Origin of the sequence: Pseudomonas cichorii (genome assembly GCF_018343775.1) — a bacterium.
Lineage (GTDB): Bacteria > Pseudomonadota > Gammaproteobacteria > Pseudomonadales > Pseudomonadaceae > Aquipseudomonas > Aquipseudomonas cichorii.
Window position 1 is genome coordinate 227385 of the sequence record NZ_CP074349.1, and the last position, 687616, is coordinate 915000.

Genomic DNA, 687616 nt, shown 5'->3' on the forward strand with positions numbered 1-687616 from the left:
GGTGGTGATTTCGCGAGTGTCGATGTACTCGCTGGTCTTGTTCTTCACATCGTAGACCTGAACCACCGGGCGGCCTTGCAGGATGCCGGACTGTGCCAGTGAGCGGGTCATGCTCTCGGCGATCATCTGCAGGTCGGTGGAGCCGAATTCGTTGGTAATCGTTTCGACTGCCTTGGTATCGCCATAACTGATGTTCTTGCTGCCAAGAACCGGAGAGTTATTGGCGCAGCCGCTGGTCAGCAGGGCGAGGGCGGCGATGGAGCAAAGACGTGTAAACAGCATGTGTGGACTCTTCTGTGAGCGTAACTGGGCGTGGATCAAGGCGTGTTGATTTCAAGGCGGAAATCGGTTGCCCGCGGATTGGGTGCGATAGCCGGCAGCGTGGTGCTTTGCGAGCCATAGATCATCAGGCTTTTCCAGGTTTCTTCGTCTGCCACAGGAAAACCATCGTTACCCAGCCACGCGAAGCGGTAGTACATCGTCTTGTTGCGGCTGCTGGTGTTGGTCAACTGAGCTTTGACGGTCAGGAAGCCATTTTCCCGAGCCACGCGCATGGCGCCGACTTCGATGTTTTTGACGTCGCCAAGCGCCACCACTTTACTGGCCGCGCTGCCCGGAGCCGGAGGTGGCGGGGTTGCGCAGCCTGCGAGCAGGGCCAGCGCCAGTGCGCCGAAAATCTTGATACGCATGGGGTATCTCCGTTCAGGGTTGTTTGACGGCAAGGGCTTGCGGGACATTCACGGGCGTGACCTGTGCCGCGAGGCCATTGGTGAATACCTGATTGCCCAGGGCGCGCAGGGTGACGACCTGATAGCGCTGATCGACCTTGACCTGCACATGCGTGCCGCCCAGCGTGCCCGGCAATACCACCTGATGCATGCCCGGCGTCAGACGCAGTCGTGCCACCAGTGTATTGTCCGGCAGGGTTCGCCAGGTGCGGGTGTCGGCACCTTCGGTAATGGCCGAAGCGATACCGACTGCCAGACCGGCCAGCGGGTTGACGTCGTTGAGCTGCTTCTGCGCAACGCCACGGGTAATGGCGCGCAGCGTGGTGCGCACGATGATGCCCGGCATGTCGTCGCGCAGGGCGCGGCGCGACATGTCAGTGGTGCTGTTGAGCAGCGTCAGGTTGAGCGGCTGGCCGTCCAGGGTGATCTGGCTGACGATCGGGGTGCTGGTATCCGGCTTGATCACCGGGAATGACAGCGGTGTGATGACCAGATTTCCGCTGATCGGCAATGGCAGCGGGATATTTACCGAATCACGGGCCGGAGCAAAACCGCTCTGGACCACGATCAGTACTTCGCTGCTGCCATCCTTGCTGGCAGCAGCGTCGAGATCGGCCAGGGATTTTTCCAGCAACGGAGTGTTGGGGCGCAGTTCTGCGGCCTTGCGATAGCCCGGCGCGGCGAGGTCTTTCTCTCCCAGGGCTTCGTAGACGAAACCTGCCAGATAATGGCTGAACGCACTTTGGTAGCTGTTCTTCAGGCCAACGACCTCGGGCGCGTCCAGTGATTCGACCGGGTAGCCCTTGAGGTCCTTGAACTGGTTTTTCACGCCTTTGCTTTCGGCTTCCTGCTCGCTCTTGAAGTATTCCTTGTCGCGCAGGTTGGCGATCACGGCTTCACGTTCGTGGGTCTTCTTGATTTCGGTACGGGCACCGTCGAAATCGTTCTGGCCCAGCAGATTGAGTGCCATCTGGGTGGTCAGCATGACTTTTTCATAGTCATAGCCTTCGTAGCGACGCACCTTGTCGTTGATCAGGAAGCTGCCGAACTGGGCGAGGTATTTTTCGGTATCGAACTTGACTGCCTCTTCCCACTTGAATACCACCTGATCGGCCGTGCGCCAGGCCGCCTGACTGCCGGCGAAATCACCCTTGGAGCGCAGCAGTTCGCCTTTCTCGAAGTAATAGAGCAGGTCTTTGTTTTCGCCAGTGTTGTTCTTTTCCAGTGTACCGAGGGCGGCATCGACATTGCCGCTGGCCAGTTGCTGGTTGGTTTCCTTCAATTCGGAGTCATAGCTACGGAAGACGGAGCACCCTGTCAGCAGAATAGAGGCGACCAGCGCAGATGCGGTCAGAAAACGGGAGGGCATGGTGATTTCCATTCTGTAGCCGAAGGCGGCTACGTAAGTCCATTTGGACAAGCAGCAAAGTGCTGCATGAGTATGTGTCTCTTCCATCTGCTGGAAAAAGCCGTGGGATTATAGGTCGGGTTTTCAGGCTGGCAATGGCATTTTGATGCTATTTGGCGCGATTGCTTTTGGCTGTCTGCAATCGACACTATTCGTGCAGGGGAACGGCCTTCGGAGCCGTAATCGCGCTGTATCGGGTTTTTAGTAATGTTTTGTCACAAATATCGGGGTCGAGTATTGAGTCGAGGCAGATGGAAAGGAACAATGCAGCGCATTGAATTTCTGTCGAGATCGATCCATGCCTCTGCATTCCCGTTTCATGGCCTGGCTGCTGGTGCCGCTGCTTGCGCTATGCAGCTTCGGCCTGCTGGCCGACCCCGTCGATGGCGCTGCCCAGGCGTTGCATCTGCTGGACTATATAGGTGCTGACTACCCGAGCACCGTAGCTGACGGCAAGGTCGTCGATGAAGCCGAATACCGGGAGCAGGTCGAGTTTCTCGACGCATTGCAGGGCCTGATTGTTGCCTTGCCGCAGCGTGCCGAGCGCGATGCGTTGGAGCAGGGTGTTGCAGCCCTGAAAGACGCGGTGAGCAAACGTGAGGATGGCGCGCTTGTCGCTCGTCAGGCCCGGCAATTGGGGGCACGCCTGGCCGTCGCCTATGAAGTCAGCCAGGCACCGATCATTACACCTGACCCTGCTCGCGGTGCGCCGCTGTATGCGCAGAACTGCTCGGTCTGCCATGGCGACACCGGTGCCGGCGATGGCCCGGCCGGCATTGGCCTGACACCTGCGCCTGCCAATTTGCGCGATGCAGCCCGGCTGGATCGCCTGAGTCTTTACGATATCTACAACACCTTGGGACTGGGGATTACCGGCACCGATATGCCCGCGTTTGCCGATCAACTGGATGATCGCCAGCGCTGGGATATCGCGACCTACATTGCCGGTTTCAGTGCTCAGCCGGTGAGCGCGCCCGCCAAGACCTTCAATCTGGCGGATCTGGCGCGTCAGACGCCAGCGGAGGTCAATGCCGCCGAAGGCTTTGAAGCCGCCGCGACATTCCGTGCCCAGCGTGCGCAACCGCCGCAGGTCCAGCGCGGCCCGGCGCAACTGCTCGATTACACCAGTACCACTCTGGACAAGAGCCTGGCGGCGTATAGCGCGGGGGATCATGAACAGGCTTACGACCTGTCGGTTGCAGCTTATCTGGAAGGTTTTGAACTGGTCGAAAGCTCGCTGGATAACGTCGACGCTAACGTGCGCAAGGACACCGAAAAAGCCCTGATGGCTTACCGGCAGTCATTGCAGGACGGTCTGCCGCTGGCTCAGGCGGCGCAGAAGCTGGAGGCCGCCAAGGCCAGACTCAAGGAGTCCGCAGCCCTGCTGGGCAACGATGGCCTGAGCGTTTCCCTGAGCTACATCTCCGGCCTTCTGATTCTGCTGCGTGAAGGTCTGGAAGCGATTCTGGTACTGGCAGCGATCCTGGCGTTCCTGCGCAACACCGGCCAGCAGTCTGCCGTTCGCAGCGTCAACGCGGGTTGGGGCCTGGCGCTGCTGGCTGGCTTGGCGACATGGGCGTTGGCGGCTTACGTCATCGATGTCAGCGGCGCGCAACGTGAACTGCTGGAAGGCGCGACGGCGCTGTTCGCCAGCGTCATGGTGCTGTGGCTCGGGGTCTGGATGCATGATCGTCGTCATGCCGATGCCTGGCAGGATTATGTGAAGAGCAGCCTGGTCGGTGGCGGCGGACGTTTTGGTTTTGCTGTGCTGGCGTTCTTCTCGGTCTATCGAGAGCTGTTCGAGGTCATTCTGTTCTACGAAACCCTGTGGCTACAGGCAGGACCTGCGGGGCACAACGCGGTATTGGCCGGTGGTGCCACTGCGCTGGTGCTGTTGGTCGGCCTGGCGTGGGTGATCTTGCGCGGTTCGGCAAAACTGCCGTTGTCGTTGTTCTTCGGGATCAACGCAGCGCTGCTGTGTGCATTGTCGGTGGTGTTCGCCGGGCATGGCGTCAAGGCATTGCAGGAAGCGGGCATCTTCGGCACACGCCCGGTGCCGTTCTTCGAGTTCGACTGGCTGGGCATTCACGCCGATGCGTATTCGTTGGGGGCGCAGGCGGTTGCGCTGCTGGCGATTGCGGTGTTGTACGGACGTAGCCGGTTCAGGGCTTGATGGCGGTTCGCGAATGAGTTCGCTCCTACCGTAGGAGCGAACTCATTCGCGAAGGGGATTATTGGCTGTCTGTCTTTTTCTGAAGATCGACCGGGGCTTCGACGTCTATATCAGATGCCGCTGCCGAGGCGCAGCAGAGTTTTTCCTGGCGTGCGATGCGGGCGTTCTTGATGCGGCGGCGCAGCCACAGGGCCAGGCCGAGCAGGAGCAGGCCACCCAGGACCCAAAGCTCGTATTTCTTGATGTTGCCCAGCAGGCCTTCCATCACGGCACCGAAATGGTAAGCCGCCGAACCCAGGGCCGCAGCCCAGATCGCAGCACCTATACCGTTGAGCACCAGATAACGCAAAGGCGGATAACCGGACATGCCGATGGCCACGGGCATGACCGTGCGCAGGCCGTAGACGAAGCGGAAGCTCAGCACCCAGATGTCCGGGTGTTTGCGTACCAGCCTCAGTGCCTTGTCGCCCATGAGCTGCCATCGTGGCTTGCGTGCAAGCAGTTTGCGGCCGTGCTTGCGCCCCATGTAGTACCACAGTTGATCGCCCGCGTAGCTTCCGCAGAAAGCCACGAGGATGACCATGTTGAGGTCCATGTATCCACGGAAAGCCAGAAATCCGGCAAGAACCAGAATGGTCTCGCCTTCAAAGAAGGTTCCCAGGAACAGGGCAAAGTAGCCGAAATCGTTCAAGAAATTCTGGAGCATTGTCTGGATGCTGGCGAAATGAACGCGCAGCCTAACTCGCCTAGGACAATCATGAAAGTGTCGATATGTGTCTCGACGTTAAAGATTCCTACAACCACAATGTCCCGTCCTTGTTGTAGGCCTTTTCTGCGGCCCACCGTCGCAGGTCACACTATGACTGTCACACATTGGTCATAATGGCGGCTTATAACTGTCGCGCTTGCCCGCGTATGCGGGCTACAGGAGTCTCGCCGTGAGCTTTACCCCCGCAAACCGCCTGTTTCCTCTCACTCGCCTGCGCCGTAATCGTCGCGACGACTTTTCTCGTCGACTGGTTCGCGAAAATGTACTGACCGTCGATGATCTGATTCTTCCCGTATTCGTACTCGATGGTGAAAACCGCCGGGAAACCATTGCCTCGATGCCGGGCGTCGAGCGCCTGACTATCGATCTGTTGCTGCAAGAGGCCGAAGGCTGGGTTGCGTTGGGAATTCCGGCGCTGGCGCTGTTCCCGGTGACGCCGCTGGAGAAAAAATCTCTGGATGGCGCTGAAGCCTGGAACCCGGACGGTATTGCCCAGCGTGCGACTCGTGCGTTGCGTGAGCGTTTCCCGGAGTTGGGCGTGATCACCGATGTGGCACTGGATCCGTTCACGACCCACGGTCAGGACGGCATCATTGATGAAGAAGGCTATGTACAGAACGACATCACTGTCGATGCACTGGTGAAACAGGCGCTGTCTCACGCTGACGCCGGTGCCCAGGTGGTCGCGCCTTCGGACATGATGGACGGTCGCATCCAGGCCATTCGTGAAGCCCTGGAACTTGCCGGGCACGTCAATGTCCGGATCATGGCGTATTCGGCGAAATATGCCAGCGCCTATTACGGTCCGTTCCGTGATGCGGTAGGTTCTTCACTGAACCTGGGCAAGGCCAACAAGGCGTCCTATCAGATGGACCCGGCCAACAGTAACGAAGCATTGCATGAAGTGGCCGCTGACCTGGCTGAAGGCGCGGACATGGTGATGGTCAAGCCGGGCATGCCTTATCTGGACATCCTTTACCGGGTCAAGGATGAGTTCAAGGTCCCGACCTTTGTCTATCAGGTGAGCGGCGAGTATGCGATGCATATGGCTGCAATCCAGAACGGCTGGCTGAGTGAGGGGGTGATTCTCGAATCCCTTACCGCCTTCAAACGCGCAGGTGCTGATGGCATTCTTACTTACTTCGCCGTCCGTGCTGCTCAACTGTTAAAAGGGCAATAGCCTCACAGGAACATTCATGAATACCGAAGGACTCACCGAAGCCACTGTTGAAGTCGATGTTCAGGAGGCTACACCAGTGGTTGAGCCTGAAATTGAAACCGTTACGGCCGTCATCGAAGCGCCTGCTTCTGCGGCGCCCGCAATCGTTGTCCCGAACCTGGACGACAGCAGCCTGTATATCCACCGCGAACTGTCGCAGTTGCAGTTCAACATCCGGGTATTGGAACAGGCTCTGGATGAGTCCTATCCGTTGCTGGAACGGCTGAAGTTTCTGCTGATCTTCTCCAGCAACCTTGATGAGTTCTTCGAGATTCGTGTCGCAGGCCTCAAGAAGCAGATCACCTTCGCTCGCGAACAGGCGGGTGCCGATGGTCTGCAACCGCATCAGGCCCTGGCCAGGATCAGCGAGCTGGTTCATGGTCATGTGGATCGCCAGTACGCGATCCTCAACGATATTCTGCTGCCGGAGCTGGAAAAGCATCAGGTCCGGTTCATTCGTCGTCGCTACTGGACGACCAAGCTCAAGACGTGGGTCCGTCGCTATTTCCGCGATGAAATCGCACCGATCATCACCCCGATCGGTCTGGACCCGACGCACCCGTTCCCGTTGCTGGTCAACAAGAGCCTGAACTTCATCGTCGAGCTGGAAGGTATCGATGCCTTCGGTCGTGACTCGGGTCTGGCGATCATTCCAGCTCCGCGTCTGCTGCCGCGCATCATCAAGGTGCCGGAAGATGTGGGCGGCGTTGGCGACAACTATGTGTTCCTGTCGTCCATGATCCATGCCCACGCCGATGACCTGTTCCAGGGCATGAAGGTCAAGGGCTGCTACCAGTTCCGTCTGACCCGTAACGCTGACCTGGCGCTGGACTCCGAAGATGTGGAAGACCTGGCACGCGCCCTGCGCGGCGAGTTGTTCTCGCGTCGTTATGGCGATGCGGTGCGCCTGGAAGTGGCGGACACCTGTCCCAAGCATCTGTCGGACTACCTGCTCAAGCAGTTCAACCTGACCGAGTCCGAGCTGTATCAGGTGAACGGCCCGGTGAACCTCACGCGCCTGTTCAGCATCACCAGCCTGGACAGCCACCCGGAGCTGCAATACACGCCGTTCACGCCCGCGATTCCCAAGCTGCTGCAGAACAGCGAGAACATTTTCAGCGTGGTCAGCAAGCAGGACATCCTGTTGCTGCACCCGTTCGAGTCATTTACTCCGGTCGTCGACATGCTGCGTCAGGCCGCGAAAGACCCGCATGTACTGGCCGTGCGTCAAACGCTGTACCGCAGCGGCGCGAACTCGGAAATCGTCGATGCGCTGGTCGATGCGGCGCGTAACGGCAAGGAGGTCACGGCAGTGATTGAATTGCGCGCCCGCTTCGATGAAGAGTCCAACCTGCAACTGGCCAGCCGTCTGCAGGCGGCCGGTGCGGTGGTGATCTACGGTGTGGTCGGCTTCAAGACTCACTCTAAGATGATGCTGATCCTGCGCCGCGAAGGCGGTGAAATCGTGCGTTATGCGCATCTGGGGACCGGCAACTATCACGCGGGCAATGCTCGTCTGTACACCGACTACAGCCTGCTGACCTCCGACGATGCCTTGTGCGAAGACGTCGGCAAACTGTTCAGCCAGTTGATCGGCATGGGCAAGATCCTGCGCATGAAGAAGCTGCTGCATGCGCCGTTCACCCTCAAGAAAGGCATGCTCGACATGATTGCCCGCGAGACGCAATTCGCGCTCGACGGCAAGCCTGCCCACATCATCGCCAAGTTCAACTCACTGACCGATCCGAAGATTATCCGGGCGCTCTACAAGGCCAGCCAATCAGGTGTGCGCATCGATCTGGTAGTGCGTGGCATGTGCTGCCTGCGTCCCGGCATTGCCGGTGTCTCGCACAACATCCAGGTGCGCTCGATCATCGGTCGCTTCCTGGAGCACACGCGGGTCTACTACTTCCTCAATGGCGGCGACGAGCAGATGTTCCTGTCCAGTGCCGACTGGATGGAGCGCAACCTCGACAAGCGTGTCGAGACCTGCTTCCCGGTGGATGGCAAGAAGTTGATCCTGCGGGTGAAGAAGGAGCTGGAGAGTTATCTGACCGACAACACCCACAGCTGGCTGTTGCAGCCTGACGGGCGTTACGTGCGCAGCACGCCGACCGGCAATCAGAACGCTCGAAGCGCCCAGGCGACTTTGCTTGAGCGCCTGAGCATTCCGGTACTCAGCGTGCAGTAAAGACGATACCGACCCGGGTCAGCCACTCCGCTTCCAGCGCGAAGTCGGCCTGGGTCAACTGGTTGTTTTCCAGCCAGCCTGCCGGGAATTCCGCGTCCAGATTCGGGCCGTCTGCACGCAGGATCACACGTGGCATCTCCTGGGTGCCGCGAATGTGGTGGAACAGAATCGCAAAGCGCAGCAGCACGCACAGACGAATCAGCTTGATGCCTTCATCGCCGAACTCGGCGAACTTGTCCTTGGGAATATTGCGACGATGACCGCGCACCAGCAGCGCGAGCATTTGCTGGTCTTCGCGTGAGAATCCGGCCAGATCCGAGTGCTCGATCAGGTAGGCGCCGTGCTTGTGGTAGTGGTAGTGGGCGATGTCGAGCCCCACTTCATGCACCTTGGCTGCCCAGCTCAGCAGCTCGGCGTAGATTTCGTCTTCCAGATCCCAGGCTTCCGCGACTTGCTCCAGGGCATGCAGCGCCTTGCGCTCAACGCGAGCGGCCTGCTCCAGATCGACGTGGTAGCGGTCCATCAGCGAGCTGAGGGTGCGCTCGCGCACGTCTTCATGGTGATGACGGCCCAGCAGGTCATACAGCACGCCTTCGCGCAGGGCACCTTCGCAGTGGTCCATGCGTTTGAGTTCCAGGGCGTCGAAGATCGCTTCCAGAATCGCCAGGCCGGCGGGGAAGATCGCGCGGCGGTCGGGTTTGATGCCATCAAAGTCGATTTTCTCGACATCGCCCAGCTTGAACAGCTTGCGCTTGAGCCACGCCAGACCTTCAGCGTTGACTTCGCCCGAGCCGTAGCCGTTGGCCTTGAGTGCCACGCCAATAGCCCGAATGGTGCCGGACGAGCCGATGGCTTCATCCCATTTCAGGCGGTGCAGGGCGTGTTCGATGCTCATGATTTCAAGACGTGCCGCGGTGTATGCCTGGGCGTAGCGGGCCGGTGTGACCTTGCCGTCCTTGAAGTAACGCTGGGTGAAACTCACGCAGCCCATCTGCAGGCTTTCGCGCAGCAGTGGCTCGAAGCGCTGGCCAATGATGAACTCGGTGCTGCCGCCGCCGATATCGGCCACCAGACGCTTGCCCGGAGTGTCGGCCAGGGTGTGTGAGACGCCGAGATAGATCAGGCGCGCTTCCTCGCGGCCGGAAATGACTTCCACGGGGTGTCCCAGGATCTTTTCGGCGCGATGGATGAATTCGTTGCGGTTGCGTGCTTCACGCAAGGCATTGGTGCCCACGATACGTACGGCGCCCAGCGGCAGGCCGTTGATCAGTTGGGCGAAGCGCTTGAGGCAATCGAGCCCGCGCTGCATGGACTCTTCGTTGAGCTGGCGCTCGTCATTGATGCCCGCCGCCAGCTGAACCTTTTCACCCAGGCGCTCAAGTATGCGGATCTCGCCCTGATTCGCCTTGGCAACGACCATATGAAAGCTGTTGGAGCCCAGGTCGATCGCTGCGATCAGGGAAAGATTCTTGGCTTTGGTGTGCGGCATGATCAAAATCTCGTTCGATAACCGCGCCATCCTGCCACGATCCATGCCTGCCGCCAACGTATCAGGTGCGTGAACCGCTCTGTGGGGCTTGTTCGCGAATGAATTCGCTCCTAATTCCCTTCTACCGAGCCGATGAAATTTGCCAGTTCCGGGGTCTTCGGGTTGGCGAACAGCTCTTTCGGGTCGCCCACCTCATGCACCTTGCCCTGGTGCATGAAGACCAGCTTGTCACCCACTTCACGGGCGAAGCGCATTTCGTGGGTCACCATGATCAGGGTCATGCCGTCGGCAGCCAGTTGGCGCACGACGCTGAGTACTTCGTTGACCAGTTCCGGGTCCAGCGCCGAGGTGATTTCATCGCACAGCAGCACCTTGGGTGACATCGCCAGGGCCCGGGCGATGGCCACGCGCTGTTGCTGACCGCCGGAAAGACGATCCGGGAAAGCGTCGAACTTCTCGCCCAGCCCGACACGCTCCAGCATCTGCCTGGCCAGTTTTGCAGCCTCGGCCTTGGGCACTTTCTGTACGACCTGAGGGGCGAGCATGACGTTTTCGCCCACACTCAGGTGCGGGAACAGGTTGAACTGCTGGAACACCATGCCGACCTTCTGCCGCAAGGTGCGCAGGTCGGCGCGGGCGGCGTCCAGGTATTCGCCGTCGACTTCGATTACGCCATCGTTGATCGACTCCAGTCCGTTGAGCGTGCGCAGCAGCGTGCTCTTGCCCGAGCCACTGCGACCGATGATCGCCACGACCTGGCCTTCCTCGACAGAAAGGTCGATGCCTTTGAGTACGTGATGGTCGCCGTAGTATTTATGCAGGGCGGAAATTCTAAGCAGAGGCATGCAGTCTCCTTTCCAGATGGCGCGCACAGAGCGACAAGGGGTAGCAAAGGATGAAGTAGCCCAGGGCAACGAAGCCGTAGACCATGAAGGGTTCAAAGGTAGCGTTGGCCAGCATGCTGCCGGTCTTGGTGAGTTCGGTGAAACCGATGATCGAGGTCACGGCCGTGCCCTTGACCACCTGGACCGAGAAGCCGACCGTCGGCGCCACGGCGATGCGCAGTGCCTGTGGCAGGATCACGTAGCGCATCTGCTCGATGGGCGTCATCGCCAGGCTGGCGGACGCTTCCCACTGGCCTTTCGATATCGACTCGACACAACCGCGCCAGATTTCGGCCAGGTAGGCACTGGTGAACAGCGTCAGGGCCAGCGCAGCGGCGGCCCATGGGGAAATATCCACGCCCATGAGGGCCACGCCGAAGAACACCAGGAACAACTGCATCAGCAGCGGAGTGCCCTGGAACAGTTCTATATAAAGAGTGGCTGCGACCCGTGGTCCGGTTTTGTCCGAGATGCGCATGCCCATTACCAGAAGGCCGATCAGGCCGCCGCCGATAAAGGCTACCAGCGAGAGGGCCACTGTCCATTGCAGGCCGGTCAGCAGGTTGCGCAGGATGTCCCAAAGAGTGAAATCCATCAGCGGCTCCTCGATATGTAGCGACGCCCGACCCAGGCCAGTAATTGGCGGATCAGCAACGCCATGCACAGGTAGACCAGCGTGGTGACGATGTACGTCTCGAAGGCGCGGAAGTTACGCGACTGGAGGAAGTTGGCGAAAAAGCTCAGCTCTTCGGTGGCGATCTGCGAGCAGACCGACGAGCCGAGCATGACGATGATGATCTGGCTGCTCAGTGCCGGCCAGACCTTGCTTAGCGCCGGCGCCAGCACTACGTAGCGAAAGGCTTCGTAGCGGTTCATGGCCAGTGCAGCGGCGGCTTCCAGTTGTCCCTTGGGGATCGCCTGAATGCCGGCGCGGATGATTTCCGTCGAATAGGCACCCAGGTTGATGACCATTGCCAGGATGGCTGCCTGCCATTCGGAAATCTGCATGCCCAGGGACGGCAGGCCGAAGAAGATGAAAAACAGCTGTACCAGAAACGGGGTGTTGCGGATCAGTTCGACGTAGATGCCGAAGATCGTGGCGAAAGGCTGGATTTTCCAGGCCCTCACGACCGCGCCAACGATGCCCAGGCTGACCCCGAGCAAAGTGCCAATGGCCGTCAGTTCCAGCGTGAACAAGGCCCCGCGCAGCAAGAGATCAGCGCTTTGCAGGACCGGTGTAAAGTCGAATTGATAAGCCATTGGCGGATCCTGTGATCAGAAAGCAGTGATCAGAGATCGGCTGGCAAAGGTTGCTTGAGCCAGGTCACAGAGGCTTTTTCCAGCGCGCCGTCAGCCTTGGCGGCATTGAGGATTTCGTTGACCTTGCCCAGCAGCTCGGGCTGACCCTTGTTCACGCCGACGTAGACTGGCGAATCCTTGAGTTTCACTTTCAGGGCCGGAATGCGTTTCGGGTTGCGCTCGCTGATAGCGACCATGACCACGTTACCGCTGGCGATCAGGTCGGTCTGGCCAGCCAGGTAAGCGGCGATGGTCGAGTTGTTGTCTTCAAAGCGCTTGATGGTTGCGCCTTCGGGAGCGACGGCGGTCAGTTCGATGTCCTCGATGGCGCCACGGGTCACGCTGATGGTCTTGCCCTTGAGGTCACTGATTTCCTTGACCGGCGAGTCAGGTGGACCGAACACCGCGAGGTAGAACGGCGCGTAGGCGCGGGAGAAGTCGATGACCTTCTCGCGATCCGGGTTCTTGCCGAGGCTGGAGATCACCAGATCGACCTTGCCGGTGGTCAGGAACGGGATGCGGTTGGTGCTGTTGACCGGCGTCAGTTCGAGTTTGACCTTCAGTCTGTCGGCCAGCAACTGTGCCGTGTCGATATCCAGACCGCGCGGTTTCATGTCCGGACCCACAGAGCCAAACGGCGGGAAGTCCTGAGGTACAGCGACTTTCAGGGTGCCGCGCGCTACGACGTCATCCAGGCCGTTGGCGTGGGCAGGGGCCTGGCTCAGCATCAGGCTGGCAAACAAGGCAGTAAGCAGTGCGCTGTAACGCTTGGTCATGGGAAATCTCCGGACGGAACGAAAGATGTTGGCTTGTCCCCTAGTGCACAGCCCATGCCATTCAGGCTGTTTGCGCCATAAGTCGGGCTCTGCGGACGGTATTTGGTCTTACTGGTCTGAACAGTTGGCGGATCGAATGCCCTGCTTTGGCGCGCCTGAAAGCCACGTCGCCCCAGCGCTGGGCGTCGCTTGCCGGATGATGTAGATGGCGATAAAAGGAGTTTTTACTGGACTGACTGGCCTGAACAGTGATGCCGCAGAATGCCCTCGCAGTACCTGAATCGGCCCTCCGGGCAATTCGCAAACTGATTGCCGAGCAAGGTTACAAACCTGGCGACAGCCTGCCTTCGCAGCGGGATCTGGCGGTATTGCTGGGCGTCAGTCGAGCCTCGCTGCGCGAAGCCTTGTCGTCGCTCAGTGCCTTGGGAATTGTCAGTGTGCAGCCAGGCAAAGGCGTGTTCATTCAGTCGATTTCTGAACCAGAACAGCGCACGGCCGGTTTTTCCTGGCCTTTCGACGCACGGGTTTCTCCGGCCGATACCTTTCAGTTGCGCTATGCGCTGGAAGGCTTTGCCGCAGGTCTTGCCGCTGTCACCCTGACTGCCGACGAGCGGGATGTGCTGGAGGACAATGTCGAAGCCATGCGCCTGGAGTTGCGTGCAGGGGATTTCGAGGCGGCAGCCAGGCTGGATTTCGAGTTTCATCGGCATATTCTGGTCGCCAGTGGTAATCAGGCCATGCTGGGCATTGTGACGGCGGGTGCTGATATCTTCCTCGAAAGTCAGAAAATGCCCTTCATTCGTGCAGGAAGAGTCATGGAAACCTGGCAGGAACATCGCAAAATTTTGCGCGCTCTTTCCCGACATGCCTCCGGTCCTGCGCAGAAGGCCATGCAGGAACATATCCGTGGAGCGGCATTGCGCACGGGGATTGTCTTTGTCTCGCCCGCCAGCTAAATACGGGGTTATAACCATATTCATGGCTTCCCATAGCCAGACTCAATGAGCCCCGGCTTCCTGAATGCCATAAGGCCCGCTATGATGGGCGTCGTTTTTAGCCTACGACCTCGGAGATCTCCATGAGTAGCGACCTGATCAAACACGTCACCGACGCAAGCTTCGAAGCCGATGTCCTCAAGGCTACCGGCCCTGTGCTTGTTGACTACTGGGCTGAGTGGTGCGGCCCATGCAAGATGATTGCACCGGTTCTTGACGACATCGCTACCACTTACGCAGGCAAGCTGACCGTTGCCAAGCTGAACATCGACAACAATCAGGAAACCCCGGCCAAGCATGGTGTGCGTGGTATCCCGACGCTGATGCTGTTCAAGGACGGTAATGTCGAAGCCACCAAAGTGGGCGCCTTGTCCAAGTCGCAATTGGCTGCTTTCATCGACGCCAATCTTTGATGTTTCTAAAGCCCCGCGAACAGCGGGGTTTTTTCTGGCTCCGTACTAGACGCCTGGAAAATCAAGTGGTACATTCGGCCCCGCAATGGAATCTCCATTGCCCCCTGCTAGCCGTCGCCGACGCTCTCCTTTTCGATTTAGTACGCGATCCTGTCGCCTTCTCTGCGGCGCGGCCTCATTAAGCCAAAAGCTTAATTTCCCTCCATACATGATTACGTCATTCCCATATGAACCTGACTGAACTCAAGCAAAAGCCGATTACCGATCTGCTCGAAATGGCCGAACAGATGGGCATAGAAAATATGGCCCGTTCGCGCAAGCAGGATGTGATTTTCTCCCTGCTGAAAAAGCACGCCAAAAGCGGCGAGGAAATTTCTGGTGATGGCGTGCTGGAGATCCTCCAGGACGGCTTCGGCTTCCTGCGCTCCGCAGACGCGTCCTATCTCGCTGGCCCGGACGATATCTACGTCTCGCCAAGCCAGATCCGTCGTTTCAACCTGCGTACCGGTGACACCATTGTTGGCAAGATTCGCCCGCCTAAAGAAGGCGAGCGTTACTTCGCGCTGCTCAAGGTCGACACGATCAACTTTGATCGTCCGGAAAATGCCAAGAACAAGATTCTGTTCGAAAACCTGACGCCGCTGTTCCCGAACGTGCGCATGAAGATGGAAGCCGGTAACGGTTCCACCGAAGACCTGACCGGTCGCGTGATCGATCTGTGTGCACCTATCGGTAAAGGCCAGCGTGGTCTGATCGTTGCTCCGCCAAAGGCGGGCAAGACCATCATGCTGCAGAACATCGCGTCGAACATCACTCGTAACAACCCGGAAGTTCACCTGATCGTTCTGCTGATCGACGAGCGTCCGGAAGAAGTGACCGAAATGCAGCGTACCGTACGCGGCGAAGTGGTTGCTTCTACGTTCGACGAGCCGCCAACCCGCCACGTGCAGGTTGCTGAAATGGTGATCGAGAAGGCCAAGCGCCTGGTCGAGCACAAGAAGGACGTCGTGATCCTGCTCGACTCCATTACCCGTCTGGCTCGCGCCTACAACACCGTGATTCCAAGCTCCGGCAAGGTACTGACCGGTGGTGTCGATGCTCACGCTCTCGAGAAGCCAAAGCGCTTCTTCGGTGCTGCGCGTAACATCGAAGAAGGCGGCTCGCTGACCATCATCGCCACCGCGCTGGTTGAAACCGGCTCGAAGATGGACGAAGTGATCTACGAGGAGTTCAAGGGTACGGGCAACATGGAGCTGCCGCTGGATCGCAAGATCGCAGAGAAGCGCGTGTTCCCGGCCATCAACATCAACCGCTCCGGCACCCGTCGTGAAGAGCTGCTGACTGCTGATGACGAACTGCAACGCATGTGGATCCTGCGCAAGCTGCTGCATCCTATGGATGAAGTCGCTGCCATCGAGTTCCTGGTCGACAAGCTCAAGCAGACCAAGACCAACGATGAGTTCTTCCTGTCGATGAAACGCAAGTAACTGACAGGTTGAACAGAAAATGGCGTCCTTCGGGGCGCCATTTTTTTTGCGCAAAAACTCCCATGGAAGGGGCCTTGGCTGCGACGGCGATGTTTCAGGCGACGGTGTTTTTTCTGTGTGTCAGCAACCTTTCGCCAGCAAGCTGCCTCCCGCAAATGACACTCACGTCGTTGTCCCGCTCCACTTTCCAGAATAAATTCACTCCTGTGCCTGCTCATGGCTGCCACGAATCTGCAGAGCAGGTACGATGTGCACCTATTTGAATAAGTGGCCAGGTTAATGAAATTCAAGGACCTAAGGGATTTCGTGCAGCAGCTTGAGCAGCGCGGAGAGTTGAAACGCATTCAGATGCCCATTTCCCCTGTGCTGGAAATGACTGAAATCTGCGACCGTACGCTGCGCGCCAAAGGCCCGGCCCTGTTGTTTGAAAAGCCGGTCGGTTTTGACATCCCGGTGCTGGGCAACCTCTTCGGAACGCCGGAGCGGGTCGCCATGGGCATGGGCGCCGAATCTGTCGACGAGCTGCGGGAAATCGGCAAGTTGCTGGCTTTCCTCAAGGAGCCGGAGCCGCCCAAAGGCCTCAAAGACGCCTGGTCAAAGCTGCCTATCTTCAAGAAAGTCATCTCCATGGCCCCCAAAGTGGTCAAGGATGCGCCGTGCCAGGAGATCGTCATCGAAGGCGATGACGTCGACCTGAACATGCTGCCTGTCCAGACCTGCTGGCCTGGCGACGTTGCGCCGCTGATCACCTGGGGCCTGACAGTTACGCGCGGTCCTAACAAGGAGCGCCAGAACCTGGGCATCTATCGCCAGCAGGTGATCGGTCGCAACAAGGTCATCATGCGCTGGCTCAGCCATCGCGGCGGCGCGCTGGACTTCAAGGAATGGTGCATCAAGCATCCCGGCGAGCCGTTCCCTGTAGCCGTTGCCCTGGGCGCGGACCCGGCGACCATTCTGGGTGCCGTGACGCCGGTGCCTGACAGCTTGTCCGAATATGCGTTTGCAGGCCTGCTGCGCGGCACTCGCACCGAACTGATCAAGTGCCGTGGCAACAACCTGCAAGTGCCTTCCAGTGCCGAAATCGTCCTTGAGGGCGTGATCCATCCCGGTGAAATGGCTGATGAGGGGCCTTATGGCGACCACACCGGTTATTACAACGAAGTGGACAGCTTCCCGGTGTTCACCGTCGAGCGTATTACGCACCGGATCAAGCCGATCTATCACAGCACTTACACCGGTCGTCCGCCGGATGAGCCGGCGATTCTGGGCGTGGCGCTGAACGAAGTGTTCGTACCGATCCTGCAAAAGCAGTTTCCGGAAATCATCGACTTCTACCTGCCGCCCGAAGGCTGTTCCTATCGCATGGCCGTCGTGACCATCAAAAAGCAGTACCCGGGCCATGCCAAGCGCGTGATGCTGGGTGTCTGGTCGTTCCTGCGACAGTTCATGTACACCAAGTTCGTTATTGTCACCGACGACGACATCAACGCTCGCGACTGGAACGACGTGATCTGGGCCATTACCACGCGCATGGACCCCAAGCGCGACACGGTAATGATCGAAAATACGCCGATCGATTACCTGGACTTCGCTTCACCGGTTTCCGGTCTGGGTTCCAAGATGGGGCTTGATGCGACGCATAAGTGGCCGGGCGAAACCACACGTGAGTGGGGCCGGGCTATCGTCAAGGACGAGGCGACTACACGTCGGGTCGATGAAATCTGGAATCAACTGGGAATAGATTGATGCGTGTAACGTTGCAGCCGTCGGGTGCAGTGCTGGAAACCCTGCCGGGCGAGCGGATTCTCGATGCTGCACAGCGCCTGGGCTATGAATGTCCACAGAGCTGCCGCAACGGTAATTGTCATGTCTGCTCGGCGCTGCTGGTGCAGGGGCGCGTGAAACAGGCCAGCGATGAGCTGACCCACGGTGAAATCTACACCTGCCTGGCAGAGCCGCTGGAAACCTGCGAAGTGCTGTGGGATGCGGTCCTGCCCCTTGGTCAGTTGCCGGTGCGCAAGTTTGCCTGCCAGCTCAGCGAGTGCGTTGAAGTGGGCGGCGATGTCTGGCGGGTCGGTCTGAGGGCGCCGGCTGGCAAGCTGCCCCGCTATCACGCCGGGCAATACCTGATGATCGAGCGCGAGAACGGTGAAAAGTCAGCCTTCTCGCTGGCTTCGGCGCCTCACAAGGGGCGCGACCTGGAATTGCACGTGCTGGTTCGTGAGGCCAGTGCTCGCACGCTGATCGAACAGCTTCAACGCAATGCCATGGCGCGGGTCGAGCTACCTCTTGGCGATACCCACCTTGCCGATCTGCCCGACGGCCCACTGGTACTGATCGCGGCTGGCACGGGTATGGCGCAGATGAGCAGCCTGATCGAGCATTGCCGCGCCAAGGGCTTCAGCCATCCAGTGCATCTGTACTGGGGCGTGCGCCGTCCCGAGGACTTTTACGAAATTCGTCAGTGGGACGAATGGGCCACGCTGCCGAATCTGTTCCTGCACAAGGTCGTCAGTGATCTGTGCGGCTGGGAAGGGCGCTGCGGGATGTTGCATGAAGCCGTACGCGACGACATCAGCGACCTGTCCTCGATCCATGTCTACGGCAGCGGCTCTCCGGCCATGATCTACGCGACGCTGGATGCCTTGGTCGGTGCCGGAATGGACGCTCATCAGATGCGTGCTGATGTCTTTGCCTACGCGCCTCGTCCATAGCTTCTGACTGGCGGCCTTGTAACTGGATTGCAATTTTTTTCAATCGCTTATAGCTTATAGCGATGAAAACACAGGCTCAGGCCTGTAGCAGCACCCGTACCGCGATACCTTGACGCCGCTTATCCATGAGCGGGTCCTCAAGGCTCGGTTATGACTGACAGTCAGGCTGTCAGGGAGGCAAATGGACAATCCAATCAATGAATTGGCGGCGGCCGTGCATGACGGCCTTGGTCTGAAATATCCGCCAGTAATCGATCTTGGCCCGCAACTCACCCGCGAGCAACTGCTCGCCTCGATGAACGCCACCCTGCGTCGCCACAAGGGCGGCCCTGTCTGGCTGTTCGCTTATGGCTCGCTGATCTGGCGCCCTGAATGCAAGGCTGTCGAGCGTCAGCGCGCACGGGTATATGGCTACCATCGCGGCTTGTACCTGTGGTCCCACGAACATCGGGGCACACCCGAAGTGCCTGGCCTGGTATTCGGCCTGGACCGTGGCGGCTCCTGCACGGGGTTCGCCTACCGCTTGCCGGATGAATGCCTTGAAGACTCCCTGTTCGCGCTCTGGCAGCGCGAAATGCCTTATCCCTCTTATCGCCCGCACTGGCTGAGCTGCCGTCTTGAAGATGGCACACAGGTTCAGGCGTTGGGATTTGTGCTGGAGAGGCATTTGCCCAGCTATGCGGGCAACCTGCCGGACAGTGTGCTGAGCCAGGTACTGGCCAGCGCAAGCGGGCGGTATGGCACGACTCGTGATTACGTCGAGCAGACCGCCAACGCCTTGCGCAGCCACGCCATGCCAGATCTGAATCTGGAGGCGCGGCTGAAGCGTTGCCGGTCCAACCCGGTTACGCTTTGACTCAGGCTTACCGAGACGTGCTGGCAACCTGTTTGTGACGTAGCGTTGGCGCAAGGAACGCCATAGCCAGGATGCACGCACTGATCAGCAGCACAAAACCGCCATCCCAGCCGAAGTGGTCAACGGTGTAGCCCATCGCCGCGCTTGCTGCGACCGAGCCGCCCAGGTAACCGAACAACCCTGTGAAACCTGCCGCAGTACCGGCTGCTTTCTTGGGCGCCAGTTCCAGTGCCTGCAGACCGATCAGCATCACCGGGCCGTAGATCAGGAAGCCGATGGAAACCAGAGCGATCATGTCGACGGTCGGGTTGCCTTCCGGGTTCAGCCAGTACACCAGCGTGGCGATGGTCACCAGGAACATGAACACCATACCGGTCAGGCCGCGGTTGCCCTTGAAGATCTTGTCCGACATCCAGCCGCACAGCAGCGTGCCAGGAATACCGGCCCACTCGTACAGGAAATAGGCCCATGAGGTCTTGTCGACCGTGAAGTGCTTGGCTTCTTTCAGGTAGGTCGGTGCCCAGTCCAGCACGCCATAGCGCAGCAGATAGACGAACACGTTAGCCAGGGCGATGTACCACAGCAGTTTGTTGCGCAGCACGTATTTGACGAAGATTTCCCTGGCGCTGAATTCTTCTTCATGGCTGGCGTCGTAGCCTTCCGGATAATCGTTCTTGTAGTGCTCGATGGGCGGCAGGCCAACCGATTGCGGGGTGTCGCGCATGGTTGCGAAGGCGAAGACCGCCACCAGCAGAGCCACGGCTGCCGGCACATAGAATGCGGCGTGCCAGTCGTTGGTCCAGCCCATGCCCAGCAGGAACAGCGGGCCGATCAGACCGCCACCCACGTTATGGGCCACGTTCCAGACCGAAACCACACCGCCGCGCTCTTTCTGCGACCACCAGTGCACCATCGTCCGCCCGCTCGGCGGCCAGCCCATGCCTTGTGCCCAGCCGTTTATGAACAGCAGCACAAACATGATCGTGACACTGGACGTCGCCCAGGGCGCGAAACCGAAAATGAACATCACCCCGGCCGACACCAGCAACCCGAACGGCAGGAAATAGCGCGGGTTGGAGCGGTCCGAAACCAGCCCCATCAGGAATTTCGACAAGCCGTAGGCAATCGCGATGGCCGACATGGCAACACCCAACTGCCCGCGTGTGTAGCCTTCTTCGATCAGGTAAGGCATCGCCAGGGAGAAGTTCTTGCGCAGCAGGTAGTAACCGGCATAGCCGATGAAAATACCGGCGAAGATCTGCCAGCGCAGACGACGGTAAGTGCTATCGACCTTTTCTTCGGGGATGGGTGCCATGTGCTTGGCAGGGCGGAAAAACGCAAACATGCAGACGCTCCGGGTTTTTATTTTTTGCGAAAGCGAATATTACATTTTCGTTACAGAAAAAAGCAGCGCTTTTTCCGAAAGTTGCATAGGAAATGTGAGGTTGTTCGTGTTCTTTTGTGAACATCTTGTTTGGGTAGATGCCGTCATTTTTTTTTGGGATTGCTCCTACGTTTGAATGGGATTGCATGTCCTTATGAGCACTGAGGGAGCCTTCTACTATCGCGGTCACTACGCCATGCAGGCGTTCATATCGCGGTTTTCAGGGGGTGTGTATGAGGTTTATTGCGTTTGTTTTTGTTCTTTTGCTGCCTCTTTCGGTGCAGTCTGCCGATGCCTTGATTGTCCCCCTGTTTACCCCCAAGCCTGTATATCCGCCAGCATTGATCAGAAGCCGATACACCGGAAAGGTACGGGTTCAGTTGGTGGTGAGTTCTGGCGGGAATGTGCAGGACGTTCGGGCGATAGAGAGCGGGCATCCACAATTGACTGAGGCTGCTGTGGGGGCTTTGGCTCAATGGCGCTATCGCCCATGGGCTGGAACCGTGGGCGCCCCACCGCAAATCAGCATCATGATCCCTGTCATTTTTGGCTCTCACGGAAACAGCCACTTCAATCAGGAGGTCGATGTCGGCCTGAGCAATATCCGCTGTGCCTATTTGAATAACGAAGTTGATACGCAAAACAGAGACTTTCCGGAAGAGCCGTTAAATAAAGTCGACGTGTTCTGGTACACCGGTCAGTTTTTATTCAGTAGCTACGCGGCTCTTCTGCGTAGCGAGGATGAGCGTAAGCTCTTGCTTGAGCAGTTGGGGCGGTTGGTTCCAGAGATTGTGAAAAGCTGCCGGCTTAATCCAGAGCACAGGTATGGCGACTACCTTCCTGTTTCTATCAAGAGCCTGTTGAGTGGGCTGGCACAGTCAGACGATGTGCCTGGCGCATTGCAAGGAGCCTTGTGAATGCCGAGCAGGTTCCATGGGTTTGGTGTGCTGTTTACAGGTCTTTTGTTTGTGGGGTGTGTCACCGCGGCAGGCTCCTACCCGGTGCCACTGTCTATGCCGGACATCGAGTATCCAGAAGAGCTGATCGGTTCCTCTGCAAAAGGAGAGGTCGTTGTACGGATCTTCATTCAGGCCGATGGAGGGGTTCGGTTCCTTGAGGTGCTTGATGCGACCGAGCCCCGATTCGTGGCAGCGACCAAAAAGGCTGTTGAGCAATGGCGCTTCGAGCCCTGGACGCCATCCGCCTCCAATCCAGAGGGGGAGGCAGTAAAAGTCACTTACCGCTTTTTAGGAAGACCGCATAAAGAACCGTCGCTGACAGCCAATGTCGAGTTAAAGAAGGTGTCATGCCGTCAGCTCAACGAGGAAGTGGAGAGCAACTGGCGCAAAAGCGGTCGCTCTCATGAGGCTGAAACCCTGGCCCGGACGGAGTTCTATCTTTCCAGTGGCAATGTCATCTATCCGTTTCTTCCAGGCGATGCACGCGAGGCGCTGGTGATGGAGTTTATTAACGCGATTCCGGGCATCCTGAAAAACTGCCAGCAAAATCCTCAAAGAAAATATGTGGATTACCTTCCAGAGAGTGTCAGGCGGAATTTGTAGGCGGGATTTCGCGAATGAATTCGCTCCAACGTGTGTGAGAGCGAATTCATTCGCGATCAAACATCTGAAGTGCTTCCGGTTTGAAGAGTCATGCCACCGCTACAACCACCTTCCCCACCGCACTCCTTTTCCCCAACACTTCAATCGCCTCTGCCCCTCTTTCCAGCGGATAAACCTGCGATACCAGTGGTTTCAACTTTCCTTCTGCATACCAGCCAAACAGTTGCTTGAAGTTCGCGGCATTGTCTTGAGGTTGTCTTTGTGCGAAAGAGCCCCAGAATACGCCTACTACGGATGCGCCTTTCAACAAGGCGAGGTTTACAGGCAGTTCGGGGATGCGGCCACTGGCGAAGCCGACCACCAGCAGGCGGCCGTTCCAGGCGAGGGTGCGTACGGCCTGGTCGAAGAGGTCGCCGCCGACCGGGTCGTAGATGACGTCGACGCCGTTGCCTGCTGTCAGGCGTTTCACTTCGTCCTTGAGGCTGGTTTCGCTGTAGTTGATGAGTTCGTCTGCGCCGGCATTTCTGGCGACTTCAAGTTTTTCGGCGCTGCTGGCGGCAGCAATGACGCGAGCCCCTAGGGCTTTGCCGATTTCCACGGCGGCGAGGCCCACGCCGCCGGAGGCTCCGAGCACCAGCAGGGTTTCGCCGGGTTGCAGGTTGGCGCGTTGTTTGAGGGCGTGCATGGAGGTGCCGTAGGTCATGCTGAAAGCGGCGGCGGTGGTGAAGTCCATGGCTTCCGGGATCGGCAGTACGTTGTAGCCCGCTACGGCAACCTGCTCGGCGAAACTGCCCCAGCCGGTGAGGGCCATGACCCGGTCGCCGGGTTTGAGGTGGGTTATCTTTTCACCGACCTGCGAGATGATGCCTGCTGCTTCGCCGCCCGGTGAAAACGGGAAAGGCGGCTTGAACTGGTATTTGCCTTCGATGATCAGCGTGTCCGGGAAGTTGACGCCAGCAGCCTGTACATCGAGCAGGATTTCGTTCTTCTTGATGACGGGGCTGTCGACGTTTTCCAGGACCAGGGTGTCGGCAGGACCGAAGGCTTTGCACAGCAGGGCTTTCATCGGGCTATTCCTTTTCCAGTAATGGCCGATAAGGTCGGATATGCAGGTTTTCGGGTCAATGAGCATGGCCCGGCCTTATAAGCGTGTATAAGCTGTAACCTACGCGGGCAACCCGTATTAAGGAGTGGACTGTGAAAGCGTGGATCTTGATGTTGTTGGCCTTGTCGTTGCCTGCCCTGGCGCAGGAAGAAGCCAAAGAAGGTGAAGGCGAGCCCAAGGCGGCTTATGTGTCTCTGACGCCTCCGTTTGTGGGTAACTATGCCCTTGATGGCGGACCGAAGTTGCGCGTCTACAAGGCTGATATCGCCCTGCGCGTTACCGGCGCCGATGCCCAGGCGGCGGTCAAGCGTAATGACCCGCTGATCCGTAATCTGCTGGTTGCCCTGTTTACCCAACAGACCGTCGATTCCATGAGCAGCGCCGATGCGAAGGAAAAGATTCGTCAGGAAGCACTCAAGCAGGTCCAGCAAGTCATGACCAGTGAAGAGGGCAAGCCGATTGTTGAAGACTTGCTGTTCAACAACTTTATCGTTCAGTAACGCCCTCAGCGCAGTGCCAGGATCGCCGACCATTGTTCGGCGGTCACGGGCATCACAGACAGTCGGCTGCCTTTCTGCACGAGAGGCAGTTGTTCAAGCGTCGCTTGTTGTTTCAGGTAACCCAGCCCCAAAATTTTCGGGAAGATTTCCACGAAGGCGACATCGATTGCGCTCCATGGATTCTTTTCGGCGCTGGCCTTGGCGTCGAAGTAGTGACTTTCCGGCTCAAGGGCCGTGGGGTCCGGGTAGGCCGCCTCGATAATCCTGCCGATACCGGCAATTCCTGGCTCCGGGCAACTGGAGTGATAGAAAAAGAACTCGTCACCCACCGCCATGCTGCGCAGGAAGTTGCGGGCCTGATAGTTGCGCACGCCATCCCAGCGGGTTTTGTCGAGGCGTTGCAGGTCACTGATCGAGAGTTCGTCGGGTTCTGACTTCATCAGCCAATAGGCCATCGGGTGTTCTCCATGGAAATACACACCATCGGGATGTTTTTATGACAAACCGACAGTCGGTTGGCGCCACTATTTGCGTACTGGTTCACGTTATCGCAAAATGCCGCCTTTTTAAGCACCCTGCTGTTACATGGCCTTTACGAGAGCGGCTGTTGGCAGCGTATTGATTTGTCGAAGGAGGGCAGTCAATGAAACGCAAGCCGGATTTACTGTGGGTTTTAGTGGCATTGTTCGGCTTGGGTATCGTGACTACCGGTTATGCGCAGAGCCTGTGGGCCAACAAGGTGGATGCACCTGTCGAGATCACTCAGCAGCAACAAAAGGTGCCCGGGCGGCATTGATGCTTTAAGCTTCTTTCTTTTCCGGGGGCTATGCCTGTAGCTCCCGTCGCGTCACTTCTCTTCTTCCTGTTGTGCCAGATACCAGCGGCTGTCCGATACCGTGCCTTGCAGCGGAACATCCCAGCTTGCCTGCGCGAGCCGTTCGACTTTCTGACACTCATGGGCCAAGCCCAGCAGCAGCGGTTTTTTCCAGGTTTTTCGGCGTGCCAGATACGCCAGGCTGCGGTCATAGAAACCGCCGCCCATTCCCAGGCGTCCGCCTTCGTCATCGAATCCGACCAGAGGCATCAGGATCAGATCCAGTGCCCAGATCCTGCGTTGCCGTGCGCGATTGATACGCGGCTCCGGGATGCGAAAACGGTTGGGGATGAATTTCTCGCCAGGGCGCACGCGCTGGAAAACCATCTTGGTACGTGGCCAGGCATCGAGCACCGGCAGATAAGTCGCCTTGCCCCGACGTTGGGCGGCCCGCAGCAAAAGCCGGGGATCGATCTCGCCGTCCATGGGCAGATACAGCGAGACATGCCGGGCGCGGCGAAACAGGGGATGTTGTGCCAGTTGGCGATACAGGCCGCGAGCGGCTGCGCGTTGCTGGCCAGGACTCAAGGCACGACGCGCCTTGCGTAGCTGGCGGCGCAGTTGCGGGCGTGTGATTGTCGGGTTGCTGGTCATGAGCGCAAGGTCATGCAGGCTGATCCGTGAGGTTGAAACCAGATACGGAATCGACATTGCCAGACAGCTGGACTGGCAATGGATTGAATGAGGACTCCCCGACGAACCGCTGTCGGTGTAGCCCTTGAACCCGAAAGTTCAAGGTGGTGATTGCAGGAGGTCTTAAGGCTTTCCGTCAAGCGGACATGCACACCGACCCCAACGTGCAACCCCCGTGGTTGTGCGTATCGGCTCAGGGACATGACCGACTGGCAAGCACTCCAGGGAGCGGCGCAAGTATACAGAAACGTCTGCAAATAATCAGCTACGAGGTGAATCGGGTGTTGTCGGGGTGTCTGTGGCCAGCACCAGATCGACTCTTTCCAGCAAGTCGCGCACCTGTTCGCGGGTCGAACCGCTGGTTTGCACGTCAGGCAGATTCTGTTTGTGCAGCAGGTCGTGAGTGATGTTCAGGGCAGCCATGACCGCAATGCGGTCTGCGCCAATCACTTTGCCGCTGCTGCGGATTTCACGCATCTTGCCATCCAGGTAGCGGGCGGCGCTGACCAGGTTGGTGCGCTCTTCCTGAGGGCAAATGATCGAATATTCCTTGTCGAGGATTTGAACGGTAACGCTGTTGCCATTACTCATGAGTCTTGCTCCAGGGCCTTGAGGCGCGAAATCATGGACTCGACCTTCTGCCGGGCGATTTCGTTCTTTTCGATGAGGTGGGCGCGTTCCTCGCGCCAGGATTTTTCCTGAGCTAATAGGAGTGCATTTTGGCTTTTAAGTTGCTCAATGTGTTTGAGCAGCAATTCCAACCGGTTCATCAGGGCTTGCAGATCGGTGTCTTCCATTGTTTTCCACTGAATACTTTCTGATGAATGGCACGGAGTGAGGTAACGCCACTGCCTCTAACCGCCGTGTTGATGATCTTGTTGCGCGGATAGTCTAGGATACAAGGCCTTCATTCTAGACATTGCGCCGTTTGGCGACTAGCTGCCCATGCCCATTCAGAATTCCCCGTACAAAGCATTTGCCACTCTGCTCAATACCAGTGGTCATCCTGTTTCCCCTGCCGAACTGCACGGCCTGTTGCTGGGGCGCAGTTGTGCCGGTGCCGGCTTCGATAGCGAAGGCTGGTTTGCCGATGCTTCCGTACTGCTTGAAACCGAGCCTGAGGACAATGTTCGCCAGGCGCTGATTGGCTTGCAGGAGATGGTCAAGGGCGAACTCACCGGCGATGACATGACGGTCGTGCTGTTGCTGCCCGGCGATGACGAGCCGCTGACCGAGCGCGCTGCTGCACTGGGTCAATGGTGCCAGGGTTTCCTGTCGGGCTTTGGCCTGGCGGTCGGAGATGCGGTGCTGAGCATCGAAGCCACTGAAGTGTTACAGGACTTGGCTGCAATCGCTCAGGTTCAGGATGCACTGGAAGAATCCGAAGACGGCGAAAGCGATTACATGGAAGTCATGGAATACCTGCGCGTCGCACCACTGCTGCTGTTCACCGAGTGCAGCAAGGCCGTTGCGCCACAGCCCAAGCCTTCCCTGCACTGATTGCTCATCACGGCGCGCCGGCAGGGTTTCTACAGACCTGACCGGCTCGCTCCACCAAGGGACCCCGTCTGCCCATGATCTCTATCCCGAAGTCCGAATACGCCCGCCGACGCAAGGCCCTGATGGCCCAGATGGTGCCCAACAGCATCGCCATTCTTCCGGCCGCGGCTGTTGCGATTCGCAATCGTGATGTCGAGCATGTCTACCGGCAGGACAGCGATTTCCAGTACCTGAGCGGCTTTCCCGAGCCCGAAGCTGTGGTGGTGTTGATTCCGGGGCGTGAATATGGCGAGTACGTGCTGTTTTGTCGTGAACGCAACCCGGAGCGCGAGTTGTGGGATGGCCTGCGTGCAGGCCAGGAAGGCGCCATTCGTGATTTCGGTGCAGATGATGCGTTTCCGATCAACGATATCGACGACATCCTGCCGGGCCTGATCGAAGGGCGCGAGCGGGTTTACTCGGCCATGGGCAGCAACCCTGAATTCGACCGGCATCTGATGGAGTGGATCAACACCATTCGCTCCAAGGCGCACCTGGGTGCGCAGCCGCCGAACGAGTTCGTTGCGCTGGATCATCTGCTTCACGACATGCGCCTGTATAAATCGGCAGCGGAAGTGAAGGTCATGCGTGAGGCAGCACAGATTTCTGCACGCGCCCATATCCGGGCGATGCAGGCCAGCCGTGCGGGGCTATATGAATTCAGCCTGGAAGCCGAGCTGGATTACGAGTTTCGCAAGGGCGGGGCAAGGATGCCGGCCTACGGGTCCATCGTCGCGTCGGGCCGTAATGCCTGCATCCTGCACTATCAGCAGAACGACGCGCCGCTCAAGGAGGGCGATCTGGTGTTGATCGACGCCGGTTGCGAGATCGACTGCTATGCCAGCGACATCACTCGCACCTTTCCGGTCAGCGGGACATTCTCGGCAGAGCAGAAGGCAATCTACGAACTGGTGCTCAAGTCTCAGGAAGCGGCGTTCGCGGCCATCGGACCGGGCAAGCACTGGAACCAGGCACACGAGGCGACGGTCAGGGTTATTACTGCCGGGCTGGTTGAGTTGGGCCTGTTGCAGGGCGATGTGGACGAGTTGATCGAGACCGAAGCGTACAAGCCGTTCTATATGCACCGTGCCGGGCACTGGCTGGGCATGGATGTGCATGATGTCGGCGAATACAAGGTCGGCGGCGAATGGCGGGTACTGGAGGTCGGCATGGCGCTGACCGTGGAGCCTGGGATTTATGTCTCTCCCGACAATCAGAACGTCGCGAAAAAATGGCGAGGTATCGGTGTGCGAATCGAGGATGACGTAGTGGTGACCAAGAAGGGGTGTGAAATTCTTTCTGGCGGCGTGCCCAAGACTGTCGCTGAAATCGAGGCCCTGATGGCCGCTGCACAGGCTCAGGTCGCATGAGCCGCTTCAATCTTGCCATCATCGGTGGCGGTCTGGTGGGTGCCAGCCTCGCTCTGGCCTTGCAGGCGGGCGCCAAGGCGCGCGGTTGGAAAATCGTCCTGATCGAACCTTTCGCCCCCGGCGACAGCTATCAGCCCAGCTACGATGCACGCTCTTCGGCGCTGTCGTTCGGGGCGCGGCGCATTTATGAACGCCTTGGCCTGTGGCATCAGATTACCCGGCGCGCCGAACCCATCATGCAGATTCAGGTGTCCGATCGCGGGCGCTTCGGTGCGACCCGTCTTGCTGCCATGGAAGAAGGCGTGCCGGCGCTGGGTTATGTGGTGGAAAACGCCTGGCTGGGCCAATGCTTGTGGGCGGGGCTGGATCGGGAGGTCGTGACATGGCGCGTGCCCGCCGAGGTTACGCACATGCAGGCCCTGGCCGGCGGCTATCGATTGACCCTCAATGACGAAACCGAACTGGAATGTGATCTGGCGGTGCTGGCCGATGGTGGCCGCTCCAGCCTGCGCGAACAGTTGGGTATTGGCGTGCGCGAACGCTCTTATGATCAGAGCGCCTTGATCGCCAACATCACCCCGAGCGAAGCCCATTGCGGACAGGCGTTCGAGCGCTTCACCGATGACGGTCCCATGGCTCTGTTGCCATTGCCGGAAAATCGCTGCGCGCTGGTCTGGACCCGCAAGGGCAACGACACCCAGCGGCTTGCGGCGCTGGATGACCGCAGCTTCCTCAGTGAACTGCAGAATGTATTCGGTTACCGCCTGGGCACCTTGCGTCAGGTCGGTTCGCGGCATGTGTATCCGCTTTCCCTGGTGGAAGCCGAAGAGCAGGTTCGTTCGCATCTGGTCGTGCTGGGCAATGCCGCCCACAGCCTGCACCCGATTGCCGGTCAGGGGTTCAACCTGTCGCTTCGTGATGCCGACGCCCTGGCTGAAGCATTGCTGGAAAGCGACAAGTCGCCGGGTGATCTGGCGACTTTGTTGGCCTATCGTGAAAGGCAACGCCTCGATCAACAGATGACCGTGGGCTTTTCCGACAAGGTCACCCGCCTGTTCGGCAGCACACAGCCTGTGGTCACCGCAGGCCGCAACCTGGGGTTGCTGGGGCTGGACCTGCTGCCGCCCGCCAAACGCTGGTTCGCCCGTCAGGCCATGGGCCTGGGGACTCGATCCGATGTGTGACCCACAAACTTTCAGAACACGGCCACGGCCGCAAGCGAGAACGATCTAAGCATGGAAACCCGCGCAGATGTGCTGATTGTCGGAGCCGGAATGGTCGGCAGCGCCCTTGCATTGGCCTTGCAGGGCAGCGGCCTGGATGTGGTGGTGGTCGATGGCGGCCCGCTGAGCGTCAAACCCTTCGACTCGCAATCGTCCTTCGAGCCCCGCGTCAGTGCTCTGTCGGCAGCCAGCCAGCGGATTCTGCAGCGTCTTGATGTCTGGGAAGGCATCACCGCCCGTCGCGTCAGCCCTTATGGGCAGATGCATGTGTGGGACGGCAGCGGCACTGGCGAAATCCATTTCTCAGCGTCCAGCGTGCATGCTGAAGTGCTGGGTCATATCGTCGAGAACCGTGTGGTGCAGGACGCTCTGCTGGAACGACTGCACGACAGCGATATCGGTTTACTGGCCAATGCCCGTCTGGAGCACATGCGTCATTCCGGTGACGACTGGCTGCTGACCCTGGCCGACGGTCGCCAGTTGCGTGCGCCGCTGGTCATTGCTGCCGATGGTGCCAATTCGGCTGTACGCCGCCTGACAGGCACACCGACCCGCGAGTGGGATTATCTGCATCACGCCATCGTCACCAGCGTGCGAACGGCCGACTCCCATCGCAAGACCGCCTGGCAGCGTTTTACCGACGATGGTCCGCTGGCGTTCCTGCCGCTGGAGCATGAAGAAGAGCACTGGTGTTCCATCGTCTGGTCGGTGACGCCGCTTGAAGCCGAGCGCCTGATGGCGCTGGATGACGAAACCTTCTGCCGCGAACTGGAGCGGGCTTTCGAGGGCCGTCTGGGGCAGGTGCTGACTGCCGACCCGCGAGTGTGTGTGCCGTTGCGTCAGCGTCACGCCAAGCGCTATGTCGCGCCGGGGCTGGCGCTGATTGGCGATGCCGCCCACACCATTCACCCGCTGGCCGGTCAGGGCGTGAACCTGGGCTTTCTCGATGCTGCCGTACTGGCTGAAGTGTTGCTGCATGCCGCTGAGCGTGGTGAGCGGCTGGCCGATGTCCGTGTGCTCGGCCGTTACGAGCGCCGCCGCATGCCTCACAACCTGTCATTGATGGCGGCCATGGAAGGTTTCGAGCGCCTGTTCCAGGCCAATCCGCTGCCGTTGCGCTGGTTGCGCAACACGGGTTTGAAGCTGGTCAACCAGATGCCGGAAGCCAAGGCCATGTTCGTGCGCGAAGCGTTGGGATTGTCCGGAGAGCTCCCGGAACTTGCCCGCCTGTAGGGGCGAATGAATTCGTTCCTACAGGGGTTTGAAACATCTGGTAACGCCTCGGGTGGTAGTTCGATTGTGATCGAAAATGGGATTAACTACCATTTCGCCTCATTTTTTGAACGCGAGAGACTCCCATGCAGGCTAGCAAGCGTCTTCTGGCTGCTTTGACACTGACCGTGCTCGGCAGCACTGCCCAGGCTGCCGATGAGGTCGTGGTGTACTCATCGCGTATCGATGAGCTGATCAAGCCTGTCTTCGATGCCTACACGGCCAAGACCGGTGTGAAGATCAAGTTCATTACCGACAAGGAAGCCCCGCTGATGCAGCGCATCAAGGCCGAAGGCGAAAACGCCACGGCTGACCTGCTGCTGACCGTCGATGCCGGTAACCTCTGGCAGGCCGAGCAGATGGGGATTCTCCAGCCGTTCACCTCGCCGGTGATCGACGCCAATATCCCGCCCCAATATCGTTCCTCCAGCCATGCCTGGACCGGCCTGAGCCTGCGGGCGCGGACCATCGCCTACTCGACGGATCGCGTCAAGCCTGCCGAACTGAGCACTTACGAAGCCCTGGCAGACAAGAACTGGGAAGGGCGCCTGTGCCTGCGCACGGCCAAGAAAGTCTATAACCAGTCCCTGACGGCGACCCTGATCGAAACCCATGGCGCCGAAGCATCCGAGAAGATTCTCAAGGGTTGGGTCAATAACCTGTCCACCGATGTGTTCTCCGATGACATCGCGGTGCTTGAGGCAATCAATGCCGGGCAATGCGACGTCGGTATCGTCAACACCTACTACTACGGTCGCCTGCACAAGGAAAACCCGGACCTGGCGGTGAAGCTGTTCTGGCCGAACCAGTCGGACCGCGGCGTACACGTCAACCTGTCGGGTATCGGCCTGACCAGGCATGCACCACACCCCGAAGCTGCCAAGGCGCTGGTGGAGTGGATGACGGGGCCAGAGGCACAAACCATCTTTTCCGGTACTAACCAGGAGTTTCCGGCCAACCCGAAAGTCGCGCCATCGGCAGAGGTTGCGAGCTGGGGCGCGTTCAAGGCTGACACCATTCCGGTCGAAGTGGCGGGCAAGCGTCAGGCCGAAGCGATTCGCATGATGGATCGTGCTGGCTGGAATTGATTTAATACCCGCCACACCCTCGTAGTGGCGAATTCATTCGCTCCTACGAGGTTCTCCATGATTTTTGAGAATCCCCCTTGGCCCATCCCGTCCAACGCCGCTGGTATCCCCTGGTTTTTGCCATCGCCGCTTTGGTGCTGCTGCCGCTGAGCGTGCTGTTGCTGTCCTGGGAGACCATCGACCGGGAGATCTGGTCCCATCTGCTGGAAACCCAGATGGTTCGCCTGCTGAGCAATACGCTGATCCTGGTACTGGGGGTTGGCGTCGGTGTCACGGTGTTGGGCGTCAGTCTGGCGTGGCTGACCAGCCTCTGCGAGTTTCCCGGCAGGCGCTGGCTGGACTGGGCCTTGATGCTGCCGTTCGCGATTCCGGCGTATGTGCTTGCCTTTGTCTTTGTCGGCCTGCTGGATTTCTCCGGTCCGGTGCAAACCCTGATGCGGGAATGGTTCGGCAGCGGCCTGCGACTGCCTCGTGTGCGCTCCACGGGCGGGGTGATCATCGTTCTGGTGCTGGTGTTCTATCCCTACGTCTATCTGCTGGCGCGCACGGCATTCCTGGCCCAGGGCAAAGGCCTGATGGAAGCTGCGCGGGTGCTGGGGCAATCGCCGTTGCAGGCTTTCTGGCGGGTGGCGCTGCCCATGGCGCGTCCTGCAATCGGCGCCGGTGTGGCGCTGGCGCTGATGGAAACCCTGGCGGATTTCGGCGCGGTGTCGGTATTCAACTTCGATACGTTCACCACCGCGATCTACAAGACCTGGTACGGGTTCTTCAGCCTGTCCAGCGCGGCGCAGCTGGCGAGCCTGTTGCTGCTGGCGGTGATGGTGGTGCTCTATGGCGAACGCCGCGCCCGTGGGGCCAGCCGCACGACCAACGAACGACCGCGAGGCAAGGCGCTCTACCACCTGCGGGGTATTAAAGCGCTGGCGGCCAGTGGCTGGTGCGGTCTGGTTTTCATCTGCGCCTTTGCCGTGCCCATGCTGCAGTTGATCGTCTGGGTCTGGCAGCGGGGCCGTTTCGACCTGGATGAGCGTTATACCGGCCTGATCCTGCATACGCTGTATCTGGGCGGCATCGCTGCGCTTATAACCGTCGGCGTGGCGCTGATTCTGGTTTTTGCCCGACGCATGGCGCCCACTCCGGTGATTCGCTCCGGCGTAAGCCTGGCCAATCTCGGCTATGCACTGCCCGGTTCGGTACTGGCTGTTTCGATCATGCTGGCCTTCAGTTACCTGGACCGGCAACTGGTTATCCCGCTTTCCGGTTGGCTGGGCGGGGCTGGCAAACCTTTGCTGCTGGGCAGTCTGTCGGCTCTGGTGCTGGCCTATCTGGTGCGCTTCATTGCAGTGGCCTATGGGCCGCTGGAAAACAGCTTGTCGCGGATTCGTCCTTCGCTGCCGGAGGCTGCTCGCAGTCTGGGTGTCAGTGGACCAAAGTTGTTTTTCAAAGTGTATCTGCCGCTGCTGGTGCCGGGTGCATTGAGCGCGGCGCTTCTGGTCTTCGTCGACGTGCTCAAGGAGATGCCTGCCACCTTGCTCATGCGTCCTTTTGGCTGGGATACCCTTGCTGTGCGTATCTTCGAGATGACCAGCGAAGGGGAATGGGCGCGTGCGGCCCTGCCGGCCTTGACGCTGGTGCTGGTCGGGCTGTTGCCCGTGATCGGGTTGATCCGGCGCTCGGCGCGTCAGATTGGTTAGTCACTCCCCATACGGCTACAATGCGCCGCAATCGGTGCGGTCTGTCAGACCGTTCGGCGCGCTGTCATTTGCTGCATACCTCTATTCACGAGGGGCTTGCCTTTGATCTGCCTGTCCGCACCTTCGCCACGCCCGGAAGGAGAAACCCATGGGACAGCGTACCCCACTCTTTGACCTGCACCTCGCGCTTGGCGCGAAGATGGTCGATTTTGGTGGCTGGGACATGCCGTTGCATTACGGATCGCAAGTCGAAGAGCATCATCAGGTACGCCGCGATTGCGGAGTGTTCGATGTCTCTCACATGCATGTGATCGATGTCATGGGCAGTCAGGCAAAGGCCTGGTTGCGTTACCTGCTGGCCAACGACGTAGAACGGCTGAAAAGTCCGGGACGTGCGTTGTACAGCGCCATGCTCGATACCCGTGGCGGTATCGTCGACGACATGATCGTCTACCTCACCGCCAGCGGTTATCGCCTGGTGGTCAATGCGGCAACCGGTGCCAAGGACATGGCCTGGATGCAATCGCACCTCACCGGTTTCGATGTGCAACTGATCGAGCGCACGGGGCTGTCCATGCTGGCAATTCAAGGGCCACGGGCCAGAAGCCGGATTGCCGAACTGGTGTCCAGCGCTCGCGCCGAAACCATTCATCAGCTCAAGTATTTTGAAGCCCGTGACGATGGCGACTGGTTCATTGCCCGCACCGGCTACACCGGTGAAGACGGTCTGGAAATCATGCTGCCAGCCGAGCAGGCTCCCGGTTTTTTCAACGATCTGGTCGGCGCAGGCATTTCCCCTGTCGGTCTGGGCGCACGAGACACATTGCGTCTTGAGGCAGGCATGAACCTGTATGGGCAGGACATCGACGAAAACGCTTCGCCGCTCGTCTCGAACATGGCCTGGACCATTGCGTGGGAGCCGGCAGAGCGTGATTTCATCGGTCGCGATGCACTGGAAAGCGAGCGTGCCGCAGGCGTGGCCTCGAAACTGGTGGGGCTGGTGCTCGAAGAGCGCGGCGTGTTGCGGGCGCGTCAGGTCGTGCGTATCGCAGAAATTGGCGAAGGAGAGATCACCAGTGGTAGTTTCTCTCCTACGCTAAGCAAATCGATTGCCCTGGCACGTGTTCCGATGGCGACTGGCGACCGGGCCGAAGTCGAAATCCGCGGCAAATGGTATCCGGTGCGTGTCGTGCAGCCAGCGTTTGTACGTCATGGCAAAACCCTGATCTAACCTATCTGGCGGGTTTTCCGCTGACTCGATGTAGAGGATGACTAAATGAGCAATATTCCCGCCGAACTGCGTTTTGCCGAAAGCCACGAATGGGCGCGTCTGGAATCCGACGGCACGGTAACCGTGGGTATCTCCGATCATGCTCAGGAAGCGCTGGGCGATGTGGTGTTCGTCGAGCTGCCGGAAGTGGGCAAGGTTTTCGCCGCCACTGACGCTGCTGGTGTGGTCGAGTCGGTCAAGGCTGCTTCCGATATCTACTCGCCTGTTGCGGGCGAAGTCATTGCGGTCAATGAAGAATTGGCCGACGCTCCGGAATTGCTGAACAGCACTCCGTACGAAGCCTGGATCTTCAAGCTCAAGCCAAGCGATGCCACCGCCGATCTGGCAAAACTGCTGGATGCTGCCGGTTACAAAAACGCCATCGGCGAGTAACCCCCGGGGCAAAAAAATGCCGCTCGAATGAGCGGCATTTTTCATGGGGCCGATTACTGGTTTTCAGCGACCAGGTTCTTGGCCAGAATCGCGTTGGCCAGTTCCATGTCCGTGGCTTTCAGGCCAGGATTGTCAGTGCGCACCTGCTGGATAGCCGCTTCCAGGAATGGGCCGCGGATGCCGCCATTGCTGGCGACGAAGCTGCCTGCGTCATCCTGTGCGGCGACGATCAGCTTGTGATCCTTGAAGGTCAGGTAAGTCGAACCGGTGGTGGCACCGGAAGAAATCACGTTACGCCAGAAACCGTCGGCCATCGCTGAACCGACCGGAAGTGACAGTAAGGCACATGTGATGACAGCAAGTTTGAGACGCATGGTGTACTCCGACTGTGGTTGTTCTGAGGGGTTGGATAGCCGGAGCAGCACATGAGTTCAATTTAAGTCGAGGGCCTCGACCTTCAAGATCACACCGTCCTGACCAATGACCTTGACCAGGCTGCCCTCAGGCGCGTCCGGTCCTGTCACGATCCAGACGCTGTCAGCCGCCTTGATCTTGCCCCTTCCATCGACAATGGCGGTCTGGACGGTGAAGGTGCGCCCTATCAGTTCCTGCCCGCGCATGTTCAGCCCTGGCTGATCCGATGGACGGGCCACGCTGCGTTGCCGATGCCACCAATAGGCGGCAGTCAGCACGGAAAACAGGGCGAAAAGCAGAAACTGCAAGGCCCATGGCATGCCGGGCATGACGAAAGTCAGGACGCCGACCGATGCTGCCGCAATGCCGATCCACAGCAGATACCCGCCTGCACCGAACACCTCAAAGATCAACAGCACCGTGCCCAGCCCGAGCCAGTCCCAGGCCGACAGGTTTTGCAGGAAATTCATCGTCCTTGCCTCAGGCTTTCGGGTTGTTGAAGGTGGCTTTGACGATTTCTCCGATCCCGCCCACCGCACCGATCACCTGGCTGGCCTCCAGCGGCATCAGGATGACTTTGCTGTTATTGGCAGAGGCCAGTTTGCCCAGTGTCTCGACGTACTTCTGGGCGACGAAGTAGTTGATGGCCTGTACGTTTCCGCCAGCAATCGCTTCGGATACCACTTGGGTGGCCCGCGCTTCAGCTTCGGCCTGACGTTCCCGGGCTTCAGCCTCCAGAAATGCGGCCTGACGACCACCCTCGGCTTCCAGGATCTGCGCCTGCTTCTTGCCCTCAGCGGTAAGAATCGCAGAGGCGCGCAAGCCTTCGGCTTCCAGGATTTGCGCACGCTTGATCCGCTCGGCCTTCATCTGGCCGGACATCGCCGCCATCAGGTCTGCGGGTGGGCTGATGTCCTTGATTTCGATACGGGTGATCTTGATGCCCCAGGGCGCGGTGGCTTCATCGACCGTGCGCAGCAGGCGCTCGTTGATGTTGTCACGCTGACTGAGCATCGCATCCAGCTCCATGGAGCCGAGCACGGTACGGATGTTGGTTTGCAGCAGGTTGCGGATGGCGTGTTCGAGGTTGTTCACCTCATAAGCGGCCTGTGCCGTGTTGACCACCTGAAAGAAACATACGGCATCGATCTGCACGGTGGCGTTGTCGGCGGTGATGACTTCCTGGGGTGGAATATCCAGCACACTTTCCATGACGTTGATCTTGTGCCCGATGCGGTCCATCACGGGCACAATGATATTAAGGCCCGGTTTCAGGGTGGTCGTGTAGCGCCCAAAGCGCTCAACCGTCCACTGGAAGCCTTGCGGCACAACCTTGAAGCCCATGAAGACAATCGCAACTGCCAAACCTACGAATAACAGCACTACACTGCCGATTTGCATAACCTTTCCCTGTCGATTTCTGATGTTGAGTTCGTTTCTTTAGCGCTGCTCGCTCTGTGGCGTGACACGCAGCACTTCCTCCAGGGTCGTCAGCCCTGCCGAGACTTTTTGCGCGCCGGACAATCGCAGGCTGCGCATGCCCTCCTTGAAGGCCTGCCGACGCATGGCGGTCAGGTCCAGGTCGGCGCTGATCAAGGCTTTGACGCTGTCGGACATAAGCATGATCTCGTAGACGCCGGCGCGTCCACGGTAACCTGTTTCACGACATTCCACACAGCCGACGGCCTGATGTGCGCCGCTTGGCACGGGAGCCTGCCAGGGGCGTGTCAGGGTCTGCCAGTCGGTTTCATTCAGGTTGATCGGAGCCTTGCAGTGCGGGCACAAGGTACGCACCAGACGTTGCGCCATGACACCCAGAATGGTGGCCTTGAGCAGGTAATGCGGTACGCCGAGCTCCAGCATACGGCTGATGGCGCTGGGGGCATCGTTGGTGTGCAGGGTCGAGAGCACCAGGTGGCCGGTCAGCGCGGCCTGAATCGCCATCTCTGCGGTTTCCAGGTCACGAATCTCGCCGATCATGATGATGTCCGGATCCTGCCGCATCAGGGCTCGCACACCACTGGCGAAGGACAGGTCGATATTGTGCTGGACCTGCATCTGATTGAAGGCGGGTTCCACCATCTCGATGGGGTCTTCGATGGTGCACAGATTGACCTCGGAGGTCGCCAGCTTCTTGAGTGTGGTGTAGAGCGTGGTGGTCTTGCCCGAACCGGTCGGGCCGGTGACCAGAATGATGCCGTTGGGCTGATTGGTCATGCCCTGCCAGCGTCGCAAGTCATCGCTGGAGAAGCCCAACTGATCGAAATCCTTGAGCAGCACTTCGGGGTCGAAGATCCGCATCACCATTTTTTCGCCGAACGCGGTGGGCAGGGTCGAGAGCCGTAATTCCACTTCGCCGCCATCGGGCGTGGTGGTCTTGACCCTGCCGTCCTGCGGCTTGCGCTTTTCCGCGACGTTCATCCGGCCCAGGCTTTTCAGGCGGCTGACCACCGCCATGGTGACCTGTGACGGGAACTGGTAGACGTTATGCAGCACGCCATCGATACGAAAACGCACGGTGCCTTGCTCGCGGCGTGGCTCGATATGGATATCGCTGGCGCGTTGCTGGAAAGCGTACTGGAACAGCCAGTCCACGATATTGACGATATGCGCGTCGTTGGCGTCGGGTTCCTGATCGCTGGCACCCAGCTTGAGCAGTTGTTCGAAGTTGCCCATGTTGCTGGTTTTCAGATCTGTCGCATTGGCACCGCTGACAGATTTCGCCAGCCTGAAGAACTCCACCGTCACGCGCTGGATATCGACCGGGTTGGCCACCACGCGCTTGATAGTCAGCTTCAGCACATGGGCCAGGTCCTCTTCCCAGGCGCGCACATAAGGTTGCGCGCTGGCGATGGTCACGGATTCGCGATCCACGGCCACGGCGAGGATTTTGTGTCGCTGGGCAAAGGCATACGACATCAAGGGCATAACGGCCGCGACATTGATTTTCAGCGGATCGATACGCATATACGGCTGGTCACATTGCTGTGCGAGCCAGTTGGTCAGGGTTTCCAGGTCGAGCTTCTTGCCTGCGCGCTTGAGGTCATCGAACTGCAGGGTCGCAATGAACTCCAGCGGATGAAGCTGGATATTGGCCGCGCTACGGCGCTGGGTGAGGGCTGTTTCTGCGTCGTTCTGACTCAGGACGCCTTGGGCGACCAGATCACGTAGCAGGTCGTTCAGATCGAGCCAGCGATCCTGTGACGATGGGGCGAGGACTGCCATGCGCGCTCCTTGAGGCAATTCATCATCGGACGATGAGCAAGAATAGTCTTCAAGCGTGCCAGTGTTGAGCTCTCTATGCGACCAGGAATTACGAATGTTTGCGAGACACTTCAGCCAGCGACCAGTGCAACATGTTGATGAGCGGCTTGCTGGGCGTGGATTTGCTCCAGTTCCACCGAGCATACATCGATCAGATTGCGCATTTTTTCGCCAATCACCTGAGCTCGATGCCAGCTTAGCCCGTCGACTGCTACATCGATGGCCAGCAACCCGTCCTGCCGTGAAACAATGACGTTCTGCGGTGTCAGGTATTGCAGGGCAAACAGGTTCAGGACCTGACACAGCAGCGCCGGTTCGGCTTCGGCCAGCACCTGATAGCGTGCGCTACAGGACATGTTGGCAGGTGACCAGGTGTCCGGGCGAAGTTCTGATGCTGCAATGGCTTCAAGGTTGGGCATACTGGGCTCTCCTGTATTGAGTGGAGGAATTCTTGCACGCCGAAACGGAAATTTCTGGTCTATGATCAATAGGTTTAGGGTTTTTTGGAATTATTAATGCGCAATATGGATTTTAAAGGGATTGTTTATGCAAGTTGAGCTGGATGCTTACGACCGCAAGATACTGGCATTGCTACAAGAGGATGCCTCGCTCTCCAGTGCCCAGGTTGCAGAGAAAGTGGGTTTGTCGCAGTCGCCCTGCTGGCGGCGTATACAGCGGCTGAAGGATGAGGGCGTGATACGGCGCAATGTGACACTGCTGGACCGCAAGAAAATCGGCCTCAACACGCAGATCTTTGCCGAGGTCAAACTCAACGCCCACGGGCGCTCGAATTTCACCGAATTCACCGATTCGATCCGCGGCTTCCCTGAAGTGCTGGAGTGTTACGTGCTGATGGGCTCGGTGGATTTCCTGCTGCGCATCGTGACGTCGGATATCGAGGCGTATGAGCGGTTTTTCTTTGAAAAACTGTCGCTGGTGCCGGGGATTCAGGAAGTGAACTCGACCGTGGCGTTATCCGAGATCAAGTCCACAACCAGTTTGCCGATTGTGAAGTAGGGTTTCTTCGCGACTGAAGTCGCTCCTTCACAGACCGTGTGAAAACTACTGCGCTCGGTCATGCTGCGTTGAAAACAGGCTCGGAATGCTCATTTACAGCCAGTAAAGTCGAGCGCGACTCCGACCGTTCCTCGCCTGTTTTCGCTTTGCCTGACCTTCGCTCGCTACGTTTTCACACGGTCTGTACGGTTGTAGGGGCCAATTCATTCGCGAAAATGATGCATCACATACGCAACAGAAGCTTCCAGACGCGGCTCTGGAATACGGTCAGCGCCTGTTGTACGCGAGCATCGAGGACCTCATCACTGATGTCCTGGTGGGCCAGTTGCTCCAGCTTGTTCAATTCGCCATACAGACGATCCAGTTCCGGCAGGTCCAGTGCGCCACGTGCCCAGTGCAGCCAGACCTGGATGCGTTCGATGCGTGGCAATTGCTCGGCCAGGTCTTCGGGTTGCTGCTGGTAGCGGCCCAGTTGCAGAGCGGTCGCTTCGTCGGCGAGCAGGCGTGGCAGCCAGCTTGCCAACAGCGCTGCGCCCTGGCGGTTGCCGCGGTTGCTGCGCTCGGCGGTCCAGCTGCGGTTCAGCAGCCAGCGCGAAGTGTTCAGCGAGAACTCGCCCCAACGGGTGTCCAGCAACTCATCGAGAAATTGCTCGTGAGCTGCGCCGCGTACGTCTTCATCTTCCTGACCGGCCTGTACCAGCGGGCGCCAGTCTTCCAGCAGGGCATCCAGCGCGGCTCGCAGTTGTGCGGTAGAGGCGCGAGGCGCAGCCTGGCCCAGGCTGCTGGTCAGTGAACGCAGTTCCCCCAGCAACTCGACCCATTCCTGCAGCAGACGCCAGTGGCCGTTGAAGCGATATTGCTCGGCCAGGCGCTGGCTGCTGCCCAACAGATGCCAGGCCAGCGCCGCATAGGCATCGTCCAGTGGTGTTTCGGCTTCCAGTTTCGGTGCTGGCAGGCTCAGGGAGTAGCTGTTGGCATCGAACAGGCGATAGCCGCGTTCGGCCTTGCTGATATCGCAGGGCATCAACGGCAGGGTGGCGGCCAGTTCAGCGGCCAGATCCAGGAGCGCGGCAGATTCGCCTTCGCGCAGCTCAAGTTCCAGTTCGCAGATTTCTTCTTTCTGCTTGCCGGCCACGACCTGGCCCAGGTCCAGAGCAGCCTCGATCACGACCTTGGTCTTGCCACGGCCCCAGGAGATTTCTGCCTTTTCACGAATGAAGTCGGTGGTGAACAGTGGCTTGATGGTTTTCTTGTCCAGATCCGCCAGTTGCTCGGGCCAGCAGTCGCCTTCGAGTTTTTTCAGGTCCAGCTTGGCCTTGGCCAGATCCCAGTTGAATTCGTTGCGCTCGGACAGGCCGGCCACGCTTTGGCCACGGGTCTTCATGGTCTGGATGATCTGATCGCCGTCGCGACGGATGCGCAGAGCGACCCTGGCCTTGGCCAGATCACGCTCAGGGGTGTCGAAATACTGGTTCGACAGCTCGATACGCTCCCAGCCACTTTTGTTGCGTTTCTTCAACAAGGGGTGCTCGCGCAGTGCAACGAGGGTCTCGCGGCTGACGCGGAGTTTGATTTCTGTTTCTTTTTGCATGGCCGGGAAGTCCAAACGCTGATGCTGATGACGGGAGCGCAGCCAATGATTGACGGCTGCTGAGGGCGGCAGTGTACAGGACATGGCTCGCAACGGTTTATTCCGCAGGTGCTATGGCCCTATGATGGTCCGTGTTCCGTCCCGATTACAGGAAGCATACATGCCCTTGCCGTCCATGAAAGATCAGTTCGCCGCGTTGATTGCCGTGCCTTCGGTGAGCTGCACCCAACCTTCGCTGGATCAATCCAACCGTGCGGTGATCGATCTGTTGGCGGGGTGGCTGGGCGATCTGGGCTTTGCCTGCGATATCCAGCAGGTTTCGCCGGGCAAGTTCAACCTGCTGGCGACTTATGGCTCGGGCCCCGGCGGGCTGGTGCTGGCCGGACACAGCGATACCGTGCCTTTCGATGAAGCGCTGTGGAAAACCGATCCGCTGAAACTGACCGAGGTCGATGGCCGCTGGGTCGGGCTGGGCAGTTGCGATATGAAGGGTTTTTTCGCGCTGGTGATCGAGGCCGTGCGCGGCCTGCTCGATCAGCCGTTCAAGCAGCCTCTGCTGATTCTTGCCACCTGCGACGAAGAAAGCTCCATGGCTGGCGCACGAGCTTTGGCCGAGGCCGGTCGGCCGCTGGGGCGTGCAGCGGTAATTGGCGAGCCCACCGGGCTCAAGCCGATTCGCTTGCACAAGGGCGTGATGATGGAGCGTATCGAGATTCTCGGGCGCAGCGGCCATTCCTCTGACCCAAGCCTGGGGCATAGCGCGCTGGAAGCCATGCATGACGCCATCAGTGAACTCAAGGGCCTGCGCCAGCAATGGCAGCGCGAATACCGCAACCCGCAGTTCAGCGTGCCGCAACCGACCATGAACTTCGGCTGCATTCATGGTGGCGATAACCCGAACCGGATTTGCGGCCAGTGCTCGCTGGAGTTCGACTTGCGCCCATTGCCGGGCATGGACCCCGATGCGCTGCGCGCCGCCATCCGTCAAAAGCTGCAACCGCTGGCCGAGCTGCATCAGGTGCAGATCGATTACGCACCCCTGTTCCCGGAGTGCGCGCCGTTCGAGCAGGCAGCGGATGCGGAACTGGTTCGCATTGCAGAACGTCTGACAGGTCATACGGCTGCAGCAGTAGCATTTGGCACCGAAGCGCCTTATCTTCAGCGCCTTGGCTGCGAGACACTGGTTCTGGGCCCTGGCGACATCGCCTGCGCGCATCAGCCGGGTGAGTACCTTGAAATGTCACGCCTGGAGCCTACAGTGGTTCTGTTGCGTCAGTTGATTCAGCATTACTGCCTGAGCCCCCAGTAAACCGGGCCAGACACAACCCCACAGAGAAGGAGATTGCGCGTGTTGCCAAGCCTGTTCCGACGATAACCACCACAGCGTTGTGCGTGTTTCTGTCTTTCGTCCATTCTTTTACAGGCTCTTTCGGTTATGCCCGATTACGTTAACTGGCTTCGTCACGCGTCTCCTTATATCAATGCCCACCGCGATTGCACCTTTGTCGTCATGCTCCCCGGCGATGGTGTCGCGCACCCCAATTTCGGCAATATCGTCCACGACCTGGTGTTGCTGCACAGCCTGGGCGTGCGACTGGTGCTGGTCCATGGTTCGCGTCCGCAGATCGAAAGCCGTCTGGCCCAGCGCGGCCTGACACCGCGTTTCCATCGCGACATGCGCGTGACGGATGCCGAAACCCTGGAATGCGTGATCGATGCGGTAGGGCAACTGCGTATTTCCATCGAAGCGCGTCTGTCCATGGACATGGCGGCTTCGCCGATGCAGGGCTCACGCCTGCGGGTGACCAGCGGCAACGTGGTCACGGCTCGACCTATCGGTGTGCTTGAGGGGGTCGATTATCAGCACACCGGCGAAGTGCGCCGTGTCGACCGCAAAGGTATCAACCGCCTGCTGGACGAGCGTCACATCGTGCTGCTGTCGCCATTGGGCTATTCGCCGACAGGCGAGATCTTCAACCTCGCCTGCGAAGACGTCGCGACCCGCGCAGCCATCGACCTTGCGGCGGACAAACTGCTGCTGTTCGGTGCCGAAACCGGCCTGCTGGATGAACAGGGCCGTCTGGTGCGTGAACTGCGCCCTCAGCAAGTGCCTGCTCATCTCTTGCGTCTGGGCAACAACTATCAGGCCGAACTGCTGGATGCTGCCGCCGAAGCCTGTCGCGGCGGTGTGGGCCGCAGCCATATCGTCAGCTATGCCGAAGACGGCGCGTTGCTGAATGAGCTGTTTACCCGTGATGGTGGCGGTACGCTGGTTGCGCAAGAGCAGTTCGAGCTGGTGCGTGAGGCGGCCATCGAAGACGTGGGCGGCCTGATGGACCTGATCACGCCGCTGGAAGAGCAGGGGATTCTGGTACGTCGCTCCCGTGAAGTGCTGGAGCGCGAGATCCAGCAGTTCAGCGTGGTCGAGCGTGAAGGCCTGATCATTGCCTGCGCGGCACTCTATCCGATTGCCGATTCCGAGGCCGGTGAGCTGGCGTGTCTGGCGGTCAACCCGGAGTATCGCCACGGCGGACGCGGGGATGAGTTGCTGGAGCGTATCGAAAACCGTGCCAGGGCTTTGGGCTTGAAGACGCTGTTCGTCCTCACCACTCGCACCGCACACTGGTTCCGCGAGCGGGGCTTTGAACCCAGCACCGTCGACCGTCTGCCCAGCGCACGAGCGTCGCTTTACAACTATCAGCGTAATTCGAAGATCTTCGAGAAAGCGATCTGATTGCTTGCGAATGAACCCGCTTCGGCGCGATGCCGGAGCGGGTTCATTCGCGAATGCCTAATAGCCTTGCCCACGATCCACTTGCCCTTCCATTGACTCGCCCCGCTCGAACCGACGAATGTTTTCCAGCAAGCCTGCAAATGCGCTTTCCGGTTGGGTCATGGCGGCGACATGGGGTGTCAGCAGAATGTTCGGGTGTTTCCAGAACGGGTGATCGCTGGCAGCCGGTTCCTTATGCAGCACATCCAGTACGGCGGCGCTGAGCTGGCCGCTGTCCAGCGCGGCCAACAGGTCGTCTTCCACCAGATGTTTGCCGCGCCCCATATTGATCAGCGCCGCGCCTTTGGGCAGGTGCTTGAAGAGTTCACGGTCGAGGATGCCTTCGGTCTGTTCGGTCAGTGGCAGCACACACAGCAGGATGTCGCACTGCGCCAGGAACGTGGGGAGTTGTTCAGGTCCCGCATGGCAGTCGACGCCCTCAATACGATGCTCACTGCGTGCCCAGCCTGACAAGGCAAAGCCGAAGCCTTTCAGGCTCCCGAGAATATGCTGCGCCTGCAAACCGAGCCCCATGACGCCGATGCGCCGTTTATGCGCCGGAATCAGCGGGTGAGCCTGCCAGCGGCCTTCGATCTGCTGTTGGCGATAGCGCAGCATTTCGCGGTGCAGGGTCAGCACGGCGAAGCAGGCGTATTCGCACATGCCCTGGCTGATGCCGGGGTCTAGCAGGCGCACCACCGGCAGTGATTTCGGGATACGGCTCAGGTCCAGTTGATCGACACCCGCCGACAGAGCGAACAGCACCTTGAGGTTGGGCAGCGCGTGTTCCAGATCATCGGGAGCCAGCCAGGCCGCCAGATAGTGGATGTCCTGCGGGTCGCCAATGTCCGGCCATGCGCGCCACTCGATATCGGGAGCGTGCTCGGCGAACAAGGCTCTCCAGCGCTCGCTGCGGGCAGGATCGGCTTTATAGAGCAGAGCGGGCATGGGCATTTCCTGAGCGTGAAAGGGGGCTTCCATCATGCCTCAAGGCTGGAGCAGGATCTGTTGAAAGAGGCCCGGCAAAAAGGTGGCTCAGCCTGTAAACAGGGCGTTGCGCGGCAGATTGCATGGCCAGAAGGAATCTGCCGTTTGCAAGGGTGAAAACAGTGGATATGGGCATCTGGAGGGGCAAGTTCGGCGTAGATCGTTTCGCTGAACGCTTAACCTGAACAGCATCGCAATCACGTGCCGATTGCCCGGCCCACTACAGGTAAAGCCATGAACAGCAAAGTCGACGAAACACCTCATCTGCTCCGTCAACGCGATCAGTTCGTACCCCGTGGCGTGGTCACTGCTCACCCGCTGGTCATCGATCGTGCGCAGGGTTCCGAATTGTGGGATGTCGATGGCAAGCGCTATCTGGACTTCGTTGGCGGCATCGGTGTGTTGAATATCGGCCACAATCATCCGAATGTCGTCAAGGCCGTGCAGGGCCAACTGGAAAAGGTCACCCATGCCTGCTTCCAGGTGGTTGCCTACCAGCCTTATGTGGAACTGGCCAAACGTCTGAGCAACCTGGTGGCTGGTGACAGCGGCATCGACCACAAGGCTGTTTTTTTCACGTCCGGCGCCGAAGCGGTCGAGAACGCGGTGAAAATTGCCCGCGCCCACACCAATCGCCCGGCGATCATTTCGTTTCGTGGCGGTTTCCATGGTCGCACCTTGCTGGGCACGACCCTGACTGGCATGAGCCAGCCCTACAAGCAGAACTTCGGGCCGCTGGCACCTGAAGTGTTCCACACCCCGTATCCCAACGAATACCGTGGCGTCACGGGTGAAATGGCCCTGGCTGCGCTGCATGAATTGCTGGCTACACAAGTTGCGCCGGATCGCGTAGCCGCCATCATCATCGAGCCTGTGCAGGGCGATGGCGGTTTTCTGGCCGCGCCAGTGGAGTTCCTGAAAGCGCTTCGGGCCTTGACCGAGCAGCACGGCATTGTCCTGATTCTCGATGAAATCCAGACCGGTTTTGGTCGTACGGGCACATGGTTCGGTTTCCAGCACGCTGGCATTCAGCCGGATCTGGTGACCGTTGCCAAAAGCCTGGCGGGCGGTCTGCCGCTGTCGGGTGTTGTCGGACGTGCCGGGATCATGGACGCACCGCTTCCGGGCGGCCTGGGTGGCACCTATGGCGGCAATGCTCTGGCCTGCGCCGCAGCCCTGGCGGTCATCGATACCTACGAACAGGACAACCTGCCTGAGCGCGGCGAGCAACTGGGGCACTACCTGCGCGCCGGCTTGCTCAAGCTTCAGTCCCGCTACTCCTGCATTGGCGACGTACGTGGTCCCGGCTTCATGCTGGCGATGGAAATCGTCAAGGACGATGCTGCGCGCAGCCCGGATGCCGACCTCAATCAGCAACTGATCGACCAAGCCCGCATTGGCGGCCTGCTGGTGATCAAGTGCGGCGTGTATCGCAATGTGCTGCGCTTCCTTGCGCCCCTGGTGACGACTGAAGAACAGATCGACGAAGCCCTGACCATCCTCGACGGGGCCTTGGCACGAGTATTGAAGTCTTAGTCGTCGCTCAAGCCCGGTCGCGCAGGTGTTCACACTGCGTGGCCGTGGGTACTGAATGTTTAATGGAGGCTTGACCTGTCATGGCGCTGACTGATTACCGGGCACTGTTGATCGACTGCGATGAAGTTCTGGTGGACCGCGATTCCGGTGTCTGGTCGGCGTTGCAGCCATTGCTGGAACACAGCACTAACAAGCCCGACAGGGAGCAGGTGCTGACGGCGTTCGCAGAGGCCGTGAGTGCGCTTTATCCGCGTTTCGGAGAACTGGGTTTCAGTGGTCTGCTGTGTTTTGCCCACCGACAACTGGCCGAGCGCTTCGGCGCAAGGGTCACTTGGGAAGAAGGCATGGCTTTCGCGCGTTCGGTGGACACCTGGACGCTGTTCGAGGATGCGCCGGGTGCCATGCTGTACCTGCGCAAGTTTTACCGGCTGCTGGTTTATGCCGACCGCGATGCTCAGGATCGCAATGCCTTGTGCGAACGTCTGGGACTGGAACCCGACAGCTTGTTGTCGCTGACCACTCACCCGCTGGATGACACGACCTGGCTGGCCGAGATGGATCTGCACCCGAGTGAAACCCTGCTGGTGTCACGGCCTCCCGCGTCAGCGCTGGGCAGCGGCGGTCTGTGCCTGATCCGTCGCGACCGTGTCGAACATCGTCAGCCTTGCCCCGCCGATCTGTGTATCAACAGCATGGCCGACCTTGTGGCGCAGCATCAGTTGTCTTTAAGGCGCTGATTTTGCTAGAAGAGAGCTTTGGTGAACGGCAATCAAGAGGTAGCTGATGGAAGGCCTGGTCAAACTGGATCGTATTGATATCAATATCCTGGTCGAGCTTCAGAAAGACGGTCGCATGACCAACGTCAGCCTCGCAGATGCTGTAGGCCTGTCAGCCAGCCCTTGCCTGCAACGGGTCAAGCGCCTGGAATCGGCCGGTTATATCTCTAGCTACAAGGCTCACCTGAACCTCGCGAAGATCACCGAATCGGTCACGGTGTTCACCGAAATCTCCCTCAGCGACCACAAACGCGAAGACTTTGCCAAGTTCGAGGCCAATATCCGACACGTGGACGAAGTGCTCGAATGCCATCTCATCAGTGGCGGTTACGACTATCTGGTGCGCTTCATGACCCGCAGCATCCAGCACTATCAGGAAGTGATCGAGGAGTTGCTGGACAAGAATATCGGCATCTCCAAGTACTTCAGCTACATCGTCATCAAATCCCCTGTCATGAAAGACGGTGTGCCTTTACGCAAGCTTTTGCGTCATTGATAGCTAAAGGCCAATAGCCGAGTTGCGCAAAGTCACCGATTTGACACATTCTGTTGCGTGTCACTTGGTTGTCCTATGACTTGGCCGTGATTTTGCTGCGCCATGGTGCTTGCCATCTGTTGTCTGGTTTCTCCCATAAGGAAGTGTTTGATGCCTTCAGCTCCTCGTTTTCTTGAGCATTACCGCAAGGCCGATCGCATCATGCTTGGCCTGATCTGGCTGCTGTTTGTGTATTCGATCGGATTGGCGTTCTGGCACGACACCTTTACCCAGGCAATGCTGGTGGGCGGTGGCACTGCATTGGTGCTGACTGCACTGTATCGGGCCATAGGCGGCAGCCGTTTGATGCGCTGCTGCTTTGGCGTCGGCCTGATGCTCATGGCGGCCCTGCATATCAATCAGGCCCGGGGAGTGGTGGAAATCCACTTCGGCATCTTTGTATTCCTGGCGGTACTGACCTTCTACCGCGACTGGTTGCCGATCCTGGTGGCAGCCGTTGTCATCGCTGTTCATCACGTTGTGTTTCACGTCCTGCAACATTCGGGCTTCCCGGTGTATGTCATGCACCATGCCGGTGGCTGGGGCATGGTGATGGTGCATGCCGTCTATGTGGTGGTAGAGACTGCGATCCTCATGTACCTCGCCGTTCAGAACCAGGCCGAGGCTGTCGAGAATCAGGACATGCTCGACAAAATGCTCGCCACCGCTTTGCAGCTCACTACCGATGCGCGGGTTGATGAAAGAGCAGGCAGGGTTTCCCTTACTCAGCGTTTCGAGAGCTTTCTGGCGCAGATCACCGGACTGGTGGATGGCGTGGTACGTGACACCCGCGGCCTTGGCGAGCTGGGCCATGATCTGGCCAGGGCCAGCGGCACACTGGAAGCCGGAGCGCAGTATCAACTGACTGAAATCGCCCGCATGAGCGATGCGATGCAGCGCATGGGCGGCGCCATGAACGATATTTCCGGGCATGTCGCCCAGGCCGTCCAGCGTGCTGGTGATGCCCACGAACAGGTGGCGCACGGGCGTGAAAGCGTCGGTCGGGCGCAAACTGAAATCACCCGGCTTGCCGAGCGTATCAACACCACCGATGAAACGGTGCAGGCCCTTGCCGAGCAGTCGGAGCAGGTTGGCAAGGTGCTGGATGTGATCGGCAGCATCGCCGAGCAGACCAACCTGCTGGCACTCAATGCCGCCATCGAAGCCGCCCGGGCTGGCGAGCAGGGCCGTGGTTTTGCCGTCGTGGCCGATGAGGTCCGTAACCTGGCTCAGCGCACGGCTTCGTCCACCAAGGAAATCCAGGTCATCATCCATGACCTGCAACAAGGTAGCCGCCAGGCTGCCACGGCCATGCAGGACAGCCGCGAAGATGTCGGGCGCTGCGTCGAGAACAGCCAGCGCGCATCCGAATCGCTGCGCGCCGTGGGCGACGGGATCGGCTATATCACGCAACTCAACGGCCTGATTGCCACCACCACTGACGAGCAGTCCACGGCAAGTCGGGAAATCGCCGATCAACTGCGTTCGGTACAGAGCATCGCCGAAGACACCGCAGCCAATATCGACGTGCTGGCGCAGAGCAGCCAGCGCCTGCCACCGCTGGCCATGCGGCTTGAGGCGCTGGGCAAGACCTTCAATCGATAGGTTTCACGCGAAGACCAGTCCCGATGACTGCAGCAGTTCTTGTGTATAGGGCTGCTGCGGTCTGGCGAAGATCTCCCGTGAAGGGCCTTGCTCGACCACCTTGCCGTCCTTGATGACGATCAGGTCATGCGCCAGCGCATGAACCACTGCCAGATCATGGCTGATGAACAGATAAGTCAGGCCGTGGCGAATCTGCAGGTCGCGCAGCAAGGCGACGATCTGTTTCTGCACCGTGCGGTCCAGTGCCGAGGTGGGTTCGTCCAGCAGAATCAGCTCCGGCTCAAGCACCAGCGCCCGGGCAATCGAGATGCGCTGGCGCTGACCGCCGGAGAATTCATGAGGATAACGATGGCGGGTGGCCGGGTCGAGCCCGACTTCCTGCAGGACCCGGATGACCGCCTGCTCGCGTTCCTCGGCAGTGCCGATCCTGTGGGTGACCAGTCCTTCGGCAATGATCTGTTGCACGGTCATGCGTGGGCTGAGGCTGCCGAACGGATCTTGAAAGACCACTTGCAACTGGCGCCGCAAGGGGCGCATCAGGTGCTGACTATGCAGGCTCAGTTCCTTGGTGCCGAATCGGATGCTGCCTTCGGAGTCGACCAGGCGCAGGATCGCCTGGCCCAGGGTCGATTTGCCCGAACCGGACTCGCCGACGATGCCCAGCGTCTTGCCCTTGAGCAGTTCAAAACTCACCCCGTCCACAGCCTTGATGTAGCGAGGGTTGCGTTTGAGCCAGCCTTTGCTCAACGGGAACCAGACTTTCAGGTCCTGTACCGACAGCAGGGTGTTCCGATGGCTAGAAGGCACCGGCTCGCCGTCAGGCTCGGCGTTTATCAACAGTCGACTGTAAGGGTGCTGCGGGTGGTCGAACAGGGCCTGGCAGTCAGCCTGCTCGACGATCTGTCCTTCACGCATCACACAGACCCGCTGGGCTATGCGGCGGACCAGATTGAGGTCGTGGCTGATGAGCAGCAATGACATGCCCAGGCGCTGTTGCAGGGATTTGAGCAGTTCGAGGATCTTCACCTGCACCGTCACATCCAGCGCCGTGGTGGGTTCATCGGCAATCAGGAGGTCAGGCTCGTTGGCCAACGCCATGGCGATCATGATGCGCTGCCGCTGACCGCCGGAAAGCTGATGAGGGTAAGTCTTGAGCCGCGCGAGCGGGTCACGGATGCCCACCAGGTCCAGCAGTTCAAGCGTCCGGTCCCGGGCGGCCTTGCCCTTGAGGCCCTTGTGGGTGATCAGGATTTCGCCAATCTGTTTCTCGACCGTATGCAGCGGGTTCAACGAGCTCATGGGCTCTTGAAAGATCATCGCCACCCGGTTGCCGCGCAGGTTGCGCAGTTGCCTGTCACTGGCACTCACCAGGTCCACGCCGTCGTAGCGGATCGTACCCTGGGTGCTGACGGTCTTTGCCGGCAGCAGGCGCAGGATCGAGTGGGCCGTGACGGATTTGCCCGAGCCGGATTCACCCACCAGCGCCAGGCATTCGCCGCGTCGGATATCGAGGCTGACACCATGCACCACTTCGTGGCCGTTGAAGGCGACGCGCAGGTCGCGTATTTCAATCAGGGTCTCTTGCATGTCAGCTCCGGGGATCGAAAGCGTCGCGGCAGGCTTCGCCGATGAACACCAACAGGGAAAGAATCAGCGCCAGTACCACAAAGGCGGTCAGCCCCAGCCAGGGGGCTTGCAGATTGCGCTTGGCTTCACCGATCAGTTCACCCAGCGAGGCGCTGCCTGCGGGCATGCCGAAGCCGAGAAAATCCAGCGCGGTCAGGGTGGCGATGGCACCCGTGACGATGAAGGGCAGATAGGTCAGGGTGCTGGTCATGGCGTTGGGCAGGATATGCCGCCACATCAGCGCAGTATCGGTCAGGCCCAGGGCGCGGGCTGCCTTGACGTATTCCAGGCTGCGGCCGCGCAGGAATTCGGCCCGTACTACATCCACCAGTGCCAGCCAGGAAAACAGCGCCATGATGCCCAGCAACCACCAGAAATTCGGTGAAACGAAGCCGGACAGAATGATCAGCAGATACAGTACCGGCAAACCGGACCAGATTTCCTGAATCCGCTGGCCGATCAGGTCGGTCATGCCGCCGTAGTAACCCTGTATCGCACCGGCACAGACCCCGATCACGGTACTGATCGCGGTCAGCAGCAGGGCGAAGAGGATGGAAATCCGCGCACCGAACAGCACCCGCGCCAGCACATCCCGGGCCTGCTCGTCGGTGCCCAGCCAGTTGTGGCTGCTTGGCGGGCTGGGCGATGGGGCTTGCAGGTCGTAGTTGATGGTGTCATAGCTGAAAGGGATCGGCGCAAACAGCATCCAGCCGTTTTTGGCGGCGATCAGTTGGCGTACATAGTCGCTTGAGTAGTCCGGCTCGAAGGGCAGTTCGCCACCGAAATCGGTTTCCATGTAGGTGTGCAGGGCAGGGTAATACAGCGTGCCTTCGTAGCTCAGCACCAGTGGTTTGTCGTTGGCGATCAACTCGCCACACAGACAGACCAGCATCAGCGCGAGGAAGATCCACAGCGACCACCAGCCCCGCCGGTTGGTCTTGAACAGCGCCATGCGGCGTTTGCTCTGGGGAGAAAACTCGAACATCAGGCGCTCCTCGCGGAAAAGTCGATGCGCGGGTCGACCAGCGTGTAGCACAGGTCGCCCACCAGCTTGATCAGCAGGCCGAACAGCGTGAACAGAAACAGTGTGCCGAACACCACCGGATAGTCCCGCGAAACCGCCGCCTCGTAGCTCATGCGCCCCAGCCCGTCGAGGCCGAAGATGGTTTCGATCAGCAGGGAGCCGGCGAAAAACACCTCGATCAAGGCCTGCGGAATCCCGGCGACCACCAGCAGCATGGCGTTGCGGAACACATGGCCATACAGAACCCGGTGCTCCGTAAGGCCCTTGGCTCGTGCCGTGACCACATACTGACGGCTGATCTCGTTGAGAAAGCTGTTCTTGGTGAGGATGGTCAGCGTGGCAAAACCGCCGATCACCAGGGCACTGACCGGCAGCACCAGATGCCAGAGGTAGTCCTTGACCTTGCCCCAGGCACTGAGGTTGTCGAAGTTGTCCGAGAGCAGGCCTTGCGCCGGAAACCAGCTGAGGTAACTGCCCCCGGCAAAGACCACGATCAATAAAATGGCGAACAGAAACGCGGGCGTGGCATAGCCGATGATGACCAGCGTGCTGCTCCAGACATCGAATGCACTGCCATGCCGCACGGCCTTGCGGATGCCCAGCGGTATGGAGATCAGGTAGGTAATCAGCGTTGCCCACAGTCCCAGAGACAGTGATACCGGCAGTTTCTGGGCAATTAGTTCCGTCACTTCGGCACCACGAAAGAAGCTGGTGCCGAAATCCAGCTGTGCATAATTCTTGAGCATCAGCCACAGACGTTCGTGCATGGGCTTGTCGAAGCCGTAATGCTCCTTGATCGCTTCGATCAGTGCCGGGTCCAGCCCACGAGTGCTGCGGCTTGCGGTGCCGGAGGCCGCCACTTCGCCGCCACCACCGCCGATCCCGTTGGGACTGAAGCCCTGAATGCGGGCGATGGCCTGCTCGACCGGGCCGCCGGGTGCCGCCTGTACGATCAGGAAGTTCACAATCAGGATGGCCAGCAGCGTGGGGATGATCAGCAGCAGGCGTCGAATCATATAAGCCAACATGTTACGGCTCCTTCGCGGCGGTGGTCTTGCCTGTCAGGGCCGAAGCCTGGGCATTGGTCAGTGCTGTCGGGCTGATCTGCCACCAGGTTTCCAGGCCAATGTCGTAGACGGGCTCTATCTCGGGGCGGCCAAAACGATTGGCGAACACCAGCGGCGTTCCCTTGGAGTAGTAGTTGGGAATCATGTAGTAGCCCCATTGCAGGACCCGATCCAGGGCGCGGGCATAAAGCACCATGTCCTGACGACTGTTGGCGGCGACCAGGCCGTCGATCAACCTGTCCACAGCGGGATTGCGCAAGACCATGGCGTTGGAGCTGCCCACTTGCGTGGCGCTTTGCGAGCCAAACAGGTTGTACAGTTCACGGCCCGGGGAAATCAGCGGATTGCCGTTTTTCGGCAGACTGACCACGATCATGTCGTAGTCCCGGGCGTTGAGCCGGTTGATGTACTGCGCCGAATCGATGCGCATGAAATTCAGGGTGATGCCGATCTGCGCCAGCGTTCGTTTGAACGGCAATATCAACCGGTCGAAGCCGCCCTGGCCGTCGAGAAAGCTGAAGGTCAGCGGTTCGCCCGCTGCGTTGACCAGCTTGTTATTGCGCGGATGCCAGCCCGCCTCGGCCAGCAGCTTCAGGGCCTGTAACTGTTTGTCGCGGATATAGCCGCTGCCGTCGGTGCTGGGTGGCTGGTAGACCTGTGTGAATACCTCATCCGGGACCTGGCCGCGCAGTGGCTCGAGAATCTTCAGTTCGGCTGCGTCCGGCAATTGCGTGGCGGCCATCTCGCTCTTGGGGAAGTAGCTTTGTTCCCGCACGTAGAAACTGCGCATGACCCGACGATTCAGCCACTCGAAGTCCCACAGCAACGATAACGCCTCGCGCACCCGCCGATCCTGAAAGACGAGGTTGTCCAGATTGAAGACAAAGCCCTGTGCCGAAACGGGGCGTTGCCGGGCCAGAATGTGTTTTTGCAGACGTCCGTCGTCGATGGCCGGGCCGCTGTAGCCGACGGTGTAGCCCGCCGATGAGAACTCCCGGTTGTAGTCGAAGGCTCCGGCCTGCAGCAGTTGCCGGGCGATCTCCGTGTCGCCGTAGAAATTCACGGTCAGGGTGTCGAAGTTATACAGCCCGCGGCTGACCGGCAGGTCTTTGGCCCACCAGTCCTTGACCCGTTCAAAGACCACACTGCGTCCGGCGTCGACTTTCGCGACCCGGTAAGGCCCGTTGCCCAGCGGTGCCTCGAAACCTCCACCGTTGGCAAAGTCTCTGTTCTTCCACCAGTGTTCGGGGAGGATGCGCATGCTGGCGATATCCAGGGCCAGCAGGCGGTTGAGGTTGTTCTTGAAGTCGAAGCGAATCTGTAGCGGTCCTTCCATGACCACATCCTTGACGTCCGCATACATGGGCCGGTAGCTGAAGCTGGCCTTGGTGGTCATCAGTTCAAAGGTATAGCGCACATCATTGGCGGTGACGGGTGTGCCGTCCTCGAAGCGCGCCTTGGGGTTGATGAAGAAACGAATCCAGAGGCCGTTGGGGTCCATTTCCATTTTTTCCGCGATCAGGCCGTACACCGTGTAGGGCTCATCCAGTGAGCGATAGGCCAGCGGGGAATAGACCCAGGTGTCGAGTTGAACCACGTTGATGCCTTGATCGACATACGGGTTCAGGTAATTGAACTGGCCGATTTCTTCGGCCGAGCGTGTCAGCGAGCCGCCCTTGGGGGCGTCCGGGTTGACGTAAGCGAAGTGCTGAAAGCCCGCAGGGTATTTCGGGGCTTCGCCATAGACCGTCAAGGCGTGGGTCGGCGCGGCCAGCAGTGCCTGCCCATAACCGTACAGAGCAACGCCCAGCAGCAGGCGCCTTAGAAAACGGGAGGTACGCAACATGATGGGGCTGTCCTTGTACGCACTGAATACTCATGTACTGCGAAAAAACCTCCGGCCGGGGAAGGTGGATGAAACCTGTAGGGCCGGAGGGGCGAAGCGCAACTCAAGGCGTGGCTCACGGAGCGGGTATGAGCCACGCCACCACCTCAGAAGTGATAGGTCATGCGGGCGAACAGCGTGCGGCCCAGCGGATCGGCATAGCGCGGGTCGTAGCCGGACTGGAAGTTGTAGGCCTGATTGGAGAACGGCGGATCGCGGTCGAACAGGTTGCGGACCCCGGCATCCACATCCAGCACCTTGTCGAAGGTATGCCCGACCGAAAGGTCCCAGAGCGTATACGACGCCACCCGGGCGTTGGTGGTGCGGTCATAGTCGTTGTAACCGCTGGTGAAGCGGTTGGTGAGGGACGCGCGGCTGTTGCCCAGCGACCATGTACCGGTCAGGACATGTTTCCAGCGCGAGATCACGCCATCGCCCTGAAAGTCCCCGACCTTGTCGGTGTAGGGGCCGTCGATGATGTTCTGGTAGTCGTAGCGGGTCACATAGGTGCCGGTCATGCCCAGGCCGAACTGGCCGTACGGCGTGTTCGGGAAGCGATAGTCCAGGGTGACGTCCACACCATTGGTCTTGACGATGCCCAGGTTCGCGTTGCCGGTCACGATATTGGCAATCGAACCATCCGGGTTGCGGATGAAGCGGTCGGCGTAGGTGGTGGGGTCGTCGAAGACGGTCGATTCAGGGAACGACTGAATCTGGTTGGAGATGTGAATCCACCAGAAATCCAGACCCATGGAAAGGTTGCTGACCGGCTGGTAGACGAAGCCCAGTGTCACGTTGCGGGCCTTTTCGGGAGCCAGCTCGGTATTGCCGCCACTGTTGTTGAGAAACTGCTGATTGCAATCGCGTCCGGCATTACCGCCAGGCTGCACGGTACCGCCTGCGCACAGGGTCGGGTCGTTGTAGTAACCCTGGGTGAAGCTCAGGCTGCGCGGCGCATAAAGCTCATACAGAGAAGGCGCGCGGAAGCCCTCGCTGTAGGCTCCTCTGACCACCAGTTGCTTGAACGGCTGGAAGCGGAATGAGTATTTGGGGTTGGTCGTGCTGCCGAAGTCGCTGTATTTGTCGTGACGAATGGCAGCACTCAGTTCCAGGCTGTCGAGGACCGGAACGTTCAATTCGGCGTATTGGGCCTTTACGCTGCGTTCGCCCGAAACACTGCCCGCCGCGTCTGCCCCCAGGCTGCTGACGTCATTGACGAAGGCTTCGTACTCCTGATGCATTTTCTCCTTGCGGTATTCACCGCCCAGCGCCAGGCCGGCCGGTCCGGCACCAAACCAGTCACCGATTTCCCGGCTGATACGGGCGTCGATACCGGCCACCCGGCCCACGGCGCTTGAGTACTGGCCATGGTATTCGTTGGCATCGATCAATGCCTGGCCTGCCGCGGTCTGCGGACCGAACGGGTTGATGATGCCGTTGGCCAGACCGGCGATCATGGCCGCATCGCTGACATAGCCGTTGGTGAGTGAGGAAATGACCTTGTTCTGGTTGTATGACGCGCCGACGTTGTAGTCCCAGCCGCTGACCATGCCATCGAAGCTCAGCAGAAAGCGCTGGCTGGTGTTCTGGTCGCTGGCACCCCGTGGCCCGGCTGCGGTTTCCCGCCATGCGGTATCGATGGGCTGTGTCGGGTCGAGCACGAAACTGGTCGGCAAGGGCGTGATGCCGTTGCCGGGGTAGTAGGGCGACGAAGCGTCCAGCGACAGGCCGGTCAGGGGGGCCGGGCCGATGTCGGTGTGGTTATTGTTGCGGGCCCAGAAGTATTCGAGGTTGACGTTGTGGTCGTCCGCCAGCTTGCCGGTGGCCTTGCCGAAAAAGGAAGTCTTCTCGGTCTGCGGAATCAGGTCGATGTATTCGCGGGTGCTGAAACGGCAGATGCCGTTGCTGGCGATCAGGCTGGGCCCGTTGCAGTTGCCGCCGGCCAGCGGATTCGTGCCATTGTTGCCCTGGTAATAGTTGCCGGGGAAGGCGGTCCCTGAGGTCTGGTTAAGACCGCGTCCCGGCACATAATCCCTGGCGAATGAGCGGTCGTTGGCATCCAGGTTCTGCTGCTTGTTGTAGTTGAAGACCCCCATGACATTGAAGCGGTCTTCTTCAAGGTCACCGAAGCCCCAACTGGCGCTCATGTCCTTGGTGGCTCCGCCGCCACTGTTGGTGGGGGTTTCACCGCCCAGGCTCAAGGTGCCGTCGGTCATGGACTTCTTGGTGATGAAGTTGATGACCCCACCGATGGCGTCAGTGCCGTACAGCGCAGAGGCGCCGTCACGCAGCACTTCCACCCGGTCGATGGCGGCAAACGGGATCATGTTCAGGTCGATGGCGCTGCCGTTGGGTGTGCCGACACCCGACAGGGCGTTGTTCGCCAGACGGCGTCCGTTGAGCAGAACCAGCGTCTTGTTTGCGCCAATCCCGCGCATGTCGGCGTAGGACGCGCCTCCCGTTCCGGCACCGACCGAACCGGCACTGTTGTTGATCGACTGGCTGCCGGTGATGCGCTGGACCATTTCCTGAGTGGTAGTCACGCCCTGTTTTTTCAGGTCATCGGCGCGCAGGATGGTGATGGGCACGGCCGTCTCGGCATCGACCCTGCGGATCGCCGAACCTGTGACTTCGACACGCTGCAACTGGGTCGTGGCGGGTACGACGGCGGCGCTGGAGGAGACGCTTGTACTGCTTGTGTCCGCATCGACGGCATCGGCCGCCTGAGCACCGCTTATGCCCATGGCCAGTGCGCAGAGCAGCACACGGGGATGGCGCCGTACCGCAATGGCCAGGGGGTTGAGGGTGCAACCGGGAAGATTCATCAGCATGGTAATTTCCGACTTATTCCAGACGTTATTGAAATGGCCTTGTGAGCCCTCTTTTCCCGATGCGGTTGTGCCCATCAGGAGTTTCACTTCTTCCTTTCCGGCAAGCCGCTCCCCTCCAGGGGCTTTGCGGCCCACGGACGAGCGTGCTCACGGGAGTGCGGTCAACAGGCTTCGCGCGGCGAAGCCCTCATGTCATTTCGAGGTCATGACGGATATCTTCGTAATGCCCGATCGCTCGATCGAGGCCATGGCCTTGGCCACCTGGCCATAGTTCACGGCCGTATCGGCCTGCAACTGGACGCGGATTTCCGGGTCTTTGGCCTTCTCGTCCTGCAGGCTTCTTTCCAGCAGTTCGGGGGCAATTTCAGATTTGGCCAGATAGAACTTGCCGTCCTGATCGACGCTGACCACCACCGGGTCCTTTTTCTCGGCTGGTGCCACCGAGTCGGTCTTGGGCAGGTTGACCTTGATCGCATTGGTCATCAGCGGTGTGGTGACGATGAACACCACCAGCAGCACGAGCATCACATCCACCAATGGCGTGACGTTCATTTCGCTGAGCACTTCATCGCTGTCCTGGTTGGAAAAGGCCATTAGCTTGCCTCCCGAACGGAGTGGTTGTGGCGGGTGGCGATGGGTTGACGCGTGACGGCGAAGGCGCTGCGCTGAGCGAGCGAATCGAAGTCATGGGCGAAGTCGTCCATGTCGGCCACGGCCAGCTTCAGGCGGCGCAGGAAGAAGTTGTAGATCAGCACCGCTGGCACCGCGACGGCGATCCCGACCCCGGTGGCAACCAGAGCGTGGCCGATGGGGCCTGCCACCGCTTCAAGGCTGGCCGAACCCGTGAGGCCGATGCTTTGCAGTGCCTCCATGATGCCCCAGACCGTACCGAACAGGCCGATGAAAGGTGCGGTGCTGCCGATACTGGCCAGAATGGCCTGACCGTTTTCCAGTGCCCGGCGTTCTTTCTGGATCTGTTGGCGCAGATTGCGTTCCAGGCGGTCGGAACGGTTGATGGTGTGGGCCAGTTGCTGGGTGGTACGAGGTGCGTCTTCGACCGCCATCGCTTCAAAGCCGCTGTTGGCGATACGGGCCAGTGCGCCCGGATACTGGGAAGCGTGTTCGGCCGCCGTCAGCAGATCCGGGGCACTCCAGAAGGCCTGGGTGAACTGTTTGTTCTGGGATTTCTGCCTCATGTACTGCGCCGACTTGATCAGCAACAGGGCCCAGCTCAATACGGAAAACAGAATGAGTGCCCAGAGCACGGCCGGGACAATCATGGAAGAAAGCGATGCGTTCATGGTTTACACCTCACCAGCTTGAATAAAGTTGTCGGTTGTTATCCGCCGGATCATTCCGGAAGCTTGAAGTCGATGGTCTGTGTCGCGAAGCCTTCGATAGGCGTGTCACCACGTTTGGCCGGGATGAACTTCCAGTTGCGCACGGCTTCCACGGCTGCTTCGTCCAGGACCGGTTTGCCGCTGGATCTGGTCACCTCAACACTGCCGGCCCGGCCATTGGCCAGAACCTTGATGCGCAGAATCACGCGACCTTCCCAACTGCGTCGTAACGCCAGACCCGGGTACTCGGGCGGCGGATTACCAAGGCTGGCGAGCCCTGAAACGGCTGCGCTTTCCTTGACCGGCGCCGCAGGTGCTGGAGGGGCGGGCGAAGGTGTCGGCGGTGCCGGGGTACTCGGGGCACTGGGCGCAGGCGGTGCCGGCGGCGCGGGTGGCCTTGGCTTTTGTACGGGCTCCGGTTTCTTGACCGGTTTGGGTTTTTCGACTTTCGGCTTTTCCACCGGTTTGGGCGGTGGCTTGACCGCGTCCGGGTCCTCAACCGGTTTTTCGGGCTCGGGCTCGGGGGGCGGAGGTGGCGGCGCAGGTGGCGGCGCAGGTGGAGGTGGCTCCGGAGGCGGCGCTTGCGGTGTCGGTGGTGTCGGGCTGGTCAGCTCAATCGTCATTTCCGGAACCTGGGGCGCAACTTCCGGAAGCTCGGCTTTGGCGGTCTGCATGTACCACCAGACCACACCGTGAATAAGTACCGAAGCGGCAATCAACAGGAAAACCTGCGGTTTATTCAGACTGCCAGGTCGTGAGGTATTGGCTGTAAACGGAATACTCTGCCATGCCGTGGGAACTTCACCGGGTAATGGATCAGAGACCGATTTCAGGGTTGCCGCATCATTCATTAAAGCTCCCTCGGAATAGTTGAAGGGCAATAAAAGTCCGTTCAAACATTTCGTGAATGTTCAAATACTGGAGGGCTGCACATTTAACAGGCGCACGGTTCCGTGGAGCTGCAAGTCAGGCTCAATCGGATAAAAACGGTTTACGGATTATGAAGATGGCATTGAGCGTCCTTTTTCTTATCGCGTACCCGAAGGTAGCGAGGGTTCCTGAAGGCTAGTTAGCAACCGCTATGCCAGAAACTTTCAGGAAGTGGTCTGTAATGGATGAAATAGAGCGGATGTCGCATTCATGTAATTTTTTATCGAATCCTTGGAAAATCTGAGCTGGGCCCACTGTTTATCAAGGGGTGAGGTCATTAAGTCGAGGGCGAAAGAATACCCTCTGTTTTTTCAGACGATATCAAAAAGACACCAGTTAAAATCCGGCTGACGGCATGCACCAATGTTGTATGAGTCGAGTCAAGTTGGTGCAGTTGATAATCAAGGGCTCACAGAAAATTCTCCTTAGTGAAAGATGATGTGTTTTTAAAATCTTTATAAAAAGCAGGAAAAGTCCGAGCGCCCACTCTGAAAGAGTGGTGGCTATTTGGAACTAAATGATGGATTGTCGGACGAAATCCACTTTAATCTAGTTGAATAATTGTTCTCGTCTGAACCTGCCGATAGACCGCTGATAAAAGAAAGTGCATGAGTCAAAAAATACAAAACGGGAACGTGAATACTCTCGTTCTCGGTGCACTAATGATTCAGGAAAAAGACAGGTCGCTCAGGGCGACAGAAGGTCCATGCAAGGACGAACTCGGTGGCGGAACGAGCGGCGGGGTAGAAAAGACAGCGAGCGCTATAGGGCACGAATGGATCTCCTTATCTGAAGAGACACGACTTTTGATCGGGTCTTTGCACTGTTTATGGACGCTGTGGCATCCGGTGACTGCACAGTGGTGCGCGATGGGCGCTTTCCATGCAGCAAAACCAGTGATTTTCTGGTACGAGTGTTCCACTAGGAAGAAATGTGCCAACTTGTGTCTTTTTGTAACGGCGGACATACAGATCGTCGCACAGGGGATACCAAGGGATCATCCATGAGGCAGACGACGGAACCCGAAAGACCCTGAGGACACTCACCAGCACCTAAACGTGCACGGAGCGCTCTGAGATGGTCAACTGGTTCGCAGGTATGCTGGGCAATATCAGTGTCAGATCGAAATTGATCCTGGGGTTTGTCAGCGTTCTGCTGCTGACGACCCTGATCGCTGCTTTCAGTTGGGTGGAAATCGGTATCCTGCGTGATCGGGGCCAGAAGCTGACGTCCATTTCCCAGCTCAACGAAATGGTGCGGGACATGCGTATTGCGCGGTTGACCTACGCCGTCCAGCCCAGTGCGGATCGAGCGACAGCCGTGCTCAAGGCTAACGACAATCTTGAAACCCATTACGAAGAAGTCAGGGCTCTGCTCAGCCATCCGCAGGATCTGGCCCTGATTTACCGGGCCATGGAGACGACCCAGCGCTACCGCAGTCATTTTCAGGATTTTGTCCGGGCTACCGAGATCCATGACGAGTCAAAGCTCAGGCAAGCCCAGAGCGGTCTGGATACCGAAGTGGCCAGTCTCTTCGACGCAGGCGGGCAGCTGATGATCAGCCAGACCTCCAAACGCGATGAAGATATTGCCGAGGCCAGGCTCCTGCTGATCGCTGCGACGGCTTTCGCGCTCATTCTCGGTGCATTGGCGGCCTGGCTCATCACCCGATCAATCGTGGGCCCGCTGATGGAAACCCTGCAGGCTGCCGAAAGGGTGGCCGCCGGTGACCTGAGCGCCGACATTCCGGTCAATCGCAAGGACGAACTGGGCCTTCTGCAAACCAGCATGCAGCGCATGACCGTCAATCTGCGCGACCTGATTGGCGGGATTCGTGACGGTGTCGTGCAATTGGCCAGTGCTTCCGAACAGCTCTCGGCAGTCACCGAGCAAACCACCGCAGGGGTTACCAGCCAGAAGAGCGAGACGGATCAGGTTGCGGTCGCCATGAACCAGATGGCTGCTACTGTTCAGGAAGTGGCTCGCAACGCCGAAGACGCTTCCCACGCCGCTATCGCCGCTCACGACGAAGCCCGCAAGAGCGATGAGGTCGTGCTTCAGGCCATCGACCAGATCGGGCGTCTGGCTGAAGAGGTCAATCACTCGACTGACGCCATGAACGACCTGAGCCGCGAAAGCGACAAGATCGGCACAGTGCTGGATGTGATCAAGTCGGTCGCCCAGCAGACCAATCTCCTGGCCCTCAACGCCGCCATCGAAGCGGCGCGGGCAGGTGCTGCCGGTCGTGGCTTTGCCGTGGTCGCCGACGAAGTCCGAAGCCTCGCCCAGCGCACCCAGGCATCCACTGAGGAGATCGAAGGGCTGGTCAGCAGCCTGCAGAATGGTACTCAGAAAGTCGCCGCGTTCCTCGGCAATAGCCTGTCATTGAGCAAAAGCAGTGTGGAGCTGACTCGCCGGGCCGGAACCTCATTGATGAGCATCAGCCGTTCGGTTTCCACCGTCGAACAGATGAACACCCAGATCGCCGCAGCCGCCGAGCAACAGAGCATCGTCGCCGATGAAATCAACCGCCGGGTTGTGAACGTGCGAGTGATCTCGGAACAGACCTTCGTCGCCAGCGGCGAAACCGCCATGTCCAGCACCGAGTTGGCCAGGCTGGGCGGCAGCTTGCAGGCGAGTGTCGGGCGATTTAGGTTTTGAGATGAAAGGCGTCTTATTCGGGCTGGTTCGGTTTATCGGCAACCAGCCCGATCCGTTTGCGCCAGAACCAGGTCAGCATCAGCACACCGATTACTGCAATCGGTGTCATCAGATAGAGCGGCATCATGCTTTTCGTGTACAGCGATACCCCGGCCATCAGCACCATCATCGAAACAGCCCCCATGACCTTGGCCCAATAGCGGGTGCGATAGAAATCCAGCCAATAGCGTTGCAGGTTCAGCCGCTGCTGCTCGCGTATGCGCTGGGATCGGGCTGATCGTTTTTTTACCTTCATTGCATGTCCATCCGTGGTTTGGGCGGGGCATTGTCTTGCGCTGTGCTCCCTCGTGCCTACACTGAGATCGTTTTTTCATAGCCATGATACGAAACGCGTCTGCGGCATGGCGTGGGATACACAGATGTTTTCATCGATCAGGGCTCATAAAGGTATAACTGGTGGCCTGCCCTGCGTATTATCGGGGGGTTGAGTCGATGAGCGGACCTGCAGAGCCTCGGTGTACAATCTCTCGAAGATCTGGCGCATGCAGAGATAGCAAAAAGGCATTGCAGCTCCCCGGTGCAAAACGCAGGGTAAGTGCTGAGCCATTCGTTTTTCGTAGCGATTGCCGATCTCGATGAATTCTTATACAGCGCCAATCAGAAAATATAGCGGAGCATGTGAAGTGAGCATGATGAAATGGATTGACTTTCCCAGTCTGGGCGATGAACGAGGAGGGTTGGTCGCTTTGGAAATTGGTATGGAAAAAGCAATACCTTTTGATATTAAGCGCGTTTATTACATCTATCGGACCGGCGAAGGTGTCAGTCGCGGGTATCATGCTCACCGTAACCTGAAACAAGTTGCTATCTGCGTTGCCGGACAGTGCCGGATGGTGCTGGATAACGGAAAAGTTCGTGAAGAAACCGTGATGGACAGTGCTACCCGAGGATTGCTGATCGAAAGTATGGTCTGGCGTGAAATGCATGACTTCAGTGACGACTGCATATTGTTAGTACTGGCCAGCGAGCATTATGACGAGTCGGATTACATCAGAAATTATGATCGTTTTCTCACGGAGATAAATAATGTCTGAGATTCACGCTCTGGCCGATGTCAAAAGTTCAAGCATTGGTAGTTCGACACGTATCTGGCAATACTCCGTGGTTCTGGAGGGCGCGGTTATCGGTCGTAACTGTAATATCTGTGCCCATACGCTGATCGAAGGCGATGTCATCGTGGGCGACAATGTTACTGTCAAATCGGGTGTTTTCCTGTGGAGCGGCACTCGCGTGGAAGACAACGTTTTTATTGGTCCTAACGCAACGTTTACCAACGATCCAATGCCCAGGTCGAAAGTATATCCCGATGCGTTTCAAGGCATAACGGTCAAGGCCGGGGCAAGTATTGGGGCCAATGCAACATTGCTGCCGGGTATCACCATCGGTAGTAATGCAATGGTAGGTGCAGGTTCTGTGGTCACTAAAGATGTGCCCGACAGCGCTGTTGTAGTCGGCAACCCGGCAAGAATTATCAGGTACCTGGACAAATGATCAGCTTTCTGGATTTGAAAAAAATCAATTCGACGATGCGTGACGAATTGATCGAGTCGTGCACCCGTGTCATTGATTCGGGCTGGTACATCGGCGGTAATGAACTGTCGGCTTTTGAAGAAAGTTTTGCAGCCTACAGCGGTAGCCGGCATTGCATTGGCGTTGCCAACGGCCTCGATGCGCTGAACCTGACGTTGCGTGCCTGGAAAGAGCTGGGGAAACTCAAGGATGGCGACGAAGTCATCGTGCCGGCTAACACCTACATCGCCAGTGTTCTGGCTATTACCGAAAATCGCCTGGTGCCGGTTCTGGTCGAGCCCGATGCGAACACTTACAACCTGTGCCCTGTCAATGCCCGGGCTGCGGTGACTTCCAGAACCCGTGTGCTCATGCCAGTCCACCTGTACGGGCAATTGTCCGACATGACGGCATTGATGGCGCTGGCTGAGGAAAAGGGGCTTCTTGTTCTGGAAGACTCAGCCCAGGCCCATGGCGCGAGCTTCAATGGCCGAAGGGCAGGGAGCTGGGGCGATGCTTCGGGCTTCAGCTTTTATCCAGGAAAAAACCTGGGGGCTCTGGGCGATGCGGGCGCTGTTACCACCGACGACGACGAGCTGGCGAAAGTCCTGCGCGCACTGCGTAACTATGGCTCCCATGAAAAGTACAAGAATCTCTACCAGGGTGTGAACAGCCGTCTGGATGAAATTCAGGCAGCCATGCTCAGCGTCAAGCTCAAGTATCTGGATGACCAGACAGCACGCCGCAGGGAAATTGCCAGGATGTACATGGAGGGTATCAACAACCCTGCCGTAGAACTGCCACTTGCCACCGGCACTTGCCCGTTGTCGCTGCACAGCCATGTGTGGCATCTGTTTGTCGTTCAATGCCGGCAGCGTGATGTGTTGCAGCAGCATCTGGCCGCGCAAGGTATTCAAACCATCATTCACTACCCGATTCCTGTCCATCAGCAGCAGGCTTACAAAGAGCTCAATGGCCACAGCTATCCGGTGACCGAGAAGATCCATCAGCAAGTCCTGAGTTTGCCAATGAGTCCTGAAATGACATCGGCTGAAGTCGAACTGGTCATCGCAGCCGTTAATAATTTTTCTTGCGAAGAGTGACTCAATGATTCAGTTGCTAGGCCGCCTTTGGAAGTGTTTTACACTCAAGAGAAAGCTGCAGTTCTTTGTGATCCTCGGGCTCATGGTGGTTGCATCGCTTGCGGAAATAGTCAGCATCGGAGCCATCGTTCCCTTTCTGGCTGTCCTGATCAATCCCGAGAAGCTACTGAGCCAGCCGCTGGTGGGTGATCTCTTTGCAGCCATGGGAATCGACTCTGCCAACGGGCTTTTATTGCCGTTGACCGCCATTTTTGCTGTCGCGGCCATATTCTCCGGTGTCAGTCGTTTTGTGCTGATGTGGGCGCAGAACAGACTGAGTTCGGCCGTCGGTGGCGATCTGGCAGGCGATATATACAAGACGGTTATTCATCAGCCTTACAGCAAGCACATCTCCAGGAACAGCAGTGAAGTGATCACTGCCATTTTCAACAAGGTCGATACCGTGGTGCGGGAGTTTCTTTTCCCCTCCCTGACCATTGTCAGCTCGGCTTTCATGATGTTGGCAATCCTTGTGATTGTCCTGGCCATTCAGCCGGTCGTCGCCTTTCTCGCCTTTGCAAGTTTTGGCGGGGTCTACCTGGCGGTTGTACTGGTGACCAGGAAGCAGTTGAGAAAAGACAGTCTGGTGGTGAGCGTCACTTCCGATCGGCTGCTGAAGTTGATGAGTGAAAGTCTTGAAGGTATTCGGGACGTGATCATCGACTCGTCTCAGCGCACCTATCGAAAGGACTTCGATAGCGCCGATTACAAGCTGCGTCGGGCCAAGGCTAATATCCAGATCATCGCGAACTCACCACGATTCGCTATCGAATCGTTCGGCATGCTGATGATTGCGATTTTTGCCTATTGGCTTGCGCAGTTGCCCGGTGGGCTGCTTGCATCCATTCCCATGCTGGGCGCGCTGGCGCTGGCGGCGCAACGCCTGCTTCCGGTGCTGCAGCAATCCTATGCTGCCTGGGCATGTATCAGTGGTGCGCAGGACTCCTTGCGAGATGTATTGGACCTTCTGCCAGAAGAGCGTAATGACGTCGAAATCGAAACGACGCGCATTCCGCTGGACTTCAACGATCGTCTGTCGCTGGATAATGTCTCGTATCGCTATGGGAACGATGCGCCGTGGGTGTTGAAAAACATCAGCCTGAATATTCCCAAAGGTTCGCGTGTAGGCTTGATGGGGGCCACGGGCAGTGGAAAAAGTACCCTGATCGATATTCTGATGGGGTTGCTGACTCCAACTGACGGTGTCTTTACGGTCGACGGTGTCGAGGTGAACACGGACAACAGTCGAAACTGGCAAGGGAACATTGCCCACGTGCCACAGCAGATCTTTCTGTCCGATGCTTCAGTGGCTGAAAACATAGCCTTTGGGGTGCCTTACGAAAATATCGATTTCGATCGTGTGAAGCGAGCCGCCGCCAAGGCGCAAATATCCGATGTCATTGAATCGTGGTCTGCTGGTTATGAGACTCCGGTGGGAGAGCGAGGTGTCTTTCTTTCCGGCGGACAGCGCCAGCGCATTGCGATAGCGCGTGCTTTCTATAAAGAAGCCAGCGTTATCATTCTGGATGAAGCGACCAGTGCGCTGGACAGTAAAACCGAGCAGGAAGTCATGCGCGCCGTCGATGATCTGGGGGATGGCACGACATTGATCGTCATTGCGCACCGCCTTAATACGCTGGAGACCTGTGATACTGTTATCGAGGTCGAAGGTGGAACGGTGGTAAGGTATGGCTCTTATGAATCCGTGTGCGGTGCCGTTCGTTAGTTTTAAATGAGCGGGTCTTCGGGGGCATGGTTTCGTCCGGCAAGACCTCGCTACGCATATCGTCGATGTTAGAAACATTCATGCGCCCTGCTTTGAAGCAGGGCGCAGGTGCATCTGCAAGGTAGGAAGTGGCCGCTGCAAGATGCGCCTGATAGCGGAAAAACAGAATTGAGTGGAAGTCTATCCAAATGGATGGGTTTACTGCTTTGAGAATCAGGGGACAGCGGTCAGAAATGCATGGCTATTTCAGGCTCTCCCCCGGCGGTTTACGTTGGAGTGGGTCATGAGTGATAACGTTGGCAGGGTGAGTGGGAAGGATTGCACAATCATTGTTAACTCCTGCGACAGTTATGAAGATGTGTGGCTCCCTTTTTTCTACTCACTCAAGGAGATGTGGCCTGACTGTGACTGTCGGGTCATATTGAACACGGAGCGTAAAAGTTTCGAGTTTGACGGGTTTCAGATACGTACATTGAAACTGTCGGCTGATGAAGCCAAGCGACCTTGGGGCTGGCGGTTACGCAAAGCTCTGGCCCTGGTGGAAACTGAATTTGTTATCACTCTGTTTGATGATTTCATCCTGGAGTCTCCCGTCAATCAGTCGAAAATAGCTGACGGCATCCGGGCCATGAAAGAACGCTCCGAAATCGCTGTTTTTTATTTCAGCAATATTCCTGGCGTGAACAGGGTTGAAGGCGAGTTTGACGGTTTTGAAGTGGTAGGCGCGCGAGATGACTACCGCTTGAATTCTGCGCCTGCTCTCTGGAGAACCCGTAAGCTTGCCGAGTTTACCGGTGAAGTTGACTCGCCTTGGGCGTGGGAGTTTTTCGGTAGCGCGCGGACTTATAGCGGCGGCGACACCTTTTACTGCGCCCAGATCGGCAAGGAAGATACGTTTGTCTACAACTACACGCTTGGCGGCGCGATCCGTCGAGGGAAGTGGGTGCCTAGCGTTATTACACCGGTACTGAAGAAGTATGATTTGCCGATAGACATCAATAAAAGGGGTGTGGCAAGTGAGTCTTTGTCTGATGGAAAGTACAGCTTGAAATGGAAAGTCGATTTTTTTGTACTCGGCTTCAAGATGGTTGGTTTTAAGGCGTTCATCTTCTTGTACAGAGTGTTGGCAAAAAAATTGAGTGAAGGTGTTTCTCGTGGCTAAGAAGAAATTTACATTTGGTGTTTTGACGTTTAATCACGAGCTTTATATTGTCGAGCACCTCGAAAGCATAAGATTTCTGATAGAAAGCTTCGGTGCCGACTACGATTTTTGTCTGGTTATCGCGGATGACTGTTCCCGGGACAAGACCATTGAGCTGGTCAATCGCTGGCTGTCTGTTCATGGTCATCTGTTTCATGATGTCAAGGTTCTGGACCATTCAAAAAACAATGGTACCTGCTTTAACTACACCCGTATCTGGCCTCATGTTGAGAGTGAGCTGTTCAAGATTACCGCTGGCGATGATGTCTACTCGTGTGTGAATCTTTTCGAAGAGGCCGAACAGTTAAGCACTCATGACTATTATTCAGGTCTGCCGCTGCTGTTGATCGATGGTGAGATTATCAATTCACCTTCGACCCTGTTCCATATCCTGGCTTCTGATACCATCTATAAAGACAAGCCGTTCATGGCGCGTCTGAAAAACATCAGCAGCATCAATACGCCCAATCTCTTTTGCAATAAAAAACTTCTGCTGAATGATGAGCTTTGCCAGTTCATCAATAGCTACAGCGTGACTGAAGACTTCCCTATGTTGGTAAAGACTGCCGAGCTTTATGGAAATGTCAGTTTTCACCAGTCCAGCAAAGTGTATGTGTACTACCGGCGCACATCAGGATCGACGTATCTTGTCAGGGGGTCGGACTTCGACAAGGACAAGCTGAATATCTTCAACCACATGCTCTCTCTGGAGAAAGGCTGGTTCGGACGTATTCTCTTGAAGAATCGCCTGTATTGCTACAACCTGGATAACGGGTTTTTGAAAAAGCTGCTCAATCTGAACTACTATGTTTATCTGCTTCGATTGGTTACACGACTCGTGCCAACCGTGAAGCGTTATTCCGAGTCGACTCCCGATGCAGTGCGCCACAAGTCCCACTATGAACTGGTCAGCAAAAGGGCGTCTGATTTTCATGCAGGGCACCGCCAGGCATGAGTAGGCAGCGGATGAGCTTGAAGTTTCTGGGTATTGGAACAGGTTTAATCTTCTTCGGTGGGCTGGATGAAAACTGCTAAATTTTACATACCGCTTTTACTTGTTGAAAGCTATCTGCTCTTCACGCTGTGGCTGTTTTTTTTCGGTCCGGTGATCTGGCCTGTCGAAAACAAAAAAGAATTCCTTTTTGTCGTATCCCTGTATCACGCGTTTTTTATCGCCGGGTATCTTCTTTCCTGCCGTTTCTCGCTAAAACAGCCGGACAGGGCTGTTGAACCGAACGGTGATAATCTGTTTTTGAGATATTACTGGATTATTATCGTCTTCGCTTTCATTGCGATGGTTATCCTTCATCGCAATACGACGCTTTCCAGATCATATTTCCCCACCGGTTTTTTCTCGGAGTTGCTTAAGGGGTTATTGGCGCCTGCTGAGGTGAGAAGTTTTTATGCTTCTGCTGCCTCAAGAGAAGGGTTTTCGGGGAATGCCTATGTAACAGGAATGCTCCTGTTTTTCGGAGTGTTCAAGTACGTCCTGTTGCCAGGCCTGGTGTTCTTCTGGGACCGGCTGAGTACCACGCGCAAGCTTGTGGGTTTTCTGGTGGTCATGCTTCCGTTGTGCACGGGTATCATCTCCAGTCTGAGCGCAATCAATTTTTATTACCTGTTTGTTGTGTCGGTTTGCTTGTTTGGTGTGGTTATTTCGAATAAGTCTGCCGGGTTTTTTGTCGAACTCGGACGGCGCAAGACCTTTCTGTTCTTCCTGGTCTTTATATTCCTGTTCTCGTTCTGGCAGTTTTATAGCGTCAAATCCGGAGTATCGCCTTACAAGGTTTTCTTTGAAGACGAAAAGCCGGTTTCGTTCAGCTACTTGAATGAAACGGGAAGTGTGTTCAAAAGCGATCTGGATCCGGCTGAGAAAGCCAAGGGTGCAGACTCGCCTGTGAAAGACACTGCTCCAGCCGTACCGGAAAGCGTCGATATTACTGTGCGGCCTGCCAAGACCAATGTTGTAGCCTTGCCAGCGACGGTTGATAACAAGGAAGCTACAGCGAAGAGCAATACAGCACCTTTACCGGCAAAGGCGATGACTCCGGAGTTGCCTGCGAAGATCGAAACTGCGGCCTTGCCACAGATTGCCAAAGTGGCAGATGTGCCTGCCCAGGTTGCAGTCGCAGTCGTACCTGAGAAGTCCAACCTTACCGACTTCTATGAAAAGCTGACCGTCTATCTGGTTCAGGGCTACCAAGGCGTATCCATTGCGCTTGGAGAGAAATTCGATAGCTCATATGGCATCGGGCATTCGGTATTCCTGCAGCGAGTTTTCGCCGAGCACCTTGGCATTGATGTAAGGGATAGAACGTTCCAGCGCAAAATTACCGCACGGTGGGACGAGAATGTTTACTGGCATTCGTTCTACAGCTACATGGCAAATGATGTCGGCTTCTTTGGCGTGTCGATTGTCATGTTGATCCTGGGCTGGTATTTCGCAAACGTTTACCTTGCCGTGGTCAATGATGATGACTTCTTTGCGAAAATGCTGCTGCCGTTATTTGCCATCATGTTCTTGTATATCCCGGCGAATAACCAGGTTTTCAGCTTTCTGGAAACCATGATTTCGTTCTGGATACTCACGGCGCTCTATATTTTTCACAGGCGCCGTACCGCTGTCCGGCATGCTCAAGACTTCACTGAAGTGAGCGCGGCCCAGCACGTCTAGAGTTCGCATCAAGTGACTTCATACCCCACCTGCTTCAAGGTGGGGTTTGCGCTCAGCGATTACGCACAGGATATAACTAGCCCGTCAGCATTGGCGGTTCTGGTTGAGCAGCAAGAGAGTTTTCGGCTGAAGCGGCAACCCTTGGAACCAAGGGAAAGGAAGATGGCGCACTCGGCGGGATTCGAACCCACGACCCCTGCCTTCGGAGGGCAGTACTCTATCCAGCTGAGCTACGAGTGCAACGCGGGCGCCATGATACTCATCTGACGGGCGGGCGTCCATGCTGGCTTTAGCTTCTGGTGGGAAAACGCGACTTTTGCTTCTGTGGTTTCACATCTATGCTCTTTTGGCGACTCGCCCACTTTACAGCCTCGACACCACCTGCGCTGCCAAGGCGACTGAGGCGGTTGGCCAGTCTAGGGCGCCTGACAACCTTGCAAGCCTGCTGACGGTGCTCAAGAGCTTCCAATAGCCAGGGACGTTCATCTTTCCATTGTCGGCCTGTTCTTTTTTTTGAACAGCCTATTGTCCTTTACCCCAGCAGTCCCTAGGATTCGTTTGAGATTTCAAACGCTCTTGTTCGGTCTTCCCGTTTTTCCGCGACATGCGTCGCTGAGGCCGATGGAATGTTTTCCTGGCGATGGCTTCCAAACGGGGTGCATCGATATTCAATAGTTCGCTCCGCCCTTGTGCGGTGCTGTTTAGGAGGCCGACATGCAGCTCAAAGATTCCAAACTGTTCCGCCAGCAAGCCTATATCAACGGCCAGTGGCTGGATGCGGACGGTGGTCAGACGATCAAGGTCAATAACCCGGCGACCCATGAAATTCTCGGTACCGTGCCAAAGATGGGCGCTGCCGAAACCCGCCGTGCCATCGAAGCAGCCGACAAGGCGCTGCCAGCCTGGCGTGCCCTGACCGCCAAGGAGCGTGGCAACAAGCTGCGCCGCTGGTTCGAGCTGATGATCGAGAATCAGGATGACTTGGGCCGTCTGATGACGCTGGAGCAAGGCAAGCCGCTGGCCGAGGCCAAGGGCGAGATTGCTTATGCAGCTTCCTTTATCGAGTGGTTTGCCGAAGAAGCCAAGCGTGTCTATGGCGACGTGATTCCGGGCCATCAGCCGGACAAGCGCCTGATCGTGCTCAAGCAGCCGATTGGTGTGACAGCTGCCATTACGCCGTGGAACTTCCCGGCCGCGATGATCACCCGCAAGGCCGGTCCAGCTCTGGCCGCCGGCTGCACCATGGTGCTCAAGCCCGCTTCGCAGACCCCTTATTCTGCACTGGCCCTGGCTGAGCTGGCTGAGCGTGCTGGCATCCCTGCTGGCGTGTTCAGCGTGGTGACGGGCAGCGCTGGCGATATCGGCAGCGAGCTTACTGGCAACCCGATCGTGCGCAAGCTGTCCTTTACCGGCTCGACCGAAATCGGTCGCCAGTTGATGGCTGAATGTGCGCAGGACATCAAGAAAGTGTCGCTGGAGCTGGGCGGTAACGCGCCCTTCATCGTGTTCGACGATGCTGACCTGGACAAGGCCGTCGATGGCGCGATCATCTCCAAGTACCGCAACAACGGTCAGACCTGCGTCTGCGCCAACCGTATCTATGTGCAGGACGCCGTTTACGATGCATTCGCCGAGAAGCTTCAGGCCGCAGTTGCCAAGCTCAAGATCGGTAACGGTCTGGAAGAAGGCATTACCACCGGCCCGCTGATCGACGAGAAGGCCGTTGCCAAGGTTAAAGAGCATATTGCCGATGCTGTCGGCAAAGGCGCGAAAGTGCTGTTCGGCGGCAATAGCCTGGAAGGTACCTTCTTTGAGCCGACCATTCTGGTCAATGTGCCCAAGGATGCCGCTGTGGCGAAGGAAGAAACCTTCGGTCCGCTGGCGCCGCTGTTCCGCTTCAAGGACGAGGCTGAAGTGATCGCGCTGGCCAACGATACCGAGTTCGGTCTGGCTTCCTACTTCTATGCTCAGAACATGAGCCGCGTGTTCCGTGTGGCCGAAGCGCTGGAGTACGGCATGGTGGGTATTAACACCGGCCTGATCTCCAACGAACTGGCTCCGTTCGGTGGCATCAAGTCCTCGGGGCTGGGCCGCGAAGGCTCCAAGTACGGCATCGAAGACTATCTGGAAATCAAATACCTGTGCCTGAGCGTTTGACGCTGCGGGCTTGACCGGTAGCCGGGCGTTGCAGCAGTCGATCATCGTATGCTGCTGCAGCCCACCCCGGCTGCTTAATCCTTGAACTACGCCGACCGATGAGCGGCGAATGAGGAATACATGAGCAATACAAACGAATCCTTGATGCAACGCCGCCAGAACGCTGTCCCACGTGGCGTTGGTCAGATCCACCCGATCTTTGCCGCATCGGCAAAGAACGCCACCGTTACCGACGTCGAAGGTCGTGAGTTCATCGACTTCGCGGGCGGTATCGCAGTACTGAACACCGGTCACCTGCACCCGAAAATCATCGCCGCCGTACAAGAGCAACTGACCAAGCTGTCTCACACCTGCTTCCAGGTACTGGCTTACGAGCCGTATGTAGAGCTGTGCGAAAAAATCAACGCTCGGGTTCCAGGTGATTTCGCCAAGAAAACCCTGCTGGTGACCACCGGTTCCGAAGCTGTGGAAAACGCCGTCAAGATCGCTCGCGCAGCGACTGGCCGCGCAGGCGTGATTGCCTTCACCGGTGCCTATCACGGTCGTACCATGATGACCCTGGGGCTGACTGGTAAAGTCGTGCCTTACTCGGCCGGCATGGGCCTGATGCCGGGCGGTGTGTTCCGCGCCCTTTACCCGTGCGAGCTGCATGGTGTGAGCGTTGATGACTCCATTGCCAGCATCGAGCGCATCTTCAAGAACGACGCAGAGCCCAAGGATATTGCCGCTATCATCATCGAGCCTGTGCAGGGCGAAGGTGGTTTCTATGTGGCACCGAAGGCGTTCATGCTGCGTCTGCGTGAGCTGTGCGACAAGCACGGCATTCTGCTCATCGCTGATGAAGTGCAGACTGGCGCTGGCCGTACCGGCACTTTCTTCGCCATGGAGCAGATGGGCGTTGCTGCCGATCTGACCACCTTTGCCAAGTCCATCGCAGGCGGTTTCCCGCTGGCGGGCGTTTGCGGCAAGGCCGAGTACATGGATGCCATCGCTCCAGGCGGTCTGGGCGGTACTTATGCCGGCAGCCCGGTAGCCTGTGCCGCGGCCCTGGCTGTTCTGGAAGTGTTTGAAGAGGAAAACCTGCTGGCGCGCTGCAACACAGTGGGTGAGCACCTGGTTTCCGGTCTGAAAGCCATCCAGGCCAAATACCCGGTCATCGGCGAAGTTCGTGCCTTGGGCGCAATGATCGCTGTCGAGCTTTTTGAAGATGGTGACAGCCACAAGCCAAACGCTGCTGCTGTCGCTCAGGTTGTGGCCAAGGCCCGTGACAAGGGTCTGATCCTGTTGTCGTGCGGTACTTATGGCAACGTCCTGCGCGTTCTGGTGCCTCTGACGGCCGAGGATGAGCTGCTGAACAAAGGTCTGGCTATTCTGGAAGAGTGTTTCGCAGAGCTGGCCTGAAAAAGTGCGGTTACAGATTGAGTGATTTGTGACCAGACAGACAGAAAAAACCCTGCCTCGGCAGGGTTTTTTCGTCTTGAGAACAGGATTTATCGCTTACAGCTATATATCCGGACGAAGGCTTTGGCTAAGGTGAGCGAATCGATGTCGGAGAGTTCTGATGACTGCTGTAGATTTGACTGCGATGCCTCGCGTATTGATTGCTGAATCGGATCCATGGGTTCGCGAAACCCTCAGTGATCTGGTGTTGAGCGTGCGGGCTGACGTCGAATTGGAGATGTGCAGCGACGGCAAGCAGGCCGTTGAATGGATCAAGAAACATCTGCCGGACCTGGTGGTAGCGGCCAGGGAGTTGCCGGTTATCGACGGTTTGAGTCTGCTGCGGGGCATCCGCGCCTTGCGTCGTCAGCCTCCCATTCCTTTTATTCTGCTCAGCAACCGTAGCGACAGCGCCAGCGTGCGCGAAGTCCTGCCGCTTGCGCCTACGGCTTACCTGACCAAACCTCTGAATACCGAAGGGCTGCGTCAGCGCCTTGAAGGCCTGTTGCTGGAACGTCGTGCACCCGTGCCGGGTGAGATGCCTGCACTGACACCCGGGTTGACCCTGACCAAGTTTCTCGAAAAAAGACGTGATGTGGCTGATGGCGCGCCACTGTTTGTGGATGTCGCCACCGCGCTCAAGCTCAGCCAGAGTGGCGGTAGCATTGATGCTGCCTTGCTCGAGCAGGAGTTGCGCAACGACCCTCACATTACGGCGGTACTGATCGCGGCCGCCAATAGCGCGGCGCAGCACCTGGGCAAGCCTGTCCAGACCCTGGGGTTGGCCATTGGTGTGCTGGGGGCGGTACAGAGTGCGAGTATCGTGACCGCCCTTGCCAAGAAGCGCATGGCGGTGCTGACAAACGATGCACTGCTGGTCGAGGCCAGCAAGTTCTGGACAATGTCGCAACGCACAGCTGATTACGCACGCATTCTGGGTGGCATGCTGGAACTCGATGTCGAGCGATGCTTCTGCGCGGGTTTGCTGCAGTCGCTGGGAGATCTGGCGGTGCTGGGCTGTCTGCAGGAGTGGTTGCTGGCAGGCGGTCATCTGGACGAAGAGGTGATCAGGCAATCTCTGGAACAATACTCTGCTGCCTACGGCTCAGCCTTGCGCACTCGCTGGCGTCTGCCGCTTGAGCTGCGTGAGCTGATTGCGGCGGTGTATCAGTACAACACCGGCATCTACACCCGTGAAGTGCTGGCCATGAACCTCGCCGGGCAAATGGCCCGTCTGGGGGAGCATGAAAGCGTGACGACGCTGGTCAAGACCAAGTCTGCCAAGCTGCTGAAATTGAGCGTTGGGGACTTGCAGCGTCTGCGCAAGAAGCTCACGGGCGTAACCGACCCAAGCCTGCTGGCGCCGGTGGTGGCTGAAGTGGCAGAGCCTGAGCCTGAACAAGAGGCTGATAGGGACCTGCTGGATATTACGTCAGAGCCTGTGGATCCGGGAGTTGCCAGTGTGGAAGACCCGGGCGTCGGGGTTCAGGAGTTGCCGAAGGGGTGAGGCCTTCTCGAATGAGTTCATTCGAGAAGGCCTCACACCAGAACAATCTGGTTCTTGCCCTGACGCTTTGCCTGATACATCGCCGCATCCGCTCGTGCATAGAGCGCTTCCAGGCTGGTGTCTTCCGGGCCCAGGTTGGTCAGGCCCTGGCTGGCGGTGATACCGAACGTGGTGTTATTGCACTGGAAGCTCTGGCGCTGGATTTCACGTTGCAGGCGCTCGGCGATCTGCATGGCCATCTCAGGGGCGCAACCAGGAAATACCGCTGCAAACTCTTCACCGCCAATACGCCCGAACAGATCACCGCGACGTAGCGCCGAGCGGCCGCTTTCGGCGATACGCTGCAGCACCACATCACCTTCCTGGTGGCCGTAGGTATCGTTGACCAGTTTGAAGTCATCGACGTCCAGCAGCAGAAAGGCCAATGGTGTGTCATTGAGCCGTGCCAGCTCGAACTCGCGCTGGGCGCACTCGAAGAAGTGACGACGGTTGCTGCTCTGGGTCAACACGTCGGTGGTTGCCAGGCGCTGCAGTTCGTCTTCGAGGTGTTTTTTCTCGGTGATGTCTTCGGCGATGCCGACCACTATCAGGCGCTGGCTGGGATCGGTGCGGTGGCTGACGAAGCATTTGTCGCTCAGCCAGCGGATCTCGCCATCGGCCCGGATGATCCGGTATTCGCGATCTTCGATGGAGCCTTTTTCGATGACGTCGCTCAGGCTGCGTTCGGCGTAGTTCAGGTCATCGGGATAGATACTGTCGCGCCATTCCGCGAAGTCAGCCAGCAGCAGGCCTGCCGAGCGACCGAATATCTTCTCGTAGGCAGGGCTGACATAGACCATGCGCTGGGTTTCCCAGTCGAATGCCCACAGTACGGCATTGACGCTCACCAGCAGTGAACTGAAGAGTTGTTCGCGCTCGCTCAGGCGAGCTACTTCTGCCTGGGCATGCATCAGGGCCAGCAGGGTTTCTGCTGCCGCAGGCATCTCGGCTATTTGCGTAGCCGTGGGTAGGGCGATTGCTGTCTGCTTTTCCATCGTGCGGCATCTCAAATGACGTGCGGCCAAGGCCGCAGCATCCACCCAAACGGATTATGGGGAAGCCTTTGAGATTGATTTTCAGGAGGGAAGTTCCGGTATCGGCGCGCCCAGGTGGGCACGCCGATCAACGGTGTCAGGCTTGAGCGGGGCGCAGGGAGTAGGTTTTCAGCTGATCTGCAAAGTCGCGCAGTGACTGAATACCGCTGGCCTCGGCTTCCTGTACCCAGTCCTTGATGGCGCTGAGCATGTCATGGCCGTTGCTGCTGGTCTTGAGCCAGATCTGTTGCAGGGCAAGGCGTTTCTCGTAGATCACTTTCAGGGCATGACTGTGTTCGAGCATGGCCTGGATGCGTACGTGATGCTTGTCCTCCAGCAGGCTGGTTTCCCGGGAAAGCAGACGTTTGGCGCGGTGGAACTGGTGACGCACCGAGGCGTCGGCCTTGGCCAGCTCCTGTGCAACCAGCGGGCCGATGACCAGCTTGCGGTACTGAGCCATGATCTGGAAGCGGTTGTTGAGGATCGCCATGGCGGTGTCCATGTCCATATGGCCCTTGCCTTCGACCCGGTGGGCAATCGGCGCGACTCGCTGGACCTTGGCCAGACGCAGCGCGCTGAACAGCTTGATCCAGGCCCAGCCCATGTCGAACTCCCATGGCTTGACCGACAGCTTGGCCGAGTTGGGATAGGTGTGATGGTTGTTGTGCAGTTCTTCGCCACCGATCACGATACCCCATGGCACCAGATTGGTCGCCGCATCGCGGCACTCGAAGTTGCGATAGCCCACGGCATGACCCAGACCGTTGACCACGCCAGCGGCCCAGAACGGAATCCACATCATCTGCACGGCCCAGACGGTGATACCGAGCACGCCGAACAGCGCCAGGTCGATGACGGCCATCAGGGCGATGCCCAGCATCTTGTAGCGCGAATAGAGGTTGCGCTCGATCCAGTCTTCGGGGCAGTTCTTGCCGTAGATGCGCAAGGTGTCCTGATTCTGCGCCTCGGCACGATACAGCTCTGCACCCTTGCGCAGAACGGTGGAGAGGCCCTTGACGACCGGGCTGTGCGGGTCATCGGCGGTTTCGCATTTTGCGTGGTGCTTGCGGTGGATGGCTGTCCACTCGCGGGTGTTCTGCGCCGTGGTCAGCCACAGCCAGAAACGGAAGAAGTGCTTGAGCCCGGCGTTGAGTTCCAGGGAGCGGTGAGCGGAGTAGCGATGCAGGTAAACCGTAACGCCGACGATGGTCACGTGGGTCATTACCAGCGTGACTGCTATTAACTGCCAGACGGAAAGGTCGAGCAAACCGTTGTACCACATAGGCTGTTTGGCCCTCGGTAGAGACGCGTGTGAAAAACAAAGTAACAAGCGCATTATCACTTAGCTTTCACAGAAAACCAGTCGCTCTTTTAGATAAGAGTCGCAGGATGTTTCTTGCTTTATAATCCGGTCATTTTGTAAGGCTTTATGCATTCTTATGAACAATTCTTCTTATGAGGCCCTGCGGACCGCGCTTTTGTACGGGTTGTCCTCTGTTTTGTGGTTTGTGGCGTGCGACGAGCTGCTGCCACATTGGATCGAAGAACCGGCTCGATTGGCTTTCTGGCAGCAGGTTGGGGTTTATCTCTGGGTAGTGCTCAGCGCGGTCATGGTTTTTATCGCCCGTGGCCGATTGCTCAGGTTCATGGGCATCGACGCGCAATTGCGTCGCCAGCAGGAGGAAGATCAGGAGCGCCTGCGGCTGGCTTCGGCGGTCTTCGACAGTACCCGCGAAGGGGTATTGGTAACCGATGAAAAGGGCCTGATCGTTCATGTGAACCGCGCCTTCATGGAAATCACCGGCTATCAGGCCGATGAAGTGCTGGGCTTCAACCCGAGCAAGTTCAAGTCCGGGCGCCACGGCCCCGAGTTCTATCGGCAGATGTACCGTTCCATTCTCAGTGCCGGGCAATGGAGTGGCGAAATCTGGAACCGGCGCAAGAGCGGCGACATTTATCCACAGTGGCAGAGCATTCGTGGCATCAAGGATCAGGATGGCCAGATCAGGCACTTCGTGGCGGTGTTCTCGGACATCACGGCCATCAAGCGGTCCGAGCAGGAACTGGCCCAACTGGCTCATTACGACGCCCTGACAGACCTGCCCAATCGGCTGCTGTTCACGGATCGTGCCACTCAGGCGCTGGCCCATGCCCGTTCCAGCAAGCGCGGTTGCGCCTTGCTGCTCATCGACCTCGACCACTTCAAGAACATCAATGACAGCCTGGGTCACAGCGTTGGCGATCAGGTGCTCAAGGCAGTGGCCGAGCGCCTGAAGAGCCTGTTCGACAGCGAATTGACACTGGCGCGACTGGGCGGCGACGAGTTTGCGCTGCTGGTGAAGAACTGCCAGCAGACCGTGCAGGCCGCCGCCCTGGCCCAGCAGATCATCGACAGTTTCAAGAAGCCGTTTCTGCTCGACGATCACGAGCTGTTCATGACCGCCAGTATTGGCATCAGCCTGTTCCCCGGCGACGCGCTGACGGTGGTGCAATTGTTGCGCAACGCAGATTCCGCCCTGTTCAAGGCCAAGAGCGACGGGCGCGAAGGTTATGCGCTGTATACCGAAGAACTCACCGCGCATGCCCAGCAGCGGGTTGAACTGGCCAGTGAGTTGCACCGGGCCATCGAGCAGCAGGAGTTGCGGGTGTTCTACCAGCCGATTCATGACCTGCAGAACAGCCGTATCAAGGGGGTTGAGGCTCTGGTGCGTTGGGAGCATCCAAGGCGTGGCATGGTTTCGCCGGGAGAATTCATTCCGATCGCCGAGCAGAGCGGCCTGATTGCCGATATCGATGCCTGGGTCTTGAACACGGCCTGCCGACAGATGCGCACCTGGCTGGAAGAGGGCGTCAACCTGTCATTTGTTGCGGTGAATATCTCCAGCCGGCTGTTCAGTCATGGTGATCTGGACCGGCAAGTGGCTCAGGTGCTGCGCGATACCGGGCTCGACCCTGGCTTTCTGGAGCTGGAAGTTACCGAAAGTGCGGTAATGGACGACCCCGAGCAGGCCATCGAACAACTGCATCGATTGCGCAATCTGGGCCTGAGCCTGGCCATCGATGATTTCGGCACCGGCTACTCATCGTTGCTGCGGCTCAAGCGCATGCCCGTACAGAAACTCAAAATCGATCAGGGGTTCGTTGCCGGTTTGCCTGTCGATGAGGACGATATCGCGATTGTGCGCATCATCATTGCCCTGGCCAGGAGCATGGGGATGCGGGTGCTGGCTGAAGGTATCGAGCAGGCCGAGCAGGCAGGTTTTCTGCTGGAAAATGGTTGCCAGCTTGGCCAGGGCTATTGGTTCGCTCGGCCGATGCCTGCTGAAAAGATCGATTGGTTGCGAGCGCCGGACTTTCGTCAGCGCGTTATCTGAAGGATTTTCGCCTGTGGAATCCAGGCCTGCCGGGGCGTGCAAGGCGCTCCGGCTGCATGCTGCAACGCCAAATGACTTTTGGTTATATCTGCATTCTTAAATAGTCTTTTTAAGAATAACTCTGCGTATCTAATATTGCCTCACCGCCACAAGCCATCGCCCCCAGTCGCGACAGGCAGGCCTCTCAAATTTCAAGGAATACGATTATGAGCGCATCTCTACGTAGTGTTGACGGTCAGGACGAAGCAGCAATTCTGCGTGAAATTCAGAGTGCGCTGCGTGACCTGCGTTTTGGCGCCGTCGAAATCACTGTGCATAACGCCCAAGTGGTTCAGATCGAGCGTAAGGAAAAGTTTCGTTTGCAGAACTCTGGCGCCAAGCCGAGCTGATTGCATACCCGACTGGTTAACCGGAGGGCTTCACTTTGACTCCTGATACACCCGTGAACAGCAGCGCTCCCTTCCGAATGCGGTTTTGAAGCGCCAAGAAGAATCCAAAAAAGCCAACACTTAGAATTTCCAGGAGCTCCACCTTATGTCAATTCGCCGTTTCGCTTTGGCTGCTCTGGCCAGCGCTGTTTTTGCAGGTTCCGCTGTTGCAAAGGATTATGAATTGCTCAACGTGTCCTATGATCCGACACGCGAGCTGTATCAGGAGTACAACGCAGAGTTCGCCAGCTACTGGAAAAAGGCTCATCCGGACGACACCGTCACCGTCAAGCAGTCCCACGGTGGTTCGGGCAAGCAAGGCCGTGCGGTCATCGACGGTCTGCGCGCTGACGTCGTGACCCTGGCTTTGGCTGGTGATATCGATGAAATCGCCAAGCTGGGCAAGACTCTGCCAGAGAACTGGCAGACTCGCCTGCCAGATGCCAGCACGCCTTACACCTCGACCATCGTGTTCCTGGTGCGCAAGGGCAACCCTAAAGGCATCAAGGACTGGGGTGACCTGATCAAGAAGGATGTTTCGGTTATCACTCCGAATCCTAAAACCAGCGGCGGTGCGCGCTGGAACTTCCTGGCAGCCTGGGCCTATGGCCTGAAGTCCGGTGGCAGCGAAGCCAAGGCCAAGGAGTACGTGCAGACTTTGTTCAAGCACGTGCCGATCCTGGACACTGGTGCTCGCGGTTCGACCATTACCTTCGTCAACAACGGTCAGGGTGACGTGTTGCTGGCCTGGGAAAACGAAGCGTTCCTGGCTCTGAAGGAAGACGGTGGCAACGACAAGTTCGATATCGTCGTACCTTCCCTGTCGATCCTGGCCGAGCCGCCTGTTGCGGTCGTCGACAAGAACGCCGAGAAGAAAGGCAACACCGAAATCGCTACCGAATACCTGAAGCACCTGTACAGCAAGGCAGGTCAGGAAATCGCAGCCAAGAACTTCTACCGCCCGCGTGATCCGGAAGTTGCCGCCAAGTACGAGAAGCAATTCCCGAAACTGGAGCTGGTCACTATCGACAAAGACTTTGGCGGCTGGAAAACTGCGCAGCCGAAATTTTTCAATGACGGCGGTGTGTTCGACCAGATCTACCAAGCGCAGTAATCTGTGCAACCAGGCGGTACTGCCCCGAAAGCAGTGCCGTCCAGGACACGTTCATTAGCCCGGATTCGTTTCCGGGCTTTGTGCAAGCGGAACCAAGGACTTTTATGTCGCGTCGTATCTCCCCCGTCATACCCGGCTTCGGGCTGACGCTGGGCTACACCTTGGTGTACCTCAGTCTGATTGTGCTTATACCGCTGGCGGCCATGTTCGTTCATGCCGCGCAGCTCACCTGGGATCAGTTCTGGACCATCATCACCGCTCCGCGCGTGATTGCTGCCTTGAAGCTGAGTTTCGGTACCGCGTTCTACGCAGCCCTGATCAATGGCGTCATCGGTACGCTGCTGGCCTGGGTGCTGGTGCGTTATACCTTCCCCGGCCGCAAGATCATCGATGCGATGATCGATCTGCCGTTCGCTCTGCCAACCGCCGTTGCCGGTATCGCGCTGACCGCGCTTTATGCGCCCAATGGTCTGGTCGGGCAGTTCGCCACGGATCTGGGCTTCAAGATTGCCTACACCCCGCTGGGTATCACCCTGGCGCTGACGTTCGTGACCATGCCGTTTGTGGTGCGTACCGTGCAGCCCGTGCTGGCCGATATTCCCCGTGAGGTCGAAGAAGCGGCGGCCTGTCTGGGCGCTCGCCCTTTGCAGGTGTTTCGCTACATTCTGGTGCCTGCCTTGTTGCCCGCGTGGCTGACCGGGTTTGCCCTGGCCTTCGCCCGTGGTGTCGGGGAATACGGCTCGGTGATCTTCATCGCCGGTAACATGCCGATGAAAACCGAAATCCTGCCGCTGTTGATCATGGTCAAACTGGACCAGTACGACTACACCGGTGCGACGGCTATCGGCGTGATGATGCTGGTGGTTTCCTTCATTCTGTTGCTGCTGATCAACTTGTTGCAGCGGCGCATCGAAACCCCATCCTGAGGAGGCGCGCATGTCTTATTCATCTGTTTCTGCCGCCGCCGATGCCAACGCTGCACGCCGTGGCAATTCAACAGCGCGCCGGATCCTGATCGGTCTTGGCTGGCTGATCTTTGCCCTGTTTCTGGGCCTGCCGCTGTTCATCGTGGTTTCCCAGGGGCTGAAAAACGGTCTGGGTGCGTTCTTCTCCGCGATTCTTGAGCCCGATGCGCTGTCGGCCCTCAAGCTGACGGTGATTGCGGTGCTGATCTCGGTCCCGCTCAACCTGGTCTTCGGCGTCAGCGCCGCCTGGTGCGTGAGTAAGTACTCGTTCCGGGGCAAGAGCATTCTGGTGACCCTGATCGACCTGCCGTTCTCGGTATCGCCGGTCATCGCCGGTCTGGTCTATGTGCTGATGTTCGGCGCCCAGGGCCTGTTCGGGCCATGGTTGCAGGACCATGACATCCAGATCGTCTTTGCTCTGCCGGGAATTGTGCTGGCGACCATTTTCGTGACCGTGCCTTTCGTGGCCCGTGAACTGATCCCGCTGATGCAGGAGCAGGGCACCCAGGAAGAAGAGGCCGCACGCCTTCTGGGCGCCAATGGCTGGCAGATGTTCTGGCACGTCACGGTACCCAATATCAAATGGGGTCTGATCTACGGCGTGGTGCTCTGTACCGCACGGGCCATGGGTGAGTTCGGTGCGGTGTCGGTGGTGTCCGGCCACATCCGCGGCGTTACCAATACCCTGCCGCTGCACGTCGAAATCCTCTACAACGAGTACAACCACGTGGCAGCCTTTGCCGTGGCGAGCTTGTTGCTGATCCTGGCGCTGTTCATCCTGCTGCTCAAGCAGTGGAGCGAATCCCGCATTAACCGTCTGCGCCAAAGCGCGGCGGAGGAATAAATCATGTCGATCGAAGTCCGTAACGTCAGCAAGAACTTCAACGCCTTCAAGGCCCTGAACGCTATCAATCTGGATATCCAGAGTGGCGAGCTGGTTGCCTTGCTCGGCCCGTCAGGCTGCGGCAAGACCACCTTGCTGCGCATCATTGCCGGTCTGGAAACCCCGGATGCAGGCAGCATCGTGTTCCACGGTGAAGATGTATCCGGTCATGATGTCCGCGACCGTAATGTCGGGTTCGTATTCCAGCACTATGCGCTGTTCCGGCACATGACCGTGTTCGACAACGTTGCCTTTGGCTTGCGCATGAAGCCCAAGAATCAGCGTCCGAACGAAACCCAGATCGCCGCCAAGGTTCATGAGCTGTTGAACATGGTGCAACTGGACTGGCTGGCCGACCGTTACCCCGAGCAGCTTTCCGGTGGTCAGCGCCAGCGTATCGCCCTGGCGCGGGCCCTGGCGGTCGAGCCCAAGGTGCTGTTGCTGGACGAACCCTTCGGTGCGCTGGATGCCAAGGTTCGTAAAGAACTGCGCCGTTGGCTGGCGCGCCTGCACGAAGACATCAACCTGACGTCGGTCTTCGTGACCCACGACCAGGAAGAAGCTATGGAAGTGGCAGACCGCATCGTGGTGATGAACAAGGGCGTGATCGAACAGATCGGCTCGCCGGGTGAGGTTTACGAGGCGCCGTCCAACGACTTCGTCTATCACTTCCTGGGCGACTCGAACCGCCTGAGCCTGGGCGACGGTCATGTGCTGTTCCGTCCGCACGAAGTCTCGCTGTCACGTCAGGAGCTGGAAGACCACCACGCTGCTGAAGTCCGCGACATTCGTCCGTTGGGCGCCACCACGAGGATAACCCTCAAGGCCGAAGGCCAGAGCGATCTGATCGAGGTTGAAGTGGTGAAGGATCACGACAGCCTGGTAGGTCTGGCGCGGGGCGAGACGTTGTTCTTCAAACCGAAGGTCTGGCAGAAGGTTTCGGGCGTCTAGTACATGCTTGTAGGAGCGCATTCATTCGCGAACTTTTTCGCGAATGAATGCGCTCCTACACAGCGTTACACCGCTTCTTTTGCTGTGTTGCGCCGAACCGGCCCTGCACGCTCTTCGATCGCATGCTGCAATGGCTTGCGCATCCCCGCCAGAAACGCCAGTTCTGCCACGACGAATAATGGACCGATGATCAGGCCCGTCACATCGTCGATGAATGCCGGCTTGCGGCCTTCGTAGTAATGGCCTATGAACTGGATGATCCAGCCGATTACAAACAACCCGACTCCCGCACTCAGCCAGACCATGGTGGCCTGTTGCGCCAGATTCGCACCTGCCCAGATGCAAAGCCCGAGCATCACAGCCATCACCAGCCCCAGCGCCCGATCCAGCTTGAGATAGAACACAGTCGAGGCCAGCGCCACGAACGCCGCAGGCGATAACCAGAGCCCGCCCACGTCCCAGCCCGGACGCGACAGCAATACCGCCACAGCCAGCACGATCAGGGGTATTCCCACGAAGTGGGTCACGATATTGCGTGAATCGCGGTGATACGCCGCGTATTGGCTGAGATGATCGACAAGGTTTTTCATTATTATTCCTGCCTGAGACGATTATCGGGTTGGGCTACCGTATCGCTTTTGCAATACGAGCGTTTGGAAAAAAAGGGAGCAAACATGACAAATGGAGCGGGATGGCGGTCACGATTACTGTCCGATTACTGGTTTACCTATTTACCTGCCGACTTGCAGGATAGCTTGCTTGACGCTGCTCGGCAGCGGCGCAAGACACCCGGCAAACTGCTGTTTGAAAAAGGTGACCCTCCGTGCGGGCTTTATGTCCTGCTCGAAGGTTCTGTGCGCATGGGGGGCATTGACGAACAGCGCCTGGCGCCACGGCTCAAGGAGGTCCGGCCGCCTTACTGGTTTGGCGAAGTCTCGCTGTTTGACGGCATGCCCCGCATGCTGGATGCGTACTCGGTGGATCAGACGATCTTCCTGCAGATCCCCCATGAAACACTCGTCCAGTGGCTCGAAAAGAACCCGCAGCACTGGCGTTACTTCGAGGCATTGCTCAGCCACAAGCTGGGCCTGGCCTTGCCCGGCACCGAGAAAATGAAGCAACTGCCCGCCCGTGCCCGCGTGGCCTGGCGCCTGTTGCTGCTGTGCGAAGGTTATGGGCACTTGAGCCACGCACGACGCCTTGTCACGCTGGACGACATCCTGGCCTCGAACACCTTGTCGCTGTCCCGACCTGACGTACTCGAAGCCCTCGACGATCTGCATCAGCGCAAGATCGTGCGCCTTGGCGAGGAACAGGTGGAAGTCTTCGATGTGGTCGGGTTGCGCAAGGTTGCCAATTTCTCGCGGGCCAGGGTTATGGGCTGAGCCCGACAATCACCTCGCCAACTCATTTCGATACTGCTCCGGCGTTTGTCCTGTCCAGCGTTTGAAGGCGCGGTTCAGGCTGTCGATATCGGCAAAGCCCAGCAGGTAGGCGGCTTCGCTCAGGGAAACCTGTGGGTCGCTCATGTGCAGCAGTGCCAGGTTCTGGCGACATTGCTTGAGCAGCAGGTCATAGCGACAGCCTTCGTCGGCCAGGTGCCGTTGCAGGCTGCGCGGGCTCAGGTTCAAGGCTTGGGCAATGCTTTCGGCCGAGGGCTCACCTTCCGGTAGCAGGTTCTCGATGGCCGAGCGTACGCGCTGTTCCCAGATCAGCGGCTGGAGCTGTTCGCTATTGTGGGGTGGCTCGCTCAGTTGCGAGGGGTTGTCGTCCAGATGGCTGTCGAAGTCGGCGCACGCGAATGTCAGCAGGTTTTCTGTTGCCGAGAAGTACAGTCGCGCTCGGAAGAAGTCCTGCCAGGGTTGGGGATTGGCGGGTGCGGGTCGCTGCAAGTGGACGCTCAGCGGGGCATAGTTGCGGCCCAGCCGGTTACGGCAGGTGCGCACATAAATGGCGGCAAACGCATCCAGCACTTCATGGGCGGGTGCCGCAGAACCTGCCGGTGTATTGAAGCGAAGCTCGTAGTGCTCATCGACTCGCTTGAAACTCAAGGCCAGTGCGTCATCGGCCATCGAGTGATAGCGCACGATGCGCTCGAATACTTCCCGCAAGGACTCGCTGGCCACCAGGGTGTAGCCCAGTGCATGAAAGGTGGTCGGGCTGACGAAGCGCGAGACCCGCAAGCCCAGCGCCGGATCATGGCTGGCGTCAACCGCCAGTTGCCAGAGTCGATGGGTTGCGTCTGGTGAGTATTCGGCGTTGGGAGCGTCAATGAGGTGGGGATCAAGTCCGGCGTCCTTGCACAGCGCAAAGCTGTCCAGGCCCAGAACATCGAGTTGTTTGCGCAAGGCGCGGGTCCAGGTGGAAAAGCTGTTTGACTCGGGCATATGAATGACCCTTCCTGTCATCGATTGTTACTCACGTCGGGCGGTTCCGACAGGTATCGATGGCAACTCCTTTGCACGATACCGAAATCAGAGCATGGAAGCATTTATGACAATTGTGCAAGTGCCGGCTGACTGAATGCATAACGAGTCATATGAAGATGCGGGTGATCGAGCCACGTTGTCCACTGTAGCTTTCCTGTAACCCGTCGGGTTTATCTTCCTTCCTGAAAGCAATTTTTAGAGGGATCGTCCTTGAGACAGGGGGCGGTTCCTTTTTTTTGTGTCTCATATTTGTTTTGGTTATTAATAAATAGCTACTTATTCCTTATCGGATATAAGTTTCCTCCCTATACTCGTTTCATGAGTGCCCACATGCAGGAGGCGAACCCATGCATAACGAGTCGATCCGTTACCTGATCGTGCCAGGCTGGCAAGGGTCGCCTGAGGATCATTGGCAAAGTCACTGGCAGGCCAGTCTCCCCAACAGCGCGCGCGTCGAGCAGTACGACTGGCTCAAGCCGCGCCGTGAGGACTGGGTTGGCGAGTTGCAGCGCATGATTTCTGCGCAAGACACGCCGGTGATCCTGATCGCTCATAGCCTGGGTTGCATCACCGTTGCGCATTGGGCGCAATTGGCTCCGCTGGAGTCCTTGCGTCAGGTGCATGGTGCGCTGTTGGTGGCCCCCGCTGATGTGGAGCGCCCCAACTGCCCTCCTGCATTACGTAATTTTGCACCGATTCCCCAGGACCTCCTGCCGTTCCCGACGCAGATCGTCAGCTCGGACAACGACCCTGCCGTCAGCTCCCAGCGTGCCCTGGAAATGGCTCGCAACTGGGGCGCGGAAGTCGGGTTCCTGAGTCAGGCGGGGCATATCAACGTCAAGTCGGGTCATCAACGCTGGGAGCAGGGTTTCGCTTACCTGTACCGCCTGCAGAACCGTTTGGAACAGCACGCACGTCGTCGGGCATGAGTTCATACCTGGCGGCCATATCACGTTTTCGTCGGGCCATTTCGGGTCTGCCTGTTTTTAACGCTTGAGTCTGGCAAGGCTCAGGCGGGAGTTTGTCATGAGCCTTGAAAATTTTGGTCAGCCGCTGCTGACGTTCCCTGAGGCGGACAAGAGTCCCCTCAGTATCCGCGCCAAAGCACTGGTTTTCATCGATCCACGTTCTCGTCAGTTGCGCGAAGAAATGGAACAGCTGGCTCCGCGCTCGCTGCCGGTTCTGATTCGCGGCGAATCCGGCACCGGCAAGGAATTGCTGGCGCGGCACATTCACCGTGGCAGTGACCGCTCCGGGCTGTTCGTGTCGGTCAACTGCGGTGCCATCAGCCCGTCCTACGCCGATGCGGAGTTGTTCGGCTATGCCGCAGGCGCCCACAGCGTTTCGGGGAGCAGCCGTGCTGGCTGGTTCGGATCGGCCAATGGCGGCACGCTGTATCTGGATGAAATCGGCGACTTGCCGCTGCCGATTCAGATCAAGCTGCTGTCGGCGCTGGAAAACCATGAAGTCACCCGCGTCGGCGCACATCAACCCAGCCCCGTTGATGTGCGGCTGGTGGCTGCAACCAGTATCGACCTGGCCCAGGCTGTGGAAGCCGGGAAGTTTCACGAGCGGCTTTATCACTACCTGAGCGAAGGGCGGCTCGATCTGCCGGCCCTGCGCGAACAGCCCGGCAACATCCTGCCGTTGGCGGAATACTTCGTGGGCATCTACAGCCAGCGCCTGAACCTGCCGGTGCAGTTGCTCAGCGATGAGGCGCAGCATGCCCTGCAATCCCACAGCTGGCCCGGCAATACACGGGAACTGGAAAACGTCATTCACTTTGCGCTGCTGGTCAGCAGTGGCGAAGAGATTCTGCCGGAGCACCTGAACCTGCCACAAAGCACCAATCCGGTTGCAGAGGTCGAGCGGCTGGTGGGCCAGATACTGGTGGATGCCAAGGAAGAACAGCTTCTGGCCGTCAAACGGTTGCTGGAGCGCATTCAGTCCAAGGATTGAAACGTCAGCCCTGTTTTTGTCCTGCGCCCCTTACGGGGCGTTTTTTTGCGTGCAATACGGTGGTTAAAATCAAACAGATATAAGGACGTATCAAAAAAATCTTTTCTAGGAATAAGAAAGCCCGGTAATGTCCGCTCCATGCCCCCGATAGCCTGTGCATCGGGGGCAACACATTGGTGAGCTGTCGTTTCCACGACTTTGATTTCCTAAGGACATTGCATGAAAAAGACCTTGTTGTTGACCGCTCTGGCGGCTGCGCTTTCCATTGGCCTGGCTCAGGCTGGCGAAAAACTGGTGGTTGGCGCGACACCTGTCCCACACGCTGAAATTCTGGAGCTGATCAAGCCAACTCTGGCCAAGGAAGGCGTGGATCTGGAAGTCAAGGTCTTCACCGATTACGTGCAGCCTAACGTGCAGCTCAACGAGAAGCGTCTGGACGCCAACTACTTCCAGACCAAGCCTTACCTGGATGGCTTCAACAAGGGCAAGGGCGCCAGACTGGTGACCGGCGTCGGCGTTCACGTAGAACCTTTCGGTGCTTACTCCTCCAAGCACAAGAGCCTGGCCGATCTGCCAGAAGGCGCAACCGTTGCCATTCCAAACGAAGCCAGTAACGGCGGTCGTGCACTGCTTTTGCTGCAGAAGGGCGGTCTGATTACCCTCAAGGACCCGACCAACGCCCTGTCGACGGTAAAAGACATCGCCACCAACCCGAAAAAACTGAAGTTCCGCGAGCTGGAATCGGCTTTGCTACCGCGCTCTCTGGGCCAGGTTGACCTTGCGCTGATCAACACCAACTACGCGCTGGAAGCCAAGCTCAGCCCGCGTAAGGATGCACTGATCATTGAAGGCTCCGATTCGCCTTACGTGAACTACCTGGTCACTCGCGAAGACAACGCCAATAGCGACGCTATCCAGAAGCTGTCCAAGGCGTTGACCAGCCCTGAAGTGAAGGAATTCATCAACAAGAAGTACGACGGCGCGGTATTGCCAGCGTTCTGATTGTTGATCGGGTTCGGTTAATACCTTTCCCGTTGTGGGAGGCAGCTTGCTGGCGACTTCAGCATACGACGCAGAATATCGGCCAGTTTCAAGGCCTTTTTCGCCAGCAAGCTGCCTCCCACAGGTATTGTTTGTGCTTGTGCCTTAACTGATCGGCATTACTCTGTGGGAGCGGCTTCAGCCGCGAAGCCTCCTAGCTCTTTCCGCGCTATGAATATTCCATAACGGTATTTAAATTTAGTTTCTTATACCTATAAAGTTCTGACTCTATATTCATCTACATGTTTTGGAGTCGGAGCCTATATGTCCGCAGCCGCCCTCGCTTCATCGTCTACCCAAGCCGCAGAGCAACAGTTCGAGGTGCGTCCATTCACCGGCAAGGTGGGTGCGGAAATCGTCGGGCTGGATCTGTCCAAAACCCTCAATGACGCCGACTTTGCCCGTGTGCACAAGGCGCATCTCGATTACCACCTGATCGTCTTTCGCGACCAGCACATCACCCCGCAGCAACAGATCGATTTCAGCCGCCGTTTCGGCGTGTTGCAGATCCATGTGCTCAAGCAGTTCCTGCTGGCCAACCACCCGGAAATCCTGATCGTCTCCAACATTGTCGAGAACGGCCAGCCTGTGGGTCTGGGAGATGCGGGCAAGTACTGGCATTCGGATCTGTCCTACAAGGAACTGCCGAGTCTGGGCTCGATGCTGTACGCCCAGGAACTGCCAAGCGAAGGCGGCGACACCCTGTTCGCGGACATGCACCTGGCCTGGGAAACCCTGCCGCAGCATCTGCGCGAGGCGGTCGAAGGTCGTTCAGCCGTTCACAGCTATACCGCCCGCTATGCCGAAGGGCATAACGCAGCCAGCTGGCGCCCGACTCTGACCCCGGAGCAACTGGCCCAAGTCGTGGAAGTGACCCATCCGATCGTCCGTACTCACCCGGAAAACGGCCGCAAGGCGCTGTTTGTCAGTGAGGGGTTCACCACCCGCATCGTGGGGCTGCCGGAGGACGAAAGCCGTCAGATTCTGAGCGAGATTTATGCCCATAGCGTGCGTCCCGAGCATATTTATCGCCATCAATGGCAGCCCAACGACATGGTCTTCTGGGACAACCGCTCCCTGATCCATCTGGCAGCCGGTTGCCCGGCCCATCTGCGACGCAAGTTGTATCGCACCACCATTCAAGGCGATGCGCCGTTTTGATTCAGGGGAATTGGTCATGAATGCTGCAGTGCAAAGCCATACGGCTAGCGAAGGTACAAACACGCAACAGGCCACTCAGCATGCTACTGAGGCCTTGTTGAAGGTTCAGGACGTGAGCCTTGAATACCGCACGCCCGAGCGGGTAGTGCGGGCCACCCACCAAGTCAGTTTTGAAGTCGATCCGGCGGATCGCTTCGTACTGCTCGGCCCTTCCGGTTGCGGCAAGTCCACCTTGCTCAAGGCCGTGGCCGGGTTCATTCAGCCCAGTGAAGGGCAGATTCGTCTGGCAGGTGTGCAGGTCAAGGAGCCAGGCCCGGACCGGATCGTGGTGTTCCAGGAGTTCGACCAGTTGCCGCCCTGGAAGACCGTGATCGAGAACGTGATATTCCCGTTACTGGCTTCGCGCACGCTCAAGCGTCCCGAAGCTCTGGAGCGTGCGCGTTACTACCTGGAAAAGGTTGGCCTCAGTGCCTTTGCCGACGCTTACCCGCACACCCTGTCCGGCGGCATGAAAGCCCGGGTGGCGATTGCACGTGCCCTGGCGATGCAACCGAAAATCCTGCTGATGGATGAGCCCTTTGCGGCTCTCGATGCCCTGACCCGACGCAAGATGCAGGAAGAACTGCTGGAGCTGTGGGAAGAAGTGCGTTTCACGCTGCTGTTCGTGACGCATTCCATCGAAGAAGCGCTGGTGGTCGGCAACCGCATTCTCTTGCTGTCACCTCATCCGGGTCGTGTGCGTGCGGAAATCAACAGCCATCAGTACGACCTGAAAAGCCTCGGCGGCATCGGTTTCCAGCAGACCGCGCAGCGCATCCATCGCTTACTGTTCGATGAAGGCGAAACCGGCCAGGCCGAGTCCGAGCTGAATTTCCAGGATATCCGCATCGCTTATTGAGGCCCGTCCAAGCGCCTCGACCTGAACACAGAGATCCCGACATGAGCCTTTCACCCCCCGTTCGTGAAGAATACGAAGTCACGCTGGAGCCCTTCACCCAGAAGGATCTGGTGCGCGATATCCCCTTGGCCCAACGCATCTGGCAACGGGGCTGGGTACGCAAGAGCGTGATCATGGTCCTGCTGGCCGTGCTCTGGGAAGTCGCCGCACGTATCCAGAACAATGACCTTCTGCTGCCCAGCTTTCTGCAAACCGCCACGGCGTTCTATGACGGCATCATCACCGGTGAATTGCCCGGCAAGGTCTGGATCTCCCTGAAGGTACTGATCCAGGGGTATGTGATCGGCATTGTCCTCGCGTTCGGCCTGACGACCCTGGCGGTTTCGACCCAACTGGGCCGTGACCTGCTCAGCACCCTGACCGCGATGTTCAACCCGCTGCCTGCCATTGCCCTGCTGCCGCTGGCGCTGCTGTGGTTCGGGCTTGGGCAGAACAGCCTTATCTTCGTGCTGGTGCATTCGGTGCTCTGGGCGCTGGCGCTCAATACTTACGCCGGTTTCCTCGGTGTCTCGGAAACCCAGCGCATGGCTGGTCGCAACTATGGCCTCAAGGGTTTGCGCTTTGTCTGGCACATCCTGATTCCGGCTGCGCTGCCTTCGATTCTCGCTGGCCTGAAAATCGGCTGGGCCTTCGCCTGGCGCACCCTGATCGCGGCCGAACTGGTCTTCGGCGCGTCCTCGGGAAAGGGCGGTCTGGGCTGGTACATCTTCCAGAACCGTAACGAGCTGTATACCGACAAAGTGTTTGCGGGGCTGGCGGCGGTGATTCTTATCGGCCTGCTGGTGGAAAACCTGCTGTTTGCCAACATCGAGCGCCTGACCGTCAAGCGCTGGGGCATGCAGCGTTAAGTGCATGGAACGCTTGGTTTCTTATCGTCTTTCGAATTTTTGTGAGGGTTTCATGGTTACTTCTTTCAAACGTCCGGTACTTACTGCACTGGCAGCAGCTCTGGGGCTGGCAGGCGCACTGCTCAGCGGTGGCGCGCAAGCCGAAGGCAAGATCAGCATCGCCCAGCAGTTCGGCATTGGCTATCTGATTCTGGATGTAGTGCGTGATCAGAAACTGATCGAAAAGCACGGTAAAGAGCAAGGCCTGGACATCAAGGTCGACTGGAACAGCATTTCCGGCGCTACCGCCATGAACGAAGCATTGCTGGCCGGGGCGCTGGACGTGGTATCGGCAGGCGTGCCACCGATGCTGACCATCTGGGACCGCACCAAGGGCAAGCAGAACGTCAAGGCCATTGCCTCGCTGGGCTCGATGCCCAACTACCTGCTGACCAACAACCCGAACGTCAAAACCCTGAAAGACTTCACCGACAAAGACCGCATCGCCGTACCGGCGGCAGGGGTGGGCTTCCAGTCGCGTACCTTGCAGATCGAGACGGCCAAGGAGTTCGGAAACGAGAACTTCAAGAAGTTCGACAACATCTCCGTCAGCCTCGCGCACCCTGACGCCACCTCGGCGCTGATTGCCGGTGGTTCGGAAATCAACTCGCACTTCTCCAGCCCGCCCTTCCAATACCAGGCGCTGGAAAACCCCAACGTCCATAAAGTGCTGAGCAGCTACGACGTGCTGGGCGGCCAGGCCACCTTCAACGTGCTCTACACCACCGAAAAATTCCACGACGAAAACCCCAAGACCTACAAGGCGTTCTACGACGCGCTGGCCGAGGCCGAGAAAATCATCAAGGCCGACAAACCGGAAGCAGCCAAAACCTACATCCGCGTCGAACAATCCAAACTGCCGCTGCCGCTTGTAGAGAAAATCGTCTCCGACCCGGAAATCGATTTCACCATCACCCCGCAACGCACCTTCATCTATGCCGAAAAACTGCATGAACTGGGCGTGTTGAAAAACAAGGCTGCGAGCTGGAAGGATTACTTCTTTGAAGAAGCTCATGGCGGATCGGGTAGCTGATGGTGGGAGGCAGCTTGCTGGCGACTAATATCTGTAATCGTCCGGCGAACTCACCTACCCGATCCCAGCCATAAGGGCGATGGTGTCCACCTAAAAAATACGTGGACACCATCACCCTTCTTGTCAGGATTTCCATGCGCCAAAGAACCTCTTACCCCAAGCCCTTTAAAGCCCAAGTCGTCCAGGAATGCCTACAACCGGGCGTATCAATGGCCAGCGTTGCCCTGCGTCACGGCATCAACGCTAACCTGGTTCGAAAATGGATTCCTGCGTATCGCAATTGCCAGCCACCGACGCCGCCCGCTTTTGTTCCAGTGAAACTCGCGCCCACAGCCCAGCCAGATCAGCCAATACCTATCAGCCTCGAGATTCCTTTCGGCCAGCAAATACTCACCGTGAAATGGCCATCTTCAGACCCAGATGGTTGCGCCCGCTTTATCCGTGGGCTTGCCCAGTGATCCGCATCGACGCCATCTGGCTCGCCACTGAGCCTATGGACATGCGCGCCGGTACGGAAACAGCATTAGCCAGAGTGATTGCGGTATTTGGTGCGGCGAAGCCGCACTGCGCTTATCTCTTTGCCAATCGACGGGCCAACCGAATGAAAGTCCTGGTGCACGACGGTGTCGGCATCTGGCTTGCTGCGCGGCGATTGAACCAAGGCAAGTTTCACTGGCCTGGCATCCATCGTGGCCTGGAAGTACAACTCGACAGCGAGCAACTCCAGGCGCTGGTGCTGGGCTTGCCTTGGCAGCGAGTCGGCGCGGGAGGCACCATCACAGTGCTATAACACCTTCTATTAGCCCATCGGTTTATCGCCGCTGATCGCCTGCTCTGGCACAATCAGCGGCATGACTTCCTCGCCCAGCCTCGACCAGATGACACCAGAACAGCTACGCGCCTTGGCCGAGCAGGCCTTGCAGTTGCTGTCCCAGGTCGACTCGATGGGCCAGAAGATCCAACGCCTCGAAACGGTCAATGAGCAGCTTGCCCATGAGATCGCGATCCTCAAACGCCACAAGTTCGCCAAGCGCAGTGAGCAACTGAGCCCTGACCAAGGCAGCCTCCTCGACGACCTGCTCGACACCGACCTTGCAGCAATCGAAGCCGAGCTGAAGGCGGCCAATCCGCCAACTGCACCGGCCGAGCCTCGTGAGAAACCCAGACGTGCGCAGCTGCCTGCGCAGTTTCCACGCACAGTGATCCGCCACGAGCCGGAAAACACTCAGTGCGCTTGCGGTTGCCAACTTCAGCGCATCGGCGAGGACATCAGCGAAAAGCTGGATTACACACCGGGCGTGTTCACGGTAGAGCAGCATGTGCGTGGAAAGTGGGCCTGCCGCCAGTGCGAAACGCTGATCCAGGCACCGGTGCCGGCCCAGGTAATCGACAAGGGCATACCTACTGCAGGCCTGCTCGCTCACGTGATGGTGGCGAAGTTCGCCGACCACTTACCGCTATACCGTCAGGAGAAAATCTTCGGCCGCGCCGGTTTGGCAATTGCGCGCTCAACGCTAGCCCAATGGGTCGGGCAAACTGGCGTGCAGCTTCAGCCTTTGGTTGATGCGCTGCGAGAAGCAGTACTGGCGCAGCGAGTTGTCCATGCCGACGAGACGCCGGTGCAGATGCTCGCACCCGGCGAAAAGAAAACTCACCGCGCTTATGTATGGGCTTACTGCACCACGCCATTTTCGGCGCTTAAAGCGGTGGTCTACGACTTCAGCCCAAGTCGCGCGGGTGAACATGCCCGCAACTTCCTCGGCTCCTGGAACGGCAAACTGGTGTGCGACGACTTCGCAGGCTACAAGGCCAGCTTCGAGCTGGGCATCACCGAAATCGGCTGTATGGCTCACGCCCGCCGCAAGTTCTTCGATCTGCACGTGGCGAATAAAAGTCAGTTGGCCGAACAGGCACTGCACTCGATTGGCGGTTTGTACGAGGTTGAGCGGCAAGCCAAGGAAATGGGCGATGAAGATCGCAAGCGATTACGTCAGGAAAAAGCGACGCCCATCGCTGAGAAGTTGCACGAATGGATGCTGGCTCAGCGCGAGCTTGTGCCCGAAGGATCGGCTACGGCCAAAGCTTTGGACTACAGCTTGAAACGCTGGGTAGCGCTGACGCGCTACCTGGACGATGGGGCTGTGCCCATCGACAACAATCCTGTCGAGAACACGATAAGACCATGGGCCTTGGGGCGATCTAACTGGTTGTTCGCAGGATCGCTGCGCAGTGGTAAGCGGGCTGCGGCGATCATGAGCTTGATCCAGTCGGCGCGCATGAACGGGCATGATCCGTATGCGTATCTCAAGGATGTGCTGAGCCGGTTGCCGACGCACAAGGCCAGTGAGATTGACCAACTTTTGCCGCATCAGTGGATGCCGGGCTGACTTGCGCAAGGCGTGTTCCCCGTACGCTTACTAATATCTGTCGGTTTTCTGCACCTTAACTAATCGCTATTACTGAGTAGGAGCGAATTCATCGCGATAGGCCCTTACATCCGAAGGACATGTATCGCCTTCAATGACGCCTCGCGAATGAATTCGCTCCTACGCAGTGCTCTGCAAACCAGCCAGTGCATGCCTTTGCCTGCCGGTTTTGCTCTTTCTTCTGTATGAACTTTCTTGGAAAAGCCTGAGCCCTTGCGCCAGAAAGCTGCCTCCTACAAGTTTTGTTTGCGCCTTAACTGATCGGTATTGCTGAGTAGGAGCGAATTCATTCGCGAAAGGCTCAGGAGGCGCTTGGAAATAAATATACTAGCCATACGAGTACAAAAGATCTTCGATTATATCTAGCTCTTGCTTGGTAAATGGCAGGTGGTCGTAATTTTTTCATGCGTTCCAGTACGCCTCTGATTGGGATTTGGCGTGAACGATCTTCCACGATTTCTGTAAGTCGGTCAGCCTCTGGATCTTTGTCTTTCAGATATTTTATTATTAGATTCTTTAATGAGTCACGCGCTTGCTCATCGTTAAGCATTTCATGGTTCCGCCCGTGTCGCCTGGCTCAAAAGGACTGATAATCTGCAGTGTCAGCCGAATGCATTGCCCTCTAAAGATTCTCTATGTCTTTAGGGCCACCATCTCTGATTAATCTTTCCATGTCATGAATGAAGAGTTTCATTTTCTGAGTGTCATCAGATCTGGTTAGCTCTTGCCTTAAAAGCTTTATAGATTCGGATATCTTTTTACGTTCTGCGTTTGGTAGGTTAAGAACAAGGTCAAATTCATTTATGGATAGGGCGGGAACTTTTTTGCGCATGTGGTAATAACAACCTATATTGTCAAATAGATCTTCTGCGTCTTTTAAGTTGAGAGTCACTGTATCTAGATATTTTCTGAAAGCATTATTTAATATAAGGTCGGGCGTTTTGTGTGTTTTTAGAAAACTGCAGAGTCCCGCCCAGTTTATAACGTGCAGCTGAGTACCCCAATCAGGGTCAGGGGTGAAATAATTTTTTAGCCCCCTGAAATAGTCTGGGAATTCATTTCGGTTTAAGGCGGTTTCAAAATTGCTTCTCATTGAGGTTTTTCCAGTCGTCAGCGTTTTCAGGCCGTATGAATTTCTGTGGGCCAAGACAGGGTTGCATATGATTTCACCAATAACAGCATGCACTGCATAGTGTTCACAATTTCTCAAGATCTATAGTGCATCCTTTTTTTATTAAACTTTCAATCTCTTGGGGGAATGTGTTATTGGGTAAATCTTTATTTTTTATGTCGTACTCTTCCCTCAAAAAACGGAAAAGTCGGCCGACAATAATTTTGCTTACGCTGTCGAGGCTTTCGATTAGGTCGTAGTTTTCGTCAGATAAAAATGGAATTTTATTTTTTAATGTATAGTAAGACGATATGTTGCGCAGTAGGCTTTCAGCATCGTTATAGGAATCGTCGAGGTATCTTAAGTATTCTTCAAATATATGGGTCAGTAGGCTTTGTGCGGGCTTTTGCTTTTTGAGAGTACTGCACATAATTTGCCAATTACTTACGTATAAATGGTCGCCCCAATCTGAGCCTCTTGCAAAATAAGTGCCTTCTCCCTTGAAGAATTTTGAGATCTCATCATTATCTATTGCTGCTTCAAATTTATTTTTCACTGATGTTTCCCAGTAATTAAAGCGGCGTACTCGACTCCTGAGATCGCCATTATATTTTTTCAGAAGTTTATCGTGTCGATATTGCCGAGTATTGCCGTTATTTTATCAAGAAAATCTTTTTCGGTTGTGAGGTTTTTGTTATCGATTAGATCGAAAAAAACAGAGCGCATCGAGAGCTGCAAAGTATCAAACTCTGCCCTGATGCGCGCATCGCTCCATGAGCCAGGGCCATTTTCGTCCGGTTTCGGTGACGAGGCGTTCGCCTTGCCAGAGGAGTTCGGTGGGGTGGCCGTCAACGGTCTTGGGGATGCGGCTACCGTCGGACCTATTTACGTTCGCTAACGAAAATCCTGCCTCCGATCACCTAATCCGACAACCTTTTCCCTTTCTTCTGCGTGAAGTTTCCGAGAGAATCCTGAGCCCTTGCGCATGTGAATTCTGGCCTCTAGGCTGCGTCGGTCACTGAATATCAGTGATCGGGTTTAGCAGCCTGTTTCAGAACACATACAGCGCAAGCTCCGTTTATGGCGGCTTTGCGTGGGGCATCTTCGGGTGCGCCGGGTCTTGTGTTCTCTACCGGTCTGCTAACCCGCGTCAAAGCTGCCACCTTTCATTCGTTTAGCAGCGAATGCTGGTGGCCCCAATTCAGAGAGAACATCATGATCAATTCAACACCAGCTCTACCCCTTCAATCTCTTGAAGAATCGCTGTTGCATGTGAGCGAGCTATTGCGCTGCGCTGCCGCTACGGCCTATGAAACTGGAGACACCCTCAACGGCCCAAAACGTGATCTGGCGTTTTCGGTGGTGCATTTGATTGGCATGGCCAAGACGGAACTGGAGCGGTCTTTGGCGCGGGTAGAGGTGCGTTGATGTACGAGTGACCAATACCAGTGTGAAGGTGCGAGTGAGGTCAGACTTGCTCGCACATATTGTTCAGAATGTTCCCGAATTCGGTTTTCTTCAGCAATTGGCCGTTGAGGTCTCTTGTGCGGGCTTTTGGTTTTTTAGAACACTGCTCATTTCTTGCCAGTTGCTTATGTGGTCGCCTCAGTCTGAACCTCTTGCAAAGTAAATAACCTTTCCTTTTGAAGAACTCCGAAATTTCATGTTTTTCTAAAGCCATTTCAAAGGTGGTTGTCATGAAGGCTCTACAGCGTAAGAAATCTTCTATTGTTTACAGCTTTTCGACGTCTACTGTGCAACCATTATCCTTTATTTCGGAGAGGAATTGATCGAAGCTGATTACGGGGCTGCCGGCATTGTGTGCAGCATATTCTCTGCGAAGCAGTCTGAACAGTTCGCCTATTATTTTTTTGCTGCCAGAGTCGAGAGCAAGTATTAAGTCGAAATCATCAGTCGACATAAAACTAGTATCTGCTCGTATTGAATAGTAGCAGCTTATATTGAGTAATACGGAATCTGCATCTTTGTAGGTGATTTGCAATGATTGCAAGTATTCGCTGAATGCTTTTAGTAGTATATTGGCTGGCTGTTCTTTCTGCTTTAGGAAACCACATAAACCTTGCCAATTATTTATATGCAGGTGGTCACCCCAGTCCGGATCCCTTGAAAAGTATTCTCCTTGGCCTTTGAAGAATTCAGGGAGTTCGTTTTTTTCTAGGGCAGTCTGAAACTTTGTTTTCATTGGGGCTTTTCCCAGTCTTCAAATTGGCTTGGTGATTTATTTGAAGTTACAGGTTGTCAGGCGATACTCCAAGTGTCTTCTGTTGGGAGGCTCGCGTGTTACAGCATTATATAAATTCCGGATGATCTACAGATTCTCGATGTCTTTAGGACCACCATCCCTGATGAGTATTGCCATGCGTCGATTGTAAAGCTCTAGGTCCTGATTTTTGTCAGCTTTGGACAGCTCTTGGCGTAGAAAACGCATGATGTTTGATACCTTTTGTCTTTGTATGCTAGGTAAATCAAGAATCAGGTCGAGCCCATTTGCAGATAAAGCAGGAACTTTTTTGCGCATGTAGTAATAACAAACTATATTTTCAAATAAATCTTCGGCTTCTTTTAAAGTGGTATCTACTGTGTCCAAATACTTTGTAAAAGCATTCTTTAGTACTGTATCTGGGGTCTTGTGTGTTTTGATGAAGCCGCAGAGTCCTTGCCAGTTCATGATGTGAAGCTGATTACCCCAGTCAGGGTCTGCTGTGAAGTATATGCCAATCCCTCTGAAGTAGTCTGGGAATTCATCTCTGTTTAAGGCTGTTTCAAAATTACTTCTCATTGAAGTTGCTCCCAATCATCAAACTGGCTCAAAAGCTTGTTCATATCCATGCCGTGGTCGATTTTCTCTGATCCAACCAGTGCAGCTTCTTTCGTTCCACTCTTGGTTTCTCCCCCTGGAACCCATTCTTTAGGATAAGCGCCTGCTTCATTGCCATTTGGGATTTCATATTTAAATCTAGGGTCGTTAGGTTTAATGTTTACAAGATAAATTCTGGAGTTAGAGAGGTCTTTTGTGCCAAGGTTTAGCTCTCTGTTAAGTACCTCCCAGTTACCGCCGCTCGCTTTATATTTGGCGACTACCTTATTCATTTCGGATGGTAGGCCTACAAACTTTCTAGGCGGGAAAGTAGGGTAGCTCGAGAGTTCGATCCATTCGTCGATAACAACAAACGAGCCTCCTTGCTGCCGGAAGGCTTCTTCGTGCATTGTTACGTATTGCTCTGGCAGATATTCGCGCGTGTCAGTGGGTCTGTTTCCTCTCTCCAGATTGATCACTTCATCGTACTTAGCCTGAGACATGGGTATCCGGTCAGGTTTCGTTGCGTTCGCCGAATTGTTGGGAGGCGTGCTGCCGGATCCTGGACAGCTATCACTCAACCCCAACGGATCCACCCACCCCGTAGGGTTAGGCACATACCGATAGTTATTCAACCCACCCGCCAGCTTGATCGGGTCGGGCGTCAAGAACCGTCCAGTCCCCGGATTGTAGTAGCGATGGCGGTTGTAGTGTAACCCTGTCTCTGCATCGAAATACTGGCCCTGGAAGCGCAGTGGGTTGTCGATTTCTGCGACGTCCAGGGCGGCGAGGTTGCCGTAGGCGCGGTATTTGGCGGACCACAGGATCTCGCCGCTGTAGTCGGTGAGTTCCTGCGGGGTGCCGAGGTGGTCGAGTTGGTAGTAGAACGGTGTCGCTTTGCGCGGGCCTTCGCCGTCGAGCATGGCCAGCGGGCGGAAGGTGCCGGGTTCGTAGATGTAGCTGCGGTAGCGGTTCTCGGCGCTTTCGGCGACCAGGCGTTCGCCTTGCCAGAGGAATTCGGTGGTGTGGCCGTCGACGGTCTTGGCAATGCGGCGGCCGAAGGCGTCGTATTTGTAAGTGGCGGTGCTGCCGCCCGGCAGGCTGACGCCGATCAGGCGATGCTGGGCGTCGTAGCGGTATTCGGTAACGAGTTTCTGCCCGGCGCCGCGACGTTCGCGGATCTGGTTGCCGTAGGCGTCGTAGTCGTAATGACGGTCGCCCTGCATCAGCAGGCGGTTGCCCTTGACGTTGGCCAGGTTGGCGGTGGGCAGGTCGCCCTGGCCCAGCAGGTTACCGGCCGGGTCGTGGGCGAAGGTTTCCGGGGTGTTGCCGCGGACGTTGATCAGGCGGTCCAGCGGGTCGTAATGGAAACTGCGGTTGCCCTTGCGGCTGTCGTCGATACCCGCCAGGTTGCCGTTGGCATCGTAGGCGTAGCGACGCTGGAACAGGCTGCGGTCCTGCTGGCTGACACTGTGCGCCTGCAAGCGACCTTGTTCGTCGTACTGATACTGGCTGAGCAACAGGCCTTGCTGGCGCTGGCGCTCACGACCGCCACTGAACTGGTGAGCGGTCAGGCGCGAGCCGTTGAGGTCGATGCTGCTCAGTTGACCGCCGCGCTGATGGTGGTAATCCAGCGTGCTGCCGTCGGGCAGGCGGCAGTGTTTGAGCTGGCCGACGCTGTCGTACTCGTAGCGCAGGGTGCCCCAGCCCTGGTGCTCGGTGATGAGGCGGTCTTGCAGGTCGTATTCGTAAGCCAGCGGCCAGTTGCCGTCGTCGACGTTGACCAGACGGCCAAGGGCGTCGTAGCTGTAGTGAATCTCTTCGCCGTCGGGCAGGGTCTTGACCAGCAGGCGGCCTGCGGCATCGCGCTGGTACTCGGTCACTAACTCGCTTTCGTCATCGCCGAATTCGGTTTTCTTCAGCAACTGGCCGTTGAGGTCGTACTCGTACGCGGTGCGGCGACCGTCGAAACCGGTTTCCTGCTGGATCAGGCCATTCGAGTAGTAATCGAGGTGGTAACGCTCGCCACGTTCGTTCTCGATTTCGGTGAGCAGCAGGCGCGAGTTGTCGTAGCGGTAGCGCAACTGGCTGCCATCCGGGTTGATGCGGCGGCTGACCAGATGCAGGTTGTCGGCGTATTCGTAACGGGTGATGCGACCCAGCTCATCGCGCTCGGCGGTGACGCGGCCATACGGGTTGTAAGTGAAGGCGCGGGTGGCACCGCCTGGCAAGGTGACCTGGCTCAGGCGATTGACCGCATCCCACTGGTAATGGGTGATGGCACCGGTTTCGTCCTGACGGGTGATCTGCCGACCGAGTGCGTCGTAACGGTATTTGCGCTGGCCACCGTCAGGCAGACGCTCTTCCAGCAGTTGGCCCAGACCGTTCCAGCCCAGTTGATGACGGCTGCCATCGGGATGACGGATTTCCAGCAGACGGCCCTGACGGTCGTAACTGTAATGGGTTTCGTTGCCGTGGGGGTCGATCTGCTGAGTGATATCGCCTTGTTCATTGCGGTCATATTGCCAGCGAGCCTTGCCACGCTTGACCTCGACCAGTTGCCCGTCGAAGTAGTTGTAACGGCTCGGTTCGTCTTCCGGCGGGATCACGGCCACCAGTCGTCCGGCTTCGCTGTACTGATACTCGGTAATGGCCCCCAGCGGGTCTTTTACGGCAATCAGGCGGCCTTTATCGTCATAGGCTTTCTGGGTTTGTGCACCATCGGGAGTGGTTTCGCTGATCAGGCGTGCATTTTCGTCATGCACGTAAACCTGTTCGCTGCCATCGGCGTTGTGGACTTTGACCGTCCCTTCGTCATCCCACTCATAACGCGCTTCGAGTTGCGAGTAGTTGGCCCAGTGGTGCACGCAGCGCGAGAGCTTGCCTTCACGTTCCCATTCCCAGAAGAAGCTGGCACCGCCGGCCAGTTGTCGCTCCAGAATGACGTGCTGGTCGTTGTAGCGGTAATACTCGGTTTCACCCACCGCATTGGTGGCAGACACCAGTTGGTGCTGGGCGTTATAGCCGTAGGTGACAAGGGTCTGGAGTGTCAGCCACGGGTCCTGGCGCTCGCCACGCTCGTTATATTCCGGGCGTTGTTGCTGATGATCCACGGCGACGATATGGCGGTCGTCGTAGCGCAAGAGCAGGGCGCGGCCAGCACCGTTGTCGATGCGCTGAATCCGGTCTACCAGGTCGTAGCTGATGTGGACCTGGTTGTCGTACGCGTCGCTGATGGTGGTCAGGCGACCTGCACGGAAGTGATAGAAGCGTGCTTTTGGCCCGGCCTGGGTCAGGATCAGTTCGCCAGGGGCATCCCCCAGGTAAATGGCGGCCTGGGCAAGGCTGTTGGTGATGGCCGGACGTTGCTCGGTCGGCATCGGGAAGCGGGTCTGACGGTTTTCATGGTCAGTCCAGAGCACGCCTTCATCGTCTAGTTGCAGACGATGTGACAGGGAATGGCTCCAGCCATAGCCGAGACGGCTATCGATTTCGACCGCACTGCTGCGGTACAGGCGCGTCCACTCCAGCGGCAACAAACCACCGAGTTCGCCGTCGGTCAGGGTCAGCAGTTCTTCGCCGGTCACCATCGACACCGGTTCGCCGTTGGTGCAGGTCTTGTCTGCGCACTGGGCTGATTGCTCGGCCGGGGTTTTCGATTGCTTGGAGGCGTCGTCGGTCTTTTCCGCCTGTTCCATGCGCGTTGCGTTTTCTTTCTTGCCGCGTGCATGAATCTGCGCATCGGTTTCGACTTCACCGCCTGAAACGGGTGCTTTGCGCTTGGGGGCCGTCGCCGTCTCTGCAGGTTTCGGCGTGGCTATTTCAACACTGGTCTTGCGCGCCGGGTTCATTGGCGAGTTGCCATTGAGCAGCAGGGGCTTGGCGGTTTCTGCGTGGCCGGTGGCGTTCTTCTTGCTGATGTTCATCAGCATGGACGTGAAGTCTTCGATCAGCTTCATGACCTTGCCGCTGTTTTTGGCAGCATTGAGCCCTTTGGCAGTGACCCGCACGGCCAGGCCGATACCGCCAGTCAGGACGACACCGATCAGGATGTTCAGCAGCACTTCGGTGGTCAGTTCCGCGAGCACTTCCGTGCAGGTCTGCGGCGGCAGCATCTTGACCCAGGCAACGATTGCCGCGACGTAGATCCACATCAGTGGTTCGTCGCTGGCGATCAGCAGGGCTGTCTGAATCGCTTCCTTGGAGGCGTCATAGATCTTCTTGATCTCTTCCTCGGTGAAGAAATTCTTGAGCTTTTCGTAGTTCTCGCGGGGATGAGCAACCAGATCGTACAGACCCTTGATATCGCCCCACAGCCCCATGATCGCCTTGAGGAAACCTTTCCAGGCAGATTCCAGTTCCTGCAAAGCTCTGCCGCCCATGGAGGCGTTGGTATGCGCTTGCCACAGCGGCAGGAAGTCGGTGCTCCATTCGGTTTGCAGCCAGCCGCTCAGGTCACCGATAACGCCCTGATAGGAGTTGAACAGGCTGTCGATCTGCGCACGTGTAGGGTTCGGGAAAAAGGTGATCTTGTATTGCTGATTGGGTTTGAGGTTGGGAACTTCCAGAATCCCGCTCGGGCCGATTTTCAGGTCGATTGCCTGGCCCACTTCGTTCTTGCCGTAGAGTGCTCCATCTTCCACGGGCACCAGACGCACCGGTGTGTTGCCAATCGGCACAAAGCGCGCGGACTCGAAGCTGTGTACGAGCTTCAGCTTGCCGTTGGCCGGGCAGTTGGCATACAGGGTATTTTCCTGTTTGCTGTCCTTGTCCGCAGTACCGACTTCGTCGCCCACCTTGAACTGCTGTTCGGCATCCAGCACGCCGCCATACCAGGCTTCGGCATGCTCGCGATAATCGGCCAGGCATTTCTTGAAGTCGTTGATGATGGCCTGAGCATCAGGCTGTTTTGCCGTGAGGGCTCCGGTGATTCCGCCCATCAAAATGCTCATGCCGCCACCTCATTTTCCAGATAGGCCTTCAACAGCCCGGTAAAGTTTTCTTCCGTGAGCGGTGTACGCTTTACGAAACGCGCCACTTTTTTTTGCAGGTTGGATTCAGGGAACGAGAAGTACAGGTCGGCATGTTCATCCCGCAGCCACTGCATCATGTTGCCGATCACCGTGGATGGATTTTCAGCCATCAAACTCTCCAGCAAGTCTTTGGGCACCTCCCACCACGGCCAATCCTTCGCTTTCGGCACTGTTCTTTGTCCGACTTCCAGAGTGCGGCCATTGATCAGATAGCGCTCGAACATCGGCATCAGTTCACCCGCCGATTCACCCAGCCCCTCAAGAATCGGATAGATATGCCGCCCGTCCCAGAACCGGAAAAACACTTCGGCCCCATCGGGCATTTTCACTTGCGTCAGGCTGCGCAGATGCTCGAACACGGTATTGGGTTCCGAGCGCGATACCGCGAGCCAGCCCCAGTCGAGTGCATCGGTTTCGGCGATCCATTGCAGAAAACCCGCAGTGGGTTTCAGCACGGCAAGATAGGGCATCACAGGCTGCCAGTCGGCGTAAGGCGTGCCGCCCCAGATCGGGATCAACTGCGGCGCATGGCTTTGCTGGTAGAAGTCCTTGAGAGGTTCGGCGTCGCTGGCCGCGCTGATGATCAGGTACAGGCGCTCGCCTTGTTGCAGCGGCTGCTCTGCCAACCATGCCGTTGGGCTCAAAAGATCAGATTGCACAGGCACCGTCCTTGCACTTCTCGCATTCTTCACAGAACGGCGCGTTGCGTTTAAGCGTATTGATTTGCGCTGGTGTCAGCACCGCACCGGCCCTGGCGGCATCGGCCTGTTTCAACAATCCGGGCAGCAAAGCCGCTATGCCAGACCCCACGCCCGGGCTGCCGCCGGTATTGACGTTGACCACCGGGCCGCTGATGGTCACGCCACTGGCGTCGATCTTGACGAAGCTGCCACCGGCCTTGAATGTCAGTTCGCTACCGGCTTCCAGGACGATCTTGATGCCGCTGTCGAGGTGAATTTCCTGCCCGGCCTCAATGAACTGTCCCGTTCCGATCTTGACGTGCTGGTTGGTCGCAACGGTCAGGTGGTCGTCGGCCCGCGCTTCAACCTTGCGGTCGGCGTAGACCGTGTGGTGTTCCTCGGCCTTGAACTCGCTGTAGCTGTTCTGCTCGACGGTGTCGTGGCGTTCGTTGCCGACGCGGATCTTCTGGTCGTGCTCGATGTTCTCGTCCCAGTCGCGCTGGGCGTGGAGGTAGATCTGCTCCTGACCTTTCTTGTCCTCGATGCGCAGTTCGTTGTAACCGCCACCGCCCGGTGAACTCAGGGTCTTGAAGGTGCTGCGGGTCTTGTTGGCCGGCAGTTCATAGGGGACGACGTTTTCCTTGTGGTACAGGCAGCCGCTGATCAGCGGCTGGTCGGGGTCGCCTTCCAGGAAGGTGACCAGCACTTCCATACCGATGCGCGGAATGGCGATGCCGCCGTACTGGGCGCCGGCCCAGGCGGAGGACACGCGCAGCCAGCAACTGGTCTTGTCGTCGGCCTGGCCTTCACGGTCCCAGTGGAACTGGACCTTGACGCGGCCGTACTGGTCGCAATGGATCTCTTCGCCTTTCGGCCCGGTGACCACGGCGCTCTGGCTGCCGAGGATGCGGGGTTTGGGGTGCAGCAGCGGCGGGCGGTTCGGCACGTCCCAGGGCGTGGCCTTGAAGCGGTTGCGATAGCCCTGATGGAAATCGTCCTTGAGCGCTGTCGTGTCGCTGGTCACCGACTCTTCCAGCACTTGAGGCTGTTTGCCCTCGTGGACGATTTCGGTCAGCAGCCACAGGTCGTTCCACTTGGCCTTGGGGTGTTGGGTCAGGGCCAGGAAATGGCCGCTGACCAGCAACGGTTGATCACTTTTGCCTTCGGCCAGCTGGTAGTCGCTGCGATGACGCTCAAGGGCGCGCTTGGCCAGGTGCTTGCCGCGCTCGCGGTCCACGAAACGACCCGGGTAGTCGTAATCCTCGAGGTCGGGCAGAGCGTCGCCCCGGTTTTCGCTTTCCAGCGTCAGGCGGGGTTTCTCGAAGTCGTAATCGCGACGGGTGGTGCGGCTGGTGCGGGTTTCCAGGCGCAGGTCGAAGCGCTTGATGACCGGGTCGTTGGCGACCAGGCCGGAGTCTTGCTGATAGGCCACGGGGGCGAGTTTCGGGAACACCGTCTGGTCATCGCCGAACACCAGCTTGTGGGCCGTGCTGCTGTGCTGGAAGTGGTAGTGAATCCCTTCTTCCTCGCACAGGCGCTGGATGAAATGCAGGTCCGATTCATCGTACTGAACGCAGTAGACGCGCTCGGGATAAACCGACCCGACCTTGAATTCGTAGGCGTTGCTCTGGATGCCATGCTCTTCGAGGACCTGGCCGATGATTTTCGGCACGCTGAGGTTCTGGAAGATGCGTTGGTTGATGCGGTGCGCCAGGTAGGATAACTGCGGGCGCAGGGTCACCGAGTAGCGGGTCAGGCGTTTGCCGGAGTCACCTTGGGCGGCGCGATAGATCTGGCCGTGAATGCCACTGCCGTCAGGCGAAAGTTGCAGGAAGGCGGGCTTGTGCAACAGGGTTTCAAGGTCCAGGGACGGCTGCTCGCTGACCAGTTCCACGTCGAACACGAACGGTTGGCTGATGGCTTCCCGTCCGTTGAGGGCCAGGACTTGCAGGTCGCTGTTGGAGCCTTCGATGGTCAGGCTGAAGTGGGTCTGATTGGCCGGCGCGAACATCCCTTGTTCCTCGATTCTGAAAGGGCGTAAACAACATCGACCAGCAGAAGCTGGCCGATGCTTGAAACCTCAGCCGTATCAGGCCACAGGCGAACGCCAGTCATCGGAGCCCGAAGTACCGGAAACTTCGTGGGTCCAGGTGATTTTGCGGTAGGTCATTTCGATGTCTTCCAGGTGCGTGAAATGCGCGTTCGCAGGGTCCTGGCAGTTGTGCATGTAGTCCTTGGAGCTGACGAGGATCGCGTCTTCCAGAACGGTGGTGTAGTAGTGCTCTTGAGTGCCTTGAGCCGAGGTGCGGAACCATTTGATTTCGACTTTGCTCAGGCGCTCGCCGGAGGTCAGGGCCGCTTGCAGCAGAGGCGAGGACTTGTCGAACACCTTGGTGATTTTCACCGGCTTGTGAACGCGCTGGCCGGTTGGCTGGCCGGACTGTGGGTCACGCGGGATGATCACGTCGTGATGGAAGGCTTGCACCATCACTTCGTCTTCGTGGCCTTCCTGGAAGGTGTTGCCCACGGAGTCGGCGGTGAAAGCGCCGGCAGTGATCAGGCCTTGTTTTTCGCCGGTGATGGACATGTACGCGGGTGTAGCCATGGATGCTCTCCTTGCTGAAACTTGAGGGTCCCGGGAGGCGAATTTGCCTGGTGGGTGGCAAATACTCATCAAGCTTTGTGCCAGTCCGAAAAATAGCTATATAAATCAATGGTATGTGTGATTTATTCGCGGCGTATTGAGCTTTTCGGGAGGAAAACCCGTTGAAAGTGCGCAAGAAGTTGCGCACCACTGCGCAACTTCTTGCGCACTTGGCTGTGAGGCTTGTATTACATGATCGAGGGCGAAGTACTCACAGGTTATCCACAGAAAAGTGCGCAACTTCTTGCGCATAATGGCGATGTGTTATCGCTGTCGTGGAGAGACATGATTTTGCCCTTGTTTCTGTATGAGTTCCTGACCGCTACTGTCAATTCTACGAGTGGCCAATGCTCGCGTGGGGGATCATTCTAAAGGTGTGGGTGAGGACAGCCTTGCTCCGATATTTGCTCAGAATGGTCCTCGCCATGCCCCAAAAACTCGTCATGTGCCGCTATGAATATGATCCGCTGGATCGGCTTGCGACCCGCACGCCGCTTGCCGAGGCGATTACGCGGTCTTTCTATCGAGCCGACAGGCTGGCCAACGAAATCCAGGGTGCAGGGCAACGCACTTTTCTCCACCGTGAGAATCAGTTGCTGGCACTGCAAACGACGAACGGCAAAGCTCTCGCTACGACGCTGACCACTACCGACCAGCCAGGCAGTGTGCTTCATGCGGACGCTTCGGGGCAGCGCACCGACATCGCTTATACACCGTACGGTCATCATGCTCCGCTCGGGAATCTGCCCGGTTTCAACGGTGAGCGCCCCGATCCCGTCACGGGCCATTATCTGCTGGGCAAGGGTTATCGCGCTTACAACCCGGTCTTGATGCGCTTCAACAGTCCGGACAGCCTGAGCCCGTTTGGCGAGGGTGGGCTGAATGCTTATGCCTATTGCCTGGGCGATCCGGCTAACCGGATTGATCCTGAGGGGCATGTGTCCTGGCAGTTCATCGTCGGCATAACGCTTAGCGTGGCTGCATTGGTGAGCGCCACGGTCACGCTGTTTCCTTCCCTGCCTTTCATTTTGTCTGTGAAAGCTGCACAGGCCGGTTTTTTCAGTGCCGGCAGCATTTCCACCATCGTCACGGGCGGGAGTGCAGTAGCAGGTGCGACGCTTGGGATAGCACGGCAGGTCGTGGCTGAGGTCGCTCCCGATTCTCCAGCGCTGGAGCCCATGGGATGGGCTGGGCTGGCGCTTGGTGTTACGGCTTCCAGTACTCGGGTCGGCACTGTGATTGCTGCTCGAAACCCGAAGAATCTTGAGCGTTTGCAGAAAGCGGTTGCTGTGAAGCCGAGACACTTTCAGGAAGCGGTGCCTGTGGACCTGAGGGACATTAGTACGCGTATCAGAAACTCCCGATCTACAGATTCAATGCCGATCAGTTAAGGCACATACAACACTTGTGGGAGGCAGCTTGCTGGCGAAAAAACCTGAAGCCGCAGATATTCTGTGTCTGTACGTGAAGTCGCCAGCAAGCGGCTTCCCACAAAAAAGTCATTCAATGCCCTGACCGATGAGCATCAGTTCTACAGATCTATACGAATCCACCCTCTGAAGACTTGAGCAACTCAAGGAACCCTCCCGCCTGCGCACAGTCGCATGTTCACGTTCCTCTCTCGTGATATCACTCTCGCATCTGGCAGCCGCAAAAGGAGTCTGCATGCCTGCTCGTTCTTCTGGACTGGTTATGCTCGGCCTTGCCGCGGCCATGGCGCTCCTGACTGGCTGTGGTCAGGAAAAAACGGCGGCTCCCGATCTGCCGAGGGTGTATGTGCAAACGGTGAAGACTGCCGATTTTGCCGCCAGCGTTGCCTTGACCGGTGATATTCAGGCGCGGGTTCAGACCCGGCTTTCATTCCGGGTCAATGGCAAGATCATCCAGCGTAATGTGGATGTCGGTGATCGTGTCACCGCCAACCAGGTTCTCGCCCTGCTCGACCCCAAAGACCTGCAGATCAATGTCGACTCGGCCCTCGCCTCGGTGGCCGCCGAGCAGGCGCGGGTCACTCAGGCTCGCGCCGCTTTCGGGCGTCAGGAAAAGCTGTTGCCCAAGGGCTACACCAGTCGCAGCGAATACGATTCGGCCCAGGCGGCATTGCGCGGCAGCGAGAGCGCGCTTAAGGCCGCTCAGGCGCAACTGGCCAATGCCCGCGAGCAGTTGAGTTACACCGCCCTGGTCGCCGATACGCCGGGTGTGATCACGGCGCGTCAGGCCGAAGTCGGGCAAGTGGTGCAGGCGACTGTGCCGATCTTCGACCTGGCCCGGGATGGCGAGCGCGATGCGGTGTTCAATGTTTACGAGTCGCTGTTCGTTCAGCCGCCTACCGACCAGCCAGTGCAAGTGACTCTGCTCGACAACCCGGCCATCAAGGTCAGCGGCAAGGTGCGCGAAGTGACCCCGGCGGTTTCGGCTGAAACCGGTACCTTGCAGGTCAAGGTCGCGCTTGATCCGCTGCCTGAAGGCATGGATCTGGGCTCTGTGGTCAGCGTGGCCCTGAGCGCGCCAGCCAATTCCAGTGTCGAGCTGCCGTGGTCGGCCCTGACCAAGGACCTTGGCGAGCATCTGGGCAAGCCCGCCGTGTGGGTGGTAGACGAGCAGGGCAAGGTCAACCTGCGCAAGGTTCAGGTCGCTCGTTACCTCACATCCAGAGTCATCATCGGTGACGGCCTCAAGAGTGGAGAGAAAGTCGTGGTGGCTGGCGGACAGTTGTTACACCCGGACATGCAGGTCGAGATCGCCGAGCAACCCCGGCAGCAAAATGCTCAGGTGCAGCCATGAAGCCTCTGGCCTGCCTGTTGTTGAGCGGTTTGCTGCTGAGTGGCTGTGGCAAGGATGAAACGCCACCCGAGCCGGTTCGGCCGGTGGTCTTTGTCGAGGCCCGGCCTGATTCTCAACTGGAGTTCGGACGTTTCGCCGGCAATATTCAGGCGCGCTATCAGAGCGTGCTGGGCTTTCGGGTGCCAGGTCGTATCGCACGCCGCCATGTGGACGTGGGCAGCGAAGTGAAGAAGGGCGACCTGCTCGCAACCCTGGACCCTACCGATCAGCAGAATAATGTGCGTGCTCGCCAGGGCGATCTGGCCCGTATCGAGGCGCAGTGGATCAATGCCCAGGCCAATGCCCGTCGTCAGCAGGAATTGTTCGACCGTGGCGTCGGCGCGCAGGCGCAACTGGACAATGCCCTGACCGAACTGAAAACCACGCGCTCGTCGCTGGATCAGGCCAGGGCAGCAGCGCAGCAGGCCCGCGATCAATTGAGTTACAGCGAATTGCGCACGGACCACGATGCGGTGGTTACCGAGTGGAAGGCCGAGGCCGGGCAAGTCGTCACGGCGGGGCAGGAGGTCGTGACGCTGGCACGGCCCGATATCAAGGAAGCAGTGATCGATCTGCCGGTTTCGCTGGTGGATCAATTGCCCGTCGATGTGGTGTTCAACGTGGCCAGCCAGCTTGATCCGCAGGTGAAAACCACCGCCACGCCTCGGGAAATCGAACCACAGCCCGACCGCTCGACCCGTACCCGTCGGGCGCGCCTGACTCTGACTGATACGCCACCGGGATTGCGGCTCGGTACCGCGATCAGCGTGACCCTGAGTTCCGCCATTGCCCCGCGCATGAGCCTGCCGATCACGGCATTGCAGGACATCGACGGCAAAGCCCGGGTCTGGATCATCGACCCGCAAAGCCAGACGGTAAATCCCAGAGAGGTGAATGTCGTCAGTCGTGACAACGACAGCTTCCTGCTGACGGGCGGAGTCAATGCCGGTGAGAAGGTGGTCAGTGCGGGCGTCAACAGCCTCAAGCCGGGGCAGAAAGTCAAAGTCGATGAGGAAAGCCCACGATGAAAGGAAGCTTCAATCTGTCCGAGTGGGCCATCAAGCATCAGTCGTTTGTCTGGTACCTGATGTTCGTTGCGCTGTTGATGGGCGTGTTTTCCTACATGAAGCTGGGGCGTGAAGAAGACCCGTCCTTCACCATCAAGACCATGGTTATCCAGACCCGCTGGCCCGGCGCAACCGTGGACGAAACCCTGAAGCAGGTAACCGACCGCATCGAGAAGAAGCTCGAAGAGCTGGACTCACTGGACTACGTGAAAAGTTATACCCGGCCCGGCGAGTCCACGGTTTTCGTTTACCTGCGCGACACCACCAGTGCCAAGGACATACCGCAGATCTGGTATCAGGTGCGCAAAAAGATCGACGACATTCGCGGGCAGTTCCCCCAAGGCTTGCAAGGACCGGCGTTCAACGACGAATTCGGTGATGTGTTCGGCTCGATCTACGCCTTTACCGCCGATGGTTTCTCGATGCGCCAGTTGCGCGATTACGTCGAGAAGGTCCGCGCCGATATCCGTGAAGTTCCTGGCCTTGGCAAGGTGGAAATGATCGGCCAGCAAGATGAGGTGATCTACCTTAACTTCTCCACCCGCAAGCTGGCGGCTCTGGGGCTGGATCAGCGTCAGGTGGTGCAAAGCCTGCAATCCCAGAACGCGGTGACGCCTGCCGGGGTGATCGAGGCCGGGCCGGAGCGTATTTCCGTGCGTACCTCAGGGCAGTTCGCTTCGGAAAAGGACCTGGCAGCGGTCAACCTGCGGCTCAATGACCGTTTCTATCGGTTGAGCGATATCGCCGAGATCACCCGAGGCTACACCGACCCGCCCAAACCGCTGTTCCGCTACAACGGCAAACCGGCCATCGGCCTGTCCATCGCCATGCAGAAGGGCGGCAACATCCAGGAGTTCGGCAAGGCTTTGCATGAACGCATGGACATTTCCACCGCCGAGCTGCCGGTGGGTGTTGGTGTGCACAAGGTTTCGGATCAGGCCGAAGTGGTCGACAAAGCTGTGGGTGGTTTCACCAGCGCGCTGTTCGAGGCAGTGATCATTGTGATGGTGGTCAGCTTTGTCAGCCTCGGGGTGCGTGCAGGTCTGGTGGTGGCCTGTTCCATCCCGCTGGTGCTGGCCATGGTCTTCGTGTTCATGGAGTACAGCGGCATCACCATGCAGCGGATTTCCCTCGGGGCGTTGATCATCGCCCTCGGGCTGCTGGTGGACGACGCCATGATTACCGTGGAAATGATGGTCACACGGCTGGAAATGGGGGAAACCAAGGAGCAGGCCGCGACCTATGCCTACACCTCGACTGCGTTCCCGATGCTGACCGGCACGCTGGTAACGGTGGCCGGTTTCGTGCCCATTGGCTTGAACAACAGCTCGGCGGGGGAATATACCTTCACGCTGTTTGCCGTGATTGCCGTGGCGATGCTGGTGTCGTGGATCGTGGCCGTGCTGTTTGCGCCGGTGATCGGTGTTCATATTCTGAGCAGCAATATCAAGCCCAAGTCCGAAGAGCCGGGCCGTGTAGGTCGTGCATTCAACAGCAGCATGCTGTGGGCCATGCGTCATCGCTGGCTGGCCATCGGCATGACCCTGTTGCTGTTTGCCGCCTCGCTGTTCTCGATGCAGTTCGTGCAGAACCAGTTCTTTCCGTCGTCGGACCGGCCTGAAATTCTGGTCGACCTGAACCTGCCGCAGAACGCCTCGATCAACGAGACGCGCCAGGTGGTGGACCGTTTTGAAGCCAGCCTCAAGGACGATCCCGATATCGAGCGCTGGAGCACCTATATCGGCCAGGGTGCGGTGCGTTTCTACCTGCCGCTGGATCAGCAACTGGAAAACCCGTTCTACGCCCAGTTGGTCATCGTCAGCAAAGGGCTGGAGGAGCGTGGTGCCCTGACTGCACGTCTGCAAAAGCGCCTGCGCGATGAATATGTCGGCATCGGCTCCTACGTGCAGCCGCTGGAAATGGGGCCTCCGGTCGGGCGTCCGCTGCAATATCGCGTCAGTGGCGAGAACATCGACAAGGTTCGCCAGCACGCCATCGAACTGGCCACGCTGCTGGGCAAGAACTCACACGTCGGTGAAGTGATCTACGACTGGAACGAGCCGGGCAAGGTGCTGCGCATCGACATCAATCAGGACAAGGCGCGGCAGTTGGGGTTGTCTTCCGAAGACGTTGCCCAACTGATGAACAGCGTTGTGAGCGGTTCGGCGGTGACGCAGGTGCGCGACGATATCTACCTGATCAACGTGGTAGGACGTGCCGAGGATGCCGAGCGCGGTACGCCGGAAACCCTGCAAAACCTGCAAATTGTCACGCCTGCCGGAACCTCGATTCCGCTGCTGGCCTTTGCCACGGTGGGGTATGAGCAGGAGCAGCCGCTGGTCTGGCGGCGTGACCGCAAACCGACCATCACCGTGAAAGGTGCGGTGCGCGACGAGATTCAGCCGACCGACCTGGTCAATCAACTGAAGCCGGAAATCGACAAGTTCGCTTCCGGATTACCCGTGGGCTACAAGGTGGCGACCGGCGGGACGGTGGAAGAAAGCAGCAAGGCTCAAGGGCCGATTGCCAGTGTCGTGCCATTGATGCTGTTCCTGATGGCGACCTTTTTGATGATCCAGCTGCACAGCGTTCAGAAGATGTTTCTGGTGGCCAGTGTCGCGCCGCTGGGGTTGATCGGCGTGGTGCTGGCGCTTATCCCGACCGGTACGCCACTGGGTTTCGTTGCGATTCTCGGGGTGCTGGCGCTGATCGGCATCATCATCCGCAACTCGGTGATTCTGGTGACCCAGATCCATGCCTACGAACAAAGCGGCTACTCGCCATGGAATGCGGTGGTCGAGGCCACCGAGCATCGCCGCCGCCCGATCCTGCTCACGGCGGCAGCGGCCAGTCTGGGCATGATCCCCATCGCACGCGAAGTGTTCTGGGGACCAATGGCCTACGCGATGATCGGCGGCATCATCATCGCCACCTTGCTGACCCTGTTGTTCCTGCCAGCCCTGTATGTGGCCTGGTACAAAATCAAGGAGCCAGAACCCACGTAGATCATCAGCGCGTGAGAGGGGCCTTGTGCCGCGTCAGCCTATATCGCTTTCAACCAGGCTGAAGTCGCCAAAGCGCACAGGGCTCATGGCGAGGATGATGTCTGGAGAGCTTGCGGATACGGCGGGACGAGGAGTCGATACGTTCAGGAAGCAGGAGGTCAGATCATCCTCGAAATACATGTTGACCGAGAAGCGTTGCCAGTCCGGTGTCGCCAGTCCGGTAACAGGCGAAACCATGATGACGCCGTCAGCCCTGAAGCCTCCGACACTGACAACAAATGTGGCTTCCTCCACGGCAGCATCTGCGCTGAGTGCATCGAATTCGATAAGCAGGGTCGTGCCCGGCAAGTCCGGCAGCGACTGACTGATATTGGTCGCAACCGGTAACAGGATGCTTTGTCCGAGGCCATAGCGCTCAAGGCCGGGGTCAAAACCCACAGGCCCTTTCCAGTAGTTGAAATCGTCTTTGAAGTTGCCGTTCTGAATATATTGCGTTGCCATGATCATCTCCTTGATCGATTAACATTCGGGTCCGATTAACGGGGTGCGAACACCTTTTTATGGAGCCCATCCTAAGCGCCATGCTGCTGCGCTGATACTGACAAAAATGCCAGTCACGCAAGGCACGCAATAGGAGTTGAATGCTTTCGTCAAGTCGATGGCGTGCTCAATTTCTGCGCCAGACACTCGCCAGCCAGGGCTGCTGCTCCCTTGGCAAACCAGCCGGTCGATAGTAGTGCTCAAGCTCTGCAAAACCCGCTTCGTTCAGCAGTTCGCGCCATGATTCCAGGTCGTGATACGAGCCATAGCGTTCGCCTTTCCAGCCTTCCTGGTTCTGGCCTCTTGGATTGGAGCTGAACAGCACGCCGCCCGGCTTGAGCGTGGCGTGCAGTTGGCGCAGGACGTTGGGAAGTTCCTGCTTCGGGATGTGAAACAGCACTGCATTGGCAAATATGCCGTCGAAGCGAGCGGCGGGTAGGTCCAGTTCCAGAAAGTTCTGGTGCAGCACTTCACAGCCGCTGTCCTCGCGTGCCATTTGTGCGAAGCGTTCGCTGCCGTCCAGACCGACGGCGATATGCCCCATGGCGCTGAAGGTTTTCAGGTCACGGCCCGGCCCGCAGCCAAAATCCAGAATCTGCCAGGGTGTGGGGCCCTGAATATGTCGCAAGAGCGCGGCAATGTTCTGGCTGACGTCGTGATCGCGGGTGCCTTCACGGAAGTCTTCGGCCACCTGGTTGTAATGGCCGACGGTAATGGCAGTGATATGGGCGAGGTCTTGGGCGTCGAGCTTCATGGCGAGCGGTTGTCCGGGCAGTGGAGGTCGTCAATATACCTCCAGCCCGGACTGAAGCAATGACTCAGCGCTTGTTCAGAACCCGCGCAAGTCGGTCGCCACCCAGTTGAATGGCGGCCACCAGCACCACCAGCAATACGATCACGGTGAGCATGATCTGTGTGTCGAAGCGTTGATAACCGTAGCGGTAGGCGATATCCCCTAGCCCGCCGGCACCGATGGCTCCGGCCATGGCCGACGAGTTGATCATCGTGACGAGGGTGATGGTGAAACCACCGACGATGCCCGGCAAGGCTTCTGGCAGCAGCACATGCCAGACGATATGCCAGCGACGGCAGCCCATGGCTTGTGCGGCCTCGATCAAGCCATGATCGACCTCGCGCAGGCTGACTTCGGCAATGCGGGCGAAGAAGGGCGTTGCCGCAATGGTCAATGGCACCACGGCCGCCCATACACCGTAGCTGGTGCCCACGATCAGCCGCGTGAACGGAATCAGCGCGACCATCAGGATCAGGAACGGAATCGAGCGAAACAGGTTAACGAAAGCGCCGAGCACCTGATTCAGTACCGGTGCTTCGTAGATGCCGCCCCTGGAGCTGGTCACCAGAATCACCGCCATCGGAATGCCCAGCAGCAAGGCCACGAATGAGGACACGCCGACCATCAGAAAGGTATCGAGCACGCCTTGCAGTAAACGATCAACCCACATAACCCAATACCTCCGCGTGTGGCGCATGCTGGCGTGCGCGGGCCAGCAATTCGTCTCGACTGTGGGGTGAGCGGTTGATCGACAGGATCAGATGCCCGACGGCACGCTCCTGAATACGCTCCACGCCACCTTGCAATAACTTCACCTGGCCACCGAGGGCTGCGAACAATGCAGCCAGGTCCGGCTCTTCGGCACTGACACCGGTAAAGCTCAGGTCCAGCAGCAACGCGGCGTCCGGGTGAGTCGGTTGCGGTGCCAGGCGCTCCAGCAAGGCTTTCGGCAAGCCGAGTTGCAGCGGCGCGAGCAAGGTCTTGCTCACCTCATGCTGCGGGTTGCCAAACACTTGCCACACCGGGCCTTGCTCGACCACCTGGCCTCTTTCAAGCACCACTACACGGTTGCAGATATCACGGATCACCGACATCTCGTGAGTGATCAGCACGATGGTCAGGCCCAGGCGCTGGTTGATCTCGCGCAGCAGGCCCAGGATCGATTGAGTGGTTTCCGGGTCCAACGCCGAGGTCGCTTCGTCGCACAGCAGGATGGCCGGGTCATGCACCAGCGCACGGGCAATGCCCACGCGTTGTTTCTGCCCGCCGGAAAGCTGCGCCGGGTAGGACGTGTGCTTGTCCTGCAGGCCGACCAGCTCCAGCAGTTCAGTGACCTTGCGCTGGCGCTGCTCCTTGGGCACGCCCGCGACCTTGAGTGGCAGCTCAACGTTCTGCCACACGGTTTTGGCCGACATCAGGTTGAAGTGCTGGAAGATCATGCCGATGCGTCGGCGCAGTTCTACCAGCTTGTCTTCGTTGAATTCGCCAATGTCCACCTGATCGATCAACACCCTGCCGCTGCTGGGTTGTTCCAGACGGTTGATGGTGCGGATCAGCGATGACTTGCCCGCACCGCTGCGCCCGATGATGCCGAAGATCTCACCTTTCTGGATGGCCAGTTCGATGTTGCTCAGGGCTTGCACGGGACCTTGCTGGCCGTGGTAGGTCTTGCCCAGGTTGATGAAACGAATATGGGCGTGATTCAAGTCCGGGTGCAATTCGGCCTGGCTGGCCGAATGTCCGGGAGCGGTCGGCTGTTGCCGTTGCGCAAGTGCGTTCATGTCATTCCTTCCAGCCCGGCTGGTAGAGCTTGCCGTTGACCTTGTCCAGAGAGGCGCGCACCACCGGGGAGTGCTGATAGATATCGACGAACTTTGCCAGGCGCGGATCGTCCTTGCGTTCAGGCTTGATCACGAACTGAATCACGTATTCCGGGTGGTCCAGGCCGTCGAACAGAATGGCCGAGTCAGCCGGGAAGGTCTTGGCCAGGCGGATATAGGCCGGATAGCCCTGAACCAGATCGGCATCATCGTAGGCGCGCACCAGTTGCACGGCTTCGACCTGAATGATCTTGATCTTCTTCGGGTTGGCGGTGATGTCTTCTTCGGTGGCTTTGTAGCCCACGCCTTGCTTGAGCGTGATCAGGCCAGCCTTGGCCAGCAGTTGCAGGCCGCGACCGCTGTTGATCGGGTCGTTGGCGATGGCCACGGTGGTGCCAGTAGGCAGCTCATCGAAGCTTTTGTATTTCTTCGAGTACAGCCCGACGTTATTGATGATGCCCGGCGCATAGGACACCAGATTGTAACCGGCGGCCTCGTTGGCGTTGGTCAGGAACGGGATGTGCTGGAAGTAGTTCACATCGATATCACCCGCCGCGAGGGTGACGTTGGGGGCGATCCAGTCGGTGAACTCCACCAGTTCGACCTTCAGGCCTTGCTTGGCGGCTTCTTCTACAGCAGCTTCCAGCGGGATGGCAAAGGCGGCGGTGGTGCCGACTTTCAAGGGCGCATCGGCGGCGTGAGCGGTGAGGGTCAACAGGCTGAGGGCCAGGGCGATAAAGGGTTTTTTCATGATGCTGTCCGTTGTTTTGAAATGTAGGAGCGCGAGACGCTTTTTCGCGAATGAATTCGTTCCTACGGGGAGTGTGTAAGAGCGACTTCAGTCGCGAAGCCGTGATGTCGATGTCTTGATCCTGCATGGTTGTCGGGCAGGTGCGCGTTGCCTTCGGGAAACAGCTTCTTGCGCAGGCTGCCGTCTTCATAAGCGGTCTTGTACGAGCCACGGCGTTGCAGTTCTGGGATCACCAGGTCGATGAAGTCCACATAGCTTTCCGGGGTGACGATGCGGGTCAGGTTGAAGCCGTCCAGACCGGTTTCCTCGATCCAGGATTCCAGCTCGTCCGCGACTTGCTCGGGCGAGCCCACCAGCGTGATATAGCGGCCGCCCAGCGCGTGTTGGTCGAGCAGGCGCTGGCGGGTCCAGTCGTTGTTCTTGAGGTTTTTCGTCGCGGACTGGATGGCGTTGCTTTTAACGTACTGGATAGGCTCGTCCAGCTCGTATTCGGCGAAGTCGATACCGGTGGAGGCCGCGAAATGCGCCACGCCGGCTTCGGCACTGGCGTAGCTGCGGTATTCGGCGTATTTCTCACGGGCAATGGCTTCGGTGGCACCGACAATCACGTTCAGGCCCATGAACACCTTGATGCCGTCGGGGTTGCGCCCGGCGGCTACGGCGCTGGCGCGGACCTTGTCCACTTGCTCACGGGTCGCGGCCTTGTTCTGGCCGCTGATGAATACGCACTCGGCATTCTGCCCGGCGAACTGCAAGCCTCGTTCCGAGCTGCCAGCCTGAAACAGTACCGGCGTTCGTTGCGGTGACGGTTCGCACAGGTGATAACCCTCGACCTGATAGAACTCGCCCTTGTGCCGGACCTTGTGGACTTTGTCCGGTCTGGCGTAGACGCGCTGTTCACGATCATTGATGACCGCGCCATCTTCCCAACTGCCTTCCCAGAGTTTGTACAGCACTTCCAGATATTCGTCGGCCTGATCGTAGCGGCGGTCATGTTCGACCTGCTCGGTCAGGCCCATGGCCCTGGCCGCGCTGTCGAGATAGCCAGTGACGATATTCCAGCCCACCCGGCCACGGCTCAGGTGATCCAGCGTCGACATGCGCCGGGCGAACAGATAGGGCGTTTCATAGGTCAGGTTGGCGGTCAGGCCGAAGCCGAGGTTGCGGGTGACCGCCGCCATGGCCGACACCAGCAGCAACGGGTCGTTGACCGGTAACTGGATCGACTCCTTGAGCGTGACGTCCACCGAGTTCTGATACACGTCGTACACGCCGACGATATCGGCGATGAACAGCCCGTCGAACAGGCCGCGCTCCAGCAGTTGTGCCAGCTCGGTCCAGTATTCCAGGGTCTTGTACTGGGTGGAGTTGTCCCGTGGATGTGTCCACAGACCATGGTTGATATGGCCGATGCAGTTCATGTTGAACGCATTGAGCAGGATTTTCTTCTTGGCCATCAGAGGGTCCCCCGGCGTGGAGGATTGGTGTCGTTGAGGTAGTAATTGCCGATGGCGTGATACTTCCAGCGCACCGGGTCATGCAGCGTATGCACGCGGGCATTGCGCCAGTGACGGTCCAGCCCGTGTTCGGCCAGCGTCGACTGGCTGCCGGCCAGTTCAAACAGTCTGCTTCCTGCTTCCAGCGAAATTTCCGTGCTGATGGCGCGGGCCTCTGCCACGGCGATGGACGCAGCGGCCAGGGTCTGGTCGTTGCTGTCGGCCTGGGCGATGTCGAGATATTCGCCAGCCCGTTCGAGCAAGGCTTCGGCTGCATGCAGGCGGATACCCAGCTTGCCGAAGCTGTGCAGGGTCAGCGGGTCGTCCACGGCTTTTTCTATACCTGAATCGATCCATGGCCGCGTGCGGGTGCGCACGAATACCAAGGCGTCTTCAAAGGCTGCACGGGCAATGCCGGTGTCGATGGCCGCATGGAGAATCTGCGCCAGCGGGCCGACCGTGGTCGGGCGCTCGAAAGCGCTCTGGAACGGGATGACATCCTCGGCGCTGACATACACATGCTCGAACACCACCGAGCCGCTGCCGGTGGTGCGCTGGCCGAAGCCGCTCCAGTCATCGATAACGCTCAGGCCCGTGCTGTCGTGGGGTACGAAAGCCAGTTGCTGAATGCCTTGGTCGTCAATGACCGAGGTCGGAATCCGCTGGGCGTACAGCGCGCCAGTGGCGTAGAACTTGCGGCCGTTGATGCGATAACCGTCGCCATCACGCTCCAGACGTGTGGTGCGTTCGCTGGCGGTTTTGGTGCCCAGCTCTGCGAGGGCATTGCCGAAGCGTTTCCCGGCCAGCACTTCGGCATACAGGCGTGCCTGTTGCTGTTCGCTGCCATTCACGCGCAGCACTTCAAGGGCGTAGAAATGGTTCTGCGGGATCTGCCCCAGCGAGCCGTCAGCCTGGGCGATTATCTGTACGACCTTGGCCAGGGTGACAGTGGACACGCCCGCGCCACCGAAGGCTTTGGGCACACTGATGCCCCACAGGCCGGACTGGCTGAACAGGTCGAGTTCGGGGGTCGGCAGACGGCGTTCGCGGTCACGCAGGGCGCTGTCGGTGGTGAATGTCTGCGCCAGTTCGCTGGCCACTTGCAGGGCCTGCGCGTCACTGGTGATCACGACAGGGGGTGGAGTGAAGCTCATAACGATGTTCTCCAGTTGTCTGGTTCAAATCCAGGAGTGGCGTGCGGGCAGGGTGCCGTTCAGATGCCAGGCGCCGACGGCGTAGTATTTCCAGCGCACCGGGTCATGGAGGGTGTGGACGCGGGCATTGCGCCAGTGACGGTCGAGATTGAACTGCGCCAGGGTGGCGCGGCTGCCGGCCAGCTCGAACAGCTTTTCACTGGCGAGCAACGAGATTTCCGTGGTCAGTACCTTAGCGCGGGCCACTGCAATGGAGGCGCGGGCTGCGGAGTCCTCGTCGATTGGCGCAGCATTCACTTCGTCGAGGGTCTGGGCGGCCTTGCGCAAGAGGGCTTCGGCGGCATGCAGGTCGAGTTTCAGCTTGCCGATATCAGCGATGACATAAGGGTCGTCACTGGCTCGCTCGACGTTGGCATCGACCCATGGACGAGCACGCTCGCGTACAAAGGTGATGGCCTCGTCGATGGCCTCGCGAGCGATACCTGCATCAATGGCGGCTTGAATCAGTTGTGAGACAGCGCCCTGAATATTTGGAGTCAGCGCCAGGCGCCAGTTGTCGACCACGTGCTCGGCTTCCACCGGTACGTTATTGAGCAATACCGTGCCACTGGCCGTAGTGCGCTGGCCGAAGCCTGACCAGTCATCGACGATGCTCAGGCCCGGCGCGCCGCGTTTCACGAAGGCCATGACCTGCCGACCTTCGTCATCCAGGGCCTTGACCGCGACCCAATGGGCGAACAAGGCGCCGGTGGAATAGAACTTCTGGCCGTTGATGACAAAGCGGTCGCCGTCGGCGGTGATACGGGCCTTGAGTTCCAGCGTGTTTTTCGTACCTCGCTCGGGCCCGGCATTGCCGATGCGCCAGCCATCGAGGACGCTTTGAAACAGGGACTTCTTTTGCTGTTCGTTGGCACCGTCCTGCAGCAGATGAAGGATGCCGAACTGGTTCTGCGGAATCTGCCCGAGTGCAGGGTCAGCGGCCGAGATGATCCGGAATACTTCGGCAATGGTCACGAAGGAAACCTGCGGGCCACCATAAGCCTTGGGAACGGAAATGCTGCCCAGCCCGTTACGGGTGAACTGCTCGATTTCCGGCCAGGGCAGCCTGCGTTCCTGATCCCTTCTGGCTGCATTCAGGCGTGCGATGCCTGCCAGCTCATGGGCGGCAGCAATGGCCTGGGCGTCGTTGTGCAACACCCTGGCCGGGAGTAACAAGGGCGCAACATCCGGCTCTTGTGAAGTCGAGATGTGCTGGGCAGTGTTTTTAGGCAATGCCCTGGTGTTATCCACGGGGGTAATTGTGAAAGAGACCATCGGAACCTCATAGCGGGTGCCGCCCGTGGGGGCAGCAAGAGAACATCGCGAAGTCCGGTGGTCCGGTTCATATACCCTAATCTTGTATCAATTATTTTAAAACGTGAATTTTGGAATAAGCATAGATGGCAAATGCTGGCTACCCGGTGGGTCCTTGACGGGAGGCCCTGGCAGCCAGGTAAGGTGGCCTTTTGCTTGATGTTAGTTGTATGTGCGCTGAGGGTTTTATGGCAGTTATATGGATGTAATCTTGTTAATTACTGAGTGAGCCCTCATGAGGTTTGTCGGGGTTTTTATAAATGATGATGTGAAAAACGCCAGCGGTTCATGAGCGCAAAACATACTCATGCAAGGCTGGCGTATAGGCGATGAGGGTTATTAAGGCTCACCGGGGTAGTTCACTTGATTTCCGGATTCTTATTTCCCGTGGCGGTGCCCAATGAGAGTTGTTTCCTACCCGGTCAATGACACAGTAAGTGGCCTCCAGTTGTTCGCCGCCGGCCTCGCGTATCAGGGTTGCCGGTACGACTACATCAATGGGTTCCCCGACATCTTCGAGAGTCAGAGGTGGCAGGTCCATGCGCAGGTCTCCCCATCGCAGGGTAATTTCGTCATGGGGTGCCATGTTCAGATAAGGCTCGATCGTCATCGGCAGACCGCTGTTCATATGCCGCGTGCTCAAGCCGCGGCGAACTACCGAAGGCGGCAGTGACAGTGGCGCCAGCCCCTGATTTTCCTCATCTACAGGGTCCAGCAACTGGCCGCCGGGTGCGTCCAGCTTGACCCAGATCTTGCAGATGGGCGAGGTTACAGGCGCTCCGCCTACTTTCATCATCCTGTAGTAGGTACGGGCCTTGCCGTTCTGCAGAAAGCTTTCCGGCACGCGCAGAGCGAGGGTCTGGTCGATGTCGGCTGCCGTCAGAATCTTTGATGCGGCGTAGCAGCCATCCCAGAACAGCTCGATCAGATCACCTTCATCCATGTCGTCGTAGGGATGGATATGGACCATCAGATGGGACGCTATCCTGACCCCGATGCCATGACGACTGGCCTGGGGAATGAAGGGGGGTAAAAGCTTTGATGAGTCGGGGTTGCAATAGGTTTGGCTCATGGTCGAATACTCGTGGTTAACAGAAGTGCCAGTAACTGTTTGTTATAGAATTTGTAATTCTTTCGGTAGTGGCCTGGTCTGAAAAGTAAAAGGCGATAAGTGTCTGAAAGTGCGGGGGTGTGGCAAACATTACAGGGCGTTGTAAATTAATACTTGTAACTTTGTAGTGTGCGCCAAGACCACTGTTCTGAGTGAGCTAATGGGTTTTGTGTAAGCCTGTCAATATACGGATGAGGTGTTATGAAGCAGTTTCGAAAAATTAGATTATTCCTACATGGATATACAAAGACTGTTTACTTTTAAGCAAACTGGCTTCCTACTCCATCCAGGCCTCCGATATGTTCGTTGCCCAAGCAGCGGCGACGCCATGATTGATGGCGTGAAGGAGAGGCGAGTGTGGTGGGATCCGCATCAAGGGCAGCCGAAAAATGCCCTGGATTGCTGCAGTAATTCGATGATTTTAGGTAGATGAGTGCTTTGGGCTGGCAAGTATTTTGATAGGTCAGCTTGTGTCGCATTGTAAGACGGAGGAGGAACAGCGTCCTTGCGGACGCTGTTTATGCGGACAGAGCTTGTAGGATCAGGCTCTGGTACGTTCCAGAAATTGCCTGGTACGTTCTTCTCTGGGGTTGGCAAACAAGGCTTTTGCTTCTCCCTGCTCAACGATCACGCCCTTGTCGATGAAAATCACCCGATTGGCCACATCCCGCGCAAAGCTCATCTCGTGCGTGACGATGACCATGGTGCGGTTTTCCTCGGCCAGTGCCCGAATGGCGGTCAGCACTTCGCCGACCAGTTCCGGGTCCAGCGCAGAGGTGGGTTCGTCGAAGAGAATGACCTCAGGCTCCATGGCCAATGCCCGGGCAATCGCGACCCGTTGCTGCTGACCGCCTGACAGACGGCGCGGGTAGGAATCTTCCTTGCCGGACAGTCCGACCTTGGCCAGCAACTGCCGAGCCAGGGCCTCGGCCTTTTCCTTGGCAATCTTCTTGACCACCACCGGGCCTTCGATGACGTTCTCCAGCGCTGTGCGATGGGGAAAGAGATTGAAGTTCTGGAACACGAACCCGACCTGCTGACGCAACTGGCGGATAAGGCCCTGTTGCTGGCTCAAGGCACGACTGCCATCAATCTGGATGTCACCCACCCTGATCGTGCCGCTGGTGGGGGTTTCCAGCAGGTTCAGGCAACGCAGCAGCGTGGTTTTCCCCGAACCGCTGGGGCCGATGATTGCCACGACTTCCCCGGACTCGATGCGCAGGTCGATGCCCTTGAGCACTTGCTGGCCTTTGAATTCCTTGGTGAGGTTTTCAACCACGATCATGCTTCAGGTCTCCAGATCATGCCGATTGACCCTCGCTTCAAGACGGTTTTGCAGGTGCGCGAGCAGCGATGCTAGGACCCAGTAGATCAGCGCGGCGGCAAGGTACATGGTGAAAATTTCAAAGGTCCGTGCGGTGATCAGTTGCGCCTGACGGAACAACTCCGGCACCTGAATCGTAGCGGCCAGGGCCGTGTCCTTGACCAGAGAAATGAAACTGTTGCCCAGCGGTGGCAGGGCCGTACGTGCTGCTTGCGGAAGGATCGCCCGGCGCATGGTCTGCCAGCGGGTCATGCCGATACTGGCAGCCGCTTCCCATTGCCCGCGATCCACTGCGCCGATGGCGGCGCGCAGGATTTCACAGGCGTAGGCCGCCATGTTCAACGAAAAGCCGATCAGCGCTGCAGGCAGCGGATCCAGTTCGACCCCCAGTTGTGGCAGGCCGTAATAGATCACGAACAGTTGCACGAGCAGCGGTGTACCGCGGAAAAACGACACGTAGACACGTGCCGGCCAGCTCACCAGCCTGAAGCGCGACAGACGCATCAGTGCCAGGCCGAAGCCCAGCAGCAATCCGAAAAACATCCCGCCCAGGCTGAGAACGACCGTGTAGTACGCGCCCTTGAGCAGAAAGGGCGCAGAGTCCGCTATGAGCTTTAGGCTCTCTTCGATCATTTGGTCACATCAGCGTTGAAGTACTTTTGCGACAGTTTGCCCAGAGTGCCGTCAGCACGCAGCTTGTCGATTGCCTTGTTGATGGCGTCCAGCAATTCAGGCTCGCCCTTGCGCAGGGCAATACCGGATTCCTGACGGGAAAACGGAGCGCCCGCGACACCAAAGGCATCCTTGGTCTTGGCAGCGATTTCCAGAGCAGCCAGACGGTCGACCAGAATGGCGTCGATACGGCCTACACGCAGGTCCTGAAACTTGGTCGGATCATCGTCGTAGGTCTTGACGATGGCCGTCGGGACATTGGTCTTGATCCACTGCTCATAGTTGGTGCCCAGGCCTACGCCGACTTTCTTGCCCGCCAGATCCTGAGGCGTCTTGATGGTGTCTGCGTTCTTCTTCTGGGTCAGCGCCTGCAGGCCGGAGATGGTGTAGGGCTGGGAGAAGTCGTACTTTTTCTTGCGCTCTTCGGAAATGGTCACCTGGTTGATCACCACATCCAGACGCTTGGATTCCAGAGCCGCGAGGATACCGTCCCATTTGGTCGGTTGTACCTTGGCCTTGACGCCCAGTTCCTTGGCCAGAGCTTCGGAAAGCTCGACTTCAAAGCCGGTGAGCTTGCCGTTTTCGTCCACGAAGCTGAACGGTGGATAAGTGCCTTCCAGGCCCACATTGAGCGTGCCGCTGTCCTTGATCTTTTGCAGTTGTTCGCCGGCCATGGCTTGCCCGGCAATACCGGTGCCGAGCACCAGGCTCAGAGCCGAGAAGAGAAACGTGCGACGAATAGCGGAAATGTTCATGCGAGCCCCTTGTTTGTATGGAGTGTCAGGCAAGTCAGACCTGGCGACAGCGTTTAGCGGTCGCGAATATAAAGCGAGTTTCTTATAAACAAAAAGAACTAAAAAGCATCTTCAGGTTTTCTTTTGGTATATGTGTCAGGCGTCGTGCTATCAGCCGCTGAACACATCCGGATATGCGAACAACGCTGGCGCTCCGCCGGTGTGCAGGAAGACCAGCGGCCCATCATTGAAACGCTGACGCCCGATGCCGTCGAGCAGGCCCGCCATGGCTTTGCCGGTATAGACCGGATCCAGTAACAGACCTTCGTGGCTGGCTACCAGTTTGATTGCCGAGAGCGTGCCAGCGTTCGGTTCACCATAGCGTGGACCGAAGTATTCGTCCCATAGTTGCACCTTGAAGGCTGGCGGCAGGGCGATATCCAGCAATTCTGCCGTACGCTCGGCCAGGCCCTGAACCTTGGGAAACTGGGCTTCTTCGCTACGGGAAACGGTTACGCCAATCACCGGCAGTTCCGGCAACTGCTCAGCCAGAGCCAGGGCCAGGCCGCTGTGTGTGCCCGCGCTGCCGGAGGCCAGCACCACGGCGGAAAAGTCCAGGCCGGTCTGTTTGATCTGCTCTGCCAGTTCCAGTCCGGCACGCACATAACCCAGCGCGCCTACGGCACTGGAGCCGCCAATCGGTACCAGATAAGGCTTCTTGCCACTGGTGCGCAGGCGAGCAGCCAGGGCTTGCAGTTGCTCGTCGGCGTTATCGAGGTTTTCCACCAGCTCGACCTTGGCGTCGAACAGATCCAGCAGCAGGCGATTGCCGTTGTGCAGGTAATTGGTGTCTTCGGTGCCGATGGGGTTTTCCAGCAGCGCGACACAACCCAGCCCCAGACGAGCGGCCAGTGCTGCGGTCTGGCGCACATGGTTGGACTGGATGGCGCCAGCGGTAATCAGCGTGTCGGCACCCTGTGCCAGCGCATCGGCGGCCAGGTATTCCAGTTTGCGCACCTTGTTGCCGCCCAGCGCGAGGGTCGTGGTGTCATCGCGCTTGATGTAGATATCGCGGCCCGCCCAGGTCGACAGGCGCTCAAGCTTTTCCAGTGGAGTGGGAGCGTCGATCAGGTCGAGGCGATTGAAACGAGCCAGCTGTTTTTTGATCATCGTGATGGGTAAGCCGAGTAGGGAGTAACGGGACTATATGCAGAGGTTTCCTGCACGGCAACCCGGGATGTCTTATGACAGGGAGGCTAAAGCCCTACGTAAATTGTTATTTTTTCCGTGCAAATGTTTGCCGTAGAGTGGAGGCCGCAGGGGCCGCCATCATCGGGTTGCCTTCTTTGACTCAAGGAGAGTTCAGCGTGAGCGATATTCCAGAAGCACCTGCCTCGGGCCGCTCCAGCCATTGGCAGTTGCAGCGCATCGTCAGCCAGTTGCGCACCGCGCGTGAAGACTGGCGTACTCGCAACAGGCGGGTGAGCGGTGAGCATGGTGGTCGGGAGCTGCCTTCCCGGGCGGCCATGGGCGAGATTCTCGAAGCCTTGAGCGGCGCTTTGTTCCCGATGCGTCTGGGGCCGGTAGATCTACGCGAAGAAAGCGAGGATTTCTACGTCGGCCATACCCTGGACGTGGCACTCAATGCGCTCCTTGCTCAGGCACGGCTGGAGTTGCGTTACGTGGCCCATCAGCAGGGCAGCGGGACTCAGGGGATCGACGAGCGGGCACTGGAGCTGATTCAGGATTTCGCCACGGCCTTGCCAGGCATTCGTCTGCTGCTCGATACCGATGTGCTGGCGGCCTATCACGGCGACCCGGCGGCGCGCAGTGTGGATGAAGTTCTGTTGTGCTATCCGGGGATTCTTGCGGTGATCCATCATCGGCTGGCGCATCACCTGTATCGGGCCGGCCTGCCTCTGTTGGCGCGCATCAGCTCGGAAATCGCCCATTCCTCCACCGGTATCGATATCCATCCCGGCGCGCAGATCGGCCCTAGCTTCTTCATCGACCATGGCACTGGCGTCGTGATTGGCGAAACGGCCATTATCGGCGAGCGGGTCAGAATCTATCAGGCTGTAACGCTGGGCGCCAAGCGCTTCCCGGCGGACGAAGATGGCCAGTTGCAGAAAGGCCATGCTCGCCACCCGATTGTCGAAGACGATGTGGTGATCTATGCCGGTGCAACCATTCTGGGGCGCATCACCATCGGCAAGGGTTCGACCATCGGCGGCAACGTCTGGCTGACCCGTAGCGTCCCGGCGGGCTGCAACCTGACCCAGGCCAACCTGCTGCAACAGGACGACGGAACTCAGAAGTAAGAGAGTTGGTAGCTTCAAGCTTGTGGCTTGCCGCTTGCCGTAGGGAACGATCCTGCGTCATCGTGCGTCATACCCCTGGTCTGAGCCCGCATCCCCTGTATGCGATTTGTTTTTTGCAGGTAGTTTTCTGCCCGCTCATACCAGGAGTCCTTCTCGTGTTTTCCTCTTTTTCTGGAGCTTTTTGTCTTGAAGCAGAGGCGTACCGTTCATGAGTACGTCTGTTTCCCCATCCAGCGGCCAGGTCCGCATGAATGCTCCGGTGTTCTACTTTGCCGCGAGCGTCATCCTGATCTTCGGCGTCACCGTGATCGCCCTCCCCGAGGCCAGCGGCGAATGGTTATTGGCAGCGCAGAACTGGGCGGCCAATACGGTCGGCTGGTATTACATGTTGGCCATGACGCTGTATCTGGTCTTCGTGGTGGTCACCGCCTTGTCTGGCTACGGCAAGATCAAGCTCGGTGCCGACCACGACGAGCCCGAGTTCAGCTATCTGTCATGGGCGGGCATGTTGTTTGCCGCCGGGATCAGCATCACGCTGTTCTTCTTCTGTGTTTCCGAACCCCTGACCCACATGCTGCAACCGCCGCAGGGCGAGGGCAGCACCACTGAGTCCGCACGTCAGGCCATGCAGTTGCTGTTCCTGCACTGGGGCCTGCATGGCTGGGGCGTATTTGCCTTCGTCGGTATGGCGCTGGCGTATTTCGCTTACCGTCACAACCTGCCGCTGGCCTTGCGCTCGGCGTTGTATCCGCTGATCGGCAAGCGCATCAACGGCCCTATCGGCTATGCCGTCGATGGCTTTGGCATCATCGCGACCATCTTTGGTCTTGGTGCCGATATGGGATTCGGCGTGCTGCACCTCAACTCGGGTCTGGATTACCTGTTCGGTGTTTCCCATACCCAATGGATTCAGGTCGGGTTGATCACGCTGATGATGGGCGCAGCCATCCTGGTGGCTGTCTCGGGCGTCGACAAGGGCGTGCGGGTCATGTCCGACATCAACATGCTGCTCGCCTGCGCACTGCTGCTGTTCGTCCTGTTCGCCGGCCCGACTCAACACCTGCTCAACACGCTGGTGCAGAACATCGGTGACTACCTGGGCGCGCTGCCGACCAAGAGTTTCGATGTCTATGCCTACAGCAGCGACGCCAAGGGCTGGCTGGGCGGCTGGACAGTGTTCTACTGGGCCTGGTGGATTGCGTGGGCGCCTTTTGTCGGCCTGTTCATTGCGCGTATTTCCCGTGGCCGGACCATTCGCGAGTTTGTCTTTGGTGTGCTGCTGATTCCGTTGGGTTTCACGCTTGCCTGGATGTCGATATTCGGTAACAGCGCCATCGAGCAAGTGCTCAACCACGGCATGACTGCGCTGGGACAATCAGCCATCGATGATCCGTCGATGACCCTGTACCTGCTGCTGGAAACCTATCCATGGAGCAAGACTGTCATTGCGGTGACGGTGTTCATCAGCTTTGTCTTCTTCGTCACCTCGGCGGACTCGGGCACCGTAGTGCTGTCCACCCTGTCGGCCAAGGGCGGCGGCCCGGACGAAGATGGTCCGAAATGGCTGCGCGTGTTCTGGGGCGTGGCGACGGCGGTGATTACCAGCGGGTTGCTGTTCTCCGGCAGCATCGATGCGCTGAAGTCCGCCGTTGTGCTGACCTCGCTGCCGTTCTCGCTGATTCTGCTGCTGATGATGTGGGGGCTGCACAAAGCCTTCTTCTTGGAAACCCAGCGCCAGATCGCCCAGACCTATTCCCTGGCCCCGGCTTCCGGTGCGCGACGTGGCGGCTGGAGACAGCGCTTGAGCCAGGCCGTGCATTATCCGTCGCGTGATGAGGTCTATCGCTTCCTCGACCAGACCGTACGCCCTGCGATTGAAGAAGTGACGGCGGTGTTCGTTGAGAAAGGCCTGAGTGTCGACACTCAACCCGATCCATCCAACGACTCCGTCAGCCTGGAAATCGGCCACGGCGAAGAACGCCCGTTCATTTACCATGTGCAGATGAAAGGCTTCTTCACCCCGTCATTCGCCCGCGGCGGCATGGGCTCGAAACAACTGAACAACCGTCGTTACTACCGAGCCGAAGTCCACTTGAGCGAAGGCAGCCAGGACTACGACCTGGTGGGCTACACCAAGGAACAGGTCATCAACGACATACTGGACCAGTACGAACGGCATATGCAGTTTTTGCATTTGGTGAGGTAGGGGCAAGCTACAAGCTACAAGTCAAAAGCTTGTAGCTTGTAGCTGCCGCGTCACGTACTTTCCCGCTCAACCAGGCTGCAATCGAGCAGGTTCAGTCGCTGTATTTCCCCTTCCAGCGGCAGTACGCCGAGGCTTTCCAGTACGCGCTGTGCAGCCAGGACGCCGATTTCCAGAGCGGGTGGTTTGATGGTGCTGAGGCTCGGCATCATCATTTGCGCGAAGGCGTAGTCGCCAAATCCCATGACGGCGCAGTCCTTTGGTATTTGCAGGCCTGCACGCTGGCTGGCGAGCAATCCACCGGCGGCCAGGTTGTCGTTGGCGAAGAAGATGGCGTCGGGTTTGTCCGGGCCGTTCATGAGTGTATCCATCGCCTGTTTGCCAGCCTCGAAAGGGGCCATTCCTTCCGCCGGGACGAACACCCTTGGCTTGAGGCCGAAGGTTTCCAATGTGGCGATGTAGCCGTCACGGCGTTCAAGGGCGCTGAAGTCACCTGCCATGCTGTTCTGCACGAAGGCGATGCGTCGGTAGCCTTTGCCATGCAGATAGCGGGTAGCGCTGACGCCCACGTCGTAATGCGAGAACCCGATCTGGATCGGGCTGCGGCCTGGCTGGTGGTCCCAGGTTTCGATCACCGGGATATCCGCCTGCTCGATCATTTTCTCCGTGGCAGCACTGTGAAAGCGACTGGTCAGCACCAGCGCTGCCGGTGACCAACCCAGAAATGCCCTTACCGCGCTTTCTTCCTGTTCGGTGGAGAAGTAGCTGGAGGCCAGCAGCAACTGGAAGCCGTGCTTGCTCAAGGTGTCACTGAAACCCTGGATTGTATTGGCGAAGATCGGACCCGAGATGTTGGGAATCACCATGGCTACGACCCGGCTGCGTGCCGATGCCAGACCTCCTGCCACCAGATTGGGTACATAGCCCAGTTGATTGACCGCTGCGGCGATGCGTTCGCGCAGTTCGGGGGAAACCTGATCCGGCTGGTTGAAATAACGCGACACGGTAATGGCCGAAACACCTGCCTGCTTTGCCACGCCTGTGATGGTCACGCGGCCTGCGCCTCGGCGTTTGCGTGTCGCAGGGATGTCGTCAGCCATGGGCGGTCACTTCGTATAAAAGAAAAAGGAATATAAAGGTAATTTTTCAGTATTTGACGATCTATGTATCGGTTACTGATACTGGCGATGTTAGCGCTAACAAACGGGTTTGTCTGCTACTCGCCACCGCGAATGCCCGCACCCGGTTAGCCAGCAATTTCAGACGTCAGTGCTTGAACACTGACCGACCAGGGCACATATCAGGCAGGCACGCAGATGCACACAACACTTGGGGATAGCGTCAAACACAACCTTCTGGCGCAAGCCATCGGCCAGGCCAACACGGCGCGCGGACGTCGTTGCGGCATGCTGCTGATGAGCCTGGCGGCTTTGCCGCTGGCTCCGGCGATGGCTGAAACCGAAGCCACGCAGAACGCCGAGGCGCCCACGCTCAAGGCCGTCACCGTTACGGCCACGCGCCGCGAAGAGTCGTTGCAGAAAGTGCCTGTTGCGGTTTCCGTAGTCGAGGGCGAGCAACTGGAGCGCGACAACCGCAATGGTGTGTCCAGCATCGTGCAGCAGATCCCGACCCTGAACTTCCGCACCGGCGCTTCCAACAAGGACACCTCGCTGTTCATCCGTGGTGTGGGCACTATCTCCACATCGCCGGGCGTCGAGCCGACCGTTGCGACGGTCATCGACGGTGTCGTGCTCGGTCGTCCCGGCCAGGCAACCCTGGACCTGCTGGACCTGGAGCGCATCGAAGTCCTGCGCGGCCCTCAGGGCACGCTGTTCGGCAAGAACGCTTCGGCCGGTGTGCTCAACGTGGTCACCAAGGCGCCTACCGAAGAGACACATGGCTATATCGATCAGTCCTATTTCAGCGGCAATGAAAGCCGCACGCGCTTCGGTATTGGCGGCAGCCTGATCCCGCAGACCCTCAAGGGCTCGATCACGACCCTGTTCGGCAGCTACGACGGCAACGTCGACAACAAGCTCAACGGGCATGAAGTCAACGGCTATAACCGCAAGGGCGCACGGGGCAAGCTGGAATTCACCCCAAATGACGACATCACATTCACCCTGATCGCCGACTACATGCAGGCTCATGACGACGCGCCAAACGGCGTGGTCAGCAAGTCGCTGACGTCAGCGTTCAGCAGTGCCTTGTCACCGGTGCGGGCCGACAGCGACAACCGCGATGTGAACAGCGATTACCGCAGCCATGTGGACGACGTCAACAAAGGCTTGTCCGGCCAACTGGACTGGAAACTGGGCGACTACACCCTGACGTCCATCACGGCCTGGCGTGGCTGGGACAACACCCAGTATCAGGATGGTGACCGTCTGGGCACCATCACCGCCGCGTTCCCCGGCACTGAAGACAAGGGCCAACTGGAGTACAACCAGTATTCTCAGGAGTTGCGTCTGGCTTCGCCTAAAGGTGAGTTTCTGGAGTACGTCGGCGGCCTGTTCTACATGCATGGCAAGAGCGACGAAACCTATCAACGCACCCTGATCACTCCCACCACCCAGGACCGCGGCGTCGCCGACTACAGCACCACCAGCGAAAGCTACTCGGTATTTGGTGAAACCACGTTCAACTTCACGCCTGATTTTCGTGCCATTGCCGGTCTGCGCTGGACCCACGACAAGCTGGAATACGACCACCGTCGTGTCTCCACCTCGGCCACTACGGTCAGTGGCATTCAGCCGGCCACCAGCAGCTCGGGTACAGTGGATGAAGATGGCAAGTCCGGTCGCCTGGGTCTGCAATACGACCTCAGCGATGCGGTCACCACTTATGTCACCTACTCGCGTGGTTACAAGGGCCCGGCCTATAACGTGTTCTTCAACATGCAGCCACGTGATACCGATGCGCTCAAGCCGGAAACCTCCAACACCTGGGAAGTCGGCATCAAGGCCACCAGTTGGAACAATCGCCTGACCACCAACCTGGCCGTGTTCCGCAGCGAGTACGACAACTACCAGGCGAACTTCTTCGACAGTGTGGCCGGGCAAGTGGTAACGCGCCTGATCAACGCCGGCAGTGTCAGCACTGAAGGTGTCGAACTCGACTACGCCTTGCAGGCCACCACCAACCTGAAAATCTCCGGTGCCCTGGCTTACACCCAGGCGCGCATCGACAGTTTCGCGTGCCCTGCCGGTGCGGCGGCGTCCTGCAACGTCGATGGCAAGACTCTGCCCTACAGCCCTGACTGGAAAAGCTACGTTCGTGCCGACTACACCATCCCGCTGGATAACGGCCTGGATATCGAACTGGGTACCGATTACAGCTGGCAGAGTGAAGTGCAGTACGACATCAGCCAGAACGCCGACACCAAACAAGGCGCCTACGGTATCTGGAACGCCAGCGTTGCCCTGGCCGATTACAACGCAGGCTGGCGTGTCGCGTTGCTGGGCAAGAACCTGGCTGACAAGTCTTACTCGCCAATGCTGGCCACTGGCGGTAACTACATCTACCGTGCAGTACCACGTGATGACGAGCGTTATTTCGGTGTGCAGTTGCGTAAGGATTTTTGAGCCGTTGCGTGCAACAACCCTCAATGAATCGGTAAGGAGTTGGTTATGAGCGAGTCCGCTCGTCAGTTGAAGTTAGGCGCGTTTCTGATGGCCACCGGGCACCACGTGGCGGCCTGGCGTCACCCGGATGTTCCGGCCAATGCGGGGCTTGATATCAAGCACTACAAGCATCTGGCCAAGGTGGCGGAGGCTGCACGGTTCGACGCGCTGTTCGTGGCCGACAGTGTGGCGGCCGCGACTGGAGATATCGCCAGTCACATGGCGCGCTCCGATCATTTCGAGCCGCTGACGCTGCTGTCGGCCCTGAGCGCGGTGACCGAGCACATCGGCCTGATTGCAACGGCGACCACGACCTATAACGAGCCTTACCACGTCGCCCGCAAGTTCGCCTCGCTGGATCATCTGTCTGGTGGGCGAGCCGGCTGGAATCTGGTGACGTCCGATGCTGCCGCCGAAGCTCAGAACTTTGGCCGTGAAGAACATGTGGGACACGCCGAGCGCTATAGCCGCGCCCGGGAGTTTCATCAGGTCGTGACCGGGCTCTGGGACAGTTGGGCGGACGATGCCTTTGTCCGCGACAAGGCCAGCGGGGAGTATTACGACCCTGCCAAGCTGCATGTGCTCGACCATCAGGGCGAACACTTCAAGGTCAAAGGCCCGCTGAATGTGGCGCGCTCTCCGCAAGGCCAGCCTGTCGTGGTGCAAGCGGGGTCTTCGGAGGTCGGGCGTGATCTGGCGGCGCAAACGGCGGAAGTGGTCTTCACGGCCCAGACGTCACTGGCCGATGCCCAGGCGTTCTACGCCGACATCAAGGGTCGGCTGAAGGCATACGGTCGCAGTGCCGAGTCGCTGAAGATCATGCCTGGTGTGTTTATCGTGGTGGCTGAAACCGAGGCCGAGGCTCAGGCAACATTCGAGTCGTTCCAGGATCTGGTCGACCCTCATGTGGGCGTGGCGTTGCTGGGCCGCATGCTGGGTAATTTCGACCTGTCGGGCTATCCGCTGGACGGACCGTTGCCGGAGCTGCCGTTGACCGACAGCGGCCAGCGCAGTCGGCAAAAGCTGCTGACCGATCTGGCCGAAAAGGAAAACCTGAACCTTGCGCAGTTGGGACGTCGCATCGCCGGTGGCCGAGGGCATTACAGCCTGATCGGCACGCCAGTGCAGATCGCCGATGAGCTACAGACCTGGTTCGAGCAAGGTGCTGCGGACGGCTTCAACGTGCTGGTGCCGCATTTACCGGGAGGCCTGGAAGATGTGGCTCGCCTGTTGGTGCCTGAGTTGCAACGCCGTGGCTTGTTCCGCACCGAATACGAAGGCTCGACCCTGCGTGAAAACCTCGGGCTGCAAAGACCGTCCAACCGGTTTGAGTAACTGACGACGGTAGGAGCGGATTCATCCGCGAGACGTCATTGAAGGCGGTAGATCTTCTTCGGATGTACGGGCCTCTCGCGAATTAAGCGGAGCGCCGCCCGATTCGCTCCTGCGAGGGCTCTGCAGTGCAATCATATTCACAAGGAAAAACCTCATGAAACCACTGGCCTTCATCGCTGCCGCCCTGACCTTGTGCGGGGTGTTCAACACCGCGATCGCCAAGGAGCCGGACGCCTTGCGCATCGGCTATCAGAAAGGCTCCATCACACTGGTACTGGCCAAGGAGCACGGCTTGCTGGAAAAGCGTTTTGCCAATACCCAGATCAAGTGGATCGAGTTTCCAGCCGGGCCGCAGATGCTTGAGGCCTTGAATATCGGCAGCCTGGATATCGCTTCGACCGGTGACATTCCGCCGATCTTCGCTCAGGTGGCGGGTGCCGACCTGGTGTACATCGGTGCCGAGCCGGCCAAGCCGCAAGCCGAAACCATTCTGGTGCGCAACGACAGCCCGCTCAAAGGCGTGACAGACCTGAAAGGCCGCAAGGTCGCGCTGCAGAAAGGCTCCAGCGCACACAATCTGGTGCTACGGGCCTTGAACAAGGCCGGTTTGAGCTTCAAGGATATTCAGCCGATCTACCTGACCCCGGCCGATGCCCGTGCCGCGTTTGAAAACGGCAGTGTCGATGCCTGGGCCATCTGGGACCCCTATTACTCCATCGCCATCAACGAAGGTCATAGCCGTGTGCTGGCCAATGGCGAAGGGCTTGGATTGTCGGGCCCTATCTACACGGCTCGCCGGGCCTATGCCGAAAAGAACGGCGCGTTCGTTCAGCAAGTCCTGGATGAGCTGAGCGCCGCCGATGCGCTGACCCGCAGCGACCGGGCCGGGAGCATCCAGATCCTGGTGCGCAGCATGGGCCTGCCTGAAGCGGTGATCGCCCAGTACATCGACCATCGTCCAGAATCACCCAGCCTGCCGATCACGCCCGAAATCATCCGCGCCCAACAGGCCACCGCCGATCTGTTCTACGAGAACCGACTGGTGCCCAAGCGGGTCGATGTACAGCAGGCTGTATTGAAAGAAGGCGTTCGCGAATGAATTCATTTGCGAAAAGGCCATCCGAAACCACCTAACAAGAGAGGACTCAATGACCTACATCGCTGCCGAAAACCGCTATAACGACATGCCTTATCGCCGTACCGGCCGCAGTGGGCTGGTGTTGCCGGCCCTCTCGCTTGGTCTTTGGCACAACTTTGGTGACAGCACGCCCATTGAAACCCAGCGCGCCATGCTGCGCACGGCATTCGACCTGGGCATCAACCATTTCGACCTGGCCAACAACTATGGCCCGCCTTATGGCAGTGCCGAGGTCAATTTTGGTCGCCTGCTGCGTGAAGATTTCAAGCAGTACCGTGACGAGTTGATCATCTCCACCAAGGCGGGCTGGGACATGTGGCCGGGGCCTTACGGGCAGGGCGGCGGGTCACGCAAGTACGTGCTGGCCAGTCTCGACCAGAGCCTGCAACGTCTGAGCCTCGACTATGTGGACATCTTCTATTCCCATCGCTTCGACCCTGATACTCCGCTGGAGGAAACCGCTGGCGCACTGGCCACTGCCGTACAGCAGGGCAAGGCGCTGTACATCGGTATTTCTTCCTACTCGGGCTCGAAAACCCGCGAAATCGCCGCGCTGCTGAAAGAGTGGAAGGTGCCGTTGTTGATTCATCAACCGGCTTATAACCTGCTCAACCGCTGGGTCGAGAAGGACCTGCTTGATGCCACCGAAGAGCTGGGCACGGGCGTGATTGCCTTTACTGCGCTGGCTCAGGGACTGCTGTCGGACAAGTATCTCAATGGCGTGCCGCAGGACGCCCGGGTCAATCGTCCGGGTGGCGGTTCGTTGCAGGCTTCGCATTTGTCGGAAGAGAACATTGCCCATGTGCGGGCGCTCAATGAGATCGCCAAGCGTCGCGGCCAGAGCCTGGCACAGATGGCTCTGGCCTGGACCCTGCGCGATCCACGTGTGACGTCAGCCCTGATCGGTGCGAGCCGTCCAGAGCAGATCATCGAGAACGTCGGCGCGTTGAAGAACCTTGAGTTCAGCAGTGAGGAACTGGCCGAGATCGATCGTTTCGCCGTGGAAGGCGGGATCAACCTCTGGGCCAAGCCATCGCTTGCCCAATAAGTAAGAGCGAATTCATTCGCGAATGAATTCGCCCTTACAGATCACATCATGAATGGGGGAGTGGGGGTTTAACCCTCATCCCCTTCATCGTCATCCCCACCATCGACCTTCATGCCCAGTTCCTTGATCTTGCGGGTCAAGGTGTTGCGGCCCCAGCCCAGCAGCACGGCGGCGTCGCGACGGCGACCTGCTGTGTGCTTGAGGGCGGTTTCGATCATGATGCGCTCGAAGGTCGGCACGGCGCTGTCCAGAAGGCTGGACTGCCCACGGGACAAGGCCTGGTCGGCCCACTGACGCAATGCCTGTTCCCAGTTGGTGACTGGCGCGGCATCTTGCGGCAGGCTGAGCAGTTCGGGTGGCAGGTCGCTGATATGCACTTCACGGCCTGAAGCCATGACCGTGATCCAGCGGCAGGTGTTCTCCAGTTGGCGAACGTTACCCGGCCATGGCAAGTGCTTGAGGTATTCCTCGGTCTCGGCCTTGAGCAGTTTTGGCTCGACCGCCAGTTCCTGCGCGGCGCGGCTCAGGAAGTGTTTGGCCAGGGTCGGAATGTCTTCGCGCCGGTCCGACATGCGTGGAATATGGATGCGGATCACGTTCAGGCGGTGGAACAAGTCTTCACGGAACTTGCCGGCTTGTACCAGGGTTTCGAGGTTCTGGTGAGTCGCGGCAATGATGCGCACATCGACCTTGACCGGCGTATGGCCGCCAACCCGATAGAACTCGCCGTCAGCCAGTACCCGCAATAGGCGCGTTTGGGTGTCAGCTGGCATGTCACCGATTTCATCGAGGAACAGCGTGCCGCCATCGGCCTGCTCGAAGCGACCGCGACGCAGGTTGGCCGCGCCGGTGAAGGCGCCTTTTTCGTGGCCAAACAGCTCCGACTCCATCAGATCCTTGGGAATCGCTGCCATGTTCAGCGCAATGAACGGCGAAGCCGAGCGCGGGCTGTGGCGGTGCAGAGCGTGGGCGACCAGCTCTTTACCAGTGCCCGACTCGCCATTGATCAGCACGGTGATGTTGGAGTGGCTCAAACGCCCGATGGCACGAAACACTTCCTGCATCGCAGGGGCTTCACCAATGATTTCCGGGGTGCGGGTCAGGGTCGGCGCTGCGTCCAGGCCTTGCTGCTCCTGGGCGTGCTGGTTGGCACGCTTGACCAGCGAGACGGCTTCGTCGACGTCGAACGGTTTGGGCAGGTACTCGAAGGCACCGCCCTGATACGACGCAACGGCGCTGTCCAGGTCCGAGTGGGCGGTCATGATGATCACCGGCAGGCGCGGATGCTGCTCGCGAATCCGGGCCAGCAGATCCAGGCCGCTGGCACCGGGCATGCGGATGTCGGAAATGATCACGTCCGGTTGCTGACGGGCCAGGCGACTCATCACCCCATCCGCGCTATCGAAGCTTTGTGTGGTCATGCCTTCCTGTTGCAGGGCCTTTTCCAGTACCCAGCGGATGGAACGATCGTCATCTACGATCCAGACAGTTTCACTACGGCTCATGGCGAAGCGGCTCCTTGTTCCAGCGGCAGGAAGATCGAGAAAGTGGTGTGGCCGGTATGGCTCTCACATTCGATCAGGCCCTGGTGCTGGCTAATGATGTTCTGGGTAATGGCAAGACCGAGTCCCGTACCATCCGGGCGGCCACTGACCATGGGGTAGAAAATGGTTTCCTGAAGTTCGGCCGGAATACCGGGGCCGTTGTCGATGATTTCGATCTTGCTCACCAGTCGATGGCGAATGTGCCCGATGGTGAACTGACGCATGGCGCGGGTGCGCAGGGTGATTCGTCCCAGGCGCAGCTCGTTCTGACTGCCGATGGCCTGCATCGCGTTGCGTACGATATTGAGTACGGCCTGAATCATTTGTTCACGGTCGATCAGAACGTCCGGGATGCTTGGATCATAGTCGCGCACCAGCGTGATGCATCCTTGGGTTTCTGCCTCGACCAGACTGCTGACCCGCTCAAGTACCTCGTGCACATTGGTCATGGCCAGCGAAGGCAGCTTGTTGGAGCCCAGCATCCGGTCGACCAGATTACGCAGGCGATCGGCCTCTTCGATGATGACGTTGGTGTAGTCCTTGAGGCTTTCTTCGGGCAGCTCGCGGGACAGCAACTGAGCCGCGCCGCGAATTCCGCCGAGGGGGTTCTTGATTTCGTGAGCCAGGCCACGCACCAGCATCTTGGTGGTTTCCTGCTTGGACAGCTGGGCTTCTTCCTTGGTGATGCGCAGAAGGCGATCACGAGGATGAACCTCAAGCAGTAACAGGGTTTCACCCTTGTTGAGGATAGGTGTCACCGCATAGTCGACGGTCAGGGTCTGACCGGTCAGTGCGGTAAGCATGGCTTCGCGCTTGGTGAAAGGGTGGGCCTGCTCCACGGCCTGACGAAGCGAACTGAGTGCTTCGGCGGACTCGGTGAACAGTTCGCTGATGAATTGTCCATGGCTGCGCTGACCACTGATGGCCAGCAGCATTTCCGCTGCCGGGTTCATGTACTCAAGGCGCAGATCGGCATTGAGCAGAATGGTGGCAGTGGTCAGGTTGTCCAGTAACAGACGGTGCAGCGCGTCGCTGATAGTCATGAATCTTGTTGACCTCTTTTGGCACATTGCAATCGCGGAGGTGCAGGGCTGAGCCGTCCTGGCCAGCATCAGCAAAGCCACTGATACGGTGCTTAACGGGGTGCTGTGCAAGCGAAGTTGCAAGAACCAAACCAAGGCTCCGAAAAGAAGCGTTTAATTCGCAAAATCGGGCTTTTTTTGGATCAGTGCTCACATAAGGCGCCATGCGACAGTCATTTCTGAACCATATTGGGCTGTCTTGAGGCGTGCCGAGGTACATGATGCACCATTAAGGTGCTTTGGTGGCGGGATGACCTTTTATGCCTAGAAAAAAGGCAGGATGCTGCTTTCTTCCTCGGGTTTGTCCTTGATCGGGCACTCGGGACGTACACCGTACTCGGGGAGCTGGCAGGGGTTGGCTTTGCGTTTTTGCGCCAGTGAGGTGCGCAGCATGTGGAAGGGCTGGTTGGGCGTTTTTTCCAGCACGCGGTCGTACTCATCGACTATCTCGACCGATAGCTGGTGCGTACCCCGATCAATATTGCTCAGCGGGATGACCGGGCTGCGTCCGGGCTGGCCTGCGGGTTGGCCATCCAGAAACAGGCGATAGTTGTGCCCGGGCTGCAGAGCCGGTTCGCTGGTGACGGTCACGATGACGTCGCCGCTGGTGCTGCGTACTGTTCCGTCCGGCTCGGGGACCAGAACCCGCAGCAGTTGATAGCGAAATATCGACTTGGCCTTGGGTTTTGCGGGTGCTGCCTGATAGGGGCGGGCGGGTGGTGTGCCCGTCATGTTGTTGCTGGGCGGTATCTCCACGCGCTTGGCATTCTTGCGCGGCTGATCGGTGAATACCCGGTTGCCGTTGGCATCGATGTAGGTATAGACGTCAGCGGCTGACGGCAAGGCTGTCAGCAGCAACAGGCACATCAGCAGGCCATGGAGCAGGTGTCGTTCAGGGCCGGTTGACATGGACGCGCTGCACGGTAAGGGTGATTGTCTGGCTTTGCTGGACGACACGTTGGGAATCCAGCACCACGACCGCAAAACTGTGTTCGCCCCGATCGATATTCACCACCTGCAGGCGGGGGATATTGGTGGGTGTTCCGTAAGGGTTGCCGTCCACCAGCAACTGGAGCTGGTGGCCGGGGTGCAGGCGCGGCTGAATCTTCACGCCCACCGTGAAGGTGCCGTTATTGGCGCGCAATGCTTCGTCTGTCGGCAGGTCGGTCAGTTCCAGTGTGCTGTATGCGTCCCGAGGCTGTGTCTGTGTGCTCGTCGGGTGTGGTGCGATGTTCGTGGCTGGTGCGGAGGGAACCCGGGTTTCCACGCTGTTGAGTGGCGGTAACTCGACGACCTCGGTCTTGATGCCGTTGGGCGGCTGATTGCTGAACGCGGTATTGCCATTCGCATCAGTGTACTTATAGATCTGTGCCACGGCAGGCAGGCTGATCAATAGGAACAGGCAGATGAGGCTTTGGCGCATGAGGCTCTCGGCAGCAAAGGGAAGGTCGTCAGCATAGAACACTTCGGTCGGGCGGTCAGGCTTACAGTTTCGCAGCGCACAGATCCGTGGTGGCAAGTACCAGTGCCTGATCGTGAATCGGGTCGGTACGGTGATGCTTGAGTGCGGCATCCAGCAGTGTCCGACAGTTGTCCGAGGCGCGGACCGGCTGGAAATCGGCATAGGTGCGCAGCAATTCGGTCTGCAGTCGATCCAGTCTGGGGCGGATGTCGTCGACCAGGCTCTGGCGTGCGGTATCGGGTGCCTTGCCTGCCGTGTGCCACTGTTCGAGCAGGGCGTTCTGCACACGTTTGTTGGCTTCGATCTGGGTGCGGAACAGTCGTTGAACATCGTCGGGATTGAGTTTGAATTCGGCGGCACGGGCCTGAGCGGCACTGATGACCTGCTGCTCGCGAGGTGGATCCTCGACAGCCTTGCCGCTGTCCCATTTGCTCAGGGCAACCTGATCGGCAATGGTCAGGCGCTCGCTGATGGCTTGCAGCAAAGGTTCAAGGGGGGATGGCTTCTGTTCGGCGGCGAGAGCAATGCCGGGAGAAATGCATGTCAGAGTCAGCAGCGAAGTGGCCAGAAGCAGGCGCATGGCAGTTCCATCTCGAATCTGTGGGTGGAGCGCAGATTTAACTCCAGGTCATCGACCAGAGCCAGTGGCAATACGAGGCATGGCCGTTTAGCGCGATAACGGTGTTCCAGCGGCTCCAGCATAGAACACAACGAGTTCGACCGGTGTATTGCCGGTCTTGCCGCGGTGAATGATATCCACCATTTCGGCCAGGGTTTCACCTGCTTTGATACGAATGGACTTGCCCCCTTCCTTTGCTTCGACCGTGAGTTCGCCGGAAAGGACGTAGGCGGCGTTTGGAACGGGGTGCTGGTGCCATTTCAGCGTGCTGTTCGCCGGGATGCTGATCTTGAGAATGCTCAGTTCCGGCTGGCCTTCGGGATAAGCCTTGTAGGGCGTTCCATCCCATGACTGGGTGGCTTCGAGCAATATCTGGGATGTGGGCTGGTTTGTGCCCTGCATGTTTTTGTCAGCGAAAGCCATGTTGCCCAATAACAGGCTGGCGACGACCAGCAGGATGTTGATGTTCATGGAAACCCCCGGTTTTGCGATTGATTGATCTCAAGGCGAAACGCAAGAATTCCAAAAAGCCAGGGCTGCAAGGTGCTAATTATTTACTACATGCCAGTAAAAACGCGGGCATGAAAAAGGCCTCCCGAAGGAGGCCTCATTTACGCCATTACCGCTGGCGCGACTGGATCAGCAGCTGTAGTACAGCTCGTATTCCAGTGGGTGTACGAAAGTACGTACCTTGATTTCTTCTTCGCTTTTCAGCTCGATGTAAGCGTCGATGAAGTCGTCGCTGAAAACGCCGCCTTTGGTCAGGAACGCACGACCTTTGTCCAGCTCTTCCAGGGCTTCTTTCAGGCTGCCGCAAACTTGTGGAATGCCTTTGGCCTCTTCTGGCGGCAGGTCATACAGGTTTTTGTCAGCTGCATCGCCAGGGTGGATCTTGTTCTGGATGCCGTCCAGGCCAGCCATCAACAGTGCGGCGAACGCCAGGTACGGGTTGGCTGCCGGATCCGGGAAGCGGGCTTCGATACGACGGCCGCGTGGGCTGGAGACGTAAGGAATACGGATCGAGGCGGAACGGTTACGAGCCGAGTAGGCCAGCATGACCGGAGCTTCGAAACCTGGGACCAGACGCTTGTAGGAGTTGGTCGACGGGTTGGTGAAGCCGTTCAGGGCCTTACCATGCTTGATGATACCGCCGATGAAGTACAGGGCGGTGTCGGACAGGCCGGCATAGCCTTCGCCCGCGAAGGTGTTCTTGCCATCTTTGGCGATGGACATGTGAACGTGCATACCCGAACCGTTATCGCCGTACAGAGGCTTGGGCATGAAGGTAGCGGTGCGACCGTAAGCGTCGGCAACGTTGTGCACGACATACTTGAGGGTCTGAACTTCGTCAGCCTTGGCAACCAGGGTGTTGAACTTCACGCCGATTTCGTTCTGGCCGGCAGTTGCCACTTCGTGGTGGTGAACTTCGACGACCTGACCCATTTCTTCCAGTGCGTTGCACATGGCAGTACGGATTTCGTGGTCGTGGTCGACCGGTGGAACCGGGAAGTAGCCGCCTTTGATACCTGGACGGTGGCCTTTGTTGCCGCCTTCCACGTCCTGGTCAGACATCCACGAGCCTTGTTCGGAGAAGATCTTGAACATGGAGCCGGAGATGTCGGACTTGTACTTGACCGAATCGAAGATGAAGAATTCTGGCTCCGGACCAACGAATACGGTGTCACCGATACCGGTGGACTTCAGGTATTCCTCGGCGCGGTGGGCGATGGCGCGTGGGTCGCGGTCATAGCCTTGCATGGTCGAAGGTTCGATGATGTCGCAGACCAGGATCAGGGTCGGCTCTTCGGTGAACGGGTCCAGAACTGCGGAGCTGTCGTCCGGCAGCAGGATCATGTCGGAGGCTTCGATACCTTTCCAGCCTTCAATGGAGGAACCGTCGAACATCTTGCCGACTTCAAAGAAGTCGTCGTCCAGCGCATCGCGAGCTGGCATGGTGACGTGTTGCTGCTTGCCTTTGGTGTCAGTGAAGCGCAGATCAATCCATTTAACGTCATGATCTTTGATGAGTTGAACCGACTTCGACATGGTGTCCTCCGGGTGGCTAGGGCCTGGTTATGGTTGTGGCCCCTTAAATTTGGGTGATGCCGGCGCAGATACTCTGCCAAGGCAACCTGCCTCACAAGGGAGCAAATTGCATGCCAGTGCCCCGTGTTGGGTTTTTTGCCCCAAACAAGGCCTTTTCGGGGGCGAAAATGGATTTATCGGCAAAATGACGCACTGTTGTGGTGCTTAAAAATGCCGCGACGTGCCTTTTTAGTGCGCTGATGATTGGTAGTACGATAACTGGTTAAACCTTGAGCAATTTCCGCTATAATCCGCGCCCCCCTTTTTCGGCCGGCACCTCACGTACCGTTTCCATGAAACTAATCGTCAAAGTTTTTCCCGAAATCACCATCAAAAGCCCGCCGGTGCGCAAGAAGTTCATCCGCCAGCTGGCCAAGAACATTCGTACCGTGCTCCGTGAACTGGACGCGGACATTGTCGTGGGTGGCGTATGGGACAACCTTGAGGTCGAAACACGGCTGACCGATCCAAAGGTCCTGCAGGGCATCACCGAGCGCCTGAGCTGTATGCCGGGCATTGCCAATTTCCTGCAGGTTGCCGAATACCCGCTGGGTGATCTGGATGACATCGTTGCCAAGTGCAAGATGCATTACGGCGACCTGCTGCCGGGCAAGATGTTTTCCGTGCGCTGCAAGCGTGCGGGGCGGCACGATTTCAGCTCCATGGACGTCGAGAAGTACGTCGGCAGCCAGTTGCGCCAGCAATGCGGTGCCGCGGGTATCGAGCTGCGCAAGCCCGAACTCGTGGTGCGCATGGAAATTCGCGACCAGCGTCTGTTTGTCATTCATGACCAGCACACTGGCATGGGTGGTTATCCGCTGGGCGCGCTTGAACAGACACTGGTGCTGATGTCCGGTGGTTTCGACTCGACCGTGGCGGCCTACCAGATCATGCGTCGTGGCCTGATGGCGCACTTCTGCTTCTTCAATCTGGGTGGTCGTGCCCATGAGCTGGGTGTGATGGAAGTCGCCCACTTCATCTGGAAGAAGTACGGCAGCTCCCAGAGAGTGCTGTTTGTAAGCGTACCTTTCGAAGAAGTTCTGGGAGAAATTCTGCAGAAAGTCGATAACAGTCATATGGGTGTAGTTTTGAAGCGTATGATGTTGCGCGCTGCCTCATCTGTTGCCGACCGTCTCGAAATTGATGTGCTGGTGACGGGGGAAGCGATTTCGCAGGTGTCCAGCCAGACGCTGCCCAATCTGTCGGTCATCGACTCGGCCACCGACAAACTTGTGCTGCGACCTCTGATTGCCAGCCACAAGCAGGATATCGTCGATCTGGCGACTGAAATCGGCACGGCCGACTTCGCCCGGCACATGCCTGAATATTGCGGGGTGATTTCGGTCAACCCCAAGACCAACGCCAAGCGTAATCGCGTTGAGTATGAAGAGAAGCAGTTCGACATGGCTGTTCTCGAGCGAGCGCTCGAACGTGCCAGGCTGGTGACCGTCGATCGGGTGATCGACGATCTGAGCCAGAATGTCGAAATAGAAGAAGTCAGCCAGGCGCTGGCCGGTCAGGTCGTCATCGACATCCGTCATCCGGATGCCCAGGAAGATCAGCCGTTGCAAGTGCCGGGCGTAGAGATACAGACGCTGCCGTTCTATGCATTGAACAGCCGCTTCAAGGAACTGGATAACACGCGCCAGTACCTGTTGTATTGCGACAAAGGCGTCATGAGTCGCCTGCATGCTCACCATCTGCTCAGTGAGGGGCATGCCAATGTGCGCGTTTATCGACCGAGCTAAGTGCCCGGGGCTGTTTGCCTGTGGCTTGCGTCACCGGCCCCCCGACACCAGTCGTCAAGCCGTAACGGCTTTTGCCGACTCAATGTTAATTGCTGCCTGACCACAGTCAGCTCACCGAATCCTCTGATCGAGATACACAAGTGATCGAAAATCTACGTAACATCGCCATCATTGCTCACGTTGACCATGGCAAAACCACCCTGGTAGACAAACTGCTGCGTCAGTCCGGCACTCTGGAGCGTAACGAGCTCAACGACGAGCGCGTCATGGACTCCAACGACCAGGAGAAAGAGCGCGGTATTACCATTCTCGCGAAGAACACCGCGATCAACTGGAACGGCTACCACATCAACATCGTGGACACCCCGGGCCACGCCGACTTCGGCGGTGAAGTAGAGCGCGTGATGTCGATGGTTGACTCCGTTCTGCTGCTGGTTGACGCTCAAGACGGCCCTATGCCGCAAACCCGTTTCGTGACCAAGAAGGCTTTCGAAGCCGGCCTGCGTCCAATCGTGGTCATCAACAAGGTTGACCGTCCAGGCGCGCGTCCTGACTGGGTTCTGGACCAGATCTTCGACCTGTTCGACAACCTGGGCGCCACCGAAGAACAGCTGGACTTCAAAGTCGTCTACGCCTCGGCCCTGAACGGTATTGCCGGTCTGGACCACACCGACATGGCTGAAGACATGACCCCGCTGTACCAGTCGATCGTCGACAACGTACCTGCGCCGTCTGTTGACCGTGACGGTCCGTTCCAGATGCAGATCTCCGCTCTGGACTACAACAGCTTCCTGGGTGTTATCGGTGTTGGCCGTATCGCTCGTGGTCGCGTCAAGCCGAACACTCCGGTTGTAGCGGTCAGCGCCGACGGCAAACGCCGTAACGGTCGTATCCTGAAGCTGATGGGTCACCACGGTCTGCATCGCATCGACGTTGAAGAAGCTGCAGCTGGCGACATCGTTTGCATCAGCGGTATGGATTCGCTGTTCATCTCCGACACCCTGTGCGACCCGCTGAACGTGGAAGCAATGGTGCCGTTGACCGTTGACGAACCTACCGTTTCGATGACCTTCCAGGTCAACGACTCGCCTTTCTGCGGTAAAGAAGGCAAGTTCGTCACCAGCCGTAACATCAAGGAGCGTCTGGACAAAGAGCTGCTGTACAACGTTGCTCTGCGCGTTGAAGAAGGCGACTCGGCTGACAAGTTCAAGGTTTCCGGCCGTGGTGAGCTGCACCTCTCGGTTCTGATCGAAACCATGCGTCGCGAAGGCTTCGAAATGGCCGTAGGTCGTCCGGAAGTGATCATCCGTCTGGTTGACGGCGTGAAACATGAACCGTACGAAAACGTCACCATCGACCTGCCGGAAGATGCACAAGGCTCGATCATGGAGCAAATGGGTCTGCGTAAAGGCGACCTGACCAACATGGTCCCGGATGGCAAGGGCCGTGTTCGCCTTGAGTACAACATCCCGGCTCGTGGCCTGATCGGTTTCCGTAACGAGTTCCTGACCCTGACCTCCGGTGCAGGCATCCTGACCTCGATCTTCGACCGTTACGACGTGATGAAGTCTGGCGACATGTCCGGCCGTCAGAACGGCGTTCTGGTTTCGGTTGAAACCGGCAAGGCACTGACCTACTCCCTGGAAACCCTGCAAGCGCGCGGCAAGCTGTTTGTTGAGCACGGTCAGGAAATCTACAACGGTCAGATCGTTGGTCTGAACAGCCGTGACAACGACCTGGGCGTCAACCCTACCAAGGGCAAGAAGCTCGACAACATGCGTGCTTCGGGTAAAGACGAAACCATCGCTCTGGTTCCACCTGTTCGTTTCACTCTGGAACAGGCTCTGGAATTCATCCAGGACGACGAGCTGTGCGAAGTCACTCCAAAGTCGATCCGTCTTCGCAAGAAGATCCTCGACGAAAGCGAGCGTACCCGCGCTGCCAAGAAAGCCAAGGCTTGATATCTAGCCCCGGCTGAATGAAAACGCCCCCGGTCGAAAGGCCGGGGGCGTTTTTTTATGCCGGGTGTCTGGCGCTGGTGGTGGGAGCGAAAGCTGTTGATCAGAACTTCAGGGGGACGCGGCCTGAATTCGAGTTCAGCGCGCCGCTGTTCTGGCGCTCGACGGCCTTGGGCTTGTACGCGCAATACCCTGGGCGCGGGCCGATCTTCGGGTGGTTGCGGCAGGTGTCCGGGCGCTTTTCATAGATGGTGCACAGGCGGCTCTTGCGATCCAGATACAGGCAGTCGTTGTTGCTCATGCGCTGCAAGGTGAAGATCCCGGACTTCTGGTTGAAGCGCTCGACGATCCCTTCTTTCTGCAGGCGTTTGGCGATGTTCTTGGCGGGCTCGTCTTTCTCGAACTCGTCAACGATGCCGATGCGGATCAGATCCTTGATCTTCACTTCTACCGGCAAGGTGCAACAGCTGGAAATGCAGCCACCGCACATATGGCTGGAGTACTTGGCCCAGGTATCGAGACGGTCGATCTCTGCGGCTGCGATCAAGGTGGATTTCATTTCGGTTCAGGCTTCCGGGTGTATCGGGCGCGCGATCATACCGGGGCTTGCGGGTTTAGCGTAGGCAAAAATGAGTGAAGCGACTGCCGGTGCCCCTCTTGAACGGTGGTGGGAGGAGCCTTGGCCGCGACGGCATCACGCGATCCGGGAGTTGGCCAGATTCTCGATCTGCTCCTGCCGTTCGGCCTGGCTCAATTTTGCGCCGGGGTTGAGCGATGACCATTGCGGATGTGCCCGCGCCTTGTGCACGGCATCGGGAAGTTTGCCTTCGCGCCAGGCCTTGTCCTGAGGCTCGCTCACGTCGATGCTGTCCATCGCCGCATGGCCCCTCACGTCCAGTGCCTGTAACAGGTGTTGTTGTCGGAGCGCGAGCAGTCGCAGCACTGCATCGTCTACGGTCAGTTCCCGTTGCCCCTTGAGTTTGCCCAGCAACCGTCCGCCATAACTGCGGGCGGTTTGCAGTGCGCCCCCCGCAATGGCACCGACCAGTGCCGCTGCCCCCAGAGTGATGCCGCCGACCAGCAGGTCGACGCCGGCTCCGGCCGCAGCACCTGCCGCCACGCCGCCGCCGACACGTACGCCCAGTTGCTTGAGGGTTTCTGGGTTGAACAGGTCGTCGCCCCAGCGACCATCCAGTAACGGCAAGTCGGCCGCCGAGGCGTCCTGGGTGCGGAAGGCATACAGCTTGAGCAGCGCTTCGACGCAACGTTGTTCACGCTGGCGAATGGCTTTGCGCAGTTCTTCGATAGCTTTCTGTTCCTGCTGCGCATCGGTGTCCACGCTGCGCCGACAGGCTGCGCAATCAATCAGCATCTCTGCAATCAGCCGCGCCGCGCTGTGCCGTCGGGCCTTGCGCTGGGCCTGTTGGTCCTCGATCAGGCGCTCCAGTTGCGGGCGGGCGCTTTCCATCATCAGCGCCAGGCTTTCATAAAGCCGACGCTCACCATCTTCCGGCGGCGCCACGCTGTCGAAGCGCACCAGCGCATGGAGGCCAAGACGCGAAAGCGCCTCGCGCCAGTCCGGCTCGCGCTGTTGCGGGCTGCTGACGAAATTCAATACCGGCAGCAACGGTTTTCCACAGCTTGCCAGTACCGCCAGCTCATCACGGTATTTGGACAGAATCGGTTCTCGGGCATCGATCACGTACAGGCCAGCGTCCGAGTCGAGCAACTGACGCAATACCTTGGCCTCCTGCTCGAAGCGCTGGCGTGCCTCGCTGCTCTCCAGAAAACGCGCCAGTCGCGCCGGGCCGTCCAGTCGTTCGCCGGGACGATCCAGGCGCTCAAGGTAGTCAAGCAGGGCAATGGCATCTTCCAGGCCCGGCGTATCGTAAAGCTCAAGCAGAGCCTGACCTTCGACCGACAGACGCGCACCTTCTACATGACGTGTAGTGCTGGGGCGATGGGAAACTTCACCGAATCCGATGTCACGGGTCAGGGTGCGCAGCAATGAGGTCTTGCCGACATTGGTATGGCCTACGACCGCCAGCTTGAGTGCGCGAGGTTTGTTCAGCTCAGTCATTGCCTGTCTCCAGCCAGTTCACCAGCGAACCCTCGCTCCACGTCAGCTCCAGTTGCTGCAGGGCGGCGTGCCAGTCATTGAGACGTTGCGGGTCAAGCGTCTGACCGACTGGCGCGGGTAATAGCCAGATACGGGTCAGGCCGGCGTACCTGGCCAGTTCGGCAATCAATGCCAGGCTGCCGCGATCCGGCGAGCGGCGCGGGTCGCATGCAATGAGCAGTCGTGCCGGTGGGTAGTGAGTCAGTTGCTCCAGCAGCTTCTGCCGGGATTCGCGGCTATCGAGCACACCTGCATCCGCTACGCCCGTCGGCAGTTGTGGAGGCCATGGGTACTGATCGTCCAGCTCGATGGCGACCAGCAAGGCGCCTTCACTGTTGGCAGTACCCGCGTTGGGTTGTATCCGATGCAGCTGCGGCGGCGCGGCATCGTTGACGCCCAGGCGCTCGCTGCTGGGCATCAGGCGTTCGCGCAACTGCTGGTAGCCGGGCAATTCCAGATCCAGCTTCAGGGTTGCGCGTCCACGCCTCCAGCGCCACAGGCAGAACAGCGCCAGGATCAGGCGTGGCACGATGCCGAAGACCAGCAGGATGCCCACCAGCCAGGAAGCCCAGGCCTGTCGGGCATTTTCCAGGCTCAGTACGCCATTGCCGCTGGCGCGGATCATCAACTCATCGGGCGTGCTGAAACCCAGCATGGCCGGGATGATGCCCAGTGTCTGCGTCAGGCTGACGAAGGTTTCGCTGCCCAGAATGGTGGTTTCCCAGACAAAGCCGTAGCGCCGCGTCGCCATCAGCATCAACAGCATGACCATGGCGCTGAGCAAGGCAACCAGCCACATGCTGTTGACCAGCAAGCCAAGTGCCCAGCGATTGAGGCGTTGGCGTTGCAGCAGCACAATCAGTGCAGGAGCCAGTTGGGCGGCCTGTGCGTCGCGAGCGAGTTTTTCGCTGGCCCACAGCCAGAGCCGGCCCAGGCCCGAACTGCTGCGCCCGGTGAATATCAGTCCCAGCGCCCAACTGATCAGCAGCACCAGATTCAGCCCGAGCAGACTGCCCAATGCCCAGAACACATTGACCGGTGCCTGTCCGTTGCCCATGGCTGCAAAGGCCAGGCCCGCGCCGCTGAAAACCGCGATGACGATCAGTGCGATCAGTGCCAGGCGTGCGCCTTGCTTCCAGTGATGCAGGGCGCTGACCATGCCGTCACGTTCGGCCAGCCACAGGGCGCGCAGCTTGATCCGGCTGTTCAGGTCGCCTTCTGCGGCGCGGGCGCGGCGGTTGGCTTCCTGGTCGTCAAGGAGGCCTGCCTGTTCTTCTCGCAGGCGTACAGCTTCGGTCAGCCAGAGGGTATCGAGTGGGGTCAGAGCAGTCACACAGCGTCTCTTCGATGAATTAAGCACAAAGCATAACCGTTGCGGTGAAGCTTAGGGCCTATGTGGTGTCTATCAGTTCCGTTGCTCTGTTATTCTCGCGGCCATGAAAAAACATCTCCCTCTCAGCCTGATTGCCGCCCTCGGTGAAAACCGGGTGATCGGCGTCGACAATTCCATGCCCTGGCATTTGCCGGGGGATTTCAAGTATTTCAAGGCCACGACCCTTGGCAAGCCGATCATCATGGGTCGCAAGACCTGGGATTCCCTGGGCCGGCCACTGCCCGGTCGCCTGAATCTGGTGGTCAGTCGTCAGGCTGATCTGCAGCTTGAAGGCGCTGAAGTCTTTGCTTCCCTGGAAGCCGCCGTGGTGCGCGCCGAGCAATGGGCGCAGGAGCAGGGCGTTGATGAAGTGATGCTCATCGGTGGTGCCCAGCTCTATGCACAGGGCTTGCCTGATGCCGACCGGCTTTACCTCACCCGCGTGGCGCTGAGCCCTGAAGGCGATGCTTGGTTTCCGGAGTTCGATGCCGCTGAATGGGCGCTGGTATCCGAGAATCCGATCCCGGCGCAGGATGACAAGCCGGCCTACAGTTTTGAGGTCTGGGAGCGGCGCTAAGCTGTGTTCGCGGGTGATTCGTTCCTGTGCGACGGGAATGAACCGCTCGTGACGAGCGCGTAACTGTCACAAAAATGTCGCAATCAAATATCCCTGTCGCGAACCAATGCGCACATGACGCCGTCAGAACACGCGGGGTCGTTCACGCACGAAAATCGTAACACCACTTTGCTACGGTCGGCCCTATACATTTATCAGGGGAAACCATAGATGAAGTTCGCACCAAAAATACTCGCCGCTGCTCTGTGCCTGGGTCTGGCCAGCCAGGCTTTCGCCACTGATCTGAAACACTGGCCGGAGCCTGCCGCCAAGGCGCTGGACACCATGATCGCTGCCAACGCCAACAAGGGTAATTACGCAGTTTTTGATATGGACAACACCAGCTATCGCTTCGACCTCGAAGAGTCGCTGCTGCCGTACATGGAAAACAAGGGGCTGATCACCCGCGAGAAGCTGGACCCGTCCCTGAAGCTGATTCCGTTCAAGGACACCGCCGACCACAAGGAAAGCCTGTTCAGTTACTACTACCGCCTTTGCGAACTGGATGACATGGTCTGCTACCCCTGGGTGGCGCAAGTGTTTTCCGGCTTCACCCTCGCTGAGCTGAAAGGTTACGTCGACGAGCTGATGGCATCAGGCAAGCCGATCCCGGCGACCTACTACGAGGGCGATGCGGTCAAGAAGCTCGATGTCGAGCCGCCACGAATCTTTACCGGGCAGAAAGAGCTTTTCAACAAGCTGATGGAAAACGGCATTGAGGTTTATGTCATGACCGCCGCTTCCGAAGAGCTGGTGCGGATGGTCGCCTCCGATCCCAAGTATGGCTACAACGTCAAACCGCAGAATGTCATTGGCGTGACCATGTTGCTCAAGGACAGAAAAACCGGCGAGCTGACCACTGCCCGCAAGCAGATCACCGCGGGTAAATACGACGAGAAGAGCAACCTTGGTCTTGAGCTGACGCCTTATCTATGGACCCCGGCCACCTGGATGGCGGGCAAGCAGGCGGCAATCCTGACGTACATCGACCAATGGAAGAAACCGGTCCTGGTGGCTGGCGATACGCCAACCAGCGACGGCTACATGTTGTTCCATGGTGTGGACGTCAACAAAGGCGGCGTACACCTGTGGATCAATCGCAAGGACAAGTACATGAAGCAGATGGAAGGCATGATCAAGAGCAACGCCGAAGCTCAGGCCAAGGAAGGTTTGCCGGTGACTGCCGACAAGAACTGGGTGATCGTCAAGCCTGACGAGATTCAGTAAGGGGAAGTGTAGCTATAAGCTGCAAGCCATAAGCCGCAAGCTTTTGACTTGCAGCTTTTGACTTGTAGCTTGCAGCTTTTATGGCACCAATTTGTCCAGCAGTGCCTTGTCACGTACAGCGCCTTTGTCGGCGCTGGTGGCCAGCAGGGCGTAGGCCTTGAGGGCGGTGGTCACTTTGCGTGGGCGCACTTCCACAGGCTTCCAGCCTTTCTTGTCCTGTTCCGCACGACGCGCAGCCAGCTCTTCATCGCTGACCAGCAGGTTGATCGAGCGGTTCGGGATGTCGATCAGCACTTTGTCGCCATCGCGTACCAGGCCGATTGCGCCGCCTGCAGCCGCTTCCGGTGAAGCGTGGCCGATGGAGAGGCCCGAGGTGCCACCCGAGAAACGACCATCGGTCAGCAGGGCACAGTCTTTGCCCAGGCCTTTGGATTTCAGGTACGACGTCGGGTACAGCATTTCCTGCATGCCCGGGCCGCCTTTCGGGCCTTCGTAACGGATGATCACGATGTCGCCAGCTTTCACTTCGTCGGCGAGGATGCCGCGCACAGCGCTGTCCTGGCTCTCGAAGATCTTGGCGTTGCCTTCGAAGACATGGATCGACTCGTCCACGCCAGCGGTCTTCACCACGCAGCCATCCAGCGCGATGTTGCCGTACAGCACGGCCAGACCGCCTTCCTGGGAGTAGGCATGCTCGACACTGCGGATGCAGCCGTTTTCACGGTCGTCGTCCAGGCTCGGCCAGCGGGTCGACTGGCTGAAGGCCGTTTGCGTCGGGATGCCTGCCGGGCCTGCCTTGAAGAAGGTGTGCACGGCTTCGTCGTCAGTCTGGGTGATGTCCCATTTGGCGATGCCTTCGGCCAGGGTCTTGCTGTGTACGGTCGGCAGGTCGGTATGCAGCAGGCCGCCACGGGCCAGCGAGCCCAGAATGCTGAAGATGCCGCCTGCTCGGTGTACATCTTCCATGTGGTACTTCTGGATGTTCGGCGCAACCTTGCACAGCTGCGGAACGTTGCGCGACAGACGGTCGATATCGCGCAGATCGAAATCGATTTCGGCTTCCTGGGCTGCGGCCAGCAAATGCAGGATGGTGTTGGTGGAACCGCCCATGGCGATGTCCAGCGTCATGGCGTTTTCAAACGCCTTGAAGTTGGCGATATTGCGCGGCAGAACCGACTCATCGTTGTTGCCGTAATACTGCTTGCACAGCTCGACGATGGTGCGGCCGGCTGTCAGGAACAGTTGCTCGCGGTCGCTGTGGGTTGCCAGTGTCGAGCCGTTACCCGGCAATGCCAGGCCCAGCGCTTCGGTCAGGCAGTTCATCGAGTTGGCAGTGAACATACCTGAGCATGAACCGCAGGTCGGACAGGCGCTGCGCTCGTACTCGGCGACTTTTTCGTCACTGGCGGTGGAGTCGGCCGCGATGACCATGGCGTCGACCAGATCCAGGCCGTGGCTGGCCAGTTTGGTCTTGCCGGCTTCCATCGGGCCGCCGGACACGAAGATCACCGGGATATTGAGGCGCAACGACGCCATCAGCATGCCAGGGGTGATCTTGTCGCAGTTGGAGATACAGACGATGGCGTCGGCGCAGTGGGCGTTGACCATGTATTCCACGGAGTCGGCGATGATCTCGCGGCTCGGCAGCGAATACAGCATGCCATCGTGACCCATGGCGATACCGTCATCCACGGCGATGGTATTGAATTCCTTGGCCACGCCGCCAGCGCGTTCGACTTCACGAGCGACCAGTTGGCCCATGTCCTTGAGGTGGACATGCCCTGGTACGAACTGGGTGAACGAGTTGGCGATGGCGATGATCGGTTTCTTGAAATCTTCGTCCTTCATGCCGGTGGCGCGCCACAAGGCACGTGCGCCGGCCATGTTGCGGCCGTGGGTGGACGTTTTCGAGCGGTAATCAGGCATTGGAGCACTCCGGCAAAACAGGCTAATCAGTAAGGGGAGTGAGCTTCTATTGACGCTACACGCAAACGGCAGTGACCGGACGCAGCGAAGAAACCGAACACCACGGGATCACCGTGCACTCGGCCTGAGCTCATAAACCCGCCGGGGGATGACTGGCGATGAATAGCGTCGATTCTACACGGGTCGGAGCGTAGTTGGCATGAATGAAGGTGTTACTGCTCAGAATGTCGTTGATGCGCCTGGAGGGGTAAGAGCTGGCACATGGCCGTAAGGTTATTCAGCTGTGTCTGTAAGGCAGTTCTGAAGGCGGATGGTGTGGATTTTTTGATCCAAATGCCTCGGCAGTGGGGAGCGTCATCGCCTTTGGATTTCGGGTAGCGATCATTGGCCAGTTTATGATCAGTAGCGGATTTAAAGCTGCAACCCGCGATCGAGTTGTTCAACTGATGGAAAGTGGCTCTCTTTAGCGCCAAGAGAGCCACTATGGTTTAGCTATTAGGCAGCAACCGGCAGGTAATGCTCTTGATGTAGCGGGTTTCGGCGATTGCCGGGTGGACCGGATGATCCGGGCCTTGTGCGCCGCGCTCCAGCAACTGGATGTTGCGGTCCAGGTGGCGGGCGCTGGTCAGGAGGATGTTCTGCAGGTCGTCCTCTGGCAGGTGCATGGAGCACGAGGCGCTGACCAGGATGCCGTCCTTGCTGAGCAGGCGCATGGCCTGTTCGTTCAGGCGGCGATAGGCACCTTCACCGTTTTTCAGGTCTTTCTTGCGTTTGATGAACGCGGGCGGGTCGGCCACGATCACGTCGAAACGTTCTTCGCCGGCTTTCAGTTCTTTCAGGGCTTCAAACACGTCGCCTTCAATGCAGGTGATCTTTTCGGCGAAGCCGTTCAGGGCAGCGTTGCGCTCCACGCCGTCCAGGGCAAAGCCCGAGGCGTCGACGCAGGTGACTTCGCTGGCGCCAAAAGCACCAGCCTGGATACCCCAGCCGCCGATGTAGCTGTACAGGTCGAGTACGCGCTTGCCTTTGACGTAAGGGGCCAGACGGGCGCGGTTCATGCGGTGGTCGTAGAACCAGCCGGTTTTCTGACCCTGCATGACAGGGGCCTCGAACTTCACGCCGTTCTCTTCCAGTGCAACCCACTCCGGCACTGCGCCATATACGGTTTCGACATAGCGGTTCAGGCCTTCGGCGTCACGGGCAGCCGAGTCGTTCTTGAACAGAATGCCGCTAGGCTTGAGCACCTGCACCAGGGCGGCGATCACGTCTTCCTTGTGGTGCTCCATGGTGGCCGAGGCCAACTGCACTACGAGGATGTCGTCGAAACGATCGACCACCAGGCCCGGCAGCAAGTCCGAGTCGCCGTAGACCAGGCGATAGAACGGTTTGTCGAACAGGCGATCACGCAGGGACAGTGCCACGTTCAGGCGATGAACCAGCAGCGACTTGTCCAGCGGCAGCTTGATGTCCCGTGACAGCAGGCGGGCGCAGATCAGGTTGTTGGGGCTCATGGCGACGATACCCAGTGGCTTGCCGCCAGCGGCTTCGAGCAACGCCTGATCACCTGCTGCAAAACCGTGCAGTGGGGTGGCGGCTACATCGATTTCATTGCTGTAGACCCACAAGTGGCCGGCGCGCAGGCGACGGTCGGCGTTGGCTTTGAGGCGCAGGCTAGGCAGGGACATGACGTCGCTCCGGAAAAAAGAGCGGGATTATAGCCTGTGATTGGGTTATTGGAGGGGCATCCCGTCAATTAACCTCATCAATCGAGGTAAATGATGAAACTTGGCTAAAGTCATAGCCTTCTGCCCACGAGCGGGTGGACCGATTCTCATTAAGCGGGCAGAATCCTTGTATGGCCTTGAGTAAATTTCTATGTCCGAAGAGTTGACCCCCGAGCAGATCCAGCAAGCCCTTCAGGGTATCAGCGTACCTCCGCAGCCTCAGATCATGGTGGATCTGCAGATGGAGCAGTACATGCCTGATCCTGATCTGGCGGTGATTGCGCGGTTGATTTCCCAGGACCCGGGGCTTTCCGGCGCATTGCTCAAGATCGTCAACTCTCCGCATTACGGTCTGTCCAACAAGATTGCATCGATACAGAAAGCCGTGAATCTGCTGGGTAGCCGCACCGTCATCAACCTGATCAACGCACAGTCGATCAAGGGCGAGATGAGCGACGAAACCATCGTGACGCTCAATCGTTTCTGGGACAGTGCCCAGGACGTGGCAATCACCAGTCTGACCCTGGCCAAGCGAATCGGCTCACAAACCGTGGACGAATCCTACGCGCTGGGTCTGTTTCATGACTGCGGGATTCCGCTGATGCTCAAGCGTTTTCCGGATTACATGCCGGTGCTGGAAGAGTCTTACGCCAAGGCCGGTCCCGATTGGCGGATCGTGGATACCGAAAACAGCAAGTTCGACACCAACCATGCCGTTGTCGGCTATTTCACTGCCAAGTCCTGGCGTTTGCCAGAACATGTCTGCAATGCCATCGCCAACCACCACAATGCCCTGGCGATCTTCGAGGATGATACGAGCCGCAATGCCGCGCTCAAGAATCTCCTGGCTCCCCTGAAAATGGCCGAGCATATCTGTGAGTCCTCCCGGGTACTGGGCAATCAGGACGAAGACCACGAGTGGAACAGCATCGGTCATCTGGTGCTGGACTATGTCGGTCTGTCCGAGTACGACTTTGAATACCTCAGGGAAAGCATTCGCGAGCTGGGCGCCAACTGATTCTGCCCGCTGCCGGTTTTCCTCTTTTGCCTCTCCGAGTTATCCATGCCTGAATTACCTGAAGTCGAAACCACGCGCCGTGGCATTGCGCCCCATCTGGAAGGGCAGCGTGTCAGCCGCGTGATCGTGCGGGACCGGCGTTTGCGCTGGCCCATCCCCGAAGACCTCGATGTACGCCTTTCCGGGCAGCGTATCGTGGAAGTCGGCCGACGGGCCAAATACCTGCTGATCCAGGCCGAAGTCGGAACGCTCATCAGCCATCTGGGGATGTCAGGTAACCTGCGACTGGTCGAAGCTGGCCTGCCTGCGCTCAAGCATGAGCATGTGGATATCGAACTGGAGTCCGGTCTGGCGTTGCGCTATACCGATCCGCGCCGTTTCGGTGCCATGCTCTGGAGCCTTGAGCCCCACAGCCACGAGCTTCTGGTTCGACTGGGGCCGGAGCCACTGACGGATCTGTTCGACGGTGAGCGCCTGTACGAGCGCTCCCGAGGCAAGTCCATCGCGGTGAAGCCTTTCATCATGGATAACGCGGTGGTGGTCGGCGTGGGCAATATTTATGCGACCGAAGCGCTGTTTGCTGCCGGTATCGACCCGCGACGCGAGGCCAAGGGCATTTCCCGGGCGCGCTATCTGAAGCTGGCTGTCGAGATCAAGCGCATCCTGGCCTACGCCATCGAACGCGGCGGCACGACCTTGCGCGACTTCATCGGTGGTGACGGCAAACCTGGCTATTTCCAGCAGGAGCTTTTTGTCTACGGCCGTGGTGAGCAGCCATGCAAGGTGTGCGGCACGACCTTGCGTGAGGTCAAGCTGGGGCAGCGGGCAAGCGTTTACTGCCCCAAATGCCAGACCTGATCCTCAATACTTGAAATACTGCGCCGCTTGCTTAAGCCCCAGTGCTGTTTATAGTTATCAGCATTCCAACCTGCGACACCTGAAGGACCAAGCCATGCGCCCGTTTCGTATTATTGCCGCCACCTTGACCCTGCTTGTCGGGTTACAGGCTTTACCTGCCGTGGCTGCCGAGCTGCCTCCAGGCAGTGGTGACCCGGTCTACAGCATCCAGACCCCGCCAGCTTTCGCCATGATCGGCGACCTGATCATCGCCCGGCCATTGCTGATTGCCGCGACCATCATCGGCACGGGTCTGTTCGTGATTGCTGCACCTTTCGCCGCCGCGGGCGGCAACCTGGGCGCAACGGGCAAGGCGCTGGTGGTCGATCCTGGCAAGGCCGCATTCGTCAGGTGCCTGGGCTGCACCGGCGATGGATATGGCAAGCAGGAATGATGCAGAGCGCTTTTGTCACCAGCCTTTGAACGCTATGCCTTGCCGGTGATGAGGCGATATTTGGTCATCAGCTCGTCTTTGCTTTCGACACGATTCTCGTCCAGCGGAATGCAATCCACAGGACAGACCTGCTGGCATTGAGGCTCGTCGTAATGACCGACGCATTCGGTGCACAGGTTCGGGTTGATCACGTAGATCTCCTCACCCTGTGAAATGGCCTCGTTCGGGCACTCGGGTTCGCAGACGTCGCAGTTGATGCAATCGTCAGTGATGATAAGGGACATGAAACACTCCAGCCGCGGGGTGTCCCGGGGCGTATGAAAACCAATGCGGCGAATTGTGCCGCATTAGCGCCTTCGATGCACCTCGACGTTACGAGCGTTTGAAGCGATCGGTCAGTGCCTGGGCCACGGCCGGGTGCACGAACTTGTTGATATCACCGCCCAGCGCAGCGATTTCACGGACCAGCGTCGAAGAAATGAATGAATAACGTTCCGACGGAGTGAGAAACAGACTCTCGACGTCCGGTGCCAGTTGTCGGTTCATGTTGGCCAACTGGAATTCATACTCGAAATCCGAAACCGCGCGCAGGCCGCGCAGAAATACGTTGGCGTTCTGCTCCTTGGCAAACTGGGCAAGCAAGGTCGAAAAGCCTACGACTTCGACGTTGGGCAGGTGTTTGGTGACTTCTCGTGCCAGCTCTACACGCTGTTCCAGAGGGAACAGCGGGTTTTTCTTCGGGCTGGCAGCAACGGCAATGACCACTTGGTCGAACAGGCGCGAGGCGCGTTCGACCAGATCGCCGTGGCCCTTGGTGATAGGGTCGAAGGTTCCTGGGTACAACACTCGGTTCATCGCGTCGTCCTGGTCGGAGTCCGGTTGGGGACTCGGATGTTATCGCAGCCGCCCCGGTGGGCCAAGTCGAGGTGTAGCCAGTGAGGCTTTATTGTGCCGATTATCGGCGATTTTTTATCAGGCTGATGGCATCTCAATGGCCATCAGCATGGCTCTATTCAGCGCAGGAACACCTTGTAGACCAGTCTCTGAATGGCCTTACCGTACGGCGGGTAAATTAAGCGCGCCGCGTTGAAGCGTTGCTTGATAAACACGCTTTTGGCCTGGCTGAAGGTCAGAAAACCTTCCCGACCATGGTAATGGCCCATACCTGAAGGGCCGACGCCCCCGAAGGGCAAGTCGTCCTGAGCCGCATGCATCAGCGTATCGTTCAGGCAGACGCCGCCGGAATGAGTCTGTTCCAGCACTTTTTGCTGCTCGGCTTTGTTGTAGCCGAAGTAGTAAAGCGCCAGCGGACGAGGGCGCTGATTGATATAGGCAAAGGCTTCATCGAGATCCCTGTAGGGCACGATAGGCAGCAACGGCCCGAAAATCTCATCCTGCATGACCAGCATGTCATCGCTGACGTTGAGCAAGAGACTGAACGGCATGCGCTGCGCCTGCCCCTGATCGTACAGGGCGATTACCTCAGCGCCTTTGCTGGCGGCGTCTTCCAGATAGTGATTCAGTCGCGCCAATTGTCGCTGATTGATGATCGCCGTGTAATCCGGGTTGTCAGCAAGTGTAGGGTAAAAGCCCTGGACCGCCTGCCTGTAGGCTTCGACGAAACCCTGCACCCGATCCTGCGGCACCAGTACGTAGTCCGGTGCGATGCAGGTCTGCCCGGCATTCAAGGTCTTGCCGAACGCAATGCGCTCGGCGGCGTCCTTGAGTGGGACATCCCGGGACACAATCACGGGAGATTTGCCGCCCAGTTCCAGAGTGACCGGCGTCAGGTTTTCGGCTGCAGCACGCATGACATGCTTGCCGATGCTGGTCGCGCCGGTAAACAGAAGGTGATCGAACGGCAGTCTGGAGAAGGCCATGCCCACATCGGCTTCGCCCAGCACCACAGCGATCAGGTCTTCGGGAAAGATCCGGGCGAACAGGCGCTTGAGCAGGTTGCCCGTGGCAGGTGTGGATTCGCTGAGCTTGAGCATCACCCGATTGCCGGCAGCCAGGGCGCCAATCAGCGGGCCGATGGCCAGGAACAGTGGGTAGTTCCAGGGCACGATAACCCCGACCACGCCCAAAGGCTGATACACCACTTTGGCCGAGGCAGGCTGAAAGGCCAGGCCCACATGGCGGCGCGAGGGTTTCATCCAGCGCTTGAGCCGTTTGCGCGCATCCCGGATGCCTAGCAAGCTTGGCAGCAACTCGGCCAGCAGGGTTTCGTCGGCGCTGCGGTGGCTGAAGTCGCTGCTGATGGCGTCGATCAATGCCTGACGGTGGTCGCTGAGCAGTTCACCCAGGCTTTTGAGCCACTGCGAGCGTTGTGCTGCCGAGGGCATCGGGTTGGCTGCGAACGCCTGGCGCTGTAGAGCGAACGTGTGTTCCAGTTCGCTGGAAAAAGAGGGGGCGTCAGGCATTTGGGGCGTTCCTTGCTGGATTTTTCGAGTGTTTTAGAGCTGTTGCTCTATAAAGTCAAATGGCCTGTGTCCCCCTTGTCCCTTAGGTTTCACGCACATCACTGCATCTATGCCGACCGCTTGCGCTACCATTCCCTACCAACATACCTGAGGGATCGAGCTGAGTATGGCTCCACGTATCAAAACCCGTGAACGTATCGTGCAGGTCAGTCTGGAGCTGTTCAATCAGCAGGGTGAGCGTAGCGTAAGCACCAATCACATTGCCGCGCACATGGAAATTTCTCCGGGTAATCTCTACTACCACTTTCCCAACAAGCAGGCGATCATCGCCTCGCTGTTCAACGAGTATGAAGCGTTGGTGGATGGTTTTCTGTTTCCTCCCAAGGGGCGGCAGTTGACGGTTGAAGACAAGCGTAGCTATTTGCTGGCGATACTCGACGGCATGTGGCGTTACCGGTTCCTGCACCGCGACCTTGAGCACCTGCTGGCTTGCGATCCGGAAATGGCGACCCGCTATCGGCGTTTTTCTCAGCGTTCCCTGACCCAGGCCATGGCGATTTACAGTGCTTTCGTCGAGGCGGGTGTCCTGAACATGGACAAGGCGCAGGTTGAATCGCTGACCCTCAATACCTGGATCATCCTCACCTCCTGGGTGCGTTTCCTGTGCACCACACGTGAACATTCCACGCACTTGAACGAAGATGCCATTCGACGCGGTGTCTATCAGGTGCTTATGCTTGAGTATGGCTACATCAGCGCCGAGGCCCGTGAAGAATTCAGTGCCTTGTGCGCTGCTTTTTATACGGCCCTGCCCAAGGTGCTGGGGGAAGTCGGCTGAGAGCAATCGTCAGCACCCACTATTCGCTTTTCTGCTTACAGGAGTGAGTCATGTCCATCGCGCAACTGATCAGCCCTCAGCAATTGGCGGCCCGCCAGCGAGAGCGCGGGCTGGTGATTCTCGATTGCCGCTTTGCCCTGGAAGATCCCGATTACGGGCAGCGCAGTTACGCTCAGGGTCATATCGATCGTGCGTCTTTCGCGGATCTGGAGCGTGACCTCAGTGGTCCTGTCACCAAGGGCAAGACCGGACGCCATCCCTTGCCGGACCCTGAAGCGCTGTTGCGGCGCTTTCAAGCCTGGGGCATCAACCCGGACAGCGAAATCGTGCTCTATGACGACGGTCCCGGAGCCTTTGCGGCACGTGCCTGGTGGTTGCTGGCTTGGCTGGGCAAGCGCGAGGGTGTCTACCTGCTCGATGGCGGTCTGAAAGCATGGCATGGCGCTGGCCTGCCGCTGAGCCTGGATGCGCCGGGCAATAAACCCGGTACGTTCACCGGCGAGCCCGATATGTCCCTGGTGCTCAATGCCAGCCGTTTGCAGGGCCGTCTCGGGCGGCCGGAACTGACGCTGATCGATGCGCGCGCCGAAGCCCGTTTTCGGGGTGAAGTGGAGCCCATTGACCCGGTTGCCGGACATATTCCGGGTGCGCAGTGCGTCGCCTTCAATGAAAACCTGGGGCCTGACGGACGCTTTCTGCCTGCCGATCAGCTCAGGCAGCGCTTTGCCGAGACGCTACAGGATCGCTCGCCGAAGGATCTGGTCGCCTACTGCGGTTCAGGTGTGACGGCCTGTCATAACCTGTTTGCCCTGTGCCTTGCAGGTTACCCACTGGGTACGCTGTATGCCGGGTCATGGAGCGAGTGGATTACCGATCCGGCCCGTGAGGTTGCGACGGGGGCATGACCCTGTCGCCAGCAAGCTGCTTCCCACAAGGGCTGGTTTCTATCGTGGGATTCATCCGCGAGCAGCCTTGTCGCGCTCATACGCCATGCCCAGCCACAGCGGGATGCGACGCTCCAGATAATAACCGGGGTTTTTCAGCGAGCCATCGACAAACCCCACATGCCCGCCCTTGGCCTGCAACTCGAACTCCGTGCAGTCTGAAAGCTCGTGGGGTTCGGGCAGGCTGTGGATAAAGACAAAAGGGTCGTCCGCGGCCTGGATGATCAGTGTCGGTGTGCGAATCTGGCCCAGAAAATACCGGCTCGACGCCCGGCGATAATAGTCTTCGGCATTGGCAAAACCATGCAGGGGCGCCGTTACCCGGCCATCGAAATCCCAGAAAGTGCGCATATTCTCCAGCGAGCCCAGGGCGGCCAGCTCTGCCAGCCCTTCGCTCATCCCTTCATGCTGGAAGCGTCGTTGCTTGTCCCGGATGTAGGCCAGCATTTCACGCATGAAGTGCCGTTGATAGACCTTGGAAAAGCCCTGGCCGATACGGTTGGCGCACTCGTCCAGCCGGAATGGCACCGAGACGGCCACCGCGCCCAGCAGCCCGCTCTCTGTGCCGGATTCGCCCAGATGCTTGAGCAGAACGTTGCCGCCCAGTGAATAACCCACGGCGTAAAGTGGCGCCAGAGGGCGCAAGGCTCGCAGGTGGGCAATGACTTCAGCCAGGTCTTCGCTGGCACCGGAGTGGTAACTGCGCGACAACAGATTCGGCTCACCGGAACAGCCGCGCCAGTTCAGCGCCACGCTGGCCCAGCCTTGGGAAGCCATTGCCTTTTGCAGGCCTGCCACATAAGGCGAATTCGACGAGCCGGTCAGCCCGTGCAGGACCAGCACCAGTGGCGCATCGGCCTCATGGGGGCCATGCCAGTCCATATCGAGAAAGTCCCCGTCCTCCAGCCACATGCGCTCCCGCGTACGGGCAAGCAGGGTTCGTTTGCGCCACAGCGGTCCCCACAAGGTTTGCAGGTGCGGATTACCCAGGCCTGAAGCCGGGACGAAACGGTTTGCCGAGGATGGGTGCAGAGGGCTGGCTGACACGGTCTTGCTCATCAATGAATGCAGAGACGTACGTTGCCATTAAGTGGTGCGAGATGTAAGAGGTTTTTGGCTGAGTGGCTTGAGAATGCGCTCCTGCAGCAGGAGCGCATTCATCTGCGAGAGGGCCGTCAGAACAGGTCGATCGGCGCCGACTCGTCTGCTGGCAGCGGGCTGCCCGGTACGCTGCCGCCCAGTTCGTTCACGCTTGGAGGCGTGTCTTCGCTCTTGAACAGCTCGAAGAACGCATTGGGCGTGCTCGGGGTCGCGGCTCGGCCACTGACAGGGTCGACCCGCAGGCTGAGAATGCCATCCGGTTCGGCCTGTTGATGCGGCGGCTTGTCCTTGAGGGCTGCGCTCATGTAGTCCATCCAGATCGGCAGGGCTACAGTACCGCCAAACTCGTGGCGTCCGAGGCTTTCCGGCTGGTCGAAGCCCGTCCAGACCGTTGTCACGTAATCCGCGTTATAGCCGGAGAACCATGCATCCTTGGATTCGTTGGTCGTACCGGTCTTGCCCGCGATATCCGGCCGGTTCATGGACAGTGCGCGACGCCCTGTGCCGCGCTTGATCACATCCTGCAGCATGCTGTTGAGGATGTAGGTCGTGCGGCTGTCGACAATGCGCTCTGCAACCACGGGTGCCTGTGGCTCGGTGGCGGAGGCCGGTGACGTGGTGGTCAGGCCCGGACTGTCATGGATCGCAAAGGTCGAGGTGTTGGCGGCTGCCTTGGCCTCTGTCGCCGGAACGCTGGCCGGATTGGCCAGGAACAGCGTCTGACCGTCACGGTTTTCGATCTTCTGGATCAGGTACGAGCTGACCTTGTAGCCGCCATTGGCAAATGCACTCCAGCCGGTGGCGATTTCCATTGGCGTCAGGGTTGCGGTGCCCAGCGCCAGCGACAGGTTGCGCGGCAGGTCCTGCTTGGCGAATCCGAAGCGAGTGATGTAGTCCATGGTGGAGTCGATACCCAGGGCCTGCAGCAGACGGATCGAAACCAGGTTGCGGGACTTGTAAAGAGCCTCGCGCAGCCTGATCGGGCCGAGGAAGGTGTTGGTGTCGTTCTTCGGACGCCATACCTTGTCCAGGTATTCGTCGACGAACACGATAGGCGCATCGTTCACCAAGCTCGAAGCGGTATAACCGTTGTCCAGGGCGGCACTGTAGATGAAAGGCTTGAAGCTCGAACCCGGTTGACGCTTGGCCTGCATGGCGCGGTTGTAATTGCTCTGCTCGAAGGAAAAGCCACCGACCAGCGCACGAATGGCACCATTCTGCGGATCCAGAGAAACCAGAGCGCTTTGAGCGGCGGGAATTTGACTGAATTTCAGCGAGCCGTCTTCCTGACGCAGCAGGCGGACCAGATCGCCGACATGCGCCACGTCAGCCGGTTGACGTGGATTGGCGCCAAGACTGTTGGTGTTCAGGTAAGGGCGAGCCCATTTCATGCTGCTCCACTCGACGTTTTCTTCTTTTTCGCCGTTGCGGGTCAGGACGCGGATGCCGTTTTTATCGACCTGCGTGACGATGGCGGGCTCTACGCCGTTGATCGTGCGCTGTTTGGTCAGTTCCTGAGCCCAGCCGGCAGGCGTCATGCCCGGGAAGCGGCTTTCCGGGCCGCGATAGCCATGGCGCTGGTCGTATTCGATCAGGCCTTGCTGAACAGCCTTGTTGGCGTGCTCCTGAAGATCGCTCGGAACAGTAGTGGTGACGCGGAAACCTTCGGTATAGGCTTCGCTGCCGTAGCGACCGACCATTTCGGCGCGGGCCATTTCGGCGATGTAGGGCGCGTAGACTTCCGGCGTCGGGACGTGGTAGCTGGCGTTGAGGGGCTCGTTGAGAGCGGCCTGATAAGCGTTCTGGTCAATTTTGCCCAAGCGGTACATGCGCCCCAGGATCCAGTCGCGGCGTTCCTTGGCGCGGGTCGGGTTGGCCAGCGGGTTGAAGCGTGAAGGTGCTTTGGGCAGACCGGCAATCATGGCCATTTGCGCAAGGCTTACATCTCTAATCGATTTGCCATAGTAGACTTGCGCCGCAGCCTCGATGCCATAGGCACGGTTGCCCAGGTAGATCTTGTTGACGTACAGCTCAAGGATTTCATCCTTGGTCAGTTGGCGCTCGATTTGCAAGGCAAGGAGAATTTCGGTGGTTTTACGTGAAAAGCTTCTTTCGCTGGTCAGGAAAAAGTTTTTCGCGACCTGCATTGTGATGGTACTGCCGCCTGATTGAATATGGCCGCTTTTCACCAGTTGGGTGGCGGCACGCATCAGGCTGCTTGGATCGACGCCGTAGTGATTGGCGAAGTTGTCGTCTTCGGCCGACAGCAGTGCGTTGATGAAATTGGGCGGGATTTCGGCAAAGCGAATGGGGGTGCGGCGCATCTCGCCAAACTCGGCGATCAGCTTGCCGTCGCTGCTGTAGACGCGCAGGGGAATCTGCAACTGAATGCTCTTCAGCGCTTCGACAGAGGGCAGGTTCGGGCTCAGATAGAGAAATGCACCGCTCAGCGCGAGCAGCAGGCCACAGAATACTGCTACGAGAGACCACCAGATAAACTTCAGCAGGCGTATCAAGGCTTTTGGATTTCCACAAAAAAGAATGGGTTGAGCGCAGGCATTTACAAACGAACACGCCTTGAAGCTTTGTTAAACGAAAAAACCGCCGGGCATTATAAGCATTTTTCGTCTCCAGGCGTGATTTGCGCTACTGTCAAGGCTGTTGACAATGGCACAGGCCAAAAATTACGCCGTAAGTGGCGGAAAACTCATAGGAATACTGGTTGTGTTCGAACTCTTCGGTAAGAAGGCCAACACCCTTCTAGGGATCGATATTAGCTCTACCTCGGTAAAACTCCTTGAGTTGAGTCGTTCCGGCACTCGTTACAAGGTCGAGTCTTATGCGGTCGAACCGCTGCCGGCCAATGCCGTCGTCGAAAAGAATATTGCCGAACTCGAAGGGGTTGGACAGGCGTTGTCGCGCGTGCTGGTCAAGGCCAAGACGAACGCCAAAATAGTGGCGGTTGCTGTGGCGGGCTCGGCGGTCATCACCAAGACCATCGAGATGGACGCCGGTCTGTCCGACGACGACATGGAAAACCAGCTCAAGCTTGAAGCTGACCAGTACATTCCCTATCCCCTCGAAGAAGTCGCCATCGATTTTGAAGTCCAGGGCTATTCGGCTCGCAATCCCGAGCGCGTCGAAGTGCTGCTGGCCGCCTGCCGCAAGGAAAACGTGGAAGTACGTGAGGCCGCTTTGGCGCTGGCCGGGCTGACGGCCCGTGTCGTCGACGTGGAGGCCTATGCACTGGAGCGTTCTTTCGGTCTGCTGTCTGCCCAACTGGGCAATGACCACGATCAACTGACCGTTGCCGTGGTGGACATCGGCGCAACCATGACCACCCTGAGCGTGCTGCATCACGGGCGCATCATCTATACCCGCGAGCAATTGTTCGGTGGGCGCCAGCTGACCGAGGAAATTCAGCGTCGCTATGGCCTGTCCATGGAAGAAGCGGGGCTTGCGAAGAAGCAGGGCGGGCTGTCCGACGATTACGTCAGTGAAGTGTTGAACCCCTTCAAGGATGCTCTGGTGCAGCAAGTGTCTCGCTCGCTGCAGTTTTTCTTTGCTGCCGGGCAGTACAACACCGTCGACTACATCATGCTGGCGGGCGGTACGGCTTCCATTCCGGGACTTGAGCACTTGATCCAGAAACGTCTTGGCACGCCAACCCTGGTCGCGAACCCTTTTGCCGACATGGCCCTGAGCTCCAAGGTCAACGCCGGTGCATTGGCCAGTGATGCTCCCGCGTTGATGATCGCCTGCGGTCTTGCCCTGAGGAGCTTCGACTGATGGCTCGGATCAACCTTTTACCGTGGCGTGAAGAGCTTCGCGAAGAGCGCAAGAAACGCTTTCTGACGGCGCTGGTGTGTGTGCTGGTTTTCTCGGTGGGCGCTCTGTTTCTGCTCGATCGCTACATCAACAACGCGATCACTTATCAGGAAGCACGCAACGCATTCATCCAGAAGGAAATCGCCCAGCTCGATATCCGAATCAAGGAAATCAGCGACCTGAAAGCCCGGCGCAAACAGTTGCTGGAGCGGATGAAGATCATCCAGGACTTGCAGGGCAATCGTCCGATCATTGGCCGGGTGTTCGATCAACTGGCGCGGACCTTGCCCGATGGCGTTTATTTTTCAGATGTCAAAATGACCGACAAATTGATTTCCATCAGCGGGGCTGCCGAGTCCAACAACCGGGTTTCGGACCTGATGCGCAACATGGAGGCCTCCGACTGGCTCGCCTCCCCGAGCCTGACCGAGGTCAAGGCGACCACGGCAGGTGCAGTGGATCAGGCGAACGTCTTTCAACTGACGGTCCGCCAGACCCAGCCTGTTGTTGTGGTTGAAGGGGCCAAGCCATGAATTTTTCTGAATGGCTGGAAGGGCTTCGCCGGGTCGACCTCAATGACCTGGATCTCAACAACCTGGGTTCCTGGCCTGCAGCGGTCAAGGCCATCTCCGGCGTGCTGGTGATGGTGCTGGTGTTTGCGCTGGGTTATTTCCTTTTCATCCAGGAGCTGGAAACCCGGCTCGAAGGTGCCCAGGCCAACGAACTGATGCTGCGCGAGCAGGTGTCGACCAAGGCCTTCCAGGCCGCGAACCTGGAGCCTTACAAGAAGCAGATGGAAGAAATGGAAAACACCTTCGGCGCACTGTTGCGGCAATTGCCCAGTGACACCGAGGTGCCTGGCCTGCTCGAAGACATCACTCGTACAGGCCTGGGAAGTGGTCTGGAGTTCGAGGAAATCAAGCTGTTGCCCGAAGGGGTCCAGCAGTTCTATATCGAGCTGCCGATCCAGATCACGGTCGTGGGTGGCTATCACGATCTTGCGACGTTCGTCAGTGGCGTTGCCAGCTTGCCGCGCATCGTGACGCTGCATGACTTCGAGATCAAACCGGTCGACCCCAAATCTCAGACCAAGCTACGCATGAACATTCTGGCCAAGACCTACCGCTACAACGATGAAGGGCTGAAGAAATGAGGGCGGCGCGACTGCTGTGCGTCAGTGTGGTCCTGATGGGGCTGGCCGGGTGTGATAACGATCAGGAGTTCGCCGATCTCAGCGCTTTTGTCGATGAGGTCAAGACGCGTCCTTCGGGCAATATCGATCCATTGCCCAAGTTCCGTCCCTATGAAACCTTTACCTATAACGCGGCCAACCTGCGCAGTCCGTTCCAGCCTCCGGTGAAGATCGATCTGCTCAATCGCCAGAAAGGCTCACGGCTGGTCAAGCCGGACGAGACGCGGGTCAGGCAGTTTCTCGAAGGGTTCAATATCGAATCCTTCGAGATGGTCGGAACCATTGGCAACGAATCGGGTACATTCGCCTTGTTGCGCGGTGCCGGAGGGGTTCATCGCGTAAAAGTGGGTGATTATCTGGGCCGCAATAACGGCCGGATTGTGTCGGTCAGCGATGCGCAGGTCGATGTCATTGAAATAGTTCCTGATGGAGAGGGGGCCTGGCTTGAAAGGCCGCGCAGTATTTCCCTCAAAGAACGCTCATGAAGTGGGCAAGGCCAAGCATGCTTAACACCGCACAACGGAAATTCATCATGATCAGGATTCTCTCGATTATCGGCGTTTCGCTAGGGATAGCGATGCTTTCGCCGGTTCTCCAGGCAGCCAATCTTAAAACGCTGGATGTTGCAGCCTTGCCAGGCGACCGGATCGAGCTGAAGCTTTCCTTCGATTCTCCGGTTCCTGCGCCGCGCGGTTATACCACCGAACAGCCGGCGCGCATCGCGCTGGACCTGCCGGGTGTGACCAGCCAGCTGGCAACCAAGAGTCGTGATCTGGGTGCGGGCAATGCGCGCAGTGTCGTGGTGGTTCAGGCCCAGGACCGCACGCGGGTCATCATCAACATGACGACGCTGTCTCCTTACAGCTCCCGAGTCGAAGGCAACAACCTGTTCGTGGTGGTCGGCCAGGGCGCTGCCGCTGCGCAATCCTCCCAGCCGAGCACGGCCATGGGAACACCGCGAGTCGCCGTCCCGACGCCCGCTCCGTCAGCGGCACGGCCTTACGTGCCGGCAGGTGTGAAAGCCATCAGGAATATCGACTTCCAGCGCGGCGAGCTGGGTGAAGGCAATGTAGTCATCGACCTGAGCAGTCCTGGCATTTCTCCGGACATTCAGGAGCAGGGCGGCAAGATTCGTATCGACTTTGCCAAGACCCAGTTGCCTGAGCCGCTGCGAGTCAGGCTGGACGTCAAGGATTTCGCCACGCCTGTGCAGTTCGTGAGTGCCACGACCTCCGGCGACAAGGCGAGCATCAGCATCGAGCCTTCGGGCTCCTTCGATTACTCGGCCTACCAGACTGAAAACAAGCTGACCATCAGCGTGCGCCCCCTGACCAATGAAGACCTGGATCGCCGTGCTGCCGACAAGCCGGTCTACACCGGTGAAAAACTGTCGCTGAATTTCCAGGACATCGATGTGCGCTCGGTGCTGCAACTGATTGCCGACTTCACTAACCTGAATCTGGTGGCCAGTGACACGGTTCAGGGCGGTATCACCCTGCGCCTGCAGAACGTGCCGTGGGATCAGGCGCTGGATCTGGTGCTCAAGACCAAGGGCCTCGACAAGCGCAAGGTCGGCAGTGTCCTGCTGGTCGCGCCAGCCGATGAAATCGCCGCCCGTGAGCGTCAGGAGCTGGAATCCCTCAAACAGATTTCCGAACTGGCGCCGTTACGGCGCGAGCTTCTGCAGGTCAATTACGCCAAGGCGGCCGACATCGCCAAGCTGTTCCAGTCGGTGACCAGCGTCGAATCGAAAGCCGACGAACGCGGTTCGATCACTGTGGATGAGCGTACCAACAATATCATTGCCTACCAGACCCAGGATCGCCTCGACGAGCTGCGTCGCATCGTGTCCCAGCTGGATATTCCTGTGCGTCAGGTGATGATCGAGGCGCGCATCGTTGAAGCCAACGTCGATTACGACAAGGCTCTGGGAGTGCGCTGGGGTGGTACCAAGGTTGGCAGTGGCAACTGGAATACCTACGGTCTGGACGATAACGGCGACGAGGCGGGCAATACTGGCAGCGACCTGAGCGCCAACACGCCATTCGTCGACCTGGGTGCCGGTGGCGCGACCTCCGGGATCGGCATCGCCTTCGTCACCAACAATACCCTGCTCGATCTCGAGTTGAGCGCAATGGAAAAGACCGGCAACGGTGAAATCGTTTCCCAGCCCAAGGTGGTCACTTCCGACAAGGAAACCGCCAAGATCCTCAAAGGTACGGAAATCCCTTATCAGGAATCCAGCTCCAGCGGCGCCACAACCGTGAGTTTCAAGGAAGCGTCCCTGTCGCTGGAAGTGACGCCGCAGATCACGCCGGACAACCGCATCATCATGGAGGTCAAGGTCACCAAGGATGAGCCGGACTACCTCAATGCCGTGCTGGGTGTACCTCCGATCAAGAAAAACGAGGTCAATGCCAAGGTGCTGGTTTCCGATGGCGAGACGATCGTGATCGGTGGCGTGTTCTCCAACACACAAAGTAAAGTTGTAGAGAAAGTGCCATTTCTTGGCGATGTACCGTATCTTGGCCGCCTTTTCCGTCGAGATACGGTTTCAGAAGCGAAATCCGAGCTGTTGGTATTTCTGACTCCGCGTATCATGAACAACCAGGCGATTGCTGTGAGTCGTTGATTCTGTGCGAAATTTAATACTTGTAGGGCCGATGGGGGCTGGTAAAAGCACCATCGGCCGTTTGCTTGCCAAAGAGCTGCGCCTACCGTTCAAGGATTCCGACAAGGAAATCGAGTTGCGCTCGGGCGCAAATATTCCGTGGATTTTCGACAAGGAAGGCGAGCCCGGCTTTCGCGACCGCGAGCAGGCGATGATTGCAGAGCTGTGTGAATCCGATGGCGTCGTTCTGGCGACGGGCGGCGGAGCCGTCATGCGCAGCGAAAACCGTCAGGCACTGCATGCCGGTGGGCGTGTGGTGTATCTGCATGCCTCGGTCGAGCAGCAGGTCGGGCGCACGGCTCGTGACCGCAATCGTCCGTTGTTGCGCACGGCCGACCCGGCCCGGGTATTGGGCGAGTTGCTGGCCATTCGTGACCCGCTGTATCGGGAAATCGCCGATCTGGTGGTTGAAACCGATGAACGGCCACCCCGTATGGTCGTTCTTGACATACTTGCCCGCTTGGCAGAGCTTCCTCCCCGTTAAAGCGCAGACGAAAATGCGCTATCCTCGGCGACCATCAAAACAGCGACAGCCATTGGCTGTCCTGGCGCATGGGAAAACATGCGCAACGCCCAATCGTTAATCAATGTGGGGACACATGCAGACACTTAAGGTCGAGCTTGGTGAGCGTAGCTACCCGATTCATATTGGCGAAGGCCTTCTGGACAAGCCTGAGCTCCTGATCCCGCATATCGTCGGGCGGCAGGTGGCTATCGTTTCCAATACCACGGTGGCTCCTCTTTATCTCGAACGATTGACGCGAACGCTGGTGGGGTACAACGTCCTGTCAGTGGTGTTGCCTGACGGCGAAGCGTTCAAGAACTGGGAAACCCTGCAAACCATCTTCGATGGCCTGCTCACGGCACGGCACGACCGCCGCACGACGGTGATCGCCCTCGGTGGCGGTGTGATCGGCGACATGGCCGGATTTGCTGCCGCCTGTTACCAGCGTGGCGTGAATTTCATCCAGATCCCGACCACGCTGTTGTCCCAGGTGGATTCGTCGGTAGGCGGCAAGACCGGCATCAACCATCCGCTGGGCAAGAACATGGTGGGGGCTTTCTATCAGCCCGGCGTCGTGCTGATCGATACCACCACACTCAACACCCTGCCTGAGCGTGAACTGTCCGCCGGGCTGGCTGAAGTCATCAAGTACGGCCTGATCTGCGACGAGCCGTTCCTGACCTGGCTCGAAGAGCACGTCGACCAGTTGCGCGGCCTGGACCAGAAGGCCCTGACCATCGCCATCGAGCGCTCATGCGCCGCCAAGGCGCTGGTGGTGGGCGCCGATGAGCGAGAGTCCGGTGTCAGGGCAACCTTGAACCTGGGTCACACTTTTGGCCACGCCATCGAAACTCATATGGGCTATGGTGTCTGGCTGCATGGCGAGGCGGTTGCCGCCGGTACGGTCATGGCTCTGGAAATGTCTTCGCGTCTTGGCTGGATCACCACCCAGGAGCGTGATCGCGGTATCCGCCTGTTGCAACGTGCAGGCTTGCCGGTTGTGCCGCCACAGGACATGACGGAAAACGATTTTCTTGAACACATGGCGATCGACAAGAAAGTGATCGATGGTCGCCTGCGTCTGGTGCTTCTGCGTCAGATGGGTGAAGCGGTTATCACGGACGATTATCCAAAAGAAGTACTACAGGCCACTCTGAGGGCGGATTACCGCGCTCTGGTGGATCAGCTTAGAGGTTAACGGAAAACCCATGACTAGTTTGCATGCCGACGAGGCTTTCCTCGGCCATTATCAGTTGAGTCATGACCCCTTTGCAGCGCGGGTACCTGGCTTCAAGTTTTTCCCTGCCCAGCGCAAGTCGGTGCTGGGTCAGCTTCATCACCTGGCTCGTTACAGCCAGTTGCTGCTTGCCGTCACCGGCCCTCAGGGCAGCGGCAAGACCTTGTTGCGCCAGGCGCTGGTAGCCAGCACCAACAAGCAGTCGGTGCAGAGCGTGGTCATTTCGGCGCGTGGCGCCAGCGATGCGGCAGGCGTACTGCAGCAGGTCGCCCAGGCGCTGATTGTCGCCCAGGCTGAAATGCAGGCGATTCTGGCACAGGTCGTACAGCTTGCGCTGACCGGTCAGGAAGTCTATCTGCTGGTGGACGATGCGGAACAACTAGGCGATTCGGCGCTCGAAGCGTTGCTGGGTCTGGCCGCAGGTACGCCTGAGGGGCGTCCGCATGTGTTCCTGTTTGGCGAGCCGTCGCTGATCGACCGTCTCGATCAGTTGTGTGCCGACCTGCAGGGTGATGTCGAAGGCGAGCGCTTTCATGTCATCGAGTTGCAACCTTATACCGAAGAAGAAACCCGGGAGTATCTGGCTCAACGTCTGGAAGGTGCAGGGCAAGGAATCGCGTTGTTCACTGCCGAGCAGATTACCGATATTCATGAACAGTCCGATGGCTGGCCTGGGAATATCAACCAGGTTGCCCGCGATTCAATGATCGAGGCGATGATCGCGAGTCGCTCCGCGGTCAAGCGCCCAAGTGTGGGGTTCAACATGCCGAAAAAACACGTACTGGCCCTTGGTGCAGTTGTCGTGGTCGCAGTGGCAGCCGCGGTGCTGATCCCTGGCCGTGGCGACAAGAGCGCTGCGCCAGCCAATGCTCCGGCCCAGGCCCAGTTGCCACTGGGTCAGGGCACGCCCGCGAATCAGCAATCCAATAATGGCGGTCCGGCTATCGAGTTTGCGGGTAACTCGCAGCCGATGCCTCTGCCGCTGGTGGGTAACTCGCAACCTGTGATGCGCGGCCCTCTGGCTGAAGCGGCAGGTGCCGGTGAAACCGATGAAGATGCAGTGCCAATGGGCTCTCCAGCCCAGCCGGCCACGGTAACGACCACTGCACCACCTGCCGGTGCGCAGGCCGGTGCCGTGCCTCGCTCTTCCATTCCGGCTCCTGCGGCGGCAACGCCGGTGGCTCCGGCCGCCAAGCCTGCACCGGCGCCAGCTCCGGCTCCGGCTCCGGCTCAGGTCGCCACAGCCAAGCCGGCACCCGCAGCGGCTCCAGCCGCCAAACCTGCCGCAGCCGCTGCCAAGCCGGCTGCTGGTGGCAACTGGTACAGCGGCCAGGCGCCAGGGCATTATGTGGTGCAAATCCTGGGCACCAGCTCGGAAGCAACGGCTCAGGCCTATGTTGCCGAGCAGGGCGGCGAGTACCGTTATTTCAAGAAAACATTGCAGGGCAAGCCCCTGTATGTCGTGACATACGGTAATTTTTCGGACCGCGCTGCAGCCCTTGCAGCCATCAAAGTCTTGCCAGCAAAGGTTCAGGCTGGTAAACCTTGGCCCCGTACTGTCGCCAGCATCCAACAAGAGCTCGGCGCCAGTCGCTGAAGTCGCAGCGGCCTTATCCAGGCCGCTCACCCGGCAAACCTGATTTTACCTGCTCCGACGTGCCGCTTCTGGCGGCGCGCCTTGCAGTGTCTGCGTTACAAACGCCCTGACGTTTCGGTCGCTTCGGTCAGAATATTGAAAAATACTTTGACTAGCACAATGCTCAGCTATAAAACCTTCATAAATGCGACATTGATTTTCGGCTTTTCGCCGTTAAATTTGTGGGCCTTTGTGTCGCTGTGTACAATGACCTCCGTTTTGCCTCTCCGAAGCCGGCGTACGTTCGGCGTGACTGGTAATTGATTGAATTGAAAAGAAATTTGCCTCGCATAGAGGCAGCCTGGTGAGAAAGTGTCTATGAAAGCCGGTCTATACCAACCAGATGAATTCAAGGATAACTGCGGCTTCGGCCTGATCGCTCATATGCAGGGCGAGCCCAGTCATCACCTGTTGCAGACGGCTATTCAAGCCCTGACCTGCATGACCCACCGTGGTGGTATCAACGCCGACGGCAAGACCGGTGACGGTTGTGGCCTGTTGATTCAGAAGCCCGATGCATTCCTGCGTGCGGTCGCCAAGGAACACTTTGGTGCTGATCTGCCTCGCCAGTATGCCGTGGGCATGGTGTTCCTCAATCAGGACGACGCCAAAGCTGACATCGCTCGCGAGAACATGAATCGCGAAATCCTCGCCGAAGGCCTGACTCTGGTCGGCTGGCGTCAGGTGCCTATCGATACCAGCGTACTGGGCCGTCTGGCTCTTGAGCGTCTGCCGAAGATCGAGCAGGTATTTATCGGTGCAGAAGGCCTGAGCGATCAGGAGTTCGCCATCAAGCTGTTCAGTGCCCGTCGCCGTTCGTCGGTGTCCAACGCTGCCGATACCGACCACTATGTCTGCAGCTTTTCGCACAAGACCATCATCTATAAAGGTCTGATGATGCCGCGCGACCTGACGGCATTCTTCCCGGACCTGAGCGACGAGCGCCTGCAAACCGCGATCTGCGTGTTCCACCAGCGCTTCTCGACCAACACCCTGCCGAAATGGCCGCTTGCCCAGCCATTCCGCTTCCTCGCCCACAACGGCGAGATCAACACCATTACCGGTAACCGTAACTGGGCGCAGGCGCGTCGTACCAAGTTCACCAACGATCTGATGGATCTGGAAGAACTCGGCCCGCTGGTCAACCGTGTGGGTTCCGACTCATCGAGCATGGACAACATGCTTGAGCTGATGGTCACCGGCGGCATCGACCTGTTCCGTGGCGTGCGCATGATCATTCCGCCAGCGTGGCAGAACGTTGAAACCATGGACCCCGATCTGCGGGCGTTCTATGAGTACAACTCCATGCACATGGAGCCGTGGGACGGTCCGGCTGGCGTCGTGATGACCGAAGGCCGCCATGCGGTCTGCCTGCTCGACCGTAACGGTCTGCGCCCGGCGCGCTGGGTCACGACCAAGAACGGCTACATCACCCTGGCGTCGGAAATCGGCGTGTGGGACTACAAGCCTGAAGACGTCATTGCCAAGGGCCGTGTCGGTCCGGGCCAGATCTTCGCGGTAGATACCGAAACCGGTCAGATCCTCAATACTGATGCCATCGACAACCGCCTGAAGTCGCGTCATCCGTACAAGCAATGGCTGCGCAAGAACGCCTTGCGCATTCAGGCGACCATGGAAGACAACGACCACGGTTCGGCCTTCTACAACCCTGAACAGCTCAAGCAGTACATGAAGATGTACCAGGTCACGTTCGAGGAACGCGATCAGGTACTGCGTCCGCTGGGTGAGCAGGGCCAGGAAGCGGTCGGCTCCATGGGCGACGACACGCCGATGGCGGTACTGTCGCGTCGTGTGCGCTCGCCGTTCGACTACTTCCGTCAGCAGTTCGCACAGGTGACCAACCCGCCGATCGACCCGCTGCGTGAAGCCATCGTCATGTCGCTGGAAATCTGCCTCGGTGCCGAGCGCAACATTTTCCAGGAATCGCCTGAGCATGCCTCGCGTGTGATCCTCAGCTCGCCGGTCATTTCCCCGGCCAAGTGGCGTTCTCTGATGAACCTGGAGCGCCCTGGCTTCGAGCGCCATATCATCGACCTGAACTACGACGAAAGCGTCGGTCTGGAAGCGGCGATTCGCAACATCGCCGATCAGGCCGAAGAAGCCGTCCGCGCTGGCCGTACCCTGCTGGTGCTGAGCGACCGGCACATTGCTCCGGGCAAACTGCCTGCTCACGCTTCCCTGGCGGTTGGCGCGGTTCACCACCGTCTGACCGAAAAAGGTCTGCGATGCGACAGTAACATCCTGGTCGAAACCGCGACGGCCCGTGACCCGCACCACTTTGCCGTGCTGATCGGCTTCGGTGCTTCGGCGGTCTATCCGTTCCTGGCCTACGAAGTGCTGGGCGACCTGATCCGTACCGGTGAAGTACTGGGCGACCTTTACGAAGTCTTCAAGAACTACCGCAAAGGCATCACCAAGGGCCTGCTCAAGATTCTGTCGAAGATGGGTATCTCCACCGTTGCGTCCTACCGTGGCGCGCAACTGTTCGAGGCCATCGGCCTGTCCGAGGAAGTCTGCGACGTCAGCTTCCGTGGCGTACCGAGCCGCCTGAAAGGCGCCCGTTTCGTCGATATCGAAGCCGAACAGAAGGCGCTGGCAGCCGAAGCCTGGAGCCCGCGCAAGCCGATCCAGCAAGGTGGCCTGCTCAAGTTCGTGTTTGGTGGCGAGTACCACGCCTACAACCCGGACGTGGTCAGCACCCTGCAAGCTGCCGTGCAGCAGGGCGACTACAGCAAGTTCAAGGAATACACCTCGCTGGTTGACAAGCGTCCGGTGTCGATGATTCGCGACCTGTTCCAGGTCAAGACTCTCGACCAGCCGCTGAGCCTCGATGAAGTCGAGCCGCTGAGCGAGATCCTCAAGCGTTTCGACTCTGCCGGGATTTCCCTCGGCGCGCTGTCGCCGGAAGCTCACGAAGCGCTGGCCGAAGCCATGAACCGTCTGGGCGCTCGCTCCAACTCCGGTGAGGGCGGCGAAGACCCATCGCGCTACGGCACCATCCGCAGCTCCAAGATCAAACAGATCGCCACTGGCCGTTTCGGCGTGACGCCTGAGTATCTGGTCAATGCTGATGTGTTGCAGATCAAGGTCGCTCAAGGCGCCAAGCCGGGTGAAGGCGGGCAACTGCCGGGCGGCAAGGTCAACGGCCTGATCGCCAAGTTGCGCTATGCCGTACCGGGCGTGACCCTGATTTCGCCTCCGCCGCACCACGACATCTACTCCATCGAAGACTTGTCGCAGCTGATTTTCGACCTGAAACAGGTCAACCCGTTGGCACTGGTATCGGTCAAGCTGGTAGCAGAAGCCGGCGTTGGTACTATCGCCGCTGGCGTGGCCAAGGCCTATGCCGACCTGATCACCATTTCCGGCTACGACGGCGGCACAGGCGCTTCGCCTCTGACTTCGATCAAGTACGCCGGTGCGCCGTGGGAGCTTGGCCTGGCCGAGACTCACCAGACCCTGCGCGGCAACGACCTGCGCGGCAAGGTCCGGGTACAGACCGACGGTGGTCTGAAAACCGGTCTGGACGTGATCAAGGCCGCTATCCTCGGTGCTGAAAGCTTCGGCTTCGGTACGGCGCCGATGATTGCCCTGGGCTGCAAATACCTGCGCATCTGCCACCTGAACAACTGCGCCACCGGCGTAGCGACCCAGAACGAAAAACTGCGCAAGGATCACTACATCGGCACCGTCGATATGGTGATCAACTTCTTCACCTACGTGGCTGAAGAAACCCGCGAGTGGCTGGCCAAACTGGGCGTTCGCTCCCTGGAAGAGCTGATCGGTCGTACCGACCTGCTGGATATCCTGCCGGGCGAAACCGAGAAGCAGCAGCATCTGGACCTCACGCCTCTGTTGGGCAGCGACCACGTGCCTGCCGACAAGCCGCAGTTCAGCCTTGTTGACCGCAACCCGCCGTTCGACAAAGGCCTGCTGGCAGAGAAAATGGTGGAGCTGGCCAAACCGGCCATCGAATCCCTGAGTGGCGGTGAGTTCGAGCTGGATATCTGCAACTGCGACCGTTCCATCGGCGCGCGGATTTCCGGTGAGATCGCCAAACTGCATGGCAATCAGGGCATGAACAAGGCTCCGGTCACCTTCCGCTTCAAAGGCACGGCCGGGCAGAGTTTCGGCGTGTGGAACGCCGGTGGCCTTAACATGTATCTGGAAGGCGATGCCAACGACTACGTCGGCAAAGGCATGACCGCTGGTAAGCTGGTGATCGTTCCGCCTAAAGGCAGTCCGTTCAAGACCAACGAAAGCGCCATCGTGGGCAACACCTGCCTGTACGGCGCGACTGGCGGCAAGCTGTTCGCGGCCGGTACGGCGGGCGAGCGCTTCGCGGTGCGTAACTCGGGTGCTCACGCCGTCGTGGAAGGCACTGGCGACCACTGCTGCGAATACATGACCGGCGGTTTCGTCTGTGTGCTGGGCAAGACTGGCTACAACTTCGGTTCCGGCATGACCGGCGGTTTCGCCTACGTGCTCGACCAGGACAACACCTTCGTTGACCAGGTCAACCATGAGCTGGTCGAGATTCAGCGCATCAGCGGCGAGTCGATGGAAGCCTATCGTACTCACCTGCAAAGCGTGCTGAACGAGTATGTCGAGGAAACCGGCAGTGAGTGGGGTCGTAACCTGGCCGAAAACCTGGACGACTACCTGCGCCGTTTCTGGCTGGTCAAGCCCAAGGCTGCCAACCTGAAATCGCTGCTCTCCAGCACCCGGGCGAATCCGCAATAAGACAGCCACAAGCTGCAAGCTTGAAGCTACAAGCTTGCAGCCCTGTGAATTGAACAGAATATGATTCTTGCAGCTTGAAGCTTATGGCTTGAGGCTGCCGTGTAGAGGTTCCAGAGTATGGCTGAACGTCTCAGTAACGACTTCCAGTTCATTGATGTCGGGCGTAAAGACCCGAAGAAGAAGCTGCTGCGCCAGCGCAAGAAAGAGTTCGTGGAAATCTACGAACCTTTCAAGCCCCAGCAGTCCGCCGATCAGGCTCACCGTTGTCTGGGCTGCGGCAACCCGTATTGCGAGTGGAAATGCCCGGTACACAACTTCATCCCCAACTGGCTGAAGCTGGTATCCGAAGGCAATATCCTGGCCGCCGCGGAGCTGTCGCATCAGACCAATACCCTGCCGGAAGTCTGCGGCCGCGTGTGTCCCCAGGATCGTCTGTGTGAAGGTGCTTGCACCCTCAATGACGGTTTTGGTGCCGTGACCATCGGTTCGGTCGAGAAGTACATCACCGACACCGCATTCGCCATGGGCTGGCGTCCGGACATGTCTCGCGTTGTGCCGACCGGCAAGCGTGTGGCGATCATTGGCGCAGGTCCTGCGGGCCTGGGTTGTGCCGACGTGCTGGTGCGCGGTGGCGTGACGCCGGTGGTCTTCGACAAGAACCCGGAAATCGGCGGTCTGCTGACCTTCGGCATTCCCGAGTTCAAGCTTGAGAAAAGCGTCCTGAGCAATCGCCGTGAAGTGTTCACCGGCATGGGTATCGAGTTCCGCCTCAATACCGAAGTCGGCAAGGACGTCACCGTCGATCAACTGCTTGAAGAGTTCGATGCCGTATTCATGGGCATGGGCACCTACACCTACATGAAAGGTGGCTTTGCCGGTGAAGAACTGCCGGGCGTGCACGATGCCCTCGACTTCCTGATCGCCAACGTCAACCGCAATCTGGGCTTCGAGAAGTCGCCGGAAGATTTCGTCGACATGAAAGGCAAGAAAGTTGTGGTGCTGGGCGGTGGTGACACCGCGATGGACTGCAACCGTACGTCGATCCGCCAGGGTGCCAAATCGGTGACCTGCGCCTATCGTCGCGACGAAGAAAACATGCCGGGTTCGCGCAAGGAAGTGAAGAACGCCAAGGAAGAGGGCGTGAAGTTCCTCTACAACCGTCAGCCAATCGCTATCGTTGGCGAAGGCAAGGTTGAAGGTGTGAAAGTGGTCGAGACTCGCCTTGGCGAGCCTGACGCCCGCGGTCGCCGCAGCCCTGAGCCGATTCCGGGTTCCGAAGAAATCATCCCGGCTGACGCCGTGGTCATCGCCTTCGGCTTCCGCCCAAGCCCGGCGCCATGGTTCGAGCAGTTCGGCATCAACACCGACAGCCAGGGCCGTGTTATTGCCCCGGAACAGGCGAAATTCAAGCACCAGACCAGCAACCCGAAAATCTTCGCGGGTGGTGACATGGTGCGCGGCTCCGACCTCGTGGTCACTGCAATCTTTGAAGGCCGCAACGCGGCTGAAGGGATTCTGGATTACCTGGGCGTCTGATGGTGCCCCGCAGGAGCGAATTCATTCGCGAATTCGCTCCTGCGCGCTGCGACAAATCGCCCCGATAGAGAAAAGAAAAGGCTCTTGCCGTGCCTTTTATGTCCGCGTCTGAGAAAATGCCCGCACTTTTTTTGCGGATGCCGACATGACTGCCCTGAAGAACGACCGTTTCCTTCGTGCCCTGCTCAAGCAACCCGTAGACGTCACGCCTGTCTGGATGATGCGTCAGGCCGGTCGCTACTTGCCTGAATACCGCGCCAGCCGTGCCAAGGCGGGCGATTTCATGAGTCTGTGCAAGAACGCCGAGTTCGCTTGCGAGGTCACGTTGCAGCCGCTGGATCGCTATCCGCTGGATGCCGCGATCCTGTTCTCCGATATTCTGACCATCCCCGATGCCATGGGCCTGGGCCTGTACTTCGAGACCGGTGAAGGTCCGCGCTTCAAGAAAACCGTCAGCACCCTGGCCGACATCGAAGCCCTGCCGATTCCCGATGCGCAGCAGGACCTGGGCTATGTAATGAATGCGGTCAGCACCATCCGTCGCGAGCTCAATGGCCGTGTTCCGCTGATCGGTTTCTCCGGCAGCCCATGGACGCTGGCCACGTATATGGTCGAAGGCGGCTCTTCGAAAGATTTCCGCAAGTCCAAGGCCATGCTCTACGAAAACCCGCAAGCCATGCACCTGCTGCTCGACAAGCTGGCGCAGTCGGTGACCTCGTACCTCAATGGTCAGATCCTGGCGGGCGCCCAGGCTGTGCAGATCTTCGATAGCTGGGGTGGCAGCCTGTCCGCTGCGGCGTATCAGGAATTCTCGCTGGCCTACATGCGCAAGATCGTCAGCGGCCTGATCCGCGAGCACGATGGCCGCAAGGTGCCGGTCATCCTGTTCACCAAGGGTGGCGGCCTGTGGCTGGAAAGCATTGCCGGTGCCGGTGCCGATGCACTGGGCCTGGACTGGACCTGCGACCTCGGCGAAGCCCGTCAGCGCGTCGGCCACAAGGTTGCGCTGCAAGGCAACATGGACCCGACGGTCCTCTATGCACGCCCTGAAGCCATCCGTCAGGAAGTGGCACGCATCCTGGCCAGCTACGGCAGCGGCACTGGTCACGTCTTCAACCTCGGCCACGGCATCACCCCTGAAGTCGACCCGGCCAATGCCGGTGCCTTTATTGAAGCCGTGCATGAGCTTTCGGCGCAATATCACCAGTAATTTGTACTGCGGTCATGAAAACGCCCGGTTTTTGCCGGGCGTTTTCATGTGCGTCAGGGGGTGAGGAGTTGTTCGGCGTATCGGGCAATAACGTGGCAAAAGCGTGTTTGTTGTCCGCGGGCGCGTTGGGCGATTATTTGTAGTTCTTCCTTGCTTGCCGTCAGCAAGAAATCGTCATTGAAGATGCCGAGCATTGTTTCTTCCCGGCGATTATTCAATCGAAGGGTATCAAGCGCGAGAATTTCGATCATTTTTGAGGCGGCATCATCATCTGCGTCTGTCGGTTTTATCTCGCCATTCAGCGTATATTGAAAGCGGCTTTCGCAGTTTTCATCCTGTGGAGAGATATGCCGAGTTTCATCAAAGAGATTGCCTTTCTTATGACCGCAGTGCAGCAGGTAATCAGGTTCTCTTTGTTGTAGCTCACCCACGTCGCGCAAGCAGGAGGCATGCAAGTTGTTATAGTCAAGCTCCAAAGGCGTGTAGTCTGATTTCGGGCGAAAGTGCTCTATGTGGCTGGTTTGTTCGGATATCTCATCCCCGCAATAACAGCACAGATAGGCTTGCTCTCTTAGCAGGCTTTCATGAACCTCTTTTTTCTTTTGGGGCGCAGAGCGCGTCAGTGATTTATAGGTAGGCTTGCGGTTTTCTCTTTCTGCTTTGGCTTTCCAGTTTGTAAAAGACAGCGGCTCAATTCCCTGAGTACTTTCCTCATCTGCCAATTATCTCTTTGCGAGTTATCAGCGCTTGGGCTCTTGCATACTCAGGAAGGTCTGGAGTCAGCGCTTTGAGCTTTTCCAGTTGCTGCTTGGCCTGTTCGAGATTGTTATCTTCCAGTGTCGAAAATAGCTGGTTCAGTAATTTTTCGATCTCTGGATCGCGCTGCGTAACGCCCATGACCTCTTCAAGCACGCTGCTGGAGTCCATTCCGTAGGTCGTTCTCGGGTTAGAGGCTTTACCGTTATGTAACAGAATGACTTCTTCGGGTTTCAGGCTGCCGATGATCTGTGGTGAATGGCTTGTGGCAATGAATTGCACTTTCGGGAATGCTTTTTTGAGCGTAGGGGCAATATTGCGTTGCCAGGCTGGGTGAAGATGTATGTCCAATTCATCGATAATCACGATGCCATTGGTACTCTCCAGAACATCTTTCCCCATCTGTGGATTGAGGATGCACATCCGACGCGCAATATCGGCTATCAGAGCAATCAAACTGCGCTGCCCATCACTGAGGTCGTGGAACGGGACAGTCTTGCCTGGCCCCATATCTACCACCAGACTTTGAAGTCTCAAGTCATATCTGAGGTCAAGCGCATCAGGGATTGCGAGCTGTATCGCTTGATTCACCCACTTGAGTTCATCCTCGGGTTCGCTGTCGGACTTCGAGTCCAGCTTGTCCTGAAGACGCTCAAGAGTCCTGGCGATTAACCAGCTTTCAAAGTCGCGCAAGTCGGCTACGGCATCAAACCAGTTCAGGTAGCCATCGAAACGAGATAATTTCTGTTGTGCCGAAAATTCTGCCGATACGTTAGCGCTTTTCCACCGGCGATTGGCGCGATAAAAAGCCAGCACCGGTAGATCGATACGCTCACCTGCATTCCACTTGGCATGTACTTCTTCCATATGCGTCAGGAATGATGGGTCGACGGCTGCTTCCCAGATATCAGCCAGCTGTATCGTTCCCCAGTCCGGAAGGCCAAAAATGTCACCCTCGGCTTTTATGAAAACAGGAAGTTTGCGTTCAAACCGGCTTCGCCCTTCGTACTTATCAACAACGAAGCGCACATCTTCGACGGGTAAATTCTTTTCGTCGCATTTCATAGCATTGCCAAACGGCACAAGAGACACTGCCACCCCCTGCAACAACGACGTCTTCCCACTCCCATTGACCCCAACCACCAGGTTAAACCCCGGCTGGAAATCAAAACGGGCATCTTCGTAACAACGAAAATTCTGTAGGTGGAGATGGTCGAGGCGCATGCTGGTTTCCTTTACCAAGTCTGGCAGATGCGCCAGTGTACCTTGGCTTGCCGTGTCTGCCAGCGTTCAGTCTATGTCTAGACCTTTGCCGCCAGCGGCTGCAACCTCGCCAGCCGCAACGCCACGCCCAGTGCGATCAGCAGTAGCGCGCCAATAAACAGGCCGATGCCGTTCCAGCCTGCGTAATGCCAGAACACGCCGCCGCCCGTTCCGGCCACGCTTGAGCCGGCGTAATAGCAGAACAGGTACAGCGAAGTGGCCTGGCCTCTGGCTTTTACGGCTCTGCGGCCCACCCAACTGCTGGCGAGCGAATGAGCACCGAAGAAGCCGAAGGTGAAGATCAAGACGCCGACAATGATGACCGCCAGCGGGCTGAACAGGGTCAGGGCCAGGCCGATCAGCATCATGACGATGACTGCCCACAACACTTTGCGCCGTCCCAGCCTGTCGCCCAGTGCGCCGATCTGCGCGGAGCTGTAGATGCCCGACAGGTAAACGATCGAAAACACACCCACCACCGCCTGGCTCAGGTTGTAGGGCTCGGTCAGCAGGCGATAGCCGATGTAGTTGAAGAGGGTGACGAACGCACCCATCAGCAGAAAGGCGAGCAGAAACAGCAGCGGCAGCCCGGCATCGCGAAATTGCAGGACGAAGCCGTCCAGCAGGCTGCGCGGATGCAGCGAACGGGGCTGGAAGTTGCGGGACTCGGGCAGGATTCTCCAGAACACAGCGGCTGCAATCAGTGCCATGCCGCCGACCACCAACATCGCGGTATGCCAGCTTACGTAATCGATCATCACCCCGGTAATCAGCCGTCCGCTCATGCCGCCGACCGCGCTGCCGCCGATATAAAGCCCCATGGCCAGGCCAAGGTGCATCGGGTGGATTTCCTCGCTCAGGTAGGTCATGGCCACCGCCGCCAGCCCGCTGAGCGACAGGCCGACCAGTGCACGGGTAATGAGCACGCCTTCCCAACTGGGCATCAACGCGCTGGCAATGGTGGAGATGGCTGCACAGAACAGCGCGAGCACCATCACCGGCTTGCGCCCCAACCGGTCGGAAATCGGCCCGGTGATCAACAGGCCAATGGCGAGCATCGCCGTCGCAACCGACAGGATCAGGCTGCTTTGTGCTGCATTGATCGAGAACTCCTGAGACAGCAGCGGCATCATCGGTTGCACGCAATACAACAGGGCGAAGGTTGCGAATCCACCCGCGAACAGTGCCAGTACCGTTCTGGTGAACGCCGGTGTGTTCTTTTCGATATAGCTGTCGCCTGCGGCAGCTGTGGGCTGTTGTTCAGTGGAGAGCGGGGCAACGGCAGGGTTCACGATGGACCTCGGGGTGCGGCAGGCTTGTAATGAAAAAAGCATATAGCGCTGAAATCATTCAATCCAATATATTGTTCGACCTGTTTGATATGTAAAACGACTTGATTGGAGGCCGCATGGAATTGCGCCATTTGCGTTACTTCATCGCGGTTGCCGAAGAGCTGCATTTCGGACGTGCTGCTCAAGTGCTGGGTATTTCCCAGCCACCGCTGAGCCAGCAGATTCAGGCGCTGGAGCAGGAGCTTGGCGCGCGTCTGTTCGACCGCACCAACCGACGGGTGCAACTGAGTGAGGCCGGGCGGCTGTTTCTCGAAGAGGCTCGCGGCGTACTGGCCCAGGTCGACAAGGCCGCCGATGTGGCGCGTCGGGCACAACTGGGTGAGCTTGGGGAGTTGAAAGTCGGATTCACGGCTTCGGCACCTTTTACGTCCAGCATCCCGCAGGCGATCTTTGCTTTTCGCCAGACCTACCCGGCTGTGCACCTGGCCTTGAAGGAAATGACCAGCAAGGATGTGTCCGAGCAACTGGAGGACAAGTCGATACAGGTCGGCATCATGCGGCCGCTTGCCTTGCCGGATTCATTGGTGTCTTTCGAGCTGCTGCGTGAACCGCTGGTAGCGATCATGCGTTCTGATCACCCTTTGGCCGCGGGCAGTGAGCAGGGGCTTTATATGTCGGAGCTGGCGGCCGAGCCGTTCGTGTTTTTCCCTCGTACTTACGGTAGCGGTTTGTACGCGCAGATACTGGAGCTGGCGCGAGAAGCCGGTTTCAGCCCCTTGATTACCCAGGAGGCCGGAGAGGTCATGACCATCATCGGGCTGGTGGCGGCAGGCCTTGGTGTGACGGTTCTGCCCGCGCCCTATCAGCGGATGCGCATCGAAGGCGTGGTCTATCGAACCTTGCTCGACCCCAAGGCAACCACCGCCGTGTGGCTGGTGCAGAGAAAGGACGAACAGTCACCGATGGCCAAGGCGTTCTTTGAGTTGGCGACGGGAGGGAAGGGGATTCGCGAATGAATTCGCTCCATGCTCTGTGGGAGCGAATTCATTTGCGAAAAAGGCTTACTTGACCTGCGCCAGATCCCCGCGCAGATCGACACTGGCTACCAGCGTGCCAGCGCGGCACTGGAATTTTTCGGTGTCCTTGTACAGGTCGCGCCCGACAACACTGGCAATGTTGATCACCGCGTTGGCATTGGCTTTCCTGGCTGCGTTCTGCAGGGTCGCCAAGGCGGATTGCAAGGCCCAGAAGCAGGCTTCCTCATCGGACTTGTTGCTGCCGTTGGTCTTGCGACTGCTGCCCACGGTGTCCAGCTTGCGAACCTGGGCTGGCAAGGTTTCACCGGCCAGGTAGAACTTGACGCTGCCGTCCAGCAAGCCCGCTTCGGTGGCACGCCTCACGCCTTCACGGAAGCTCAGGTAAGTCGGCGCATCGACGCCTTCCTTGATGATGCCCAGACCATTGACGGCCTCGATGTTCGGATCAATCGACAGCTCCTTGAGGATGTTGGCGCGCAGGCGATTGACCCAACGGTTGTAGTTGCCATGGATCTGACCGTCCTTGTAGTCCAGACCGGTGCTGCTGCGGTAGTCGATTTCAAACGAGGTCGGGGTGTATGGAATATCGACCTCGGCGTGATGACGACCACGTACGGTGATGGCGGCCTTGATCATGCCCGGTTTTACCGATTGCACGACCCATTGGCGATCATTGAGCGCCGTGACGATGGCACGGCTCATCTGCTCGTTGCTGAAACCCATCTCGCTGGAGAAGTTTTCCTTCGCGTTGTACACCGGCTTGCTGGTACAGCCTGTAATCAACAAGGCCAAAGCCATCAAGGCGAAGATGCGGTGGATCAGATTCATTCCCTTTACTCCGTAGGTCGATCTATTCAGTGCCAGCGGCGGAAAATCAGCGACGTGTTGACCCCGCCAAATGCAAAGTTGTTGTTCATCACATACTCGTTGCTTATCTGCCGGGGTTCACCCATCAGGTAATCCAGTTCGCCACATTGCGGGTCGACACTGTCGAGATTGAGGGTGTGGATGTAGCGGTCGCGATTGAGCATTTCGATGCTGAACCATGACTCCAGCGCCCCGCACGCGCCGAGCGTGTGACCGAAAAAGCTCTTCTGCGAACTGATCGGGATGCGTGGCCCGAAGAGGCTGCTGGTCGCCAGGGTTTCGGCGATATCGCCCTGTTCGGTGGCGGTGCCATGGCCGTTGACGTAACCGACAGCCTCTGGCGGCAGGTTCGCATCTTCCAGAGCCAGCTCCATGGCGCGACGCATGGTGATCTGCTCCGGGCGTGTGCTGTGGGCGCCATCGGCATTGCTGCCGAACCCGACGATTTCCGCATAGATATGCGCACCCCGTGCCAGCGCATGCTCAAGCTCTTCGAGCACCAGCATGCCGGCACCTTCACCAATCACCAGGCCATCGCGCCCACTGTCGTAAGGCCTTGGGCTGGTGTGTGGCGCGTCGTTTTTCAGGCTGGTGGCGTACAGCGCATCGAAAACCATGGCTTCGGTAGGGCACAGCTCTTCCGCGCCGCCTGCCAGCATCAGCGGCAAGCGTCCGAACTTGATCGCTTCATAGGCGTAGCCGATGCCCTGGCTGCCGCTGGTGCAGGCGCTGGAGGTCGGGATCAGGCGTCCGGTCAGGCCGAAGAAGATGCTGATGTTGGCTGCCGTAGTGTGCGGCATCATCCGTACATAAGAGTTGGCGTTCAGGCCTTCGGCCACGGAGTTGAGCAGCATGTTACCGAACGCTTTTATGTCGTCGGTGCTACCGGTTGAGGAGCCGCATGCAGTGCCCATGCGTCCGTCGCGAATGATCGGGTCATTTAGCAAGCCAGCGTCGATCAGGGCTTTTTCCGATGCGCCCACCGCCATGCGCGATACCCGACCCATGCTGCGCAACTGTTTGCGGGTCCAGTGTTCGGGGACCGCGAAGTCATCGACAGGCCCGGCCAGTCGTGTGTTGAGTTCGGGGAAGCGATCCCACTCGCTCATGCGCCGGATGCCGCTGCGGTTGGCGGTGAAGTTGGCTTCGATGCTGGCCCAGTCGCTGCCCAGTGACGTAATGCCGGACATGCCGGTAACGACAACGCGCTTCATCAGCACAAGCCTCCGTTGACGGCCAGGACCTGGCGAGTGATGTAAGCGGCCTCGGCGGACATCAGGAAGTTCACCGCGCCGGCTACCTCTTCAGGCGTGCCCATGCGCTGGGCCGGGATCATTTTCATCAGTTCGTCCACCGGAACGTTTTCGTCCAGCATCGCCGTATCGATCAGGCCCGGTGCCACGCAGTTGACGGTGATCTTGCGTTTGCCCAGTTCGATGGCCAGGGCTTTGGCTGCACCGATGAGTCCCGCCTTGGACGCGCTGTAATTGACCTGCCCGCGATTGCCGATCAGGCCGGACACCGACGTGATGCACACAATCCGGCCCGCTGCACGACGGCGAATCATCGGCATCATGACCGGGTGCAGCACGTTGTAGAAACCATCGAGGTTGGTGCGCAGTACCTGATCCCAGTCTTCTTCGCTGAGTGCCGGAAAGGCACCATCGCGAGTCAGGCCGGCGTTGAGCACGACGCCGTAATAGGCGCCATGGGTTTCAACATCCTCTTCGAGAATCGCCTTGCAGGAGGCACGGTCGCTCACGTCGAATTGCAGCACGCGGGCCTGGCGTCCCAGCGCGATGATTTCGGCCTGAACGGCTTCTGCTTCACTGCGACCGCTACGGCAATGCAGGACCAGGTCATATCCGGCCTGGGCCAGACGCAGCGCAATGGCGCGGCCAATGCCACGGCTGGAGCCGGTGACCAGTATCGATTCAGTCATGCCATGGCTCCTTCGGTCAGGTATTGGGCGGCGTTGGGTGGGCAATAGACACTGAGGCGGGCAAAGGCCTGGATGTCCGGGCCGGTCAGGTTGCATTCAAAGACACCCATGCCGCTGTCGTCCTGCAATGAGCGTGTGGCCTGGATCGTCAGCTCGCTGCCAGCCGGGAAATGCCCGACGTTGCATTCGAACTTCCGGCTGCCGAGCAGGAAACCCAGCTGGATCGGCTCGCCCTTGAGACGGGCCTGGCAACCGGCATAGGCCGCTACGCTCTGGGCCATCAGTTCTACGCCGATCCAGGCGGGCAGGCTGCCGTCCGGCTGGCTGAACAAACCATCGGGGCGCACGGTGACCTTGGTCTGGATCTGTTCTTCGTCAAAGCTCAGGACCTGATCGATAAGGATCATGTCGGCAGCATGGGGTATCAACTCGGCGAGCGGCCAATCGATCATGGTGCATCTCCGATAATCAGGCTGATGTTGTTGCCGCCGAAAGCAAAGGAATTGCTCATCAGGTAGCGGGAGTCAGTAGGCGCCAGTTGCGCGCCGGGCAGTGTCCATTGCAGGACTGGCAGCAATGGATCGGCCTGGCCGTCCCATAGATGAGGGGGCAAGGCCCGTTCGCTGTTCTGCGGTGCAAGGCTCAGCCAGCAGAAAGCGACTTCCAGGGCACCGGCGGCACCGAGGGTATGACCGCTGAGAGGCTTGGTCGAAGAGCACGAAACACCGTCGGGAAATACCGCCTGCACGGCGAGGCTTTCCATGGCGTCATTGTGCTGGGTCGCGGTGCCGTGCAGGTTCAGGTAACCGATTTGCCCGGCAGCGAGCCGGGCATTGTCCAGTGCCTGTTGCATGGCTTGCCGGGCACCACGACCGCCGGGTTCGGGCGCGGAAATATGATGTGCGTCGCAACTGGCGCCAGCGCCCAGCAGGGCGATCGAGTGTGTGCCGCTGGCTTCACGGGTCATGAGGAACAGGACTGCCGCCTCGCCGATATTGATGCCGTCGCGGTTGACTGAGAATGGATTGCAGCGCTGTTGCGACATGGCTTCCAGCGCCGAAAAACCGTTCAGTGTCAGTTTGCAGAGGCTGTCCACGCCGCCACACAGAACGGCATCGCACAGACCCATGTCCAGCGCCCGTCGTGCGCTGAGCAAGGCGCGTGCACTGGAGGTGCAGGCGGTGGAAATCACATAGGCCGGGCCGCGCAGTTCCAGCCAGGACGCCAGGAAGGTCGCCGGTGCGCCCAGCTCCTGCTGCTGATAGTCATAATGCTCGGGGAAGCTCTGGTCTCGCAGCCAGGTCGCCATGCTGTTGCTGGCTTCGTCGATACCCGAGGTGCTGGTGCCCAGAATGACTCCGATACGCTCGACGCCATAACGCGCGATGGCCTGACGGATATCACTTTCGATCTGCAGGGCGGCGGTCAGCAGCAACTGGTTATTGCGGCTGCCCTGTGCGCTCAATGACGCCGGGATGGGAGCCAGGGCATCTTTGATTGCGCCGACCGGCAACACCCGGTCGGGCACCCAGCCGTTCTCTGCAACCATCCCCGAACTGTCGGCAGCAAACAGCTTGCGCGACACCTCTTCAGGACCATTGCCCAGGGCACAGATCAGCCCCATGGCATTGAGGTAGGCAGTCATTGTGAAGTCTCGAGATTCAAGGGGGTGATTTCATAACTCAGCCCTTCCTTGAGCTTCAGCGTAAAGACATTGGCAGAACGGTAGTCGACCCGCCAGCGGTCATCGAGGCGGCGCTGCGTATCCTGATTCTGAGCAGCAGGATAACTGATGGGCAGCTTTTCATTCGGTGTCAGGGCAAAAAGCAGGGCTGCAAACAGTTCGCGAGCCTCCGGGTTCGGCGGCAGCAGACCATCGGCCTGCCACTTGCCCTGAATCAGCAACTGGCGCGCTTGGGGAATGCCCAGCGGGTCCATCAAGGACCAGCGCAACCCGGCATTCTCACCCTGGATGATCAACAGCCAGTCCTGACGCTGATCGGCCTGCTCACGCTGGATATGCAGCTGCATCGGCAACTGCAACGACGGCATGGCCGCAGGCAGCGGTGCCTGGCTGGCACAGCCGCCCAGCAACAGAAGCACTAGAAACCATGCGCGGATCATGAGGACTCGCCGGTCAGAGGCTTGCGGGCCACGACATTGACCAGGGTTTCTTCGCGTTGCCCGAACGGCTTGGGCTTGAGCAGTTTCAGGCGCTCCAGCAAGCCGAAGTCTTTTGCACGGCTCCACCACAGATACGGGTACGAGACATTATCGGCTTCAAACTCGAAGCCCTGGCCGCGAATCATCTCCAGATACTGCGCTGCGCTTTTCTGCACATGCATGGGGTGGCGAAACAACCAGCGAATCACCCAGGTATCGATATAGGCCTCGGTGGATTCGGCGAACAGCAGATAGCCGCCCGGTTTGAGCACGCGATAGAACTCGGCAATGGCTTTTTCCTGCTCGACCAGATGGTGAAAGGTCTGGTGACAGAACAGCATGTCGACGCTGGCATCCGGCAATTGCAGGGCGGCGCAATCACTGCCGATCAGCTCGATATCGATACCCTGGCGGCGAGCTTCTTCACGGCTCATCTTCAGACTGTGCGGGTCGGCGTCCACACCCAGCAGGCGTGAAGGTGCGAAGACCTGGCGCAGGTACTGGAATGACTTGCCTTGCCCACACCCGGCATCCAGCAGCACCGGTGCTTCAGGTGGCTGGCCGTTGAACAGCGTGCGCAGATCATTGATCGCAACCCGCAGCACGTGATGCTGCCAGGTGTGGCTGCGCAGGAACCAGAAACCGAAACGGGTTTCTTCGACATAGCTGTCGCTCAGGAATGGCTGGTTCATGAGGCGTTACTCGCACAGAACTCGGCCAGCATGCGCAACCGGCGTTTGGGCTCGCTGACAAAGGGATTGCGTTCATCCCATGCATAACCGGCCAGGATGGCGCTGATCATACGGCGGATGTCCGGGGTACTGTCGGGATAGAAAATGACGTCCTGAAAGCTGTTGTCATACCAGCCCTCGACATAGGCGCGGAAGGTATCGACACCACGCTTGAGCGGGATGGCAAATTCGGTTTCCCAGTCCACGCTTTCGCCCTGCAACTGTCGGCTCAGCAGGTTGGCGGCCATGCTGGCCGAGCGCATGGCAATGGTCACGCCGGACGAAAACACCGGGTCGAGAAATTCCGCCGCGTTGCCCAGCAGTGCGAAGCCGGGGCCATGCAGGGTTTTGACGTTGGCTGAATAACCACCAATGGTCCGTGCCGGTGTATCCCAGACGGCATTTTTCAGCACCTTCTTGAGCTGTGGCGTTTCATCGACGAATGCTTGCAGGCAGTCGTCCAGGTCCTGCGGCTTATCTTTGAAGCGCTCAGCCGACGCAACCACGCCCAAGGAGCAGCGACCATTGCTGAACGGAATCGACCAGAACCAGACGTCCCGATGTTCGGGATGAATGCTGATCAGGATCTTTTCACGGTCGAAGGGCGGGCTTTCGATATGGTCTTCGATGTGAGTGAACACGGCCTGGCGCACCGGGAAGCCGGACGGCGCTTCAAGGTCCAGCAAGCGCGGCAGGACGCGGCCATAACCGCTGGCATCGAGCACGAACAGGGTTTGCACGCTGTACTCGCTGCCGTCTTCACGACGAACGCTCAGGATGGGTTGCGGGGCGCTGAAGTCGGCGTTGATGATTTCCTGCTGATAGCGGATTTCAACACCTTGCAGCGCTGCCTGATCGGCCAGCAGCTTGTCGAACTCACTGCGCTGGACCTGAAAGGTCGTGGGTTTGCCGTTGCTGAACGTGTCACCGAAATCGAAATCGCTGTACTGATCACCGACAGCAAAGGCTGCACCGTTTTTCTTCTGGAATCCGGCCGCCTCAACTGCTTCGAGCATGCCGGCTTCTTCGACGAAGTCCAGGCAATGGGAGAGCAGGCTTTCGCCAATCGAGAAGCGTGGAAACAGCTGGCGTTCGATGATCAGAACATCGTGGCCCTTGCGTTTGAGCAGCGCGGCAGCAATCGCCCCGGCAGGGCCTGCACCAATGACGACAACCTGCCGATTTTCCATGTCAGTGAGGGGCACAAGAGTTCCTTATCGGTTGGTCGGTGGTCAGGGAGGACGGCAACGGTTTGCGACCCATGCCGGTCAGGGCAGGCATGAGCGTCGCCAGCAGGCTCATCAGCATCAGCGCGAAATACAGCGCCGGACTGATGAGTTGCTGTTGCAGCAGAAGATTGAGAAAGACGATTTCGCTCAGCCCGCGGATATTCAGCAGCACGCTTTCGCGCCAGCGGCTTGCGCCTGCAAAAGAGGGTGGAGCCCAGCGCAGACCGATCCAGTTTCCCAGCATCTTGCTGACGATGGGAATGATGATCAGCGCGGCCAGTTGCAGCCCGCTCAGGGTGCTCATGGCACTGTGGATGTCGATTTGCACAATGCCGAAGGTCAGCAGCAACGGTATCGCCAGCTGGTTCTGCAAGCGTTTGAACAGGGCAGCAGGCAGCGGCAGCCTCCAGGTTTGCCCAAGGCGCGACATGTACAGCAGATAGCCAATGCCGAAGATCAGCGCGTTAAGTTTGTAGTGCTCGGCTACCACCAGCATTGCAAAGAACGTCAGGCTGTAGAGCAACGGCTGGCGCAGGCCCAGCAGGCGAAACAGCAAGGGAATGCAGGCTCCCAGCAACGGCAGTAACAGGCTGGCGGGTTTCAGGCTGCCCTGGCCCAGGGCGAACAGGCTCCAGCAGGCCAGATCGATAAGGATCGCGGTTTGTACCAGACGGCGTGTCGCCTGGGGCGGGTAGCCGATGTGTTGCAGGTAGAGATAAAGCACCGGGATCGCGGTGATGGCGAACACCAGTCCAATGGCCAGCGAGCCGAGCCAGGATTGATCCGCAAGCAGCCATAGCGCACAGGCCAGCCCTGCCACAAAGGGCACCAGAAAGCTGGGGATCGCGACTTTCAGGCTCTGGCGGTCCAGTCTGGCGTCGATGACATCGCTGAGGATATGCCCCAGGACTATCGCGAAGGCCAGGCTGTACAAGGTCTTGAGCCAGGCCGGCGACACCAGTTGTGCGCCGCTCAGTTGCCAGTGCGGCTCGATCCAGAACAGCATCAGCAGTGGCAAGCCAAAGGTCGCCAGCAGCAACTGGCTGACGATGGGAATCAGGCCCAGTCGCTGACCCGCCCAGGTTGCCAGGGCAAAGGCCAATAGCGCCATCAGCCAGAATAGAAGGATCATCACGAACGATGCTCCTTCTTCGGACTTGCCCAGGGAGCAAGGATGAAACTGAAAGCCAGCCCAAGGCTGACGGACAGCCCGAAATTGCTGATGGCCGGGGTACTGGAGATCGCCAGCAGACCAAATGAAAGCCATGTGGTGATGGCGGCCAGCAAGGTGCCCAGCAGGCTGACGGCAGCGCCGCCGATCTGCTCGCGCATGAGAATGGCGTAATCGACACTGATCGCCGTCACCAGCAGCAGGCCGAACAGGCTGAACAGGGTCAGCGGCTGGCCGAGCCAGCCCAGGCTTGCCAGACTGCACAGGGCTGCCAGCAAGGGCAGGGCAACAATTCGCAAGGCTCCGCCCAGGCCGAACGGCAGGAACAACAACAGGACGATCAGTACGCAGGAAAGCAGTTTCAGTTCGGCGGCGCTGATCTGGGTGGCGGCGAATACGCTGTTGAGTTCGCCCAGGCGATCCACCAGTTGTACACCTTCCAGCCCTTGCGCCTGAGTCTTCAGCAGAGCGGGATCGTTCAGGCCTCGCAAACTTACGATGCCGGCCACGCCGTTATCGTCATGGCCGAGCCAGAGCGTGCGCCAGGGTTCGCTGAGAGGTCCGGTGAGGGCGAGGTCGATACTTTGTGAGGGCAGCGCTTGCAGTCGGGCCAGCTCGGCCTGCAATGCGCTGGCCGATACGCCCAGTTGGACCAGAGGCTGCCAAAGCGGCTCCAGGCGGGAGAGTGCAGTGCGTGTGGCTTGCTGGTCGGCGGGTGATGCGACCAGTTGATTGAGCGCCATGTAGCCTTGCAGCTTGCCGACATTGACCAGTTGTTCCAGTCGTTGGGTGAGTGCCGACTGGCGCTCCAGCAATTGCTGCTCATCCTTGCCACGAACCAGAAAGAACTGGCTGGTGGGCTGGTAGCCGGTGATGCGGGCGATGGCTTGGGCTTCGTCTGTCAGTGCCTGAGGCGCCGAAACCCATTGGCGGATATCGTTCCGAGTGGTCAGTTGCCACAAGCCTGTTGCACAGAACGCCAACAGCACTGCCAACAGTACGGGAGTACTGATGCGTTGCAGCAAGGCTTCGCGGCAATCGAGCAGGTGTTGTGCCAGAGCCAGAGGCCATTGCGCGGGATGGATTTCGACCTTGGCGAGCAACGCAGGCAGCAGGCAAACCGCAGTCAGATAGGCTCCGATCAGACCGGCAGCCGAGAACACGGCGATTTGCGTCAAGGCTGGAAATGGCGTCCAGGCCAGGGCCAGATAGCCAATACAGCTGGTGATCAGGCTCAGGCTCAGGCCGGGTAATGTGAGTCGCAAGGCAGGCCAGCTCCGCCAGGGTTTCAGGCTCCAGCTTTTGGACAGATAGTGCAGCGGGTAGTCCACAGCCACGCCGATCAGGCTGGAGCCGAGCACCAGCGTCATGACATGCATGCTGCCAAAAAACGCCACGCAGGCTACGGCGCCGAACAGCATGCCCACCAGTACCGGCACGAAGGCCAAAAGCACTTTCCAGCGCCGGAAAGCCAGCAACAGCAGCAACAGAATGCCCACCGTCGCACCGCCACCCACCCAGGTGATTTCCCGGCTGGCCTGTTTCTGACCATTGGCGGCATACAGCAGGCCGCTGGCTGCCAGTAACTGGCCGTCGACCTGTCTGGCCTGTTCGCGAGCAGCGTCCAGCAGGTTCGCGACCTGGGTGGGCAGGTGCATATCGAATGCATCGCTGCGAGTGCGTGAGCGCAGCAATACCCAGCTTTTGTCATCGGCCACGGCAATCAATGCGCCGCTGGCCAGATCTGGCTGGACCGAGCCCTGTTTCGGCAGCCCGTTCTGAATCCGCCCGGTCAGGCCCAGCCAGTCGTCCTGACTCGCCACCAGACTGAACCCGGCAAATGGATCGAACAGGCTTTGTACGCGCTGATCGATGAAGGCCTGTGGATCGTTGATCAGCACGTTGCGGTCTGCGTCTGGCAACATTGCCAGTCGACCTTGCAACAGTTGGTTACGCAAGGCCGGCAGGTCCGCTTGCAGCGACCATTGCACCTTCTCGAACAACCCGCTGGCTTGCCATTGATCGCTCAACTGGCGCGCCAGCTCGATGGCCTGTTGTCGGTCGGCATGTCCGACCAGTACTAGCATTTCCCGGTTGAGCGGTTCCTGCATCCGTTGTTCGGCGCGCAGTACCAAGGCATCGGTGTTGGTGCCGGGGACCAACTCCATGAGGTTGGCCGACAGCGGAGAGCGGTCATGCCACTGCCACCCGGCCAGGGCCAGAACGCCTGCCAGGATCAGCAGGAACAGGCGCGGCAGCAGGCGTTCAGTTGCTGAAGTCATTGCGCTGCACGTCGGTCAAGGCCTGGGAGCTGCTGCTGTCGAGCATTTTCAGAACAGTGCTGTCGCCCTGGGTTTCCAGCAATTCGATACGGTTGACCAGTTCGCCGCCGTCGATATTGATCTGCTTGAAGACCTGTTGCAGCAGCAGCGAGCGCGGGATGAGTGTGAGGTGCCATGCCTGTGCATCGCCTTTCAATTGCAGCTCGAAGTCCCGTTGCAGGCCGCTGCTGTCGCCTTGCAATACGGCGAGAAAAAGACGGTTCTGTTCGGCCCCCGCGCTTTTGCCCGGCAGGAGTTTCCAGAGGCCGCTGCCCGGTGTTTCGCGGCGTGCGATACCGGCAGGCGTGATGCGGTAATCCTGTTTCAGTGGCGTATCCAGCAGCCAGAGCAAGCCGAACTCTCTGGACAGGACGAAGCGGCCTTTGCTGAGCAAAGGTTGCGGCAGGGCGCGCAGGTGTTTTTCCTGAACGAAGTTGCCCTGTACCACGACAGGTTTGGCCAACTGATCGCTCAGTTGCTGTAGATCGAACGCCAGAGCCAGTGACGGCAGGCACATCAGACCGAGCAGGCACAAAGCCCGCAGAGCACGATTCATGGCAGGGCCTTTTGAATGGCGTCGATAAAGACCTGAGGTGAAGCCAGTTGCATCTCGCGGCTTTCCACATGCACGGCGACTTGCACGGTACTGGCGCGGGTCATGCGCTCCCCGGTACTGGCGTCGGTAATCAGGTAGTTGATCTTCAGGCGGTTCTCCCACTCCACCAGACTGGCGCGCACGATCAGTTTCTGGCCGAACACGGCACCACGCATGTAGCGCAGTTGCAGGTCGATCACGGGCCAGCCATAGCCGGACTCCAGCATGTGGGTGTAGTTGTGGCCGATATGGTCCAGCAACGCACAGCGAGCGACTTCCAGGTATTTGACGTAATGGCCGTGCCAGACGATGTTCATCATGTCGACATCGAAAAACGGCACCAACACTTCAGTGTCGACGTGAATGAATCCCTTACTGCGCATGCAACCTCCAGTGGCGGTTGGCGATGCGATTCAGGCACAGGCGCAGTTCGGCTTCCAGTGCGCGATCCTCTATGACTGGCGGGAAGTCCTGAGCCAGTTGCTCGTGCATGGCGGCCAGTGCCGGTGGCAATGGACGTGCGTCATCTGCCTGGCTGCGCAGCCAGACGCCCTGATTGGCGGCGATCAGTGTGGCGGCGGCGACCTGCTCGGTCAGTTCCAGTACCCGAATGGCATCCCTGGCAGCAATCGTGCCCATGCTGACCTTGTCCTGGTTATGGCATTCGGTCGAGCGCGAGAACACGCTGGCGGGCATGGTGTTTTTCAGGGCTTCGGCGGTCCAGGCGCTGGCACCGATCTGTACGGCCTTGAAGCCATGATTGAGCATGGCCCGTTCACTGCTGGCGCCGGACAGGTTGCTCGGCAGGCCGTGGTTGTAGCGAGTGTCCACCAACAAGGCCAGTTGCCGGTCCAGCAGGTCGGCGACGTTGGCAACCAGGGTTTTCAGGCTGTCCATGGCAAAGGCGATATGCCCGCCGTAGAAGTGCCCGCCATGCAGAACACGCTCGGCTTCTGCATCGATGATCGGATTGTCGTTGGCACTGTTGAGCTCGGTTTCGATGAACGAGCGCAACCAGTTCAGGCTGTCGGCCAGCACGCCCAGCACATGGGGCGCGCAACGCAGCGAGTAGCGATCCTGCAGGCGATGCAGCGGCGCGGTGGGCGCATCGATGGCCAGATCCTGACGCAGCCAGGCGGCGACTTGTGTCTGGCCCGGATGAGGTTTGGCGGCGAACAGGCGCTCGTCGAAATGCTCCGGGTTGCCTTGCAGCGCCACGACATTCAGGGCCGTGATACGGGTTGCCAGTTGCAGCAGGTAGTCGGCGCGGGCGAAAGCCAGGCAAGCCAGACCGGTCATGACGGCTGTACCGTTCATGAGTGCCAGTGCTTCCTTGGGTCTGAGTCTGAGGGGTTGCCAACCCAGTTCGCGATGCACATCGCTGGCCTGACGTCGCTCGCCACGGAACATCACTTCACGTTCGCCGGACAAGGTGGCTGCCACATAGGACAGGGGCGTCAGGTCACCGCTGGCCCCCACCGAACCTTCTTCCGGGATCAGCGGCAATACGTCGTGTTCGATGAAGGCTTGCAGGCGCTCCAGCAACTCGACACGCACGCCGGAAACCCCATGGCACAGCGACTGCAAGCGTGCTGCCAGTACGGCGCGGGTGGCTTGTGCATCCAGAAGCCTGCCCAGGCCACAGCCATGGAAGGTGTACAAATGACGGGGCAGGGCTTCGACATGTTGCAACGGCACGGCGACCACGCAGGAGTCACCGTAGCCGGTGGTGACGCCGTAAATCACACCTTCCTTGTCCAGCAGGGAATCAAGGAACTGCGCGCCTTTGGCGATGCGCTCCCGAAAGGCGCTGTCGTTTTGCAGGGCCGTAGGAACCTGGCGATTGGCCAAGGCCAGAACGTCCTCGATACGCAGTGCGCGTTCGCCAAACATGACCGTGTCAGGAGCTTGATTCGTCATCGGACTTCCAGAAAGGGTAGAAATTGAACCACTGTTGCGGAGCCTCCAGGCAATAGTGCCCAAGACGTTCGGCATAGCGGCTGGCCCAATGGGCAATCACTTCGGCGCGGTCGCTGCGGCGCCAGTGAATGGCATCGGTAAAGGGGTCGAGAATCACTCGGTAACCCTTCGGGCCCTTGAGGCAGAAAAACAGATTGACCGGGCATTTGAGCAGCCCGGCCAGTAACCATGGTCCCTGGGGGAAGCTTGCCGGTTGGCCGAGGAAGTCAGCCTGCACGTTGCGCCCGCCGTGCAGGGTGACGCGATCTCCGGCAATGGCCAGCCACTCGCCTTCATCCAGGCGCTGGCTCAGTTGCAGCATGATTGCCGGGTCCAGCTCACTGACCTGGATCAGACGCAGGTTGGTGGCGCCGGCCTGCCCCAGCAGACGGTTGAAACGTTCGGCGTGCTTGGTATGCACCAGCACATTCATGGTGACTTTTTCACCCAGCTCGGCCAGCGCCCGGCAGACTTCAAGGTTGCCCAGATGCGCCCCGACCAGCAGTTGCCCACGTTCGCCCCGCAGTTGATCGCGAAGATGTGCAGGGTCGACGATTTCAATCTGTTCGATCCCGAGCTTGCCGTTCCAGACGTCGAGCTTGTCCAGTAAGGCATCGGCAAAGGCCATGAACTGGCCGAAAACCCGCCAATGAGTGGGGCGCAGCTCAGGTTTGCCGCTCCAGTCCGCCAGTCGTTGCTGATATTCCCGGATGCTTCGGCGAGCCTGGCGACCAAACAGGAAGAAGTACAGAACGATGCCGTACAGCACCGGGCTGAGCACACGCCGGCCCAGCACACGCACGCCCCAGGCGGTGAGTTTCATCAACAGAAAGCTGCCGCGCTCTTCGTGGTGAGCCCAGTGCTGTTTTTGCGGGTTGTCACTCATGGCTTCAACCGCCGCCACAGGATCAGTGGCAGACGCAGCAGCATGCCGAAGAACAGCCGGGTATGCATTTGCGAAATCAGTGCGTTGTCATGGAATAGCCGGAAGTGCGACAGCCCGTCCTGGGGGTAGTGAACCCGAGTCGGCAACCAGCGCATCGGCTGCTTGCGCCATGACAGACGCACCAGAATTTCAGGGTCGAAGTCCATGCGTTTGCCGACGTGTACCGAGTCGATCAATTTCAGGACCGGCGGCAATGGATACACCCGGAAACCGCACATCGAGTCGCGAATCTGCAATGACAGGCTATTGATCCAGACCCATACATGGGTCAGGTAGCGGGCATACAGCCGACCTTTCGGAACGCTGGCGTCATACTCGGGATAGCCGCAGATGATCGCCTCCGGGTAGAGGCGCGAGTTGTCCAGAAAGACCGCGACATCGCTCAGGTCATGCTGACCATCTGCATCGACTTGCAGTGCATGGCTGAAACCCAGTCGCGAAGCTTCCCGCAACCCGGCCATGACCGCGCCGCCTTTGCCCTGGTTGACCGGAAGGGTGACCAGAAAGACCTGATCGTTTTCCGCCAGCGATTGCAGCACAGCCGCACAGCTCGGGCTGCTGGCATCATCGACCAGAACGCACGGCAACCCGGCTGCTCGCAGTGCCTTGACGACATCGGGCACGGCCAGTTCATGATCGAACACCGGGATAACGGCGCAGGGGTTATGCATCTTGGCTGGCCTTCAAGAGAATTCTGCCGCTGGAGCAGGGAGCGTTGTCGGTGTTGGTGAAGGCGAAGTACAGCTTGGAGCGTTCACTGTCGAAGCGCAGAGTCAGCTTGATCCGGTCGCCCGGACGCACCAGTTGCTGGAACTTGAGCACTTCCATGCCCGCGAACACCGGCGGCACCTCCAGCAGTTGCCGGGCCAGATGCATTGCCCACTCGACCTGCACCACGCCTGGCAACACCGGGATTTTAGGGAAGTGCCCGCTGAAATACGCCAGGTCCGGCGGAACCAGCAGGTCCAGGTGCAGTTCAGCGTCGACGGTTTGCTGTTCCAGCAGTTCCGGTTTCTTGGGGCGCGGTGCCAGAAGCAGCGCCTGGACTTGCGCCTGCGGCAGCTTGCCTTGGGCGTTGAATGGCAGGTGCCGCAGCATGCGCCAGCGACGCGGCAGGGCAATGGCCTCGCAATGGGGGCTCAGGTGCTGGCGAAGGCTCTGGGTCAAGGCACGTCGACCCTGGTTGCGTAGCGCATGCATTCCGCTCGGGCTCAACACAATCAAGGCACCCAGCGATGCCCGGCTTTCCTGAACGACTCCCAGGCGCGCTTCGTTGATCCACTCATGACTCATGAGGGCTTCTTCCAGAAGCGGCAGGGAAATGCGTTTTTCTTCAAGTTTGACGATGCGGTCCAGGCGCCCCAGCAGCTCGAAACGGCCATCTTCATCGATGCGGGCAGCATCGGCAGTCTGTTCGACATGATCGGCGGGCATGTAGGGCGAACGAATGCACAGCGCGCCATCGCTGTTCTGACTCAGTTGTACGCCATCGAACGCCTGCCAGAGGCTTTCGCCCTGACGCCAGGCGATCCCGCCTGTTTCGGAGCTGCCGAGAATCTCGGTGGGCCATTGCCCCAGGCGTTGCTGCAGGCTCTGAGCGGCATCGGCTGGTAATGCACCGCCGGATGAAAACACCCGGCGTACGGAGCTCAGGCAGGACCAGTCCAGGTTGTCGCCCATGCGCTTGAGCAGTGCCGGGCTGGCGACCCAGGCAAAAGCCGGGTATTCGCGGCTGGCGCGTTGCAGGTCTTCCGGGAAAGGCAGTTGTTTGCGTACGAACGGACGAGCAGCGCACAAAGGCCACAGCACGCGAAACAACAAGCCATAGATATGTTGCGATGCCACGCTACCGATGATGCAGGCCGAACCCAGTTCTTCACCCCAGAGTTGCTCCAGCGCCTGGACTTCATTGGCCAGTTGCCGAAGGCGCTTTTCGATCAGTTTGGGTTCGCCACTTGAGCCCGAAGTACACAGGCTCAGGCGACATTCGTCCAGATCCAGTGTCATGGGTGCAAGGGATGCCGCGTCCTGCAACTGCTGCGGCTTTGTATCGCCAGCCTGATCGGTCAGCCACATGTCCACATGCTTTGCCCAGCGTTGGCGGGTCTGGCCCTGCAGGTCGGCGGGCAGCAATACCTCTACACCTGCGCGCCAGGCACCGAACAGCGCAACGGCCAGTTCGCCTGCGTCCTCAAGGTGTACTGCCAGGCGTTTGATGTTCCGGGCCTGAAGCCCGGCAGCCAGACGCAATGCCTGTTCACAGAATTGTGCGTGGTTCAGGGCGGGCTCTTGCGTCAGCAGCCGATCCTTTGAGGGCTCAAGCAGCAGATTTTCGAGGTTTAACCAGTTCATGCGATCCATTTCATGCTCCGCCTCGAACACGTCGGCGGACTATCAATTCGCCTGCGAAGAGCAGGCCCATCAGTCCATAGGAAATAAGGCCGGTATACAGCGCCCACCATGACAGCGGTGCCCAAAGCGTCAAGGCTGCTGCGATCAGGCCGTTGCCCAGAAAGAACACACACCAGACCTGAGTGACCTGGCGCGTATAGCGGACAGCAACTTCGGGTAGCTCCGGCTCTTTCAAGCGCGCCAGTCGCTCCACCAGGGGCATGCCATACATCAGGCTTGAGCCGAACAGGCACAGCATGAACAGGCTGATGAGCACCGGATACCAGCGCAGCAGAAGCGGGCTGTCCAGTACGCCCAGCAACAGGCAGAACACGAGTGCAGCAATTGCCATTGCCAGAGTGCCTGCATGTCTTTCGCTCGTCAGGGCGCGTGTCAGCCACAGGCCACCCAGTAACAGGGCGAACTGCCAGGGCGCGAAATGCTCCGTGCCCCAATACACGGCAAACGGGTAGAGCACACCGATCAGTAGCAGACCGGGGCCAATCAGCCGTTTCATTCGGCTGGATTGGTCATGCGATAGACGGCTTCGACTACATCGTTGACCGTTCTTACCGACTTGAACTCTTCTGCGGCGATTTTCTTGCCGGTCTTGCGTTTGATGTGGTCGATCAGGTCTACGGCATCGATGCTGTCGATTTCCAGCTCCTGATACAGGTTGGCTTGCAGGGTGACGCGCTCCGGCTCAAGCTCGAACAACTCGACCATGGACGCACGCAGGGTCTCGAAAATGTCTTCGCGGGTTTGCATGTTCAGTCCTCAGGCCGATTGTCTGGCGCTGACGAAGGCCGCAAGGCTGTCCACGCAGGTGAAGTGATTGCGAGTGTCTTTTGCATCGGCATCGATCTTGATGCCGTAGCGCTTCTGAATCGCCAGCCCCAGTTCCAGCGCATCGACCGAGTCCAGTCCCAGGCCTTCGCCAAAGAGAATCTGGTCGTTGCCTATGTCGTGTGGGGTGATGTCTTCGAGGCCCAGGGCATCGATGATCAGTTGCTTAATGTCCCGGTGTAGATCGCTCATCTATGGCGAGCTCCTTGATGAAATACGCATGCAGGTAATCGTTGAGTTTGCGCGACGCCAGTGGCGGCGGGCCAAGTGCAGCAAAACTGTCGGGATCGATGTCTTCGCCGACGCGCAGGGTGAAATGCACACGGCGTTGGGGGATCCGGTACCAGGGCTCGGCCTTGGTCAGGGTGGTCGGGCTGACCTGGATGATGACCGGCGTAATCATGCTGGCACCGCGCAGGGCGATAGCGGCTGCACCTCGGTGAAAGGCGGGCGCCATGCCCGGCTGGGTCCGGGTGCCTTCCGGGAAAATGATCAGGGTCTGGCCTGTCTGCAGGCGGTCGACGGCCGCGTCGAGCATGTCCATGCTGCCGTCGTTGCTTATGTAGCCTGTGGAGCGAACGGGGCCGCGAGTGCAGGGGTTGTCCCACAGGCTGCGCTTGACCACGCAATTGGCATCGCGCACCAGCCCGATCAGGAACACCACATCGATCAACGAAGGGTGGTTGGCGATGATCATCTGCCCTGGGCGGCCCAGGCGGTCGGCACCTTGTACGTCATAGGTCAGGACACCCATGCGCGCCATGATGCGAATAAACAGCCAGAACAGACGGCTGATGGTGCGTCGGGCGCGGCGCTGATGGCTGGCTTTATCCCCAGGCAGGCAACCCAGCACCGGAAAAACGAACAGGCGCAGGCACAGCCCGCTCAACCCGAACAGGGCAAAACTGATTCCGGTGGCCAGCAGACGCCAGTAGTAAGCGTCCCGGCCTTTTTTCAGAGGTTGCGTTGCCAGTTCCATAACCGGTTATTCCAGAGATGTTGGCAAACGGATTGGTTGGTGTTCAGAGCGCGTAACAGATTCAGGGCATGAGGCCATTGGCTTCGCTCGGTGGCCTGGACATCGCCACCCAGAGACAGCTGCCATTCATCGCCCGGGGTCAGCAGCAGGCCAACGGCATAGGGGAAGGGCACGTCATCGATCCATTGCGCGTAGGCTTGCGGTGGTTGTTCTTCGGTCACCACCACCAGCACGGCGCTGCTGCCTTCGGCCAACAGCGTGACTGCTTCGAATATCCCGTGCTCCAGACCGTCGCCTGCCGCGGCCAGGGCGGTCATTTCGCAGGTTTCTCCACGCATGATCGACCACAGTCCAATCACGGCGTTGTGTACGGAAAGGCTGAATTGTGTCGGAGATAGCGGCTCGTTTGCCGCAAGGTCGCGCAATATATCAAAAGTGCGGGGCGTTTCCCCATGGCGCGACACGAATACCAGAGGCAGCCGCTCGTGGCCTTCAGCCAATGGCCAGCCCACCGTGAATGCCATGCGCGCCATTCTGCTCAGGCGTCTGCGCTGCATGGCGGGAAGGAAAGAGACGTCGGGGGCCGCATCGCTGCTTTGTAAAAGCGTCGGATTGCGGCTCCACTGCTGCCAGTCGTCGACGCTTGCCAGGCCAGGGGCCCAGGCACGCCATTGTGCGATGTTGAATGTGATCACAACTTCTCTTCCCGCCCCTGCGGGCTACTTCTTGTTGCTGCTTCAGGCGAGCGACAGCAGTCTTGATATGTAATTCCGACTGATTGCGCGCATTATCCTGATGGCCCGTATGAGTAGCAAATTTGTTACACATTATTTGTTTGCAAATGCTTTTTTTACGTCAATAAGCGCTTTTTTGATGCTTTATCAGAGCCATATTGCAGGTATGCGAGACCTCAGTGGGCTTCAGTCCTGTGGAAAACTCGCCCTTGTCATATGGATTGCCTAGACTCGGACTTCCTGTGGGCCTTATCGGCATTGCAGGGTGTTTCTTCACTGAACGAGGAGTTATTGCATGCGTCGCGTGGTGTTCAATCAGAAAGGGGGTGTCGGCAAGTCCAGCATCGCCTGCAATCTGGCAGCGGTCAGTGCCAGCGAAGGTTACCGAACACTGTTGATCGATCTGGACGCCCAGGCCAATTCGACCCAATACCTCACCGGCCTGACGGGCAACGATATTCCCATGGGGATTGCCGAGTTCTTCAAGCAGACGCTTTCTTCCGCGCCGTTTGGCAGGAAGAACCATGTCGATATCTATGAAACGCCTTACGACAACCTGCATGTGGTGACCGCGACCGCAGAGCTGGCCGACCTTCAGCCCAAGCTTGAGGCCAAGCACAAGATCAACAAGCTGCGAAAGTTGCTGGATGAACTGAGCGACGATTACGAGCGTATTTATCTGGATACCCCGCCGGCCTTGAACTTCTACGCCGTTTCGGCACTGATCGCGGCTGATCGTGTACTTATTCCCTTCGACTGCGACAGCTTTTCGCGTCAGGCCCTGTATGGCTTGCTGCATGAAGTCGAGGAACTCAAGGAAGATCATAACGACGGCCTTGAAGTAGAAGGGATCATCGTCAACCAGTTCCAGCCTCGTGCCAGCCTGCCCCAGCAAATGATCGACGAACTGATTGCCGAGGGACTGCCGGTCTTGCCGATTCACCTCAGTGCCTCGGTGAAAATGCGCGAGTCGCATCATGCCAGCATACCTTTGATTCATTTCGACCCTCGCCACAAGCTGACGCAGCAATTCGTTGACCTGCACCATTGGCTGGAAACCAGAGCTCAGGCTTGAAGATGGACCGGAATGGGGTGCAAAACCCCATTCCGGCAGGCATTAGCCCGGCGCATCGGATTTGAAGAGCGGGGAAGAAAAGGTACCGGCCTTGATCGAGCTGATGATCTGCTCGGCATTCACCAGCGCCTTTTCGGCCATTTCCGGTGGAATGCTGATGGTTGCCTCCATGTCGGCCCTGGAGTGTTCCTGAGAGGCTGTCAGTCGATTGTCGCCAGGTCGGCATCCGCATTTCACCTCATGCCCGTGCGTGGCAACGGCAACACAGCCATTGATATAGGTCGGATTCCCCTGGGCGATGTAGCCCACGCTCTTGCATGCCGGGCACCACACCGGATCGCCCATGCGCGCGACCCTGCGCTCATCTATCAATTCTGTTGCTGAGGCTGACAGTACGAAACCACCCGTGGTGGTTGGATCGCCTTCCCTGACTAAAAATGACATGACCTGCATTCCTCTGTCTTTTGGAAAGTGCAGAGGTTAGGCGCAAAACGATGTTTCAGGGGGCAACAATTAATATTAAGGAAAAGTCCTACAAACAAATAAGTGAATTCTGTTTTGTTCGCAAATGAATTCGCTCCTACAGAGTATTTTTATGCGAAAAACCTATCCTTTCGGGTTATCCGATCGGGTAGTTGAACGAAGCGCTCCGTGTCTTTAACCTTTTTTGCAGGAACTAACAAAAAAGGTATCAAGGAATGAGAGGTCTAAAAGTTATTAAAAGGGTAGTGGCTGTTGCCGCATTTATTGCAGCAGGTATGGCGCAGGCAGGACCGTCGGTGACAGTTGTTTTCAAGAACAGTGGTTCGTCGCCTGCGGTATATAGTCCCATTGATAGTAATGAGGGGTTGACCAGGAGTTTTGCAAGGTCAGCGCCGCTAAATAGTGTTTCAGCAGGCGCTACGGATAAGTATGTTGTTCAGGGGCGTCTTTCTCCAGATGCCAGTCATGCGTTTGTTCGCTACAGGGCGGGTGTTAAAGAATGTAAATTTAAATCGACTTATATCATGGCTCATACCCGTGGCGTGAGAGCGCCCAAGTGGATCAAGGAGGCTGTGGCAAGTGGTGGTGCGCGTTGTGATGCAAGAATAGTTTCTGTCAACAGCTCTACGCATGAATGGACGGTTGAGTTTGTAATGAGATAGGGCTTTCGGTTTTCGTACCGGGAACAGGGAGCTGTTTTCGGTACGAGTTTCCTTCCTCAAAGAGAGGGCTGTATATGATAAGTAGTATAGAAACTCACGGGACACCTTTACCCGTCACGCCGATATCATCGATAAAAACAGTTGCTACTCCAGATATCGATGCGGTTGCCGAAGTTCCAGCACCTTCGCCCGCGACCAATATATCGATACTGTCTCGCCAGCTAAGCGAAAGTGCTGCCCGAGCGGAGGCGCGTGATCAATCGCTGACCCGCAGTCAGCTGGGAAATCTGGCGAGCACATTGCGCGCTCAGTTCGATGCCGTACCCTATTTTCGCGCTGATGCAATGCAGGTTTTACCGGACTCCACAATAAATGACCCCTTCCTGAGAGAGCGAGATCGGCAGGCGGTGGAATATGTGATTCGCGATATGCAGCGTGATCCCAGCGCCAGAAATCCTTTTGCCGGTTTGTCATATGAGCAATTGACGGTGATTGCTTACGATGAGGGCGACACCTTCACCTTGCATGAAAGGCATGCGGCCTATCGTGGTGCATGGGAGATTGAGTTGGGTTGGAGAACAAATATGGGCAATCGAACCCAGCAAGGTGAGTTTACTCAAGAGCTTCATGTTTTTTATGCCGAACATTTAGCCCATTACCGATCTCTTCCTCTGATCGAGCAATCCCGATACCCCGAAGATTATGAGGCTCAAACAGAGGCTTGGATGCTTGAGGCAGCCGCTGGCCCAAAACAAGACGAACGACTACTCACGCTATTTGAAATCCTGGCAGGCGCGATTCCCGGCAAGGATGACACGGCTGAGGAAAAGCCTCCCAAGGAGGCCGAAACCCCTGCTGCTACCGGGCCAGCAATCAAGACGAACAACTGATCTCCAGATGCTTCCCCCAATCCGGCGGGCGTTGCGCGTAGTTAGTCATGCCGGGTTGTTCGGTGAAGGGGTTGCAGAGCACTTCATGCAGGCGGCGGACTTCCGTGTAGTCGCCTTTTTCTGCCGCTTCGATTGCGTTTTGCGCCAGGTAGTTGCGCAGGATGTAGAGCGGATTGACGGCGTGCATGCGTGTCTGGCGGTCCTGCTCGGTGCCGTTTTCTTCTCTGGTCTGACGCGCCTGATAGCTTTCGGCCCAACTGTCGAAACCCTTGATGTCGACAAAGTCGTCGCGCAGTGTGCGCAGTGCATCGGCGGCGGGTTCGTCGCCCAGACGGCGGAAGAACAGGGTGTAATCGACGCCGCTGTTCTGCATCAGTTGCAGGAGGCGGCTGATCAGTTTGTCATCCTCGTCTTCGGCGCTGGTCAGGCCCAGGCGACGGCGCATGAGGTCCAGGTAGTGGGCCTGATAGAGCGGCAGGAACAGGCCGATGGTTTCGCGTAGCGCTTCGACGCTGATGAAGGGCGTCAGGGCTTGAGCCAGGGCGCTGAGGTTCCACTGCGCAATAGGCACCTGATTGCTGAAGGAGTAGCGGCCTTCATGGTCGGAATGGTTGCAGATGAAATGCTCATCGAAATCGTCCAGAAAGGCGAACGGGCCGAAGTCGAAGGTGATGCCCATGATCGACATGTTGTCGGTGTTCATCACGCCATGACAGAAACCATAGGCCTGCCATTTTGCGATCAGCTCGGCGTTGCGCTCGACGATTTCCCTGAACATCGCCAGATAAGGCTCGGGCTGTTCCAGGCAGTGTGGATAGTGCATCGCCAGTACATGCTCGCCCAGTTCTTTAAGGCGATCCGGCTGCTGGGTGTAGTAGAAGTATTCGAGGCTGCCGAAGCGGATATGGCTTGGAGCCAGCCGCAGAACCATCGCCGCCCGTTCCTGGGTTTCGCGCCATACCGGCGTGCTTGAGCCGATCACACAAGCTGCCCGGCTGGTGGGAATGCCCAGTGCGTGAAGGGCTTCAGAGGCCAGGAATTCACGGATCGAGGAGCGCAATACGGCGCGCCCGTCGCCCATGCGTGAATAAGGCGTGCGGCCAGCCCCCTTGAGGTGCAGGTCCCAATGCTCGCCTGCGTCGTTGTAGACCTCGCCCAGCAACAGGCCCCGCCCGTCTCCCAGCCTTGGGTTGTAGGAGCCGAACTGGTGACCTGAATAGACCATTGCTCGTGGATCGGCATCGCTCCAGAGCTTGTGACCGCTGAAGATTTCGGCGAACAGAGGGAGTTCGGCCTGGCTTGGGTCCAGGTCCAGAAGTGCCAGGGCCGACTCGCTGGCAACTACCAGTCGAGGCTCTTCAATGGGTTCGGGCAGGACCGCTGTGGAAAACACATCGCCCAGTCGGGCGAAGCGGTTGTCGAAGATGAGTTCGTCGAGGGCTTTCACGGGCCATCTCCAGCAGAATGTCCGAGCATTCTGCTGGGATTAGCCGCCTCAGTCGAGCCTGAGTTCAGGCGGCTCCGGTGCATCCTTGGGCGCGGGCTTCACTTTGGTCGTGACCGGCGGCGTCGCAGGCTCGGTAGGCAGGATGGTTTTGTCAGTGTTTTCGATCGGCACCATCTTGTATTCCTGGCCGTGAAGGTTCTTGAGATAGACCTCTACCTGGCGGAACGAGATGTTGATTTTCTGCTTCTTGAACTCACGGTTGATGAAGCGGTTGATCTCGTCCAGCACGGGGTTACGGTCGCCCAGGTCGCGTACATGCATGCGCAGTTCGTGGTCCAGGGTGCTTTCGCCGAAGTTCAGGAAGTAGACGATCGGTTCCGGCTCCTTCAGTACACGAGGGTTGTCACGGGCGGCCTGGAGCAGCAGGGTGCGGACCAGGTCCAGGTCCGAGCCGTAATCCACGCCCAGTTTCAGGGTGACGCGGGTGATGGTGTCGGTCAGCGACCAGTTGATGAGCTGGCCGGTGATGAAGGTCTTGTTCGGGACGATGATGTCCTTGCGGTCGAAGTCGGTGATGGTCGTGGCGCGGATGCGGATCTTGCTGACCGTACCCGACAGGTTGCCGATGGTGATGGTGTCGCCGATCCGCACCGGGCGCTCGAACAGGATCATGATGCCGGAGATGAAGTTCGCGAAGATTTCCTGCATGCCGAAACCCAGGCCTACCGACAGCGCAGCGACCAGCCATTGCAGCTTGTCCCAGCTCACGCCCAGGGTCGAGAGGGTAGAGACGAAGCCGATACCGGCAATGGCATAGGACAGCAGCGTGGTGGTGGCATAGGCACTGCCTTGCGCCAGATTCAGGCGTGACAGCACCAGCACTTCCAGCAGGCCTGGCAGGTTGCCGGCCAGCACGAAGGTGATACCGATAATCACCAGTGCGCCGATCATGTCGCCCAGGCTGATGGGCACCATGCTGACATTGGCACCCGTGCCACTGGTGTATTCGTAGAGCGTGATGTTGTCCAGGTACGCGAATACGGTGATCAGGTCGGCCCAGACCAGATAGAGCCCGCCGATGAAGCCGCCCAGCAAGGCCAGGCGAATCAGGCGCAGCGACTGCTGGTTGACCTGCTCGATGTCCAGCTTCGGTTCTTCTATCGCGATTTCGCCGTCACCGCTTTCCCGCGCGGCCTGACGCTTGGCCAGTGCGCGCTGGTAAGCCAGGCGACGTGCGGCAACGCTCAGGCCGCGCACGAAGGTGGCCTCTGTCACCAGCCAGAGCATGATCAGGTACAAGGTATCGATCAGGCGGTCGCTGAGTTTCAGCGCGGTGTAGTAGTAACCGAAGCAGACCGCCAGAAACAGCGCGATGGGGAGGGCCGTGAACGCAAGACCGACGGCTTTGCGGAACAGCGAAGCGTTGTGATGAGTCGGGCTGGAGAGCAGCAGGCGGCTGAGCAGCCAGGCCATCAAGGCGTAGCAGGTCAGTACCACGCCAATGCCCAGCACATCGTCGGCCAGTGCCGCCGGTTGGTGTTCGGCAACGGCGACCACTGCCACCAGCGCCAGTACCACCAGCCCCAGCCGACGAACCCAGCCACGCAGGAACTCTACCTGAGCGGTTTCCCAGCGGAAATGCAGTTGCGCAACGCCAGCCGGTGCCAGGACGCGATAGGCCGTGTAGAACACCAGCCAGGCCAAGGCAATCTGCAGCAATGCTTCGCCCAGATTGGCGTTCTGCCCGCGGGCATCGATCTGCAGGGCGTAGCCGCACAAGGCCAGGCCCAGCGCCACAGGCAAGGCCAGCAGCACGTTGATCAGCAGGGCCAGAGGCGTTTTCCACTGGCTGTCACGTTTGAAGTGGCCGATATCGGAGTGCAACCGTCCCAGCTTTTGATAAAGCGCCTTGCGTCGCCATGTCAGAACACCGATCAGCACCAGCAGCGGCAGGAACAGCAGTGGACGTTGGGTCAGTCCGTCGGACAGTTCGCTGAGGCTGGATGTCCAGGGAAGTGTGGCGAGCTGCTTGGTCAGGCGTGGCCAGATGTTCTGGAACCATTCCAGATCGAGCGGCTTGTTGCTGGGGATCCAGAACATCTGCTCGTCCAGCGTGGCGCGCAGGCTCAAGGCCGTGCTGGTCAGCTGTTTCTGGTTCAGTTGCAGGGTGATGGATTCGTTGAGCAGGGCACTGAGTTCGCGGTTCAGGCGTTCCAGCAGATCGCTGCGGGTAATGGCCAGATCCAGCAGGGTCTTGCGCAGTTGCGGGGTGATGTCTTCGGGCGGTTGGGTCGCCAGCAGTTTTTCGACATAGGCCGAAGGGCTGCTCATCTGTTCACGCTGCTGATTGACCTCGAACTGGTACAGGCGAATGTTGGCGATTTCGTCGGCCAGGCCTTTGTCCAGTTGCAGATGGGGCAGGGCTTGCTTCTGTTTGTAGAGAATCTTGGACAGTAACAGGCTGCCGCTCAGAACGTTGATCTGTTCGCTCAGGGCCTGATCGGTCTGGGTCAGGTTGTCCAGTTGCTGCTTGGTCTTGAGGTTCTGCTGGGTCAGCTCATTGAGGCGATCAGTGCCGCGCAGCAAATAGTCGGACAGCTTGAGGTTGGCCGCGCTTTCAGTGGCCAGCAGGCTGCTGCTGCCTGCTTTTTGCGCCTCCAGGGACAGCTCTGCCACGGTTTTCTGGGACTGGGCGCGGCGCTTATCGTTGATCAGGGTCTGCAGATCCTGGATTTCCTGTTCCTGGCGGGTCACCTTCTCGGTCAGCAGGTCATGCTGGCTGTTGCCCAGGTCTTGAAGCTGGCTGTTGCCGGCCAGTTCCTGGCGGCGCAGCAGGTTCAACGCATTGATCGAAGCCAGTTCGGCATTGAGCATGTTGCGCTGGTCGGCGTTGAGGGTCTTGCCGTTATCCTTGCCCAGCTTGAGCGTGGCGTTGATTTGCTGGATGCGGGTCTGGTTGGCGCTGATTTCTGCCTGAGCTCTTTCCGGCCGCGTCTGGGCGGTGATGGTCAGGCTGTTGGCTTCGTTGAGGGCCTTTTGCAGGTCGCTTTGCTGAGTGCTGCGCTGGCTGAGCATCTGCTCGAGTTGCGGCACGTCAAGGTTGCCATAGCGCTGGGCAACAGGGATGACTCTGCTTTCTTTCAGACGGCTCAGTTCGCGCTGGTTCTCGGTGGTCTGTTTGGGAGCCTGATTCAACTGCTGCTTGAGCGCGGCGAGTTTCTCCTGGCTGTCCTGCTGGCTGGCCAGAAACGCGAGGGTTTGCTCAAGCACCTGCTGCAGGGCCTTCTGATCGGCCTCCGGCAGTTTACGGTCGGCGATCTTGTCCAGGCTTTGCTGTACGGCTGCACTGGTTGGCGGGTCAGCCGCCAACGCCGGGAAAGTGGAAAGGCAAAGCCCGAGCAGAGTGACAGCAAAGAATGCACGCAGCGAAAACATAGACACCGGTCGCTTGATAAAACGGAGTGGATTGGCAGTTTAAAGGAACAATCCGGGACCCGGGCGGCTTCCTTCGGGGAATCTGACGCCGACTTTGAGGATCTTGTTCCCTTCCATCACCGCAACAGTCCAAATAGTTCCATTCCATTCGATCTGGTCGCCCACGACGGGCTCACCGCGATTCTTCTGAATGATGAACTGGCTGAGCGGCATATTGGTATCCAGACCGTCGAGCTTGAGGCCATACAACGCCGCGACGGCACCCAGTTGCGCATCGCCTTCAAGGACGAAGTCGCCGAAGAAACGCAGGTCCAGGCCGCGCTGCGGTGCCTGGCTGAACAGCTTGCCCAGCGCCGGAAGATCATGTTCGTGACCGATCACGCACAGCATGTCGCCCACTTCCAGCGTGGTACTGCCGGAAGGGTGGAGCAGTTGCTGATTGCGGAACAACGCCGCAATACGGGTGTTTTCGGGCATTTTCAATTCGCGCAGGGCCGCGCCGATGCACCATTTTTCAGCCCCCAGGCGATAGACGAACAGCTCCCATTCACTGGTGATATGCACTTCCAGCGCCGAACGGGTAATCGGTGCAGGATCAGGCGGAACCGTGACCTTGAGCAGTTTTGCCATCCACGGCAGGCTGGTGCCTTGCAGCAACAGCGAAACCAGAACGATGAAGAATGCGAGGTTGAAATACAGTTGCGCGTTGGGCAGGCCGGCCATCAGCGGGAACACCGCCAGAATGATCGGAACCGCGCCGCGCAGGCCGACCCAGGCAATGAACGCCTTTTCACGGCCATGGAACGCCTTGAACGGCAACAGGCCGACCATGACCGAAAGCGGGCGAGCCACCAGAATCATCCACAACGCCAGGCCCAGGGCCGGTATGGCGATAGGCAGCAGGTCATGCGGCGTGACCAGCAGGCCCAGCACCAGGAACATGCCGATCTGCGCGAGCCAGGCCATGCCGTCGAGCATGTGCAGAATGCCGTGGCGGCTGCGGATTGGCCGGTTGCCCAGCACCAGACCGCACAGGTAAACGGCCAGGAAGCCGCTGCCGTGAATGGCGTTGGTCAGGGCAAAGACCGCCAGACCACCTGCGATGACCAGGATCGGATACAGCCCGGCTGCCAGATTGATGCGGTTGACCAGTTGCAGCATCAGCCAGCCGCCACCCAGGCCGATGAAGCTGCCGATACCGAATTCTTGAATCAGATGCCCCACTAATCCCCAGTGCAGGCCGGTCTGGCCGCTGGCGAGCATGCCGATCAGGGTGACGGTCAGAAACACCGCCATGGGGTCGTTACTGCCGGATTCGATTTCCAGGCTGGCGGTCACCCGCTCGTTCAGGCCCTTGCCGCCCAACAGCGAGAACACCGCCGCGGCATCTGTGGAACCGACGATTGCGCCGATCAGCAGGCCCTGGATCATGTTCAGGTCGAAGAGCCATGCCGCGACCATGCCGGTCAGCCCGGTGGTAATCAGAACCCCGACCGTTGCCAGCGACAATGCAGGCCACAACGCGACCCGGAAGCTGGCGACCCTGGTACGCAGGCCGCCATCCAGCAGGATCACTGCCAGGGCCAGGTTGCCCACCAGATACGCAGTGGCGTAGTTGTCGAAGATGATCCCGCCGCCATCGACCCCGGCGACCATGCCCACGGCAAGAATAATGACCAGAATCGGAATGCCGAGGCGTGAAGACAGGGAGCTGACCAGAATACTTGCGCCCACCAGCAACGCGCCGATCAGGAACAGGCTGTTGATGGTCGTGGCATCCAAGGGCGGTACTCCAGATAGAAACGGTTGTGAACAGGCAGGATACAAACTGACCATGCAGTCCGCATGCCAAGGGATTCTAACCTGTTGAATTGGCTGGCTGTCAAAAAAGGTTACAGACTAATCCTATAAATAATTAACGCCTTACAATTTCCCTGTCTGCTCACGTGCATGGCTTGTCTCCTACAGGAAAAGAAAGTCATGCCCACACCTACCGCTGAAGTCACCCGTATGGCGATTGCAGATGACGAAACCCGACTCAAAGCCATCGCTCGCGCATTTATCGACGATTATCCGGATATCCACGGCCTTGCCTATTCCGAAGCTCGCAAGCTGTTGTTCAAGTACACCGGCAAGCGGCTGGACCCGGACACGGTCTATTGGCATCGATTTTCCACTGCGGTGAGCAGTCCGAGGACGTTCACCGGCTGGAAGCATTCCGGGCCGCCCGTGGAGTCGATGACCTTTGTCGAGTTGATGATTCGTCGCTTCAGCGTCAAGGACCAGATGGCAGGCGATGAGTTGTCATCCTATGGCGGTTTCTACCACGGCGGACCGCAACAGCATTGGTTCGACGAGCGCAACGAAGTTGCCCTTCTTCCCCAGCACGTTCTTGATGATTTCTGGGTGCTGGATTTCAATCGGCTTTTCACTGCCAGGATGGAGCGCTTCTGGAAGCTGCACAGTCAGAATTTCTGCACCCTGGCCCGTTCCGCATTTCTGGCGTCTGCCGGTCTGCAAATGCTCAAGGGGCGCTTGAACATCGAGCAGTTCAAGCTCGTCACTGAAGCGGTTATCGGCAAGTTGCAGCCCGTCATGACCTACGAATCGCTGCGTGCAGGCGTGATCCCGAGGGCCGGGCTGACCCTTCGCACCTTCGATGTCGGCGGTTATGTCTGCACCGAGAGCATTCGTATTGTTGATGGCACGGGGCAGCAATTTCTCTACCTGCCCAGCGACAGGAATACCTTTTATGTATTTGCCTCGGATAAAGTGCTGTATGAATGGGTGCAGGAGCGATTGCTCGATACTTCACCAACAGCCACCTTTAAACAGTTGTTCATTCGCTCGGCGGCGCGGCTGCAATTGTACAGTGCGGACTTCGATGAGCATGCACTGCAGATTCTGAACACTCCCTGGGTGGCAGGGCAAAACCTGATCAACAGCAGCGATTTCGCTATCAGTGGCGATGCGTTTGTCTACCTGCGCGGGCTCGCCAAAGAGCAGATGCGAGCAGATTCGCAGATATTGCTGACCTCCAACACCAGGCTGCGCAAGCAGATATGGCTCGGCTACCTGAATGCGTTCACCAATACTATCGGTAATCTGGCGCTGATGTCCTGGCCGATGGCTTTGCTTCTGGTTGGCGCGAGTGCTGCCAGCCTTGTGCTCGATATTGATCAGACCATCCGTGAACGTGACCCGCGACAACGCAAGGCCGGGCTCGTCAGTGTGATCTTTGGCTCGCTGTCTCTGGTGCTGAACCTCTCCATGTTGGTGGGCATGCTCAAGATGAGCGCGGGTAGCCGAAGCCTGGGTAGCGCGGTTTTGCCCGGTCCCCGGGAACTCACTCCCTTGGTAGAACTGAGTCCGACAGCGCCGACCCCGGCTGGTGCCAGCGCCAATATGCGCGGCATCCAGATGCTCTCCAATGGCGAAACCTGGATCAGCCTGGACGATGTGCCTTACAGGGTGGTGTTCAATGATGACCTCCATGCCTGGACCCTGACCGACCCGACAAACCCCCATGTCAGTGACGCCAGTCGTGCCGTGCGTCTTAATGCCCGTAGCGAGTGGGAGTGGCGCGAGCCTTCGGCGGCGTCATCGCGAGGTGTCATCGCGGGTGAAGTGGGCAATGAGGTGGTGCCCTTATCATTGGTAAGCGTTCGCTCGTCTTTCTGGGACGTCTACATGCAGTTCAATCTTGCTGAGGAAGAGCGCCTCTCACAGATCGCCCTGGCCCGTCAAAAAGCGCTCATGAGTGTGCCGGAGCTGAAGCCTGGCGATCTGATCTCTCAGGATCTGCAGGGCAATCCGGTGTTTATCGACGAGTGGGGAGATATGCACCACCTCTACAAAAAATCGGATGGCCAATACGTGGGTGGACGTATTCCGTTGTATTCGAGCGCGGATATGTCTTTCAACCAGTACCTGCGCACCGGTATTTCGACCGGCCCGGCGCAAGTGGATTTAATCGACGAACTGGTCGATGACCTGCGCACTGTTGGTTTCGACAACAGCGTCACGCTTTATCGCGGCGGCAGTGAACTACGCGGCACCTCGGGGGCCTATTTTCGGAACGGACAGATCAAGAGCGGCGATGTGCTGGTCAGTACCGACATCTTGTCGTTCAGCGAAAACCCTTATGTGGCGAGGATTTTTTGCAGTAGCCAAGCGGGTGAATATTCAGCCAGTTTTGCCCGGAAAAGTGTGCCCATCAGCTTTAACGACACTTCCGTTGTGTTTGAATTGCCCGCCAAGAACTATCTGGGGGCGACCCCTGTTGCGCCGTTTTCCACGGAGCCTGAGGAAGTCGAGTCGATTTTCCTGCCGGGCCGTTACTTCCTGATTGATGACATTCATCAGGTGTCCGGCCTCAATTACAAGTTCATTAAAGTGCGTTTGATCGAAATCTCCTCGCCCAAGATCTGGCAAAAGCTCTATGACTTGCGCACCGGCGAGCCCTTCACTCGCGAGCACTACGCCACAAGGCTCGGAGAGCAAGGCCGGCGGCTGGTGGATCGGTTCTTTCCACCTGATACGATGGGGTTGAGTTTCTAGAACCAGTCGGCCTGCATGCTCAGGCAGGCATCATCGCGGTTTTCCAGCAACGTCAGTTCATGATTGCAGCCCGGTACTTCCCAGGTCAGGAAGTACCGGGCTGCTTGCAACTTGCCTTGATAGAAATCGGCATCGGTCGAGTTATTTCGAGACAGTCCCTCTGTGGCGCGAATGGCCTGTTCCAGCCAGCGCCAGCCGATGACGGTATGTCCGAAAACCTTCAGATAGAGCGCCGAATTGGCGAGCGTGGTACTGACCTTGCCCTGTGCCAGATCGGTCAGCAGGCCAACGGTCACGGTTTGCAGACGCGTCACCAGTTGCTCCAGTGGTTGGCGCAAGGCATCAAGGCTTTCGTGGGCGCTGGCCCGCTTTGTGGTGTCGGCAATCAGGCGGATCAACTGCTTGAGCCCTGCGCCATTATTTTGTGCCAGCTTGCGCCCCAGCAAGTCCAGCGACTGAATGCCGTGGGTGCCTTCGTGGATCGGGTTCAGGCGGTTGTCGCGGTAATACTGCTCCACCGGATATTCGCGGATATAGCCATGGCCGCCCAGAATCTGGATCGCCAGTTCGTTGGCTTTCAGACAGAACTCCGAAGGCCAGGACTTGACGATGGGTGTCAACAGATCGAGCAGTTCGTGGGCCTGGCGCTTCAGTTCTTCGGTTTCGCCGGTTTGGGTATCGTCAAACAGGCGAGCGCTGTACAGGCCGAGGTCGAAGGCGCCCTCCACGTAGGCTTTTTGCGTCAACAACATGCGCCTGACATCGGCGTGCTGAATGATAGGGACGGGCGGGCTTTCCGGGTTTCGGTTATCCGGCAGTCGTCCTTGCGGACGTTCACGGGCGTAGTCCAGAGAATACAGATAACCTGCATAACCCAGCATGATTGCACCCATGCCCACGCCAATCCGCGCTTCGTTCATCATCTGGAACATGTAGCTCAGGCCCTGATGGGGTTTGCCCACCAGATAGCCCACACATTGCCCGTTATCGCCGAAGTTCAGCGCTGTCGAGGTGGTGCCGCGCCAGCCCATCTTGTGAAACAGCCCGGCCAGAATCACGTCATTGCGTGGGCCGTTTGTGCCGTCTTCATTGACCAGAAACTTGGGCACGATAAACAGCGAAATACCTTTCACACCGGCAGGTGCGTCCGGCAACTTGGCCAGCACCATATGCACGATGTTCTCCGACAGTGAGTGATCACCACCGGAAATGAAAATCTTGTTGCCGCGCAAGCGATAGCTGCCATCCGCAGCGGGCTCGGCGCGGGTGCGGATATCCGACAGCGACGAGCCGGCATGAGGTTCGGTCAACGCCATGGTGCCGAAAAAACGGCCTTCGATGATCGGTTGCAGGAAACGCTGCTTTTGCTCGTTGCTGCCAAAGCTTTCGATGAGGTTCGCCACGCCCATGCTCAGGAACGGGTAAGCCGTGGTGCCCGCATTCGCAGCCTGGAAGTGAGCAAAGCAGGCTTGGGACAGCAGGGTCGGCAACTGCATGCCGCCTTCCTCGAAGTCCCGCGCCGCATTGAGGAAACCAGCTTCCAGAAACGCATCTACTGCAGGTTTGACCTCGGGGATCAGCACCGCCTCGCCATGCTCGTAGCGTGGCTCGTTTTCATCGGCCTTGCGGTTGTGCGGGGCGAAGTACTTCTCGGCAATCGTACGAGCCGTGCCGATGGCGGCATCGAACGTCTCGCGACTGTGCTCGGCAAAGCGCTCACGCCGGGTCAGCGCTTCGGCATCCAGCACTTCATACAGCTCGAAAGCCAGATTGCGGGAACTGAGCAGCGTCTCGGACATGACCTTCACCCTTTGTCTTGTAGTGGGCAGAGTCTAGGCCGGGGATGGGGTGCTGCCCAGCATGATTGATGGGAGTGATGGTGGTGAAGCGATTGGGCGCAAGCTGCAAGCTCCAAGTTAAAAGCTTGAAGCTTGCCGCTTCCCCTCGTCAACCTATCGTCATCAGGCTCGCATTCCCTCCCGCCGCTGCGGTGTTCACGCTCAAGGCGCGCTCGATCACCAGGCGTTCCAGAGCGACGTTGGTTTCGCCGTGTGACAGGCCGTTGACGCCGATGATCGCGCCGCAGCGCTGGGCTACCTGCTCGCAAATGGCGCGCAACTGGTCCGAATCGCCATGGTGCAGAACGGCGTCGATCAGCACTTCGTCCTTGCTCCAGTCTGCGACCAGCTTGATGCGGGCTTGAACCTCTTTGGGCAGGCGATTGCGCAGTGGCTTGCTGGTCGTGGTTTCCGGCCAGATGGCGGTACTGCCAACGGCCAGGACGGCGGCCAGTTGGGTCAGCAGGTCGGTTTCGTCATCGGCCAGACACAGCACATGCTCACGCGGCAGGATGCTGTAGCTGTTGCGCTCGCCGGTCGGGCCGGTCAGCAGGCGCGTGATGCCGCTTTGCGATTGCTCGGCAAACTGGCTGCACAATTCGTCCAGTGCGGTTTGCTGATTGCTTGCAGCCCAGGTTTTCAAGGCTTGCAGCGGTTTGCCCAAGGCTTCCTGCAGGCGGGTGTCGGGTGCGATCAGTTTGTCGCCACGGCCAAAGGACTGTTCGATGGCGTCCTGCGGGCGAGTCGACAGCAGGCGATACAGGTACAGCGGCCCGCCCGCTTTCGGGCCGGTGCCCGACAGGCCTTCGCCGCCGAACGGCTGCACACCGACCACGGCACCGACAATGTTGCGGTTGACGTAGACGTTACCGGCATTGACGTTATCGATGACCTTGGCAATCGTCTCGTCGATGCGCGTGTGTACGCCCAGTGTCAAGCCGTAACCGGTGGCATTGATCTGGCCGATAAGCTGGTCCAGTTCCTTGCGCTTGTAGCGAACCACGTGCAGCACCGGTCCGAAGATTTCCCGTTGCAGTTCGTCGAAGCTTTCCAGCTCGATCAGGGTCGGCATCACGTAGGTACCGCGCTTGAGGTCTGCACTGTTGGCGATTGCCACCTGATAGACCGTGCGGCCTTTGTCGCGCATGCCCTGAATGTGTTTCTCGATTCCGGCCTTGGCTTCGGCGTCGATCACCGGCCCGATATCCACGGACAAATGCTCCGGGTTGCCCAGGCGGTTTTCGGCCATGGCACCCTTGAGCATTTCGATCACGCGATCAGCCGAGTCTTCCTGCAGGCACAGCACGCGCAGTGCCGAGCAGCGTTGACCCGCGCTGTCGAAGGCCGAGGACAGAATGTCGATCACCACCTGTTCGGTGAGTGCCGAGGAGTCGACGATCATGGCGTTCTGGCCACCGGTTTCGGCGATCAGCGGGATCGGTCGGCCCTGGGCATCAAGACGCCCGGCAATGTTGCGTTGCAGCAGGCGCGCCACTTCGGTGGAGCCGGTGAACATCACACCTTTGACGCGCTCGTCGCCCACCAGTCGGGCTCCGACGGTTTCACCGCGTCCGGGCAGCAGTTGCAGCACACCTTCCGGGATACCGGCTTCCAGCAGCAGGCGCACGGCCTGGGCTGCGATCAGCGGGGTTTGCTCGGCAGGCTTGGCCAGCACCGGGTTGCCTGCGGCCAATGCTGCTGCAACCTGACCACTGAAAATCGCCAGCGGGAAGTTCCATGGGCTGATACAGACCACCGGCCCCAGCGGGCGGTGCGTATCGTTGCTGAAATCGCTGCGGGCCTGCACGGCGTAGTAGCGCAGGAAGTCCACGGCTTCGCGAACTTCGGCAATGGCGTTGACGAAGGTCTTGCCTGCTTCGCGGACCAGCAGGCCCATCAACGGCTGTATCTCGTTTTCCATCAGGTCTGCGGCGCGCTCAAGAATGGCGGCGCGCTCGGCTGGCGGCGTGGCCTGCCAGATCGGGCCGGAAATCAGTGCGCTCTGGATGGCGTTATCGACATCTTCCAGGCTGGCTTCCTGCACATGACCCACGACGTCTCTGTGGTCGGACGGGTTCAGAGTCGCCAGTGGCGTGCCTTCGCTCGCGGGGCAACCGAGCAGTGGCGCGGCTTTCCAGTCGGTGTGGGCGCTCGCCAGCAAGGCCGACGATAGCGAGGCCAGACGATGTTCGTTGGCCATGTCGATGCCGCTTGAGTTGGGGCGCTCCGAACCATACAGGTCGCGGGGCAGTGGAATGCGCGGGTGCGGCAGGCCGAAGCTGCCTTCCTGGGTCGCCATGCGCTCGATGCTGCTGACCGGGTCGGCTACCAGTTCCTGGATCGAAACCGACTGATCGGCGATGCGGTTGACGAACGAGGTGTTGGCACCGTTCTCCAGCAGGCGTCGCACCAGATACGCCAGCAGCGTTTCATGGGTACCGACCGGCGCATAGACACGGCACGGACGGTTCAGCTTGCCATCGGCAACCTTGCCCACCACCTGCTCGTAAAGCGGTTCGCCCATGCCGTGGAGGCACTGGAATTCGTACTGGCCGGGGTAATAGTTCTGACCGGCAATGTGATAAATGGCCGCCAGTGTATGGGCGTTGTGGGTCGCGAACTGCGGATAGATGACTTCCGGCGCGGCCAACAGTTTGCGGGCACAGGCGATATAGGAAACGTCGGTATAAACCTTGCGGGTATAGACCGGATAGCCTTCCAGGCCTTCGACCTGAGCGCGTTTGATTTCGCTGTCCCAGTACGCGCCTTTTACCAGACGGATCATCAGGCGATGGCGGCTGCGACGTGCCAGGTCGATCACGTAATCGATTACATAAGGGCAGCGCTTCTGGTACGCCTGAATGACGAAGCCGATGCCGTTCCAGCCGGTCAGTTGCGGCTCGAAGCACAGGCGCTCCAGCAGGTCCAGCGATAGCTCCAGGCGGTCGGCCTCTTCGGCATCGATATTCAGGCCGATATCGTATTGCTTGGCCAGCAGGGTCAGCGACAGCAGGCGCGGATACAGTTCTTCCATCACCCGCTCGTATTGGGCGCGGCTGTAGCGCGGGTGCAGCGCCGACAGCTTGATGGAAATGCCCGGTCCTTCATAAATGCCGCGACCGTGGGAGGCCTTGCCGATGGAGTGAATGGCCTGTTCGTAGGACGCCAGGTACTTCTGTGCGTCGTGCTCGGTCAGGGCCGCTTCACCCAGCATGTCGTAGGAGTAACGAAAGCCCTTGGCTTCAAAACGACTGGCGTTGGCCAGGGCTTCGCCAATGGTTTCGCCGGTCACGAACTGCTCGCCCATCAGGCGCATGGCCATGTCCACTCCCTTGCGGATCATGGGCTCGCCGCTTTTGCCGATGATACGGCTCAGAGACGAGGAAAGACCGGTTTCGTTGTGGGTGGACACCAGCTTGCCGGTCAACAGCAATCCCCAGGTGGCTGCGTTGACGAACAGCGAAGGGCTATTGCCCAAGTGAGGCTGCCAGTTGCCGTTGCTGATCTTGTCGCGGATCAGTGCATCGCGAGTACCTTTGTCGGGAATGCGCAGCAATGCTTCGGCCAGACACATCAATGCCACGCCTTCCTGGGAAGAGAGCGAGAACTCTTGCAGCAGCCCTTGAACGATTCCAGCGCGACCGCTCGCGCTCTTCTGGTTACGCAGTTTTTCGGCGATGGAGGCCGCCAGCTTGTGGGTGGCGTCGGCCATGGGGGCGGGCAGGCGAGCTTGCTCCAGCAGCATGGGGACCACTTCCGGCTCGGGGCGGCGGTAGGCGGCGGTGATGGCGGAGCGCAGAACCGATTGCGGCAGGATGCTTTCGGCAAACTCCAGAAAACTCTGGTAGCTCGTGTCGGCTGGCAACTCGCCGCTTTCATCGCCGTCCTTGCTGCCCAGGCCATTGAGTTCTTGCAGGGTTGCACCACTCTCCAGCTTTTCCAGGTAATTGAAGATGGCCTGCTTGATCAACCAGTGCGGCGTACGGTCGATGGAGTGTGCGGCTGCTTTCAATCGCTCGCGGGTCAGGTCGTCAAGCTTGACGCCCAGAGTGGTGGTGGCCATGTCTTGTCCTCATTGTCGCCACTCTGTATGTGGCCTCGGCTTTGGCGCAGGTTAGCTTTGCGTTGGTAAAGGTGCAACCGGGTGCAACCTGTTTTTTGCAGAATATTTCAAGGCTATTTCTCTTGAGGCCCTGTGATACGGGACAAATGAGTGATTCTGGTGCGTTTTCTTTTGCGTAAGCGTCATTTGCCGCTTCAAAATGGGGCGGAAATCACAGTGCAGTGATCATTTTGCAGAGGGTGCAACTGATTCGTTTAATTTGGTTGCGCCTTTTTCAGTTTTCTAATAGGATTCGCCACCACGGTGCAACCGTTAGCGAGTCGTTCAGTGGCTGCTTCCTTGCGGAAATTTCAGTCAGCGCTGCGTCGGGTATCAAGGCATGGATAGCGGGTTCGGTAACCGACTTTCTTCCGGGTATCTGGCGTTTCATAAAAACAATGCCAAGGCAGAACTCATGAGCTTCAACAACCCTATCCTGATCACCTTCGTGATCTACATCGCTGCGATGGTGCTGATCGGCCTCATGGCCTATCGCTCCACCAATAACCTTTCCGATTACATTCTTGGCGGGCGTAGCCTCGGCAGCGTGGTAACCGCCCTCTCGGCGGGTGCTTCGGACATGAGCGGCTGGCTGCTGATGGGCTTGCCCGGTGCCATCTACATGTCTGGCCTGTCGGAAGCCTGGATCGCTATCGGTCTGATCGCGGGTGCCTACCTGAACTGGCTGTTCGTGGCCGGTCGTCTGCGTGTGCAGACCGAGCACAACGGTGATGCGCTGACCCTTCCGGATTACTTCAGCAGCCGTTTTGAAGACAACAGCGGCGTGCTGCGTATCATCTCGGCCATCGTGATTCTGGTGTTCTTCACCATCTATTGCGCTTCGGGCATCGTGGCGGGCGCGCGTCTGTTCGAGAGCACCTTCGGCATGTCCTATGCAACGTCCTTGTGGGCGGGCGCTGCGGCAACCATCGTCTACACCTTCGTGGGTGGCTTCCTGGCGGTGAGCTGGACAGATACCGTCCAGGCCACGCTGATGATCTTCGCGCTGATTCTCACGCCGATCATCGCGCTGCTGGCGACCGGTGGCATCGACACCACCTTCCTGGCCATCGAAGCCCAGAACCCGGCCAGTTTCGACATGTTCAAGAACACTACCTTTATCGGCATTGTCTCGCTGCTGGCCTGGGGGCTGGGCTATTTCGGGCAGCCACATATCCTGGCCCGCTTCATGGCGGCGGATTCGGTCAAGTCGATTGCCAGTGCCCGTCGTATCTCCATGACCTGGATGATCTTGTGTCTGGCCGGTGCGGTTGCGGTGGGTTTCTTCGGTATCGCTTACTTCGCGGCAAACCCTGATGTGGCCGGTCCCGTGACCGAGAACCCGGAGCGGGTGTTCATCGAGCTGGCGAAGCTGCTGTTCAACCCCTGGATTGCCGGTGTGTTGCTGTCTGCTATTCTCGCGGCGGTGATGAGCACCTTGAGCTGCCAGTTGCTGGTGTGTTCCAGCGCCCTGACCGAAGACTTCTACAAGGCGTATCTGCGCAAGAACGCCTCGCAAATTGAGCTGGTCTGGGTTGGCCGGGCCATGGTGCTGCTGGTGGCGGTGATTGCCATCCTGCTGGCCGCCAACCCTGAAAACCGCGTATTGGGGCTGGTGAGTTACGCCTGGGCCGGTTTCGGTGCGGCGTTCGGCCCGGTGGTGCTGATTTCGGTGATGTGGAAAGGCATGACCCGCAATGGCGCGCTGGCTGGCGTGGTCGTCGGTGCAGTAACCGTGGTGCTCTGGAAACAGTTCAGCGCTATCGGCCTGTACGAAATCGTGCCGGGCTTTATCTTCGCCAGCCTCGCGATTGTGCTCTTCAGCCTGATTGGCAAAGGCCCGTCGACTTCGATGCAAGAGCGTTTCATCGCTGCCGAGAAAGAGTTCAAGGCTGCCCGTTGATCGGTCTGTCCTGAAATGAAAGAGGCCCGCCCATCGAGTGCGGGCCTTTCTTTTGGCGGGCGGTATATCAGATTTTGTTGTGATCGATATCCAGGTTATAGAACGTGGCTTTACCGCCTTCATTGCTGTAGCCGGAGTTGTCCTGGGTATATACGCCAGCCTTGAAATAGAGCGGTTTTGTTTTCCAGGAAGAACTGATGGATGTGCTCCAGTTCACGTCTTTGGCGCTGACGCTCAATTCTCCACCGGGACTCAGGTGGATGATGTATTTGAACTTCTCGTTGAGTGGCACGCCTTCGACAATCTTGATGACTTTGCTTTCGTCATCATCGAAGCGTTTGCGAACTTTCACCACGATATTTCCGGTCTGGGTCTTCTTCTTGTACTGATACTCGACCTTGAGCATCGGCTCGGTGCTGTCGTAGGCGTGGATCTGGCCGATGACGATCTTGCCCGATGAGGGCACCTGATTGACTTCAAGAGTCGCATTCAGAAAGTTGTCTGCATCGGGGTACAACCAGTTATGCAGCGTGCCGTCGGACCACGTCTCTCGTAGTTCGCTGCGTGGGTATTTGGCGTTTTCGGTGCGTGAGCCGGTGACGGGCGACCAGAAAAAAATGTACCCCGAATGGGACTCGAAGTACTTACCGTCATAGCCTTGACGCAACTGTGAGGTTTCTACGGTTTTGGGGGGTGAGCCTACCGGGATACTGAGATTCCACGATCCTAGATCTATCATTTTCGTTTCCAGAAAAATTCGTTCGACTGCTCTGAAGTCTCTGCTCAGAGGGTTTCGGCAGCTTTTATACGATTTGAACATGCATTTGTTAATGCTTGGCGAGCGAACTAATGACGTCAAAGTGCTGTCATTTTTCCTGTAGGACAGAATCTATATGGCCTGCAGGAATATACCGTTAGTCGGTTATGTGGAACTTTGGTGATGGCAGTAGGCTGCCTTGCTGCTGCTTTTTTCAGGAGCGACTAAAGTTGATGCAAATTGGACAGGGTTTTCTGTGACAGGCGCCGCCCACAAAAGTAGAGAAGCAGCATGGAATGCGTGCAATCCAAGCCCAATGATGGCTCTTCGGTTCTTCTGGTTGTTGATGACTACCCTGAGAATCTGGTGACGATGTGCGCGGTCCTTCAGCGAACGGACTGGCACATCGTCACAGCCAGCTCCGGTGTAGAAGCGTTGACGGTGCTTCTGGAGCAGGAAGTGGATCTGGTCCTGCTCGATGTCCAGATGCCCGACATGGATGGATTTGAAGTCGCACGCCTGATGCGCGGCAGTCAGCGCACAAGCCTGACACCGATCATTTTTCTGACCGCCAACGAGCAGAGCCCGGCTTCAGTACACAAGGGCTATGCAAGCGGGGCCATCGATTATCTGTTCAAGCCCTTCGACCCGAATGTGCTCAAGCCCAAGGTTCAGGCCTTGCTGGAGCAGCAGCGCAATCGTCGTGCCTTGCAGAGGCTCACCCAGGAACTGGAAAGCGCCAGGGCCTTCAATGCTTCTGTATTGGCCAATATGGCGGAAGGTATTGTGGTGGTGGATGAAACCGGCATTATCAGTTTCGCCAACCCGGCTATCTGCCACTTGCTCGATACGCCGGACGAACAGTTGCGCGGTACAAGCGTGCTCGATTATGTGCTGGAGCCCAAGGTCCAGAGCTGGCTTGAGTCGGATTTCTACAAGCACTATCGCAATGCCGACACTTACCGCGTGCATGATGCCGTTTTGCGTACGGCTGGGGGCGGGCAATTGCCGGTGGCCTTGTCCTGCGCGTCACTGCCTTGCGAGCAGAAGGCGATGGTGCTGACCGTTCTCGATATGTCGCTGGAGCGCAATCTGTATCAGCAGCTTGAACAGCAGGCGGTGACCGATGCCTTGACGGGGCTGCTCAATCGACGCGGCTTCTATCAGGCTGTCGAGGGCATGCTGCTGCGCAACGAGCATGCGGAGCAGTATCTGGTCGTGCTGTATCTGGACCTGGACGGCTTCAAGCAGATCAATGACTCGCTGGGCCATGATGCCGGCGATCAGGTTTTGTTGTGGGTGGCCACGCAGCTCAAGGATTGCCTGCGCCCCTACGATGTTCTGGCGCGCATGGGCGGTGACGAATTTACTGTAGTGATCGACGGCTTCGACTATCCCGAGCAGGCCGCCAAGGTGGCTGAAAAGCTTATCGAGCGGGTATCGATGAAACGTCAGGTCGACGGCGTGGACATTTCTCTGGGCGTCAGCATCGGGATTGCGACTTACCCCGAGTGCGGCTCCAACCTCGATGGCCTGCTGCGGGCGGCGGACATTGCCATGTACGAAGCCAAGCGGGCAGGGCGCCAGCAATATCGTTTCTATGACCAGAACATGAACGGTCGTGCACGTTCGCGTCTGATGCTCGAAGACAGCGTGCGCAATGCTATCGAAGGCAAGAATTTCTCGGTGGTCTATCAGCCTCAGGTGCATGTTGCGGATGGTCGCCTGCGGGGGTTTGAAGCCTTGTTGCGCTGGCAGCACGCCAGTGTCGGGGAAGTGCCGCCAGCCTTGTTCATTCCCTTGCTCGAGGAAACGCGGCTTATCAACCGGCTTGGCAGCTGGATCTTCGATCAGGGAGCCGAACAACGTCAGGCATTGGGTCGGGTCTTTGCTTCCGATCTGGTGGTGAGTGTCAGTGTCAGCCCGACGCAATTCTGCATGCCCAACCTGGCCGCAGAGCTTCGTCGGGCGATGGATCGTTTCGAGTTGCAGCTTGGCCAGCTGGAAGTCGAGATTACCGAAGCCTCACTGGTGAATAACCTGAGCCACAGTCACAAGCAGTTGCAGCAACTGCGCGAGATCGGTGTGCGCGTGGCGCTGGATGATTTCGGTGTGGGTGAGTGCTCCCTGTCGCACCTGCGCAACCTTCAACTCGATACCCTGAAGCTCGATAGACACTTCATTGCCGGTCTGCTCGACTCGCCTCGCGATGCGGTCTTTGCGCGCAGCATCATTGATCTGTGCCGCAACCTCGACATTCTGGTCATCGCCGAAGGCGTCGAGACTTTGCAGCAATATGAGTGGCTGGCCAACAATGGCTGTCAGGTCATCCAGGGGTTTCTGGTGGCTTATCCGCTGGATGCCGAAGATGCCCGCTCCTTCCCTGCACGTTTTGACTGGTCGAGGCTGCGTGGCTGATTGCGGTAGACTGGCACCTTTAAATCATCTGTCACGGCCCCATGACTGCTTCAGCTCCTATACCGCTCAAATACCTGCAAGCCTATCCTGCTTCCCTTCAGGATCAGGTGCGGCAACTGATTGCTCAGGACAAGCTGGGCGACTATCTGCAACAGCGTTATCCGGAGCGTCATCAGATCCAGAGTGACAAGGCGCTGTACGCCTATGCCCTGGCCTTGAAGCAGGAGCACCTGCGCAATGCGCCGCCTGTGGACAAAGTGCTGTTCGACAATCGTCTCGACCTGACTCATCGCGCACTGGGCCTGCACACCACGGTTTCGCGAGTGCAGGGTGGCAAGCTCAAGGCCAAGAAAGAAATCCGCGTTGCTGCGCTGTTCAAGGAAGCAGCACCGCAGTTTCTGCGCATGATCGTGGTGCATGAACTGGCGCATTTCAAAGAGTCGGATCACAACAAGGCGTTCTACCAGTTGTGTGAACACATGCAGCCAGGCTATCACCAGCTTGAGTTCGATCTGCGGGTCTACCTGACGTATCGCGACCTGCAGGCTGGCGCCCGGTCGACCACCTGAATACCGCTCCGACAAGGATTTTGAAGATGGATGTCAGCAAGACCAAAAGCAGCTTTTATCGTCGTCTGTACGTGGCGTACCTGATCGACAGCCAGCTTGCCAGCACGGTGCCCGAATTGACGGAAGTCACCGGCATGCCGCGTCGCACGGCACAGGACACTATCGCGGCGCTGGCCGACCTGGATATCCAGTGCGAATTCGAACAACAGGAAGGGGCCCGCAATCATGCCGGGCATTACCGGATTCGGGACTGGGGCGCGATCGAGAAAGCGTGGATAACCCGCAATCTGGCCAGCATCAAGGCCGTACTGGGTTATCCCTGACGGACGCTGGCCTTATTCGAGGTCGCGGCGCATGCCGATGTGCGGGATGTCGTCCTCCAGATACTCCTCGCCTACGGCGTTGAAGCCGTAACGGCTGTAGTAACCCTGAAGATGAGCCTGGGCCGACAGATAGATGGGCTGGTCGGGCCATTTCTTTTCGGCGTGTTCCAGCGCCTGGACCATCAGCTCGTGGCCCATGCCCTTGTTGCGAATCGATGGCGCGGTCACCACGCGGCCAATGGTGACATCGCCGCCTTGCTGGATCGGGTCCAGCAAGCGCAGGTAAGCCACCAGCTTGCCGTCTTGCCAGGCCATCAAATGGCAGGTGTCACCTGTCAGGTCCAGCCCGTCCACATCCTGATACACGCACTGCTGCTCGACCACGAAAACCTCGGCACGCAGTTTCAGAGCAGCGTAAAGCTGTTCGATACTCAGGTCGGTATGGTGTTTGCAGATCCATTTGATAGGCATGTTGTTGACTCGCAGAGAAACCAGAAGGGAATTCTAAACGCATACCGCCGCATTCCCAATAAAAGGCCGTGATGTCTGTCGATCGTTTTGGCTTTGGTCTGGAAAATATTTTTGCATCAATCACATGGCTGCCACATGGGCGTGGGTTGTTTCCTGACGGGTTTGGGTCTTCAATACAGGTCAGGATTCAAGTAACGCTGTTGATCAACGACTCTCAGTCTGGATCGGGCATGCTGCCCACCTGGGGAATTCAAGCATGTCGCGACTGCTTCAAGCTGTTGGGTTGCTGGGGTTACTGCTGATCGCACAGGCTGGAGCAGGCGAGAAGTTGCGTCTGGTTGCCGATGCCTGGCCTCCCTTTACCGATAACACGTTGCTCCACGACGGTCTGGCGACGGATATCGTCAGAACCGCACTGCAGCGTGCCGGGTATCAGACGGTTTACGAGCAGGTGCCCTGGGCGCGGGCCATGCATGGCATCGCCGAGGGGCGCAATGATGTGCTGATCAATGCATGGTTCAATGAAGAACGCACCCGGATTGGTCAGTTTTCCGCCGAGTATCTGGTCAATCGGGTGCGCTTTCTCAAGCGCAAGGACTCGAATATCGATACCTCGAACCTCGATCAACTGCACAAGTACATCATTGCGGTGGTGCGTGGTTACGCCTATTACCCGTCGTTCGACAATGATCAGGCGTTACGCAAGGTCCCGGTCCACAGTTTTTCCATGGCGGCGAACATGCTGGCTGCAGGACGTGTCGATCTGGCACTGGAGGATGAGTTCGTGGCCCGTTACAGTCTGGCCAACGAGCCCGACGAAGTTCGCAATCACGTCGAGTTCCTGCCGGACTCACTCACCGAGAACAGCCTGCATATTCTGGTCAGCCTGAAGAACCCGAGGCATGCGCAAATCGTCGCCGGCTTTGATCGGGAAATCGCCGCCATGAAGGCTGATGGTACTTACGACGAGCTGCTCAGGCTGCACGGTCTGATGCCTGTGGCCCCTTGATCAGATGCGCTGCCAACGTACGTAACGGTGCCAACTGACGATAGATCAAGGCCAGTTGCGTCTGCACCAGTCGCTGGCTTTCGTCCAGTTCGTCGGGCATCTGTTCCAGTTGAGTGGCCAGTTCCTCTTCTGCGTCGTTCTGTACGGCAACCGGTTTCTTTTCCGCCAGGCTCTGGGCGATTTCATCGATGCTGGCCGCCAGTGCCGCGCCCGCGCCATCGATAAGCTGCTCGTGGACATCGCCGGGAAGTTGCGTGTCGCGATGCGCGCCCAGCCCGGACAGATAACTCAGCAGCGTGTGCGACAGCACCAGAAAGCGAAAGCCCACATCTGCCTCTTTGCGGAAATGCCCGGGCTCCATCAGCATGTTCGCCAGCGTCGTCGAAAGCGCCGCATCGGCATTGTGCGCATTGCGCCGTGCCAGACGATAAGCCAGGTCGTCGCTCTTGCCCTTGGCGTATTGCTGCATGATCTGGCGCAGGTAAATGCTGTTGCAGCTCAGGGTATTGGCCAGGACTTTGTTCAGCTTGCGTCCTTGCCAGTCCGGCAGGAACAGGAAGACCGCCAGCCCGGCAATCAGGCTGCCCAGCAGGGTATCGAACAGGCGTGGCAGGAACAGGCCGTAGCCATCGCCCACCTGATTGAAACAGAACAGCACCATCACCGTGATCGCAGCGGTCGACAGGGTGTAGCGCGTCGTACGGTTGACGAAGAACACCACGCCAGCCAGCACCGCACACATCGATTGCAGGACCGGAGTGGTGACCAGCTCGAACAGCGCCCAGCCTGCGGTCAGGCCAAGGGCTGTGCCGATGATCCGCTGTACCAGCTTGCGTCGGGTTGCGCCGTAGCTTGGCTGGCAAACGAAAACCGTGGTCAGGATGATCCAGTAGCCTTGGGACGGATGGATCAGATGCACCATGGCATAACCCACCGACAAGGCCAGTGGCAGGCGCAAGGCGTGGCGGAACAGCAGCGAAGTCGGCGTCATCTGCAGGCGCAGGCGCGTCCAGACGTCCTTGAGATTGCGCGGCGAACGGTCCAGCAGGCTGCTGTCGGTCGCGTCGGCCAAGGCATCCGGGTTGCTGGCGTCGCTGATCAGACGATCCAGGGTTTCAAGATTGGCCGCCAGTGCCCGCAAGGAGCGCAACAGGCTGCGCCAGGCCGGATTGCTCTGGATGCGCAGATGTTCGAGCGAGGCGCGCAGATCTTCCATCGCCTCGGCAAAGCTCGGGTCGTAGACAAACGGCTGACGCAGTTGAATGGATTCGGACAACGCCTGACAGGCCACGCCCTGCTGGCGCAGCAGGCGCTGGCAGCGGAACAGCACGTCGCTATGGAAAAACGCTTCGGCCAGCGAGTTGTACGGGTAATGCGATGAGCTGGCGCGTTCGTGAATGTCCTGGGCAATGAAGTACAGCTTCAGATAACGGCTGACTTTCGAGCCGGGCCGACCATTGCCGACGCGGTGCAAAATGATTTCCTTGGTGCTGTTCAGCGCCGCAACCACCCGGCCGTTCTGCTTGGCCAGCTCTAGGCGCCGCTCTTCTACATCCAGGGTACGAATCGGCTCGAACAGGGTCGACTTGAGCTTGAGGTACAGCCCCAGCTCGCGAAACAGCCGCGCCAGCGCCTGCTGCACCGGCTGGTTGGAAAACAGCATCTGCCACAGTACCGACAACAGGCCGTACCAGGCTGCACCTGCCACCAGCAGCATCGGTTCATGCCAGAAGTCCAGGACTTCGCCGCCGCGCTGGTCCACGCCAATCATGGTGTAGACCGAGAGAATCAGGGTGCCGTAGGCAATCGCACCGTAGCGCTCGCCCAGCGCCCCGAGCATGGTCAGGCAGAAACTGGCCAGTGCCATCGCGCAAACGAACAGCCAGGGATAGGGAAACAGGAGTTCCACGGCCAGCGCGGCGATGCTGAAGCACACCAGCGTCACGGCCAGGGCATTGAGGCGGCCTTGCCAGCTGTCATCGGTCTCGGCCAGGGCGCAGGCGATAATCCCCAGGAACAGCGGGATCAGCAAGCCCATCTCATTTTGATACCAGCACAGCGCCATGCTGCCGGTCAGTGCGATAAAGACCCGTACGCTATAGCTGAACTTGTCCAGTGCCCATAACCGACGGAGTGTATGACGCAGAGATTTTGATGCCATGAATGAGATGACGGCCTTGTTCGCAATTGATCGATCCCGCAGAAAGATATGTACAGGCCCGAGGCTGGCCTGTACATCCGCTTGGGAAAAAAATTATTGCCCGGGGTGTGTGGCTTTCCCGCTGTCAGACGTATTGTGCCGCCGCATAGGCCGATGCCCAGGCCCACTGGAAATTGAAACCGCCCAGATGGCCGCTCACATCCAGCACCTCACCCACGAAATACAGCCCTGGTGATTTCAGTGATTCCATGGTCTTGGAAGACACTTCACGGGTATCGATGCCGCCCAACGTAACCTCGGCCGTGCGATAGCCTTCGGTGCCCGCCGGCACGACCCGCCAGCTCGCCAGTTTTTCGGCGATGTCGGCCAGTTCGGCGTGGGTGTACTGCTTCATGGGTTTTGAAGCGAACCAGTGTTCGGCCAGCAGGTTGGCCATCTTCTTGGTGAAGATTTCCCCCAGCAGGGTTTTCAGTTCGCTGTTCGGGCGTTCTGCCTGCTGCTTGGCCAGCCAGCCCGGGACGTCGTGATCGGGCAGCAGGTTGATTTCCACACTGTCACCCGGTTGCCAGAACGACGAGATCTGCAGGATTGCCGGACCACTGAGGCCGCGGTGGGTAAACAGGATGTTTTCGCGAAAGCTTGTGTCATTGCAACTGACCAGACAGTCCACTGACGTCCCCGACAGCTCGCTGCACAACTCCTTGAGCTGGTCGGTGATGGTGAACGGCACCAGCCCGGCGCGAGTCGGCAGCAGCCTGTGGCCAAATTGCTTGCCGATCTGATAACCGAAACCTGTGGCACCCAGCGTCGGAATCGACAGGCCGCCCGTGGCGATCACCAACGACTCGCAGCTCAAGGTGCCAAGGGTGGTTTCCAGGCGGTAGCCGGTTTCAGTCTTTTCGATCTGCTGCACGGAAGTGTCCATGTGCAGACTGGCACCGGCCTGTCGGCACTCTTCGAGCAGCATTTCCAGGATGTCGCTGGACTTGTTATCGCAGAATAGCTGGCCCAGCTTCTTCTCGTGATAAGGCACGCCATGTTTGGCGACCATCTCGATGAAGTCCCACTGGGTATAGCGGGCCAGGGCCGATTTGCAGAAGTGTGGGTTCTGCGACAGGAAATTGCCCGGCTCCGTGTAGATGTTGGTGAAGTTGCAGCGCCCGCCACCGGACATGAGGATCTTCTTGCCCGGCTTGTTGGCGTGATCGATCAGCATCACCTTGCGGCCACGACCTGCGGCGGTGAGCGCACACATCAAACCTGCGGCGCCAGCGCCAATGATTACAACGTCAGTAACGGGCACAGCATGGTCCTCGTGTGGAGCCGGGAATAATGTTCAACCTGTGGGAGGGGGCTTGCCCGCGACGCTTTTTACAAGATACGAACCCGCAACGACTTGCCCTTGATCTTGCCATTGTTCAAACGCTCCAGCGCCTGCTTGGCGATGCTGCGCTCGACAGCCACATAAGCCTGGAAGTCGAAAATGGCGATCTTGCCGACCTGCGCGCCCGGAACACCGGCCTCGCCCGTCAATGCACCCAGAATATCGCCCGGACGCAGCTTGTCCTTGCGGCCGGAACCGATGCACAGAGTCGTCATGGCTGGCAGCAGCTTGCCGCCTTCCTTGACGCTCAGGTTGTCGTATTGCTGCCAGTTCAGGGGCGCTTTCTGCAACTCTTCGATAGCCCGGGCACGCTGGCTTTCCGAAGGGGCTACAAGGCTGACCGCGATACCTGTTTCACCCGCACGACCGGTACGACCGACGCGGTGGATGTGGATTTCCGAATCCCGGGCCAGCTCGACGTTGATGACCATGTCCAGCGCATCGATATCCAGACCTCGGGCCGCTACGTCAGTGGCCACCAGCACCGAAGTGCTGCGGTTGGCGAACATCGCCAGCACCTGGTCACGGTCACGCTGCTCCAGGTCGCCATGCAGGCCCACGGCGGACATGCCCTTGGCGGTCAGGTGATCGACCACTTCCTGAACCTGCTGCTTGGTGAAGCAGAACGCGACGCAGGACGTCGGACGGAAATGGCCAAGCACCTTGACCACGGCTTCCAGACGTTGCTCCGGAGAGATTTCGTAGAAAATCTGCTCGATCTGGCTGTCGGCATGCAGTGCCTCGACCTTGACGGTCTGCGGATCGCGCATGAATTTTGAAGCCAGTTGCTTGATGCCGACCGGGTAGGTGGCCGAGAACAGCAGGGTCTGGCGACGTTGCGGAGTCTGCTCGATGATGTCGGCGATGGCGTCGTAGAAACCCATGTCCAGCATGCGGTCCGCTTCATCGAGAATCAGCGTGTTCAGCCCATCCAGTACCAGCGAGCCCTTGCGCAGGTGCTGCTGGATACGGCCCGGCGTGCCGACGATGATGTGCGCGCCATGCTCCAGCGAGCCGATCTGCGGCCCAAAAGGCACGCCGCCGCACAGGGTCAGCACCTTGATGTTGTCTTCGGAGCGGGCCAGACGACGAATTTCCTTGGCCACCTGATCGGCCAGTTCGCGGGTCGGGCACATCACCAGAGCCTGGCAACCGAAGAAGCGCGGGTTGATCGGGTTCAGCAGACCGATACCAAAGGCGGCGGTCTTGCCGCTGCCGGTCTTGGCCTGAGCGATCAGGTCCATGCCCTTGAGAATCACCGGCAGGCTTTGCGCCTGAATCGGCGTCATCTGGGCGTAACCAAGCGACTCCAGGTTAGCCAGCATGGCGGCGGACAGGGGCAAAGTGTTGAAAGCGGTGTTAGTCACGACGGTGGACCTGCAAAACAAAAATGTCGCGCAGTGTATCAGGTCGTAAGGGTTGCTCAGATGGCAATGTCGATAAATGATGCAGCAAACTGCAGGAGCGAATTTATTCGCGAGGCGTCAATTGAAGGCGATACATTTTCTTCGGATGTACGGGCCTCTCGCGAATGAATTCGCTCCTACTCTCTTTACCTTAATCTCTTACCCTCCTGCGCAGGCAATTGCAGAAATATCCCCGCTGCAAACATCGCCAGTACTCCCACGCTCAGGAAGGTCAGTTGGAATGCCCCCAGTACACTGCTGACTTCGCCCGTGGCCACGTCATCGGTAAAGCCGCCCAGCAGGGCGGCAGCGGATGCCACGCCCAGGCTCAGTGACAATTGCGCGACGACCGACAGCAGGCTGTTGCCACTGGCGGTGCTGGCATCGTCCAGGTCGATCAGGGTCACGGTGTTCATGGCGGTGAACTGCAAGGCGTTCACTGCGCCCAGCAGGGCCAGATGGACAAGCAGCACCCAGTACGGGGTTTGAGTGTCCACCAGCGCCAGGGTCGCCAGCAGTATTCCCAACAGCAACGTGTTGCCGGTCAGGATGGTGCGATACCCCAGCAGTTCGATCAGCCTGCGGGCCACGGTTTTGGCGAACATTCCGGCGGCGGCCAGCGGCAGCATGCTCATGCCGGCCTGCGCCGGTGAATAACCCAGCGGGATCTGCAGCAGCAAGGGCACCAGAAACGGCAGGGCGCCACTGCCCAGTCGCGCAAACAGATTGCCCAGAATGCCCACCGCAAAGGTCCGGGTGCGAAACAACGACGGTGCAAAGAGTGGAAACTCCACATGCCCGGCCCGCAGCCAGTAGGCCGCCAGACAGCCCAGGCCGGCGAACAGCAGCAAGACCACGCGCATGTGCGGCAGGTGCAGCTCGCCCAGGCCTTCCAGCGCAATGGTGATCAGCACCATCGAGGCCCCGAACAGAATGAATCCTGTGCCGTCGAAGCGTGTGCGTCCGCCGCCTGGGATATCCGGGATGAAATGCTTGACCGCATAGCAGCCCAGCAACCCCACGGGAATATTGATCAGGAAGATCCAGTGCCAGCTCATGTACTCGACCATCCAGCCGCCCATGCTCGGCCCGAGTAGCGGCCCCAACAGGCCGGGCACGGTAATGAACCCCATGATCCGCACCAGCTCCGAGCGTGGGTAGGCGCGTAATACGATCAAGCGCCCGATAGGCAGCATCAACGCACCGCCAAGCCCCTGAATGACCCGTGCTGCCACCAGCATGTTCAGCGAGTTGGACAGTGCGCACAGCAACGAGCCGAAGCTGAACAAGAGGATGGCGCTGAAAAAGATGCGTTTGATGCCGAAGCGATCGGCAATCCAGCCCGAAGCGGGAATCAGCAGGGCGATGGTCAACATGTAGGCAATGACCACCGACTGCATGCGCAGCGGATCTTCTTCCAGCGAACGTGCCATGGACGGCAGAGCAGTATTGAGAATCGTGCCGTCCAGACTTTGCATGAAGAAGGCGATGGCGATGACCCAAGGCATCCAGCGCAGGGTTTTTTCGTCCAGATGTGGCATGTCGTTCTCTATGATTCGTTTCGCGAATGAGCGGAGCGCCGCCCGATTCGCTTCTACAGACAACCCCGTAGGAGCGAATTCATTCGCGAAGGGAGGGCTACAACGTCAATGTCAGCTTGCTTATCAAAGCCCCAGGCAACTGAATGGAGGCTGTCTGGCGCTGGCTATAAGTGCTGGCCGATAGAATCAGCTCCCGCTCGCGGGTCAGGTTTTCCAGGGCGTTACCCAGCAGGCTGCAAGCGCTGTCATCAAAACGCATGGTATTGACCGGTGCCACGATCTTGCCGTCTTCGACCCAGAAGGTCGCAAAACGGGTCATGCCCGTCAGGCGTGCCGCAGACTGATCGGAAAAATTCAGATACCAGAGGTTGCTGATATACAGGCCAGTGCCGAGCTGCTTGAGAATCTGTTCCTGCTCCAGAGTACCGCCCGCCATGCTCAGTGCGCTTGGCCACTCGCCGTTGTCCGCGCCGTTGGCTTGCAGGCCGTATTCGGCGGCGCTGCTGGAGTCGACCAGTTGCTCGCGGGCTTCGCCGCCGGCAATCAGGGACAGGTCCTTGCGTGGATAACCTTCGCGGGAGAACGCCGGTGACAGCGAACCGCTGACCTGTTCATCCAGGCTGAACAGCGGGCTGAAACGGGTATCGCCGCTGTACAGCCGCTGCAACGGGCTGTGCTTGCTGGCCAGCGCCTGTGCGGAAAACCCGCCCCAGCACAGCATGCCGATGATTTCATCCAGTGCTGCAGGTGCCAGATAAGCGCGGTATTGACCGGGCTCCAGAGTGCGCAGCGGACGACCGAGAAACTCCAACTGCTCGCGAGCCTGATTGAAGCGTCTGGCAAAGGCCTCGCTGTCCCAATCATGACCTGCATAGTTGGCTTTAACGGCCTGGCCGTTTTCGTGGAACAGGCTCCAGTCGAAATTGAAGCTATTTGCCTGATGCCAGCCCAGCGCGCCCCAGGAACTGGCGAAGCCGCGATATACCGGCCCGGCAGCGTAAAAGCCCACCAGATCCAGACCTTGTGACAATTCGGTGATCTGCTCCACGACTTGCCCGCTGTCCGGCAACGGCGGCTCTTGCAAGTTGTTGCTGTGCCAGGCCTCGGTATTGGGCAGCAGATACGGGTCCTTGGCGAGTGATACCAAGGTTTCGCGCAGTTGAACCAAAGCCTCGCTCAAACGCTGACCGTCGACCTGTGCATCGCCCGAAAGCGTCAGTTCCAGATCGGCATGCCGACCGTCATCGATCAGTTTGAAGGTCACGCCGGCTTGCTGCACATGCCCGGCCTGACGGACCTGGCCATGATTGAAGCGAATGAAGTCCGAGGCTTCGGCGTTGTAGGTCAGGGTGAAGTGTTCGTTCGGGCTGATACCTGCCTTGAGGACGGCGACCAATGCCTCGAATTGCTGTTGATGAGACATCAGGCATCACCTCCAAATACATCCACATTGGCGAACACACAGGCTGGGGAAGCGTGACCGACACGCACCACCTGATTGGGTTCGCCTTTCCCGCAATTGGGCGTGCCCAGGACCTTGAAGGTGCTGGCGTCGCCGACCGCGCTGAGGTTGCGCCAGAACTGCGCGGAAATCGCTCGATAGTTGGGGTTCTTGACCACGCCCTTGAGCTCGCCGTTTTCGATCAACTGGCCCCACTCGCAACCGAACTGGAATTTGTTGCGCGCATCGTCGATGGACCACGAGCGGTTGGTGGACATCAGGATGCCGTGCTCGATATTGCCGATCAGTTGATCCAGCGACTGGTCACCCGGTTCGATATTCAGGTTGGCCATGCGGTCGATGGGCGGACGGTTCCAGTTGCAGGCGCGGCTGTTGGCGACGCCCGGCAGACCGGAGCGGTATTGCGACAGCGCACCGCCCAATGGCCGCTGCAACAGGCCATCGCGAATCAGGAATTGCTTGCTTGCGGCTGTGCCATCGTCGTCATGCCCGTAGCTGGCCAGTTGCTCGGGAATCTCGGGATCGAAAGTCACGTTGAGCAGACTGGAGCCGTATTGCAGCGTGCCGAAGTCCGATGCCTTGACGAAGCTGGTGCCGGCGTAATTGCGCTCGTCACCCAGAATCCGGTCCAGTTCCAGCGGATGGCCTATGGATTCGTGGATCTGCAGAATCATCTGGTCCGGCATCAACAGCAGATCGCGGGGACCTGTGGGCGTGTTGGGGGCCAGGATCAATTGCAGTGCCTGATCGGCAACCTGTGCGGCTGCGCCGATCAGTCCGCAATTGCTGATGATCTCTGCGCCGCCCTGCTGGCCGAAGTTATCGCGGCCCAGGCTGCGGGTCTGGCTGTCACGCCCGTCATAGGCGGTCACGGTCAGGCCCGGGAAGACAAAACGCTGTGCCTGACGAATCTCGGCACCTGCGCTGTTGAGATAGATCTGTTCGACGTTTTCCAGGCCCAGGCCGACCTGCCAGTTCACCAGACGCTCGTCTCTGGGGACTGACTTCGACTCGGCCATCAGCAGATCAATGCAATCGCTCAGGCTCGGGAAGGCATTGCTCAGGTTGGGCGACAGGTAATCGGCGCGTGCCGTCGAGACAGCCTGTTCGGTCAGGTCCAGCAGCGAGTGCGGGGCCAGACGCCGCGCCAGTGCTTCGGCCTGTTGCAAGGCGGACTGCAGGCCACGTTGGGAAATATCGTTGGTGGCGGCGTAGGTTTCAACGCCGTTGAGGCGCACCGTCAGCATCGCCCCTTCATCGCTGCCCAGCGATGGCGGCTCGGCCACGTTCTTGCGTACGCTCAGGTGCTGGCTGGTTCTGCGGACATAACGTACGGAAAAGAATTGCGCATCGCTCTGCAGTGCGGCGAACCGCTGCTTGAGCTGAGCGGAGAAATCGAACATGCAGAGAGCTCCTTGTTGAGGCGGGCAAGGTGTTCGCGAATGGAACAGGCTTGCCCGCAGATCATAGAGCCTGAATCACACCTGTGCTACTGCGCCTCGCACCGGCGTACCGCGTGCCGGTCTGTCGCCTGCCACGAAGTAGTCGGCGGTGCTGCGCGGCAACGGCTGACGGCCACGGATCCTGTCGGCGATCTTCTCGGCAATCATGATGGTCGGTGCATTCAGGTTACCGGTGGTGATGATCGGCATGATCGAGGCATCCACCACGCGCAGGCTTTCCAGGCCATGGACACGACCCTGACCATCGACGACGGCCATCTCATCGGTGCCCATCTTGCAGGTGCACGAAGGGTGATACGCCGTTTCGGCGTGTTCACGGACGAACTTATCCAGCTCTTCGTCGGACTGTACTTCGATGCCAGGGCTGATTTCGCGGCCACGGTACGGGTCCAGTGCCGGTTGCTGCATGATCTCCCGAGTCAGGCGGATGCCGTCGCGGAACTCCTGCCAGTCCTGCTCGCTAGACATGTAGTTGAACAGGATGCTCGGGTACTCGCGTGGGTCCTTGGACTTGACCTGCACCCGGCCACGGCTCGGTGAGCGCATGGAGCCGACGTGAGCCTGGAAACCATGCTCTTTCACACCTTTGGTGCCGTTGTAGTTAATGGCAACCGGCAGGAAGTGGTACTGGATGTTCGGCCACTCGAACTCTTCGCTCGAACGAATGAACCCGCCCGCCTCGAACTGGTTGCTGGCACCGATGCCTGTGCCGAGGAACATCCATTCTGCGCCAATGGCCGGCTGGTTCCACCATAACAGGGAAGGGTAGAGCGAAACCGGCTGGGTGCAGCTGTATTGCAGGTACATCTCCAGGTGATCCTGAAGGTTCTGGCCGACACCCGGCAGGTCGTGAACCACGGGAATATCGAGCTTGTTCAGCAGTTCGGCCGGGCCGACACCGGAGCGTTGCAGGATCTGCGGCGAAGCGATGGCGCCGCTGCACAGCAGGACTTCCTTGCGGGCACGGGCTTCGATGCGGGTGTCGCTGGCACCGCGCAGATAAGCCACGCCGACGGCACGCTTGCCCTCGAACAGAATGCGGTCGGTCAGGGCGTGGGTGACGATGGTCAGTGTCGGGCGCTTCTTGGCTTCATCCAGATAACCACGAGCGGTGCTGGCGCGACGGCCATTGGGCGTCACGGTTCTGTCCATCGGGCCGAAGCCTTCCTGTTGATAACCGTTGAGGTCGTCGGTGCGTGGATAACCTGCCTGCACACCGGCTTCGACCATGGCGTGGAACAATGGGTTATTGCCCGCCTTGGGCGTGGTCACGCTGACCGGACCGTCACCGCCGTGATAATCGTTGGGGCCGATGTCGCGGGTTTCGGCCTTGCGGAAATACGGCAGGCAGTCGAGGTAGCTCCAGTCTTCCAGACCCGGCTCCTTGGCCCAGCCGTCATAGTCCATGGCGTTGCCGCGGATGTAGCACATACCGTTGATGAGCGACGAGCCACCCAGGCCCTTGCCGCGCCCGCATTCCATGCGGCGGTTATTCATGTGAGGTTCCGGCTCGGTCTCATAGGCCCAGTTGTAGCGACGGCCTTGCAGTGGAAACGCCAGCGCCGCAGGCATCTGGGTACGGAAATCCAGGCGATAATCCGGGCCGCCGGCTTCCAGCAACAGAACGGTGACGCCCGGATCTTCGGTGAGACGGGCTGCCAGGGTGTTACCGGCAGAGCCGGCACCGATGATGATGTAGTCGAATTCGGATTGCGTGGTCATAGAAAGTCCTTCGTAGAGCTGCAAGCTTCAAGTTTCAAGCCGCAAGCAAAGGCATTCAGGTGCTGCCTGTAAGAATGAGGGCGGCAAGCTGCTTCACTTGAAGCTTGTAACTTGCCGCTTACTGCTGGCTGCCTTAAAACACCGATGCGTAATCGCCCAGTTCCACCTGTACGGATTTGATGCGTGTGTATTGCGCCAGTGAGCTGATGCCGTTTTCGCGGCCCACGCCCGATTGCTTGTAGCCACCGACCGGCATTTCTGCCGCAGACTCGCCCCAGGTATTGATCCAGCAGATGCCGGCTTCAAGCTGGTGAATCACGCGGTGCGCACGGTTCAGGTCGCGGGTGACGATACCGGCTGCCAGGCCGAAGTCGGTGTCGTTGGCGCGGCGGATCACTTCGTCTTCGCTGTCGTAACCGAGGATGCTCATCACCGGGCCGAAGATTTCTTCGCGCACGATGGTCATCTCGTCGGTGCAGTCGGTGAACACGGTCGGCGCCACGAAGGCACCTTTGGCGAGGTCGCCTTCGGTCAGGCGTTCGCCGCCGCACAGCAGGCGCGCACCTTCTTCCTTGCCCTTGGTGATGTAGCCCAGCACGCTTTCCATATGCTCGAAGCTGACCAGCGGGCCGAAGTTGGTGTTGTCATCTTCCGGGTTGCCGATGCGGATGCGTTTTACGCGCTCCAGGATTTTGGCTTCCAGTTGTGCCTTCAGGGCGTTGGGGACGAAAACCCGCGTGCCGTTGGTGCAGACCTGACCGGAGCTGTAGAAGTTGGCCATCATTGCAATGTCGGCGGCGCGATCCAGGTCCGCGTCGTCGAAGATGATCAGCGGCGACTTGCCGCCCAGTTCCATGGTCACTTCCTTGAGCGAAGAACTCGACGCGCTGGCCATGACTTTCTTGCCGGTGTCGGTGCCGCCGGTGAAGGAAACCTTTTCGATGCGCGGGTGCTCGGTGATCCAGGTACCGACTTCACGGCCGCTGCCGGTCAGCACGTTGAACACGCCATCGGGTACGCCGGCTTCGGTGTAGATTTCCGCCAGTTTCAAGGTGGTCAGGGAAGTGACTTCACTCGGCTTGAAGATCATCGCGTTGCCCGCTGCCAGTGCCGGAGCGGATTTCCACAGGGCAATCTGGATCGGGTAGTTCCAGGCGCCGATACCGGCCACCACACCCAGCGGCTCGCGGCGGGTGTAGACGAAGGAAGAATTACGCAGCGGGATCTGTTCGCCCTCGATGGCGGGGACCAGACCTGCGTAGTACTCCAGCACATCGGCGCCGGTCACGACGTCGACATAACGGGTTTCGGAATAAGCCTTGCCGGTATCCAGGGTTTCCAGTGCTGCCAGTTCATCGTTGCGCTCGCGCAGGATGTCCACGGCACGGCGCAGGATGCGCGAGCGCTCCATCGCGGTCATGGCGGCCCAGATCTTCTGGCCTTTTTCTGCACTGGCGACAGCGCGTTCGACATCGTCTTTGCCTGCACGTTGTACTTGCGCGAGCACTTCGCCATTCGCCGGGTTGATGGCATCGAAAGTGGCGGGGTTGCTGGCGTCTACGTAGCCGCCATGGATATAGAGTTTCTGCAATTCAAAACGGGCCATAAAGTCCTCGCAAATTCATGTTGGGGGCGATGACTGATCTCAGCTTGCCGGTATGTTTGGTCAACATTCGGTGCCAGTCGTTCGATGAAAAGGGCTCTTGAGCGCTTCAGTCCACCGCTTTCGCCAGTTGAAAATCCATGTATTCGTAAGCGATCTGCTGCGCCTGCTCCGTGTCGAAAGCATCGCCCGACAAGGCGCCGCGCAACCACAAACCGTCGATGAGCGCTGCCAGGCCACGGGCTGCGCTGCGAGCCTGTTCCAGCGGTAAGACGCGGCGGAACTGGCAGCACAGGTTCGAGTACAGGCGGTGATCGTTGATCCGCTGCAACCTGTGCAGTGACGGGTGATGCATGCTGGTGGCCCAGAAGGCCAGCCAGGTTTTCATCGCCGGGCCATTGACCTGGCTGGCATCGAAGTTGCCCTCGATGATGACTTGCAGATGCGCCCTGGGGCTGTCATCGGTCAGCGCCTGACGGCGTTCGCTCACGCTCTGGATCAGGGCATTCATCAGGTGGCGCATGGTCGCCGCGATCAGGCCGTTCTTGTCCTGAAAGTAGTGGCTGATGATGCCGTTGGAGACGCCGGCCAAGCGCGCAATCAGAGCAATGCTGGCGTCGCTCATGCCGACCTGGTCCACCGCGCTGAGCGTGGCCTGGATCAGTTGCTGACGGCGGATGGGTTGCATACCAACCTTGGGCATTGGTTCGGGTCTCCGTGGCTTGCTGACCCTTTTTAGCCTAGTTGTTTTTAATTGAACGATCAATCAATAAAAAACTGTGGACGTGACAAAAGGCCTCTAGGAGCGAATTCATTCGCGAGAAAACCGGGCCGATTTTGTGGGAGGGAGCTTGCTCGCGACGAGGCCGTCTGAAGCGACCAAGCCCTCTCTCACAGAGAAATATTTACCCCAGATTCTTGCCCAGCAGTGCGTGATACAACTCGCTGTCGCCCAGAATACCGACCACCTTGTCGCCATCCTGCAGCACCAGCTTATTGCCGGTCTGGTAGCGGATCTGCAAAGCATCGCGCATGCCGATATTGGAGTGAACCAGTGTCGGACGGCGATCCAGGCTGGCGACGTCCTGGCCCGGTGTCCAGTTCTGCAAATCGAGCTGCGCAGCCCCCTGGCGAGCGCTTTTGATCACGTTGCCTTCGGCCAGATCCAGCCAGGAATCCACGCCTGGGTCCAGGCACACGGAACCGTTGATCCGGGTGCAATTGTCGACCGTGCGCATCAGGCTGCGGCCGCACAGCACATTGAGCGGATTGGTGTGGGCAACGAAGGTTCGTACATAGTCATCGGCGGGGTTAAGGACGATTTCTTCGGGCACGCTGTACTGAATGATCCGGCCGTCTTTCATGATGGCGATGCGGCTGCCCAGCTTGAGGGCTTCATCCAGGTCGTGGCTGACGAAAACGATGGTCTTGCTCAGTTTGCTTTGCAGGGCCAGCAGTTCGTCCTGCAGGCCCTGGCGGATCAGCGGGTCGAGCGCAGAGAAAGGCTCGTCCATCAGCAGAATGTCGGCGTCCATCGCCAGTGCCCGTGCCAGGCCGACACGCTGCTGCATGCCGCCGGACAGTTCATCGGGCTTCTTGTTGCGCCATTGAGTCAGGCCGACCAGTTCCAGTTTTTCGTCGACCAGCTTGCGTCGTTCCTTTTCCGGTCGCCCCTGCATTTCCAGGCCGAAGCTGATGTTCTCGCGTACGGTCAGCCAGGGCATCAGGGCGAACTTCTGGAACACCATCGCGATGCGCTGGGTGCGCATCATTTTCAGTTCTGCCGCCGTGCAGTTGGCGATGTTGATCTGCGAGCCTTCATGCTCGACATACAACGAACCACGGCTGACGGTATTGAGACCGTTGATGCAGCGCAACAGACTGGACTTGCCCGAGCCTGACAGGCCCATCAGGACACAGATTTCGCCTTTCTCGATTTCCAGGGTGGCTTTTTCCACGCCGACGATCTGGCCGATTTTTTTCAGGATCTGGTCACGCGTGAGGCCTTGGTCCAGCAGCTTGAGAGCCTCACGCGGATCCTTGGCGAAGATGACGTCTACCTGGTCGAATTTGATGATACTCATGCGTCGGACCCTACCTTGGCTTCGGGTTGTTTGCAGATACGGTCGAGCATGATTGCCAGCAATACGATCGCCAGACCGGCTTCGAAGCCCAGGGCGATATCAGCGGTGTTCAGTGCATTGACCACGGGTTTGCCCAGACCGTCGGCACCCACCAGTGCTGCGATCACCACCATCGACAGCGACAGCATGATGCACTGGGTAATGCCTGCCGCGATGCTGGGCATGGCGTATGGCAGTTCAATACGGGTCAGCAACTGGCGACGTGACGAGCCAAAGGCCTTGCCCGCATCGAGCAGTTCATGGGGCACATCGCGAATGCCCAGATACGTCAGGCGGATCGGCGCGGCGATGGCGAAGACCACTGTGGAAATCAGACCAGGCACCACGCCCAGGCCGAACAGGGTCAGGGTTGGAATCAGGTACACGAAGGTCGGTACGGTCTGCATCAGGTCCAGCAGCGGACGGATGACGGTGTAGAACATGGGTTTGTGGGCAGCGATGATGCCCAGCGGCACACCGATGACCACGCAGACCAGTGTGGCGAACAGCACCTGGGCCAGTGTTTCCATGGTTTCCTGCCAGTAATGCAGGTTCAGGATCAGCAGGAAGGCCAGGATGACGAATACCGTCAGGCCCCATTTGCGCTGGATGTAATGCGCCAGTGCCGCAATCAGGCCAATCAATACCAACGGGTTGAACCAGGTCAGGCCGAAGGTCAGGCCGTGGATCATCATTTCCAGGGTCGAGGCAATGGCATCGAAGTAGTTGGCGCCGTTTTGCGTCAACCAGTCGACAAAGGCCGCGATGTACTCGCCCAGAGGGATTTTATGGTCAGTCAGCATGGTATCGATTGTCCGCTTGCGGGAAGAATGGGACAGCAGGCGGGCAGGCCGCCTGCCATCGTCTTACTGTGTCAGTTTGGCCTTTGCAGCCTCCAGGCCTGGCTTGCCGTCTACGGTGGTGACTCCGGCGAGCCAGGTGTCGAGCACTTGAGGGTTGTTCTTGATCCACGCCTTGGCGGCGGCATCGGGTTTCATCTTGTCGTCCAGTACATTGCCCATCAGGGTACTTTCCATGTTCAGGGTGAACGAGAGATTCTTCAGCAACTGGCCGACGTTGCTGCACTCTTGCACGTAACCCTTGCGTGTATTGGTGAAGATAGTGGCCTGGCCGAAGTTGGGCCCGAAATACTCGTCGCCACCGGTCAGGTACTGCATCTTGAAGCGGGTATTCATCGGATGGGGTTCCCATCCCAGGAAGACCACGTCCGTAGAACGACGCGTGGCACGGTCAACCTGCGACAGCATGCCGGCCTCACTGGATTCGACGACCTTGAAGCCTGCGTCCTTCAGGCCGAAGGCGTTCTTGTCGATCATGCTCTGGATCAGGCGATTGCCGTCGTTGCCCGGTTCGATCCCGTAGATCTTGCCGTCGAGCTCTTTCTTGAATTTGGCTATATCGGAGAAGTCCTTCAGGCCCTTGTCGTAAAGCGCCTGTGGAACGGCCAGCGTGTACTTGGCGTTTTCGAGGTTGGCGCGAACGGTTTCCACGGTGCCCGCTTCGCGGTAGGCCTTGATGTCGTTTTCCATGGTGGGCATCCAGTTGCCCAGGAAGACGTCCATGTTCTTGCCATCAGCCAGGGACTTGTAGGTCACGGGAACTGAAATCATGGTGGTCTTGGTCTGGTAGCCCAGAGACTCGAGTACGACGCTGGTCACCGCAGTGGTGACGGTAATGTCAGTCCAGCCGACGTCCGAGAATTTGACTGTGTGACAGGCTTCTGGCTCGGCGGCCTGGGCCAGCAGCGGCAAACCGAGCGTGGCGGCCAACAGCAAGGATTTAGAACCTTTCATGGGGTGGACTCCTGTGAATTCTGTCTATTCATCTCATCAGCAACGGGGCGCTGACGCGGCTTGTTGTGTTGGCAAAGTGTCTTGCGAAGCTCTTTCACTGCGCCCGGCGATCGAGTCGAAGCCGATCATGTAACAGTGAAAATCAAACGCCTACAGGGGGCGTCGTATCCAGTACAGGCGGGGTCGCATCCAGTGTGAGCAACGTCGCTTACAGCTTTTTTCCCACCTGCAAGCGCACTTTTACCGGGTTGGGCCAGCTAAAAACGGCCAGATAATGGAGACGACAACGTGTATTGAAGTTCACTTGTACGGCGCCTTCTTGCCTTTGGACAGCGAATGGCTTGCTCGCTTTTCGATCATACCTGTCAGGAACCGCCACCTTTTAGCGCGAAAAGAATGGGTTATGGCGCCGTGCTATTGCCCTGTGCGATGAGTGACACCGTTGGGCAACATCGTTCGTTCCCGTTTCCCGAAAGTGCTACCGAACTGCTCACGCTTCCTTGTCGTGCGTGGCTCGCACGTCGCAATTGGATACGCCGGTCGCACCTGAATAGACACATCACGACGTCGCTTTCAGGGGTTATTGAATGGCTATTCAGTTTTCGGCATGGGATTTGCGATGGGGTTGGAAGGCCATGCATGAAGCAAGGCTACTAAGAAGAGCCTCGCCTGAGGCCAACTACCGCCAAGAGTGAGGAGATACGTGATGACTTCGTTCAATGCAGGGGCACAACCCCAGAACCGCGCGCCACAGTCCATCGGCTTTCTGTTGCTGGACAACTTCACCCTGATCTCACTCGCATCGGCGGTCGAACCCCTGCGCATGGCCAATCAGCTTTCCGGTCGTGAACTCTATCGCTGGACCACCCTGAGCGTGGACGGCAACCAGGTCTGGGCCAGTGATGGTCTGCAGATCACTCCGGATGCCGCGATGCAAAAGGCACCGGCACTGGACACTATCATTGTCTGTGGCGGCGTCGGGATTCAGCGCACCGTTACCCGTGAGCACGTTAGCTGGCTGCAGAGCCAGGCCCGCCAGTCCCGTCGCCTGGGCGCCGTGTGTACTGGCAGTTGGGCATTGGCCTGTGCGGGCCTGCTCGATGGTTTCGATTGCAGTGTTCACTGGGAATGTCTGGCGGCGATGCAGGAAGCTTTCCCGCGTGTCTCGATGAGCACTCGCTTGTTCACTCTGGACCGCAACCGTTTCACCAGTTCTGGTGGCACCGCGCCGCTGGACATGATGCTGCACCTGATCAGCCGCGATCATGGCCGTGAATTGTCGGCTGCTATTTCCGAGATGTTCGTTTACGAGCGTATTCGTAACGAACAGGATCACCAGCGCGTACCGCTCAAGCACATGCTGGGCACCAACCAGCCCAAGCTGCAGGAAATCGTGGCCTTGATGGAGGCCAATCTTGAAGAGCCGATCGATCTGGATGAACTGGCGGTTTACGTGGCGGTTTCACGCAGGCAACTGGAGCGGTTGTTCCAGAAGTACCTGCACTGCTCGCCGTCGCGTTATTACCTCAAGCTGCGCCTGATCCGCGCCCGGCAACTGCTCAAGCAGACGCCCATGTCGATCATTGAAGTGGCATCGGTCTGTGGCTTCGTGTCGACGCCACATTTCTCCAAGTGCTACCGCGAATACTTCGGCATCCCGCCACGCGATGAGCGTGTGGGTTCAAACACGACCCAGCAAGTCGCCATGATGCCAATCCCCCAAGCCCTGGTACTGGCCCCGCTGTCCGGCCCCATGTCGGCATTGAGTCAGGCGCGTAACGAGTCGACGTTTGCGAGCGTGCGCTTGTAAGGCTTTTTCGCGAATGAATTCGCTCCCACCGCGTAGGAGCGAATTCATTCGCGGGTATTACAAGCTAAACCGCGAAACCATGCTGTTCAGATCGACTGCCAGACGCGACAGCTCATTGCTGGCGGCTGTGGTCTGGTTGGCACCTGTGGTGGATTGGGCTGACAGGTCGCGGATGTTCACCAGATTGCGGTCAACTTCCCGGGCGACTTGAGCCTGTTCTTCGGCGGCGCTGGCGATGACCAGGTTACGTTCGTTGATTTCTTCCACCGCCGCGTGAATGGTTTCCAGCGCCAGACCGGCACCTTTGGCGATGCTCAGGGTGGATTCTGCACGTTCGGTGCTGTTGCGCATCGAGTTCACGGCCTGTTCCGTGCCACCCTGAATGCTGCCGATCATGCGTTCGATTTCGCTGGTCGATTGCTGGGTGCGATGGGCCAGGGCGCGGACTTCATCGGCGACCACCGCGAAACCACGTCCGGCTTCACCGGCGCGGGCGGCTTCAATGGCGGCGTTGAGGGCCAGCAGGTTGGTCTGGTCGGCAAGGCCGCGAATCACATCCAGTACCTTGCCGATATCGCGGGATTCCTCAGCCAGATTGCTGATGAGTTCGGCTGTGCCTTGCACGTCGCCGCTCATGCGCTCGATGGCATTGACGGTTTCCACCACCAGATCGCGACCGTCGCCAGCCGACGTGGTTGCGCTCTTCGAGGCTTCGGAGGTGCTGGTTGCGTTGCGGGCAACCTCTTCGACGGCGCTGGTCATTTCGTTGACCGCAGTGGCTGCCTGTTCGATTTCGTTGTTCTGTTGCGACAGTCCGCGAGCACTTTCGTCGGTGACCGCATTCAGTTCTTCTGCTGCCGAAGCCAGTTGGGTAGCTGAGCCGGAAATGCGTTGCAGGGTGTCACGCAGCTTGCCTTGCATGGTTTGCATGGCCAGCAGCAAACGGCCTGCTTCGTCGGTGCCGTCGACTTCTATCGGGCGAGTCAGGTTGCCTTCGGCGATGGTTTCGGCTGCATGCAATGCCACTGAAATCGGGCTGGTAATGCTCTTGGTCAACAGCCAGGCGAACAGGATGGTCAGCAGGGTGGCGATGATCAGCAGGCCGATGACCAGATTGAAGGCTGAAGCATATTCCTGGGCGGCCTGCTTTTTGGTGTTGTTCAACTGTTCCGTGTTGATGTCCACCAGTTTGCTGAGCACGACGTTCATCTGGTCGGAGTTGCTGAGCATTTCGTTATTGAGCAGGTCTTGCAACTCATCGACCTTGTTGGCCCGGGTCAGGACTTTCATACGGTCTTCGAGCTGGCGATATTGACCGAGCAATTGCACGTACTGGTTGTAGAGTGCTTGCTCTTTCGGGTCACCGATCAGTCTTTCGTAAATGGCCTGGGCTTCGCTGATCTGCTTGTTGCGCATGGCCAGCAAGTCGATGGTCTTCTGCTGGATATCCGGTTCCCGATTGACCAGCAGTCGATAGGAGAGCACCCGCAGGCGGATACTCACTTCTGCAAACCGATCCAGACTTTTGATGCTGGGAACACTGTTCTCGGCCAGGGTCTCGGTCGCTACGCGGATCTTGCTCATCTGCGAGAGCGCGAAAAAACCGAGAATCAGCATGAGTGCGCCGATCACGGCAAACCCGAGAAACGCGCGTGGCGCGATATTCATATTACGTAATGACATGGAAGCTTCCAGAAGTCAGGCGCGTTCCATGCGTCGTATAGAAAGAAAAGGCAATTTCGTGATGTTGGCTGCCTATCGGTTCTACGACGAAAGTCTTGAGGGCAGGGCACATACTTTGACGTGGATGAGTTTCTGGCGTTTTTTCCAGAAAATGAAAAATTGTCTGCAAGTACTTGAAACCACTGGGTTGGGCCGTTTATGAGTGATGGCACCGAGATTTTTGCTGTGCGCTTTTGTCGCAGCGGCGGTGTTCTGACGAACCGCAGGAACCCGGTGGTTAAAATGCAGTCACATGGCCCCTGAAGCCTTGCTTTGTTCTGGCATGCGTGGAGACTTTTCTTTATCGTGTGCGCCCGTTGAAATTTGCTTGAGAAATCAGAATGTTGGAAACCTCCCTTAGCCAGTTGGAACAGCTTGTCGGTGATCTGGTGCAACAGAACCAGCAACTGCAGGACACAAACGCGCAACTGAGCGCCGAACTTGCCAAAGCCAGGGATGAGAACGACAGCCTGCAATTGAGCCTGATGGAACAGGAAGAGAAACAAGGCAGTACCGCTGCGCGCATTCAGGCACTGGTCGAACGCGCAACCAGCGCCAGTGCTGTCAGCGCATGAACTACGACAGAAACGGGGTAACCGTTCTCTCCATTCTGGGTAGCGAGTATTCGGTCAAGGCGCCGGCAGGCGAAGACAAGACCCTCCTGCAGGCCGCGGCGATGCTCCAGGCATCCCTGACCGATACCAAGCGCAAATACCCGACCCTGATCGGCGACCGCCTGCTGGTGCTGGCGGCGCTGAACCTGTGTTCGCAGCAGATTGAGCTTGAGCAGCAACACAAGGTCGAGCTGGCGCGTTACCAGGAGCAGGTGAGCGCGACAGTGGATGTGATTTCCAAGACCATTTCGCAGGGTTGAGTGCTAACGGTTGTGGGAGCGATTCGCTCCCACACAGTTGAACAAGGCGATAATCCTAACCCTGCATCACCAGGCGAATATCTGCCGCCAGTTCCCGCACCCGTGCTTCTTCGGTATCCCAGGAGCACATGAAGCGTGCGCCGCCCTTGCCGATGAAGGTGTAGAAACGCCAGCCCCTGGCGGTCAACGCGGCAATTGCCGGTTCCGAGAGTTGCAGGAACACGCCGTTGGCCTGCACCGGGAACATCAGCTCCACACCTGGAATATCCTTGACCAGTTCGGCCAGCAATTGCGCGCAATGGTTGGCATGGCGCGCATGTTTGAGCCAGGCGTCGTTTTCCAGCAGCCCGACCCATGGCGCGGACAGGAAGCGCATTTTTGAAGCCAGTTGCCCGGCCTGTTTGCAGCGATAGTCGAAGTCTTCGGCCAGATCATGGTTGAAGAACAGGATGGCTTCACCCACCGCCATGCCGTTCTTGGTGCCGCCAAAGCACAGCACATCGACCCCCGATTTCCAGGTCAGCTCGGCGGGTGAGCAGTCCAGATAGGCGCAGGCATTGGAGAAACGGGCGCCATCCATATGCAGATGCAGGCCCAGCTCCTTGCAGGTTGCGCTGATCGCCCGCAGTTCTTCCGGCAGGTAGACACCGCCGACTTCCGTCGCCTGGGTCAGGGTTACGACCCGTGGTTTGGGATAGTGGATGTCCTGACGCTTGAGCGCCACTTCGCGGATCGATTCAGGCGTCAGCTTGCCGCCAGCGCTTGGGGCTGTGAGCAGTTTCGAGCCGTTGGAGAAGAACTCCGGTGCGCCGCATTCGTCTGTTTCGACGTGGGCAGTTTCCGAACAGATGACACTGTGATAACTCTGGCACAGCGACGACAGTGCCAACGAGTTGGCCGCTGTGCCGTTGAAGGCAAAGAACACTTCGCAATCGGTCTCGAACAGTCGACGGAAATCGTCGGAGGCGCGGGCAGTCCACTGGTCATCGCCATAGGCACGTTGATGCCCTTTGTTCGCCTGTTCCATGGCCGCCCAGGCTTCGGGGCAGATGCCGGAATAGTTGTCGCTGGCGAACTGTTGGCTTTGGTCTGTCATGGCCGATTCCTTGTGGTCGTTTATGGTGCGCACTTTAGCGAACAATGCCGTGTTGAGTAACGCCATTGTTAACGGTTGAAATGCTTTTATTTTCGGGAGCGACATGGATCTTTCAAACCCGCCCTTTCTGCCGGGACGCGACAAGGCGCTGGATCTGCTCAAATGGCTGGCGATGCTGAGCATGGTGCTCGATCACCTGCGCTATGTGGGCTGGGCGGTCAATGTTCTCTACGTACCGGGGCGCCTGGCGTTTCCCTGGTTTTGCCTGGCGATTGCCGTCAACCTGGCACGTCGCAGCGCCGCGTTGGTGACGCCCCGGGTGCAGTGGCGTTATCTGGGCTGGGTGTTGGCGTTTGCGGTCTTGTCTGAGATTCCCTATCGATTGTTCATGGCCGATGCCACGACCCTGAATGTCATGCCGACCCTGTTGCTCGGGCTTCTGGTTGCCCAGGGCTGGCGACACCGCAATGTCACGACACGACTCATGGCCATTGTTGCCTTGTTGTTTGCCGCGCTCTTTCAGCAACACCTTATGTTCGGTTTTGCGGGTGTGCTGCTGCCGCTGGTATTGCTGCTGGTCTTGCAGAAACCGCTCTGGTACGGGGTTTTTCCGGCGGTGCTCTGTGTCGCGGCCAATGCCTGGCCCGACATGTTCGCCGGTGCAGCGTGGGGTGATCCGATCTCCATTGGTTCGATCATCGCTTGCCTGATCGCGCCGGTCATGGGCATTGCACTGCTGCGCAGGAAACCCGGGTTTGCGGTAGCTCCCATGCGGCGCTGGGCTTATGCGATCTATCCCGGGCATTTCCTGGTCTTGCTGGGGCTGCGGGAGTTATTGGCCCTCTGAAAAACCAGTGGGACCGAATTCATTCGGGAAGGCGTCAGTGAGCTAGATACGAGCGTTGCGCCTGAACCGGCCTCTTCCCGAATGAATTCGGTCCCACAGATATCTGTAGACAAAGCGTCATTACTGCACTTATCTTCGCCGCAGGCCGCCTCATGTGGCCAACGTCGCTCGGACGGTTCCGGGCGCTTACGTCTGCGAGATACTCATGGCTGACCAAGGTTTGCCGCGCCGCTTTGCGCGCATAGATCGACTCCCCCCTTACGTGTTCAACATCACTGCCGAGCTGAAAATGGCGGCTCGTCGTCGTGGTGAAGACATTATCGACTTGAGCATGGGCAACCCCGATGGGGCGACGCCACCGCATATCGTCGAAAAGCTGGTCACCGTTGCCCAGCGCGAAGACACCCACGGCTATTCGACTTCACGGGGTATTCCTCGTCTGCGTCGTGCCATTTCCAACTGGTACAAGAAGCGCTACGAGGTCGATATCGACCCTGAAAGTGAAGCCATTGTCACCATTGGTTCCAAGGAAGGCCTGGCGCACCTGATGCTCGCCACCCTTGATCAGGGCGACACGGTGCTGGTGCCCAACCCCAGTTATCCGATTCACATCTACGGTGCCGTGATTGCCGGCGCCCAGGTGCGTTCGGTACCGCTGGTGCCAGGTGTCGACTTCTTTGCCGAACTGGAAAAGGCTATTCGTGGCTCGATCCCCAAGCCGAAGATGATGATCCTGGGCTTTCCGTCCAACCCCACTGCCCAGTGCGTGGAGCTGGATTTCTTCGAGCGCGTGGTTGCACTGGCCAAGCAATACGATGTGCTGGTGATTCACGATCTGGCCTATGCCGACATCGTCTATGACGGCTGGAAGGCTCCGTCGATCATGCAGGTTCCCGGTGCCAAAGACATTGCGGTGGAGTTCTTCACCCTGTCCAAGAGCTACAACATGGCGGGCTGGCGCATCGGTTTCATGGTGGGTAACCCGGAACTGGTCAGTGCTCTGGCGCGGATCAAGAGCTATCACGACTACGGCACCTTCACGCCTTTGCAGGTGGCCGCGATTGCTGCGCTCGAAGGCGACCAGCAATGCGTGCTGGATATCGCCGAGCAGTATCGTCAGCGCCGTAATGTGTTGGTCAAAGGCCTGCATGAACTGGGCTGGATGGTGGAAAATCCCAAGGCGTCGATGTATGTCTGGGCCAAGATCCCGCCTGCTTACGCGCACCTCGGCTCGCTGGAGTTCGCCAAGAAGCTGCTGGCCGAAGCCAAGGTCTGTGTGTCGCCGGGTATCGGTTTCGGTGAGTACGGCGACGACCATGTCCGTTTCGCCCTGATTGAAAACCAGGACCGCATCCGTCAGGCCGTGCGTGGCATTCGCACTATGTTCCGCGCTGACAAGCCTGCCTGAATGTAAGTTTTCCCGGATGAACCCGCTCCTTCGGATCTTGCAGGAGCGGATTCATCCGCCAATCGATTTGTCTCTCCCCGCCAAGCCATGTCGTAAACGCACCTTTGTGTGGCGTCCATAGGCATTTGGCTGGTTTGCGTCGGCCCTACCATCGCATCCAAAGGGCAGCTCAACGCCCTGCCGACAAGCCAGGCGCAACGCCGCCGCTGGGAGAACCGCGATGTTCAGCAAGCAAGACCAGATCCAGGGATATGACGATGCACTGTTGGCTGCGATCAATGCCGAGGAGCAGCGCCAGGAAGACCATATCGAGCTGATCGCCTCCGAAAACTACACCAGCAAGCGTGTGATGCAGGCTCAGGGCAGCGGACTGACCAACAAATATGCCGAAGGCTATCCGGGCAAGCGTTATTACGGTGGCTGCGAGCATGTCGATAAAGTCGAGCAACTGGCAATCGAGCGGGCCAAGCTGCTGTTTGGTGCCGATTACGCCAACGTCCAGCCCCACTCCGGCAGCCAGGCCAACGCCGCTGTCTATCTGGCTCTGCTGCAAGCGGGCGATACCGTGCTGGGCATGAGCCTGGCCCATGGCGGTCACCTGACCCACGGTGCCAAGGTGAGTTTCTCCGGTCGCCTTTATAACGCTGTGCAATACGGCATCGACACCAATACCGGGCTGATCGACTACGACGAAGTCGAGCGTATCGCCCTGGAAACCAAGCCGAAGATGATCATTGCCGGTTTCTCGGCCTACTCGAAAACCCTGGATTTTCCGCGCTTCCGTGAAATTGCCGACAAGGTGGGCGCTTACCTGTTCGTCGACATGGCCCACGTGGCCGGGCTGGTGGCTGCCGGTTTGTATCCGAACCCGCTGCCTTATGCCGATGTGGTGACCACCACCACCCACAAGACCCTGCGTGGTCCGCGTGGTGGCCTGATCCTGGCCAAGGCCAACGAAGACCTTGAGAAAAAACTCAACTCCGCCGTATTCCCCGGTGGGCAGGGCGGCCCGTTGATGCACGTCATCGCCGCCAAGGCCGTGTGCTTCAAGGAAGCGCTGGAGCCAGGTTTCAAGGCTTATCAACAACAAGTGATCGACAACGCCCAGGCCATGGCGCAGGTCTTCGTGGATCGCGGTTACGACGTGGTGTCCGGCGGTACCGACAACCACCTGTTCCTGGTCAGCCTGATTCGTCAGGGCCTGACCGGCAAGGATGCGGACGCCGCTCTGGGCCGTGCGCACATCACCGTCAACAAGAACTCGGTACCGAACGACCCGCAATCGCCGTTCGTGACTTCGGGCCTGCGGATCGGCACCCCGGCCGTCACCAGTCGCGGTTTCAAGGTGACCCAATGTACCGATCTGGCCGGCTGGATCTGCGACATTCTCGACAACCTCGGTGATGCCGATGTCGAGGCCAACGTTGCCAGTCAGGTCGCAGCACTGTGCGCCGATTTCCCGGTTTATCGCTGAGTCAGGAGTAGCCCTTCATGCAGCATTACTCAGGCTTCGGCCTTTTCAAACACTCCCTCAGCCATCATGAAAACTGGCAGCGCATGTGGCGCACGCCGACGCCCAAGAAAGTCTACGACGTCGTGATCGTCGGCGGTGGCGGTCACGGTCTGGCAACGGCCTATTATCTGGCCAAGGAGCACGGCGTGAAAAACGTGGCCGTGGTCGAGAAGGGCTGGCTGGGCGGCGGTAACACGGCACGCAACACCACCATCGTGCGTTCCAACTACCTGTGGGACGAGTCGGCTCATCTCTATGAGCATGCAATGAAACTGTGGGAAGGCCTGTCCCAGGACCTGAACTACAACGTCATGTTTTCCCAGCGTGGCGTGTACAACCTGTGCCACACGCTGCAAGACATGCGCGACTCGGAGCGTCGGGTCAGCGCCAACCGCCTGAACGGTGTGGATGGCGAACTGCTTAATGGCAAACAGGTTGCCGAAGAGATTCCGTACCTGGACTGCTCGAAAAACACGCGTTACCCGATCATCGGTGCAACGGTCCAGCGCCGTGGCGGCGTTGCCCGTCACGATGCCGTGGCCTGGGGTTTTGCCCGCGCCGCCGATGCCCTGGGTGTGGACCTGATCCAGCAGACCGAAGTGATCGGTTTCCGCAAGGAAAACGGTGTTTGCATCGGCGTCGAAACCAACAAGGGTTTCATCGGCGCCAAGCGTGTCGGCGTGGTGACGGCCGGTAACTCCGGGCACATGGCGAAACTGGCAGGCTTCCGTCTGCCGATCGAATCCCATCCGTTGCAGGCGCTGGTGTCCGAGCCGATCAAACCCATCATCGACAGCGTGATCATGTCCAACGCCGTTCACGGTTATATCAGCCAGTCCGACAAGGGCGATCTGGTGATCGGTGCCGGTATCGACGGCTGGGTCGGCTACGGCCAGCGCGGTTCGTACCCGGTGATCGAGCACACCATCCAGGCCATCGTCGAGATGTTCCCTGTGCTGTCGCGGGTGCGCATGAACCGTCAGTGGGGCGGCATCGTCGATACCACGCCGGACGCCTGCCCGATCATCTCCAAGACCCCCGTACCGAACATGTTCTTCAACTGCGGTTGGGGCACCGGTGGATTCAAGGCAACGCCTGGCTCGGGCAACGTATTTGCCGCGAGCCTGGCCAAGGGTGAGATGCACCCGTTGGCCAAGCCTTTCTCCATCGATCGTTTCCACAACGGCGCCCTCATTGATGAGCATGGCGCTGCCGCGGTCGCCCACTAACAAAAACCACGTGAGAACTACTGCGCTCGGTAATACGGCGTTAAAAACAGGCGAGAAATGCTCATTTAGAATTCTAAACTCCGCTTTCTCGCCTGTTTTTGCCTTGTCTTACCTTTGCTCGCTACGTTCTCACGAGGTTTTAAGAAGGAGAGTTTTTTATGTTGCATATCTTCTGTCCTCACTGTGGCGAACTGCGCTCCGAAGAGGAATTTCACAGCTCTGGTCAAGCGCACATCCCGCGTCCACTGGATCCGAACGCCTGCACTGATGAAGAGTGGGGCGACTACATGTTCTTCCGTGACAACCCCCGTGGTCTGCATCACGAACTGTGGATTCACGCTGCCGGTTGCCGCCAGTACTTCAATGCCACCCGCGACACCGTGACCTACGAGATTCTGGAAACCTATCCGATTGGCGCCAAGCCACAGTTCACGGCCAAGGGAGACAAGGCATGAGCCAGACCAACCGACTGCCCCATGGTGGCCGTATCGACCGTAGCAAGGTGCTGAATTTCACCTTCAACGGTCAGTCTTATCAGGGTTTCGAGGGCGATACCCTGGCCGCTGCGCTGCTGGCCAATGGTGTGGATATCATCGGCCGCAGCTTCAAGTATTCCCGTCCTCGCGGCATTTTCGCGGCGGGCTCCGAAGAGCCGAATGCGGTCTTGCAGATCGGCTCTACCGAAGCGACCCAGATCCCCAACGTGCGTGCTACCCAGCAGGCGCTGTATCCGGGTCTGGTGGCGACCAGCACCAACGGCTGGCCGAGTGTTAACAATGACGTGATGGGGATTCTCGGCAAGGTCGGCGGCAAGCTGATGCCACCGGGTTTCTACTACAAAACCTTCATGTACCCGCAATCGTTCTGGATGACTTACGAGAAGTACATCCGCAAGGCCGCCGGTCTTGGCCGTTCGCCGACCGAGAACGATCCGGACAGTTATGATGCGATGAACCAGCACTGCGACGTGCTGATCGTCGGCGCCGGGCCTGCCGGTCTGGCCGCTGCCCTGGCCGCTGCGCGCAGTGGCGCACGGGTGATTCTGGCCGATGAGCAGGAAGAGTTCGGCGGCAGCCTGCTCGACAGCCGTGAGAGCCTTGACGGTAAACCGGCCGCTGAATGGGTCGCTACTGTTATCGACGAGCTCAAGGGCCTGAAGAACGTGACCCTGCTGCCTCGTGCCACGGTCAACGGCTATCACGATCACAACTTCCTGACCATTCATGAGCGCCTGACCGATCATCTTGGCGATCGCGCCCCGATTGGCATGGTGCGTCAGCGCATGCATCGCGTACGCGCCAAGCGTGTCGTATTGGCCACCGGTACTCACGAACGCCCTCTGGTCTACGGCAACAACGACGTTCCGGGCAACATGCTGGCTGGCGCCGTCTCCACTTATGTTCGCCGTTATGGCGTGGCTCCGGGCCGCAAGCTGGTGCTGTCCACCAACAACGATCACGCCTATCGCGTTGCTCTGGACTGGATCGATGCCAGCCTGCAAGTGGTGGCGATTGCCGATGCACGCCATAACCCGCGTGGTCCGCTGGTTGAAGAAGCGCGGGCCAAGGGTATTCGTATCCTTACCTCCAGCGCTGTGATCGAAACCCGTGGCAGCAAGCGCGTGACGGCTGCCCGTGTGGCGGCCATCGACGTCAAGACACTGAGCGTTACCAGCCCTGGTGAATGGCTTGAGTGTGATCTGGTTGCCAGCTCCGGCGGTTACAGCCCGATCGTGCACTTGGCTTCGCACCTGGGCGGCAAGCCGGTCTGGCGTGAAGACATTCTCGGTTTCGTACCGGGCGAAGCACCACAGAAACGTGTCTGTGTCGGCGGCGTGAATGGCGTCTACAGCCTGGCCGATACCCTGGCCGACGGCTTTGAAGGTGGTGCTCGTGCTGCCAGCGAGGCCGGTTTCAAGGCGGTGGAGGGCGTCATGCCCAAAGCCCTGAGCCGCGCAGAAGAACCGGCGCTGGCGCTGTTCCATGTGCCCCATGAAAAAGGCACGGCCCGCGCACCCAAGCAGTTCGTCGACCTGCAGAACGACGTCACCGCCGCCGCCATCGAACTGGCGACCCGGGAAGGCTTCGAGTCGGTCGAGCACGTCAAGCGCTACACCGCGCTGGGTTTCGGCACTGATCAGGGCAAGTTGGGCAACGTCAACGGTCTGGCCATTGCTGCCCGTTCGCTGAAGGTTTCCATCCCGGAGATGGGCACCACCATGTTCCGCCCGAACTACACGCCTGTGACCTTCGGCGCCATTGCAGGCCGTCACTGCGGACACATCTTCGAGCCGGTACGCTTTACCGCACTGCATGCCTGGCACATCAAGAACGGTGCCGAGTTTGAAGATGTCGGCCAGTGGAAGCGCCCATGGTACTTCCCGAAAAACGGTGAAGACATGCATGCCGCTGTCGCCCGTGAATGCAAAGCCGTGCGCGCAAGCGTCGGTCTGCTGGACGCCTCGACACTGGGCAAGATCGACATTCAAGGCCCGGACGCCCGTGAATTCCTGAACCGCGTCTACACCAACGCCTGGACCAAGCTGGATGTGGGCAAAGCGCGTTATGGCCTGATGTGCAAGGAAGACGGCATGGTCTTCGACGACGGCGTGACCGCTTGCGTCGCTGACAATCATTTCATCATGACTACCACCACGGGCGGCGCGGCCCGTGTGTTGCAATGGCTGGAAATCTACCAGCAGACCGAATGGCCGGACCTGAAGGTGTATTTCACCTCTGTGACCGATCATTACGCGACCCTGACGTTGTCCGGCCCCAACAGCCGCAAGCTGCTCAGTGAAGTGACCGATATCGATCTGGGCCGTGAAGCGTTTCCGTTCATGACCTGGAAGGAAGGCCTGGTGGCTGGCGTGCCAGCACGTGTGTTCCGTATTTCCTTTACGGGCGAGCTGTCCTACGAGGTCAACATCCAGGCCGACTACGCCATGGGTGTTCTGGAAAAGATCGCCGAGGCAGGCAAGAAGTACAACCTGACGCCTTATGGCACAGAGACCATGCACGTGCTGCGGGCCGAGAAGGGGTTCATCATCGTCGGTCAGGACACCGATGGCTCGATGACCCCGGACGATCTGAACATGGGCTGGTGCGTGGGTCGCACCAAGCCGTTCTCCTGGATCGGCTGGCGCGGCATGAACCGCGAAGATTGCGTGCGTGAACAACGCAAGCAACTGGTGGGCCTCAAGCCGGTCGACCCGACCCAATGGCTGCCGGAAGGCGCGCAACTGGTCTTCGACACTCAGCAGACGATCCCGATGACCATGGTCGGCCACGTCACCTCCAGCTATGCCCATAACTCGCTGGGTTATTCGTTTGCGATGGGCGTGGTCAAGGGCGGTTTGCAGCGCATGGGCGAGCGGGTCTTTGCACCGCTGGCCGATGGCAGCGTGATCGAAGCCGAAATCGTTTCTTCGGTGTTCTTCGACCCGAAAGGCGATCAGCAGAACGTGGAGTGATAACACTGTAGGCGCGAATAAGCGGAGCGCCGCCCGATTCGCGCCTACGGCAAAAAACCGAATTCATGACAGGTGTCCCATGACCACAGTCAACGTATACCAACAGCGCCCCGAAGCGGGCGTAAAGGCTGAATCGCCGCTGTTCCACGCCGATCTCGGCAGCCTGGTCGGCAAAGGCCGCGCCAACCCCGGTGTCACGCTGCGCGAGAAGAAACTGCTCGGCCATCTGACCCTCCGTGGCGACGCTCGTGATCCGGCGTTCGCTGCCGGAGTTCACAAGGCTCTGGGCATGGAATTGCCTGCCGCGCTCACATTGGTCAGCAGTGGCGAAAGCTCGCTGCAATGGCTCGGCCCGGATGAGTGGCTGCTGATCGTGCCCACCGGCGAAGAGTTTGCGACCGAACAACGGCTGCGCGAAGCGCTGTCGGGGCTGCATATCTCTGTGGTGAATGTCAGCGGCGGCCAATCGATTCTGGAGCTGACCGGCCCCAATGTTCGTGAAGTGCTGATGAAGTCCACCAGCTATGACGTACACCCCGACAACTTCCCGGTGGGCAAGGCCGTTGGCACCGTGTTCGCCAAGTCGCAACTGGTGATTCGCCGCACGGGCGAAGAAACCTGGGAGCTGCTGATCCGTCGCAGCTTCTCGGATTACTGGTGGCTTTGGCTGCAGGATGCCAGTGCCGAATACGGATTGACCATCAAGGCGTAGGAGACTCCGCCGTGTCCCTGACACTGTAGGAGCGAATTCATTCGCGAACAGCGGCAGTAAACAGGAGTCACCTTTATATGAGTCGCGCCCCTGATACATGGATTTTGACTGCCGACTGCCCCAGTGTGCTGGGGACGGTGGATGCGGTAACCCGCTATCTGTTCGAGCAGGGCTGCTATGTCACTGAACACCATTCGTTCGATGACCGGCTCTCGGGACGTTTTTTCATTCGTGTTGAATTCCGTCAGCCCGACGGCTTCGACGAAGCGGCCTTTCGCTCTGGCTTGACCGAGCGCGGTGAAGCCTTTGGCATGATCTTCGAGCTGACGGCACCGAACTACCGGCCAAAAGTCGTGATCATGGTTTCCAAGGCCGACCACTGCCTGAACGATCTGCTCTATCGTCAGCGCATCAACCAGTTGTCCATGGATGTGGTGGCGGTGGTTTCCAATCACCCCGATCTTGAGCCTCTGGCTGGCTGGCACGGAATTCCGTACTACCATTTCCCACTTGACCCGAACGATAAGCCTTCTCAAGAAGCCAAGGTCTGGCAGGTCATCGAAGATTCAGGTGCGGAACTGGTGATTCTCGCCCGTTACATGCAGGTGCTGTCACCGGACCTGTGCCGCAAGCTCGACGGCAAGGCGATCAACATTCATCACTCGCTGCTGCCGGGCTTCAAGGGAGCCAAGCCTTACCATCAGGCCTACAACAAGGGCGTGAAACTGGTGGGCGCGACGGCGCATTACATCAACAACGACCTGGACGAAGGACCGATCATTGCCCAGGGCGTCGAAGTGGTAGACCACAGCCACTATCCCGAAGACCTGATTGCCAAAGGCCGGGATATCGAAGGGCTGACACTGGCACGCGCTGTCGGGTATCACATTGAACGGCGGGTTTTTCTGAATGCCAACAGAACGGTGGTTCTGTAGAGCTGCAAGTGACAAGTTTCAAGCTGCACGTTGAACGCTGGCGAGATCCTCTTGGCGCTTGAAGCTTGCCACTTGTAGCTACCGCCCCTCTTTTTTCCAACAACAAAATACAGAGGTGAAAGCATGTCTGGTAATCGCGGTGTGGTGTATCTCGGCGCTGGCAAGGTCGAGGTGCAAACAATTCCTTTCCCGAAAATGCAGGATCCAAGGGGCAAGCGCATCGAACACGGAGTCATTCTGCGCGTTGTTTCCACCAACATCTGCGGCTCGGACCAGCACATGGTTCGCGGTCGTACCACTGCCCAGACCGGGCTGGTGCTCGGTCATGAAATTACTGGCGAAGTGCTCGAAGCCGGGCGCGATGTCGAAAACCTCAAGGTCGGCGACCTGGTTTCGGTGCCGTTCAACGTGGCGTGCGGTCGTTGCCGCAGTTGCAAGGAGCAGCACACCGGCGTCTGCCTGACCGTCAACCCGGCACGTGCCGGTGGAGCGTATGGTTATGTTGATATGGGCGACTGGGTCGGCGGGCAAGCGGAATACGTGCTGGTGCCTTACGCCGATTTCAACCTGCTGAAACTGCCTGACCGCGATGCGGCCATGGAGAAGATCCGCGACCTGACCTGCCTCTCCGACATTCTGCCGACCGGTTATCACGGCGCAGTGACTGCGGGTGTCGGTCCGGGCAGCACCGTGTATGTCGCCGGTGCCGGGCCTGTCGGTCTGGCGGCTGCTGCTTCGGCACGCTTGCTGGGTGCTGCGGTGGTGATCGTCGGCGATGTGAACCCGACGCGTCTGGTTCACGCCAAGGCTCAGGGTTTCGAGATCGCCGACCTGTCGCTGGATACGCCACTTCACGAACAGATCGCCGCGCTACTGGGTGAGCCTGAAGTGGATTGCGCCATCGATGCCGTGGGCTTTGAAGCGCGTGGCCATGGTCATACAGGTGCGCAGTCCGAGGCGCCGGCCACGGTGCTCAACTCGTTGATGGGCGTGGTACGTGTTGCCGGCAAGATCGGTATCCCCGGCCTGTACGTCACCGAAGATCCGGGTGCCGTGGATGCCGCAGCGAAAATGGGCAGCCTGAGTATCCGCTTTGGCCTGGGCTGGGCCAAATCCCACAGCTTCCATACCGGCCAGACCCCGGTCATGAAGTACAACCGTCAATTGATGCAGGCCATCATGTGGGACCGCATCAAGATCGCCGATGTGGTGGGTGTCGAAGTCATCAGCCTGGATGACGCGCCCCGTGGCTACGGCGAGTTTGATGCGGGCGTGCCGAAGAAATTCGTGATCGACCCGCACAAGCTGTTCAGCGCTGCCTGATAGCTATAGGAGCGAATTCATTCGCGAATGAATTCGCTCTCCTACAGGGTAGGAAATAACCTGTATTCAACTGTTTCTGGCGGGAACAAGCCCTCCATCCTCCAGTCAAACCGTCTGTTTTATCATCCACCACTGGATGGTTTCGGTTAGAGGTTGACTGTAATGAATACTGCTCGCGGTATGGTACTTGCTACATTGATGGCCCTGGCGGCAAGCCCGGCTTTTGCGTTCAATCTGAATGACGCAGCCAATGCGGTTTCCAACGCCACAGGCGGTAATCAGAAAGCCACGGCGGCACCTGAGGCTGCCGGCCTGCTCAATACCCTCGGTACACAACTGAATGTCACCCCCGAACAGGCTGTTGGCGGTACGGGCGCTTTACTTGGGTTGGCGAAGAACAAACTCACCGGCCCCGATTATTCCCAACTCACTAAATCCGTTCCGGGACTTGATCAGTTGTCGGGGCTTTCCGCGTTGAATACGCTGGGTGACGGCGGGCTTGGTGCCTTGCTGGGCGGCAGCGGCAAATCGGGAAGCGGTTCGGCGCTCGGCAGTGCGTTGGGCAATGTGCAGAACATGGATGACGTGAACAACGCATTCAAGGCGCTGGGCATGGACAGCAGCATGGTCAGCCAGTTTGTGCCGGTGATCCTGCAATACCTCGGCCAGCAAGGCGCCAGCGGCTCCGCATTGCAGAGCCTGAGCGGTCTATGGGGTGCCGGTAGCTGATTCGTTACGCAAGGCGCTGATATGGGCGTCCTTTTCGATCCAGAGCTGGTTGACCCAGTTCTGGATCCGTTCGCGAAACAGCGGATCGTTCTCGTAGTCGCCTTGCCACAGCGCAGGGTCCAGTTCCCGGGTCTTGATGTCGACGATCACCTTCGGCACTCGCCCGCACAGCATGTCCCAGAACCCCGGAATCCGTGAGCCGGGATACACCACCGTCACATCCAGAATCGCATCCAGTTGTTCGCCCATGGCAGCCAGCACGAACGCTACGCCTCCGGCCTTGGGCTTGAGCAGGTTCTTGTAGGGCGATGCTTGTGCCGCATGTTTGGCTTTTGTGAAGCGTGTGCCTTCCAGATAGTTGACGATGGTCACCGGCTGGCGCTTGAACAGCTCGCAGGCGGCCTTGGTGATTTCCAGATCCTTGCCCTTGAGTTCCGGGTGCTTTGCCAGGAACGCCTTGCTGTAGCGCTTCATGAACGGGTAATCCAGTCCCCACCAGGCCAGCCCCAGAAACGGTACCCAGATCAGTTCCTTTTTCAGGAAGAACTTGAAGAAGGGTGTGCGACGGTTGAGCGCCTGTACAAGGGCCGGGATATCAACCCACGACTGATGGTTGCAGATCAGCAGGTAGGAGGTATCGCCGCGCAGGTCTTCGTGGCCGCGAATCTCCCAGCGGGTCGGGGTGAATGCGCCGAAGATGTATTTGTTGATATGCGCCCAGGTTTCCGCAAACCACATCACCGCCGCTGAGCAGTGATCACGCATATGCCCCTGGAACAGCAGTTTGAGCAGGGCGCAAACCAATAGCGGGCCGATCAGCACGAGGGTGTTGATCAGCAGCAGAAGGGTGACGAAACAGCCACAAAGCACTCGACGCATAAGGTTCTCTTGAGTCTCTTCAAGGTTGGCAATGATAGAGACACTGATTTGCCGCGCCAATTACACAGGTGCTTACAAATGTTTCACGCGCTGACGATTATGCTGGTCATATCCGAACAAACTTCAAGTTCGCTGTCTAAAACCGGGCGTCAATAAGGCGCTGCCCCCTGCGAGGAACTTGCCACGTGAAACCGATTCTGGCGCTGTTGTCCCTGCTGGCGTTGCCTGTCATGGCCGCCGAACCGACGCTGTATGGTCGCTATGAAAACATCAAGGTCGCCGAGATCGGCCAGACCTTCAAGGCCAAGATGGACACCGGTGCACTGACAGCATCCCTGTCGGCCAAGGACATCGAGTTGTTCCAGCGTGATGGCGAGGACTGGGTACGTTTCCGTCTGGCGACCAAGGATGCCGACAGGAAAGTCTACGAACACAAGGTTTCCCGCATCAGCACGATCAAGGGCCGCGCTGAGGGCGATGACGACGATGAAGCCATCGATTCCGCCAAGCGCCCGGTCGTTGATCTTGAACTGTGCCTGGGCAACAAGAAGCGCACGGTCGAAGTGAACCTTGTGGATCGCAGCCACTTCAACTATCCATTGCTGATTGGTGCCAAGGCCCTGCGCGAGTTCGATGCCGCAGTAAATCCGGCGCGTCGCTATACCGCTGACCAGCCCGATTGCTGATTGACGTCACGGGCTGAAATCGCGATCAAACGAACGGCTGGGTCGCCAGCATCGATGGCCGCTGGCTGACGTCGGCGTACCAGTTGGCCAGCCGCGGATAGCTGCTGCGCCAGCGCAGGTCCGGCTGACGGAAGTCCAGATAGCCAAGGGCGGCTGCCACGCTGATGGAGGCTATATCGAAGGATGAGCTGAGTTCGGTGATTGCGTCCTGCTCGAAATAGCTCAGGGCGCGCTCGATCTTTTCCTGCTGGTTATCGAGCCACTGATCCCAGTGCTTTTCCTGAGGACGCAGCGCCGTTTCGTAACGGATCAGCAGAGCAGCGTCCATCAGGGCATCGGCCAGCGAAGCCAGGGTCAGACGCCTCCAGCGGGCCGAGCCTTCACGAGGGATCAGCGGGTTGCCTACGTGCTGGTGATCCAGATAGTCGAGGATCACCCGGCTGTCATGAATGATATTGCCGTCAGCCAGGCGCAAGGCCGGGATCTTGCCAGCAGGATTGTCATCGTTGAGTTCGGCAGAAGGGTTGACCGGTGTGAGCAGTGTCGTCTGCAACTTCACTCTGTCGAGCTGTCCGGTTTCATGCAGCAGGACAACCACCTTGCGGGCGAAGGGAGAAGCTGGGTTGGAATACAACGTCATGGTAGGTGCTGACATGAATGTTCCTCGGCGGGTACAGATTCATAGACTAGTCAGCGGGCTGTGGGTCTGCAATCCGGTTTTCGCGAATGAATTCGCTCCTGCGAGGTGGCGTAGGAGCCAATTCATTCGCTAAAAAAGGTCATCCCCGACGTTTCATCAATCCCCGAATACTCAACCCCGCCGCAATCCCCATCCCGACCCAGGCCAGGGTATCCCACCAGCCATCGCCCAGCAGGGCCATGAACAAGCCCGCGCCTGTCAGCGCGCCAACCAGACCGGGCACGGCAAAGGTCGAGCCCTTTTTCATGGTTTCACCTGCGTTCGACGTCTTACCCACCACAGATAAAGCCCGCTTCCCAGCACGATGATGGTCAGTACATCCAGCGCCGCCCACAGAATCTTCATCGGCATGCCGCCGTAATCACCGAAGTGTAACGGCTGCGACATGCCCAGAGCATCCATGTACCAGGGCCGTTCGACGATGGCGGTGACCTGCAGGGTCTGGGCGTCGATCAAGACCGGCGTCGCCAGGTGAGCGGTCAGGTGCGTGTCGCCCTTGAGGAACACGGCGTAATGGTGTTCGCTGGAAAAGCGCGTGCCGGGGAAGGCGATGAAATCCGGTTTCATGCCCGGCACGGCGGTTTCGGCGATGTCCAGCAGGCGTGTGGCAGGGGCTCGCTGGAGCAGCGGCGGGGCGTCGCGGTACGGTTCGATCATGGTCGCCAGAGCATCGTTGCGCCACGAGGCAATCAACAGATCGGCGCAGGCACTGATCACTCCGGTCACACCCACCACCAGCGCCCAGGTCAGGGTCACAACGCCGATCAGGTTATGCAGGTCCAGCCAGCGGGTGCGCGTGGACTTGCCTGCGCGCACGGTGCCGAATTCAAGCTTGCGCATGAAAGGCGCATACAGCACGGTCCCGGAAACAATCGCGACCACAAACAGTAACCCCATGAATGCCAGCAACAGTTTGCCCGGCAGCTCGGCATACATATCCACATGCAGGCGCAGCATGACCATCATGAAGCCGCCGTTGGCCGACGGCATTTCCTGGGCTTCACCGGTACGGGCATCCAGAGCGAAGGTATGGGACGAATTGGGTTCGGTGCCTGCCGTCGCTGCGGTAATTGCCATGACGCCATTGGGATCGTCTTCGTCCCAGCCGAAATACTGCAGCACTTCACCGGGCCGGTGGGCCTCGGCGGCCTGAACCAGTTGTTCAAGGTTCAGGCGCGGTGTGTCGGCGGGCATTTCCCGGTAGTGCGGTGCATCGCCCAGCAGATGGTCAATCTCGTGATGAAAGATCAGCGGCAGGCCGGTGATCGCCAGCATCAGCAGGAACAGTGTGCAGATCAGGCTGCTCCAGGTATGGATGATGGACCAGCGGCGCACGGTTTGGCTTTTCATTGCATGTTCCAAAAGCAAAAGGCCCGCTGACAATCAGAGGGCCTTTGGAATGTGTGTCAAATCACCACTTGTAATTGACGCTGGCGACGACGTTGCGCTGATCGCCGTAGTAGCACCAGAAGCCATCGCAGGTTGCCAGGTAGTCCTTGTTGAAAATGTTCTTGGCATCCACTGCCACCGAAGCCCCTTTCAGGCTGCTGGCCAGGCGGCCCAGGTCGTAATGTACCGAAGCGTCGTAGACGGTGTAGGAGCCTACATGGCCCAGAGCGGTATTGCTCTGGTTGCCATAAGTGTCACCCACATAACGTACGCCTGCGCCGACGCCGAATCCATCGAGTGCGCCGTTGTGCCAGGTGTAGTCAGCCCAGGCCGTGGCCTGATTGCGCGGTACTTGCGGGACACGGTTGCCCTTGTCGTCACCCTTGAGGATTTCGCTGTCGGTGTAGGTATAGGAACTGATCAGCTTCAGGTTGTCAGTCACGTCCGAAGTGGCTTCAAGCTCCAGGCCACGGACCTTGATCTCGCCGATCTGACTGGTGATGTTGTTCTCGGTGATCGATACGTTCTTCTGGCGCAGGTCGAATACGGCCGCCGTCAGCAGGGTTCTGGAGCCGGGTGGTTGATACTTCAGGCCTGCTTCGTACTGACGGCCTTCGGTGGGTTTGAACGACTCGGTGGCGCTGACGCCTGCGCCGGTCGCAGGCTGAAACGACTCGGTGTAGGAAATATACGGCGTGAAGCCGTTATCGAAGACATAACTCAAGCCCGCGTTGGCGCTGAAGTTTTTGTCGCGCTGGGTGCTGGTCACATCGTTGTTGTTATAGAACTTTGTGCCGGTATGCACCCAGTCTTCACGACCGCCCAGGGTCAGGCGCCACTTGTCCAGAGAGATCTGGTCTTGTGCATAAAGGCCGGTCTGCCGGGTTTTCTGGTTGTAGTCGTACAGTGACGAATAGAGCACGTTGGAGAAGTCAGCGCCGTACACCGGGCGGTTGACGTTGGTGCCTGGAACGTTGCCAAAGCCATACAGCCACTGGTAGTTGGTATTGGAGCGCTGATGGTCCAGACCCAGCAATACGGTATGGCTCAAGGCACCGGTCTGGAAGTCGGCCTGGAAGTTGTTGTCCACGGCAAACTGGCTGATGTCTTCGTTGACCACGCCTGTGGTGCGCCCGATGTTGCCGTTCGCATCGACGGCGGTCGGACCATTGTTGACGCTCAAGGCCTGGAACGACAGATCGCTCTTGGTGTAACGCAGGTTCTGGCGGAACTGCCAGACATCGTTCAGACGATGATCGAATGCGTAGCCCAGCGCGTAGTAGGTGCGGTCATAGAATTCCCAGTCCGGATCCCCCAGGTTCTTGTGATGGGAAATCCTGCCGCTGGCCGACTCCAGCTTTGTACCCTGCAAGGGCAGGAACTGGCCGGTGATCCCGGTATCGTCACGGGTGTATTGGGAGATGAACGTCAGGTGCGTGTCGTCATCGATATTCCAGGTCACGCTGGGCGCAATGTTGTAGCGCTTGTCCGGGATGTGGTCGATGGCCGAGCCGCTGTCACGCACGACACCGCTGACGCGATACAGGAACTGGCCTTCATCGTCGATCTTGCCGGTGCTGTCGAAATTGATCTGCTTGTGTTCATTGTTGCCGACCTGCAGGCCGACTTCGTTGCTGCTTTCGGCTTGCGGGCGGCGGCTGACCATGTCGAGCATGCCGCCTGGAGGTGTCTGGCCGTAGACCGAGGACGACGGGCCGCGCAGGACCGCGATGCGCTCAAGGTTCCATGGCTCGGGCTTGGGGTTGGCATAGGAGCCGACCGGCATGGGCAGGCCGTCGAGGAACTGGGTCGGGACAAAGCCGCGAATCCGCAGCCAGTCGTTGCGCGAGTCGGAGCCATAACCGCTGCTGACGACGCCAGCGGTATAGCGCAGGGCATCATTGAGGTTGAGTACGGAGCGATCATCCATTTGCTGGCGGGTCACCACAGAGATCGAACGCGGCGCCTCGACGATAGGTGTGTCTGTCTTGCTGCCGGCCGCCGTGCGGGTCGCGGTATAACCCGTGACAGGGCCCCATGCGGTTTCATTGTCACCCTGCGAGCCCTGAATGGTGGTTTCCGGCAAGGCCAGTGTCCCTTCCGGTGCGGCTTCCAGGCTGTAAGTGCCTGCGCTGCTCTGCACCAGTTGCAGCCCTGTGCCACGCAAGGCCTGACGCATGGCCGCAGTGGCCTCGAACTGACCTTGCACCGGTGCTGACGTGCGACCGCTGACCAGCGATGGGTTGATCGCCAGGGCCAGGCCTGCCTGACTGGCAATCTGATTCAGCGTGGTGGACAGCGCGGCGGCGGGCAGGTTGTAGGCGCGAACGCTTGAAGCCTGTTCGGCGGCAATCGGCGCGGTGCTCACCAGCGGTGCGCCGAAGGCGATTGCCAATGCCAGCAGGCTGGGACGCATAAGGGTTTCAAGCGGGCGAGACATACAAGGCTCCAGGGCAAACGGTATCTATTGCCTCTCTGCCGCACGAGTCTGAAAAAGTGACAGGGCTGCTGGTGAAAATATTTCGGGATCAGGGTTTTTCGGGCGATGCGCCGTCGTTTTGCCCGGTCCGGGCCTGGACTTTCACCCACCATGGCGTGTGCTGCACGATCTGCACCGGCAAGGTCGGCGTCAAGGCCTTGAGGGCCAGATCGGTATTGCCCAGCGGGAAGCTGCCGGTAATCCGCAGGTCCGCGACCTGAGGCGACACACCCAGATAACCGACCCGGTAGCGGCTCAGTTCGTCGAGCATGTCGCCCAGGCGGGCGTTGTCCATGACCAGCATGCCGCGGGTCCAGGCATCGACGCCTGAAGGCAGGCTCAGCAGCGGGCCGAGCCCGTTTGCCGTCAGCAGGACCTGCTGGCCCTCGCGCAAGACCTGCTCGTTGCCGTTGTCACGAGGGTTGGCCGCGACTGCCGATTGCAGCACGCTCAGACGCGTGCCATCGGTTTCGCGCCTGACGAGGAAGCGAGTGCCCAGGGCGCGCATCCTGCCGTCGCTGGTTTCGACGATGAAGGGGCGTGGATCGTCATGGTTGCCGGTTTCGACCAGTATTTCCCCATCCTGCAGCACGACCCGACGCTGTTGCGCGTCGTAGTGAACATCGATTGCGCTGTGGGTATTGAGACGAATCAGGGTGTTGTCCGCCAGACGAATGTCCCGCTGTTCGCCGGTTGCGGTACGCTGGTCGGCCAGCCAGTAATCCAGCGGCAGGTAGCGCTCGCTCATGAACAGCGCCAGCCCGCAGCTCAGCAATATTCCGGCGAGCCCACCGCCCAATTTGCGTACGCGACGGCGAAGGGTGCCGGGTGATTGTTGCAAGGCCTTGCGTGCGGGACCTGCGGGAATGGCGAAGCGCTGGTTGAGCATGCCCAACTGGCTCCAGGCCCGGGCGTGCTCTTCGTTGGCGGCCAGCCATTTGCTGAATTCGTCTTGCTCGATCCCGTCGCCGGAATCCAGGCACAGTTGCCACGCAATGGCGGCATCCAGCACGTGGGCGGAAACGGGTCTTGAACCCGCGAATTTCATGTCGGCTCGCCATAAAGGGCGATGTAGCACTGGCGCATGGCCTGGGCCAGGTATTGCCGCACCCGTGAAACCGAAACCCCCAGACGCTCGGCGATTTCGCCATGGCTCAGGCCGTCCAGACGGTTGTACAGAAACGCCGCCCGGGCTTTGCTCGACAGCTTGTCCAGCATCCGGTCGATGGCCTTGAGGTCTTCAAGGATCAGTAATTGATCCTGCGGGGAAGGGTGTTCGGCTTCCGGGATCAGCATCAGCTCATTGAGATAAGCCTGTTCCAGCGCTGCGCGGCGGAAATAGTCGAACAACAGACCTTTGGCGATCGCTGCCAGAAAGGCGCGTGGTTCATTCGGGGTCTTGAGTTCGTCACGTCCCAGCAGGCGTACGAAAGTGTCCTGGCTCAGGTCTTCGGCCCGCTGCGGGCAGGCCACATTGCGTCGAAGCCAGGCCAGCAGCCAGCTGCGATGGTCGCGATACAACACGCCAACGATCTCGTTATGAGTGCTTGGGGCTGACGACACGAATGGCCTCGAATGGAAATGTGTTAAATAACGAGAACGATTCGCGATTCTGTCAGAGCGCGTGGATACTGGCAATTGACGCTTATCGGAATACCGACTTCGCGAATGAATTCGCTCCTGCACCTGTGGGCGAATTCATTCGCGAAACAATAAGATCAGCGCTTATTCCCGACCGGCGCCAGCAACAGCTCGATACGGTGCTTGCGAATACCATCGGCTGCGGCTTCTGCCAGCGCGGCATCGGTGATGATGGTGTCGAACTGTTCAAGGGCCGAAACCTTGTACATGCCGAAGGTGCCGTATTTTGAGCTGGTGGCGATCAGCACGGTCTGTGATGCTGACTGCATGGCCGCCTGTTTGACTTCGACTTTCAGCGCCGAAGGTGTGGTGGTGCCCCGTTGCAGGTCCCATGAGCTGGTGGACAGGAACGCCACATCCGTGGCCAGTTGACGCAATGTCGCAGCAGCCAGCCCGCCGACGCTGGAGCGATTGGGATGATCGAGCAGGCCACCGGTGTGAATGACATCCACATGAGAGGCATCGGCCAGGGCGTTGACGATGCCGAAGTCATTGGTGACCACGGTCATGCCGGACAGCGCCACGATATGCGGCACGATCTCCAGGGTGCTGGTGCCGGCGTCCAGATAAATGGTCATGTCCGGGTGCAGCAGCCCGGCCGCGAGCCTGGCCATGCCTTGCTTGTGGGGCAACTCCACGACAGCCTTGGATTGATGGCTGGGTTCGCTGTGGACCTGGCTGGCGATACGCACGCCACCGGTCACCGAATAGGCGCGTCCTTCCTGTTCCAGCACGGCGATATCGCGGCGGATGGTCATGTGCGAGCAATCGAACATCTCCATCAACTGGTGCACGCTGAGTACCTGGTGCTTGCGCAATTGACGAAGCATCAGCTCGCGGCGCTGATCTGGGATCATCGGTGTACCGCCAACGATGGCGATATCCTCTTCGGTGGACATTCCTACTCCTGGGCATCCATGACCCGCCAGCGGCAGGCGGCGGTCGTGGCATCTTAGCCAATCGCTTCGACAATCGCAGCAGCTCTCTCCACGGCAAGTCTGTGGGCAGCCGCCGAATCCACTATGCTCGCGCAGGTGCATAGAGTTGTTTGAAGGAGAGTATGAGTGCTGGCAACTGTTCTGGTGTTGATGGCAGCGGTGCTGCATGCAATATGGAACACCCTCGTCAAATTCAGTGTCGAACGGCTGCTCGTGATTGCCAGCATGGATGCCGTGGCTCTGCTCTGTGCGCTTCTGGCGCTGGGGTTTGTCACCGCTCCGCAAACTCATATCTGGCCATGGCTGGTGGCTTCGGCGCTTTTCGAGCTGCTTTATCGCTATCTGTTGATCAAGGCTTATCGGGTCGGAGACCTCGGGCTGGTCTATCCGCTGATGCGGGGGCTTTCGCCGTTGGTGGTGCTGGGGCTGACTCTGGTGTTTGCGGGCGAGCAATTGAGTGGGCAGCAGATTTTCGGGATCTTGCTGATTCCTCTGGGGATGGTCTGTCTGCTTTGGCAGGGTGGAGGTGGCGCTCGTCTGCCATGGTCGATGTTACCCGTGGTGGGCATGATTGGCGTATGCATCGGCAGCTACACTTGGATCGACGGGCAAGCCATTCGTTTGGGAGCACATCCGCTGGACTATCTGGTCTGGCTGACGCTGATCAGCGCCTGGCCTTTTCCGTTCCTTGCGGTCTGTCACAAGCGCTCGGCCTTCATGGGGTTCTGGCGAGAGCAGTGGCAATTGGGGCTGTGCGTCGGGCTGTGTGTCCTGTTCAGCTATGCGCTGGTGCTTTGGGCCATGCAATTGGGGTCGGTTGCCGAAGCTGCGGCATTGCGGGAGGTCAGCGTAGTGCTGGTGGTGCTGTTCGGTATGCGTTATCTGAAAGAGCCTTTTGGTCGCCCTCGGCTGTTGGCTTGCGGGCTGGTATTGCTCGGCATGTTTCTAATGAAGTTCAAGTTATAGGAAGTTGAGGTATGACAGTTGCATTCTGGTGCGTATTGATTGCGATCCTTTTGCCGATCGTTTGTGCTGCCATAGCCAAGATCGGAAGTGGCAGGTACACCAACAGGCATAATCGCGATCCACGAAGCTTTCTCGACTCACTGGAGGGTTTTCCCAAGCGCGCCCATGCGGCGCAATTGAACAGTTATGAAATCACTCCTGCTTTCGCTGCTGCGGTCATCATTGCTCATATAGCGGGCAATGCGCAGTTGGTCACTATCGATGTACTGGCCGTTCTATTCATTACCAGTCGGTTGCTCTACATCATCTTCTACGTTGCCGATCTGGCTACCATGCGTTCTGTGGTGTGGCTGATCGGTCTTGCTGCCATTGTAGGAATGTTTGTAGCTTCGGCTTTTCCGGCTGCCTGAGTGCGGCATTGCTGCACGTCTCTTCAAAGGTGGCCGAGGACACTGGCCACCGTTGCCCATCCGATGCATCGAGCCCTGATTTGAAAAGACTGTGTGCTGTCCTGTTTTGCTGTCTGGTACTGAGCGCCTGCGGCGGTGTCGACCCCGACTCGCCCTTGGGGCAGCGCAAGGCGATCTTCAAGGAAATGCTCAAGACCAGTGAGGATCTGGGGGGCATGTTGCGCGGGCGCATCGCATTCGATGGTCAGCGTTTCAGCGATGGGGCGATCCGTCTCGACAGCCTGGCCCATGAACCCTGGAAGCATTTTCCACAGGTCAGGGAATCCGGCCATACAAACGCAACGGATGCGGTCTGGCAGAAACAAACACGCTTTCAGGACATGGCCCGTGCCCTTGAAACCGCAACCGGCGAGCTGGTGACGGCATTCGGCGTCAGGCCGTTTTCAGCCAGTAACCTGGCGCCCGCAGTCGACAAGGTCGAGGCTGCGTGCCAGGCCTGTCACCGGGAATTCAGGAATCACTGAAACCAAATACCCCGTAGGAGCGAATTCATTCGCGAATAAGCGGAGCGCCGCCCGATTCTCCTACTGGACTTTTTCCAGCTCGGTCTGGGCTTCCTGCAATTGCTTGCGCGACTCGGCGAGCTTGTCTTTGCGCTTGTCGATCTTCTCCGGGTCGCCCTTGGCCATGGCCTTGTTCAGGTCGTTCTGGCGGCGGCTCACTTCGCGCTTGGCATCCAGCACGTTCTGTTCCCGCTGCTTGAGCAATGATGTTTCGGTGCAGTTGGCGTTGACCTCGCTCAGGGCTTTTTCCAGGCCTGCCTGCTCACGTTTATTGCCATCGGCCTTGGCTTCTTGAATCTTGCTGCTGATCTCCTGGCTCTTGACCAGGCACTCCGATGGAGGCGGGGCCTGTTCGGCGGCGAGTAACGAGGGGGCTGACAGCGTGAAGCTGCCGAGCAGAATAAGGGTGGAAAGAAACTTCATGTGAACTCCTTGAAAAACCATAACGTCCGGTCACGCGGGCGATGAAAAAAATATTAAAAACCTGCGATACCTTGCTCCCGTAGCTGCTCGCGCAATGCCTGCACCTGCGGGTCCTGAAAAAACTGCCAGAGTCGTGCGGCCCTTCCTGGGCCTATACCCGGTTCGCTTTGCCATTGTTCGACACTTCTTGCAGCCAGCTCGTGCCATTCCATCTCCGGATTCAGCCTGCCTGCCGGGGGTAGACCGATAGCGACAAGCCAGGTCTGAAACGGCCTTTCGCGAGCGATCTGCAGGCTGTCGAACAGTCTTGTGCTGCTGCGTTCTGCGAACCCTGGAATCTTAGCAAGCTGCGCACGATCCAGGGTCATCCAGTCGAGCAGACCGTTGATTTGGCCGGCTTCGATCAGTTTGTCCCAGGTTCCCGGTCCAACTCCCGGTAATGCCAGCCCCTTCTTGCTGCTGAGCCATACGAGTCTTGCCCGGAACTGACTTTCACATCCAGGTGTCGGCTGCCAGCAACTCAGACCATGAAAATCGCTTTGTTGTGGAACCGTCAGCACAATTCTTTCGCCATTGCGTGAAACCACCTTGTCCAGGCGTGGAATGGTAAGGCCTGCAAGGCTCAGGGAAACCTGATCGCCGGGTCGGATATCCAGCGTCTGCCAGCGTTGCAGTGAACCGACGCTGAGCCTGCTGATGGTCCGGTCATCCAGTCGCACAGGGCTTAGCTCCAGCACCGGGGTGATCCTGCCACTGCGTCCGATATTGAAGTTGACCTTGCGCACTTCTGCCAGCACCTGGGCGTAGGGGTATTTCCAGGCTGCTATCCAGTACGGTGCCTTGGCTTGCCAGCGCCGGGCGGGCGGACGTTCACCTTGACGCATGATGATGCCGTCAGTGGCAAATGGCAGTGCATTGCGGTACCAGTAATCCCGCCAGTCCCTGGCCTGGTCAAAGCTTTCCAGCGGCTGGGTGTAGGCGGTGCTGTCGTCGAACCCCATGGCTTTCAGGCCGGCGATTCGTTCTTGCAGGGTCGTCGGCCCGGTGGGCCAGTCCCAGACGAATAAACCGATCTGTTGCGCTTCTGCAGCGCTCATGTCGTTCCGAGCCATCCATCCGGCGACCTTGCTCCGGGCGTTGATGCTGCCTGCCGTGGCCTGTACATGCGCGGTCTGGCGCCAGTACAGTTCACCTTGCAGAACCATGGGGTCAGGCTGCGGCAATTGTTTGGGAATGGCGGATATGAGTTGTGCCTGATGTGTCCAGTCCTGGCCGTTGACGCCGTCGCCACGACTGATGGCCTTGCTCAGCCTGCCGTTCTCATACACCAGTGAGACCGCCACGCCATCGACTTTGGGCTGTATCCACACGTCCTTGCGACCTTTCAGCCAGGCCTGCACCGCTCGATCGTCTGCCAGCTTGGTGACGCCGGTATGGGGAACGGGGTGAGGAAGTGGCCCTCTGGCGGTTTTCAGTGGGTTGCCTTCGGAAATGCCTGAGGCGAAGCAGGAACGCAGGGCATTCAGTCGCTGGCGGGACTGATCATAAATTTCATCTTCTATCAGCGAGACGCCTTCCCGGTGATAGCTGTCGTCCCATTGGCCGATTTGTTGCTGCAAAGACAGAATCTCGTTGTGGGCTCTGGCAGGTGACCAGTCGGGACATGGGCTGGCGGAAACCGCCGAGGCTATGAGAATCAGGGCTGCGCAGCCCGCTAGACGTACAGCGTTCAACATCGAAGCATCCTTGCTTGAGGGAGTGGCTTTGAGGCTAGACGTTGTTCGCTGCCGCGATGAGTCAGGTGATTACCGGGTTTTTCAGCGGGTACAGATGAGGGCGAATTCTGTGAGTAGCTGTGTCTTTAGTCTTTATTGCAAGCATGCAGAATAAGCATTCGGTTCAACTATCGATCGGGTGTCTCATGGATCTATCGACCCTCGCCGTTTTCATTCCTGCCTGTTTCGCCCTCAACATGGCGCCGGGCCCGAACAATCTGCTATCTATCAGCAACGCGACGCGCTATGGCTTTGTCCGGTCATGTGTCGGTGGTGTTGGACGATTATTGGCCTTTGTGATCATGATCTCGCTGGCTGCTGTGGGACTTGCGGCAGTGCTGCATACGTCCGAGTGGCTGTTTCATGTGATCAAGGTTGTCGGCGCTGCCTATCTGCTTTATCTGGCGGTGCAGTTGTGGCGAGCCAGTCCCCAGGATCAGGGCGATATGAGTGCTGTTTCGGCAAATAGGTGGAGCCTGGCGCGTCAGGAGTTTTTGGTGGCCATCGGCAATCCCAAAGCGATTCTATTGTTTACGGCTTTCTTGCCGCAGTTCATCGACCATACGGGCAATGTAACCAGTCAGTTCGCGATACTGGGCGGGCTGTTTATAGCTTTGGAGTGTGTGGCTATCAGTCTGTACGGCTACATGGGCGTGCATGCTCGTCGACTGTTTGCCCGGCCCAGCGGCAAGCGCTTGTTCAATCGCGCCTGCGCCGGGTTGCTTGCGGGAGCCGCTTCGGTGTTATTGGTGTCGCGGCGGGCTTGAGGGCCGGTTATTTCTGATGGTTTGTATCCTGCCCGCCAAAGATGTTCGAGCGGCTGTTTGAGCGGCTGCCATCATTGTTTTGTGTGTCTTGCCCGCCGAAGATATTTGAGCGGCTGGTTGAACGACTGCCGTCGCTATATTGCGTGTCTTGTCCACCGAAGATGTTTGCGCGGCTGTTTGAACTGCTGCCATCGTTGTTTTTTGTGTCTTGTCCGCCAAAGATGTTGGACCGGCTATTTGAACTTCTGCCATCACTGTATTGCGTGTCTTGCCCACCGAAGATGTTTGCCCTGCTTGTTGAAGTTGTTCCATTGTCATAGCGGCAGTCATAACCGCCAAAGATGTTGGCGCTGCACGTATCGGCAAAAGCTTGATGCAGCGGTGAGGCGAGCAGAATGGAGCCCAACAGAATAGCCTTGAGGTTCATGATGTTCCTTACAATAAGTGCAGGAATAACGGGGCAAAGTAATCAGCCTCACTCGACACGGCGAGAATGATTGAGTGGTTGGTGGCGGGAAAGCATTAATGGCTTGGTTTTCGGGACACCTCGTCAAGGGTTGAGTTAATAGAGTGGCCTTTTTCACCCTTTTAAACTTATGGGGTTATGGCATTGCGCTATTATCTATACAGACTGAATGTTCCAGACTAAGTTTCGAGTGCAAGAAAAAATAGCGTCACGTCACGCGCTCAGAGGCGAACTTGAAGCTTCTGTCATCGCCACAAACAACAAAGCCCCGGATGATCGGATCAACCGGGGCTTTGTGTTGAAGCGTTAAAGCGTATTACAGACCGGCAGCCTTGCGCAGTGCGTCGGCGCGGTCGGTTTTTTCCCAGGTGAACGTGGTGAAGGTGTCGTCACCCACGGTCTTGGTTTGCGGCGTGCGACCGAAGTGGCCGTAAGCTGCCGTTTCCTGATACATCGGGTGCAGCAGGTCGAGCATCGTGGTGATTGCGTATGGACGCAGGTCGAAGATGTCGCGAACCAGCTTGATGATCTTGTCATCGCTGATCTTGCCGGTGCCGAAGGTGTTCAGGGAGATCGAAGTCGGTTGAGCGACGCCGATGGCGTAGGAAACCTGAATCTCGCAGCGCTCGGCCAGGCCGGCAGCAACGATATTCTTGGCAACGTAGCGGCCAGCGTAGGCAGCGGAACGGTCAACCTTCGATGGATCCTTGCCGGAGAACGCGCCGCCGCCGTGGCGAGCCATGCCGCCGTAGCTGTCGACGATGATCTTGCGACCGGTCAGACCGCAGTCACCTACCGGGCCGCCAATGATGAACTGGCCAGTCGGGTTGATGTGGAACTGGGTGTCCTTGTGCAGCAGCTCGGCTGGCAGCACGTGCTTGACGATCAGCTCCATCACGCCTTCGCGCAGATCGTTGTAGGAAACTTCAGGGTTGTGCTGGGTCGACAGAACGATGGCGTCGATGCCAACCACCTTGCCGTCTTCATAGCGGCAAGTGACCTGGGATTTTGCATCCGGGCGCAGCCAAGGCAGCAGGCCGGACTTGCGGGCTTCGGCCTGGCGCTTCACCAGTTGGTGCGAGAACGCGATTGGCGCAGGCATCAGCTCGGCCGTTTCGTTGCTGGCGTAGCCGAACATCAGGCCCTGGTCACCGGCGCCCTGATCTTCAGGCTTGGCACGGTCAACACCCTGGTTGATGTCAGGAGACTGCTTGCCGATGATGTTCATCACGCCGCAGGTAGCGCCGTCGAAGCCGACGTCGGAGCTGGTGTAGCCAATGTCGCTGATCACGTCACGAACGATCTGCTCGAGGTCAACCCATGCACTGGTGGTGACTTCGCCAGCAACAATTGCAACACCAGTCTTGACCAGGGTTTCCACCGCTACGCGAGCGTGTTTGTCCTGGGCGATGATGGCGTCAAGAACCGCGTCGGAAATCTGGTCGGCGATCTTGTCTGGGTGTCCTTCGGACACGGACTCGGAGGTGAAAAGTGAGTATTCGCTCATCTCTACGGGTTTCCTGAATTTTACCGATGGTGAGTGTTGCCAGCCGGTCGCTGAAAATGGCGAACCTGGATCTGGAAACCATTACGTAAGCCTACATACAGGCTTTCCCCGGGAACTAGCCCCGCAGCGATGGCCCAACGGGCCAGATCATCCTGTTCAAAACCTAACCAGAGATCGCCACAGGCCTCCCTGGCCCAGCTCTGGTCATGACTACACAACTCTGTTACCAGCAGGCTACCGCCGGGTTGCAATCGCTCGGCCAGTTGCCTCAAGGCTTCGGCCGGTGCGGCGAAATGATGAAGCACCATGTTCAGAACGACACAGTCGGCGCTTACTTTAGTGCCCGTAAGGGCGTCGGCCAGTACCAGCTCGACATTGCCCAGCTTCTCGCGCTCGCAGACATCGCGGGCCAGTTCCAGCATCGCCGGGCTGTTGTCCATGGCGGTGACATGGGCAAAGCGCCTGGCCAGTTCCGGTAGAAAGCCGCCGTCGCCGGGGCCGACTTCCAGTGCTGTTGCCTGAGCGTTGAAGCTCAGTTTGTCCAGCAGACTCAACAGGCTGTCGCGGTATTGGGCAAGGCCTGCGATCAGATCCTGCTGGGCGCGAAACTTTTCTGCGGTACGGGCAAAGAAATCCTGACTGGCCTGGGCGCGTTGTCGGTGCACAAGGTCGATGCGCAGGCTGACATCCTCGGGGAGGGTCAGGACATCCACTTCATCGAGCAGGGCCGCGTGCAGCCTGCCACCGGTCAGTTGAGTGTGGGGCAGGGCGCGACGATAAAAGATCGCATTGCCTTCCCGGCGTGTCGCTACCAGAGAGGCTTGTGCCAGCACTTTCAGGTGATGACTCATGCCTGACTGGCCGATGGCAAAGATCTGCGCCAGCTCCAGTACGCCAAACGAATCGTTGGCCAGGGCGCGCAATACATTCAGCCGCAAAGGGTCGCCGCCGGCCTTGCACAAGGCAGAGAGGTCGTCGCAGTCGTCATGGCTGATTGCAGGCACACACAGGTTCATGGGGTCGCAGTCTAGTTAGCGACCGTTCCGGCTGCAAGAGCAATATCAAAAAGTTTTGATATTGGTTTGTCAGGGACTTTGTCCGTGATGGCCATCACGTTATTCCGCGGCACAACCTTCATTACTGAAGGGAAATAAGGCGACAAGGCAGGAAAAACACCTGCCAACGACTATCTTTCATTGCTCCCAGGCAGTGCCTGAGAGAAAATGGTCGCCTTTTTTCCGATCCCATTCCTTCATTCTCCAGGAGATCAGCGATGCCAAGCCGTCGTGAGCGTGCCAACGCCATTCGTGCCCTCAGCATGGATGCCGTGCAAAAAGCCAACAGCGGCCATCCCGGTGCCCCCATGGGCATGGCGGATATCGCCGAAGTTCTGTGGCGCGACTATCTGAAGCACAACCCGGCAAACCCTGCGTTCGCCGACCGTGACCGCTTCATTCTGTCCAACGGCCACGGCTCGATGTTGATTTACTCGTTGCTGCACCTGACCGGCTACGACCTGTCCATCGACGACCTGAAGAACTTCCGTCAACTGCACAGCCGCACGCCGGGTCACCCGGAATACGGCTACACCCCGGGTGTCGAAACCACCACCGGCCCGCTGGGTCAGGGTTTTGCCAACGCCGTCGGTTTTGCCGTGGCCGAAAAGACCCTGGCAGCACAGTTCAACCGCCCAGGCCACAACATCGTCGACCACAACACCTACGTGTTCATGGGCGATGGCTGCATGATGGAAGGTATTTCCCACGAAGTCGCTTCCCTGGCCGGTACTCTGGGCCTGGGCAAGCTGATCGCCTTCTACGATGACAACGGCATCTCCATCGACGGCGAAGTCGAAGGCTGGTTCACCGACGATACGCCGAAGCGTTTCGAGTCCTACGGCTGGCAGGTCATCCGCAATGTCGACGGTCACGATGCCGACGAAATCAAGACCGCCATCGACACCGCCCGCAAGAGCGAGCAGCCGACCCTGATCTGCTGCAAGACCACCATCGGTTTCGGTTCGCCCAACAAACAGGGCAAGGAAGAGTCCCACGGCGCTCCACTGGGTGCCGATGAAATCGCCCTGACCCGCGCTGCGCTGAAATGGAACCACGGTCCTTTCGAAATCCCGGCCGATATCTACGCCCAGTGGGATGCGAAAGAAAAAGGCCTGGCTGCCGAAGCTGACTGGGATCAGCGTTTTGCTGCCTACTCCGCTGCTTTCCCTGAGCTGGCCAACGATTTCATCCGTCGCATGAGCGGTGAGCTGCCTGCCGACTTCGCTGAAAAATCGGCTGCTTATGTGGCTGAAGTCAACGCCAAGGGCGAAACCATTGCCAGCCGTAAAGCCAGCCAGAACGCTCTGGGTGCTTTCGGCCCGTTGCTGCCTGAGTTCCTGGGTGGTTCGGCTGACCTGGCCGGCTCCAACCTGACCATCTGGAAAGGCTGCAAAAGCATCACCGGCGAAGACGCCAACGGTAACTACCTGCATTACGGCGTGCGTGAATTCGGTCAGGCCGCAATGATGAACGGTATCGCCCTGCACGGCGGTTTCGTTCCTTACGGCGCGACCTTCCTGATCTTCATGGAATACGCCCGTAACGCAGTGCGCATGGCCGCTCTGATGAAGAAGCGTGTGATCCATGTGTTCACCCACGACTCCATCGGTCTGGGCGAAGACGGCCCGACTCACCAGCCGGTCGAGCAACTGACCAGCCTGCGTACCACGCCGAACCTGGACACCTGGCGCCCGGCGGATGCCGTGGAATCGGCCGTGGCCTGGAAATACGCCATCGAGCGTAACGATGGCCCGTCGGCGCTGATCTTCTCCCGTCAGAACCTGCCTCATCAGACCCGTGACGCAGCTCAACTGGCGGATATCGCCCGTGGTGGCTACGTGCTGCGCGACTGCGCCGGCGAGCCTGAGCTGATCCTGATCGCTACCGGTTCGGAAATTGGTCTGGCCGTGCAGGCTTACGACGCCCTGACCGCTCAAGGCCGCAAGGTGCGCGTGGTTTCCATGCCTTGCACCAGCGTCTTCGAGGCCCAGGACCCAGGTTACAAGCAAGCCGTTCTGCCGTTGCAGGTCAGCGCCCGTATCGCCATCGAAGCTGCCCACGCTGACTACTGGTACAAGTACGTCGGCCTGGAAGGTCGCGTGATCGGCATGACCACCTTCGGCGAGTCGGCACCTGCGCCTGCGCTATTCGAGGAGTTCGGCTTCACTCTGGAGAACATCCTGAGCACGGCTGAAGAGTTGTTGGAAGACTGAGAAAGGTCGCAATAATCCTGTAGGAGTGGATTCATCCGCGAAGGCCCCTTCGCGAATGAATTCGCTCCTACGGGTTTTATGTGCCGTCTGATTTATCTGCTTGCGAGCACTCCATGCCCCAAAACCGCACTTACAAAGTTGCTCTGAACGGCTACGGCCGGATCGGTCGTTGTGTCTTGCGTGCGCTCTGTGAGCGAGGTGCACGGGCAGGTTTTGAAGTGGTCGCGATCAATGATCTGGCCGATATGGCCAGTCTCGAATATCTCACCCGTTTCGATTCCACTCATGGCCGTTTCCCCGGCGATGTGCGGGTCGATGGGGAATACCTGCACATCAACGATCACCGGATCAAAGTGCTACGCAGCGCAACGCCCGAGGGTATCGACTGGGCGGCGCTGGGTGCGGATCTGGTGCTTGAGTGTTCAGGCGTCTACAACACCCGCGAAGATGGCCAGCGCTTTCTCGATGCGGGTGCCTCGCGGGTGCTGTTCTCGCAACCGATGGCCAGCGAATCCGATGTGGATGCGACCATCGTGTTCGGCATCAATCAGCAGAAGCTGACCGGCACCGAGCGACTGGTTTCCAACGCATCCTGCACCACCAACTGCAGCGTGCCGTTGCTGCGCCTGCTGGATAATGCGCTGGGCCTTGAATACATTTCGATCACCACCATCCACTCGGCAATGAACGATCAGCCGGTGATCGATGCTTATCACCACGAGGATTTGCGCCGTACGCGCTCGGCTTTCCAGTCCATCATTCCGGTATCCACTGGTCTGGCACGCGGAATCGAGCGGCTCCTGCCGGAACTTGCGGGCCGAATTCAGGCCAAAGCAGTTCGCGTACCGACGGTCAACGTCTCGTGCCTGGATATCACGCTGCAAACGGCGCGTGATACCGATGCTGTGGAAATCAATCGAATCTTGCGTGAGGCCGCCACCAGCGGCCCGCTCAAAGGCCTGCTGGCATACACCGAGCTGCCGCATGCCAGTTGTGATTTCAACCATGACCCTCATTCGGCCATTGTCGATGCGAGTCAGACCCGAGTTTCCGGCCCCCGGCTGGTAAACCTGCTGGCCTGGTTCGATAACGAATGGGGTTTTGCCAATCGAATGCTCGACGTTGCGGACCATTTCTTGCGCGTCGCGGATCAACAACAGTAAAAAACAGGAACGCCTCATGACCGTGTTGAAGATGACCGACCTCGATCTGCAAGGTAAGCGTGTGCTGATTCGCGAAGACCTCAACGTCCCGATCAAGGACGGCGTTGTCAGTAGCGATGCCCGAATCCTTGCTTCGCTGCCGACCATCAAACTGGCGCTGGAGAAGGGTGCTGCCGTACTGGTCTGCTCCCACCTGGGCCGTCCGACCGAAGGCGAGTTCTCGGCCGAGAACAGCCTCAAGCCGGTTGCCGACTACCTGAGCAAGGCACTGGGCCGTGAAGTCCCGCTGGTTGCCGATTACCTCGATGGCGTCGACGTCAAGGCTGGCGATGTCGTGCTGTTCGAGAACGTGCGCTTCAACAAGGGTGAGAAAAAGAACGCTGACGAGCTGGCGCAGAAATATGCCGCGCTGTGCGACATCTTCGTAATGGACGCTTTCGGCACTGCTCACCGCGCCGAAGGCTCGACCCACGGCGTTGCCAAATTCGCCAAGGTCGCTGCAGCAGGTCCTTTGCTGGCGGCCGAACTGGAAGCTCTGGGCAAGGCCCTGGGCGCTCCGGCCAAGCCGATGGCGGCCATCGTTGCCGGCTCCAAGGTTTCCACCAAGCTGGATGTACTCAACAGCCTGAGCGCAATTTGCGACCAGTTGATCGTCGGCGGCGGCATTGCCAACACTTTCCTGGCCGCAGCCGGTCACAAGGTCGGCAAATCGCTGTACGAGCCAGACCTGCTGGACACCGCCCGCGCCATTGCCGCCAAGGTCAGCGTGCCATTGCCGGTGGACGTGGTGGTTGCCAAGGAATTCGCTGAAAGCGCTGCCGCGACCGTCAAACTCATCGCCGATGTGGCCGATGACGACATGATTCTCGACATTGGCCCACAGACTGCTGCCCAGTTTGCCCAATTGCTGAAATCTTCCGGGACTATCCTGTGGAACGGTCCGGTCGGCGTGTTCGAGTTCGATCAGTTCGGCGAAGGGACCAAGACACTGGCCAAGGCCATTGCCGAAAGCGCAGCGTTCTCCATCGCTGGCGGCGGCGATACGTTGGCGGCCATCGACAAGTACGGCGTTGCACAGCAGATTTCCTACATTTCCACCGGTGGCGGCGCGTTCCTCGAGTTCGTCGAAGGCAAGGTCCTGCCAGCCGTTGAAGTGCTTGAACAGCGTGCAAAGGCCTGATTTTCCGGTTCAGGAAAGGGAGTAGTTCATGTTCAGGACGTTACCGTTATTGCTTGTCGCTGGGGTGCTGGCCGGTTGTGCGAGCAAGCCTGAGGTTGACGATGCGGAACCTGAGCCTCAGGCGCAGTTGCTTCAATTGAGCTGCTATCAGGCCGGTTGGCAGGCTGAAACCGTGCCAGTGATCTACAAGCGTGGCGGTCAGGAGGTCTGGGATCGTTACGAGTTCATGCCTCGCGCAGGAGATGTGGGCTGTCTCTGAGTCAGGTAAAGGCTCGCAGGTAACATCTGCGAGCTTTGGCGGTCATTAAAGGGTGGGATCTTTTCCGAGAAGGAGTTTCGCCATGAAAATCGCCACCCTGGCTCTTGTGAGTTGCATTGTTTTGGCAGGTTGCAGCAGTCCGGGCTCCAAAGCCCGAACCTGTGAAGTATTCAGCCCGGCCTCCGTGAATGTGCCGACGACCGACAACACCCAGCGGGTTGAGGCGCACGTCACGGGTGAACCGGCCGGTGATCGTAATCAGGAACAGAACTGCCCCTGATGTAGCGAAGCGAGCGGCACAGGCCGCGCTTCCCGGGGCAGGCCAGGAGACGTGATGAAAGGCTTGATTGCCCTTGCGGCATGTGCGGTGCTCGGTGGTTGCGCGACGTCAAAGGCGCCGCAGTCCAGTGATTCCTGGAACCACTGGGTATGTGACAGCAAGGCCGAGGTCCATTGGCGTTTTGCCGATTCGGCCAAAAAGGAAGTGGATGTACGCCTGAACCAGAGCGATCAGGTTTTCAGGCTCAAGGCCCAGCCTGGTGCTGCCAGCGGGACGCTCTACAGTAACAACGTGTTGGCGTTTGCCAACAAGGGTGACGAAGGCCTGATTTACTGGGACGCCACCAACGATTTGATCGGACGCGGCTGCAAGGCCAGGTAAGTCGTAGCCGATGTACCACCCGCACGGCCCTTGTGGCCGTGCGTATAACTTGAATAGCAGTCGCCACTACGGCAGGCTTGCACGATTAACGACCCGACCGGGAGACACACAGACAATGGCACTTATCAGCATGCGCCAGATGTTGGACCACGCAGCCGAATTCGGTTACGGCGTTCCAGCTTTCAACGTAAACAACCTGGAACAGATGCGCGCCATTATGGAAGCGGCCGACAAGACCGATTCCCCGGTGATCGTCCAGGCTTCGGCCGGTGCCCGCAAATACGCCGGTGCCCCGTTTCTGCGCCACCTGATCCTCGCGGCAGTCGAAGAATTCCCGCACATCCCGGTGGTCATGCACCAGGACCACGGCACCAGCCCTGATATCTGCCAGCGTTCGATCCAGCTGGGCTTCAGCTCGGTGATGATGGACGGTTCGCTCGCCGAAGACGGCAAGACGCCTGCCAGCTACGAATACAACGTTGACGTGACCCGTCGCGTCGTGGCTTTCGCCCACGCCTGTGGCGTGTCGGTAGAAGGCGAGCTGGGCGTTCTGGGCTCTCTGGAAACCGGCATGGCCGGTGAAGAAGACGGCGTTGGCGCAGAAGGCATTCTGGATCACAGCCAGATGCTGACCGACCCTGAAGAAGCCGCTGACTTCGTCAAGAAGACCCAGGTCGATGCCCTGGCAATCGCCATCGGCACCAGCCACGGCGCCTACAAGTTCACCAAGCCGCCTACCGGCGACATCCTGGCGATCGAGCGCATCAAAGAAATCCACAAACGCATCCCTAACACCCACCTGGTGATGCACGGTTCTTCGTCCGTTCCTCAGGAATGGCTGAAGATCATCAACGAATACGGCGGCGACATCAAAGAAACCTACGGCGTGCCGGTCGAAGAAATCGTTGAAGGCATCAAGTACGGCGTGCGCAAGGTCAACATCGACACCGACCTGCGTCTGGCCTCTACTGGTGCCATCCGTGAGTTCATGGCCAAGAACCGCAGCGAGTTCGACCCGCGCAAATACCTGGCCAAGACTGTCGTGGCCATGCGTGACGTCTGTATCGCTCGTTACGAAGCCTTCGGCACCGCTGGCAACGCCTCGAAGATCAAGCCGATCTCCCTGGATCGCATGTTCGAGCGTTACGCCAAGGGCGAGCTGGATGCCAAGATCAACTGAGTGTTGATCCGCTAATGAAAAACCCGCAGAGATGCGGGTTTTTTTATTCCAGAAATTTCTGTAGGAGAGCGGATTCAGCCGCGAAGAGGCCAAACAACTTCACCCAGCCCACTGCATGTGTACTGGCTAGCACATTTCGTTCAGGGAGGGGGCGCTCAGGCGGATGGCTTCAGGTTTCGGGGGCTGTTCGCGAATGAATTCGCTCCTACCGATGCGCGCCGGTGTCTGAATATGCCGTCGCGGCAATTCGACGACGGGGCAAGGGCAGCGCACCTCTTATTTCATGAGCATTGCACACGCCGTCTTGTAAGCCTCATGCTGATACTTGTTCAACGTATCGGGCAGGGCGAAGTCGTGCTTTCTGTTCTGGGCGTTGATGGTTTGCGGGGATACGAGGATCACGTCGCAGTCGGCCAGGAGCTGGAAGACGGTTTCGATCTTGAAGGTGGTGGGGCCACCGGCGAATTCGCCTTTCTTGCTGCGTTTCTTGATCGCGACATGGCTGATGCCGTTTTCCCGCACAAAGCTTGCGATCTTTGTGGCGAAGGCTTTGACGTTGCCAGCTTCGTCGTCATCCTCTAATGAGATCTTTCGGGTTGCCAGCGGCACATGCGCGGTGCCGCTGTTCTGACGGGTGGCCAGGGCGAAGATGGCTTCACTGCCTTTGATTTCTACACCACAAATAATCATGGAAATGCCTGATGCCTTGGGTTCATATAAAGGAACAGGTTATCTCATCGCTGGCGTTATTCCTGCGCAATTGATTCCAGATATTCCGAACGCTCGTCGCTCATGCGGGCAATGCAGTCGTTTTCGTTGATATTGTAGGCCTTGCTACCCGCGGCAGACGGGAAGACTTCGACCGCGCAATCGGCGTCGCGCAGCTTTTCCCAGGCCTGTTGAGCGGTCTTGAGCTTGCTGGTGAAGTCGTTGTATTGCGATTTGTTGGCGACGAATTGCGACTGGACGCGATTGAGCAGGTTCTGAAAGTTTTCCTTGAGCAGCTCTTCTGCGGTGTGTCGGCTATAGACCGAGCATTCCAGGGTCTGGTTGTCGCTGTCGACGCCGTCGCACGGCGTGCTGTCCGAATCTTGAGCCGCTTGTGCGCCAGTCACGGCGGTCGCCATGAGGGCCAGTGTCAGGAAAATCGTTTTCATCGAGTGGCTCCGATCCATTGATGCCTTGAATTCTGGCCTAAGCGCGAGGCAAAGAACAGGTTTACGACACACGCTGAGAGCGTCTCATGGCCCTTTGTCGCATCTTGACGCTTTCGGCAAACCCCCTGTCGTTTTTGCACCCGGCTCGCCGGACCCTCCGGCATATGCTGACCCCAATAGCGCCGACAGCCGATTCGGCGCGCAAGTACCTAAAAAGGGGACAGCCTGATGAGCCCAGCCGAACTGCACGCCGACAGCATCGTCATTGACGGGCTGATTATCGCCAAATGGAATCGCGAGCTGTTTGAAGACATGCGCAAGGGTGGCCTGACCATGGCCAACTGCACGGTATCGGTGTGGGAAGGTTTCCAGGCCACCATCAACAGCATCTGCACCAGCCAGAAACTGATGCGCGAGAACAGCGACCTGGTGATGCCGGTCCACACCACCGCGGATATCCGCAAGGCCAAGGAACTGGGCAAGACCGGCATTCTGTTCGGCTTCCAGAATGCTCATGCCTATGAGGACCAGATCGGCTATGTCGAGATCTTCAAGCAACTGGGCGTTGGCATCGTGCAGATGTGCTACAACACCCAGAATCTGGTGGGCACCGGCTGCTACGAGCGCGACGGCGGCCTTTCAGGCTTCGGGCGCGAGATCGTGGCTGAGATGAACCGCGTGGGCGTCATGTGCGACCTGTCCCATGTGGGCTCCAAGACTTCCGAAGAAGTCATCCTCGAATCGAAGAAACCGGTCTGCTACTCCCACTGCCTGCCGTCCGGCCTCAAGGAACACCCGCGCAACAAGTCTGATGCCGAACTGAAGTTCATCGCCGATCACGGCGGTTTTGTCGGGGTGACCATGTTTGCGCCGTTTCTGGCCAAGGGCATCGAGTCGACCATCGACGATTACGCCGAAGCCATCGAATACACCATGAACATCGTCGGTGAAGACGCCATCGGCATCGGCACCGACTTCACCCAGGGCCATGGCCAGGACTTCTTCGAGTACCTGACCCATGACAAGGGCTATGCCCGTCGGCTGACCAGCTTCGGCAAGATCATCAATCCGCTGGGCATCCGCACCGTGGGCGAATTCCCGAACCTGACCGAAACCCTGCTCAAGCGCGGCCATTCCGAGCGCGTCGTGCGCAAGATCATGGGCGAGAACTGGGTCAACGTGCTCCGAGACGTCTGGGGCGAATAACTTTCTACGCGACGCCCCCTTTGAATTGATAACCCCGCTGCCCTGCGCGCAGTGGGCGTAACCCGAATTTCTGGAGTTTGACCCCATGGCTAAAATCGCCCCGCAACTGCCTATCGAAGTCGACAGCGAAACAGGCGTCTGGACCTCCGATGCATTGCCGATGCTCTATGTGCCGCGCCACTTCTTCGTCAATAACCACATGGGTATTGAAGAAGTGCTGGGTGCCGAGGCCTACGCCGAAATTCTCTACAAGGCCGGCTACAAGTCCGCCTGGCACTGGTGCGAAAAGGAAGCCGAATGCCATGGCATCGAAGGCGTTGCGGTGTTCGAGCACTACATGAATCGCTTGTCCCAGCGTGGCTGGGGGCTGTTCAAGATTCAGGATATCGATCTGGAAAAAGGCACTGCCAGCGTCAAGCTCGAGCACTCGGCGTTCGTGTATGTGTACGGCAAGGTCGGGCGCAAGGTGGATTACATGTTCACCGGCTGGTTCGCCGGTGCAATGGATCAGATCCTGGCTGCCAGCGGCAGCTCGATCCGCACCGTTGCCGAACAGGTCTACGGTGGCTCCGAAGAAGGTCATGACGACGGTCTGTTTGTCGTCAAGCCGTTGTAAGTCGAGGATCGTGTTATGGCTTTCGAAGCGATGTTCCAGCCGATCCAGATTGGCAAACTGACGATCCGCAACCGTGTCCTGAGTACCGCTCACGCCGAGGTCTATGCCACCGATGGCGGGATGACCACCGACCGTTATGTGAAGTACTACGAAGAGAAGGCCAAGGGCGGCATCGGCCTGGCGATCTGTGGCGGTTCTTCCAGTGTGGCCATCGACAGCCCGCAGGGCTGGTGGAAGTCGGTCAACCTGGCCACTGACAAGATCATTCCGCACTTCCAGAACCTTGCCGACGCCATGCACAAGCATGGCGCCAAGATCATGATCCAGATTACCCACATGGGCCGTCGTTCCCGTTGGGATGGCGAGCACTGGCCGACTCTGATGTCGCCTTCCGGCATTCGTGAGCCGGTCCACCGTGCGACCTGCAAGACCATCGAGCCGGAAGAAATCTGGCGGGTGATCGGCAACTACGCCAGCGCTGCAGCCCGTGCCAAGGCCGGAGGCCTGGATGGTGTCGAGCTGTCTGCGGTGCACCAGCACATGATCGACCAGTTCTGGAGCCCGCGGGTCAACAAACGCACCGACGAGTGGGGCGGCAGTTTCGAGAATCGCATGCGTTTTGGCCTGGAAGTGATCAAGGCCGTGCGCAAGGAAGTGGGGCCTGATTTCTGTGTGGGCCTGCGTATCTGTGGTGATGAATTCCACCCCGATGGCTTGAGCCATGAGGACATGAAGGAAATCGCCAAGTATTACGACGCCACCGGCATGATCGATTTCCTCGGTGTCGTGGGCTCGGGTTGCGACACCCATAACACCCTGGCCAACGTTATTCCCAACATGAGTTATCCACCGGAGCCGTTCCTGCACCTGGCGGCTGGTATCAAGGAAGTAGTCAAGGTTCCGGTACTGCACGCGCAGAACATCAAAGACCCGAATCAGGCCACGCGGATCCTGGAAGGTGGCTATGTGGATATGGTCGGCATGACCCGCGCCCACATCGCCGACCCACACCTGATTGCCAAGATCAAGATGGGGCAGGTTGACCAGATCAAACAGTGCGTCGGCGCCAACTACTGCATCGACCGTCAGTATCAAGGGCTGGATGTGCTGTGCATCCAGAACGCCGCGACGTCCCGTGAGTACATGGGTGTGCCGCACATCATCGAGAAATCCGCCGGGCCGAAGCGCAAGGTGGTGATTGTCGGTGCCGGTCCTGCTGGCATGGAAGCCGCTCGCGTGTCAGCCGAGCGTGGTCATGACGTCACGCTGTTCGAGAAGAAGGACTTCATCGGCGGGCAGATCACTACGGCTTCCAAGGCACCGCAACGTGACCAGATTGCCGGTATCACTCGCTGGTACCAACTGGAACTGGCGCGTCTGAAGGTCGATCTGCGCCTGGGGACGGCTGCCGATCCGGCGACCATTCTCGACCTGCGCCCGGACATCGTGGTGCTGGCGGTGGGCGGTCATCCGTTCCTTGAGCAGAACGAACACTGGGGCGCGGCCGAAGGGCTGGTGGTCAGCAGTTGGGACGTGCTGGATGGCAAGGTCGCGCCGGGCAAGAACGTGCTGGTCTACGACACCATCTGCGAATTCACCGGCATGTCCGTGGCCGACTTCCTGGCCGACAAGGGCTCGCAGGTCGAGATCGTCACCGACGACATCAAACCCGGCGTCGCCATTGGCGGCACCTCGTTCCCGACCTACTACCGCAGCATGTACCCCAAGGAAGTGATCATGACCGGGGACATGATGCTGGAAAAGGTCTACCGCGAAGGCGACAAGCTGGTTGCCGTCCTGGAGAACGAATACACCGGTGCCAAGGAAGAGCGGGTGGTCGACCAGATTGTTGTCGAAAACGGTGTGCGTCCGGACGAAGAGCTCTATTACGGGCTCAAGGAAGGTTCGCGTAACAAAGGCCAGATCGACATCGACACCCTGTTCGCCATCCAGCCGCAACCTTCGCTGAGCCAACCGGGTGACGGCTACCTGCTGTTCCGCATCGGCGACTGCGTGGCCCAGCGTAATACCCATGCGGCGATCTATGACGGATTGCGGCTGTGTAAGGATTTTTGAGGAAAGCTGCAAGCCATAAGCTGTAAGCAGCAAGAGAAGGCAGCGGATCGGCTGTGCTTTTACTTGTCGCTTACCGCTTGTAGCTTGCACCTCGCCAGAGGTGATTCTGATGTTGAGCACCATTCTCCCCCTCCTGCTCTTCGCTGCCCTGGCCCTTGCGGTGCTGGGTGCTTTGCGGCGGGTAAAAATGTGGCGCAATGGCCGGGCTTCCAGGGTTGATCTGCTGGGCGGGCTGCTGGCCATGCCCAAGCGTTATATGGTCGATCTGCACCATGTCGTTGCCCGGGACAAATACATCGCCAACACCCACGTCGCCACGGCGGGCGGTGCGGTGGCGTCTATCGTGCTGGCGATTCTGGTGCATGGCTTCGGTCTGCATAACCGCTTCTTGGGCTATGCGCTGCTGCTGATGTCGGCGGTGATGTTCGTGGGGGCGGTGTTTGTCTTTCGTCGTCGTCTCAACCCGCCATCGCGCCTGTCCAAAGGCCCTTGGATGCGCTTGCCGAAAAGTCTGATGGCGTTTTCCGTCAGCTTCTTTCTGGTGACCTTGCCGGTCGCGGGGATTCTTCCCGAGAACTTCGGTGGTTGGCTGCTGGCCGTGATTCTGGGCGTTGGCGTGCTGTGGGGCGTCAGCGAACTGTTTTTCGGCATGACCTGGGGCGGGCCGATGAAGCACGCCTTCGCTGGCGCCCTGCACCTGGCCTGGCACCGACGTGCCGAGCGCTTCGGTGGTGGTCGTTCCACCGGTTTGAAGCCGCTGGACCTTACTGACCCAAGCGCGCCGCTGGGTGTGGAAAAGCCCGAGGATTTCACCTGGAACCAGTTGCTGGGTTTTGACGCCTGTGTGCAGTGCGGCAAATGCGAAGCCGCTTGTCCGGCGTTCGCTGCCGGCCAGCCCTTGAACCCCAAGAAGCTGATTCAGGACATGGTGGTCGGCCTCGCTGGCGGCACCGATGCCAAATTCGCAGGTAGCCCTTATCCATCCCTCGACGGCAAGGGCAAGCCCATCGGCGAACATGGTGGCAATCCGCATCAGCCCATCGTCAACGGACTGGTGGATGCCGAAACCCTGTGGTCCTGCACCACTTGCCGGGCATGCGTGGAAGAGTGCCCGATGATGATCGAGCACGTGGACGCCATCGTCGACATGCGCCGCCACCTGACCCTGGAAAAAGGCGCGACCCCCAACAAGGGCGCCGAAGTGCTGGATAACCTGATTGCCACCGACAACCCTGGCGGTTTTGCGCCGGGCGGTCGGATGAACTGGGCGGCGGATTTGAACCTCAATCTGCTCAGCGAAAAGAAAACCACCGATGTGCTGTTCTGGGTGGGTGATGGCGCTTTCGATATGCGTAACCAGCGCACGTTGCGTGCGTTCGTCAAAGTCCTGAAAGCCGCGAAAGTCGACTTTGCCGTGCTGGGTCTTGAAGAGCGCGACAGCGGCGATGTGGCCCGCCGCCTGGGTGATGAAGCGACTTTCCAGATGCTGGCCAGGCGCAACATCCAGACGCTGTCCAGATACAGCTTCAAGCGCATCGTCACCTGCGACCCCCATAGCTTTCATGTGCTGAAAAACGAGTACGGCGCCCTGGGTGGCGAGTACCTCGTGCAGCATCACAGCACTTACATGGCTGAACTGCTTCAGGACGGCGGGCTCAAGCTCGGGCAACACAAGGGCTCCAGCGTGACGTATCACGATCCGTGCTATCTGGGTCGTTACAACGGCGAGTACGAAGCGCCGCGTGAGGTATTGCGCGCCCTGGGGATCGAGATCAAGGAAATGCAGCGCTCGGGCTTCCGCTCCCGTTGCTGTGGTGGCGGTGGTGGCGCGCCCATTACCGATATTCCCGGCAAGCAGCGGATTCCCGACATGCGTATGGAAGACATCCGCGAAACCGGTGCCGAACTGGTGGCAGTCGGTTGTCCACAATGCACGGCAATGCTTGAAGGCGTGGTCGAACCGCGTCCACTGATCAAGGACATTGCCGAGCTGGTGGCCGACGCCTTGATTGAAGAGCCGGTAGTCAGCAAGTCAGAGCCTGTAAGACGTGAACCAGCGGAGGTGCATTGATGAGCGACATTATCCGCCGCGACCCCCGTGCCGAATGGATCGCACGTAACCGTCTGCACCCTTTGCATGCCGCGATGCAGCACGCACAGACCCGCTGGATGGGCCCCAACGGCCTCATGCGCAAGAACGTGCACGGTCTGGGCTTCATCGGCCCCAATGGCATCAAGCGTATCGACCGCAGTGGCGCGCAGCAGGGCGGGACGGTCAAACGTTCTGCGGCTGCCGAAATCAGCCTGCCGTTGCATCAAGTACCGGAGCCGGCGTTTTACATCACCGTGGTGCCGGACATGGTCGGCGGCCGTCTGAGCAGCCACGACCGGGATCTGCTGGGGCTTGCCCATCAACTGGCGGGCAGCGCTGGGGCTGTATTGGCTGTGGTATTTGGCGAACACAAGGAAAGCACTTTCGAGACGGCGGGTGTCGACCGCCTGCTGGTTCTTGAAGGTGATGAGTTCAGCGGTTATTCACCGGAGCAGCGCGTGCAAGGGCTGCGGGCTGTGGATAACCAGTTCAATCCACGGCACTGGCTGCTGCCGGACAGCCGCAGCGGCGGTGGCGAACTGGGTCGGCGTTTCGCGGCCAGCCTGGGCGAACGTCCGGCGACTCGTGTCTGGCAGGTCAAGGATGAGCAGTGCATCGGGCGTGCGGGAGCGGGCCGTGAAGACCTGGCTCGTCCGCTGGCGCGTCTGATTCTGGCGGCTGCCGAATGCGCCGAGCCAGTGAGTGAAACTCGCCATGAAGCGTTGCCGGTGGAGTTATCCACACGTGTGGCGCGCAGTCTTGCACGCATCGAAGACCTTGGCGCGGTGGCCGTGGACCCTGCAGTTATCCCCATGGCCGAGGCAGAGTTCATCTTCTCCGGCGGCAATGGCGTCAGGGACTGGGACTTGTTCCATCGCACGGCAGCGGCTCTGGGCGCGACCGAAGGTGCGTCGCGGGTGGCGGTGGACGATGGTTTCATGAGCCGGGATCGTCAGGTAGGCGCCAGCGGCACCTGGGTCACCGCACGTGTGTATGTGGCTGTGGGTATCTCCGGCGCGATCCAGCACCTGCAAGGCATCGGCGCCTGCGACAAGGTGGTGGCGGTCAACCTGGATGCCAGCTGCGACATGATCAAACGCGCTGACCTGTCGGTGATCGGTGAAAGCGCAGCCATCCTCCAGGCCTTGATCGACGCGGTCGAGGCTTATCGCAACGAGGCAAAACGTGATGCGGCCTGAGCGAGGGAGTTCATCTGTGGATAATGCGTCATTGAACAAGGCCTCGTTGCAGGTCATGAGTCTGGTATCCATCGGCGCTCACCCGACCTCGGGACGCGCCCGCCGCGCCGAGCAGGATGCACGGGCCGTGGAACTGGGTTTGCAACTGGTTGGGGATAACTTGCAGGTGCTGCACGCCGGCAATGCCCAGGAGCCTGCATTGCGGGCTTATATGGGCATGGGGCTGAACGAACTGCAGGTGCTGGAGCAGCCCGAAGGCGCGGACGCACTGCCTGCGCTGACCGATTACATCCGTGATTCAGCGGTGCAGATCGTGCTCACCGGCAGCCAGGCTGAAACCGGCGAAGGCTCGGGCATGCTGCCGTTTCTGCTGGCGGAAAGGCTGGGCTGGCCGCTGGTAGTGGGGCTGGCCCAGGTGGAGTCTCTGGATAACGGCGTGGCCCTTGTCCTGCAAGCCTTGCCGCGAGGCCAGCGACGTCGCCTCAAGGTTCGCCTGCCGTTTCTGGCCACTGTGGATAACGCAGCGCCAAAACCACGCCAGAGCGCTTACGGTCCTGCACAGCGTGGTGCCTTGGGTGTGGAGCAGGTGGAGGTGGTGGAGGATGACTTACTCACAGCCCATGGCCTGCAACCTGCCAAACCCCGCCCCAAACGCCTGAAAGTGATCAAGGCCAAGAGCGGCGCCGACCGCATGAAAGCCGCAACCGCCAAGGCCAGCGGCGGCACCGGGCAAGTCCTCAAGGGCGTCAGCCCGCAAGAGGGTGCAGCGGCGATCCTCAAGTTGCTGGTGGAAGAGGGCGTCATTCGATAAAAACAGTCGCGAGCAAGCTCCCTCCCACAAATCCGTGGGAGGGAGCTTGCTCGCGACTGCTCCACAGGGAGTTGTGCACATTCCCTGTGCGCCCACCTGTGGATAACGTGTTCGCGGGTTTCTGAACCCCATGTAAACCGTGCCTTACAGGCCTCTGGTTGAAAAATGATCAACCTAACTTGCGGTTTTTACTGGCTTTTCCATGTGGATAAACAATCCACTGCTTCTCATCTCCTTGCTCAATTGCCCACAAACTCTGTTGGCCTCTCTGTGGACAAGTTGTTCGTGATCTCCTGTAGCCCATATAAACCGTGGCTTACAAGGTTTCGTATAAAAAATGATCAATTGATCGTCAATGGCTATAAATACCGGTGTAAAGCCTTGCTGTATCACGCCTGGAGCAGTTTTCCACAGTGCGTGACTCACAAACCCGAAGTTGCCCCCAAAGTCTGTTGGCGCTTCTGTGGATAAGGTGTTCGTGATCCCTTGAAGGCCAATGAAAACAAGGCTTTCAAAGGTTTGATCAAAAAATGAACAGTATGTCCCGCAATGGAGGCAATCAGTAAGTCACGGTTTTTTCAGGTTTTTTGAGAGCGAAAAAATCGACTTTCCCACAATTGCTGTGGGCTGCTCTGTGGATAAGTTGTTTGTTGTGTGCGGGAGAGGGCGGCAGGCTTGGGGTATGAGGGGGTTGGATGTTTTTTGATCAACATCCAGCCCCCACTGGGTCATTCGTGGTTGACCGCTACACCTTTGAGGTAGGGCGCAGGTTCTGCCCCGAGGTTTTCCAGTACCCGCGAGCTGTACCAGTCGATGAAGTTGACCACACCGAACTCATAGGTCTTGGAGTACGGGCCTGGCTGGTAGGCGCTGGAGTTGATACCACGCTGGTTTTCCTCGGCCAGACGACGGTCCTGATCGTTGGTGGCGTCCCACACCTGACGCATGCGCTCAACGTCGTAATCGACGCCTTCCACGGCATCCTTGTGCACGATCCACTTGGTCGTGACCATGGTTTCCTGCGCGCTGATCGGCCATACCGTGAAGACGATGATGTGATCGCCCATGCAGTGGTTCCAGGAGTGAGGCAGGTGCAGGATGCGCATCGAGCCCAGGTCCGGGTTCTGGATACGGCCCATGAGTTTCTTGCAGCCGACCTTGCCATCCATGGTCATCGACACAGTGCCCTTGAGCAGCGGCATGCGCACGATGCGGTTGCGCAGGCCGAAGCTGGCGTGTGCGTAGGGAATCTTCTCGGCGTCCCAGGCAGCGGCGGAGGCGGCCACATGGTCCTTGAAGGTCTGATCGGCACGCGGGTCGGTGACGTCGTCCCATTCCAGCAGGGTTTTCAACAGCTCCGGGTGTGAGCCGTTGCAGTGGTAGCACTCGCGGTTGTTCTCGATCACCAGCTTCCAGTTGGCTTTTTCCATCAAGGTGGTCTGCACCGCCACCTTGGTGTTTTCCATGTCGTAGGGTTCCATGTAGTGCTTGAGCGTGGCCAGGAACTCATCGATGGCAGGTGGATTCTCCGCCAGGCTGATGAAGATATAGCCGCCTGCGGTTTTGACGTTCACGGGCTTGAGGCTGAAGTTCTTCATGTCGAAGTCGTCGCCCATCTCGGTGCCCGCGTACAGCAGGCGTCCGTCCAGCTCGTAGGTCCACTGGTGATAAGGGCAGACCAGCTTGGCGACCTTGCCTTTCTCGCCGGTGCACAGGCGCGAGCCACGATGGCGGCAGACGTTGTGGAAAGCATTCACGCTGCCATCCGGGGCGCGGACGACGAGGATCGGGTTCTTGCCGATCTGCAGCGTCAGGTAGTTGCCCTTGGCCGGGATTTCGCAGGTCATGCCTGCAATCAGCCATTCCTTGTGAAAGATTTCCTGCATGTCGATTTCAAACAGCCGGTCATCACTGTAGAAAGGCTGCGGCAGCGAATAGGTGCGCTCGCGGTTCTGCAGCATCTGGGCAGTGGCCTTGCGTGCAGGTTCCAGCGGGTCGCCAAGGCTCAGGGTTGCGGTGATGTCCATTGTTCAGATTCCCTCATGACCGCATCGTTGGCGGCCTGCGAATGTGGCTAATACGGTTCTTTGCAGCGCTGCACGCAAGGCGATTGTGGGTCGCTCATGCCGGTGAGTTTATTCATGGCTGTTAAGGGGCGAGTGTGGAGGCGGGCGCGGACTGAACCTTATCCATGGGCGACATGGCCGAATCCGTTCCCGACTAGGGAACCCACGGTCTGTGGGGGCTGGTCGCCGTAAGTACGTGAATGTCGTTGATAGGTAAATGCGCCTCCTGCGCGTTACGCAGAATCCCCATCATAAAGGCCGACAGTCGGTCGTGGAGATCAAGTATGTCCCAGAATTTTCTCAACCCGGTAACCACCCAGACATGGGCCAATGGCCGCCATCTTGTGCGGGTCGTCAAGGTGATCCAGGAAACCTGGGATGTAAGGACCTTCTGCTTCATGGCAGACCAGCCGATCCTGTTCTTCTTCAAGCCCGGTCAGTTCGTCACCCTGGAGCTGGAAATCGATGGCGTGCCCATCATGCGCTCCTACACCATTTCCAGTTCGCCGTCGGTGCCCTACAGCTTCTCGATTACCGTCAAGCGCGTGCCGGGAGGCAAGGTTTCCAATTACCTGCACGATACGCTGCATGAAGGCCAGGAGCTGGCAGTGCACGGGCCTGTCGGGCTGTTCAACGCCATCGACTTCCCCAATCCGAAGATCCTCTATCTCAGCGGCGGTGTCGGTATCACGCCGGTCATGTCCATGGCCCGCTGGTTCTACGACACCAATGCCAACGTCGACATGGTGTTCGTACACAGCGCCCGCTCGCCCAAGGACATCATCTACCACCGCGAGCTGGAACACATGGCGTCGCGGATCGATAACTTCAGTCTGCATCTGATCTGTGAGAAGCACGGCCTTGGCGAGCCCTGGGCGGGTTATCGCGGTTACCTGAACCAGCGGATGCTGGAGTTGATGTCGCCGGACTACAAGGACCGCGAGGTGTTCTGTTGCGGGCCGACGCCATACATGGCTGCGGTCAAGCGCATGCTGCAGGAAAGCGGCTTCAACATGGCGCAGTACCATGAAGAATCCTTTGGCGCGACGCCGCCTGAGGTGCGCGCCGAAGCCGTGGAGCATGCCGAAATTGCTGCGGATGCGCCGGAAGTCGATGTGGCGGACCTGCATCAGGTGGAATTCACCGACACCGGCAAGAGCATTCGTGTTGCGCCGGGGGAAACCGTCCATGCGGCGGCTTCCAAGCTGGGCCTGATGATTCCCAAGGCCTGCGGCATGGGCATCTGTGGCACCTGCAAGGTCATGAAGCTCAGTGGCGAAGTGGAGATGGAGCACAACGGCGGTATCACCGACGAGGACGTGGAAGAGGGTTACATCCTGTCGTGCTGCAGCGTGCCCAAAGGGGATGTGCGGATCGAATACTGATCCACAGGGGCGCATGTCAGGGTCAATGAATCACTTTGTGGGAGGCAGCTTGCCGGCGACTTCAGCGTATAAACGCAGAATATCTGCCAGTCTCAGGCCTTTTTCGCCAGCAAGCTGCCTCCCACAAGTGATAGACATACCTTGACTGATCGGCATTACATCGAAGGTGCGCCCGGTTCTTGAAGGTCTTGCTTGTGACTCTGTTTGTAAGTCGCCAGTGCCGGCAGCAATTGCTGATCGATGGCCTGGCGCACCGCTGGCAGTATGGTCGCACTGCCCGTCAGCAATTGTTCAACCAGGCGCCGCAAGGCTGTGGCGCGTTCTTCGGTCAATCCACATACCGCTTGTGCACAGGCCTGCTCGGCCGTTGAGCCACTTGGCATCTCGAACCCCAGCGCTCTGAGCTGGCTCAGCAAGTCCTCTTGATCAACCAAATCCGCATGCATCATGACGAGTGTTCCTTTGATCGGGTAAGGCCCTGATTCTGGTAGCGCGTTACTGTCGCGGCAAGCCCGCCTGCCGGGGATGGCTTGATTACCTACGGGCAGGTCGCTTTTTGAACGGCTTGGTCCGGTAAAAAGCCGATCAGTGGTCAGGTTTATGCGCTTTACCTGTTATTTCTGACAGTACCCAACCCGTTGTTGCGGGTATTCAATAATGCCCTGTTATTCCTGATCCGATATGGAGGACGCGCTTTGGTAATGACTCATTCAATGGAGCACATCATTGATCTGTTAACGATTGACGTTTTAAAGGCAGCACCTGTTTTCTCGAATGATGGTCTGAACAGGCCAAGGGATTGGTGGGTTAAATGCAAAGAAAAATATTCACAGGTACGGCTTTCCTGAGCCAAAAGAAAGAATTTCCCTCCCATGTATCGTCTCCCCATGAAGCAAGACTTCTTGCCAGTATTCCTTTGAATTTTTCACCCAAGGAAATTGATGTAAGCCCGGATGACACTCTGCTTTTTGTTTCTCACGACGATGGGACCGGGGTCAGTTTTATCGATATCGAGAGCCGTGAAGTCGTATCCAGTATCAAGAGGGGGTGCGTAGGCGATGTGGCTGTCAGCCCGGATGGACGCAGGCTTTATGTCACAGGACAGAATGAATGCTCAGTGATTGATGTCCAGCGCAATGCACTGGTCGCGATTCTCGATTCGGAGGGTGTCGATAAAATTGCGGCCAGCCCGGACGGGAGTTTCATCTGCCTGTCTTTCCGCTACGCGCCCGGTGGGCTTATACGTATGGTTGACGCCATTGATTACAATGCCGAAAGTGATTTCGACCTGGGCAAAATGTCGAATGCAGTTCTGGTCATGGCAATCAGTCCGGACGGCCATTACATCTATGCATCGGAACTTGCCGATGATCCCGACAGTGTTGTCGCGATGATCGATACGCGGGATTACTCGCAAGTGGATATTCCGGGCTTCAGAAACCCATGCTCCATGGCAGTCAGTGCGGATGGCAGTCAGCTTTATGTCGGCGGTTTTGATGAAATGTTCGTGACCGATACGGCCACGCAGAAGATTCTGTATACGCTGGAGTTCGGTTCAAGGGGTTACCCCGTCAATATCATCGGCGGAACACCGGATGATCGCTATGTGTACGCCATTCATTCCTGCAATTTCGATTTGTACAGAATCGATACGGTTGAAAGAACCGCCACGCGCATCGACTTCTTTCATTCGGTAGGTGGCGCAGTATTGAACCGTAAAGGTGATCGTCTCTATACCACTCACCCAGACAGGAAGTGGATTTCCATTTATGCCTTGTAATGCGGGTAATGCCTGATCCTGTCACGTACAGCTTGCCGGAAGGGTGATCAAAGACGTTCACCCTTCGCCATTGAAAGCACTGTCTTGTTCCCGCCCGAGTTTTGCTAAACTGCGCAGCCTTCCAGGAGCTGCCATGAATTACCGTCACGCCTTCCACGCTGGCAACCATGCCGATGTGTTCAAACACCTGACCCTGACTCGCTTGATCGCCCTGATGGCGCGCAAGGAGCAACCTTTCGCCTATCTCGACACCCACGCCGGACTTGGGCTTTACGACCTCAAGGGCGATCAGGCCACCCGCACCGGTGAATGGCTGGAAGGTATCGGGCGCTTGTGGAATGCGCCGGACCTGCCTGCGCTGGCAGCCGATTACCTGCAAGTGCTGCACGACATGAACCCCGATGGCGAACTGCGGTATTACCCGGGCTCGCCGGAGCTGGCCCGTCGCCTGACCCGTGAGCGCGAACGCGTGCTGCTCAACGAGAAACACCCCGAAGACGGGCGGTTGCTCAAGGAGAACATGAAGGGTGATCGTCGGGTGGCCGTGCACCTGGGGGAAGGCTGGCATGTGCCACGGGCCTTGCTGCCGGTTGCCGAGAAGCGCGCCGTGATGCTGATCGATCCGCCTTTCGAGCAGCTCGATGAAATGAAGCGCTGTGCCGTCGCCCTCAAGGAAGCCATCGGCCGCATGCGCCAGACCGTCGCCGCGATCTGGTATCCGGTCAAGGACCAGCGCCAGCTCAAGCGCTTCTACCAGGACCTGGCCGAAACCGGCGCGCCGAAGCTGCTGCGCATAGAGCTTCATGTTCACCCGCTGGACACCCCGGCAAGCCTCAACGGCTCCGGCCTCGCCATCGCCAATCCGCCTTGGGGGCTGGAAGAGGAACTGCGCGAATTGATGCCTTATCTGGCCGAGAAGCTGGGACAGACCCGGGGTGGCTGGACGATGGATTGGTTGATAGCGGAATAGTTGGGGGGAGCTGCAAGCTATAAGCCGCAAGCTTCAAGTCAAAAGCTTGTAGCTTGTAGCTTGTAGCTTGTAGCTTGTAGCTTGTAGCTTGTAGCTTGTAGCTTGTAGCTTGTAGCTGCCGGCTACGCTGGCAAACAGACCCCTGTCCCACCCAGCCCGCAATAACCCTGCGGGTTTTTTGCCAGGTACTGCTGGTGGTACGCCTCGGCGTAGTAGAAGGTCGGGGCCTGGTCGATTTCGGTGGTGATTTTGCCCAGCCCGGCTTTGCTCAGCTCGGCCTGGAAGGCTTTTTCGCTGGCCTGGGCGGCTTCGAGCTGTTCTGGTTTGGTGCAGTAGATCACCGAGCGGTACTGGGTGCCGATGTCGTTGCCCTGGCGCATGCCCTGGGTCGGGTTGTGCGCTTCCCAGAATACTTTGAGCAGCGCTTCGTAGCTGATCTCTTCTGGCTCATACACCACCAGAACCACTTCGCTATGGCCGGTCAGGCCCGAGCAGACTTCTTCATAGGTCGGGTTTGGCGTAATGCCGCCTGCATAGCCCACGGCAGTGCTGACCACGCCTGGTTGTTGCCAGAGGCGTCGTTCTGCGCCCCAGAAGCAGCCCAGGCCAAAGATTGCGAATTCAACCGTGCCGGAGAATGGCCCCAGCAAAGGGTTGCCATTGACGAAGTGCTGTTCAGGAACGGCGATAGGGGTTTCACGGCCTGGCAGTGCTTGCTGTGCGGTAGGGAGTACATTTTTGTTCACTAGAATTTCCGAGCGAAGAGTCATGAACCATATCCTCTCGATAAGTGAAAACAGATTAGAGGGATAAACAGTCCGACAGTGTGCCCGAGAGTCCGGTGTACAGGGAAGAGGGGTCAGGCCGACGGTCGGCGCGTGTAGCGTTTCAGTTTTTCGATCAGTTCTTCGCCGGGGATCGGCTTGTCGAACAGGTAGCCCTGGCCCACATCGCAGCGATGGCGGCGCAGGAATTTCAGTTGGGCCGCGGTTTCTATGCCTTCGGCCACGACCTTGAGCTTGAGGTTGTGGGCCATGGCGATCACCGCCGAGGTGATTTCCATGTCGTCCTCGTCGTCCGGAATGTCCCGGATGAAGCTGCGGTCGATCTTGATCACATCGATGGGGAATTTCTTCAGGTAACTGAAGGATGAGTAGCCGGTTCCGAAGTCATCCATGGCCAGCGACAGGCCGAGTTTTTTCAGCGAGTCGAGTTGTTGGCGAGTGTCTTCGGTGGCCTCCAGCAGCAGGCCTTCGGTCAGCTCCAGTTCCAGCAGGGAAGCATCCAGCGCTTCCTCTTCGAGAATCGAGGCGATGGAAGACACCAGGTCCGGGTCCGAGAACTGCTTGGGCGAGACGTTGATCGCTACCTGCAGATTGCCGAAACCGGCTTCGGTCAGCGCCTTGCTCATGCGGCAGGACTGGCGCGCGACCCATTTGCCGATGGGGATGATCAGGCCGGTTTCTTCGGCAACGCTGATGAACTGGTCCGGTCGGATCATGCCCTTTTCCGGATGGTTCCAGCGCAGCAGGGCTTCCATGCCCAGCAGACGGCCGCTGCGCAGGCACAGCTTGGGCTGGTAGAAGACTTCGAGTTCATTCTGGGTCAGGGCTCGACGCAGGTTGTTCTCGACGAACAGTTTGTAACTGGCTTCGGCGTTGAGCGCTTCGGTGAAGACCTGAACCTGATGCTTGCCGTTGGCTTTGGCCTTGTGCAACGCCAGACCGGCGTTTTTCATCAGGGTCTGCGGGTCACGGCCATGCAGCGGGGCGCAGGCCAGGCCGACTGAGCCGGTGACGCTGATGAGCTGGTTATCGACGAACATCGGTTTGTCCAGCGTCGCCAGCACCTGACTGGCAACGTTCTGCCCGGCTTCAAGCCCGCTCTGGTCGAGCAGCACGGCAAACTCGTTACTGGCAAACCGCGCCAGTATGTCGGACGGGCTGAGGGTATTACGCAGGCGCCGGGCCAGGCTGATCAGCAGCTTGTCGCCCGTCTGATGGCCCAGGCTGTCGTTGATTCGCTTGAAGTTGTCGATGTCCACCAGCAACAGGCTCATGGGCGTGTCGCTGTCCCGGGCGAAGCGTTCGTCCAGGTTGCGGATGAAGGCTGGCCGGTTGCCCAGGTTGGTCAGGTTGTCGGTGTAAGCCAGGCGTTCGATGCGCTGCTGCGCGAGTTTGCTCTGGGTGATGTCTTCGTAAATGCCGATGTAGTGGGTCAGTTCGCGGTTGTCGCCATACACCTTGGAAATCGACAACTGGCCCCAGTAGGGCTCCAGGTTCTTGCGTCGGCTCTTGAACTCGCCTTGCCAGCTGTTGCTCTTGTTCAGGCTGGAATTGGCATCGAGCAGTAGGGCATTGAGGTTTTCCAGTGCCGGCAGTTCCGACAGCTTGTGGCCGTGGACTTCTTCGGAGCTGTACTGGGTGATGGCGGTGAAGCTCGGATTGACGTACTCGATCATGCCCTCGCAGTTGACCAGCAGGAAGGCGTTGGCGCTTTGCTCGACAGCACGCTGGAACAGGTACAGCGCGTTGGTTGCGGCCCGCCGGCTGTGGTTGTTGATGACTTGCGCGAACTGGTCGGCCAGCTCACCGGCAAAGGTTATTTCGTCGGGCTGCCACTCACGGGCCGAGCCGGTCTGCTCCAGGCAGAGCACGCCGACCACCTGGCCATCGATGCGGATACTGGCGTCCAGAATGGCATTCACGCCCCTTGGCAGCAGGGTGTCTGCTATCTCGCGGGTGCGCGGATCGTTCTGCACATTACTGACATCGATTGCCCGGCTGTTGTGCAAGGCGTCCAGATAATTGGGGTACTGGCTGATATCCAGTGGCTTGCGCACCTGATAGTCGCAGCTTTGCCGGTGATAGTCGGCAATCGACTCCAGACGCTGCTCGTGCAGGCTCCAGATGCCCACGCGGTCGACATCGTAGATATCGCAGGCGCTCTTGGTGATCAGTTCGGCGGCTTCCAGCACCGAGTTGGCGGTGTTGTAGCGATGGCGTGTCAGGCGCAGGATCAGCTCTTGCTGGGCGCGAACTCGCTCCAGATGGGCGAGTTGGTCACGTTGCGCACGCTGGTTGAGTTCCAGAGCGATCTGCAGACGCGAGTTCTGGGTTTCCAGATCCGGACCATATGTCTGCTCGCCTTCGGCAATCATCCCCTCGACCACGAGGAAGTAGCCACGCAACAGATGACGATTGTGTTGTTTGTAGGCCTCACCGATTTCCAGAAGACCCAGCGGGCCTTTGGGGGTGTGCAAGGTATAGCGGGTCAGATAAAACGGAGCGGATGCCAGTTGCAACTGGATCTCGTCATGTAGCCTGTAGCGTGCCTCCGGCTCCATCAGGCTGGCGTAAGGCGAACCAATCAGGGCGCAGAGTTCCACGGCAGGCAGGCCGAACTGTTTTTCGCAGTTAGGATCGAGAAACAGCAGCGCCCAATTGGCTTCATTAAGCCGCTCGAAACGCAGCATGCCCAGGCGCGAAGGCACCGGCAATTGCGTTACTACCTCGGCTGCCGTTCTGCCGGCAGCATCGGTTTGGCTTTTCATGAACAAACTCGCTTCCGGAATACTGATCGCGGTAGGGCATTGGCCCGGATTACTTTCGCGTATGGCAAGGTTGCATCATGCAGCCCAGGCTTACAAGAGAGGGCGGTGGCTTAGTGCTATAAAAGTGTCGGCCGGTTGACCTGGTTCGCCAATACAGCAGATAAGCGCAGAAGTCAGAGGATTTTCCGAGCTATATAACCGGGACAGGCAGACAAAAAAAGCCCCGCTTGAAGGCGGGGTTGAGGTTCGAGCGTGGCAGCTCGCAAATACACGGCAAGGCCCGCCATGTGGCGGGCCTGCCTGGGCTTACAGCAGGATTGTGCGGATATCCGCCAGCAATTCGCTCAAGCGCTTGGTGAAGCGGGCAGCAGCCGCGCCGTTGATCACGCGGTGATCGTAGGACAGCGACAGAGGCAGCATCAGTTTCGGCTGGAAGGCTTTACCGTCCCAGACTGGCTGGATGGTGGCCTTGGAAACGCCCAGGATCGCGACTTCCGGTGCATTGACGATCGGCGTGAAGCCGGTGCCGCCGATGTGGCCGAGGCTGGAGATCGTGAAGCATGCGCCTTGCATGTCGTTCGCGGTCAGCTTCTTGTTGCGTGCCTTTTCAGCCAGTGCGGCTGCTTCGGCTGCCAGTTGCAGCAGGTTCTTCTGGTCGACGTCGCGGATCACAGGGACCAGCAGGCCTTCCGGAGTGTCCACGGCGAAGCCGATGTGCACGTATTTCTTGCGGATGACCGCTTTGCCGCTTGGTGCAAGCGAAGCGTTGAAGTCCGGCAGTTCCTTGAGCAGGTGCGCGATGGACTTGAGCAGCAGTGGCAGGATGGTCAGCTTGACGCCAGCCTTCTCGGCAGCGGCTTTCTGCGCAACACGGAAAGCTTCCAGGTCGGTGATGTCGGCCTGGTCGAATTGCGTGACGTGCGGAATGTTCAGCCAGCTACGGTGCAGACCGCTCGCGCCCAGTTGCATCAGGCGGGTCATCGGCACTTCTTCGATTTCGCCGAAACGGCTGAAATCGACTTCCGGAATCGGCTGGATGCCTGTGCCGCCGCTTACGCCGCCGGCTGGTGCTTCCTTGGCCTTCAGCAGTTGGGCCTTGACGTAAACCTGTACGTCTTCTTTCAGCACGCGGCCGTGTGGACCGGTTGCGCTGACAGCGCTCAGCTCGACGCCGAACTCGCGAGCCAGTTGGCGAACCGCCGGGCCTGCATGAACCTTGGCACCGCTTTGAGCGGCGGCTGGCGCTGGAGCTGGAGCGGCTTCTGCCTTGGCGGCAGGTGCGGCAGCCGGAGCGGCTTCAGCCTTGGCCGGGGCCGCTGCCGGAGCGCTGGCAGCTGGAGCCGGTGCAGCGGCAGGTGCTGCGCCTGCGATTTTCAGTTTCAGGATCAGGTCGCCGGTACCGACTTCCTGTTCCAGCTTGACTTCAACGCTCTCGACCACGCCTGCGGCAGGAGATGGAATCTCCATGCTGGCCTTGTCGGATTCCAGGGTGATCAGCGATTGGTCGGCCTGGATGCTGTCGCCTGGCTTGACCAGGACTTCGATGATCTTGGCCTTGCCCGACGAGCCGATATCCGGAACGTGGATGTCCTGAACGGTGGCGCTGGCGGCAGGAGCCGGTGCAGCAGCAGGTGCTTCGGCCGGTTTCTCTGCAGCGGCTGGAGCTGGAGCAGGTTCGGCAGCAGCGGCCGGAGCAGCCGCTTCGCCTTCGACTTCCAGCTCGAACAGCTCGTCGCCTTCTTTCAGGCGGTCGCCCAGCTTGACCTTCATGGCCTTGATGACGCCAGCCTTGGGAGCAGGGATTTCCATGCTCGCCTTGTCGGACTCAAGGGTCAGGATGCTCTGGTCGGCTTCGATGCGATCACCGACCTTGACCAGCAACTCAATGACTTCACCTTCACCGTTGCCGATGTCGGGTACGCGAATTAACTCACTCACAATGTTTCTCCTTCGCAGAACCTGTTCATTCGATTGCGCCGTATCCAGTTGCAACGAAACAGCCTTGGATGCTCATTTACGGGTGTAAATTCCGCATCCTCGGCTGTTTCACGCCTTTGAACAGCGCAGGTTACCGATTTTGAAGCAGGTTCTTAACAGTCCAGTGGGTTGCGTTTTTCAGGATCGATACCGAACTTGGCAATGGCTTCAGCCACGACTTTAGGTTCGATGTCGCCACGGTCAGCCAAGGCTTCCAGGGCTGCCAGCACCACGAAGTTACGGTCGACTTCAAAGAAGTGACGCAGCTTGCGGCGGCTGTCGCTACGGCCGAAACCGTCGGTGCCCAGCACTTTGTATTCCTTGGACGGAACCCACTGACGGATCTGGTCAGCGAACAGCTTCATGTAGTCGGTGGAGGCGATGACCGGACCTTTACGGCCGCCCAGGCACTGCTCGACGTAAGTCTGCTGAGGCTTCTGGCCAGGGTGCAGACGGTTGGAGCGTTCTACCGCCAGGCCGTCACGACGCAGTTCGTTGAAGCTGGTAACGCTCCAGACGTCGGCACCGATGTTGAACTCGTCGCGCAGGATCTTCGCCGCTTCGCGGACTTCACGCAGGATGGTGCCCGAGCCCAGCAACTGGACGTGGTGAGCAGCCGCCTTGGTGTCTTCTTCGAGCAGGTACATGCCCTTGATGATGCCTTCCTCGGCGCCGGCCGGAATGGCTGGCTGGGTGTAGGCTTCGTTCATCACGGTGATGTAGTAGAAGATGTCCTGTTGTTCTTCGGTCATCTTCTTCATGCCGTCCTGGATGATCACCGCCAGCTCGTAGCCATAGGTCGGATCATAGGTGCGGCAGTTAGGCACAGTGGAGGCCAGGATGTGGCTGTGACCGTCTTCGTGCTGCAGGCCTTCGCCGTTCAGCGTGGTACGGCCGGCGGTGCCACCGATCAGGAAGCCACGGGTGCGGCTGTCGCCAGCGGCCCATGCCAGATCGCCAATACGCTGGAAGCCGAACATCGAGTAGAAGATGTAGAACGGCAGCATCGGCTGGTTGTGGTTGCTGTACGAAGTACCGGCAGCGATGAACGACGACATGGCGCCCGCTTCGTTGATGCCTTCTTCGAGGATCTGGCCCTTCTTGTCTTCGCGGTAGAACATCACCTGGTCTTTATCGACTGGCTCGTAGAGCTGGCCGACGGACGAGTAGATGCCCAACTGACGGAACATGCCTTCCATACCGAAGGTACGGGCTTCGTCCGGGATGATCGGAACGATGCGCTGACCGATTTCCTTGTCCTTGACCAGTTGCGCCAGGATGCGCACGAAAGCCATGGTGGTGGAAATTTCGCGGTCGCCCGAGCCGTCCAGGATCGCTTTCAGCGTTTCCAGTGGTGGCGTCGGGATGCTGATGCTCTTGGCGCGGCGCTGAGGTACGAAACCACCCAGGGCGCTGCGGCGCTCGGCCAGGTACTTGGCTTCGGCGCTGCCTTCTTCCGGACGGAAGAACGGCAGGTTTTCCAGCTCGGAGTCCTTGATCGGCACGTCGAAGCGGTCACGGAAGTGACGCAGGCTGTCGACATCGACTTTCTTGGTGTTGTGCGCGGTGTTCTTGGCTTCGCCTGCACCGGTACCGTAACCCTTGATGGTCTTGGCCAGGATGACAGTCGGCTGGTCCTTGTGGTTGACCGCCTGATGGTAGGCCGCGTAGACCTTGTACGGGTCGTGACCACCACGGTTGAGTTTCCAGATTTCGTCGTCGGACAGGTCTTCGACCATGGCCTTGAGTTCAGGCGTGTTGAAGAAGTGCTCGCGAACGAACGCTCCGTCCTTGGCCTTGTAGTTCTGGTACTCGCCGTCGATGACTTCGTCCATGCGGCGTTGCAGGGCACCGTTGGTGTCCTTGGCCAGCAGTGGGTCCCAGAAACGGCCCCAGATGACTTTGTTGACGTTCCATGCTGCACCGCGGAACACGCCTTCGAGTTCCTGGATGATCTTGGCGTTGCCGCGAACCGGGCCGTCGAGGCGCTGCAGGTTGCAGTTGATGACGAAGATCAGGTTGTCCAGCTTCTCGCGACCGGCCAGGGCGATTGCGCCCAGGGATTCCGGCTCGTCGGTCTCGCCGTCGCCCAGGAAACACCAGACTTTCTGCTTGCCTGCCGGGATGTAGCCGCGGTTTTCCAGGTACTTCATGAAGCGCGCCTGGTAGATCGCCTGGATCGGGCCCAGACCCATGGATACGGTCGGGAACTGCCAGAAATCAGGCATCAGCCATGGGTGCGGGTACGAGGACAGGCCGTTGCCGTCGACTTCCTGACGGAAGTTGTTCATCTGGTCTTCGCTGATGCGGCCTTCGAGGAACGCACGGGCATAGACGCCCGGGGAGGCGTGGCCCTGGAAGTAGATCAGGTCGCCGCCGTGCTCGTCGGTCGGGGCCTGGAAGAAGTAGTTGAAACCGATGTCATACAGCGTCGCGCTGGAAGCGAAGCTGGAGATGTGACCGCCCAGGTCCGGGTCGTTCAGGTTGGTCTTGACGACCATTGCCAATGCGTTCCAGCGTACCAGCGAGCGAATGCGGCGTTCCATGAACAGGTCGCCAGGCATGCGTGCTTCGTGAGTAACCGGAATGGTGTTGCGGTATGGCGTGGTGATGGCGTACGGCAGCTGCGAACCACTTCTAGTGGCCAGCTCGCCCATACGGGTCATCAGGTAATGAGCACGGTCTTCGCCTTCTTTGTCGAGAACCGATTCCAGGGCGTCCAGCCATTCCTGGGTTTCGACGGGATCGAGGTCTTGCATGGCTTGCTCCAGGGCGGAAAGGCTTCCAGAATCGGTTGCCTGAGTTTGCGACTGGCCTTTTGGGCAGACGACATAAAATTCTTGGATTACCGGAGGGTTGTTCCGGCGGCGTGTAGTTTTACTACAAATCGACGACCATTTCAGCCCTTCGAGTTACATGCTCAGTAGTAAAACTACAGAGAAGCGACCAAATCGCTCCTGTCGTGTTGTGAGATAAAACGTTACCGTTGATGTGAATTTTATAATTTAGAGTGAAAAATTGGTGCTTGCTGCTAGCGATTCAGATTTTTCAGCAATTTATAACTTTTGTTCTACATTCGGCGGTTGCGCATGAAACTTGCGGACATGGCAGGTAGCCCATTGCACGCCGATCAAGGATAGACCATGAGCCTACCTTCGCTGGCCGATTTTCCGGCCATCCTGCTGCCTTTAGTTACTCGTGCACAACAGACATTTCGTACAGCGCTGGCTGCGTTGCCGGACGATTCGCTGGCATCTTTCGAGGCCTGGCCGGAGTCGCGCCGCAAGGCGTTCGACCGGGTCTGTGCATCCAGCGACTTCGTCACCGAACAGGTTTGCCGCGACCCTCGCATGTTGCTGGAGTTGGCGGAGTCAGGCGAACTGGAGCGCAGTTTCAGCGTGGGCGAACTGCGCGGGCAAATCGCTGCCGCCGTACAGGCTGCCAGCAGCGATGATGAACTGGGGCGTAATCTACGTCGCCAGCGCATGCGTCAGCAAGTGCGGATTATCTGGCGCGATCTTACCCGTCAGGCAGAACTGATCGAAACCTGCCGTGATCTGTCCGAGATGGCAGATGGCTCTATCGATCTGGCGTATCAATGGCTGTACGAGCGTCACTGCCAGTTGCTCGGCACCCCGACCGGGCGCCGCACCGGTCAGCCACAGCATATGGTCATCCTCGGCATGGGCAAGCTGGGGGCGGTGGAACTGAACCTGTCTTCGGATATCGACCTGATCTTCGCTTACCCCGAAGGCGGCGAAACGGTGGGCGCCAAGCGTGCGCTCGATAACCAGGAATTCTTCATTCGTCTGGGCCAGCGGCTGATCAAGGCACTGGACCCGGTGACCGTCGACGGCTTCGTGTTCCGCGTCGACATGCGCTTGCGGCCTTATGGTTCATCGGGGGCGTTGGTGCTGAGCTTCAATGCGCTGGAGCAGTATTATCAGGATCAGGGTCGTGACTGGGAACGCTACGCCATGATCAAGGCTCGCGTCGTGGGCGGCGATCAGGTGGCTGGCGAGCAACTGCTGCAAATGCTGCGTCCGTTCGTGTACCGCCGTTACCTGGATTTCTCTGCCATCGAAGCGCTGCGCACCATGAAGCAGTTGATCCAGCAGGAAGTGCGGCGCAAGGGCATGGCCGAAAACATCAAGCTGGGCGCTGGCGGTATCCGCGAAGTGGAATTCATTGCCCAGGCCTTCCAGCTGATTCACGGCGGTCGCGATCTGAGCCTGCAGCAGCGCCCGCTGTTCAAGGTGCTTAAAACCCTTGAAGGCCAGGGCTACCTGCCTTCTGCCGTGACCGACGAGTTGCGCGAAGGTTACGAGTTCCTGCGCTACACCGAGCATGCCATCCAGGCTATTGCCGACCGCCAGACCCAGATGTTGCCGGACAACGAGCAGGATCAGGCGCGCATTGCTTTCATGCTGGGCTTTGCCGACTGGTCGGCCTTCCATGAGCAACTGATGCATTGGCGCAATCGGGTTTCATGGCATTTCCGTCAGGTGATTGCCGACCCGGATTCCGATGCCGATGACGAGCAACAGGATGACGATGAAGTCATCGTGGGCGGTGAGTGGTTGCCGCTGTGGCAGGAGTCTCAGGATGAAGAGGCGGCGTGCCGTCAGTTGTCCCAGGCCGGTTTTGTCGATGCCGACAAGGCTATCCGGCAACTGGCCAACCTGCGCGGCAGCCCGCAGTTGCGCTCGATGCAGCGCCTGGGGCGCGAGCGTCTGGATGCTTTCATTCCCCGTCTGCTGGCCCAGGCGGTCGAGCATGAAAGCCCGGATCTGGTCATTGAGCGGGTATTGCCGCTGGTCGAAGCGGTAGCCCGGCGTTCGGCTTATCTGGTGCTGCTCACGGAAAACCCCGATGCCCTGCGGCGCTTGCTGACGTTATGTGCGGCCAGCCCCTGGATTGCCGAGCAGATTGCCCGCTTCCCGTTGCTGCTGGACGAACTGCTCAATGAAGGTCGTCTGTTCAATCCGCCACTGGCACCGGAACTGGCGGCCGAGCTTCAGGAGCGGCTGATCCGTATCCCCGAGGACGATCTGGAGCAGCAGATGGAGGCCTTGCGACACTTCAAGCTGGCCCATCGTCTGCGGGTGGCCGCGTCCGAGATTTCGGGCAGTTTGCCGTTGATGAAAGTCAGCGATTACCTGACCTGGCTGGCCGAGGCGATTCTGGAACAGGTTCTGGCCCTGGCCTGGCGACATACTGTTGCCCGGCATGGCACGCCTTCGCGTCCCGACGGCAGTCTGTGCGATCCGAGTTTTGTCATCGTTGGTTACGGAAAAGTGGGCGGGATCGAACTGGGGCATGGCTCGGATCTGGATCTGGTCTTCATTCATGACGGCGATCCGCAGGCTGAAACCGATGGCGCCAAACCCATCGACGGGGCGCAATTCTTCACCCGTCTGGGCCAGCGCATCATTCACTTGCTGACAACCCAGACCAACTCCGGCCAGCTTTATGAGGTCGATATGCGGCTACGGCCCTCCGGGGCGTCGGGCCTGTTGGTCAGTTCGCTGGGGGCTTTTGGCCGCTATCAGGAAAATGAAGCATGGACCTGGGAGCATCAGGCACTGGTGCGTGCCCGGGTGCTGGTCGGAAGCCCTGATGTGGGCAATGAGTTCGGCAAGGTCCGGGCCACGGTATTGGCGCGCGAGCGCGATCTGGACAAGCTTCGTGCAGAAGTCAGCGAGATGCGCGCCAAGATGCGCGACAGCCTTGGGACTAAACTGACGGTGGCGGGAACGGCGGCCAATGCTTTCGATCCAGCCATGGTGTTCGACCTCAAGCAGGATGCCGGTGGTATCGTCGATATCGAATTTATGGTGCAATACGCGGCCTTGGCGTGGTCCAGAGAGCATCCCGCCCTGCTGCGCTACACCGATAACATTCGTATTCTCGAAGGCCTGGAAGAGGCCGGGTTGTTGCCTGATGCCGATGCCAGCCTGTTGCGCGAAGCCTATAAGGCATACCGCGCAGCGGCGCACCGTCAGGCCTTGCAGAACCAGGCCGGGACAGTGGCCGGTGATCAGTTTGAAGTCGAGCGGCGCGAAGTGATGCGGATCTGGAGTGAGTCAGGACTGACCTGACCCCCACGTTGTAGGAGCGGATTCATCCGCGAAGAGACCGGTACGATCAATACAGAATGTGTCGTCAGGTAATATCTTCGCGAATGAATTCGCTCCTACGGTTTATTGAGCGCTATATATAGATAGCTATGACAGGGAGGCGTCAGGTTGTGTGGGAAGGTCACGCAATCTGAAAGCCTCCCTGGCTGTTTTTGGATCGAGCATGAAAATTTTGATCGTTGGGCCTAGCTGGGTCGGTGACATGGTGATGGCGCAAACGCTGTTCCAGTGTCTGAAGCAGCGTCATCCTGAGTGCGAAATCGATGTGCTGGCTCCCGAGTGGAGCCGTCCGCTCCTGGAGCGCATGCCTGAAGTGCGTGCTGCCTTGAGCTTTCCGCTGGGGCACGGCGCGCTGGAGCTGTCGACCCGACGCCGGATCGGCAAGTCCCTGGCCGGTCAGTACGATCAGGCCATTCTGCTGCCCAACTCCCTGAAGTCGGCGCTGGTGCCTTTTTTTGCAGGCATTCCCAAGCGCACCGGCTGGCGAGGCGAGTTCCGCTACGGCCTGCTCAACGACGTGCGGATCCTGGACAAGCAGCGCTATCCCTTGATGATCGAACGTTTCATGGCCATGGCATTCGACAAGGGCGCTGAATTGCCACGCCCTTATCCCAAGCCGAGCCTGCAGATCGACACCCAGGTGCGCGATGCCGCGCTGGCCAAGTTCGGCCTGACCCTGGATCGTCCGGTACTGGCGCTGTGCCCGGGTGCCGAGTTCGGTGAATCCAAGCGCTGGCCGTCCGAGCATTATGCCCAGGTGGCCGAGTCCCGGATTCGTGAAGGCTGGCAGGTCTGGCTGTTCGGCTCGAAGAAGGATCATCCGGTCGGTGAGAGCATTCGCGACTATCTGATCCCCGGCCTGCGTGAAGAGGCGGTCAACCTCAGCGGCGAAACTTCATTGGCCGAGGCCATCGACCTGCTGTCCTGCGCCGATGCGGTCGTCTCCAACGACTCCGGGCTGATGCACGTGGCGGCTGCGCTGAACCGTCCGCTGGTGGCCGTCTACGGTTCGACATCGCCGGGCTTTACGCCGCCTCTGGCCGATGAGGTCGAGATCGTGCAACTGGGGATCGAATGCAGTCCCTGCTTCGAGCGCACCTGCCGTTTCGGTCACTACAACTGCATGCGCCTGCTTGAATCGGACTCTGTGGTTCAGGCATTGGGTCGTCTGGGCGGCACTCCGGTGGAGGTCGCCTGACTTTGCGGGTATTGCTGATAAAGACTTCTTCGCTGGGCGACGTGATTCATGCCTTGCCAGCGTTGACCGATGCGGCGCAAGCGCTGCCGGGTATTCAATTCGACTGGGTGGTGGAAGAGGGCTTTGCCGAGATTCCCACCTGGCACCCGGCGGTGGACAAAGTGATTCCAGTGGCGATCCGTCGCTGGCGCAAGAACCTGTGGCAGACCTTCAAGACCGGCGAGTGGCAGGGTTTCAAGCAGCGTCTGCGCGAGACACATTACGACGTGGTCATTGATGCCCAGGGCCTGTTCAAGAGCGCCTGGCTGACCCGTTACGTCAATGCTCCGGTTGCGGGCCTGGACAAGCACTCGGCACGCGAGCCCATTGCCAGCCGTTTCTACGACCGGCCTTACCCGGTGGCACGTGGGCAGCACGCGGTTGAGCGGTTGCGGCAGTTGTTCGCTCAGGCTCTGGGCTATGAACTGCCTGCGGGCCTTGGCAATTACGGCCTCAAGCGTCTGTCGGCACTGGATGAAACGCTTGAAGCGCCATTCGTACTGTTTTTGCATGGCACCACCTGGGCAACCAAGCACTGGCCCGAGCACTATTGGCGACAACTGGCGGAACTGATGGCTGCGCGAGGCCTGAACGTGCGCCTGCCGTGGGGCAACCCGGCTGAAAAGGCCCGCGCCGAGCGTATCGCCGAAGGCCTGGGCAATGCGCAGGTCTTGCCGAAGCTGAATCTGGCGGGCGTTGCCCGTGTACTGGCCAGTGCCCAGGCCTGCGTGGCGGTGGATACCGGCATCGGTCATCTGGCTGCGGCGCTGGATGTTCCGACCATTTCCCTGTTCGGGCCGACCAATCCGGGCCTGACCGGTGCCTATGGCAAGTCCCAGGTGCATCTGGCCGGTGATTACCCGGCATGTGCCCCTTGCCTGCAAAAGAAATGTACTTATCAACCGACGGCTGACGATCAGTTGCGGTTCGACCTGAAACGCGAGTGGCCCATGTGCTTCACTCGCTTGAATCCCGAGCGGGTAGCGAGCCAGTTGGGCGCGCTGTTGCTGGCAAAGGAGCACAACTGATGCAACTGGCTTTCGTACTCTACAAATATTTCCCGTTCGGCGGCCTGCAACGCGACTTCATGCGTATTGCGCTGGAGTGCCAGGAGCGCGGGCATCAGATTCGCGTCTACACCCTGATCTGGGAAGGCGATGTGCCGCCTGGCTTCGAGGTGCTGGTCGCGCCGGTCAAGGCGTTCTTCAACCATCGGCGCAATGAAAAGCTCAGCGCCTGGATGGAAGCGGACCTGGCCAAGCGCCCGGTGGATCGCTTGATCGGCTTCAACAAGATGCCCGGTCTGGACGTGTATTACGCCGCCGACGCCTGTTTCGAGGACAAGGCGCAGAACCTGCGTAACTCCCTGTACCGCAAATGGGGCCGTTATCGCCATTTTGCCGGGTACGAGCGGGCGGTATTCGCCAGAGAGGCGAAAACCCAGGTGCTGATGATTTCCGAAGTGCAGCAGCCGCTGTTCATCAAGTATTACGACACGCCATTGTCGCGCTTCCACCTGCTGCCGCCGGGTATTTCCCAGGACCGCCGTGCGCCACCCGATGCGCCCGAGATTCGAGCCGGGTTTCGCAAGGAATTCGGGCTGGCTGACGACGAACTGCTGCTGGTCCAGATCGGTTCGGGCTTCAAGACCAAGGGCGTGGACCGCAGCCTCAAGGCGCTGGCCGCCTTGCCTGCCGAACTTAAAAAACGCACTCGCCTGTTTGTAATCGGCCAGGACGACCCCAAAGTATTCCAGTTGCAAAGCGCAGCACTGGGGCTGGGCGAACAGGTGACCTTCATGAAAGGGCGTAGCGATATTCCGCGTTTCCTGCTCGGCGCCGACCTGCTGATTCATCCGGCGTATAACGAGAACACTGGCACTGTGCTGCTTGAAGCGCTGGTGGCTGGCCTGCCAGTGCTGGTCAGTGCGGTCTGTGGGTATGCTCATTACATTGCCGAGGCCGACAGCGGTCTGGTGCTGGATGACCCGTTCGATCAGGCGCAGCTCAACCGTTATCTGGTCAAGATGCTCGAAGACGATGCAGCGCGTCGCACCTGGGGCTCGAATGGTCTGGCGTTCGCCGATACGGCGGACCTTTACAGCATGCCGCAGCACGCTGCCGATGTGATTCTGGCGGAGCCCCCTCAATGAAGCTGTTCCTCGCTGAACCGTTCAAGAGCCGATGGGCCGGGCGAGATGCATTCGTCGAGGTCGAGGCTCTGGAAGGGCAGGTCTATCGCGAGCTGGAAGGCCGTCGCACATTGCGCACCGAAGTCGATGGGCGAGGCTATTTCGTCAAGATTCACCGTGGTATCGGCTGGGGTGAAATCGCCAAGAATCTGGTGACCGCCAAGCTGCCGGTACTGGGCGCAGGCAAGGAGTGGGACGCGATAGCGCGTCTCAAGGAAGTCGGCGTGCCGACCATGACCGCCGTGGCCTATGGCGAGCGTGGCAGCAATCCGGCTGCTCAGCACTCGTTCATCGTTACCGAAGAACTGGCACCCACCGAAAGCCTGGAAGATGTCAGCATCAACTGGCGCAACGAGCCGCCCGAGCCGCGCCTGAAGCGGGCCTTCATCGCCGAAGTCGCACGTATGGTCGGGATGATGCATCGGGCTGGTGTAAACCATCGGGACTGCTACATCTGCCACTTCCTGCTGCACACCGACAAGCCGGTGACGGCCGACGACTTCAAACTGTCGGTCATCGACCTGCATCGTGCCCAGACCCGTCGCGCAATCACGCCGCGCTGGCGTAACAAGGACCTGGCCGCGCTGTATTTCTCGGCGCTGGACATCGGCCTGACCAAGCGCGACAAATTGCGTTTTCTCAAGGGGTACTTCCAGAAGCCTTTGCGCGAAGTGCTGGCTCGGGAAGCCTCATTGCTGCGTTGGCTGGATAAAAAGGCGGACAAGTTGTATCAGCGTAAATTGCGTTACGGAGATGCGCTCTGATGGCGGGTTGGAATCTTGAGCCGGAATACGCCTTTCTGGCTGAGGACTTCGGCAGTCTGGACGCGGTTTTTGCCTTGCAGGGCGAACAGCTGACCAGCGATCTGCTCTCCGAAGTGATTCGCGTGGCGCGTGGCGGAGTGACCTATTACGTCAAGCGCTACACCGGCGCAGGTAAAGGCCTGCGCCGCTATCTGGGCCGCCCGAGGGTCAAGTCCGAATGGCAGAACCTCAAACGCTTCGCCAAATGGGGAATCCCGACTGCGGATGTAGTGGCCTGGGGCCTGGAGCGCAAGGGCGCGGCCTATGATCGTGGCGCGCTCATCACCCGCGAGTTGCCTCGTACCGAAGACCTGTCCGAACTGGCGCGGCATAAAGACGCGCGGCTGGCGGATCGTGCCTGGGTCGATGTCATCAGCCGGCAGCTGGCGCGTTGCACCCGGGTCATGCACGACCAGCATTTCACTCATAACGATTTGAAGTGGCGCAACCTGCTGGTCGACGACGAGTCCAGGCTGTTTTTCATCGATTGCCCCAACGGTGCGTTCTGGTGGAGCTTCATGCTCCGCTATCGGATTACCAAGGATCTGGCCTGCCTGGACAAGGTCGCCAAATACCATTTATCCGCGACCCAGCGACTGCGCTTCTATTTGCAGTACCGTCAGCGGGATCGTTTGAATGCTTCCGACAAGAAGCGCATTCGCCACATCGTCAGTTTTTTCGAGGGGCGTGAATGAGCGTTTTCATTGCCGATGCCGACCGTGCCCTGCTTGAGCGCCATGGTCTGGCTGATTTTCAGTCGCTGTGGAATATAAAGCTCGATGCTGTCGATGAGCCCAATACCGGGCGTGGTGGCTGGAGCAGCGTGTTTCGTCTGGAACTGGAAGGTCAGGGCTTTTACCTGAAGCGTCAGAGCAATTACCTGACCCATACGCTGCATCATCCATTGGGTGAACCATCGTTCTCTCGCGAATTCCGCAATATCAGCCGCTATAAAAAGCTGGGTATCCCGGCATTGCAGGCGGTGTTCTATGGCGAGAGCAAGGTCGATGGCGAGCGCCGGGCGATTCTGATGACCCGCGCACTGGACGGCTGGACTGATCTGTACGTTTTGCTTGAGCAATGGTCCAGTCTGGACGCCAGTCAGCACACCGCCATCATCAAGGCCTGTGGGCAACTGGCTCGCACCCTGCACCGGGCCGGGCAGGTTCACGGCTGTTTCTATCCCAAGCATATTTTCCTCCAGGCTCGTGGCGATGCTTATGTGGCGCAACTGATCGATCTGGAGAAAACCCGCCCGGTCTTCTTTGGCAAGCGTGATCTGATCAAGGATCTGGAGCCCTTGCTGCGTCGTGCCACGGCATGGGGGGCCGACGAGTTGCGCGTGCTGCTGGCCGCTTATCTGCAGGCGGCCCCCGACAGCGCACAGGTCAATGCCTGGTGCCTGCGCCTGGGTCAGCGTGGTCAACACAAGCGGGACGTACATCACCGCGACAACAAAGAGGCGCGCTGATGCGTTTGTCTGAACTCAAGAATGCCGGACGCACACCTGAGCTGCCCCTGAACGTGACCCTGGCCGATGCCATTGGCCCGGCCGATCTGCAACTCTTGACGCTATTGCGGGTGCTGCCGGGTCAACGCTATGTCGGCGCGGGTGTCTGGCGCGGTCGTACGGTGTTGGCGAAGCTGCTGGTGGGCAATAAGGCTGCCCGGCATTTCCAGCGTGAACTGGATGGCGTCCGCTTGCTGGCCGAACAAGGTTTGACCACGCCTCTGCTACTGGCCGATGGCTTGCATGAAGGCGAGGGCGGCTGGTTATTGTTCGAGTTTCTGGATAACGCCCAGAGCCTGGGTGATGCCTGGAGTCAGGTTGAGAACCTGCCGCCGCTGGCCGATGAGCAACAGCTTGTGCTGGGGGAAGCCCTATCAGCCATTGCCCAACTGCATGCCAAAGGCCTGTGGCAGGAAGACCTGCATCTGGACAACCTGCTGCGCCATAGCGGCCAGTTGTACCTGATTGACGGCGCTGGCATTCGTGTCGAAGAGGCAGGCAAGCCGTTATCCCGTCAGGCCGTGCTGGAAAACCTTGGCGTGTTTTTCGCCCAGTTGCCCAAGGCACTGGAGCCGTTTACCGAAGAACTGCTGGTTCATTATCTGTTGAGCAACGCCGAACATGCCTTGCCCATGGAAGCCCTGCAAAAGCAGATCGACAAGGTGCGTAGCTGGCGCTTGAAGGATTACCTGAACAAGACCGGGCGTGATTGCAGCCTGTTCAGCGTCGAAGACACGGCTTCGCAATTCCGGGCGATCCGCCGCGAAGACGAGTCTGCCCTGTTGCCCGTTCTGGAGCAGGCCGACGCCTTGCTCGACAAAGGCCATCTGTACAAGACCGGCGGCGCGGCTACTGTAGGTCGGGTTGAGGTCAATGGCCGCACACTGCTCATCAAACGCTACAACATCAAGAACTTCGCCCACTGGCTCAAACGTTTCTGGCGTCCGAGCCGTGCCTGGCATTCCTGGCGTGAAGCCAATCGCCTGGAGTTCCTGGGGATCGCCACGCCCAGACCGCTGGCGGTGCTGGAACAGCGTGTACTGGGCTTGCGCCGCAAGGCGTATCTGGTCACCGAATTCCTGTCGGGGCCGGATATCATCAAACGGTTCGCGCCTTACGTTGAGTCAGGTGATGTGCCGGAAAATGAACTGCTGGCACTGGACCTGCTCTTCGAGCAACTGATCCGCGAACGCATCAGCCATGGCGACTTCAAGGGCCATAACCTGTTCTGGCATCAAGACCGCTGGGCCTTGATCGATCTGGACGCCATGCAGCAACACAGCTCCCAGTCGTCGTTTGCAGCCGCATATGCCCGCGACCGGGCGCGCTTCATACGTAACTGGCCCGCAGGAAGTGCACTGCACCAGTTGCTGGAGCAGCGCTTGCCTGGATAGGGAGTGTCTGTCATGTATGGCCTATTCGCTCCGGTGAAGATCGATGTGGTTTTTCATCCTTGAGTATCGACCTTCTCAGGGCGAACAGGCCTTGGCTTGTTCGCCCTGCCATCGATCAGGTCACGTGCATCAGGTTCAGTTCCTCAAGTGCCGCCACCAGCGCAAACATGTTGTTGTAAGGCGTCAGGTGGGCGTTGGTCCAGGTAGGGCGGTCGATGTAGAGCTTGCCTTCGGCATTGACCTGTATCGGCGTGCGGTGAATGAAGGTGTCCCGTGATCGGTGGACGATGGTTTGCAGGCCGTCCTCCGATTCTTCGATCAGGAACATTCCGGGCCGGGTCAGTCGCTGTTCGACGGGCAGCGTTTGCACAGGGCGTATGACGATGCCCTGGGTTGCTCCCGGGATTTCCATTTCCACCAGATAATCGCTTTTGATCGGCACGGTTTCAGGGATCAGGCCGCGTCTGATCCTGTCGCCCGGATCGGCTATCACGCCTCTGGATTGTCCGGGCGGGGTATCGATAACGCGCAGGCCGATCCCGGCTTCCAGTTCGGCGATGCCCGGTATGATCTGCTGGTAGGTGTTGGCGTGGGTGTTGCCCACCAGAGCGATCCATTTGTGCGAGCCCATGACTTCCTGGTGTTTGCGAATGGTGAGGTGCGCAAAGTAATTCATCATTTGCTGACGAGTGGTGGGTGCTTCTCCCAGGATGCCCTTGAGGTGGTAGCTCGCCGAGCAGTCGATCGCACGGATCTCCACGCCATTCTGCTGGGCCTTGAGTACTAATTGCTCGAAGGTATAGATCCTGTTCGGGTCGGTATAGTGTCCTCTGTCGAGCCTTTTCAGGTCATGCAGCAGGGTCTTGCTCATTTGCCCGGTCTCGAAAAACCGGTCCAGATCCGCCTGGTGCAGATCAGCCAGCAAATGCTCCAGGTACAGCGTCTTGACCTTCTGCTGCGACAGCAATGGCAGGTTGTCGATAATCAGCTTTTTGCTGGCCACTGAAGAGTGAGACTCGCCAATCACCACGCCATCGGTGTGCTGGTACAGCGTCTGTAGAAAGTCCGGCAATGGAGCCTTTGGCTCTACGTTAGGCATTTTCGGGCGCACAGGCAGTTCGATGGCTGCAATATTTCGGGCATCGGCTTGCAGCTTGGCGCGCACCTGGAAAAACTTTCCCCGTACCGCGCTCAGCTCCGGGTCCATGAAAAAGTAATGCTGATCCAGCCCTTTATGCTCGAAGTTCGCCAACTGATACAGGGTGCTTCTGTTCTCCAGCGGGACTTCGTACGTGGCATCTGCCAGCGACTTCTGAATGGCGCTCGATGGACTGTTGGGCGTCCAGTGATCGGGCTCTATACGCAACCAGCCCTTGGTGTCACCCCAGTGAAAACCGTATTCGCCCGACCAGAGTTTTGGGTTCTCGATGCTTTTCCTGTTGCCCAGTTCCTTGAACAGAGCCATGTCCAGCAGGGTGCTCTCGGGTAATGTTTTTGCGGGGGGGATGGTCAACGGGTTGGCGAACTCTATCGTGAAGTCGCAACGGGCTGCCGAGTCTGCTGACGCTGAGCCTGCAGTGGTTTTGATCCGTGTCGGGCTGCCGCTCGCAACGTCCTGGATATGAACGCTGGGCACGCCTTGAAGCTCGGCAATACCAGGAATCTGGCCATGGGTGGTTGCCAGCTTTTCATCCAGAAGGGCGATCCAGCGTCTTGATGGCTCACTCGCCACGTCGCTGCTGATGAGTTTATGACCAAAGAAATTGCTCATTTTCTGGCTGGCCGCTGTATCGCCTGCGGCAGCCGTTACGGGGTGTCGGATGAGCGGATAGCTGATCGAAGAGCTGAACGGGCGCACTTCGATGCCATGCCTGTGGGCGATCTTGATCAGGTGGTAATAGTCGTACTCTGTTGTCTGGTTATTCAGGGCCTTGTCGTTGAGGTATTCCAGATGCTCCTTGATTTCATGGGAGCCGGAGCGGGTCTTCTTGCCCAGTTGGCGATAGCGGGCAAGTTTTGGCAGATGTTTGTCAGTGAACAGATGCTCGATGTACAGAATCTCGACCCGTTCCTTGGCCAGAAGAGGCATGTTCTGGATAAGCAGGCGCTTGCTGGCGACCGACTTGGGCGCTTCGCTCAGGACCAGGCCGCTGTTGTGTGCCAGCAGGCTCTCGAACAGCGTGTCGAGGCTTGCCCCGGACTCAAGCGTCGGTAATGAGGGACGCGCAGGCAATGATGGCGCGCTGAAAAAGGCATGGGCATCGTGGTAGAGCTTTTCCCTGAGCACGGTGAATCTCAGACGCATCTCCATGAAGTAGGTTTCAAAGTATTGCATCATGCCCAGCCCGCTCGGGTCATAGCCCTCCCCGCTGATAATGAGCTCCATATGGGGTTGCATCTGTGCCGGCAACTCGTAATCGCCAGGCGTCGTGCCTGTGCCGGTGGCTTCTGCTTCAGGCAACGGTCTGTAGTTCTGCGGGCTGTCCCGTCCGCCGCCTCGTAACTGCTGACGGTCAGCGAGCTGCCATTTGCCCTGTTCATCCAGTCGTACCGGTTGTTTGCCGAAAAAGGCGAACGGGTTTTGCGGATCGATGATCTGCCAGCAGTGAATCTGTGTGTCGTATTGCACCTCGAAGGTCTTGCCGGACAGTTCGATGTACTGCTTGCCATTGACTGTGCAGACGCCTTTGGCATGACCGTCGCCGATACGCGGCACGTTGTTCAATGAAAGACGGACTTCAAACCCGTCGTGCACGCCTGCTGGAGAGGGTGTTGCAGCATCGAGCGGCTGCCATGTGCCGCTGCCGGGTCTGATGAATTGTCCGGTGCTGCCTGCCTCGGTCGGAGAGCCGCTGACATTGCGCAGGACCGGGAAGTAACCGTTGGTGTCCGGTTTGCCGACCAGAAGGGCTTCGTCGTTCAGTTTTATGGGAAACAGGTCTTCGTAGCGGGGTAACGAGGGCACACGTTTCACCGGGCGTAGAGCCGAATCGGGTGAAGGTGGCGGACCGACCTGGCGTACCACGCTGCCGAAACCCTTGAGGCCTGAATGCAGATCACCTGCCGCGCCGAAGCTGTTGAGCATGGCGGTCAGTATGTAGGCGCTGGCGGTTTCGCTATCGCCGTCACGCAAGGACTGGAGCGCTCGAACTGTGTCATGCAGGGACAGCAAGGCACCTACGGCAAAGCTGGCAGGTGGAAAGGGCAGGGTGACAATGGTGGCTATCACTTCGATGCTGACCCAGATCAGCCTGGCCAGCATGTCATTGCGCCCGGTGGTGGTTTCTTTCACATCCCGCAGTTTGCGCAGGATCGGGCGATTGAAGCAGGTGTCGGCGAAGTCGGAAATGGGTTCTCTGGGTAGAAAAGGTGCTTTGTTGGCGTTGCCCTTTTGCATGTCTCTCAGGAAGAACGACAGGGCCTTGCGTGATTTGAGGCGGCAGCGGTCCTTGTAGTAGTCGATCATGCCCGGTGTGCCGAGTGACTCGGTGAAGCTGCTGAACAGACGGAACTCTATGCCGTCCGGTGCCCGTGGCGTATAGAGAAGCGCCGCCTGCCTGATGGACATGGGGAGAATGGCCACACAACCTTGCACGGTTTCGACATGGATCAGGTTGGTGTCGGAGATGACCAGTTGATTGATGCCTCCCAGTCCGGAGGCAATAAAGGGTTTATCCACATGGATCTGCAATGGATACAGCGGGTATTGCTCGCGGATCCGCGGTTCGCTCACATGGGCGTGATCGATAGAGTCCATTAGCCATTGATGCTGCGTCGGGCTGATATGCCCCTTGAGCAGGCTGCGCAAGGCCGCCGCTTTCATCTGTAGCTGGGTCATCAGCAGGCTGGTCTTGCGCCGGTATTCATAACCCTGCGAGTTCGGGTTGAGCAGGGTGCTGTTCACCAGAGCGATATAGTCGTCGGCCAGCCATTGATTGCGTACCGACTCGGCGACTTTCTCCGGCGACAGCGCGTTGAGGTTCACGCCTTGCGGGCCGCTGAAGGTCGCCTGAGTGTCGGCGGTGCTGCGAATGATGCCGATGCTGTCGTCATAGCCATTGAGCAGCATGTCGGTGTAGGAGAGGGTTTCGCGTTCGCTGCGGATCACGACCATGTCGGGGTCTATGCTGCCGGCCGGTACACCGAGCAGTTTGCCGATCTGCTTGCTGGCCCGTTCATGCACATAGGCTTTGAATGGCTGCATGTGGGTGTGGGGTTGGGCGTCGTAATTCTTGCGTGCGCCGTTGGCAGCGTCTTCCAGGGCTACCAGTTCCTGGCGCTGTGCGAGGCTGGCTTTTCGATACCAGTCAGGGGTGTGGCGCTCCTGCTCGGACAGCGCCACGCGAATATGCTGCTCGGCAAGGATGCGCAGGCCCGCGTCAAAGTTCGACAGGTTGACCAGCCCAAGGAAGTCCGCCGAGGGGTAAGGTTTGAGCTTCAATGCAGCCAGTTGTTCTGCCAGTGCAGCGCGAGCCGTAACCTCGATCTGTTTGAGCAGGTAGTCGCACAACGGGGCCGAACCGGCCCAGCCGACCAGCTCATTGCGCAGTTGGGTTTCATTGTCAAAGGCCCAGAAGCACTGAGGTTGCGCAGTATCGACCGCGACCAGAATCAGGCGCTCCAACTGGCCGGTTGCCGTTTCCTGGCGAATGACCAGCAGCTTGCTCAGTATCTGGCGGTTCAGCTTGACCTGCTGGACGATCAGCCGAGAGTCCGTTGGGGACTGTTCCGGGTTCGTCACGGCTTCGACCGTTGTGAAGTCCTCGGGCCGGATATGGCCCTGCATTTTCGCTGCGTACGCCAGGGAGCTTATCTGGCGGCGGGTCAGAAGCATCATGACTTGCTGGTTGTATTCCTTGTGGTACTCGGTTTGCTGAAAGGCAGCAAAACTCAGTCGCAGGTCAAGTTCGTCGATGAGCTTTGCCAGATAGGCCGGAGTCAGGGAGGCGTAATCTGTTGCCAACGGTACGTCTTCAAGGCTGAAGGTCGTATGTTCGAGAAATTCAGAACCCTGCTTGCGGTCACCAGGGTGCAGGCCGTACAGGGCCAGTTCTGTCAGTGAACGGGTCAGCGTGTAGGGGGCGCCTGTCACGGGAAGGGTGCGCTGAGTGGTTGCCTTGACGGCGCTCGGGTCCAGGTCGTAACCCAGGTCGTTGGCCAGTCGGGTGCGCAGTTGTGTCTTGGCAAACTGCTCCGGTGAAGCTGCCGCATTCAGTGCACTGATCGTGACTGCGCGAGCCTGATCATACTGTTGCAGACGCTCGGCATAGGCGTTGCGATCCTCCTGGCTGGCCATCTTGATCCAGTCCGGCAGGCTGCGGCGGTAGCGTCTCTCCAGTGAAGCCAGCTCGCGCAGTTCCAGCATGGCGGCGGGACCGAACAGGCCGCGCATGCCGATGGCCGCCTGGATAAGCGTCCGGCGTTTTGTTCTGTCATCGATTGCTGTCAGTGCGCAGGCGTAGCGGACATCTGCATACTGTTTATCCAGCAGCCTGTTCATGGCATAGGCGTAGGGCGCGCCAACGATGGGCTTGAGCAGCAGGTCGTTGGCCGTGAAGGGTTCGAGATGCAGATCGGGATCGTTGTCGATGGCTGTCAGCACGTCCTGATAGCGCTGCTCGAAGCAATTGAACAGCGCATCTTTCAACGTCGGATCATTGAGCCAGTTGGCGAGGGTTTCGCGCATCTCTGTCTGGCTGCTGAAGCCTGTGGCTCCAATGCCGGGCAAGACCAGCAGGGTATGCCCCTGTTCCCGGGACATCACCAGTGCACCCGCCACTTCGGCCTGTTCGTTTTCCTGAAGCTGCACCTGCAAGGCAAAGTTTCTGGCGGGAACTGTCTGGGGGGTATCCGACCGACGGCGTGAGGCGGGCAGGCACGCAATATAGTGCGCGGCGAGATCGCGCTCGTGGATCTTGATGCTCAGTTCGTCTCGCAGAGCTTGTTGCATGCCGGTCAGAAATTTCTCGTAGCGGGTTCCGTCGGATGCACTGGGTGCGTCCCAGTAGTCATTGATACGCTGCAACAGGCGGACGGTTTCCTGCTCTTGCCGTGAGGCGTCCGCATCCAGCAGGTCGTCATCGACTGCTGGAAGTGCGTTGAGATCAGTGAGCAGACTGGCGCTCAGCTCAGCGAGCCTTTTGAGGGCAGCCGAAGCCGCAGGCAAGGTATCGTCGGGGAACCCGGTTGAAGGGGGCAATGTTTCCATGTGTCTACTTTCCGTTGAGCACTTCAAGCGCTGAGGTTTGATTGAGGGCCGTCGGGCCGACTGTGATGGGGCCCAATCAATCAGAAACAGTGCGCAGCGGGGGTGTAGATAATTATTGGATGCCGGATATGGGGTAGCCATTCAGCGCTTTTTCGTGATGGCACCTGGCTGTATATTCCGATCGGCTTTCAGTCCCCGAGCCAAATCCCCGGTCATTACGCTATAATCGCGCGCTTTAGCTGTCCCTGGCCCGCAGTGCGGGGGGCACACCTTTTCTCGGGCGCGACGCGCCTGCATGCAGACTAAAGAGGCTAGACCCTAGTGGCATTGACGATCCTTGGCCTGTCCGGCGCCCTTAGCCATGATCCTTCCGCAGCGCTTTATATCGACGGCAAGCTGATTGCGGCGGCTGAAGAAGAGCGTTTCGTTCGCGACAAACATGCAAAGAACCGCATGCCCTACGAGTCGGCGAAGTTCTGTCTGGAACAGGCAGGCATCAAGCCTTCGGACGTCGATGTGGTCGCGATTCCGTTCGCGCCGATCAGCCTGTTCGGCAAGGCTCGCTGGCACTACGCCAAGCGTTACTGGTATGCACCTGACCGCGCACTTGATGCACTGTTGATGGGCAACCGCCGCTACAAGCGCTACCGCAACAAGATTGTCTGGTGCCTTGAGCAATTGGGCTTCGATCCGAAAAAGATCAAGATCGAGCCGGTCGAGCACCACCTGGCCCACGCTTCCAGCGCTTACCACTGCTCCGGTTTCAAGGAAAAGACCGCGATCATGGGTATCGACGGCAAGGGTGAGTACGCCACGACCTTCTTCGGCTATGGCGAAAACGGCAAGATTCACAAGATCAAGGAATTCTTCGATCCGGACTCCCTCGGCGGCCTGTATGGCGCTATCACCGAGTTCCTCGGCTTCGAGATGCTCGACGGCGAGTTCAAGGTCATGGGCATGGCTCCGTATGGCGATGCCAGCAAGTATGACTTCTCGCGTCTGGCGACCTTTGAAAACGGCGAGTTGGTGATCAACACCGAACTGGCCAACGTCATCGGCCTGCGTCGCTATAAAGAGAACGGCAAGGGCTTCTACTTCTCGCCGAAACTGATCGAGTGGCTGGGTCCGAAGCGTGTGGGCGATGTGGCCGATGAGCCTTACATCCACTACGCCGCCAGCATGCAGGCGCTGTTCGAGAAACTGGCGCTGCAAATGATGGATCACTACCTGGGTGACATCCTCAAGGAAACCGGCAAGATCGCCTTCGCGGGCGGCTGTGCGCTGAACGTGAAGCTGAACCAGCGCATCATTGCCCGTCCGGAAGTGAAAGAACTGTTTGTCCAGCCTGCCTCCGGCGACGCCGGTACGGCAGTCGGCGCAGCCGCGTACGTGTCTCACGCCCGTGGCGTGCCGGTCGAGAAGATGGAGCACGTCTACCTCGGCCCGGCCTACAGCAACGAAGACGTGATCGCAGCCTGCGCCCGTCATCCGGACAAGCCAGTCTGGCGTCAGATCGAAAACACGCCTGAGCGCATCGCGAAAATCATGGTCGAAGGCAATCCGGTGGCGTGGTTCCAGGGTCGCATGGAGTTTGGTCCGCGTGCCCTGGGTGGTCGTTCGATCATCGGTTGCCCAAGCATTCCGGGTGTTGCCAACCGCATCAACGAACAGATCAAGTTCCGCGAGCGCTGGAGGCCTTTCTGCCCGTCGATGCTCGACACCGTGGCACCGCAGATGATCACCATCGATCATCCTGCGCCGTTCATGACCTTCACCTTTGAAGTGGCTGAAGAGTGGAAGACCCGTGTGCCGGAAGTCGTTCACGAAGACGGCACGTCCCGTGCCCAGGTGCTCAAGCGCGAATACAACCCGCGCTACTACGACATGATGAAGGCACTGGAAAACCTGACGGGCAACGGTGTGTCGCTCAACACCTCGCTTAACCGTCGTGGCGAGCCGATGATCTGCTCGCCCACCGATGCGCTGAACATGTTCTTCGGGTCGGATCTGCAGTACCTGATCATGGAAGACATTCTGGTGGTCAAAGACGGCGTGGATACGTACGAGAATGCCTGAGCCACTGATCAGCGTCGTCATCCCGGCTTACAACTATGCCTCGTTGTTGCCGCGAGCGATTGATTCGGTGCTGTCTCAGTTGGCAGATGATGTTGAGCTGGTGGTCGTCAATGATGGTTCCACCGACGACACCCGGCAGGTGCTCGATGACTATCAGACTCGTCACGCAAGTGGCTTGACCGTGGTTCATCAGGCCAATGCCGGTGCGGCTGCTGCGCGTAACCATGGCGTTCGTCTGGCTCGGGGCCGCTATGCCCTGATGCTGGATGCCGATGACGAATTGTTGCCGGATGCCCTGGCCGCGTTGCGCAAGGCCGTGACGGATAATCCTGACGTCGGGCTGGTGCTGGGTGGGCAGGTTTCTGTCTACCCGGACGGGCGTGAGCGGGTCCGCCAGCCGACGCCGGCCCAAGGCAGCCCGGAGCAGTTGATTCGCCGGTATCTGTTGCAGAAGAAAATCGCGATTTCCCATTGCTGCACCCTGTTGCGGCGGGATCTTCTGCTCCAGCGTCCTTATCCGCAAAGCCTGCGCTCGGGCGAGGATATTCCGGTGTTTGCCTACGTTCTGGTCAGCGCACCTGTTGCGCTGGTGCAGCAGCCGATCGCGCGTATCTACAAGCACGCCGACAGCCTGCGCCATAGCCGTGCCGACGAAGAAAGTGTGGCCACAGGGCTGATCAAGGAAGTATTCGCACACCTGCCGGACGAGTGCCGTGTTCTTCTGCCTCGCTATTCTGCTCAGGTCTATCTCTCGTTGTTTCGCGCCGCTCAACTGGCTGGCGATTACTCCGTGGCGCGTCGCTATTACCTGCGTGCTCTTCGTTTCAGTCCCTTGCAGGCACTGAAGTGGAGTTACGTGCGCAAGGCGCTCAAGTTCGGGAAGCGCTGATGCGCATTCTGGTCCTGACCTGCACGCCGAGAGAGCCCGATAACCGCCAGCTATGGCAGGGCCTCAAGCGCTTTGGCGATGTGGAAGTGCGCTACGTCGATCGCGAGCAGCACAAGCAGTTGGGCCGTGTCTTGAGCGGGATCGATTTCTCGCTCTATGACCGCGTTGTGGTCGATCTGCTCTTTCGCTACCTGTGCAGGCAGGCTCGCCAGCTCAAGCGTATTTCAGGGCTGCTGATCTACGAGGAAGATGCCTGTCAGGAGTTCATTTCCGGCTCGCGGTGGCAGGGGAAGTTTTCCGCTTTCTATCGCAGGATACCCAACGCCAGGGTGATCATGACCGGCTTTCGAGTCGCCGAGCGCTTTCGTGAAATGGGCGTCGATGCCCACTTTCTGGCCAAGGGCTATAACTCTTCCTCGTTATACGTCAGTGGCATCGAGCGTGATATCGAGCTGGGATTCATCGGTCGTCTGGGCAGCGATACGTACCGTGAGCGGAGGGATTTCCTGCAACGTGCCGTTGAGCGCTATCAGCTTGAGCTCATGCGAACAGCGCCCGGCGACGAGTACCGTGAAGCGCTCAATCGCATCCGGGTATTTGTCAGTGCGGATATCGGGCTTGGCGAATACATGGCGAAGAACTTCGAGGCCATGGCTTGCGGCTGTGTATTGCTGGCTTACCGCCAGGGGCAGGGCGAAGAGCAGGCGATCGGCCTGGAGGATGGCGTCAATGCCATGCTCTACGACAATGAGCAGGAGTTTTCGGAAAAGCTGGCACTGTTACGCAGTGACCCCGCGCTGCTTGCCCGTGTCGGGGAGCAGGGGCTGCTTTTTGCGCAGCAGTATCTTGATTACTTCAAGCAGTCCGAAGTCGTTTTTCGGCACCTTTCGCAGGACTTCCCGGCGCCTGACGTCATGAGCCTCTTTGACCGGCTGATGTTCAAGCTCGGAAGATAATCGCTCCGGCTTTTCTCAGGCTCTTGCCTGATTCGCTGCCACTTCATAAGCACGCATGAGCTCATCCCACGGGAAGTCGGAAATCTTGCTGCGTCGCAGGTAATTCTGCAGATGCTGGAAGTTGCGTCTTACCATCGACTTGCTGAGCGGCTTTCTCTTGAAACGGGTGTCGAGGAAGTCGATCAGGCCAAAACCCTGGTCGGGCGTACGCAGCACATTGCCCAGATGCAACGAACGGAAATAGATGCCTCGTTGATGCAGGAAGTGGATGTAGCGGGCAAGTTCAGGCAGCAGGTTCATGAAAGTCTCGAACGACTGCTTGTAGAGCGAGTCCAGAGGCGTGCCGGGCAAAGGTTGATACAGGCATGCGCTGATCCCTTTGGAAGGCTCGACCCAGAACACATCGTTGACCTGCGGCGTATTGATGCCGCGCTCGCGCAGGCGGCAGCTTTGCTGATAGAAACGTTGAGCATCGGGGTTCAAACGAACCAGAAACGGATGGCGCCTGCTGCGAAAAATCTTCAATAGCTCACCGCTGGCAAGGCTGATGACCTTGGGGCCATGGCTGTCTTTTTCCAGAACGGTCCCTTCGGTTAGCCAATCTTGCATTTGGTTCGCTGTTACAATGCGCATCTGTCTCTCTTATGAATGGTACGGGGCGCTTTAATGGCCAGTTCTACCCAGCAGTCAAGCATGAAAATCTATCTGAGATTGTTGAAATACGTGGTCCCCTACTGGAGGTCGTTTGCCGTAAGTATCATCGGCTTTCTTTTGTTTGCCTCCAGTCAGCCCATGCTGGCCGACATGCTCAAACACTTTCTCAATGCCCTGCAGGAGCCGGATGGCAGCAAATTTCTTGGCGTGTCGCTGATTCTCGGGGTACCGCTGCTGATTGTACTCATTGCGGTCTACCAAGGCATAGGCTCATTTTTGGGTAACTATTACCTGGCAAAAGTGGCTCGCGGCGTCGTTCATGACCTGCGTTGCTCCTTGTTCGACAACCTGCTGACTCTGCCAAACCGTTATTTCGATAACCATAATTCGGGCCATTTGATTTCACGTATCACCTACAACGTGACCATGGTCACAGGTGCGGCCACCGATGCAATCAAAGTGGTGATTCGTGAAGGGTTCACGGTTGTATTCCTGATCGGTTACCTGCTGTACAGCAACTGGAAAATGACCCTCGTCATGCTGGCCATCCTGCCGATCATCGCGGTCATGGTCAGCAGCGCCAGCAAGAAATTTCGCAAGCAAAGCAAGAAAATCCAGGAAGCGATGGGCGACGTTACCCATGTCGCTTCAGAGGCGATTCAGGGGTATCGGGTTGTACGCAGTTTCGGTGGAGAAACCTACGAGAAGCAGCGTTTTCAGGATGCCAGCGCCAGCAACATGAACCGCAGCCTCGGCATGACCCGCACGCAGTCCATCTACACGCCCATGTTGCAGTTGGTCATTTATGTGGCGATGGCGATTCTGATGTATCTGGTGCTGTACATGCGTGGCGATGCTTCTGCTGGTGAACTGATCGCTTACATCACTGCGGCAGGCTTGCTGCCAAAGCCGATTCGTCAGCTTTCGGAAGTGAGTGCGACCATCCAGAAAGGCTTGGCGGCTGCCGAAAACATTTTCGAGCAACTGGACGAAGAGCCTGAAGTGGACAGCGGCACATGCGAACAGGAACATGTTTCCGGTCGTCTGGAAGTGCGTAACCTGACGTTCGCCTACCCGAATGTCGAAACGCCTGTACTCAAGGATATTTCCTTCACTGCCGAGCCGGGGCAGATGGTCGCGCTGGTGGGGCGCTCGGGTAGCGGGAAATCCACACTGGCCAACCTGATTCCGCGTTTCTATCACCACAGCGAAGGGCAGATCCTTCTTGATGGTGTCGATGTCGAAGATTACAAACTGAACAATCTGCGCCAGCACATCGCGCTGGTGAACCAGCAGGTCACCTTGTTCAACGATACCGTCACCAACAACATCGCCTACGGTGATCTTGCCGGTGCGCCCATCGAAGATGTGCAAAAGGCCGCCGAAGCCGCCTATGCCGCCGAGTTCATCGTACAGATGCCTCAGGGCTACGAGACGCTGGTGGGCGAGAACGGTGTCCTGCTTTCCGGCGGGCAGCGTCAGCGTCTGGCGATTGCTCGTGCGTTGCTCAAGAATGCGCCACTGCTGATCCTCGACGAAGCGACCTCGGCTCTCGATACCGAATCCGAGCGCCATATCCAGGCTGCACTGGATGAAGTGGTCAAGGGGCGCACGACACTGGTCATTGCTCACCGCCTGACGACCATTGAAAAGGCCGATCTGATCCTGGTCATGGACCGTGGGCAGATTGTCGAGCGCGGTACCCATGAGCAATTGCTTGCTCTCAATGGTTACTACGCACGTCTTCACGAGAAGGATTTCAAGGAAGAAAGCGAGGGCGTTACAGGAGGCGCCCTTTGATTCTCGGGCATCTTCGCAGTTGGCGTGAGCGTGGCTGGACCCCTGTTGATGCAAGCGAGTATGCCCGGATCTGGGAGCGTTATGGTGGCAGTGTTGCCACCCATCCTCAGGTCATAGAACGGTTGTCATCGCTGGTCGGCATCCCCGTGCGCTACCTGGCCGTAGTGCGTGACGGCCAGGCGATTGCAGGGCTGCCAGCCTGGGGGCGTCATATTGCTCTTTCGCGTGATGTCACCAAGCGCAAGGGATTGCGTGGCATGTTCGATCTGGGCAACTCCGAGATCATCCTGCCCGTGGCGGCAGATTGCAGCGTGCCAGTGCGCCATCGCATGCGTTATGTCTCGGAACTCAACAGCGGCCGGATCGGCAACCTGCGCCTTCAGTCCGAAGGCTTGGCGATGGCTCGTCGCCCCGAGGAATACAGCAAGAAGTTTCGTTATAACCAGCGTCGCGAGCAGCGCTTGCTAGAGGAGGCTGGCGGGCTGATTCGCCCGATGAATGAGCTGACCTCCGCGGAACAGGCTTCGATCTACGCAGACCTGTTTCACAAGCGCTGGGGGTTCGACGTGCCCGGCAAGGATCATCTGACCGAAGTCTTTTCCCTGTTGCGGGAATTCATGACGGGGTCGGTTGTATACATGGCCGACCGCCCTGCGGCCATACAGGTGCTGTACCGTGTCGAAGCTCCTGAATGGGTGAGTCTCGAGTACGTCAATGGCGGCGTCGATCCGCAGTTCAATGAACTGAGCCCCGGCAGTGTCCTGAGTTTCGTGAACACCCAGACGCAATGGGAGTACGCCGATTCTCTGGGCAAGCCACTGCGTTATTCGTTTGGTCGCGCAGACCGGGAATACAAAAGCCGCTGGTGTAACACTCACCCGGTGTATCAGATTTAAAGAAGAGGGCTGCCATGAGCGGGCGTAAGGACGAGTTGCTGAAGCGCCACAGGCGACGTAAGCGTTACCTGGCTGTTTCAGTGCTGATTGCATTGGTGCTGGTGGGTGTTCTTGTTACATGGTGGGTGCCGCCCGTGCTTGTGCTTCTGGCCTGGGTGGCTCACGAGGCCTGGTTTGCAGATCACCTGTTCTACGAGCCTGACAGTGACTATTGCTACGACTTTCCGGACAGCGCCCGGGTCGTCGAAGCCGGGTTGCGCAACGGCACGCTGGAACTGCCGGCCGGAGCATCGCTGTCAGGCAGCGACACCCTGATTCTGGCTGTTGAACTCAAGGCCAACTGGCTGGGGCGCTGGCTTGATCCTTATGTGCAGGTGGGCAACGATCGTCAGGATTTCGAGCGCGGGGTCGCAGGCAGGCGCTATCTGAACCTGACAGGCCAGGAAGCGGCATTGATGCAAGGGACGCTTTCACTTGTCCCGCACCGCTGCAAGGCTGTTGGCTCGTTCACGCTCTATGCCATGAGCAATCCCGATTACAGCGCTCAATCGCTTCTGGTGCTGGCCCCTCATGCCGATGATGCAGAACTTGCGGCCTTCGGTCTTTACAGTCGCGCACCTGACGCCGCGATCATGACCCTGACCCAGGGCGAGATAGAAGCCGAGAGCTACCGTCGCTTTGGTCTCGACGCTGAACAGTCTGCGGTGCTCAAGGGACGTCTGCGGACCTGGGACAGTCTGGCTGTGCCTTTGTGGGGCGGTGTGGCGCAGGATCATTGTGTACAGTTGGGTTATTACTGTTTGCGTCTGCCTGAAATGCAGGCGCAGCCCACCGTGCCGTTCGGCTCCCGCGAGTCAGGGGAGAGCGATATCCGTCTCTGGCGCCAGGCTTCGGCCTTTGCCTTACCTTCCGAAGCTGACGGGCTGGCGACCTGGACCAACCTGGTGGCTGACATTGTGCGTGTTCTGGAACATTTCAGACCGCAAGTGGTTGTCACGCCGCATCTGGAGCTGGATCCTCACCGTGACCATGTCGCCGCGACCGAGGCCTTGCTGCAGGCCATCGAGTTGAGCGAGTGGCGACCCAGTACATTGCTGTTGTATGCCAATCACCTGCATGACAATGACCGCTGGCCCATGGGGCCGGCAGATTACGGTATAGCCCTGCCACCGGCGACGGCTGCGATGAAGCCTCTGGCTGTCTGCAGTATCCTTCTGGATGGCGCTCAACGCATGGACAAGGCAATGGCCCTGGCCATGCAGCATGACCTGCAGGATCCGCTGCCTTTCAAGAAGCAGGTCCGGCGGTGGATTCAGCAGTTGTTGGCTGGCAGGCGCTGGCCTGTTACAGGTAGTAACGAGTTTTTCCGCAAGGCTGTACGGCGCCATGAGCTGTTCTGGGTGCAGGATGTCAAACCTCGCACCAGCGCTGAAAAGGTATAGCTGCTTGCTGGCGTCTTGAGCCAAATTGGCTATGTTATGATCCGCGTCGTTTTTTGCCCCTGGAGTTTCCATGAAGTTGTCCATGCCCCGTTTCGATCAAGCGCCTGTCCTTGTGGTCGGCGATGTCATGCTCGACCGGTACTGGCATGGTGGTACCTCACGGATCTCTCCTGAGGCGCCTGTGCCGGTCGTCAAGGTCGATCAGATTGAAGACCGTCCCGGCGGTGCTGCCAACGTTGCGTTGAACATCGCCGCCCTGGGTGCACCTGCCGCGCTGGTCGGTGTGACCGGCGAAGACGAAGCTGCCGAAAGCCTGGCCAACAGCCTGAAGGCTGCCGGTGTGCGTGCGCACTTCCAGCGCATTGCCCATCAGCCGACCATCGTCAAACTGCGGGTCATGAGCCGTCACCAGCAATTGCTGCGCATCGACTTTGAAGAACCCTTCATGACCGACGCCCTGGCCTTGAGCGTGGAAGTCGATACCCTGCTCGATGGCATCAAGGTGCTGGTACTTTCCGATTACGGCAAAGGCGCGCTGAAAAACCATCAGGTGCTGATCAAGGCTGCGCGTGATCGAGGCATTCCGGTGCTGGCCGATCCCAAGGGCAAGGACTTTGCCATCTACCGGGGTGCGAGCCTGATTACCCCGAACCTGAGTGAGTTTGAAGCCATCGTCGGCCATTGTGTCGACGAGAGCGATTTGGTCGCCAAGGGCGCGAAACTGATGAGCGAACTGGAGCTGGGCGCGTTGCTGGTCACCCGTGGCGAGCACGGCATGACCCTGCTGCGTCTTGACCATCCACCTTTGCATCTGCCGGCCCGAGCCCGTGAAGTATTCGATGTGACCGGTGCTGGCGATACGGTCATTTCCACACTGGCGGCTGCCATTGCTGCTGGCGAAGACCTGCCTCATGCCGTGGCTCTGGCGAATCTGGCGGCAGGTATTGTCGTCGGCAAGCTGGGTACCGCAGCGATCAGCGCTCCGGAACTGCGTCGTGCCATTCAGCGTGAAGAAGGCTCCGAGCGTGGTGTTCTGGGGTTGGAGCAACTGCTGCTGGCCATTGACGACGCTCGGGCCCACCAGGAGAAGATCGTCTTCACCAACGGCTGTTTCGACATCCTGCATGCAGGCCATGTGACCTACCTGGAGCAGGCCCGCGCCCAGGGTGATCGGCTGATCGTCGCAATCAATGACGATGCTTCCGTCAGCCGCCTCAAAGGGCCGGGTCGTCCGATCAACAGCGTTGACCGACGCATGGCCGTTCTGGCCGGTCTGGGCGCTGTGGACTGGGTGATCAGCTTCCCTGAAGGCACTCCGGAAAACCTGCTGCGCCACGTCAAACCGGACGTGCTGGTCAAGGGAGGCGACTACGGAATCGATCAGGTGGTCGGCGCTGAAATCGTCCAGGCCTATGGTGGTGAAGTGAAAGTGCTGGGGCTGGTGGAAAACAGCTCGACCACAGCCATTGTCGAGAAAATCCGCGGTCAGTGACGCGGACCACCGGTAGAAGCTAACTCATTCGCGAAGGGGCATTTCGCGAATGAATTCGCTACGGTTTATTTACTCAGGCTCTTGCGCGCCATTTGCAGCAACTCTTTGGCCTTGCCGGTCAGGTTATTGAGGCTGCTCTTTCTGGGCAGTGGCGTCAGGCCTTGTTGCCGGAGCCAGTCCTTCCAGCGAATCCGCTCTTCATGCACCACCCAGCCATCCTGGGCGGCGAAGCTTTCTGCCAGGTACAAGCCGCGTGTGCTGACCGGTGCCAGCTTGTCCTGCTTGAGGGTATAAAGCTCGGGCAGCGGCACACCGTTTTCCAGCGGCATCAGATACAGGTCGGGCTTGCTGCGATTGAGGCGGGCGACCAGTTGCTCTTTTTCCAGGGTTTCATCCACATGAAACAGGCTCAGAGGGCGTGCTTCCTTGGGAATCTCCAGGCGCATGTCGTAGATCAGTTGCAGTGACGCGGTCGGTAAATGCACGTAAGCACGCGGGCGCTCGATCAGGGTCATGCTGCCGCAACGCACCGGCCGCGCTGCGCCCGACAGAGAACTCAGGCGAAAAGGCATGGCTTCGCGATAATGCAGCGCTGCGGCATAAGGCGCCGGCAACCAGGTGTCGTTGAAGCGCCCGCTCAGCCAGCCCTGAGGCGTTTCGATCAGGCACTCTTCAGCGACTTCCTGAATGGCGGTGTGCAGGGGCAGGGTGATTTCGTGAGCCGGGACATAGCCGGAAATCAGCTTGAGAACCACATCGCCACGGTCCTGGCGCCGTTGCCTGACCAGCACCCAGTAATCGCGATTCTGCCAGTTCAGGGTCAGCCGTATCGACACGCCCAGGTTGGCCAGCTCCGTGGCGAAGCGCTCGTTGTCCGGGACTTCGATCTTGCGGCGACGCTGCAAGGTCTGGGAAAAATTCAACGGCATCCCGACGCTCTGATAACTCAGGCTATCGGGAGTGGCTTCGACAAATAACGGCAGGGTCTTGAAGTCGCTGGGGTTTTTCCGGATCAGGGTTCGCGGCATATCGGCTCCTTCTTGCGTTGGGGTCGGCCGCCTGCATCAGGCTTGACGGCGAATCACAGCGGCTGCACATGCAACGTTGTGAGCCAGGTGCAGGGGATTGATAGTCCCGACAATAGCACTGGCAACACCCGGATGTTCAAACAGCAACTGAAAACTGGCCTGTACCGGGTCGACTCCTGGGGTCAGACATATGTGACCGCTGGCGAGAGCCTTTTTCACCAGAATCCCTTTGCCATGAGCGGCAGCGTAGTCCAGAACCGGTTTTTCACCCTGCTCATTGAGATTGTAGGTGACCATCGCACAGTCGCCTTCGCGCAATGCCAGCAGGCCTCCTTCGACCGTTTTGCCGGAAAAACCGAAACCACGAATCTTGCCTTCACGTTTGAGCTCGGCAAGGGTCTGATAGACCTCTGTATCGTTGAGAATCGCCAGATCGTTGCCGTCCGAATGCACCAGAACCAGGTCGATGAAATCGGTTTCAAGACGTTTCAGACTGCGCTCCACCGACACGCGTGTATGTTCGGCGCTGAAGTCATGGCTCGATTGTCCCTCCACGAATTCTTCTCCCACCTTGCTGACAATCACCCAGTCCTGACGCTGGCCGCGCAGCAGCGGGCCAAGGCGTTCTTCGCTGGTGCCGTAGGCCGGGGCCGTGTCGATCAGGTTGATGCCCATGTCCCGAGCCATTTTCAACAGCATTTGCGCTTGCTGATCGTCGGGGATCGTGAAGCCATTGGGGTATTTCACGCCTTGATCGCGGCCCAGTTTGACGGTGCCCAGGCCCAATGGCGAAATGCTCAGGCCGGTACTGCCCAGCGGGCGATGCAGGTCATGCAGGGTTTTGACGGTCATGGCAGCAGTTCATCCCAGACAGGTATCGCCAGAGGTGGCAGAGGCAGGTCGTTCATGGCCGGTTGTGGTGTCGGCTGAATGCCATCCTTCGACAGGGCCGCCAGGACGCGGTCCGCAAAGTCCGGTGCCAGGGCCAGTTTGGTCGGCCAGCCGATCATGAGGCGCTGCTGGACATCCACAAAAGCGTTGTCAGGCCTTACCAGACCCGATTGCGCCGGTTCTGCCCGATCGACACGCAAGGTGGCCCATTGCGCCTGGCTCAGGTCGACCCATGGCAGCAGCGATTCAAGCTCCTTGCGGGCAGCCGCGATCTGGGCCGCAGGCTCGCGTGCCACGCCATCGGCTTCGGCAAGGTCGCCACCCAGATACCAGACCCACTGGCCATCGGCCGCAGGGTGAGTGGTGACGGTAATGCGCGGCTTGGGGCCGCCGCCCAGGCAGTGAGCGTATAGCGGCTTCAGGGTTGGGCCTTTGACCAGCACCATATGCAAGGGGCGGCGCTGCATCCTGGGCTGGGAAACGCCCAGCGCTTCAAGCAGGTCAGCATTACCAGCACCTGCGCTGAGCACAATACGCTGGGCGCGGATCTCGCGGCCATCCACGCGCAAGCCTGCCAGTTCGCCATTTTCATGCAGCGGTTCGATCTGCTGAGCAGCAAGCAGGCTGTCACCGGCCAGCTCTGCAAGACGCGCGATCAGGCTGGGGACATCGACCACCAGTTCGGCCAGCCGATACACCTTGCCTTTGAATTTCGGGTTTTGCAGCGCGGGCGGCAGTTGCTCGCCCTTGACCTGATCCACGCGCCCGCGCACGGCCTTGCTGGCGAAGAAGCTGGTCAGGTTGCCCGCGATAGTGCCGGGCGACCATAAATAGTGGGCCTCCGACAACAGGCGCACGCCGGACAGGTCCAGCTCGCCTGTGCCGCTGAGAGATTCACGCCAGCGACGCGGCATGTCGGCAATCGCTTCGGAGGCACCCGACAGCGCACCATGCAGGGCGTATTTGGCACCCCCATGGATGATGCCCTGTGACTTCAGGCTTTGTCCGCCACCCAGGCTCGCGCTTTCTACCAGGACTGTCGAGAACCCTTGACGACGCAACCGGGCATTGAGCCAGAGGCCGGCAATACCGCCTCCGACAATCAGGACGTCAGTGGAAATAACAGATGGCATGGACACCTCAGTGGCGTGAAGAATGGGCCATTATAGGGGATCGCGATTTCAATGCCCGGCGGTTTTCGAGAACAACTGGATGACCACCACCCCGAGCACGATCATTCCCATGCCCAGCAAGGCCGGCAGGTCCAGTTTCTGACCGTAGATAAAGAACGCCGCGATACTCACCATGACGATCCCCATGCCCGACCAGATGGCATAGGTAATGCCCACCGGAATCGTACGCATCACCAGAATCAGCATCCAGAAGGCAATGCCGTAGCCGGCGATCACCAGCAGCAAAGGCAGCGGTGTGCTCAGGCCTTTGACGGCTTTCATGGACGTGGTGGCGATGACTTCGGCGCAGATCGCGATGGCCAGCAGATAGTAGGCAGTCATGGTGTCTCTCCTTGGGGGCTGCGTATCTTAGCGATTTCTTAAGGCGCCCATAGCATTCCGTGCGCCACGGGCAAGTGTGTTCACGCCTGCATGAGGTCGTGGCTTTGATGAGGCGTGCTGATAAACTCCGTGCCCATGAATAGAACTCTTTATACCCTGTTGTTTCACCTTGGTTTGCCGCTGGTTGCCCTGCGGCTGTGGTTGCGTGCACGCAAGGCTCCGGCGTATCGCCAGCGAATCGGCGAGCGTTTCGCTATCGACTTGCCTGCGATGCAGCGCGGCGGCATCTGGGTGCATGCGGTGTCGGTGGGCGAGAGCATCGCCGCGGCTCCCATGATTCGTGCCTTGCTGGCGCAATACCCGGCGTTGCCGATGACTGTGACCTGCATGACCCCGACAGGTTCGGAGCGGATCAAGGCGATGTTCGCCAATGAGCCACGGATTCAGCACTGTTATCTGCCCTATGACCTGCCTTGGGCGGCGGGTCGTTTTCTGGACCATGTGCAGCCTCGCCTCGGCATCATCATGGAAACCGAGTTATGGCCCAATCACATTCACCAGTGCGCCAGGCGCAATATTCCCGTGGTGCTCGCCAATGCGCGGCTGTCGGAGCGTTCGGCTCGCGGCTATGCACGTTTTGCAGGGCTGACTCGCCCGATGCTGGCGGCCATGAGCTGGTTTGCCGTGCAGACCGAAGCGGAAGCCCAGCGTTTTCGTGACCTGGGCGCACGGCCTGAATGCGTGACAGTGACCGGCTCGATCAAGTTCGACCTGAGTATCGACCCGCAACTGCTGGAGCGGGCGGCGCAGTTGCGCGAGCAATGGCAGGCCATGCATCGTCCGGTGTGGATCGCGGCCAGCACCCATGCAGGCGAAGACGAAAGTGTCCTGGCAGCCCATCGGCAAGTGCTGCGGGGCTATCCCGAGGCCTTGCTGATTCTGGTGCCGCGCCATCCCGAGCGTTTCGACAGTGTGCACGACTTGTGCCGGCAGACCGGTTTCACGACCGTACGACGTTCATCCGGGCAGCCGGTCACGCCGGATACGTCGGTGCTGCTGGGCGACACCATGGGTGAACTGCTGTTTCTGTATGCGTTGGCAGACAATGCCTTCGTCGGCGGCAGCCTTGTGCCCAATGGCGGGCATAACCTGCTGGAGCCTGCTGCACTGGCCAAGCCGGTACTGAGCGGCCCGCACCTGTTCAACTTCCTGGAAATTGCCGCGTTGCTGCGTCAGGCGGGAGCGTTGGAAGAAGTGAGTGATTCGGCTGCGCTGGCGGTAGCAGTGCAGCGTCTGTTCGGTCAGCCGAAACTGGCGCAGACCATGGCGGATGCCGGGACAGGAGTGATGAAGGCCAATCAAGGCGCGTTGCAGCGCCTGCTGGATGGAATTTCCATTTGCTTTCGCGAATGAATTCGCTCCCACAGGTGGCCGGGAGCGAAGAGAGATGTTACCGCTGTGCTGGCTTCTCGAAATTCTTCTGCGCCGCTGCCGCCAGATCCGGTGGCAGGAAGTCCTTGTCCGGGTTGTAGTCGGATTTCAGGTAGCGCGACAGGTCCTGCAAATCTCCCGGGTTCAGGGTGCCAGCCGCCTGTTTCAGGCGCAGGTTATCGATGATGTAGTCATAGCGGGTGTTGTTGTAATTACGCACCGAGGCATATAGCTGACGCTGAGCATCGAGTACGTCGACGATATTGCGGGTGCCGACCTGATAGCCGATTTCCGTGGCTTCCAGAGCACTCTGGTTGGAGATGATCGACTGCTTGCGAGCCTGCACCTGTTCCACATCGGTATTCACGGCGCGGTGCAGGTTGCGGGTGTTTTCCACCACTTGACGGCGCAGGCTTTCACGACGCTGCTCGCTCTGGGTCAGGCGTGAGTAGGCTTCGCGAACCTGCGAACTGGTCAGGCCACCGCTGTAGATCGGGATATTCAACTGCACGCCGATGCTGCGTTGCTCCACATCGCCGCCATAATTGCGACCCGTGTAGTTGGGGTTGCTGAAGCCCAGTGCATCGTTGTCGCCGCGCTGGTAAGTGGCGACCGCATCAAGGGTCGGTGCATGACCGGCCTTGCGCTGGCGCAGGGTTTCCTCGGCTGCGCTGACGGCATAGTTGCTGGCCAGCAGGTTCAGGTTCTGTTGGGCGGCGGTATCGACCCAGGCCTTGGCATCGTTGGGGATCGGCGCCAGCACCGGCAAGGTGTGGACGATTCCTTCGATGGAGTTGTATTCGCGATTGGTCAGTGTCACCAGCGCCTGGAAGGCATCGTCCACCTGACGCTTGGCAATGATCCGGTTGGCCCGTGCAGTGTCGTAACTGGCCTGTGCTTGCAGCACATCGGTCTTGTCGGAAAGGCCGACATCGAACCGTTCGTTGGCCTGATCCAGCTGCCGCTTGAAGGCGGCTTCTTCGGCCTTGGTCGAAGCCAGGTTGTCCTGGGCGCGCAAGACTGCGAAGTAACTCTGGGCTGACTCCAGGATCAGGTTCTGCTCGGTGGCCGAGAGTTCCAGTGCCGCTTGCTCATTGACGGCCTCGGCGGCCTGCAACTGGAACCAGCGGTCGGCGCGGAAGATCGGCTGGCTCAGGGTCGCTTGATAGACCGTGCCGCTGCGGGTTGCAATGGCGCTGGGCTGGTCGATGCTGGTGCGGGTGTTGTTGGCCTGTGCGCTTGCCGAAAGGTTGGGCAGCAAGCCGGCGCGAGCCTGGGGCACGACTTCCTTGCGGGCATCGTAATCGGCGCGGGCAGCCGCAAGATCGGCATTGTTATCTACGGCCTGTTGATAAACGTTGACCAGTCCGGTCTTGGTCGGAAGGGGCGCATCCGCGGCCAGGGCCTGTACGCTGCCGGCACACGACACGGCAATGACCAACGAAAGTTTGCGCAACATGAGGCATTCCCTGTTCATGGTAATGATGCCGGTTTGATGCAAAACCGGGTTAGCGAGTGTAGAGCCAGTTGTTGAGCGCAACAATCGGCTATTAGCCATTTATCGATGGCGGCATAAATAGGCTGGTGTTTGCAGGGCCGACCATCATAGACTTGCGACGTTCTTGTCGGGGTGCCTTGCTGTGAGGCTGAGATCGGTTAAACCGGATCCCGTTGAACCTGATCAGGTTAGCGCCTGCGTAGGGAACAAGATTTCTCGTCTCCCGGCGAGTCCTCTTGAGTGTCGTCCGGGGTCGATTGTTCAAAAAACGAACAGTAGCACGCCCGCCGATACTCAGCACCTCTCAGGGTGCGTCCGTCCGTATTATCAGGTTACTCCGACAACAAACTGTCTGGAGAGCCGTGATGAGTACAAAAGCAAAAAACGCCCCGCACTTGAGTGAGTCCGCCCAGGTCGATTCTGGATCGGTACAACCTTTTACCCGCTCGCAGAAAGTCTATGTCCAGGGTTCGCGCCCCGATATCCGTGTGCCGATGCGCGAGATCACCCTTGATGTCACGCCCACTGACTTCGGTGGCGAAATCAATGCTCCGGTAACGGTCTACGACACTTCCGGTCCCTACACCGATCCCAATGTGATCATCGATGTGCGTCAGGGCCTGGCCGACGTGCGTTCGGCCTGGATCGATTCGCGCAACGACACTGAACGTCTGGCCGGCCTGAGTTCCCACTTCGGCCAGCAACGTCTGGACGATCCAGAACTGACAGCCCTGCGCTTTGCCCACGTGCGTAATCCGCGTCGCGCCAAGGCGGGTGCCAACGTCAGCCAGATGCACTATGCGCGTCAGGGGATAATCACCGCCGAGATGGAATATGTCGCCATCCGCGAGAACATGAAACTTCAGGAAGCCCGGGCTGCGGGGCTGCTGAAACAACAGCACGCCGGCCACAGTTTCGGGGCCAGCATCCCGAAGGAAATCACCGCTGAGTTCGTGCGCGAAGAAATCGCCCGTGGTCGCGCAATCATTCCGGCCAACATCAACCACGTCGAGCTGGAGCCGATGATCATCGGCCGTAACTTCCTGGTGAAGATCAACGGCAACATCGGCAACAGTGCGTTGGGTTCTTCCATCGAGGAAGAAGTCGCCAAGCTGACCTGGGGTATCCGCTGGGGTTCGGACACGGTCATGGATCTGTCCACCGGCAAGCACATTCATGAAACCCGTGAGTGGATCATCCGCAACTCGCCTGTTCCGATCGGCACCGTGCCGATCTATCAGGCGCTGGAAAAGGTCAACGGCGTGGCCGAAGACCTGACCTGGGAGCTGTTCCGCGACACCCTGATCGAGCAGGCCGAGCAGGGCGTCGACTATTTCACCATCCATGCCGGTGTATTGCTGCGCTATGTGCCATTGACCGCCAAGCGCGTCACCGGGATCGTGAGCCGGGGTGGTTCGATCATGGCCAAGTGGTGTCTGGCGCATCACAAGGAAAACTTCCTCTATACGCATTTCGAGGACATCTGCGAAATCATGAAGGCCTATGACGTCAGCTTCTCGCTGGGCGATGGCCTGCGCCCCGGTTCGATTGCCGACGCCAACGACGAAGCCCAGTTCGGTGAGCTGGAAACCCTGGGTGAGCTGACCAAAATTGCCTGGAAGCACGATGTCCAGACCATGATCGAAGGCCCTGGCCATGTGCCGATGCAACTGATCAAGGAGAACATGGACAAGCAGCTCGAATGCTGCGACGAGGCGCCGTTCTATACCCTTGGCCCGCTGACCACGGATATCGCGCCCGGTTATGACCACATCACCTCGGGCATCGGTGCGGCCATGATCGGCTGGTTCGGTTGCGCCATGCTGTGCTACGTCACCCCCAAGGAGCACTTGGGTCTGCCGAACAAGGATGACGTGAAGACCGGGATCATCACCTACAAGATCGCCGCCCATGCTGCGGATTTGGCCAAGGGGCATCCGGGCGCACAGATTCGTGACAATGCCTTGAGCAAGGCGCGTTTCGAGTTCCGCTGGGAGGACCAGTTCAACCTCGGCCTGGACCCGGACACTGCCCGCTCGTACCACGACGAAACCCTGCCCAAGGACTCGGCCAAGGTGGCGCACTTCTGCTCCATGTGCGGGCCGAAGTTCTGTTCGATGAAGATCACTCAGGAAGTGCGCGAGTACGCCGCCAACCAGAAAATCGAGGCGGTTGACCTGTCAGTGGAAGAAGGGATGCGCGAGCAGGCGGAGCGTTTCAAGCAGGAGGGCAGCCAGCTCTACAAGAAAGTGTGACCTCGTCTTGGCCCGTCGCGAGCAAGCTCCCTCCCCACGGAATTGGGAGGGAGCTTGCTCGCGACAGCGGTTTTAGCCGCGGCCGGGGAACAGCTCCGGACGGATCACGCCATTGAGCTGTGGATAAGGAATCTTCAGCTCGATATGGCCCATGGAGTAGGGCGCAATGGTGGTGACTGGATACTTCAGGATCACCGAACCATAGGTCAGGGCAATGTTGGGCGTTCGCTTGAACGGCCAGGTCTTCACGAACTCACTGTCCTGATTCATCTTGGTCGAAACCAGCCAGCCCTGATGGGCCAGCTCGGCTTTGGCCCAGAATTCGTTTTCCTTGCCCGGGATCACCATGTCTGCCAGGGTCAGGACTTTCTGTTGCTGGCGCGAGTAGTTGATGAACGCTCTGCCGGGGTTGCCGTGGGCACCGCCGGTATCCAGATAACTCGACAGCTCGACTACCACGATACCGTCATGCTGTTCGCGTACCTTGGCTTGCAGATAGCTGCTGTTGCGACCCGAGGCACTGCTCAGGAATTGTTCCTGATAGTCCTTGATCGACGCAGGCACCGGCGCGCCGGAATCCGTGCGGGTCAGTTGCAGCAAGGTCTTCTGGACAATGGCGTCCAGCCTTGGCTCGTCGGGAAAGTGCACGGTATCGATATTGACCAGCGGGCAATCGCTGGTGGTGCAGCCTGGCTTTATCAGCTCGGAAGCATCGCGCTGGACTTGCAGCGGTGTACGCATGCCGGGTGTGAAAATGCTCTGGCAGGCGCCCAGCATCAGGCCCAGACAAGCCAGTGAAGTGATCCTCAATAACGACATGTTGGTCCTTGGCGATATCAATGGAGGCGGTTGCATTGTTCGTATGCAGGCTGCTTGGACTGCAAACAATGTCTTCGGTTCGCCACTTGGCGGATTAGAAGTGTTTTATGCCCTGGCCGTCTACCCTGCATCTTCAAGGGGGCTGCATCCTGGAGTCGATGCGCGTTAGGATGGTCTGAAGTCACAGATCACCGCAAGCGAGAAACCTATGCCCCAGAACACCCGATCAACGCCAACGGCTTTTGAGATCACCCGGCGCGAAAGCTGCTTCAAGGGGTTCTACAAGCTCGACAAGCTGTACTTGCGCCACGAGCTGTTTGCCGGTGGCATGAGTAATGAAATGAGTCGCGAACTGTTCGTTCGTCATGATGCCGTCTGTGTTCTGCCTTATGACGCCAAGCGCGATGAAGTGGTGCTGATCGAACAGTTTCGGGTAGGCGCTATGGAGAAAAGCGGCAACCCCTGGCTGATCGAACTGGTGGCCGGATTGATCGACAAGGACGAACAGCCGGAAGAAGTTGCTCATCGCGAAGCAGAAGAGGAAGCTGGGCTTGTCTTCAGCGCGTTATGGCCGATAACCAAGTACTTTCCTTCGCCCGGTGGCAGTGACGAATTCGTTCATCTGTTCATGGGGCAGTGTGACAGTCAGGGGGCGGGCGGTCTGCACGGGCTGGAGTCCGAGAACGAGGATATCCGCGTGTCGGTCTGGTCGTTCGATGATGCGATCCAGGCTGTGGCTGACGGGCGAATCATGAATGCGGCAACCATCATTGCCTTGCAATGGCTGGCGTTGAACCGTACGGAAATCAGGGGGCTATGGTCGTGAATCTTTTGCGCGAGCGCTACCGTGTCGATCTTGCCGGGCTACAGGCGGCGTGCGAGGCCAACTACGCGCGCTTGATGCGTCTGCTTCCCGATATGCGTACCCAGAAAAGCTCGCGCCGGGTGGCGGTCACCCAGGGCGACCAGATGCTCGGCGTGCTGGCAGTCGAAGTGCTTCTCGACTGCCCTTACACCACAACCCTGCAGGTTCGCCAGGAGCACAGCCTGGCCTGGCTGCCAGTGCCGCGCCTCGAAGTTCAGGTCTATCACGATGCGCGGATGGCCGAAGTGATCGGCGCCGAGCATGCCCGACGCTTTCGGGGGATTTATCCGTATCCCAATGCCGACATGCACCAGCCTGACGAAAAGGCCCAGCTCAATCTGTTCCTGGGCGAATGGCTGAGCCACTGTCTGGCGTGCGGTCACGAGTTTGAAGCGGTACGTTGACCCTGCCGCTCACTCAAATGTGATCCAGGCACACTTTCCCGATTTACCTGCCTCCTCCCGCATCTCATAATCGCGCTGAATTCGCTCAAGGAGACGGCCTTGCCGAGCGCATCCCGATCATCGTCAGTTTTAGTGGTGCAACTATCCGACAGTCACCTGTTCGCTGAAGCGGATGGCACGCTGCTGGGCATGAAGACCCGTGACAGCCTGGAAAAGGTCGTCGATCTGGTGCTGGCCGAGCAGTCGGGCATCGATCTTGTGATTGCCAGTGGTGATATTTCCCAGGATGGCAGCGTGCAGTCCTATCAGGCCTTTCGTCAGCTCAGCGGGCAGATCGCTGCACCTGTGCGCTGGTTCCCCGGCAATCACGACGAATTGCCGCAAATGGCCCATGCCTCACAAGACAGTGACTTGCAGCAGCCAGTGGTTGATGTCGGTCAGTGGCGAGTGACGCTGCTGGATTCTGCGGTTCCCGGCTCGGTGCCCGGTTTCCTGCAGGAGGAGCAACTGCAATTGCTGGAGCAATCCCTGAGCGAGGCTCCCGATCGTCATCATCTGGTTTGCCTGCACCATCATCCGGTGCCTATCGGCTGCGAATGGATGGCGCCCATCGGCTTGCGCAATGCCGACGCGCTGTTCGCGGTGCTGGATCGCTTTCCCCAGGTGCGTGCCGTTCTGTGGGGGCACGTGCATCAAGCGTTCGATCAGCAGCGTAATGGCTTGAGGCTATTGGCTTCGCCGTCCACTTGTATCCAGTTCGCGCCGGGCAGTGTGGATTTCACGCTCGACACCGCCGCGCCGGGCTATCGCTGGCTGCGCCTGCACGATGATGGACAGCTCGAAACCGGTGTTTCCCGCGTGGTCGGCATGCAGTTTGAAGTCGATTATGGCGGTACCGGCTATTGATCCTTGCCGGACCATGAATTCCCTTGAGGCCTTGAGCCATTTATCCCTGTAAACTACGCGGCTTTGTTCCGGGCTTCGGGAGAGACGGCTTGATCAGCGACACACCTTCATTGCTGTACATTCACGGTCTGAACAGCTCTGCCCTGTCGAACAAGGCCTCTCGGTTGGTCGCCCTGATGAACTCGCTGGGTGTAGGCGAGCAATTGCGCGTCCCCGAACTTCATCACCATCCGCGCCAGGCCATGGTTCAGCTTGAGGCCGCGATACAGGCGCTTGGGCGGCCTTTGCTGGTCGGCAGCTCGCTCGGCGGCTACTATGCGACTCATTTGGCGCATCGGCACGGCCTCAAGGCGGTCCTGATCAACCCGGCGGTGAATCCGCACCAGTTGTTCGACGGCTACCTCGGTACCCAGCAAAACCTGTATACCGGTGAGCGCTGGGAGTTGACCCAAGACCACATAACGGCACTGGCGGAGCTTGAAGTACCGGCTCCACAGGACCCGGACCGCATTCAGGTATGGCTGCAGACCGGTGATGAAACTCTGGATTACCGCCGTGCCGAATCGTTTTATCGGGCCTGTGCATTGCGCATCCAGGCCGGTGGCGACCACAGTTATCAAGGCTTTGCCGAGCAGATGCCGGCCTTGCTGAGTTTTGCCGGATTTGCGCCTGAGCTGTTGCGGGCAATTGATCTATCCGATTCGCGCCTTCGTACCCATGAATAATTGATGATGAGAACCCATGGCCAATCCCAGCGCTAGCTCTTATAACGCAGACGCCATCGAAGTCCTCTCGGGCCTCGACCCGGTTCGCAAACGTCCGGGCATGTACACCGACACCGCTCGGCCGAATCACCTTGCCCAGGAAGTGATCGACAACAGTGTCGACGAAGCGCTGGCCGGGCATGCCAGATCGGTCCAGGTGATCCTGCACGCCGACAACTCTCTGGAAGTGTCCGACGACGGTCGCGGCATGCCGGTGGACATTCACCCGGAAGAGGGTGTGTCCGGTGTCGAACTGATCCTTACCAAGCTGCACGCCGGTGGCAAGTTCTCCAACAAGAACTATCAGTTCTCCGGCGGCCTGCACGGTGTCGGGATTTCCGTGGTCAACGCGCTTTCGACCCAGGTCCGGGTTCGGGTCAAGCGCGATGGCAACGAATACGAAATGACCTTTGCCGACGGCTTCAAGGCCTCGGAACTGGCCGTTGTCGGCACGGTTGGCAAGCGCAATACCGGCACCAGCGTATATTTCGCGCCGGACCCCAAGTATTTCGACAGCCCCAAATTCTCCGTCAGCCGCCTCAAGCACGTGCTCAAGGCCAAGGCCGTACTCTGCCCGGGGCTGCTGGTCAGTTTCGAGGACAAATCCACCGGCGAAAAGGTCGAGTGGCATTACGAAGACGGCCTGCGATCTTACCTTCAGGATTCGGTCACCGAGTTCCTGCGCCTGCCGGACGAACCGTTCTGTGGCAGCTTCGCCGGTAACAAGGAAGCCGTGGACTGGGCGCTGCTCTGGCTGCCCGAGGGCGGCGACAGTGTTCAGGAAAGCTATGTCAACCTGATCCCGACCGCTCAGGGCGGCACCCATGTCAATGGCCTGCGCCAGGGCTTGCTGGATGCGATGCGCGAGTTCTGCGAATTCCGCAACCTGCTGCCGCGTGGCGTGAAGCTGGCGCCGGAAGACGTCTGGGAGCGAATTGCTTTCGTGCTCTCGATGAAAATGCAGGAACCGCAGTTCTCCGGCCAGACCAAAGAGCGTCTGTCGTCCCGTGAAGCGGCAGCATTTGTGTCGGGCGTTGTAAAAGATGCTTTCAGCCTGTGGCTGAACACCCACTCCGAGCTGGGCCTGCAGTTGGCGGATCTGGCGATCAACAACGCTGGTCGTCGTCTCAAGGCCAGCAAGAAGGTCGAGCGCAAGCGCATTACCCAGGGGCCTGCACTGCCCGGCAAACTGGCCGACTGTGCCGGCCAGGATCCTGCGCGCTCCGAGCTGTTCCTGGTGGAAGGTGATTCCGCGGGTGGTTCAGCCAAGCAGGCGCGGGACAAGGAATTCCAGGCGATCCTGCCGTTGCGCGGCAAGATCCTCAACACCTGGGAAGTCGATGGCGGCGAAGTGCTTGCCAGCCAGGAAGTCCACAATATCGCGGTCGCCATTGGTGTCGATCCGGGCGCTGCCGATATCAGCCAGTTGCGTTACGGCAAGATCTGCATCCTCGCCGACGCCGACTCGGACGGTCTGCACATCGCAACCCTGCTGTGCGCGCTGTTCGTCCAGCATTTCCGTCCTCTGGTGGATGCGGGCCATGTGTATGTCGCCATGCCGCCGCTGTACCGGATCGATCTGGGCAAGGAAATCTTCTATGCCCTGGATGAAAGCGAGCGCGACGGCATTCTGGATCGTCTGGTTGCCGAGAAGAAACGCGGCAAGCCACAGGTCACCCGATTCAAGGGGTTGGGTGAGATGAACCCGCCGCAACTGCGTGAAACCACCATGGACCCGAACACCCGGCGTCTGGTGCAACTCACGCTGGATGACTTTGCCGCGACCTCTGAAATCATGGACATGCTGTTGGCCAAGAAACGCGCTGGCGATCGCAAGACCTGGCTTGAGTCCAAAGGCAACCTTGCCGAGGTCCTGACTTGACGAGAAGTTGGCTTGCCGCCTTGATGCTGGTCGTCGCACCGGCCCTTGCTGCGCCTGTTGAAGAACTGACACTGGTGTCCGAGCATCCGGTAGACGGTATGGTCGGCGGTAATCTGTCGGGTCTGGCGATGTGCAACGGCCGGTTGTGGACGGTATCGGATCGTGACGACAACCTGCTTTACAGCCTCGATACCACGAACAAGACCTGGGTGGCTGAGCCTCACGCCATGACTGTGCCTGAGCCGGTCAGCTATCTGCCTCTGAATCTGCGCTCGCTGGCCAGCCTGTCATCCGTGATACGTGGCGGCAGTATGGATTTCGAGGGCGTAAGCTGTGACGCTCAAGGTAATCGTTATCTGGTCAGCGAAGCTCACGGCACTGTTCTGAAAGTGCCGATCACCGGCGATCCTGTGTGGCTTGATCTGCCTGCGGCAATGGTAGAACAGGCCCGTGCCCGGGGCATGCTGCAGCATTTCAACGCGATCTTTGAAGGCATTGCTGTCAATGCGGCAGGCGACAAGGTCTGGCTGGCGGCCGAGCGTGAGAGTCGCGGGTTGCTGGTGGTCCAGCGTGAAAAGGACAAGTGGAACTGCAAGAAGAGCTGCGTACTGCTTGTCGATCCGGGGCAGGCCGCACCGCCACCGCAGTTGAAAGGCGACAAGTTATCCACAAAGGATTTCTCGGATATTTCGCTGTTCAACGGCAAGCTGTTCACCCTGGAGCGTTCGGTCTATCAGGTCTGTCGCCGGGCCCTGGAAAGCGGTGAGGTCGAGCATTGCTGGTCGTTCGCCAAAGAGGCCCTGCTGCCTGGGCGTATCTACGATCAGCCCTATGGCCTGACCGAAGCACTGGTGGTCGATGAAAGCGGAGCCTGGATCGGTATCGACAACAATTTCGGTGTCCGGGCTGATGGCGAGAAGCGCCCGATTGTCTGGCGCTTTGCGGCTCCCGCCGGTGGCTGGAGCGCTGGGCAATGAACCAGCCGCTTCCCGGCAGGCGTGCGGGCAGGATCCTGATGTTCCTGGCCTGGGGCGCGGGACTGTTTCTGGCCACGCGCTTTTTCGGCGACTGGGAAGAGCGGCAGCAGAACCCCAATACCCAGGTCGTTTCGCAACACGGCGAGGGTTATATCGAAGTGCAATTGCTGGCTGACCGCCGCGGGCACTTCGTCAGCACCGGCCGGATCAATGGTCAGACGGTCGAGTTCATGGTCGATACCGGGGCAACCGATGTGGCGATACCGGCTGAAGTGGCCGACACGCTGCGCCTGTCGCGAGGCGTACCGGTTACGGTGAGCACCGCCAATGGCGAAAGCCGCGGCTATCGGGCTGTGCTCGACAGCCTGCAGGTGGGTGACATCACCCTGCGCAACGTGCGCGCCATTGTGGCGCCCGGTCTTGAGGGCGAGCAGATATTGCTTGGCATGAGCGCAATGAAACAACTCGAATTTACCCAGCGCGGCGGCACCTTGCTGCTGCGTCAGACGACAAAATGATGAGGCCCGCATGAGCGACTCCCTTGACCTCAGCCTGGATGGCGTAGAACGCCGATCACTGGCTGACTTCACCGAACAGGCCTACCTCAACTACTCCATGTACGTAATCATGGACCGTGCCTTGCCGCATATCGGCGACGGCCTCAAGCCTGTACAGCGACGCATTGTCTACGCCATGAGCGAGTTGGGCCTCGGTGCTGACGCCAAGCACAAGAAGTCCGCACGTACCGTGGGCGACGTGCTCGGCAAGTTCCACCCGCACGGCGACTCGGCCTGCTACGAAGCCATGGTGCTTATGGCCCAGCCGTTCAGCTATCGCTACACGCTGGTGGACGGGCAGGGTAACTGGGGTGCGCCGGACGATCCCAAGTCGTTCGCGGCCATGCGCTACACCGAAGCCAGGCTGTCGCGTTATTCCGAAGTGCTGCTCAGCGAGCTGGGTCAGGGCACTGCGGACTGGGTGCCGAACTTTGACGGAACCCTGGATGAACCTGCCGTCTTGCCGGCGCGTTTGCCGAATATCCTGCTCAATGGCACCACCGGCATCGCCGTGGGCATGGCTACCGATGTGCCGCCGCACAACCTGCGGGAAGTGGCCAGTGCCTGCGTGCATCTGCTCGATGACCCCAAAGCCAGCATCGAAGACCTCTGCGTTCACGTCAAAGGCCCGGATTACCCGACCGAAGCGGAAATCATCACGCCCCAGGCCGACCTGCTGAAAATCTACGAAACCGGTCGTGGTTCGGTGCGCATGCGTGCCGTGTATCGCGTCGAAGATGGCGATATCGTGGTCACCGCGCTGCCGCACCAGGTGTCCGGCGCCAAGGTGCTGGAGCAGATCGCGGCCCAGATGCAGGCCAAGAAGCTGCCGATGGTGGCCGACCTGCGTGACGAGTCCGACCACGAAAATCCTTGCCGTATCGTCATTATCCCGCGCTCCAACCGGGTTGAAGTCGACGAGCTGATGCAGCATCTGTTCGCCACTACCGAGCTGGAATCCAGCTACCGGGTGAACGTCAATATCATCGGCCTGGACGGCAAGCCGCAGCTCAAGAACCTGAAGGCACTGCTCAATGAGTGGCTGGTATTCCGTATCGCCACCGTTCGTCGCCGCCTGCAATATCGCCTCGATAAAGTCGAGCACCGCCTGCACCTGTTGGACGGTTTGCTCACGGCGTATCTGAACCTGGATGAAGTGATCCATATCATCCGCACCGCCGAGCATCCGCGTGCCGAATTGATCGCACGCTTTGGTCTGACGGAAATCCAGGCTGACTACATCCTCGATACCCGTCTGCGTCAGTTGGCGCGTCTGGAAGAGATGAAGCTGCGCAGCGAGCAGGATGCCTTGCTCAAGGAACAGGCCAAGCTTCAAGCCCTGCTGGGCAGTGAATCCAAGCTGCGCAAGCTGGTGCGTGCCGAGCTGATTGCCGATGCCGAAACCTATGGGGACGACCGCCGGTCGCCGATCGTTGCGCGTGCCGAAGCTCGTGCCTTGTCCGAAAACGAACTGATGCCGACCGAGCCGGTGACGGTTGTGCTGTCCGAAAAAGGCTGGGTGCGTTGCGCCAAGGGCCATGATGTCGACGCCACGGGGCTTTCCTATAAAGCGGGCGATGGCTTCAAGACGTCAGCCATCGGACGCTCCAACCAGTTTGCGGTCTTTATCGATTCGACCGGTCGCAGCTACTCGGTTGCGGCGCATACGCTGCCGAATGCGCGGGGCCAGGGCGAGCCGTTAACCGGCAAGCTGCAACCACCGCCAGGCGCAAGCTTTGAGTGCGTGCTGCTGCCTGATGATGACGCGCTGTATGTCATCGCATCCGATGCAGGTTACGGTTTTGTGGTAAAAGGTGAAGACTTGCAGGCCAAGAACAAGGCTGGCAAGGCACTTCTGAGCCTGCCGGCAGGTGCAAAAGTCATTCTGCCGCGGCCTGTGGCCGATCGAGAGCAGAACTGGCTTGCAGCCGTGACCACTGAAGGCCGGTTGCTGGTTTTCAAGATCAGCGACCTGCCGCAACTGGGTAAGGGCAAGGGCAACAAGATCATCGGTATTCCGGGCGAGCGTGTGGCAAGTCGGGAAGAATACGTGACAGACCTGGCGGTAATCCCGCAAGGCGCTACGCTGGTGCTTCAGGCCGGCAAGCGTACACTGTCGCTCAAGGCCGATGATCTGGAACATTACAAAGGAGAGCGTGGACGACGAGGGAACAAACTGCCAAGAGGCTTCCAGCGTGTGGATACCTTGTTGGTGGAAAACAGCTAGGAATATTCATTTAGAGCCAGCGGTCTTCATTTTGCCATGAAGATCGACGCATAATCGCTGGAGTCATGGCGAATATTCACGGATGATATGGTGTCTTGGGGTCTCGGCTGGCTTAGTGCCCGTACGAGCCTATAAGTATCTACACTGTGGCCGCCCGTGGTGGCCACCTGGATGGGACGATGAATTTTCTACGCCTTCCCTTTGTCTTGTTGATGACGGGTGTTTTAGGTCTGGCTGGTTGCAGCATGCATCAGCCGACTGCACTGTATCAGCTCGATAGTGGTGACCCGGGCCAGCCGAAACAGAGCACCGGTCTTGCCGTTTTACTGGGCCCGGTTTCAGTTGCTGACTATCTGCAACGTGAAACCCTACTGCAACGTCAGCCTGACGGTACGCTGACGGCTTCATCCGATGGCCGCTGGGCCGGCAACCTTTCTTCGGACATTGACCAGCTCCTGCTGCGTCAACTGGCCTGGAAGCTGGACAGCCAGCGAGTTGTACTGGCGCCTGCGGTTGCGAACTTCAAGCCTGATGTTCAGGTCGTGTTGTCCATCACCCGTCTGGATTCGGGTGCCAAGCAACCTGCTGTGCTCGATGCGCAATGGCGTTTGCTGGATCGCAAGGGCAATGTTCGTGACAGCCGTCTGGTTCACCTGGAAGAGGTCCACAGCGGTGGCTCTGCCGATCAGGTCCGGGCGCAGGGTCTTTTGCTGCAGCGTCTGGCCGATCAGGTCAGCATGGCGGTCAAGCCAATTGCCTGGCAAGTCGTTGATGAGCCGAAAAAGGCTCCGGTTGCGAAGGCCAAAGAGCCCGATAAACCGAAGATCCCGATGGCTTCACCGATACGCACAGACCTTGAAGTGTTCCGCTTCTAAGTCTGAACCCAACAAAAAAGCCCGCAGCGATGCGGGCTTTTTTGTTGGCTCTATCCAGGTAGGAGCGAGGTCATTCAGGCCTTGTGCGTCTCATGCATTCGCGCCAGCTGGCGCTCCAGCATGGACGGATAAGGCTCCATCAGGCGCTCTACGCAGCAGGCGCCTTCCGGGCTTGCGATCGGGCGGATGCGGGCGCGTTGGCGGATCAGAGTGTCGTCGTTGATCTTGCGCTCCACCAGCAGCAGGTTGCGGCTGTGCTGAGAGAGCGCCAGTGCGTCCTGGGCGGTTTCGGTCAGCAGCAGATCGATCTGGCTCAGGCCGGAGAGGCCTTCACCCAGCGTCAGGCCCAACTGCAATTGCAGGGTGATGCCGCTGTCGGCGACTTCGATCTGCAAGGCATGGCTCAATGCACGCAGCAGTTCGCCACAGCAGATCGCATTGGTCAGGTAGTCCTCACCGCTTTCCTGGCTGTGGAACAGCATCAGTGTGCTGCCGTCATTCAGGGTGTGCAGTTCGCTGTCATAGAGCGAAGCTGCTTGATCGAGGCAGTCGCGATAGCGTTGCAGCAGGTCGGTCAGGCGAGCGCGTGGCAGGCGGCGCAGTTGATCCTGGGCGCCCAGTTGCACGGCCAGTACTGCGCTGTGCTGTGGCTCGCCTGGGGTGGACAGCCCAGCAGCAGGGCGAATGGCCGGTGTGTTGCTGGAGTTGTCGCGAAGATCGGCAAACGGATCTTCCTCGTCCTCTTCATCTTCTTCCGCCACGAAGCGACGTTGCGCGGGAGGCGCGATCACGCGAGGCTTGGGCGTTTCATCGAAGCTTGTATCCCGTGCCGAAAATGAAGGCGCTGGCTGCTCGTCTTCAGGCTCCAGATATGCATCGTCGTCTTCGCTGTACTCGGGTTCCGGCGGCGTTTGCGGCTCTGGAACCGGTGGGGCGAAGGAGGAGCGCAGTTGCCGCGCCAGATCGCCGATTTCATCCTGGCGGTCGGTGGCGGGGGTGTAAGGGTCGATATCACGCAGCCAGATCCGCAGTTGCAGCAGTGGCGTGGATATATGGCGGCCCAGGCGCAGGCTCAAGGTCAGCGCCAACGCAAGCAGGATGCCAGCCAGAATGCCCATGCTTTGCAGGCTGATGGTCATGGGCTGCTGGAATTGCGTCATGTCCAGGCTGATGCGCAGGTGTCCGGCCATGACATCCTGGAAAGTGATCTTTATTTCATAAAGACCCTGGGCTTCACCCAGCAGGCTGTTTTTCGGACGCTGCCCGGCCTCCGCAAGGATGCGGTTGTCGACGCTATAGATAGCAGCGTGGGCCACCAGCGGGTTCTTGACCAGATTGCCCAGCAGCACGTTGAGGCTGAGGATGTCGTTGGACACCAGCAGCTCGGTGGCCGACGTTGCAGTCTGTGTGGTCAGGGCCTGCCCCAGTGCGTCAGCCTGTTCGTGCATGGCCTGCTTGAATTGCAGGCCCATCACGCCGGCGTAAATCACCAACGCCAAGGCGACCAGGATCACGTTATGGCTGGCAATACGCAAAGCTATCGGTACACGGCGGTGGCGCAATGCACGAAAGATCAGCAGGAAGAAATTATCGGTTTTAACGGGCGTGGGCCGGTTCACAGAGCACGGCTCTTTCGGTGAAGTTGCGCGCAGTATAACGACCGTCCCAGTAGCGGCAAAGCGCTGGCTGTGCCCGACGGTCACAGAAAGTGGTTAGAATGCGGTTTTTTTCCACTGCTGGGGTGTGCCTTGCGCGAAATCGTCCTGATTAACATCACTGGTGTCGACCGTCCGGGTCTCACTGCGGCCATCACCGGTGTTCTTGCCCAGGGTGGCGTGAACATCCTCGATATTGGTCAGGCGGTGATTCACGACACCTTGTCGTTCGGCATCCTGGTCGAAATTCCGGATACCGAACAGGGCTCTTCCGTCCTCAAGGACATCCTGTTCACAGCCTACAAGCTCGATCAGCAGGTGCGTTTCACTGCGGTGTCCGAAGAGGATTATCAGCAATGGGTCGACGGGCAAGGCAAGGCACGGCATATCGTGACCCTGCTGACCCGCAAGGTCACGGCCGAGCAATTGCAGTGTGTCAGTTCTATCACCGCAAAATACGGCCTTAATATCGACCATATAGATCGTCTGTCCGGGCGCATGCCCCTCGACACGCCAGCCGACAAGGGCAAAGGCTGCATCGAGTTCTCCGTGCGCGGCGAGCCTGCGGATCCGAAGGCCATGCAGGCCGAATTCCTCAGCGTGGCCCAGGAGCTGAACGTCGATATTGCGTTCCAGCAGGATTCGCTGTTCCGTCGTAACCGCCGTCTGGCCGTGTTCGACATGGATTCGACCCTGATCGAAGCCGAAGTCATCGATGAGCTGGCCAAGGCGGCCGGCGTCGGTGAGCAGGTTTCGGAAATCACCGAGCGCGCCATGCGTGGCGAACTGGATTTCCGCGCCAGCTTCAAGGAGCGTCTGTCGCTGCTCAAAGGGCTGGATGTGAAGGTGCTGGATGAAATCGGTGCTTCCCTGCGCCTGACCGAAGGTGCTGAAACCCTGTTTGCCGAACTCAAGCGCCTGGGCTACAAGACCGCGATCCTCTCCGGCGGCTTCACTTACTTTGCCAAGCAGTTGCAGGCGAAGCTGGGCATCGACTATGTGTTCGCCAACGAGCTGGAAGTGGTCGACGGCAAAGTGACCGGTGTTGCAGTCGAGCCGATTGTCGATGCTCAACGCAAGGCCGATCTGCTGCGTGAGCTGGCGAACAAGGAAGGTTTGAGTCTGGAGCAGACTATCGCGGTGGGCGATGGCGCCAATGACTTGCCGATGCTGGCGATTGCCGGTCTTGGGGTCGCGTTCCGCGCCAAGCCACTGGTGAAGCAGTCTGCAAAACAGGCGATTTCGACACTGGGTCTGGACGGGGTTCTGTACCTGCTGGGCTTCCGGGACCGCGAGGGGCGCGGCTGACACGCCTGGTCTGTGTAGCTGTCGCAATCCTCTGAAGGCTTGCGGCGGCTACAGTGAACTCCACAACGAATCGAATTCCTGCCCCGGCTTCGGCTTTTCACTTTCCGTGGCCTTGGGCGCATCGTAGATCTTGTACTCGAACTGGTTGTAGCTGGCGCTGCTGATGTGCCGGTTGCTCAGCGCTGCCCGGCGTTCTTCGCCATTGACGTTGATCATGACCTGGCTGTTTTCCTGAAAGGGCAGGCGCGGGGCGAGCACGGTCGGTGGCTTGCCCATGGCGCGGACTTCCGGAAGCATCAGGGTGCGCAGGTACTGGCTGTTCTGCCCTTCACGTATCAATTGCATGCCACAGGGCTGCGCGAATGGGGCGATCAGTTCGATGCCCATCTGGGTGCCGCCGCTGCGCACCTGTCTGACCCAGCGCACGATGGCGATGCTCCAGCCCTGACCGGCGTCATCCTGAATACCCACCAGTTCACCGGCCTGTAATTGTGGCGGGACCTCTTTGGGCCACGCCAGACAATAGCCGCCGGGGCTGTGGTTGACGATATTCAGTTCAAAGGTCGCAAAGATGTTCTGGGCGTTGGAAGCCGACTCGTTGTCGCCATCGGCGGACTGGTATTCGATTTCCTCGAAAGGCAGCAAGACCGACGAGGTATTGCCGCGATGGGTATCGAAGGCGTTGGACCACGGGTCGTCGGTAGTGTCGTTGACCACCTTGAGGCTGAAATCCGCCACGCTGCTCGCGGCCGGCAGCAGTAACTGCTCGGTGAAGGACTTTTGGCCGCCGACGTAATAGTGCAGGGCGCTCATGCCGATGCACAGTTTGAGCGTGCCCTGGCCCGCAGTGCGCTGAAAGGTTCGTTCGGCCACATCGCCCCAGGCTGCTGCCAGATGTTGCAGCAGGTCGGTGGTGGTACGAGGCGGGACCAGTAATCTGGACTGCGAGCGCTGATCGGCGGGCAGTTCCAGGTATTTATTGAGGGCGTCGGCCAGTGCCAGGGAGTTGATCCCCAGCAGCTTGGGCAACTGCTCTTCGGTAAACAGCGTGCGATAAAGCGGCGGTTTGTCGGACGTGGGGTCCAGGGCAAACAGGCTGTTTTCATTGGCTGGCGATTGCAGCGTGATCAGCGTGCTCCAGGCTTCCAGAGCTTCGGCCATCTTGCCGATATTCAGCTGGCGCATCTGATTGCTGCGTGAGCAACCCATCAGCAGCGCGATGGCATAGGTCTGCTCGACGCTCAGGGTGCGAGTATGGGTGCCCAGCGGCTCATTCACCGGCGTGCTGTGCAACCGGTACTGGCGGGCAATCTGATAGATGTTGTGCAGCTCAAGCCAGAGGCCATCCTGCACCGGGCAATACAATTGACTGGCGCGGATCAAGGGGCCGTTGAGTGCGTGCATGGCGCGTTGCAAGGCGGTGGTGAGCAGGGCGCCCTGTTCCTTGCTGTAGCGCGTCGCCACATTCTGGATGATCTGTTTGTAGCCGGTTGCCAGGTGGTTTTGCAGCGCCTGGCAGAGATTGGCGACCTTGCGCGGACGTTCATCGAGCACGATGGCCTGATTGAGGAAGTGCCGCTCCAGATGGCTGCAGACGAAATAGACTTCCGGGCGCAGCAGCTCCAGCAGTTGGAGGCGGTTCTCGCCGGGGGTTATCAGTTGGTTGAGTTCGGACAGCCCTTGATAGAGCTGGCGGGCCATTTCGCCGATGTTTGCTTTGGGCAGGCTGGAGATCCAGCGTTTCAGGTCGCGGGGATTGGGTTCACAGAATGACAGGCTCGACTGTGTTGGCGTGGGTGCACGCAACAACAGAGGTAAGCTCAAATTACTCATGTGACAGGCAGACTCCAGCTACTTCAAAGGCCAGAACGGTGGCTTTGATTGACGAATTTCACGCATTTTTGCAGTGAATTTATCGTGCATGCGTCAATTAAAGTGCGCTGCTTCCTACAGCACCGATAAGGCGACTTTAACAGCATCGACACGTTCTCGCAGCTTTTATGGCCTCATGCCATTACCTGTCTGCTTCCCTTGGAGCACTGGCTTGAGCACAGGTTCCTGAGTACCTGTGCATTTCAAGTCAGGAGATGTTTCAGGCCTGGGCAGGTGCTGCCATGGCTTGTCCCATTTGCACCTTGGAACCAGCGGTCAGTTCCTCGGCCCATTTAACCTGATCCGGGCCAAACAGCACGATAGCGGTGGAACCCAGCTTGAAGCGGCCCATCTCGGCGCCTTTCTCCAGGTGTATTGGTGCGCGTGCGGCTTCGTCATAGCTCACGGTTTTCAGTTCGCGCTTGGGCGGCGTGACCAGCCCGGCCCAGACGGTTTCCACCGAGGCGACGATCATGGCGCCGACCAGTACAACGGCCATCGGACCGCGCTCGGTGTCGAACAGGCAGACCACGCGCTCATTGCGGGCGAACAGCTCTGGAACGTTTTCGGCGGTGGTCTGGTTGACCGAAAAGAGACGGCCTGGCACGTAGACCATTTCGCGCAAGGTCCCGGCAAGAGGCATGTGGACGCGGTGGTAGTCCTTTGGTGACAGGTAGACAGTCGCAAACTGGCCGCCCATGAACGGAGCCGAGAGTTTTGGATCGCCGCCCAGCAGCTCGAGTGCGCTGAAGCTGTGGCCCTTGGCCTGGAAGATACGGCCGTGCTCGATAGGACCCAACTGGCTGATGGCGCCGTCGGCCGGGCACAGGATGGCGCCGGGAGTGGTGTCCAGTGGGCGTGCGTCCGGTTTCAGGGCGCGGGTGAAGAAGTCGTTGAAGTGCTCGTAGGCAGTGAGGTCTTCGACCTGGGCCTGAGACATGTCCACCTGATAGCGGCGTGCGAACCAGGCTGTGAAGGCATTCTTGAACCAGCGCACGCGGCATTCGGCAACGCAGCCCGCCAGACGGGACAGAAGATGATGTGGCAGCAGGTGCTGACTAAGGATGAACAGACGCTCTTTCATTTATATTCCTAAAGCTTGAGGGAGGAGCCGACTCGTTTGGAGCTGATGTCACTTCTCGATCGGGGTGTCCGGGTGATTGCCCCATTCACCCCATGACCCGGCGTAAGCCTTGACTCGTGGATAGCCGAGAGCCTTGGCCACCAGATAAGTGAAGCCGGAGCGGTGGTGGGTCTGGCAGTGGGTGATCACTTCCTTGTCGGGAGTGATGCCCAGGTTTTCCAGGATCTGCGGCATGTCCTGGCGGATACGCAGGTTGCGGGTCTTGTCCATGCCGGCAGTCCACTCAAAGTTGACTGCGCCAGGAATATGACCGCCTCGGGCTGCCACAACCTTTTCCCCTGAATATTCGGTCGGCCCACGTGCATCCCAGATCGCCAGATCGGCAGCACCGAGGCGCGACTGCACATATTCGCGGGTCGCGGTGGGCTCGCCATGCAGGGTGAGGGCCACAGGAGTGGTCGCAGCAGCCGGAACATCGGTGGTCAGCGGCAAGGATTGCGCTTCCCATGCCAGCACGCCGCCATCCAGATAGTGGTAGCCAGTGTGGCCGATGACATCCAGCAGCCATATGAAACGTCCGGCCCAGCCGCCGCCTTCGTCGTCATAGACCACATAGACGGCGTCCGGATTGTGGCCGAGTTCGCTGAACAGTCTTTCGAGATCCCCATGGGCCGGCAGCAGGCCTGGCGCAGGTGGCTGGCCCAGTTGGGTACGCTTGGGATCGACGAAGCGGGCGCCGCGGATATGACCAGCCTCGTAACGGGCGCTGCTGGTCAGATCGACGAGGATCAGTTGCGGGGCGTCAAGGCGCTCAAGCAGATCTTGTGGCTCGATGACCAACGGCAAACCAGTGAAGACGGACATTTGCAGCCTCCGATAAAGGGGAAGTGCGAATTGTACGCCAGGCCTCAGGCTTTGCGTTGGCTAAAGATAGCCAGTGATCGCTCAATACATTGCGCGGTTTTTCCGAATGCCTGAACGGATATTTCCGACAATGGACCTCCACCCTGATCCGCGACCACCAGCAGCAGGACCCTGCCGTTGTTGCCCAGTGAGCGGATCAGCCAGTGCTCGCCCTTGAAGATGCCTTTCAGGGCAGCAGGCAGCAGCGCCGCAAATTGTGCATGGTTGGTGGGGGTGATGCGCAGTTGGGTTGGTTGGGTCAGCAGGCGCTGCAGGACCGTACTTTCCTTTATAGAGAATTGGAGCCCCGAAACTTCTGGTGGCAGCCCGCCGGCCAGATGCACGCGTACTACGCTGGCCGTCTTGTCCGCCATCAGCAGCATGACCCGCTCCATACCGCAGGCCACCAAAGCATCGCGAGCGGTCGTGGTCAGGTGCATGGAATTGATGAACGGCGTGGGTTCTACCAGCAATTCGGCGCACTGCTTGCGCCACTGTTGCAGGGCGTCGGCGGAGGGCGGGGGGGCGACATCGTTGTCGCGTCTGATGCGTCGGGCATCCCAGGGCCAGATCAGGGATTCGGCCGGATGCCACAAATCTGTTTCGGCATGGATGCGAGCGCTGTTGGCGGCGTTCTGGTGAGCCTGTTGCTGGACTTCCGCCAGTGGCTGTTGCAGATAAAGGCTGGCGAGCCGCTCCCAGCGCAGGCAATGCGGGCTGTTCCAAGCCTGTTGGGCCGACAGCGCCAGGCCATTGCCCAGCAGCACGGTATTGGCTGGCTGATTCAGCCAGCGACGCAGGTTCGGGTCGGCATCCATGAGTTGCTGCTGGCGCAACGGGTCTTGATCCTCACGGGCGATGTGCAGGGCCTTGACCAGCTCGCGTCGCTCGTTGATCAGCACTTTATAGCCGCGGGTGACCCAGACCGGCAGACGCCAGAACTCGGCCAGCGCCAGGCACAGCTCCAGCAGGCTGACGCCGAACAGCTCTTTCTCGACCACGCTGCTGGACTCGCCCTTGTGAATGACCCGCACTTCCCAGTCCTCCAGAAGCTTGGGGTGCGCGAGTGCCATGGGCCACAGCGGCGACAGAAACAACAGGCTGCCCAGATGGATGTCCTGCCACAGACGGGCGAGGCGACTGGCGAACAGCCCATTGGCCTGTTGCGTGGCATGCTGGCTGATAAGGATCAACTGGCGGAAAGCGGCCGGTATGTCCTTGGGGTCCTTGGCAGGCAGGCGACCGAGCAGTATTTCGGTGCGGGCCAGCCCCAGTCGGTTGATTGCAATCTCCAGGCTTTCCGCCGGTTCCACCATGCCATGGCTTTTATGGTTGGCTTCACGCAGCACGCTCAATACCAGCTCCGGGCTTTCCTGCATCATGTCGGCGATGTCGCGCAGCGAGCGGCGGCTGTCTTTCAGCGCGTCGCGAACATGATTGTGGTTCACCGAGGGGATAGGCAAGTCCACGGCGTCCAGATGCTTGATCCAGGCATCGAGGGTCTTGGGTATCGAGTGCTTCACAGAGCTTGCGGTCGACATTGGAAGGCCTTTACAGCTGATTTTTTTATGCAGCGCAGGCTGCGATTCTTCAGGGCTGGACAGCTGTTTTCAAGCCTTTGTTCTAGGGTCGAACTGGTTTTTCACAATAACTGACTATAGTCTGGACCAAGGAGGCCGATACGTAGAACAAGAGTTTCCGCACTTGCCCCTGAACCCGACTCGATAAGTATTTTCTACCTATGGCTAAAATTATCGGCATCATCGTCGTTTTCGCGAGCGTGCTCGGCGGATACGTTCTATCCCACGGCCAGGTCGCAGCGCTGTTTCAGCCCTATGAAGTGCTGATTATCGGTGGTGCAGCCCTGGGTGCATTCCTCCAGGCCAACCCTGGCTATATGACCATGCACGTCTTCAAGAAGTCCTTGCAGATGTTCGGTACGCGTTTTACTCACGCCTACTATCTGGAAGTGCTGGGTCTGGTCTACGAGATCCTCAACAAGAGCCGCCGCGAAGGCATGATGGCGATTGAAGGGGATATCGAGGAGCCGGCTTCCAGCCCGATCTTCGCCAAGTACCCTGGCGTGCTCAAGGATGCACGCATGACGGCCTATATCTGCGATTACCTGCGGATCATGTCGTCGGGCAACATGGCGCCCCATGAACTCGAAGGCCTGTTCGACATGGAGTTGTTGAGCATGAAGGAAGAGCTTGAGCATCCTTCCCACGCCGTTACCGGTATTGCCGACGGTATGCCCGGTTTCGGTATCGTGGCAGCGGTACTGGGTATCGTGATCACCATGGCTTCCCTGGGTTCCGGCGACAAGGCCGCTATCGGTATGCACGTAGGTGCGGCCCTGGTAGGTACCTTCTTCGGTATTCTGGCGGCCTACGGCTTCTTCGGCCCGCTGGCCACTTCCCTGGCTCACGATGCCAAGGAAGAGATGAACGTCTACGAATGCATCAAGGCTTCCCTGGTGGCTTCGGCTTCCGGCATGCCACCTTCACTGGCCGTGGAGTTCGGTCGCAAGGTTCTGTATCCGGCGCATCGGCCCAGCTTCAGTGAGCTGGAACAAGCGGTTCGCGGTCGTTAAGTCATGGAAAATAATCAGCCGATAATCATCAAGCGCGTAAAGCGCTTTGGTGGCGGACACCACGGTGGCGCCTGGAAGATTGCCTTTGCTGACTTTGCGACAGCGATGATGGCGTTCTTCCTGGTGCTGTGGCTGTTGTCTGCTGCCACACCCGAGCAGTTGATCGCGGTCGCAGGTTACTTCAAGGACCCGGTCGGCTTCACTGACAGTGGCTCGCCCTATGTGATCGATCTGGGCGGCTCGCCCGAGATGTCGCCTAACCAGACCCTCAACCCCGAGGTCAAGACCACGCCGTCCCCGGATACCGTGCCTATCGAGTCGGATACCTCTGAATCCAAGGCTGAGCAGGTCGAGCAGGAGCGTCTTGAGATGCTGTTGCAGGAACTGCAGAACAAGGTTGAAGAGAACCCGCAACTGCTGAAGTTCAAGGATCAGATCCTGTTCGAGATCACTCAGGATGGCCTGCGGATCCAGATCATGGACGCAGATAACCGGCCCATGTTCGACTCCGGCAGCGCCCGTCTGAAACCGTACTTCGAGGACATTCTGTTGGCCATGGCCGACACCATTCGCACGGTGCCGAACAAGACCAGCATCAGCGGCCACACCGACGCCAAACCTTATGTGGGTAGCGGTGAGTTCGGTAACTGGGAACTGTCGGCAAACCGCGCCAACGCTGCACGTCGTGCGCTGGTGGCAGGCGGTTACCCTGATTCGCAGGTCGCCCGGGTGGTCGGGTATGCTTCTTCGTCGTTGTATGACCGTGAGCATCCGTTCAATCCGGTAAACCGTCGTATCGATATCGTCGTGTTGACCAAAAAGGCCCAGCAGCGTATCGAGGGTGATCAGAATACCGGTGGTGCGCCGCAGACTCAGCCTGCTCCGGCAGCGCCAGGGGCTCCGGGAGCGTCCACTACGGTGCCGGTCGATCCGCAGGCCTATGCCCAGCCTCACGAGATTCGGCAAAAGCTGAATATCTTCGAGGAAGGCCAGTTGCGGGCTGAACCCGCCAAAAACTGAGTGATGACAACCGATACAAAAGCGCCGCGATCATCGCGGCGCTTTTGTGTGCGTTTCAGTAACTGTCTTGCGGCAGACTGGCGATGATCGAGCGATAACTGTTCATGCGCTGCTGCTGAACCCGGCCATCTTCCAGAGCCTTGAGCAAGGCACAGCCCGGTTCACGGTCATGCTTGCAGTCACGGAAGCGGCAGGTGCCGATCAGGTCGTTGAACTCGATGAAACCGGCTTCCACATCGGCACGGCTGACATGGCCCAGGCCGAATTCGCGTATACCCGGTGAGTCGATCAGGTCGCCGCCACGGGGGAAGTGGAACAGGCGGGCAGTGGTCGTGGTGTGCGTGCCCTGGCCGGACAGCTCCGACAGCGGGCCGACACGTGTCTCGACTTCCGGCAGCAGGCTGTTGACCAGCGAAGACTTGCCCACGCCCGACTGGCCCACGAATACGCTGATATGGCCATCGAGGCGGTTCTGCAACTGTTGCATGCCATCGCCATGATGTGCCGACACTTCCATGACCGGATAACCCAGTGTGCGGTACACCGCCAGCAGGGCGTTGAGCGCCGGAGCGTTCTGCTCGTCGATCAGATCGGCCTTGTTGAGCAGCAGCAACGGGTGAATGCCGGCGTGTTCGGCGGCAACCAGATAGCGGTCGATCAGGTTGGCGTGAGGCTCGGGCATCGGCGCGAAGACAATCACGATCAGGTCGACGTTGGCTGCTACCGGCTTGAGCTGGCCGCGGGTGTCCGGGCGACAGAGTTCGGTGGTGCGGGGCAGTTGCGCAACGATAACGCCAATGCCCTGGTTGCCTGCACGCCAGACCACCTGGTCGCCGGTAACCAGCGCTGGCAGGTTGGCGCGCAAGTGGCAGCGGAAAACCTGACCACGCTGTTCGCCGTCCTGGGCTTCGACTTCAACCTGCACACCGAAGTGAGCGATCACAAGCCCGGTCTGCTCGGGGCCGAGGTCGCCGCCCTCCAGGGTTTCCAGAGCCTGCGTCTCGCGTTTTGCAGCGCGGGCGGCGCGTTCGCCCTGGATCTTTTCGATGCGCCAGTTCTGGCGGCGATTGAGTTGGCGTTTGGCCATGGGTGTTCCGAGTTGATGAAGCGAATGATTGGGTCGTACATTGAATCCGGCGGAGTCTAGCACGCCGGGGTGAGCTAAACTGCGAAGCCTAGCCAAGGAGTCGTCACATGCAGAACAAGCAAAACCTGATCTGGATCGATCTGGAAATGACCGGCCTGGACCCGGACACCGATGTCATCATCGAAATGGCCACGATCATCACCGACAGTGAGCTCAATACGCTGGCCGAAGGGCCGGTGATCGCCATTCACCAGAGCGACGAAACGCTGGCCGGGATGGACGAGTGGAATACCCGTCAACATGGCGGCTCGGGCCTGACCCAGCGGGTTCGCGAAAGCACCATCAGCATGGCTGAAGCCGAGGCTCAGACCCTGGACTTCATCAAACAGTGGGTACCGGAGCGCAGCTCGCCGATCTGTGGCAACAGCATTTGCCAGGATCGCCGCTTCCTGTATCGACACATGTCGGCACTGGAAAACTATTTCCACTACCGCAACCTCGATGTTTCCACCCTCAAGGAACTGGCTGCCCGCTGGTCGCCGGAGTTGCGCTTCAAGAAAGGCAACACCCATCTTGCGCTGGACGACATTCGGGAGTCGATTGCCGAGCTGCGTTTCTACCGCGAGCATTTCATCAAGTAATGGGTTGCTGCCTGAGTGTGGCGAATAAACCTCGCCGCACTCTTTCAGTGCGTTGATCCGCTGGTTAGACTGCGCGCCTTTGTCGCAGGTGTAGTCGCCATGTTGCTGATGCTTTATCTGATTGCCATCACGGCTGAAGCCATGACGGGCGCTTTGTCTGCCGGACGTCGCGGCATGGACTGGTTCGGTGTGGTGCTGATCGCTTGTGTCACTGCGCTTGGCGGCGGTTCGGTGCGCGATGTGCTGATTGGGCATTACCCGCTGACCTGGGTCAAACACCCGGAATACCTGGTCCTGACCAGCGTAGCGGCATTGGTGACGATCTTTATCGCGCCCTTGATGCGCCATCTGCGCTCGCTGTTTCTGGTCCTTGATGCCCTGGGGTTGGTGGCTTTTACCCTCATTGGCTGCATGACTGCGCTGGAGGCCGGGCATGGCATGCTCATTTGCGCAGTATGTGGCGTTATCACCGGCGTTTTTGGCGGCATCCTTCGGGATATCTTCTGCAACGACATTCCCCTGATCTTCCGGCGCGAACTCTATGCCAGCGTGTCATTCCTGGCGGCCTGGTGTTTCCTGCTGTGCCGCTATCTGGAGCTGCCAACCGAGCAAGGCATCCTGATTACCCTCTTCGGCGGCTTCCTGCTGCGCTTGCTGGCCATCCGCTTCAAATGGGAAATGCCGAAGTTCGTCTACAAGGACGAACACTGAGCTTACTGAACGAATTCATTCCTACAGGGCGTGCTGCTTCAGCGCCCATTCCACATGCTCGCGCACCATTTCTGATGGATGGTCGCGGCGAGCTTCCAGGGCCTGGAGGACGGGGATGGTGGAGGGGGCGTTGCCCAGTCCCACTGCCAGATTGCGCAGCCAGCGCTCGTAACCGGCGCGTCGCAGTGGCGAGCCTTCGGTGCTGCTGAGGAATTTTTCTTCATTCCACATGAACAGTTCGGCCAGCCCGGCGTTGTCCAGGTTGTGGCGTGGCTGGAAGTCGCTCTGGCTTGTGGGGCGGGCGAAGCGGTTCCAGGGGCAGACGATCTGGCAGTCGTCACAGCCAAACACCCGATTGCCGATCAAGGAGCGCAGCTCTTCGGGGATCGAGGTCTTGAGTTCGATGGTCAGGTAGGAAATACAACGCCGGGCATCCAGCACGTAAGGCCCGACGAAGGCCGCGGTGGGGCAGATGTCCAGGCAGGCGGTGCAGCGTCCGCAATGTTCGGTTGCGTGCGGTGCATCTACAGGTAACGGCAAGTCCACGAACAGTTCGCCGAGAAAGAAAAAGCTGCCTGCCTTGCGATTGAGCACCAGAGTGTTTTTGCCGATCCAACCCAGCCCGGCCTGTTCGGCGATGGCCTTTTCCAGTACCGGCGCGCTGTCGACGAATGCCCTGAAGCCGAACGGCCCGATTGACTGCTGAATGCGCTCGGCCAGTTGCTGGACGCGCTTGCGAACCAGCTTGTGATAATCGCGCCCAAGGGCGTAACGCGAGACGTAGGCCTTTTCCGGTTCTGTCAGGCGCTGTGCCATTTCGGTATCGCCCGGCAGATAATCCATGCGTAATGACACGACACGCAACGTGCCCGGTACCAATTCGTCTGGATGGGAACGTTTGCTGCCATGGGCGGCCATATAGTCCATTTCGCCGTGGTAACCCGCCTCGAGCCAGCGCTCTAGGTGCTGTTCATGCTCTGCCAGATCGAGCCCTGATATGCCGACCTGTTGAAAGCCCAGCTCACGGCCCCACTCCTTGATCGATTGCGCAAGGCTGATGAGGTCATCGGAAGTTGGAAGTTCAGCAGTAATAGCAGGCATGCGCAGAGAGAAACCGGGTCCAAGGTGCGTATAATTCTGCCAGACATCGGAGCCCGGATACGCATGTTCGACACTAAACCTCATTTACCCGACGCGCTGTACAGTGCCGATCAGGTCCGGGATCTGGATTCCCGGCTGATTGCCGCAGGTACGCCGGGTCTGGAATTGATGCAGCGCGCAGCCCATGCGACTTGGCGAGCCTTGCGTCGGCAGTGGCCTCAGGCGGGTGAGTTGACGGTGCTGGCCGGGCGCGGCAACAACGCCGGGGATGGGTATCTGGTGGCGTCACTGGCACAGAAGGCCGGTTGGCGGGTAAGGGTGCTGGCGGTGGGAGATTCTGCCGCGCTGACGGGCGATGCCGCCACAGCCCATGGCGAGGCTGTTGCCACGGGTGTGGATATTCAGCCCTGGTCCGCTCAGGCGTTATCCGGAGTGGTGCTGGATGCCTTGCTGGGGACGGGCTTGAACGGCGAAGTGCGCGAGCCTTATCTGTCGGCGATCAAGGCAATCAACGCCAGTGGCTTGCCGGTTGTGGCGGTGGATATTCCGTCGGGCCTGAGTGCCGATACGGGACGAGTGCTGGGTGTCGCCGTACGTGCCGAACTGACCGTGACCTTTATCGGCCTGAAGCTTGGGCTGCTGACCGGTGATGCGGCGGATCGGGTCGGTGAGCTGGTCTTTGATGATTTGCAGGCGGATTCGAGTCTGGTCGCGCAGACGCCGGTCAGTGCGAAACGCCTGGATACATTTAACCTGCCAGCGCTGGCGTCACGTCCCAAGGCCGCTCACAAAGGGCTGTATGGGCGGGTTCTGGTGATTGGCGGCGATCATGGTTTTGGCGGTGCAGCCTTGTTGAGTGCCGAAAGCGCATTGCGTAGCGGCGCCGGCATGGTCACTCTGGCGACCCGCAGTGAGCATGTGCCTGCGGCATTGGTACGGATGCCGGAAGTCATGAGCGCGGCGATTCATTCTGCCAATCAGTTGCTGGCTTTGATCGAGCCAGCCGCTGTGCTGGTGGTCGGTCCCGGATTGGGGCAGGCGAGTTGGGGCCGCTGTCTGTTGTCGGCAGCGGCTGATGCCGGGCGACCGCAGGTCTGGGATGCCGATGCCTTGAATCAACTGGCGGGTGGCATTGTGAGTCTGCCGGTAAATAGTGTCATTACCCCGCATCCCGGTGAGGCTGCGCGGCTTCTGGGGATCAGCACCCAGGAGGTCCAGGCCGATCGCCCGTCAGCGGCGCGTGCGCTGGCCCGTAAATTCAATACCGTCTGTGTGCTCAAGGGCAGCGGCAGCCTGATTGTCGATCCCGATGGGCGCCTGGCCTTGTGTGATCGAGGCCATCCGGCCATGGCCACGGCTGGTCTGGGCGATGTGCTGGCCGGGTTGATCGGCGCGTTGCTGGCGCAACACATGACGCCATTCGATGCGGCCTGCCTCGGTGTCTGGCTGCATGCCCGCGCCGGAGAGCAGGCGGGTGCTTCAGGTCGCGGGCTGGCGGCCAGCGATACAATTCCAGCCATTCGTCAGTTATTGGAGGAGCTACAACCGTGTCTGAGTTAACGCTGCATTTGACTGGCGAAGAGGCCATGATGGGTTTTGGCTCGCGTCTGGGTCAGGTCACCCAGGGTGTCGGCGTCATTTTTCTCGAAGGTGATCTTGGGGCGGGCAAGACCACGCTTTCCCGTGGCCTGATCCGTGGGCTCGGGCATGTGGGGGCGGTCAAGAGCCCGACGTTTACCTTGGTCGAGCCCTATGAAATCGGTTCGATACGCGCCTTTCACTTTGATCTGTATCGTCTGGTGGATCCCGAGGAGCTGGAGTTCATGGGCGTGCGGGATTACTTCGATGGGGATGTGCTCTGCCTGATCGAATGGCCTCAGCGCGGCACAGGCTTTTTGCCAAAGCCCGACCTGACCATTACCATTAGGCCGCATGAGCAGGGGCGGTCTGTAACATTGAGCCCTCAAGGCTCGCGTGGCGAAACCTGGTGTGCCGCTTTGGCTTTGGAATTCAAATAGATATGGGGTTAGGTATGCGCATGCGCGCGCTGGTTACTGTAGTGGGCCTGCTGGTGATGGCTGTGGCCGTCGAAGCGCTGGCCGCTACCCAAGTACGAAGTGTCCGCTTATGGCGTGCACCGGATAACACCCGGCTGGTTTTCGATCTGTCCGGGCCTGTCCAGCACAGTGTTTTCACGCTGACATCGCCTGATCGTCTGGTCATCGATATCAATGGTGCGACCCTTGCCGGGCCGCTGAATGTGGCAACGGCCAATACGCCGATCACCAGCATGCGTTCGGCTCAACGTACTCCGACGGATCTGCGGGTGGTCATCGACCTGAAAAAGGTGGTCACGCCCAAGAGCTTCACCCTGGCGCCCAACCAGCAGTACGGCAACCGCCTGGTGGTGGACCTGTTCGACAATGCCGCCGACGCCAATCCTGCGCCGACTATCCCGGACAACGTGGCCAATACTGCGCCCGCTGTCCCTGTGAGCCCGGCCAAGCCCGAAATCAAGCTGACGCCTGTGCCCAACGGCAAGCGCGATATCGTGGTCGTCATCGACGCCGGTCATGGAGGCGAAGACCCTGGCGCCTCTGGCGGCAGAGGCCAGCAAGAGAAACATGTGGTGTTGTCCATCGCCAAGGAGTTGCAGCGCCAGATCAACGGTGAAAAGGGCTACCGTGCCGAGCTGACGCGCACCGGCGACTATTTCATTCCGTTGCGCAAACGTACGGAAATCGCTCGTGCCAAGGGCGCAGACCTGTTCGTGTCCATTCACGCCGACGCCGCACCTTCAAAAGCAGCCTTTGGTGCCTCGGTGTTTGCCTTGTCCGACAAGGGCGCAACCTCCGAAACAGCACGCTGGCTGGCGGACAGTGAAAACCGTTCCGACCTGATCGGTGGTGCCGGTGCGGTCAGTCTGGATGACAAGGACCGGATGCTGGCGGGCGTGCTGCTGGACCTGTCCATGACGGCTTCGCTGTCGTCGAGCCTGAACGTCGGGCAGAAGGTGTTGAGCAATATCGGTCGGGTGACTTCGCTGCACAAATCCCGTGTCGAACAGGCCGGGTTCATGGTGCTCAAGTCCCCTGACATTCCGTCGATCCTGGTGGAAACCGGCTTCATTTCCAACGCCAACGAAGCGAACAAGCTGACGACCTCTTCTCACCAGCAAGCGTTGGCCCGCTCGATCAATTCGGGCGTCAAACAGTTCTTCCAGCAGAATCCGCCTCAAGGCACTTACATCGCCTGGCTGCGGGATAACGGCAAGCTGGCGCAAGGGCCTCGTACCCATGTCGTGCGCTCGGGGGAAACCCTTGCGATGGTGGCTGCCCGTTATGACATGAGCGTGGCGACCCTGCGCAATGCCAACAACCTGAAGACCGATGCCTTGCGCATCGGCCAGGATCTGAGCATTCCGAGTACGGAGGTCGCTGCGCAATAATGAGTGACCTCCTTCTCGATGGCGATCAATCCGACGCCGTGAATGCAGCAGTGAATGCTGCCCGAATCGAACTGCTCAGCCCGCGACTGGCCAACCAGATCGCCGCGGGCGAAGTGGTCGAGCGCCCGGCCTCGGTCATCAAAGAGCTGCTGGAAAACAGCCTGGATTCCGGTGCCCGGCGCATTGATGTCGATGTCGAGCAAGCCGGTATCAAGCTGCTGAAAGTCCGTGATGACGGCAGCGGCATTTCTTCCGATGACCTGCCTCTTGCACTGGCGCGACATGCCACCAGCAAGATTCGCGAGCTGGAAGACCTTGAACGTGTCATGAGCCTGGGGTTTCGGGGTGAGGCGCTGGCGTCGATCAGCTCTGTGGCGCGCCTGACCCTGACATCTCGTACCCGCGATGCCGACAAGGCCTGGCAGGTCGAAACCGAAGGTCGCGACATGGCGCCGCGTGTGCAACCCGCCGCGCATCCGGTCGGTACTTCGGTGGAAGTGCGGGATCTGTTTTTCAATACGCCGGCGCGTCGCAAGTTCCTTAAGGCCGAGAAGACCGAATTCGATCACCTGCAGGAAGTCATCAAGCGCATGGCGCTGGCGCGTTTCGACGTCGCTTTCCATCTTCGCCACAACGGTAAAACTGTGCTCAGCCTGCACGAAGCCCATGACGATGCTGCGCGAGCGCGTCGTGTGGGGGCGATCTGCGGGCCTGGCTTCCTGGAGCAGGCGCTGCCGATAGAAATCGAGCGCAATGGCCTGCATCTGTGGGGGTGGGTCGGCTTGCCGACGTTCTCGCGCAGTCAGGCGGATCTTCAGTATTTCTTCGTCAATGGCCGTGCGGTGCGCGACAAGCTGGTGGCCCATGCGGTTCGTCAGGCCTATCGCGACGTGCTGTTCAATGGTCGGCACCCGACATTCGTGCTGTTTTTCGAGCTGGATCCGGCTGCCGTGGACGTCAACGTTCACCCGACCAAGCATGAAGTGCGCTTCCGTGACGGGCGCATGGTGCATGATTTCCTGTACGGCACCCTGCATCGTTCCCTGGGTGATGTGCGCCCCGACGATCAGTTGACCAGTGCGCCGATACCCGTGGTCGAACGCCCAAGCGGGCCGCAGGCCGGGGAGTTCGGGCCGCAAGGTGAAATGCGTCTGGCGAACAATGTGCTGGAGCAGCCTCAGGGCGAGCCTTATGCGCGACCGGCATCTGGCGGTTCGGGCGGCGGCTATCAGTATCAGTACTCGCCACGTCCGACTTCCGCATTGCCAACTGCCGAAGCGCAAAGTGCCTATCGGGAGTTTTTCGCGCCGCTGCCCGAGGCTGCACCGGCTTCGCTACCGGCGTCGCAAAGCGATATTCCGCCACTGGGTTACGCACTGGCGCAGCTCAAGGGTATTTATATCCTGTCCGAAAACGCCCACGGGCTGGTGCTGGTGGACATGCATGCCGCCCATGAGCGCATCATGTACGAGCGCCTGAAAATCGCCATGGCCAGCGAAGGCCTCAGCGGGCAGCCGTTGTTGGTGCCCGAGTCGCTGGCGGTGAGTCAGCGCGAGGCCGATTGTGCCGAAGAGCACATCGCGACCTTCCAGCGCCTGGGCTTCGAATTGCAGCGCCTTGGCCCGGAAACCCTGGCCATCCGGCAGATTCCGGCACTGCTCAAGCAGGCCGAGGCGAACCGTCTGGTCAGCGATGTACTGGCCGACCTGATGGAATACGGCACCAGCGACCGGGTGCAGGCGCATATCAACGAACTGCTGGGCACCATGGCGTGTCATGGCGCGGTTCGGGCCAATCGCCGTCTGGCCATCCCGGAAATGAACGCCTTGCTGCGCGATATGGAAAACACCGAGCGCAGCGGCCAATGCAACCATGGTCGACCCACCTGGACCCAGATGGGCCTGGACGACCTGGACAAATTATTCCTGCGCGGTCGTTGAATGAATGCTTTACCACCGGCCATCTTTCTCATGGGGCCAACTGCCGCTGGCAAGACCGATCTTGCCATCGAACTGACCAAAGTCCTGCCCTGCGAGCTGATCAGCGTCGATTCGGCGCTGGTCTATCGTGGCATGGATATCGGCACGGCCAAGCCTTCACGGGAGCAACTGGCCGAATTTCCCCATCGTCTGATCGATATTCTCGACCCGTCCGAAAGCTACAGCGCCTCCGATTTCCGTACTGACGCCATGGCCGCCATGGCCGAAATTACCGCACGGGGAAATATTCCTTTGCTGGTGGGCGGCACTATGTTGTATTTCAAGGCTCTATTGGACGGGCTTGCCGATATGCCTGCCGCCGATGCACAGGTTCGAGCCGAGCTTGAAGCTCACGCAAAGGCCCATGGCTGGCAGGCGTTGCATGATCAGTTGGCTGCCGTGGACCCGGTGTCTGCGGCACGTATACATCCCAACGATCCGCAGCGTCTGATCAGGGCGCTGGAGGTGTATCGAGTCAGCGGGATGAACATGACTGCGCATCGCGAGCAACAATCTGAGCAAACTGCTCAAGCCGCAGCGTCCGGGCGTCAGCAATTGCCCTATACTGTGGCCAGTCTCGCGATAGCTCCGGCTGATCGCAAGGTGTTGCATGACCGCATCGCGCTACGCTTTTTGCAAATGCTGGATCAGGGGTTTCTGGACGAAGTACTGGCTTTGCGCTCAAGAGGAGACCTGCATTCGGGTTTGCCATCGATAAGAGCTGTCGGTTATCGCCAGGTCTGGGATCACCTGGAAGGGAAGCTGACACGGGAAGAAATGCAGGAGCGGGGCATCATTGCCACGCGCCAGTTGGCTAAAAGGCAGTTCACCTGGCTACGCAGTTGGGAGAATTTGCACTGGTTGGACAGCCTGGCACGCGACAATCTGCCACGCACCTTGAAATACCTGGGATCGGCCTCCATATTGGGCTGAGTCCTTGCAATTGCCGTCTATCCTTGGGGGGTGGCCGGTTCAAGCCAATCGAATTCGTTTTATTATTATTGATCCTTAAAGGAGTGCGGCACATGTCAAAAGGGCATTCGCTACAAGACCCTTACCTGAATACCTTGCGTAAAGAGAAGGTCGGGGTTTCGATCTATCTGGTTAACGGCATCAAGCTGCAAGGCACCATCGAGTCTTTTGACCAGTTCGTCATCCTGCTGAAAAACACTGTCAGCCAGATGGTCTACAAGCACGCAATCTCCACTGTTGTTCCTGTTCGTCCGATTCGCCTGCCTAGCGCTACCGATTCCGATTCGGGTGACGCTGAGCCAGGTAACGCCTGATAGGAGTCTGCCTTGTTCTTTGAGCGCCACAGTGGTGGTGAGCGGGCAATTCTCGTTCACCTGGATGGTCAGGACCCTGAGGCGCGCGAAGATCCGCAGGAGTTTCAGGAGCTGGCCATATCGGCGGGTGCCGATACCGTCGCGTTTATCAACGTGCCGCGTCATCGGCCATCGGCCAAATACCTGATTGGCACTGGCAAGGTCGAAGAGCTTCGCGACCAGGTCAGGTCCGAGCAGGCCGATCTGGTTATCTTCAATCACACCCTCTCGCCCAGCCAGGAACGTAACCTCGAGCGTGCATTCGAGTGTCGCGTGCTGGATCGCACCGGTCTGATTCTGGACATTTTCGCGCAACGTGCGCGCACTCACGAAGGCAAGCTGCAGGTCGAACTGGCCCAGCTTGAGCATATGAGTACCCGTCTTGTTCGTGGCTGGACTCACCTTGAGCGTCAGAAAGGTGGTATCGGTTTGCGTGGGCCGGGTGAAACCCAGCTGGAAACGGACCGTCGCCTGCTTCGGGTTCGCCTGCGGCAGATCAAGGCGCGCCTGGAAAAGGTTCGCAGTCAGCGCGATCAGGCCCGCAGAGGGCGCAAGCGCGCCGATATTCCTTCGGTTTCACTGGTGGGTTATACCAACGCCGGCAAATCGACACTGTTCAATGCGGTGACAGACTCTGAGGTGTTCGCGGCCGACCAGTTGTTCGCAACCCTCGATCCGACCCTGCGCCGTCTGCAGCTCGACGATCTGGGGCCGATCGTTCTGGCCGATACCGTGGGTTTCATCCGTCACCTGCCGCACAAGCTGGTCGAGGCTTTCCGGGCAACGCTCGAAGAGTCGAGCAACTCGGACCTGCTGTTGCATGTGATCGATTCCCATGAGCCTGACCGCATGTCGCAGATCGAACAGGTCATGGCGGTGCTGGGAGAGATCGGCGCCGAGGGCTTGCCGATCCTTGAGGTGTATAACAAACTCGATTTGCTGGAAGGTGTGGATCCTCAGATACAACGCGATGCCGATGGCAAGCCGCAGCGTGTCTGGGTGTCTGCCCATGACGGTCGAGGGCTGGACCTGCTCAAGCAGGCTGTGGCCGAACTGCTGGGTGACGATTTGTTTGTCGGCACCTTGCGTTTGCCTCAGCGTTTTGCTCGACTGCGCGCACAGTTTTTTGAGTTGGGCGCGGTGCAGAGTGAAAACCATGACGAAGAAGGTGCCAGCCTGTTGGCAGTTCGTCTGCCGCGAGTCGAATTCAATCGCCTGGTGAGTCGCGAAGGACTGCAGCCGCTGGAGTTCATTGAGCAACACACTTTGCAATAAAAGCGCGGTAAAGCCATTGTACGGCTTTAACGGGCATTCTGTAGCATTGGTTGGCGCGCCGTGGGCGCGTCTTTGCTTTATCAGATGGAGAGCGCTATGGCTTGGAATGAGCCGGGTGGCAACTCGAATAATCAAGATCCCTGGGGTGGAAAACGCCGTGGCGGCGACCGCAAGGGACCACCTGATCTCGACGAGGCCTTCCGTAAGCTGCAGGAAAGCCTGAATGGGTTGTTCGGCGGCGGTAAGAAACGCAGCGGTGACGGTAATGGCGGCGGTTCGGGTGGTGGCGGTGGCTTCGGCCTGCTGGGCATCGGCCTTGTCGTGCTTTTCGCTTTCTGGCTTTACAACGCCGTTTACGTCGTTGACGAGCAGGAGCAGGCTGTAGTTCTGCGTTTCGGCCAATACTACGAAACCGTAGGTTCGGGTCTGAATATCTATTTCCCGCCGTTCGATCGCAAGTACATGGAAAACGTGACTCGCGAACGTGCCTACAGCAAGCAGGGCCAGATGCTGACCGAAGACGAGAACATCGTCGAAGTGCCGCTGACCGTGCAGTACAAGATCAGCAACCTGCAGGACTTTGTGCTGAACGTCGATCAGCCTGAAATCAGCCTGCAGCACGCGACCGAAAGTGCGCTGCGCCATGTCGTGGGTTCCACGGCGATGGATCAGGTACTGACCGAAGGTCGTGAGTTGATGGCGAGCGAAATCAAGGAGCGTCTGCAACGCTTCCTCGATACCTATCGCACCGGTATCACCATCACCCAGGTGAACGTACAGAGCGCCGCTGCACCGCGTGAAGTGCAGGAAGCCTTCGATGACGTGATCCGTGCCCGTGAAGACGAGCAGCGTGCCCGCAACCAGGCCGAGAGCTACGCCAATGGCGTGATTCCTGAAGCCCGTGGTCAGGCCCAGCGCATCATCGAAGATGCCAACGGTTATCGCGATGAAGTGGTTTCCCGCGCCAAGGGTGAAGCTGACCGCTTTACCAAGCTGGTTGCCGAATACCGCAAGGCTCCTGAAGTTACCCGCCAGCGTCTGTATCTGGACACCATGCAGGAAGTCTTCAGCAACACCAGCAAGGTTCTCGTGACCGGCGACAAGGGTCAGAACAATCTGCTTTATCTGCCGCTCGACAAGATGATCGAAAGCAGTCGTGGCGGTAGCACCGGAAACACTTCGGGTTCCGGCAGTGCATCCGCAACTGGAACGGATACTGGTGCGCGAGCGCCCGATACCCAGCAGCGCGATGTACGTACCAGGGAGAGTCGCTGATGAGCAATAAATCGCTGATCACCCTTATTGTTGGCGTGGTGCTGGCAATCGTTGCCTGGAACAGCCTCTATATCGTGTCCCAGACCGAGCGTGCGGTTCTGCTGCAATTCGGTCGTGTGGTCAAGGCTGATGTGCCGCCGGGCCTTCATGTGAAGATTCCTTACATGAACCAGGTGCGCAAGTTCGATGGCCGCCTGCTGACGCTCGACGCGCCTACCCAGCGTTTCCTGACGCTGGAAAAGAAAGCGGTCATGGTCGATGCCTACGCCAAATGGCGCGTGAAGGATGCGGAGCGTTTCTACACCGCGACTTCCGGCCTCAAGCAGATTGCCGACGAGCGCCTGTCGCGTCGTCTGGAATCCGGCCTGCGTGACCAGTTCGGCAAGCGCACCCTGCACGAAGTCGTGTCGGGTGAGCGTGACGCGCTGATGGCTGACATCACGGGCTCCCTGAACCGCATGGCCGAGAAAGAGCTGGGTATCGAAGTGATTGATGTCCGCGTCAAGGCCATCGACCTGCCCAAGGAAGTCAACCGCAGCGTATTCGAGCGCATGAGCACCGAGCGTGAGCGCGAAGCGCGTGAACACCGGGCCAAGGGTAACGAGCTGGCTGAAGGTATTCGTGCCGATGCCGATCGTCAGCGCCGTGTGCTGCTGGCTGAAGCCTATCGCGAGTCTGAAGAGGCACGCGGTGACGGTGATGCCCAGGCTGCTGCGATCTACTCCAAGGCTTACGGCCAGGACCAGGAGTTCTACGCGTTCTACCGTAGCCTGCGCGCCTACCGCGAAAGCTTCACGAGCAAGAGTGACGTGATGGTGCTTGATCCGGGCAGCGAGTTCTTCCGCTTCCTGGAAAAAGCCAAGCCGTAATTCATCAACCCGCCGGGCGGCAAAACCGTCCGGTGGGGTGATCGTACGGTAAAACGTGTGTATGATGCGGCAGCCGGGAAATTCCCGGCTTTTTTGCGTCTGCACGATTGATTGGCCGCAGCCGACTTAGCGGGCGGCAAGATTTTTCGAGGAGAGTGGTCAGCAAGGCCTGTCTCGGGCGTTTGTCGTGCCCGTCATACGGGCGACCACTTTCTGCTTCACTCAAGGCTTGCCTCACGGCTGGCCACCCGGATCACAGGGGAATGGCGTAATGGCAACGGTTGACCGCTGGCTGCTACCAGATGGCATCGAAGAAGTACTGCCACCAGAAGCGGCGCGTATCGAAGTAGCGCGTCGTCAGGTGTTGGATCTGTTCCAGAGCTGGGGCTATGAGTTTGTCGTCACCCCGCATATCGAATATCTGGAGTCTCTGCTCACCGGAGCCGGCTCGGACCTGGATCTGCGCACCTTCAAGGTGATCGATCCGCAGTCGGGACGGCAAATGGGCTTTCGTGCCGATATCACGCCGCAGGTGGCGCGTATCGATGCGCACACCCTCAAACGTGAAGGGCCAAGCCGTCTTTGCTACGCGGGCAGCGTCCTGCATGCCCAGCCGCGTGCCTTGTCATCCTCGCGCAGCCCGATTCAACTGGGCGCCGAGTTGTATGGCGATGCGAGCCCGAGCAGCGATGTCGAAGTCATCAGCCTGATGCTGGCGATGCTGCAACTGGCCGACGTACCTGATGTCCACATGGATCTTGGGCATGTGGGCATTTATCGTGGGCTGGCCCGTGCGGCCGGTCTGTCGGGCGAGGTCGAGCAGCAGTTGTTCGATGCCCTGCAGCGCAAGGCCATCGATGAAGTCATTGCCCTGACGGCCGATCTGCCGCAAGAGCTGGCCACGATGCTGCGGGCTCTGGTCGACCTGTGCGGCGGCCGTGAAGTTCTGGCTGCTGCTCGTGACCGTCTGGCGAATGCGCCTGCGCCCGTGCTCGCTGCACTGGACGATCTGCTGAGCATCGCCGAGCGCCTGTCTGCGCGCTTCCCGCAGTTGCCTTTGTATTTCGATCTCGGTGAGCTGCGCGGCTACCACTACCATACCGGTGTGGTCTTCGCGGTGTTCGTGCCGGGCGTAGGTCAATCGATTGCCCAGGGCGGTCGTTATGATGATATCGGCGCCGACTTCGGTCGCGCCCGTCCGGCAACCGGTTTCTCCACGGACCTGAAAACTCTGGTGACACTGGGTCGTGCAGAAATCGAGCTGCCATCGGGTGGTATATGGATGCCGGACAGCACGGATGCAGCACTCTGGCAGCAGGTTTGCCAGTTGCGCAGCGAAGGGCAGCGTGTGGTTCAGGCTTTGCCTGGGCAGCAGGTGAGTGCAGCGCGTGAAGCCGATTGCGATCGGCAATTGATTCAGCATGGCGAGCGTTGGCAGGTAATGCCGCTGGCTTCTTGAGTATTCCTGCCGGCCGCCGCCGGCACCCAGTTTGCGTGAATGAGGACAAGTGTTATGGGTAAGAATGTCGTAGTCCTGGGCACCCAATGGGGTGATGAGGGCAAAGGCAAGATCGTTGATCTGCTGACCGAACATGCGACCGCTGTGGTTCGCTATCAGGGTGGCCACAACGCAGGTCACACACTGGTGATCGATGGCGAGAAGACCGTCCTGCACCTTATTCCGTCCGGTGTGCTGCGCGAAGGCGTGCAGTGCCTGATCGGTAACGGTGTAGTGGTTGCACCCGACGCGCTGCTGCGCGAAATCGTCAAGCTTGAAGAGAAAGGCATTCCGGTGCGCGAGCGTCTGCGCATCAGCCCTTCATGCCCGCTGATCCTGTCGTATCACGTTGCTCTGGATCAGGCGCGTGAAAAGGCGCGTGGCGAACTGAAGATCGGTACGACCGGTCGCGGTATCGGCCCGGCTTACGAAGACAAGGTCGCGCGTCGCGGTCTGCGCATTGGCGACCTGTTCCATCGTGAGCGTTTCGCAGCCAAGCTGGGCGAACTGCTCGACTACCACAACTTCGTGCTGGTCAATTACTACAAAGAGCCTGCCATCGACTTCCAGAAGACGCTCGACGAGTGCATGGAATACGCTGACCTGCTCAAGCCGATGATGCTCGATGTCACCGCTGCGCTGCATGAAATGCGTCGCGACGGCAAAGACATCATGTTTGAAGGTGCCCAGGGTTCGCTGCTGGATATCGATCACGGTACCTATCCGTACGTCACCAGCTCCAACACCACTGCTGGCGGCATTGCTACCGGTTCGGGTTTCGGTCCGATGTACCTGGATTACATCCTGGGCATCACCAAGGCCTACACCACTCGCGTCGGTTCGGGTCCTTTCCCTACCGAGCTGTTTGATGATGTAGGTGCTTTCCTGGCCAAGCGTGGTCACGAGTTCGGTGCTACCACCGGCCGTGCCCGTCGTTGCGGCTGGTTCGATGCGGTCATCCTGCGTCGCGCTATCGAGATCAACAGCATCTCGGGTCTGTGCCTGACCAAGCTGGACGTTCTCGATGGTCTGGAAACCATCAATATCTGTGTTGGTTACGAGAATGACGAGGGTGCTGTCATTGACGCGCCTACCGATGCCGACAGCTACAACGGTCTGCGTCCGGTCTACGAGCAGATGCCAGGCTGGAGCGAATCCACTCTGGGCGCCAAAACTCTGGCAGAGTTGCCTGAGAATGCGCGTGCCTACATCAAGCGTGTTGAAGAATTGGTAGGCGCGCCTATCGATATCATCTCCACCGGCCCTGACCGCAACGAAACCATTGTTTTGCGTCATCCGTTTGCCTGATCGGGCTCGTTGAGCTATCTAAAAAGGGCCGCATCTTGCGGCCCTTTTTTGTTTCCGGTCGGGTGCTGGATTGTGCTTGCTGAACGGCACGGCGCTTGCTACATAGAAGCGTCAGAAAAGGTGCCATTATTTTAATGTCACCCATGGTGGAGGGATTCTCCCGTGTCAGCAGTGCTCTCTCTTTTACGCAGCCGCTTGCTGCGTCCGGTTTTCATCGCGCTTGGTATTGCCATTCTGGTGCAGGTGCTTGTTGCAGTCGCTCTTACCCGGAGCACCGTCACGGCGCTGGAGGCGGATCTTGCCAGCCGGTTGGGGGTAGATTCGCAACATTTGTCTTCTGAGTTGGAGCGGGCGAGTAGCGAGGTGACATCAAGTCTTGATGCGCTTTCTGCCAGCACCCGTCAACGCTTGAGTGCCGGCTTGTCTACACGTCTCAAGGACGAGCAGGTGCAATTGCGCGCTACGCTGGAAAAGAGCCTCAAGGATTCGGCTACCGATATGGCCGAGTTACTGGCGGCTGTGGCGCCGCGAGCCATGTGGGATAACGATACGCCCACATTGTCCGAATTCGCCCGTCGTGCGCAGCGCAATCCCAATGTGCTGTTCGTCGTCTACGACGATGCTGCCGGTGAGCACCTGACCCGCTATCTGAACCGTGACAATGCCTTGATCAAGTCGCTGCTCGCCAAGGGTGAAGGCGAGCGCGCCATGGACAAGGTCCTGAATGCCGCGAAAAACGATCCGTCGGTTTACTACATCGAAGCCTCTATCAGCCCTAATGGTGTCGAGATCGGCAAGGTGCGCATGGGGGTTTCCACGGCCACGGTCGAGGAAAACCTGGTGGCTCTGGACAAGCGCTTCTCGTCTCTGATCACCAATGGTGAGCAACTGGTTTCGGAAAGTCTGGTGAGCGCATCGAAAGATAGCTCGGCTGCGCTGCGCACTCGTTTGCAGTCTGCCCAGAGCGCTGCGACGGCGATGACCAGCAATACCAGCCTGGCCGTTCAAGGCGCGGCCGAAGACCTGCGCTGGAGGATCGGTCTCGGTCTGGCGCTGGTTGGCCTGGGAGTGTTGCTGCTGCTGGCTGTGGTGCTGGGGCGTCGAGTGGTCAGCAAGCTGCATCTGCTGATTGCGGCCCTCAATGACCTGGCGGCAGGCGAGGGCGATCTGACCAAGCGTGTCAAACTCGACAGCAATGACGAGATTGGCGATATGTCGGCGGCGGTCAACCGCTTCATCGACAAGTTGCAGCCGATCGTGCGCGAGGCGGGCGAAGTGGCTCAGCGTACCGGTGTTGAAATCGGTGTGATGAGCCAGCGTAACGCTGGCGCCGATGCGGCGGCTGAGCGGCAGCGTGACGAAGTGGCGGCCAGCCTGAAGGCTCTTGAGCAGATGGCCGATGAGGCGCAGTCGGAAAGCAATGCCATGCAGGCTGCTCTGCAGCAGGTGGTCGGTATCAAGCAGGCGACCGACGAGAACACTCGCACTTCGAATCAGGTGGGTGGGTTGATCGAGGCGCTGGCCGGGCAGGTGGAAACCGGATCGAAAGTCATCGAGCGTCTGGCGCAGCAAAGCGAGCAGATCGAAGTCGTGCTTGAGGTGATTCACGGGATTGCCGAGCAGACCAACCTGCTGGCCCTGAATGCCGCCATCGAAGCGGCTCGCGCTGGCGAGACCGGGCGTGGTTTTGCGGTGGTTGCCGATGAAGTGCGTGCACTGGCCAGCAAGACTCAAAGCTCAACCGGAGACATCCAGGAGCATATCGGTGCCTTGCAGCGCGGTGCCAAGGAAGCTGTGGCTGCCATCGGTCTTGCCGGGCGGCAGGCCAAGGAAGGGCTGGCGGTTCTGCGAGAGAGCGCGAAGCTGCAACAGACAGTCCAGGAATCGGTCGAGCAGGTGCATGCGGCAATCGGTCTCGCGACCAGGGCGGCAGAGCATCAGGCCGAAGGTGCCCAGGCGGTACGCGGTCGTGTGGAAGTGATTCATGCTCAGGCCGAGCAGGCCGCCAAGGCTGTCGTCGAGACTACGGCCAGCGGCAAGGTGCTCAATGGCCTGGCTGCGCAGTTGAAGGCGAGTCTGGGGCAGTTCAGGGCCTGATCATTTCGCGAATGAATTCGCTCCCTCAGTCTGTGGGGGTGAATTCATTCGCGAGCCTGCAAAATTCCAAACCCTGAAAAACACAAAACCGAGCGCGAGGCTCGGTTTTGTTTGAATTGGTGCCCAGAAGAAGACTCGAACTTCCACGACCTTGCGGTCACCAGCACCTGAAGCTGGCGTGTCTACCAATTTCACCATCTGGGCAGCATCTTCAGCGCTGTACGCCGTTGATGGGGCGCACTATACGGAGGGAGTTTCGATCTGTAAACCCCTGTTTTGGTTTTAATAATCAAAACCCTGAAATGCAAAAACCCGCTTTCGCGGGTTTTTGTTTGAGCCTGAAGATTGATGTAATCTGCAGCTCTGAATTGGTGCCCAGAAGAAGACTCGAACTTCCACGACCTTGCGGTCACCAGCACCTGAAGCTGGCGTGTCTACCAATTTCACCATCTGGGCAGTATCAACAAGTGTTTGCCTGTCGATGGCGCGCACTATACGGAGCGCCTTTTAAGCTGTAAACCCCTGTTGCCAAAAATATTTGGAAAATTTCGCAGGCGGCGTCCAGTGCGGTTTTTCGCGCCCTCTGGAAGGATTTTTAGAGGGGTAGGTGAGTCTGAAATTTCCCGTTTCAATAGGTGTATGCCAAACTAACCCACATATAGACAAGGTGAAAACTCTCTAATGGCCGATTGGCAGTCCCTCGATCCCGAGGCCGCTCGTGAAGCGGAAAAATACGAAAACCCTATTCCCAGCCGTGAGCTGATTCTGCAGCACCTTGCCGAGCGCGGTTCGCCGGCAAGTCGCGAGCAACTGGTCGAAGAGTTCGGCCTGTCCACCGAGGATCAATTCGAGGCCTTGCGTCGTCGTCTGCGGGCGATGGAGCGCGACGCTCAGTTGATCTACACCCGCCGCGGAACCTACGCGCCGGTGGACAAGCTGGACCTGATCCTGGGCCGCATCACCGGGCACCGTGACGGTTTCGGTTTCCTGGTTCCCGACGATGGCTCCGACGACCTGTTCATGAGTCCGGCGCAAATGCGTCTGGTGTTCGACGGCGACCGTGCCTTGGCACGCGTTTCTGGCCTTGACCGCCGTGGCCGCCGTGAAGGTGTCATTGTCGAAGTCGTTTCCCGTGCTCACGAAACCATCGTCGGTCGCTACTTTGAAGAGAGCGGCATCGGTTTCGTCATCCCGGATAACCCGAAGATCCAGCAGGAAGTGCTGGTGACGCCCGGGCGCAACAGCAGTGCGAAGATCGGTCAGTTCGTCGAGGTGAAAATCACCCACTGGCCGACGCCGCGCTTCCAGCCGCAGGGTGATGTGGTCGAAGTGGTGGGCAACTACATGGCGCCCGGCATGGAGATCGATGTCGCGTTGCGCACCTACGACATTCCCCATGTATGGCCTGAGGCCGTGCTCAAGGAAGCGGCGAAGCTCAAGCCGGAAGTCGAAGAGAAGGATAAGGAAAACCGCGTCGACCTGCGTCACTTGCCTTTCGTGACCATCGACGGTGAAGACGCTCGCGACTTCGACGATGCGGTCTACTGTGAAGCCAAACCGGGCAAGCTGCGTCTGTTCTCCGGTGGCTGGAAGCTCTACGTGGCGATTGCCGACGTATCGAGCTACGTGAAGATCGGCTCGGCGCTGGATGCCGAGTCCCAGGTGCGCGGCAACTCGGTGTATTTTCCCGAGCGTGTGGTGCCGATGCTGCCTGAGCAGCTCTCCAACGGCCTGTGCTCGCTGAACCCGCTTGTTGATCGTCTGGCCATGGTGTGTGAGATGACCATCTCCAAGACCGGCGAGATGACCGACTACGTCTTCTACGAAGCCGTCATTCACTCCCATGCTCGCCTGACCTACAACAAGGTCAGCACGATTCTGGAGCAGCCGAAGACTTCCGAGGCCAAGGCGCTGCGCGGCGAATACGCTGAAGTAGTGCCGCACCTCAAGCAGCTTTATGCGATGTATAAAGTGCTGCTGGGCGCGCGTCATGTGCGTGGCGCAATCGATTTCGAGACTCAGGAAACCCGGATCATTTTCGGTTCCGAGCGCAAGATTGCCGAAATCCGCCCGACGACCCGCAACGATGCTCACAAACTGATCGAAGAGTGCATGCTGGCTGCGAACGTGGCCACTGCCGAATTCCTGAAGAAGCATGAAATACCTGCGCTCTATCGTGTTCACGATGGTCCGCCGCCGGAGCGTCTGGAAAAGCTGCGCGCTTTCCTGGGCGAGCTGGGTCTGTCGCTGCATAAAGGCAAGGAAGGTCCTACACCGAAGGATTATCAGGCGTTGCTGGAAACCGTGCGCGATCGTCCGGATTACCACCTGATCCAGACCGTGATGCTGCGTTCGTTGAGTCAGGCGGTCTACAGCTCGGACAACAACGGTCACTTCGGCCTGAATTACGAGGCGTATACGCACTTCACTTCGCCGATTCGTCGTTATCCCGACCTGCTCACGCACCGGGCCATCCGCAGCGTGATCCGTTCGAAGCAGGATACGCCGCATGTTCGTCGTGCCGGTGCTGCAACGATTCCGAAGGCGCGTATCTACCCTTACGACGAAGCCATTCTGGAACAGTTGGGCGAGCAGTGCTCCATGAGCGAGCGCCGTGCCGACGAAGCTACGCGTGATGTGGTGAACTGGCTCAAGTGCGAGTTCATGAAGGATCGCGTAGGCGAGTCGTTCCCGGGCGTGATCACGGCCGTGACCGGCTTTGGTCTGTTCGTCGAACTGACCGATATCTACGTCGAGGGTCTGGTTCACGTGACTGCCTTGCCAGGCGATTACTACCACTTCGATCCTGTGCATCACCGTCTCGCGGGTGAGCGCAGCGGTCGCAGCTTCCGCCTGGGCGATACGGTCGAAGTGCGCGTCATGCGTGTCGATCTGGATGAGCGCAAGATCGACTTCGAGGTGTCCGAGAAGGCGGCCAGCGCGCCGGTCGGTCGCAAGCGTCGCGGCCAGGAAACTGCGCCTGCACCTGCTGCCGAGAAGAGCAGCCCGGCTGCCAAGCCTGCCGGGCGTCGTGGCTCTGCGGCCAAGGAAGCCGTGTCCGAAGCCTATCGCCCCAGCGATGCCGCGGCGAAAAACGCCGAAGTGCGCAAAAGCCGGGAAATGAAAAAGGCTCTTCTGGATCAGGCAAAGACCAGCGGCAAGACTTCCTCGGGTAAATCCGACAAGTCTGGTTCTGCTGCGTCGAAACCCAGTAAACATCGTAAGGGTCCGTCCAAGTCGGGCTCTGCTCCAGCTGCGAAAAGTGGCGGGGCGCGTAAACCCAAGGCCAAGTCATGAGTCAGTTGGAAAAAATCTACGGCGTGCACGCTGTAGAAGCGTTGCTGCGTCATCACCCAAAGCGGGTCAAGCACATCTGGCTGGCTGAAGGCCGGAACGATCCTCGTGTCCAGGTGCTTGTCGAGCTGGCTGGTCAGAACCGCGTCACTATCGGTCAGGCTGAGCGTCGCGAAATGGACGCCTGGGTCGAGGGCGTGCACCAAGGCGTGGTTGCCGATGTCAGCCCGAGCCAGGTCTGGGGCGAGGCGATGCTCGATGAGCTGCTGGATCGTACCGAAGGTGCGCCGCTGATTCTGGTGCTCGATGGCGTTACCGATCCGCATAACCTCGGCGCATGCCTGCGTACCGCCGATGCGGCCGGCGCGCTGGCAGTGATTGTGCCCAAGGACAAGTCGGCTACCCTGACGCCAGCTGTGCGTAAAGTGGCGTGTGGCGCGGCGGAAGTCATTCCTCTGGTGGCCGTGACCAACCTGGCCCGCAGCCTGGAAAAACTCCAGCAGCGCGGTCTGTGGGTGGTCGGCACGGCTGGCGAGGCCGAGCAGGAGTTGTATCAGCAGGACCTCACCGGCCCGACCATCCTGATCATGGGGGCCGAAGGCAAAGGCATGCGCCGCCTGACCCGCGAGCACTGCGACTATCTGGTACGCCTGCCGATGGCCGGTAGCGTCAGCAGCCTGAACGTCTCGGTCGCGACCGGCGTCTGTCTGTTTGAGGCGATGCGTCAGCGCAGCGTCAAAGCGGCCGCCGCGCGGAAGTAGGCGTTAGCGGCTAGCGGTAAGGTTCAAGCTGCAAGCGGTCGGAGTACGGCTTGCAGCTTATAGCTTGCCGCTGAAGCTGCTTCTTTCCCTTGCAGCTTCTTCCCCCCTTCTCTACAATTGCGCCCCTTGCTGTCACGGCAGGCGCTTTTGTGTCTGTCCCTGAGCAAGACTAACAGTGTCATTCACTCCTTGTCTGACCGCTTTGGCGGCAGGCTACAACCCGTAAGGAGCATTCATGCGTCATTACGAAATTATCTTTTTGGTCCACCCGGATCAAAGCGAGCAAGTCGGCGGCATGGTTGAGCGTTACACCAAGCTGATCGAAGAAGACGGCGGCAAAATCCACCGCCTGGAAGATTGGGGCCGTCGTCAACTGGCCTATGCAATCAACAATGTTCACAAGGCTCACTACGTGATGCTGAACGTTGAGTGCACTGGCAAGGCCCTGGCCGAGCTGGAAGACAACTTCCGTTACAACGATGCTGTGATCCGTAACCTGGTCATCCGTCGCGACGAAGCCGTAACTGGCCAGTCCGAGATGCTCAAGGCTGAAGAGAACCGCAGTGAGCGCCGTGAGCGTCGTGACCGTCCTGAGCACTCCGACAGCGCCGATGGCGATGACGGTGACAACAGCGACGTTAGCGATAACGCTGACGAGTAATCCACGGACCTTTTGAGGAGCCTATTACATGGCACGTTTCTTCCGTCGTCGTAAATTCTGCCGCTTCACCGCTGAAGACGTGAAAGAGATCGATTACAAAGATCTCAACACTCTGAAAGCTTACGTATCCGAGACCGGCAAAATCGTTCCAAGCCGTATCACCGGTACCAAAGCACGTTATCAGCGTCAGCTGGCCACCGCTATCAAGCGCGCCCGCTTCCTGGCCTTGCTGGCCTACACCGACAGCCACGGCCGCTGAGACCAGGTAGTCGACAAAACGTAACAAGGGATAGATAGCATGCGCGCCCTGGCTGAATTCATCATGCGCGGCCGTATGCAGGCCACTTTGTTAGTGGCTGGATGTGCGGCATTGCCGCTGTTGTTCTGGTTAAGTGCTGCCGCAGGTTGCCTTGTGCTCCTGCGACGCGGGTTCAGTGATTCCGTTGGTGTCCTGGCCTGGGCTCTGCTGCCGGCTTTGGCCTGGTGGTATTTCGGTGAGCCGCGTACAGCCATGGTGCTGTTCGGTTCGCTGAGTTTGGCAATGGTTTTGCGTGCCAGCGAGTCCTGGGTCCGCGTGCTGCTGGTCAGCGTGGCGTTGGGTGTGTTGTATGCAGTGATTCTGGGCACGGTTTTCCGCGAACCCATTGAAGCGATGTCGCAGGAGTTGCAGAAACACCTGCCGGCAATGCTCACGGGGCTCTACGAGCAATTGAACGTAGAAGAGCGAGCGCGTCTTGGAGCACTGATTACACCGGTACTCAATGGCCTGATAGCGTCGTTGCTGCAAATCGTTACAGTGCTGACCCTGATCCTGGGGCGTTACTGGCAAGCGTTGTTGTACAACCCGGGTGGTTTCGGACGCGAATTTCGCGCCCTGAGACTCCCGCTGATACCAACATCGGTGCTGTTGGTGTGCATGCTGCTGGGGCCGAACTTCGGTCCGCAGATGGCGATGCTTACACCGCTGTGCAGCGTACCGTTGTTGTTCGCCGGGCTGGCCCTGATGCATGGGATGGTGGCTGAAAAGCGACTGGCCAAGTTCTGGCTGGTGGGGATGTACATAACGCTGCTGGTATTCATGCAGCTGATCTATCCGTTGCTCGTGGTGATAGCCATTGTCGACAGCCTGATTGATTTTCGCGGTCGCCGGAAGCCGAAAGACTCCGGAGAAGGCCCTGCGAACGGTGAAGGTTAAAAGTTAAGAGGATTTTCCACATGCAACTGATCCTTCTGGAAAAAGTCGCGAACCTGGGCAACCTGGGCGACAAAGTAAACGTTAAGGCCGGCTACGGTCGTAACTACCTGCTGCCATACGGCAAAGCAACCGCTGCAACCGCTGCCAACCTGGCTGCGTTTGAAGAGCGTCGTGCAGAGCTGGAAAAACTGGCTGCAGAGAAAAAGGCTTCTGCCGAAACTCGCGCTGCCCAACTGGCTGAGCTGGAAGTGACCATCACTGCCACCGCTGGCGACGAAGGCAAGCTGTTCGGTTCTATCGGTACTCACGACATCGCTGATGCACTGACCGCCTCTGGCGTTGAAGTTGCAAAAAGCGAAGTTCGTCTGCCGAACGGCACTATCCGTAACGTCGGCGAATACGACGTTGCCGTGCACCTGCACAGCGACGTTGAAGCGACCGTTCGCGTTGTCGTGGTAGCAGCTTAAGCAGTACGCAATCGTCTGGCGGCTTTGCCGTTAGAGGATTAACATCGGGCACGATCCTGTTTACAGGTCGTGCCTTTTGTCTTTCTGCTAGCCCCTATTCTGTAAACCTCGAATTCAAGTGGCCATGAACGATATTTCCGCCCCCGAGCAATACGATCTGCAAACTGCTGCCCTCAAGGTGCCGCCGCATTCCATCGAGGCCGAACAGGCTGTGCTCGGTGGTTTGATGCTGGACAACAACGCCTGGGAGCGTGTGCTTGATCAAGTATCCGATGGCGATTTCTATCGGCATGACCACCGCCTGATCTTCCGCGCGATTGCCCGGCTAGCCGATCAGAACAGCCCGATTGACGTTGTGACCCTGTCCGAACAACTGGACAAGGAAGGTCAGACGTCTCAGGTGGGTGGTCTGGCGTACCTCAGTGAGCTGGCGAAAAACACGCCGTCTGTCGCCAACATCAAGGCCTATGCCCAGATCGTTCGTCAGCGGGCGACCCTGCGCCAGTTGATCGGCATCAGCAACGAGATTGCAGACAGCGCTTTCAACCCCGAAGGCCGTACCGCCGAAGAAATTCTCGACGAGGCCGAGCGGCAGATCTTCCAGATCGCCGAGGCGCGGCCCAAGACTGGCGGCCCGGTGGGCGTCAATGACCTGCTGACCAAGGCCATCGACCGTATCGACACGCTGTTCAACAGTGATAACGCGATTACCGGCCTGTCCACGGGCTATACCGACCTGGACGACAAGACCAGCGGCCTGCAACCGGCCGACCTGATCATCGTTGCCGGTCGTCCGTCCATGGGTAAGACCACGTTCGCCATGAACCTGGTGGAAAACGCGGTATTGCGCAGCGACAAGGTCGTACTGGTCTACTCGCTGGAGATGCCAGGCGAATCGCTGATCATGCGTATGCTTTCCTCGCTGGGGCGTATCGACCAGACCAAGGTTCGTGCCGGCCAGCTGGAAGATGATGACTGGCCGCGTCTGACCTCGGCGGTCAATCTGCTCAATGACCGCAAGCTGTTCATCGACGATACGGCCGGTATCAGTCCGTCCGAGATGCGTGCCCGTACCCGTCGTGTTGCCCGCGAGCACGGCGACATCGCCATGATCATGATCGACTACCTGCAGTTGATGCAGATTCCGGGTTCTGCCGGTGACAACCGGACCAACGAGATTTCCGAGATTTCCCGCTCGTTGAAAGCCCTGGCCAAGGAATTCAACTGCCCGGTCATTGCCCTCTCGCAGCTCAACCGCTCCCTGGAGCAGCGCCCCAACAAGCGCCCGATCAACTCCGACTTGCGGGAATCCGGAGCGATCGAGCAGGATGCCGACGTCATCATGTTCGTGTATCGCGACGAGGTGTATCACCCGGAAACCGAGCACAAGGGCATTGCCGAGATCATCATCGGCAAGCAGCGTAACGGCCCGATCGGTACGTCCCGTCTGGCGTTCATCGGCAAGTACACCCGCTTCGAGAATCTCGCGCCGGGCAGTTACAACTTCGATGACGAGTGATGCGCAGGAGCGAATTCATTCGCGAATGAATTCGCTCCTGCAGACAGGGCTTCATCGATAACTAATCCGACCACTATCGTCGGATTTGATCATTTTTTGTGCTATATTCCGCGCCCGCGATTTTTCCAACGTGCAAACGTAGGTCCTGACATGCAAGCAGCCAAGCCGTTATTTGACTATCCCAAGTACTGGGCCGAATGTTTCGGACCGGCGCCTTTCCTGCCGATGAGCCGGGAAGAAATGGATCAGCTTGGCTGGGATTCCTGCGATATCATCATCGTCACCGGCGATGCCTATGTGGATCACCCGTCTTTCGGCATGGCGATCATTGGTCGCCTGCTGGAATCCCAGGGTTTCCGCGTCGGGATCATTGCCCAGCCTGACTGGCAGTCCAAAGACGACTTCATGAAGCTCGGCGAGCCGAACCTGTTCTTCGGTGTCGCTGCTGGCAACATGGACTCGATGATCAACCGCTATACCGCGGACAAGAAGATCCGTTCCGACGACGCCTATACACCGGGCGGTCTGGCCGGCAAGCGTCCTGATCGTGCGAGCCTGGTCTACAGCCAGCGCTGCAAGGAAGCCTACAAGCATGTCCCGATCGTGCTGGGTGGTATCGAAGCCTCGCTGCGCCGCATCGCGCATTACGATTACTGGCAGGACAAGGTTCGCAACTCGATCCTGATCGACGCCAGCGCCGACATCCTGCTCTACGGCAACGCCGAGCGTGCGATTGTCGAAGTCGCCCAGCGTCTGTCCTACGGCCATAAGATTGAAGAGATCACCGATGTGCGCGGCACGGCGTTCATCCGTCGCGATACGCCGGCTGGCTGGTACGAAGTCGATTCGACGCGCATCGACCGTCCGGGCAAGATCGACAAGATCATCAACCCGTACGTGAACACTCAAGATACCCAGGCCTGCGCCATCGAGCAGGAAAAAGGCCCGGTTGAAGATCCGAACGAAGCCAAGGTCGTGCAGATCCTGGCCAGCCCGCGCATGACCCGCGACAAGACGGTCATCCGCCTGCCTTCGGTCGAGAAAGTCCGCAACGACGCCGTACTCTATGCCCACGCCAACCGTGTGCTGCACCTGGAAACCAACCCGGGCAACGCCCGTGCGCTGGTACAGAAGCATGGCGATGTGGACGTCTGGTTCAACCCGCCGCCCATTCCGATGACTACCGAAGAAATGGACTACGTGTTCGGCATGCCCTATGCGCGCGTTCCGCACCCGGCGTACGGCAAGGAGAAGATTCCGGCCTACGACATGATCCGTTTTTCGGTCAACATCATGCGTGGCTGTTTTGGTGGCTGTACCTTCTGTTCGATCACCGAGCACGAAGGGCGGATCATCCAGAACCGTTCCGAAGATTCGATCATTCGTGAAATCGAAGAGATTCGCGACAAGGTTCCCGGTTTTACCGGCGTTATTTCCGATATGGGCGGTCCGACCGCGAACATGTATCGCATCGCCTGCAAAAGCCCGGAAATCGAGTCGGCGTGCCGCAAGCCGTCCTGTGTTTTCCCTGGCATCTGCCCGAACCTGAACACAGACCACTCGGCGCTGATCCAGCTGTATCGCAGTGCCCGCGCCCTGCCGGGCGTGAAGAAGATCCTCATCGCTTCCGGCCTGCGTTACGACCTTGCGGTCGAGTCGCCGGAGTACGTCAAAGAGCTGGTGACCCACCACGTGGGCGGTTACCTGAAGATCGCCCCGGAACACACCGAGGAAGGTCCGCTCAATCAGATGATGAAACCGGGCATCGGCAGCTATGAAAAATTCAAGCGCATGTTCGAGAAGTATTCGAAAGAGGCAGGCAAGGAGCAGTACCTGATCCCTTACTTCATCGCCGCCCACCCGGGCACCACCGATGAAGACATGATGAATCTGGCGCTGTGGCTCAAGGGCAATGGTTTCCGTGCCGATCAGGTGCAGGCGTTCTATCCGTCGCCAATGGCTTCGGCGACCGCCATGTATCACTCGGGCAAGAACCCGCTGCGCAAGGTCACGTACAAGAGCGATGGCGTCACCATCGTCAAGAGCGAGGCTCAGCGTCGTCTGCACAAGGCGTTCCTGCGCTATCACGACCCCAAAGGCTGGCCGATGCTTCGCGAAGCGCTGGAGCGCATGGGCCGTGCCGACCTGATCGGTCCTGGCAAGCATCAGTTGATCCCGCTGCATCAGCCGGCGACCGACAGCTATCAGAGCGCCCGTCGCAAGAACTCGACACCGGCTGGCAGTCACAAGGTGGGCAAGGGTGGCAAGACCACTCTGATCCAGACCCAGCATACCGGCCTGCCGCCCCGTGGCAGCGACGGCAGCAAGCCTTGGGACAAGCGCGAAGAAGCCAAGGCCGCTGCGCTGGCTCGCAACAAGCAGGCTGCCAAAGAGCGGATGGAAGCCGCCAAGGGCGGAAAGGGCAAGAAGCCAGCCCGTAAGCCAGTGGTCCCGCGCTAACGGCTCCTCCTCCCCGTAGGAGCGAACTCATTCGTGAATGAATTCGCTCCTGCTGCCCCATTTCTGTGCGACCCTTGCACCGCTAATCTGAATTGGCGCGATCCTGGTGCTGTGCTTAGCTGATCCAGTCACTTCAATATCGCTGGCGCAGGCTTTGTTCCGCATGGCATAAGTCTTGCGCGGTTCAATGACCGTCCAGGCCGCAGGAGGCACGCCGTGTCGATTCATATTGCCTTGCACCATGTCACGCATTACCGCTACGAACGCGCGGTTGAACTGGGTCCCCAGATTGTTCGCCTGCGCCCGGCCGCTCATAGCCGAACCCGCGTGTTGTCGTACTCGCTGAAAGTCTTGCCTGAAACCCACTTCATCAATTGGCAGCAGGATCCCCAGGGCAATTACCTGGCGCGTCTGGTATTCCCTGAGAAAACCCAAGAGCTGCGGGTCGAGGTCGATCTGGTTGCCGAGATGGCAGTGTTCAACCCCTTCGACTTTTTTCTTGAGCCCTACGCGGAAAATATTCCGTTTTCTTATGCCGGTGAGGAACAGCGCGAGCTGGCGCCATATCTGGAAAAACTGCCGCTCACGCCGCGTTTTACCGCTTATCTCGAAAGCATCAGTCGTGAGCCGGTGCCCGCCATCGACTTTCTGGTGGGGCTCAACCAGCGCCTGAGTCAGGACATCGATTACCTGATCCGCATGGAACCGGGTGTGCAGACCCCGGAATTCACTCTGGAGAACGCTTCAGGTTCGTGCCGCGATTCCGCCTGGTTGCTGGTGCAATTGTTGCGTCATCTGGGGCTGGCAGCGCGTTTCGTGTCGGGATATCTGATTCAGCTCAAGGCCGATGTCGAGGCGCTGGACGGGCCGTCCGGCACTGACGTGGATTTCACTGACCTGCACGCCTGGTGCGAGGTCTATCTGCCGGGCGCCGGTTGGATCGGGCTGGATGCGACGTCCGGCCTGTTTGCCGGGGAAGGCCATATTCCTCTGGCCTGTAGCCCGGAGCCTTCTTCGGCTGCACCCATCAGTGGTCTGGTCGAGCCTTGCGAAACCGAGTTCAGCCATGAAATGTCGGTGGAACGGATCTGGGAAGCGCCTCGCGTCACCAAACCTTACACCGAAGAGCAGTGGCAGGAGATTCAGGCCCTCGGGCACCAGATCGACGCTGATCTGGTTCGCGATGACGTGCGCCTGACCATGGGCGGCGAGCCGACGTTCGTCTCTATCGATGACCGTGATGGCAGCGAGTGGAACACTGCCGCCCTCGGGCCGAACAAGCGGGCGCTGTCGGCCGAGCTGTTTCAGCGGATGCGCGGGCATTATTCCCCCAAGGGCATCGTGCATTTTGGCCAGGGCAAGTGGTATCCCGGTGAGCAACTGCCGCGCTGGTCGCTCAACAGCTTCTGGCGCAAGGACGGCAAGCCGGTCTGGAACAACGATGCGCTGATTGCCGATGAAACCCGTGACTACGGCGCGACCGGTGAGCTGGCTGGACGTTTTCTGAGCAGTGTTGCCGAGCGCTTGAAACTGCCGGCCCGCTTCGTCTTCCCGGCTTACGAAGACAATCTCTATTACCTGTGGCGCGAAGGCGCGTTGCCTGTGAACGTCACTGCCGAGGATTCCCGGCTGAGCGACGAGCTGGAGCGGGCACGCTTGCGCAAGGTGTTCGAGCAAGGGTTGGACAAGGTGATTGGCCAGGTGCTGCCATTGGCGCGCACCGCTGCGGGTGACCGCTGGCAGAGCGGGCGCTGGTATTTGCGCGATACCCATTGCCGTCTGGTGCCGGGTGATTCCGCCCTCGGCTATCGCTTGCCTCTGGCTTCGCAGCCGTGGGTCAAGGCGGCGGAGTATCCGTTCATTCATCCGACCGACCACAACCAGGATTTCCCCGAGCTGCCTGAACGTGACGAATTACATTCAGAAACGCTGCTCGATACCGATCAGCCTCAGCCGGTCATCGACCAGTCCGCCGACTGGCTGACCCGCACGGCCTTGTGCGCAGAAGCGCGTGGCGGGCGTTTGTACCTGTTCATGCCGCCGCTGCAAAAGCTTGAGGAATACCTTGAACTGGTGGCGGTGATCGAAGCCACCGCCGAAGAATTGCAGTGCCCGGTGCTGCTGGAAGGCTACGAGCCGCCGAGCGATCCGCGCCTGAGCAATTTCCGGATTACGCCGGATCCGGGTGTGATCGAGGTCAACGTGCAACCCTCCTCCACCTGGGACCAACTGGTGGAGCGCACCGAGTTTCTTTATGAGCAGGCACGCCTCACGCGCCTGACCACTGAAAAATTCATGATCGATGGCCGCCATACCGGTACAGGCGGTGGCAACCACTTCGTGCTTGGTGGTGCGACCCCTGCGGACTCGCCATTTCTGCGCCGCCCCGATCTGCTGCGCAGCCTGATCAGCTACTGGCACAACCATCCGTCCTTGTCGTATCTGTTTTCCGGCCTGTTCGTCGGTCCGACGTCTCAGGCACCGCGGATTGACGAGGCGCGCAACGATTCGCTCTATGAAATGGAAGTCGCCTTTGCGCAAATGCCCAAGCCGGGCGAGGAAGTTGCGCCCTGGCTGATCGACCGGCTGCTGCGCAATCTGCTGATTGATGTCACCGGTAATACCCATCGCGCCGAGTTCTGTATCGACAAGCTGTATTCGCCGGATGGTGCGACCGGGCGCCTGGGGCTGCTGGAGCTGCGCGCCTTTGAAATGCCGCCCCATGCGCGCATGAGCCTTGCCCAGCAATTGCTGTTGCGGGCGCTGGTCGCCCGTTTCTGGCGCGAGCCTTACGCACCGGCCAAGCTGGCGCGCTGGGGGACGGAGCTGCATGACCGTTTCATGCTGCCGTATTTCATCGAGCAGGATTTCGCTGATGTGATTGCCGAACTCAATGACGTCGGTTATCCACTGCGGGCCGAATGGTTCGCCGCGCATCTGGAGTTCCGCTTCCCGAAAGTGGGCGACTACGCGGTCAACGGCATCGAGCTGGAGCTGCGGCAGGCGCTGGAGCCCTGGCATGTACTGGGCGAGGAAGGCTCGGGCGGCGGCGCGGTGCGTTATGTGGACTCGTCTCTTGAGCGCTTGCAGGTGCGGATCAATGGTTTGCCGCCGCAGCGCTATATGTTGACCTGCAACGGTATTGCGGTGCCTTTGCAGCCCACCGGGCGAGTGGGCGAGTTCGTCGCGGCTGTGCGCTATCGGGCCTGGCAGCCTGCCAATTGCCTGCAACCGACCATCGGCGTTCATGCACCGCTGGTCTTCGATTTGCTGGATACCTGGATGCAGCGCTCGCTGGGCGGCTGCGAGTATCATGTCGCCCATCCGGGCGGCCGCAACTATGAAACCTTGCCGGTCAACGCCAACGAAGCGGAAAGCCGGCGCCTCTCACGGTTTTTCCGTGTGGGGCATACCGCAGGCAAACTGGAGATTCCGTCGCTCAACATTAGCGATGAACTGCCGATGACGCTGGATATGCGCCTGCATTAATAAAAATGGCTCAGTCAGTTGGATGCACACGGACGTGTCCACATCGGTGTGACATCTGACTGCGCTAACCTGAAGCCCTTATGCTGTTTGCCGAGCCTTCCATGCCTGATCTGCTTGACCGTTACCCGCTTTCCGAGGGGACCTATCACGAGATGCTCGATGCCAGCGGCGCTGTACGGCCGCACTGGCAGCGCCTGTACGAGCATATGCAGCGCAGTACTTCCATCCAGTTGACCCAGCGCCAGGCGCTGTTGACCCGGCAGATCCAGGAAAACGGCGTGACCTACAACGTCTACGCCGACCCCAAGGGCGCCGATCGCCCGTGGGAGCTGGATCTGCTGCCGCATGTCATCCCGGCCGAGGAGTGGCAGCATCTTGCGGCAGGCATCGCCCAGCGTGCCCGCCTGCTCAATGCCGTGCTGGCTGATCTGTATGGTCCGCAAGACCTCATCGCCAATGGCTTGCTGCCTGCCGAGCTGGTATTCGGGCATAACAATTTTCTGTGGCCTTGCCAGGGTGTCAAACCGCCTGAAGGGACGTTCCTGCACATGTACGCCGTTGATCTGGCGCGTACGCCGGACGGACGTTGGTGGGTCACTGCTGACCGCACGCAGGCGCCTTCGGGTGCCGGTTATGCGCTGGAGAACCGGCAGATCGTCGCGCGTGCGCTGCCGGAAGCCTACCGTGATCTGCAGGTCAGGCACTTGTCGGGCTTTTTTGGTGCCCTGCAACAGACTCTGGCCCGTCAGGCGCCCACCAGCAGCGAAGCGCCGCTGGTGGTACTGCTGACGCCAGGCCGTTTCAATGAAAGCTACTTCGAGCATTTGTATCTGGCTCGCCAGTTGGGTTATCCACTGGTGGAAGGTGGCGACCTGACCGTGCGCGATGCCACGGTCTATCTGAAGACTCTCAGCGGTCTGCGCCGGGTTCACGCGATCATGCGGCGTCTGGACGATGACTTCTGCGATCCGCTGGAGTTGCGCACCGACTCTGCGCTGGGCGTGCCCGGTCTGCTGGAAGCCGTGCGTCAGGGTAATGTGCTGGTGGCCAACGCTTTGGGCAGCGGTGTTCTGGAATCGCCGGGGTTGCTGGGTTTCCTGCCGAAAATCAGCCAGTACCTGTTTGGCGAAGACCTGATCCTGCCCTCGGTTGCGACCTGGTGGTGCGGTGAGCCTCCGGTGTTGGCTCAGGCGCTGGAGAAGCTGCCCGAATTGCTGATCAAGCCGGCGTTTCCGTCGCAGCGATTCGCACCGGTCTTCGGGCGCGACTTGAACGAAGAACAACGCAAGGCACTGGCGACTCGCATGCAGGCCCGTCCTTACGCTTATGTCGCGCAAGAGCTGGCGCAACTGTCCCATGCGCCAGTCCTGCAGCCTGACGGCAAGGGGCTGCAACCTCGCGCCATTGGCATGCGGGTGTATGCGGTGGCGGGCATGGAGGGTTATCGCGTGCTGCCGGGTGGTCTGACCCGTGTGGCTGCCGAAGCCGATGCGGATGTGATTTCCATGCAGCGCGGCGGTGCCAGCAAGGACACCTGGGTGTTGGGCGAGCACTACTCGCATCTGGGCGAACCATGGAAAGGGCAGCGCCCGCTGGGTGTTTACGACCTGATTCGTCGCGACCCTTACCTGCCGTCGCGGGTGGTGGAAAACCTGTACTGGTTCGGACGTTATTGCGAGCGCTGCGATGACAGCGCCCGGTTATTGCGGATCATGCTGGCGCGCTATATCGATGGCGATGATCCTCTGGCCTTGCAGGCTTCCGTGGAGCTGGCCGAAAGCCTGAACCTGTTGCCCGAAGCCGAGGAGGGCGAAGAGTTGCCCGATCGTCTGCTTACGGCGTTGCTGGGGGATGAGTGGGTGTTCAGCCTGCGCTCCAATCTGCAGCGTTTGCAGTGGGCTGCGTCCCAGGTGCGGGGCAAGCTTTCCCGGGAGAACTGGCAGGCGCTGGTGGAGTTGCAGCGCGAAGCCGCAAGTCTGGAAACCAAGGAGCCGGATTTCGGCGAACTGCTGGACTTCCTCAACCGGCTGGTGATGTCTCTGGCCGCTTTGTCCGGGTTTGCCCTGGACGACATGACCCGTGACGAAGGCTGGAGCTTTTTGATGATCGGGCGGCGTATCGAACGTCTGAAGTTTCTCAGCTCCAGCCTGGCCGCTTTCCTGAGGGCTGCGGCGGTGTCCGATCACTCGGGGCTGGACTGGTTGCTGGAGCTGGGCAACAGCAGCATTACCTACCGTTCACGTTACATGGCCGTGCCGCATCTGATTCCGGTGCTGGACCTGTTGCTGCTGGACGAGCAGAACCCCCATGCCGTGCTGTTCCAGCTGAAACAGGTGGAGCGTTCGTTACGGCGCTTGAATGACGATTTCGGTGCGCCGTGCGACAGAAGCCTCGCGGTCCTGATTCAGCGTCTGTCCAGCTTCGATCTTGGCAGCCTGGAAAATCCATTGTTTGGTGAAAGCAGCCTCAAGGCTGTGCTGGAAGGGCTGGCTGATCTGCTGCAAAACATTGGCGATACCAGCGGGCAGGTTTCCGACCGCCTGGCTCTGCGCCACTTCGCCCATGTCGATGATGTCAGCCAACGTACGGTATCCGTTTGATGAGTGCCCATTACCAGATCCTCCACGACACCCATTACAAGTACGACAGCCCGGTTTCCCTGGCGCAGCAACTGGCGCACCTGTGGCCGCGCAGCAGTCCGTGGCAGCGTTGCAGCGAGCAGCATCTGGAAATCCTGCCGACGCCCACCACGCGCCGGGACGAGCTGGATGTATTCGGCAATCCGCTGACTCGTCTGGCTTTCGAGCGTCCCCATGACGAACTGCAGGTCAATGCCCGTTTGCGGGTGGAAGTGCTGAAGCGGCCTGAACTGGACTTCAACCTATCGCCCGAGTGGGAAGTGACGCGCAGCGCCTTGACCTATAGCGCACAAAAGATGAGCGCCGATCTTCTGGAAGCCTGTCGGTATCGTTTCGAGTCGCCCTATGTGCACCTCAAGCGCTCGTTCGCCGAGTTCTCTCAGGATTGCTTCCCGCCGGGGCGGCCTTTGCTGCTGTGCGTGCAAGCCTTGATGGAAAAGATCTTCGAGGAATTCACTTTTGACGGCGAAGCCACTCAAGTAGCGACACCGCTTGTGGAAGTACTGGAGCGGCGTCGCGGTGTCTGTCAGGACTTTGCCCATCTGATGCTGGCGTGCCTGCGCTCTCGTGGGCTGGCGGCACGTTATGTCAGCGGTTACCTGCTGACCCAGCCACCACCCGGCCAGCCACGGCTTATCGGGGCTGACGCTTCCCACGCCTGGGTTTCAGTGTTTTGCCCGGCGTCGGGCTGGGTCGATTTCGACCCGACCAACAACATTCAACCGGCGCTGGAGCACATCAGCCTGGCCTGGGGGCGGGATTTCTCCGATGTCTCCCCTTTGCGCGGCGTGATTCTGGGCGGCGGCAGCCATGATCCCGAAGTGCGGGTGACGGTGATGCCCATCGGTGAAGTGTATTCAGGTATCGCCATTAATTCCTGAGGCCTTTGAATCGTTCCTTAAGCGGCGCACTCAATTATCCGGCAGTGCGCCGCGCCTGGTCGCAGGCATCGTGTGGACAACTGGCGCTGGCGCCACAGGCGTAAGCGGCAAGCAAACTGCGAAACAGGCTATTGAGCTGCATGACAGGCATTCCATGGGTGGCAATGCGCCGATGGTAGAGCCGCCTGCGCTGGCTGGCTGTTTGATTGTTTCGATGGCGGCGATAGCCGGTATCATTCCGCGCCACTGATCGATAAGCCTTCCTTGGGAGTCACGTTGACGCAGGTCATTGGAACCTGGCCCTGAATGGGGCAGTCTCTCATCACATTAATGAAGTACCCTGCCTTGGAGATTCATATGATCCGCAAGCTTGTAGCTATCTCTCTGTTGACGTTGGCCAGTGGTCAGTTGTTGGCTGCCGAATGCTCTACCACCGTCGATTCGACCGATCAGATGATGTTCAACACCAAAGCCATCGAGATCGACAAGAGCTGCAAGACCTTCACCGTCAACCTGACCCACTCCGGCAGCCTGCCGAAGAACGTGATGGGTCATAACTGGGTGTTGAGCAAAACGGCTGACTCGCAGGCTATCGCCACTGATGGCCTGAGCGTGGGTATCGACAAGGGATACCTGAAGGAAGGTGACACTCGCATTATTGCTCACACCAAGTTGATCGGTGCCGGTGAGACTGATTCCGTGACCTTCGATGTGTCAAAGCTCGACCCGGCCGAGAAATACCAGTTCTTCTGCTCGTTCCCGGGCCACATCAGCATGATGAAAGGCACGGTTACGCTGAAGTAAGTTGATGCTTTCGCGAATGAATTCCCCCTGGGATCGAATTCATTCGCGAAGTGCAGGTGCCCATATCGTCAGTTCCACCGCCTTCCCGGATAAATCCGGTCCTGCTTAAGGCGCATAAGGCAGTTCACGCTTGTGCTGGGTCTTGGAGTAGGTGTCGCAAATGATCCTGAATGCCTCTTCACGCACAGGTTCGCCGTGCAGGAAGGCATCGATCTCGGCGTAAGTCACGCCATGGGAGGCTTCGTCCGGCTTGCCGGGTACCAGGTCTTCCAGGTCCGCCGTTGGTACTTTCTCCACCAGTGATTCCGGTGCGCCGAAATGGCGGGCGATGGCGCGTACCTGGTTTTTTACCAGGCCGCTCAGGGGGGCCAGGTCGCAGGCGCCGTCACCGAACTTGGTAAAGAAGCCCATGACGGCTTCGGCCGCATGATCAGTACCTACCACCAACCCCTGATAAGCCCCGGCGATGGTGTACTGCGCCACCATGCGGATGCGCGCCTTGGTGTTGCCGAGCACGAAGTCCACCGTGCCTGCGGGTTTGCCATCGAAGGCCCTGACTTCGGCGGCCAGTGCCTTGACGCTCTCGCCGATGTTGACGGTATGACGCTCGTCCGGATCGATGAAATCCACAGAAGCCTGGGCTTCGTGTTCGTCATGTTGCACCACATACGGCAGGCGTACGGCAACGAAGCGGTAGCTGTCGTCGCCGGTGCTGCTGCGCAGTTCCTTGACGGCGCGCTGGCACAGCAGGCCAGCGGTCAGTGAGTCGACGCCGCCGCTGATCCCCAGTACCAGCGTCTTGAGCCTTGCATTGAGCAGGCACTCCTTGATGAAGTCCACGCGGCGGGCCACTTCGGTCTGCAAAGCGTTGTGGTCGGCGAAAGGCGGCTGGACATTGAGCTGTTCAGCGATCTGCTGTTGTACGGCGTGCATGAGTCACTCCTCGTAAGTCGGGACAATTCAAACGGGTTTTTCAGGTGCAGTCAAAGCGGGCACCTTGAACACGTGTCGCAGGTACGAGACGAAGTTCGGGTCCTTGCATTGCGCCTTGCCTGGCTCATCGGAAATCTTTGCCACAGGTTGCCCGGCGCATGCGGTCATTTTCAGCACCATGTTCATCGGTGCAATGCCTGGAATGTCGGCGGTGAGGTTGGTGCCGATCCCGAAGCTGACATTGATGCGGCCGCGTAATGCCCGGAATATCTCGAGCGCCTTGGGCAGGCTCAGGCCGTCGGAGAACACCAGGGTCTTGCTCGTCGGGTCGATACCCAGCCTCTGATAGTGAGCAATGCATTTTTCAGCCCACTTCACCGGATCGCCCGAGTCGTGGCGCAGACCGTCGAACAGCTTGGCGAAATACAGATCGAAGTCGCTCAGGAAGGCATCGGTGGTGATGCAGTCGGTCAGGGCGATACCCAGCAGCCCGCGGTACTCGCGAACCCAGCAGTCCAGCGCGGCGATCTGGCTGTCGATCAGGCGCGGGCCGAGTTGCTGGTGCGCCATGATCCATTCATGAGCCATGGTGCCCAGCGGCTTGAGATCAAGCTCGCGTGCCAGATGCACATTACTGGTGCCGACGAACTGGCCGGGGAAGTCACGTTTGAGCACTTGCACGATTGCTTCCTGCACGCCGTAGGAGAAGCGACGGCGGGTGCCGAAGTCAGCAACTTTCAGTTCGGCCAGTTCATCCGTACTGGCGTTGCTGGTCAGCCACTCGAACTTGTCGTAGAGACGTTCACGCGCCTGACTGAGCATGATGTCCGGGTAACGATGACGATTACGGACTTCGCTGACGATGGCCAGCAAGGGGACTTCAAACAGGATTACATGCAGCCACGGACCATTAAGGCGAATGCACAGCTCATCGTTTTCGATGCTGGTCTTCACATAACGGGTATTGAAGCGGAACAGCCCCAGGAACCTGAGGAAGTCGGGTTTCAGAAAGGTGATGCGCTCCAGGAATGCCAGGTGTTCGTTGCTCAACGACAGCTCGCACAGCAATTCGATCTGATGCCTGATTTCGGTCAGGTAGGGCCGCAGGTCTTCGCCGTTTCGGCAGCGAAACTCCCACTCCACATCGGTATTGGGATAGTTATGCAGTACCGCCTGCATCATGGTGAGCTTGTAGAAATCGGTATCGAGCAGATTTTGCACGATGCGATTCGAGAAGGCGCTCCCGCTCATTGATTTGGATCTCCAGAGCAGCCGATAACGTTGGGCTCGCGAATGTCGTGTTCAGAGTGCTCGCGGCCTGCTGGGTTCCCATTGTCACCCTTAACTTGCCGGATGATCCAACTGTTCCCGCATTGCGTGCAGAAAAACCGGGACAGTGATGGGCGCCGGACATCTGCGGGTAACAGATCGGCATGCCTCATGGCGGGGCTTGCAGTCCGGGTTTGTGCATCATCGCCAGCGTTTTCCTGTGCTTCCACTAACCTCAAATGGTGCGTCTCGTAGCGTATGCGCACTGGGGGTGTGCACTTCGGTGACGTGACCGGTTACAGCCGGGTTGCACGTCGGGGAGTGTGTGGTTCGCCGTTTCTGTTTGTTCGGGTTGCGCCATGTTTTTCCATGGTTGCACCTTTTGCGTTGCGGACGGTTGCACGGCCCTTTTCCAAGGATCGGTCAGTACTGAGACGGCTGCACAGACATTCCGGCTCGCCGAATGAAAAGTGATGGCACGCCCCTTGCTCTAAGCAACGCTTGTAGTTGCAGTGCTAATTAAAAAAACCTCAGGAGCACCACTCATGTCGCATACGTTTTACAGGAAAGGCTTTCTGGCAATCGCAGTGGCAACTGCATTGGGCGTGTCTTCGTTTGCTCAAGCTGACGTGAAGATTGGCGTTGCAGGCCCGATGACCGGTGCCAACGCATCGTTTGGCGAGCAGTATATGAAGGGCGCTCAGGCGGCTGCGGATGCGATCAACGCAGCAGGTGGCGTCAACGGGGAGAAGATTGTTCTGGTCCGTGGCGATGATGCCTGCGAGCCGAAGCAGGCCGTGGCTGTCGCCAACCGTCTGGTCGATCAGGACAAGGTTGTGGGAGTTGTGGGGCACTTCTGTTCCTCATCCACCATTCCGGCTTCTGAGGTCTACAGCGATGCAGGCGTGATTGCCATTACTCCGGGTTCCACCAACCCGGCTGTTACCGAGCGTGGCCTGAAAGAAATGTTCCGCATGTGCGGGCGTGACGATCAGCAAGGCGTGGTTGCCGGCGATTACATCGTCGATGTGCTCAAAGGCAAGAAAATCGCGGTTATCCACGACAAGGACACCTACGGTCAGGGGCTCGCCGATGCGACCCGTGCCCAGTTGGCCAAGCGTGGCGTGAAAGAGGTCCTGTACGAAGGCCTGACCCGTGGCGAGAAAGATTTCAGTGCTCTGGTTACCAAGATCCGTTCGGTGGGCGCCGATGTCGTCTACTTCGGTGGTCTGCACCCGGAGGCTGGCCCGCTGGTTCGTCAACTGCGCGAGCAAGGCCTCAAGGACGTCAAGTTCATGTCCGATGATGGCGTCGTGACTGATGAGCTGGTGAGGACCGCAGGCGGCCCACAGTACGTGGATGGCGTGTACATGACCTTCGGGGCTGACCCGCGCCTGCTGCCGGAGAGCAAGGCAGTGGTCGATGAGTTCCGCAAGTCCGGTTACGAGCCTGAAGGCTACACCCTGTATGCCTACGCTTCCGTACAGGTGCTGGCTGCCGGCTTCAACGGTGCCAAGTCCAACAAGGGCGATGCTGCGGCCGTATGGCTGAAAGCCAACCCGGTCAAGACGGTCATGGGCGAGAAGAGCTGGGATGCCAAGGGCGACCTGAAAGTCTCCGACTATGTGGTGTATCAGTGGGACGCGACCGGTAAATACAAGCAGCTTGAACAACAGAAGTGAGATAGATACAGCGCCTGACCTGCCTCTTCGGGCGGGGCAGGCATGGTAACGGGCTCGCGCCTCGGCGGGCCTGGACTCTTCTGTTGCCGCAGGACCTGCTCGTTTTGCCCTCAGGGCAGGGCGAGCAGTGCCTTGAGCGGCCTTCAAGTGTGTGAGCGTGCGTGATGGACGGTATTTTCCTGCAGCAAATGGTCAACGGGCTGACCCTCGGGTCTGTCTACGGCCTCATTGCCATCGGCTACACGATGGTCTACGGCATTATCGGCATGATCAACTTCGCCCATGGCGACGTTTACATGATCTCCGCCTACCTGGCCGCAATCGGCCTGGCGGTTCTGTCTTTCTTCGGTCTGGAGTCGTTTCCATTCCTGATTCTCGGGACGCTGATCTTCACCGTCGTGGTGACAGGTGTCTACGGCTTCGTCATTGAGCGGGTGGCTTACAAGCCGCTGCGCAACTCGACCCGGCTGGCACCGCTGATCAGCGCCATCGGTATTTCCCTGATCCTGCAGAACTACGCGCAGATCAGTCAGGGCGCCCGGCAGCAGGGTGTGCCCACGCTTCTTGAAGGCGCGTGGCGCTTCGAGGTCGGAACCGGCTTCGTGCAGATCACCTACACCAAGATCTTCATTCTGATCGCCGCTTTCGCCGGCATGGCGCTGCTGACCTACATCATCAAGTACACCAAGCTGGGCCGCATGTGCCGCGCCACGCAACAGGATCGCAAGATGGCGTCGATCCTGGGGATCAATACGGATCGGGTCATTTCCTACGTGTTCATCATCGGTGCTGCCATGGCCGCGCTGGCGGGTGTGCTGATCACCATGAACTACGGCACATTCGATTTCTATGCCGGCTTCGTCATCGGCATCAAGGCGTTCACTGCCGCAGTGCTGGGTGGTATCGGCTCGCTGCCGGGCGCGATGCTGGGAGGCTTGATCCTGGGGGTGGCCGAGTCGCAGTTCTCCGGCCTGATCAACTCCGATTACAAAGACGTGTTCAGTTTCGGCCTGTTGGTACTGATCCTGATTTTCCGTCCTCAAGGCCTGTTGGGTCGCCCACTCGTGGCGAAGGTATAAGTATGTCTGCTTCTGTCGCTAAACCTATCGATATCAAGAAAAGCCTGATCGACGCTGTGATTGCCGGGCTGCTGGCGCTGATCGTCTTCGGCCCGATCGTGGGCATCGTGCTCGACGGCTACAGCTTCAACCTGCAACCGACCCGTGTTGCCCTGCTGGTGGCGGTGGTCATGGCGGGTCGTTTCCTCATGAGCCTGTTCCTGCAGACGCCCAAGGGCATTCGCATCAGCCAGAGTTTCGAGAGCTCCGGTTCGGGCGTGCATGTGCTCAAGCCCGATCACAAGTCGAGCCTCTACTGGATCATCCCGCTGCTGATCGTGATCGCCATCGTGTTTCCGATCTTTGCCAACAAGTACCTGCTGACTGTGGTCATCCTCGGGCTGATCTACGTTCTGCTCGGGCTGGGGTTGAACATCGTGGTCGGTCTGGCCGGGCTGCTGGACCTGGGCTACGTGGCGTTTTATGCCATTGGTGCCTATGGCCTGGCTCTGGGTTACCAGTATCTGGGCCTGGGTTTCTGGTCGGCGTTGCCTCTGGCGGCGATTGCCGCTGCATTGGCCGGGTGCATTCTGGGGTTTCCGGTGTTGCGCATGCACGGCGACTATCTGGCCATCGTGACCCTGGGTTTCGGTGAGATCATCCGTCTGGTGCTCAACAACTGGCTGTCCTTTACCGGCGGCCCGAATGGCGTCCCCGTGCCAGCGCCCACCTTTTTTGGCCTGGAGTTCGGACGTCGTGCCAAAGAGGGCGGTATTCCGATTCACGAATATTTCGGCTTCGATTACAACCCGGACCTGAAATTCCTGTTCATCTATACCGTGCTGTTCATCGTGGTGCTGGCCGTGCTGTTCATCAAGCATCGCCTGACTCGCATGCCCATCGGCCGTGCCTGGGAAGCGCTACGCGAAGACGAGATTGCCTGTCGTTCGATGGGGCTCAATCATGTGCTCGTCAAGCTGTCGGCGTTCACCATCGGGGCTTCGACGGCCGGTCTGGCCGGTGTGTTTTTCGCCAGCTATCAGGGCTTCGTCAACCCGACTTCCTTCACCTTCTTCGAGTCGGCACTGATCCTGGCGATTGTGGTGCTGGGTGGCATGGGCTCGACGGTGGGGGTAGTGATTGCGGCTTTCGTGCTGACGGTCGCGCCCGAACTGCTGCGCAGTTTCTCCGAGTACCGGGTACTGCTGTTCGGAATCCTGATGGTATTGATGATGATCTGGCGGCCTCGGGGCCTGATCCGCATCAGCCGTACTGGTGTGATGCCGCGCAAGGGCATGCTGACCAAAGAAGGAGCGGCGTCATGAGCAATGAAGTCATTCTCTCGGTCGAGCATCTGATGATGCATTTTGGCGGCATCAAGGCGTTGAGCGATGTCAGCCTGCAAGTTCGTCGCAACTCGATCTTTGCCCTGATCGGCCCAAACGGCGCGGGCAAGACCACGGTCTTCAACTGCCTGACCGGTTTCTACAAAGCCACGGGCGGACGTATCGAGCTGCATACCCGTGGCAAGACCACCAATGTGATCAAGCTGCTGGGCGAGTCGTTTGCTGCGACAGACTTCGTCTCACCCAAGAGCTTCTTCAGCCGCCTGTACTACAAGATGTTCGGCGGTACCCATTTGGTCAACCGGGCCGGGCTGGCGCGCACGTTCCAGAACATTCGACTGTTCAAGGAAATGTCGGTAGTGGAAAACCTGTTGGTGGCCCAGCACATGTGGGTCAATCGCAGCCTGCTCAGCGGCATTCTCAATACCAAGGGTTATCGCAAGGCTGAGGAGGATGCACTCAATACGGCGTTCTACTGGCTGGAAGTGGTGGATCTGGTGGGCTGCGCCAACCGCCTCGCCGGTGAGTTGTCCTACGGTCAGCAGCGCCGCCTGGAAATTGCCCGGGCCATGTGCACACGGCCCCAGGTGATCTGCCTCGACGAGCCTGCCGCCGGCCTCAACCCTCAGGAAACCGAAGCCCTGAGCGGCATGATCCGCCTGCTGAGGGACGAACATGACATGACCATCGTGCTGATCGAGCACGACATGGGTATGGTCATGAATATTTCCGACGATATTGTGGTGCTGGACCACGGCAACGTGATTGCCGCTGGCAGACCGGAGCAGATCCGCAACGATCCTAAAGTGATCGCCGCTTATCTGGGCGCTGATGAAGAGGAATTGGTATGAGCAAGCCGATCCTCGAAATGAAAGAGATCGATGTGTATTACGGGCCGATCCAGGCTCTCAAGAAGGTTTCGCTGCATATCGATGAAGGCGAAACCGTGAGCCTGATCGGCTCCAACGGCGCGGGCAAGTCCACGCTGCTGATGTCGATCTTCGGCCAGCCGCGTGCTGCCAGCGGGCAGATCCTCTATCAGGGCATCGATATCACGCAGAAGTCGTCGCACTACATCGCTTCCAACGGCATTGCGCAGTCGCCGGAAGGGCGCAGGGTATTCCCTGACATGTCGGTCGAGGAAAACCTGTTGATGGGCACCATACCGATTGGCGACAAGCATTCGGCCGAAGACATGCAGCGCATGTTCGATCTGTTCCCCAGGCTCAAGGAGCGCCGTAACCAGCGCGCCATGACCATGTCCGGTGGCGAGCAGCAGATGCTGGCCATCGCCCGAGCCCTGATGAGCCGCCCGAAACTGTTGCTGCTCGACGAGCCGAGCCTCGGCCTGGCGCCGATCATCGTCAAACAGATCTTCTCGACCCTGCGCGAACTGGCGGCCACCGGTATGACGATCTTCCTGGTCGAGCAGAATGCCAACCACGCACTCAAGCTGTCCGACCGTGCGTATGTGATGGTCAACGGTGAAATCCGCCTGTCAGGCACCGGGCAGGAATTGCTGGTCAATGAAGAGGTCAGGAGCGCTTATCTGGGCGGGCACTGATTCAGTCAAAAAAACAGCAGCGTTTATCCATGCGCCCCGGGTGTCTTTTACTCGGGGCGCTGTTTTTTCAAATTGTGGAAAACAATTTTGACAGGCCACTCAAACGCGACATAAAGCCGCTGCAAACGGTTGTTTTGTCACGGTTTTGACTTGTTCAGGTTTACTGTGGAACTGGCTGTTAATAACTTGGGAGTATTTGGCTGTAGGCCTTTATATATAAGGGTTATAGCGGGGTGGTTGTTTTTTGATCAGTCATTTTTAGATGTTCTCTACAGGCTTTTGTCAACGCCTTGATACCTGGTTGTTCATACAGTTCGTGTGATGCGCAAGCCTGTGGATAAGTCTGTGGGCAAGCGTTGGAAATAGTCGGGTAAGCGGCATTGTTATTGGTCTGGAGGGCGGTGCAAGGTTTTGCTCACTTTTGTGGGGCCTGGGTGTCGGTTTCAAAGTCAAGGGAAAAACTTCTCCCGATGCGCTACAGCCCTTGAAATGCAAGCCATCCAGGGTTTTACACTTGCCCCCAGAGTTTGTGGGCCTGACTGTGGATAAGGTGGGCAAAACCCCTTGCAGGCCTTGTGATGCGTGGCTTTGCTGGTGTTGTTCGTTTTTTGTACAGTTATGGTTTTCTGTGGGCAGCTTTGTCCACATGCTTGATCCAGACGGCTCCGGGCGGGCATCCTGCCGGTCTTGCTGTGAACTTATTAACAGGCTGCGCTTTTATTGCGCCATGTCAGGAGAACGAAATGACTTCCACCGTATTCATCACGGGCGCTACTTCCGGGTTTGGCGAAGCTTGCGCCCGTCGCTTTGCCGAAGCGGGCTGGTCGCTGGTGCTGACCGGCCGCCGCCAGGAGCGTCTGGACGCCTTGAGCGCCGAGCTGTCAGCGCAAACCAAGGTGCATACACTGGTGCTGGATGTACGTGACCGCGCTGCCATGGAAAGCGCCATCGCTGGTTTGCCAGAAGAGTTCTCGACCATTCGGGGACTTATCAACAACGCAGGCCTGGCGCTGGGCATCGACCCTGCACCCAAGTGCGATCTGGATGACTGGGACACCATGATCGACACCAACATCAAAGGCCTGGTTTACACCACACGCCTGCTGCTGCCGCGTCTGATCGGCCATGGTCGTGGCGCGAGTATCGTCAACCTGGGTTCTGTTGCGGGCAACTACCCGTATCCGGGCGGCAATGTATATGGTGGCACCAAGGCATTCGTGGGGCAGTTCTCGCTGAACCTGCGCAATGACCTGATCGGCACGGGCGTACGTGTAACCAACCTGGAGCCGGGCCTGTGCGAAAGCGAGTTCTCGCTGGTGCGCTTCGGTGGTGATCAGGCCAAGTACGATGCGACCTATGCCGGTGCCGAGCCTATCCAGCCAGAGGACATCGCCGAGACGATCTTCTGGATCATGAACACTCCGGCGCACGTCAACATCAACAGCCTTGAGCTGATGCCCGTCAGCCAGACCTGGGCCGGTTTTGCGATCGACCGCAACCGCGGTTGATTCCTACAGGTGTTCGGCCAGGCCGATGTAGCAGGTGGCCAGGTGATAGGGCGTCGTTGATGGCATATCGCTGCGACTGACCTGGCCATTGGTATCCAGGCATTCATGCCAGCCACCGGCATGCAGGAATCGCTGTTGCAGCGCTGTGAGTTGTTGATCCAGGCGGCTCAGGCCGTCAGGACGCAACGCCAGCGCCCGCAGATATTCGGCCTGTGCCCAGATTCTCTGGGTGCCATCACGTACAACACCGTCACATGTCAGCATCGCGGTCACCGCACCGGTTTGCTGATCGACGCCCTGAGTCTCTGCAAGCGCGAACGCCCGGTTCAACGAGGCATACAACGGAGTGCTGCGCAGTTCGGCAGAGGTGTGCAGCAAGAAAAACCACTCGAACTGGTGTCCCGGTTCATACCAGTTATCCACAGCCCCCAGCGGTTTCTCCAGCATCACACCCGTCGCCGGGTCGATGAAGCGGCGCTGCATGTGAGTGACCAGCCCATTCAGGGCCGATTGGGTCTTGGGATCCGGACGTACCGACAGCGTTGCCAGAAACGCCTCAGCCAGATGCATCAACGGGTTCTGCAAAGGCCCGCTGCCCAGCGTGGACCAGTCTTCATCCAGGCTCGCTTCGTAAAGACCGGCCCCATCGTCGAAACGCTCTGCGACAACGTTCAGCGCGGCATTGAGTGCCGACTCGGCCAGAGGCTCTTTTACCCTGGCCCAGTAATGGGCGAAGGCAAAGATGATGAAAGCATGGGTGTAGAGATCCTTGCGGCGGTCCAGCGGTTGGCCTTGTGGATCGATGCTGTAAAACCAGCCGCCGTGTTCCGCATCATGAAAGTGTTGCTGCATGGAGCGAAACAGCGCACCCGCGCGAGTCGCGGCGTCCGGAAAGTCCGGGTGACCGATCAGGCTGGAAAACAGGAACAACTGCCGGGCGCAGGCCATGGCTCTGTAGCGTTGTGGCGGCAGAGGATGGTGCTGCGCATCGAGCGCTTCATAAGGCAACGCCAGTTGCGCGTTCCAGCCAGGACCTTGCCAGAGCGGCACGACGACTTTGAAGAAGTGTTCCTGAAGGCGGGTGAGGCTGGAGGTCAATTCAGACCTTGAGGCAGAACTGGAAGCATGGGGCATCGGCTGGCGTCACGGCAGTGTCGAGATGCGCGACATGTTAGCAGGAGGCGCTCGGGATTTGCGCTCAGGCCGCCGCAGGAGCGAATTTATTCGCGAACAATCCCTTCAAAACTCAGGTCTTGGTCAGATCGCTGTACAACCCCGGCCGTCGATCATGGAAATAGGGCGTGATCGCCCGTGTGCCTTCCAGCAATGGTTTGTCCAGCTCACTGACCATCAGCGTTTCATCCCGCGCCGCCAGGGCCGGGCGGCTGCCGTCCGGTGCGCAAATACTGCTTTGTCCGCAGTAATGAATCTCGCCCTCGCGGCCACAGTAATTGGCATACACCACATAACACTGGTTCTCGAACGCCCGCGCTCGCACGGTAATGTCACAGATGAAATCGTAAGGCTCCATGTTTGCCGTCGGCACCACAATCAGTTCGGCACCGGCGAGCGCCAGGCGACGGGTGTTTTCGGGGAACTCCACGTCGTAGCAGATCAGCAGGCCGAGACGCCAGCCATCAAGCGCCACCACTGGAAAGTCATCGCTGCCCGCCGTGAACATCGACTTGTCCAGCTCACCGTACAGATGGGTTTTGCGATAGTTGGCCAGGCTCTGTCCGTGGCTGTCGATCAGTTGCGCCGCGTTGTAGATATGCCCGTCACTGCCGAGTTCGGGATAGCCATACACAATCGCGATACCGTGGTTCCGGGCAATGGTTGCGACACGAGAAGCTGCGAGCCCATCGGCCGGTTGCGCCAGTTTGCGAGCCGCTTCTGCTCCGATGTTGTAACCGGTCAGGAACATCTCCGGGCAGGCCAGCAGACTGGCTTTTTGCTCTGCCGCCGTCCGAGCCTGTTGCTCCAGCCGCAACAGGTTGGCGTCGATATCCAGTGGCATTGGCGGGCATTGATACAGTGCGATACGCATGGCTGTTTTCCTCCTGAATCAGTCCGCCAGGGCGATAGGGCCGATCTCGTGGAACACATCGCCGGGGCCCGGATTCTCTGGGGACGTCTTGCCACCAAAGTGAGTCATGATGCCCCACACGGCGTTCAATGACGTCTGCACTGCGCCCTCGACCCATGCGGGGGTCCAGGATATATCGTCGCCGGCCAGAAACATGCCGCGGTGTTCGGCGGGCATGTCCTGCTGCATGAAGTGCGAGTACATCCGCTGGTTATAGCGGTAATGGCCCGGCAGCGCACCTTTGAAGGCCCCGAGGAAATGCGGGTCGGCTTCCCATGAAATGGTGATCGGGTCACCGATGATGCGTGCGGAGATATCCACTTTCGGATAGATCTTCTTCAAGGCATCCAGCGCCAGTTTCACCCGCTTCTCGATAGGCTGCGGCAGCATCTTCAGGGCGTCGCTCATCCATGAATAGGACAGGCAGATCACCCCCGGTTTGTCGTCGCCGTTATCGAACAGGTAAGTGCCTCGGGTCAGCCGGTCGGTGAGGGTCATACTCATGAGGTCGCGGCCGGTTTCCGGATCTTTGTCTTTCCAGAACGGACGATCCACCATGACGAAGGTTTTCGAGGACTGCATGTAGCGGGTGCGATCCAGGGCCATCCACATCTTTTGCGAGAACAGCGACTCTTCACACTCGATCTGGGTGGTCAGCAACCAGCTCTGGCAGGTGGTCAGCACCGCCGAATAATGCCGCGTATCACCCCAGTTGTCGGTGACGGCCAGGTTTCCGTCCTCGGCCCGCGCAATGCGTTTGACCCCGGTGCGTGGCGCGCCGCGATGCAGTGACGACAGGCTGGTGCCTTCAGGCCAGTGGGCACAACGCTCCGGTACATGACGCCATATGCCCAGCGGAACCTGTTCCACTCCGCCCACGATCAGGTGCTGGTTCTCGTCGCAGTTGGTCATGATTACGCGGAAGATTTCCAGCATCGAGTTGGGGAAGTCCGAGTCCCAGCCGCCAGTACCAAAGCCCACCTGGCCGAATACCTCCCGGTGATAGAACGACAGCTTGGCGAAGGCTTTGGAGGTGGCGACGAAATCATAGAACGTGCGGTCGTCCCAGAGCGGAACCAACGTGTTCCACAGCGCCTTGAGGCGCGGCACATCGCGGTCGCGGATGGCCTGCTGGATATCGGCAAACTGCGAGCCGCACTCCAGAGCATCCGCCCATGCGTCGGCCACTTCCTGAAAGAGCGCAGGCAAGTCCGACAGCTTTTGTGCGTAGTAAGTCGTGCCTTCCAGATCAATGACGGTACTGCCTGAAGCAGCCGTCAGCGGGTTGGGGAATGGGCTGGACTCAAGACCCAGCTTGTCGACGTAGTGATAGAACGCGGTAGACGACACGGGAAAGCGCATGCCGCCCAGTTCCGCGATGATGCCTTCGGCACCCTCGAAAGCCTGTGAGCGCAGGCGGCCGCCCATTTTCGAGGCTTCATAAACCACAGGTTTGAGGCCCAGCTTCATCAGTTCATAAGCCGCCACCAGCCCAGCGATACCGGCACCAATGATCGCGACTTCCTTGCCGTGGTTTTCTGCCGGAATGCTGCCCAGACCTGCCGGATGCTCGATCCAGTCATCAAAGGGAAAAGGAAAGTCAGGGCCAAAAATGGTGATCGGCTTTTTGCCGTCTTGAGGATGACGATTGTTTTTCATGACAGACCTTGATTCGGCTACAGCGAAAACCACAGTCTAGATAAGCGCGAGCACGTTAATAAGACGCAAAGTGTCGTCGTTATGATTTGATTTTGTTCAATATGACGAGGGTGGCGGTCACTTTGTTGATTTGAGCTGCGCAAGCGAGCCAGTGATGTCTGGCTCGCGGGTGTGGCTGTGTCAGGATTCTATGGCGGGAAGTTGTTGCTCTATCACGCCAAGCCATCCCATGCCCGGCCAGGTTTCAAAGCCGGGTGTCAGTGCATAGCCCTGAATGGCTTGAGCCTGCTGGGTGCTGTAACCGCTTTTGTGCCCGGTCCTGGTCTGTAGCTGGATGGGTTCGCCGAGCAGGCTTTCTGGGTCCGAACTGGCAATGATCCGGTGGTTGGCGTCGACCATCATGACCCGGCTGCGTGCGCGCTCTTCATCACTCAGACGAACGCCGTCAATAACGGACCTGGCCTGGCTCTGCCAGTCGAAGAAAATACCAATGACGCCGACGACGGGGCTATGAGAACCGGCATTGATACGCACTGCCGCACTGAACGCGCATGTCTGCGAGTTGTTCAATAGCGGTTCTACAGTCACTTGCCCCGCGTAGTACTGATCGCTGGAGCTGTGACGCAATGCATTCTTGAACCAGGGCTCTTCGGCAACATTGGCCCCCATGACTTTCTCATAAGTGCCGGCACGACCACAGGCAACCACTCGTCCTGTCGTGTCGGCGACCCATATGTCCAGGTAGACGGTGTAGCTGTCCAGAATGATGCCCAGACGTTTGCTGGCATGAGCGCATGTCTGTGGTGTCTGGGTGGTAAGCATATCGACCAGCGAGGCATCCGTTGCCCACCAGCGGACGTCACACGTTCGTTCGTACAGGTTGCGGTCGATGATTTCGATCATGTTCAGGGACAGGTCGGCCAGGCGCTGGCCGCGCATGTCGAAACACATGCTCTGGCCCAGTTCGATCAACTGATTGACCGAGGCTTGCAAGTCATGAGTCAGGGCTCCTGCGATCTTTGAAACACGCTCGGAGATATTCTTGACCTCTTCGGCCACGACCGAAAAACCTTTGCCTGCGCTACCGGCATGGGCCGCTTCGATCAGGGCATTGATTGCCAGCAGGCGTGTCTGTCGGGTAATCACTTGAATATCGCTGACGCCCCGATTGGCTAACGCCTCTACTTCTTTGGACAGGATGACGATCCGCTCTGGCTCAATCATTTTCGTTCTACTTGAAAAATGTGGGAGTGGCGGCAGAGTTCTCGAAGCTCGAGAGGGTGAAACTGAAAAAGGGCCTGTTGGCCCCTGTATAAAGTTGTCCCTGATTTATTATTTATTGATGGCGTCCCTGATACGTGCAAATTATCTGAAAAACATCAGTAGTGTCACCTTGCCTGTATTTAGTTTTGATTATTATTCAGGAATGTCGCAATAAGGTAGGCGGATGTCGTAATCGGGTTTTTAAGGAGAAGTAGTTACACACTTTTCATACTGATCAGCTCATTACAGAAGTCTGATCAAACAGCATGACCACGATCAATCTTGCTGCTGAGAATGATCGAAGTGGTGGTCTTTTCCACACCGTCGATACTGCCGATCAGGTCCAGCAACTGGTCCAGTTGTTCAGGCGAATCGGTGCGCAGCCAGGCGACATAATCGAACTCGCCACTGACGGCGCATAACTGCTGAACCTGCGCCAGGGTGCTGAGCCGACGCAGCACCTCTTTGCCCGAGCGAGGCTGGACGGTAATGCCCACGTAGGCCTGCAGGCCACCATCAACGACCCGCTGGCTCAGGCGCACGCCATAACCGGTGATGACCTTGGTACTTTCCAGGCGAGCGAGGCGTGAAGTGACAGTGGTGCGGGCAATCCCCAGTTGCCGAGCCAGCGTGGCCACGCTTTCCCGTGCATTGAGTTGCAGGGCTGCAATCAACTGGCGGTCGATATCGTCCAGAGCGAGAGGGCGGCTATCGGACACGGTGCTCTCCTTCAAAATTTCCAGCGCTTGGCGGTCCTGGACAAGCGCTCTTGCAAGCCGTCGAGGTTGTGCGCCAGTTGCTGAGTCATCAAGTGGTAACCGGTCAGCTCGGCAGGAATCGCAGCCTGGGTGGCAGTGTTTTCCGACGTGCGTGCCAGACGTTCGGTCGCACCGGTTTGCAGGGCGCGGGCCATGCCGATCAATTGCCTGCGGATCTGGCGGTAGTCGGCGTCCATGGAGGTTTTCAAAGTTGTGCCTGCGGCCTGATCGAGGTCGGCCGGGCGAATGTTTGAAAGGATCTCCAGCGTGCTCAGGCACATCCGGAAATGGCCCTGAATCGCATCCAGCTCGACCATGGAAATCTTCACTTCTTTGGACACCGACGGCAGCAGCGAGCGCAGTTGCAGCATCGTGGCGTTGAGTCTTGCGGTCAGCTTCAAGTGCTCATCGGCACTGATCGGCTCGCCCTGATGGATGCGCCCGTACACCTTGGCGCAATCGCGCAGGCCGCTGGCCAGGTTGTAGCGCCAGGAGAAGACTGCATACAGCGGCAAGGCAAAGGAGAAGGCCAGGGCCAGCGCGATACCGATCATGATATCCAGCGTTCGCCACAGACCATCACTGATCGGGTTGACCCCGTGCCCGGCCACGATAAACAGGGTGATTGCCGACAGCAGCGCGGTATAACCGCCCTTGCCGATGGCGTGATAAGCGAAGAATCCGCACATCACGGACATGATCACGTAAGTCAGCAACGGGATTTCCAGATACCCCTGCTGCACCACCACAAACAGCCCAAGGCCTGCGCCAATCAGTGTTCCGTATGCGCGTTCCACGGACTTTTTGCCGATATTGCCATGGTGCTGCAAACCACCGATCACGATCAGCATCGTCACCGAAGCCCACTCGCCATGGGGCATGTTCAGGCCGGATGTCAGCAGGATCGACACCAGCAGCCCGACCACGATACGCGCCGCATGAATCAGACGCGCATGCCGGTAACGGCGATACGGATCAAGCACAGGGCGCAGAACAGGGCGTAGCCAGGAAGGGATGAAAACAGAGCGCGAATTCGTCATGCGTTAAATGGCCGCGAGGGTTGGGAAAGTGTCCATGCTTTGATGGTAGCGATCTCCAGTAAGCCACAACTGAAGGGGGAATTGTTTATTGCTTTGCCGCTTTGAGTCATTGTGACGGGTAGCAAGGACTCATGGAAAAAGCTGATGCCACATTTATCAATCACTCCGCTGGATGCTCTCCTGGACGAGCCGCGACGCATTTGTGTCGAAGGTCTGGCGGCGGGCCAACAGATAACCCTCACGGCAACGACCCGTCGTGGCGCAGGCCAGTCCTGGCAGAGCCATGCGACCTTTGTGGCCGATGCCCAAGGGATCGTCGATCTGCAGCGCGATGCGCCGATAGCGGGCGATTACGCAGAGGTATCGGCCATGGGGCTGCTCTGGAGCCAGCGTCCGCAACATGCCGCGAGCAAGGAAATCTTTCCGGACTCGGTGCTAGAACCGCTGTTGACCGAAGTTGCGCTGTCGGGCTGCGATCAATCCGTGACCATGATTCAGCGTCTCGCCGGGCCAGGCGTCAGCCGTCGCGATATTCGCGAGGACGGATTGGTGGGCACGTTATTCATGCCAGCAGGTGACGGACCGCATCCTGCCGTGATGGTCCTCAATGGCTCGGGTGGCGGCATCAACGAAGCGCGAGCGGCACTCTATGCGTCGCGAGGTTATGCCGCCCTGGCCCTGGGTTATTTCAAGGCACCCGGTCTGTCGGGCTACATCTCCAACACACCACTGGAATATTTCCAGCAGGCGCTGCTCTGGATTCGTCGCGAACTCAAACCGGAAAATGACTTCATCGCCCTGAGCGGCCAGTCCCGTGGTGGCGAACTGGTGTTGCTGCTTGGCAGCCTGTTTCCCGACCTGGTATCCGCCGTGATCGGCTATGTTCCCAGTGCCCTGGTTCATGGCGGACAAGCTGCTGCTGACCCCGCCATAGGGCGCGACGGCCCCGCCTGGCTGTATCGCGGCCAACCGCTGGATCACCTGTGGAACAACAATCGAACAGCCAATTGGGACGCCCGAGATGCCGGACGCCGCAATGCCGAATCCATTCTCACCGCACTCGACGATCCTGAAGCAGTCGCTCGCGTAGGCATCGCAGTCGAAAGAATCCGCGGCCCGGTCATTCTCCTGTCTGGCACCGACGATGCAGCATGGCCCTCCAGCCTGTTCGGGCGCATGGTCGAGCAGCGGCTGAAAGAACATCAACACCCATGGCCGGTAGAGCACCTGGATTTTCAGGATGCAGGGCATAGCATTCTGTTGCCTTACATACCGGCGACCTACAGTGATGATGGGAGTCCGAGTGCGAATGCACGGGCAAACGAACAGTCGTGGCAGGGTGTCAGGAGGTTCCTGGAAGGGGCGCTCGCTACGAAAAGATGAGCGATTCAAGTAGTATTGCCGCAACTATACCAATCAAGGTTTTCAAGCCTTGAGCCCGGCATTCACCCAGAAATACCGAATGCCGCACAGATTCGACCCAGGGGATTTTTTATGTCTGCTCAACGTCACGAGGTCAGTGACACACCGCTGGTGACCGTGATCATCGCTTCCTACAATCACGCTCGCTACATAGAAGACAGCATCAATAGCGTCATCAACCAGACCTACCCGAATATCGAACTTCTGGTTGTCGACGACGGCTCCAAGGACGAGAGCCCGGAGCTCCTGAAACAGCTTCAGGAAAAGCATGGTTTTGATTTGCGCTTTCAGGCCAACAAGGGCCTTGCCCGTACCCTCAATGACGCGATCGAGCGTGCGCGGGGCGAGTTGATTGTGCCGTTCGGCTCCGACGACATCATGTTTCCCCACCGTATTGCCACCCAGGTGGAATACATGAAGGACAAGCCCGAAGTGGGCATCTGCGCGGCCAATATCGAAACCATCGACCAGGACGGCAAGGTCATGGGCGAGCGGGAGCAGCGCAACCGCAATCTGGCATTCCGCCGTCTGGATTTCGACGACCTGTTCCTCAATCGCAAACCGGGACCGGCATCAGCCACCTTGATGTTTCGGCGCGAAGCGCTGGACAAGGTCGGCGGTTTCAACCCCGAGATTCGTCTGGAAGATATCTACATCGAGTTGTCGATTGCTCGTGCCGGTTACTTCATCGATATTCTTGGCGAGGTCTTGGCGCAGTATCGTGACCACCCCAGCAATACCTTCAAGAATGGCCGGTTCATGGTCGAGAATGTCTTGAAAACCTACGAAGTCTTTCGCGATCACCCGCAGTACGAGCAGGTGTGCATGAACTTCCGTAACTCCACGGTGCTCAAGTACGCCAACCGCGACAAGGTGCTGGCCCGGGAAATCCTGGCAGATATCCCGGTCAGGTACTGGAACAGGAAAACCCTGCGCGGTGTGTGGCGGCTGATTACTTCCTGAGTGCGCGTTCCTGCCGCCAGAGAATCAGCGACTGGGCGTAGATCAGCGCCATCGGCATCCAGATAAGGAACCAGTGTTCCTTGGGGCGTGACATGAAGGCATTGCCTTCAGTCAGCCCGGAAGCGAATCCGAAAACAAGCCAGGCCGCCGCAATGGTCACGGCGGTATGACTGCGGTAGACCCAGCAGAATCGTATCGCCAGGCCATACAGCGTCATCCACAGCGCCAATCCCAGAATGCCGCCCGAATAGAGCACGCCCAACTCCATGTTGTGCGGGTCGGCAAGAGTGAAGTCCAGGCCCGGAATGACCACTGTCATCGATGTGCCGAAACCGTGGCCCAGCCACGGGTGTTCGCCGATCTGGCGCAGCGACTCCATCCATATCGCGGGTCGGTAGGACAGACCGCGTTGTGTGATTGCGTCGGGATGAATCAGCAGAACAGTGATCAGAACAGCAATAGCGACCCCAACGGCCAACAGGCTGCGACGTCGGTCGCCCACCAGTAACAGCCACCCCAGAGCCGCTGTCAGCCCAATCAGGGGCGTCCTTGATCCGGTTGCCATGATGGCTGCGCCCAGAAGTACCAGGCAGATAATCGGCACCGGGTTCCAGGCCTTGCGCGCCTGAAACCATGTGGCCAGCCAGAACGCAGCGAATGCGCCCAATACATGAGCGGTGAGCAACGGATTTTCGAGCACGCCGTAGCCATTGAGGCGGGCTTCACCGGCCTGCATCTCGAAAACTATAAAGTAGGTCAGGGACAGACCTGCGACCAGAACGGCAAAGAGTGCCGAAAGACGAGTGTACTGCTCCAGCCGGGCGGGGTAATGCAAGGCAATGATGCCGGTCGAAAACAACAACAACATGACGTACATCGGGCGTTTGAGCAGGCCTGGCAGATCATCCTCCGTCACGGCCCACGCAATGCTGATGAGGATATAGACGCTGAAGACACCGAATGCGATGAATAACGGGTTACAGATCAGGGTCTTCAGCAAGCGTGGCTGCAGGACCAGCGTCAGAAAGGTGGGGAAGGCCAGGAAAATATAAAAAAGCTTGTGGTAGAGCGCTCTATCCCAGATCCAGAAAATTCCTGTGAGAGTAATCAGCCAGCCTAGCGGTAGTAAGTATTTGGTGATCAGATTGCTCAAGCGTTGGTTTCTACTCTCTGGTGACACATCAACTGACATTTTTCGTGCCCATCTAAATAAACCCTGTAATTGTATGGGATACGCCTTCGATTGATCAGGGGTATCTTGCGGGCTGTTTTTTGGTGTTCCGAAAACGGTGGGCCGTAGTTTTGTGTCAAAAAATCCAGGCAGCTATTCGTCTGTATAGCAGACCTGAGGTATTCCATCCCTGTACCTGCCAGTCATCCTCAACGTGACCGGTGCCCGTAGCTTACACGTCAGCGTGTGAAAAGGGCGTGTGGCTTTTATTCAAAATCATTCCAAGTTCATCATCTGTATGGAGAAATCTCCAACTCAGGAAGGTTGAGAGGCTTCCATGAGGCGATTCGAGCGTCTCTGGCGCTGGAGGTTCCCGGATGGCTCAGCAAGAGTGCTGGGAGCGCTGGACTGTGAGTTCTCGTTTATACCAGCTGTCATGGCTACGCTTGATGAAATCGAGGGGATGTTTGAGTGATGGCGACCCTGCTGCAGGTTGCAACGCCGGAGCGTCCTGATCGGAGGCTTATCGGCACTGGCTGAATCGCCCCGGGTTTCGTAGACACCTCTTTGCCTTAAACTGGGGTCAATTAGGAGGTGCCATGAGCAACCCGCGTTACCCCGAAGAATTCAAAATCCAAGCGGTCAATCAGGTGATCGAAAAGAAGCTGCCTGTCGCTGATGTAGCGGCTCGTCTCGGCGTGTCGACGCATAGCCTCTATGCCTGGATAAAGCGCTACAGCAAACCTCAACAAGAACGGCAGCAGGATGATGATCAGCATGCTGAGCTGCGTCGTCTGCGAGCGGAACTCAAGCGGGTGACTGAAGAGCGAGACATATTAAAAAAGGCCGCCGCGTACTTTGCCAAGGAGTGCGGTTAAAGTACGCCTTTATCAAACAGCGCGCGGGCGACTATTCGATTCGACGGCTTTGCATGGCGCTGAAAGTCCATCCCAGTGGGTATTACGCCTGGTTGTCTGAGCCGCAATCTGCACGCGCCAAAGACGATCAGCGACTGCTGGGTTTGATCAAGCATTCATGGCTGGAGAGCGGCGGCGTTTATGGCTATCGCAAAATCCATGACGATCTGCGCGAGGTCGGTGAGGATTGTGGTCGTCATCGTGTGGCGAGGCTGATGCGTCTTGAAGGGCTACGCTCTCAGACAGGGTATCGACGTCGCCCTAGAAAGTACGGCGGTAAGCCAGCGGTCGTCTCACCCAATTTACTGAAGCGCCAGTTTGATCTCGTAGAGCCCAACAAGGTTTGGGTCACCGATATCACCTACATTCGTACGTATGAAGGCTGGCTGTATTTGGCTGTGGTGCTGGATCTGTTTTCTCGCCAGGTCGTTGGCTGGTCCATGAAGTCGCAGATGACCAGTGATTTAGCCATTGATGCGTTATTGATGGCGGTTTGGAGACGTAAACCGAAGCAGGAGGTGATGGTTCACAGCGACCAAGGGAGCCAGTACAGCAGCTCCGATTGGCGCAGCTTTTTGAAGGCGAACAACTTGGTTGCCAGCATGAGCCGCCGAGGCAACTGCCATGACAACGCCGTGGCCGAAAGCTTTTTCCAGCTTCTAAAGCGGGAACGGATCAAGCGAAAAATTTACACCACGCGCCAAGATGCTCGTAGTGATGTGTTCGACTACATCGAGATGTTCTACAACGTAAAACGTCGTCATGGTTTCAACAATCAGCTGTCGCCAGTAGAGTTTGAAAAGCGTTACGTAATGAGCTTGCAAGGTGTCTAAAAAATCCGGGGCGATTCAGCTGCGCCTTGGTTGCTTCCGCTCTCTACTTTGTGGGCTTCTTGGTAGGGCTCACTTCACGCATTGCAGAAGCGCCTTTTCGAGCGTCAGTCGCTCGGAGCCGCTGCGCTGGATATACACACCCCTACCATTTCATCCTCGGTGCGTCGTGACCAATCCTCGGCGTCGCGTTTGGTGCGGAAGGTTTTGGTATTAGTTGGCCATCCGGTCTTGCGGATAACCCTTCTAGGTGCCGGCAGGGGTTTTGACGATTGTGGCCATCTGAAGGACTCCAAAGGCGTGCAAGCGAAGCCGCACTGTATTTGTACCTTCGGACCATAGGACTGATCCGGCTGCCACAAACCCAAAAAGACGAAAGCCGTGCAAAGCGCAGCTTCCTAAAACATGGTGGGCCCACACGGACTCGAACCGTGGACCAAAGGATTATGAGTCCTCTGCTCTAACCAACTGAGCTATGGGCCCTCAGTAGGCCGCGGATTATAACGGCGGTTTCGCGGCTGTGCTATCCGAAAAATCCGAAAGATTCATAAGAAGAAATCTGGAGCAGAATTCCTCGGGTGGCAAGGGGAGGCTGACGATGTAGCCCTGGATCTGTTCGCAGCCTTGTTCGGTCAGGAATTTCTGTTGTTCGGGGTTCTCCACGCCTTCGGCGATGATGGTGAGTTGCATGCTGCGGCCCAGGGCGATGATGGCGCGGACGATGGCGGCGTCGTGGGTGTCTTCCGGGAGGCCGCGGACGAAGGACTGGTCGATTTTCAGGATGTCCAGAGGCAGGCGCTTGAGGTAGCTCAGGGATGAGTAGCCGGTGCCGAAGTCGTCGATGGCCAGCTGGACGCCGAGTTTTTTCAGTTTGTGGAGCACCGACAGGGCTTCTTCTGTCTGGCTCATGATGAAGTTTTCGGTGATTTCCAGTTGCAGACAGCCGGGCTCCAGGCCGTTGTCTGCGAGCAGTTGTTCGATGCGTTTGAGCAGATTGGGCTGGCGTAGCTGGGCGCCGGCCAGGTTGACCGAGAGCGGGCCGAAAGGCGCGTAGTTCTTGCGCCATTCGTACATCTGACGACAGGCGTGTTCCAGAACCCAGTCGCCTATTTGCAGGATCATGCCGTTCTCTTCCGCCAGCGGGATGAAATGCTCGGGCGGCACTTCGCCAAAGGTCGGGTGGCTCCAGCGAATCAGGGCTTCGGCGCCTACCAGTCTGTTGGTCAGCAGGCTGGTCTTGGGTTGGTATGACAGGCTCAGTTCGTTGCGTTCGATGGCTCTGCGCAGTTCCTGTTCAAGGGCGATCCGTTCGCTGGCCTGGGAGGTCAGGTCGCGGGTGTAGCTTTCGATCCGGTTGCGGCCCTTGGCCTTGGAGCGGTACATCGCCGCATCGGCGTTCTTGACCAGCGTGGCGACGTCGGTGCCATCGGTGGGGAACAGGCAACTGCCGATGCTGGCGCTCATGAAGAACTCATGCTCGCCAGCCTGGAAGGGCGCCGTGAAGCAGGCCAGGAGTTTGCTGCCGATGGTTTGTGCATCTCCGGGTTGCAGCAGGCCGGGCAGCAGGACGATGAATTCATCGCCGCCCAGGCGCGCCACGGTGTCGATGTCGCGCAGCGTCTCCTTGAGGCGTTGTGCGATGCCTTTGAGGAGCAGGTCGCCCACGGGGTGCCCGAGGCTGTCGTTGATGTGTTTGAAGCGATCCAGATCGATAAACAACACGGCACCGAGGCTGCCCGATTCTTCGCTGTGCAACAGGGCAGAGTGCAGGCGGTTTTCAAACAGGGTGCGGTTGGGCAGGCCGGTCAGGGGGTCGTGATGGGCCTGATAGTCCAGGCGCGCCTGGGCGTGCTTGAGACTGGAAATGTCGGCAAAGACGGCGACGAAGTGGGTGATGAAGCGATCCTTGTTGCGCACGGCGCTGATCGTTAGCCAGCAGGGGTAAAGCTCGCCATTCTTGCGGCGGTTGCATATTTCTCCTTGCCAGTGTCCTTCTGCGCTCAGTTGATGCCACATGGCCGCATAGAATGCGCTGTCATGCTGGCCCGAGGCGAGCAGGCGAGGTGTCTGGCCCAGGGCCTCATCCTCGCCGTAGCCGGTGATTTCGCTGAACGCCCGGTTGACGGCGTTGATGCGCTGGCGCGTATCGGTGATCAGTACGCCTTCGGCGGTACTCTCGAAGACGGTGGCGGCCAGGTGCAGTTTTTCCTGCATCTGCTGGCGCTCGGTAATGTCCCGGGCCAGGGTCATGATGCATTCTTCCCCGGCGATGAGCAGGGGATGCGATGACATTTCGCAAAGCCTGACCTGTCCGTCCAGGTGCCGGATCTGGCCGCGAAAATCCCGTACCACGCCATTTTGCTGCAGTTGCTTGATCAGTTGCTGGCGTTCATTAGGGTCGACCCATATCTGCAGGTCGAGGCCTGAACGTTCAAGGCACTGGCTTTCGCTGTAGCCGGTCATCCGGCAGAAACCTTCATTGACCTCCAGCAGCAGGCCGTCGCTGGTCCGGGCGATAAGCAGGCCGTCGGGTGATGAATGGAAGGCCTTGGCGAACTTCTCTTCAGAGAGTTGCAACTGCTGCTGGGCCTGCTTGAGAGGTGTGATATCGCTGATGGTGAGCAATACGGCTGGCGTTGCGCTCATCTCGAAGGGTTCGGCTGACATCAGGCAGGAAAAGGTGCGCCCGTCCTTGCGCCGCAGAGGCATTTCCAGGTTGCGGATCCGGTCCTGTTGCAGGCGCTCCAGCAGGCCGGGACCGACTCCCGGCACTGCCCACAGGTTGATTTGTGTAGCGGTTTTGCCGATGACTTCTTCGCTGCTCATGCCGATCTGGGTCACGAAGGCTTTGTTGACCTCGAGAATGATGCCGTCGGACAGGCGGGCGATGATCAGGATGTCCGGGCATTGGGCAAACACCGAGGCGAATTTCCCTTCGGACAGGCGCAGGGCTTCCTCGGTCAGCTTGCTGTCGCTGATGTCGATCATCAGGCCACGGATGACGGGATCCGGCCCGCGCTTGATGAGGCTGACGATGTCCCTGATCCAGAGTATCCGCCCTTCGGCATTGCGGACCCGGTAGTCGAGGCTGTGATCGTTGCCGCTTAAGGCCTGTTGCTTGCAGAAGGTTTCGGCAGCATTCAGGTCTTCGGGGTGCACGATGCTGCGCCAGAAGCCAGGTTGCAGCCATTTCGACAGTGGATAACCCAGCAGGCTTTCTGCCTGCGGCGAGACGTAGTTGTAGGTCATCTTTTCCGGGTTGGCTTCCCAGGCCACGGCGGAAAGGCTTTCTACCAGCCCCCGGTAATGATGTTCGCTGCCACGAAGTTTCTGCTCCAGCTCAATGCCACGAGAAATCTCCAGGCTGAGCTTTCGGTTATTACGGATAACCACTGCAAGAGCAGCCGAAAGTAGTAATAAGCCCGGCAGGCCATAAAGTAGAAAGTTTTCCCAATGCACCGGTTCGTTGTTTATCCAGCTGTGAACTTCGGGCTGTTGCAGGCTCGTCAGCGTGCTGTCCGACGCGAGTAGCAAGGCTTTGGAGTCCTGCTGGGCGAGCCATGAGCCTGGGTTCTGTGTTTGATGAAGCCGGGCAGGCAAGTCTTGGGTGTTGGCGTTTGCTATGGAGCCGATCAGACAAAAGAGTGTGATGGCCGACAGTCGTAACATGGCAGCCTCATAGCGGCGGATGGTAATGAGACGAGTGTAGACGGCGTTGGGGAAGGGGTGAAAAAACTACTAACCGGAAAGTGTTATTCCAGAAAAGCAAAACCCCCGGCGGGCCGGGGGTTTTGACTTGCGTGTGCTGTTACTCGTCAAGGAACGAGCGCAGGTGCTCGCTTCTTGTCGGGTGACGCAGCTTGCGCAGTGCCTTGGCTTCGATCTGACGAATCCGCTCGCGGGTTACGTCAAACTGCTTACCAACCTCTTCCAGCGTGTGGTCGGTATTCATGTCGATGCCGAAACGCATACGCAGAACCTTGGCTTCACGGGCGGTAAGGCCCGACAGCACTTCGCGTGTGGCTTCTTTCAGGCTTTCAACAGTGGCGACATCGATTGGCGACTGCATGGTCGAGTCTTCGATGAAGTCACCCAGATGCGAGTCTTCGTCGTCACCGATCGGGGTTTCCATGGAGATCGGCTCTTTGGCGATCTTCAGTACCTTGCGGATCTTGTCCTCAGGCATTTCCATGCGCTCGCCCAGCTCTTCCGGAGTCGGTTCACGACCCATTTCCTGCAGCATCTGGCGGGAAATGCGGTTGAGCTTGTTGATCGTCTCGATCATGTGCACCGGAATACGGATGGTGCGTGCCTGGTCGGCGATCGAGCGAGTGATCGCCTGACGGATCCACCAGGTTGCATAGGTCGAGAACTTGTAGCCACGACGGTATTCGAACTTGTCCACCGCTTTCATCAGGCCGATGTTGCCTTCCTGGATCAGGTCGAGGAATTGCAGGCCGCGGTTGGTGTACTTCTTGGCGATGGAGATCACCAGACGCAAGTTCGCTTCGACCATCTCTTTCTTCGCGCGGCGGGCCTTGGCCTCACCGATCGACATGCGACGGTTGATGTCCTTGATCTCGGCAATCTTCAGGCCGGTTTCTTCTTCGAGCGCGGTCAGCTTCTGCTGGCAACGCTGGATGTCCGGCTGCAGACGGGCAATGGCTTCGGCGTACTTGCTCTTGCCTTTGGCCAGTGCGTCGGTCCAGCTTTCGTCAACTTCGTTGCCCGGGAACTGGCGCAGGAAGTCGGCACGTGGCATGCGGGCGTCACGCACACAGAGTTGCATGATCGCGCGCTCTTGAGCACGGAGACGATCAAGTGCACTGCGAACGCGCTCTACCAGGCCTTCAAACTGTTTTGGAACCAGTTTGATCGGCATGAACAGTTCAGCCAGGGCAACCAGTTCAGCGATGGAATTCTTGTCTTCACGACCGAATTTCTTGAGCGCCTTGCGGGTGATTTCCATCTGGTCGGCAACGGCGCCAAAGCGCTGCTGGGCAATGACCGGATCAGGACCGCTTTCGGCTTCTTCTTCATCGTCGGAAGCGTCGCCCGATTCTTCCTCGTCATCGTCGCTGTCGTCAGCCTTGGCTGCTTTTGCGTCGATAGGCGGTGGGACTTCGGCCGGCGGTGCAATGCCGTCGTCCGGGTCGATGTAACCGCTCAGAACGTCGGACAGGCGGCCGCCTTCGCTCGTGACACGCTCGTATTCGGAGAGAATATGATCAACCGTGCCAGGGAAGTGCGCGATGGCGCTCATCACTTCACGGATGCCTTCCTCGATACGTTTGGCGATTTCGATTTCGCCTTCACGGGTCAGGAGTTCAACGGTACCCATTTCGCGCATGTACATACGCACGGGATCGGTAGTACGACCGATGTCGGTTTCAACCGCTGCCAATGCTGCGGCCGCTTCTTCTGCGGCGGCTTCATCGGTATCGGCATCGGCCAGCATCAGGGCGTCTGCGTCCGGAGCACTCTCGTGTACCGGGATCCCCATGTCATTGATCATGCGGATGATGTCTTCCACCTGCTCAGGATCTGAAATATCCTCAGGCAAGTGGTCGTTGACCTCTGCGTAAGTCAGATACTTCTGCTCACGACCCAGGGTGATCAACTCTTTGATACGAGACTGCTGTTGCGCTTTTCCGGACATAACACCCTATCCACTGAAGGTCTTGGCGGGCAAAAAACAAGCCGAGGATTATACCCGAGCTATGACCTCACGCGCCAGTTGAGGTCGGGTTTTGTGCAGAAACATTGCGACTAAGGAGCCGAAGCAGTTGAGTTTTCTCTTCTGCCGTGAGGCCTACCTGGCGATCCTTGATGATCAACTGATCAATGTTCCGCTCACGTTGGTTTGCCGATAGCCTAGTTATAGTGTCGAAAAACTGTTGTTCAAGGTTATCGGCCTCGATCAACCATTCCTTTTCTGCCAATGCGCGCAGCAATCGGCCCTGTTCCGTGCCATGCCAACGCGCTATCAATTGTAACGACCGAAGATTCGGATTCTTTTGCCTGGCCTCGATCAAGGCGACCAGTAACTGCGCCTGTGCGTGGTCTTCTGCCGCGAAATGGCTCGCATTTTCGACTTTCTCGGCCAGTTCCGGGTGATGCAGCAGGGTTCTCAGTGCCGCTTGCAACGGCGGTTCTACGGCCGTTGGTACGCGTGGTGCACGAGGCTCGAACTCCTGACGCTTACCCCCTTTGCCCCAGGACTTTTTGTTGTCCCATTTTTTCTGATTCTGACCACCGGCTTTCTTGGGCGTCCATTGCGGCTGCTCTTCGTGGCCGCCGTGCTGCTGGTAATCCGCGAAATCCGGCATTGCGTCGTAATCGACGTACGGATCGTAGCTGGGAGGCACATCTGCGGGTGCACTTTGTACCAACTGGCTGACGGCTTCGTTGTTGAGGCCGGTGATTTCGCTGAGGCGCTGACGCATCAGCGTGCGCAGATTGGCGCCGGGAACCTTGTCGATCAGCGGTGCGGCGAGGGTGGCCATATGGGCCTTGCCTTCGAGGGAGCGCGGGTCGGATTCCTTGGTCAACTGCTCGAAAAAATAGTCGGCCAGCGGCTGGGCATGCTGATTGATGCGTGCCTTGAAAGCATCGGTGCCTTCGGAGCGCACCAGAGTGTCCGGGTCTTCGCCTTCGGGCAGGAACAGAAAGCGGGCGCGGCGTCCGTCCTGCAGGCTCGACAGGGTGGCTTCCAGTGCGCGCCATGCGGCATTGCGGCCAGCCTGGTCGCCGTCGAAGCAGAACAGCACGTTGGGTACGACCCTGAACAGCCGTTTCAAGTGCTCTTCGCTGGTTGCGGTGCCAAGTGTCGCGACGGCATTGCGCAGGCCTTGCTGGGCCAGGGCGATGACGTCCATGTAGCCCTCGACGACAATGATTTCGTCTAGGTTGCGATTGTGTTTGCGTGCCTCGAACAGGCCGTACAGCTCCTGGCCCTTGTGAAAGACAGGGGTTTCAGGGGAGTTCAGGTACTTGGGCTTGTCGTCGCCCAGTACCCGGCCACCAAAGGCAATGACGCGGCCTCGTGAGTCGCGGATCGGAAACATGACTCGGTCGCGAAAACGGTCGTAGCGCTTGCCGGTTTCCGCGTTCTCGATCAGCAGGCCGGCATCGATCATGACCTTTTGCTGAAGCGTGTCGCTGCTCAGGTGCTTGTAGAGGTTGTCCCAGCCGGGCGGGGCGAACCCCATGCCGAAGTCCCGGGCGATCTCGCCGGACAGGCCGCGACCCTTGAGGTAGTCCACGGCGGCCTTGCGCATCGGGTGGCTTTTCAGGGCCTGACGATAGAACTCGGCGGCGGCTGCCAGCAGCGGGTACAGCGGGGAGTCGGTCGGCTGGCGCGGCTTCTGGCCTTTGACGTTCTGTTCCCGGGGGACTTCCATGCCAGCTGCTTTGGCAAGCTCCTCGACCGCCTGGGGAAAGTCCAGGTTGTCGTGGTCCATGACGAAGCCAAGCGCGTTACCGCCTGCACCACAGCCGAAGCAGTAATAGAACTGCTTGTCCGGGCTGACGCTGAAAGAGGGTGTTTTCTCTTTGTGGAACGGGCAGCAGGCGCTGAAATTCTTCCCGGTTTTCTTCAATTGCACGCGCGAGCTGACAACATCGACGATGTCGGTGCGGTTCAGGAGGTCGTCAATGAAGCTTTGGGGAATCAGCCCGGCCATGGCGTTCTCGTCATCAGGCGTATTACGAAATTATCGTGGCGAATCTGTAAGCGTGCGCGAACATTTCAGCCGCCTTTGTCAGCAAGAATAGCGAGATGCGGGCGGGTATCGGCATCCGATAATCGGGCCTGCAGCCTTGAAAGGAAATAAGTGTGCAGCGATTTCATGTGAATTCGACTTCAGCCTTGAGCTTTGGTGTTCACTGAGGGATCGCAAGAGACGCTGCCTTGGCTGAGCTTCTTGCGAAGTCATCAAGGCATGCTCGTCATGCTCATTGATCAAGCCTGCCCGAAGGACAGATCAATCAACGTTGCCTGAAGCAGGCTGGACGTGCTTTGACGGATTTGTCTTGGTCGCGTGTGCGGCTTCGACAGCCTCTGTCAATGAAGCGTGAGGCTAGTGCTCCAACTGCCGACAGCCCGGCTTTGATGGCCGGGCAAGGCAGAAGCTTGCGACGTAAGGCTGTAAATTAATACAGACGAACGGCGCGGCGCTGTTCGCGCTGGACTTTCTTGGCGTGACGCTTGACAGCAGCAGCTGCCTTACGCTTACGCTCGGAAGTCGGCTTCTCGTAAAATTCGCGGCTACGAACTTCAGCCAGAACACCGGCTTTTTCGCAGGAGCGCTTGAAACGACGCAGAGCTACGTCGAAGGGTTCGTTCTCTTTAACTTTGACGGCTGGCATCCAGAGCTACCTTCATTCATTACCGGGGTCAACGCCTCGTGCAAACACTGCACAAAAGTACGTCGGTTTTTAAGGGTTGCGGATGTTAACCCCTCATTGAGAGGAATGCAAAGCCTCTGATCGAAAACCGCTGGTCGGAGCCTTTTGCGACGACTATCATGCGCGCCTTCAAATCTGCCCCCTACAAGGCGCAAACCCATGTTAGTACTGGGATTAGAAACTTCCTGCGACGAAACCGGCGTCGCGCTTTACGACAGCGAACGCGGTTTGCTGGCGGATGCATTGTTCAGTCAGATCGACCTGCATCGTGCTTATGGTGGCGTGGTACCAGAGCTGGCATCGCGCGATCACGTCAAGCGCATGCTGCCACTCATTCGCCAGACGCTGGCTGAAGCGGACTGTGTCGCGACCGATATCGATGCCATTGCCTACACGGCCGGGCCGGGTCTGGTCGGCGCCTTGCTGGTCGGTGCGTCATGTGCCCAGGCCCTGGCATTTGCCTGGGATATTCCGGCCCTTGGTGTTCATCACATGGAAGGTCATCTGCTGGCGCCGATGCTTGAAGAGCAGCCGCCACAGTTTCCGTTCGTCGCCTTGCTGGTGTCCGGCGGGCATACGCAACTGGTCCGGGTCGACGGTATCGGTCGCTATGAGCTGTTGGGCGAAACCCTGGATGACGCCGCAGGCGAGGCTTTCGACAAGACCGCCAAGATGATGGGCCTGCAATATCCGGGTGGTCCCGAGATTTCCCGTCTGGCGACTCGCGGTGTAGCGGGGCGTTTTGTATTTCCGCGTCCGATGACCGACCGTCCCGGCCTGGAATTCAGCTTCAGTGGTCTGAAAACCTCTGCCCTCAATGCCTGGCAGCAGTGCCAGAGCGCTGGAGACGACAGCGAGCAAACCCGTTGCGACATCTCTCTGGCCTTCCAGCAGGCGGTAGTGGAGACTTTGACCATCAAGTGCAAGCGGGCACTCAAGCAGACCGGCCTCAAAAGCCTGGTCATCGCCGGTGGCGTCAGTGCCAACAAGGCGTTGCGAGAGTCGCTGGAGAGCATGCTGGCGGACCTGCGTGGTCATGTTTACTACGCTCGTCCCGAGTTCTGCACCGATAACGGCGCGATGATCGCATTTGCCGGTTGTCAGCGTCTGCAGGCGGGCCAGAAGGAAGATTTGAGTATCAGTGTGCAGGCACGCTGGCCGATGGAGCAGTTGTCGGGTATCTGAGGGCGGCATGTCGAAGGTGAGCCGTTTTCATGCGTACCTTCAGAAATGCCGTTCGCGCCCGGCGAGCAGGTCGCGTAGATTGCCGCGATGACGCCAGACGATCAGCAGGGTCAGGACACTCATGGGCAATAATGCCCGGGGTTCCTGCCAGGCCAGCAGTGGCAGGGTCAATGGTGTGGCGATCAGCGCGGCGAGCGAGCTGGTGCGGGTCAGGTAGAACGTCAGCAGCCAGGTCGTGATGGCCAGCGCTGCTGCGGGAGGGTAGAGCCCCAGCAGCATGCCGGCGGCGGTTGCAACGCCTTTGCCGCCCTTGAAGCGAAAGTACAACGGAAACAGATGGCCCAGTACGGCGCAAAGGCCTATCCAGGCCTGGTCTCGCGGGTCAAGGCCGCCAAGGTTGGCAAGCAGTACGGGGAGCAGGCCTTTACAGAGGTCGCCTATCAGGGTCAGGACGGCAGCTTTTTTACCGGCCAGACGCAGCATGTTGGTCGCGCCTGCATTGCCCGAGCCACTGGCACGTGGGTCCGGGCTGCCATTGAGGCGGCTGAGCAGGATGGCGAAGGACAGTGAGCCGAGCAGGTAGGCGAAAATAGCCAGTAACCAAAACATGCTAACCATTCCGGGCGAGGATGCCCTGATTCTAACGGGGCATCGCGCCCTTGTCGTGCAGTGGAGAGTAGTGCTTGGACAGAGTTTTCATTGACGGTCTTGAGGTCGATACGGTGATCGGCGCTTATGACTGGGAACGTGGCATCCGCCAGTGCTTGCGGCTGGACCTGAGTTTTGCCTGGGATAACCGGCCTGCCGCAGCGGGTGACGACCTGAGCAAGGCCTTGGACTATGCGAGTGTTTCCGCTCGCATCCAGGCTTTTGCCGAGCAGGCGCAGTTCCAGTTGGTGGAGACTTTTGCCGAGCGTCTGGCCGAAGTGCTGATGAGTGAGTTTCATATTCCCTGGCTGCGTCTGAGGCTGACCAAGCCGGGCGCTGTCGCCGCTGCCAAGGGCGTGGGCGTGGAGATCGAGCGCGGATGTCGCTGACTCGGGTTTTTCTTGGGCTCGGCAGTAATATCGAGCGCGAAAGGCATTTGCATGCCGGGCTGGATGCGCTCGATTCCTTCCTGAGCGATCTGACCTGCTCACCGGTCTTCGAAAGCCAGCCGGTGGGGATCAAGAGTGGTCCGTTCTTCAATCTGGTCGTCTCGGCCCTGACCGACCTGCCGCTTCTGGATCTGGGTCGCCGTTTGAAGATGATCGAAGCCGATAGCGGCCGTTATGCTCCGGATCGCAAAGGGTTGCCGCTGGATATCGATGTGCTTCTGTATGGTGAGCTGGTCGGTAATTTCGACGGTTTGATCCTGCCGCGTGCAGAAATCCTCAAGAACGCCTTTGTGTTGTGGCCCTTGTCGCTGATCGCGGCGGATCGCTTGCATCCGGGTGTTGGCGTGCCTTTCGGCACGCTCTGGGCTGATGCTCAGATCGATCAGCAGCTCTTGCCTGTAGCGTTCGAGTGGCGCGGAATACAGCTGACGCCAGAAGAGGTGTAGGAGCAATCGGGCGGCGCTCCGCTCATTCGCGAGACGTCATTGAGGGCGATAGGTTTTTTTCAGCTCACGGGCCTCTGGCGAATGAATTCGCTCCCACGGAAAATCCATTTAATTCATGATCTTGTGGGATTCATTCCCGAAGTGCAGTGTGCTCGGCCTTGTACACCTTGAGCGCATCCAGCCTTTCGTTTTTCAGCGCATTGCCCAGGTCCTGTCCCTTCAAGCCCTTTTCCACCAGCGGCTGGACCGCAACAGTTCGGGCCGCATGGGCTGCGCCGCGCAGGTAGTCAGCCTGTGGATAATTACGCTCCTCGAAACCGTCGCGCCCACGAGCGTCCATCTCGCAAGCCACAATGAATTCCTCAAAGCGTTGCGGGCGACGGTAGACGTCGAAGCTGTGCAGTAGCTCCAGCAGGGTCAGGGGTTTCAGCTCAAGGGCGCGATGTCCATGAGTGTGATACTGGCCAACCAGTAGCGCCAGTTCCTGACATTCCTTCGGCACCTTGAAGCGCTCGTTGACCGCTTTTATCAGGCGCAGGCCCCTGTGTTCGTGGGCGATATGCCGAGGCCATTCGGCTTCGGGAGTCAGCCCTTTACCCAGATCATGCAGCAGGCAGGCCCAGCGTACGCTCAGTGGCTGTTGATGAAGGGCGGATTGCCCCAGCACGCTGAGTACATGCTTGCCTGTGTCGATTTCGGGGTGATGGGCGGCAGGCTGCGGTACGCCGAACAGCGCCTCGACTTCGGGAATCAGTTCCTTGAGAGCGCCACAGTCATGCAGCACCTGAATGAAAACCTGAGGCTGATTTTCCATCAGCGCCCGGGAGATTTCCTTCCAGCTGCGCTCGGGTGTCAGGGCCTTGAGTTCACCGGATTCGCTGAGCTGGCGCATCAGTTTCAGTGTTTCGGGCGCGATGCTGAAACCCAAAGGTGCATAGCGGGCTGCGAAACGGGCGACACGCAATACTCTGAGCGGATCTTCGGCGAACGCAGGTGAAACGTGGCGCAAGACTCGGGCTTCGATATCGTGCTGTCCGCCATAGGGATCGGTCAGATTACCGTCCTTGTCTTCGGCTATGGCATTGATGGTCAGATCGCGGCGGATCAGGTCCTGTTCGAGTGTGACGTCAGGGCTGGCGTGAAAGATGAAGCCGCCGTAACCAACGCCGTTCTTGCGCTCGGTGCGAGCCAGTGCGTATTCCTCACCCGTCAGAGGATGAAGAAAGACCGGAAAATCAGTACCCACCGGACGATAACCTTTGACCAGCATTTCATCGGCGCTGGCACCTACGACGACCCAGTCGGTATCGGTAACGGGTTGACCCAGCAGGCGGTCGCGTACAGCGCCACCAACTTTATAAATCTGCATAAAAAACCTCCATAAGCACGACAGGATAAACCTGAGTCGTCCCTACGGAGGTTAAAAGTTAAAAACATTCTCTGCGGTTATGTTCTTCAGAGATGAACAACTGCCAGGTCGAGCCTCGGATAGTCTCCCTCGGCATGTTCGCCGCGTGGTGGGACATGGTGGGTTTTCATCACCTGATCGCCTTGCAGGGTTTCCAGATGGATATCGAAGCCCCACAGACGGTGCAGGTGTTTGAGCACTTCGTCCGTTGAATCGCCCAGTGGTTTGCGGTTGTGTTGTTGATGGCGCAGCGTCAGTGAACGGTCGCCACGGCGGTCGATGCTGTAGATCTGCACGTTGGGTTCGCGATTGCCCAGGTTGTATTGAGCGGCCAGCGTTTCCCGAATGGTCCGATAACCGGCTTCGTCATGGATGGCGGGCACCAGCAGGTCGTCTTTCTGGTCGTCATCCATGATGCTGAACAGCTTGAGGTCACGAATGACCTTGGGCGACAGGTACTGGAGGATGAAACTCTCGTCCTTGAAGCTGGACATGGCGAATTTGATCGCCGTCAGCCAGTCCGTGCCAGCAATTTCCGGGAACCAGTGGCGATCCTCGTCGGTTGGGTGCTCACACATGCGCCGAATGTCCTGATACATGGCAAAACCCAGGGTGTACGGGTTGATGCCGCTGTAATAGGGGCTGTCGAAGCCAGGCTGATAGACCACGCTGGTGTGCGATTGCAGGAACTCCAGCATGAAGCCATCGGTGACCAGCCCTTCGTCGTACAGATCGTTCATCAGCGTGTAGTGCCAGAACGTCGCCCAGCCTTCGTTCATCACCTGAGTCTGGCGCTGCGGATAGAAATACTGGGCAATCTTGCGCACGATGCGCACTACTTCGCGCTGCCAGGGTTCCAGCAGCGGCGCATGCTTCTCGATGAAGTACAGGATGTTTTCCTGTGGCTCGGCAGGGAAACGGGCGTTGTCCTCCTTGCTGCTCTTGTCGGCACCTTTCGGAATGGTGCGCCACAGGTCGTTGATCTGCCGTTGCAGGTGTTCTTCGCGATCCTTTTGTCGGCGTCGCTCTTCTTCGGCTGAAATCGGGTAGGGCCGCTTGTAGCGGTCGACACCATAGTTCATCAGGGCATGACAGGAGTCGAGCAGGTCTTCCACTGCATCGATGCCATGGCGCTCTTCGCATTGCATGATGTACTGCTTGGCGAAGACCAGGTAGTCAATGATCGAACTGGCATCGGTCCAGGTGCGGAACAGGTAGTTGCCCTTGAAGAAGCTGTTATGCCCGTAGCAGGCGTGGGCAACCACAAGTGCCTGCATGCAGATGGTGTTTTCTTCCATCAGATAGGCAATGCACGGGTCCGAGTTGATCACGATCTCGTAGGCCAGACCCATCTGCCCGCGAGTGTAGGATTTCTCGGTGCTCAGGAAATGCTTGCCGTATGACCAGTGGTGATAGCCCAGCGGCATTCCCACCGAGGCATAGGCGTCCATCATCTGTTCGGCCGTGATGACCTCGATCTGATTTGGGTAGGTATCCAGGGCATAGCGCTCGGCGATACGGCTGATTTCGCGGTCGTAGGCCTGGATCAGTTCAAATGTCCACTCGGACCCCGTGGAAAGGGGTTGGCGCTTCTGCTCTCTAGCGGTCATGTCACTAACCTGCGCTGGAAGAGTTCACGGAATACCGGATAGATATCGCCGGCAGAGACCAGCTGTTGCTGGGCAAAGGTGTCGGCAAATTCTTCACCGATGCGTTCGTATTCGAACCATAGTGCCTGATGCTCTCGGGGCGTGATCTCCACATAGGTGTAGTACTGCACGAACGGCATGATCTGCTTGGTGAGGATTTCGCGGCAGATCGGTGAGTCGTCGTTCCAGTTGTCGCCATCGGAAGCCTGGGCGGCATAGATGTTCCATTCGTTGCTCGGATAGCGCTCGGCCATGATCTCCTGCATCAGTTTCAGGGCGCTGGAAACGATGGTGCCGCCGGTTTCCCGTGAATAGAAGAACTCTTCTTCGTCCACTTCCCGGGCGCTGGTGTGGTGGCGGATGAACACCACTTCGATCTTGTCGTAGTTACGCTTGAGAAACAGGTACAGCAGGATGAAAAATCGCTTGGCGACATCCTTGGTTGCCTGAGTCATGGAGCCAGAGACGTCCATCAGACAGAACATCACCGCCTTGGAGCTTGGGTTGGGTTGCTTGACCAGCAGGTTGTACTTGAGGTCGAAAGTATCCAAGTAAGGCACGCGGCGAATACGTGCTTTCAAACGATCTATTTCGACTTCCAGTTCCTGGATGTCGCCGAAGTTGTCCGGCTCTTCGCGCTTGAGACGCTCCAGCTCGGTCACCGTTTCCTTGAGCTTGGCGCGGCTGCTGCCGGAAAGTGCGATACGGCGCGCATGGGCCGAGCGCAGGGTCCGGATGATATTGATGCGCGAGGGATTGCCCTCGTTGCTGATGCCTGCGCGTACGGTCTTGAAGGTGTCGGTGCCGGTCAGGTTGCGTTTAACGAGGTTGGGAAGCTCCAGGTCCTCGAACATGAATTCGAGAAATTCTTCCTGAGTGATCTGGAAGACGAACTCGTCCATGCCTTCGCCGGAATTGCTGGCCTTGCCAGGTCCTTTGCCACCGCCGCCACCTTGCGGACGGGCGATGTGCTCGCCGCTGGAGAATTCCTTGTTGCCGGGATGGACAACCGTCTGTTTGCCACCACGGCCATGATGAAGCACCGGCTCGTCGATATCGCGGCCAGGAATGCTGATTTGTTCGCCGTGTTCCATATCGGTAATGGAGCGACGGCTGACGGCTTCTTCCACTGCTTTTTTGATGTGATCACGGTAACGCCGCAGAAACCGCTGGCGATTCACCGTGCTCTTGTTCTTGCCATTGAGGCGTCGGTCGATCACATAACTCATAGGCCCTCCGGGCAGCCGCAAGTAGAAAGCAGCTTCAAGCCACAAGCTGGCGACGGTCGTATCTGTCGAACCGGCCGTTCCAGCCTGTTGCCTGATGCTTGTAGCTTACCGCTGCATCACTGCGACTTGCGCACGCGCAGATACCACTCGGAGAGTAGACGCACCTGTTTGTCGGTATAGCCCCGCTCGACCATTCGGGTGACGAAGTCGTTGTGTTTCTGTTGATCCTCTTTGCTGGCTTTGGCGTTGAAGCTGATGACTGGCAGCAGGTCTTCGGTGTTGGAGAACATTTTCTTCTCGATCACCACGCGCAGTTTCTCGTAGCTGAGCCAGGTCGGGTTCTTGCCGTTGTTGTTGGCACGGGCACGCAACACGAAGTTGACGATTTCGTTGCGGAAATCTTTCGGGTTGCTGATGCCGGCAGGTTTCTCGATCTTTTCCAGTTCTTCGTTCAGGGCAACGCGGTTGAGAATCTCGCCGGTTTCCGGATCGCGGTATTCCTGGTCCTGAATCCAGAAGTCTGCGTAAAGCACGTAGCGGTCGAAGATGTTCTGGCCGTATTCGCTGTAGGACTCCAGATACGCGGTCTGGATTTCCTTGCCGATGAACTCGATGTAGCGCGGCGCCAGATACTCCTTGATGAAGCGCAGGTAGCGTTCGCGGGTTTCGGCCGGGAACTGTTCCTGTTCGATCTGCTGTTCGAGCACGTAGAGCAGGTGCACCGGGTTGGCGGCGATCTCGTGGGGATCGAAGTTGAAGACCTTGGACAGAATCTTGAACGCGAAACGGGTTGAAAGGCCGTTCATGCCTTCGTCGACACCCGCACTGTCGCGGTACTCCTGGATCGACTTGGCCTTGGGATCGGTGTCTTTCAGGTTTTCGCCGTCATACACGCGCATCTTGGAGTAGATGTTGGAGTTTTCCGGCTCCTTGAGGCGCGACAAGGTGGTGAACTGCGCCAGCATCTTCAGAGTGTCCGGCGCGCAGTGCGCCTTGGCCAGGGAACTGTTGAACAGCAGCTTGTCGTAGATCTTGATCTCGTCGCTGATACGCAGGCAATAAGGCACCTTCACGATGTAGATCCGGTCGATGAAGGCTTCATTGTTCTTGTTGTTACGGAAGCTGTGCCATTCCGATTCGTTGGAGTGGGCCAGCAGGATGCCCGTGAACGGAATCGCGCCCAGGCCTTCGGTACTGTTGTAGTTGCCTTCCTGGGTCGCAGTCAGCAACGGGTGCAGAACCTTGATGGGCGCCTTGAACATCTCGACGAATTCCATCAGGCCCTGGTTGGCCCGGCACAGAGCACCCGAGTAGCTGTAGGCGTCGGCGTCGTTTTGCGAGAACTCTTCCAGCTTGCGGATATCGACTTTACCTACCAGTGCAGAAATATCCTGGTTGTTCTCGTCCCCCGGCTCGGTTTTCGCCACGCCGATCTGGTTGAGAATCGATGGATAGAGTTTCACCACTTTGAACTGGCTGATGTCGCCCCCGAACTCAGCCAGACGCTTTGTCGCCCATGGCGACATGATGGTATTGAGGTAACGCCGCGGGATACCGAAGTCTTCTTCGAGAATCGCGCCGTCCTCGGTTGCATTGAACAACCCCAGTGGCGACTCGAATACGGGTGAACCCTTGATGGCGTAGAAGGGGACTTTTTCGATCAGTTGCTTGAGCTTTTCAGCCAGAGACGATTTGCCGCCACCTACCGGGCCAAGCAGGTAGAGAATCTGTTTCTTCTCTTCCAGGCCTTGGGCTGCATGGCGGAAATACGACACGATCTGGTCGATGCATTCTTCCATGCCATGGAAGTCGGCAAAGGCCGGATAACGCCGGATCACCTTGTTGGAAAAGATCCGCGACAACCGTGAGTTGGTGGAGGTGTCCACCAGCTCCGGCTCGCCAATGGCCAGCAGAAGGCGTTCTGCGGCAGAGGCGTAGGTGCTGCGATCCTGTTTGCAGAGCTCCAGATACTCCTGTAACGAGAGCTCTTCCTGACGTGTGGTTTCAAAGCGTTGTTGGAAGTGGCTAAAAATACTCATGACGTCACCTCGCTCGATACGTTGAGCCGGCGGCGGATCGTCAGTCGATGCTGGTAGCAGCTGAGTATCCAGATGCCGTTTACCCCCCAGAACACCATAAAAGTAACTACCGATGACCCACGCGCCGGTGTACCGGCTCTCCCCTGATTACGGATGGCCTGAGGCTAAGGATAGTTCGGATTCGGAAAGATAAAGAAGGGATGAGCAAGAAGTGGGGCTGACCGTTCGTCAGTTTGGGCGCGAACCCGCGCAGGACGCGGGATCGGCTTGATAAAAATATTTTTTCAGAGTGTGCCGGGTGTTTATGCGTGTCTGCACCAGCATCCGTTCTGTCGTTAACCCTGCGCCGTTTCGTTTGGAAAGGTGGTGCGCCACAATTCAAAGCCGCCGTCGAGGCTGTACACCTCGGAGAAGCCCTGGCCCACGAGGTAGGCGGCGGCACTCTGGCTGGAGTTGCCGTGGTAGCAGACCACTACCAGCGGTTTGTCCAGATCGGCCTTGGCGATGAAGTCGGCGATCGAGTGATTGTCCAGGTGGTGAGAGTCGGTGATGTGATTGCTGGCGAAAGCCTGCGGGTCGCGCACGTCTACCAGTACGGCACCCTGCTCGCGAAGGGCTTGGGCCTGTTCAGGGGGAATGCGTTTGAATTCGGTCATGGCTGGACTCCTGAGCTGATCTTTTAACGCCGGGCCTCGCTGGCCTCTGGCTGGGGAATGAGGGTCGTTGCCGGGCGCGTGGCGGCATTGCCGACAGCATCGCAATCGCAGCGATGACGTTCAAGGGTATCGACGTTCATCAGGGTCATGGCACCGCCCCATACACACCCGCTGTCCAGCGCATAAACGCCGGGTTCATCGCAATTGCCTTCAAGGGCTGCCCAGTGGCCGAAGATGATCTTCAGGTCACGGGTCTTGCGAGTCGGATGCTTGAACCATGGCTCATAGCCAGGCAAGGCGGTTTCGATGCCTTCCTTGCTCTTGAGGTCGAGCTTGCCTTCGCGGGTGCAGAAACGCATGCGGGTGAAGTAATTGGTGATCACCCGCAGCCGCGTCACGCCTTGCAGGTCGTTGTCCCACTTGACGGGTTCATTGCCGTACATGCCATCCAGGAAGGGGTCGTACAGGTTGTCGTCCTGCAGGGCCTGCTCGACTTCGCTGGCGTATTTGAGGGCTTTCTTCAGTGACCACTGCGGCGGAATACCCGCATGGGTCATGGCGATATTGCGCTGTTCATCGTAGTGCATCAGCTTTTGCCGACGCACCCAGTCCAGCAGGTCGTTGCCGTCGGGCGCCTCAATGATTTCGCGCAGGGTGTCGGCCTTTTTCAGGCGCTCGATGTTCCGCGAGGCGGCCAGCAGATGCAGGTCATGATTGCCCAGTACGCAGACCACGGATTCGCGGATGCTGTAAAGAAAGCGCAACGTCTCCAGCGACTGTGGGCCGCGGTTGACCAGATCGCCTACCAGCCATAGCTGATCCTTTTCAGGATCGAACCGGACATCCCCCAGCAGGCACTTCAGGGGCTCAAGGCAGCCTTGCAGGTCGCCAACGGCATACACAGCCATCAGTGAAGTGAGCCAGGGACGGCGAGACGGAAGGGCGCAATCACCGCATCGAAGCGTTTACCGTCCTCGGCGAGCATCTGATACGAGCCTTGCATGTTGCCGACTTTCGTCGTCATCACCGTGCCGCTGCTGTAGGTATGGCTCTGGCCAGCCTTGATCAGCGGTTGCTGGCCCACGACGCCCTCGCCACGCACTTCCTCGACATGGCCGTCACCGTCGGTGATGACCCAGTGCCGTGACAGCAGTCTGGCCGGCAGCTCGCCGTTATTCTGGACGGTGACGGTGTAAGCGAAGGCGAAGCGATTCTGCTCGGGTTGCGATTGTTCTGCGAGGAAGCGCGTGACGACGCTGACGTCGACCTGATAACGGGAATCGGACATGCGGTAGACCTTGAAAGCTATAGCAGCGGAAAAAACTGGAGCATTCGATAGACAGGTCAGTCTAGGACAAGTAAACGGAAAATGACTAACGGCACATAGCCATTTACTTGCCCCTTCAGATTATTCCACCCCTGCCTTTTCGCTGAGTTTGTCCGCCAGGCGGACAAATGCAGCAAGATCCAGTTGCTCGGGACGCAGGCTGCCATCGACACCGGCAGCCGCAATGTCATCTGCGCTCAGTAACAGTTTGAGGGTATTGCGCAGGGTCTTGCGGCGCTGGTTGAAGGCTTCGCGTACCACGCGCTCCAGCAGGCGATGGTCCCTGGCCGGATGAGGCAGTGTTTCATGGGGCACCAGGCGGACGATGGCCGAGTCCACTTTCGGGGGCGGATTGAACGCTCCCGGACCTACGTTAAACAGGTGTTCCACGCGGCAATGGTACTGAACCATGATCGACAGACGGCCCCAGTCACCGCCACCCGGTCCGGCCGCGAGGCGCTCGACCACTTCCTTCTGCAGCATGAAGTGCATGTCGCGGATCAGTCCTGCGTTTTGCAGCAGATGAAAGATCAGCGGCGTGGAGATGTTGTAGGGCAGGTTGCCCACGACACGCAGGCTGTTGGGCGCAGCGCCCAGGCTGTTGAAGTCGAACTTCAGGGCATCGCCCTGATGCAGGTTGAAGTTCGGCTTGCCTGCGAACTGGCTGTTGAGGATCGGGATCAGGTCCTTGTCCAGCTCGACCACATCCAGATGTGCGCCGCTGTTGAGCAGGCCTTCGGTCAGGGCGCCCTGGCCCGGGCCGATTTCCAGCAGGCGGTCTTCAGGCTTGGCGCGGATGGCGCGCAGGATCTTGTCGATAACGCCTGCGTCATGCAGGAAGTTCTGCCCGAAGCGCTTGCGCGCCCGGTGTTGGTATTGCTCGGTCATGAATGCGTCTCGGCCATCTGGTAGGCGGTTTGCAGGGCTACTTTCAGGCTGCCGGTGTCGATGTTTCCGCTGCCAGCCAGATCCAGCGCAGTGCCATGATCGACGGAGGTGCGGATGATCGGCAGGCCGAGCGTGATATTGACTGCCGCGCCGAAACCTTTGTATTTCAGCACGGGCAGGCCCTGGTCGTGATACATCGCCAGCACTGCGTCGCAATGCTCCAGATATTTGGGGGTAAACAGAGTGTCCGCAGGCAGCGGGCCTCGCAGGTCGATGCCCTCGCTGCGCAGACGCTCCAGGGTTGGTTCGATGATGTCGATTTCTTCGCGACCCAGGTGTCCGCCTTCTCCCGCATGGGGGTTGAGGCCGCAGACCAGAATGCGTGGTCGTGCGATGCCGAACTTGTTGACCAGATCGGCATGCAGGATGCGCGTGACGCGCTCAAGGCGTTCCGGTGTGATGGCATCGGCAATGTCGCGCAACGGAAGGTGAGTGGTCACCAGTGCCACGCGCAGATCACCCGTAGCCAGCATCATCACCACCTGTTCGGTGTGAGTCAGCTCGGCAAGAAACTCGGTATGCCCGGAAAAGGCGATGCCGCCTTCGTTGATCACACCCTTGTGGACAGGGGCGGTGATCATCCCGGCGAACAGCCCGTCGACACAGCCTTGGGCGGCGCGGGTCAGGGTCTGCAGCACGAAAGCCGCATTGGCCGTGTCCAGCGTGCCGGTTACCACCCTGGCTTGCAGCGGGGTATCCCAGACATACAGGCTGCCAGCAGGTGCCGGTTGCTCGGGAAAGGCATCGGGAGTGACGGCAATCAGGTTGACGGTCACGCCCAACTGCGTGGCCCGCTCCAGGAGCAGGTCACGGTTGGTAATGGCAATCAGGGGATGTGACTGAGGCTGCGTGGCGAGCAGCAGGCAAAGGTCAGGACCAATGCCGGCCGGCTCGCCGGGTGTCAGTGCGAAACGCTTTGGTTTCACTGTGTAGCCTGGGCCGCGCCGGGAAGCTTGATCTCGACGTAGGCTTCGTCACGGATCTGGCGCAGCCAGGTTTGCAGCTCTTCGTCGTACTTGCGGTTACGCAGTACGAGCAGGGCTTGCTGGTCACGGGCCTGGCTGGTGGCGTCAGTGGCGCGACGGCCAAGAACTTCCAGAATGTGCCAGCCGTAGGCTGTCTTGAACGGCTTGGACAATGTGCCTTGCGGCGTATCGTTCATGGCTGCACGGAATTCCGGAACCAGCGAGTTGGGGTCAACCCAGTTCAGGTCGCCGCCGTTGAGCGCCGAGCCCGGATCTTCCGAGAAGCTCTTGGCCAGTTCGCTGAAGTTCTCGCCAGCTTCGATACGGTCATAAAGCTTGGTCGCCAGACGACGTGTCTCTTCTTCGCTGCGGATTTCGCTTGGCTTGATCAGGATGTGACGCACATGCACTTCGTCGCGCATCTGGGGCTGGCCTTCGCCGCCGCGTTTTTCCAGCAGCTTGAGGATGATGAAGCCGCCCGGTGTGCGTGCAGGAGGGGTTACTTCACCCGGACGCATGGAGCTGAGCATGTCCCCGAAAGGTGGTGGCAACTGAGCAGCCTTGCGCCAGCCCATGTCGCCACCTTCCAGTGCGCTTTCGCTTGCAGACCGTGCAACGGCCAGTTGAGCGAAGTCGGCGCCTTTCTGCAGTTGACCGTAGATATCCTGAGCCTGACGGGCAGCCGCCTGGATCGCATCCGACGAAGCGCTGTCCGGTGTCGCGATCAGGATATTGGCCAGATGGAACTCCTCGGACAACTGAGCCTTGCCCAGGTCGGAAGCCAGGAAGTTCTTCACTTCCTGCTCGGAAACCTGGATGCGTTCGGCCACACGACGCTGGCGCACGCGGCTGATGACCATCTCGCGACGAACCTGCTCGCGGGCATCGTTGTAGGACAGACCATCATGAGCCAGGGCAGCACGGAACTGCTGGACGCTCATGTTATTGCGCTGGGCGATGGTCTCGATAGCCTGGTTCAGCTCTTCATCGGTGATACGAATGCCGGAGCGTTCGCCGATCTGCAACTGAAGGTTTTCCAGGATCAGGCGATCGAGTACCTGCGACTGCAGCGCTTCGGCCGGCGGTGTGCCTGCTCCGCGCTTTGCAATGGTCTGCTGGACTTCGCGAACACGCTGGTCCATCTGGCTTTTCATGATCACGTCGTTGTCGACGATGGCCACTACGCTGTCCAGAGGTTGAACCGCTGCATGAACAGCGCCGCTCAGGAGTAACGCGCCCAGCATCAGCGGGCGCAGACAATCAGAAAGCTTGGTCTTCACGTTCACGATAACCTTGAATGCCTTTGTCGAGGAAGCTCTCTACTTTGGCGCCGGTAACGCCGCCCAGTCCCTTCAACACAATTTGTAGGAATACGCCGCGGTCGCCTTTCTCGTTCTGAGGGGCAGCCTGGCTGTATTCGTCGTAGTCGACCCAGTAGCGGTTGATCAGACGCAGTTTCCAACAGCAGTTGTCGTACTCGAAACCACCAAAGGCTTCAAGGGTACGGTCGCGGTTGTAGTCATACTGCCAGCGGCTGATAAGGCTCCATTGCGGCACGATTGGCCAGATGACCGAGAAATCGTGTTGCTGGATCTTGTAGTAGTCCTTCACGTAGCCCGGTTGACCTGGAGTGCCATAGTCGCCACCGCCCACTGTCCAGCGACCGGTGTTCTCGTCGTAGCGGACCTGGTCGTTGCGATAGCGATAGCCGGCGTTGATGATCTTGCCCGGGTTATCTTCAGGCTGGTAATGCAGCATGGTGCTGCCCGAACGCGTGCTGCGGCTGTCCGGATCCCAGTTGAAGTCGGAGTTGATGCGGAAGTCGCGGTTGAAGCGATATTCGTGCTCCAGCGCATAAGGCGAAACCTTGGCCTTGGCATCGTCGCGGTCGGCAAAGGTGATACCTGGCAGTTGCACCTTGCGATCCCTGAAGTACACCGCCTGACCGATGCTGAAGCGCTGACGCTCAAAGCCGTTCTCTTCGATCCAGCGGTTGGTGACACCGAAGGAAAGCTTGTTCTCGTCGCCGATACGGTCGTAACCGGTAAAGCGGTTGTCGCGGAACAGGGACGAGTAGTTGAACGTGCTTTCGCTCGTGTCGAAAACCGGAATGTCATCCTGGTTCTCTTCCGGCACGTACAGGTAGAACATGCGCGGTTCCAGCGTCTGGCGATAATCCTTGCCGAACCACTGGGTATTGCGGTCGAAGTACAGGCCGCTGTCGACGCTCACGATAGGCAGGCTGCGGGTCTGTTTGCTTTCAAAGTCAGGCACGGCGGCTCTGCCGCGGCTGTCCAGATCCAGGTCGTACTGGGTGTAGACATACTTCAGCTTGGGCGTCAGGAAACCATAGGTCCAGTTCATCGGCAGGCTGACCGACGGAGCCAGGTTCAGACGATCACCGTTGGCGCGAGCCAGACCGCCTACGTTTGTGTCCAGGCGAGCTTCCGGGTTGCCGTCCTTGTCGAAGTAGGTGCCGCTCTGCAGGTCGCGCTCGAAACGCACGGCTTCGGTTTCATAATCGAAACGCAGGCCGGCAGGGTTGTATGGCAGCGTGCCGTTGAGCGTGAGTTGTGGCACACGGTCATACGGTGTGATGTTGGCGATCGATGCCAGTTTGTAGGCATGGACGTTGAGCATTGCCCTGTAGCTGTCACCGCGATAGGTCAAGGACCCTTGCTGGTTGAGGAACTCAGGTGTGTTCACGCCGATCTGGTCGGTATCCAGATCCTGGAAGTAGTACGGGTCGCTGATGTCGGTGTAATCGACCTTGGTCAGCCAGCGGGAGTCAAGACCACCGGTATGCTGCCAGTTGAGCATCCAGCGTTTTTTCTCGTACTCGGACTGCAGTCTGCGCTCGTCATCTTCGTCGTTGAGGTAAGCGCCGCCGAACTGGCCTTCGCTGCTCTTGGTGAGATAGCGGAACTCACCTTCCATCAACATGCCGCGGTCGGCCATGTAGCGTGGATACAACGTGGCGTCGTAGTTGGGCGCCAGGTTGAAGTAGTAAGGCGTGACCAGGGTGAAGCCGTTGTCGCCACCTGCAGCAATGGTCGGCGGCAGGAAGCCGGACTGGCGACGGTCGTCGATCGGGAAGTAGATATACGGCGTGTAGAGTACCGGTATGTCCTTGACCCGCAGCGTGACGTTGGTCGCGGTGCCGAAACCGGTGGCCGGGTTCAGCGTGATGTTGTTGCCCTTGAGCGTCCAGGCGTTGCTGCCCGGTTCGCAGGAGGTATAGGTACCGTCCTTGAGGCGGATGATCGCGTTCTCTGCACGCTTTGCGTAGCGCGCGTTACCGCGAATGTTCGACTTGTGCAGGACGTATTCCGCGTTGTCGACCTGGGCTTCGCCGGTGTCGAGTTGCAGTTCGGCACGGTCGCCGACGATCAGGGCACCGTTGTCGCGCAAGCGGACATCGCCGTTGAGTTCGCCACGGTTCTCGGCCTGGTACAGAGCGGCTTCCTGAGCCTGGGCCTGCATGCTGCCCTGACGCAGGACGACATCGCCAGCCAGAGTCGCAATCTGCTTCTCCTGCTCGTAGCGCGATGCCTTGGCACCGACGAACAGGGGAGCGTCGCTCTTGGGGGTCTTGTCATCCATGCCTGGACGGATCGGCTCGACATAGGCTCCCGAGCAATAAGGACCGGTTTCGGCCAATTGCGCAGCCGTGAGCTTTTCACGGGGAACCCAGTCAAGGTGGCTGTAGTCAGCACTACGCGACGCCAGACCTTTACCCTTGGCTTCGCTGACCAGTTTGGTCGTGTCGACAGTCGTGCCGGCCGTGGTGCCTTGCGAAATCACTGTGCCGTTGGAGCTGACCTCGGTCGCGCTGTGCACGGGACGTGGAGGCAGCGCTACAGCAGCCGTATTCGATTTCGGCGCACAGTTCCAGGCACCCGAAGCAGAGACTGAGCAGTCATACTGTTCCGCGGCAACCACGAACTGAGTGGCCAGGGGTTGCATCGCCAGCAGACTGCCGGTTACGAGCAACGGAAATTTTTTACGAAACGCGGGGGATTTCAATGCCATCTTATTAGTCCGGGCTTCCTGCGCGCCATCTGCCCGCGGGGGGGCCGCACGCCTCTCGATGGGCTGAAAAAGATCCCGGATAATAAAGCATGACCCGCTTGACGGCTAGCGCCGTCGGAGACCCTTGTAATGTCAGACCAAGATATACGCCTTCAATCCCTGAAAGTTTGGCTCGATGAGCAGTTGCCAGCGCTCTTTGCCAGACAGAAATGGGGCGCCGTACCCCCGGCCACGTTGACTGCGGCCAGTAGCGACGCAAGTTTCCGTCGCTATTTCCGCTGGGAAGGCGGCGATAAAACTTTTATTGTCATGGATGCGCCTCCACCGCAGGAAAACTGCAAACCTTTCGTGGACATTGCTCATTTATTGGCCAGCTCGGGCATTAATGTTCCGAAAATTCATGCCGAAGACCTGACGCAGGGCTTTTTGCTGCTCAGCGATCTGGGGCGTCAGACGTATCTGGACGTCATCGATGCGGACAACGCCGATGCATTGTTTGCCGATGCCATCGAAGCGCTGCTGACTTATCAGCAACTGCCGATGGATGCACCGTTGCCCAGCTATGACGTGGCCTTGTTGCGTCGTGAACTGGAGCTTTTCCCCGAGTGGTATGTAAAGCGTCACCTGGGGATTGAAATGGACTCCGCGCAACTGGCCAGTTGGCAACATGTCAGCGACCTGTTGATCGAAAGTGCTCTGGCACAGCCCAAAGTGCTGGTTCATCGTGACTATATGCCGCGTAACCTGATGATCAGTGAACCGAATCCGGGCGTGCTGGATTTCCAGGATGCGGTATACGGGCCGGTCACTTATGACATTACCTGCCTGTTCAAGGATGCGTTCCTGAGCTGGCCTGAAGAGCGCGTTGCCGGTTGGCTGAACACTTACTGGAACAAGGCGCGAGCCCTGGGTATTGAGGTTCATGAAGACTTCGCCACGTTTTCGCGGGCCAGTGATCTGATGGGGGTGCAGCGTCACTTGAAGGTCATCGGGATTTTTGCCCGCATCTGCCATCGTGATGGCAAACCGCGCTATCTGGGTGATGTTCCGCGCTTCTTCTCATATATAGAGGCCGTTGTGTCGCGACGTCCGGAGCTGGCAGAACTGGGACAACTGCTCACCAGCCTGCGGCCATCGGCGTGAGGTGTGATTTTTTTGAAGAAGGATCGATTGTGTTGAAGAGGCTTGCATGAAAGCGATGATTCTCGCCGCCGGTAAAGGCGAGCGGATGCGACCGTTGACCTTGCACACACCAAAACCTCTGGTGCGTGCCGGTGGTGTTCCCTTGATCGAATACCATCTCAAGGCATTGAAGGAGGCCGGGTTTCACGACCTGGTCATCAACCATGCCTGGCTGGGGCAACAGATCGAAGACTATCTTGGGGATGGCCAGCGTTGGGGCGTGAACATTCGCTACTCCCCCGAAGGCGAGCCACTGGAAACCGGTGGCGGTATCTTTCGCGCACTGCCACTGCTGGGGGATGAGCCCTTTGTTGTGGTCAACGGCGATATCTGGACCGATTACACCTTTGCCGGGCTGCGCACGCCCCTGACCGGGCTTGCCCATCTGGTGATGATTGATAACCCCGCGCACCATCCGACTGGCGATTTCGCTCTTGTCGACGGCCTGCTGCAGGAGTCTTCTGCAGAAGACGTACCGCGCCTGACCTACAGCGGTATTGCTATCCTGCATCCGCGCCTGTTCGCTGGCTGCGAAGCCGGTGCCTTCAAGCTGGCTCCGTTGTTGCGTCAGGCGATGGCTCAGGGGCAGGTGACAGGTGAGCATTTCCGAGGGATCTGGATTGACGTCGGTACTCATGAGCGTCTTGGCGAAGTCGAGCGATTGCTGTCGGGGACCCGCTAGATGCTGTGGCCTGGCACGCTGCTCGGCGCCGGAGCCGGATATGCCATTGCCGATATTCCGGGCGCGATGTTAGGTGCGTTGCTGGGACAGGCTCTGGATCGTCGGCTGCAACTGCACACCTGGGCGCATCTGCGTGAGCGCCTGGGTGGCCGTTCGGCGGTACGTGACGAAGATCTGCTGTTCGTGCTGCTGGGGCGTCTGGCCAAAAGTGGCGGCCGTGTCATGGCCAGCCATATCCATCAGGCTCAGGCGGAAATGCGTCGCTTGAACATGGATGAGGCTGCACAGCGTCTTGCCATTGCCGCTTTCAATCGCGGTAAGGACGGCGCTGACGGATTGCGCGGTTATTTGCGTCGTCTGCGTGGCCAGCCAGGCATGGCTGAAGGCCTGTTGCGGGCTTGCTGGCGCATGGCCTGGGCCGACGGCAAGGTCACCCGTATCGAGCGTGAGCTGATCGGAGCCTGGGGAATGTGGCTGGGCTGGTCAGAGCTGAAAATCGAGGCGCTGGCTGCCGAGCACGACCCGATGAAAAGGCCGTCCGTCAGCAGTTCGGACGAATACAGCGGGGCGCTGTCACTGCTGGGAGTGCAGGCCGATACCGACCCGGCGAGCATCAAGCGCGCCTATCGTCGTCTGCTCAGTCGACATCATCCGGACAAGATCGCGGGAGGCGGTGCCAACACATTGCAAGTGCGTGTTGCCACCGAAAAGACCAGCGAATTGCACAGTGCCTATAGAGTGATCAAGGCGCGTCGCGGGTTTCGTTGAGTGTGAGTGGTTGTTCGCGAATGAATTCGCCCCCACGGTGATCGCGTAGGAGCGAATTCATTTGCGAAAGCCGTTATTCCGCTTCTACCCAACCCCGGATACGGCGAAAGATCTGTTCCTGCTCGGCCTCTTCATTCCCCACAATGTTGATCAGTGCAACCTGAGTAAAGCCCGCCCCCTTGGCGCGTTTGCTGACTTGCAGGCGAGAACTGGCCGCCTGTGGTGACTGGTTCTTGTAGATGAAATCTGCGGTTTTCATTTTCAGCGTCGGTACCAGCTCCAGCAGCGAAGGCTTGGTATTGACCGGCTCACGGGCCGCCACCATCGCGAACTTCTGCACCAGCGGAGATTGCCGCTCGTTCAGGAAGCGTGCTGCCCAATAGGCACCGCTGCTATGGCCGATCAGCACAATGCTGCGTGCCTTGTTCTGCTGGGCAAAATTGATCGCGCTTTCGATGCGGGCAAAGATGTGTTCGGCTTCAGCCTTGGCGCGTTCCTCGGCCTTTGCGGCTTTTGCAACCTCGTCACCTGCCTGCGCCGTGGTGTCGGCTGCCTTGGCGGTATCATCCTTTGACGCGTCCTTGGGCTTTTCTTCAGCGGCAGGCGCATCCGGTTCGCGTGGCATCAGGGCTTCGTCCTGCACATCCGGCAGGGTGATGCTCAGTGTGGCCCAGCCGGTGTCCGGAAACTTGCGACGCAACGGGCCGACGACATCCGGCCAGTCCGCCGACTCGCCCGCACCGGGCAGAAGAATGACCGCGCCTTTCGGGTCGGCACTGTTGGCGGGTTTCCAGAGTGCCAGGAAGCTTTCGTCACCGGCTTGCAGTTGCTGCAGGTCCTGAGGCGGCAGTTGACGCTCGAGGGCGATTGCATCTTCCTGAGCCCGGGTCAGCAGCGGGGCGCGTTCCACAGGGGCTTCGGCGGAGGCGGCATCCTTGGCCGGTGCAGGATCGGCAGCCACCACCGGCAGCGCACAAGGTAATATCAGCGACAGGAGCAATGCAGGAAGCGTTGTGCGAAAGGTATGGGACATCGAATATTCCAGGCCAGAAACTATTCTGGCAGCCTAATGCGTTGATCGGTATTTGTCAGGTCCCGGGACGGTGCATGGCCGCCAAACGAAAACACAAGAGAACGACATGAGTGCTCTTCTGCGCATTGGTTTTATCGGCTGCCTGGCCCTGCTCTTGATGGCTCGGGTGCCGGATGCATGGGCTGATGAATCAGAGCCTGTTGCGCAGGCATTGCTCAGCCAGGAGCAGCGCACCTGGCTGGACCAGCATGGTCCGTTGCGGGTCGGTCTGGTGATGCACGCGCCTTATGCACAGTTTGATCAGCGTCTGCAGCAGCTTTCCGGTGCCAACGTCGACTTGATGAATGCGCTGGCGGCGGCTCTGCGAGTTGAGTTGCTGTGGCGCAACTTTCCCGATCAGGCCGCACTGGAAAAGGCTGCGGCGGCGGGGCAGGTAGACCTTGCTCCCGGCCTGATGCAAACCCCTTCCGGGCTGCGCACCTGGATGTTTTCCGATCCTTACCTGCGGGTTTCGCAACTGGTGATCGGGGAGCGCGATGGCAGCTCGGCAGTGGATCTGGAAAAAGTCGATGAGCGTTCGCGAGTGGTCGTGCGCATGCCGAGTCCGACCGCCGATTACCTGCGCAGCAATTACCCCCATCTGAATCTGCAAGGTGTGCCTCTGGAGCGCCAGGCCCTGCAATTGTTGTTGAGTCAGCAGGCGCGCTATGCCGTGGTGGACGAGGCGCAACTCAGTCGCCTGTTCCGCGAGCCGGAGTTTGCCGGGCTGGCTGTGGTGGGCGATATCGGGTTGCCGCAACTGCTGCGGGTGGCGACACGCCGGGACACGCCGCAACTGGCCGCCATCGTCAGTGAAGCCTTGCATGCGATTCCAGCGAAAGAGCTGGATCAACTGCATACACGCTGGATGCCGCTCAAGTCGTCGCGTTTCAGCGAGTCGCCCGGACTGTGGCAGAACCTCTGCCTCTTGTTGCTGGTGATGTTGCTGGCCTGCTTCGCGATTGTGGTCTGGCAGCGCCGTCAGCAGCAGGCACTGGAGCAGGAGCTGGTCGAGGCGCGGGAAGACATTGCCCGACGTGTGGAAGGTGAGGAAGGGCTTCACCTCGCGCAGTTCTCCATCGATCAGAGCACGGTGGGTATTCTCTGGGTCAACTGGGACAGCCGGGTGCGCTATGCCAATCATGCGGCAGAATCCATGCTCGGTTATGCGTCGGGCGCAGTGGTGGACCGGCCGCTGATCGATTTCGAGCCCGGCCTGCACATGGATCGCTGGCTGAGCCTGTGGAAGAACGCCCGCTCCATGGAAGACAGTCCGCAAGTGTTCGAGACTAATTGCATCCGCGCCGATGGCAGTGTGTTGCCTGCGGGCGTGTCCCTGAGTTTTCTACGCTTTCGCGAGGCAGAATATCTGGTGGTGTTCCTCAGTGACGTCAGTGAGCGACGTCGCGCCCACGACCAGTTGCGCGAATTGTCGGCACATCTGGAAAGCGTGCGTGAAGAGGAAAAGGCCCGCATTGCTCGTGAAGTGCACGACGAACTGGGCCAGATGCTGACGGTGCTGAAGCTGGAAACCTCCATGTGCGAACTGGCCTATGCCGACCTTGACCCGGGTCTGAGCGAGCGGCTGAACAGCATGAAGCGTCTCATCGCTCAACTCTTTCAGTTGGTACGCGATGTCGCCACGGCGTTGCGCCCACCGATCCTCGATGCCGGCATTGCTTCGGCTATCGAATGGCAGGCCCGACGCTTCGAGGCTCGCACACAGATTCCGTGTCTGGTGCAGGTGCCGGACAACCTGCCGCCGCTCAGCGATGCCAGGGCCACCGGCATGTTTCGCATTCTTCAGGAGGCGCTGACCAATGTCATGCGCCACGCCCAGGCGCATACCGTGGAAGTCAGCCTGACGCTGGACGACGAGGTGATGTGCATGACCATTGCTGATGATGGCCAGGGCTTTGTGATGCAGTCTGGCCGTGCTGTCTCCTTCGGTCTGGTGGGGATGCGCGAGCGTGTCCTGATGCTGGGTGGCAGATTGGAGCTGGACAGCGAGGTCGGTGAGGGCACAACCTTGCGCGCATATATCCCGTTGGACCCCGTTGGGCAGGAGCGAGAAAAGTGATTCGTGTACTGGTAGCTGAAGACCACACCATTGTGCGTGAGGGCATCAAGCAGCTTATCGGCCTGGCGAAGGATCTGCTTGTGGTGGGCGAGGCCAGTAATGGCGAGCAGTTGCTTGAAACCCTGCGGCATGTGCCCTGCGAAGTGGTGCTGCTGGATATCTCCATGCCGGGCGTCAACGGCCTGGAGGCGATTCCCCGGATTCGGGCGTTGAATAATCCGCCGGTGATTCTGGTGTTGTCGATGCATGACGAAGCGCAGATGGCTGCCCGTGCATTGAAAGTCGGCGCGGCGGGATATGCGACCAAGGACAGCGATCCGGCCCTGTTGCTGACAGCCATTCGTCGGGTGGCGGCCGGAGGGCGTTATATCGACCCGGATCTGGCGGACCGCATGGTATTCGAGGTCGGTCTGACCGACAGTCGCCCGTTGCACTCGTTACTGTCGGAGCGCGAGTTTTCGGTGTTCGAGCGTCTGGCTCAGGGCGCCAACGTCAATGACATCGCTCAGCAACTGGCCCTGAGCAGCAAGACCATCAGCACCCACAAGGCGCGCCTGATGCAGAAGATGAACCTCCACTCGCTGGCGGACCTGGTGAAATATGCTATGGAGCACAAGCTGCTCTGATCCTGAAAACGACACCGTAGGAGCGAATTCATTCGCGAAAGAAGGCTGCACTGTAGTGTCAGGTAGGGCGCTTTCCCGAATGAATTCGGTCCTACGGGGTTTTCTGCGTACAAAAGTGCTTGATTGCCACTTATCCAATCCCGCCATCCGTGTAGGGCAATCCCTACACCGGGGCTTCCAGCCTGCTTAGGCAAATCTCTCCTGGCCCCCGATTTGCGCGGTATGTGCGCTGTTCTAGTCTTGATCCCACGCAGACAAAACAAAGGTGTGGGTAATGAGCGACGTCGATTCAAGCGCTGGGGCAAATGATGTTCTGGTCAGCTTTCGTGGTGTGCAGAAGAGCTACGACGGCGAAGCACTCATCGTCAAAGACCTTAACCTGGACATTCGCAAAGGCGAATTCCTCACCCTGCTCGGGCCATCGGGCTCCGGCAAGACCACCAGTCTGATGATGCTGGCCGGTTTCGAGACGCCGACCGCGGGCGAAATCCTGCTGGGTGGCCGCGCCATTAACAACGTGCCGCCCCACAAGCGCGACATTGGCATGGTGTTCCAGAACTACGCACTGTTCCCGCACATGACGGTCGCCGAGAACCTGGCGTTCCCGCTGTCGGTGCGCGGCATGAGCAAGAGCGAGATCGGCGACAAGGTCAAGCGCGCACTGGGCATGGTTCAACTGGATGCCTTCGCGCATCGCTACCCGGCGCAGTTGTCCGGTGGTCAGCAGCAGCGTGTGGCCTTGGCCCGCGCGCTGGTTTTCGAGCCGCAACTGGTGCTGATGGACGAACCCCTCGGCGCACTCGACAAGCAACTGCGCGAACACATGCAGATGGAGATCAAACATCTGCACCAGCGTCTGGGCGTGACCGTGGTCTACGTGACCCACGACCAGGGCGAAGCCCTGACCATGTCCGATCGCGTTGCCGTGTTCCATCAGGGCGAGATCCAGCAGATCGCCCCGCCGCGTACCCTTTATGAAGAACCCAAGAACACCTTCGTCGCCAACTTCATTGGCGAGAACAACCGTCTCAACGGGCGCTTGGTCAGCCAGACCGGTGACCGCTGCGTCGTCGAGCTGGAACGGGGAGAGAAGGTCGAGGCACTGGCAATCAATGTCGGCCAGGCCGGCGAGCCGGTCACCCTCTCGATCCGTCCGGAACGCATCAGCCTCAATGGCCGTAGCGAAAGTTGTGTAAACCGTTTCTCGGGCCGTGTTGCCGAGTTCATCTATCTGGGCGACCACGTTCGTGTGCGTCTGGAGGTGGCAGGCAAGACCGACTTTTTCGTCAAGCAGCCTATCGCCGAACTGGATGCGGCCTTGAGCGTTGGCGATGTCGTGCCCCTTGGATGGCAAGTCGAGCACGCTCGCGCGCTCGATCCCTTGCAGCAAGTGCATTGATCTATCGATAAAAGCAACAACAGAGGCGAACGATCGCCCGTCCCAATCGCTTACCAACACTGCTCGTGGAGAAAAGAATAAATGCTGAAATCATTGAAGTTCACCGCTATCACGTTGGGCATGATGTGCGCGTCCCAAGCCATGGCCGCTGATCTGACCGTTATCTCTTTCGGCGGCGCCAACAAGGCTGCTCAGGAAAAGGCTTTCTATGCCCCTTGGGAGAAAGCAGGCAACGGCAAGATCATCGCTGGCGAGTACAACGGTGAAATGGCCAAGATCAAGACCATGGTCGACACCAAGAGCGTTTCCTGGGATCTGGTAGAAGTCGAATCGCCTGAGCTGTCCCGCGGTTGTGACGAAGACATGTTTGAAGAGCTGGACCCTGCGCTGTTCGGCAAGGCCGAGAACTTCGTGCCGGGCGCGCTGACCACTTGCGGCGCTGGTTTCTTCGTATGGTCCACCGTGTTGGCTTACAACGCCGACAAGGTCAGCACCGCTCCGACCAGTTGGGTCGATTTCTGGGACACCAAGAAATTCCCGGGCAAGCGCGGTCTGCGCAAGGGTGCCAAGTACACCCTGGAGTTCGCTCTGATGGCCGACGGCGTAGCGCCGAAGGACGTCTACAAGGTGCTGGCCAGCAAGGACGGTCAGGACCGCGCCTTCAAGAAGCTCGATGAACTCAAGCCAAACATTCAATGGTGGGAAGCGGGCGCTCAGCCGCCTCAGTACCTCGCTTCCGGCGACGTGGTCATGAGCTCGGCCTACAACGGTCGTATCGCTGCCGTGCAGAAAGAAAGCAACCTGAAAGTGGTCTGGACCGGCGGCGTGTATGACTTCGACGCATGGGCCATTCCGAAGGGGTCGAAAAACGCTGAAGCGGCGAAGAAGTTCATCGCTTACATCCTGAGCCCGGAGCAGCAGAAGACCTATTCGCAGAACATCGCCTACGGCCCGGCCAATACCCAGGCGGTCGCTTTGCTGGACAAGGAAACCCTGCAGAACATGCCGACCACTCCTGAAAACATCAAGGACCAGGTGCAGATGGACGTGACGTTCTGGACTGACAATGGCGAGTCGCTGGAACAGCGCTTCACCGCTTGGGCAGCCAAGTAATCGCGTCAACCTGAGTTAGATCCAGGAGCGTTTCCGGTTCAGGAAACGCTCCCCTCGTTAGTAGATTTCGGAGTTCGATATGGCCACCGCCGTGCCCCTGACTGAAGGCGCCAGCCCCAACCTGAAGCAACGCCTGGCTCGCGCCGAGCGGGTCAACCGCTGGAAAGCACAGGCTCTGATCGCTCCGTTGGTCATCTTTCTGCTGCTGGTCTTTCTGGTGCCCATCGCTGCGCTGCTCTACAAGAGCGTCAGCAACCCGGAAGTCGTTTCAGCACTGCCGAGCACCGTGATTGAAGTCGAGAAATGGGACGGCAAAGGTCTTCCTCCCGAATCGGTCTACAAGGCGCTGAGCCTTGACCTGGCTGAAACCCGCAAGAATTCGACCCTGGGCGATCTGTCCAAGCGTCTGAACATGGAGCTGGCCGGCTATCGCAGCCTGCTGAGCAAGACCGCTCGTGCTTTGCCCTTCAAGACCGAGCCGGCCTCTTACAAGGATGCACTGGAAGCGCTGGACGAGCGTTGGGGCGACCCCGCCTATTGGCAGGCGATTCGTCGCAATACCAGTAGCGTCACCCCTTATTACCTGCTGGCCGCTGTTGACCATCGCATCGACGATGTCGGTGAAGTGGCCGCTGCGACTCCTGACCAGGCCATTTACCTGGATATCTTCACCCGCACATTCTGGATGGGACTGGTCATCACCTCCATCTGCCTGGTGCTGGCGTATCCGCTGGCCTACCTGCTGGCCAGCCTGCCTGCGCGGCAGAGCAACCTGCTGATGATTCTGGTTCTGCTGCCGTTCTGGACCTCGATTCTGGTACGGGTCGCGGCCTGGATCGTGTTGCTGCAATCGAGTGGCCTGATCAATGGTGCCTTGATGGCCATGGGCATCATCGACAAGCCCATCGAACTGGTCTTCAACCGGGTCGGCGTCTACATCGCGATGGTGCACATCATGTTGCCGTTCATGATTCTGCCGATCTACAGCGTGATGAAGAACATCTCCCCGACCTACATGCGTGCGGCCATTTCCCTGGGCTGCCACCCGTTCACCAGCTTCTGGCGCGTGTACTTCCCGCAGACCTATGCCGGTATCGGTGCTGGCTGCCTGCTGGTCTTCATCCTGTCGATCGGCTACTACATCACTCCGGCATTGCTGGGTAGCCCGAACGACCAGATGGTCAGCTATTTCGTGGCCTTCTACACCAACACCAGCATCAACTGGGGCATGGCGACAGCGCTGGGCGGCCTGCTGCTGTTGGCAACCGTCGTGCTGTATCTGATCTATAGCTGGTTGGTCGGCGCCAGCCGCCTGCGCTTGAGCTGAGGGGAATCATCATGCTGAATTCGTATTCGTCGCCCATCGAGCGCATCTGGTATTACGCACTGCGTATCATCTGCGCGCTGGTGCTGCTGTTTCTGGTGTTGCCGGTGCTGGTCATCGTGCCGCTGTCGTTCAACTCGGGCAGCTTTCTGGTCTATCCGCTGCAAGGCTTTTCATTGCAGTGGTATCAGGACTTCTTCGCTTCTGCCGAGTGGATGCGCTCGCTGAAGAACAGCATGATCGTTGCACCGGCTTCCACGCTGCTGGCAATGATTTTCGGCACACTGGCCGCTATCGGCCTGACCCGTGGCGACTTCCCCGGCAAGCCGCTGGTCATGGCGCTGGTGATCTCGCCGATGGTGGTGCCGATGGTGATTGTCGGTGTCGCCAGCTACCTGTTCTTCGCACCGCTGGGGCTGGGCAACAGCTACACCTCGCTAATCCTGGTGCATGCGGTATTGGGCGTGCCGTTCGTGATCATCACCGTGTCGGCCACCTTGCAGGGCTTCAACCACAACCTGGTACGCGCCGCCGCTAACCTCGGCGCTTCGCCGCTGACGGCGTTCCGTCGGGTGACCCTGCCGTTGATCGCACCCGGTGTCATCTCCGGTGCGCTGTTCGCCTTTGCGACCTCGTTCGATGAAGTGGTGGTCACCCTGTTCCTCGCCGGCCCCGAACAAGCGACCCTGCCGCGCCAGATGTTCAGCGGCATCCGCGAAAACCTCAGCCCGACCATCGCCGCCGCCGCGACCTTGCTGATCGCCTTCTCGGTGGCGTTGCTGCTGGTGCTGGAGTGGCTGCGTGGACGCAGCGAAAAGCTGCGTACGCAGGTGGAGTAGCCTCTTCGCGAATGAATTCGCTCCATTACGAGCGAATTCATTCGCGAAAAACCAGATATTTCATCCCCCAAGGCATATCCCGATCTCTTGGAGTACAATGCGCGCCACCGTGATTCTGCTCAAACAGGTGCGCCATGCAGCCCTTCGTTATTGCCCCATCGATCCTTTCCGCTGACTTCGCCCGTCTGGGTGAGGACGTTGACTCTGTACTGGCCGCGGGTGCCGACTTCGTTCACTTCGATGTCATGGACAATCACTATGTCCCTAACCTGACCATCGGTCCGATGGTGTGCAGCGCGCTGCGCAAGTATGGCGTCACTGCACCCATTGATGTGCATCTGATGGTCAGCCCGGTGGATCGCATCATCGGCGATTTCATCGAAGCCGGTGCCACCTACATCACCTTTCACCCTGAAGCGACCCAGCATATCGATCGTTCTCTGCAACTGATCCGCGAGGGCGGCTGCAAGGCAGGTCTGGTGTTCAACCCGGCGACGCCCCTGAACCTGCTGGAATACGTCATGGACAAGGTCGACATGATCCTGCTCATGAGCGTCAACCCGGGCTTCGGCGGTCAGAAGTTCATTCCCGGTACGCTGAACAAACTGCGCGAAGCGCGTGCCTTGATCGATGCTTCGGGGCGTGACATCCGTCTGGAAATCGATGGTGGCGTCAACGTCGCGAACATCCGTGAGATCGCGGCTGCGGGCGCGGATACTTTTGTGGCCGGCTCGGCTATCTTCAATGCCCCCGACTACAAAGAAGTGATCGAGAAAATGCGCAACGAACTGGCGTCCGCCCGCGCATGAGCGGCTTCGAGCAGTTGTTTGCGGGCAAGTTGCCCAGGCTGATCATGTTCGATCTGGACGGGACCCTCGTGGATTCCGGGCCTGATCTGGCCGTGGCCGTTGACAAGATGCTGCTCGAACTCGGTCGCCCGCCAGCGGGCCTTGAGTCGGTTCGGCAATGGATCGGCAATGGCGCACCGGTACTGGTGCGTCGGGCGCTGGCCAATGACATTGATCACAGCGGTGTCGATGACGCCCTGGCCGAGCAGGCGCTGGAAATCTTCATGCAGGCTTATGCCGAAAAACACGAATTCACCGTGGTCTACCCCGGCGTTCGTGAAACCCTGAAGTGGTTGCAGAAGATGGGCGTCGAAATGGCCCTCATCACCAACAAGCCGGAGCGCTTCGTCGCTCCGTTGCTGGATGAAATGAAACTGGGACGTTTCTTTCGCTGGATCATTGGCGGCGACACCATGCCACAGAAAAAGCCAGACCCTGCGGCTCTGTTCTTCGTGATGAAAATGACCGGTATTCCTGCCTCCCAGTCACTGTTCGTCGGCGACTCTCGCTCCGATGTGCAGGCGGCGAAGGCGGCTGGCGTGGCCTGTGTCGGGCTGACCTATGGCTACAACCATGGCCGGCCCATCGCTGAAGAATCCCCTTCGCTGGTGATCGATGATCTGCGCAAGCTGATTCCCGGTTGCCTGGATCAGGACGCTGAGATACTGTTGCCCGATATTCAACGTCCCTCCCTTAGAGATTCCATCGTGGTGGTCACTCGCAAACTCTGGATGAAAGTCATCAAGGCCCTGGCCCGTTGGCGTTGGCGCGCCTGACTTGATTCCGGCCGCTTGCGCGGCACGTTTGCCTACCTGACCGTTTTACCCTCAAACCACGAGGCTGCTCATGAACCGTGAAGAATTCCTGCGTTTGGCTGCTGCTGGCTATAACCGCATCCCGCTTGCCCACGAAACCCTGGCTGACTTCGACACCCCGCTGTCGATCTACCTGAAACTGGCCGACCAGCCGAACTCTTACCTGCTGGAGTCGGTGCAGGGCGGCGAGAAGTGGGGGCGCTACTCTATCATTGGCCTGCCTTGCAGCACCGTGATGCGCGTTCATGGTCACCATGTCAGCGTGACCCACGAAGATGTGGAAGTCGAAAGCCATGACGTCGAAGATCCGCTGGCCTTCGTCGAAGAGTTCAAGGCGCGTTACAACGTCCCGACCATTGCCGGTCTGCCACGCTTCAACGGTGGTCTGGTGGGTTACTTCGGCTATGACTGTGTGCGTTATGTCGAAAAGCGTCTGGCCAACTGCCCGAATCCGGACCCGCTGGGTGTGCCGGATATCCTGCTGATGGTTTCCGATGCGGTCGTGGTATTCGATAACCTGGCGGGCAAGATGCACGCCATCGTATTGATCGATCCGGCCCAACAGGACGCATATGAAAGCGGACGTGCGCGCCTTGATGAACTGATGGAAAAACTCCGTCAGCCCATCACGCCACGCCGTGGCCTGGAACTGGACAGACCGCCTGCTGCAGAGCCTGTGTTCCGTTCCAGCTTCACCCAGAACGATTACGAAAAGGCAGTCGACACCATCAAGCAATACATCCTCGCCGGGGATGTAATGCAGGTCGTGCCGTCGCAGCGCATGTCCATCGATTTCAAGGCGGCACCTATCGATCTGTACCGGGCGCTGCGCTGCTTCAACCCGACGCCCTACATGTATTTCTTCAACTTCGGCGATTTCCATGTGGTCGGTAGTTCGCCGGAAGTGCTGGTGCGGGTCGAGGACAATCTGGTCACCGTTCGCCCGATTGCCGGTACACGCCCGCGTGGTGCCACCGAAGAGGCCGATCGCGCCTTGGAAGAAGACCTGCTGTCCGACGACAAGGAAATCGCCGAGCACCTGATGCTTATCGATCTCGGTCGTAACGACACGGGCCGTGTTTCGGAAATCGGTTCGGTCAAGCTGACCGAGAAGATGGTCATCGAGCGTTACTCCAACGTGATGCACATCGTTTCCAACGTCACCGGCCAGCTGAAAAGCGGGCTGACGGCCATGGACGCCCTGCGCGCCATTCTGCCGGCAGGCACCTTGTCCGGTGCGCCGAAGATCCGCGCCATGGAAATCATCGACGAGCTGGAGCCCGTGAAGCGTGGCGTCTATGGCGGTGCGGTGGGTTACATGGCCTGGAACGGCAATATGGACACTGCGATTGCCATCCGTACCGCAGTCATCAAAGACGGTGAACTGCATGTGCAGGCGGGCGGCGGTATCGTTGCCGACTCGGTGCCGGCCCTTGAGTGGGAAGAAACCATCAACAAGCGCCGTGCGATGTTCCGGGCTGTGGCGTTGGCTGAGCAGACGACGGGCGAGAAGGCGTGAGCTTCAAGCGGTAAGCGGCAAGCTTTAAGCTTCAAGTAGTGAGCTTCATGTGAAACGCGGTGTCGGCTTTGGCCGACGCCGCGTTTTTGTTTGGGTCAGGCTGCCCGTGCTTCTTCCAGGGCTTCGGCGGACAGTTGCTGGTTGTGGCGGTTGGCGTAGTTCTCGGCCATGACCGAGCAGACGATCAACTGCATGGGGTGGTAGATCATGATCGGCAGCAGGATCAGGCCCAGGCCCGGGTTGGCGCCGAAGATCAGTGCTGCCATGGGCGCTCCGGCGGCCAGGGATTTCTTGGTGGCGCAGAACACGGCTGCGACGCGGTCGCCATGATCGAACTTAAGGGCGCGTGCGGTGCGGGTCGTCATGAACAGGATCACGGCCAACAGCACGGCGGTGCCGATAAAGGCGGTCAGAATCACGCTGCTGCCCTGGGCTTGCCACATGCCTGAAATCATCGAATTGCAGAACGCGGCGTAAACCAGCAACAGGATCACGATCTTGTCGATCAGGTTGGTGTACTTCTTGTGCCGGGCAAAGAACTTGCCTGCCAGCGGGCGAATCAATTGGCCGAGAACCAGCGGCAGCAACAACATGCCGCACAGGTCCAGCAAGGTCGAACCCAGGTCGATCCCGCCCGCACCTGTGCCCACCACCAGGCTGACCAGCCATGGGGTTATGAAAATCCCCAGTACGCTGGACAGGCTGGCGTTGAGAATCGCCGCAGGCACGTTGCCTTTTGCGCTGCCGGTCAGGGCAACCGACGAAGAAATGGTGGAGGGCAGTGCGCAAAGGTAGAAGAAACCCAGCATCAGCAGGGCAGGGACATAGGCGCTCAACAGCGTGTTGCTGATCAGCCAGAGAGCCGGGAACACCACAAAGGTGAAGGCCTGGATCATGGTGTGCAGGCGCCAGTTCTTGAGGCCGTTCCTGATCTGCTCGCTGGACAGATTGACGCCATGCAGGAAGAACACCACGAACACGCCGATATTGATGACGTATTCGGCATGCATGCCGCCGCCTGTGGCGCCGAAGTGCGGGAAGAAATAGGCCAGAACCGTCGCCAGGACCATTCCACAGAGGAACCAGTCGGTCACGACGCGCTTGAGGTGTTTGAGTGCTTGCATAAGAGGCTCGTGCATTCTTTGTAAAAGTGAATGTCCGCAGGCTACTCTGTTGTCTTGTAGCCGTCTTGCGACATAAGGCCATTAGATGCCGAGTAACGGACAAAACACGTCACATCCTCCTACGGGCGAGCGGCACATACCGGTCTTGCAGGATTTGCCGCGCCCGCTTTATGCCCGTGCCGAAAGCCTGAGCGCCGGGTCCTGGACGCCGCCTCATCGCCATGACTGGGTGCAGTTTTCCTACGCCATCAGTGGCGTCCTGGGTGTACACACTGCAGAAGGCAGTTTCTTCGCGCCGCCGCAGTGGGGTGTGTGGGTTCCTGCGGGGCTGGAGCATCAGGTGGTGACGTCCATGCAGGCCGAGATGCGCAGCCTGTATGTGCGAACCCAGGATTCCGGTTGGGCACCGGAGCGTTGCCGGGTGCTGGAAGTGACCCCGCTGGCCCGAGAGCTGATAAAGACTTTCTGCCTGCTGCCCGTGGCTTACCCGGAAGATGACAGCCCTGAGGCGCGTCTGGTGCAGGTGCTGCTGGATCAGCTGTCGCAACTGCCGGAGGTGGGGTTTTCCCTGCCGTTGCCCCGGCACCCTAGGTTACTGGGCTTGTGCAATGAACTGATTGAGAACCCTGCCCGGTTGATCACGCTGCATGACTGGGCTGCACGCCTCGGGATGTCGGAGAAAACCCTGATGCGCCTGTTTCAGCGGGAAACCGGCCTGAGCTTTCGAGGTTGGCGTCAGCGGGCGAGGTTACTGTCATCGCTCAGCGCGCTGGAGGAGGGTGACAGCGTGACCAGCGCTGCCCTGGCATGTGGTTATGACTCCACTTCAGCCTTCATTGCGGCTTTCAAGGGGCTGTTCGGTTACACGCCTGGGGAACTGTTCAAGTAGATTTCGGCGTGAAAGTGCGGCTGATTGCTGCTTTTTCCTACAGCAAGAGTTTTTGAATTCGTAATATCTTTCACCGCTCATTCGGCACGAAAGGTGCTTGAATCAAGGAGTTGAGGCCGTTTTCCACGAAAACTATTCAATCCCGACGGCCATTACCCCTACTCGCTGGCGGAGGATTGCCGTATAACGGCAACAATCGCGTATCTGGCAACAAAGGACCCACAATAAAAGCTGATGAAAACTCCTAAACGCATTGAACCCCTGATCGAAGACGGTCTGGTCGACGAGGTGCTGCGCCCTCTCATGAGTGGGAAAGAGGCAGCTGTTTATGTGGTGCGCTGTGGCAAGGAGCTGCGGTGTGCCAAGGTTTACAAGGAGGCAAACAAACGCAGTTTCCGTCAGGCGGCCGAGTATCAGGAAGGCCGCAAGGTACGCAACAGCCGACAGGCCCGGGCCATGGCCAAGGGGTCCAAGTTCGGTCGCAAGGAAACCGAAGACGCATGGCAGAACGCCGAAGTGGCAGCCTTGTTCCGTCTGGCCAGTGCCGGCGTCAGGGTTCCCAAGCCTTTCGACTTTCTGGAAGGCGTGCTGCTCATGGAGCTGGTTGCCGACGAGTACGGCGATGCAGCGCCACGTCTGAACGATGTGGTGCTGGAGCCGGATCAGGCGCGGGAATACCACGCTTTCCTGATCGAGCAGATCGTGCTGATGCTGTGTGCCGGTCTGGTGCACGGTGACCTGTCCGAGTTCAACGTGCTGCTGGGGCCAAGCGGGCCGGTTATCATCGACTTGCCTCAGGCGGTGGATGCGGCTGGCAACAACCACGCCTTCAGCATGCTGGAGCGGGATGTGGGCAACATGGCTTCCTACTTTGGCCGCTTTGCGCCTGAGCTCAAGGCGACTCGTTACGCCAAGGAAATGTGGTCGTATTACGAAGCCGGTACGCTGTCACCGTCTACGGTGCTCACAGGCCAGTTCGAGGATGAGGAGGAGGCGGCTGACGTCAGGGGTGTGCTGCGCGAGATCGAAGCGGCGCGTCTGGATGAAGCCCGTCGTCAGGCCGCCCGTGCCGCTGACGATGCGCCACCGGGCAAGCCCAACGAAGAACCGCCTCCGCCCTGGATGCAGTAGTTTGATTTCGCTCCTGCGGCGCCGTGCAGGAGCGAATTCATTCGCGAAGGGTTGTATCGTTCAGGTGCAGCAACCCCCCGAAGCCAGGTCCCTGAGGATCGGGCAATCGGGGCGGTCGTCGCCGTGGCAGTGTTCCACCAGCTCCTGCAGAGTATCGCGCAGGCTCGCCAGTTCTTCGATCTTCTGATTCAGGTCGGCGATGTGTTTATGAGCCAGCGCCTTCACATCGCTACTTGCACGCTGACGGTCCTGCCAGAGCGTCAGCAACTTGCCGACCTCTTCCAGTGAAAAGCCCAGATCCCGCGAGCGCTTGATGAACGCCAGTGTGTGCAAGTCTTCGGAGCGATACAGCCGGTAGCCGCTGTCGCTGCGACTGGCAGCCTGCAGCAGCCCGATGGACTCGTAGTAGCGAATCATCTTTGCGCTCAAGCCGCTTTTGCTGGCCGCCTGACCGATGTTCATTGCGCGTCTCCCACGTCATCCGGTTTCCAGGTCTTCAACAGCAGCGCGTTGCTCACCACGCTGACACTGGACAAGGCCATGGCGGCTCCTGCCAGCACCGGGTTGAGATAACCCAGGGCCGCGAGCGGAATACCGATCAGGTTGTAGACAAAGGCCCAGAACAGGTTCTGGCGGATCTTGGCGTAGGTCTTGCGGCTGATCTCCAGTGCTGCGGGCACCAGGCGCGGATCGCCGCGCATCAGGGTGATCCCGGCGGCATGCATCGCCACATCAGTGCCGCCGCCCATGGCGATACCAATATCGGCAGCCGCCAGGGCAGGTGCATCGTTGATGCCGTCACCGACCATGGCCACTACATGGTCCCTTTTCAGGACTTCAACGATCGAGGCTTTTTCGTCGGGCAGCACTTCAGCGTGTACATTGCGGATACCCAGCGCCTCTGCAACCGCTCTGGCGCTGCCGGGATTGTCGCCGGTCAACAAGTGGCAACTGATGCCTCGTGCGCTCAGTTGCTGCATGGCCTGTTCCGCGTCGGGCTTGAGGGTGTCGCCAAACGCGAACATGCCCAGCACTACCGGTTGAGGTCCCAGTTCGATCAGCCAGGACAGGGTTCTGCCTTCGGCCTCCCAGGTTCTGGCGGACTCGGCCAGTTCGCCCATCTGCAAGTTGTTTTCTTCCAGCAGACGCCGGTTGCCCAGGGCCAGTTGATGCCCTTCGACGTCTCCGGCGATGCCGCGCCCGGTGAGGGCCTGGCTGTGTTCGGTGCTGTCCAGCTTCAGTTGCCACTCACGACACACATCCAGCACCGCCTTGGCCAGCGGATGCTCACTGCCGCGTTGCAGGGCGCCTGCCCTTTCCAGCAACTGTTCTTCGTTGCCTTTCACGGCAATCATGTTGGTGATACGGGGTGTGCCGCAGGTCAGTGTGCCGGTCTTGTCGAACACCACGACGTCCACTTCATGGGCGCGCTCCAGTGCTTCGGCGTCCTTGATCAGAATGCCGTAGCGCGCCGCCACGCCCGTTCCGGCCATGATCGCGGCGGGTGTTGCCAGGCCAAGGGCGCAAGGGCAGGCGATGACCAGCACCGCCACTGCATTGATCAAGGCGACTTCCAGCGAGGCACCGGTCAGCATCCAGCCTGTCAGGGTAAAAAGCGCGATGACCAGCACGGCAGGCACGAACACCTGGCTGACTTTATCCACCAGCCTCTGGATCGGCGCCTTGCCTGCCTGAGCGTCCTCGACCAGCTTGATGATGCGCGCCAGTACCGTCTGGGTGCCCAGGGCTGTGGTCCTGATCAGCAACCTGCCTTCGCCGTTGATGGCGCCGCCGGTGACGTTGTCGCCGGGCTGTTTGGCCACCGGCAGGCTCTCGCCACTGATCAAGGCTTCATCGGCATGACTGCGACCTTCCACGACCTGCCCGTCCACCGGGAAGCGCTCACCGGGTTTGACCAGCACCAGATCATCGAGGCGCAAGGCGCTGATGGCGACATCGTGCTCCTGCCCGTCGATCACTTGCAGTGCGCGCTCCGGACGCAATGCTTCCAGGGCGCGGATAGCGCTGGCGGTCTGGCGCTTGGCGCGGCTTTCCAGGTATTTGCCCAGCAGCACCAGCGCGATGACCACGGCCGAGGCCTCGAAATACAGATGCGGCATCTTGCCGGGCGTGGCGGTGATCCATTGATAGAGGCTCAGGCCGTATCCTGCACTGGTGCCGATGGCAACCAGCAGGTCCATGTTTCCGGCGCCTGCCCGCACCGCTTTCCAGGCTGCGACGTAAAAGCGTGCGCCGAGGATGAATTGCACCGGCGTGGCCAGCGCGACTTGCACCCAGGCGGGCAACATCCACTGCACGCCAAAAGGGCCCAGCAACATGGGCATGACCAGCGGCAAGGCCAGGACCAGCGCCAGTACCAAGGCCCAGCGTTCGCGGTTCAGTTGGCGGATCCTGCTGGCGGCATCGGCCTGCTCGTTCTGCAGCAGTGTCGCGCCATAGCCTGCCTGGCTCACGGCGTCGATCAACGTCTGCGGGTCGGTTCCGTTCCCGGTTTGTACATGGGCGCGTTCACTGGCCAGGTTGACCGTGACACTGGTGACCCCGGGCACTTTGGCCAGGGCACGCTCGACCCGACCTGCGCAGCTTGCGCAAGTCATGCCGGTGATCGGCAGGTCGAAGGTGGTGGGTTCTTGCATCTTTTCACTCCCTGAAGGCTTGATGCCTGCAAGGGTCAACCTTGCCACATGGGCAAGGTCAAGCGCGAATCAATAGTTCAGGTCGGCTTTCTTCAGGTACATGCCGTTCAGGTCGGTGGCGATGCGGTACTTGAGAATATCCCCGGCGCGCAGCCTGATCTTGGTGCTGCTCTGGGCCTCCATTCCGGCTGCGCAGCCGACCACGTTGCCTGGCAGCCTGCGCAGGCGCACCGAAACCTCGCCCGGTGGCAGGTTGAAGGATACGGAGTCTTCCTGAAACAGACGGCCGGCCAGCTGGTCCTGAATATAGATGCCGATTTCGCAGGAAGTCGCGACTTCCAGGCGCTCTCGGGAAATAATCAGGATGCCGTAGTCCTGAGCGGCCTGAACGCCGGGGGAAGCGGCCAAGAGACCGAGAATGCCGAAGAGGCTCAATACTGACCAGCGCATGGCTGATACTCCTGCTGTAGACGTCGATGACGAAGCTTGGCCCAGCCCTGCAACTAATACCAGCCCGGCAGGAAAAACAGAAACTTGACCTTGCCACGATGACAAGGTTGAAGATGCCTCGCATCCATCACTCAAGGAGCATCGGCATGCAGTTATTGAAGGTACAAGGCATGACGTGCGGGCATTGTGTCCGTGCAGTGACTCTGGTCATCAAGAACGATGATCCGTCCGCCGAGGTACAGGTCGACCTGGCCAGTTCGCAAGTGCGTGTGCAAAGTGCGTTATCCACAGAGCGGCTCATCGAACTGATCGGCGAAGAGGGGTATCAGGCACAGCCTGATGGTTGAAAAGTCCTGAATTAATTTTTCCCTGTCCGGCGTTATGGGCAAGGCAAGCCGGTTAGACTAACCAGCTGCCTTGCACACGTCTGGACCCCCAATGAATTTCAAGACCATTCTCATTCTTGGTGCCTTGAGCGCCTTTGGCCCGTTGGCCATCGACTTCTATCTTCCCGGTTTCCCCGCCATGGCGGCGTATTTCGGAACCGACGAAAAGCACGTGCAGTTGACCCTGGCAGCCTATTTCCTGGGCCTGTCTATCGGGCAACTGGCCTATGGACCTGTGGCAGACCGTTTTGGTCGGCGGATTCCGTTGCTGGTCGGTGTCACGCTCTTCACGCTGGCTTCGCTGGCCTGCACCTTCGCGCCGAACCTGGACTGGCTGATCGGAGCGCGTTTCGTTCAGGCCCTCGGTGGTTGTGCCGGTATGGTGCTGGCGCGGGCCATTGTCAGTGACAAATGCAATGCCGTGGAGTCGGCCAAGGTCTTCTCGCAGTTGATGCTGGTCATGGGGCTTGCGCCGATTCTGGCGCCGATGCTGGGGGGCGTGCTGGTCAATGTCGCTGGCTGGCAATCGATCTTCCTGTGCCTGACGATCTTCAGTGCGCTGTGCCTTGCGGCCGTGGCCATGGGTTTGCCGGAAAGCATGCCAGCCAGTGTTCCGCGTCAGCCGCTGCGTGGCGCGTTGAAGCAGTACGGCAACTTGCTCAAGGACCGGGTCTTCATCGGCCATGCCCTGACCGGCGGTATTGTCATGGCCGGGATGTTCTCCTACATCGCCGGTTCGCCTTTCGTGTTCATCAAGTTGTATGGCGTCCCAGCCGAGCATTACGGCTGGCTGTTCGGCATGAATGCGGCGGCGTTCATTCTGGTGGCTCAGGTCAATGCACGTCTGTTGCGCAAGCGCAGCCCGGCTTTCCTGTTGCTGCGTACCATCTGGGTCTATCTGGCGGCAGCCCTGACACTGCTGGGCATTGCCAGCCTGCGCACCGAACAGCTCTGGCCGTTGCTGGTCCCGCTGTTCATCTGCATTGCCAGCCTGGGCTGCATCATCCCCAATGCTTCGGCCTGCGCCATGAATGGTCAGTGGGCGCGGGCCGGTAGTGCGTCGGCGCTGATGGGATGCTTGCAATTCAGTGTCGCGGCGGGCGCGGCGAGTCTGGTGGGTGTACTGCATGACGGCACGGCAACGCCCATGGCGGTCGTGATCAGCTTGTGTGGTGTGCTTGCAACGGTGGTTGCGCTGTATACCCGACGCGTGCAGGCGCGCCGTGATGCGCAGGCCCTGTCTGGCTAATTCTGCATCCAGGCAGGAGCGAATTCATTCGCGAATGAATTCGCTCCTGTTATCAGAACCCTTCAAGCACGATCTTGCCCTTGGCCTTGCCGCTTTCCAGCAGCTCATGGGCGCGACGCAGGTTTTCGGCGTTGATGGTGCCGAAGTGTTCCCCGAACGTGGTTTTCAGGGTTCCGGCGTCGATCAGTTCGGCGACCCGGTTGAGCAGGTTGTGCTGTTCGATCATGTCCGGTGTCTCGAACATCGAGCGGGTGTACATGAACTCCCAGTGCAGCGACAGGCTCTTGCGCTTGAGCTTGGAAATATCCAGCGCCTTGGGATCATCGATCAAGCCCAGTTTGCCTTGCGGCTGGAGCGACTCCACCAACTGGTCCAGATGCAGATCGGTCTGGGTCAGGCTGGCGACGTGAGTCACCTGATTCTGGCCGATGCGCTTGAGTTCTTCGCTTAGCGGCTTGCTGTGATCGATAACTTCATGAGCGCCCAGGTCGCGCACCCATGCGTTGGTTTCCGGGCGCGAAGCGGTGCCGATGACTTTCAGTGAAGTCAGTTGGCGAGCCAGTTGCGTCAGGATCGAGCCGACACCGCCCGCTGCGCCGACGATCAACAGGCTCTGCTCTTTATCAGCATGGCCCTCTGCGATCTGCAAGCGCTCGAACAACAGCTCCCAAGCGGTAATCGCCGTCAGTGGCAACGCCGCTGCGTGCGCAAAACTCAATGTTTTCGGCATGTGCCCGACGATTCGCTCATCCACCACATGCAATTCGCTGTTGGCGCCGGGCCGTGTCAGCGAGCCGGCGTAGAACACCTTGTCGCCTGGCTGGAACAGCGTCACTTCGCTGCCGACCGCTTTCACCACGCCCGCCACATCCCAACCCAGAACCTTGGCAGCGCCGGCTTCGGGCTGGACGTTCTGCCGAACCTTGGTATCCACGGGGTTCACGGAAATCGCTTTGACCTTCACCAATACATCGCGAGCACCCGCAACCGGCTCTGGCAGCTCGATGTCCTGTAACGCATTGAGGTCGCTGATGGGCAGTGACTGGTAATAGGCGATGGCTTTCATGCAAGGCTCCTTGAGACGGGAAAGTTGATGAGCAGATGATTCGCCATTTCCATTAAAGATAAAAGCCGCTAAAACGGTACTCTCTTTCAATATTATTTTGATAATCCGGGGCTGGAATGCTGCGTTTCGATGATTTGCAGTTGTTTGTGCGGGCGGCTGATCTGGGCAGTCTGTCTGCGGCGGCACGGAGCATGGACATGTCGGCGGCAGTGGCCAGTGCGGCACTCAAGCGCATCGAGCAGCAGCTTGGCGTGCGCCTGCTGGCACGTTCCACGCGCAGTTTGCGCCTGACCGCCGACGGTGAAGGCTTTCTGGAATATGCTCGTGCAGCCCTTGGCAGCCTGGAAGACGGTCGACGCCTGCTGGCCAGCAATCAGGAAAGCTGCAATGGCGTCCTGCAACTCTCGGCACCTTCGGATTTCGGTCGCAATGTCCTGCTGCCCTGGCTCGATGAGTTTCAGCAGCAACACCCGCAATTGTCCGTACGCCTGCTGGTGGGCGACCGGGTCGACGATCTGTTTCGCCAACCTGTGGATGTGGCCCTGCGTTATGGCGAACCTGGGGATTCGAGTCTGGTGGCTCGGCCTGTGGCGCCTGACAATCGTCGGGTGTTGTGTGCGTCTCCCGATTACCTGGCTCGCCATGGCGAACCGCAGCATGTGGGCGAGCTAGCGCAGCATAATTGCCTGTTGCTCATGCTCGGTGACCGGATTCACGATCACTGGACCTTTCACGATGGCAGGCGAGAAGTGAGCCTGACCGTGGGCGGCAACCGCTTCAGCCCCGATGGTGACGTTGTGCGTCGCTGGGCCTTGGCGGGGGCGGGAGTGGCTTACCGCTCATGGCTGGATATCGCCGCCGATGTCCATGCCGGACGCCTTAAAGTATTGATGCCGCATTTGCGCGGCGAAGCCGTGCCGCTGAATCTGTTATGTGCTCATCGAGTACAACTGAACAAGCCGGTAAATCTGTTGCTCGAAATGCTTCGTACTCGATGTACGCGACATTCTGCACTCGCAAGTCGTTAGTTGTTTGAAAGACTAAAGAATTTTAGGAAAAGACTGACGGATACTTCGGAAAATATAAGAGGTAAATACAGTTTTCAATTTCAAAGTGCCAACATAAGGACAGGCATTGCAAACGACTGCGATGGAGTGTTTCCGTTGCCTTGGTACCAAGGGCTTGCGGTTTTTTGCGATGTGCTCTGGAGGCCGGAGAACGGAAGGCTTTGAATTGCGACGTCTCCACGGAAATATTAGGGTTTTCATCTTCGGGAAGGTCCTGCAAACTTCGGGCGTTGCGTTACAAATATGTCTGGTGTTGATCGGGTTAATGTAACTTTTACCTGATCGGGTTGCAGGTCATAGAGTTTATACTTGTCATTTCAGGTTGGATCCACGTTTCAACTTTACGGGAGCGGGATTGTTATCAATATGCCATCGCTATAGACGAATGTTTCAACAGGGAGTGAATACATGGAATATGCACCTTGCATCAGTCAGATTGCGACACTGCTGGCCGACCCCAAGCGTAGCGCAATGATTTGGGCATTGATGGATGGTACCGCTCGTCCTGCCAACGAGTTGGCATTAATGGCGGGGCTCTCGACGTCTTCGGCAGGTGCGCATCTGGCGCGACTGGCCAGTGGCGGACTGTTGAAACAGGAGGCACGTGGGCGCACACGTTTCTTCCGGTTGGCAGCGCCTGAAATCGGGGCCGCCGTGGAGGCGCTGGCCAATGCCTCGATGGTCAGTGCCGACCAGATCAGCCGCAATGTGGCGCAACCCATGCCGCCGTTGCCCATACGTCGCGCACGTATCTGTTCCGATCACCTGGGAGGGGAAATGGCCGCCGAGCTTTACCAGCGTTTGCTGGGGGCCGGCTGGATCGAGCAGATGGAGCAGCGGGTCGAGGTGACCAGCAAGGGAATGGCCAAGTTCGCCGAGCGAGGCATCTATGTTCCGGCGCTGGCATTGCGACAACGGGAGACGGTCTGTGTCTGCCCGGACTGGAGCGAGCGCAGCCCGCATCTTGGCGGCGCGCTGGGTGCAGGGCTTTTGCAGTTGTTCATTCAGATGGGATGGTTGCGCCCCACCGAGGAGTCCAGCACGTTGCAGGTTTCGTCCAACGGGCAGCGTGAAATCGGCAAGATAGCCTCGGCGGCCTGATGCTGCGCAATGGCGGGCAGCGCCTTGCGCGCCTGCCCGCGATGCCGTTGATTACGGTTTGACCAGACGCGCATCCAGACTGTTTTGCGCCAGACGTTTTGCCTGATCCTGAGTCATGCCCAGATGGGTGTGCAGCGCGTGGAAGTTTTCGGTGACATAACCGCCGAAGTAGGCCGGGTCATCGGAGTTCACGGTGACCTTCACGCCACGCTCCAGCATGTCGAGAATGTTGTGTTGGGACATATGGTCGAACACGCACAGCTTGGTGTTGGACAACGGGCAGACGGTCAGCGGAATCTGTTCGTCGATGATCCGCTGCATCAGGCGCTCGTCTTCGATGGCGCGTACACCATGATCGATTCGCTGGATCTTCAGCAGATCCAGTGCTTCCCAGATGTACTCGGGCGGACCTTCTTCACCGGCATGGGCCACGGTCAGGAAGCCTTCGTTGCGGGCGCGGTCGAAAACACGCTTGAATTTGCTGGGCGGGTGGCCCATTTCCGAGCTGTCCAGGCCCACGGCCACGAATGCATCACGGAACGGCAGTGCCTGATCCAGGGTTTTCTCGGCTTCTTCTTCGCTCAGGTGACGCAGGAAGCTCAGGATCAGGCCGCTGCTGACGCCCAGTTGCGACTGGCCATCCTTGAGGGCTCCGGTGATGCCTGCCAGTACCACTTCAAACGGGATGCCCCGGTCGGTGTGGGTCTGTGGATCGAAGAAGGGTTCGGTATGGATGACGTTCTGCGCCTTGCAGCGTTGCAGGTAAGCCCAGGTCAGGTCGTAGAAATCCTGCTCGGTGCGCAGCACGTCCGCGCCCTGATAGTAGAGGTCCAGAAACTCTTGCAGATTGTTGAAGGCATAAGCCCCGCGCAAGGCCTCGACGTCGTTCCAGGGCAGTGCGATTTTGTTGCGCTCGGCCAGAGCGAACAGCAACTCAGGCTCCAGGGAGCCTTCCAGATGCAGGTGCAATTCTGCCTTGGGCAGGGCGTTCAACCAGTCGTACATGTTCTTTTCTCATCAGGTGCAGATGGCGGCATTCTACAGATGCAGCGCACCGGCAGGGTAAAACCTGACCGCTAGTTCAGGTAATGGCCTCCTGCTCGCGCCGATACGCATAGGTGTCGGCAAAGCGTGACAGCAGAAACTCCGCGCAGGTGGTGACAGGGTAGCGTGCGGGGCTGGCTTCGCTCTGGCAACTTGGCAGGCATTCGATACGGGTGTCCGGATGCGGTTCCGCGAAGAAGGGCATGGAGTAGCGGTCGACACCCAGCGGGCTGATGACCCGGTGTGGGGTGGACACATAACGGTCGTTGCTCCAGCGCGCCATCATGTCGCCGATGTTGACCACAAACGTGCCTTCAAGGGGCGGTGCGTCGATCCATTGGCCGCGCACGTCACGGACCTGCAGCCCACCGGCGGCATCCTGATACAACAGCGTGATGCAGCCGTAATCGGTATGGGCTCCGGCACCCTGCTGTTCGGTGGAGGTTGCGGTATGGCGTGGCGGGTAATGGATCATGCGAAAGACACTGACCGGATCCTTGAAGCGCTGATCGAAAAAGTCAGGTTCGATACCCAGGGCCAGGGTCATGGCCCGCAGCAGCGTCTGGGCCAGGGCCTGCATATCCAGATAATGTTGCTCCATCAGGCTTTCCCAGCCCGGTATGTCCGGGTGGCGATTCGGTCCGCGCAAGGGTTTGCCGGCCAGCACATCGGGATGGGCTGCATCCATGTGCAGGCCCATGTCGAAGGTTTCCTTGAGGTCGCTGGGCAGGGTCGGATCCAGTTGCTCGGTGGCAATGGCGCCATAGCCGCGGTGATGCGAGCTTTGGGTGATATCGATCTTGAGTTTTTCAGCCTGGGGCAGAGCAAAGAGTTGCTTACCGGTGCTCAGTACCTGTTCGATACGCTGGGCCGTGATCGGGTGGCCCTTGATGTAGAAAAAGCCCCACTCGCGGCAGGCCTGATCGATCTGGCTGGCAACGGCTTGCCAGGCGTGTTCGTCAGGCGTGTAGAGCGGAGCGATGTCGATGATGGGAAGCGGGTTCATGAACCATTCCTGAGTGTTCGTGGTGCAACATGAAGGAGGCGAGCAGGCGGACGTATGCCGGCCTGCTCGCATGCAGATTACTTGGGCAGTTCTGCCGTAATGCCTTCAACGTAGTAGTTCATCGAGGCCAGCTCGGCATTGGTGGCGACCTTGCCTTCTGGGATCTTCACTGCGCCTGTCTGGTCCTTGATCGGGCCGGTGAATGGATGGAATTCGCCGCTCTCGATGCTGGCGATGATCTTCTGGGCTTCGGCTTTCACGTCAGCCGGAACGATATCGCTGATCGGCAGTTCAACCGTGCCTTCCTTCAGGCCGCCCCAGTAGTCCTGAGGTTTCCAGGTGCCGGCAATCACGCCTTCGGTGGCCTGGATGTAATGTGGGCCCCAGTTGTTGACGATGGACGTCAGGACCGCCTTCGGCCCGAAGTGCGCCATGTCCGAAGCATAGCCAACCGCGTAGACACCACGGCGCTCGGCGGTCTGGATCGGTGCCGGGCTGTCGGTGTGCTGGAACACCACGTCCACGCCCTGATCGATCAGCGCGTTGGCGGCATCCGCTTCCTTGCCCGGATCGAACCAGGAGTTGACCCACACCACCTTGATTTCAGTACCGGGGTTGTACTTGTTCAGTGCCAGTTGGATGGCGTCGATATCGCGCAGGACTTCCGGGATCGGGAACGAGGCGACATAACCGATCTTCTTGGTCTTGGTCATCTTTGCCGCGAGGAAGCCGCCGACATAACGACCTTCATAGGTGCGGGCCAGATAAGTGCCCATGTTCTTGTCCTGCTTGTAGCCGGTGGCATGCTCGAACTTCACGTTCGGGAACTGCTTGGCGACCTTCAGCGTCGGGTTCATGTAGCCGAAAGAGGTGCTGAAAATCAGGTCGAAGCCACCTTTGGCCATATTGCGAATCACGCGCTCGGCGTCTGCACCTTCCGGCACGTTCTCGACGTAACTGCTACTGACCTTGTCGCCCAGCGCCGCGACCATCGCCTTGCGGCCCTGCTCGTGTTGATAGGTCCAGCCGTGGTCGCCGATGGGGCCGATGTAGACGAAGCCGACTTTCAGGGGATCGGCAGCCGAAGCGAGCAGACTGGAACCAAGGCCGACAACGGCAGCCATGGCACACAGCAGTTTTTCTAGAGGACGACGTGGGTTGGAGAGGTGCATCGGGTCTAGCTCCTTGCAATCTTGTTGGCATGACCGACTAAGCGGGGTATGCCTCCAGCCAATGCAAAAAACTGACCACAAAGACAACTTGTGACGGGCTGCCGTTTCCCGGCCTCAAGGCCTGTCAAGGCATGCAGCCCGAAGGTGCAGAAGCGCTTGCCGCGCTTCTAACTGGTGCAGCGCGTGCTGCGTTCGACAATGCACATCGGCGTGCCTGCCACCGGTTCACGCATGATCTGCACCTGCACATCGAAAACCCGGCTCACCAGTTCGGCATCCAGCACTTCGCCGGGCGTTCCACTGGCCACCAGACGTCCCGCCTGCATCACCGCCAGATGGTCGGCATAGCGGCAGGCCTGGTTGATGTCGTGCAACACGGTGATGACCGTCTTGCCCTCGGCGCTGAGCTGGCGCATCAGGTCCAGCAGCTCGACCTGATGGCTGATGTCCAGATAAGTGGTGGGTTCATCCAGCAGAACGATGGCGGCATCCTGCGCCAGGACCATCGCCAGCCAGGCCCGCTGGCGCTGCCCGCCGGACAGGTCGGAAAGAGGTCGCTCGGCCAGTGCTTCCAGCTCCATGCGTTGCAGGGCCTGATCGACACTGCTGCGGTCGGCACCGCTCAAACGTCCCCACAGGCTGTTATGGGGGCTGCGCCCGTAAGCCACGAGTTGCCGCACGCTGACGCCTTCGGGAATTGGCAGCACCTGCGGCAGAAAGGCAATCTTGCGCGCTAGCTCGCGTGGCGAAAGCTGCGCATAGGCCTGACCGTCAAGGCTCAGCGTGCCCGATTGTGGGGTAAGAATCCTGGCGAACGCCTTGAGCAAGGTGGACTTGCCGCAGCCGTTGGGGCCGATCAATGCCGTGACCTTGCCCGGCGGCGGACTGAACGACAGCGCCTGCACGATACGGGTATCGCCGTAGCCGATGTCGAGTTGCTGTGCCTGGAGAATGCTCATGGAATCAACCTTTGAATCGTGCCAGCAGCCAGAGGAAATACGGGGCACCGATCACCGCCGTGAGGATACCGGCAGGAATCTCGCTGGGTGCGATCAGCGTGCGTCCCAGGGTGTCGGCCAGCACCAGCAACAGCGAGCCCAGCAGCATCGAAGCGGGTAACAGGTATTGATGATGACCGCCCACCAGACGCCGGGCCATGTGCGGCGCGACCAGACCGACAAAACCCACCGGCCCGATGATGCCCACGCCCGCGCTGGTCAGCAGCACTGCGCCACCCATGGCCAGCCAGCGGATGCGCTTCAAACCGGTGCCGAGGCTTTGTGCGGCTTCGTCACCCAGGCCGATCAGGTTCAAGGGCTTGGCCAGCAATAGACAGGCCGGGATCAATACCAGAAACGGCAGTGCCAGCCAGACATGATGCCAGTTGCGACTCCACAAACTGCCGGTCAGGGCCAGCAGCGCGGTGTTGATATCCAGCGGATTGGACAGGATCAGAAACTCGGTGATGCTCGACAACGTGACCGCAATCGCCACCCCGGACAGCGCGAAACGGACACCGGAAAACTGCACGCCAGTGTTGTACAGCGCCAACAGTAATGCACCGGCCGCACCGCCGAGGCACGCCACCAAAGGCAGCCAGACCACCGGCAACTGCGGTAAGCCGATGATCGCGATGGTCAGTGCCAGCCCGGCACCCTGAGTGACGCCGAGGATTTCCGGCGAGGCCAGCGGGTTGCGGATCACACCTTGCACGATGGCACCGGCCAGCCCGAAGGCGCTGCCGGTCAGAATCGCGATCAGGCCGCGTGGCAGGCGATGGTTCCAGACCTCGAAGTCTTTGCTGTCGTGGGCGATCAGGTGATCGAGCACCGCTCCGGGTGTCAGCCAGACCGTGCCGGCACTCAGGCTGAGCAGCAGCGCCAGCAGTAACAGCACGAACAGAATCAGTAATCTCGAACGTGGCTGATTCATAGCGTGCGCCTTGCCAGAAACAGAAAGAACGGAGCGCCAATCAGCGCAGTGACGACACCGGCTGGCGTCTCCACCGGAAAAGCCACGGCGCGGCTGATCAGGTCGGAGGCCAGCACAATCGCTGCACCCAGACCGGCGCTGATGGGGATCAGCCAGCGGTAGTCATTACCCAGCCATTGGCGGGCGATGTTGGGCGCAATCAGGCCGACAAAAGCAATCGGTCCCACGGCACAGACACTGGCGCCGACCAGCAACAGGCTGACAACGAACACCAGAAAACGCAGCGCGCCGATCCGTACGCCCAGGGAGCGTGCGGCATCTTCGCCCAGGTTGATGAGGTTCAGGCGTGGCGCACAGGCAACTGCCAGTACCAGGCCGATCAAAGTGCAAGGCCAGAGCAACTGCAATTGTTCTGCGCCCACATTGGCCAGTGAGCCGGCCAGCCAGTTGAGGACACTTTGCGCCTGGGCTTCCACCAGAATCACGGTCAGACGGGTCAGTGCCGCACACAGTGCAGCCACTGCCACGCCGGCCAGTACCAGTCGGCCCTGAGCCGTGGCAGGCGACCAGGCGCCGCCAAGGCTGAAGACTGTGATCCACGCCAGCGCGCCGCCAATGGCCGTCATCAACAAGGCACCACCGGGGAAGGGCGGTGTGACAAGACCTGTGGAAAACAACGCCAGCCCCAGAGCCGCGCCCGCCGTCACACCAAACAGAGACGGCGAAGCCAGCCGGTTACGGGTGATGCCCTGCATCAAGGCTCCGGCCACACCAAGGCAGGCACCGACCAGTGCTGCACACACCGCTCGGGGCACCCGCAATTGCGCCACGATGTAAGCGATGTTGCCGCCTTCGCGCCCGAGAGTGAACAGGCCGTTCCACGCATCGATCTGTCGGATGCTGAAGGGCGACAGCGCGAACAGCGACACCCAGAACAGGCCCAGGCACGTCACGGCGATCACTGCCGCCATCAGCCAGCGGCGCATTTATGGATTCAGTACGGCCTTGCCGCCCTTGAGGATGGCAAGAGCGTCATCGGCGATCTGCTCGGAAGCCATGATGCCGCGATTACGCGCCCAACTGTCGCCATCGACTTCTGCGACCTGCTTGTTGCGCACTGCACCCAGCACCTGCCAGAGCGGCTGCTTGCTCCAGGTGTCGACAAGGCTGGGGCGACGGTAATGGCCGACCAGCAGCCAGCCCGGATCCAGTGCCAGCAACTGCTCAAGGCTGACGAACTCGGTCGGGGCCGCATTCTTGCGCACTTCAGGGACTTGCAGACCGATGGCCTGCAACACGCTGCCCGCGTAGGAGTGCGGGCCATGGACCGAGAAGCTGTCTTCACGGGCAACCCCGAACAGCGCCTTAGTGTTGGCCGGGATCTGCGCCGCGACTTCTTTGAGGTGTTTCTGGTTTTCTGCGATCCGCGCCTGCATCTGCGGGCCTTTGCCCAGCGCGACGCCAATCAGTTCGGCGGATTTCAGGCTGCCCTGATAATCCTCGCCACGCGACGGCAGCATCAATGTCGGCGCCAGGCTGGCCAGGTCGTTGTACAGCGCCTGATGGCGACCCAGGTCGGCAATGATCAGGTCCGGCTTGAGGCGGGCAATCACTTCGATATTGGGTTGCGAGCGCAGGCCGACCGATTGCCATTCACCTACGGCTTTACGCACCTTGGGCAACACGCGGTTGGCATCGCCATCATCGGCCGCGCCGACCGGCGTTACGCCCACGGAGGCCAGCCCGTCGAGAAAGGAAAACTCCAGCACTACCACACGCTTGGGCGCGTCCGGCAGATGGACCTTGTGTTGGCCGTCATCGATATCGATGGGCGCGGCCTGAGCGACGCTGGCCGAGAGAGCCAACAGGCCGCAAGCCAGCAGACGGGAAAGGGGGGAAGTACGCATGGGCAATACCTTTGTAGCGGAGACAGTCGTGTCAGAGCGGCACGAAGAAAACGGCGGGCACTATTTCATATCGAGACGGCGGGATCAAAAGTCATTTGCGCATGAGGCTGTTTCTCAGCCATGGCACTTTTTGAAACCTTTTGTCACAGACCGCACTCTCAACCACTTCATCAATGCTGATCTTCAAGGATGTCGCGCGACAATGTGTCGCAAGGGCATGGACATGTAATGGGCTCCTTACTCAGGCAAGAAAAGTTTCTGTTGCTGGCGATCATCGCCACTTTTATCGCCTATCCCCTGGAGCATGTGCTGCTGGGCAATGGCCAGACGGTCGCGCTGATTGCCGGGCTGGCGCTGGTGGGTTTCATCGTCTGTGCCTCGTTGCGGGTGGCGCATCATGCCGAGCAACTGGCTGAAAAAGTCGGTGACCCTTACGGCACCATGATCCTGACCCTTTCGGCGGTGCTGGTCGAAGTGGTGATCCTGGCAATCATGATGAGCAACGAGCCGTCTCCGACGCTGGTGCGTGACACGATCTATGCCGCCGTGATGCTGGATATCAACGGCATCCTCGGGCTGGCGGCCCTGATGGGCGGCCTCAAGCATGGCGAACAGGCCTACAACGATAATTCGGCGCGCACCTACAGCGTGATGATCCTGACGGCCATGGGCGTGTCGATGGTGGTGCCAGAGTTCATTCCCAAGGCGGACTGGAAGCTGTATTCGGCGTTCACCATTGGCGCGATGATTGTGCTGTACACCTTGTTCCTGCGTATGCAGGTCGGGCCGCACAGTTACTTTTTCAGCTACAGCTACCCCGAGAAAAACAGGCGCAAGGATCAGCCTGAAGAACAGGGCGAGTCGATCAACCTGACACGTTCCATCGTGACACTGGTGCTGGGCGTGGTGGTGATCGGGGCGTTGGCTGAAGTGATGTCCAAGACCATCGACCTTGGGCTGGAGGGCAGCGGTGCGCCGCCCGTGCTGACGGCGATTCTGGTGGCGGCGATTTCTGCTGCGCCGGAGATCCTGACCGCCTTGCGCGCCGCCCTGGCCAACCGCATGCAGTCGGTGGTCAACATTGCACTGGGCGCTTCGCTCTCCACCGTGATCCTGACGGTTCCTGCGATGGAAGCGATGGCGCTTTACAGCGGCCAGCCGTTCCAGATGGCCATGACGCCCGTGCAGACCGTGATGGTCTTCATCACGCTTCTGGTCTGCGCCATCAACCTCAATGACGGAGAAACCAACGCCATCGAGGGCATGACGCATTTCGTGCTGTTCGCGACCTTCATCATGCTTTCCTGCCTGGGACTGTAGGACCGGATTTATCCGGGAAGAGGCCTGTGCATTCAGCTACATTTCCATCGTTTGAAATACCGGCTTCCCGAATGAATTCGGTCCTACAAAGCTTGCAACAACTGGTGTGCGGCCTGGCGGTGATCGGCGATCAGTTTCTTCAGATCCAGGCCTTCGACCTGTCCATCTATCACTCGCCAACGGCCCGCGATCATTACCCGGTCAGCCCTGTCAGCGCCGCACAGCAACAGCGCCGACAGCGGGTCATGGCTGCCGGAGAAGCGCAGTTCATCGAGCTTGAACAAGGCCAGATCCGCCTGTTTGCCCACGGCCAGTTCGCCAATATCGGTACGTCCCAATAGTTGCGCCGAGCCCTTGGTTGCCCAGCCCAGTACAAGCTCCGGGGTAATGTCCTGCGCGCCGTAGCGCAGGCGTTGCAGATAGAGCGCCTGTCGCGCTTCGAGGATCATGTTGGAAGCATCGTTGGAGGCCGAGCCGTCGACACCAAGACCCAGTGGCGCACCGGCGGCGATGAGGTCCAGCGTCGGACAGATGCCCGACGCCAGGCGCATGTTCGAGCTGGGGCAATGACAGATCCCGGTACCTGCCGCGCCAAGACGTGCGATTTCATCAGGGTTGAAATGAATGCCGTGTGCCAGCCAGGTGCGAGGTCCGAGCCAGCCGACGCTGTCCAGATAATCCACCGTGCGCAGCCCGAAGCGTTGCAGGCAGAAGTCTTCTTCATCCAGGGTTTCGGCCAGGTGGGTATGCAGGCGCACGTCGAGTTTTTCGGCCAGCGCGGCGCTCTCGGCCATGATCTGCGGCGTCACCGAAAATGGCGAGCAGGGCGCCAGGGCAATCTGGACTTGTGCGCCGTCGCCGCGTTCGTGGTAAGTCTCGATCAGGCGCTGACTGTCGGCCAGGATCGTTTCGCCCTGTTGCACCGTCTGTTGCGGTGGCAACCCACCTTCGGCCTCGCCCAGGCTCATGGAACCTCGGGTCAGCATGGCGCGCATGCCCAGTTCGCGAACGCTCTGCACCTGAATATCGATGGCCTGTTCCAACCCATCGGGAAACAGATAGTGATGATCCGCCGCAGTGGTACAGCCCGATAGCAGCAATTCCACCAGCGCAACCTGACTGGCCAGAGCGAGTTTTTCCGGTGTCAGGCGCGCCCACACCGGGTACAGCGTCTTGAGCCACGGAAAAAGAGGCTGATTCACCACCGGTGCCCAGGCGCGAGTCAGGGTTTGATAGAAGTGATGATGCGTGTTTATCAACCCCGGCAGCAGCACATGCTCCCGGGCATCGAACACTTGATCGCAGGGGCGGGAAGGGGGCTGACCGGCAGCCAGCAGCTCAACGATCACGCCCTCTTCGACCACCAGACCGCCACGGGCGTCCAGGTCATTGGCAGTGAAAACGGCAAGGGGATTTTTCAACCAGATACGGATCGCGGGCATGGGCCGGCTCCTCTGAAAGTGGGTTCAGGTTAGCCAGCTCAGTTTTGCCCTGTCTGCTGATCCAGGGTTGCCTAATGGCAGGGGTCGAGATTCTAGTGCTTTGATCGTTTTTTAATCAACCCCTGTCGCGAGCAAGCTCCCTCCCATTCAGTTCTTGCCAGAGGGTCGATTACCAGACAATCGTCTCGCCCTTGTAGTTGATGAAGTAATGCCCGCCCTTGCCGGCGTAGTCATTGAGTTGCTTGACCAGGCCGGTGGTGCTGGTCAGGACGTCGATTTCGGCGCTTTCGCCGCCCATTTCGGTTTTCACCCAGCCCGGATGCAGGGAGAGGACGGTGGGGCGGTTTTCGCCCAGTTTGCTGACGAAGGAGTTGGTCATGGAGTTGAGTGCCGCCTTGCTCGCCTTGTAGAGGGCGATTTCGCCTCCGTCCGGGCAGGCGACGCTGCCGAGCACCGAACTCATGAAGGCCAGGACGCCGGTCTGCGGACGAATCTGGTCGACCAGACGTTCTGCCAGACGAATCGGTGCAACGGCGTTGGTCAGGAACAGTTGTCCCAGTTCGGCGGCGGTGGATTGGGCTGCGCTTTGATGCTTGGGCCCGATCACGCCAGCATTGACGAACAGCACATCGAACACTTCGCCCTTGAGCTTCTGGACCAGCACTTCCAGTGACGCGACTTCATCGATATCCAGTGTCTCGATGCGAACCCCGGGGATGTCCTTGAGGCTATCGACCTTCTGCGGATCACGAACGGTGGCGATCACATTCCAGCCTTGTTCGCTCAGGCGCTGGACCAACCCGAGTCCCAGGCCACGGGATGCACCGATGATCAGAGCGGTTTTGGTAGCGTTCATGAAAAACTCCTTGGCAGTTGAAAAGAAAATATCTCAGGGGCTCAGCGGGCAGCTTTGGCGCAGGCGCTCTTGCAGCTCGCTGCGCAGCTCGCCCAGTTCCGCAATACGCTTGTCGATCAGCGTCAGCTTCTCCCCAAGCAGTTGAGCAATCGCGATATCCGGCGCGGGGGCCTTCCACAGTTCGGCCACGTTATTGCCTATTTCGTTCAGGCTGAATCCCAAGCGCTGCGCAACTTTGATGAATTGCACCAGTTGCACTGTCTCCACAGGGTAATGACGATAGCCGTTGCCGGTGCGCTGTGCGGAAATCAGGCCGCGCTGCTCGTAAAAGCGCAGCGTGTCGCGACTGACGGCGGTGGCGTGAGCCAGTTCACCAATGCGCATGCAATTCCATCCTTGAGAGCTTGACCCTGGAGCGTACTCCACCCTTTAGCCTGTTGGTATCTCAATCGACAGGACCTGTTTTATGTGGAAAACCCGACAATACCGCCAAGTAGTCCGTGCCAGCGCCTGGTACGACCTGATCGTCACCGCAGCTTTCGCCACACCCTGGAGTTTTGCTGTGCTGCATGGCGCTTTATCAGCCCTGAGCCTGCACTGGAACCTCCCCGGCGATTTACCGGCATTCGAGCCCATGCACATGCTGATGGCGAATTTGCTGGGCTCGATTGTCTGCGTGTGGGCCGTACTGCGAATCCGTGATCCGCAGCCGGTATTCGGACGCTATGACGCGGCGGGACGATTACTGTTTGCAGCGTGGCAGGGCTACGCGCTTATGCAGGGAGCCAGCAGCCTGCTGATCGGGATTCTGGTGATGGAGCTGGTTTGGGCTGTTTTGCAGTTATGGCCGGTGCAGAACGGTCAAGAGCAATCATCTTGACATCATTTTTTGCTGCCAGTAAAAAGCATGGATATCCTTGGCCATGGAGAGGCCGATGTCGATACCAGCCCCAGAAAACCCGCTAAAAACACGCCCCACCAAACCCAAGCGTGATTGGGTTGCCCACGATGACTTTTACGACGGCGATTTCCTCCGCGGATGGCTATTCGCAGTCCATCGTGTGCATACAGCCGCTCTTGGTTATAGCCTTTTACCCGAGAACAAGTCAGGGGTTAAGGGTTACAAACGCCTGTTCAACGAAAAGAGTTTTTCCTTATCCAGCCGCTCACTCATTTTCAATACGCCGCTTGCATCCAATGATTGGGACGCGGCCTTGAAAACAGAGTTAAGGGCCATCCAGATTTCTCGTGCTTCCAGAGGTAAGGACGGTTACGCGCAAGTGGCTTTGTATAGCCTCAATGACACGAAAACCGGTCTGAAAAATGAACGAATTCTGGAGACGACCCAAAGTGCAGTTATCGCATATCTGCGTCACGGAACAGAGTTTCCGCCCTCTGAAAACGGTAATGAGCCAGTATGACGACTCATGTCTATCGCAAGATTATTGAGCCAATCAGAGCTGGACTCACCCGTGCCCAAATATGGGACAGCGACGATAAAGGGCTGATTCAGTGCTGGGAAACCGGACGTGAGCGTGTCGAAGTACTGGCTGAGCTGGCAGCCCAATGTCAGGCAAACCAATTGCCAATCCTGGGGTGGAAAGGCGGTGTTTCGCACACCTTGAAAAAACGCGAAAAATTCGGGTCGCTGAAGTACTTGGCTCAATGGCAGGGGTTGAGAGGAGAAGACCTCGATATTGATCTCTCCAAGGAGTACAGGCTGACATGTTCGGCAACCGGCATGATTGTCACCTTTACACCGGAACAGTCGAAGTACCTCAGTAAGACCACTGCAACAGTCAACGATGGAGAAATGGTCGATGGTCGACTTGCATCAGGAGTTTCAGAACAGTCGCTTTTTTAACGCAGCCCGGATGGATCAACGATCTGTAGATGCCTTGATCGGCATCAGCGCTGGGTTGTGTGCTGATGGCAAGATCAATCAGATGGAGGCGCTTTTTCTCAAGGAGTGGATTGAGGCCAATCTCGCTCACCTTGACGATCCAGTGGTTAACATTCTTTATCGTCGACTGGAAAATATGTTGAGCGATGGAATTCTTGATGAGGACGAGTCCCAGGAACTCTTTAGTCTGCTTAAACAATTTGGCGGTGGGCAAAAGACCTCGTCGGTGAAGTTTTCGACGCCGAGCACTTTGCCGCTCAACAATCCACTTCCTGCTTTCAATTGGGAAAATAACGTTTTCATGTTTACCGGCACGATGGCGTACGGTCCAAGGAAACACTGCGAGGCACTGGTCGTTGAGCGCGGTGGCCTGATTGGAGGCACTCTCAGCAAGAAGATTAACTTTCTTGTCATTGGCAGCATTGGCAATGACCAATGGCTTCATAGCAGTTACGGGCTCAAGATCAAGAAAGCTGTAGAGCTCCGAGAGACAGGTGTACCTATTGCCATTGTCAGTGAAGAGCATTGGCAGCAGGCTTTGTTTGGATAATCTGTCAGACGTCTTCGTAACTAAAGTTGATCCGGTTTGGCGCAGGCGCGAATTCATTCGCGAAATTGGGGCACCCTCAATGCCCCGCCTGCCAAGGCTGCCCCAATGAAACCGGCGCATACAGTTTGGTCCTCAGTGCATCACGCGACAGCAGCACCAGCACGATGATGGTCGCGACATACGGCAGCATTGCCAGCAGGTTGGAGGGGATCGCCAGGCCGATGCCTTGTGCAACCAGATGCAGGATGCTGGCGAGGCCGAAGAGGTAGGCGCCCAGCAGCAGACGCCAGACTCGCCAACTGGCGAACACCACCAGTGCCAGTGCGATCCAGCCGCGGCCGGCGCTCATGTTTTCGGCCCACATCGGTGTGTAGGCCAGCGACAGATAAGCGCCGGCCAGCCCTGCCATTGCTCCGCCGAACAGCACGGCCAGAGTTCGCACCCGCAAGACCGGCAAGCCCATGGCGCTGGCGGCATCGGGGTTTTCGCCGACGGCCTGGATGATCAGGCCGATACGGCTTTTGAGCAGTGCCCAGGCCACCAAGGCAAACAGCGCGAAGGACAGATACACCAGCAGATCCTGGGCAAACAGCATGCGGCCGATCAGAGGGATATCGCTGAGGAAAGGAATCGCCACTGGCTCGAAACCATGCAGCGGTTTACCCACCCAGGCCGCGCCGACAAAGCTCGAAAGGCCCACGCCAAAAATGGTCAGCGCCAGCCCCGTGGCAACCTGATTGGCATTGAATACCAGAGCCACAATGGCAAACAACGCCGACAGCAGCATGCCCGCCAGCATAGCCAGCAGCACGCCGAGCCAAAGGTTGCCGGTGCTCAGGGCGATGATGAAACCAATCACCGCGCCGAACAGCATCATGCCTTCCTGCCCCAGATTGATGACGCCGCTTTTTTCGCAGATCAATTCGCCCAGGGCCACCAGTAACAGCGGCGTGCCGCAGCGGATCATGGCGTAGAAAATATTGCTCAGCAGGTCGATATCCATCATGCGGCTCCCGCGACAGGCGCCGTCTGGCGTTTGGCCCAGCGCAGTTTCAGGCGCGGGCGATAAAGGATCAGCACATCACAGGCCAGCAGGAAGAACAGCATCATCCCCTGGAACAGTTGCGTAATGGCCAGTGGCAGGTTGAGGGTCATTTGAGCTTGCTCTCCGCCCAGGTACAGCAGGGCAATCAGCAGGCTGGAAAACAGAATGCCGATGGGGTTCAGGCGTCCGAGAAAGGCCACTGTGATTGCGGCATAGCCATAACCGGGCGATACCTGCGGAACCAGTTGGCCGATGGGGCCAGTCACTTCACTGACGCCCGCCAGGCCAGCCAGTGCGCCACTGATCAACAGGGCCAGCCAGACCAGATGTTTTTCGCGAAAGCCCACGAATCCCGCCGCCCGTTTGTCCAGTCCGAGCACTTTTATCTGGAAGCCGACAAAGCTGCGCTGCAGCAGGACCCAGACCGCCACCAGCGCCAGCAGGGCAAAATACACACCGACATGGGCGCGGCCATCCTCCATCAGCAGCGGCAAGCGGCTGGCATCCCCAAAGGTGGCCGACTCCGGGAAGTTCATGCCCGCCGGGTCCTTGAGTGGCCCGTGAACAAAGAACAGAAGCAGGTTCAGGGCGATGTAGTTGAGCATGATGCTGGTGAGAATTTCATTGGCATTGAAGCGGGTGCGCAGCCAGGCCGTCACGCCAGCCCATGTAGCGCCAGCCAGCGTGCCGGCGATCAGAATCATCACCAGCGCCCAGCGGCTTTGCATATCGATCACGTTGACTGCCACTGCGCTGCCGGCCAGTGCGCCCAGCAGCAATTGGCCTTCTGCGCCGATGTTCCAGATACGGGCCTGATAGGCGACCGCCAGCCCGAGGGCGCAGAGCAGGATCGGCAAGGTCTTGACCATCAGTTCCGACACGCCATACCCGTCACTGACCGGCGCGATCAGCAGGGTATGCAGCGTCACCCACGGATCGAGCTTCAGGCCGATGAACAGCAGCGAGCCGCAGACAAGCGTCAGGGCGGCAGCCAGCAAGGGCGAACACCACAACATGGCGCGCGATTGCTGGCCGCGCGGTTCCAGGGAAAGCAGCATGTTTGGCTCCGTTAACCCAGCGCGACGGCTTGGGGGTGAGAATGATCGAACTGTCCCGCCATCCAGCCGCCGATCTGCACGGCGTCGGTCTGTCCGGTGGGGACCAGTTGCGAAAGCTTGCCGCTGCTCAGGGCCGCGAGTCGGTCGCTGATCTGGAACAGTTCGTCCAGGTCTTCTGAAATCACCAGAATCGCGGCACCTGCATCACGAAGGGCGATCAGGGCACGATGAATTGCCGCCGCTGCGCCGACATCGACGCCCCATGTCGGGTGAGCGGCCACCAGCAGTTTCGGGTTTTGCAGAATCTCGCGGCCCAGAATGAATTTCTGCAGATTGCCGCCCGACAGGCTGCGCGCAGCAGTCTGGGCATCGGGTGTCTTGACCGCAAAGCGACGAATGATTTCGTCGGCCAGCGCCCGCACCTTGCTGCGCTGGATCAGCCCGTTGCTGACCAGACCTTGTTGAAAGGCCGTCAGCAGGGCGTTGTCGGTCAGGCTCAGTTCCGGCACCGCGCCATGGCCCAGGCGTTCGGCGGGCACAAAGGCCAGGCCGAGTTTGCGACGGGCATCCGGGCGCAGGTTGCCGACCTTGTCATCGGCAAAGCAGATAGTCGCGGCCTGTGTGCTGGTCAGTGTGTGCTCACCGCTGAGCAAGGCAAGCAGTTCGTCCTGGCCGTTGCCCGCGACGCCGGCAATCCCTACGATTTCGCCGCTGCGCACTTCAAGGTACAGGTCCTGCAGCGAACAGCCGAAGGGATCGGGGTTATGCCAGGAGAGCTTTTCGACCCGCAGGAAAGGCGCAGATCCACGCGCCTTCTGGTATTGCGCGGTCAGCCCTTGGGCATCGCCGACCATCAGGCGCGCGAGTTCCAGATCGGTGCATTGCGCAGGAATGCAGTGCCCGGAAACCTTGCCGCCACGCAGCACCGTTGCGCTGTGGCACAAGGCTCGCACTTCGCCCAGTTTGTGGCTGATGAAGAGAATGCTGCAGCCTTCCCCGGCCAGTCGCCGCAGGGTGACAAAAAGTTCATCGGCTTCTTGAGGTGTGAGCACCGAAGTGGGCTCGTCCAGAATCAGCAGGCGGATGTCCTGCATCAGGCAGCGGATGATTTCGACTTTCTGGCGTTCACCAATGGACAGGCTGTGGACAAGTCGTTGTGGCTCAAGCGCCATGCCGTAGCGTTGCGACACCTCGCGAATGCGCGGCTCCAGTTGCTTGGGCGTGCCTGCCGAGCGGCCCATGGCCAAGGCAATGTTCTGCGCGACGGTCAGGGTTTCGAACAGGGAGAAATGCTGAAACACCATGCCGATCCCCAGGCCTCTGGCCTGCGCCGGGTTGCGCATGCTCAGCGTCTCGCCCTGCCAGATGATCGAGCCTGAATCCGGCTGGGTCACGCCGTAGATAATCTTCATCAGCGTGCTTTTGCCAGCACCGTTTTCACCCAGCAAGGCGTGGATTTCGCCGGGCTGGATACTCAGGTCGATAGCATCGTTGGCCAGACAGCCGGGGTATTGCTTGGTGATATGGCGCAGTTGCAGGCGCGGGGGCGGCGCGTGGTTTGGCATGACAGGCTCGGATCATGGAGTGGGTCGCCGGGGGATAAAGCAAAATCCTGGCCAGTGAGTCAGGTTTGTGGCGAATGTTGTCAGGCGGGCGTGTGCAGCGTGTTTCCAGACCTCTGGCGAATATACCGAAAGCGCTTTGGCACCAGTTCGGGGCGTCCCTGGGCAGGACAGGTGCCATTATGGATCATCGGGTTTGTGCAAAAAATGTACAGCAGGCCTGGAGGGCGATACCCCAAGCGATTGCGCGACTCTTGCACCTGTTATCCACAGGTTGTTCCACAGTAACTGTGTGAAAGCCGAAACCTGGGTAATAAAGGACTCTGCGCTAGTTTCCAATGGTGCTAAAAAGCGTCAAGACACTGTTTTAGCACTGTTTTTATCCAGCAGGATCACGATTGTTCAAAAAATGATCACTTGCCTGCACCTTACGTCTGCCAAGGCGTGCAGGCTGATGTGCTCAGCTTATCCACAGCCGGATGCACAGTAGATGTGGGCAAGTTTGCCTAACATCCGGGAACGTCGGTTTACTGATCGTGTGTTGGGTGCAGCATGATTCTGCCACGGCTCAGATCCGCCAGTTGCCGTTGCAGCGAAGTGAGGTGTTCCGGACCGATGGCAATCGACATTTCCACGCCATTGGCGGTGAAGTTTTCTGCTTCTACCAGACCGTTGCATTCGGCCAGGCGTACTTTGACCAGCGCCAGTTCGCTGAAAGTGCACTCCAGATTGAAGTGCTCGCGATTGATCAGCGGCAGACGCTCTGCCTGTTGCAGGCATTTGTTGGCGCCGCCGCCATAAGCCCGGGCCAGTCCTCCGGTGCCCAACTGGATGCCGCCATACCAGCGAATCACCAGCACCACGACCTGATCGAATTCCTGAGCTTCGATGGCTGCCAGTATCGGTCTGCCAGCCGTACCACCGGGCTCGCCGTCGTCGCTGCTGCGGTATTGAGCACCCAGTTTCCAGGCCCAGCAATTGTGTGTCGCATTCAGGTCGCTGTTTTGCTCGATGAATGCCTGTGCTTCGGCCGGGCTGGCAATGGGCGCCGCGAGGGTGATGAAGCGGCTTTTGCGAATTTCTTCCCGATATTCGCAAGGACCGGTGAGGGTAAAAGGCATGGAGGTTTCCAGCAGACGACAAGGCCCGAATATTACAAGACCGGCGGCGTAAGCCCACACCCTTTGAGAATGATCTGGATCAGATTGGCGCTGGCATCATCCATATCCTGTCTGGTTTGCCGGGTACGACCGGTTACCCGACAGATCTGGGTGGCAAAGTCGGCGTAATGCTGAGTGCTGCCCCAGAGCAGGAAAATCAGGTTGACCGGATCCACCGGGTCCATTTTTCCGGCATCGATCCAGGCCTGGAAAACGGCGGCGCGACCCTGAAACCAGAGGCGGTAGTCCTGGCTGAAATACTCGCTCATGCACTCGCCGCCGCTGATGATTTCCATGGCGAAAATCCGCGAGGCCTGCGGGTTGCGGCGGGAGAACTCCATCTTGGCGCGAATGTAGCGGGCCAGCGCTTCTGCCGGATCGTCTTCCACCGTCAGGTTGTTGAAGGTGCTGTCCCACTGCTCGATGATGTTGCTCAATACGGCGGCGTACAGCCCCAGCTTGTTGGTGAAGTAATAATGCAGGTTGGCTTTCGGCAGTCCGGCCTTGAGCGCGATGGTGTTCATGCTGGTGCCCTTGAAACCATGACGGGCAAATTCGTCTTCGGCGGCCTTGATGATGGCTTCTTCGTTTTTCTGGCGAATACGGCTTGCAGGCTTGGTGCCGTGAGAGCTGTGGGCTGGGACTTCAAGGGTCATGTGCAGGTCCGGACAGGGTCATGGGGTGCAACGGGTGAACAGATAACGCACCCGCGTGAATCCGACAAGCGCTCATGCAGGAAAATTATTCCTGCGGTTCAAGGGTTTTGGCTGGCTGTTCGTTGTTTTCCCTGATGGCGATAGCCTTTTCCTCCGGAATCAGCAGGCACATGACGATGGCCGTGATACCACCGCTGGTGATTGCCGAGTCGAACAGGTTCTGCACCAGTTGTGGCATGTGGTGCAGCAGCAAAGGTTGCGCTGCGATGCCCAGGCCGACGCCGAACGAGGTGGCAATGATCAGCATGCTGCGCCGGTCCAGCGGTGCCTGGGCAAGAATGCGCACACCCGCTGCCGCGACGCTGCCGAACATCACCAGGGTCGCGCCGCCAAGCACGGGCTTGGGAATCTGTTGCACCACTGCGCCAATAGTCGGGAACAGGCCAAGCATGAACAGCACCACACCTATATAGAGGCCGACATAGCGGCTGGCGACACCGGTCAACTGGATCACGCCGTTGTTCTGGGCAAAGGTGGTGTTGGGGAAGGCACTGAACGTGGCGGCAATCATGCAGCTGACACCGTCGCCCAGTACGCCGCCCTTTAGCCGTGACACATAGCTCGGGCCGCTGATGGGCTGGCGGGCCAGCATGCAATTGGCGGTCAGGTCGCCGACGGTTTCGATGCTGCTGATCAGATAAATCAGCGCGACGGGCAGGAAAGCTGTCCAGTCGAAGTTGAATCCGAACTTGAACGGGACCGGTACGCTGATCAGTGGCAAGTCATGAATGGGTTGCGGGACCAGCTTGCCGCTCATCCACGCGGCGACACTGCCCACGGCCAGCCCGATGATGATCGCGGACAAACGAATCCAGGGTGTGCGGGAGCGGTTGAGCGCAATGATGATCGTGAGTACGAATACACCCAACGCCAGGTTGAGAGGGGCTCCGAAGTCCGGTGCGTTGAAACCGCCTCCCAGATCCGTGACGCCGACCTTGATAAGGCTGATGCCGATCAGGGTGATGACAATGCCGGTAACCAGCGGCGTGATGACGCGACGCAACTGGCCAATGAAACGACTGAGCACGATCTGCACCAGCGCACCGAAGAAGCAGACGCCGAAGATCATCGCCATGATGTCTTCCGGGCTGCCGCCGCGCTGCTTGACGATAAAGCCGGCGGACAGCACCGCGCCGAGAAAGGCGAAGCTGGTGCCTTGCAGGCAGATCATGCCAGCGCCGATGCCGAACGGGCGACGGGCCTGAATAAACGTCCCGACACCGGAAACCATCAGGGCCATGCTGATCAGGTACGGCATGTAAGCGCCCAGTCCCAGTGCCGAACCGATAATCAGGGGCGGGGTAATGATGCCGACGAAACTGGCGAGCACATGCTGCAGAGCCGCGAGTATGGCCGTTACCGGCTTGGGGCGATCATTGAGGCCGTAGAGCAGGTCATTGTTCTCGGAGGTATCAGGCTGCATGTCGAGCGCTCGGAATGAGGTGTGGTCACGTCTTAGCCAGGCATATTGCAAAAACCTGTCCACTTGCTCAGTTTATTTTTTGTTCTCTCGCTAAATGCATATCCATTTCAAGGGGATAAGCTGTTCCACGGTTTTTCTTGCCAGCCCCATTCAACCTTTTTTTCATCCTCGGTGCGTTATCGCGTAGCAGCCAGGCTCTCCAGAAAGCTCTCCAGCACCAAATGAGGGCGACGGCCTTTGCGGGTGACGGAGACCAGGCTCAGATCGTAAAACCGTGAGTCCGGTTTCAAGGTGCGCAGCCTGCCTTGCTGGAGCCAGACATTGGCGTAGTGATCCGGCAGATAGCCTATATAGCGACCGGTCAGGATCAGAAAGGCCATGCCTTCGCGATCCGAAGCGCTGGCGGTGCACCTGAGTGCCTGATAGTGAGCCTGAATATCGACCGGCAATCGAAAGGTGGGGGCGATGGCTTCCTGGGCTGCAATGCGCTCATCTTCGAGTTCTGCATCATTCACGTAAAACAGAGGGTGGCCGACCGCGCAGTACAGCAGGGAGCGTTCGCTATATAAAGGCTGGTACTCGAGGCCTGGCAGAGCATTGGTCTGCGGAACGACGCCGACATGCAGGCTGCCATCGAGCACGCCTTGCTCCACTTCCGAGGGGGAGAGCATGCGGATGTTGATATGCACGTCCGGGCCGCGTTCCTTCAATTGCGACAGGGCATTGGTGATGCGCATGTGCGGTAGCGTCACCAGGTTATCTGTCACGCCGATATTCAGCTCTCCGCGCAGGTGCTGGTGCAGGCCGTTGACCTCGGTGCGAAAACTCTCAAGTGCGCTGAGTAACTGCAACGACGACTGATAGACCTCGCGGCCCTCATCCGTCACCGAGAAACCGGCTCGTCCTCGCTGGCACAGGCGTAAACCCAGGCGCTGTTCCAGGTCGCTCATTTGCTGGCTTATGGCCGAACGGCCAATGCCGAGCACGCTTTCTGCTGCCGAGAAACCACCGGCTTCGACTACGCTTTTGAAGATGCGCAGCAGACGGATATCGAAGTCGCTGACTTGTGCCAAGGGATCGGGGCGGCGAATGCTCATTGTTTAGTAATCGCTTAACTAAAGATCGTAAAAGTTGGGTTTTTTAAACCTTATGGTCATGTCACCTTGACTGTAATTGCTCCAATAAACACACCTTGTGAGGCTCGTTGCAATGAATGCGTTCGAAGTGTCTGATGTGCCTTCAGTCACCCAATTGAAGCTAGATGCTCATTGGATGCCTTATACCGCCAACCGCAATTTTCAGCGTGACCCGCGAATGATCGTTGCGGCACATGGCAGCCATCTCACTGACGACAAGGGACGCACGATCTACGACGGGCTTTCCGGGCTTTGGACCTGTGGCGCCGGACACACCCGCAAGGAAATCCAGGAAGCGGTTTCCAGGCAATTGGGTGTTCTGGATTACTCACCAGGGTTTCAGTTCGGCCATCCGCTGTCGTTCCAGCTCGCGGAAAAAATCACCGACCTGACGCCGGGCAATCTGAACCACGTTTTTTATACCAACTCCGGTTCCGAGTGCGCCGATACCGCCGTGAAAATGGTCCGCGCCTACTGGCGCCTCAAAGGCCAGTCGACCAAGACCAAAATGATCGGTCGTGCTCGTGGCTATCATGGCGTGAATATCGCGGGTACCAGCCTCGGGGGTGTGAACGGTAACCGCAAGATGTTTGGCCAGTTGATGGATGTGGATCACCTGCCGCACACCTTGCTGGCCAGCAATGCATTTTCCAAAGGGATGCCCGAGGCCGGAGGCATCGTACTGGCCGATGAAATGCTCAAACTGATCGAATTGCATGATGCCTCGAATATTGCCGCCGTCATCGTTGAGCCGATGGCCGGTTCGGCCGGTGTGATCGTACCTCCTCAGGGGTATCTCAAGCGCCTGCGTGAAATCTGCGATCAGCACAACATCCTGCTGATCTTCGATGAAGTCATCACTGGTTTCGGTCGCACGGGTTCCATGTTCGGTGCCGACAGTTTTGGCGTCACGCCAGACCTGATGTGCATTGCCAAGCAGGTCACCAACGGTGCCATTCCCATGGGCGCGGTGATTGCAAGCAGCGAAATCTATCAAACCTTCATGAATCAGGCCACGCCGGAATATGCCGTGGAATTTCCCCATGGTTACACCTATTCCGCTCACCCGGTTGCCTGTGCCGCAGGTCTGGCAGCGCTGGAGTTGTTGCAGCGTGAAAATCTGGTCCAGCAGGTCGCTGAAACCGCGCCGCACTTTGAAAGCCTTTTGCATGGCATCAAAGGCACGAAGAACGTCATCGATATCCGTAACTACGGTCTGGCTGGCGCCATTCAGATCGCGCCACGGGATGGCGATGCCATCGTTCGTCCGTTCGAGGCAGCGATGAAGCTGTGGCAGGCCGGATTCTATGTACGCTTTGGCGGCGACACCCTGCAGTTCGGGCCAACTTTCAACTGCAAGACGCAAGACCTGGATCGACTGTTCGATGCCGTAGGTGAAGCGCTTAACCTGATTGACTGATTGCCGGGGCTTTATACCGGTGATGGACGAGAGTTTTCTGGAGCCATTTGCATGAGCAGTATTCAACACTTGATCCACGGTGAGCTGACTTCCGATAACGGACGTACTGCCGATGTGTTCAATCCGTCGACAGGTCAGGCGATTCACCAGGTCGCGCTGGCCAGTCGCGAAACCGTGCAACAAGCCATCGACTCGGCCAAGGCCGCTTTTCCGGCCTGGCGCAACACGCCACCAGCCAAGCGTGCCCAGGTCATGTTCCGCTTCAAGCAATTGCTGGAGCAGAACGAGGCCCGTATCGCCCTGCTCATCAGCGAAGAGCATGGCAAGACCCTTGAAGACGCGGCAGGCGAACTGAAGCGCGGGATCGAAAACGTCGAGTACGCCTGTGCCGCGCCGGAAATCCTCAAGGGTGAATACAGCCGCAATGTCGGCCCGAACATTGATGCCTGGTCGGACTTCCAGCCGTTGGGGATTGTTGCCGGCATCACGCCGTTCAACTTCCCGGCCATGGTGCCGCTGTGGATGTATCCGTTGGCGATTGCCTGCGGCAACTGCTTCATCCTCAAGCCTTCGGAGCGTGATCCGAGTTCTACCTTGTTGATTGCCCAGTTGCTGCACGAAGCCGGTTTGCCCAATGGCGTGCTCAACGTTGTGCATGGCGACAAGGTGGCCGTTGATGCACTGATCGAGGCTCCGGAGGTAAAGGCGCTGAGTTTTGTGGGCTCCACGCCGATTGCCGAGTACATCTATAAGGAAGGCGCTGCACGAGGCAAGCGTGTCCAGGCGTTGGGTGGAGCAAAGAACCACGCGGTACTGATGCCTGATGCCGATCTGGATAACGCCGTCAGTGCTCTGATGGGCGCGGCCTATGGTTCATGCGGCGAGCGCTGCATGGCGATTTCGGTGGCGGTCTGTGTGGGCGATCAGATTGCCGATGCGCTGGTGGCCAAGCTGGTTCCGCAGATCAAGAGCCTGAAGATCGGTGCTGGCACCAGTTGTGGTCTGGACATGGGACCACTGGTGACCGGGCAGCATCGCGATAAAGTCAGTGGCTATATAGACGACGGTGTTCAGTCCGGTGCAACGCTGGTTGTCGATGGGCGTGATATCCGCGTTGCGGGCAATGAAGAAGGCTTCTTCATGGGTGGTTGCCTGTTTGATCGCGTGACACCGCAGATGCGCATCTATAAAGAAGAGATCTTCGGCCCGGTGCTGTGCATCGTGCGCGTCGACAGTCTTGAGCAGGCGATGCAACTGATAAACGAGCATGAATACGGCAACGGCACCTGCATCTTCACCCGCGACGGTGAAGCGGCACGCTTGTTCTGCGATGAAATCGAAGTCGGGATGGTCGGGGTCAACGTTCCGCTGCCGGTGCCGGTTGCCTATCACAGCTTTGGCGGCTGGAAGCGTTCACTCTTTGGCGACCTGCATGCCTATGGCCCGGATGGCGTACGTTTCTATACTCGCCGCAAGGCCATTACCCAGCGCTGGCCGCAGCGTGCAAGTCATGAGGCATCGCAGTTTGCTTTCCCGAGTCTTTAAATAATCAATGCCGGGGATCGTCTTGTTAAGACAGTCCCCGTGTTTATTGGGGGAGCAGAGTTTTATGACAGTATTCTGAAATTAAGTGTTGACGGGCGATTTAATGTCTCTATAATTCGCCCCACTTCCGGCGCAGACGGAACTGAAAAAGCCTTGTAAATCAATAGTTTGCAAGTGTTTAGCGGTTCTGGAGTCGAGTTGGAAGTGCTTCGATCGAGGTTGGATCGACAGCGGTGTGAGAAAGCGTTTGACACAGCCTTCGGGTCCTGTAGAATTCGCCTCCCGCTGACGAGCAACCTGAGGTTGATCGAAGCGCAAGTGGTTGAAGTTGCAAAGGAAACTTTGAAACTTGTTGAAATAACCGCTTGACAGATACAGAGGGCGCTGTAGAATGCGCGCCTCGGTTGAGACGAAAGGCTCAACCCACCGCTCTTTAACAACTGAATCAAGCAATTCGTGTGGGTGCTTGTGGTGTAAGACTGAAGTCAACAGATTATCAGCAACGCAAGTTACTCCGCGAGAAATCAAAGATGTAACCAACGATTGCTGAGCCAAGTTTAGGGTTTTCTCAAAACCCAACGATGTTTGAACTGAAGAGTTTGATCATGGCTCAGATTGAACGCTGGCGGCAGGCCTAACACATGCAAGTCGGGCGGCAGCACAGGTACTTGTACCGGGTGGCGAGCGGCGGACGGGTGAGTAATGCCTAGGAATCTGCCTGGTAGTGGGGGATAACGCTCGGAAACGGACGCTAATACCGCATACGTCCTACGGGAGAAAGCAGGGGACCTTCGGGCCTTGCGCTATCAGATGAGCCTAGGTCGGATTAGCTAGTTGGTGAGGTAAAGGCTCACCAAGGCGACGATCCGTAACTGGTCTGAGAGGATGATCAGTCACACTGGAACTGAGACACGGTCCAGACTCCTACGGGAGGCAGCAGTGGGGAATATTGGACAATGGGCGAAAGCCTGATCCAGCCATGCCGCGTGTGTGAAGAAGGTCTTCGGATTGTAAAGCACTTTAAGTTGGGAGGAAGGGTCGTTACCTAATACGTGACGATTTTGACGTTACCGACAGAATAAGCACCGGCTAACTCTGTGCCAGCAGCCGCGGTAATACAGAGGGTGCAAGCGTTAATCGGAATTACTGGGCGTAAAGCGCGCGTAGGTGGTTCGTTAAGTTGGATGTGAAATCCCCGGGCTCAACCTGGGAACTGCATCCAAAACTGGCGAGCTAGAGTAGGGCAGAGGGTGGTGGAATTTCCTGTGTAGCGGTGAAATGCGTAGATATAGGAAGGAACACCAGTGGCGAAGGCGACCACCTGGGCTCATACTGACACTGAGGTGCGAAAGCGTGGGGAGCAAACAGGATTAGATACCCTGGTAGTCCACGCCGTAAACGATGTCAACTAGCCGTTGGAATCCTTGAGATTTTAGTGGCGCAGCTAACGCATTAAGTTGACCGCCTGGGGAGTACGGCCGCAAGGTTAAAACTCAAATGAATTGACGGGGGCCCGCACAAGCGGTGGAGCATGTGGTTTAATTCGAAGCAACGCGAAGAACCTTACCAGGCCTTGACATCCAGTGAACTTACCAGAGATGGTTTGGTGCCTTCGGGAACACTGAGACAGGTGCTGCATGGCTGTCGTCAGCTCGTGTCGTGAGATGTTGGGTTAAGTCCCGTAACGAGCGCAACCCTTGTCCTTAGTTACCAGCACGTGATGGTGGGCACTCTAAGGAGACTGCCGGTGACAAACCGGAGGAAGGTGGGGATGACGTCAAGTCATCATGGCCCTTACGGCCTGGGCTACACACGTGCTACAATGGTCGGTACAGAGGGTTGCCAAGCCGCGAGGTGGAGCTAATCTCACAAAACCGATCGTAGTCCGGATCGCAGTCTGCAACTCGACTGCGTGAAGTCGGAATCGCTAGTAATCGCGAATCAGAATGTCGCGGTGAATACGTTCCCGGGCCTTGTACACACCGCCCGTCACACCATGGGAGTGGGTTGCACCAGAAGTAGCTAGTCTAACCTTCGGGGGGACGGTTACCACGGTGTGATTCATGACTGGGGTGAAGTCGTAACAAGGTAGCCGTAGGGGAACCTGCGGCTGGATCACCTCCTTAATCGACGACTCAGCTTCACCATAAGCTCCCACACGAATTGCTTGATTCATTGAAGAAGACGATTGGGTCTGTAGCTCAGTTGGTTAGAGCGCACCCCTGATAAGGGTGAGGTCGGCAGTTCGAATCTGCCCAGACCCACCAATTGTTTGGGGCCATAGCTCAGCTGGGAGAGCGCCTGCCTTGCACGCAGGAGGTCAGCGGTTCGATCCCGCTTGGCTCCACCACCTCATGTCAAAGCTTAGAAATGAGCATTCCACCGAAACGGTGCGTGAATGTTGATTTCTGATCTTTATCAGAATCGTTCTTTAAAAATTTGGGTATGTAATAGAAAGTTAGACTGGACCGCACTTTCACTGGTGTGTGTTCAGGCTAAGGTAAAATTTGTGAGTGAATTGCAAATTTTCGGCGAATGTCGTCTTCACAGTATAACCAGATTGCTTGGGGTTATATGGTCAAGTGAAGAAGCGCATACGGTGGATGCCTTGGCAGTCAGAGGCGATGAAAGACGTGGTAGCCTGCGAAAAGCTTCGGGGAGTCGGCAAACAGACTGTGATCCGGAGATGTCTGAATGGGGGAACCCAGCTGTCATAAGACAGTTATCTTGTACTGAATACATAGGTGCAAGAAGCGAACCAGGGGAACTGAAACATCTAAGTACCCTGAGGAAAAGAAATCAACCGAGATTCCCTTAGTAGTGGCGAGCGAACGGGGACCAGCCCTTAAGTGGCTTTGAGATTAGCGGAACGCTCTGGAAAGTGCGGCCATAGTGGGTGATAGCCCTGTACGCGAAAATCTCTTGGTCATGAAATCGAGTAGGACGGGGCACGAGAAACCTTGTCTGAACATGGGGGGACCATCCTCCAAGGCTAAATACTACTGACTGACCGATAGTGAACCAGTACCGTGAGGGAAAGGCGAAAAGAACCCCGGAGAGGGGAGTGAAATAGATCCTGAAACCGTATGCGTACAAGCAGTGGGAGCCCACATTGTTGGGTGACTGCGTACCTTTTGTATAATGGGTCAGCGACTTATATTCAGTGGCAAGCTTAACCGAATAGGGGAGGCGTAGCGAAAGCGAGTCTTAATAGGGCGTTTAGTCGCTGGGTATAGACCCGAAACCGGGCGATCTATCCATGGGCAGGTTGAAGGTTAGGTAACACTGACTGGAGGACCGAACCGACTACCGTTGAAAAGTTAGCGGATGACCTGTGGATCGGAGTGAAAGGCTAATCAAGCTCGGAGATAGCTGGTTCTCCTCGAAAGCTATTTAGGTAGCGCCTCATGTATCACTGTAGGGGGTAGAGCACTGTTTCGGCTAGGGGGTCATCCCGACTTACCAAACCGATGCAAACTCCGAATACCTACAAGTGCCGAGCATGGGAGACACACGGCGGGTGCTAACGTCCGTCGTGAAAAGGGAAACAACCCAGACCGTCAGCTAAGGTCCCAAAGTCATGGTTAAGTGGGAAACGATGTGGGAAGGCTTAGACAGCTAGGAGGTTGGCTTAGAAGCAGCCACCCTTTAAAGAAAGCGTAATAGCTCACTAGTCGAGTCGGCCTGCGCGGAAGATGTAACGGGGCTCAAACCATGCACCGAAGCTACGGGTATCACCTTCTGGTGATGCGGTAGAGGAGCGTTCTGTAAGCCTGTGAAGGTGAGTTGAGAAGCTTGCTGGAGGTATCAGAAGTGCGAATGCTGACATGAGTAACGACAATGGGTGTGAAAAACACCCACGCCGAAAGACCAAGGTTTCCTGCGCAACGTTAATCGACGCAGGGTTAGTCGGTCCCTAAGGCGAGGCTGAAAAGCGTAGTCGATGGAAAACAGGTTAATATTCCTGTACTTCTGGTTATTGCGATGGAGGGACGGAGAAGGCTAGGCCAGCTTGGCGTTGGTTGTCCAAGTTTAAGGTGGTAGGCTGAGATCTTAGGTAAATCCGGGATCTTAAGGCCGAGAGCTGATGACGAGTGTTCCTAGAACACGAAGTGGTTGATGCCATGCTTCCAAGAAAAGCTTCTAAGCTTCAGGTAACCAGGAACCGTACCCCAAACCGACACAGGTGGTTGGGTAGAGAATACCAAGGCGCTTGAGAGAACTCGGGTGAAGGAACTAGGCAAAATGGCACCGTAACTTCGGGAGAAGGTGCGCCGGTGAGGGTGAAGGACTTGCTCCGTAAGCTCATGCCGGTCGAAGATACCAGGCCGCTGCGACTGTTTATTAAAAACACAGCACTCTGCAAACACGAAAGTGGACGTATAGGGTGTGACGCCTGCCCGGTGCCGGAAGGTTAATTGATGGGGTTAGCGCAAGCGAAGCTCTTGATCGAAGCCCCGGTAAACGGCGGCCGTAACTATAACGGTCCTAAGGTAGCGAAATTCCTTGTCGGGTAAGTTCCGACCTGCACGAATGGCGTAACGATGGCGGCGCTGTCTCCACCCGAGACTCAGTGAAATTGAAATCGCTGTGAAGATGCAGTGTATCCGCGGCTAGACGGAAAGACCCCGTGAACCTTTACTATAGCTTTGCACTGGACTTTGAATTTGCTTGTGTAGGATAGGTGGGAGGCTTTGAAGCGTGGACGCCAGTCTGCGTGGAGCCATCCTTGAAATACCACCCTGGCAACTTTGAGGTTCTAACTCAGGTCCGTTATCCGGATCGAGGACAGTGTATGGTGGGTAGTTTGACTGGGGCGGTCTCCTCCTAAAGAGTAACGGAGGAGTACGAAGGTGCGCTCAGACCGGTCGGAAATCGGTCGTAGAGTATAAAGGCAAAAGCGCGCTTGACTGCGAGACAGACACGTCGAGCAGGTACGAAAGTAGGTCTTAGTGATCCGGTGGTTCTGTATGGAAGGGCCATCGCTCAACGGATAAAAGGTACTCCGGGGATAACAGGCTGATACCGCCCAAGAGTTCATATCGACGGCGGTGTTTGGCACCTCGATGTCGGCTCATCACATCCTGGGGCTGAAGCCGGTCCCAAGGGTATGGCTGTTCGCCATTTAAAGTGGTACGCGAGCTGGGTTTAGAACGTCGTGAGACAGTTCGGTCCCTATCTGCCGTGGACGTTTGAGATTTGAGAGGGGCTGCTCCTAGTACGAGAGGACCGGAGTGGACGAACCTCTGGTGTTCCGGTTGTCACGCCAGTGGCATTGCCGGGTAGCTATGTTCGGAAAAGATAACCGCTGAAAGCATCTAAGCGGGAAACTTGCCTCAAGATGAGATCTCACTGGAACCTTGAGTTCCCTGAAGGGCCGTCGAAGACTACGACGTTGATAGGTGGGGTGTGTAAGTGCTGTGAGGCATTGAGCTAACCCATACTAATTGCCCGTGAGGCTTGACCATATAACACCCAAGCAATTTGCGAAGAGCGGATTGCGGTGTAGTGAAGATGACGAACCGAAAGTTTGCGCCACACACACACAAATTACCGAAACAAACCTATTACACACCCATTCGCGGGTACGTACTCAAGTACGCACCGGCTACCGAATTTCTTGACGACCATAGAGCATTGGAACCACCTGATCCCATCCCGAACTCAGCAGTGAAACGATGCATCGCCGATGGTAGTGTGGGGTTTCCCCATGTGAGAGTAGGTCATCGTCAAGATTCAAATTCAGAACCCCCATCTGCATACGCAGGTGGGGGTTTTGTCTTTCTGGTCCCAACCCTTTGTCTGCTGGCTTGCCACATCAAATGTGATGGATTGCTTATGGCAATCCCGGTCGCTTGCCCTTATGGTTTGGCTTCAGGTTTTACTCGTTCGAGTCAAGGAAGCATACATGTCCGTCACAACCTCTCTGAGCGCCGGCTTCATGGTGGTTCATGGCAACCGCCCCGATGAACTGCGCAGTCTGGTTGTCTCCTGGATGCGACGCTATCCCCTTGCTCCTCTGGAAAACGAAATTGCCCTGGTGCAAAGCAACGGCATCGCCCAGTGGCTCAAGCTGGCTCTGGCCGAAGATGCCCAGGATGAAGATCAAGGTGGCTGCGGCATTGCGGCCGCGATAGATGTTCAGCTTCCTGGTAGCTTCATGTGGCAGTTGTATCGCTCTGTACTGGGCCGCAACGAAATCCCGGAAATCTCTCTGCTCGACAAGGCACCGCTGACATGGCGCCTGATGCGCCTCCTGCCGCAACTGATCAACCAGCCCCATTTCGAGCCCTTGCAGCGCTTCCTCACTGACGATACGGACCTGCGCAAGCGCTACCAGTTGTCCGAGCGTCTGGCTGATCTGTTTGACCAATATCAGGTGTACCGTGCCGACTGGCTTAAGGACTGGGCGGAAGGTCGCCATCAACTGCTCAATGTCCGAGGTGAAGCCAAGCCGCTGAGTGCCGCCAATTGCTGGCAGGCTGAACTGTGGCGTGCGCTGCTGGAAGATGTCGGTGCCGAAGGCATGGCCCAGAGCCGTGCCGGTGTTCATCAGCGCTTTCTAGCGCGTATCAACAGCCTTGACGAGGCACCGCCCGGCTTGCCTGCACGGGTGATCGTTTTCGGTATTTCGTCCCTGCCTGCACAGGCACTGGAAGCTCTGGCCGGGTTATCGAAGTTCAGCCAAGTGCTGCTTTGCGTACACAACCCTTGTCGCCATCACTGGGCCGATATCGTGGCCGACAAGGATTTGCTCCGCCATCAATACAAACGTCAGGCACGCAAGAACGGCATGCCAATGGCGCTTGATCCGGAGGCTTTGCACCAGCACGCCCATCCACTGCTCGCCGCCTGGGGCAAGCAAGGCCGTGACTACATAAACCTGCTGGACAGCCATGACGAGCCCAACAGCTACCGCTCCTCTTTCAAGGATGAGCGCATCGACCTGTTCAGCGAGAGCGAGCCGACAACCCTGCTCAACCAATTGCAGGATGACATCCTCGAACTCCGGCCTCTCGACGAAACCCGTGAGCACTGGCCCGCTGTCGACTCCCTGAAGGATCGCTCGATCCGCTTTCACGTAGCCCACAGTGCCCAGCGTGAAGTCGAGGTGCTGCACGATCAGCTACTGGCACGTTTCAGCCGGGACCCAGGCCTGAGGCCACGCGATGTAATTGTCATGGTCCCCGATATCGACAGTTATGCCCCGCATATCCGGGCCGTGTTCGGGCAGATCGATTCTTATGACCAGCGCTTCATTCCCTTCACCCTGGCTGACCAGGGCCAACGTGGCCGCGAGCCACTGCTGATTGCGGTCGAGCATCTGTTGAAGCTCCCCGACAGCCGCTTTCCGGTCAGCGAAATCCTCGACTTGCTTGACGTTCCTGCCTTGCGGGCACGTTTCAAGATTCAGGAGCATGACTTGCCGACCCTGCATCGCTGGATCGAAGGTGCCGGGGTGCGCTGGGGGTTGAATGCACAACAGCGTGCCGGCCTGGGATTGCCCGACGAGCTGGAACAGAACAGCTGGCATTTCGGCCTGCGTCGAATGTTGCTGGGTTATGCCGTTGGAGCAGGTGAAGCTTATGAAGGTATCGAACCCTATGACGAAATCGGCGGGCTGGATGCTGCACTGATCGGCCCACTGGTTGCCTTGATCGACGCATTGCAGGTTGCCCACGCCGAACTGTCCCTGCCCGCGACCCCCGAGCAATGGGGAATACGCTTGCAGGCTCTGGTACAGGTGTTTTTCCAGGCCGAAAGCGAACATGACGATTACCTGCTGGGTCAGCTTGAGACGCTTCGGGAAACCTGGCTGAAGACCTGTGAGACGGTCGATCTGTTCGATGAATTACCACTGACCGTCGTGCGTGAAGCCTGGCTGGCCGGTCTGGACAAGGGCCGTCTGTCACAGCGCTTCCTGGCGGGCTCGGTCAACTTCTGTACCTTGATGCCCATGCGTGCGATTCCTTTCAAAGTGGTCTGTCTGCTGGGCATGAACGACGGCGATTACCCTCGCGCTCAGCCACCACTGGACTTCGACCTGATGGGCAGCGATTACCGTCCCGGTGACCGTTCGCGCCGTGAAGACGATCGTTACCTGCTGCTTGAAGCATTGCTCTCGGCACGGGACCAGCTCTATATCAGTTGGGTCGGCCACAGCATTCGTGACAACAGCGACCGCCCGGCTTCGGTGTTGATCGGCCAGTTACGCGACCATCTGGCCAGCGGCTGGAAACTCGCCTCAGACGATGAGCCTGACAGCAAGCAAGACCCCGGCGAACGTCTGCTCGATGCCTTGACCCTGCATCATCCGCTGCAACCTTTCAGTGCCAGTTATTTCCATGCCGGCACTGGTTATTTCAGTTTTGCCCAGGAATGGCGGCTGCTGCATGAAGACAAACCAGCGCCGATCAGCGTTGCTGCCTTGCCGCCTCACGAGCAGGATGAACCCCTGACGATTGCGCAGTTGCAGGATTTCCTGAGAAACCCGGTCAAGCACTTCTTCAGTCAGCGTTTGAAGATCTACTTCGAGACGGCCGAAGCGCCGGTGCCCGACGAAGAACCTTTTGTGCTCAACGCCCTTGAGCGTTACAGCCTGAGTGAAAGCCTGCTGGCCGCCGCCATGGCCAACCTGGACGATGTCGACTCGGCCTTGCAGGCTCAGGCAATCAAGCTGCAAAGTAGCGGACTGCTGCCCATGGCCGGATTCGGCACTCGCCTTCAGGCTGAACTGATCGAGCCGCTGCCGGGTGTGCTTGAGCTTTATCAGGAGTTGCTGACCCTGTGGCCTGAACCTTTGAGCAGCGCCTTGCCGATGAGCTTTGCCCATAACGATGTGAGCCTCGAAGGCTGGCTGGGCGGGCTGCACAGTAATGGGCAAAACCAGTTGCTGACCGTAACGGTCATCCCCAATGGCATTGGCTCGAAACGAACCCGCAAATGGCACCGGCTGATTCGTCCCTGGGTGACTCATCTGGTCGCCAGCGCCTGTGGTTTGCCGCTCAATACGGCGTTGGTGGCCACCGATGACATGCTCATGCTGGCCCCGCTGGACAGAGACGCGGCCAGCGCAATCCTCAACGACCTGCTGACCACCTGGCTGTTCGGCATGCAGCAGCCTTTGCCGGTAGCGGTCAAGACAGCCTTCGCCTGGCTGGGACAACCTCTGGACAAGGCCGAAGCCGCTGCACGCAAGGCTTACGAGGGCGATGGTGTGACCAGTAATGGTGAACTCGGGGAAAGTACTGCACTGGCCCGGCAGTTCCCGGATTTCAATGCGTTGATGGAAAGCGAAGAGTTCGTTGGCTGGTGCGAAGCACTCTACAAACCGATTTACGAAGCACCCTGGCAGTCTCTGTCCGGCGCGGAGGCCAGCGCATGAGTACCTTGCAAGAACACACCGTTCCTCTGGCACTGCGCTTTCCACTTCGCGGCAGCCAGTTGATCGAAGCCAGCGCCGGTACCGGCAAGACCTTCACCATCTCGGCGTTATACCTGCGTCTGGTGCTTGGCCACGGAGATGAAGCATCAGGTTTTGGCCGCGAGCTATTGCCACCGCAGATCCTGGTGGTGACCTTTACCGATGCTGCGACCAAGGAACTGCGTGACCGGATTCGTACCCGTCTGGCCGAAGCCGCCCGTTTCTTTCGTGACGAAATCCCCGCGCCCGACGACCTGATCGCCGACTTGCGTGCCCAGTTCAGCGCCGAACAATGGCCGGGCTGTGCCAACCGTCTGGATATCGCCGCGCAATGGATGGACGAGGCCGCTGTTTCGACCATTCACAGTTGGTGCCAGCGCATGTTGCGCGAGCACGCTTTCGACAGCGGAAGTCTGTTCACCCAGAGCCTGGAAACCGATCACAGTGACCTGCTGGGCGAAGTGCTGCGCGATTACTGGCGGCGTTTCTGCTATCCCATGAGTGGCGATGCTCTGGACTGGGTGCGGGAAAAATGGGGCGGTCCGGCCGCCTTGCTGCCACGTCTCCGGGGTCTGTTTGGCCGCGAGCGCAGTCAGGTGACTCAAGAGCCGGCCGAGCTGATTCTGGCCTCTCTGCAACAGCGCCGCGAAGCGCTGCAAACGCTGAAAGCGCCTTGGACCGATTGGGCCAATGAACTGCACGCGATTTGTCAGGACGGCGTCAAACGCAAGATCGTCGATGGCCGCAAGATGCAGGAGCGCTACTTTGCGCCCTGGTTTGAAAAGCTCAAGGCCTGGGCCGCCGATGAAACCCAGGAAGTGCTGGAGCTTGGCACCGGCTTCACCCGCCTGACCCCGGATGGTATTGCCGAAGCCTGGAAAAGCGACCCGCCGTCGCACCCGGCTCTGGAGGCCATGCTCGAACTGAAAGCGGCCCTCGACGCTCTGCCCAAACCCGATGCCGCCGTGCTGCAACATGCCGCGCAATGGGTGAGCGCACGCTTTGAAGAAGAGAAGCGTCGTCGTGCCGAAATGGGTTTTGACGACATGCTGCTCAGGCTCGATGCCGCCCTGCAAGGTGCAGGCGGGGAGCGTCTGGCGACGCTGATTCGTGAACAATTCCCTGTCGCGCTCATCGATGAGTTCCAGGATACCGACCCGGTGCAGTACCGGATTTTCGAGAGCATTTATCGCCTTGAAGAGAACGACGAGCAGACCGGCCTGTTTCTGATCGGCGACCCCAAGCAGGCGATTTATGCTTTTCGTGGCGCGGACATCTACACCTACCTGCGCGCCCGTACGGCCACGGCGGGGCGCTGGCACACACTGGACACCAACTACCGCTCCAGCCATGCCATGGTCGAGTCTGCGAATCACATCTTCGATCAGGCCGAGCAACGCGCCGAAGGGCGTGGCGCGTTTCTGTTTCGCGAGGGCGGCAATAACCCGGTGCCGTTTACCAAGGCACTTGCCCAGGGTCGCAAGGAAACCCTGCAGGTCGATGGCGCGCCACTCGCGGCCCTGACGGTCTGGCATCTGCCCAGCGAGCAGCCGGTGTCCGGCACGGTTTATCGCCAGCAACTGGCGGCCAGTTGCGCCAGTGAAATCGTGCGTCTGCTCAAGGGCGGGCAACAAGGGCAGACCGGCTTTGCGGCACCCGATAAAGCGCTACGTGGATTGCTGCCTGCCGACATCGCGATTCTGGTGCGTGATGGCAAGGAAGCTCAGGCCGTGCGTAATGAGTTGGCGACCCGTAACGTGCGCAGCGTCTACCTCTCCGACAAGGATTCGGTGTTCGCGGCGCAGGAGGCCCATGATCTGCTGGCCTGGCTCAAGGCCTGTGCCGAACCGGATGCCGAACGCATCCTGCGCGCCGCGCTGGCCTGCATCACGCTGAACCTGCCGCTGGCCGAACTGGAACGCTTGAATCAGGACGAACTGGCCTGGGAGCAGCGCGTCATGCAGTTCCGCGGCTATCGTAGCCTGTGGCGTCATCAGGGTGTGCTGCCGATGCTGCGCCGTCTGCTGCATGACTTTGCCTTGCCCCAGACACTGATCGCTCGTAACGATGGCGAGCGAGTACTGACCAACCTGCTGCACTTGTCCGAATTGCTGCAACAGGCCGCCGCCGAACTGGATGGCGAACAAGCCTTGATCCGGCATCTGGGCGAGCAACTGGCGTTGTCCGGTCAGGCTGCCGAAGAGCAGATTTTGCGCCTGGAAAGCGATGAGCAACTGGTCAAGGTCGTGACCATTCACAAGTCCAAGGGCCTGCAATATCCGCTGGTGTTTCTGCCGTTCATTTGCTCCACCAAACCGGTGGATGGCAGCCGCTTGCCCTTGCAGTTTCACGATGGCGAAGGCAATGCGCAGATCAGCCTGCAACCCACGCAAGAGCTCATCGAACTGGCCGACAATGAACGTCTGGCCGAAGACCTGCGCTTGCTCTATGTGGCCCTGACCCGCTCCGAGCACGCTTGCTGGCTAGGTGTCGCAGACCTCAAACGCGGCAACCTCAACAGCTCCATGCTGCACCGCTCTGCGTTGGGTTACTTGCTGGGTGGCGGCGTGGCGCTTGGCGAGTCGGCCAACCTGCAACTCTGGCTGCGGGACCTGAGCCAGGGCAGTGAAAGTATTGCCTTGCAGCCAGTCCCCGAACCCACCGCCGACACCTTCAGCCCGCCCCGCAATGAAGCCCGACTCGTCAAGGCATTGATGCCCAAGCGCCGAGCCGCTGAAAACTGGTGGATCGCCTCCTACAGTGCGCTGCGTATCGGCGACACCGTGACCACGAGCGGCGATGTGTCTCCCGACAGTCCGCAAGCGCAGAAGCTGTTCGACGACGAACGCCTGGACCCGCAGGCACCTCGCGAGGTGCTGGCAGCGGGTGACGACATCCACCGTTTTCCCCGTGGTCCCAACCCCGGTACCTTTTTGCATGGTCTGCTGGAGTGGGCAGGCAACGAAGGTTTTGCCGCCGCCGCTCATGACCCTGAACTGCTGAGCGACGCCATTGCTCGTCGCTGCAACCGACGAGGCTGGGAAGGCTGGATCAACACCCTGACCGGCTGGCTGACACACCTGCTCAACATGCCTTTGCACTTGGGCAATGACGTGACGCCGGTCGCCCTGGGGCAACTGGATCAACCCAATCAGTACCGGGTTGAAATGGAGTTCTGGTTCGCCAGCAGCCAGGTCAACGTGACACAGATGGATGAACTCGTGCGTCATTACACCCACGGCAATGCGCCGCGACTGGTGACCCAGACCACTTCGCTCAATGGCATGTTCAAAGGCTTCATCGACCTGACGTTCGAGCATGAAGGGCGCTATTACGTGGCAGACTACAAATCCAACTGGCTGGGCGGCGACGAGACGTTCTACACCGAGCAGTCCATGGAAGCGGCCATTCTCGAAAACCGTTACGACCTGCAATACGTCCTCTACCTGCTGGCGCTGCATCGCCAGCTCAAGGCGCGGCTGGCCGATTACGATTACGACCAGCACATGGGCGGCGCGGTGTACCTGTTCCTGCGTGGCAGTCGTTCGGCCACCCAGGGCGTGTACTTCACCCGACCACCCCGTGAGTTGATCGAGAGCCTGGACCTGTTGTTCCAGGGGCAACCCCTGTCCACCGCCCAGCCTGGAGCGTTCGCATGAGCCGCACGTTTGCCGAACTCTTGCCCGCGCAACTGGATGCCGAGAGCCTGACCCATCTGAACCCGCTGAGCCGGGTCGACGATTTGCTGCTGTTGCTCGACCGCTGGGTGGAGCGTGGCTGGTTGCGGGCGCTGGACCGGGCCTTCGTGGCCTTTCTTGGCGAACTCGACCCGCACGCCGATTCCCGGGTATTGCTGGCGGCAGCCTTGAGCAGCCATCAACTGGGTCATGGGCACGTATGCCTGGATCTGTATGAAACCCTCAAGGAGCCGGATTTCGCCCTGTCATTACCGCCAGAAGGCGACATGCAGAGCGTACCGGTGATGTTGCCCTCACAACTGCTCAAAGGGCTGGATGGCGTGACATGGTGTCAGGCTCTGGCTGACAGTCCTTTGGTCGCATTGGCCGAAGACATGAGCCCGGCTGCTCTGCAAAAGCCGCTGGTGTTGTCTGACCGACGTCTGTACCTGCGCCGTTACTGGACGTATGAGCGCCGCATCGCAGCGGCCTTGCGTCAACGGCTGGCCCAGCCGGAAAGCGCGCCACAGGATCTGGCCCAGCGTCTTGACGCTCTGTTTGGCGCGGCCAGTACTGCGCCTGACGCTGTGATCGACTGGCAGAAACTGGCCTGCGCCCTGGCCACTCGCCGTGGCTTCAGCATCATCACCGGCGGGCCGGGCACCGGCAAGACCACGACCGTGGTGCGCCTGTTGGCCTTGCTGCAAGCGCCCGCCGTGCAGAGCGGTCAGCCGCTGCGCATTCGTCTGGCGGCACCCACCGGCAAGGCGGCGGCGCGGTTGACCGAGTCCATCAGTCAGCAAGTGCAAAGCCTGGACGTCAGTGACGGCGTGCGGCAGAAGATCCCCAGTGAAGTCACCACCGTGCATCGTCTGCTGGGCAGTCGTCCGGGAACGCGGCACTTCCGTCACCACGCCAGTAATCCATTGCCGCTGGATGTGTTGGTGGTCGATGAAGCCTCGATGATCGACCTGGAAATGATGGCCAACCTGCTGGATGCATTGCCGCCCGATGCACGTATGGTGCTGTTGGGCGACAAGGATCAACTGGCGTCTGTGGAAGCGGGCGCCGTGCTGGGAGATTTGTGTCGCGATGCGGAGCAGGGGTTCTACAGCCCGCAGACTCAGGCCTGGCTGGAAGCGATCAGCGGCGAGGATTTGAGCAGAAGCGCGCTGCAACAAGGCGATGCCCAACAGCATCCTCTCGCGCAGCAAGTGGTGATGTTGCGTCACTCGCGGCGTTTCGGGCAGGGCAGTGGTATCGGCCAGTTGTCGCGGCTGGTCAACCAGCAACTGGACCATGAAGCCCGTGGGTTGCTGGCGGCTCGCAGCCACAAAGACCTGTTCAGTCTGGCCCTCAAGGGCGAGCAGGATCAGCGTCTTGAGCGTCTGTTACTCGACGGCCATGACGGCGGGCCTCAGGGGTATCGCCATTACCTGGGCGTGCTGGACGGGCAGCGGCCAGCTGAGGGAGCAGCGCTGGACGATGAATGCTGGACGTGCTGGGCACGTGAGGTATTGCAGGCCTTCGATGCGTTCCAGTTGCTGTGTGCGGTGCGCAAGGGGCCTTGGGGCGTCGAGGGCTTGAACCAGCGCATCACTCAGGCCCTGTCCGGCGCAGGCCTGATCGAAAAGGATCAACTGTGGTACGAAGGCCGCCCGGTTCTGATGACCCACAACGATTACGGCCTTGGCCTCATGAACGGCGACATCGGCATCGCCTTGAACCTGCCGGAGCGCGATGGCTCAGGGAAGCAGGTCTTGCGCGTGGCCTTCCCGCGCAATGACGGCAGCGACGGTGTGCGCTTCGTGCTGCCCAGCCGGCTCAATGATGTGGAAACCGTGTACGCCATGACCGTGCACAAATCCCAGGGCTCTGAGTTCGCCCACACCGCCCTGATCCTGCCCGAAGCCCTTAACCCGGTGCTGACCAAGGAACTGATCTATACCGGTATCACCCGGGCCAAACACTGGTTCAGCCTGATCGAGCCACGCCAGGGCGTGTTCGAGGAGGCGCTGCGCCGCAAGGTCAAGCGCCTGAGCGGGTTGATGCTGGGGCTTTAGCGAAACCGTCAGAGGACGCCTGCCGACTCAGTGATTGTCGGCACCGCGTCTGAAGAACAGCGTCACTTGTCCCAGCTCGACCCCGAACTTCGACATGAACGAGCGATTGATCAGCGTGTCCTCGTCCATCAGGTACATCCAGTCGTCGAACTGCACCGGGTAGAATTTGCCATCGACCTCCAGGTTGAGGGTGTAGCGCCAGCGCAGTGCATTGCCTGCCACTTCGCCAATGGCCTCGCCGATGACATCGCCTGCGGTTCCTTTCCAGCGCCCCGGCCCGTCCGGTGTCAGGGTCCAGACCCGGCGTTGCAGCGTACCGTCGCTGTAGACAAAGTGTTCGTCGAGGATCAACTGCTCGCCTTGTTTACGGCCTTCGATGGTGACCGTAAAGCGTTTGACCACTTCACCCGAACGCTTCTGAAACATGCCCCAGGCCTTTACCGGTTGCGAGAAAAAAGCAGGCAGATCCAGCTCGGGTTTCTCGTTACGGTACTGGCCGACTTCGATGCTGGAGCAACTGCTGAGCAACAGACAGCAAGCCAGTAGCCAGGACTTCCACATTGCGACGTGATTCATTGCTTTTTCCTCGGAAGGCGCTGGTGCAGTTGAATTCTTGGTGGACAGCGATATCGACCTTCGCTTGTGTGGATAAATCCGTTTTCACCCGTATTTGAGTGACGAAGCCGGTTCCTCGGCTACCCGTGGCAGGGCTCTTCTATACTCGAGACTCTACGTATTGCGAGCTGACCTCTCACACGCCAATCTGCCACGGAGAACAACAATGAAAATCGCATTTATCGGCCTGGGCAATATGGGAGCGCCCATGGCGCGCAACCTGATCAAGGCTGGTCATCATTTGCACGTGTGTGACCTCAACAAGACCGTGCTGGCCGAACTTGCCGCCTTGGGTGCAAGCATCCGCGAAACCCCGAAGCATGCCGCTCAGGGCCGTGAACTGGTCATTACCATGCTGCCCGCTGCCGTCCATGTGCGCAGCGTTTATCTGGAGGAGGACGGCGTGCTGGAAGGCATTGCTGCCGGTGTGCCTGCCGTGGATTGCAGCACCATCGATCCACAGACCATTCGAGAGATATCGGCCATTGCCGCGAAAAAAGGTGTGGTCGTCAGTGATGCGCCGGTCTCTGGAGGAACCGCTGGCGCTCAGGCCGGGACGCTGACTTTCATGGCGGGAGGAACGCCTGAACACTTTGCCGTGCTCAAGCCGGTGCTGGAGCAGATGGGCCGTAATATCGTGCATTGCGGGGATGTCGGGACCGGGCAGATTGCCAAGATCTGCAACAACATGCTGCTGGCCATTTCCATGATCGGCATTTCCGAATCCATGGCCCTGGGCAATTCCCTGGGGATCGATCCTCAGGTGCTGGCGGGGATCATCAACACGTCGACCGGACGCTGCTGGAGTTCGGAGTTCTACAATCCCTGGCCGGGCATCGTGGAAACCGCGCCTGCTTCGCGAGGCTACACCGGCGGTTTTGGCGCAGAGCTGATGCTCAAGGATCTGGGCCTGGCAACCGAAGCCGCCAAGTCAGCGCATCAGCCTGTGATCCTTGGTGCCCTGGCCCAGCAGCTTTATCAGGCGATGAGTCTGCGGGGTGATGGCAACAAGGATTTTTCAGCGATCGTCGAAGGGTATCGACGCAAGGAGTGAAGGCTCAGGCCACTATCGAATCCAGTGAGCGGTCGACCATTGCCTTGGCCATTTGCGCCAGGTGCAGGATCGAGATCGTCAGGTCATGGTTATGACCGTCACTGGCTTCATTGGCGGTGGCAATGATGCAACGCAGCAAGTCGGACGCGAGATTGAGTCCATCCTGCTGGCTGAGGGCTTCGTTGACGATGAACGGTTTGATGTCGGGCATGGGCAACTCGAAGATAAATGAAGCAGAGAAATGCATCCGCGCATCGGTGAGACTGGGTTGAAATACAGACTCGCCTTCGCTCGAAGACATTGCCCGCAGAGCCTAGAGAGGCCGATTCCGGCACGCAATAGGGCGTAGCTGTCTCGGAAACTTCACTCAATAGAGCAAGATTCATCCCGCATTCGTGGCAGCGAATCTCTGGCAATCAGAGTGTGTTTCTGCCGTCTTGTCACATCTTGTCCAACCTTTGTGAATGTAGATGCATACGATTCTCTTTTACTTTAAAGAATCGTAAGGACGTTCCATGCATTCTCCCCTCCGTTTGCGGCCTTCGGCTGTGATGATCAAACTGGCGCTGGCTTGTCTGGCCTCGGGTCAGGCCTATGCGCAAGAGCAGACCGAACCTCAGGAATCGGCCAACGTACTGTCGATTTCAGACGTGGTGGTCACTGCTGCCGGTTATGAGCAGAACCTGGAGGATGCACCGGCGTCGATGACTGTCATTACCGGTGACGAACTGCGCAAGAAGTCCTTCCGCGACCTGACCGATGCGGTGCGTGACGTGGAGGGCGTCACCGTCAACGGCGGGGCCAACGAAACCGATATTTCCATTCGCGGCATGCCTGCCGATTACACGCTGATCCTGGTGGACGGCAAGCGCCAGAGTGCGCGTGAGTCCCGGGTCAACGGCAATAGCGGCTACGAGCAGAGTTTCATTCCGCCGGCCGAAGCCATCGAGCGAATCGAAGTGGTGCGTGGCCCGATGTCTTCGCTGTACGGCTCCGATGCCATCGGCGGCGTCATCAACATCATCACCCGCAAGGTAACGCCGGAGTGGGGCGGCTCGATCACCTACGATTACTCGGCTCGCCAGCACAGCGACCAGGGCAATGCCCGTCAGACCCAGTTCTACCTCAGTGGCCCGATCAAGGAAGACTTGCTTGGCTTGCAGGTGTGGGGACGTTATCTGGATCGTCAGGCGGACGACGATATCGAACAGACCAATGGCTTCAGCAAGGCGGATCACCGTGACCTCACTGCGCGGCTGGCGATTACCCCGAACGCCGATCACGAGATCCTGCTGGAAGCCGGTGCGACACGCCTGAAGAACGGCGATGGCCTGAGTGCCAACTGGGCGACTCGCGAGCAGGAAAACAACCGCGATCACTGGTCGGTTTCCCACCAGGGCCGTTGGGGCTGGGCGACCTCCGATGTGTCGCTGGCGTACGAAAAATCCAGCCGCGAAGGTCTGGCCGATTCGACCCAGACCGATGTGCTGGGCCGCAAGCCGGAAGTTGAAAACACCGTATTCGACGCCAAGCTGGTGATGCCCACCGAACACAACATCACCACGGTCGGCATGCAGTGGAACGACACCACGGTCACCGACTGGAACCAGGGCCTGGGCGATCGCCGGAACTACGAGTTCTCCGTTGTGCAGAGGGCGCTGTTCGCCGAAAACGAATGGTCGATGACTGATACCTTCTCTCTGACCACCGGCCTGCGCATGGACGATCACGAACAGTACGGCGTGCATTTCAGCCCGCGGGTCTATGGTGTCTGGCGTGCGACGGATGACTGGACCTTCAAGGGCGGCGTTGCACGTGGCTTCAAGGCGCCTGAAGTGCGAGCCGTGGTTCCCGGCTACTCCTACCTGCGACGCAACAGATTCGTGATGTTCGGCAACCCCGACCTCAAGCCGGAAACCAGCACCAACTATGAGCTGTCGGCGCTGTGGTCCAACCGCAATAACCTGTCGGCCGGCGCGACCGTGTTCTACAACGACTTCCAGGACAAACTGTCGACCGTGACTACCACAGAGGTGTGGAACGGTTTCATTGTCATGGATCGGGTCAATGTCGACAAAGCCGTGATTCAGGGCGTCGAGCTGAATGGTCGTTGGGATGTGACATCAGCCGTCGCGCTCAAGGCCAACTTCACCTACACCGACTCCGAGCAGAAGAGCGGCGCCAACGCCGGTGCGCCACTGGCCCTTACCCCGGAGCGCAAAGTCAACCTGCGCGCCGAATGGCAATTGAACGACCGCACCCAACTGTGGGCGGCGACCAATTACTACGGCAAGGAATACGGCAATACCCTCACCGACGAAGCCTCACCGGGCTACACCACGGCTGACTTTGGCGGGTCTTATGAGCTGAGCAAAAACATCTCGCTCAATGGCGCGCTGTATAACGTGACCAACCGGCGTCTGGATGATGAAACCTATGGCACCGTGAACTATGGCCGTACGCTGTGGGCGAGTACGACAGTGCGGTTCTGAGCGAATGTGAATCACTTTGTGGGAGATCGCCCGCCGCCCCGGCGCCGCGCTGTCGCGCAGCAAACACGTAGGAGCGCGCTTGCCCTGGGCGGCACTCCGACGATCGAGTGCGAAGCGCTCGCAAAATCTACGACTGCTACGCAGCCGGTCGCGGGCAAGCGCGCTCCTACAATGCCGCATGTTCCATCTTGTTTGATGAGAGGCAGCTTGCTGGCGAAAAAGGCCTGAAAACCTGCAAATATTCTGCGTCTGTAAAAGTCGCCAGCAAGCTGCCTCCCACAAGTGTTGTTGTGCCTTAACTAGTCATTCGCGAATAAAAGGCAGCCGCACAACCGCACATAACCCCGCAGGCGGGCGGTTTTCCAGGGTCAGTTCGCCGCCATGGGCCTGGATGCAGGAGCGGGCGATGGCCAGGCCGAGGCCCAGCCCGCCCTGGGTGTTATCCGCTCCGTTATGGCTCAACTGCACGAAGGGCTCGAACACCTGGGTCAGCCACGCCTGTTCGATACCCGGTCCGTGGTCGAGGATTTCCAGGCGGATTTCCGAACCCTCTACAGCCAGGCTCACAGTCGCATCCCCGGCATGGCGCAAGGCATTGTCGATCAGGTTGGTCAGCGCCCGCTTGAGCGCCAGTGGCCGACAGTGGCAATGCACTTCCTGCTCGCGCTGCCAGACTATCGGCTGGCCCATGCTCTGATAGCGACGGGCGAGGTCGTCGAGCAGGGCGCTCAGGGATATTCTGACTGTCGCTTCCTGCACGGCATCGCCGCGCACAAAATTCAACGTTTCGCGCACCATGGCGCGCAGCTCATCAAGGCTGTCGAGCATGTCATCGCGTTCAGGGCTGTCTTCCAGCAACTCCATTTGCAGACGCAATTCAGTGATCGGCGTGTTCAGGTCATGGCTGATGGCGGCCAGCATCCGTGTCCTGCCTTCGACATGGCGGGCGATGCGCTCCTGCATCACATTGAAAGCCCTGGTCAGGTCCCGAGCCTCTTGCGGGCCCGAGAGCGGCAGCGGCGATATCCATTCCCCGCGACTGACCCGCTCGGTCGCCTGCGCCAGTGTCTTGACCGGCTGCACCACCCGACGCATGAAAAAGATCACGATCAGCAACACCGGAATGGTGGTGACCGGCAAGGTATAGGCCAGCATGCGACCCCATTCGTAACCGCCCGCCGGGTGCTGGATGGCGTTCAACTGTTTGCCGTCAGGCAACCCGATGCTGGTGCGCAGCCGCAGGGGTGCCCAGCCGGCTGCCACAAAGACATGCTCCCGTGCCGGGCCACCGCTGATGCGCTCCAGTTGCATGCCGATAAGGGGATTGGCGGGCAGCGTCAGACGTTTCCTGAGATCGCTGACCAGACGCTGTTCTTCCGGGCGCATGCCGCCGTTATCGGCGATGGCGTTGCTGTCGACCCAGAAGTGCGAGTCAGGCGTCTGCATGGAGTCCAGCAGGCGCGAGGCATCTTCGGCGGACAAGCCCTGCGCGACATGGTAGGCGGTGATCAGTCGTTCAATGGCCAGCGTGCGTGACAGTGGATGAATCAGGGCGCCGGTGCGTTGCAGGTAGAGCATGGCGATGGCATTGGAAGCCAGCAGCGCAAGCAGCAGCAAGATGCCCAGTTGATGGGCCATGCGTCTTGGCCATAAACGACGCAACAGCTTCATGCGTCGAGCAGGGTCACAGTGGCCGCCAACATATAACCGTCGCCCCAGATGGTGCGCAGCAGGTCCGGCTCCAGCGGGTTGTCATCGAGTTTGCGGCGCAGGCGGCTGATCTGTCGGTCGATGGCCCGGTCGAACACTTCTGTGCCGGGACGGCTGGTCAGGTCGATCAGTTTTTGGCGGCTCAGGACGGTATTGGGGTTGGCGAGCAGCACCTGCAGCAGACGGCTTTCCACCGTACTGAGTCGCACCGCCGAGCCATCAGGGCGAGTCAGGGTGCTGTTGCTTGCGCTGAAACTCAGCCCGGCGAATGCGTAACTCTGTGCCCGTTCCGAGGTGTCGGCGGGAGGCAGCGTGCTGTCCGACCGGCTCAGGCCAGTGCCGCGCCGACGTAACAGGCTGTGGATCCGCGCCACCAGTTCGCGCGGTTCGAATGGCTTGGTCACGTAATCGTCTGCGCCGATATCCAGGCCGCGAACCCGGTCGGCACAGGTGTCGCGGGCTGTGAGCAGAATCACCGGAATCTTCTCGCGACGATGCAGCCTGCTGCACAGCTCGAAACCGTCGCCATCGGGCAGCATGACATCCAGCACGATGACATCGAATGCCTGCTGCCGGAGCAACTGCCACATGCCAGCAGCATCTTCCGCCGTGCGCACCTCGAACTCGTGGCGACGCAGGTAGACGGCCAGCGGGTCGCGGATCTTGCGGTGGTCATCGACGACCAGAATGCGTGGAGCGGCGACAGCGGATGTCATGGTGTTTCCTGGAAGGCAGCGGGACGATGACGATATGGATGATTCTCATTTCAAGGCGCGATCTTATCCCATAAACCCCATGGTCGTTGAGTGTCTCGCCAGGCCCGGTTGTTGGCAGCGACGGCAGGAACCGCTACTTTGGACGGCGTTTGATCCGCGTAAGAGTGCCGCACATGGCCTTGAGGCGTTTTGCATGACGCTCGTCAAACGTCCCCCGACCTAAAAGAAGAAGGAACGACATGAAGTTTGAACCCCTCGCCAAGTCGCTGATCGCGACCGCACTCATTCTGGCTTACGCCCCCGTTCACGCCGCTTCCCAGGCACCGGTCGCCGCCGAAAACGGCATGGTGGTGACTGCCCAGCATCTGGCGTCACACGTGGGTGTCGACGTCCTCAAGAACGGCGGAAATGCTGTCGATGCCGCCGTGGCGGTGGGTTATGCACTGGCGGTGGTTTACCCCGCGGCAGGCAACCTGGGCGGTGGTGGTTTCATGACCATTCAACTGGCCGACGGGCGCAAGACGTTCCTGGATTTCCGCGAGAAGGCCCCGCTGGCGGCCACTGCCGACATGTATCTGGACAAACAGGGCAATGTCATTCCTGACCTCAGCGCCAAAGGCCACTTGTCCGTGGCCGTGCCGGGAACGGTGGCGGGCATGGAGCTGGCGCTGAGCAAGTACGGAACTCGCAAGCGTGAGGAAGTGATTGCTCCGGCCATCAAGCTCGCCGAAGACGGTTTTGTCCTGCAGCAGGGCGATGTCGATCTGCTGTCGACGGCCACTGAGGTGTTTCGGGCGGACATGGCCGACTCGGGTTCGATCTTTCTCGACAAGGGCGAGCCGATGAAGGTCGGTCAGAAACTGGTGCAAAAGGATCTGGCAAAGACCCTGGAGGAAATCTCCAGCAAGGGTAACGATGGTTTCTACAAGGGCTGGGTCGCCAAGGCTTTGGTGGATTCCAGTCAGGCAGGCAAGGGCATCATTACCCAGGCCGACCTCGATCATTACAAGCCCCGTGAGCTGGCGCCCATCGAGTGCGATTACCGTGGCTATCACGTGGTGTCGGCACCACCACCGAGTTCGGGCGGTGTGGTCATCTGCCAGATGCTGAACATCCTCGAAGGCTACCCGATGAAAGAGCTGGGCTTCCGCTCGGCCCAAGGCACGCACTATCAGATCGAAGCGATGCGTCACGCCTATGTCGACCGCAACAGCTATCTGGGCGACCCGGACTTCGTCAAGAACCCTATCGAGCACCTGCTGGACAAGAACTACGCAACCAAGCTGCGTGATGCCATCGAGCCGCAGAAAGCCGGTGACTCCAACAAGATCAAACCGGGCGTCGCGCCCCATGAAGGCAACAACACCACCCATTACTCCATCGTCGATAAGTGGGGCAACGCGGTTTCGGTGACCTACACCCTCAACAACTGGTTTGGTGCCGGCGTCATGGCCAGCAAGACCGGCGTCATTCTCAATGACGAAATGGACGACTTCACCACCAAGGTGGGCGTACCCAACATGTACGGACTGGTGCAGGGCGAAGCCAATGCCATCGCACCGGGCAAGACGCCGCTGTCCTCCATGAGCCCGACCATCGTCACCAAGGACGGCAAGGTGGTGATGGTCGTCGGTACGCCGGGCGGCAGCCGGATCATTACCGCGACCTGGCTGACCATGCTCAACGTGATCGACTACGGCATGACCATTCAGGAAGCGGTCGATGCGCCACGCTTCCACCAGCAATGGCAGCCGGAGACGACCAACCTTGAAGCGTTCGCCGTCAGCCCGGATACCCGCAAGATCCTCGAAAGCTGGGGGCATAAATTCGCCGGGCCTCAGCCGCTCAACCACGTTGCTGCGATCCTGGTCGGCGCGCCTTCGCTGGACGGCAAGCCGGTGGGCAACAACCGTTTCTACGGTGCCAATGACCCGCGTCGTAATACCGGGTTGTCGTTGGGTTACTGAGTCAGCGGGACTGTTTGCGACCTAAAGACCTCGCCTCGATCCTTGATCGAGTCGGGGTCAGGATAGAGCCATGAATACACTCCTGGATTTTTACCAGGCTGCCGGCTGGGGCCTCACGGCCCTGGTGATCGGCACTTTTCTGCTGGCCGGAACAGTCAAGGGCGTGATCGGGCTTGGTTTGCCGACCGTGGCCATGGGGCTGTTGGGGCTGGCCATGTTGCCAGCACAGGCTGCGGCCCTGCTGATCATTCCTTCGACGGTCACCAACCTCTGGCAACTGGCGGCCGGCGGGCATCTTCGACCGCTGCTCAAGCGCCTGTGGCCGCTACTGAGCCTGATCGTGATCGGCACGAGCCTGGGCTCGTTCTGGCTGGGCATGAGTGGCGGGCACTCGATGACTCGGGCGCTGGGTGCAGCCTTGTTGCTCTATGCACTGAGCGGGCTGTTTCTGCCCACGCTCAGGGTTTCCGCCAGTGCCGAGCGCTGGTTCGGGCCGGTATGCGGTTTCATTACCGGGATCATCACGTCGGCCACCGGCGTGTTCGTGATTCCTGCCGTGCCTTACCTGCAAGCGCTGGGGCTGGAGCGCAATGAGCTGGTGCAGGCCCTGGGATTGTCATTCACCGTTTCGACACTGGCGCTGGCGGCTGGCCTGTTGTGGAACGGTTCGCTGGGTGGCGGTGAGTTGGGCGCTTCACTGCTGGCGCTGATCCCGGCCTTGCTCGGCATGCAACTGGGCCAATGGCTGCGGCAGCGAATCAGTGCCCTGATGTTCAAACGAGTGTTCTTTATCGGCATGGGGGCCTTGGGGCTGCATTTGCTGATAAGTGGCTGATCATCGAAAAATCAACAATGGGTGATTGATTCGTGATTTTCAGGCAAAAGTATTTTGCTTGATGGCTTATTACTCACCCGCACGTGTTTCTTTATTCTGCCGCCCATCGTTTTTGACTTTCGATCCGGCTTCCACTGGCCGGGTCTTCAAGCATTTATCCATGAGGCTCGGCATGAAAAAGATTCTGTTCCTGAACGGCGGCAAACAATTCGCTCACTCTGAAGGACGCTACAACGCGACCCTTCACGAAGCCGGCATGGCTTTCATGGACCGTGCAGGTTTCGACGTAAAGGAAACCTTTATCGACGGTGGCTACGACCTCGCCGAAGAAGTGCAGAAGTTTCTCTGGGCGGATGTCATCGTCTGGCAAATGCCGGGCTGGTGGATGGGTGCGCCGTGGACCGTGAAAAAGTACATCGATGAAGTCTTTACCGAAGGTCATGGCAGCCTGTACGCCAACGACGGTCGTACCCGCTCCGATGCTTCGCAGAAATACGGCAGCGGCGGTTTGCTGCACGGCAAGCAATACATGATTTCCGCGACCTGGAATGCGCCTCAGCAGGCGTTTGACGACCCGACCGACTTCTTTGAAGCCAAGGGCGTGGATGCGGTGTACTTCCCGTTTCACAAGGCCAACCAGTTCCTGGGCATGACCGGCCTGCCGACCTTTCTGGCTGTGGATGTCATGAAACGCCCGGATATAGACAAGGATGTGAAGCGCTATGAGGCGCATCTGGCTCAGGTTTTTGGCGTGTAACAACGCTACTATCCAGCCTGTCTTGCGTAGAGAGCAACCATGAAAGCCAGGTCCGATGAATTGCAGGTCTTTGTTTCGGTCATCGAAAGCGGATCGATTTCTGCCGCTGCCGAGCACATGGGGCAAACGCCTTCGGGGATCAGCCGGACCTTGGCGCGGCTTGAGGCCAAGCTGGAAACCACGCTGATCAACCGCACTACGCGGCGTATGGATCTGACGGAGGAGGGCAAGTTTTTTCTGGCGCGTGCCCGGCAGATCCTCGAACAAATGGAGGATCTGGAAGAGCATCTGTCCCTGTCCCGACAGCGGCCGTCCGGTCGTCTGCGGATCAACGCCGCTTCGCCGTTCATGCTGCACTCGGTGGTGCCTTATGTGGTCGAGTTTCGTCGGCTTTATCCGGATATTCAGCTTGAGCTCAACAGCAACGATCTGGTCATCGACCTGCTGGAGCAGAACACCGACATCGCCATCCGCATCGGCACCCTGGCCGACTCGACCCTGCATGCCCGTTCTCTGGGATGTTCCCCAATCAACATCCTGGCCAGCCCGGATTATTTGAAACGACATGGTGTACCGACCTCGGTCGAGGAATTGGCGAACCATACGTTGCTGGGGTTCTCCCACAGCGAAACCCTGAATAACTGGCCGCTGCGTCATGCGGGTGGAGATCGCTGGCTGATTCAGCCGGCATTATCGGCATCCAGTGGCGACACGTTGCGTCACCTGGCACTGGCGGGAGAGGGGATCGTGTGCCTGTCGCACTTCATGACCCACGAAGATATTCGCGAGGGGCGTCTTCAGGTTGTGCTGGCCGATGCCCACAGCGGGTACCGGCAGCCCATCCATGCGGTGTACTACCGCAACTCGAAGCTGGCGCTGAGGATTCAGTGCTTTCTGGATTTCATACAGGAAAAGCTGGCGCAGTACGCCTGCAAGTAATTCGGGAGTTCGTACCGTCACTTGTGGGAGGGGCCTTGGCCGCGACGACCTGCTTGAAGGCAACACATTTTCAGCGTCTTCAAACATGCTGTCGCGGCCAAGGCCCCTCCCACGGATTGTGATCCAGCCTGAATCAATGATGTTCGCGGGTTGCGCGGAATTTCACGTCCGGCCAGCGCTCTTCCATCAGGGCCAGGTTGACGCGGGTCGGGGCCAGGTAGGTCAGGTGACCGCCGCCGTCCAGTGCCAGGTTTTCCACGGCCTTGTTTTCAAACTCTTCGAGCTTCTTCTTGTCCGCGCAGTCGATCCAGCGGGCCGACCAGACGGTGATCGGCTCGTAGGCGCATTCGACCTTGTATTCTTCCTTCAGGCGGCTGGCAACCACATCGAACTGCAGTACACCGACGGCGCCCAGGATGATGTCGTTGCTGCGCAGCGGGAAGAACACCTGCGTTGCGCCTTCTTCGGCCAGCTGTTGCAGGCCCTGGCGCAGTTGCTTGGACTTGAGCGGATCTTTCAGGCGTACGCGACGGAACAGTTCCGGAGCGAAGTGCGGGATACCCGTGAAGCCCAGGCTTTCGCCTTCGGTGAAGGTGTCGCCGATCTGGATCGTGCCGTGGTTGTGCAGGCCGATGATGTCGCCTGCATACGCCTCTTCAAGCTGCTCGCGCTCGGAGGAGAAGAAGGTCAGGGCGTCGCCGATCCGCACGTCCTTGCCCAGGCGTACATGGCGCATTTTCATGCCCTTGTCGTAACGGCCCGAACAGATGCGCATGAAGGCGATACGGTCGCGGTGTTTAGGGTCCATGTTCGCCTGGATCTTGAACACGAAACCGCTGAATTTCTCTTCCACCGGCTCTACGCTGCGCTCGTTGGCGACTCGCGCCAGAGGCTTGGGAGCCCAGTCCACCACGGCATCGAGTACGTGATCGACACCGAAGTTGCCCAATGCAGTACCGAAGAACACCGGGGTCAGTTGACCGTTGATGAACTCTTCCTGATTGAACTCGTGGCAGGCGCCCTGCACCAGCTCCAGTTGCTCGACGAAACGGTCGTACTCGTCACCCAGGTGGGCGCGGGCTTCGTCCGAATCCAGCTTCTGGATGATTTTGGTTTCGGTACGCTCATGACCGTGACCTGCGGTGTAGACGATGATGTAGTCGTCGGCCAGGTGATAGACACCCTTGAAGTCGCGGTAGCAGCCAATCGGCCAGGTGATCGGCGCAGCCTTGATCTTCAGGACCGCTTCGATCTCGTCCAGCAGCTCGATCGGGTCGCGGATGTCGCGGTCGAGTTTGTTGATGAAGCTGACGATGGGCGTGTCGCGCAGACGGCAGACATCCATCAGGGCGATGGTGCGTGGCTCTACGCCTTTACCGCCGTCCAGCACCATCAGCGCCGAGTCCACTGCCGTCAGGGTGCGGTAGGTATCTTCGGAGAAGTCTTCGTGGCCCGGGGTGTCGAGCAGGTTGATCATGTGCTCACGATACGGGAACTGCATGACCGAGGTGGTGATGGAGATGCCGCGCTGTTTCTCCATTTCCATCCAGTCGGATGTGGCATGACGATCGGATTTACGGGATTTGACCGTACCGGCGACGGAAATGGCCTTGCCCATCAGGAGCAGTTTTTCCGTGATGGTGGTTTTACCGGCGTCCGGGTGGGAAATAATGGCGAAAGTGCGGCGTTTCGCGACTTCGGCGGCCTGTTGGGTCATGGGAAATCGCCTGAAAGAGAGTCAAAAAAGGGCGCAGATTATAGCTCAACTCAAAGCAATAACCGAGCCGTTCAGTCGATTCGGGGTGGCCAATTGGTGTCTCACGTGGGAACCTTTCAGACCGTGGAGACGTCCACTCTCTTGTAACCGGTTATGTATAGCCTGCTTCAAGAGCTGATAAATCAGCAAGTTAGCTTGACGAAGCTGCGCTCATGGCCTGTGTCTTCGCCGAGGAACAATCCTCACTGGCGATCCACCTGCTGCTCTTCGCGAACGTGACTGCTGGCGCTCATTACCGGGCGTCAAAGACAGCGCGTTCGCCGACTGAAATAAGGAGTCCGCCCGTGGCTAATCGCTATGGCAAGGGGCTATTGGGAGGGACGGCTGCCATCGTCCTCCTGGCCCTGCTGGTCCACTGGATCGGCATCGATACGTTTGTGAAGTACAAGGATGATCTGCTGTTCTACCTGCAGGCCCATCTGGTTCTGGTTCTGGTTTCAATGTTGGCGGCTGTGGTGGTCGGTATCCCTGCCGGCATTGCTCTCAGCCGACCGAACATGGTTGGCCGCGCCGAACGCTTCATGCAGATCTTCAACATTGGCAACACTGTTCCTCCTCTTGCGGTTCTGGCCATCGCTCTCGGGATTCTCGGGATCGGCAGTGGTCCGGCCATCTTCGCTTTGTTCCTCGCTTCGTTGTTGCCCATCGTGCGCAACACCTACGAAGGCCTGAAAAACGTTCAGGGTTCACTCAAGGAAGCCGCCACCGGCATCGGCATGACACCGCGTCAGGTGTTGCTGCGTGTCGAGTTGCCCAATGCCGTGCCGATCATCGTCGGCGGTGTTCGCGTGGCGCTGGCGATCAATGTGGGGACCGCGCCGCTGGCGTTCCTGATCGGAGCCAACAGCCTGGGCAGCCTGATCTTCCCCGGCATTGCCTTGAACAATCAGCCGCAATTGCTGCTGGGTGCGGCGTGTACGGCGCTGCTGGCCCTGGTGCTCGATGGTCTGGTCACTCTGGTGAGTCGTCTCTGGCTGGAGCGCGGCCTGAGCCGCTGAGAGAAAGGAATTACCATGAAAAAACTAGCTTTGTTACTGGGCCTCGGGCTGCTGTTCAGCGGTTTTGCCCAGACAGCAGAAAAACCCTTGCTGCGCATCGGCGCACGGGTATTTACCGAGCAGACCATGCTCGCCGAACTCACCGCGCAATACCTGCGCACCAAGAACTACGACGTGCAGATCACGGGCGGCCTGGGCAGCAACCTGGCCCGCAGCGCACAGGAAAGCGGTCAGCTCGACCTGTTGTGGGAATACACCGGTGTGTCGCTGGTGGCCTACAACCATATCGATGAAAAGCTCGACAGCGAGCAGACCTACGCCCGGGTGAAAGAAGTGGATGCAAAGAAAGGCCTGGTCTGGCTTTCCCCGTCCCGTTTCAACAACACCTACGCCCTGGCTTTGCCGAAGAACGTTGCCGATCAGTATCCGCAGGTCAACACCATGAGCGACCTGACCAGGGTGCTCAAGGACGAAGCCAAAGAGGGTCATGTCGTAGCGCTGGACACCGAGTTTGCCAATCGCTCCGATGGCCTGCTCGGCATGGTCAAGCATTACGACATGAATCTCGGTCGCGAGAACACCCGGCAGATGGACGCCGGGCTGGTCTACACCGCCTTGCGTAACGGGCAAGTCTTCGCCGGGCTGGTGTACACCACCGACGGACGCCTGAACGCCTTCAAGCTCAAGGTGCTGGAAGACGACAAGCACTACTTCCCGGATTACACCGCCGCGCCGGTGATCCGTCAGGAGTACCTGGATGCCCATCCGGAAATCGCCACGTTGCTCAAGCCGCTGGCCGACCTTCTGGATAACCAGACCATGATCGAGCTTAACGCCCGTGTCGATGTCGGTCATGAAAGCCCGTCCACGGTTGCCGCAGACTTCCTGCGTCAGCATCCACTCAATTAAGGAAGGAGACGATATGAGTTTCTTTGACGCCTTCTCCCATCTGGACTGGGCCCAGGTCATGCAACTGACCTGGCAGCACATCACCCTGGTCGGAGTCGCCGTGAGCCTGGCGATTCTGGTGGGTGTTCCCCTGGGTATTCTGATGACCCGTTTTCCGGCGCTGGCGGGGCCGCTGCAAGCCAGTGCCACGGTATTGCTGACCGTGCCGTCCATTGCCCTGTTCGGGCTGTTACTGCCGTTCTACTCCAAGTTCGGCCAGGGCCTTGGCCCGCTGCCGGCGATTACAGCTGTGTTTCTCTATTCACTGCTGCCGATCATGCGCAACACCTACCTGGCCCTGACCGGTGTCGACGCCGGTATCCGCGAAGCCGCCAAAGGTATCGGCATGACCTTCGGCCAGCGCCTGCGCATGGTCGAACTGCCGATTGCCGTGCCTGTGATCCTCGCCGGTGTGCGCACCGCCGTGGTGATGAATATCGGTGTCATGACCATCGCCGCGACCATCGGTGCCGGTGGCCTGGGCGTACTCATTCTCGCGTCAATCAGCCGCAGCGATATGTCGATGCTGATCGTCGGCGCCGTGCTGGTCAGCATCCTGGCCATCTTCGCCGACCTGCTCCTGCAATGGCTGCAACGCACCCTGACTCCAAAAGGATTGCTCAAATGATCGAACTTCAGAATCTGACCAAAACCTTCACCTCCAACGGCAAAGACGTCAAAGCCGTGGACTCGGTAAGCCTGACCGTCAATGAAGGTGAGATCTGTGTCTTTCTCGGGCCTTCGGGGTGCGGCAAGAGCACCACGCTGAAAATGATCAACCGCCTGATCGTGCCGACCTCCGGCAAGGTGCTGATCAACGGCGAAGACACCACCGGGCTGGACGAAGTGACCCTGCGTCGCAACATCGGTTACGTGATCCAGCAGATCGGCCTGTTTCCGAACATGACCATCGAAGAAAACATCGTGGTCGTGCCCAAGTTGCTAGGCTGGGACAAGCAGCGCTGCCACGACCGTGCCCGCGAACTGATGAGCATGATCAAGCTTGAACCCAAGCAGTATCTGCATCGCTATCCCCGTGAGCTGTCCGGTGGTCAGCAACAGCGCATCGGCGTGATTCGTGCTCTGGCGGCCGAAGCGCCGTTGCTGCTGATGGACGAGCCGTTTGGCGCTGTCGACCCGATCAACCGCGAGATGATCCAGAACGAGTTCTTCGAGATGCAGCGTGCGTTGAACAAGACGGTGATCATGGTCAGCCACGACATCGACGAAGCCCTCAAGCTGGGCGACAAGATTGCGATCTTCCGGGCGGGCAAGCTGTTGCAGATCGACCATCCAGACACTTTGCTGGCGCACCCGGCGGACGAGTTCGTCAGCAACTTCGTCGGTCAGGACAGCACCCTCAAGCGCCTGCTGCTGGTCAAGGCCGAAGACGCCGCCGACAACGCCCCTTCGGTGAGCCCGGAAACGCCGGTGGCCGATGCGCTGGAAGCGATGGACGAAAACGACCGTCGTTATATCGTCGTCACCGACGGCGAGAACAAGGCTCTGGGTTATGTACGTCGTCGCGACCTGCATCGCCAGCAAGGCACTTGTGCCCAGTTCCTGCGTGAGTTCAACGCCACGGCCGCCTACGACGAACACTTGCGCATCCTGCTGTCGCGCATGTACGAGTTCAACCGCGCCTGGCTGCCGGTGCTGGATGCAGAGCGGGTATTCCTCGGTGAGGTGACCCAGGAATCCATCGCCGAGTATCTGAGCTCGGGCCGTTCGCGAGGCGGCAAGACCAGCATCGTTTCGCCGGCTGAGGCAGCAGCGGCCGACGCGCAGGCGTAACGCCACTCCATAGGCCCTGCGTTGCAACGACGCGGGGTCTTTGCACCGCCCCGCTAATCGTGACGGCCTGCGGTTTTTTTGCCTGCCCGTATCGCCGGTAATACCTTCTGACGGCTCAACTCAAGGGGTCATTCATCTGGTACTGGCTGATTTTCATCATGATCTGAACAGGGCGGGTTGCCATCGGGAGCAGTTGTTCATTCTCTCTGGCGCATGAAATATAAGCCCACCATTGATCGCCGAAGCTCTGCTTGTCATAGACCCCGAGCGGGTTACCGTTGGGAGCCAGAATCTGAACCGGTCCGACTTCGGCCTTTTGAATGTCGCTGGCCGATAGCGGGCGACCGGCAATCAGGACTTTCCAGCCTGGATTGCTGGCAAGTGACTTGCCTGGGCGCACATGAAGCGTGACGAAGCGTACATCGCCCAAGGGACCGAACAGCACTCGCTTGTCCTCGGTTATCAGGCTTCCCATCCTCGACGGGTTCTCAAAGAACATATCGTGGCGCACCTTGATTTCGTAGCTTTCGGAGCCGTTATCCCAGCGTCGGCACAAAAACCAGAAGTTCAGTTCTTCACGAGGTTTGGTGGTGGCAGTCAGATAGTCGTATTCATCACTACCAATGTAGGTTTCGGTTTGCGAAATGCTCACCCCTGCTGGAATCGTATACGTTTCCTTGATCAGTCTTGAGAAGTCGAAGTCGGCCAGGTAACCAGACTGGATCGATTTCAGCGATGCAACGAATGAGTGCTCTTTGATGTAGGTGGCCATGTTCGTCTCCTGCGCAGGTTCAGACCTGATTGTGTCGAACCGCAGGCACAGAAAGTACTGTGACAAATGTCAGTACTTAGTGTCGTTTTGCATCAGTGGATGACGGGTTATGTGCCGTCGGGAGTGCCGTGTGACGCGGGGGAAATCCGTGTCGGCATTTCGTTGTCCAGGCGTTTTCGGTGTCTGTATCGACACACTCTTCACAGGGGCACCTCGTCGATAAATCGATTTGTGCAGGAACATGAGGCTGTCATGTTGGTCGGTTACATAGAGGTGGAAAGGCGACGTGGTAGCTGCTTCCGGCAGAAACGTCTGCAAACGCGACATTTTTTGTTGATCTCAAGCCTCTCAGGTCCTAAAGTTCGCGCCGAACGTCCATGCTGGAAACGATCCATCCGGCTCAAGTACTGACGACGAGACAGCAAGGCCAAGGGGCATGATCCCCATGGCCTTTTTGCTTTCGGCGACATGCCTTGGGAAGTAGGCGAACCAAAGTGGGGATACGGAGGGCGTTCATTTACACCCATTTATATTCATCTGTTTGCCAAGTGGAGTTCCCAAGCATGCCGATCAAAGTCGAAGACTATTTCTCTGATGCTTCTTTCAAGAAAATCAAGTCGTTCGCTGACAAGCAAGAAACCCCGTTTGTCGTCATCGATACCCAGGTGATCAGCCAGGCCTACGATGACCTGCGCGCTGGTTTTGAGTTCGCCCAGGTGTACTACGCGGTGAAGGCCAACCCGGCGGTCGAGATCATTGACCTGCTCAAGGAAAAGGGTTCGAGCTTCGACATCGCGTCCATCTACGAGCTGGACAAGGTGCTGAGCCGTGGCGTAGGCGCTGATCGCATCAGTTATGGCAACACCATCAAGAAGTCCAAGGACATTCGTTACTTCTACGACAAGGGCGTGCGTCTGTACGCGACCGACTCGGAAGCTGACCTGCGTAACATCGCCAAGGCCGCACCGGGCTCGAAAGTCTACGTGCGTATCCTGACCGAAGGCTCGACCACTGCCGACTGGCCTCTGTCGCGCAAGTTCGGTTGCCAGACCGACATGGCCATGGACCTGCTGATCCTGGCTCGTGACCTGGGTCTGGTGCCTTACGGTATTTCCTTCCACGTGGGTTCGCAGCAGCGCGACATCAGCGTCTGGGACGCAGCCATCGCCAAGGTGAAGGTGATCTTCGAGCGCCTGAAAGAAGAAGACGGCATCGAGCTCAAGCTGATCAACATGGGTGGCGGCTTCCCGGCCAACTACATCACCCGTACCAACAGCCTGGAAACCTACGCTGAGGAAATCATCCGCTTCCTGAAGGAAGACTTCGGTGATGACCTGCCGGAAATCATTCTGGAGCCGGGCCGTTCCCTGATCGCCAACGCCGGTATCCTGGTCAGCGAAGTCGTGCTGGTTGCGCGCAAGTCGCGTACCGCCGTCGAGCGTTGGGTGTACACGGATGTGGGCAAGTTCTCCGGCCTGATCGAAACCATGGACGAAGCCATCAAGTTCCCGATCTGGACCGAGAAGAAAGGCGAGATGGAAGAAGTGGTTATCGCGGGCCCTACCTGCGACAGCGCCGACATCATGTACGAAAACTACAAGTACGGCCTGCCGCTGAACCTGGCCATCGGTGATCGCCTGTACTGGCTGTCCACCGGTGCCTACACCACCAGCTACAGCGCTGTTGAATTCAATGGCTTCCCGCCGCTGAAGTCGTATTACGTCTAAGCGTTCAGCCTGCTGCACAAGAGCCCGCAAGCGATTGCGGGCTTTTTATTGGGGCGCCAGACCGGTAACCGCTCAGGTAGGGTTGCCAGTCAGGCTGTTGAACCATTGCGTGAAACGCCTGATTTCTTTCAGGGTGACAAGCATCAGATTTGCCTCCACATAGGGGCGCGAAGGGACATCGGTTTTGCTCATCCGCAGGGTGTGGGCGAAAGCGATCCCGAGTAAGTCGCACATCCGTGCCATGTAGGTATCCATATTGACTGCCGCGCAGTAGGCTTCTGCATATTGTCTATGGACGAGGCGTACATAGTTTTGTGCTCCGTTGAGCCGAGCCTCGGCGGAAAGCGCGGGACCCCTTTGATTGAAAGGGATTGAAGCGGTGAGTTTTTGCAGCGCAATACTCTGCTCTTTGTTTTTTACGATCAGGTTGTATTCGTTGGCGTGCCGATAGATGTTGCTGTTCATGAAGTCGATGATGCGAGGAAGAAAGGCATAGACGCCTTCGGTGAGCGACTGCAGCGTTTTAATATGATCATCGAGTTCATCCAGGAACATGCTCAGGCGTTTTCTGCTTTGCTCAATGAATTGCTGAGTGACATCCTGGCTGTTTCTGATCTTCTCGATGAATTGAATGGGCTTTTCCAGGAACGCCTCAAGTTCTCTGTGTAATGCAGTGATCGCTGGCAGGATTTTCGACCAGAGGGAGGCGTGCTGGTTTGCCTTGGTCAATAACTCTGCAATTTCCGGTATCCGGTAGGTGGCGTACTCTCGGACCGGCACCAGATCAAGGCCTACCTTGAATGAGCGCGTGGACTCCGGGAGTGCGCGCAAGACCTGCATGTAGTTGTCGAGCCCTGTCAGGTCACTTTGATAAATCAGATTCCCTGCCATTATTGAGTTCCTGATGAGTCGTGTAGTGGGGCAAGGGAAATGAGCAGGCCATTTCCCTTGTGTTCGGCGTGCGAATTAATCAGCGGATGGGTTGCAGGTAGCTGCTCAGTTGCAGCCCGGAACTGATGAAGCGCCTGGCAAACGCTTTTTCATCCAGCGCGGCTGCCTGATTGATGGTGAGGAAGCTGTCTATCGTTTGAGCAATTTTCTGGTATTGCTCTACGTAAAGGGTGCGCTGATCGTCCATTGCGTGAAAGCATTCGATCAACTCGATACGTTGAGTCAGCGCCAGCTTTTCCTTTTCTCTCTGTGTCACTTGCTCAAACAGCTTGTCGATTCGCTCGCGCATGCCGTCACGACGCTTGACCATGGCGATGAAGTTGATCCCCTCTGCACCAGATTCCAGAGTTGCTTTCATCTGCTCGATTGCCAGGGTGATCACCGCGATTTGTGGTGGCTGTACACCCAGAGCAATGACTTTTTCTGCCGTGAGAAGGGTGTCCTTGGCAATGCTGGCAAACCCTTTGCTTTCAATGGCATCAATGGCCTCGGTCAATACCCTGCGCTCTTCCTGGATTGCGGCCAGTCTGGTTTTTGCATCGTCGATCCCGGTGTTCGTCTTGATAACGTCTTGCTCGAGACTTGTCTGAAACTCTTGGGTCTGCTGACGATTGGCGGCTTCTTTCATCCCGTTCAAAGCACTGGCTAGCCTGGCTGACTCCGCGCTTGCAATGGCTGTGGCGTTTTTCAGGGTATATGCACGTTCAGCCTGAATATCATTGATATCATCCTGATTCTTGGTTTCGCCGAGTTCTTGATCGTACTTTCTCAATTGAGCGATTCGGGACTCGATATCGATCTTCATCCGCATGCAAGCCTCGCCCAGATGTTGATGCTCAGTGATAATTACATAATTGATACGCTTGAAGCGTTCATATGTATTGGGCAGGTAAGATGTCTTGGAATACAGGACGTCGGCATTGACCAGTTTGCTGCTTAGTGCGCTCTGGCTGCTGGCCATGATCAGCAGGTCTGGCGTCTTGATATTCAGCGGTGCCTCAAGGGCAGTAATGGTAGTGTTCATATTTATTTTCCATAAATTCGTTTGAATTCATCGTCAGCCTCTTTGAATACGTTAAGTAACGCATCGGAGTCTTGTTCGATGGTCTTCCATGGTTGTACGACTTTTCTGAAGCGATTCATGAAGACTCTGAGCGACAAGGCATCATTGATCTCGGTGGATGACTGTGCTGACTCCTCAATGAAAATGAATAACTTGTTCCAGACGGTGATCAGGTTCTTGGTCGCAATGTCCGCATCAATAACGACGGTGACAAGGTTTTGCAGGTCAAACTTGACCCTGCTCAATGACCCGATAATCTTGTTTTTTTGTTGTAGCTCATTGATCTCTTTGTCTTGTTGTGTGATCAGTTCGTTTCTGGCTTTACGAACACCTTCGGCTTCAACACCGAAATAGATACCCAGCGCAAGTCCGACAATATTCAGTTTGCCAACCGCCCCCAAGGATTTTTCAACGGCGGCCTTATACTCCTTGTTCTTTTCATCGATATCCTTGGCTCTGCGCTCAATACTCTCGTTCAGTTTTGTGACATCCGCGGGCAGTGAGCTGTTATCAATGGCAGTGACCTTGCGCTGAATCTCGGGTGTGACGTAAAGCGCAAGATCCTGGCCGAATTTTTCCAGTTCCTCCTTGATGTCTTGCGCATCTGCCTGGTTTTCCTTGACCTTGCGCAGTATTTCACCCAGGTAGAAACCGATATCCTTTGCTGCTTCTTTATCGCTCTCGCTCAGCTCTATTCCCGGAAATTTGTCACCCAGCTCGCGGGTCAGCCGCTTGACGTCTTCCAGTGTTTTTATGTCGAACTTTTCAACGATGACTCCACCTTTTATATCGTTGTAGATGTCTTCCATGCTCTTGCCATAGATCACCATCTGGCCAGCAAATAGTTTCAGCTTGCTCCCTACCGTCAATAACTGGCTGCGTAGCGGACTCCAGCGTCTGGCATGCGTATGCACAATTTTGTAGCTTTTCAGAAAGTCTTCAGGTTCCAGCCCGGCACCGGCTCCGCTGCTGTAGCCCAAGTAGGCAATGACGCCTTCAAGTTCTATGGGAAGTGCCAGGCCGGCCAGTTCATATTGTTTGAGATTGACGATCTGTTGCTTGGTCAATATCAAGCCGGGTGAGCGTTGAACCTCGGTGTCATTACCGGAAGAAACATCAAAAAACAGTTCGGGTGCCTTTGCTGCTTCGTCGGTGACAGGGTCTGCAGTCGTGGTGTCGTCGGTGATTAATCTTTCAAGTAGTGCGCTCATTGGATATGTCCTTATTTTCCAAGGGGGCCGTTATTGGATCCCTGTTTTATGTGTTTCAGTTATTGCTTGAGATGAAGGTTAGGGGGCTTCGAGCTTGAGTGTCAAAGGCGAAAGACAGTCGTGTCTTGTAGGATAAATGTTTGAGGTTGGTAAGTTGTAAAGTTAATGTAATGTGAATAAGTGTAAATGCCCAGCGGGCGGGTTAGTTGGTGGTTCGTAAGGCGAAAAGTTGAAAAAAACATGAGAATGCTTCTTCATCCTGCGGCCTTTGATATGCCGCACAGGGACCTGCATCGAGGTTCATCCCCCTGCAAGCCCGCCGCACAGTGCTCCCGTTTGCAGGGAGCGCCCACGCCTTAACGATGAGAATAAATAACATTTAGCGCATACTACGCGCCGCAAAATGCCGGCGAGGTAGTGGGTGTGTTGAAGAAAGTCCTGTTTCAGGTTCATTGGTTCTTCGGAATCACGGCGGGTCTGGTTCTGGCCTTGATGGGCATTACCGGTGCGCTGTATTCGTTCGAGGATGAGATTCTCGACGCGCTCAATCCCGACGTGCTACTTGTGCAGGAGCGTGCCGCAACCTTGCCGCCGCCTGAACTGGTCCGCAAGCTTGAGGCCGCCACGGGGCTGACGGTGGCGATTCTTCGTGTTCAAACGGTGGGCAATCGCGTTGCCCAGGTCTATTTCACGCCCGAACCGGGCCAGCGACGCGGTCCCAAGCGCAATTTCGATCCTTACACCGGGGAAATTCGAGGCAGCGGTGTGGGCGAAGGCTTCTTCGATTTTGTCCTGAACCTGCATCGCTATCTTGCGGCAGGCGAGGTCGGCAAGCAGATCACGGCAGTCTGTACCCTGATTCTGGTGTTCTTCTGCCTGTCCGGGCTCTATCTGCGCTGGCCGCGCAAGGCACTGGACTGGCGCGTCTGGCTGACCCTGGACTGGGCGAAGAAGGGCCGCAGCTTCAACTGGGACCTGCACTCGATATTCGGGACCTGGTGCCTGCTGTTTTATCTGTTGTTCGCCGTGACCGGCCTGAACTGGTCCTATGACTGGTTCAGCAATGGCATGAACAAACTGATGGGCGATCCTCCTCCTGTCGAGCAGGGCAAAGGCGAGAAGCCTGTGCAGCCTCCGGGCCCGCTGGTTGTGGATTACGATGCCGTCTGGGCCAGCATTCAGGAAGCCGCCGGACCTGAACTGAGTTCCTATAACCTGAGACTGCCTGCGAGCGGCGGTCAGCCTGCTACCGTGTTCTACCTGCTCAAAAGTTCGCCGCATCCGCGTGCCTTCGGCACCCTCAATCTGGACCCTGCCACCGGCAAGATCAATTTTGTCGTGCGGTATGAGGACAAGAGCCTGAGCGCACAATTGCTGAGCAGTAATTACGCGCTGCATGTGGGCAGTTATTTCGGCATTGTCGGGCGTATCGTCATGACCGTTGCGTCATTGATGATGCCGCTGTTCTTCATCACCGGCTGGCTGCTGTATCTGGATCGGCGTCGCAAGAAGCGCGAGATCAAAGAGGCTCGTGGCGGTCTGGTAGCCAATAATGATGCGTCATCGTGGCTGATCGGTTTTGCCAGCCAGAGCGGCTTTGCCGAGCAACTGGCCTGGCAGACCGCCGGGCAGTTGCAGGCGGCGGGTTTGCCGGTGCGGGTACAGCGCCTGGGCGAATTGACCCAACAGGATCTGAGCCAGAGCAGCAATGCCTTGTTTGTGGTCAGTACCTTTGGCGATGGCGAAGCGCCGGACAGCGCTCGTGGCTTCGAGCGTAAAGTGCTGGGCAGCCCGTTATCGCTGCAAAACCTGAACTACGCCGTCCTGGCCTTGGGGGATCGGCAGTATCAGCATTTCTGCGGTTTCGCTCACCGTTTGCATGACTGGCTGGCCGAGCGCGGCGGCCGTACGTTGTTTGAGCCCGTTGAAGTCGACAGTGCCGACCCGACTGCCTTGCAGCACTGGCAACAACAACTTGGGCAACTGACGGGCAGCAAACCCTCCACGACCTGGCAGGCTCCGGTTTTCGAGAACTGGACGCTGGTCCGCCGCGAACTGCTGAACCCCGGCAGCAGTGGTTCAAAAGTCTTTCTGGTCGATCTGGCAGCGCCAGGTCCGGCGACCTGGCTGGCAGGTGATCTGATCGAGGTCTTGCCACGCAACAACACAGGCAGCATCGAGCATTTCCTGAGCGGGTTGGGCATTGCTCAGGATACGCCGGTCAGTGTGGACGGTTTGCAGGAAACCCTGGCTCAGGCCCTGGCTACCCGCCAATTGCCGCAGCACCGGGCGCATCTTGTCGGGCTGCATGCTCAGGCGTTGCTCAATGCACTGGTGCCGTTGTCCGCTCGCGAGTACTCCATCGCCTCGATTCCGGCAGATGGCGTACTGCAACTGATCGTGCGTCAGGAGCGGCATCCCGATGGCAGCCTGGGGCTGGGTTCTGGCTGGCTGACCGAGCATGTGGCACTGGAGGGGACCGTGAGCCTGCGCCTGCGCCGTAACAGCAGTTTTCACCTGCCAAGCGGGCCGGTCCCGCTGATCCTGCTGGGCAACGGTACCGGTCTAGCCGGTCTGCGCAGTCTGCTCAAGGCTCGTATCGCTCAGGGGCAATCGCGTAACTGGCTGTTGTTTGGCGAGCGCAATGAGGCCCATGATTTCTATTGTTCCGGTGAGCTGCAAGGCTGGCTGGCCAGTGGCGATCTGCAGCGGCTGGATCTGGCGTTTTCTCGCGATCAGGCGCAAAAGGTCTATGTACAGGATCGCTTGCGCGAAGCCGTCGATGAGTTGCGTTCATGGCTGGATCAGGGCGCGGCCATTTACATCTGCGGCAGCCTGCAAGGGATGGCGGCGGGTGTGGATCAGGTGTTGAAGGATGTGCTGGGCGAACAGGCGGTGACCGAACTGGTCGAGCAGGGGCGTTACAGAAGGGATGTTTACTGATGGAAATCGCGAATGAATTCGCTCCCAGACTGTGTGAAAACTGCTGCGCTCGGTCATGCTGCGTTGAAAACAGGCTCGGAATGCTCATTTACAACACGTAAACTCCGCTTCCTCGCCTGTTTTCGCCTTGCCTGACCTTCGCTCGCTACGTTTTCACACGGTCTGTACCGTAGGAGCGAATTCATTCGCGAAGGATTACGCGGCCACAAACTGCTCCGCGTAATGACAGGCTACCTGACGGTTATCCACCGCCCGTAACTCGGGTACTTCCTTGGCGCAACGCTCGGTCGCGTAGGGGCAGCGCTTGTGGAAGGCGCAGCCGCTTGGCGGGTCGAGCGGGTTGGGGAGCTCGCCGACGATCTTGATCTTCGGCTTCAGCGGGTCCGGGTGAATGGTCGGGGTCGCCGAGAGCAGCGCCTGGGTGTAAGGGTGCAGAGGGCGATTGTAGATTTCTTCCTTCGGCCCCATTTCCGCAGGCCGTCCCAGATACATCACCAATACCGTGTCGGCCACGTGACGCACCACCGACAGGTTGTGGGAGATGAACACGTAGGCGGTATTGAATTCCTGCTGCAGGTCCATGAACAGGTTCAGCACCTGTGCCTGGATCGACACATCCAGTGCCGAAGTCGGTTCATCGGCCACCAGCACCTTGGGTTGCAGCATCATGGCGCGGGCCAGGGCGATACGCTGACGCTGACCACCGGAGAACATGTGGGGGTAGCGATGGTAATGCTCTGGACGCAGGCCCACCTGACTCATCATCGCCTGAACCTTTTCCCGGCGCTCGGCACGGCTGAGGTCCGTGTTGATCAGCAGCGGCTCGCCCAACTGGTCACCGACTTTCTGCCGGGGGTTGAGGGAGGCATAAGGGCTCTGGAACACCATCTGCACGTCTTTGCGCAATTGCTTGCGCTCGGCCTTGCTGGCCCCCGCGACTTCCTGCCCGGCGATTTTCAGGGAGCCCGACGATGGCTCTTCGATCAGCGTCAGGGCGCGGGCCAGGGTGGATTTGCCGCAGCCGGATTCACCGACCACAGCCAGTGTCTTGCCCGCTTCCAGTTCAAAGGATACGCCGTTGAGGGCACGCACCAGTGCATTGCCCTTGAACAGGCCGCGAGAGACTTCGTAATGACGGGTAAGGTCGCGGGCGGTAAGTACGACGCTCATCACGCCACCTCCTGATTCAACGGATAGAAGCAACGAGCCAGGCTGTGGGCTTTAGGGTCCAGTGCCGGGCGCTGGATGCGGCAGTTTTCCTGGGCATAAGGGCAACGCGGCGACAGCAGGCAGCCAAACGGGCGGTCATAACGGCCTGGCACCATGCCGGGCAATGTCGCCAGACGCGCTGCACCCATGCTGTGTTCCGGGATCGCCGCCAGCAGTGCTTCGCTGTAAGGATGAGCCGGGACATCGAAAAGCCCCGGCACCTGACCGACTTCCACGGCTTGCCCGGCATACATCACGCAGACGCGCTGGGCAGTTTCGGCAACCACGGCCAGGTCGTGAGTGATCAGCACCAGTGCCATGTCCTGATCTTTTTGCAGGCTCAGCAGCAGGTCCATGATCTGTGCCTGGATGGTGACGTCCAGTGCAGTGGTCGGTTCGTCGGCAATCAACAGCTTGGGTTCACCGGCGATGGCCATGGCAATTGCCACACGCTGGCTCATGCCGCCGGACAGTTGATGCGGGTAGGCATCCAGGCGCGAAGCGGCACCGGGGATTTCCACCTTTTCGAGCAGTTCCAGCGCTCGCTGGCGGGCGGCTTTGCCGGACAGCTTCAAGTGCTGACGCAGGACTTCTTCGATCTGAAAGCCCACGGTGTAGCTGGGGTTCAGAGCGGTCATCGGGTCCTGGAATACCATCGCCAGGTCCTTGCCGATGATGCGGCGACGTTGACGGGCATTGAGCTTGAGCAGGTCATTACCGTCGAAATTCAATGCGTCGGCGGTGATGATGCCGGGAGCATCGATCAGCCCCATCAGCGCCATCATGGTCACGGACTTGCCGGACCCGGATTCGCCGACGATGGCCAGGACTTCGCCTTTCTCGACACTCAGGGACAGGCCATCCACAACGGGAACGGCCTTGGCGTCGCCGAAGCGGACGTTGAGATTCTGGATTTGCAGAAGTGACATACGAATCTCCTCAGGCGGCATTCTTGAGTTTCGGGTCCAGCGCATCGCGCAGGCCGTCGCCCATCAGGTTGATTGCCAGCACGCTGAGCAAAATGGTCAGACCGGGCAGGCTCACGACCCACCAGGCGCGTTCGATGTAATCGCGGGCCGAAGCGAGCATGGTGCCCCACTCTGGCGTCGGCGGTTGCACGCCAAGGCCCAGGAAGCCCAGTGCGGCGGCATCGAGGATGGCGGAGGAAAAGCTCAGGGTTGCCTGAACGATCAGTGGCGCCATGCAGTTGGGCAGCACGGTGACGAACATCAAGCGTGGCAGTGTGGCGCCCGCCAGACGGGCAGCGGTCACATAGTCGCGGTTCAGTTCGCCCATGACCGCAGCACGGGTCAGACGCACATAGGAAGGCAGCGACACGATGGCAATGGCGATCACGGTGTTGATCAGGCCAGGGCCGAGGATCGCGACGATGGCAACAGCCAGCAGCAGCGACGGCAGAGCCAGCATGATGTCCATCAGGCGCATGACCGTAGGGCCGAGGAAGCGCGGGAAGAAACCGGCCAGCAGGCCCAGCAGGATACCGGGGATCAGTGACATGACCACGGACGACAGGCCGATCAGAAGCGACAGCTGTGAGCCCTGGATCAGACGCGACAGCAGGTCACGACCCAGTTCGTCGGTGCCGAGAATGAACTGCCATTGACCGCCTTCCAGCCAGACCGGCGGGGTCAGCAGGAAGTCTCGGTATTGCTCGCTCGGATCGTGGGGCGCAACCCAGGGGGCGAACAGTGCGCAGAACACGATCAGGATCATGAACATCAGGCCGGCAACGGCACCTTTGTTCCGGGAAAAGGCGTGCCAGAATTCTTTGTAAGGCGATGGGTAGAGCAGGCTTTGATCGACTGCTACCTCAGGAGTAGGTGTGCTCATTGGTCAGGATCTCAGCGCTGGTGACGGATGCGTGGGTTGGCAAAGCCGTAGAGGATATCCACCACGAAGTTGACCAGGATCACCAGACAGGCGATCAACAGGATGCCGTTCTGCACGACCGGATAATCCCGTGCGCCGATGGCTTCGATCAGCCATTTGCCGATGCCGGGCCAGGAAAAGATGGTTTCAGTCAGTACGGCACCTGCCAGCAGCGCGCCGACTTGCAGGCCGAAAACGGTCAGGACCGGTATCAGCGCATTGCGCAGACCGTGGACGAACACCACGCGGGCGGGCGACAGGCCTTTGGCCCGTGCGGTACGCACGTAATCTTCGCGCAGCACTTCGAGCATCGAGGAACGAGTCATCCGGGCTATGACCGCCAGCGGGATGGTGCCCAGTACGATGGCCGGAAGAATCAGGTGATGCAGGGCATCGAGGAAGGCGCCTTCTTCATCGCTGAGCAGGGTGTCGATCAGCATGAAACCGGTTACCGGCTGAATGTCATACAGCAGGTCGATGCGTCCCGATACCGGGGTCCAGCCCAGGGATACCGAGAAGAACATGATGAGGATCAGGCCCCACCAGAAGATCGGCATCGAGTAGCCCGCCAGGGAAATCCCCATGACCCCGTGGTCGAACAGCGAGCCGCGCTTGAGTGCGGCAATCACCCCGGCCAGAAGGCCGACAATGCCGGCGAAGATCAAGGCTGCGATCGACAGTTCAAGGGTCGCGGGAAACAGCGATGTGAACTCGGTCCAGACGCTTTCGCGGGTACGCAGGGATTCGCCGAGGTCGCCCTGGGCGAGCTTGCCGACATAATCGATGTACTGCGCATAAAGCGGTTTGTTCAGACCAAGGCGTTCCATGGCCTGGGCGTGCATTTCCGGGTCGACCCGGCGCTCGCCCATCATGACTTCGACCGGGTCGCCCGGAATCAGGCGAATCAGAGCGAAGGTCAGCAGGGTGATGCCGAAGAAGGTAGGGATCAGTAACCCCACCCGGCGGGCAATAAAACTAAACATCTTGTGGTGTACCTCATCAGCCTTTCAGGCATGCCGCCCTTGATCTTGTGGACGCGGGCGGCTGTTTTTCTTACTTCACCTGTGCAGTGGTGAAGTTGTTATTGGTCAGCGGGCTGATATGAAAGCCTTCGACATTCTTGCGCATTGCTACGAACAGTTTTGGATAGGCCAGGCTTATCCATGGTTGCTCCTGGTTGAACACTTGCTGGGCCTTTTTGTAGAGCGCGGCACGTTCGGCAGGGGCGGTTTTTTCCCTGGCCTGGGTGATCGCGTCTTCAAACTCCTTGTTGCACCAGCGAGCATAGTTTTCGCCATTTTTTGCGGCTTCGCAGCCGAGGTTCGGCGTCAGAAAGTTATCCGGGTCGCCGTTGTCGCCTGCCCAGCCCGCAAAAACCATGTCATGTTCGCCATTTTTGGCGCGTTTAAGCATTTCACCCCATTCCATGACGCGAATGTCCAGCTTGATGCCTACCTTGGCCAGATCGCCCTGAAGCATCTGCGCCCCCACCAACGGATTGGGGTTGGTCACGGCACCACCATTGCGAGCGAACAGGGTAAACACCTGTCCTTCAGGAACACCGGCCTCTTTGAGCAAGGTACGGGCCCGGGCCGGATCGTACGGCGGGCTTTGGCTATCGTTGTCGTAGCCGATCATGGTCGGTGGGTATGGGCCGACGCCCTCGGTGGCCTTGCCTTCGCCAAACAGAGCCCTGATGTAGGACTTCTTGTCGAAAGCCAGGTTGATCGCTTGCCGCACACGCACATCGCCAAGGTACTTGTGGGATGTGTTGATGGCGACATAGCTGGTCATCATGGCTTCCATCTCGTCGATCTTGAGATTCGGGTCAGCCTTGATGCTCGCAATATCGTCAGGTTTTGGATAAAGCGCAACCTGACATTCGTTTGCCTTGAGTTTTTGCAGGCGAGTGTTGTTGTCCAGAGTGATCGCAAAGATCAGCGCTTCACTGGGGACTTTCAGCTTCCAGTAGTCCGGGTTGGCTTTATAGCGGACCTGGGCATCCTTGGCATAGCGCGTCAGGATGAACGGGCCGGTGCCAACCGGCTTGCTGTTGAGTTCGGCGGTCTTGTCACGCTTGAGCAACTGATCGGCGTATTCGGCCGAGTAGATCGAGGTGAAAGGCATCGCCAGATTGCGCAGGAAAGGCGACTCGGGTTTCGAGAGGGTGAACCTTACGGTGTAGTCGTCGACTTTTTCGACATTCTTGAGCAGGTCCTTGAAGCCCATGCTCTCGAAATAGGGGTAACCCACCAGTGAGCGCGCATGCCAGGGATGGTTGGTGTCCATCTGTCGCTTGAAGCTCCAGAGCACATCGTCGGCGTTCATGTCGCGGGTGGGCTTGAAGTAATCGGTGGTCTGGAACTTGACTCCCTTGCGCAGCTTGAAGGTATAGACCAGACCGTCTGGGCTGATCTCCCAGCTCTCGGCAAGACCTGGAACGGTATCTGTGGTGCCAGGCGTGAACGCGACCAGACGTTCAAGGATGGTTTCTGCCGAGGCGTCTGCCGTCACGGCGGTGGTGTATTGCACGATGTCGAAGCCTTCCGGGCTGGCTTCGGTACAGACCACCAGCGGTTTGGCGCAGACACTGGCGGCGAGGCCGAATGCCGCGACGGCAATCGAGGCGCGTAGTGTGAGCAGTTTCAATGGAAACCTCCTTGAGTAGTGCGAAGGCCGTGGCTGCGGCGTGTGTCATGCCCAGGCACGACGCACGCCGCAGTGGCATGGCTGTTTACAGGATCTTGAATGGGATCGTGGTTACGAGGCGGAATTCATTGATGTCGCCATCAATCTGGGCCCCAGTGGAGCGGTGTGTGGTGTAAGTGGCGCGTATGGTTGTGGCCTTGAGCGGGCCGGACTGCAAGGCGTAGCTGGTGCCGATGCCATATTCGTAATGACTTTCGCCGCGCAGATCGGTGACGTCAGAGTAGCCTGTGCCTCTGTAATGGGTTCCGTCGATGCCCCAGCCACGTGCCTGATAGGCATTGAATTTCAGGCCTGGTACGCCGTAGTCGGTCATGTTGATGACATAGCTGAGTTGCAGGGATTTCTCGTTCGGGCCGTTGAAGTCCGACAGCAGGGAGTTGGCCAGGAAGATGGCGTTGGTTTCCCGGGCATAGTCGAAGTATTCGTTGCCCATGACTTCCTGGTACGCGATGCCGAAGCTGTGGGCCTGGTGAGTCGCGGTGAACGACAGGCTGTAGGTATCGTTATCGATAGCGCCGAGCTTGCTCTGGCCCGAGTCCTTGGTCTTGTAGTAGTTCAGGTTGCTGCTCAGAGCCAGCGCCTTGCTGTCACCGATCTCGTGGGTAAAGCCGAAGTAGTACTGTTTCCAGAAGTCTTCCAGATCCGAGGCGTACAGGCTGGCGGTCACGTTGCTAAAAGGTTTGTAGTCGGCACCCACCATGCTCATGCGGTCTGAGGTGGCATTGATGTTGGTATAGGTGGAGCGGAACTTCGTCAGGCTTTGCTCGCTACGAGGTGAAATCCGGTCAAAGGTGGCAGCCTGAATGGACAGGTTGTTCAACTCGTCGCTCTGCAGGGCAAAACCCTGGAAGCTGGAAGGCAAGGCCCGGTTGCCGAGATAGGCAACGACCGGTGTGTTGATCGACTGGCGACCGGCGGTCAGGGTGGTGTTGGAGATGCGTGCCTTGACGTTGCCCAGGCCCAGTTTGCTCCATTGACCGACTGCGTCGCCGTCGTTTTCGGCCTGTGTGCGGTTGCCACCACCAGCAATGTGCTTGCGATTCCTGTCCAGAGCAATGGCGTTGTACACCGCCACTTCGGTACTGAAGCCGACAGTGCCTTGGGTGAAGCCCGAGCTGTAGTTGACGATGGTGCCTTGCACCCAGTTGATTCGGCGCGGAGTCGGGGTCGTCACACCGTTCTTCCGGTAGCTGAAGCGGTCGTCCCCACGTAGTAGCTCATTGGAGTACCAGTTACGGGTGGTGCCCGTCAGGTGCTGGTCTTCAAAGAAGCCTTTTGCCTCGTCTTGTGCGCTGGAGGTGCTCAGTTGCGTCGGGATGAATGTATGGCTGCTTTCTTCTGCCTGGGCTACCGCGCCGAAGGAGGTCAGAGAGAGGGCAAGCAATGCCGTGCTGGTTGTTTTCAAGGGGTACCGCTCCTTTGTTATCACTTTTTTAAAGCGCCAGTTTTTTCTGTCTGGCTTGGTGGTGCCGGGTTTGGAACCGGCTTTTTTTATGTGTCCGGCCACCCGCTTGCATCACTCGACGTATGAGCGTGAGTGATGCAAGCGGAGGAATTGAGGATCAGTCTTTGACGCTGACGCCCGAGAAACTGTTGCGTCCGAAGGGGCTTACGTAGAAACCTTCGACTTCAGTGCGCAATGGCTGGTTGACCGTGGAGTGGGCAACCGGCGTGATGGGCACCTGCTCTTTGAGATAACGCTGCGCCTGTTTGTACAGGTCCGTGCGTTTTTCCCGGTCGGTGGTGGAGATGGCCGACTTGATCAGGGCGTCGTATTTCTCGTCGCACCACATCGAGTAGTTGTTGCCGCCAATGGCTGCACAGCTGTAGAGGGTACCGAGCCAGTTGTCCGGGTCACCGTTGTCACCGGTCCAGCCGATCAGCGAGATATCGTGCTCGCCGCCCTTGGAGCGTTTGATGTATTCACCCCATTCGTAGCTGACGATTTTTGCGTTGATACCGATCTTCTTCCAGTCGGACTGAAGCATCTCGGCCATCAGCTTGGCGTTGGGGTTGTAAGGACGCTGTACCGGCATCGCCCACAGGGTGATTTCGGTGCCTTCCTTGATGCCGGCTTCCTTGAGCAGGGCCTTGGCTTTCTCGGGGTTGTACGGGGTGTCTTTGATGGTGGTGTCATAGGACCACTGGGTTGGCGGCATGGCGTTGACGGCCAGTTGGCCTGCACCCTGGTAGACCGAGTCGATGATCTGCTGCTTGTTGACCGCCATGTCTAGCGCCTGGCGAACCTTCAGTTGCGCCATCGGGTTCGGTGTGTCGCTGCCTTTGATCTTGTCCATCACGTTGTAGGCGATGTAACCCAGGTTGAAGCCTGCCTGATCGGGCATTTTCAGCTTTTTGTCCGCCTTGAGCGTTTCAAGGTCGGCCGGACGCGGGTAGGCGGTAATCTGGCACTCGTTCTTCTTGAGTTTCTGAATGCGTACCGAGGGATCGGTGGTGATGGCGAAGATCAGGTTGTCGATCTTGACGTCTTCGGGCTTCCAGTAATCCTTGTTACCGGTGAAGCGGATGTTCGAGTCTTTCTGGTAGCTCTTGAAGACGAACGGGCCGGTACCGACAGGTTTGCTGTTGATGTCCGCAGCCTTGCCTTCCTTGAGCAACTGGTCGGCGTATTCGGCAGACTGGATCGAGGCAAAGGACATGGCCAGGTTCTGGATGAACGCGGCATCGACGGTGTTGAGAACGAACTTCACGGTGTAGTCGTCGACTTTCTCGACCTTGGCGATGTTGCTGTCCATGCCCATGTCGGTGAAGTACGGGAATTCGGTCGGGGCCGCTTTGCGGAACGGCTGGTCCTTGTCGATCATGCGGTTGAACGTGAACAGCACGTCATCGGCATTGAAATCGCGACTTGGCTTGAAGTACGGCGTGGTGTGGAACTTGACGCCTTTGCGCAGGTGAAAGGTGTAAGTCAGCACGTCCGGAGACACATCCCAACTGGTCGCCAGACCCGGCTGGACAGCCGTGCCGCCGCGCTCGAACTGGGTCAGCCGGTTGAACATGGTTTCTGCCGAGGCGTCGAAATCGGTACCGGTCGTGTATTGGGCCGGGTCGAAGCCTGCCGGGCTGCCTTCTGAGCAGAACACAAGGTTGGATGCCGCCTGAGCGAAGGGTGCGCTGGCGAGCAGGCTTGCGCCGACGATGAACGGAATGACTGCGTGTTTGAGCATGGAGGCCTCAGTTATTGTCATTTGGAGGGAACGACCTCGTGAGCCGATCCATCCGATACTTACGCAGGGGTCGTACCCGAAGCAAGGTGCTGACGACAAAGGGGCGGTAAAAAGTGGAACGAGCGTACATGAATGTCGCGTAAGTGTAATTTCTGCGCAGTTGATCGTTTGCGCAAAGGATTTTTGCCGTTTATCGCACCATAAACGCGCAACCGGGCGTGTTGAATGCACCCGGTTGGTGTGTGGTTGTTACCTTGTATGAGCTTACTTGCTCAGGCTGACCCCATAGAAAGGCGTCAGGCCGAACGGGCTGATCTTGAAGTCCTGAACTTCCTGACGCATGGGCTGGAAGACCCTGGAGTTGGCAATCGGCGTGATCGGCACCTGTGCCTTGAGCACTTGCTGCGCCTGTTTATACAGCTTGATCCGCTCATCGCGATCGGTGGTCACCTTGGCCTGTTGCACCAGCTTGTCGTAGGCCGGATCGCACCATTTGGCGAAGTTGCTGCCCTTGACCGCCGCACAGCTGTACAGCACGCCCAGCCAGTTGTCGGGGTCACCGTTGTCACCGGTCCAGCCGTAGATCATCACATCGTGTTCGCCTGCACGGGAGCGCTTCATGTACTCGCCCCATTCATAGGTGACGATGTTGGCCTTGATGCCGATCTTGTCCCAGTCGGACTGGATCATCTGCGCTGACATCCGCGCATTGGGGTTGGAGGCGCGCTGCACCGTCATGGCCCACAGGTTGATTTGGGTGCCCGGTGCGATGCCCGCTTCCTTGAGCAACTGCTTTGCCTTGGTCGGGTCGTAAGGTGCGTCCTTGATGGTTGGGTCGAAGCTCCACTGGCCTGGCGGCAGCGCGTTCTCGGCCAGTTGCCCGGCACTCTGGTAGACGGCCTTGATAATGGCTGGCTTGTCGATGGCCATGTCCAGCGCCTGACGAACCTTGAGCTGGTCCAACGGCGGATGAGTGACGTTATAAGCCAGGAAGCCCAGGTTGAAGCCCGGCTGGCTCAGGACCTTGATCTTCGGGTCCTTCTTGAATTCTTCGATGTCTTGCGGGCGAGGGTAGCCGCTGACCTGGCATTCACCCGCCTTGAGTTTTTGCAGACGCACGGCCGCATCGCTGTTGATCGAGAAGATCAGGTTATCGACCTTCACATCTTCAGGCTTCCAGTACTCCTTGTTGCCCACATAACGGATCTGCGAGTCTTTCTGATAGCGCTTGAACACGAAAGGGCCGGTGCCGACGGGTTTCTGGTTCAGGTCGGCGGCCTTGCCTTCCTTGAGCAGTTGCGCGGCATATTCGGCGGACTGGATCGAGGCGAAACTCATGGCCAGGTTCTGCACGAACGCGGCATCGACATTGTTCAGGTTGAACCTGACCGTGTGGGCGTCGACCTTTTCGATGTTCTTGATGGTGGTGTTCAGGCCCATGTCGGTGAAGTAGGGCGATTCGGAAGGGTATGCCTTGCGAAACGGCTGATCAGGGTCAAGCAGCCGGTTGAAGGTAAACAGCACGTCGTCGGCATCGAAAGCCCGGCTTGGCTTGAAGTAGTCGGTGGTGTGGAACTTCACACCTTCACGCAGATGAAAGGTGTAGGTCAGGCCATCGGCAGACACTTCCCAGCGAGTCGCCAGCCCTGGCTCCACTTCTGTTCCACCGCGCTTGAACTGGGTCAGGCGGTTGAAAACCGTTTCGGCCGAAGCATCGAAATCGGTACCGCTGGTGTATTGGCTCGGGTCGAAGCCAGCCGGGCTGGCTTCGGAGCAGTACACCAGAGTGCTGGCGGCTTGAGCCAAAGGGGCGCAGGCCAGCAGTGCGGTGGTCAACAGTAGCGGTTTTAAGATCGTATGTCCCATGAAACCCCTCGCAAAGTGCGGCAATAACCGTTCTGAATATCAACGTGCAGATAGACAGCGGATAGTGCCGCATTTGTCAGGAGTCGGACAACGCTCTTACTTGCCCGTGATTTTATTCCACAGGTCTGACAGCGAATGACTCTCGTAAAAGGTTTGCAGGAAACTGGAGCTTTCCTTGTTGAAGGTCAGCAGGGCTTTTTCTGTGCTGATTCGCAACTGCTCCTGGGTGCGGTCCAGATCGCTTTTGAGCGTTGCATGTTTCACCCGGCCAGGGTTCCTGTTTGCCCAGTCGCGAACCAGTTCGTCCTGCCAGTCGCTGTCCATCGGGTGTACGAAGAATTTCGCAGCCACTTGTGCAGGATGCTCTGCCGCGTCTTTGTTGGACCATTGACCCAATATCGTCTGGCCCACTTGCAGTACCGCTTTTTCCGCCAGGAGAGCAGCCAGAGAATGCAGCGGGTGCTCGGCATGGTCCTTGGCGAGCTGTGAGTGTGACGGGTCCGTAGAGCCGCTGGTGTTCGGGTCGTCACCCAGGATCGTCTGGAAGTCGTCGATGCTGTTGCCAAGCCAGGTAGCCAGGCCTTGCATGGCTGTTCCGATTGCATTGCTGACGATTCTTCCCGGTGCGCCAATAAAGGCATAGAACCGTTCGACCTGTTCCGAGAAAGGCAGGTTGGCCCATTGGTCGCGGGTGGTCAGGAATGTTTCATAACTCTGCAACAGTTGTTCGTTCGGGTGTTCGCTGAGCAGGATCTGAATGATCTGGTCGCGTTCGTAACGTTCTCCGGCCTTGATGGCTTCAAACGGTTTGTTCTCTGTCGAAAACAGTATCTTGCCGAGTGGTGCGGCAAGGCTGGCAATGATATCGCTGCCGCCAAACATGCCGGTCACCAGAGGCAGCCGATGTCGGCAGTCGGCTTCGGAGGTCCATGGCAGCACGTTCGTGTGGCCGAGCTTTATCAGGCTCAGCTCGACGAAGTTGGAGTGGGAGAAAAAGTCTTCGAGGATATGCAGGCCCGAACCGAGCGCCCGCAGACCATCGAAGGATTGCGGGCCGGCCTGCGTTGCCCTATCCAGCTCGCTGCTCATGGTTTCTACAGAACGCTGGATATAGCGTTTCATTGAGGTCTGGAAGTCGACCTGCAAGGCCGGGTCGTCGGGTTTTACCCAGTCCTCGAAGTCAGCGTCACGCTCTTTGGGGTTGGCCGGTTCCGGGTTGATGGCCCTGGGGTTGTCGATGTGTTCGCCGGGGCGGTAAACACCGAGCCTTTGCGGCGTCACGGTGAAGCTCGACCGGTCGAGTTGCATCAGGTCGGTGAACTCCTTTACGGCCAGTACATCCACGATTCTGGTCAGGGCCTCGCGGGACAGCAGGTCCGGGAAACGCTTGGGCATGGTGGTGGCGCGGACGATCTTCGGGTCGAGCAACTGCGAGTAATCGCGCAGCCAGTTGCCGAAGTAAATGGCCCGTATTTCATTTTTCTTGAAGCCAGCCGTTTCAAGGATTTCTTCTATCGAGCCGTGAGTGGCCCTGGTTTTTTCGCCCTGACCCGCTTCAAAACGGGCGGCCACGGGCAGAGGTTCGTAGACCTCACCGGTAGTGTTTTCAGTCTGCTGATAGTTGCCGTACGTGCTGGTGCCAGGATTCATCCTTGATTCCTTTATTGAAAGATTATTGAAGTTACAGGTGAGTTTACGAGTTGTACGGGGAGGGAGAATCAGGCGAGGCGTTGAGTGTTGTAGGGCAAGTAGACAGGGGGTGTCGGGGGGCACGAATGAATTCGCTCCTGCAGTGGGAGCGAATTCATTCGCGAAGACGGGTCAGGGAATCTGCACTTCGATCACACCATCGGCTGCGACACTGACCTGGCTGGTGCCGGCTTCGACATCAGGCGTCGGGGCGGCGTCGGCACGTTCGGCTTTCATCATCATGACCGGCGCGCGCAGGTAGGGCTGTGGGTAACCCGAGGTATTGAGGTTCAGGTTCACCAGCTTGTAGCCCGTGCCACCCAGAGCCTCGGTGACCAGTTGGGCGCGAGCCTTGAACGCGGTCACGGCATCCTTGAGCAGGGCATCTTCGCTGGCCTTGCGGGTTGGCGTGGAAATGGAGAAGTCCATGCCGCCCATTTTCAGGTCGGTCAGCAACTCCCCTGTCAGCTTGGACAGCGCGGCAAAGTCGGCACTTTCCAGGCGCAGTTCGGCGCGCTCACGCCAGCCAGTGATCGACTGACCTTTCTCGTCGTAGATGGGGTAACTGTTGCGGCTGCCCTGGCGGATCGTCACGTCCTTGACCTGACGCGCCTGGCCCAGCGCCTTGTTCAGGGTTTCGGTGATCTGTGCCGCGAGCTTTGCCGGGTCGCTGTTCTGGGCTTCGCTGTAGAGTGTGACAAGCATCAGGTCGCGCTGGACCTCTTGATTGACCTCGGCGCGCAATGAAATCTGGTTGTAACGAGGTTCCTCGGCAATGGCCTGGGCACAGGCCAGGATCGTGATTCCCAGCGTTATGACCAGGGCGACAGGGCGAAGATTGAACATGAGCAACTCCTTGTTATAAAAGCGTCATCCGACGATTGTCGGACTGATGCAACTTCATATGACTGTAGTCAGGAGTTCCGGTTCCGGACAGTTCGGTATGTGGCGCTTTGACGCACTTTTCCAGTTTTGTCTCTCGCTTGGTTATACTCGTTTCGATCCGCCTGGAGCGCTCATCAGGAGAGCTCATGCTCGCCCCCGTTCAAATGCTTTCAGCCTCGCGCCAGAACCTGTGGCGCCTGACGTTCATTCGCACCCTGGTGCTGGCTGCGCAGGCCGGTTCGGTCGGCATTGCCTGGCTGTTCAACGTGCTGCCGCTGCCCTGGCTGCCGTTGTCGATTACCTTGGGCTGTTCGGTCGCGCTCTGTGTGCTGACGGCAGTGCGTTTGCGCACTTCCTGGCCTGTCACGGAACTGGAGTACGCGCTGCAACTGGCGCTGGACCTGATCATCCACAGTGCATTGCTGTATTTCTCCGGCGGTTCGACCAACCCGTTCGTGTCTTATTATCTGGTGCCGCTGACCATCGCTGCCGTCACCTTGCCATGGCGCTATTCCCTGATCTTGTCCGGTATCGCCCTGACGCTCTATACCGCGCTGCTGTACCGGTCCTATCCGCTGGAAACCTACCCGATCTCCAGAGAGAACATGCAGATCTATGGCATGTGGCTCAGCTTTGCCCTGGCGGCGTCGGTCATTACGTTCTTTGCGGCGAAGATGGCCGAAGAACTGCGTCGTCAGGAGCAGTTGCGAGCGGTACGCCGCGAAGAGGGCCTGCGTGACGAGCAATTGCTGGCCGTTGCAACCCAGGCCGCAGGCGCAGCCCATGAGCTGGGCACGCCTCTGGCGACCATGAGCGTGTTGCTCAAGGAAATGCGCCAGGATCATAGCAATCCTGAGTTGCAGGACGATCTTTCGGTCCTGCAGGAACAGGTCAAGCAGTGCAAGCAGACGCTTCAGCAACTGGTGCGTGCCGCTGAGGCCAACCGGCGCATGGCGGTGGAATATCAGACGGTGATTCAGTGGATGGACGAGTCGCTGAACCGCTGGCACCTGATGCGTCCTGAAGTCAGTTATCGTTTTTTCCAGCTGGGCAAGGACAAGGTGCCGATGCTGGCGCCGCCGCCTGACCTGACCCAGTCGCTGCTCAACCTCTTGAACAATGCGGCCGATGCCTGTCCCGACGGGCTGGAGGTCAACCTGGATTGGGACAGCGCGGAAATCTGTATCAATATTCGTGACCACGGGCCTGGTGTGCCGCTGGCCATTGCCGAGCAGATCGGCAAGCCATTCTTTACCACCAAGGGCAAAGGTTTCGGCCTGGGCCTGTTTTTGAGCAAAGCCAGCGTTACCCGCGCCGGGGGTTCTGTAAAACTCTACCGTCATGAAGAGGGCGGCACGCTCACCGAGCTGCGCTTGCCTCGTGACACTCAAGGAGATGAAGCATGAGTGATGATGACATCCAGGTCGAAGGCGAAGAGCTTCCGCATTTGCTGCTGGTCGACGACGACGCAACCTTTACCCGGGTCATGGCGCGGGCCATGAGCCGTCGTGGTTTTCGCGTCAGCACCGCAGGTTCGGCCGAAGAAGGGCTGGTGATTGCCCAGAACGATATCCCCGAATACGCCGCGCTCGACCTGAAGATGGACGGCGACTCCGGCCTGGTGCTGCTGCCCAAGCTGCTGGAACTGGACCCTGAAATGCGCGTGGTGATCCTCACCGGTTATTCGAGCATTGCGACAGCGGTCGAGGCGATCAAGCGCGGCGCCTGCAACTACCTGTGCAAACCGGCGGATGCCGACGACGTGCTGGCGGCCCTGCTGTCCGAGCATGCGAACCTGGACACTCTGGTGCCGGAAAACCCCATGTCGGTGGATCGCCTGCAGTGGGAGCACATCCAGCGGGTACTGACCGAGCATGAAGGCAATATCTCGGCCACGGCCCGTGCGCTGGGCATGCACCGCCGCACCTTGCAGCGCAAATTGCAGAAGCGTCCTGTGCGCCGTTGATGAAGTTTTATTCATGAGGTCAGAGGGCGTTTTTGCTTCATTGTGAACGGGCATTGTTCTTCTTTCTGATAGAGAAGCCGGGCCTGAATCATGAATCGCAACCCTGAAGTCAACGACGCCCCGAGCGGTACGCTCCTCCCCAGAATCTGGAAGCTGATCACGCCTTACTGGCGTAGCGAAGACCGGCGCATGGCCTGGTTGCTGCTGGCGGCGGTGATTGCCCTGTCGCTGCTCAGTGTGGAAATTTCGGTGCAGATCAACAGCTGGTACCGGGATTTCTACAACGCTCTGGAAAAGAAAGACCTGGCGTCTTTCTCTCACCTGATTCTGTATTTTTGCGGCATCGCTGCCGTGGCGATTCTAGTGGCGGTGTATCGTCTTTACCTGACACAGATGCTCACCATTCGCTGGCGCCGCTGGCTGACCGAGCAGCATTTTGCCAAGTGGCTCAGCCACAAGAATTACTACCAGCTGGAACAGGCCGGTTACACCGATAACCCTGACCAGCGCCTGTCCGAAGATCTCGATGAGTTCACGAGCCGAACCCTGTCGCTGGGGATCGGGCTGATGAGTACCGTGGTCAGCCTGGTGTCGTTCTCGGTCATCCTGTGGGGCGTTTCCGGCAGCGTCGAAGTGATGGGTGTCACGATTCACGGCTATATGTTCTGGGCGGCGCTGGTATATGCCGTGGTCGGCAGTTGGTTGACGCACCTGATCGGGCGGCGTCTGATTGTGCTGAACAATCAGCAGGAACGCTTTGAAGCCGACATGCGTTTTGCTTTGGTGCGGGTACGGGAAAACGCCGAGAGCATTGCGCTGTGCGATGGCGAGCCTAGCGAGAAGCAGCGGCTGAGCAATCGTTTCGGCATGATCTGGAGCAACTTTCGCTCGATCATGAAGGTTCAGAAAAGCCTTACGTTCTTTACCGCAGGTTATTCACAGATTGCGCTTATTTTCCCGTTCATCGTCGCGGCGCCCCGGTATTTCGCCGGAAAGATCGAGCTGGGGGATCTGATGCAGATCAACTCGGCCTTTGGCAATGTGCAGGAAAACTTCAGCTGGTTCATCGAAGCCTATGCCTCGCTGGCTTCATGGCGCGCGACCTGTGATCGCCTGCTCAGCTTCCGCCAGGGCATGGATGACAATGAAGCGCATCGTCCGGCCATTACCCTCAGTCGCGGTAGCGAAGCTTTGCAACTGCAGGCGCTTGGGCTGGGCCTCACCGGTGGTCGCGAACTGTTGCGCGATACGAGTCTGTCTATCCAGGCGGGCGAGCGGGTCATGCTCAGTGGCCGTTCGGGAAGTGGCAAAAGCACCTTGCTGCGCGCTCTGGGCGGTTTATGGCATGAAGGGCAGGGGCACATCCGCTTGCCGGACGAGCGTTATATGTTCATGCCACAAAAGCCTTATCTGCCTATCGGTACGTTGCGCGAAGCCTTGAGTTATCCACAGGCCACGGCACAGTATTCGTCCGAGCGATTTGTCGAGGTTTTGCACACCTGCCGTCTGGAGCATCTGGTCGCGAGACTGGATGAAGAAAACCATTGGCAGCGCCTGTTATCACCCGGCGAGCAGCAGCGGGTCGCTTTTGCCAGGGCTCTGTTGTTTGCGCCCAAGTGGTTGTATCTGGACGAGGCCACGTCTGCCATGGATGAAGAAGACGAAGCGGCGCTGTATCAGGCGCTTATCGATGAGCTGCCCGACATGACGATTCTCAGCATCGGGCACCGCAGCAGTCTCAAGCATTTTCATGATCGATATCTGCGGGTGGAAGGGGAAAAACTGCTTGAACAGACGAGGCAGCAATACCTTGTCTGAATTCTGTCTGTCCCCCTTCTCAGGTTTTCAGGGTGTTATCGTATAACCGCTGAGCTATGATTGGTCTTTGTTAACAGTGCCGAGATCGATGTTGGATATGGAAAAGCAAACCGCTGCGCCTCGCGCACGCAGAAAGCACCGCAGCCTTGCGCAGGAACTGGTGACTGAGCTGTCCGAGCGAATCAGCAGCGGGCAGCTCAAGCGCGGCGATAAACTCCCTACCGAATCCGCCATCATGGAAGAGCAGGGCGTGAGTCGGACAGTGGTTCGCGAAGCCATTTCCCGCTTGCAGGCCTCCGGTCTGGTCGAGACGCGGCACGGTATCGGCACTTTCGTGCTGGATATCCCGAGCCCCAGCGGTTTCCGGATCGATCCGGCCACCATCGTCACCTTGCGTGATGTCCTGGCGGTTCTGGAGTTGCGTATCAGCCTGGAAGTCGAATCTGCGGGCCTTGCAGCGCAGCGTCGCAGTGATGAGCAACTGGCCGCCATGCGCGCCGCGCTTGATGCGCTGAACGAAAGCGCAGCCCATGCCAGCGATGCCGTGGCTTCGGACTTCCAGTTCCACCTGCAGATCGCGCTGTCCACCGGCAACCGTTACTTCACCGACATCATGACCCATCTGGGCACCAGCATCATTCCGCGCACACGCCTGAACTCGGCACGCCTGGCTCATGATGATCAGCAGCACTATATGAGCCGCCTGAGCCGCGAGCACGAAGAAATCTACGAGGCCATCGCCCGCCAGGACTCCGAGGCCGCCCGCGCCGCCATGCGCCTGCACCTCACCAACAGCCGCGAACGTCTGCGCCATGCGCATGAAGAGGCAGAGTCGCAGAGGGCCTGATCGTTATCGCTCTCTGTTCGCGAATGAATTCACTCCGCACAGCCTGTGTGGGAGCGAATTCATTCGCGAAAGCCCCAGTGGTCATATAACGCTCCACCTCCCTCCCAAAATCCCCAAGCCCCGTCTTTAAAGGCCTCAAAGCCCTTTCATCGCTTTAGTTCCGAAAAACCTGCAAATCCCTGTTGAGACATTTTATTTTCAGTTGTACGATGACTTACGACATCGGATCTGCCCCCCGGTGATCCTCTAATAATTCTGTCCCACAGGGTGTTCGAATAATGAATCCACAAGAACTGAAGTCCATCCTCTCTTCCGGTCTGCTGTCTTTCCCGGTTACCGATTTCAATGCCCAGGGCGATTTCAACCGCGCTGGCTATATCAAACGCCTTGAGTGGCTGGCTCCGTACGGCGCAAGCGCGCTGTTCGCTGCCGGTGGTACTGGCGAGTTTTTCTCCCTGGCTGCCAGCGAATACTCGGAAATCATCAAGACTGCCGTCGACACGTGCGAAACCAGCGTGCCAATCCTGGCCGGTGTCGGTGGCCCGACTCGTCAAGCCATCGAATACGCTCAAGAAGCCGAGCGTCTGGGTGCCAAAGGCCTGTTGCTGCTGCCGCACTACCTGACTGAAGCCAGCCAGGACGGCGTTGCCGCTCACGTTGAAGCGGTCTGCAAGTCGGTCAAGATCGGCGTTGTCGTCTACAACCGCAACGTTTGCCGCCTGACCGCTCCGTTGCTGGAAAAACTGGCCGAGCGCAACCCGAACCTGATCGGCTACAAGGATGGCCTGGGCGATATCGAACTGATGGTTTCGATCCGTCGTCGCCTCGGTGACCGCTTCTCGTACCTGGGTGGTCTGCCGACCGCTGAAGTCTATGCCGCCGCTTACAAGGCGCTGGGCGTGCCGGTCTATTCCTCGGCGGTATTCAACTTTGTTCCGAAGCTGGCGATGGACTTCTACCACGCTATCGCTCGTGACGATCACGAAGCGGTCGGCAAGTACATCGACGACTTCTTCCTGCCTTATCTGGACATTCGCAACCGTAAAGCCGGCTATGCCGTGAGCATCGTCAAGGCCGGCGCAAAAATCGCTGGTTACGATGCAGGTCCGGTTCGCGCACCGCTGACTGACCTGACTGGCGAAGAAGTCGAAATGCTGGCTGCGCTGATGGATAAACAAGGCAAGCAGTAACACCGCTACAGGCAAAGCCGCTGAGTGATCAGCGGTTTTGTCGTTAGACCGCAAGACCATGCAGGTAAAAGTTGTCGTCGCCGCTGACACTTTTAAGGGGCCTGCAGAGCTGGACCCAAAAAAATGTATTACCCGCGTAAAAAAATAATGAGTGGGAGTTCAAAAACATGCAAAAGTCCAAGCCGACTCACGTCCGCTATTTGATCCTGTTGATGCTGTTCCTGGTCACCACGATCAACTATGCAGACCGAGCCACCATCGCAATTGCCGGTTCAAGCATTCAGAAAGACCTCGGCATCAGTGCCGTAACCCTTGGCTACATCTTCTCTGCATTCGGCTGGGCCTACGTGGCCGGTCAGATTCCCGGTGGCTGGCTGCTTGACCGTTTCGGGTCGAAGAAAGTCTATGCCCTGAGCATTTTCACCTGGTCCCTGTTCACCCTGCTGCAAGGCTATGTGGGTGAGTTTGGCGTCTCCACTGCAATCGTCGCGCTGTTCATGCTGCGCTTCCTGGTAGGCCTGGCCGAAGCACCGTCCTTCCCGGGTAACGCCCGCATCGTGGCTTCCTGGTTTCCGACTGCCGAACGCGGCACTGCTTCGGCGATCTTCAACTCTGCGCAATACTTCGCCACGGTACTGTTCGCTCCGCTGATGGGCTGGATCGTTTACACCTTCGGCTGGGAACATGTCTTCATCGTCATGGGCGCCGGCGGCATCGTGTTCTCGCTGCTGTGGATGAAAGTCATCTATAGCCCGCGTAACCATCCGCTGATCAACGAAGCCGAAATCGAACACATCGCCAGCAACGGCGGCATGGTCGACCTGGATACTCAGGACAAGAGCAAGGACAAGAAAGGCGGCGGCCCGCGCTGGGATTACATTCGCCAGTTGCTGACCAACCGCATGATGCTCGGGATCTACCTGAGCCAGTACTGCATCAACGGTATCACTTACTTCTTCCTGACCTGGTTCCCGGTGTATCTGGTGCAGGAACGCGGCATGACCATCCTCAAGGCAGGTTTCATTGCGTCCTTGCCGGCCATTTGCGGCTTCATCGGCGGCGTGCTTGGTGGTGTCATTTCCGACTACCTGCTGCGTAAAGGCCACTCGCTGACCTTCGCCCGCAAGGCACCGATCATCTGCGGCCTGCTGCTGTCGACCTCCATCGTCACCTGTAACTATGTCGATGTTGAATGGGTCGTCGTAGGTTTCATGGCGCTGGCGTTCTTCGGTAAAGGTGTCGGTGCGCTGGGCTGGGCTGTGATGTCCGACGTCTCGCCAAAACAGATCGCCGGTTTGAGCGGTGGCCTGTTCAACACTTTCGGTAATATTGCCTCGATCACGACTCCGATCGTGATTGGCTACATCATCAGCTCTACTGGTTCCTTCAAGTGGGCACTGGTGTTCGTCGGCGCGAACGCGCTGCTGGCGGTAATCAGCTACATCTTCATAGTGGGTGAAATCAAGCGAGTGGAATTGAAAGAGCCGCCAACCAAGGGGCCTTTGCTGGACGACCAGGCCAGCGACCTTTCACAAGCCAAATCTTGAGGTAACCGTGATGAACCTGATTCAACATGCCGACTCTCCACGGTACATCCAGCTGCATCCGCTGGATAACGTGGTGGTAGTGGTCAATGACCAGGGCGTTCCAGCCGGAACCGAGTTCGACAACGGGCTGGTGACTGTCGATAACGTACCGCAGAGCCACAAGGTCAGTACGGTGGATCTGGCTGAAGGGGAGGCCGTGATTCGTTACGGCCACACCATCGGCTATGCTCTGCAGCCTATTCCACGTGGCAGTTGGGTCAGGGAAGACCTGTTGCGCATGCCTTCTGCGCCGGCGCTGGACAGCCTGCCGATGTCCGATGCGGTACCGGAAAAAGGGGAGCCACTGGAGGGTTACACCTTCGAGGGCTACCGCAACGCCGACGGTACTGTGGGCACTCGTAATATCCTGGGCATCACCACCACTGTTCAGTGCGTGACCGGTGTTCTGGATTTTGCGGTCAAGCGTATCCGTGACGAACTGTTGCCGCGCTATCCCAACGTCGATGACGTGGTGGCCCTGACCCACAGTTACGGCTGTGGCGTGGCGATCTCTGCAACTGACGCCTACATTCCGATCCGTACCGTTCGCAACCTGGCTCGCAACCCGAACCTGGGCGGCGAAGCGCTGGTCATCAGCCTGGGCTGCGAGAAATTGCAGGCCGGGCAGGTCATGCATGAAGACGACAGCTCCGTGGATCTCAGCGAGCCATGGCTGTACCGGCTTCAGGATGCCAGCCATGGCTTCAATGAAATGGTCGAACAGATCATGGAACTGGCTGAAGTGCGTCTGAAAAAGCTGGATCAGCGTCGTCGCGAAACCGTGCCGGCGTCTGAACTGATTCTGGGCATGCAGTGCGGCGGCAGTGATGCGTTTTCCGGCATCACCGCCAACCCGGCACTGGGTTACGCTTCGGACCTGCTGTTGCGTGCTGGCGCGACGGTGATGTTTTCCGAAGTGACCGAGGTGCGCGATGCCATCTACCTGCTGACTTCCCGCGCACAGGATGAAACCGTTGCGCAGGAACTGGTACGCGAGATGGACTGGTACGACCGTTACCTGGCCAAGGGCGAAGCGGATCGCAGCGCCAACACCACGCCGGGCAACAAGAAGGGCGGGTTGTCGAACATTGTCGAGAAGTCCTTGGGATCGATCGTCAAGTCCGGTAACAGCGCCATCAACGGCGTGCTTGGCCCGGGCGAGCGGTTCAAGAGTAAAGGGCTGATTTTCTGTGCGACGCCCGCCAGTGACTTCGTGTGCGGCACCTTGCAGCTCGCTGCCGGGATGAACCTGCATGTGTTCACTACCGGACGTGGTACGCCGTATGGCCTGGCCATGAGCCCGGTGGTCAAGGTTTCGACCCGTACGGAACTGGCCCAGCGCTGGCCCGACCTGATCGATATCGACGCCGGACGCATTGCAACCGGTCGCGCGAGCATCGAAGACCTGGGTTGGGAGCTGTTCCACTTCTATCTGGATGTGGCCAGCGGCAAGAAAAAGACCTGGACCGAGCATTACCGTCTGCACAACGACATCACCCTGTTCAACCCGGCTCCGATTACCTGATAGACGCTTCGCGAATGAATTCGCTCCTGCACGGGCGGATTCATTCGCGACGCCCCTCAACCCTCTACCTCACCCAGCGAATGGCGCACATACTCCGGCGTCAGGCCGTTGTACCAAAGCAGAATCGTCGATACCAGAATCGTGACCAGCACCAGCAGCCCTACCGCCCAGACCGCTGCGGCGTAGAGCGGAGCCTTGCCTTCGGGCAGGCGCATGAAAGGGGCTATGCCCACGAACAGCAGCACCGTCGAATAGATCGAAGCAAGCCCCAGCACCAGAATTGCCAGCCAGCGACTGGGATACAGGCCCGCAATACCCGCCAGGAAAAAGGGTGTCGTGGTGTAGGTGGCAAAGCCGATGCTCTGGTTGAGGGTCGGTCGGGCTTCAAAGGTTCGAGACATCCAGCGAATGAAGCCTCCCATAATCAGCGTCCCGATCAGAAAAGCCACGTACAGCAACGCACAGAGCTGCAGTGCGCTCTTGGTGCTGAGTTTCACGTTTTCACCTTCAGCCAGGCTCCAGCCGACCTGAGTGGTGCCTATATACAGGCAGACGACCGGTATCAGCGCCAGCAGTATCAAGTGGGGCAGGTAATGCCGGGGTTCCTGGTCCTCCTTGTGCCGGATGGTTCGCCAGGCGTCTCTGGGCTGGATGAAAAGTTTGACGATCAATGGCGCGTTCATGGCGAATCCCTCTCAGTGTCTGCCCGCAACTTTCCCTGCTTCCTGCGAGCCCCCATAGACTTTACTGGCTGATGCCTGAATGGTTTCGACCCATGGGACGGTCGGAGCCATGAACGCATTGAGTTTTCCTACTTCTCTGAACTTTCTGGCCTGTCGGGACCTCTTCTATTTCAAGGGCGCCTGTTCGGTGGCCTCTGTTCAAACAGGTGGGAGGTTTCAAATGCCTTGGATATCTGAAAGTGGTTTATGGCTCTTTACGGCATTGGTCGCACTCATTGTGCTGGCCGATATCTGGGCTGTCCTGCGGGTGCGTAAGAGCGATACGTCCTCCAGCAACAAATTGATGTGGTTCATCGTGATCGTTGCCGTGCCAGTGATCGGTGTGCTGTTGTGGGTACTGACCGGGCCACGGCATGTCTCCAAACCCGCGGACCCGGCTCAGGAAGCCAGCAAGTATTGATGTCGGCTTCAGGAATACTTCGCCGAATGGTGAGGGTAATTGAGCTGCCGTGCGCCGATGACCATTTCGCTGATCCAGTTCGTCAGCATGGAGCTGTAAATGCTCTGGCTGATGTCACTGCTCAGCGCATGGTCGGCGCCATCCACCAGCCGATAAGTTCGAGAATGGGCAAGCTCGAAGGCGCTGCGATAGCTCATCAGCGTGGCATGGGGGCACGTAGTCGTCCTGTTCTGACTCGATCAGAAATCCTTGCAGGCAGCCAGGGCGCGATTGTCGGGGGCGCTCATGACCGCGCAGGTCGAAGGTCAGGCACACACAGCCAAGGCCTGTGATGTTCTTGGCGCGAGCCAGGTCGCGCTGTTGACTGCTACCCCAGCCGTGAACGAAGAGTATGCCGGGTATCTTCGCGCCGGGAGTCAGGATGGTTCCGGAGATGGATTGGTTTTCAACGTTTATCTCGATGCTTTCACTGCGCGCAACCTCGGCTTTGTTGGTGCTGTTCTTGACCCGCTCATAAGGCAACTCCTTTCATGAGCGTTTTTTCAGGGCCTGGATCAGCTCCTGTTTGTTCATGGCCGAGCGACCGGCAACTTCAAGCGCTCGTGCGCGCTGCATCAGATCGTTTTTGGTCTGCTCTTCCAGGGGAAGGTCGTTGCGCGGGATGCCTTTTCTGGTTTCGGCGGCACGCTTGGCCGAGTCCTGACGTGCCTCGGTCTTGGCCTCGGCGGATGTGCGGGTTCCCGAGCCTCCCTTACGCTCGCCGCCACCGGATTGTTTGTTCACCGTGGCCCATGCACGTGCTTGTGCTTCGTCTTTGGGCACGCCTTTTTGCTCGTAGCTTTCTTCGATGCTGGCGGCTTTGCGTTTCTGTTTGGCGGTGTACAGGTCTTTGTTCGAGGTAGGCATGGCATTTCTCCTCTCGTAGTGAAACAGCCTGGACAGGTTTTTTCTGGCCTCATGGGTTATGAATCGAGGTCGTCTGCAGGAGTTCCTCCGACGAGATGAGTGACCGGAGTGGATAAAACGCCGTTTTCTGCAATTCTTCTGCAATGCAGGGATGTTTATATCCTCGCCATCACGAATCCGTTATGGAGAAAACACATGTCGATAATTGCAAAGTGGGCGTTGCAGGTTGTTGCCTTGTTTCTGCTCGGCTGGATGGCGACCGTTGTGGGGCAATGGAGCAGCACGATTGTCAGCGGTTCGGGAAGTGATCGTCTGGCACAGTTGAACGAGAGCGTTTTGCTGAATGGTGGCGTGAGTGGCAAATCGGTTGCGGTTCAGGAAAACGCATTTGCCAGTCAGGGTGAATAGAGCGGTTTGCCGAAGGCGGGACTGACCGGTTTCTTACAGGCAAAAAAATGGCCCACAACACGGCGGGCCAAATGGGATTCATCAAAGGAGTGATGTGAATGTACAGAGCCAAACGTGAAGAGGATGTGAAATGAATGTTGGCAAAACGAGAACGGATTTTTAGGTAGGCGATGCACGAAAATAGCGGGCTCGATGCAGCGAAAGCAGGCCCCCCGGAGTTTATCCGTCAAGCACCGGAGGGCTGGTGAGAGGGTGTCAGGTTGCAGCAGTGCGTTCCGGCGTTGCTCGTCTGGCAGAGCGTGGGAGGGGGTGAGGCGCATCAATGCGCGATTTCATTCGCTCGGCGAACTCCCTGGCTTCTTGCCAGCTCCGGCAGGTCACTGGGTAATCGTCCAGTTTCACTACCCAGTTTGCCCCGTGATTACCTTCTTCAATTCGGATAAGCATTGTACGCATCTCCATTTTGTAAGGTGAGCAGATGCCGAGTCACCGGCACGGAAAGTTGACGCACGAAATCCTGCGCCGAAAATGCCGATTGAGCTACAAAAAATTACATATCCCGATGAGCGTGTTTCATCTCCCTTGATCGGGATCAACTTGTTGATAACATCCAGCGGCAAGGGTGCCGGAAACGGTACTGTTCGGGACCGGGCAAACCACAAGGACAGGTCTGATAATGGCCAATGAAAGCCAGCCGCATATCCATCGCCAGACGCTCAGCATCACCCGCCAGGGCAGAGAACGTCTCAATGGCCATACCGGGCAGGTTATCTGGTTGACCGGTCTGTCGGGCTCCGGCAAATCGACCCTGGCCAATGCCCTGGAGCAGGTTCTGCATGCCGAGGGCAAACGGACTTACGTGCTCGATGGCGACAACGTTCGTCAGGGATTGAACCGGGACCTTGGGTTCAGCGACGCAGACCGGGTGGAAAACATTCGCCGGGTCGCGGAAGTGGCCCGCTTGATGATGGATGCCGGGCTCATCGTGATTACGGCGTTTATCTCGCCCTTTCACCGGGAGCGGGAAATGGCCCGGCAGGTGATTGGTGAGGACGACTTCACAGAGGTTTATGTGAGCACGCCAATCCAGGTGTGCGAAGAGCGTGACCCCAAGGGGCTGTACAAGAAGGCCCGCCGCGGGCTGATCCCGAACATGACCGGTATCGATAGCGTCTATGAAGCACCGCACAGTGCCACTGTGACGATCGATACCTCCGAGCTTGCGGTGCCAGAAGCCGTCAACCGGGTTCTGGCCTCGATCAGAACGCCAGCTTGAAGCCGATCATCCCCAGCATGATTGCCAGGAAGGGCCGCAGCAGGTCGTCGGATATGCGCCCGGCCATGTGGCTGCCCAGGTAAATGCCGGGCAATGAGCCCATTAACAGCCAGGCCAGTAACTCCCAGTTCATGTTGCCCATACTGGCATGCCCAAGGCCTGCGACCAGCGTAAGCGGCACGGCATGCGCGATTTCCGTGCCCACCAGACGCCGGGTGGCCAGCAAGGGATAAAGAATGAACAGCGCCACTGTGCCCAGTGCGCCAGCGCCAATGGACGTCAAGGCCACCATGGTGCCAAGGATCAGCCCGGTCACCACCGTCAGAACGTTCAGTTTAGAGCCGCTGAAGAACGAAACTCCGTCGCCGCGACTGTGGGCAAAGGCCAGGAGTTTTTTCTTGAACAGTACGGCCATGGCCGTCAGAAGAAGGACGATGCCAAGCGCCTGCTTGATGATTGCATTCAGGGCATCGGGTGCCGAGTCCAGAGTGCTCAGAAACCATAACGTCATCAACACCGCCGGTACGCTGCCCAGGGTCAGCCAGCCGGTGATCTTCCAGTCGATGTTGTCGTTCTTTTTGTGAACCACCACGCCACCGGCCTTGGTGATCGCGGCATAGAGCAGGTCTGTGCCCACGGCGGTCGCCGGATTGATGCCGAACCAGAGCAGAATGGGCGTCATCAATGAACCCCCACCTACGCCTGTCATCCCGACAATGAAACCGACCACCAAACCCGCTACTACAAAACCCAGACCGCCGACGTCCATATATGACCCTGTAAGACCTGTTGTCAGGTAAAAACCGGCGGGCAGCATAACGATTTATGTTCTGAGCGGTTATGAATATGTGGTCTAAGGTTATAACCGTTTTTACAGGATCCGGATTTCAGGCGGCGCGTCGACAGCGATTTGCATGACCTGGCTGGGTTGCAACCAGTTCAGCAGAGCGTCTGCTTCCATAGGTCTGGCAATCAGATAGCCTTGCCCTTCATCGCAGCCCCATTGCTTGACCAGTTTACGGGCGGCCTCTGTCTCGATACCTTCGGCCACCACGCAATAGCACAGCTTCTTGGCCAGGCCGATCAAGGCCTTGACCAGGCGCTGGTCCGCTTCTTCAACGTTGAGGTTGCGCATCAGTGACTGGTCAATCTTCACGGTTGTGGCAGGTAATTGCCGCAGGTAGTTCCAGTTGCTGTAGCCCGTGCCGAAGTCATCGATGGCGATATGCATGCCCAGTTCGCGTAAGCGTTCCAGTTGGCTGCGGACTTCTGTCGGGTTCTGCATCAACGCGCTTTCGGTGAATTCCAGCTCGAAGAGTGAAGGAGAAATGTCATGCTTTTTCAGCAGCCAGATCACCCGGTCAGTGAACACTGGCCCTGTCAGGTCGTCAGGCGTCACGTTGATTGCTACACGGATATCGAAACCTTTGCGCTGCCAGCTGGCAGCCTGTTCAACGGCCGTCTGCAACACCCACAGGCTCAGGGGACGCATGAGCGCGGTCTTTTCAGCCAGGGGAATGAACTCGGCAGGCCCGATGGGGCCCAGTGTCGGATGAACCCAGCGCAGCAGCGCCTCGACCGATGTGCATTCACCTGAGGCCAGATCAACGCGTGGCTGATAAACCAGACGCAATTGATCGTGGGCATGCACGGCACTGGTCAGTGAGCCGAGAAGCTGGAACGAGCGTTGTTGGGTCGCGTCCATGTGCGGTTCGTACAAGGCCCAGCCAACCTGACGAGCGCGGGCATCGTCGGCGGCACTGATGACCAGGCGCACCCAGTCCTGCTCCTCTGCCTGACCACCCGGCAGAGGCACAATCCCAAGGCCGACCTGCAACTGCACCGGAATGCCGTGGCATATCACGGGAGACTGAAGGTCTTCGAGAATGGCGCTGTAGATCGACTCATCCGGCATATCGCCCGGCAACTGAAAGCCGAAGCGCGTAGGGCTCACCTTATACAGCGGGCATTCTGACGGCAGCATGGCCTGCAGACGGTTTCTCATCGCCACGATCAGATCCTGAGCGAAGTTGTAGCCCAAGGCTTTGACGATATCGTTGAGGAATTCGGGAGTGATCATGTCGACGGCCACCAGGCGCATCTCTTTACCGGCTTTGAGCGTCAGAAGAATGTCTTCTTCAAGGCGCAGACGGTTGTAGAGTCCGGTGGTCTGATCGACGAAGCAACTGCGGCGCAGATCGACGATACGTTTCATCACCAGCCCGGCCAGACGCTTGAGCATCAACGCATCGCGCTCGCTCATGGCCTCGCGAGGCACCGTGTCGATGACGCAGAGCGTGCCCAGCGCAATACCGTCGTCGGTAATCAGAGGTGCGCCGGCGTAGTAACGAATGCCCGGTTCCCCGGTCACGAGGCCGTTGTCCTTGAAGCGCTCATCAAGGGTGGCGTCGACCACTTCCAGCGAGGCGTCCGTGAGAATCGCATAGGCGCAGAACGAGACATCACGCGGCGTTTCCTGAGCCTGCAGACCAACCCGTGCGCGGAACCACTGTCGATGTTCGTCGACGATGGAAATCAGCACGATGGGAGCCTGGAAGAACTCGGCGGTCATCGCCACGATCTCCTCGAAGACATCATCCACCGTGTTTTCAAGCACGCACAGTTCGGTAATACGCAACAAACGTTGCGTTTCGTTCAGCGGAAGAGGGGCGCCGGTGCTCATAGAACTCTCGAATCAACGGGGTGGTGACTAATTGCCACTACGCAGTGGTCACTCTATCAGACACTGGTGCCACTGTTTTGATCACCGAGTAACAAGGTTTTCCGAAGAAAAATATTTCCACCTCCGGTAAACCTACACGCCTTGATAGCCTTGGCCTGTAGCTATGGAGTTCAGTGCTGACCACTCGTCGAAGAGAAGCGGCTTTCATGGATCGACAGATTTTCCCTTTCCTCTCAATAAATACGACACGCACTAAAGCGGTCGATGAAGCCTGGAGGATAGGGAGATGGCTAGCACTGGAGACAACAATCCCGGCCATTTCGCCAGGGATTCTGAAAAGGCTTCTGAAGCGGGCAAGAAGGGTGGGCAGAGCAGTAATAAAGGCAGTGATGAGTAAATGTGAAGGACCGGGCAGGAAACGTGATTGTTTCTCTTGCTCGCTGTAGGCGGCTATGGACTCGTCGTCCGCCTGAATGCCCGTATCGCAGAAGCGGTGCGGGCGTTGGTCTTTATCTTTACGCGACAGGGACCTCTTCCAGTACCAGCACCACGCCAGGGAAGTGATTGATGTCATTACTCCATGATTCCGTGCCTGTTCCTGGAAAGGTGTAGGCATAGGCAATGTTTCGTTGTGTGTCGCCGATAAACGTATTCTGACTGTCCAGCCACTCCTTGAGTCGCCCTCGCAAGTCTTCCTCCGTCATGCCTTGAACCTCTGCTTTCGGCAGGAACGGCACGATAAAGGTCGCGGCGAAATGACGGCCAGCCTCTCCTTTCTTGAGTGCCAGCGCATCTTTTCTTGCTGCATCCATTGCGACTTTCACGACATCCGGCCCGTCGAGTCTTTGCCAGGCATGCTTGGCCTCGAAAGCGAAATCCTCGTGGTGATTGCTGATGTAAAGGTCGCAGCGTCCACGCCCACCTGTTTCGGGCTGATCTATATGTGAGGTCGTGGGGCGATGTTTGCGTGTGGGATATTCCTCGAGCGCCACCCAGCCAATTGACCATGCCGCGCCGGCCAGTGTGCTGATATTGGCGCGTTCGTTATGCCACCAGCAGTTATCGTTAGTCAGCATGTCGATATAGCGCTGGACCGAGCCCAGCCATGCGCTTAGTAATTGCCTGATAGCGGCATCGCCATTCTCCGGGAGAACGGCTTTGGACCACATATCAGATGCCCGGGCAGGAGCTAATTGGGCAGCGCTCCGTTCATTCGCGAACACCTTAACAGCTCATCTCCACCTGACCTTCCAGCAACTGCTCATGGGCATACAGCGTGCTGCCCAGCAATGTGCAGAAGACCTTCAAGGTATCGACGGTCTCCGGATTGCCAAGCTTGGCCGGCAACGGATCGAGCCCGCACAAGGTGCCGAAGAACACGCCATTGGGAAAAATGATCGGCATGGAAAAGTAGCTCTGGAACCCGTAGAGCTTCGGCACCGGATGGTTGGCATAGACGGGGTCCGTCGCCACTTCGTCGATCATTACGATATGGCGACTGGCGCGGATCTCGTTGCAGATGGTGGTTTCAATCTCAAGCTCGTGACCAGGCTCGACACCAAACTGGATTTCGTCGCAGACCGCACAGGCGGTCCAGTTGGTTTCGGTCACCTTGGCGATGGCAGCAAATCTCAAACCGGTCAGCCGCGTCACCAGCTTCAAGAGGCTGGATGTCGCTTCTATTTCACTGATTACGGCCAGTTCTGCTGCCGTCAATGTGCTGTTCAAAATGCTGTACTCCAAGGCGTAGCGGTATATCGAGCCTGTTGATTTTCAGTGTGCCATTGCGGCTGGGCTGATCGTGACATATTTGCTCAAAGGCTTCATGGCTTATTAACACCAGACGACAAGCTGCCACGTCAAAACAGCAAAAGCCGGCGCGTCAGGAAGACGTGCCGGCCTTGTTGCGATCGGTTATCAGGAAACGGTCCGCTGCGGTGCTTTGTGCACCATGGTGTAGGCGTAGTCGACGCCCATGCCGTAAGCACCACTGTGCTCCAGAACCAGCGCCATGACGGCGTCGTAGGTTTCTTTGTGCGCCCAGTCACGCTGGTACTCGAGCAGCACTTGTTGCCAGGTTACAGGAATCGCGCCGGCCTGCACCATGCGCTGTACCGACATGTCGTGAGCTTCCTTGGTCGTACCGCCCGAGGCGTCGGTGACGATGTAGACATCGTAGCCTTCGGCCATGGCTTCCAGCGCCGGGAACGTCAGGCAGACCTCGGTCCACAGTGCGGCAATGATCAGCTTCTTGCGGCCAGTGGCCTTGACCGCTTCAACCAGTTTCTTGTCTTCCCAGGAGTTCATCGAAGTGCGCTCGATGGGCTGTTGATCGGGGAACACACCCAGCAGCTCTGGCCAGATGTAACCGCTGAAGCTTTCGGTTTCCACCGACGTCAGGATGGTCGGCACGTTGAACAGCCTGGCGGCCTTGGCCAGGCCCACGGTGTTGTTCTTCAGTGTCTGGCGGTCGATCGATTGCACGCCGAAAGCCATTTGTGGCTGATGGTCGATCAGGATCAGTGCAGAGTTGGTCGGGTTCAGCAGTTCGAGTTTGGACATGATGATTTCCTTTCAAGTTGAGTCAGTACGAATCGTTAAAGGGTTAGCCGCTTTGCCTGTCTTGGCGTTTGCTTGCTGGCTTGGGAGTAAATTTACGGGCTGGCAGTTGTTGAGACAATTCCCTAAAATCGAGACTCATTGTTTCCAGAAAAGGGACATTCATGGATCGCATCGACTGCATGCGTACATTCGTTGCCACAGTGAACGCCAATGGCTTCGCTGCGGCGGCTCGGGTGCTGGATGTACCGCGCTCGAAAGTCAGCAAGCAGATCCAGGCCCTGGAAGAAAACCTGGGCGTGCAACTGCTGTTGCGGACGACGCGCAGCCTGCATCTGACTGAAGCGGGGGCCGAGTACTACGATGCCTGTCGTGAAGTACTGGCGTCGCTGGATGAAGCCGAGCAGCGGGCGCGCAGTGGGCTGGGGGAGGTGCAGGGTGTGTTGCGGGTCAACGCGCCCATGTCATTCGGGCTGTGCCGGTTGGGGCCATTGATTCCCAAATTCCATGAGCAACACCCCAAGGTGGAGTTGCAACTGGTGTTCAGCGACCAGCAGGTTGATCCGGTCAAGGGCGGCTTCGATGTGACCATCCGTATCGCCAGCCTGGCGGATTCCTCCATGGTTGCCCGCCATCTCGCCCCGGCACCTCGCATGTTGGTGGCGTCACCCGCTTATCTGGCTCGCGCAGGAACTCCGCAAGTTCCCCGCGACCTGGCGGCGCATCAGTGCCTGAACTACGGCTACCTGCAAAGCGGCGTCAGCCTGCAACTGAGCAACGGCAAGGAAACCCAGAAAGTCCATGTCACCGGCCCGCTGCACGCCAACAACGGCGACCTGTTGGCGCAAGCGGCAGAGGCGGGTATGGGCATCGCTTTGCTGCCGACCTTCATCGTCGAAAAGGCTGTGGAGCAAGGACGACTGATCCCGGTGATGTGCGACTGGCAGGCTCCGCCGATTTCCATCAATGCGGTGTATCCGTCCGCCCGGCGTGTGCCTTTGAAGACCCGAGCGTTTCTGGATTTTCTGGTGCATGAGTTGAGTGATTGAGTCGTTGGAGCGTCATGCATGGCTGCCCGAGAGTGAGGCTCGCGCAGCCATACTCGATCAGGCGCAGGGGTGGGCCACCAACAGGCTGACACTGCTCATGCGAGAGACGTCGTCTATGGCCGTATCCGCAGGCAGCGTCCGCCAGTCGACGGTCAGGCAGATTGCATTCACTGGCTGATTTCTTTCGACGCCTACCGGCCTGCCGAAGTCAAAGCGATACATGGCTTGTGTAGTGTTCATCGGTTTGACGCTTTGGGACCCACTCAGAGTCCTCCTGACCATATCGGGTATCAGATTGTTCGGTATCGTGAAATGCGTCGGGCTTTGATAACTGAACATGCCCTGGTCTCGAGTGCGCTTCCAGAGTTGCTGCCATTGAGAGCTTCCTGCCGAAGCATCGAGTGTTGCTCCATAGGCCTGCAATGTCTGCTGCGAGACTTCCTCAGTGCCCAATGCATGGGCAGTGCTGCTGAGCAGTCCGAACAAGACAAAAGATACTGCAACCGCGGGATACTGCATGGCTGACTCCTTGTTGGTCGTGGCCCTGTTGACGGGCAGGAGAGAGGCTAGCAGGCGGGTAGAGGGTTTTCATGCACAGGCCCAAGCGGTCGAAATTTTCTCGGAAATTCCATTCAAGGGAAAGACAGGCCTCTTGCTATTGGGGCTATGCAGCGCGGGTTTGTGACGAACTGATTGTGGGATGCGATGTCTCACAGCCACTTCGGAGTTTCTTTTTATGGAAAAAATCAATCCTTTACCTCGCATGCGTGCATTCGCCGCGACAGTATTCTGCCTGCTTTTTGTCCTGCCCGCTGAGCGCTCTTTCGCCAGTGAGCAGCCGGTCGAGCCTGACCCCGCACCTGCCAAATCCATTCACGGCAAGATAACCGTATACGGTTGCTACGCCGCCCGAGCCTCTGCGCTGCTTGGCGAAGAATTCACTCCGGAAAACAGAAGAGAGATCGAGCGACTCGCCCGTGCGCCCAGCTCGCGCATCACCTCAAGCGGTGGCCCCAGAGACCTGAGCTACAGCCCGTTGCGGCTGAACATCGAGGTCAACGGGCAGAACCGCATCGAGGACATTTACTGCCAGTAACACGCACGTCTATTCCCCGCGCTGCACCTGTTCCGCGATGGCCTTGCCCAGCGTAACCGTTGACCCCGTACCACCCAGGTCAGGTGTCAGTGGTGCATTCTCCGGCCCTTGGGCCAGCACTGCTTCAATCGCCGACAGCACGGCAGCCCCGGCCTCCGCATGACCGAAATGCTCCAGCATCATGCCGCCGCACCAGATCTGCCCGATGGGGTTGGCGATGCCTTTGCCTGCAATATCCGGTGCCGAACCATGCACCGGCTCGAACAGGCTGGGGAACGTCCGGTCCGGGTTGATATTGGCCGAAGGCGCAATGCCGATGGTGCCGGTACAGGCCGGCCCTAGATCGGAAAGGATGTCACCGAACAGGTTGCTCGCGACAACGACATCGAAGCGATCCGGGTGCAGCACAAAATGCGCGGTCAGAATGTCGATGTGATATTTGTCGACCAATACCTCGGGGTACTGCTTGCCCATTTCCACGACACGCCCATCCCAGTACGGCATGGTGATGGCGATGCCGTTGGACTTGGTGGCTGAAGTCAGGTGCTTCTTGGGCCGACTCTGGGCCAGGTCATACGCATACTTGAGAATGCGGTCGACGCCGACGCGAGTCATCACTGTTTCCTGAATCACGACTTCGCGCTCGGTGCCGGCAAACATGGTGCCGCCGACGCTGGAGTATTCGCCCTCGGTATTTTCCCGCACCACATAGAAATCGATATCCCCCGGCTTGCGACCGGCCAGTGGCGCTTTCACGCCGGGCATCAGGCGACATGGGCGCAGGTTCACGTACTGATCGAAGTCGCGGCGAAACTTCAGCAAGGAATCCCACAGCGAAATGTGGTCCGGTACGACATCCGGCCAGCCGACCGCGCCAAAGTAAATCGCGTCGTATTGCTTGAGGGTTTCAAACCAGTCATCCGGCATCATCTTGCCGTGCTCAAGGTAATAGTCGGCGCTGGCAAAATCGAACCAGTCCCATTGCAGACCGATCCCGAATTTCTCTGCGACGGCGTCCATGACGCGGACGCCTTCGGGCATCACTTCCTTGCCAATACCGTCTCCGGGAATGACAGCGATCTTGTAATTGTATTGAGTCATGGCATCGGTTCTCGTGCTTGTCAGGTGGTGTGCTCCAGTGTATTGATTCGTCCATCAAGCACAATTTGGCTTACGGGAAATCCATTCTTGAATTCAAGTAAAGAGTTGGTCACCAATACCGATGACCTCAGCTTCTTCAATCGCGTGGCGACCCACGGCAGCCTGACCGCCGTGGCCCGAGAGCTGGGCCTGTCACTGCCCGCTGTCAGCAAACGCCTGACCCAGCTTGAACAGCGCCTGGGCGTGCAACTGATCCGCCGCACCACCCGCAGGCTGGACCTGACGCCGGAGGGCGTGATCTACCTGGAAGGTGCCCGGCCAATCCTGCGCCAACTGGAAGAACTGGAAAGCGCCCTCGACAACCGCCAGCCGGTGCTGCGCGGCAAGCTGAGCATCAACGCCTCGTTCGGCTTTGGCCGACGCCATATCGCACCGCTGCTGTCCGAGTTCGCCGCCCAACACCCGCATCTGGAACTGTCGCTGCAACTCTCCAGCCTGCCGGTCAACCTGCTGGATGCGGGGATCGACATCGACATCCGCGTGGGCGAACCACCCGACTCACGGCTGATCGCCCACCACGTCCTCGACAACCCCCGCATCCTCTGCGCCTCACCTGCTTACCTCGAACGTGCAGGCACACCCCAAGACGTCGCCGACCTCGCGCAACACAACTGCATCGTGCTCAAACAATACGAAAGCGACTACGCCATCTGGCGCTTCACCCGCGATGGACGCGAATACAGCCAGAAAGTCTCCGGCAGCTTGTCGAGCAACGACGGCGAAGTCGCCATGCGCCTGGCCCTGGACGGCCACGGCCTGATCCTCCGCTCCCGTTGGGATGCCCAGCAACACCTCGCCTGCGGCGAGCTGGTCGCCGTACTGCCCGAGTACCACGCGCCGAGAGCGGATGTGTATGTGGTGTATCAGCATCGGCAGCATGTGCCGCAGCGGATATCGGCGTTTGCGCGGTTTTTGGGGCGGGAGTTGGGGGAGCGGTTTTTGTGATGGGTTGTTTGTGGGACCGGATTTATCCGGGAAGGCGTTACTTCTGACGATGAAGATGCAGTGAGTGTCCAGACTTCTTGAAATAACCGCTATGAGCAAGGTCTTGGCCAACACCAAGGCTTTTTGCCCCGGTAGAGCCGTCAAATCAGGAATTCAAAACCAGACAGCAATTTTACGGTTAGCAACTTGTCGAGGTACGCAAAGGCGCAGGATAGAGAACATTCGCGTCATAGAAAGCAGTGAACGGTGAATGCCTCATTCGTACCCCATCCCCAACTCCTGTGCTTGTGCTGCGAGTTCATCCATGGCATCCCTGCTTGCCTGGTCGCGCTGCTCTTTGTAAGCCATCAGGTCTGCGAATTTGATCCTGCGATGTCGACCTGTTTTTGTGTGCGGTAATGCACCTTGATCAAGGAGTTTTACCAAATGGGGCCGCGAAACGTTGAGCATGTCTGCGCCTTCCTGAGTTGTCAGTTCTGCATGAATAGGAACGACTTTGACGGCATTGCCCAACGCAAGCTCACTCAGGATTTCGCCGAGTAAGCGCAGGGCGAAAGTGGGTAATTCAACGACTTTGCGTTGCTGCGTGTCATCAATCAACTCAATGCACTGAGTTTCACATTTTGTCGAAAGAAATGCGGCTAACTGACGGCTTGACGCCACAGCCGCAGCGATTTCTTTCTGGGTTGGGAGAGCTATGCGAGAGAGGTCGACGGTGGTCATGAGTATTTCCATGTTCATACGACGTAACTGCGGTCGCTGATCAGCGCTTTATTTGAAAGAGAAAAACGCAATAGTCGAAATGATTGAGCAACAAAGGGAATACTCACCAACTGCCGTAAGGAATGCCATATTTTTCAATGTAGCGTCTGGAGGCATCAGGCTGCTGATAGTAACGACCACCTGACTTGCCAAGATGCGGACCCAGGGGTTCCACTTCGGCTTGAGTTCGGGTGACGTTGATTGCTTTGTTGCAACTGTCGCGTACCCACATCTGAACAACACCGCCTGGGGCAAGGCCCACAATTACCGATGCTGTGAAACGAGCAGTCTGTTCTGGCTTCTGTGGACAGCGTTGGTGGGTTGATGCTTGCATGATTTCACGCGCACTTTCCGGAATATCAATCCAGGCCCGGTAAGTCTGGGGTTCTACGACTGACTGCCATCGTACGAAAATTCGTTTTGGCAGATCGGCCCCAACTACAGGTTTTATGTTTCCCCCTATTCGATCCCAGCCCTTGGCTACCTCTGTGGCATCGCCCGGGTTGCCAGTACCTATTGCTCCGCCTCCGGGGCGCTCAAATGTCCTGTCCTGGATGTCCACCACAGAACTGTGTTCGACCAAACCTGGCATATAAGTGGGGGCCATGAAATCCAGACTCCACCATGCGTCTTTTGGAGAGCTTTTTCCCGGTAAGGCATCTGAGGCCTGACAACCCACTATTAAAAGTACGCCGAGCAGGGCTACGAAAACGCGCATCAGAATAGTGTCCAGTCAGGTACGTGAGGGTGTTGAACCCTTATGGCATCTGCCGTAGGAGCATTGATATAAACGATACTCAAGCCTCCTCCTGTGCTTTTACCGAGAGGGTGGTTCCAGTTGGCTGAGGTATGAATGTACCGCACTCTGAGTAGCTGATCTTCTTCAGGTGTCGTGCTGTAGTCTCCCGTGAGAAATCTGTCACAGAGAGGCTGTAAGTCCGATGGAATGGCGTAGTCAGGATTCCCCTCATCAATCTCATTGAGTCGCACACCATTTTGTTTTGCTAGCTCATACATCACACGCAGGTACACCCTGGATAACTTACCGCTCACCGACCGCTTGAGCTGCAAGCCAGCGTACACACGTTTCTGTCGTACCACACTCATGCGATCTTGTGGGTCTGCTGGTAATAGAGACGGGGGCGGTGTAGTTATTTCAAGCATCATGGCCGGCCAGCCTTTGCTAATCATCTTGGCTTTTTGCTGTTGGGCATCGAGATAGATCGAAGTGCTCTTCACATCCGTCGTAGCTCCAACTGAGAGCGCTTGCATAGGGCTTACCAACACACATTCTTGTGTTTCTTCAAGATACCCTCCTCCGATATCCGAGTGAACACCAGGCACAGTGATTTCAGAATGGTCGGGGCTGACGCGACTCAGAGCAAAGTTGGCGCGGCATTCATCACGAGCAACCAAATGAATGACATTAGTAAAATATTTGCGGTCCAGATAAAGCTTGATTCCAGGTGCAACAGCACTTTTTACGTTACCCAGGTTAGCTAACCCTGCAATAGAGGGCACGGTATCAAACAAGCCGATAAAACCCATGTTGATATCGCTCTTGTACTGACCGCTAAAAGAGGAGCTAAAAGACTTACTGTTGCTACTTAGTAAACTCCCCAGAGGCCCTTGTTTGCAGCGAACGACCTCATTCGCAAAATGTCGTGCTGCAGCCGCTCCTCTGCTAAAGCCGAATGTATCAAAGGTCAATGAGCAGATTTCACTGTCTAGGTTCTCTTGAAGTAAATCATAAAAAAGCACGCTGATTCGACTAAATGCCAGTTTTACTCGCTCGGCTACCCCGGTATCACCACGACCGGTGCCGGAGCCCAGTAAGCTATCTTTCTCGCCTGTACTAGTACCGATACCCTCAATATAGGCCATACGAAAGGCTATTTTTCGCTGTCCGTTCCCCTCTGTTTCCGGTGGTGCGTAATAGAGCTCGCTTAGCTTTTTAACGTTACTGGTGTCATTGCCATAGCTGCTTTCAGGGTCGGACATGAACGGTTTACAACTGGCATCGATATCTGCGGGTGCAATAGGGTGATGGGCACCACAGAGCAGACCGGCAGCTGAGTTGTTTGCGTTGTTGCCAGTGCCATCGAAGAACACACCAATGCGCAGAGCAATCGCTGTTTTTTCTGGTGGCGGTGCGGGGCTTTTTCCGTACTTTTCGTATTCGGCCCAGCGCAGTGCATGAATATCGACTGGTTTAGCTTCTTCGTGGCGATAATTCTTTGGCTGGTTGGGTACGTATCCACTCATTCCTTGATTCCTGATTTTTTCTCCTTCGTAAAGCCCCAACCATTTATCTAACAGGGTTGGCACTTTTTCGGTCCAAGATGATAACCGCTCCCGACGAGGATACGAATGATGGCCTGGGGCCTCGTTTACAAGGTGGGCTGAACCGCCCCGGGTATCGCGGAGGCTGTTTTGTTTGAGTCAGGCTGCAACTGATATGGCTGCCTGACTCTGTTCGTATAGTGCCTCAAACTCGGCTGGCGGCCTATTTCCAATAGGTTCCAGCAGACGCTGATGGTTGAACCAAGTCACCCATTTCAGCGTTTCCCACTCCAGACTTTCTACACTTTTCCACGGCCCTTGCTTGTGGATCAACTCCGTCTTGTAAAGGCCATTCATGGTCTCTGCCAGTGCGTTGTCGTAGCTATCACCGGTATTGCCAACCGACGGCTCGATACCCGCTTCGCCCAACCGCTCGCTGTAACGAATCGACAGATATTGCGAGCCTCTGTCGCTGTGATGAACCAGCCGATGAGGCTCGGGCCGACGGACGTGAAGTGCCTGTTCGAGCGCATCCAGGACAAACTCCGTACGCATGTGTCGGCTGACCCGCCAGCCAACGATGAACCTTGAATAGACATCCACGATGAACGCGACATAGGCAAATCCCTGCCAGGTTGAAACGAACGTGAAATCGGCGACCCAGAGCTGATTGGGACGTTCGGCAGTGAACTGGCGCTTCACTAGATCCCTGGGATTGGCATTGTCAGGATGGGCTTGCGTGGTTTTCACCGTTTTGCCCCAGGTCACGCCGCAGAGACCCATCTCACGCATCAATCGCTCCACTGTGCAGCGCGCTACTGCCTGATGTTCGCGATGCATCTGCCGCCAGACCTTCCTGGCCCCATAGACCTCGTAGTTCTCCTGCCAGACACGATGAATCTGTACGGCAAGTGCCTCGTCACGAATCGCTCGGGCAGAGCGTCGTGAGCGATCACGTAAACGTGCGGCATGGCACCGGTAAGCCGATGGAGACACTTGCAACACGCGGCACAGTGGCTCGACTCCAAAGCGCTGTCGGTGCTCGTCGATCAGACGCCAGATCACTTCAAACGACGGTCGAGTTCCGCCTGGGCGAAAAAAGCGCTAGCGACCTTGAGGATCTCATTGGCTCGCTTGAGCTCACGAACCTCGCGCTCCAGCTCTTTGATCCGGGGATCGGCCGGGGTGCTAGGCGTTGTGGGCGAAGAGGCCTTGCGGATCCAGTTGCTCAAGGTTTGGGCGGTGCATCCGATCTTGCTGGAAACAGCCTCGATGGCTGCCCACTGAGAATCGTGCGACTCGCGGACTTCGTAGACCATTCGCACAGCACGCTCACGGACTTCGGGGGAAAACTTGGGTGGCTTTGGCATAGTGGCTCCAGTTTCTCAAAAGGTGGAGCCTCCGCGATACCCGGGGCGGTTCAGGCGGGCTTTTTACTCGCAGGTAGGTAAGTGTCTGAGCCCAGAGAAAATACAAAACCTGCGCAATGCAGGTTTTGTAATCCACACATCAACGAACCGAAAGATCTTCCAGTGAACGATCAACCTCGGCCTTGGCCATCTCCACCAGATGGACGACAGACAAAGCCAGATGCCGATGCGAACCACTCAAACGGTCGCCGCTTTCATAGGCTGTTGCTGCGGCGCAGCTCAATAGCTCGGAAGCACGCACGAGCGCATCTTCAAGGTAGCGAGGGGAGAGATGACAGGGTGGATCCGGTGTGATCTTGAGCATCATGAAACTCCAGTCAGAAGTGGAGCTGACGCCCTTTGCTGCTAAACGCCAGGCGGCAGCCATGCGCAGGTTAGCAGACCGGAGACTGGCACCCGGCGCACCCGAAGGTGCCCTACGCACGGCCACCATAAAATGCAGGCCGTAAAAAAGCACCTCGCAAAAGGTGGCGCAGTGCGCCCAGTCGGGTCCGGGCTGCTAAACCCGTTCGCTGAATATGCAGCGACGGGGTGAGAGTAGTGACCGGATTTCATGGGCGCAAGCGGTCGGGATTTTCTAGGAAATTTCGTTCAAGGGAAAGGGAGGCGTCTTGCTATTGTGGGCTTTGGAGGCTGACTCTTTGTCCATTCAGTGAAGCTCCGTCCAATCTGTTCCGCGTGCGGCAGTTGATATGAGGTCTGCCGTTCTGAGGAAAAAGTCGCGCCACTGGCGCGACAATGTCAGCTTCCATGGCGCGATTTCCAGAGCATGAGTTCTGATGGTCGTAATCCGTAGCGTGCCAGAACACCCTCGTGCAGTCGGCGGAGTTCTTCAACGATCAGGGCTTGAACTTCTGGCTGCTCATCCTCTGCAACATGCGTTGTTACCGCGTTCTGAATGCAGCTCAGTGGATCAAGTTCTGGATGGCTGACGACTTCGCGAATGGTCGCTTTGATGAAGTCCCGCCAAGTCAGGCGCAGAGGATCAGGTTCTGCAAGGTCTTGTTTGATTGCCAGGTATTCCTGTGTCGAGCGCTCGTAAGCCCATAGATACAGGTCGCGAAGTAGCTCTACCCGGGTCATTTCGTAGACGCCTAGTGTGGCGCTGCTGTAGGCCTGCTCGGGTAGATCCAGAAATGTCAGTGGGCACAGGTTGGCGCGAAACAATGGCAGGTTCGCCGCCAGCCGAGAGGTGCGTTTGTTGATGTCGGCAAAGGGCTGCAAATAGGGCAGGTGGACCATCATGAAAAATGATTGCTCGAATGGATCAGTAATCTGATTTGCCTTGCCAAGCAGAACGTCCAGCGCCCCCTCTATCTGTTGTGGTGTGGAGAGAGGGCGATAGGTGCTTTGCCCAATGTCGACGGCGTGCTGGCGAATACGGCCTTCATCTGCGGGGTTGGGAAGCAGGTTTTCAGCCAGGGCGCTGTGCAGGTTCATCAATGTGTAGCGGTTGAACTCGGCGCTTTCGATGTTCTCGACCAACAGCTCGATTGCCGTTTTATGGTTCAGGATCATCTGTGTTTCGATAGCAGCTTTGCCTCGTGCAGCTTGGCCATGCTCAATGAGCTGTCGCGTATCGAGCCGCGAATAAGTGTTCCCTTCCAGATTGCTCGATGCCCACGATAAGTCAATCAGCAGGCGATTTAGAACTGCGCGGCTGTATGTGCCTGCTGGCTCCACGGCATCTGTCGTTTTTCCCATTCGATGCAGTTGGCGCCGCAAGGATTCGGACAGATAGCTGGTTTTGTTCGGGTGATAAGAATCCAGAAAATCACGCTGGTAGCCGACGGGCTTGCGCGCTTCTGTTGGTTGGTTGACATAGGCGAGTATGTCCCGGCTGTCTGCCGACAGTGGGATAAAGGACGGGAAGCTATCACTGCTGATGGCCAGGGTGCTTGTTTCCGGCTGGATATCTGCTGCGAAATAGCGTCGTGCTCTGCCCTCACCGTGGGCGGAGATCTGACGGCTCTCGATCAGCTGTGCAATCAGCCTCTGTGCTGTTCTTCGAGCAATGTCAGGGTGCTTGGTCAGCAGCTCATTCAGTGTCAATCCGCTTCGCGCTGCCTGGATGCTGCTGAGTATTTCAGTGATTGAAGACATTGCTGAGTTGGCGCCGTTTAGCTGCTGTTGGCGCAATTGTGGCGCAGTTTTCAGAACTGCGCCATTTCTGGTCGGGGATTTGGCGCAGTTTTATGGCACAGGTGGATCAGGATACAAAACCTGCGCAATGCAGGTTTTGTAATCAACACATCAACGAACCGAAAGATCTTCCAGCGAACGATCAACCTCAGCCTTGGCCATCTCCACCAGATGGACGACAGACAAGGCCAGATGCCGATGCGAACCACTCAAGCGGTCGCCGCTCTCATAGGCTGTGGCAGCGGCACAACTCAATAGCTCGGAAGCACGCACGAGAGCATCTTCAAGGTAGCGAGGGGAGAGGTGACAGGGTGGATCAGGTGTGATCTTGAGCATCATGTAACTCCAGTCAGAAATGGAGCCGCCATGCTCGCGACTAAACGATGGGTGGCGGCCATGCGCAGGTTAGTCGACCGGAGACTGGTACCCGGCGCACCCGAAGGTGCCCTACGCACGGCCACCATAAAATGCAGGCCATAAAAAGCGCCTCGCAAAAGGTGGCGCAGTGCGCCAGTCATCCCGGGCGACTAAACCCGTTCGCTGAATATGCAGCGACGGAGGCAGAGTAGTGACCGGATTTCACAGGCGCAAGCGGTTGGGATTTTCTCGGAAATTTCGTTCAAGGGAAAGGGAGGCGTCTTGCTATTGGGGGCTTTGGGAGCTGATCTTTTGCCTGTGCTGTGAAGATTCGATCTAGTCTGTTCCGCATGCGCCAGTTTTATGAGGTCTACCGCACCGGGTGAAAAGTCGCACCACTGGCGCGACAATTGTCCTGATCGTACAACCTAATAATCTTCAACCAGAGGAAACGTCTGGAGCGCCAGTTCAAAGCTACGCTGTTCTAGCGCTGAGAGCCTGCATGGTCCGGCATTTGGGAAAACCCGAGCATCCCCAAAACTGTTGCCCCGCTTTCGCACCTGATTTCACGGTACGAATCAGCAGCGCATTACCGCACTTCGGGCACTGTCGCTCGGCAGTCGGGTCACTTCGTTGTTTGAGGTTCTGCACATGCTCACGATGAGTCGCAAGAGCGGGAGCACGGCGGCCTGTTTGCAGCGCTTGCAGCATGAAGTCGACTTCAGACTCGCTGAACACCGTCTGCTGGAACGACTTGATGTAACGGATAAATCCAATGCCTTGTGTGACGTTGGCTGGCACTTCGGTTTTGAAGGTGCTGCCTCCAACAAAGGTAATGACCGAGTGCAGATGGTCAGGGCTAATGCCCAGCGTGGCCTCCAAAGCCTTGAGGTGTTTGTAGTTCTGCCGCAATGGGTTCTGGAATTTGAAGGTGCGCTTGTAGAGTTTCTGCGTCCACTGCGCCTGTTTCTCGCTGCCGAAAATCCAGCCGCTCATGTTCTTCGTTTCCAGCACGAAGATGCCGTAGATCGAGAGGAATACGTGATCGATCTGCGTGGTGCCGTCGGGCGTATTCAGGGTGACGTTATGCAAGCGACGGTAGATTTGCTCGTCCAGATGTCGATGAGCAGCGAAGCGCACAAGAAGTTCGCCGATATGCCCTTTGGCCCATGGTGATTTGAGCAGGGTAAGCAGAAGTGCGAACAGAATAAGCCAGCCCAACACGCCCGATATCTGGGCGATGGCAGGGGTGAAGTCCATTTCTTAACCTTTCAGAGATCCTGTGTTATGCGGATTTTATCGAAAACTGGAGTGGTGGCACGATAATGTTGCTGCGATTTGAGGGCGTGTTTGCATGAGATTCGGGTTGTAGCGATCTGATCGCGTTGCTGCTGCGTTGTTCTTTGAGTAATGCCAGTGTGTTTTGTCAGTAGCTCAGACTTCTCGCTGCCCTGATGCTGCTGAGTATTTCAGTGCTTGAAGAGATTGCTGAGTTGGCACCGTTTAGCTGTTGTTGGCGAGAAAAATGGCGCAGTTTTTAGAACTGCGCCATTTCTGTCCGGGAATGTGGCGCAGTTTCATCGCTCTGAAAGCTGCACATTGTCCGAATTTCAGACACAAAAAAAGACGCCCTAAGGCGTCTTCTTTGTCAGATTTGGTGGAGCCGGGAGGAGGTGATCCCAGCCAGTAATTTCAAAAAAAATCTTATAAAACAAGGGTATGAATTCCTGCTGGTGGAGCGTTACCACCCTGGTCCTGTAAAAAATGCCGCCCTTGACGCGGGACGAAGTGAGTATGCCAGCCAACTGCCATCAGGGCCAGAAACCGATGCAGAGCATCCACTCTCGGCCAAATTAGAGATGGCGTGACAGCTCCCCGAACCTCTAAAATTAGCGATTTTTGTCGCAGCCTTTGCGCAATTTTCGAGGGGCGTTTATGGATTATGATCAACTGCCTAGAGCCGCGCTGGTGCGCTTGCTTCAAGAGCATGACGAAGCGCTCGCTGATGCCGGGAAAAATGGCATTGTCATGAACTACACGGGGCGAGCTGCTCCCTGGCAGATCATCCGGCAGGTCAAGCCCAAGCTCGCCGCCATCGTCAAAAAACACTCCTACGGGGAAGAGCTGGCTCAGGCTGAGAACGAGATCTGGGACGGCGAAAACCTCTCGGCGATGGTAACTCTCTACAAGTATCGGGGTCAGATCGACCTGGTTGTGACTGACCCTCCATACAACACGGGTGAGGATTTTCGCTACAACGATAAGTGGGACAAAGATCCAAATGACCCGGATTTGGGGGATGTCGTACCTAAGGATGATGGCTCAAAGCACAGCAAGTGGCTAAGATTCATGACCCCTCGCATATGGATGATGAGGGAGATGCTGAAGCCTGGTGGAGTGATGGCCATATGCATTGATCACCGGGAACTGTTCCGGTTGGGAATGCTGATGGATGAGATCTTCGGTGAAGACAATCGCCTCGCTATTATCAACTGGCAGAAATCAGCGGCTGCCCGTCCAGATAATCGGCATATCTCGACTGCGACAGAATACGTTTTGGTCTATGGCAAAGATGTCGATAGAGTAAAAACCGCATCCATGACGCGAGGGGAGTCGGATAACAAGCGCTACTTCAATCCGGACAACGACCCTGGTAACCTCTGGCGGGAGGGTAACCTGACTGCGAAAAGCTACTCTGCCAAAGATGACTATGGTATTCAGTCACCTTTTACGGGCATCGTACATTATCCAGCGGGTAACGGAGCGTGGCGTCACCCAAAGAAAAATGTCAAAGTCTGGCTGAATGCTTGGGGGCCAGACTACGAAGAACGTGACATTGGTGATGGTCGCGGCAAAGCCTTAATGGTGAAAAAGCAGCAGCCAGGTGTTCTGGCTGAAAACATCTCAAGAAAATCATATGAAAGATTATCACAAGATAATTGGCCTTTCCTATGGTTCGGTCGCGATGGACTTGGCCGACCAAGGGTAAAAACCTATCTTGAGCAAATCAAAAAGGGCAAAGTGCCTGTTACTTACTGGTCGGATTCCGATCTTAGCTCTGAGTTAGTTACTGATATTGATCTTGGGTCAACATCATGGGACTACAAAGAGTCAGGCAGATCGGCGGACGGAGTGGCGGAGCTTACCGCCGTCGTTGGTCAAGGTCATGGTTTTTCAACAGTCAAGCCATTGAAGTTGATGACTAAGATCATTCAGCTTTGGTGCCCTCCTAACGGAATCGTTATGGATCCTTTTGCAGGTTCTGGGACGACGGCGCATGCTGTTCTCGAACTCAATCAAGAGGCCGATACCTCCAGGCGATTTATTCTAATTGAGCAGGGGAACACCGAAAAAGGTGACCATTATGCTCGGACACTTACAGCTGAGCGTGTTAAGCGTGTTATGTCTGGAGCATGGGCAGCGGAAAAGCGTAGGCCAATCCCAAGTGGGTTCCGCTTTATTGAATTGAAGCGTGAAAAGATCGACGCTTCAGCGGTCAATGCTTTAGCCCGTGAAGAGATGATTGACTTGCTTTTAACAAGTTACTGGAATAAGGCTGAAAAAGCGAAGTCGTATCTAAGAAGGCTTCCTGCTCAGGCAAATAGACATCTCTTTGCAGTTAATGCAAAGAATGAGGGCTTTTTCCTGATATGGGATTCACCAGAAAAGGCGTCAGCGTTAACCAAAGCCGCATTTCGAGAGATCGCAGAAGAGGCTAAGAGTGCTGGGCTTGCTGTGCGATATCATGTGTACGCAGCGTTAGCTCCCTATACTGGCAGCAGTGTAGAATTTTACAAAATTCCAGATCAGGTCCTAGAGCATATTGGGTTTAATCAGCGTCAGGACTCTTATAACAATGAGGGAGACTTTGATGCCTGATTTTAATCTTAAGGCTTTTCAAGCTGAAGCAGCGAACACCATAGTACAACGGTATGCGTTTTTTGCTAATCACCCCTACCGTCCGAGTAAAGGGCCTAAGCCTAGACCTTTCTTTCAAGCACTGTCTGCGTTAACAGGGGCGGGCAAGACGCCAATTTTGGCTCAGGCAGTAACCTTGATGCGCTCGCATTTTGCATCTGAGCCAATTGTATTTTGGATGTCTAAAGCAAAGCCTGTAGTTGCTCAGACCTATGTAAATTTCAGTGCGGGCGGAAAATACTCGGAAATCGTAGAGGGTTTTCGAGTAATCAATATTTCGCAATTAACACCCCATCATATCGAAGACTCAGCCACACCTTTGATGATCATGGCTACCACAGGACTCTTTAATAACAAAGATCAGTCTGAAGGTGCTCTGAACGTCTATAAAAAAGATGCTGATCTTTTTGGCAACTCATCGCCGTGGGAGCGGCTAATTTCGCGAGCATCTAACGGAAAACGTCGACCGCTGCTTATAGTGTATGATGAGGGGCACAATCTTTCAGAGCAGCAAACAGACATTCTCTCCGAACTGGAACCCGACGCCTACTTACTCGCTAGTGCTACTTTAAAACTGCCCAACAATTTTCACAAAGGAGTCATTCAGCCCATCAAGCTCTGGGTTGAAGAGTCAGGGGACGATCATGAACAATTTGAGAGACTCAAGTCTATAGACTCCGATGGCCAGCCGAACGCCCAGCTGTTCGTGACGACCGCTGTTAGTAGCGAAAAAGTCGTGAGCGCTGAACTCGTCAAAAAGGCAATTCAGTTTGACGGAACCACAGGTGCGATGGAGAAGTCGTTAGATGACCTCCATAAGCGACTATCGTCAATTGAAGCTGAAATTAACGCCAGAGGGCTGAGTTTTTCTCCAAAAGCTATCTATGTTTGTAAGACAAACATTGCTGATGATGGAGAAAAAGATGATCATTCCAAGCCGTTTTTATTGAGAAAGGCACCGCCGATTAGGATATGGCGTTATCTCGTCGAGGAAAAAGGTATATCTCCTGAAGATATTGCAATTTATGCAAATCTGGCATTTATGGATGGAAATAAACCTGACGAAGTTAATCTCTTTTCAAAAGGCGAAAAAGACTTTGAGGATTTCCAGGCTGGCGATTTCAAGCATATAATATTTAACCTTTCTCTCCAGGAAGGCTGGGATGACCCAGGTTGCTATCTTGCCTATATCGATAAAAGTATGGGGTCCTCAATCCAGGTTGAGCAAATCATAGGCCGAGTTTTAAGGCAGTATGGAGCAAAGCACTACGATAACGCACTTCTTAACTCGGCCCATTTCTTTTTACGTGTCGATAATCAAAGTGTGTTTACCGCTTCAATTAATGCGGTAAAGGAGAAGCTGAGGGCAGAAGGTGCTCCAATTGAAATTGTTGATAATTTTGGTGGGGCAGCTGGTGCAGTTGATGATTTGCATCTGAAAGATGGTTTGGAGGTTGCTCTGCATCAGGTGCACGTCGATGCTAGTGAAGCGTGTAACCGGATCGCTGAAATCGTTGGTGATTTCCCCACCTTCACTGAAAACACCCCGGACACTCAAGGTCAAGCCCATACTGCGACCCAGATAGTTGATCTGGAGTCACTGAATAAGGATTCAAGTCTAGAGTGGATGCAAGGTGGGAATACTAATCCAGTACGCTTGCGCTGGCTTGTTAATACAGCATTAAGAGCACGTTCTACCCGGGCATTGGCTGTTACTGATCTGAAACACCCTAAGTTCGATTGTCGAGTACAAATACATAGCGCAGCTGAAAGATATGCTGAGAAGCTGGCAGCTGAAATTGTAGATGCTTATTATTCGAACTCAGAATTGGCTTACGAGAGTGGTGCTCCGTTCCAGTTTGGGGCTATTAGAGTACCTCGTAATGGCACGACCTACGTCAATTCAATTTATGAAAAATACTCAGGTTTGAATAAATTTGAGGCGCCTTTTGCAGATTCTTTAGATAAAGCAGGTTTTCCTTGGCACCGCAACTCCAGCAGCGGCGGGTTCCATATCCCTCTTCTTACGGAAGGGGATGCGGGATCATTTTATCCTGATTTTTTAGTGTGGAAGTCTGGGCTTGTCTACTGCCTTGATACTAAAGGTGGTCACCTTCTAAGTGACGCAGTTGCCAGAAAGCTATTTGACATTCAGGAAGATGGTCGCAGTAAGGTTTTAGTGCGCTTCATTACTGAGGGCAAGCAAACTGAGTTGCGCGGGAAGTGTTTAAAAGGCGGCTATACAGTTTGGAAAATGAAGTCCGGCACTCCAACGCCTATTCATGTTGCCGATCTTGATAAAGCAGTTAAAGAGTGTCTTAAATAGAGAGATATAATATTAGAGGCCCTTTTTCTAGGGCCTTGAATCGCCCCGGGTTTCGTAGACACCTCCATGCCTTAAAATGAGGCCAATCAGGAGGTGCCATGAGCAACCCGCGTTATCCCGAAGAATTCAAAACCCAAGCGGTCAATCAAGTGACCGAAAAGAAGCTTCCCGTCGCTGACGTAGCGGCCCGTCTTGGTGTGTCGACGCATAGCCTCTATGCGTGGATAAAGCGCTACAGCAAACCTCAAGAAGAACGGCAGCAAGACGATGACCAGCACGCTGAACTGCGTCGACTGCGAGCGGAACTCAAGCGGGTCACTGAAGAGCGAGACATCTTAAAAAAGGCCGCCGCGTACTTTGCCAAGGAGTGCGGCTGAAGTACGCCTTTATCAAGCAGCGCGCGGGCGACTATTCCATTCGACGGCTTTGCCTGACGCTGAAAGTCCATCCCAGTGGTTATTACGCCTGGTTGTCTGAGCCGCAATCTGCACGCGCTAAAGATGATCAGCGATTGCTGGGTTTGATTAAGCATTCATGGCTGGAGAGTGGCGGAGTGTATGGCTATCGCAAAATCCATGATGATCTTCGCGAGGTCGGTGAAGATTGTGGTCGGCATCGTGTGGCGAGGCTGATGCGTCTTGAGGGGCTGCGCTCTCAGACAGGGTATCGACGACGCCCTGGAAAGTACGGAGGTAAGCCAGCAGTCGCCTCACCCAATTTACTGAAGCGCCAGTTCGATGTCGTAGAACCCAACAAAGTGTGGGTCACCGACATCACCTACATTCGCACGTACGAAGGCTGGCTGTATTTGGCTGTGGTGCTGGATCTGTTTTCTCGTCAGGTCGTTGGCTGGTCAATGAAGTCGCAGATGACCAGTGATCTAGCCATTGATGCGTTATTGATGGCGGTTTGGAGGCGTAAGCCGAAACAGGAGGTGATGGTTCACTCCGACCAAGGCAGCCAGTACAGCAGCACCGATTGGCGCAGTTTTTTGAAGGCGAATAATTTGGTTGCCAGCATGAGTCGCCGAGGCAACTGTCATGACAACGCCGTAGCCGAGAGCTTTTTCCAGCTTCTAAAGCGGGAGCGTATCAAGCGGAGAATCTACACCACGCGGCAAGATGCTCGTAGCGATGTGTTCGACTACATCGAGATGTTCTACAACGCAAAACGCCGGCATGGTTTCAACAATCAGCTGTCACCGGTAGAGTTTGAAAAGCGTTACGCAATGAGCTTGCAAGGTGTCTAGAGAATCCGGGGCGATTCACCTCTCTTATAGTTTAACCGCAAAAGCCTTTCTGACTTACGCCAATAGTCCAGGCACTATCTAACAATCCCGCATGTTCGTAACCGTCCGGGCATCCCACCTTGCGCTGAGGTGCTAACGATTTACTGATCGTCGCGATCCGACGATTCACCGGTATCGCTTACCAAAAAACCAGCTAAGTCTTCAGCAGCTTCCTCCGCCAGTAAGCCGACAACGACTGTAATGCCTGCATCTCGTAGCATTCTTATGCCCGCTCCCGAGTTTCTCGGATCGGGATCAAGCAACCCAACAAAAACTTTATCAACCCCGCTGTGTATCAGTGCCCGAGCGCATGACGGAGTTCGGCCATGAAAAGAGCATGGCTCAAGCGTGACAAATGCAGTCACCCCGGAGCAGTCATTCGCTAATCGGCTTAACGCCATCGCTTCCGCGTGATAGAGCCCAGGTGCTTGTGTATGACCTTGGCTGATCACCACGTTGTCTTTTACCAGCACGCAACCTACTGGCGGGTTTGGAAGGCAGTCAGGTAAGGCTAAGCGCCCTTGGGCAAGAGCAAGCTGCATGAAATCGGCATCGGAGGTAAGACTAGGCATATTCGATTGGTACTCATCCTTGGTGGCCGAATCTTGGCACATTGAATTAAGTATCGCTGTACCCCTGAAACTATCTACTTGCAGCGATACTACATGGGCACCCATTTATGCGGCAGCAGCTCCGAAATTGCACTTGCTCTATGCCTCGGCAGACGCACGAGAACATCTTTCATGTAGGCGTACGGATCATGCCCATTGAGTCTTGCAGACTGGATCAGACTCATGATCGCCGCCGCCCGTTTGCCGCTTCGCAGCGACCCCGCAAACAACCAGTTCGACCTCCCAAGCGCCCATGGCCGGATCAGGTTCTCGATTTGATTGTTGTCGATGGGCACAGCACCATCTTCCAGGTAGCGCGTCAGCGCTACCCAGCGTTTGAGGCTGTAATCCAGAGCCTTGGCCGTGGCCGAACCCTCGGGCACAAGTTCACGCTGAGCCAACATCCACTCATGCAGTTTTTCAGCGATGGGCACCGCCGTTTCTTGGCGTAATCGCCAACGGCCTTCGGCGCTCATTTCCTTGGCATGTCGCTCGACTTCGTACAGCCCGCCAATCGAGTGAAGCGCCTGCTCCGCCAACTGGCTTTTATTGGCGATATGCAAGTCGAAGAACTTGCGTCGCGCATGGGCCATGCAGCCGATTTCTGTGATGCCTTGTTCGAAGCTGGCCTTGTAGCCGGCGAAGTCGTCACAGACCAGCTTGCCGTTCCAGGTGCCCAGGAAGTTACGCGCATGTTCGCCGGCACGGCTGGGGCTGAAGTCGTAGACCACAGCTTTGAGTGCCGAAAACGGCGTAGAGCTGTAGGCCCAGACGTAAGCACGGTGGGTTTTCTTCTCGCCGGGCGCCAGCATTTGTACCGGCGTTTCATCGGCGTGAACCACGCGCTGGGCCAGCACCACTTCGCGTAGCGCATCGACCAGGGGCTGAAGCTGCACGCCGGTTTGACCCACCCATTGCGCCAGTGTCGAACGCGGGATGGCTAGGCCGGCACGGCCGAAGATCTTTTCCTGTCGATACAGCGGCAGGTGATCGGCGAACTTGGCCACCATCACGTGGGCAAGCAGGCCCGCCGTGGGGATGCCCTTGTCGATTACGTGAGGGGGCACCGGCGCCTGGATCAGTGTTTCGCACTGCCGGCAGGCCCATTTCCCACGCACGTGCTGTTCGACGGTGAACACGCCCGACGTGTAGTCCAGCTTCTCGCTGACGTCTTCGCCGATACGCTGAAGCTGGCAGCCGCAAGTACACTGAGTGTTGTCCGGCTCGTGATGGATCACGGTACGAGGGAACTGCGGCGGCAATGGCGCACGCCTGGGTTGCTGACGTGGTTCTGCCTGTGAGGGAGCGGGATGAAGTGCTTTTAACTCGGCCTCGATGGCTTCGAGGTCGGTATTGAGCAGGTCATCGAGCAAGCTGCCTTGCGCCGGGCTGATCTGCTCGCTGCGCTTGGCAAACTTGTGGCGTTTGAGAATGGCGATTTCGTGAGTGAGTTGCTCGATGATCGTCTCATCACGATGAATCTTTCTGTCCTGGGTGTCGATCTTGGACATCAACTGCGCAGCCAGTGCGCGCAGTTGTTCAGGAGTCATTGGGTCGAGATCGGGCAAGGAAGTCATGCCGTGGATTTTACCAAAGCAGCCCGAGTGCTACAGCTGAAAGGAGCGTTTAAAGCAATGTAATTGCGCCGCCCGCACCGACTCGTTGCCAGGGTAATCCAAGTACCAGCGCCTGGAGTTGTTCGGGGTCGAGTTTGATCTCCAACCCACGATGGATGCCCGGCCAATGAAATTTTCCTTGGTTCAAACGCCGTGCCGCCAGCCAGATACCAACGCCGTCATGCACCAGCACCTTTATGCGGTTGGCCCGGCGGTTGGCAAAGAGGTAGGCGCAGTGCGGCTTCGCCGCACCGAACACGGCAACCACCCGGGCCAGTGCAGTGTCAGTGCCGGCCCGCATGTCCATGGGCTGGGTGGCGAGCCAGATGGAGTCGATACGAATCATTGGGCCAGGCCACGGATAAAACACGCGCAGCCGTCCGGATCTGAGGCTGGCCATTTTACGGTGACGGATTTATCGCCCAGAACCAGTGAGATGATCACCGTCTCTTCTGTTGCGCGCTTGGGTGCAGCTTGTACGGGGATGAAGGCCGGCAGAGTTGCGGGTGATTGATCCCGGTAAATCGGTAGCCACTTGCGGATCACGTTGGCGTTGATGCCGTGATGGATGGCTACGCTGGAAATCGTCGCTCCAGGTTGCAGGCATTCCTGGACGACCTGGGCTTTAAATGGTTTGGGGTAAGAGCTGCGTTGGCGCATGGAAATCCTGGCGATAAGGGTGATCGCGTCCGCTTAAAAATGCGCGGACACCATCGCCCTAAATACTGGAGTTCGGTAGGTGTGTTCGCCATCCGCTTACGCATGTTCTATCAGCTTTGATGGCTTACAGCTGAGCGCTGCCGCGATCCTTACGATATTTAAGAATGTAACATTCCGTTCACCGCGTTCGATTTTAACCATGTGCGACCTGTCAATTTCAGCGGCATCAGCCAGCGCCTCCTGAGACAAGCCTAACCCTTTTCTGAGGGTACGCACTGTAGTGGTCTAATGAAACCGGACACCCATTTAGGCGAGAATGCTCGCCAGATAGAGGTGTCTGATGACCAAACAACGTCGTTCCTTTTCAGCTGAATTCAAACGCGAGGCCGCAGGCCTCGTGCTCGATCAAGGCTATAGCCATATCGAAGCCAGCCGCTCGCTTGGGGTGGTCGAGTCCGCGTTGCGTCACTGGGTTAATCAACTCCTGCAGGAGCGCAACGGCGTTACTCCGCAGAGTAAGGCTCTGACGCCTGAGCAGCAGAAAATCCAGGAATTGGAAGCTCGAATCGCTCGCCTTGAGCGTGAGAAATCCATTTTAAAAAATCTATGGTCACCCCCGTTTTTGCAATGCTGATTATTGGGCGAAGTGCTTGGCTTGCTTAAATCTATCCGGCGTCTATTGGGTGAGTCACCCGCGCCATGATGAGAGTCGCGCCTGACGATCCTGAAAAGGCTAACGGCTTCTTGCAGAGCCGATTTTTAAAGCAGGTTCTTCGCCAGGCCGGTGGGCCGTTCACGTCATCCATTGTTCAGCTATCGCAAAACCTGAAAGTGGGTTGTGGCACTAGAACAACAGCTGGGTCAGATAGCCACGGCATCTGGCCCTGCATTAAATACTCCATGACCAGCTGAGATCGCCCAAGCGATCCGAGCCAGTTTGTTGGCCAAGGCACAGGCCACCACGTTCGAGTGCCGTCGTATCTGCAGCGAGCGAACCCAATCTGCCAACGCACCATGCTGGATTTTCAATTGCTGAAGATAAACTCGAGCACACTGAACCAATAATCGCCTGAGATTTTTGTCACCGCGCTTGCTGATTCCCAGCAAAGTGGCCTTACCCCCGGTGCTGTATTGCCTTGGCACTAAGCCAATAGATGCAGCGAAGTCACGACTACACGCATACTGCTTGCCATCGCCCATTTCCACAGCCAACAGGCTGGCGGTGATCGGGCCGACACATGGAATGCTCAGTAAACGACTGCCAAGATCATCGTCAGCCAGTTGGCGGGCCAGCTCCTTATCCAAATCCCTGATTTGGCCGTCTAGGTAGTTGAAGTGTTCGCGCAAACGATCCAAGAGTGTCATGAGACGAGTGGGCAGCTCATGCTGAGTCAGGATGACCGGCAGGCGCTTCATGATAGCCAACCCTCTGGGTAGGCTAATCCCGAACTCCAACAGGAAACCATGCATCTGGTTGACGGTTTTGGTGCGGTCTCGCACCAGTGACTCTCGTAGACGATGCAAAACCGAAAGCGTCTGCTGGGCTTCGGTCTTAGGCGAAACGAAACGCATGGACGGACGTGATGCCGCTTCGCAGATGGCTTCGGCATCGACAAAATCGTTTTTGTTACCCTTGACGTAAGGGCGAACGAACTGAGGGGAAATCAGCTTGGCTTCATGCCCCATGACCATCAATTGGCGAGCAACGAAATGCGCTCCAGTACAGGCCTCCATCACTACGGTACATACCGGAAGGTTGCTGAAGAACTGCATCATCTGCTGACGTGAGAGTTTCTTACGAAGCACCCCCCGGCCTGTCTTGTCCTGACCGTGCAGATGAAAGCTGTGTTTGCCGAGATCAATCCCGACCATTGCTAACTCGCTCATGATGATGGCCTCCGAAACGTAACCCCCTGGGAAAGCCTAGCTCTCTCAAGGTGTGGGGGTGACCATCTCATTAGGCTACCGCGCTCTTGATGTCGGAAGAGCACGAGCGCATGCCCTGATTGATCAGTTGAGTGCTCGTGAGTCGGTTGAGTTGCTGTGCGAAGCCTTTAATGTGCCGCGCTCGTGCTACTACAACCATCGTGTTAGGCGCCGAACTCCGGACGTTGAGCGGGTTAGATTACGCAGTCGAGTCAACGAACTGTTCACGCAAAGTCGAAGCGCTGCCGGCAGCCGTAGCATCGTTTCGATGATGCAAGAAGATGGCGAGCAGATCGGCCGGTTCAAGGTGCGCGGCCTGATGCGGGAGTTGGGGTTGATCAGCAAACAACCGGGTTCGCATGCTTATAAAAAGGCAACGGTGGAGCGACCAGACATTCAGAATATTTTGAATCAAAAGTTCGATGTGCCCGCGCCCAATCAAGTCTGGTGTGGAGACATCACTTACATCTGGGCACAAGGGAAATGGCATTACCTGGCCGTGGTCATGGATCTCTATGCGCGCCGAATTGAGGGTTGGGCATTGTCAGAAAAACCGGACGCGGACTTGGTGATCAAGGCTCTGGACATGGCATATGAACAGCGCGGCAAGCCCCAAGGTCTGCTGTTTCATTCGGATCAGGGCTCGCAATACGGTATTCGCCAGTTTCGCCAACGGCTTTGGCGATACCGCATACGTCAGAGCATGAGTCGTCGAGGTAATTGCTACGACAACTCGCCGATGGAGCGTGTTTTCCGGAGCCTGAAAACAGAGTGGGTACTGACCGTTGGCTACATGACGGCCTAGGAGGCTCAACGCGATATCAGTCATTATCTGATGCATCGCTACAACTGGATTCGGCCACACCAGTTCAATAACGGACTGCCACCAGCTCAGTCCGAAAAAAGACTTAACGTCGTGTCCGGGATCAGTTGACCACTACAAAACCAATCTTCCAGTGCCTGTCGGCGGGCGTAGGCAACTCAGTGTCGGCCACTACTAGGTCTTCGTTGATCACGAACATTGCACGGGCAATGTCGCCGACAAGGGGGGCTCGCGATAACAGTTGCGCACCCAACTGACGACCTCATCGCTACCTGGTGTACGCTGTTCGCTCTGCACGATCTCACGCAGGGTACTCTGGCGGACGTGCTGCAGCATGGGCTCGGTACCAGGTGGGAGTTCGTTCTCGCTCAGCGATAGCCGGGCTTCCGTTACTAGCGAACAGTCCATGTAATGTGCTTCCAGCTCTTGCATCCGGGCTTTCGTTAGGTGTTAAACGCAGGGTACTAAGTGACTTAACGTATCAATCAGCATGAAAAGGATCGCGTACAACGTATGCCAGCCAGAACTAATCACTATCAAAAACTAGTCAAAATAATTAATAAAGAGTTAGCCTCAGCAGATGCGAAGCTGACGGAATCTGCAATGCTTTATGATTATGAAGGCAAGTGTGAGCGTGAAGTGGATATTCTAATAGAAAGCGTAATTTCTGGCTGCGAAATCAAGATAGCAGTGGAATGTACTGAACTTTCTAAGCCTGTTGGAATTAGAGCGCTCGAAAGCTTTAAAGAAAAGCACAGAAAACTTGGAATCAATAAAACTGTCGTGGTGAGCCACTCAGGATTTTCTAAGCCCGCGAAAGAGTACGCCATTGCAAATCATATTAAAACCCTAACATTCAATGCAGCCCGATCAGAAAACTGGTCAAAACACTTCGCACCACTCAAAAAACTGGCAATGTATGGACGCAGTTATAAACTAGCCCAGCTTGCCATAGACTGCAGTGCTGAGCTTGCCAACTCCGGTTTTCAGTTCGGCTTAGACACGAAAGTGATTATAAATGGGGCGTTGATGGACGTGGGGAGTTTTGCCTCAAAAGTCTGGAGCGAAAGCAACGTTGCCCAATCTCACTTTAAAGAGTTAAGAGAGAATGAATTGGGCGGCGCCCAAGAACCCTGGGCCGAGATCACAGTAGAATTAGGCAAAAACCATACCTTTGAGGATCGTAATGGCGCGCGTATTCAACCAGACAAACTCCATATTCGTATGAACTACTCATCAAACTATAGAGAGCTCAATCCAAAGCCAGTTGAATACGATGGCAAGCAATACCTTGCAGGCGGTTTTTTCGATAAGAAAAAATCTGAATTTGCACATTTTGCACTAACTGAAAGCTCTGGACAAATAAACGGCAGCATGGAGTTTAGCTCTAACTTAATACCTGATTGACGATGCTATTTACGTAATCTCGAGACGATTCCTTATGACTGGGGTAGAGACAGGCGTACGGTGTTCCGCAGCCGCAAGTCTTTGGTATGCGATCCATAAACCCCACCTGCCCGACAGTGGGTCAACGGTTTACTGTGGGATTTCTGGCGAGCAGTTCCACGGTAGCAGAGCTTCGTAGTCTGCTACTGACGAGGCGTGCGGCAGTTGCTCAAGTACGTGGCGCAGCCACGTATAAGACTCTTGGCCGTTGACCTTGGCGGTCTCGACCAGGCTGTAGATCTTCGCACTGGCACCGTTGACGGTATCGCTGAAGAACCAGGCCTTGCGACCGATGACAAACGGCTTGATCGCTCTTTCGGCCGCATTGTTGTCGATGGGCAAGTAATCCGCTTCGACATAGCGCTCCTGCCTGCTCCAGTTATTTGCCAGATAATGCACTGCCTTGCCTAACGCACTTTGTGCCGTAACCTGCGACTGGGTTTTATCCAGCCAGTTTTTCAGTTGGGTCAGGATCGGCAGGCTTTTCTCCTAGCGACCGATGAACCGCTGTTCATCGCTGACGTCCTTGAGCTCGCGCTCGATGCCGTACAGCTTGTTGATCATCGTCAGCGCGATATCGGCCCGTCCGGTTTTCCCCTTGGGCTGCACTTTTTGCGCGTCCACGAACTTACATCGTGTATGGGCCATACACGCCAGACGCTCCACACCTGGCTGCAACGCCAATGCGTTATAGCCAGCGTAATCATCGGTCATGACATAACCGCGATAACTGTCCAGCAAGCGCAACGGCACTTCCTGCGCACGGCTGGACGTGTAATCAAACAGCACAACTTTTCGATCAGGCGGGCCACTGGCTTGCACCCACATCCAGGATTGACTGGTCGGATCTCGATCCGGCTCTTTCAACACTTGGACACGGGTTTCATCGCAGTGGATTACCAGACTTTCCAGCAGTCGGTCACACATCAAATTGATTAACGGCTGAATGTATTCACTGCACTGGATAATCCAGCGAGCCAGCGTTTGCCGAGGGATATCGATACCGTGGCGGCTGAGTACCGTTTCAAACAGATGCAACGGTAAACCGTCGACATACTTGGTGGTCAGCAGGTTTGTCAGCCGTCACAGGGGCTGCTTCGCAGCCCCTGCACCCGTAGACCTTGCGGACATGTTTAATGACCCGGATCTGCATCGGCACGATGTCCAGTTGCTCGCTGGTCTCTTCGCCGATGGCATGTTTGCGGCAACCGCAAGCACTGGTCAGTTCGTGCTCGGGCAGTTCATGAATAACTTCGATACGCGGTAGATCGGCCGACAACTGCTTGCGTTTGCCACGGCGTGGTGTCGGTTCAACAACTTCTTCATCTGCGTCACCGACTGAAGACATAGGCTCGCTTTCAGGCTCATTGAACAAAGCTAATTGCGGCGTATTGGCTCAACGGTTTGCTCGGACTTGCGCCCAAACAGGCGGTCGCGCAACAGCTTGATCTGTTCTTTCAGGTCGACGATGTGGGCCTGATAAGCCTGGGCCGATTCTTCCTGGCGATTGAGCGCCTCAAGCAGCAGTTGCTTGAGCAAGACATGATCATCAGGAAGGTCATCGGGCAGAGAAATCATGGCCCGGATTATACCGGGTCACGCCACGTAACGCGGCATCAAAACTTGATGAGGACGGTTACGCCAGAGATCGGAACCGTCGAGCAACCAATTCAGTTCCTGAATACTGAGGATAATCGCCTCATCCGCGGGATCAGGCGATGTTTTGAAATGCTCGGACTCCAGGCGCTTGAGCCAAAGACAGAAGCCGTTGCGCTCCCAATACAAAATCTTGACTCGGTTGCGGGGCTTGTTGAGGAAGACGAACAGTACGGGGTCAAACACCGCTACCTTGACATCCGGTTCTACCAGAGCGGCCAGACCGTCAATGGACTTTCGGAAATCCACCGGTTTGGGGTAGAGATAGACTTTTTCGACTTTGACGTCGGGATGCATCATGAGTTGCTGGCTCCAGAAAAAGATCGGGAGCACAGCATCGGAGATCAAATGCAGGCTTGGAATGTGGGGATCATGGATTACTTACCAAGGAATTGAGCGATGCACAGAAACTTCAGACTCAATTGCGTAGTCGCCAGGCTACCTCTGATTTGCGGCTGTCATTCCTACTTTCCATCCCCCATTGGTCGTGGAGAGTAAGCCGCCACCGGCAGCTTGGTTCATGATGCCCATCATGGTTTTAAATTAGAGGAGGGGGGCTTTTGGTTTTTGCTCTTTTGAATTTTGTAGGTGCTTTTGTGTTAAAGGTCTTGTTGGTGATTTTTTTGTTGACGCTGTCATGCCAAGATAATATAAATCTCTCGTTAAATAGCTCTGTTAGTTTGCTTAAACAGTTTATTATAGCGTCGTTTTTGACGTAGCTGGAGTTTGTGGAGAATAAGCTTGAATAAAATGCGCTCCACATTCCAATGGCCTTCCTGAACTCTATTTTGTCTATGGGGGCTGCGATAGAGTACATGCCCCTATTTCTACCAAACAAGATTTCTGAAAAAAGCTCGTTGCCTGCGCTGCATGCAGACATGAATAATCTCCGATTTCTGAGTAGACCCTCAAAGATTTCGGCAAACTCGATGTACGTCACTTGATCTAAGGTTGTTTCGATTGAAGTTTCTGCACCATGGCATGAAACGTGAAGGAATCTGTAATTGGATTCTCGGAATTTTAGTGCTAGATGGACTAGTTCGTCTTTGGTTCTAAAGTAATAGTACTTAGGATCTTTTCCACATAGCCTTAGCATGTCATACAGAATTTTGCCTTCAAACTTTTTTTCGTCTTCATCGTCAAAGTTTAGCGACTCAATTATGAAGACTTCTGGAAACGTATTTTGGATATGTTCTTGCGCCATGAGTAATGCTAAGTCCCTTTGTGTGCTGAGGCTTTTCAAAAGTATTGAATTTTCTTTTCTGATGTGCGGCGTCGTGCGTCTGAATTCAGACGCGCATTGCGAATGCCCCCCAAAACTCTACCACAACCCACTTATTTTGCTGAGTGCCACGTACACAAAAAAGGCTGTCTAAAAAATGGTATTTTTCAACTCAATATCATGACTTTCATAGGCATTTATTAATTCTCAGGTGCGTCCCTAGTGTAGATACTATACCAGCCGCTTGGTCGTGCGGTTGTGTAGCACTCCAGAAGAGGAGGGCGATGGCCAACTCTATTGTAGCCGTGGGCTTATCCAAGTGACGAGGGGCGAGTGAACTATGCCGCTTGCGGCGAGGCGCTGGTGTTGGATCTGCTCAAGCATCCTGAGCAGATGGAGCATGCGCTATGTTCGCTGACTGGTTTTGGCGTCAGTCATGCTGTCATTAAGCTGGCATTACCCAGCCAAAACGGCCCCAAAAGGCACAAAAAAAGCACTTGCGAGAACGCTAAGTGCTTGATTTGTATGGCTTGTTTGGTGGAGCCGGGGGGATTTGAACCCCCGTCCGCCAGTACTCCGCTGTCGGTACTACATGCTTAGCCGTGTCTATTAAGTTAACCCTCAGCGACCCGACGGGCAGGGTGCTTTGGGCGAGCTGTGTAAGTTTTAGTCGCGTCGGCCACAACGTCCTAAGCGACGATCCTGTTCTATATGACAATCATTTCGGGTTTACAGGCATCCCCTGATGATTGCTGGAGCCGAAGCTACCAGAAGAGCTAGTCGCGCCGCTTACGCAGCGAGAGCGTAGCCCTCGTAGTTTTCGTCATTGGCAACTATAGAAAGTTGCAACAGTGGATTTACGACTTCTGTTACCAAGTCGGCATGCACCTAAAGTTTCATCACCGGCGTCGAATCCTAATCGGCCCCGAGACTGCTTTCGCAGTCATTGGGCGGGAGTCTACGCCAATTGATGGGGCGCGTCGACCCGCGTCTTGCTTTGCCGACAAGGCCAGCGCGCTGGCTGGCCTTGTCAGGCGCTTTCTTACCGGTTGCCGCCTTCGCTGCCCGAGCCGAGGTTTTTCAGTTCGGTGATGGCTTGGGTGGTCAGTTCGATGCAGGTTTTTTTATCGCCTTTGGCCTGGGCGGCCCGTGCGTCGGTTTCGGTTTTTGCCAGGGACTGTTTCAGGTCGGGGCTCAGGTTCACGTTGGTGGAAACCTGGGCGTCCTTGATGGTCTGCAAGTTGCTGCCGCACAAGTCATCGGCGGCGAACACCGGGGAAGCCAGCATGACAGAGCTGAGGAGTAGTCCAGTCAGGGCGGTACGCTTCATATGTCTCTCCTTGATTACCGGTCGCTTGGGCTCTTTGCCCATGGGTTGGGGAAGCCCATTCAAATACGGGCTTACAAGGGTGGACTGTGCTGAAACGCAGGGGTTCTATTTATTTTCATGCCTGTAATGCCTGTTGCCATCATGCGGATTTCGCCTGCGTCACCCGGTCGATCAGGTAAACCAGCCCGTGATAGTCGATGCCGCTGTGCTGCGAGAGGCCGATTTCACAGGTGCGGCTGGTGGAGATGCCTTCGTTGCAGTACTGCACCGCACCCTGGAGAGAGCGTAAGGCGTGGGCGTTCAGTTCGGGCGTTGTGAAGCCTTTGTCTCCGGCGAATCCGCAACAATGTATGCCTTCCGGGATGACCACGTTGACGCTGCACAGGCGAGCCAGTTCGATCAGTGCCTGGCTTTCGCCAAGGTGCTGGGTGCTGCAGGTGACGTGAACGGCAATGGGTTCCTGTTGCGGGGTAAAGGTGAGTTTGTCCAGCAGGTGCGTGCGGATGAATCGCACCGGGTCGTAGAGATCCAGGCGTGTGTCCTTGAGGTCTTGTACCAGTCGCAGGGTGCAAGGGCTGGTGTCGCAATAGATCGGGTCCAGCCCGCCGCGGCTGGCTTTGATCAGCGCGGCCAGCAGTTCCTGGCGTTTCTCGTCGGCTTGCTGGTTGTAGCCCTTTGAGGCGAAAGGCTGGCCGCAGCACAGGCTGTCCTGATTGTCCGGGAAGACGACCTGATAACCGGCTTTTTCCAGCAGGCCACGGGTCTTGTCCAGCAGTGAGGTTTGCTCGCGATCAGTGGCCGCAGGCCCCATCACGCGAGAGACGCAGGCTGCCAGATAAACCACTCTGGGACGTTGGTCCTCGATGGGCGGGGTGAAGCGAATGGCGTGTTCAGGCTGTGGCATGGCCGGTGTCCATTGCGGGATGCGGCCGGCGGAAATCTTGCTCAGTTTTGCTGACAGTGTTGCCAGTCTCGGCGCGCCCAGCAACATGCGCGCGCCGTTGGCGGCATGCAGGGTAAAGCGTGCGCCTTGTACCGCTGCCTTGAAGTTGTGTGCCAGCCAGTTGGCCGTCCTGGCATGCTGTGCTTCCTGATGGCGCAGCTTTTTGACCAGTTCGCCAGTGTTGATGCCAACCGGGCAACGTTGGGCGCACAGGCCGGTGGCGGCGCAGGTGTCGATGCCTTGATAGTGGTAATCGCGCTCCAGTTTTCGAGTGTCAGTTCCGGCGCGTTTTTTCGCCTGAATGTCGCGCCAGATGACGATGCGTTGCCTCGGGCTCAGGGTCAGGCCTTTGGAAGGGCAGACCGGTTCACAGAAGCCGCACTCAATGCATTTGTCGACGATTTCGTCGGCGGCGGGCAGCGGTTTCAGGTGCTTCAAGTGGATCTGCGGATCGTGGCTGAGCACCACATCCGGGTTGAGAATGCCGTTGGGGTCGAGCAGGCGTTTGAGTTGCCACATCAATTGATAGGCGTCGCTGCCCCATTCCTTTTCGACGAAGGGTGCCATGTTGCGCCCCGTCCCGTGCTCGGCCTTGAGTGAGCCGCCGAACTCCACGGCCACCAGCTCCGCCACGTCTTCCATGAAGGCCTGATAACGGGCGACTTCTTCGGGGTTGTTGAAGCCCTGGGTGAAGACGAAGTGCAGGTTGCCCTCCAGCGCATGGCCGAACAGGATGGCTTCGTCATAGTGATGTTTGTCGAACAGCGCGATCAGGCGGCGCACGCCAATGGCCAGTTGTTCTACCGGGAAGGTGACGTCTTCGATGATGACCGTGGTGCCGGTCTGGCGCACGGCGCCGACGGCGGGGAAGGTGTCTTTGCGAATGGCCCAGAGGCGTGCGTTTTCCAGCGGGTCCTCGGTGAAGTCGACCTGTTTTTCGACGGGGAAGGACGCCAGCGACGCCATGATGTGTGCCAGTTGCTCATGCAGTAAAGCTTCGGACGCCGCCCGTGCTTCGATCAATAACGCGCAAGCGTTTTCCGAGAGTTCACGGACAAAGGCTGGCATGCCGGGTTTGTCCTGCACCGAGCGCATGCTGCGCCGGTCCAGCAGTTCGACGGCGGCGACCGGCTGGCTTTTAAGTACGGTGACGGCGTTGCAGCAGGTTTCCACGTCCGGGAAGACGATCAGGGCCGAGGCCTTGTGCGGATGGTCGGGCACGGTGTTGTAGGTCACGGCGCTGATGAAGCCCAGCGTGCCTTCGGAGCCGACCAGCAAATGGCTGAGGATATCCAGCGGCTCATCGAAATCCACCAGGGCGTTGAGTGACAGGCCCGTGGTGTTTTTCAGGCGGTATTTGTGGCGGATTCTGGCGGCCAGTTCGGTATTGGCGCGGGTTTTTCGGCTCAGGTGGGCGAGTTGTTCCAGCAAGACGATATGGCTGGCGCGAAAGGCCTGCACGCTGGCCGGGTCTTCGGTATCCAGGCGTGTGCCATCAGCCAGTACCAGGCGAATCCCTGCCAGTGTGTGATAGGTGTTCTGGGCTGTACCGCAGCACATGCCGCTGGCGTTGTTGGCGACGATGCCGCCGATCTTGCAGGCGTTGATCGAGGCCGGGTCCGGTCCGATCTTGCGTCCGAACGGCGCCAGCCAGGCATTGGCCTGTGCGCCGATGACGCCGGGTTGCAGACGAATCTGCGCGCCTTGTTCGCGGACCTCGCGGGCGTTCCAGTTATCGCCCAGCACCAGCAATACCGAATCGCTGATGGCCTGGCCGGAAAGGCTGGTGCCTGCTGCGCGAAAGGTCACCGGGACTTTCTCGGTCTGGGCCAGCTTGAGCAGGGCCACCACTTCGTCTTCGGACTCGACTCGGATCACCAACTGGGGGATCAGTCGATAGAAGCTGGCGTCAGTACCGAAGGCCAGTGTCGAAAGCGGATCGTCGAAGCGGCGGTGTTCGGGGATCAGGCGTCGGGCTTCGCGGATGAAGTTTTCTGACAGGCTCATGCGTCTTCCACTATCAGGACCACAAGGTCTTTGGGGCCGTGGGCGCCGTAAGCCAGCACCTGTTCGATATCGGCAGTCTTGGAGGGGCCGGAAACCAGCAGGGCATTGGTCGGCATGCCGCCGGTCCAGTCCTGTTTGCGCTGCGCTTCGTAGAGGTTGTTGTAGATCTCGCTGGCCTTGAGCAGGGCGAAATGCACGGGCGGTACCAGGCTCATCAAGCGCGGCTCTTCCCGGGTCGGCCAGAGGATCAGGCTGCCGGTGGCTGCGATTGCCCCGGCGGTAGTGGTGAAGCTGGCTGGTGTGTCATCGAACAGTTCTTTTTTCCATTGCTCGATGGGGCGGTCGTAGTGCTTGAGCGTTGGCAGTTCGGGGCGGGTTGCCCAGTGTTCAGTGACACGTTGGCCATGGGCGGTGCCGGGCGCGATCAGCAGGCTGGGCAGTTGGCGATCATGCACCAACTCGCCAAGCCTTCGGGGCCAGTCCGATTCCGTACACAGGTGGATTTCGGTGTGCACGGCCTCCATCAGCTTGCGTAGCTGGGCGATCCGCTCCTCAGGGGCGTAGGTCCAGGGTTCTGTCACCAGGGCTTCATTGAAGTTGTCAGCAATCGGCGTCGTTCCTGTCAGGCTCTGACGCAGTTTGGCGAGGATGTTTTGCTTGGCGCTCATCAGAGTTCTCCGGGCCGCTTTTTCAGATGCTCGCGGGCCATTTCATGCAGGGAGCGGGCTGCGGGTTTTGGGGCGCTATGGTTTTGTGTCCATGGCCCGACATCACCTGGCATCAGGCTGCGCAAGCGTGTGGCGAGGTAAGCGAATGCGCGATACAGGCCCGGCGAGGTATTGAGTTTCGACCAGGCGTTCCAGATCAGGCGTTCCTTGCGCGAGTACTTGCGACCCTGGTCGCGCATCACCCGGTCGGGCGCATCCGGTGCCTTGACGTTTTCTTCGCGCAGGCGGCGCAGCAAGGCCGGAATCGGGATCTTCACCGGGCAGACTTCGCCGCATGCACCGCAGAGTGATGAGGCGCTGGGGTGATCCGGCACTTTGCTCAGGCCCGCCATGTGTGGGGTGATGATCTTGCCGATGGGGCCGGGATACACCTCGCCGTAGGTGTGTCCGCCGACGCGGGTATAGACCGGGCAATGATTCATGCAGGCGCCGCAACGAATGCAGTTCAGGGTCTGGCGCAATTCGCTGTCGGCAAAAGCCTGGGTACGGCCGTTATCCAGCAGCACCAGATGCACTTCCTGCGGGCCATCCAGTTCGTGTGGCTTGCGCGGGCCGGAGATCATATTGACGTAGGTCGTGATCGGAATGCCCAGTGCCGAGCGGGTCAGCAGTGACAGCAAGGGGATAGTGTCGCGCAGGTTTTCGACGACTTTCTCGATGCCGGTCACGGCGATATGCACGGGTGGCACGCTGGTGACCATGCGCCCGTTGCCTTCGTTTTCCACCAGCAGCAAAGTGCCGGTTTCGGCGATCGCGAAGTTGACGCCGGAGACGCCGATATCCGCCTCGAAGAATTTCTGGCGCAGCACACGGCGGCCGATCTGGATCAGTTGATCGACGTCGGTGGTGTAATCGACGCCCAGTTTTTCATGGAACAGTTTGCCCACCTGACCGGCGTTCTTGTGGATGGCCGGCATGATGATGTGCGAGGGCTTTTCGTGGTCCATCTGCACGATGTATTCGCCCATGTCTGCTTCCAGGCACTCGACACCGCGCTCGCCCAGGAAGTCGTTCATTTCCATCTCTTCACTGACCATCGACTTGCCTTTGATCACTTGTCTGGCTTCGTGGGCGTTGACGATGGAGAGCACGATGCCATTGGCCTGCTCGACGGTTTCGGCCCAATGCACCTTCACGCCGTTGCGGATCAGATTGCGTTCAAGCTGCTCCAGCAGATCCGGCAGTCTGGACAAGGCTCGTGCGCGAATCGCATTGCCCTGTTCGCGCAGGTCTTCACGTTCTTCGGGGTCGCTGAAGGCTGCCGCACGCTTGGTCATCAGCGAGTCCATGGCGCGTCGGAAGTTACCGCGCAACTGGGTGTCGCCAAGGGCCTGATGGGCGCGGGAGCGGAAGTCCGTCTCGACTTCCACGGCCGGAATCCGGGTTTGCGTGTTCATCGCTGTCCTCCGGTGCGTTGCCACAAGAAGCTGGCCAGATGCAGGCCGCGCAGGGATTCGCGTTGTTTCTCCAGTGCGCCGTTGATATTCATCAGGCAGCCGCAATCGGCGGTGAGAATCTGGTCTGCACCGGACGCCTTCAGGGCGCGTGTCTTGTCGGCCACCATCGCTCCGGAAATATCCGGCATGCGCACGCTGAATGTCCCACCGAAGCCGCAGCATTCGCTTTCATGATCGTGATCCACACGCTCGACATTGCCCAGTTGCGACAGCAGTTCGCGAGCATGCAGGTGGGTGTTCATTTCACGACGCGCCGAGCAGGAGGTGTGCAGGGCAATCTTGATCGGTTGGCCTTGATCGTTCAGTCGGGTCTTGCAGACGAACAGCAGGAATTCGGTCAGCTCATAGGTTCGTGCAGCCAGGGCGCGAACCTGCTCAAGGGTGTGAGGCTCGTCCTTGAACAGTTCGGGATAATGTTCGCGAAACATTCCGGCGCAAGAGCCAGAAGGCACGATGACCGGATCGTCCCCCGCGAACAGCGCCAGTTGAGCGCGTGCCACTTCCCGGGCCTGCTCGGTGTAGCCACTGGTGTAGGCCGGTTGTCCGCAGCAGCTTTGTTCTTGAGGGTAGTCGACCTGGATACCTTCGCGTTCGAGCAGGTGAATGGCGTCCATCCCGGCGTCAGGGAAAAACAGGTCGACCACGCAGGTGCCGAACAGGTAAACCCGCTGCGGTTTTTCAGTCGGGTATTGCCGTGGCCCATGACGCGGTGGCGCGACGCGGGTGGCATTGGGTGAGGCGTTGTAGAAAAGCTCGCTCATCAGGTGTTTCTCCGGGTGGGCCCGGTTATCCGCTCAGGGCATGAATGGCTGACGCCGGTGGTTGGGGCCGGCGTCAGGGCTTCGCGTCTTTTTGTAATCAGTGAACGATCATGCCGGTGAACCAGTAGGCCTGTGCATAAGTGATGCAGCCCACGATGGTGGCGAAAAACAGGCTGTGCTTGAGGGTGAAGCGGAACAGGTCCGATTCCCTGCCGACCAGCCCTGTCGCGGCGCAGGCCACGGCTATGGATTGCGGCGAAATCATCTTGCCGGTCACGCCACCGCTGGAGTTGGCGGCGACCATCAACACGTCACTGACGCCGATCTGGTGGGCAGTAGTGGCTTGCAGGGAACCGAACAAGGCATTGGCCGAAGTATCGGAGCCCGTCAGAAACACGCCCAGCCAGCCGAGGAACGGCGAGAAGAACGGGAACGCAGAGCCCGTGCCAGCCAGCACCAGCGCCAGTGTCGAGGACATGCCCGAGTAGTTCATGACGAAGGCGAAGGCCAGCACCATGCCAATGGAGACGATGGCCCAGCGCAGCTCGATCAGGGTTTCTTTAAAAGTGGTCAGACCAATCTTAGGGCTGATGCGCAAGACGATCATGGCCAGGATGGCCGAGAACAGAATCGCTGTGCCCGACGCGGCGATCAGGTCGAACTTGTAGACCGCTGGCATGGCGGTGGCCTTGGCAACGATGGGCGTGCCTTTGATCACCAATTGGTCCAGATACGGGACTGCGATGTTGATGGTCCAGGCTTGCAGAGCACCACCCGCCGCGAACATCGCTTTGAAGGGCTTGAGCGTCCAGACCGTGACCATGGCGGTCAGGATCAGGAAGGGCGACCAGGCCTTGATGATCTGGCCCAGGCTGTAGGGCGACTTGACGGTGGTGCGTGGCTGGCCGAAACCACCGGAGCTGCCCGCGACAGCTGCCGAGCCACCGCTGACGACGACCGCGTCCGAAGCACGTTGCGGCTGCCAGACTTTCAGGAACAGCGTCAGGGACACGATGCTGACCAGCGCCGAGGTGATGTCCGGCAGCTCGGGGCCGATGAAGTTGGAAGTGAGGTACTGGGTAATCGCAAAGCTCAGGCCGGCAATCAGCGCGGCAGGCCAGGTTTCCTTGACACCCCGTACACCGTCCATCATGAACATCAGCCAGAACGGCACGAACACTGATAGCAGCGGTAGCTGGCGGCCAGCCATGGCGCCGATCTTGAACGCATCGATCCCCGAAACCTGCCCGGCCACAATGATCGGAATACCCAGCGCGCCAAAGGCCACGGGTGCGGTGTTGGCGATCAGGCACAGGCCTGCGGCGTACAACGGATTGAGCCCCAGCCCCACCAGTAATGCCGCGGTAATCGCCACCGGCGCACCGAAACCGGCTGCGCCTTCCAGGAAGGCACCGAAGCAGAAACCAATCAGCAGCACTTGCAGGCGCTGGTCATCGGTAATGGACATGACCGAACTGCGGATGATCTCGAACTGGCCGCTTTTGACGGTCAGTTTGTAAAGGAAGACCGCCGCGACGATGATCCATGCAATGGGCCATAAGCCATAGGCGAACCCGTAACCGGCGGCGGCCAGTGCCATGTCGGCAGGCATCTGGAACGCGAAGATCGCCACCAGCACCGACAGCGCCAGGGTGATGCTGCCCGCTATATGGCCTTTGAGCCTGAAAACGGCCAGTGCCAGAAAGAAGAAGACGATGGGGATGAGCGCAGCGGCGGCGGAAATGCCCAGGCTGCCCAGAGGTGTATAGAGTTGTTGCCAGGTCTGCATGTAGGTGGCCCCTAATTGTTTTTGGTAAGGCCCGGTGTTCTGTGTCGTGCGCATGGCCGATGTGGATCAACGAATCGCACAGTTCACCAGCTCAAGCCGTTCTGATCGAAAGGTCTTGCAGCGTGATGGAGGTCAGCCATCAGACGCCGGCATTGGAAAATTGGTAATACCAATTTACAATGTCTGAACGCTAGGTTAGAAGCCTTGCTATTGATGTGTCAATTTGTCTCGCCAGGACTTTGGTCGGGTGCGCCTGAAAATACGGTCAGCCTGCTGCATCTGGCTGATGCCTGAAGGGCTGCGATAAGCCAGAATGTGCGGTCCCGCTAATAGAGTCGGGTATGAAGTGAGGGGTTATGGGTTTTGATCAGGTGCGTCAGCGCCGTTTGTCTGATGACATTGTCGAGCAACTGGAACGAATGATTCTTGAAGGCACGCTCAAGTCAGGTGGACGCCTGCCAGCAGAGCGGGCGCTTGCCGAGCAGTTTGGTGTTTCCCGTCCTTCCCTGCGTGAGGCCATCCAGAAACTGACGGCTAAGGGGTTGCTGGTCAGCCGTCAGGGCGGTGGTAACTATGTGGTCGAAAACCTGGGGTCGACCTTCAGCGACCCGTTGCTGCATCTATTGGAAAGCAGCCCCGATGCCCAGCGCGACCTGCTGGAGTTTCGCCACACGCTGGAAGCTTCCTGCGCCTACTACGCAGCCCTGCGCGCCACCGATGTGGACCGTGAGCGCCTGCGTGAGGCTTTCGATGCCTTGCAGGCCTGCTACACCTGCACCGACGAGGTGAGTCGGGCCGAGGAGGGCGCTGCCGATGCCAGCTTCCACCTGGCGATTGCCGAGGCCAGCCATAACACCGTTTTGCTGCATACGATTCGGGGGTTATTCGACCTGCTCAAGCGCAATGTGGTGATCAATATCGGCGGCATGTACCAGCAGCGCGCTGAAACCCGCGACATGCTCATCCAGCAGCATCGTGAGTTGTATCTGGCGATTATCGAAGGGCGTGCCGAGGATGCGCGGGAGGTGTCCAGCCGCCACCTGACCTATGTGCAGGAAGTGCTGGAAGAAGTACGGCAACAGGTTCAACGCACAGCGCGTGCGGAGCGCCGAAACAAGATGTGATGCAGCAGAGGCTCCGCCGTGTCCCTGGCACTGCGCTGTCTCGCAGCAAACAGAGGGCGGTGTAGGGGCGAATTCATTCGCGAAAACAGTTATTCGCGAATGAATTCGTTCCCACGGGTGGGGCTTGGGTCAGTCGTCTTTGCCCTTGCTGCGCACGGCCCGTTGCAGCTCGCGGTCCGAATCGCGCTCTCGCTCGGTATGGCGCTTGTCGTATTCCTTCTTGCCTTTGCCCAGAGCAATTTCGCACTTGATCAAGTGCTGCTTCCAGTAAAGGGAAAGGGCTACGCAGGCATAACCTTTCTGCTGCACCGAGCTTGTGAGCTTTTCAAGCTCGCGCTGGTTCAGCAACAGTTTACGGGTGCGTGTCGGGTCAGCGATGACGTGTGTGCTAGCGGTCTTGAGCGGCGTGATATGGCTGCCCATCAGCCAGGCCTCGCCATCCTTGAGCAGCACATAACTGTCAACCAGCTGCACCTTGTTGGCACGCAGGCTTTTTACTTCCCAGCCAGCCAGGACCAGACCGGCCTCGAACTTGTGTTCGATGAAGTAATCGTGACGCGCCTTTTTATTTTGCGCGATGGTCCCTGTGGGATGTTTCTTGAGCTTAGCCATAGGGGCCGCATTATAGGGAGTTGCTTCAATGTCGGCTACGGGAAAGCGTGCGCTTGAGCACGAAGGATGAATCCCGGACAATGCTTGTCTCTATTGTTTGCCGCTCAGCTTTGGAAATGACGCTCACATGACTACGCATATTCAGCGCTCGGCTCTTTTGCCGTATCCGGCCCGGTTTCTGTACGACCTGGTCAATGATGTGGCTCGTTATCCCGAGTTTTTGCCTTGGTGCGCTGCGGCGGTGGTGCTTGAGGAAAGCGAGACGCACATGCGTGCAAGTCTGGAGGTCGCCAAAGGCGGCCTGAGCCAGAAGTTTGTAACGCGCAATGTACTGGTGCCCGGAGAATCCATTGTGATGGATCTGGTCGAGGGGCCTTTCAGTCAATTGCATGGTGTCTGGACATTCAAGCCACTGGGTGACAAGGCCTGCAAGATCAGCCTGGACCTCACCTTCGATTATGCCGGCTCCATTGTGCGCGCCACGCTGGGGCCGCTGTTCAATCAGGCGGCCAATACCCTGGTGGATGCCTTTTGTCAGCGAGCCAAAGAGCTGCATGTCTGACGAACTGATCCAGATCGAGGTGGTGCATGCTGCCGTTGATCGCCAGGTGTTGCTCAGCGTCTCGGTGCCAGCGGGTTCGTCGGTTCGTCAGGCGCTTTTTGCATCAGGCATGCAGAGCCGGTTTCCCGAGCTGGATCTGGCTGAATGCCCTGTGGGTATTTTTGGTAAGGCCGTGAAAGATCCTTCGGTTCGTTTGCTGGAGGCGGGTGATCGCATCGAGATCTATCGCCCGCTGCTGGCTGACCCCATGGAAGTGCGGCGCTTGCGTGCGGCCAAGGCGCGCTTGAACAGAGGTGCCGGGTCCTGATTTTTTAAAAGCGCCAGACAGCAAAAAGCCCGGCATGCCGGGCTTTTTTGTGGAAACTGTTTCCGATTAATGCGGAGTTGTTTCCAGGGGTTCCTGCACAGGCACTGGAACAGTTTCGACACTGTCCACGTCCTTCTGGATCTGGTCCAGCAGCGAGCCTGGCTTGGCTGGCGCTTCGGGCGCTTGCTGTGGCTGGTTTTCAGCTGGAACTGTCTGGTTGCTGCTGTTGCCGAGAATGGCTTCATCGCGGCTTACGCCAGGCATGAAGTCACCGGACAGGCTGACCAGTTGGTCGTTACCGTTGAAGATCAGGCTGACGCGTTCCTGCTGGCGTTCACCGCCACCAGGCTGCAGGCTGTACAGGTAGTCCCAGCGATCAGTGTGAAATGTATCTGTCAACAGAGGGTTGCCCATGATAAACCGTACTTGTCGCCGGGTCATTCCGGGACGTAACTGGTCTATCATGTCCTGCGTGACGACATTTCCCTGTTGGATGTCGATTTTGTAAACCCCGGGGAATGAACAACCGGCGAGTGCGAGCAGTCCCACAAGGGTGAAACTGGTTAGCAAGAGCTTGGTGTTTTGCATCGGTGGGCGACTTCCACTATCTTGGCTGGGACAACGTAAACCCGGATCATACCTGCATTAAGAGAAGCTGCGAAGCAGCGTCTGCGAGAAAGCTGACCATGGTTGAAAATAGCGAACTACGTAAAGCAGGACTTAAGGTGACCTTACCACGGGTCAAAATCCTTCAAATGCTCGATTCTGCCGAGCAGCGCCACATGAGTGCCGAAGATGTCTACAAGGCGCTGATGGAGGCTAGCGAGGATGTCGGTCTGGCCACGGTCTACCGTGTTCTGACTCAGTTTGAAGCTGCTGGATTGGTGGTTCGCCACAATTTCGACGGCGGTCATGCTGTGTTCGAGCTGGCTGATGGCGGCCACCACGACCATATGGTCAATGTGGAGTCCGGCGAGGTGATCGAGTTCTTCGACGAAGAAATCGAAAAGCTGCAAAAGGCTATCGTCGAGAGACACGGTTACGATCTGGTAGATCACAATCTTGTGCTCTACGTTCGTAACAAAAAGGCGTAAGCCTGCGACGACAAAGGCGACCTCAGGGTCGCCTTTGTGCTTTATGGATCATCAGTTTTTGGCGGTGATGACCATTTTCTTCGCGTGCGCCAGGGATTCCTTGGTCAGGTCGATGCCGCCGAGCATGCGCGCCACTTCTTCTATGCGTTCGTTCTTGTTGAGCTTCGAGACGGCGGTGCGGGTCGCGTCGCTGCCTCTGACCTTGTGTACGAACAAATGCTGATGGCCCTGCGCTGCCACCTGCGGCAGATGGGTCACGGTCATCACTTGCCCGCGCTCGCCCAGGCGGCGCAGTAGCTGGCCGACAATTTCGGCTGTCGGGCCGCCGATGCCTACATCGACCTCGTCGAATACCAGCGTTGGTACGCGGGAGGTCTGTGCGGTAATCACCTGAATGGCGAGGCTGATACGTGACAGCTCGCCACCCGAGGCTACCTTGGCCAGTGCTTTCAGTGGCTGCCCAGGGTTGGCGCTGACCAGTAATTCGACTTGTTCCAGCCCATGGGGAAGCAGGTCGTTGCCAGTATTGGGTTTCAACTCGATGGTGAATCGACCGCCGGGCATGCCCAGACGCTGGATTTCTTCCTCGACTGCGCTGGCCAGTTCGGTAGATGCGCGTTGGCGCGAATCGCTCAGCTCCCTGGCTTTTTCCTGATAGTGGCGGGCAAATGAAGCCAGTTCGTGCTCGAGTCGCTCGATGGATTCGTCGTTGGCATTCAGGGTTTCAATTTCATCCAGCAGCTTCTGTTGCAGTTCGCTCAGCTCGGTTGGCTGGATGCGGTGCTTGCGAGCCAGTGTGTAGATGCTGTCCAGACGCTCTTCGAGCTGTTGCAGGCGGGCCGGGTCGGCATCGAAGTGATCCAGGAAACGATTCAGTTCGCCGACGGCTTCTTCTATCTGTATCTGTGCGCTGGACAGCAGGCCGGTGGCTTCACTCAGGGCTGTGGGTGAATTGTTGATGCTGCCCAGGCGGTTCAGGCTGGCGGTCAATGCATTCAGCACATTGCCCGAATCGCTCTCGCTGCATTGCTCGACGACCTGGCGGCAGATGCTCAGCAGGCTTTCGGCGTTGGTCAGGTTCTTGTGTTCCTGCTCGAGCTGCTCCAGTTCGTTCTCGCCCAGGCTCAGGCTTTCCAGCTCTTCCAGTTGATAGCTGAGCAACTGGTGCCGTGCGCGCTGTTCGTCGCCAGAGTTGGAAAGCCGTTCCAGCTCCTGACGGGTCTGGCGCCAGCGTTGGGCGGCCAGTTGAACCTGGCGCGCCAGTTCGGTCGCGCCGGCGTACTCATCCAGCAAGCGTCTGTGGGTATCGGTTTTCAACAGCGACTGGTGTTCATGCTGGCTATGAATATCGATCAGCAGTTCGCCCAGGGCCTTGAGGTCGCCTTGGGGGCATGGCGTGCCGTTGATGTAGGAGCGTGAGCGCCCTTCAGCGGTAATGACTCGCCGCAGAATGCACGGGCCGTCGTTGTCCAGGTCGCGCTCTTTCAGCCAGGTTTGCGCTTCGGGAATATCGGACAGATCGAAGGTGGCCAGGATATCGGCCTTGTCGGCTCCGGGGCGAACGACGCCGCTGTCGGCGCGATCGCCGAGCGTCAGGCCCAGAGCGTCGAGCATGATCGACTTGCCGGCACCGGTTTCGCCAGTGATTACGCTCATGCCTCGATCCAGTTCCAGATCAAGGTGTTCGACGATGGCGTAGTTATGTACGGAAAGGTGCACCAGCATGGAGTGGCTCCCAAGCGATTTGTCTGGTTATTTATACAGTGTTTTATTTGGTTCTGACAATGCTTGAACTTAGCTCGATTTGATCGGTTATCGAGCTTTTTTAGTCCGGACCGTGATGAAAACGGCTCCGCTCAGCGTATGCATCGCTCAAGAAAATTTTCAGGCAATGCGCATATCCGTCGTGTCGAGCCCTTGAAGCCTGAAAATCCGTTCCCATATAGGGGGCAGAAGCGCGAGATGGGTTCGCGGACGTTTTTGAGAGGAGAACACTATGGCTGACGAACAGAATCTGGATGCGCAAACTCAGGACCAGGCTGGCGAGACAGCTTCGGGTGATGATCTGGCAACTCGTGTGCAGGTGCTCGAAGAGCAATTGACTGCGGCACAGGACCAGTCCCTGCGTGTTGCTGCGGATCTGCAGAACGTACGTCGTCGTGCAGAACAGGATGTGGAAAAGGCTCACAAATTCGCTCTTGAGAAGTTCGCTGGCGATCTGCTGCCTATCGTGGACAGCCTGGAGCGTGGTCTGGACCTGTCCAATCCGGACGACGAAAGCATTCGTCCGATGCGTGAAGGTATCGAGCTGACGCTCAAGATGTTCAACGACACCCTCAAGCGTTATCAGTTGGAGGCCATCGACCCGCACGGTCAGCCATTCAATGCCGAACATCATCAGGCAATGGCGATGCAGGAAAGCGCGGATGTCGAACCAAACAGCGTTCTGAAAGTGTTCCAGAAGGGTTATCAGCTCAACGGTCGTCTGCTGCGTCCGGCCATGGTCGTGGTCAGCAAGGCACCGTCGCCTGTTTCGCCATCAATTGATGAGCAGGCTTGAAATCAGCTGTCTGGCCCCCATTTATAGGCCAAGCGTTTAAGAGCTACCGCAATTTGTAAACGCAGTTGCGGCAACCCAATCAAAAGTTTCGGGAGAGTCAAAGATGGGCAAGATTATCGGTATTGACCTGGGGACCACCAACTCCTGCGTCTCTATTCTGGAAAACGGCAACGTCAAGGTTATCGAGAACGCCGAAGGCGCTCGTACTACTCCTTCGATCATTGCCTATGCCAACGATGGCGAAATCCTGGTCGGCCAGTCCGCCAAGCGTCAGGCGGTAACCAACCCGCATAACACTCTGTACGCAGTAAAGCGTCTGATCGGTCGTCGTTTTGAAGAAGACGTCGTACAGAAAGACATCCAGATGGTTCCGTACAAAATCGCCAAGGCTGACAACGGCGACGCCTGGGTTGAAGTAAATGGCCAGAAAATGGCTCCTCCTCAGATTTCTGCCGAAATCCTGAAGAAAATGAAGAAGACCGCCGAAGACTACCTCGGCGAGACGGTCACCGAAGCGGTCATCACCGTTCCGGCTTACTTCAACGACAGCCAGCGTCAGGCTACCAAGGATGCCGGTCGCATCGCGGGTCTGGACGTCAAACGTATCATCAACGAACCAACCGCAGCCGCTCTGGCTTACGGTATGGACAAGGCGAAGGGCGACCACACTGTCATCGTTTATGACCTGGGTGGCGGTACTTTCGACGTTTCGGTCATCGAAATTGCTGAAGTTGACGGCGAGCATCAGTTTGAAGTGCTGGCAACCAACGGCGACACCTTCCTGGGTGGTGAGGACTTCGACATTCGTCTGATCGACTACCTCGTCGACGAATTCAAGAAAGAAAGCGGCATGAACCTCAAAGGTGACCCGCTGGCGATGCAGCGTCTGAAAGAAGCTGCTGAAAAAGCCAAGATCGAGCTGTCTTCCAGCATGCAGACCGACGTCAACCTGCCGTACATCACTGCAGACGCTACCGGTCCAAAGCACTTGAACGTGAAAATCTCGCGCTCCAAGCTGGAATCGCTGGTTGAAGACCTGGTTCAGCGCACTATCGAGCCATGCCGTATCGCTCTGAAAGATGCCGGTATCGACATCGGTTCGATCAATGACGTGATCCTGGTCGGTGGCCAGACTCGTATGCCGCTGGTTCAGAAACTGGTAACCGAGTTCTTCGGTAAAGAAGCTCGTAAGGACGTCAACCCTGACGAAGCGGTTGCCATGGGTGCTGCTATCCAGGGCGCGGTACTGGCCGGTGACGTCAAGGACGTTCTGCTGCTGGACGTCAGCCCGCTGACTCTGGGTATCGAAACCATGGGCGGCGTGATGACTGCGCTGATCGAGAAAAACACCACGATTCCTACCAAGAAATCGCAAGTGTTCTCGACTGCCGATGACAACCAGAACGCTGTAACCATTCACGTACTGCAAGGTGAGCGTAAGCAAGCCGGTCAGAACAAGTCCCTGGGCAAGTTCGACCTGGCCGAGATTCCACCAGCTCCACGTGGCGTTCCGCAGATCGAGGTCACCTTCGACATCGACGCCAACGGCATCCTGCACGTAGGCGCGAAAGACAAGGCGACTGGCAAGCAGCAGTCCATCGTGATCAAGGCTAACTCGGGTCTGTCGGATGAAGAAATCCAGCAGATGATCCGCGACGCTGAAGCTAACAGCGAAGAAGACCGTAAGTTTGAAGAGCTGGCATCTGCCCGTAACCAGGGTGATGCGCTGGTTCACTCGACTCGCAAGATGATCAGCGATGCTGGCGACAAAGTGACCGCAGAAGAGAAGACCGCTGTCGAGGCTGCTCTGGTTGCTCTGGAAGCTGCCGTGAAAGGCGACGACAAGGCTGCTATCGAAGCCAAGATCGAAGAGCTGTCCAAGGTTTCCGCGCCAATCGCTCAGAAAATGTACGCTGAGCAGGCTGAAAACCCTGAAGCGGCTGCCAAGCCTGCTGAAGAGAAAGCCAAGGCTGACGACGTGGTCGACGCCGAGTTTGAAGAAGTGAAAGACAACAAGTAAGCGCAGGCTTGCTTGAAAGCCAGTTGACCCGTTCCGAGCGGTGGCTGGTAGGATGTCGCCGCGCGGGAGCTTGCTCCCGCGTTGGCGTGTCTGGAGCAGGCAAAATTCCGGCGTTCGGGTCAAGGTCCGTACGCCCTGTGGCAAGGTCGTCATGCTCCTGCGTGGCGATTCGTTCTGCCGCTTTCTCGGTCAGGCAACTGGCTGTCTAAACAAGACCAGGATCGTTGAATTGACGTGAGTTGGGTCCGGGCCTGTATGGGGCTCAACGAGTTTGGCAAGGCTCAGGAGGGTCTTGCCGAACGTCCTCAAGAGTGCGGAAGAATTATGGCAAAGCGTGATTATTATGAAGTGTTGGGGGTGGAGCGGGGTGCCAGCGAGGCTGAGCTGAAGAAGGCTTATCGCCGCCTTGCGATGAAGCACCACCCAGACCGCAACCCTGATGACAAGGCTGCGGAAGAGCTGTTCAAAGAGGCCAATGAGGCCTATGAAGTTCTGTCCGATGCCAGCAAGCGTGCGGCATACGATCAGTACGGCCACGCCGGCATAGACCCGAGCATGGGTGGCGGTGGTTTCGGTGGCGGCGCTGGCGGTGCGAACTTCTCCGATATTTTCGGTGACGTGTTCAGCGACTTCTTCGGTGGTGGCCGTGGTGGTGGCGGTCGTGGCGGCGCACAGCGCGGTAGCGATCTGCGTTACACCCTGGAACTGGACCTCGAAGAAGCGGTTCGCGGTACGACCGTGAATATCCGTGTTCCGACGCTGGTCAATTGCAAACCTTGCGATGGCAGCGGTGCGAAGAAAGGTTCTTCGCCGGTCACTTGTCCGACATGCGGCGGCATTGGTCAGGTGCGCATGCAGCAGGGGTTCTTCTCCGTGCAGCAAACCTGTCCTCGTTGCCATGGTCACGGCAAGATCATTTCCGATCCGTGCGATTCGTGCCATGGCGAAGGCCGTGTCGAAGAATCCAAGACCCTCTCGGTCAAGGTTCCGCCAGGTGTCGATACCGGTGACCGCATTCGTCTGTCCGGCGAAGGCGAGGTGGGCTCCCAGGGCGGGCCGACCGGCGACCTGTACGTTGTGATCAATGTGCGTGAACACGCCATTTTCCAGCGCGACGGCAAGCATCTGTATTGCGAAGTGCCAATCAGCTTCACTGACGCGGCGCTGGGTGGCGAGCTTGAAGTGCCGACGCTGGATGGTCGGGTCAAGTTGAAGATCCCTGAAGGCACCCAGACCGGCAAGCAGTTCCGCTTGCGTGGCAAGGGTGTGGCTCCGGTGCGTGGCGGCGGTGCTGGCGACTTGATGTGTCGTGTTGCGGTTGAAACGCCGGTCAACCTCGGCAAGCGTCAGCGTGAACTGCTTGAAGAGTTCCGTACTTCGCTTGAAGGCGACGACTCTCACTCTCCGAAAGCCAGTGGCTGGTTCGAGGGTGTGAAGCGTTTCTTCGGTGACTTGTAAGGGCTGACTGGGCAGGAGAAGGTTATGCGACGTATTGCTGTGGTAGGCGCCGCCGGGCGCATGGGTAAGACTTTGATTGAGGCGGTTCTGTCGGCGCCGGGCGCCGGGCTGACGGCAGCCATTGATCGTCCGGACAGCACGCTGGTGGGTGCTGATGCCGGAGAGCTGGCTGCGCTGGGTCGTATCGGCGTGCCGTTGTCGGGTGATGTTGCCCGGGTTGCCGATGAGTTCGATGTGTTGATCGACTTCACGCACCCTACGGTGACGCTCAAGAATCTGGCTTTCTGCCGCAAGGCGGGCAAGGCCATGATCATCGGCACCACGGGTTTCAGTGCTGAAGAGAAGCTGCAACTGGTTGAGGCAGCGAAAGAGATCCCTATCGTTTTCGCTGCCAACTTCAGCGTGGGTGTGAACCTCTGCCTGAAGCTGCTGGATACGGCTGCTCGCGTGCTGGGCGACGACGTCGATATCGAAATCACCGAAGCTCACCACCGTCACAAGGTCGATGCGCCTTCGGGTACTGCATTGCGTATGGGCGAAGTGGTTGCCGAGGCGCTGGGTCGTGATCTGGAAAAGGTCGCTGTCCATAGTCGTGAAGGTCAGACCGGTGCTCGTGATCGTCAGGCGATTGGTTTTGCGACCATCAGGGCTGGCGATATCGTGGGTGACCATACGGTCTTGTTCGCCGCTGATGGCGAGCGCGTGGAAATCACCCACAAGGCATCCAGCCGGATGACGTTTGCCAAGGGAGCCGTCCGGGCTGCCATGTGGCTCGATGGTAGGGCTCCTGGTCTTTATGACATGCAGGACGTGCTGGAGCTGCGTTGATTGTGAGTGCCGGATTCAGCCTTGTCGCATTCCGTGGGTTTTCGGGCTCATTGGTGGTAGACCAAAAAAGGCTTTTTCTGTAAGCTACAGCTTTAGTGTGTCCACTAAAAGCGCGCAGATGAATCTATAAGAAAGCGGGGTGACGTATCTACGTCATTCCGCTTTTTTGCAACCTGCGAACGCCCTTTCAGGCTTTATTTACGGGAGGTCTTCTTGACTAAGCCAGCCATACTTGCCCTTGCTGATGGCAGCATTTTTCGCGGCGAAGCCATTGGAGCCGACGGCCAGACCGTTGGTGAGGTGGTGTTCAACACCGCAATGACCGGCTATCAGGAAATCCTTACCGATCCTTCCTATGCCCAGCAAATCGTTACTCTGACTTACCCGCACATCGGCAACACAGGCACCACGCCTGAAGACGCCGAGTCGAATCGCGTCTGGTCCGCAGGCCTGGTTATCCGTGACCTGCCTCTGGTCTCCAGCAACTGGCGTAACAAGCAGCCTCTGGACGAATACCTCAAGGCCAACAACGTTGTTGCCATCGCAGGTATCGATACCCGCCGTCTGACCCGCATCCTGCGTGAGAAAGGTGCTCAGAACGGCTGCATCATCGCCGGTGACAACATTTCCGAAGAGGCCGCAATCGCAGCCGCTCGCGGCTTCCCGGGCCTCAAGGGCATGGACCTGGCCAAGGAAGTCAGCACCAAGGAAAGCTACGAGTGGCGTTCCAGCGTCTGGAGCCTGAAAACCGACAGCCACCCTGAAATCGCCGCTGCCGAGCTGCCGTACCACGTCGTGGCCTACGACTACGGCGTCAAGGTCAATATCCTGCGCATGCTGGTCGAGCGCGGTTGCCGCGTTACTGTTGTTCCGGCGCAAACGCCTGCCAGCGATGTACTGGCCTACAGCCCAGACGGTGTTTTCCTGTCCAACGGCCCTGGCGACCCAGAGCCATGCGACTACGCCATCAAGGCCATCAAGGAAGTCCTGGAAACCGAGATTCCGGTTTTCGGTATCTGCCTGGGTCACCAGTTGCTGGCTCTGGCTTCCGGCGCCAAGACGGTAAAAATGGGTCACGGCCACCACGGTGCCAACCACCCGGTCCAGGATCTGGACACCGGCGTCGTCATGATCACCAGCCAGAACCACGGTTTTGCGGTTGATGAATCGACTCTGCCGAGCAACGTTCGCGCTATCCACAAGTCGCTGTTTGACGGCACCCTGCAAGGTATCGAGCGCACCGACAAGAGCGCCTTCAGCTTCCAGGGTCACCCTGAAGCAAGTCCGGGTCCAAATGACGTGGCTCCCCTGTTTGACCGCTTTATCGAAGCCATGGCCAAGCGACGCTGACCGGCTGCCTTGAGAATGTAGTAAGCACGTGCCCAGGGTGGCCCCGGATAATGAATCCGGTTGTCGCCACCCAGGTCACCGCAAAGAAATGTTCAAGACGGCTTGCCGACTGACCTACGGATTTGAGTGACAACCCCATGCCAAAACGTACAGATATTAAAAGCATCCTGATTCTCGGCGCCGGTCCTATCGTGATCGGTCAGGCCTGTGAATTCGACTACTCCGGCGCCCAGGCCTGCAAGGCACTGCGCGAAGAGGGTTACCGCGTCATCCTGGTGAACTCCAACCCGGCGACCATCATGACCGACCCGGCCATGGCCGACGCGACCTACATCGAGCCGATCAAGTGGCAGACCGTTGCCAAGATCATCGAAAAAGAGCGTCCGGATGCAGTACTGCCTACCATGGGCGGCCAGACTGCACTGAACTGCGCACTGGATCTGGAGCGCGAAGGCGTTCTGGAGAAGTTCGGCGTTGAAATGATCGGCGCCAATGCCGACACCATCGACAAGGCCGAAGACCGTTCGCGTTTCGACAAGGCCATGAAATCCATCGGTCTGGAATGCCCGCGCTCCGGCATTGCCCACACTATGGAAGAAGCCAACGCAGTTCTCGAAAAACTGGGCTTCCCTTGCATCATCCGTCCATCGTTCACCATGGGCGGCACCGGTGGCGGTATCGCCTACAACCGTGAAGAGTTCGAAGAAATCTGCGCTCGTGGTCTGGATCTTTCGCCGACCAAAGAGCTGCTGATCGACGAATCGCTGATCGGCTGGAAAGAGTACGAAATGGAAGTTGTCCGCGACAAGAAGGACAACTGCATCATCGTCTGCTCCATCGAAAACTTCGACCCGATGGGTGTGCACACCGGTGACTCGATCACTGTTGCGCCAGCACAGACCCTGACGGACAAGGAATACCAGATCCTGCGTAACGCCTCCCTGGCTGTTCTGCGCGAGATCGGCGTCGAAACCGGCGGTTCCAACGTGCAGTTCGGTATCTGCCCGGACACTGGCCGCATGGTCGTGATCGAGATGAACCCACGGGTTTCCCGCTCCTCCGCGCTGGCCTCCAAGGCTACCGGTTTCCCGATTGCCAAGGTCGCTGCCAAACTGGCGGTCGGCTACACCCTCGACGAACTGCAGAACGACATCACCGGTGGCAAGACCCCGGCGTCCTTCGAGCCGTCCATCGACTACGTCGTGACCAAGCTGCCGCGCTTTGCCTTCGAGAAGTTCTCCAAGGCCGACGCTCGCCTGACCACTCAGATGAAGTCGGTCGGTGAAGTCATGGCTATCGGCCGTACCTTCCAGGAATCCCTGCAGAAAGCCCTGCGCGGTCTGGAAGTCGGCGTCTGCGGTCTCGATCCAAAGCTGGATCTGAGCCATCCGGAAAGCATGAGCACCCTCAAGCGCGAGCTGACCGTTCCGGGTGCAGAGCGCATCTGGTACGTCGCCGACGCTTTCCGTGCTGGTCTGACCGTCGAAGAAATCTTCGAAATGAACATGATCGACCCTTGGTTCCTGGTGCAGATCGAAGATCTGATCAAGGAAGAAGAAAAGGTCAAGACCCTGGGTCTTTCGGCCATCGATCGTGATCTGATGTTCCGCCTCAAGCGCAAGGGCTTCTCCGATGCGCGTCTGGCCAAGCTGCTGGGCGTTACCGAGAAGAACCTGCGTACTCATCGTCAGAAGCTGGAAGTGTTCCCGGTCTACAAGCGCGTCGACACCTGCGCTGCCGAGTTCGCGACCGACACCGCTTATCTGTACTCGACGTACGAAGAAGAGTGCGAGGCCAACCCGTCGACTCGTGACAAGATCATGATCCTGGGTGGCGGTCCTAACCGTATCGGCCAGGGCATCGAGTTCGACTACTGCTGCGTACACGCGGCTCTGGCGCTGCGCGAAGACGGGTACGAGACCATCATGGTCAACTGCAACCCGGAAACCGTTTCTACCGATTACGACACGTCCGACCGTCTGTACTTCGAGCCTGTCACTCTGGAAGACGTTCTGGAAATCGTGCGCGTCGAGAAGCCTAAAGGCGTCATCGTCCAGTACGGCGGCCAGACCCCTCTGAAACTGGCTCGCGCCCTGGAAGCTGCTGGCGTGCCGATTATCGGCACCAGCCCTGACGCCATCGACCGTGCAGAAGATCGTGAGCGCTTCCAGCAGATGGTTGAGCGCCTGAACCTGCGTCAGCCGCCAAACGCCACCGTGCGCAGCGAAGACGAAGCCATTCGTGCCGCCGCAAAAATCGGTTACCCGCTGGTTGTGCGTCCATCCTACGTACTGGGCGGCCGGGCGATGGAAATCGTCTACCAGGAAGAAGAGCTTAAGCGCTACCTGCGTGAAGCCGTTCAGGTTTCCAACGATAGCCCGGTCTTGCTGGACCACTTCCTGAACTGCGCCATCGAAATGGACGTCGATGCTGTCTGCGACGGTACCGATGTCGTGATCGGTGCGATCATGCAGCACATCGAGCAGGCGGGCGTTCACTCCGGTGACTCCGCATGTTCGCTGCCGCCTTACTCGCTGCCGGCTCACATCCAGGACGAGATGCGCGAACAGGTCAAGAAAATGGCTCTGGAGCTGGGCGTTGTCGGTCTGATGAACGTTCAGCTGGCGTTGCAAGGCGAGGACATCTACGTCATCGAAGTGAACCCGCGTGCATCCCGTACCGTGCCTTTCGTGTCCAAGTGCATCGGTGTTTCCCTGGCGATGATCGCTGCTCGCGTCATGGCGGGTAAAACCCTGAAAGAGCTGGGTTTCACCAAGGAAATCATTCCGAACTTCTACAGTGTGAAAGAGGCGGTCTTCCCGTTCGCCAAGTTCCCGGGTGTTGACCCGATCCTCGGCCCAGAGATGAAGTCGACCGGTGAAGTGATGGGCGTGGGCGACACCTTCGGTGAAGCTTTTGCCAAGGCCCAGGTTGGCGCCAGCGAGATTCTGCCGACAGGTGGTACTGCATTCATCAGCGTGCGCAATGACGACAAGCCTCTGGTGGCCGGCGTCGCTCGCGACCTGATCAACCTCGGTTTCGAGATCGTGGCGACCGCCGGTACGGCCAAGCTGATCGAAGCTGCTGGCCTGAAGGTGCGTCGCGTCAACAAGGTGACCGAAGGTCGTCCACACGTGGTCGACATGATCAAGAATGACGAAGTCACTCTGATCATCAACACCACAGAAGGCCGTCAGTCCATCGCTGACTCCTACTCCATTCGTCGTAACGCCTTGCAGCACAAGATTTACTGCACCACTACTATTGCTGCAGGCGAAGCCATCTGCGAAGCGCTCAAGTTCGGTCCGGAAAAGACCGTGCGTCGCTTGCAGGATCTACATGCAGGACTGAAGGCATGATCAAATACCCAATGACTGTCCAGGGCGCTCGCGCCCTGGAAGAAGAGTTGACGCATCTGACCAAGGTGATTCGTCCAAAACTCAGCCAGGACATCGGTACTGCGCGTGAGCTGGGCGATCTCAAGGAAAATGCCGAATACCATGCTGCCCGCGAGCAGCAGGGTATGGTCGAGGCGCGGATCCGTGATATCGAAGGCCGCATGCAGAATGCGGTCATCATCGACGTCACTACCATTCCTCATACCGGGAAGGTGATTTTCGGGACGACTGTCCAGATCGCCAACGTTGAAACCGACGAGTCTGTGACCTATCAGATCGTGGGTGAAGATGAGGCCGATATCAAGCTGGGCAAAATTTCCGTTGGTTCGCCTATCGCCCGTGCATTGATTGCCAAGGAAGAGGGCGATGTGGTGACGGTGAAAACGCCTAGCGGTGTCATCGAGTACGAGATCGTTGAAGTCCGTCACGTTTGATGGGTTGCGCCCGTTTCCAGCGGGCGCAATAGTCTGGCAGCTTGTCCAGACCTTATGGGTGGGCGGGCTGGTCCTTTTGCACCTGGCGACATTGGCGGTGCTCGATCAGACAGGCCTTGCGCCGCTGTTCATCGATCAGTTCGCCAATCGTGCGAGTGCTCTGCTGGTAGCTTTTGCGGCAGCCTGTGTGGTGTTGCAACTGACGTTGCTGGTTCGCTTCGAGCGTCTGGCAAGTGTCTGGCGGGATTTTCGCGGGCAATTGCTTTCAATTGCATTGTTGTCGTCAGCGGCTTATTACGTGCTGCGGCACTGGTTTGCCGGTGCATTGCACTGGCAACTGCTGAGTTATCTGGTGCTGGCATTGAGCGGCTTGTTGCTGGTCTTGCAGCCGGTGCCGGGAAGGAGCAGCAGGGCGCGCTGAAGGCGCCCTGGCTTTTAAAATCAGCTTGCGCGGTGGACGTTGGACAGTTGCTTGTTTACCTTTGGGTTCTTGCGATAGATCAGCGCCATTTTGCCGATGACCTGTACGAGGTCCGCTGAACCGGCCTTGCAGAGTTCTGCAATGGTCTGAAGGCGGCTTTCGCGATCGAGGATATTGAGTTTGATCTTGATCAGCTCGTGATCGCTCAGTGCGCGCTCGAGTTCGGCGAGCACACCTTCAGTCAAACCATTGTCAGCCACTATCAATACTGGTTTCAGATGGTGGCCAATGGATTTGTATTGTTTCTTCTGCTCTTGAGTGAGCGGCATAATCTGACCCCTGCGTCTGATCTTGTAAAAAAGCGGCGGCCAGTTTACCCGAGCGAGTCCGGGACCGCCCAGTTAATCACGACTCGTTTTATTTTTGAGGTGCCCCGTGGCCCGTTCCAAGACAAGCCATAATTGGCTCAAAGAACACTTTGATGACAAATACGTCAAAATGGCGCAGAAGGACGGCTACCGTTCTCGTGCCAGCTACAAGCTCCTGGAGATCCAGGAGAAGGACAAGATTATCCGTCCGGGCATGACGGTCATCGACCTGGGCGCGGCTCCAGGCGGGTGGTCGCAGGTGACCAGTCGTCTGATTGGTGGTCAGGGTCGCCTGATTGCGTCCGATATTCTGGAGATGGACAGCATCCCCGATGTGACCTTCATCAAGGGTGACTTCACCGAGGACGCCGTTCTCGCTCAAATTCTGGAAGCTGTAGGTAATACACAGGTAGACCTTGTGATTTCCGATATGGCCCCCAATATGAGTGGATTGAGCGCAGTGGACATGCCTCGGGCAATGTTCCTGTGTGAGCTGGCTCTGGATCTTGCCGGTCGGGTCTTGCGCCCGGGTGGCGATTTTCTGATCAAGGTCTTCCAGGGTGAAGGCTTTGATGTGTACCACAAGGATATTCGCAAGCTGTTCGACAAGGTGCAGATGCGCAAGCCATTGTCGTCGCGCGACAGGTCCCGTGAGCAATATCTGCTGGCTCGCGGTTTCCGCGCAGTCGAAGGCGCTGCCAGTGATGAGCGTCTTTGAGGGCGGTCGATAGGTTTTTTCAAATGGCTATGCGGATGGCGCATGTATGACCATCATGTAGTCAAAGTTTCACAAAGGGTTACAGACGGTGCCTGCCACATCTGTAGGTTCTGTAGTAAGTTAGGCCGGTGAATATCATGCGAGGCACGCTTCCTGCGTGGAGCTTGCTTCAGAGGGTAGCTAATTGAACGATATGGCAAAGAATTTGATCCTGTGGTTGATCATCGCGGCAGTCCTTGTGACGGTGATGAACAACTTCTCCAGCCCGAACGAGCCGCAGACCCTCAACTACTCCGAGTTCATCCAGCAGGTCAAGGATGGCAAGGTCGAGAAGGTTTCCGTGGACGGCGCTGTCATTACAGGCAAGCGCAGTGATGGCGACACCTTCAAGACCATCCGCCCGGCCATTGCAGACAACGGTCTGATTGGTGATCTGGTCGATAACAATGTAGTGGTCGAAGGCAAACAGCCTGAGCAGCAGAGCATCTGGACCCAGTTGCTGGTAGCCAGCTTCCCGATTCTGGTCATCATTGCCGTGTTCATGTTCTTCATGCGCCAGATGCAAGGTGGCGCGGGCGGCAAGGGCGGCCCGATGAGCTTCGGCAAGAGCAAGGCGCGCCTGCTTTCCGAAGATCAGGTGAAGACGACCCTGGCCGATGTGGCGGGTTGTGATGAGGCCAAGGAAGAAGTGGGCGAGCTCGTCGAGTTCCTGCGCGATCCGGGCAAGTTCCAGCGTCTGGGCGGTCGTATTCCTCGCGGCGTGCTGATGGTCGGTCCTCCGGGTACCGGTAAGACCTTGCTTGCCAAGGCGATTGCCGGCGAAGCGAAAGTGCCGTTCTTCACCATTTCCGGTTCCGACTTTGTCGAAATGTTCGTGGGTGTTGGTGCAAGCCGTGTCCGTGACATGTTTGAACAAGCCAAGAAGCACGCACCGTGCATCATCTTCATCGACGAAATCGATGCTGTGGGTCGCCATCGTGGCGCCGGCATGGGTGGCGGTCATGACGAGCGCGAGCAAACCCTCAACCAGTTGCTGGTCGAGATGGACGGCTTTGAAATGAACGATGGCATCATTGTCATCGCGGCCACCAACCGTCCTGACGTACTGGATCCGGCCTTGCTGCGTCCAGGTCGTTTCGACCGCCAGGTGGTTGTAGGTTTGCCGGACATTCGTGGTCGCGAGCAGATTCTCAAGGTTCACATGCGTAAAGTGCCGATGGGCGAGGATGTGAATCCTGGGGTCATCGCTCGTGGTACGCCGGGTTTCTCGGGTGCTGACCTTGCCAACCTGGTCAACGAGGCTTCCCTGTTCGCAGCCCGTGCCGGCAAGCGCATCGTTGAAATGAAAGAGTTCGAGCTGGCCAAAGACAAGATCATGATGGGCGCCGAGCGCAAGAGCATGGTCATGTCCGAGAAGGAAAAACAGAACACTGCCTACCACGAAGCGGGTCACGCTATCGTTGGTCGTCTGGTGCCTGAGCATGATCCGGTCTACAAGGTGTCGATCATTCCGCGCGGTCGTGCGCTGGGTGTGACCATGTTCCTGCCAGAAGAAGATCGTTACAGCCTGTCCAAGCGTGCCCTGGTCAGCCAGATCTGCTCCCTTTACGGCGGTCGTATCGCTGAAGAAATGACGCTGGGCTTCGACGGTGTGACCACTGGCGCTTCCAACGACATCATGCGTGCAAGTCAGATTGCCCGGAACATGGTGACCAAGTGGGGGTTGTCGGAAAAGCTCGGTCCGTTGATGTATTCCGAAGATGAAGATTCAGGTTACCTGGGTCGTGGCGGCAGCCAGAACTCGAACTTCTCTGGCGACACTGCCAAGCTGATCGATCTGGAAGTGCGCAGCATCATCGATCACAGCTATAACACCGCCAAACAGCTTCTCACTGACAACCGTGACAAGCTGGATGCGATGGCTGATGCACTCATGAAATATGAGACCATCGATTCGGATCAGATCGATGACATCATGGCAGGCCGACCTCCGCGTGAGCCGCGGGACTGGGAAGGCGGTTCGGGTACCAAAGGCACGCCTGTACCGGATGCCCGCCCGGAAGCTCCGATCGGCGGTCCTGCTGCTGAACATTAAGGTCTGACATGACTTCTACGCTGTACCCGACCCGGTTGCCTTGCGGCAACCGGGTTCTTGATTTGGCCCGTACGCACGTGATGGGCATTCTCAACGCAACTCCAGACTCATTCTCGGATGGCGGTCGTTACAGTCAGCTCGATGCTGCCTTGCGTCATGCCGAGGCCATGGTGCTGGCTGGTGCAACCCTGATCGATGTCGGTGGCGAGTCAACTCGTCCTGGTGCGCCTCCTGTTTCTCCTGCCGAGGAGCTTGAACGGGTCGCGCCGGTAGTAGAAGCTATCGGCCGCGAACTCGACGTCATTGTCTCGGTTGATACCTCTACGCCTGAGGTAATGCTCGAAACGGCTCGTCTCGGGGCGGGGCTCATCAACGATGTGCGCTCGCTGGGTCGTCCCGGCGCTCTGGAGGCTGCCGCTCGGACAGGTTTGCCCGTGTGCCTGATGCACATGCTTGGCGAGCCGGGCAATATGCAGGATGACCCGCGTTACACCGATCTGGTGGGTGAGGTCAGTGCCTTTCTGCAGGAGCGAATGACTCAGTGTGCGGCGGCAGGTATCGATCGTGAGCGGATCATCCTTGATCCCGGTTTCGGTTTTGCAAAGACGCTGGATCACAACCTGAGCCTGTTCAAACACATGGAGGTCCTGCATGCCCTGGGGCGTCCGTTGCTGGTCGGGGTGTCGCGCAAAAGCATGATCGGTACCGTGCTGGGTCGTCCCGTCGGGGAGCGCCTTTACGGCGGTCTGGCTTTGGCTGCTCTGGCGATGGCCAAAGGGGCTCGAATTCTACGTGTGCACGATGTCGCCGAAACGGCTGATGTGGTGCGCATGATTGCAGCTGTCGAATCGGCTGAGTAAGAAACTGTGGAGCAGCATTTATGACTACAAGAAAGTATTTCGGAACTGACGGCATTCGTGGTCGGGTAGGGCAGTTTCCAATCACGCCTGAATTCATGCTCAAGCTCGGCTGGGCTGCCGGCATGGCATTTCGTCGCATGGGTGCCTGCCGGATTCTGGTCGGCAAGGACACCCGTATTTCCGGCTACATGTTCGAGTCTGCGCTGGAGGCCGGTATTTCGGCTGCCGGTGCCGATGTCATGCTGCTTGGTCCGATGCCGACACCGGCTATCGCGTACCTGACCCGCACCTTTCATGCCGAAGCGGGTATCGTGATCAGTGCTTCTCACAATCCGCATTACGACAATGGCATCAAGTTCTTCTCGGGCAAGGGCACCAAGCTGCCTGACGAGATCGAGCAGATGATCGAAGAGCTGCTGGATACGCCGATGACCGTCGCTGAATCCGAAAAGCTCGGCAAGGTTTCCCGCATCAACGATGCGGCCGGTCGTTACATCGAATTCTGCAAGAGTAGCGTGCCGACCAGTACCAGTTTCGCTGGTCTGAAAGTGGTGATCGACTGCGCCCACGGTGCTACCTATAAAGTGGCTCCGAGTGTTTTCCGTGAGTTGGGGGCTCAGGTCGTCGTGCTGTCGGCGCAACCTGACGGGCTCAATATCAACAAGGATTGCGGTTCCACTCACATGGAAGCGCTGCAGGCTGCCGTGGTGGCCGAAAAGGCTGATCTGGGCATTGCCTTTGACGGTGATGGTGACCGGGTCCTGATGGTCGATCATACGGGTGTGGTCGTCGATGGTGACGAGCTGCTGTACATCATTGCCAGTGATCTGCAGGAGCGTGGTCGTCTGCAGGGCGGCGTGGTTGGTACCCTGATGAGCAACCTGGGTCTGGAATTGGCGCTGGCCGAGCTGAATATTCCGTTTGTGCGTGCCAATGTCGGTGACCGCTATGTGATCGCCGAACTGCTGGAGCGTGACTGGCAGATCGGCGGTGAGAACTCCGGCCACATCGTCTGCTTCCAGCACACTACCACGGGCGACGCAATCATTGCTGCCCTGCAGGTGCTGCTTGCCTTGCGTCGCCGTGGCGTCAGCCTGTGCGAAATCCGTCAGAAGCTGCGCAAGTGTCCTCAGGTTCTGGTCAATGTCCGTTTTGGCGGTGGTGTGGATCCGGTCAATCACCCGTCGGTAAAAGAGGCCTGTGCCCGTGTTACGGCGGAAATGGCGGGTCGCGGTCGCGTCCTGCTGCGCAAGTCTGGCACCGAGCCATTGGTGCGCGTCATGGTCGAGGGTGAGGACGAAACCCAGGTCAGAAACTATGCCGATGAGCTGGCAAAACTGGTTGCTGAAGTTTGCGCCTGATTTTGGCTTGCCAGTGTTGAAAGTGTTGGGTAACATCTGCGCCCACTTTGACCGACGAGGTGTAGCATGCGTCGCCCTATGGTAGCTGGTAACTGGAAGATGCACGGTACCCGCGCCAGCGTCGCTGAGCTGATCGACGGGCTTGCCGGGCAGGTTCTGCCAAGCGATGTTGATGTCGCGGTTATGCCTCCAAGTCTCTACATCGCCCAGGCGATCGAAGGGCTGAAAGGTCAGTCAATCGCTGTTGGTGCTCAGGATGCTGCGATTCAGGCAGCACAAGGTGCGCTGACAGGTGAGATAGCGTCGAGTCAGCTGGCTGATGCAGGTTGCAGGTTTGTACTGGTTGGGCACTCCGAGCGCCGCCAATTGATTGGTGAGCAGGATGATGTCCTCAACCGCAAGTTTGCGGCGATTCAGGCGAGCGGCCTGATACCGGTGTTGTGCATAGGGGAAACCCTGGAGCAGCGCGAAGCGGGTCAGACGCTGGAAGTTGTCGGGCAGCAGCTCGATAGCATTATCGCCGAATTCGGCATCGGTGCATTTGTTGATGCGGTAATCGCTTACGAGCCGGTCTGGGCCATTGGTACCGGGCTGACAGCCTCGCCTCAACAGGCGCAGGAAGTGCACGCAGCTATTCGCGCGCAACTGGCGAAAGAGAATTCCGAAGTCGCACAAGGCGTGCGTCTTCTTTATGGCGGCAGCGTGAAGGCGGCCAATGCGGTCGAGTTGTTCAGCATGCCGGATATCGATGGGGGGCTCATTGGTGGAGCTTCCCTGAATGCAGAAGAGTTCGGTGCGATCTGTCGCGCCGCGGGAAACTGAAAAAATGCTGGAAACAGTCGTAATCGTTTTTCATCTGCTGGGTGCGCTGGGCGTTGTCGTCCTGGTATTGCTGCAGCAGGGTAAAGGTGCGGACGCAGGTGCGTCTTTCGGAGCAGGTGCATCAAATACTGTGTTCGGAGGGCAAGGAACCTCTACCTTTCTCAGTAAGTTTACTGCTATACTCGCCGCAGCTTTTTTCATAACCAGCTTGGGGTTAGGTTACTTTGCTAAAGAGAAAGCTCAAGGGCTGAATCAAGCAGGTTTGCCAGATCCAACAGTTTTGGAAACGAAACAAAAACCGGCTGCAGATGATGTTCCGGTTCTCGAAGCGCAAAAGCCAGCTGTTATTCCAGCTGACGTACCTCAAGCGCCAGAGCAGAAGTAAAAAAGAATTCGGCGATGTTTGTTGAGGTCGCCAAAAAGAGTTGTAATGCCGAGGTGGTGGAATTGGTAGACACGCAACCTTGAGGTGGTTGTGCCCATAGGGTGTAGGGGTTCGAGTCCCCTTCTCGGTACCAATTAAGCAAGATAGCCCGCACTAGCGGGCTTTCTTGTAGGTGGATGTTGGATTGATTCTTTAGGGGATCGGTCGTATACTTCCGCCCCAGCTTTGTCGCGGGGTGGAGCAGTCTGGTAGCTCGTCGGGCTCATAACCCGAAGGTCGTTGGTTCAAATCCAGCCCCCGCAACCAGTTTCGCGAAGCCCCTATTCTAGGGGCTTTTTGTTAGCTGGACAGTACAGGCGCCGATGTTCAACGGCGTTTTCATGATGGGCTTTTGCCCATTTTTTTATTTCTAAAGCATGCACGAGGGGGTTCAGGTGTCGAGCAAGCTAGAACAGTTGCAGGCCTTGTTGGCCCCGGTGGTCGAGGCTCTTGGCTATCAATGCTGGGGAATTGAGTTTCTTTCCCAGGGCCGACATTCACTGCTGCGCATTTATATCGACAAAGAAGGCGGCGTTCTGGTGGAGGACTGCGAAACAGTCAGTCGTCAGGTCAGCGGTGTTCTGGATGTTGAAGATCCCATCAGTGCTGAATACACGCTTGAAGTGTCTTCTCCTGGCATGGATCGCCCGCTGTTCACTCTTGAACAGTTTGCTTTGCACGCTGGGGAACAAGTGAAAATAAAGCTGCGCTCGCCCTTCGATGGTCGACGCAACTTTCAAGGCCTTCTCCGCGGGGTGGAGGAGCAGGATGTCGTGGTGCATGTAGAAGACCACGAATACCTGTTGCCGATCGACTTGATCGACAAAGCCAACATTATTCCCACGTTTGACTGAGACGTGCCAGATACAGCGGATCCCGCGGATCCAATGGCTTGCGAAAGGCGAGGCGTACGATGAGCAAAGAAGTACTGCTGGTTGTTGAGTCGGTGTCCAATGAAAAGGGCGTTCCGGCAGGAGTGATTTTTGAAGCGCTGGAGCTGGCTCTTGCCACTGCTACCAAGAAGCGTTTTGAAGATGAGGTTGAGCTGCGTGTGGAAATCAACCGCCACACCGGTAACTACGAGACTTTCCGTCGCTGGAATGTGGTCGAAGACGAAGATCTGGACGATCCGGCCTACGAGCTGGCTGTAGACCAGGCCCAGGCCAGAAAGCCGGGTGCTGTCGCTGGCGATCTGATCGAAGAGAAGATCGAGTCCATCGAATTCGGTCGTATTGCTGCGCAGACCGCCAAGCAAGTCATTGTGCAGAAGGTTCGTGAAGCCGAGCGTGCTCAGGTGGTCGATGCCTATCGCGAGCGTCTTGGCGAAATCATTTCCGGTACAGTTAAAAAGGTTACGCGTGACAATGTCATCGTTGACCTGGGTAACAATGCCGAAGCATTGCTGGCTCGTGAAGACATCATCTCCCGTGAGACTTTCCGGGTAGGTGTGCGTCTGCGGGCTTTGCTGAAAGAAATCCGCACTGAAAACCGCGGCCCTCAGCTGATTCTGTCGCGTACTGCGCCAGAAATGCTGATCGAGCTTTTCCGTATCGAAGTACCGGAAATTGCCGAAGGTCTGATCGAGGTGATGGCTGCCTCCCGTGACCCGGGTTCGCGTGCAAAAATCGCTGTTCGCTCCAAGGACAAACGAATCGACCCGCAAGGCGCCTGCATCGGCATGCGCGGTTCGCGTGTTCAGGCCGTATCCGGCGAGTTGGGTGGCGAGCGTGTGGATATCGTGCTCTGGGACGATAACCCGGCACAGTTCGTGATCAACGCAATGTCCCCTGCTGAAGTGGCTGCAATCATCGTCGATGAAGATGCCCATGCAATGGATATCGCTGTTGGTGCGGACAACCTGGCTCAGGCCATTGGTCGTGGCGGTCAGAACGTGCGTCTGGCAAGTCAGTTGACTGGCTGGACCCTGAACGTGATGACCGAATCGGACATCCAGGCCAAGCAGCAGGCAGAGACTGGCGACATTCTGCGCAACTTCATCGACGAGCTGGAAGTCGACGAAGATCTGGCGCAGGTGCTGGTCGATGAAGGCTTCACCAGCCTGGAAGAGATTGCCTACGTACCGTTGGAAGAAATGCTCAACATCGATGGCTTTGACGAAGAAACCGTCAACGAGCTTCGCGCTCGTGCCAAGGATCGCTTGTTGACTAAAGCCATCGCTACTGAGGAAAAGCTGGCAGACGCCCATCCGGCCGAAGACCTGCTCTCGCTTGAGGGTATGGACAAGGATTTGGCGATGGAACTGGCGGTGCGCGGCGTAATTACCCGCGAAGACCTGGCCGAGCAGTCTATAGATGACCTGCTCGACATCGACGGCATTGACGATGATCGTGCCGGCAAGTTGATCATGGCCGCCCGAGCCCATTGGTTCGAGTAACAGGCGCGGCCTGAGGAGAGAAGTGCATGACGCAAGTCACGGTGAAACAACTGGCCGATGAGGTCAAAACACCGGTAGAGCGCCTGCTGCAGCAGATGCGTGAGGCAGGTCTGCCGCACACCGCCGCCGAGGAACATGTGTCCGACAGTGAAAAGCAATCGTTGCTGACTCACTTGAAAAGCAGCCACAAGGCTAAAGTGGAAGAGCCGCGCAAGATTACCTTGCAGCGCAAGACCACCAGCACCCTGCGCGTTGCCGGCAGCAAAAGTATCAGCGTTGAAGTGCGCAAGAAGAAAGTTTTCGTGCAACGCAGCCCGGAAGAAATCGAAGCCGAGCGCAAGCGTGAGCTGGACGAACGCCGTGCGGTAGAAAATGCCGCCCGTCAAAAGGCTGAAGAAGAAACCAAGCGTCGCGCCGAAGAAGAAGCGCGTCGCCAGCCTGCTGCTGAACAGACCGCGGCACCTGCTGCTGCGCCAGCCCCTGTGGCTGCCGAGCCAGTGCGTGAAGCGCCTGCGGCACCTGCGGCACCTGCGCCAACATCCGCACCTGCTGCGCCTGTTGTCGAAGTTCGCAAGCGTGACGATCAGCGTCGCCCGGACAAGACCCGTGGCGATGACCGCAATGCTCGTGGCGGCGACGGCGAGCGCAAGAACGCTCCGCATCGCGCTTCGGTAAAAGAGAAGGCACCGGCTGTTCGCGTTGCTCCTCGTACTACCGACGAAGAAAGCGATGGTTTCCGTCGTGGTGGTCGTGGCAAGTCCAAGCTTAAGAAACGCAATGCCCACGGTTTCCAGAACCCAACCGGTCCGGTTATTCGTGACGTTGCCATCGGCGAGACCATCACTGTCGGCGAACTGTCGGCGCAGATGTCCGTCAAGGCAGCTGAAGTCATCAAGTTCATGTTCAAGCTGGGCACTCCGGTTACCATCAACCAGGTACTGGATCAGGAAACTGCCCAGTTGATCGCCGAAGAGCTGGGCCACAAGGTCACGCTGGTCAGCGACAATGCGCTGGAAGACTCCCTGGCCGAATCCCTGAAGTTCGTGGGTGAAACCTTCTCCCGTGCTCCGGTCGTGACCGTAATGGGCCACGTTGACCACGGTAAGACTTCCCTGCTCGACTACATTCGTCGTGCCAAGGTTGCTGCTGGCGAAGCCGGTGGTATCACCCAGCACATCGGTGCCTACCACGTTGAAACCGAACGCGGCATGGTGACCTTCCTCGACACCCCGGGTCACGCCGCGTTTACCGCAATGCGTGCACGTGGTGCCAAGGCAACCGATATCGTCATCCTGGTTGTTGCAGCAGACGACGGCGTAATGCCGCAAACCATCGAAGCCGTTCAGCATGCCGTGGCTGCTGGCGTACCGCTGGTTGTTGCAGTGAACAAGATCGACAAGCCGGGCGCAGACCTTGATCGCATCCGTAGCGAACTGTCGGTCCATGGCGTGACTTCCGAAGAGTGGGGCGGTGATACGCCTTTCGTTCCGGTTTCCGCGAAAATGGGTACCGGCGTCGACGAACTGCTCGAAGCGGTCCTGCTGCAGGCTGAAGTTCTGGAACTCAAGGCCACTCCATCGGCTCCTGGCCGTGGTGTTGTCGTTGAGTCCCGTCTGGACAAGGGCCGCGGCCCGGTTGCCACGGTTCTGGTTCAGGACGGTACGCTGCGTCAGGGCGACATGGTTCTGGTCGGCTCGAACTTCGGTCGCATCCGCGCCATGCTCGACGAAAACGGCAAGCCTGTAAAAGAAGCTGGCCCGTCGATTCCGGTCGAGATCCTCGGTCTGGATGGCACGCCGGATGCTGGCGACGAGATGAGCGTACTGGCTGACGAGAAGAAAGCCCGTGAAGTCGCTCTGTTCCGTCAAGGCAAGTTCCGTGAAGTCAAACTGGCTCGCGCACATGCTGGCAAGCTGGAAAACATCTTCGAGAACATGGGCCAGGAAGAGAAGAAGACGCTTAACATCGTCCTCAAATCCGACGTCCGTGGTTCGCTGGAAGCACTGCAGGGCGCCCTGGGCGGCCTGGGTAACGATGAAGTGCAAGTGCGTGTCGTCGGTGGCGGTGTCGGTGGTATCACCGAGAGCGACGCCAACCTGGCACTGGCCTCCAACGCTGTACTGTTCGGCTTCAACGTGCGTGCCGATGCCGGCGCTCGCAAGATCGTCGAGCAGGAAGGTCTGGATATGCGTTACTACAACGTGATCTACGACATCATCGAAGACGTCAAGAAAGCACTGACCGGTATGCTGGGCAGCGATGTTCGCGAGAACATCCTCGGTATTGCCGAAGTGCGTGACGTGTTCCGCTCGCCGAAATTCGGCGCGATCGCAGGCTGTATGGTCGTTGAAGGTGTTGTTCACCGTAACCGTCCAATCCGCGTTCTGCGTGACGACATCGTTATCTTTGAAGGCGAGCTGGAATCCCTGCGCCGCTTCAAGGACGATGCTTCTGAAGTCCGTGCCGGCATGGAATGCGGTATTGGCGTCAAGAGCTACAACGACGTCAAGGTCGGTGACAAGATCGAAGTCTTCGAGAAGGTCCAGGTTGCTCGCAGCCTCTAAATCGCGAGCTACAGGAGCCATGGCAGAACCACGCATGCAAATGCACGGGCTGTCATGGGCTCTCAACGCAACGCCCGGTCTGGCAATTGTCAGGCCGGGCGTTTGCCGCTTTCAGACTGTCAGGGTTTGGTCCCGAGTCAGTAACAGGTAGCAAACCATGGCAAAAGAATATAGCCGTACCCAACGAATCGGCGATCAGATGCAGCGCGAACTGGCGCAGTTGATCCGTCGCGAAATCAAGGACCCACGTGTGGGGCTGGTCACTATCACTGCTGTCGATGTCAGCCGTGATGTGGGTCATGCCAAGATTTTCATGACCGTAATGGGCCAGGACAGCGCCGAGGAAATCGCGCAGAGCATCAAGGTGCTCAACTCCGCCGCCGGCTTCCTGCGCATGCAACTGGCCCGTGAGATGAAACTACGCAGCGTGCCGCAGCTGCATTTCCATTACGACGAAAGCGTGGCTCGTGGCGCACATCTCTCAGCATTGATCGAGCGTGCAGTGGCCGAAGACGGACAACATCAGGAAGGTTCCGCGCCACAAGGCGTGAAGCCGGACGGTAGCGAGGAGTAAGGCGTGGCTCAGGTCAAGCGTATACGCCGCAATGTCAGCGGAATCATCCTGCTCGACAAGCCACTGGGCTTTACTTCCAATGCGGCCCTGCAAAAGGTGCGCTGGTTGCTCAATGCCGAAAAGGCCGGGCATACCGGCAGCCTCGACCCACTGGCAACAGGCGTGTTGCCGTTGTGTTTCGGTGAAGCCACCAAGTTCTCTCAGTACCTGCTCGATTCGGACAAGTCCTACGAGACGCTGATGCAACTGGGCAAGACCACCACCACGGCAGACTCCGAGGGCGAAGTGTTGCAGACTCGCCCGGTGACCGTTGGTCGTGAAGATATCGAAGCGGTATTGCCGGATTTTCGCGGTCAAATCAGCCAGATACCTCCGATGTACTCGGCTCTCAAGCGTGATGGCCAGCCTCTTTACAAGCTGGCTCGTGCAGGTGAAGTAGTGGAGCGTGAGCCTCGTTCTGTTACTATTGCGCGCCTGGAATTGCTGGCTTGCGAGTCCGAGACTGCGCGTCTTTCGGTCGATTGCAGCAAAGGCACCTATATTCGGACCCTGGTCGAGGATATCGGTGAGAAACTGGGCTGTGGAGCCTATGTCGCAGAGCTGCGTCGTACCCAGGCCGGGCCTTTCAACCTGAGCCAGACGGTCACGCTGGAAGAGCTTGAGCAGGTCCACGCCGACGGTGGCAACGAAGCGGTCGACCGTTTCCTGATGCCATCGGACAGCGGTCTGCTACATTGGCCACTGCTGCAGTTTTCGGAACACAGTTCTTTCTACTGGCTGCATGGTCAGCCGGTAAGAGCACCGGATGCGCCGAAGTTCGGCATGGTCCGGGTGCAGGATCACGAAGGTCGCTTCATCGGTATTGGTGAAGTAAGCGAAGACGGGCGTATAGCGCCGCGTCGTCTGATTCGGTCAGAATGACCGGAACCAGGCTGTCTGCATGCAGGCGGACTGGAACGAGGGTGGCTGTCAACAGGCACGGTCACATCTCATTTTTTAATACGGGGTTTGTCCCCGGCCTGTTGGAACCGTCTTCTCCGGAAGCGGCTCCTTTACTGAAGGATTGCCCAAATGGCACTCAGCGTTGAAGAAAAAGCTCAGATCGTAACCGACTACCAGCAAGCTGTTGGTGACACTGGTTCGCCAGAAGTGCAAGTTGCACTGCTGACCGCCAACATCAACAAACTGCAAGGCCACTTCAAGGCCAACGGTAAGGACCACCACTCGCGTCGTGGTCTGATCCGTATGGTAAACCAGCGTCGCAAGCTGCTGGATTACCTGAAAGGTAAGGACGTTAGCCGTTACAGCGCCCTGATCGGTCGTCTGGGTCTGCGTCGCTAATAACGACGTTGCGAGAGGTTGGTTGTCTGTCACGATTCATCGGTATACCGATGGTTCTGGCAGGCTTCCAGCCTCTAGTTTTATCTGGACTGCCGAAGGGTCCGATTCCCCTCGCTGCCCAAGAATTCGCAAGAAACCAGTTCCCCAAGAGCCACAGAAAAGGTAGGAAACCGTGAACCCGGTAATCAAGAAATTTCAGTTCGGTCAATCGACCGTAACCCTGGAGACTGGCCGCATCGCCCGTCAGGCTTCCGGCGCAGTACTGGTCACCGTTGACGACGACGTCAGCGTATTGGTGACAGTGGTCGGTGCCAAGAACGCCGATGCCAGCAAAGGCTTCTTCCCGCTGTCCGTGCACTACCAGGAAAAAACCTACGCTGCCGGCAAGATCCCTGGTGGTTTCTTCAAGCGTGAAGGCCGTCCTTCCGAGAAAGAAACCCTGACTTCGCGTCTGATCGACCGTCCGATCCGTCCGTTGTTTCCAGAAGGCTTCATGAACGAAGTGCAGGTTGTCTGCACCGTTGTTTCCACCAGCAAGAAAACCGATCCGGACATCGCAGCGATGATCGGTACTTCGGCTGCCCTGGCCATCTCCGGCATTCCGTTCGACGGTCCTGTCGGCGCTGCCCGTGTTGCTTTCCACGAAAGCACCGGTTACCTGCTGAACCCGACTTACGAGCAACTGCAGGCTTCGAGCCTGGACATGGTCGTAGCCGGTACTTCCGAAGCTGTTCTGATGGTTGAGTCCGAAGCCAAGGAACTGACCGAAGACCAGATGCTGGGCGCCGTTCTGTTTGCCCACGACGAGTTCCAGGTCGTGATCAACGCAGTCAAGGAACTGGCCGCCGAAGCCGCCAAGCCTCTCTGGAGCTGGCAGCCAAAGCCGGAAGCCACCGAGCTGCTGGGCGCGATCCGTTCCGAGTTCGGCGACGCGATCTCCCAGGCCTACACCATCACCGTCAAGGCCGACCGCTATGCCCGTCTGGGCGAGCTGCGTGATCAGGTCGTTGCCAAGCTGGCTGTTGAAGAAGGCAGCCCGTCTGCTGGCGAAGTCAAAGCGGCTTTCGGTGAAATCGAATACCGCACCGTGCGTGAGAACATCGTCAACGGCAAGCCACGTATCGATGGCCGTGATACCCGCACCGTTCGTCCTCTGAACATCGAAGTCGGCGTTCTGCCAAAGACCCACGGTTCGGCACTGTTCACCCGTGGCGAAACCCAGGCTCTGGTTGTCGCGACTCTGGGTACTGCCCGTGACGCACAACTGCTGGACACCCTCGAAGGCGAGAAGAAAGACCCCTTCATGCTGCACTACAACTTCCCTCCGTTCTCGGTAGGCGAGTGTGGCCGCATGGGTGGCGCTGGTCGTCGTGAAATCGGCCACGGCCGTCTGGCTCGTCGCAGCGTTCAGGCCATGCTGCCTGAAACCGACGTGTTCCCATACACCATCCGTGTCGTATCGGAAATCACCGAGTCCAACGGTTCCAGCTCCATGGCTTCGGTCTGCGGTGCTTCCCTGGCTCTGATGGACGCCGGTGTACCGATGAAGGCGCCGGTTGCCGGTATCGCCATGGGTCTGGTCAAGGAAGGTGGCAAGTTCGCCGTTCTGACCGACATCCTGGGTGACGAAGACCACTTGGGCGACATGGACTTCAAAGTGGCTGGTACCTCCAAAGGTGTTACCGCGCTGCAGATGGACATCAAGATCAAAGGCATCACCGAAGAAATCATGGAGATCGCCCTGGGCCAAGCCCTGGAAGCTCGCCTGAACATCCTCGGCCAGATGAACCAGATCATTGGTCAGTCGCGTACCGAACTGTCGGCCAACGCTCCGACCATGATCGCGATGAAGATCGACACCGACAAGATCCGTGACGTCATCGGTAAAGGCGGCGCGACCATCCGTGCAATCTGCGAAGAAACCAAGGCTTCGATTGACATTGAAGACGACGGCTCGATCAAGATCTTCGGCGAAACCAAGGAAGCGGCTGAAGCAGCTCGTCAGCGCGTTCTGGGTATCACCGCTGAAGCGGAAATCGGCAAGATCTACGTCGGCAAGGTCGAGCGTATCGTCGATTTCGGCGCATTCGTGAACATCCTGCCAGGCAAGGACGGTCTGGTTCACATCTCCATGCTGAGCGATGCCCGCGTAGAGAAAGTGACCGATATCCTGAAAGAAGGTGAGGAAGTCGAAGTTCTGGTACTGGACGTGGATAACCGCGGCCGTATCAAGCTGTCGATCAAGGACGTCGCCGCTGCAAAAGCGTCGGGCGTCTGATCGCTCGATAGGCTTCGCCAAAAAAGGATCCTTCGGGATCCTTTTTTTATGAGCGTAAATAAAGGCTTGCGTAAACCCCACTCAAAACGCCCGATGGGAACATGCATCTTGCAAGTGGAGTTTTTGGTCGAACGGGCAATCTGCACGATCGTGCAAAATGGATAAAATTATAACTTGTTGTATTTAAAGGATTTTATTGTTTTTTGCAGATTGGCACACCCCTTGCGATATAACCAATAACCCTGCAACCAATGATGTTGGTGCAGTTTCTGAGAAAAACAGGAGTTATCGTATGAAGAAGTTCGCTATCGCTGCTGCCACTGCAACCGCCCTGACACTGACCATGGCTAACGCTGCATTCGCTCAGACCAACACCCAGGCTCCAATGATGCTGGCTGCCGGTGAAGTGACTCAAGCCAAGGAAGCGACTACCGATACCTGGATCACCACCAAGGTCAAAGCCGACCTGCTGACTGAAAAAGGCATCCCAGGCTCGGACATCAAGGTTGAAACCAACAAAGGCGTGGTTTCCCTGTCCTCTACCGTTGCGGTGACTGAAGCCCAGAAGAAAACGGCTGTGGCTATCACCAAGAAAATCAAAGGCGTTCAGGCTGTTTCGGCCGATGGCCTGAAAGCTGAGTAACCCTTTGAAATGAGCATCTGACGTCGTGTCGACGGCCTTGCAGGTCGTCGGCAGACAGGAAGTTCATGCGAGAGGCCACAAGGATGTGGCCATTACAGGCCCCGGTGTTCGCACTGGGGCCTGTTCTATTTCAGGCAGTCAATTGCCGCGCTTGCTATCGATACGGACCAGCCGACCACCCTCGAAACGCAGGTATTGGTACATGCCGTTAAGGGGACCGTAAACCCACTCCTCAATCCTCACTTCTTCGGACCTTCGGTAGTTGCTGCTGTAGGTTTCCTTGCTCCCGATAACCTCCTGGCTGAGGGGGGCGCCGCACTTCTGTTGAACCTCGAAAACTCTGTCCCCGGTGCTGATCAGTTGGCTACCGCAACGCAAGGTCGAAGCCTGTACGGTTGTCGCCGCCAGCGCTCCAGAGAGTGCCAGCAGAATGAAGCCAGTGATCGGGGATTTAGCCAAGTCGTTTACTCGCTGTCCAAATGAAGTGGGCTGATAACCCGGCCATCAGCTTGTGCCTGGCCCAGGTGCGCATCGACGAAATAGATACGTTCGTCTTCCAGTTGCCCCTTCTGTACCAGATAGTCCTTGATACTGCCAGCCCGGTCCTGACCCAGCTCACGCAACAGGACCTCGTTGCTGCTCCAGAACTTGAGCACGGCAGCGCGCATCCTGTTCAGGCGTTCTTCCTTGCCCAGGTCTGCCCACTCTGCCGGTGGTTGTTGCTTGAGACGAGCGCGATAGATACCTTCGAGCATCGGACCTTTCTCGTCATCAGGCACTTGCAGCAAGGCGGCTCTGGCCGGGACCTTGTCGCCACGGCGTTGCATGATCTTGTAGTAAGTGGACTGATATTCGCGCTCCAGACGCTGCTGGGCGATCAATGGGCCGTCGCTGCTGGCCGCGCTGGTGCCTTCGATCTCCAGGCGCAGTGTCGGGCGCTCCTTGAGTGCGGCTGCAAGCGTATCCAGAGCTTTTGTGGCGTCACTGCTCAGTTCGCTGGAACCTGCCGCGAAACTGATATTGCCCAGGTCCTCTGAACCTCCACCGCTCACCAGACCTCCCAGCATCTTGAAAGGCGCCTGTGCCGCTCGCAGCACAAGGTTGCGCAGGGTTTGCCAGACAATCGGCATGACGCTGAATTGCGGGTTGTTCAGATCGCCTTCAACCGGCAGCTCAAGGGCAATCCTGCCCTGAGTGTCCTTGAGCAAGGCGACCGCCAGACGAATCGGCAAGTCCACTGCATCGGGACTGTCGACTTTCTCGCCCAGTTGCAGTTGCTCGACGAGCACCTTGTTTTCGGCCTTCAGCTTGCCTTGGGTAATCAGGTAGTGCAGGTCGAGATTGAGACGGCCCTTGCGGATTCGGAACCCGGCGAACTTCCCGGAGTAGGGCGTCAATGTGGTCAGTTCGACACGCTTGAAGCTGGTGGCGATATCGAGGCTGGCCATCGGGTTGAACGGGTTGAGGCTGCCTTTGATGGTGACCGGTGCATAACGGTCCACCTTGCCCTCGACATTCACCGGTGCCGGTTTGGTCTGGCGGTTATCGATGGTGCCGATGCGGCCATTGAGCTGCTGCACGGCGGTGATGAAGTTAGGTGTCAGAGTCAGGTCCGCGAAGTTGGCCGAGCCGTCCTTGATGTTCACCTCGCCGATATGAATGCCCAGCGGTTTTTCATTGCTGGCGGTTTTGGGTGATGGGGAAGCGGGCTGCTTGTCTACAGGCTGCGGAATAAGCAGGTCATCGATGTTGGTGCTGCGATCATCATTGATCATGAAGCGTGCATAAGGCTGCTCCAGATTGACCTGGGTAATCGACAGATTGTCGCCATGCTGATAATTCAGGCCTTCAACTTCCAGACGCTGCCACTTCATGAAGTCGCGTTGCTTGAGGGTGTCGAGGGTATGCAACTGGTTGACCTGGGCCTTGCCCGTAACGGCCAGAGCCAGGGGGGCGGTGCTTTTCAGGTCAACGGCCAGGTCGCTGTCGAGCATCCCGCTACGCATTTCCAGGCGAATGAACGGGCTGATATAAGCCTGGGCAAGACGCAGGTCGATATCTCGTGTCGTGACATTCAGGCGCGCACTCATCGGGCTGAGATTGACGTCCCCGACGGCGGTCAGCTTGCCCTGTTTGCCCAGCCCGGTATCGAGCTTGAGGGTGAAAGGCGATTTGTTCAGGCTGTCGAAGTTCTGCATGTCCAGATTCAGAGGCCCGACATCCAGGGTGACGGCTTCCTTGGGGACCCGATCCGACAGGTGGACCTGATAGTTGCGCAGTTGCACATCCTGGAGCAGAACTTGCCAGGGTTTGGCCGGGGACGCCGGGCGAGCGGCAGCCTGAGAGCTGGTATCGGAAGCAGGCTCTACGGCCTTTGCATCGATTTCCGGTTTTTTCGGCGATGGTTTTGCCGGTTGGCTGGCAAACAGTTTCTGCCAGTCCAGCTGGCCATCGGCTTCACGGGCAGCCCAGGTTTCCAGCTTGTTGCTGCGTATCTTGCCGACGGTGACAAGCTGTCTGGCCAGATCCACCGAAGTCTCGCTGACTTCCAGGCGTTGCAGGCGTACCAGAGGCCGTCCATCAGGTGCATCGAGCACGAATGGTGAGATGCTGGCGGCGGCGTTGTTGAGCTTGAGTTCGGTCTCCTTGCTCAGGTCGAGGGTGTAGCTGGTGCTGAAATTCAGGATGCCGTCTTTCAGTGCCAGTGGCAGGGCGTCGCGTACATAAGGCCACCAGAGCTTCATCTTGCTGTCGGTGACCTTGAGGGTGCCTTCGGAGGTGATCGGCACCAGACTGATGCGTCCCTTCCAGTCGATCTGGCCGCCGTCGGGGCCGATGGCGACCATGGTCATGTCGGCGTTGTCTTCCGGGAGTGTGCTGAGGTTTTTCAGCTCCAGGTTCAACTTGTCGTAAAGGAATTCGATGGGCTCGCCGGGGCGCATGTCCTGAAAGTGCACATAGCCGTCAGCCAGTCTTATTTCATCGATACGCAGCGGGAAGGGTTTGCCGGCAGGCTCATTGGTTGCAGGTTCGCTGGGTGGCAGCTTGAACAATTGCGCCAGATTCAGTTTGCCTGTCTTGTCGAACAGCACCTCGGTTCTGGGATTGCTCAGTTCCACCTTCAGCAGATGCAGGGCACCGCTCCAGAGGCTGTCGATCTGCAGATTGGCATATAGCTTCTCGAATGCAATCTGCTCTTTGCCGGGAACGCCGATGTTCAGGCCCCAGAGCGTCAGCTCCAGAGTGTATGGATTGAGCTCCAGGCGTTCGAGCTTTGCCGGAACGGTGGAATAGTTGCTCAATTGCTGGTTGGCAATACGCAAGGCAACGCCGGGCAGAATGAAAAAGCCCAGCAGGCTGTAAAGCACACATACAGCCAGCAAAGTGCCAAGAGTACGTTTCAATCCTTTGGACATTGGGGCGTTGTCTCTTTCTTTCGGAGCTCCTTGGAGTATGGCACGCCCATTGGGTTCAAAAGGCCAAGCCGTCTGGCGCTGTAGGAAATTTCCTTTAAAACGGGGCGATATCAGAACTGCAGAATCAGCGTCTTGAGTGGAGGCTGATTGTCCCGGGACGGAAAGTCTTCGGCAGGCTTCATGACCCGGCAATCAAGCACTGGTCGGCCCGCTTTGCTGGCGCAACGCAGAACCTGCTCGCGCCAATCGTCCATGCTGACTTTTGCCAGGTTATTGCAGCAGATCAGCACGCCGTCTTCGGCAGTGCTCAAGAGTGCCGGTTTGAGCAGGCTCTGGTAATCACGCAGCAGATCGACCGTGCCGAAAGCGCTCTTGGCCCAGGCAGGTGGATCGAGCAGCACCAGATCATATTGGCGCTGTTCAAGCTTTACGTAATCCGGAAGTTTTTGCCCGCGACGCGAGCTGATCGGCAAGCCTGCCAGTTGCCGGATGGCCGGGAAGTAGTCCGACTGGATGAACTGCATCGGCGGCAATTGCGGGTTGAGTGCGCCGTTCTCGCGGCCCACGGCCAGGTTGCTTTCGGCAAAGTCCAGATTGCAGACTTCACTCGCGCCACCGGCAGCAGCGCTCAGGCCGACGCCACAGGTGTAGGAAAACAGGTTCAAGACACTTTTGCCCTTGCTGTTCGCCTTGACCCAGCCGCGGGTATTGCGCAGGTCGAGAAACAGCAGCGGGTCCTGACCGTTATGACGGCCGCGTACCCGGTAGTTCAGGCCCCACTCATGGCCGATCAAGTCTTGCAGCGCGGCCTCATGAGCCTTGTAGATCGGGTCCTGGCGGTCGATGCGGGAGTTACCCTGCGAGCGGTCGTTATAAACCAGCAAGGTTTCCAGATCCAGCCGGGCATTGACCAGCGCATGCAGCCCCAGCAGCGAGTCCAGATCCAGCGTGTTATGAAAGCTTTGTACCAGCAGTTGCGGGCCATAGCGGTCGATGGTCAGGCCGCTGGCACCTTCCTGGCTACCGTGAAACAGGCGATAGCAGTCCGTCCCTTGCTGATGCAGCTCGGCCAGCAGGTTTTGACGGTTATCGAGGGCGACGCTGAGCGCCTGATTCAAGGAAGACATGCAGAGCGCCTTGGGCTGGAATTAGGCGCGGGAGTTTACCAGTTACAGGGCGAAGGTAGATTGCCGATCGCTCCCATGAACCTGAGAACGATCGGTCAGACACCATAAATCAGCGTGCCAGCGCCAGCGCTACACCCTGACCGCCACCAATACAGAGCGTGGCCAGGCCCTTTTTGGCGTCGCGCTTGATCATTTCATGCAGCAGCGTCACCAGCACGCGACAGCCCGAAGCGCCAATGGGGTGGCCCAGGGCGATGGCTCCGCCGTTGACGTTGACCTTTTCCAGGTTCAGGCCCAGTTCCTTGGCGACCGACAGCGACTGAGCGGCAAACGCTTCGTTGGCTTCTATCAGGTCCAGCTCTTCCAGTGACCAGCCAGCCTTGTCCAGGCAGCGACGTGTCGCGCTGACCGGGCCGATGCCCATGATGGCCGGGTCTACGCCCGCATTGGCATAGCCGGCTATACGCGCCAGCACCGGCAGGCCCAGTTGCTCGGCCCTGGCGGCGCTCATCAGCATGACGGCCGCTGCGCCATCGTTGATGGACGAGGCATTGCCTGCGGTGACCGTACCGTCTTTCTTGAAAGCGGCCTTGAGCTTGCCCAGGGATTCGGCAGTCGTCCCCGCACGTGGTTGTTCATCGGTGTCGAAGCGCAGCGGATCGCCTTTGCGCTGGGGGATCAGGATCGGGGTGATTTCATCCACGAAACGACCGGCGTCGATGGCTGCAACGGCGTGCTGCTGGGACGTGGCTGCGAATTCGTCCTGTGCCTGACGGCTGATGTCGTACTTGTCGGCGAGGTTTTCTGCGGTGATGCCCATGTGATAGTCGTTGAAGGCGTCCCACAGGCCGTCGCTGATCATGGTGTCCACCAGAGAGGCATGGCCCATGCGCAGACCGGTGCGTGCGCCGGGCATCACATAGTTGGAGAGGCTCATGTTTTCCTGGCCGCCAGCAATAATGATCTCGGCATCGCCGCAACGAATCGCCTGGGTGGCCAGGTGCAGCGCCTTGAGGCCTGAGCCACAGACTTTGTTCAGGGTCATGGCGGGCACTGCAAACGGCAGCCCGGCCTTGATCGCGGCCTGACGCGCCGGGTTTTGTCCGGCACCTGCGGTCAGGACCTGGCCCATGATGACTTCATCGATCTGCCCGCCATCCACGCCGGTCTGGGTCAGGAGCTGGCGAATGACGGCTGCGCCCAGCTCCACGGCGGGAATACTGGCCAGTGAGCCCTGGAAGCTGCCGACGGCAGTCCGGGTGGCGGCAACGATAACGACGTCTTGCATGGTGCTGATCCTCATTGTTATTGGGCTGGGCCGGCTGACGGCGCGGCGTGATCAATGGACTCATGTTGGCACATATGCAAAGCCCGATTCCAACCGGGAACCCGGTGGTCATCTTATGCAGGGGCCATTCTTCGTTGCGCCCGATGAATGGAGCCGTTGCGCACCGCCCAGCGCAGGATCGGCGCGCAGCCATTGACGCCTGCGCGAATCATCCTGCGCCGCCAGGGACCTTGTTCGACATCGAGCATTTCGCAGGCCCAGAGAGGCAGCAGGTCGATCCCGGCCTGCATCATCAAGGCGCCAAAGGGTTTGACCAGCCTGTTGGGGGCTGGCTCGTTGAGCAGCAGGCGTATCACCTCGCGGCTGCGGTCGTCGCACAGCAGATGCCCGCGAATGTTGTCCAGATAATCGGCAATCTGTTGGCGTGAGCGCGGTACATCACGGGCGCCCAGGCGTTCGGCGATGAGGGCGGTTTCGGCGTAGTAGGTGTCCTGCTCGGTCAGTGACAGCTCAGGGTCGAGATAGCGCAGGTGCGCTGCAAGAAAACTGCTGACTTCCGCCACGTGCACCCAGGTCAGCAAGTCAGGGTCGCTGGCGGCATAAGGCCGGCCGTCTGGTGCAGTTCCCGTGACTTGCAGATGGATGGTGCGGACCTTTTCGATCAGCCAGTTCGCGTCATGGGTGGCGCCGAACGTGGTGCCTGCAAGGAACTGTCCGGTTCTTCGCAAGCGGCCGAGCATGTCCTCGCGAAAACTGGAGTGATCCCAGACCCCGGCCAGTGCCAGTGGGTGCAGTGCCTGAAGCATCAAGGCGCTGATGCCACCGATCAGCATGCTGGTGAAGTCTCCATGCACTCGCCAGCAAATGGCCTGAGGGCCGAACAGGCCGGGATCGCCCTTGGGATTCTCCAGATCCAGTTGGCCCAATGACAATCCGGTCAGGCTCATGACCTGGGTTTCTATACGACGACGAATGAATTCCATGTGCTCTCGGTTACAGCGGCGGGCATGGTGCAGACCATGCCTCGCTTGCCTCATCGATTCAAGCGTTTGTCGATCAGGTTATCCACAACCCCGGGATCTGCCAGGGTCGAGGTGTCGCCCAGGTTATCGAGTTCGTTGCTGGCGATCTTGCGCAGGATACGCCGCATGATCTTGCCCGAGCGGGTCTTGGGCAGTGCAGGCGCCCACTGGATCAGGTCGGGCCGGGCGAATTTGCCGATCTCCTTGCTGACATGGGCCAGCAACTCGTTTTGCAGGTCATCGCTGGGTTCGATGCCGTTGATGAGGGTGACAAAGGCATAGATGCCCATGCCTTTCACGTCGTGGGGATAACCCACCACCGCGGCTTCGGCGATCTTGTCGTGCAGCACCAGCGCGCTTTCGACTTCGGCAGTACCGATCCGGTGGCCTGACACATTGAGCACGTCGTCCACACGGCCGGTGATCCAGTAATCGCCATCTTCGTCGCGACGTGCTCCGTCGCCGGTGAAGTAATACCCTGCACAAGGTTTGAAGTAGGTGTTGATCATGCGTTGCGGGTCGCCGTAGACGCTGCGGATCTGTCCCGGCCAACTGGCCTTGATGGCCAGCAGGCCGCTGCCGGGGCCCTGGATTTCCTGGCCTTGCTCATCAAGCAGTACGGGCTGTACGCCAAACATGGGCTGTGTCGCGCAGCCGGGTTTGAACTGGCTGGCGCCGATCAGGGGCGTGAGCATGATGCCGCCGGTTTCGGTCTGCCACCAGGTATCGACGATAGGGCAGCGCTCTTTGCCCACTTGATGAAAATACCATTCCCAGGCTTGGGGATTGATCGGTTCGCCGACACTGCCCAGCAGCCGCAGGCTTTCCCGTGAAGTACCTTGCAGAGGTGCCGGGCCTTCGCGCATCAAGGCCCGCAGGGCGGTGGGTGCGGTGTAGAAGATATTGACCTGATGCTTGTCGATGACCTTCCAGAAGCGTGAGGCATCCGGGTAATTGGGCACGCCCTCAAACATCAGCGTCGTCGCGCCATTGGCAAGCGGGCCATAGACGATGTAGCTGTGGCCGGTGACCCAGCCGACGTCCGCCGTACACCAGAAAACCTCGCCATCGCGGTAATCGAACACATGCTTGTAAGTCATTGCCGCCTGCAGCAGATAACCACCGGTGGTATGCATCACGCCCTTGGGTTTGCCGGTGCTTCCGGAGGTGTAGAGAATGAACAGCGGGTCTTCGGCATCCATTGCTTCGGGCGGGCAGTCATCGCTGATGCCGTGAAGCGCCTCGTGATACCAGAGATCACGGCCCTTGACCCAGTCGATCTCTCCCTGGGTTCGCTCCACTACCAGCACGGTGCTCACGTTCGGGCAGCTTTGCAGCGCCTTGTCGACGTTATGTTTCATTGGGATATATTTGCCGCCCCGTATGCCTTCATCGGCGGTGATGACCGTGTGGCAGTCCGAGTCCAGGATCCGGTCGCGCAGGGCATCCGGAGAAAAACCGCCAAACACCACCGAATGCACGGCGCCGATGCGAGCGCAGGCGAGCATTGCGTAGGCGGCTTCAGGAATCATCGGCATGTAGATACACACCCGGTCGCCTTTTCGGACGCCGCGAATCTTCAGGACATTGGCCAGCCGGGAAACGTTGTGGTGCAGCTTCCTGTAAGTGACTTCTGCGGATTCGGTCGGGTTGTCGCCTTCCCAGATCAGCGCGATCTGATCGCCTCGACTTTGCAGGTGACGGTCGATGCAGTTGTAACTGACATTGAGTTTGCCGCCCTTGAACCAGCTTGCCTGTCCGGTGCTGAAGTCTGAGCTGTGGACCTCGTCCCAGGGCGCTGACCAGTCGAGAAAAGTGGCGGCTTGTTCGGCCCAGAATTGCTCGGGGTTATCCACAGACTGGCGATACAGGCGTTTATAGTCGGCCGGGCTCAGCTGTGCGGCCAGGCTTGTGGCGTAGGCTTTGGGGAATGCGCGGATATCGAACATGATCGGCTTCCTTGTTCTTGTGTGGGTACAAGAATAGAAGCCGGTGAGGGATTGCGAATGAATTCACTCCAACGCTGCTGGAGCGAATTCATTCGCGAGGGCGATCAACCGCGATGGCGGCCGCGGAAGTAGTTGATCAGGCCTTGGGTCGAAGCATCTTCGGCAGGGTCTTCGATACCGCCTGTCAGGCGCTGGTAAACACCTTTGCCCAGCTCCTTGCCCAGTTCGACGCCCCATTGGTCGAAGGCGTTGATGCCCCAGATCACGCTCTGTACGAAAACCTTGTGTTCGTACATTGCCACCAGTGCGCCCAGACGGCGCGGGCTGATGCGCTCCACCACCAGGGTGTTGCTCGGACGGTTGCCAGGAATGACCTTGTGCGGCGCAATCTGCTGCACCTGTTCTTCCGGTACGCCCTTTTCACGCAACTCGGCTTCGGCTTCGGCGCGGGTCTTGCCCAGCATCAGCGCCTGGCTCTGGGACAGGCAGTTGGCGTACAGCCACTGGTGATGGTCGGCAACCGGGTTGAAGCTGACGATTGGCACGATGAAGTCAGCCGGGATCAGTTGGGTGCCCTGATGCAGCAACTGGTGGTAAGCGTGCTGACCGTTGCAGCCTACGCCGCCCCAGATGACCGGGCCGGTATCGGTGGAAACCGGCGTGCCGTCCTGGCGTACGCTCTTGCCGTTGGATTCCATGTCCAACTGCTGCAAGTGCTTGGTGATGTTACGCAGGTAGTGGTCGTAAGGCAGGATCGCGTGGCTTTGGGAGCCCCAGAAGTTGCCATACCATACGCCCAGCAAGGCCAGCAGCACCGGCATGTTCTTCTCGAACGGCGCGCTCTGGAAGTGCTGGTCCATGGTGTAGGCACCCGACAACAGCTCCTTGAAGTTGGACATGCCGATGGCCAGCGCGATAGGCAGACCGATGGCCGACCACAGCGAGTAACGACCGCCGACCCAGTCCCACATCGGGAAGATGTTCTCTTCACGGATACCGAATGCAACCGCTGCTGCGTTGTTGCTCGATACCGCGATGAAGTGACGGTACAGCTCGGCCTCGGAGCCCCCTTGAGCCAGATACCAGGCGCGTGCTGCCTGGGCGTTCTTCAGGGTTTCCAGGGTGTTGAAGGATTTCGACGAAACGATGAACAGCGTGGTTTCGGCGCGGATCTTCATCGACAGTTCGTGGAATTCACTGCCGTCGATATTGGCCAGGTAATGGCAGCGCACGCCTTTATGGGCGTACGACAACAGGGCTTCGGACACCAGCTCCGGGCCGAGGAACGAGCCACCGATGCCGATGTTCACCACGTCGGTGATGGGCTTCTCGGTGTAGCCGCGCCACAGGCCGTCATGAATGCGACCGACCAGCTCGGTGATCTGGTTGAGGACCTTGTGGACTTCCGGCATCACGTTGACGCCATTGACCAGCAGCTTGTCGCCAACCGGGCGGCGCAGCGCGGTGTGCAGCGCCGGACGACCTTCGGAGGAGTTGACCAGCTCGCCGTCGTATTGTGCCTGGATCGCTTCCTTCAGGCCGACTTCATTGGCCAGGTTGACCAGCAGGTCCTGGGTTTCACCTGTAATCAGGTTTTTCGAGTAGTCGAGAAACAGGCCGCAACTGCTGAGGGTGAATTGGCTGAAGCGTTGCGGATCTGCATTGAACGCATCGCGCATGCTGAAATCCTGCATGGCTTGGCGGTGTTGACTCAGCGCCTGCCAGGCGGGCAGAGCGGTCACATCAGAAGGATTGCGGTAGTACGCCATCGCTGCGGGTTTCCTTTAACTTGAACTGCCTTGGAGGTTGAAAAGCCAGATCGCAAACTTGAATGCTCGGCAACTCAACGGAGACTACCCTCCGCATGCCTGTTTGTCTGCGCTCTGTCCTACATGAGGCCGGTACTATTTCACACAAGCTGAGTGTTGTGTGTATGGGATTACCTAGGCAACCTGTACCGGTATGGCATTGCTGGTATGGCTAAGTTCATTGCCCGGCGCCATATAAAGCATGCGTGGCTTGAAATCGACCAGTTCGGCGTCGGAGTACTGAGCATAGGCGCAGATGATCACACGGTCGCCGACTTTCGCCTTGTGAGCGGCGGCACCGTTGACCGAAATCATGCGCGAACCTTCTTCACCACGGATGGCATAGGTGGTGAAACGCTCGCCGTTATCGATGTTGTAGATCTGGATCTGCTCGTACTCGCGAATGCCGGACAGGTCCAGCCACTCGCCATCGATGGCGCATGAGCCTTCGTAGTCGAGCACGGCGTGAGTGACTTCTGCACGGTGCAGTTTGGCTTTGAGCATCACGGTGTGCATCTTGTTGTTATTCCTTGGTCAGGTGCAGATTGTCGATCAGGCGGGTCTTGCCCAGAAAGGCGGCAACCAGAATGACCAGATCACGGTCTTCTTCGGTAGCAGGACGCAGGCTGGTGGCGTCGCGCACTTCCAGATAGTCGATACGGAAACCTTCGGCCTCCAGCGTCCTTTTGCCGATGTTGATCAGGCCGTTGATGTCTTCGTTGTTGCGAATGCCGTCGGCCACGGTGCTGAGGACGCGATACAGCGCAGGCGCTTTGGCGCGTTGCTCTTCGCTCAGATAACCGTTACGCGATGACAAGGCCAGGCCATCGGTCGCGCGAACGGTCGGCTCGCCAATGATCTGGATCGGCATGTTCAGATCCCGGACCAGTGCCCGGATCACCGCCAGTTGCTGAAAGTCTTTCTCGCCAAACACGGCCAGGTCAGGCTGAACCATGTTGAACAGCTTGCTGACCACGGTAGCAACGCCGTCGAAATGGCCAGGCCGGCTGGCACCGCACAGCCCTTCGGACAGGTGCGGAACGCTGACCAGGGTCTGATCGGCCATGCCGTGTGGGTACATTTCTTCCACGCTGGGCGTGAACAGCAGGTTGCAACCGGCTTCCAGCAGTTTTTCCTTGTCGGCATCGAGGGTGCGCGGGTAGCTCGCCAGGTCTTCGTTGGGGCCGAACTGCAGCGGGTTGACGAAAATGGTGGCGACCACGAAGTCCGCCCGTTGGCTCGCCCGTGTCACCAGTGCGGCATGTCCGCTGTGCAGGTTGCCCATCGTGGGCGTCAAGGCAATCCGTTTACCTTCGCTGCGGGCGCGAGCGACGGCGGCGCGCAGGTCCAGTACGGTTTTTACTGTGTTCATGCCGAGAATCCGTGTTCAGTTGCCGGGAAGCTGACGTTTTTGACTGCGCTGACGTAGGCCTGGATGGCCGACTGAATGTCAGGTTGGCCGACCATGAAGTTTTTGACGAACTTGGGGACGCGACCGCTGATGGACAGGCCGAGCATGTCATGCAGCACCAGCACCTGACCGTCGGTGGCGCTGCCGGCGCCGATACCGATGACCGGGACTTTCACCGCCTGGGTGATTTCCTCGGCCAGCTCGCTCGGTACGCACTCCAGCAGGATCATGGCGGCGCCAGCCTGTTCCAGGGTAATGGCATCGGCACGCATCTGGCGGGCCTGGGCTTCCAGACGGCCCTGAACCTTGTAGCCACCCAGCACGTTCACCGATTGTGGCGTCAGGCCCATGTGGGCGCAGACCGGAATGCCACGGTCGGCGAGCAGCCGTATCGACTCGGCCAGCCACGCAGCACCTTCGACCTTGACCATGTGCGCACCCGCCTGCATGAGCGTGGTGCTGTTGGTGAAGGTCTGTTCGAGGGTGGCGTTGGCCATGAACGGCAGGTCGGCAAGAATCAGCGCGCCCTGATTGCCGCGTTTGACGCAGGCAACGTGATAGGCCATTTCGGCGGTCGTCACCGGCAAGGTGCTGTCATGGCCCTGCAGGACCATACCCAGCGAGTCACCCACCAGCAGCACTTCGACACCCGCCTGGCTGGCGGTATGGGCGAAGGTCGCGTCGTAGCAGGTCAGCATGGTGATTTTCTCACCTTTCTGCTTGAGGGCCAGCAGCGACGTAACAGTTATATCAGGCATCTAAAAGTCTCCATCAGGCGCTGTGCACACTGCGGCGATTCATCTTGGAAAAGCAGGCACACCGTCGTGTCGCGGTGTTTCGCAAAGGCCTGTTTCGCGCCCATTCACCAACGGGTTGGCGGCGGGAGGCCTATCTTCGTGAGGAGGGGGCATGAAGTCAATTGCAGGTGTTACCCGTTTCATCATCGGTTACAGATGTGTAGTAACGGGTGACACGTCAGGTTTACGCCGGAGCGGACAAACGCTCCAGGCCCTCGTATGGGCAAGCGGCCAGTAACTGCTCTAGCGTACGCCCGTCAGCCAGATCCAGGCGGGGAGCGAGTTCTGCCAGAGGGTAGAGAACGAAGGGGCGGGCCTGCATGTGATAATGCGGCACTTTCAGGCGTGGCTCGTCGATCAGTCGCTCGCCGAACAGCAGAATATCCAGGTCCAGCGTGCGCGGGCCCCAGCGTTCATGACGCTCGCGGCCCTGGTCCAGTTCTATGCCTTGCAAGGCATCGAGCAGTTCCAGCGGTGCCAGTGCGGTGTCCAGTGCTGCAACGGCATTGGTATAGCGGGGCTGGCCGGGCAACAGGGAGTCGCTGACGTAAAAGGACGAAACGCCTGCAAGATGGCTCTGTGGCAGTAGCGCCAGTGCATCGAGAGCATGACGCAACTGCTCGGCCGGGTCAGCGAGGTTGCTGCCCAAGCCTATATAGACACGTTCGCGGCTTGATACCTTACTCACCGGACGCCTCGGCGTCCCGTTTGCGTTTGGCGCCGCTGCTGCGACGACGCTTGCGAGGGCCTGTGCCGGTGGCTTCGGGCTTGTTACCCAGGTCACGAATCATGTCGCGGCGCTGGCTGTCGTTGCTGTCCTGATAGTCGGTCCACCACTCACCCAGACCGTCGGTCTGCTCGCCAGCGGTTTCGCGCAACAACAGAAAGTCGTAACCGGCACGGAAGCGTGGATTGTCGAGCAGCAGGTCGGCGCGTTTGCCGGAGCGGCGTGGCAAACGTTCCTGCATGTCCCAGATCTCGCGGATCGGCATGGTGAAACGCTTGGGGATCGCGATGCGCTGGCATTGTTCGATGATCAGTTCGTGAGCTGCTTCCTGCATGGCCGCAATCGGCGGCATGCCGCGCTCTTGCAGGCGCAGCACCTTGGCAGGCAGTGCCGGCCAGAGCAGGGCTGCGAACAGGAACGCCGGTGTTACCGGCTTGTTCTGCTTGATGCGCAGGTCGGTGTTGATCAAGGCATTGCTGATCAGGGTGTGGGTGTAGGTCGGGTTGTATTCCAGTGCCTTGGAGCTGGCCGGGAACAGGGGCTCGAACAGCTCCAGGTCCACCAGCATTTCAAAGGTGGGTTCTGCGTGGCCGGACAGGAACAGCTTGAGCACTTCTTCGAACAGACGGGCCGACGGGATATCACGCAGCATCGGCGCCAGCGGGCGAATCGGCAGGGTGCTGTGCTTTTCTATACCGAAATCCAGCTTGGCTGCGAAACGCACGGCGCGCAGCATGCGCACCGGGTCTTCCTTGTAACGCTGCTCGGGGTCGCCGATCAGGCGGATCAGGCGGTTGCGAATGTCGTGTACGCCGTTGGCGTAATCGAGCACGCGTTCGCTGACCGGATCGTAATAGAGCGCGTTGATCGTGAAGTCCCGGCGCTGGGCGTCTTCTTCCAGCGTGCCATAGACGTTGTCACGCAGGATGCGGCCGCTTTCATTGCGCGAGGACTGGTTGCTGTCCTCTTCTTCCTCGTCCTGAGGATGATTGGCGCGGAATGTCGCAACTTCGATGATTTCCCGGCCAAAGTGGATATGGACCAGCTTGAAGCGGCGGCCAATGATCCGGGCGTTACGGAATTCTGCACGCACCTGTTCAGGTGTGGCGCTGGTTGCTACGTCGAAATCCTTGGGCTCGATATTGAGCATCAGGTCGCGCACGCAACCACCGACCAGATAGGCCTGGTAGCCAGCGTTTTGCAGGCGCTCGACGATATTGACCGCATGACGGCTGAATTGGCTGCGCTGCAGCGAATGCTGGCTGCTATTGAGCACTTCAGGCGTGGTGCGCGTGTGTTGCTGCGGTTTACGCACCGGGGAACGGAATGACTGGAACAGCTTCTTCAGCATGGGATGCACTGTTTGAAGGAATATTCGGCCAAAATGGAGAATGGCCGCACGATGGGCGGGGATTCTAGCATTTAGTCGGGGGATGGTGTAGGACGCTGCGCATCGGGCATCAAAGGAAGGGATTCAAAAGCTCTGGAAGCTACTGGGGGAGCCGAAGCTCCCCCAAAGTGCGTGCTCTTTATTTTTATTGTCTTGTCGGGCTTCTTGTTTTTGTTGAGTGCCCATCCACAGGGTTTCGCCTGTGAAATCTCCCAATCGGGAGTCAAGAGCAAACGGATTGCTTTGGTCGCTGCGTTGCAATGATCATTCGATCCAACCAGTTCAGGCGCTACCTAAGGGTAGTTTTTATTATTCTCGGCCTGGTTGCGGGGCAAGCCCCAAATACAACTCCTCTCCAAAAGAATCAGTTAGCTGCGCCTCCGCCGTCTTGTTCTTGTTATGCGTGAGTCGATTCGTCTTATTTTTATTATGGGTGTCTACTGCTTGTTGTTCTTCTTGTACTAAGGATATAGCAGAAGGTGTGCCAACTTTTTTAAACCCAATGAAACCGGGGCTTTGCGGGGTTTCGGTTTTTTGGGCAGGTACAAAAAAGCCGGGCTTCGTTACCGTAAGACCCGGCGTTTGTTACGTAGGAGGTACGAAGGTAACAGTTTTGTTAACTGGCCTGCGCACCCCGACGCAGAGCCTTTTCAGGTTTCGTTGGCGACCCCTTTGCGGCGCGGAATGCCCAGTCGCTGACGGCGTTCCCACAGGCACTTGCGGCTGACGCCCAGTTTGCGTGCCAGTTCGGTCTCTGTCATGTGATCCTGATGTTCCAGGACGAAGTGCTGGAAGTAGTCTTCCAGTGACAGGTCTTCGGTGGGCTCGCTGTTGGTCGAGTTCGCCGAGGCGGGCAGGGGCGCCAGGCCCATGTACTCGTCGTCGTTCAGACCGTCGAGCTCGATGTCTATACCCAGCAGGTCGGCAGAGATTTCCGGGTTCTCGCACAGAATCACCGAGCGTTCCACGGCGTTTTCCAGCTCCCGCACGTTACCCGGCCAGCTGTAATGACGGATGGCCTGTTCGGCGTCGGGGGCAAACTTCAGATCGTTGCGGCCAGCTTTGGCGCTTTGGCGAGCCAGAAAGGCGCGGGCGATTTCGAGCACGTCGTTACCGCGTTCGCGCAATGCAGGCAGTTTCAGCGCGATCACGTGCAGACGGTAATAAAGGTCTTCGCGAAACTCGCCATTCTTGGCCAGGGTCTTGAGGTCCCGGTGGGTCGCGGCGATCAGGCGTACATCGACTTTCTGTGACTGCACGGAGCCGACGCGACGAATCTCGCCTTCCTGCAGGACGCGCAGGAGCCTGGCCTGTGCTTCCAGAGGCAGTTCTCCGATTTCGTCGAGAAACAGAGTGCCGCCATCGGCCGCTTCAACCAGACCTGCGCGACCTGCGCTGGCACCGGTAAAGGCACCTTTTTCATGGCCGAACAGCTCGGACTCGATCAGGGATTCGGGAATCGCTGCGCAGTTCACGGAGATCATCGGTGCCTTGGCGCGACGCGACAGATTATGCAGTGCGCGGGCGACCAGTTCCTTGCCGGTCCCGGATTCGCCCTGGACCAGAACGTTGGAATCTGTGGGCGCGACTTTACGAATCTTGCTGTAGAGATCGAGCATGGGCGGGCAGGAGCCGATGATGCCGATCTCGCCGTTCTGCGCAGCGCCCTTGTCGGCGCTGTTGGCTTTGGCGGGCGCGTTGCGTTCGGCCTGCTGGTTTGAGCTGGTCTGACGATCACGCAGGATGCGCGCAACAGCCTGCAGCATTTCATCGTGGTCAAAGGGTTTGGCGATGTAATCCACCGCGCCCATTTTCATGGAGTCCACGGCCGAGCGCAGGCTGGCATAGCTGGTCATGATCAGTACAGGCTTGCCTTCACCGAGCTTGATCAGTTCGGTGCCAGGAGCGCCAGGCAGTCGCAGGTCGCTGACGATCAGGTCGAACGAGGGGATGTTGAAACGCTCCTGAGCCTCGGGTACCGAACCTGCCTCGCTGACTTCGTACTGGTTACGCTCAAGCAGACGGCGCAGGGCCGAGCGGATAATGGTTTCGTCTTCGACGATCAAAATATGCGGCATCGATTCAGTTCTCTCGACGGTCTCAGTTCACGGCGGACGTCGCTTCGACATGGCGCGGCAAGGTTATCCGGATACGGGTTCCTCGCTGCTGCTCGGGGTCAGCCGGGCTGTCGATGGTGATTTGTCCATAATGCTCTTCAACGATGGAATAGACCAGTGCGAGACCTAGCCCGGTTCCTTCTCCCGGTTCCTTGGTGGTGAAGAATGGTTCAAACAATCGATCCATGATTGCCTTGGGAATTCCACTGCCTTCGTCTTCGACGATCAGATCCACAGTATGTTCGGATGCTTCGCTCTTGACCCTGACAGCGCTGCCGGAGGGCGAGGCGTCACGGGCGTTGGAGAGCAGATTGATCAGGACCTGTGCCAGCCGTTGCGGGTCGCCATCGACCTTGTGCTGCGGGTTGCACAGGTTATAGAAATGGACTTCAAAGTTGCGCCGGTTGAGCGCCAGCAGACCAATGGCATCCTGCGCGACCTCGGCCAGACAGACGGCCTCGTCGTTATGCTGGTGAGCGCCGGCGTGGGCGAAGCTCATCAAGGATTGCACGATGCGCGAGACACGTTTGGTCTGTTCGAGGATCTGACTGCTGATTTCTTTGATCTCGTCATCTTCCTCTCGTTCCTCGCGCAGGTTCTGTGCAAGGCAGGCGATGCCGGTGATGGGGTTGCCGATTTCATGAGCTACGCCGGCCGCCAGACGACCGATGCTGGCCAGACGTTCCGAGTGGACCAGCTTGTCTTCCAGCATCTGGGTTTCGGTCAGGTCTTCGACCAGCACCACCAGACCGCTGCTACCGGGGGCCAGCGGTTCGTCGATGGCGGCCTTGTGCAGGTTGAGCCAGCGGGTCTGGCCGTCCAGGGCGAGCTTCTGTTTGTGCAAGTGCTCATCCGGCACATTGATGAAACCCGTCAGCAGGCCTTTCCAGGGTTCGCCGATGGTTTCCAGTCGCGAGCCCACGACACGCTGGGCGACAATACCGGTCAGCTCTTCCATGGCCCGGTTCCACATCAGGATTTCCTGATCCTTGGCCAGCGAGCACACCCCCATGGGCAGTTCCTGAAGGGTCTGGCGGTGATAGCGGCGCAAGGCATCGAGTTCGGCGGCAAGGCCGGTCAGGCGCGAGTGGTAGTCCTCAAGGCGACTCTCGATGAAGTGAATGTCTTCGGTGACGTATTTCTCGTTGCCGGACTTATAGGGCAGAAAGGTTTCCACCATGTCCTGGGCCACGCTGGGGCCCATCAGGCCGGACAGGTTGGCTTCGATCCGGTCACGCAGGCGGCGCAGGGCATAAGGACGACGCTCGTCGAACGGCAGATACAGGTCGCGCAGCGCCTGCTCGACTTCCTTCTGCGCGGCCTTGGCGCCCAGCGGTTTGGCCAGTTGCGTGGCAAACTCCTGGGGCGACACGGCATACAGTTCGCGGCGCTGCGGGCGACGAACATTGTCGACGGCGCAGGCCTCGGCGGCGCTGACTTCTTCCGGACTTGCATTGGTGAACAGCGAGATCAGGGTGAACAACAGGACGTTGGCTGCCAGCGAGGCGATGGCCGCCATGTGCCAACTGGTGTCGTCCAGCACGTAGATCATGTTCAGCAAGGGAATATAGAAACCCTGCAGGTTGCCGATCAGCGGTAACAGCATGCCGACGATCCAGACCACCGTTCCGGCCAGCAGGCCTGCAATGAAACCACGCCGGTTGGCGGTCGGCCAATACAGCACCGACAGCACGCCGGGCAGGAATTGCAGGGTCGCGACGAATGCGACGATGCCCAGGTTGGCCAGATCCTGTTGCGCGCCGAGCATGAGGTAGAAGCAGTAGCCCGCCGTGATGATCGCCACGATCAGGCCGCGACGTGTCCACTTCAGCCAGCGATAGATATTGCCCTCGGCCGGTGGCTGATAAAGCGGCAGCACCAGATGGTTGAGGGCCATGCCCGACAGCGCCAGGGTGGTGACGATAATCAGCCCGCTGGACGCCGCGAGCCCGCCCACATAAGCCATCAGCGCCAGTGGCTTGCTGTTGGCGGCGATGCCGATCCCAAGGGTGAAATACTCGGGGCTGGTGGTAGCGCCCAGCTTGAGGCCCGCCCACAGAATCAGAGGCACGGCGAGGCTGATCAGCAGCAGGAACAGCGGCAGGCCCCAGCTGGCGCTGACCAGTGCGCGCGGATTGAGGTTTTCGGTGAAGGTCATGTGATACATGTGCGGCATCACGATGGCCGAGGCGAAAAACACCAGCAGCAATGTGCGCCATGGACCTTCCTGCAAAGGCGTGTGCAGCGAGGCCAGGGCAGTCTGGTTTTGCAGCAGCCAGAGTTCCAGATGCTGCGGGCCGTCGAATACGCCATACAAGGCATAAAGGCCGATACCGCCCAGGGCGATCAGTTTGATCAGGGACTCGAAAGCAACAGCGAACACCAGGCCTTCATGCTTTTCCCGGGTCGCGATATGCCGTGAGCCGAAGAAAATGGTGAACAGTGTGATCAACGCACAGAACGCCACGGCGACTCTGTCCTGCACCGGTTCACGGGTCAGGATGCTGATGGAATCGGCCACCGCCTGAATCTGCAGCGCCAACAACGGCAGCACGCCAATCAGCATGAAAACCGTGGTCAGCGCACCCGCCCAGGTACTTCTGAAGCGAAAGGCAAACAGATCGGCCAGGGATGAAAGCTGGTAGGTTCGGGTGATCTTGAGAATGGGATAAAGCAGCACCGGCGCCAGCAGAAACGCTCCGGAAACCCCGAGGTAACTGGACAGGAAGCCATAGCCATACTGATAGGCCAGACCGACCGAACCATAGAACGCCCAGGCACTGGCATACACGCCCAGCGAGAGGGTATAGGTCAGCGGGTGACGAATGATCCAGCGTGGGATGACGCCACGCTCACTGATCCATGCAACGCCGAACAGGAGCAGCAGATACCCGGCGCTGACCAGCAGCATCTGCGTGAGGCTAAAGCTCATCGGCATCTCGCTGGCTCTGAAGAATGAAGGTCACCACGATCAGGATCAGCCACAGCATATAAGGGCGATACCAGGCACCTGTCGCATCGATCCACCAGTCCATGATGGCCGGGGAGAAGAGGTAGATGCCTACCACCAGAAGCAAGACCAAACGGTAAATATACATGCGGTCTCCTTCGTTCCTGAGGGTGATGAGGTGCGGCATGGTAACGGATGCCGTACAACCTGCAAGTGTACTTATGTAGGAGTTTTACGCGACCGCTCTAGCTCAGTCTATTCGGGCTTCTTCAATTGTGCTCGTGCGCGGTATTGCCATGGCATCCCAGTGCGCGATACCCCAGTCGAGTACTTCCCTTGCGCTGGCGCAGGACAGTTCGGGTGTCGTGGGCTGACCGAGGGCTCGCAGTGCCCTGAGCAATAAAGGTGTCGCCTGATCGGCTGGCAATGGGGGAGAGCGATAGGATTTGCCGAGTTTGTGGCCGTCCGGCTGGGTAATCAGCGGCACATGCAGGTAGCGCGGCTGTGGCAGCCCCAGCAGTTCCTGGAGATAGAGCTGGCGAGGCGTCGAATCGAGCAGGTCTGCGCCGCGCACGATATCGGTAACGCCCTGCCAGGCGTCATCAATCACTACCGCCAGTTGATAGGCATACAGGCCGTCGCGCCGCTGAATGACAAAATCCCCGGAGTCGCGCCCCAGGTGCTGTTGAAAGGCGCCCTGTACCCGGTCGATGAAGCGGTATTCCAGTTCCGGCACACGAATGCGTATCGCGGCGTCTTCGGTGGCGTGTCCTGCATTGCGGCAAAAGCCGGGGTAGAGGCCTTGAAAACCTTCCAGTTGTTTGCGCGAACAGGTGCAGGCGTAGGCCAGGCCGTGACTGAACCAGCGATTCAGGACTTCGGCATAGGCATCGTGACGCTGGCTCTGGCGCACGACTTCGCCGTCCCATTCAAAGCCATAACGCTCAAGGGTTTCCAGAATCGCAGCCTGCGCCCCGGCAACCTCCCGAGGCGGGTCCAGGTCTTCCATGCGCATCAGCCATTTGCCACCCGCGGCGCGGGCGTCGAGATAGGACGCGAGCGCTGCGACCAGCGAGCCGAAGTGCAGGTAACCGCTGGGGGTTGGCGCAAAGCGTCCGATATAGGCCGGGTTTTTCATGGGCGGATCCAAACCAGAAGAGTTTTTCGTCTGACTGTTTTTTGCGAATGAATTCGCTCCCACGTGTTCGGGTAGGCGCGAATTCACTCGCGAAAAGGCTCTATTCCTTAAAACCAAAAAAGACGCCGAAGCGTCTTTTTGTTCAAGGCAGTCAGCAGATCATTTGCCGACCTGTTTTTCCTTGATTTCTGCCAGTGTCTTGCAGTCGATGCAAAGATCGGCAGTCGGGCGTGCTTCAAGACGGCGAAGGCCGATTTCCACACCGCAGGACTCACACCAGCCGTACTCTTCGTCCAGGATCAGTTGCAGCGTTTTGTCGATCTTCTTGATCAGCTTGCGCTCACGATCGCGGGCACGAAGTTCCAGGCTGAATTCTTCTTCCTGGCTGGCTCGGTCTGCTGGGTCAGGGAAATTTGCAGCTTCGTCCTTCATGTGGTCTACCGTGCGGTCGACCTCTTGCATCAGATCCTGTTTCCACTTGTTCAGGATCTTGGTGAAATGCGCGCGCATCGGCTCGCCCATGTACTCTTCACCCTTTTTTTCCACGTAGGGTTCAAAGCCACTGATTAGATGATTCTGTTGCTTTTCTGGGGTGGGCATGTAGGGACCGCCTCTCACTCTTCTAATCTATTGCGCAGGATTGTTCCATCACCGACCCCTGTCGGCCCTGCAACTGCAAGCGGGCGAACTTACCAGATCAAATCGTGGTGCGCTACTCCCGGTTGTCGAGCATCGTCTCGCTTGTTCCCCGAACGGGACGCCTGTGATGCAAACTCGCTGTCATCAAGGCGTGTAGCGGCTGTCCCCGTCTTTTTATTTTCTATTCAACAAGTCCTGACGTTTCATGATTTAAAGTACTGCACTGCAAGCGGTTGGTTAGAATCCCGCCGAATGCTCATGACCGTTATGTTTCTGATTCGTGTTTCATTTAAGGAAGAAAAATGGCCCAGCCTTACAGTGAGCGTAGTCGCGCCATCGAACCTTTTCATGTCATGGCGCTGTTGGCGCGGGCCAATGAATTACAGGCGGCGGGCCACGATGTCATTCACCTGGAAATCGGCGAGCCCGATTTCACCACGGCAGAGCCCATCGTTGCGGCCGGGCAGGCGGCGCTGGCGGCCGGCAAGACCCGCTACACCGCTGCCCGTGGCCTGCCGGAATTGCGCCAGGCCATCGCCGGTTTCTATGCCCAGCGTTATGGGCTGGATATCGACCCGGAGCGAATTCTTGTCACGCCCGGTGGTTCAGGTGCGCTGCTGCTGGCCAGCAGTCTGCTGGTTGATCCCGGTAAGCACTGGTTGCTGGCCGATCCGGGTTACCCGTGCAACCGGCACTTTCTGCGTCTGGTGGAAGGTGCTGCGCAACTGGTACCGGTCGGGCCGAAGGAGCGTTATCAACTGACACCCGAGTCGGTGGCGCAGCACTGGAATCAGGACAGCGTCGGTGCTCTGGTCGCCTCTCCAGCCAACCCCACAGGCACGCTTCTGCATGTGGATGAGCTGGCCGCGTTGTCCCGTACGCTCAAGGCACGCAACGGCCATCTGGTGGTGGATGAGATCTATCACGGCCTGACTTACGGCGTTGACGCGAGCAGCGTGCTGGAAGTCGATAACGATGCGTTCGTCCTTAATAGTTTTTCAAAATATTTCGGCATGACGGGCTGGCGTCTGGGGTGGCTGGTGGCGCCTCCCGAAGCCGTTGCCGATCTGGAGAAGCTGGCGCAGAACCTCTACATCAGTGCTCCGAGCATGGCCCAGTATGCCGCGCTGGCCTGTTTCGAGCCGCAGACCATCGAGATTTTCGAGCAGCGCCGCGCCGAGTTCGGACGCCGCCGCGATTTCCTTTTGCCTGCCTTGCGCGAGCTGGGTTTTGGTATCGCCGTGGAGCCTGAAGGGGCTTTCTATCTATATGCCGATATCAGCGCCTTTGGTGGCGATGCCTTTGATTTTTGCCGGCACTTCCTCGAGACCGAACACATTGCGTTCACTCCGGGTCTGGATTTCGGGCGTTATCAGGCGGGGCATCATGTGCGCTTTGCTTACACCCAAAGCCTGCCAAGGCTTGAAGAGGCGGTCGAGCGGATTGCCCGTGGCTTGCGGAGCTGGAAAGGCTGATGCGTTTTTCTCCTGAACTTGAGCAGGGTCGTCTGCTGATTCGCTACAAACGCTTCCTGGCCGACATCGAAACCGATAGCGGCGAGTTGCTGACCATTCACTGTCCCAATACCGGTTCGATGTTCAATTGCATGCTGCCGGGCGGGCGCGTCTGGTTCAGTCGCTCCAGTGATCCCAAGCGCAAGCTGCCGGGGACCTGGGAAATCAGCGAAACACCTCAGGGACGTTTTGCCTGCATCAATACCGGACGAGCCAATACCCTGGTCGAGGAAGCATTGCGCGCCGGGGTCATCAGCGAGCTCAACGGTTTCACGGCGCTCAAGCGCGAAGTGGCTTACGGGCAGGAAAAAAGCCGGGTGGATTTTCGCCTCGAATACCCCGAAGGCTATGCCTATGTGGAGGTCAAGAGTGTCACGCTGGGCTTCGATGGGTCGGCAGTCGCGGCCTTTCCCGATGCGGTCACCCAGCGCGGCGCTCGTCATTTGCGTGAGCTGGCGGCGCTGGCTCGCGAGGGTGTGCGTGCGGTCCTGCTGTATTGCGTGAACCTCACCGGCATTGATGCGGTGCGTCCGGCAGAAGAGATCGACCCGGCCTATGCCGCTGCCTTGCGCGAAGCGGTAGCAGCGGGTGTCGAGGTACTGGCCTATGGGGTGCAACTGACGCCTGAAGAGATTCGCATCGACAGGCGTCTGCAGGTTCAGGGCCTTATCTGACTATTCGTTATCGTCAGACAGCATGACCCAGATACCTTTGGCGTCTTCCCGGCAGGGGATTGCAGTCAGCGACTGTCCTTCGCAAGGTCCCGCAACACATTCGCCATTCTCGACCAGAAACAGTGCGCCATGGCTGGCGCACTGGATCAGGCTCGCGCTGTCATCCAGAAACCGGTCAGGCTCCCATTCCAGTGCAATGCCGCGATGGGGGCAGCGATTGCGGTAGACGAACACCCGCCCATGACGACGCACTGCCAGCAGTTTCAGCCCTTCGGTTTCAAACCCGCGACTTTCTGCCTCGGGAAGGTCGGCAGCGGCACATAGGCGTTTCATGAAGCGTGCTCGCCGGCTTGACGTTTAAATGAAAACAATTATCAAATGACTCCGATTCTCGAGTTGATGACGGTAAGAGAGCAATGAGGCTTGCCTCTTAATGCAATCTTAATCCGTCGATCCTGCATGTTCGCGGACAATTTCGCCCCTTGTTGCGAGCGCCTCCCAAGGAGTGCTCGCCACGTTGAAACGTTTTGCCCATCACCGGTGCTCATTAAAACTGCCAGGGTCCGGGCTTCTTGAAAGGAAATCTTCATGCGATTTTTCAATAGCAGCGTATGTGCGGCTCTGGTCGGAATTGCCTTCAGTCACATGGCGCAAGCTGCACAGCCTGCTGATACCGAAGCCTCGCAACGCTGGGTGAGTGCCGGGGGGGCCTTGAGTGAATGGGTCGTTGCGCTGGGCGGCCAATCCAGGCTGGTGGGCGTCGACACCACCAGCCAGTATCCGGAGTCGCTCAGGTCGTTGCCGAGCATCGGTTATCAGCGCCAGCTGTCGTCCGAAGGCATTCTCAGCCTGCGTCCGGACGTGCTGGTCGGGACCGAGGAGATGGGACCTCCGCCTGTGCTGGAACAATTGCGTGCGGCCAAGGTACAGGTTGAAGTGCTCCCGGCAGGGGCGGATATGGCAACCCTGAAAAGCAACCTGCAACGCCTTGGGGGGCTGTTGGGCGCTCCGGAGCAGGCCGCTCGCCTGATCGAACGTTATCAACAACAACTGGATAACCAGCAGCAGTGGATCGTCCAGGCGCAGAAAGGTGCTGAGGCTCCGGGTGTCCTGCTGCTGGTGGGCCATGGCGGCGGCAAGCCCATGGTTGCCGGCAAGGGGACGGCTGGCGACTGGCTGATTCAACAGGCGGGCGGTCGCAATCTGGCGACCCATGACGGGTACAAGGTGTTTTCGGTCGAGGCCATGGCCGGGCTGGCTCCACAGGTACTGATCGTGGCCGATCGCGCCCTGCGTGGTGATGCCGCTCGCAAGGCGCTGTTCAAGGAAAACCCTGCATTGTCCGCCACGCCTGCGGCACGCGATGACCGGGTGTTCGATCTGGACCCGACGCTGCTGGTGGGTGGTCTGGGCCCACGTCTGCCCGACAATCTGCAAAAGTTGTCTCACGCGCTTTACCCAACTGCCAAGCCCTTGAGCGCTGCCGTTCGCTCTGAGCCATGAAAGCCCTGATATCAGCGCGTGCTCTGTTTATCGGGCTGACAGTCCTGTGCATCGCTGCATTCTGGCTGTCGCTGGCCCTCGGGCCGGTGAGTCTGCCGCTGGCCGATACCTTGCGTGCGGCTTTGCGGCTGCTGGGGATGCCGGTGGCGGGGGAGAATCTTGAGCAAGCTGAACTGATTCTTGGCCAGATTCGTGTGCCGCGCACTTTGCTGGGCCTGGCGGTTGGCGCAGTGCTGGCGTTGTCCGGGGTGGCGATGCAGGGGCTGTTCCGAAATCCGCTGGCCGATCCGGGGTTGGTCGGGGTTTCCAGTGGTGCTGCGCTGGGGGCGGCACTGGCGATTGTGGGCGGTGCCTTGTGGGGAAATGTCTCGCAGGTTATCGCGCCTTATCTGTTGTCGGTCTGTGCGGTGGTCGGTGGGCTGGTGGTGACCAGCATGGTGTACCGGCTGGGCCGGCGAGATGGCCAGACCAGCGTTGCAACCATGCTGCTGGCCGGTATTGCGCTGACGGCGTTGTCGGCATCGATCATCGGTCTGCTGACCTATCTGGCGGATGACGCCACGCTACGTACGCTCACCTTCTGGAACATGGGCAGCCTCAATGGTGCTACTTATGCCCGGTTATGGCCGCTGCTGCTGGTGTGCGTGGCGATCATCTTCTGGCTGCCTCGTCGGGCCAAAGCCCTGAATGCCTTGCTGTTGGGGGAGTCCGAGGCACGTCATCTGGGCATCAATGTTGAAGCCCTCAAGCGTGAGCTGGTTTTCTGCACGGCGCTGGGTGTCGGAGCGGCGGTGGCGGCTGCCGGGCTAATCGGTTTCATCGGTCTTGTGGTGCCGCATCTGGTGCGTTTGCTGGTGGGGCCGGATCACCGGGTTCTTTTACCTGCCTCGGCGTTGGCGGGTGCCAGCCTGTTGCTGTTTGCCGACATTTTTGCCCGTCTGGTGCTGGCGCCTGCGGAGTTGCCTATCGGCATCGTCACGGCATTGTTGGGCGCGCCATTCTTCCTGTATCTGCTGGTGAGAGGGCGTCACTGATGTTACGAGCCGAAAATCTGCACATTCATCGGGGCACGCAAAGTGTTCTGGCGGATATCGATCTGCAATTGCTGCCCGCAGAAGTGCTGGGAGTGCTCGGTCCCAATGGGGCCGGCAAAAGTACGCTGCTGGCAGCCCTGTGCGCAGAACTCGAACCTTCTCAAGGAGACGTCTGGTTGCAGCAGCGGCTGCTCTCGCAGTGGCCGGGTGCCGAGCGGGCACGAAAGCTGGCTGTGCTGCCGCAAAGCTCTACCCTGAGTTTCGCGTTTCGTGTCGATGAAGTCGTCTCCATGGGACGCTTGCCTCATGAAACCGGCCGTGAAGTCGATGAGCAGGTGGTGCGCGAAGCGCTTCAGGCTGCCGATGCCCTGCACCTTGCCGAACGCAGTTACATGACCCTGTCGGGTGGTGAGCGTCAGCGAGTGCATCTGGCACGGGTGCTGGCGCAACTCTGGCCCGGCACAGGCAATTGCACGCTTCTGCTTGATGAGCCGACGTCCATGCTCGATCCCTTGCATCAGCACACCACGTTGCAGGCGGTACGAGATTTTGCCAATCGCGGCGCGGCCGTGATGGTCATCCTGCATGACCTGAACCTGGCGGCTCGTTACTGTGATCGACTATTGTTGCTCGACAAGGGAAGAGTCTATTCGCTGGATCGTCCCGAGGTTGTCTTGCAACCGGATGCTCTCAAGGCAGTGTTTGGCCTGGAAGTATTGGTGCAGAGCCATCCCGAGAGGGGACATCCGCTGATCATCGCGCGTTGAAAAGGTAAGTCCACCAAGCGTCTTTTTCTGGCTGTGGTCTTGGTATGCCTCAATACTTGCCAAATATCACTTCGTTTGCCAAATTTACTCCTCTGGCAAAGCCCGTGTGAGCATGGGCATTTGGACTTACGCATGATTCGTGACAACAAGAGTGGTCAGGCGCTGAGCGCGCAACAACTGGCCGAGCGTCTGGCAGTTGCTTCGCGTGTTCTGGTTGGCGAGCAGCACGACAACCCCGATCACCATGCATTGGAGTTATGGCTTATGCAGGTGCTGGCTGCACGGCGTCCGCAAGGCAGTCTGTTACTGGAGATGCTGAACCCCGATCAGCAGGCCAGGGTCACTGCGGTTCAGTCTGATCTGGTCCAGGAGAAATACCCGTCCGATTTGCCAGTAGCGCTGAGTTGGCAAAAGGCCTGGGACTGGTCGTTGTATGGCTCGCTGATGCGCTATCTGCTGGCTCAGCCTTATCCTGTGATGTCCGCCAATCTCGATACCAATGAAATCATGCCGACTTACCGGCAGGCCCCCGAATCAAGTGGTTCTCTTTCTGCGGCTCCAGCCGTGCATGAGCGGCTGCTGGCGCTTATTCGTGATAGCTATGGCGTGTTGCCCGAAGATCGGTTGCCTGCGCTGCTGGCGGTTCAGCAACAGCGCGACCGGCGAATGGCCCAAAGCCTGTTAGCTGCTCCCTTGCCAAGTGTGCTGTTTGCCGATGCCTGGCACGTGCGCAAGGATGTGGGAGTGCCTTTGCATCTGGCTGACCTTGGCGTCACCGAGCCTGCGGTAGTGCTGCTTCTGGCCCGGATGGGTGAAGAGGTCGAGCCGCAGAGCGCCGATTACGTCTGGTATACGGCAGCCACTCCCGAAAAGCATTCTGGCGCTCAACTTCATCAGTCTCCACCCGGGGCCTGATACCACTGGCTCGGTTTTTTCTCTTCTTTGTGTAGTCCTTTTCTCTGACTGAGGTGTGCTCATGTCTGGCAAGGACCGCTCCTATATTGTCCTGCTCATGTTTTTCGGAGCGGGATGCCATGCAGGAAATGACAGCAGATGACGAGCGACTGGCTCTCCAGGCGTTGAGCCTGCTTGATCTGTTCGCCTTTAGCAGTGATGACACCGAACAGCGGATTGTCGCCCTGTGTCAACGCGCGGTGACGCCTTTGGGGGCGATCGCGGCGGTGTCTGTGTCGCCACGTTTCGTGTGTCTGGCACGCACGACTCTTGATCGTCTGCAGGCCCCGGGTATCCGGGTGGTGGCGTTGGCTAACTTCCCCTATGGCGGCCCATGCATCGAGCCTGTGGTGGCGGAGGTGCGTGCAGCGGTGATGTCTGGTGCTGACGAGGTGGATGTGGTCTATCCGTTTCGTGCTCTTCTGTCCGGCGACCAGCAGACCGGCATGGATATGATCACGGCCTGCAAGGCTGCGTGCGGCAGTCGCGTCGCGTTGACGGTTACCCTCGAAACCGGTGATTTGCGTGATCCTCAGATCATCCTGCATGCCTGTCGCAGTGCCATTCTGTGTGGTGCCGACTTTCTCAAGACCAGCACCGGTCGAGGGCTGGCCAGCACCACGCCGCAAGCGGTGCGCATCGTGCTGGAGTCCATTGCCGAGGTGGGCGGGCAGGTGGGTTTCAAGGTCGCCGGAGGAATCCGTACTTTTGCCGATGCAAGGGGCTTCATGGACATGGCGCGCTCCCGTTTCGGGCCGCACTGGATCAATGTCGACAGGGTGCGCCTTGGATCTTCGACACTGCTGGACGATTTGCTGGTGTGCCTGGGCGTACTGGAGCCGGACCTCAGGAAATCCTGAACGACAGGCAAAAAAAGACCCGGCAAAAAGCCGGGTCAAAAACCGTGATTAGCCTGATGAGGAGATAATCCTGAAAGTCCGAACCAAGGTCTTTCAGGTTATCGGCCAGTCTCGCGACCGGTTGTGATAATCATAACGATTCTCATTTCTAAGTCAACAGTTCTTTTTTCACGCATCAATGCCCCACCAAATCCGGTAGGAGCGAATTCATTCGCGAAGAAGGTATGAAGAAAGACATCAAAAAATCAACGCAACACAAAGCCCGCATGCATTGCGCACGCAGGCTTGATACAGGTGTTGCCTAGCGGGTGTGGTAGCGCATGCGGGTCCCGAAGGTCACCGACATGCGGATCTCGTCCGCCGATAGCTCTGGCGGGAAGAACGCGCCAGAGATTTGTGCATGCGCGATGCTTGCGCCTTCCATCGGGGTATGGCGCAAGTCCAGGCCGCGAAGGTCGGCAGAGCGGAAGTAGGCGTCGGTAAAGTCGATGCCCCTCGCATCAAGAGCACGCAAGTCCAGGCCACGGAAATCCCCACCGACCATATCGATCGTGCCTGTTTTGGGCTTCTCCTGATTGAAGCCTTCGACATCATCTCTACGCAACAGCATGTAAAGCGGCGAATCGAGCTGCTTGGGCTGGCTCATGGGTGCCTCTGTGGTTTGTTGGAATTATGGCGCCATTATATCGCCATCATTGTCGAGCCGTGAAGCGCTAGCTGCCCAACGGCTCGACGTTCATTTCACAGTCCTGGCAAGCGCTGGCGAAGGTTCTCGACCAGTTCTTCCAGGTCACTGCTTTTGCTGGTTTCAACGTGCTTGCTGCGCAGGATTTCGTCCGCCTCAAGTGGCTCGCGACTGGCCTGCTGAGCCTCGATCACCTCCAGAGTTGCGTCCGAAGGGTCGCTGCCCTGTTCCTGGCGTTGTTTGAGCCAGCCGGCAATGACGGCCTGAGGCGCTTCGCAATCCAGAATCAGAAAAGGCACACCTGTTGTTTCGGCAGCTTTGGCCGCAGCATTACGTTGTTCGCGCTTGAGATAAGTGGCATCGACGACCACCGAGAAGCCAGCACGCAGAATGGTTTCTGCCAGAGCATGCAGTCGGTCATAGGTTGCCTTGCTGGTTTCGGCACCATAAAGCTCGGCGCTCTCTGCGAACAGGCGCTTGCGCTCGACATCCGAACGCAGGCGTATGGCGCCCAGCGATTCCACCAGACGCATTGCCACATGGCTTTTGCCCACGGCAGAGACGCCATGGGTAATGGCCAGGAAACTGGATGGAATGGCGCTGTAGCTTTCGGCCAGGTTGGCGTAGTTGCGATATTTGCTCAGCGTAGCGGCACGCTGGGCCTCGTCGGCGTCGGCAGGCTGGCTGAACAGCGCGACCTTGGCACGCACCAGAGCGCGATAGGCTTTGTAGAAGTTGAGCAGTTCCAGGCCCGCATAGTCGCCGGTCTGTTCCAGGTACTGGCTGATGAGGCGACGCGACAAGGATTTCAGGCCGCGGTCTTCAAGGTCCATGGCCAGGAAACCGATGTCGGCGTAGACGTCGGTCATGCGGAATGGCTCGTTGAATTCGATGCAGTCGAAGATCACGACTTTACCGTCGATGACCGTGGCATTGCCCAGGTGAATGTCGCCATGGCATTCGCGGATGAAACCGTCTGCCTTGCGCTGGGCAAGCAGAGGCTTGAGGCGCTCAAAGCTGGACTCGGCCCAGGCTTGCAGGGAATCAACCTGTAACAAATCGGCTTTTTCGCTGAGGAACGGGCGAATCTGCTCGAAGTTCTGCAGGACCGGCGCCATGACGCTGTCAGGAGAACCCAGCTCGTTCTCGGTGGTGACTGTTGGCACACTGAGGTGGGCATCGGCAATCTGCCTGGCCAGCTCGTCGATGTGCCCGACCGTCAGTTCGCCTTTGGCTTGCAGGGAACTGAGCAAGCCCTCTTGCGAAAACTGGCGCATCTTGAGGGCGTACTCGATGACTTCACCGCTGCCACCCAGTTGGGGTGCTTCTTCCGAGCCGGTGACCGGAATGACTTCCAGATAGAGGCCTTCGGTCAGGCGCTGGTTCAGACGCAACTCTTCATTGCAGAAGTGTTCACGAGCGGCAAGCGTGGTGAAATCCAGAAAGCCGAAATTGACCGGTTTCTTGAATTTGTAGGCATAGCTGCCGGTGAGCAGGACCCATGAAATGTGCGTCTCGATAACCCGGAAGTTCTCCACTGGATGGGGAAAGAGGGCGGGATTCTGCAGGGCTGCAATCAGTGACTGGCTCACGGGCGATCCTTCAAGAGTTGATTCAGAATGTAAGTGCTCATGGCGGCCATTATGGCCGCTCGGCGCGAGGCTGCAAACCGCTGGCGCAGGTGTCTGTCGGTCGTTGGCAAAGTGCGTATAATCCGCGGCCATGACTCGATCTCGCACTTCTCGTACTTCCAAAAAACCAGCTCCCCGTGGCCTTCCCAAGTGGTTGGGCTGGGTGCTGAAGCTCAGTATCGTCGGTTTTGTGGCGCTGGCTTGCGTTGCCGTTTACCTGGACGCGGTGGTCCAGGAGAAGTTTTCCGGCAAGCGCTGGACCATTCCGGCCAAGGTCTACGCCCGGCCTCTGGAATTGTTCGTCGGCCAGAAACTGAGCCGCGATGACTTCCTCATCGAGCTCGACGCGCTGGGCTATCGCCGCGAAAGCGTGGCCAACGGGCCAGGCGCTGCAGCGGTCAATGGCAATACAGTCGATCTCAACACCCGTGGTTTTCAATTCTACGAAGGCACTGATCCTGCGCAGCAGGTCCGCGTGCGTTTTTCCGGCGACTATGTGGCGGACCTGACCTCTGGTAGCAGTGGTGCAAAACTGGCGGTGGCCCGTCTCGAACCGCTGATGATCGGCGGCCTGTATCCGAAAAATCTGGAAGACCGGATCCTGATCAAGCTCGATCAGGCACCTCCGTATCTGCTCGATGCCCTGGTTGCAGTCGAGGATCGTGATTTTTACAGCCATATGGGTGTATCGCCCAAATCCATTGCCCGTGCTGTCTGGGTCAATACCTCACAGGGGCAGATGCGTCAGGGCGGCAGTACGCTGACCCAGCAGTTGGTCAAGAACTTCTACCTGACCAACGAGCGCAGCCTCACGCGCAAGCTGACCGAAGCCATGATGTCGGTGTTGCTGGAGCTGCATTACAGCAAGCAGGAAATTCTCGAGGCTTACCTCAACGAGGTGTTCGTCGGTCAGGACGGTCAGCGTGCGGTGCATGGTTTCGGTCTGGCCAGCCAGTACTTCTTCAGCCAGCCATTGTCGGAGCTGAAGATTCATCAGGTTGCGTTGCTGGTCGGCCTGGTCAAGGGGCCTTCCTATTACAACCCGCGTCGCAATCCCGAGCGTGCTCTTGAACGTCGCAATCTGGTTCTCGACTTGCTGGAGCAACAGGGTGTTGCTACTGCGCAAGTCGTCGAGGCCGCCAAGAAGATGCCTCTGGGCGTGACCAAGACCGGCAGCCTTGCGGACAGTTCGTTCCCGGCATTCCTTGATCTGGTCAAGCGTCAGTTGCGTGAAGACTATCGCGACGAAGACTTGACCGAAGAAGGGCTGCGAATCTTCACCAGTTTCGATCCGATCCTGCAGATGAAGTCCCAAGCGGCCATGGACGACACGTTCAAGCGACTGGCCGGGCGTAAAGGTGCGGACGAAGTGGAGGCGGCCATGGTTGTGACCAATCCCGAGACTGGCGAGGTGCAAGCCTTGCTGGGCAGTCGTCAGGCCGGATTCGCCGGGTTCAACCGCGCTATCGATGCCGTGCGGCCTATCGGCTCGCTGGTCAAGCCGGCGATCTATCTCACCGCGCTTGAGCGCCCGAGCCAGTACACCCTGACCAGTTGGGTGGCCGACGAGCCGTTTCAGGTCAAGGGTGCGGACGGCCAGGTCTGGAAACCACAGAACTACGATCGCAAGGCCCACGGGAATATTTTCCTGTATCAGGGGCTGGCGCATTCCTACAACCTATCGACAGCCAAGCTGGGTCTTGAGCTGGGCGTGCCCAATGTATTCAAGACCCTCGCCAAGCTGGGCGTGACACGCGAATGGCCAGCGTATCCTTCGATGCTGCTGGGGGCTGGCGGCTTGAGTCCGATGGAAATCGCCACCATGTACCAGACGATTGCCAGCGGCGGCTTCAATACCCCGATGCGTGGTATTCGCAGCGTCTTGACTGCCGAGGGTGAACCGCTCAAGCGTTATCCGTTCCAGATCGAGCAGCGTTTCGATCCGGGCGCCATTTATCTGGTGCAGAACGCAATGCAGCGGGTGATGCGTGAAGGGACCGCCAAGTCGGTTTACAGCGTCTTGCCATCGACCTTGAATCTGGCGGGCAAGACCGGCACCAGTAACGATTCGCGCGACAGCTGGTTTGCAGGTTTCAGTCAGGATCTGCTGGCAGTGGTGTGGATGGGGCGTGACGATAACGGCAAGACGCCGTTCACCGGAGCCAGTGGAGCCTTGCAGGTCTGGACCAGTTTCATGCGCAAGGCCGACCCGCTGCCGCTGGACATGGCAATGCCGGATAACGTGGTCCAGGCCTGGGTCAATGCCCAGACCGGTCAGGGGTCGGATGCCAATTGCCCGAATGCCGTACAGATGCCGTATATTCGCGGCAGTGAACCTCAGCCCGGTGCCTCCTGTAGCGGTAGCCCGGCACCCGCCGCTGAAGTGCTGGACTGGGTCAAGGGTTGGTTGAATTAAGCAATGAGGGTGTGACGTGAATAAATGGTTGATTCCGGCTGTAACGACCCTGGCGTTGCTCAGTGGTTGTTCCAGCGTGCAGCGTGGCTCGATCCCGGTCGTGGATTCGGGCTCCAGGGTTTCTAACAGCGAGCGTGTTTCGGCTTCGCGCAATACAGCTTATCGAGCCAATACTGCCCAGGCTCCGCAGGCCCAGGCTGTGCCGCAGGATTCCGGTGTGGTCGTGATGGTTCCGGGCAGTGGTGGTGCCGCAGGTGCCGGCCAGAGCTTCTCTGCGCCTTCATCCCAGTCCTCGTTCACCATCGACACGCCTCCGGTTGCTCAGCAGCCAGTCAATTCGGCTCCGGTGAGCAACTACAGCATGCCGGCGTCGTCGGCACCGACCGGTATTCCGTCCGGTTCGTCCGGCCTGTCGGCTGACGAGCAACTGGATGGCCCGGTACTGGCTCTGTTGACCACGGCTCAGCAGCAGCAAGGCAGCGGTGACCTCAACGGTGCTTCGTCGAGCCTTGAGCGTGCCCAGCGAGTGGCACCGCGCGAGCCGCAAGTGCTTTATCGTCTGGCTCAGGTGCGTCTGGCCCAGGGTGATCCAGCCCAGGCAGAACAACTGGCCCGTCGCGCCCTGACCTATGCCAATGGTCGTGCAAGCCTGCAGGCGAGCCTCTGGGAGCTGATCGCCCAGTCTCGTGAAAAGCAGGGTGATGCGGCTGGCGCAGCGCTGGCGCGTCAAAAAGCCCGGGTCAATCTCTGATGGATCAGCGTCTGCCTGAAGTGGCTGAGCAACTGTTGCTGATCGAGCGTGAACTGAGGGTCCTGGGCTGGTGGAGCGATACGCCGCCCAGTGAGGAAGCGCTTTCCAGCACCGAGCCGTTCAGCGTCGATACCCTGGAGTTCGAGCAGTGGCTGCAATGGGTTTTCCTGCCGAGGATGAAAATCATCCTGGAGCGGGATCTTCCATTGCCCAACTCGTCGGGGATTCTGGAAATGGCCGAAATGGTCTACGCCAGTCGTCAGAGTGAAGCACGCAAACTGCAGGAGCTTCTGGCGCAGTTTGACCAGCTGATCAGCCAGTCTTAACGGCAGTATTCGGCAATCGTCCTTTGCGTTTCTGCAACACGCGCCTTGCGTTCATCATCCGTGAGGCGCTTTGTTCCCCCCTCGGTCTGCTCACGCACTCTCGGATTGTTCTGCAGTTGCGCAAGGTTGGTGCGCAAGACTTCGCAATTGTCGGCCATTCTGGCTTCCTGAGCCCTCACCTGTTTCTTGACCTTGGCATCGATATCCTGCTGTTGAGGATCCGGCTCGCTGGCCGTTGATGCGGCAGGGGCGGTTGGTGGCTTTTGCACATTGATTTCTTCTACCTGCTGCCCGGCAGGCGGTTGCGCATCGAAATGCGTGACCCCTTGTGCATCGACCCATTTGTAGATTGGTGCGGCCTGGCTGGTTGTACTTACCGCCATCGAGAGTGCAGCCGCGAGGATCATCCAGCGCATGGTACTTCCTTGAAAATTCTGTGCGTCGCAAAGCTACCATATACAGTGCTCTGGAGTCCGGGTCTGTCCCCCTTATAAGCCGCTGCCTGGAAGAAAGCTCACGGATTACTTGACTTGCGGGGGGCGAATCACAACAATTCAAAGTTCGCTGTAGAAGGACTGCCAGAAGCAGACCGTCTCGGTAGATCATGAGGCGCACACCCGCGCCGACCTGTAACACCCGCAACGCGTTACCTCGCGCTGGGTGGGAATGTTCCGCAACACTCAGGGACATCCCAATACTTGCTCAGTCAGTGCTGACGTAGTCGGCGACCACCGTCGCTCATGCTCTGCTTGGCAGTAAAACCTAATAAGACCCGTTCCGTAGTGGACGGTATTCTGGCGTTTTAGAGGTGAACAACGTGGAGCTTTTATCTGGCGCTGAAATGGTCGTCCGCTTTTTGCGTGACGAAGGCGTTAAGTACATTTACGGGTACCCGGGTGGCGCCCTTCTGCATGTCTACGACGCGCTCTTCAAAGAACCGGCTGTAAATCATATTCTTGTTCGTCACGAACAGGCCGCCACTCACATGGCTGATGGTTATGCGCGCGCCACCGGCAAGGCTGGTGTGGTTCTGGTGACATCCGGTCCGGGTGCAACCAACGCCATCACCGGCATTGCCACTGCCTACATGGACTCGATTCCAATGGTGGTGCTGTCCGGTCAGGTTGCCAGCACCCTGGTGGGTACCGATGCGTTCCAGGAGACCGACATGATCGGTATCTCCCGTCCGATCGTGAAACACAGCTTCATGATCAAGCATCCTTCGGAAATCCCGGAAGTCCTGAAGAAGGCCTTCTACCTGGCGCAGTCCGGTCGTCCGGGTCCTGTGGTCGTCGATATTCCGAAAGACATGACCAACCCGGCCGAGAAATACGAATACGTATTCCCGAAAAAAGCCAAGCTGCGCTCCTACAGCCCGGCTGTCCGCGGTCACTCGGGCCAGATCCGCAAGGCCGTCGAAATGCTCCTGGCCGCCAAGCGTCCGATCATCTATGCCGGTGGCGGCGTGGTCATGGGCAACGGTTCCGAGCCGCTAACTGAGCTGGCTAAACAGCTCAACGCTCCGGTCACCAATACCCTGATGGGTCTTGGCTGCTATCCGGGCACCGACCGCCAGTTCGTGGGCATGCTCGGCATGCATGGCAGTTACACCGCGAACCTGGCCATGCACCACACCGATGTGATCCTGGCTGTAGGCGCACGCTTCGATGACCGCGTCATCAATGGCGCGAGCAAGTTCAGCCCGAACGCCAAGATCATCCACATCGATATCGACCCGGCTTCGATCTCCAAGACCATCAAGGCCGACGTGCCTATCGTGGGTCCTGTAGAGAGCGTGCTGACCGAAATGGTCGCGACCCTCAAGGACATCGGCGAGACCCCGAACAAGGAGTCCGTTGCCGCCTGGTGGAAGCAAATCGATGAGTGGCGTGCCGGTGGCGACCTGTTCCCTTACAACCGTGGCGATGGCAGTGTCATCAAGCCGCAGACGGTCATCGAAACCCTGTGTGAAGTGACCAAGGGCGAAGCCTACGTTTCTTCCGACGTGGGTCAGCACCAGATGTTCGCGGCTCAGTACTACCGCTTCAACAAGCCTAATCGCTGGATCAACTCCGGTGGTCTGGGCACCATGGGCTTCGGTTTCCCGGCCGCCATGGGCGTCAAGATGAGCTTCCCGGATGCTGACGTCGCCTGCGTGACCGGCGAAGGCAGTATCCAGATGAACATTCAGGAGCTGTCGACCTGCCTGCAGTACGGTCTGCCGGTGAAGATCATCCTGCTCAACAACGGCGTGCTTGGCATGGTCCGTCAGTGGCAGGACATGAGCTACGGTGCTCGTCACTCCCATTCCTACATGGAGTCGCTGCCTGACTTCGTGAAGCTGGTCGAAGCCTACGGTCATGTCGGCATTCGGGTCACTGATCTGAAAGATTTGAAGCCGAAAATGGAAGAGGCCTTTGCCATGAAGGATCGCCTGGTATTCATCGACATTCAGGTCGATGTAACCGAGCACGTCTATCCGATGCAGATCAAGGACGGCTCCATGCGCGATATGTGGTTGAGCAAGACGGAGCGTACATAATCATGCGGCACATCATTTCCCTATTGCTGGAAAACGAACCGGGTGCGTTGTCTCGTGTCGTCGGGCTCTTCTCGCAGCGTAACTACAACATCGAAAGCCTGACTGTGGCGCCAACCGAAGACCCGACCCTGTCGCGTCTGACGCTGACCACAGTGGGGCACGATGAAGTGATCGAGCAGATCACCAAGAACCTCAACAAGCTGGTCGAAGTGGTCAAGCTGGTCGATCTGTCCGAGAGCGCTCACATCGAGCGTGAACTGATGCTGGTCAAGGTCAAGGCTACTGGCGCTCAGCGTGCCGAGATCAAGCGCACCACGGATATTTTCCGTGGGCAGATCGTGGACGTGACTGCCAGCGTCTACACCGTACAGTTGAGTGGCACAAGCGACAAACTGGACAGCTTCATTCAGGCCATCGGCACTGCCGCTATCCTGGAAACAGTACGCAGTGGCGTGACGGGTATTGCCCGTGGCGACAAAGTGCTGAGCATTTAATTAACTCAATTAGCAAATGGCCTGAAGGCCTAGATAGATAACAGGGGAATTCCATGAAAGTTTTTTACGACAAAGACTGTGACCTTTCGATCATCCAGGGCAAAAAAGTCGCCATCATCGGTTACGGCTCTCAAGGCCACGCTCAAGCGTGCAACCTGAAAGACTCCGGCGTTGATGTCACTGTTGGCCTGCGTAAAGGTTCGGCTACTGTCGCCAAAGCTGAAGCTCATGGCCTGAAAGTGACTGACGTTGCTTCCGCCGTTGCTGCTGCCGACCTGGTCATGATCCTGACCCCGGACGAATTCCAGGCTCAGCTGTACAAGAATGAAGTCGAGCCTAACCTGAAGAAGGGCGCAACCCTGGCTTTCTCCCACGGCTTCGCGATTCACTACAATCAGGTCGTGCCACGCGCTGACCTGGACGTGATCATGATCGCGCCAAAGGCACCAGGCCACACCGTTCGTACCGAATTCGTCAAAGGCGGCGGTATCCCTGACCTGATCGCTGTTTACCAGGATGCTTCGGGCAACGCCAAGAACGTTGCTTTGTCCTACGCTTCGGGCGTTGGCGGTGGCCGTACCGGTATCATCGAAACCACGTTCAAGGACGAAACCGAAACCGACCTGTTCGGCGAACAAGCCGTTCTGTGCGGCGGTACCGTTGAACTGGTCAAGGCTGGCTTTGAAACGCTGGTTGAAGCTGGCTACGCTCCTGAAATGGCTTACTTCGAGTGCCTGCACGAACTGAAACTGATCGTTGACCTCATGTACGAAGGCGGTATCGCCAACATGAACTACTCGATCTCCAACAACGCCGAATACGGCGAGTACGTGACTGGTCCTGAAGTCATCAACGCTGAATCCCGTCAGGCCATGCGCAACGCTCTGAAGCGCATCCAGGATGGTGAATACGCGAAGATGTTCATCAGCGAAGGTGCTACCGGCTACCCATCGATGACCGCCAAGCGTCGTAACAACGCTGCGCACGGTATCGAAGTCATCGGCGAAAAACTGCGCTCCATGATGCCTTGGATCGCGGCGAACAAGATCGTCGACAAGAACAAGAACTAAGTTCTTCTGTTCTCAAAGGACGCGGCCAATTGGCCGCGTTTTTTCGTTATGAGGCCAGTGTCTGGTATAAAGCTGCATCGTTTGCTGGCGAATGTTCGTCGCAGACACCTGTCGAACCTTTTCAAACCGCTGCAAGGTAATGTCCATGAGCGAACGTCCTGAAGAGCCGAACAAGGCCTCTGACGCCGAAAGTCTGCTACCTATCGATGAACATGTTGAGGAAGGCCACGACGCCGAAGGGCGCAAGGTCCGTCATCGCGGGATCTATCTCCTGCCAAACCTGTTCACCACTGCGAACCTGTTCGCAGGTTTCTACTCCATCATCAGTTCCATGAGCGCCCAGAGTGCCTTGAGCGCAGGTGATTCGGTCGCCGCGAGCAAGTACTTTGCTTTTGCTGCCATCGCGATCTTTATCGCAATGGTCCTCGACGGTCTTGATGGTCGTGTTGCGCGCATGACCAATACCCAGAGTGCTTTTGGCGCCGAGTACGACTCGTTGTCCGACATGGTTGCCTTTGGCGTTGCCCCGGCATTGCTGGCATTCGGCTGGGCACTGGGAGATATGGGCAAGGTCGGCTGGATGGTCGCCTTCATCTATGTCGCTGGCGCAGCATTGCGACTGGCCCGTTTCAATACCCAGGTGGGCAAGGCTGACAAACGCTACTTCATCGGTCTTGCCAGCCCGGCTGCGGCGGGTGTGGTTGCCGGTACGGTCTGGGCTTTCAGCGACTTCGGTATCCAGGGGTCGAAACTGTCTTTTCTGGTGGCCTTGCTGGTCGCCGCGGCAGGCATGTTGATGGTCAGTAATATCAAGTACAACAGCTTCAAGGAGCTGGATCTGAGAGGTCGCGTCCCGTTTGTTGCGATTCTGGTGGTCGTATTGGTATTCGCTGTAGTGTTCAGTGATCCGCCGCGCATTTTGCTGCTGATTTTCCTCGGTTATGCGCTATCGGGGCCTGTTCAATACCTGTTACATCTTCGTCGCCACAAGTCCGCCGACTGATCGGAT

At 58.3% G+C, this 687616-nt stretch carries 579 protein-coding genes, 8 tRNA genes, 3 rRNA genes, 2 other RNA genes, 9 pseudogenes, 1 riboswitch and 1 other annotated feature (1 of these 603 running past the window's edge); of the genes and pseudogenes, 309 read left to right on the top strand and 292 right to left on the bottom strand.

The window, feature by feature from the left end; translation table 11 throughout:
• The 3 genes in view from lpoB to KGD89_RS01105 are tightly spaced (at most 38 nt apart) and all read right to left on the bottom strand, a layout consistent with a single transcriptional unit that may run on beyond the window.
• Positions 1 to 279: the 5' portion of a penicillin-binding protein activator LpoB gene (gene lpoB, locus KGD89_RS01095; protein ID WP_025257983.1), read on the bottom strand. Its footprint begins 309 nt before the window's first position; 279 of the gene's 588 nt are visible here — the first part of the coding sequence; the start codon lies at positions 277 to 279; its stop codon lies off the left edge, out of view.
• A 38-nt stretch (positions 280 to 317) separates the two neighbouring features.
• Positions 318 to 689, bottom strand: coding sequence for a YcfL family protein (locus KGD89_RS01100; protein ID WP_025257984.1), 372 nt, complete (start codon positions 687 to 689; stop codon positions 318 to 320).
• A 13-nt stretch (positions 690 to 702) separates the two neighbouring features.
• A complete protein-coding gene (locus tag KGD89_RS01105) occupies positions 703 to 2097 on the bottom strand; it encodes a COG3014 family protein (protein ID WP_025257985.1) in 1395 nt (464 codons plus the stop codon).
• 337 nt (positions 2098 to 2434) lie between these two features.
• Between KGD89_RS01105 and KGD89_RS01110 the strand changes: the two genes are divergently transcribed.
• Positions 2435 to 4309, top strand: coding sequence for a cytochrome c/FTR1 family iron permease (locus KGD89_RS01110; protein ID WP_025257986.1), 1875 nt, complete (start codon positions 2435 to 2437; stop codon positions 4307 to 4309).
• A gap of 58 nt (positions 4310 to 4367) precedes the next feature.
• On the opposite strand, the gene KGD89_RS01115 is transcribed toward KGD89_RS01110, so the two are convergent.
• A complete protein-coding gene (locus KGD89_RS01115; RefSeq protein ID WP_025257987.1) occupies positions 4368 to 5015 on the bottom strand; it encodes a DedA family protein in 648 nt (215 codons plus the stop codon).
• Between the two features lie 232 nt (positions 5016 to 5247).
• Here KGD89_RS01115 and hemB point away from each other — a divergent pair, with 232 nt between their 5' ends.
• On the top strand, positions 5248 to 6258 hold the full coding sequence (hemB, locus tag KGD89_RS01120) for a porphobilinogen synthase (RefSeq protein WP_025257988.1): 1011 nt from the start codon (positions 5248 to 5250) through the stop codon (positions 6256 to 6258).
• 16 nt (positions 6259 to 6274) lie between these two features.
• On the top strand, positions 6275 to 8488 hold the full coding sequence (gene ppk1 / locus KGD89_RS01125; protein ID WP_025257989.1) for a polyphosphate kinase 1: 2214 nt from the start codon (positions 6275 to 6277) through the stop codon (positions 8486 to 8488).
• Here ppk1 and ppx read toward each other — a convergent pair.
• From ppx to KGD89_RS01150, 5 genes are all read right to left on the bottom strand, one after another.
• Positions 8475 to 9977, bottom strand: coding sequence for an exopolyphosphatase (gene ppx, locus KGD89_RS01130; RefSeq protein ID WP_025257990.1), 1503 nt, complete (start codon positions 9975 to 9977; stop codon positions 8475 to 8477). The genes ppk1 and ppx overlap by 14 nt on opposite strands.
• Before the next feature lie 110 nt (positions 9978 to 10087).
• Positions 10088 to 10822: an amino acid ABC transporter ATP-binding protein gene (locus KGD89_RS01135; RefSeq protein ID WP_025257991.1), complete on the bottom strand. Its 735-nt coding sequence runs from the start codon at positions 10820 to 10822 to the stop codon at positions 10088 to 10090.
• A complete protein-coding gene (locus KGD89_RS01140; RefSeq protein WP_025257992.1) occupies positions 10809 to 11459 on the bottom strand; it encodes an amino acid ABC transporter permease in 651 nt (216 codons plus the stop codon). Before KGD89_RS01140 ends, KGD89_RS01135 begins: the two co-directional genes overlap by 14 nt.
• Positions 11456 to 12121, bottom strand: coding sequence for an amino acid ABC transporter permease (locus tag KGD89_RS01145; protein ID WP_025257993.1), 666 nt, complete (start codon positions 12119 to 12121; stop codon positions 11456 to 11458). The genes KGD89_RS01140 and KGD89_RS01145 overlap by 4 nt, the downstream gene beginning before the upstream one ends.
• A 29-nt stretch (positions 12122 to 12150) precedes the next feature.
• The gene (locus tag KGD89_RS01150; RefSeq protein ID WP_025257994.1) at positions 12151 to 12936 is read right to left on the bottom strand and encodes a transporter substrate-binding domain-containing protein; all 786 of its coding nucleotides are present in this window, start codon (positions 12934 to 12936) and stop codon (positions 12151 to 12153) included.
• 251 nt (positions 12937 to 13187) lie between these two features.
• Between KGD89_RS01150 and KGD89_RS01155 the strand changes: the two genes are divergently transcribed.
• The 6 genes from KGD89_RS01155 to KGD89_RS01180 all read left to right on the top strand — a co-directional run bounded on the left by KGD89_RS01155 (position 13188) and on the right by KGD89_RS01180 (position 19401).
• Complete coding sequence (locus tag KGD89_RS01155; RefSeq protein WP_025257995.1) at positions 13188 to 13892, top strand: FadR/GntR family transcriptional regulator; 705 nt, start codon at positions 13188 to 13190, stop codon at positions 13890 to 13892.
• A 122-nt stretch (positions 13893 to 14014) separates the two neighbouring features.
• Positions 14015 to 14344 carry a thioredoxin TrxA gene (gene trxA / locus KGD89_RS01160; protein WP_025257996.1) on the top strand — a complete coding sequence of 110 codons (330 nt, stop codon included), beginning with the start codon at positions 14015 to 14017 and terminating at the stop codon, positions 14342 to 14344.
• A 227-nt stretch (positions 14345 to 14571) separates the two neighbouring features.
• Positions 14572 to 15831, top strand: a complete 1260-nt coding sequence (rho, locus tag KGD89_RS01165) for a transcription termination factor Rho (protein WP_025257997.1) — start codon at positions 14572 to 14574, stop codon at positions 15829 to 15831.
• A gap of 279 nt (positions 15832 to 16110) precedes the next feature.
• Positions 16111 to 17577 (top strand): 4-hydroxy-3-polyprenylbenzoate decarboxylase, encoded by a 1467-nt coding sequence (ubiD, locus tag KGD89_RS01170; protein WP_025257998.1) that lies wholly within the window; start codon positions 16111 to 16113, stop codon positions 17575 to 17577.
• Positions 17577 to 18545, top strand: a complete 969-nt coding sequence (locus KGD89_RS01175; protein ID WP_025257999.1) for a CDP-6-deoxy-delta-3,4-glucoseen reductase — start codon at positions 17577 to 17579, stop codon at positions 18543 to 18545. Before ubiD ends, KGD89_RS01175 begins: the two co-directional genes overlap by 1 nt.
• Before the next feature lie 181 nt (positions 18546 to 18726).
• Positions 18727 to 19401 (top strand): gamma-glutamylcyclotransferase, encoded by a 675-nt coding sequence (locus tag KGD89_RS01180; protein WP_025258000.1) that lies wholly within the window; start codon positions 18727 to 18729, stop codon positions 19399 to 19401.
• Between the two features lie 7 nt (positions 19402 to 19408).
• On the opposite strand, the gene glpT is transcribed toward KGD89_RS01180, so the two are convergent.
• Positions 19409 to 20746: a glycerol-3-phosphate transporter gene (gene glpT / locus KGD89_RS01185; protein WP_038399726.1), complete on the bottom strand. Its 1338-nt coding sequence runs from the start codon at positions 20744 to 20746 to the stop codon at positions 19409 to 19411.
• 272 nt (positions 20747 to 21018) lie between these two features.
• Between glpT and KGD89_RS01190 the strand changes: the two genes are divergently transcribed.
• Both KGD89_RS01190 and KGD89_RS01195 read left to right on the top strand, forming a co-directional pair.
• Positions 21019 to 21702 carry an energy transducer TonB gene (locus tag KGD89_RS01190; RefSeq protein WP_025258001.1) on the top strand — a complete coding sequence of 228 codons (684 nt, stop codon included), beginning with the start codon at positions 21019 to 21021 and terminating at the stop codon, positions 21700 to 21702.
• Entirely contained in the window at positions 21703 to 22347 is a 645-nt protein-coding gene (locus tag KGD89_RS01195) for an energy transducer TonB (RefSeq protein ID WP_038399727.1), read from the top strand.
• A gap of 88 nt (positions 22348 to 22435) precedes the next feature.
• Here the strand turns inward: KGD89_RS01195 and KGD89_RS01200 are convergent, their stop codons facing one another.
• Positions 22436 to 23413 carry an NADPH:quinone oxidoreductase family protein gene (locus KGD89_RS01200; RefSeq protein WP_025258003.1) on the bottom strand — a complete coding sequence of 326 codons (978 nt, stop codon included), beginning with the start codon at positions 23411 to 23413 and terminating at the stop codon, positions 22436 to 22438.
• A gap of 131 nt (positions 23414 to 23544) precedes the next feature.
• On the opposite strand from KGD89_RS01200, the gene KGD89_RS01205 reads away from it, so the two are divergent.
• A complete protein-coding gene (locus KGD89_RS01205; protein WP_025258004.1) occupies positions 23545 to 23952 on the top strand; it encodes a flagellar basal body-associated protein FliL in 408 nt (135 codons plus the stop codon).
• 5 nt (positions 23953 to 23957) lie between these two features.
• On the opposite strand, the gene KGD89_RS01210 is transcribed toward KGD89_RS01205, so the two are convergent.
• A complete protein-coding gene (locus KGD89_RS01210) occupies positions 23958 to 24407 on the bottom strand; it encodes an EVE domain-containing protein (protein WP_025258005.1) in 450 nt (149 codons plus the stop codon).
• A 188-nt stretch (positions 24408 to 24595) separates the two neighbouring features.
• On the opposite strand from KGD89_RS01210, the gene KGD89_RS01215 reads away from it, so the two are divergent.
• Positions 24596 to 24748: a hypothetical protein gene (locus KGD89_RS01215; protein ID WP_038399728.1), complete on the top strand. Its 153-nt coding sequence runs from the start codon at positions 24596 to 24598 to the stop codon at positions 24746 to 24748.
• 51 nt (positions 24749 to 24799) lie between these two features.
• Here KGD89_RS01215 and KGD89_RS01220 read toward each other — a convergent pair whose 3' ends face one another.
• The 4 genes from KGD89_RS01220 to KGD89_RS01235 form a co-directional block, all read right to left on the bottom strand.
• Complete coding sequence (locus tag KGD89_RS01220; RefSeq protein WP_025258006.1) at positions 24800 to 25420, bottom strand: 5-formyltetrahydrofolate cyclo-ligase; 621 nt, start codon at positions 25418 to 25420, stop codon at positions 24800 to 24802.
• A 91-nt stretch (positions 25421 to 25511) separates the two neighbouring features.
• Positions 25512 to 25690, bottom strand: a non-coding RNA gene (gene ssrS / locus KGD89_RS01225) — 6S RNA.
• A gap of 30 nt (positions 25691 to 25720) precedes the next feature.
• Positions 25721 to 26050 carry a cell division protein ZapA gene (locus tag KGD89_RS01230; RefSeq protein WP_025258007.1) on the bottom strand — a complete coding sequence of 110 codons (330 nt, stop codon included), beginning with the start codon at positions 26048 to 26050 and terminating at the stop codon, positions 25721 to 25723.
• Positions 26047 to 26256, bottom strand: coding sequence for a TIGR02449 family protein (locus tag KGD89_RS01235; RefSeq protein ID WP_025258008.1), 210 nt, complete (start codon positions 26254 to 26256; stop codon positions 26047 to 26049). Before KGD89_RS01235 ends, KGD89_RS01230 begins: the two co-directional genes overlap by 4 nt.
• 148 nt (positions 26257 to 26404) lie before the next feature.
• On the opposite strand from KGD89_RS01235, the gene KGD89_RS01240 reads away from it, so the two are divergent.
• The 8 genes from KGD89_RS01240 to gcvH all read left to right on the top strand — a co-directional run bounded on the left by KGD89_RS01240 (position 26405) and on the right by gcvH (position 35308).
• Complete coding sequence (locus tag KGD89_RS01240; RefSeq protein ID WP_025258009.1) at positions 26405 to 26959, top strand: YecA/YgfB family protein; 555 nt, start codon at positions 26405 to 26407, stop codon at positions 26957 to 26959.
• Between the two features lie 74 nt (positions 26960 to 27033).
• Positions 27034 to 28368, top strand: coding sequence for a Xaa-Pro aminopeptidase (gene pepP / locus KGD89_RS01245; RefSeq protein WP_025258010.1), 1335 nt, complete (start codon positions 27034 to 27036; stop codon positions 28366 to 28368).
• Entirely contained in the window at positions 28365 to 29552 is a 1188-nt protein-coding gene (gene ubiH / locus KGD89_RS01250) for a 2-octaprenyl-6-methoxyphenyl hydroxylase (RefSeq protein WP_025258011.1), read from the top strand. Before pepP ends, ubiH begins: the two co-directional genes overlap by 4 nt.
• A gap of 51 nt (positions 29553 to 29603) precedes the next feature.
• The gene (locus KGD89_RS01255; protein WP_025258012.1) at positions 29604 to 30824 is read left to right on the top strand and encodes a 2-octaprenyl-3-methyl-6-methoxy-1,4-benzoquinol hydroxylase; all 1221 of its coding nucleotides are present in this window, start codon (positions 29604 to 29606) and stop codon (positions 30822 to 30824) included.
• A 125-nt stretch (positions 30825 to 30949) separates the two neighbouring features.
• The gene (locus KGD89_RS01260; protein WP_025258013.1) at positions 30950 to 31951 is read left to right on the top strand and encodes an extracellular solute-binding protein; all 1002 of its coding nucleotides are present in this window, start codon (positions 30950 to 30952) and stop codon (positions 31949 to 31951) included.
• A 77-nt stretch (positions 31952 to 32028) separates the two neighbouring features.
• Entirely contained in the window at positions 32029 to 33645 is a 1617-nt protein-coding gene (locus KGD89_RS01265; protein ID WP_025258014.1) for an ABC transporter permease, read from the top strand.
• A gap of 148 nt (positions 33646 to 33793) precedes the next feature.
• The gene (gcvT, locus tag KGD89_RS01270) at positions 33794 to 34876 is read left to right on the top strand and encodes a glycine cleavage system aminomethyltransferase GcvT (protein WP_025258015.1); all 1083 of its coding nucleotides are present in this window, start codon (positions 33794 to 33796) and stop codon (positions 34874 to 34876) included.
• Between the two features lie 45 nt (positions 34877 to 34921).
• Entirely contained in the window at positions 34922 to 35308 is a 387-nt protein-coding gene (gcvH, locus tag KGD89_RS01275) for a glycine cleavage system protein GcvH (RefSeq protein WP_025258016.1), read from the top strand.
• A 53-nt stretch (positions 35309 to 35361) separates the two neighbouring features.
• On the opposite strand, the gene KGD89_RS01280 is transcribed toward gcvH, so the two are convergent.
• From KGD89_RS01280 to KGD89_RS01300, 5 genes are all read right to left on the bottom strand, one after another.
• Positions 35362 to 35682: a DUF2388 domain-containing protein gene (locus tag KGD89_RS01280; protein WP_025258017.1), complete on the bottom strand. Its 321-nt coding sequence runs from the start codon at positions 35680 to 35682 to the stop codon at positions 35362 to 35364.
• Between the two features lie 57 nt (positions 35683 to 35739).
• Entirely contained in the window at positions 35740 to 36192 is a 453-nt protein-coding gene (locus KGD89_RS01285) for an NfeD family protein (RefSeq protein ID WP_025258018.1), read from the bottom strand.
• A 10-nt stretch (positions 36193 to 36202) separates the two neighbouring features.
• The gene (locus KGD89_RS01290; RefSeq protein WP_025258019.1) at positions 36203 to 37123 is read right to left on the bottom strand and encodes an SPFH domain-containing protein; all 921 of its coding nucleotides are present in this window, start codon (positions 37121 to 37123) and stop codon (positions 36203 to 36205) included.
• A gap of 39 nt (positions 37124 to 37162) precedes the next feature.
• Entirely contained in the window at positions 37163 to 38947 is a 1785-nt protein-coding gene (locus KGD89_RS01295; protein ID WP_025258020.1) for a GspE/PulE family protein, read from the bottom strand.
• A 110-nt stretch (positions 38948 to 39057) separates the two neighbouring features.
• Complete coding sequence (locus tag KGD89_RS01300) at positions 39058 to 39405, bottom strand: hypothetical protein (RefSeq protein ID WP_025258021.1); 348 nt, start codon at positions 39403 to 39405, stop codon at positions 39058 to 39060.
• Between the two features lie 127 nt (positions 39406 to 39532).
• On the opposite strand from KGD89_RS01300, the gene KGD89_RS01305 reads away from it, so the two are divergent.
• On the top strand, positions 39533 to 40003 hold the full coding sequence (locus tag KGD89_RS01305) for an Lrp/AsnC family transcriptional regulator (RefSeq protein WP_025258022.1): 471 nt from the start codon (positions 39533 to 39535) through the stop codon (positions 40001 to 40003).
• 223 nt (positions 40004 to 40226) lie between these two features.
• Here the strand turns inward: KGD89_RS01305 and KGD89_RS01310 are convergent, their stop codons facing one another.
• Positions 40227 to 41594 carry a CYTH domain-containing protein gene (locus KGD89_RS01310; RefSeq protein WP_025258023.1) on the bottom strand — a complete coding sequence of 456 codons (1368 nt, stop codon included), beginning with the start codon at positions 41592 to 41594 and terminating at the stop codon, positions 40227 to 40229.
• A gap of 160 nt (positions 41595 to 41754) precedes the next feature.
• Between KGD89_RS01310 and argE the strand changes: the two genes are divergently transcribed.
• Together argE and argA are read left to right on the top strand one after the other, a co-directional pair.
• Positions 41755 to 42903: an acetylornithine deacetylase gene (gene argE, locus KGD89_RS01315; protein ID WP_025258024.1), complete on the top strand. Its 1149-nt coding sequence runs from the start codon at positions 41755 to 41757 to the stop codon at positions 42901 to 42903.
• Between the two features lie 126 nt (positions 42904 to 43029).
• Positions 43030 to 44328: an amino-acid N-acetyltransferase gene (argA, locus tag KGD89_RS01320; RefSeq protein ID WP_025258025.1), complete on the top strand. Its 1299-nt coding sequence runs from the start codon at positions 43030 to 43032 to the stop codon at positions 44326 to 44328.
• 57 nt (positions 44329 to 44385) lie between these two features.
• Here the strand turns inward: argA and KGD89_RS01325 are convergent, their stop codons facing one another.
• On the bottom strand, positions 44386 to 45315 hold the full coding sequence (locus tag KGD89_RS01325) for a 2-hydroxyacid dehydrogenase (RefSeq protein WP_025258026.1): 930 nt from the start codon (positions 45313 to 45315) through the stop codon (positions 44386 to 44388).
• A 273-nt stretch (positions 45316 to 45588) separates the two neighbouring features.
• Between KGD89_RS01325 and gabT (KGD89_RS01330) the strand changes: the two genes are divergently transcribed.
• From gabT (KGD89_RS01330) to KGD89_RS01345, 4 genes are all read left to right on the top strand, one after another.
• Positions 45589 to 46890: a 4-aminobutyrate--2-oxoglutarate transaminase gene (gene gabT / locus KGD89_RS01330; RefSeq protein ID WP_025258027.1), complete on the top strand. Its 1302-nt coding sequence runs from the start codon at positions 45589 to 45591 to the stop codon at positions 46888 to 46890.
• Between the two features lie 80 nt (positions 46891 to 46970).
• Positions 46971 to 47627 carry an HAD family hydrolase gene (locus KGD89_RS01335; RefSeq protein WP_025258028.1) on the top strand — a complete coding sequence of 219 codons (657 nt, stop codon included), beginning with the start codon at positions 46971 to 46973 and terminating at the stop codon, positions 47625 to 47627.
• A 46-nt stretch (positions 47628 to 47673) separates the two neighbouring features.
• Complete coding sequence (locus KGD89_RS01340; RefSeq protein ID WP_002555947.1) at positions 47674 to 48162, top strand: Lrp/AsnC family transcriptional regulator; 489 nt, start codon at positions 47674 to 47676, stop codon at positions 48160 to 48162.
• Positions 48163 to 48312: 150 nt separating this feature from the next.
• Positions 48313 to 49806, top strand: a complete 1494-nt coding sequence (locus tag KGD89_RS01345) for a methyl-accepting chemotaxis protein (protein ID WP_025258029.1) — start codon at positions 48313 to 48315, stop codon at positions 49804 to 49806.
• A 3-nt stretch (positions 49807 to 49809) separates the two neighbouring features.
• On the opposite strand, the gene KGD89_RS01350 is transcribed toward KGD89_RS01345, so the two are convergent.
• From KGD89_RS01350 to KGD89_RS01385, 8 genes are all read right to left on the bottom strand, one after another.
• Positions 49810 to 51393 carry an ABC transporter ATP-binding protein gene (locus KGD89_RS01350; RefSeq protein WP_025258030.1) on the bottom strand — a complete coding sequence of 528 codons (1584 nt, stop codon included), beginning with the start codon at positions 51391 to 51393 and terminating at the stop codon, positions 49810 to 49812.
• Position 51394: 1 nt separating this feature from the next.
• Positions 51395 to 52417, bottom strand: coding sequence for an ABC transporter permease (locus KGD89_RS01355; RefSeq protein ID WP_025258031.1), 1023 nt, complete (start codon positions 52415 to 52417; stop codon positions 51395 to 51397).
• Positions 52417 to 53484 carry a microcin C ABC transporter permease YejB gene (locus tag KGD89_RS01360; RefSeq protein WP_025258032.1) on the bottom strand — a complete coding sequence of 356 codons (1068 nt, stop codon included), beginning with the start codon at positions 53482 to 53484 and terminating at the stop codon, positions 52417 to 52419. The genes KGD89_RS01355 and KGD89_RS01360 overlap by 1 nt, the downstream gene beginning before the upstream one ends.
• Position 53485: 1 nt before the next feature.
• Complete coding sequence (locus KGD89_RS01365) at positions 53486 to 55369, bottom strand: extracellular solute-binding protein (RefSeq protein WP_025258033.1); 1884 nt, start codon at positions 55367 to 55369, stop codon at positions 53486 to 53488.
• Positions 55370 to 55515: 146 nt separating this feature from the next.
• Entirely contained in the window at positions 55516 to 58239 is a 2724-nt protein-coding gene (locus tag KGD89_RS01370) for a TonB-dependent receptor (protein ID WP_025258034.1), read from the bottom strand.
• Between the two features lie 192 nt (positions 58240 to 58431).
• The gene (locus tag KGD89_RS01375; protein ID WP_025258035.1) at positions 58432 to 58833 is read right to left on the bottom strand and encodes an ExbD/TolR family protein; all 402 of its coding nucleotides are present in this window, start codon (positions 58831 to 58833) and stop codon (positions 58432 to 58434) included.
• Positions 58833 to 59519 (bottom strand): MotA/TolQ/ExbB proton channel family protein, encoded by a 687-nt coding sequence (locus tag KGD89_RS01380; RefSeq protein ID WP_038399729.1) that lies wholly within the window; start codon positions 59517 to 59519, stop codon positions 58833 to 58835. The genes KGD89_RS01375 and KGD89_RS01380 overlap by 1 nt, the downstream gene beginning before the upstream one ends.
• A 71-nt stretch (positions 59520 to 59590) precedes the next feature.
• Positions 59591 to 60430: an energy transducer TonB gene (locus tag KGD89_RS01385; protein ID WP_074569051.1), complete on the bottom strand. Its 840-nt coding sequence runs from the start codon at positions 60428 to 60430 to the stop codon at positions 59591 to 59593.
• Between the two features lie 1156 nt (positions 60431 to 61586).
• Here KGD89_RS01385 and KGD89_RS01390 point away from each other — a divergent pair.
• A complete protein-coding gene (locus KGD89_RS01390; RefSeq protein ID WP_025258039.1) occupies positions 61587 to 63170 on the top strand; it encodes a methyl-accepting chemotaxis protein in 1584 nt (527 codons plus the stop codon).
• Positions 63171 to 63183: 13 nt separating this feature from the next.
• On the opposite strand, the gene KGD89_RS01395 is transcribed toward KGD89_RS01390, so the two are convergent.
• Positions 63184 to 63465, bottom strand: a complete 282-nt coding sequence (locus KGD89_RS01395) for a hypothetical protein (RefSeq protein ID WP_025258040.1) — start codon at positions 63463 to 63465, stop codon at positions 63184 to 63186.
• A 394-nt stretch (positions 63466 to 63859) separates the two neighbouring features.
• Here KGD89_RS01395 and KGD89_RS01400 point away from each other — a divergent pair, with 394 nt between their 5' ends.
• The 7 genes from KGD89_RS01400 (at position 63860) to KGD89_RS01430 (ending at position 71482) form a co-directional block, all read left to right on the top strand.
• Positions 63860 to 64264, top strand: a complete 405-nt coding sequence (locus KGD89_RS01400) for a sugar 3,4-ketoisomerase (RefSeq protein ID WP_236249429.1) — start codon at positions 63860 to 63862, stop codon at positions 64262 to 64264.
• Complete coding sequence (locus KGD89_RS01405) at positions 64257 to 64721, top strand: acyltransferase (protein WP_025258042.1); 465 nt, start codon at positions 64257 to 64259, stop codon at positions 64719 to 64721. The genes KGD89_RS01400 and KGD89_RS01405 overlap by 8 nt, the downstream gene beginning before the upstream one ends.
• On the top strand, positions 64718 to 65842 hold the full coding sequence (locus tag KGD89_RS01410) for a DegT/DnrJ/EryC1/StrS family aminotransferase (RefSeq protein ID WP_025258043.1): 1125 nt from the start codon (positions 64718 to 64720) through the stop codon (positions 65840 to 65842). Before KGD89_RS01405 ends, KGD89_RS01410 begins: the two co-directional genes overlap by 4 nt.
• Positions 65843 to 65846: 4 nt before the next feature.
• The gene (locus KGD89_RS01415) at positions 65847 to 67607 is read left to right on the top strand and encodes an ABC transporter ATP-binding protein (RefSeq protein ID WP_038399730.1); all 1761 of its coding nucleotides are present in this window, start codon (positions 65847 to 65849) and stop codon (positions 67605 to 67607) included.
• Positions 67608 to 67890: 283 nt separating this feature from the next.
• Positions 67891 to 68769 carry a hypothetical protein gene (locus KGD89_RS01420; RefSeq protein WP_025258045.1) on the top strand — a complete coding sequence of 293 codons (879 nt, stop codon included), beginning with the start codon at positions 67891 to 67893 and terminating at the stop codon, positions 68767 to 68769.
• Positions 68762 to 69763, top strand: coding sequence for a glycosyltransferase (locus tag KGD89_RS01425; RefSeq protein WP_025258046.1), 1002 nt, complete (start codon positions 68762 to 68764; stop codon positions 69761 to 69763). Before KGD89_RS01420 ends, KGD89_RS01425 begins: the two co-directional genes overlap by 8 nt.
• 66 nt (positions 69764 to 69829) lie before the next feature.
• Entirely contained in the window at positions 69830 to 71482 is a 1653-nt protein-coding gene (locus KGD89_RS01430) for a hypothetical protein (protein WP_143008713.1), read from the top strand.
• Between the two features lie 163 nt (positions 71483 to 71645).
• Here the strand turns inward: KGD89_RS01430 and KGD89_RS01435 are convergent.
• Positions 71646 to 71722 (bottom strand) — tRNA-Arg (locus KGD89_RS01435).
• Between the two features lie 474 nt (positions 71723 to 72196).
• Here KGD89_RS01435 and gabD point away from each other — a divergent pair.
• The 3 genes from gabD (at position 72197) to KGD89_RS01450 (ending at position 76586) form a co-directional block, all read left to right on the top strand.
• Positions 72197 to 73639 carry an NADP-dependent succinate-semialdehyde dehydrogenase gene (gabD, locus tag KGD89_RS01440; protein WP_025258049.1) on the top strand — a complete coding sequence of 481 codons (1443 nt, stop codon included), beginning with the start codon at positions 72197 to 72199 and terminating at the stop codon, positions 73637 to 73639.
• 120 nt (positions 73640 to 73759) lie between these two features.
• Positions 73760 to 75040, top strand: coding sequence for a 4-aminobutyrate--2-oxoglutarate transaminase (gene gabT, locus KGD89_RS01445; RefSeq protein ID WP_025258050.1), 1281 nt, complete (start codon positions 73760 to 73762; stop codon positions 75038 to 75040).
• 160 nt (positions 75041 to 75200) lie between these two features.
• A complete protein-coding gene (locus KGD89_RS01450) occupies positions 75201 to 76586 on the top strand; it encodes a response regulator (RefSeq protein ID WP_038399732.1) in 1386 nt (461 codons plus the stop codon).
• Positions 76587 to 76618: 32 nt separating this feature from the next.
• On the opposite strand, the gene KGD89_RS01455 is transcribed toward KGD89_RS01450, so the two are convergent.
• Positions 76619 to 77620: a GGDEF domain-containing protein gene (locus tag KGD89_RS01455; protein WP_025258052.1), complete on the bottom strand. Its 1002-nt coding sequence runs from the start codon at positions 77618 to 77620 to the stop codon at positions 76619 to 76621.
• 136 nt (positions 77621 to 77756) lie between these two features.
• On the bottom strand, positions 77757 to 78941 hold the full coding sequence (desA, locus tag KGD89_RS01460) for a delta-9 fatty acid desaturase DesA (RefSeq protein ID WP_025258053.1): 1185 nt from the start codon (positions 78939 to 78941) through the stop codon (positions 77757 to 77759).
• Between the two features lie 157 nt (positions 78942 to 79098).
• Here desA and dibA point away from each other — a divergent pair, with 157 nt between their 5' ends.
• The 6 genes from dibA to KGD89_RS01490 all read left to right on the top strand — a co-directional run bounded on the left by dibA (position 79099) and on the right by KGD89_RS01490 (position 85374).
• Positions 79099 to 81033, top strand: coding sequence for a phosphodiesterase DibA (dibA, locus tag KGD89_RS01465; protein WP_025258054.1), 1935 nt, complete (start codon positions 79099 to 79101; stop codon positions 81031 to 81033).
• Between the two features lie 206 nt (positions 81034 to 81239).
• Positions 81240 to 81422 carry a sulfur starvation response protein OscA gene (gene oscA, locus KGD89_RS01470; RefSeq protein ID WP_025258055.1) on the top strand — a complete coding sequence of 61 codons (183 nt, stop codon included), beginning with the start codon at positions 81240 to 81242 and terminating at the stop codon, positions 81420 to 81422.
• A 145-nt stretch (positions 81423 to 81567) separates the two neighbouring features.
• Entirely contained in the window at positions 81568 to 82575 is a 1008-nt protein-coding gene (locus KGD89_RS01475) for a sulfate ABC transporter substrate-binding protein (protein ID WP_025258056.1), read from the top strand.
• Positions 82576 to 82679: 104 nt separating this feature from the next.
• A complete protein-coding gene (gene cysT, locus KGD89_RS01480; RefSeq protein ID WP_025258057.1) occupies positions 82680 to 83501 on the top strand; it encodes a sulfate ABC transporter permease subunit CysT in 822 nt (273 codons plus the stop codon).
• A gap of 10 nt (positions 83502 to 83511) precedes the next feature.
• Positions 83512 to 84384 (top strand): sulfate ABC transporter permease subunit CysW, encoded by an 873-nt coding sequence (cysW, locus tag KGD89_RS01485; protein WP_025258058.1) that lies wholly within the window; start codon positions 83512 to 83514, stop codon positions 84382 to 84384.
• A gap of 3 nt (positions 84385 to 84387) precedes the next feature.
• On the top strand, positions 84388 to 85374 hold the full coding sequence (locus KGD89_RS01490) for a sulfate/molybdate ABC transporter ATP-binding protein (protein ID WP_025258059.1): 987 nt from the start codon (positions 84388 to 84390) through the stop codon (positions 85372 to 85374).
• 65 nt (positions 85375 to 85439) lie between these two features.
• Here KGD89_RS01490 and KGD89_RS01495 read toward each other — a convergent pair whose 3' ends face one another.
• Positions 85440 to 85964: an Mpo1 family 2-hydroxy fatty acid dioxygenase gene (locus tag KGD89_RS01495; RefSeq protein WP_025258060.1), complete on the bottom strand. Its 525-nt coding sequence runs from the start codon at positions 85962 to 85964 to the stop codon at positions 85440 to 85442.
• Positions 85965 to 86048: 84 nt separating this feature from the next.
• On the opposite strand from KGD89_RS01495, the gene KGD89_RS01500 reads away from it, so the two are divergent.
• Positions 86049 to 86759: a Crp/Fnr family transcriptional regulator gene (locus KGD89_RS01500; protein WP_025258061.1), complete on the top strand. Its 711-nt coding sequence runs from the start codon at positions 86049 to 86051 to the stop codon at positions 86757 to 86759.
• A gap of 9 nt (positions 86760 to 86768) precedes the next feature.
• Here KGD89_RS01500 and KGD89_RS01505 read toward each other — a convergent pair whose 3' ends face one another.
• Positions 86769 to 87761, bottom strand: coding sequence for an AraC family transcriptional regulator (locus KGD89_RS01505; protein ID WP_025258062.1), 993 nt, complete (start codon positions 87759 to 87761; stop codon positions 86769 to 86771).
• A gap of 389 nt (positions 87762 to 88150) precedes the next feature.
• On the opposite strand from KGD89_RS01505, the gene KGD89_RS01510 reads away from it, so the two are divergent.
• The 10 genes from KGD89_RS01510 (at position 88151) to tnpC (KGD89_RS01555) (ending at position 97229) form a co-directional block, all read left to right on the top strand.
• Positions 88151 to 88732 (top strand): alpha/beta hydrolase, encoded by a 582-nt coding sequence (locus tag KGD89_RS01510; RefSeq protein ID WP_025258063.1) that lies wholly within the window; start codon positions 88151 to 88153, stop codon positions 88730 to 88732.
• A gap of 97 nt (positions 88733 to 88829) precedes the next feature.
• Entirely contained in the window at positions 88830 to 89762 is a 933-nt protein-coding gene (locus KGD89_RS01515) for a sigma 54-interacting transcriptional regulator (RefSeq protein WP_025258064.1), read from the top strand.
• Positions 89763 to 89981: 219 nt separating this feature from the next.
• Positions 89982 to 90764, top strand: coding sequence for a MetQ/NlpA family ABC transporter substrate-binding protein (locus KGD89_RS01520; RefSeq protein WP_025258065.1), 783 nt, complete (start codon positions 89982 to 89984; stop codon positions 90762 to 90764).
• A 303-nt stretch (positions 90765 to 91067) separates the two neighbouring features.
• The gene (locus tag KGD89_RS01525; RefSeq protein WP_025258066.1) at positions 91068 to 91964 is read left to right on the top strand and encodes a TauD/TfdA dioxygenase family protein; all 897 of its coding nucleotides are present in this window, start codon (positions 91068 to 91070) and stop codon (positions 91962 to 91964) included.
• Positions 91965 to 91980: 16 nt separating this feature from the next.
• Positions 91981 to 92862: an ABC transporter ATP-binding protein gene (locus tag KGD89_RS01530; protein ID WP_025258067.1), complete on the top strand. Its 882-nt coding sequence runs from the start codon at positions 91981 to 91983 to the stop codon at positions 92860 to 92862.
• 41 nt (positions 92863 to 92903) lie between these two features.
• The gene (locus KGD89_RS01535; RefSeq protein WP_025258068.1) at positions 92904 to 93770 is read left to right on the top strand and encodes an ABC transporter permease; all 867 of its coding nucleotides are present in this window, start codon (positions 92904 to 92906) and stop codon (positions 93768 to 93770) included.
• A 52-nt stretch (positions 93771 to 93822) separates the two neighbouring features.
• Positions 93823 to 94842, top strand: coding sequence for an ABC transporter substrate-binding protein (locus KGD89_RS01540; protein ID WP_025258069.1), 1020 nt, complete (start codon positions 93823 to 93825; stop codon positions 94840 to 94842).
• Between the two features lie 134 nt (positions 94843 to 94976).
• Positions 94977 to 95300, top strand: coding sequence for an IS66-like element accessory protein TnpA (tnpA, locus tag KGD89_RS01545; protein ID WP_081741908.1), 324 nt, complete (start codon positions 94977 to 94979; stop codon positions 95298 to 95300).
• Positions 95243 to 95632 carry an IS66 family insertion sequence element accessory protein TnpB gene (tnpB, locus tag KGD89_RS25900; RefSeq protein WP_244165752.1) on the top strand — a complete coding sequence of 130 codons (390 nt, stop codon included), beginning with the start codon at positions 95243 to 95245 and terminating at the stop codon, positions 95630 to 95632. The genes tnpA (KGD89_RS01545) and tnpB (KGD89_RS25900) overlap by 58 nt, the downstream gene beginning before the upstream one ends.
• 61 nt (positions 95633 to 95693) lie before the next feature.
• Entirely contained in the window at positions 95694 to 97229 is a 1536-nt protein-coding gene (tnpC, locus tag KGD89_RS01555) for an IS66 family transposase (protein WP_025258071.1), read from the top strand.
• 661 nt (positions 97230 to 97890) lie between these two features.
• On the opposite strand, the gene KGD89_RS01560 is transcribed toward tnpC (KGD89_RS01555), so the two are convergent.
• Positions 97891 to 98478, bottom strand: coding sequence for a hypothetical protein (locus KGD89_RS01560; protein ID WP_176767559.1), 588 nt, complete (start codon positions 98476 to 98478; stop codon positions 97891 to 97893).
• On the bottom strand, positions 98465 to 98935 hold the full coding sequence (locus tag KGD89_RS01565) for a hypothetical protein (protein WP_025258073.1): 471 nt from the start codon (positions 98933 to 98935) through the stop codon (positions 98465 to 98467). The genes KGD89_RS01560 and KGD89_RS01565 overlap by 14 nt, the downstream gene beginning before the upstream one ends.
• Positions 98936 to 99594: 659 nt before the next feature.
• Here KGD89_RS01565 and KGD89_RS01570 point away from each other — a divergent pair.
• Entirely contained in the window at positions 99595 to 99807 is a 213-nt protein-coding gene (locus tag KGD89_RS01570) for a DUF6124 family protein (RefSeq protein WP_025258074.1), read from the top strand.
• A gap of 304 nt (positions 99808 to 100111) precedes the next feature.
• Here KGD89_RS01570 and KGD89_RS01575 read toward each other — a convergent pair whose 3' ends face one another.
• From KGD89_RS01575 to KGD89_RS01600, 6 genes are all read right to left on the bottom strand, one after another.
• On the bottom strand, positions 100112 to 100582 hold the full coding sequence (locus KGD89_RS01575) for a hypothetical protein (protein WP_025258076.1): 471 nt from the start codon (positions 100580 to 100582) through the stop codon (positions 100112 to 100114).
• Between the two features lie 126 nt (positions 100583 to 100708).
• A complete protein-coding gene (locus tag KGD89_RS01580) occupies positions 100709 to 101179 on the bottom strand; it encodes a hypothetical protein (RefSeq protein ID WP_025258077.1) in 471 nt (156 codons plus the stop codon).
• Entirely contained in the window at positions 101176 to 106149 is a 4974-nt protein-coding gene (locus KGD89_RS01585; RefSeq protein WP_025258078.1) for an RHS repeat-associated core domain-containing protein, read from the bottom strand. The genes KGD89_RS01580 and KGD89_RS01585 overlap by 4 nt, the downstream gene beginning before the upstream one ends.
• Positions 106146 to 106889, bottom strand: a complete 744-nt coding sequence (locus tag KGD89_RS01590) for a DUF4123 domain-containing protein (RefSeq protein ID WP_025258079.1) — start codon at positions 106887 to 106889, stop codon at positions 106146 to 106148. Before KGD89_RS01590 ends, KGD89_RS01585 begins: the two co-directional genes overlap by 4 nt.
• Positions 106879 to 108921 (bottom strand): type VI secretion system Vgr family protein, encoded by a 2043-nt coding sequence (locus tag KGD89_RS01595; RefSeq protein WP_025258080.1) that lies wholly within the window; start codon positions 108919 to 108921, stop codon positions 106879 to 106881. The genes KGD89_RS01590 and KGD89_RS01595 overlap by 11 nt, the downstream gene beginning before the upstream one ends.
• A gap of 78 nt (positions 108922 to 108999) precedes the next feature.
• Complete coding sequence (locus KGD89_RS01600) at positions 109000 to 109515, bottom strand: Hcp family type VI secretion system effector (protein WP_025258081.1); 516 nt, start codon at positions 109513 to 109515, stop codon at positions 109000 to 109002.
• Between the two features lie 464 nt (positions 109516 to 109979).
• On the opposite strand from KGD89_RS01600, the gene KGD89_RS01605 reads away from it, so the two are divergent.
• From KGD89_RS01605 to KGD89_RS01620, 4 genes are all read left to right on the top strand, one after another.
• The gene (locus KGD89_RS01605) at positions 109980 to 110945 is read left to right on the top strand and encodes an RHS repeat-associated core domain-containing protein (protein WP_025258082.1); all 966 of its coding nucleotides are present in this window, start codon (positions 109980 to 109982) and stop codon (positions 110943 to 110945) included.
• 274 nt (positions 110946 to 111219) lie between these two features.
• The gene (locus KGD89_RS01610) at positions 111220 to 112338 is read left to right on the top strand and encodes an efflux RND transporter periplasmic adaptor subunit (RefSeq protein WP_025258083.1); all 1119 of its coding nucleotides are present in this window, start codon (positions 111220 to 111222) and stop codon (positions 112336 to 112338) included.
• Positions 112335 to 113405, top strand: a complete 1071-nt coding sequence (locus KGD89_RS01615) for an efflux RND transporter periplasmic adaptor subunit (RefSeq protein WP_025258084.1) — start codon at positions 112335 to 112337, stop codon at positions 113403 to 113405. The genes KGD89_RS01610 and KGD89_RS01615 overlap by 4 nt, the downstream gene beginning before the upstream one ends.
• Positions 113402 to 116449: an efflux RND transporter permease subunit gene (locus KGD89_RS01620; RefSeq protein ID WP_025258085.1), complete on the top strand. Its 3048-nt coding sequence runs from the start codon at positions 113402 to 113404 to the stop codon at positions 116447 to 116449. Before KGD89_RS01615 ends, KGD89_RS01620 begins: the two co-directional genes overlap by 4 nt.
• 33 nt (positions 116450 to 116482) lie before the next feature.
• Here KGD89_RS01620 and KGD89_RS01625 read toward each other — a convergent pair whose 3' ends face one another.
• The 13 genes from KGD89_RS01625 to KGD89_RS01685 form a co-directional block, all read right to left on the bottom strand.
• Positions 116483 to 116950, bottom strand: coding sequence for a hypothetical protein (locus tag KGD89_RS01625; RefSeq protein WP_025258086.1), 468 nt, complete (start codon positions 116948 to 116950; stop codon positions 116483 to 116485).
• A 166-nt stretch (positions 116951 to 117116) separates the two neighbouring features.
• On the bottom strand, positions 117117 to 117743 hold the full coding sequence (locus KGD89_RS01630; RefSeq protein WP_025258087.1) for a class I SAM-dependent methyltransferase: 627 nt from the start codon (positions 117741 to 117743) through the stop codon (positions 117117 to 117119).
• 64 nt (positions 117744 to 117807) lie between these two features.
• Positions 117808 to 118452 (bottom strand): methionine ABC transporter permease, encoded by a 645-nt coding sequence (locus KGD89_RS01635; protein ID WP_025258088.1) that lies wholly within the window; start codon positions 118450 to 118452, stop codon positions 117808 to 117810.
• Entirely contained in the window at positions 118442 to 119563 is a 1122-nt protein-coding gene (locus tag KGD89_RS01640) for a methionine ABC transporter ATP-binding protein (protein WP_025258089.1), read from the bottom strand. The genes KGD89_RS01635 and KGD89_RS01640 overlap by 11 nt, the downstream gene beginning before the upstream one ends.
• A gap of 1 nt (position 119564) precedes the next feature.
• Positions 119565 to 120353, bottom strand: a complete 789-nt coding sequence (locus KGD89_RS01645; RefSeq protein WP_025258090.1) for a MetQ/NlpA family ABC transporter substrate-binding protein — start codon at positions 120351 to 120353, stop codon at positions 119565 to 119567.
• Positions 120354 to 120415: 62 nt separating this feature from the next.
• Positions 120416 to 121810 carry an LLM class flavin-dependent oxidoreductase gene (locus KGD89_RS01650; RefSeq protein ID WP_025258091.1) on the bottom strand — a complete coding sequence of 465 codons (1395 nt, stop codon included), beginning with the start codon at positions 121808 to 121810 and terminating at the stop codon, positions 120416 to 120418.
• A complete protein-coding gene (locus KGD89_RS01655) occupies positions 121810 to 123003 on the bottom strand; it encodes an SfnB family sulfur acquisition oxidoreductase (RefSeq protein ID WP_025258092.1) in 1194 nt (397 codons plus the stop codon). Before KGD89_RS01655 ends, KGD89_RS01650 begins: the two co-directional genes overlap by 1 nt.
• A gap of 24 nt (positions 123004 to 123027) precedes the next feature.
• On the bottom strand, positions 123028 to 124200 hold the full coding sequence (locus KGD89_RS01660; protein WP_025258093.1) for an SfnB family sulfur acquisition oxidoreductase: 1173 nt from the start codon (positions 124198 to 124200) through the stop codon (positions 123028 to 123030).
• A gap of 502 nt (positions 124201 to 124702) precedes the next feature.
• Positions 124703 to 125428 (bottom strand): hypothetical protein, encoded by a 726-nt coding sequence (locus KGD89_RS01665; protein ID WP_025258094.1) that lies wholly within the window; start codon positions 125426 to 125428, stop codon positions 124703 to 124705.
• 580 nt (positions 125429 to 126008) lie between these two features.
• On the bottom strand, positions 126009 to 126752 hold the full coding sequence (tcyN, locus tag KGD89_RS01670) for an L-cystine ABC transporter ATP-binding protein TcyN (RefSeq protein ID WP_025258095.1): 744 nt from the start codon (positions 126750 to 126752) through the stop codon (positions 126009 to 126011).
• A 3-nt stretch (positions 126753 to 126755) separates the two neighbouring features.
• A complete protein-coding gene (gene tcyL / locus KGD89_RS01675) occupies positions 126756 to 127424 on the bottom strand; it encodes a cystine ABC transporter permease (RefSeq protein ID WP_025258096.1) in 669 nt (222 codons plus the stop codon).
• Entirely contained in the window at positions 127421 to 128218 is a 798-nt protein-coding gene (gene tcyJ, locus KGD89_RS01680) for a cystine ABC transporter substrate-binding protein (RefSeq protein ID WP_025258097.1), read from the bottom strand. Before tcyJ ends, tcyL begins: the two co-directional genes overlap by 4 nt.
• A 150-nt stretch (positions 128219 to 128368) precedes the next feature.
• Positions 128369 to 129367, bottom strand: a complete 999-nt coding sequence (locus KGD89_RS01685) for a D-cysteine desulfhydrase (RefSeq protein WP_025258098.1) — start codon at positions 129365 to 129367, stop codon at positions 128369 to 128371.
• 197 nt (positions 129368 to 129564) lie between these two features.
• Between KGD89_RS01685 and epsC the strand changes: the two genes are divergently transcribed.
• Both epsC and betT read left to right on the top strand, forming a co-directional pair.
• Positions 129565 to 130518, top strand: a complete 954-nt coding sequence (gene epsC, locus KGD89_RS01690) for a serine O-acetyltransferase EpsC (protein WP_025258099.1) — start codon at positions 129565 to 129567, stop codon at positions 130516 to 130518.
• A gap of 247 nt (positions 130519 to 130765) precedes the next feature.
• Positions 130766 to 132724 (top strand): choline BCCT transporter BetT, encoded by a 1959-nt coding sequence (gene betT / locus KGD89_RS01695; RefSeq protein WP_208601946.1) that lies wholly within the window; start codon positions 130766 to 130768, stop codon positions 132722 to 132724.
• Between the two features lie 50 nt (positions 132725 to 132774).
• Here the strand turns inward: betT and KGD89_RS01700 are convergent, their stop codons facing one another.
• On the bottom strand, positions 132775 to 133821 hold the full coding sequence (locus KGD89_RS01700) for a LacI family DNA-binding transcriptional regulator (RefSeq protein ID WP_025258101.1): 1047 nt from the start codon (positions 133819 to 133821) through the stop codon (positions 132775 to 132777).
• A 216-nt stretch (positions 133822 to 134037) separates the two neighbouring features.
• On the opposite strand from KGD89_RS01700, the gene KGD89_RS01705 reads away from it, so the two are divergent.
• The 4 genes from KGD89_RS01705 to mgrA all read left to right on the top strand — a co-directional run bounded on the left by KGD89_RS01705 (position 134038) and on the right by mgrA (position 139865).
• Entirely contained in the window at positions 134038 to 136305 is a 2268-nt protein-coding gene (locus tag KGD89_RS01705) for a TonB-dependent receptor (RefSeq protein WP_025258102.1), read from the top strand.
• A gap of 45 nt (positions 136306 to 136350) precedes the next feature.
• A complete protein-coding gene (locus KGD89_RS01710) occupies positions 136351 to 137679 on the top strand; it encodes an LLM class flavin-dependent oxidoreductase (protein ID WP_025258103.1) in 1329 nt (442 codons plus the stop codon).
• 154 nt (positions 137680 to 137833) lie between these two features.
• Positions 137834 to 138778, top strand: coding sequence for a sulfonate ABC transporter substrate-binding protein (locus KGD89_RS01715; protein ID WP_025258104.1), 945 nt, complete (start codon positions 137834 to 137836; stop codon positions 138776 to 138778).
• Positions 138779 to 138827: 49 nt separating this feature from the next.
• Positions 138828 to 139865 (top strand): L-glyceraldehyde 3-phosphate reductase, encoded by a 1038-nt coding sequence (gene mgrA / locus KGD89_RS01720; protein ID WP_025258105.1) that lies wholly within the window; start codon positions 138828 to 138830, stop codon positions 139863 to 139865.
• A 68-nt stretch (positions 139866 to 139933) separates the two neighbouring features.
• Here the strand turns inward: mgrA and ntrC are convergent, their stop codons facing one another.
• The 7 genes from ntrC to glnA all read right to left on the bottom strand — a co-directional run bounded on the left by ntrC (position 139934) and on the right by glnA (position 146618).
• A complete protein-coding gene (gene ntrC, locus KGD89_RS01725; RefSeq protein ID WP_025258106.1) occupies positions 139934 to 141370 on the bottom strand; it encodes a nitrogen regulation protein NR(I) in 1437 nt (478 codons plus the stop codon).
• Complete coding sequence (gene glnL / locus KGD89_RS01730) at positions 141367 to 142452, bottom strand: nitrogen regulation protein NR(II) (RefSeq protein ID WP_025258107.1); 1086 nt, start codon at positions 142450 to 142452, stop codon at positions 141367 to 141369. Before glnL ends, ntrC begins: the two co-directional genes overlap by 4 nt.
• Before the next feature lie 303 nt (positions 142453 to 142755).
• Complete coding sequence (locus KGD89_RS01735) at positions 142756 to 143400, bottom strand: DUF4124 domain-containing protein (RefSeq protein WP_025258108.1); 645 nt, start codon at positions 143398 to 143400, stop codon at positions 142756 to 142758.
• A complete protein-coding gene (locus KGD89_RS01740; RefSeq protein ID WP_051427761.1) occupies positions 143384 to 143914 on the bottom strand; it encodes a DUF4124 domain-containing protein in 531 nt (176 codons plus the stop codon). The genes KGD89_RS01735 and KGD89_RS01740 overlap by 17 nt, the downstream gene beginning before the upstream one ends.
• Before the next feature lie 61 nt (positions 143915 to 143975).
• Complete coding sequence (locus KGD89_RS01745; protein WP_025258110.1) at positions 143976 to 144533, bottom strand: chorismate mutase; 558 nt, start codon at positions 144531 to 144533, stop codon at positions 143976 to 143978.
• Between the two features lie 87 nt (positions 144534 to 144620).
• Complete coding sequence (locus KGD89_RS01750) at positions 144621 to 145043, bottom strand: cupin domain-containing protein (protein WP_025258111.1); 423 nt, start codon at positions 145041 to 145043, stop codon at positions 144621 to 144623.
• Between the two features lie 168 nt (positions 145044 to 145211).
• Entirely contained in the window at positions 145212 to 146618 is a 1407-nt protein-coding gene (glnA, locus tag KGD89_RS01755; RefSeq protein ID WP_025258112.1) for a glutamate--ammonia ligase, read from the bottom strand.
• Between the two features lie 332 nt (positions 146619 to 146950).
• On the opposite strand from glnA, the gene thiI reads away from it, so the two are divergent.
• On the top strand, positions 146951 to 148405 hold the full coding sequence (thiI, locus tag KGD89_RS01760) for a tRNA uracil 4-sulfurtransferase ThiI (RefSeq protein ID WP_025258113.1): 1455 nt from the start codon (positions 146951 to 146953) through the stop codon (positions 148403 to 148405).
• Between the two features lie 140 nt (positions 148406 to 148545).
• Entirely contained in the window at positions 148546 to 150366 is a 1821-nt protein-coding gene (gene typA, locus KGD89_RS01765; protein ID WP_025258114.1) for a translational GTPase TypA, read from the top strand.
• 100 nt (positions 150367 to 150466) lie between these two features.
• On the opposite strand, the gene KGD89_RS01770 is transcribed toward typA, so the two are convergent.
• The 3 genes from KGD89_RS01770 to KGD89_RS01780 form a co-directional block, all read right to left on the bottom strand.
• Positions 150467 to 150922 (bottom strand): YkgJ family cysteine cluster protein, encoded by a 456-nt coding sequence (locus KGD89_RS01770; RefSeq protein WP_025258115.1) that lies wholly within the window; start codon positions 150920 to 150922, stop codon positions 150467 to 150469.
• A 135-nt stretch (positions 150923 to 151057) separates the two neighbouring features.
• Positions 151058 to 152443: a GTPase/DUF3482 domain-containing protein gene (locus tag KGD89_RS01775; RefSeq protein WP_025258116.1), complete on the bottom strand. Its 1386-nt coding sequence runs from the start codon at positions 152441 to 152443 to the stop codon at positions 151058 to 151060.
• Positions 152436 to 153815, bottom strand: coding sequence for a DUF2868 domain-containing protein (locus KGD89_RS01780; RefSeq protein ID WP_025258117.1), 1380 nt, complete (start codon positions 153813 to 153815; stop codon positions 152436 to 152438). Before KGD89_RS01780 ends, KGD89_RS01775 begins: the two co-directional genes overlap by 8 nt.
• A gap of 103 nt (positions 153816 to 153918) precedes the next feature.
• Between KGD89_RS01780 and KGD89_RS01785 the strand changes: the two genes are divergently transcribed.
• The gene (locus KGD89_RS01785) at positions 153919 to 154431 is read left to right on the top strand and encodes a dihydrofolate reductase (RefSeq protein ID WP_025258118.1); all 513 of its coding nucleotides are present in this window, start codon (positions 153919 to 153921) and stop codon (positions 154429 to 154431) included.
• A gap of 210 nt (positions 154432 to 154641) precedes the next feature.
• Positions 154642 to 155697: an HAD family hydrolase gene (locus tag KGD89_RS01790; RefSeq protein WP_025258119.1), complete on the top strand. Its 1056-nt coding sequence runs from the start codon at positions 154642 to 154644 to the stop codon at positions 155695 to 155697.
• A 78-nt stretch (positions 155698 to 155775) separates the two neighbouring features.
• Here KGD89_RS01790 and ilvD read toward each other — a convergent pair whose 3' ends face one another.
• Together ilvD and KGD89_RS01800 are read right to left on the bottom strand one after the other, a co-directional pair.
• Entirely contained in the window at positions 155776 to 157623 is a 1848-nt protein-coding gene (gene ilvD, locus KGD89_RS01795) for a dihydroxy-acid dehydratase (RefSeq protein ID WP_025258120.1), read from the bottom strand.
• A gap of 488 nt (positions 157624 to 158111) precedes the next feature.
• Positions 158112 to 159308, bottom strand: coding sequence for a class I SAM-dependent rRNA methyltransferase (locus KGD89_RS01800; protein ID WP_025258121.1), 1197 nt, complete (start codon positions 159306 to 159308; stop codon positions 158112 to 158114).
• A gap of 190 nt (positions 159309 to 159498) precedes the next feature.
• Between KGD89_RS01800 and KGD89_RS01805 the strand changes: the two genes are divergently transcribed.
• The 3 genes from KGD89_RS01805 (at position 159499) to KGD89_RS01815 (ending at position 161656) form a co-directional block, all read left to right on the top strand.
• Entirely contained in the window at positions 159499 to 160365 is an 867-nt protein-coding gene (locus KGD89_RS01805; protein WP_025258122.1) for an HDOD domain-containing protein, read from the top strand.
• Positions 160366 to 160410: 45 nt separating this feature from the next.
• Positions 160411 to 161223 (top strand): bifunctional DNA-formamidopyrimidine glycosylase/DNA-(apurinic or apyrimidinic site) lyase, encoded by an 813-nt coding sequence (mutM, locus tag KGD89_RS01810; RefSeq protein ID WP_025258123.1) that lies wholly within the window; start codon positions 160411 to 160413, stop codon positions 161221 to 161223.
• 94 nt (positions 161224 to 161317) lie between these two features.
• Positions 161318 to 161656: a hypothetical protein gene (locus KGD89_RS01815; RefSeq protein WP_025258124.1), complete on the top strand. Its 339-nt coding sequence runs from the start codon at positions 161318 to 161320 to the stop codon at positions 161654 to 161656.
• Positions 161657 to 161688: 32 nt separating this feature from the next.
• On the opposite strand, the gene KGD89_RS01820 is transcribed toward KGD89_RS01815, so the two are convergent.
• The 3 genes from KGD89_RS01820 to KGD89_RS01830 form a co-directional block, all read right to left on the bottom strand.
• Positions 161689 to 161940: a YfhL family 4Fe-4S dicluster ferredoxin gene (locus KGD89_RS01820; RefSeq protein ID WP_025258125.1), complete on the bottom strand. Its 252-nt coding sequence runs from the start codon at positions 161938 to 161940 to the stop codon at positions 161689 to 161691.
• A gap of 88 nt (positions 161941 to 162028) precedes the next feature.
• Positions 162029 to 162511 carry a pantetheine-phosphate adenylyltransferase gene (coaD, locus tag KGD89_RS01825; protein ID WP_025258126.1) on the bottom strand — a complete coding sequence of 161 codons (483 nt, stop codon included), beginning with the start codon at positions 162509 to 162511 and terminating at the stop codon, positions 162029 to 162031.
• Between the two features lie 158 nt (positions 162512 to 162669).
• Entirely contained in the window at positions 162670 to 164079 is a 1410-nt protein-coding gene (locus KGD89_RS01830) for a coniferyl aldehyde dehydrogenase (RefSeq protein ID WP_038399733.1), read from the bottom strand.
• Between the two features lie 166 nt (positions 164080 to 164245).
• Here KGD89_RS01830 and KGD89_RS01835 point away from each other — a divergent pair, with 166 nt between their 5' ends.
• Complete coding sequence (locus KGD89_RS01835) at positions 164246 to 164917, top strand: TetR/AcrR family transcriptional regulator (RefSeq protein ID WP_025258128.1); 672 nt, start codon at positions 164246 to 164248, stop codon at positions 164915 to 164917.
• A gap of 50 nt (positions 164918 to 164967) precedes the next feature.
• Positions 164968 to 165822 carry a sulfurtransferase gene (locus KGD89_RS01840; protein ID WP_025258129.1) on the top strand — a complete coding sequence of 285 codons (855 nt, stop codon included), beginning with the start codon at positions 164968 to 164970 and terminating at the stop codon, positions 165820 to 165822.
• A 51-nt stretch (positions 165823 to 165873) separates the two neighbouring features.
• Here KGD89_RS01840 and KGD89_RS01845 read toward each other — a convergent pair whose 3' ends face one another.
• Together KGD89_RS01845 and KGD89_RS01850 are read right to left on the bottom strand one after the other, a co-directional pair.
• The gene (locus KGD89_RS01845; RefSeq protein ID WP_025258130.1) at positions 165874 to 166920 is read right to left on the bottom strand and encodes a hydrolase; all 1047 of its coding nucleotides are present in this window, start codon (positions 166918 to 166920) and stop codon (positions 165874 to 165876) included.
• Between the two features lie 116 nt (positions 166921 to 167036).
• Positions 167037 to 169475 (bottom strand): penicillin-binding protein 1A, encoded by a 2439-nt coding sequence (locus KGD89_RS01850; RefSeq protein WP_371874242.1) that lies wholly within the window; start codon positions 169473 to 169475, stop codon positions 167037 to 167039.
• 211 nt (positions 169476 to 169686) lie between these two features.
• Between KGD89_RS01850 and KGD89_RS01855 the strand changes: the two genes are divergently transcribed.
• From KGD89_RS01855 to hemE, 11 genes are all read left to right on the top strand, one after another.
• Positions 169687 to 170751 (top strand): pilus assembly protein PilM, encoded by a 1065-nt coding sequence (locus KGD89_RS01855; protein ID WP_025258132.1) that lies wholly within the window; start codon positions 169687 to 169689, stop codon positions 170749 to 170751.
• Positions 170751 to 171323, top strand: coding sequence for a PilN domain-containing protein (locus KGD89_RS01860; RefSeq protein ID WP_025258133.1), 573 nt, complete (start codon positions 170751 to 170753; stop codon positions 171321 to 171323). Before KGD89_RS01855 ends, KGD89_RS01860 begins: the two co-directional genes overlap by 1 nt.
• Positions 171320 to 171943: a type 4a pilus biogenesis protein PilO gene (pilO, locus tag KGD89_RS01865; protein WP_025258134.1), complete on the top strand. Its 624-nt coding sequence runs from the start codon at positions 171320 to 171322 to the stop codon at positions 171941 to 171943. The genes KGD89_RS01860 and pilO overlap by 4 nt, the downstream gene beginning before the upstream one ends.
• Positions 171940 to 172467: a pilus assembly protein PilP gene (locus KGD89_RS01870; protein WP_025258135.1), complete on the top strand. Its 528-nt coding sequence runs from the start codon at positions 171940 to 171942 to the stop codon at positions 172465 to 172467. The genes pilO and KGD89_RS01870 overlap by 4 nt, the downstream gene beginning before the upstream one ends.
• A gap of 47 nt (positions 172468 to 172514) precedes the next feature.
• On the top strand, positions 172515 to 174614 hold the full coding sequence (gene pilQ, locus KGD89_RS01875; protein ID WP_025258136.1) for a type IV pilus secretin PilQ: 2100 nt from the start codon (positions 172515 to 172517) through the stop codon (positions 174612 to 174614).
• 4 nt (positions 174615 to 174618) lie between these two features.
• A complete protein-coding gene (aroK, locus tag KGD89_RS01880; protein WP_025258137.1) occupies positions 174619 to 175137 on the top strand; it encodes a shikimate kinase AroK in 519 nt (172 codons plus the stop codon).
• 115 nt (positions 175138 to 175252) lie between these two features.
• Positions 175253 to 176356, top strand: a complete 1104-nt coding sequence (gene aroB, locus KGD89_RS01885) for a 3-dehydroquinate synthase (RefSeq protein ID WP_025258138.1) — start codon at positions 175253 to 175255, stop codon at positions 176354 to 176356.
• Positions 176357 to 176366: 10 nt separating this feature from the next.
• Positions 176367 to 177992, top strand: a complete 1626-nt coding sequence (locus KGD89_RS01890) for an AAA family ATPase (RefSeq protein WP_025258139.1) — start codon at positions 176367 to 176369, stop codon at positions 177990 to 177992.
• A gap of 357 nt (positions 177993 to 178349) precedes the next feature.
• Positions 178350 to 182795 (top strand): glutamate synthase large subunit, encoded by a 4446-nt coding sequence (gltB, locus tag KGD89_RS01895; protein ID WP_025258140.1) that lies wholly within the window; start codon positions 178350 to 178352, stop codon positions 182793 to 182795.
• 117 nt (positions 182796 to 182912) lie between these two features.
• Positions 182913 to 184331 carry an FAD-dependent oxidoreductase gene (locus KGD89_RS01900; RefSeq protein WP_025258141.1) on the top strand — a complete coding sequence of 473 codons (1419 nt, stop codon included), beginning with the start codon at positions 182913 to 182915 and terminating at the stop codon, positions 184329 to 184331.
• A gap of 145 nt (positions 184332 to 184476) precedes the next feature.
• A complete protein-coding gene (gene hemE, locus KGD89_RS01905) occupies positions 184477 to 185541 on the top strand; it encodes a uroporphyrinogen decarboxylase (protein WP_025258142.1) in 1065 nt (354 codons plus the stop codon).
• A 53-nt stretch (positions 185542 to 185594) separates the two neighbouring features.
• Here hemE and KGD89_RS01910 read toward each other — a convergent pair whose 3' ends face one another.
• From KGD89_RS01910 to KGD89_RS01920, 3 genes are all read right to left on the bottom strand, one after another.
• Entirely contained in the window at positions 185595 to 186263 is a 669-nt protein-coding gene (locus tag KGD89_RS01910; RefSeq protein ID WP_025258143.1) for a retron system putative HNH endonuclease, read from the bottom strand.
• On the bottom strand, positions 186253 to 187521 hold the full coding sequence (locus tag KGD89_RS01915; RefSeq protein WP_025258144.1) for an AAA family ATPase: 1269 nt from the start codon (positions 187519 to 187521) through the stop codon (positions 186253 to 186255). Before KGD89_RS01915 ends, KGD89_RS01910 begins: the two co-directional genes overlap by 11 nt.
• Before the next feature lie 77 nt (positions 187522 to 187598).
• The gene (locus KGD89_RS01920) at positions 187599 to 188852 is read right to left on the bottom strand and encodes an MFS transporter (protein ID WP_038400143.1); all 1254 of its coding nucleotides are present in this window, start codon (positions 188850 to 188852) and stop codon (positions 187599 to 187601) included.
• A 116-nt stretch (positions 188853 to 188968) separates the two neighbouring features.
• Between KGD89_RS01920 and KGD89_RS01925 the strand changes: the two genes are divergently transcribed.
• Complete coding sequence (locus KGD89_RS01925; protein ID WP_025258146.1) at positions 188969 to 189868, top strand: LysR family transcriptional regulator; 900 nt, start codon at positions 188969 to 188971, stop codon at positions 189866 to 189868.
• 45 nt (positions 189869 to 189913) lie between these two features.
• On the opposite strand, the gene KGD89_RS01930 is transcribed toward KGD89_RS01925, so the two are convergent.
• Genes KGD89_RS01930 through KGD89_RS02030 form a run of 21 tightly spaced genes read right to left on the bottom strand, consistent with a single transcriptional unit; the run spans position 189914 to position 208724 of the window.
• Positions 189914 to 190717, bottom strand: coding sequence for a hypothetical protein (locus tag KGD89_RS01930; protein ID WP_038399734.1), 804 nt, complete (start codon positions 190715 to 190717; stop codon positions 189914 to 189916).
• A 26-nt stretch (positions 190718 to 190743) separates the two neighbouring features.
• A complete protein-coding gene (locus KGD89_RS01935; protein WP_025258147.1) occupies positions 190744 to 191970 on the bottom strand; it encodes a beta-ketoacyl-ACP synthase in 1227 nt (408 codons plus the stop codon).
• Positions 191970 to 192698, bottom strand: coding sequence for a 3-oxoacyl-ACP reductase FabG (gene fabG, locus KGD89_RS01940; RefSeq protein ID WP_025258148.1), 729 nt, complete (start codon positions 192696 to 192698; stop codon positions 191970 to 191972). Before fabG ends, KGD89_RS01935 begins: the two co-directional genes overlap by 1 nt.
• Positions 192695 to 193150 carry an ApeP family dehydratase gene (locus tag KGD89_RS01945; protein ID WP_025258149.1) on the bottom strand — a complete coding sequence of 152 codons (456 nt, stop codon included), beginning with the start codon at positions 193148 to 193150 and terminating at the stop codon, positions 192695 to 192697. Before KGD89_RS01945 ends, fabG begins: the two co-directional genes overlap by 4 nt.
• Complete coding sequence (locus KGD89_RS01950; protein ID WP_025258150.1) at positions 193147 to 194343, bottom strand: beta-ketoacyl-[acyl-carrier-protein] synthase family protein; 1197 nt, start codon at positions 194341 to 194343, stop codon at positions 193147 to 193149. The genes KGD89_RS01945 and KGD89_RS01950 overlap by 4 nt, the downstream gene beginning before the upstream one ends.
• Entirely contained in the window at positions 194340 to 194822 is a 483-nt protein-coding gene (locus KGD89_RS01955; protein WP_025258151.1) for a hypothetical protein, read from the bottom strand. Before KGD89_RS01955 ends, KGD89_RS01950 begins: the two co-directional genes overlap by 4 nt.
• Complete coding sequence (locus tag KGD89_RS01960) at positions 194819 to 195553, bottom strand: class I SAM-dependent methyltransferase (protein WP_025258152.1); 735 nt, start codon at positions 195551 to 195553, stop codon at positions 194819 to 194821. The genes KGD89_RS01955 and KGD89_RS01960 overlap by 4 nt, the downstream gene beginning before the upstream one ends.
• Entirely contained in the window at positions 195550 to 196797 is a 1248-nt protein-coding gene (locus KGD89_RS01965; RefSeq protein WP_025258153.1) for an NAD(P)/FAD-dependent oxidoreductase, read from the bottom strand. Before KGD89_RS01965 ends, KGD89_RS01960 begins: the two co-directional genes overlap by 4 nt.
• A complete protein-coding gene (locus tag KGD89_RS01970; protein WP_025258154.1) occupies positions 196784 to 197956 on the bottom strand; it encodes a cation:proton antiporter in 1173 nt (390 codons plus the stop codon). Before KGD89_RS01970 ends, KGD89_RS01965 begins: the two co-directional genes overlap by 14 nt.
• On the bottom strand, positions 197953 to 200274 hold the full coding sequence (locus KGD89_RS01975; protein ID WP_025258155.1) for an MMPL family transporter: 2322 nt from the start codon (positions 200272 to 200274) through the stop codon (positions 197953 to 197955). The genes KGD89_RS01970 and KGD89_RS01975 overlap by 4 nt, the downstream gene beginning before the upstream one ends.
• Positions 200258 to 200869 carry an outer membrane lipoprotein carrier protein LolA gene (locus tag KGD89_RS01980; RefSeq protein ID WP_025258156.1) on the bottom strand — a complete coding sequence of 204 codons (612 nt, stop codon included), beginning with the start codon at positions 200867 to 200869 and terminating at the stop codon, positions 200258 to 200260. The genes KGD89_RS01975 and KGD89_RS01980 overlap by 17 nt, the downstream gene beginning before the upstream one ends.
• The gene (locus KGD89_RS01985; RefSeq protein ID WP_025258157.1) at positions 200866 to 201291 is read right to left on the bottom strand and encodes an acyl-CoA thioesterase; all 426 of its coding nucleotides are present in this window, start codon (positions 201289 to 201291) and stop codon (positions 200866 to 200868) included. Before KGD89_RS01985 ends, KGD89_RS01980 begins: the two co-directional genes overlap by 4 nt.
• Positions 201281 to 202828, bottom strand: a complete 1548-nt coding sequence (locus KGD89_RS01990) for an HAL/PAL/TAL family ammonia-lyase (RefSeq protein ID WP_025258158.1) — start codon at positions 202826 to 202828, stop codon at positions 201281 to 201283. Before KGD89_RS01990 ends, KGD89_RS01985 begins: the two co-directional genes overlap by 11 nt.
• Positions 202809 to 203753: an LpxL/LpxP family acyltransferase gene (locus KGD89_RS01995; RefSeq protein ID WP_025258159.1), complete on the bottom strand. Its 945-nt coding sequence runs from the start codon at positions 203751 to 203753 to the stop codon at positions 202809 to 202811. Before KGD89_RS01995 ends, KGD89_RS01990 begins: the two co-directional genes overlap by 20 nt.
• Positions 203750 to 204484 (bottom strand): glycosyltransferase family 2 protein, encoded by a 735-nt coding sequence (locus KGD89_RS02000; RefSeq protein ID WP_025258160.1) that lies wholly within the window; start codon positions 204482 to 204484, stop codon positions 203750 to 203752. Before KGD89_RS02000 ends, KGD89_RS01995 begins: the two co-directional genes overlap by 4 nt.
• Positions 204477 to 206165 carry an acyl-CoA synthetase family protein gene (locus KGD89_RS02005; RefSeq protein WP_025258161.1) on the bottom strand — a complete coding sequence of 563 codons (1689 nt, stop codon included), beginning with the start codon at positions 206163 to 206165 and terminating at the stop codon, positions 204477 to 204479. Before KGD89_RS02005 ends, KGD89_RS02000 begins: the two co-directional genes overlap by 8 nt.
• Positions 206166 to 206175: 10 nt before the next feature.
• Positions 206176 to 206721: a COG4648 family protein gene (locus KGD89_RS02010; protein WP_025258162.1), complete on the bottom strand. Its 546-nt coding sequence runs from the start codon at positions 206719 to 206721 to the stop codon at positions 206176 to 206178.
• Positions 206718 to 206972 carry an acyl carrier protein gene (locus KGD89_RS02015; protein ID WP_025258163.1) on the bottom strand — a complete coding sequence of 85 codons (255 nt, stop codon included), beginning with the start codon at positions 206970 to 206972 and terminating at the stop codon, positions 206718 to 206720. Before KGD89_RS02015 ends, KGD89_RS02010 begins: the two co-directional genes overlap by 4 nt.
• 9 nt (positions 206973 to 206981) lie before the next feature.
• Positions 206982 to 207242 carry a phosphopantetheine-binding protein gene (locus tag KGD89_RS02020; protein WP_025258164.1) on the bottom strand — a complete coding sequence of 87 codons (261 nt, stop codon included), beginning with the start codon at positions 207240 to 207242 and terminating at the stop codon, positions 206982 to 206984.
• Positions 207217 to 208029, bottom strand: a complete 813-nt coding sequence (locus KGD89_RS02025) for a lysophospholipid acyltransferase family protein (RefSeq protein WP_025258165.1) — start codon at positions 208027 to 208029, stop codon at positions 207217 to 207219. Before KGD89_RS02025 ends, KGD89_RS02020 begins: the two co-directional genes overlap by 26 nt.
• On the bottom strand, positions 208005 to 208724 hold the full coding sequence (locus KGD89_RS02030) for a beta-ketoacyl synthase chain length factor (RefSeq protein WP_025258166.1): 720 nt from the start codon (positions 208722 to 208724) through the stop codon (positions 208005 to 208007). Before KGD89_RS02030 ends, KGD89_RS02025 begins: the two co-directional genes overlap by 25 nt.
• A 334-nt stretch (positions 208725 to 209058) precedes the next feature.
• Here KGD89_RS02030 and KGD89_RS02035 point away from each other — a divergent pair, with 334 nt between their 5' ends.
• Positions 209059 to 209838 (top strand): ParA family protein, encoded by a 780-nt coding sequence (locus tag KGD89_RS02035; RefSeq protein WP_025258167.1) that lies wholly within the window; start codon positions 209059 to 209061, stop codon positions 209836 to 209838.
• Positions 209839 to 209880: 42 nt separating this feature from the next.
• Here KGD89_RS02035 and KGD89_RS02040 read toward each other — a convergent pair whose 3' ends face one another.
• The gene (locus KGD89_RS02040) at positions 209881 to 210282 is read right to left on the bottom strand and encodes a PAAR domain-containing protein (RefSeq protein ID WP_038400145.1); all 402 of its coding nucleotides are present in this window, start codon (positions 210280 to 210282) and stop codon (positions 209881 to 209883) included.
• Positions 210283 to 210536: 254 nt separating this feature from the next.
• On the opposite strand from KGD89_RS02040, the gene KGD89_RS02045 reads away from it, so the two are divergent.
• Both KGD89_RS02045 and KGD89_RS02050 read left to right on the top strand, forming a co-directional pair.
• Positions 210537 to 210983: a hypothetical protein gene (locus tag KGD89_RS02045; protein WP_074568910.1), complete on the top strand. Its 447-nt coding sequence runs from the start codon at positions 210537 to 210539 to the stop codon at positions 210981 to 210983.
• Positions 210984 to 211057: 74 nt separating this feature from the next.
• The gene (locus KGD89_RS02050) at positions 211058 to 211873 is read left to right on the top strand and encodes a hypothetical protein (RefSeq protein ID WP_025258168.1); all 816 of its coding nucleotides are present in this window, start codon (positions 211058 to 211060) and stop codon (positions 211871 to 211873) included.
• Here KGD89_RS02050 and selO read toward each other — a convergent pair.
• From selO to KGD89_RS02065, 3 genes are read right to left on the bottom strand one after another with little or no spacing between them, the layout of a single operon-like run.
• Positions 211857 to 213320 carry a protein adenylyltransferase SelO gene (gene selO / locus KGD89_RS02055; protein ID WP_025258169.1) on the bottom strand — a complete coding sequence of 488 codons (1464 nt, stop codon included), beginning with the start codon at positions 213318 to 213320 and terminating at the stop codon, positions 211857 to 211859. The genes KGD89_RS02050 and selO overlap by 17 nt on opposite strands.
• 48 nt (positions 213321 to 213368) lie before the next feature.
• Positions 213369 to 216755, bottom strand: a complete 3387-nt coding sequence (gene mscK / locus KGD89_RS02060) for a mechanosensitive channel MscK (RefSeq protein ID WP_025258170.1) — start codon at positions 216753 to 216755, stop codon at positions 213369 to 213371.
• A gap of 39 nt (positions 216756 to 216794) precedes the next feature.
• Positions 216795 to 218537: a potassium/proton antiporter gene (locus KGD89_RS02065; RefSeq protein ID WP_025258171.1), complete on the bottom strand. Its 1743-nt coding sequence runs from the start codon at positions 218535 to 218537 to the stop codon at positions 216795 to 216797.
• 198 nt (positions 218538 to 218735) lie between these two features.
• On the opposite strand from KGD89_RS02065, the gene KGD89_RS02070 reads away from it, so the two are divergent.
• Complete coding sequence (locus tag KGD89_RS02070; protein ID WP_051427711.1) at positions 218736 to 221315, top strand: dermonecrotic toxin domain-containing protein; 2580 nt, start codon at positions 218736 to 218738, stop codon at positions 221313 to 221315.
• Here KGD89_RS02070 and KGD89_RS02075 read toward each other — a convergent pair.
• Both KGD89_RS02075 and putA read right to left on the bottom strand, forming a co-directional pair.
• Positions 221312 to 223114, bottom strand: coding sequence for an acyl-CoA dehydrogenase (locus KGD89_RS02075; protein WP_025258173.1), 1803 nt, complete (start codon positions 223112 to 223114; stop codon positions 221312 to 221314). The two genes, KGD89_RS02070 and KGD89_RS02075, sit on opposite strands and share 4 nt — an antisense overlap.
• A gap of 148 nt (positions 223115 to 223262) precedes the next feature.
• Entirely contained in the window at positions 223263 to 227216 is a 3954-nt protein-coding gene (putA, locus tag KGD89_RS02080) for a trifunctional transcriptional regulator/proline dehydrogenase/L-glutamate gamma-semialdehyde dehydrogenase (protein WP_095067269.1), read from the bottom strand.
• A gap of 454 nt (positions 227217 to 227670) precedes the next feature.
• Between putA and putP the strand changes: the two genes are divergently transcribed.
• Complete coding sequence (putP, locus tag KGD89_RS02085; RefSeq protein ID WP_025258175.1) at positions 227671 to 229158, top strand: sodium/proline symporter PutP; 1488 nt, start codon at positions 227671 to 227673, stop codon at positions 229156 to 229158.
• 67 nt (positions 229159 to 229225) lie between these two features.
• Here putP and KGD89_RS02090 read toward each other — a convergent pair whose 3' ends face one another.
• Entirely contained in the window at positions 229226 to 229897 is a 672-nt protein-coding gene (locus KGD89_RS02090; protein WP_025258176.1) for a polysaccharide lyase family 7 protein, read from the bottom strand.
• Between the two features lie 309 nt (positions 229898 to 230206).
• On the opposite strand from KGD89_RS02090, the gene KGD89_RS02095 reads away from it, so the two are divergent.
• From KGD89_RS02095 to KGD89_RS02105, 3 genes are read left to right on the top strand one after another with little or no spacing between them, the layout of a single operon-like run.
• Complete coding sequence (locus KGD89_RS02095) at positions 230207 to 232333, top strand: two-component system response regulator (protein WP_038399735.1); 2127 nt, start codon at positions 230207 to 230209, stop codon at positions 232331 to 232333.
• Positions 232334 to 232374: 41 nt separating this feature from the next.
• Positions 232375 to 232902, top strand: coding sequence for a M48 metallopeptidase family protein (locus KGD89_RS02100; RefSeq protein ID WP_025258177.1), 528 nt, complete (start codon positions 232375 to 232377; stop codon positions 232900 to 232902).
• Positions 232903 to 232928: 26 nt separating this feature from the next.
• Positions 232929 to 233225, top strand: a complete 297-nt coding sequence (locus KGD89_RS02105) for a winged helix-turn-helix domain-containing protein (protein ID WP_025258178.1) — start codon at positions 232929 to 232931, stop codon at positions 233223 to 233225.
• 12 nt (positions 233226 to 233237) lie between these two features.
• Here KGD89_RS02105 and KGD89_RS02110 read toward each other — a convergent pair whose 3' ends face one another.
• Positions 233238 to 233696, bottom strand: a complete 459-nt coding sequence (locus KGD89_RS02110; RefSeq protein WP_025258179.1) for a GNAT family N-acetyltransferase — start codon at positions 233694 to 233696, stop codon at positions 233238 to 233240.
• A gap of 256 nt (positions 233697 to 233952) precedes the next feature.
• On the opposite strand from KGD89_RS02110, the gene KGD89_RS02115 reads away from it, so the two are divergent.
• Positions 233953 to 234705, top strand: a complete 753-nt coding sequence (locus KGD89_RS02115) for a substrate-binding periplasmic protein (RefSeq protein ID WP_025258180.1) — start codon at positions 233953 to 233955, stop codon at positions 234703 to 234705.
• Here KGD89_RS02115 and yccS read toward each other — a convergent pair.
• The 12 genes from yccS to KGD89_RS02175 all read right to left on the bottom strand — a co-directional run bounded on the left by yccS (position 234671) and on the right by KGD89_RS02175 (position 251384).
• Positions 234671 to 236866 carry a YccS family putative transporter gene (gene yccS, locus KGD89_RS02120; RefSeq protein ID WP_025258181.1) on the bottom strand — a complete coding sequence of 732 codons (2196 nt, stop codon included), beginning with the start codon at positions 236864 to 236866 and terminating at the stop codon, positions 234671 to 234673. The two genes, KGD89_RS02115 and yccS, sit on opposite strands and share 35 nt — an antisense overlap.
• A 124-nt stretch (positions 236867 to 236990) precedes the next feature.
• Positions 236991 to 238169, bottom strand: a complete 1179-nt coding sequence (locus tag KGD89_RS02125; protein ID WP_025258182.1) for a BaiN/RdsA family NAD(P)/FAD-dependent oxidoreductase — start codon at positions 238167 to 238169, stop codon at positions 236991 to 236993.
• 68 nt (positions 238170 to 238237) lie between these two features.
• Positions 238238 to 239617: an ATP-dependent RNA helicase DbpA gene (dbpA, locus tag KGD89_RS02130; RefSeq protein WP_025258183.1), complete on the bottom strand. Its 1380-nt coding sequence runs from the start codon at positions 239615 to 239617 to the stop codon at positions 238238 to 238240.
• 185 nt (positions 239618 to 239802) lie between these two features.
• Positions 239803 to 241197: a multidrug transporter subunit MdtD gene (gene mdtD / locus KGD89_RS02135; RefSeq protein ID WP_371856554.1), complete on the bottom strand. Its 1395-nt coding sequence runs from the start codon at positions 241195 to 241197 to the stop codon at positions 239803 to 239805.
• 97 nt (positions 241198 to 241294) lie between these two features.
• A complete protein-coding gene (locus tag KGD89_RS02140; protein ID WP_025258185.1) occupies positions 241295 to 242620 on the bottom strand; it encodes a TldD/PmbA family protein in 1326 nt (441 codons plus the stop codon).
• Entirely contained in the window at positions 242620 to 244062 is a 1443-nt protein-coding gene (locus tag KGD89_RS02145) for a TldD/PmbA family protein (RefSeq protein ID WP_025258186.1), read from the bottom strand. The genes KGD89_RS02140 and KGD89_RS02145 overlap by 1 nt, the downstream gene beginning before the upstream one ends.
• Positions 244063 to 244137: 75 nt before the next feature.
• Positions 244138 to 245844, bottom strand: coding sequence for a choline dehydrogenase (gene betA, locus KGD89_RS02150; protein ID WP_025258187.1), 1707 nt, complete (start codon positions 245842 to 245844; stop codon positions 244138 to 244140).
• 133 nt (positions 245845 to 245977) lie between these two features.
• A complete protein-coding gene (gene betB / locus KGD89_RS02155; RefSeq protein WP_025258188.1) occupies positions 245978 to 247450 on the bottom strand; it encodes a betaine-aldehyde dehydrogenase in 1473 nt (490 codons plus the stop codon).
• Between the two features lie 106 nt (positions 247451 to 247556).
• Entirely contained in the window at positions 247557 to 248150 is a 594-nt protein-coding gene (betI, locus tag KGD89_RS02160) for a transcriptional regulator BetI (protein WP_025258189.1), read from the bottom strand.
• Between the two features lie 202 nt (positions 248151 to 248352).
• A complete protein-coding gene (gene choV, locus KGD89_RS02165) occupies positions 248353 to 249531 on the bottom strand; it encodes a choline ABC transporter ATP-binding protein (RefSeq protein ID WP_025258190.1) in 1179 nt (392 codons plus the stop codon).
• Positions 249528 to 250373, bottom strand: a complete 846-nt coding sequence (gene choW / locus KGD89_RS02170) for a choline ABC transporter permease subunit (protein ID WP_025258191.1) — start codon at positions 250371 to 250373, stop codon at positions 249528 to 249530. Before choW ends, choV begins: the two co-directional genes overlap by 4 nt.
• Positions 250374 to 250436: 63 nt before the next feature.
• Entirely contained in the window at positions 250437 to 251384 is a 948-nt protein-coding gene (locus tag KGD89_RS02175) for a choline ABC transporter substrate-binding protein (protein ID WP_025258192.1), read from the bottom strand.
• A gap of 706 nt (positions 251385 to 252090) precedes the next feature.
• Here KGD89_RS02175 and gbdR point away from each other — a divergent pair.
• Positions 252091 to 253194, top strand: coding sequence for a choline metabolism transcriptional regulator GbdR (gene gbdR / locus KGD89_RS02180; RefSeq protein WP_025258193.1), 1104 nt, complete (start codon positions 252091 to 252093; stop codon positions 253192 to 253194).
• A gap of 57 nt (positions 253195 to 253251) precedes the next feature.
• Here gbdR and KGD89_RS26285 read toward each other — a convergent pair whose 3' ends face one another.
• Complete coding sequence (locus KGD89_RS26285; RefSeq protein WP_404940688.1) at positions 253252 to 254124, bottom strand: methyl-accepting chemotaxis protein; 873 nt, start codon at positions 254122 to 254124, stop codon at positions 253252 to 253254.
• A 30-nt stretch (positions 254125 to 254154) separates the two neighbouring features.
• Positions 254155 to 254877: pseudogene (locus KGD89_RS26290) on the bottom strand (MCP four helix bundle domain-containing protein); the annotation flags it as partial.
• Between the two features lie 28 nt (positions 254878 to 254905).
• On the opposite strand from KGD89_RS26290, the gene KGD89_RS02190 reads away from it, so the two are divergent.
• The 3 genes from KGD89_RS02190 to KGD89_RS02200 all read left to right on the top strand — a co-directional run bounded on the left by KGD89_RS02190 (position 254906) and on the right by KGD89_RS02200 (position 255790).
• Positions 254906 to 255079: a hypothetical protein gene (locus KGD89_RS02190; RefSeq protein WP_155951527.1), complete on the top strand. Its 174-nt coding sequence runs from the start codon at positions 254906 to 254908 to the stop codon at positions 255077 to 255079.
• 178 nt (positions 255080 to 255257) lie between these two features.
• Complete coding sequence (locus tag KGD89_RS02195; protein ID WP_025258195.1) at positions 255258 to 255491, top strand: hypothetical protein; 234 nt, start codon at positions 255258 to 255260, stop codon at positions 255489 to 255491.
• Positions 255488 to 255790, top strand: a complete 303-nt coding sequence (locus KGD89_RS02200; RefSeq protein WP_025258196.1) for a cell division protein ZapA — start codon at positions 255488 to 255490, stop codon at positions 255788 to 255790. The genes KGD89_RS02195 and KGD89_RS02200 overlap by 4 nt, the downstream gene beginning before the upstream one ends.
• A 55-nt stretch (positions 255791 to 255845) precedes the next feature.
• On the opposite strand, the gene KGD89_RS02205 is transcribed toward KGD89_RS02200, so the two are convergent.
• Entirely contained in the window at positions 255846 to 256886 is a 1041-nt protein-coding gene (locus tag KGD89_RS02205) for a threonine aldolase family protein (protein WP_025258197.1), read from the bottom strand.
• Between the two features lie 103 nt (positions 256887 to 256989).
• Between KGD89_RS02205 and KGD89_RS02210 the strand changes: the two genes are divergently transcribed.
• The 10 genes from KGD89_RS02210 to KGD89_RS02255 all read left to right on the top strand — a co-directional run bounded on the left by KGD89_RS02210 (position 256990) and on the right by KGD89_RS02255 (position 269054).
• Positions 256990 to 257733, top strand: a complete 744-nt coding sequence (locus tag KGD89_RS02210) for a TraX family protein (protein WP_025258198.1) — start codon at positions 256990 to 256992, stop codon at positions 257731 to 257733.
• 205 nt (positions 257734 to 257938) lie between these two features.
• Positions 257939 to 259141, top strand: coding sequence for an alanine transaminase (gene alaC / locus KGD89_RS02215; RefSeq protein ID WP_025258199.1), 1203 nt, complete (start codon positions 257939 to 257941; stop codon positions 259139 to 259141).
• Positions 259142 to 259361: 220 nt separating this feature from the next.
• A complete protein-coding gene (glyA, locus tag KGD89_RS02220) occupies positions 259362 to 260615 on the top strand; it encodes a serine hydroxymethyltransferase (RefSeq protein WP_025258200.1) in 1254 nt (417 codons plus the stop codon).
• A 17-nt stretch (positions 260616 to 260632) separates the two neighbouring features.
• The gene (locus KGD89_RS02225) at positions 260633 to 261883 is read left to right on the top strand and encodes a sarcosine oxidase subunit beta family protein (RefSeq protein WP_025258201.1); all 1251 of its coding nucleotides are present in this window, start codon (positions 260633 to 260635) and stop codon (positions 261881 to 261883) included.
• Positions 261884 to 262041: 158 nt separating this feature from the next.
• A complete protein-coding gene (locus tag KGD89_RS02230; protein WP_025258202.1) occupies positions 262042 to 262338 on the top strand; it encodes a sarcosine oxidase subunit delta in 297 nt (98 codons plus the stop codon).
• Complete coding sequence (locus tag KGD89_RS02235; protein ID WP_025258203.1) at positions 262335 to 265355, top strand: sarcosine oxidase subunit alpha; 3021 nt, start codon at positions 262335 to 262337, stop codon at positions 265353 to 265355. Before KGD89_RS02230 ends, KGD89_RS02235 begins: the two co-directional genes overlap by 4 nt.
• A 79-nt stretch (positions 265356 to 265434) precedes the next feature.
• On the top strand, positions 265435 to 266067 hold the full coding sequence (locus tag KGD89_RS02240; RefSeq protein ID WP_025258204.1) for a sarcosine oxidase subunit gamma: 633 nt from the start codon (positions 265435 to 265437) through the stop codon (positions 266065 to 266067).
• 77 nt (positions 266068 to 266144) lie between these two features.
• Positions 266145 to 267002: a formyltetrahydrofolate deformylase gene (gene purU, locus KGD89_RS02245; RefSeq protein WP_025258205.1), complete on the top strand. Its 858-nt coding sequence runs from the start codon at positions 266145 to 266147 to the stop codon at positions 267000 to 267002.
• Between the two features lie 123 nt (positions 267003 to 267125).
• The gene (gene fdhA / locus KGD89_RS02250) at positions 267126 to 268325 is read left to right on the top strand and encodes a formaldehyde dehydrogenase, glutathione-independent (RefSeq protein WP_025258206.1); all 1200 of its coding nucleotides are present in this window, start codon (positions 267126 to 267128) and stop codon (positions 268323 to 268325) included.
• 162 nt (positions 268326 to 268487) lie between these two features.
• Positions 268488 to 269054, top strand: a complete 567-nt coding sequence (locus KGD89_RS02255; RefSeq protein ID WP_025258207.1) for a DUF2780 domain-containing protein — start codon at positions 268488 to 268490, stop codon at positions 269052 to 269054.
• Here KGD89_RS02255 and KGD89_RS02260 read toward each other — a convergent pair.
• Positions 269034 to 269933: an acyltransferase gene (locus tag KGD89_RS02260; RefSeq protein WP_025258208.1), complete on the bottom strand. Its 900-nt coding sequence runs from the start codon at positions 269931 to 269933 to the stop codon at positions 269034 to 269036. The two genes, KGD89_RS02255 and KGD89_RS02260, sit on opposite strands and share 21 nt — an antisense overlap.
• A 185-nt stretch (positions 269934 to 270118) precedes the next feature.
• Between KGD89_RS02260 and rloA2 the strand changes: the two genes are divergently transcribed.
• Positions 270119 to 270619 carry a retropepsin-like aspartic peptidase RloA2 gene (rloA2, locus tag KGD89_RS02265; protein WP_025258209.1) on the top strand — a complete coding sequence of 167 codons (501 nt, stop codon included), beginning with the start codon at positions 270119 to 270121 and terminating at the stop codon, positions 270617 to 270619.
• Positions 270620 to 270644: 25 nt separating this feature from the next.
• Here the strand turns inward: rloA2 and KGD89_RS02270 are convergent, their stop codons facing one another.
• The 7 genes from KGD89_RS02270 to KGD89_RS02300 form a co-directional block, all read right to left on the bottom strand.
• Positions 270645 to 271274: a glutathione S-transferase family protein gene (locus KGD89_RS02270; RefSeq protein ID WP_025258210.1), complete on the bottom strand. Its 630-nt coding sequence runs from the start codon at positions 271272 to 271274 to the stop codon at positions 270645 to 270647.
• Between the two features lie 124 nt (positions 271275 to 271398).
• Entirely contained in the window at positions 271399 to 271566 is a 168-nt protein-coding gene (locus tag KGD89_RS02275) for a hypothetical protein (protein ID WP_038399736.1), read from the bottom strand.
• Positions 271563 to 272669, bottom strand: coding sequence for a PepSY-associated TM helix domain-containing protein (locus KGD89_RS02280; RefSeq protein WP_025258211.1), 1107 nt, complete (start codon positions 272667 to 272669; stop codon positions 271563 to 271565). Before KGD89_RS02280 ends, KGD89_RS02275 begins: the two co-directional genes overlap by 4 nt.
• A 61-nt stretch (positions 272670 to 272730) precedes the next feature.
• Entirely contained in the window at positions 272731 to 275148 is a 2418-nt protein-coding gene (locus KGD89_RS02285) for a TonB-dependent siderophore receptor (protein WP_025258212.1), read from the bottom strand.
• An 88-nt stretch (positions 275149 to 275236) separates the two neighbouring features.
• Positions 275237 to 276235, bottom strand: a complete 999-nt coding sequence (locus KGD89_RS02290; protein ID WP_025258213.1) for a FecR domain-containing protein — start codon at positions 276233 to 276235, stop codon at positions 275237 to 275239.
• Positions 276232 to 276750, bottom strand: coding sequence for an RNA polymerase sigma factor (locus KGD89_RS02295; protein ID WP_025258214.1), 519 nt, complete (start codon positions 276748 to 276750; stop codon positions 276232 to 276234). Before KGD89_RS02295 ends, KGD89_RS02290 begins: the two co-directional genes overlap by 4 nt.
• A gap of 155 nt (positions 276751 to 276905) precedes the next feature.
• Positions 276906 to 277727 (bottom strand): DeoR/GlpR family DNA-binding transcription regulator, encoded by an 822-nt coding sequence (locus KGD89_RS02300; protein WP_025258215.1) that lies wholly within the window; start codon positions 277725 to 277727, stop codon positions 276906 to 276908.
• Positions 277728 to 277892: 165 nt separating this feature from the next.
• Between KGD89_RS02300 and KGD89_RS02305 the strand changes: the two genes are divergently transcribed.
• The 3 genes from KGD89_RS02305 (at position 277893) to KGD89_RS02315 (ending at position 279666) form a co-directional block, all read left to right on the top strand.
• Complete coding sequence (locus KGD89_RS02305) at positions 277893 to 278732, top strand: DMT family transporter (protein ID WP_025258216.1); 840 nt, start codon at positions 277893 to 277895, stop codon at positions 278730 to 278732.
• Positions 278733 to 278743: 11 nt separating this feature from the next.
• A complete protein-coding gene (locus KGD89_RS02310; protein ID WP_025258217.1) occupies positions 278744 to 279142 on the top strand; it encodes an MAPEG family protein in 399 nt (132 codons plus the stop codon).
• Between the two features lie 80 nt (positions 279143 to 279222).
• Positions 279223 to 279666, top strand: coding sequence for a c-type cytochrome (locus KGD89_RS02315; RefSeq protein ID WP_025258218.1), 444 nt, complete (start codon positions 279223 to 279225; stop codon positions 279664 to 279666).
• Between the two features lie 60 nt (positions 279667 to 279726).
• On the opposite strand, the gene KGD89_RS02320 is transcribed toward KGD89_RS02315, so the two are convergent.
• Both KGD89_RS02320 and ligB read right to left on the bottom strand, forming a co-directional pair.
• Positions 279727 to 280128 (bottom strand): DUF1090 domain-containing protein, encoded by a 402-nt coding sequence (locus KGD89_RS02320; RefSeq protein WP_038399737.1) that lies wholly within the window; start codon positions 280126 to 280128, stop codon positions 279727 to 279729.
• Positions 280129 to 280181: 53 nt separating this feature from the next.
• On the bottom strand, positions 280182 to 281864 hold the full coding sequence (gene ligB / locus KGD89_RS02325) for an NAD-dependent DNA ligase LigB (protein ID WP_025258219.1): 1683 nt from the start codon (positions 281862 to 281864) through the stop codon (positions 280182 to 280184).
• A 185-nt stretch (positions 281865 to 282049) separates the two neighbouring features.
• On the opposite strand from ligB, the gene KGD89_RS02330 reads away from it, so the two are divergent.
• Positions 282050 to 282670: a LysE family translocator gene (locus tag KGD89_RS02330; RefSeq protein ID WP_025258220.1), complete on the top strand. Its 621-nt coding sequence runs from the start codon at positions 282050 to 282052 to the stop codon at positions 282668 to 282670.
• A 7-nt stretch (positions 282671 to 282677) separates the two neighbouring features.
• Here KGD89_RS02330 and KGD89_RS02335 read toward each other — a convergent pair whose 3' ends face one another.
• From KGD89_RS02335 to KGD89_RS02345, 3 genes are all read right to left on the bottom strand, one after another.
• Complete coding sequence (locus KGD89_RS02335) at positions 282678 to 283097, bottom strand: hypothetical protein (protein ID WP_025258221.1); 420 nt, start codon at positions 283095 to 283097, stop codon at positions 282678 to 282680.
• 355 nt (positions 283098 to 283452) lie between these two features.
• Positions 283453 to 284643 carry a methionine adenosyltransferase gene (gene metK, locus KGD89_RS02340; protein ID WP_025258222.1) on the bottom strand — a complete coding sequence of 397 codons (1191 nt, stop codon included), beginning with the start codon at positions 284641 to 284643 and terminating at the stop codon, positions 283453 to 283455.
• 20 nt (positions 284644 to 284663) lie between these two features.
• Entirely contained in the window at positions 284664 to 285659 is a 996-nt protein-coding gene (locus tag KGD89_RS02345; RefSeq protein ID WP_025258223.1) for an ArsR/SmtB family transcription factor, read from the bottom strand.
• 257 nt (positions 285660 to 285916) lie between these two features.
• Here KGD89_RS02345 and tkt point away from each other — a divergent pair, with 257 nt between their 5' ends.
• The 7 genes from tkt to fba all read left to right on the top strand — a co-directional run bounded on the left by tkt (position 285917) and on the right by fba (position 292357).
• Positions 285917 to 287914: a transketolase gene (tkt, locus tag KGD89_RS02350; protein WP_025258224.1), complete on the top strand. Its 1998-nt coding sequence runs from the start codon at positions 285917 to 285919 to the stop codon at positions 287912 to 287914.
• 113 nt (positions 287915 to 288027) lie between these two features.
• Positions 288028 to 289077: an erythrose-4-phosphate dehydrogenase gene (gene epd, locus KGD89_RS02355; protein WP_025258225.1), complete on the top strand. Its 1050-nt coding sequence runs from the start codon at positions 288028 to 288030 to the stop codon at positions 289075 to 289077.
• 16 nt (positions 289078 to 289093) lie between these two features.
• Positions 289094 to 290257, top strand: coding sequence for a phosphoglycerate kinase (locus tag KGD89_RS02360; protein WP_025258226.1), 1164 nt, complete (start codon positions 289094 to 289096; stop codon positions 290255 to 290257).
• Between the two features lie 28 nt (positions 290258 to 290285).
• Positions 290286 to 290516 carry a putative periplasmic lipoprotein gene (locus KGD89_RS02365; RefSeq protein WP_025258227.1) on the top strand — a complete coding sequence of 77 codons (231 nt, stop codon included), beginning with the start codon at positions 290286 to 290288 and terminating at the stop codon, positions 290514 to 290516.
• Between the two features lie 82 nt (positions 290517 to 290598).
• A complete protein-coding gene (locus KGD89_RS02370; protein WP_025258228.1) occupies positions 290599 to 290796 on the top strand; it encodes a hypothetical protein in 198 nt (65 codons plus the stop codon).
• 54 nt (positions 290797 to 290850) lie between these two features.
• Positions 290851 to 291177, top strand: a complete 327-nt coding sequence (locus KGD89_RS02375; protein WP_025258229.1) for an MliC family protein — start codon at positions 290851 to 290853, stop codon at positions 291175 to 291177.
• A 115-nt stretch (positions 291178 to 291292) separates the two neighbouring features.
• A complete protein-coding gene (gene fba, locus KGD89_RS02380) occupies positions 291293 to 292357 on the top strand; it encodes a class II fructose-bisphosphate aldolase (protein ID WP_025258230.1) in 1065 nt (354 codons plus the stop codon).
• Between the two features lie 276 nt (positions 292358 to 292633).
• Here the strand turns inward: fba and KGD89_RS02385 are convergent, their stop codons facing one another.
• Both KGD89_RS02385 and KGD89_RS02390 read right to left on the bottom strand, forming a co-directional pair.
• Complete coding sequence (locus tag KGD89_RS02385) at positions 292634 to 293047, bottom strand: DUF3010 family protein (protein ID WP_025258231.1); 414 nt, start codon at positions 293045 to 293047, stop codon at positions 292634 to 292636.
• 56 nt (positions 293048 to 293103) lie between these two features.
• The gene (locus tag KGD89_RS02390; RefSeq protein WP_025258232.1) at positions 293104 to 293514 is read right to left on the bottom strand and encodes a lysozyme inhibitor LprI family protein; all 411 of its coding nucleotides are present in this window, start codon (positions 293512 to 293514) and stop codon (positions 293104 to 293106) included.
• A 228-nt stretch (positions 293515 to 293742) separates the two neighbouring features.
• On the opposite strand from KGD89_RS02390, the gene KGD89_RS02395 reads away from it, so the two are divergent.
• The 6 genes from KGD89_RS02395 (at position 293743) to etfB (ending at position 301514) form a co-directional block, all read left to right on the top strand.
• The gene (locus KGD89_RS02395; RefSeq protein WP_025258233.1) at positions 293743 to 294720 is read left to right on the top strand and encodes a dipeptidase; all 978 of its coding nucleotides are present in this window, start codon (positions 293743 to 293745) and stop codon (positions 294718 to 294720) included.
• A gap of 85 nt (positions 294721 to 294805) precedes the next feature.
• Positions 294806 to 295336 carry a DUF5943 domain-containing protein gene (locus KGD89_RS02400; RefSeq protein WP_025258234.1) on the top strand — a complete coding sequence of 177 codons (531 nt, stop codon included), beginning with the start codon at positions 294806 to 294808 and terminating at the stop codon, positions 295334 to 295336.
• Positions 295337 to 295351: 15 nt separating this feature from the next.
• The gene (gene dgcA, locus KGD89_RS02405) at positions 295352 to 297412 is read left to right on the top strand and encodes a dimethylglycine demethylation protein DgcA (RefSeq protein WP_025258235.1); all 2061 of its coding nucleotides are present in this window, start codon (positions 295352 to 295354) and stop codon (positions 297410 to 297412) included.
• A gap of 109 nt (positions 297413 to 297521) precedes the next feature.
• Complete coding sequence (gene dgcB, locus KGD89_RS02410) at positions 297522 to 299483, top strand: dimethylglycine demethylation protein DgcB (RefSeq protein ID WP_025258236.1); 1962 nt, start codon at positions 297522 to 297524, stop codon at positions 299481 to 299483.
• Positions 299483 to 300703, top strand: a complete 1221-nt coding sequence (etfA, locus tag KGD89_RS02415; RefSeq protein WP_025258237.1) for an electron transfer flavoprotein subunit alpha — start codon at positions 299483 to 299485, stop codon at positions 300701 to 300703. The genes dgcB and etfA overlap by 1 nt, the downstream gene beginning before the upstream one ends.
• Positions 300693 to 301514, top strand: a complete 822-nt coding sequence (etfB, locus tag KGD89_RS02420) for an electron transfer flavoprotein subunit beta (protein WP_025258238.1) — start codon at positions 300693 to 300695, stop codon at positions 301512 to 301514. Before etfA ends, etfB begins: the two co-directional genes overlap by 11 nt.
• Positions 301515 to 302242: 728 nt before the next feature.
• On the opposite strand, the gene gbcA is transcribed toward etfB, so the two are convergent.
• Complete coding sequence (gbcA, locus tag KGD89_RS02425; RefSeq protein ID WP_025258239.1) at positions 302243 to 303541, bottom strand: glycine-betaine demethylase subunit GbcA; 1299 nt, start codon at positions 303539 to 303541, stop codon at positions 302243 to 302245.
• Between the two features lie 323 nt (positions 303542 to 303864).
• Between gbcA and gbcB the strand changes: the two genes are divergently transcribed.
• Positions 303865 to 304965, top strand: coding sequence for a glycine-betaine demethylase subunit GbcB (gene gbcB / locus KGD89_RS02430; RefSeq protein ID WP_025258240.1), 1101 nt, complete (start codon positions 303865 to 303867; stop codon positions 304963 to 304965).
• A gap of 155 nt (positions 304966 to 305120) precedes the next feature.
• Here gbcB and KGD89_RS02435 read toward each other — a convergent pair whose 3' ends face one another.
• Entirely contained in the window at positions 305121 to 305414 is a 294-nt protein-coding gene (locus tag KGD89_RS02435) for a hypothetical protein (protein ID WP_025258241.1), read from the bottom strand.
• Positions 305415 to 305776: 362 nt separating this feature from the next.
• Here KGD89_RS02435 and KGD89_RS02440 point away from each other — a divergent pair, with 362 nt between their 5' ends.
• Positions 305777 to 306745 (top strand): WD40 repeat domain-containing protein, encoded by a 969-nt coding sequence (locus KGD89_RS02440; protein WP_074568908.1) that lies wholly within the window; start codon positions 305777 to 305779, stop codon positions 306743 to 306745.
• Positions 306746 to 306878: 133 nt separating this feature from the next.
• The gene (locus KGD89_RS02445; protein WP_025258243.1) at positions 306879 to 307715 is read left to right on the top strand and encodes a 23S rRNA (adenine(2030)-N(6))-methyltransferase RlmJ; all 837 of its coding nucleotides are present in this window, start codon (positions 306879 to 306881) and stop codon (positions 307713 to 307715) included.
• A 122-nt stretch (positions 307716 to 307837) separates the two neighbouring features.
• On the opposite strand, the gene msrA is transcribed toward KGD89_RS02445, so the two are convergent.
• From msrA to aceE, 4 genes are all read right to left on the bottom strand, one after another.
• Complete coding sequence (gene msrA / locus KGD89_RS02450) at positions 307838 to 308485, bottom strand: peptide-methionine (S)-S-oxide reductase MsrA (protein ID WP_025258244.1); 648 nt, start codon at positions 308483 to 308485, stop codon at positions 307838 to 307840.
• An 89-nt stretch (positions 308486 to 308574) separates the two neighbouring features.
• The gene (locus KGD89_RS02455; protein ID WP_025258245.1) at positions 308575 to 311268 is read right to left on the bottom strand and encodes a sensor domain-containing phosphodiesterase; all 2694 of its coding nucleotides are present in this window, start codon (positions 311266 to 311268) and stop codon (positions 308575 to 308577) included.
• A 306-nt stretch (positions 311269 to 311574) separates the two neighbouring features.
• A complete protein-coding gene (gene aceF, locus KGD89_RS02460) occupies positions 311575 to 313206 on the bottom strand; it encodes a dihydrolipoyllysine-residue acetyltransferase (RefSeq protein WP_025258246.1) in 1632 nt (543 codons plus the stop codon).
• Between the two features lie 152 nt (positions 313207 to 313358).
• On the bottom strand, positions 313359 to 316004 hold the full coding sequence (aceE, locus tag KGD89_RS02465) for a pyruvate dehydrogenase (acetyl-transferring), homodimeric type (RefSeq protein WP_025258247.1): 2646 nt from the start codon (positions 316002 to 316004) through the stop codon (positions 313359 to 313361).
• Between the two features lie 384 nt (positions 316005 to 316388).
• On the opposite strand from aceE, the gene glnE reads away from it, so the two are divergent.
• The 8 genes from glnE to KGD89_RS02505 all read left to right on the top strand — a co-directional run bounded on the left by glnE (position 316389) and on the right by KGD89_RS02505 (position 326520).
• Entirely contained in the window at positions 316389 to 319346 is a 2958-nt protein-coding gene (gene glnE, locus KGD89_RS02470; RefSeq protein ID WP_025258248.1) for a bifunctional [glutamate--ammonia ligase]-adenylyl-L-tyrosine phosphorylase/[glutamate--ammonia-ligase] adenylyltransferase, read from the top strand.
• Positions 319347 to 319548: 202 nt separating this feature from the next.
• Complete coding sequence (waaF, locus tag KGD89_RS02475; protein WP_025258249.1) at positions 319549 to 320583, top strand: lipopolysaccharide heptosyltransferase II; 1035 nt, start codon at positions 319549 to 319551, stop codon at positions 320581 to 320583.
• A 2-nt stretch (positions 320584 to 320585) separates the two neighbouring features.
• On the top strand, positions 320586 to 321650 hold the full coding sequence (gene waaC / locus KGD89_RS02480; RefSeq protein WP_025258250.1) for a lipopolysaccharide heptosyltransferase I: 1065 nt from the start codon (positions 320586 to 320588) through the stop codon (positions 321648 to 321650).
• Entirely contained in the window at positions 321650 to 322774 is a 1125-nt protein-coding gene (locus KGD89_RS02485) for a glycosyltransferase family 4 protein (protein ID WP_025258251.1), read from the top strand. Before waaC ends, KGD89_RS02485 begins: the two co-directional genes overlap by 1 nt.
• The gene (rfaP, locus tag KGD89_RS02490; RefSeq protein WP_025258252.1) at positions 322771 to 323577 is read left to right on the top strand and encodes a lipopolysaccharide core heptose(I) kinase RfaP; all 807 of its coding nucleotides are present in this window, start codon (positions 322771 to 322773) and stop codon (positions 323575 to 323577) included. The genes KGD89_RS02485 and rfaP overlap by 4 nt, the downstream gene beginning before the upstream one ends.
• Positions 323577 to 324311: a lipopolysaccharide kinase InaA family protein gene (locus KGD89_RS02495; RefSeq protein ID WP_025258253.1), complete on the top strand. Its 735-nt coding sequence runs from the start codon at positions 323577 to 323579 to the stop codon at positions 324309 to 324311. Before rfaP ends, KGD89_RS02495 begins: the two co-directional genes overlap by 1 nt.
• On the top strand, positions 324308 to 325087 hold the full coding sequence (locus KGD89_RS02500) for a lipopolysaccharide kinase InaA family protein (RefSeq protein ID WP_025258254.1): 780 nt from the start codon (positions 324308 to 324310) through the stop codon (positions 325085 to 325087). Before KGD89_RS02495 ends, KGD89_RS02500 begins: the two co-directional genes overlap by 4 nt.
• Entirely contained in the window at positions 325087 to 326520 is a 1434-nt protein-coding gene (locus KGD89_RS02505; RefSeq protein ID WP_038399738.1) for a lipopolysaccharide kinase InaA family protein, read from the top strand. Before KGD89_RS02500 ends, KGD89_RS02505 begins: the two co-directional genes overlap by 1 nt.
• 115 nt (positions 326521 to 326635) lie before the next feature.
• On the opposite strand, the gene KGD89_RS02510 is transcribed toward KGD89_RS02505, so the two are convergent.
• Positions 326636 to 332728, bottom strand: a complete 6093-nt coding sequence (locus KGD89_RS02510) for a membrane-targeted effector domain-containing toxin (protein ID WP_025258255.1) — start codon at positions 332726 to 332728, stop codon at positions 326636 to 326638.
• Positions 332729 to 333049: 321 nt separating this feature from the next.
• Here KGD89_RS02510 and KGD89_RS02515 point away from each other — a divergent pair, with 321 nt between their 5' ends.
• From KGD89_RS02515 to KGD89_RS02525, 3 genes are read left to right on the top strand one after another with little or no spacing between them, the layout of a single operon-like run.
• On the top strand, positions 333050 to 334804 hold the full coding sequence (locus KGD89_RS02515; RefSeq protein WP_025258256.1) for a carbamoyltransferase family protein: 1755 nt from the start codon (positions 333050 to 333052) through the stop codon (positions 334802 to 334804).
• Complete coding sequence (locus KGD89_RS02520) at positions 334797 to 335693, top strand: glycosyltransferase family A protein (RefSeq protein ID WP_025258257.1); 897 nt, start codon at positions 334797 to 334799, stop codon at positions 335691 to 335693. Before KGD89_RS02515 ends, KGD89_RS02520 begins: the two co-directional genes overlap by 8 nt.
• On the top strand, positions 335693 to 336649 hold the full coding sequence (locus tag KGD89_RS02525; RefSeq protein WP_025258258.1) for a glycosyltransferase: 957 nt from the start codon (positions 335693 to 335695) through the stop codon (positions 336647 to 336649). Before KGD89_RS02520 ends, KGD89_RS02525 begins: the two co-directional genes overlap by 1 nt.
• 15 nt (positions 336650 to 336664) lie before the next feature.
• Here the strand turns inward: KGD89_RS02525 and KGD89_RS02530 are convergent, their stop codons facing one another.
• On the bottom strand, positions 336665 to 337258 hold the full coding sequence (locus tag KGD89_RS02530) for a lipopolysaccharide kinase InaA family protein (RefSeq protein WP_236249395.1): 594 nt from the start codon (positions 337256 to 337258) through the stop codon (positions 336665 to 336667).
• 57 nt (positions 337259 to 337315) lie between these two features.
• On the opposite strand from KGD89_RS02530, the gene msbA reads away from it, so the two are divergent.
• From msbA to hldE, 4 genes are all read left to right on the top strand, one after another.
• Positions 337316 to 339103, top strand: a complete 1788-nt coding sequence (gene msbA, locus KGD89_RS02535) for a lipid A export permease/ATP-binding protein MsbA (protein ID WP_025258260.1) — start codon at positions 337316 to 337318, stop codon at positions 339101 to 339103.
• Positions 339103 to 339999: a GNAT family N-acetyltransferase gene (locus tag KGD89_RS02540; protein WP_025258261.1), complete on the top strand. Its 897-nt coding sequence runs from the start codon at positions 339103 to 339105 to the stop codon at positions 339997 to 339999. The genes msbA and KGD89_RS02540 overlap by 1 nt, the downstream gene beginning before the upstream one ends.
• Positions 340000 to 340013: 14 nt before the next feature.
• Entirely contained in the window at positions 340014 to 341441 is a 1428-nt protein-coding gene (locus KGD89_RS02545; RefSeq protein WP_025258262.1) for a PIG-L deacetylase family protein, read from the top strand.
• Between the two features lie 70 nt (positions 341442 to 341511).
• Entirely contained in the window at positions 341512 to 342933 is a 1422-nt protein-coding gene (gene hldE, locus KGD89_RS02550) for a bifunctional D-glycero-beta-D-manno-heptose-7-phosphate kinase/D-glycero-beta-D-manno-heptose 1-phosphate adenylyltransferase HldE (protein WP_025258263.1), read from the top strand.
• Between the two features lie 65 nt (positions 342934 to 342998).
• Here the strand turns inward: hldE and KGD89_RS02555 are convergent, their stop codons facing one another.
• From KGD89_RS02555 to KGD89_RS02570, 4 genes are read right to left on the bottom strand one after another with little or no spacing between them, the layout of a single operon-like run.
• On the bottom strand, positions 342999 to 343961 hold the full coding sequence (locus KGD89_RS02555; protein WP_025258264.1) for a hypothetical protein: 963 nt from the start codon (positions 343959 to 343961) through the stop codon (positions 342999 to 343001).
• 36 nt (positions 343962 to 343997) lie between these two features.
• Positions 343998 to 344813: an aldo/keto reductase gene (locus tag KGD89_RS02560; protein WP_025258265.1), complete on the bottom strand. Its 816-nt coding sequence runs from the start codon at positions 344811 to 344813 to the stop codon at positions 343998 to 344000.
• Positions 344810 to 345985 carry an NAD(P)/FAD-dependent oxidoreductase gene (locus KGD89_RS02565; RefSeq protein ID WP_025258266.1) on the bottom strand — a complete coding sequence of 392 codons (1176 nt, stop codon included), beginning with the start codon at positions 345983 to 345985 and terminating at the stop codon, positions 344810 to 344812. The genes KGD89_RS02560 and KGD89_RS02565 overlap by 4 nt, the downstream gene beginning before the upstream one ends.
• Positions 345986 to 346033: 48 nt before the next feature.
• Complete coding sequence (locus KGD89_RS02570) at positions 346034 to 346366, bottom strand: DMT family transporter (RefSeq protein WP_025258267.1); 333 nt, start codon at positions 346364 to 346366, stop codon at positions 346034 to 346036.
• A gap of 135 nt (positions 346367 to 346501) precedes the next feature.
• On the opposite strand from KGD89_RS02570, the gene waaA reads away from it, so the two are divergent.
• Complete coding sequence (waaA, locus tag KGD89_RS02575) at positions 346502 to 347779, top strand: lipid IV(A) 3-deoxy-D-manno-octulosonic acid transferase (RefSeq protein ID WP_025258268.1); 1278 nt, start codon at positions 346502 to 346504, stop codon at positions 347777 to 347779.
• Between the two features lie 37 nt (positions 347780 to 347816).
• Here waaA and KGD89_RS02580 read toward each other — a convergent pair whose 3' ends face one another.
• Positions 347817 to 349256: a TolC family outer membrane protein gene (locus KGD89_RS02580; protein WP_025258269.1), complete on the bottom strand. Its 1440-nt coding sequence runs from the start codon at positions 349254 to 349256 to the stop codon at positions 347817 to 347819.
• Positions 349257 to 349413: 157 nt separating this feature from the next.
• Positions 349414 to 349518: riboswitch (TPP riboswitch) on the top strand.
• Between the two features lie 142 nt (positions 349519 to 349660).
• Here KGD89_RS02580 and thiC point away from each other — a divergent pair.
• Entirely contained in the window at positions 349661 to 351550 is a 1890-nt protein-coding gene (gene thiC, locus KGD89_RS02585; RefSeq protein WP_025258270.1) for a phosphomethylpyrimidine synthase ThiC, read from the top strand.
• 72 nt (positions 351551 to 351622) lie between these two features.
• Here the strand turns inward: thiC and KGD89_RS02590 are convergent, their stop codons facing one another.
• The gene (locus KGD89_RS02590) at positions 351623 to 352369 is read right to left on the bottom strand and encodes an RsiV family protein (protein WP_025258271.1); all 747 of its coding nucleotides are present in this window, start codon (positions 352367 to 352369) and stop codon (positions 351623 to 351625) included.
• A gap of 208 nt (positions 352370 to 352577) precedes the next feature.
• On the opposite strand from KGD89_RS02590, the gene KGD89_RS02595 reads away from it, so the two are divergent.
• From KGD89_RS02595 to KGD89_RS02635, 9 genes are all read left to right on the top strand, one after another.
• Positions 352578 to 353195, top strand: a complete 618-nt coding sequence (locus KGD89_RS02595) for an NUDIX domain-containing protein (protein ID WP_025258272.1) — start codon at positions 352578 to 352580, stop codon at positions 353193 to 353195.
• Positions 353186 to 353638: a DUF1249 domain-containing protein gene (locus KGD89_RS02600; protein ID WP_025258273.1), complete on the top strand. Its 453-nt coding sequence runs from the start codon at positions 353186 to 353188 to the stop codon at positions 353636 to 353638. The genes KGD89_RS02595 and KGD89_RS02600 overlap by 10 nt, the downstream gene beginning before the upstream one ends.
• Positions 353639 to 353737: 99 nt before the next feature.
• A complete protein-coding gene (gene cpdA, locus KGD89_RS02605) occupies positions 353738 to 354544 on the top strand; it encodes a 3',5'-cyclic-AMP phosphodiesterase (RefSeq protein WP_025258274.1) in 807 nt (268 codons plus the stop codon).
• A gap of 89 nt (positions 354545 to 354633) precedes the next feature.
• A complete protein-coding gene (locus KGD89_RS02610) occupies positions 354634 to 355269 on the top strand; it encodes a YqiA/YcfP family alpha/beta fold hydrolase (RefSeq protein WP_025258275.1) in 636 nt (211 codons plus the stop codon).
• A gap of 16 nt (positions 355270 to 355285) precedes the next feature.
• Positions 355286 to 357190 carry a DNA topoisomerase IV subunit B gene (gene parE, locus KGD89_RS02615; protein WP_025258276.1) on the top strand — a complete coding sequence of 635 codons (1905 nt, stop codon included), beginning with the start codon at positions 355286 to 355288 and terminating at the stop codon, positions 357188 to 357190.
• The gene (locus KGD89_RS02620) at positions 357187 to 358167 is read left to right on the top strand and encodes an esterase-like activity of phytase family protein (protein WP_025258277.1); all 981 of its coding nucleotides are present in this window, start codon (positions 357187 to 357189) and stop codon (positions 358165 to 358167) included. The genes parE and KGD89_RS02620 overlap by 4 nt, the downstream gene beginning before the upstream one ends.
• Entirely contained in the window at positions 358164 to 358685 is a 522-nt protein-coding gene (locus KGD89_RS02625; RefSeq protein ID WP_025258278.1) for a retropepsin-like aspartic protease family protein, read from the top strand. Before KGD89_RS02620 ends, KGD89_RS02625 begins: the two co-directional genes overlap by 4 nt.
• Before the next feature lie 10 nt (positions 358686 to 358695).
• Positions 358696 to 360951, top strand: coding sequence for a DNA topoisomerase IV subunit A (parC, locus tag KGD89_RS02630; RefSeq protein ID WP_025258279.1), 2256 nt, complete (start codon positions 358696 to 358698; stop codon positions 360949 to 360951).
• 179 nt (positions 360952 to 361130) lie between these two features.
• On the top strand, positions 361131 to 361826 hold the full coding sequence (locus tag KGD89_RS02635) for a PqiC family protein (RefSeq protein ID WP_025258280.1): 696 nt from the start codon (positions 361131 to 361133) through the stop codon (positions 361824 to 361826).
• 74 nt (positions 361827 to 361900) lie between these two features.
• Here KGD89_RS02635 and KGD89_RS02640 read toward each other — a convergent pair whose 3' ends face one another.
• Positions 361901 to 363445, bottom strand: coding sequence for a HAMP domain-containing protein (locus KGD89_RS02640; protein WP_025258281.1), 1545 nt, complete (start codon positions 363443 to 363445; stop codon positions 361901 to 361903).
• A 129-nt stretch (positions 363446 to 363574) separates the two neighbouring features.
• Here KGD89_RS02640 and serB point away from each other — a divergent pair, with 129 nt between their 5' ends.
• Entirely contained in the window at positions 363575 to 364789 is a 1215-nt protein-coding gene (gene serB / locus KGD89_RS02645; protein WP_025258282.1) for a phosphoserine phosphatase SerB, read from the top strand.
• Between the two features lie 48 nt (positions 364790 to 364837).
• Here serB and KGD89_RS02650 read toward each other — a convergent pair whose 3' ends face one another.
• The 4 genes from KGD89_RS02650 to KGD89_RS02660 form a co-directional block, all read right to left on the bottom strand.
• The gene (locus tag KGD89_RS02650; protein WP_025258283.1) at positions 364838 to 366622 is read right to left on the bottom strand and encodes a hypothetical protein; all 1785 of its coding nucleotides are present in this window, start codon (positions 366620 to 366622) and stop codon (positions 364838 to 364840) included.
• Positions 366623 to 366881: 259 nt separating this feature from the next.
• Positions 366882 to 367745 carry an archaetidylserine decarboxylase gene (asd, locus tag KGD89_RS25905; RefSeq protein ID WP_025258284.1) on the bottom strand — a complete coding sequence of 288 codons (864 nt, stop codon included), beginning with the start codon at positions 367743 to 367745 and terminating at the stop codon, positions 366882 to 366884.
• Between the two features lie 48 nt (positions 367746 to 367793).
• Positions 367794 to 368609, bottom strand: coding sequence for a rhodanese-like domain-containing protein (locus KGD89_RS25910; protein ID WP_025258285.1), 816 nt, complete (start codon positions 368607 to 368609; stop codon positions 367794 to 367796).
• 44 nt (positions 368610 to 368653) lie between these two features.
• Complete coding sequence (locus KGD89_RS02660) at positions 368654 to 370189, bottom strand: HDOD domain-containing protein (RefSeq protein ID WP_025258286.1); 1536 nt, start codon at positions 370187 to 370189, stop codon at positions 368654 to 368656.
• 200 nt (positions 370190 to 370389) lie between these two features.
• Here KGD89_RS02660 and motA point away from each other — a divergent pair, with 200 nt between their 5' ends.
• Together motA and motB are read left to right on the top strand one after the other, a co-directional pair.
• A complete protein-coding gene (gene motA / locus KGD89_RS02665; protein ID WP_025258287.1) occupies positions 370390 to 371241 on the top strand; it encodes a flagellar motor stator protein MotA in 852 nt (283 codons plus the stop codon).
• A gap of 3 nt (positions 371242 to 371244) precedes the next feature.
• Positions 371245 to 372261 carry a flagellar motor protein MotB gene (motB, locus tag KGD89_RS02670; protein WP_025258288.1) on the top strand — a complete coding sequence of 339 codons (1017 nt, stop codon included), beginning with the start codon at positions 371245 to 371247 and terminating at the stop codon, positions 372259 to 372261.
• Positions 372262 to 372316: 55 nt separating this feature from the next.
• Here the strand turns inward: motB and rsgA are convergent, their stop codons facing one another.
• The gene (gene rsgA / locus KGD89_RS02675) at positions 372317 to 373348 is read right to left on the bottom strand and encodes a small ribosomal subunit biogenesis GTPase RsgA (protein WP_025258289.1); all 1032 of its coding nucleotides are present in this window, start codon (positions 373346 to 373348) and stop codon (positions 372317 to 372319) included.
• Between the two features lie 107 nt (positions 373349 to 373455).
• On the opposite strand from rsgA, the gene orn reads away from it, so the two are divergent.
• Together orn and KGD89_RS02685 are read left to right on the top strand one after the other, a co-directional pair.
• Complete coding sequence (gene orn / locus KGD89_RS02680; RefSeq protein ID WP_025258290.1) at positions 373456 to 373989, top strand: oligoribonuclease; 534 nt, start codon at positions 373456 to 373458, stop codon at positions 373987 to 373989.
• Positions 373990 to 374088: 99 nt separating this feature from the next.
• Positions 374089 to 374700 carry a trimeric intracellular cation channel family protein gene (locus KGD89_RS02685; protein WP_025258291.1) on the top strand — a complete coding sequence of 204 codons (612 nt, stop codon included), beginning with the start codon at positions 374089 to 374091 and terminating at the stop codon, positions 374698 to 374700.
• A 21-nt stretch (positions 374701 to 374721) separates the two neighbouring features.
• On the opposite strand, the gene queG is transcribed toward KGD89_RS02685, so the two are convergent.
• The gene (queG, locus tag KGD89_RS02690) at positions 374722 to 375801 is read right to left on the bottom strand and encodes a tRNA epoxyqueuosine(34) reductase QueG (RefSeq protein ID WP_038399739.1); all 1080 of its coding nucleotides are present in this window, start codon (positions 375799 to 375801) and stop codon (positions 374722 to 374724) included.
• Positions 375802 to 375864: 63 nt separating this feature from the next.
• On the opposite strand from queG, the gene KGD89_RS02695 reads away from it, so the two are divergent.
• The 12 genes from KGD89_RS02695 (at position 375865) to KGD89_RS02750 (ending at position 390875) form a co-directional block, all read left to right on the top strand.
• A complete protein-coding gene (locus tag KGD89_RS02695; RefSeq protein ID WP_025258292.1) occupies positions 375865 to 377361 on the top strand; it encodes a bifunctional ADP-dependent NAD(P)H-hydrate dehydratase/NAD(P)H-hydrate epimerase in 1497 nt (498 codons plus the stop codon).
• Positions 377349 to 377819 carry a tRNA (adenosine(37)-N6)-threonylcarbamoyltransferase complex ATPase subunit type 1 TsaE gene (gene tsaE / locus KGD89_RS02700; protein ID WP_025262626.1) on the top strand — a complete coding sequence of 157 codons (471 nt, stop codon included), beginning with the start codon at positions 377349 to 377351 and terminating at the stop codon, positions 377817 to 377819. The genes KGD89_RS02695 and tsaE overlap by 13 nt, the downstream gene beginning before the upstream one ends.
• Before the next feature lie 14 nt (positions 377820 to 377833).
• Positions 377834 to 379249 (top strand): N-acetylmuramoyl-L-alanine amidase, encoded by a 1416-nt coding sequence (locus KGD89_RS02705; RefSeq protein WP_025258293.1) that lies wholly within the window; start codon positions 377834 to 377836, stop codon positions 379247 to 379249.
• Complete coding sequence (gene mutL / locus KGD89_RS02710) at positions 379249 to 381189, top strand: DNA mismatch repair endonuclease MutL (protein WP_025258294.1); 1941 nt, start codon at positions 379249 to 379251, stop codon at positions 381187 to 381189. The genes KGD89_RS02705 and mutL overlap by 1 nt, the downstream gene beginning before the upstream one ends.
• Positions 381190 to 382161 (top strand): tRNA (adenosine(37)-N6)-dimethylallyltransferase MiaA, encoded by a 972-nt coding sequence (gene miaA / locus KGD89_RS02715; RefSeq protein WP_025258295.1) that lies wholly within the window; start codon positions 381190 to 381192, stop codon positions 382159 to 382161.
• 92 nt (positions 382162 to 382253) lie between these two features.
• Positions 382254 to 382514 (top strand): RNA chaperone Hfq, encoded by a 261-nt coding sequence (gene hfq / locus KGD89_RS02720; RefSeq protein WP_025258296.1) that lies wholly within the window; start codon positions 382254 to 382256, stop codon positions 382512 to 382514.
• Between the two features lie 12 nt (positions 382515 to 382526).
• A complete protein-coding gene (hflX, locus tag KGD89_RS02725; RefSeq protein WP_025258297.1) occupies positions 382527 to 383828 on the top strand; it encodes a ribosome rescue GTPase HflX in 1302 nt (433 codons plus the stop codon).
• A 96-nt stretch (positions 383829 to 383924) separates the two neighbouring features.
• Positions 383925 to 385103, top strand: a complete 1179-nt coding sequence (gene hflK, locus KGD89_RS02730; protein ID WP_025258298.1) for an FtsH protease activity modulator HflK — start codon at positions 383925 to 383927, stop codon at positions 385101 to 385103.
• A complete protein-coding gene (gene hflC / locus KGD89_RS02735; RefSeq protein ID WP_025258299.1) occupies positions 385103 to 385972 on the top strand; it encodes a protease modulator HflC in 870 nt (289 codons plus the stop codon). The genes hflK and hflC overlap by 1 nt, the downstream gene beginning before the upstream one ends.
• Before the next feature lie 271 nt (positions 385973 to 386243).
• Positions 386244 to 387431 (top strand): ATP phosphoribosyltransferase regulatory subunit, encoded by a 1188-nt coding sequence (locus KGD89_RS02740; RefSeq protein WP_025258300.1) that lies wholly within the window; start codon positions 386244 to 386246, stop codon positions 387429 to 387431.
• 54 nt (positions 387432 to 387485) lie between these two features.
• Complete coding sequence (locus KGD89_RS02745) at positions 387486 to 388778, top strand: adenylosuccinate synthase (protein ID WP_025258301.1); 1293 nt, start codon at positions 387486 to 387488, stop codon at positions 388776 to 388778.
• A 162-nt stretch (positions 388779 to 388940) separates the two neighbouring features.
• Positions 388941 to 390875 carry a methyl-accepting chemotaxis protein gene (locus tag KGD89_RS02750; RefSeq protein WP_025258302.1) on the top strand — a complete coding sequence of 645 codons (1935 nt, stop codon included), beginning with the start codon at positions 388941 to 388943 and terminating at the stop codon, positions 390873 to 390875.
• 117 nt (positions 390876 to 390992) lie between these two features.
• Here KGD89_RS02750 and KGD89_RS02755 read toward each other — a convergent pair.
• Positions 390993 to 391079 (bottom strand) — tRNA-Leu (locus tag KGD89_RS02755).
• A 165-nt stretch (positions 391080 to 391244) separates the two neighbouring features.
• A tRNA-Leu gene (locus KGD89_RS02760) sits at positions 391245 to 391331 on the bottom strand.
• Between the two features lie 225 nt (positions 391332 to 391556).
• Here KGD89_RS02760 and rnr point away from each other — a divergent pair.
• The 12 genes from rnr (at position 391557) to azu (ending at position 409045) form a co-directional block, all read left to right on the top strand.
• Entirely contained in the window at positions 391557 to 394172 is a 2616-nt protein-coding gene (gene rnr, locus KGD89_RS02765; protein WP_025258303.1) for a ribonuclease R, read from the top strand.
• On the top strand, positions 394169 to 394930 hold the full coding sequence (gene rlmB, locus KGD89_RS02770) for a 23S rRNA (guanosine(2251)-2'-O)-methyltransferase RlmB (RefSeq protein ID WP_025258304.1): 762 nt from the start codon (positions 394169 to 394171) through the stop codon (positions 394928 to 394930). The genes rnr and rlmB overlap by 4 nt, the downstream gene beginning before the upstream one ends.
• 235 nt (positions 394931 to 395165) lie before the next feature.
• Positions 395166 to 395591 (top strand): 30S ribosomal protein S6, encoded by a 426-nt coding sequence (rpsF, locus tag KGD89_RS02775; protein WP_002551828.1) that lies wholly within the window; start codon positions 395166 to 395168, stop codon positions 395589 to 395591.
• A gap of 28 nt (positions 395592 to 395619) precedes the next feature.
• The gene (gene rpsR, locus KGD89_RS02780) at positions 395620 to 395850 is read left to right on the top strand and encodes a 30S ribosomal protein S18 (protein WP_002551829.1); all 231 of its coding nucleotides are present in this window, start codon (positions 395620 to 395622) and stop codon (positions 395848 to 395850) included.
• 39 nt (positions 395851 to 395889) lie between these two features.
• Positions 395890 to 396786 (top strand): YybS family protein, encoded by an 897-nt coding sequence (locus KGD89_RS02785; RefSeq protein ID WP_025258305.1) that lies wholly within the window; start codon positions 395890 to 395892, stop codon positions 396784 to 396786.
• Positions 396787 to 396806: 20 nt separating this feature from the next.
• Positions 396807 to 397253, top strand: coding sequence for a 50S ribosomal protein L9 (gene rplI / locus KGD89_RS02790; protein ID WP_025258306.1), 447 nt, complete (start codon positions 396807 to 396809; stop codon positions 397251 to 397253).
• 124 nt (positions 397254 to 397377) lie between these two features.
• Positions 397378 to 398772 (top strand): replicative DNA helicase, encoded by a 1395-nt coding sequence (dnaB, locus tag KGD89_RS02795; protein WP_025258307.1) that lies wholly within the window; start codon positions 397378 to 397380, stop codon positions 398770 to 398772.
• A 150-nt stretch (positions 398773 to 398922) separates the two neighbouring features.
• Positions 398923 to 401232, top strand: coding sequence for a YgiQ family radical SAM protein (locus KGD89_RS02800; RefSeq protein ID WP_025258308.1), 2310 nt, complete (start codon positions 398923 to 398925; stop codon positions 401230 to 401232).
• Positions 401233 to 401448: 216 nt separating this feature from the next.
• Positions 401449 to 404721 carry a transglutaminase family protein gene (locus KGD89_RS02805; RefSeq protein ID WP_025258309.1) on the top strand — a complete coding sequence of 1091 codons (3273 nt, stop codon included), beginning with the start codon at positions 401449 to 401451 and terminating at the stop codon, positions 404719 to 404721.
• 101 nt (positions 404722 to 404822) lie between these two features.
• Entirely contained in the window at positions 404823 to 407321 is a 2499-nt protein-coding gene (locus tag KGD89_RS02810) for a circularly permuted type 2 ATP-grasp protein (RefSeq protein ID WP_025258310.1), read from the top strand.
• The gene (locus KGD89_RS02815) at positions 407321 to 408241 is read left to right on the top strand and encodes a transglutaminase family protein (RefSeq protein WP_025258311.1); all 921 of its coding nucleotides are present in this window, start codon (positions 407321 to 407323) and stop codon (positions 408239 to 408241) included. Before KGD89_RS02810 ends, KGD89_RS02815 begins: the two co-directional genes overlap by 1 nt.
• Before the next feature lie 357 nt (positions 408242 to 408598).
• Entirely contained in the window at positions 408599 to 409045 is a 447-nt protein-coding gene (gene azu / locus KGD89_RS02820) for an azurin (protein WP_025258312.1), read from the top strand.
• Positions 409046 to 409150: 105 nt separating this feature from the next.
• On the opposite strand, the gene nadE is transcribed toward azu, so the two are convergent.
• Both nadE and pncB read right to left on the bottom strand, forming a co-directional pair.
• Positions 409151 to 409978: an ammonia-dependent NAD(+) synthetase gene (nadE, locus tag KGD89_RS02825; protein ID WP_025258313.1), complete on the bottom strand. Its 828-nt coding sequence runs from the start codon at positions 409976 to 409978 to the stop codon at positions 409151 to 409153.
• Positions 409979 to 410005: 27 nt separating this feature from the next.
• On the bottom strand, positions 410006 to 411229 hold the full coding sequence (pncB, locus tag KGD89_RS02830) for a nicotinate phosphoribosyltransferase (protein WP_025258314.1): 1224 nt from the start codon (positions 411227 to 411229) through the stop codon (positions 410006 to 410008).
• A gap of 563 nt (positions 411230 to 411792) precedes the next feature.
• Here pncB and KGD89_RS02835 point away from each other — a divergent pair.
• From KGD89_RS02835 to KGD89_RS02860, 6 genes are all read left to right on the top strand, one after another.
• Complete coding sequence (locus KGD89_RS02835; RefSeq protein ID WP_025258315.1) at positions 411793 to 412929, top strand: ABC transporter substrate-binding protein; 1137 nt, start codon at positions 411793 to 411795, stop codon at positions 412927 to 412929.
• Between the two features lie 164 nt (positions 412930 to 413093).
• Positions 413094 to 414008, top strand: a complete 915-nt coding sequence (locus KGD89_RS02840; protein ID WP_025258316.1) for an ABC transporter permease subunit — start codon at positions 413094 to 413096, stop codon at positions 414006 to 414008.
• A gap of 2 nt (positions 414009 to 414010) precedes the next feature.
• The gene (livM, locus tag KGD89_RS02845) at positions 414011 to 415312 is read left to right on the top strand and encodes a high-affinity branched-chain amino acid ABC transporter permease LivM (protein WP_025258317.1); all 1302 of its coding nucleotides are present in this window, start codon (positions 414011 to 414013) and stop codon (positions 415310 to 415312) included.
• Entirely contained in the window at positions 415309 to 416184 is an 876-nt protein-coding gene (locus KGD89_RS02850; protein WP_025258318.1) for an ABC transporter ATP-binding protein, read from the top strand. The genes livM and KGD89_RS02850 overlap by 4 nt, the downstream gene beginning before the upstream one ends.
• Complete coding sequence (locus KGD89_RS02855) at positions 416181 to 416897, top strand: ABC transporter ATP-binding protein (protein WP_025258319.1); 717 nt, start codon at positions 416181 to 416183, stop codon at positions 416895 to 416897. The genes KGD89_RS02850 and KGD89_RS02855 overlap by 4 nt, the downstream gene beginning before the upstream one ends.
• Before the next feature lie 743 nt (positions 416898 to 417640).
• Positions 417641 to 418405 (top strand): SDR family oxidoreductase, encoded by a 765-nt coding sequence (locus tag KGD89_RS02860; protein ID WP_025258320.1) that lies wholly within the window; start codon positions 417641 to 417643, stop codon positions 418403 to 418405.
• A 3-nt stretch (positions 418406 to 418408) separates the two neighbouring features.
• Here KGD89_RS02860 and KGD89_RS02865 read toward each other — a convergent pair whose 3' ends face one another.
• The 6 genes from KGD89_RS02865 to KGD89_RS02890 form a co-directional block, all read right to left on the bottom strand.
• Entirely contained in the window at positions 418409 to 419539 is a 1131-nt protein-coding gene (locus KGD89_RS02865; protein ID WP_051427712.1) for an AGE family epimerase/isomerase, read from the bottom strand.
• A 112-nt stretch (positions 419540 to 419651) separates the two neighbouring features.
• Positions 419652 to 420452, bottom strand: coding sequence for a carbon-nitrogen hydrolase family protein (locus tag KGD89_RS02870; protein WP_025258321.1), 801 nt, complete (start codon positions 420450 to 420452; stop codon positions 419652 to 419654).
• Positions 420453 to 420470: 18 nt separating this feature from the next.
• Positions 420471 to 422150: a flavin monoamine oxidase family protein gene (locus KGD89_RS02875; protein WP_025258322.1), complete on the bottom strand. Its 1680-nt coding sequence runs from the start codon at positions 422148 to 422150 to the stop codon at positions 420471 to 420473.
• A 180-nt stretch (positions 422151 to 422330) separates the two neighbouring features.
• Positions 422331 to 423374, bottom strand: a complete 1044-nt coding sequence (locus KGD89_RS26205; RefSeq protein ID WP_025258323.1) for a methyl-accepting chemotaxis protein — start codon at positions 423372 to 423374, stop codon at positions 422331 to 422333.
• Positions 423375 to 423670: 296 nt separating this feature from the next.
• Entirely contained in the window at positions 423671 to 424132 is a 462-nt protein-coding gene (locus KGD89_RS02885) for an Lrp/AsnC family transcriptional regulator (RefSeq protein ID WP_025258324.1), read from the bottom strand.
• A gap of 11 nt (positions 424133 to 424143) precedes the next feature.
• Positions 424144 to 425211, bottom strand: a complete 1068-nt coding sequence (locus KGD89_RS02890) for an FUSC family protein (protein WP_025258325.1) — start codon at positions 425209 to 425211, stop codon at positions 424144 to 424146.
• Between the two features lie 144 nt (positions 425212 to 425355).
• Here KGD89_RS02890 and KGD89_RS02895 point away from each other — a divergent pair, with 144 nt between their 5' ends.
• Both KGD89_RS02895 and KGD89_RS02900 read left to right on the top strand, forming a co-directional pair.
• Complete coding sequence (locus KGD89_RS02895; RefSeq protein ID WP_038399740.1) at positions 425356 to 426594, top strand: acyl-CoA thioesterase/BAAT N-terminal domain-containing protein; 1239 nt, start codon at positions 425356 to 425358, stop codon at positions 426592 to 426594.
• Between the two features lie 111 nt (positions 426595 to 426705).
• Complete coding sequence (locus tag KGD89_RS02900) at positions 426706 to 427596, top strand: glycosyltransferase family 2 protein (protein WP_025262627.1); 891 nt, start codon at positions 426706 to 426708, stop codon at positions 427594 to 427596.
• Here the strand turns inward: KGD89_RS02900 and KGD89_RS02905 are convergent.
• Positions 427586 to 428788: an O-antigen ligase family protein gene (locus KGD89_RS02905; protein ID WP_025258326.1), complete on the bottom strand. Its 1203-nt coding sequence runs from the start codon at positions 428786 to 428788 to the stop codon at positions 427586 to 427588. The two genes, KGD89_RS02900 and KGD89_RS02905, sit on opposite strands and share 11 nt — an antisense overlap.
• Positions 428789 to 429152: 364 nt before the next feature.
• On the opposite strand from KGD89_RS02905, the pseudogene KGD89_RS26210 reads away from it, so the two are divergent.
• Positions 429153 to 429242, top strand: a pseudogene (locus KGD89_RS26210) (transcriptional regulator); the annotation flags it as partial.
• A 124-nt stretch (positions 429243 to 429366) separates the two neighbouring features.
• Positions 429367 to 430517 (top strand): IS3 family transposase gene (locus KGD89_RS02910; protein ID WP_117148159.1). Its coding sequence is split into 2 segments (ribosomal slippage): positions 429367 to 429604 and positions 429604 to 430517, totalling 1152 coding nucleotides; the frame shifts between segments, so codons are not numbered across the junction.
• A gap of 46 nt (positions 430518 to 430563) precedes the next feature.
• Here KGD89_RS02910 and KGD89_RS02915 read toward each other — a convergent pair.
• The 6 genes and pseudogenes from KGD89_RS02915 to rpsU form a co-directional block, all read right to left on the bottom strand.
• Positions 430564 to 430796 (bottom strand): annotated as a pseudogene (locus tag KGD89_RS02915) (site-specific integrase); the annotation flags it as partial.
• A 124-nt stretch (positions 430797 to 430920) separates the two neighbouring features.
• Positions 430921 to 430997, bottom strand: a tRNA-Ile gene (locus tag KGD89_RS02920).
• Positions 430998 to 431012: 15 nt separating this feature from the next.
• Positions 431013 to 434183 carry a bifunctional diguanylate cyclase/phosphodiesterase gene (locus KGD89_RS02925; protein ID WP_074568895.1) on the bottom strand — a complete coding sequence of 1057 codons (3171 nt, stop codon included), beginning with the start codon at positions 434181 to 434183 and terminating at the stop codon, positions 431013 to 431015.
• Positions 434184 to 434322: 139 nt separating this feature from the next.
• Complete coding sequence (rpoD, locus tag KGD89_RS02930) at positions 434323 to 436173, bottom strand: RNA polymerase sigma factor RpoD (protein ID WP_025258329.1); 1851 nt, start codon at positions 436171 to 436173, stop codon at positions 434323 to 434325.
• 67 nt (positions 436174 to 436240) lie between these two features.
• Positions 436241 to 438199, bottom strand: coding sequence for a DNA primase (gene dnaG / locus KGD89_RS02935; protein ID WP_025258330.1), 1959 nt, complete (start codon positions 438197 to 438199; stop codon positions 436241 to 436243).
• A gap of 469 nt (positions 438200 to 438668) precedes the next feature.
• Complete coding sequence (gene rpsU / locus KGD89_RS02940) at positions 438669 to 438884, bottom strand: 30S ribosomal protein S21 (protein WP_002551877.1); 216 nt, start codon at positions 438882 to 438884, stop codon at positions 438669 to 438671.
• A gap of 198 nt (positions 438885 to 439082) precedes the next feature.
• On the opposite strand from rpsU, the gene tsaD reads away from it, so the two are divergent.
• Positions 439083 to 440108, top strand: coding sequence for a tRNA (adenosine(37)-N6)-threonylcarbamoyltransferase complex transferase subunit TsaD (tsaD, locus tag KGD89_RS02945; RefSeq protein WP_025258331.1), 1026 nt, complete (start codon positions 439083 to 439085; stop codon positions 440106 to 440108).
• A 39-nt stretch (positions 440109 to 440147) separates the two neighbouring features.
• On the opposite strand, the gene plsY is transcribed toward tsaD, so the two are convergent.
• Positions 440148 to 440717, bottom strand: coding sequence for a glycerol-3-phosphate 1-O-acyltransferase PlsY (gene plsY / locus KGD89_RS02950; RefSeq protein ID WP_025258332.1), 570 nt, complete (start codon positions 440715 to 440717; stop codon positions 440148 to 440150).
• Between the two features lie 74 nt (positions 440718 to 440791).
• On the opposite strand from plsY, the gene folB reads away from it, so the two are divergent.
• Both folB and folK (KGD89_RS02960) read left to right on the top strand, forming a co-directional pair.
• The gene (gene folB, locus KGD89_RS02955) at positions 440792 to 441145 is read left to right on the top strand and encodes a dihydroneopterin aldolase (RefSeq protein ID WP_025258333.1); all 354 of its coding nucleotides are present in this window, start codon (positions 440792 to 440794) and stop codon (positions 441143 to 441145) included.
• Positions 441136 to 441651: a 2-amino-4-hydroxy-6-hydroxymethyldihydropteridine diphosphokinase gene (gene folK, locus KGD89_RS02960; RefSeq protein WP_025258334.1), complete on the top strand. Its 516-nt coding sequence runs from the start codon at positions 441136 to 441138 to the stop codon at positions 441649 to 441651. The genes folB and folK (KGD89_RS02960) overlap by 10 nt, the downstream gene beginning before the upstream one ends.
• Positions 441652 to 441781: 130 nt before the next feature.
• Here the strand turns inward: folK (KGD89_RS02960) and KGD89_RS02965 are convergent, their stop codons facing one another.
• From KGD89_RS02965 to KGD89_RS03015, 11 genes are all read right to left on the bottom strand, one after another.
• Complete coding sequence (locus tag KGD89_RS02965; RefSeq protein WP_025258335.1) at positions 441782 to 443020, bottom strand: multifunctional CCA addition/repair protein; 1239 nt, start codon at positions 443018 to 443020, stop codon at positions 441782 to 441784.
• Positions 443021 to 443106: 86 nt separating this feature from the next.
• Positions 443107 to 444669 carry a SpoVR family protein gene (locus KGD89_RS02970; protein WP_025258336.1) on the bottom strand — a complete coding sequence of 521 codons (1563 nt, stop codon included), beginning with the start codon at positions 444667 to 444669 and terminating at the stop codon, positions 443107 to 443109.
• Entirely contained in the window at positions 444666 to 445937 is a 1272-nt protein-coding gene (locus KGD89_RS02975; protein WP_025258337.1) for a YeaH/YhbH family protein, read from the bottom strand. Before KGD89_RS02975 ends, KGD89_RS02970 begins: the two co-directional genes overlap by 4 nt.
• A 116-nt stretch (positions 445938 to 446053) precedes the next feature.
• The gene (locus tag KGD89_RS02980) at positions 446054 to 447976 is read right to left on the bottom strand and encodes a PrkA family serine protein kinase (RefSeq protein WP_025258338.1); all 1923 of its coding nucleotides are present in this window, start codon (positions 447974 to 447976) and stop codon (positions 446054 to 446056) included.
• A gap of 335 nt (positions 447977 to 448311) precedes the next feature.
• A complete protein-coding gene (gene glpE, locus KGD89_RS02985) occupies positions 448312 to 448632 on the bottom strand; it encodes a thiosulfate sulfurtransferase GlpE (RefSeq protein ID WP_025258339.1) in 321 nt (106 codons plus the stop codon).
• Between the two features lie 23 nt (positions 448633 to 448655).
• Entirely contained in the window at positions 448656 to 449540 is an 885-nt protein-coding gene (locus tag KGD89_RS02990; protein WP_025258340.1) for a symmetrical bis(5'-nucleosyl)-tetraphosphatase, read from the bottom strand.
• Positions 449540 to 449920 carry a Co2+/Mg2+ efflux protein ApaG gene (apaG, locus tag KGD89_RS02995; RefSeq protein ID WP_025258341.1) on the bottom strand — a complete coding sequence of 127 codons (381 nt, stop codon included), beginning with the start codon at positions 449918 to 449920 and terminating at the stop codon, positions 449540 to 449542. The genes KGD89_RS02990 and apaG overlap by 1 nt, the downstream gene beginning before the upstream one ends.
• Before the next feature lie 120 nt (positions 449921 to 450040).
• On the bottom strand, positions 450041 to 450847 hold the full coding sequence (gene rsmA, locus KGD89_RS03000; RefSeq protein ID WP_025258342.1) for a 16S rRNA (adenine(1518)-N(6)/adenine(1519)-N(6))-dimethyltransferase RsmA: 807 nt from the start codon (positions 450845 to 450847) through the stop codon (positions 450041 to 450043).
• Positions 450844 to 451833, bottom strand: a complete 990-nt coding sequence (gene pdxA, locus KGD89_RS03005) for a 4-hydroxythreonine-4-phosphate dehydrogenase PdxA (RefSeq protein WP_025258343.1) — start codon at positions 451831 to 451833, stop codon at positions 450844 to 450846. Before pdxA ends, rsmA begins: the two co-directional genes overlap by 4 nt.
• Positions 451830 to 453152 (bottom strand): peptidylprolyl isomerase, encoded by a 1323-nt coding sequence (locus KGD89_RS03010; protein WP_025258344.1) that lies wholly within the window; start codon positions 453150 to 453152, stop codon positions 451830 to 451832. Before KGD89_RS03010 ends, pdxA begins: the two co-directional genes overlap by 4 nt.
• Positions 453133 to 455904: an LPS-assembly protein LptD gene (locus tag KGD89_RS03015; protein ID WP_025258345.1), complete on the bottom strand. Its 2772-nt coding sequence runs from the start codon at positions 455902 to 455904 to the stop codon at positions 453133 to 453135. The genes KGD89_RS03010 and KGD89_RS03015 overlap by 20 nt, the downstream gene beginning before the upstream one ends.
• Positions 455905 to 456033: 129 nt before the next feature.
• Here KGD89_RS03015 and KGD89_RS03020 point away from each other — a divergent pair, with 129 nt between their 5' ends.
• Genes KGD89_RS03020 through KGD89_RS03030 form a run of 3 tightly spaced genes read left to right on the top strand, consistent with a single transcriptional unit; the run spans position 456034 to position 458536 of the window.
• Positions 456034 to 457047 (top strand): aminoglycoside phosphotransferase family protein, encoded by a 1014-nt coding sequence (locus KGD89_RS03020; RefSeq protein WP_025258346.1) that lies wholly within the window; start codon positions 456034 to 456036, stop codon positions 457045 to 457047.
• Between the two features lie 46 nt (positions 457048 to 457093).
• Entirely contained in the window at positions 457094 to 457768 is a 675-nt protein-coding gene (gene murU / locus KGD89_RS03025) for an N-acetylmuramate alpha-1-phosphate uridylyltransferase MurU (protein WP_025258347.1), read from the top strand.
• Positions 457769 to 458536 carry a TerB family tellurite resistance protein gene (locus KGD89_RS03030; RefSeq protein WP_025258348.1) on the top strand — a complete coding sequence of 256 codons (768 nt, stop codon included), beginning with the start codon at positions 457769 to 457771 and terminating at the stop codon, positions 458534 to 458536. It abuts the gene before it with no gap.
• Between the two features lie 73 nt (positions 458537 to 458609).
• Here KGD89_RS03030 and KGD89_RS03035 read toward each other — a convergent pair whose 3' ends face one another.
• Positions 458610 to 459569 carry an alpha/beta hydrolase family protein gene (locus KGD89_RS03035; protein ID WP_025258349.1) on the bottom strand — a complete coding sequence of 320 codons (960 nt, stop codon included), beginning with the start codon at positions 459567 to 459569 and terminating at the stop codon, positions 458610 to 458612.
• 106 nt (positions 459570 to 459675) lie between these two features.
• Between KGD89_RS03035 and KGD89_RS03040 the strand changes: the two genes are divergently transcribed.
• The 9 genes from KGD89_RS03040 to trpE all read left to right on the top strand — a co-directional run bounded on the left by KGD89_RS03040 (position 459676) and on the right by trpE (position 470171).
• A complete protein-coding gene (locus tag KGD89_RS03040) occupies positions 459676 to 461688 on the top strand; it encodes a sensor histidine kinase (RefSeq protein ID WP_025258350.1) in 2013 nt (670 codons plus the stop codon).
• Positions 461685 to 462314 (top strand): response regulator, encoded by a 630-nt coding sequence (locus KGD89_RS03045; RefSeq protein WP_025258351.1) that lies wholly within the window; start codon positions 461685 to 461687, stop codon positions 462312 to 462314. The genes KGD89_RS03040 and KGD89_RS03045 overlap by 4 nt, the downstream gene beginning before the upstream one ends.
• Before the next feature lie 274 nt (positions 462315 to 462588).
• The gene (locus tag KGD89_RS03050; protein WP_025258352.1) at positions 462589 to 463713 is read left to right on the top strand and encodes an ABC transporter ATP-binding protein; all 1125 of its coding nucleotides are present in this window, start codon (positions 462589 to 462591) and stop codon (positions 463711 to 463713) included.
• 81 nt (positions 463714 to 463794) lie between these two features.
• On the top strand, positions 463795 to 464826 hold the full coding sequence (locus KGD89_RS03055; protein ID WP_025258353.1) for a polyamine ABC transporter substrate-binding protein: 1032 nt from the start codon (positions 463795 to 463797) through the stop codon (positions 464824 to 464826).
• A 79-nt stretch (positions 464827 to 464905) separates the two neighbouring features.
• The gene (locus tag KGD89_RS03060; RefSeq protein WP_025258354.1) at positions 464906 to 466153 is read left to right on the top strand and encodes an ABC transporter permease; all 1248 of its coding nucleotides are present in this window, start codon (positions 464906 to 464908) and stop codon (positions 466151 to 466153) included.
• An 11-nt stretch (positions 466154 to 466164) separates the two neighbouring features.
• The gene (locus KGD89_RS03065; protein WP_025258355.1) at positions 466165 to 466989 is read left to right on the top strand and encodes an ABC transporter permease; all 825 of its coding nucleotides are present in this window, start codon (positions 466165 to 466167) and stop codon (positions 466987 to 466989) included.
• A 134-nt stretch (positions 466990 to 467123) separates the two neighbouring features.
• Positions 467124 to 467798, top strand: coding sequence for a ribulose-phosphate 3-epimerase (gene rpe, locus KGD89_RS03070; RefSeq protein WP_025258356.1), 675 nt, complete (start codon positions 467124 to 467126; stop codon positions 467796 to 467798).
• The gene (locus KGD89_RS03075) at positions 467795 to 468613 is read left to right on the top strand and encodes a phosphoglycolate phosphatase (RefSeq protein ID WP_025258357.1); all 819 of its coding nucleotides are present in this window, start codon (positions 467795 to 467797) and stop codon (positions 468611 to 468613) included. The genes rpe and KGD89_RS03075 overlap by 4 nt, the downstream gene beginning before the upstream one ends.
• 70 nt (positions 468614 to 468683) lie before the next feature.
• The gene (gene trpE / locus KGD89_RS03080) at positions 468684 to 470171 is read left to right on the top strand and encodes an anthranilate synthase component I (protein ID WP_025258358.1); all 1488 of its coding nucleotides are present in this window, start codon (positions 468684 to 468686) and stop codon (positions 470169 to 470171) included.
• A 95-nt stretch (positions 470172 to 470266) separates the two neighbouring features.
• Here the strand turns inward: trpE and KGD89_RS03085 are convergent, their stop codons facing one another.
• Positions 470267 to 471295: a bile acid:sodium symporter family protein gene (locus tag KGD89_RS03085; RefSeq protein WP_025258359.1), complete on the bottom strand. Its 1029-nt coding sequence runs from the start codon at positions 471293 to 471295 to the stop codon at positions 470267 to 470269.
• An 85-nt stretch (positions 471296 to 471380) separates the two neighbouring features.
• Between KGD89_RS03085 and KGD89_RS03090 the strand changes: the two genes are divergently transcribed.
• Together KGD89_RS03090 and KGD89_RS03095 are read left to right on the top strand one after the other, a co-directional pair.
• Positions 471381 to 472184 carry an AraC family transcriptional regulator gene (locus KGD89_RS03090; protein ID WP_025258360.1) on the top strand — a complete coding sequence of 268 codons (804 nt, stop codon included), beginning with the start codon at positions 471381 to 471383 and terminating at the stop codon, positions 472182 to 472184.
• A gap of 234 nt (positions 472185 to 472418) precedes the next feature.
• Positions 472419 to 473315 (top strand): PA4780 family RIO1-like protein kinase, encoded by an 897-nt coding sequence (locus KGD89_RS03095; protein ID WP_025258361.1) that lies wholly within the window; start codon positions 472419 to 472421, stop codon positions 473313 to 473315.
• Positions 473316 to 473375: 60 nt separating this feature from the next.
• Here KGD89_RS03095 and cueR read toward each other — a convergent pair whose 3' ends face one another.
• The 3 genes from cueR to KGD89_RS03110 form a co-directional block, all read right to left on the bottom strand.
• A complete protein-coding gene (gene cueR / locus KGD89_RS03100) occupies positions 473376 to 473777 on the bottom strand; it encodes a Cu(I)-responsive transcriptional regulator (protein WP_025258362.1) in 402 nt (133 codons plus the stop codon).
• Complete coding sequence (locus KGD89_RS03105; protein WP_025258363.1) at positions 473774 to 475972, bottom strand: heavy metal translocating P-type ATPase; 2199 nt, start codon at positions 475970 to 475972, stop codon at positions 473774 to 473776. The genes cueR and KGD89_RS03105 overlap by 4 nt, the downstream gene beginning before the upstream one ends.
• A 69-nt stretch (positions 475973 to 476041) precedes the next feature.
• Positions 476042 to 476422, bottom strand: a complete 381-nt coding sequence (locus tag KGD89_RS03110; RefSeq protein ID WP_025258364.1) for a hypothetical protein — start codon at positions 476420 to 476422, stop codon at positions 476042 to 476044.
• Positions 476423 to 476568: 146 nt separating this feature from the next.
• Here KGD89_RS03110 and KGD89_RS03115 point away from each other — a divergent pair, with 146 nt between their 5' ends.
• Complete coding sequence (locus KGD89_RS03115; protein WP_025258365.1) at positions 476569 to 476769, top strand: heavy-metal-associated domain-containing protein; 201 nt, start codon at positions 476569 to 476571, stop codon at positions 476767 to 476769.
• A gap of 91 nt (positions 476770 to 476860) precedes the next feature.
• Positions 476861 to 478057, top strand: a complete 1197-nt coding sequence (locus tag KGD89_RS03120) for a multidrug effflux MFS transporter (RefSeq protein ID WP_025258366.1) — start codon at positions 476861 to 476863, stop codon at positions 478055 to 478057.
• A 52-nt stretch (positions 478058 to 478109) separates the two neighbouring features.
• On the opposite strand, the gene KGD89_RS03125 is transcribed toward KGD89_RS03120, so the two are convergent.
• A complete protein-coding gene (locus KGD89_RS03125; RefSeq protein ID WP_025258367.1) occupies positions 478110 to 479123 on the bottom strand; it encodes a zinc-binding alcohol dehydrogenase family protein in 1014 nt (337 codons plus the stop codon).
• A 116-nt stretch (positions 479124 to 479239) separates the two neighbouring features.
• Between KGD89_RS03125 and KGD89_RS03130 the strand changes: the two genes are divergently transcribed.
• Both KGD89_RS03130 and KGD89_RS03135 read left to right on the top strand, forming a co-directional pair.
• On the top strand, positions 479240 to 480151 hold the full coding sequence (locus tag KGD89_RS03130; protein ID WP_025258368.1) for a LysR family transcriptional regulator: 912 nt from the start codon (positions 479240 to 479242) through the stop codon (positions 480149 to 480151).
• 447 nt (positions 480152 to 480598) lie between these two features.
• Entirely contained in the window at positions 480599 to 481291 is a 693-nt protein-coding gene (locus KGD89_RS03135) for an ArsR/SmtB family transcription factor (RefSeq protein ID WP_025258369.1), read from the top strand.
• 51 nt (positions 481292 to 481342) lie between these two features.
• Here KGD89_RS03135 and KGD89_RS03140 read toward each other — a convergent pair whose 3' ends face one another.
• The 7 genes from KGD89_RS03140 to KGD89_RS03170 all read right to left on the bottom strand — a co-directional run bounded on the left by KGD89_RS03140 (position 481343) and on the right by KGD89_RS03170 (position 488352).
• Complete coding sequence (locus tag KGD89_RS03140) at positions 481343 to 482296, bottom strand: adenosine deaminase (RefSeq protein ID WP_025258370.1); 954 nt, start codon at positions 482294 to 482296, stop codon at positions 481343 to 481345.
• Between the two features lie 76 nt (positions 482297 to 482372).
• Positions 482373 to 483341, bottom strand: a complete 969-nt coding sequence (locus KGD89_RS03145) for a 2-oxoglutarate and iron-dependent oxygenase domain-containing protein (protein WP_025258371.1) — start codon at positions 483339 to 483341, stop codon at positions 482373 to 482375.
• A gap of 77 nt (positions 483342 to 483418) precedes the next feature.
• Positions 483419 to 484513, bottom strand: coding sequence for a BMP family ABC transporter substrate-binding protein (locus KGD89_RS03150; protein ID WP_025258372.1), 1095 nt, complete (start codon positions 484511 to 484513; stop codon positions 483419 to 483421).
• 167 nt (positions 484514 to 484680) lie between these two features.
• Positions 484681 to 485472: a Fe(3+) dicitrate ABC transporter ATP-binding protein FecE gene (gene fecE, locus KGD89_RS03155; RefSeq protein WP_025258373.1), complete on the bottom strand. Its 792-nt coding sequence runs from the start codon at positions 485470 to 485472 to the stop codon at positions 484681 to 484683.
• A gap of 4 nt (positions 485473 to 485476) precedes the next feature.
• Entirely contained in the window at positions 485477 to 486445 is a 969-nt protein-coding gene (locus tag KGD89_RS03160; RefSeq protein ID WP_025258374.1) for an iron chelate uptake ABC transporter family permease subunit, read from the bottom strand.
• A complete protein-coding gene (fecC, locus tag KGD89_RS03165) occupies positions 486442 to 487431 on the bottom strand; it encodes an iron-dicitrate ABC transporter permease FecC (RefSeq protein WP_025258375.1) in 990 nt (329 codons plus the stop codon). Before fecC ends, KGD89_RS03160 begins: the two co-directional genes overlap by 4 nt.
• Entirely contained in the window at positions 487432 to 488352 is a 921-nt protein-coding gene (locus KGD89_RS03170; RefSeq protein ID WP_025258376.1) for a Fe(3+) dicitrate ABC transporter substrate-binding protein FecB, read from the bottom strand.
• Positions 488353 to 488580: 228 nt separating this feature from the next.
• On the opposite strand from KGD89_RS03170, the gene KGD89_RS03175 reads away from it, so the two are divergent.
• Entirely contained in the window at positions 488581 to 489672 is a 1092-nt protein-coding gene (locus KGD89_RS03175) for a calcium:proton antiporter (RefSeq protein ID WP_025258378.1), read from the top strand.
• 83 nt (positions 489673 to 489755) lie between these two features.
• On the opposite strand, the gene KGD89_RS03180 is transcribed toward KGD89_RS03175, so the two are convergent.
• The 3 genes from KGD89_RS03180 to KGD89_RS03190 all read right to left on the bottom strand — a co-directional run bounded on the left by KGD89_RS03180 (position 489756) and on the right by KGD89_RS03190 (position 492354).
• Positions 489756 to 491114 carry an 8-oxoguanine deaminase gene (locus tag KGD89_RS03180; RefSeq protein WP_025258379.1) on the bottom strand — a complete coding sequence of 453 codons (1359 nt, stop codon included), beginning with the start codon at positions 491112 to 491114 and terminating at the stop codon, positions 489756 to 489758.
• 169 nt (positions 491115 to 491283) lie between these two features.
• Positions 491284 to 491970, bottom strand: a complete 687-nt coding sequence (locus tag KGD89_RS03185) for an SDR family oxidoreductase (RefSeq protein WP_025258380.1) — start codon at positions 491968 to 491970, stop codon at positions 491284 to 491286.
• A 33-nt stretch (positions 491971 to 492003) separates the two neighbouring features.
• A complete protein-coding gene (locus tag KGD89_RS03190; RefSeq protein WP_025258381.1) occupies positions 492004 to 492354 on the bottom strand; it encodes a MerR family transcriptional regulator in 351 nt (116 codons plus the stop codon).
• Positions 492355 to 492436: 82 nt separating this feature from the next.
• Here KGD89_RS03190 and KGD89_RS03195 point away from each other — a divergent pair, with 82 nt between their 5' ends.
• From KGD89_RS03195 to KGD89_RS03210, 4 genes are read left to right on the top strand one after another with little or no spacing between them, the layout of a single operon-like run.
• Complete coding sequence (locus tag KGD89_RS03195; RefSeq protein WP_025258382.1) at positions 492437 to 492850, top strand: hypothetical protein; 414 nt, start codon at positions 492437 to 492439, stop codon at positions 492848 to 492850.
• A gap of 55 nt (positions 492851 to 492905) precedes the next feature.
• On the top strand, positions 492906 to 493391 hold the full coding sequence (locus KGD89_RS03200; protein ID WP_025258383.1) for a hypothetical protein: 486 nt from the start codon (positions 492906 to 492908) through the stop codon (positions 493389 to 493391).
• The gene (locus tag KGD89_RS03205; RefSeq protein WP_025258384.1) at positions 493388 to 493834 is read left to right on the top strand and encodes a hypothetical protein; all 447 of its coding nucleotides are present in this window, start codon (positions 493388 to 493390) and stop codon (positions 493832 to 493834) included. Before KGD89_RS03200 ends, KGD89_RS03205 begins: the two co-directional genes overlap by 4 nt.
• Positions 493791 to 494423 carry a BRCT domain-containing protein gene (locus KGD89_RS03210; RefSeq protein ID WP_025258385.1) on the top strand — a complete coding sequence of 211 codons (633 nt, stop codon included), beginning with the start codon at positions 493791 to 493793 and terminating at the stop codon, positions 494421 to 494423. Before KGD89_RS03205 ends, KGD89_RS03210 begins: the two co-directional genes overlap by 44 nt.
• 76 nt (positions 494424 to 494499) lie before the next feature.
• Here KGD89_RS03210 and KGD89_RS03215 read toward each other — a convergent pair whose 3' ends face one another.
• The 7 genes from KGD89_RS03215 to KGD89_RS03245 all read right to left on the bottom strand — a co-directional run bounded on the left by KGD89_RS03215 (position 494500) and on the right by KGD89_RS03245 (position 502484).
• Positions 494500 to 495426: an ABC transporter permease gene (locus tag KGD89_RS03215; RefSeq protein ID WP_025258386.1), complete on the bottom strand. Its 927-nt coding sequence runs from the start codon at positions 495424 to 495426 to the stop codon at positions 494500 to 494502.
• On the bottom strand, positions 495426 to 496526 hold the full coding sequence (locus KGD89_RS03220) for an ABC transporter permease (protein WP_025258387.1): 1101 nt from the start codon (positions 496524 to 496526) through the stop codon (positions 495426 to 495428). The genes KGD89_RS03215 and KGD89_RS03220 overlap by 1 nt, the downstream gene beginning before the upstream one ends.
• 11 nt (positions 496527 to 496537) lie before the next feature.
• Positions 496538 to 498091, bottom strand: a complete 1554-nt coding sequence (locus tag KGD89_RS03225; RefSeq protein ID WP_025258388.1) for an ABC transporter ATP-binding protein — start codon at positions 498089 to 498091, stop codon at positions 496538 to 496540.
• Positions 498092 to 498615: 524 nt separating this feature from the next.
• Complete coding sequence (locus KGD89_RS03230; protein WP_025258389.1) at positions 498616 to 499209, bottom strand: IMPACT family protein; 594 nt, start codon at positions 499207 to 499209, stop codon at positions 498616 to 498618.
• Positions 499210 to 499241: 32 nt separating this feature from the next.
• Complete coding sequence (locus KGD89_RS03235; RefSeq protein WP_025258390.1) at positions 499242 to 499904, bottom strand: TetR/AcrR family transcriptional regulator; 663 nt, start codon at positions 499902 to 499904, stop codon at positions 499242 to 499244.
• 85 nt (positions 499905 to 499989) lie between these two features.
• Positions 499990 to 501387: a uracil-xanthine permease family protein gene (locus KGD89_RS03240; protein WP_025258391.1), complete on the bottom strand. Its 1398-nt coding sequence runs from the start codon at positions 501385 to 501387 to the stop codon at positions 499990 to 499992.
• 176 nt (positions 501388 to 501563) lie between these two features.
• On the bottom strand, positions 501564 to 502484 hold the full coding sequence (locus KGD89_RS03245) for a LysR family transcriptional regulator (protein ID WP_025258392.1): 921 nt from the start codon (positions 502482 to 502484) through the stop codon (positions 501564 to 501566).
• A gap of 112 nt (positions 502485 to 502596) precedes the next feature.
• On the opposite strand from KGD89_RS03245, the gene KGD89_RS03250 reads away from it, so the two are divergent.
• The 10 genes from KGD89_RS03250 to recD all read left to right on the top strand — a co-directional run bounded on the left by KGD89_RS03250 (position 502597) and on the right by recD (position 520652).
• Positions 502597 to 503943, top strand: coding sequence for an aspartate aminotransferase family protein (locus KGD89_RS03250; protein ID WP_025258393.1), 1347 nt, complete (start codon positions 502597 to 502599; stop codon positions 503941 to 503943).
• Positions 503944 to 503994: 51 nt separating this feature from the next.
• Positions 503995 to 505488, top strand: a complete 1494-nt coding sequence (locus tag KGD89_RS03255) for a CoA-acylating methylmalonate-semialdehyde dehydrogenase (RefSeq protein ID WP_025258394.1) — start codon at positions 503995 to 503997, stop codon at positions 505486 to 505488.
• 587 nt (positions 505489 to 506075) lie between these two features.
• A 16S ribosomal RNA gene (locus KGD89_RS03260) occupies positions 506076 to 507614 on the top strand.
• A gap of 64 nt (positions 507615 to 507678) precedes the next feature.
• Positions 507679 to 507755, top strand: a tRNA-Ile gene (locus KGD89_RS03265).
• Positions 507756 to 507762: 7 nt separating this feature from the next.
• Positions 507763 to 507838, top strand: a tRNA-Ala gene (locus KGD89_RS03270).
• Between the two features lie 226 nt (positions 507839 to 508064).
• A 23S ribosomal RNA gene (locus KGD89_RS03275) occupies positions 508065 to 510956 on the top strand.
• A 151-nt stretch (positions 510957 to 511107) separates the two neighbouring features.
• A 5S ribosomal RNA gene (gene rrf, locus KGD89_RS03280) occupies positions 511108 to 511223 on the top strand.
• Together the 16S, 23S and 5S rRNA genes with 2 tRNA genes alongside form the textbook arrangement of a ribosomal RNA operon.
• Positions 511224 to 511396: 173 nt before the next feature.
• Positions 511397 to 514873, top strand: coding sequence for an exodeoxyribonuclease V subunit gamma (recC, locus tag KGD89_RS03285; protein ID WP_025258395.1), 3477 nt, complete (start codon positions 511397 to 511399; stop codon positions 514871 to 514873).
• Entirely contained in the window at positions 514870 to 518571 is a 3702-nt protein-coding gene (recB, locus tag KGD89_RS03290; protein WP_038399742.1) for an exodeoxyribonuclease V subunit beta, read from the top strand. The genes recC and recB overlap by 4 nt, the downstream gene beginning before the upstream one ends.
• On the top strand, positions 518568 to 520652 hold the full coding sequence (recD, locus tag KGD89_RS03295; protein ID WP_025258397.1) for an exodeoxyribonuclease V subunit alpha: 2085 nt from the start codon (positions 518568 to 518570) through the stop codon (positions 520650 to 520652). Before recB ends, recD begins: the two co-directional genes overlap by 4 nt.
• A 27-nt stretch (positions 520653 to 520679) precedes the next feature.
• On the opposite strand, the gene KGD89_RS03300 is transcribed toward recD, so the two are convergent.
• Complete coding sequence (locus KGD89_RS03300) at positions 520680 to 521213, bottom strand: DUF3833 domain-containing protein (RefSeq protein WP_025258398.1); 534 nt, start codon at positions 521211 to 521213, stop codon at positions 520680 to 520682.
• Positions 521214 to 521433: 220 nt separating this feature from the next.
• Between KGD89_RS03300 and mmsB the strand changes: the two genes are divergently transcribed.
• Complete coding sequence (gene mmsB, locus KGD89_RS03305; protein WP_025258399.1) at positions 521434 to 522321, top strand: 3-hydroxyisobutyrate dehydrogenase; 888 nt, start codon at positions 521434 to 521436, stop codon at positions 522319 to 522321.
• 4 nt (positions 522322 to 522325) lie between these two features.
• Here the strand turns inward: mmsB and KGD89_RS03310 are convergent, their stop codons facing one another.
• On the bottom strand, positions 522326 to 522532 hold the full coding sequence (locus KGD89_RS03310) for a DUF6124 family protein (protein WP_038400159.1): 207 nt from the start codon (positions 522530 to 522532) through the stop codon (positions 522326 to 522328).
• Positions 522533 to 522836: 304 nt separating this feature from the next.
• Here KGD89_RS03310 and KGD89_RS03315 point away from each other — a divergent pair, with 304 nt between their 5' ends.
• Positions 522837 to 524813: a TonB-dependent receptor domain-containing protein gene (locus tag KGD89_RS03315; RefSeq protein WP_025258401.1), complete on the top strand. Its 1977-nt coding sequence runs from the start codon at positions 522837 to 522839 to the stop codon at positions 524811 to 524813.
• Between the two features lie 303 nt (positions 524814 to 525116).
• Here KGD89_RS03315 and KGD89_RS26295 read toward each other — a convergent pair whose 3' ends face one another.
• From KGD89_RS26295 to KGD89_RS03325, 3 genes and pseudogenes are all read right to left on the bottom strand, one after another.
• A complete protein-coding gene (locus KGD89_RS26295) occupies positions 525117 to 525776 on the bottom strand; it encodes a sensor histidine kinase (protein ID WP_375233836.1) in 660 nt (219 codons plus the stop codon).
• A 45-nt stretch (positions 525777 to 525821) separates the two neighbouring features.
• Positions 525822 to 526484, bottom strand: a pseudogene (locus KGD89_RS26300) (two-component sensor histidine kinase); the annotation flags it as partial.
• The gene (locus KGD89_RS03325; RefSeq protein WP_025258403.1) at positions 526481 to 527239 is read right to left on the bottom strand and encodes a response regulator transcription factor; all 759 of its coding nucleotides are present in this window, start codon (positions 527237 to 527239) and stop codon (positions 526481 to 526483) included. The pseudogene KGD89_RS26300 and the gene KGD89_RS03325, both read right to left, overlap by 4 nt.
• 239 nt (positions 527240 to 527478) lie before the next feature.
• On the opposite strand from KGD89_RS03325, the gene ggt reads away from it, so the two are divergent.
• The 4 genes from ggt to KGD89_RS03345 all read left to right on the top strand — a co-directional run bounded on the left by ggt (position 527479) and on the right by KGD89_RS03345 (position 531737).
• Positions 527479 to 529206: a gamma-glutamyltransferase gene (gene ggt / locus KGD89_RS03330; protein WP_025258404.1), complete on the top strand. Its 1728-nt coding sequence runs from the start codon at positions 527479 to 527481 to the stop codon at positions 529204 to 529206.
• Between the two features lie 70 nt (positions 529207 to 529276).
• Positions 529277 to 530041, top strand: a complete 765-nt coding sequence (locus KGD89_RS03335) for a sulfite exporter TauE/SafE family protein (protein WP_025258405.1) — start codon at positions 529277 to 529279, stop codon at positions 530039 to 530041.
• A 172-nt stretch (positions 530042 to 530213) separates the two neighbouring features.
• Positions 530214 to 530798, top strand: coding sequence for an NAD(P)H-dependent oxidoreductase (locus tag KGD89_RS03340; protein WP_025258406.1), 585 nt, complete (start codon positions 530214 to 530216; stop codon positions 530796 to 530798).
• Between the two features lie 39 nt (positions 530799 to 530837).
• Positions 530838 to 531737 carry a LysR family transcriptional regulator gene (locus tag KGD89_RS03345; RefSeq protein WP_025258407.1) on the top strand — a complete coding sequence of 300 codons (900 nt, stop codon included), beginning with the start codon at positions 530838 to 530840 and terminating at the stop codon, positions 531735 to 531737.
• 133 nt (positions 531738 to 531870) lie between these two features.
• Here the strand turns inward: KGD89_RS03345 and KGD89_RS03350 are convergent, their stop codons facing one another.
• Complete coding sequence (locus KGD89_RS03350) at positions 531871 to 533454, bottom strand: peptide chain release factor 3 (protein WP_025258408.1); 1584 nt, start codon at positions 533452 to 533454, stop codon at positions 531871 to 531873.
• 344 nt (positions 533455 to 533798) lie between these two features.
• Between KGD89_RS03350 and KGD89_RS03355 the strand changes: the two genes are divergently transcribed.
• Genes KGD89_RS03355 through KGD89_RS03370 form a run of 4 tightly spaced genes read left to right on the top strand, consistent with a single transcriptional unit; the run spans position 533799 to position 537254 of the window.
• A complete protein-coding gene (locus KGD89_RS03355) occupies positions 533799 to 534512 on the top strand; it encodes an ABC transporter permease (RefSeq protein ID WP_025258409.1) in 714 nt (237 codons plus the stop codon).
• A gap of 15 nt (positions 534513 to 534527) precedes the next feature.
• On the top strand, positions 534528 to 535421 hold the full coding sequence (locus tag KGD89_RS03360) for a glycine betaine ABC transporter substrate-binding protein (RefSeq protein ID WP_025258410.1): 894 nt from the start codon (positions 534528 to 534530) through the stop codon (positions 535419 to 535421).
• A 13-nt stretch (positions 535422 to 535434) separates the two neighbouring features.
• Positions 535435 to 536088 (top strand): ABC transporter permease, encoded by a 654-nt coding sequence (locus KGD89_RS03365; RefSeq protein WP_025258411.1) that lies wholly within the window; start codon positions 535435 to 535437, stop codon positions 536086 to 536088.
• On the top strand, positions 536085 to 537254 hold the full coding sequence (locus KGD89_RS03370) for an osmoprotectant ABC transporter ATP-binding protein OsmV (protein WP_025258412.1): 1170 nt from the start codon (positions 536085 to 536087) through the stop codon (positions 537252 to 537254). The genes KGD89_RS03365 and KGD89_RS03370 overlap by 4 nt, the downstream gene beginning before the upstream one ends.
• A gap of 115 nt (positions 537255 to 537369) precedes the next feature.
• Here KGD89_RS03370 and KGD89_RS03375 read toward each other — a convergent pair whose 3' ends face one another.
• A complete protein-coding gene (locus KGD89_RS03375) occupies positions 537370 to 538026 on the bottom strand; it encodes a hypothetical protein (RefSeq protein ID WP_025258413.1) in 657 nt (218 codons plus the stop codon).
• A 563-nt stretch (positions 538027 to 538589) separates the two neighbouring features.
• On the opposite strand from KGD89_RS03375, the gene KGD89_RS03380 reads away from it, so the two are divergent.
• Positions 538590 to 539753, top strand: a complete 1164-nt coding sequence (locus tag KGD89_RS03380; RefSeq protein ID WP_025258414.1) for a type III PLP-dependent enzyme — start codon at positions 538590 to 538592, stop codon at positions 539751 to 539753.
• A 72-nt stretch (positions 539754 to 539825) separates the two neighbouring features.
• Here the strand turns inward: KGD89_RS03380 and KGD89_RS03385 are convergent, their stop codons facing one another.
• The 3 genes from KGD89_RS03385 to KGD89_RS03395 form a co-directional block, all read right to left on the bottom strand.
• On the bottom strand, positions 539826 to 540644 hold the full coding sequence (locus KGD89_RS03385) for a hypothetical protein (protein ID WP_025258415.1): 819 nt from the start codon (positions 540642 to 540644) through the stop codon (positions 539826 to 539828).
• A gap of 79 nt (positions 540645 to 540723) precedes the next feature.
• Positions 540724 to 541728, bottom strand: coding sequence for an alpha-xenorhabdolysin family binary toxin subunit B (locus tag KGD89_RS03390; RefSeq protein ID WP_025258416.1), 1005 nt, complete (start codon positions 541726 to 541728; stop codon positions 540724 to 540726).
• A gap of 2 nt (positions 541729 to 541730) precedes the next feature.
• On the bottom strand, positions 541731 to 542978 hold the full coding sequence (locus KGD89_RS03395) for an alpha-xenorhabdolysin family binary toxin subunit A (RefSeq protein ID WP_025258417.1): 1248 nt from the start codon (positions 542976 to 542978) through the stop codon (positions 541731 to 541733).
• A gap of 426 nt (positions 542979 to 543404) precedes the next feature.
• Here KGD89_RS03395 and KGD89_RS03400 point away from each other — a divergent pair, with 426 nt between their 5' ends.
• Complete coding sequence (locus tag KGD89_RS03400) at positions 543405 to 545921, top strand: PepSY domain-containing protein (protein ID WP_025258418.1); 2517 nt, start codon at positions 543405 to 543407, stop codon at positions 545919 to 545921.
• A 195-nt stretch (positions 545922 to 546116) separates the two neighbouring features.
• Here the strand turns inward: KGD89_RS03400 and KGD89_RS03405 are convergent, their stop codons facing one another.
• From KGD89_RS03405 to KGD89_RS03450, 10 genes are all read right to left on the bottom strand, one after another.
• Positions 546117 to 547091 carry a peptide ABC transporter ATP-binding protein gene (locus tag KGD89_RS03405; RefSeq protein ID WP_025258419.1) on the bottom strand — a complete coding sequence of 325 codons (975 nt, stop codon included), beginning with the start codon at positions 547089 to 547091 and terminating at the stop codon, positions 546117 to 546119.
• Positions 547091 to 548059 (bottom strand): ABC transporter ATP-binding protein, encoded by a 969-nt coding sequence (locus KGD89_RS03410; RefSeq protein ID WP_025258420.1) that lies wholly within the window; start codon positions 548057 to 548059, stop codon positions 547091 to 547093. The genes KGD89_RS03405 and KGD89_RS03410 overlap by 1 nt, the downstream gene beginning before the upstream one ends.
• A gap of 10 nt (positions 548060 to 548069) precedes the next feature.
• Positions 548070 to 548981 (bottom strand): ABC transporter permease subunit, encoded by a 912-nt coding sequence (locus KGD89_RS03415; RefSeq protein WP_025258421.1) that lies wholly within the window; start codon positions 548979 to 548981, stop codon positions 548070 to 548072.
• A gap of 11 nt (positions 548982 to 548992) precedes the next feature.
• Positions 548993 to 550003 carry an ABC transporter permease subunit gene (locus tag KGD89_RS03420; RefSeq protein WP_025258422.1) on the bottom strand — a complete coding sequence of 337 codons (1011 nt, stop codon included), beginning with the start codon at positions 550001 to 550003 and terminating at the stop codon, positions 548993 to 548995.
• Between the two features lie 70 nt (positions 550004 to 550073).
• The gene (locus tag KGD89_RS03425) at positions 550074 to 551669 is read right to left on the bottom strand and encodes an ABC transporter substrate-binding protein (protein WP_025258423.1); all 1596 of its coding nucleotides are present in this window, start codon (positions 551667 to 551669) and stop codon (positions 550074 to 550076) included.
• A gap of 85 nt (positions 551670 to 551754) precedes the next feature.
• Complete coding sequence (locus KGD89_RS03430; RefSeq protein WP_025258424.1) at positions 551755 to 553134, bottom strand: OprD family porin; 1380 nt, start codon at positions 553132 to 553134, stop codon at positions 551755 to 551757.
• Between the two features lie 157 nt (positions 553135 to 553291).
• Positions 553292 to 554917, bottom strand: a complete 1626-nt coding sequence (locus KGD89_RS03435) for an ABC transporter substrate-binding protein (protein WP_404940676.1) — start codon at positions 554915 to 554917, stop codon at positions 553292 to 553294.
• Positions 554918 to 555181: 264 nt separating this feature from the next.
• Complete coding sequence (locus KGD89_RS03440; RefSeq protein ID WP_025258427.1) at positions 555182 to 556783, bottom strand: ABC transporter substrate-binding protein; 1602 nt, start codon at positions 556781 to 556783, stop codon at positions 555182 to 555184.
• A gap of 96 nt (positions 556784 to 556879) precedes the next feature.
• Complete coding sequence (locus KGD89_RS03445; RefSeq protein ID WP_025258428.1) at positions 556880 to 558433, bottom strand: HET-C-related protein; 1554 nt, start codon at positions 558431 to 558433, stop codon at positions 556880 to 556882.
• 171 nt (positions 558434 to 558604) lie between these two features.
• Entirely contained in the window at positions 558605 to 559318 is a 714-nt protein-coding gene (locus tag KGD89_RS03450; RefSeq protein WP_025258429.1) for an SIMPL domain-containing protein, read from the bottom strand.
• Between the two features lie 185 nt (positions 559319 to 559503).
• Between KGD89_RS03450 and KGD89_RS03455 the strand changes: the two genes are divergently transcribed.
• From KGD89_RS03455 to garD, 7 genes are all read left to right on the top strand, one after another.
• The gene (locus KGD89_RS03455; protein WP_025258430.1) at positions 559504 to 560763 is read left to right on the top strand and encodes an ATP-binding protein; all 1260 of its coding nucleotides are present in this window, start codon (positions 559504 to 559506) and stop codon (positions 560761 to 560763) included.
• Positions 560760 to 561323 carry a response regulator transcription factor gene (locus KGD89_RS03460; protein WP_025258431.1) on the top strand — a complete coding sequence of 188 codons (564 nt, stop codon included), beginning with the start codon at positions 560760 to 560762 and terminating at the stop codon, positions 561321 to 561323. The genes KGD89_RS03455 and KGD89_RS03460 overlap by 4 nt, the downstream gene beginning before the upstream one ends.
• Positions 561324 to 561413: 90 nt before the next feature.
• Positions 561414 to 563141 (top strand): ABC transporter ATP-binding protein/permease, encoded by a 1728-nt coding sequence (locus KGD89_RS03465; protein ID WP_025258432.1) that lies wholly within the window; start codon positions 561414 to 561416, stop codon positions 563139 to 563141.
• A gap of 97 nt (positions 563142 to 563238) precedes the next feature.
• Positions 563239 to 563988, top strand: coding sequence for a FadR/GntR family transcriptional regulator (locus KGD89_RS03470; protein ID WP_025258433.1), 750 nt, complete (start codon positions 563239 to 563241; stop codon positions 563986 to 563988).
• 278 nt (positions 563989 to 564266) lie between these two features.
• On the top strand, positions 564267 to 565178 hold the full coding sequence (kdgD, locus tag KGD89_RS03475) for a 5-dehydro-4-deoxyglucarate dehydratase (RefSeq protein WP_025258434.1): 912 nt from the start codon (positions 564267 to 564269) through the stop codon (positions 565176 to 565178).
• Positions 565179 to 565345: 167 nt separating this feature from the next.
• On the top strand, positions 565346 to 566725 hold the full coding sequence (locus KGD89_RS03480; RefSeq protein WP_025258435.1) for an MFS transporter: 1380 nt from the start codon (positions 565346 to 565348) through the stop codon (positions 566723 to 566725).
• Positions 566726 to 566735: 10 nt separating this feature from the next.
• A complete protein-coding gene (gene garD, locus KGD89_RS03485) occupies positions 566736 to 568289 on the top strand; it encodes a galactarate dehydratase (protein ID WP_025258436.1) in 1554 nt (517 codons plus the stop codon).
• A gap of 56 nt (positions 568290 to 568345) precedes the next feature.
• Here the strand turns inward: garD and KGD89_RS03490 are convergent, their stop codons facing one another.
• Positions 568346 to 568972, bottom strand: coding sequence for a Yip1 family protein (locus KGD89_RS03490; protein ID WP_025258437.1), 627 nt, complete (start codon positions 568970 to 568972; stop codon positions 568346 to 568348).
• A gap of 220 nt (positions 568973 to 569192) precedes the next feature.
• Between KGD89_RS03490 and KGD89_RS03495 the strand changes: the two genes are divergently transcribed.
• Positions 569193 to 569432 carry a PLD nuclease N-terminal domain-containing protein gene (locus KGD89_RS03495; RefSeq protein WP_025258438.1) on the top strand — a complete coding sequence of 80 codons (240 nt, stop codon included), beginning with the start codon at positions 569193 to 569195 and terminating at the stop codon, positions 569430 to 569432.
• A gap of 8 nt (positions 569433 to 569440) precedes the next feature.
• Here KGD89_RS03495 and KGD89_RS03500 read toward each other — a convergent pair.
• Both KGD89_RS03500 and KGD89_RS03505 read right to left on the bottom strand, forming a co-directional pair.
• A pseudogene (locus tag KGD89_RS03500) lies at positions 569441 to 569954 on the bottom strand (hypothetical protein).
• 6 nt (positions 569955 to 569960) lie between these two features.
• Positions 569961 to 570338 carry a Rho termination factor N-terminal domain-containing protein gene (locus KGD89_RS03505; protein WP_025258441.1) on the bottom strand — a complete coding sequence of 126 codons (378 nt, stop codon included), beginning with the start codon at positions 570336 to 570338 and terminating at the stop codon, positions 569961 to 569963.
• Between the two features lie 195 nt (positions 570339 to 570533).
• Between KGD89_RS03505 and KGD89_RS03510 the strand changes: the two genes are divergently transcribed.
• Positions 570534 to 570746 carry a hypothetical protein gene (locus KGD89_RS03510; protein ID WP_025258442.1) on the top strand — a complete coding sequence of 71 codons (213 nt, stop codon included), beginning with the start codon at positions 570534 to 570536 and terminating at the stop codon, positions 570744 to 570746.
• 255 nt (positions 570747 to 571001) lie between these two features.
• Here KGD89_RS03510 and KGD89_RS25920 read toward each other — a convergent pair whose 3' ends face one another.
• The gene (locus KGD89_RS25920; RefSeq protein ID WP_074569191.1) at positions 571002 to 571193 is read right to left on the bottom strand and encodes a hypothetical protein; all 192 of its coding nucleotides are present in this window, start codon (positions 571191 to 571193) and stop codon (positions 571002 to 571004) included.
• A 229-nt stretch (positions 571194 to 571422) separates the two neighbouring features.
• On the opposite strand from KGD89_RS25920, the gene cysC reads away from it, so the two are divergent.
• Positions 571423 to 572022: an adenylyl-sulfate kinase gene (cysC, locus tag KGD89_RS03515; protein WP_025258443.1), complete on the top strand. Its 600-nt coding sequence runs from the start codon at positions 571423 to 571425 to the stop codon at positions 572020 to 572022.
• Here cysC and KGD89_RS03520 read toward each other — a convergent pair.
• Together KGD89_RS03520 and KGD89_RS03525 are read right to left on the bottom strand one after the other, a co-directional pair.
• Complete coding sequence (locus KGD89_RS03520; RefSeq protein WP_025258444.1) at positions 572006 to 572791, bottom strand: sulfite exporter TauE/SafE family protein; 786 nt, start codon at positions 572789 to 572791, stop codon at positions 572006 to 572008. The genes cysC and KGD89_RS03520 overlap by 17 nt on opposite strands.
• Before the next feature lie 102 nt (positions 572792 to 572893).
• A complete protein-coding gene (locus tag KGD89_RS03525; protein WP_025258445.1) occupies positions 572894 to 574705 on the bottom strand; it encodes a putative bifunctional diguanylate cyclase/phosphodiesterase in 1812 nt (603 codons plus the stop codon).
• 286 nt (positions 574706 to 574991) lie between these two features.
• On the opposite strand from KGD89_RS03525, the gene KGD89_RS03530 reads away from it, so the two are divergent.
• A complete protein-coding gene (locus KGD89_RS03530; protein ID WP_117148227.1) occupies positions 574992 to 575102 on the top strand; it encodes a KGG domain-containing protein in 111 nt (36 codons plus the stop codon).
• A gap of 118 nt (positions 575103 to 575220) precedes the next feature.
• On the opposite strand, the gene KGD89_RS03535 is transcribed toward KGD89_RS03530, so the two are convergent.
• The 3 genes from KGD89_RS03535 to KGD89_RS03545 all read right to left on the bottom strand — a co-directional run bounded on the left by KGD89_RS03535 (position 575221) and on the right by KGD89_RS03545 (position 577267).
• Positions 575221 to 575874, bottom strand: a complete 654-nt coding sequence (locus tag KGD89_RS03535; RefSeq protein ID WP_025258446.1) for a hypothetical protein — start codon at positions 575872 to 575874, stop codon at positions 575221 to 575223.
• 55 nt (positions 575875 to 575929) lie between these two features.
• Positions 575930 to 576433, bottom strand: coding sequence for a GAF domain-containing protein (locus KGD89_RS03540; protein WP_025258447.1), 504 nt, complete (start codon positions 576431 to 576433; stop codon positions 575930 to 575932).
• A 189-nt stretch (positions 576434 to 576622) separates the two neighbouring features.
• A complete protein-coding gene (locus KGD89_RS03545) occupies positions 576623 to 577267 on the bottom strand; it encodes a hydrolase (protein ID WP_025258448.1) in 645 nt (214 codons plus the stop codon).
• Positions 577268 to 577428: 161 nt separating this feature from the next.
• On the opposite strand from KGD89_RS03545, the gene KGD89_RS03550 reads away from it, so the two are divergent.
• Entirely contained in the window at positions 577429 to 578313 is an 885-nt protein-coding gene (locus tag KGD89_RS03550) for a LysR family transcriptional regulator (protein WP_025258449.1), read from the top strand.
• A gap of 57 nt (positions 578314 to 578370) precedes the next feature.
• On the opposite strand, the gene KGD89_RS03555 is transcribed toward KGD89_RS03550, so the two are convergent.
• Complete coding sequence (locus KGD89_RS03555; protein ID WP_025258450.1) at positions 578371 to 578832, bottom strand: hypothetical protein; 462 nt, start codon at positions 578830 to 578832, stop codon at positions 578371 to 578373.
• Positions 578833 to 579049: 217 nt separating this feature from the next.
• Here KGD89_RS03555 and KGD89_RS03560 point away from each other — a divergent pair, with 217 nt between their 5' ends.
• A complete protein-coding gene (locus KGD89_RS03560) occupies positions 579050 to 579409 on the top strand; it encodes an I78 family peptidase inhibitor (RefSeq protein WP_074569189.1) in 360 nt (119 codons plus the stop codon).
• Between the two features lie 9 nt (positions 579410 to 579418).
• On the opposite strand, the gene KGD89_RS03565 is transcribed toward KGD89_RS03560, so the two are convergent.
• Positions 579419 to 580510, bottom strand: a complete 1092-nt coding sequence (locus tag KGD89_RS03565) for a tartrate dehydrogenase (protein ID WP_025258452.1) — start codon at positions 580508 to 580510, stop codon at positions 579419 to 579421.
• An 87-nt stretch (positions 580511 to 580597) separates the two neighbouring features.
• Here KGD89_RS03565 and KGD89_RS03570 point away from each other — a divergent pair, with 87 nt between their 5' ends.
• Positions 580598 to 581515, top strand: coding sequence for a LysR family transcriptional regulator (locus KGD89_RS03570; protein ID WP_081741911.1), 918 nt, complete (start codon positions 580598 to 580600; stop codon positions 581513 to 581515).
• 255 nt (positions 581516 to 581770) lie between these two features.
• Here the strand turns inward: KGD89_RS03570 and KGD89_RS03575 are convergent, their stop codons facing one another.
• The 8 genes from KGD89_RS03575 to KGD89_RS03610 form a co-directional block, all read right to left on the bottom strand.
• Complete coding sequence (locus KGD89_RS03575) at positions 581771 to 582238, bottom strand: helix-turn-helix domain-containing protein (protein WP_025258454.1); 468 nt, start codon at positions 582236 to 582238, stop codon at positions 581771 to 581773.
• 103 nt (positions 582239 to 582341) lie between these two features.
• Positions 582342 to 582995: a DUF2931 family protein gene (locus KGD89_RS03580; RefSeq protein ID WP_038399743.1), complete on the bottom strand. Its 654-nt coding sequence runs from the start codon at positions 582993 to 582995 to the stop codon at positions 582342 to 582344.
• Complete coding sequence (locus KGD89_RS03585; protein ID WP_025258455.1) at positions 582995 to 584542, bottom strand: T6SS phospholipase effector Tle1-like catalytic domain-containing protein; 1548 nt, start codon at positions 584540 to 584542, stop codon at positions 582995 to 582997. Before KGD89_RS03585 ends, KGD89_RS03580 begins: the two co-directional genes overlap by 1 nt.
• A gap of 177 nt (positions 584543 to 584719) precedes the next feature.
• A protein-coding gene (locus KGD89_RS03590; protein ID WP_117148244.1) for an IS3 family transposase occupies positions 584720 to 585930 on the bottom strand; the annotation gives its coding sequence in 2 pieces (ribosomal slippage) (positions 584720 to 585663 and positions 585663 to 585930; 1212 coding nt in all).
• Positions 585548 to 585664, bottom strand: a sequence feature (AL1L pseudoknot). It overlaps the preceding gene by 117 nt.
• A 139-nt stretch (positions 585931 to 586069) precedes the next feature.
• A complete protein-coding gene (locus KGD89_RS03595) occupies positions 586070 to 586297 on the bottom strand; it encodes a DUF6124 family protein (protein WP_371874974.1) in 228 nt (75 codons plus the stop codon).
• Positions 586298 to 586731: 434 nt separating this feature from the next.
• Positions 586732 to 588093, bottom strand: coding sequence for a Fic family protein (locus KGD89_RS03600; RefSeq protein WP_025258459.1), 1362 nt, complete (start codon positions 588091 to 588093; stop codon positions 586732 to 586734).
• A gap of 150 nt (positions 588094 to 588243) precedes the next feature.
• A complete protein-coding gene (locus KGD89_RS03605) occupies positions 588244 to 588471 on the bottom strand; it encodes a DUF6124 family protein (RefSeq protein ID WP_371874974.1) in 228 nt (75 codons plus the stop codon).
• Between the two features lie 492 nt (positions 588472 to 588963).
• The gene (locus KGD89_RS03610) at positions 588964 to 589749 is read right to left on the bottom strand and encodes a nuclease-related domain-containing protein (RefSeq protein WP_025258460.1); all 786 of its coding nucleotides are present in this window, start codon (positions 589747 to 589749) and stop codon (positions 588964 to 588966) included.
• A gap of 413 nt (positions 589750 to 590162) precedes the next feature.
• Here KGD89_RS03610 and KGD89_RS03615 point away from each other — a divergent pair, with 413 nt between their 5' ends.
• The 4 genes from KGD89_RS03615 to KGD89_RS03630 all read left to right on the top strand — a co-directional run bounded on the left by KGD89_RS03615 (position 590163) and on the right by KGD89_RS03630 (position 595982).
• A complete protein-coding gene (locus tag KGD89_RS03615; protein WP_143008753.1) occupies positions 590163 to 590357 on the top strand; it encodes a hypothetical protein in 195 nt (64 codons plus the stop codon).
• Between the two features lie 67 nt (positions 590358 to 590424).
• On the top strand, positions 590425 to 592368 hold the full coding sequence (locus tag KGD89_RS03620; protein ID WP_025258461.1) for a site-specific DNA-methyltransferase: 1944 nt from the start codon (positions 590425 to 590427) through the stop codon (positions 592366 to 592368).
• On the top strand, positions 592361 to 594733 hold the full coding sequence (locus KGD89_RS03625; protein ID WP_025258462.1) for a DEAD/DEAH box helicase family protein: 2373 nt from the start codon (positions 592361 to 592363) through the stop codon (positions 594731 to 594733). Before KGD89_RS03620 ends, KGD89_RS03625 begins: the two co-directional genes overlap by 8 nt.
• Before the next feature lie 98 nt (positions 594734 to 594831).
• Positions 594832 to 595982 (top strand): IS3 family transposase gene (locus tag KGD89_RS03630; protein WP_117148206.1). Its coding sequence is split into 2 segments (ribosomal slippage): positions 594832 to 595066 and positions 595066 to 595982, totalling 1152 coding nucleotides; the frame shifts between segments, so codons are not numbered across the junction.
• Between the two features lie 140 nt (positions 595983 to 596122).
• Here the strand turns inward: KGD89_RS03630 and KGD89_RS03635 are convergent.
• The 5 genes from KGD89_RS03635 to KGD89_RS03655 form a co-directional block, all read right to left on the bottom strand.
• Positions 596123 to 596698, bottom strand: a complete 576-nt coding sequence (locus tag KGD89_RS03635) for a bifunctional diaminohydroxyphosphoribosylaminopyrimidine deaminase/5-amino-6-(5-phosphoribosylamino)uracil reductase RibD (protein ID WP_240338543.1) — start codon at positions 596696 to 596698, stop codon at positions 596123 to 596125.
• Positions 596683 to 598209 (bottom strand): IS66 family transposase, encoded by a 1527-nt coding sequence (gene tnpC, locus KGD89_RS03640; protein ID WP_025258466.1) that lies wholly within the window; start codon positions 598207 to 598209, stop codon positions 596683 to 596685. The genes KGD89_RS03635 and tnpC (KGD89_RS03640) overlap by 16 nt, the downstream gene beginning before the upstream one ends.
• 49 nt (positions 598210 to 598258) lie before the next feature.
• A complete protein-coding gene (gene tnpB / locus KGD89_RS25925) occupies positions 598259 to 598594 on the bottom strand; it encodes an IS66 family insertion sequence element accessory protein TnpB (RefSeq protein ID WP_025258467.1) in 336 nt (111 codons plus the stop codon).
• Positions 598591 to 598908 (bottom strand): IS66-like element accessory protein TnpA, encoded by a 318-nt coding sequence (tnpA, locus tag KGD89_RS03650; protein ID WP_015885959.1) that lies wholly within the window; start codon positions 598906 to 598908, stop codon positions 598591 to 598593. Before tnpA (KGD89_RS03650) ends, tnpB (KGD89_RS25925) begins: the two co-directional genes overlap by 4 nt.
• Positions 598909 to 599004: 96 nt before the next feature.
• Entirely contained in the window at positions 599005 to 599184 is a 180-nt protein-coding gene (locus tag KGD89_RS03655) for a helix-turn-helix domain-containing protein (protein WP_074569184.1), read from the bottom strand.
• Positions 599185 to 599248: 64 nt separating this feature from the next.
• On the opposite strand from KGD89_RS03655, the pseudogene KGD89_RS03660 reads away from it, so the two are divergent.
• Positions 599249 to 599509, top strand: a pseudogene (locus KGD89_RS03660) (transposase); the annotation flags it as partial.
• A gap of 260 nt (positions 599510 to 599769) precedes the next feature.
• Here the strand turns inward: KGD89_RS03660 and KGD89_RS03665 are convergent.
• On the bottom strand, positions 599770 to 600795 hold the full coding sequence (locus tag KGD89_RS03665; protein ID WP_025258469.1) for an IS110 family RNA-guided transposase: 1026 nt from the start codon (positions 600793 to 600795) through the stop codon (positions 599770 to 599772).
• A 73-nt stretch (positions 600796 to 600868) separates the two neighbouring features.
• Between KGD89_RS03665 and KGD89_RS03670 the strand changes: the two are divergent.
• Positions 600869 to 601768 (top strand): annotated as a pseudogene (locus tag KGD89_RS03670) (IS3 family transposase); the annotation flags it as partial.
• Between the two features lie 78 nt (positions 601769 to 601846).
• Here KGD89_RS03670 and KGD89_RS03675 read toward each other — a convergent pair.
• Positions 601847 to 601993, bottom strand: coding sequence for a hypothetical protein (locus KGD89_RS03675; protein WP_155951529.1), 147 nt, complete (start codon positions 601991 to 601993; stop codon positions 601847 to 601849).
• Between the two features lie 177 nt (positions 601994 to 602170).
• Here KGD89_RS03675 and KGD89_RS03680 point away from each other — a divergent pair, with 177 nt between their 5' ends.
• On the top strand, positions 602171 to 603064 hold the full coding sequence (locus KGD89_RS03680) for a restriction endonuclease (RefSeq protein ID WP_025258470.1): 894 nt from the start codon (positions 602171 to 602173) through the stop codon (positions 603062 to 603064).
• A gap of 129 nt (positions 603065 to 603193) precedes the next feature.
• Here the strand turns inward: KGD89_RS03680 and tnpC (KGD89_RS03685) are convergent.
• From tnpC (KGD89_RS03685) to KGD89_RS03695, 3 genes and pseudogenes are all read right to left on the bottom strand, one after another.
• Positions 603194 to 604681 (bottom strand): annotated as a pseudogene (tnpC, locus tag KGD89_RS03685) (IS66 family transposase).
• 18 nt (positions 604682 to 604699) lie between these two features.
• Positions 604700 to 605059 carry an IS66 family insertion sequence element accessory protein TnpB gene (gene tnpB, locus KGD89_RS03690; protein ID WP_025258471.1) on the bottom strand — a complete coding sequence of 120 codons (360 nt, stop codon included), beginning with the start codon at positions 605057 to 605059 and terminating at the stop codon, positions 604700 to 604702.
• A 238-nt stretch (positions 605060 to 605297) separates the two neighbouring features.
• The gene (locus tag KGD89_RS03695; RefSeq protein WP_143008743.1) at positions 605298 to 605963 is read right to left on the bottom strand and encodes a hypothetical protein; all 666 of its coding nucleotides are present in this window, start codon (positions 605961 to 605963) and stop codon (positions 605298 to 605300) included.
• Positions 605964 to 606207: 244 nt separating this feature from the next.
• Here KGD89_RS03695 and KGD89_RS25935 point away from each other — a divergent pair.
• Positions 606208 to 606409: pseudogene (locus tag KGD89_RS25935) on the top strand (glycoside hydrolase family 19 protein); the annotation flags it as partial.
• A gap of 107 nt (positions 606410 to 606516) precedes the next feature.
• On the opposite strand, the gene ssrA reads toward KGD89_RS25935, so the two are convergent.
• The 7 genes from ssrA to KGD89_RS03730 all read right to left on the bottom strand — a co-directional run bounded on the left by ssrA (position 606517) and on the right by KGD89_RS03730 (position 614996).
• Positions 606517 to 606908: a transfer-messenger RNA gene (gene ssrA / locus KGD89_RS03700) on the bottom strand.
• Between the two features lie 115 nt (positions 606909 to 607023).
• Positions 607024 to 607311: a hypothetical protein gene (locus tag KGD89_RS03705; protein WP_025258473.1), complete on the bottom strand. Its 288-nt coding sequence runs from the start codon at positions 607309 to 607311 to the stop codon at positions 607024 to 607026.
• 139 nt (positions 607312 to 607450) lie between these two features.
• The gene (locus KGD89_RS03710) at positions 607451 to 610261 is read right to left on the bottom strand and encodes an FAD-binding and (Fe-S)-binding domain-containing protein (RefSeq protein ID WP_025258474.1); all 2811 of its coding nucleotides are present in this window, start codon (positions 610259 to 610261) and stop codon (positions 607451 to 607453) included.
• Positions 610258 to 610929, bottom strand: coding sequence for a LutC/YkgG family protein (locus KGD89_RS03715; RefSeq protein ID WP_025258475.1), 672 nt, complete (start codon positions 610927 to 610929; stop codon positions 610258 to 610260). Before KGD89_RS03715 ends, KGD89_RS03710 begins: the two co-directional genes overlap by 4 nt.
• A complete protein-coding gene (locus tag KGD89_RS03720; RefSeq protein WP_025258476.1) occupies positions 610929 to 612386 on the bottom strand; it encodes a LutB/LldF family L-lactate oxidation iron-sulfur protein in 1458 nt (485 codons plus the stop codon). The genes KGD89_RS03715 and KGD89_RS03720 overlap by 1 nt, the downstream gene beginning before the upstream one ends.
• Positions 612383 to 613207, bottom strand: a complete 825-nt coding sequence (locus tag KGD89_RS03725; RefSeq protein WP_025258477.1) for a (Fe-S)-binding protein — start codon at positions 613205 to 613207, stop codon at positions 612383 to 612385. Before KGD89_RS03725 ends, KGD89_RS03720 begins: the two co-directional genes overlap by 4 nt.
• 97 nt (positions 613208 to 613304) lie before the next feature.
• Positions 613305 to 614996 carry a lactate permease LctP family transporter gene (locus KGD89_RS03730; protein ID WP_025258478.1) on the bottom strand — a complete coding sequence of 564 codons (1692 nt, stop codon included), beginning with the start codon at positions 614994 to 614996 and terminating at the stop codon, positions 613305 to 613307.
• A 356-nt stretch (positions 614997 to 615352) separates the two neighbouring features.
• On the opposite strand from KGD89_RS03730, the gene KGD89_RS03735 reads away from it, so the two are divergent.
• The gene (locus KGD89_RS03735; RefSeq protein WP_025258479.1) at positions 615353 to 616120 is read left to right on the top strand and encodes a GntR family transcriptional regulator; all 768 of its coding nucleotides are present in this window, start codon (positions 615353 to 615355) and stop codon (positions 616118 to 616120) included.
• Positions 616121 to 616249: 129 nt separating this feature from the next.
• Here the strand turns inward: KGD89_RS03735 and smpB are convergent, their stop codons facing one another.
• Positions 616250 to 616732, bottom strand: coding sequence for an SsrA-binding protein SmpB (gene smpB / locus KGD89_RS03740; RefSeq protein WP_025258480.1), 483 nt, complete (start codon positions 616730 to 616732; stop codon positions 616250 to 616252).
• A 127-nt stretch (positions 616733 to 616859) separates the two neighbouring features.
• Between smpB and KGD89_RS03745 the strand changes: the two genes are divergently transcribed.
• A complete protein-coding gene (locus KGD89_RS03745) occupies positions 616860 to 617294 on the top strand; it encodes a type II toxin-antitoxin system RatA family toxin (protein WP_025258481.1) in 435 nt (144 codons plus the stop codon).
• On the top strand, positions 617287 to 617601 hold the full coding sequence (locus KGD89_RS03750; protein WP_025258482.1) for an RnfH family protein: 315 nt from the start codon (positions 617287 to 617289) through the stop codon (positions 617599 to 617601). The genes KGD89_RS03745 and KGD89_RS03750 overlap by 8 nt, the downstream gene beginning before the upstream one ends.
• Before the next feature lie 66 nt (positions 617602 to 617667).
• Here KGD89_RS03750 and KGD89_RS03755 read toward each other — a convergent pair whose 3' ends face one another.
• On the bottom strand, positions 617668 to 618189 hold the full coding sequence (locus KGD89_RS03755; protein WP_025258483.1) for an outer membrane protein assembly factor BamE: 522 nt from the start codon (positions 618187 to 618189) through the stop codon (positions 617668 to 617670).
• A gap of 98 nt (positions 618190 to 618287) precedes the next feature.
• Here KGD89_RS03755 and fur point away from each other — a divergent pair, with 98 nt between their 5' ends.
• On the top strand, positions 618288 to 618695 hold the full coding sequence (fur, locus tag KGD89_RS03760) for a ferric iron uptake transcriptional regulator (RefSeq protein ID WP_025258484.1): 408 nt from the start codon (positions 618288 to 618290) through the stop codon (positions 618693 to 618695).
• A 51-nt stretch (positions 618696 to 618746) separates the two neighbouring features.
• On the opposite strand, the gene recN is transcribed toward fur, so the two are convergent.
• Positions 618747 to 620420, bottom strand: coding sequence for a DNA repair protein RecN (gene recN, locus KGD89_RS03765; protein ID WP_025258485.1), 1674 nt, complete (start codon positions 620418 to 620420; stop codon positions 618747 to 618749).
• 271 nt (positions 620421 to 620691) lie between these two features.
• Here recN and grpE point away from each other — a divergent pair, with 271 nt between their 5' ends.
• From grpE to KGD89_RS03805, 8 genes are all read left to right on the top strand, one after another.
• A complete protein-coding gene (gene grpE, locus KGD89_RS03770; protein ID WP_025258486.1) occupies positions 620692 to 621255 on the top strand; it encodes a nucleotide exchange factor GrpE in 564 nt (187 codons plus the stop codon).
• Positions 621256 to 621358: 103 nt separating this feature from the next.
• Complete coding sequence (gene dnaK / locus KGD89_RS03775; protein WP_025258487.1) at positions 621359 to 623275, top strand: molecular chaperone DnaK; 1917 nt, start codon at positions 621359 to 621361, stop codon at positions 623273 to 623275.
• 324 nt (positions 623276 to 623599) lie between these two features.
• Positions 623600 to 624733 (top strand): molecular chaperone DnaJ, encoded by a 1134-nt coding sequence (gene dnaJ / locus KGD89_RS03780; protein WP_025258488.1) that lies wholly within the window; start codon positions 623600 to 623602, stop codon positions 624731 to 624733.
• A 24-nt stretch (positions 624734 to 624757) separates the two neighbouring features.
• Positions 624758 to 625561: a 4-hydroxy-tetrahydrodipicolinate reductase gene (dapB, locus tag KGD89_RS03785; protein ID WP_025258489.1), complete on the top strand. Its 804-nt coding sequence runs from the start codon at positions 624758 to 624760 to the stop codon at positions 625559 to 625561.
• A 213-nt stretch (positions 625562 to 625774) separates the two neighbouring features.
• Positions 625775 to 626911 (top strand): glutamine-hydrolyzing carbamoyl-phosphate synthase small subunit, encoded by a 1137-nt coding sequence (carA, locus tag KGD89_RS03790; protein ID WP_025258490.1) that lies wholly within the window; start codon positions 625775 to 625777, stop codon positions 626909 to 626911.
• Positions 626912 to 627048: 137 nt separating this feature from the next.
• The gene (gene carB, locus KGD89_RS03795) at positions 627049 to 630270 is read left to right on the top strand and encodes a carbamoyl-phosphate synthase large subunit (protein WP_025258491.1); all 3222 of its coding nucleotides are present in this window, start codon (positions 627049 to 627051) and stop codon (positions 630268 to 630270) included.
• Positions 630267 to 630743, top strand: a complete 477-nt coding sequence (greA, locus tag KGD89_RS03800; RefSeq protein ID WP_025258492.1) for a transcription elongation factor GreA — start codon at positions 630267 to 630269, stop codon at positions 630741 to 630743. Before carB ends, greA begins: the two co-directional genes overlap by 4 nt.
• A gap of 58 nt (positions 630744 to 630801) precedes the next feature.
• The gene (locus KGD89_RS03805; protein ID WP_371856577.1) at positions 630802 to 631164 is read left to right on the top strand and encodes an MFS transporter; all 363 of its coding nucleotides are present in this window, start codon (positions 630802 to 630804) and stop codon (positions 631162 to 631164) included.
• A gap of 20 nt (positions 631165 to 631184) precedes the next feature.
• On the opposite strand, the gene KGD89_RS03810 is transcribed toward KGD89_RS03805, so the two are convergent.
• On the bottom strand, positions 631185 to 631493 hold the full coding sequence (locus tag KGD89_RS03810) for a YhbY family RNA-binding protein (RefSeq protein WP_025258493.1): 309 nt from the start codon (positions 631491 to 631493) through the stop codon (positions 631185 to 631187).
• A 106-nt stretch (positions 631494 to 631599) separates the two neighbouring features.
• Here KGD89_RS03810 and rlmE point away from each other — a divergent pair, with 106 nt between their 5' ends.
• The 16 genes from rlmE to KGD89_RS03890 all read left to right on the top strand — a co-directional run bounded on the left by rlmE (position 631600) and on the right by KGD89_RS03890 (position 647607).
• Positions 631600 to 632250, top strand: a complete 651-nt coding sequence (gene rlmE / locus KGD89_RS03815) for a 23S rRNA (uridine(2552)-2'-O)-methyltransferase RlmE (protein WP_025258494.1) — start codon at positions 631600 to 631602, stop codon at positions 632248 to 632250.
• Between the two features lie 193 nt (positions 632251 to 632443).
• Positions 632444 to 634345, top strand: coding sequence for an ATP-dependent zinc metalloprotease FtsH (gene ftsH / locus KGD89_RS03820; RefSeq protein WP_025258495.1), 1902 nt, complete (start codon positions 632444 to 632446; stop codon positions 634343 to 634345).
• An 8-nt stretch (positions 634346 to 634353) separates the two neighbouring features.
• A complete protein-coding gene (folP, locus tag KGD89_RS03825) occupies positions 634354 to 635205 on the top strand; it encodes a dihydropteroate synthase (RefSeq protein ID WP_025258496.1) in 852 nt (283 codons plus the stop codon).
• Positions 635206 to 635225: 20 nt separating this feature from the next.
• Positions 635226 to 636566 (top strand): phosphoglucosamine mutase, encoded by a 1341-nt coding sequence (glmM, locus tag KGD89_RS03830; protein WP_025258497.1) that lies wholly within the window; start codon positions 635226 to 635228, stop codon positions 636564 to 636566.
• A gap of 66 nt (positions 636567 to 636632) precedes the next feature.
• Positions 636633 to 637388, top strand: a complete 756-nt coding sequence (gene tpiA, locus KGD89_RS03835) for a triose-phosphate isomerase (protein WP_025258498.1) — start codon at positions 636633 to 636635, stop codon at positions 637386 to 637388.
• A 4-nt stretch (positions 637389 to 637392) separates the two neighbouring features.
• Complete coding sequence (gene secG, locus KGD89_RS03840; protein ID WP_025258499.1) at positions 637393 to 637773, top strand: preprotein translocase subunit SecG; 381 nt, start codon at positions 637393 to 637395, stop codon at positions 637771 to 637773.
• Positions 637774 to 637820: 47 nt separating this feature from the next.
• A tRNA-Leu gene (locus KGD89_RS03845) sits at positions 637821 to 637906 on the top strand.
• A 96-nt stretch (positions 637907 to 638002) separates the two neighbouring features.
• Positions 638003 to 638079, top strand: a tRNA-Met gene (locus tag KGD89_RS03850).
• Positions 638080 to 638207: 128 nt separating this feature from the next.
• Positions 638208 to 638666: a ribosome maturation factor RimP gene (gene rimP / locus KGD89_RS03855; RefSeq protein WP_025258500.1), complete on the top strand. Its 459-nt coding sequence runs from the start codon at positions 638208 to 638210 to the stop codon at positions 638664 to 638666.
• A gap of 59 nt (positions 638667 to 638725) precedes the next feature.
• Positions 638726 to 640207 (top strand): transcription termination factor NusA, encoded by a 1482-nt coding sequence (gene nusA / locus KGD89_RS03860; RefSeq protein ID WP_025258501.1) that lies wholly within the window; start codon positions 638726 to 638728, stop codon positions 640205 to 640207.
• 26 nt (positions 640208 to 640233) lie between these two features.
• Positions 640234 to 642771: a translation initiation factor IF-2 gene (gene infB / locus KGD89_RS03865; RefSeq protein WP_025258502.1), complete on the top strand. Its 2538-nt coding sequence runs from the start codon at positions 640234 to 640236 to the stop codon at positions 642769 to 642771.
• Between the two features lie 157 nt (positions 642772 to 642928).
• The gene (gene rbfA, locus KGD89_RS03870) at positions 642929 to 643345 is read left to right on the top strand and encodes a 30S ribosome-binding factor RbfA (RefSeq protein WP_025258503.1); all 417 of its coding nucleotides are present in this window, start codon (positions 642929 to 642931) and stop codon (positions 643343 to 643345) included.
• Between the two features lie 3 nt (positions 643346 to 643348).
• Positions 643349 to 644266: a tRNA pseudouridine(55) synthase TruB gene (gene truB, locus KGD89_RS03875; RefSeq protein ID WP_025258504.1), complete on the top strand. Its 918-nt coding sequence runs from the start codon at positions 643349 to 643351 to the stop codon at positions 644264 to 644266.
• A 150-nt stretch (positions 644267 to 644416) separates the two neighbouring features.
• Positions 644417 to 644686 carry a 30S ribosomal protein S15 gene (gene rpsO / locus KGD89_RS03880; protein WP_002555121.1) on the top strand — a complete coding sequence of 90 codons (270 nt, stop codon included), beginning with the start codon at positions 644417 to 644419 and terminating at the stop codon, positions 644684 to 644686.
• A 172-nt stretch (positions 644687 to 644858) separates the two neighbouring features.
• On the top strand, positions 644859 to 646964 hold the full coding sequence (pnp, locus tag KGD89_RS03885) for a polyribonucleotide nucleotidyltransferase (protein WP_025258505.1): 2106 nt from the start codon (positions 644859 to 644861) through the stop codon (positions 646962 to 646964).
• 292 nt (positions 646965 to 647256) lie between these two features.
• Positions 647257 to 647607, top strand: a complete 351-nt coding sequence (locus tag KGD89_RS03890; RefSeq protein WP_025258506.1) for a BON domain-containing protein — start codon at positions 647257 to 647259, stop codon at positions 647605 to 647607.
• A 138-nt stretch (positions 647608 to 647745) separates the two neighbouring features.
• Here the strand turns inward: KGD89_RS03890 and KGD89_RS03895 are convergent, their stop codons facing one another.
• The 17 genes from KGD89_RS03895 to dksA form a co-directional block, all read right to left on the bottom strand.
• Positions 647746 to 648051 carry a DUF2845 domain-containing protein gene (locus tag KGD89_RS03895; RefSeq protein ID WP_371856581.1) on the bottom strand — a complete coding sequence of 102 codons (306 nt, stop codon included), beginning with the start codon at positions 648049 to 648051 and terminating at the stop codon, positions 647746 to 647748.
• A 20-nt stretch (positions 648052 to 648071) separates the two neighbouring features.
• Positions 648072 to 651023 (bottom strand): DUF748 domain-containing protein, encoded by a 2952-nt coding sequence (locus KGD89_RS03900; RefSeq protein ID WP_025258508.1) that lies wholly within the window; start codon positions 651021 to 651023, stop codon positions 648072 to 648074.
• A gap of 110 nt (positions 651024 to 651133) precedes the next feature.
• A complete protein-coding gene (locus tag KGD89_RS03905) occupies positions 651134 to 652150 on the bottom strand; it encodes a class I SAM-dependent rRNA methyltransferase (RefSeq protein WP_025258509.1) in 1017 nt (338 codons plus the stop codon).
• A gap of 109 nt (positions 652151 to 652259) precedes the next feature.
• Positions 652260 to 653438: an acetyl-CoA C-acetyltransferase gene (locus KGD89_RS03910; RefSeq protein WP_025258510.1), complete on the bottom strand. Its 1179-nt coding sequence runs from the start codon at positions 653436 to 653438 to the stop codon at positions 652260 to 652262.
• A 113-nt stretch (positions 653439 to 653551) separates the two neighbouring features.
• Positions 653552 to 654421: an oxygenase MpaB family protein gene (locus tag KGD89_RS03915; RefSeq protein ID WP_025258511.1), complete on the bottom strand. Its 870-nt coding sequence runs from the start codon at positions 654419 to 654421 to the stop codon at positions 653552 to 653554.
• A 50-nt stretch (positions 654422 to 654471) separates the two neighbouring features.
• The gene (gene acs / locus KGD89_RS03920; protein WP_025258512.1) at positions 654472 to 656409 is read right to left on the bottom strand and encodes an acetate--CoA ligase; all 1938 of its coding nucleotides are present in this window, start codon (positions 656407 to 656409) and stop codon (positions 654472 to 654474) included.
• A gap of 104 nt (positions 656410 to 656513) precedes the next feature.
• Positions 656514 to 658178, bottom strand: coding sequence for a glucose-6-phosphate isomerase (gene pgi / locus KGD89_RS03925; RefSeq protein ID WP_025258513.1), 1665 nt, complete (start codon positions 658176 to 658178; stop codon positions 656514 to 656516).
• 174 nt (positions 658179 to 658352) lie between these two features.
• Entirely contained in the window at positions 658353 to 658733 is a 381-nt protein-coding gene (gene panD / locus KGD89_RS03930; protein ID WP_025258514.1) for an aspartate 1-decarboxylase, read from the bottom strand.
• A gap of 7 nt (positions 658734 to 658740) precedes the next feature.
• Positions 658741 to 659589 carry a pantoate--beta-alanine ligase gene (gene panC / locus KGD89_RS03935; protein WP_025258515.1) on the bottom strand — a complete coding sequence of 283 codons (849 nt, stop codon included), beginning with the start codon at positions 659587 to 659589 and terminating at the stop codon, positions 658741 to 658743.
• On the bottom strand, positions 659586 to 660386 hold the full coding sequence (panB, locus tag KGD89_RS03940) for a 3-methyl-2-oxobutanoate hydroxymethyltransferase (protein WP_025258516.1): 801 nt from the start codon (positions 660384 to 660386) through the stop codon (positions 659586 to 659588). Before panB ends, panC begins: the two co-directional genes overlap by 4 nt.
• Before the next feature lie 223 nt (positions 660387 to 660609).
• On the bottom strand, positions 660610 to 661113 hold the full coding sequence (folK, locus tag KGD89_RS03945; protein WP_025258517.1) for a 2-amino-4-hydroxy-6-hydroxymethyldihydropteridine diphosphokinase: 504 nt from the start codon (positions 661111 to 661113) through the stop codon (positions 660610 to 660612).
• Complete coding sequence (locus KGD89_RS03950) at positions 661106 to 662503, bottom strand: polynucleotide adenylyltransferase PcnB (protein WP_025258518.1); 1398 nt, start codon at positions 662501 to 662503, stop codon at positions 661106 to 661108. Before KGD89_RS03950 ends, folK (KGD89_RS03945) begins: the two co-directional genes overlap by 8 nt.
• Positions 662504 to 663192: 689 nt before the next feature.
• Positions 663193 to 664620, bottom strand: a complete 1428-nt coding sequence (locus tag KGD89_RS03955) for a sigma-54-dependent transcriptional regulator (RefSeq protein WP_025258519.1) — start codon at positions 664618 to 664620, stop codon at positions 663193 to 663195.
• A gap of 22 nt (positions 664621 to 664642) precedes the next feature.
• Positions 664643 to 667597, bottom strand: coding sequence for a sensor histidine kinase (locus KGD89_RS03960; protein WP_025258520.1), 2955 nt, complete (start codon positions 667595 to 667597; stop codon positions 664643 to 664645).
• Complete coding sequence (locus tag KGD89_RS03965) at positions 667581 to 667757, bottom strand: hypothetical protein (protein WP_002552060.1); 177 nt, start codon at positions 667755 to 667757, stop codon at positions 667581 to 667583. The genes KGD89_RS03960 and KGD89_RS03965 overlap by 17 nt, the downstream gene beginning before the upstream one ends.
• A gap of 102 nt (positions 667758 to 667859) precedes the next feature.
• Positions 667860 to 668747, bottom strand: coding sequence for a tRNA glutamyl-Q(34) synthetase GluQRS (gluQRS, locus tag KGD89_RS03970; protein ID WP_025258521.1), 888 nt, complete (start codon positions 668745 to 668747; stop codon positions 667860 to 667862).
• Positions 668748 to 668906: 159 nt separating this feature from the next.
• Positions 668907 to 669347: an RNA polymerase-binding protein DksA gene (dksA, locus tag KGD89_RS03975; protein WP_025258522.1), complete on the bottom strand. Its 441-nt coding sequence runs from the start codon at positions 669345 to 669347 to the stop codon at positions 668907 to 668909.
• A gap of 341 nt (positions 669348 to 669688) precedes the next feature.
• Between dksA and KGD89_RS03980 the strand changes: the two genes are divergently transcribed.
• Positions 669689 to 670861 carry a pyridoxal phosphate-dependent aminotransferase gene (locus KGD89_RS03980; protein WP_025258523.1) on the top strand — a complete coding sequence of 391 codons (1173 nt, stop codon included), beginning with the start codon at positions 669689 to 669691 and terminating at the stop codon, positions 670859 to 670861.
• Positions 670861 to 671574, top strand: coding sequence for a DNA/RNA nuclease SfsA (gene sfsA / locus KGD89_RS03985; protein ID WP_025258524.1), 714 nt, complete (start codon positions 670861 to 670863; stop codon positions 671572 to 671574). The genes KGD89_RS03980 and sfsA overlap by 1 nt, the downstream gene beginning before the upstream one ends.
• Here the strand turns inward: sfsA and KGD89_RS03990 are convergent, their stop codons facing one another.
• The gene (locus KGD89_RS03990) at positions 671575 to 671907 is read right to left on the bottom strand and encodes a Rieske (2Fe-2S) protein (RefSeq protein WP_025258525.1); all 333 of its coding nucleotides are present in this window, start codon (positions 671905 to 671907) and stop codon (positions 671575 to 671577) included.
• A gap of 312 nt (positions 671908 to 672219) precedes the next feature.
• Here KGD89_RS03990 and KGD89_RS03995 point away from each other — a divergent pair, with 312 nt between their 5' ends.
• The 5 genes from KGD89_RS03995 to deoC all read left to right on the top strand — a co-directional run bounded on the left by KGD89_RS03995 (position 672220) and on the right by deoC (position 676692).
• Complete coding sequence (locus KGD89_RS03995; protein ID WP_371856580.1) at positions 672220 to 673077, top strand: heme/hemin ABC transporter substrate-binding protein; 858 nt, start codon at positions 672220 to 672222, stop codon at positions 673075 to 673077.
• A 50-nt stretch (positions 673078 to 673127) separates the two neighbouring features.
• Complete coding sequence (locus tag KGD89_RS04000) at positions 673128 to 674111, top strand: FecCD family ABC transporter permease (protein ID WP_162883705.1); 984 nt, start codon at positions 673128 to 673130, stop codon at positions 674109 to 674111.
• Entirely contained in the window at positions 674111 to 674878 is a 768-nt protein-coding gene (locus tag KGD89_RS04005; RefSeq protein ID WP_025258529.1) for a heme ABC transporter ATP-binding protein, read from the top strand. Before KGD89_RS04000 ends, KGD89_RS04005 begins: the two co-directional genes overlap by 1 nt.
• Positions 674879 to 675010: 132 nt before the next feature.
• Complete coding sequence (locus tag KGD89_RS04010) at positions 675011 to 675793, top strand: ChaN family lipoprotein (protein ID WP_025258530.1); 783 nt, start codon at positions 675011 to 675013, stop codon at positions 675791 to 675793.
• 119 nt (positions 675794 to 675912) lie between these two features.
• A complete protein-coding gene (gene deoC, locus KGD89_RS04015) occupies positions 675913 to 676692 on the top strand; it encodes a deoxyribose-phosphate aldolase (RefSeq protein WP_025258531.1) in 780 nt (259 codons plus the stop codon).
• A 301-nt stretch (positions 676693 to 676993) separates the two neighbouring features.
• On the opposite strand, the gene KGD89_RS04020 is transcribed toward deoC, so the two are convergent.
• A complete protein-coding gene (locus KGD89_RS04020; protein WP_025258532.1) occupies positions 676994 to 677338 on the bottom strand; it encodes a pentapeptide repeat-containing protein in 345 nt (114 codons plus the stop codon).
• A 95-nt stretch (positions 677339 to 677433) separates the two neighbouring features.
• Complete coding sequence (locus KGD89_RS04025; RefSeq protein ID WP_025258533.1) at positions 677434 to 678969, bottom strand: bifunctional aminoglycoside phosphotransferase/ATP-binding protein; 1536 nt, start codon at positions 678967 to 678969, stop codon at positions 677434 to 677436.
• Between the two features lie 130 nt (positions 678970 to 679099).
• Between KGD89_RS04025 and mrcB the strand changes: the two genes are divergently transcribed.
• Genes mrcB through KGD89_RS04040 form a run of 3 tightly spaced genes read left to right on the top strand, consistent with a single transcriptional unit; the run spans position 679100 to position 682501 of the window.
• Positions 679100 to 681424: a penicillin-binding protein 1B gene (gene mrcB, locus KGD89_RS04030; protein WP_025258534.1), complete on the top strand. Its 2325-nt coding sequence runs from the start codon at positions 679100 to 679102 to the stop codon at positions 681422 to 681424.
• Positions 681425 to 681440: 16 nt separating this feature from the next.
• Positions 681441 to 682175, top strand: a complete 735-nt coding sequence (locus KGD89_RS04035; protein ID WP_051427714.1) for a tetratricopeptide repeat protein — start codon at positions 681441 to 681443, stop codon at positions 682173 to 682175.
• Complete coding sequence (locus KGD89_RS04040) at positions 682175 to 682501, top strand: YqcC family protein (RefSeq protein WP_025258535.1); 327 nt, start codon at positions 682175 to 682177, stop codon at positions 682499 to 682501. The genes KGD89_RS04035 and KGD89_RS04040 overlap by 1 nt, the downstream gene beginning before the upstream one ends.
• Here KGD89_RS04040 and KGD89_RS04045 read toward each other — a convergent pair.
• Positions 682498 to 682917, bottom strand: coding sequence for a DUF4124 domain-containing protein (locus KGD89_RS04045; RefSeq protein ID WP_025258536.1), 420 nt, complete (start codon positions 682915 to 682917; stop codon positions 682498 to 682500). The two genes, KGD89_RS04040 and KGD89_RS04045, sit on opposite strands and share 4 nt — an antisense overlap.
• A gap of 401 nt (positions 682918 to 683318) precedes the next feature.
• Here KGD89_RS04045 and KGD89_RS04050 point away from each other — a divergent pair, with 401 nt between their 5' ends.
• From KGD89_RS04050 to pssA, 4 genes are all read left to right on the top strand, one after another.
• Positions 683319 to 685043, top strand: a complete 1725-nt coding sequence (locus KGD89_RS04050; protein ID WP_025258537.1) for an acetolactate synthase 3 large subunit — start codon at positions 683319 to 683321, stop codon at positions 685041 to 685043.
• 2 nt (positions 685044 to 685045) lie between these two features.
• Positions 685046 to 685537 carry an acetolactate synthase small subunit gene (ilvN, locus tag KGD89_RS04055; RefSeq protein WP_025258538.1) on the top strand — a complete coding sequence of 164 codons (492 nt, stop codon included), beginning with the start codon at positions 685046 to 685048 and terminating at the stop codon, positions 685535 to 685537.
• Between the two features lie 53 nt (positions 685538 to 685590).
• Positions 685591 to 686607, top strand: coding sequence for a ketol-acid reductoisomerase (gene ilvC, locus KGD89_RS04060; protein ID WP_025258539.1), 1017 nt, complete (start codon positions 685591 to 685593; stop codon positions 686605 to 686607).
• 145 nt (positions 686608 to 686752) lie between these two features.
• Entirely contained in the window at positions 686753 to 687610 is an 858-nt protein-coding gene (gene pssA, locus KGD89_RS04065) for a CDP-diacylglycerol--serine O-phosphatidyltransferase (protein WP_025258540.1), read from the top strand.
• The last annotated feature ends 6 nt before the right edge of the window (positions 687611 to 687616 follow it).

What these genes read in the sequence shown, in the direction of transcription:
- KGD89_RS01100 (WP_025257984.1), bottom strand. Translation starts at nt 689, where the DNA reads ATGCGTATCAAGATTTTCGGCGCACTGGCGCTGGCCCTGCTCGCAGGC.
- KGD89_RS01105 (WP_025257985.1), bottom strand. Translation starts at nt 2,097, where the DNA reads ATGCCCTCCCGTTTTCTGACCGCATCTGCGCTGGTCGCCTCTATTCTG.
- KGD89_RS01110 (WP_025257986.1), top strand. Translation starts at nt 2,435, where the DNA reads ATGCCTCTGCATTCCCGTTTCATGGCCTGGCTGCTGGTGCCGCTGCTT.
- KGD89_RS01115 (WP_025257987.1), bottom strand. Translation starts at nt 5,015, where the DNA reads ATGCTCCAGAATTTCTTGAACGATTTCGGCTACTTTGCCCTGTTCCTG.
- ppk1 (WP_025257989.1), top strand. Translation starts at nt 6,275, where the DNA reads ATGAATACCGAAGGACTCACCGAAGCCACTGTTGAAGTCGATGTTCAG.
- ppx (WP_025257990.1), bottom strand. Translation starts at nt 9,977, where the DNA reads ATGCCGCACACCAAAGCCAAGAATCTTTCCCTGATCGCAGCGATCGAC.
- KGD89_RS01135 (WP_025257991.1), bottom strand. Translation starts at nt 10,822, where the DNA reads ATGCCTCTGCTTAGAATTTCCGCCCTGCATAAATACTACGGCGACCAT.
- KGD89_RS01145 (WP_025257993.1), bottom strand. Translation starts at nt 12,121, where the DNA reads ATGGCTTATCAATTCGACTTTACACCGGTCCTGCAAAGCGCTGATCTC.
- KGD89_RS01150 (WP_025257994.1), bottom strand. Translation starts at nt 12,936, where the DNA reads ATGACCAAGCGTTACAGCGCACTGCTTACTGCCTTGTTTGCCAGCCTG.
- KGD89_RS01155 (WP_025257995.1), top strand. Translation starts at nt 13,188, where the DNA reads ATGCCGCAGAATGCCCTCGCAGTACCTGAATCGGCCCTCCGGGCAATT.
- trxA (WP_025257996.1), top strand. Translation starts at nt 14,015, where the DNA reads ATGAGTAGCGACCTGATCAAACACGTCACCGACGCAAGCTTCGAAGCC.
- rho (WP_025257997.1), top strand. Translation starts at nt 14,572, where the DNA reads ATGAACCTGACTGAACTCAAGCAAAAGCCGATTACCGATCTGCTCGAA.
- ubiD (WP_025257998.1), top strand. Translation starts at nt 16,111, where the DNA reads ATGAAATTCAAGGACCTAAGGGATTTCGTGCAGCAGCTTGAGCAGCGC.
- KGD89_RS01175 (WP_025257999.1), top strand. Translation starts at nt 17,577, where the DNA reads ATGCGTGTAACGTTGCAGCCGTCGGGTGCAGTGCTGGAAACCCTGCCG.
- KGD89_RS01180 (WP_025258000.1), top strand. Translation starts at nt 18,727, where the DNA reads ATGGACAATCCAATCAATGAATTGGCGGCGGCCGTGCATGACGGCCTT.
- glpT (WP_038399726.1), bottom strand. Translation starts at nt 20,746, where the DNA reads ATGTTTGCGTTTTTCCGCCCTGCCAAGCACATGGCACCCATCCCCGAA.
- KGD89_RS01190 (WP_025258001.1), top strand. Translation starts at nt 21,019, where the DNA reads ATGAGGTTTATTGCGTTTGTTTTTGTTCTTTTGCTGCCTCTTTCGGTG.
- KGD89_RS01195 (WP_038399727.1), top strand. Translation starts at nt 21,703, where the DNA reads ATGCCGAGCAGGTTCCATGGGTTTGGTGTGCTGTTTACAGGTCTTTTG.
- KGD89_RS01200 (WP_025258003.1), bottom strand. Translation starts at nt 23,413, where the DNA reads ATGAAAGCCCTGCTGTGCAAAGCCTTCGGTCCTGCCGACACCCTGGTC.
- KGD89_RS01210 (WP_025258005.1), bottom strand. Translation starts at nt 24,407, where the DNA reads ATGGCCTATTGGCTGATGAAGTCAGAACCCGACGAACTCTCGATCAGT.
- KGD89_RS01215 (WP_038399728.1), top strand. Translation starts at nt 24,596, where the DNA reads ATGAAACGCAAGCCGGATTTACTGTGGGTTTTAGTGGCATTGTTCGGC.
- KGD89_RS01220 (WP_025258006.1), bottom strand. Translation starts at nt 25,420, where the DNA reads ATGACCAGCAACCCGACAATCACACGCCCGCAACTGCGCCGCCAGCTA.
- KGD89_RS01230 (WP_025258007.1), bottom strand. Translation starts at nt 26,050, where the DNA reads ATGAGTAATGGCAACAGCGTTACCGTTCAAATCCTCGACAAGGAATAT.
- KGD89_RS01235 (WP_025258008.1), bottom strand. Translation starts at nt 26,256, where the DNA reads ATGGAAGACACCGATCTGCAAGCCCTGATGAACCGGTTGGAATTGCTG.
- KGD89_RS01240 (WP_025258009.1), top strand. Translation starts at nt 26,405, where the DNA reads ATGCCCATTCAGAATTCCCCGTACAAAGCATTTGCCACTCTGCTCAAT.
- pepP (WP_025258010.1), top strand. Translation starts at nt 27,034, where the DNA reads ATGATCTCTATCCCGAAGTCCGAATACGCCCGCCGACGCAAGGCCCTG.
- ubiH (WP_025258011.1), top strand. Translation starts at nt 28,365, where the DNA reads ATGAGCCGCTTCAATCTTGCCATCATCGGTGGCGGTCTGGTGGGTGCC.
- KGD89_RS01255 (WP_025258012.1), top strand. Translation starts at nt 29,604, where the DNA reads ATGGAAACCCGCGCAGATGTGCTGATTGTCGGAGCCGGAATGGTCGGC.
- KGD89_RS01260 (WP_025258013.1), top strand. Translation starts at nt 30,950, where the DNA reads ATGCAGGCTAGCAAGCGTCTTCTGGCTGCTTTGACACTGACCGTGCTC.
- gcvT (WP_025258015.1), top strand. Translation starts at nt 33,794, where the DNA reads ATGGGACAGCGTACCCCACTCTTTGACCTGCACCTCGCGCTTGGCGCG.
- gcvH (WP_025258016.1), top strand. Translation starts at nt 34,922, where the DNA reads ATGAGCAATATTCCCGCCGAACTGCGTTTTGCCGAAAGCCACGAATGG.
- KGD89_RS01280 (WP_025258017.1), bottom strand. Translation starts at nt 35,682, where the DNA reads ATGCGTCTCAAACTTGCTGTCATCACATGTGCCTTACTGTCACTTCCG.
- KGD89_RS01285 (WP_025258018.1), bottom strand. Translation starts at nt 36,192, where the DNA reads ATGAATTTCCTGCAAAACCTGTCGGCCTGGGACTGGCTCGGGCTGGGC.
- KGD89_RS01290 (WP_025258019.1), bottom strand. Translation starts at nt 37,123, where the DNA reads ATGCAAATCGGCAGTGTAGTGCTGTTATTCGTAGGTTTGGCAGTTGCG.
- KGD89_RS01295 (WP_025258020.1), bottom strand. Translation starts at nt 38,947, where the DNA reads ATGGCAGTCCTCGCCCCATCGTCACAGGATCGCTGGCTCGATCTGAAC.
- KGD89_RS01300 (WP_025258021.1), bottom strand. Translation starts at nt 39,405, where the DNA reads ATGCCCAACCTTGAAGCCATTGCAGCATCAGAACTTCGCCCGGACACC.
- KGD89_RS01305 (WP_025258022.1), top strand. Translation starts at nt 39,533, where the DNA reads ATGCAAGTTGAGCTGGATGCTTACGACCGCAAGATACTGGCATTGCTA.
- KGD89_RS01310 (WP_025258023.1), bottom strand. Translation starts at nt 41,594, where the DNA reads ATGCAAAAAGAAACAGAAATCAAACTCCGCGTCAGCCGCGAGACCCTC.
- argE (WP_025258024.1), top strand. Translation starts at nt 41,755, where the DNA reads ATGCCCTTGCCGTCCATGAAAGATCAGTTCGCCGCGTTGATTGCCGTG.
- argA (WP_025258025.1), top strand. Translation starts at nt 43,030, where the DNA reads ATGCCCGATTACGTTAACTGGCTTCGTCACGCGTCTCCTTATATCAAT.
- KGD89_RS01325 (WP_025258026.1), bottom strand. Translation starts at nt 45,315, where the DNA reads ATGCCCGCTCTGCTCTATAAAGCCGATCCTGCCCGCAGCGAGCGCTGG.
- gabT (WP_025258027.1), top strand. Translation starts at nt 45,589, where the DNA reads ATGAACAGCAAAGTCGACGAAACACCTCATCTGCTCCGTCAACGCGAT.
- KGD89_RS01335 (WP_025258028.1), top strand. Translation starts at nt 46,971, where the DNA reads ATGGCGCTGACTGATTACCGGGCACTGTTGATCGACTGCGATGAAGTT.
- KGD89_RS01340 (WP_002555947.1), top strand. Translation starts at nt 47,674, where the DNA reads ATGGAAGGCCTGGTCAAACTGGATCGTATTGATATCAATATCCTGGTC.
- KGD89_RS01345 (WP_025258029.1), top strand. Translation starts at nt 48,313, where the DNA reads ATGCCTTCAGCTCCTCGTTTTCTTGAGCATTACCGCAAGGCCGATCGC.
- KGD89_RS01350 (WP_025258030.1), bottom strand. Translation starts at nt 51,393, where the DNA reads ATGCAAGAGACCCTGATTGAAATACGCGACCTGCGCGTCGCCTTCAAC.
- KGD89_RS01355 (WP_025258031.1), bottom strand. Translation starts at nt 52,417, where the DNA reads ATGTTCGAGTTTTCTCCCCAGAGCAAACGCCGCATGGCGCTGTTCAAG.
- KGD89_RS01360 (WP_025258032.1), bottom strand. Translation starts at nt 53,484, where the DNA reads ATGTTGGCTTATATGATTCGACGCCTGCTGCTGATCATCCCCACGCTG.
- KGD89_RS01365 (WP_025258033.1), bottom strand. Translation starts at nt 55,369, where the DNA reads ATGTTGCGTACCTCCCGTTTTCTAAGGCGCCTGCTGCTGGGCGTTGCT.
- KGD89_RS01370 (WP_025258034.1), bottom strand. Translation starts at nt 58,239, where the DNA reads ATGCTGATGAATCTTCCCGGTTGCACCCTCAACCCCCTGGCCATTGCG.
- KGD89_RS01375 (WP_025258035.1), bottom strand. Translation starts at nt 58,833, where the DNA reads ATGGCCTTTTCCAACCAGGACAGCGATGAAGTGCTCAGCGAAATGAAC.
- KGD89_RS01380 (WP_038399729.1), bottom strand. Translation starts at nt 59,519, where the DNA reads ATGATTGTCCCGGCCGTGCTCTGGGCACTCATTCTGTTTTCCGTATTG.
- KGD89_RS01385 (WP_074569051.1), bottom strand. Translation starts at nt 60,430, where the DNA reads ATGAATGATGCGGCAACCCTGAAATCGGTCTCTGATCCATTACCCGGT.
- KGD89_RS01390 (WP_025258039.1), top strand. Translation starts at nt 61,587, where the DNA reads ATGGTCAACTGGTTCGCAGGTATGCTGGGCAATATCAGTGTCAGATCG.
- KGD89_RS01395 (WP_025258040.1), bottom strand. Translation starts at nt 63,465, where the DNA reads ATGAAGGTAAAAAAACGATCAGCCCGATCCCAGCGCATACGCGAGCAG.
- KGD89_RS01400 (WP_236249429.1), top strand. Translation starts at nt 63,860, where the DNA reads ATGATGAAATGGATTGACTTTCCCAGTCTGGGCGATGAACGAGGAGGG.
- KGD89_RS01405 (WP_025258042.1), top strand. Translation starts at nt 64,257, where the DNA reads ATGTCTGAGATTCACGCTCTGGCCGATGTCAAAAGTTCAAGCATTGGT.
- KGD89_RS01410 (WP_025258043.1), top strand. Translation starts at nt 64,718, where the DNA reads ATGATCAGCTTTCTGGATTTGAAAAAAATCAATTCGACGATGCGTGAC.
- KGD89_RS01415 (WP_038399730.1), top strand. Translation starts at nt 65,847, where the DNA reads ATGATTCAGTTGCTAGGCCGCCTTTGGAAGTGTTTTACACTCAAGAGA.
- KGD89_RS01420 (WP_025258045.1), top strand. Translation starts at nt 67,891, where the DNA reads ATGAGTGATAACGTTGGCAGGGTGAGTGGGAAGGATTGCACAATCATT.
- KGD89_RS01430 (WP_143008713.1), top strand. Translation starts at nt 69,830, where the DNA reads ATGAAAACTGCTAAATTTTACATACCGCTTTTACTTGTTGAAAGCTAT.
- gabD (WP_025258049.1), top strand. Translation starts at nt 72,197, where the DNA reads ATGCAGCTCAAAGATTCCAAACTGTTCCGCCAGCAAGCCTATATCAAC.
- gabT (WP_025258050.1), top strand. Translation starts at nt 73,760, where the DNA reads ATGAGCAATACAAACGAATCCTTGATGCAACGCCGCCAGAACGCTGTC.
- KGD89_RS01450 (WP_038399732.1), top strand. Translation starts at nt 75,201, where the DNA reads ATGACTGCTGTAGATTTGACTGCGATGCCTCGCGTATTGATTGCTGAA.
- KGD89_RS01455 (WP_025258052.1), bottom strand. Translation starts at nt 77,620, where the DNA reads ATGGAAAAGCAGACAGCAATCGCCCTACCCACGGCTACGCAAATAGCC.
- desA (WP_025258053.1), bottom strand. Translation starts at nt 78,941, where the DNA reads ATGTGGTACAACGGTTTGCTCGACCTTTCCGTCTGGCAGTTAATAGCA.
- dibA (WP_025258054.1), top strand. Translation starts at nt 79,099, where the DNA reads ATGAACAATTCTTCTTATGAGGCCCTGCGGACCGCGCTTTTGTACGGG.
- oscA (WP_025258055.1), top strand. Translation starts at nt 81,240, where the DNA reads ATGAGCGCATCTCTACGTAGTGTTGACGGTCAGGACGAAGCAGCAATT.
- KGD89_RS01475 (WP_025258056.1), top strand. Translation starts at nt 81,568, where the DNA reads ATGTCAATTCGCCGTTTCGCTTTGGCTGCTCTGGCCAGCGCTGTTTTT.
- cysT (WP_025258057.1), top strand. Translation starts at nt 82,680, where the DNA reads ATGTCGCGTCGTATCTCCCCCGTCATACCCGGCTTCGGGCTGACGCTG.
- cysW (WP_025258058.1), top strand. Translation starts at nt 83,512, where the DNA reads ATGTCTTATTCATCTGTTTCTGCCGCCGCCGATGCCAACGCTGCACGC.
- KGD89_RS01490 (WP_025258059.1), top strand. Translation starts at nt 84,388, where the DNA reads ATGTCGATCGAAGTCCGTAACGTCAGCAAGAACTTCAACGCCTTCAAG.
- KGD89_RS01495 (WP_025258060.1), bottom strand. Translation starts at nt 85,964, where the DNA reads ATGAAAAACCTTGTCGATCATCTCAGCCAATACGCGGCGTATCACCGC.
- KGD89_RS01500 (WP_025258061.1), top strand. Translation starts at nt 86,049, where the DNA reads ATGACAAATGGAGCGGGATGGCGGTCACGATTACTGTCCGATTACTGG.
- KGD89_RS01505 (WP_025258062.1), bottom strand. Translation starts at nt 87,761, where the DNA reads ATGCCCGAGTCAAACAGCTTTTCCACCTGGACCCGCGCCTTGCGCAAA.
- KGD89_RS01510 (WP_025258063.1), top strand. Translation starts at nt 88,151, where the DNA reads ATGCATAACGAGTCGATCCGTTACCTGATCGTGCCAGGCTGGCAAGGG.
- KGD89_RS01515 (WP_025258064.1), top strand. Translation starts at nt 88,830, where the DNA reads ATGAGCCTTGAAAATTTTGGTCAGCCGCTGCTGACGTTCCCTGAGGCG.
- KGD89_RS01520 (WP_025258065.1), top strand. Translation starts at nt 89,982, where the DNA reads ATGAAAAAGACCTTGTTGTTGACCGCTCTGGCGGCTGCGCTTTCCATT.
- KGD89_RS01525 (WP_025258066.1), top strand. Translation starts at nt 91,068, where the DNA reads ATGTCCGCAGCCGCCCTCGCTTCATCGTCTACCCAAGCCGCAGAGCAA.
- KGD89_RS01530 (WP_025258067.1), top strand. Translation starts at nt 91,981, where the DNA reads ATGAATGCTGCAGTGCAAAGCCATACGGCTAGCGAAGGTACAAACACG.
- KGD89_RS01535 (WP_025258068.1), top strand. Translation starts at nt 92,904, where the DNA reads ATGAGCCTTTCACCCCCCGTTCGTGAAGAATACGAAGTCACGCTGGAG.
- KGD89_RS01540 (WP_025258069.1), top strand. Translation starts at nt 93,823, where the DNA reads ATGGTTACTTCTTTCAAACGTCCGGTACTTACTGCACTGGCAGCAGCT.
- tnpA (WP_081741908.1), top strand. Translation starts at nt 94,977, where the DNA reads ATGCGCCAAAGAACCTCTTACCCCAAGCCCTTTAAAGCCCAAGTCGTC.
- tnpB (WP_244165752.1), top strand. Translation starts at nt 95,243, where the DNA reads ATGGCCATCTTCAGACCCAGATGGTTGCGCCCGCTTTATCCGTGGGCT.
- tnpC (WP_025258071.1), top strand. Translation starts at nt 95,694, where the DNA reads ATGACTTCCTCGCCCAGCCTCGACCAGATGACACCAGAACAGCTACGC.
- KGD89_RS01570 (WP_025258074.1), top strand. Translation starts at nt 99,595, where the DNA reads ATGATCAATTCAACACCAGCTCTACCCCTTCAATCTCTTGAAGAATCG.
- KGD89_RS01575 (WP_025258076.1), bottom strand. Translation starts at nt 100,582, where the DNA reads ATGAAAACAAAGTTTCAGACTGCCCTAGAAAAAAACGAACTCCCTGAA.
- KGD89_RS01580 (WP_025258077.1), bottom strand. Translation starts at nt 101,179, where the DNA reads ATGAGAAGTAATTTTGAAACAGCCTTAAACAGAGATGAATTCCCAGAC.
- KGD89_RS01585 (WP_025258078.1), bottom strand. Translation starts at nt 106,149, where the DNA reads ATGAGCATTTTGATGGGCGGAATCACCGGAGCCCTCACGGCAAAACAG.
- KGD89_RS01595 (WP_025258080.1), bottom strand. Translation starts at nt 108,921, where the DNA reads ATGTTCGCGCCGGCCAATCAGACCCACTTCAGCCTGACCATCGAAGGC.
- KGD89_RS01600 (WP_025258081.1), bottom strand. Translation starts at nt 109,515, where the DNA reads ATGGCTACACCCGCGTACATGTCCATCACCGGCGAAAAACAAGGCCTG.
- KGD89_RS01605 (WP_025258082.1), top strand. Translation starts at nt 109,980, where the DNA reads ATGCCCCAAAAACTCGTCATGTGCCGCTATGAATATGATCCGCTGGAT.
- KGD89_RS01610 (WP_025258083.1), top strand. Translation starts at nt 111,220, where the DNA reads ATGCCTGCTCGTTCTTCTGGACTGGTTATGCTCGGCCTTGCCGCGGCC.
- KGD89_RS01615 (WP_025258084.1), top strand. Translation starts at nt 112,335, where the DNA reads ATGAAGCCTCTGGCCTGCCTGTTGTTGAGCGGTTTGCTGCTGAGTGGC.
- KGD89_RS01620 (WP_025258085.1), top strand. Translation starts at nt 113,402, where the DNA reads ATGAAAGGAAGCTTCAATCTGTCCGAGTGGGCCATCAAGCATCAGTCG.
- KGD89_RS01625 (WP_025258086.1), bottom strand. Translation starts at nt 116,950, where the DNA reads ATGGCAACGCAATATATTCAGAACGGCAACTTCAAAGACGATTTCAAC.
- KGD89_RS01630 (WP_025258087.1), bottom strand. Translation starts at nt 117,743, where the DNA reads ATGAAGCTCGACGCCCAAGACCTCGCCCATATCACTGCCATTACCGTC.
- KGD89_RS01635 (WP_025258088.1), bottom strand. Translation starts at nt 118,452, where the DNA reads ATGTGGGTTGATCGTTTACTGCAAGGCGTGCTCGATACCTTTCTGATG.
- KGD89_RS01640 (WP_025258089.1), bottom strand. Translation starts at nt 119,563, where the DNA reads ATGAACGCACTTGCGCAACGGCAACAGCCGACCGCTCCCGGACATTCG.
- KGD89_RS01645 (WP_025258090.1), bottom strand. Translation starts at nt 120,353, where the DNA reads ATGAAAAAACCCTTTATCGCCCTGGCCCTCAGCCTGTTGACCCTCACC.
- KGD89_RS01650 (WP_025258091.1), bottom strand. Translation starts at nt 121,810, where the DNA reads ATGGCCAAGAAGAAAATCCTGCTCAATGCGTTCAACATGAACTGCATC.
- KGD89_RS01655 (WP_025258092.1), bottom strand. Translation starts at nt 123,003, where the DNA reads ATGAGCTTCACTCCACCCCCTGTCGTGATCACCAGTGACGCGCAGGCC.
- KGD89_RS01665 (WP_025258094.1), bottom strand. Translation starts at nt 125,428, where the DNA reads ATGAGCCAAACCTATTGCAACCCCGACTCATCAAAGCTTTTACCCCCC.
- tcyN (WP_025258095.1), bottom strand. Translation starts at nt 126,752, where the DNA reads ATGATCGTGGTTGAAAACCTCACCAAGGAATTCAAAGGCCAGCAAGTG.
- tcyL (WP_025258096.1), bottom strand. Translation starts at nt 127,424, where the DNA reads ATGATCGAAGAGAGCCTAAAGCTCATAGCGGACTCTGCGCCCTTTCTG.
- tcyJ (WP_025258097.1), bottom strand. Translation starts at nt 128,218, where the DNA reads ATGAACATTTCCGCTATTCGTCGCACGTTTCTCTTCTCGGCTCTGAGC.
- KGD89_RS01685 (WP_025258098.1), bottom strand. Translation starts at nt 129,367, where the DNA reads ATGATCAAAAAACAGCTGGCTCGTTTCAATCGCCTCGACCTGATCGAC.
- betT (WP_208601946.1), top strand. Translation starts at nt 130,766, where the DNA reads ATGAATGCTCCGGTGTTCTACTTTGCCGCGAGCGTCATCCTGATCTTC.
- KGD89_RS01700 (WP_025258101.1), bottom strand. Translation starts at nt 133,821, where the DNA reads ATGGCTGACGACATCCCTGCGACACGCAAACGCCGAGGCGCAGGCCGC.
- KGD89_RS01705 (WP_025258102.1), top strand. Translation starts at nt 134,038, where the DNA reads ATGCACACAACACTTGGGGATAGCGTCAAACACAACCTTCTGGCGCAA.
- KGD89_RS01710 (WP_025258103.1), top strand. Translation starts at nt 136,351, where the DNA reads ATGAGCGAGTCCGCTCGTCAGTTGAAGTTAGGCGCGTTTCTGATGGCC.
- KGD89_RS01715 (WP_025258104.1), top strand. Translation starts at nt 137,834, where the DNA reads ATGAAACCACTGGCCTTCATCGCTGCCGCCCTGACCTTGTGCGGGGTG.
- mgrA (WP_025258105.1), top strand. Translation starts at nt 138,828, where the DNA reads ATGACCTACATCGCTGCCGAAAACCGCTATAACGACATGCCTTATCGC.
- ntrC (WP_025258106.1), bottom strand. Translation starts at nt 141,370, where the DNA reads ATGAGCCGTAGTGAAACTGTCTGGATCGTAGATGACGATCGTTCCATC.
- glnL (WP_025258107.1), bottom strand. Translation starts at nt 142,452, where the DNA reads ATGACTATCAGCGACGCGCTGCACCGTCTGTTACTGGACAACCTGACC.
- KGD89_RS01735 (WP_025258108.1), bottom strand. Translation starts at nt 143,400, where the DNA reads ATGTCAACCGGCCCTGAACGACACCTGCTCCATGGCCTGCTGATGTGC.
- KGD89_RS01740 (WP_051427761.1), bottom strand. Translation starts at nt 143,914, where the DNA reads ATGCGCCAAAGCCTCATCTGCCTGTTCCTATTGATCAGCCTGCCTGCC.
- KGD89_RS01745 (WP_025258110.1), bottom strand. Translation starts at nt 144,533, where the DNA reads ATGCGCCTGCTTCTGGCCACTTCGCTGCTGACTCTGACATGCATTTCT.
- KGD89_RS01750 (WP_025258111.1), bottom strand. Translation starts at nt 145,043, where the DNA reads ATGAACATCAACATCCTGCTGGTCGTCGCCAGCCTGTTATTGGGCAAC.
- glnA (WP_025258112.1), bottom strand. Translation starts at nt 146,618, where the DNA reads ATGTCGAAGTCGGTTCAACTCATCAAAGATCATGACGTTAAATGGATT.
- thiI (WP_025258113.1), top strand. Translation starts at nt 146,951, where the DNA reads ATGAAACTAATCGTCAAAGTTTTTCCCGAAATCACCATCAAAAGCCCG.
- KGD89_RS01770 (WP_025258115.1), bottom strand. Translation starts at nt 150,922, where the DNA reads ATGAAATCCACCTTGATCGCAGCCGCAGAGATCGACCGTCTCGATACC.
- KGD89_RS01775 (WP_025258116.1), bottom strand. Translation starts at nt 152,443, where the DNA reads ATGACTGAGCTGAACAAACCTCGCGCACTCAAGCTGGCGGTCGTAGGC.
- KGD89_RS01785 (WP_025258118.1), top strand. Translation starts at nt 153,919, where the DNA reads ATGAAAAAACATCTCCCTCTCAGCCTGATTGCCGCCCTCGGTGAAAAC.
- KGD89_RS01790 (WP_025258119.1), top strand. Translation starts at nt 154,642, where the DNA reads ATGAAGTTCGCACCAAAAATACTCGCCGCTGCTCTGTGCCTGGGTCTG.
- ilvD (WP_025258120.1), bottom strand. Translation starts at nt 157,623, where the DNA reads ATGCCTGATTACCGCTCGAAAACGTCCACCCACGGCCGCAACATGGCC.
- KGD89_RS01800 (WP_025258121.1), bottom strand. Translation starts at nt 159,308, where the DNA reads ATGTCCCTGCCTAGCCTGCGCCTCAAAGCCAACGCCGACCGTCGCCTG.
- KGD89_RS01805 (WP_025258122.1), top strand. Translation starts at nt 159,499, where the DNA reads ATGTCCGAAGAGTTGACCCCCGAGCAGATCCAGCAAGCCCTTCAGGGT.
- mutM (WP_025258123.1), top strand. Translation starts at nt 160,411, where the DNA reads ATGCCTGAATTACCTGAAGTCGAAACCACGCGCCGTGGCATTGCGCCC.
- KGD89_RS01815 (WP_025258124.1), top strand. Translation starts at nt 161,318, where the DNA reads ATGCGCCCGTTTCGTATTATTGCCGCCACCTTGACCCTGCTTGTCGGG.
- KGD89_RS01820 (WP_025258125.1), bottom strand. Translation starts at nt 161,940, where the DNA reads ATGTCCCTTATCATCACTGACGATTGCATCAACTGCGACGTCTGCGAA.
- coaD (WP_025258126.1), bottom strand. Translation starts at nt 162,511, where the DNA reads ATGAACCGAGTGTTGTACCCAGGAACCTTCGACCCTATCACCAAGGGC.
- KGD89_RS01830 (WP_038399733.1), bottom strand. Translation starts at nt 164,079, where the DNA reads ATGCCTGACGCCCCCTCTTTTTCCAGCGAACTGGAACACACGTTCGCT.
- KGD89_RS01835 (WP_025258128.1), top strand. Translation starts at nt 164,246, where the DNA reads ATGGCTCCACGTATCAAAACCCGTGAACGTATCGTGCAGGTCAGTCTG.
- KGD89_RS01840 (WP_025258129.1), top strand. Translation starts at nt 164,968, where the DNA reads ATGTCCATCGCGCAACTGATCAGCCCTCAGCAATTGGCGGCCCGCCAG.
- KGD89_RS01845 (WP_025258130.1), bottom strand. Translation starts at nt 166,920, where the DNA reads ATGAGCAAGACCGTGTCAGCCAGCCCTCTGCACCCATCCTCGGCAAAC.
- KGD89_RS01860 (WP_025258133.1), top strand. Translation starts at nt 170,751, where the DNA reads ATGGCTCGGATCAACCTTTTACCGTGGCGTGAAGAGCTTCGCGAAGAG.
- pilO (WP_025258134.1), top strand. Translation starts at nt 171,320, where the DNA reads ATGAATTTTTCTGAATGGCTGGAAGGGCTTCGCCGGGTCGACCTCAAT.
- KGD89_RS01870 (WP_025258135.1), top strand. Translation starts at nt 171,940, where the DNA reads ATGAGGGCGGCGCGACTGCTGTGCGTCAGTGTGGTCCTGATGGGGCTG.
- pilQ (WP_025258136.1), top strand. Translation starts at nt 172,515, where the DNA reads ATGATCAGGATTCTCTCGATTATCGGCGTTTCGCTAGGGATAGCGATG.
- aroB (WP_025258138.1), top strand. Translation starts at nt 175,253, where the DNA reads ATGCAGACACTTAAGGTCGAGCTTGGTGAGCGTAGCTACCCGATTCAT.
- KGD89_RS01890 (WP_025258139.1), top strand. Translation starts at nt 176,367, where the DNA reads ATGACTAGTTTGCATGCCGACGAGGCTTTCCTCGGCCATTATCAGTTG.
- gltB (WP_025258140.1), top strand. Translation starts at nt 178,350, where the DNA reads ATGAAAGCCGGTCTATACCAACCAGATGAATTCAAGGATAACTGCGGC.
- KGD89_RS01900 (WP_025258141.1), top strand. Translation starts at nt 182,913, where the DNA reads ATGGCTGAACGTCTCAGTAACGACTTCCAGTTCATTGATGTCGGGCGT.
- hemE (WP_025258142.1), top strand. Translation starts at nt 184,477, where the DNA reads ATGACTGCCCTGAAGAACGACCGTTTCCTTCGTGCCCTGCTCAAGCAA.
- KGD89_RS01915 (WP_025258144.1), bottom strand. Translation starts at nt 187,521, where the DNA reads ATGCGCCTCGACCATCTCCACCTACAGAATTTTCGTTGTTACGAAGAT.
- KGD89_RS01925 (WP_025258146.1), top strand. Translation starts at nt 188,969, where the DNA reads ATGGAATTGCGCCATTTGCGTTACTTCATCGCGGTTGCCGAAGAGCTG.
- KGD89_RS01930 (WP_038399734.1), bottom strand. Translation starts at nt 190,717, where the DNA reads ATGAATCTGATCCACCGCATCTTCGCCTTGATGGCTTTGGCCTTGTTG.
- KGD89_RS01935 (WP_025258147.1), bottom strand. Translation starts at nt 191,970, where the DNA reads ATGAAGCGCGTTGTCGTTACCGGCATGTCCGGCATTACGTCACTGGGC.
- fabG (WP_025258148.1), bottom strand. Translation starts at nt 192,698, where the DNA reads ATGACTGAATCGATACTGGTCACCGGCTCCAGCCGTGGCATTGGCCGC.
- KGD89_RS01945 (WP_025258149.1), bottom strand. Translation starts at nt 193,150, where the DNA reads ATGATCGATTGGCCGCTCGCCGAGTTGATACCCCATGCTGCCGACATG.
- KGD89_RS01950 (WP_025258150.1), bottom strand. Translation starts at nt 194,343, where the DNA reads ATGACTGCCTACCTCAATGCCATGGGGCTGATCTGTGCCCTGGGCAAT.
- KGD89_RS01955 (WP_025258151.1), bottom strand. Translation starts at nt 194,822, where the DNA reads ATGATCCGCGCATGGTTTCTAGTGCTTCTGTTGCTGGGCGGCTGTGCC.
- KGD89_RS01960 (WP_025258152.1), bottom strand. Translation starts at nt 195,553, where the DNA reads ATGAACCAGCCATTCCTGAGCGACAGCTATGTCGAAGAAACCCGTTTC.
- KGD89_RS01975 (WP_025258155.1), bottom strand. Translation starts at nt 200,274, where the DNA reads ATGACTTCAGCAACTGAACGCCTGCTGCCGCGCCTGTTCCTGCTGATC.
- KGD89_RS01980 (WP_025258156.1), bottom strand. Translation starts at nt 200,869, where the DNA reads ATGAATCGTGCTCTGCGGGCTTTGTGCCTGCTCGGTCTGATGTGCCTG.
- KGD89_RS01985 (WP_025258157.1), bottom strand. Translation starts at nt 201,291, where the DNA reads ATGCGCAGTAAGGGATTCATTCACGTCGACACTGAAGTGTTGGTGCCG.
- KGD89_RS01990 (WP_025258158.1), bottom strand. Translation starts at nt 202,828, where the DNA reads ATGACGAATCAAGCTCCTGACACGGTCATGTTTGGCGAACGCGCACTG.
- KGD89_RS01995 (WP_025258159.1), bottom strand. Translation starts at nt 203,753, where the DNA reads ATGAGTGACAACCCGCAAAAACAGCACTGGGCTCACCACGAAGAGCGC.
- KGD89_RS02000 (WP_025258160.1), bottom strand. Translation starts at nt 204,484, where the DNA reads ATGCATAACCCCTGCGCCGTTATCCCGGTGTTCGATCATGAACTGGCC.
- KGD89_RS02005 (WP_025258161.1), bottom strand. Translation starts at nt 206,165, where the DNA reads ATGAACTGGTTAAACCTCGAAAATCTGCTGCTTGAGCCCTCAAAGGAT.
- KGD89_RS02010 (WP_025258162.1), bottom strand. Translation starts at nt 206,721, where the DNA reads ATGAAACGGCTGATTGGCCCCGGTCTGCTACTGATCGGTGTGCTCTAC.
- KGD89_RS02015 (WP_025258163.1), bottom strand. Translation starts at nt 206,972, where the DNA reads ATGCAAACCCGCGAAGACATTTTCGAGACCCTGCGTGCGTCCATGGTC.
- KGD89_RS02020 (WP_025258164.1), bottom strand. Translation starts at nt 207,242, where the DNA reads ATGAGCGATCTACACCGGGACATTAAGCAACTGATCATCGATGCCCTG.
- KGD89_RS02025 (WP_025258165.1), bottom strand. Translation starts at nt 208,029, where the DNA reads ATGGAACTGGCAACGCAACCTCTGAAAAAAGGCCGGGACGCTTACTAC.
- KGD89_RS02035 (WP_025258167.1), top strand. Translation starts at nt 209,059, where the DNA reads ATGCGTCGCGTGGTGTTCAATCAGAAAGGGGGTGTCGGCAAGTCCAGC.
- KGD89_RS02040 (WP_038400145.1), bottom strand. Translation starts at nt 210,282, where the DNA reads ATGTCATTTTTAGTCAGGGAAGGCGATCCAACCACCACGGGTGGTTTC.
- KGD89_RS02045 (WP_074568910.1), top strand. Translation starts at nt 210,537, where the DNA reads ATGAGAGGTCTAAAAGTTATTAAAAGGGTAGTGGCTGTTGCCGCATTT.
- KGD89_RS02050 (WP_025258168.1), top strand. Translation starts at nt 211,058, where the DNA reads ATGATAAGTAGTATAGAAACTCACGGGACACCTTTACCCGTCACGCCG.
- mscK (WP_025258170.1), bottom strand. Translation starts at nt 216,755, where the DNA reads ATGTTTTCGCTGCGTGCATTCTTTGCTGTCACTCTGCTCGGGCTTTGC.
- KGD89_RS02070 (WP_051427711.1), top strand. Translation starts at nt 218,736, where the DNA reads ATGCCCACACCTACCGCTGAAGTCACCCGTATGGCGATTGCAGATGAC.
- KGD89_RS02075 (WP_025258173.1), bottom strand. Translation starts at nt 223,114, where the DNA reads ATGTCCGAGACGCTGCTCAGTTCCCGCAATCTGGCTTTCGAGCTGTAT.
- putA (WP_095067269.1), bottom strand. Translation starts at nt 227,216, where the DNA reads ATGGCCACCACCACTCTGGGCGTCAAGCTTGACGACCTGACCCGCGAG.
- putP (WP_025258175.1), top strand. Translation starts at nt 227,671, where the DNA reads ATGAGCTTCAACAACCCTATCCTGATCACCTTCGTGATCTACATCGCT.
- KGD89_RS02090 (WP_025258176.1), bottom strand. Translation starts at nt 229,897, where the DNA reads ATGATAGATCTAGGATCGTGGAATCTCAGTATCCCGGTAGGCTCACCC.
- KGD89_RS02095 (WP_038399735.1), top strand. Translation starts at nt 230,207, where the DNA reads ATGGAATGCGTGCAATCCAAGCCCAATGATGGCTCTTCGGTTCTTCTG.
- KGD89_RS02100 (WP_025258177.1), top strand. Translation starts at nt 232,375, where the DNA reads ATGACTGCTTCAGCTCCTATACCGCTCAAATACCTGCAAGCCTATCCT.
- KGD89_RS02105 (WP_025258178.1), top strand. Translation starts at nt 232,929, where the DNA reads ATGGATGTCAGCAAGACCAAAAGCAGCTTTTATCGTCGTCTGTACGTG.
- KGD89_RS02110 (WP_025258179.1), bottom strand. Translation starts at nt 233,696, where the DNA reads ATGCCTATCAAATGGATCTGCAAACACCATACCGACCTGAGTATCGAA.
- KGD89_RS02115 (WP_025258180.1), top strand. Translation starts at nt 233,953, where the DNA reads ATGTCGCGACTGCTTCAAGCTGTTGGGTTGCTGGGGTTACTGCTGATC.
- yccS (WP_025258181.1), bottom strand. Translation starts at nt 236,866, where the DNA reads ATGGCATCAAAATCTCTGCGTCATACACTCCGTCGGTTATGGGCACTG.
- mdtD (WP_371856554.1), bottom strand. Translation starts at nt 241,197, where the DNA reads ATGCCACATCTGGACGAAAAAACCCTGCGCTGGATGCCTTGGGTCATC.
- KGD89_RS02140 (WP_025258185.1), bottom strand. Translation starts at nt 242,620, where the DNA reads ATGTCTCATCAACAGCAATTCGAGGCATTGGTCGCCGTCCTCAAGGCA.
- KGD89_RS02145 (WP_025258186.1), bottom strand. Translation starts at nt 244,062, where the DNA reads ATGTTCGATTTCTCCGCTCAGCTCAAGCAGCGGTTCGCCGCACTGCAG.
- betA (WP_025258187.1), bottom strand. Translation starts at nt 245,844, where the DNA reads ATGACCACGCAATCCGAATTCGACTACATCATCATCGGTGCCGGCTCT.
- betB (WP_025258188.1), bottom strand. Translation starts at nt 247,450, where the DNA reads ATGGCCCGTTTTGAATTGCAGAAACTCTATATCCATGGCGGCTACGTA.
- betI (WP_025258189.1), bottom strand. Translation starts at nt 248,150, where the DNA reads ATGCCCAAGGTTGGTATGCAACCCATCCGCCGTCAGCAACTGATCCAG.
- choV (WP_025258190.1), bottom strand. Translation starts at nt 249,531, where the DNA reads ATGAGTATCATCAAATTCGACCAGGTAGACGTCATCTTCGCCAAGGAT.
- choW (WP_025258191.1), bottom strand. Translation starts at nt 250,373, where the DNA reads ATGCTGACTGACCATAAAATCCCTCTGGGCGAGTACATCGCGGCCTTT.
- KGD89_RS02175 (WP_025258192.1), bottom strand. Translation starts at nt 251,384, where the DNA reads ATGAAAGGTTCTAAATCCTTGCTGTTGGCCGCCACGCTCGGTTTGCCG.
- gbdR (WP_025258193.1), top strand. Translation starts at nt 252,091, where the DNA reads ATGACTTCGTTCAATGCAGGGGCACAACCCCAGAACCGCGCGCCACAG.
- KGD89_RS26285 (WP_404940688.1), bottom strand. Translation starts at nt 254,124, where the DNA reads ATGCAAACCATGCAAGGCAAGCTGCGTGACACCCTGCAACGCATTTCC.
- KGD89_RS02190 (WP_155951527.1), top strand. Translation starts at nt 254,906, where the DNA reads ATGCGTCGTATAGAAAGAAAAGGCAATTTCGTGATGTTGGCTGCCTAT.
- KGD89_RS02195 (WP_025258195.1), top strand. Translation starts at nt 255,258, where the DNA reads ATGTTGGAAACCTCCCTTAGCCAGTTGGAACAGCTTGTCGGTGATCTG.
- KGD89_RS02200 (WP_025258196.1), top strand. Translation starts at nt 255,488, where the DNA reads ATGAACTACGACAGAAACGGGGTAACCGTTCTCTCCATTCTGGGTAGC.
- KGD89_RS02205 (WP_025258197.1), bottom strand. Translation starts at nt 256,886, where the DNA reads ATGACAGACCAAAGCCAACAGTTCGCCAGCGACAACTATTCCGGCATC.
- KGD89_RS02210 (WP_025258198.1), top strand. Translation starts at nt 256,990, where the DNA reads ATGGATCTTTCAAACCCGCCCTTTCTGCCGGGACGCGACAAGGCGCTG.
- alaC (WP_025258199.1), top strand. Translation starts at nt 257,939, where the DNA reads ATGGCTGACCAAGGTTTGCCGCGCCGCTTTGCGCGCATAGATCGACTC.
- glyA (WP_025258200.1), top strand. Translation starts at nt 259,362, where the DNA reads ATGTTCAGCAAGCAAGACCAGATCCAGGGATATGACGATGCACTGTTG.
- KGD89_RS02225 (WP_025258201.1), top strand. Translation starts at nt 260,633, where the DNA reads ATGCAGCATTACTCAGGCTTCGGCCTTTTCAAACACTCCCTCAGCCAT.
- KGD89_RS02230 (WP_025258202.1), top strand. Translation starts at nt 262,042, where the DNA reads ATGTTGCATATCTTCTGTCCTCACTGTGGCGAACTGCGCTCCGAAGAG.
- KGD89_RS02235 (WP_025258203.1), top strand. Translation starts at nt 262,335, where the DNA reads ATGAGCCAGACCAACCGACTGCCCCATGGTGGCCGTATCGACCGTAGC.
- KGD89_RS02240 (WP_025258204.1), top strand. Translation starts at nt 265,435, where the DNA reads ATGACCACAGTCAACGTATACCAACAGCGCCCCGAAGCGGGCGTAAAG.
- purU (WP_025258205.1), top strand. Translation starts at nt 266,145, where the DNA reads ATGAGTCGCGCCCCTGATACATGGATTTTGACTGCCGACTGCCCCAGT.
- fdhA (WP_025258206.1), top strand. Translation starts at nt 267,126, where the DNA reads ATGTCTGGTAATCGCGGTGTGGTGTATCTCGGCGCTGGCAAGGTCGAG.
- KGD89_RS02255 (WP_025258207.1), top strand. Translation starts at nt 268,488, where the DNA reads ATGAATACTGCTCGCGGTATGGTACTTGCTACATTGATGGCCCTGGCG.
- KGD89_RS02260 (WP_025258208.1), bottom strand. Translation starts at nt 269,933, where the DNA reads ATGCGTCGAGTGCTTTGTGGCTGTTTCGTCACCCTTCTGCTGCTGATC.
- KGD89_RS02270 (WP_025258210.1), bottom strand. Translation starts at nt 271,274, where the DNA reads ATGTCAGCACCTACCATGACGTTGTATTCCAACCCAGCTTCTCCCTTC.
- KGD89_RS02275 (WP_038399736.1), bottom strand. Translation starts at nt 271,566, where the DNA reads ATGAAAAAGGGCTCGACCTTTGCCGTGCCCGGTCTGGTTGGCGCGCTG.
- KGD89_RS02280 (WP_025258211.1), bottom strand. Translation starts at nt 272,669, where the DNA reads ATGAAAAGCCAAACCGTGCGCCGCTGGTCCATCATCCATACCTGGAGC.
- KGD89_RS02285 (WP_025258212.1), bottom strand. Translation starts at nt 275,148, where the DNA reads ATGTCTCGCCCGCTTGAAACCCTTATGCGTCCCAGCCTGCTGGCATTG.
- KGD89_RS02290 (WP_025258213.1), bottom strand. Translation starts at nt 276,235, where the DNA reads ATGAAATTCGCGGGTTCAAGACCCGTTTCCGCCCACGTGCTGGATGCC.
- KGD89_RS02300 (WP_025258215.1), bottom strand. Translation starts at nt 277,727, where the DNA reads ATGTCCACCGAAGAGGATATCGCCATCGTTGGCGGTACACCGATGATC.
- KGD89_RS02310 (WP_025258217.1), top strand. Translation starts at nt 278,744, where the DNA reads ATGACAGTTGCATTCTGGTGCGTATTGATTGCGATCCTTTTGCCGATC.
- KGD89_RS02320 (WP_038399737.1), bottom strand. Translation starts at nt 280,128, where the DNA reads ATGAAGTTTCTTTCCACCCTTATTCTGCTCGGCAGCTTCACGCTGTCA.
- ligB (WP_025258219.1), bottom strand. Translation starts at nt 281,864, where the DNA reads ATGTTGAACGCTGTACGTCTAGCGGGCTGCGCAGCCCTGATTCTCATA.
- KGD89_RS02330 (WP_025258220.1), top strand. Translation starts at nt 282,050, where the DNA reads ATGGATCTATCGACCCTCGCCGTTTTCATTCCTGCCTGTTTCGCCCTC.
- KGD89_RS02335 (WP_025258221.1), bottom strand. Translation starts at nt 283,097, where the DNA reads ATGAACCTCAAGGCTATTCTGTTGGGCTCCATTCTGCTCGCCTCACCG.
- metK (WP_025258222.1), bottom strand. Translation starts at nt 284,643, where the DNA reads ATGAGCGAATACTCACTTTTCACCTCCGAGTCCGTGTCCGAAGGACAC.
- KGD89_RS02345 (WP_025258223.1), bottom strand. Translation starts at nt 285,659, where the DNA reads ATGAACCTGTGTGTGCCTGCAATCAGCCATGACGACTGCGACGACCTC.
- tkt (WP_025258224.1), top strand. Translation starts at nt 285,917, where the DNA reads ATGCCAAGCCGTCGTGAGCGTGCCAACGCCATTCGTGCCCTCAGCATG.
- epd (WP_025258225.1), top strand. Translation starts at nt 288,028, where the DNA reads ATGCCCCAAAACCGCACTTACAAAGTTGCTCTGAACGGCTACGGCCGG.
- KGD89_RS02360 (WP_025258226.1), top strand. Translation starts at nt 289,094, where the DNA reads ATGACCGTGTTGAAGATGACCGACCTCGATCTGCAAGGTAAGCGTGTG.
- KGD89_RS02365 (WP_025258227.1), top strand. Translation starts at nt 290,286, where the DNA reads ATGTTCAGGACGTTACCGTTATTGCTTGTCGCTGGGGTGCTGGCCGGT.
- KGD89_RS02370 (WP_025258228.1), top strand. Translation starts at nt 290,599, where the DNA reads ATGAAAATCGCCACCCTGGCTCTTGTGAGTTGCATTGTTTTGGCAGGT.
- KGD89_RS02375 (WP_025258229.1), top strand. Translation starts at nt 290,851, where the DNA reads ATGAAAGGCTTGATTGCCCTTGCGGCATGTGCGGTGCTCGGTGGTTGC.
- fba (WP_025258230.1), top strand. Translation starts at nt 291,293, where the DNA reads ATGGCACTTATCAGCATGCGCCAGATGTTGGACCACGCAGCCGAATTC.
- KGD89_RS02385 (WP_025258231.1), bottom strand. Translation starts at nt 293,047, where the DNA reads ATGATTATTTGTGGTGTAGAAATCAAAGGCAGTGAAGCCATCTTCGCC.
- KGD89_RS02390 (WP_025258232.1), bottom strand. Translation starts at nt 293,514, where the DNA reads ATGAAAACGATTTTCCTGACACTGGCCCTCATGGCGACCGCCGTGACT.
- KGD89_RS02395 (WP_025258233.1), top strand. Translation starts at nt 293,743, where the DNA reads ATGAGCCCAGCCGAACTGCACGCCGACAGCATCGTCATTGACGGGCTG.
- KGD89_RS02400 (WP_025258234.1), top strand. Translation starts at nt 294,806, where the DNA reads ATGGCTAAAATCGCCCCGCAACTGCCTATCGAAGTCGACAGCGAAACA.
- dgcA (WP_025258235.1), top strand. Translation starts at nt 295,352, where the DNA reads ATGGCTTTCGAAGCGATGTTCCAGCCGATCCAGATTGGCAAACTGACG.
- dgcB (WP_025258236.1), top strand. Translation starts at nt 297,522, where the DNA reads ATGTTGAGCACCATTCTCCCCCTCCTGCTCTTCGCTGCCCTGGCCCTT.
- etfA (WP_025258237.1), top strand. Translation starts at nt 299,483, where the DNA reads ATGAGCGACATTATCCGCCGCGACCCCCGTGCCGAATGGATCGCACGT.
- etfB (WP_025258238.1), top strand. Translation starts at nt 300,693, where the DNA reads ATGCGGCCTGAGCGAGGGAGTTCATCTGTGGATAATGCGTCATTGAAC.
- gbcA (WP_025258239.1), bottom strand. Translation starts at nt 303,541, where the DNA reads ATGGACATCACCGCAACCCTGAGCCTTGGCGACCCGCTGGAACCTGCA.
- gbcB (WP_025258240.1), top strand. Translation starts at nt 303,865, where the DNA reads ATGTCCCAGAATTTTCTCAACCCGGTAACCACCCAGACATGGGCCAAT.
- KGD89_RS02435 (WP_025258241.1), bottom strand. Translation starts at nt 305,414, where the DNA reads ATGATGCATGCGGATTTGGTTGATCAAGAGGACTTGCTGAGCCAGCTC.
- KGD89_RS02440 (WP_074568908.1), top strand. Translation starts at nt 305,777, where the DNA reads ATGCAAAGAAAAATATTCACAGGTACGGCTTTCCTGAGCCAAAAGAAA.
- KGD89_RS02445 (WP_025258243.1), top strand. Translation starts at nt 306,879, where the DNA reads ATGAATTACCGTCACGCCTTCCACGCTGGCAACCATGCCGATGTGTTC.
- msrA (WP_025258244.1), bottom strand. Translation starts at nt 308,485, where the DNA reads ATGACTCTTCGCTCGGAAATTCTAGTGAACAAAAATGTACTCCCTACC.
- KGD89_RS02455 (WP_025258245.1), bottom strand. Translation starts at nt 311,268, where the DNA reads ATGAAAAGCCAAACCGATGCTGCCGGCAGAACGGCAGCCGAGGTAGTA.
- aceE (WP_025258247.1), bottom strand. Translation starts at nt 316,004, where the DNA reads ATGCAAGACCTCGATCCCGTCGAAACCCAGGAATGGCTGGACGCCCTG.
- glnE (WP_025258248.1), top strand. Translation starts at nt 316,389, where the DNA reads ATGAGCCTACCTTCGCTGGCCGATTTTCCGGCCATCCTGCTGCCTTTA.
- waaF (WP_025258249.1), top strand. Translation starts at nt 319,549, where the DNA reads ATGAAAATTTTGATCGTTGGGCCTAGCTGGGTCGGTGACATGGTGATG.
- KGD89_RS02485 (WP_025258251.1), top strand. Translation starts at nt 321,650, where the DNA reads ATGCAACTGGCTTTCGTACTCTACAAATATTTCCCGTTCGGCGGCCTG.
- rfaP (WP_025258252.1), top strand. Translation starts at nt 322,771, where the DNA reads ATGAAGCTGTTCCTCGCTGAACCGTTCAAGAGCCGATGGGCCGGGCGA.
- KGD89_RS02495 (WP_025258253.1), top strand. Translation starts at nt 323,577, where the DNA reads ATGGCGGGTTGGAATCTTGAGCCGGAATACGCCTTTCTGGCTGAGGAC.
- KGD89_RS02500 (WP_025258254.1), top strand. Translation starts at nt 324,308, where the DNA reads ATGAGCGTTTTCATTGCCGATGCCGACCGTGCCCTGCTTGAGCGCCAT.
- KGD89_RS02505 (WP_038399738.1), top strand. Translation starts at nt 325,087, where the DNA reads ATGCGTTTGTCTGAACTCAAGAATGCCGGACGCACACCTGAGCTGCCC.
- KGD89_RS02510 (WP_025258255.1), bottom strand. Translation starts at nt 332,728, where the DNA reads ATGGAAACATTGCCCCCTTCAACCGGGTTCCCCGACGATACCTTGCCT.
- KGD89_RS02520 (WP_025258257.1), top strand. Translation starts at nt 334,797, where the DNA reads ATGCCTGAGCCACTGATCAGCGTCGTCATCCCGGCTTACAACTATGCC.
- KGD89_RS02525 (WP_025258258.1), top strand. Translation starts at nt 335,693, where the DNA reads ATGCGCATTCTGGTCCTGACCTGCACGCCGAGAGAGCCCGATAACCGC.
- KGD89_RS02530 (WP_236249395.1), bottom strand. Translation starts at nt 337,258, where the DNA reads ATGCAAGATTGGCTAACCGAAGGGACCGTTCTGGAAAAAGACAGCCAT.
- msbA (WP_025258260.1), top strand. Translation starts at nt 337,316, where the DNA reads ATGGCCAGTTCTACCCAGCAGTCAAGCATGAAAATCTATCTGAGATTG.
- KGD89_RS02545 (WP_025258262.1), top strand. Translation starts at nt 340,014, where the DNA reads ATGAGCGGGCGTAAGGACGAGTTGCTGAAGCGCCACAGGCGACGTAAG.
- hldE (WP_025258263.1), top strand. Translation starts at nt 341,512, where the DNA reads ATGAAGTTGTCCATGCCCCGTTTCGATCAAGCGCCTGTCCTTGTGGTC.
- KGD89_RS02555 (WP_025258264.1), bottom strand. Translation starts at nt 343,961, where the DNA reads ATGCCGCGAACCCTGATCCGGAAAAACCCCAGCGACTTCAAGACCCTG.
- KGD89_RS02560 (WP_025258265.1), bottom strand. Translation starts at nt 344,813, where the DNA reads ATGACCGTCAAAACCCTGCATGACCTGCATCGCCCGCTGGGCAGTACC.
- KGD89_RS02565 (WP_025258266.1), bottom strand. Translation starts at nt 345,985, where the DNA reads ATGCCATCTGTTATTTCCACTGACGTCCTGATTGTCGGAGGCGGTATT.
- KGD89_RS02570 (WP_025258267.1), bottom strand. Translation starts at nt 346,366, where the DNA reads ATGACTGCCTACTATCTGCTGGCCATCGCGATCTGCGCCGAAGTCATC.
- waaA (WP_025258268.1), top strand. Translation starts at nt 346,502, where the DNA reads ATGAATAGAACTCTTTATACCCTGTTGTTTCACCTTGGTTTGCCGCTG.
- KGD89_RS02580 (WP_025258269.1), bottom strand. Translation starts at nt 349,256, where the DNA reads ATGTTGCGCAAACTTTCGTTGGTCATTGCCGTGTCGTGTGCCGGCAGC.
- thiC (WP_025258270.1), top strand. Translation starts at nt 349,661, where the DNA reads ATGAGTACAAAAGCAAAAAACGCCCCGCACTTGAGTGAGTCCGCCCAG.
- KGD89_RS02590 (WP_025258271.1), bottom strand. Translation starts at nt 352,369, where the DNA reads ATGTCGTTATTGAGGATCACTTCACTGGCTTGTCTGGGCCTGATGCTG.
- KGD89_RS02595 (WP_025258272.1), top strand. Translation starts at nt 352,578, where the DNA reads ATGCCCCAGAACACCCGATCAACGCCAACGGCTTTTGAGATCACCCGG.
- KGD89_RS02600 (WP_025258273.1), top strand. Translation starts at nt 353,186, where the DNA reads ATGGTCGTGAATCTTTTGCGCGAGCGCTACCGTGTCGATCTTGCCGGG.
- parE (WP_025258276.1), top strand. Translation starts at nt 355,286, where the DNA reads ATGGCCAATCCCAGCGCTAGCTCTTATAACGCAGACGCCATCGAAGTC.
- KGD89_RS02625 (WP_025258278.1), top strand. Translation starts at nt 358,164, where the DNA reads ATGAACCAGCCGCTTCCCGGCAGGCGTGCGGGCAGGATCCTGATGTTC.
- parC (WP_025258279.1), top strand. Translation starts at nt 358,696, where the DNA reads ATGAGCGACTCCCTTGACCTCAGCCTGGATGGCGTAGAACGCCGATCA.
- KGD89_RS02635 (WP_025258280.1), top strand. Translation starts at nt 361,131, where the DNA reads ATGAATTTTCTACGCCTTCCCTTTGTCTTGTTGATGACGGGTGTTTTA.
- KGD89_RS02650 (WP_025258283.1), bottom strand. Translation starts at nt 366,622, where the DNA reads ATGAGTAATTTGAGCTTACCTCTGTTGTTGCGTGCACCCACGCCAACA.
- asd (WP_025258284.1), bottom strand. Translation starts at nt 367,745, where the DNA reads ATGAAAGAGCGTCTGTTCATCCTTAGTCAGCACCTGCTGCCACATCAT.
- KGD89_RS25910 (WP_025258285.1), bottom strand. Translation starts at nt 368,609, where the DNA reads ATGTCCGTCTTCACTGGTTTGCCGTTGGTCATCGAGCCACAAGATCTG.
- KGD89_RS02660 (WP_025258286.1), bottom strand. Translation starts at nt 370,189, where the DNA reads ATGTCGACCGCAAGCTCTGTGAAGCACTCGATACCCAAGACCCTCGAT.
- motA (WP_025258287.1), top strand. Translation starts at nt 370,390, where the DNA reads ATGGCTAAAATTATCGGCATCATCGTCGTTTTCGCGAGCGTGCTCGGC.
- motB (WP_025258288.1), top strand. Translation starts at nt 371,245, where the DNA reads ATGGAAAATAATCAGCCGATAATCATCAAGCGCGTAAAGCGCTTTGGT.
- rsgA (WP_025258289.1), bottom strand. Translation starts at nt 373,348, where the DNA reads ATGGCCAAACGCCAACTCAATCGCCGCCAGAACTGGCGCATCGAAAAG.
- orn (WP_025258290.1), top strand. Translation starts at nt 373,456, where the DNA reads ATGCAGAACAAGCAAAACCTGATCTGGATCGATCTGGAAATGACCGGC.
- KGD89_RS02685 (WP_025258291.1), top strand. Translation starts at nt 374,089, where the DNA reads ATGTTGCTGATGCTTTATCTGATTGCCATCACGGCTGAAGCCATGACG.
- queG (WP_038399739.1), bottom strand. Translation starts at nt 375,801, where the DNA reads ATGCCTGCTATTACTGCTGAACTTCCAACTTCCGATGACCTCATCAGC.
- KGD89_RS02695 (WP_025258292.1), top strand. Translation starts at nt 375,865, where the DNA reads ATGTTCGACACTAAACCTCATTTACCCGACGCGCTGTACAGTGCCGAT.
- KGD89_RS02705 (WP_025258293.1), top strand. Translation starts at nt 377,834, where the DNA reads ATGCGCATGCGCGCGCTGGTTACTGTAGTGGGCCTGCTGGTGATGGCT.
- mutL (WP_025258294.1), top strand. Translation starts at nt 379,249, where the DNA reads ATGAGTGACCTCCTTCTCGATGGCGATCAATCCGACGCCGTGAATGCA.
- miaA (WP_025258295.1), top strand. Translation starts at nt 381,190, where the DNA reads ATGAATGCTTTACCACCGGCCATCTTTCTCATGGGGCCAACTGCCGCT.
- hfq (WP_025258296.1), top strand. Translation starts at nt 382,254, where the DNA reads ATGTCAAAAGGGCATTCGCTACAAGACCCTTACCTGAATACCTTGCGT.
- hflK (WP_025258298.1), top strand. Translation starts at nt 383,925, where the DNA reads ATGGCTTGGAATGAGCCGGGTGGCAACTCGAATAATCAAGATCCCTGG.
- hflC (WP_025258299.1), top strand. Translation starts at nt 385,103, where the DNA reads ATGAGCAATAAATCGCTGATCACCCTTATTGTTGGCGTGGTGCTGGCA.
- KGD89_RS02740 (WP_025258300.1), top strand. Translation starts at nt 386,244, where the DNA reads ATGGCAACGGTTGACCGCTGGCTGCTACCAGATGGCATCGAAGAAGTA.
- KGD89_RS02745 (WP_025258301.1), top strand. Translation starts at nt 387,486, where the DNA reads ATGGGTAAGAATGTCGTAGTCCTGGGCACCCAATGGGGTGATGAGGGC.
- rnr (WP_025258303.1), top strand. Translation starts at nt 391,557, where the DNA reads ATGGCCGATTGGCAGTCCCTCGATCCCGAGGCCGCTCGTGAAGCGGAA.
- rlmB (WP_025258304.1), top strand. Translation starts at nt 394,169, where the DNA reads ATGAGTCAGTTGGAAAAAATCTACGGCGTGCACGCTGTAGAAGCGTTG.
- rpsF (WP_002551828.1), top strand. Translation starts at nt 395,166, where the DNA reads ATGCGTCATTACGAAATTATCTTTTTGGTCCACCCGGATCAAAGCGAG.
- rpsR (WP_002551829.1), top strand. Translation starts at nt 395,620, where the DNA reads ATGGCACGTTTCTTCCGTCGTCGTAAATTCTGCCGCTTCACCGCTGAA.
- KGD89_RS02785 (WP_025258305.1), top strand. Translation starts at nt 395,890, where the DNA reads ATGCGCGCCCTGGCTGAATTCATCATGCGCGGCCGTATGCAGGCCACT.
- rplI (WP_025258306.1), top strand. Translation starts at nt 396,807, where the DNA reads ATGCAACTGATCCTTCTGGAAAAAGTCGCGAACCTGGGCAACCTGGGC.
- dnaB (WP_025258307.1), top strand. Translation starts at nt 397,378, where the DNA reads ATGAACGATATTTCCGCCCCCGAGCAATACGATCTGCAAACTGCTGCC.
- KGD89_RS02800 (WP_025258308.1), top strand. Translation starts at nt 398,923, where the DNA reads ATGCAAGCAGCCAAGCCGTTATTTGACTATCCCAAGTACTGGGCCGAA.
- KGD89_RS02810 (WP_025258310.1), top strand. Translation starts at nt 404,823, where the DNA reads ATGCCTGATCTGCTTGACCGTTACCCGCTTTCCGAGGGGACCTATCAC.
- KGD89_RS02815 (WP_025258311.1), top strand. Translation starts at nt 407,321, where the DNA reads ATGAGTGCCCATTACCAGATCCTCCACGACACCCATTACAAGTACGAC.
- azu (WP_025258312.1), top strand. Translation starts at nt 408,599, where the DNA reads ATGATCCGCAAGCTTGTAGCTATCTCTCTGTTGACGTTGGCCAGTGGT.
- nadE (WP_025258313.1), bottom strand. Translation starts at nt 409,978, where the DNA reads ATGCACGCCGTACAACAGCAGATCGCTGAACAGCTCAATGTCCAGCCG.
- pncB (WP_025258314.1), bottom strand. Translation starts at nt 411,229, where the DNA reads ATGAGCGGGAGCGCCTTCTCGAATCGCATCGTGCAAAATCTGCTCGAT.
- KGD89_RS02835 (WP_025258315.1), top strand. Translation starts at nt 411,793, where the DNA reads ATGTCGCATACGTTTTACAGGAAAGGCTTTCTGGCAATCGCAGTGGCA.
- KGD89_RS02840 (WP_025258316.1), top strand. Translation starts at nt 413,094, where the DNA reads ATGGACGGTATTTTCCTGCAGCAAATGGTCAACGGGCTGACCCTCGGG.
- livM (WP_025258317.1), top strand. Translation starts at nt 414,011, where the DNA reads ATGTCTGCTTCTGTCGCTAAACCTATCGATATCAAGAAAAGCCTGATC.
- KGD89_RS02850 (WP_025258318.1), top strand. Translation starts at nt 415,309, where the DNA reads ATGAGCAATGAAGTCATTCTCTCGGTCGAGCATCTGATGATGCATTTT.
- KGD89_RS02855 (WP_025258319.1), top strand. Translation starts at nt 416,181, where the DNA reads ATGAGCAAGCCGATCCTCGAAATGAAAGAGATCGATGTGTATTACGGG.
- KGD89_RS02860 (WP_025258320.1), top strand. Translation starts at nt 417,641, where the DNA reads ATGACTTCCACCGTATTCATCACGGGCGCTACTTCCGGGTTTGGCGAA.
- KGD89_RS02865 (WP_051427712.1), bottom strand. Translation starts at nt 419,539, where the DNA reads ATGCCCCATGCTTCCAGTTCTGCCTCAAGGTCTGAATTGACCTCCAGC.
- KGD89_RS02870 (WP_025258321.1), bottom strand. Translation starts at nt 420,452, where the DNA reads ATGCGTATCGCACTGTATCAATGCCCGCCAATGCCACTGGATATCGAC.
- KGD89_RS02875 (WP_025258322.1), bottom strand. Translation starts at nt 422,150, where the DNA reads ATGAAAAACAATCGTCATCCTCAAGACGGCAAAAAGCCGATCACCATT.
- KGD89_RS26205 (WP_025258323.1), bottom strand. Translation starts at nt 423,374, where the DNA reads ATGATTGAGCCAGAGCGGATCGTCATCCTGTCCAAAGAAGTAGAGGCG.
- KGD89_RS02890 (WP_025258325.1), bottom strand. Translation starts at nt 425,211, where the DNA reads ATGACGAATTCGCGCTCTGTTTTCATCCCTTCCTGGCTACGCCCTGTT.
- KGD89_RS02895 (WP_038399740.1), top strand. Translation starts at nt 425,356, where the DNA reads ATGCCACATTTATCAATCACTCCGCTGGATGCTCTCCTGGACGAGCCG.
- KGD89_RS02900 (WP_025262627.1), top strand. Translation starts at nt 426,706, where the DNA reads ATGTCTGCTCAACGTCACGAGGTCAGTGACACACCGCTGGTGACCGTG.
- KGD89_RS02905 (WP_025258326.1), bottom strand. Translation starts at nt 428,788, where the DNA reads ATGTCAGTTGATGTGTCACCAGAGAGTAGAAACCAACGCTTGAGCAAT.
- KGD89_RS02925 (WP_074568895.1), bottom strand. Translation starts at nt 434,183, where the DNA reads ATGTTACGACTGTCGGCCATCACACTCTTTTGTCTGATCGGCTCCATA.
- rpoD (WP_025258329.1), bottom strand. Translation starts at nt 436,173, where the DNA reads ATGTCCGGAAAAGCGCAACAGCAGTCTCGTATCAAAGAGTTGATCACC.
- dnaG (WP_025258330.1), bottom strand. Translation starts at nt 438,199, where the DNA reads ATGGCCGGGCTGATTCCCCAAAGCTTCATTGACGACCTCCTGAACCGC.
- rpsU (WP_002551877.1), bottom strand. Translation starts at nt 438,884, where the DNA reads ATGCCAGCCGTCAAAGTTAAAGAGAACGAACCCTTCGACGTAGCTCTG.
- tsaD (WP_025258331.1), top strand. Translation starts at nt 439,083, where the DNA reads ATGTTAGTACTGGGATTAGAAACTTCCTGCGACGAAACCGGCGTCGCG.
- plsY (WP_025258332.1), bottom strand. Translation starts at nt 440,717, where the DNA reads ATGTTTTGGTTACTGGCTATTTTCGCCTACCTGCTCGGCTCACTGTCC.
- folK (WP_025258334.1), top strand. Translation starts at nt 441,136, where the DNA reads ATGTCGCTGACTCGGGTTTTTCTTGGGCTCGGCAGTAATATCGAGCGC.
- KGD89_RS02965 (WP_025258335.1), bottom strand. Translation starts at nt 443,020, where the DNA reads ATGCAGATTTATAAAGTTGGTGGCGCTGTACGCGACCGCCTGCTGGGT.
- KGD89_RS02970 (WP_025258336.1), bottom strand. Translation starts at nt 444,669, where the DNA reads ATGACCGCTAGAGAGCAGAAGCGCCAACCCCTTTCCACGGGGTCCGAG.
- KGD89_RS02975 (WP_025258337.1), bottom strand. Translation starts at nt 445,937, where the DNA reads ATGAGTTATGTGATCGACCGACGCCTCAATGGCAAGAACAAGAGCACG.
- KGD89_RS02980 (WP_025258338.1), bottom strand. Translation starts at nt 447,976, where the DNA reads ATGAGTATTTTTAGCCACTTCCAACAACGCTTTGAAACCACACGTCAG.
- glpE (WP_025258339.1), bottom strand. Translation starts at nt 448,632, where the DNA reads ATGACCGAATTCAAACGCATTCCCCCTGAACAGGCCCAAGCCCTTCGC.
- KGD89_RS02990 (WP_025258340.1), bottom strand. Translation starts at nt 449,540, where the DNA reads ATGGCTGTGTATGCCGTTGGCGACCTGCAAGGCTGCCTTGAGCCCCTG.
- apaG (WP_025258341.1), bottom strand. Translation starts at nt 449,920, where the DNA reads ATGTCCGATTCCCGTTATCAGGTCGACGTCAGCGTCGTCACGCGCTTC.
- rsmA (WP_025258342.1), bottom strand. Translation starts at nt 450,847, where the DNA reads ATGACCGAGCAATACCAACACCGGGCGCGCAAGCGCTTCGGGCAGAAC.
- KGD89_RS03015 (WP_025258345.1), bottom strand. Translation starts at nt 455,904, where the DNA reads ATGGCATTGAAATCCCCCGCGTTTCGTAAAAAATTTCCGTTGCTCGTA.
- KGD89_RS03020 (WP_025258346.1), top strand. Translation starts at nt 456,034, where the DNA reads ATGTCAGACCAAGATATACGCCTTCAATCCCTGAAAGTTTGGCTCGAT.
- murU (WP_025258347.1), top strand. Translation starts at nt 457,094, where the DNA reads ATGAAAGCGATGATTCTCGCCGCCGGTAAAGGCGAGCGGATGCGACCG.
- KGD89_RS03030 (WP_025258348.1), top strand. Translation starts at nt 457,769, where the DNA reads ATGCTGTGGCCTGGCACGCTGCTCGGCGCCGGAGCCGGATATGCCATT.
- KGD89_RS03035 (WP_025258349.1), bottom strand. Translation starts at nt 459,569, where the DNA reads ATGTCCCATACCTTTCGCACAACGCTTCCTGCATTGCTCCTGTCGCTG.
- KGD89_RS03040 (WP_025258350.1), top strand. Translation starts at nt 459,676, where the DNA reads ATGAGTGCTCTTCTGCGCATTGGTTTTATCGGCTGCCTGGCCCTGCTC.
- KGD89_RS03050 (WP_025258352.1), top strand. Translation starts at nt 462,589, where the DNA reads ATGAGCGACGTCGATTCAAGCGCTGGGGCAAATGATGTTCTGGTCAGC.
- KGD89_RS03055 (WP_025258353.1), top strand. Translation starts at nt 463,795, where the DNA reads ATGCTGAAATCATTGAAGTTCACCGCTATCACGTTGGGCATGATGTGC.
- KGD89_RS03060 (WP_025258354.1), top strand. Translation starts at nt 464,906, where the DNA reads ATGGCCACCGCCGTGCCCCTGACTGAAGGCGCCAGCCCCAACCTGAAG.
- KGD89_RS03065 (WP_025258355.1), top strand. Translation starts at nt 466,165, where the DNA reads ATGCTGAATTCGTATTCGTCGCCCATCGAGCGCATCTGGTATTACGCA.
- rpe (WP_025258356.1), top strand. Translation starts at nt 467,124, where the DNA reads ATGCAGCCCTTCGTTATTGCCCCATCGATCCTTTCCGCTGACTTCGCC.
- KGD89_RS03075 (WP_025258357.1), top strand. Translation starts at nt 467,795, where the DNA reads ATGAGCGGCTTCGAGCAGTTGTTTGCGGGCAAGTTGCCCAGGCTGATC.
- trpE (WP_025258358.1), top strand. Translation starts at nt 468,684, where the DNA reads ATGAACCGTGAAGAATTCCTGCGTTTGGCTGCTGCTGGCTATAACCGC.
- KGD89_RS03085 (WP_025258359.1), bottom strand. Translation starts at nt 471,295, where the DNA reads ATGCAAGCACTCAAACACCTCAAGCGCGTCGTGACCGACTGGTTCCTC.
- KGD89_RS03090 (WP_025258360.1), top strand. Translation starts at nt 471,381, where the DNA reads ATGCCGAGTAACGGACAAAACACGTCACATCCTCCTACGGGCGAGCGG.
- KGD89_RS03095 (WP_025258361.1), top strand. Translation starts at nt 472,419, where the DNA reads ATGAAAACTCCTAAACGCATTGAACCCCTGATCGAAGACGGTCTGGTC.
- cueR (WP_025258362.1), bottom strand. Translation starts at nt 473,777, where the DNA reads ATGAACATCGGTCAGGCGGCCAGCAAAAGCGGCTTGAGCGCAAAGATG.
- KGD89_RS03105 (WP_025258363.1), bottom strand. Translation starts at nt 475,972, where the DNA reads ATGCAAGAACCCACCACCTTCGACCTGCCGATCACCGGCATGACTTGC.
- KGD89_RS03110 (WP_025258364.1), bottom strand. Translation starts at nt 476,422, where the DNA reads ATGCGCTGGTCAGTATTGAGCCTCTTCGGCATTCTCGGTCTCTTGGCC.
- KGD89_RS03115 (WP_025258365.1), top strand. Translation starts at nt 476,569, where the DNA reads ATGCAGTTATTGAAGGTACAAGGCATGACGTGCGGGCATTGTGTCCGT.
- KGD89_RS03120 (WP_025258366.1), top strand. Translation starts at nt 476,861, where the DNA reads ATGAATTTCAAGACCATTCTCATTCTTGGTGCCTTGAGCGCCTTTGGC.
- KGD89_RS03125 (WP_025258367.1), bottom strand. Translation starts at nt 479,123, where the DNA reads ATGAAAGCCATCGCCTATTACCAGTCACTGCCCATCAGCGACCTCAAT.
- KGD89_RS03130 (WP_025258368.1), top strand. Translation starts at nt 479,240, where the DNA reads ATGCTGCGTTTCGATGATTTGCAGTTGTTTGTGCGGGCGGCTGATCTG.
- KGD89_RS03135 (WP_025258369.1), top strand. Translation starts at nt 480,599, where the DNA reads ATGGAATATGCACCTTGCATCAGTCAGATTGCGACACTGCTGGCCGAC.
- KGD89_RS03140 (WP_025258370.1), bottom strand. Translation starts at nt 482,296, where the DNA reads ATGTACGACTGGTTGAACGCCCTGCCCAAGGCAGAATTGCACCTGCAT.
- KGD89_RS03145 (WP_025258371.1), bottom strand. Translation starts at nt 483,341, where the DNA reads ATGAACCCGCTTCCCATCATCGACATCGCTCCGCTCTACACGCCTGAC.
- KGD89_RS03150 (WP_025258372.1), bottom strand. Translation starts at nt 484,513, where the DNA reads ATGCACCTCTCCAACCCACGTCGTCCTCTAGAAAAACTGCTGTGTGCC.
- fecE (WP_025258373.1), bottom strand. Translation starts at nt 485,472, where the DNA reads ATGAGCATTCTCCAGGCACAGCAACTCGACATCGGCTACGGCGATACC.
- KGD89_RS03160 (WP_025258374.1), bottom strand. Translation starts at nt 486,445, where the DNA reads ATGAATCAGCCACGTTCGAGATTACTGATTCTGTTCGTGCTGTTACTG.
- fecC (WP_025258375.1), bottom strand. Translation starts at nt 487,431, where the DNA reads ATGCGCCGCTGGCTGATGGCGGCAGTGATCGCCGTGACGTGCCTGGGC.
- KGD89_RS03170 (WP_025258376.1), bottom strand. Translation starts at nt 488,352, where the DNA reads ATGCGTACTTCCCCCCTTTCCCGTCTGCTGGCTTGCGGCCTGTTGGCT.
- KGD89_RS03175 (WP_025258378.1), top strand. Translation starts at nt 488,581, where the DNA reads ATGGGCTCCTTACTCAGGCAAGAAAAGTTTCTGTTGCTGGCGATCATC.
- KGD89_RS03180 (WP_025258379.1), bottom strand. Translation starts at nt 491,114, where the DNA reads ATGCCCGCGATCCGTATCTGGTTGAAAAATCCCCTTGCCGTTTTCACT.
- KGD89_RS03185 (WP_025258380.1), bottom strand. Translation starts at nt 491,970, where the DNA reads ATGAACGCTACCAAAACCGCTCTGATCATCGGTGCATCCCGTGGCCTG.
- KGD89_RS03190 (WP_025258381.1), bottom strand. Translation starts at nt 492,354, where the DNA reads ATGCGCATTGGTGAACTGGCTCACGCCACCGCCGTCAGTCGCGACACG.
- KGD89_RS03195 (WP_025258382.1), top strand. Translation starts at nt 492,437, where the DNA reads ATGTGGAAAACCCGACAATACCGCCAAGTAGTCCGTGCCAGCGCCTGG.
- KGD89_RS03200 (WP_025258383.1), top strand. Translation starts at nt 492,906, where the DNA reads ATGTCGATACCAGCCCCAGAAAACCCGCTAAAAACACGCCCCACCAAA.
- KGD89_RS03205 (WP_025258384.1), top strand. Translation starts at nt 493,388, where the DNA reads ATGACGACTCATGTCTATCGCAAGATTATTGAGCCAATCAGAGCTGGA.
- KGD89_RS03210 (WP_025258385.1), top strand. Translation starts at nt 493,791, where the DNA reads ATGGTCGACTTGCATCAGGAGTTTCAGAACAGTCGCTTTTTTAACGCA.
- KGD89_RS03215 (WP_025258386.1), bottom strand. Translation starts at nt 495,426, where the DNA reads ATGGATATCGACCTGCTGAGCAATATTTTCTACGCCATGATCCGCTGC.
- KGD89_RS03220 (WP_025258387.1), bottom strand. Translation starts at nt 496,526, where the DNA reads ATGCTGCTTTCCCTGGAACCGCGCGGCCAGCAATCGCGCGCCATGTTG.
- KGD89_RS03225 (WP_025258388.1), bottom strand. Translation starts at nt 498,091, where the DNA reads ATGCCAAACCACGCGCCGCCCCCGCGCCTGCAACTGCGCCATATCACC.
- KGD89_RS03230 (WP_025258389.1), bottom strand. Translation starts at nt 499,209, where the DNA reads ATGCCTTTTACCCTCACCGGTCCTTGCGAATATCGGGAAGAAATTCGC.
- KGD89_RS03235 (WP_025258390.1), bottom strand. Translation starts at nt 499,904, where the DNA reads ATGACCCTTGAAGTCCCAGCCCACAGCTCTCACGGCACCAAGCCTGCA.
- KGD89_RS03240 (WP_025258391.1), bottom strand. Translation starts at nt 501,387, where the DNA reads ATGCAGCCTGATACCTCCGAGAACAATGACCTGCTCTACGGCCTCAAT.
- KGD89_RS03245 (WP_025258392.1), bottom strand. Translation starts at nt 502,484, where the DNA reads ATGAGCATTCGCCGCCCCGATCCCTTGGCACAAGTCAGCGACTTCGAT.
- KGD89_RS03250 (WP_025258393.1), top strand. Translation starts at nt 502,597, where the DNA reads ATGAATGCGTTCGAAGTGTCTGATGTGCCTTCAGTCACCCAATTGAAG.
- KGD89_RS03255 (WP_025258394.1), top strand. Translation starts at nt 503,995, where the DNA reads ATGAGCAGTATTCAACACTTGATCCACGGTGAGCTGACTTCCGATAAC.
- recC (WP_025258395.1), top strand. Translation starts at nt 511,397, where the DNA reads ATGTCCGTCACAACCTCTCTGAGCGCCGGCTTCATGGTGGTTCATGGC.
- recB (WP_038399742.1), top strand. Translation starts at nt 514,870, where the DNA reads ATGAGTACCTTGCAAGAACACACCGTTCCTCTGGCACTGCGCTTTCCA.
- recD (WP_025258397.1), top strand. Translation starts at nt 518,568, where the DNA reads ATGAGCCGCACGTTTGCCGAACTCTTGCCCGCGCAACTGGATGCCGAG.
- KGD89_RS03300 (WP_025258398.1), bottom strand. Translation starts at nt 521,213, where the DNA reads ATGTGGAAGTCCTGGCTACTGGCTTGCTGTCTGTTGCTCAGCAGTTGC.
- mmsB (WP_025258399.1), top strand. Translation starts at nt 521,434, where the DNA reads ATGAAAATCGCATTTATCGGCCTGGGCAATATGGGAGCGCCCATGGCG.
- KGD89_RS03310 (WP_038400159.1), bottom strand. Translation starts at nt 522,532, where the DNA reads ATGCCCGACATCAAACCGTTCATCGTCAACGAAGCCCTCAGCCAGCAG.
- KGD89_RS03315 (WP_025258401.1), top strand. Translation starts at nt 522,837, where the DNA reads ATGCATTCTCCCCTCCGTTTGCGGCCTTCGGCTGTGATGATCAAACTG.
- KGD89_RS26295 (WP_375233836.1), bottom strand. Translation starts at nt 525,776, where the DNA reads ATGCAGGAGCGCATCGCCCGCCATGTCGAAGGCAGGACACGGATGCTG.
- KGD89_RS03325 (WP_025258403.1), bottom strand. Translation starts at nt 527,239, where the DNA reads ATGACATCCGCTGTCGCCGCTCCACGCATTCTGGTCGTCGATGACCAC.
- ggt (WP_025258404.1), top strand. Translation starts at nt 527,479, where the DNA reads ATGAAGTTTGAACCCCTCGCCAAGTCGCTGATCGCGACCGCACTCATT.
- KGD89_RS03335 (WP_025258405.1), top strand. Translation starts at nt 529,277, where the DNA reads ATGAATACACTCCTGGATTTTTACCAGGCTGCCGGCTGGGGCCTCACG.
- KGD89_RS03340 (WP_025258406.1), top strand. Translation starts at nt 530,214, where the DNA reads ATGAAAAAGATTCTGTTCCTGAACGGCGGCAAACAATTCGCTCACTCT.
- KGD89_RS03345 (WP_025258407.1), top strand. Translation starts at nt 530,838, where the DNA reads ATGAAAGCCAGGTCCGATGAATTGCAGGTCTTTGTTTCGGTCATCGAA.
- KGD89_RS03350 (WP_025258408.1), bottom strand. Translation starts at nt 533,454, where the DNA reads ATGACCCAACAGGCCGCCGAAGTCGCGAAACGCCGCACTTTCGCCATT.
- KGD89_RS03360 (WP_025258410.1), top strand. Translation starts at nt 534,528, where the DNA reads ATGAAAAAACTAGCTTTGTTACTGGGCCTCGGGCTGCTGTTCAGCGGT.
- KGD89_RS03365 (WP_025258411.1), top strand. Translation starts at nt 535,435, where the DNA reads ATGAGTTTCTTTGACGCCTTCTCCCATCTGGACTGGGCCCAGGTCATG.
- KGD89_RS03370 (WP_025258412.1), top strand. Translation starts at nt 536,085, where the DNA reads ATGATCGAACTTCAGAATCTGACCAAAACCTTCACCTCCAACGGCAAA.
- KGD89_RS03375 (WP_025258413.1), bottom strand. Translation starts at nt 538,026, where the DNA reads ATGGCCACCTACATCAAAGAGCACTCATTCGTTGCATCGCTGAAATCG.
- KGD89_RS03380 (WP_025258414.1), top strand. Translation starts at nt 538,590, where the DNA reads ATGCCGATCAAAGTCGAAGACTATTTCTCTGATGCTTCTTTCAAGAAA.
- KGD89_RS03385 (WP_025258415.1), bottom strand. Translation starts at nt 540,644, where the DNA reads ATGGCAGGGAATCTGATTTATCAAAGTGACCTGACAGGGCTCGACAAC.
- KGD89_RS03390 (WP_025258416.1), bottom strand. Translation starts at nt 541,728, where the DNA reads ATGAACACTACCATTACTGCCCTTGAGGCACCGCTGAATATCAAGACG.
- KGD89_RS03395 (WP_025258417.1), bottom strand. Translation starts at nt 542,978, where the DNA reads ATGAGCGCACTACTTGAAAGATTAATCACCGACGACACCACGACTGCA.
- KGD89_RS03405 (WP_025258419.1), bottom strand. Translation starts at nt 547,091, where the DNA reads ATGAGCGTCGTACTTACCGCCCGCGACCTTACCCGTCATTACGAAGTC.
- KGD89_RS03410 (WP_025258420.1), bottom strand. Translation starts at nt 548,059, where the DNA reads ATGTCACTTCTGCAAATCCAGAATCTCAACGTCCGCTTCGGCGACGCC.
- KGD89_RS03415 (WP_025258421.1), bottom strand. Translation starts at nt 548,981, where the DNA reads ATGAGCACACCTACTCCTGAGGTAGCAGTCGATCAAAGCCTGCTCTAC.
- KGD89_RS03420 (WP_025258422.1), bottom strand. Translation starts at nt 550,003, where the DNA reads ATGTTTAGTTTTATTGCCCGCCGGGTGGGGTTACTGATCCCTACCTTC.
- KGD89_RS03435 (WP_404940676.1), bottom strand. Translation starts at nt 554,917, where the DNA reads ATGCTCAAACACGCAGTCATTCCGTTCATCGTCGGCGCAAGCCTGCTC.
- KGD89_RS03440 (WP_025258427.1), bottom strand. Translation starts at nt 556,783, where the DNA reads ATGGGACATACGATCTTAAAACCGCTACTGTTGACCACCGCACTGCTG.
- KGD89_RS03445 (WP_025258428.1), bottom strand. Translation starts at nt 558,433, where the DNA reads ATGAATCCTGGCACCAGCACGTACGGCAACTATCAGCAGACTGAAAAC.
- KGD89_RS03450 (WP_025258429.1), bottom strand. Translation starts at nt 559,318, where the DNA reads ATGTTCAATCTTCGCCCTGTCGCCCTGGTCATAACGCTGGGAATCACG.
- KGD89_RS03455 (WP_025258430.1), top strand. Translation starts at nt 559,504, where the DNA reads ATGCTCGCCCCCGTTCAAATGCTTTCAGCCTCGCGCCAGAACCTGTGG.
- KGD89_RS03460 (WP_025258431.1), top strand. Translation starts at nt 560,760, where the DNA reads ATGAGTGATGATGACATCCAGGTCGAAGGCGAAGAGCTTCCGCATTTG.
- KGD89_RS03465 (WP_025258432.1), top strand. Translation starts at nt 561,414, where the DNA reads ATGAATCGCAACCCTGAAGTCAACGACGCCCCGAGCGGTACGCTCCTC.
- KGD89_RS03470 (WP_025258433.1), top strand. Translation starts at nt 563,239, where the DNA reads ATGGAAAAGCAAACCGCTGCGCCTCGCGCACGCAGAAAGCACCGCAGC.
- kdgD (WP_025258434.1), top strand. Translation starts at nt 564,267, where the DNA reads ATGAATCCACAAGAACTGAAGTCCATCCTCTCTTCCGGTCTGCTGTCT.
- KGD89_RS03480 (WP_025258435.1), top strand. Translation starts at nt 565,346, where the DNA reads ATGCAAAAGTCCAAGCCGACTCACGTCCGCTATTTGATCCTGTTGATG.
- garD (WP_025258436.1), top strand. Translation starts at nt 566,736, where the DNA reads ATGAACCTGATTCAACATGCCGACTCTCCACGGTACATCCAGCTGCAT.
- KGD89_RS03490 (WP_025258437.1), bottom strand. Translation starts at nt 568,972, where the DNA reads ATGAACGCGCCATTGATCGTCAAACTTTTCATCCAGCCCAGAGACGCC.
- KGD89_RS03495 (WP_025258438.1), top strand. Translation starts at nt 569,193, where the DNA reads ATGCCTTGGATATCTGAAAGTGGTTTATGGCTCTTTACGGCATTGGTC.
- KGD89_RS03505 (WP_025258441.1), bottom strand. Translation starts at nt 570,338, where the DNA reads ATGCCTACCTCGAACAAAGACCTGTACACCGCCAAACAGAAACGCAAA.
- KGD89_RS03510 (WP_025258442.1), top strand. Translation starts at nt 570,534, where the DNA reads ATGTCGATAATTGCAAAGTGGGCGTTGCAGGTTGTTGCCTTGTTTCTG.
- KGD89_RS25920 (WP_074569191.1), bottom strand. Translation starts at nt 571,193, where the DNA reads ATGCTTATCCGAATTGAAGAAGGTAATCACGGGGCAAACTGGGTAGTG.
- cysC (WP_025258443.1), top strand. Translation starts at nt 571,423, where the DNA reads ATGGCCAATGAAAGCCAGCCGCATATCCATCGCCAGACGCTCAGCATC.
- KGD89_RS03520 (WP_025258444.1), bottom strand. Translation starts at nt 572,791, where the DNA reads ATGGACGTCGGCGGTCTGGGTTTTGTAGTAGCGGGTTTGGTGGTCGGT.
- KGD89_RS03525 (WP_025258445.1), bottom strand. Translation starts at nt 574,705, where the DNA reads ATGAGCACCGGCGCCCCTCTTCCGCTGAACGAAACGCAACGTTTGTTG.
- KGD89_RS03530 (WP_117148227.1), top strand. Translation starts at nt 574,992, where the DNA reads ATGGCTAGCACTGGAGACAACAATCCCGGCCATTTCGCCAGGGATTCT.
- KGD89_RS03535 (WP_025258446.1), bottom strand. Translation starts at nt 575,874, where the DNA reads ATGTGGTCCAAAGCCGTTCTCCCGGAGAATGGCGATGCCGCTATCAGG.
- KGD89_RS03545 (WP_025258448.1), bottom strand. Translation starts at nt 577,267, where the DNA reads ATGTCCAAACTCGAACTGCTGAACCCGACCAACTCTGCACTGATCCTG.
- KGD89_RS03550 (WP_025258449.1), top strand. Translation starts at nt 577,429, where the DNA reads ATGGATCGCATCGACTGCATGCGTACATTCGTTGCCACAGTGAACGCC.
- KGD89_RS03555 (WP_025258450.1), bottom strand. Translation starts at nt 578,832, where the DNA reads ATGCAGTATCCCGCGGTTGCAGTATCTTTTGTCTTGTTCGGACTGCTC.
- KGD89_RS03560 (WP_074569189.1), top strand. Translation starts at nt 579,050, where the DNA reads ATGGAAAAAATCAATCCTTTACCTCGCATGCGTGCATTCGCCGCGACA.
- KGD89_RS03565 (WP_025258452.1), bottom strand. Translation starts at nt 580,510, where the DNA reads ATGACTCAATACAATTACAAGATCGCTGTCATTCCCGGAGACGGTATT.
- KGD89_RS03575 (WP_025258454.1), bottom strand. Translation starts at nt 582,238, where the DNA reads ATGACCACCGTCGACCTCTCTCGCATAGCTCTCCCAACCCAGAAAGAA.
- KGD89_RS03580 (WP_038399743.1), bottom strand. Translation starts at nt 582,995, where the DNA reads ATGCGCGTTTTCGTAGCCCTGCTCGGCGTACTTTTAATAGTGGGTTGT.
- KGD89_RS03585 (WP_025258455.1), bottom strand. Translation starts at nt 584,542, where the DNA reads ATGAGTGGATACGTACCCAACCAGCCAAAGAATTATCGCCACGAAGAA.
- KGD89_RS03595 (WP_371874974.1), bottom strand. Translation starts at nt 586,297, where the DNA reads ATGATGCTCAAGATCACACCGGATCCACCCTGTCATCTCTCCCCTCGC.
- KGD89_RS03600 (WP_025258459.1), bottom strand. Translation starts at nt 588,093, where the DNA reads ATGTCTTCAATCACTGAAATACTCAGCAGCATCCAGGCAGCGCGAAGC.
- KGD89_RS03605 (WP_371874974.1), bottom strand. Translation starts at nt 588,471, where the DNA reads ATGATGCTCAAGATCACACCTGATCCACCCTGTCACCTCTCCCCTCGC.
- KGD89_RS03610 (WP_025258460.1), bottom strand. Translation starts at nt 589,749, where the DNA reads ATGGACTTCACCCCTGCCATCGCCCAGATATCGGGCGTGTTGGGCTGG.
- KGD89_RS03620 (WP_025258461.1), top strand. Translation starts at nt 590,425, where the DNA reads ATGGATTATGATCAACTGCCTAGAGCCGCGCTGGTGCGCTTGCTTCAA.
- KGD89_RS03625 (WP_025258462.1), top strand. Translation starts at nt 592,361, where the DNA reads ATGCCTGATTTTAATCTTAAGGCTTTTCAAGCTGAAGCAGCGAACACC.
- KGD89_RS03635 (WP_240338543.1), bottom strand. Translation starts at nt 596,698, where the DNA reads ATGGGTGCCCATGTAGTATCGCTGCAAGTAGATAGTTTCAGGGGTACA.
- tnpC (WP_025258466.1), bottom strand. Translation starts at nt 598,209, where the DNA reads ATGACTTCCTTGCCCGATCTCGACCCAATGACTCCTGAACAACTGCGC.
- tnpB (WP_025258467.1), bottom strand. Translation starts at nt 598,594, where the DNA reads ATGATTCGTATCGACTCCATCTGGCTCGCCACCCAGCCCATGGACATG.
- tnpA (WP_015885959.1), bottom strand. Translation starts at nt 598,908, where the DNA reads ATGCGCCAACGCAGCTCTTACCCCAAACCATTTAAAGCCCAGGTCGTC.
- KGD89_RS03665 (WP_025258469.1), bottom strand. Translation starts at nt 600,795, where the DNA reads ATGAGCGAGTTAGCAATGGTCGGGATTGATCTCGGCAAACACAGCTTT.
- KGD89_RS03675 (WP_155951529.1), bottom strand. Translation starts at nt 601,993, where the DNA reads ATGCTGCAGCACGTCCGCCAGAGTACCCTGCGTGAGATCGTGCAGAGC.
- KGD89_RS03680 (WP_025258470.1), top strand. Translation starts at nt 602,171, where the DNA reads ATGCCAGCCAGAACTAATCACTATCAAAAACTAGTCAAAATAATTAAT.
- tnpB (WP_025258471.1), bottom strand. Translation starts at nt 605,059, where the DNA reads ATGATGCATCCCGACGTCAAAGTCGAAAAAGTCTATCTCTACCCCAAA.
- KGD89_RS03695 (WP_143008743.1), bottom strand. Translation starts at nt 605,963, where the DNA reads ATGGCGCAAGAACATATCCAAAATACGTTTCCAGAAGTCTTCATAATT.
- KGD89_RS03705 (WP_025258473.1), bottom strand. Translation starts at nt 607,311, where the DNA reads ATGAAGCGTACCGCCCTGACTGGACTACTCCTCAGCTCTGTCATGCTG.
- KGD89_RS03710 (WP_025258474.1), bottom strand. Translation starts at nt 610,261, where the DNA reads ATGAGCCTGTCAGAAAACTTCATCCGCGAAGCCCGACGCCTGATCCCC.
- KGD89_RS03715 (WP_025258475.1), bottom strand. Translation starts at nt 610,929, where the DNA reads ATGAGCGCCAAGCAAAACATCCTCGCCAAACTGCGTCAGAGCCTGACA.
- KGD89_RS03720 (WP_025258476.1), bottom strand. Translation starts at nt 612,386, where the DNA reads ATGAACACGCAAACCCGGATTCCGGCCGTGGAAGTCGAGACGGACTTC.
- KGD89_RS03725 (WP_025258477.1), bottom strand. Translation starts at nt 613,207, where the DNA reads ATGAGCGAGCTTTTCTACAACGCCTCACCCAATGCCACCCGCGTCGCG.
- KGD89_RS03730 (WP_025258478.1), bottom strand. Translation starts at nt 614,996, where the DNA reads ATGCAGACCTGGCAACAACTCTATACACCTCTGGGCAGCCTGGGCATT.
- KGD89_RS03735 (WP_025258479.1), top strand. Translation starts at nt 615,353, where the DNA reads ATGGGTTTTGATCAGGTGCGTCAGCGCCGTTTGTCTGATGACATTGTC.
- smpB (WP_025258480.1), bottom strand. Translation starts at nt 616,732, where the DNA reads ATGGCTAAGCTCAAGAAACATCCCACAGGGACCATCGCGCAAAATAAA.
- KGD89_RS03745 (WP_025258481.1), top strand. Translation starts at nt 616,860, where the DNA reads ATGACTACGCATATTCAGCGCTCGGCTCTTTTGCCGTATCCGGCCCGG.
- KGD89_RS03750 (WP_025258482.1), top strand. Translation starts at nt 617,287, where the DNA reads ATGTCTGACGAACTGATCCAGATCGAGGTGGTGCATGCTGCCGTTGAT.
- KGD89_RS03755 (WP_025258483.1), bottom strand. Translation starts at nt 618,189, where the DNA reads ATGCAAAACACCAAGCTCTTGCTAACCAGTTTCACCCTTGTGGGACTG.
- fur (WP_025258484.1), top strand. Translation starts at nt 618,288, where the DNA reads ATGGTTGAAAATAGCGAACTACGTAAAGCAGGACTTAAGGTGACCTTA.
- recN (WP_025258485.1), bottom strand. Translation starts at nt 620,420, where the DNA reads ATGCTGGTGCACCTTTCCGTACATAACTACGCCATCGTCGAACACCTT.
- grpE (WP_025258486.1), top strand. Translation starts at nt 620,692, where the DNA reads ATGGCTGACGAACAGAATCTGGATGCGCAAACTCAGGACCAGGCTGGC.
- dnaK (WP_025258487.1), top strand. Translation starts at nt 621,359, where the DNA reads ATGGGCAAGATTATCGGTATTGACCTGGGGACCACCAACTCCTGCGTC.
- dnaJ (WP_025258488.1), top strand. Translation starts at nt 623,600, where the DNA reads ATGGCAAAGCGTGATTATTATGAAGTGTTGGGGGTGGAGCGGGGTGCC.
- dapB (WP_025258489.1), top strand. Translation starts at nt 624,758, where the DNA reads ATGCGACGTATTGCTGTGGTAGGCGCCGCCGGGCGCATGGGTAAGACT.
- carB (WP_025258491.1), top strand. Translation starts at nt 627,049, where the DNA reads ATGCCAAAACGTACAGATATTAAAAGCATCCTGATTCTCGGCGCCGGT.
- greA (WP_025258492.1), top strand. Translation starts at nt 630,267, where the DNA reads ATGATCAAATACCCAATGACTGTCCAGGGCGCTCGCGCCCTGGAAGAA.
- KGD89_RS03810 (WP_025258493.1), bottom strand. Translation starts at nt 631,493, where the DNA reads ATGCCGCTCACTCAAGAGCAGAAGAAACAATACAAATCCATTGGCCAC.
- ftsH (WP_025258495.1), top strand. Translation starts at nt 632,444, where the DNA reads ATGGCAAAGAATTTGATCCTGTGGTTGATCATCGCGGCAGTCCTTGTG.
- folP (WP_025258496.1), top strand. Translation starts at nt 634,354, where the DNA reads ATGACTTCTACGCTGTACCCGACCCGGTTGCCTTGCGGCAACCGGGTT.
- glmM (WP_025258497.1), top strand. Translation starts at nt 635,226, where the DNA reads ATGACTACAAGAAAGTATTTCGGAACTGACGGCATTCGTGGTCGGGTA.
- tpiA (WP_025258498.1), top strand. Translation starts at nt 636,633, where the DNA reads ATGCGTCGCCCTATGGTAGCTGGTAACTGGAAGATGCACGGTACCCGC.
- secG (WP_025258499.1), top strand. Translation starts at nt 637,393, where the DNA reads ATGCTGGAAACAGTCGTAATCGTTTTTCATCTGCTGGGTGCGCTGGGC.
- nusA (WP_025258501.1), top strand. Translation starts at nt 638,726, where the DNA reads ATGAGCAAAGAAGTACTGCTGGTTGTTGAGTCGGTGTCCAATGAAAAG.
- infB (WP_025258502.1), top strand. Translation starts at nt 640,234, where the DNA reads ATGACGCAAGTCACGGTGAAACAACTGGCCGATGAGGTCAAAACACCG.
- rbfA (WP_025258503.1), top strand. Translation starts at nt 642,929, where the DNA reads ATGGCAAAAGAATATAGCCGTACCCAACGAATCGGCGATCAGATGCAG.
- rpsO (WP_002555121.1), top strand. Translation starts at nt 644,417, where the DNA reads ATGGCACTCAGCGTTGAAGAAAAAGCTCAGATCGTAACCGACTACCAG.
- KGD89_RS03890 (WP_025258506.1), top strand. Translation starts at nt 647,257, where the DNA reads ATGAAGAAGTTCGCTATCGCTGCTGCCACTGCAACCGCCCTGACACTG.
- KGD89_RS03900 (WP_025258508.1), bottom strand. Translation starts at nt 651,023, where the DNA reads ATGTCCAAAGGATTGAAACGTACTCTTGGCACTTTGCTGGCTGTATGT.
- KGD89_RS03905 (WP_025258509.1), bottom strand. Translation starts at nt 652,150, where the DNA reads ATGTCTTCCTTGAATCAGGCGCTCAGCGTCGCCCTCGATAACCGTCAA.
- KGD89_RS03910 (WP_025258510.1), bottom strand. Translation starts at nt 653,438, where the DNA reads ATGCAAGACGTCGTTATCGTTGCCGCCACCCGGACTGCCGTCGGCAGC.
- KGD89_RS03915 (WP_025258511.1), bottom strand. Translation starts at nt 654,421, where the DNA reads ATGGAATTCATTCGTCGTCGTATAGAAACCCAGGTCATGAGCCTGACC.
- acs (WP_025258512.1), bottom strand. Translation starts at nt 656,409, where the DNA reads ATGTTCGATATCCGCGCATTCCCCAAAGCCTACGCCACAAGCCTGGCC.
- pgi (WP_025258513.1), bottom strand. Translation starts at nt 658,178, where the DNA reads ATGGCGTACTACCGCAATCCTTCTGATGTGACCGCTCTGCCCGCCTGG.
- panD (WP_025258514.1), bottom strand. Translation starts at nt 658,733, where the DNA reads ATGCACACCGTGATGCTCAAAGCCAAACTGCACCGTGCAGAAGTCACT.
- panC (WP_025258515.1), bottom strand. Translation starts at nt 659,589, where the DNA reads ATGAACACAGTAAAAACCGTACTGGACCTGCGCGCCGCCGTCGCTCGC.
- panB (WP_025258516.1), bottom strand. Translation starts at nt 660,386, where the DNA reads ATGCCTGATATAACTGTTACGTCGCTGCTGGCCCTCAAGCAGAAAGGT.
- KGD89_RS03950 (WP_025258518.1), bottom strand. Translation starts at nt 662,503, where the DNA reads ATGCTGAAGAAGCTGTTCCAGTCATTCCGTTCCCCGGTGCGTAAACCG.
- KGD89_RS03955 (WP_025258519.1), bottom strand. Translation starts at nt 664,620, where the DNA reads ATGCCGCATATTTTGATCGTCGAAGACGAAACCATTATCCGCTCGGCC.
- KGD89_RS03960 (WP_025258520.1), bottom strand. Translation starts at nt 667,597, where the DNA reads ATGCCGATGAGCTTTAGCCTCACGCAGATGCTGCTGGTCAGCGCCGGG.
- KGD89_RS03965 (WP_002552060.1), bottom strand. Translation starts at nt 667,757, where the DNA reads ATGTATATTTACCGTTTGGTCTTGCTTCTGGTGGTAGGCATCTACCTC.
- gluQRS (WP_025258521.1), bottom strand. Translation starts at nt 668,747, where the DNA reads ATGAAAAACCCGGCCTATATCGGACGCTTTGCGCCAACCCCCAGCGGT.
- dksA (WP_025258522.1), bottom strand. Translation starts at nt 669,347, where the DNA reads ATGCCCACCCCAGAAAAGCAACAGAATCATCTAATCAGTGGCTTTGAA.
- KGD89_RS03980 (WP_025258523.1), top strand. Translation starts at nt 669,689, where the DNA reads ATGGCCCAGCCTTACAGTGAGCGTAGTCGCGCCATCGAACCTTTTCAT.
- sfsA (WP_025258524.1), top strand. Translation starts at nt 670,861, where the DNA reads ATGCGTTTTTCTCCTGAACTTGAGCAGGGTCGTCTGCTGATTCGCTAC.
- KGD89_RS03990 (WP_025258525.1), bottom strand. Translation starts at nt 671,907, where the DNA reads ATGAAACGCCTATGTGCCGCTGCCGACCTTCCCGAGGCAGAAAGTCGC.
- KGD89_RS03995 (WP_371856580.1), top strand. Translation starts at nt 672,220, where the DNA reads ATGGCGCAAGCTGCACAGCCTGCTGATACCGAAGCCTCGCAACGCTGG.
- KGD89_RS04005 (WP_025258529.1), top strand. Translation starts at nt 674,111, where the DNA reads ATGTTACGAGCCGAAAATCTGCACATTCATCGGGGCACGCAAAGTGTT.
- KGD89_RS04010 (WP_025258530.1), top strand. Translation starts at nt 675,011, where the DNA reads ATGATTCGTGACAACAAGAGTGGTCAGGCGCTGAGCGCGCAACAACTG.
- deoC (WP_025258531.1), top strand. Translation starts at nt 675,913, where the DNA reads ATGCAGGAAATGACAGCAGATGACGAGCGACTGGCTCTCCAGGCGTTG.
- KGD89_RS04020 (WP_025258532.1), bottom strand. Translation starts at nt 677,338, where the DNA reads ATGAGCCAGCCCAAGCAGCTCGATTCGCCGCTTTACATGCTGTTGCGT.
- mrcB (WP_025258534.1), top strand. Translation starts at nt 679,100, where the DNA reads ATGACTCGATCTCGCACTTCTCGTACTTCCAAAAAACCAGCTCCCCGT.
- KGD89_RS04040 (WP_025258535.1), top strand. Translation starts at nt 682,175, where the DNA reads ATGGATCAGCGTCTGCCTGAAGTGGCTGAGCAACTGTTGCTGATCGAG.
- KGD89_RS04045 (WP_025258536.1), bottom strand. Translation starts at nt 682,917, where the DNA reads ATGCGCTGGATGATCCTCGCGGCTGCACTCTCGATGGCGGTAAGTACA.
- ilvN (WP_025258538.1), top strand. Translation starts at nt 685,046, where the DNA reads ATGCGGCACATCATTTCCCTATTGCTGGAAAACGAACCGGGTGCGTTG.
- ilvC (WP_025258539.1), top strand. Translation starts at nt 685,591, where the DNA reads ATGAAAGTTTTTTACGACAAAGACTGTGACCTTTCGATCATCCAGGGC.
- pssA (WP_025258540.1), top strand. Translation starts at nt 686,753, where the DNA reads ATGAGCGAACGTCCTGAAGAGCCGAACAAGGCCTCTGACGCCGAAAGT.